Below are 922,746 nucleotides of genomic sequence, written 5' to 3'. Positions count from 1 at the left end.
GAACGTTTCGGATTCAGCGAGCTGTTTGTAGGTGCGTTCCTCGTAGCTATCATCGGTAATGCCGCAGAGCATAGTGCAGCCATTATGCTGGCCATGAAGAACAAAATCGGTGCAGCAGTAGAAATTGCGGTTGGAAGCAGTCTGCAAATCGCCCTGTTCGTAGCACCTGTCCTAATCTTCGCCAGTTATTTCATGGGTGATACAATGGACATAGTTTTTACGACCATCGAAATTGTCGCCATCGGTGTAGCTGTCTTTATTGCCAAATCAATTACTCAGGACGGCTCGACTAACTGGTATGAGGGTCTCTTGTTATTAACGGTCTACCTGATTTTAGGAGTCTCCTTCTATCTCGTATAATCATTATTAACCATTGTACACAACAAAAAGCGCACATGAGCGATTCGTCCTCATGTGCGCTTCTATAAATACTTAAGAAACCGATATTTATTCTTCCTTCGCTTTGTTGTTCAAAGCCTCGTAGAGTACTGCTAAGTTACGCTCCAGCTTACTTAGTACCATCTTACCAGTAATCTCTGGGACCAAACCTGCTCTAACCGCAAAATCCACTTCTCTGGAGAAACCGTACATCTGGGTATCCAGCACTTCCTCATAGAGAGGGCAGTAGCGTGTTGCCAGATTCTCCATCTGCACTTCTATAAGTTGCTGAATTTTATCGGCATCTTCTTGTAGAAGATTGATTGCTTTAAGATTATACTGTTCCTGTAATTCCGATGAAGTCATGCCTCTATCCCCCCCATGTCCAAAAGTTAAGCTGCTTTTACTATTTTACTTAATATTAGACGAAATCCGGTATCAATACAACAATTCAGTTTATACTAACCATATATTTAAAAGAACCTGCTGCGTTATCCTATCAAGTTTCGTATCTACTTCTAGAAAAAACGCCCCACCGAAAACCGGTAGGACGTTTTTAGCACGACTATTACTCAGCAACAACTGTGAATTTCAAACCGTGTTTTGCAAACACTTCAGTCATTGCCTTCTTAGCTTCTTCAGCATCTGCCCCATGAACATGAAGCTCATAGCTTTGGCTGGATACCAAAGTAGTGAACAAACCAAGGATACTTTTAACATCAATGTACTTGTTGTCCGCTTGAAGAACGATTGAAGAGTTGAACTGGCCTGCCGTTTGGGCAATATCGACAATTGCCGCATTGTTACTGGACATAGAAATCCCTCCGCAACTTGATTATAAAACTTTAGTCTTTTGTTATCATTTCTTATGATACATTGAATCCGCTTACTTGTGCAAGGAGTTTTCTTGTTATTACATTTTATTTCAAGTTTTCAGGATTCAGACCTTCGAGTTCCGGCAACACAAAAATTCCATCCTTACGGATCAATACATCGTCAAAATAAATTTCACCGCCGCCATAATCGGGACGTTGGATCAACACAAGATCCCAGTGAATGGAGGAGCGGTTACCGTTATCTGTAACATCATATGCTTGTCCTGGCGTAAAGTGCAGGCTGCCTGCGATTTTTTCGTCAAAAAGAATATCATTCATCGGGTGAAGAATGTAAGGGTTAAAACCAATAGCGAATTCGCCAATATGACGTGCTCCGTCATCTGAATTCAAAATTTCGTTCAAACGGGCGGAGTCATTGCTGGTGGCTTCAACAATTTTTCCGTTCTCGAATTTGAATTTGATATTTTCAAAGGTCACTCCATTATATACTGACGGTGCATTATAGCTGATCGTTCCATTTACAGAATCGCGAACTGGGGCGCTGTAAACCTCGCCATCCGGAATATTTTTTTGCCCGGAGCATTTCTCTGCACCGATTCCTTTAATCGAGAACTTAAGATCTGTTCCAGCACTCAAAATATGTACCTTATCCGTTCTGCGCATGAGATCAGCTAAAGCATCCTGAGCCTTGTCCATCTTGGCGTAATCCAAATTACACACTTCGAAATAAAAGTCCTCAAACGCTTCAGTGCTAATATTCGCAAGCTGAGCCATGCTCGCATTCGGATAACGCAGTACTACCCACTTCGTATGCTTCACACGTTGTTCGCTATGCACTGGATGAGAGTACAGCGAGTTATACAATTTCATATTTTCTTCAGGAACATCGGACAGATCGTTCACATTCTCACCTGCACGAATCCCGATATAACAATCCATTTGCTTCATCCGGTTCAAGTCAATTTCAGCCCATGTCTGAAGACTCTCACGAGTTGCGTATTTAAGCATGCTGCGCAGGACTGTACGATCTGTTAATTGTACAAAAGCATGACCGCCGGCCTTGCCGATTTCCTCTACAACAGCTTTGATTAAATCTCTTTCATTGCCAATCATTTCGACGAGCACGTTCTCGCCTGGCTGGACATTTACAGAATAACCGACTAGGTTAGCTGCCAGCTTTTGAATTCTGGGATCTTTCATTGTGTATTCTTCCTTCCTCTGTCTAAAAAATAAGCAAGCTTTTCTATTGTAGCACGCCCTGTATGGAGCGCAAGACCTGTGGGATAATGTGAAAATCAACGAAAGCCTGAAAAATTCACCTGTGATACATAAGTTTCATTATCAGATTTATTCCCCGCTTCCGAGTAGGTAACCTTACGATTTAAGGTGAGCTTTCTCGGCAGATTATGTTTTGTATCAACGGTTAAATGGTAGACAGTCTCAACATTAGCTTGTTTCAGCTTTTGCTGTAATTCATTATTTTTCTTCTCCCATAGCTCCACCAAAGCTTGCGTAACCGCCTGATCGTTCTTTGTTATTTTTCCTGCAGAATCTGGTGTTTCAGGTCGAAGGTCTTGCATCTCTTTTTCCAATTCAGCAGTCAGCTGCTTTCTGGCCTCAGCAGGCGTCAGCTCGATCCGCAGCACATTTGTCCCTCTGCCTGCACCCGCATCTTCAGTCACATTAGCCTCCATGGATTGCAGCTCCTCCAGCTGTTTCAACGGATTAAGCAAAGCAAGCGGATTTCCGTCCTCAGAGGAACCTTCAGTGGTCAACGCTACCCATTCCCCCTCTTTTTTCTCTAGCTGACTATGGAAAGCTTTCATAGAAGTGATGCTGCTTTTTAAATCTTTAGCGCTATTTGCTGATTTTTTTGTGGATGAGGATTTATCAGGAAGCAGTGTATACAGATTGACCTTCTTATGGTCCTGTACTGTGCCTTCGTAAAATATCATGGATTCCGGAACGGTCTTTCCACCCTTTGTAAGCATGGTTGACCCTTTAAAAGTAACCCCATCGCTGCCCGTTATACCCGCTAACACCAAACTTAGATCTTCCTTGGCTGGTTTGTCTCTAATAACACTGCAACCGCTGTTGAACACGCAGGACAAGGTAAAAATCATAAGAACTAACCCCTTCAGTAATAATGACTTTCTCACGGTCATCAGGCCTTTCTTGGAGTATTTTACTTTACAGCCCACTATAGGGTTCTCCCTTCCTGCGCGCCTTATACAGATGCAAATACGTTGCTGCTATCGGTTTTCATACATTGCTCTAAGCTCTAGCTTATGCGCGTTCGTCGCTTGCTTCTGAATGTCAGTACATACCACCTTCAGACTCACGAAGTTACCGCTGCCAGTCGCCACGCCGTTGTCTCTATAGGACACAGTTGACCTTAATTACAGTATTTTGCGGTATTTCGTATGCCAACGGACTCCAGCGCAGCTATTTACCCGAATTGTGCCCGATATGCCCCCATTACTAAGCAATAGTGTCTCTGGTGTCCGATAACATGCCCCAAAGGCAAAATACACGCCAATAGCGTCATCTGAGTCCGAAGGCCTCGCAGCATGATGAATACACCAGTCGAAGCAGCGAGCCAACTAACAAAACAATGACCAGCAACTCCTTATTACGGGAGAACCGCTGTTCAAATGCTAATGCGCGAATATGACCGTTGCAGTCGCCACGCCGTTATCTCTATCGGACACAGCTGACCCTTAACGCAGCATTTCCCGATATTTCCCATACCAACGGACTCCAGCGCAGCTATTGACCTTAAAAACGCACAAAATGAGTCTTTTTCCAAGCAATAGTGTCTCTGGTGTCCGAAAACATGCCCCAAAGGCAAAATACACGCCAATAGCGTCATCTGAGTCCGAATGCATCGCAGCGGCATATTTGATACACAGTCGAAGCAGCAAGCCATCTGCCAAAACAAAAAGCAGCGACTCTCCAATAACGGGAGAACCGCTGCTCTGCTATTTTTTTTACTTATGAGGCAATCCCTTCACACCGCTGCCATTCTCTTTAGTGTCAACGATCACTTGGTTACGCCCATTGTTCTTAGCTTTATACAGTGCCATATCTGCTCGATAGAACAGGGATTCGACGCTTACACGTTCGTCCATCCAGCTCCATTCCGCTATACCGCAGGACACTGTTACATTAGGTTCGGTCTCATTCATCACTCGCTTACGAATACGTTCAGCCACATTTACTGCCTGTTCTACTCCCATTAATGGTAAATAGACCGACAGTTCTTCTCCACCCCACCTCGCAGCAATATCCCCTTGACGGATGGAGGACTTCACAATTTCACTGACCTCTTTTAAGATCTTGTCGCCCTTTTGATGACCATAGGTATCATTCACCATCTTGAACTGATCGATATCCACAACAATTAAGCAACCGCAAAAATCTGTAGACTGCCGTTCCTTTATTTCTTCGTCCAGATAATGACGAGCATAAAGTCCAGTTAGGCTATCTCTGTTCGCTAGACGTCTAACTTCGGCATGCAGCCTTGCATTCCCTACAGCTAGTCCAATATGCCCCGCCATCGCCTGAAGCAATCTGTAATTGTCATAAGAGAAATAATGGGCATCGCGATGCGCCAACATGATGGCACCACGCACTTCACCACCTACACTTAAAGGTGTGGCAATCAGCGACTGCGACCCGGTAGCATTCATTAAACGAGAAGTAGTATTAGGATTATCTATGTAGTTAGACATGATTAATGATTCCCCAGTAGTATAGACCTTCCCGCCTAAACCTTGTCCTACTTCTAAAATTTCATTTTGCAAGGAGGAATGATTGCAAGCAATAACCTCTAGCCCGCCCTTTTCTTCGTTCATATGTAAAATACAGCAGTAGTCAGCGCCAAACATCTCAAGCAGCTCTTCAAACGCAAATTGAAAAATATCCCCTAAACGCAAGCTCTGATTCAGCCGTTGTGTAAGTTCGTTACTCATACGCAGCTCACGAATGAGCTGATTGGAGCGTTCATACAGCTTGGCATTCTCAAAAGCAGTACCTGCGGTATCCGCCACCATCGAGAGAAACCGTAAATCTACATCCATAAAGATCGAGTTATCCATCACCATGTGGAATACGCCATAAACCCCTTGCTTCCCGCCTAGCGGAAGACCAATCTCTACAATGTGTTGATCTTCAGTGTTGGTGTTCAGAGCAACACGGCCGTCTTTAAATGCTCTAGCGCAGACATCATCACTGGACATCTGAAACGGTAAAGGTTTGACCTGCGGATGAGTGCTGCGGTGATCTTGCGACATAAACAGCTCAAGCCTAGCACCAGGGTACATTGCAGAAATGCTATCTATAACCTCCGTAAGCACAGCGTTCACATCAATATTGTCATGCATCCGCTGAACGATCTGAAATAACAAGGAGCGGCGATTGCTCTCACGTTCAGCATGTTGATGAACACTCGCAAGATCAGTTACAAAAATATGTTCAAACTTATGATAGAATATGGTCCTGTACTGCAAAGATATAGCCTCAGCAGTATCTCGTCCACCCATTAAATATTGTTGTGTCGGCATAGCACAGCCCAGGAAGGCAAAAATTTCTTTGTCAACGCGAGTGATGAGCGGTATAGTAAAAAAGCTCATATCCTGACCCTGCACCGTAAGTTGAACAGATGAGGTTGCGCCAGAAAGTAAACTAGCTGCAGCCGCTTGCTCCCATTGGTGCCTCCATCGTTCTTGCTGATCGGCAATATTAGCAAAATATCTGCCTTCAAAATTCAGCACACACCAATCCCATGATTTAGCGAATGGTAGAGCCTCTAGCCCATCGATCCATTCCTCGAAGCTGTCTGCAATCAGATTGGCCAAATATGGGAAGTCATGGGACACTATTTCCGTTTCCCTAAGCCAGGCGGTGGGATCTTCGGAATCTCTACTAGTGTGCAATTTGTCCTGTATCAGCATACGACTGTCTTGAGAAGCGTATGCTTTCTGTTCTGACATAACGAAGATCCCCTTTGCTTCTCATTTAAGAAAAAAAACCTTCCCAATTAACATCTAATTAACTATATTTTACTCCCTTTCTTTGTGTATTGCATTATATTTTCCTTATTTCCGGGATTTTTTTTAGGACCAAAGAACTAACGACAAAGAATGACAAAAACTCTTTTAATATGCGCTTGACTTTATATGCTACTTTCATATAATATTTATTGTTGAACAAGACTGTAACAAGTCTTACTTGGGCGTAACGTTGTGTCACCCTCACGCATTTCGTTACTGCCAGGGCAGCGGCTGAACTTCCCTGGTAGTGTGGAAGCCAATAATGCTAATCACGGATACGAAATGCGGCGCAAATAGAGCCCTAACCTGAAATTTCAAATATAAAGGAGTCTACTATAACATGGCACGTTACACCGGACCTAAATTCAAACTCAGCCGCCGTCTGGGCATTTCCCTTAGCGGTACAGGCAAAGACCTGAAACGCCCTTTCCCACCAGGACAACACGGCGCTAACCAACGCAGAAAAGTAAGTAACTACGGAATGCAGCTTTTGGAAAAACAAAAACTGCGTCACATGTACGGCTTGGGAGAGAAACAATTCCGTACTCTCTTCGCTAAAGCACAAAAACTTCCAGGTCTTGCGGGCGAAAACTTCATGTTCTTGCTTGAAAGCCGCTTGGACAACCTAGTTTACCGTCTTGGATTTGCTAACTCCCGTGCTGGAGCACGTCAGTTGGTATCCCACGGACACGTAACTGTAAACGGCAAAAAAGTCGACATCGCTTCTTACCGTGTAAGCTTAGGCGACGTTATCGGTCTTCGCGAGAAGAGCCAAGGCATGGCTTCCATTAAAGAAGCTCTTGCTAACCGTAACCACCTTCCAGCTTACCTGGAATATGCTGAAGGATCTTTCGAAGGTAAATATATTCGTTTGCCAGAACGTTCCGAGCTTTCCCAGGATATCGATGAGAAACAAATCGTCGAGTTCTACAACCGTTAATATCTCGCTTTTAGCGGGTATGACCGAAGCCTCCGGATTAATCCGGGGGCTTTTTGTTATGTCAATATCCTAAATTCCATGCCGTTTGTAAAAGGTTATGCTCCCGCAAATCATACCCTAAATTACTTTATTTATAATTTTTGCACAAAAGTCGAATCTTAAGACCATGAGAATCAGGTAGAAGCGCATTCAAAAACGCCAATTTATGCTATAATAATTCCGTTAAAAGGAGGAATTATCGTCGATGGCTCAAGAGAACAAGAAAAAAAACGCTAAGAAGCCTTCACCCCGCAGATCCGCCCTAAGCAGGTTCGGTTCTGTAGTTAAGTGGATGTTTATTCTTGGAATAATAGGCGTTCTATTTGCCGGTGGTGCTGTAGCAGGCTATGTCGCTTCCATTGTGAAGGATGAACCTGTTCGCTCCGAAGAAATGATTCAGCAGCAGGTCAGTCAAAATGCGATCACCGGATTCGCTTATTTCCGAGACGGCGCACCGATCGGCCAGCTTCGGACAGAAGAAGACCGAAGGCTCATTGAATTCAACGATATCCCCCAGCTTATTATCGATGCAGTTCTCGCTATAGAGGACAATAATTTTAATGAGCATAATGGCGTGGATTTCAAAGGCACCTTGCGTGCCGTCAAACAAAAGCTTCTCAATGAATCCGTTCAGACCGGAGGCAGTACACTCACCCAGCAGCTCGCAAGACGTGTATTCCTGAATCTGGATCGGACAGAAGATCGCAAAGTAAAAGAAATTCTACTTTCTCTTAGATTGGAACGCTTCTTGACCAAACAAGAAATATTAACGGCTTATCTGAATAAGGTTCCTTTCGGCAATGGTTCGAATGGCTACAATGTATTCGGAATTAAAGCAGCAGCCAAAGGGATATTCGGTCTAGACGATCTGGACAAATTGAACGTGGCTCAAGCAGCTTATTTGGCTGGTCTTCCGCAGCTCCCTTCCACTTATTCTGCATTTAATGGCATAGGTGAATTCAACGAAAAAGCTTTCAACAGAGCTATGGACCGTCAACATCTTGTACTTCGTCGTATGCTTGAGGAGAATAAGATCACTACCTCTCAATATGATGAAGCCCTTCAATTTGATATCAAGAGTTCTCTGGCGCCGCACACCAAAAAAGCCTATGCTACCTATCCATATCTGATGATGGAGACTGAGCGTAAAGCATCCGAGATCCTTCTATCATTGAATGAAGAGAAAAATGGCACAACGGATGCCAATAGCACTACTGACAATGCCGTGTTACTTGAGGAAGCAAGACAGCAGCTCATGACCGGCGGTTATCGAGTCTACACAACCATTGATAAAAAAGTTTACAATGCAATGCATAGTGTCTCAGAAGACAGCAATAATTTTACTAAAGACAGCAAAACCAAAGGTATGGAACAAACGGCTGGCATGTTAATCGACAACAAAAGCGGAGCCATTCTCGGCATGATTGAGGGTCGCGACTTCAATATTGAGCAGATGAATTATGCTACCCAAATGATCCGTCAGCCCGGATCGACTATGAAGCCAATTTCAGCTTATTTACCAGCCTTAGATGCAGGGCTGATTCAGCCTGCCGGGATTGTGGATGACGCGCCAATTATTCTAAAAGACGGCGGAAAAGGATTCCACATTCCTAAGAATGCCAACAATCGCTATCAAGGTCTGGTCACTGCCCGTTACGCACTTAACAAATCGCTCAACTTGCCTGCGCTTAAGCTGTTTAATGAAAAGGTCGGAATAGAGAAATCTTGGGCCTTTACTAAAAAGCTGGGGATCACCACCCTCACAGATGATGATTACAGCGCGCAGACTGGGGTTATAGGCGGTCTGAAATACGGAGTATCCGTAGAAGAGTTAACCAATGCCTATTCCGCTATCGGTAACCAAGGAGCTTTTAATGATGCCTACATGATTGAGAAAATCGTCAATTCAGAGGGCAAAATTATCTATCAGCACAAGGTTAATCCTGAGCAAGTATTCTCTAAGCAAACAGCTTACCTAATGACAGATATGCTGCGAACTGTAATTACAGAGGGTACAGCCAGCACAGTAAAAAGAGAATATAAACACTCTAAAGAAATTCCGATTGTCGGTAAGACTGGATCTACCCAGAATTATGGAGACGTATGGTTTATGGGCTACACTCCTGATGTCACACTGGGAATGTGGGTCGGCTATAAAGAGCAAATCAACACTCTTACGGGAGATACACAAAAACGTCAAGCCCAAACATTATGGGCAAAAGTGTTGAATGCTGTCATTGATAAGCAGCCGGAACTATTCGTCACAGACAAATTTGCACAACCTGAGGGAATTATCAAAAAGACAGTTTCCGCATATAGCGGCAAACTGCCAACATCCCTGACTGATAAATTCACAACGGATATATTTAATACAAAATATGTGCCAAAAGAGAGTGACGACGGGATTTCCAAAGCCAAGTATATTACTTACAAAGGCGTCAATTATATCCCGTTGGAAGGCACTCCAGAGGAGTTCCTAAAGGAAAAAATCGTCGTTAAACGCGAGAAGCCGATACAGGAACTAGTCAAAGAACTCCTGGCTGCCTTCCCTAAGATGAAGGATCATAAATCACTGGAGTATTATATGCCAGCCGATGCCAAGACGGATTTCCCAACAGAAGTTGATCCACGTGTGGACGATGGGGCTTCCCCTGCTGCTCCCGGAAATGTTAACGTCTCTTATAGCACTGGTAAAGCGGTCATCAACTTCTCCGCTAGCAGCTCGGCAGATGTTGTGGGATACCGCTTATATCGTTCATTAAACGGAGGTTCTTTCCAGAAGCAATCTATACTCATGGCAGATGAGAACAAGGTATTCACACCGGGTACACCTGCAAGTGCTAATGCAACCTTTTATGTAACCGCCGTGGATGTTGCAGGTAATGAGACGGCTTCTGGCAGCGTTGCTGGAGGGATTACACCAACACCCGAAGCAACTCCTACACCTGATCAACAACCTGGTACAGAGGCGCCTACAGAGCCTGAGACGACACCAGGAGACGTTATTGAGGATCCAGGTAACATTCTCCCGCTACTACCGACGGAAACACCAGCCGGCGGAGGTAACAGTACTGGAGGCAGTAATAATACCACAGCAGGTAATAATGCAGGGACACGTTAACCCAAAGATCATTAAATAATTTTACACAGCAAAACACCGTTCCCATGAATTCATCGGGGAACGGTGTTTTTTTACAATTCATTCTAATCCTCAATCGTGGATAGATCTCCTGTCGGTAAATGCAGCTCCCATGCCTTCAGGACACGCCGCATAATTTTACCTGATCGTGTCTTCGGAAGTTTATCCTTAAACTCGATTTCCCGCGGGGCAGCATGTGCAGACAGACCCGCTTTGACAAAAGCGGCGATCTCCTCTTTCAAGGCAGCAGTTGGAGTATAACCTTCTCTAAGCGAGATAAAAGCCTTAATAATCTCCCCCCGCACAAGATCCGGTTTGCCGATTACACCCGCTTCTGCCACTGCCGGATGCTCCACTAATTTGCTCTCCACTTCAAATGGACCAATACGCTCACCAGAAGAGTTGATAACATCATCAATTCGTCCCTGAAACCAGAAGTATCCTTCGTCATCCATATAAGCTGAATCGCCAGAAATGTACCAGCCAGGAATCCGGAAATATTCCTCATACTTCGTCTGATTGTTCCAGATCGTTTTCATCATGGATGGCCACGAAGTTTTTATCGCAAGATTCCCCATAGAAAAAGGCGGGAGAACATTTCCCCGGTCATCCAGAATCGCTGCTTCAATCCCCGGTAACGGACGGCCCATCGAGCCTGGTTTGATATCCATTGACGGATAATTACAAATCAATTGTGCCCCTGTTTCAGTCATCCACCAAGTATCATGAATACGCTGATTGTAAAATTTATCTCCCCAACGTACTACTTCCGGATTTAACGGTTCACCAACCGATAGAACATGGCGCAAACTGCTTAAATCAATCCCCTGTAAAGAGTGCTCCCCTGCACCCATCAACATACGAAAAGCTGTAGGTGCGCTGTACCATACAGATACCTTATTCCGTTCGATTGTCTTATACCAATCCTGAGGACTAAAGCGGCCACCTCTGACTACATTGGTCACCCCGTTTAACCAAGGGGCAAATATGCCGTATGAAGTTCCGGTCACCCAGCCAGGATCTGCCGTACACCAGTATATATCGTCTTGACGTAGATCTAGCACTACTCTACCTGTATAATAATGTTGAATCATTGCTCTATGCACATGATAAACGCCTTTGGGCTTACCTGTAGAACCAGAAGTATAATGCATAATAAGGCCATCGTCCAAATCAAGCCATTCTAAATTAAGATCAGCAGAAACGTTAGCCATCTCTTCTGCGAATCCTAAGTTTCCTTGCTCAATATCAGTTGCTCCACCTACTAGAAAAATATGACGCAGCTCAGGAAGCTCTTCTCGCTTGACCCGATGCAGCAATTCTGGCGTAGTTACCAGCGCAACAGCCCCACTATCCTCCAAACGATCCTTAACTGCTGTTTCCATAAAGGCTTCAAATAAGGGTCCTGCTATGGCTCCGATTTTGAGAATACCTAGCAGACTGAAATACAGTTCCGGTTGGCGAGGCATAAAAATAAATACCCTATCTCCTTTACTGATGCCATATTTACGCAATACATTTCCGAACCGGTTCGACCGCTCCTGCAGATCGGCAAATGTATAGGATTCTTCCCGTACAGTGTCACTGTAGAGTAGGGCCGTTGCCGCTCCCCGCCCTTCATCCACATGGCGATCAACGGCTTCATAGGCCATATTAACCTTGCCGGTTTCATACCATGAGAAATTACGTTCAACATCCTCCCACTCAAAATTGGCTACTGCCTCCGCATAATCAGACATATTGGAGCTCTGCACACGACCCGGCAAAATTTCGCTATGGACTTGACCCATCACTCTTGCCTCCCTCACTCGTTTGATTTAAGCTTTAAGGGTAAGACTCATGTTTTAAATAATGATGTCAATGCAATGAATGTGAATTTTTTATGTCTGAATTAGTATACCATAGCAAGCGTTTACATACCATTTTTTTGATCTGAAAGGAGCACTGTCATGGAGCATCGCAAAATCCCTATTTCCCATACTCTCTCCTATATGGGTAGAACGATAACTGTGAGCGGACCCCGATCTCCCGAGGACCTTGAAGTCCTGCATATGCATCAGGACCTTGATGCTTTCCGCAGGCCCTTAGAGCAGCAAGAGGCGCTCGTAGAGATCGCCAGCTTGCCAGAGGGCCGTGTAATTACCGCAGTAGAGAATGACGTTATAGTAGGCTATGTGACCTTCCATTATCCAGATGAAATGGAGTTATGGTCACAGGGTGGTATGGAGGATCTTATTGAGCTTGGAGCGATAGAGGTGAGTAATGATTATAGAGGGGCCGGACTAGGCCGGCTGCTGGTTTCTACTGCTTTTGAGCGGGAGCAATTGGAGAATTGTATTGTTTTTACAACAGAGTATTACTGGCACTGGGATTTAAAAGGCAGTGGGCTGGACGTATGGGCCTATCGCCAGATGATGGAACGGCTGATGAAGACCGTAAATATGGTTTGGTATGCTACGGATGATCCAGAAATTTGCTCACATCCCGCTAACTGCCTAATGGTTCGCATTGGACAAGAGGTGCCCATGTCCTCCCAGGAGACCTTTGACAGAGTACGTTTTAGACAACGCTTTATGTATTGATCATTAAATATGCTGCAGCATAAATTCTAATATGGAATGCGAGCGTTGTGAAGATTGTACTGTAAATTCCCTGAAATTCACCTCAGCTGATCCATCAGACTTATCTGACATGGAGCGAATGATGACAAAGGGCGTGGCGTTCATATGACAGACTTGGGCAACCGCCGCCCCTTCCATTTCCACACAAGCTCCATCCATTTGCTCTCTTAATTCAGCTACAATCTCCGCATTAGAAATGAATTGATCACCAGATAACACCTTGCCTATCAAGTACTTTTGACCTAGCTCATTGCATGCCTTCTCAGCAAGCTGCACTAGCGCAGGGTCTGCCTGGAAGACGGAAGTCTCCTGATAAGGAATTTCGCCTCTTGCGAACCCAAGCCCCGTAGCATCCATGTCATGTTGTACACATGTAGATGCTATAACAATATCTCCAATATTCAATTCAGCATGTACTGCTCCAGCAACCCCAGTAAACAGCACACGGGATACGCCAAAATTATCAATTAGAATCTGAGTCGTAACTGCTGCATTTACTTTACCCACGCCAGATTTACAGAGCACTACGGATTTTCCTAATATGTTTCCTATGTAATATTGTATACCTGCTTTAACTTTTGTCCGCTTGTCCTCCATACCCTCTAGAAGCAGCTTGATTTCTTCATCCATCGCTCCGATTAATCCGATGATTTCACTCACAGTAAATACCTCCTTTGAAGATTTATTTAGCAAATAAAAACATAAAAAGCTCCATAAGGAGCTTTTTACGGAATAACTGTTCAGTTCTTAAATTACTTATTCAGATGATTAACCGACAAGCGGAGAATCGTTTCATGAGGCAGGATAACCCGCGGATTCTCAACGGTTTCTTTCTTCATAAGCTTGGTCAAAAGTCTCATCGCAACTGCGCCCAAATCGTACATAGGCTGAGCTACGGTTGTCAGCAAAGGACGAACCATCGAAGCCATACGAATATTATCCACACTAATGATGGAGAAATCATCCGGTACCTTCAGACCTTCATCTTGAATACTGTGAATGGCACCAATAGCCATTTCATCCGTTGCCGCAAAAATAGCGGTTGGTTTCTTCTTGAGTCCAAGGAAATACTTCATTGCTTCTACACCAGATTCATAGCGGTAGTTACCGATGCGTACCAAATCCTCTTGGTACTCGATTCCTGCCTGTTCCAATGCTTTCTTGTAACCATGGAAACGCGCATATCCATTTGCAGGATCCTGCAGTGTGCCACTGATCATAGCGATCTCACGATGACCGTGACGAATCAATGTGTTCACAGCATCAAAAGCAGCGGTTTCATGATCGATGTCAACGGAAGGATAAGTTCCCTTCTCATCCCGTGTAGCACATAGAACAATCGGAACTGCAGAAGTCTGGAAAGCTTGAATATGTTCGTCAGTTACTGTCCCCCCCATGAAGAGCAGACCATCGACCTGTTTCTCCAAAAGGGTATTAATGACACGAATTTCTTTCTCTTTACGCTTATCCGCGTTACACAATATGATATTGTAATGATACATGTTCGCGATATCTTCAATCCCGCGTGCAATTTCTGCAAAAATCGAGTTTGAAATATCAGGGATGACAACCCCAACGGTTGTCGTTTTCTTACTGGCAAGACCTCTTGCCACGGCATTGGGACGATATCCCAAACGTTCAATCGCTTCAAAAACTTTCTTCCGGGTCTGCGGTTTCACGTTAGGGTTATTATTCACAACCCGTGATACCGTAGCCATAGATACGCCTGCTTCTCGAGCTACATCGTAAATGGTTACCGTCAAATTACTCTCTCCATTGCGATAAATTTTATCGTTCGACTAATTAAAAATATGATACGACACTTTGTACATTTGTGCAATGATAACGCTTCATTTTCCTTTCAAAATTTCTTTCAAGGCTGAAAACGTCACCCTGGATTAAAATTGTGACCAGTGCTGGTTAACCTGTCCAAGAGCATCAATAATGTAACTTCTATCTATCGTAACAAAAAGTGAGTGAAAAATCCAACATTCCGTGAAAAATTTTCATTATTTTCACACAATTTTTTTATAATCTTCATTTTCAGCCATTTGGAAGGTTAATTGAGACAATCTTCGACTAGTTTCTTCCATCCAATGCTGGTCTGACAGCTTTTCAGCTAAACGATAGATATCGAGAAGCATATCGACTCGGCTCTGAATCCTCTCTCGGATTATCGTCTCTAGTTCTGATATTCCCCCTATTATAGTTTCTGACAAAGATTCTTTTAATACACTGGCCAATTCATTTCTCTCCGTAAACAAAAAATCTTTTCCCGGATCCTCTCCACTGAGTTCTTTTACTAATTTGCCTAGATCTGCTTTAATAAACTGCAAAGGTTCATAACTAGCGCATTCTGGGCAGGTATAGACAGGAACATGGGTAATCTTCATCTTCGTATTAAAAATCAAAGAATGCATATGTAAGTTCATGAGGCCACCACAACTGCACAACTTCTCCATCAAATTATCTTTATACATCTTCTACACCTCTTGCACAAAATTAATAAAGCACAAAGTTTGACTTTTTCAACTTCTATATTCGACTCTACTCGATTAAAACCCTCCTTTATTGCATATAATGATTAAATTGGCAATTTGTCTATAATTTACATCCCTAAAGATGACTTCATATTTTAAATTTGATAGAATAATGAAAGAATCATGGGAATCGAAAGGAGCTTAACTAAATGAGACTAGCCGGTAAAAAGGTCATAGCACTCGTAGACGATGAATTTGAAGATTTGGAGCTCTGGTATCCCGTGTATCGGGTGAGAGAAGAAGGTGCCGAGGTTCACTTGGCAGGTCTGGAAAAAGATAAGACGTACATCGGTAAATATGGCGTACCTGCTAAAGCAGAATACTCCTGGGACGAGCTTAATGCCGCAGATTATGATGGGATTTTGGTTCCAGGCGGCTGGGCTCCTGATAAAATCCGTAGATACAGTGCCGTTCTAAAGCTTGTACAGGATTTTAATGCGGCTAAAAAACCGATTGGGCAGATCTGCCATGCAGGCTGGGTATTAATTTCTGCTAAAATTCTGGAAGGTGTAACCGTCACCTCCACGCCAGGCATCCGTGATGACATGGAGAATGCCGGAGCCATCTGGAAGGATGAAGCTGTGGTTACGGATGGACATATCATTTCTGCTCGCCGCCCGCCAGATCTTCCGCCATACGGCAAAGCCTTTTGCGATGCACTAGCTGGGGAATAAACAGTAGGAATATAGTTAAAATCAAACAAGCCCTGTTTCTCACAATTTGAGGAACAGGGCTTTTGATTTGAGGCGTTTAAAATCCAGATGGTTATCTAATCCGCATGGAATCCGTCTCCATGATCATATTTGGATAATTTGTAAACCTAAAAGTCAAAGGTTGAGGCAGCTTTTCTTTGCCTACGTTAAGATAATAAGTTATTGTAGTTCCCTTAGCGTCTTCACGGTATTCTCTATATCTAGAATAACTCTCAGAATCATGTACAAGCCAATGTCCGCTTCCAGCACTATCCACAAAATTATCATCTATCCCAAAACCGGTTGCTTCATGCAACTCCTCAACTTTTTTGGGAATCAATAAATCCAATAATATAATCCCCTTCTCATCGTCCGCGGTCCGTTTAGAAATCGTGAGATAGCTATCAGCTGCCTTTAAAATCTGCTGTGTTTCCGTGTTAATCACTAGCTCGACCTCTGACTGATCTAGAGCAGAGATTCCCTCAACTTCAAGTTTGATTGGATCATCAGGTCTCATATTGTCATTGTGGTAAATATTCGAACCACTTGCCCACATTAGTTCCTCTTGATGATCCCCTTTTCCGAGGACAAGCTTAGGTGAAAGCAAACTGAAAATCCTCATTGTATTCTCTCTGCCAAAGGTTTGTCGCATATAAATACCCGTAGGCCCAATATAAACCTGGTCCATTATAATTTTCTGTCCGCCGATAGACAGACTATCCTTCAGATCAACGAGTTCTCCTTCAAAATAATTGTTATCAGCTTCCAGTGGAATTTTGACATCCATTTCTTTTATATCCTTGTTATTAAAAACTTGACCAAGATCATCTGGAAAAAGCGATAGTGTGATATTCAACTCCTCTGGTATCTCATCCTGATATTTATCCCAGACGATTTGCTCATACATACGAGTCGTCCCAGGGGACCCAACCTCTTGTGCATTAGAAGTGCTAAACCCGCTGTATCCACTAAGGTGGTATTTATCCTCTGGAGTCTTTTTCAAAGACAAGCCAAAAAGCCGCATCTTCTGATCCGTATTGTTCTGGATTGTATAAAGCACCGCAATGCCTCTTCGGTCTGCAATGATTCCATTAACAGTCCATGTTATCCCGTCCACCTCAGGAGAAGAGATATTTACCTCCTTCATCATCCCCGCATCAAGTGCTGATTTAATCGTCAGATTATTAGCAATAACGGGTCTAAACACTTCAAGCTGACCCCAGCTTTTTGGAGGTAATTGCGCACGTACGGGATTTATCATCTGATTTGCCCAAGGCACAATTATAAGTAAGGAGAATGCCAAGACTACCAATACAACAACAGCGTACTTTTTTCTAAAAGGCAAACGTGAACGGTTCCCTTGCTGCATCCCCTTGCGGATCGCGGTGTCCAGTTTTACATCCAGAATTTCTTCTGCCTCCGCATCGATTTTCTGAAAATAATCTTTAAGCAGCTTCTCTTCAGACTCAGCCATAAAATAGCTCCCCCTTCCGCTTCATTTTGTCACGCAGTTGTTTTAATCCTTTATTCAGCCATGTCTTCACTGTGCCCTCGGGTTTATCCAGCACCTCTGCAATCTCGGCAAGGGTCATATCCTTGTAATATTTGAGCACCAGCACTTGGCGATATTTGGGTTTCACTCCATCCAGCGCTTGTTCCATGTCCAGTCTGCGGTCACTTTTCATCTCCATGATCCCCTCATCACTTCGAGCAGCTTCTGCGACTGTATTCCTCTTTCGGCGCTTCAGCTCATCATTACAGCAATTAATCAAAATACGTGTTAACCAAGGAGCGAAACGCTCCGCATCTTTTAAGCTTTTTCGTTTAATCCATGCACGGCAGGTGGCCTCCTGCAAAACCTCCAGCGAATCCGCTTCATTTCGTAAATAGCTGTAAGCAATGCTATAAAGTTTTCTTTTCTGTCCAGCCACTTGCTCATAAAACAGCTCTTCGTCCGTAGCAGCCATTTCCATTTCGTCATTTATAATGTGATCCATTTTCGGCCTGCCTCCCCCCTTGCCTTTATTCTTAAATCGGTTCTGTGTAACTCTCTCTATGTATTGACTGCGCCGCACGGCAAACGGTTTTGTTTTTTTAAAAAGTATGGCTTAAATAAAGAAAAAGGCTCGGCAAGAATGCCGAACCTTGATATGAATTGAATAAAAGTTACAGTAATTTTAGGATGAGGCTTTCTCCTGTAGTTCCCCGCTTGATCCAAGTGTAAGACCACTTTTTTGGGCAAACGCAGTTAACATTTCTTCCGTCTCTGAGCTTGTACGATGGTGGAAACACGCTTTGGCGATTCTTTTAGCATCCTTGGCCAGTGTGTTCAGTGTGCGGTGTTTAACCTTCAGCAGCGCCTGCGGCGACATGCTGAGTTCTCTAATTCCAAGCTCCAGCCAAAGAGGCAAAGAACGCTCATCCGCCGCCATTTCACCACATACACTGATATCAATCTTGGCATTACGTGCCGCTTCTACCGTCATACGGATCATTCGCAGAACCGCTGGATGGTACGGATGATACATATGAGCAATTTGTTCATTCATACGGTCTACCGCTAACACATATTGAACCAAATCATTAGTGCCGATACTGAAAAAGTCAACTTCCTCAGCAAGTAAATCAGCAATCATAACCGCCGCCGGAACTTCAATCATAATACCCACAGGAAGATTCCGGTTAAAAGGGATATCTCGTTGCTCCAGCTCAGCTTTCACTTCTTCTAAAACAACTTTTGCCGCCTGCACTTCCTCTACGGAAGAAATCATTGGAAACATTAACTTTACATTCCCGTATGCACTTGCCCGCAAAATGGCACTTAGCTGGGTTTTGAACATATCTAATCGGTCCAAGCTGATGCGAATCGCCCGATAACCAAGGAAAGGATTCTGTTCTTCAGGCAGCTGAATATAATCCAACTGCTTGTCCCCGCCAATATCGAGCGTACGAATCACTACAGTGTTATTGCCCACCTTCTCGACAACCTGTTTATACACTTCAAATTGTTCATCCTCAGTTGGAAAAGATCTGCGGTCCATATAAAGAAACTCTGTGCGGAACAGACCCACACCTTCAGCTCCATACTTAAGCGCTATGTTGAGTTCTTTAACTGAACTGATATTACCGGCAAGTCGCAGGTTCACACCATCCTTGGTAACAGCCTCCACGGTGGCGAGCAGTTCCAGTTGCTCTTTCTTTTTATGCTGTTTATCCCGAATCGCTACGTATTCATTTATCGTAAGTTCATCTGGATGGATTTGTACAGATCCGGTATCACCGTCGATCACAAGCATGTCCCCGGTCTGAATAGGATTAGACAGATTATTCTCCAAGCCTGCTACAAGAGGAATGCCTAGCGCACGAGCCATAATGGAGGAATGTGAGGTTTTACCGCCCATCATGGTGACAATACCTAGAACATAAGTTGGATTCAAGTGAGCTAGCTGGGAAGGAGACAACTCCTTCGCAACAAGAATATATGGCTGTGTATCCGATGGTAACGTAACCTCTGGAGCGCCTAAAAGATGTTTTAAAAGACGGTTTCCGACATCCTTGATATCCACCGCCCGCTCCTTCATGTACTCATCGTCTAGCAGATCAAACATCGCTACAAAATGATCAATCGCTTCTTTCACAGCTACTTCTGCCGCCTTGTACTGGCGCTCAATGATCCCGCGGATTTCACTCATGAACACAGGATCATCTAAGATCGCCAGATGAGCATCAAAAATACTCGATTCCTCCGGACCTACCACTTCTCTGAACTCTTTTTTGATGAATTCAATCTCGTCCTTAGAGGTACGGATACCTTCGTATAAACGCTCAAACTCCTTAGCTAGATCCACTGGGTTAACTTGTGTATCCGGTAAGCTCCATTCCCAGTTCGGCAAGACAAAGGCCTTCCCGATAGCTACACCTGCTGCTGCGCCTATGCCTTGTATCATCCTTCAATCCCTCCAACGTTACTTTCGTGTAAGACTACGGACATTACTGATGATTGCCCCTTTTTAACATTTTTAAATGGAGCATAGCTCCATGATTTGACTCGATCAGGATTCGTGATCACCATCGGTGTAGCCAATGAGGCCGCATGTTCACGCAAATAAGCGAGGTCGAATTTAACAAGCAATTGACCCGGCTCCACGCTGTCGCCTTCTTTTACAACCGCCTCAAAGGGTCCCTTGAGCTGTGAAGTGTCGATCCCTATATGCATGAGTACTTCCAACCCTTCCGGCGTCGAAATACCCACGGCATGCATTGTAGGATAGACGTGCATAACTTTCCCGAATACGGGTGAAGTAAGTTCCCCTTTTTCCGGCAAAAATGCAACCCCATCCCCCACTAGCTTAGCTGCAAAAATGTGATCAGGCACTTCCTCAATGGGCATCATTCTACCCTGCATTGGCGAACTGAACAGCACCTGCGGTAAATCACGAAGCATAAGCTTATTAATCTCCTCGCGGATCAGTTCTGAATACGTGCCAAATACTACCTGGACATTTCCGCCGCCTAGCTTGATAATCCCAGCAGAACCTAAACCTTTAAGCGCTCCAGTATCTATATATCGGTCATTATGAACGGTAAGCCGCAGACGGGTGATACAGGACTGCACTTGTACAATATTCTCCTTGCCTCCAAGCGCCTCTAAGATCAGCGGTGCCTGATAAGGGATATTGCCGGCCCAATCCCCAAGCTCTGAACCTTCTTCACGCCCCGGTGTCGGGATTTGAAAACGGCGAATCGCCCAGCGAAATAAATTATAGTATACAATCCCGTAGCCGATACCAATCGGAATCAGCAGCCAAGCCCTCTGTGACAAATGCATGTTCAAGAAGAAATCGATGGCTCCAGCCGAATAGGAGAACCCGTGATGGATTCCCAGCATGTAGGTCAGTACCATAGCGAGACCGGACATTACAGTATGTACCGCGAATAAATACGGAGAAGCAAATAAAAATGCAAATTCGATCTGCTCCGAAACCCCGGTCAAAAAACAAACCAACGCCGCCCGCACAAAAGTCTTTTTAATCTTGGGCTTCAAATCCTCGCGCGCTTCCTGAATAATTGCAAAAGCAATGGCAGGCAGCGCAAACATCATAATCGGAAACAACCCCGCCATAAAAATCCCCGCCGTTGGATCGCCTGCAAAAAAACGCGGCAAATCCCCCTGAACCACAGCACTGCCATCAGGAGTCGTAAAATTCCCAAATTGAAACCAAAACACATTATTAAGAATATGATGTAGTCCAAAAGCGGTCAGAACCCTATATAGGACCCCATAGATAAAAACACCAAGCCCGCCCGTCTGCAATATTCCCTGAAAAAGATTATCCAGCCCTATCTGCAGCAGCGGAGATATTCCTAACATTACCCATGCGAACCCGGCAGAAAACAAGCCCATGAACAGCAAAACAAAACGCGACCCTCCAAAAAACTGGATCGCCTCTGGAAGCTTAATATTTTTAAACCGGTTTTGCGCGACACCGGCAACGATCCCCAGCAAAATTCCGATTAGTGTTGCAGGTTGTACAAGCCCGTCTCCCATTTGGGTGACAATTCGGTCGTAAGTGAACATCCCAGCCAGCGCTGCCAGACCCGCTGTTCCGGCTTGATTGGATAACCCCCATGCTACACCTACAGCGAACAAATAAGGCATATAATAAAATATTGCCTGCCCCGCGTAAGTAGCCACTTCAGACACCGAAGAAAGTCCCCATGCAGACCAAGGTAAGCTGCCCAAACTCAGCAAAATGGCTGCCGCCGGCAGTACCATGGTAGGAAGCATTATGGCTCTGCCCAATTGCTGCAATGATCCGAGCCAATTCAAGGCTACCCTCTCCTTTCTTTCTATATTGAATGGTAAGCGCTGCGGGGATTTTTGTCAAAAGAAACTCATGAGATCTTCACGTTACATTTTTAAAACAAATATTCTCACATTCCACTAAACATTTATTCATTAGTATCCATAGAACGGCTGGTATTTACGTGAGGCTATCGATACTACAGAGTTAGAATCGAGTTTAAGTGTACTTTGTGCAACTATTTATATCGGCGTTACTCTGAGCACTTTTTTAACTGTACTTCATACAACTATTTTTAGTGATTTTCCACTTCATCTAATCTTTGAGGCGTTTTAAGTGTACAAAGTGCAACTATTTCGCATTTAGATAGCTATTTCGACGATTTAGTTGTATAAAGTGCAATTATTCCCTTGCGCAGCTGTCCTATAGATGTCCCTAGCATAACTGATCAGATCAGGTATGATTTGGTCTGGTCTGGTCTGGTCTGGTCTGGTGTGGTCTGGTCTGAACTGATCTGATCTGATCTCAGAGCATTCGCTTCATAACATCGAACTATTCTCCCCCATTAACTATCTCCAACACCCTAAACTCACAGTTAGGAATTCCACCTGAGTTTATGTGTACTTTGTGCATCTATTCATATCGACGTTACTCTGAGCACTTTTTCAACTGCACTTCATACAACTATTTTTAGTGATTTTCCACTTCATCTAATCTTTGAGGCGTTTTAAGTGTACAAAGTACAACTATTTCGCATTTAGATGGCTATTTTAGCGTTTTAGTTGTATAAAGTGCAATTATTCCCTTGCGCAGCTGTCCTATAGATGTCCCTAGCATACCTGGTCCGATCAGATCAGGTATGATTTGATCTGATTTGATTTGATTTGGTCTGGTCTGGTCTGGTCTGGTCTGGTCTGGTCTGGTCTGGTCTGGTCTGGTCTGAACTAATCTGATCTCAGAGCATCCGCTTCATAACATCGAACTTTTCTCCCCCATTAACTATCTCCAACACCCTAAACTCACAGTTAGGAATTCCACCTGAGTTTAAGTGTACTTTGTGCAACTATTCATATCGACGTTACTCTGAGCACCTTTTTAACTGCACTTTATACAACTATTTTTAGTGATTTTCCACTTCATCTAATCTTTGAGGCGTTTTAAGTGTACAAAGTACAACTATTTCGCATTTAGATGGCTATTTTAGCGTTTTAGTTGTATAAAGTGCAATTATTCCCTTGCGCAGCCTCTAAAGATCCTTACCACATTTGATCTGGTCTGAGAACCTTCACCTCATAATACCGAATTCTTTCTCCCTGATTAACCGGCTTCAGCAACCCCTTCTCACTTAATGATTGCAGCAATCGACGCGCCGTACGGAAATTAATGCAGAAATGCATGGCCACATCCTTTGGACGAACCAGTCTACCGAGACGCCAAGCGAAACGCAGAACCTCTTTTTCCTCAGATAAAATAGCTACGCTAGCAGATTTACGCGCCAAGTAAGGCGCCAGCACCAGTTGCAACAGCATCCGGCAGACCTCGGGACGTTGCTGGATATCATCAAAAGAAAAATGAATCATCCTCCAGCCCATCCCAGTCAAAAAAGTGTCCCGATTTACTGAATAGTTGAATTTCTCGCGGTCCATATCTTTCACATGGCTTTGATATCCATCACACTCGATCCCAAAGCTGCTGCCCGTCTGTGGAAGATAAGCAAAGTCCAGAAATTGTGATTTACGATTCCAGTCATATACTTCGTATTCTGGATGCAAATCGTCTAGGGACTCAAACATAGGCCACCATACATTCTGCAAAAATAGCTTTTCCGCAAAATTATGTCCTCTAAGCAGCCTGCCTCTTCTTTCACCTGCTCTTGATTTCATATGCTGGTCGATAAACAAACCATGCGCTTCTTCAAACTCCATAACCTATAGCCTCCCCTACAAAATAAAAAAACGCCCTTCACCGCAAAAAGCGGTTTAAAGGACGTTCTTCGTCTAATCTTATTATAACTAGCTCAACAGGCGTTTTACATTAGAAATCGCACCTTGCGTTACACAATACCACTTATTTTGGCTAAACTTCATCATCTAAGTTTGCATTAGCCACAGCATCATAAATTTAAACCTAGTTAGTTTATTCCACTTTTGCTCGTTCTCGCCAGTTTGCTCATTCTTCACCAGCTAGTTCGTTTATCACCAGCTAGTTCGTTCTTCACCAGTTTGCTCATTCTTCACCTGTTAGTTCGTTCTTCACCAGTTTGCTCATTCTTCACCAGCTAGTTCATTCTTCGCCAGCTAGTTCGTTCTTCGCCAGCTAGTTCGTTCTTCGCCAGCTAGTTCGTTCTTCGTCAGTTCCTTGTTACGTCCGTTGGTCAACGCTAACTATAATCACTACACATTTAACTCCGTGATCAGTTCAACAGTTTATATGACCGAACCTACTGCCTGCTACGCCCATGCATTGTGATCGCTTCTTCGACCTTGATGCAGCGGTCCATAATGGCGATCATACCGTGCTCAGCGGCGATTTCAGCGGCTTCCGCGCTAACTATACCCTGCTGGAGCCACAGCACACGTGCGCCAATGTCAGCTGCCTCCTGCGCGACCTTTGCGCAGTGTTCGCTTCGACGGAATACATTGACGATGTCCACTGGCTCTGGAATTTCTGCTAAAGTGTGATAACACTTTTCTCCCAGGATTTCTCCGTCCACCGTTGGGTTAACGGGGATGATCCGATATCCCCGGCTTTGCATGGCGCCCGCGACCATATAAGAAGTACGATCTGTTTTGTCTGATAAGCCGACAACAGCAATGTTACCTGCGGAAGCAAGAATATCTCCGATCTGCTCCCGACTTGGATTCTCAAAGCTCATAAGTAGTGCCCCTTTCCATAGTTACACTTAATGATCCTTGTTTAACTGAAGCTAGAACTGAAGCTAGATACGCTAGCTCCCTTATTCCTATTGTACCCACTCCACATTCGCACCAAGCGCACGCAAGTGATCAAAATATTGCGGATAAGATTTTGCCACATGATGTGCATCCTTAATCAAAAGAGGTTGACGCGCACGCAAGCCTACTACGGATAGTGCCATAATTACGCGGTGATCATAATGCGCATTAATGGTGACTCCGCCTTCGACACCTTCGGGCATGCCGTGAACAATAATCTCATCGCGGCGTTCTTCTACCTTGGCTCCGGCACGGGTTAACTCTGCCAAGTAATCGGTAATGCGATCACATTCCTTATAGCGCAAATTCTCAACATTGTAGAATCGGGAGGTACCTTCTGCAAATACTGCAGCAGCCACCATGGCCAGTACCGCATCGGTTGCAGCATCTCCATCGAATTCAACAGCTTTTAGGATACCGTTCCCTTGGACATGTACTGTACCCTCTTCATGTGTAAGAGGAACTTCCATCATCCGCAGCACATCAACAATGGCTCTTTCACCTTGTTTACTTTGTTCTGCAAGACGGTGAATTTTCACATCCGACTTTGTAACGGCAGCCGCCGCAAGGATTGCCGCAGAGCCTGGGTAGTCACCTTGAACAGTATATGATTTAGCTGCATAAGCTTGACGACCGGGAACTTTAAAGGACATGTAATCATCCGCAGCGTGCACCACAATACCTGCCTGCTCCAACACTTCCAAGGTCTGGCCCACGACAACCTTCGATTTCAAATCATCGAGGACAATAATTTCACTATCTTCTTCAAGCAATGGCGTCAGAAATAGCAGAGCACTTAGGAACTGGGAGCTTACTGCACCAGAGACAGTAATTCTGCCTCCAACCGGTTTACCCCCACGGATCGTGATCGGCAGTTTCCCTTCATTATGCTCAACCTGAACACCTAACTGTTCCAATGACACAATCAAGTCGTCATGCGGACGTTTGCCCAATGAGTCTGGATACGTATTTACAAAAGTAACCTCAGGACTTAACGCGGCCACAGCCATAAGAAAACGCAGCACCGCTCCGGCATTTCCTACATTAAGTTCTTTAACATCTTTTGGGTGACGTCCGAAGCCTTGAATCACAATTTTTTCCTCATCTTCTGTAAGCACAGCACCCAAATCTGCTATGCAGCGGCGGATCGCATCGCTATCCTCACTATGTGCAGGATGATAAATCGTACTTACTCCTTCAGACAATGCCGCAACCAGCAGATAACGTGTCGTATAGTTTTTGGAAGAGAGGGCTCCAAATTCTCCTTGCAGAGATGGCGTTGGCCTAACAATAACGTCCATAATATAAACTCTCCTTAGTAGATGTAGTTGGTATGTAATGCTCGTTTGACAGGGTATTCTGTTCTTGTGTTATCATTAAACCATTCTTCTGATGAAAAGAGGTCAAACCCATGCATAATGTACCACAAATCACACCGCAAGAATTACGGCAGTGTATAGAGACAGGTGAAGACCTTGTACTCATCGATGTTCGCGAAGACGAAGAGGTGGCCTTTGGGATGATTCCTGGTGCACAACATATCCCTATGGGAGAAATTCCGCACCGAACTGAGGATATTCCAAGTGACGCCAAAGTGATCTTCATTTGCCGTTCCGGTGCCCGCAGCCAACGTGTCTGCGAATATCTACAGCAATTTGGTTATAATGCTGCGAACCTCAGCGGCGGTATGATTGAATGGAATGAGACACTCTCTTAAAAGCTCAACCGCGGTAATGCATTAAAATATGTTGCGACACTTCTGCCGCAGTCAGTCCCGTTGTATCGACCGTGTAATGCGCGAATAGGTATGCATCCTGGCGATCTTCCATGATTCGTCTGACCCGTTCTTCTGCATTGCCGGCGAGCAGCGGACGATTCTCATCCCCGCTAACACGTGCAATAATCTCTTCCTCAGTTGCCGTTAGCGCAACTACATGCCCTTTACTCAGCATTAAGGCTGTATTTCCCGGCGCCAATACCGCGCCTCCACCAGTAGATATTAATTTATTCTCAGACTCTAGCATTTGCTTTAGAACCGTAGTTTCTACGCTTCGAAAGTATTCCTCACCATCTTCTGCGAAGATTTCTGCAATGCTTCTGCCTTCAGTCTCAATAATGACATGATCCAAATCAACCAGCTCATAGCCCAGCTCCTCGGCCAAAATAGCACCAACAGTTGACTTACCAGTCGCCATCATCCCTACTAAAATAATGTTTTTGTTCTTATCTTCCTGACTCATCGTTTTTAGTTCTTCTGTATCCCCAGCCATGACTATCCTCCAACCGCGATATTTGTCATATCATAACACAGGGTCAAAACATTAGACAATCCGCTTCTTCCAGTAAAAAAAGACCCGAAAGGCTCCCCATTTCTGGTGAAGCCGTCCGGGCCGCTTGTCATACAGTCAATTAGATTATTCCGCTGCCATCCAGTTGTGGTGGAAGACGCCTTCTTTGTCCACACGTTTGAAGGTGTGAGCGCCAAAGTAATCACGTTGAGCCTGAAGCAAGTTAGCAGGCAAACGTTCTGTACGGTAGCTGTCATAGTAAGCCAATGCGCTGGAGAATCCAGGGACTGGAACACCCAAAGTTACCGCAGAAGCAATGACTTTACGCCATGCAGATTGGTAATTGTCCATAACATTCTTGAAGAAAGGATCAAGAAGCAGATTCTTAAGCTCTGCATTGTTCTCATAAGCATCTGTGATATTTTGTAGGAAACGGGAACGGATAATGCAGCCGCCGCGCCAGATTTTAGCCAGCTCGCCATATTTCAGATCCCAACCATATTCGTCGGAAGCTACGCGAAGTTGAGCGAAACCTTGCGCGTAGGATACGATTTTGCTCGCGAACAATGCTTTACGCACGTTCTCGATGAATTCGGCTTTGTCGCCTTCAAATGTTGTTGCTTCTGGTCCGTTAAGCACTTTGCTTGCTTCTACGCGCTCATCCTTCATAGCAGACAGGAAGCGGGAGAATACGGATTCAGTAATCATGGACAGAGGTACACCAAGATCTAGTGAGCTTTGGCTTGTCCATTTACCAGTACCCTTTTGGCCAGCAGAATCAAGGATAACGTCAACCATAGGTTTGCCGGTTTCTTCGTCATATTGAGCAAAGATATCAGTAGTGATCTCAATCAGGTAGCTGTCGAGCTCGCCGCTGTTCCACTCTTTGAAAATATTGTGAAGTTCTTTTGCATCCAGACCTAGAACATCTTTCAACAACTGATAAGCTTCACAGATCAATTGCATATCACCATATTCGATACCGTTGTGCACCATTTTAACATAGTGTCCTGCACCGTCAGGTCCGATATATGTACAGCAAGGCTCTCCGTCCACTTTGGCTGAGATTGCCGTTAGGATAGGCTCTACAAGTTTATACGCACTTTCTTGACCACCTGGCATAATCGAAGGACCTTTAAGAGCACCTTCTTCACCACCGGAAACTCCAGTACCGATAAAGCGGAAACCTTTTTCTTCCAGTTCTTTACTACGACGAACTGTATCAGGGAAGTAAGCATTCCCTCCATCGATAATGATGTCGCCTTGATCAAGATGCGGCAGCAGTTGCTCGATGGTAGCATCAGTAGCTTTACCAGCTTGAACCATGATCAGAATTTTGCGCGGTGTTTCCAGCGAAGCTACAAATTCCTCAACGGAAAATGTGCCTACGAGGTTTTTACCTTCCGCTTCAGCAAGAAGATCATGTGTCTTCTCCGGGGAGCGGTTGAATACGGATACGGAAAAACCTTTGCTTTCGATATTTAGAGCCAAATTCTTGCCCATTACCGCCAAGCCAATAACGCCGATTTGTTGTTTTGCCATCTGGTCCTCCACCCTTTGCACCCTATATTTTTGTGAAATCCATTTCTCGCAGTATAAGAATACCACCCTTTATCAGAGACAGCAAAGCCTGCCCTGCGAATAGAGATCAATTTCATTGACAAATTCAGTCTAAGAAATGATCACAATGACTATTTTAACGTTTTTAACGTCAGAAGTGAACCCCTGTCTGCAAGTTCCAATACAAATATAAGACACCCCGATGAACGGGGTGCCTTGAAAGAACATTTGCGGCACTTGCTTACCATTCTAACATAAACAATTCCTTGGTCAAAAAGGCAAGCTCAGCTCGACATTTGTCCGCGCGAACCGTATCTCCAGCCTTTAGGGCATCATTTAACCGATCCAACTGTTCATCCACTTCAATTCTCCGCTGGCGAACCCGTTCTTCCCCTTCAATAGAATAAAAGAGTCTTGTCAGCTCCTCATCTGTGAGCATAGGTCCCTTCTGATATAACACGCGCTGCTGATAACCAGAAATTTCAACTAGGCGAATCACTTCGCCAAACAAAATATTTTCAATAATAATCTGCCGATCCCGGAAACGTTTAACGATTGCATGCCCGCGCATATCCCCAATTAATTTCTCCATCCACTCTGACAAGCGAGCATCACGGATCATATAATCACCCACAAGCTTATAGCCGTCTTTAATCCTTTGAAACCGCAATTTCACTAACTTACGACCCGTACGGACCGAAATCACAAAGACCTGTTCATTCTCGCTCCAATATAGGGAATAACCTTCTTGAATCAAATCCTTGATCAGGTCCTGGATATGCTGTCTGTCGAACCGCAGTTCCAGGTTACAATACTCCACCTCGTCGTTTTTGTTCACGGCACTCCCCCCTAACAGCTTCACATCTGTAAAGCCAACCTTCATTAGTTCAATTCCAGAGTAATCATGGCTGCCGGACCTCTTCTTGAGTTAACTTCCTTTTTGCGTTCGTCTTAATCTTATTTTATACTTCAGTTTATGTAGCGGTAACTTGGTTTATTGACTATTTTTACCCGCAACAGCCTTTCTCCAAACGCTGATCGAGAATTTTAATGCCTTTTAGTCCTTTTGGAGCATAAACGTTCTAGTCCTTCAGCTGCACAGTGTCATACAGAAGACCTTCGAAACTTACTTCCGTTATATCGTATATCCTTCTAATTTTCTAAAAAGCCGCTGATTTACCGGATCATTCTCCGGTTATCAGCGGCTTTTTTTCCTCAGCTAGTCTTAAATTTCTGTTTCGTTCTATGCACGATAAGCAGATGCAGCCCGAAGAGCAGCAACATTACAATAGCACTTGCCAGGAATGGGACACCATGTCCTACATGATCCCATAATCTACCTGACAATACTGGCCCCGCTACCATTCCTGAGCCTTGGAGTGTCAAGAACAGCCCCCAGACCGTCCCTCGTTCCCCCTTAGGAACTTGCTTAGCCAGAAAGGCATTCCATGCCGGGAGGATAAGCGCGTAGCTTATACCGACCAGCGCAACCGCGATAAAGGCAAGTGGCAGCCAGCGAACCTGAGAGAAAAAGGCCAGCGAAAAGGCAGCTAACAAAAAACCTATATTCAGAAACACCGTTGTCCCTATACGGTCCACCAGCTTACCTGCGGGAATAAGTGCAAGAACTGTAATCCCTCCCCCTGCAATGAGGAGCAAACTGAATTGATTGGGACTAACATGCAGCTCTGTACGTGCAAACAAGGTAACTACAGGTGTCATCAAGCCAATGGCGAAGGCCTGTAGGAACAACGCCGGGTACAGCCATCTGCTGACTTTCAGGGTAGTTCTCACCTGATGCAGCGTTCTTTTTATACTTTCTAACGGACTAAGCTTTTTACGCTCCATTGCTCCGCCAAGTCCATGCATGTCCCTCACGACAGCATGAGACCCGCTAGAAGAGATTCGTTTAGGTAAGAAAAGGGCTACTACAACTACAGCGGCAGCACAACCTAACAAGACTAGAAAAGCTACGTGATAGCTTTGTCCACCCTGATCCATTAAAAAATTCACAACAATTGGACCGATTCCTGTTCCTGCGAGAGAAGCCATCTCAACAGCGCCCATGGCCGCACCACTGCTGCCGCTTTTGGTTGATCCGGCCAGCTCGGTAATCCCGGTCATCACACATGGCCAAAGCGGTGAGGTCCCGATCCCAAGAATGAGACAGGCGATGGATAACGCAACGGCCGTTTTGGCATAGATGATCAAACCAATGGCTACTAGAATCAGCAGCAATGCACTTGTCATCGTCCAGCGGAACCCTATGCGCTCCATAACCCAGCCTGAAGGACTGCGGAAGACGTTGTCCCCCAAATACTGTAGGGCAAAAGCGAATCCCACTACTGTCACCGACAGCCCCAGTATATTCTCCATATACACTGGCAATAAGGCAACAAGCAGCGAACCTTTAACAAATTCAACTAAAAAAATAATTACCCACATCTCAACAATAAATGGTGATGCTAAACTAATATTCATCCGTTGTTCAGCTTTCGTGGACATTCTATCACATCCAAATCCTAGTATTCTGAAGATTGTTTTGTTATACTGATGCTTGCCTTAAAAATTAACTATTCGCGAAAGGTTGTGACAGCATTAAATGAATCAACACCGTACTCCCCTCTTCACAGCTCTAAAAAAGCATGCCGCCGGCAATCCAGTTCAATTTCATATTCCCGGGCATAAGAAGGGGCTAGGAACCGATGCCGAATTCCGTGAGTTTATCGGCGATAACGCTCTATCCATAGATCTAATCAACATCGCACCGCTTGATGATCTACATCAGCCAACTGGCGTAATCCAGGAGGCTCAAAAGCTGGCTGCGAAGGCTTTCGGCGCCGACTATACGTATTTTAGCGTACAGGGCACGAGCAATGCCATCATGACGATGATCCTCTCTGTCTGCTCACCGGGTGAAAAAATAATTGTGCCGCGTAACATTCATAAATCCGTAATGTCGGCCATTATCTTCTCCGGAGCCAAGCCTGTGTTCGTCTCGCCTGTACAGGATGAGAATCTCGGGATAGATCACGGCATAACCACCAGTGCGCTGGAACGAGCGTTAAAGCGTCATCCAGACGCTAAAGGAGTTCTAGTTATCAATCCAACGTACTTCGGCGTATGTGCCGACCTGCGTTCGATTGTCGACCTGGCTCACCGTTACGGGGTACCCGTTCTGGTGGACGAGGCACATGGAGTACTGATTCATTTTCATGAGGATCTGCCGGTATCGGCCATGCAGGCCGGTGCGGACATAGCTGCCACTAGTGTGCATAAGCTTGGTGGTTCCATGACGCAAAGCTCGGTACTGAATCTAAATGCGAAGACTGGGCTGATTAACCCACAACGGGTGCAGACCATTATGAGCATGCTGACTACAACATCAACCTCATATATTTTATTAGCGTCTCTCGATACATCTAGACGCAATCTCGCGCTGAACGGACATGAAATGGCGGAAAGAACCATCCAATTGTCCAACTACGCACGCGAGACCATTAACACTATCGAAGGCTTGTACAGCTTTGGTAAAGAAATACTTGGAACAGAAGCAACTTTCGATCTAGATCCAACCAAACTTAACATTCACGTTCGCCATTTAGGGATCACTGGTTACGAAACCGAAAACTGGCTGCGTGAGAAATACAACATCGAAGTTGAACTGAGTGACATGTATAATATTCTTTGCCTTATTACCCCAGGTGATACTCAAGAATCAGTAGATAAATTATTAGCTGCTTTACGGGTGCTATCCGCTATCCATTATAGCAAGGGTGAAATCTATGAACTGAAGGTTCAGGTTCCAGAAATCCCGCAGCTTGCTTTAATTCCAAGAGATGCTTTTTATGCTGACACTCAGTTAGTTCCGTTCCGCGAATCTGCTGGGTACATCATTGCAGAGTTTATCTATGTATATCCACCGGGGATACCGATTCTCCTCCCTGGCGAAGTCATTACTCAGGATAATATCGACTACATTATCGACCACGTCGAAATCGGCCTGCCGGTTAAAGGGCCTGAGGACCGCAGCATCACTAATGTTAAGGTGATTGTTGAAGCCGATCCTATATCCTAAGATCTATTTTTTTCCTTAAAAACTTAAATCATTTATACAAAAACCCGATACCATAATGAGTATCGGGTTTCTGTATATAAGCATCAACTGTTCCATTCACATAGAACAGCTTAAGTTTAGTCGCTAGAATCTATTCTTGCTGAGCAAGCAGATTGTTGTAAGCTTCTTCAACAGCTTTCCATTCTTCTTCATCTTCGATATTATACAATACCATTTCTTCGTCTTCTTCTTCCATACGCAGAATAATGCCGTCTGCTTCTGGATTCTCGCGCTCTAACAACAGAGCATATAATTTCTCGCCTATGTCGAACGTTTCTACAAGCACCATTTCCACATCTTCGCCCTGCTCGTTCGTCAAGGTCAGCACAAACTCCTCGTGCTCATGGTCGTGATCATGCCCGCAACCGCATGCTTCACCATGCTCATGTTTGTGATCGCTCATTGTAATACCTCACTTTGAATTGTATTATCCTACATCTGGTATCGTACCACGTTAGATTAGTTCAGGTCAATTTAGAACACCTAATTTAACGCTGTTATTACCTTCTCCGACACAAGTACGTAATCGGCATTTTTGGAGGGCTTAATATAGAAGCCTACCCGGTATTTGCCCGCTTCTTTAAAATCATAAGTAAACTCCGAGGTTGGAAACCAGAAATTATCCTTCTGCGAGCCTTCAAGCACCTGTGACTGAATATCCTTAACGTTTCCAGACGGATCTGTCATGGCCACTTTCACAGCTGAAATCTCTTCGGTCAGACTATCTACCTGAGTTAATATCTTTATTTTCAGCTTGCCTACATTGACATTGCCAAAAACCGTATCCCCTTTAAAAAGTACAATATGGACATTAGGTTTAAGGATCGTAACTTTCCCAGAACCGTCCCAAGTAACAACCCCGCCTGTTTCTCTAGCAGGAATGTACGTTTTTCCATCAATTAGATAACCGCCGTCTACAATTTCTTTTCCGTTGCTCCATACTCTAATTTTCTGATTAACGGAATCGGCGAATAATAATGAGCCACCCATTAAGGAAAAAGCAAACACGCAAAAAGTGATTTTTTTCCATCTATTCATTTGAGACCCTCCAGATAATTCATGCTGTTAATATATACTTACTTTGTTTCAGCAAGTTGCGCTGATTTCAGGTAAATATTTCATTGATCTTGCGAAAAATGATATTATGGTCTTATTCGAAGTAGAAACATTAGCTATAACCGATTTCAGGAGGGTTCTTTCTTATGAGTCTAAGCCTACAAATGCTAGGAACAGGCAATGCTTTTGCGAAAAAATATTTTAACAACAATGGCTTGCTGCTAGATGAAAATTACACCCTGCTGATTGATTGCGGGATAACAGCCCCGCTTGCCATGCATAGACTTGAAAAATCCTTCAGTGACGTAAATGCTACGCTCATTACACATATTCATGCAGATCATGTTGGAGGGCTGGAAGAGCTTGCACTAACCTTAAAGCATGTGCACGGTAAAAAAATGACCTTACTTCTTCCCGAGACACTTATAGAGCCCTTATGGAACAATACGTTAAAGGGAGGTCTATACCAAGAAGATGCTGTGTCTTCCTTATCTGATATCTTCGATGTTAAGCCCATGCAGCCTGAAAATACCTACAAGTTCTCTCCTACTCTTTCATTAGAGATCATACAAACACCGCATATTCCCGGGAAAAACAGTTATTCCCTTCTAATAAACAACGAGATTTTTTATAGTGCGGACATGACCTTTCAGCCGGATCTACTGATTAGCCTTGTGCGGGAGCGCGGGATCCGGATCATCCTGCATGACTGCCAACTAGGTGGAACAGGCGTTGTTCACACCACGCTGGAAGAGCTGATGTCTCTGCCTAAAGATGTTCGCGAGCGGATCAAGCTCATGCATTATAGCGATGAACAACCAGATTTCGTCGGACTTACAGGAGAGATGGAATTTTTAGAGCAGCATGTGAACTATAAACTCTGATCTTTACAAAAAAAAGCCGTACATAAACGTCTGTAGACGTATGTACGGCTTTTCGTGTTGAACTATGAAAATGTCGGCAAATTATCCAGATTGTTAGTTGGATCTCCATCCGCATCTCCGCGAATATAAGTTTCTCCATCCTTACCTTTAAAAGCGTTCACTCCGGCAATATTTCCGGCCTGTACTTCTTGCAGGGCTTGGTCATACGCCAGCACACGTCCTGTAGAGGTCTGGAAGCTTGTTAAATCGCCATCCCCATTTTTTTGAACAGCTACGAAAGATTCACGTTCGTTATTTGGCACTTTAGCTCGCCCCTTGCACTTGGATTTGCCATCATTCGGCACATCCTAGCTTGCGTAGAGCGTCCAATAATTATGTGCACCAATCTTTAAAGCATTTTTTGCATCCGTACATGTAATATACCTGCATCATAGAATGGCTCTGTAGAAATAACTTCATAGCCGAGTTTCTTATAGAAATTCTCTGCCTGACACTGAGCATCTAGAATTGAAGCTTCCAGTCCAAGCTCCCGAGCAAGCTCTTCCATCGCCAGTAACAAGACACGTCCGTATCCTTTGACCCGATATTCTTTCAATACGGCGATGCGCTGCATTTTAGCCGTACCTGCTTTGTAATAGATCAATCTACCCGTTGCTACAGGTATCCCTTCATCTATAATCAGAATATGGTGCGCATTCGGACTGATGGCATCATATTCGTCAATTTCTTCCTCGGCCGGTACCTTTTGTTCCTCAACAAATACTTTAGTGCGGATATCCAGCCCCATCTGAAGCTGTTCCTCTGTAGTTACCCGTAAGATTTCTGCCGCCATGTTAGTTGCAAACTCCTCTCTCTATATAGCCAACGATAGTTGTCTATTATATAAAATAATGACAAGAAAGAAAAGCCTACACATGGAATCCTTAACCTCTCAGTAGACTAATCCACAGAATATACTTCTTCAGGGATTGAACGGTTATATACGTCTTGCATCACAGGTGACAACGGAGGATACTGACTTTTAGATTTGCCATCCAGATTGGTCATCTCATTGATTTCGATAACTTTTGCGGGTTTCACCGTAGAGCACCCCACTACACCCAGCAGTAACACTAGGCAAACGCCGACTTCCCATTTCACAATTTTAGACATAAAAAAGCTCCTTTCATCGCAGCTGCAGTTATACTCACTACAGCTTTGACGATTCAGGAGCTTTATAAACAATAGGAGCTATTCATTCCAGTTGCCCTCTTAGAGATTGACGTTTCCAACCAAATGGACTAGATACATCATCCCAACCAAAAAGCCTGCTAAAACAAAATAAGCTGTTCCATATTTCCAGCGTGTACTGGCTGGCACATCGTAATACTTATCATTATCGTGCACGGTACAGCTGATGTCACATTGCATCTTTAAATGAAGACCATTCTCTAACGTTACTTGCTCCAGCTGCGAAATTCTTACCTTTTCAATAATACATTGCTGTGGCAGTGTAGCTTTGCCATAATAATTCAGCTGGTCCCATCTGACCACAACATACTGCTGTCTCTCTAGATCACTGTAGGTAGTAAAAGGTAAATCCCGGCGATGCTCAGCTCCTGGAATCATGTAACCCGCCTCTCGCAAGGGCTCCACGGGAATTAAGAACCCCTTAGTCACAGACTGCGGGCGGTTGTTGTTACGTCTTTTCACATATTTATTATACAGATCGTAAGCAAACATTGCCCAGATGATAAAGAACAAAATCGAACGCAAGTAAACGATTATAGCTAAGCCACCCACCAGACCCACAAGCCACAGCCAGCGCGTAACTGCGGTAGCAATACGTCCACCGTCTAGCGGATGGATTGGCAGCAGGTTAATCAAATTAAGCAATAAGCCTATATAAGCCAGGGAATAAAGAAGTGGACTATCCATATAATATGCCGCTCCAAACACAGCAGTAGCCCCGATAGTACCCAGAATCGGTCCGCCAAAAGCAACATACGCTTCTGTCTTCGCATCCAGCGGATGTTTTTTCATAGTAATTAACGCGCCTAAAAAAGGAATAAATAACGGAGCGCTGACGGGTAGCCCGATCCGCTTAGCGGCTATAACATGTCCCAATTCATGAACAAGCAAAAGCAGGACAATACCTATAGCAAACCCCCACGGATAAATCAAAGCATATGCCCCTATCGAAACCATCATGGAAATTAACGGCCCGGCAATTTTACCTATTTTCAGCAGAGACAAAATCGCCTTTCCTTTTAACAGGAGCATGGCGGCTCCGCCCCCCAACCATTTCAGCGGAGTAGAAGTATTCTTTTTCTGCTCATTTTGCATTTGCGGCAAGATCACAAGCTCCTTTATCTTTCAATTTTAAGAAACTACTGTACAGTTCCATCTATCTTATCATAGAAGCATTAAATATATTTCTACAGTGAGCCCTTCGGAAAGTATACGACGCAACTTTTAGAAACGTTTCAGCGTCAAACCAACTATCATGGATAAATTTTACTGCCAGATAAAGAAAGGGTTGGTTCATATGCTCTCTTTTCACTCCAAAGCTTGGTTATCCGTCTTAATGCTCTCAACATTTTTACTCCCTGCCACCATGTCAGCAAGCTCTTCATTAACTGTATCGGTGTCCTCTGCGCTCACCCAAGCTTCCTCTGCTAATACTTCGCAAGTATACTACCAATTTGGCATTCCTGGTGGAAACATAGGCGGACCTGCGCTGCTCAAAAATGGTGTAATCTACGTAGATGTTCGGGGGATCGCTGAACAAGCTGGCTTAAAAATGGAATGGGATAAATCCGGCAAACGTGCTCTGTTCCAAGGCTGGACTAAAAGTTTTGCTGTTCGAATCGGGAGTCAAACTGGCGTGCTTGACGGGAAAGCGGTAGATCTAGGAGGAATACCTTTTAAATCCAAAGAAGATGGGATATATGTGCCGGCCCGTTTTATCGTTAAGGTTTTCGAAGGCAGCCATCTCCGTCTGGACTCCACAACGAACACACTTTTAGCAGATGATCTGAAGACCTACAATGTTTTCACAGAATCCTTTGGAGGGCGTACCTATACGCTGGTCAAAGCTAATGGTGATTTATATGTCTCACAAGGCAAGGATACGGTGATAAAACTCACTTCACTCCAAACAAACTTTGACTGGGCAGGAATGAAGATTGAGAAAACGGCGGGGGGTCTGCTAGTCATTAAGATTATTGATTCCTATGGAGAGCCTCATATTAATACACGCGAAATCACACTCATATTCAAAAATGGTGCATTACTACGCAAGGCCACATTCGCTTACCAGTTCAGAGGAGATGCGGATTTCAAACCTTATGATGGCAACCTCATCTTGCATGATGGTAATACCTTACGTTTCATCCAAGACGGCACAGGCAATGTAATAGATACTCTTGATCTTGTAAAGCTGGGTGGCGAGGAAGATGCTTACTATGTAGAAAGCATTGATAAAGAAATCATACTGCTTCGTGGAAATCAGAATGGATTGCTAACCTTAATCGACCGCCAAACAGGCGAGCGAACCCTTTTGTATAAGGAGCTACTCACAGCAAAGGATCAGGAATATGCGGAAAATAACGATGTTCCTTTTAAAGGAGATACTTTGAAATTCGTAAAACGGAGCGGTGACAAATTGTATTTTATAAATGACTCCCCGCTTACTGGCAAAAAAGAAGTTATCTACTCCATTGAAGCTCATTCCAATAACTCCAAGAATAATACTGATTAGAAAGTACAGCACAAGCATGTGTATTGATTAAAGAACTAATCGAATCCTCCTCAGTGATTATCCCTGAAAATTAACCTTCCTACATATAGGCAAACGCCGTGAACGTTGTAGGCAAAGGACCATAGACTGTTATCAGGATTGAAACATTCGAGGAGGATATCCATGGAATCAAATACAAATTTTCATCAACAGGTCGCTTGGAATTGCATGAATAAATATGTAGGTATAGTAACGACTGATGGTCAATCCTTTGACGGCTTCATCGCTCACGTGGATCAGAACTATATCACCCTAGCGGTTCCCAGCAATGAAATGGTCGATCGTATGAATGGAATGCCTGCTGAGCAGTCGAACTATAGACAATTCGGGTTCCAGCCCGGCTTTTACCCAAGACGCCGCTTCTATCCACGCCGTATCCCTTTTTTCGGAATAAGCAGTCTATTTCTACTCCCGTTTTTTATCTGACTCGGTGCAGGGGGATGAAGGGTCATCCCCTTTCTAGCTATTTAACTACTTAATCGGAGAAAATTAAGAAGTAAATACAACTCTACATCTATATTGATTATAAAAAAGAATTGCCATCCTACTCTATCGTATGGTATTATAAATTTCGTCGCAGGACGGTAGCTCAGCGGGAGAGCACTATCTTGACAGGGTAGGGGTCATGGGTTCGAACCCCATCCGTCCTATACTGAAAAAGCCTTATATAATAAGGCTTTTTCTTTTGTTTAGGGATGTTTATGTTTTGAGTGAATTACAAATTGGTGCCATTATGGTGCCCTGTAGTAGACTAAAGCAAAAGTGGTGCCATAATCGGCACCACTTTTTTTTATCCCTGTAACCATTTAAGAAATACATCTTTTGAGACTTTTATCATCTTTCCGACCCTCACGATATGAAATTGACCCGAGTTTAATAGTTCATATGTTTGACGCTCACCTATACCAAGTATTTGTTGTATTTCCTTCGCTGTAAGTACAGAGGGATAATCAGAAGTAGTCTTATACATTTGTTCAATCACCCTTCTCTTCCTCCTTCTCGAAAGACAAAAACTCAAATATCCTATATTTTTCAAGAGCCGCTTCAACGGCAGCTTGCGTCCGTTCTCTATCTATCTCAGGCAATAAAATCTGTTGCACTGGGCAATCCCCCTTTGTTAAGAATCCCCCGACCGAAGTCGGGGAGTATACCATCTTAGAACGGCAGATCGTCTTTATTCACAGGAATTATTTGACCATCTGTATCTTTTAGTTCCTGTTGTTCTTCCTGTTCTTCCTGATCGTCTTCTCTTTCTTCGTTCTCGTCTTCCTCTTCAGTCACCTCTTCTATCGTCATCTGACCGGAGTCAACATTAACCGATCCATCATTATCAATCGTTCCGCGAATACCTTGATGCGTATGTGTTGGAGTATAATCATCCAGATCAGCTTGCGAGCTGCTGAAGCTTACGAATGCTAGCCAGTATTTTTAATGTTTCGCAGGATGGATACCTGCTGGTCTGTGATATTGCCCTCGATCGTTAACGTGATTACGTCCTCTTTATTACCAAATTTGATATCCTTGATCTTTGTAGTTACGTTGGCTTTCATTTATAATTGCTCCTCTCAAATTTGGGTTTTATGAAAAAATAACCACCGCAGCTAATGCGATTATTGAAGCAACACATATTGCTGCCATGTCATGCTACCGAATTTATTTCTGTCCATTTCGGCGATTTACCCTATGAATGAAACTAAGAGAATAAAAGCAAAGATGATCTTAACCATATTGACGTCAGTTCCTCCCTAAATCCGTGCTATATTAATTAAGAGGTGAATTTTATGAACGGCAAGAAAGTTATCACTATTCTTTTATCCATCTCTTTACTAGGTGTGATTGCTTACTTCGGAATAGCTTATGGATTACTATGGTATATCTTTAATGGGTAAGAAATGAAGATTATCCAACCCCTTTATAAGTTCAGTACAGCCAAACTATCTCTTATATCCTCCTTGTGGGAGAGAGTCTTTTTTTTGAAATTTGTTATACTTAAATAAAAACTTTTAATGAGGTGCTATCTTGCAATATTTTTTTTTAATACCGTTGGTATTTGTTTTGGCGATTCCCTTGGTTTTACTGTTAAAAGGTGATTATGGAACCAAAAACAAGGTTTCAGATAAAACTACTAGCATAGAGAAAAAAAATTAGACAGAATAATAGAATTACTTGAAAAGGATAAGGATGCATAAGCATTTTTATCTTTTTTTCATGTCGCAATATGTATCTACTACGTTATAACCTTTGTGAGAGGAGGGCTATTAACCCTCTCTGTCCCTGTATCTTCGTACTGAGAGTATCCGATTTTGAATCTGTTATGAGCCGATTTCAAGCGAGAGGAACTGATAAAATAACTCAACTCACTGGGACACTCCCAGCGTATTACGCCATCTTTGATATCTTGATATACAAAGGTAAGGATACGGAGTTTGTACATCTGGAGTCCCGGACCAAATCTGGCATGCTTCGAAGCCCAGTATTTACAGAGTTTATCGTATAAGCACCTAATAGACTCTTCAGGCATTAGCTTGACAGGTTATTTTATGTTTGTTCTGAATCTAAATCGCTACGGGACAAACGTGGCAACTCATAATTTCTAACAACACCTAGCCTCTAAAATTGGTCCCTTTTTTTATTAAAGAATTGGTAAAGGCGGGAGTAGACTCAATTGGTGTACTGGGATCAACTGGAAACTATGCGTATCTTAGTAGAGGGGAGCGTTTGCGTGTCCTTGAGCTTGCTGTTAGTTCTGCTGAAGGGATTCCCGTGATGACAAGCATAAGTGCGATTCGAACTTTAGAAGGACTTCAATTAGCGGAAGATGCACAACAAGCTGGGGCAAGTGCAGTACTCTTGGCTCCTATCTCCTATCAGGCACTAACAGATGAAGAGGTGTTTTTTCTATACGAACAGGTGACAAGTTCACTCTCCATTCCACTTTGTGTTTATGATAATCCCGGCACTTCACATTTCCATTTCAGTGATGAGCTGCACAGCAGAATTGCTGTAGAAAAACTCAGAGCTGTTATTCCACTCCATGTTACGTTTGGAATAAGCGGGAATCCATCCGCATATCCAGGCTTGAGTGCAGGTTGTGACTTATGGTACTCAGTGCTAGGTGGTTTATTTCCGAGGTTATGTCTAGATATCACAAGAATGACTCAAAGTGGCCATTTAGAAGAAGCACAACACCTTTCAACATTACTAGAACCGATCTGGAAGTTATTCAATAGCTACGGTAGCCTTCGAGTGAGTTCAGCAGCTGCTGAAATAATCGGCTTAATTAAAAGTCCTAGTCTTCCTTGCCTTTACAACCATTAAACAAATCCGTTAGGAATCACCTGAATATCATTCTAAAGGAATTAAAGTTTACTGTATAACCTTAATATAATTCATTTGGAAGTATATATGCTGCTCTATAACACTGGTAAGGATCGTTAGTTTTCATCAATACAACAAATCCCCCTCCTACCACTTAAGGTTGTTGGGGGATTTGTTATAGACATGCTTATGCCAAAATCACGCTTAAAATATTACAACATTGTCAATTGTCAACTATTTTGCGTTCATTAACAATGAAGTGGGTATTTTATGAATATAATCATCTTATGCAAGGGGGCTATAATATGAATCTCACACTGATTTTTCACGCAATTGAAACAGAATTACAACTACAAATACATTTAGTCAGTGGAGAGACATATGTTGGTTTTTGTCAGGAGAGCGACTCTTCAGGTTACTTCACAATAAGAACTAAGAGTGGTTTATTTTCTTTTCCTTCTTGGGCGATCAAACGGATTAAAGAAGTGTGATATCGTAGGTTATTGAATGCATGCTCTAAATTCAAATCACTTCCAAACAAAATGAGATCCAGCAAGTTTAATAGATCCGGTGCATCCCCTCTACAATCCCACCATAATCTATAAGATGGCCTATTGGATCTGGTTCCAAACGAAACCAATCCAAGTATGAGTATCCATAGAGTTGCTGGATTCCCCACAATAAAGTATGTCTCTCTGTATTGAAAATCTTTATTGTTCATCAGTACAAAAACTCCTTGTTCTCCGAACTATCTATTTCTTCGCAACCAATCGTTTTTCTGCTTTAAAGTCCATCTTAATAACTTTATTGTTGTTCATGTAATTATCCCACGAATCATACTTCCAATTAGGTGAAAAGTTATGACTAATCACATCGATGTAAATACGACACTAAGTAAACACTTCCCGCTTCTGGCACATCTTTATTGTAAAGACACTTCTTGCATTGTAGCTGTGGCTCTTGAAGAAAAACGTGGACAAAATTGAGATTAACTCCTGACTGTCCTTGGTGAAGGGGAAGTATCCGATCTTTTTACAACTCCATAACAACTGTCCTCCTAATTCTATAATAACTTGGTGTTAAGATGTATAAAAATTCATCATCTTAGATCCCAATGGAGGTAATCCGATTGAACAAGAAAAAGCGGTCCGCTACATTAGTTGTTATCCTGTTTTCAGCTGGTGTGCTTGCAGCCAGTGCGCTGCTCGTCCCCAGCCTGATGAATTCCGTAGTTTTCGACAAGAACAGTTCGTCAATTCAGGGCAGTAACCGGCTGGCTTTGAGTGAAAGCACGATACCCGTGCTGAAGGTGGAGGCGCCGGCGCCAGTATCCACCATACAACAAGACCTGTATCAACAGATGACAGCAGCGCAAATCCAGCAAATCTATGACTTTATAGATAAAGCAGAAGATCCCCATACTTCAGGTCGGGAAGAAACCGAATCCGAAATCAACCGCAGACAAGTGTTGGACGATAAGTATGTGTATGACGGCCTCCGCCCCAAGCAGCAGCTGCCGTTAAAGGCTGGACAAGCAGATTTGTATCTAGATTTAGAAACCAATACGTACACCTACCCGGAGAGGAGTATGACTGATGAGGAACTGTTACAGCTGATTGACTGGTACTACCGGCTGAATTACTTCGTGTCCAAACGAAATCCGACTGTGCCTCAGCTTCAGCCTCAGAAAATCAGCCAGGTTGAAGCTGAGGCACTGGCCTCTGACAGTGTGCGCAAGCTGTTCGATGCCGACGTGTCCAAGCTAAAAACATCGGGAATGCTGATTGAGCTGGGACTAACCAAACGTCCAACCTGGACAGTTCATTTTGCTCCTCACAAGACGCTTACCCTGCTCGGATCAGGCGAGGTATTCTGGGAATATGATGTGTTGATTAATGCAACAACCGGTGCCGTAGAGGATACGACAGCCATTAATTTGGCACTGAAGAGAACTCCCATCGACGACGACGCAGCCGGCACCATCCAGAAGGATGCCAGTTGGATTCATAAAGCCGTGCAGGTCATCACGGACAAGCAGGGAGAAACAAGAACCATTATCAAAGCTTATCTAACCGATACCGAATTTAACAACAAACGCGGGATGGTGGATGTTAAACTGTTGCTGGAAGATGGAAGTAGCTATACCGCGGAGTTCCGCTATCCTGATCAGACCCTTCGCTGCCTAATCTATGAAGCATCTGACAAAGCCAATTAAGCGGAAACGTTACAGAAATACAGCAGTTCAGGGCACCACCGCCACACTGACTTTTTCAAGACCAGTTATTAATGTAATTGTGAGTATTGCGCGATCACCAGATGGTTCTGGTTCAGGTTGATCTGCCTTCTGAGGGGTAGCTGATGCTTCTTTTGAAACTTAACTTTCCATTATTATTCAATGTAGTAACTACATAAAAATTGGTCTTACCGTTAGAAACAGATATATCTAAAAACCTATCTTATTCCCAAGAAGCACAGTAGATGAAATATACAACATTAAAGGTTCTGTCTCTAAGAGCAGTATCTGTCGATATGGTGCAGAGGTTACAATTATAGATGAGATCGGATATCCATACGAGTATGGTGTCTGTAAAACAACCTTTCTGTGATGCTTTAAAGTAATTAATATTTATAACTGTCAAACCATTTCATGTGTAGGTATGACTATGTTCGAAGGTTCCACCATTTGTAAAATCTAGTGGCCCAAGCATTTCCTACTGTGCATCAAATCTCAGTCGAATGAATAGTACTCAGCAGCCTAAATCTTGTAAATATTAACATTTGATTATAAAATCAAACAAAGGCGGTGTTAACAATGAGATTAGTACTGTTCATGTTGGCTGGAGTAGGCGCGATTTTCTATCTCTCATTAGGAATCATCATTGTAAAGGTAATCCTTTCAAGAAAATTACCAAATAATAATTACACTCCATTTGACTACATCACGGCCCAATCTCCTGTTGAGTTTCACGATGAGAAAAAAGAGATAGAAGAAAATGCAGACCATGGTGATGATAAGGACAAAAACATCATTTCATTATCAAAACGACGACCTTCTCTTCCCTGATGCGCAATAGGCTGCTACTTCTTCATAGCCTTTTTTGGGAGAGGATTTCTGTAACCTCCTCTATCTCTTAATGTCATGTATCTTCGTACTACGTTTCACTCAATCATTTTTTGTTAAACTAAATTTAGATTTTGTTAATTTGTTTAGAGAGGAATTAATGATTTGAAAATATCTATCCAAACATTCTTAATCACCATGTCTTTGGTATTTGGAATTATCATCGTACAAAAAAGCCTTCAATTAATTTTTTCATCTTCGGTACTTATTAGATCACTAAATGTTGTAATGATTATTATTCTTTCTGGCTGTATTGGCGCTTTTATAAGAACATTACTTCTGCCAAAAGAGAAATAGGCTGCATTACCGCTAGATAGCCTCTATACTTCGCAATATGCGTCTACTTCGTCATGACCTTTGGAGGGACACTCCTACTCCTTTAATGTTCTGTATCTTCGTACTGTGACATAAAAAACTCTTACGTTATAATAATGTTGAATTAAATATTGAAGGGACTGAACTATGCGCAGATATCGATATCTTAACCCCAAAACAAATAGATAATGGAGGTAATATATTGATTACAGAAATACAAACCAAAAGACTAATATTAAGAAAAATGAAATTATCTGACTCTGCTAGTTTGTTTAACATTTGGTCTGATCCTGAGGTTACAAAGTTTATGAATATCAATAGTTTCACTGAGGAAAGCCAAGCAGTAGAAATGATTAAAATTCTTAATAACCTGTCTTTGGAAAGCAAAGCTATTCGTTATTCCATAATTGAGTTAGAATCAAATCGCATAATTGGTTCCTGCGGTTATAATTCTATAGATTCTTCAAACGCTAAAGCAGAGATCGGATACGATATTAGTAAAGATTATTGGGGCAAGGGATATGCTCCTGAGGCCATTCAATCTCTGATGGATTATGCGTTCAACACTTTAAATTTCAACAGGATAGAAGCAAAAGTCGAACCCGAAAACAATAATTCCATCAGAGTTTTGCAAAAGTTAAATTATACATTCGAAGGAACAATGAGAAAGTGCGAAAAGTCCAAAGGAAAGTTTATTGATTTAAGCATTTTCTCAAAATTAGTAACAGAGTAACTTTTAATGGGTGGGCCTACATTTTTATGGTGTAGGCTTTTTATTTACTTCACGTTGCTCAACTCAACTAAATGAATAGTTTGCGGCTACTTCGTCATAGCCTTTGGGAGAAGAGGGATACTCCTACTCATCTAATGAACTGTATCTTCGTACTGTGTATTAAGTAGAGCAACTGTTGTCACATCCTCCAAACGATGTACACATTCTTCCAGTTTGTACTCACAAAACATAATACGGTAAATGATTTAATCAATAGCAACCTTTTAGTTTATGTCGTAGCTGCTGCTATTCTTGAGGCATTACATAATCTATATGACTTTTTATGTGGCCATCTAGAGCGGTAATCTACTACTACCAAAGCTTTCCCAGACATACATCATGGGGCAATAATGGATAGATTTACTCTATTGGTCCCTATTAATCATCTATTTTTTATATGGAGCACTTAATTGACCATCTATTGATTACATTGTATAATACAGGTATATTATGTAAAATAAAGGCAGGTGAGGCCGTTGGATGGAAATATCGATTTAGATTTAGATATAAATCTTCTAGATCTTGATCCAGCCGTAAAAGTTCTTAAAATGATATATTCTTTTGAAAGCTGGCCCAATCTTCTAAAACTAGCAGATACCTTTTTCAACCGAATAACTCAAATTTATAATAATTACACACACAATAATGAACTGGAACTAAAACACCAACGACCTTTAATTTATTATTATGGATACAGCTTGCTTATGTTGGGACTAGCCCACAAAGAAATCGAAAATTATGATAAAGCTCGAACTTACATTAAAGCTTACAGTGATTTGAGTTGGTTCAAGGGATTAGATGCTGAAGGATTAAATGAGGTAGCCTATTATAAGTACATATCAGAGCCAAATCTCTTAGAAGTAGAAGTGCTTTCCGGAAATATTCAATTCATAGATCGTTATGTTTCTTTCCTTTTATCCAACACTAAAGAAGTTCTACCGGGACTGATAACTTTGTTAAAAACAGCTACTAATTTCAATTTAAACATTGAATCTCATTTAGAACTTTTCTCTAATAGTATTTCAAAATTTGAGGATACCGCTGCTGATGAAATTATAATAAATTCCTACCAAGAAACTTTTTTTATTAATATGATCAGATATAAAACAAAAATTCAAGATTATAATTCAGCTATCAAATATAGCATGAAATTATTAGATTCTGCTGAGGTCACAAACTCTGATAAAATCTTTAAACAAGCAGTAGTATACTTCGAATCATTACGTTCATATGCTGATGCTACTCAGATTAAAGATTTTGAAGAGAAAATAATAAATTTCAAAGAAAGGGTTGAGTCTCTATGAAAAAATTTGCCGTCTCTTTATTGTTGGTCCTCACCATCGTCAGCATTGCGCCAGCACTGCCAAGTACCTCACCAGTGGTCTTATTCCACGGAGCAGAACATTAATATCAGAAGTACAGCGCGGGTTAGGAGATTGCTCCTAACCTGTTTTTTACGAAGTGAATTATGTAGTTATTGCAATAACATCCTCCATCTTGAACCAATCCCACTCCTCCTCCGACCAGCGGAGTTTAATTCCCTGTTGTTTATCCAGTTTCATCACGATACCTCGTTTTAATATATTCTCCATGGGATCAAACAGAGTGAGTGTAATCGGGCTGTGCTCTTCCATAGAACGATATAACAATATTTCAAAGCGCTCTATCTCCTGTAAATCTAGAATAGGCTTTTCACGACGTTCCTGCTCATTATTGTCATCTATAATCCGGTTTTTATGTTCGGGCAATATCATTCTGCTACACTCCCATACGTTCTCTAATTTTTTCATCATGAAGCTGCCCTCCTAATAATCCGTCCAGTAGTTCGTTTTACTACCATCTATCCCCCATTGGAGTTCTTGTGGCTCTGACTTTCTCTTTTTAAACCTAAGGTCAATCCTTTCCCAGCCTTCAATAATTCGGGCGCTCTCTGGTGGAGTGTGTGGGGTCCATTCTATATATTTTTCGTTAACTAATTCCCTAAGCCCACTAATGATCTTATCTGGTGTCCGTCCACTCTTGATCTCTAACTCCTGTAAAGTTGGCATATGAGCATGATGCACAGCAGAGTGTCGCATGATCATTAGTAGCTTTCGTGCGGTGTCACTAAGCATAGCGCTTTTTTTGCACAGGCTGCCAAGCAAGAATATTAGCCTCCAGAAATACGCGCGGAGCTCCGGTTGATAAGCAAGTTGCGCGAATATATCCTCCACGAATCCCTTTCACATCAATTTTACGTTGAGATATCTTACCTGATTTATCTTGGTACACTATTTCAATGGTTTGACCGATGCTTATTTGCATAATTATTCACCTTCCAAAGATAAGAACATTTGTTTGTATTATAACCAAACGTACGTTCGTTAATCAATGTAAAAATATCCCGCCAGGCATGAATTATTACATACAAAGTCATCGCTCAGGTTTATAATTTGTTCTATAAGCATTTATTGCATTTCCGCAAACAAACTAAGGAGTATGAGTGTTTTTTATATGTTATAGGGGGAAACGAATATTAGGACCGATGACTGAGGCTGAAGCTATGCGTGAATGGTTTACTCTCTCCGGTACAGTGAAGGAGATTTATATTATTGAGGTAGATGAGAACGATAAGGTAAGACGCCAGATCGGACCCACTAAGAAAAAAAAGAAATAAATATAAAGGGAAAAAACAAACGTAAAAACACCCCGCCGACCTATTAAGGTTGACGAGGCTGTTTTTATTTTTAAAAAGGAAACTGAGTAAGCGAGGCTATTAACAATACAATCCCAACAATCGAGGATAGCACAGCCATTTTATCTTTAGTTTTCAAATACAATGCCGCTCCATTAAATATTAAAGCTCCGCACATCCCCAGCATAGTCCAAGACACTATCACTTGATCCTGGCCGCGGAAAAATGTGATTCCCAGAATGATTGTTGCTGCACTGAATAAAATACCGCATACTCTTAGTACTTTCAGCAAAATGATCACCTCCGAAAAATAAAACACGCTAATCTAATATATTGGTTCCGCCATAAATTATAATTCATAGATTACTATTCCTATATCTGGTAGAATTAACTAGCAATTATTAGCAGATTTAGGGGGATATCAGATTGAACAAAAAAGCTTTTTTATGTATCGTGGCAACTATTGTAATCCTTTCAGGATGTGGCAGCTCCACAACAAATTCAGAGAAAAAAAATACAACGTCTACAGGAGTTACACCGTCCGAAGCAACAGCCAGTCCTTCAGAGCCCACTCCTGAGCCAAAAAAGAAACTTACAGCTTCCGAGAAACTGGCTCTCAACTATGTGGAGATTTTCCTCAATGGTTCAGATATCGAAGCGAAAAAGAAATTCGTATCCGAAAATATACTTCCAGATGTACAACCCATTTTCCAAATGGCTGAATCTACTGAGACACCCGAGAATAATAAACTTAAGAACCCTACAGTAATTGAAACAGCTGATTATACGGACAAAGATGGCGGAAAAGATAAACTCGTGCTTATCCAAGGTGAGAAGTCTTCCTCCAATAGCGAACTTATCATTTTTATTAAAGATGACAAAGTTGGTTGGGGGTATTCGTCTAATGACAAAGATAAGGATGCATTTAACGAAGTGAGGAAACTCTTCAAGGAACCTGTAATTAATACTTCAGATTCAGGTAATGCAGGTACAACTGAACAGTCTCCTGAAGCGATGCTTAAAGAAATCAGTAATTTTGTCGTTTCAGATATTTGGAATGATGGATTTGTTGATATCAGCTGGTATGCAGGTTCAGGAACTGGCTCTACGGGTGAAACAATAGATATAGATTTTACAATCGAGCAATTAGGAAAAGCTATGATTCAAAAAATGGAATACGATAGTTATATCAGCAACCTTGATGCAAAATATGATTCAATTAAAAGCATCTGGGCTAAGCTCACGGGTGAGATGGATCGTATGTACAAACAAATCCAAGATACGCCTCCTATTGCAAATGATGCAACCACCAAAATAGATACAGGATTATTCACCCAGTACTTGGAAGCCTTTACTGATGAGGTTAACAAATTACCTAATACTTAGATTAAAAAATAACGTCCCTGCCGGCCGCCACGGTTAGCAGGGATTTTGTTCGGCTTTAATGGCTTGCCGCTCAAAATAGTAATCCACCAGCGCATAGATGAAACCAGCAATACCGAAAAAAATAATAGCTGTACTACTATTCAAATGGTATTCCCGTATAAAGCGTTCATCGTACACCTCGTAAAAGAAACCATATCCCGCAATACCACTCAATAAGAATATCATTATGCGGTTTACTAAAGGATTAACTATCTTTCGAATAACCCATGATAAAGGAAGCAGTATAACCGGGTAAAGAAGAACTGAAAAGAGGAACACCAGAAAAATAAAAGCAAACCCAATGTTTTGAAAACCGTAATATTCTGTTGTACTTATTTTAGTTCCTTCCCAAAGCTCCAATCCAAAGGCTGCCAGGGTGAATAAAATCGTCGAAATAAACCATAACATTATAGGCTTAACTGCACGCAAAACAATCCCACCATCTTTATGCTTTTTATACTTACAGCCGATTTTTCAAATCATCATTTCGCACTTGGTTTTATTGAGGTTAAGAATGGCTTTTGCCCTATTCTACTATTATATGAAATAAAGTACTCCTCATTTACATCTATTAACTTATATATTCCTTTTGGGATTGTGACTGTATTTTGATCACCGCTCATATTTTGTATTACTATTTCTCTTTTATTTACTGACACTACATTAACAACAGCTGAAGTCCCTGCCATCAAAAAGTACCATATAATAAACAAAAAAATGATCATGGGAAGTAGTGAGAATACTTTACGATAGTTCATATCTATTACCTTACACCTCTATTCATCGCCTTAATTATTTCACTTTGGATATTATATCATTAATTCCCATATATTATAGTTATGATTTCCCTTTGGAAGGGTTAATTGTCTTGTAATATGGGTAATCCATCTTCTCTTGAACTTCTCGAACTACATTTTCATTAGTAAGCGATTCTATGAAATATAAACCCAGATCAATCGAAGCTGCTACTCCTCCCCCAGTAAAAACATTTCCATCCCTTACGAACCGTTCCTTAACTACTTCGGAACAATAAGGTGCTAATAGTTCATATGCAGAAGGATTGGTAGTCGCCTTCTTCTGATTTAAGAAACCGGCAGCTCCCAAAATCAAAGCTCCTGTACACACTGACACCTTGTATTCAACCTCTCGGGCAGTCTGAATCCATGTTATAAAATTAGTATCGAATCTAAGTTGTCGAGTCGAAAACCCTCCAGGGATAAATATCAAATCATAGGCTGACAGATCAGGGGAAACCTGGTTTATTTTCAACGTCAATCCTCGATCATCCGTGACTTCTTCCTTGTTGGAACAAAAATCCCACGATACATTTTCTATCGCCTTTAGAACTCCCATCCGGGTAACCGCATCGTAAAAACCAACAAAATCTAACGTGGTCATCCCATCAAATAGAATATAAGCCATCCTCATCATTTTCATTCTACACACTCCTTCGATACTTTTCGGCGAAATTCATTGGGGGTGATCCCGTATTCATTTTTAAAAACACGATAGAAAGAACGCAAACTGTTGAATCCGGAATCAAACGCGATATCCGTGACCGGATGGGTAGTGGATAACAGCAGCATATGAGCAAAGGCTACCCGTTGGCCATTGATGTAATCACGAAATGAAATGTGAAACTGCTCAGAAAAGATTCGGGAAATGATAAATTTACTAATGCCAAGCTCTCTTGAAAGCGTATTCAGATTTATGTGATCTAAAAAATGCATGTCGATGTAAGCTAGGATTTTGGGGACGAGATCCATTTCTTTTTTGTAGTCTACTTTTTTCATTAGCAGTAACGGCAGCGCGTGCCCTAATACTACAGAGGTATAAGCCTTGAGCAGACGAACATCACATTGTTCTTTATATAGTTTATACAAGGTTGCCAACAGATCTTGAAGCACCTTTTGTTTCGAAACTATAGGGTTATCCGGAACATGATTAAGCAAATCCCCCGCAAAATCCCCCGGAAAAGTGGCGTCAAAAAAGAACAGCAGGATCTGGCTTTTCTCTAGGGTTTTGTAGCTGTGAGGTTGATTGGAGAAAATAATCGCTATGTCTCCTTCAGACAAATCATACTCTTTTCCATTGATGTTGATATTGATTTTGCCGGACAAAACCATTGTTATCTCTACATTTTTGTGTAGATGAAGAGGATAAGTGTTATTGGTAGAAATAAAGGAGTGAAACGCCTGGTCACGATGCTGATATTTAATATTCATGTTTTTCTCCCTATCGTCATGGAATGCCAAGCACTATAGCTGCTGTAATACTAAGAACATAATATGAATTTGTTCGTTTACGCAAGAACCAAAGAGCAATAGTTGGCACAAAAAAAGATTTTTTTGGCAGGTAAATACGCCCTAAAAGTTTTAAAGTATTACCAGTAAGCTACTTGTCGCAGACCAGTAACATTTCACTGAGAGGAGGAAGTATAACAGGAACAGCATTCAGCGATAAGACTGTATCCATGTTATACGTCAAAAAGATGAAATGGAAGAGTAAAAAATCAGGTAAGGTTATAGGTGTCTTATTGAGTTTTTCGGTAGCGTTTTCATTTTTAGGAGGTCACACACTTGCAGCTTCAGGGCAGGCAGACGGAGACAAAAGTTTTACGGGTGCCTCTATTCTTGCTTTTCCTGGCGCGGAAGGTGGCGGCGCCTATACAAGCGGTGGTCGAGGGGGCGATGTATACATCGTAACTACCCTTGAAGATTACGCTGTAAAAGACAAACCGATTGCAGGGTCCCTTCGCTATGGAATTTTATCTACGCCTAAAGAGGGTCGTACCATTGTTTTTCATGTTTCCGGAACGATTGAACTGAAGAGCACGTTAAGTCTCAATAATATTAAAAACCTGACCATCGCTGGGCAAACCGCTCCAGGCAACGGAATTACCATTGCAGGTTGGGATACCAATATCAGCAATTCAGAGAATATCATTATTCGGTACACCGCTTTCCGTCCGGGTGCCACTAATGTGTATAATGGCAGTGATTCAATGGATGCGCTTTGGGGGAGAGACAACAACTACTTCCTCATTGACCATTGTTCCTTCAGTTGGAACACAGATGAAACTCTATCTTTATATAGAGGCGAAAATGGCACGATCCAGTGGTCCATTATTTCCGAAAGCCTGACTCTATCCGGGCATTCCAAAGGAAGACATGGCTACGGCGGTATTTCAGGCGGAGACAAAACAACATTCCATCACAATCTGTATGCGAACCATACCTCGCGAAATCCAAGACTAGGCGGCGGTTACGCAGGTGCGGCAGATGCTGATCATGTGGCGGTTGTTCAGTTCTCGAACAATGTAATTTACAATTGGGGCTTTAACGGCACTTATGGCGGAGGGTTTACTTTTACTAACTTTATGAACAATATCGAAATTGCCGGCCCAGGTACAAGAGATAATGTAACTAACCGAGTGATTGATGCCGGTGAAGCTACCAAGCTGGGCGGTTTCTATATTACTGGAAACAGAATTAACGGTAAGCTCACAGGTTTACTGAATGATTCTTCAGATTATGTGAAATTTTCTGGCGTACAGAGTGGTGAACAAAAGACGACCCTTGCAGCCACACCATATCTTTCCGCGGACAGTACTGGAGTTAACCATGGTATTACCAATAAAGCATTTGATAATTATGTTAAGTCCGGCGTAAAGCTAGCGAATGAATCACTATTAAAAAGCATTCTGCAACAAGCGGGAGCTACCTATCCACGTCGCGATGCTATCGATGCAAGAATTGTGGCAGAAGTCGAGCAGAACTCGGGAAGATATATCAACACTGAACATGAAGTCGGGGGTTACATTTCAGACTTTGGCGTCATTGAGGCACAATATGATAAGCAATTTGACACTAATAAAAACGGAATAGACGACAAGTGGGAAAAGAAAAATAAAATCTGGGGCATCAAGGATGCATACAAAACGGTTACTAAAAATGGTTACACCTGGCTTGAGCTTTATATTAACGGCCTAGTTGATATGAAACACGTCGCCGAAAACCCTGATGCTAAGCTTTTAGCGCCAGAAAACAATGCACAATTTGTTACCGGGAAAGAGGTCGAAGTTAAAATTAATGCTTCCCCTAAATCCGGAAACAAAATAAAAAAAGTTGCTGTATATAATGGTTCTAAATATCTTGGGGAAGCAGTCAAAAAAGGCAACACATACACATACACCCTCAAGAATTTAACGGATGCTTCCTACTATATTTCTGCAAGAGTGACCGATACCCAAGGAAATGAGACGCAGACCACAGCCACTAACATCCATATCAATGCTGCTACCTCTTCCCTGGCTGGAAAGGGTTGGACTACAGCAGATATCGGTGATCCGAACATTAAGGGTTCCGGAAGTATGACAAATGATGTGCTTACCGTTAAAGGCAACGGAAAGCTTGGAAAAAGTGAAGGTGGCACAGAACGATCCGAAGCAAACAATGCAACCAAAGATGACTTCCACTTCGTGTATAAAGAAATGAACGGAGATATGGAATTTACCGCGAAGCTCGAAGAAATCGGGGCCGTTGACAACCATGCCTTCACCGGGCTAATGATCCGCGATGACTTGAATAAAGACAGCGCCGCCGCGGCCCTTGGTATCTCCTATGTGAAGTTGTCCAAAGAGACCAGCTGGTCATCTTATCTGACGGGCAGAAACATTAAGGGCGGAGGATTTGATGAATTAACTGAAACTTTAGACAGCGTATCTGCTGCTGAAAAAGCTGGCATTCAACTTCTTTCAGATATTCCATTTAAAATTAATGGTGTGGAGCAAGGGTATTGGCTCAAGCTTGGCCGTAAGGGAGATGTTTTCTATGCTTACGGATCAACGGACGGAAAAGACTGGAAGCTAATTGGCGAGCGAACTATTGTTATGGATGGTTCGGTATATGTCGGATTCGCCGTTGACAGCAATGATGTCGCCAATAAGATTGAGCAACTGAACTATGCTAAGTTCTCTAACCTTACTGTGGAGAATACATTCACTCCAATAGGTGACTCAACGATAAATAAATAGTGTCTGTTCTTCTACACAGTTCCAAAAAAACGGAAGCCAGTAAAGCGGCTTCCGTTTTTTTATTGATATCCGACTGGACCAGCACAATATATTGCCTGATTCTCTGTTCACTATGGCTTTAAAGTTTTTTCTTTAACATTACTTCATCATCCTTAACATACCCGCTCAATTCATACGCTTTAATGGCTACACGATTATCTTCTCCTGTTAAAATCTTAACTGTTTTGACTCCACGAGAATAAAGCTGACTTTCCAGAAAAGAAATTATTGCAGTAGCGACACCATTCCTACGAGCTGACTCTTTTACATACATTTCAGTAATTTCACCATATGCTTCATTATAACAAAATGATTTCAAACTTTGAGCACAGCCAAAACCAACCACTTCATTATTGCTGTTCAAACACTTGATGATCTCTGGCACAGGACGTTTTACTCCACCATTGAACTCATGATTTAATCTAGACAAAACATCCGCGTCACATATCGTTGCTAGCCTAACATTTGGAAGCATTCTCTTCCTCCTCTACAACGTTCCCTTTTCAAGAACATACTCTTCATTGGAATTTTTTAAAACGATATCAAATTTATGATGATAAGAATGCATAAACAACTCATATTGCATCCTGCGCTGTTCATGGGATTTTCTTAAATAATTAATATCTGTTCCTCTTTCAGAAACATCACGTATACTCCTTCTCATCAACTCAGTTTCTCCATCCGTGTATAAGTAGATTTTCAGATCATACAAATCCGGATCAGTAAAGGCAACGCTCATGCCTTCTACAATATTTACCTTGTTTTGTGAAGATATGAATATACTTTTTGTATAGTCTGTGCCAATTGTGTAAAAATCCAACCCATCCCTCAACATATGAATGTCTCTCTCTAAAGCAAATATATGATGAGCAGCAGGATGACAAGCTGTCACTTTATCGTGATAATGTACATTCTTATATTCATAGTCGATAGAAGTGTATTTTCTAAGACTAGATTCAACAATATAGGGGTCTGTATTAATATAATTCACATCATCCTGTTGCAAAAGCTTTAAAAGATTATGAGCAAACGTTGTTTTTCCAGATGCACCATGACCCGAAATCCCAATGATGAATCTATTAGCCTCACCGCTAATCAAATTAGCTATCTTATGTAACACCTTGTCCATATTATTAGCCCGTCTCCCTACTCGATCCTATGTATTCCTTACTCCGCTATGGTTTAGCACATTAAAATCAATGGTGCATTTTATATAAAGAAACTTAATAGAAAGGGGTAGATCTTCCATGGCTACTCGTCAGCCAGATTTAGTATTGATCAGTTGGAGCAGAAATCCTTTGGTTGCTGGATCAGCACGTAGGATTATTGCCGCCCGTGTTATTGGAAATGCCGTGCCGTGCAGACCTAGCTTGAGACCCAACGGATTGCTTAACACCGCTTTGGCTTGCTTATTAGACAACGATGTTGGTTTTAAAGTGGTCTTTCGTAAAAAAACTTCAAGCATTAGCGGATATATTTTGTTACAACGTAATTAATAGGTTTAGGGGGCAGTGAAAATTGCTGCTCTCTTTTTCCTGTGTATCTCATTGCACTTAAAGTCCAATCAATCCTAGAAAATGGTGTATATAATTTATTAGAAACTGAATCTGATTGAAAATGGGTGAGTCCATGAAATTACAAGCTGTGAAAAAAAGCTATGATTTAATAGTAAGCTTAGGGATGTCTTGTGCTCCTGCTATAAATCTGCAAAGAAATAGCTTGAGGAAATTCTCCATGCCGCTCGACTGGATGGTTTCTTATTCATTGGCTGATGTAAATAGACTTTATAAGAATAGATTTCAAAATTTCATGGAATTAATAAATCTGCAAATTCTTGATGAAACACATTTTTTTCTGGAGGATGGATTACCAGTCTATCCTAATGGGAATAAAAATGCACTAGTGAAATCCTATTTTATTCAGGATACTTTATATAACATTATCTCAGTTCATGATTTTCCAATCCACCAAGGTAAACACTGGTCTATAACCTATCCTTCGTATAAAGCGAAGCTGGAATTACGAATTAATAGATTTTTGGACAAGTTAATCCACAGTAAAAAAACTTTATTCATTAGATGGTTTGCCTCATATGAACAGGCTGTAGAGCTACAGTCAATTTTGTCTGATTTATTAAAACCGAACGAATTTATTATTCTTATTCTTATTCCCGTTCGTGAATCAACCTCGGTACAAGAATTAAATTGGAACATAAATAATATTTGTGTGTTAGAAGTCCCTGAGGATATGAACGATTATGATAGCTGGGATTATATTTTGAAAGACATACACGTAACTAATAACTAATTTCGCTTTGATCGATCATATGATTAATTATTTCCTCTGCTGCAAAAACATATGGATACAAATACAGCCTACTGATGCTGACCAATAAAGAAATAGGGTTACTAATTCCAAAATCGTATTGACTCCCATGCGCTGCTGGATTTGCGGGTTCAGGCTCTACAAGATCATACTTCTCCATCAGCCTTTCCTTGGTTCCACTATCTACTACTGTTCCGTTTCCTTTATCCGCAAGGACAGATCCCGATTGAAAACACGCCATGAATAAGACACAGCAAATGGTGAGGATCGCTAGTTTCTTTTTTCGCATCATACATCTCCTAATTCTTTCTGGGTCTCCCCTATAACTTAGAGCCGTTCAAATTATTTCTTGGGTAATCGCAGGAAAACTATGTATTCGACAATCTTGATCAGTATAGATCATATTCCATGAAAATAATGGGAGAAAAAGTCTCGAATTCTATAATACTCCTTTCTATATATAAAAACAAAAGCACCCCACAGCTAAAATTAGCAGGGTACTTTTGGATGCTTCGCCGTATTTACAATATCAACATTCCGCTGAGCGGTTTATGGAGTTGGAGTTCCGCCGTTCGCATTCAGTGTTTCGCCACTGATATAGCTAGATTCCTGGCTAGCCAGGAATACATATGCCGGAGCCATCTCCGCAGGCTGTCCCGGACGACCTAGTGGTGTGCTCGACCCGAACTCCTTCAGCACTTCCTCCGGTTGCCCACCCACAACTTGAAGAGGTGTCCATACGGGACCAGGTGCTACTACATTGACGCGAATCCCCTTATCAGCTACTTGCTGAGCGAGAGACTTACTGAATGTATTAATAGCAGCCTTGGTGGTCGCGTAGTCCAAAAGGATCGGTGAGGGATTATAAGCTTGAATAGAAGAAGTGTTAATAATGGTGCTGCCCGGTTGCATATGCTTCACCGCAGCTTTGCACAGCCAGAACATAGCATACACGTTCGTCTTAAATGTGTCGTCAAAATGCTTCGTAGTGAGATCAGCGATGTCTGGAACGAATTGCTGTTTGCCCGCGATATTGGCTAAAATATCAATTCCACCTAGCTCTTTAACCGCAGTATCGACGAGTTGTTCGCAGTATGTCTCATCCTTCAGATCGCCTGGAATGGCGATTGCAGTACGACCCGCTTCCTGCACTAGCTTGACCACCTGCTTTGCATCTTCCTCTTCCTCGGGCATATAAGATAGAACAATATCTGCCCCCTCACGAGCAAAAGCAATAGCAACAGCACGGCCTATACCGCTGTCGGCTCCCGTAACTAACGCTTTACGTCCGGTCAGACGCCCAGTTCCTTTATAGGTATCTTCTCCTGTATCAGGTACTGGATTCATTTTCTTCTGCAGACCCGGCTCCTCTTGTTGCTGCTGAAATTCCGGTCCAGCCTTAGTGTACTGAGTGGTAGGATCTTGCATCGTATATTGGTTAGACATCGATCAATTCCTCCTTTATTTTTAGAAATACATTTTTATATTTTCCGAACTCTTTGTTATGTAAACACAACCAGCACGCCTCTAAACATTCACCTTCAATAACATAGCCTTGAATAGTGCCGCAAAAATACCCCAACCACCTGTCAAGGTGGCTAGGGTATCCCCCGCCTAAAAATAAATATATGGAAGCTCACTTGTTAGTTAGGGAACGCTCCGTATAGTCTGGCGTATACATTAGATAAAGGAGTGATAAATCATGGGCTTTTTTATATTCCTCTTTGTACTGTTAGCATTGCTTAATATCTTCTTTCCTCATTTGGGATGGTACATGCGCTATGGCTGGATGATGAAAGGTGATGTAGAACCCAGTGATGCCTATTTATTAATGACTCGCATCAGCAGTATAGTGGCACTTATTATCCTCTTTTTTATCTGGACTAGTTTCTGACTTACCCTAACGCTCTTAACACATCTTCAATCTTGCGCTGATGCGACAATACCCCATAATTCATCCAGGCCATAAAATCCACCTCATATACACAACGATTACGAACAGCGGGCAGATTGCGCCAAAGCGGTGTATCCAACAGCTCCCGTCCTTCTCCTTCCTGTCGATCAAAGGTAATGAACAAATGATCTGCAGTGAGGCTCGCAAGCTCTTCTCTTGTTAGGCTCACCCGCTTCTGTCCACGAGTCAACTTCGGAACCAAGGCATGGGGCTGCAAACCTAAATCATGATGGAGTACGCTACCTGTATAACCCAATTGCCCGCATCCGTAGAGATTGATTCCGTAGGAAGATATTCTAAGGCATGCTACAGTCTGCCCTTGGACAGAACGGTTTAGCTCTCGTCTAGCTTGCTGCGCCCGATGCTCATAATTGCCGATCACTTCCTGGACACGATCCGTTCTGCCAAAGACGGCTGCTGCGGAAAATAACGTGGCCCGCCAATCCTCTTGATGAAAAGGCAGCTTGAACAACGGAGCAATTTGGCTGCACTCATCCAGGTGCCAACGCTGAAAGCCATCATCCAGCAGGATCAGTTCGGGCATGTACTGGGAGAGCTCCTGCCAATCGCCAGTCGAAATATCAACCGCAGGCACATCGAGGAGGGACAGATACTCTTGCTTCCCCCACTGAGCGTGAGAATATTGCGCCACCGGTGTAATATCCAGAGCCAGCAGGTAGTCTTCCAGAAAAGGAGCGAACACCCGCAGCCCTTCCTGATGGAAGCTTCTGTATTGGCCGGGCGTAACGCCCACCGATCTTTTGAAACGCCGGTTAAAATAATACTCATTGCTATACCCTACAGATAACGCGATATCATGCATACGGTCATTCGTAAGCAGCAACTGCTGCTGCGCCCTTTCAATACGAAGTCCGTTCAAATGCTCTAAGGGAATCCGCCCTGTCACTTCTTTAAAAATCTGTGTGTAGCGTGCACGTGTAATGCCTGCCACTTCAGCTAATTGATCGACGGTTATGGCGTGATTGTAGTGTTCCTGCATATAGCGGATGGAACGCTGTACCGCCTCATGGGCTCCTTTCATCTGGATGACAGAGGAATTTGCCCGCATGATCAGCAGCAGTAACTCTTGAAAGCGGGTATGGCCTGCGAACCATTCAATCTCTTCCGTACTTCTGCGACTATGATAGATAGCCTCCAGCAGTAATGCACATTGTGAAAAAGGTCTGCAGCTTAGCGGGCCGGACTGGAGAATTCCTTCTTTAGTCCCCTTTTCCATTCCACTCTGCCTGCTTCCCCCCGTTTCGATGACTTCAAACGTAAGCCTATAGAAGCTAAGTCCTCGCTCCTCGGCATTGATTTTGCTTATTAGCCCAGGTTCGAACAAGAACCCGACACCTTTTTCCAGAGGAAAACGCTTCTCCTCGGCTTCTAACCATCCCTGTCCTTCCGATACAATGATCAGGGTATGATTTTGAAACACTAAGGTCTGTCCGTTCACCGATAAGGATTGGGCTTCTATGTTAATCAAGCTATAGAATAGCCTCTTTTTATTGCTGTCTTGTAAATCTTCTGCCATTCTAGCGCCCTCCAATTGAGAACCATTTTCATTCACTTTACTATAGTTTAGAATAAAAAAGAAGGTCTATCAACTATGCTGATAGACCTTCTTTATGCTATTCCTTACGACGGCTGCCGTTTTATTTCACCATAGCTTTCAGCAAGTCATCAAGCTTCATCGAATTGGCTGTGATGGCACCAGTCTGCCAGTGGGAACGTTCCATTCTATAAACATTCCCGTTCTTCACCGCCGGCAAGCTCTTCCACAACGGGCCATCAAGGATTTGAGTCGCTTCCTGATTCCCTTCAGTATCCCAGCCCCCGTTGTCAGGGAACACAATGATATGATCCGCTTCGAGCTGAGGGATAAGCTCTTCGGAGATAATAGATTGATATTCGGTCATTTCTGCCGCCATAGGCACAGGTGTCAGGCCAAATTGAGAATAAATTACACCGGTGAAACGGTTTTTAACACCGAATAGAGCAAAGGTTTTATCCGCTACGTTGAGCCGGATCACTGCTACTTTTTCCTGACCTAGGGCCTGTTGCAGCTTAGCTTTCCCCTCTGCCACTTTCTGATCGTACGCTGCAAGAACAGATTCCGCCTTCTCCGGAATACCGAGCGCATCTGCAATAGCCGTAAGCACTTGTCTTGAGTCTTGCAACACCGCCTCAGGTAGACGATAGGTTGGTGCTATCTTGGAATATTGTTCATATTTCGCCGCATCCGCACCTCCATCCACAATAATCAAGTCAGGGTCTTTTTCCAGCAACACTTCCATACTACCGGTAATATCAAATTCTGGTACATCAAGATTTAAATAATCCTGTTTGCCCCAGCTTGGATGATACCACTGCACCACCGGGGTAATGCCCAATGCCTTCAAATAATCTTCAACATAGATCCCGGCTACCCGTTGCGGTTTAACTGGAATTTCAACATCCCCGAATTCCCCGGCAATAGTCCGAGTTGCACCCTCTTCTGCGGCATTTCCATTTCCTTCAGTTGGTGCGCTAGTGCTCGCTGAGGTAGATTCCTCTGCATTCTGTGTCTTAGCAACGTTTTCTTTCGCAGTATTGTTATTCGTTCCGCATGCTGCCAGCGCAGTTATTGCCATTATAAGTACCGCTGCCCATAAAAACTTCTGACCCCATCTTGCCATTGATCCCTTCACTCCTATGCTTTATTGTCATTGATTATCATTCTCAATAACCTTTATCACAATAGTAGCATGACTTTCATAGCTTTCAATGCACTTTCTCCGCAAAAAACTTATACAAACTATTTCTAGTTGTTCTGCTCTATCATTATTCGGTAGGATTCTTCTTCTATTAAAAATATGTCATCCTTTATTAATTTAATCGCAAAATTTCTTATTTTACGATTGATTTATACGATGCTTTCGCTTACAATAAACTCATAAACGCGCGTTTATGAAAAGAGGGGAAACATGCGCAGCGAAGATATTGCTAAGTTGGCCGGGGTTTCCCGAAGTACGGTATCCCGCGTGATCAACAACTATTCCAATGTTCCTGAAGAAACCCGGGCCAAAGTGCTGCGGGTGATTGAGCAACATCAGTACGAACCGAACAGCTTTGCACGGGCTCTGGCCGGTAAGAAAACCGATACCATCGGATTGTTCGCCATCAGTATGAACGAGAAAGAGAACACTACCCGAATTTATCAGAACAATTACTTTGCACCATTCGTCGATGCCGTAGTCGACACGTCGAATGCCCGCGGATGTTACGTTCTGATTCATACGGTATACTCTCCGGACGATTTTCTGAAGGTAAAACAAGCTTTTCTGCAAAAACGGATTGACGGTGGTATAATTGTCGGCACTCAGAAGGATATTAATATCGTCCGCGAAATGGTGGGACTCGATTCTCCGCTAGTACTGATTGATTATGATATCTCAGAGATTATGTCGGAGCATCTTGACCGCAATCATTTGGCCATTGTGAATTCCAAAGATTACGAGGGCACCACAGAAGTGATTGAACATTTAATCTCCTTAGGCCATCAAGAGATCGGCATCATCTGTGGGCAAATGAATACGTACTCTGGTCGAGAACGCTACACGGCCTATGAGGACACGCTGAAAAAACATGGTCTGCCTATGAATGAAAAGTTTATTCTTAAGGGTGATTTTCTGAAAGAGACGGCTTATGAAGAGGTCAAGAAGCTGCTTGCTTCTGGTGAACCTTTGCCGACTGCCTTTTTCTCTTCCAACGATGACATGGCTATTTCAGCGATGGAAGCGTTCTCCGAACATGGAATCATTGTCCCTGAGGATATCTCCATTGCGGGTTTCGATGACATTCAGCTGGCATCCCGTATTCAGCCTAAGCTGACCTCTGTACGCTTGCCGATTTATGAAATGTCCAAGGCTGCAGTGGAAAAAGTAATCGAGCTGTGTGATTCACAGCAGCCGACTTTCAGCACGATCAGCTTTCCAGCTCGTTTAGTGGAGAGAGATTCCTGTCAACCGCCGAAGAAGTAGCACAGATTCATCATTCACTGAAGAATACATATTTTTCTGTGGAGCTGCTATCATTGGGTCTCGAAATCACTGCCTAATACTATCTTTTAGAAACAACGGAAAGAATCCCTTCCCTCGAGGGAATTTTTCCTGAAACTTATAAACGCGCGTTCACAATCGAAAGGAGACTTTCTCACATGAAATTCGGTACCTTTGACGACACTCGTAAAGAGTATGTAATTAACACACCAAAAACACCTTACCCTTGGATTAACTACCTTGGTAATGAACAATTTTTCGGACTTATTTCTAATACTGCTGGTGGCTATACCTTCTATAGAGACGCTCGTCTCAGAAGATTGACCCGTTACCGTTACAACAATATCCCAATGGATGCTGGCGGCCGTTACTACTATCTTTATGATGATGGTGATTTCTGGACTCCAGGCTGGATGCCAGTAAAACGTGATCTGGACTTCTACGAATGCCGTCACGGTCTTGGCTACACCTCCATTACTGGTGAACGCAACGGTATCTCTGTAAACCAGCTTGCTTTTGTACCTATGGGTCATAACGCTGAAGTACATCGTCTTGTAGTGAAAAACACGGGTTCCGCGAAGAAATCCGTTAAACTGTTCTCTTTTGCAGAGTTCTGTCTTTGGAATGCACAAGATGATATGACTAACTTCCAACGCAATCTCAGCACTGGTGAGGTTGAAGTGAAGGGTTCTGTTATCTATCACAAAACAGAATACCGTGAGCGCAGAAACCACTACGCTTTCTACTCTGTTAACAAAGAAATCGCCGGCTTTGATACTGACCGCGAAGCTTTCGTAGGGATGTACAATGGTCTGGAAAGCCCGCAAGCTGTTGCTGCAGGTGAACCAACTAACTCGGTAGCGAGCGGCTGGTCCCCTATCGGATCGCACGCCCTGAACATTACTCTGGAGCCGGGCGAAGAGCAAAGCTTCATCTTTGTCCTTGGTTACATTGAAAACCCAGAAGAAGACAAATGGGAATCTCTGAACGTAATCAACAAAAAACCAGCAGAGGCTATGATCGAGCAATTTGCTACAGACGCTCAAGTGGATGCTGCTTTGGCTGCACTGGCTGCACACTGGGATAACCTGTTGTCCAAATATCAAATCCAAAGTGGCGACGACAAGTTGAACCGTATGGTTAACATCTGGAATCCATATCAATGTATGGTTACCTTCAACATGTCCCGTTCCGCTTCTTACTTTGAATCCGGTATTGGCCGTGGTATGGGCTTCCGCGATTCTAACCAAGACTTGCTCGGATTTGTGCACCAAATTCCTGAACGTGCTAAAGAACGTATTCTCGATATCGCCGCTACACAATTTGAAGACGGCAGTGCCTATCACCAATACCAGCCGCTCACCAAAAAAGGTAACAATGAAGTCGGTACCGGCTTTAATGATGACCCGCTTTGGTTGATCCTCGGCACAGCTGCTTACATCAAAGAAACTGGCGACACATCGATTCTTGATGAGCAGGTTCCTTTTGACAGCAATCCGGATAACACAGCTACTCTGTTTGAGCACTTGAAACGCTCCTTCGAGCATGTAACTAACAATCTCGGACCTCACGGCTTGCCGCTGATCGGTCGTGCAGACTGGAATGACTGCTTGAACCTGAACTGCTTCTCTACAGAACCAGGCGAATCTTTCCAAACTACTGCCAACATCGAAGGCCGCGTAGCGGAATCCGTATTTATCGCGGGTCTGTTCGTCTTCGTTGGACCGGACTATGCAGAAATCTGCCGGATGCGCGGACTTAATGACGTAGCTACGGATGCAGAAGCTAAGATTGACAACATGCGTGAAATCACACTCACTCACGGTTTCGATGGTGACTGGTTCCTGCGCGCTTATGACCACTATGGCGACAAGATCGGTTCCAAAGAAAACGAAGAAGGTAAAATCTTCATCGAACCACAAGGTATCTGTGTTATGGCCGGTATCGGTGTGGAAGATGGTCAAGCTGAAAAAGCTCTGACTTCCGTGCAAGAGCATTTGGATACTAAATACGGTATCGTATTGCAACAGCCACCATATTCCAAGTACTATCTGAACCTGGGTGAAATTTCTACGTACCCTCCGGGCTACAAAGAAAATGCTGGTATTTTCTGCCACAATAACCCTTGGATCATGATCGCTGAAACTGTACTTGGACATGGCGACAGAGCGTTTGAAATTTACGCTAAAATTGCTCCTGCTTACTTGGAGGACATCAGTGAAATTCACCGTACTGAACCTTATGTATACTCGCAAATGATCGCAGGTAAAGATGCCGTTCGCCATGGGGAAGCTAAAAACTCCTGGTTAACTGGTACTGCTGCTTGGAACTATGTAGCGATTACACAATCTATCCTTGGTATTCAAGCGGACTTCAATGGTCTGAAGATCGATCCTTGTATTCCTACAGAGTGGGACAGCTTTGAAATCACCCGTGTCTTCCGTGGAGATACTTATGTGATTCAAATCAAGAACCCGAACCATGTATCCAAAGGTGTAGCTAGTCTTACCTTGGATGGCGCAGCTGTAGAAGGTAACATCATCACTCCTGTTGGAGACGGTGCTGTACACCAAGTAGTTGTAGAACTGGGTTAATACAAAAAAATCCGCTCACCGTTCGTTTGAACGATTGAGCGGATCGGATCTAAAATTAACAGTGGGATGCCCCCTGAAGGATTCAGGGGGCATCTTTTTTTTACCCTTCCACAATATCTGCTCTTAAATCACTCGCGACCTCAAGCATTCTAGGAATCACGGCTTCATTGGCGCCAGAAACATAAATATCGCCCTGATAATGTCTAAATGGGATTGTTGTATCACCATAGCTCCACATAAAGAAATCTCCCTCAATGGACATGGTAGTGGCACCTGTTACTGTAAAAACTGATGTATAGGTGAAATCAGGTTTGGATGCGAAATATTGCTTACACTCTTCTAAAGATAGGGTTGTTGCTGAATCTCCAGCATTCTGCATTGCTCTTGTCATCCGATAACGTTTACTCATTGTGATGCCTCCATTATTATCTGTAAAATGATCAGTTACCTTATCCAGATCAAATATAGCATACAATGAAGGGCAAATCCCATTCCATTTCTAAGTCGAAAATGTTAATATAGCCGTTTTTCATAGCTTTCTTTTAGTGATTTTGAGATATCCTCTGGAGTAACTCCAAGTTTACGGGCATGCTGCGCCAGTATTTTTGATGGATTAGGCAAGACTTCTTTCGCAAGCCAATGATCGTCATCCCACAAATGTGACCGCTTAAAGGCTTTTGCACAATGCATATAACATTCTTCTACTTCCACGCCAATTCCAATGATCGGGACTTTACCATGCGCTTCCATAGGTTTCAATATATCTTCATCCTTAACTATACTCGCGTGCCCATTTATTCTTAATGTTTCTTCAAGTCCGGGGATGATGAATATCAAACCGACTTTTGGGTTCTCAAGTATATTCCGCAAAGAATCAAACCGTCTATTCCCAGGGCGTTCAGGGATCACTAAATGTTTATCATCCAACACGTGAACAAAACCTTCTGCGTCCCCGCGCGGAGAGACATCACAAGCACCGGACGAACCGCTTGTAGCCATAAAAAGCATTGGAGATTTTGAGATATAATCACGGCAATGATGATCTATAACAGTTATGGTTTTGTTGTTAACCAATTCGCTTGGGTACCCAAATAAAGACCTTAGCTCTTCTTCTGACTCTATAACTTTTTCGAAAAAGTTTGACTTCATACTTCTCCCTCTCTCAACTTAATAAGCCCCAATGTTCTTATTTTTGCTCAAATATCCGCTTAATAATTGGGCGAAATTTTTTCTTGTTGATTCATCCGATAACTTCCCAAAAGTACCATACAGATTATCCCCATGATATCTTGGAAACACATGTAAATGATAATGCCATACATCTTGGCTGCCATCCGGCTCATTATGTTGTCTAGAAGAAACGCCATCACATTTATAAACTTCTTTAAGACCTTTAGCAATTTCAATTTCCAGCTCATGTATCCGGTTTGAGATCTCAACCTCCAATGTGTAAATATTCTCGATATGCTGATTAGGGATGATTAGAACATGCCCTTCATTATTCGGATACCAATGAGAAGCAATAAAAGCCGTTATGTAATGATCTTTATAAATAATATCCGCTTGCTTAGAATGCACATCTTCATTTTCAATGCCCGAAACCAACAAACAAAAGGGACAAGTATAACCCTCTGGAGCATGATTATAAATATAGCCCGCCTCCACTGTTATAGGATTTAAGAATATTTCTATGTTTCTTCTAATTTCGCCATTTCGCGTGTGTTCTCCTTTTTGCAAAAAGAAAAGGACAGACTGTAAATTACAGCTGTCCTCATCGGTAAATGTTGATAAACTACAGCCATTCCCGAGATCTATGTCTACCTATAACTTAAACGCTGGCTTCCGGAATCCATACCTTCATTTCACCACTGCCACGATTTCCCCATAAGTAATACGGAACCGCCTTAACTTTTACGGTTTGAACTGGTGCCTTGACTCTGCTGTAAAGCTCACCACTCCAGCCCTCTTTATCTACACGCAGCCCCTCTGCCTCGACAACAACAGCGCCGCCGAGCAACGTCTCATCAAAAGCCGCAGTAAGTTCACTGCCTTCTTTTAAAGAAATCGAGCTTAACGGCTCACCATTATCGATACTTTCAAGACAATACACAAGAGGTCCACGCTGAATCGTTACTTTTTGAGCATCAGCACGCAAACTTGGATGTGCGTAGATACGATGTGCCTCCATAGGGTCATGCACTTCGATTACATCTCCTGCTCTCCACAGTCTCCGGATAACGAGGTATCCCTGCTCGATGTTCTCAGCAGTATTCATTGCTTCACCGTTGACTCTGATCTCCATTCCTTGGCTCCAAGATGGAATCCGCAAGGCAATCCCAAACTCTGCTTCCGCTGCAGGATTAATCTTCAACGAGACTGTACCTTCCCATGGATAGTTACTCTCTTGCTGAATCGCAACATCTGTTCCACCCAGCTTTGTTGTCAGCTCACTCCCAATATACAAATTCGTATAGAGCGTATCACCATGGATCGTATAGATATATTGATTCAGCGAAGTCAGCAGACGCGCCACATTCGGAGGACAGCAAGCGCAGCCAAACCAGCCTTGACGCTCGGACTTCACATGATGTTTATCTGGGTTGCAGCTGCATGCCTTAGGCCATACTTCCAGTGGATTCACATAAAAATAGTGTTTACCATCCTGTGCCATTGAACCCAACACATTGTTATAAAGCGCCCGCTCCATGACGTCGGCATAACGTGCATCCGGCGATATTCTCAGCATCCGCTGTGCAAAAAAGATCAACCCAATAGATGCACAAGTCTCTGCATACACCGAATCGTTAGGCAGATCATAATCGAAGGTGAAAGCCTCACCCCGATGCGTAGATCCGATCCCGCCAGTAATGTACATTTGCTTAGTAGTGATGTTATTCCACAGTCTCTCGCATGCTTCGCGAAGGGTATCATCTCCCGTAAGTGCGGCTAGATCAGCCATGGCAGTATACATATAAACCGCACGCACAGCATGTCCTACAGCCACTTCCTGTTCTCTTACCGGAAGATGACTTTGGTAATATTTTAAATCTAAATTCTCCTTCTGACCTGTGAAAAAATTGATACTCCCCAGACTATCCCATTGTTGCTTTAAGAAATTCGGCTGTTGACCTCGCTCATTAATAAAAAAGCTGCTGAGCTTCAAATACCGCTCCTCACCTGTGAGCCGATACAGCTTCACGAGCGCAAGCTCAATCTCCTGATGGCCATCATATCCCCGCATTTTTCCTTCTTCCGGACCAAACACAGAATCGATATGATCAACCATTCGGCACATGATGTTGAGCAGTTTTCTTTTGCCTGTAGCCTCGTAATAAGAAACGGCTGCCTCAATGAAATGCCCAGCACAGTAAAGCTCGTGGCAATCGTTCAGATTAGTCCAGCGTTTGCCGGGTTCTTTTATCGTAAAATAAGTATTTAAGTACCCGTCTTCCTGCTGCGCTTCTCCAACGAGGTCAATCACTTCATCCGCTTGACGCTCCAGCTCAGGGTCACGTTTGATGCTTAAGGAATAACCTACGGCCTCCAGCCACTTGGCTACATCACTGTCTTGAAATACCCAGCCGTAAAATTCACCGTTCTTCCGGCCCGCAGCAATCTCAAAGTTAGCAATGGCATGACTGGGCTCAGCTCCCGCTGCTTTATCGTGCAATGCCTCGTATTGATACGGGATTACAACATCCTGAACCAGCTTTATATAACTTCCCCAGAAATCATCTTTAATGCTAACGGATTGATCTTTTACAACTTGCTGATCCTGGATCGTTTTATTCATCATCATCTTCCCCTTAGCCTTATTTTATACTCGCTAATTACAATTATAGAGCGTACAATAGATAAAAAATATAATCAGAATCAACCCCTTTTTTGTACTATTTCACACTCCTAATTCCAAGGACTATTTGAGCTCGGACTACGATAAAAAGAGAGGTAGAACACAGTGAGTCCTTCCTATGTACATTTCGCAGCGCCGCCTTTTCCATATTTTCTGGAATGCAATCACACTGTTTATCAACCCGGAGAGCAGCATCCAAATAGAAGCCATATCGGCTTATTTGATCTGATTATTGTAGAGCAAGGTTGCCTATTTATCGGTGAAGAGCATAATCAATGGGAGGTTGCGGCTGGGCATACGCTGCTTCTGCTGCCTGACCGCTATCATTATTCCGTTAAGTCTTGCGAGGAGCTGACTTCGTTTATTTGGATTCATTTTCATACCCTCGCAGATTGGTCAAGCTCTGATGGCGAGCCCGTGTATATCAACCGAGAGACACATTTCCGGCAGTTTCTTACTCATCCATATACCATTCGCATCCCGCAGTTTGGTCCCCTTCCTGATCCCTTTAAACGGAGTGGACAAGCTGAGAAGCTTTTACAGCTGTCCACTGGAAGACGTTCCAGTGCAGTTTGGGAGCAGCAAAGGATTTTTGAAGAAATGCTGCGGATGATGGATCTAGCGCAGCATGATACTTCAGAAAGTCATGCGGTAGAGATCGCCGAGAGGACAGAGACTTATATCCGCAATCATTATGCGGAGCCTCTCTCCAATGCCTCTTTAGCGGATGCGCTGCATTTTCATTATAACTACCTTGCCCGCTGCATGAAACGCGTATATGGACTGACTCCGATGGAGTATTTAACGGATTACCGTTTGGAACAGGCCAAGCTGCTTCTGCTTAAAACAGAGATGCCTATAGCTGCGATCGCAGAACGTATCGGTTTCGAGAGCACCGCCTACTTCTCGCGTCGCTTTACTCAGCAGATCGGAATCTCTCCGCTTCGCTTCCGCAAGCGGTATTCCCGATAACGGCAAAAACAGCATGTCTCATAATTGGAGGCGTGCTGTTTTCGTTGTTAATGCGGTGCGCTGCTGTAGCTTTCTTGTGTGCTGCTGGCTTTCTTCTGCGCTGCTGGCTTACGTGATCAGCTATGGATTAATTGGATGCGAGATGCGAAATGCTCCTCTAGATCGGAGAAACTTAAGTAACTATTATGATGGAGCAGTACTCCGCTTGGCACATTTCTTGTGTACCCGTGATCCGCCTAAATCCTTCTGCTGCTTCTTGCTCCTTGCTCCTTGCTTCTTGCTCCTTGCTCCTTGCTCCTTGCTCCTTGCTCCTTGCTCCTTGCTCCTTGCTCCTTGCTCCTTGCTCCTTGCTCCTTGCTCCTTGCTCCTTGCTCCTTGCTCCTTGCTCCTTGCTCCTTGCTCCTTGCTCCTTGCTCCTTGCTCCTTGCTCCTTGCTCCTTGCTCCTTGCTCCTTGCAATAATTTTACCAGTTTACCTTCCTAGGCGTGGCGCACTCATACTTATCATAGATCAACGGCGATCATGCGGCTCGACCCTCCAAAGCTTATCAGCAAGTAACTCACTGTATAGCCATCACACTACTCTCTGTATCCCCCGGAGACGCGTCTACTTAATCATCCATTCATAGCATTCCCCGTTGCGGACCGGATTGCAGCTATTTGTGATTTTCGATCCATTTTGCAGCAGTTTCGGACTGCATAGCTCTTATTGCTCATAATTTGCTCCAAATCGGGCTACATTTGTGGGAATAACTGCAACTGAGTCCGATAGTGTGACAAAACGAGCGGAATCATGGAAATAAGAGCAACTGAGTCCGAACAATTGCTAAAAAGAACACCGCCTGCCGAATTTGATCCTAATCGTGCTGCCCATTGTTTAAACTAGCTGTCTGGGGCTCAACCTAGCTACTCTGCGAGAAATTAGTTACCTGTTGTTCAAACTAGCCGCCTACGTCTCGAAATCAGCTACCTTTTGCTCGATCTTGATCGTATCGGAACGTATTGCAGCTATTTCAGCATATGGGTTCATTTTGCGAAGGTTTCGGACTGTATAGTTCTTATTGCCCTTGATTTGCGCAGAAAAAGAGCACATTTGAGCGAATAGCTGCAACTGCGTCCGATAGTGTGACAAAACGAGCGGAATCATGGAAATAAGAGCAACTGAGTCCGAACAGTTGCTGAAAAGAACGCCGCCTGCCAAATTTGCTCCTAAACGTGCTAGCCATTGTTTAAACTAGCTGTCTGGGGCTCAACCTAGCTACACTGTGCGGAATTAGTTACCGATGGCTTAACCTAGCTACTCCGTGCGCAGAATTTGTTACCAGTTGCACAACCTAGCTGTCTACGTCTCGAAATCAGCTACCTTTTGCTCGATCTTGATCGTATCGGACCCTATTGCACCTATTTGTGATTTTCGACCCATTTTGCGGCAGTTTCGGACTGTATGACTCTTATTGCCCTTGATTTGCGCAGAAAAAGAGCACATTTGAGCGAATAGCTGCAACTGCGTCCGATAGTGTGACAAAACGAGCGGAATCATGGAAATAAGAGCAACTGAGTCCGAACAGTTGCTGAAAAGATCGCCGCCTGCCAAATTTGCTCCTAAACGTGCTAGACATTGTTTAAACTAGCTGTCTGGGGCTCAACCTAGCTACACTGTGCGGAATTAGCTACCTATAGCTCAACCTATCTACACCACCGTGCGGAATTAGTTACCTGTGGCTTAACCTAGCTACTCTGCGAGAAATTAGTTACCTGTTTTTCAAACTAGCCTCCTACGTCTCGAAATCTGCTACCTTTTGCTAGAACTTGATCGTATCGTATCGGACCGTATTGCAGCTATTTCAGCATATGGGTTCATTTTGCGAAGGTTTCGGACTGTATAGTTCTTATTGCCCTTGATTTGCGCAGAAAAAGAGCACATTTGAGCGAATAGCTGCAACTGCGTCCGATAGTGTGACAAAACGAGCGGAATCATGGAAATAAGAGCAACTGAGTCCGAACAGTTGCTGAAAAGATCGCCGCCTGACAAATTTGCTCCTAAACGTGCTGCCCAGTGCTTAAACTAGCTGTCTAGGGCTCAACCTAGCTACACTGTGCAGAATTAGCTACCTATAGCTCAACCTATCTACTCCGTGTGCGTAATTAGCTACCTATGGCTTAACCTAGCTACTCCGTGCGGAATTAGTTACCTGTTACTCAACCTATCTACACCGTGCGGGATTAGTTACCGATGGCTCAACCTGCTACTACGTGCGGAATTAGTTACCTATGGCTTAACCTAGCTACTCCGTGCGCAGATTTTGTTACCTGTTGCACAACCTAGCTGTCTACGTCTCGAAATCAGCTACCTTTTGCTCGATCTTGATCGTATCGGACCCTATTGCACCTATTTGTGATTTCAGGCCCATTTTTCGGAAATTTCGGACTGTATAGCTCTTATTGCTCATAATTTGCCCGCAATCGGACCACATTTGTGGGAATAGCTGCAACTGGGTCCGTTAGCTCGAAAAAATACTTTGTATCTGCCTAATAGGGTCTTCTGGGTCCGCATGATTAGGCCCGAAATCAGTTTTTTTGCTTCACTGCAATTTTTTGGAAGTGACAAGCATATTTATAAGACATGCCTTTAATGTGGAGATGTTAAATATGCAGTCATTATTAAGATACGCGATCATCCTGATCGGAAGCTTGCTCATTGCAGCAGCAACTAATTTTTTTCTAGTCCCATATAAAATCCTAGATGGGGGAATAATAGGAATAGCCCTCATCATCAATTATTTATCCGATGCCAAAATCGGTATAGCTGTCCTTCTCTGCAGCTTTCCGATTTTCCTGTTAGCCTGGCTGAAGGAACGCGATATCTTTTTCAATAGTGTATTAGGTTTATTGACCTCATCGTTTCTGATTGAGCTTCTCGGTCCTTTGCAGTACCACTTTCTGTATTATTTTGAGTTCGGCTCCATTTCCAGCGCCATTATTGGCGGTTTTTTAATGGGAACGGGTCTTGGGCTTATGCTGCGGTTCAAAGCCAGTACAGGCGGAACGGATCTGCTTGCTCAATATATCAAAAGGTATCTCCCGCTTAACCTTGGACTCATCATTTTTTTGACAGATTTTATAATTATCGGCGCGGGAGGACTCCTGATTTCCAAAGAAACCTTCTTCCACTCCATCCTCACGATTATCGCTGGGGGTGTGGCCACAGGTCTCTGCACCTTGGAGACTGAAGAGAAATGGAAAAAAATATGAATATACACGATCATATGTTCGTATTATAATAATAAGAAAATCATCTACCGTATCTCTACCTCACCTGGAGAGTGTGAATCTATGAATAAAGAGCGTGTTATTTTGTTATCCGATTGTCAGAGCTTTTACGCCTCCGTGGAGAAGGCCTCTAATCCGCAATATAGCAACAAACCGCTTATTGTCGCCGGAGATCCGGCTAGACGAAGCGGGATTGTACTTGCCGCTTGTCCGTTAGCCAAATCTTTTGGCATTACTACCGCTGAGACTTTGAAGGAAGCACTCGCGAAATGCCCCGAAGTAATCGTCGTCAGACCACATATGCAGCAATATATCGATGTTTCCTCCCAAATCACGGACATTCTACGCAAATTCAGTGACCTCGTAGAACCTTATTCCATCGATGAGCAGTTTATTGATATCACCGGCAGCCTCAGCTTATTCGGAAGCCCAAGACAGATCGCTACGACCATTCAGGACTTAATCCGCAGAAATACAGGTGTGCGCGCACGTATCGGTATAGGTTATTCCAAGGTTACCGCCAAAATGGCTTGCGACCTGTGGGCCAAGAAGAACCCGGAGGGTCTATTTACCCTCACTCAGGAAGAGCTTCCAGATGTACTTTGGCCGCTGCCCATTAGTGAGTTGTTTATGGTAGGCCGCCGCATGTCCGCGCACTTCCAAAGCATGGGTCTCACAACGATAGGCCATTTGGCACAGATGCCGCTAAGCGAGCTGAAATGGCGCATGCGGGAGAAATTCCATAAAAAATGCGATATCGATGCCGAGCTATATTGGCGAATTGCCAATGGCATCGACGATAGCCCTGTAAGTCCCGCTACCTATGAAGTTGCACCCAAGAGCGTCGGGCACCAAATGACACTGCCACGGGATTACTATACACTGCAAGAGATCAAGACCATCATTCTGGAGCTCTCAGAGCTGGTGTGCAGGCGCAGCCGCAAACTGAAGGTGCATGGTGCAGTCGTGTCTGTTGGCTGCCAAGGCGCCAGCTTTGATGACCCCAGCGGCTTCTCGAGACAGACTACGATGAGCGATCCTACGAATGCAACCCAGCTGGTATACGAGGCCGCCCTCGCTCTTTTCAAACAGCATTGGGAAGGTCAGCCTGTGCGCCGAATTCATCTAAGCCTGTCCAATCTGTCTGACGAAAGCCAATATCAGCTAACCTTATTTGAGTCGCGCCCCCGCTACCGCGAGCTCGAACGGGCCACTGATGCGCTGAAGAATAAATACGGGGAATCGATCATCGGACGCGCCGCATCGTTCACAGATGCTGGACAACTTAAGGACAGATCCGGAAAGATTGGCGGGCACTATAAATAAACAGTGCATCTTTATACATTTTATTTCTGAAACTATATTAAAATATATCCCATATCGTTTATAATGCTATATTGAGGTTGTTATTTTATTTTCACACAATGAAGCGACAATCATAAGTATATACACATAGATATGTAACATTCCAGGGGAGGACCGGAGAAGTTGGAAAGCACGAGCAACACTAACACTACCTATTATGAAATCGTTGATCTCTGTCTTCTTGCTGGCAAGATCATGCTGCAAAACGGTGCAGAAACCTACAGAGTAGAAGATACAATGACACGTATGGCTGCTTCTCTCGGTTTTCCAGGGGCACACAGTTATGTGACGCCAACCGTTATTATGTTCACCACCAATAGAACGGAGCCCGTTAAGTTATATCGGATTGCCGAGCGGACAACAGATCTGCAGAAAGTCTCGGAGGTTAATGATATCTCGCGGCGTCTGAACGAGCGTCAGATTACAGCCGAGGAAGCTCGGACACGATTAGGAGAGGTCGATGATGCCGCACATGCGTATCCGGTATGGCTGCAAATCATAGCAGCGGCGCTTACCGGCGCTTGCTTCACCGTTATGTTTAAGGGCAGCTTGTGGGATGCTCTCCCCGCATTGCCGATTTCCGGGTTAGGTTTTGCTGCGGTTATCTACCTGCATCGTCTTGTGCAGACTAGATTTTTTGCAGAGTTCTCTGCTTCCTTCCTGATCGGACTTCTAGCCTTCTATTCTGTAAAGCTGGGCATAGGTCAAGAAATGGACAAAATCATCATCGGCTCCGTGATGCCTCTAGTACCCGGTCTACTCATTACTAATGCCGTTCGTGATCTGATGGCTGGTCATCTGGTCTCAGGCATATCCAAAGGAGCAGATGCCTTTCTAACTGCTTTTGCGATCGGTACAGGCATTGGGCTTGTACTATCACTATTTTAATTTTCCATGTGAAAGAGGTTAGCCCTTCATGATTTTGCAACTTATAACCAGTTTTATCGCCGCGGCAACCTTCTGTATTTTATTTAATGCGCCTAAGCGCGCTCTACTGCAGTGTGGTTTTGCTGGAATGGTAGGCTGGATGGTGTATGTAATCCTTGATGTAGAGTGTGGGCCTGTTGTTGCTACGTTTGCGGCTACTGTAGTGGTGGGCATCGTCAGCCAGCTGTTTGCCCGATCCTTCAAAATGCCGGTTATTATTTTTAGTGTTGGCGGTATTATCCCACTTGTTCCGGGTGGCCTTGCTTACGATGCTATGCGTAGATTTGTGGAAGAGAACTATAATCTGGCTGTAGAAATCGCTGTTCGGGCATTAATGCTCTCTGGCGCAATTGCGGCTGGACTGGTACTGAGTGAAGTTATCGGACAAATGTTCCGCCGTCGTGCAAGCAAAGCATAACCTTCTTACAACGTCATCTCATAGATTCAAAAAAAGAAATCGTCTCTTGGTATAATGAGGATCATCCATCCCTCTTCCAAGAAGCGATTTCTTTGTTTACTGTCCTATCTACACAAGTACTGCTACAGGTTCAACCTCCGAATAAATACTATTGATCCGGTTATTTTTAATCCAAGAAAGTCCTACGGTACCTTCACCCGCATGAACAGCCACGGCAGGAATGTATGTCATAATCTCCGTACGTAAATCAGGCGCCATTTCTTTGATGTCTTCTTCTAGCTTCAGCGCCATTTCTAAATTATTGGAATGCATGATGCACACATCGCTAACAAGTCCACAATCCTGTTTAAAGATATCTAACAGCGCCTGCTTTGTCTTCTTCATCGTGCGGATTTTTTCCACAACAATGACCTTCCCCTCGTCAAAACGCAGCAGCAAATTTATCCGCAATAATTGACTAAGCACTACCTGTGTGCCAGAAACACGCCCACTGCGGTGAAGCTGGGACAAGCTTGCAGGAATTAAGTAGAAGGACATATTTTGAATGATATTCTCTATCTTTTCTTTAATCTCTAGGCCAGTAAAGCCCATCTTGTGCCAATGAATACCTCGCGTGATCATTTCCCGAATCGGATAAGCGCCAACCTTGGAATCAATTCCAATAACATTAGCTTCCGCTATTTCAGCACCTTGCATGGAAGCATTGTATGTTCCGCTAAGCCCTGTCGAAAGATGCACCGCGATAATCTCATCATATTCTTCCTTCAACCGTTCGTATAACTCGATAAACTCACCGATTGGCGGCTGTGAGCTGCCTACTTGATCATGCTGACGCATTTTCTCATAGAACTCATCGATCGTAATATCTATATTTTCTTTATAACACTCGTTGTTAATAATCAGACGTAAAGGAACAATATACACATGGTTGTTCTTGGCGAATTCAGGATCGATTGTACATGTACTGTCGGTTACCCAGGCAATTGATTTCATGGTCACTTGTCACTTCTCTCTTTCATGAAAGGAATAGTAGAATGTTTGAAGAGACAAGGGCCACTAAACCTTCTCGGCCAATGAATCACTCTCTCATCCTGTACAATCAACATACGAATAGATCAGCGGTTTAGGAAGTCCTCGTGCGTATTCGTAAATTATACAAGATAACGAGCGATAAGATAGGCAAAACAGGCCGATAATGCAAATTTTATTCAACTTTTTTCAACTTTATTCGACATTATTTCACATTATGTATGACGAATATACCTATCCTAATAGAGCCAGTTCATGTTATGTAAAAGCCTAACCACAGCAAAAATATCCCCGTCCCCACCCTCACCTTTCTTACATAAATCAGCGCTTGGTAGTTACATTAATAGGTACTCTTTACAGTTGTTACAGTACGGGGCTAAGTTATGATTGGTCAGATATGGCCCGGCATCTGTCAATTTGTCCAACTTTCCCTGTTGGCGGGTTGCACTCGCCTTTATGAAGATCAGTTACCTTCTGCTGTGATAAAGCTTATTACGGTGTGATTAAGGCTACCGTCCAGTTTTTCTCCTGAATTTTAAAATCCAACTCCCGATATGACTTAGACAGTTCATCAATCCGCTTCTGAATCTGAGCGACATCCACCGTTCTCTGGAAACGAACCTCAGAGCGGCTATACCGATCCTGAGTGATCGAAGCTTGCTCAAGCAAATCGCTAAACAGCTTCCGCAGCTGAAGCATTTTATCCCGTTCGGCTAGGGCGTCGGCAATACTCCAATTCTCATTGAAGGCAACAGATGAATTCGTTCGATTAATCGCTCGAATCAAAATCGTCTGCTCGTTAACAGCTATTTCTAGCTCATGCAAAAGAGCCTCCGGCTGCTCTGCCGGATCTTCCCCCTCCTGCACCTTAACGACCCGATCGAGCCGCTGCTTTAGCTGCGCGATTTTACGGGTAAGATCACTTCGGTTCACTAATGCTTCCGCAAGTTTCATCTTTAAGTTCCCCCTAAGATTTTCTGATAGCTGGCGATATCCAGTCTTCGACCAAATTTACAGCCAATCTCCTTGAAGTAGGCACATTGTTCATATCCATTCTTTGAGAAAAGCTGGCGACTGCGTTCATTCTCTGCGCAAACGGTAGCTACTAACACATGGAAATCCAGTTCGGCAGCTCTCTTTTCAATAAAGCATAAGGCATGCTGTCCTATTCTTTTACCCACACAAGCAGGTTTCAAATACACACTGATCTCCCCAGAGCTATCATAAGCCGGCTTACTCTTATGTCTAGCAATCAGAACATAGCCCTGAATAACATTATCCCAGGATAAAATAACGTATGATTTGAACCGCGGATCATCATTCATCACTGATTGCCGCATTTCGTCCAAACTTAAAGGCTCGGTATGAAAAGAAACCGTAGTGTTCAGCACGTAATAGTTATAAATATCGAGTACATCCGACAGATGCTCTTCGCGAATTTCAGTGAATAACAAGCTTTCTCCCATTACTTTGTTCAACACAGCTAATCCTCCCAAATGGATGTTTCCAAATGATCGACGAACTTGCGTAATTTACCGGCTAGCTTGCGGTTAATAGTTCCATCCTGGTACATTTGCTGCACCTTATCCCGTTGCTCCTGAATAGCTTTCAGTTTCAATTCAAGCTTTTGATCATCAACGAGACCATCCTTTGTCCAGCCTTGACCCTGCTCGAAGCGTGAGATTAGTTGCTCATAACTGCATGCAACCTTCTCTACTGCTTTTCGGTTGTTCTCATTCATACTTGCATTAACAGCAGCTATTGCTGCGCGGGACATAGAAACCTTAGCTTTTCTTGCACATTCAGCCTGTTGCAGCATTTGTTGGCTAGCTTCCCGTTCGTTTTGTCCTGAGAACATCCCCGCAAATAGCCTTCTAATCTCTGTAAGGGATAATCTAATTTGAGAGTTGAGACTTCTGGCTAAGAAAACTTCACTATGATCCAAGAATTCTTCCATTTTCTGAGCCACTGAGGCAGGAATCTCATTGTTAGTAAGCAATCGGGTCAGCTCTTTGCGTTCAGCATGCAAGCCCACTATCCTTGCTTCAACCCCAAGCCGACGGAGTTCCTCAAATGCCGGATCGTTTGCTTGATCCTCGCGGTTCAGACTATAAACCTTTTCTCTGAATTCACTCAAAGCTGGCTGTGCGGAATCCTTGCTCTCCTCCGTCATCATACTTTGAAGCAGCGTTATCCCGGCAGCAACGACCTTAGATTTGGCCGCCTGTTCAACCTCAGTGTCCCCTGGTTCGGCAACCGGCTCTTCTTTACCTGCGAGAATTGGTAAAAAGATACTAGCGATCAGCAGCGACATCAGAATCACACCCGCAGCGATAAAGATAATTAGATCACGTTCAGGAAAAGGTGAGCCATCTCCTAACACAAAAGGAATCGAAAAGGCACCGGCTAAAGTAACCGCGCCTCGCACTCCTGAAATAGTCAGGATTAGCATGGACTTAATAGACGATTTTTCCATTTTTTGCAGGCCGGCGCCAGCCAGGGAAAATACATATACCCATATAAAACGCAGCACAAAAAGCAGTAACGTTATCGCTAATACATAACCAATCACCATAAGATTGTCCACTGCTGTATCCCGGTAGATCACTTCAATAACATCTGGAATCGACAATCCGAGAATAAGGAAGACCAAGCCATTCAAGATGTAGAGCAGCACAGACCATGTGCTGGCGGATACCAGCTGTAGCTTATACTGTGGCGAAACTGCACGATCCTTCTCGACCGCATGAATTATCCCTGCTGCAACCACAGCTAAAATGCCGGATACCCCTATTTCTTCACTAATCAGATACACAATGAAAGGAGTCAGGATTTGCAGCAGCACATGTACTGTGATGTCCTCCATCCCCAGTCTGCGGATAAATACACTGAACCGAATCAGGAGGAACGCGAGTATTGCTCCGACAATTAGCCCACCTAAAGCGATAATCACAAAGCTAATGGAGGCTTTCGGCAAAGAAAATATGCCTGTAACAGCTGCTGCAATAGCGAAGTTAAACGCAACAAGGCCAGAGGCATCATTCATCAATGATTCGCCCTCTAGAATACGATGAATACTCTTGGGAAGATGTACTCTCCCAGCGATTGCGCTTACCGCCACAGCATCTGTCGGCGATAAAATCGCTGCCAGCGCAAAAGCAGCTGCGAGTGGAATGGTGGGGATCATCCAGTTAATGGAATATCCAGCGATAAGCACTGTAGCAAATACCAAGCCTAGTGCCAGCATTAAGATTGGAGCCCGCAGGTTCCATAACTCATTTCTTGGTGTTCGCTTTCCGTCATTGAACAAAAGCGGAGCAATAAATAACACGAAAAACAACTCTGGCTCCAGTGACATATGTATTCCCAAAGGCAATAGTACGACCACTACACCCAAGCCAATTTGTATTAAGGGTATCGGCACGAAGGGAATGAATCGGTTTATGATGTTGGATATTGCGATAAGCCCAAGTAGGACGAGTACAACTAGAAATGTCTCCAAACCACATCAACTCCCTTTTTTATATTTGATTATTATATCGCAAAGCTTTAGGCAAGGGCAAAATCTAGCAAAAGATTCTTAACATTAAAATCCCCTACAAATTCCACAAAAATTCCATCAGATACATATTGACATAAATATTTATTTGTGTTATAATTAAATATTTATCTATTGTTTTTATTTTCAGTTTTGAGTAATATATGCATTAGCCTCACGGCGTCGCTCTTATTATCAATCACGGAGGGATATAATGTACATTGCTCAAGGAATAGAAATGCTCGAGATTACAGCGCAGGTTATGGGTGGAAAAGACACGATTTACCCCACGCTACTCTGGGATGAACATGCCGCCGTACTCGTCGATACCGGATTCCCGGGTCTACTCTCTACTTTCAAAGAGGCTCTAAAAGAAGCGAATGTGCCTTGGGAGAAGCTCCGTACCCTTATTATCACGCATCAGGATTTAGACCATATCGGTTGCCTCCCTGCCCTATTGGCTGATGAAGATCTAGAGCTTACTGTTCTGGCTCATGAAATTGAGCAGCCCTATATTCAAGGAGAGCGAATGCTCCTTAAGCACACTCCTGAAGCTTTAGCGGCGGCAGCGGCTATGATCCCAGCTCATGTACCTGAGGAGTGGCGGCGTGCCTTCCTCTCTGTATTAGCCCATCCTCCTAAAGGAAAAGTGGATCAAACGCTTGTGGATGGAGAAAAGTTACCTTTTGCCGGTGGAATTACGGTGATCCATACCCCTGGCCATAGCCCAGGGCACCTCAGTCTTTACCATCATGATAGCCGTACACTTATTGCCGCCGATGCCTTGACCGTTCAGGATGGCGAGCTACAGGGTCCCACTCCTTCCGCCACACCTGACATGGAGCTGGCTTTGGCCTCTCTGAACAAGTTCTCTAAGTATGAGATCGATACGGTCATTTGTTATCATGGCGGACTCTACCGCGGAGATGCAAACAGACGCATTGCTGAACTAGCAGAAGGAAAAGGAAAGCTGTAATGATACAAAAGAAGACAGAGCCTGAAATCCGGTTCTGCCTTCTCTTGTTATATATAATCGTTATTCTTCATTATCACTTAAGACTCTGAACCCACCGTAAACCGTTCACGAATATGCTGCGGCTGTTCGATTTCATCGACAATAGCAACGGCATAATCTTCGTAGCTGACATAACTCTCGCCTTTGGAGTTCACCAGAAGATTATCCTTACCTTTTACATAAGAACCCGTTCTTGTGCCGATGGCAAAATCAGCAGATGGGCTAACAAAGGTCCAAGAGAGTGCATCTGTTCCTTGCAGAATCTCCAGATTCTTGGCTTGATTCGTCGCTGTTGGCTTAATAAAGTCAGGAAAGTCATTCGTATCCACTACTTTAAGCGTTTTGGCTTCATCTACATAAAGACTTCCTGCACCCCCAACTACAATCAATCTTGTATCGGGCGAAGCCTTCAACGCTTCAATAAGCACATTCCCGGCATCCACATGCAGATGTTCTTGTCCAAACGGCGCACCAAAAGCATTCACAACCACATCGAACCCCTGCAAATCTTCAGCGGTAAGTGCAAATACATCCTTTTCAATGACATTCGCTTTACTATTTGTTACTTTAGATGCATCCCGCACAATCGCTGTAACTTCATGACCTCTATCCAACGCTTCCTGCGTAATTCGGCTTCCAGCTTTTCCACTTGCTCCAACAACTGCGATTTTCATATGATTGTCCTCCTGAGTTTACGATGTTTTCGCTTTAATATTTATATCAAGGAGCTCCTGAACGATGGTTCTATCGATATCGAGATCAAATTTTCTCCCCCAAAAGCATTCCGTGCCCCGTTGAGTGATCCGATCATAGTCTTCTATCGTTAGCGTTCTAGGATAATCCGGTCCTGTTTCCCAATCTGTATACCGCTTAATTTCATTCAGCACATGCATCTTATAAACACTATTCAAAATTATCGTATGGAAAAAAATTTCGTCTCCACATAAAGTGTTCCTAAAAAATCTGACGTATTCCGGAGAGCTTTTTGTAAAATCCAAGATGTACTCCATACATCCACCTGTAATAGACATCCAGTTTGAGCCTTTATATAAACCGTTCGGCAGAGCGCTTAATCTTCTTTGCAGAAACGGAACGCTCATAATTAGTTTAATGTACCTCATTCGGATCGCTGTCATACGCCGGGTCCTTGAGATGAGGAATCTAGGATAATAAACTGAGACCCGCTCGTAACATCCCCAAGTTTCCGCAGCATTAGGCAGCTGCAAATACTTCACAAATTCCTTACCTTCATTCACCTTAAAGAAATCTAGAATCACTTCATTTGAAGCCAGAGGCAGATCCTGACCGCTTAGGATGTGGATATAATTGAAATCCCCATGTTCTTTGATCAGCGAAAAGCACTTCAAAATGCATTCAATCTGGCTGTAATGCCCCCACTGCACATCAATAGGCTTTTCCACAAAATGAATATCGTTACGATGAATAATATCAGCTTCAATATTACTTTTCTGATCGACATGCAGGAAAAACTCTACGGACTCGTTAGTTAAACTATCAATTAGCAAATTGATCTGCTCCGGATTCTTATGACAAAGAATGATATACGCCATTTTGAATGCTTCCAACAAACTTCACCCTTCCGCCCATCTATTTCCAATATTATAAAATAAATGGACGAAAATGGATATATAATTATCTCTCTAAAACAAGTCTGATTCCAATGTTCCAAGGATCTTGGAATGTAGGATTTCCATTCACTTCTGTAACTGCGTAACCAGCCTGCCGAACTCGCTCCACCACAGCGTTGCGTTCCTCTTCATTCGTAAGAATTAAGGTAAAATAATCAATCCCCACAGTATCAGCTGGAGCCGCAGGTGCGCCCTGTCCGGCCCAAACATTCAGCCCGATATGGTGATGATAGCCACCAGCAGAGATAAACATAGCAGCACTTCCATAATTAGCTGTTAGTTCAAAACCAAGCAAATCGACGTAGAAGGCTTTCGCCTTATTTAAATTCCCCACATGAAAGTGTACATGCCCAATCACTGTTCCCGCTGGCAGCCCGTTCCATGATAAACCTTCAGAAGCTGCCAATAGTCCATCTACATCCACTGGATCAGTGGACATCATTACATGCCCTTCCGCATCATATTTCCATTCACTCTTAGGACGATCTCGATAGATTTCAATCCCATTATTATCTGGATCCTGAATATACAACGCTTCACTGACCAGATGATCCCCCTGCCCCACTTCAATCCCCGAAGAGATCAAATTGCGCACAACCAATCCAAGGCTAGGACGATCTGGAACAAGGATAGCGAAATGATACAACCCAGCCACAGAATTAGGGCGGATCACCCGCGCATTTTCAATCTCCCGCAAGATTAATAACACATTCTGACCGTCAGCGGTCATTTCCACTTCGCGGCCAGTCTGCCGCAAAACGCTTAATCCCACAACATTCTGATAAAAGGTGAGCGAACGCTCCAAATTGCTTACTCTAATCTGCACCAGACCGATCTGAGTGTCTGGTTGAAGTATTGTTTTAGTCGTCATTATAAATTCCTCCTAATCACGCTGTAACTATTTCAGTTACAAATTAACTATCTTTAGTATAGTTACCTTCTATATGTTTGTCAATTACCTATAAAAAAATCATGTCGACTGGTTCACAGCCAAACATGATTCACAAAATAATATTATAAGTAATTCAAAAAAAGGTTTCCGGGTATTTCAACTCTCCCTTAATCCTCTGCAGTACGCCTTCCTTCAGCTCACAGACCATAAAGACATTCTCCGGTACCGCGAATTGTTTCAACTCCAGCCCATGTAGCCCTGCGGGTTGAAATCTGAATCTTGGGTAATATTCGGGATGCCCGATCAAAAAGACAAGCTCATATCCGAGCGTTCTACATCTTTTTACCCCTTCTTGGATCAGCGCCTTGCCGATTCCTTGCTTCTGAACGAATGTTTTCGACCAACTGCGCTTCATCTTCCCGATCACCAAAAGCCTCAACATTCACTTGAAATACTCCATTATAGTCTGCCACAGTTTCTGTTCTAATCCTCATTTTTGTTGCTCCATTCCAGAAAATATTCGGATACACTGGATTCCAGAAGGCCGATCAAATCTTCATCCATATACTTATAGTCATCAGCTATGTTCAGGCAAATTATTTTTTTGCCCATTACACAGTCTCTAAATTTATCTTGAATTCTTCGAACATGTTTCTTCTCCATCACAAAAATCACATCCGCCCAACCCAAATGCCCTTCAGAAATTTTAATTCTGGCATGATCTTCAGTCCCTGCAGATCTCACTTCATGGCCATCAATTCCTTGAAAAATCTTCTCCGCAGTTAGACTCCGCCAGCGATTCTGGCTGCAGACAAACAGGAGTTTAATAAGTGCACCTTCCTTATCCGATTGTTAAAAAGATATTTATTGTCTCGACTGCTTCGTGTATTCAATCAACCAACAATCTCTTAGTTCTCCTTCATGTTGTTCGTGCTGTTCAAGGTATTTCTTCTTCACAAAGCCAATCTTCTCGTATACTCTAAGGGCTCTTTCATTCCAGGCTTGCGGGTCCATGACAATTTTATCCGCCTGTTTTGCTTCGACTAGATAATTGACTGTTTCTTTAATAAGTCGCGAACCAATTCCTTGATTCCATAAATCAGGCTCGCCAATAAACTGGTCCATCCCAAAGATTTGACCTTCGAATCCCACGTAGCCGTACACCTCTAATTCTTCATCATCTATAAGATAGAACTGGAGATAACCTATATCCCGCTCCTTGTATTGCACAATACACCGCGTAACTTCGGCTTGCTCGTCGTAAAAATGCTCCTTCACCAGCTCCAAATCATGCGGGCGATCACGACCTTCATAGAACTCCAGTACAACGGGGTCTGAGAGCCATTTTACAAGTAATGCGGCATCGTTTAGCTCAAGTGTTCTCAGTCTGATCTCTTGCTTTTCAAAAATAATCATAACGCACCATACAATTCATGAAGTGGTCTGTAGCTCGGATGTTCTTCTATTTCCGTTACGACAACACCTTGCTCGGAGTCAATCACACGGTAGGCCTTAGCTTCTTCTCTGGTCGACATCACTTTATATTCCTTATCTTTATAGATGATTGCACAATTGTTATCCACCGCGATTCCAGGCAAACCTCCACCTTTAACCATGCGTGTAAAATCTTCAACCCGAATATCCTCATTATAATGCGGACAATGAATGCCCGGCAGAATCCCCATGGCTTCAAGCTTGATATACTGCCATTCCCCCTGGTCGTCGAACGCTTCAGAGTCACTATGCCCATATTCAAACCAACAGATGGAACCTGCGCTAAGCCCGGCCAATACAGTTCCAGAGGAATAAGCTTCTTTCAAAAGCGTATCTACCCCTGTATTTTTCCAAATCTCCAGCATCTTTCGGGTATTGCCTCCACCCACATAAATCAAATCAGCAGCTGTAATTAAATCTGTAATCTCATCATGAGTGTAGGTTTGGCTCACAAGCAATAAGTGACTTGTTTCACATCCAAGAATATCGCCATATACTTTGCTAAAAGTATCACAATATCCCGGCGCATCACTACTGGCTGTTGGAATAAATAACGCCTTCGGCTTAGCCTTTTGAGTTAGCTGCACAACTTTACGATCAATTTCCAGCGTTTCAAGCTCGATTAACTCTCCCCCGCCAATCACTACGATAGTGCCCATGATTTCCCCTTCTTTCACTAGGATTACATCCTATTGCTCACTCTTGGCTTACCGATGCTTGCAAAATATTCCTCTGCCAAAATGCTGTAGATCTCCAGATCCACCAGACCTTTACCTGACCATACATGCGCCTGCCTTAACGTGCCTTCTTTCGTAAAGCCATTTTTCAAAAGCACCCGCTTCGATCGTTCATTAAAGGGCATAACCTCAGCTTGAATTCGATTGACTTCTGCAGTCTCAAATAAATATTTCACCACTAACTGAATGGCCTGAGCTGCAATCCCTTTTCCCCAATAAGGTTCCGCCAAAAAGTAACCGATCGTCACCATATCCACCTTTTGATTAAAATCCATAACTTCGATGATACCTAGCAGTATGTAAGGGTTATTTTTGAGGAAAATCCCCCATTTCACTCTTACCCCTTTGGTAAAATCACGTTCGAAATGACCGATCATATTCTTGACTGTATCTTTATTATGTTTCGGAATAATTCCACAGTACTCAAATACTTGATCATTGCTATATATCCCAAATACCTCATTAAGGTTGCTGACTTCAATCTTTTTCAGTAATAATTGCTCGGATTCCAAAGTAGGGAATTGCTCAAATACGTGACTAAGCTTCAATTTGTTCCCTCCATTACTTTTTGATGGCTTGGATTAAGGTTGCAGTTTGATTTTTCGTTTCCTTTATTATCCTTTCCTTTATTATCCCCGGACACTTCCCCTGTACTGCGCGGTTCTAAGCTCACGAATATAAGGCTCTGCAGCTGGCATATCTGCCTCAACGGCCTGTTGAACAGCTAACTCGATGTCATAAGGCACTCTTACAAATTGCATATTCAAAGGAGCTGCTAACACTCCCATGTATTCTCCCTCCATAATCACATAAGATGCCTGGGTTAGATCAAGCGGATTCCCCACACTGCCTACGTTAAATAAGGTCTTACCTTCTAGATGTTGAATAAAAGCATTATGAATATCCCCGTAACCTACGATATCCGCTTGTCGTTTCTCCTGGCAGAGATCAGAATAATCAAACAAAGATAATCGCTTTTCATAATCATCCCAAGGTTGAACACGTTCATACAGGCTTCGTGGCGAAGCATGAAATAACCGTACAAATTTACCACTCATCATAAACTCAATCGAAAACGGCAACGTGCTTAAATAAGCTAGGCGCTCTTGACCTAACAACCCGCGGCACCACCGAGCCATCTCAAAATCAACATCCTGATTCATTAAATCATCCCAGTTCCCCATAACACTGATTTCACAATTCTTTTTTATGATATCAACGGCTAGGTCTGAGTTCGGTCCTTTTCCAACAATATCGCCTAAACAAAAGACTCTGCTGATTCCCCGCTGCTGGATGTCATCTAAAACGGCCGTAAGGGCCGGTATATTTCCATGAATGTCTGAGATTATTGCAATTTGCTCCACTGTAGAACCTCCGTATATATTGATCTTTAAAAAAGTTACTTATCCTAAACTAATTGTAATTGTACTGCATCAGCAGCTGTTGCTGCTCATTTAGCGGCCGCTGCTCGTTTATAGGGCATTTTTGCCTTTCTTTTCGCTCATCCATCGACTGTTGCTCGTATATAGGGCATTTTTGCCTTTCTTTTCACACTTTCAGCGACTATTGCTCGTTTATAGGGCATTTTTGCCTTTCTTTTCACACTTTCAGCGACTATTGCTCGTTTATAGGGCATTTTTGCTTCTCTTTTTGCTTCTTTGGATGATTTCAGCCAAATCTGAGGCATTTATACCGTATATTCCACCATTCCAGCTACTTCAGCACATTTCAACGGTATTTATACCGTAAATTTCACCATTTTAGCCACTTCAGCACATTTCAAAGGTATTTATACCGTACATTCCACCATTCCAGCTACTTCAGCACATTTCAACGGCGTTTATACCATACATTTCACCATTTCAGCTACTTCAGCCCGTTTCAACGGCATTTATACCTTACATTTCACCATTCCAGCCACTTTAGTACATTTCAACCGCATTTTATACCGTACATTCCACCATTCCAGCTACTTCGTTCTAGTCACACTTAATCTTTTGTAAACTTTATGGATTGTAAAATATCCTCTATCCTCTTCATATCTTCTTTATGTACTTCATCCACACTATAAGGGAACTGCACCATAAATGACATTTCCGGTTCCTCAATAACGTAATAGATAGCTTTTCCTTTACTCCCTTCCTCTTCGAATACTTCAGTTTCGTACTTTACGGACTCTAACCCGCCTAAACTAGCTTTACTTTTTGTCAGCTCCGCCCCGTTGTTGTAATTCGTTTGGGCATCCTCGAGCCATTTGTTGACAAGCTCCATGTCCTTAGGCTTAAATCCAAAGAGCATTACTCCCGGACCTTTAAGTCCCTCAGCAGGTTTATAATCAGTCGTAGAGACTATCAACCATAATGGCGCTCCATACTTCTCAGTTACAACCCAATCATCCGGATAGTTAAAGGTGATTCCAAAATTAGTATCCTCGTATTTAGTGGTATCCTTTGATTCATTACATCCGGTAATCATTACTATAATTAGTAGTATAGGCAGTAATTTCTTTAACATTCTTTAGCTCTCCCTCAATGTATGTATGTATATTATCTTTAATCCGGCTTATAAATACAGATTCTATATTCTCTCTTACTTCCCTTCTTTGACCATAAACCTAATTAAGCCAAAAAAGACCAGAATCACGTTTTCACATGTTCTGGCCTTACTTCTAAGCTGTGATATGGAGGAATCATAGTTCTGGCATTTCATTCACAATCTGTTCCAATGTAACCTCCTGGAGAACATTCTCCATTGCTTTTTGGGCGAGTGAGAACACAGGTACAATTGCACTGGCTATATTCTTGCCAACAGGACAATCTGGATTAGGATGCTCATGTACAGAAAACAACGAGTCCTCTTCCACCGCATTAACTGCCTTATAAATCTGCAGCAGCGTAATCTCGGATGCGCTACGTGTAAGCGAGGCGCCTGCGACTCCGGGGCGGGCATTCACCAGTCCTGCTTTTTGCAGCATACTCGTAAGCCGACGGATAACTACAGGGTTTGTGTTTACGCTACCAGCTATCCACTCCGACGTGCTTTTGCCTTCTTTATTGCTGTCAATCAACGTTAATATATGAATGGCTACCGCAAATCGGGTGCTAATATTCATGGAAATCTCTCCTTCTGCCTTGCTGCAAAACATCCTTCAGATGCAACTATAATAGTTACATTTTATGCATTTGTCAAACTTTTGAGGATATGAACAACTTATAATCTATCAATATTCTCCATATAGATAGGTTGGTGCATTTTAATAAAAAAAGACCGTTGGGCAATACTTTTAATAATAGTTGTCTTTGAATTTATTAATATAACCTACAGTTTAATATTCGAACAATCCATAGAGTGGTTTTCTTTGATTATATTAATTCTCTTTGTTTCTTTAATTGTTAATTCTAATATAAGTAAAAACAAAAAAAATGATTAAATACAACTGCCAAATGGCACTCGTATCCTAAGTGTCTTTTCCTATGTTATCGAATTCCTTTAGGATCTCAGCCACCTGGGCAGCATATTTTTTACTCAGACGCGATTTGCCAAGATTACTCTTCACAATCTTAAGGATTCGGGCATCTCGGCTCTTTGCAAATCTCTCCAGCATAACAAAGCCTTCTTCAGGCTCATTCGCCACAAATACACTCAAGCTGTATTCAAGTCCCTTAGATAATACACGAAAATGCTCAGCGTCCTCATGTTGCGCTCCCCCACCATCTATACTCTCCATGATTCCGGCAGCCAACTGAAGACAATACAGCGTATTTTCTTTCTTTTTTAAAAGAGGAGGATGTGCTAACGCCGCTACAAAAGCCCGTTGTTCAAGCCTGTTCGCACCTTTCTCCCACATGTCAATCAGCTGCCTGAGCAGGGTGAAATCATCCTCCCCTATACTTTGCAACGCCATAGCAGACGCTTCACGCACCCTCCATCGCGAATCATTCATAGCTGTCTTGATGATGTTTTGAATCACTACTTGCTGCTCTTCTCCAGCGTAACTGTAATAAGCACCCAACGCCCTAACTGCACAAAACGGCAGAAACTCACGGGGATCATTCACCCCAGCTTCAGCTTCAGTAATGTCAGTCCAAGAGACGAGCAGCTCCCAGCCTGTATCTGTTAGATTAGGATGAGCGAATTGTTTAGCAAAATGGTCTGAGAGCTCCAAATTCACTCGTGGTCCTGGGAGTTTACTCTCCTGCATCATCAAATCATTAAGCTGTACCCACAGCTCCTTATCGTTTACCCATTGCTGAAACGGCACTTCAATCATCTTTTGCTCAGCCATCTCTGGTCCCTCCGATAGTTATCTTCAGATTCGAACGATTCCTTGCATCGCGTATGCGGGGCACAACCTATAAATAATAAGGTCTGTTCGCACACTACTCTTTATGCCTTAGTCAGAATAACAGGCTCACCTTTAGTCACGATAATCGTATGTTCAAACTGCGCTACCCGACCGTTATCTACAACACTTAGCGTCCAGCCATCCGATTGCTGCTCCACATAGTCCGCTCCAGTCGAGAGGAAGGGCTCTATCGTAATTACTTGTCCTTCCTTTAGCACCGTGGTCACTCTTGGATTATAGAAGGGTAGAATTTCAAAAGGCTTCTCATGCAGTGATTTGCCAATTCCATGGCTGCACAGATTACGCACCACTCTATAACCGCGTTTGCGAGCTTCAAGTTCCATCATTCTGCCGATCTCGTTAACCTTCATTCCTGCCCGCAGATGATTGATCACACTCATCATGGTTTCCTCTGTACTCCGGCATAAACGCAGAATATCATCGTTATAGGGCGGCAGTTGAAAAGAAACGCCAGCATCCCCATAATACCCATTCAGCTCAGCAGAGACATCAATGTTGATCAAATCGCCAGCATTAATCACTCTCGGACCCGGAATACCATGAGCAACCTCTTCGTTCACACTGATGCAGGTGCTGCCCGGGAAATTATAAGTTATCTTCGGGGCTGAGGATGCTCCGAAGCTTTCCAGAATCTCAGCTCCAATAAGATCTAACTCCGCAGTCGTCATCCCAGGGGTTACTTTCTTTTTCATCTCGGCGATGGTGTGGCCCACCACTTTTCCAATAGCTTTTAACCCTTCTAAATCTTGTACCGTATCACTTGTCATCCAACACACATTCCTCTCACTTCATGAATTAATCATTTGTCCAGCCTCTGAAATGCACTCCCTACCCACTGAAAAGTATCTTCCACTTGTTTGCCTGCTGCGTTATCGTAGTAACTTCTCTTGAAGCTATGCTCATCAACTTTATCCAGTTTTATGGAATACCGCTCAGGACTGCTGATAAACAGCTGATTTTCAGGTTTAATAGGCAGTTCTTCTATCACGTTATTTCTTCTGAGTGTAAAAAGCTTGTAGAAATAACCGTTACTCGTTCCATATTGTCCGATCGTAAAATCGGGATCACCATCTCCATTATAATCCTCAAACTGAAGCTGGAAAAAATCATTAAAGGTCTGGGCAAATTGATCATTTAACGGATAGCTACTCAGTGTTTTTCCATGCTCATCAGTCACTACTAGCCTAAATCGGCCACTCCAGTTTCTTCCCGCTAACGGACTCGGTGTAGTCCAATCTTCGCTATATGTCCCCTCTAGCAGTTGCAGATTTAAAAATCCCGCTCTGCCTGTGACCGGAGACAGTTCATTATGTGATAGGGTTACTGGACCTGTTACCTCGACAGAAGTCTCCACAGGGTCTGCCTGTTCAATGTTCTCCGTATCGATTGTTCCATAAATGAGCTTTCTTAACTGGTCAGAGTTTTTTACAGGAATTGTATAGCCCTGACTGCTGTTCTCTGCTGTAGTAAACATCCCTTCATGTCCAAGTTGATCTCCAAGCGCTATGTAATAATCTTCCGAATAGCCGTCCCCATAAACAAGCTTCATTTCAAATTCCGGACCCCAATCCAGATCATCAGAAAATTTCTTACTCTTGTTCATAGCCTCCGCAAGCGTCTTGATCAAAACAGAATCCTTTAGCGTTAAGCTCTCTGAGTGCAAAGGACGATCCGCTTGTTTCTGATCACTCGTTGCCACGGGTGTCAACGACACGCCTTCGATCCATCTGGCATTGATGAAGCCCAAATCACTTTTACATCCGCTTAACACTACGACCAATAACAAAGGTGCTATCCATATTAACCGCCTAATGCGAATCGCCTCCAATACATAAGCATATTCCAATTATAACAGTGTCTATAAATATATAAAAACGACTTTATGAACACGCGATTAAAAAAAGACTACAACCTGCTTATTAAAGCGTGGTTCTAGTCTTAAAATGGCAATTGATTAGATTACTCCCATCGTTTTGAGCCAAGCATCCGCAATAAGTGCATGACCTGCAGGAGTAGGATGTACTCCATCATATGCCCAGTAAGCCGGTTCTGCTTTTACGGAAGCCGCTGCAAAAAGTCCATCTAGCGGAACCAGCGGCGCCCCATATTCACGTGCCAGCTCGCGGACAATATGAATTTTAGGATCAAGATCCTGACGCCAAGTTCTACGATCTTTCGGTACAGGCAAAACAAAAGGCTCTATAAGCACTAATTTAGCATCTAAAGATTTCTGAGTGCGTTCGATCAGGTCCCGATACGAAGCTTCAAACTGCTCGGGAGTGGTTTCTTCACCAGAATCAAAACGCCGCCAAGTGTCGTTAATTCCAATATAAATGGACACCCAAGTCGGCTTCAAATCCAGACAATCCTGATCCCAACGTCCCTGTAAATCAACAATACGGTTGCCACCAATACCACGGTTAATAAAAGTAAGATTCTTCTCTGGATATAAATACCCCAGACGAGCGGCGACCATCATTGCATAACCTACTCCAAGTGATGAAGCGTCTTCATGATTACGCCCCCAGTCTGTTATGCTGTCCCCTTGAAACAGAATGACATCGTTTTGTTGGAATATCATAAATGAAATCCTCCTCTAACTACCTCTGTTAATATAACCCAATCTATTATATCAAATACAATGAATACAGCCTACTGTGAAACATCAATAATGCAAACATTTCACTAAAAAAACAATAACAAAAACCCCGCTCAGATTTGAGCAGGGTTTAGGGTTAAGCTATATTAGTAAGCTAGGCTGAACAATCCTTTAATGTGGGACAAGTAACGGATATTACTTGCTTCCTTCATCAGAGTTGCAGGCAAGCCCTTTAACGGAGTAGAACTTGCACCAACGATGGCAACACCGTCTTTACGGCCTAAGCTAGCAAGTGTACCAGAGTTGATTGGGCTAAAGCTTTCAAACGATTTATTTTTCAAGAAGGCATACAGATTGTATCCGATCAATTCACCCATTTGCCAAGCGATTTGCGCAGTTGGAGGGTAAGGACGTCCATCTTCTGCAAAGACCACCGCGCTGTCACCAGCAACGAATACATCTTTGTGGGAAGTGGATTGCAAGAATTCATTCACCGTTGCACGACCTCGGTTAACTTCAAGACCCGATTCGCCGATGAGTGGATTTCCTTGTACGCCACCAGTCCATACAAATGTGTTAGCAATAATTTTTTGACCGTCTTTCAAGTCAATCGCATTGCCTTCTACATTCGTAACAGGAAGACCTGTCAGGAATTGAACACCACGTTTCTCCAAGCTTGCTACAGCACGTTCGATTAATGCATCTGGCAATACTGGAAGGATTTTAGGACCTGCTTCAACGAGCATAAGCTTAATTTCTTTAGGATCAACGCCATATTTTTTAGTAAGTGTAGGCAATACATCCGCGATTTCACCAACAAGCTCAACACCTGTTAAGCCGCCGCCACCGATCAGGATGTTTGCATCTGCTTCATTTTTCGATTTCGCATATTCACGAATACGATCTTCAATATGTTGATGAATTTTGTTAGCATCTGCAGCTGATTTCAATACCATACTGTATTGTTCAAGCCCTGGAATGCCAAAATAAGCTGTAGTGCTGCCAAGACCTACAACAAGCGCATCATAAGTAAGTGTCACACCATCAGAAAGAACAATTTGTTTGTTCTCCACAGAAAATGAATTAACCTTCGCGATTTTCAGGTCAATATCTTTCCCTGCGAAAAGCTTAGTTAGAGGCATAGCTACAGCACCCTCTGCAACACTACCTGCTGCAAGACGATGCAATTCTGTAATGATTTGGTGGGTAGGATACTGATTAACTACAGTAATTTTAGCTTCATCTTTTTTGAGATATTTGCGTACGGTTAAGGCGCTTAGTAGACCACCATAACCTGCTCCTAGAATGACAATATGTTTAGACATGATGTTTCCTCCGTCCCTTACGTATAAGATATGAAAATGATTATTTCTGCTTACTGCGTTCTCCAGCAACTTGAAGGTATGCATTTACGAAACGGAAAAGCTTTTGCGCTTGCGGATCTTTCAACAACTTCATAAGACCAAAAAGACCAATAACTTCGTTACTTTCATTCGCACGATCTTTTGCTTCGATCACTGTAGCTGCCATATTCTTCGCGGAATGCACTACAGGTTCAGCAAGTTCTTTAATTGCACTTACCGTATCACTTTTCAAGACATCATCCGCTGCGACAGTTTGCACAAAGTCATAGGACTTTGTAAGCACGCCAACAAGCTCAGTTAATTTTGGCAGCTGTTCCACCAAGACTGTTAATGATTCCTGAACTTCTGGTTTCAAGAGCTGTTCTAGAACATCCATTTGTTCCTTGCTAACAGCTACTTTTGGTGATTCTTGTTCAGGTTGTGTTTGAGTGATTGATTCTGACATATCCAAATCTCCTCTGCAATAAGCTTTGCTGCTTAATAGTAATGAAAAACATAAGAACTTTTAACGCCATATTTCTATTATAGCACTTATCAAGTTATAAATGTCACAAAGTTTTTGAATTTCCATAAAAATTTGTGATTTTTATTACATTATAATAAATTATTTAAATTACTAGTGTTAATTAAAACCGTTTGAGTGAATTAATGTACAAATTCATTCAAATTCTTCTCAGTTTTCAACAAAACATCCACAATGTCCATATTCTTCTCTGTTAGAAGTAACCTGAAATAAAGAGAACGCAGGAAGTTCTTTGTATTTATTCGAGTAACGTACTGGCTGTGGCTTCTAGGCCAACTGCCACATTGCGCCAAGTTGAGAATCCAATCGGTTATAGACTGCTGTGGAAGTAAATGATGATCGATGATTGTAACTATAATAGTAGCAATCCTTTCATCTTCTTCCTCCCTGAATATGTATTGATCGTTATAAAGCATCTTTTGAATAACTGCCAGAACCTCTTCCCGCACCTCGGCATCACTCTCCGAGCATAAAACCAGCTCATCCAAGGCGTCTGCGCCATGGGCTGCTGCGTGTGCCCAGCCTTCTTTTTCCATATAACCTCTTAAGTCCCGTTCTTCCTCATAATAACGAATCAAATCCTGCTTCACCTTTATAAATTCAGAGCTATCCAATATAGCCATTTCCCTATGCCTCTGGAGAATAAGAGCAACAACCAATACAGAAAATGTTCTTGTATACACCGTCAGATCTTCTTTATTCCCAATGTGATAAAAAAGATGCTGCTCGTCAAGAAGTATCCACAGCAGTTCACGAAGCTCCGCATCATTAAACCAACGTTTCTCATTAATCCATTTGTAGAATGTGGAATAAATCAATTCATCACGCAGTACAGGCTCGGGATCTCCTATATGCTCAAGCATCAACTTCACATAATCCTTTATGTCCTCTCCACTTCTAAGCTCGTAGTCATTCTCTTCGATTCTTTGCAAATCTATCATCAATTGTTCTCTACTATTAATCAATTTATCCACCCTTTCATCCACTGTGTTTCTACATATCCTAATATCCTAATTTATGTCCTATTTTTTGACAACAGGGTGTTCAAGATTAACTTCAATAAATTTTATCATTGACGAATTTTTTAAGCTGTGTTATTTTGAGTTAGTAACATTTAGTTAGTTCATTTACAAATATCAGGTGTTGATATTTTACAACCGAATACATACACAACGGAGGAATACTTATGAGCGCTTTTACAGACTTGATTCAGTCACGCAGATCCGCTATGAATTTTGTGGAAGGGGTTATCATCCCTCAGAATGAATTAGAGGAAATGTTCTCTTATGCCAGATTGGCACCCTCGGCCTATAATCTACAGCATACAAATTACAAAGTGATATCTAACGAGAGCTTAAAAGAAGAAATTCGCGAAGCAGCTTACGGCCAATATAAAATCCATACTGCTTCAGCAGTTATTGTAGTGCTAGGAGATAAGCATGCTTATCAGCAGGCTCCAGAAATCTATGGCGGGCTTAAAGCTTTAGGAGCGATGTCACAAGAGGAATATGATGAGCAAATAGAGATGATTAACAATGCTTACATTGATAAGGATGCTTTTCAAAGAGATGAAGCAATACGTAATGCCTCTCTCTCTGCCATGCACTTTATGCTGATCGCCAAAGATAAAGGCTGGGATACCTGCCCGATGATCGGCTTCGATGCTGATGCTATCCAATCCACCTTGAATCTGCCAGATCATATGGTACCTGTTATGCTGATCACGATCGGCAAAGACAAAAAACATAAAATCAGACCCCGCGGCTACCGTAAGCCAGTCAACGAATTCGTTGAATTCATCTGATTATAGATACAGCAAAACGTTCCATCCGAGGCAAGTAGCGGGTGGAACGTTTTTTAATTGGAACTCATCATGAAGATAATGAACCGTACACCCGATATACAAGAGGGGCTCTACTTCGCATATTGTAAAATGGCTATCGCTGCTCGTTCCCGTCGTTCGGAGTCATCACAAATCAAAGCATCTTTCAAAATATTAAGCGCCTTAGAGAGTGTCTCCTCATCCAATTCCAGCGGACTATTCACTTCTTGTTCATTAGCAGAAACACCTGTAATCCACAGATCCAAGCGAGCACTTGGTTTGGGACCCTTATATTGTACAACCGGTGCACTTTGGTTAAATAACTCCCGCACGCCTGTGTTTAGTTCAGAAATCGGCACACTTTTCAACCACGTCACACCACGCCGATGGCATGTACCCTCGTCAACATTATCAGTAAACTCGTTGTAAAAATAATCTCCGAGGTCCCCGAGATGTACCCAATCTCCATCGGCCACCAGCACATAATCTCCATCTTGCATCGTATGTACAAATAGCTGAAGGGCTCGCAGATGTTGCGTAAGCTCCAACTCACTATATTGGTATGTGCCAATCAATCGATCACGAAGTTCCTCTGTGCTTAGATTCTCCAGATCCCCTATTCCGGGGTAGCCGATACTCACATAATTATCCTCCAAAAATGTGCTGATCCGCTCAATCCCCAGTGGCTTCGATCCCATCCGAAACAGATTCATATGTCATTCCTCCAAATACTTAATAAAATGCTTGTAGTAGCCCTTGGATTTGGGAGTAACAAACCGTCCATCATTCGCAGAATCCTTCATTAGTTTATGAAGCTTCGGACCTCCAGTATAGGGATCTACTACGCTAGCCTTAAGTCGTGTCGCTTGGATTGCCTTCTGAGGACAAGAATAAACACAACGCATACATAATAAACAATTTTGACTGAAAACAATTCCTTCTACGCCGCTACTAATATTGGATGTTGGACAGTTTCTGACACATTTTAAACATAGTGTGCAAGCGTCGGTTGTACGCAATCCTTTGGCGAAGTATTTTCCCCCTTGGTGTTCCTCACAATAATATACTGTTCTCAGAACCCGCTCCAACACAGGGTGAATCGGCAGATTTCGTGGTGTCCGGTTTACGATTTCCTCTGCAAACAATTCCACCTTACGCTGTGCGGCTTGATACAATTGCTTATTCAACCTGTCATTGTATTTGATATAAAAATTACATGGCATCGCCAAAATCGAATTGTGAAAGGGATTATATCCCTTCCCACGCAAAGAACGAAGCACCGTATTCGAAGCACCGTTATTGATATAGTGTGGAGAGGATGCCGTTTTGAATACAAATGCCGGGGTTCCATTACAATCAGGTAGCCCTTCTGCAAAACGTTCAACAAAACCGGAAGCGCCAAAGCCTAGAACCGGATGACCAATACCTATAAGATCATAGGCTTCATATTCTACAGAACGAGTGCCTTTAAAAACATCTTCCACTCTAAACAAATCTACATCTTGCCCTTTACTTCTTAGCCTTTCAGCAAATTGCTTAGCAATAATCTCCGTATTGCCCGTACCTGAGAAATAAAATATGGCCGTCTTTGCATTATGCATTCCATCCCCTCCCAGATCAAATATACCTCATTCCCGTCTGGGAAAGCTGTGAAGTTGAAGTGGGTTTTGGCTATTTCGGACTCAGTTGCTCTTATTTCCATAATTCCGCTCATTTTGCCACACTATCGGACTCAGTTGCAGCTATTCGCTCAAATGCACTCCTTTTCTGCACAAATCAGGGGCAATAAGAGCTATACAGTCCGAAACCTTTGCAAAATGAACCAATGTGCTGAAATAGCTGCAATACGGTCCGATACGATCTCAATCGAGCAAAAGGTAGCTGGTTTCGAGATGTAGGCGGCTAAGTTGAGCTATAGGGAACTAATTCCACGCACGGTATAGTTAGGTTGAGCTATAGGGAGCTAATTCCGCACGGTGTAGATAGGTTGAGCTATAGGGAGCTAGTTCCGCACGGTGTAGATAGGTTGAGCTATAGGGAGCTAGTTCCGCACGGTGTAGATAGGTTGATCTATAGGGAACTAATTCCGCACGGTGTAGATAGGTTGAGCTATAGGGAACTAATTCCGCACGGTGTAGATAGGTTGAGCTATAGGGAACTAATTCCGCACGGTGTAGATAGGTTGAGCTATAAGCAGCTAGTTTAAGCACTGGGCAGCACGTTTAGGAGCAAATTTGGTAGGCGACGTTTTTTCCACCAACTATTCGGACTCAGTTGCAGCTATTCGCTCAAATGCACTCTTTTTCTTCACAAATCAGGGGCAATAAGAGCTATACAGTCCGAAACCTTCGGAATATGAACCAATGTGCTGAAATAGCTGCAATACGGTCCGCTACGATCAAGTTCAATCAAAAGGTAGTTGGTTTCGAGGCGTAGGCAGGTAGTTTGGGACGTAGGCGGCAAGGTTGAGTAATAGGTAACTAATTCCGCACGGTGTAGATAGGTTGAGCTATAGGGAACTTATTCCGCACGGTGTAGATAGGTCGAGCTATAGGGAACTTATTCCGCACGGTGTAGATAGGTTGAGCTATAGGGAACTTATTCCGCACGGAGTAGCTAGGTTGAGCTATAGGGAGCTAATCCGCACACAAAGTAGCTAGGTCGAGCCCTAGACAGCTAGTTTAAGCACTGGGCAGCACGTTTAGGAGCAAATTTGGCAGGCGGTGTTCTTTTCACCAACTATTCGGACTCAGTTGCTCTTATTTCCATAATTCTGCTCATTTTGCCACACTATCGGACTCAGTTGCAGCTATTCACCCAAACCTACTCAAATACTGTACTTAACAAATCCTCAATCATGCGTCCTCACAGGAGTAATTAAAAAAAGTGTGGACGAAGATGCGTCCACAGGCAGGATCACCAGCGCCCTTTCTTTTCCCGCGAACCTGATTCTAAGCGTCTCACTATCGATCGCCCGAAGGATGTCCCTGAAATATTTTCCGTTAAAGGCTACTCGAAAATGATCACCTTCCAGATGCTCCAAAGGAATCTCTTCTTTTACATCCCCAATTTCTGCAGTCTTGGACACTAAACTTAGCGTATTAGAAGGAAGTACGCTGAGCATAACACTCTCACCAGCCAATATAGAAATACGTTCAACCACATGTAACAATCGGTCTTTCTTAACAATCACTTCGGAGAGGTACGCTTTTGGGATTAAATTATTGACAGAGGGATAAGTTCCTTCTAAAAGAGCAGACTGAACCCTCAATCCATTAGAAATAAATCTGATCTGCTTGGGGCCTATTTCTAAATCGGTGCTGCTGTCTGCATCATCGTTTAATATTTTCAAAAGATCCTCCAGGGTGCTGCCCGGGATTACAACATCTAAAGGAATTGCCCCGTAATCATCTACGCTTTCAACAACATGCTGGGCGAAGCGGATGCCATCAGTGGCGACTACACGAATATTATGCTTCTCTATTTGCAGCAAAACTCCTGTAAGCACAGGTCTGGTTTCCGATGAAGAGACCGCAAAAACCACTCTTTTAAATATTTGCTTCAGGAGAGTGTTCTTCATGCTTATCCTTTGAATGTTTGGATGATCTATGTATTGGATTCTCGGAAACTCTACCGCATCCATTCCACACAAACGAAATTGAGTGTTTCCTGATTGAATATTTAAAATCAATGACTCTACGATTTCCAGCCTAATTAGTCCAGGATCAAGCTTACGAATGATCTCATAAAAATAACGCGCGGGAACTACGATCTCACCTGTGTTGTGCACAACCATCGAATCCATCTTCACAGGGAGCTTATATTCAATGGTCATTCTTATATTGCTGGCTGTTAATATCAGACCCTGAGTTTGCGCCTGAATAAGTATTCCTGACAGAACACGTGAGGAGCTATTCGCGGATATGGCTTTTAATGCTGCCTGCAAAGCGGTACTAAGAGAATCTTTTGAAACATGGATTAGCAAAGACTTCACCTAACTCTCCTTAGATTCCTTTACAAAATGCGCCTCAATGATGTTCCGAAATACTTGGGAGCGAGATGCGTTCTGATCCGCACAAGCCTGCTCTATCTCCTGCCAAACGTCCTCAGATAACGTCAAAGATACCTTTTTAGTTACACCAGTGCTTTTTCTACCTGCACCTTCCCGAAGACCTCCCCTTGTAAAAAGAAACCCCAACTGCCCGTCTTTAGTGGCTACACCTACTTTGACTTTATCCTTGTTGTTACTTGCGCTATCGCTAGTGACTTTATCTTTAATTTCGCTAATACTGCTCCCCTTGTGTTCGCCTTCGAATTTATGATCACCCAATCCCTCACACCTCCATATTTGAATTTAGTAACTTAAATCAATATATCCACTAATTTCATAATACCATAATCGCCATTAATCCACCACATTTCTAACCACAAAAAAACACCCCAAAGATCGGAGTGTGTGCGGTGGGCTGGGCAGAGTTGGGTATGAGTTGGGTATGAGTTGGTATGAGTTGGTATGAGTTGGGTATGAGTTGGGTATTGCAACGTTAACCCATGGATTTTTTTATTTTGCTCAAAATCGTTTGGGAATGTATGAGTTAATTGCACTTTATACAACTATAAACAATACATTGTGCTGCCCGAGCGAAATAAGTGTATTCTCTGCAACTAAATTCAACGATATTAACAAATAAGTGTGAAAAGACTTCTTTTAACTGCACCAAATGCAACTAAAAGTGACTAAGCTTCTTATCTCCTGCAAGTAAGTGTATAAACTGCAACTATCCCGTTTGCCCGCTCCCGGACACACGCACGCACACCCTCATCATGCCACTAACCCAACCTTCCTCCCCTCTCCCTCACCTCATCATGCCACTAACCCAACCTTCCTCCCCTCTCCCAAAGACTCCTTTCCCTACAACTCCCATCACCATTACCTCAGAACTCCCTACACATGTAAAAATAGCTCGCCTCATAACTCAACGTGTGGCACATATTAATATCTACTCTTCCACCCACCCGCCTTACCGAAACTACACTATCTCAGGATGTTCTGATAATTTGGTGGAAAGTCTGATTTTTTGGGGTCTTTTAGATGCTTGAACGATTCAAGCTTCACCTTAGGACCAGGAGAGATCCTAAAAGTCATGGTATCTTCTCCAACTGAAATATGTGGACCAACTGTAGGATATACGTTAAGTGTAATCAAGAAATCAAACCCCCGGAAACCATTGGTCCGCTTCACCTCTGTCACATCCACAAAGTAAGGATAAACCATTGGCGATTCTCGCAAAAGCGGCGAATAAATATCTGCAATCTTTTTCTCAATATGGGGTAAAAGAAATAACATCAGCATGTCTTGAAACTTAAGTTCGCGAGAATCTTGATCTGGCAGTTGAAGTCCCGAATCAGACCTGGAAGGTGTTACAGACTGAGGTTGAATTAACCTATTTGCGGAGCAAGGTTGTGGCGCCAGAAATAGCATCACTGCGACAAGAAGGGGAGCAATCCAGCTTTTTTTCATCACAATAGCCTCCTTAGGGAACTTTATATAAATTCCCCAAAGAGACCCTATTTCTATACGTTAAATCTCAATCCTGTTAAAAAGAAAGGGTTCTCCCTTAAGATAATTTCTCAAGATCGCTAACGCATACAACTGTTCTGCTTTTAGACCCTCGGTTTCCCTCGGATCGGATGCGTGATGGCAATAATTTTCGATCATCACCATGACCGTAAAATTCTCTAAAGTCTGAACCCACTCCCCGTCAAGCTTGGCGATACTTTCGTACCCCTTAATGACCCCTTCTCTTTGCAATGGATACAGTCCAAGAAGGGTATGTGCTACGTCATAAAGATAATACCCCCAACCACATCTCCCAAAATCAATCGGCCGAGGCTCACCCTCTTTAAATATGATGTTGCCTTGATGTAAATCTCCATGGATAACGCCATAAGACCTTCTGTTCTTATTTTTATGCTGCTTGCTTAACCAATTGTATAACTTCTCAGCTGCCGACTGATACAGCACAAACTCTTCATCTGTAAGAAAACAATGATAATGCAGCTTTAAACGAAGCATTGCTTTTCGAAAGCTATGTTCATCCCAAACAGGACGATTAAAGCCAGGGGGTAACTCCAGCTCCTGTGCCGCCTTATGTAGCTTGGCTAATAGAACGCCTTCTTTGTAAATTTGTTCTTCGGTAAGATTTTCATTCGCATGTTCCCCTTCAACCCAGCGCATTAAAGAGGCATAAACACCTTCTCCATTTCCCTGTTCCACTCTGAACGTTACAGCACCCGTGCGATCATGAACACCTTTTGGCAGGGGGACATCAATTTTGCTCTTCAAAAGCTCCAGCCACGCGATTTCGGAGTTAATTTCCTCTTTAGATCTCCCCGAATGAAGGCGCAGTAAAAAAGTTCCCTCTTTATTAGTTTCGATAACAAAGGTACAGGTATCCGATAGCTGGTTAAAACGAATCTGCGTCCAATCCAGGTCAAAGTTCTGAAGCGCTATTAAAGCTGCCTGCTTATAATTTTTTCTCATCGCAAAGGAAGGAACAATTCAGTCTCATCGGGCCAGGAAGGGTTCGCAAATTGATAGATTTCTATAACCAATCCACGATCATTACTCTGCAAACTGCTATTAAATTCTCGCTTCATTTCCGGCAATTCAAGCACTTGGACTTGGCTTTCATCATTCATAAATAACCATCCCTTCAATGATCTATAAAAATGAAAACTATCTGAAAAAATATTTATCTTGAAAATATTTTCAGAAAACTAAATAATAGAAAAGCAATACTTACATGTCGGATCTATCATCTTAACCAAGGTGGAGCTTCATTACAGGCAGAAGAAAGGTTGAACATCGGCATCATGAACGCAATTCCAAACCTCAACAAGGCACAATCACGCAAAGAACGAGCAGGGAAAGAGCCCTTTCCCATCTCTATACTTTCTCTTACGGTAGGCGCTTTTGCGATTGGTATGACTGAGTTTGTTATTATGGGTATTTTACCAAATGTCGCCAACGATTTACAGGTTAGTATTTCGACTGCTGGCCAACTCATTACAATGTACGCACTTGGAGTGGCCGTTGGCGCACCCATCCTGACCATTCTCACGCAGCGTATTCCGCAAAAGAAACTGTTATGTCTTCTCATGATTCTTTTTATACTGGGCAACGGAATCTCTGTGTTTGCACCAAACTATACCGTTCTCATGGTAGCTCGTATAATTACAGCTTTAACTCATGGTACTTTTTTTGGGGTTGGCGCAGTCATTGCATCCAATCTTGTACAACCCAATAAGCGGGCCGGAGCCGTATCTATTATGATGGCAGGTTTAACGATAGCCAATATTGTCGGAGTTCCTCTAGGAACATTTATTGGACAAAGTATGGGCTGGCGGGCCTCATTTGCAGCGATTGCTGTCATGGGAGTCGCCGCGCTGATCGGCATCCTCATTTTTATTCCAAAGCTTAAACAAGAGAAACCAGCGAGTGTTATCCAGCAGATTGCTGCTCTGGCTAATCCAAAGCTGCTGCTATTCTTATTGATCGGGGCGTTAGGGAACGCCAGCTTGTTCACCGTGTTCACATATATTACTCCACTGCTTGAAGAAGTGACCGGTTTTGCTGAACATAGTGTGACTTGGATTCTAGTCTTATTCGGCTGTGGGGTGACCATCGGGAACATCGTTGGCGGAAAGCTTGCGGATTGGAAGCTGATGCCTTCTATCGTGGGACTTTATTTTGCAGTCAGTATGATTCTAACGATCTTTTCCTTCACGATGCATAGCCCAATAGCTGCGGTAATCACAATATTTTTCTGGGGTATGGTGTCCTTTGCCGTCATGCCAGGTCTGCAAATACGGATTATGAGTCTGGCTCAGGCTGCCCCTGCACTTGCTTCAACGACCAGCCACTCCGCCGGGAATCTCGGTAACGCAGCGGGTGCCTTTATTGGCGGTTGGGTTATTTCTCATCTAGCGATCACTTCGCTTCCTTGGGTCGGTGCGGTTCTAGTGGGCCTTGGTCTGGTATTAGGCATAGCTTGTTTTGTAGCAGAACGGAAAGAAACTGTAGCGTAAGCTTTATAGATATGTATACAAAAACGAGGGTGCTCCCAAAGTCATCATGGCTTGAGGCACCCTCGTTTTTTATATTTCAGAGGAACAATTCTGCTCTTCTAATCTTCAACATCTGCTTTGCACCTTTTTGAAATTCATAAGGAACCTCTAGTTCCTCTGCAGTAAATCCTTGCCTCACCAAATCATCAATAAGGCGGTCTAATTGCTTATACCTTTTACAAGAGAGGTCGACTAGTGGAAAGATTCGAAGCTCGCCTCTCGTCACCCGCATGAGTTCCTTAACAGTCTCTAAATGAAATTCATAGTCCAGCCGATCGCTGTACATAAATAGAAAGTGTGCAGATAATGTCAGGTCAAATGCTTCATCCGCAAAAGGCAGATCCGGAAGTATCACAGGAACATAACGCTCCGGGGTTTGTCTTCGATCCTTAGTGCTGGCGGTTAAAGCTGCGTTCCTCGCTTCGGTCAGTCCCTCGATTGATTTAAAGTAGTTCCAAACGAAATTATCCTGTACTTTTTCCATTCCGGACATCGCATGCGCAATATCTTGAACCCCTTTGTCTGCCAGCTCATCTTCAGAGTAATAGTAAGCAATATCAGCAGCCGTTACTTCACCACGCAACTGATTCGCTATTGCTGTAAAAGAGCAAGCACCCGCAGGACAATCCAGAATGCTCTGGCCGATAAGATCTGATTCCAGCAAATCAAACATACGTATATATTCCTCATAGGTTCTGCCAATAAAAACAATTCTCTCCAAATCAAGTTTTCCCTTTGCTCCGCTCATCTCAGCTCACCTTTCCTCTTCTAGGCTCATCTACACTTCTACTTCTGTTTTAATATACGAATAAGGTAATCAATTAGAATACCCAAAATCAAAAACGTTCCAAAATGAATAATATAAGTTGGGAATCTGACGCTGATTAACGCACTATTGGTTCCCCATCTCGGATTATTTACATCAACCATGAAGCTTTCAAAAGGTTCTGTAAAGATCAGTGTATCTATAATAGGGTTCAAACGTACAAGAATAATATTCGCGATCCCCACCCCCAGATAGTCACTCAGACAGATGATGATACTTATAATCGAAAGCCAGAAACTGAATTTCCTCCTAAAAAACATCAAACACCGCCCTTTCTATTTTTTCTATTTCTTAACAATTCGTTTAAAATTCAAAATATCCTTGTCACGGTTAGTTCCTGTTTTAAAAAATGATACAAACTGGAGCTCGCTTGCTTAAGCGGATAATCTGAAAGTTTACATAGGATCCCACAGGTCATATCAATAACCTTCCCCTCCAGCTTCCGTACTATAGTTCCTGCTGGGGCTGGATTCAGCACAATCTCAGGAACAAGTGCCACACCTAAACCACTTCCCACAAAATATTTCAGCGCTGTCATGCTCCCAATCTCCATTGTATCTAGTGGCGGCCCGCCTGATTCCTGCAGCACACTTTCTAATTTTTTACGATAAGGACAATTCGCTGCCGTAATCAGTAAGCGATGACTCTGTAGATCCTCTGGGGTGATACGTTCCTTGGATGCTAGCGGATGCTCTTCTGGCAAAAGTAACAAGAATTCCTCCGCAAATAAGGGTTCAAAATACAGCTCCTTACCGAGCTCTGGTGCCGAACACACTGCCAAATCAATTTCACCACGCAGGAGTAGTTCACTAAGTGCGGCGGTTCCCGCAATATCCACGGAGATCTTCACTTTAGGGAATTGCACCATAAACCTACTTAAAAGCTGCGGCAAACGATAGCTCGCCGTAGGGTCCGTTACCCCTAATCGCACGTTGCCAGCTTCCCCTATTTTTAAATCAGCCAAACGGCTCTCTAGTCGTTCCATATCTTTAACAATATGTAGGCTCTCTTCATAAAACAATCTGCCTGCTTCTGTTAAGCTGATTTGCTTCCCCCGCTCAAGCAATTGACATCCCAGATCAGATTCAAGCCTTTGCATCTGCATCGTAACTGTAGATTGGGCATAGTTCAATTCTTCTGCTGCGCGATTAAAGCTTCCGGAAGTTACGATCGTTTGAAAGGTTTTTATTGTTTTTAGATCCATCCTAGTGCCCTCCCCTATTCAATTCAAATTAATTGAACCAAACCTTCATTATATTCAATTATACGAAATCCACTTTTCTCTATAGAATACTTTATAACAACAACATACGCCAACATAAGGAGTGATTGAGGGTGGATCTCAACAATAAAGTCGCATTAGTAACCGGTGGAGGGACTGGAATTGGCAAAGCTGTAAGCTTGGAGTTATCCAAACGCGGAGCCCACGTCGTAGTGAACTATTCTAGATCTGAGGATGAAGCCAATGAAACCGTAAAGACGATTCTGAATCAAGGAGGGTTGGCTATAGCAATACAAGCGAATGTGTCTAAAGATCAGGAAGTGCGAAGTATGGTCGATTCGATTATTCAGCATTTCGGGACAATAGATCTGCTAGTGAATAACGCCAGTATAACTAAACATATTGCTCTCGGAGATCTGGAAAAGGCAACAGAGGAAGTATGGGATGAGTTATATGATGTAAATGTGAAAGGAATGTTTTTCTGCGCCAGAGCGGTTGCACCGTATATGAACCAAAAAAATTCAGGAGCCATCCTCAATCTCGGCAGCATCGCTGGACAGACAGGCTTAGGCTCATCCCTTCCTTATGCCGTCTCCAAAGCGGCTGTCCACGGTCTTACCAAATCGCTGGCACACGCGCTGGCTCCCCATATTAGAGTTAACTGTGTAGCACCGGGAGCCGTTGCTACTAGATGGTGGTCTGGACGAGAAGAACAAATGCATAAACTAGCCCCTAATCTGCTGCTTCAGCATATTTCAACCGCCGAGAATATCGCCCAGTTCGTCTGCGCTGCGCTAGAACAGGAAGCAATGACTGGACAGATCATTACTATAGATAGCGGACAAACATTGTAACAGCCAAAACAGCAAATGGTATGTCAGAACTACTTTTAAATATCATTAGCTGGTTTTTGCGTACCGTACAGGAGGAAGTGAAGCGTTGATAGCATAATTGGGGAATTTCTCCCTAAAATTCTAAGTTTTTTGGTCATCCAGCCAATAATTAGGGAAAACCTCCCTAATTATTGGCTAATTTGCTGGAAACTAACAAATTCGCCTGATTTTCAGGGAATAATTCCCTGATTTCGTTGATTTAAAGCAAATATCGGCTATTTTCAGGGAGGTTTTCCCTAATTATTATATAGCCAACACTATAGGAACCATAAATGCATCCGACATACCACATAACGTATACCACACCCCCTCTCATAGAACGTAGCACATAGCGTACATACCACCTATAGCCTGAGGGTTAAAGTAAGAAGCTGCCCCAAAAGTAGAATTTTCTACTTTTAGGACAGCCTCTTCAGCATAACTATTGGTGAAGATTCTTAGTTAGGTTCATTACCCCAGATCAGGTTACCTGAGATGTAGGCGGGCGCTTTTGTCCAGTCTACAAAATTGGTATCAACCGCATTAAAGGAGTAATCTCCGGTTTGAGTGTAATTTGACCAATCCTCTTTAGCTACTCGCACTTGGATATCGATGCTCGCACCCGCAGCTAGTGAACCTGCTGCACTCGAGAATCCAAGCTCCAGATAATAATCCGCATCCGCTTTAGCCGTTGGCAGCTTCACAAACGTGCCCGTTACATTCGCGCTTCCAGCCTGTGACCAATCGCAGAAGAAGCTTTGTGCCTTCTCTCCGTCAATTGTGTAATAATATCTTAATTTCACATCAGAAAGTGCAACGGCACTTGTACTTGTGTTCACCAGCTTAAACTTTGGATTTAGCGTATTTCCGGAAGCAGTCACTGTACCGTTATACATCTGCACTTTCAGTGCTGCTGTAGGAGCTACTGACGTATCTGAGAGAGTGACAACCAAGGATTGTGCCGCTCCGGCACTAAACTCAAAGGTCAGCGTTGTCGTTCCTACCGCTTGAGTTGCCAAATACTCCTTCTTGAGAGTGACTGTTGATCCACTTACCGTATAATCCGTTCCTGCTACGAGGGTTGCCGTTCCGTTCTTGATCGCACTCAGCGTATTTCCGTTCAACGTCATAGTTACTGCAACGTCTGCCTGATTTGCTGTTTTCTTATCAAATCCCGCGCTTGTTGGCGTTATCGTGGAGTTGGATACTGGTGTTGTAGTATCCGTTACCGCTACCGCCAAAGATTGTGTAGCTCCAGCGCTAAAGCTGAACGTCAGCGTTGTCGTTCCTACCGCTTGAGTTGCCAAATACTCCTTCTTGAGAGTGACTGTTGATCCACTTACCGTATAATCCGTTCCTGCTACGAGGGTTGCCGTTCCGTTCTTGATCGCACTCAGCGTATTTCCGTTCAACGTCATAGTTACTGCAACGTCTGCCTGATTCGCTGTTTTCTTATCAAATCCCGCGCTTGTTGGCGTTATCGTGGAGTTGGATACTGGTGTTGTAGTATCCGTTACCGCTACCGCCAAAGATTGTGTAGCTCCAGCGCTAAAGCTGAACGTCAGCGTTGTCGTTCCTACCGCTTGCGTCGCTAAATACGCTTTTTTAATCGTCACTATTGATCCACTTACCGTATAATCCGTTCCGGCTACGAGGGTTGCCGTTCCGTTCTTGATCGCACTCAGCGTATTTCCGTTCAACGTCATAGTTACTGCAACGTCTGCCTGATTCGCTGTTTTCTTATCAAATCCCGCACTTGTTGGCGTTATCGTAGAGTTAGATACTGGTGTTGTAGTATCTGTTACGGCTACCGCCAAGGATTGTGTAGCTCCAGCGCTAAAGCTGAACGTCAGCGTTGTCGTTCCTACCGCTTGTGTCGCAAAATACGCTTTTTTAATCGTTACTGTTGATCCACTTACCGTATAATCCGTTCCGGCTACGAGGGTTGCCGTTCCGTTCTTGATCGTGCTCAGCGTATTTCCGTTCAACGTCATAGTTACTGCGACGTCTGCCTGATTCGCTGTTTTCTTATCAAAGCTTGCAGTTATTGGCGTAATGGTCGAGCCTGTAGCTGGTGGATTTACAGGATCAGCATACAAAGTGCCTCGGCCATTCGTACCGAGATATACACGTCCATAGATTCTTGGATCCCCAGTAATCGCCATATTGATCTTAGCGTATTGGTGAGCATCGTCATTAATACGAACCCAAGTTGCGCCAACATCATCGGAACGGAATACGCCCCGTACACCATCAATCTTAGCTACGGTATACAATGCCATATAAGTTTGGCCCGGAGCAGCCTTACCATAACCAATAAGGTCAGCTTCTTCTACATTCGTTAACTTCGTGAAGCTCGCACCTGAATTAGTGGAGTGCCATAGACCATATTTATTCTCAACCGTATTTCCTCCGGCAAACCAAATGTCACCTTCAATACCTGGAACTGCCTTCATACTGATTTGGGCTTCGTTCGGCTGTAATCCAGCCACATTATTGGTCGGGAAGCCCGAAGCTGCGGTGGCAGTAAATGTAGCTCCACCATCCACACTTACATAGAAGATTCCTGCATAAAATCCATAGTATTTGTTAGGATTCACGCGATCAGACGCTATCTTCGCGCCTGCCGGTAATCCTGCACTTGCTGTCCAAGAATTGCCTGAGGTTTTGGAATAATACACCCCGATATCTGAGGTGCTCCACAGAATGGAATTACCACTTGCAGAGACAGCTACTTGTCCATGGCCAACCGTTGTTTTGGTTCCATTGGAAGGCTCGGAGTTTGGCATGTACCAATTCACTCCACCATCGTTAGAGATACCAATGGACTTCATACTTGGCGTTTTTTCTTTATCTGCACTGCCTACCCGCACCATATAGGACGGACTCAGTTCAGCATAGTCAATACTCATCGTCGTTGCCCATGAAGGACTGGTCTGGAATTTAGTCGGCGCTACCGACAAATCCTCATGACGGAAACCGGAAACGTCACCAAGTGCAGTGATCAAATGGGAGGTTCCCGTTGGCGGGCTAATTAGCCCCAGCACTGCAGTTTCCTCCACACCTTTTGCCATGACAGAGATATTTACCTTGCCTCCGGTATCCCATGAGGTCAAATTGTTCGAGCCATAAATTGTTGCTCCAGTGCCGTACATCATTCGATTCGAGTTAAATGGATCAATTTCCAAATCACCCATCATCCAGCCTAGCTTCGGTGAAGGATCCAGGGATGTTGAAGTAGTTCCATGATCGAGCCATGGAGCAGCGGTGATGTCCATGCTGAACTTATAAGTCCGTTCTGGATAATTGCCCCAATCCCAAATGCGACTCCAAGTAGCCCCACCATTGGTACTGCGGAAAATAACTTCATCAGGCCACCAAGCGTTTAAGCTGGATACCATCAATGTGTTAGGGTGCTGAGCATCCAGCGCCAATCCACCAAAGCCATACCAGTTATCTTCACCGGTCGTAGGACTGATATTGGTCCAAGCCCCACTAGTTTTGTTGTATTTCCAAACTTCACCCTTACTGCCATCATAGGGACCTACACCATTACTATAAGTAATATAGAGATCACCTGTGGATGACAGCTCGCCGTGATGTGGCAAGAACCCCGTAGGTTGTCCAGCCAGAGCTGTCCAGGTTACTCCACCATCTGTACTCCGATATACGCTGCTAGCCGTATCGGCCACACCGACATATATCGTTTGAGTAGCGTTGCCAAGTGTACCTGTGCTCTTATCGAACGTGATCCAAGACAATCCGACAAGATCATTCCCATAATCAAGTGTCGGATTCTGAATATACGTTCCTACGTTTGGAAAAGAGGTTACCTTTGACCAAGTTACACCCGAATCAATACTTTTCCAGAGACCATTACCACTTCTAGCTCCAAAATAGAGAATGTTGTTCTTATTGGGGTCGATGACTAGACGTTCACCAGCGGAACGGCCAGGCATATTGCCACCTACTTTAAAAGGCAGTGGAGTAGTTTGCCAGGTGTTCCCCCGGTCATTAGAGCGCATAATCTGGCCATTATTATCCCAATGATTAGTATACGTACCCGTTGCCATGTAGACTTTATTAGGATCAATTGGGTCTGTAGCCAGAGCATCAACACCATTCTTGTTCCAATCCACCCAGCCTACCGAGTCACTAATTGATGTCCAGCTAGATGTAGCTTGATTCCAGCGATAGGCCCCGCCAATATCTGTTCTGGCATAAATCAGATTCGGTTCAGTTTGATTAAAAATAATTCCGGGTACAAAGCCCCCGCCAGCTCCCGTTACAACGCTTTTCCAGGTGTAAGGTTCACTTGAGGCTGCATGGGTAGTAGCTGGGAATGCAGAGAATAAAGAGCCTACCATCGCGCCAAGCAGGACCAAAAGTCCTGTTTTCCGGATACGGTTACGAATCACGTTTTACGCCTCCTACGATATAATTGGTTTGTTTATGCCTTCTTCTTACTCTATATCCCTGCTCCTCCCTCCCCCTTAATCCATACCTTCAGAACTTAGACTCCATTTTCTGATAACGCTTTCATTATAATGGTAAGGTTTTTCATTATCGAGAGAAAATGGTTATATTTTGCAGAAGATTGTCTCTAAAAATCGTACCATTTTCACACTTCAGGATACAATTTCACTAAATTTTGATTGAAAATAATTCTGCTGATAAAGAAAACCTCCGGAATAAATCCCAGAGGCTTCTGATATAACTATTCTTCACTAGTATCTACAGGCATAACAATCTCTTTTATACCATTAAAATTGCTGATAGTTGTTTGCAACGTGAGCACTGACTCTGAATTTAAGTTTTCTGATTTCAATGAAGTGAATATTTCTGCCTCCACTTTATGCGGCAAAAGTGTAGTTTTATCCAGCATATATCTTAGTTTAATCTTGTCTGTCAAATTCTGCTTCATCAATTTCATCGTTTCCTTACTCGCATCATGAGACGATATCTCTATCGAAAGTATGTATTCTTGTTCCTCCTCAGAAACAACGATCCCCTGAGAATCTATCCGGTACATGTCTATATAATCATACGGGTCAATAAATCTTTGTGCGATTTGTTTTTCTTTCGCTGGAATATAATCGTCCTGCTTAATAAATAAATCATCCATTACCTTTGTATGATATTCAGTATCCGATATGTATTCTTCTCGTTCCTTTCCTTCCGCAGTCTCCGATTTTAGATATACGGTATAAGGATTTCTAACATAGTCGACATGAAATGAGGCTGCGCTCGACCAATGTTTATCTTCACTTTTTTCCGATTTGCTGGATGTTTCTTCTTGTTTCTCCATTTCTATAGTATAGCTCTCCTGCTTAGCCAGTTCACTCCGAGACATGCTGAGCAGCTCCTCTGCACGCTTATCTCCCTCTCCTTCAGCACCTGATTTAGTGTTCGTTGCACAACCTGTCAAACCTAACATACAAATAATACCGATAAAAACCATTTTTCTGATAAACATATTACTTCCCCTTCACTTCAAATGAAATCCAAATATAACTAAATCTATTTTATCATTATAAAGTTAACAGCTTATATGACGGAAAAGGTAGACATGTGAAAAAACGGCTTAAGATACACTTTTACGCTGGGTTTGGTGCGATGCAAATCAAAAAATACCTCCCCGCCTTTACAGCAGAGAAGGTATTTAAATAATATTATCCAATTCCCTTAACTCAATGTGTCAACACAAACTCATCCAGCAGCTTTCCATCCACATCATAGGCCTGATAGGTTAATGTATCCCCGGTAACGTTAATGCCCGCAAACATTTGCTTATTGTTCTGAAAATGCACCGCATGATAGAACTGATCTTCTTTTTTCTCGTTAAATTTCCCTCCAGAAGCGTTGGTCACCACATAGACTGTCCCTCGTTTAGCACCTTTGGAACTCTCACCTTCTGGAACTATTTTTCCGCCACGTAACGGGTAGGATCTGGAGTATTCATGATTATGACCCTGCAGCACTAAATCAACCTCATACGTATCAAAAATATCCGTCCAATTTTCAACTTTCTTATAGGAGTTCCCCCCGTAAGCCGGACGGTGCATCGCAACGATTTTCCACTTCTTGTCTGTGTTCTTCAGATCTTCCTTCAGCCACTCCGTTTGCTTTTTTAGATTGCTCTCTGTATTCAGTACCGTTACATGCACTGGTCCATAATCGAAGGAATACGAGGTGCCTGCAATTGAACCCTTTGCCCCATTATCCGGCAGGTTGAAGTGTGAAGTATAATGCGTTGCATCCTCATCCACCTCATCATGATTGCCTGTTACCGGCATTAACGGAATCCCTGAAATCCAGCCCTGCACATTGCCAAAAAAATCATCCCAGCCTGCCGAATCCTCCGGATCCTCCGTCAAATCCCCGTTATGCACAATAAATTTGGCTTCAGGAAATGTCTGAAAAGCCTTGTTCAGTGTATTTCCCCACAGCTTAAAATCCTCTGCCGTTTCCCCTTGAGAATCCGTTACATTGATAAAAGACACACTTGCCAGTCCATCTTCTTCCGTTGTAAATTCCGCTGCCGGACTCCATTCTCCTTCAACGCCACTACCCACTCTATAAGTATATAACGTCCCGGGTTCAAGACCCGTAGCTTCCACTTTATGAACACCTTTGGTGCCATTGTCTGTTTTGATGGAACTACTTTTCGCATCTACCCTTTGTACATCCGTATTTGCAAAAGAGGACACCTGTCCCTTTACAATCTCCAGAATGCCTGCTGCACTCGAATCACTTGTATACCAAGTAAACGCGCGGCTTGTGCTCGCATCTCCCTTAAAGGTAGTCACGAGATCATACGGTGCTGGTGAATTTGCATTACTTCCGCTTTTCGATCGTTCCAACCCATAAGCCACTAAAATAACCACAATCACAAGCACTCCTAGGATTATGGCAAATTTATAGTCTCTCATCACGGTACCTCCTTATGAAAATTTCTCTCTAGCCTTCTAAATAAGATAGCCCCCTACAAAGTCAGAAGTCAAATCTGCACACGAATCTTTATACAGACTTTTGTTAACGCAGTGTAAAACATTCAGCAAACATTCAGTCTATTTTAAGTTAAGCATAAGGTCTGTCTCCTAGAATTAGTCAAGCAGGAAGGTTAGCCAGAGATAGAGAGAGAAACGAGGTGTGAAAATGAATAAGAAGCTTCAATTCCGGCATGAACTTAAATTTTTCATTAACTATCATCAATACCTTATATTGCGCCAGCGATTGCAAAGCTTGATTGATAAAGATCAACACGCTAATGAGAGTGGAGAATACCACATTCGTAGTTTGTATTTTGACGATATCAACAACACGGCACTTGCAGACAAGCTCGGCGGTCTCCGAGAGCGGGCCAAATACCGGATTCGCATTTACAACATCCAAGACAACATCATTCACTTTGAGAAAAAAATTAAAATGGACGATTATATCGCCAAAATCAAAGAACCACTAACCCGGCAAATGTACGACGAGATTATGGCGGGCAACTACGAAGTGCTGAACGTCCCGGACAGTCCGCTGTTCATGGAGTTATACGATCAGATGCGCCATAACCTGCTGCGACCCAAGGTCATCGTGGATTATGTTCGCGAGCCTTATGTTTGCCACAACGGCAATGTGCGAATAACGTTCGATAAAGAATTACGTACGGGCCTGCATTCTACGGATATTTTCGATAAGGATTTGCATCCGATTCGGGCGATTGATGAGAACTTTATAATTTTTGAAGTGAAATTCGATGAGTATATTCCGGAGTACATTAAAATCGCGTTGCAGCTGGAGGGACTGAATAGGCAGTCCGCTTCGAAATACGTGATCTGCCGCAAATTCTTAAAAACTAACACTTGGGAGGATTATTGATTATGAATGCATCACTAGCACCGCTAGCAGCTACAACAACGACTACAGATACTACAAATAATTTTTCAGACATTATTAAAAACTCGGTGATCGACAATTTTGTATCTGATATTAGTATCTCCAAGATGCTGATTACCTTGGGCGTAGCTTTTCTGATCGGATACTTCATTTACCTGCTCTACAAACGTGTCTTTAGCGGCGTTTTATATTCCAAAAGCTTTAACGTCTCACTCATGGGCATGACCATGATTACAGCTACTGTCATTATCGCGATTAACTCTAACCTTGTGCTGTCCCTCGGTATGGTCGGCGCATTGTCCATCGTTCGTTTCAGAACACCAATCAAAGATCCAACTGATCTGATCTTCTTGTTCTGGGCAGCTGTAGCAGGGATTGTAACTGGAGCAGGATTTTTCACCTTGGCTATTATCGGTTCGATCATTATCGGCCTTATTTTGTTCCTGTTCATTAAACACTCTTCTATCGAAACGCCATACTTACTGGTCATTAACTGCGACAGTGATGAAAGCGAACGTGAAGTACACAGCCATATCACCAAATCCGTAAAACGCTACAATGTGAAGCAAAAAACAGTCTCCGCAAACAATATTGAATTGACGCTGGAGCTTCGTCTGGATGATAAAGTAGGCGGCTTTGTCAACACAGTCTCTAACCTTAAAGGTGTCAAAAATGCACTCTTGATCAGCTATAGCGGTGACTATGTATCTTAATTACAACGAGATGAAAGGCGGTGCACCAGATGAAAACCAGAGGTAAGTCAATCCTGCTGAGTTTTTGCTGCCTGCTGCTGGTCATCGCCGTAGCCGGGTGTCAGAATGCAAGTCCGTCTGCAATAAATAATCCAACGTCTGATGCTCAGGACAAGGTCATTTCGAGCGATGAGAAAAAGCTAGACGAGCAGGTCTTTCCAAAAGATAAGGTCGTGGATGTCAAAATCACCTTGGACCCGGACGATTTTCAGGATATGCTGGATAATGCCAGTGCTGAAGAATATAAAATGGCTTCCGTCGAGTACAACGGTATGAAATACGATAATGTAGCTGTACGGACCAAAGGAAATCTCAGTCTCAGAAGCGTAGTACAGATGACAGACTCTGACCGCTACAGCTTCAAAATTTCTTTTGATGAGTATGTTAACCAGAATTTATTCGGCATTACTAAGATCAACCTGAATAATAATTACAGCGATGCTTCTTATATGCGTGAATTTCTGACTTATGAGCTCGCTGAAAGTGTCGGTCTCCCGACGCCGAAATATTCCTTCGTCAATGTGTATGTAAACGATGAACTGAAGGGTTTCTATCTTGCAGTAGAACAGATCAGTGATGCTTATCTGGAACGCAATTTCGGCAACACTTATGGTGCACTTTATAAAGGTGTAATGACCGGTCAGGGCAGTGATTTGACTTGGCTGGGCGATGATCCATCCCTCTATACTGGACTAGAAATGAAATCCGATAAGTCTAACGATGATATTCTTGTCGACATGCTGAATGAGCTAAACAACGGCACCGATTATGAAAAATACATCGACGTAGAGGAATCGCTGAAGTATATCGCTCTAAATGCGGTCACGGGTAATATGGACAGTTATTTAGGTGGAAATAAGCAGAATTATTACTTATATGAAGACGATGGGGTCTTCTCGATTCTGCCGTGGGATTACAATATGGCTTTTGGCGGCATGGGAAGCGCAGATGTGTTAATTGACGAGCCTACCCAAGGTGCGTTGGCAGAACGACCACTGATTGCGAAACTGCTCGCTAATGATGAATACAAAACGAAATATCATGAGATTGTTAGTGAGATGATTACTGGCTATCTAGCGGACGATACGTTCCAGGCTCGGATGGATGAGCTGAACACGATGATTTCCAGCTATGTCAAAGCGGATCCATCCGCCTTCTACACTTTCGAACAGTATGAAAATGGGATAAAGGCTGTTGAGACCTTCATGTCGAACATGGCCACAAGTATCCAGCAGCAACTCGACGGTACCATTCCTTCCTCCGGTGACGGATCAGGAAGTGGTGGTGGCATGGGCGGCGGTGGCTTTGGTGGCGGCGCTAAAAATGGCGCAGCTCAAGGCGCTGCGGGTGCTGGGCAGGCCACAGGTGCGGATGGCGCTGGGCAGGCCACAGGTGCGGTTGGCGCTACTGGTAATGCTGGCGCAAATGCAGCTGCACCAAATACCGAAGGGCAAGCGGCTACGGGTGGACAGACTGCCCAAGGCGGTGCAGGTGGTGAGCCTGGTGCCATGGGCGGACCGGCTATCCCTAATGGCGGCGAGGGGCCTGGCAGTAACTCACAAGCAGCTGCGGGTGGGCAGACTACACAAACAGGGCAAACTGCTCAAGGAGGACAGGCCAACACTAACGGGCAAGCTGCTCAAGGTGGACAAACCAACACTAACGGGCAAGCTACTCAAGGTGGACAAACCAACACTAATGGCCAAGCTGCTCAAGGTGGATTTGACGGCGACGCGGGTGGTGAGCCTGGTGCTATGGGCGGACCCGCTTTCCCTGAAGGCGGCGGAAATGGTCCTGGTGGTGGCGGCATGGGCGGCGGTGGCTTTGGTGGCGGTATGCCTGGTGGTATGGGCGGTGGCGACTTTGGTGGTGCTGGTACTATGCAGCAAAAAGGCAGCACGAGTGAAGCCATCACAACTGGCGTCGCCATCCTTCTCCTAATACTAACCGCTGCTTTCGTAACCTTTTACAAACGCAAACGGCTGTAGATAAGTAAAAAGTATCCTCATCACCAATTAATTCATGCAAGAAGCCTCCGTCGTTTATTGACGGAGGCTTCTTGCATGAACACTATATTCTTGTATCACAACTAGTTCCCGCTTACTCTTTTCGCCCGCGCAATATACTTATGGTTGCTATTAAAAAGGCTAGTAAAGAGATCCCTAATGCGATATAGACCATTGGGTTGACACTGGTGGAGTTGTTCTCGCTTTCCATGATGGCATTATGTTCTTCCATGCTCATGCCATTGTCACTGGAACCATGAGAATGTTCATCCCCACCGGAGGCTTGCACAATCGAAGTAATAGAATGCGGACTTTCTGTTCCTGCCTCACCAGACCACTGCACCAAGCTGCCATCGGCATAATGCTGATAAGCATCCCAAGCAATGTCGCCTGCAGTATCAGGATTCTTTGCTGTGAAATAGAAACGTTGGAATTGCCCTGCTTTAATTCCTTCTCCATTAGCTATCCAGCTAACTTTGTTCCCCTCAATGGTAACATCCCAGCCCGGTGTAGCCTCATATTGCTTGAACTCGGCACCCGCCGGGATTCGTAGATCGACTTGTACAGTCGCCACATCTTTTTCTGAAGGAACTTTAAGTGTGTAAGTCTCCCATGCTCCGGTACTGGATTGTGCTGGTGCTACGGTTACGTGCGCGCTAGCCACGGCTGCGAACAACAGAAGTGTTGCAGCGGCTGGTGCGAAGAGTGTCATTATTTTGCGAGATAATCTGTTCATAGTTAGAGTGCCTCTTTCTTTAAGTAATTTTATCATTTTTCACTTTCATCTCTATCCTCATATTTACCGCGGAAAATCACGTTTACGTGAAGCAAGCCCCTGCTCCAGAGCATAACGCGTTAGCTGCGTACGATTTTGGAGTTGAAGCTTCTGAAGGATGTTTTTCAGATGGTTTTTTACGGTATGCTCCGAAATCGACAGGCTTATGGCAATCTCTTTATTCGTCGATCCGGAAGACACACAGCTTAAAATCTCCTTCTCCCTCGCCGTCAAAGACTCCCCTTCGTCCGTTAATGAAGGAACGGTAAATTCTTTCAAGATTTGAAAAGCCAGCTCCCGGCTTAGCGGTGCTTCTTCATTCACAATCGCTTGCAAATATTCAATCCAGGTGGAAGGTGCCAGATTCTTCAATAAGTACCCTTGTGCGCCTTGCTTCAATGCTTCGAGGAGGTGGGAAATTTCGTCCGATACCGTAACGATAACGATTTTGACATAGGGATATTCCTGCTTGATCCGGCGAGTAGTCTCCAGCCCGTCCATCTCCGGCATCTGAATGTCGATAAGAATGAGATCAGGCATCCACTGGGCCGTGAACGCGATCGCCTCAGGACCACTCTCCACTACTCCAATGACCTCAAAACTATCATCCATGGACAAAATCTCACACATCGCCTCACGCGCATGCGCATGATCATCCACAACCAAAACCCGGTACCGGCTCATAAACTTCCCCCTCCTTTCGTAATTTCCACATTTGTCCCCGTATTGCCGGAGCTCACCTGAAGCTTCCATCCCATTCCTTCGACACGTTCCTTCATGATCTGAAGGCCGTAACTTCCGTTCACCTCAAAGGGATCATGCTGAAATCCTTCGCCATTGTCGACAATCGCCACGCTCCAGTTTTTCTCAGTGCCTGCACCTGTGATAGAAACCTTCGCCGCTCTTGTATGCTTACGCACATTAATAATAGCCTCTCGGATACAAGATAGCAGCTCTGCTTTTTCCGAAGGAGAGAGGGCTTCATCCTGTAGACTCCAATCCAAGGAAACCTCAATCATAATCTCGTTAGCCATTTGAGCAAGCTGATCTTTAACCGACTGTTCCAATGAAAAAGAGTGCTGCTCAGACACTGGTACCTTCAGATTGGCGATCGCCTGTCGAACATAACGGTTCACCTCGTGGACGGTCTTTTTGATCTGATCCACATTTTCTTCGCTGACTTCCCCATTCCTGCGGCTTGCTTCCAAACGATCTATTTTGACAGATAAAAGAAATAAAGATTGCGCCATCCCATCATGCAGTTCCTTAGCTAGCCCTTCCCGGGCTTTCATTGCCTCTTTGAGCGCACGTTCCTGCTCCAGCTCCCGTTGATTCCGCTCCATCAGCGAAAACAAAGGGACGAGCAATACAAGAGTGAACAAAAATACGAGGACAGGTGTCAAATAATTCCCCAGATCCATCGAGATATAAGGCATTAGAAACTGATGGCGCACGACCTCCCAGATCCCTACCATTAGCGTTGGCAGTAACAGGATCATATACTTGATTCGGTTATACGTTGCTGTCCCCTCCCGTACATCTTATGATTAACAATATCACCGTCACAATTCTGCTACATGACTCGATCGGGCTATTTAAAGTTCTTATTGTTACAAATTTAAGTATTTTAAAAAAATAATGCTATCCTTCATAATATTATAAGCAATATATAGTGAAAATTTATACTTTCTTATATTGTAGCAAAAAAAAGATACATCCTTCGATGTATCTGCATCCCAGTTATAGTGGTGATGTGTAGCGTCCGTATTGAATGTCCATTTCTTTAAAAACATTTCCCTCTTTTTTCAGGAAAAATGTGTTTACGCCTTCCGCTCCCCACCACTCCATACCGAGTAATGGACCTTCAGCAGTTTCCGCCGCAAAAAGAATAGAGAACATCTCAGGTATCACTTCCCCTCCATCATCCACTCTCCAGACGGAAAATTCATCGCCTTGAATGACAGCCGGATAATCCATAAAGGTAAGCCCGGCCTTATCTTCCAGCACGAGACTAAATAACATCTCCTGATCCTGTCTAATGAATTGAACGAGATACAGCTGCCGATCACCAGACAGGTCAGCAAGTTTCCAAATGTGCTCTACTTCACGATTTTTCGCAGAAACAATATTCTGCCGCACACTTTCTGCAACATTTAGCGAGGCTTGCTTAACCTCTGTAGGCTTAACAGAGATTAGCGCATTCGCATTAAACTCTGCCTGATCCGTCAGGTAATAGGTCTCATCAGGGGTCGCATTCCCCTCTTCAACCGTATAAAGATACCCTGGCAGATTCATAAAATTGTGAGCCATCTCCCGGCCATTACTGTTCTCCGTACCCTCCTGCCATTTATTCAATTTCACTTTTAGCACTTGCCCATGATCGCCGATCGCTTCATTCAATTGTTGCATTTGCGCATCCAGCCCTTTTTCCTGCCCGGTGACTAAGATGCTCTTGCCAGACTCATCTGCAAAACCAAAATTCGCCTTCAGCTTTTCAGCTTCCAGATAAGCTGCTGGCTGCTGCATGCTTGCCGTTGGCGTTGGCTCTACACTTGGAGAAGGGGTTGGCTTGTTAGAGCCTGAGCAGCCCGCCAGCAGTAGAACAATAAGGAAACTCACACTGAGCTTATTCATTCCCATTCCTCCAGACGAAACTAAAATATTCCCATACTAAGATACCGTTCCCCTGTGTCAGGTGCAATGCAAAGCACGCGTTTGCCAGCCCCAAGACGACGTGCTTCCTGCAACGCCGCCCATACAGTGGCACCACCGGATGGACCCAGCAGAATTCCTTCTTTTGCAGCCAGCGTTCTTACCGTCTCCAAGGCAGCTTCATCCGCAACTTGAACGATGTCATCGTAGACCTGTGTATTCAAAATGGCGGGTACGAAGCCCGGACTCGTTCCTACCAGCTTATGTGGTCCTGGCTTTCCTCCAGATAATACGGGCGAGCCTTGCGGCTCAACCACAAGAACCCGGATATCAGGTAGATGCTCACGCAAAACCTCACCGGTTCCAGTTATCGTGCCCCCAGTTCCTGATGAAGCAACAAACACGTCCAGCTTACCTTCCATTTGCTCCAGGATTTCCAGAGCGGTCGTTGTCCGGTGAATATCCGGGTTGGCTTTGTTCTCGAATTGCTGTGGAATAAAACTGTTCTCCACTTCTTTTCCCAGCTCAATCGCTTTTGCTATAGCTCCCGGCATCCGTTCTGCTGCGGGCGTCAGCACAACATCCGCACCATAAGCCTTTAGAATATTGATTCGTTCCTTGGTCATATTATCAGGCATGACAAGAATCGCTTTATACCCTTTTGCCGCGGCATTCATCGCTAAGCCTATCCCTGTATTTCCACTAGTCGGCTCAATGATCGTCCCGCCCGGCTTCAGCAAACCTGCTAGCTCGGCTTGCAGGATTAGATTATAAGCTGCCCGGTCTTTTACACTGCCACTTGGATTAAAAAGCTCCAGCTTCACGTATAGTTCTGCATCTTGGGGGCTAGTCAGCCGATTTAATCTTACAACCGGTGTATTCCCAATCAGCTCTGTTATATTGTTAACCACTAAGGATGTCATTTTAGAGCCTCCTTCATTTCTGTACCTTCCATTATTGTAACGTGAGCAGCACCTCCTGTCGATTCAGAACCTTAGTTTCTGCAACCTGAAAACAACCGCCCCCCACGAAAGCGGGAGACGGCTGTTCAGTACTGGCAGCATTTATTTTTAAGGATTAACGTTAATCGTAAAAGTAGACGTATTATTTTTAATATTCGTTACCGTGTTGGTAATCTTCAGATTGTTAAAGGTGGCTGACCCTCTGGCAGGACCTTGCCCAGCCTCAGCCGCTTCATTTACCCAGATGCCCACTCCGGATTTGCTGTCAAAAGCATCTCCACTCTTTTGCGCACCGGAAATTGTGACATTCGTGAAGAGGGTATCTGTCACTGGGAATTGCGGCGTGGAGCCGACATAGTTGGTCTGGAACATGATGCCATGATAGGTTGGATCAATGATATCCACATCACTGACACGAATGCCTTGGAATACCTTAGAGGCTGAGAATACCCAGATTGCCGGGAAGGTCTGTGCCCCCCAGAAATGTCCACCTGCACGAACAATGGAAATATTCTCAAAATTCGTTGTCGGTGAAGCGCCAAAGCCGTTCATTGGATACCCGAAGTCAAGTGAGCTGATCGTAATTCCAGAATAGCAAAGCGTGTCGGCAATATAAATGTTGCGGAAGGTATTGGCATATCCGCCATAGACGGCTACACCTGCTGCCCGCCAGGTTAAGATTGAAGTGAGATTCTCATAAATATTATCCTTCATATCTGCACCACCGGAATCAATAGCCGAAAACAATGCAAAGCTATCATCCCCTGTTGCCCGTGCCTCAATATTGGATACGAGATTATTCGTGCTGCCATTCGTCATATTGATGCCGTCAGCGAAGATGTTGCGGATACGGGAGTTTTTGATCACCATGTAATCCGTATTAGCTCCCCAATACATACACACCTGATGTTCGGTCCAGATGTTATCGATCGTAATATTTGCCACATTGGAGAAATCAAATACTTTACCCGGGCCATCAATACGTGATGTGTAGTTCCCAAAGTAAGCAAAATTCGCAAAAGTAGAGCCGTTAGCGGTATCGCTTGCCCGGAAACCGATATCCGTATTCTCCTGATTCGTTGGAGCGTAAAATCTCGTATACCATGGGCCCGCACCAATGATCTTCACTGCTTTTCCATAGACCTGAAATTTACTGGAGGTCTGATAGTTACCGGCTGGTAAATACACACCTACGAGATTTCCGGTCGTATCCATGCGTACTTTATCTAGCGCATTTTGCACATCCTGATGTGTAAAGCCGGCTGGGACCGTATATTTGGCCGGATCTGGATTGGTAATCGGTGATACCTGCTCCAAACTGATGAAATCAATGGCATACTGCGAGGTATTTGCCACATCCTTTTGCAGTCGAATCGTACTACCTTTCGGAATCGTGCTGTCGAACATAATGTTAGCTTCATCATAAATATGCCGCGGAGAACCCGCGCTTGGTGAATTGCCGGGACTTATCTCTGAACCGTACAGCCATGCATATTTAGAGGTCAGATTAATCGCCTTGGTATAAACTCCGTTCACATAGATGTTCAGTGTAGCATTCGTACCGTCTCCACTCGCCGAATCTGGAATGGAGAAGCGGGTGACCAGTGTATTAGTGTCAGCCTTAGTAGTGAATTCTACATAACTGCCTGTAGTATTCAGTGTGACTGCTCTTCTGCCTGAAGCCTCACCCGCAAGATCTCCAATGGTCCGATTAGCAGTAAGCTTCACAGCCCCGCCACCAATCACACCCTCCTCAGCCTCATACATGTCGTAAGGCATATTGGCTCCACGACCTACAAAAAGAGACTGTGTTTGAATATTATTGGCCTGTTTAACTGGCAGCTCATTAGTGTCTACGGCAATTTCCGTCTTCACAGTATATTTGCCATTAGCTGCTGTCCAAGTGCCAAGACTAACAGGAGGCGCTGTTACTCCACTGCCAATCACGCCGTTATAGGTTCCAGTTAAGGTTTGGAGTACAGCATTCGTAGTAGCATCCAGAACCTTCAAGGTTATGTTATGCGCACCCCCTGCGGATGCTGCTGTCCCTTGATTCTTGATTGCTACCGAGAAGCTGACCACATTGCCGCCTGCTGGATTGCTTGGTGTCCAGCTAACAGGGGAAGCTACTAGATCAGAACTGGATACGGGAGCAATAATAAGAGAATTTGGGCTAGTGAAGCTGTTATTGCCTTCGTTCAATTCAATAACCGTATTTTTCTCGTCAACCTTTGCAGTTAAAGTATAGGTAGCAGCATCCTTTGCGCTTATATTTAAAGTGACGTTCGTAGATGCGCCAGCCGCTAATGCCCCCACTGGGCTAGTGCCTACAAGTGTGCTGCCCAAGTAGAAATTCACATTAGTCGCTATGGAAGCTAACGTTCCAAGGTTTTTTACCGTTGCATTTAAAGTAATGGCATTGGTCTCTACTGGAGCTGAAGGTGACCATGTAAGACCGGTTATCGCCAAATCCGGATTAGCAGCTGGTGCACCCATCACTTGGAATTCAGCGATTTGTCCAGCGGTTGAACCAGTATTGGTGGTAATCTTCAACTGTACTTCACTAGCCGTGGCCGTTACCGGAATAGTGACCGTATTGCCAGTTGCCGGATTAAAAGTATACACGGTTGCTGGCACAAGACTAGTAAAGGCTGTTGTATTCTGATTATGCCCAAGCACTTGAATAGTCTGAGTACGTGTGGACCAGGCCGATGATGGATTCAGTTTGAGGACAATGGATGTAATATCGGCATTACTACCCAGGTTTACAGATAATGTATTGGGATAACTTCCTCCTGCTCCTTCCCAGTAAGAAGTTACATCACCGTCATTCGCATTTGTAGGAACAAAGGTAAAGACGGAAGAGGAAGCGTTGATGCTTTTGTTCAAAGCCAGATTGGAACCCGCCCCAGGCGTTGGTGTAACTGTTGGTGTCGGGGTCGGTGTTACCGTTGGAGTTGGTGTAGGTGTTACTGTCGGTGTTGGCGTAGGTGTTACCGTCGGCGTTGGGGTAGGTGTTGCCGCTGGTGTCGGAGTTGCCGTCGGCGTTGGCGTAGGTGTTGTCGCAGAAGCTGGAGTGACGTTCAAATTATCTAGATTCACATTTCCATTGTCTCCTGCATCGTACTTATAAGTAATGGTGTTAGCGCCAGCATTCAGAGCCAGCGTCTCAATCTTTGTTGACCAAGTATTCCAATTGGCCAGATTCGCAAGTGAGGTTTGCTTAATTTTAGTTCCATTCACAAAAACACTAATGGTTTTTGTACTGCCTGATGCATTTGAAAATCTTAATGTAGCATCATAGTTACCAGCAGAAGCCACATTAACGATAAATGCAGTCGCAGCACCTTGATTTAGGTAACCATCAACAAATCCTGTACCTGTATAACCTGTATGATCCGTGTTAACCTTGGCACCACCGGATAATGCGGCATCCTCCGCTTCATATCCTGAGGATGGAGTTGTAGTTGTATTACCATGAACCTCAAATTCCGCTAACTGTGCTGCTGGCCAGACCGTATTGGATGTGAAATTCAGTTTAACATATCTGACATTCGCAGCTGTAAAGCTGATGGTCACTGTATTGGAATCAATCGTTGGATTAAATGTATAATTGGCGGAATCTACTAAGTTATTGTAAGTTGCATCATCTGTACTTCCTTGCACCGCTAACGTTTGAGTTCTTGTTTCCCAATTCGTTGGCAGCTTTAGCACAACCTGATTCACGCTGCTTGCTGCCCCTAAATCCACTTTAATCCATTGCGGAAAAACACCGCTTGCGCTCTCCCAATACGTTCCTTGGCTGCCGTCATTAGCATTGGCTGCTACGTATACATCACCGAAGGAGCTTGAAGTAATAGTCTTCCCTTGGGCTAAATTCCCCGCAGCTAAACTCACCGAAGGATATAACCCTAACTGACCTACAAATAATATAACAATCAAAGAATATAGTACTGCCGTCTTCCCTGTAAATCTTTTAGAAGCTGCTATCATTGAATAACCACCTTCCAAAATTTTGTGGAGCTATGCAGCAGAAAGGATGCGCTTTCAAAACAGTAGTTTTATAGACATTCGCCTCCTACATTTGAAATGATGGATTACGGATACAAGCTAACTAATAACGCTAATAATATAAGTTATAGGTAGATGGCCGTCGATGGCGATTTCTATGCTTTGTATGTGGGATATTACGTTCAACAAAAAAAGCCACAGAGAGGTCAAGGGGACTATATTGCCCCTTAACTCTCCGAAGCTTCGTGTTATACATTAAATCTAGCTACCAACCCTTGCAGTCCATGCGCCATTGTACTTAATTCACTCGCAGAGGATGCAATTTGTTCGACTGAAGCCATTTGCTCTTGTGAGGCTGCTGACACATGCTGAGTACTCGCAGCGGTTGTTTCCGAGATTTGCGTAACGTTACGAATTGACTCTACAATCTCATCCGCAGCCGCCGTAATCTCCTCCACGGCTCCAGATACTTCCTGAACCTGTTCGGCGAGTGAATCTATAGATAATCGAATCTCACCGAAGGAACGTCCCGCTTCCTCGATAATCTCCGTACCTCCCTTTACTTCACGCATGCTGCTCATCATCACCTTCATGGCATCATCTGCTTCACTTTGGATCCCAGTCGCCATTTCTGCAATTTGATTGGCGGATTCCGCGGACTGCTCTGCCAGCTTACGGACCTGATCGGCAACCACAGCGAAACCTCTACCTTGTTCACCAGCACGAGCTGCCTCAATCGTCGCATTTAGGGCCAGCATATTCGTCTGCGAAGCGATTCCTTTTATGACTCCTACAATACTGCCAATCTCCTGAGATCGATTCACAAAACCTTGGACTTGCTGTGATAAAGATTGTATGGAGTGATTAATCGATTCCATTTGCTGCCCAGCGGCCTGAAGGGATTCATCTCCTGTAATGGCAAATGCCGCAGAGCGATGGGAGGCTTCCGAAATGTCCTGGACACTGGCAGCAATTTGACCGATTCCTAGTGATATTTCTGAGATTGTAATTGTATTGGTCTGCAAATCATTCATCTGTCTGGCTGTTCCGGAAGCGACTTCACCCATAATATCCGATATTCGTTCTGTGGCGCCTGCCGTCACTCCACTATCTGACCTAAGCTTTGTAGAGGAACTCGCGAGACTATTCGCCGATAACTTCACCTGTTCAATCATCGTGCCCAGATTATCTGTCATTTTATTAAAGTTAAACGCCAGTTCACCAATCTCATCTTTAGAACGAACACTTAACTTGCGCGTAAGATCGGCATCCCCATCTGCAATTTCCTTCAACTGAGTGTTCACATCACGAAGCGGTTTAATAATCCGTCCAGAAATTAGCAGCGCAAGGATCACCGCGAGCACTACCGACAATCCGGTCACACCAAAGCTAGTAATCAAACCGTTATTACGATGCGAATTTGCCAGGCTTTGTCCATTCTCTATTTCCTCCATGAGCATGTTCTGAAACACAATCTGAGATTCAATCATAGCGTCTAATGACAGGTTCGTGAATTTCTTCTGCGCTTCCGGGAAGTTGCCTTCCTTAGCTAAGGCAAAAGCTTCCTTCAGAACGATTAAATAATCATTCCATTTGCTCTTCAGCTCAGCTACACCCTTTAACTCAGCTTCACTTAATCGGGCATTCTCCAGCTCTGTAATAGCATTTTCAATCAATGGGAGCATTTCTTCATACTGCGCCAGATAGGAATTCCGCTCATCATCTGTGTTACTCATCACATAACGAGCACCCAGCTCATCTGCGGTACGAATCTTATCCGTTAAGCCTTGAACAAGTGACAGCTTGTCCCAGTTACGATTAACCTGATCTGTCAATTGGGTAACCTTCCCCTGAAACAATGTGTTTCCGGCTATCGCCACTAGAAAGACTATGATCACAGCAGTAAATCCTAAGACTATTTTCCCACGGATACTTTTCACCATCGGTTTTCCTCATCTCTATATGTATGTAGGTCTATTTGGTACTTTTATCCTACTAGCTCTCCCTTAAGCCTCTCTGAATTTGAACTGAATGTTTGCTTAAAAAAACAAAAAGACCCCTATTTCCGGCCGAGGGCAGGAACTAATGGTCTTTTGAGATCTTTTTATTCGTATAAATTTCCGTTAGCCAGCTCTGCCAGCTTCGATTCATCCAGTACACTTAAGCGTCCACGATTTCGTGTAATGATTCCTTCATCAATAAAACGACGTACGATTCGATTAAGATGCCGATAGCTTGTGCCAAGCAATTCTGCTGTCTCAATAAGACTTGAGGTCCGAATCTCCTCCACCCGCCGGTCACCGTTTTTATCTGCGAACAAAGACATTAAATAACTGGCAAATCGATTCTCCACAGGATACAACAGGTTAAGTGCGGAGGCTTGACCGAGCGTATGCAATTTGTGACTAAGTTCTCCGACGAGAAAACGTAACAACGCTGTATTTTCCTCAAGCTCTCTCAGGAGTAGTCTTCTCCCTGCAAAAAGAATCAAGCTCTCACCCACAGACTCCACTTGATTCTTAACAGGGAACCGGTGAAGGAGCTCTACATCCCCAATCACAGATATCGGATTTGTAAACCGCACCAGCATAGATTTGCCATTTGGCAGCAAGGTCTGAATTTTGAGCTTGCCCTCAACCAATATGAACATCCCATCCAATTGATCGCCAACCAAACACAGCTTTTCTTCATCCGCGTAACGTCTCAACTCCATTTTATGCGTTACCAGCGGGCTAAATATTCCGTCCAGACCGTTCTTCACTGCCAAGGCACGGACAGCCTCACGGTCATTTATCGTCTGCATGTAGTGCCCCCTCTATTGTTTGCTCCAGTGTAATTTAGAATACCCCACAAAAAAAGGACATATGTCCTTTTTAATAAGGTTTTCCTATGACACTTTACATTACAACAGAATCCACACAATAACGAATCATATCTACCTTCTGATCCTGCAGCCAAAATTCAATACTCCGATGGTTGATTTTATCCACGTATCCGATAATCTCAGCCCCTTGCTCCCCTCTTTTATAATAAGAAGTGCCATAAGCCTTGATCACTTCGTCTGCTGAAGCTCCAATATGAATATCTCTTGCCGTACTCATCGTATGATCGGAATAGACGCTGATTAGAATGATCTTATCATCACCACGTGCTGTGGCTATTGTTGTCTCGTGACCCAGATCGTAATACTGATACCGCTCTATATCATTATTTGGCTTAGGTTCCCTAGCGATTGAATCAAGGCTTTGAAGCAGCTGAATGCCGCCCAGACTTTCCTGTTCAAGATGGGTGCTGGAAACACGCGAGTAATGATTTTGTTTGGGCGCATTGTATAAATAGATATGATAGATCCCGTAACTTAAACCTACCGTAATAAAAATGATGATAAATGACCAGCCTCTTTTAAATGGCTTCTTCCTCACTGACCTCACACCTTCTTCTTACCTTTACTGTGCAAAATATTCAGCCAGCTCACGCTGCGCCAGATATTGCGGGAAATTAAACGACTGCCATGCCTGCTCACGCTTATTGAGTTCTCTCCATTCATTCTTTAAAAAATCATCCAACATCCCATCTTCCTGTTCACTAAACTTTATCAGAGAAGGGATGACCTCCGGAGATAAACGGACCAAATAATTGGCATCCAATTTACCACTTGCCGCATAACGATCCATATTTTTATTAGCGATAATAACATCCATCCCGATATAGTTCATGACGACGTAGGAGATCAAGCCCAGCACAATATAACATTTCGCCAATGGCACACGCTGAACAGCTATCCGTAAGGCTGCAACCACCAACAATAAGCCCATAAATATCATAAATGCATGCACTAAAAACCGAGTCGTGGTATAGCCATACACCTCTTCATAAAGAGTCAGACGGGTATAGGCGGAATATAGCATAACTGTCGAGCAACCAACCAGAATGTAGAGCAGAACATTAATAAATTTTTGCAGCCCTCCACTTCTTTTTCCTTCCGACACCAAAGCCAGCAGCAAAATCACGAAATTAATCGCAGCCACCATAATCAGCTCAAAAAATCCACTACGTGCGTAATCAGCATATGAGCTGCCCTCTGGTAAAATCCCTTCCCATGCTCCAAACAAGTAAGAAAACTGTACGAAAACAAACAATACATATACCGTGTTAATGGCTATAAGAATCGTCGTCATAATTATCGGATCCATTTTAAAGCTTACAGGCGCCAGCACTGGACCATATTCCTTAGGCTGCATATTCCAGTCATAGATTTTCGAATCCACATACCCCCACACTAAGCCGAACAAGCCCATGCCCAGTAGGATAATCCACAGCACCCGCACAAAACCTTCCCCAAATGAAATCTGATCCAGCACATTCGGCAGCGCCAGCAGTACATGATGAAACACTCCGTCCGCTGAGGACAGCAGAGTAACCACAACCAGCAATATTGGAAAAGAGATCGCAAGTCCTATCAGCACTTTCCCCATAACCTGCTTACGCTCGTCCTTCATTTTACTGCCGCCAGTCCTTTTAATGATCGTAAACACAGTGCTCCAATGGCGGAAATTCTGTGGAAGCACATGCTCCAGCGTGTTCCCCACTAATCCAAGCCGGCTCCAAGCCGGCCGTTTATCACTAAGCAAATAAGTCATATGTAATAAAATCAACACCGGGATCACCAGCAGGTTCAGCCCAAAGAAGAAAAAATTATGAAAGAATAAATAGGTTAATGAAAGTAGAAAAATCGCTCCAAACCAGAAGTAACTGAATTTGTTAAGCTTGCGGATTTTAGCCTTGGCATAATAAAGCATGAACGCATAGAACAGACATACAAAGATTGGATACGATAGGCCCGCCAGCTTTCCATAAAATAAATACTGATGAACTATTGCCAGTAAGAACGCGGCAAGCAAAGCAGCAAGCGATCGATTAAGCCTAAGTCCCGTTTCCGTTTCCGTTTCCGTTTCCATTTCCTCGGTCATGGTAATTACCCCCATTTTCTTACTTTCTCATCCTTATTTTACGTGATAAAATAAGAAAAAAAAGAGAAAGAATTTATTTATAATTTCCTATTTTCCGAAAGGAACCAAAACAATGAAGCTGCATAGCCAATTTTTAAAGCTGCAATCTCATTTTGGGGGAGCCACAGAAATCTCAGTGACGATGGATGAGTTGGCATTGATTTTCGGCTGTACACACCGCAATGCCCTGCATATTGTGAATAAAATGATGTTGCAGGAATGGATCAAATGGACGCCTAAGCGTGGGCGGGGAAGCCGCTCTTTGCTGCAATTTCTTGTACCCTCCGAAGAAATTGCCCTTCAATCCATGATGCAGGCGATTAGCCGCAAAGATGTCCACAACGCTATAGAAGGTATCAAAACCCATGCCAGCTCCACCTCACTGCAGGATACACTGCAGGGTTGGCTGCTGACCTATTTTGGGCATCATTCTGAAATTCGTAGTGACAAGCAAATTGATACTCTCCGGCTGCCTATTACCCAGCAACTCCATACCTTCGATCCGCTCTATATGAATTTGCTGGCAGAGTCATTTGTTTCCAGCCATGTTTTCGACGGGTTAGTGAAACGAAGCGGTGAACGGGACAAAATTGTTCCCTGTCTGGCTCACGCCTGGGAAGTCGATGAGAGCCGGACGCTCTGGACTTTTTTTCTGCGCAAAGAGGTGTTATTCCATCATGGAAAAGTGCTGACAGCCAAGGATGTAGTCTATTCCCTGGGACGGTTGATGCAAACCTCTAAACGGACACTCTATAGCTATATTTTCAAAGAAATCCAGCGGGTCACCGCATTAAATCCATCTACCGTTCAAATTACGCTTAAGCAGCCTAATGAACTATTTCTGCCATTTTTGTGTACGAGCAGAGCCGCAATTGTACCGCGTGATTTAGAAGGAATGGATGAGCAGAGCTTTGGCCGTAGACCCGTGGGGACTGGCCCCTTTAAGGTTGTGGATATGACCCAGGACACTTGTGTGCTGGAGGTTTTTCCTTATTATTTTCAAGGACGGGCTCATTTAGATCGGGTTGAAATCCTTTATGTCCCGTGGGATACCGAAACGTCATCCTCTGATACGGGTTCTGCTTTTCACGTGATTCAGAATCCCTCATCAGCCAGTTCTTCGACCTGGAGCCGAATTCATTCGGAGTCTTCCATTCGGAAATTCGTCACCTGCAATACGCAAAAAAAGGGACCGCTAAGCGATCCCCTGCTTCGGGCAAAAATAGTCTCCTGTTTAAAAGACGATTCAGCGTCCATCGAGCAAGAAGCGATAATAGATCAAGAAATCACGTTGCAAATCTCTACGATTCCACAATATGCTGGCGATGCTGATTTTATTGCCACTAGACTAGAGCAACAAGGTTATAAATGCAATGTCATTTCCGTGTCTCCAGAGGAATTTAAAGGTCCGATTCGGCTGGAATCAGACCTGATTGTTTTCTCATTATTCCGTGACGAGGATGAACAACTTCGTTTGTTTGATCTATACCTCACACTCTCTAAGCATATTGAACCGCATACTAGAGCGGATATTGAAGGCTGGTTATATACCATCGCGCGCGAACCTAATCCGGTGGCCCGAGCGGAAAGTTTCAGTATCATCGAGAACCGTCTGATTGAAGAGCACCACCTACATATTTTGTATGAAAAACCTACTCAGACTGCTTATCTCCCTTCTGTCCGTGGAGTTAGCTTCAATAGCCAGGGTTGGGTTGATCTTCGTCATGTCTGGTTTCCGCCACTGCTCTCTAGCAGCACGAATTGATCTGCTTGAAATAAAAAATGCGGAAATCCAGAGCTTGCCCAGGATTTCCGCATTTGCGATAAAGCTAATTATAAAGCTGCTGTTTTAGTCGTAGCTGTAACTGTAGAAGTCCCTGCATCCCACTTCACATCCATATTCAATCCCTCGGAAATAAATCTTACCGGAACCAGTGTCCGATTTCCGATAATTTGCGGAGGAACGTCGAGTGTGAGTGCTTTGCCATTGATGTAAGCAGTCTTGCTGCCAATGGCCATTACGATCGTTGTATTGTCTTTTACTGCGGTGATTTTCTTAGTCGTTTGATCCATGGTTACTGTAGCACCCAGAGCATTAAAGATTGCATTCACTGGCACCAGCACCCGGCCATCCTTATTCACAGGAAGCTGATCTGCAAAGCTGACCGCTGTTCCGTTTAAAAGTACGGATATTCCCTTAGTGCCCGTCGTGTTCGGATTCGTTGTTGATGGTGTTGTAGTTACAGAGGGAAGAGGTGTGACGTTAAGCCCTAGCTGGCCTTGCAGATTAGCAAGTCTGTTCAGCGCAAAGGTCATAATCGAACCTGCTGCCATTGTCCCCATACCTTGTCCCCCGCCTCCAGCGTTACCTGTTGGAGGTGTAGGATTGCCATCAGTCGCAGTCCCTGTATTATCAGGACGTGCTGGCGGTGTCGTTCCATCCGGAGGTGTCATGCCCTCCATCCCTTCAGGAGGAGTCATGCCTTCCATCCCAGCTGGCGGAGTCATTCCTCCACTACCACCCATTTCACCTGTTGCTGAATAAGTAACATTACTTTCAAATTGTTCCATGGTATAAAATTTGGTTGGGTCTGCTTGAACGTAAGGTTTGATCAAGGTAGCCAATTCAGTAATTCTGCTCTGAATTCCTTCCAAATAATCAACCAGCTCAGATACATATTTCAGGTATTTAGTCTTATATTCAGGCACTTCCAACAGATTAGCAATCATTGGGACCTGATCTAAACTTATCCCAAGCGTTGGATTATCAATTGATGCAGTTACTGCGTTGGTATTGGCTGCAAGGGTTGTTGCCGAAGTAGAAGTTGTGCCCGCAGCAGCTGTTGTATCTGTTGTCCCTGTTCTGCCGCCTCCGCCACCAGAATACCCGTTAAAGGACATGTTCATATCCCATGGAAGTACACTGAATTTACCGGATGCATCCCCGTACAACATATAATTATGACCTTTATCCCCGTTATAGCTGTCATAGTTACCCAATACAGCATTAGCGGCAATATACTTCAGTGCCGAATCCACATCTAGCACACTTTCAATAGAACCCTTCTCACCGGCAGGCATCTCATTCAGCACCTTGATGAAGTTCTTTAACGAAGCTTTATCATCTTCTTTACCTGTATCATAAGTTATCGTTTCGTAGTCACTGCCTTCTTTGTACTGCAGATAACTTTTTTCTTCTGTATCATACAGAACACCATCGTCATAATTTTCTCCATAGGTACGTTCTAAGTAGCTGTCATCTATTGCTTCCACACCTACATAAAAACCATATAATTCTCCGTTGATATACAGATTGGTGAACACAGTCAAAGGTGCATCCACACCAACAGAACGAAGCGCTTCGTAATGTAAATATTCACGAATATACGAAGGGTCCGAGAAATTATTGTTCAGTACCATTTTATCAAGACCAAGTAACGTTTGCTTCTTATCATATTTATCAAATTTCAGCCGGAAGCTGTATCTGTCCGAGTCTGTCATACTGGCTACCGATTTTAACGTCAGATTCCCTTTAGTAGAAAATCCAACATTTTCAACAACATTCCCGTCAACTTCAACCTTAACTTTTTTGTATTCTTTTTCGAGGGGACTTGCTAATATACTTTTCCAATCCGCATCATCAATCGTTACTTTAACATCAATGATTCTGTCACCCGCGAACAGGGATTCATACGCTTTCGTTACACCTGCATCCGCCGCACTAACTACGGGCGTGTTTCCAGCAACACCAAACGCCGTTGAGACGATAGCAAGACTTAGTGTAGCTGCCATGAACTTTCTCAGCAAATTTTTCTTCTTCACCATGTGTAATCCTCCTTGAAGTACAGATTTATGTTTTCGCAGTTCAAGGAGATTGTAAAATATGAATCTGAATATACGCTGAATAGCTTGTCTATGCTTTGCCAGGTAGGCTGTTTATCAGCCCTTTGCCAATCAGATTAGCTGAAACCGGCGGTTTTCCGATCTCTCTAGCCCAGACCGATAATTGCCCGACATGATGAATCTCATGAGCAATCACATGGCGCATTACCTCACCCCAGGCATCGGTCACGATCCTGCCATCCGGAAGGTGATCCTCTAAAACCCTCTGTTCCAGACCCTCATGCCAAGCCGTTACAAAGGGTTCCACCTCTGTGTGGAATTTTGCATCCAATTCTCTTACTTGCTGCAAAGTCTTGTACTGCTCAAAATCCTCTTGGAAATCCGGCTTTCCTTGCAATACTTGAATCCAGCTCCACTCCACATCAACAATGTGAAAAAGCGTCTTAAGAATACTGCCTACACCACCTATACGTGTTGCGAGCAGCTCCTCCTCAGAAATATCTCCACACCACTCATACCATTGTTCACGGACCATCCAGTTATAATTAAAAAATGTATGCAGGTTAAAAACCTCCTAGAAAGTTGTGTGCTTTTTAATGGGAGCTTAAATGTTTTCGGTATCCCTCCACCTTTTCATCTCTATAACCTAACGATTCATAGAACACATGCGCTTCCTTCCGCTGCTCACCGGAGACTAAAATGATATAATAGCAGTCTCTTTCCCGGGCCGCTTGTTCAATGGCGTTCATAAGTTTTTTGCCAACGCCTTGACGGCGTGCCCGCACTGAAACCACCACATTCTCAATCACCATAAACGGTTTGCAGTCCCCCACTAAGTCCTGACACACGATGCCCATCAAAGACCCTAGTAACTCACCCTCTACAAAAGCACCCAATAGAATGTAGCGGTTATCCGCCTTGACCCCTTTAAATACTTCTTCAAGCTTATTAAGGTCAGACGGTTTATTCATCAGCTCTTGATATAAATTCCCCAGTTCAGAAAGGGATTCCATTTCTATTTCTTTAATAACAACCATGATTGTTCATCCTGCTTTCTTTTAAATTAACAGCCCTGCTCATACACATACAGTCCACCATTCCGTGGATGAGATATACGCTTTCCATTATAACCTCTTTGGATCAACTGCTGCGCCAACACCTTCATAAAGAGTAATGCCCATAATTCCAAACTTCCTTCAACTCGAATTCGTCTTTCTGTCCATCCCACTCTACTACCACTTTGATGATAGAATCCTCTCGCTCAAACGCACCAATCCCAGAATGTACGGACTTCAACTCACCTTTGACTCCCTCAATATTATTGCTGACTTCTTCTGTAGCCTGTTGAATATATTCCGCCGACCAAAAGTTCCTCCTATACCATTTGTAAATATCTCAGCACGATCTCAACGCGCTCTCCAACCGATAAATCTTCCTCTATTCGTAAAATAGGACATTCCAGTGTGGACATCCATTCCTCATGCAGCACTTTGCTCCTGACTTCAACTCCAGCAACATCATATAATGCCGCCCACTCCATAAAGGTCTGATATGCTTCGTATTTACTTCCTCCAGGCAAAATATGATCACCATATCTCTCGTACTCTCTGGCTCTTAATCTATCTAAACGAATTTCCGGTGGAAGTCCTAGAAAAATAACCAAATCGAATAATGGTCGAAGGCCATCTCCCCAGCCACATACCGCACCGCTTAAAATCCAAGGCTCCTTATGGGTCAAATCGCTTGTAAGTTTCGCTAATCGCGCATTGACCTCACGCTGCTTAGTGAATTTATGCTCCCAAAAATAGTCGTCACTGTCTAACTGGACATGTGGCAACACTTTAGCTAATTCGTAACCTAGTGTACTCGTTCCTACGCCTGAGGCTCCCATAATATGAATTCTTCTCATACATTCCCCCACCTTTAAGTGGATTTAAAGTTGCAATTCGGGCAATTTTCCTCCAAATATAAAAACAAATAGACTGCTCTCTAATGAAGCAAAGCAGTCCATTTATCGTAAAGATCTTATTCCGTTATAGCTGCTACGTCTTTAGGAATCCGGCGTGCTGCATCCGTGGATATAGCCGCTTGGATTACTGCCAGGCGGACCTGCTCAACTACTTTTTCGTTAAAAATACTTGGGATGATATATTGCTCATTGAGTTCATCCGGATGAACGACCGATGCAATGGCTTTTGCCGCAGCCAGCTTCATTTCGAGATTCACAGTTCTAGCCCGGCAATCAAGTGCGCCACGGAAAATACCCGGAAAACATAACACATTGTTGATCTGGTTCGGATAATCACTTCTGCCTGTCGCTAGGACACGAACAAAAGGTTCTGCCAAATCCGGTTCAATCTCCGGTGTAGGATTAGCCATCGCAAAAACGATGTTATCACTGGCCATACTTTTGAGATGATCCACGGTTAGAATTCCCCCACGGGACACCCCAATAAAGACATCTGCCCCTCGTATAACCTCCGTTATTCCCCCCTCAATTCCCTCAGGATTGGTTGCGGCAGCAAGCTTCTGCCATTCCGGATTATCATATTGGAGATCTTTTCTGAGAACGCCTTCACGATCAACCGCATAAATATAACGCGCGCCCGCTGCCAGCAGCAGATTACATATGGACACCCCAGCCGCCCCAATACCCACAACAACAATCCGTGCATTTTCAATAGATTTATTTACAACTTTAAGCGCATTCAAAAGTCCTGCAAAAGCCACCACGGATGTTCCATGCTGATCATCATGAAATACCGGAATGTCCAGCTCTTCCGCAAGCCGGCGTTCGATTTCAAAGCAGCGTGGCGAACTTATATCCTCTAAGTTTATCCCTCCAAAGCCAGGAGAAACTGCTTTTACGATATTGATAATTTCATCCGGATCTTTGGTATTTAAGCACAGCGGAAAAGCATCAATGTTCGCCAATTGCTTAAACAGCATCGCCTTACCTTCCATGACAGGCATAGCGGCTTCCGGCCCGATATCCCCTAGTCCAAGCACAGCAGTGCCGTCCGAAACGACTGCAACTGTATTTCTTTTCATCGTCAGAGAATAAGCTTTTCTGGGATCTTCAGCAATCGCCGTACATACCCGGGCTACCCCCGGCGTATACACTAAGGATAAATCCTCCCGATTTTTAATCGGCATTTTAGGTGTGATTTCGATTTTTCCGCCAAGATGAGCCAGAAATGTCCGATCCGACACGTTGATTATTTTAATTCCCGGCATCTTCGATAATATTGAGATAATATCTCCATTAGCTGCGTCTTGCACATTCACTGTTATATCTCGGGTAGTGACATCCTTCCCTGCACGTATCACGTCAATAGCAACAATATCTCCGCCAGCTGCGGCAATTCCTGAAGCAACATCGCCAAAAGATGCAACCGATTTCCGAATTTCGAGCCTGATAATCATTGTAGTCGCAATCGACATGAATTAGCCTCTCTTTCTTCAATCCTATTATTTAAAAAATACTATACTTTCCCATTTAAACATATCTTCCGCCTATTAACTAGATCAACGAAAAATTTTTCTTCTTACAGTATTCCCATCCGCACCCGGTCCAAATACATCAGGTATGACAGCTACGGGCACAGACCCATTTTTCCCATAAAAATAAAATTCATCATAATCTTAAGTGTATGTAAGCATAAACAAACCGTAAGCTCTTCTACTCCTCATTACCTTTTCTGCATGCTGTAGAGCATCCTGCCGATTCCTTTTCTCCACTAACCCTTTCTAGTTATTCTCCTTCACTAAGGTCTGTACTGCTCTTCTAGCAAAACAACCTTACCTTCTACAAATGTCAGATGGAATAATCTATCCATTAGCTCTTCGCTAATAAAACTCGTATAGTCCCCTTGCTGATGTCTCGCCCCGTTTAGTTCAGCTATAGTTACATCAGTCTCCAGCTTAACCCGCTTAATTTCTTCGCTTGCATTTCGGATATAGAATCCATTAGGCAATGATTCGGGTTCTAGTACACCATCTTCTTTAGCTGCAATTTCTGCCGCCTCTCCACCGAACCATTCCACCTCATCCAGATCCAGATAAACCGTATTCCCTTCTGTGATAGCGCCCTTTATAAAAGCTAATTTTTTCTCCACTTGAGGTAACTTATAAATAATTTTTTTCAGTTCCTCCACACTCTCACCCTGTACTCCGCTCTCAGAGTTAGATTGGATTGAAATCTCACCCATAGTTTGAACTAGCTCCTTGGTAGTTGGGTTAGTCTCTTTTGGTGGCTTGTTATAAAAAGAATATCCATTAAAACCAAGTGAGACTAATGTGATACCCACTAAGACTGTAACCCTTAAATTTTTCCATTTCATAAGCTTCACCCTCTATCACGCGATTTAACGGAACCATAATAAACAATTGCGCTATATCATAGACAATCACAAGTTGACCGGGCAGAATAAATATTATATACATGTCTTACCTATAACGTAGTTGAAGGAGCTCACACTTATGACAGAATCATTTCAAGCGTTAGTTGTCGACAAAACAGAATCATCCTTCTCCGTAGCTGTTAAACCGGTTACCCTAGAGGATCTGCCAGCTGGAGAGGTTGTAATTAAGGTTGCATACTCCAGTGTAAACTATAAAGACGGTTTAGCCAGTATTCCAAACGGTAAAATTCTAAGAACATATCCCTTTATTCCAGGGATAGATTTATCCGGTATTGTGGTATCTTCCACAGACGAGCGGTTTCATAAAGGGCAGCAAGTCATTGCGACAGGATATGGTGTTGGCGTATCACACTTTGGTGGCTTTAGCGAATACGCTCGTATTCCCGCAGGTTGGATCACTCCCCTTCCAGAAGGCCTGACGCTTAAAGAAGCTATGATCTACGGTACTGCAGGACTGACAGCAGCCTTGTCCATACTAGCCCTGGAAGATCATGACGTTTCCCCGGACAAAGGCAAAGTACTTGTAACAGGCGCTACCGGCGGTGTAGGTGGATCTGCTATTGCCATGCTTGGCGCAAAAGGGTATAGCGTAGTGGCAAGCACAGGTAACGCCGAAGCTGCCGATTACCTTAGAGGTATAGGAGCCGAAGACGTGATCTCACGTGAAGAGGTCATTGGCGGCGCCAGCAAACCCTTGGACAAACAATTATGGCAAGGCGCAGTAGATTCGGTGGGTGGTGACACCCTTGCCGCAGTTCTGAGTAAAATCACCTACAGAGGTTCTGTAGCTGCAAGTGGCTTAACCGGAGGCACTTCAGTTCCAACTACAGTACTTCCGTTTATTCTTCGGGGTGTTAACCTTCTCGGCATAGATTCTGTGGAATGTCCTGCAGACCTTCGCCAGCAGGCTTGGAAACGGATGGCGAGCGATCTGAAGCCAAGTCAGCTGGAGAACCTCGTGGATCGTGAAGTCACGTTAAATGAGCTACCGCAAGCATTGGAAGATATTCTACAAGGAAACCTTAGAGGAAGAGTTCTTGTCCGTTTATCCTAGGTTTAATTACGAAACCTCCCGGAATCTAGAGTTCCGGGAGGTTTTTTTAGTTTACTCTTGGTTATTCGGATATTGGTAATGCGGCTGCTGCTGTACATAGGGTTGTTGGCGATAATGCTGATCATAACCCTGCGTATAGTACCCTTGCATCGGGTAAGGCTGATAATTAAAGGCTTGTGTAGCTGGAGGCATTTGTGAAGATATCGGGATGGGTTGCGCCTGCATATGAGCGTAAGGATTCATATTTGGCTGCATATTAGGATGCATATTTGGTTTAACATTGGCTTGCATATTTGGAGCCATGTTAGGGGCCATATTAGGAGGTATATTGCTGCTGCCCATTACTTTATCTTCTTCGCAGCAGTCAGCAGGAGGGCCGATGAAGGTTCCAGGCTTGATTGGAGCTAAAGCTTCTTTTACCTTAGCTTCATTTAAGCAGTAAGTATGGGCTAATACATTTGCCGGGGTTTTGCTAAGAATATCCGAACCTAAGATAACCTCAGGAATAGGTGCGTCAAAAATCGCGAGCAGATGTGTATTATCGACAGTAGCTATCTCATAATGCCACCAGCCTTGCGGCACATTTGCCACTTGACCCGGACAAATCGGAAAATGCAGAAGTTCATTTGTGAACGGATTGATTAAAGACACTACCGCTGAACCGCAGATACAATATACAAGCTCTGCAGCATTTTGATGATAATGAGGTTCAACCACATTTGATTTACTAAGAAAAATATCCAGCAGTGATATGTTCTCGAGCGTATTCAATTGTTTAACCGACAGCAAGTTAATGAAGTTGTTGGCATCTTTTTTAAAAAGTGTATTAGTGTTCACATCAAAAGTAAACTCTGTATTGGGGGACGTATAGTCCATGTATGAAGTCACTTTTTTTCCTACCTTTCTGTTGCTATAAATTTTTGCTTTCCCTAAACACAAGATATGCGTTTGCCTATGCCTAGGTGCGGAGATTCACTACTCCTGATAAAAATTCATCTTTCTTTTCTAAACGGGGCATCCTCTAAGTATTACACTCTCACCCCACATAGGAGGCACAGTATGAAATCGATTCGCACAAAAATAGTGTTAGCTTTATGTATCACTGTCTTTACAATTATGGGTTTCCAGCCTATGAATCTTAGCTCCACAGTTGAGGCCGCCAATAACAAAACAGCAGCGAAACAAGCGCTTCTTACATTCGTTCTAGTTCATGGGTCTTGGGCTACTGCTGGTTTTTGGGATCAAACGGCCGCCGCACTTCGCAGCTTAGGGCACACCGTCTATACTCCGGAATATGCCGGACATGGCGGGGACAAAAACAATAATGTAACGCATGCGCAAATCACACAGTCTGTTGTCGACTATATCAAGCAAAAAGACTTAAAGGATATCATTCTGCTCGGACATAGCTTTGGTGGTTCGGTGATCCAAACCGTCTCTCAGGAAGTACCAGATCGAATCAAACGTCTGGTATTCTTCGACGCCTTCGCACCGCTGGATGGGCAAAGTGTGGCGGACCAATTTCCAGCTGATTCGCTGAAGTACTTTGAACAGCTGAGAGATACTTCCGGCAATAACACCATAACGCTCCATTTCCCTCTTTTCCGGGATACATTCGTCAACACCGCCAGTCTTGCGGAAGCGCAAGCTTTTTATAAACAAGCTCCTCCTGAGCCAGCAAGTCCACTTTTCGAAAAGCTTGATCTCAAGAAATTTTACAGTCTCCAGATCCCTAAAAGTTACCTTTATCTAACGGAGGACACCGCGATACCGCAAGGTCCATACGGATTCCACCCTACACAATCCAGTCATTTAGGCATCTTCCGCTTCATCGAGGGCAAAGGAGATCACATGACCACCGTTCGAACCGAACCCAAAATGCTGGCGGAATTAATGGTGAAGGCGGGAAGAGATTAGTCGCTTAACAGTTGGATAGTCTAGGTAGCTGTTGTGGCTTGGCTGGGGTTTTTGGCGCTGAGCTGGTGATTGAGCTGAGCTATGTGATGTGAGTTGGGCTATGCGATGCGAGTTGAGCTATGTGAGCAAGCTAGACTACTGACGCTGAGCTGGGCTATGTCATTCTGAGATAGCCTTGCTACTTTGAGCTGGCATTGTCACTCTGAGCTGAACATTACCACGCTGAGTTAGCCCTGCCACTTTGAGCTGCACTGTCACTCTGAGTTAGCCTTGCCACTTTGAGCTGGCATTGTCACTCTGAGCTGAACATTACGACTTTAAATACACTAGAGTTTGGCGGTGATCGGACCGAGTGGACCTCTGTCAAGAAAGTGGACAGTCACGCAACAGACATTCTAGTCAATTGCTCAGCAAAACGAACTGGAGAAAGATACCCCAGCGCGCCATGCATTCGCTTGCGGTTATAGTAAAACTCAATATATTGAAAAAGTGTCTGGTAGGCTTGCTCCTTAGTTTTGAATCGCGGATTACAATAAATGAGCTCCTTTTTCAAAATGCTGTGCCACGACTCGATACAGGCGTTATCATAACAGTTACCTCTGCGGCTCATGCTGGACTCCATGCCATACGCTTTCAACTGCTTCGTGTATTCATGAGAAGTATATTGAGAACCTCTATCGGAGTGATGTAATAGACCCTTTTCCGGTTGTTTAGCTTCGTAAGCATCTTGTAAAGCGCCCGAAATCAAGCTAGTTTCCATATGGTTCTCCAAGCGCCACCCCACGATTTCGCGCGTGCAAAGGTCCATCACACTTGCCAGGTACAAGCGCCCTCCCCGGCAAGGAATGTACGTAATGTCGGTAACCCATACTGAATTGGGTTTGAGTATTTTAAATTGCTGGTTCAGCGTATTCGGGGCAATCGGATGGTCATGATTGGAGTCGGTGGTCTGTACGCGATACGTTTTGGAGACAATGGAGCGAAGCTTCATATGTCGCATGTACACACTCACCGTGCGTTCGGTAACGGTATAACCTTCTTGATGTAACAGGCGGGTGATCTTCGGACTCCCATACCGCTTTTGATGGTCTGCAAAATGATACTGAATTCGCTTCATTATCGCAGCCTTACGAAGCATATGCGTACTGGTTTTTTCTGTCCGCCACTTGTAGTACCCGCTCCGTGACACATGTAGGGTCATGCACATCTTCTCCAAGAGAAACTCGGAGCGATGTTTTTCAATAAACTGGAATCTCAGTTCCTTGGTTTGCTGAAGATGTGCACTGCTTTTTTTACGATCGCTAATTCCTCTTCCACATCGGCAATCTTGTTATCTTTTTCTTGAAGTTGACGGCTCATTTCTTTCAACTGTGCCTCGAGTTCCCGTACTCGATCCATGCTAGCCGCCGGTTCATTCTTTAGTTCTCGATACTGGCTCATCCATTGATGCAGGGTACTTTTTGGGATGTTGAGCTCTTCCGCCAAGTCGCCCACTGTCTTTGTTTGCTCTTGAATGAACTGCACTGTCTGTTTTTTAAATTCTTCGTTATACCGTTGTCGATGTTCTCCCATGTGAACACACCTCCGTGGACTCATTATCGCCAGTCTGTTAACTACTGTCCACTTTTTATTCTAGCTTCACAGGAGCTCTTATTTTCATAATTTCGGCGATTTAGTCATGCTATCGGACTCAGATGCAGCTATTCACCCAAATTTATTCCTATAATGCGTGATTTTAGGGGAATAAGAGCCATACAGTCCGAAACTCTCGCCAGGACGACCATAATGCCAAAATAGCTGCAATACGGTCCGTAACGATGTCTGAAGCGCTGTCTCTTAAGTAATCAACAACTTAGGCTGATGATTTGTGACGCTGAGTTAGCCTTGCCACTCTGAACTGGCATTGTCACTCTGAGTTAGCCTTGCCACTCTGAACTGGCATTGCCACGCTGAACTGAACATTACGACTCTAAATACACTAGAGTTTGGCGGTGATCGGACCGAGGAGCTCTTATTTTCATAATTTCGGCGATTTAGCCTTGCTATCGGACTCAGACGCAGCTATTCGCCCAAATGTACTCCTATAATGCGTGATTTTAGGGGAATAAGAGCCATACAGTCCGAAACTCTCGCCAGAACGACCATAATGCTAAAATAGCTGCAATACGGTCCGTACCGATGTCTGAAGCGCTGTCTCTTAAGTAATCAGCAACGTAGGCTGATCATTTGTGACGCTGAGTTAGCCTTGCCACTTTAAGCTGCACTGTCACTCTGAGATAGCCTTGCTACTTTGAGCTGGCATTGTCACTCTGAGTTAGCCTTGCCACTTTGAGTTAGCCTTGCCACTTTGAGCTGGCATTGTCACTCTGAGCTGAACATTGCGACTTTAAATACACTAGAGTTTGGCGGTGATCGGACCGAGGAGCTCTTATTTTCATAATTTCGGCGATTTAGCCTTGCTATCGGACTCAGATGCAGCTATTCACCCAAATGTACTCCTATAATGCGTGATTTCAGGGGAATAAGAGCCATACAGTCCGAAACTCTCGCCAGAACGACCATAATGCCAAAATAGCTGCAATACGGTCCGTAACGATCGTGCAGTGCAGCAAAAATAGCTGCAATACGGTCCGTAACGATCTGTGAAGCGAGGTTTCTTAAATAATCACCAACGTAGGCTGATCATTTGAGACGCTGAGTTGGCATTGCCACCCTGGGCTGAACATTGTCACTGATCATTTGTAGAAAAACAGACCACGTGGACTAAACGATTGTGCTTTCGAATCAAAAAAAGAGCAAGCGTATGGGAACCCCCTACTACGCTTGCTCTTTTTCCTATCCATAACCAACCTACTTCCTAGGCAATCCGCCACGCGGCAGCTCGGGGTCCGATGTCACTCCGGTAATCACCCAGCTATTCTTCTCTTGCACAAGTGAGATTGTCAAAAGTATAGAAGGTGCTGGTCCACTTGAAGTCGCAGTATCCAAACGCATTTCTATGACCTCTGAGTTCTTGTTAATTATCGTTTCTTTAGTGACCTCGTAGTTCGTGATCCAAGGGCTTGAGACACCCGTCACCCAGTTTAGTTCAACAAACCGCGGATACATAATCTTTTTGAAATCTTTAGAGAAGATCGAATATTGAATCGAGGCATTCCGATGCTGTAATCCGAACCCGTATAGCTCTGACGCTTGAATTGCAGAAGGTAATATAATGCGCCTAGACTCCGGAGCTGGCTTGGGCATAGCCGATAGCAGTTCTCCATTAACGTGAGTCATAGTAACGGGAGCTGATGCACCCATAGCCATACCCGGCAGAAGCAACAATCCCGCAATTAGGGCAGTCGCCATTTTCATTTTGCTAATTAGAATCACCTCATTCGTAGCCTGTTCACTACATGTGAATTGAATCTAATTATTCCCCCACTTCACTCATAAATATGTACACGGTTTCCAAATCCACCAATAATGTATACCTCAATGAATTAAACTGGTAATATAAAATACAATGATACTACACAACCAGCAATTTCATTAAATTTTTATAGGAGTGTTCCCATGAAAAAAATCTTAAACATTTGTCTAGCAGCAGGCCTGCTACTCACTCTATCCGTCGCTACCTTGAATACAGCAAGCGCAGAATCCAAGGTCAAAACCTACAAAAACTGCACGGAGCTAAACAAAGATTACAAAGGTGGAGTTGCCATTTCCAGCTCAACCAAGAACAAAGGCGGCAAAACGAAATACAAACCCTACGTATCGAAAGAACTCTATAATGCCAATAAAAAAAGCGACCGTGACAAAGACGGAATCGCTTGTGAGAAATAGGCTTAGCCTTGCTCCACTATTTGCTTGAGCCTTAGATCCGGCGTGAAAAAGAGTCGGTAGCTCAGTACACTGAGCAGCATACTCGTTATGGCAGCAGAGGCAGTGAACGAGAACACAATTAATATCTGATAACGAACAGCTACTACAGGATCAGCACCCGCGATGATCATTCCGGTCATCATTCCAGGGAGTTGAACAAGCCCAACCGTCTTCATACCGTCGATGGTAGGAATCATGCTGAATTTTACAGATCTTTTTCTAACTTCCTGGATCGCCTGTGGGATCGTTGCGCCAAGAGACAACAACGTTTCAATCTCCCCTTTGCTCTGCTGAATTTCATGCTTGATATGGTTAATGAACAACCCTGAAACCACCATAGCACTGCCAATGGTCATGCCGCTAATCGGAATGATATATTGTGGCGTAGCCTCAATGATATGTAAGCTGAGCAGAATGCCCATCATGAGCAGTTCCATAGTAGCAATCGCCAGTCCAATTCTCCAGACTAATCCGCGCAAGCCTTTGCCTCTTTTGGCTGCATTCCATGCGGCTACACTGATCATAAAGAGTATTATCACAATTACATAAATGACCTGATCCGATTTAAAAATAAATTGCAGCACATACCCCACCGCAAGCAATTGAATGGCCGACCGCACTGTGCCTACAATGATATCTTTTTCCAGTCCGAGCTTTTGCCACACGGAGACCAACATTGTCCCTAATACAAACAGAAGCGTGAAACTTAGTGCTGTATAACTCATAACAACGACGCTCCTTCCGAAGGCCGAACGAACCTTTTAGCCAATTCTTCCGCAGATTCAGCAAAAAAAGACTCGCTCACATGCTGTTCCAACCTGCCTTTTCCCATAAACCATGTAGTTGTGCTTATTCTGCTCGCCTGCTTAAGATCATGAGTGACCCAAATCATCGAAGTGCCTTCTTCCTTATGCCAATCCTCTAGTAGCTTCTCAACCATTTGAGTGCTGTTAACATCGAGCGAAGCGGTGATTTCATCGAGCAATAATACCGTAGGTCGGAGCAGCAAGGATCGAATTAAAGAAATCCGCTGCTTTTCACCACCCGAACAATCTGCCGCTTTTTTGCTTAAATCCAAATGCTCCAGCCCCAATTGCCCAATTAGTCGCTGCACTAGTTTAAGATCATAAGGTTTGTCATGCAGTCTGCTGACAGTTCTTAAATTATCCTCCACACTGCCAGACAGCATGACCGCTTGTTGTGCTACAAACCCTATTTTCATCCTCCATAATCTCGCATCCATACTTTTATATGAAGTCCCATTTACCAACATATCTCCCTCATTCGGAGCATCCAAGAGAGCTAGGATTCTAAGGAGTGTACTTTTCCCTTGGCCAGAGGCACCAATCAATGCGATGCGGTCCGATTCAGCTATGTCTGCGGAGATCTCCGAGAAAAGATATTTCGAAGTTTGGTCGTTACTTTTCCAATTAAGTTTTGCAAGTCTCTGAATCTCAAAAATACTACTCAATCCCCTACCTCCTAATACCATCCGCTAAAATAGCATACCGTCTAGTATTATAGCATTTCAGCTATAAAAAAGAGAAAGACATCCAGTTTCAGGACGTCTTTCCCTATTCGAACTATTGCTTTTTATTGATTAAAACGGGCCACAACAAACACCGCAGGTGAATTCCAATAGATCGTCACTTCATTCGTAGAATAGCTAAGCTCATGATCGACAAAGCACTGCGCAGCTGGTTTTCCTTGTAAATGCTCAACTACATATTCATCATGCAGCCCACGATCTGGCCCCCCTGACACCAATCCCGGCACCGGATCAGCCACATGGTCACCTACAGAAGGGCGATGATGCGGATTCATCACGGCATGATCCCCAAACCCGGTAACATAGCTGATATCCAGAACGTTACGCCCCATCAGATAATGTAGATGATCTAAGGCACAGTCCGCAAAACCGGAGTCTCCACTAAAATATTCAGCCGCCAGCAGCAGCATTGCATTGTTCATTACTAGCATATTGCTGCCCCAGATATAGTCCTCCTCTTTTAAGGAGATCCTATAGCCCTCCTCACGACTCTGTTCCGCTAATCGTTGTGCCTCAGCAACAAGCCCTTCTTTTAACGAGGCATATAAAGCACGGTCTGCCTGCTCCTCACCATTTAACAGATAAGAAATAGTGCCATAGCCCCCCATATCACCCCAGCCTAAACTGTATTTTGGAAAAGCCAGCTGCACTAGCTGCAGAACAGCTTGATGATATTCCTCTTTCCCTGTCGTACGATACAGCTCCGCCGCTGCCCAATACCGCTCGTCCTTATCGACTCCATCCCCGTATTCTCCAGTGCTAATCTCAGGCGGATTCGTAAAACCGGGTACATCTGGATGCTGTACAAGCCATTCCCATGCTGCCCCCGCAGCATCCAGACATTTCCCCGCATAAGCAGCATCAAAAGGCTTGTACACTCTTGCAGCCATAGCCATAACACCAGCAAAATCCCCAGTTGCAGTAGCAGATAATGGTGAGAAGTACAGGTCTGCTGTATCGTCCTCAGGCATAACATCCAGACCAGGAAAGCTTAACGTAGTCAATTTATGGTATACACCACCTGTTGCGGAGTCTTGCATTTTAAACAACCAATCGAGCTCCACCCTGCATTCCAGCAGCACATCTGGCGTAGATCCATCACTTTCAGGCAATGGGATAGCGCTTACAAAAGCCGAGGGATATAATTCATAGGCAAGCAGCATATCCGCGATAGCTTTCGCACCGGGACCGCTATATTTTCCATAATCACCTGCATCATGCCAGCCACCCGAACAGTCTAGTTGAAGATCCGGTTGCCCATATACAATCCCTTTTGCAGTATGGCACGCCTTGTGCTTCCAATCTCCAGCATATTCTTCAGTCAACTCAACGCCACAGCGATAATAATAGAAAGCTTTCAGCAAGCCCTGTTGAAGCTCATGATAAGGCTGATCTGAGATTGTAAAGGATGCCGAAGCTACACCCTCGCTCTGCTCAATCCGATATCTTCCCTCAGTATTGACCTCCGAGAAATCACCTGTGTGCAAAGTTACTCCACTGGCTTTATCAAATCTTCCAGCATCTGAACTACCTTTGAACACAATAGTCCCACTATCAACATCAACTACCTGAAAATCATGCTCAGTACCTGTAAATACTGCGATCTTTTGTCCATCCAGCGGATATCCGATTTGATTCACAGTAATGGTGCGAAGTGTACGCTCGCTCATCTTCATTCTCCTTTTATGTAAAAATGATGAAGCTAAAGTAACCATTCTCTTCTAGTTGAGAATACTCTATTCTAGTTATCTATGGCAATGATGTATACAAGAAAAAAACCTAGAGTCACCCGAAAGGAAACGGATAACTCTAGGCGGACAAAACAGCTTATTTGTCGTCAAGCAATTTAATAAAGTTAGCTGGAAGTGTGAACTGCTTATTATGAACCACTATACGGCGAAGCTCTTCCTCGAAGGAGCTAAGATCATCTTCATCATCGTCTTTAATTTCCTTTATATCCCGGTGCAGACGCTCCATTTGCAGATCAAGGGCATGAGCGGCATCCGCCGCATTTTTCAGTTCACGAGTCATACTCTCAGGTACTGATTTATTATATTTATAAAAGATTTTATGTTCGAGGCTTGCCCAGAAATCCATAGCAATGGTACGAATTTGAACTTCTACACAGACAAGCTCCTGACGATCGGACATAAAAACAGGGACTTGAATCAGCAAGTGAAGACTCTGATATCCGTTAGGTTTAGGGTTCTTAATATAATCCTTTACCTCAAGGACCGTTAGATCATCCTGCTTCTGAAGCATCTCACTAACATGATAGATATCAGAGATAAAAGAACAGGTGATCCGCAGACCAGCGATGTCTTTAATACAATTTTTCACTGAATCCAGCGATAATTCACCATTTTTGCGCAGCATCTTGTTCATGATACTTTCTGGAGACTTAATACGCGATTTGGTATGTTCAATTGGGCTGTAATCATGCAGAGACTGAAACTCCTGTTTTAGGATCTCAATCTTCGTTTCCATCTCATCCAATGCAAATTTATAAATTAACATGAAACGAGTGATATCGTGCTTAAGCTTCTTAAATTGTTCGATTTGATTCTCGGGGGTCATTATCTCATTTCTCCTCTTGTAGCGTTTCTCTATATTTATCATAGCCAATCCACTAGTGAATTTCAAATTCAGCGGTAATGTAGCCATAATCCAAACCTCACACTTCGTTTGATTACGTACCTTTTGCGCCGCGAATCCACTTGCGAAGTCGCTATAGGACCCAGTTGACCTTATACACAGTATAATCCCATAATCGGGATGCTATCGGACTCCATAATCGCTATTGGCAAAAAAACACAAAATATGAACCTCTTCATAAGAAATAACGTCACTGGAGTCCGAAACCCTGCTCAAACGGAGATAAACCTAAGAACCAAACCCATGATGCCCAAGAAACTAAAGTAACCCAAATAACCAAACCAGCCAAAGACCCTCAATATGTTACGGACCGTATTGCAGCTATTTGAGCTTTTGGGTCATTTTTACAGAAGTATCGGACCGTATAGCTCTTATCACCATGTAACAGTGCTGAATCGGTGTGGTTATGAGTAAATAGCTGCAATATAGTCCGATAGCTCGCCTAAAACATTCGAAATGGAGAAATAAGGTCAGCTGAGTCCGATCCATCGGAAAAGTGTGTTCACAAGCATGGGGGATAGTTCAAATCGCGCGAGAACCCAAAGTAACCTAAGTGCAAATAACGCCTTCTGAGTCCGAACGCTCAGCGGTAAAGGTCATGGAGAAACTAATGCCTGATTTCGGTTGGTTTACGTCCAGATCACAGTGTACCCGAGTACCCGATCATTAAACTGAAAGTTTCATTATTCAGTTGAGCTGTTTCCACTTTTGCTCAAGCGTTTGCGGAACATACTCCTTCAAAAGAGTCAAGAGTTCCAACGGCTCGTTGGATACGTTTAGCAGACTTAGATGCGAAGAATTAGAGAAGCCTTCTTGGATACTGTTATGTATCAGATTCATCAGAGGATCAAAATAATTCCTGATATTTAGAACCCCTACCGGCTTCTTGTGTATGCCAATTTGTGACCAGCACAAAACCTCAAAGAGCTCCTCATACGTTCCAAACCCTCCAGGCAAAGCAATAAAGCCATCTGCCAGCTCTCCCATTTTTGCTTTACGGCCATGCATATCCTCTACTTCTATCAACTGCGTTAACTCTCTATGTACCATTTCCCCATTAAATAATCCTCTAGGCATTACCCCGATTACCTCGCCTCCACCATTCAAAACAGCATTAGCGACCTCACCCATTAATCCGATTTTTGAACCACCGTAAATTAAACGATAATTATGCATAGCCATGTAGTTACCAAGTTCAACAGCTTTAGCTTTATAATCCTCATGCACCCCTAAATTCGATCCTGCGAAAACACATATTGATTTCAAAATCTCATCTCCAAACTATATATTGATAATGTCCGCTATCTAATATACTATATGTTGGAGTATAAATCATGTGAAAGATTAAGGAGTGCTACATAATATGGAAATTAATGATGTGCAGAAATGGATTAATCATTTTTATGGAGAACGAGGCTGGACTACTTATGGTCCTTTTATAAGAGTCGGATTCTTAATGGAAGAGACCGGTGAAGTCGCTCGAGCTGTACGCTCCTATGAAATCGGCAGAGATCGACCGGATGAATCGACTCGTACTCCAGAGCAACTGAAAAACGACTTGATTGAGGAAATCGGGGATGTTCTCGGAAATATCGCATTGTTAGCTGACTTATATGGCATCACTTTAGAAGAGGCTTTTACTGCACATAAAGAAAAATTAGTGAAGCGATTTAATTCCTAGGGACGAAGTAATCCTAAAAAAATAGGACTACAATCGGCAAGACCGAATTGTAGCCCTTCTTTATTTTACTCTTTAAGCCCTGTTAAGCTTTACCGCCTAAAGTATGATTCGAAATGGCTTTGATTATTGTTTCCCAATCATCCGGGTGGACTTCGTGGCCCGTTCCTTCCAGGGTTAGAAGCGACGCATCAGGAATTTCCGCCGCAAGCGCCAAGCCATGCTCTATAGGAAGCACCGTGTCTTCTGTGCCGTGGATAACCAAGGTAGGAACCATGATATTTTTTGCCTTGCCCTCGTAGCCGTCATCCCCTGTAAGAAGAGAATGATTAAACATGCTAAGCAAGTTGTTGGCACGTTTTATTTCCAGCCTTACTTGTTTATACGCTCTTTTCTCATCGAATTTATGTTTTGAACCACAGAGTATGCCGGAACCTGAAACCAAATAATTGGCTACCTCTTCCTCATTAGACCAATCCAGTGTTGCTCCATTTGCATGGAATGCGAGGATCCGCTCATCCATAGGAGGCAAGTTCCGATCATTATCGTCAGATTCGAAAAAACTTGATGCGATCAAGGTTAAGGTTAGAACTTTTTGCGGATGACGTGTAGCAAGGACTTGCGCAATCATTCCGCCTAAGGACATTCCAACGATATTTGCCTGTTCTATATTATAGGCGTCTAGTAACCCAGCAGCATCATTTGCCATGTCCATCACGGTATAATTGGAACTCCCAGGCTCATAAACAACGGAACGTCCGACATCCCGGTTATCATAACGAATAACGTAACGTCCGGTATCTGCTAATCGCTGACAGAACTCTTCATCCCAATAAACCATAGAACAGGTGGCACCCATAATCAGCAATATCGCAGGATTGCTAGGATTTCCAAAACTATCCGAACATATATCAATTCCGTTTACTTTTACTATTTTTTCGCTCATTGTTCATTCCTCATTTCATTCGAATTTTATCAATGAATGCACAGTTAAATAAGACTCAATACATTTTCAAAAAAATGGATGATGTCATCATTGAATTGCACCTCAAATTAACGTAAACGAATGAATTTGATAATCACGATAAGCACTCTCCTATTCCATATTGAAGGGTTTTTAACCCAATTTCGATTATAACACAAAAAAGCTATCCCCTGATTTTACGGATCAGGGAGATAGCCTCCTATTTATCGCCACAAAAATATTCGTTAAATAAATACTTCTTCAACAGTCAAATTACGCTCTTTAGATAAGTCTCTGAACGTAGTCTCATTTATTTTTACCAGAGGTTTGAAAATATCCAACGGATTATTCATAATAATCGTACCTTGCTCACCATTGCTAAGCTGAACGCTCTTACCCACAAAATTCGGCAATAAATGTCCGATTAGAGCTTGTACCGCATTTCCATTCAGCTTGCCAAATCCAAGCTCATGTACCTTGCGCAGAACGTTAATCAGGCCTTGTTTTGGTTGATTCGCTCTTCCTAAGGTCATGCCTACATAAGTATTTGCAACAGCAACAATCTGCGTATACGGGTGCAAGTCCTGTTTACGGAGATTGTTAGGATAACCTGTACCATCCTCGAATTCATGATGCTGAAGCGCCACTAGTGCGGTCTTTTCGTCATTCATCGATTTAAGGATAATGTCGTATCCATACGAAGTATGACGTTTTAGTTCTTCTGATTCTTCGGGAGTTAAGTTATCCGTCTTATTTAAGATATGTGGAGCAATCTGGCTTTTTCCGATATCGTGCAAATAACCGGCTCTACTAATCTCAAATCTTTCGGCTTTTGTATGACCTAACCAAGTCGCTATGTAAAAAGATAACAGTCCGACCTGCAATGAATGGTTGTATGTACTGATATCATCACGTTCCAGCAGCAATAATAAAGAAACGACATCCTTTTGTTCATCCAATTTCTCCAGCAATGGCTGCAGCGTATTATCAACATCCGACTGCGTAAAGCTACCCTTGCTGAGTGCTTCCAGAAATATAGATTCATAGTTTTGGATGGCTTGATCAAAATTACCATCTATCCCTTGTGCCACATTCATTTCTTCATTATCCAGCACCATCATGCGTGGTTCAATATCGACATAATCAATTTGATGCCTCATCAGGATGGTGATTTCTTCTCCGTAGACCACTGTCCCCTTCGGAAGCACGTGTAGGCCAACACTATTGAATGTATCTGTGATTAGACAATCGCCATGTTTGAGATCTGTGACATGAGCTTTCAAAATTCAGCACCCCTTACTATATGTAGGTATATTTTACCTTAAGGATAGCTAAATTCTTCCAAAGTAACAATATGGTTAAAGACTCATTAAACCACTCGGTTAGTTCAAAAGACCCCCGCGACTTCAGCACCCCTAAATCTATTTTTAGAGATTAAGCCTTACATTTATCCGTCTTACACACTACCTAAAAGGGATTGCTAAATTCAGCGATTACTTTCCCAATCAACTTATCCTTCGACACAAATGGAGTATCCCACAAATGAGCATCATAGCTTATATTCCGGTTATCTCCGAGAAAAAAATAATGATCGGCGGGTACCGTAACCGGTCCAAAAGTGTAATCCATCTGTTCATTGAGGTAAGGTTCGTTAACCTTCGCTCCATTTCGGTAAAGTGCGCCGTCTTTAATTTCCAAGGTATCTCCAGGCAGCCCCATTAGCCTTTTTACATATCTTTTATTCTCATCACCAGCTACAGGTGGCGTAAATACAACAATATCTCCATGCTCCAGTGTGGTCATCCATAACATTTTCTCAACAATTAAGCGATCATTGATTTGAATCGTTGGGATCATAGAGCCCGTTGGAACTCTCATGGCTTCAGCAACATAGGTTCTAACAAACAAAGAAATAACCACTGCGATCACAATACTCGGCAACCATTGCTTCATAAATTTCAACATTATTGCTCACCTCACATTCATATTATAGAGTCAAACTTTTTTAGCTGGTTCATATTCAGTTCATATTGTCGTCATGTATAGTTCATCTTCATCGGGTAAGCTTTCTTTAGCAACTCATTAAGGTAGCTAGAATAAAGCGATTAGAACAGGAGAAGATGCGATTGAAACCAGAAGAAGAGGTTATTAAAAAAAGGATGAATAAACCGCTGAAAATTATACTTATTTCCTTAGGGGCTTTAGCTACTGCAATAGTACTTTTTCTAGTGACTGTTTTTGTCGCTAATATTTTCCTCAATAAATCGGACCAAGCTAAAATAAAACCCTATGGTCAGTCTGTAAGCGTCGATGGTAAAAATATGAACGTTTTGATTCAAGGAAAGGGTGAAGAGACAGTCGTGCTCTTACCTGGTTATGGAACGGTGGCACCGGGACTTGATTTTAAGCTGTTAATAGATGAACTATCTCCATTTTACAAAGTTGTCGTGATTGAGCCTTTCGGTTATGGATTAAGTGATAGAACTGAAAAAGAGCGAACCACAGAAAACATTGTGAGTGAAATTCATGAAGCTGTAAAGCAGCTTAATATTGACCGTTATATTCTAATGGCACACTCTATTTCCGGTATGTACAGTTTGAATTATGTGAACAAATATCCAAACGAAGTGAGTGCATTTGTCGGGATTGATAATAGTATTGCAACGGAAGACAGAATAGGTGTTAAAATACCAACAGGAAAATTAAAACTACTTAGAGAATCAGGCTTGGGCAGATTGTTATTTAAATCAAGTGGAAATCCCTATGCTGAATTGCCGTTTGATGATGAAACTAAAGAACAATTGAGATTGCTTACGCTTAGAAACACTTATAATTACACTAACTTAAATGAAGTGGAAAATATGTCTTCTAATTATAAAGGGGCTCTAAATTCAACTTTTCCAAAGGATCTCCCCCTTTTGCTCTTTGTTCAAGGGGATGATACTCTCTTAAAAGATTGGATATCATTGCATGAAGAGCAAGTCAAAAATTCCGTACACGGAAAATTGGTAAAACTTGATGCAGGACATTATCTGCACCATACCAAATCAAAAGAAATCGCCGAAAATTTTAAGACATTTATGGAAGAAATAAAATAAAAAGCGTTTCTTCTATTCTCCATGCTGCGGTCATCATGTGCAAGTTTCCTTGCATTTCATGACGCAGCATTTTTTCCTTAGTATTTAAATCTCGAACCGCTCAATAATTCGATTCATTTCCCCATCAACATCAATTGAAGTATTCTTAGGAATATGAATGACGAACAAACCGCCAAAGATCAACTCACATTTGCCTTCATTCTCTATAATTCTATGTTTAAAAGCTGCAATGGCCGTTGAATCAACAGCTTCTTTACTAAGCAGCCAAGCGTATCTTTTGAAAGGAGATTTTTGAACAGTCTCTTGGTAATAATAGACTCCATTTTCTTCCTTCACCTGTATAATATCTCCCATTGTAACAGCCGGATTAAAAATCGGTGTCTCTTCAATTCGAAATTTATCTTTGCCAAATGGAGTAACATCGAGGATTTCTATTTCACGGCCATCTGCGTTGAAGCAGATATGGATTCCGGACGATTCTAGCATCGGCACACCTCTATCCTTGTTCAATATCTAATCTTGTTCATTCTAAATAACACAAAACAAAGTAAATACATTAGACTCGTAATCCCGAACAACCTAAAGATTCCGGGTGTTAATAACATATATAAACTGTAGGGAAAACTCCAGATAAATGCAAGCAGCATTAGCCGACTTCTGTTTAAAAAGACACCTATTGCTAATAACCCCGCCGGTAATAACAACATGATTATACTAATCACAAGAGTGGAGCGATTCGTAATCTCAGCATAAGGATTGATGAATATAAAAATTAGCCATAAAAAAACGGTCATCAAACTGGACACATAACCTATTAGTTTAATGATTGTTAAATTTATGGATGACTCCATCCTATCACCTCAATTCTTTCGCAATAATTCTCTCCAACCACTTCCATGGAAGCAGCGTTTTGCCTAAAATTAAGATTCGCGTACCTTTGCCGATAGGATAACGTAGCCGTGGTGCTTTCATTTCGGTAATACGACCGATAAGATTAGCCACTTGACTAGGGTCAGGCGCTGTCTCAGCAGTATGTTTGGAATATCGTAGCACAGCGTCAAGACGCGCTTTATACGGAGAATCCTCCTTACGTCGAATTTGCTCCATGCCTTTTCCCCATATCGGTGTACGGAAGGAGCCCGGTTCAATTAATACCACCCTTATTCCATAAGGGGACATTTCATGACGCAGGCTTTCGCTGAAGCCTTCAACAGCAAATTTAGAAGCTGCATAAGGCGCATAACCTGGAAATCCGGATAATCCACTTACACTTCCCACATTAATAATCGTGCCACTCTGCTGTTCTCGCATAATGGGCAGCACAGCTGTTGTCACAGCCACTAATCCAAAAAAGTTCGTCTCCATTTGCCGCCGCCATTCCTCCATAGATATTTCTTCTATGAAACCGCCAATGGCAAAACCTGCATTATTGACTAGAACATCAATTCTTCCAAATGTTTCGTGTACTGAAGATATTGCTGTCTCTATAGAATCGCTGTCAGTTACATCCATGGTCATTAAATGAAGCTGCTTTAAAATTCCTGCCTGCTCTGCCTGCAGCACCAGCTCGCCTTTACGGCTTAAATCACGCATGGTTGCTATCACCTTAAACCCCTGTCCAGCTAATTTGAGCGCTGTCAGCAGTCCAAATCCACTGGAGGTTCCGGTAATCAGAGCCACTCGATCGTGCCCATACTCTAGATGTGAACTCATATTTACTCCCCTTTGTATTTCACAATTATAAAAACAAGCAAACAAATGTTCTATTGTTTATTGACTATCCATTAATTTCAAGTTATAGTAAGAGCATCTTTTATATTTCTGTGCGGGAGAAGCACCTCGCAAGACAGGCGTCAATGCCTATCTTGGAGGTGCTTTTTTGCGTATATTAACTAATTCATTAAGGAGCTGAGAGGAATGTTTAAGCCAAAAAACACCGTCAGATGTAGAACGAACATTTTCAGAATTAGGGATTTAAAATGGGTGGCTCAAGTAATGCTGGTAGCAGCTTTCTTAACCTGTAACCTCACACTTGTGTCTGCTGCTACTGGCTGGGATTCCGCGCTGGATGACATTAACAGTCTTCATGGTAATTATACCGCGCTTCAAGCCACCCTCAAGACAGATAACTCAAAAATTCAGAAGTTACGCAAACAGAATAATGACGCTCTGAAATCTATTCGTACCGTCATACAGTCAACAGATCAAGCACTGTTAAGCCGCTTATCTTCAGAAGCTAGCTCAGTTCAGAAGAAACATGCTCCCCTTCTGGAACAATACAGCACACTCAGTAAACAGTCTGCCGCAGCCAAGAAAGCTAAAGACTTGAAAACAGTCACATTGCTGGACCTGAAGCGTAATAAACTAAAGGCTGCTGTAACCCTCGCCCGAGCCGAAATTAAGACAAAAACAACCGCTTTGGCAGCCGCTCGCAAGCAAACCGCTGCTAAGCTTAAACCCGTCAAAGATGCGTTGGCACCCATCACTGCTTTAAAGAAACAAATAACTGCCGAAAGTAAGAATCTCACTGCCACGCAGAAAGTACGCGCAGAAGCTGACAAACAATATAAAGCAGCTGTTAAGCAAGGAGATGCAGTTAGAGCCGCTACAGAACTGAAATCATCCTATGAGCAAATGAAACGAATTCATTCCATGCAGCAGAATATTTACAGCTGGGAACAGAAGATTTCGCTAGCACTACGAGCAGCAGAATCTAAACTTCCCTAATGATTATGATTCGCCCCCACCGGCTCAAATCAGCTTCACTAACATACTAATTAATTGGGCTGCAGGCACAATTAGGAGCTGAGCAAATATAGTGCCTACAAATCGTGAACCCATCAATACCACATATATTTTTCCTAGCTGATCACGGTATTCTACATTTTCAGTAGCCTTATGGGTAATAAGACCAAGCTGTGGGTCGATAAATATGGTCAGCAGAATAGTCGCCATACCATTAATCAGTCCGGAAGCTTGAGAAGCAGTCGTGCTATATTGAGGCATTAGATGAGCAGCATACAAAGATGATATGACACCTACGGTGTAAAAGGCTGTCACAAAAACATTCATCACAATAAAACGTTTAGGAATCCCCAGGTATCTGAAGTTATATAGATTCACTTTTGGTTTTCTTATGTATTTTCTTGTGTTCTTTAGTTGCCCGATCGTTACACTGGTAAGCAGTTTTGGGATAGAACCCTCAATTTCAAGCTTAGAGATGATTCTCCCAAACAAGCCTACAAAGGTAGGGAACACAGCAATGGCAATTAAAGTCCCTAATGAAGAAGCCAATAATATAATTCTCAAGTAATTAAGAAGTGGAAAATCTGAATGTATTTTGGCATAATCTACGAATTTAGCCGTCAGTGGAGCTTGGATCATATTTGCAGTTCTTGAGACGAGAACAATAATGCCTGTGAGAGATAACGCAATGGCTATCTTGTTCAGCTTCACTCCGGCGTATCGTACCGAATACGATAAGGTTTCTGCCGTGTGAATAATCATCGTAAGCAAGCATACCACAATCAAACTATTTACCATTTAAAGGTTCCTCTCCAATAAACACTATTTATTATTTCGGTGCACCTTTTGGTGAAAGTATTGATCCAATCCATAACAAAGGGCAATGCCCACTAAATATCTAACAAGGTCGATCCACAGGAATCCTTTTCCGAGAATTAGACCACCCAATAATGTAGAACGGATGCTGTTGATCCATTCCGCTTGATACAGCTGGCTAAATTCTATACCGAAGCTAAACACCAAACTACATACAAAGGCGAGCCTTAGCTTTTGATTTACCAGTAGGACCCGAAACATAAAATAAACCATGCTGCCCCAAAGCGCATCTCCGAAATGTCTAGATACAAACAAAGGCAGCTGATCCGTGAATACTCTAGAGCTTAACCCCAATACAATAACAACGAGGCAGATACAAGTATAAAAAAGTCTTTCTTTCAGATCATTGATCCTCATTTCCAACCTCTATCCAGCTTCTGACTTAAAATTGATGCTTGCGATAATACTAATCATTGCGATATAAAACGGATAAATAATCATGGCCCCTATTATGATCAGTCCTGTTACCGGTGCAGGTTTTTCTGCAGGTTCTGTGATTGGGAACCAGGTTGCGAATAAACTAATGAACAGAATCAAATAGGGAAACCATAGGATCGTAGTGAAATACATGGATTTTTTTCCGCTCAAATATTTCTTTGTAAGCCAAATAAATACTATAGAAGATAATAAAAATAACACAAGCTTGAAGATAAACAGCAAGGTATCTACTTTACCCAGCTCCAAGCCGGAAATTCTGCTGATTCGATAAATATTCAATGGCAGCTCTATTACAACAAACAACATAAAGGCATAAAGTACGCTTAGTGCATTCAGCTTTATAAAATATTTCATCTGTTCAGCACTTCGGAGTCCCACAGCCGCTCCACATGGGTAAGCTCCAATTCTTCAAATTCCAGCTTATAAATATCCGGCTTGGACGTCTGTTCAAAGAACTCATATCCATACTTCTTATCGAAGTAATTCAGGATAATGGTCATGATATTCCCATGCGTACCTAATGCGATTTTTCCGCCTTTATGCTGTTGAATTAATTGCTTGATAACAGGAATTGCACGCTCTTGTGCTTCCTGGGTACTCTCTCCATCCGGCATTTTATATTGCTTGTCGTTGAACGATGTCCGAATGCCCTGCAGAAAATCATCTTCACTGATTTCAATCTCGACACTTCCGATTGCTCGTTCTCTGAGTTCTTCATACAGTTCAATCTCTTGGTTCGAAGCTTCTGCCAAATATTTAATTGTCTCTACGGCTCGTCTATATGGGCTGGATACAAAATATGTAATTTTCTCCTCCGCCAAAAGCTCTTTGATTCTATAAGCGTCTGCGTGTCCTTTTTCGGATAATCCCCGTTCCCGCTCGTTCCCTAATACAAAAGGTGACACTGCATGTCTAACCATATAAATGTATGTCTTCATGAGGCACTTCTCTCAGTCACTCAAATATCGTTGCAGTCTTCTCTCGGTCTTTTATAAAAATCTCTCTAGGATAAAGAATTGCAATCTCTGGCAGCTCGTTCTCTTTGAAAAATTTAAATTCTTCGATCTCCCCATCTATAGCTCTAAGCGTTCCTCTGATGATAGAGCACTCAAATACAATAACCGTATATTCTACCTGATCGCCATTACTATATTCGTATCTATATTTCGCTCCACCAAAAACACCTAAAATCGACGTAGGATGAACCATCAACCCTGTCTCTTCATATACCTCTCTGCGTAAGGTTCTTCCGGGACGCTCCCCTGGCTCAATCGCTCCCGCAGGCAATCCCCACAAAGATTCTCCTGGCTTGCGGATGAACAGAATCTCATCCTCTTTATTTCTTACTACTGCAGCTACGGAAGGCATCATTAATAATTCTGAGCCCACTTTCCCACGAATCCCTTGATAGTACTCAGACATCGGCATATTGATCATCCATCCTCTCCGTAAATGGGTTTATAATCTTTCTTTTAAAAAGCTGATCACGTTTATTTTCTCACCGTCTGGCTGAACATTACATTGAGATAACTCGACATTAAACCGCTCATCTGTCTCTATTAGTTCAATCGCTTGGCATACATATTCGATCTTCTTAGGACTACTACTCCATGCATCTCTTGTATCATCCTTTACCCAATGAAGCTCTTTACCATTAGAATAGAAATCATGAATTAACCGTCCACTATCCGTGGTTGGCTCAATCAACATCAGGTTATCTCCTTTACCTTCACTAAACCTTTGAACGGTTTCTTTCATCCTGTTTAAATCTTTTTGATCAAAATGTATTAAAATATCATCATGTTTAGACTCATCTGAGCCTGTCTCACCTAGATCGGCCGCCAACACGCCTACAAGCACAGCAATCATAAATAACTGCACAATGATTATCCATGTTCTAAATTTCATAGTTCCCCCTAAATTCTTTCCTTGGACTTCCCAAAAACCCACTATATGTATATTAGACATCACTATGAAGGAATCCTTTAGATTTCACAATATGCATAGCCGTGGACAAAAAAAGCTTCCGAACTCAAAAAATGCTGAGCTCCGGAAGCAGTTACAATGAGGTGAGACTTAGTGTTTACCTTTTGTGCCAGCAAGCTGTACGATCATAATGACAAGAACGAGCAAAGCAATGAGCTGATCAATACTCATCTGCGTCCGCCTCCTATCCCAAATGAAGGATGGCTCATCGGACGGCATTTCCTCTCCCAAGGACACTGCTTCGTTCCCCTTATACACACTATGTATCCTACAGCCTATTTATTACTTAAAGAATGCCCTGCCCGTCCGTACGTGCGAGTTCCTGCTCGACTTCATCCAGCTGATCTTCGCCAAATACTTTAAACCCATTTTTCCTCAACAGCTCCGTAGTGGTGCCCTCTCCCGGTGCTTTCGTATCCTTAAAGGTTCCATCATAAATATACAGGCTTCCGCATGAAGGACTGTCTTGTTTTAAAATAGCTAATGCAACCTGATGCTCCCTAGCCAGCTTTAGTGTGGCTTGAGCCCCCTTCATAAATGGCTCCGTAACATCGACGCCTGCCCCCGTCACTACCCGATCTCCTTGCCGCTGTGCGTCAGGACGAGGGGTTGGCAAACCTCCCACTACCTCTGGACAAATATGGACAAAACGCCCTTCCTCATACCACTTTAGGAATCGGGCATCGAGACACGGAACATCGCCATTATCATAACGTACTTTATGCCCTAACAGACATGCGCTCACTAGAATCTTCCCTGTCATCGTTATCGCCACCAGTCCGTCTAGTATTTAATATATTGCTATATTATTTATGACTAGAAACGGATATGCAATATCGAAATGCCTGTCCACGAAATGTTTGTGCTTGATACACAAAAGAAGACTCGTAGTACACATATAGAAAACCATTATTTCTGATATTGAGGGGTTTTCTCCATCCGATACCGGCTCCAGCAGGTCCATAATAAATCCGCCATAAAGTAGAACCCCACGATCGGAAGCACGAATTTCCAAATAGGCTGAACACCCGAATATAAAAGCTCCATAAGCGGCTGAATTACATACACACTAGCTACTGAAAGCCCCCACCAATATAGAGAAAAACGCAGGCAAATATGCCCTTGCAGTTGATAAGACATTCCTGAGTAATCCCACCATTGCTTATGGAATACCGTTTTTAACAGCCAACCGCTTATAAATTCAACAGCAGAAGGAATGATTAGCGCAAGAAATAGGAAAAGCGGAAGTGGCAGCGTCAAATCTCTAGCAATCAATAGCAATAGTGGAGCAAAGCCATACATCGGCTTAAATGGACCTTTTAGAAATCCTTCTTTGCGAAAGCTTCCATTACTGTATAAATTATAGGTCCCTTCCAATACCCAACCTAAAAAGGAATAGACCATAAAATAAAAAAAGTATTGGCCCACCACAGTAACTGCTATATCTCCACTTAACGAAAATATAGGAATAATCATGACCTAATCTCGCCTCCCGTTGTCATTATTTTCTTAGTTGTCCATCCGGCCCTATTATGTCTTGATCGTTCTGGAAATATGCGCACAAAAAAAGACATAACCCAAAAGGTTATGCCTCCATTCCAGAATTCCAGGAGTAAAAGTCTCCCACTTGTTACCTTCTAATTATTTATGCTCTTCTTCATGAGGTGTCGTCAGCAACTGATCGTCGTTTGGTTTCTTCAGTGCATCCATCTTAAGCTCACTGCGTACGCCAAAGTTTGAACCGTACTTTTTCTCAAAGTTTCCTGCTAGAGCCTCACCACGTTTTTGCCGGTAACGGCTGTTCTCATTCCGACTACGCATTCCATTTCCTCCCTGTTGGCAAAGATCTGTGAAATTTGCGAAAAGCTAAGACGAACTTGGAGAAAACACTCTGATGAGGTTGTACTTTTATTTATTATACAATACTTACTATATTCATCAACAAAAACAGACTGTCCCCTAAAGGACAGCCTGTCTTCCGAATCATTTACTCCAAATTATCGGGAAGCGGATCTGGGTGTGAGGATTCAGCAGGTTTGGCTACCCACTCATCTGCCTCTGGCTCGATGTCTACACCGTTCTCCATCTTCTTAATTTCAGCTAATGAATCGCCTTCTTTATTTTCCTTGTTGCGGATTTCCGCTTCATCTTGTGTGTGATCGGACATGTGAAATCCTCCTCAGGTGCTTTGCTTTTTTTGTTCCTTAGTTATAGTTACCCGATGGAGTGTTTTGCAAACATAGTCCAATTAAAAGAATAATTTAAGGGTACATCATCCACGCTACAAGTGGGCCGATACAAGAGCCAACTATGGCGCAAACAGTCATCGCAACCGAGCTCATCGAAACGGATTGTTCACCATATTCCAAGGCCTTTGCTGTTCCTAGAGCATGAGAAGCGGTTCCTAGACCAATTCCGATTCCAACCTCACTACGAATTCTAAACAGTTTGATGATAAAAGGTCCGCCAATCGCACCTGTAAATCCAGCAATCATAACAAATACAGAGGTTAAAGAAGAGTCCCCACCTAAGCTGTTCGAGATCTGTATCGCTACAGGTGTAGTGATCGATTTAGGTAATAAAGATAAAACATATAATTTAGAGAAGCCTAGACCTGCCGCCAAAAGCAGTCCACTAAACATCCCTATAAGCAGACCTACAATGGCTCCGCCCAGAATTGCCGGGAGATTCTCAATCAACACATTACGTTGTTTATATAATGGGTAGGCTAACGATACTACAGCAGGACCGAGCAGCTGATTAATCCATTGGCCGCCTATCATATATGTATCATACGGAATATGAAAATATAGTAGTAAAGTTACAACAATCACTGTTGCTGTAAGCGCGGGAATAAGTACAGGAATACGAAATCGTCTATATACTACTGACATCATCAAATAAATAGCTACGTTAAGCAGTACAATACCTGTTGCGATAAAAAACATTATATTTCCTTCCCCTTTTCGCTTAGTCTCTTGCCGCTCCATCCCGCTTTCAGCTTGTTGTTTACGCTAGTAAGCCATTGGCTAGAATGTGCAGCTGCGGCAATCGTGAGAACACTGCTAACGATAAGGATTAGGATTAATAGTAAACCTCTACCACTAAAGATATCCATATGATTCACGATCCCAGCTGTCGCTGGAATAAAAAATAACGGAAGATAAGCTAATATCGTTGTAGCACCCTCTTCAATCCACTTCACAGGCACGACCCTGAATAGCAATAGAACAAAAAGTAACAGTAATCCTACGATACTCCCGGAAACGGGGAGATGCAGTTGCTTTTGCAGATAGTCCCCAGCCAAGTAGAACAAATATAGCAGGAACACTTGGATAATAATGCGAATGATTTTCATGATGCAGGATCCCTTCATTATTAAGTTAAAGCGATAGCGCTAATATGGAGTCACCTTCATAAGGGTATCAGAGTTTTCATGAAACTTTCAATTACTTTTTGAATCTTATAAGAAATATCGCAAAAAAACCTGCAAAATCCCCAGAATACAGAGACTTTACAGGCTCAAAGATTAAGATTCAATTTCGTTAAACCCACTGAATTACTTGCTCTGCACCTTGACGCGTCTTACCACGTGGTTCGTTCAGCCGATATCCGAAAGCTGCCATACAGGAGATTCCAAAATGCTCAGCGTCCAAAATCCCTTCTTCTTCCAGAATCTGCTCAACCTTAGCTTTATCAAAACCTTCCATTGGGCAGGAGTCGATCCCGATTAACGCAGCTGAAGTCAGCATATTCCCAAGCGCCAGATAAGTCTGCCGGCAGCTCCATTCGAACATTGCCCGCTCATTCTCCATCAGTCCGAAATCAACCTTCAAAAACTTATCAAAAACTTTACGTTTTCCTTCCATTCCTTGCGGAGGCAACTCCTGCACATTCTCCATGATCCCTTTAATATAATCGGAGTCAGCAGCCATATCTTTAGGAAGACGTGAGAGAATAAGCACAAAATGGCTTGCGGTTGCCAATTGCTTTTGTGCGCCCCAGGCATAAGGACGTAATTTCTCACGTACTTCCGGACTTTGTACTACCACAAAACGCCAAGGCTCGAATCCGAATGAACTTGGTGACAATCGTCCAGTTTCCAGAATAAATTGAAAGTCCGATTCACTAATTTTTTTACGGCTATCGAATTCTTTAGTTGCATGTCTGAACTGATATGCAGACAGGATTTCATTCTTGTTTAACGATAAAGTATCCATGAGTAACACTCCCTTTACTTGGTTAGCATCGACGAGCATTTGACTGTTTGCCGATCACATGCTTAATATTAGTGTATATATCACTTCTTTAAAAGTACGCACAATAATGTTATGTAGTATACAAAATGATACCATGGGAGTTGAACAGCTATGCGTGACCGAAAAGGTGGCTTTGGAAATTTCCCGGAAAGCAACAAAGAAGCTTGCCCTGTAGAATTTACACTGGACGTTATAGGAGGCAAATGGAAAGGAATTCTCATCTATCACTTGATTGATGGCACGAAACGTTTTAACGAATTCCGCCGGATCTGCCCGGGCATTACCCAACGTATGCTGACCCTGCAACTAAGAGAGTTGGAAGAGGATGGGGTTGTACACCGTGAGGTCTACCATCAGGTTCCCCCAAAAGTCGAATACTCTTTAACTGAATTCGGCAAGACACTGATTCCTATTATTAAACTCATGAAAGATTGGGGCGAGGTGTACAAAACAAAACAGCTTTCCGCAGAAAGCTGTCCTGAAGGTACAGATATTACGGTGTAGCTCAATGCTGCACCTTTTATTTTTCCCCATTAAAAAACGCTGCAGCTTTTTCCTTATGTTCGTTGGTTACCTGACCGGATATCGCTTTAATGCCTGCTGCGATAATCGCTGCATCATCTGTAAATCCAAGGCCTAGAATCGCATCGGGTATAGCATCTATAGGAGAAATAAAATAAGCCAATGCACCGAAAGCAATTCCTTTCGCCCATAAAGGTGTTTTAGCGTCGACGGCACAATAATACATTGCGATAGCATCTTTAGTAAATGGAATTTTGCCTGCGAACTTTTTAGTTTTCGTCCAAAAATTTTGCGTTACCATTTCCTCATTTTCTTTGCTATATGGAAATTCCTCTGCAGTGAGCTCCATGCTATTCTTGACCTTATCTTTCTTCATTGCCGGTTCCCTCCGAAAGGTTCATATGACGTACATACCTAAAGTATTCCCTCAATTGAGGTTTATATCTTTAAGATAAACTAAAGTCCGTATCCTGAACCTACTTACGGTTAATTGATCGCTTTGATTTTCGTTAAATCGCTGCTGCATAACACTTCAAGATTCTTAAAGATTCGCTCAGCATCCCAATCCCACCACTTCAGCGCTTCAAGATATTCGATCATTTCATCATCAAAACGTTGTCTAATCACTTTGCAGGGATTTCCTCCAGCTACACTATACGCCGGGATATCCTTTACAACTGTAGAATTGGCTGCGATAACTGCTCCGTTTCCAATATGCACACCTGGCATAACCGTAACATTTTGTCCAATCCAAACATCGTTTCCGATGACTGTATCACCTTTTAGCGGCAGATCTTTTAAATCCGAGACCGCCTGTTCCCAGCCATGGGCCATGATATTAAACGGATAGGTCGAAACCGAATTCATCCGGTGGTTGGCACCATTCATGACAAATTCAATGCCTTTGGCAATCGCGCAGAATTTTCCAATAATAAGCTTATCGCCAATAAAATCATAATGATGAGTCACACGTTCCTCAAACTTCTCTGCACCGTTTATATCATCATAATAGGTATAATCGCCAACAATGATATTGTCTCTTGTAATCGCATTTTTTATATAGCAGATACTTTTAATTTGTTCATTGGGATAGAGCGTATTCGGGTTCGGTCCATATTGTTTCATAGTTTGCGCCTCGCTCTCTTTTGGATAAAACATAGCAGAGATCAGAGCTGAATTCAAATCATGCACGATTCATAAACATAAAAAAGCGGCTACCTGCCGGTAACCGCCTATCTTTTATCTACTTATATTGTTAAAGCTCGTTCTGCTTCTACTTCTACCTCTATCTTTTCGATAAAACCTCAGCCTCATACTGTTTCACTTCATTTAGCCAGCTTTCCCGGACCGGTACGCCATTCTTCGCACAATAATAATCCCAAATGGCTCCAAACGGATACGATTTAAATTCCTCGACCAAAGCAAGTCTTGAAGTGTAATCTCCATCCAGCTCAATTTGCTTCAATTGCTCGATTGGCTCCAGCATAGCACGAAGCAAAGCTTTTAATGTATTTCGTGTTCCGATCACCCAAGCAGCAACATGATTGATGCTTCCGTCAAAAAAATCTAATCCAATATGCGTTCTGCCCAGAAACTGACCACGAACCAGTTCACGGGCAATCTCGAGCAGCTCATCGTCCATAGTAACCACATGATCACTATCCCAGCGTACTGGACGGCTAACATGCAGCAGTAATTGATCCCCAAACAGCAGCCAGGAAGACAGCTTATTCGAAATCGTCTCGGTTGGATGGAAATGCCCAGCATCGAAGCACACCGCCTTACCCCGGCTTAGCGCATAACCCATATAGAATTCATGTGAGCCAACCACGTAACTTTCCGAACCAATACCAAACAGCTTACTTTCTACAGCATCAATGTTATATTGCTGATCGATTTCCTCGCTGAAGATTTCATCGAGTGACTGCTGAAGCCGTACCCTTGGTGACAAGCGGTCGATCGGCGTATCTTTATAACCATCTGGAACCCAAAAATTAGTGACACAAGGCTGACCTAATGCTTGACCAAAGGACTCGGCGATTCGACGTGAGGCCTTGCAATGAGCGATCCAGAAGTTGCGGATCTCAGGATCTGGGTGACTCAATGTGAAGCCATCATTTGCTTTTTCATGAGAAAAACAGGTAGGATTGAAATCCAATCCGAGTCCCTGCTCTTTGGCCCAGCTCACCCAGCGCTCAAAATGCTTAGGCTCTAACGCGTCGAGATCTACAGTCTCTTCTGTATCCGCATAAATAGCATGTAAATTTATTTTATGTTGCCCTGGGATGAGTGCTAGAGCCTGTTCCAAATCCCGGCGCAGCTCCTCCGGATTCCCGGCCCGCCCCGGGTAACTTCCGGTGACTGCGATCCCGCCGCTCAGTTCTTTTTCCTTATTCAAAAAACCCTTCACATCATCACCTTGCCAACAATGCAAAGAAATCTTAATTTCCGCTAGCTGCTCCAACACTTTATCTACTTCGATCCCATGCTGTGCGTAAAGCTTTTTCGCTTCATTGTAGCTGTTCTGAATGCTCTGTAAGCTCTCTTTACTCTGCTCCATGTTTGAGCCTCCTGATTTTTAACTTAGTGTGTTTTAGATGAGGCATTTCTGCCTCTCTTTAGCTCGTTTTCCGCGTACTCCGCTCAAAGAGAGGCACTTTTGCCTCTCTTTAGCTCGTTTTCCGCGTATTGCGCTCGATGAGAGGCACTTTTGCCTCTCTTTGGCTCGTTTTCCGCGTATCGCGCTCGATGAGAGGCACTTTTGCCTCTCTTTAGCTCGTTTTCCGCGTATCGCGCTCGATGAGAGGCACTTTTGCCTCTCTTTAGCTCGCGTTCCGCGTATTGCGCTCGATGAGAGGCACTTTTGCCTCTCTTTAGCTCGCGTACCGCGTATCGCACTCGATGAGAGGCATTTTGGCCTCTCTTTGGCTCGTTTTCCGCGTATCGCGCTCGATATGAGGCACTTTTGCCTCTCTTTAGCTCACTTTCCGCATACGCCGCACGATGAGAGGCACTTTTGCCTCTCTTTAGCTCGTGTTCCGCGTATTGCGCTCGATGAGAGGCACTTTTGCCTCTCTTTCGCTCGTTTTCCACTAAACTTAGCTACTAATTAACGACCTGTAGCCGGGCGAACTGTGCCAAAGCCGCTTCTTTGGTCGTGGGGTCCATCCCCTTCGGTATATAAGATGTTACTTGGAATGAACGACTTATAATTTCTCTCGCCTCTTGAAGATCAGTTACAGCACCCGTGCTGATCATCTGCACCACCAGATTGCCTAAAGCCGTAGATTCCGTTGGTCCGGCGTGAATTTCCATCTCCAACAGATCTGCCGTAATCTGGCACAACAGACCGTTATTCGCACCTCCGCCAACGATATGCAACCTCTCTAAGTTGTCACCCGTCAATTGCTGGAGATCCTGAATGTAGAAATAATAAGATAAAGCAAGACTATCAAATACACATCGAGCCATTTCCCCAGGTGTTTGAGGGACCAGCTGTCCTGCTTCCACACAATAGCTGCGGATCTCGTCAATCATGCTCTGTGGATTCATGAACCGTTCATCATTGCAATAAATGATCGATCTAAAAGGGATTTCTTGTGCTGCCAGCTCTACCAGCTCGCTGAAGCTGTATTGTCCGCCGTACTCCTCACGAACCTTTTGAATCAACCACATGCCCATAATGTTTTTAAGAAACCGGAATGAGCCGTAGGCTCCCCATTCATTCGTATAGTTACGTAACATTGCCTCTTTACTTGTGATGGCTGAACCCCGTTCCACCCCGATGAGTGACCAAGTACCACTACTGAGAAATCCCCATTTCTCGCTGTTTGCTGGAACCCCTAATACAGCTGATGCTGTATCATGAGAGGCTACTGCTATGAACTCGCAATCTGGAAGATCACCGCGAGCCGCCAAGTCCTCCGTCAACCTCCCAACGGGTTCCCCAGGTTCTGTTAAGGGAGGGAATTGCTCTTTTGAAAGACCAAGCACCGACAGAAGATCCTCATCGTAATCACGAGTGTGAAGATTCAGCATCCCAGAGGTGGAACCTATCGTCACCTCACTAATCTTGCGACCCGTAAGCCGATAATAAAGATAATCAGGGATCAGGAGGATGGAATGTGCTGCTTCCAGCTCCGCCTGATCATGCACAAACAGCTGATACAACGTATTAATCGGGAGATATTGTATCCCCACCTTTTCGTAAACGCTTTCAGTTGAGATATTACGATGCAGCCTCTCTATCGCTCCATCTGTACGGGAGTCACGATAAGAAAAAACCTCATGGATCCGCGCCCCCTCCTGATCGAGAAGTACATAATCGACACCCCAAGTATCGATGCCCACGGTGCAGCGCTCGATCCCTCTAGCCTTGGCCTGCTGTAAGCCCTTGACGATTTCAGCAACTAAATAATCTATATCCCAATAAAGATTACCATTTTGTTCAGCGAATCCATTACTGAAGCGATGAATTTCTTCTATAGACAGGGTTCCTCCCGGCTGCTGCAAGGTTCCACAGACCACTCTCCCACTAGAGGCTCCGATATCAACAGCAATGTGATACTGCATTTGATTATGAGCTTGTGTATTCATCCCTATACAACACTCCTTATCTCCTATCAGCCTACTAGCAAAGCGAATACGATTCCTGGACCATGCACGCCTATCGTCAGATCATTCTCAATATCCGCTGAACGGCTAGGTCCGGAGATAAAATGGATGCCCGCCGGCAGCCCCGATGGCCCAGCTTCATCAAAATCAATAAGCACCTCACCGAGACGAGTCTTCAGCCGCTCCAATGGCACGATGGCAATTAATGCGGTAGGTAATAAGCTGACTGAACGGCCTTTATCCTCAGAGGACAGCACAGTAATGGAGCCTGTATAGGCAACTGCATAATCCGCAATCACAATTCCAATATCAGCCTCGGCCGCCCTAGCTTTCCATGCCTCCTGATCATCCGTATTCCAGACAGACACCCGTGTATCTGTGAGTTCCTCCTCTAGTCGAAGTGCTGCTAGCTCGGTGACATTTTGCCGGAGAATATACCGTGCGAGCATCTCATTGACTTTGCTGACGATAAAAGCCTTGGCTTCATCCATATCCTGCACACGAAATACATGGCCACCGGCACTTTGAAAATTCGCCGTAAATTGTTCAATCCTTTCCTCCGGACTCCACTTGAATTGCTGCCAGTACTGCGGTGCGCCGCGAAAAGGGTGTGCGGGAGCTTCAGTAATTCTCGGCCGCTTCAGGCGGCGAGCGATATCATTCATGAATCCCTGCTGCTTTTCACGTGAATCCTGCTCCATACGTTCCAACCAGTTACTGTGCGTCTCTTCAGTCATGTCCGGCCCCTCCTTCCAGCTCTTCCCGCTTCCGCTTCGCTAGTAAATCTTCCATTCGCTTCTGTATCGCCGGGTCCATTTCGCGACTGTTCTTGTCTAGCTCCTGTTGCAGCCCCTTCCAGCTCTCACGGAAGGATTGATCTGCCAGCTTCGGGGCGATCCGATAATTGTTCCAGCCTTTCAGCGGCCCCAGTTTCGACGGAATTCCTCCGTCTCGCACGAGCAGCATTTGCCCGATTCTACCTACCTTCATCACATTACTAAATCGCTGTGACTTCGCCATAATCGCCCCAAAACCCTTCATGCCGAGACCTTCTGCCTTATCCCCATAACCACGTTCAACCTTCCGCCGCCGTAAATAGATGAGCATATCATGCAGAGGAATTTTGACCGGACAGGCTTCATAACATGCTCCGCATAGGCTAGAGGCTGAGGCGATGTCATCCCATTGATCTACATTTTTATTCAGCGCCGGGGTCAACACCGCTCCTATAGGTCCGCTATACGTTCCCCCATATGCATGACCGCCAATATGACGGTAGACAGGACAAGCATTCAGACAAGCTCCACAGCGGATGCAATTCAGCAGCTCCTGAAACTCAGGATCGCCTAGCTGCTCAGATCGGCCATTATCAAGAATAATAATATGCTGCTCTTCCGGCCCATCACCATCGTTGGTTCTGCGGGGACCAGAAATACCCGACATATATACCGTTAACTTCTGCCCTGTTGCCGAACGAGGCAATAATGTAGCCATCACTTCAAGATCACTCCACGAAGGAATAATCCGCTCCATCCCCATCAGGGTAATTTGTGTTTTCGGTAAAGTGGTGACCATACGAGCGTTGCCTTCATTCTCGAACAGCACCATCGAACCCGTCTCTGCAATAGCAAAGTTACAGCCAGTCATTCCGATATCCGCATCAAGGAACTTCTCTCTCAGCTTTCGCCGTACAAATCCAGCAAGGATAGTAGTTTCAGGCAAAAGCTCCTCCCCTGCCTCTTTGGACAACAGCTCGGCAATCTGGTAGCGGTTCTTATGAATCGCCGGAATAATGATATGTGACGGGGTTTCCCCGGCAAGCTGGATAATATACTCCCCCAGATCCGTCTCTATGGTCTCCACACCAATGGATTCCAGCGCCTTATTTAAATGCAGCTCCTCAGTAACCATTGATTTGGATTTGACCACAGAAGCTGCCTGTTTTCGCTGCGCGATTTCAAGGGCAATCTTCACAGCCTCTTCACCCGTTGCTGCAAAATGAATATGTGTGCCGTTTGCTCTTGCCTTGTCTGCAAAAAGATTCAAATAGTAATCAAGATGGGCGATCGTGTGTAGACGGATTTGCCGCCCACGTTCACGCCACTCTTCCCAGTGGCCATGATCGTTAGCTGCTTTTTGTTTTCCATCACGCAGTCTCTCCGTGGTAAAACGAACAGCCTTGCGTAAAAAGTCATTATTCAGTGCCAAGTCTGCACGCTCTTTTACTGTTGCTGGCTTCCCGTTCTCTGATTTCGCCGTTAGATTGGTGGTGGTTTGACTCATTTATCAGTCACCCCCTCATACAGTAGTTCTGCTAAATGCATAACTCGAACGGGTTCGCGGCGGTAACGCAGATTCCCGGCAATATTCATCAGACAACCCATATCCAGACCCGTTAGGATTTCTGCTTCCGTCTCCAGCACATGATCTGATTTCTCAGTGACCATCGCCCCGGAGATATCAGACATTTTCACGGCAAAGGTTCCACCAAACCCACAGCAGTCCTCAGCAAAAGGCAGTGGTACCAGCTCCATCGCCTTCACATTTTGCATAAGCTGCATAGGTTCGTCGCGAATCCCTAGAATCCTTGTGCCATGACAGGAAGGATGATAGGTAACCTTATGCGGAAACACTGCTCCTAGATCAGTTACGCCAAGCACCTGCACCATAAACTGGCTGAATTCATAGGATTTACGTTGCAAATTCTGCGCCTTGACCAGATTAACCGGATCATCCTGAAACAGCTTAGGGTAATGATGAAGCATCCCCGTACAGGATCCGGAAGGTGCAATGACAAAATCACTGTCATCGAAGGCCTGCAGAATCGTAAGTGCAGCTTGCCGCGCTTCATTCCAATATCCACTGTTGTACGCAGGCTGTCCGCAGCAGGTCTGCACCTCCGGGAACTCCAGCTGTACGCCATATCTGGCCAGCAGACGAGCCATGGCTTCCCCGACCTTCGGGAACACGGCATCGCTGACGCAGGTTATAAACATCGATACCTTCATGCCTTCACCTCCTGCACAACTATTTACTACACCGTCGTTATTGCGATGTTCAGCTTCTGCAACTGCTTCATTTGTTCTTCAACAGGGCTGTAATCCGTTATTAGAACATCCACATCACTAGGAGCCGCAAAATGTGTGAACGCTTGAATTCCGAATTTACTGGAATCGCATAATAAGATCACTTGCTCCGCTATAGAAATCATCTTTCGTTTCACCATAGCTTGCAGCTCATTTGATTCACTAGCGCCACGTTCGAGATGAAATCCTTTGCAGGAAAAAAACATTTTATCCACGTGATACAATTCAAGCGAACGTTCTGCTAAATGACCCACATAGGACATTGATCTGCGGCTCAGTTGCCCGCCTGTAGAAAAGACCTCGATCCGCTCCTTCCCGCTTAACTCTGCTGCCACTCTAGTAGAATTGGTCAACACAGTGAGAGGCATATCCGGCAAATGCGAAGCCATATACCAAGCCGTTGTACTGGCATCCAGTAAAATCCGATCGCCCGGCTTAATCATCATTACCGCCTCACGGGCAATCCGCTGTTTCTCCGCTGCATTCATGATTTCTCGTTCGGCATAAGGAGTCTCCGGTTGCCGGTCACGCAGGCTAACTGCTCCGCCATGCGAACGCAGCAGCCGCCCCGCTTTTTCCAATCGATCCAGATCGCGGCGAATGGTTTCTTCCGTCACTTGGCATAATGTACTCAATTCTGAGACACGGATGCTGCCACGTTCATTCACTAGTTCTACGATTCGTTCATATCTGTCTGCAATCAGCATGATTTCCCTCCGTTATCCCTATCTATATTCAAGCTACTTCTTATCTAGTAAAAGCTGCTGGCACTCCACCGTCGATTGTCAGCATACAACCCGTAGTTTTCTCTGACTTGGAAGAAGCAAAAAAAGCAACGCCTTCGGCAATATCACGTGGATAAATATTAACTAGCAGCGTCGTGCGTTTACGGTAATGCTCCTCTAATTGATCCGGCTCAATCCCGTAAGCAGCCGCCCGTTCATTACGCCAGTTCGAATTCCAGATGGCAGATCCTTGTAGAATTGCATCGGGCAGAATCGTATTGGCACGGATGCCAAACTCTCCACCTTCAGCTGCTATGCAGCGGGCCAGATGGGCTTCGAGCGCCTTGGCAGAACTGTAAGCCGAGACGCTTTTACCTGCAAAAATAGAATTTTTGGAGCCGATGAATACCATGCTGCCTCCGATTTTTTGCTCCTTCATCACTTTAAAAGCTTCGCGTGCAACGAGAAAATATCCTGTGCCCAGCACAGAAATATTCAAATTCCACTCTTTCAATGAAGTCTCATCAAATGGACTGGAGGTTGCAAGCCCAGCATTATTAACAATAATATCGACCCCGCCATAAAAAAGGGCTGTCTCCGCATAAGCTGCGGTTACCTGCTCTTCCTGAGTTACGTCCATTTTAACGGCGAATGCACGATTTTCACCAAACTTAGCGTTAATCTCTTCCGCTACTTTTTGTGCACCCTCCAGATTGAGATCTGCCAATACAACATGCGCTCCTTCTGATACTAAACGACGAGCCGTCTCACTCCCAATTCCCCCGGCACCACCTGTAATAAAGGCAACTTTACGGGAGAACTCCGCTTCTGCCGGAGCCAATGATAATTTATATAATTCCAGGGGCCAATATTCCACATTGTACGATTCATTCTCACTTAGAGAGACGAAATCTCCCAGCGCAGTAGCTCCGCGCATAACAGCAATCGCCCGGTGATACAAGGCTCCGCTGATCTTAGAATTGCTCCAGCTTTTACCTGTGTTGATCATGCCCACGCCAGGGATCAGGATCACACGTGGCGCAGCCTCGAACATTACATCGCCTTCATGTTTATTACGGTCGAAGTACGCTTTGTACTGCTCCTTATAATCGCTAATCGCTTCGCTCAGCTTCGCCTTCAAGCCATCGATATCATTGGTATTTGGCTCCCACGCAACAAAAAGCGGCTTCATTTTGGTATGTACCAAATGATCTGGACAAGCTGCGCCTACACCGGATAACTTCTCCGAGTCAGCCCCTCCTACAAAACGCAGCACATCCTCCGCATCGTCGAAGGTCAAAATCATTTTACGCTCATCGCTGACCGCGCCTCTGATCAGTGGCATCACTGCCGCCGCTACAGCCCGCCGCTCTGCTTCTGGAAGTGCTTCTGATTTGCGGCCGCCAAATAGGTTCTGATCTTCAATTCTTTCTTCAATATAACTTTCCGCTTCGTTAATTATGGAGATTGTTTTGGCATAACAAGATTCAGGTGTATCCCCCCAAGTCACGAGACCGTGTTTCTCCATCAGCACTAATTCAGCTTTCGGGTTTGCGAGCACACCTTCGGCAATCATTTTGGATAAAGTGAAGCCTGGACGGATGTATGGCACCCATACGAAACGATCCCCATAAATCTCACGGGCAATTTCCTTACCGTTATGAGCGCAGCATAAACTGATAATGGCATCTGGATGCGTATGATCCACATGCTTGAAAGGTAAAAATGCATGCAGTAACGTTTCGATAGAAGCACGCGGATGTTTAGGATCAATCATGCAATTTGCGAGATAAGCTACCATCTCTTCATCTGGCATTTCATCACGTTCAAATAACGGGGCAATATCCTGAAGCCTTAGTCCGGTAAAGTTGCCTGCTTTCATCGTAGCAAGGTCAGAGCCGCTGCCCTTCACCCACATTACTTCTACCTCACGCCCGCGAAAATCCAATTCTATCGTTTTGCTGGAGGTATTCCCTCCGCCAAAGTTACAGACTCTGCGATCTTCGCCCAGCAGATTAGAGCGGAACACTAATGCATCCAATCCCCCGTCTAATTTCGTTTCCCGAGATGAATCCCATAAGTTTTGTACCATTTGTGAATACCTCCGTTTTTGAATGTTTGTTTTTTTGTTTATTTTTGTTTGTTTTGATTTTAAACTATTTGTTTGTGTTTGAATAGAGCGCTTTCAACAAAATTTTAAATTTTTTTCACATTTTAGACGAATCTCTATTGGATGAACTACAATAACATCGCGAATAACAAAAAAGAGCTGCCTCTTGGCAACTCCTCCCCTATTTTTCACACCAGCTTAAAGGGTGATCCAGTAGTTACATTTTTCATTCTCAATGCCATGTAGTATTCCTTTGTTCGCCTCAATAACCTTTCTCGAAGATATATTGTCCGGCTCACAAGTCAGCATGACCTTATCAATCCCCATGTCCGCAGCTTTTTTTAACAGCTCTGCCAAAAAAATCGTGCCATAACCCTTTCCTCTTTCACTGGGTCTGATACTATAACCGATGTGTCCACCGGACTTCCTCAATTGATCATTTAAGGAATGTCTTAGTTTTCCGACACCAACAGGATAAGCGTCAATCAGTAGCCAGTAGTTGGTTTGTGCTACATACTGTGGCGGAAGATTATCACCTTGTGAAAGTGCTATCCGATCCCGGATGAAATCAGGAAATTGACTGTAAGCCAGATCAAATCCGTTATTGACGAATCCATTTTCCCCCGGACCTATCTCCACAATCAGCTCAAAAATATCGCGTTCATCTGAAACACTAGCTTCCTTTAGCTCAACGAGCATAATCATCCCCACCTAGAACGTTATTAATAACTTCCCTATCAAAATTTACCGCAAAAGAGACCGGCATGCATTATTTAATTGCACATTCTACAACTAAAATGAACTTCAATGCTCACGCCTAATGTGTTAAGTGTACTTTGTGCAATTAAATTCGCCCAATTTAGCTGAATCAGCTAAATACGAGAGAAATAGTTGTACGAAGTACATCTATTTCACCGTAGTGAGAGTAAAGTAGCAATTTAGTTGTATGAAATACACTTATCTGGTCTGCACCCCTCTTTTCACAGGAATGTTCCTATTGCGCGCTCCTCCTTCCCCACTCTCGTAGTATACTTATTGGAATAAGATACAGATGTTGTATTTTCACTAAGGAGGTTTGTGATGGTAAATAGCTTTAAGAATGCCAAGGTGCAAGAACGAGTGTGGCAATCCTACCAACAGCTAGTTAATCAGTGGCCTATTCCTCTTGAAGAGCTCGATCTCCCAACCACATATGGGCTGACGCATTGTATCCTTACCGGGCAAAAGAGTAATCCCCCTTTATTTCTGTTTCATGGCGTTGGTGATAACTCGGCGGTCATGTGGCTCCTTAACATCGAGGAATTGTCGCAGCATTTTTACTGCGTTGCTATTGATACTCTGGGCGGACCCGGAAAAAGTATTCCTAATGCGCACTTTAATAAACAAAAGTTTGAGCAGGTGGAATGGATTCATGAAATAGCCAAACATCTGAGCATAGACATCTTTAATATTGCAGGGGTGTCAAATGGCGCCTATATTGCTTTTAATTATGCAACCAAGCAACCGGACAAAGTGAACCGTGTGATTTGTTTGGAAGGCGGAATGGTCACCACACCCATCAAAGCCATGCTGCAAACGCTAATGATGATGTTCCCAGAGATTCTGATTCCCACGGATCGCAATTTACTGAAAGTGCTGAAGAAGTTAAGTGCGCCTGACTCCCCTTTATTTGACAATCACCCAGAAGTAGCTGCTCATCTAATTCTTTTAATGCGAGCTCATAATCAGCAAGCTATGTTTGTTCATAAGCTTCAAAAATACGATAAAAACGCCGCAGTTGCCGTCAGAGATAAGCTTTATTTTTTAGTAGGAGAACACGCGTTAAAACAATCAAAGGACTTCATAGATATTTTGAGTATGGAAAGTTTCATTACCAAGTGATCCCCCGTGCGGGACACGGCATTAATCATGAGCAACCGGATAGAGTCAACACTGAAATCATCAATTTCCTGACCCGCGATAATGATAAATCACTTGCATCCTTATGAAAGCGTTACTATTATGAAGGTTATTACTCATACTTACTCTATTAAAGGAGAGGTTACTCATCAGATACGGAACTCTGGCCCACACATTTGGCTGCTTGCCGCTCAAGTCGTTAACTGCAACCCTTCAGAATTATGATATCGATTTTGTTCAGCTTGCATTATCCAAAGCCATTCAGGACATCGACACTTCTACCGGTAAACTAAGTCCAGGTCTTGCCAGCTATATTGGCGAACAATTTGACAAAGCAGGAATACGTATCGGTGTTTTGGGCTGTTACATCAACCCTGTTCATCCGGATCCTGTCATCCGGAGAGCTGAGATCAATCGTTTTAAAGAGCATCTTCGTTATGCCCGCCAATTCGGCGCACCTATGGTGGCAACAGAAACAGGTGCGCTGACTACTTTTCAAGCACAAGATCCGATCCATTACGAAGCTATCGGCTGGGATACGTTAAGGGCAACTGTAGAAGAACTTGCAGAGGAAGCTGAAAAATGGGGCGTTTTTCTAGGACTAGAAGGGGTCTGCACACATACACTTTCTACACCAGACAAGATGCGCCGCATCTTAGATGAAGTCCCATCAAGCTGTATAGGTGTTGTATTGGACCCTTGTAATTTTATTGGCACGGCTGCGCATTTGCAGGATCAAATTGTCGATGATTCCTTCAGATTATTCGGCGACCGTATCATTCTGGCGCATTTAAAAGATATCTATCAAGATGGTGAAAAAGCATACCACGGAAAAGCAGGCAGCGGAGTATTCCATACCGAGGCTTTCCTGCGCAAACTCCAAGTATATAAGCCAATGATCGATGTGTCATTAGAAGATATCAAGGATCTGGAGGTTAATGAAACCGTTGCTTTACTGAAGAAGCTTGCACCTATAACACAATAAAAATCCATTTCTGAGGATAGGTGTTAGCAGCAGCTGCGCATCTATCCCCAGCTTTATCTATGCTCAAAAATAATGCTTCCAGTTATTGAGCAGATGATCATCCTCTTTCTGCAGCAATTTAGAGGCATATACGATTTGACCTGTATGATAGGAATAATGCTCTGCCGCTCCGATCATAATCTTTTGAATACTCCAAGTATAATTCTCCATTCCAGCCCCCTCAGGGAAACTAATGGTGACCTCCCGTTCTAGATCAGCCTTCGTCAAATTGCCCACCACCGAACGGCTTTCTTCCCTCATACTCCCCCCTCTTCCTTCTCCTTTTGTTTATAAACTTGATAAATGGTACTTTTCTATAGGAGCTGAATAAAATAAAAAAAGGAACGATTGAATCATATTTTTTCATATTATAGCTCTAACTTGGAAGGGACGGGATTATCAATGCGATTCACATTCCCTATTCTGACCTTATCTCATGGCGGAGCACAACGTATGCTAGTAGAGCTCACCAATGGGCTGACAGACTTGGGTCATCAGGTCAATCTCCTTTTGCCTGTGGATGGCGCTATTTCTTATGATGTGCGCGCAAACGTAATCCGCTCCTCACATATGAATATTCACGAGCATGACTTTCCTCCCGGAGACGTCATTGTTTCTAATTATTTTACAACTGTCCCCATCGCCCAAGCAGCAAGCCAACAAGGAAAAGGGGTTCATGTACGTTTATCTTTATGTTATGAGCCACCTTTTTTACCGGATAACGGACGCTCCTTCCCCTCCTATCACATCACTGAGCATCTAATCGTTTTATCACGTTGGCAGCAGGAGCTGATCCGTTTAAATCATGGCATCACCGGCAGTATCGTGCCCATTGGCATTAGCTCCTCTTTTAAAAATATGAATATCCGTCACAGTCTTCAAGAGCCTTTAAACATAACAGCTATATTAAGAAAAACAGAACGAGGTTTCTCCTGGCACCGTGAGCAAGATTATCTTATAGAACAGCTGGATTACGTAAAAAGCCAATATCCCGATGTAAATATTAACTTCATCAGTCCGCCTGACGAGTTCAACACCTCAGAAATTCTCCAAAGAATGAAAGCTACTGGCAAATATCGGTTCTTTACGCCAGCAAATGATGAGGAGCTCTGCTATCACTATAACGGTGCGGATATTTTTGTTAGCTCAAGTATTTTTGATACAGGCTCTTTACCGGGACTTGAGGCCATGCGTTGTGGAGCAGCGTTAGTCTGTGTATATTCGGGCGGGAATATGGAATACGCCCATCACAAGAAAAACTGTTTGCTCTCTTATCGATATGAGAACCGGCTCGGTGAAGATGTCATCCGCTTAATACGTGATCCCAACTTAAGAACTAAATTAGCGGAGCAGGGGGAAAGATATTCGCGCAAATGGACTTGGGAAAATAGTGTCAGATTATTTGAACAAGCGATCACAGATTTATTATAAAAATATAAAAAAGCAAGTCTCCGATGGCCGAGATTTGCTTTTTTATTGATCCAAAAGAATCATTGACTAGAGAAATAATACAAGATATTATGTAAGCGTTATCAATTGCAAAATAATGAAACACTTTAGGGAAATCTAAACTAAAAGGAGAAGGAATATGGCGAAAAAAGGTAGGCAAGGTTATCGGTTGTTATTGTTGTCTTTTTTAATGCTTTTTACAACTGTTTTTTCAGCAGGATCGCAAGCTTATGCAGCAACCTGGAATCTGACTGGAGATACCAACGTACACGACCCTTCATATATCAAAGAGGGAAACACACATTGGGTATTCAGCACGGGATCAGGTCTCCAAGTGATGTTTTCAAACGATGGAACGAACTATATTCGCTCCCTCCCGATTTATAACTCGAAACCCTCCTGGTGGAGCTCTTATGTTCCCAATCAAGAAGGGCTAGATGTATGGGCTCCAGAAATTTTCTACTATAACGGTACCTATTACCTCTATTATTCTATCTCCACATTCGGCTCAAGAGTGTCTGCTATTGGTTTAGTAACTACTAAATCGATCTCCGGGGGAAAATGGACGGACCAAGGTGTCGTTATCTCGTCAAATGACGCCTCCAATTATAACGCCATTGATCCTAACATTACGGCAGATGCTAACGGAAACCTATGGATGACCTTCGGTTCCTGGAGCAACGGGATTTACATTACCTCCATCAACAAAACAACCATGAAGCCAACGGGCAACTCCTATCGCATTGCCACTAAATCCGGGGGGATTGAAGGCTCCAGCATGGTTTACAATCCAAATACCGGATATTATTATCTATTCGTATCCATTGGCCAATGCTGCTCAGGCGTAAACAGCACCTATAAAATTGCAGTGGGACGCTCAACCAGCGTACTGGGGCCTTTCTATGCAAAGGACGGTACTGATATGAAAAATGGCGGGGCTACGGTCATCGATAGCGGCAACAGTTTTTGGGCGGGTCCTGGTGGACAGGATATATATGGAACCAACGTTATCGTCCGCCATGCTTACAGTGTCGCCGAGAATGGTGCACCCAAATTGTTAATCAGTGATCTCGAATGGGATTCAGCTGGCTGGCCTTACTATAATTAACGTCTAATCGAGGAGTTGCCCCTAAGCCCTATTCTGTGATTTATGGGGCAGCTTCTTTTTACTGCTAAACCTTCTACTCTCTCTTTCGATAAATACCTGGCGAGACACCATAACGCTCCCGAAACACCCTGTGAAAATAGGTATAACTTCCAAAACCCGTCTCCTCTGCTATACGCTCTAAGGTGTAATTGGTATTGTCCATTAATCTCAGTGCCATCGCAAGCCGGATTTGCCCCGCATATTGCATAATAGAATAACCGAATTGGATTTTGAATACATGCACGGCCCTTGTCACACTAATTCCAGCATGAGCGGCTACGTCCTTTAGTCTGATCTCTGAAGTAGCATGCTCCTCCACATAACTCTTCATCTTAAGTCCGTGTAGAAGTGAAGCCGAAGATGATGCAGGTGCCTCTTCCATAGCCCGATCTAACAGTAAACATAAAGCTTTAAATAGCGCTTCTAGTATTTCAGGGCTACCCCCGTCTAGTCTTCTATTCTCCAGATCAAGCTGTTGCCATATACTTTGCAGCTTACCATCATCCGCAATTCTTACCTTTTTGGGTCGCTCACGCAGGTTCCACCAGTGGTCCACCCATTCCCCTGTACACATTACAAAATAGTCCACACTATGTCCCAGAGGACTTTTCTTTTCACCGATTCTCAGATCATATATATCATAGGGCTTAAATAATAGTAGATCCCCAGGTACTACGGTAGTCATTTCTCCATCAATGAGGACTTCACATTCCCCTTCGGCTTGCAGCCTGATGATATAGGTATCCAACCCACTGCGATATAGTTGCCGAAAAGGCTGAGTATGGCGGATAAATCCACACAAACTAATTTGAACGCTGTTTGTTTCCATCGCATTTGCTCCTCTTTCTATAGTAATCAATGACCAGATTGTTGAGGTTCTTAGCCATATAGTTTCTTCAAAGTGCAGTGAATCTCCTTCTATAATAAAGACAGAATTCATATGTAGGAGGTTATCAACCATTATGAGTAAAACTATTCGCGTCATTCAAACCGCTAAAGAAACCACGGATCGTTTAACAGAAAAGGACCCTCTGATTTTCCTTCCCGATACGTCAGGAGTCGAATCAGAGCTAATCAATATCTATGATGATCTGGAGTATCAAGAAATTGAAGGCTTTGGTGGAGCCCTTACGGAGTCCTCTGCCGTTACTATCGCTAAACTTAGTGAAGCTAAACAAAAAGAAATCATTGACGCTTATTTTCATCCTGAGCACGGCATCGGATACACCCTTTGCCGCTCACACATCCAAAGCTGCGACTTCTCACTGGGCAACTATGCTTATGTAGAGGAAGGCGATGCGGAGCTACGTTCATTCGATATTTCCAGAGATCACGAATCAATTATCCCCCTCATAAAAAATGCTGCCGCAGCAGTAGGTGAAGATTTTCGTCTGTTCTCTTCCCCATGGAGTCCTCCAGCGTTCATGAAGACAAACGGGCAAATGAACGGAGGCGGAGCTCTTAAGCCTGAATATCGTGAGGCTTGGGCTAACATGTTCGTTAAATATATTGAGGCGTACGGTGCAGAAGGGATTGATATCTGGGCTGTCAGTGTTCAGAATGAAGCCAAAGCTGTACAAAGATGGGATTCCTGCCTGTATACCGCTGAAGAAGAAAAGGATTTTGTGCGTGACTACTTGGGACCTGCTCTGGAACAAGCGGGCTTGGGCCATGTAAAAGTTATGATCTGGGATCATAACAAAGAACGGGTATATGACCGTGCTAAGGTTGCTTTTGAAGATCAAGCAGCGTCCAAATACATATGGGGAATTTGCTTCCATTGGTATTCCGGTGATCACTTCGAAGCCCTCTCTGCTGTACATGATCGTTTCCCAGATAAAAAGCTGTTCTTCAGCGAAGGCTGCCAAGAAGGTGGCGTTCATCTCGGCTCATGGAACACCGGTGAACGTTACGGACATGATATCATTGGCAATCTGAACAACTGGATGTCGAGCTGGACAGACTGGAACATTGTCTTGGATGAGCAAGGTGGACCTAATCATGTAGGAAATTACTGTGACGCTCCAATTATCGGAGATACCAAAAACGATGAAATTACTTTTGAGAGCTCTTTCTATTACATCGGGCACTTCAGTAAATATATTCGTCCGGGTGCTAAACGCATTGGTTTCTCCAAATATACAGATAAGCTTGAAACAACAGCTTTCCGCAACCCTGATGGCACTATTGCTGTTATCGTTATGAACCGCACAGAGCAAGAGCTTCCATTCACCCTGCGCTTCCATGACGAACTGGCTGAGAACATGATTCCGGCTCATGCCATTCAAACCCTGCTAATTAAGTAGCAGCGGTTCATTCCTAATAAAAAAGAGGTTCTCTTTATGCCAGCGCACAGAGAGAACCTCCTTTTTTATTAAATTCAATGAAATAGTGCTTAAAGTCTTGCCGATAGTATTTCACATAACGCTCCATACAGTGTATGTTCAAGATCCAACGAGGCAAGAGAAGCCAGGGCCGCCATCGGCGTTACTGCTGCTTTGACTACATGGTAAATTTGCTCTTTCAATTGGAAAAGAATTTGCGCACGGTTCAGAAGGCTGAACACCTCATCATCTACGGAATTCACCGCAATCCGGGCATCTGTGAACGTTACCTCCAATGAATGCTCTACCGCTTGATCCGAAATCATGATCGTAAGCGTATGTGTAGCCTCATCATAGTCCATGTTTGCTTCGATTTCTGTGCCGCCAGCGAATACCTGTACCTTCGTATCAGCAAAACCAACAAAGGACAGCTTCCACGATCTCCGCTCAGGCACAACCTTTGTATTTCCCTTAGCAGAGAGGATCTTGAAGCTCGCTCTATCCCCCATTTCCAGGATCATTTCTGTATCACACCATTGATCGTCCTGATCCTCCGCAGTATCGCCCTCATCCTCCCAGAGATGAAAATGACCCCTTCCTCCCGCAAATACACGGACCTCCATATGCCTCGGATTATCCACTGAAGAGGTAAATTGCGTCAGATCTGCCATGGGCACAATAGCACCCGCTTTAGCTAATACAGGGATATTCTCAAGATTGCGATAAAGAGAAAGCTTTCTGCCACCGTCGTACACTCTTCCGTTAAAAAAATCTATCCAAATCCCTTCAGGTAACCAAGCCTTAAATTCGGCAACGCCTACCTTTGGGTTGACCGGCTGTGTAATCGGACAGGCAATAAGTTCCGTTCCGAAATAATATTCATTGGGCACTTCATAGGCTTCATTCGACAACGCATGATGATAATACATCGGTCGGATTAACGGAAGACTATCGCGGCTGGCGTAGCGATTCATAGTGTACAGATAAGGAAGTAAACTATGCCGCAAGCGCAGGCAATCCTTCATCACATCTTCCGCAATCTTATTGAATCGCCATGGCTCCTTGCTGTTAAAGGCACTAGCAGAACTATGTAACCGCAGAATAGGTGAAAACACACCGAATTGCACCCAGCGCATTGCCAACTCATCGTCTAAATAACCATTCATATGGCCCCCGATATCATGGCTCCACCAACCATATCCCACGTTGGCGGCGTTGGCTGTGAAGTATGGCTGGAAATCCAGCGACTCCCAAGTGACAATGGTATCTCCAGAGAAGCCCACAGGATAACGATGGCTGCCAAGACCTGCATAACGGGAAAAAGTAATCTGCCGGTTGCCTCGCCGGCCGCTATCCAGATAGTGATAATGGTTCAGCATCCAAAGCGGATCTAGTCCCGGTACTTTAGTCACTCCACCCTGCTGCCAATCAATCCACCAGAAGTCCACACCTTCATCCTCTAGCGGATGATGCAGAAACTTAAAGTATGCCCGCAAAAAATTCGGATCCGTGATATCAAATTCCACAGCATCCCCTTTTTCCGGGTCCATCCCCATCTCTGCAGCAATGGCCAGATAAGGATCTTCAAAGGCCCGTACACCGTCTGCTGGATGTACGTTGAGCGTTACTCGAAGGCCTTTTTCATGCAGCCATGCCAAAAATCTTTGAGGCTCCGGAAACAGTTCCCGGTTCCAGGTATAACCCGTCCAGCCACTGCCGTACTGCGGATCAATATCGACGAGATGCCAATCCATATCTATAACAGCGACGGAGAACGGAATTCGCTCGAGCTCAAACCGCTCCATTAACGCTTTGTATTCTTCTTCTGAATATCGGTAATAACGGCTCCACCAGTTGCCAAGGGCATAACGTGGCAATAGGGGCGTACGACCGCAAAGGTGATAGAAATCCTTCAAGCAGTGCAAATAATCATGACCGTATCCAAAAAAATAAACATCGAGGCCAGCCAACGCCCGTAGCTCGACCCGTCCATCCTCTTCCAGTACTAGGGAGGTGCTATCATCAATTAACGTATACCCCGCACGTGAAAGTAGTCCGTGCTCCAGCGAAATGGCACCATCTGCATTATCCAGGGTACGTGCAGTCCCTCCCAAATCTTGGACTGTATCTCCATAATTCCAGACACTCATTAGGTGACCCGCTTCGTTTCTCACCCGAACATTGAGACCATGCCGGGAGAAAGGCTGCTTGTCATAAGTTAAATGCAGGCGCTCCGTAATCAACTCAAGTTTATTCCCCAGATCCATTACGCGGAACTCTGGAACCGGGAAATTGCGATTCACAACGGTCTGCGACGCCCGATCTTCGAAAAAACCTTCCTCACTATATTCCATCCGGATAAGCTCCGGAGTTAAGACAGTGAACCGATAGCACTCCCCCTGAATAATCGCGTCAGCATTACTGCCTGGTTCAGAATGCAGCTTTAATTGGGCCGCCAAAGGGGTTGGCTCTTTCATTATATTTCCCATCAAGTAAAAACCTCATTTCTTGTTATTCAACGCCCATATAACGGCTGAAAGCATCTGTCCGAATTTTCACCATCTTTTCGAGGCCCATCCCCCGTAGCTGCTTCACATAGTCATCCCACTGCTCGTCAATAACACCTGAGATTATAAATTGAGCACGCATTGTATTGACGTAACTATCAATATCGGTGGTCAAGGTCGGCAGCTCCTGAAACTCTTCTGCAGTGTACATTACGTTGGGGAAAGGTGGTGTTGTGTAGTCACTTCCCAGCTTATCGAGTTGTAGCTTCAGTCCATCTCCGGTTTTAGGATTTAGAAAGATGGTCTTTTCAAAAGCTGGGCTTACATATTTCGGCCCAAAATCCCGGAGTGACTGTTCCCAATACCAAGCATCCGCACTGGTGCCGGTTGGAGGGTCCATCAATGTATACGTACCGTTGTCATTTTTCTTAATCACCGTTCCAATGGCACCCCAGAAATTCTGAATGCTGGCTTCATTGGTATAGAACTGATCCGCCCAGCGTGCTGCAATTTCTGGATACTTGCAGGATGTGGTGATCAACAGCTCGTTGCGTTCCAGATTCATCCCATACGGGTTCCCAACGGTGTAGCGCTTCCCGTCTGGTCCAGCAATTGGCGGAATGGTCACATATTGATCACTCCATTTGCCAAACATAGCGTCTGGCGTCCACTGATAAGAGAAGCCTACGATTGGGGCATCCGGATTTAGAAACTTTGCCGATCTCATCGTTTCGTCTTGAGTGAATACTTCTTTATCAAGTAATCCGTCTTTAAACAATTTGCTCTCCCATTTGAGCCCTTCTTTGTATTCCTCTGAAATCGGGTAATAAACCGCATTTCCGTCCTTGACCACCATGAAGTTATTATTCAAATCTGCAATTCCGAAGGGACTGATTAGATCATTACTTAATTCGATAAAAGGAATCTCATCCTGTTTTCCGTTTCCATTCGGATCTTGTTCTTTGAATGCTTTTAGCACGTTATAAAGATCGTCTATCGTATCCGGTACCTTCAAACCCAATTTGTCCAGCCAGGTTTTATTAATCACAGGCTGACGTGAGCTTTTAGGACGTGAGGGTAATCTTGCAGGCAGCGAGTAGATTTTCCCGTCAGGAAAGGTGCTGATTTTTTTCATTTCCGGTGTTTCTTCCATAGCTGCTTTGAGATTAGGCATGTTTTGCTCAATATAATCATCTAACGGCCGAAATAAGCTTAAGTTATTGACGATATCCGCATCTCCAAAGGTCTGACTCCCTAAAATGATATCTGGTAGTGTGCCGCTGGCCAGCATAATAGACTTCCGTTCACTCCAATCATTGGAGGACATCACCTGCCACTCGATTTTGACATTCGTGTTCTTCTCCAAATCCTTGAGCCATTGATTCTCGGTAAAAGAATCTCCCATGCTTACCCACCGGACAGTGAGTACTTTCAGCGTCACAGGCTTATCCACTATCGGCAATCCTTCTTTGTTAAATTCGCCCGTCTCAGGTTCAACAGAATTAACCCCATTGCTCCCTTTACAGGCAGTAAGGCTAGCAAGCAACGTTGTCACTAAAAGAATGACGGTGATTGTTCTATATATCCTGTTTTTTTGTTGCTTTTTCATAACGTTCTTGCTCCTTACGAATGAATGTTAGTAGAATAGCCGAATGTACTATTCCTTCACTGCGCCGATCATTACCCCTTGGTTAAAGTATTTTTGTACAAAGGGGTACACACACATGATCGGAACCGTTGCCACGATAATAACAGAATACCGCATCATATTGGCGAGTCGTAGTGCGATTTGCGCAGCTTCCCCGGTTCCCATCCCCGATTGCATCTGATTGGTGATCAGAATATTTCGCAGAATCAGCTGCAAAGGATACATATTAGGATTTTTCAAATAGATCAAGGCATTAAAATATGAATTCCAGTAACCAACGGCGATCCATAGACCCAGCACGGCAATAATCGCCTTCGATAGTGGCAAAACGATCTGTACAAAATATCGAAGATTTCCACAACCATCGATCTGTGCAGCTTCCCATAAATCTCCCGGAATACTCGACTGAAAAAAGGTGCGGGCAACGATAATGTTAAACACCCCAACGGAGAAAGGCAGTACCATCACCAGAAATGTGTCGTACAGATGGAAATCACGGATCGTTAGAAAAGTCGGAATTAACCCCCCATTAAAAAACATCGTAAAGATGAAAAACAGGGAAAGATATTTTCGCCCCACAAGATCCTTTCTGGACAACGCATAGGCCGCAGAAATATTTACAATTAAACCGATTGCGGTCCCTACCACCGTATACATGATGGTATTCCAGTAACCGATCCAAATATTTTCATGACGCAGCAGCTCTTTGTAACCATCGAAGGTGAACCCTTTAGGAAATAACCAAACCTGCCCCCCCGCCACCGCGGAAGGATCACTGAACGAAGCAATGACGATAAAATATAGCGGATAAATTAAGATAACTAGAAAAATTGCTGATATAACATACATCACTATTTCCATTATAGTATCCGAAGAACGATTCTTCTTTATTTTCCCCACATTCCCTTTAGTAACTGTCTCTAAACCTCCCATTTCAATGCTCCTCCCTTCTACCACAAGCTATTTTCGCTTAGTTTTTTAGAAATCTGATTGACCATGATCAATAAAATAAAATTAATAACGGTGTTGAACAGGTTGATCGCCGAGGAAAAGCTGTATTGACTGCTGAGCAAGCCAATTTTGTAGACATAAGTAGAAAGAATTTCGCTTGAAGTGATGTTCAAGTCATTTTGCATTAAGTACACTTTTTCAAACCCAACCCCAAGCAATCCACCGACCCGCAAAATAAGCAAGGTTATCGCTGTTGGCATCAGCATCGGAATATCAATATAACGAATTTTATGCATCCGGCTTGCTCCGTCTACGGTTGCCGCCTCGTACAAGCTAGGATCAACTGCGGAGAGCGCAGCGATAAAGATAATGCTGTCCCAGCCGACATGCTGCCACACATCTGACCAAACATACACACTGCTGAATAATCCAGCGGAGCCAATCAAATCAGGAGCCTCTTTTCCAAAAAGACTATATATATTGCCCAGCAGTCCGGTGCTAGGTGAGAACAAAATCATCATTAAACCCACCATTACTACCGTGGAGATAAAGTGCGGCATATAGGACACCGTCTGGAAAAAACGTCTGAACCGGTTTGGTCTCATCTGGTTAACCATCAGCGCCAGTATAATTGGAATCGGAAAGGTAATCAGACTGTACACACTGATGATCAATGTGTTTTTAATCGTTGATGAAAATTGATAGGAATGAAAAAATTTCTCGAAGTACTTGAATCCAGCCCAAGGGCTGCCTCCAATTCCCAACGCCGGGCTATAATCCTTGAAAGCAATCAGCACCCCGTACATTGGCTTGTACGCGAATAATAACGTCAGAACTACAGCAGGAAAAAGCAATAGATAGAGACCCCAATTTTGTTTGATTTGTCCGAATTTCCGCCCGAAATGAAGTGGACTAGATTTCATGACATCCCCTCCTTATTTAAAATAGAGAATGCTACCCCACAGCTATCCTGCAGGGCAGCACCTTTTTCGAAAGACGAATAGGTTATTTCACGTTCATATAACGGCTGTAAGCATCCGTGCGAATCTTAACTAACTTTTCAAGTCCCATTTTATTAAGCTTGCTCACATAATCATCCCAGCCCTCGTCAATTCCGCCTTTGCTAATAAATTGCGCCCGCATAGTATTCACATAGCTGTCGATATCCGTAGTCAAGGTTGGCAGCTCCTCGAACTCCTCAGAAGTGTACATTACGTTAGGGAAAGGTGTGGTTACATATTCACTGCCCAGCTTATCCAGTTGCAGCTTCAGTCCATCTCCACTTTCAGGGTTCAGGACAATTTTCGATTCAAAGGATGGGCTCACATATTTCGGTCCAAAATCACGTAGCGATTGATCCCAATACCAAGCATCTGCGCTGGTTCCAGCTGGTGGATCCATCAATGTATAAGTGCTATCATCGTTTTTCTTAATAACCGTTCCAATCGCACCCCAGAAATTCTGAATGCTCGCTTCGTCAGTATAGAACTGATCTGCCCAACGTGCAGCAACCTCAGGATATTTGCAGGATGTGGTGATCAGCAGCTCATTACGGTTAAGATTCATCCCAATCGGATTCCCGATCGTATAACGTTTACCATCTGGTCCGGCAATCGGTGGAATCGTCACATATTGCTCGCTCCATTTCCCAAACACGGCGTCTGGAGTCCATTGGTACGTAAAGCCTACGATTGGAGCATCCGGATTCTGGAACTTAGCCGATCTCATCGTATCGTCCTGAGTGAATACCTCTTTATCTAGCAAGCCTTCCGCATACAATTTATTTTCCCATTTGAGACCTTCTTTGAACTCCTCCGAAACAGGGAAATATATCGCTTTTCCGTCCTTGATAATCATATTATTGTTATTCAAATCGGCAATTCCGAAAGGACTGATCAAGTCATTACCAATTTCAATAAAAGGAATCTCATCTTGTTTTCCATTCCCATTCGGATCTTGTTCTTTAAAAGCTTTGAGCACGTTATAAAGCTCATCAATCGTTTCAGGCACCTTCAAGCCCAATTTGTCCAGCCAGGTCTTGTTAATCACAGGCTGACGTGAGCTTTTTGGACGTGCAGGAAGTCTTGTTGGCAGGGAGTAGATTTTCCCGTCAGGAAATGTGCTGATTTTTTTCATTTCTGGGGTTTCTTCCATAGCTGCTTTGAGATTAGGCATATTTTGCTCAATATAATCATCAAGCGGCCGGAAAAAGCTCAGATTATTTACGATATCGGCATCCCCAAAGGTTTGATCTCCCAAAACGATATCCGGAAGCGTGCCACTTGCCAGCATAATGGACTTCTGTTCACCCCAGTCATTGGAGGACATTACTTGCCAATCGATTTTGACATTCGTATTTTTCTCCAGATCCTTCAGCCATTGGTTTTGCGTAAAGGTGTCCCCCATACTCCCCCAACGGACAGTCAGCACTTTAAGTGTCACAGGCTCATTCACAATCGGCAAGCCTTCTTTGTTATAGCTGCTCGTTTCATTTGTCGCTGCATTATTCCCTTTGTTACCGCCGCAGCCAGCAATTCCAACTACCATCGCAGCCGCCAGCAGACCCACAGTCCATTTCTTTGCAGTTTTTTTCTTACTGTGTTGACTCATCTCTTAATCCCCCATTTCAATTTATCAAAATGCATCTGAATAGCTTTATAATAACTTCTTATTTTTTCGTATTCCGGACACTTTAAGACGGTTATCCAGACCTTTGAATTCGCTTACAAAAAATACAAAAGCTAAATGCTCTACTTGGGGAGATTTAATAACAGTATCCCGACTTCTGTATGTGCTATCCGGACTTTGAGGGAAATCACTAGCGAGTTCTTATGTTTTTTTCACGCAGAGGTTTTATAATGACTTTATGATCAAAAAAACAGCGAAACACAAAACCTACCCTATTCGCCATTATATAAAAGTCATGATGTTGGTTTCATTCACAGTCCTTATTCTGGATTTAGGAATCAGCATCGCTTCCATTTCCATCGTTAAGCAGCAGTCCACTCGAAATTTGCAGGATACTGCGGCACTTTACATCAATCGTATTAATCATGATTTTGCCTACATTAATCACTATATGGGCTGGACGCTTGGGAACGATGAGAGCTTACTAACGATGAATACTTACGGGGTCAACAGTATCGAGTTCTTAAAAGCAAATGATAATCTGTTCAAACGCTTTACCGAGCTGCAAAAAAACTACGGGCATGAGTATAACTTCTTCTACTATTTGAAAAATGAGACCTATTTTTTGAATTGTGCACCGATCAGCGTAACCTATACGGATTACAGGGAGCTGAAAAAGAAGATTATTTCTTATATTGATGATAAGGAGATGTATGAGAAGTTTTATTCCAAATGGACGCCTATTCTTGTGAACAACCATTATTATGTAATTAATATCGTGCCCTATTACAATCGCTATTTAATTGGACTGATCTCCGCAGATAATCTGATCCGGCCGCTACGCCAAATTAATCTTGGCGCCAATGGTTATGTTTCTCTAGTAGATGAGAATGAACAGCCTTTAACCAGTCCGATCTCCAATAGCGGAACGTTAATAACGGAAAATGGGGGATTCGCTAATCTTTTGCAATCGCGTACAACCATCAACAGCGCATTCTCAGACACCACCTTCAGCACCAAAATGGTCATTAAATATGGCATATTCGAAAAAATCATGATTGCCCAGCTGCTTATTATGTTATTGTTCTTCATTGTGACCTCCACGTTATGCATTGTTCTGCTCTTTTTCAAAAAAAGAGTGTTAGGTCCGATTCAAAGCTTCTCCGATAACCTTGCTTTCATTAATGAGTCTGGGCAACCCGCAGATTTCAAAAGCAGTGAGATTATAGAGCTGGAACAAGCAAACACTCAGTTTAAAGGCTTGGTTGAACAAATCAAAACCTTTAAAATCACTATGTACGAGCAGGAACTGGAGAAACAAAGAATACAGCTGGACTATATGAAGCTACAGATTAAACCACACTTTTTCTTAAACTGTCTGACTAGCATCTATAGCATGGCGCAAATTCATATGTATAAAGAAATTGAAAATATGACGTTGTCTACCTCTAAGTATTTCCGTTACATTTTTCAGAATGGCGAGAATTTTGTCCGGTTAGAGGATGAAATCGAGCATGTCCGAACCTACTTGGAGATTCAAAAGCAACGTTATCAGGACGCATTTATTTATTACATCGAACAAGAGGATCAGGCAGGCAGTGTGGAAATTCCACCGTTAGTGCTGCAAACCTTTATCGAAAATTCAATTAAATATGCGATTTCACGCGAACATGAAGCCGAGATCAGACTTACAGTACAACGATTACAGATGGAGCAGGAAGAAGAAATGCTCGTTATCCAGCTCACCGATACCGGTCCCGGTTTTCCACCTCAGGTGTTAGAGAAACTTAATCTTGGAGAGCCCTTGGATCAAAGTAAAGGTACGCAAATCGGCATTATGAATACGCTTAAAAGACTAGAGTACCTATATTTAAAAAGAGCAACCGTCACCTTCTCCAATTTGGAGGGCGGCGGCGCTAGTGTAATCTTATATCTTCCGAAGCTTCCTAATAAATCTAAATGAATGGAGAGCAAACTATGAATGTACTGCTTGTTGATGATGACTTTTATGTTATTGCCGCATTGCAAAAGAAAATAGATTGGGAATCACTCCACATTGATACTGTTTATACGGCTAATAATGTCGCTCAAGCACGTGAAATAATAGAAAAGCATTCTGTTCAAATTCTGATTTCAGATATTGAAATGCCGCAGGGCAGCGGACTGGAATTACTGGCATGGATTCGCGAGGGAAATTATAGTATTCAGACTATTCTTCTTACCAATTATGCAGATTTCAACTATGCGCAGAAAGCAATCGAATTGCAGAGCTTTGAATATTTCCTCAAGCCCATTGAATTTGACAAGCTGATGTTGATCATCCAAAAGGCGGTCACCCAAGCAAAAGAGCAGCAAAAAAACGAAAAAGCCATTCAGGGCGGTTACTTTTGGCAAAAAAATCAGGCGAAGATTCTTGAGCATTTTTGGCGGAAGCTAGTCAGTGGCAGTACATCATTTCCGATTAAGTTGGCAGACATCACACATGCCATTGAAGAACAAAACCTCTCCTATCAAATGAGCGATACTCTACAGCCTTTGATATTTAACTTATTCCCTTACAATGGCAGCATGGGAAAAGAAGAAAAGGATCTGTTTGATTTTGCCCTGCTAAATGTATTGTACGAATTGTTTCAGCACCCTTGTTTTACCATCGAAAACATTCTGGAATATAGAGATTATAACTGGATCGCCATTTTAAAATGGAACCAGGCACCAGACACGCAACGGCTTGAAGCATTATGTTCTTCTTTTATTCAAAAGGCGAATCCTTATTTAAAATGTGATGTCTGCTGCAATATTGGCTTATACGATAAACTGAGTAATGTAGGGAATGTTCTAAAACAATCCCTGACTATGGATGAAGAAATTACGAGATGCAGAAATCAGACCTTTTTGGTGGAGGCTTATCTGCAGCAAAATAAACCGGGCTATACACCACCGGATCTTGCCTATTTGGAAGAGCTGCTGAACCAGAATAAATTCACTGCTTTTCTTAACGAAGTTACACAATATTTAAAGGTCATGCTTAACAATAGAACACTTGAGACCTCTGTCCTTAGCTTGTTCCGTTTAGATGTAGTTCAGCTAGTCTATTCATTTCTCAATCTGAAAGGGATACGATCGCACAAATTATACTCTGGCAAAACTAATGATAAATTATCTATGCACTCTTTGGATTCAATCGAGGATATGGAAGAATATCTTAAATACCTTGTCACTACAGCCATGAAATATCGTGACTTTGCTGCCCAGCCTAAGTCCGTCGCAGAAGAAATCAAACAATACATTCATTCACATTACGGCGATGATCTGACCCGAAATGATTTGGCTGAAATTGTTTATCTCAATCCTGATTACCTGGCGAGGATATTCAAACGAGAAACTGGGGTTTCATTAGGCAGTTACGTCATCCACGTCCGAATCGCTGCTGCGAAACATCTATTAGAAACCACAAATATGTCTGTATATACCGTCGCGAACAAAGTCGGCTATAGCAACTACTCCTATTTCTCCAAGCTTTTCAAACAAGAGGTAGGTCTCCCTCCAAACGATTATAAAAAGGAACAACAATACAATCCAGCTTACTAAAAGAGGGTAACCCAGCATCTAGTTCATGGATGCTGGGTTACCCTCTTTGGAATATCTTCTGAATATTAATTACTGTCTACCTTTACTCCTACGCTGCTGATAATGATCCACCTACGAGCTTACTCTTGCGCCCAGTAATCATACGCCACGCCTGTACTCCTACACTGCCGGAGTCATTTACGCCGAGCTTACTCTTACACACAGTAATCATCCGCAATGCCTTTACTCCTTCGCTACCGGGAATCTTACACCCCTGACCTTACTCTTACATCCAGTAACCATTCGCCCCAGGTGCTTTCGGACCCAGATGACGCTATTTGCCCATTTATCGCCTTTTGAGCACAGTTTCGGACTCCAGTGCAGCTATTCATGAGATATTGCTCCAAACCGAGTGTGTTTCTGGCCAATAGCGACTATGCGGTCCGTTAGAATTCCAAATTTGCCATATAGCAACGTTTAAGGTCAACTGAGTCCGATAGCTACTTCCTACGCGGAAATCTGGAGCTAATTAGCGAAGCTTGCCGGGGATCAAGGGAAAAGACCAAGACCCCACCAGTAACTATGCGCTTCACTCTTACACACAGTAATCATCCGCCACGCCTATACTCCTACGCTACCGGGAATCTTACACCTCATACCTTACTCTTACACCCGGTAATCATCCGCTACGCCTTTTCTCCTACACTACCGGAATCATTTACGCCGAGCTCACTCTTACATCCAGTAACCACCCGCCCCACTCTCGCCTCAGGTGCTTTCGGACCCAGATGACGCTATTTGCTCATTTATCGCCTTTTGAGCACAGTTTCGGACTCCAGTGCAACTATTCCTGAGATATTGCTCCAAATCGAGTGTGTTTCATGCCAATAGCGACTATGCGGTCCGTTAGAATTCCAAATGTGCCATATAGCAGCGTTTAAGGTCGGCTGAGTCCGATAGCTACTTCGTACGCGGAAATCTGGAGCCAATCAGCGAAGATTGCCGGAGATCAAGGGGACAGCGCAACTCCGCCAGTAACCACCCGCCCCACTCTCGCCTCAGGTGCTTCCGGACTCAGATGACGCTATTTGCCCATTTATCGCCTTTTGAGCACAGTTTCGGACTCCAGTGCAGCTATTCCTGAGATATTGCTCCAAATCGAGTGTGTTTATGGTCAATAGCGACTATGCGGTCCGTTAGAATTCCAAATGTGGCATAAAGCAACGTTTAAGGTCAGCTGGGTCCGATAGCTGCTTCCTACGCGGAAATCTGGAGCAAATCCGCGAAGCTTGCCGGGGATCACGGGAAGGTTCCCCACTGCCAGTAATCTTGCAAGCTCCAAAAAAAACATAAATGCCCCAGCAGTCATAATCAGAACGGCTGGGGCATCTCTTTTACTAAATTAAGCCTGAAGCGCTACATATTTATCGCCAAGCAGATTTTTAAAATAGGTGCGATTGTATATCATACTAGGATGGGATGGATAAAAACTCAACGCCGTTTCATTGTGATGATTCGCCTTCTCGTGTTGGCCGAGACGATCATAACAAAGTGCCAATTGAAGATGCGGCAGCCAGGTATAAAAGATCCCATTCTTCATCCCCATCGAATCGTTATCCCGCGGTAGCTGAATCGCTAGCTCATACCAGTATGCGGCTGGATGCAACTGGCCTTTTTCCAGCAGAAGTGCCCCCAGTCGGCAACAGAACTCTGAACGTGGTTTATCATACTGCAAGGTTTTACATAACGCTTCAAATGCACCTTCTTTATCCCCCAACCGTTCCCGGCATTCGGCAAGCTTTAGGCAAGCCTGGAAATTATCTTCAATCCAGCCCTGCCCACCCGCTAAGAAAATCTCATAGTATTTGCAAGCCTCTTCATTTATAGCATGATCCCTTAATTCATTCGCATAATAATACTGGTCTCTCGGCGAAAATACTTCACCCTGTGCAACACGTTTTTGATAAATCCGCAAATTACGATCTGTGTATTCCTTATCTTTCTCATGTGTGATGCAGACATCACTACTAAAAGAAGGACCACTTACCTCTAAATACTCATGAACAGGCCCAATCCATTGAAAGTTGCAGCTGCGCCGAACCAGCCTGTTGCGGCGTAAACTAGCTGTGACATTTCCCGCTTCGTCAAAAGCCAGATTATATTGCATGTTCACACTGTGAATATGTCCGGGCAGGATTTCTTTTAGTTTTTTAAAAAGAATCTGATCCTCTTCCTTTATATAATCATCCGCATCAAGCCACAAAATGTACTCCTGAGTAGCTTTGCTAAAGGCAAAATTACGTGCGGCACTAAAATTATCAATCCATTCAAAATCATAAATTACAGCTCCGAAGGACAACGCAATCTCTTTCGTTTTATCCGTCGAGCCTGTATCCACGATAACAATTTCATCTACGAGACTTGTAATGGTAGACAAACATCTGTGTAAGCTTTTTTCTTCATTTCGTACTATCATACATAAACTAATCGTAACCATACTCGCCCTCCTACACGCTTTGTTTGAAATTCTTTCTATATTGATATGCAGGGTTTAAGAAACGGACTCCCTCTCTATCCCGCCCGATCATGAAGAACTTCAGAAATATAAAGGTTATGTAAGAAACTTTCCACTCCATTCTTAGGTCTATATAAGTAAGATCAAAGGAGGTACAACATATATGAAATCCAAACGAAGAGGTGTTAGAAACGGCTGGATCTTAACTTCAATATTATGCGTCGTAATTGTACTAGTGCTGCTGGTTGGATATAAAGGGCTCGACTGGGGTACACCTACCACACCACCTACATCCACCAACGCACAAACTAATAATGAAGCAGATAACAAACATAGCTCCACTCAAGAAATGCTCGAATTTCCTAGCAGTGATCCCGATAATGGGCAGGTCATCATTCCACTGCACACTACGCTCGCGCAGCTAAATATTGATAGTGGTGACGAATATGTAAATACAGAAATCCCCCCCATACCTGAAATGACCTTTGCTTTATCTCAAGACATGAAAAACCAAGTAGAAGCAACGCTGGTCTACCGCCCTGATATCGGTGGAGGTTATCTTCTACTCGCTCCTGCCGGATGGCAGGCTACTGCGGTTGTCGGCGCTAACGGTTCTTATGGAGTTACCTTTCAGGATCCGAACCATCCGGAACAAAACATGAACTATTCAGATACGGCTTGGACTTGTATAGGCTGTGCCATCACTGCAATCGGAGCTTATTTCCCGGAAAAAGCCGAATGGGCTGACGCGCTGGGATTTACCATTAATAATCCGCTTAAGTTTAGCGAACAGCATATTTTAGGTACTGCTGGGGCTGAAGCAAGGACGGTCAGATATACGCTTCAAGCAGACGCGAATGGTTATCAGGATGAGGGTGCTGCCTATTACGATAAGGGAGAATGGGGTTATTTATTCCGCAGTATCGGAATACATCAAGCTCAAACATCCCCACAGCAGGAAGTAGTGGAGACCCTCATGAAGTTCTTTACAGATAATCATGGACCGCTCTTCATTGCTGACCCAAACGCAGAGAAGCTGGACTAAGGGTGGGAATTTTTAGAGAAAGGTATTTTCAACCTTGCTCTTGCTTTTAGAAAGACGTAGGTGCTATTTTTTGTTATAATCAATGCAATGCGTTGTTTATGAATTCAGACATATATAAAGGGGACGTAACCATGACTCAAATTATTAAAACTCTAACTATTGCAGGCAGCGACTCCAGTGGTGGCGCAGGCATCCAAGCGGATCTAAAAACATTTGAAGAGTATGGTACCTACGGCTTTAGTGCCTTGACCACTATCGTTACTATGGACCCGGACAACGGCTGGCACCATAATGTTTATCCAATTGATGCCTCCATTGTTGCTGAGCAGTTAAAAACTATTTTCGCTGGTGGCCCGGTTAATGCCATGAAGACAGGTATGCTTGGAAGTGTTGAAATTGTGCGCGTTGCTGAGCAAGCGATCAAAGAAAATCTTCAGACTAATGTAGTTATTGATCCAGTTATGGTGTGCAAGGGTGAAGATGAAGTCTTGAACCCTGACAGCGCTGAGGCTATTCGTGACTTATTGCTACCACTAGCAACTGTGGTCACCCCAAACTTGTTTGAAGCAGGTGTTCTTTCAGGTCTTGGCAAACTTACTACCCTTGAGGAAATGAAAGAAGCTGCCCGTCTGATTCATAAGCTCGGTGCACGTAATGTCGTGGTTAAAGGCGGCAAAGCACTCGGCGGCGATCAAGCGATTGATATCTTCTTCGACGGTTCTGAGTACACTGTATTCCAAACAGCCAAAATCGAACCCGCTCACAATCATGGAGCTGGATGTACTTTTGCCGCAGCAATTACAGGCGGTCTAGCTAATGGCTTAACGGTTCATGAAGCTGTTGCAAAAGCTAAAGATTTTGTCTCCGCAGCCATTCGTAATGGATTTGCGTTTAATGAATATGTGGGTCCTGTATTTCACGGTGGTTACCGTTTAGAACGTTAGAACTCGCAATCCAATTACACAAAAAAATAAATGGCAGTCCAGACGCTGAACTTCAGCTTTGGACTGCCATTTTTATTTACTATTATTGAAAATCCGTAAATTCAAAACTATGCTTACCGAACATAGATTTTTTATACGATTATTTTCATAAAAAAAGCACCCGAATCAAGATTCGAGTGCTTCTGAGCTACGTCCTCTAATTATTTTATCAAAATGGATAAAGCACTTTTTGACGCCAAACGGAAAGATAATTCATCCGCTCCCGGCAAGTTCAAAGCCAGATTCTCAGCCTTTTCACTATCGTTGAACAGAACAACTGCAATAGAGTTATCTGTATTCTTAAAAGCTACGGAACGAATCACTTCTTGATCGGTTGAAGCGTCAATACGCACAGCCTTCGGACGAATAATTTTACTGAAATGGGCAAGCGCATAATAGTCGAGCGTATACGTAAGCTCCTTGGTCTCTTGGTTAACTGTCACAACACCACGACAAGTACTTTTGCCAAAACCCGGTACGGTTGGGCCGTTCTTTTCATCTAAGGCCATATTCCATAACACAAAGGATTTACTATGATTTCTAAGAATATCAATCCCTGTTCTCATTACATTGGAGAAGGCTTGTTCAAACGGAGGAATCCATTCTCCACCAGAACCTTCTGTAAAATGCACTTCTTTATCAGCAAAAGCTTTCAGAACCTCTGATTGCGCTGACGCATTGCCACCATACCAGTGCCAAGCTACACCATCTACTTCATCTTTTGCATAATCGAGCACGGTTAACGGATAATCTGGACGATCCCAGTTGTGGTCGTAGCAGAGAATTTTTGTAGCGATGTTATGCTTAACAAAGCTCGGCTTCAGGTAGTTTTTAATGAAATCTTTTTGCGCCTCAGGCAACATTAACATACTAGGGTAGTGTTTGGGTTCAAATAAAGGCTCGTTCTGTGGTGTTACAGCATAAGTTGGCAATCCGTGCCCTTCAAAAGCTTGAATATATCGAACAAAATAATCGGCATAAGCCTGATAATATTCATGTTTAAGTTCTCCAGCAATCATCGATCCGCTAGTCTTCATCCAACCTGGTGCACTCCATGGAGAAGCCATCAGTTTGATCTCAGGGTTAATTTCCAGAGCTTGTTGCAACAAAGGGATAATGTCTGCTTCATCATGTGCGATAGAGAAGTGGGTTAATTCCGTATCCGTTTCCTGTGCAGGTCTATCATCATAGCTATAAATATCTCTAGCATAATCCGATGCCCCCATTGGATTTCTTAATACGGACAAACCAATTCCATCTTGTGCGTCAAAAAGCTTGCTCATGACTTCCTTTTTCTGTTCGTTGTTCAGGACTTGATTAATCAAATAAGCGGATGAATCCGTAAAGGATGCTCCAAAGCCATCCATTTCCTGAAAGGTTTGATTCTCGTCAATAGTTACAGTAGTGGTCGCCTCTGCGTCAGCAATTGGAGTTAATTGTTGCAGACTTTGCTCTACAAACAATGTATTCTCCCCGGTGGATTGATAAATTTTAAGCTCTGGCATGTTGTTTCCCTCCATCTTTCTATGAAGAGGCCCCAGTGAAGGGGCCACATTCTATTTTCTAACTTATTTAAGGCCTAATTTTTCTTTGTTGTTTTTCATTTTTTCAGAACGAACTTCTACAATCTTATCCCAGTTGTTATCATTTAAAAATGTTTTGTAAGCAGCTAAGGTGCTGTCGAATGTAGCATCGTCTTTAGCGCGGATCATACTTACAAGCGTAGTGTTCCAAGTAGTATCAATTGCAGTAAGACTGCGAGCTTCAGGCGTTCCTTGAGCCGGGTTAATGTTTTCAAGAATAAAGTGTGGTTTTAGCTTTCCTTTGCCCCACTCTTGCATTTGTTTAATGGAATCTGCGAATGCGTCATTACTCAGCGCTTTATCACGGTCATGTCCAAAGAACATAAATTCGCCCATCCGGTAATCTTTTTTGAATTTATCGGCATTATTTAATTGCAGGTCTTTGATTTCAGGCAAGAATTCAATTTTACCGCTGTCGTTAACTTTATAGGTTTCTCCTTCAATACCGTAGTTCATGAGCTTTTGTCCTTCGTCGCTGAGCAAATAAGTGTAAATTTGAATCGCTTTTGCAGGATCCTTAGCCTTTTTAGTAACATAGCTAATCATCCAACCTGTAATTCCGGATTGATTCAACGTTGGTTCATGTCCAACAGTACTTTGTGGGCCATCAATAGCGATATATTCCTTGCCTGGATTTTCTGTCATGAAGATTTGCAGGTTACCACTTTGTTGAGGGGTTCCATCCAAAAGTATTGTTGCATATTTACCGGATTTCACTTTTTCTTCAAAGGCAGTACCGTCATCAGCAAAGCTGTCATCACTGATATCACCATTTCTGTAGACTTCATTTAACGTTTTCAACCAAGTCAAGTAATCCTCATCTAGGTTACGGTTGTAGAATTCGCCATTTTCAGTTTCCATCGGCACTCCGATGAAATCCTCCAATACATCTCCCAAAGAACCAGTGCCTGAACCAATGGAGTTAAAACCAAAAGGAATCATGTCCGGGAATTGTTTTTTGATTTGTTGCATAACGCTCTTGAATTCCTCAGGAGTTCCAAAGCTTGGTTTTCCAATGGCTTCGTAAACATCCTTGCGGATGACAAAGGCTGTTTTAGCAGGGATGTTACCGCTATCATAATCGTTTTGCGTATTGGAATAGTTAGGGTATCCATAGGTCTTGCCATCTGCTAACTGGAACCAGTTCATCGTATCTTTTTCTGCAACTTTATTGAAATACGGATCATATTTATCTGCCAGATCATTTAAAGGCAATGCCCAGGTAGCAGCTTTTTGTACGACTGGAGAGTTGGAATCAAAAATAGTCAACAGATCTGGCATTTCACCGCCGGCAAAAATCGTATTCAGCTTAGTGTCATCGCCTGTAATGAATTTAATGTTGATGTTTAAATCCTCTTTAATTTTCTTGGTGACAAGGTCTTTTCCGAAATCAGTATTCCACCAGTCTGCATTCACGTACCAAGTCAGATCTGTTGTCTCTTTTTTTGTATCCAGCTTCCATGCCGGTGTTTCCGGATCTATAGTATAACGGCCTTCAATGGAGCTTAACTCTTTACTGGAGCTGTCAGAATTACCTTTCGATCCACAACCTGTAAATACTAATACAACAGCCATAAGTGCCGTACAAAGTTTGAGTCCTTTTTTCCCAAATGCTTTGTTCATCTTTTGTTTCCCCCTAAAATGTTTTGTAAGCATTCACTACTTGGAGATTTACTTACTATTCCTTCACCGCCCCCATCATCATGCCTGAGATAAAGTACCTCTGTAATATTGGATACATCACAACAATCGGCAAAGTTGTAATGACAATTGTTGCTAGTTGAACCCCTTTAGTCGTAGTTTCGATAATCGCAGATCCACCAACATTTTGCATGGATTGTGTTTGCGACTGAACAATGATTTCATAGAGCTTCATCTGCAGCGGGTAGAGCGATTGATCGGTAATATATAACTTGGTAGTCATAAAGTCGTTCCACTGCCCAACCCCGTTAAATAACGCAATGGTGGCCATAGCCGGCATGGAAAGAGGGATAAAGATTTTTAGGAAAATGCGCCAGTCACCTGCACCATCAATTTTGGCTGACTCTTCAAGTGAATCCGGTACATTTCTGAAGAAGTTCATTAGAATAACTACATCATAATAACTGAACAAGGCCGGGATAATATAAACCCAGAAGCTGTTTAAGAGGCCTAATGATTTAATCAATAAATACGTAGGGATCATTCCACCAGAGAAAAACATAGTGATTACACCCATGGCAACATACAGCTTACGTCCACGTATGTATTTCTTACTCAAGCCATAACCGATCATGGCACAAAAGAATACGTGGGTAATGACACCAATGAATGTTTTGGCAAGCGATACTACGAATGCTAAACCAATGGTCTCATCTTGAAATACAGCACGATAATTTTCCAAGGAGAACTCTGGAGACCAAAATATGAATCCGCCTTCCGCAAGCGCCTTGCCCGAACTTAAAGAGGAAATGACTACATTCCATAAAGGAACGACAATAATGATTGTACAAATACAGAGCAGGATAATATTTAAGGTATTAAAGATTCGACTATCGAGATCTTCTTTAGCCACCGTACGATTCACAGAAATGCCTCCTTCTACAGAACTGATTGATTATCATTTAATTTACTGGATACTTTGTTGGCGCTAATCAGTAGGATGACTGAAACGATGGAGACACCTAAACCAACAGCAGTAGCATAAGAGAAGTCACCTTGCGTCATACCCATACGATACACATAAGAATTAATGACCTCCGCCTTAACGCGGTTCTGAGAATTCATCAATACCAGGGTTTGATCCAGATTTGATCCTAATAAACCGCTTACAGTCAGAATCAGATTTAAACTGATAATCGGTTTCATGTTAGGAAGTGTGATATTCCAAATTTGTCTCATACGGCTTGCGCCATCTATTTTGGCAGCCTCATAATAAGTAGGATCAATTTTCGACATAATGGCTAAGTAGAGAATCGTTCCCCAACCAGCCTCTTTCCAAATATCGGATAACGTTGCAATCCACCAGTATTTATTCGCATCAAGCAAAATATTTACCGGTTTCGAAATCAGTCCCAAACTGAGCATAATCTCATTAAACATACCGGATGAGGAAAACCAGGCAATCAGCATCCCGCCGAGAACGATCCAGGACAAAAAGTGTGGTAAATAAGAGATGGTTTGCACTATCTTTTTAAAACGTCCACCACTTAATTCGTAAATCATAACGGATAAAATAATAGGAATAACAAACCCTATGGCTAATTTCAGAAAGCTGATCCCTAATGTATTAACTACAGCGTCCCAAAAATATTTATCAGATAAAATAATTCTGAAATTATCGAGCCCTACCCAAGGTGCAGAATCGAGCGTATCAATTACGGTGTAGCTTTTAAAAGCAATCGTCAATCCGTAAATCGGAATAAAACAAAAGATAATCATAAAAATAATTCCCGGGATGACCATGGATTGAATTTCCCATTGTCTCTTGTAATCAATTACAAATTCTTTGACCCTCTGCCCCATAGGCTTTTTCCCGCTCATTGGATTCTTTCCGTTTGTTGGCACTACGGCTAATTTATCCACTTTTTCTTCTCCCCTCCAAATCATGATCCCCAAACAATAAAAACGTTTTTATTTTTTCGAAAAAAAAACCCTCCCAAAACAACAAAATTTTAAAAAATGATCGGGTGAAACCTTGAACCCATTACATATATGTGTTCTTACCGACCAATCTTTACTTGACTAGAACCTCTTACAACTAATTCACCCGCCAATTTCATCATCTCGCCCTGTTCCTTCTTCTGAATCATACGAACGAGGTGATTAATAGCCAAAATACCTTGTCTAGCAATTTGATTTCTTACAGTAGTTAAAGGCGGTGAGAAATATTGCGCAATATCAATATCATCAAACCCCATAACACTAACATCTAGCGGAACTTCGTATCCATGCGATTTCAAAGCTTGAATACATCCAATTGCACTCAAGTCGTTCCCTGCTAAGAAGGCATCAGGTATTTTATCAGGACTATAGTGAAGAAAATATTTTATAGCGTTGTAAGTGCTTTCTTCTTCAAAATATCCTTGTATAATATACTCTTCATGCGTGGGTAGCTGATACTGACGCAAAGCAGCTAAGTATCCTTCTCTCCGCTGAACACTGTCGTACATCTCATCCACACCAGATATGTAAGCAATCTTTTTATGCCCTAGACTGATTAAATATTTGGTCGCTTCAAACCCCGCTTCAAAGGAATCAAATATCACGCTTCCCATCGTGTCGTTCTTAAGCGGCCGATCCAGAAATACAGCCTTGATCTTGTCTTTCACCATTGCAGCAATTTCTTCTTCGTCTATTCTCAGCTCTTCGTAGATAATGACACCATCCACTCGCCGGCCTAGAATATTGCTCATAATCACTTGTTTATCCTTGGTAACAAATACATTCAGCCCGTAACCTAGCCGATCACATTCACGCGACATGGACTCAACCAGCTTATAGAAGTATGGACCCGACACACTTGTTGTGAAAAAACCCAGCATTTTGGTTTTCCCATTCCTAAGGAGCTTACCGTTCAGGTTAGGAACATAATTTAATCGCTTCGCAACCTTAAGAACATGTGATTTCGTCTCCGGGTTCAATACATCTACGTCATTTAGCGCGTTGGAAACCGTAGAAATGGAGACTCCAGCCTCTCTGGCAACATCTTTGATCGTTACCTTTTCCATAATGATTCAATCTTCCTTTACGAATAAAAACGTTTTTATAGATTTAAATTAACATAAAAACGTTTTCATTACAATATATTTTTTATTTTTATTTTATCAGAGGTAATAATTGGTACACAAGCTTAAATTTTCTACAGAATCTTATAAAACACCTCTTCTGCAAACTCGAAATCATTCATAATACACTCTAAACATAATGTCTTGCTCGTAATTCCCAAACCCACGGCCATATATGGTTAGTCCGCCTCTTCTCCGTCCGCTATTCTCTGCCGTTAAACGAAAGGTCCACTGATCCTGCTCTACTCGTACATCCTCCAAGGTAATATCTGAGATTTGCTGGCCATCCACAAAGGTTCCACCTGTATTAATCCGCAGAACCTTCAGCAAACCATATTGGTTAACATCTGAACGCCACCAAATGGGATTTAATCGTCCTCTAGTGAGGCCAAAGTCGCCCGGACTGGTCCATTTTCCTAAATCCTGTCCATTCATCATAAAGCCAATATCCGACGGCCACTTCTCATTTACATGTGGAGCTTCGGAACCTATTTCCAGCGAAATCTCAATCTCCTGCACCACTTGATCTTGAAATAGATAATTTGGAATCTTGTACTCGATAGAACCTTTCGCAAACCATACAATGCCGGCATTCACCCGTTCCGGGTCCAGAAAATAACGTGGATCATCATAATAGCCGATCAGCTTCTCAGTAGTAGCAATCCCGCAGGTAGGTAAAGCCTGAATATCGGTATATTGCCCTACAGGGATAGACACCTCAACCACCTTTCTGGCAACTCCACGGGAGCCCGATAATTTAATCTGCAGGTAATTCGCAGACAAAGAACAATATTTATAGGTCCCTCCATTTACTCGTCTCATTTTAGAACTGATCAGGCCTGCTTTTTGCAGCTTTGCTACATGAGTACTGACAATTGCACTACTAAGGTAGAGCTCCGCTGCCAGCTCTTTGATGTGCATCTCTCTGCGGTCCAGAAGTTCAATAATTCGCAGCCTAACTTCACTTGCCAGCGCTTCATACACCTGCAAGGATTCAGAATCTGTGGTTAAGTACATTTCAACGTCTCCAATGCTTATTGAATTAGTATTTTAACGAATCCTAAATTAATTCATTGCTTATTATAAGCTAAAATCAGTATCATGTAATCATAAAACAATTACTTAATTAGTGAAATCATTAATTCAACTAGAGGGAGCTGTACACTCATGCCGATTAAATCGACAATGATTATTGACAAAGATTTCAGACTAGCTGAAGTAGACCCGCGGATCTACGGCTCATTTATCGAACATTTAGGAAGAGCGGTTTACGGTGGGATTTATGACCCGGGTCACCCTACTGCGGATCAGAATGGTTTTCGGAACGATGCCATCGAAGCTATTCGTGCCCTAAACGTTCCTATCATCCGTTATCCTGGAGGAAACTTTGTATCCGGTTACAATTGGGAAGATGGGGTTGGACCCAAGCATGAACGCAAGCAATCTCTTGAACTAGCTTGGTGGACCACAGAAACCAATCAAGTGGGTACCAACGAATTTGCAGATTGGGCTAAGCTCGTAGGCAGCGAAGTCATGATGGCAGTTAACCTTGGAACACGCGGTATAGATGCAGCTAGAAATCTAGTAGAGTACTGCAATCATCCTTCCGGCTCCTACTACAGTGACCTGCGGATCTCTCATGGGTATAAAGAGCCTCACGCTTTTAAGACCTGGTGCCTCGGAAATGAAATGGATGGTCCGTGGCAGATTGGAGCTAAAACCGCAGTCGAATATGGCCGGTTAGCGAACGAAACTGCAAAAGCTATGCGCTGGGTCGATCCAACGCTTGAGCTTGTGGCTTGTGGCAGCTCCGGCAGCGGCATGGACACTTTTGCCGAGTGGGAAGCTACCGTGCTTGATCTTTCTTATGATAATGTAGATTATTTATCACTGCATACGTACTACAATAACAACAATGACGATACGCCTAATTTCCTAGCCCGCTCCATGGATTTGGATCATTTCATCAGCAGTGTGGCTGCCACCTGTGATTATGTTCAAGCGAAGAAAAAGAGCAAAAAGAAAATTAATCTGTCGCTCGATGAATGGAATGTATGGAAATCACAAGGCAGCAGCCGTGCCGAACAACATTGGCAGATCGCACCGCCAGAATTCGAAGATGTGTACACACTTGAAGATGCACTTGTTGTGGGCTGCTGTCTTATTTCATTGTTGAAGCATGCTGATCGTGTGAAAATGGCCTGCTTAGCGCAGCTGATCAATGTTATCGCCCCAATTATGACTGAAAATGGCGGACCGCTTTGGCTGCAGACTACTTATTATCCGTACCTGCACGCTTCCCTTTATGGTCGTGGAACCGTACTTCACCCGCTGATTTCCAGCCCTAAATACGATTCCAAAGATTTCACTGATGTGCCTTACTTGGAAGCCATTAGTGTATACAACGAAGAGCTGAATGAAGTAACCGTCTTCGCTGTAAACCGCCATTTATCCGAAGGACTAGAGCTCGACGTGGATCTGCGCAGCTTCAGTTCCGTAAACATTATTGAACATATTGTACTGGAACATGAAGATATAAAAGCTGTAAATACCAAATCCAATCCTCATAACGTGATGCCTAGCCAAGGCAAAGCCGTTGTTGAGAGTGGACATGTAAAAGCCCTTCTCGCAAAAGCTTCCTGGAATGTGATTCGTCTGCGGGTGAACGGCTAAGCTAACTTGTAATAGTCATAGAAATGCCCCCATGAATCTTTAATAAGCCATCGATTCATGGGGGCGTCTTCGTTATTTTATTCTGAAAATTGTCACGGATTGCTTCGGAAACTCATAAGTAAAGCTGCTTCCTTCTGTCTTAAAGATGGTTTGTTTCGGAGAGACCTGCTGCTTATTCTCAAAGTTATTTTCGTCCTCAAGCGGGTATCCCGACATTTCATAGACTTCGATGGTCAGTGCTTCTTTTGCCAAAGATTCCAGTGCAACCTCAGCAGAAACACTATTCTCTTGTACGTTTACTGTCTTGAGGATAATATCCCCCGTTAAGTCTTCCACACTTGCCGTGTAATACAGCGGTTCGATCACCGGAAGTTTATCTTCTGTCTCATTCACCAGTTCTCCGTTAATAAAAGTACGGATCTGTCTGCCCACTACTTCTAGCTTAAGATCGTATTCTACATCTGTTTCAACCGTAAACATAGCATGCGTCAGAACAGAATTTCTTCCGTTGATAATTGAGGCCACAATCGAATCCTGATTCTGCCAGCCACCCAGCTCCCAGTACAAATGATTCTGATCATCCGCTTTACCAAAATAGAAGATAAACCCTTTATTTCCTGCAGTTCGTGTAGCCTTAAAATGCAAAGTATAGTTTTCCCACTCTGTCTCACCAAGCTCTAGTGTCCGATTAGCCGTTCTGTTCTGAGCAGGGTCAGGCAGATTTGAAACTTCCTCTGATAAGTCAGAATACGTCTTCACTTCTCCCGTAAGATTGTTGACTAAGGTGATCTCGGAGAAACGAGCAGCGGAGGCATCCACACCAAAACTAACGGCTCCAGTGATCGCTTCCTTTCTGCTTTCCTTCGGTGCCGTGAAGCCATCTGCTTCCATCTTCAGCAAATGATCTCCCTGATGGTTCATGAATAGCTTTTGCACATAATAGTTTGCCGTTCCGTACACTTCATGATTATTGAACCAGATCATATCCGGCTTCCAGTTAATATAATCCACATTACAGAGCATTGGAGCATAACAAGCTAAGCCAACGGCATGGGCATTATTTTGCAGACCTGTCATAAATGCTGCTTCCACCAATGCATTGTAATAGGTATTGCCCCATGAGGCATATTCACCGAGGAATACCTTTGGCTCATCGGCTTTGAAATCATCATAACGATGATGATTAGCCAGGAACCATTCAGGTGTACAGTAATAATGCTCGTCTACGAGGTCAGACTTGTTCTCTTTTGCCGACGTCCAGCCCCGTTCATATTCCTGACCGGCAGAGAACGGGCCACTAGAATTAATGACCTTGATTTCCGGATATTTTGCTTTGATGGCTTGATGAAAGTAAGGATATCTCTCGAAAAAGGGTGCACCTACCTCTTCATTCCCAATGCCGACATACTCCAGCCCAAAAGGCTCAGGGTGACCCAGTTCTGCACGAATGCCTCCCCACTTCGTGGAAGAATCCCCCTTGGCGAATTCAATTAAATCCAAAGCATCCTCAATCCAAGGCGTTAATTCATCCAGCGGTACCATCCGTTTATGATGCGGGTCGTAGCCGCCCGGAAGTACGGGGATCGGCTTAGCTCCAATATCCTCACAGAACTGAAAATATTCATAATAACCTAACCCAAGCGTTTGATTATATGACCAGTTATTGCGTCTTGCCGGTCTCTGCGCAACATCCCCAATCGTATTCTTCCATCTGTACATGGAGTCTCTGTCATCTGGATCCAAGGAACCGTCATGCACCAGACATCCTCCTGGGAACCGCATAAATTTAGGTTTTAAATCAGCGAGCAGCAGCGAAATATCTTCACGCATGCCTCCGGGTCTATTCTTAAAGGTCTTCTCAGGAAACAGGGAAACCATATCCAGATATACCTTCCCGTTACCTTTGGTAACGATTACGAGACGACTGCTTGTGTCCGTGCTATTAGCTGTAATAACGGCTTCATATCGGGTCCATTCAGAGCTGCTTACGGCGATCTCCACTTCACCAAGAATGGTGCCGTCTGTGCTTTCGATGTTTACGGTAAGCGGCACATCAAAGCTTGTCTCCCGGCGGGCATACACCGAGAAGTTATAATTCTCGCCTTCTTTTACCGGAATACCACTGTTAAAGCCTAGATTCATCAGGCCAACGCCGTCACCTTCAGCCACAATATCGATGGCAACATAATGTTGGTTACGATCATTTAAGGGCTTGCTGTCTTCTACAGAGATATTTACCTTTCCATCTCCACGTTCTACAGGCTCCCAAGCCATCAGCGCATGATAATCTGCCCGGTCAATCGGGTCGAATTCAAAAGATCGGTTCTGAACTAGCTCAGCGTAAAGCCCACCATCGGCCGCATGATTCAAATCCTCGAAGAAAATACCGAATAGATCGCCTAACTCCGCCCCCCGCTGCTGCGTATGTATCGTCAATTTTCCTTCTGTCTTCATTCTTTTGTCTTCCTCCTTGTGAATTCCAATTTGATTTATATTTATATTACTTAGTTCATATCAATATAAATCATTATAATAACTCCTCTCTACATTCGTCAATTCGAAAACGAAAAACTGACACCGAATACCCCTCGATGTCAGTTCACACTAGGAAGACCCCTAGTAAAGGTTATAAAGAATACGTAAATTGATAGCTGCCCGAACCTAATTGAAGTCTCACTCCGTTATCGACTAAGCTGATGCTGTGCACGCCTCTGGACTGCTCCACAGGAACTTCATTTTCTAATAACCCTAGTTGATTGGCTCCAGGCAGAACGACAATACCGTTGGTATTGGCAGGAATCGTAACGTGAATCATCATTCCATTATCCTCTGATCGCCGCCACGCTGACTCTACTTTTCCGTACATGGTTTCAAAACTAGCTTCTGCGTAATCCAGACCGGGGCCTGGCTGTGGCTTGATATGAACGATTTTGAAACCAGGCTCCAACTCATCTGTTCCGATTCCTGCAACGTAACGATACAACCATTCACCTATTGCGCCATAGGCATAATGATTGAAGGAATTCATATCTGCACTCCAGAAGCTGCCGTCATCCTTGATCCCATCCCAATGCTCCCAAATCGTAGTCGCACCTTTCGTCACCTGATACAGCCAGGATGGATAATCCTTTTGAAAAAGAAGCTTATACGCGAGTTCATTATTTCCAATCTCGCTGAGCACAGGATTCAGATATGGTGTGCCCACGAATCCAGTAGTCAGATGATCCTTAGCTTCAGCAATCAGCTCAGTGAGCTTCTGAATTGCACGTTCTTTGGCGACCCCTTCTATAAGATCGAAACGTAGGGCTAATATCTGTGCAGTCTGGGTAGAGACGGACAACCTTCCCGCAGGTGTTATGAACTCATCACTGAATGCTTTTATAATATTGGCGTGCAGCTCCCTATAATAGTCCACGTCCTCCGATTTATCTAAGGCTATTGCCGCTTTCAAAGTCAGAGAAACAGAATAGGCATAAAAAGCGGTGGCGACATAATCCCGATCTGTAGCTCCCACATAGCTGTCTGGCTTGGAATCAAGCGCTAGCCAATCGCCGAAATGAAAGCCAGTATTCCACAGATAAGGGTTACTTCCCTGTGCATAGATATATGAAATCCATTGCTTCATGCTCTCGTATTGCTCTGCAAGCAGCCTTTTGTCGCCGTACATTTCATAGATTGTCCATGGACAGATCGTAGCTGCATCCCCCCAGGCTGCAGAAGAATGGTTAGTATCTCCGTCGCCAGGAGGCGCTGCTCTCAGCTCTGGAATAAAAAACGGAATGCCGCCCTCAGGGGTTTGGTCTGCCTTCAAATCCCGTAACCATTTCGTAAAGAAAGGTGCCGTATTCATCAAATAAGAGGCTGTTCGGACAAACATCTGAGCATCCCCCGTCCAGCCGAGCCGCTCATCACGCTGTGGACAATCAGTGGGCACATCGAGGAAATTCCCTTTTTGCCCCCACAGGATATTGTGATGCAGTTGATTCACAAGTGGATCTGAGCACTGAAAATCACCCGTACGTTCCATATTAGAGTGCATCACTATTCCTGTGAAATCCTCTAATTGAAGATCTGCTGAGAACCCACTAAGCTTCACATACCGAAAGCCTTGGAAGGTGAAGTGTGGTTCATACGTCTCTTGCTCCCCACCTTTCAGAGTATAGCGGATGCACTGTTTCGCTTTACGCATATTCTCCGTGTAGAAATTTCCGTCCCGGTCTAATATTTCAGCATGCTGAAGTTCTACCGCCTGACCAGATTGACCTTTTACATTAAATTTTAACCACCCTACCATGTTCTGGCCCATGTCCAGCAATCTATCTCCCTGCGGGGTAGTCAGCAGTGCAATCGGCTTCAAGGTTTCAACTTGTGTCACTGGCACATTTTCCTGGGCAACGATGATCGCTTTGGAATAATTAATAATCTCCACTGGATGCCAACCTTCTGATGAAGGATCGGTGATATCCAGCTCCAGCTGAGCATCATAGGTTTCACCATTATAAATTTCAGACATCATAATTGCGCTTTTTGCAGCCTGCCAATTCTGATCTGAGCTAATAAGCTCATTTGAACCGTCTGCGTACCGGATATGAAGCTCCAGCAGAAGTGAAGTCTTTGATCCATAAATCTCCTTTTGATTATCCCAGCCCAAATACCCTCTGTACCAGCCATTGCCCAACAGTGCGCCTAACGCATTCGCACCTTCATGCAGAAGCTTTGTGACATCATAAGTTTGATATTGCAGCCGCTTACTGTAACTGGTCCAGCCTGGAGTAAAATAATGATCTCCCACCCGACTTCCGTTCAGCTGCAGTTCATACAAGCCCAAAGCAGTAGCATAAATCCTTGCACTTTCCACTGGACCTTTTACATCCACGAATCTACGAAGCTGTGGGCAAATCTCAGAATCTTGTGAAAAAGAGGCTGTAGGAGCGCTGATCCACTCCGCCTGCCAATTCCCTGCATCTAATAGTCCGGTTTCAAAAAATGCAACCTCAGACCAACCCGAGTCCATTGCATTCTGATTCCATGCCCGAACCCGATAATAATAACGCGTGCGAGCTTCCAGCAGCAGACCTTCAAGCTCAACATGGATCGATTGAGAAGACTTTACTTCCTCTGTATCCCATAGCTTGCCTTGAAAAAGCATATTCTCCGCCACTTGAATTTGATAAGCAGACTGCATGCAGTCCCTGTCATCTGAAACTAACTGCCAACTGATTCTGGGTCTGATCACATCAATTCCTAGCGGATTTTCTTTGTACTCACAACGAAGCTTAGTGATTGCGAACATATAGATAAAACCTCCTTCTATAGCGACAAATTAGTCTTTGCCCTATAATTATAGCTGGGTTACCGCTTTCATCACCCGGTAAAAAGGACATCATATCCCTGCAATCATGCCATGAATCTGGAAGGGGCAATTCAATATGCAACGAACCACCGAGTTGTTCAAAAATGAAATCTTTTTTCAAAACGATCTGCATCTGCTCGTTAACCGCTATTCAGAGAACTTCCATGCCCCTTTTCATGCTCATGAATTTATTGAGTATTGCTATGTAGCTGAAGGAAGAGGTTTTCATCACCTTGAAAATGAGATCTTTCCCGTTAGAAAAGGAATGCTGTTCGTGATTCCTGTAGGTGCCCCCCATGTGTTCCGTCCAGCATCTTCTGATACTTTAGGGAATCGCCTGATCGTCTATAACTGCCTTTTTGATATGCAAATGGTGGAGCAATTAAATATCGTCCTTCAAGAGCCATCTATCCGGGAGCACCTAGCCACTCTTGGGAGTAGCAGCTCATCTTACTTTTCCGTCTCAGATCGAGATGGCTCTATTGAGCGCTTAATGCTGAATTTATATCATGAAATGTCGGTATCCGGTATGGGCTCCAAAACAATGCTTTACACCCTCTTAAGTCAATTAATCATAGCAGTGTACAGGCAAAAATACGGAGAAGATGACAAATCTACGATGGATATGGCAGACTTCACGCAAGTCATTCAATACCTAGAGCATAATCTGTCGGAAAAGATTACACTTGCCGAATTAGCCCGTATTTCACAGTGGAGCAGCAGGCATCTTCAGCGCATGTTCCACAAGCATACTGGCCAGTCCTTTGGGACCTACTTGAAGAATCTGCGAATGCATAAAAGCTGTGAATTGCTGCGTACTTCTGGACATAAAATTAATATGATTGCCGAGCTAGTGGGTTACCGTGATATCGACTCCTTTAACGCTGTATTCAAAAAAATAGTCGGCCAGACACCCATCGCGTACCGCAAGCTCTACAGATCATAAAAAAGCCGATGTCGTATGAACATCCATACAACATCGGCCCTATTAATTTATTGATTAGTGATCTGTTTAAGTAAAAACTCAACAAAATCAGTTGATTTAGTCTTACTGTCATCTTGTCCTAACGTTCCGACGATCATCTGATTTGAATGGATAGGGAGTTCTGTAGCAAAATCCGTATCTGTGATATCTATGCCAGTAATCAGCTCTTGACCACTCTCCGGGTTAGTCATACGTTTCAAACGGTTATCATCAAGAGGAAGTCCTGCGGATTTAATAAACGACTCCAGATTTTGCAGTCCCGACTGCTGGCCAATCCATTCAAAAGTAGCATCATCCATAATCAGGATATCCGGATGATCGGCTGCCAGCATTGCCATAGCCCGCTGCATATAGCTCATATCCAAGGCTCCACCGTCCGTCCCACCTGTTGAGGGTAGATAAACGATTTCTGCCTCCACTCTCTTCCAAGCCGGGTAACGTTTGATAATTTCTTGTTTTAGCTCTTCATTCTTACCTGACGAGTCCTGAGATTCATAGTTGCCTAGGAACATGATTCGAACATCTACCGGTGGGAGCGTAGCTTCATATTTTCTTTCCTGCCATTGATCATAGAGCGCTTTCCCTCCAAAGATAACTACCAGCAGCACGATAATAGAAATGATAGTGTGCGTTTTGTAGAGTCGAAAGAAATTCTCCGATTTACGTGCTACGCCGGACATGGCTCCCCACTTCTCCAGCCGCTTGTCCTCTGCTTCCTGAATCTCCTTCTGATCCAAGCCATCTAGGATGGTTTTGTAAGCGCGGAATTCCTCTTCATAAGCTGCAACCTCATCTTCAGTCGAATTCGATCGACGGCGTTTCAAATGCATATCTAACCTTTTGTTCAATTCCTCCCGGGTAACGTCTTCAGGCAAGTTCAAACGCTCATAGGCTTGCTTTAGCTTCTCATTCAAAATGATGTCTCCTTCCTGATGCTTTTCGTCATTTCAGATCGTTAATTTGGTTCTATGTATTGAATTCTTGTGGCAGTAAAAGTATGGGCTAGGCCGCAAAAAAAACATCGCAGGAACTCAAGTAAACTATATCATGTTGTGCTAGACGGTAACAAGTAAGCGTTTATCTAATCCAAACCATGCAGCTGCTTAAATTGCTCAGGACTCATCCCTGTTAATCTTTTAAACACCAAACAAAAGTAACTAGCATTATCAAAACCCACTAGCTGGGCAATTTCATACATTTTTTTATCGCGTCCATTAAACATAAGCTGTTTACTCAAATTGATACGTTGCTTATTGATATAGGTTACAGGTCGATCATGAATTGTTTTTTGAAAAAGCCTGCATAAATACTGTGGCGATACAGAAATAATCTCCGCCAGCTCCTTTAAAGGAAGCGTCCTATGCAGATTGCTCTCAATATAACGCAGCACCGGCTTAATTCGCTCCAATTCATGTGCCTCATTCAGAGGCGATACTAGCTTTCTTTTTAAATCCAGAAGCAATGCATAAAGATGTTTAGATCGTGCCAAATTAGTCTCCAGCTCATTGCTATCTGGCAGCATAAGGATTTGCTTTAGAGGATTGAGCCATTGATCTTCTTTTAATCTAGCAGGACCAGACTCGCGGATGCCCGCATAGAGCAGCATTTGACCAACCTCTCTGCCATTGAACGAGACCCATGATACCTTCCATTCCTTCCCACTGATAGGGGCATACGAATGAGGAATATCCGGGAACAAAAAGAACACATCCCCTGGACCCACGAGATATCGGTTCTCATGAATGATAAGCTCACCCTTGCCTTCGTGAATCTGATGTATTTGATAGTCTGGAAAGCCTGCAGGACGTATAGTTTCTGGCTGATGCTCCCAAAATCCAAGGGTTGTAGCATAAAGCGGCAGCATGATTACATCTTCTGTTTGGCAAAAAATAATTTTGCTCTCCATAAAAAGTCCTCGTTTCATATTTTGTTATCTGGGACTAAAATTCTTTTATTTATCCTAACATTACTTCAACTTATAATATGAATATAATAACATTACAATGATTATAAAGGAGATCAACTCATGCGAGCAAAGTTTGTCTACCAGCCACCTGCTAACGGTTATCCGGAATGGAATAACAACCCAGAGACTTTTGAATTGAATCGATTGGATGCACATGCCTCCATGATCCCTTACCGTAGCTTATCCCAAGCGCTAACTAACGATAAAGAAACCTCACCTTTCTACCAAACCCTCAATGGGCTTTGGAAATTCGCTTTTTCCGAAACACCGGATCAACGAATTGTGGATTTCTATAAAACCGATTTTGATTGCAGTACTTGGGATACAATTCCTGTACCGTCCCACTGGCAGTTCCAAGGTTACGACTACCCACAATATACAAATCTCCGGTATCCTTGGGCGGAATCCGAGCCAGAGCTTAAAGCCCCCTTTGCCCCAACAAAATATAATCCAGTAGGCTCTTACCTACGAACCTTTACTGTACCTGAGTCTTGGAACGGTCAACCGGTGTACCTAAGCTTTCAGGGTGTTGAATCCGCTTTCTACGTCTGGGTAAACGGTGAACTTGTCGGGTACTGTGAAGATACATTTACTCCATCAGAATTCGATATCACCCCATATTTAGTGGCAGGGGACAACAAACTAGCTGTCGAGGTTTATCGTTGGTGTGATGCCAGCTGGCTAGAGGATCAGGATTTCTGGCGCCTGAGCGGTATTTTTCGGGAAGTCTATCTTTATTCGGCTCCTTCCGTTCATATTGCTGATTATTTCGTCCACACAGATCTGGATGAAAACTTCGTACATGCGGATTTAAATGTAGATATCAAGGTGGAAAATTACTTTAACGAGCAAAGCCCATATACACTGCAAATGCAGCTTTACAATAAAGAGGGCCAGCCTGTTTGGGAGACTCCTATCTCCGCTACGGGTTCCTTTGAGCAAGAAGGCGTTCAACAACTCAAGCTTGCTGCCCCGGTTGAGCAGCCTTTTAAATGGAGTGCTGAAACCCCTTATCTTTATACCTTAGTTCTGTCTATAAATGACGGCAACGGGCATACACAAGAAACGGTCAGTTGTAAGGTTGGATTCCGCAAGTTCGAGATTAAAGACGGACTTATGAAGATCAATGGCAAAAGAATCGTACTCAAAGGTGTCAATCGCCACGAATTCTCTTGCGACACAGGTCGTGCTTTAGCCAAAGAAGATATGCTGCGCGACATCCAATTAATGAAAACACATAATATTAATGCTGTTCGAACCTCCCATTACCCGAATCAGTCTGTCTGGTACGAGTTATGTGATGAATACGGATTATATGTGATTGACGAAACTAATCTGGAAACGCACGGCACCTGGGCATACAGCCAAGAAGGGTTGAATGACGGGAATGTCCCTGGAAGCAAACCGGAATGGCGGGCCAATGTCATTGACCGCTGCAACTCCATGATGCAAAGGGATAAAAACCACCCTTCAGTCATCATTTGGTCTCTCGGCAATGAATCTTTCGGAGGCGACAATTTTATCGCTATGCACGACTACCTGAGAGAAATCGATCCTTCGCGGCCGGTTCATTATGAGGGAATCTTCCACTGTAGAGAATCGGAAGCAGCAAGTGACATAGAATCTACTATGTACATTAAACCGCAGGATGTTGAAAAATATGCGCTTAATAATCCGAAAAAGCCTTATATCCTCTGCGAATACAGTCATGCCATGGGCAATTCATGCGGTGGGCTGCACTTATACTGTGACTTGTTCGACAAATATGATATTGTTCAAGGTGCATTCATTTGGGATTGGGTAGATCAAGCCATTCGGACCCACACCTCCGAGGGAATTGAATATCTCGCTTATGGCGGGGACTTTGGTGAATCGCCTCATGATGGCAACTTTAGTGGCAACGGATTGCTTTTTGCTGATCGTACGGTTACTCCTAAGCTCTTTGAGGTCAAAAAATGTTATCAAAATATTAAAGTAACGGCTGAAAATATCCTAGAAGGACTCTTCCAGATTCGCAATTCCTTCTTATTTACCAACTTAAAGGAATACGATCTCAAATGGGAAGTTCGTTTAGACGGAGTAACTGCACAAGAAGGCTTGCTGAAGATCTCATGTGCACCAGGTGAGAACATTTCATGCAAAGCTCCTTACGAGCTGGATTCACTGCGTGGCAATCATGAAGCAGTTCTGAATCTTTCCTTTATTCAGCCTTCAGCAACTATATGGGCAGAAGCTAATCACGAAATCGCTTGGGAACAGTTCATTCTGTCACCCCGTTTTGTAACCAATACCTCAAAGACAATCGCAGAACCACTGCGTGTCAGCGAGCTTGAGAATGTTTTGAATGTACAAGGTGATAATTTCGAACTGAGCTTTAGTACCACTACGGGTGCTCTGAACTCTTATCGTTCCTCAGGCAAAGAACGTCTGCTTGAACCTGTAAGAGCTAACTTCTGGAGAGCAGTCACTGATAATGATTGTGGTAATAAATTGCCACAGCGGTGTGCAGTATGGAAGCAGGCATCACATAAACAACACTTAATCAGCTTTACATTTAGAACCGAAGGCTCTCTCTGTTTCGTCTCTGCCAGCTACCTTCTGGCTACAAGTCCGGATTCCACGCTTCGGGTCCAGTACGTGATTCGTGCTGACGGGACTTTAGAGATCACGCAAGAATTGAGTCCGGGCAGCAGCGTTCTGCCAGAAATCCCTGAGTTCGGAATGATGTTCGTTCTAGATGGAAGTCTTGATACCCTGTCATGGTACGGCCGCGGACCTCATGAGAATTATTGGGATAGACAAACCGGAGCCCCACTTGGACGTTACACTGGTAAGGTCAGTGATCAATTCACACCTTATCTCAAACCTCAAGAGTGCGGCAATAAGACTGATGTCAGATTCGCTTCAATTACAGAGAGCAACGATGGATCAGGGTTCTATTTTGAAAGTGCAACGCCTATCGAAGTTAATGCCCTGCCTTGGAAGCCTGAAGAACTGGAAGCCCATGACCACGTCTATAAATTGCCAGTTTCGAACAAAAGCGTACTAAGAGTTAACTACAAGCAAATGGGTGTTGGCGGGGACGACAGCTGGGGCGCACCAACCCACGAAGAGTTCACTCTGCCGGCTAATCGCCCGTACATCTTCCGTTTCACTGTCTCACTGCTCTAATCTCTTCCACTTATAAAAAAGGCCGTCTCTGGTTGGTTTCTACCACACAGGACGGCCTTCTTCTATTTATTTCACAGCTACTGTTCCTTGTCTGAATTCCGAAGGGCTTAAACCTACATTTTTTTTGAACTGTTTGGAGAAATAATAGAGATCGCTAAAACCAAGATCATGGGCAATCTCACCGACAGAACTTTGCGTCCCCCTCAATAGCTCCTTGGCCTTAGTTATCTTTTTTCTGGTGATATACTGAATGGGTGGAACTCCGATTTGCTGTTTAAATAGCCTGATAAAATAGTTGGGATGCATGTACGCAATCTCGGCAAGCTCGTGTATGGTGATATTTCGCTCGATATGAGCGTCTATGTACGTTAATACTTTCGTTAATTTTTCGATCGAGCTCAGATTCTTAAAGGTGATTTCGTCTACATCTATGTTCATAATAAAATAAGAAAATAACTCCATTAACTTACTTTTGGCTAATAAATGAGCATACACCGCATCAGATTTCATATGACTCGTTAGGCTGCTGAATATCTCTTGGATTACATGAGGATCTACTTCTCTGCATACATGACTTAGCTCTAACATTTTGAATAGATTAATGTCTCCGACTTTTGCGCTGAAATGGCACCAATACTTCTCAAAGGGTTGATCACTTATGCAAGAATAAGATTGCTTAACTCCCTCAGGCATCAAAAAAAGCTGACCAGGCTTCGGATAATATTCTCGATCGCCAATCTTTAACCAACCCTCCCCATCGCAAATAAAATAAAATTTACTATAGTCAGGTGTGTAGTCAAGATCTTTCCAGTCACGGCCACAAAGATTGTAATCAGCCATAAATAAATCAACCTTTAAATTGGATAAATAATTTGTAAGCAAAACATGGTTATCCATCCCTTACTCCGCCTTATCAGGTTAGTTTTGTACATCTAAAAGTTAATGTCCTACATTTTGATTTCCACCTCTAATCACTACAATGAAGAAGAAATAAACGTTTGAAAGGATGATTGCAAAATGGTGGATAAAAGCAAATATTTAAAAGTAATCGAAGATACGATCGCAACTGGAAGATTCAAAGCCAATTGGGATTCACTAAGTCAATTTCAAGTGCCTACGTGGTATGAGAACGCTAAGTTTGGTATTTTCATTCATTGGGGTCTTTATTCTATTCCGGCTTTCGCCAATGAGTGGTATCCCCGAAATATGTATATCCAGGGTTCGCGGGAATATGAACATCATCTTGCTACCTATGGCGAGCATAAAACCTTTGGTTATAAAGACTTCATCCCCTTGTTCAAGGCTGAGCATTTCAATGCTGAGGAATGGGCCAATCTCTTCAAATTATCTGGTGCCAAATACGTGATGCCTGTTGCAGAGCACCATGACGGCTTTCAAATGTATAAGAGCGCTTACTCTCACTATAACACATATGAGATGGGTCCTAAGCGGGATTTAGTCGGGGAAATGAAAGACGCTTTTGAGCAGCAGGGATTAGAGTTTTGTGTATCTTCCCATAGAGCTGAGCACTGGTTCTTCCTGTCTCATGGCAAGGAATTTGATTCCGATATCCATGAACCGCTTGTATGTGGAGATTTCTATTGGCCATCTATGCCCGAACCCGATCATCACGATTTATTCGGCTCCCCACCCAATCAAGAATTTCTGGAGGATTGGTTGATTCGCTGCTGCGAGCTGGTAGACAATTATCAGCCGAAAATCTTTTACTTTGACTGGTGGATTCATACAGCTGCCTTCAAACCCTATCTCAAAAAGTTCGCCGCTTACTATTACAATAAGGGAGAGGAATGGGGAACTCCGGTTGCAATCAATTATAAGCATGATGCCTTCATGTTTGGCTCAGCAATCCCAGATATTGAGAGAGGTCATTTCTCCGAGCTTAAACCTTATTTCTGGCAAACGGATACAGCAGTTGCTAAAAATTCATGGTGTTATACACCGGAAAATGATTATAAATCTGCCGTAGAAATTATCAGAGATCTAGTAGATATCGTAAGCAAAAACGGCAACTTGCTGCTGAATATAGGTCCTAAAGCGGACGGCAGCATTCCAGCTCAGGATCAGGAAATTCTGCTTGGCATCGGAGAATGGCTAAAGGTGAATGGTGAAGCAATCTATGATACGACCTACTGGCGCACCTTCGGGGAAGGCCCTACAGAGATCGTTGAAGGTCAGTTTACAGATGGGATCACGAAAATTTTCACCAATGAAGATATTCGCTTTACGGTAAAAGGCAGTTATCTTTACGCTACTGTTCTTGTCTATCCAAACAACGGAATAGTGCAAATCAAATCCCTTAAAGAAAACGCTGCGCACTTCCATGGGATGATTAAACAGATCAAAATCTTAGGTTTTGAGGAACAACCTGCATGGGAAAGAACCGATGAAGCCTTGGTTATAAAAACGACCTCGGTTCGAAGTGAGACTCCGGTTGTTCTGCGGATTGAATTGGATTAGGGACACTTACAGAACTTCGTAACCTATAAAAAGAGTGTTCTTGCCCATCCAGCAGAGAACACTCTTTTATAGTTTTATAACCATCGTTTTATATTAAAAGTAGGGTACCCTGACGTTTACTGTCTTCATTCTAGTCCTATGAGGATATCTCGCGCGTAATTTGTTGGACTCCAAAATAATGCGACCATGAAGCGGATGCTCCGTGGGGATTTTTAGTTGTGCAGCAATGACTTCACTTAGCCCGTGGTTTCGGATGTCCGCTTGAAGCTGTAAGGCTTCTGGATCTTTTTCATGATCAAAATAAAGTGCAGAAGCAATAGCTGAGACTAAATGTGAGGTCTCAAAACCAAGTTCATGAGCAAGCATTGCCGGTTTTACGAGTCGATCATTAGGTGAAAGCTTGCGAAGCGGCGAGCGGGCGACACGTGTAATTTTATCGTTAAAGTTGGGGTTAGTGAATCGTTCCATCATCTTTTCTATATACCGGTCATGTTCTATGGGCTTGAAGCCATATAAATGCACCAATAAGGCCCCTGTTTCCTTAAGCCCCCCGTGAACACGAACTCTGATTTCGGGATCAGACATCGCTTCTTGAATGCTAGTATAACCTTCCAGGTATCCAAAATAGGCTGCACTGCAATGACCTGTATTCACAGTATATAGCTTCCGTTCGAGGTATGGCGCCAGCGAATCCACATAATGGACGCCTTTAATTTCATTGTAATTACCAATCATTCCACTGCGGGGAATAACCCACTCACTGAAGGGTTCAACGAGGATTTCAAGTGAATCTGTATTTTTCTGCATAGGTACAATCCGGTCAACCATCGCATTGGGAAAAGCGACATTGCGGTCAGCAAGTTCCTTGAAGGATTGCTTCATATGCCGATAAACTGATTTTTTCAACTTCTGACTGCTTCCAATCCCATTCTCACAGGCAATGATATGAAGAGGGTTGAGATTTCTGCTATTTTCAAGCCTTCGTTCGATGCCCTGCGCAATGGTCTCAGCAATATCTTTTAAAGCGGATATTCCGACGGCAGTTGTCACAATTTCAGCTTCTGCTATAGCTCTAGTAACGTCCTCAGTATCATTCAGATTGATTGCAGTAACATTATCAACGATAAAGCTGTCCCTGTTCTTGTTAGCTAGGGTGACAGGATATTGCCCACGTTTTTGCAATTGGGCAATTTTACTCTTATTTCTTCCGACGAAACAAACATTGTAACCGGAGTCCGACAACATAGGCCCAATAAAACCTCTGCCAATATTGCCTGCTCCAAAATGTACGGCTCTCAATTTGGTATCCCCCTTTAATTTGAACTTAGTTTCTCGGTTTCTCTATACGAAGCAACGTTGAGTAACTACATGATCAAATTCAAGAAGACTTAGATTATCAATTTTATGGTGCTGCTTATCGAATTCAAGAAAATTAGTAATTTCGTTAGGCGTCACAATGCAACGGATGCCAGCTGCTGCCGCTGCCTTAGATCCATTCGGTGAATCCTCGATAGCAACCGCCTCATCAGCTGTGATTCCAAGACAAGCTAACGTTTGGTTATATAGCTCCGGATCTGGTTTCACTTTTGCCACATGGTCGGCAGTCCGAACACATTCGAAATACTCGCGAATACCCAATTGATTCAGATATTTTTCCACCCATTCCAGTGAAGAACTTGAGGCCAGCCCTATGCGCAGTCCAACTGCTTTGGCGGAATCAAGATAATGCTGAATGCCTGGTCGTATTGTTTCAAGCTCCATAAGTTTGCTGTGTCTCTGTTTAACAGCCTTACTGAACTCTTCTTTGTCAATCGCTAGCTTAAGATCAGTCATTAAATATTCATAAGGATTAAAACTGTTCAAGCTCGTGCCGATGCAGGTGGAATATTGTTCAAGCGTCAGATCCACTCCATATTCTGCATAAGCCTCGTTAAATGCGGTGTACCAAGCAGTCTCCGTGTCGATAATCGTTCCGTCAAAATCAAAAATAATTCCTTTGATCACAATCAACCATCTCCCTCGTATTATGTTTGGTTAGAATATCTTACGCAAAACCTTCTGCATATTCTACAAAAAGCTATTTCGGCTTGCGTTTGACTATAAAAACCATAACAAAGCCCTTCTACTGACGTCAAGCACGGTAGATAACATGCCACGTAATGATAACGATTACAATCAATGTGGACAAACCTGGATTTTTGCATCACCTGAACTTCTTAATACATAACAGTAATCAGATTCAAAAAAACACCACAATCCTATGTGCTTCAAGGGATTCCTTTGCCAAGTTTATTATGAAGACAAGCTCCCTCTCTTTCTCTCGATTGCTGTTATTTAGAGTATTTTTCCAAGCAGCTAAAAATAATTCAAAATAATTTTAAACACATCCTTTTTACTTGATTGTACAAATCAAATTACGGGGTTATTTTTTGTCCATTGAGTAAAAAGAGGCTTTAATTTATGATATATTTTAATCGAGAATGATTATCATTATTGGTGGTCGTTACATATAATAGGGAGGCAATAAGATATGAACAAGGTACGACAGTCCTTCGCTGTGGTATGTGTACTATTTTTGCTGAGTACATTGCTACTGGCGTGCGGAAACTCAAAGGAACAATCCTCTGCCAATAGTACGGTGAACAAAACCGGGAACTCTTCCGCTGCAACCGCGGTACCTTCAGCAGAACCCTCAGATAGCAGTACAGATAAAGCAGCAGCGACTACCCGCTCCTATACAGATTACATAGGGCATACTGTAGAGATTCCGGTGAATCCACAGCGAATTATCTATTCTGGAGAAACTTATGGCGATTTGCTCGCACTTGGTGTGCAGGCGGTAGGTTATCCTCTTTCTATGGGTGAAGGCCAGGTTTTTGAAGATCAATTACAAGGTGTGGAGGATGTAGGCTTCCCTATCAATCTGGAAAAAACATTGGAGCTTCAGCCTGACCTGATCATCTATGCGGGCACAGATGAAGCTGATTTCGAACAGCTCTCCAAAATTGCACCCACTATAATATTTGATACCTTTGCCCCACTCCAGGAACGTATGCTGGACATTGGTGGAATTGTTGGGAAAACGACTGAAGCAGAAGCATGGCTTGCGCAGTATAAAACCGCTGAAGAGAACATGTGGAAGCAATTGAAATCCGCAGGCATGAAAGAGGGCGAAACGGCTGCGGTCTTCACTTATTATCCAGGAGACAGACTGTTTATAATGGCAGCAACCGGACTTTCCCAGGTACTCTATGGGGAGAATGGCTTCAAGGCAACTCCAGCTATTCAGAAGATCCTTGATGAAGGTAAAGGGTTCCAGGAAGTATCCATGGAAGTCCTGAAAGAATATGCCGGAGACCGGATATTCCTCTTGACTCCAGTGGCAGAAGAAGCAAAACAATCCACAGAGAATCTATTAAAGAGCCCTATCTGGAAGAGCCTTCCTGCCGTCAAGAACGGATATGTCTATACACAAGACATCATGAAGACTTCAAGTGATGCGACAACAAGAGAATGGCTGCTTGGGGAAATTCCACAGCTATTGAATATGAAATAACCTTCTGTGATGAAGAGTTTAACACAAGGCTGATAAAAAACTGCAAGAAGCATGTCAACAGCTGTTGATATGCTTCTTTTTTTTATATACAATGAATTCATTGATAATCATTCTCACCAAATGAACGGAGGCTGAACCCATGCTGCATACATCATCGTCCTGCCCCCCACTCCACTCTCTGCTATTTCAGCTAAACGAGGCCGAACTGATGATTCAAGCTGCCGATTCAAGCTCTATAACGCGTACAACCCAGGACTATACCCTTCTCATATTTACTGGAGGGAACGGACAATTGAACCTCGATGATCAAAGCGTGATACTAAGTACGGATAAATGTTATCTACTATCTCCTGGAATCTCCTATAGTACGGACAACCAGGAGCTGACGTTGTATTATTACCTCATCACCTTTACAGCAATTTATACAACCGAGCATCCTAAACGATATTCTGGAGAGCTGCTTTCCGGCAGACGGGAGTTAATTGTGCACCCGTTCACCAAGGTAATCCGACTAGTCGAAGACCTGCTCATGAACAGGAATAACACCGATGATGTACAACAATTCAAGCGACAATTAAAATTCCAAGAATTGCTGCTGCTACTTTTTGAGCATAATTACCCTTCCAAACACCTGCCAAGTCCTACGGAATCCGTAGAAAAGACCATAACATTCATTCAGGAGCATTATACAGAGAGTATCACCGTGAAGCAGTTAGCTGAACTGGCGGGAATATCAATCTGGCAATATACACCGATCTTTCAGCAGCTTACGGGTAAAAAGCCGCTTGAATACCTGACGGATCTGCGCATTAATCATTCCAAACGATTCCTGCAGGAATCGACTGAACCACTGCGGGAAATCGCCAGACTGGTCGGCTTCTCGGACGAATACTATTTCAGCCGCCGCTTTCGGCAAAAAACCGGAGTTACACCCGGACAATATGCACATCAGAAAGGTCGTAAGCTTACCGTCAAGGATTGGACGGGTCATGAGGTGGAGATTCCAGAGCGAGCGAAACGTATTGTCTATCATGGCGAAACACTTGGCGACCTTCTCGCGTTAGGCGTAAAGCCTATCGGTGGAGATGAAGCGTTCGCCCGGAACAGCGTCTATAAACATCGGCTTAAGAAGCTCGCCAACGTCGGGTTTCCACTGGACCCGCAGTTGACCGCTTCCCTAAACCCAGATTTGATCATTTTGGCAAATAGTGATGAAAGAGCCTACAGAGCAGTTTCTGGTATCGCTCCGACACTCACCTTTGATTCATTTGCATCTCTCGACAAACGAATGCGGACACTAGGCAGTTGGCTAGGTAAACAGCGCGAAGCCGAAGCATGGCTGGAGTCATTCACAATCAAAAACGCTGCCATGTGGCAGCAGCTTTACACGACAACCCTCCAAGTTGGAGAAACCGCCTCTGCTTTGGTCTATGATCATGGAGATCATCTGTATGCTATGGGAATGTCCGGATTCTCCACTGCGCTTTATGCCCCATGTGGATTACAACCGACTGAAGAGATCCAGGCCATATTGGACGAAGAGTTAGGGTTCGCCGAAGTTGATCCAACACGACTGCCTGCCTACGCCGGAGATCATATCTTCATGTTCATTCCGGAACGCAAAGACTCGCGAGCTGCGATGGAACGATTACTAGACAGTTCACTTTGGAACAATCTCCCGGCAGTACGTCAGGGACATGTTTATCTGCTCGACGGAAGCAAATGGAACTCTAGTGATGCGTTAACCCGGGAGAAGCTGCTAACGCTGTTGCCTAAACTACTCGGCGGAAGTAGCGCTAGCAATTGAAAGTGAATCTAGGATTCTCTTTTGACTTTTCAAAACTTGATAGGGTATACTTTATCTACGCTTAATTTCCAACTTTTACAGTTGAAAAGCGGGGGAACCAGTTAATTGGGGCGAATCATTGAGCATTAGAATGTAGGGTACCATCTTACCCGAGTCCGTCAGCTAACCTCGTCAGCAGTGGATGGGTCTGCTTTTCATGTTATTTACATAACCAGAGACCCTTGCTAAGGGTCTCTTTTTGTGCTTTTTTGGACCCTGCTGGCAGTAGATTGGCCTTTGACACTAAGGCTCCCTCATTTCTCACACTACGAGACAAAGGAGAGATGTACGTGCAAAAGGTAAAGTACTTCACGGATATTAACAAAATAGCTATGTTGTCTGAGCTGGAAAAAGAGAATCTGAAAGAAATTACGGACAAATTTGTTTTTCGTGTAAATGACTACTATCTGTCTTTGATTAACTGGGATGATCCAAATGATCCCATCCGTAAGCTGGTTATTCCTAACGAAGGTGAACTGCTGGAGTATGGGCGCTGGGACGCCTCCGATGAGGACACGAATTATGTGGTACCTGGTTGTCAGCACAAGTATAGAACCACTGCACTGCTGATTGTATCCGAGGTCTGCGGGGCTTATTGCCGCTACTGTTTCCGTAAGCGTCTGTTCCGAAATGACGTGAAAGAGGCGATGGCTGATGTCTCTCCGGGTTTGGAGTATATCGCAAATAATCCGGAGATTAACAACGTACTTCTTACGGGCGGGGACAGTTTAATTCTCTCCACACCGAAGCTAAGATCCATTATTGAAAATCTAAGAAGCATTGAGCATGTTAAGATCATTAGACTGGGTTCCAAAATTCCCGTATTTAATCCGATGCGGATCTCTGAAGACGAAGAACTGCTGGAGCTGATTCGTACTTACTCTACCGAAGACAAACGAATCTATGTTATGGCGCATATCAATCATCCTCGTGAAATTACACCTGAAGCCAAAAAAGCATTTAAAGCTCTCCACAACGCAGGGGCAATTGTCGTAAATCAGACCCCCATCCTCAAAGGCATCAACGATGATCCCGTTATTTTAGGGGAACTACTGGACCGGCTTTCATGGGCTGGCGTTACACCCTACTACTTCTTTGTGAACCGGCCCGTAGCCGGAAACCGGGATTTCGTATTACCGCTCGAGCAAGTCTATCAAATTGTAGAAGAAGCCAAAGCCAGAACCTCAGGACTTGGCAAAAGAGTACGCTTATCCATGAGCCACACCTCAGGAAAAATAGAAATTCTCGCCATTGATAACGGAAAAGCCTATCTCAAATACCATCAATCCAGAGATCAGGAATACGGAAAATTTATGATTCTAGATTGTCCAAAGGACGCCGAATGGTTCGATGACCTGCCTGGGAATGAGCAATATTGGACCCCACCTGTGAAAAAAAACGATGCTATTATTTCTGTTAATGATTTATCAGGCGAGCCTGCGGATTTAATCTGTAAATAGATTTAATCGACTCTGTCATAGGATATTTCTTCATCACCAACAACAAAACTCCTCCCTCCCAAAATTAGCCCGAAAAAATCTATGATATAATCACGCTGTAACACGAAATGGACTAATGGGTGGGAATGCACACATGAAATTGGAACGATTGATTTCTATGATCTACAAGCTATTGAACCACGAAGTTTTATCTGCCTCCAAGCTGGCTGAAGAGTTTCAGGTTTCCCAGCGAACAATCTATAGAGATATCGATGTGATTTGTGCCGCTGGCATCCCGGTCGTATCGTATCAGGGTACTAAAGGTGGATATGGCATCATGGACGGATATAAAATGGATAAAAGCCTGCTCCGTTCGTATGATGTCACTTCTCTGATTACTGTACTTAACAGTCTTTCTTCCGTGTTTGAAGATGAGCATACGCAAGGAACCATTGAACGGCTGCAAACGATTGGAACTGAGCCACAGACCTCTAGTCTCGCGGTGGATCTTGAAACCCGGCGTACGGATCCTGAAGCACTTCCTCTTTTACGTGCGGCTATAGCGGAACGAAATGTTGTCCGTTTTGATTACATCAGTGTAAAAAATGAACGTACAACCCGTGAAATGGAACCGGTAAAGCTTCATTTTAAATATAGCAACTGGTACATCTATGGTTATTGCCGGGCTCGGCAGGACTATCGGGAGTTCCGACTTTCCCGGATGCTGAATTTGTTCCTGACGCAGGATACCTTTCATTCGCAACATGAGGTACCCAAAGAGGCTGGCTGTTCAAACAGGGCAGATCAGGTGGAGGAAATAGTGATCCGGGTAGGCCCTGAGGCTTTGGCAGAAGCTTTGGATCAGTTTCATCAAGTCGACAAGGAATTTCATTCCGATAAAAGCATGACGATGCGAATTCCTGTGTATAAGCCATTGGAAGCACGTTGGCTTTGGTCCATTCTGCTGAGTTTTGGCAGCGGCGCCGAAGTCCTCGAACCCCCTGCATTGCGAGGTATTTTAAAAGAGCAGCTTCAAAACACACTCAAACTTTATGAAGAAGTATGACAGTCTGATGTCATACTTCTTCTTTTATATTAACTACAGTAACAAAAAACAAATCCATGACCATTCAAAAGGAGAATGTACGAATGACAAATTATCCAGTAGAAATGTTTAAATACCACACATGGGCAAACCAAACTATCCTGGGGAGAATCAAGGAACTCCCGCCTTCTGTGCTAAGTCAAGAAGTGAACAGCTCATTTCCCACCATCGCTCATGCCCTTAGCCATATCTATGCGGTTGATACGATGTGGTATCTTGTATTAACAGGCACTGCCATGCCAGAGGCTTTTCAACAAAGTATCCCGCTAAATTTGAGCATTCTAGATTCTGTGGATGAATACGTAAATATCTTTGCCCAGCTATCAGAACAATACAAAGCATGGTTACACAACCAATCCGATTTGGAGCAAACCATTCTGCTTGACAATCCATTCGCCGGATTCCGCCAAACACGCCTATCAGAAATTGTGTTGCAAGTCGCCAATCACGGGACTTATCATAGAGGCAATGTATCTACTATGTTACGGCAGTTAGGCCATGCTTCCACCATGAATGACTATGCTCTTTTTTGGTATCAGGTTCCTGCAAAAGCAATTTAATCTCGGATGGGCAAGACGCTCCACTCCATACCTAGAAAGGAAATTGTATTTTAATTATGGAGATTAAAAATCTAATTACAGTAAAAACGAGAGAAGATTTAAGAGTTTGGCTGCAGGAGAATTCTAAGACTGAAAAATCTTGTTGGGTACTCGTTAGTATGACGCCAAACCCAGAAACGTTGCTATATTTGGACGTAGTTGAGGAATGTTTGTGTTTTGGATGGATCGATGGAGTGAAAAAGAAAATTTCGGAAACGGAGCTGGCGCAAAGACTCTCTCCCCGAAGCAAAAGAAGCTCTTGGACTGAATTGAATAAAGAGCGTGTCCGCCGCCTCGAAAAACTGGGGTTAATGAGTGCTGAAGGAAAACGGGTACTTCCTGATATGAACCCTGATTCTTTTATAGTAGATAAGATTATAGAGCAAAGGCTAAAAGAGAACAGTCAAGTATATGAGAATTTCACAGCCTTTCCAGCCCTTTATAAAAGAGTTCGGATCGACACGATCCAAAGCAATAAACATCAGCCAGATTTATTTAAGAGTAAATTAGACAAATTCATTGCAAACACTAAAGAAAATAAAATGTACGGGCAATGGCATGATAATGGACGTCTGCTAGATTATTAAGCTGCGCTAGATGCACGATCTCCTGCTGAGGCTTTCGGACTCCAATGACGCTATTTACTAATTTATCCCCTTTTCAGCAACTCATCGGACACCAGCGCAGCTATTTCTTAGAAACAGGCTCTTATACGGAGATTTTTCCGCCATTAGGAGCTATGCGGTCCGATAATACTCCAAATGGCGGATTTTCCTGCTTATAAGGTCTGCTGAGTCCGATACGCCGAAGAATGATCATTCGCTGGACTTCTGAGTCCAATACGCCGAAGAATGATCATTCGCTGATCTGCTGAGTCCGATACCGCCGAAGTATGGTCATTCGCTGGGTCTACTGCTACCGCTACCACTACTGCTACTGCTACTGCTACTGCTACCATGATCTCCTGCTGAGGCTTTCGGACTCCAATGACGCTATTTACTAATTTATCGCCTTTTCACCAACTTATCGGACTCCAGCGCAGCTATTCCTTAGAAAGGGGCTCTTATACGGTGATTTTTCCGCCATTAGGAGCTATGCGGTCCGATAATACTCCAAATGGCGGATTTTCCTGCATTTAAGGTGTACTGGGTCCGATACCGCCGAAGTATGATCATTCGCTGGGTCTATTGCTACTGTTACTGTTACTGCTACTGCTACTGCTACTGCTACTGCTATTGCTACTGCTACTGCTATTGCTACTGATACCATGATCTCCTGCTGAGGCATTCGGACTCCAATGACGCTATTTACTAATTTATCGCCTTTTCAGCAACTTATCGGACCCCAGTGCAGCTATTCCTTAGAAACTGGCTCTTATACGGTGATTTTCCCGCCAATAGGAGCTATGCGGTCCGATAATACTCCAAATGGCGGATTTTCCTGCTTATAACGTCTGCTGAGTCCGATACGCCGAAGCATGATCATTCGCTGGTCTCCTGAGTCCGATCCGTCGAAGCATAGTCTTTCGCTGTCTTTCGCTGTCTGTTGCTACCGTATCCTAATCATCTGCGGATCAAACACCATTGACTCATGATCATCTGTTAATCCTACGTTTCTACGTAAGTATAATTCATCAGTTAATCCCAAAGTGCTAAGTACGCGCGAATGGGATTGGTTCAGACGTTCAGACGAAGTTTAGAGTTGAGAGCAGAGGTTTGGTTTAAGTTCAAAAAAAGAGAGGTGCCCCAGCCATTTTCATGGCTTTTGGGCACCTCTTTTATTAAGTTACAGCCCTTCAGCCAGAATCCGTTTCAGGAACATCCCTGTGTAGGATTCCCGCACTTCAGCAACCTGCTCCGGTGTACCTTCAGCTACAAGCTTACCGCCCACAACGCCACCTTCAGGGCCAATATCAATCACCCAGTCGGACTCCCGAATCAGCTCTAAGCTGTGCTCCACAACTACGACAGTATTTCCCGTATCAACCAATTTGCTCAATAAGGTATGGAGCTGCTTGATGTCTGACGGATGAAGGCCTGTTGTTGGTTCGTCAAGCAGATAGAGCGTATGGTTTTTGGAAGGTTTGCTCAGCTCTTTAGCCAGTCTAATCCGTTGCCCTTCACCACCGGATAAGGTTTTGACAGATTGTCCCCATTTAAGGTAACCGAGACCCACCTCACACAATGTCTCGATAATCCCCGCCATTTTGGCTTCCGACTTAAGAATCGGCAAGCTTTCCTGTACGGACATGTCCAGCAGGTCCGAGATGGAATATTCATCATATTTCACCTGGAGAACCTCATCCGTAAATCTTCTCCCCTTGCATGTGTGGCATTTAACCTCCAGATCGGGTAAGAAATTCATGTCTACAGTCAGCACCCCAAGACCCTGACAGGTTTCGCAACGTCCACCCGGTGTGTTGAAGGAAAAATGCTTGGAGGTCAGTTTTCTTTTTTTCGCCTCCGGCAATGCAGCAAACAGCTGGCGCAGATGTGTGAATACATCTGTATATGTCGCTACATTAGAACGCAACATTCTACCCATGGGCGATTGGTCAAAGATCACTATATTTCCAACCTGATCTAAGCCCGCAATCTCCGCACAGCCTATTTGCTCATGTTCTTTCGCACTGCCTTGCGCAAGAATATCAAAGACTAGTGTCGACTTGCCTGAACCCGAAACCCCAGTTACAGAAACTAGACAATCTAGAGGAAATGAAACCTCCGGGATATCAATATTCCGGTACTGTGCCTGTCGGATGGTGATTTGTTTTCCGTCACCTTTCCGGCGAACGTATGCAGCAGTCTTATTACGCTCTTCTCTAAGATAGGCTCCCGTAACAGAAGTCTCGCTTGCCATCAAATCCTCAATGCTGCCCTCGCCAACAACTTGCCCTCCGTCCAGACCAGCACCCGGACCCATATCAATAATATGATCGGCAGCGCGCATCATCTCAATATCATGCTCGATAACGAGCACCGTATTACCCAAATCGCGCAGCTCCTGAAGCACACGAATGAGGCCAACAGTATCCCGCGGATGAAGCCCGGTCGTCGGTTCATCTAGAATGTATAACACTCCAGTCAGACCTGACCCCAGCAATGAGGCAAGGCGCAGCCGCTGTGTCTCTCCACCAGAGAGGGAGACCGTCTGACGGTTCATGGAAAGATAACCAAGACCAACATCGATAATCCGTTTTAGTCGGGTAGGCATATCGTGAAGGATGGGTTCAAGCAGATGAAGTCCCTCGGCGGGCAAAGCCGCCTCCAAGCCTTTCGTCCACTCGTAAACATCGCTTAATGGCCAATCTGATACCTCCGTAATCGATGCGCCAGCTACCCGAACGAGACGAACTTCTTTTTTTAGGCGAGCGCCAAGGCATTCCGGGCATTGCTGCTCATGAAAAAATCCGCCGTCTTTTTCCTGTGTACCAGCTTCTCCTTCCTTCTCCTTGTATCGCCGCCACAAACCAGGAATGACGCCTTCAAATTTGGTGCCTTGAATCGGCTTAACATTGGGAAAATGGCGCTTAAACGCCTCACTTTCCACTCCGTAATATAACAAGTCGCGCTGAATTTCGCCGTAATTTTTTAAGGGCTGATCCGGGTCAAACTCAAAACCAAAATGCTTGCCAGCGGCCACTAATATACGCATCTGTATATCACGATGAACACCATTCAGCGAGGCCACCCCACCCTCACGCATACTAAGCTCTGGATTAAACACTGCCGCTTCATTTATAGTTGCCACAGATCCAACACCACCGCAGGCTTCACAAGCTCCCTCCGGCTTATTAAAAGAAAAGTGTGACATGCCCAGCTTCTCAAGCTCAGCTCCGCAATGCGGACAACCCATCGTTTGACCATGCATTTCCTCGTCTTCCTCGATCAGCAATCCCCTCGCTTCAAAAGAAGGTGGAATGCTGCCACTACAGGAAGGGCAAACCCGCTCGCCTAATCTGGAAAAGATAAACCGGACAAACGTATAGATGTCGGTGACTGTCCCAACTGTCGAACGGGGATTACGATTGGTGACATGTTGTCCAACACTAATGGACGGAGACAGTCCAATAATAGACTCCACCTTTGGTTTGCTGATCGTATCTGACGTCATGCCCATGGAATCCAAATACTGTCTTTGGCATTCCCGCTGAAGTGTATCCATAGCTAACGTCGATTTCCCTGATCCCGAAGGTCCTGTCAGGACAACTAGCTTATACTTAGGAATCGTGAGCGAGACATTTTTCAGATTATTCTCTCTTGCCCCTTTAATAACAATAGTCTCTTTCACATCTATTCCCCTCTCAATTCAACCCACTGGTTCGTAGTTATATCTTCTATCCATATGGTTGCCCAAAGTTGTTGGATTGCAATTATTTTGCAAAACATTTCTAATTTCGATAGAATGTATTTGATAAATCACAAAATTTTCAAATAACTTTATAATCTAATATCTTGACTATCAAGATATAATTATTTTAAAAGGAGCGCTATCTTTTGTCAAGCCACGAACAACCTACACCAGAGCAGGAACAATTCACCTTGCTTATGCGCAGTTTGGGAAACCGAACGGTATTGTACCAACAAAATGTAGCCGCCTCACTTGGGTTATACAATAATGATTTCTTATCTATAGATATTCTACGGGAGAAAGGTCCGATCACTGCTGGAGAACTGTCTAAATTAACCGGTCTGACCACAGGCAGTGTTACGGCATTAATAGACCGGCTCGAAAAAAATGGCTATGTCCGCAGACAAAATGACCCGAATGACCGCCGTAAAGTGATTATTGTGCCATTATATGAGAATAAAGATGATGTCATTAATACGTACCAACCGCTCCATACCGCCATGGTTAAGCTCGCAGCTTCTTATACGGATGAAGAGCTCGCCCTTATTTCGCAGTTTTTAGGCCAAGCAAGTGCGGTTCTGGAAGAGCAGATTGATCAGCTTGGATCCACTGCGCGCGGCAAATCTTCTTCCTAAGATACGTATTTATACAAAAAAGGACGATATCCAAAAGTCATACGACTCTCTGGATACCGTCCTTTTCCATTTATTTTCTAATACCAATCGTTACAATTTCGCATGGACCGATCTGTAAGTCAAAGCTACCTTTCTCTTTCTCATCACTAGTGACTGGGTGGCTCTCCTCTTCTAGAATCGTCGTTTTATAGAAATACTGCTGTGGAATAGACGAATGGAAGGCCAGGTTGGTGTTCTGCTGACTCATGTTGTACCAACGCAGCAGTATATCTCCAGTCTGCTCGTTCATTTTCAGTGAAGAAAATGCGAGTTCCCTACTCTCCCAATCAAATGGAGTATACACCGGCGCAACCACGCCTGCATGTACATCTGTCTGACATACAATCCACGGAACCTGGAATTGGTAAGCTTCAGCATAAGCACCAGAAGTTATACCCTCACCTGTGTGCGGGATTAGCTCCATACGAACAACGTGCTCTCCCAGACACTGCGCTTCTGGAGTTGGGAATAGCCCCCAGTCACCAAGTTCGCCAACAGAACGTAGCAGCGTAATCGCAATAGTGTTACGCCCATCTCGCAGCACTTCATATTCATTTAATCCAAAATTAGCGACGGTTAGACCCGCTTTCCCATCACTAACATCAACAAAGGCTTGCTGATGTTGCGTGTTACTCGGATTCTTCCATTCTGTGGCTGGTTCAATATTCCGCTCAGCAACCTCGAACATCGAATCTACACGATGCGTGGCAGCGTTCAAATCTGTTGGAAACAGTATACGAATCCGGTGATCTTTGGCCTGGTTATCTATTGTCGTTTCGATATGCAATCCCTTTCCGCCCCGCTCCAAGGTGATTACAGTACGAAGTTTTAGAATGACTGTGTCACTACTGCGCTGAGCTTTGCGCTCCGGATAGTAAACCAGTGCACGCTGCTCCTCATCCAGCTTATCATCTGCCGAGGCTGGAATCTCCCAGTTATGGTTAATTTCTATAGCGGCGCGAAACGATGTATTTTCCAGTACACAAATGTTAGCCTTCAGTCCTTTAGTCGTCAAAGCTTGTTCAGCCTCTGGCTGTTTGTACATATATTCATTGCCGATATCCCCGGTGTTTTCATATACACCAAGATCGTTATAGGTCACTCCACTAGTTTTGTCACTTAGCATAAACGAACCATCATCATTAATGACTACCTTGATAACGTCATTTTCCAGCACCCGATCTCCATATAGCAAAGATTCAGCGGCTATTGGCAGTTTTGCATCTGCTCGGCGAACCCAAGCATATGATCGAAGACCTAGCGCAGGAACTTCTACGGCTTCAAAGGTAAGTCTTACCCGGCGGCACATATACGGCTGACGGAACTTATCATCTGGCAAATCATAACCAAACTGAAGACCCAAGTCCTCCAGCTGGGAGGCAATGTTATTCCCTTGATCGTCTACTAACACACGACCGTGCAAGTCAATTCCAGTCATACGGCTAGCCGTTTCTTCCAGAGAGAATCCTTCTCGCAAATATAGACGCGCCACATCAAGTTCTACGCTCACAGTACCCGTGCGACTCCAACCCGTCATATTCATCGCTACTAATGGAAGCACGTCTTCACCATATGTGGTAAACCCGGACGTATCCACAGCTTCTGCAATCACTCGTTTACTATCCTCAACAATGGTCTCTGCCACATGACGGCTCTTGTCAAAACGGGTGACCATCTCACGGTGTACCTCATCCACGCTGCATCCACAAATACTATCATGCGGATGATTTTGCATTAATGTCTTCCATGCATAGGTGAACAGATGATGGGGGTACTCTTTGCCCAGTAAATGTGCGAACGAAGCAAGTGGCTCGGCCAACTTTTCAAGCAAGATTTGCCCTTCCTGATTCATCTGTTTCAAATAGACACGAGCAGACGCGGTATTCACTAACGTACCCCATCCATCGGTATGCTGGCTCCGCAGTTCGCCCTTTACAGTCGACAGATTGCTGCGATCCACTACACCCTCTACGGCCTTAAGGTAATCAGGAAAGTTCGAATGAATGAACTCCATATCTGGATACAACCGCTTCGCAGCTTCGATAGCCTCTGGCAAATCCAGTTGAGCCGGCTGATGATCACAACCATTCATGAACAGCAGCTCACCTGTAGAGGCAAACTTCCGCGCATCTGCCAGCTTTTTCTCCCAGAACACTTTGGCTTCTGCTTCATTTACAGGCACTTCGTTTCCGTTAGAATACCAATTGGCAAATAGGATGCCTAGCACTTTTGATCCATCAGGGCCTTCCCAAATCAGCTCCGAGAATGAGGATTCGTAACCTCCATCCGACACCGTATTATTGAATCCAGTGGGCTTCACACCTCTTCCAAAAAAGGCATTATTGATGCCGGATTGCAGCATTAATTGTGGAGTCTGGCCGACTAGACCAAAGGTGTCCGGAAAATAACCGATTTTGGAGGGTTCCCCGTAACGCTTCGAATCCTGATGGCCAATCTGCATATTACGAACATTGGCCTCCCCACTAGTAAGGAACGCATCCTGCAAAATATACCAAGGTCCTATTAGAAGGCGACCTTCCGTAATATATTTCTGTAGCCGCTCTTGATTTTCTGGACGTACCTGAAGATAATCTTCCAGAATAATCGTCTGTCCATCCAGATAGAAACTCTTAAATTCGTTATCCTCATCCAACCGGTTCAGTAATTCATCAACCAGTTTCACTAAGCGTACATGATGCTTCTCATAGGGAAGATACCATTCCCGGTCCCAGTGTGTATGGGAAATGATATGGGCTGTCTGAGGGCTAATTGATTGTTTTGAGCTTTCCAAAGTGAAGACCTCCTTATATGCAATGCGTTCTATCTACCAAGTTGCTTAATGTAGAAGATGTGGATAATTGACATGAATCTCGACTTCCTGCGGGCGATAAACACCAAGCAAATCTCCTTTACTATCCGTGGCAAATAGAACAGAACGTTCCTGTTCCAACACGAACGAATAAGTTCGGCCAGTGGCCGAATCCTTCACCTCGATCTTTGCATCCTGGGCATATTCCGACACGAAGGTAAAAAGTGCACCCGTAGCAAAGCTCAGTTTTCGTCCGTAGATACCCGCTAAGTCCCCACCACTAATCCATTCAAAATCACGTTCCACAAAAGCAGCATTAACCGCGTAGCGGTAAAGTGCAGCCGTAGTATCCCTACGCTCACTCAATTCAACTGGCAGTGGACTCCATAGGAGTCGACCCTTGCCCAGCGGAAGGTTCACGACAGTGTCTATAGTAGAACTCCCACCATTTTTTTGAATGATCGTTTCCTTCGTCACCTCAGCTATCCGGCGGTGGCCGAAAGAGACAGGCAGTACTTGACCTTGAAGCATAAGCACTTCTTCGCGGCGCACATTACGCAATTCGCGTTTGCCAAGAATATCACTCAACCGATCCGAAGAACGCCAGTAGGCATCAATGCTTAACGGTCCAGTGGCAAGCAATACCGCTCCTGTCTCTTCAACGATATGTAACAACCGTTCCATCGCTGCATCAGCGAAGTTATGCGCGCTTGGCAGTATAATCAGCTTCGCAGGGTTCTTCTCCAAATCATCTAGGTGGTATTCAGAAGCCCCCCGAAAAGACATCTTGAGCTCATAAGACAGAATGCGGGTAAGCTCTGTTGTAGACGCAAAAGCCAACTTTCGATTAGAGAAATCATTCGAATAAGGGAACACCACCGCAATCTCTTCCAATTTCCGATCACCAAATATATCACGGATACCTTCTATAAACTTCCCGAAATCATAAGATACGTCTGCCTCAGGCTTCTCGGTTCCATCCGCTCTCAGTGCTCCGATATGGGACTCATTCGCATTATCCATATAGAAATTCGTATTCCAGATCCAGTGAATAGCTCCCGCACCAGCCGTTCCAAAAGCGTAAGCATACTTGCGTTCCAGCAAATTCCGCAGCTCTTGTTCTGAACGTTTGGCTCGGCCATCTGGAGTTTCTACATACATGACGCCTGTCTCCTGAATTAGGTTTGGCTTATTGGGGGTTTTGGTAAAAATGCCATCCCATATCAAATAGTCGTTAAACCACCAGGAGTGCACAGTAGTGTAATCTACCGCTTCCTCATAGAAAAACGGCGAAGGACGCTGCGCTCCTAGTCCCTCATCCTGGCCAACCGTAACCATCTGAGCTGGACATTGCTCCTTAATGGTATCGTATAATTGCTTCACCCAACGGTTATGCATTTCCATAGAGAACAAACAATAGTCCAACCAGCGTGTCCCCCTCTTAGCACTGTGCATATCTTGTACGTCGAAGTTCATCTCTTTTGCTTCAGGCAGCCCTGCCGAAGCAAAGGCCGGAAGCTGTGCGGGCGTCATATTCCAGCGTTCCTGCAGCACTTCGATTACACCATGTCTTTCTTGTAGCCATTCCCTAAAAGCTTGTCGCTCAAAGCGATCATGGCATGAACTCGGGCCGTCCGAGAAAATACGGTCCGGATCAAACATCGACGGTTCATTAATAAGATCCCAGTCTACATTCGAAGAATCTTTATGACGAGATACAATAGACCGAATGAACCGCTTCTGAGCCTCAACACTTTGTGGGTCCAGATAAGGATTTACCCCACCCCACGTTTCCGGGGTGAAGGAGAAAAACGTGAACGTCACCTGAAGATCATGCTTTTTCGCCGTCATGATGAAGGCGTCGATCGCCCGCAATACTTCTTCCGAGACATGTCCATCGTCTTGCATCACATTGCGATAAGCTGTCCAGATCCCTGTACGGATCCAGTTAATCCCGGCCTTCCGCATCTGGCCCATATCACGATCCCAAACTCCGACGTTCGGCAGAAATAGAAATTTACGCGCCACATCACTCGCCATATAAGTCATGCCGACCACTGGTAGCGGACGCCCATCTTTTATAAAATAATCTCTGCCGCTCGTTACCGGATGGCCTGCTGCCAGCAGCTCAGGAGCATGACCCCAGAACCCTTGGCGCAGAATGCGAACCTCACCATCACTGGCTTCTGCTTCACAGACAATCTGGTAGAGGCCCCTACTTATCTCCAAAGGAATAGGCAGACGCACCATGTTTAGTTCTGCATTCGCCTTCATTTCCAAACTCTGAGACCACTTCAAAGAGGTATCTGATTCATGCTCTACATGAATTGTGAAATTCCATGTATCTTCATTTCGCATAGAAGGTCTCACTCGTTCAAGCTGCTGAATCTGAAGGGTTAGGGAAGCACGTTCTCCTGATTCATAAGACGCGTAATTGGGCTTAACCCACATTTCCGTAACACCCTTGCTGCAGAAACGCGCCCAATTGGATATCGCGGAAGGACCTTTTTGCTCCCAAAAAGAAGCTGTTGCAGGTGTATTTACGAACAGCCAGCGTGAACCTGCATACAAACCGCTCGTATTCTCCCAAAGAACCACTGGGGCAGCGGTTTCTCGACCCTCGGACGTAATTCCCTTTAAGAGCGGGTAAATCCGTGTGCTCATCGGACCTGCCGAGCCCATTTGATGTGGTAAATCACTCGTCTTTGTCGTATGTGGCACGAGGTTCCATGTGTCCGCACTCGTTAGAAAAAGAGATTCTTGACCCTTAAGCAGAGGAATGACATCCAAGGCAAGCAATGAATGGTTGCGTGAGCATTCAACACGAAGTGCCTCATGAATATACAGCTCCTGATGATAGGAAGTCTGCTCCGCTTCGACATGCCATCGGCCATTTTCCCAACGAACAGGTTGTTTGAAGGGTGCGCCTCCAATGCTAATCAACCCGCCACCTCTTTGCAGGTATTCAAGAATGGCTATCCAGGCCGCTTTCGGGAAATAGGGTGCATGCAGATTGATGAAACAGCCGCCTTTCGTTTCGCATAGCGTTTGTGCAAGCTGATTCTCACTTACAATAGATCCGAACTCACTCATGGATGTAATCGCATCGCTAGGAATGGGACTGGAAATTGGAAAATCAGAATCATAAAATATGATTACAGGTCTACTCAGGCTGCTCATAGTAGTCCTTCCTTCATCATTTTATAGACAAGTTGGGAGAACAGACTATTGGACCAGGCGAACCATTTTCTAGTGAACGTATTCGGATCATTAACATGGAATCCCTCATGCATAAAGCCAGTATCCGCATCCGTAGCTTCTAACATCGCAAGCATCTCCAGCTTTTCTTCCTTAGTTGAAGCCGTCAAACCTTGCATGGTTAATGCCATATGCCAGATGTAGTCTTTGGGAGTATGCGGACTGCCGATTCCCTTCGCTGCGGTTCCTTCAAAATAAAAAGGATTCTCCTTGCTCAGAGCAAATCGTCTCGTATTCTGATAAATTTCATCCTCTGCGGTAACATAGCCGAGATAAGGAATCGACAGGAGTCCTGGTGTTCCCGCATCATCCATCAAGCAGTAGTTGCCATAACCATCGGTCTCGTAGGCGTAGATTGGACCGAATTTCGGATGACGATAAATACCATACAATTGAATTCCGTGATCAATCTCAGCTTCTAATGCTTTAAGCTGTTCCAGAAATTCAAGATCACGGAATACCCATTCAGCGAATTCCTGCATATGACGTAATGCAACAACAGCGAACATATTCCCCGGGATGTTGTAATGAAAGTCGCATGCATCATCACTCGAGCGGAATCCCGACCAGACCATACCCGTGTAATTAACAGGCATACCTAGACCGTTATTACGCAGTGTATCTTCAGGAATCCCATTGTTACGCGTAAACCGGTATGGAGATAATTCACTATGGCGCTGTTCAGTTTTGAACAGGTTGAATATTTTGATCATTGCTGCCTTAAATCCGGCGTCGAATATATCAGCCTTTCCGGTTTCTTTCCAATAGGCATAAGCCAGACGCATGGAAAAACAAAGAGAATCGATCTCGAATTTACGCTCCCACACCCAGGGGGACATTTCCGTAATATCGCTAGTGCTCCAATGCCAATCATTCGCTGTCTCATTAAACGCATTGGCGTACGGATCGATATGAATATACTCGATATGACGTTTAATTAACCCGCCAATAATCCGCTGAAGATCGGGATCGTTTTTAGCAAAGGGCACGTAGTGCATAACCTGCTCCACAGAGTCTCGCAACCAAGAAGCTGGGATATCTCCTGTAATTACAAACGTTGTCCCATCATCCATAAGCTTAGTCGTTGTCTCAAGCGTATTGGGAAAACAGTTCTTAAAAAGCTGCAACAGCTTCGGCCGATGAGCTAACTTCTCCTCTGCTTCGTTCAATACTTCTTGAACCGCTTGAGGAAGCGGCAGCTTCGGCATAGAGATGGTGGGAAGTCGGAATTGTTCCATATTCTCACTCCTTCATAATAAATGGGGATAGATAGAGAGACGGGCAGCATAGCTGCCCGTCTCCACTAATCCTATTTGTGTTACCTTTAGTGATTAATCTTAGGCGTGTTACGTTCATTAGCTTATTTCTTTGTCTGGTTCCACTCATCAAGTTGCTTTTGAACTTCTGCAATGACTTTATCAAGTCCAGCTTCTTTAAATTTCTTCGCTGCTTTTGGCAGATATGTTTTAGGATCAACAGAACCTGTGTATAGCGCTGGCATAAATTCTTTAGTTACGTTGTTGATAGCCGCTACTTCTGTTTTTACAGGTGTAGGATCAAATGCAAAACCGAAGGTAGGGGCTTCTTTTGAAGAATCATTAAACTTCTTGAAAGCATCCCATTTATCAGCAGGGTCATCAGCATGCAGATAAGTCAGTAACATGTTCCCAAGTGTGAAGCCTGGCATTGCATAGCTATCTTGCATAGCTGGCAGATCTTCAATGACATTGTCGGAGATTTTCTTATAATGAGTGCCTTCAATACCATAGTTGAGCAAATTGCGTAAGTACTTATCTGTATTCAAAAGATTCAAGAACATCATCGCGCGCTCAGGATCACCTGAGGTTACGGAAATCGCGTGCATCGAACCTGCGGCGGACTGTGTATATACATAAGGCTCATGCATAGGCGAAGTTACAATTTCATAACCTGCTGAACGAGACCAACCTTTTTCTGCATAAGGCTGTGTGATTTCGCGATCGGCAAACCATTTACCGGTCTTAATGTTATCAATACCTTCAAGTGTCGCAACGTCTGGGCGTAAGTAACCTGCTGTGTAAAGTCTACGCATCGTATCTAACGATGTTGCAAGTTCAGGTGTCTCCAGAATATTAACAACCTTGCCATCTGTGGAATCCATATAGACCCCGATAGGTAGCTCATCACCTAGTACATAGTCAAATGGCATGAATGGTTTAAAGCCTTTAGGAACAGCTAGAGGTGTAATATCAGCCGGCTCGTTCTCTTTAATCGTTTTAAGAAGTGGCTCTAGATCATCCAATGTACGGATATTGGAAATGTCCATGTTATATTTATCAACATATTTCTTATTGAAGCGCCATACCCATTGCTGTCCAAGCTCCTTATTTACAGGAACACCATAGATCTCACCTTTAATCTTAGTTCCTTCTAAGAAACGAGGGTCCAAAACTTCTTTCGTTTCCTTACCATACTTATCTAGCAGATCATTCAGACCCAAGAACGTCCCATTAGCAGCGTTACGACGGAAGTCATTTGTCCAAGAAGAGGTAAAGGCAATATCATAAGGCTCACCGGAAGCGGTGATGACTTGCATCTTCTTATCGTAATCGCCCCAATCGAACATCGTAATGTTCAACGTCGCGTTAATTTTTTCTTGGGTATATTTATTAACTTCTTTTAAGACAAGATCTAAATCCTTTTGAGGTCCACCAATTAAATACATCTTCAACTCATATGGCTTTAATTCTGATGTGTTCCCTGCTGAATTCCCTGCTGCCGCTGAATTGTTTGTTTCTTTAGCAGCATTTGTATTATTATTCGAACCACATCCAGCTAGAAGGCCAGAAAAAAGCATTGTCCCTGCAAGAGCGAGTGTTAAGCCTTTTTTCATTTTCATTTCTATTTTCCCCCTTTAGATTAATGAACGCTTTATTTATATCGATTCCTGTCCTAGCGATTCGAATAAATACATCTTAGTAGTGTTACTCCTTTAAAGAGCCCACGGTTAAGCCTTGTACAAAATACTTTTGGAAGAACGGATACGCTAGTGCTATAGGTAAGGTCGCCAGTACAACCATCGCCATACGAACGGTTTCTGTTGGCAAGGTTGCAGCAATCTCAAAGCTTGATCCCATCTGCATACTGTTCTGAATGACAAACTCCATATTATTCTGAATTCGCATCAGCATCGCTTGGAGTGGAACAAGACTCGCATCATCTATATACAGCAGGGCATTAAACCAATCATTCCAATAGCCCAGCGTACAGAACAATCCAATCGTTGCAATCCCCGGTAAAGAGATTGGAAGTACAATTTGCAGGAAGGTCCGAAACTCACCAGACCCATCAATTTTGGCAGCCTCAATGAGTGCATCAGGTACGCTAGTCTGGAAGAAGGTCCGCATTACTAGAATAAAGAATGCATTCATCGCGATGGGCAATATTAAAGCCCATATCGTGTTGTACAAATGTAAAAACTGCGTAGCCACGATATAGTTGGGAACCATTCCGCCTGAGAATAACATCGTGAAGAAGGCGAAGAAGCTGAAATAATTACGATAGCGAAATGATCTTCGAGAGAGAACATACGCATAAGTTGTTATTAAAAATAAACTAATGAGCGTACCTAGTACAGTAACCATCAAAGTAACTCCAAAGGAACGAAGCAATTGATCACCTGTGTTAAAAACAAACTGATAAGCTGCTAAACTATATTTTTCGGGTAACAAGCTAAATCCATTTAGAGCAAGTACTTTCTCATCTGTAAAAGAAATGGCTATGACAAACAAGAACGGAAACACACAAGTAAAAGCGAAGATGCCAATTATAATATTGAGTACCACATTCCATAAAGGAGTAATGGCGTTGTTGTCGATTTCTTTTGGCTTACGTTTGAATACTGCCATAACGTCACTAACTCCTTTCTAGAATATCGCATTCTCTTTGCTGATCTTTTTCACAATAGAATTCGTTACAAGCACCATGATAAATCCAACAATCGATTGATATAGACCCGCTGCTGTACTCATCCCTAGATTACCTGTCGTACTCATGCTGCGATAAATATAAGTATCGATAACATTCGTTACGGAGTATAGAACACCTGAATCCCGAGGGATTTGATAGAATAAACCGAAGTCCGATCTAAAAATACCACCAATCGCTAAAATCGTTAGCGTTACCATTAAAGGTTTAAGCAAAGGAAGTGTAATAAACTTAATCTGCTGCCATTTGCTGGCCCCATCAATCATAGCTGCTTCATAGTAGGACTTGTCGATACCCGCTATAGCCGCTAAGTAAACAACACTTGAATAACCAATTGATTTCCAAATCCCCATGAAAATTAGGATATATGGCCAAAAGCGAGTATCCCCATACCAGGAAATAGGATCGCCTCCGAAGTAAACAACCACTTGATTCAATATTCCTTTATCTACACTCAGAAAGCTGAAGGTAAAGAAACTAATAATGACCCAAGAAAGGAAGTAAGGCATAAACATCGCCGTTTGATAAACTTTAGCCATCCGTTTGTTCACAAGTTCATTTAAGGTGATCGCAATGCCCACCGCAAGAACTAAACCGAGAGAGATCAACGCCAAGTTATAAAGAATCGTATTTCTTGTAATGATATAGGCGTCCTCCGTCGAGAACAAAAAGTTGAAATTTTCAAGGCCAACCCACTTACTATTTAAAACGCTTGCAAAGAATCCATCCCGATGAATCTTGAAATCCTTGAATGCAATTACTGTTCCAAACATCGGTAAGTAGCAAAAGATCAGGAACCATAATGTCCCTGGTAATACCATAAACCAGAGTACTTTATCCTTAATTAAACTTTTGAAAAATGCAGGCATTATTCCACATCCCCCTTCTCTCTATCCCCAAACAACCCCTATATATCCCTTCGATCTTTTTCCCTCGCCCCTTTAACTACCCTTAATTCTGCGCTATAAAAGCGGTTTCATAAAGTTGAAAAACTCCAGAATCAGATGTAAAAATTAAAGATCCACAGCAGAAGGGACATTTAAAAAGTCTATTTCCCCTTAAATTTGAGCAAAAAAAAAGGAAACATTCTCGTTATCAACGTCCATGAAGCCCGTACTTGAACGTGATACTCAGGAACATTTCCTTTATTTTAGGATTTTGCTTTTTTGTACATATTCCGAAGCTCTGTCGGCGATACACCTACTGATTTTTTAAACTGGCGATAGAAATATGCTGGATCCGGATATCCTACTTCAGCTGCAATTTCGTTGGTTAGTAACGTAGTTTGAAGCAGCAATTGTCTTGCCTTTTCAATTCGAAATTGATTAACATAATCAGAGAAACTACGGCCCATTTCCTTCTGAAATAGCTGGCCCAAATAATTAGGATGCATTTCCATACGCTGACTGAGCGTTTTCAGGGATAGCTCTTCTCTATAGTGTTTGCTTACTTGATCAACCATATATCTCATATTCGGACTGAGCTCATCATTTACTAATGATAATTGGTCTAGTGTTTCTTTCACACTTTCCTGCACATGGTGCACCAATTGCTCAATAGTATGTATGCGCAGCAATGGATTAAACACGGCACTAAAATTAGAGTTTTTCTCCATTTTCTTAGCAATCAACATTAACTCAATCGCTACGTTGTAATTATCAATGCGGGTAATCATGCCACAGCCAAACAGCTTTTCGAACGTTTCTGCGATAAATTGGTTCGTAGCCTCCCGGTCTCCAGATAATAATAATTTGGTGAATTCCTCATAATCAATTTCGAGCTTCTCCTCATGCAGAACCATCTTTGATAGTTGTTCCACATCTATAATCGGGTAACCCGGTAGCATAAGATGATCAACATATAAACTCTTCGCCTTTTTATAACTATTTGGGACTTCCTGAAAAGCATGCTCCTTACTTCCTATCGTTATCCAGACAGACTTTTCTAACTCATGCATAATCTCACATTGCACTTGCTCCAGTACACAATAAAGCTCTTCTTTGTTCTCAGCTTCAGCCCGCTCAGCAATAATAAGAACAAGATCACCTTCCATATCTATAAATACAATAACGGTTCCAAGTTGCTCTAATGATTTCACAGCGATACGATAACATTCATCCATAAGCTGATTCCTATGGAGTTTATCCTGGCCCTCATCGTCATCCTGTTCGGTGATAAGCCGAATCGCAGCCACCGTAAAAAATGAACAGTCCAGTGAGATATTTAAGACTTTTGAACGGTGCTGTAGCTCCTGCCGGCCTATATTGCCAGTTACCCAGCGGTTTAGAATATTATTGCGTAGAACTTGCCAATCCTCTTTAGCATGAAATTGTTCAACATCCTCTTGATTCAGCACTTCAACAATTTGTTCAATGGTTGATTCCAACTCATGTATATTAATGGGTTTGAGAATATAATTTTCAATGCCTAGACTCATTCCAGCTTTTAAATACTCAAATTGCTCATACCCGCTCAAGATTATAAACCTCATTTTTGAATCAAAAACCTTTATTTGCTGAATCAGTTCAAGTCCCGTAAGTTTTGGCATCGTAATGTCAGTAATTAATATGTCGATCCCTTCATTATGATTGCGTAGAAATTCTAAAGCTTCTTCCCCATTAGACGCTTGTCCCGCGATTCTCAATCCATATTTTTCCCATTCAATCACTGAACGTAATCCTTCAAGAATAAGAGGTTCATCATCCACGATAAGTATATTGTGCATTATTAGTACTCTCCCTTACTACTGGTATATTCATGATGACTATTGTTCCTTTATTTACTTCACTAGCGATCGTTAATCCATATTCAGTCCCATAATAAAGTTTAATTCGTTCATTCACATTACATAGGCCTACCGAAGAAGGAGGTTCATCCATTCTCATACTGACTTGAAGCATTTGCTGTAGCTCTGTCAGCTTGCTGGCAGTAATTCCATTCCCGTTATCACTTATAGCAATTTGAATTTCCCCGCCAGATTCAGTAACTTCAATACGGATGAGATTGCCAAAACGGTCAGGTCTAAATCCGTGAACAATATAATTTTCAATGACCGGTTGGATGAGCAATTTAACGATAGAACAATTCATGGCAACTGGACTTATTTGTGATATGATTTGGAGCCTATCTTTATGTCTAATCTGAAACAACTCCAGATACAAATTGCAGTATTCAATCTCATCAGATATTGTAACGACCATGCTTTTCTTAATCATCGTTCGAAATAATGTCGATAAAATGTAAATCATCTGACCTACATCCTTCGCTCCTTGCGTAATTGCCCGCATCCTAATCGCCTCAAGTGTGTTATATAAAAAGTGTGGATTAATCTGCGATTGAAGTGCAACTAGCTCTGCATTTTTCTGCGTAAGCTCCGAAATGTACACTTTATTAATATAGAGTTCTAATCTTTCACACATATAGTTAAAGTTGTTCGCAATTAGCTGCAATTCATCTTCTCGATTTAGGTGAATACGTGTGCTTAAATCACCTTCCTGTAAGCGCTTCATAGATTTGATAATGATCTTCACTTTTTTAGAAAAACGTAAAATAATTCCGTATGTAAAAGACATTGCAGTAATAATAAGCGCTGTGGTAATCCCGATAATCCAAGTTCGAACCGTTTTCATTTCGTTGTTGACCTGTGACTTCTGAATGATCCCTGCCATAATAAGACCTGAGCTATTCGTTGTATTTAAGTTAACCTTGGAGATCCCATCCAGTGTTGTCCAGCCATCCGCATGAAGCGCATCGAGATGTGGATATCGCTGTCCCATATACCTTCCCAATGAATCATATATAACGTCACCGCTTGGGGTTAAGACCAACAATTGACCATTATTTTCTGCAACTTTTGTGCCAAGCCATTTTGAAATAAGTTCTGCGTCAAAATCTACTATGAGCATCCCGATCGTTTTCAGTGTAATCGGATCTTTAATTTCCCTAGTCATTGTATACAAATTGTTATTGTCTTCTCTTATTTCCTTAAGCACTAATTTGGTTTCATGCGAGACCCAGCCATTCTTCGGTAAGGATAACTTTTGCTTAGAACCGTCCATGTCGCTCAAGTAGAATTGTCGGGTATTATTTTTATATAAATAATAAAATTCTTTCTCTGTACTGTATAAAATAACGTCATAAATCCCGTTTTTCTGATTCAAATAGGTTTTGAAATAAGTATCGAACGTATGAGGAACGGAGCTCCCTATGTCTGCATATTGATCTAAACGGTATTTAAGATAATCCCCATAATCATTTTGCAAAAAGTAGGACAAATCCTCACTGACAGAGGCATCGCTATAAATTTGCTGGATAGCCACTTGGATGCTTTCGTACTGCTGATTCATATACAAACTTACATAATCCAGCACCTCCCGATTGGCATCTACATGTTGGCGAGTGATCGTCTGCTCATAGTATTTATATACGGTAATGGATGAGGCAATTAACGTAATTATAATGATCGAAGAGTATATAGCTAAAATTTTATTGAACAGTTTTTTCTGCAAATGGTTTTGATAAAATTTCTTTACATTCAACAAAGCCACCTTCTTTCTGAATATCACCTTTAGGATTAGAAGCTTAACATCACACTTCTTTTTCTGCAATGGAAGCGCATGCATTTTTTTATTTATATATTCTAGCGCTCCACCTTTTCTCTCCACCGAGAGTTTACAACTCACACAAAATCGTCTATAGTTGATTTCTACCCCCCAAACAAACCTATAATAACCCAAATAGATCTTAATTTCCTCGTCCCCCATCAACATATTGGAGGGGCTATTACTCATGTTTCTAACCAAACGCAAACTCAACTCCCAACTAAACGAAATTTCCGAATATCGTTACAGGGATCGTATACACATTCCTTTTTTCAACTCAATGATTGACGAACAAGGTGAAATTGCAGCCGAACCGCCCGTGGATGGAGAATGGTCTAAGCTACGAGTTGGAGATACCTGGAAAGGCCGCGATTTGTATTTATGGCTAACGACAAATATAGACGTGCCTGCCTCTTGGGCAGGCCGTAGAGTACTGGGTCGATTTGATTTTGGCGAGACGGGTGCTGGAAATAACTCCGGATTTGAATCCTTATTCTTTTTCAACGGCAAACCCTATCAAGGTGTGGATTCCAATCATACCGAAGTGTTCTTGCCAAATGAAACGACAGGCACTCAGCTTCCACTGACCTTCCGGTTATGGTCGGGACTCGAAGGTGGCGGCCCTAAAAAAGATCAGACACATGGCATTCGCATGGCTGAAATTTGTTGGCTGGATGAAGCAACGGATGATTTCTATTTTACCGCGCTTGCTGTAGTTGAGACGCTGAACGTACTCGATGCCAAAACTCCAGAATATACACAACTTATGAGTACAGTAGACCGCTCCTTTCTTCTGATCGACTGGTCTCGTCCAGGTTCAGACAACTTCTACGCTTCGATCGGGGAAGCCCGCAATTATTTGCGTGATGAAATTAACAAAATGGAGAAATCCTCACCCGTCACAGTTACCTGTATTGGCCATACCCATATTGATGTGGCTTGGTTGTGGCAATTGAAACACACCCGTGAGAAATGTGCGCGTTCCTTCTCAACCGTACTACGTCTGATGGAAATGTTCCCGGACTATACCTTTTTACAGACTCAGCCGCAACTCTATGAATATATCAAAAATGACTATCCAGAAATCTATGAAAATATTCGTGAACGTGTAGCTGAAGGACGCTGGGAAGCTGGCGGCGGCATGTGGCTTGAGGCAGATTGCAACTTGACCTCAGGGGAGTCTCTAGTCCGTCAATTACTCTATGGAACTCGCTTCTTACGTAATGAATTTGGGGTTGAATGTGACTATTTATGGCTGCCGGACGTATTTGGCTACAGCTGGTCCTTGCCACAAATTCTAAAAAAATCAGGAATTAATACCTTCATGACCACAAAAATTAGCTGGAATCAATATAACCGGATGCCACATGATACCTTTCAATGGCGTGGGATTGATGGCACAGAGGTGTTAACACACTTTATTACAACGCCTGAGCCTTGGTCCGAAGAAGATTCTTGGTTCTACACTTATAATGGCCGGATTATTCCTAAGACTGTGAAAGGAATTTGGGATACTTACCGGGATAAAGAAGTGAATCGCAATCTGTTACTTTCTTACGGATATGGCGATGGTGGCGGGGGTGTGAACCGTGAAATGCTAGAGATGCGCCGTCGGCTAAACGATCTTCCCGGTCTGCCGAAGATTGAAACAGGAACAGCGGGAGACTACTTCCGTACCCTGCAAGAAACTGTTGCAAATACAGATCGTTATGTCCATGTATGGGATGGCGAGCTTTACTTAGAATATCACCGCGGCACCTACACAAGCCAAGCCTACAATAAGCGGATGAACCGTAAGCTTGAGCTGCTATACCGTGAGGCGGAATGGCTAAATACACTGCAAAGTGTGATGACAGGTGACTGGTCGAACTATCGTCAGACCGATTTAGACGAGGGCTGGAGAATTATTTTGCGCAACCAATTCCATGATATTATTCCGGGCTCTTCGATTCGTGAAGTGTATGAAGACAGTACAATTGAGTATGCACAAGCAGAAGCAATAGGTCAGTCTGTCTGGGAGCAATCCAGTAAGGCACTTGTGAGCGGAAATGAAGCCGGTAAATATACGATCTGGAACAATGCTGCTTGGGAGCTGACAGAACTCGTAGAAATTACTGTTGAAGCCGGGATGGAAACAGGACATTGGATAAGCTCAGAAGGAAAACAACTACAAGCTCAGCGTGAAGGTGACCGCTGGATCGTTGAAGTATCTAACATTCCTTCTCTTGGATACACAACGATCTCCTTCGTAGAAGATGTGAATTCTAAGTCACTAAGCGCTCCATTCAAGCTAAATGAATCAGGAATCTCAACGCCTCACTTCGAAATTGAATGGAACGAACAAGGTCAATTAGTATCCATCTATGATATAAATGAACAAAGACAAGTATTAGCAAACGGAAGTCACGGTAACGTGTTCCAAGTGTTTGAAGATAAACCCCTAGCCCATGAAGCTTGGGACATTGACATCTACTATCAGCAAAAGAAACGTGAAGTCACCGACTGCCGCAGCATTGAAGTCATAGAAAAGGGTTCACTGCGATGTGTTGTACAATTCACATGGAGTTATATGGATTCCACGATTAAGCAGCAAATGATCTTACATGCACACCATCGTCGTATCGATTTCGTGACAAAGGTAGACTGGCATGAGCGACAACAGCTAATGAAAGTAGCTTTCCCTGTTGCAATACGAGCTACCGAAGCCACTTATGATATCCAGTTCGGTAATGTTACGCGTCCAACACATTGGAACACTAGCTGGGATTACGCTAGATTCGAGACTGTGGGGCATCAGTGGGCAGATTTATCAGATCGTGGTTATGGCGTTAGCTTGCTGAACGACTGCAAATACGGTTATGACATCAAGGATAATGTGATGCGTCTATCCTTAATCAAATCGGCAACGCACCCTGACCCTGAAGCGGATCAAGGTGAACATACTTTCACCTACTCTATCCTGCCTCATACTGGGGATTGGCTACAGGGTGACACCGTCCGTCAAGCTTGGTCCGTCAACAACCCTCTACGGAGCACCATGGGGCAAGCAGAAGGAGCATCCAAGTCGCTTATTCGCCTTTCTACTCAGACGGTTATGGTTTCTGCGATCAAGAAGTCTGAGGATGGTCAAAAATTAATCGTACGTGTGCACGACTATTCCGGAAGCCGTCAGCAAATTGATATGACTAGCGACTTGAATATTATTTCGTGGCAAGAGTGTAATCTAATGGAGCGTCCTGAAGGGGAAGTCCACACTGAACCTGTCATTACTTTTATACTTGAACCTTACGAACTAAAAACATTTGAAATTGAAGCAGCAAAATTAATAAAGTAACATACAAATAAAGTAACATACAAAAATCGGGGTGTCCCTGTAGCCATGGATCAAAGGCTGCGAGGACACCTCTTTATATATTTTCTCACGATTGTTTTATGATTTTAGGTATACACCTTGTGTAATGAGTGATCTTGACGTATACTCCGAGTAAGGGAGAGATGGATATGAGAAAAATGAGGAAAATCACAATATTCACAGGTATTGGATTATTCAGCCTTGTTTTGATTGCCATGTTTGCAATCAGCGCTTTTGTAATCAAAAGACCGGCGACTACCACCCCTGTAATTGCGGAAGTGAAGCCTTACAAGTGGAATAAAGTCACGCTAGACGGAAATGTCATATCAAGTGATGGATCAGAGTATTTTTTGTGGAATAAAAAGGGTGAAAATAATAACTGGATCATCTTTTTTTCCGGTGGCGGAGCCAGCTGGGATGCCCAAAGTGCCGCACACCCCATCAAGCTTATGAACTTTATTAAAGGTGGAGATACAGGCAACTATTTCCAGAACATCCCCTTCTATATGTTGACATTGCTGAGAGGCATGATGGATACGGATAACCCTGCCAATCCTTTTCATGGCTGGAATGTGGTCTACCTTCCCTATTCAACCGGTGACTTCCATATCGGCAACCGCAAAGTTGAATATAAAAAAGATGACGGCAGCCCCTTTACTATGCGTTATAACGGCAGCAATAATGTGCGAAGCAGCCTCGATTGGATATATGCCAACGTGGATAAACCCGGCAAACTACTGATTGCTGGCGAAAGTGCCGGTGGCTTCGGGTCCGCTTTTTGGGCTCCCGAGATCGCCTCTCATTACAAGAACTCCGAGATTTTCCAATATTCAGACAGTTCCTTCTTGAAATCAGACAAGTGGCCAAATGTTGTGAAGCAGGAATGGCAGGCAGACTTCGTGAAGAACTTCGGATATGCCCCTGAAGCGGATATCATCGGGGCAGCTTTTAAAGCGAACGGCCATCTACTTCCTGCGAATGCGATAATATTGCAATCCTACTCGGTATTTGACGAGATTCTAATCCACTTTCAGAACAACATCAACGATTACAAGGGGCCAAGAGATCAAAGTATCATTAATGAGTGGTCACACGAAATGCGGCAATCTGTTTCTTCTTTGGCAGCCACTTTACCTAATTATTATTACTATCTCACCGACTATGGACTGAACGCTAAGACGGGTACAACTCCGCACACTTTTGCCACCAGAGAGACCTTCTTTCAGGCTGAACAGGATGGTGTGAAGCTTCTGAATTGGTTAGGTGATGCGATCAACCGGCAGAACCCCTATTCAGTGGGCAGCAAATTCCTCATGAATTCGAAGCCAGCTCAGAAATAGTGCTAGAAGCAGCGGAAGAGTTGCAACAAGACAGGAGAGAAAATCAATGAATTTGCGGGAAAAGCAAATGCAAATGACAAGGGAGATCATTAAGGATACAGCGCTTAGCTTATTCTGTGCTCAAGGTATTGAGCGCACGGATATGGCACAGATTGCGGAACAAGCCGGCATCTCCCGGCGTACTTTGTATCATCATTATAAAGACAAGGAAGAGTTAGCCGCTCAAATCTATGTCCTTAATCTGGAGCGGATGTTTGGACAACTGCTGTTTGATTTTGATTTTGAACACCCTGTACAGTCATTGGAGAACATTCTCGATAAATATCTGGCATTAAGAGATCAGCAGGAAGCCCTGATCTACTATGATGCCATTTTTGGAGTTTACTACAGCACGCTTTCCAAAAATCCCGCGGAACTTCCTGACTTTAAGCAGGCTATGGAAGGCTGGTATTCACGGTTAATTCTCCTTGAGTCCATATCAGTCGCTCCGGAGGAAAAAAATAAGTGGCTGGACATTCTGCACAAGTCCACCCACCTGTATTTCATGTATTTACAAAAAGCCGTCATTATTACTCATCAGCGGGGGGGTGTGGTTACGGAGGAAGATCGGGTTATGGACCGGCAATTCAAGGATTTCATTATGTTTGGCGTACGGCAATCCAAGAATCAGACAAACCCTTAATTTCACTTATGGGGCAACCTGACGATAATCGTCGTTCCCGCTCCAACCGCACCGTCCACTTCTATGTTTCCCTGATGCAGGGAGACAATTTTTTTAACGATTGCAAGTCCCAAGCCATTGCCATTGTTGTTTCCATTCCGTGACTTGTCTATTTTATAAAATCTTTGGAATACGGCGTTGAACTCTTCCGGGGAAATCCCGATCCCGTTATCACTGATGGTGACCGATACATCTGCTGCACTGTCATCTATACTAATGCGGATGTTCCCGCCTTCAGGTGTGAACTTGATGCTGTTGCTCAGCAAATTCATCCATACTTGCTTCAGCTGATCTTCATCACCCTTAATTTTGACAGTTTCCGGCAGCTCAAGATCGATAACGATGCCTTTGGCTGACCATTGTGGCTCACAGGTCACAACGATGGTTCTAATCTGCTCGTCAAGATTGAAGGAACCTGCATTAAAGGGATGATGTTCAGAATCCAGGGAAGCGAGCTTCAGCAAATTATCACTTAACCTCGACAGACGTTCACTCTCTGCAATGATGATATCAAGATATTCAGAACGTTCCTCTTCCACGATTAGATCATTGTTCTGCAATGCCTTGGCAAAGCCGGAAATAGACGTAAGCGGTGTCTGAATTTCATGAGAAACGTTGGATACGAAATCCTGCCTCATCTGTTCCAGCTGCTTCAGCTCCCCGGCCATCTCCACATAGCTTTGTGTCAGTTCCCCTATTTCGTCTACTCGGTTTACTTTAAGCTCTACCTCGAAATCACCCTTGGCCAGCCTTCTTGTCGCATTCGTCAAAGCTTTGATCGGCTCCACCAAATATCTGGCGGCAATAAGAATGCATAGACTACCCAGTAAAAGCACGAGTAAAAGCACAAAGAGCAGCATCCGATTGACGATATTTTCGTTCTCGGCAGAATACTGCAAGAACATTGCTTGCCACTCCCCGTTAAACATAAAGGGCATCCCGATAAAGGTATCCTTATCTTTCGCGGAGGAACGATAGAGTTTTCCTTGCAGCACTTGTTTCACAGCCTCGGGGGTGATAGTGACGGCCGGACTATCCTTGAGCCCATAAAAGGTATATTCCCCGGAATGATTATACAAGTGGATAGGGTATGCAGATACCTTAACCATACTATTCAAGAACTCGTCTGTATCCTCAGGCTTGGCGTCATCATAACGGTGAATGATCTCCTTCCCCACTGTGATCATTTCATTCTGTCCCTCGTAACTTATTTGTTTCTGAAAGACATACAAACCAATGAAAAAGGAACAGATCAGACTAAAGATAATGATGCCTAGAAACGTGAGAACGACGCGTACATACAATGTCTTGATCATAGCGCAGGGATCAGCCGGTATCCTAGGCCGCGGGCCGTTTCGATTTGAAATTGCTCGTCGTTACCGCAGAATTTCTCCCTCAACCGGCTTATATGCACATCTACAGTCCGGCCGTCTCCTTCATAGTTCAATCCCCAGATTTGAGAAATCAACTGTTCTCTTGTGAAGATTTGCCTAGGGTGACTAGCCAGCAGAAACAGTAGCTCAAATTCCTTCAAAGGAATCGTTACCGGTTCTTCATCACGCGTAACCTGGAAAGTGCGGCGGTTAAGCACCACATTGCCCAACTGCACAGACTGGGAAGAAACAACCAGCGAGCGTTTAAGCAAAGCTTTTACTCGCATCACCAGTTCAAGCGGATCAAACGGTTTGGTCAAATAGTCATCCGTGCCGAGTTGAAAACCTTTCACTTTATGTGCAGATTCTCCTTTAGCCGTCACCATGAGGAGGGGAATGTTGGCATCAGAGCGCCTGATTTCTCTGCACAGATCCCAACCATCCAATCCTGGCATCATAATATCTAGGATGACGAGATCGACTCGCGAGTTCTCTATAATGGACAGCGCTTTGGTACCATCCCTGGCTTCTTTGAGGTCAAAACCTTCTTTTCGCAAAAACAAAGACATTAGCTTTCGGATGTTATCATCATCATCAGCAATAAGTATAGTAGCCACGATTGTCCTCCTCTCTTAAGCTTACATTATATATGATATATTCTTGACAAGAAACGAAGTTATCCGAACTGCCAACCCAACAGGTTCCAATAGTAGAAAAACAGAGTCATCACTACAGCCGAAAGTGCCACTAGTGTATAATGCACACGCTTGAAAGCTGTCCAGTATTTATTCTTCCAAACCAGTATAGCCGAGATTAGCAAAGCTAAAGTCAGTCCAACCAAAAGGATTGGCATAACTAAACTGAGAGAAAGCGAAAGACTGATACCGCTGAACTTCTGCATCGTATCCATGGACATAACCACCATAAATATCGTAACGAAAGATAGCAGCGCCCACCCAGCAGTTCCCGCAGATAAGCGGATGGCCCACTTTTCCGGAGGCGTCATCGCCTTGATCTTGCGTCTTGAGAAGATTAGTCCAAGCAATGCAGTGATGAAAATCAACCCCGAGCCGCCAAGTACGATAAGCCAAAACTTATTCTGATTCAAGAGTGGCGTACGCTCCAGTGGCATTTCCGGTGCCATACCTAAGAGCATATGTGTAACCTTACCGGACTCATTTGTGCGGAAGCCGATTTGTTCGGTGCCTCCCTCGAGCTGGAACAGATTCGGAGCGATTTCTCTATACAACTGTTGTTCACTACCACTTCCCAAAGATAGCTTATTGTCCTTTACCTTAACATTTAGCTGGGCAAAAAAATTGAAAAATTTATCAATATCACTGTGGTTACGGCGTGTGAATTGATAGGTTCCCGCATATTTCTGAACAGATTCTGCAGAAGTGGAGAATTCAGGCTGCTTCGCTTCAGGATCGGGATAATAGCGCTCAAAAAAGGCATGGACTAGGCCTGCCGCGGAATCACCGCCCTGACCGCCGTTATAGGAAACAAAGATACCTACATGCTTGGCAGGCACAAGATAAAACTCCGTATTAAACATGGGGTCGGAACCACCATGAGTGATTAGTCGAAGACCATTGATGCGTTTCTCAGAGAACCCCAGATCTACTCCCGGCATACGTTTATCGAATTGGTACGCCGTTGAATGCATTAGTTCTGCAGTCTCCGTTCTAAGAATCTGCTGGTCACCATATTTCCCGTTCTGCAGATGGGCAATCATAAAGTGCGCCATGTCTACTGCTGATACTGTACCCGAGCCGGCAGGACGAAAGCCTCCCTCGAAGGTAGGTGTGCCAGGAATAAAGCTACCGTTCTCACTCGTGTACCCTACAACTTGATTGGGTATGAATGACTCCGGCAAAGGCTCTACCACCGTCGAATATTTCATGTCGAGCGGATCGAAAATATACTTTTGTATATAGTCATTGTAAGGAACACCGCTGACTTCCTCCACAATCAGACCCGCGAGAGTAGCCCCGAAGTTCGAATAAGAACTCATCTCTCCGGGGGGTCTTACCCGTGCCAGCATATGCTTATTGAGTGTTTCCGAGATTGATCCCGGCAATTTGGCAGGGTCGGTAGTGATTTGATAACCCACTCCACCCTCTTCAAACCCCGCTGTATGTGTCATCAAATGGCGCATCGTGATCGGCTCAGGATAAGTAGCAGGGATCTTCAATGATTTCAGGTAGGTGTTAATATCAGTGTCCAGATCTATCTTACCTTGTTCGACCATTTGCATCACCGCTGTCCAGGTGAACAGCTTTGTTGTTGAAGCGATTCGAAACATGCTGGTTGTCGGATTAACCGGTGCCGCTTCTTCCAGATTGGAACTGCCATAACCTTTGGCCAAAATAATCTTGCCGTCTTTTACAATGGAGATAACCGCTCCCGGAATTTGCAGCCGGTTCATATCTTTTTCCATAATTCCATCAACGAAGCTAGTCAGTCCCGAGGTATCATCGAGATTGGCAAATGCTTCAATTTGCGCTGCCGGCAGTCCGGTTTGACCCGTTTGGTTCTCAGCAGAGGCCCGTTTCCCGGGAAATACCAAGCTTGCGCCAAAGCCGGCACTAATCACAGCCAATAGGGTCAGACCAGCGATCAGCCTTTTTTTCATAGGTGTCAACATTATTATCCTCCGAGTCATCATTTATTGGGGTGGATGATCATCCGCCTAACACTTATAGAGATTATCAGAGTATTATGAATGGAACGTTAACAAGACAATAAAAAAACTAGACAGCAATCCACCCTTAAAAGTGACGGATCATAGTCTAGTTACATCAGAAAAATCTATAAAAAATCCCATAGCGAACGTATGCCTACAACCTTACTGTAGCTCAGTCCCGATCCCTTTTTCTCTAGCCTTCTTCACGAAGTATACCGCTGTTGCGATATCAAAAACCGCCATCCCCATCGGACAAAAGAAAATCGGCTCATCGGCTCTGAGTTCATTCAGGCAATGGCGCGAGACGACATCGGTAATCATTCGGGTATCGGCACGAGTTAACCCATGTTTCAGATGGAGCTGCTGTATGTCAGTATTTTCGCGGCACACCTCATCCCAGTCGTCGACGATTATGGACTTCACCGAAGCTAATGCCTCAGGCTTATAATCACGCAGTGAAATATTCAGTAGAAGACTACCTTCCGCCGGAAGCATATCGATATATCTATGATTGGATACGGTACAGGTGATAAAGATATTGGACTTTAGATAAACGTCCGCCCACGTCTCCTCCACTTCTATCCTATCCTTATATATAGATGAGATGTCTGACAAATCTACTTCCCTTATATCAAAGATGCGGACACGTTCAACTCGATCTCCGTACAATGCCATAACCATTTGAAAATGATATTGCCCGATTGGTCCCCAGCCGATAATGCCAAGATAAATCCGTTCAAGTGAACGTGCCTGCAAAAAGTAGCCAATCATCAGTCCACTGATGGAAGCTGTCCTTACGATGCTGGGGAGCGGAGAGCTTAGGACGGATATAGGCTCGCCCGTAATGGGATCATTCAAGACAATGATGCTATGCGCGCGGGGAAGACCAACCTGGATATTATCCGGGAAGCTGGAAATCCATTTGATCCCTGCTGCGTTCACGTTCCCCCCTACGTATGCGGGCATTGCAATAATACGATTTTGAGGATTTTTATACCTTAGATAAGGTTTTACGGGCTGCGCGTAATCTCCAGAATCAAGTATGCGCACCGTAGTTTCTATCGATTCCACGAGAGAAGGCCAATCAAGCCCCACCTCCCGGATGTCCCGATCGTTTAAATACAGCATTCCACAACCTCCTTTTGCCGTTCGTTAAGCAAGGACATCTCCACCGTCAGCCGAGAACTCCTGCCCAAATTCATTCTGAATCCATGGGTCAGAGTATACCGTATCGAGGTAACGCTCCCCTTTGTCATGCAGGATCACCGCACAGACAGATCCTGGAGCCAATTCTTGCTCCATACGCCTAACAGCGGCAAGGTTAGCCCCTGAGGATGCACCGGCCAGAATCGATTCATTCTGAGCGAGTGCTCGGCATCCTTTTACGATATCCAAGTCTGAGACATGCACGATACGGTCGATTAAATCCGTTCTGCAGAAAGGGGGTACGATGCCAGCACCCAGTCCCGGGAACCGCCGTTTCTCTTTGTTGCCACCAAAAATAGTACTTCCCTCCGCATCGACGGCAACAATCTTAGTCTTCAGACCATGATCCCTTACATATTCCGCGAGACCTCGAATCGTGCCGCATGTACTTACGCTGCAAAACAAATAATCTACTTCGCCAAGCTCAGTCACGATTTCTTTCATGGTCGTATGGTAGTGGGACAAATAGTTATTTGCGTTTGCATATTGATTCGGCCAGTAGCTGCCCGGTATTTCCTCCAAGAGTCGCTGCACTCGATTCAGTCTAGCAGGCAGATATTCACCGGTCTCGGGGTCGGGATCGCTAACAAAGTCAATTTTTGCAGTTAATGCTTTCAGAATCTGCAGATTTGTTGTGGTAGTTCTTGGATCAACCACGCTAATAAACCGCAGCCCTAAATATTGGCAAATCATCGCCAAGCTAATCGCCATATTTCCCGAACTTGACTCAATAATAGTAGTTCCCGGCCCGATTTTCCCTTCCTTCCATGCCTCATGGATCATCCGCAGAGCTGGACGGTCTTTCGCACTTCCTCCCGGATTTAGCAGTTCCATTTTTGCGTAGACTTCGAACTCACTGTTCTGGAACAGATTATTCAGCTTGATTAATGGCGTTTTTCCGATAGTCGACAAGATACCGCCTTGGATATTTATGTCCACCTTAGCTTTGTCCTTCTGATAATATAACTTCTTGTTCTTGACCTGCCCGCTGGCCAGCGACTCCCCTTTAGCTACTATAATGATCTCAATATCATCAAGCAGATGGTTGCGAATCATCATCCCGATTTCCGGAATACACTCCCTGATTTCCTCTTTGATTACCGGAATAATAGAGGGCTTCACAGATTTACTCATGATATAAATAGAGAGCGCATTGTTTTTTACTTTGACCCGAATGATTGCATCTTCAATATGACGGTATACGACCTGTTCGATATCGTACAGGCTGATCTTCTCACCGTGCTTCAGTTCTTGACCCACTCTTTTTACAATGGACTCAAAGCTTTGTTGTTCAACCCCGTCTATCATCACAGGCCTAAAATCCCTTACAACGTCATAAGTAACAAAACGAAGAGCTGGCAGCATCTTGCGGACAGTTGAGGTAAGCACCAGAATACTTTCATTGTTTCGAAGCGGCCTTACTTCTTCGTCTAACTCCTGAACCCCGATTCCTTCCGCAAAAATTCCGTCGGCAAAAATGTACCTGCCATGATCATGGGAGTAATAAGCGATCGTACCGATTTCAATGGAGCCGTAAGTATCGATGATATCTCTAGGATCAATACCAAACAAGCCAGCCATATTCCGCTGCCACTCAGGCGGAGCAATTTCCCCTACCAAAATAATCTTGCGAATTCCGAATTCACGCGGGTTTCTGGCAGCATATACGATATGGTCAAGGATGGACGGCATCGTATAGAGCAAGTCAGGTTTAAAAGCTTTAAGCTGTTCAATATGCTGTTCGATTGGCAGTTCAAAGGGTATTGAACTTTTCTCCAATCCTAACCTTTCAAAAATGGTCAGCGCAGTATTTGCTGCATGTCCAGTGCCCATATCCGCCAACGCTCTGTTACATCCGCTTCCCGCAATAAGCTCGCCGAATAGCTTCGTTTTAATATCCACATAGTGTTTGTCATCTTCCTCAGAGTAAAGGATTGCTTTTCTACGGCCTGAGCTTGTACCAGACGTCCTATAGACAGTCCAAGAAGGATCGATGGGTTGGTTATAATAGAAGGTTTCAAGTGTTTTCGAAGACATAAGAGGTAAGTTCTGCAGGTTATAATTCGTTTTCTCCCCATCGATCAGCCCCTTGTACCAAGGGTATTCGTCCATTACTTCTTGCACCTTATTCTGCAATTTCCCGAGCAGCATCATAGCCGCCTCCCGTTGACCGCATGCTGCAGCCCAAGTTTAATAAATGCCTCCAATATTCATATGTAGAATTCTTTGCATGTGTTCTATTATTCTGTGGTTGCCCAAGCAAAAACTGCGTATTCCCGTAATATAGCCTATAGATATATAGAACGGAGGAACAAAATGAAGGAGCCAATACGGCGGATATCCAATAAGCTGACGAAAACAAGGGTACTGCTTAGAAAACAAGAGCTAAGGAAGTATATACCGGTAACGAAAAAAATGAATAAAAACGTACTCTATGAGATGTTGCAAAAACATAAAATGGTGTACATTAAGCCCTGCTGTGGATCTTTGGGACAGGGTGTAATCCGGATTGAAAGATCGCAAGATCATTCCTCCAAAAAACGACCAGCCTACAGCTATCAGTCCGGTACGCATAAACATACATTTTCTGATTACGAGATGGCTTATCGGGCAATCTCTAGCGAGACCCAAGGAAAGTCCTATTTGGTGCAAAAAGGGATTTGGCTTTTGGTTTATGAGGGAAGGCCATTTGATATCCGGGTTATGGTGCAAAGAAATCTTAAGGGTGGGTGGGAAGCTACAGGCATTGCGGGTCGCGTAGCTCATCCTCGCAAAGTGGTTACGAATGGGAGCCAAGGGGGAACGATTTATCCGGTAGAGGCATTATTAGAATCCTACACAAACGTAGAGAATAGTAGCGCGTTGATCCGGTCCATGCAACAAATCGGAGTGAACTCCGCCAGACAGCTGAGCACAGCCTATCCCGGCCTGCAGGAAATCGGTGTGGATATTGCTTTGGATCGACGCCTTAAACCATGGATCTTGGAAGTAAATACTGCCCCCGATCCGTGCCCGTTTACCAAACTGAATGACACCAGCATGATTGAGCGAATCGTCAAATATGCAAAAGCCTATGGCCGCACATACAATCTTAAATGCATGAAGTCCAAACAGGGTATGGTCTGAACGGATTTGATTGGTAATAATACAAACAGCCCTGATATATAAAAATCTCTACCAGAGCTGTTTGTGTTGTTTTAGAATTCGGAGTCGCTCACCTTAACAAGCATCTTCCCGAGGTTCGCACCTTGGAACAATTGCAGGAATGCTTCAACCACATTGTCGAATCCTTCAACAACTGTTTCTTCATATTTTAATTTACCTTCTGTTAGCCATTTTCCAAGCTCTTGAAGTCCTTCTGACTGGCGGGCTGCGTAATCACTAAGAACGAATCCTTTGATAAGGGAGCGGGTTTTGATCAATCTGCTCTGAATACGTGGTCCCATATCTCCATCTGTACTATTATAGGAAGAAATAGCGCCACATAGGGGAATACGTGCATAATCATTAAGCAAGCTCATCACAGCATCTGAAATCGATCCACCCACGTTGTCAAAATAAACATCCACACCATTTGGACATGCTTCTTCCAAAGCCTGGTCTAAATTTTCCGTTGTTTTATAATTAATGGTTGCATCAAAGCCAAGTTCTTTTTTCAAATAGTCGCATTTATCATCGCTACCTGCGATCCCAACGACACGAGCGCCTTTGATTTTGGCAATCTGTCCAACAAACATCCCCACTGAACCCGCTGCTCCAGACACTACGACAGTCTCTCCTTCTTTCGGCTGCCCGATATCAAGTAAACCGAAATATGCAGTGAGCCCTGTTAAACCTAGAACACTTAAGTAAGCCGATACAGGTGCAATCGAATCATCGATTTTGGTTACTGCTTTAGCATCTACAGTATTATATAACTGCCAGCCCAGCATACCGATGACTTTATCTCCAGCTTTGAATCGCTCCGATTTGGTTTCTACGATCTCTCCCACAAGTCCTCCAGCGATGACTTCATTAAGCTGATACGGAGGAATATACGATTTAGAATCATTCATTCTTCCGCGCATATAAGGATCCACTGACAAATACAACGTACGTACAACAACTTGTCCTTCTTTTGCTTCAACTACAGGAATATCTTTGAACTCGAAATTTTGCTGGGTTGGCATGCCTACAGGACGTGAAATTAACAGGACCTGTTTATTTTTCAACTGATTCATAGATCACTACTCCATTAATATTTATTTTTGCTGCTACCTATAACTATTAACCAAACCCTGTACATGATTATCAAATAGTTATAAAACTATCAAACTATCAAGAAAAAATTATAGGTTTCCGGACATATTATAAACTGTCCAAGAAACCCGGTAATAATTCGCTAAACGTATCCTCTCGAAGCTGGCTAATCTTATTCTGCCCCATACGTGTGACACTTACTAAATCAGCTTCATACAAAATCTTCAGATGGTACGACACATTGGATTTATCCATTCCCATAGATTCACCAATGGATCCACATGTATTGTTCTCCTTATGGAGATGAAGATAACGAATCATTTCAATTCGTTTCACTTCTGCTAATGCTTTAAAAATCTTCACTCGCTTTTCATCATCTTTTAAGGAATATTGTTCGATAGTCATAAAACTATTGTATTCTTCTGATTGCGCAAAGTCAATTTACAATCCCATTTCTTAATTGGATTCATTTTTGTATAATATACCAATCGGCATTAGCGCGGATCTATTTATAAGGAAAGAGGGATGGTAGAAATGGACATTACCAAATACGAAAATCTTGTTCCCCGTGTTTTTTTGTTCGTTGATCGCCGATCCTTCCCGGATTGGGAGATTACGAGGAGTAAAATTGATTTCCATGATCTTACCTTCATCGTAGAAGGGAAGTCTGACTATTTTATTAATGGAGAGAAATTCACGGTTGAAGCCGGGGATATGCTCTATGCCCCTTCTGGCAGCATTCGGGAAGCTCAGACTTTCAAGGAGGCACCCATGCGTTCCTTTGCCTTCAATTTCTTCTGGGAGGGTGAGGACAATCATGTGCAGCTCCCTTTTGAGACTGTAACTAGGAATTGGAGAACTAAAGAGATTCTAGAGGATATTAAAGAATTCTCACATATCTGGATGGGCAAACAACCTTTCTACAAAATGAAGGCCCGGGCCATCTTTCAACTGATTGTGTACCGCTTATTAAGTATCGCCCACCATCAAGAAACACCTCTGATAGATCTAAGAATCCAAAAAGTGATGACCTATATCATGGATCATTATTCGGAGGAAGTTACGATCAAGGAGCTGGCAGATTTGGTTGCCCTAAATCCCGTATATCTTGGTAAGCTGTTTAAGCAGAACACTGGCTCCACCTGTAAAGAATTTATAAACAAGGTGCGCGTGAACAATGCTGAGATGATTCTATCGGCAGGTGGTTTTAATGTGTCCGAAGTGGCAGCGCACTGTGGTTATCAAGATGTCGCCTACTTCAGCAACGTTTTCAAAAATATAAAGGGTTATCCTCCGTCATCTGCCCTGAAATAACGGAGGATTCGAAGCAACAACCTAGTTGTTCGCCCTTTTAATTCAACCTAACTAAGAATGGACGCCGTCCCGCTAGTATAAAAGCTCTCCTCCGGCCCTAAATAGGAATAAGGAAGCTGGGCAGCGGACAATACAAGCTTTTGCAGAACCAGACCCGCATCCAATCCGTAAAAGCGGAGGGTATGAAGACCCTTCGTTAAAGCATGGCTGGTGGTCACAGCATGAATATTGTCCATAACCGCGCGGCACCATGGTTCATTATCATGATTGCCGCCTTCAAAGTTCGTTGGTAAAGCATCCTTAATCACGGGTGCCTCATCATCGAAGCTTATCGCATATTTTAACCCGCTAGTTTGTGACAGATTGTTTGTCGGCGCAATATACGCGGTTAAGCTATAATCGGTGTCCTGCTGCACTAGAATCTGATATTCCAGACAAGGAGCATCCTCCGGTTGTTCAAAAGATACAGCATCCGGAAACATTTTAACCGAGGATAAAGAACGTCCATAGCTGTCAATGGTCTTCCATACCACCCCTGATTTCGAAACACGAGTTATGGTATGCTCCGCTTCAATGGACACGATATTATGGGTCTCGATGAATGTCATCGGTGGCATATCCGGAATGTCTATCCAATCCACGGCTGCCTTCACCTTAACTATATTTCCGGCACCGGAGATCGTAATTTCGCCCGTCGATGCTTCTTTGACCTTCTCCCAATCTACGGAAACCTGAAGCGTCTCCCCTGCCTCAATCCAGCCGCGTATTTTCTCAAGCTTGATCCAATCCACGCTGCTCCGCACCTGATATTCAAAACCCGCATCTCCACCGTTACTGATTGTGATGCGATAGTTTTCTTTTTGAAGATTTGTAATTACCGGAAGATTAGCCGTGCCGGAAACATACGCTTGTTCCGTTCCTTCCACATCCACAATCATTAAAGAACCTCTGGCGGGCGTCAAGGTGTTTACATCCGGATATTTCCACCCTTCTGCATTCCAATGTATATACCCTACATGAGGGGAACTCATCATTCCCTGCCATTTTCCATTCGAAATTCCGCTATTATAAACCAGCTCCAGATACTTATCCCGTTCGATGGTTTCGCGGGTCAGAGCAGCGTAAGTATTTGCCAACATACTATTTCGCTTAGCGTATAGATGGTTCAGTCCAGCATAAATTTGCATTTTGACCACATTGGCCGAGGCAACAGCAGGGAAATATACGAGCTGGAAGTAAGCATCCTTTAGTTGTTCCGGGATTAGCTCATCGTATTTGTCGGCAGCCTTCTCGATCATCACCGCTTGCTCCAGAACTCTGTGCGCCTCATTGTAATGGATAGGACTGAAGGTGGACGGATAAATAATTTCAGGCTTGCGCCGACCGTTCATCCGGATATAATCCCCTAACAATTGTGCGATTCCCAGACATGTCTCTTGTTCCAGCACATATCCGAATTGCTGCTCTACCCAACGGTTGGTGTATTCCACAGTCCGATTGATTGCACCTGTCCCCCAAGCCTCAAAATCGTAGGCCAAATCCAGAAAGTAGGAAATGGGCAATTCCATAGGCTTCAAATCCCCGACGTTCACAATCCATACATCACGGATGCCATAATCGTATGCCATACACATTTGCTCCCAGACTTTTTCAAGCGGGGTCGTATTTAACCATTCATAGGAATGCGGACCACCATGATAGTCAAAATGATAATACATCCCCCATCCTGCGCTGCGGTTACGTTCGTTTTTTGTCGGGATTTTGCGGAGATTGCCAAAGTTATCGTCAGCAAGCAGGATCGTAACGTCATTCAGAACATCCCAGTCCTTCAACCCTTCCGCCCCGGCAGTGCCATACCAGTACTTCTCAACTTCCTTATAAACGGCCAAAATTTGCGGCGCATGTTCAAGATTGTATTTCTTCAATAGTTCTTTTTGCGTAAGTATAATGTCCTTAAGCAGATCAATATTCTCCTGATCGGAGCCCTCCAGCGCAGAGTCACTTTCCCCCCGCATGCCTAGGGTAATCAAGTTATCAAAGTCCTGATTACGCTTGATTCCGTCTTCCCAGAAATCTGTAATCGCCTGTTTATTAAGGGCGAAATCCCATAGGTTACTTGTTCCGTATTGGCTGTATACCTTCTGCCATTCACTGCCTGCCCGGAATAAGGGTTCATGATGGGAGGTCCCCATAATAATTCCGTATTCTTGTGCATGCTTGGCGTTGGCAATCGGGCTGCTTTTACCATTCAGGCTGAATTCGGCGCTCCACATCGCCGGCCATAAATAATTCCCCTTCAAGCGAAGAATGAGTTCAAATACCTTGTCATAGAAATCTTCATTAAAGTCACCAAATCTTTGAGTTACCCAAGAACCTAAAGACGGCCAGTCGTCATTCAAAAAAATACCTCTATATTTAACCGAAGGCTCCTTGGAGATCACATGAAGCTTGTTATCAGGAATGGACAATGCCGGCTTCTTCTCCGGCACAATATCCGCCCAGTACACCCAAGGACTAACTCCAATCTTTTCGGAGATCGAATACAACCCGTAAATCGTCCCCCGTTTATCACTTCCTACAATGACTAGCGCCTTGTCCACTCCCGCTGTGGGTTGTTCAACCACCTGAATTTTATAACATTCTCTTTTATTTTGGATGGCCGATACATTAACGGTTCCCTCCGCGATTAAATCATCGATAAAATCATTGCTGCCTATCGATCCAGCGATTATGACTGTTCCATCCAATTTGTTCAATTGTGTATATATCTCAGGTTCTACCTCTGTTACCTGTTTAACATCTGCTGCAAAAGACTGTGCCACCCGGCGTAATCCCTCATAATCTTTCCCCTTGGGGTCCACGTAAATCTTGGCAGCACTGCCCTGCTTCACAAGGTACAATTCCTTCGTAGGCATGATAATTCTCCCCTTAAGCATCCTATTTTCGTATGACTAGGCACATTATATAAGTAAGCGATTTCAACATCCATGTGTAAACTAGCAACTTTTTGTAATTATTAAATGAAACTTTGTTTATCGGTTGAACAATCTGGATATTTGGTGTTACTGTTAACAGGTATTCCTTCTAATAAAAATATGTTTTTTGCAAGCGCATCCATAACAAGAAAAGCTTATACAAAAAGCGAGGATGATCAATATGAAAAACAATAACGGGATCATTACAGGAGGCAAGATTGAAGGTCCAAAGGCGCCCAAGGATCCGGCTGAACGCAGGAACGGTTTTTTTGTGGTCTACGAAACCGCGATTGAGGCGACAGCCCGGGCCGAAGGTCCACCTTCACAGGAAGTTTATCTGGAAGGTAACTATCTAATCGACAAGGCCAGATATATTGGCGGCGTCACTGATGAGACAATACTGGAGCTGCTAGGAAACTGCGTTGGATTTCGCAAATTAGTCCATAGTATCGGAGTGTCTGTGAGAAGGGATCCTGAGCAGAACGAGCCCATCTCTTTTCTATTGCAGAACTGGGGCAAAACCAGCAAATACGAAACAGGCAGCAGCATACGTGTGCCCTGTCCCTCCGACGGTTCCGAAGTCCTCTTGAAGTTAGAGGATTTGGAATGGTCTGAAGAGGATGCGGTGCTCGGCAAATTCGCTTTTGAATTTAAACATGAAGGCGAACTGGCCATCGCGAGTATAATTTTTTATTTGCATGACGGTTATTCTGTACCAGAGCTAATCATTGAACCGCCTGTAGCGTTTGATTCTAACGAATACCGGGAGATCATTACCCAATCCTTGCTTCATCCGGGCAATAATAAAAGATTAAAAACGGCCATCCATAAGGCTATAAAAGGTGAGGATGTCACGATTGCTTATATTGGGGGTTCCATTACTCAGGGAGCAGGTGCTAAGCCGATCCATACAGAATGTTATGCCTACCAATCGTATCTGAGATTTAAGGAATTATTCGGTACGAATGGTGGTGAGAACATCCATTTTGTGAAGGCTGGGGTAGGTGGAACACCGTCCGAGCTTGGGGTCATCCGTTATGAAAGGGATATTCTCCGGGAAGGTTCTGTAACACCTGATATCGTGGTGGTAGAATTTGCGGTAAACGACGAAGGGGATGAAACGAAAGGCAACTGTTTTGAAAGCTTATGCCTAAAAATACTTTCCGCCGATAATAGACCGGCAGTAGTTCTCCTGTTCAGCGTGTTTATGAATGACTGGAACCTGCAGGAACGGCTCTCCCCCATTGGCCGGGCTTATAATCTTCCTATGGTTAGTGTAAAGGATGCGGTATCCGGGCAATTCCGCCTAAGCAAAAATGAGGGGAACATCCTCTCGAAACGGCAATTTTTCTATGATATCTATCATCCTACTAATGATGGTCACCGGGTAATGGCTGATTGTCTGGCTTATTTATTCTCCGAAACCCACAAAACGCTAATGGACGAAGATGATCTCCTATTGGATCAACATCCGGTCATCGGGAATGATTTTGCGGGAACCCTCCTGCTGGACCGCAAAAGCCATATTGACGCAGGCAGGATCGAGGTGGGCGGATTTTCGGGGATCGATACCGATTTGCAGCGGGTAGAAATGGATACCAATCCTTTCGGAACTCCGGAATTCCCTCATAATTGGATGCATTCAGCGTCGTCTGGGGAACACAGCTTCAAGCTGACGATAACAAGCAAAAATCTCATCCTTGTATACAAGGATTCTGGCAGCAGCGAATTCGGCAAGGCAAACATTTACGTCGATGGTTGTCTTGTAGTCACCGCTGATCCACATGAGAATAATTGGACACATTGCAATCCGGTAATTCTTTATCAAAATGAGGTTAGCGGGGAGCATCAGGTAGAAATCAGAATGGTGCCGGAAGATCAGGACAAGTCTTTTACTATACTGGGCTTCGGCTATAATGTTTAATAATTTGACCTAGTGGCATATAACCTAAAAAGAAACCCATGGTCTTTAAATGACCTGGGTTTCTCAATAATTTGAGGAATCTTTTTCTATTTGGTAGGCAGCTTCTTATCCAAAATAGCCTTCACATCTTTAACAAGCTGTACGGATGCTTCAATCTCCAACTTACTTGTTGAAACACTTTCAATACTGCAACCAATAGGAATTCCCTTCTCCAGCCCGAAATCTAGTAATTCTTCAAAGATTTTTTGCGATAGCTGGATTGATTTATCCAAAATATCATTCGAGTATTTCAACTCGTTTTCTAACCATCCCGGGATACTGATCCCTAACCACTTCATAAATTGTAATGTTTTCGCGGTGCCGCATGGTGCAAGATTAAATAAAATAGGAACCATCTCAAAACCGTTATTTGTATAGTAATAATATAAATCAGACAATAAATTCTTAGATGCCTCTACATTATAAGTTGCCTGTGTAATAAAAAAGTTGCACCCACTGTTGGTCTTTTCGACAACCCGTATATGCTCATCATTCTTTTTTATATGTCTTTCCGGAATGACAACTCCACCAAAAGTTAAATTACTATTTAACTGTTTGCTTAGCTCATAAGCATCTGGTAAATTCAATTTCACCTCTTGTTTACTTGACGAAGCGCCCACATACACGGAAAATCTATCTTCATTTTCGTCAGTTTTAACCCAATCCTCGAACTGAGCTCTAGTATCATTACCGACGCACCGGTAAATTATTTTCGGGACCTCCACCTGTCTTAGATATTTATCACCATAGACAGCCGGATCAATCGTTGGTAAATAGGGATAAGGTCTTTCATGATCCACTCTGTCTACTTCTTCCTGAACGTCGTACAGAATTAACGCATCTAAATCAAGATTTTTAAGTCTCTCAACCTGTTTCTGGGCGATTTCCGAGACCTTTTCTGGTGCGTGGCTTGCCTTCGGTGGTGTCATTCCATATGTTAAAATACCCGGTTTTTTGCTCAATATTTTTTGTTTAAATGTATTCTCTGCCGCTCCCAAATTATAAAACCCCTCTACTCGTCGCTTTTAAGATAAGGTTACCATGGCAGGCTTAATATGTGTAACTTCTATTTACTATATCTAGTTATATTTTAAAGCTATGATTCCCTAATGATACTTATCGAGTAGTACATGTTGACAACCATTTGGTGTGACTATAATATTAGAAGTCCTGCCAACCTTAAAGTTGGCGATAAGGGGACCGAAAGGTTCATTCTTATTTAAAAAGGGTGAGTATTATGAATAAAGAAGAATTAATGGAAAGCGCACGTAACACAAAGAAAGCTGCTTATGCCCCATATTCTAAATTTCCAGTTGGAGCAGCCTTATTGCTTAAAGATGGAAATGTTATTAATGGAGTAAACGTAGAAAATGTATCTTTTGGCGCTACTAATTGTGCAGAGAGAACAGCAATCTTCACAGCTATTACAAAGGGCTATACTAAAGGTGATTTTCAGGCTATAGCTGTAGCAGGTGACACAATGGATTTTCTGCCGCCATGCAGTATCTGCAGACAAGTATTATCGGAATTCTGTTTGCCCGACATGCCTGTCTATTTAACCAATGAGAAAAAAGAAATCTTAGAGCTGAGTTTAAGGGATTTATTGCCTTATGCATTCAAAAATTTAGATATGTAAAAATAATTCCTCTCGTAGTGGAATAACAAAAACACGCGTACCTTTGTTAGACAAGTACGCGTGTTTTTGTGTTAAAAAGCTTAGTCAGAACACAGAGTTCACAGACCAGACACACCGCGTAAATACGTTGTTACTTACCAAATCGCAATTCCAACCTTATCTTTTTCTTTAAATACTACCTTTATCATTTCCAAAGCATTTCTTACCCTAAATTCAATAAATTCTTTATCATAGTCTGTATGTAGTTCTATAGTATCTAAAACTCATATAGTTAAAACCTCTCAATGAACATCATCAATAATAAAAAACAAGCGATCCATTGAGATAAAAGGATAAACACTTCCTCTCGATGATCGCTTGCTTTTAGTAGCTATGCATAGTCACATTTCTAGTTTTCCCACAAAACACTTATCGGCTCTACCCTTTACCCGCAACGACTATACCCGCAATTGCCACAAGTCTTACAACCCTCAATATTAATCAGCGAGGCGCTGCCGCAGGATGGGCAAAGGTCACGGGAAGCCGTAGCATGGTTATGTCCATGATGACCACCATGTCCATCTTCCGTAGCTGACGGAACGCTCGATTTCAACTCCGCATTTAATGCTTCATTGAAATCCTCCAGCTCCAAAGTTGCCGCAATCGGAGCAGGTACATGATCATCATGAGCATTGTTCAGCACATGTGATTCCAGTGCCTTAGCTACAGCGTCAGCAATGGATTCAACCCGGTTCGCGCCGAAGCCGATAGCTCCTGATCCGCCAATGCCTTTCAGATGTTTAATCAACAGCTCCACTTTCTCACCATGATCTCCGTAACGGAGGAACAAGGAGCAGACACGGCCTAATGCTTCAGCCATAGCAAAGACGTCAGAACCCGCTTTACCTACATTCAGGAAGATTTCAGCCGGTATTCCATCAAGGTCATTGATCGTAATATATGCCATCCCAAATGGTGTGTTGATTTTATAGGTAGCGCCGCGCAGAACCTGCGGACGTTTTTTGTATTGTTTATCCGCCTCTTTTGTAGTCACTTGAGGCGCTGGACTTGCTGCTACCACACTTGTACTTGCTTCTACAGTAGTTGTAGCTTCCTCTGCCGCAACCGTAGCAGCTTCTTTTTTGTCTTCCTTCTTCGTGGTTTCCAGAACTTGAACATCACGACTTCCATCGCGGTAGATCGTAACACCCTTACATCCTAGATCAAAGGCCATTTCATATAGCTCAGCCGTCTCCTCAACCGTAAAGTCAGACGGGCAGTTCGCTGTTTTGGAAATAGAGCTATCTACCCAGCGTTGGATCGCTGCTTGCGCACGGATATGATCTTTAGCTGACAGATCCATCGAAGTTACAAAGTAGTCAGGCAGCTCTTCACCCGGATGAGCTTCCAGCCACTCTTGAGCGATTGGAACAAACTGTTCATCATAGCCAAGACGACTTTGACGGAAATATTTAAAGGCAAAATAAGGCTCAATTCCCGTAGAAGTACCTACCATTGTACCTGTACTACCTGTAGGTGCTTGTGTAATCACTGTAACGTTACGCATACCATGTTCACGAATCGCTTCGCCAACCTCTGGATACGCTTCGACTATATTTTTCATAAAGCCGCTCATTAGATATTTCTCAGTATCAAAAGCTAGGAAGGAACCCTTCTCTCCAGCAATTTCTGCCGAAGCAAGGTAGGCTTCACGAGCCATAAAGCCGTATAGCTTGTCCAGAAACTCCAACGATTCCGGGCTGCCGTAACGGATGTTCAATTTAATCATCAGCTCCGCCAATCCCATGGTTCCGAGACCCACGCGGCGTTCCTTTTTCTGATTCGCTTCATTTTCCGGGAAATGATAAGGTGTTTTATCAATTACATTGTCCAGAAAACGGACCGAATAACGGGTTGTAGTCGCAAGATCTTCCCAATCTACATCATGATTTTTCTCATCGTAGAACTTGGACAGGTTCACCGCAGACAGATTGCAGACTCCCCAGCCTGGCAGGCCTTGCTCTCCACAAGGATTTGTACAAATAATCGGGTTGAAATACCAGCTGTTAGACATCTGGTTATAGTATTCCATGAACACGACGCCTGGCTCAGCAGATTTCCATGCCGATTCAATGATCGTACGCCACACGTCACGCGCTTTTACGGTGCGATAATGGATAACGTTTTTGCCGGCAGCTTTCCACTTGTCGAGATCGCCATCCCACATTTCGTTATATTCAGGATCGGTTGTATCCGGGAATACGAGATCCCAGTCCAGATCTTCTTTTACAGCCTTCATAAAACCATTGCTCACACATACCGAAAGGTTAGCATTAGTGACTTGGCCCATCGTTTGCTTCACGGTAATGAAGTCCTCAACATCGGGATGCCAGTCATTAATCATCAACATGAGCGCGCCACGACGGCTGCCGCCTTGCTCAATAAGCCCCGTAGTATAACTAAACAAACCGCCCCAAGATACGGAACCACTGGATGAACCATTAACCCCTCTAACAATCGCACGACGAGGACGCAATGAAGACAGGTTAATGCCCACACCGCCACCACGGGCCATAATCTCCGTCATTTCAGACAATGTCTGCATGATGCCGCCACGGCTGTCTTTTGGAGAAGGGATTACATAACAGTTGAACAATGTTAATTCTTCACTAGCACCTGCACCAGCCGCAATACGTCCACCCGGCACAAGCTTCCAATCATCTAGGATTGAACGGAATTTGCCCGCCCATTCTGCTTGAAGCTCAGGTGTCTTCTCTACAGAAGCCATCGCTGTGGATAGACGGTCCCACATTTCCTCAGGAGTTTTTTCTATATTAAGGGTCAACTTTTCAACATCCGATTTCACAAACTCACCGCTGCGTGTCTTTACAGTTACGATTCGACCACTGCGCTCCACAATTTCTCCGACTTCCTTAGTTGGAAACTTCGGATCATCTTTGGTCAGCACCAATACAACATCGCCTACTTTAGCATTGTTGCTGTCTGCATCCTTCCAAGCATAACGATCCAAAAATATTTTTTCACTTAGCCCTTCAAGGCGTTGCTTACGTTCCACTTTACTCAATAAAAAAACCTCCCGCATGTGTAGTAGATATTAGTTTCCGGTCCAAGGTATGGGCCCACAACAAAAACCCCCTTACCATCCTCCACTGCTTAACAGGTGTATGTAGGAAGCTCATCTTGTCAATAACAAATACCAGCTAAGCACTCTATAAAAAATACATTTTCAAGCTTTTGTCACAATATATTGTGTGCGTCAGCTTTTAAACTATACCACATATTGTATCGAAGGTCTTATTCGAAAATAGAGTCAAGTTGCCGGATTATCGCAAACGTTGCTGCTTTTTCTCGCTCTTGCTCTCTTTTTTAAAGGCTATCGTGAAAAATAAGAGGTTATGAATTCTCTCGTTTACGAGCATACTACTCTTACGAATGGTGATATAAATCCGAGCTTGAGGAGGCTGCATTATGACGCAATTATTCCGTAATTCTCTACCCCAGCAAGGGGGAACACCCGCGCCAATACTGCCTGTTCCTCTTTCTTTTGACCGGAATTGGTTGCAAGATCTGGAGCTCAAATTGGAAAAGGGCGGCCCATGGGGAGACTACCGTTTATCTAAGCTTGCCGTACAAGGAGAGGAAACAGGTCTAGTAACGAGCTTCGATGAGCTGCAATGTATGAAGCATTTATCCGGCTTGTCCCCACTTCCCCATCAGCTGGATACAGCGCATAAGGTTCTGTTCGAAATGTCAGGCCGCGCGATTCTTGCAGATGAGGTTGGACTGGGCAAGACCATTGAAGCAGGACTAGTGCTCAAAGAATATCTCGTACGCGGTCTTGTCTCCAAAGTGCTTATTCTCGTACCTGCTTCTCTAGTATTGCAATGGGTTCGTGAGCTGAATGCGAAATTTGGCATCACTGCTGTCGCTCAGAAAAAAGCCTATTCGTGGGGCAACGCCATAGTCGTCGCATCGATGGATACCGCCAAACGAGATCCTCATAAGGAAATCTTGCTGGAAAATGAATACGATATGTTGATCATTGATGAAGCTCACAAGCTGAAGAATAAAAAATCGACCAATTATCTATTTGTACAGCAATTACGCAAAAAATATTGCCTGCTGCTCACCGCGACTCCCGTTCAGAATGATCTGGGCGAACTCTTTAATCTGATCACTATACTGAAGCCGGGGCAACTTGGAAATCAGGGCGATTTTGCCTCGAATTTCGTGGTTGATAAACGCCAGCCCAAGAATGAAGGTCAACTGCGGGACGAGCTTTCGAAGGTCATGATCCGCAATCGCCGTGGTGAAGGTCCAGTTAATTTCACGAAACGAAAAGTCCGTAATATTCCCTTAGTTCTCTCCCAAGAAGAGAAAGATTTGTATAACAGTGTTACTTCCTTTGTCAAAGACCAGTATCAGGAATCCGGCGGCAATCTTAGCAGTATGCTTTCTCTGGTAACCCTTCAACGTGAGGTGTGCAGCAGCCGGGATGCCGTCTTTATCACTTTAGTTAATTTGATCAAAAAGCTGCCTGCGGATTCCCCAAAAAGAGACCGGATGATGGAGCTGCTACAGACCCTCCGTACCGTTAAAACAAACACTAAAGCTGAAACAACCTTAGCCCTCATTCAAGAAATGAATGAAAAGGTCATCGTTTTCACGGAATATCGAGCAACTCAAGAGTATTTACTACAGTATTTCCGTGAACATGGGCTGATGTGTGTCTCTTATTCCGGCGGAATGAACCGTGGAAAAAAAGATTGGATGATGGATCTTTTCCGCGGCCGCGCTCAAGTTATGATTGCAACGGAAGCCGGTGGTGAAGGAATTAACCTGCAATTTTGCCACCATATGATCAACTTTGATCTGCCCTGGAATCCCATGCGCGTGGAGCAACGTATCGGACGTGTCCATCGGTTAGGGCAAGAAAATGACGTAGTGATCTACAACTTGTCTACGCAAGGCACGATTGAAGAACATATCCTGCATCTGCTGCATGAAAAAATCAATATGTTTGAAATGGTGATTGGCGGGCTGGATGTAATCCTGGAACGTTTTGAAAAGAAGGAATCGCTGGAGAAAAGTTTATACAAAATCATGCTCGAATCCCGCTCCGACGAAGAATTGCGGCATGAGCTGGACCATATTGGTGAATCCCTCAGTGAATTGACACAGGGTATTAAAAAAGAAAGTGGGACTGCGACATGACCCTCACCGCACAGGAAGTACGCAAGCATGTGATGGACTATCTTGAAGCCACTGAATGCTCCATCATTGAGGCTTCGCCCCTTCACGTAACTGTGAAATTATCACCTAGAGCTGACAAAATGCTTACCGACCGGCCGTATTATTGGGGATTCGTGGAGCGCACAGGTGTAGATCCTGAGACCCTTTCTTTCACCTTTGTTTTTGATCCGGAAAAATACGACAGTCAAGCTGCAGTAGAGGTTCCCCCCATTGCAAATCGTAGTGCTGGCATTTTGAATCAAGTTGTCACCGGAAGCCTAACTACAGGCGGAACAAACGATGCAGAGGCCAGCACTGACTTACTCGAATCCGCCTCCCCGGGCTCAGAAGCAGTGAATGCTCCATCTACTGACCCGGAGGAAAGTATCCTAGCCCGCTACTTCGGCATTGTGCCGGCACTCCCACGAATTGGGCCAGGAATGATCCGCAGAGAGGATATTATTTACGGAAGCAAGCGATTGCAACAGATTTGGAACGCCGCTCGGGACGAAGGGAAATGCCTTTACTTATTTGAGGACCCGGGCAGCAGGCAGCGAAACACGCTGTTCTCTGCCGCTTACGAGCCATGGCTTAGTGTCTGCTATAAAGTGGAGATGAGCTGCGATTTGAAACGTGAAGAACTCCATTATCTTGGCATCTCCCTAACAAAGGGAACCATCATTGATGACTTTAATGCAAAAGTTTCCACAAAAGAGATGATGCCACGCTTACCGGAAAATGTGCATATCCAGCCTTATGAAATGACAGTAGCAGCCGCTACCGACTTATTGGAAACTCATCTTACCGCTCAGTTAGCCGAACTGGACTACACTTGGGCAGAACAGGCACGTGAGCGGCTAAGGGTTGAACTGGACATCATTGATGTCTATTATGGAGAGTTGCTGAAGGAGCCTGACGAAGAAAAACGCCTAGCGACTCAAGAGCAGTATAATCGGCGTCGACAAGAGACCATTTGGCAATATGAGCCGCAAATCGCAGTTTCTGCGGTGACCTATGGACTGTTTCATCTGCGGAGCCTATAGAATGCGACCCTACTCGCTAAAAGCAGGCAAAAAAACAAGGGAAATGCCGCCTTCCGGCGCGACAGCAAGCAACAGCCTTTTTATAGCTTGTCCTCTACAATAAAAAGGAAGCTTTTTACTTTCTGATATTTCATAACAAAGAAAGGTGAACGACGCCATGAAAATAAGTGTACGGCGGAGGCTGCTTCTTGCAGGTCAAAGCTGCTTCCTCCTGCTTCTATGCATCGGACTCATCGCAACGAGCTCCGGTTCCTCTTCTGCGCTTGCCGCTTCCAGAGTAAGTGTAGTTGATTCAGTCACACAGGATTTGATACCTGTACTGCAGATGGATATCTTACCTTCACCCGGTACGGTCCAAGAATTTGCCAAGAGTACACTGAACAAGCTCGCAGCAGAAGCTCCATTTACAGCCTGGAAGGACGCAGGAATAGAATATTATCCTCTGGGTCCAGGTACTCATAGCTGGCTTGTCAACGTTATGAAAGGTGAACAGCGGATCGGCTACATGATCATTTCCGCTACGGATCAAGGTGGTTATATGCTTAGCGAATATGGAACTGGCACTTACGGACTCCCCTATAGTTTATTAGAACTGCGCCAATTTTTGGTGCAGGAAGGACTTATACCTTCATCTTATACAGGAAAAATAAAACTCACAGCCTTATATGCACCACTTCTACCCGTATGGAAAATCGTCATTGACGATAAGACAATATTTATCAATGCTTCCGTGCCGCAAGTTTTACCGTGGACGCTAAGTAAAGCGGAAGAAGTGCTTAAAGGACAGCAGACAGAAACGGATGTAATCACTAACCTAACTACTGATTTGTCTCCGCTTTCGGTATATCAAAGCGGGGGAACAGATGATCCTTATAAAGATATCATGTGGTTGACCTCCCCAAAACTGCTTGCTGTAGACGGTGACAATATCGCCGCACTGATTCGTCCCAAGGAAAGTATTGCTTATCAAGCCGCTGGCCGAAATGATATCGTAGGGGCACCTTTCATGATTACAGGTTATCAAAACTGGTTGCCTGCTTCGAATAAAACACAAGCAATAAACAACATGCCTACCGTTTATGCAGCATCAGGGCCAGAAGGAAGACGGTATTTGCCACTCACTGCCTTGCAGGCTATCGGAACACTACACAAGCTGCCCGACAAAAATATCTATAACTAAACATAACAAATAACCTTCCGCTGCCACCCTCGACAAGGCACTGGAAGGTTATTTGTTATTTGTGAAATTCAATCCTTATCACTGTGGCTCCATTTGCTTCGCCAAATCGACCAACCAAGCGGAAGCATACCGAACCATTTCTGTGACCACGGCTGCTTTGTAGCCGCTCTACGAGCATGAATGGCACGCGGATCCTCGATATAAACAACTACCTTCTCAGTGATATACTTTACAAGCTCATCGCCGCCGGAAGCCATTTGTAACACCTCCTACATTGTAAGTGAATTAAGATAGCCAGCGTCGTTCCATGCTCTTAGTGTGCACCACCGAGCATATATCTAAACTCTTGTCTCGAATTGTTCGAATAGGTTTACCTATTAAAGCACAATCTAACAAAGAATCTAGGGCACGAGGTTATTCACATGCAAGGAGGAGTTCATTTGAACAATGGGAGAAATAAAGCTTATTCCAAGACAGCAGCTGCAATATGTAGCTTGCGTATTACTTTAACCACAGTTGGACTTCTAATGCTGTTTATGGGGAGTGCATATGCTTCTGCAACTCCATCCAAACCCGTAGTGAATGATGAACGTCAGCATCTCTTAAGCCACGGTCACCGGATGATCTTAATTGACGCAGGACATGGGGGGATCGACGGAGGAACTTCCTACGGGAACATTCTTGAAAAGGATATTACATTAGATATCTCACGCCGATTATTTCTGCTGCTGCGCAGCGATGGATTTGACGTTGCCTTAAATCGTAATGGAGATTACGCTCCAAGCGATGAGAACCGCTGGCTGCGCAGTAAATCCCGGCATCTGCGCGACCTTGCCCAGCGTAAAGAGCTGGCTGAGACATTACCAGCTACTGTAGTCGTCAGCATCCATGTTAACTGGGCACCTTCACCATCCAAGCATGGTCCGCTTGTATTATATCGCCAAGAAGGGCGCAGCTTTATCCTCGCCCAGACCATTCAGCAACAATTAAACAGTCTCTATAATATCCAGGCAGAGACAAGACCGGGTAAACCTTTTTATTTACTCAACAAAATAACCGCCACAACCGTAATTGTTGAGGCGGGTTTTGTAAGCAGTCCGACAGATCGCGAAAAGCTGTGCACCCCTAAAGGGCAACAAGAAATTGCTGAAGCAATTGCTGGCGGCATAGTAGCTTATCTTATGGAAGTGTAGGATTCGAGTTCCATTTCATTTCGTTTTTAACGAGATCAGATATGCCTATAAATTCAACATCACCTTTTATTTGCTCAACACCGCTGCGGATGCCTGCGGCGGTTTCTTTTCCATATACACCAACATGACCAATGGTTACGCAGAATCGTTGATCCTTCGCCAGATTATTTACTAGACCCATTTGTTTCAGCACATGATTAGCTGTGTGTGTATCATCCAAAAAGATATGGTTCTCTACGCGCGGCAGCCCCATTCGATAAGCCATATTGCCAGCAACAGAACGGTAGTTGGTCTTACTGTCCACAAAAAACAATCCCCGCTCTTTGCAGACGGCTAAAATCACACCCATAATCCGTTCGTCCCCGGTAATCTTAGAGCCCATATGGTTGTTTATACCGATAGCATAAGGCACATTATCGAGCGCGGCTTCCACCTTTTGACGCACTTCTTCATCAGACATCTTAGCCAGTATAGCTCCCGGTCCAAGCCATTTAGGATTACCCTGGCGGGGCTCCATTGGCAAATGGACCAGAACATCATCTCCGCGTTCATGCGCGCGTGTGGCGTCCTTCACAGATGTAGGCAAAAAGGGCATAACCGCCACAGTAAGCTTTATTGGCAGCGAAAACATTTCATCCGTCCCTTTCATGCCATTGCCGAAATCGTCAATAATAATTACGACCTTATTACGTTGAGATGTCTTCTCTTCACTTGGTGTGTTTGTAGGGTTGTCTCTGGACTCGGCAGCTGAAACAGACGGTGCCATGGGAGCGATTAAAGTAACCATTAGAGCAGCAACAGCAATCCAAATTAGTAAATAACGATTAAACTTTCGACTGTCCTTCATCAAGAGGAACGCCTCCTTCGTCTTAAACAATTATTCTCATTGTTTGGTTCACGAAGGTTAAATATGTACGGGGAGGGTTCGCAATAATTTACAATCGGGCTTTTTCTATTGTCCCCGCGCGTCTGCGGCAAGAATTGCTTCCAGCACATCCACAGCTTGAACTTCAAAGGGCATATTCCAGATGGGGCTATCCTCAGAACAGCTAGCTTCCGCCACCATCATCAATGGATCAATATCCTTACTGGTAATTCCAAGATCGTTGAGAGTAACGGGAAGACCGATTTTTTTGCAGAAACCAATCACCTGATCAATCTCTTCATATGGTGCTTTCTCCAGTACAAGCTGAACGATCGTAGCAAAAGCAACCTTTTCACCATGAAGAGTATTCCTGCATTCCTCATGCAGCGTCAATCCATTATGAATCGCATGCGCCGCAGCAAGTCCTCCACTTTCAAACCCAATGCCACTCAAGTAAATATTGGCTTCAATGATATGTTCCACCGCAGGAGAGGTGATGCCTTGCTTAACATCTTTTAATGCCGTTTCACCCTCTGCAAGAAGGGTATCCAGACAGGCACGAGCTAATGAAAGGGCTGCAATTGTGCTAGTCCCACCTGCGTGTGTAATTGCCCCAGATTCTCGACAAGCTCTTGCTTCGTAAAAAGTGGACAAAGCGTCTCCCATTCCGGCAACAAGTAATCTTGCAGGAGCTTTAGCAATGATATCGACATCTACGATAACCAGATCAGGATTTCTTTTTAATGGAAGATAACAGTCAAAGTCTCCCTCATCCGTATACAACACTGATAAAGCACTGCAAGGTGCATCCGTTGAAGCCACTGTGGGTACAATAACTACCGGGAGGTTACTCATGTGGCTTACTGCTTTTGCCGTATCTAAGGTCTTGCCGCCGCCAATCCCTATAATGACTTCGGTATCCTTCAAGCCAATTGCGGTTACTAACTCATTAACCTGATTACGGCTACAATCGCCCTTGAATTCACACATCACTAGTGGCATTTCGTTCATTTCAAAACTGTATGTGATCTCTTTTTTGTACACAGAGAAAATATAAGGATCAATAATGGCATAAGCTCTTGTCGCTCCAAGCTGCAAACAATAATCTCCCAGCTTACGAATTTCACCATGTCCTTGTATATATTTAGTCGGTGAGCAGATGATCCGCGTCATGGTTTCACTCCTCCTTTTATTTACATTCATTTTAGAAGGATTGACCACATTCAGCTATTAAAAAGATCCCTTTAACCACCAGCTTAAATAAATCCACCATTGACACGGATCGTCTGACCTGTAACCCACTGTGATTCTTTGCTGGCTAAGAACAACACAATGTTTGAGATATCCTCAGGCTCGCCTAAACGTCCAAAGGAATTCATATTCCCCACGGTCGCAATCTCTTCCGCTGATTTCCCTACGGTAAATAACTCCGTATTCACAGGTCCAGGTGAAACAGCATTGATAGTGATTCCTTTTCGTCCAAATTCTTTGGCCAGCTGACGAGTGATTTGTTCCACTGCTCCCTTAGTTCCTGCATAGACGCTGTAGGTCGGGAACATTTGACCCGTAACGGAAGTTGAAAAATTGATAATCCGTCCGTTATCATTCATATATTTAGCTGCTTGCTGGCAAGCAAAAAAGGTGCCTTTTACATTTATCGCAAACTGCTTGTCGAAATCTTCTTCCGTCATATTTAGTATCGGCTTCGTAATCATAATCCCGGCGTTGTTGACGAGAATGTCGAGTTGTCCATAGGCTTCTAGTGTGGTTTGGAATAATTGTTCAAGTTCTGCCACCTGGCTGATGTCTGCCCGAATAGCGACGGCCTCTCCACCCTTCAGGTTAATACCGGTTACGACTTCCTCTGCTTTGCCGGGGTTACTCGAATAGTTAACGACCACCTTCGCACCCTGTTGTGCCAAGTTCTCCGCAATCTCCCGGCCCATGCCTCTCGATGCACCTGTTACTAATGCTACTTTTCCAGCTAAATTCTGATTCATAATTACTCCTCCTATTGCTTTGGCCTTCTTGTTGGTCTGATTATAAATCGATCGATTACAAATTACAAGTGACATTTTTTAATATTTGTCATTTAAAAATTGGTTTTGCACACGGGATTTATACCGTTCATTCGCCGCTAGTCGCTCAATTCAATCATATCTACGGGATTTATACCGTTCATTCGCCGCTAGTCGCTCAATTCAATCATATCTACGGGATTTATACCGTTCATTCGCCGCTAGTCGCTCAATTCAATCAAATCTACGGGATTTATACCGTTCATTCGCTACAAGTCGCTCAATTCAGCCTAATCTACGGGATTTATACCGTTCATCTGCTAGCAAATCGCTTAATTCAATCAAATCTACGGGATTTATACCGTTCATTCGCCGCTAGTCGCTCAATTCAATCATATCTACGGGATTTATACCGTTCATCTGCTAGCAAATCGCTTAATTCAATCAAATCTACGGGATTTATACCGTTCATTCGCCGCTAGTTGCTCGATTCAGCCTAATCTACGGGATTTATACCGCTCATTCGCCGCTAGTCGCTTAATTCTGACCAATCATCGGGATTTATACCGTTCATTTGCCCCTAGTTGCTCAATTCAGACTAATCTGCGGGATTTATACCGTTCATTTACTGCTAGTCCCTCGATTCAGCCTAATCTACGGGATTTATACCGTTCATCTGCTGCAAGTCGCTTAATTCTGACCAATCAACGGGATTTATACCGTTCATTTGCCCCTAGTTGCTCAATTCAGACTAATCAACGGGATTTATACCTCTTTAAGACACAAAAAAACCTCCTGAATATCAGAAGGTTTTAAGTAGATGTTACAAAGAAATCCCGGAAATAATCAAATCCCAAACGGAGGCGAAATCCTGATCAATCGTAGCCGACTGCCACTCTATAGCATGTGCTGGATGATGATACCGCGAAGTAGCATTAAAAATTGCTCTAGCCGTTACCACTGGTTCAACCACTCTATACTCTTTGGATTGTATGCCTTTTTCAATAATGCCTGCGATTTGCCCAATTAATTGATCTACGTGTAGGGTAATCATATCCACCGCTTCTAAAGTTACAGCTGCGTACATAGCAAACATTTCGGCATCATCCACAGCATAGGTGCGTTTACTACGAATCAGCGTGTCCATCCATAATCGGAGCTGCTCTTTGGCATTCCCATCAAAATGCTCTGAAATATTCTTTAAAGGCTCTGAAATATTATACTGCAACCATCTTTCGGTTACGGCTTCTCGCAAAGCAGATTTACTGGAAAAATGTCTATACAACGTACCATGACTTACTTTAAGCACCTTCGCTACATCTACAACAGAAGTCTTGTCCGGGCCAAAACGCCGGAGCACTTGTTCAGCCGCGTCCAAAATGTTTTCTTTTGATAATGGAAGATCATTCGACATATGTATTCCCCTCGCTTTCCCCTCGCTCTATCTCTGGTGGTAATTATCATAGCATATTATGTCCAAAAACGAACTGACAATATTACCACTTTGTCATTCGTTAAATCATTATCAGTATATACTCGCACCCAATTATTAAACTTAGGTCCCAGTTTAGTATCTTATTTTCCGTAGCCCCCGTACTACATGAATTCGGACTGAGGAGCCCTTATTTTCAAAAATCACCGTAATTCGCCATGCTATCGGACTCCAATGCGGCTATTCACCCAAATCCCCACCTTTTCGGCATTCTAATGTGCTAATAAGAGCTATGCAGTCCGAAAAGTTAGCCAATCACGCTAAATTGAGCAAATAGCTGCAATACGGTCCGTTACGATGAAGAAGCCCAACATCTAGCAATCCACCTTCTGCCAACCTAACGATTTCACCAAAAACCTCCTTGATCTCTCAAGAAGGCGGGGAATATCAGCTGCTTTTTTGCTCAATCCGATCTAACCTCGTCCTAACAAACTTACCGACATTCGCAATCGCTTGCTGCGCCTCTGGCAGCATATAAGCTAAAAAGTGAAAGACACTCCACATGTTCTCCCATATTTCCAGTTCTACATAAACATCCGCAGCTTGTGCTCGTTCAGCCAACCTCGTTGCATCGCTTAACAATACCTCGTGGTCACCTACTTGAACAAGTAAATCAGGTAATCCCTGCAAATCCATCCTTAAAGGAGATAATATAGGAGCTAGTTCTGTCCGAGCACCTAGATAAAATTCAATTATTCGGTTATTTCCTTTTAAGCTGCCTGTTGGATCAAACTCCGCTCGGCTCAGATACGATTCACCATCCAAATGGACGAGATCTGTATGCGGCGAGATTAAAAAAGCACCCGCCGGCAATTCCCCACCCGCATCCCGTATAGTAATCAACGTCATCAGCGCAAGGCTGGCTCCAACAGAATCCCCTCCAAGCACGACATTCCCGGCAGAATATCCATTCGCGAGCAGCCACAGATAAGCGTCTATACAATCTTCATTAGCAGCCGGATAAGTAAACTCTGGTGCCAAGCGATATTCAATGATTAGGATCTTCGTGCCACTAGATTTTGCAATTCGTGTAACCAAATCCCGATAAAATTCACAAGTCCCCGAAATAAAACCCCCACCGTGGAAATAAAGGATCACTTCATCAGCGGGTGGAGCAGAATTCACAGGAATAATCCACTCTCCGCTTAAGGGTCCAATCATGACCCGCTCGACGATAACATCCGTAGGACTGGGCATGTTCGCAGCCGTCGCGGCCATCTCCTGCCGTATTTGCCCGATAGCCTTGCTATCCCATCGGTTGCTTTGTCGCAAATAATCTTCGATCGCTGCAAGCTGCTCTGTACTTGTCTTTTCCATCTCGTAAATCCCTCCTACAATTCTTTTCAACTCAGATTGTAAAGTCTGTAGGAGACTACAAGGTCAAGTTAAGAATCCATTTTTAGGATTTCGAGCGTGGACTGTACGCCTGGGTGTTTATCTGTGGCTAACAAATTTTTCCTCAAATCTGCGAGGGCTGTTAGTTTTATTTCCTGTTTTGCAATTTCGCCACGAACTCGATCCATTTTCTTATCCACAACAGTTACAAAATCATCAATACTAATGCCGCTGCTTTCAGATTTAGTGAGTGCCTTCTTGATTTCCTTTAAAGTGAAACCACACAGTTTAGCATTATGTATAAAAACAAGGCGGCTAAGCACCTCATCCGAATAAAGACGATAACCAGCTTCCGAACGTAAGGGAGTGCTAATTAATCCGAGCTCTTCATAATACCTTAACGTCTCCATATTCACATTCGCCATTTTGGCAATTTGGCCTCGCAAGTACTCTGTCATAATCAGCGCCCCCTTAGAATCCCCTACATTATACCAAATCCAGAGGCTGCAGAGGACATCAAAAGGACATCAAAAGAACGTCAACAACTACCCAAACTCCCTTTTAAAAACTCCTTATTCACGCACAAAAAAAACGACATTTCTGCCGTTTTCTCATCAATCATTTCCCAATTCACTATACTTCACTTCGAACTGCATTTTTCTGTATGAGCGAAATCTGTCCGGCATGAATGCCTGTATGATACATAAGTCTGCCTATCGCTTCAAGCGGTGTAGATGTGCCAAAAGCCGACTCCACACTCACATTCCACGCTTCTTCCGGAAGCTCCTGCATCGCAGCAGTTAGATTCTCATTGGAAACAGTCAGCAGATCAACGAGTTCACTTAATGTAGAATATGCCGCCTTGTCGCCTTGAGGATTAGGTCTTCCAAAAAACCACTCTGCGAACATAAACTCAACCTCCGCATTATGCTGAATTAATCCCCCAATCGTAGAGTTCCCTAGCTTAAGGTTAAGATCTTCTTCCGGCAAAGCCTTCACCATTTTATGAAATCGCGTTTGCACCGCTTGCCAGATTGGCAACACTAAAGTGAAAGTCATAGATTATTTGCTCCCTTGTACAGTGGCTTCTTCGTCTTTTTTCTTGTCGATCACCACATGGTTGAACAGGTTCGCATCTACGTCGATGTCAAAGGCCAAGCCAAAACCAACAACATAACGCCCTTGGACAGGGGTCAATTCAAACAATGAAAAATCCAATCCACGCAGCAAATTCACCATTGCCGCCCCATGATCAGCATTAAACAATTCAAAGATCTCCTCATACCCGTCATTCCCGATATTGCTTGATGTGCAATTCCACCGCACACGTTCCGTTGCAAATTTATTATTCGTCGCAGACTCATCTGCAATTAGAAGCGCATCTACAAAATCGTTATTTTCCATATATCTGTAATGCTCGGCGATCTTACTAATGTAGATATACAGCTTGCCTTCATGCTTAACAAAAGGAGCATAGCTGATAAAAGGTTTTCCTTCGTCATCAATCAAGCTCAAAATCAGATTTTTACGATTCGCAATAAATTGCAAATAGTTTTCTTTATTTTTTTCAACATCTACAGGCTTCTTCATTATAAAATCCCTCCATTAATAGGTTATGTAATCTAGCCACGAATCTAGCGAATGGTGCTTAGCAAATGAATACGAGGTTTCGTCTCTGTAGGAACATATTGAACTTCGGCATCCATTCGGTATATATCCCGGATCATATCGGTGGTCATAACTTCATTTGGTGTCCCATACATCGCTTTTTCACCCGCCTGCACCACAACAATACTATCACTATAGGTAGAGGCTTGATTGAGGTCATGCAACACCATCACGACAGTCATTCCCATGTCTTGATTTAGCTCACGTACTAACTCAAGAACTTCATGCTGATGCGAAATATCCAAGTAAGTGATCGGTTCGTCAAGCAACATAACCAAAGGACGCTGCGCCAAGGCCATAGCAATCCAAGCACGCTGTGATTCACCACCGGATAACGAGGAAACGGCTCGATCCTTATAATCCTTTAAATGTGTCTTCTCCAGTGCCCAGTCGACAATGTCCATATCCTCATGATTTAATTTTTCGAACCATTTTTTATGTGGATACCTTCCATAGGAGACGAGATCGATCACAGTCATATCATTAGGTGCTTGGTTCTTCTGGCTCAGCATACACATTTTTCGAGCGACTTGTTTGGCAGTCATAGACTTTAGATCCGTACCCTCGAGTGTGACCGCACCCGTATGATATGGAATTAGCCGTGATACCGCCTTAAGCAATGTAGATTTACCTGAGCCGTTTGGTCCTATAATCGAGACGATTTCACCCTTTTTTACGGAAAAAGAGAAGTTGTTAATAATGTTTTTCTGCTCATACCGGATTGAAATAGAATCGACAGTAAACATGTTAGAACGCCTTCTTTCTCATCAGGTATAGAAAATAAGGTCCACCGATCACCGCCATAAGGATACCCGCAGGAATATCTAAAGGTGCAAATAGGGTACGTCCACCTGTATCTGCTATCAACAATACCAATGCACCAAGTCCCATACTCATCGGCAAAAGAAATTTATAGTCTGAACCCACCAACAATCGAGCCATATGTGGCACAACAAGCCCTACAAAGCCAATCATCCCAATAGCCGCTACAGAGATAGCCGCTAGAAATACTGCCAGCAAGGAAAGTAGAATACGAATTCGGTCCACATTTTCACCTAAATTCGAAGCTACCTGATCCCCTAAACGTATAATATTCGCCTTGCGGATCGCGAAAAAGGATAAGATCCAGCCTGCTATGGCATACGGGAAAACCATCATCAAAGCATTGTTCCCTTTAGCAGCCAGACTGCCGTTTAACCATTGGACCGCTGCCGGAAGTCTGTCGCTGTACATGATGGTCAGGAGTCCTATTAATCCCCCACAAAGAGCATTCACAGCAACTCCTGATAAAATAATAGTGATGGGCGAAATGCCGGTTCTTCTCCACGCTAATGCATATACAATCCCTGCAGCGATTAGTCCACCCACAAAAGCCGCAATTGGAATGAACTCCGTATATTGTGGGGCTGCAAGCATAATGACAAGCACACATGCAGCCGCTCCACTCGTTACACCGGTCAATCCTGGATCAGCAAGTGGGTTGCCCATCACGGCTTGCAGAAGAGCACCCGAAACCGCGATATTTGCCCCAATGATCATCGCCAGTAATACACGCGGCAAACGAATATCCCATATGATGGTCGCATTCACCGCTTTTGCCGCTGAACCAAAGATCGTGCTTAGGATGTCTGGTATAGGAATGTATACTGAGCCTAGTCCAATCGCAATTATAGCGGCAACGAGCGCAAGTGCTAACGTTACAATAACAATAATTCTGCTACGAGATGTATTTATCACTTGCTGTCTCCTTTAATTATTCATAGAAGTATTTTGCAATTTCGGTTAAGGCTGTCTCCGCGTTAATAATCGAAGTGACACCGAATACACTGTAATCTAGAATGTTGATTTTGTTATTTGCATAAGCCGAAAGCTTTGTCCAAGTTTCATTTTTCTCTATTTCTTTTTTGAACTTATCCTCAGTCGCTCCGTGATCGCCTGAAGCGAGTACGAGAATGATGTCTGGATCAGCGGCTACAATGTTCTCCATATTGATAGGTGAGTAAGTGTCAGTAACTTGCAATACAGAAGTTGCGATGTTATCAGCACCAAGCTTTTTAACCAAGCTACCTAAATAAGATTTCTCACTCATGACCATAAAGGAATCTGCGGTTCCGATTACGAGCAGCACGCTTGGCAGTTCTTTACCTTCTGCTAATTGACTCAGCTCATTTTCTTTGTCCAAAATCTTAGTTAAAGCAGCATTCATTTCATCTTTTTTATTAAAATAAGTGCCTAATACTTTGAGACTAAGCTTTAGATCCTCGAATGATTCTGTTCTCAAATATGCTTTTTGTAGGTCGATTCCTTCTAGCGATTTGTCCAACGTGCTGCGAAGAGATTCCGCTCCCAGCAGCAAGTCTGGTTCGAGTTTTGTTACTACCTCCAGATCCGGCGCCATAGGTGATCCAATACGATCAATTGTTTCGAAATCAGCAGGGATTGGATTCGTTGAAGTTGGTACACCTACCGGTGTTATGCCGAGCAAATAAAGCATTTCTGTTAACGGTACAGAAGTTGTTACAATACGCTCCGGTACTTTGGCTGGGAATTGGCTTAACGCTTCGTTGAACAACGCTTCATCCACACCATCATTCTCCAGACTGTACACCTTGCCGGCAGCTTCCGCTGTATTTGCTACTTCTGTAGTTTTTGCTGCATTTGCTTCTTTCGATTCATTAGCAGTTGTATTCGTTACCGCTTCATTTTTTGGATTGTCCGCTGTATTTGTAGACGAACATGCAGTCATTGCCGTAAGCGCTGCAATAACCAGTAGTACTAATATTTTTTTCAAAATCTATCCCTCCAAATATGTATATTTATACGTTTCATGTAGTGATAATGATTTTCATTTTCACTCATCGTTTCCTATGATAATCGTTATCAATGAGAAGTGTCAAGAATTTTATTTTAATTTTAAATAAGAAGGAATTTCATTATTGTCCGTTGAAGCCAACTAGCATTTCTAATAAAAAAGCCACGCCCTATGGGCGTGACTTCAAATAGTGGTGCATGAAATCCAAGCGTTAGTTAGTAACTCCCGTATTTAATATCCCATAATGAATAAGGTCTACAAACTCATTCTCTTTATAAATATGCTGTAACAAAACGCCTTCTTTCAGCATGCCAGATTTTTGCATAACTCGTCCCGAACCAGGATTTGAAGCAAAGAATCTGGCGTACACTTTGTGATAATGTTTTTCTGTAAAAGCAAAATTAATGACCGCTTTTGTTGCTTCTGTAGCATATCCATTACCCCAGTGTTCCTCGCCTATCCAATATCCAAGCTCGCCATTTCTGTGTGTCCGGTTATTTCTCAAACCTATAGCACCATACAGTTCGTTTGTATTTTTATCAGTAATAGCGAATTCATATGAATTATCATTATTGAACTCAACTTCATGTGTTTCAATCCATGATAATGCACAATCAATAGGGTATGGATAAGGTAGAGTTAATGTACTTTTGTAAACATTATAATTATTGCAGAGCTCACTGACACGCTGTGCATCAGACAATGCAAAAGGTCTTAAAATCAATCTTTCAGTAGTAATTGTTCTCTTCTCTGAATTGTACAATGGTGTCCCCCCGTTAAACTAATTATTATAAAACAAATACAAGCCAGATAAACAGAAAACTTGGCCACCACTGCTTGCCCGCTTTCACAAACAGCCAGCCAAATACCAAAGAAAAAGCAGTAATATACAAGCCGCTTTGCAGACCATGCGTCAAATGACCTAATCCCCAAGTCAGCATTAAACCTATTCCCCCATAAGGAAGAGAAGGATTCTTAAACCATACTTCTCCTGCACGCTGCATTAGCGCAACCAATAGTACAACTAGTACAGCTTCCACAATGTAATATATGTTTTGAACCAAGGCAACCCATATGCCCATAAAACCATGTTCTAACTTGAAGTTTTCATATTCTCTATAAATCTGTGGAATGCTCTCCCCATTAATCCAAAATTCCAACACAGCGAACAAAAAGCTTGATATAAAAGCTACAATTAACAAAGGAATGACCTTAGAGCTCCAATGAAAAGATATAACCTGTTCAATCATCTTCCTCTTCCTGAACCAAAGTAGAAACATCATAGCTCCTACTGCCCACAATAGGGTAACTATGCTCCAATGAACAACTAGTACGTACCAAGGGCTGACAAAAAAGTCGTCTATATTAAACAAATCCCCCCATAACCATTGATCTAATCCCATGATGAACATATCCATTCCTAACATTAAAAATACAAGCATTCCTAATAAAAAATATTGAATTCCTGATATATTCCCTTTTTCTTTCACGAAACCTCTCACCCGCCTTATATATTGTCCATTTTTGTACTATATTCCCAAAATTATGATGCTGAAAGTATGGCATCCCCCCATTCTGTTTGTCTGTAACAAATTACTCAATTGAATCAAAGTTAGAAAAATAAAAAAAACAGCACGCATCGATATAAAATCGACGCATGCTGTTTACTTGACCTGGCTTGTCCAAACTAGAATCTAGCCACAAAAAATTCGCGGTCTGCGGGAACGTTAAAGCTTCTTATAGTAGCTCCACTCTCATCTCTTAAAGTGAGAAGATAAGGTACCGATGTTAAGGTACTAATTGTTGGGAATCTAACTACACCAAATTCGTCAAAATCAGCAGTAACCGTTGTAGTTCCAGCTCTCAATGAAGCTGTCCACCCCGTAGTATCTTTAGGTGTACCCGTTGCATTTGTACCAATAGCAACAACAATGAATCTATCCAGAGTCTGTCTAATTCTCCGTTTCTTTCTTGTAGCAGCTGCTTTCGCTTTTTTAGCCGCGAGAACTTTGCTAGCCATAACAGCTTGCTTGTTAACTGGTTTTTTAATCATTGCCATTTATTTCACCACTTTCTTTTTAGGATACGTTAGTAAATGCAAGAATCGTAAGATTTGACCTCTCTTTCACCTACAAATCTGAAAATATGTTAAACCCTAGTTTCATAGTTTCGTGTCCACTAGCTCTGCAGTGCATATAATACCTTCAAGAGGTGATTCATTACTAATGAACGGTCAAAAATGGCTAGAGCAATATCATTCGAAAATGCACCATTCCTTGAGAAAAAGAGTTCAACGTTCCTATTATCCAGGATATAAAGCGAATACCATTCCAGTTATCATTAAATTCAAACAAAAAATAACTACAGCCCAGCTACAGTCTTTACAAAAGCATTTAAAATCCCACGACCTTCCGATCAGACATCATCTTCACCTGCTCAATTCGATATCATCCAAAGTTTCAAAAAGCTGCTTGAACCGGATGTGCCGCTGGGATGGAATCGAGAAAATTTATTTGGATCAAGTCAAAAAAACATCCCTTAATATAGCCACACCATCCATTGGTTCTACAACCGCTCAAAAGAAAAAGGGGCTTACCGGAAAAGGAATAAACATTGCGATTCTTGATACAGGGGTGTATCGTCACCCTGACCTGTTTCGCCCTGTTAACCGTATAGTTGCTTTTAAAGATTTTATCAATCATAGAAAACAGCCCTATGACGATAACGGCCATGGAACTCATATCGCAGGGGATGCAGCAGGCAACGGATGGATGAGTAAAGGAAAATACAAAAGCCCTGCTCCAGAGGCAGGGATAGTAGGTGTCAAAGTACTAGATAAAAATGGCGATGGATATGACTCCACAATCATTAAAGGAATTGAATGGTGTATTGCGAATCGGAGAAGACTTAATCTTCGTATTCTTTCGATGTCGTTCGGGGGTAAGGTGAATCTTCCTTGTTCAGATGATCCACTCTGCCAAGCTGTAGAAAAAGCAATTAAAGCCGGACTTAACGTTGTAATAGCTGCTGGAAACAGCGGCCCGGGACGCAGTACGATCGAATCTCCAGGGATTAGTCCTTCAGCAATTACTGTCGGTGCAGTGGATGACCGTCGCACGCTCACACAAGCGGACGACCGAATCACTTGGTTCTCCAGTCGCGGACCCGCACCGGGAGGAAGGAAGAAACCAGATCTCGTTGCTCCAGGCGAGACGATCATCTCCCTTCGTGCTCCACGATCCAAGCTGGATCGCGAGCTTCCTTATTTGCGGATTGCTAAAGATTACTTTGTGCTGTCCGGTACCAGTGTCTCAACACCTATCGTCTCGGGTGTGATCGCGCAATTACTCCAGAAGAACCCTTCTCTTACGCCTAAGCAAGTAAAATCCATACTAAAAAAGAACACGTATCGCCTTAAACTAAGTCCTAACACAGCAGGATGCGGTGAGATCAATGCGCGGTTTTTATCGTAAATCCGCTTCTTTTTTAAAGGCAGTAATGACGGAAACCGACAAGTCCTCTGTAAATACACCTGTAGGTTCTATTTCTAATAAAGCTGATTTCATATCATCTTCAAAACGTTCTAAGTTATCTCTAAATAATCGCTTAGAAGCATAAGACGTAGAATACAAATTTCCTAGTATCGAATCAACAGTCCAAGTGATGGAATAACTCGGTAATACCTGTCTTTTAACGTCTTTAAAACTGGATCGCTTTACAACATCCTCATGTCTTTCTTGGGGATGTTTATATGTACTTTTTCCGGCTATTCTTTCGTCACCCAACCAGCGTTTCACTACTTCCTCTACCTTTTGTTGCCAAGGTAACGGTTCTTGTTGTTCATTAAAAGTATCAATTACAGCAATACCACCGTTATCATCTAAACTATGATAGAGAACTTCAAGTATGGATTCTCGGTCCATCCAGTGAAACGCCTTAGCCATCATGATGAGACGAAAGGAACCCCAGTCATTGAATAGTTCTTCCGCTCTCCCCTGTTGCCAGCTAACATTCTCAACCCTGTTGTACTGTGATAACAGCTTTGCTTCATCTAGCATCTCTAGTTCAGTATCTACGCCAATGATTTCTTCGAACCAATCCGCAAACCTTAGCGCTAACTGCCCAGTACCACAACCTAAGTCCAGCAACCGGCCCTCTCCGTGAAGTGAGAATTTGTCCACTAGATATCGAATCAGTGAGGACGGATATAGCGGGCGATATCTGGTGTAATAGCTTGCAGTATCTTTGAACAGATCCGGACCATAATCATTCATAGCTGAACTCCCCCTTCTTTTTTACCAAGGACAAAATCATAGCAGATATGTTGTGCAAATAAAAGGCTATCCAGAGCATTCTGGGCAGCCTTTATTTATGTGGATACAGCCCAAAATAATTAAAAATATTGACAATTAACTTCGTTGCATATATGGTTAATTACATAACTAACTAACCAATGAAGTTGGCGGTGAATACATGGGAAACTTAATGGATGATACACGACCGATATTTATGCAGATCGCCGAACGAATAGAAAATGACATCATCGAAGAAACACTGCTGGAGGAATCACAAGTTCCTTCGACAAATCAGTTTGCTGTTTTCTACCAGATCAATCCGGCTACAGCTGCGAAAGGTGTGAATTTGCTTGTGGATCAAGGGATATTGTACAAAAAACGAGGAATCGGTATGTTTGTGGCATCTGGAGCGCGTGCAGTATTGATGGAGAAGAGAAAAGAACAATTTTATGAACAGTATGTAGTAACCATGATCCGTGAAGCTGAAAAATTAGGAATTACGTTGGATCAATTAACAATTATGATTCAGAGGGGAGACAACGAGTCATGAATGAAGTTGTTGAAATCAAAGGATTGACTAAGTCATACGGAAATGTCACTGCCATCCATGAACTCAGTTTTTCTTTGGAGAAAAACAAGATATACGGGCTTCTCGGCAGAAACGGTGCAGGAAAAACCACAATAATGCATATGATCACAGCTCAGCTTTTCCCCACAAGTGGTGTCCTGAACGTATTTGGTGAACATCCGTACGAGAATAACCGGGTTCTCAGGCAGATTTGCTTCATTAAGGAAAGCCAAAGGTATCCGGACACGTACCGAATCATCGATGTACTGGAGGTATCCGAATTATTTTTTCCAAACTTTGATCGGGAATATGCTCACTCTTTAATCAAGGATTTCAATCTGCCATTAAAAAGAAGAATAAAAAAGCTATCCCGAGGTATGCTCTCGGCTGTAGGAATTGTAGTAGGTCTAGCCAGCCGTGCCCCGCTTACCATTTTTGACGAACCCTATTTAGGACTTGATGCTGTAGCTAGAAGCCTGTTTTACGATCGCCTAATTGAAGATTATGCTGAAAATCCACGCACAGTTGTTTTGTCCACCCATTTGATCGATGAGGTAAGTCAGCTTTTAGAGCATGTTATCGTCATCGACAACGGCAAGCTAATTATTAACGAAGATGCTGAAGCCCTTCGCGGGCAAGCTGTTACGGTAATCGGCGCGACAGCGAAGATCGAAGATTTTATCGCCGGCAAACAAGTCATTTCCCGCGAGTCTTTTGGCGGATTGCTTACGGCCACCATTATCGGTTTCAACGCGAAAGATCACGCACATGCTGAAAAGTTAGGCTTAGAGATCTCACCTGTATCTTTACAGCAATTAATCGTTCATCTCACAAATAAAAAAACTCTAGGAAAGGAAGTGACCGTGTAATGAATCCTACGGCAGGCATGATAAAAATGCATTTCAGAGATAAGTGGTTATGGTTGTATATGCCTTGGGTAATCTTGTTATCCAGCTTCTTGGTAAATGTCATCGTCGCTTCTTTCATCCAAGAACCAATCTATACCGGCGGTCTCGTCTCCATCTTCATTTATATGTTAATCACCGGTATACTCATTTTGGTGCAGACCTTCCCTTTTGCTCTGGGCTTAAGTCAACGCAGAACGGATTATTTCATAGGCACTTCCTTAATGGCTATTATAACTAGCGCCACCTACTCAATTCTCCTCTACCTGCTCGCAATCATTGAAAGCAAGCTCACGGGTGGCTGGGGTTTGGAACTACATTATTTTCATTTGCCTTTTTTAAATGATGGTAATGCCATAGAACAGCTGTGGATGTATTTTGTGCTCTTTCTTAATATGTTTTTTCTGGGGCTAATGATATCCAGTATCTTCCGGAGATTTGGCCGAAGCGGTTTGTTCATTTTCTCAGGGGCTATGTTTATCCTGTGCAGTCTCGGTGTATTATTAATGACCTATAATCAGTGGTGGGTAGACCTCTTCAACTGGTTTGCTGGATATACCGCATTTGAACTTGCTTTGTGGTCCATGCCTTTGACAGTTGTGTACGCTCTTTTATCGTTTTTGATGCTGCGTAGAGCAACAGTGTAATTCATTATCCTGTAAAAAAACAGGTGTGTCCCAAAAGCCATGCCGGGTGCACCTGTTTTCTTTCGTGTCTTAGACTTTGATCTAGACAACAAACTTTATTGGATTCGAGCATAGTTGCGCGTGCGATGGTGCTATCGGATACTGCAGGGCGAGTAGCTTAGAAGCAAACGCAGTTCGCTATTGCAGATAACGACGGGTCGAAACACAGATTAGTATTTCGCTAATCAGCGCGTGCGAAGGCTCTATCGGACTCCGCTGATCTTATTCGTGGCTTTAGAGCATATTGGATTCTATCGGACCCAGCTGACCTTATTCGTGGCTTTAGAGCACATTTGGATTCCTATCGGACCCCACAGTCGCTATTGGTATAAAAAACGCCAATTGTGATCCTTTTTCCATGCTATAGCTGCACTGGGGTCCGATGCTACGCTCAAAAGGTGATAAATGCGCAAATAGCTTCATCTGAGTCCTTTAGCCTCAGGTGATGATGATGACTCCGCGGGGCGAGTAACGTAGAAGCAAAACACTAATTAGTCTTTCCCCAATCTGCGCGTGGAAAGACGCTATAGGACTCCGCTGACCTTATTCGTAGCTTAGAGCACATTTGGTTTTCTATCGGACCCCGCTGACCTTATTCGTAACTTAGAGTACATTTGGTTTTCTATCGGACCCAGCTGATCTTATTTGTGGCTTTAGAGCACATTTGGATTCCTATCGGACCCTACAGTCGCTATTGGCATAAAAAACGCCAATTTTGATCCTTTTTCCATGCAATAGCTGCACTGGGGTCCGATACTACTCTCAAAAGGCGATAAATGAGCAAATAGCTTCATCCGGGTCCGTTAGCCTCAGGTGATGATGATGACTCCGCGGGGCGAGTAGCGTAGAAGCAAAATACAAATTAGTTTTTATCCAATCTGCGCGTGGAGACACTATCGGACTCCGCGGACCTTATTCACAGCTTAGAGCACATTTGGTTTTCTATCGGACCCAGCTAATCTTATTCGTGGCTTTAGAGCAAACTTGGATTTCTATCGGACTAACTGACCTTGTTCGCAGCTTTAGAGTACATTTGGATTCTATCGGGCCAACTGACCTTATTTGTAGCATTAGAGCACTTTGAATTCTTGTCGGACCCCATTGACCTTATTTGCAGCTTTAAAGCAGATTTGGATTCCTATCGGACCCTACAGTCGCTATTGGCATAAAAAACGCCAATTGTGATCCTTTTTCCATGCAATAGCTGCACTGGGGTCCGATACTACGCTCAAAAGGCGATAAATGAGCAAATAGCTTCATCTGGGTCCGTTAGCCTCAGGTGACGTATCTTAAGGATACCTTCCTCTTTCGCACTACCGTCTGCTGAAAAACACAAAAAAAGGATTATAAACCTGCTACTAGAGCAGTTCTATAATCCTTTTAGCTATGCGGTCAAGAGGACTCGAACCTCCACGATATTGCTACCACTGGCACCTGAAGCCAGCGCGTCTGCCAATTCCGCCATGACCGCGTATTATAATGACTCGCTTATTGCGGTCACAAGATAGATCATACCACGCTGAGAATTCAACGTCAATATATTTTCGCCGTTTTCTTATCATTCATTAATTTATGGATAATTATTGCTTTTGTTGCCGAATATAAGGTATAATGAGAACAAAAGTTCGCATAATATAAATGAGGTGATTTATAATGGCGACTACAAAGCTAAACACATCCATTATTGATGAAGAAGTAACTAAAGAAGAACTGTCCCTGGTCAGAAGCTATTTGCTGCTAACGTTTATTCATAAAGTGTTCGAACGTGACTGCCGTGTAATCAGTAGAAGCGGCCTGTTTAAGACCCCTCAGCTATATATGGAGCTCGTATCTGGTGCCACAAAGAAGACGTCACTAATGCTTCAAGAGGTTACGCGCGAGCTGAGCTCCCATGATTTGAAGATTACTACCGTTCGCCAAGATCAGAGAGGAGTCGAAGCCTTATATTCCTGTAGAGGATTTCAAGGAGAGATGAATATATTATGGCCAGGCTTCCGTAGAGAAATGATGCTGCGCATGCGCGCGTATCTTGGACTGTCCACAGAACTCTCCATACTCTCCAGAGAAGAGAATGCGTCTGAACTAGCTCTAACTATATAATCCCAAATGATATTACAGAAATAGCTCCCGCCCAGTAGGGCGAGGAGCTGTTTTGTATTATGAAGATTATTACTGCGGATATTATTACTGTAAAAATTATATATTATCCGGATCTTGTCTTGGTTCGCTAAATGGCTGGAATATATAATTGCGATCCAGCTTCACTACTCGTCTATTCTGACGACGTATCATCACCTGAGAATCATCCCAAGCAAGAACTATCCCTTTTACATCGTTACTTTCCAAGCCATCACGCACTACACGAATTTTCTCACCGGAAATCCGATAGGCATCCAATTGCTCATCGCTAATCATTATTAATCCCTCCTGTCATAACTTGTCCTATTTAGTCTCAGAAAAAAGACCCAAATGATAAATCATCTGGGTCTCATGTAGGCAATTAACGACTTGCATGTCTACTAAAGCATTCTTATATCAGCGCTTCATTCTTCTCAAACCAGAAGTCAAGAACTTTAGCGGACATCACACGTTGCTCCAGATACTCCACTTGGTTAGTTGTGAATTTCTCCCTCCACGGGAAGGATAACTCTTCGCACAAACCTTTGATTGTCAGAAGCTCTGACCAGGCTACATAGCGTTTGTACCAAAAAAACTGAGGATGTTCAATCATATAGGGATACAGATCGTCGAATTCCGTGTGTTTGCAATCCAGCGCACGCTCGAAATGATCCTTGGCCTCGGTTAATTTATCAATAAAAAATTGTTCAGTCACCGGTTCTTTCCCCATTGTGACGCCTCCTCCCTATGTCTAATTTTTATTATAAAGGAAAATCCATAGGGTGAAAAGCAGTTGTTTAAAAAATAGGCCTGTTCTTATTACCAATTAGGTTATTCCCCAAATTCGATGGTGCCTCCATTTAGAGAGGTAATTCTTACGAGTGACTCCAGACGAATGCCTTGCTCTCTGATCGTCCGAGCCCCTGCCTGAAAGCTTTTTTCTACTACAACACCAAGACCAACTAGCTCAGCGCCAGAACGTTGAATGATCTTAATCAAGCCACGCGCTGCATCACCATTGGCAATAATATCATCAATAAAGAGGATTTTATCCTCTGGAGAGATGAACTGGCGAGACAACATAATATCGGTAACGATACCTTTTGTAAAAGACGGAACTCTTTCGCAAAGCGCATCCGGATCAGCTAACAGAGTTTTTTTGCGGCGTGCAAAAACTAGCGGCACCTTTAATTCATACGCGGTGGCAAATGCCACGGCAATGCCCGAGGATTCAACGGTCACAATACGAGTAATTCCTGAATCCGCAAACCTCCCGGCAAACTCCCGTCCCATTTCCATCGTAAGCTGTGGATCAACCTGATGATTTAGCAGTGCATCCAGCTTCAGTACCTCATCCGAAACGACGACACCTTCTTCCAAAATCCGCTGTTTCAACACTTCCATGACTTTGAACCTCCAATACCCTTTATAATCGCAGACATTCCGTACAAATTAATCACTGATCATAAAGCAATTACGACGGAAGTCATGTCCTACTGATCCTCATCATAACCTGTACTATACAGAGTACACAAGGTTATCCTGCATAGCACTCGTTATGATTTTTCTTTAGCTTCGTAAAACTATTAGGAGGGGAGCCATGAAATCACATGTCCGAACATTACAGATCGCTTTCACTTATATTGGCACCATTGTAGGAGCCGGATTCGCCACCGGGCAGGAAATATTAAAATTCTTCACACGTTACGGGCACTGGGCAGTCCTGACCATCCTGCTCTCAACTATATTGTTCATATGGCTGGGTACAAAAATGATGGTCATTGCTCGGCGAATAGAAGCGGAATCCTATGAAGACTTTAACCGTCACCTCTTCGGCGAACAGGTCGGAAGCACCATCAGTTTGTTCACGATGGTCGTCCTGATCGGTGTAAACAGTATTATGCTTGCAGGGGCCGGCGCTATTTTTCAGGAGCATCTCGGACTTCATTATCAGACTGGACTACTTATCACATTGCTTGGTTCATACTTTCTGCTAAAACGAGGGATTTCCGGTATTCTGCAAATGAACAGTATTGTTGTTCCTTTAATGCTTACTCTGTCACTTATCATTATTTTTAATACTTTTCAAATTCCGGGAGCTGGAAGGTTCCTGTTCCTTGATAACGATCGCTCTCTCTTTGGGGCATGGATGTCACCGCTGCTTTACACCGCCTTTAATTTAGGGATGGCACAAGCTGTTTTAGTCCCAATGGCTCGTCACACAGAGGAAGAAAAATCCCTTGTATGGGGCGGTATTATTGGGGGTACCGGGATTGGTTTTATGTTGATTGCCGCACATTTCGCAATGAGCTCACAGATGCCAGGGATTCTCAAGTTTGAAATTCCGATGGGCAGCATCGCCGTCCGGTTGGGTACTGTAGTGCAAACTATATATCTGCTGCTGATCTTTTTGGAGATCTTCAGCACTTTTGTCGCCGATATTTATGGAGTAGCTGTACAGCTTAAGCAACGGCTTCCCCTATCAACTGCACTAATCACACCTCTTCTGATGTTGGTCTGCTATTTACTGAGCCAGTTTGGCTTTAGTTCACTTCTCTCGGTGTTCTACCCAATCTTCGGAGGCTTATCATTAGTCTGGGCTGTCAAGCTGCTGCGAACGCCATGGTCCACTCCACCAGGAGATAATACCTTATCGAACTCAAAGGAGAAGGGGAACAGTCTCGTATCTGTAAAACCAATCACCCGAACTACACGGAAATAACCGCTGCTGTAGGAATCATACGTGCTGCCGCTTCCGCCACATGCTTGTGACAGGTCATCATCACAATCTGGCGGGAGATCGACAGTTCTCCAAGAAGTCCAAGCGCAGCATGAAGACGAGACTCATCAAAGTTAACGAAGAGATCATCGAATAACAGCGGCAGCGATACTTGCCGTGACATGGTCTCTGCCAATGCCAGCCGGATGGCAAGATACAGCTGTTCTGCCGTCCCTCGGCTGAGCAGTCCACTGTCCAGCAGTCCCCCGTCCTTGTGTTCAGCTTTCAGCTCTTTATGCCCTAGTGTCATAACAACCCTTTTGTATTCCCCTTCCGTCAGCTTGGAGAAATAATCTGAGGCAAGCAGTAATACCTGTGGCTGCTTCTCCTGCTCATACACACGGCGAGTTCGCCCGATTAGTTCGGCAGTTATCGCTGCCACTGCATATTTATCAGCCACGATCCGCAAGGCTGCTCTCTGCTCTTCCAGTTGCTGAATAACGGAATCCTCCACGCAGCGCTCCTTCAAATACTCCCTTTCCTGAAGCAGCTTGCCTCGTTGCTCCAGCAGGGTGTTCCAACCCTCTTCCTGCCGTTCCATCAATTCTTCAGCCAATGACCGCTCCAGCTGCAATGCTTCCACATCATGATGATTTAATAATTCCAGCAGAGCAGCAACCCGCTCCTCCTCCCAACCACCGAACATAGCAAGCTCCCACTGGCGAATCAATTTATTCAGATCACTGCGCCGCTGCACAGCTGCTGACCTGCGTAAGAAATCCTCTCCACCAGTCGCCCCGCCTTCCTGTATCAGAAGTTCACGCTGTTCTCTCAGCTCACCTAATATCCTGTGGCTCTCCTTGAGTTCTTCATCCACATCCTGCAATCTTGACTGCATAGTTTCCCGGCGAATCAAGTCCTTTTTCAGATCATCCCATGCTCTTTTTCGCAGTTCCAGCCAGCTTAGTAAGGTTAATGCAGATACTCGTTTCCCCTCTTGCGGATCTATTTCAAAACCAGCTGCCGCTACACCAGACTCGTCGCCAAGATCAGCACCCGACTCATAAATAAGAGCGAGCAGCTCCTCCTCAAACACGTTACATTCTGCTTCCAGCTCCTTCAATCGTAAGGAGAGTTTATTCTCTTGGCGCAGCAGCTCATTCCCTTGTTCAACCATAGCAAAAATATCCGGCAGCCCTTCAGGAGATAATCCTTCAGGCAACCTGCGTTGGCGAAGCCATTCTTCATATTGCTCAGCCGTTTCCGTGAATGCCGCCTCCGCCCGGTGCATTTCTTCAGCGAGCAGCTTCTCTTGGCCTGCCAGCGTCTCCAGCTCTGTGCGGCAGGCATCACGCTCGGCGGCATAGCGTTCGATGCGCTGCCGCCAAGCTGACCAAGCCTCCATGAGCCTGCGAAGCTCCCTCATGGAGGCCTCCAGCCCGCCTGCGTCAGGGCTGGACCCCGGGGCGGCCGTCCGCCGCCCCGGCACAACGCTCTCCGGCTCCGCCCCGGAGAGCAGCTGCCCCCGCAGCCGCAGCATCTCGGCTGCGGCTGCGCTGACGTCCCCGCCATGCTCTGGCGGGGACGCTTCCGGCCGGCGCGCTCCGCGCAAGCCGGCCCAAAGGGCCAGATCGGCCGCGCCCAGCAGGCCGATCGCAAGCACGGCGCTGGCCGGCGGAGCACCGGTCAGCCACAGCGCTGCGGGCAGCAGCACGGTTAGTGCTGCCCCGGCCCACAGCAGGCGCCGGTAGAGCGCGGCCATGCGCTTCGCGCCAAGGCCGTCACTTCCAGCGCCGCGCGCTGGCCCTTCGCTGAGCTGCGCTTCGCGCCAGCGTTCGGCCGCCTGCTGCAGCTCGTCCCACAGCTGCAGCACTTCACGGGCGCTGCGCGGAGCCAGCTGCGCAAAAGCTTCCGCGCCGGTAGCGTGCTCACGCGCCAGCGTCCGTTCTGCTGCTTGGAGCGACGCTGAGGCAGCGGCCAAACGGGATCGCAACGACTGCCGCGTTGCACCCTCCGCCTCCATGCGGCGGTCATAACTAGCGAACGCCGCCGCAAACTTCCGTGCAGCTTCACGATCCGCCGCTGTCCCAGAGAACGAAGTCAGCTCTGCAGGGCCCCAGCTCACATCAATGCCGCGCAGAATTCGCCGCAAATGCTCATTCAGCGCCGTTAATTCTCCCTCAAGCCGCTGTCTTTCCGTTCTACGGTTCTCGTAACTGCTCCGATGCCGGTCCAGCCGCTCTAAAACAGGCCCCTGCGCTGCTAATACTTCATCTGGAGGGTTCTTTGCCAGTTCAATAGTAAGCTCGCTTAGAAGACGTTCATAACGTACTACTGATCCCTGTGCATTCCGAATTTCTCCTTCAAACGCCTGAAAGCGAGTTGCTCCTTCTTCAGGAAAGGCTGAAATCAATGGCAATCCTTGCAGCTCTAGCTGAGCCTCGCTCCACTTTAACCACAGCTCACGGACTTCCTGTGCTTTTCGAAACATCACTAGCTGCTCTCCAGTGAGCTTGCGCTGTTGCTCCAATTCATCTAGCTCCGACTCCGTTACCCTCAATGCAACTATATTATCGTTATATCGCGGAAGATAAGAACGGCTCTCAACCATTTGTCGCTCAAGCTTTTCAATGGCTTGCACAACTTTTGCTGCTTCTTGCAGCTTGCCACGAGGTTTGTACAGCTTCTCAGCTTCCTGCACCAAACGGCGTTCCGCACGCATGATTGTACCGCCACCGCCCATACCTGCATGAAAAAGAAAGCTGCTCATCTCCTCAGATTGAAGGGCAGCAAGCTCCTGCAGCTCGTCCAGTGAAACTGCGAACAATTGCTGGAACATACTCCTAGAGATCCCCCCAAGTAAATATCGTTCCATTTCAGCTTGTCCCAGCTCTTGAGTCGTTTCATTTGGATGATTTACTGTAATGTTCAGCTTTTCATTTCTTCCTGATCCCTCAGCACCTGAAGCAAAACGGCGAATGGTCCACAAACCTTCATTACTATCACGTATCTTCAAAGTTCCCCCATGCAATCCGCCTTGCATAGGTTCATACCTTTCCAAGGGATTTCCACGGCTTGGAATTCCAAACAGCATAGAGCGTATGAATTGCAGTGTCGTACTTTTTCCTGCTTCATTACGCCCATAAAGTACGGTCACTCCCTGCGTTAAATGAATCTCTCGATTGTGAAGACGCCCGAAGCCATTGATATGCAAATGTTCAATTCTCATCGTTTTGCCCTCCGGCTTGTTGATACGAAGGACTTTCCGCCGCTTCAACAGTATCATCCATCCCGCCAAGCATCGTGATTCCCTGCTCTGCTGAACCACGTAGCCAGCTCAACTTCTCTTCTTGACTAGTCATAGACAACAGCTTTCGCAGCTCCTGATTCTCCAATAGCGGTTTAAGCGCACTATTTAATAGTTCTTCGAGCGCTTCCGGGGAATGTTCCGTATGCTCTGCAATGCGCAGCATTTCTCCAAGAAAACTATCCTCTTCCAATAAGCGTTGGCGATCAATAGCTAAACCGGACTCTATAGCGAACCCTTCCGTCCAGACAAGCCCTTTGTAATCTTTACGCTCAGCCCTAATCGCCTCACGGCGCTGGAGTTCAGACAGCAAATCCTCTGCTGCCCCTTTTTCAGCCAATACTTTATGTACGTCCCCTCGCCCAATCAGACGAAATCTGACCACCGACATGAGCTCCGGGAGCTCCGCGCGGATGTCTTCAATAACCTGCTCCACTTTCTGTATCCATTCTGCTTCATTGCTCAATCCTTCTATAGATAAGTCTCTAACCTGCCAGCGAACGAAATCCAGTTCATGAAATTGCAGAGTGGATCTTCCAGCCTCATCTACATCCACAATATAACAGCCTTTAGCTCCGGTTTCCTTAATGCTGCGCCCTTGTATATTGCCTGGATATACAATCACAGGCTTCTCATGCAGTACACTACGTTTATGAATATGTCCAAGCGCCCAATAATCAAACCCCCGTTCGATAAGGTCCCTGCGACTGCAAGGAGAATAGGTCTCATGCAGCAAATCACCGTCTACATTGCCATGCAGCATCGCAATATGAAACAGGCGGCTGCCAGGTTTACGAGAAAAGGTTACAGCTGTGTTGTTCGTCACTTTCGCCGTTGGGTAAGAGATTCCACTAACGATGGCAACTTCTTGGCCATCTATACGGCGGCAAGCTGTAGCGTGATCTGGCTTCTCTCCGCCAAATACGGTAACATGCTTTGGCATTTCCGTTGTCAGACGCAGTCCGTCAAGCGGATCGTGGTTGCCATGAATCAGGAACACGTGAATCCCGTGCTCACCGAGTTCTTTGAGCGCTTCCTGAAATCGCAGCTGTCCCTGTAATGATGCATCTGAAACATCATACACATCTCCACTAATGACAATAAAATCAACATTCTCTTGGATCGCAACGCGGACAAGCCGCCCGAGGGCGGCAAAGGTAGACTCACGTAAATAAGCACGAATGGCTGGCGAAATATGCGCCAGCCCGGCAAAACGGCTATCCAGATGTAAATCAGCAGTATGCAGAAAGCGAAATGGAATCATAGGTGCTCACCCTTTCGTTCCTGAAGGATACTGTAAATAGGTTTTTTTAAGTTCATTAGCAACTCGTGTCAACGAATATAGGCTTTTGGCTTTATCCCATGCGGAGCGCGAAAGCTCATAACGATAAGCCGGATCAGATATCACCTTCTCTAATGCATCAGCAAGAGCAATCTCATCGTCAGGACTGACCAATAAACCATTCACACCATCTTCAATCTGCTCCGGTATTCCGCCCACATTTGTCCCCACTAAAGCCAGGCAGCTAAGTGCCGCTTCCGCAAACACTGAACCGAACGCCTCCGCCCGAGAGGGCAATACGAAAATATCAAAGAATGGCATGAATTCTTCAGGGTGCAGCGTATATCCGTAAAAGATCGTTTCATTATAGATCCCTAAATGCTGGGCCATCTTTTCCAGATCCGCACGTGAAGGACCGTCGCCAATAATATGCAGTACATACTCATGGCCGCGATTTTTAAGCTCCGCGCAAGCGTTGAGTAATATATCTATTCCTTTAGCCGGAACCAGACGTGTCACGGTCACTAGCTGCGGAATAGCGTTATCATGCGGAACAGGCTTAAATCTTTTTTCATCAAAACCATTCGGTATAACACCTATATTAGAAGGATCAATAATATAAGGGGCCACATACTCTGCAAAAGATCGCGACACCGTCATTAATCGATCACTAACATGCTCAAGTTCACGATAAAGTGAAACTAGAAAACGATGCTCCAAGCCATCCTCGGAAATCGCTCCATTTAGAATCAATTCCCGCTCGTAACTGGAATGCAGGGTATGAATTAACGGAGTATCAGGGAAAACTTTTTTCATCGCTAAGCCAGCAATCGGATGATGAGAATGAATAAGATCATAAGGCTTACTCATCCGCAGTTTTGTCCACCATAAATAATCACGATAGGTCTGAATATATTTTTGAACGATCGGACTTTCTCCATACTGCGTCCAATCAAACGTCTCGAATATTACTTCCTCATGCCCCTTATTGCGAATCCGCTTAGGCAGCCAAAACAAATCCATCTCCCAACGGCTTGAACGGAATCTTTCCTGAAGATAAGGGATCATAGATGATACACCACCGGGTTGCTCCGGCGGGAAGAAGAGCGCTTGCAGCAAATTCATATGGTACATCCCCTTTACAATTGCCCTGTGTACTGTAAGACTTGGCAATTATGATATAGTTGAATATATGTAGAATTTCAGGTACGATTACGTTCCCCATACCTTGATTTTATCGGTATAAACATGAAACAGCAACTAAGAAAAAGGAGAATGATCTATGAAGGAAGAACAGCTGCCTGCCTCTTACACCGCATCTATTAAAGAAATGCTGGGGCAAGAGGCAGATGCTTTTCTAGAAAGTTATTCAGCGCCACGAACTCAAGGACTGCGCTTAAATCCGCTAAAAAGCACCTCAGCCATAGGCCAAGTTGCGGTGGACCGTACAGTCTCACAATTTAATTTGAAGCCTATCCCATGGTGCCAGGGCGGGTTTTATTATGATGAGCCCGCTCGACCAGGCAGACATCCGTACCATGCCGCTGGACTATATTATATTCAGGAGCCTTCCGCAATGTCCGCAGCTGAACTGCTGGCACCTGAACCCGGTGAAACCGTCCTCGATCTTGCAGCAGCCCCTGGAGGTAAAACTACGCATATCGCTGGTTTAATGCAGGGACAAGGCCTCTTAATCTCTAATGAAATCCATCCGGAACGCGCAAAAATTCTAGCAGAGAACGTTGAACGTCTGGGCATTAAGAATACCCTCGTAACCTGTGCAACACCAGAACAGCTATCTGCGCGTTTCCCGCAAGCTTTTGACCGAATTATGCTGGATGCTCCTTGTTCTGGAGAAGGCATGTTCCGAAAAGATCCAAAAGCCATTCAAGAATGGTCTCCTGCTCATGTAGTTATGTGCGCAGCGAGACAATGGGATATCCTGCAAGACGCCTACATTATGCTTAAACCAGGGGGTACTTTAGCTTACTCTACCTGCACCTTTAACCGTCAAGAGAATGAAGAAACCATTGCTCGATTGACGGCTAGTTACCCCGATATGGAACTACTCACCTGCAAACGCCTTTGGCCGCATTTAGAAAAGGGCGAAGGTCACTTTGTTGCACTCCTGCGTAAGCAAATTGACACTGTATCCGTAAATGACGATGCCAACCGCAACGCCAAAAAACGCCGAAGCAAAAACAACCCAAAAACTAATTCTTCTGTACGTGATGCCTACCAGCTTTTTCAAGACTGGGCTGCGGTAGAACTGCCTGGTCTTTCATGCCAAGGTGTACCCCTGCTCTTCGGCGAATCTCTTTATTTGCTGCCAGAATCCTTTAATGGCAACCTCCATACCGGGCTGCTGGACGGACTGCGTATTCCACGAGCTGGACTACATATTGCCCATTTGAAGAAAAATCGGATTGAACCTGCTCATGCATTAGCTATGGCACTTCAGCCCCTACAAGCATCACGAAGCTTTGATCTCAGCAGTGAGGGCCCGGAAATACATGCTTGGCTCCGCGGTGAAAGCCTGCCTGTCCCCAGCGAATTACATGGATGGACACTTGTAACTTTAGATGGTTTGCCGATTAGTTGGGGCAAGGCGAGTTTAGGCCAGCTTAAAAATCATCTTCCTAAAGGATTACGTATCCTAAAAGCCCATATTGACGAGCAATAGGCCATAGACCAGTGCAACAGGCCCTCTTCGGCATATGATGTCATTATCTCAGAAAGCTGCGACACCAGTCACAGCAATTGAGAAGAAGACATAAGTTGAGGAGGAATAAATCATGGGTGAATTTCAAGGAGGAGCTTTCACTTCGACCGGAGCGATTTTGGTACTTTTCATCTTGCTGGTCATCATTTCCCGTTCGTTGTTTGTTTAAAACCTTCCCGGCTTAATTAGCTGGTGAAACGAAGCGGCTGTGTCGTCCTTTTTTGGGGCGGTGCGGCCGCTTTATTTCTTTCCGACATAACATCTCCATTTGTTATTCTCGTGAATATTTACCGTCTGAAAGCCCGATTTCCGTAATAACTGCTCCATCTCTTCGTTCTTAGTGAATTGCTTCATATGATAATTGATTTTATAGATCTCAGAAATAATAACAAATGTACCGCCTGCTATCAGCACCCTAAATGCTTCACTTATATCTTGTTCGAGTTCCGGCCAGAAATAATGCGTCTGAGTCGCTGTGATCGTCCCAAAAATCCATCGTTGAACGGTGATGCTGGTATGTGCCTGATTCATGATTTTGATCATGATATTTCCTACGAACCCTCTAGGATTCTTGGCTTGCTCAATCAGCGCATTCAATAAACCCATATTTGTACCTCCCAATCAATTGGCCATACCAGTAGCCTGATCCCTTGATATATGTTCCGTAAGATTTTCTGCTGTAACTGCCCACTTATCTGCTTGATACTCTATTTTATGAATACTAGTATATGAAGTCGGGAAATGAGCATTCTTATTCGTCCACGTTAGCCCTTTTAAAATATGGTATATAACATTAATTACGCCACCATGAGTGACCATAATTACATTTTCATTTGGATCAGTACTCTCCAGTTCATTACATAGTTTTGAGAAACTTGAACTTATTCGCGTAAAAAATTCCTGGGGACTTTCTCCTCCTGGAAATCTCTCATCCATTCTTAAAGCCGAGAAATAAAGACCCGGGTATCGTTCATTTGCGATTTCATGGGGCATTCCAGCGATTACACCATTGTTCGTTTCTCTCCAATACTGGCTGCTTTCAACAGGCAAATTAAGCTCTCTGGCGATCTCATTTGCTGTATCTAACGCACGTTGCAAATCACTACAAAGAATACGGGTTATGTTAAAGCTAGATTGATTTTCCTTAAGATAATATCCAAGACGTTCGGCTTGTCTATATCCCTCTACTACAAGTCCACGTTGACTCCAACCCCCACGAAAGCCTTCTTCATCTATTCCATGCCTTATAAAATATATAGCCATCGATTGTATACCTCCTGAACAAGATTGTTATACATTTGCATTAAACTTCGAAAACGCTTGTTTTTTAAGTTGATCCCAATTAGGCGTTGCGATGTTTGCTTGTTGCTTCAAAATATCAAATGAATCAAACAAAGCTGCTATTTCGCTGAAAGAACCGTCCACTAATTTCATAAACGGTAATTTATGAATTATTGTCAGACCATAATATACAGCCTGCTTGTGCTTCCGAACAAAGTTAACTTGCCCTGCTGGAGTGACAGTATAACCTAATTGCTCCATGATTTGAAACCCCTCGTCCATTACTGAAATGGCTTGTTTTAATAGCTTCTTATCTTTGGATACCTTTTTCAAATCCCCGTCATGCAGATAACTAAGGGAGTTCAAAGCCACTATAGGCACGATATGACTTTTGAGCCAAGCATCCATATCCTCATGATAAGTTAGCTTATACTTAACATTTTTAAACGCATCATCCAGTACAGGCTTTATTGGAATCTCACCGTCTAAACTGCCAAGTACCATTTGCCCTCCTGCGTGTATTTTGATAACGCGACCGCTCGTTTCCCGAATTCCTGCACTAAGCTGAAATCCGAAGAGTATATTTTTCCTCACATTGCTCATTTCCTGTAGATCCTTTTGCATGCCAGGAGCATCGCCATTGTTCCCCACAAGAATTATATTCTGACTCTGATTCTCAGCTAGAATAGGTAGCACAGATGGAAAATCATTATATTTCATAACAACAAAAATAAGATCATAGAGATCATCGGATCGAAGCGTAGAGATGACCTTTACTGTATCCACAGTGTTTTTAATTTGAAAATAATGGCGAAGCACAAGTCCGTCTTTCGTCAATTGCTCTGCTCGCTTTCCTCTGGCAAGCATGGTGACATCATTTCCCCCACGCACTAGAACATGTGCAAGATAGCTGCCTAATACTCCCGCTCCAAAAACTAAAACTCTCATATTTAACTCCTCTATCCCTTTTTAGACATTTGTTGAATTTTGATCAACTGTTCGATAAAATTAGATTATCACATCTCCGGTAGGGTTCAATCGTTAGTTTGATCGGGTTTGTTGATTTTTCAACAGAATACAATACATTGTTTAATAAAAAGGGAGTCTTACCATGGACAGAAGAATTAAAAAAAACCAAACAGCCATCATGAATGCATTAATTCAACTGATGGCTGAAAAAGATTTTGAAAAAATAACGATCAACGAAATCGCAGAGCGCGCTGATGTAAACCGCGGAACGATTTATTCCCATTATGCGGATAAATACGATCTGATGGATAAATGTCTGGAGGCTCAGCTCCGGCAACTAATCGAAAGCTGCTCCGCAGTGGAGAATGAAACCGAACCTAATCCCTCGAAGGCGTCATTGCTCCGCACGCTGGAACAATTGGAGGAGAATGCTCTCTTTTATAAGACTTTATTAAGAAACAAAGCTTTACTCTCCTTTAGAAACCAATTACAAGAAATGATAAATGAGCAGATTAAGGTACAATTTTTAGAAAACAATTTTAACCTGGATGAGCTGAGTAAAGATATATCTGTGCAATTTTTGAGTTCGGCGACTGTCGGAGTGATTGAATGGTGGTTTACTCATAGTAATCCTTGCTCTGCAAAAGAGATCACTGAAAAGTTATGGTCCATGGTCGATCTAAATCTGCAGATGATCCGTTCTCAAGCTTGAATATGCTCTCCCGTATCCATCTCATAAATGGAGCTGATGATTTTTTCAATGGGAATCTCCTTAATAGATATATCAAGGATCTCTACCTTTTCGCTAAGAATATGCAGAAACTCGCCCATTTTACATTGCTCGGTATCGATCAGCAGCTCCACTTCGTAATCCGATATTCTTTCCGATATCAGAGTCCCAGGCAGATCAATATCTCCAATAGTTGTGGCGGCTGAAAGCCTAACTACTTTTTTGGCGCCCAGATGCAGTCGAAGTTCAGAAAACTTGTCGTCATATACTTTTTTCCCTTGATGAATTATAAGTACTCTTTGAACCAAACGCTCTACATCTTCCAAGTCATGTGTTGTCAGAATAAATGTGGTGCCTTCCTGATTCATTTGCTTAATGAATTCTCTGATTCTTTGTTTAGCTATCACATCCAGCCCGATCGTCGGCTCATCCAAAAAAACCACAGGTGGTGAATGAAGCATCGCCATAATAAACTCGCATTTCATTCGTTCTCCCAGGGAAAGGGTTCGTGTGGGTTTAGTGATAATATCGCCAATCTCAAACATGTTTACAAATCGGTCTAGTCTTGTACGAAAGTCGTTCGTAGGAATATCATAGATTTCCTTGTTCATATAAAAGCTATCCAAAGGGGGTATGTCCCATATTAACTGCGATTTCTGTCCGAACAATACCCCGATTTGTTTTACATATTGATTTTTCTGCTTATGAGGGTTGTACCCTAGAACATTTATTTCGCCCGAGGTAGGATAGAGAACGCCTGTCAGCATTTTAATAGTCGTAGATTTCCCCGCACCGTTTGGACCCAGAATGCCAATGATTTCTCCTTTTCCAACACTGAACGAAAGATCTTCTACAGAGGTAATAATCGATTTTTCACGGTGAAACAGACTTTTAAATACGCTTTTTGCATCTTGTCCACGGTGATAGGTTTCATATTGCTTGGTTAAGTTCTTGACGGTAATAATGTCCAAGTGAAATTCTCCTTCTTAGAGCTAAACTAATCTTTTATCCTCCGGCGCTTTTGTAACTGCGAAGCATGTATGTATAGAGCCAAATTCCGAAGGCAGCAAATAACACACAAGGGATAATCGCTATAAAAAAATAGGGTTCCCATCGGCCAATCAGTGTAGATGCTGGAAAGTAAGCAATCATGGAAACCGGAAACAGAAAAGAACTCACGGCTACGACTGCTTTAGGAAAAATCGTCCCTGGATAACGTCCAAAAGACTTAATGCTCTCAAACATCTCCGGCAAGCGGGAATTCGCTACCCATTTGAAGGAAATCGCTGCCACAATAAGCGCCACGCCGAACATAACAAGCAGCCCTGCGCCAAACAACAACAGGAACAATAACCAAGAGCCGATGGTCATCCCATCGATTCCGCTAAGTGCGTATACGAACATGATTACTCCTCCGCCTAAAAGCCCGATACTTTCGAACTCAAAAGATCTGGCCAACAGCAGAAAAAGGCTCGAGGTCGGTTTAATTAATACCACTTCCAAAGTCCCTTCTACAACATGAGACATCGTATTCCACATAATTCCGTTAAAAAAAATCCCGGCACAAGCCGTAGACAGAATAAAAACGGATTGAATCAACAGCGCCTCTTTAAAGGTCCAACCTGCAAATGAAGCATTCGAATTATAAATGAATACCGTTACTAGAGGAAACAGCACATTCCCTATGAGCATGATAAGACTATTAAGAATAAAATTAACACGATAAGTGATAGCAGAAGCAATATTCGCCTTCATGCAGGTTTTATATATTTGATACATACGTTTCATGCGCCCACCCCCGTAAAATGCTTAAGCGACACCGCATACAGCACCCGGCAGATAACTCCGGCAATAATTACCGCTATGAGCTGCAGCAATAACACTTGAGGAATAGGTAAGGTTATATCCGCTAAAGTATAGCTACCTGTATAGACCATTGCGGGAAGAAAGGCCGTGTATTGAAAGGGTAAGAAAAAGGACGCCATTTGTAAGGATTTTGGGAAAAATACTAATGGAATCAGCGATCCTGAAAATATCCCTTCGCAAAGATTAAAAAAATTACGAATACTAGAGGATTGCACCATCCAAAAAGCGACCATTCCAATACTATAATGAATGAAAAAATTCATCATAAACGCCATAGCTATCGAAAGAATCGCGTATAGTAAATTTGCAGGTAAGACATCAATATGAAAAATAAAGAAAAAGATCATAAAGCAGGGTAAAAATTCAAATAAAAGCCCAAGTACCCTATGCCCTGCCTTCTGAGACAAAGCAAAGAACATATGATTTAGCGGTCTTAACGAAAACGTAATGAATTTCCCGGTGCGAATAAGCATTTGTAAATTCCAATCGGCAAAATCCATCGTCAAATAGTTGATCAACATCGTAGCACAAAAATAGGAAAGCATTTGGGAGAGTGACATCCCGTTGATATAAGATTCCCCGCTATAAACAGCGCTCCATATATAATACTGCACTAAAAAGTACACTGGGCCTACAAAAATAGAAACCATCGAATGCGTCCTGTACGCACTCCATTCCTTATAAGTAACAAAAGCAACCGCCCTCATAATGCGAAAGCGGTGCTTTATCATCTCAAACATAAGTCACATCCTGCCTATCTATAGATATCACATAAAAAAAGTCTTTTTCTTATTCGAGTCCGGACCAGATCACATTGTGGGTGCCAAATACCGCTCTACCGTCCCATACCCCTTTGTGAAAAGGAAGATACCAAACGGCAATCAGCTTTTCAACCGGGTCAACGAATAAGGCACAGGCCCCAGCCCCTTCGTGAAAAAAAGTGCCTTCAGAGTAAGAAGTACTCACATTATAGCGAAGGTCTGGTCCCAGTCCGTATGGTCGATCCGCTCCTGCATCTCCCCATGCGTAGTTTGGAATTTTCTCAGAATTAAACCGCTTGGTCATTCTTTGTACCGCCATACGGCTTAAGATATGACCCCCTTCGTATTCCCCTTGATTAAGCAGCATAATTCCGAACTTTTGCAGATCAGCAACTGTGGAATATAACCCACCACCAGTTTCGGGAACGTTGATTTCTTCCTCAGACCTATGTCCCGCGTCCGTAATTTCCCCGTTTTGCAGCTTCTGAAGATATTCCTTAGCCCTTTCCGAACGAATGGCGATCCTACCAGCTTTTTCTGCTGGTATATCAAAGAAGGTATCTTTCATGCCTAACGGTTTTACAATGTGGTCCATTATGTATTTTTCTGCAAAAACACCCGTTATTTTCTCGATAATTGCACCCAAGATCGCGTATCCAAACGATGAATACATCCATTGAGTCCCTACCGGAAAATGAATCCCTTTAGATAGACCGGCTTTAATCCAGTTTTCTTTTCCAAGCTCTGATTCAAAAATATACCACCATGCACTTTTATAGTAAGTATCACTTATAGTGCCAGGATCGGGAGCGATGCCAGAGGTATGAGTCAGTAAATGTGCAATGGTAATCGGCTTAAAAGGGTCGGCATCAAACTCTGGAAGAATAGAACTCACAGGCTGCCCCATAAAAATCTTACCATCATCCGCAAGCTGCCAAATCGCTGTCGCCGTAAACAGCTTCGTAATTGAAGCAACACGAAAAATTGTATCCGTTTTCATTTCCTGGGTGCTTTCTTCTTCGTAACTGAAACGACCTCCGGCAGCACTAGCAAAGATTTTCCCGTAACGACTAAGAGAATAAATATAACCATCGACTACTTTTTTATCACAGAGATCCTCATAAAAATGATTAACTACCTCTAAACGGTCCTCCCTGTAATTCACTTCGTTCAGCTTGCTAAGCTCTGTGGATGATAACATTATTCGCACTCCCCCTTATTATTCAATAAAATACATGATGCATAAATATCTTGCAATAAAACCCAAATAATTGAAAGGGTGATTTTACATATAACTATTTTATACTGCTCCAATAATTCTGTAACAGCAATGCTGTAATCTCGTTAACGGTTTGTCGTTAGAGATTTAACTAGTGCCATTCCACTAACCAGACCAAATACTATTCCATCATGTATGGTTGCGAATTTGTAGATCTCCATATTCGAAATGTTAAAATACATTACTAAAGTTGGATACATAAGCAGAAGAAAACTTGGAAGAAACACAATAAACAACAGAAGCCAATTAACAACAAAAGCTTTAGGTAATCCTTCTAATAATGCCAGATAGATTCCATAGACAAACGGGACAATAGCCGTGATCCATACAGTATTTTCTAATTGATAGTTCTTTTGTGCCTCTTCAGTGTAATGACTAATTAGCGAGTTTCCATAATGTAATAAGAGCGCCCCCACTATGATCCAGACAAGATAATATAAAAGTTTTGAATTCCGCATCTTCATGAAATCACTCCATTTCTTTTTATATAGTTCATTAGAATTAGAATGTCTCCATTTAACTTACCATATAATCCATACTTTGGATATTACATTAAAGTAAACTGGCCCTAACTAAAAAGGCTACCTCTCGGCAGCCCTTAATTGAATTCCAACTCCCCTGAAGGATAAGTTTATCTGCGAGGCATGGTGACGCCAGCTTTGTTATTATATTTTTCCGTAGCTTCCTTAATGACGTCGTTGCCGCCCTTAGAAAGCCACTCTTCCACAACCTTCGGCCAGTCGCTGATAGGTTCCTTGCCATATACCATCTTTACCATGTGCGTCAGCAGTACCGGAGGAGCCGTGTCCGAGTTAGGTGCAATGTCTGGATTCTTCACCAAGGCATCTAGCCGCGGGTCGAACTGAATTCCGTCACGGCCTTCGTTAGCCAGAATAGTATCGTATACATTGATCAAGCTTCTGCCTTCTTCTGTCATGTTAAGGACACCCTTATTATAAGTAGTATCCTGCACCATCCAGAGGAATGACTGGCGGTAGCGCTCCTCATCTATAGCGGCGGAATCCGCAGGAGAAGTGTATACGATTTTGCCGTTCTCTTCCTTATAGGTTTCGTCCTTAATCCCAAAGGTAAAGAAGGTTTCTGCCTCTTCGCTCAGCATCCAGTCAAAAAATTTCACGATATCCGCAGCATTCTTCGTACCTTCCTTAATAAAAAAGGTGCGCGTGGCGGAGCCGTACAAGTAGGAGCCTCCTTTTCCATCAGGTCCCACTGGCGAAGGAATAATCTCCAGCTTGGCGGATGGCGTCGTAGCCTTCAGTTGCTGCTCCCACTGCAGAAGCTCGTTGGCATTCATCGTCCACATGCCCGCTTTGCCTGAGAGAATCGCATTTTTGTAGTTGGTCGGGTTAATGGTGGCAAATTCCTTGTTGATCAAACCCTCTGTATACATGGTGTTGTAGGTTTGCAACGCCTTCATCATATTTTCGCTATCCATAAACTTCGGCTGAACCTGGCCGTTTACTTCCTCGAACATAGTCAGATACGGAAAAACATCATAAGCGCCAAAGAAAGCATCCGCATATTTGAAGTCTTGGCGGCCCATGTACGGGTTCTCTATCCCCAGCTTTTTGAAGGCACGCAACACAGTCAAGTACTCATCGACCGTTTTTGGAACCTGCAAGCCGGTTTGTTCCAGCAGGTCCTTGCGAATCCAAGTCGCCCGGCGGGAGGGATTGGACAGAAACTCCGGTATTGCATAAATTTTTCCTTGATAGGTGACGTTCTCCCAAGCTTCCTTCGGGATTACTTTCAAAAGGTTCTGGCCGTTTTGCTGCAGCAGATCATCCAAGGGCATGAACACACCAGCTTCAACAGAACCAGCCATCTCCTTGCCATTTACGCCGCCCGAACCTTGAACGACATCCGGTATATCATTAGTAGCGAACATCTGCACCATTTTCTGCTCGAACTCTTTATGAGGAACCAACACAATATCCAAGTCTGTGTTTGTCATCTCCTCCAGCTTTTTCACCCATTTGTCCTTATTCAAGTCGGGTGATTTCTCAACATAGTTAAAAGCCAGCGTCCGCATCGAGATCGAGAATTCAGTTTTCTGCGGCGTATTTGATGCGCCTCCGGCAGTCTCTTCTTTGTCCTTGTTCGAGCAACCTGCAATAACGGTAGCACCCATTACGATAGCCAGACAGATGCCAATCCATTTTTTCATAATATAACCCTCTCCTTGTACAATGGGGTGTATACGTAAAATGAAGATATCTTAAGACTAATAAGCTTTTGGGATCTCAACCCGGTGGGTAATCCCCTGATTCGTAAAGTAGACATGAACCCCATGGTCCTGATCGTCCATAAAGTACGATACGTAATCCCGGCTTCCTGCTTTTTGGGGAATCAGAAGAGTAACGATCCGATGGCTTACGGCCTCTTGAGTAGAGGCAGTCAAATGCCAATGCTCGGGCAGCCCTTCCCATTCTTTCGGATCTACATCTGTAAATTGATTGCTTTGACTGAGTGTCATTTCTCCCGAGGAACTATAGACAAATCTGCCCTCCAACTGAGCTTTTTTACCATGTACTTTAAAAGATTGATCCTTCAGCTTCATGGGATACAGCGTATGAAACAGCCATTCCAATTTTCCCGGACGTTCCAGCTCGACACTGTCTGTGATAACTAAGTAAGCGCTATCAAAGAAAAATATTTCCCGCACATACCGCTTGATATAGGGTACATTCTCGCGGTAGGCTTCGGTGGCATCCATTTGCGTGTAGTTGATTCCAGGCGTACTATACGCCTTCAATACCTTGCCGTAGGCTGCCATGTTCTTCGACTTGTCCGTGCCAGCATATTGGCCTTTGCCGTCAATAAGAATTGCGTTCTTGGAGCGGGTCTGCCTGCGCCACTGCATATGCATCGTACTGTTGAATGCAACGTAATAGCCGCTTTCAATAGCCAAGGGCTCGCCGAAGGCATGCAGCAGGAAGGCGTTTTGATCCCCATGGCTATGGCTCACAGAGCCGTAACGGCTGCTCTTGGTCAACAGCATGATATGTTCCTGCGGATCCTCCATCCGATGATGCATGGCCACCCATCCCACATCCTGAAACCACTTCAAAGGTTCTGCAGCCACCGGTGGCTCTGAAGAAATCTGCGGATAATCTGTGCGATAAACCATCTCATCGAACCGGAAATCCCACCAGCCGTAGTTATAAAAGATCATCTGGGTGTCAGGGTTCAGTTCCTTAGTTTGCTCAAAATACCATTGGTACTGGCCATTCCCGGTTAAACCCGCGAATTGACGGATATTGAAGCCCGTTTTGAGATTGACCGGATCTCCCAGTGATGATTGATCGCCGAAGCTGGCCCTCATGGTATCCGGACTGAAGCAATAGAGCGGAAAGTCACCTGTTTTGCGAAAGAAAGGACGGTCATAGAAATTGATTGCCATGTATTTGCGAATTAGATTGAGCGCCTCCGTAACGAATGCCATCTGAGTGGTCCAATACATCGGACCTTCGGCCCACCCGCCGTCTTTGCCACCCCATGGGGTATACATGGCGGAGAAGTACTCCAGCGTATAATCAAGCCATTCCTGCGCCTTCTCCTCCTCACCCAACATGGAAATACAACAGGGTACGAGAACAGAGGATAAAGAGCGGATCGCATGGCTGTCATAAGGAACTTGATGGATGCGGGAGCGTTCGATGACATGGAATGCGATCTGCCCGGTTCTTCGCAGTAGCGCCTGCCTTACCTTAAGGCGTTCTTCTTCCGTCAGAGAGCCGTGAAGCCAATCATAGCCCCATGCCAACGCTCCGGCTATGCGAAAGGAGCATTCATCATTGTAATCCCGGCTGGTGGTACCATCTGTGTTCCAGCTTGCAGCATGAAGCAGCCACTCTTTAGCTTTGGCGATAAGCGCCTCGTCCTCTAACACAACTCCAGCTATAGCAAGATGCCGGATAGCATAGAAGACTTCCTGGCAGTCCATATACATCTGCCGCCAAAGTGTGGCGACACGCTTATTATCTGGATACGGTGCAGGCTCGGGAATAAGCTCGCGCTTTGTCCAGGGTAGAACGGAATGCTTCAGGAAGTCTTCCCAGCCAGTTGAAATCGGGTCTTGGCGGACAACTTCCCGGTAAGACGGTAGCTGTTCCGCTTGAAGCCAAAGCCGCGGATGGTTGGCGGATGCAGCTGAATATCGTTCTGTACGGGAAGGCAGTGGCGTTAGCGGCAATTCATCCTCCACCACAAAAGCTCTTACTTTACTCCACTCGGAACGGATATCATTCTCCCCGATAAGACTGTATCGCCAATAATACGAGCCGGGCGCCAACGGCTTATCCGGGGTAAACAAATTATAGGGAATTCTACTGTAGGTCAACGTATCTTCAGACTCAAATTCAGTTTTTGAGGAGATCTGCAGCTCATACATGCTCTCTTCCAGACAAGCAGGCATCCAAGTAAACCGCGGAGGATTCTCTCCAACATCTATATGTTCATCTGGCCCATACGACAGATCGAGTACACCGCTGGTAGGTTGAAATAAAGGTTCTAACATCTCTACTCCTCCGTATTCCGGGACTTTTCCTGAATCAGTCCCGCTTTAGGGTCAAGGCAATACACCACTGCTTGCCCAGTTGTTGCTATTTGGATTCGGGGCGGTTCGCCCACCTGACTCACTAGCTTCAGTACAGCAGGTTCGTGACCGTCCCGATAAACCGTAATAAAATCAACCGACGGGCCTTTGTGCTGAAGCATAATACCTCGTAGCAATCTACTCGGGTCTTCGGCATTACCCGGTGTGCGGATTTCATACATAGTGGAGCCGGGCGCCAGTAGAGTACTCGTGGATACTTCATACTCCCGGCCGGTGCTCACTCCATCATAACGGATATTCCACTCCGTATTTAACGGGCAGTCCGTCTCATTTTTCATTGCGGACAGTACTTCTACTGAGCCATAACCAGCTTCCAGACCAAGGACTGTCGGAGAGTCCGTCTGGACACGGTGAGGGTCGAACGGTAACAGCAAATGTCCCGTCGGATGAAACCATAAGTCTACTTCCTGACTCCGCTCCGTTACTTGCTCAACATGAAACCAATCCAGCAGCCAACCGTCGGCCAATACAAGATGCCGCTCTAGAACAGCTCCTTCATAGGCGCTGTCTGAACGAATCCATAAGTACGTAGCGTTGCCTTCCTGGCGAAATTGACAGCAGCTTCCGGTATGTGGAGCTTGGGAACGACCTCCGATGGTGACCGTGTTATGGCTCGCAGTTTCGGAATACCATTCCTTGCGCAAAACAGATCCATAAGGAACCATACCCAGCTCGGGAGCAACCTCGCCCCATCGGTGCATAATCGTGATATGAAGCTTGTCGAAATGTCCATGTGATCCGCCATGCTCTCCGAAATCCGCCAGCACGGACAGCGGATTGCCCGGGTGGCGGAGCACGGCGAATCCGGAATCCGGCAGTAGGACAGAGTCTCTCACCCTGTAACTGGTCTGAAGCTCCTTACTCTCACCTGCTCCATACAGCACTGCCTCCAGACCAGTCCTTAATTCCTGCCCGTATAGATATCTATAAGCATTCGCCAGTATTGGCTGGAGACTCGGGTCTTTGTAAACCGCAATACCTATTTCAAATACTTCAGCAATTTCTCGGGCGAAAGGAACGCGCGCATAAGGACCATCATGCACGGCTGGAAGCTCCCCGTTATCGCCGCTAAGCTCTGCCAGCAACTGAAACATGCCACGGATGGATTGTCCCTGTTCTCCTTTGGCAGCATAGAGGTCAACCCCGAAGCGCCCGTACATCTCGGCTGCTATGAGATAAGCCCGCAATACAAAAATATGGTAGTACGTGCTGCCTTCAAATTCAAAACCATCTGGCTTCACGCCAATGGACAGATGATGATAGAATCCGCCTTCTCCCTCCAGCAAAGAAGCAAGCTTTTCTCTGGTACCCTTGGCGGCATATACACAAGCCAGGCTAGCATTCAGCCATGCGGTATAATTGTTCTCTGCATTCTTCTTCTCGTAAATGAGGATGTGGCGGTATTGCTCCATACTCTCCTCCAGCATCGTGAAGAACACTTGCAGCTTTACCTCTTCCTCCCCAGCGAACGTTACTCCATGATCCACAAGCAGCAGATAGGCCCGAATAAGCGTAGTGGACCAGATAGCCTCTGTCAGCGCCTGATGAAAGGCACGGCCACTAAGCATCCAGGGTTGAGCATCGGGATGAACCGGATACAAAGGAAACTGCTCCGCATAACCGACAAGAATCTTCCGGGCTAAGCTGCTGTATAATTCTTCTCCGTCTGCGGCGAATACCACAGCAGCTTGCAGGGCGTATCGCGCCATTGCCTGATGCCGGTATACCAGCCATGCTCCCCGGTAGGGTTCACCTTCCAGCTTGCAGCCCTTCGGGCAAGAAAAGACAACCGCATCTTGCTCCATAACATCGAAGATTAGCTCAGTATGATGCTGGGGACATACATATTGGTGCCACCAGCCACCAGGTTCTGTCGGGAGCAGAATCTCTTCTCTCCGGAATGGATCCAGCTCCATTTTCAATTTATCCACCTCAAGACCAACCCAGGAAAAAGTATCTGCTTTCTCCTTAAGGTTCATCATCGCATGAACAAGCCTCCGTTAATTTCAATAATTTCGCCTGTCAGATAATCCGACAGCTCTGAAGCGAGGAAGAGTGCCACATTGCTCACATCCTGTGGAGCACCTTCCCGGCCCAGCGGAATCTTCGCAATCGTTGCCTGTCTTGCCGCATCTGCAGTAAAGGTAGCATGGAAAGCGGTCTGACCGATAAATCCAGGAGAGATAGCGTTTACATTAATCCCGTGAGGACTCAGCTCCTTGGCAAGTCCCTTGGTATAAGACCATACCGCAGCTTTGCCCGCTGCATAAATGGAAGCCCCCGGTCCGCCGCCGTCATGGGCCGCAAGGGAAGATACATTGATGATTTTACCGCTTTTCTTGGCAATCATCCCTGCGGATACGGCTTTGCAGGCAAACACGCATGATTTAAAATTGACGTCCATCACCTTGTTGTAATGCTCTTCGTTCATTTCAGTATTGGGAACCCGATTGATCATGCCGCCTGCATTGTTGACGAGAATATCGATGGTTCCGCCGAAATGCTCCTCTATTTCCTTTACCATATTTTCCAATTGGGCAGGACTTGTTGCGTCTGCCTGAAAAGCATAAGCTTCTCCTCCGGCCTGACGGATCGCTTCCACCGTCTCCTCCGCAGAACCGAACAAATAGTTTACCGCCACTTTGGCGCCGGAAGCAGCCAAAGTCTCCAAGATTTGTCGGCCTATCCCTGCATTGGACCCTGTAACAAGCGCAATTTTACCAGTCAAATCAATTTTCATTGCCTATTTCCTCCTAATAGTAATTTTTTCTGAAAACATCTTTTTCCTCACTCCGCAGGCATGGATAAGATCAACCGGGTTCCCTCATTCTCCACGCTTTCGACACTTAATCCGTATTGTTCACCGAACACCATTTGAATTCTCCGGTGCACGTTCATGAGCCCGATTCCACCTCTATGATAGAGGGAGTCTCCTTCCGTATCCGCCAGCTGATTCAGATTCAGCTTCTCACGAAGCTTATCAAGCCGTTCGCGGGACATCCCTGCGCCGTTATCCTCTACAAGAACTAGAAAACGATCTCCCTCTTTTCTGGCGTCGATTCTAATATAGTGCTTGTCTTCAATTCCCTCGGGAAACGCATGCTGAAAAATATTTTCGATCAAGGGCTGAAGTGTAAGCCTGACCATCTTAGCCAGTAGCAGCGTCGGCGGAATCACTACGTCAATTTCGAACTCCCTGCCGATCCGGTGCTTGAGAATCGTCATGTAGCTCAGTACATGATTAAGCTCATTGGCAATCGTAATTTCCTCCAGATTAGTTTGGATGGAGTAGCGAAGCATGAATGCCATGGCCTCCACTATTTCTGTGATTTCATCCGAATCCTGAACGACCGCATAACATTTGATAGTCTCTAATGTGTTATATAGATAGTGCGGATTAATCTGCAGCTGGAGTGCCTGGAATTCAGCTTGATGACGTTCCAGAGCCTCCTTCTGGGTGGTAAGCTCCGCTTCGTATACCCGCTCAATCATTTCGGACAGCCGGGTCACCATGAGATTGTAGCTGCGCATCAATCCCCCCAGTTCATCCTGACGGCCGTTCATCTCAAGCCTGCGCCACTTGCCTTTTTCCGTCTCCCTCATGCCCTCCTTAAGAATCAGGATGGGCTTCGTGATGGATCGTCCGAACCAGGCTGCAAGGAGCAGTGTGCCGACAAGCGTGAGAACTCCCACCACCAGCGTGGTCGTACGAATGGTAGAAATAGGCTTGCGCAGCTCACCAACGGGTATGGATACTACAAGCTGCCATTTGGAATATTCGGATTTTCTCGACACGAACAAATACTCTTTCCCGTCTACTTTTTCCACCACAGAGTCATTTGGGTGTTGAAATACGTTCTGAATGTGCTCAGCAGATAACCCAGGGTGGTTATTATTCCCTTCCGCCCGGTAAAGGAGCTTGCCGAATTCGTCCATGATAAAATAGGACCCGCCCTGTCCCAGATCAAGAGGTTCCCATATACGGGCCAGATCCTCAGCCTTGAATTCAATGGCGACTATACCTTTGGGACGATAGGAAGAGACCCCTCTGATTCGGCGGACCATCGTAATAATGTTCTTATCCCCTTCATTCATCACATTCGTGTTGAGAATGGTGATGCGGCCGCTCTCCGGCGTATGTTCGCTTAAGAAACGGTAGCGTTCCTGAGGATGAAACTGCAGGCTATGTGCCTGATAGGAGTTATCATCGCTAATGGCCTTGCCGTGTTCACCGATGACGTACATCAGATTAATCTGGGGATACAGAATAAACAAAGAACGAAACAAATACTTCTGAATGTCATTCGTATATTGATAGTAGGAGAAGCTATCCTCCGGGTCCATATCCAAGAACTCCTTGACTTGATTGTAGGACAGGATGGAATCGCTAGCCTTTTCATAATTTTGCAAATACAGATCCGTTTGATAAGACGCACTTCTGATGACTTGAGCAATGGACTTCTCAGAAGACTTATCCAGCTCAGCCGAAGCCTGAAAATAAGAGATAAATCCAACCATGGACAAGGATAGAAGAATGACGGTCAGAAAGGAGGCAAACAGCTTGTTCGACAGACTCTTTCTCATCAATCGATCCCCAGCTGGTTGCGGTACTCAGAAGGAGCCAGCCCGGTGAACTTTTTGAACGTCTTCGTAAAATGAGGATGGTCTGCATACCCGACTTCATAGGAAATATCGGTGATCCGATAGCTTGCATCGGCAAGTAATCTTTTGGCCTTCTCCATCCTGCGTTTTATGCGGTAATGTACAAAGGTCTCTCCTGTTGAGTGCTTAAACATCTGGCTGAAATAAGAGGCATTTAGCCCAAGCACTTCCGCCACTTCTTCCAGCGATACTTCCTGGGCGAGATGCTTTTCAATAAATGCTTTAGCTTCCTCTATCGGATCCTTCGCTTTACCCTTGCGCTTTCTACGAAGCTCTTCCAATATAGCTGCTGACGCTTCTGCGAAGCAGTGAAATAACTGCTCAGGTCCAGCTGCTGCGGACAAGTCTAACAGGCTTTTACCGGGTGTAACTGAATTGACAAGCAGCTTCTTCACGAGTAAAGCATAGCCCTCTTCCAGAAGCTCTTTTTGCTGAATCCGGCTCATCTTACGCTGGAGGAAGTCAGTTTCCCATTCCTTCAGTACAAGGTACAGCCTTTCTTTATCCAAGGTCCAGATGGCATCATCCATACGCACGACCCATTCATCGAGCTTAGCGACAGAGACAAAACTCTCTAACTTCTCTCTATGCGCTTCCAGTTTGGCGATCACATTTTGAAGGTTCCCTTTGCTCACGGGTTTCAGGAGATATTCTTTCACTCCATAGGACACGCATTGGCGGGCGTATTCAAAATCCCCATAACCCGAGATGACAACAGTCTGAATATCCGTCTCCATCTCCGACAGCCGCCGGCACAGCTCCAGTCCGTCTACCTTGGGCATACGGATATCTGTAAAAAGAAAATCCGGCTGCTCCTCCATAATGAGCTGGATGGCCTCCTCGCCATTCTGGGCCAGCTTAATGTTATACGGATGCTCGCCGCATTGCTGGATCATGATAGAAAGTCCCTTTCGAATCATGGGCTCGTCGTCTACGATTAATACACATCTCATCCATGGATACCACCTTCCGATTCGTCTCGCTTAACGCGTTCCTATTCTACCACACTATGATAGATCAGGATTTGACGGATCCGACCATCATTCCTTTAACGAAATGGCGTTGAAGAAACGGATAAATCATGATAATCGGAATAGTAGCGACAATGATAACAGCCATTTTGATGCCCTCAGGTGAGGTGTGGGCCAAAGAGCTATAAACTGAGGAAGCCGGATCAATGCTGATATCGTCCGTCTCGAAGAGCTTCTTCAACATCACTTGCAGAGGCCATAATGACGGCTTGTTGATATAATACAGAGCGCTCATGTACGTATTCCAGTGCCCGACGGCGTAAAAAATCCCCAATGAGGCCATTACCGGTTTGGACAACGGCAGTACCATATTGACTATGATCCGCAGCTCGCCACACCCATCGATTCTGGAGGAATCTATCAGCTCCTGAGGCAGCTGCATAAAGAAGCTTCTCATCACGAAAAAGTTAAATGCGCTGATGGCCCCCGGAATCATAAGTGCCCATAAGGAGTTCATAAGCCCCAAATTTTTGATCAGGATAAAGTTTGGAATAAGAGGGGCACTGAATACCATAGTGAACAATACCATCATGACGATGTATTTACGTCCTACGAATTCCGGCCGCGACACCGGATAAGCGAGAGAAGCTGTCGCAATCAGATTAATGGCGGTGCCCAGTACCGTAATATAGACGGAAACACCGAACGCCCGCCAAATGGAATGATCGCTGAAAACGTACTGATAATTGATCGCGGTAAATTCCTTTGGCAGCAAGCCTACCCTGCCATTAATAATTGCTTCAGAGCTGCTAAAGGACTGGGCAATCACATTCAGAAACGGCAGAAACATAGCCAAAGCGAGAGCGGTCAGAAACAAAAGATTGAACACATTAAATAGATTCTGGCCGCGAGTATAGCGTACTCTCATCATCCCTACCTCCATAAAGAGCGATTAATACAGCGATTCACCGGTTGTTTTTTTGCTCAAAATGTTGCCGATGAGCACCAGAATGAGTCCAACTACCGACTTGAATAGCCCCACTGCTGTTGTATAGCTGTATTGCTGAGACAGCAGCCCCGCCTTATAGATATAAGTGTCCAGAATCTCCCCGTTCCCGGTATTAAGCGCGTTCAGGAATACCCATACCCGCTCGAAGCCAAGATCAAGAAATCTCCCGATATGGAGAAGGAACAAAATCATAATCGTCGGTATAAGAGACGGCAGTGTAATGGCTAAGGTTTGTTTCCAGCGCCCGGCTCCGTCTACTTCAGCAGCCTCATAAAGATCTGGGTTTATTCCTGCCAACGCGGCCAGATAAATGATCGTACCGTACCCGGAATCCCTCCAGATACCGGAACTGATCAAAATCGTGCGAATGTATGAATTTTCACCAAGAAAATAAATCGGTTCAAAGCCGAAAGCTTGTAAAGCCTGATTCACAATCCCTGTTCCTGGGGAGAGGATACCCAAGGCGATACCGCTGACAATTACCCAAGATAGGAAATGGGGCATATAAACCACCGTTTGCAAAAACCGTTTGTAAAACACAAGCCGAATTTCATTCAGCAGAAGCGCAAGCAATATTGGAGCCGGAAAGGCGAATATAAGATCATACAAGCCTAGCAGAATTGTATTGCTCAAGATTCTTCCGAAATCCTGGTATTGGAACATCGTCCTAAAGTGCTCGAGTCCCACCCATTCACTGCCTGTAAAGCCTTTAAAAATATTGTAGTTCTGAAACGCAATAACTGAACCAGCCAACGGCAAGTACTTGAAAATAATAAAATACAAGATCCCGGGAATCGCAATCACATAGAGTGCTCTGAATTTCCACATGTTTAAAAGCAAGGACCTTTTCGTGTCGGCTTTGTAGTTAATAAGGTCAACCCCAGTTAACTTAGCTTTCATAACCGTTTCCTATAGGTCCTGTTTTCAGCAGGTTCGCCGGAGCATTCTCATCCAGGGGAATTTCTTGAAATTCGACGGTAATAAATCGTTCCTCCCGTTCAATAATTCGGGATAACTCCCGCGTGAATACGGTGACTATCTCCTCCTTCTGCTCACTCGTTCGGCCTTCGTACATCCTAATCTCAATATGTGGCATCGGCTTTCCTCCATTTCCTTAAATAGTGAATGAATCTAACCTCATTCTACCTACAATAAAGCGCTTGCAATATGGAGTTTCTATGAGTGAGCTTGTGTTTTCTTTAGGGTATAATCGGTAACGGCCAACCCTCTACTACCACATGGTCATTTTTGAAATAATTGCGACTTATACTGTCAATAAGATTCCCCAGCAGGATGATCCCTTTTCCAGCAAGAAGTCGAATACCGTTCGTATTGCCAATCAGCGAATTTTCGATCAATTGAACGTCCTGCGGGTCGCCCGCTCCGATATCATTTGCTTTGCTGTCGCCGGGATCATGCTCAAGGGATACAGCCCAATAATTCGACGCGGTATTGTTGCGAATGATATTTTCCTTAATGATAGTACCTGGCCCGTTCAAAATCTGAATGCCCTTGGCGTCCTCTATATGAGTTGTATTCTCAATCACATTTCGCTCAATGACTGTATCCGGGGTGCCCATAGTTACATTGATTCCTTCTCTTGTATTACGAATCGTATTGTCATGAATATAGTTGTGCGGTCCTGACTTACTGTGATTGCTGGGTGCTGTACCCCCGGTGTTTCCCAGCCCGATCGCCGCACCGTAGGGAATGTCAATAATCACATTGCCGTATATCTCGTTCAAATATTCGAGTTCTCCATGCAGATCGATGGCATCCAGCTTTGTATTCATAAACTGATTGTTTCGCAGGACATTGTTATGGGCAACAAATTGGATCAGCGCCCCATGCCGCAAATAAGGGCCTTCGAAATGGGAGTCCTCCACAACATTCCAAACCGTGTCGTTCTCATACCCGTTGCGATCCTGTTTGGCCATGCCTTGAATCGACACACCATAGCCAGCACCGCCCGGACCTACATCTGTCGCATTTCGGAACGTGCTGCGGCGTACGACAATATCACGGCTGTTGTCGATACGCACACCCATACGTGAATACTTCTCTACAGTAACCCCATCAACCGTGATGTTGTATGACGGAACCTCACCAAAATTTGCGATGATAATCATGCTGTCGGGACCACCGGCGTCCGGGTTGTTCACTTTATGGTCCGTCGTGTAGACACCGTTCCAGGTAGAAGTCAATGTGAGATTAGATATGGACAGATCATGCTGTCCGGATACTTTCATCAGGGCGCTGTTTTTTACCTTATTGAGAGATGTCTTGAGGATGGTTGTTGATTGATCCTCACCGCGAAGGTTTACTCCTGACTTGAGCTTCAAATTGACAAGAGTATCCAATGTTGAGTTCAAATTATAAACCCCAGACGGCAAATAGACCTCATCGCCGGGCTCAGCACTGTTTATGGCAGCTTGAATAGCAATACCGTCATCTGTGTCGTTATCGGCGAGATCAGCATTATAGTCCAGCACGTTCAAGATGCGCCCAGTGGTAGTAGGTGAGGAATGAACCGGATGCACCGTACCCTCAGGTTCGGTTAATCCGGGAGCTGTGAATGGGATCGGTTCCCGGGAGGGATTAGGTGTGTAGTTCGGGATGCTGGCTACAGGTGTATCGCCATTTGCGAACGGCGCATAGATGTTTACCTCCGATAAACTTGTAAACGCGCTGCCATCAGAATTTCCAAGACCCACGATCCGCACATATCTGGCTTCTGTGTCAGGAAGATCAAAAGGTTGCATCTCTATGGTTCTGTACATGCTTGCACCAGTCCATATGGTAGTCCAAGCCAAACCGTCATTTGAAGTTTCGATACTCAATTGAGCCGTACGCGTGTCACCTTTATAAACGGCAATACCTAAATAACTGATCTGCTTCCGTTCGCCTAAATCGTATTGGACCCACGGGCTGTTACCTGCGGCGGACCAACGGGTGAACAAGTTATTATCGATGGTATTCGTTGCGATATTGCCATCGCTGTCGCTGGCTGTCACGTTTGCAATCGCGTAAGGAATGATGGGTTCTGTAAGCGTTGACCGCGTAAAAGAAAGCGGTACGGATGTATTGCCCGACTGATCCACCGCTTCAACCTTAAAGCTGTACGCCGTGCTAGGGCTAAGCCCAACGGCTGTGTACGTTGCACCGGTAACATTGGATAACAGGGTGTTATCCCGGTATACGCGATAGGAGCCGATACCTTGATTATCGCTGGCGGCCGGCCATGAAAGTTGAATGAACTCTGTACCTATATTGACTGCTTTCAGAGAACTTCCATCCGGCCAGGAAGGTTTCTCATGGTCGCTTGAAGGTGCAACCGCTTCTTGAACAACAAGCTGTGGACGGGGGTTGCTGTTGCCATTAGCTTCTTTCGAATAGACATTGAGGGAAATTCCAGTGCTTGCCGCATCACCAAGCAGAAAAGCGATATTACCGCCCGATGCGGACAATCTTTCTCTGACAAACTCGGACACATCGATGCTGTAAACCTGTGGAGCTCCTGATTTGTCTGCCGTTACGGTAAATTTCCCACTTAACGAAGCAATGGTCAGATCCGTGACAGGCGCATTGCTCCAAGTCAGCTCCGATTCAGTCCAATTTGTATCCTTTAGGCCGAATAACGAAAGTTCGAGGTCCGCATTGGATGAACCCTTTTTGGCAGCAACATTAAAAATGTACCTGTTTGCAGGATTGCTATATGAAGAGACATCAAATTTAAAATACACATATTTCTTGTTCTCGGCGCCAGAAGAAATACTGAACAATCCATTGCTGCTGCCCGTCGCGCTATTGAAGTTTACAGTGGGCTTGCTGCTGTCGATGACTGCATCGTCGCTCGGTGCCAGACTGGCTAGATCGCGGTATACAACCTCATCATCAGGTGTTGTTGCCATTCGATTCTTTACATATTGATCCATAAAAGCCCAAGCCTCGGCGCTTGCTTGCTCAGCCGCTTCGCCTATAAAACCGTGACCTTGTTTAGGTACAATTTTTACATCGACCACTTTCACGCCTGCATCCTTCAATTGATTGGAGAACGTAATGCTGTCCGTGTATGGGATCGTTGCATCCACATCCCCATGGCGGATGAAAAAAGGCGGATCGTCCGGTGACGCATAAGTGCCAGGCATGGCCAACCTTGCCTGGTCTGGCACAGAGAACGCGTCGTTCCCGCCTAAAAGCGCTTTCACTGATTTATAGCTATTAGCGAAGTTTGTTGTAAAATCCGCTGGACCGTAGAGATCGACAACGGCTTGCACTTGATCAGAATATTGCTGCCAACCGCCATTTCCTGCCAAATCCGGAACATTTACGGTATGTCCTGTATCCAATGTGATTGTCTCGCCTGACTTAATGTTCCCAGTCGTACCGAGCAGTGAGGCCAGATGCCCCCCTGATGACGAACCCCATACACCGATCCGACTCGGGTCCAGATGGTATTCTGCCGCATGCGCGCGCAAGTAACGAATAGCAAGCTTCACATCCTGAATTTGCGCCGGGAATGGCGCTTCCGGGGTTAAGCGGTAATCCAGCGATACTCCGATATATCCTCGCTTGGTTACATAGTTGCAGATACTGGCAAGGGCTTGCTTCCGGTCTCCGTGATTCCAACCTCCGCCATGAATGTATACCATCACTGGCACGGGTGCTTGAGGCAGGATCTTGGGTACGGCAATCGAAGTATAAATCGGCCGCGTTCCAGCATTCCCAATCCGCACATCTTCATACAGCTTAACGCCTTCAGGAACCACAAACGGCTTAGGTTCAGCCGGTGTAGGGATTGGCACCGGTGTCTCTGCGGGTGGTATTCCGGGAATCGCTTGAGCTTTGAGGGCGACACTATCGATGTACATATTCGCGCTCATAAGCTCCCCCACACGAACCCGGATTTTGACGTTCGGGTTGTTGTCAGCTCCGCTGCCCAAGTTTTGGACTTTGAGTTGGTTCGGCTCACTGTTCTTTTGTTCCAGCGTTCCTGGGGGCAGCTTAAATTCCTCCAGCGTTGTCCAATTTATCCCTCCGTCACTTGACCATTCTACGATGACGCTTCCTCCGATGTAGGAGGATGCCCGTGTATAATAACTCAATTGAAGATTGCGGTACCCCGTCGAATTCACTGACAGCGCCAATGCATCCTTGCCATCGATTTTCACCAGATTCGGTACGGACGGGGCCGTGGACGAAACCGAAGTTTTCGCCATACTGTTTCCTTCGCCTTCCTGCAGCCAAGGCCCCGGAATGGCAATACCACCGGTAGATCCAAAATTGTCAGGGTCATCGAAGTTTTCCTCGTAGAGCGTAACATAGTCATCGGTTATTCCGTCTGCATAAACTTCGGTAAGCGCTTGCATTTCCAAAGGCGAATATAACAAAGCCAAAGACAACAGTACTCTAATGCCCACTCGAAAAGCTTTCCTATATAGTCCGTTTCTCAAATAAATTCCTCCTTGACATGGTATAGGTAATCACAAGCATTATGGAGTTCAAACCTCTTGTGAGATGCAGCTTATTAATGTCGGGACAAAATCACACCGTCGTTATTGTTATAACGTTCTGTTGCTTCCTTGACGACGTCACTTCCCCCTTTCTGCAGCCATTCCTCCACCACCTTCGGATAGTCGGAAATCGGCTTTTTTCCGTATACCATATTGATCACATGCGTCAATATAACTGGTGGCAATTTATCTCCACCTGGGGTGATGTCCGGGTTTTTCTGATAGCCTTTTACTTGCGGTTCAAATTGAATCCCGTCGCGTCCCTCATTCGCAAGTACTGTGTCGTAGAGCTTCATCAAATCTTTTCCTTCGGGTGTGAGACTAAGCGCACCTTTATTGTAGGTAGTATCCTGTACGAACCACAGCAGGATTTGACGGAACGTTTCTTCATCAACTTCATCAGCTGTTTTCGGTCTGTTATAGTTAATATTTCCGTTCTCTACAGTGTAGTTTTCCCCTTCAATTCCGAAGGTAAAAAACTTCTCCGCTTCGTCACTAACCATCCAGTTGAAAAACTTGACGATCCCGGCAGGGTCTTTCGCATTCTTGTTAATTAAATACGCTCGCGGCACCGTACCGACAAGACGAAGTCCCCCCTTACCGTCTGGCCCTGTGGGCGAGGCAATCAGCTTCATTTTACCAGTAGGCACCTGTTCTCTTAGCTGCTGATCCCATTGGATCAACAGGTTCGCATTCATGTTCCAGATGCCCGCCTTGCCTGCAAGAATATCGTTCTTAAATTTCGTGGGATTAATTGTGACGAATTCCTTGTTAATGAGTCCTTCGTCGAACATTGTCTTGTACGTTTGGATCGTCTTTTGCATATTTTCGATATTCATAAATTTCGGGACAATTTGATCCCCTTGTTTCATAAAGAAATTAGCAAAGGTATCGTAAGATCCGAAGAACATATCCGAATATACAAAGTCCTCCCGGCCCATATAAGGATTCTCCACACCCAGCTTCTTAAAAGCACGCATGACATTCAGGAAGTCATCTACTGTTTTAGGCTCTGGCAGCCCTGTTTGTTCCAAAAGATCCGCACGAATCCAAGTTGCCCGGCGTGACGGATTGGACAGCCATTCCGGAATCGCATAGATATTACCTTTGGCATCGGTCTCCTTCTCCCATGCCTCCTTCGGAACTTTCTTGAGAAGATCCTGCCCATACTGCTCAAGCAATTCATTTAGGGGCATGAATACTCCGGCCTCCACGGAACCTGCCAACTGAGGGTTCGTCAGCCCAGAGCTTGCTTGCACGACATCCGGAATGTCGTTGATCGCGAACATTTGAATCATTTGCGAATCAAAATTTTTCTGCTGCATCAAACGGATGTTAAGATCTGTATTTGTAAGTTCCTCCAGCTTTTTGACCCATTTGTCATCATTGATATTCGGATGATTGTCTGCATACGAAATGTTTCCGCTCCGGAACGATATGGAGAAAGCAGTGGTTTTTTCCGGACTCTCCCCTGCTTGTTCTTCTCCCCCCTTATTAGAAGAGGAACATCCATTCATAGAGACGGCTAATAATGAAACTCCCACCATGGTAAGCATCCAACGCTTCATTTCCATCAACTCCCTATTATAAAATTGGGGACACTTCAGTAGAATGACTAGAAGTTCGGAGGGGTTCGATCATGGGCCGCAACAGCTTGGCTAAATGCTCGCTCATTAGCGTGTGTCCATAATCGGAAGGATGAATCAGATCGGAGGTCAGCGAGGTAAGATCGCGCATGACTGATGCGCCATCCAGCAGATGTAGTTGTGGATGTTTATTGCTTTCACAGTAACGAAGCAGCACTTCGTTAAAAACCGCCTCTTGGACATGAAGAAGATGGCCTGTATCAAGAAAATACGTTGCACGATTCGGATAAATCGTAGTAACGAACACAGGTTTGTCAGGATGATTTTTGATAACCCGGTCCAGCATGTAAGACACTCTACGCTTGAATTCCTCGGGAGACACTACAGCACGCATATTGACACCAAGTTCCAGAAACAGAAAATTCCAATCCTCACGTTCAGCCAGATGATCGGCAACTACGTCCTCGCAATAACAAGATCCGCTAAGCGCAAGATTTAGCACATCCACACCAAGTCTGCGCGCTGTCTGCTGTAAGTAACCATTGAAATGATGCGTGGATCCCGCGCTCTGGCTGATGGAAGATCCATAGGCGAGCATCGTAAGCTTCGGTACCTCTTCCGGTCTAGGCGCACGTACTTCACAACCAAAAGCATCCACATCGTAGTAAACAGCTCCGAAACGATCAAAATGCAAACGCCATACGTTAGAGGAAAATCCAGACTGATTCAGCCGCTTACTTGATACCTCTGTAAAACGTTCCGGCTCCTCCAAGTGCAGAGCGGTTACCGTACCCGCCTGCAGAAAATGCTGAGAATGAAAAAAATCCCCTCTGCATACCACAACGCGGCCGTTACTATCATTCGATCCGACAGTGACCCTAACATGCTTGGATTCGGTGACAAACCGCAATTCACAGCCGTTCGATTGTATAGCTTTGGTTCTTCCTTTCTCTGACAAGCCATTGCGAACATGCTGCGGAAAACGCTGGAGATGCAATCCAGATTGATAGGGTTTATGAACCAGCTCCGAAACATTGTGAAAATAAACGCCTTCCTTTTCCATCTTTGCAGTTACACCACCTTAATAAAATCGAGTTCATGTTAACTCATATCTGACTTCTATTGCATCATATAATAACAACAAAAGCATAGTCAACAAGTTTTTATGTTTATTATGAGTCATATATGAGTCAATTCTTGTGCAACAAACAAATACTTCAACATACCAAAAAGCACAGATTCAGAATTGAACCTGTGCCGGGATGTTCAAATAAACTTTCAGTCCTCAAGAGTGCTGAGTCTCCTGATTTACCGCATTCAATATTTCCTCAAGTCTGCGGCATAACTCGTCGTTGTCCAGTAGACCTGAAACAAACATCATGATATCACGTTGAATCTCTTTCAACTGGAGGTTGCTCAAACCCAGCTCTGTAACCAGACGATAGGTAGGGAAGATCTCACGATAAAGCTGAAAACGGGCCGGACGATAACCCACTTCCTCACCTTCCCAATCCATCACCAAACGGTTGGCTGCAATATTCAGCGTCTTGCGCCTAATGATCAGTTGCGACTCGTGTGAGGTGAGAAAATCAACGAGCAGCATGGATGCATCCTTGTTCTGTGATTTGCTGTTAACCGCCAGTCCATTTATAATCAGCAGCGTATCAGCATTTTGCAGCCGCGGCAATGGAGCAATATCGAATGCCAAATCGGATTGACGCAATTGATTCAAGAAGTAATAGGTCGTCATAATCATGGACACTTTACCTTGCAAGAACAAGGCTTCCGCATCCGCATCGCTCTCGGACAATACGGCTGGAAATACATCTTTCATGCCTATCAGCTTACGAATGGTTCCTAAACTGTCGAGTAGCTTTGAGCCACTGAACCGGAATTTGCCTTCGTCATCCTGCTCTGCCGCAAACGTCGTACCGCTCTGAAGCAGGAACAACGGCCACCGGTTACGAGAGGGCAAATAAAAATAAAAACCATACCAGTCATGACCTTCAGCTACCTTTCGACCATTAGCAAACAAATCGTCCCAGGTCCAGCTACTGTCTGGTGGTGATACGCCGGCTTCCTTAAAATGCTGTTTATTATAACAAAGCACGACTGGAGAATAAATGAAGGGGCGAACGCGATTACGGTCACCATACCGGAACGGGTCGGAAAGAAAACGATACGTGTCCGGCTGTTCCTCCATCGGCTCCAGCAGCTCCGTGCAGCCTTGCTCCAAAAAATCCTGATAATTGTTATTATTCATCAGTACGACATCCATGATTTCCGACTGCAAATATTCCTTCAAAGATGTCGAGTAGTTTCCTGAAGACAACTCGAGCGGCTGAACGTCGATATGCGGATAGCGTTTACCGAACTCATTCAGTAGCTCTTGCATCTCTACAAGCTTGGAGATGGTGTTCACATATCCGAACTTGATCGTCGTTCTGCCTTCCTCTACGGGAGGAATTATCCGATTGCCAACACGCGGAATTTTCTCAATTAAGCCTTCATCCACCAGCACCTTGAGCCCGTTGCGCACAGAAGCGTTGCTAAGTCCGAAGCGCACCTCTAAGTCGCTTTCTGAAGGAAGATAACTGCCGATCGCTATACTTCCCGAATGAATTTCATGTCGCAAGGTTTGAATCATTTCCTCTAGCCTGATACGGAAAAATTTTCTGCTATTCCTTTTCTGCATTGGGTTTCCTCGCCATCTTCCGATTAATCGAGCCCATAGGGACAAGTTTATATAGTATTCATCATACTGAAATCCTTTGGGAACGACAAGTATCGGAGTCTGGCCCCATATAGCGTATGTTCTGCACCCACGGTGTCATAAAGAGCGGTCAATACACCGTAATCCTCTTAATACCCCATATAACTCTCCAAACCGGCTGGATCTATAATGAGCATTTGCTTGTTTCCGATTAGCTCAATAAGACCTGAATCTTCAAACCTTGAGAATTTTCTGCTAATAGTTTCGCGGGTGACCCCAACATAACTGGCCAGCTCTTCACGAGACAACGGAAGGTCAATATGAATATGAGTGCCACGCTGCTTACCATATTTGTCGCTGAGTTCCATGATCATATAAGCAATTCGTATTTCGGGATCTTTGGTCGCCAGGCTTTGCGCCAGATTTTCCGTATGGGCTAGTCTTTTGGTCACACTCTTCAGTAGTCTGAGCGAAATATCCGGATTATCCCTCATCAGCTGCTCCATATCCGTTCGGGTCAGCATGCAAATGTTAGTGTCTTTCAGAGCATAAGCACTGAAGTTACTCAGCTCATCGCTGTTAAAAATGCTCAGTTCCCCGAAAAAGTCTCCATTCGTCAAGATGTGCAAAATTTGTTCCTTGCCCTCAGGAGTTGTTTTGGATAATTTAACATGCCCTCGCTGAATAATGTACAGCGTATCTGACGGCGCCCCTTCCAGAATTAAAGGTTGACCTTTAGTAAACTTACGATGCTTGATCATAGCGCTGATCCGGGAGAGATCGTCATCGCTTAACGCAGCAAAAATAGGCACCTTGCGGGTACAAGGTTCAGCAGCGTATTGGCAAGAATACTCCTTCATAACTGTCCCCCCTGTTGTTCATTTTTTTGTACAACTCCTACTTTCCTTTAGGATACAGAAGTTTTTTTGTCTTCAACCGGCGCAAAATGACTGGTATCTTCACCGCATACCGGACAGACCCAATCTTCAGGTAAGTCTTCAAATGCAGTGCCTGCAACAACATCCCCATCGGGATCGCCTAATGCCGGATCATAGATATAACCACAGGGTAGACAAATGTATTTTTTCATCTTTATCATCTCCTAAAAAGTTAATAGTTTAGTTCAACCTGGTTTGTACTTCAGCCATAATCTCCTCGATGCTACTCCCGTTAACATCGATCCCCTCAAGGGAGATGCCATACTCAACAGCGGTTTTATACCCCAGAGAAGCAGCTGCACCTTGCCAGGATATCGCACCGATCATTGTGTTATCTTTCACATAGATACGCGTATACGCCCCATTGTCATCTCCGCTTACCGCCGTATCGCAACACTGTTCATCCACGTTGCCTATCGAAAATAAAGAGATACCAAAGGCGGTAAACAAGGTAACCGGAACAGCTCTACGATACGCCGTCAGATTGGCAACCATATTACTGCCGGCAATCTTGCCCTGCTCAATCGCTCCGCCCCACAGTCCTTCCACATGCCCGTTAATTTCAGCCACATCTCCGGCTGCATACACATGCGGATCATTTGTTTGCATTTGTTCATTTACGATAATGCCCTGCCGGACTTGAATATTCGAGCCACTTACCAGTTTCGTATTCGGTACAATACCAATAGAGTAGACTACATGGTCACAGGAAAAATGAGATTGGTCGTGCAGCGTAATTCCGGTAACATACTCAGTTCCTGTTATAGACGCTACATCAGCTCGAAGAATAACCTTCACACCTGCTTGTTCAAGGTTCTCTTTAAGGAGCTGTGAGGATTTCTCATCAAGCTGTCTGCCCATCAACCGGTGAAAAGCTTCGATCACCGTTACCTGATATCCAGCTTCATGCAGCGCCCAAGCGGTTTCGATTCCCTGCACTCCCCCACCGATTACGGCTACATGGCTGCCATCCTGCAGGTTTTCTTTCAATCTGTCCGCGTCGTTCATATCCCGGAGGGTATGAACATTGTTCAGGGCGAAGCCCTCAAGGGAGAGTGCACGATTCTTCGCTCCCATACACAATAAAAGCTTATGATAAGAAACACTCTGCCCATCTTCTGTCACAACTATTTGCCGGTCCGGGTGGACAGAACGGATTCGGGTCGAGGTTTTTACGGAGATACGGTTATCGCGGTACCATTTTTCCTTTTTAATCAGCACCTTCTCACTGTGCAGGTCGGTAAACAGCCCTTTGGTCAGCTTAATCCGGTTATAGGGCAGTTGACTTTCCTCCCCGAGGATCGAAATTTCCGATTCTGCGTCTTGATCACGGATGGCTTTGGCGGCATGGACGGCGGCTACTCCTCCGCCAACAATAACGTAATGTTTTGTCATCCTATGTTCCTCCTCCCTAAAATGAACTCAGCAGCAAATCCGAAACAAATTCAGCCGCATTTTTAATTTTTTGAACTTTCTCAGGCTCTTTCGGGGAAAATCTGATTCGTACAGGGAACTCTACATGTGTCATCCCCGTGGTTTTAATAACCTCAGATGTGCTTTGCACCGTCATGTTTGTTCCATTCAGATAATCCTGAATGACTTCAATGGCTTCACCACTCCAGCCGTAGGAGCCAAAGGCTGCAGCAAGTTTACCTTCCAGATTCATATTGTGCAATTCTTTCAGAATGTTCTCCAGGTTCCCAATCATGTCCGCGTATTTAGTGGAGCTGCCAATAAAGACCGCGTCCGCTGACGTTATGCTGTTCAGAATATCAGTGGCACTACTTTTATCTGCATCCCAGACCTCTGTCTCTATATTATTTTCCTGCAAGCAATCCTGTATGATTTTGGCCATCTTCTTGGTACTGTTTTTGATGGTGGTATATACGATGGTTGCCTTTTTTCCTTGCGTCGTTTCACGGCTCAATGTGGCGTACATCCCGATATATTTACGTATGTCCTTCCGGATCACAAATCCATGGGAAGGAGCGATCATCCGGATCTCAAGATCCTTAACAGCCTCTAACAGGGTTCTTACATATCTTCTGTGAGGATGAATAATTGCTGCGTAATAGCCCTCGAAATCTTCCGTAATATCAAACCCGGCTTCATCGCTGAATAGATTCTCCACCGCAACATGCGTGCTGAAAATATCACAAGGAAATAAGATTTGATCTTCGATACAATAGGTGATCATCGTTTCTGCGGTATGGAGATACGGTGTTTCTTTAAACAGCAGCGTTTTCCCGCCAATATCCAGCTTATCTCCGTCTTTAACCACCAGGAAGTTCCGGCTATGAAGCTTGTACATTTCCTGCAATTCGGGAACAGCAATCTCGGTGCATACGATCGTGGCATTTGCAGCCTTGGCAGCGAGAGCTGCCAGTCCACCAGAGTGATCAGGCTCTGTATGATTAATTACAATGTAATGGATATCTAGAAGATCAATCATTTCACCCAGACACTCGGCATATTCACGTCCGAATTCCATATCTACGGTATCAATGACAGTTGGCTTACCTGTTTTTAATAAATAAGAATTATAGGTAGTTCCTTTTGCCAGAATCAGGCGGTGAAATGGAACCTGGCGGTTATCGATTTTGCCTATCCAGTAAGTATCCTCGGCGATTTTTTTGAATTGTGTACTCATTTCTTTAACCTCCAATGTTTGATTGATAATGTTTATCAACAACCTTATTTTATTATGGCTGCCAAACAAAAAAGAGGATTTGAATCAAATTATAAAAGTTTGAAAAAAATGAATACCTTAAATTTAGACGATCTAAATAAAGTGATTATGCGTTGAGTCACATTTTAAATAAAAAGCCACACAAATGTTTGCACTTCGCCTTAAAGAAAGAATAACCCATAACAACTTTATGCCATATACTAATGAAAATAATAAAAAGGTGGATATCCATGACTGAAATACAAATAGCTGCTGTGGGAGATCTAATGGTCAAACGTTATATTATTTCGGATGCTAAACAGCCTGACGGAACCTATTCGTTCAGCCCCCTGTTTGCAAAAGTAGCTCCTTATCTGAAACAGGCTGATTTGACGATTGGCAATCTCGAAACCACCTTTGCTGGAAGCGGCCCCGAATGCCGGAAAAGCCCCCGATCAGGCGGTCCGATATTCAAATGTCCAGACGAACTGGCCCCTGCACTTAAGGAAGCCGGATTCGACGTATTAGTAACGGCCAACAATCATTGCATGGATTATGGTGCCCCGGGTCTGGTTCGGACGTTACGAGTTCTGGACCGTAATGGAATCGACCACACGGGAACAGCTAAATCATTAGAAGAATCCAAAAGAACGCTTATTAAAAACGTCAAAGGAATTACGATTGGCATCCTCTCCTACACAGCAGGAACCAACCGAATTCCTGTACCAGTGAGTAAGCCATGGCTGGTTAACCGGATATCTACACCCAAGATTATTCGGGAGATTCGAGATTTAAAAAAGAAAGTCGATCTAGTCTTGCTTTATCTGCATTTCGGAAGCGAATATCGTTACACTCCAAACAAGAGGCAAAAAGAGCTGGTCAATCTCTTCTTTAAAAATGGCGCCGACATCATACTGGGGTCTCACCCACATGTTCTTCAACCGTTAGCGCTTCGTGGAAAAAAACAATTCGTTATTTACTCATTGGGGAATTTTGTTTCGACTAAACTAATGAATATTCCTTATACACAAAGCGGTATCATTCTTACGCTTAAAATAAAGAAGGATGAAAAAGGACACACGAGTATAACTAACGTAGGTTACATCCCGACTTGTGTAGATCGAAGAATAAAAAGCGGCAGGAAAATTACAGAGATCATCCCCATCCGCGACGCATTAAAGAGAAGCGACACCGACATAAAAACAGAACGGCGAAATCTCATGAATCGAATGTTGAAACATACGACAACAATCTTAAAGAGGGAATAGAGTCGTTACAGAAAAATAACGTTCCGCGGAATTTACCGCGGAACGTTATAGATTTAGACCTCAAAACTGTGTTTGGGTTTAGCGTAAACGATCAGGCATCATTAATTTAAGGAATTCTAGAATACCATTCTCTACTACAAGTTCTTCTCTATCTTGATCAGCAAGTACTCTTCTGATGAGATCTTCTTTACCCTCCAGTACTTTACTTGTCCAATGAGGATCAATGATAAGAGACCGTCCTACTGCTACTAATTCAGCATTTGTCAACGTGTCCTCTGCGTCCTGTTTGGTACGGATATCTCCTACCCCAATTAAAGGTATACGGCCATTGATTTTCTCATGCACATATTGCAGGATTGATTTTTCTTTAAAATCTTCTGATGCAGATACTTTCTTGAAGTCCCCTAATGAAATATGCAGATAATCCAGCTTTTTATCAGCTAATTTATCAATGAGATAAAAGGTATCGGTGATTTTAATTCCAGGCTCTTCATATTCTTCTGGAGAAAAACGATACCCGACAATAAAATCCTTAACCTCTGAATTGTCAACGACAGCAATAACTGCATCCACTAATTGGTTAATGAAATTAAATCTTTTCTCTAAGCTTCCTCCCCATTGATCTTCACGACGGTTGGAGTGTGGAGAGAAGAATTGTTGGATTAAATATGTGTTTGCTCCATGAATTTCTACCCCGTCAAATCCAGCTTGAATAGCACGTTGAGTCGCTTTTTTAAAATCCTCAATTACACCGAAAATTTCATCTTCTGTTAATGCTCTTGGAATTTCTGCATTCGGGCGTTCGGCAGCAATGGCGCTGGAGGAAACGGGTTGTACGCCACGCAATATTTTTGAATCTGTCATTCTTCCTGCATGGAATAGCTGTAAAATAGCTTTTGTTCCATTTCGTTTAATAGTAGATGCTAATCGGCTAAGGCTAGGAATAAATTCATCGGAGGAAACACTAAGTTCACCTTCCCATCCTTTTCCACCCTCTTGTACATTTGCTGCCGCAGTGATGACCGCACCTACTTCGCCCGTTCTTAGCGAATAGTATTTCAATTCATCTTGTGTTACTACACCGTCATAAAAGCTCATTCGTGTGGTCATTGGAGCCATAACCACTCGGTTTTTTAATGTCAGCCCTCTGCGAAAAGTTAATGCTGTGTCTAGTGCTATCATCTTTTTCCCAACTTTCATTAAATTATATTTAGATAAATTATTATATACATGCGCATACATATAAATTACAGCAATGATTTATTCTTGTCAACTAATAAAGAACTGCTGTTGGATACAACAAAAAGCGCTGTTCCGCTGAACAGCGCTTTTCGCTCGTTATGAATCGTCCTTATTATTCTAGTTCGGCCGGTTTTACAATGGCTGCACCTTTATTATTTTTGGAATATTTAGCTTCGATTTTCGTGGTGTATGTATCTTTGGCTCCATCACTTACCAGCACATAACTCAGATCGACTGTCAGCTTTTCCGTTTGCCAGGTCTTAGTATTGACGAATAATTTCCACGTTACGCTTTTGGGTTGAACTGTCTCTCCATCCCAGAGGTTCTCCTGGTCATAGAGTTTGATTATCCCCTTAGCTGCTGTCGGATCGGTTACCGTGAATTGTAAGACTGTTTGTGCGCCAGCAGTGCTGACTTTCATGGATTTTTTATAACTTTTGACCGAATCAAGCATGGAAACAGGATCGTATTGGCCTTTAGAGTAAAAGGCATCCCATTCCGTTTTCTCCAGTCCAAGCCAATATTGTGCATCAGGATCGATTGGCTCCCCGTCATCGTCGTAACCTTCATCTTCAGATTCATCGATCAGTTCACTTCCATCTACAAGATAGTAAAACTCCTTGTCATTGGCATATAGACTGTACGATGTTTCTAAAAGACTACTAGCGACAGTGCCTGCTGCGGCAAAATTCGGCAGACGGTTGATATCCAGCTTCAGAGTGTTGGTGTTGCTGATACGCACCCCGCCGCTTTGAATATCCTGTTTTTTGGTCACATCCAGATGGAAATTCTTTATTGCTTTGGAGGCTGCCGTTACTTTACTGATCATCTGATCCGCGGTTACTACTGTTGAGGTAGCTGCTGACACTACTCCTGGATTAGACATCCATCCGATCGTTCCGGACAGCAATAAAGCACCTACTGCCAAACTAGTACCTATTGTTTTGAAAAAACTGTTCATGTACTTCCCCTTTCGGCCCCTTGCGATAATGTAACGCCGTATAGGTCGAAATAATAAAAGAGCTCAAAATAGACTACATATTCTTAGAGCTATCCTTTATGCTTCATAAGACATCCCTATGGCGGCCTGGCGATCATTTCCTTCTGTCGAAAGGCTTTAGACCCATGGCTTTGTGTCATCATCTTTCGATGATTTTACCTTTAACGCGGACATTCAATTAGTTTTAATAGATTACGGACGCATGTCCCACCGCTAATTTTATCATGGTTATAATTACCTGTAAACGACTTATCTTCCATTCGAATTCGCTATGATACTCAGAAGAAATACTACAATCAAAATGAAAAATGAACGATTACATACGCTTATAAGTCTTATTAATGAGAACAGTAAAGACAGGGGGTGCAGCAAAATGAGTGACCGGGAAATTTTCGAGCTCTATAAAGAACAAGTATATTATTTTTGTTACTACTTAATGAAAAATCAGGCAGATGCGGAGGATATTTCCCAAGAGGTATTTGTAAAAGTTATCTTAGCGGATAAGTCGAAGGTAAGAAACTTGAAAGCTTGGATTTTACGAATTGCTTCGAATGAGTGCAACAGTGTGATCAAAAGGCGTAAGACGGGGTGGATGAAAGAAGTACGTAATTATTTACTATCCAGGTCTGAGGAATCAAACCCTGTAGAAAAACGTTTGGATCGACAGGAAACTAAAAAAGAATTACAAGGGTTATACAGTCAGCTTCCCGACAAAATCAGAATGGTAGTAGTCCTTCGTTTTATAAACGAATTGACTGTACCCGAGATCTCTAAAGTTATGAGCATACCCGAAGGAACTGTAAAATCCAGACTGAACAAGGGACTTAAAATACTAAATAGAATGGGTGGAACCCAACTAAAGGAGCTGAATAGTAATGAGTCTGTATATTGAAAAAGATAAACATATTCCCCGACCGGATTATGATTTGATGTGGACTGCCATAGAACAAGAAGCTTATACACGTCAAAGAAATCTGCATGCCTCCCAGAATACTCCTAGGTCTAATAAAAAGGTTATTCCTATCAGTATTGTCTTCTCTTGCCTCTTACTTGTAGCCATTCCTGTATTCGCTAGTATGACGATTAATTGGGATAAAATTGGTGGTCGAAGTGTGAGCAATGCATTAAATAACGGCATCGGTCAACAGTATAATCTTCAAACTTCCAGTTCAGGAGTAACAATGAATTTGAACGGTGTTGTAACTGATGGAGAAAAAATGAAAATGCTGTTATCACTTGATACTAAATCTGATCTATCCAAATATACTGGATTTGCTACAGAGGAAAACATCATGACTAGTGAATCCGGCGCCAAGGCAAAGGTATACGGTTATTTAGAATACGATCCTGAAAGCCAGAAACTCATTGGAGTATATGAGACACCTGATACATTAAAGGATGATAAAAAGGACTACAGGTTTGAAGCACGGAATCTCATTTTTTACAGTGATCGGAATATTCCCTTACAATCTAATCATCAAGCAGGGGATACTATCAATACTGGAGTTAAGCAATATCCAAGCATTCAAATCGAATCCGTTCGATATGTTTCCAATCAAACCATTATCCGTTACAAAGTCGCTGCATCACCCTCTGACTTAGGACGGGGTAATCCACATTTGGTAGTTAGTACTGGTGGTCAAAAGAATGAAGCAATTCCAACCATCATGCCTAACGAAGGATCGGATTTATTTATTGAACAGGTTTTCAATATAACTGAATCAGATTGGAAGGAAGCTAGTCTTCATTTTAGTTACATTGAAGAAGCGAAACGATTTTCAGGTACGTGGAAGTTCGATTTTAAAGCAGATGGACAAAAAGCAAGTGAGGCGATTTACACTAAGAAACTGTATAACAGTCCTGAATTTCAAGAAAAGACCGGCATAACCTTAGATCAGCTAGTGGTTACCCCTTTGGATATCCAAATTCTAATAGATGAAAATGATTCGCTTAAAAAAGGAATTGTCCACTATAATACCGCTCAGTTGGTTATAGGTGATCAAACAATCACTGGGGGTTGGAATTTGAAAGGAGATCATTCCGAAAGCTACCAGCATTTATTTCAATTCGAATCTCCGGAATGGTATAACGACTGGTCCGATGTTCCAATGAAACTTATATTAAAGGATGCTGTCATTGAGAAACGTGATACTACTAAGAATTGGATCACTATAAACAAACCTAAAGAAGAAAAGCAGTTCACTTCACTTGATGTCGATGGGTTAAAAATTGAATTCACTTACTATACTGAGGGCGAAAATTTGATTGTCGAATCAACATCCAAATCTTCTGGCTTCAAAAGCGTTAACCAAACTACGTTACGGATTAATGGCAAAGAAGTGGTGCCTGAAATTACACCTAAGGGCATGATATCTACAGGAACTAATATTGATAGCTACAAAGATATCCCTTTCGACGAAAAAATCGAACTGAACCCTGGAATCTATAAATATAGCGATCCTAGTCGGAACGAGGAAATTAAACTTTAATGCAGGAAGTTAATCTATGTCCCGCCCTTTCTAGTTAATCCTAAGGGCGGGTTATTTATGGATAAAATCATTTCTGTTTATGTTTCTCTTTTATTTCCTTCACAACAAAAAAAGCATAGAACGGACTCAAGTCCGCTTTATGCTTTCCATTATTAAGATAAACAATATTTAACCAGCGCATCTCGCACACCATGCTCGTTGTTAGACCCCGTGACAGCATTCGCTGCCGCTTTGACCTCAACCGGAGAATTATCCATCGCAACGCCCATACCCGCGTATGTAAGCATAGAAATATCATTAAAATAATTACCGATCGAAAGAACTTCCTCTTGCGGAATTCCCAGCTTCACAGCCAGATTCTTTAAGGCGTTGCCCTTGGAGGCTTCCGGATGCATCAAGTCAACGAAAAATTCACCACTGCGCAAAATATTGTACTCATGGGTCCAAGTACGCCATTCACGTTCAGCTTCGTCAAGGATTTCTGGTTGTGTAAATACAGTAAACTTAACAACCGGTTCACGGAAATCTTCCCATGCTGGCAGTGTAGCCGGCATGATACGGAAGTGTTCATACATATAATTGGCTTCTTTGGTCAGGTTTTCTACATTATCTACATACATATCAAAAGCCGTATTCACATCATAATGAATATCATGCTTTCTACAATAATCAATATAAGGGTCAAGACCACGAGCATCCATACCGTATTGATGCAGCAATTCCCGATCTTTCACACGAACCGTAGCAGCTCCATTATGACCCAGCACATAACCAGACAGCCCCATTTCCTCCATAAAAGGAATCGAGTTCTGCGGACTGCGGCCGGTACATAACACGATCTGCCCGCCAAGACGCGTAACCTCAGCAATGGCTTCTTTATTCTCAGTGCTCAAGTGGTGATCATCATTCAACAGTGTACCATCTACATCTAGTGCAATCAGTTTGTATCTCATACTCCCACCATCCTTGTCTTTCTTTTTCTATATATATTGAACCTGGCTATTTGAGTTAAGTTTCAGTCGCAACTGCGGTTAATATTTGGACTTCCAGCCGCTGTTGTTTCCAGATTTCTTGATTTATACCGTTTACTAGTGGTTGAAATCCGGAAACAAAGGCGGTCGCTATCGCTTTTACAGTTCCAAATTTCCCCTCCGCCACTCCATTCCCTAATCCCAAGTTTCCAAATTCAATTTACATACCATTTTTTCTCTATATTATTGTTCTGATGCTTCTGTACTTAAGAGTGCCAGTTCCTCTAGCGTAAGTTCACGACTAGCTCCCAGTGGCAGGCTTTCATCCAGCTTCAATTCTCCCATAGATACTCGTTTCAGAAAAGTGACTTTTTTGCCGACAGCTTGGAACATTCGCTTCACCTGGTGAAACTTTCCTTCTGTGATGATCAGCGAAATATGTGAGATTACTTTACTGCCGCGTTCTCTTCCCAATATAGTTAGCTGTGCAGGTAAAGTAACATATCCATCTTCCAGCTCGACACCTGCCGCAAAAGCCGCTACATCGTCTGCATCTACGTCTCCCTCAACTGTAGCTTCATACGTCTTAGGGACATGCTTGCGTGGCGATAGTAGCTCGTGAGCAAGCTTTCCATCATTGGTGAGCAGAAGCAGCCCTACTGTGTCCTTATCTAACCTTCCTACAGGAAAAGGTTCAAACTGTACATATTCCTGCTTTAAAAGATCCAGAACGGTCCGATCCCGCTTGTCCTCTGTTGCCGACAGAACTCCCGGTGGCTTATTCATCATAAGATAAATAAATTCACGATAGGTAACAAGCTCGCCGCCAACCACAATTTTATCGTGATACGGGTCTACATGAAATCCACTATCCTTGACGACTGCACCATTCACGGTAATTAAACCTTGCTTGGCTTGTTTACGAATATCGCTGCGTGATCCTACCCCCATATGGGACAATACTTTATCTAAACGCTGCTTTTTTGCAGTTTTCCCTGATAGGCTCATTCTTACATCCACCTCCAGCCTGCGGGATATTCATTCTTGAGCACACCGTCCTGCCACTTCCCCCAGCCTGCACTATAACCATCTATGCAGACCAGTACGTATCCTTTTTGGGTAGTTCCTATTTTAATAGAGAGACGTTCTTGACTAATCAACAATGTCTCTCCTTTAAGATAGGAAATAGCTTCATTACTCGTACTGGAAAGTGAGACACTTCGGCAGCTCTCTTCAGGGTGTAACGCGGTAGCCATTGGATGTCCTGGGATAAATCTGCCGTTACGGACATGTCCTACATACCATCCTGGACGAATCGCCTTTAATCCATTTAATCTTTCCTTAGGTAGTGGGGAGATGTACAGATGATCACCGAAGAAAATCGGATACCCTTTTGGCTCCCAGCCAAGCTGGTCTTTTATAAAATCTCCATATGCAGCCAAGGCTTGCTCTTCTCCTGAACCTTGACGGCCACGTTCAGCGCCAGCAGCAGATTTATTAGAGAACTTACCTTCTTTCCCTCGTCTGGCTTCTGGTTTGTTTGCGGATTTAATATGAGCAGTGCCTTTTTTATTCGTATTCCGTGTAACTGCACTCAACTTAACTTCGGCTTGATCACGTTCCTCTGCAGATACCTTTGGCCCCACATGCTGCAGCACAGCCATGAAATGTCCTTCACCTTTTACTTTATGCGGCCATAGTCTTGCTGTCCCTGATAGTTCTCCAAAACCAGGAGCAAATGAGCCAGTGCCTCCAACTGTAATCACCGAAAACTGTGGATGTTCAGAAATAAACTCCGCTATAATTTCTTCATTTTCTTCTGTAGCAAATGTACAGGTTGAATAGACAAGTGTACCTCCCGGTGCCAACGCTGTTGCAGCAGAACGTAAAATATCCCGCTGCATGGCAGCATATTTGGCAGGTGTACCTGAATCCCACTGCTTCACCATGTCTTCATCTTTACGGAACATCCCTTCACCTGAGCAAGGAGCATCAATCAAGATTTTGTCAAAATAAAGCGGGAATGCCGCTGCAATATGATCTGGACTTTCGTTTAGCACGATACCGTTGCGCACCCCATATAGCTCTAGATTTTTGGCTAAGGCTTTCGTGCGTTCTGGATGAAGATCATTGGTAACCAACAAGCCTTCTCCTGAGAGCTTGGCAGAAATCTGTGTGGATTTGCCCCCAGGTGCAGCGCATAAATCAAGAACACGATCTCCTGGCTGTACATCAAGCAGTTCCACAGGTGCCATAGCGCTTGGCTCTTGAATGTAATACAATCCCGCGTGATAATGTGGATGTTTACCTGGTCTGGCCCCATCCTCTGTATAGAATCCGGTTGGACACCACGGAATGGGTTCCAGCTCTAAAGTGGAAAGAGCTTGCAATTTCTCCACTGAAATTTTCAAGGTATTAACACGAACGCCTCCGTTAGGGGTCTCCTTGTACGAATCCGCAAATTGATTATAATCCGTTCCCAGCAAGTCCATCATACGCTCGCTGAAAGAACTGGGCAGTTGTGCCGCCATGATGCCGTCCTCCTGATAGTACTGCTAAAATTTAGGTGTTTAAAGATTCAAGGAACACCCTTACGGGTGTCCCTTTGGCAATACTCATTTATAGAGGATCATTATTTACGATGAGAAGAGGTCGGTCTTTGAGGACCTCGTCGTTGAGGATTATTCGGTGTGATCACCTCAGCCGCAGAGTTCACTTCATCCGCTAGACCTTGATCAATGATTTCTATAGTCAGATCATAATAAGAAAATGGCTGCTGCTCACACGACTCCATGCGGCGAACATAATCCTTCACTTCCACCACTAGCTTAGCCAAATTAATGCCGAGTGTCACTGCTGAATATTCTTCCAGCTTGGCAGCAGCCCCGCTTAGCATAATCGTTGCACCACGCATATTATTATTACGGCAATGGTACAACCCAACAGCTACTTGGAGAAGTGCTTTGTACAATGGGTCGCGTTGCTTGGCAAGCCATAGCTCTTCGAGCACCTCGTGACATTCGAAATAATCCCGGTCACGATTAAAGTACACTAGATACGCCAAGTACAACGGATCATAAGCCATCCGGCAAACTATCCTTTTTAGCTGCGGAGAGAAGTCCCCGTACATGATCCAGAAGCTCCTTCATCGCTTCCATGTCCTGAGCCTGCCATATTTCGTTAAATCGAGCCTGAGTATCTATAGCCTCATTCACCAAATGATAGAAATACAATTGATGAATAGATTTGAGAATTTGAGTCGTCATATTCGAGTTTTCCTCGAAGGTCTTTTGCGCTTCCAGGATTTCATCACGAATACTGGACATTTCGCTGTCCAAGATGGAGGCTGCTTCAGCTGCGGTTTTCAGGCGCACTCGCATTTCATCCGGCAAGCTTTCCCGATATTTATAATTCAGAGAGTGCTCTATGGTTGCCCAGAAATTCATAGCTAGTGTACGAATTTGGATCTCTGCGAGCACTATTTTTTGTCCCAGAGCTGTCTGCACAGGATATTTAATAATCATATGAAAGCTGCGATACCCGCTCTCTTTATAATTGGTGATGTAATCCTTCTCATACAGGACTTCAAGATCCTTACGAGCCCGGATATATTCGGCCACTCTGCGGATATCCTCCACAAACTGGCACATAATCCGGATCCCGGCTATATCTTCAATGCCTGTCTCCAGATCCTCCATCTTCACATTCAGGCGCTTAGCCTTCTCCAAAATGCTTGACAGCCGCTTTACACGACCAGTTACGAATTCAATCGGCGTGTATTCCTCTCTTTTCTTCAACTCCGAACGCATTGTTTTGAATTTAACTTTCAATTCTTCCACAGTCTGTTCATATGGAAGCAAAAAAGTTCCCCAGTCCCTGCCGTCCATCGCCTTCGTCCTCCTGTCCTTTCGACTCCTTCAATCAGTGATGATCAGCACCCACTGCTTCAGAGATATGACTGAATCCGTCCCGCCGTAAGAGCTGCCGTAATCCGGCATGCAGCCTGCGGTTAACCTCCGGTCCTTCGTAGATGAGTGCTGTATAAATTTCGACCAGACTTGCGCCTGCTCTTATCTTGTCATACGCATCCTGACTGGTGAATATGCCCCCTGAACCTATGATCGGCATCTTCCCTTCAGTCTGGCGATAAATCCTACGAATGATTTCCGTTGACCGGTCACGAAGTGGCTTACCGCTTAATCCACCTGTCTCATTAGCCTTTTCATGACTAAGTCCATCCCGGTTCAATGTAGTATTCGTAGCAATAATACCATCCATACCAGCTTCTGTCAGTGATTGAACCATATACTCCAACTCAGAGTCACTTACATCTGGAGCAATCTTAACCAACAAGCTCTTATTCAGGCCTGTGGCTTTACGCTGAATCTCCATTTCTTCCTTTACTTGTGCCAGCAGGAACGCTAATTCGCTGCCATGCTGGAGACTGCGCAGCCCCGGTGTATTTGGTGAGCTGATATTGACCACAAAAAAATCACCGTACGGATAAAGCGTACGGATACACTGACGATAATCTTCATGAGCCGCTTCATTACTAGTTATTTTATTCCGTCCAATATTTACTGCTATTGGAACTCTGCGATTTTTTAATTTTTTTAGACGCTCAGCCATAGCGTCAGCCCCTTCGTTATTGAAGCCCATACGATTGATCAGAGCTTCATCAGAGGGAAGACGGAACAAACGCGGGCTATCATTTCCCGGTTGTCCCTTAGGGGTAACCGTCCCCACTTCCATAAATCCGAATCCGATCGAAGAGAATCCAGAAACGGCCTCGGCATTCTTATCCAAGCCTGCTGCCAGTCCAACTGGAGTCGGAAAATGTATGCCAAACAGATCAACTGCTAAATCTGCCGTTTCAGGAACGCCATACATTAAACGCAATGCCGCGCTTCCCCCTGGAACTGATGATGATTTATCCAATCCACCTATGACGAGATGGTGAGCCTTCTCAGGGTCCAGCTTAAAGAAAATTGGTTTACCAAAATTACGATACAACACCGTTCTCGCTCCTTAAGGGGTACTTCACTAATCCACGTGTCTACCCGATTCTGTAGGTTTCTTCTTAATTTTAGCCTTTTCTTGAACAAAAGAAAAGCATTTTACCCTGTAAGTGTGCAGAGAGCTTAACCCAAAGTATAGTAATTTTCTTGTAAACGCATTACAATATAGGGGTAATCAGCGATTAAGAGAGAAAGAAGGTATGCTGGATGTCAACTAAACGTAAACCACCAACTTTGCAGCAAAAGAAAGAAGAAGTTAATCGTAAAGCGCTAATGTGGATCGGCGTAAGTTTAACTTTACTAATTCTTCTCATCATCGTTCTGTTTATAGTTGCCGGGAACTAATTCAGCCAGTGGTATACTTTGTGGGGGTTGGTCTGATCATATGGAGCAGCAGGGTTGAAGCGTTTCGCCGGCAGCAGCTGCTTGTCAGGCAGAACCCCTTTACTAATCACCACTTTTGTTCCTTTTGGAATCATAGCGAATAGTTCTTCCACATCTTCTCGACTCATCCGAATACAGCCAAGGGATTCATCCTTGCCGACACTTTCTGGCTCATTGGTGCCATGAATAGCATAATTACTATCTGAAAGTTGTAGTCCGCGGCTTCCGAACTCCCCATTATCATGACCGTTTGGATTGACCACTTTATCTGTAATGATGAAGTTGCCTTCCGGAGTCTTGTCTCCCCCAAGCCCTACCTCATAATTTCGTAGAATAACAGAGCCGCTGACTACTGCCAAGCGGTGTTTTTGTTTATCCACAATCACTCTAAGCGGCTGGTCAAAAAAGGGAACACCCTTTCCACTACTTCCACTCTCACTTAACGCTGTCGGTATGACCATTCCCGCCTCAGCAGTTGAGCTTGAAGGCTCACCCGCAATTTCCGGTGTACCCAGTGCCTTAGCAGTTGCGATTTCCTTAAGAGATTTGAACTCACGCTTCATAACTGGTGTCGTCCCGCCAATCCAATTTTCCGGAAAAGGTCTGGTCAATTCCGCCAAAGAAGCCGGAAGCTTGCCTTTATGATTCTGATAAGACCTCATTGCACTCCATAATGTAGCTAGCTCCTCTTGAGCCCCCTGCCACTTAGCTGCATCCACCGCAAGTTCCCCTTGCTCTGGCGGTTCGCATGCACATGCTGCTGGATCATAGGATTGGTATACCAACCGTCCGTTCCCATTCTTCTGCAGTGTGGAATTAAGCGGAAGCTTCTCTTTCCACAGCAGCCACTTCCCTTCCCGCTCCATGCCCAAAATAGCAGCTTGAAACGGTTCCTCGCGCATTAGCATAGTTGCCATCAGCTTCCCTGACGAAGCAGAAGCTCCACTCTCTTGCGCTGTATACATCATTTTTCGTGCCTCTAGAACGGGTTCCTTCTCAACATCTTTTTGATCAAGCGGATCTTTAACTTCAGAAGTAACCGTGTCTTGGACCGTATCCTGATCTCCCGCAATATCTAGACCCGGAGCCACAGCCGATGGCACCATAACCAGTAATAGAAGCATCAGCCCAAGCATAATGTAGCGGAATCTTTGCTGCCTTCGGTCCCGCTGGCGGCTTGCCTGAAGCAGCCCTTCCTCATATTCCCGTAGCGTTTCCGCAGGCACCTTACTATGCTCGAAAGCTTCATATACTTCTCCAGCCTGATTGAAGCAATAGTTAGCTTTCCCCTGTTGACCGTTCTTATAGTATTCCTTACCCAGCAAGTACCATGCCATCTTATTGTCTGGATGCATCTGTACATATGCTTTGAGGTGTTGAGAATTTTTCATCGGAACCTCCGAAATTTTATAATTCCTTCCTACATTAATATCGGTCAGACATCGCAAAAAAGACATCCCTAGCTGAACAAAAGTTCGCAGGAGATGTCTTTATGTTGTGCTAGAAGTTACAAAATCCCGGCTAATTAGCCCTCTTTGTTAAAAGGCTCATCCGCAATTTTAATAGAGTCGGTTGGGCATCCATCACAAGAATCCTGGAGATCATCAAACAAATCATCCGGAATCGCTGTGATGCCGTGGTTTCCGTCATTTTCATAAATAACTTCTGCCAAACCTTCGTCATCGTAATCAAAAATATCAGGAGCCGTTGCGCCACATGCACCGCAAGCGATACAAGTGTCTTTTTCGACCCAAGTGTACTTAGCCATTTTATCTCTGCCTCCCGTTGAACAATACAGCGCTGTTGTACCAGCGTCTTATATTTTCTCATATTAATATAAAAAGAATACAATTTCAATCGATTTTCAATACGTTTGCATTTCTGACGCATTCTACGGCATCTATTTTGACATGTCATAGAATGTTCTTGTTACTCTTTATCAGACTCGACAGATAGAAGATTATCCTTTTGCAACGAAGTGCCACGTTCTTTATGATTGCGGAGCCTTGCAGAGTGAGAATCGCTTAACATCCCGGCGGTCAACACTGCATTTTCACCGAATTTATTACGTAGCATGTCCATAGTCTTGTTAAGAGACTCTTTCTTAGGCTGACGTTCGTAATCGAACAAATCAAGCTGAATGGCAGAATCCTCTTTAGCAATCAAGCCCTGCAGGGTCACACCCAGCAGCCGCACAGGCTTCTCCCCATTCCAATGACGAACATATAGATCGCAGACGGACTTGTAGATATCCTCCCCACTCTCCGAAGGAGCCTCTAGCTGACGCGAACGGGTTATGGTCTTCATATCGGGTGTCCGAATGGTCAGCTGCACCCCTGAGGCAACAAGACCTTGCTTACGCAAGCGCCGGGCTACCTGATCACTTAAATTCAACAAAATCGGTCGTACCTCAGCAAGACCTATGACATCCCGCGGCAATGTTGTGGTGTGTCCAATCGACTTACTCTGCTCCCGCTCAGGATTAACGATCCCATGATCAATACCGTTGCCAGCACGCTTTAGCCATGAGCCCATAACTCCGAAATTCTCAACCAGCATATTTTCATCAGCCGCTGCTAATTGACCAATACTGTAAATGCCCAGTTTGCGGAGCTTTTCTGCTGTTTTTCCACCAATGCCGAACATTTCGTTACAAGGCTTGTCCCATAAAATCTTAGGCACATCCCGCAGCCGCAGCACCGAAATGCCGTTTGGCTTTTTTAAATCGGAAGCCATCTTCGCAAGCAGCTTATTGGGAGCGATCCCCACTGAGCATGGCAAGCCCAATTCTTCCATTATACGGCGCTGAATCGTCTCCGCTATTTCCATGGGTGTACCGAATTGTCTGGAGCCAGTTATATCAAGGTAACATTCATCGATGGACACTGCTTCCAGTAACGGAGTATAGCTATATGCAATCTGCATAAAAGCATTAGAATATTTGCGGTATAAATAGAAGTCCGGTTTAATAACGATAAGCGATGGACAAATACGAAGCGCCTTCTGAACCTGCATTCCCGTCGAAATCCCCATTCTGCGGGCGACGTAGGAACAAGTCACTATGATCCCTTTCCGCAATTCAACACTACCCGCAACCGCAGTAGCTTTGCCTCTATATTGGTCAGGGTCCTCTGCCTCATGCACAGAGCAGTAAAAAGCATTCATATCGACATGCAGGATAACCCTGCCACTCGTTGGATAATACTGATCAACATTCTGCACAATATCTACCTTCTTATCCTCAGGTTTTCTATTGTCCAATTTAGAATAACTCTCCGCTGCGGTTAGGTCAACTTAAGAGGCTGTAAAGTTCTTTGTTACATTCCCGCGTAAAAATGCTATAATATATAAATTCATTTCCCTATAAGGAGGACTCTCATGTCTAAGTCCATCTCCATCTTCGATACTACATTACGCGACGGCACCCAAGGTGAAGGCATCAGTCTGTCGGCTGACGACAAGCTGAAGATTGCCAAGAAACTCGATGATCTGGGTGTGCACTATATTGAAGGTGGCATCCCGGGAAGCAACAATAAAGACATTGAATTTTTCAAAAGAGTCAAGGAGCTTCATCTGAACGCCAAAATTACAGCGTTCGGCAGCACTCGGCGGAAGAATTCCTTGGCCGAAAACGATGACAATTTAAAACGTATGATTGACGCAGGGGTTCCTGCTGCTACACTCGTCGGAAAATCTTGGGATTTTCATGTACACACTGCATTACAGACTACGCTTGAGGAGAATCTCGCCATGATCGGCGACTCCATATCCTACTTGAAACGCCAAGGCCTTGAAGTGATTTTTGATGCCGAGCATTTCTTCGACGGATACAAAAATAATCCTGAATATGCAGCAGCTGTTCTGTCCAAAGCCCGGGAAGCCGGAGCAGATTGGCTTGTAATGTGCGATACCAACGGTGGGACCTTACCTTACGAAATTCATGAGATTGTTACCGCTCTAAATCAACAATTGCCCGGAGCCAATCTCGGAATTCACACTCACAATGACTGTGAGCTAGCGGTTGCCAATGCACTTAGCGCCATCGGAGCTGGAGCACGGCAAGTACAAGGTACCATTAATGGTTACGGTGAACGGTGTGGCAACGCCAACCTATGTTCTATTATTCCTACACTACAGATCAAAATGGGTTATCACTGTATTCCAGGCGATTCATTGTCACAGCTTACCAACACTGCCCGCTACATTAGTGAAGTTGCCAATGTTAATCTGCCCGTAAATCAGCCTTATGTCGGAAATGCAGCTTTCGCACACAAAGGTGGAATCCATGTCTCCGCCATCATGCGTGATTCACGGACCTATGAGCATATCGCTCCTGAGCTTGTCGGGAACAAGCAGCGGGTGCTGGTCTCCGAACTTGCTGGACAGAGCAATGTACTCTCCAAAGCGCAGGATATGGGTTTAAATCTGGATCCAAGCAGCGAGCAGGCTCGCCGGGTGATCGAGAAAATCAAAACGATGGAACATCAAGGCTATCAGTTTGAAGGTGCCGATGCCTCACTGGAGCTACTCCTTCGGGAAGCTACTGGCGAGATGAATGAAACCTTTACCTTTGAATCCTTCAAGATGTTAGTTGAGAAAACCGCAGAACATCCAGTAGTATCTGAAGCGTTCGTGAAGCTGAAAGTTGGCAGTGAGAATCTTTATACCGCTGCTGAAGGTAACGGTCCAGTCAACGCACTCGATAACGCGCTTCGTAAAGCATTACAGACCTATTTCCCACAATTAAAGGAAATGCATCTATCCGACTATAAAGTCCGTGTAATAGATGAACAGGATCAGACTGCAGCGAAGGTAAGGGTATTGATTGAATCCAAGAACTTCACAGACACCTGGAGTACGGTTGGTGTCTCCAGTAACGTAATTGAAGCCAGCTGGGAGGCACTTGTTGACAGTATGCGCTACGCGCTTCTCAATGAGCTCTCTTTGGAGAATGAGAAGACGACCAGCAGTGAACCTAGAGGCCTGGTCAATCATTAATTGATCACTTATAGAATTTTGTAAGACAAAAAAGAAGCTTCCCAAAAGTAGAATTCTACTTTTAGGGCAGCTTCTTTTTATTAAATAGTCTGTGTAACGGACTATTGCTTTAGCCCATAGACTTTGGGTGGTGGGTGGTGAGCAATGGGCAGTGTGCGGTGCGGGATGCGCGGGGGCGAGTGCGGGTGCGGTAGAGTAATTAGGGGAAAACTCCCTGAAAATAGCCGATATTCGCTATAAATGAACAGAACCAGGGAATTCCTCCCTAAAAATCAGGGTGATTTCATTATTTTCCACCAAAACAGCTAGATCAGAGGGATATTTTCCCTAATTATTCGTTGAATGACCCGAGATCTCGAAATAATAGGGAAAAACTCCCCAATTGTACAACGAGGCTTCCTTCGGGGTTCCAGCTATTTCTGCTCCACTGTATAGTGAAATTAATGCTTGGGGTCAACTAAAGCAAATCGTGGCTGACCAAAAACGCAGATCAGCGATCCTCCAAAAAGAAGAATCGCTGATCTGTAGACTTTTGCTGTTTGGAGAAAAAAGCAGATCTGTCTCCACATGGGACAGCCTGCTTCATGATTCGGTAAGCTTGATTATTTTCTCCTCCAACTCTTCAGGGCTAAGAATACCTAGAATAATCTCAGAGATCACTCCATTCTTATCAATGAGCACATTGGTGGGAAAAACAGCTCCATTATATTTGCTGTACACCTCATCTTTTACATCAAACATAACCGGAAACACAAGACCGTATTTCTTGATAAAACGTTCAGCATTGGGTTTATAATCCTGACTGCTCACATTAATACCGTAGATATCTAGAACATCCTTATACTTAGTGGCCATGGTATTAAGTTCAGGAGCTTCCTGCTGGCAGGGATCACACCATGAAGCCCAGAAATTAAGGATTACCGCTTTATCTCTGGGGCCATCAACAACATAGGTAGTCCCATCTGTTCCCTGAAGTGAAAACGAAGGTGCACGCAGTCCAGCCTTAGGTCCGCTCTTCATCGGCAGCTCATTTTGTTGCGCAAGCACAGCTTCTGCTTTTGGCTCACGATTATACCACACCGCAAACACAGCAACACATACAACTATGAGTAATACTGTTATATTTAATTTATTACTTGCTTTCATAGTCATCTGTTCCTTTACGATTGGAATAGTTTTCTACTATTGTACCCTCAATAGGTTAAATTTCAAACCATCCATTTTTTACACAATAATATATACTTTTATAATAAAAAAGAGGGTTTCGTCTGCGACGAAACCCTAATGAAGAGAGAGGGGTGAACAAATGGCAGCATTCCAGGGAAATGTCCAGCCTATTAGACTGAAATATTCCGTACAGCAAGCACTGGGGAAGCACCTGCTGTCCTGTTATCCGCATGAAGCATGCGGAGTCCTGCTGGGTGCTGCCGCAGCGGGTGGCATGCTCATAGATACTTACGTACCCTTGCGCAACGTAGCGCCAGACCCGCTGCACACCTTTACTCCCCACCCTGAAGAGTGGATTAATGCACTGTACAATGAACCAACTATCATCGGACTATTTCATTCCCACCCACATTCAGCACCTATCCCTTCAGTTGCCGATTATAAAGGACTAACAGCACTAGGACCTGAGTTTGCGCTTTATCTTATAGGTTCTCCCAACACCAAAGATAGCGGCAATCCCATTCTGAACGGATTTTATATTGAGCGTTTGCCTGATGACCGCGGCGGTAATTTGTTCCGCGGTTTATCTCAAGCCCCGCTTCACGTTCTACTTAAATAAGCATAAAGATCACCCAAGGTATCCACTTGGCCGCGCTCCGAAATTTCCCGCAGGTAGATCACCCACAGCTGTGCTGTCATCTTTGCGTCTTCCAAGGCATGATGACGGCCATGAATCGGAATTTCATGTACATATAGCAGCTCATCCAGCGAATAATTACTTCGCTGTGGCTCAAGCCATCGCGCTAACATCATCGTGTCCAGCACACGGTGTGTTAGCTGAACTTTAGAGGTTTTCCATAAAGCAGCATTAAGAAAAGCCTTATCATGTGAGCTTGCATGTGCAACCAGCACATTCTGACCTACAAAGGACATAAAATTATGAAGGCCATCCATTAAGGAGGGAGCGGATTGTGTCATTTCTTCCGTAATCCCAGTCAGCCTTGTAATATCCTCCGGAATAGCCGTCTGACAGTTCACCAGTGTATAAAAGCATTCCTCTTCTTTAATCTGCTCTCCAATGACCTTGACGGCTCCGAAAGACATAATCTCATCCCCATGCTGATGGGAAAAGCCTGTAGTCTCTAGATCAAAGATCACTGTCTCTAATTCAGACAATGGGGTATGCAGCACCTCAGGCCGCCGTTTCTCTCGCATCAAAGATCTAATAAAGGCCATTTGCTGCGCAGTCTGTTGTGCAGTTTCTCCACCTCTCATCGAAGCAATTGCCGAGGGCATTCCACCTTGTCTTAGATTACTCCAGAATCCTCCGCTTTTGTTCGGCTCCCTCATGACCGCCACCTTTCCGCTGAGCGGAGCTGACGCTGCAGCGCCCGATGAAGGCGTCTGACAAGCAGCAGGCTTTCACGCAGCTCAGACAGCAGCTGCTTATTCTTCAATTCACTCTCAGCTACATAATCACTGCTGATTAACAATCCATCCTGAACACTATATGGCGTGTTCACTCGCAACCGCATTGCTAATAAGAAAGCTCTGCGGATATCCTCTAAATGTTGATATTTCCCAAGCCTATCAAGCGCTTCAATCCGCTCTAATGTCGAGCCAGCTCTAATGCCATGTAGTAATGACAACCGTCTAACAATGTTCACTAACGGAATATAGACCCCATACTTAACATCAAATCCGCCTGCATAATCACCAAACCGTTCTGTTAACACCTGTCCCAGTAAATTCAAAGTCGCTTTGTGGCGTACTGTATTGCGAAGAACAGCATTAGACAGCTGCTCATTTTCCGCAAAGCCTTCATAGAAAGCTTCTTGCCACTTCGCTGATAACTTCACGCTTCCTGCCACATGACGCATATCAGAAGAGATAATAAGATACCGGATCGGCTCCCATTCCAACTGAGTTCTCCAGCTATCAAGCTGCTCTATCCATTCAGATAATGTCTTACGCCACATGACTTGGGAGCACATTACCTTCCCCGCACATTTCTCATATCCTACTTCTTCAAGCATATCGGATAACAAAGTTCCGAAAAATTCGAAATAGCGATTTTTTTCCCCATCAGGCTCTCCTTCGACTATCAGGCCATTATCCTGATCGCTCCAAAGCGTTGCCTCCTGCCTCCCACTGCTGCCAAACACAATAAAGGAATAAGCACAGGGAGGCGGGCCATAGCCCGCCTCTTTCATCTGCGCCTCACATATGAGTACTGCGGTTTGGGCAATAAGATCATGCATAGTATTCACACGGAACATCCATTCCTCTATAGGAATAACATTCAACTGTTCGAGAAGTACTTTTTGACAGGCAACACGCCTCTCCCTAAGCTCCTCTGACGAACCGGCCAATACGATGGTCCTAAAGCTTTCTTCATTATACTCATCTGTTAACTCCATCGATGCCACACGGTCCGCCTCCCTGTCCGAGTTGAAATGTTATTGTTTAAGGGTTTTGGATTCCGAATCTGCGATCAATTTCATTTGCTCAGGGTATCCGTAAGTACCATGCTCACTGATATCCAGACCCATTAATTCTTCTTCTTCTGTAACGCGAAGTCCGATAGTTACCTTCATTACATACAAGATGATGAAAGAAAGAACGGCTACGAAAACAAATGTTCCAACCACACCAAGCACTTGAACGCCTAGTTGATGGAAACCACCACCGTAGAACAACCCAGCTTCACCTACCAAGCCGCCTTTAGTGATAAGCTCAGGTACAGCGAACAGACCCGTTGAAACTGCACCCCACATCCCCGCAATACCATGCACCGAGAAAGCATAGATTGGATCATCAAGCCCTGCACGTTCCAGCCATTGGGAAGTCATGAAAGTAAAAGCACCGGCTACAAAACCAATAATGATTGCTGCCCATGGATCAACGAAAGCACACGCTCCTGTGATTGCAACCAATGCAGCCAGAACACCATTCAGCATTGCTGGAATATCAGACTTACCAAAGTACAACCAAGAAGCAATCAATGCTGCCAAACCACCTGCTGCTGCTGCGATGTTCGTTGTTAGGGCTACGTGACCGAAGAAACCGCCCATTGGGGACAAAGCACTACCTGGATTGAATCCGAACCAACCAAACCAGAGGATAATAACACCGAGTACAGTAAATACTTGGTTATGACCTGGAATGATCACGGGTTTACCTTCTTTATTAAACTTACCAAGCCGAGGCTTAAGCAATATGGTTGCTACCACTGCTGCCGTTGCACCTGTAAGATGGACAACCGTGGAACCTGCATAATCTTGCATACCCAGCTCAGCCAACCAGCCACCGCCCCATACCCAGTGAGCTACAACTGGATAAATTACGACGGAGAACAAAATTCCGAAAATGATATACACACTTAGCTTCGCACGTTCTGCCATACCACCAGATACGATAGCCAAGGAAACTGCTGCAAAGGCCATTTGGAATAAGAATTTAACATTTAAAGTAACATCAGAAAATGCAAGTGATTCAAAAGAAGCTGCGGTTGAATCTCCTCCGTACAAGAAGCCTGTAGTACCGAAGAAGCCATTGCCGTTACCGAAACCAAGTCCAAAGCCGATAGCCCAGAAGCAAAGACTTGCGATAGCCAGGGTAAGTACTGTCTTACCTGCTACGTGCCCTGCATTCTTCATCCGAACCGAACCCGCTTCGAGCATTGCAAACCCTGCTTGCATAAAGAATACTAAAATGAATGCCAGGAAGGTAAACGCTGTGTCCAATCCGACTTGTAAGTCTACGTTCGTCGGACCGTCTGCTGCAAAAGCACTTACCGGATAAATCATCAGTGTAATCATGGCCAGTAACATCATCAACCATTTCTTTTTCATTTTTACCCCACTCCCCAATGTTATATTTTCTAACAAAGCGTGAAACTCTTAATGTCATTATAATCAGAAGTCAGGTAAATTGACAAGACTATTTTAGGAATGTTTTTATTTTATTTTATTTGAGCACACGAAATTTTCACAGTACTAATGGACTAGAGGTCCTAAAGGCCTGATTCTAGCTGCATTTTCATTAAAATAACTACGCGCACAACCTCATTTATATTACCTGATAATTGAACGCATCTTTTACCAAAATCACAAAATACATAACATTTAATGTTATGTATTGGGGTAACTTATAGTTTTCAACCCCAATCATTCTTCAAATTTGATATCCCTTTGAGTTTGAGTGTATTGTATAGAAACTACAGCTCACCGTTCATGAATTAACCCTTCTTTACTGCATATACTTTATGAAAGTATGACGTTTGACTGTATGGTTTCCAGTTTGTTATCATTACAGATAGCATAAGAAACCATCAATTTAGGAGATGACCGCCACTTATCGGCAGTCGTATTCAATTAGTGAGGCGAGATTAAATGGGGATATGATTTTGTATCGAATTGGAGAATTAGCTAAGGCTGCTCACATTAGTGAACGAACTATTGATTATTACACGAAACTGGGATTAATCTCCCCGGAATCTAGAAGCACCAAAAATTATCGGCTATACAGCCATGAAACCTTGGCTGCTTTAGAACGTATTACTCAATTAAAGCATGACAAGTATTCATTGGAAGAAATCAAATCTATGCTAGGCAAATGGAACGAGGCAACACCAGAAACTGACGTCTCTGATAAATTAGTTGAGTTAGAGCAGCAAATGCAGCGGCTAGAACGGGAAGTAAAAGCCCTTGAACCTCTTATTAGTGGTTTGAAGCCAGGACAGGCCAGTCGCGTACTTTCAAATCTGCTCCCTCAGGGATTAGCCTGCATGGAAGCGATCCGGCTATTGCTTACGCAAGGACCGCCAATGTAAATACCATATTTACAATACAGTGGAGGAATGCATCTATGTTTATGTACCTATTAGTAATTATTGCTTTTCTTTTCTCATTGTGGGCACAGTTTAGAGTTAAAGGAACCTTCAGCAAGTGGTCAAAGGTAGCCAATTCGAACGGCCTGACTGGATATGAAGCCGCGAGACGTATGCTCGACGCTAATGGCTTACACGATGTTCCGATTGAACCTGTAAGAGGTACACTCTCAGACCATTATGACCCCATCCACAGAGTTGTACGCTTATCTGAGCCTGTCTATTATGAAAGTTCCATCTCTGCAATTTCTGTCGCTTGTCACGAAGTAGGCCACGCGATTCAGCATAAAGTAAGTTATCCTATGTTGACACTTCGTCACCGGATGTTCCCGGTAGTTAATTTCGCATCAGGCATCGCGCCTTTCATGCTGATGGCAGGTTTCATCTTCGGTTACTTTAATCTTATAGGCTTGGGTATCATTTTCTTCTCAGCAGCTGTTGCATTCCAGCTCGTAACGCTGCCTGTAGAATTCAACGCCAGTAACCGGGCTCGTCAGGTCATGGTAGAACAAGGTTTCATCCGCAACGAAGAAGAACGCGGAGTAGCAAAGGTTCTCAACGCAGCTGCTTTAACTTATGTTGCAGCCGCTCTAGTATCGTTGCTTGAATTGCTCCGCTTGATCACCGTCTTTTTAGGCAACCGCGACTAATATCACATACCTCTAAACAACAAAAACCCCGGAAGGCTAAGAGCCGACCGGGGTATTATTTTGCCTAGCTTTAAAGTAGGAGATTAAAAAAGTCCGAAAGGAACGTGCCACCAGCGGTAATTTACTATCTGTACGGTAGATCAAGCCAACCGTTCTCGTCACCGCAGGCTCCACAACCTTCACCTGGGCTGGTTGAAGAGGATTCGTCTGATAGAACGCCATCTCCGGAAGCAGGCTTACACCCATCCCTGCGGCCACCAAACCACGAATGGTATCGGTCTCTCCACCTTCAAAAGCAATCTGCGGTTGGAATCCCGCCTGCAAGCAAGCTTGCCAAACGATAGGTCTCAACGAATAGCCTTGGCTGAATAGAACAAACTTCTCTTTTTGCAGCTGTTCCAACCGAATTTCAGATTCTCCTGCCAGCCGGTGATTCTGAGGAAGAATCGCAAACAACTCTTCAGTCATTACAATATCCCCCGAGACATGCTCATCATTCTCCGGAAAAGGCGAAATGAAAGTTAAATCCACTTCGCCAGACAATACGTCTTTTATCAAAGAAGGGTAAGATCCTTGTTTAAAACGAAATTTGACATGAGGATAATACTTACGAAAATCTGCAACGATAGTCGGGATGAGATGTGTGCCAAGGCTATGCGGGAATCCAATCCGAATCTCACCACGCTCGGGATCCAGAAATTCATGCACCTCATTTACCGAATGCTCCAGCTCCTTAAGGATACTCTCAACCTTCTTGCAAAAGAGCTGCCCAACAGGGGTAAGCTGCAGATTGCGCCCTTTTTGCATGAATAGATCAACCCCAAGCTCTTGCTCCAGCTGATGAATCTGACGGCTTACCGCAGACTGCGCTACATGAAGCTCTTCTGCCGCTCTTGTTACATGTTCTTTTTGAGCTACCTTTAAAAAATATTGCAGCTGTCTTAGCTCCACTCCATCATCGCCCCTGTCTTAGGCTTTTTTTGAATATACGAATAATTAGCCCATATACGAAAAAGCCAGAAACCAAACCTCCGAGATGTGCAACCCAATTCACATTCGGTGTAGCAAACGACATAATGATCCCGATCATTAGCAATCCGTATAAAGTCTTACGCGAGCCCTCATCCATCATCGCCCGTTGAATAACGGCAATGTATAAAAATGCACCATAAATGGCGTAGATTGCTCCAGAAGCACCAACCGAAACCGTACCAACCTCTACTACTGAGCGGGCACTAATCGCAATTGTAAGCAGATTTGCCAGAAAACCACCCGCCACATAGAGCAGCGCATAACGCCACCAGCCCAGCAATCGCTCCAGAGGCGGTGCAAACACCAGGAGAGCGAAGCAATTAAAGAACAGATGGGAAAACCCATTATGTAAAAAAATAGCGGCCAGATAGCGCCACAGTTCCTCTTTGTACGGACTCACATCTACTATAGCACCAAAATCAATAAGCGTTTGAATATTTGTTGATCCTCCGTTAATTACCGTCAGGATAAACATGATCACATTGGCCAATATGAGCAGACAGGTTACCGGATAATACCGGACATAACTTTTCCAATTTTCGTACCGAATAAATATCATAACACCCATCCCTTTACATATATATCTTGTCCGGTTGGACATCTTCCTGCTATTAAGATTATAATTTATTGTGGCAGTAAGAATCCAATATTATAATTCGAGGAGGAAAACAAGGATATGACGCAAGAAAAAACAGGCGTAGCTACTTTTAAAGGCAACCCCATCACTCTCGTAGGACCTAAGCTAACAGCTGGTGATCCTGCACCCGATTTTGTTCTGAGCAAGAATCTTCTAGAAGACGTGTCTCTAAGTGATTATGCCGGTAAAATCAAGCTAATCAGTGTTGTCCCTTCTCTTGATACCGGGGTATGTGACGCACAGACCCGCCGGTTCAACAGTGAAGCCGCAGAGCTTGGTGACGATGTGGTAATTCTCACGGTAAGCACGGACCTGCCGTTTGCCCAAGCTCGCTGGTGCGGTGCTGCCGGTATCGATCGAGTTATTACTCTATCCGACCACAAAGCAACCTCATTTGGACAAGCCTATGGTGTGCTGATTAAAGAATTCCGCTTAGATATGCGCTCCATCTTTGTTCTGGATAAGAACGACAAGATCGTATATGTTGAATATTTGAGTGAAATGACCGAGCACCCTAACTATGAAGATGCTATTGCTGCTGTGAAGAAGCTGCTCTAATTCTTTAATCAGTAGCGGTTATTCCAACAATACTTAATTATCTCTGTTAAAAAAGCGGCAGAAGGTCCATCCTTCTCCCGCTTTTTTTGTAATAGAAAGATTTATCGATAACACACTGAGCAGCTCACCGTTTACGTAAACGCATTCATACTACCCCTAAGCAAGAAGGGTTTGACGGGCCTCTAAAATTCAGTCTGCTTTGTATTTTCCTAATTTTTTGTCCAAAGATGCATACAAGCGTTGAATCACACGGTAATTCGCCCCGAGATCACCAAGTGAACCTCTAGATGCAGAATACATATCTACACCACAACGAACAGGCGTCGTATTTAGCACCGATACCGTAATGTCCAGCGTACGGCCAAATGCCGTTCTTTTCTCAAGAGTAATCTCACCTACAGACTCCACTTCGTGAAGCACCTTAAATCCAGGAACTTTCTTTAAAGTTGATGAAACTTCTTCCCATGCTTTGTCTTTAGTTAGATTGTAATAACGCGTTTTTAATGTCGGATCTTTGGCGCGGTCGCTTGTTCCATCATGACTGCGGAATAAGCCAACCAAGGTTCTTTTTAACGACAAAATTCTTCCCCCTCTACAAATCCCAAGTTCATTATTATAAGTGTAACACTCTTGTCTCAGGAACAAAAGGGTATAACTCACTTTCCCTTTATTCCAGACATACAAAAAAGCGCCCGCTCCCATTATTCACGGGAAACAGGGCGCCTTGGCTTAAACAAGAGAAAACCCGCTTATGCCGTCCGGCTACAGTGTCTTCTGAACCTGCTAGAGCAGGTGGGTGATCGCAGAAAACGTTTTTGAATTCCCCAAGTCATATAGACAGGGCGGTTCAGCTGCGCTTCGTGTAGATCTCCCAAGACATTATCATTGGTTCAAAACAACGAGTAACCGTAACGTACATCGCAGGATTTGTTATTATTATATTGCGTTTTAACGAAAAAGTAAACCTGTATGCGCTTTATTTTTACACAGGAATTAATTACCTGGAAATATCCAACGCTTAATCCAGCATTTTGTTAAATGCGTTTGGTGTCCTTTTCATCAATTTCATCCTCGTAGTCATCATCATCGTCATCGTCGTCGTATTCATCCGCCCGATTGTTCAATGCTGCTGCTTCTGCTTCTTCCTGCTCTTTCAGTTTCTTCTTTTCTACTTGCAGCTGTAGCTTATTATAAGTAGCGTAGAAGTTAAAGAAGGCCGCCATTGCAATCAACGTTGGAATACAAATGAAATACAGAGCCGGATATCTAAGACCGATATAAACAAGAACCGCGGCTGCAATCAATGTAGAGAACACACGAATTGGGCGTGCTATAGTCAGCAATATAGAATTGGTCATCACTTGCTTGAAGCCCATTTGGTAATGAACCACAATGGAAAAGAAGTTAAACATGGATACCGACAAAAGTATCATCAGCACCAACATCAAAATACCAACAATTCTGAAGTTAGGCATTTGTGTCATGTAAACTGTTACATCAACGTACATAACAACGAACATCAATGTATAGATAACTCCTCCGAGCATGCTTTTTACATAGTTCTCTTTATACCCCTGGAAAAATGTACGAAAAGTTCCTACATCCGTATTCCCCATTACCCACTTACGTACTACAGTAAATAAAGCGGCTGAAGCTGGAAACACCGTAAAGGGCGCTAGAATCCCCATTGCCCAGTTCAATGTAATTTGCTCGTTCGCTCCACCTGCGCCTGTCCCTAACATAATCATCTTTAAAACACCAAAAAACAAAAACGGGGCGGAACATAGTGCCCATAAGATATTACTTCCTGCGATACGTGAAATCCATTCTGTGACGCGGTATAAGCCGCCCATTGCTCCTTTAAACTCCAATTCCCTTCCTCCTCTGTCTCTTACATACTACATATCTTAACTATACCTCATTTGACCTCCTCATTTCCATAGCCCAACTTTCTGAATTATAGACTATCGTCTATACGTAAAGCCTTTATAGTCCATATATTAGGATTGTAACCATAAGAAATACCAAAATCCCCACATTCTAAAGGAGGTTATCTCATGTCTACACCTGTTGGCTTCGGCGGTTGGACTTCTACAGGCACGATCCTCGTATTGTTTATCTTGCTCGTTATCATCACTCGTACATTCGGATACTAATATCTCACAAAACAAATTCGCGCCCTACTAAGGTCACAACAATACACCAAACATCCTTATATTTCAGCAAAAAGAAGACGAGAACCGCAATGCGGCATCTCGTCTTCTTTGGTATCTTGACGAAGTATTAATTATCGAAATCTTCACGTTTTGCAGGACGAGTGCTCGTGCTGCTTGGACGAGTGTATGGTTTACGCTCTGCGCTGCGGTTTGCACCACCGTCACGAGCTGGTGCGCCATCACGGTTGCCTTTATAGCCACCGCCATAGCCGCCACTGCCGCTACCGTAGTTGCTGCCACCGCTGCTATAGCCACCACGACTACCGCCACCGTTATTATCACGGTTACCACGGTATCCGCCACCGCTACCGCTGCCACCGGAAGTACCACGGTTTCCGCCATAACCACCATTAGGTTTACGGCCACTGCGGATATCGTTTTTGCCACCACGACGTTTAGCACGAATTGGATCTTCAGGAGTCAATTCAATTGCGGAATCCTTCTTGTCGCCAGTGAGAAGCTTCATAGCTGCGGACAACAATTGTACGGAATCATATTGCTCAAGCAATTGAATAGAAATTCCTTTGTACTCGTTCAACTCTCCGCTTTCTACCACTTCAAGCAAACGCTCAGCAGTAACGCGTTGTTTACCTTCAATAGCTTCAGCCATTGTTGGCAAAGGTTTACGAGTAATCCGGTGACGAGTAACACGTTCGATCAAATGCAGGTGATCAATTTCGCGTGGAGTAACAAATGACCAAGCCGTACCTTCTTTACCTGCGCGTCCTGTACGACCAATACGGTGTACATAGCTTTCAGGATCTTGTGGCAAGTCAAAGTTAATTACGTGAGTTACGCCGGATACGTCCAGACCACGTGCCGCTACGTCAGTAGCTACCAGCACGTCAATGCTGCCATCACGGAATTTACGCATTACAGCATCACGTTGGTTCTGTGACAAGTCACCATGCAATCCATCAGCAGAATATCCGCGTTTTTGCAAAGCTTCAGCAAGCTCATCAACCCGGCGCTTAGTACGTCCGAATACGATAGCTAATTCAGGTGATTCCATATCAATCAAACGACTAAGAGCTTCAAACTTTTGACGCTCAGGCACTTCCACATAAGCTTGATCAATCAGTGGGGCACTGATTTGTTTCGGAATAACGGAGACATGTTGCGGGTTGTTAAGAAATTGTTGAGCTAGGCGTTGAATGTTTGGTGGCATTGTAGCAGAGAACAACATGGTTTGACGTTCTACAGGAACGAGCTTCAAGATAGTCTGAATATCTTCCATAAAGCCCATATCCAGCATTTCATCTGCTTCATCCAATACAACGGTTTGAACATCATCCAAACGGATCGTTTTACGGTTGATGTGATCGAGCAAACGACCAGGTGTACCAATAATGATTTGTGGTTTCTTTTTCAATCCACGGATTTGACGTCCAATATCCTGTCCGCCATAAATCGCCAACGAGCGAAGACCTTTGAAACGGCTTAGCTTGCCAATTTCTTCTGACACTTGGATGGCCAACTCACGAGTTGGTGCCATAATAAGGGCCAAGATTTTTTCGTCTTCACGGTTAATCTTCGAAATGAGGGGGATACCAAAAGCAGCAGTCTTACCTGTACCAGTCTGAGCTTGACCGATCAGATCCGACCCAGTCAATGCTAATGGGATCGACTGTTCCTGTATCGGTGTTGCCTCCTCAAATCCTAACTCTGTGATTGCTTGTAGCACTTTTGGCTCCAAGCCAAATTCTGCGAATGTTTTCAAATTATTCATGCTCCTTCTATACAGTGGACATTCCACATGCTTGTCTGTATTCTTAAGTAGCGGTAAACACATTTATAGGCTGTCCAATCATGCTCTATTTTCTGCATGATATAGCGCTTTTGGGACGAAAAGCCTCCCTAATCATCAGGTACCTTGTTGTACCTGAGCAACTGTAGCTTTACATCCGATGCAATGCAAAAATACCATTGTAACGTTCTACTCAAGAATATCCTATACATTATATCACAAACACATGTGAGAATACCAGTGGGTTCCTTTCATTTCATTGCTTTCATGTTTTATTTTTTTAAATATATATATAAGGGTGGATTTACTTGTTAAGACAGATTTTGAATTGTTTGGTTGTTTTTTTAGGGGCAGCACTGATCGCCAGTGGATTTAATCTATTCTTAATTCCACACCGTTTACTAAGTGGTGGTGTATCTGGGCTTTCCATGTTAGTGGGTTATTTCACTCCATTAAACATAAGCCTCCTATACTTGCTCTTTAATATTCCTCTGCTGGCTGCTGGCTGGTTCCAGTTAGGCCGGAGATTTATTATTATGAGCATGTTGTCCGTTGTGTTTACAACCTGGTTCTTAACGGTGATTCCCGAGCATCTGGTGGCTACAGATATGCTGCTGTCCTCTGTATTTGGCGGAGTTCTTGTTGGGATTGGCTGTGGTATCTCCTTTCGTGCAGGAGGTTCTTCTGGAGGTTTTGACATCTTGGGTTCAATTATCACTAAATACCGTGATTTCCCGGTCGGTAATGTAGTGGTAAGTTTAAATGGACTAGTTATCCTGGCGGCCGCTTATCTTGACCAGAACTGGAATTTAGCACTTTCATCAATGGTATCTATATATGTAACAGGTAAAGTGTTGGATATGATTCATATCAGCCACTTAAAAGTAACCGTATATATTGTAACAAACCGTACAGATGAATTACTGCAACATCTAATAGGCCTTCAACGAGGTGTCACAAAGATTAAAACAGAAGGCGCTTATTCTCACGTTGAAAAGGACATGCTAATGACGGTAACAACCCGCTACGAACTTGCAGAGCTGCAACGTATCATCCGCACGACAGATCCGCAAGCTTTTGTAAATATTGTTGAAACAGTGGGTGTCATGGGCTCCTTCCGGAAAGACAAAATGAGGAAATAAAAATTCCTAGTATTGGAAAATGCACCAAACTCAGAATTATGATATATTATACACACGCAGAACCCTAACAATTTCATAAAGATTGAGATTTACCCCTCTTTTTTCCAAAGCACTTCGTTTTCCGATGAACACTGAATCTATTCAGAACTATCGAAAAAGGAAAGGGTGATTTTTGTGGAAATGGAAACGGTAAAACTGTCAGCAATCGTCATGAGGTGGTATCCTGATATGATGCCGTTTCTCAAACAGGACGAATTAAATTCAGTAATCGTTCTGCGAGACGGGCTAAGTATTCTGGAACCTGCAGATGCCATGGATATTATCCATTACAGCATCTGTGAACATCAGAATTCTGCGTATCTTCAATGAGCAAGCCGCAAGAGAAGTCTTGATAGTTGCCGCCTTGGGTTCGGCCCTGTTGCCGATTTAAGGCGGCATTTACTTTTTTCATACCGTTTCGAATCCATACATCTCGTTTATAAACAACAAAGGCGGTTTTTTATTCCCAACCTGAGCTAATATTGTTACAACACTGTTCTTTTTGGGAGCAACCGTTCCTATATAATTTAGGGGAAAGTACATAAAGGGAGAGAAAAACGAATGAACATCACCTGGGCTCTACTGATGATGGCCTTGGGAAGCGTAGGCGTACAACAGAACCAACATGACGCTGAAGTGGCGATCGCTTTGAAGTCCGCCATGAATCCCCCCATCATTGCACAACAAAACAACAATTCGAATGTAGCAACTCCAGCTCCAAGCGCTTCACCTGAAGCAACAAACTCAGAAAGTATGTTACACACCGATCCACAGCCAGACGCACCCAAAGTAAAAGGCATTTATGTTACCGCCTACAGTGCTGGTGGGGAACGAATGGAAAAGCTGCTTACATTGCTTGACCAAACCGAACTTAACTCAATGGTTATAGACATTAAGGACGATGCGGGTTATATCACGTATAAGACCGATAATGCCGACCTTCAGAAGCTTGGTAACCCTCAGCCTTTTATTGGAGATATCAGCAAGTTAATGGAACGTTTGAAGAAACATGATGTTTATCCTATCGCCCGGATTGTTGTTTTTAAAGATTCCATTCTTGCCAAGAAGAACCCGCAGATGTCTTTTGTTAATTCTGATGGCACTGTATGGAAGAATAAAGGCGGCGACAGCTTTGTTAATCCTTATAATGAAGATGTTTGGAAATACAATGTGGATATCGCCAAGGAGGCTGTCAAGCTCGGCTTCAAAGAAATTCAGTTCGACTATGTTCGTTTTCCGGAAGGATTCGAAAAACGTGCTGAAACCCTTAAATACACTAAAACCAGTGATTCACGCGTAGAAATTGTATCTAATTTTGTTAAATATGCCAAAGCAGAGCTAGCTCCACTTGGTGTCCGTGTGTCCGTAGATATTTTTGGATATGCCGCATCTGCCCCTGCTGAGGGTATCGGCCAAGACTTTGTTAAAATATCCAAGAATGTGGATGTTATCAGTCCAATGGTTTATCCAAGTCACTATTCAACGGGATGGTTTGGCGTGAAAGAGCCCGACTTAGATCCTTACGCTACAATCAAAGGTTCCATGGTTGATACACATAAGAAGCTTGATCCACTGGGCAGCTACAAACCCGTTATTCGGCCTTGGATTCAAGACTTTACAGCAAGCTGGCTCGGAAGTGGTCATTATGTGAAATATGGTAAAAAACAGGTGGAAGATCAAATCCGCGCTTTAAAAGATGAAAATGTGGATGAGTTCCTTCTCTGGAACGCCAACAATCGCTATACAGCCGATGTTGATTACGAAAAACAATGAATACAGCCCTTATTATTTATAGCTGATCTGATATACGTATGCTAAAGACCCGGCGTCTGCCGGGTCTTTTAACGGAAACTTATTGAACTATTTAACCTATTCCATGAAAAATCATAAAGAATGAGGCACAGAATTATGATACAGACCACCTCTTTAAAACAAAAGGCAGGACAATTTTTTCATATTTTATTCCCAATCCTTGTTACACAAATTGCTTTATCCGCGATCACCTTCTTTGATACTAATATGTCCGGTAAATTCGGAACCGTCGATCTGGCAGGAGTTGCGATAGGAACTAGTCTTTGGATTCCAATCCAAACCGGTCTCAGCGGTATTCTTATGGGGATCACACCTATTGTTTCACAGCTCATCGGGAGCAAAAAAGATAAGGATGTTGCCTTTCAAGTCACACAAGGTATTTGGCTGTCACTGATTGTTTCGATCATCGTCTTGCTGATTGGCAGCTTTGCCTTGTCACCTATTCTTAATTTTATGAACTTGGAGCCTGGTGTAAGAGATGTTGCTTTCCGCTTCCTCAGTGCTATTTCGTTCGGAATTATCCCCCTGTTTGGATATACGGTACTTCGTAGCTGTATAGACGCTTTAGGGCAAACACGCGTATCCATGTGTATTACACTAATAGCTTTGCCTGTAAATGTAGGTTTGAACTATTTGCTCATCTTCGGGAACTTCGGATTCCCTCGTCTCGGGGGTGTTGGTGCAGGGGTAGCTTCAGCCATTACCTATTGGGTTATATTTGCCGTTGCTCTACTGTTCATATATCGTTCTCAGGCCTTTGTAAATCTCAGATTATTCCGTAATTTCTACTTCATATCGTTAAACAGCATTAAAGATTTGCTCAAAATCGGAGTACCCATCGGTTTCTCGATTTTTTTCGAAACGGCTGTCTTTTCCGCTGTAACCTTGTTAATGAGCCGATTTGATACCGTAACAATTGCCGCGCATCAGGCAGCAATCAATTTTGCAACAACACTCTATATGATTCCGCTCAGTATTTGCATCAGCCTTACCATCCTCGTCGGCTTCGAGACCGGGTCTGGCAGACAAAAGGATGCACGCCAATATGCCATAATGGGTATCGGGCTGGCGGCAATCCTTTCGCTGGCCACAGCTTTATTACTCTTGTTTGCCGGAAATCATGTAGCTGGTCTATATTCAGATGAACCCGATGTCATCTCGTTGATTCAGCATTTCCTGATCTATGCAATCTTTTTTCAAATCTCAGATGCAATTGCTACACCTACTCAAGGGGCGCTTCGCGGATATAAGGATGTTAACCCAGCCTTTATCATTTGTTTTATTGCCTATTGGGTAATTGGCTTACCTACAGGTTATGTACTTGCAACTTATACAGATCTAGGAGCATTCGGCTACTGGATTGGTCTTATTACCGGTCTTGCCATCGGTGCGACCCTGCTATTGTCTCGGCTTATCAAAGTTCAACGGCGTTATGCCGCACAATACACACAGGAACAACCACAGAGTTAACGATCCATATTACACAAAAAAGGAACAGTGCGCATCTCGCAGCTGTTCCTTTTTATATATAGCGTCGCTAATTATTGGGAAAGACGGGAAGCCAGCTCGTACAGCTCCAGGTCAAAGCCCTTTTTCGTATTTACAACGAGATCAATATCTGTAAGAGTTAATTCACCTTTGATGATACCACAAGCCTTGTCGGATTCACCTTCGATTAGCTTACGTACGGCAAAATCGCCAAGACGGCTAGCCAGATTCCGGTCTCCAGGAGTTGGTGTTCCACCACGTTGGATATGTCCGAGTACAGTAACACGTGCATCCAGAGAAGCATGACGGTCTTTCAGAGCTTGAGCCACATCTTCACCTTTGCCAACGCCTTCGGCAACAATTACGATACTGTGACGTTTACCTCTGATAAAGTTATCGCGCATCCGGTCAGCAACTTCATTCAAATCATACGGCATTTCCGGCACAAGAATTGTTTCTGCTCCGGAAGCCAGTCCAGCATGCAGCGCGATATCGCCACAGTGGCGTCCCATAACCTCTACAATCGAAGAACGTTCATGGGAGGACATAGTGTCACGCAACTTGTTAATAGCGTCTACAACAACGCCAACCGCTGTATCAAACCCGATAGTGTAGTCTGTGAAGGAGATATCGTTATCAATCGTACCTGGCAAAGCCATAGTCTTGATACCAAGTTTACTTAATTTGTTAGCTCCTTTATAAGAACCATCTCCACCGATAACTACTAGACCATCGATACCCAGTTCATTAAGGATATCCGCGCCTTTTTGTTGTCCTTCCGGTTTCGTGAACTCCAGACATCTTGCAGACTGCAGAACAGTACCGCCACGTTGAATAATATCCCCTACACTGCGAAGATCCATTGGGAAAATATCGCGATTCAGCAGACCTTGATAACCACGTTGCACCCCAAATACCTCAATACCGAAATAAAGTGCGCTTCTTACAACCGCACGAACAGCGGCGTTCATTCCCTGTGAATCTCCACCACTAGTCAATACTGCGATTTTTTGAATTTTAGACATTCTGTTGTTCCTCCTTAAAATTGTGCGAAGCCTGATACATCTTATAAAAACAACTTCGCGACATGGTTACAAAAAGCGTTTGCGTATCCAACGGCTGTTAGCGAAGAAGAACAGTCTTGTAAGCGGACTGCCTTTCATCAGGCTTTTAGATACAGAGCGAACTTCCCGCTGTTCGCTAACTTTGGGATCAGATAAATAAAGTGCCAGCAATCCCTCAATCACCATACGATGCATCGAAGACTCTGGAAGATTTCGAACATCCTTACGGGCCCACTCAACCATTGCAGCGATCCGACTCAGCATGGTATCTGTGTCATCATAATAATTGCAGAAATTAAGATCACCGCCTGCTCGGTCCTCTTCCTGATCAATCAGATAATCCAGCATAATGTGCAGACCACATACATGCGGAAAATACGCAGCTCGAATCGAAGCCGCAGAAGCTTGGTTCAGCTTCGGATCACATGCGGAAAGAAATAACATAAATACACCTAGTGTTGATCCCGTTGCAGCCGAAAACTCATTCCATTGCAGATGCGGCGCTCGACTGCCCTGTTCCTCCCACCACTCCTTCAGGGCTGTTTCCCTGAGTTCCGGGCGGATGTGCTTATACACTTGTAAATCTGTATAGAGCACAGCCAGTTCTCGAATCTCCGCTGCAGCAGCGGAATAACCTGGCAACAAAGAAATCATTTCTTGGCATTTACGAACCAGCCTGTACAAATATCCGCCGTCATTCTGTTCACTTCGAAGCGCATAATAATTACCTGGCTCAGCATTTGGATCAATAGCATCCAGCATAGATTGATGCAGCAGCCTGAAATCTGCAGGATCAAGCGAAGTACTGCGATCACATAAGTTGTCCAGATAATCACTGATAGTTTGATAAGCAACAATTAGCGGAATCAGTATATGTTTCATCGATAAATTGCCGGCGGCATAAATACCACCGCCTATGCAATGAAACTCTTTAGTTTCAATGCTGGCAAGTGCTTGCTTCCGGAGCTCGGGATCGGGAATCCCGTTCGCATCTTGGCGCCAGAAATGGAGACATTCTCTCACTTCCGGCAGCACGTACTTATAGACCCTGTTCATAAGTCCCAGTGGACCACGCGGGCTAAGGTAACGGCCTTGCTCTAATTCACTCAATGACAGTGCCTCCACATTGTTGTCTCCTTATCCAAATCACCACTTATTATAATATGATCAGGCGTATTTGTACAAACAACAAAATCACTTTCGTAAAATCATGAAAGATTCAGAAATACAGCAGTTTTTAAAAACATCTCCCCATTGCTTTATGCTATACTAGGCATATTTCAATTTCGGAGGAGTGCAATCCATGTTTTCAAAACGGACCGGCAGCCTTTACAGTGATCAAAACTGGCTGCGTTCCTTTCTTTTTACCATATATGGTACCAGCGTCCTTGTAGTATCCTACTTTCCTTTATTCTACACACATTTAGGGTTTAGCAGTTCTCAGATAGGCTACTTGTATTCCCTCGGTCCCCTTATCTCCATCCTATCCAATCTATTCTGGAGTATGATAAGCGATAAGTTAGGCACCGTTCGAAAGATCATGTTCATACTACTTGCGGGTCAATTAGTAACTGGTCTTCTATTAGCCAGAGCGGCCGAATTTTCATCTGTCATGCTTATTTTGTCCTTCTTCTACTTCTTCTATTACCCAGTTTTTCCGCTTGCCGATACAATGGCTATCAAAGTTGCCGAAAGACACGGACGGAACTTCATTACCATTCGCGTTTTTGGCTCCTTAGGCTATTCTTTCTTTGCTCTAACCGTTGGCTATGCATTAAGAGCATTGGGCTCTACTTGGAGCTTGACCCTATGTATCATCATCATTATTGCTGCACTTTTAATTACCCTAGGTCTTAAGGATGTTAAAAGACCTGCTGTTATAGAAACAACGAATCAAGATAAGGACACAGCTGAAGCTGATAATAGCAAAAATGGACTTAAAGATATATTGTTGCAAAAAGAGGTGCTGTGGTTCTTCGGCTGTGTGTTTGTACTCGCGTTAGGCCATAGAATGAACGAAGCCTTTCTGACGATCAGTCTAAAACAACTAGGCGCAGGTGAGGAAATCATTGGCTGGGCATTGCTCGCGTCAGCTCTTAGTGAAATCCCTGTATTATTTATCCTCAGCAGATACGGCGACAAATTCAAAGAATTGCCCTTGCTGGCCTTGGGGAGTCTGATGTATGCTCTGCGTTTTCTTTTGATGTCCCTGGCGGATCATCCAGGCTCAATGATTGCCATTCAAGCCATGCACAGTATATCATTTGGTGTTTTTTATGTAACATCTGTCCGTTATATCACCCGGATTATCCCGGATCGCCTTCGGGCAACAGGTCTTGCCATTTTTACCGTCGTTTGGTCAAGTGCCTCTGGGCTGCTTAGCGGTACCTTTGGCGGCATTATTTATCAAGAGGCGGGGCGTTATATTTTTTATATAGTGGCTACGGGTTTCAGCTTACTTGCTTTTGCAGGGTTTCTGGGACAGCATTTATTGAAATCCAACCTGGAGCCGATCAATTATTTCAGAAAAAAGAACAAAAAAGCCTCCCTATAATTAGGGTTGGTATTATTCCATAATACAAAGAGGTCGTTGCACTCCCCTTCAATGGAGTGCAACGACCTTTTTCATTTAGGAGAACATCTATAGTGGGCGTAAAAAAACACAGTTCCCGAAAGAACTGTGTTCTGTAAGTTGGTAACCACTCTTGCAAGGGCTTGCCAAGTAAATTATATATTTGTAGCAGACAGCTTAACTGTCCTGCTGTTTCTTATAATTTTACTACGTTTTCAGCTTGCGGTCCGCGACTACCATCAGTGATGTCGAATTCTACTTCTTGACCTTCGTCCAAAGTCTTGAATCCTTCACCTTGAATTGCTGAGAAGTGTACGAATACATCTTCGCCGCCTTCTACTTGAAGAAAACCATAACCTTTTTCTGCGTTAAACCATTTTACTGTACCTTTCAATTGAACAACCTCCTAAAAATAACCGCCATATATGGCGTATAACTATAGTATACTGCAATCTTCTGTTCAAATCAATCAAACCCAACCCTTAATATATGATTTAATTTGCTTTTCCCTTCTCCAGTGCGTTATCATTGAGCCAAAAGCCAAAAATCGCCAGGGTGGTAATGATAATGATCAAAAAACATGAAATATACAAAACAGACAAATGGAATATGATGACGGTAGAAGTTCAAGGCCGCTACATTGTACTCCGCGAAATTTCCGATCAATGGGGAGAAGAAACACATACCTTCCTGAGTCGTCCAGCGATGATGCAATGGGTGAATAACCGCTTCAACAAAGAATCTTATAAAGACAATGAAGAAGAGTACAAAAACATCATTGCAGCTTTCAAACAGGTATAACAGGAAATGAATAACGAAAATCTCACGATTTATGTTGTCCTAGTCCTCTGTCTAGGCGCAGTATTAATTATGACCAAGGATCGTGTCCCGCCGAAACTAAAGCGGGGCATGGCCATGGCTGCGGTCGTAATGATTCTGTTTGCTTTCATCTTTGTTATTTATAGCTTATTGGCATAACTACCATATAAAGAAGACTAAATATTAATAATCAGGACTTAGCAGGACATAATAAGCTGACTCTACTTTTCAAAGAGGAGGACGTCATGCCTATTACACTCAAGTCCATCCCTCTTCTACTTGTGCTCAGCTTGCTACCGGGTGAAATATCATCCACAGTATTGCCGAGGGAGATTATGCCTACTACATCTCATCATTCTAGGAGGGTTTCTATGGAACAATTATTGAAGAGAAGTGAAGTACCTGCTGAGAATCGTTGGAAGCTTGAAGATATATTTGCCTCTCAGAAGGATTGGGATGCTGAATATGCTGAAGCTAAATCACTGATCAAAAAAGCTGCTGATTTCCAAGGTAAACTTGATTCCGCAGAAGCTGTGAAACAATGTTTTGAGCTGGATGACAAGCTGTCCGTCTCCACTGAGCGACTTTTTGTCTATGCTCATATGCGTCAGGATGAAGACACTGCTAATCCTGAATATCAAGCTTTGTCCTCCAAAGCGAAGAAGCTTGGGATCGAAGCAGGCGAAGCCTTTTCTTTTGTAACCCCAGAAATCTTGGCACTGCCTATTGAGAAGTTGGATCAATTTATTGCTGATCCTGAACTGTCCGCTTACACCTTCACTTTAAAAGAGATGAAACGTGAGAAAGCGCATGTATTGTCCAAGGCTGAGGAAGCTCTGCTTGCCCAAGTTGGAAACCTAGCACAAGCGCCTCAGAATATTTTTAGTATGCTGAACAACGCAGATCTGAAATTCCCTAAGATTAAAGATGAAGATGGCAAAGAGGTCGAGCTGACTCACGGCAACTATATCAAGTTCTTGGAAAGCTCCGATCGCGAGGTTCGCCGAAATGCTTTTAAAGCAGTCTATGAAACCTATCGTAAGCAAAAAAACACCATCGCAGCAACGCTTAGCGCCAATGTGAACAAAAACGTCTTTTTCTCACACGTCCGCAAGTATCCATCTGTAATGGAAATGTCTCTTTACGGTGATAACATTCCAAAAGAGGTATACACCAACCTGATCGATACGATTCATGAGAGTCTTCCTTTAATGCACCGTTACATGAAGTTGCGTCAAAAGCTGCTTGGTGTGGATGAGTTACATATGTATGACCTATTTGCACCACTAGTAGATGAATATAAGCTGGATATCACGTACGAAGAAGCGAAGAAAATTACCAAAGAAGGCCTCAAACCGCTGGGTGAAGATTATCTGAATGTGCTGCAAAAAGGCTACGACAATGGCTGGATTGATGTCTATGAGAACGAGAATAAACGCTCTGGAGCTTACAGCTGGGGCCCTTATGGCACACACCCATACGTCCTGCTGAACCATAACGATAATCTGAACAGTATGTTTACTCTGGCACATGAGATGGGTCATGCTCTACACTCTTATTTTTCAGACAACGCTCTGAACTATCGGGATGCACAGTATACCATTTTCCTTGCAGAGGTTGCTTCAACTACCAATGAAGCTTTGCTTATGGATTATCTACTCAAAAAGTCTACAGATCCTAAGGAAAAAATGTATCTGCTCACTTACTATGCCGATCAGTTCCGGACAACGATTTTCCGGCAAACAATGTTCGCAGAATTTGAAAAGATCATTCATCAGCGTGTTGAAGAGGGCGATTCGCTTACCCCTCAAGATCTTTCAAGTATCTACTACGACCTGAATGTCAAATACTACGGCAAAGAAATGGTTGTAGATCAGGATATCGAGATGGAATGGGCACGAATTCCGCATTTCTATAACAGCTTCTATGTTTACAAATATGCAACAGGCTTCTCGGCAGCGACTAGCTTTGCCAAACAAATCCTTGAAGAAGGTAAACCGGCGGTAGATCGTTACCTCGGCTTCCTGAAGAGCGGTGGCAGTGATTACTCCATCAATATTTTGTCAAAAGCAGGCGTTGACATGTCGTCTCCTGAGCCGATTCGCGAAGCGATGAGTGTGTTCGAAAGTGTTATCGAGCAAATGGAACAGTTGACCAAATAAGGCAGAGAGCTTAGTATTACATTAATCCCTTGCCCTATCTGGGCAGGGGATTTTATATTGTTATATCCCCCTGAGGAGGAAGAATTCAATGAGAATTCAATGGTCACTAATTGCGGGTCTAATCTTCGCGCTGCTAACCGCCATATTCGCAGTCATCAACGTTGATCCCGTTCAAGTCAATTTCGGTTTTGATGTGGTTAATATACCACTTATACTCGTTATTCTTGGCTGCGCGTTAATTGGCGGAATCATCGTGGGCTCTTACGGCATTTTTCGTCAATACAAACTACAAAAGCAAATTAAAAGCTTAACTGCTGAGCTTACCAAGCTTCGTGATGCCGACACTTCACTGGATTCTTTTAACACAGACAATGATGGCTTAACAGGAGGGCTTAACTAATGATTACCATTCAACCTAATGAAGACTACATACTTTCCATCCTAAAAAAAATACTCGACACCCCCAGCCCAAGCGGTTTCACCGCACAGGTAATGACACTAGTTGCTGAAGAAGCAGCTGCGCTGAACGTACCTTTAAGCTGGAATGAAAAAGGCGGCGTAATTCTTAACGTCCCTGGCCTAGATCCCTCTCGTACTATTGGCATCAGCGCTCACGTGGATACACTTGGTGCCATGGTCCGCTCGATTAAAGCTAATGGTACACTGCGTCTGACCTCTGTGGGTGGCTTCGCCATGCACAGCATTGAGAATGAATACTGCACGATCCATACCCGTAGCGGCAAAACTTATACAGGAACCATCTTAACCAGCCATCCATCTGTTCACGTATATCCAGATGCTCGTGACTTCAAACGATCAGAGGAGAACATGGAAGTACGTATTGATGAGCTGGTATCTTCTAAAGAAGACGTACTCAAGCTTGGCATTTCCGTCGGAGATTTCATTTCTTTCGATGCACGTGCAGTGATTACGCCTAGCGGTTACATTAAATCCCGTCATTTAGATGACAAAGCAAGCGTGGCTGCCCTTCTCGGATTGCTGGAAAGTATTAAACGTGAAGGTTGGAAACCTCTCCACAACCTTTCTTTCCTCATCTCTAACTACGAGGAAGTGGGACATGGTACAGCTTGGATTCCTGGTGAAATCAATGAAATGATTGCCGTCGATATGGGCGCCATGGGTGATGATCTCAGCTGTAAAGAAACCGATGTATCCATCTGTGCTAAAGACTCTTCCGGCCCTTACGATTATGTTATGACAGGTCGTTTGATTGAACTGGCAGAAGCACTAGCAATTCCTTATGCCGTTGATATTTATCCTATGTACGGCTCCGATGCTTCCGCAGCGCTCAGAGGCGGAAACAATATCCGTGCAGCATTGATTGGCCCAGGTGTACATGCCTCCCACTCCATGGAACGTACGCATAAGCAAGCTGTAGTGAACACTGCTAAGCTTCTCGCTGCTTATGTGGGGACAAACTGAGGGTAGCTCTGGCAAGCTGAACCAGCTCTGGAGGCGCAGACAGGGACTTATCGTCTCACTTCTGGTGTTATTGATAGTGGGGTTAGCGCTATCGTTGTTTCTGGTATTTAGAAATCATAAGGAAGATCCCTTTAAAGGTCTTCCTCACGCCTATAGCTTTTTGGAAACAGTGAGTACAGATAACGTGCAGCTCTATATGATGTCACTTTCACCTGAAGATATTAAGCTCAGGGCCGCGGGTGTCCCTTTACGGCAAGTTAATGCATATGGGATTAACGGTGGTTTTTTCTATCAAGATGCGCTTTTATCCATGGCTATCATGAATGATACTCCAGTCAACGGAGCCCAGAAGGGTTATGGGTCTGGCTGGTTCAATGCTAAATACGCACGTGGAACCCTTGTCTGGGATGGTGCCAGCCGTAGCTTCTCCGTACAGGTTGTCTCTTCTGGAGAAGAATTGAAGATTACTGATCGCCAGCATTATTTTGCGCAAGGTGGCATTAGTATGAATCTGGGACACGAAGACTTATGGGAAGCGGCAGTAGCTGAAGAGCATCTTCCTTACGCTGATGAGAAACGCCTGCGCTCAGGCATGGTGTATGACATCACAGGAAAGCTCTGGCTGATTGTTACCCCAACGCTCTCAACAGCGGCAGAGTTCCGCTCAGCGATCCTCCAGACAGTTCCTGCTAAGGGTCTGGAGGGCATCTTCTTGGACGGAGATGGCTCTTCCCAGATGAATGCGAAGGAAATCATTGTACCCGGCGATTCTCGGTCTGTAGTACAAATGATTGCTGTGGACGGAACGAAATAAATAAGTAGAAAAATAAAAGAGTAGAATTCTCCAATTAGTGGAGGATCCTACTCTTTTTTTGTTTATTGGTGGTTCACTTGTTCTTCAACAGACACTGCCGGAATTTCCGGTGGTCATCACTTTTGTCTGGTGCTTACGGACCCAGATGGCGTTATTCGCAAATTATTAGCCTTTGGAGCATTGTTTCGGACCCAAGCGACGTTATTCACGCAAAAAAGGAACGTATTGGGTGCTTTTAGTGTCAATAGCGATTGTGGTGTCCGTTAACATTCCAAATGGGTTATAATGCTGCGTTTAAGGTCAGCTGTGTCCGGGTAGTGATTTGTAAGAATCACTGTGATTTAAAAGCCAGCCTCAATCCCAGACTTGCTCCAGTTTATCTGAATAATAAGAAATGGCCTTACTGTAACTTCTTATCCCTTCATCCGCAGAGGTTTCTGCCAACAGCTTAAGCAGCAGCTCCATCGCTTGACTATGCTCTCCAAGATTGTGCAAGGTCATGGCTAGGAACGCCGGAAATTCCTTATTCTCCGGGTACTCCTGAACAGCCTGCATCAGAAGACCTTTTGACTTCTCGTATTCTCCGAGTGTCCGGTAGGTGCTGCCCAGTCCCAATAGAGCGCCAACTCTCTGCTCAGAAGGTAATCCTAACGCCAAGCTTTTCTCATAAAAGGGTACTGCCGCCCGCTCCAAACCCAGCACATCATGCGTCCAGGCCAATTGATATAGAAGTTCAGCGTCCCCAGCATTCTGCTCATATAGCTCAAACAGCATCATTTTGGCTTCTTCCGCTTTACCAGCGTTGCGTAGGGCTACGGCAGCTTTAAGTTTATCTTCCACACAGAGCTCCCCTATTTTCATTCAAAGCCATCCAACGGGTTTAAGCCTTACCAGCTATTTTCTCCGCAAGCTCGTTCAGATAGGTCCAGCGTTCCATAAGACGCTCCAGCTCTGCTTCGGCTAGGCGTTGCTCCTCTACTAGCTCCTGCAGCCTTCCAGAGTCAGCAAAAGCTGCCTCCATCTGTACACTAATATCCGTCAAGCGTTGCTCTGCAAGCTCAATTTGCTCATCAATGCCCTCATATTCACGCTGTTCCTTGAAGCTGAATTTGAGTTTTGTTTTGGGAGCCGTTGAAGCTGCAGGGTTGCTGGCAGTGTCCGCGGCCTCTTTTTGCTTTGAGCTTCCTTCTTTGTTCGGTTCTCCAATGCGTGACGGTACATTTTTGGCCAGCCATTCTTCATATTCCGTATAATCGCCAACGTGAATCCGGATATCGCCATTTTCAAAAGCAATCAGCTTATCTATCGTACGGTCCAAGAAATAACGGTCATGGGATACGGTAAGGACGACACCCGGAAATTCATCCAGATAATCTTCCAAAACAGCCAATGTGCCGATATCCAAATCGTTCGTAGGTTCATCCAAAAGCAATACGTTTGGAGCTCCCATCAATACACGAAGCAGATACAAGCGTCTTTTTTCGCCACCAGACAGCTTGGAGATCGGTGTCCATTGCATCGCAGGAGGGAACAAGAAGCGTTCCAGCATTTGACCAGCCGTAATCACACTGCCGTCTGCTGTCCGTATCACTTCTGCTTCTTCCTTCACGTATTCAATGGCACGCATACTGTCATCCATATCCTGATGCTCTTGTGTAAAGTAACCAAGCTTAACCGTAGCGCCAAGCTGAACTTCACCTTTATCGGGTTGCAGCTGACCTGCAATCATATTTAAGAGTGTGGATTTGCCGCTGCCGTTCGGGCCGACGATGCCCACTCTATCCTGGGGTACAGCGATATAGCTGAGATCTTTGATTAGCTGACGACCATCCAACGCTTTCGACAGGTCATTAATTTCAATGATCTTGCGACCTAAACGTGTAGAAGCCACAGAGATATCCAATGAACCGTTCGAGCTGCTTCCCGTACTCTCTTTCAGCTTCTCGAAGCGGTCGATTCTTGCCTTCTGTTTTGTTGAACGGGCTTTGGCACCGCGACGAATCCAAGCCAGCTCTGTACGCAACAGATTCTTACGCTTCTGTTCGGCAGAGGCTTCTCGTTCTTCTCGATCGGCTTTAAGCTCTAGAAACCGTGAATAGTTAGCTTCATAACGATAAAGCTGGCCACCATCTAGCTCTAGCATGACACTAGCCACACGCTCCAGGAAGTAACGATCATGCGTCACCATCAAAAGAGCGCCGCGCCGTTTCTGCAAATATTGCTCCAACCAAGCCACGGAATCCGTATCAATATGGTTGGTAGGCTCATCAAGAATCAGCAGTTCAGAGGGGGTAATCAGTGCAGCTGCCAGAGCCACACGTTTACGTTGTCCACCAGAAAGTGTGTCCATTAACGCATCAAACTTTAAGATGCCTAGCTTGGTAAGCACGCTTTTGGCTTCACTCTCCAAATGCCATGTTCCCGCAGCGTCGATCGCCTGCCCAATCTTTACTAGTTTTCCTTCCAGTTCAGCATTACCAGGCTGCTGTTCAAGCTGGGACATAGTCTCCATATACTCACGCATGGTAGCAAGGTCTGGATCATCCCCGGCGAACACTTGCTGCAAAACTGTATTCATAGGATCATAAGGAGGATTCTGCGCCAAATATTGTACTCTTACATTATTCCCGATGGCAATTTGTCCACCATCCGGAGTATCCAGACCGGCAATAATCCGTAAAAAGGTTGATTTACCCGTTCCATTCACACCGATTAAGCCAATTTTATCCCGATCGTCCATACCAAATGAAGCGTCGCTAAAGAGTACTTTCTCGCCATAACTCTTGGAAAGATGTTCCACGGTCATAATATTCATGCTATTTCCTCGCTTGCCTTATATTTTCATAAAACCGGCCCGCATCTAACCAATGCTATTTATCCGGTCTATCATCCTATCCAAAATTCAGGTGATCATGGCCCCTCTAATAAAAAGACCAGCAGCGAAATCAGCGCGTTTATACGCGTCCTCCTCCGTAAAAGACGGATCAAATAAAATATCCATCTTCAAACGATCCAGCATCCCTATGTAGGACTGTGCCATAAGCTCAGGCTCGGATGCTCCACCTTCTAATAATACCTTGACCACATCTTGCATGTATTGCTCCATAAATTGAGTCATATACGCCACTAATTCAGGATTATTGTTAGGGGCACGGAAAAAGAGCTTCGTATGCCGCTTGCGTTCATAATAATAATTCAAGTGATGTTTAGCAATGATCGAAAGTTTACCGGCCAAAGTATCACTAGCCTTCAGCCTTTCCTGTAATTGCAGGAGAAACCCCTCACAATCGCGGCGCGTCACTGCCATGAATAATTCTTCCTTGCTCTTGAAGTATAAATAAACGGTGCCCTTTGCTATCCCGGCTTGCTCCGCCACTTCCGACATCTTCGTTTCGTAAAATCCACCTGAACCGAAGAGCTCGTATGCGGCATCCAGAATAGCAGTATGTTTTTGATTGGATGTGCTACTCATCGGTCCCTCCCTAAACTGTGCCGTTCAAAGCTTAAATTCAAATGCTAAATGATCATGCTCAGCAGTAAGGCTGCCGTACCTCCTAGGATAGAGCTGATGGCATTGACTGCGTCATTGCTCATCCACTTCCAGCCTCTTGCGTGTACAGCTGGAGCCCCACAATGCTGTGAGCCTTCCACTTCGCGGCCGCATACGGTACAGCGGTTCATCTGCTGCACGGTTGCACCAAGGATAGAGTCGGCAAAGGCGCCGACTAATCCTCCGGCAAGTCCTGCTAGGGTAAGCAGCACGAAAGAGTGATCCGGCATGCCGGATATCATACGCAGCAGCCAAGCTGACGCACCGATGAGTGCGCCTCCTGCTGCTGCCGCCAGCGTACCTAAGCTGGATACACCACCCGAAGCTCCGGCAGGAAGAACTTTACCCGTAAGGACAGAACGAGGCGGTTTCTTGCTCAGTGTTCCGATCTCCGTAGCCCATGTATCCGAGGTTACTGTAGCCATTACACCAATAAATAGGAACCCCCATAGCTCATTCGGGAAGATCGCATTCAGAAAAACCAGAACCATGCCAAGTCCACCGTTAGCAAAGACCTGCCCGGCATCGCGGCGGCCCGTCTTAGCATACGTCAGCTCTAATTCTGCTTTATTATCATGATGAAGTTTGGACAGCAGGCTTGAAGTGATGAAGAAGATCAGCAATATCCCAAACCAAAAAGCATTTCCGGCACCAAAATAAATAGTGCCCATCACTACCGCGGCAATCATGCCAGAGAGACTTAAAGACTGCTTCCAATATGCCGCTCCCGCAACAATCAAAGCGCCTAAAGCGCCAATAACCCACTGCATAGATTCATCTCCAACAGATCTATTAACCGATCAGGCAAGTCCCCATCAGCTTGTCGCCCCAGTACAGCTCGAAAGCGTCGCCAGCTACAGTAGGACCCACGCCTGCCGGAGTACCTGTAAATATCACATCGTCTTTCCCTAACCCGTAGCGCTCGGCGATAAAACCAACAATTTTTTGAAGTGAAAAAATCATGTTTTTAACATTGCCGCGTTGTACTTCCACCCCATTTTTCACCACTGTAAAATCAGTTCCCTCCAGCTCTTCCTTATCTGGAAACGCTATGTAAGGGGTGAGTGGTGCGGCATTTTTAAAGCCTTTAGCTGGCGTCCACGGCAAACCTTTCTTCTGCAGATCATTATGCACATCACGCAGCGTGAAATCCAGTCCCAGTGCCATTACATCTACCAGATCCTCCACGCTCATGCCTGGTGTATAATCACGTGCAATACGCAGTACAAGTTCACCTTCATAATGAATCTGACCCGCATCCTTTGGCAGCTTAATTACTGCTTTATCGAGGGAAACAGCCGCATGTGAGGGCTTCATGAAGATGAGCGGCTCCACGGGCACATTGTTACCCAATTCCTCCGCGTGTAGCTTGTAGTTGCGTCCAACACAATATAGATTATTAACAGCAGCGCACATAAACAGTCAGCTCTCTTTCCCATCGATTTGGATTATTTATACCTTCAGAAAGGTGTCGCCCCATATATCCGGGCGGTTTGTACAGATCATTATATCAGAATGCATGTCGGCTAAGCGACGCATCTCTTTCGCTTTGTTCACAGTCCAAGCCATAATTTCCACCCCACGCTCGGACAAAAGCTTAGCCAGTCTAGGATTCAGACGCGAGAAGCTAATCGAAAGTAAAGAGCAATCCAGTTCATGCAGCCTGCGTGCAGGATTGCCAAATCTGGAATCAAAGATCAATCCGGTGCGAAAACGGGGATCAATTTCCTTGACTTTTTTTAATGCTCCAGTATCAAAAGAGGTCAAGATCACGTCGTCCCGCATACCTTTTGCAGAAATAAGATCCGTCACCGTCTTCTCAATGCCAGGATACATATCTCCCACTGTTTTCAGTTCAATATTCAGACGCAATCTTCCAGAGGCTAGTGACAGCACCTCTTCCAAAGAAGGCACCCGCTCGCCCTGAAAAACACGCCCTTTCCAGCTCCCCGCATCCAGACGCCGGATATATTCCCAGTCCATGTTCTTCACCTTGCCATGACCATTGGTCGTCCGGTCCAACGTATAATCATGAATGACAACAGGAACGCCGTCTTTGGAGAGCTGGACATCAATTTCCATCCAGTGCACAAAGGGCATGGCAATCGCCATCCGAATGGCTGCCAATGTATTCTCTGGAGCTTTACCGGAAAACCCTCGATGGGCTACACACAAATTGTTCATCATAAGGACCTCCCAGGAACCCTATTTGGTAACTTGAGTGACTTTACCGTCGCTGCCGATCTTTACCCGTCCTGCGGATAGAGCTTCTACTCTTTTTAACAAAAGCTTTCCATCCACTTCGTTCATTGGCACAGGCTGTGCTAGCTCGGCTTTCATAGGCTTCAGCTTTAAGGAGCATTGACCTTTTACACTACATTCCGCCTGAAAAACCGCAGTTTCCCAAGTGGCAGGCACTGTAGATCTCGTAAAAATAAAATTCCCGGTGCTGTAGGCAATCCATTTGCCCTTGTATGGCTCCACGCCTTGCAACACATGTGGATGGCCGCCAATGACAAGATCGGCTCCTGCATCGATAAAGCTATGGCCCAGCGACTGTTGCGTTTTATCATATTGTTCTACCCGTTCTTTACCCCAATGGACCACTACGACCACCAAATCGGCTTTCTTTTTGGCTGCAGCAATAGCCTTCAGTCCTTCTGCACTATCATATACGGAGGCAAGTCCCGGCTTATTTTTCCCTGCCATCCAATCCGACGCAGGAATCACCCGGGTGAATCCCAGCAAAGCGATCTTAATGCCCTTACGTTCAAAATATTGCGCCGAATATGCTTCTTTACTGTTAAGCCCCGCACCCACATAAGGAATTCCTCTTTCAGCAAGGTGGTTAAGGGTATCCCGCAAGCCTTGCTCTCCTTGATCAAGCGTGTGATTATTCGCCATATTTACTGCGTCCACACCCGCTGACTTAAGCGCATCCAGAGCGAGTGGTGATCCTTTGAATACAAATTGCTTATTAGTGGCACTTACGCCACCTGTGGTCACTGGAGTTTCCAGATTCAAGATCGTAAGATCATCTTTCTTGAACAGACCCTCCAATGCGGCATACGAATAATCATAACCTTTCTTCTCCAGCAGTTCTCCAGCTTTCCCGGAAAATATAACATCTCCACCAAAATTCAAAGTTACCGTCTTACCAGACGCGTTATCATCTGACGGCAGACCAGACACTGCATCATTATTTGCTGATTCCGAGCTGTCCTCATCCTTCGCAGGGGTCGCTGTCGCTTCAGGAGCTTGTGTTTCAATAATCTCTTCGGGCTCCTCCTGCGGTGTAGGCGTTGGCTCTGGAGTTGCCGTAGGAGAAGGGCTTGGCGTCTCTGTAGCTTCAGGCGTTGCAACTGCAACCACCGGAGGTGCTGTCTGAGGCTGATCACTACTCTCTGGTATAGGCGTAGCTGTCGCTTCTGCTACCGGAGGCGGTGAGGCGCTTTTCTTGTCAGGGTCATTCGTAAAGCTATAAGTCAATAACACGGTAATCATCAAAAGAAGACCTGCATTGATCCAAGCCCAGGCCGTTCTGCGCTTGCGTTTGCTCTTATGTTTGTTCTTTTGTCTAGAACGCGATCGCGGCGGATACATGGTTTCTGTGATCTCCTCTACTCTCAAATTGTTTTTATTATAGCATATCTATCACAGCACCCTACAAATAAGAGAGTCGATAGAAATAGAAAATTTTACTAACTAAAGAAAAACAGTGAAGCGCCTCATGCTTCGCTTCACTGTTTTATTTAGTCATCGTACTCACATTTCATTCATTAGCTGTTTAGCAACGCTTTCCGCAATAAGCTTGGACTGCTTGATGCAATCTGGCATTGCTATGCCATTAAATCCGGCGCCAATGACATACACACCAGGAAGCGAAGTCGCTAAATCTTTGCGGAATTCGGTAATATTATCAAGATGTCCTATAGGATACTGCGGCATGGAATGCTCTAAGCGGGTGATTTCCGTAAATATTGGTTTCGCAGTAATGCCCATGATCTCTCGTAAATCTTTAAGCACAAGCTCCGTCAAAGCCTCATCAGGCAGCTGAACATTCTGTTCATCACCAGAACGACCCACATAACAGCGCAAAAGCACCTTATCATCAGGAGCCGTATGCGGCCATTTCGTAGATGTCCATGTGCAGGCAGTAATATTTCGCCCTTCTTTACGAGGCACAAAAAAACCTGATCCATCATATTCGTTAACAATATCCTTTTTGTTAAAAGCCATGACTAGATTCGCTACTGAAACATAATCCACCGCTTCCAGCGCCGTAACCTCCATATGGGGACGAAGTAAGTCAGCAGCCGAAAAATTAGGTGTAGTGATATATACATCATCTGCAAGCAACCGTTCGCCATTCTCCAGCTCTACCTCATAAATAGAAGGACTCCCAACAGCCTGAATAGAAACTACGTTAGATTCCGTCCGTTGTTCTACATCATGTAGCTCATAAATCAGACTATGCACGAGGCTTTGCAGCCCTTTGCGGAACGTCAAGAAGGTACTCTGTGTAGTACCTTCCTGTACCTTTTTATTCTTTCGCCCTGTGCGCATTCCACGAATAAGGCTGCCATACTGTTGTTCTAATTGTCCAAATTGCGGAAAAGTAGCATGCAGGCTAATTTTTTGTATATCTCCGGCGTACATGCCAGAGAGGAGTGGCTCGGTTAAGTTCTCCAGCACTTCAGACCCTAGACGGCGCTCAATAAGCTCACCAAGCGATTCGTCTTCATCATTACGCCGCGGAGGAAGAATAAAATCCATCATCGCACGTATTTTACCCCCAAACGAAACTAACCCACTTGATAAAAAAGGTTTCAGTTCGGTAGGGATACCGAGTACAAGACCGTTTGGCAAAGGATTAAGCTTGTCCCGCTGCAAGATATATCGCTTCTTAGCAAGAGGGTTAGCGGATACCAGCTCGTGATCCAATTCCAGTTCCTTAGCCAGCTCGCACATCTCCGCCCTTTCCGCCAGAAATGAATCCGGTCCCTTTTCAATCACAAAACCATCGCGATGTAAGGTTTCAATCTTTCCACCGAGGTTTTTCTCTTTCTCAAGCAAGACAATATCAGGCTTAATACCCGCTTCTTTATAAAATTTACGAATATAAAAGGCGGCGCTGAGTCCGCTCAGCCCTCCGCCTATGATAACAATTTTTCTTGTGGGGCCAATCATGATTGAGCGGCCTTCATCTGCTCCAGTCGTTTACGAATTACATCGCTCAATACAGACATATATGCGGGATCACTATTCAGTGAGTCAATCCGCATAAGACGCATATCAAGCTCTGCAGCTACGGCTGTTGCCTCAATATCGAGATCGTACAGTACCTCTAAATGATCGGATACGAATCCGATAGGGGCCACCAATACGTATTCCACCTGTTCTTTACTAAGCTGTTGCAGCGTGTCCAGAATATCTGGACCAAGCCACGGTTCAGCTGTGCGGCCAGCACTTTGCCAAGTAAACTGCCAGTTGGTTATGCCTGCTTGAGCTGCAATTGCCTGCGAAGTTTCCAGCAGCTGATCCCGATATGGATCACCCATAGCCAGAATACGTTCTGGAAGACTATGAGCGCTGAATAATACGCGAATCTCATCACGGGTCGCACCTGCTTCAATATATTGATCCAGCTTCGCCGACACTCTTTGGCTTAACACATCAATCAATTCAGGATGCATATGGTAACTCTCCACAAAACCCATGTCAATCTTGCATGCATCAGCCTTTTCCTGCGCACGCTTGATGTAGCTCCCTACACTCATACTGGAATAGTGTGGCGCCAAAACAATACCCACTGCTTGAGTAATGCCATCCTTCGCCATAGCCTCCACGCCGTCCTCAATAAAGGGACTGGCATGCTTCAAGCCTTGATAGCAGACAAATTCAACATCCGCTCCCGCTTTATCCGCATTTAATGCTGCTTGTAAAGCTTCTACTTGCCGGTCTGTATTCTCCCGCAGTGGGAATACCCCCCCGACGATTGCTTCATAACGGTCGGTTAACTCTTTAAGCTGCTCCGCTGTTGGCGGATTCCCCCGTCTAATATGCGTGTAATAAGCTTTAACATCTTCTAGGCTCTTAGGAGTGCCATACGACATGACGAGAACACCTATTTTTACTGTCACGGATTCCGTCCCCTTTACAATTTAATAGCGTGGAACAAATAAATTCTTATATTTTTACGAACGTTGCTTAGCCGTTTCTTGTAATACTTCCTGAGAATAAGCGTGAATATACTCCGTCAATTCTCTAAGTTTGTCTAATGAGGCCTCCGGGAATAATCCATGGCCCAGATTGAAGATATAACCTGGCTCAAGCACACCTTCATCGATCAGTGCTTTCGCGCGTTCTTTCAAGAGGTCCATCGGAGCTGTAAGCAAATATGGATCAAGATTTCCTTGAATCGCAAATTTATTGCCTATTCTGCGTCGACCTTCAGTCAAGCTAACTCGCCAATCCAGCCCGATTACGTCTGCTTGAAGCTTCGTAAGGCTTGGCAGCAATTCTCCAGAGCTTACGCCAGGAAAGTATATTTTAGGTACATCAAGATCAGATAATTCGGAAAAAATACGAGAAACCGTCGGCAGCACGTACGTTTCAAAATCGCGTGGAGCAAGCGCACCAACCCAACTGTCGAACAATTGGAAGGCTTTGCCTCCACTCCGCACATGACTTCGGAGGTAAGTGATAATCATATCGCCTAGCTTGTCCATCAGCATTTCCCAGACACGGGGTTCACTGTACATTAGCTCTTTCGTACGGATATATCCTTTGGAAGGTCTACCTTCGATCAAATAGCTGGCAATTGTAAACGGCGCGCCTGCAAAAGTGATCAAAGGAACGTCCAGTTCCTTATCCAGAATAGCAATCGTTTCCAAAATGTGGCTCAGATCACCCTCCACATCAATGGGTTTTAGTCTCTCCACATCAGCTGCACTACGGATCGGATTCTCAATCACTGGACCGATATCCTTAACGATATCGAATTTCACTCCGATTGAAGCAACTGGATTCATAATGTCGGAATACAAAATGGCCGCATCCACACCCAGCTTGCGAACGGGCATCATGGTTACTTCTGCCGCCAGCTCAGGCTGCTTGCAGATTTCAAGCAACGAATACTTTTCCTTAATTTTACGGTACTCGGGATCATAACGGCCGGCCTGCCGCATGTACCATACGGGAACGTGCTCCGTGTCCTGCTTTCTGCAGGCGCGGATAAAAGTGTCATTGTAGGTCATGATAAGATCTCCATTATATTTTATTAGATTTTTTAATCGGCATATCTACTATTATGCCCTTTTTAAAAGCTTGTAACAACTAATACGAAGAGTTTGGAATGACAATCCTATGACATTACTATGACATGTGTTGCACACATGAAGCTGCAAAAAATGATATACTGATAAAATGGCATTTTTTCCGTGAATCATATATTCTCTGAAATTCTTTGAAAGGATGTGAAAGCACTATGAAGAAATGGGAGACCTGGAAGGTCAACCTCTTAGTGCTTTGGTTCGGGCAATTTTTGGTGAATGCTGGAATGACAATGATTACACCCTTCCTGACCTTGTACCTTGCGAAGGATCTTGGTGTCCAGGGTGAACATGAAATTGGAATCTGGGCGGGACTTATTTTTGCCGCAAACTTCTTAACCTCTTTCATATTCCAGCCATTATGGGGCAAGCTTGCAGACAAATATGGACGCAAAATCATGTTGCTGCGTTCCAGCTTTGGGATGGCTATTGTCATGGTATTAATGGGCTTCGCACAATCCCCTTTACAGCTGCTCCTGCTCCGTCTCTTAAACGGTACAATCTCTGGCTTCAATCCCGCCTCCATCGCACTGGTGTCAGGTACTACCCCCAAAGAACGTATGGGCTTCTCCATGGGATTGATGCAATCAGGATCTGTAGCAGGAACAATTCTAGGGCCACTGATTGGTGGCTTACTTGCCGATTTAATCGGATTTCGGCCGATTTTTTATGTCGTTGGAGCCTTGCTCTTTATCGCCTCTCTGCTGGCATTATTTCTTGTTAAAGAAAAATTCGACCGCGCCGAAGCCGCACAAGAGCCACAGGTTTCTGTACTCGCAGGCTTGAAGGAATTAATCAAAATCCCTCAGCTTCCAGCTCTATTCGGTGTAACCTTTCTGCTGCAATTTGCAATGATTAGTCCTATGGCCTTGTTGCCACTTTATGTAGAAAAATTAAATGGACCCGCTGAGAATATAGCCTTCTTGGCCGGGATGGTCAGTGCCGTTACAGGGATCTCCAATATGCTGGCTTCTCCCTTGCTTGGGAAGCTAAGTGACAAAGTCGGCGCACATCGTATTCTGACCTATGCGTTAATTGGCGCTTCACTCTTCCTAATTCCGCAGGCATTCGTAACTAGTGTCTGGCAGCTGATTATAGTCCGTTTCTTAATGGGAGTCTTCATGGGCGGACTGTTGCCCAGCGTTAATGCGCTTATCCGCTCCTATACCCCTGACGGAAAAGAAAGCCGCGCATTCGGCTTCAACAGCAGTACATTGGCGCTAGGCAATATGCTGGGAGCTATCTTGGGCGGCTTTCTATCAGGTTACATCGGAATTGAGGGGCTTTTCATTATATCCGGCTGCTTGCTGCTGGTTAATACGATTTGGGTTCGATTGAAGCTGTACAAAGTAACAACACCGCGGTTATTTCGCTAATCAGCTATTTGACCATCGCTAGTGCCAGTCCATCATAGGCAGGCAGACATGTACTGATAAGACGTTCATCCGTAGCGATCATCTCATTGAAGTGGCGCACAGCCAGGATGGCAGGACCATTTCTATCTGTATTTAAGGTCCGTCCACGGAGAAAAATATTATCACCCGCAATGATCGCTCCTGGATTGGCCAGCTTGATGGCATATTCCAAGTAGTTAGTGTAGTTCAACTTATCTGCGTCAATGAAAAAGAAATCGAACCTAGCGCCCTCTGCTTCCAGTGCCTTCAGGCTGTCCATTGCGGGTCCTATTCTATACTCCGTAGTATCCCCGAAGCCTGCCAGCTCTAAATTACGGCGGGCAAGCTCGGCATAGTCGGCTCTCAGCTCTAGCGAAGTCAGTGTGCCACTTTCAGAGAAACCGCGGGATAAGCAAATTCCGCTGTAACCGCCAAGTGCGCCAATTTCCAAAATACGCTTAGAGCGAGACAGTCTAACTAGCATGGTGAGCAGTCTTCCGTACCCCGGCTCGACAGACACCGGCGGCATGCCTGCTTGAACGATTGCTTCTTTTACTCGAAGCAGAATTTCGTCCTCTGTATAAAGTTGTTCACTGTATTCTTCTTGCGTAAGCATAAAGATTCTCCTTTGAGGATCCCCCGTTTGCTCATAGTAAGGGATGACGGGGAACATTTTATGATTTATGGAATGCCGGGCATTGTGAAGTGTCCCACATTCCCCTATACTTGTATGGATGCTTTAAAGGACGACAATGTCGTCTCTTCTTATTGTACTGGCTTTTAGTATTTATCTACAAGTTAAACGGAGTTGAGAGTATTTGAGCAAATTACAATTAATCGCTACTGCCCCTATGGGTTTAGAAGCTGTGGTAGCGCGCGAATTAAACGAACTGGGTTATGAGACCAAGGTCGAGAACGGACGAGTATTATTCAGCGGTGATTACATCGATATCTGTCGCTGTAACTTGTGGCTGCGTACATCTGACCGCGTATTGGTTAAAATGGGCCAATTCCCTGCTAAAACCTTTGACGAGTTATTCGAAGGGGTTAAAGCCTTGCCTTGGGAAGATTGGATTCCAGAGAATGGAGAATTCCCGGTTGAAGGACGGTCCCATAAATCACAACTAACGAGTGTACCCGCTTGCCAAGGGATTGTCAAAAAAGCCATCGTCGAGAAGCTGAAGCTTTCGTATCATACAGACTGGTTCCCGGAGAACGGTCCTCGATATGTGATCGAGGTGATTTTATTAAATGATATCGCTTTGATCACATTAGATACCACAGGACCCGCGCTTCACAAACGGGGTTACCGCAGACATGCAACAGAGGCTCCGCTGAAGGAAACAATGGCTGCTGCACTAATCCAGCTTAGCCGCTGGAATGGCCATCGGCCGCTGTTCGATCCATGTTGTGGTTCGGGAACACTGTTAATTGAAGCTGCCATGATCGCTTGGAATATTGCTCCAGGACTACGCCGCTCATTTCCATCTGAACATTGGCCAGTCATTCCGAAACATCTTTGGGAAGAGGCTCGTGAAGAAGCTTTTGATGCTGTGCGCGACGATTACCCTTTGCAATTAACGGGTACGGACATCGATCCAGAAGCAATTGAAATTGCTGAAGCCGCCGCCAAGAGTGCTGGACTGTCCGGAGAAATTACCTTCAAAGTGATGGCTGCCGCCAAAGCAAGACCTGAAGGAGAATATGGTTGTATCATTACTAACCCTCCATATGGGGAACGGATCAGTAATGATAAAGAAGTGGAGAAGCTGACCCGCCAGTTTGGTGAAATGATGATATATCTGCCAACATGGTCATTTTTTGCGATCAGCCCTTACAAGGAATTCGAACAATTTTACGGTCGTAAGGCAGACAAACGCCGCAAACTGTATAACGGACGTATCGAGTGTCAATATTATCAATACTTGGGTCCACTTCCACCTAGAAATCCGAAATAATTAGGATCACCATTGTTTTGAATGCAGAACGGACATCTACTTCGTATGAGGAGGATGTCCGTTTTTCTCCGAGTATAAGACTGTTTTAGTTTAGCGCCTATAACTTTTCGCTCATATATTTCTATGAGAAACGTTTATCATCTGAAAAAGACAACAACATTGTTTATTCTGGTTTTATTTATTTTCTGTGTTAGGAGGTTTTATAATGTCTGACTTTCCATCAATTCGGAGCAACAGAACCGTAACAAGTACAATAGCTGCTGTGATTCGCTCCCGATATATCGGTTATCTCCTTTTTCTTGGCATCATGCTGGCCAAGTTATTATTTCTGCATAGTGGGCTGCATGCTCCCAATATAGATATGAACCGGCAGGACAAATGGATTGCTGTAGGTTCAGTCATGTTATTGTCTTTTTGGACCCTGTGGCTTCCCCGCCGGGGACAGACGATAGCGTTGTTAAGTATAAACTTGCTTCTGACACTGCTTATTTATTCGGATATCGTCTACTATCGTTATTTTCAGGATTTTATCACGGTACCCGTATTGTTTCAGGCTGGACAGATGGATGCGCTTGGTGGAAGTATCTTCGCCCTACTGCGTCCTTCCGATCTTTATTTGTTCGCTGACTGGCTTCTGCTTATTGCCTATGGAATCGGAATAGGGTTCTACCACCGGAAAACCCATACATACTTGTCTAATGCCGCCCCTCGCCGTTATGGGCAATCTCACTCTTATTCTCAAAACGGTTATTCCCGCCGCTCTTCACGCCTGAGCAGGATGCTAAAAAGAAGCGTGAATGGCATCGTTGCTCTGGCGCTAGGTTGCGCGCTGACCTTTGGCCCTATCCACACCTATGCTACTACCTGGGCTAAAGATCTATTCACTGGCAACTGGTGGAGTCTGGCGATGTATAACGTAACCGGACTAATCGGTTTTCACGGTTATGATATTTACTTATATGCTAAAGATCATCTAGGTCCGCAGCCCGAGCTTTCGCAAGAAGAAGCCACCTCAATGCAGCTCTGGTTCAATAAACAAAACACTGAGCAAAATGCCAATAATGACAGCTTTGGAAAATACAGCGGAAGCAACATCGTTGTTATTCAAGCTGAAGCTTTTATGAACTTTGTAGTTGGACGCTCAATATCCGGCCAGGAGATCACGCCTAATCTGAACGCTCTAATCAAAGAAAACACCTATTTCAGCAATTACTACCATCAGACCTCACAAGGCCGAACTTCCGATGCGGATTTCACGTCCAACGCTTCCCTGTACCCGCTGGTCTCCGGCTCGGTATTTGTCCGTTACCCGGATCATCAGTTTGACACGCTGCCTGCTATTTTGAAATCAAAGGGCTACAGTACCAATGCTTTTCATGCGTACGAAGGCAGCTTCTGGAATCGGCAGATTATGTATAACGCGATGGGTTATGACCATTTTTATAACAAAAAAGACTATACAATAGACGAACCTCTAGGCTGGTCTCTGGGTGACAAATCCTTTTTGCGGCAATCCCTCGATATTATGAACACTTCAGAAACGATACAGCAGCCTTTTTATTCATTTTTGACTACACTATCCAGCCATCATCCTTATTCTCTCCCTGCAGATAAACAAGGGCTTGATACTGGAGAGTTCAAGGGCACGATCTTCGGAGATTATTTGCAGGCTGTTCACTATACGGATGAAGCTTTAGGGGAAATGGTCAAAGAGATGAAGCAGCGTGGGCTGTGGGATAATACCATTGTTGCTTTCTATGGAGATCATGATAATTCGATCCAGGAGACCTCTTATTACGAACAATTTCTCGGCAAAAGCCTTAACGCACTCGATATGCAGCAAATATTGCATCAGGTTCCCTTGCTCATTCATCTGCCAGGCTATAACGCCTCTGTCCTTGATTCAGCTCCAGCTGGTCAATTGGATCTTACACCTTCCTTGCTCCATTTGCTGGGGATCTCACGTGATCCTTATTATCTCATGGGTAATAATCTGTTTAGCGGGCATGAGCGTCTTGTAACGCTGCGATCCGGCGCCTATGCCGATGCAAAGCTGTCTTATCTCCCCAGCGAAAATGGGCAATTTGCCAGCGGAACCTGTTATAGTCTCGAAAGCCGCGAAGCCGTTGACGTAGGGGAGTGCAGTATCGGGTATGAGACCAGCAAGCTCCGGCTACAGATCTCCGACGATATCATGAAATATGATGGAATCAAGAAGCTCAAGAACACACAATCTGCACCTTAAGCTTACATCCGGGTAAACGAAGAGACTGTCCAAAAAACTATCGAAAAGGGCTGCTGCGATATCCTCTCTATGTTGGACATTTACCACTTGATCGCTGTTGGAAGCACGTTTGGTTTTCCGACTTGGATCCGCGAAGTATCTCACTAACGGACACAGCTGACCCTAAACGCAGCATTATCCGAGATTTGGAATGCTAACGGACTTCAGAGCAGCTATTAGCCTAGAAAACGCCGATATGAGCCTCTTTTTAGGGAATAGCGTCACTGGGGTCCGAAATCTTGCTTTAAAGGCTAAAAACAGGCAAATAACGTCATCTGAGTCCGTAACACCTGTGGGATGAGGAGATGATGGGATGGTGGATGATGGGATGGTGGGCTCGATGAGACGGTGAGATGGTGGGACGATGAGATGATGAGACAAAGAAATGATGGGATGATGGGCACGATTGAAGTAAGCCGTCAATGGCCAGAAAACGCAGAGCAGCGATCCTCCAAATAACAGGAGAATCGCTGCTCTGTTTACTTTTACTTATTCTGAGAATGAAGAGGGATCGACCCTATTATCTTAGTTGATAAGAACTCAGTATTATTTCTGAACGGAGGGCTGTTTGATAAAAGCTTCCGCTTTCTTCAACACTTCATCCTCCGTTGGAGCACTCACATAACGACCATTCACATAAACAAAAGCCCGTTTGCCACATGGACCGCAGTACGACTTGCAGCCGACCTTGATCTCGGCATCAGGTGCCATTTTTTGCAGCTTTGGGATAATACTTTTCAACTTCATGAAATTACATTCATCGCACACTTGTATTTCGTTAGCCATGGAGCAACCCTTCTTTGTGTTCGAAATTTACAGGCGAGTGTTTAGTGATCGCCGTGATTACCTTTAGAGGGATTCGTAATGACAAAACCTTCTTGTGGAAGATACAAATAATCAACGACCACGCCATCAAGGAGTGGTTGGCTCGGATCAAGAATAACATCGATTTCCTTATCTGTCGATACTACAACATCGTTCTCTTTAGGCGTGTCCAAGTCCAGTCCGTAGTGAGCATGATCACCGTGTGCATGTGTAATTGCTACGCGCAGCTTCAACTCACTGTTTCCTTCCAGCTCCATTTGTTTCTTTATCACTTTAGCCGCATTACGGGTAATTTTGACCTTCATCTATATTCCATCTCCTAGTCCGAAAATTAAATACTCAATTACTTATTTTAAAGGTAAATGACATCTAAAAGCAACTATATTGGCTAATTAGCTCTGAAGTTCTTGTCGAAAATGTGCGGTGCTATCCTTCACCCTGCTGAAGGGTAGGATATTTCCGGCCCATTCGTGACACGAACCAGCCCATTAGCAGCATGGTCACTCCAATATCATCGATCGGAATAAATGGCATGAAGTCCGGCAAGACCCAATAGAGCAGTACTGGAATTGTAAATAACAGCTTGTCCCCCATTGCTACTTTAGGGGAGCGGATGTATTGCCAGGAGCTACTGAAGATATGGGACCATTGTTTTAGTGACAGTATTTTTTTCAGTTTCATGGTGACCCTCCTCCCAAGTAAAAAGGATACAGCCGCGGATAACGTGTAGTGACGACAGCGGCCATACCCTATGGTTTATTTTACGCAAGTTTACTGCAAATGTTTCATAATTATTTCACATTGGAAAGGAGCGTTGCTAATATAAGTCCTGTTTCCAGGGTCATATCTTCAAAATCTGCTAGTGGCAGCGGATTTTTGCCAATCCCAAGCTCCACAGTAAATCCAGGTTTGCGGAAGGTCTGAATAAACCAATCCTTATATCCGGCATCACTTCCCGTCAGCTCCACTGCCCGGTAACTGCTCGCAACTGCCAGCTGCGCGGCTAATTCACGGCTCTCGGGAGGCTCATACCCCCGGTAGTTCCAATAAATCTCTCCTCCTTGGCTATGCAGAGACACTGCAGCTTCGCCAGGCGCTTCCTCAGCCAGGGCTGCCAGAGCAGCTGCTTCAGGCTCACTCAGCGGTTCAGGGCCGCTGTAATCCCGCGGTGAGGGCTGCCTTACTCCCCGACGTTCCCGCTCCTCTTCCCAATGAGCGGGAAATTGATCCCCAAGATCCACACCGCGGATGTTAGCTTTCCAATGCCGGAAGCTGCTTCGTCCACCATTCCATCTCATGAGGTCATCATAAAACGGATGGTCAGGCAAAACCCCTTCCTGAACCAGCTCCACACCATCTGGATTAGCCATAGGCACGACCCATAATGTCCAGTTTTGGAACCAAACCTCAGGGTTATGTCCATTCCATTCCAAGCCTTCAGCATAAGCTGCTGCATACTCCTCTATGAAGGACATCAAGCATGGCGAAGTCAGCCATTCATTGGCATGCAAAGCGGCGTTAACATGCAGATGACGAGTGCCGTTCCCGATCTTGAGTACATGGAGTGGCTTGCCGAGTACGCTCGTGCCTATTGTGGCTGCTTGTATAAACGGGTATTGGACAAGCAAGCTGTCAATGTCACTCTCAACATCAGCCGGACCGTACTCCCCGCGCAGAAACACCACGCGGTCTGGAATCGGGGGTGGAATGACAAGTATTTTTCCAGGTGTACAGCAGCGCCCTGAGGTCACACCAGGATTAAGCTTCTCCAAATCCTCTAAATTCACATTAAATAATGAGGTTATCCGTTCTGGAGTGTCCCCTTCCTGCACAGCATACCTTTTACGCGGCGAAGATGGCAGAAATAAAACCTGGCCTGGGTATAAATAAGACTGCCTCCCAACCCATGGATTACCTTGAATAACATGCTCAGGAGTTAATCCATGTAGAGCGGCAATTCGGCTTACGGTATCTCCCCTGTTTGCAATATATTGTCGCATTAGGTCTCATCCTCTCGGCCTTAAATTGCTGATACAGCAATACAAAAACAGCGGCATACAGCACTTAACTCTATTGTATGCAAGCGCCACTACCCGGCATGAAGGAGAAATGAATCACAAGAAAAAACAACGTCATCGCCCTTTATAGATGGCAACCATTTCTCATGAAAATAAGGATATTACAGATCCGCAGCGTATAAATGCTTATATTTCAAAAAAACAGACTGGGAAATGTGCTTTCCCAGTCTGTTTTTCTTTTTACACTCCCATGGAGTTTGTCCCTATTCAATTCAACATTGCTCCTGCTTATAACGTGGATACTTGCCACACTACTGGAGTACGTCTAATTTGTTCTCCAAGCCAGTCTCGCGCGATGCTTTGAAACATCTCAGCATCACCGCTGCAGAAGAACTGATGAATTGGACTTTCATCGCCGATGGACAGCTTGCCTTTGTCATATAAAATTGTGCTGATCTCACGAGCGGTCTCATCTGCAGAACTGATCAGCTTGACTCCTGATCCCATAGTCTCACCAATGGGTTCTACAAGAAATGGATAATGAGTGCATCCTAAAATTAAAGTATCGATGTTAGTGTCTTTAATGCCTTCGAGTGCCTCTTCTACGATATCGTAACTTTTCTCTGAGCGGAACTTGCCTTGCTCGACAAGTGGGACAAGCGCTGGACAGGCTTGACTTACAACCTCAACAAAAGGGGACAACTGCTTTAATGCGTTAGTATAAGCTCCGCTGTTGATGGTTCCTACCGTACCGATCACGCCGACATGTCCGCTTTTGGTTGCGCTAATTGCTGCGCGGGCTCCGGGATGAATCACCCCAATTACAGGGATGGAGACCTTGGCTGAGATATAATCGAGTGCCGCAGCTGTTGCGGTATTACAAGCGATAACGATCATTTTAGGATTAAACTGGATCAAATAATCTACAATTTGTTCAGTAAACAGTTGTACTTCCTCGGTCGAACGGGGTCCGTACGGAGCTCGGGCAGTATCTCCGAAATAAATGATCTTCTCCCGCGGGAGTTGCCTCATCACTTCTTTGACAACTGTTAACCCTCCCACACCTGAGTCTAATATTGCTATAGCTTGCTGCACGAACACACCGCTTCCTTCTACTTGTTTTGTGTAGCTTATGTAAGGTGAAAACAAAATGTACCTGGCTTTCAGCCCCAATTGCAGATATTACTCCTTTTGCCCTCTTAGTTCAAGACTAGTCTTCTTCCATCATTTAACAAGCGGGGGCAAACTAATTAAAAAAGCCACCCTCCGCCCAATGCGAAGAAGCGGCTCTATTATAAGAGAATGAGTACTCTTTTACCACTGAAACAGAGGATTTAAACCACGGTCCCATTATAGAATTTCTTTATCAACCTTGTCATCTTGAACGACTTCTTCCAGGCTAACTTCTTCGCTTACATCTTCACTTATAGTGGCCTCAACCAACTGAGTTACCACTTCCAAAGTGGCAGCAGCCTCTTCAACAGCTTCTACAGCGTCAACTGCTTCTACAGCATCTTCTGTAGCAATACCGCTTACAGTTACTGTGATTTTTTCTTCTTCATCAACAGCATTCGCACATGATTTGCTCCATTCCCGAACTTCATGCACTACATGCCCAATCGAATCTTTTGCTTTGTCATAAATCTCAATGCTCTTGTCTCCGGCTTGAACGGCAATTTCTTGAACCTTCTCAATACCAGCGGCAGTTCCTTCCGCAATATCCTTGCGCAGCTCTTTACCTGGTTTAGGTGCGAACAGCAATGCTGTCACCGATCCAACCACACTGCCGACTAAAGCGCCCCATAATAAGCCTTTGGTGTCCTTTTTCATCGTTTCATCTCTCCTTTAAATTCATTGCTCCCCGCTCTACCGGGCTAATGCCTATATCTGCTATATCATAAGCAGCAGGGGATTGTCTTGTGACTAATTATTATAACTTTTCAGAAGTTTTGTCTGTAACATTTTTGGGTACGATAGCGTAGCGGCAGCAATGGCCGCCCTCTGCCATACATTCATTACGTGTGACCTTAGCATCCAGCAATTCTTCGAAAAGACTATGCTCACATTGGCAAGCCTTACGATACTGGGTAGCCACTTGGCGAATCGGGCAATTGTACTCCTTTATGACATATGAGCCATCCTCTTCGCGGTTCCATTCTGCCATATATCCACCGGCATTTTGGATGGAAGATAATTCGGCGACGCGTTCTTCCAAATTCCGCCGTTCCATCATCGGAGCATACTGAGCGAGCATCCGGCGGCGGCGTCCTTCAAATAATGTATTAACAGCATCCAGTCCACTGCCGTAATCCAATTCACGCAGAAGCTCCAAAGCCAAGTTGTGATAACTTTTTGGGAAATATTCTTCGGCTCTCTCCGTTAATGAGTACATATGTAAAGGCCGCCCCATCGCTTGCCGGACCACTTTTGTCTTTGCAAGCCCTTCTTGCTCCAGCTGAAGCACATGACGACGGACACCCATCTCTGTAATTCCCAATTCTTCTGCCAGCGCGCCGATGGTCAGTGTTCCTTTCGTCTTCAGGAGCGTCATAATCATTTGTCTTGTCGATCCGTTTTCCTGCCCCATCTTCATCATAAAGGAACCCCTCTCTTTCACGGCTATCGCCTATTCTATGTGATTCTATCCTATGCTATTATAGCGGTACGCTGGCTCCAAGCTCCTGGTCCAAATATTTCCGTACCTCAACGGCAAACTGCTCAAGTACTTCCGAAAGAATGGGGGTAAGTGGATGCAGATCACCTCTCTCCCAGGCATAATAATCCTGAACGAGTGGCTTACGCAGAGCAACTAATTCTATCAATCTCTCATAAATCACACTTTGACCTAGCACTTTCTCTTCATGAATAATAGAAATTATATCCTCATAACTTCCAGCATCACGCATAATAAACCCGTCAATGAGACAGCTACCAACGTCTGTTACAACCTCTATTGCCAGATGGAGGCAGCGTTCCTGTATTAGTCCAGTTAATGTTGTACCATCCCAGGAAGCTGCTACAGTCCGAAGACCAGCGGTAATATCAGGGATTTGAGCAAGAATGGTTTCGATTTGATTGCGGTTGACATAATACACAGCAATACCCCCATGTCGATAATTGTTAGAGAATCGTCCTAATCTCTACTTACCGCGTTTGCCACGGCGTTTCAGCCAGAAGAACATTACGAAACATGCTCCGAGAAAAACGACTAAATAAGTTAACGCTTCCATTGGATACTCAAGCTCACGCATTCCTGTCACCGCTTCCGGTATAAAATGATGATACTATATTCAAGCAGCTGCTTAAATTTCGTAATCTACAGCAATCGAGAGCTCTTTGACTTCATTAATGTGAGCAATAACTTCTTTATGCGCCGGATGAACCTGATACGCCTGTAAATCCTCTAGAGAAGCCACTTCTGTGACTAGAGCAATATCAAAGGAACGATCGGAATGAATGATGTCAGCACCCACCTCGATGGAGAGAAGCTGCGGGATCTTACCTTCCATATTACGCAGTACCGCTACCGTTGCCGCTACGCTTTCTTCGGACCGATCTTTTAATTTGAAAAACACAATATGTTTGATCATTCTATATCGCTCCCTAATGTAATATTGTAATTAGATATTAAAAATATATCATAAGCGTAGCTGTTCTGAAAGAAACTTAAACGGTGTTGTCAGAAATAGCAGCATTAACCATTGCCGATATACCAGAAAGTGTTGTAGTATATTTTTAAAAAATCGGAGGAATTATGCCTAATAACCAACAAGAAACTCATAATATCCAGGCGTGGTCTCTGATCAATCGCAAATACCTTGGACAAGGCGTTCGAGTCAAAAGATTTCGCCGTCCAAAGCGCAGCCAGATTAGAAACCGTGTGCTGCTTGCTGTATTGATGGCTAAGGATATCAAGCTGTCACGACTCGCAGAAGAGCTTGGTATATCCTCACGCAGTGTAAGCGCTTGGGTATACGAAGGTCGTATCCCTTCCAACAATAACATTGACAAGACCTGCCGCCTATTGGGGTACCCACCCCACATTCTGTTCAATGAAGCGTTGATTCGTCAAAGCCCCATTGTATGTCAGCCTACACCTTCACGTTTTATGAAAAGAAGTATTACCAGTTCACCGCGCAGCAATGTTATCCTGACCGGACTTTGTATGGTTTACGATTTCTCAGTAACGGATGTAAGTATCTGGATAGGCGTCCATCCTGGAACATTTCGAAAATGGCTCCACAACAGCCATCTGCCGACCCCTGCTCTGCAGGAAAAAGCCGAGGCTTTCTTTCGGATTCCACGCCATATTCTATTTGCAGACTGCGGAACGCTCTAATACAATCCTCTCACAAAACACGTCTAACACAGCCCTTCTTCAAGAAATCATGAGAAGGGTTATTTGCCATACCTTTTTTTCTTAAAAAGAGGTCATACTACTGTGTGTAAATATATTGTGTAGTACTAAAGAACGGGTCAGGAGGCGCAAGATGAAACTTAACGGAATTCTGTCAAAGGGCTATACCGATACTTGGAAAGTGGCCCCTGGTGTCATTGGACTTCGCACTATGTTTGTAAATGTCGCATTAATTGGCCAACCCTCTTCGGATTGGGTTCTTGTAGATACTGGTCTTAGCTCATATACAGGCAATATTATTGATTTTGCTACGGAGCATTATGATAAACCTCCGGTGGCAATTATCCTGACGCATGGGCATTTTGACCATATTGGGGGTGTAAAAAGGCTTGTTGAGGAATGGAATGTGCCTGTATATGCTCATCCGCTAGAACTACCTTTTCTGACAGGTAAAGAAGACTACCCTCCAGCCGATCCGGCCGTAGGCGGCGGGCTTATGAGCATGATTTCCCCTTTATTTTCACATCATGGCATTGACCTTGGTTCAGCCGTTCATCCCTTGCCGGAAGACAGGACTGTTCCTGGTGCGAAGGGCTGGGAATGGATCCATACCCCTGGACATAGTCCCGGACATATCTCCCTGTTCAGGCCTGAGGATAGAGTTCTGATCGCTGGTGATACGTTCCTTACGGTCAAACAGGAATCCGTATTTGCAGTGGCTACGCAGCATCAGGTGGTGCATGGCCCACCCTCTTATTTCACGACAGACTGGGAAGCTGCTGAGAAATCGGTCCGTACCCTTGCCTTGCTGAATCCACATCTTGTTCTTTCGGGACATGGAGTACCCATGGAAGGTGAGGAGCTGTCTACTCAGCTTGCTCATTTGTGCAAAAATTTCAAAGAAATGGCGCTACCGGGTCAAGGTAAATTTGTGTAAAAAAGGTACTCCTGATCAGCGCACAGAGGTCTAGGGAAAAAGTCCCTATAATTCATTTGATATAGCCGATTCTACGGATATTCAACGAAATTATAGGGAGTTCCTCCCTAAATTACTTGCTTAGTGCAGATTTACGTGCGACGATATATCTCAGTATGTATTGATGTTTTTTTCCAAGCGGCCCACATAAAGTCTCCACACATGAGCCGGTCGTAATTATTTTCGTACCTGCAAAATGTTGTCTTAAATCTTCTTCACTAAAAAAATGGGCGTATTTTCCCTCTTTGTATTCGTAGGTTCCCGGTTCCAAAAGTGTTCCACAGCCGTTGTTCGCATCCTCATCGGAAAAACTGGTAAAATAGAGCAAGCCATCCGGCCGCAGCTGTTCCAGACAATTAGCTACGAGCCTGCGGCGATCCTCTTCGAGAAATAAATGCAATACGTCATAGCAGTAGACAGCATCAACCTGTACTTCAGAAATAGGATCTAATACGGAACCTGAGATAAAATGGCTCTTGGGATCCCATTCTGCCGCCATCTTTAACGCGTCCTCGCTCAACTCAATGCCTAAGGTCTTAAACTCATCTGAGAACACCTTCGTATTTCTTCCGTATCCCGCACCCGGGACTAAAACTGATTTCACGTTATGTTGCCGGAATATATCCCTTGCTGCCTGAGCTGTAGGACTAGGTTCACTCCCCCAGATCATTCCTTCCTGAGCAAATCTTCGACTCCAGTATTCGGACATAGATTAGACCTTCTTTTTAAATTTATTCGCTAATTTCATCGCAAGGAACTGAGGGATCAGGTTTAGCATACTAAAAAATATAAACGATCCTGTAGGTCCAAGTGGTTTGAAAAACGTCCCGTCCCAACCGCCTTCCCCTGACAAGTTGCTAATAAAATAATAAGAGACAAATGCAGAAGCGATATTCCCAATGACTATAGCAATTATATTATTAGACCATTTTCCCAAAAAAGCTATTAGTGATGTTATGACGATCATCATTAAATAACCAACCATTGAACCATTATTGAAATCTTTATCCATCGCGAAATATACAAATGGAAAACAGTACACAATAATGATCAGGAGATTCAATCCTAATTTTCTCACCGCATCCCCTCCTCAGCTAGTTTTTCACTCTATACCAATACTGATAGATCTCCTTAAAACCCAGCTTGTCATACAAGGCTGAAGCCCCCGTATTCGCTTGCACAACTTGCAGAAAGGAAGTTGTTGCTCCCTTTGCTCTCCCCCAATTAAGCAACGCTAGCAGCAGCTGTTCCGCCATTCCCTTTCTACGATGAGCAGGGGAAGTGACAATATCATACAGACCCAAGTACCCGTTCTGAATCACACCAAGAACGCAGGTGACAGGAACACCATGATTAAACAACAGGACATAACCCTGCTGCAAATGTGATGCAGACAACATTCTAGTTAAGGTTTCCCGGTTCTTATCAGACAAGCCGGTAAGCTCACTGAAGGTGTGCAGCCACTCTTCAGTCAAGCTCTCCTGTATCTGAACCGTATAACGCAGATCGGGGCTCGCTAAGTCCCCCAGATCAAGAAGCCTTACAGATGAAGGCTCGGCAATTGTATAGCCACGCTCTGCAAGAATCTCATCAAGCTTTGGCGGCTGGATGTAGGGGGTTATTTTGAACACGGACTGTAGTCCAGCATGCTCATAATAACGCTCCGCAAGCTTGATTTGTTCTGTGAGTTCAACCTGAGAGCTGTCAGCCCCGTATAATGGATTGACCGAATTGGCCCTTTTTGTATAACCAGCTGCCGAACGTAGAATCCAGCCCTGCAGGAGAACGCTTTGCTCCGCCGGCCAAGTATTAAGTGTGATTTCTTCTATGAATTTATACAGCTTAATCCGCTCCTTTTGAAGCACGTTTGTTACGCATCGCAGGCAGTAATTTCACAGCTCCCTCCCCTTGGGAGGTGAAATAGTCATATTCGGGAGACTCTTTGCCATAGAGAGCTATTTTCCCCTCACCGTTATAATGAACACCCCAACCAAAACGCTTCGGCAACAGTGAAGCCCTTAGACAAGGATGATTTTTGGAAAATAGTTCGTTCCATATTTCTTCCTTACGGGCCAAACGTTCTTCCTGTGGAATTTGTTTATGGCGCACATGAACCTCGTACAGAAGTTCTTCATGATTGTATTTGTAGGGCTCATTGATTAACAGTTCATATTGAATCACATGTGCAGGCGGGAGCGTTCGGCAAGACATCGGAGGAACTCCTATTTCCTCAGGACAGTCCTCTGCTACACGAATAAAAGTATCGGTATAGCTCATTTGCATCACCTCCATCTTAAATAGAAATATATTCCTTCTATGATAAATCATTTTCCTATTCTAAGCATAGCCGAATTTTCTAAAGCCCATGATGGATGAACAGCAAAAACGGCCAATCCTCTAAACTACGGAGGATTAGCCGTTCTCATTTACCAACTCGACTTGGTAATGCCCGGAATCTGACCTTTATGCGCCAATTCGCGGAATACAATTCGGGAAACATTAAATTTCCGCAAATAGCCTCGAGGTCTGCCAGACACTTGGCATCTATTTTTTTGACGAGTTGCGGAGGAATCACGTGGCAGCTTTTGCAAAGCCATATAGTCCCCCTGTTCCTTTAGTTCTTTTCTTTTAACAGCGTATTTGGCGACTAGTGCTTGTCTCTTCAATTCTTTCACAACTTTAGATTTCTTGGCCATGTTCGTTCTCCTTCCATCCTTTAAATCTACTCGTTCAATGCACTCTTCAAGGCTTCCAGGTTCTGACGCATGATTCCTAAATAATCCAGGTTTTGACTGCGATCTTCCTCTGTTAATCCTTCAATTGGGTTTAGAACGGCTGCTTTGGCACCAATCTCTTTTGCTATTGTGTCTGCCACACTGGAGGATACAAGTGTCTCGAAGAAAATCGTCTTCACTTTATGCTCTTTCGCAAACTCCACAATCTTACTCATATTTGCGGCAGAAGGCTCCTGCTCCGGAGATAGTCCGGCAATCGGGACCTGAGTTAATCCATACTGCTTGGCAAGGTATCCAAAAGCCGCATGCTGAGTAATAAAATCCTTGCGTTTAGTATCCTTAAGACCGTCCTTAAATTCTTGATCCAGTTGCTCCAGCTTAGCTATATAAGCATCTGCATTTGTCTTAAAATCCTCGGCATGTTCAGGTGCGGCAGCAGCTAAAGCTGCTTCAATGTTACGCACTTCTTGAATGGCTAATGTAGGATTGAGCCACACATGCGGATCTAATCCACCGTGATCATGCGAATGCTCTTCATGAGCATGTTCTCCTTCTTCATGAGCATGCTCCTCTTCTTCATGAGCATGCTCTCCTTCTTCATGGTGGTGGTCAGCCTCTTCCTCTTCCTCTTCCGTGCCTTCTATGATGTCCAGACCCTTGCTCGCTTCTACAGTAATTAACGGAGTGCCAGATACACTTTCCAGCACCTGATCTACCCAGCCTTCCATTCCTGCGCCATTATAGATCAGCATATCCGCATCTGAGATTTCTGCCATATCTTTTGCTGTCGGTTCCCAATCATGGGGTTCGATTCCTGCTGGTATGAGTGCTTCCACGTCCGCCAGATCTCCTGCCACATTTTTGGTAAACTCGTAAATAGGATAGAAACTAACTTTAATATTTAATTTAGATGACTCCGGAAGGGCTGTAGCTTCTGCGGCTCCAGAAGCATTCGTAGTAGTAGAAGAATTAACAGCATTATTACCGCAACCGGCGGCAATAAGTAACGCGGACAGGGACAAAATGGCTAAATGATGGATTCTAAATTTCATTGAGAGGTGTAACTCCTTTACTGGAAATATTTTTATGAATTCGCCGACGATTTCTTAGTCGGATCAGCTTCTGTACCAAAATTGCGATTAATAAGAACGATAGCAGTATAAGAGCAATCGTCCCACCAGGCGGTGTATTGATGTAATACGAGGCACTTAGGCCACTAAAAACGCCGAGTAATCCTACGCCGATTGAGATCAATATAGCTGTCGTAAAACCAGACGCTATACGCAAAGCAATCGAAGCTGGCAAAACAATAAGCGCTGAAACTAACAGCACTCCAACAACTGGCATCGCAGCAGCGACTGTCATTCCAGTTAGTACAGCAAACGAAAATGATAACCAGCCCACATGAACTCCACTGATACTAGCGGTCTCTTCATCAAAGGTCAGATTATATAAGGATCTGCGTAACACAATAAAATAGATCAGACCGATTACAGCAACCACAGCGATAATCTTTAGTTGAGTGTCGCTGACCGCAACGATGGAACCAAACAGATAGGAACTGAAGCTTTTACTTAAATTCTGCTTTAAGCTCATAAGTACAACTGCCAATGCTAATCCAGAGGTCATAATAATCGCTACCGGAAGCTCGCTATATGTACGATAAGAACGTCGAAGCTGTTCGATGACAATACCACCGAGAATCGCTACCATGAAGCCACTTAGTGCCGGATTAAGCTGTAGTATTGAGCCTAGTGCTACTCCTGCAAGCGAAACATGAGATAGGGTATCCGCCATTAGGACCTGACGGCGAAGCATGAGATATACCCCGAGTAGCGGACCGATAATGCCAATTAATCCACCGGCCCAAAATGCACGTTGCATGAATTCGTAACTAAACATTGCCAACCCTCATTCTCCTTTCGTTCCAGGCTGATCAACGTATCCAGATAGGAGCTGGTCTCTTCCAGGCCATGCGTCACCATGATTACGGTCCGGCCGTGTTCACTGACATCATGGCGCATCAGCTTATAGAACCCAATACGACTGTCCAGATCCATCCCCGTAGTAGGTTCATCGAGAACCAATATCTGCGGCTGTTGTGCCAATGCTCGAGCGATGCAAATCCGCTGCTTCTGGCCGCCTGACAGTTCTCCTATCTTCCGGTCTCGCAAATGCCACATCTCCACCTGCTTTAAACTTCGCTCAACGATCTCGTCCTGCTCAGGTGTAAAGCGTCTAAATAATCCAAGCCTTGGATAACAACCCGAGCGAACCAGTTCGATCACCTTACTTGGGAACCCTGCGTTAAAAGAAGCTACCTGCTGTGGAACGTAGCCGATAACCATCTTTCCGTTATCTGATAACTCTTTATTCAACTGAACCGTTCCACTCCATGGACGAAGCAGGCCGAGCATTAGCTTCAGCAGGGTGGTTTTAGCAGCACCATTGGGTCCCGTTATACCAATAAACTGTCCGATATGAATATCTAATGAGATATCATCAAGAACAGGTTCATCCCCATACCCGAACACTACATTCCGCATGGATGATAGGATCATCATGCCTCGCCTCCCTTCTGACTGATATTATGTCCAACCCAGATTAAATCGTAAGTTTTACGATTTAACAAATTTGATAATATCGTAATCATTACGATTTGTAAACCCAAAACTGAAAATTAATCGTAATAATAACTATTAGTCCTTTTTCGAATACAACAAAAATCCGGAATCCCACCTTCTGGATTCCGGATTTCCACCGTTAATTTACTAAGTATCTATTCCTCAGCAGCCGCAAGGAGTTCTTCAACAGGCCACGGAAGTGGATTGTTGAACTTTGTCCAATCCTGCTTCAGCTCCTCCGCTGTCAGCAGACATATGTCCAATCTGGCTTCGAGTTGTGCCTGATCTATATTTACACCGATAAATACGATTTCATTTATTCTATCGCCCCACTGCTCGTCCCATTTTGCCCGCAGCTCAGGTTCGCTTTCCAGCACCTCCAGCTGCTGATCCTTAGGCATTGTAGCCAACCAGTAACCAGCAGGTCCGAACTGAATGGAAGGTCCTGCCTGACTTACAGTAGCTGCAAGATCACCTTTTGCCGCTACCCATGCCACCCCTTTTGCCCGAACGACCTCTTCCGGCCAGTTGCTAAAGAAAAAACTTAATCTTTGCGGGTGGAACGGTGTTCTCCGGCGATAGACGAAAGAAGAAATCCCGTATTCCTCCGTCTCAGGGGTATGGGTCTCTTTATTCAGCTCGGCGATCCAACCTGAGGATAAGCTTGTTTTCTCAAAATCAAACAATCCGGTATTTAGAATTTCCTTTGGATCTACTACGCCGTTAATTGTACGGATCAGCTTAGCAGACGGCTGAAGCTTACGCAGCACAGCTTCAAGCTTATTGAGTTCATCTTCTTTCAACAGATCGCACTTATTAAGCAGCAAGACATCACAAGTTTCGATCTGATCAATAAGCAGATCCACAATATCGCGGAAATCCCCTTCTCCAGCCGTTTGGTTGCGGTCCATCAGACTATCACCTGAGGAGAAGTCATGCCAGAAACGCCCAGCATCCACAACAGTCACCATCGTGTCTAATTGAGCAAGCGAAGTCAGATCAATATCCAACTCGGGATTGGCATAGGTAAAGGTCTGTGCTACTGGTACAGGTTCGCTAATGCCTGAGGATTCAATCAGGATGTAATCAAATCGCCCTTCCGCAGCCAGTTTTTGTACTTCGACAATCAAATCATCACGAAGTGTACAACAGATGCAACCATTGGACATCTCAACCAATTTCTCTTCAGTCCTGGAAAGCGTATTTCCGGACTTCACCAGATTCGCATCCACATTCACTTCACTCATGTCATTTACAATAACAGCTACTTTAAGACCGTCACGGTTGTGCAGAATATGATTCAACAATGTTGTTTTCCCAGAGCCCAAATATCCACTGAGCACGGTAACAGGGAGCTTTTTCAACTATACCACTCCTATCGTTTATAAAATCAAGATTAAAAACATCCGCCCTTAACGGGTTTCGCGATGTAATGTTACTCTCTTTAGGCGTGGACAATATTTTTTCATTTCCATACGCCCTGGATGATTTCGTTTATTCTTGGTAGTGGTATAGTTGCGATCTCCTGTCTCCGTACATGCCAGAGTTATGATTACTCTCATCGTTTCCATCTCCTTTTGATTAAATCGTAATAATTACGATTAACACATCGTACACGGTTTATTCACAATCTGTCAACTATGATCTTGTAAAAATTTCAACTCTCTTAATTTTGTGGTCTTTCTGGTGGACAAATTACGTATAGATGGAATTATAAAAAATATGATTCTTGTAATTCCTAGAGAATCAGGCAGGAGTGGAGATCATGAAGATACCAGTAATTATTTTGAGCGGGTTTCTGGGGAGCGGGAAGACAACTCTGCTGTTGTCCCTGCTGAAAGAGAGCAAGGTAAGAGGGCTGAATCCAGGAGTAGTAATGAATGAACTGGGCAAACGAGATGTGGACGGGTATATTTTGCAGGAGCATACCGGTACAGCTGTAACTAAACTGCTGGACGGATGCGTATGTTGTAGCCGTAAAGAGGATTTGGCAGATAGCCTGATGGTGCTGCTGAGAGGACGTCCAGATGCCATTTATATGGAGTTGACCGGCGTCGCCGATCCTGAAGAAATCGCCAAAACGTTGCAGGAAACTCCTCTACAGGATCTGGTGGAGCTGCACTATACCATCACTCTGTTAGATGCGGAAAATGCTCTGGAATATAACAGCAGACTCTCCTCTGACAAACAGCTCGTTCGGACCCTGCGTAAGCAGCTCTCCACAGCTGATCTTATTGTCGTTAATAAAAGTGATCTCGTAGAACCGGAAACCTTATGGCGAATTGAAAAGGGAGTTCGCAAACAAAATACGGAGGCTGAAATTGTGTACACCCATTACAGTGAAATCAACCTGTCTCCGATATTGTCAGGAATTATCCCACGTAAAATCATAGCTCCGGCTCCGCAGCGAGCGCCTCAAACCTTCAAAGGAGCATCACTGAAACAAATGCATTCAGAGCATGGGGGAACCGCTGTAAAAGAGCTGCATGAGGAGCAGCATGCTTCTTTCTCGCAGGTAACAGCCATCACGTTAACCATTCCGCAGGTAAGGACAACTATGCCTTCTAAAGAACGCCTAGAGGCCTTCTTCCAAGAATGGGGTGACAACCTATTACGTGCCAAGGGGCATATTCTTTTGTCCGAACAGGAGCCGGTTCAGCTTGTTCAATATGCGGGGATGCGTACTACCTGGGAAGCCTCTCGTTATCCTGGTATGCCTTATGTAGTGTTCATCGGGATGAATATAGATGAAGAACAGCTGGCAGATCGGTGGTCCGCCTTATTCGAGTTTTGACTACCTTTTCACCATTAAAAATACTGCCGTTGCTCCTCCCGATCTCGTTCCTGATTATCATTGGTTTTGTATGGCTGCCGTATCATCTGGAACTGTTGGATAATGCGTACATCGACACCTTCAAAACCGCTTTTATCGGTATATTGCTGGAAGCCTTGCCGTTTGTATTAGCAGGAGCATTGTTATCTTCACTGCTTCGCGTCTTTATCCCGGATGAAATGATTTCCCGGTGGATTCCGCGGCGACCTCTTCCGGCCATTCTGTTCGCATGTCTGCTCGGAATTATTTTCCCGGTCTGCGAATGTGGAATGATCCCACTCGTCCGCCGGCTTATCCATAAAGGTATGCCTGTTTACGTGGCTATCGTCTTTATTTTGTCCGGACCGATCCTAAATCCTGTCGTCTATGGGGCGACCATGACAGCATTTCGCAGCCACTCGGAGCTGGCCTATGCCCGTATGGGTCTGGCGTTTGTTGTAGCCTGTCTCATAGGCTTGATAATCTACGCAACGGTCAAAAAATCTCCCATCCGCCTAAATGTTCAGCGTGAAACGGGGGAAGCTCATCAGAATAATTCTCGCGGGGGAAAAATAGCCGCTGTCTTCGTCCATACCTCAGATGAGTTTTTTGAGATGGGGAAATATTTAATTATCGGCTGCTTGTTAACCGCTGGTATTCAGACATTTATGGTTCAAGACAGTCTGGCCGCGATCGGAGCTAAGCCGCTGGGGTCATATTTCTTCATGATGGGACTGGCATTTGTGCTCTCGCTCTGCTCCACCTCAGATGCCTTTGTAGCTTCCACCTTCGTACATTCTTTTCCATCTGGGGCTCTGCTCGCTTTTATGGTATTCGGACCCATGCTGGATTTCAAAAATTCATTGATGTTGCTCTCGCTGTTTAAGACCAAATTCGCTCTTTATTTGTTCTTTCTGATCTTCGCAAGCGTGTTTGTTGGGGCGGTATTCATGTCCTTGTGGCTGTAATTCATAGAGGTGGTAAGCTGTTGCTTACAACATGGGTAGGAGGATAGAGCATGAATGACTCTCGTAGCATCCGGTTTCACTATTTCTTAAGGGCGGTCATTCTGCTCGCTTTCGCCCTCTATATCGGGCATCTGGTACAGCAGGACGCTTTGCATTATTATGTAGCTCCTAAACTGGCACGCTGGGTTCAATTATGCCCAATCCCGCTGACACTTATGGCGCTCAGTCTGACCATACAGGCTTTATTTGGCAAAGGTAGTGTTCTCTGTGACTGCGAGCATCGGCTCCCACATTCTTTTTTCAAAAGTACAGCGCTATATGGATTATTCCTTTTTCCACTGCTGCTCGGATTTCTTCTTCCTGATCGCGCATTGGGAAGTATGGCTGCTGCTAAAAAAGGAATCTCCCTATCCTCCTTGCCCACTGAAGCTAAAAATTCCGCGAGATTCGAGTCCATTGATCCTTACCATGAAGAGCTTACCGAGCTGGCCAAGATCCTTTATGCACAACCTGTGGTCCCAGTTTATTCGGCGATTTTCTCCGAAACTTTAGGTGCGCTTGAGCTGTACAAACAACAATTTGCAGGCAAAGAAATTACTATTTCCGGCTTTTTATATCGTGATCAAGGTGAACATTCAGAGAATTCTTTTGCCATAGGTAGATTTCTGGTCCAATGCTGTACTGCCGATGCTACACCTTTTGGGATATTAGTGGATTCCGGCAAGCTAAAAAGCCTGCCTACCGATACCTGGATAGAGGTTCGGGGCAAGCTTCAAGTTGTTCCCTATAAAGGTCAAGAAATTATGCAAATTAGTGCAGAGTCTATTACACCTATCAAACAACCCGTAACACCTTACATCTACACCAGTCCTGACTCTATCACCGCATGGAAGGAGCTAGAAGGCTCAACTAAGATTACTAAATAATCGCATCTAGCTCATCCTCATCATTCTCAGACTTATTAGGATTAAATACTTCTACCATAATACGAGCTGGAATACAGATAATTTGCTGTTTGGGTCTTGAGATGAACCCCATTTCCAAAGCAATTCTTAAGGGAGCATCAGAATAGGTCATTTGGATTCCATAATCAAACACCTTTAGCGTATTGTGACCGAATTTCGTTTGAATATCTATAATTTGTTCTTCTTTAGTCAAAGAAACGGTTTTGTACTCTTGACCGTCCACCGTAATTATAGCTTTCAAATCCCCTTGCTGATACTGCTCATTGCTGCTGTCCCACCACTTCATGCCATAAATCAAGCCCGCAGCTAACAAGGCTATCACAATAATTAAAATATCCCCGCGCTTCATTGTTAGCAAGATAAGAATCCTTTCATGACAAATAATATACGTAATGATTACGATTAATATCAATATATTAATCATAACCTTATTTGTCAATGATGCTCACCTAAACGAATTTGGGCAGACCACTCTCTTAATACCCGGTCGAGCTCTTTTATCGAGATGGGTTTAGAAATGAAATCCTGCATTCCAGCACTAAGACACATCATCTTATCTTCATCTCTGGCAAAGGCTGTAGCCGCAATGATGATTGGATTCAGCCCAAGCTTCTCACGTATGATTCCTGTTGCTTCTATTCCATCCATAATAGGCATCTGAATATCCATAAATACCAGATCATAATGATTGGAAAGCACAGCCCGAACTGCTTCCTCACCATTTAAGGCGATGTCAGGAACATATCCCCTCTTTTTCAGATACGCCTGCATAAGCTGCTGATTCACAGGATGATCTTCAGCAATAAGAATGGACATCGGTCCATATTCACCGGTAGTTAACTCTTTAACAGTGGATTTATCATTTCTGACCAAATCCGTTGAGGCGTTGACGGTCAATTTCTGATCCCATTCCTCTTTGGGTAGAGAAACCTCCACTGTAAAATAAAACTCCGAGCCTTCATTCTCACAGCTATTTACACCGATAGATCCGCCAAGAAGCTCGGCCAGCTTTTTACTAATGGCAAGGCCAAGCCCTGTTCCGCCATATTTACGATTGATCGACGGATGCAATTGCGAGAAGGATTGAAATAATAGACCTTGGCTGGAAACTGGAATCCCCAACCCAGTATCTTTTACGATAAATTTCACGATAAGATTTCCGGATGCCTCTGAGGCTTCTAGCATAACAGAGATACTGATTTCACCTGTCTCCGTAAATTTCACTGCGTTCCCAACCAGATTTACGAGAATTTGACGCAATCTCGCCCCATCAGTCATGATGACGGCTGGAAGCTCAGGAGATAACTCGCTAGTAAGTAAAAGCCCTTTTTCCTTAACCTTCGGATAAAACAGTTCACAAACGTTCTGTATCACTTCATGCAAATCCACCATTTGCAGTTCAAGCGTCATCATGCCTGCTTCAATTTTGCTGAAATCCAGCACTTCATTCAGAATATGAAGCAATGCCTCTCCGCTTTTGTTAATGATCTGCGTGTAGTAGCTTTGCTCTTCATCCAGCTCCGTCCCCGATAAAAGATCAGCCATCCCAATAATACCGTTCATAGGCGTACGCAGCTCATGGCTCATGATCGCTAGGAACTCCGATTTTGCCCGGTCCGCTTCCTCGGCAGACTCCTTCGCCCGCACAATCTCCTTCTCCTCCGTGATATCACGAAAGACGACAACCGCCCCAATCCGTTCATCACCATCAAACAGTGGGGTCATTCGATATCTGACTAAAAAGCTTGAACCATCCTGTCTCCAAAACACACCCTCCCTATCTTCAATAGTGAGATTATTAGAGCGCGACGGAAGCAACGTCTTCTGAATTCCTGTAAAAGACTCGTTATCCAACCAGGTCTGGTGAATCGCATGAAATTTGCTGTTTCCCCACTCAGTAGGATCGAAACCCAACATAGTAATGGCTGCTGGATTAATGAACATCGTGTTGCCTTCAAGGTTCATCCCAAATATGCCCTCAGAGACCGAATTCAAGATCAAGGCATACTCGTTACTTAATTTCTGTATTTCTTCAAAATGACGCGTACGTTCCCCAATGTCGCGGGTTACACAGACAAGCTCCTGATTCCCGCAGGTCTCAGAGTAAATATACCGCAGTGTCGTTTCTGTCCAAATACAGGTTCCGTCTTTGCAAATAAACCGAAGAATAACAGGTTCAAGCTTCTTCCCCTCCATACAATTGCTGAGATATGAAGTTAATTTGATTCTGTCCTCCGGATGTATGTAATCAATCCCTCTAGTTCCGCACATTTCTTCTGGTGCATAGCCAAACATAGTCTGGCAGATGGGTGAGGCATACAGATAGGTAAAGCTCCCGTCCGCTGCATTACGTGAAATGAAGTCCATAGAATTTTCTGAGATCAGACGATAGTTCTGCTCACTTTCCCGCAGTTGTTCTTCCATTCGTTGACGTTCGGTGACATCCTGGGCTATCCCGCTGATCTGCAGCAGTCTTCCTTCTTCATCCGTAATCACTTCCCAGTGCGCATCCAGAAATTTCAGCTCTCCATCCGCACTATGAATACGGACCGTTACTTCGCCATTAGTCCCATTCTCCATGGATTGATGTACTAACCGTTCAAGTCTGATGAAATCGTCAGGAGCAATGCAAGCAAAAACACGTCTGTAATCAAAATAAGAATGATTGCTCTCATCTTCCAAAAAGCCAAAAATATTACGCATCTCTCTGGAAACCGTCAGCCGTGATTTTGTCATGTCCCATTCCCAGGATCCCATCTTCGCAAGGTGTTGCGCTTTGGCCAGCATATCCTCGTATTTCTTGCGCTGAGTAATATCGCGACCAATGGTTAATATTTGTTTAACGTTCCCCTGCTCATCACGTACCACTTGGGAAGAACTCTCGATCCACAAATAATGTCCATCTTTATGACGGGCTCTACGAGTAAATACGTCCGTATCGGAATATATCTTACCTTGTTCAATCATCTCTAGAGCATCATCTACGTGATAATACTCGGGTCTTTTGGTACCTATCATTTCTTGTGCAGAATAACCTAACAGCAGCTCCACTGAGGGAGATACGTAGTGCAGTGTCCCGTCAGGATCGCCAAAAGAAATCATATCCGGTGTATTTTGCGTAATCAAATTATATAACTGCTCATCTTCCTGAATCTTTTGTTCAGCAAGTTTTCGGTCAGTGATATCCGTTAACTCAGAAATCAGGACATAGGGTTCACTGGAATTCTCCTGATAGATTAAAAATATATGTTGGGCTACCCAGATGATTTCTCCATCCTTACGCAAGAACCGCCGTTCTTTCTCCAATACAGTCCCAGGCTCAGCTAGCAAATCGTTCAGGATAACGGAATGATCGTTATTAGTTTTATCTTCCGGATACACAAGATCCAGATAATTTATATTCAAAAGATCTTCTTCTGCATAACCAAACATTTGGCATAGCGCAGGATTCGATTGTAATAACGTCCCGTCCTTCGGAGAGACTACCGCAATCCCGATAGAAGACCGTAAGTATAGCTGTTTAAAAAGAAAATCAGACACCTGTAAGCCTCCTCTTTTGAAAATGGGGGACTATATTAACAAACTTGTAATAATTTCAGTATACCTTTTTTTCGGTAAATAAGCTTGATAGTTGAGTCCTAAATGATAGACTGGTAACTTTCGCAGTAAAACTCCGCAAAAATAAACAGCAAGTCTCCCTCTGAAAAGGAAACTTGCCGTGTGTGCATGTTACAACTCTAAAGTCCTATTCTATTATCAAATTTTCCAGCTGAAGCTTCTTAATTTTCTTCCGGATAGGTGCACCAATAATTAAAAAAACAAGACCTAACAAAATCAACATTCCGCCCATTATTACGTTTACCATGCTGAGATTCTGTGATGAAAAAGAATAATTTATTACACCAATCATCACATTAAATAGGCCTAAAATCAACTCTAGCCACATTACAGATTTCCATAACCTGTTGATTCGCTTATAGTGCTTTATTCTGGATTCCAGATCTGTGTAAATATCAAACGGACCTTCCACTGACTTCTTTCTAAGGTAAACCCAGCGCATGTAAGTACTTACACAATCTATACCGTTTTCCTCTAAAAACTTGATATATTTGATGCTATCCGGATGATCCGGCAAGTTATCTAAAAGCTCAATTCTATACGTGTACTCATTATTGGGGGTCTCTGTAAACACATATTTGCACCAAGATAATTCTGATAGAGCCATCCCCTTCGCAGACATTTCATTAAGCCACTTTTCTTCCTTCTCATAATCCCAAATCAGCTTGCGAACCACATGTTTCATTTGGACTCACCTCCAGCTATTCTCTTACCATTGGCTATCAATTCTTCCAGACGGATGATCTCTCCCTGAATCACTGACTTTCCTAAGCCGGTAATTTCGTATTCTTTTCTACGAGAACCTTGCTCCCCTTCCACTGCTTTTATCCAGCCTTTTTCCAGTAAAGTGTTAAGTGCTCCGTATAAAGTGCCCGCGCCCAGATCAACCCGACCGTTACTTAAGTCCTTCACATTCTGCATAATTGCGTATCCGTGCATTGCTGTATATAGAGACAATAAGATATAAAATACAGCTTCAGTTAATGCGCCTCTTTCTGTGCTTTCAGGCATCATTTCATCCCCATTCTATTACTGTTGTCGATATATCGGCTTACGTAATACCATTATTACGGAAGCCGATATAATTGTCAATACAAAAACACCCATTTTTTTCAATCGCAGCGATCATGAGCGCAACAAAAAAACGCCTAGCACTTAGCTAGGACGGATTTGTTGGGGGGCTACTCAGCAGCTAGATACTCCCACCGTGGCACCTATTCCTTCTTCATTATGAAGTATCGGACTGAGATGCCGCTATTTCCGAAAAATAGCGTGTTTCAGCTTACGTTCGGACTCAGATGCAGCTATTCGTCTCCAAACACTCGCTTTTCACACGATTCCTTAGCAATAAGCGCTATGCAGTCCGAAACCCCTGTAAAATGTGCCAAAAATCAATAATAACGGCCATACGGTCCGTTAGCAGACATTGTTCGTACAGATTCTAAAACTACAAAAGTCTATACAAAAAAATAGGCCAGATAAGATATGTAAAAAAGGAACATACCCAACCTGACCTATTCTTTATTTTGTTCTGCATAGTTTTTTATGGTCTCTCTTTTGAGGCATTTTTAACCATGACACCTAGTACATTTTTAAACGTTTGAAGATCCTGTTCGGAAATATTGGTGATCGTATCATCTTTAAACTTTTCGGCAACCGGCAGTAAATCGAGATAGATCTGTACTCCCTTATCTGACAATTCCAACTGCTTGACTCGCTTATCCGCATGGGTGCCAGAGCGATGCAAGAAACCCTCAGATTCTAATTTTTGAAGCAGCCTGACTACGCTGGGCTCTTTTATAGACATTTTATCTGCTAGTTCTCTCTGGGTAATGGATTCACTGGTATAGATGTAATACATCGCAATCCATTGGCTCCGGGTCATATTATACGGCCGAAATTCCTTTTCCAAGGCTTCCGCGAATATTTTTGCACTACGGTTTGCAATAAAGGCCATACAGTCATCTAAATTAAACACTGTTTACACCAACCAATCCCAACTGTTTTATCTTAAAATAATCAACTCTTTTCTAATTTATTATAGCAAAATATATTAAGGAAGCTGAACATACTTTTCAAGTGATCAAATAGTTCATTTATTTAGGCTGCAGTAGGGGATCCGTCTCCCGAGATACATAGAACAACTTATCCTTGATGCAACGCCCCAATTCCTAAACCGAATGCAGCTTCATGAATTACTTCCCCAGTAGTTGGATGGGCAAAGATTGTCTGTGTAATCTGTTGTTCCGTAAGCCCATTGGCAATCGCAAGTGTAAGGCTACTAATCAGAGAAGACGCATCGGGACCAATGATAGACCCTCCCACAATCTTTCCGGAGCCATTATCTTTGATTAATTTGATAAAACCTTCCGGTTCATTCATTGTCAATGCTTTTCCGTTACTTGCAAAAGATACCTTACTCACACGATAGTCCAGCCCATTCTCCTTACATTCATCTTCCAACAGCCCGACGCTGGCAATCTCTGGAGAAGTGAAAATTACATTCGGTACCGCGGAATAATGCATATCTTGGGATTCACCGAGTAAGGTGTTTACAGCCGTAATGCCCTGATGTGAAGCAACATGAGCAAGCTGAATAATGTTAGTTACATCGCCAATCGCATACACATTTTCTACATTCGTACGCATTTGTTTATCAACGGCAATACCTTTACCACGTTCATTTAGTTGAATACCTGCTTTTTCGATATCCAGACCCTCTAGGTTAGGCTCGCGTCCAATAGCGACCAATACTTTTTCACTAACTAGCAAATGCTCACCCTCACTATTCTCATAGGTTACAATCGCCTGACCATCATCCGCACGTTGGATTTTGGAAACTTTGGAGTTGGTATGAATATGAATCCCAGCCCGCTGAGCTAAACACAAAATTTCTACCGAAATATCACTGTCCAGCATCGTTAGCAGACGGTCCATAAATTCTACAACATGAACTTCAACTCCTAGGTTACGGTAAATGAAGGCGAATTCCATGCCGATAACCCCACCACCGATGATAGTTATTACCTTTGGTAACTCTTCGCAGGCGAGCGCTTCAGTACTGTTCATTACAAATGGCAGATCAATTCCTGGGATATTCACCTTGGAAATCCTCGAGCCTGTTGCCACAATGATATTTTTTGCTGAAATACGGTAACTATTTTCGCCGGTTACCTTCACTTCATGCGCCGATAGGAACGAAGCGTGGCCGCGAACAACCTGAACACCGTTTTTTTCCATTAAATAACCAACGCCGGAGACCAATTTCTCTTTGACTTCATTTTTACGACGAATAACCTGCTTCATATCCAATTGAAGATCAGATCCTGTTGTTATACCAAACAAAGAGGAGTTTTTTATTTCATGACAGATTTCAGATGATTTGACTAAAGATTTTGTAGGGATACAGCCAACATTTAAGCAGGTACCTCCTAATTCTTCTTTCTCAATCATCGCTACCTGAAGTCCTTTTTTTGCTGCATAAATAGCGGCAACGTAACCTCCTGGTCCTGCTCCAATGATAAGCAAGTCAGGGTTTATAGCATGAGTTTGTTGCACGGCGACTGCAGGTTGTGGGACAGATGATTGGACCGGAGCCTCCACCTGGATCGGATTTACTTCAAATAAGACTTGATTTGAGGCAATCTCGCTCCCCTCTTCAAATAATATATTGATAATAATACCCTCTTCTGCCGCTTCAATCGATCTGTTGCCTTTTCCAGTTTCAATCTGTACCAAGGTATCTCCTGCAGATATCTTGTCTCCGATATTTACATTTATCTTGCCTGCTTTCCCCTTTTTGCCACCTGGAATCATAGACATTTTTATTTCCATCGTTATGCTCCTCATATCCTTGAGGGGACTCATAAAGAGCCCCCTCAAGCGAATGTATTAGTGAATGACTACGCCTGCTTTTACCAGCTTCACACCGTTAGCAAGACAATCTCCAACAGGACATGTCTTCTCGATAAAGTCAGCAAAAGCATCTGCCTTTTCTTGGCTTTCGTTGGTTTTAAAATGCATAACAAAACGAATTTCTTGGAAACCATTTCTCACATCTGCGAGACCCATGAAACCATCCGGATCTAAGTCTCCTTCAAGTTCAACATAAAATTCTTCGAAGCTAAAATCGTTAGCGTCTGCAAAGGCACTAGCGACAATGGACTGACATGCACCAAAGGCACACAATAACGCCTCGACGGGATTCAAACCAACATCGGTCCCCCCCAAATCCTCTGGTTCGTCCATAATAATCTTAAAACCTCTAGAATTGGTTTCAACTTGCATTCCATTAGGCAGTTTTTTAGCTGTCGCTTTAAAAGTAGTTAACATATGTATTACCTCCTCCTTAAGATTGTGAAAATAATAACATAGTAATCGGTGAATATCAATACTTAGCTAAGTAAGTATTTTTTTCGAAGAAGAACTCGAACCTGATTCAATAAAAAAAAACAGGTTTCCAATCTACCTAAATAGGTAAATCAGAAACCTGTTTTTGTTGATAGGATGCGGTCAAGAGGACTCGAACCTCCACGATATTGCTACCACTGGCACCTGAAGCCAGCGCGTCTGCCAATTCCGCCATGACCGCATATTATGTAACTGGCGACCAAAACCGCCTGTACATAATACTATACTCCCTCTGCATTTAAAACGCAAGGTTTTTGTGTTATTGAAATAGGCTTCATATAGACTCATAGGTATAACCAATCAATATTATTCAGTTTATATATTTCTATTATAAAGCCTCCTATGGTACAACATAGATAAAGTAAGGCGCTATGACGGAGATGTCGGAATAATCGATCAATAGAAAGGATGAATACTTATGAACCAACAGTGGAATACCCAAACCTATGATACTGATATGGCCTTTGTGTCTCAGTTTGGAGAATCATTGATTGAGCTGCTTCACCCACAGCCAGGCGAACAGATTATCGATTGGGGCTGTGGAACCGGGGATTTGGCGGCAGCCATTGCTGCTAAGGGCGCCACTGTGACAGGTATTGATGCCTCTGCCGAAATGATTCAGACAGCCCGTGACAAGCATCCCCATCTAAGCTTTGTCTTAGCTGATGGGCAAACTTATGTCGCGGAACAGCCAGTCGATGCTGTGTTCAGCAACGCTGCCCTTCACTGGCTAACAGACGCAAACGGAGCGGCGGCGTCCATTGTTGCCAGCCTGCGGGTAGGCGGCCGTTTCGTGGCCGAGTTCGGTGGACTGGGCAATATTGCTTCCATCGTCGCTGGCCTTCCACAAGCTTTTGCAGCCATTGGCTGTAGTCATAAGCTGCATTTGCCCTGGTACTTCCCAAGCGTTGGCGAGTATGCAACTCTACTAGAGAAGCACGGACTGACCGTGGACCTCGCCCTTTGTTTTGACCGGCCAACACCACTGGAAGGCTTGGAGCAAGGATTTCAGCGGTGGCTGAATACTTTTGCCGATGGAATCTTAAGTGTGCTCACACCGACCGAACGCGCAGAAGTTCTCTCTTCTATGGAACAGAAATTGAAATCCAAGCTATATCAGGACGGCCGCTGGGTAATGGATTATCGCAGAATCCGGATTGTTGCTTACAAACGAAGCTAGAATAGATAAGAAATACTTCTCATGTTCAATAGTCAAAAAAAGAGTGCACTGGCGCTTAATACGCGCTAGTACACTCTTTTTTACACGGGATCCTATTTTCTGTCTCCAACATACCGATCACTGCCAGCGCCAAGCCCGACAACCATCAACAGTACACTTGCACCCAGCAGTAAAATCAATGGCACCGTCCAGCTGTTCGTTACATCATGCAGCCAGCCGAATAATGCCGGTCCCATTGCTGCCAGTACATAACCCACAGATTGGGCCATTCCTGACAGCTCCGCCGCTTCTTGCGTGCTTCTTGTTCTTAGACTGAAGAACATCATCGCAAGACCGAAGGCAAATCCTCCGGCAATACCAAAGCATACCGCCCAGACAGCCATTAAAGCGCCGCTGCCTTGCCAGATGCCACCTAATGCGATGAAATAAAGAACAGCAGTGATTATAACTAGAATACGTTGGTTCTTCATCCGGCCTGCCCACAGCGGTACGAAGAAAGTAAAGGGTAGCTGTGCCAATTGCATGAGCGAGAGAAACCAACCCGCATTACTCGACGACATTCCCCGTTCACCGAGGAGAACCGAAAACCAGGCAATAAAGACGTAATAAAGCAGTGACTGTAAGCCCATAAAGATCGTGACTTTCCAAGCAAGAGATGAACGCCACATATTTTTGCTTGAGGCTGCACTCTTAGAGCCGGTTCCTTGATTAAGCTTACGCATTTGCGGAATCCAGAACACTGTTGCTAGAGCTGCGATCATAAACCAGATGGCCAAGGTCCCTCTCCAACCGAATCCAGCATTCGTTGCCAGCGGTACACTAATTCCTGAGGCAATAGCTGCGCATAAATTCATAGAAACCGTGTAGATACCTGTCATTAGCCCGATTTTGTGAGGAAACTTCCCTTTAATAAGACCTGGAAGTAGTACATTACACACGGCAATGGATAATCCAAGTATAGCAGTACCTGTGAACAACAGACCTGCTCCAGATCCCGAGCGAATTAGAATTCCCATAGCCAGCATGACCATGGCAACTAATAACACATTAGCTAAACCAAAACGGCGGGCCAGCTTTGGAGCAAACGGGGACAAGATGGCAAAAGCCAATAATGGTAAAGTAGTAATAGCTCCTGCTAGAGTATTGGATAAGCCGAGGTCATCCTGAATCAATTGTATTAATGGACCCACAGAAGTAAATGGAGCCCGCAGCGCTGCAGCGATAAAAATAATTCCCAGCACAAGTAGCCAGCGATCATATTTGCTGTCCATTAAGCTATTATTCTGAATGTGTCCTTCGCTTTGTGAAGCTTTCATCGTGTATCCTCCTAAATTACAAACAAATAACCCCGCCAAGCACAGAGCTTGTCAAGGATTTGAAATATTTTAAACACTATGAACCATCATCTACTATTCTATTAGAAGTTACAACCCTTAAGTAATTTTATACCCGAATTATTGACAAAACCGCTGACCATCTTTAGTATCCATATCATCGGGTAGTTGAGAATCAATTTCATTTGAACTCATATTTAAACCACAGAAAAGAGTGAACAGAATGCTTCGAAGATTTTTTTCCTACTATCGTCCGTATAGAAAATTATTTATATTGGATTTCTCCTGCGCTGTTTTTGCGGGACTGCTAGAACTGGCTTTTCCGGTAGCCGTCAATAAATTTATTGATGATTTGCTTCCTGGTCAAGATTGGCCGCTTATTCTTATCGCTTGTGTTGCGCTGCTGGCGATTTACGCCTTAAATACGGTGATGCAGTATATTGTCACTTACTGGGGTCATATGCTGGGCATAAATATCGAAACTGATATGCGCAAAAAAATGTTTGACCATATTCAGAAACTCTCGTTCCGATTCTTTGATAATAATAAAACAGGCCATCTAATCGGAAGAATCACCAATGACTTAAATGATATCGGCGAAGTGGCGCATCACGGTCCTGAGGATGTATTTATTGCAATCATGACCCTTGTCGGAGCCTTTCTCCTAATGGCTGATATTAATCTGAAGCTGGCGATTATTACTTTTATTATCGTTCCAATTATGGCTTGGGTAATCATCTACTTCGGCCGCAATATGACTTCAACTTATCGCCAGCTATTTGGAAATGTAGGCAGTTTCAATGCCCGTATCGAAGATAATGTCGGCGGGATTCGGGTCGTGCAATCTTTTGCCAATGAGCAGCATGAACAAGAGCTATTCGCAGTAGATAATCAAATGTTCCGCAAAACAAAACTTATGGCTTATAAAATCATGGCTAGAAGCTTGTCCGTCAGCTATATGATGACCCGCCTCATTACCATCCTGGTGATGATCTGCGGCGCATGGTTCTTTATCAATGGCGAGCTGCAAATCGGTGAATTTGTGGCGTTTATCTTGTTGTCTAATATCTTCTTCCGCCCTATCGAGAAAATCAATGCCGTGATCGAAAGTTATCCTAAAGGAATTGCCGGCTTCAGACGTTATCTGGAGATCATTGACACGGAACCTGACATCAGTGACAAACCGGATGCCGTGGAGATCAACGCTTTGCGCGGTGATATTACATTCCAGGATGTATCTTTTGGATACGAAGAGAATCGTCCGGTTCTGCAAAATATAAGCCTTAACGTAAAGGCTGGCGAAACCATTGCCTTTGTTGGGCCGTCCGGCGCAGGCAAAACAACAATCTGCAGCCTGCTTCCGCGCTTCTATGATGTCACAGCCGGGGCCATCACGATTGATGGCATCGATATCCGTGACATGAAGCTGGAATCGCTGCGCAAACAAATCGGGATCGTGCAGCAGGATGTTTTCCTGTTCTCCGGGACAATTCGCGAGAATATCGCCTATGGGAAACTGGATGCAAAGCTGCCTGAAATCTGGGAAGCTGCGCGACGTGCTCATCTGGAGGAGCTCATTCAGAATCTGCCAGATGGAATGGAGACAGTCATCGGGGAGCGCGGTGTGAAGCTGTCCGGTGGACAAAAGCAGCGCCTGGCTATCGCTCGCATGTTCCTCAAGAATCCGCCGATTCTGATTCTGGATGAAGCTACTTCCGCGCTGGACACAGAGACCGAAGCCGCGATTCAGCAATCCCTGGCTGATCTGTCCGTAGGCAGAACCACACTCGTCATCGCTCACCGTTTGACGACAATCAAAAATGCCGACCGGATTATGGTCGTGAATGAAGAAGGAATCGCTGAACAAGGCAGACATGAAGAATTAGTCCATGCTGGTGGAATTTACAGCCGTCTGCATCAGGCACAATATAACTTTTAAAAAGTAATTTGCCACAGCTGGGCAAAAATGAAGCAAGCCTAGTCACCATGTTTTTGGCGACTAGGCTTGCTTTTTCACGTAACTCCTCTGTTTGCAGCAAACGTGATGCTTGATTAAGGAATTCCTCCCTAATTTTCTTTGGTTTATTGCTCTAATCCTTGCAATCAGGGAAAACCTCCCGCAAATTCACCCCAATTTGCTCATAATAGTGGAATTCAAGCGATATTTAGGGAGGATTTCCCTGAAAAGCTAAGTAACCAGCATAAATCAGCTATATTCAGGGAGGTTTTCCTAAAAATTAAAAACGACACAATTAAAGCTCAGTTCCCCTAGTTTCGCTATTGCGGCTCTGTTCCCCATACCAGCACTCCGTTCCGATAAAGGGTCACCTTGTTCCAATCCGCATAAGCGGTCTGAAGTGAATTAAACGAATAATCATTGGCCTCGTTAAAATTGCTCCAATCTGTCTTGTGTATCCGGGTCTGAATATCCCCGGAAGTTCCTCCAGCGGCAAGCATGCCCGCACCTGCGTTGAATTTCACTTCCAAATAGTAATCTGCTCCCGTTCGAGGCGTGTCCAGCTTTACAAAACTGCCTGCTACCTTGCTGTTGCCGATCTGGGCATAATCGCAGAAAAAGGATTGCGGCTTGTCTCCATCGATCGTATACCAGTAACGGATGCTCAGCTCGCTAAGATCGACTGCAGTTGTGCCGTTATTTTTAATATTAAAATAGGGCTTCATCTGGTTGTCATTTGGGTTAGTATCCGCTGTCCGATACGCCACTGCAAGCCCGGTGACCGGTTCGACAGGCCCCGAGCCTTGCGGTGTAGCCATCGCTTGTACAGAATTGCTGCTCGTACCCGCACTATTGACAGCATTCACAACATAATAATAAGTCGTTCCGTTGCTAACCGCCGCATCGCTATAGCTCGTCCCGGTAGCCGTAGTCAGAGTGGTATAAGGGCCACCACTCGTAAGTGACCGTTTCACCGTATAGGAAGTTGCGCCCGCCGAGGTGCTCCAGCTAAGATTCACGAGCCCATTGCCTGCAGCTGCATTCAAGTTAGCAGGAGCTGCTGGAACTACGGGAGCTGCCACTGTCTCCAATACAGACCAGTAGGCCGGCTTAGATTGAAGGCGCTCATCGAACAATAAAGGCCAATTGTTACGGGCTACCGGATAAGTGCGCAACCAAGTATTACTGTCATCCTTCCCCCAGAGAGTGACATTCGTGACCGTATCCGTGTGCCGCAGGAAGATCTCAAATAATGATTTGTATAAAGCCGCTTGGCGCTGCTTCAAATTATCAGGGAAGATCTCATAGGCTTGAGAATTATCAGAATACACACTAATATCCAACTCAGTAATATGGGTTTCCAGCCCTAAAGCCTTGAATTTGATAATCGAATTCTCGATTTCAGAGAGCGATGGATAATACAAGCTGATGTGCGTTTGATGCCCTACTCCGTCAATAGGAACCCCTTTGGCCTGAAGTCGTACAATCAGATTGTATAGCGCCTGGCTTTTGACTGGCTCATGCGTATTGTAGTCATTGATGAACAGTTTTGCATTAGGATCAGCTTCATGAGCGAACTGGAACGCCTTCTCAATATACTCTTCACCCGCGATCTGGTACCATAGGCTGCGGCGCATGCCATCCGATTGTGAAGTGTCAATCACTTCGTTGACGACATCCCAAGCATAGATTTCACCTTTATAACGTTCCATAACAGTCTTAATATGACTCTTCATTCGCTCATATAACACCGTTTTGGAGACCAAATTACCGCTGGCGTCACGGAACACCCAATCCGGTGTCTGCGAATGCCAGACTAGGGTATGTCCACGTACCTGCTGTCCATTTGCGGTGGCAAAAGCTACTGCCGTGTCAGCTTCAGCGAAATTAAACACACCTTCCTGCGGCTCCGTGCTGTCCCATTTCAGAACATTTCCTGGCGTCACACTATCAAAATGCTTGGCCAACAATTGCCGATCCGGAGCTGTCAGCAGCTCACTATTCGTAAACGCCGAGCCGATCAGAAATTTGTTTGCAAACACATCCTTCAGCGAAGGAATCGCATCCTCGATGACAATTGGACCGAGATCCGGTAGCTTTTCCAATCGAAAATCATCCAAATAAAAAGAAGTTGTCGCGCTACCCGGCACTTCAAAATAAATAGAAAGCTGATCTGCCGGCTCCAATAGCTTGTACTGCGCCTGAAGCTTCACCCAACCGTTCGCTGTCACTGCACCAAAGGTCAAATTGTCATAATGAATGGTAGAAGGTAATGTCCGCTGCAGTGACATATAGATATTCGCGTTAGATGATCCGGCAGGCAGCTTCACCCATCCAATAAACACATAAGTTTGTCCTACTTCCAGCTGGCTAGTCACATCCAGTGAAGGTCCATGCCACGTTTTTGTTCGGCCGCTTACCTCCAGGCCATATGTGCCGCTGCGTGCCGCATCTGTTTTGGCTGTAAGCACCTCAACTTCCCCACGTCCATTCCAGCCCTGAACAGTGCCATCTTCAAAATCGCTTTGCTGAATAAGCGTGTTCTCCGCATGTGCGGGTGCAGCCCAATACACAGGTACAAGCAAACATAAAACCAAAACAAAATTAAGCGCTTTCAAAAAAGTTCCTTTTTTCATCGCTTCGATTCTCCCTTCTGAATTAGGTTCGAACCTTATGGCTTCGTTTCTTCCTGTTCCCCGATACCGCTCGGGCCACACCACCTTCCTCATAAAAAAAATCAGAGCCTATCCTCAGGGGGAACCAAGCTAGGCAGGTCATCCGTGAAGTATGGGCTCTATATCGCCATAATATCACATTTGTTTCCATTTATGGAACGAAAATAAATTATTTTCGATCTTATTTTACTTAAGCTGAACGGATCTGCGTTATCAGCTCCATTTAGCGCCGAAAAAACCCAAGAGACGACACCATTATGGTGTTGTTCCTTGGATTACATAACATGCTGACTGAATGTACGGGAATTTTACCGTACAATTCGGCGTTTCCAGCAGGATCAGCGCATTGTACGGGAGTTCTACCGTACATTTCGGCGTTTCCAGCAGGATCAGCGCATTGTACGGGAGTTCTACCGTTCATTTCGCCACTTCCAGCTGGATCAGCGCATTATACGGGATTTATACCGTTCATTTGGACGTTTCCAGCAGGATCAGCACATTGTACGGGAGTTCTACCGTTTATTTCGCCACTTCCAGCTGAATCGACCAATTGTACGGGATTTTTACCGTTCATTTCGGCATTCCTAGTATGTACAAGAACATTATGCTAGTCAGCTATTGATTTTTCTTTCGTTACTATCATGATCAGTAGTAAAAAAATCAAAACTAGTTGAATACCTAAATATATTATAGGAAAAAAATAGATAAGACTTATCTGATCAAAGTCAGTTTTAATATCAAAAAAACTTAAATCAACAACCCCTGAACCTCTAGACTCTTTTCCTTGTAATTCTTTTAAATAAAATAGAATTCTCGTGCTAGGAACAATACTAATAACTAACCAAGAAATGTTGTACCTAAGCTTTTCCGTCTTTAAAGCTATCTTGCAAGACACATTCAGAAGAATTATTGGTGCTGCATACATTATAAACATTTGTTTTACTACTTCTACTTCCAACTTCCCCGTTTTCATTCCCAAATGGTGACTTGTAGGAGTACTTTCATCCTTGTGCTTCTTAATTCACCTTTCAATCTATCACCTCTCACAAGTTATATTCTAGTTTCTATAATTTTACAATGAAAAAATGGAGATACTGAGATACAACAACAAATAAAAAGAGAGCCGTGTTGTGAACACGACTCCCTCTTCATATAAACCGCATCAGTAGCGGCATATTTGCAAGGAGCTTAGCAATAAGCTGTCATCCTTGATTTATTTTTTCGCAATATGAACCTTCAGCTGCTTGCCCTTCACGGTGGTCTCTCTCATCGCTTGCAGCACCATTGCGCCTTTACCGTTCAAAATATCCACATAGGTCACATTGTCCTGAATCGAGATAATCCCGATATCTTCGGCGGAAATACCTTCAAGCTTTGCTATTGTGCCGACAAAATCGACGGCTCTTAGCTTCTTTTTCTTGCCGCCGTTGAAGTATAGCTTCATAATCTCTTTGTTTAAGCTTTCGCTTTTGTCCTTCTTGCGGACAGGCTGCTTATTGATCTTCTGCTCGAACGCTTCCTTTGCGTAGGCCACTGCGTCGTCCGAAGGTGCTTTCATATGCGGAATGCTGAAGCCAATATAGCTTTCGATTTCAGTTACCCACTTCTGCTCATTCGGAGTGACAAAAGTGATCGCTTTACCTGTCTTGCCTGCACGCGCGGTTCTGCCTGTACGATGCACGTAGCTTTCTTTTTCCAGTGGAATATCGTAATTAATCACATGGGTGATATTCTCGATATCAATCCCTCTAGCCGCCACATCGGTAGCGATTAAATAGCGGAATTGCCCTCTTTTAAAAGCATTCATGACCTCAAAGCGCTCATCCTGCTCCATACCCCCGTGGATCTTATCACAAGGATATTCCAGATCCGCCAGTCCTCTGAATACAGCATTCACCTGCTCTTGCGTACGGCAAAAAACAATACAGCTATCCGGATTCTCCACCGTTATGATATCGCTTAGCAAAGAGAATTTGGCAGCTTGTCTCACTTCAATCAACGCATGTTCAATCGTAGCCGTCGTAATTCCACTTGCCTGAATCTCGATATCCGTTGGATCGCTCATATATTTTAGGCACAAATTCTTAATGACTTCGGGTAAGGTAGCTGAGAATAACATCGTTACTCGCTCTTTGGGCAGCTGCTTAATGATCTTCTCGATCTGCTCAATAAAGCCCATGCTCAGCATTTCGTCAGCTTCATCGATGATCAAATATTTGATTCGATTTAGCGGAAGTGTGCCTCTTTCAATATGGTCAAATACGCGTCCAGGCGTACCTACGACAACATGTGTTTTTTGCGTAAGCTCTATCTTTTGAGGGGCAAAGGGCTGCTTGCCGAAAAGAGCAACTGCTTTAATCCGTTTAAAACGTCCGATGTTCGTAATATCCTCTTTCACCTGCATCGCAAGCTCCCGAGTTGGCGTAAGAATCAAAGCCTGCGGCTTATTCTCCACCCAATCCACCAGATCGCAAAGCGGAATACCATAAGCTCCCGTCTTGCCACTGCCTGTTTGCGATTTCACAATCAGATCCTTTTGCTGCAAAGCCACAGGAATTACCTTGCTCTGTACCTCCGTAGGTGTCATAAATTTCAGAACATCCAGTGCATTAATTATCTCTTCGTCTAACTCATAATCTCTAAATTGCAATTCACTCATCGTTCAACCTCTTCTATGCCGATTGTTCTGGTTAAAGCGGAAACTCCGCGATCCTTCCATCTTGTGCATACTTATCATTATAACAGTTATTGGCGTCCTTGATTCCATTCCTTATAGAACTGGTCCAGAAAATTCAACATGAAATCATGCCGTTCTTCCGCTAACTTGCGTCCATAAGCCGTATTCATTAAGAATTTTAGTTTCAACAGCTTCTCATAAAAATGATTCACAGCCGTCCCCTTGCTATAATCCCTGTATTCCTTTTGCAGCGACTCCTCGCGTGGAGCCACTTCTGGATCATAAGCCGGACGTCCCTTTGCGCCTGAGAAAATAAAGGTTCTGGCAATGCCAATCGCGCCAAGTGCATCTAGTCGATCTGCATCCTGCACCACTTGACCTTCCAGAGTCTGCATAGGTTCTCCTCCACCACCACTAAAGGACATTGTTTCAACGATCAGCATGATATGACGAATTTGCTCTTCCTCTGTAAGGTTTGCCGTGAGCCAAGTATGGACTTTAAGCAGACCTGCTTCTTTTGACGGATTAAGCTTCTCGTCTGCAACATCATGCAGCAAGGCTGCCATCGTACAGATAAAAACATCCGCACGCTCGATCTCAGCAATTTCACATGCTGTGCTGCGGACCCGATGGGTGTGCCACCAGTCATGCCCCGTAGTATCTTGTCCCAGTTGTTCTTTCACAAATTCTTCCGCCCGGGCTATTATTAAAGGTTGATTCATCGTCAACAAGCTCCCCTCGCCTATGAAATATCGAAGCCCTATTATAGCTGATTGCCTGTCCATTCGCCTACTAAAAATCTTCGTTATAACAAATTCTTACTTGCACGACTCCAAATGATCCGCTATAATCGGCAGTAATCAAAATGTCGAAGGGAATTGATTCTGATGAACACCATAACAATCATGCTGAATCAACTTCATTATTATCACAAACAGCGTTAGCAACCCTGAAATTCTCAGGGAGGCTAACGCTACTCGCGTTGGCCTCCCTGCGGCATAGATCACGCGCAGGACCATGAGGTCCTGCGCGTTTTTTTATTTCTAAACTATGCCAATTCAAAGGAGCTACTAACGATGCAAAACATTAAAGGAACTTATGATTACTTCGGAAAAGAGCAGGCGCTCAGAAAGAACATTCAAAATACGCTGCAGGATTTGTTCGAACTCTATGATTTTGAATCCATGGACACCACATTATTAAATGAACTGGAGTTATTAACCTCGAAATATGCAGGTGGGGATGAAATTCTCAAGGAGATGTACCAACTAACCGATCAAGGTAACCGCAAGCTGGGCTTACGATATGATCTGACCATCCCTTTTGCCAAAGTGATCGCTTTAAATCCCGGAATAGAGTTCCCCTTCAAGCGTTATGAGATCGGAAAAGTATTCCGTGATGGTCCCGTGAAACGTGGGCGCCTGCGTGAATTTTTGCAATGCGATGTGGATGTTGTTGGTATTTCAGGACCTGAGGCGGAAGCTGAATTGATGCAGCTGGCCACAGAAGCTTTTCGCAAGCTGGACATCCCGATCATCCTAAAATGGAACAACAGACGTTTTCTCGGTGAGATTCTGGAATCGCTGGGTGTACCTGCCGAGAACCAACTGTCCGTTATGCTAACCTTGGATAAATTAGAAAAAATCAACCTCAGCGGCGTGAAAAATGAATTGATCAGCAAGGAAATAGATCCTACAACCATCGCTGCTATTCTAGAACTTATTGAAATGGACAATCCAAGCTTTGAGCAGTTATGCCAAAAATATAGTCTTACCGGACAACCGGGAGCAATGGAGGTTCTTGTCCTGCAAAAGCTGCTCCAAGACATTCAGCTGCAGCAGACTTGCCGTTTCGATCCCTTCTTGTCCCGCGGGCTTTCTTTCTACACTGGAACCGTCTACGAGATCTTTGATGCATCCGGTTCCTTTACCTCAAGCTTGGGTGGTGGAGGCAGATATGACGCTATCATCGGACAGCTAGTGGGCAGAGAGGATATTCAATATCCTACGGTTGGCTTATCTTTTGGTATGGAGTCTATCATGGCGCTCCTTGCAGAACGTCCTATCCAAGAGCGCAAGACAGCAGAGGTTATGGTCATTCCGATTGGCGAGACGCTCCCACAGGCTTTAATTGCAGCCGCCGAGCTCCGTGCCTGTTCTATCCGGACCACTCTGGTATCCGGTAAAAGAAAACTTAAAAAGCAACTCGCCACAGCCTCATCCAAAAAAATCCGTTACGTTATTCTGATCGGCGAGAGTGAATCCAGTGTGGATAAGGTGCGGCTGAAGGATATGAAGGAACAAACAGAGGTTATAGTTCCATTAGATGAAGCTATCTACCTTATTACTGGCTAAACTGCTGCCTGATATCCTCCTAAAAAGATCTGCATAAAAAAAGACCCCGCCGGCGACCGGCGGGGTAAAGTCTATATATAAGGGAGGTTATACATGTACTATAACCCTGCAAGCTTAATATTTTATGAAAAAGAGATAAGGATTCCCTTAATTCATTTCAAACCCTTAGATCTTAAACTTATCTACTAACCCCTGAAGCTCTTTGGCACTTTGAGTATTTTCATCGGCCATAGTAACCTCCAGGAATGTTTTTTCCACGATATCCGCCGTTTTCACCGCGATATCCTGAATCCCTATAGCTCCTTCGTTTACTGTAGCAGCTACCTCATTAACGGCAATATTAATACTCGATATGGCCATACTCAAATGATCGGCTGCGCTCTCGAATTGTTTTAACAGCGTATTTACAGTAGCAGCATCACTGTTGTATTGCTGACTTACCTCAGTTAATCGTTCATAATCTGCTAGAACATTCTGATCAATAAAAGAAAGTAATGCCTCAGAATTCTCCTTCATGGATTCAACAGAGGAATATACACCTGTTACCACACCTTGAATTCCAGCCGCAATCTTAGACGACTTCTCAGCCAACTTCCGAATCTCACCAGCTACAACCGCGAAACCTTTGCCTGCCTCACCCGCTCTTGCCGCTTCTATAGCTGCATTCAGGGCCAGCAGATTGGTCTGACTGGCAATGGATAGAATCGTATCCGTCAGTACATTAATCTCTGCAATCGCGCTTGACTGTTCAATCGCTTTTTCCATATCGATTCGCACGGATTCATAAATTTGTTTAGCATTCGTCGTAGATTCTGTTGCCTCATCTTGGAGAGTCAGCGCCCGCTCACTAATTTGTCTAGAAACGGCAGCGCCTTCCTTCACATTATTGGTGATCCCGGATACATTGTTATCAATTTCAGTAATTGCTGCTGTCATTTCCTCTGTGGAGGCTGCGGTCTCTTCCATACCTGCCGATAGCTGCTGCGTAGTCGCTGAATTATCGTGGGCATTTTCCCGCACATCTATAGACAGCTTCTCCAGCGTTTCTGCATTTTCAAGCACTTTGGACGAGATCGTAATTAAGCTTCCAGCCATCTCACGAAGTGTAGCCCGAGTGCTGAACATCGCTTTGGCGATCGTCCCTGTCTCATCTTTGTTTTTAGTCAAATACTCATACTCTGAGTCATGCGTCAAATTCAATTCTGCCGTTTTATTAATCATGTCCGTTAGTTTAACAATCGGAGAAGAGATTTTTTTAGCAAAATAAAGAGCAATCAGCAAGGCAATAATCAAACTTCCCACACCAAGAAATAAGTTGAAATTTCTCATATCAGTGACAGGTTTCACGATTTCATCGAGGTCTGCGGTTAATACAAGCAACCAGTGCGTCTCAGGTAAAACTGTATAGGTTGATTTTTTTTCCACATCTTTATATGTATTATTGAGCAGGCCATCCGCTACCTTCTCACCAGATTTCACACGCTCCATAACAGCTGCGATCTGCGTATTCTCAATAGGCTGACCAATTTGTGTTTTATCCGGATAATATAATTTATTGCCGTTCTCATCCAGTAAATAAGCGTAAGAGCTCGTCGTGTTTACCACTTTGGTATCCGCCAAATACTTAATCATACTATCTGCGGAAACAGCTGACGCAATAAATCCAATCATCTTTCCATTACTCTTTACGGGCTGTACAAAAGCCACTACATAAGCTCCTGTGGATTTTGATTTCAGCGTTTCACTGATCACAGGCTCAGCCGTCTCCATTACTCTTTTCGTATAATCTCTTTCACTAAAATCTGTCCCTATAAGCTTAGTATCACTGTCAGCCACACTAATACCTTTCATATCACTGACTAGAATGTGCTCAAGGTTCCCGGCCTCCTCCACAATGCTTTGAAGACTGGCGTTCACCTCATTCTGAAGCTTATCTCCTTTGTTAACTCCACCATTCCCAGCTTGCAGCAGTAGATTAACAATTTCCGAGCGGCTCGCAATAAGCTCTGTGCTTCTCTGCTCTTTTGCTATCATGGCTGATATGGTCTGAGCTTTGTTCGTATTGACCTGCTTCATAGAATTCTCAGTAAGATTCACAATCGCCTGAGTTGATTTCAAATACGTAAATATCCCCATTACAGAAATACATAAAAGGGTCACACCTATCATAACAAGTGATAACTTTAGGCGAATCTTCATATTCTTTTCATCCTTCCGACTGCTTGTTCATTTGCGAACAATGAAATTGTAAATAATACAATTACTATCGGGTGGCAAAGTTGAATAGTGAATATAAATCGCGCAAAAATAAGAAATATATCATAAAATGTCGAAATTTTTCATGTAAATGAATAAAATATCACAGCTTTTAGGTCATATATCCTTCATAAGGTGGTTAACAAGGCCTGTCATCTGTCCTAGATGAACTATGTGGTTCTAGCTGAGAGACAGTATTCGCTTGCATTAATGCACCCTCACTTAACAGTCGTTTAGTTCTACTACGTAAAAATAGACCAGACATCGCAGCGAGTATTTGTTGGAACAACATCCCCGAAATTACTGGAAGCGCAACAGCAGGAGGAAAATATTTCACCGCTAATACAGCTCCCGCACTTAAATTCCGCATACCCGAATTAAACTGTACAGCCACGGAATCTTCATAACTAAAGCGGAAGCGGCGTGACACCAAAGCTCCGATTACATAGCCAAGCACAACGGTTATGAAGGTCACTCCAATTATGATCGCTAATTTGCCATCCGGATGTTTCAGATAACGGGCAATGCTGGCCCCATTAATAGAAACAACTACAAACAATCCGACTTTAACAAACGGAGCAAGCGGCGGTCCACATACTGTATTTACTTTCCCTTTTGTCCATTGATTCAGCAGCATCCCAACTACAGAAGGAATGACTACCATCCATAGCAGCCCTTTCATCATATCGCCTAGCTGAATTTCAACACTCGCTCCCATCAGCAAATATAAGGTACCCGGGACAACAATTGGCGACAAGAGCGTATCAATCAGAATAAGCGCCAATGTCAGCGCAATATTCCCTCCGTACATCGACACCCATACCACACTTACAACACCTGTAGGAATCGCGAACAGCAATACATAACCAGTTACTGTATATGGATCTCCCGGAAAAAAAGCCATGGCTGCAAGCCAGCCGATCAGCGGCATTACAATATGTAAAATTACCATTAGAATAATCAGCTTCTGAGGTTTCAGAAGTACCCCCAGCAGATCCTTTAGATTGGACTTCAAGCTCCCTATCAGCGTCATTACAGCGAAAATCCAGGGCACGAGACCTGTGAACGGCAGCAGTCTGCTTTCGTTAAGTACGCCGACCACGATGGCCGTGGGTGTTAATAACGGCATAATCTTTTCTAGAACAACATTAGATTTGATGAGTCCATTTCTTATATTAGCAAACACTTGGCAGTACACCTTATGTATGAAGCTCATACATCCCTTATCTTTGTTTTTTATTAAGTCTACCATAAAAAAATAGGAACCAATTCTTAAATTGGTCCCTCGAAGTAATCTATATAGAGTGTTAAACTTCTATGCCTTGTGGAAACAATGCATCCAGTGCTGGGCAGGGCTGCTTATCCAAAAACTGTGCCAATGGCGCTGGCATATTATTGTATAAATCTTTTAGTGAAGTTCCTTGATAAATGTTGCCGATAATCACCGGATGGCAAAGCTCTGAAATCAAAATGTCGCCATTTCCATGCAGATGAAGCTGCTTCTTCCCCTCGATACAGTGAGGAAAATACACACCCGGCTGCTCTTCGAACCCAAGGGCGTCCATAAAGCGGTCCATACAGGTGAAATACAGAATCGTATCTTCTTTCTTCCGTGCGATCAGCTCACTCACTGCATTCTTTAATTGTTCCCGTGCAGCTATAGACTTCCAACCCGTATGATCCATGATAATACTGTTCTGAATTTCATGTGTGCGCACGCCCATTGCGTAGACATGATCGCTGATCTCCTTCATATTATCCTGGGTTTCACTGAACAGCAGCGTCTCCAGTACGGTATCCACACTTGTTGCAGCGAATAGGGTAATATTTTCTCTTATTTTTTCATAGATGCTTGGATGAATATTATAATATTTTGAGAAAGCTTCCGCAGTAGTAAAATTGAAGGAAATATGTATAGTCGTTAATCCTGCGGAGACCAATTGGCCAATTCGTTCAGCATTTAAAAGACTGCCGTTGGAATTTAACTGTGTCTGAATCCCTCTGGATGCGCAGTAGGTTACAATCTCCACACAGTCATCGAACTTCAGCGTCACTTCTCCACCTGATAAGCGTACTCTTTTAAGGCCTGGAAGTTCGTCCAGAATGCGGATGACCTCTTTGGCTTTGATGCTTTGTCCATCATTTCTATTATATGCACAGCAATAATCGCAGCGGAAATTACAGTTCGAAGTTACCCCTATTTCTAACCCTTCCAGCTCATAAGTAAGCGGTTTGTCGAGCTCTAATGCTTTATATCTCATACTCTAAAGTCCTCCTGAAAAATAATGAATTTAGTTCAAAAGTTCAACCTTAGAGATTATATAGGTTTATGGCTTAGGTTAATGTGAGTTTTATAACATTCGGATTGCCAGCTATAACAGCTAACGATCGTGACTACGGAAATATCCGTTCTTCCAACCGGATTTGTCTCCAGTTTTCTTTGTTATTACCGTATCAATTGGTCGGATTCCGGAGACAACCTCTGCTAACGAGGCGAATTTTCCTTCGGAAAGCTTTCGGACAGTCGCTAACACGCCACAGTTTCAAAATTTCCTTTACCACTATATATTGGTTATACAATATAATAAAGGTTATATTTTACATTACTTTCACTCTGGATTATATAGACCATTTTAAATTAAAGGAGCTTCTATATGAAGAAAGTTTATCTGTAGGCGTTGTTGGCGAAGCCCCTAAAGTAAGAGAAGAGCACGTGAGCTTCACAAGTATTTCATTTGAGGAATTAGAAGAACACGCAAAAGTCAATGACACAAAGTTACCTACGACCATCAGAAGTTACAATCATATCTCCCTTGTATGGTACTCTCGAAGCGCATTCCTGAATCTCTCCTTCATTCGATTATGTTAATCATTGACAGATTTTCATAAGATCTTATATACTAATAAAAATCCGAAATATAGTATTTTTGGTAAAAAAGAGGAATCTGATACACCGAAAAATTGCCTCATTAGTACTGATTAGTTCTTTACTTCTTGGATCAACAGGTGTTGTAAGCGCTTCAAGTAGCAACAACAACGATGTCGAAGCACAGATTAGTAAGATTTATCAAGAAAGAGCGGATCTACTGGGAGAACATAAGGCTGGCTACGAAATAGAATATGAAAAGCTAGGGAAGGAACTAGAATCTTTGGGGGTAGATTATTTAACTCCAGAGGAAGCACAAGTTGTAATAGGACAAAAAATTCTTAGGAACAGACAGCTCACAAATACAACCATTTGTTGATTTACCGGCGAGCACAAATATTGTTTGGTCTAGTTTCCGGTCTAACTGGGTCAAAAATGGGGTTACATATGAAGTTCAACATGTAACGGCAGAATCTAATGCTCAAAATTCTGCACTCAAGAATACGGGAGTAACGTTTCTTTCAAACTCAAATTCAAGCGGGGGCTTCCAATCTTTTGGTGTCAGCTGCGACAACTACTCTTGGTTCATTTAATAGTTATGTAGGTGCTACCATAACTATATATGACGCGGTAAAGAACTTTATTTCTGATTCTTATCAAAGTTTAGCATTAATTACTAGTACAGTTAGCGGCGCTAGTGCATATTCTATTCCTACGTTTAGCTATGCTTCAACAACTGGTGCCACAACAAATGCAACAATAAATCAGGGATCATCGAAACAATTTAGTTACTGCCCTGTATCATAGAGATTCTTCTGCCGCAATAAATTATTATCTCAGCGGGCCTACTGCAACTTCTTTCATAACAAAAATTACTCTTACCGGGATTGATGGTAAAACCGTTCAAACTATTACCCCTGCTATGCCTATGGGTATGGGTTATTTATTGTAATAGATTTCAATTATTTGAAGTTGAGATTTGGAGGGGAATTATGAGATTAAAGGAACCTATAACCTTAATTTCAGTTGTACTATTTTTAGTGCTAATAGGTGTTGCTTTGTTTTTATATAACTACAATTTCCCGAAAAAGGTTAACGTAGAACGTACTGCCGTCGTGTTCACCCTTAACAACTCTTCTTCAGCTAAAAGTACCATAATTAAGGTTAATGGGACACTATATAAACCAATATTTGGTCAAAAGAAATTTGTTGGAAATGTCTCAATAGATGCCTATGACTTCACAAAAGATCAAGAGGTCACTGTATATATCACTAAAAGAAATAAAGGCATAAATATGAGTACTCTATTTTATCTAGACTCCTCCGCACCATACGAAATAAATCAATACGGTCTAATGTGGTTTGATGATAGATTTGAAAACATCAATATTTGGCCATCTACTAACTGGATAGATGTTAAAGAGAAGAATTTGGCTTTCATTGCTACGGGTTCTAATTATGAACAAGCATTACAAACTCAAATAATGATGAGAAAGAAATTTGGTGATATGTTTGTTCCTCATGAATATGATTCGTTAGTTAAATGACTTGAGTATTGCGATTAATGGAATTGATCCGATCAATAGAAAAGCCCTCTGCAGATGCAGAGGCCAATGAAGAACTTACAATTTTTCTGTGCTACTGCTTAATGAACGATAAAACACAACACCTGCTCCGAACTTCGGACTGGTTTCGTATTTTTGGTCTCTTTATGCCCTCAGTTGTGTTCACCTCCAACACTCGAAAGATTGGCGTTAAACGCTTATGAAGACAGCAATCGGCTGCCAGTTACGGCGGCTAATTATCCACGCCATCCATTTATCCATTTTTTCTTGAGATTTTGCATGTGCATAGTTATATCGTTGAGTGTAACCTCCGTATCTAAATAACGTTCTTCATACTTTGGTATTAAAAGATACTCGCAAGCAGCGGCATAGCAGTCCAATTGTTCAACACTCTCGTCTGATATTCTCTCTAAACAGTTGCATTCTGCCCATAAAAAAACCTTAGGTAGATAAAACACCCACCTTCAATAGTATTTATTCAATAGAGAACAGAAAAAACCTATCGCCTCCAAAGAGGCGATAGGTTTAACCTTCGCGGTACCACTCTTTTTGATCGTTGCTGCTTACTCTACTGACTTCCCCATCTCGTTCCAGACAGGCTGTCCGATCAGACCTAAACGCCAGATCGCAATTCCTTTAAGACCATAACGTTTAGCAAGTCCTACCTTAGAATTCACTGAAGATTCGTTTTCGCTATACACAGAGATCCCGAGGATCAGCTTATCCTTACTCACTTGCTGAAGCGCAAGCCGGATGCCTTCATCAACTAAACTCATCGGCTCTGGAACTTTTTTCTCTTGTAAATAATCGTACGCCATAATGACCAAATCATCTGCAAGTGTTCCTAAAGTTTTGTAATCATAACCTTTATAAGAACTATTTAATGGATGAAGAATAACGGTAAGTTTAAGTCCTGCTGCATGTGCTTTTTGTGATAGGTTTTTCACAAAAGCATTATAATCTGCTTGCACCTTCGCCTTATCACCTGTTAGACCTAGGCCCTCCAGATCCAGAGTAATGCCTTGGAATCCTTTTTGCGTTGCAAGATCTACGATTCCAGTAATCGTCTGTTCTTGAAGCTGTTTATCTTCCAGGTTCTTAGTTAACTCTGATGCGGTGTCTCCAGAGAAGACCATCAGATAAGGAGCTGTTCCACCTGCCGCTGCATTCGTGACAATTGATTCTGGTGTTACGTCACCAGCCGCCTGAGGCCATTTGAAATCAGTCCCCGTTGTGGTGAATTGCCCGGTTTTATCAATCCCACTCCAACCGAAGGCCATAGCATCAAAATTAGGAAGTAAGGAAATCTCACTATAAGAACTCAGCGCATAGAAACCAAGAGTGTACAGCTCAGTCTTCGGCGAAGTAATAGATACGGTCTTCGTGGATTGATTCCAAGCTACACCCGCACCAAACTGCTGGCCGAAGAAGCTAAGGGGAATCATCGTTGTATCCCGGATCGTCTGCGGAGCAACTCCTAACTTCACAACCGCGCCGTTAACACCTGCATTTTTGCTGCCAAGGGTCAGGGTTACCACTTTGGTCCCTGCAGTATCTGTTTTGGTAGCCGTAATTTTCTTCTGCGCTTGATTCCACTCGACATTAATTCCCAAAGCTTCAGATATAGCTCGGAATGGCACCATCGTTGTTCCGCTCATCACAACAGGTTCTACTGGAAATGGTAGTGGATAACCATCCAGCACAATACTAACTCCACCAGCTGTGGCTGCCTGTGTAGTATTTTGGAATAACGCCGTGGTGCCTCCTAGCGAAATAGCCATACATAATACTAATTTACCGATTCGCTTATTCATGAATGTTAAGTCTCCCTCTTCTATGATATGCAGTCTAATCTTGTAAACTCTTATATGTCCTCTACCATTTTACCAAAGATTATCCAATTGTAAAATTAATAGATTGTCATCTATGAGCTGCGAAATTATTTGTCATATTAGAAGAGGTCGGCAAAATTACATAAACACGCTCAAAAAGGTCCCCACTGCTCGTTCAACATCTACATCCACTGCAACTTGTATGGGTTTACCCACTTTTGGCTGAGCCCGCAAGTCCGCTACGACCATTCCCGATGTAAACTCACCTTTGTGCTCCACACGAACATTCATCTCTTTGTAGGTAACTAGATCTGGTTGCAGCGCAACCATAAGTGCGAGTGGATCATGCAGCGGTGCGCTGTTGATTAAAAAGTTCGCTTCACGATAGAAATTAAAATAATGAGTAAGCGATTGTTCCATAAACGAAATGATCGCTTTATTTTCTTCACGTCCAAAACGGTTTAATAAATCGATATGCTCTTGTGTAATCCGCGTCTTAAGCGTAACGTCTAGACCCACCATCATAACAGGAAGCCCAGATGTAAATACATGATCAGCAGCTTCCGGATCCCCAGCAATATTCGCTTCCGCAACCGGTGTTCTATTGCCGGGATTGAAGATCGTACCGCCCATCACCACTACTTTTTTCAAAGTATTCTTAATACCAGGGTCCATATCAAGCGCCATAGAAAGGTTGGTTAGATGTGCCAGTGTGACTAATACAATCTCTCCGGGATTCTCATTAGCCATCCGAACAATAAACTCAGATGCAGTTTCGTTAATGGGACGCTGGCTGGATGGAGCAATTTCCACATTGCCAATACCGTTCTCACCATGCACATGAGTGGCGTAGCCTGAGTGCTCACGAACAAGTGCCTTGGATGCTCCGATCGCTACAGGAATCTCATAACCGGGCTTAACAAGCTCGATTAGCCGCAGTGAATTGTCCGCCGCCTTTTCGACCTCAATATTTCCAAAAACGGTTGTAATTCCTTCTACAATTACGTTTGGAGCACGCAAGGCATATAGAATCGCCAGTGCATCGTCAATACCTGTATCTGCATCAATAATAATTCGTGTTTTGCTCATTTATGTTCTCTCCCATTATGTTTTTTTCATAAAAGCTATCATATCACGGCCAACGAGGGTCGCTCAATTTTTATTCAATTCCTGTTCTTTAAAGGCTTCAATAAACCGCTCAGGATCGCACTCTATCAAATAAGCATACACGCCCTTACTCGTGTGGAGATAGAACATGCCGCCCATATCCCCCATTGAGCGATAAGACATATCGAAAATATCTTTTAGCGGGAATTCCCGATGGCGTGTTACAATTCTATCTTGATACAGATACATTAGCCGATTCGAAGCAACACTTCGTTGTTCTCCATCCCTAATTTCTCGTTGTATCTTATAATACGGAAGCTGAGCTACCCATTTCATTTGCAGTCCTCCTGCTTGTCGTAATGGACTCTATTTTATTATTCTTTTTACCCTATTGCAAAATAAAGAAGCTTAACGATCCCATTAGCGGAATCATCAAGCTTCAGTAATCACCGTTTATTTCGTTGTATAAGCTGCGGCTGCCTTGCAAAAGCGTTCCAATGCCTCAACTAATGTGGATCTCGGACAAGCCAGATTAATCCGCAGATGGCCTTTGCCTTCTGTTCCAAAAACAGAACCTTCATTAAAAGCCACTTTAGCCTCTTTGTACATCAGCTGCTTCAGACCGTCTATTTCCAAGTTCAGTTCGCGGCAATCCACCCAGAGCAGGTAGGTTCCTTGCGGCTGCATCACATGAACCTGTGGTAAATGCTCCGCCAAATAGCTGACCGTATAATCCACATTATCTGATACATATTGTAACAGCTCATCCAGCCATTCTTCTCCGTCATTGTAAGCGGCTTGTACCGCTCCTTGCGCGAAGAAACTAGCCATATGTAAGCTCAAGGCTTTCATTTTTTGATCAAATTTACGTTTCAATTCCGGATTCGAGGACACGATAAAAGAGGATTGAAGCCCCGGAAGATTGAAGGTTTTGGTCGCAGCAAGGGTGGTTAACGTAATATTGGCAATTTCCTCAGACAAGGACGCAAAAGGAATATGCTCATAACCTGGAAGCGCCAAATCACAATGGATCTCATCAGAGATAACTGTCACTCCGTGACGCAAGCACAGTTCACCGAGCTTCAACAGCTCTTCTCTTTCCCATACTCTACCGCCTGGATTATGCGGACTGCATAACAGCAGCAGCTTCGCTCCACCCAACATCAACCCTTCCAATTGCTCATAATCCATCTCAAAGCGCCCATTATGGACGATAAGCGGATTCTTGGCAACCTTCCGGTCATTCATCTGGATGACATCATAAAAGGGATAATAAACTGGCGATTGTAAAATAACCTCGTCCCCAGGCTCAGTAAACAGTTCAACAGAGAGGCTTAAGGAAGTTACAATTCCGGGAGAATCTGAAATCCACTCCGGTTTGATCTGCCAATCATGCCGTCTTTTAAACCATGACGTGATGGCTTCTTTATAAGTATCACTAGGTACACTGTAACCGTAAACTCCTTGTTCTGCGCGGCGCAGAATGGCTTCCTTCACTGCGGGAGGACTTTCAAAATCCATGTCTGCCACCCAAAGCGGCATAATATCCTTCTCACCAAACAACTTCTCGGATTGGTCCCATTTGTAAGAGCTAGTATTACGGCGGTCAATTACGCGATCGAAATCATACTTCAACTAGAGTCACCTCATCCTTATAAACTTATCTTTTATTGTATCATGAGGAAACCGATATGGCATCTTAAGATAGAATCAAAAGAATTCACATAAATAGATGATGAATTTTAAGTTGTTAGACGATAGAAAAACAATAGAATGTTAGCATCACCTTGATTAAAAAATGAACTTGTTCGATTGCTGCTTTTTTGAAAGCCAGTAAATACTCTGAGTAAAGAGGAAGACCTTCGTTCGTCCTCCTCTTTACAATAATCATAAGTAAAATCACCAATATTAAGAGGACCAACTTATCTATACGAAATACACCTTGTTACGCTAATTGTGTAATAACGAGATGTGCTGAAACAGATCTTGTTCCTCCAGCGAGAGGAGTAATAGTAAGTGCAGTAGAGTTACCAGCAGGATTGCGAACGGTCAGGATGGTGTTAATGACCGTTGTTTGCACTATAGCCATTTCTACGATTTGCGATGTACCTGTTGCACGTCCAACAACAGTATAGGCAAGATCCGCACCATTAAGAGTCAAGATGAGTTGTCCCGCTTCGGTTACACTAACCTGAAACAAAACCTGATAAGTCCCTATTGCCGCTAAATTAAACGAACTAGGACCTGTTCGTGCTATTGTTGTCCCGCTAGTAGGTCCGTTTTGAGGAAAACTTACGTCTGTGCCCGGTGCTACAGTTGCTGCATTATCAGGAGGCATTAGGGCAAAAAAATCAGCAAAACCTAATACGCCTCCTGTTGCCCCGGTTGCGCCCGTTGCTCCTGCTGCTCCCGGTGCTCCGGTTGCTCCCGCGGCTCCTGCTGCCCCCGGTGCTCCTGCTGCTCCCGGTGCTCCTGCTGCTCCCGGTGCTCCGGCCGCTCCCGGTGCTCCTGTTGCTCCAGCTACTCCCGGCGCTCCCGGCGCTCCCGGCGCTCCCGGTGCTCCTGTTGCTCCGGTTGCTCCCGGTGCTCCTGGTGCTCCCGGTGCTCCCGGCGCTCCCGGCGCTCCGGTTGCTCCTACAAAACCTTGTGGTCCTATAGCTCCTGCAGGACCCGGTAAACCTTGCGATCCCTGAGGACCTACAACTCCTTGGGCACCCGGAACGCCTTGCGCACCCTGAGGACCAACGGGGCCCGCTACACCCTGAGGACCAATCGCTCCCGCTGGCCCGGGTTCACCTTGAGGTCCTTGGGGTCCCGGAGGGCCGCCTGCAGGTCCTTGAGGTCCTTCAGCTCCTTGGAGTCCTCGTGCTCCTTGAGCTCCGGGAATGCCTTGGGCCCCTTGTATTCCTTGGAGTCCTTGTGCTCCTTGTGGCCCTTGCGGTCCTGTAGCACCAACGACTGTGGGAGTAGTAACATTCACTTCTGGTGGAGGACAGGTTACTTTTACAATCTTCTTAATAACCTTTCGGCGATGTTCTTTTCTTTTTCTTTTCGAAGGAAATACAGTGGCGACTTTTTTCTTATGACACTTTTTATCGTCTGGACAACTCAATGCGTACACCTCCCTATAAAGATAGTTCAGTGTACGCATCTTATTAATTTTAGACATGGACCAATAACTAGTTTCTATTAGACTGGAACCTATTTTTATAAAAAAAGGCTAATAAAATAGGAGGTGGCCCTTAAGCACATTACAATGTCCACACCATTTTAATTTACTTTTCGTATTTTATGATTAGGACAACTGACACTTCCCTATTAGCCCAAATCATAGATTTGGGTCTTTTTTTATGAGCATATAAAAAAACAACCCCCAAACCACGGGAGCTGCTAATCATCAACTATTATATTGTATCAACAGGCTTACGAATGGTGTTGCCTACCTTCGTAAGAATATCCGCCATTGATGCCGAATCATTCACGTCATAATCATCAATGTTCAGTCGGAGCACTGGGCAAGCTGTAAACTCATTGATCCATTTCGAATATCTGCCATGCATATGCTCCCAGTAGGACACGTCCGTTTGAATTTCCATTTCACGGCCACGTTCATTAATTCGCGCTAAAATAGAAGGAAGACTGCCTTCAATATAAATCAGTACATCAGGGTGCGGGAAATAGGGTGTCATAACCATAGCTTCATACAAGCTTGTATAGGTTTCATAGTCTGTCTTAGACATCGTGCCTTGATCCGCATGCATTTTAGCAAAAATACCAGTGTCCTCATAAATCGAGCGATCTTGAACAAAACCACCGCCAATTTCGAACATTTTCTTCTGTTCTTTAAAACGTTCGGCTAAGAAATAAATCTGTAGATGAAAACTCCATCTCTCAAAATCATGATAGAATTTTTCAAGATAAGGATTATGATCAACTTGCTCCAGCGAGGTTTGAAAATTCAACCTTTTAGCCAAAGCACCTGTTAAAGTGGATTTCCCCACCCCCACGGTTCCTGCCACGGTAATTATGGCGTTATCTGGGATGTTATATGGATTCATTTCATTAGCTCCTTTAGGTGAGAGGCAATTTCGACGAAGTGTTCTGGGTTCTCCACGAAATCGACTGCATTTCCATCTATGGTAATAATAACGGTAGACGGCTCTTGAATCGCTAGAGAGGCCATCGCATCATCATAATCTTCTATCAATTGCTGCAAATACGCAGTATCCATATCCCCTTCAAAAGGGCGTCCGCGTTTGGCAATTCTTTTTAACAAGGTATCGAGATCCGCTTTTATATAGAGAATAATATTTGGCTTCGGCAGGTCATCCGTCAGCACATGATAGATTTGTCGATACTTTTCTCGTTTCGTTCCCTTCAGCGTTCGTTCCCCAAAGATAAGGTTCTTATAAATATGATAATCCGAGATCACCGGTTTACCTTTATCTATGTATTGAGTTACTGTATCTTCAAGCTGCTTGTACCGATTACAGAGAAAAAACATCTCCAGTTGAAAGCTCCAGTCATCCATGTTCTGATAAAATTTAGCTAGAAACGGATTTTCATCAACAATCTCCTTAATAATCGGTAAGTTTAATTCCTCTGCAAGCATCGAAGCTAATGTTGTTTTTCCAGCCCCGATCGGGCCTTCCACTGCAATAAACGGTGCATGTTTCATTGATGCTGACTTCCTCCTCAGATACGGACCCTTCAATAACTATTTTTAAAAACAGACTAAATTATTGTATCACATGAGACCTTACTTGTGAGCGGCTAATTATGAAGAAACTTTTCCAGTAATACAAGTATACAACTGTAAGCTAGACCCAATAACAAGAGAAGGATCCCTATGAAAAAACGGTTCGATATCTATCTTCTCCCCATCCCCACGAACATGAATCGGACCGAGGAGACTCTATTTCCGAAAAATCGGCTGTATCAGCATACAATCGGACTCAGTTGCAGCTATTCTACCAAATGCGCCCTAAAAACAGTCACTATCCGGCCAATAAGAGCCATACTGTCCATAACCTTAGCTAAATAAGCTAATAAATACCAATAGCTGCTATACGGTCCTTAGCTTCACTTCTCTTTTCCTAGATGTAATCGCGCATTCAAAGGACTGGAACCATAGCAAAAAAGGTGTCCCTGAAGGGACACCTTTTTAGATCATTCTATTAAGATAAACGTCCGCTGAAATCTTCGAAAGCGAACTGTTTGATTACTTTAATTCCTTCTTCGTCATTGTAGCTGACGATAGCTGGCAGATTCACGCCGTTAAACATATGGTTCTTCACCATAGAATAATGCGCCATATCTAGGAATACGAGTCTATCGCCGTATTTCAAAGGCTCCTTGAAGGAATAATCTCCAATCACATCTCCGGCTAGGCAAGTCATTCCACCTAATCTGTACGTATAAGGATATTCCCCAGGTTGTCCAGCATCGATAATGTTCGGACGGTATGGCATAGCCAGTACATCTGGCATGTGGCATTCAGCCGAAGTATCGAGAATCGCAATGTCCATTCCGTTATGCATAACATCTAGAACGGTAGCTACCAAATATCCAGTATTAAGCGCAACGGCCTCACCTGGCTCCAGATAGATTTCCACACCGTAAGTCTCTTTCATATGCAAAATGCAGCGGACAAGGGTCTCCAGATCATAATCGGGACGTGTAATATGATGACCGCCACCAAAATTAAGCCATTTCATCCCTTTGAGATAAGGTCCGAACTTCTCTTCGACTACCTTGAGCGTACGCTCCAGTGTGTCAGAATTTTGTTCGCACATGGTATGGAAGTGTAATCCATCAATCCCCTCAAGCTCTTCAGGTCTAAAGTTAGGGAGAGTTACTCCCATTCTGGAATAATTGTAGCATGGATCATACAGCGGAACTTCGATCTCGGAATACTCCGGATTCACTCGAATGCCGCAGCTGATGTGCTTCGGTGCATTTTTCACACGATCCTTGAATCGATTCCACTGGTCAAAAGAATTGAACACAATGTGATCGGAGTATTCAAGAAGCTCATCGAATTCACTGTCCACATAAGCTGGTGCGTAGACATGAACCTCTTTGCCCATTTTTTCATAGCCAAGTCTGGCTTCGAATAAGGAGCTGGAAGTTACGCCATGCAAGTACTTGCCAACTAGCGGATACAAGGAGTGCATAGAGAAGCCTTTTTGCGCGAGCAAAATCTTAGCTCCTGTACGTTCTTGTACAGAATTCATAATCTCAAGATTGCGGGTAAGCAATCTTTCATCTACAAGGTAACATGGTGACGGGACAACGCTGATATCAATATCCATCAATCGCGCCTTAGTCTAGCAGCGTTGGCGAGAAATCTTCTTGCCAAGGCAGACCATGTTTATTCAAAGCTTCCATGAATGGATCTGGATCGAACTCTTCTACGTTGTACACGCCTGGTTTCTTCCAGATTCCTTTTATAATTAACATTGCTCCGATCATTGCAGGAACGCCTGTAGTATAGGAAATGGCTTGGGAGCCAACCTCTGCATAACATTCTTCATGATCGCAAACGTTGTATACATAATAAGTTTTTGGCTTACCGTCTTTAGTACCTTGGATGATACATCCAATGTTAGTTTTACCTTTTGTTCTTGGTCCCAGGGAAGCTGGGTCAGGCAGCATTGCCTTCAAGAATTGCAAAGGAACGATCTCTTTACCTTCGTACATGATAGGCTCGATAGAAGTCATACCCACATTCTCAAGCACTTTCAAGTGAGTCAGGTAGTTCTGTGAGAAAGTCATCCAGAAACGGATCTTTTTCACGCCCTTGATGTTAACAGCCAAGGATTCCAGCTCTTCATGGTACAAAAGATAAATATCTTTAGGTCCAATTTCCGGAAGATCGTAAACTTTCTTCTCAGAAAGTGGTGCAGTTTCAATCCACTCGCCATTCTCGAAATAACGGCCATTAGCTGTAATTTCACGAATATTGATTTCAGGATTAAAGTTTGTAGCGAATGGATATCCATGATCGCCAGCGTTGGCGTCTACAATATCAATGGTATGGATCTCGTCAAAATAGTGCTTTTGCGCGTAAGCCGTGAATACGCCTGTTACTCCTGGGTCAAATCCACTGCCGAGCAAAGCGGTAAGGCCAGCTTTCTCAAATCTTTCTTTGTAAGCCCACTGCCAGGAATATTCGAATTTCGCTGTATCTTGTGGTTCATAATTGGCAGTATCCACATAGTGCACTCCTGTTGCCAGGCACGCATCCATGATCGTCAGGTCCTGATATGGGAGAGCGACATTAATAACGACATCCGGCTCAAAGCTCTTGATCAGTTCAATGACTTCGTCCGTGTTATCTGCATCGAGCTGAGCAGTAGAAATCTTCGTGCGGCCTCCGGCTAATTTATCTTTCAGAGCGTCACATTTCGCGACAGTTCTGCTAGCAATGCAGATCTCTTCAAATACATCCGGGTTCTGGCAGCATTTATGAACAACAACACTTGCTACGCCGCCAGCGCCAATAATTAACGCTTTTCCCAAAATAAAAACCTCCTAAAATTCCATTTGCAAAATCAACAAGGCTGATTATACATAATATTTTTGAATAAATCAATAAAAACCGACAAAAAATGATGTGTTTTGTGTAAAATCTCTAAGAAATCTTGTTAATACTCTTAAATGCTCATATTTCCTCGATTATCCACGTGTATAGATCAAGTGTTTTGCTGGAACAGAGTGGATTTTCAGAAACTAGGGCAACTAGATTATTCTATCACAAGAGGGTTATACTTCATACGATTTATTTTAAAATCAATGAAAAATCTCACCACCCTTTCAACTCCGCCTAAAGAAGTTCGGTTTCCACACATTCCAATCAACAGCACTGCAGCAAATACAAAGAGGCCGGAATATATACTCTTACCCGTTTTTGTCCCAATATTAATCGTTGTTGCTATGCCCATCCGTTTCGCGCCCATAATTGAACGATCATTGGGATAATTATAAGTTGTCCCATTTTTCCAATATTCATCATCATCCGTATAAAGAATCCTCGAAAAGATTCCCGCACACATTCTTCAAAATCGCGTACGCTTTGTTTACGGTCATTGCATATCCCCCCTAAATCTTCTGCCTTCCACGCAAAAAAGCTGAGCTCCCCTGAAGGAGAGTTCAGCCTAAAGCTTCTAATATATAGTCAACTTATTTATTGGAATTTATTCGAACGGCATAAGCATCTGCATCCCATTCTACCTGCGCCCCCAACATTTCACTTATCAATCTGAGGGGTACATAAACGCTATCATTAATGAAGACCGGTTTTTGATCTGTTGCGATAATCTTTCCATTAACAGTCGTTTGTCCAGTTACCGAATTCAAGATCAGCGTTGTAGATCCCTTCACAGCAACCACAGCTCTCGATGGAACATCCCAACGAACATTAACTCCCATCTGCTCGAAGACTCCTCTTAAAGGAACATATGTCGAATTATTGATTAGTAACGGCGGCATAGTCAGTTCCATTTCATTCCCATTCAACAACACTTGAATAGATTTTTTCACCGGCTGAGGCGTACTCACCTCGATCTCTCTGACCCCCAGACCCGTCTGTCCAAATTCATTTGCCCCCCAGGCAAGGACATGACCATCTTTTAAGAGTACATAATGATTTCTGCTCCCTTTAGAAACGGAAACTGCATTCTGGATGCCTTTAGACTGTGTAACATTAATCTTGTTCTTATCGCCAACCGTCCACTGCCACACGGTCCCATCCGCCTTCACTGCGGAATCTGTTGTCAGCGAAATGACGTCTGTAAGTCCTGGAACCTGAACAGGCTTTAGAGCTTCTCCCAGATATGGATCTATGTAATTATTCCAAATCCATACTGTGCCATCCCATCTCAATGCCGCCCCATAAAGTCCATAGGCTCCATCCATATCAACCGCTCTATATTCTCCGCTTCCTTTAATAAGCGTAGGCTTTAAGATTACGCCCTTCTGAGTTCCCAGCGGTTGCTGTGATCCCCACACCCATACCTCTCCGCCGTTACCAAGAGCCACTGAATTATTCGATCCCGCTGCTATAAACAGGACGGTGGGTAGTCCCTTCACCTGCACCGGGGTTAGCTTGTTTTTCCGCGAATCGTCACCGAGTTCTCCTTGTTCATTGCCTCCCCACGCCCAGACCGTTCCATCTTTAAGAAGAGCTAAGCTAAAGGTGCCCCCCGCAGAAACAGCTTTCACATCTGTTAGCCCTTGCACTTGAACAGGCTCTACAAGAATCTTAGAGGACTGTGTTCCAATGCCAAGTTGTCCATGCTCGTTCCCCCCTACCGCCCACACTGTACCATCGTCCTTCAACATCAAGTTATGGCGATAACCACCTGAGATTTGCTTTACATGATCGATATGCATTTTGACGGGAGTATACGCTGGTGTGGTCGCCCCATTACCAATAGAGCCGTACCCACCACCCCACGCCCAGGCTGTTCCATCCGCAGTGACGGCATACGCACTTCTGTCACCAGCGTCCAGTTGGGTGATGCCAGACAATAATTTCTTTTCTTCAGGTGAATTCACATTATCTGCTGCTGCCACTAAAGGTGAGACCATAGTCAGGCAAAGAACAGTCCCGACAACAACTCTACAAATCCGACTTACCTGCACTTTTGACATCAAGCTTTGTTTAAACACTTGAGATCACTCCTTTTATTAAAAAATAGATAACGCAACAACTCACGGTCCCGTTCCAAAACCTCCAATCTTCCAGCCGTTAGCGTGTTTGGTCAACACTGCGAAGCGAGTCTCCCGGCCATCTGGGGTATTGAAGACGGGATTTAGTGATTTCATATACAGATCGACCACAATATTTAACGTTGTGCGGTCACCGATGTCTTTAATTTCTGAGCCAGTATCATAATCCATCACTTTATAAGAGGTAGGCTTAGCCTCAACAATACTTTCACTGAGAGCATTTTCACCACCAAAACCCGGGTTATAGAGTTGATGCGCTTGACGGTTAACCGTCAATGCAGTGAGTAAGGCATTAGGATTCAAACATGCGCGGGCACGGGTATGATTACCATCCTGAATAGCCTGAAAAAAAGCATCCAGCAGCTCGAAATGGTCTAATGAGGCTAAGTCACTATTCTCTCCTTCCTCAGCAAACAAACCTTCTCTCTCCGTCCACTCCTCAAATGTAAGTCCTGTAATGTCAGTCAAGCTACGCTTCTTAATAGACGGGCCGATACTTTGAATATTAAATTCCAGCCACGCACCAACGGTATTCCCTGATTGCACAAGCAAAACGAGGTTGGAGGGATAAGAAAATTCTTTTTGTTCGCCAGAACCAGGTAAACCATCGACTAAGGAATACCGCTGCACCTCTACCGTGGTCCCCTTCAGCAGTGTCAAATCCAATCCTGCATCTTTAGAGAACTCATTCGCTAATTGCCAGTAAAGTCCCACTGGATACTCCCCCAGCTTAACCTCCCAGTTTTGCGGTACCTCAACTGCAAATGCCTCCGGATGGCTCTGAACTTTATAATCCAGTGTTTGCAAAAAGTCTTCGGGAATCATAGTTACTTGAGCAGATGTTGGCGTTACCTGTGGTACAGACGTTGAAGCTATAGAGGCAGCAGGTTCCACACCTATGGAGTTCTCCCCTTGATTACATCCAGAGTTTAAGAGTACAAAAAAACAAATCGTTACCACCGTTACAAACTGCCGCTTAGTCATCTGATTCCCGCCTCTCTAATCACTCCTCTATATTTAGACTGAGGAATATTATACAAAGTTGCGGGATACTGGAAATTATTAAAATCATTTTATACGCATAGGACCCTGTAGTTTGGGATTGGCGTTGATTTTACCTGCTTATGCGGCATAAATCGCCTGTTGCTTCGCTCTAGGGCTCCCGTCCACCTTTTGACACTTGTTAACTTCGAGAGCATAATAAGCTTCGGCATATTGCAACGGATTTCCATGAAATACAGGTATATGCAGGACCTTGGTGTAATTGCATCAGAGAGGATGATAACGAGTGAAAAAAGATTTTGATATAAAAAATAAACCCTTCCTAATCTTTAGCTTCGTCCTGCTGCTAAAATGCGCAGTGGCCTGGTTCGTAGTTTTTAGCGACGGTCCTAACTGGAGCATGCTGCTGACAGAGATCCCATTTTTCTTTATCGTATTTGGACTCATAGAATGGATGGCTTCCAAACGAAAGTTTCTGTATTACATGATAGCCAACCTATTGATTTCAGTCATATATTTTGCCGTGCTAATGTATTACAAATATTACGGTGTAATTGCTACTTATCATGCCTTAGAACAAGCAGATAAAGTAACTAAGGTGGGAGAAAGCACATACTCATTGCTGGACCCTTACTACTTGTTCATTTTTGTGGATATTGTAGTTTTCATGTTTTTTATGTTCCGTCCGAAATATATTGCGATCTGGAAAGAAAGAGGTATGAACCGCCGCATGAACCGGACTGCTTTGTTTGGAATCATCAGTGTTTCTTTGGCGGTCTGTGTCTTTAATGTTTGGCCAAATCATGCCAGTATGAACGAGAACAAAAAAGCGGAGAGTATGGGGATTCTTAATTACGAGGTCTATACTATTTTTGCCGATACAAGGGAAACAGAAGAAATAATCGACAGCAAAGAAATCACGCAACCATCCATTAACGAGACCAAAGGGATTACAGAACCTGTCTCACCGAAGTACTGGGCGGCAGCTCAAGGTAAGAATCTAATCGTGGTACAAATGGAATCTTTTCAGAACTTTTTGCTGGGCCTGAGCATTGACGGGCAGGAAGTAACACCCAATCTAAATAAGCTTTTGAAAAGCGAACATTATTTCAATAACTTCTATACTAATGCCGGGCAAGGAACAACTTCGGATGCTGAATTTGTAGTGAATACTTCGTTGTACGTTCCTCACCACGAAGTAGCCACTTCATCCAATTATATGGATAAGGCGCTTCCGAGCCTGCCTAAGTTAATGAAAGCTAATGGATATAACACAGCAACCTTTCACACCAATAGCGTAGAATTCTGGAACCGCAAAACCCTATACAAAGTTCTAGACTTTGATAAGTATTATGATCAAGCGTTCTATGGGGATGATGATCATATCGCATTCGGTGCTTCAGATGAGGTACTCTATGCCAAGACTGTTCCAGAATTAGTCAAAATGGATGCTAAAGATGATCCTTTTTACGCGATGGTCATTTCTATGAGTGCTCATCACCCTTATAAAATGCCAGAGTTAAAAAATAAAATGACACTGCCTAAACGGTATGAAGGCACCCTAGTTGGCAACTATATTCTAGCTCAAAATTACGCAGATTATGCAATGGGACAATTCATGGATCAATTAAAGTCCAGTGGTCTATGGGATGATAGCGTCATTGTCTTTTACGGTGACCATCAGGGTGTATCGCTATATTCCCTTGATGGCAACGAGAAATCGTTAATGGAAGAAATGGTCGGCCACGAATATGGTTATACCGATATGTTCAATGTTCCTTTCATCGTTCATGCCCCTGGTGTAGGTGAACCTGCCGTGTACAGCCAAACTGGCGGCCAAATCGACATTATGCCAACTGTAGCTAACCTGTTAGGGATTTCAATGAAAGACCAGCTCCACTTCGGAGAAGACCTGATGAACCAACAGACCAACATGCTGCCTGTCAGACACTTTTTGCCTACCGGCTCTTTCATTAATGACACAAGCATGTATTTAACTGGTGTCGATTACGACGATGGAGACAACTTTAATCTAATCGATGGCTCAGAAACAGAGGGCGGTTCGACAAAAGAACAATTTGACGCCGTTCAGCGGCTTCTAAATATGTCTAACAGCTACATTCAACAACTGCCGGATTTACCTTCTACGGATGATGCAAAGTAACTATAAAAAGAATGCCCCTCAGCCAAATAGCTGAGGGGCATTTTTGCATTTTTTTAAGAATCTAAAACTTAATTAAGCTTCAACATCCTATCGATAATCACTGCTGCTTGAGCACGGTTGGCAATGTTTTTAGGACCGAAGGTATCCGCAGTCAGACCTTGCACAATACCTTCCTGTGTTAGTAATGCCACCGCTTCTTTACCGTAAGCAGCGATTGTTGCCTGATCTTTAAAGTTAGCCAGAGCGGCATTTGTATCACTTACCGACTTGCCTTTAAATTTCTTAAGTGCATTGGATACAATGATTGCCATTTCCTCGCGTGTAATCGCACGGTTAGGATCAAACTTTCCATTGCCTACACCGTTAATCAATCCGTTCTTGACCCCGGATGCAATGTATCCGTAAGACCAGTCAGAAGCTTTCACGTCACTGAAGGCAGCGGATGATTTCACATCAAGCAGATCAAAAGCTCGCACGATCATGGTAATAAACTCGGCACGCGTCACCTCTTTAAGCGGAGCAAAGGTATTATCGCTCACCCCTTGCAGAATCCCTTTTGCCGCCAGCTCTTTAATCGCCGATGCTGCCCACGCCACCTTACCTAGATCCGTGAAGTTAGAACCTATTGGGGCTGGTGTCGCAGACGGCTGCACAGTTGGAGTTGGAGCTGGCGTTGGTGTTGCAGACGGCTGCACGGTCGGTGCAGGTGTTGATGTTACAGATGGCTGCCACGGTGTCGAAGGTATTGTTGGCTCTTGTTCATTCACCCCGTTATCCATACCATCCTCTTCAGTCGCCGCTGGAGCGGCAGCATAGATTGAATTGGCAAGCAATCTGAATTGATTTTGCGGATGATATTTATTCATCAGATCATTCGCAAATAACGTCACATGAATGTTGTCTGTATTGTAAGTAAGCGCCAATACTTGGTCTTGTGCAGCCTCGTTATTCGGCCACCAGCCTGCTTTGAAAAAGTCAGCGCCTGATCCGTATTTCGCCAAGATCTCTGCGCCTTCAGGCACTTTTGTAATATAAGCCGCGGAAACCGTGTAGAGGTATTCGCTATCGGCATAAGGCGCTGTAATTACATTGTCCTGAGAGACCTCAGCCTTAAACAATCCCTCATGAGCATCTTCTTTGCCATCCTTATTGACCGGAGTTGAATAGTCCAGTCCAGGGAGGACCTTAAGCCCTTTAACAGTTTTCAGCATCGTTCTTCCATAACCGATAAATGATTTACCTGTAGCAATCAGATTCGTTCCCGAATTGATTAGAACATCTGCTGCCACTGTATCCGTAGTTACGTTAAATCCAAGATCCTTCAGCATAAATGCAGTCGCTCCTGCAATAGCTACCTCAGGAGCCTTAAGCAATTTACCCGTTCTGTTCTCTGAAGCACTAAACGGCACAATATCCAGCAGATATTTAGACGATACCGTTCTAAGGTTGGATCTGGAAACAAGGAAACTTCCCTTCTCGTAACCCGTCCCCCCATTCTCCAGCAGTGTCACTGCCTTATGGTTGGCTAGCAGCTCATTCACAGCTTTTATCGCATCATTGTTGCTGTTTTTAATCACATAATTTTGCTCGAACGGAGATTGATCCAGATTCGTACTAGGGATCGTTACACTGCTAACCTGTTCTGTTTTCCCAGTGAATGCTCCAACAGAACGGCTAATATATCGGTCAAAACCACGCATAGCCGAGAAATTCTGTACCGTATCTGAATACATCTCATTAAAATCCGAGACATCTAGTCCATCATACAAGACAAGATTCGCATAACCTCTTTTGGCTTGATGCATATTCACCACATAGGTTCCAGCCGGATAGACTACAGAATCTACAGTTACACTGGCTGTTGTCCGTTCTACTTTCACATTGTTACGCAGTAGATACTGAACCATTTTGTAGGTTTCCAGATCATTTTTTTGCAAATCTTTTGCAACCGGAAGAATGTAATACTCAGGGAAGAAATTCGTATTCTCATCTACCCCTGGACGTCCAATGGACTCATTCTGTGCATTGATTAGATAATCTTTAACAGCAGCATTAGTATTCTCATTTTGGATACCCCGTTTGAAGATTTCCAATTGATTCAGGAACAGTTCCTGCTTGTTGTTGATCACATAATCGGTTGCCCCCAAAGCCGCATAATAAAAGGCATCCAGTGAATCTTCATTCAATTCAGGCACTTCAATCGTATGCCCAAGTGCGCCTTGATGCATGGCATATACAGCTGTGTAGGCTGGTGAAGCATCATCCCAACCTGTTGCATTCGTTCCTTTATAGTTCGGATCCTGTTGTGTTTTTTCGTATTCTTCATAAGGGATATGGTAGGAATCATATTTAGTATTAGCAATTCCCGCCTTCCCCATGGCATTTGCTTGCTCAAGCATACTTGGCATTACAAGATCATATTCAATGTTAGGATCATGAGGTGGTGTGCAAGGCTCAATCAAGAAGCCACTTACAAATCCATGCATGTCCAAAAAGGTAAGCGGCGTCCACTTAGCAATTTGTGCAGTTACCGCTTGTGTCTCAGGCTGGGTCTGGTAAGAGTTGTCCCGATTTGGATCAAGCAGTGTTGAAGTTTGACGCGTGTTTAACGCGCGACCGTCAGGATTCTCTACATAATCAAGCAGGAATATCACATGGTCAAGCGCTTCGTCGATGTTCAGAACTACCTTTTTCGGATTTCCATTCTCATCAGTGGTATCATAGGTGACAATTTGCTGTGTCATCAGCGTATCCAAAAACTTAATGATTACATCGACACCATTGGCTTCATCGGCATGAATGTTGTTCAACCAGATAGGTACCTTATAATCCTGCAGATCCCCGTCGTTAATTTTCTTTTGCAGGGCTTCAGGATCATTCATCATAAGCGGTAAGGTCTCGTTCAAATATTGATCTACTGAGGACTTATCCTTAGCAACAATAGAGAAATGAATGGCACGACCTTGAGTTGAGGTCCCAATTTGCTGATACTCTACATATCGATCATATTTATTATTGCTTTCAGCAGTAATCCTATCGATCGCCGGTTTAATCTCATCATATGTATGATAGGTTTCATATGGATTTAGTTTGACTTGCTGCTCTACCAGCACATCTCCAGCAGGTAATGTCCCGATTAGATTATAAATTCCCACTCGTTTAACGTACTCTGCACGTATACCCGTTAGTGAGAGATTCTCTCCGTACAGCAAATCAAAATGAATTAAAGCTTTTACTTTTGAACCTGAGATCGGCTCATAGGTCACTGTTACGAAAGGATTACCTGAATAATCTTTCGCATCTTTATTCCATTTCTTCCACTCTGCCAGCGGCTTCATCTCTTCCGCCGTTCTGCCAAAATTCCAGATGATATCTTGAGGCGATGCCCCATCAGGAAGCTCTAAAGTCAATTCTAATGTTCTAGCTTCCGTCATAGAAGCTTTGTATACTTCTGTGGAAACTGTCGCCGCTATTTGTTCATAGACAGCAGTCGCTACCGTAGTTTGTTCTGAAGAAAGCACCGCTGGATCAGCTGTGTTCTCCGTAGAAACCGGAGCAACAACCGCCTGCGGGTTAATTTCGGTTGCAACTTCACCTGCATATGCAGCTGGAAGCAGACCCGACATCATAAGTGTAAAAGCTAGTAATAAAGATAGTATTCTCTTGGACATTTTTTACCTCCTATAATTTTGTCTACTTTCACCCCAAATTGAATGAATATACACTTATATGAATCTGTATTCATAACATAATATAGTATTCTATTAATTTTGGGAACAAAAATAATAGAAAAAATAATATTTTTATACGACTTGCCTAAGTAAGCGCATTCATTTTGTGCAAGAGCCCTACACTACCGCAACAAAAAAAGCGCCCGGATAACTGGGCGCTTTGAATTACAATAAATATATTAAACGGTTTCTGGAAAAGAAGCTTCACTTAACTCTTGTGCAGGTACAAGTTCACTGCTACCCTCTTGCTCTACAGGTGCGTTAACCAGCATATACACACGGGACTCGTAAGGCCGTAATGCGACAGTCTCAATCGGCTCCGCAGGATCAACCTCATAGTTATGCAAGAGCAATTCACTAGTATCAAACTCCAAATCAAATGGAAGGTCAAACAGCGCTTCCTCTGCTGTCAGGTTAGACATGACCAGCAGTTTTTCATTTCCAAGCGTCCGCGTATAAGCATAAATACGTTCATCTTCAGGCAAAATGAGATCATAAGTCCCGTAAACAGTAACGGGATTAGCAGCCCGAAGAGCGATAAGCTTTTTGTAATGATGATAGATGGAATAAGGGTCCTGCTTCGCCCGCTCCACATTGATTTCCGTATAATTCGGATTCACCTTCATCCATGGCTTGCCGCTGCTGAAACCAGCGTTTTCAGAGTCGCTCCATTGCATTGGTGTTCTAGAGTTGTCCCGACCGTTCTTCCAGATTACCTCCATGACTTCCTCATGCGATTTACCGGCTTCAGTCTCCAAACGATACAAGTTCTTCATCGCCACATCATCGTAATCATCCATTGATTCAAATCTTACATTGGTCATCCCAATTTCTTGACCTTGATAAATAAATGGTGTTCCCTGCATCAGGAAATACATCGTAGCCAACGATTTAGCTGACTCTTTCCAATACTGGCCATCATTTCCCCAAGTAGAAACTGAACGCGGCTGGTCGTGATTTTCGATGAACAATGCGTTCCAGCCTCTGCCCTCAAGACCTTTTTGCCAACGGGAGAGAGCTGATTTTAGCTGCAGAACATCCAATCCACCTGTCACACTCTTATTCCAAAGAGCTAAATGCTCGAATTGAAAAATCATATTAAATTTGCCTTGCTCTTCACCCACCCACGACTCCGCCTGATCAACATTTACACCACTCGCTTCGCCAACCGTCATGATGTCATATCGGTCAAACGTCTCCTGCTTGAGCTCCTGCAAGAAATCGTGAATCCCTTCACGGTTCATGTGCCCATCGCCAGACGGAACATACGGAAGATTCTGTGGATTCGGCAGATCGGGATGTCCGGTGATTTTTTTAATATGTGAAATGGCATCCACCCGGAAGCCGTCGATTCCTTTGTCCAGCCACCAGTTGACCATGCTATACAATTCACGGCGCACCTCAGGATTCTCCCAGTTGAGGTCTGGCTGTCTTTTGGAAAATACATGCATAAAATATTGCTCTGTGGCGGGATCAAGCTCCCAAATCGAACCGCTGAAAATACTCTCCCAGTTATTCGGCTCCTTCCCGTCCTTAGGATCACTCCAAATATAATAATCCCGCTTCGGATTATCCATGCTTGAACGTGCTTCAACAAACCATGGATGTTCGTCCGAAGTATGATTAATCACTAGATCCAGAATCAGCTTCATGCCTCGTGCATGAACCTCATGCAGCAGCTGATCAAAGTCGGCCATGCTGCCGAACTCCGCCATAATATCCTGATAATCCGAAATATCATAACCATTATCATCATTTGGGGATTTATAAATAGGACAGATCCAAATGACATTGATGCCAAGCTCCTGCAAATAATCAAGTTTAGAAATGACTCCCTGCAGATCGCCTACACCATCACCATTGCTGTCCATAAAGCTCCGTGGGTAAATTTGATACGCTGTGGCTTCTTTCCACCATGTTCTGTTCAATGCATGCAGCTCCTTCGTATTCATATACCCTTCACAGGAAAATATTTTCCCGAAATTCATTAGAATTAATAATTCAGTTATTGTTTTTAGCAAAAATTCAACTTTATCGTTCAAAACAAGCTTTTTTCAAGGAAATAATTTTCCTTCAGCGATCATTATAGGACCTTTTATTTCCTAGGTCAACAACAATCTTTTGGATTCTTGAAGCTATCCGTGATATGCTTGCGAGAGTTGAAACACCAAGTGAATCATATGGAAAGTTATGGTGATCTTCTTGAAGGTAAAGATAAAAGATATAGCCCAATTGGCGAACGTTTCGATCTCTACGGTGTCCAGGGTAATCAATAACAGCAAACCAGTTAACGATGATGTCCGTAAACGAGTACTGGAAGCTATTAAACAAACCAACTACCGTTCGAATGTCATCGGCCTTGAAACGGACAAAGCTAATACACAGCTGATCGGTGTGATCATTCCGCAGAATAGCAACACTGTACTGGATGACTTCAATGTTGGCATTCGCGATCTCGCGGATTTGTATGGATACGACATTATGGTCGGATTAACGGACGGCAGTGCAGAAAGTGAACAACATTATTTGAAGATGTTCCAGCGGATGGGGACAGAAGGAAATATATTTGTGGGTTCTATTCCAAACCATGAACATTTGGAGATCATCCGCAACTCAAATACACCTTGCGTGCTTGTCGGGCAACAATCGCAGGTGGATACGATTCCTTCCGTTCATCTGGACAATATAACTGCCTCTTATGAAGCTGTTACTTATCTGATTCAAAAAGGTCATCGCAAAATCGCTATGATTCGCGGCTCGGGAGATAATGCGGTGGGTGGGGATCGGTATAAAGGCTATCTACAAGCCCTTATGGATGCAGGCATAACCTTAAGAAAAGAATGGGTAGTAGAAAGTGCGATGGCCGTCGAAGATGGGAGCGACGCCATGCGCCGAATTATGGATAGCGGAGAGTTACCTACTGCGGTGTTTTGCTCTACAGATTGGATGGCAGTTGGAGCCATGAATCATTTAATCGATAACGGTCTACGGGTGCCAGCTGATGTTGCCGTGTTCGGATTTGATAACAGCTTCATTGCCTCTATCGTTCGACCTAAGCTTTCCTCGGTTGAATACTCAGGAACGGAGATTGGGATGACCGCTACTCGAACCTTAATCAAGCTGATTAAAGGGGAGACCGTTGTGCCGCATCATGCAAATGTGGCTCATTATTTGGCTATTCGGGAAAGTACGGGTTAGGAGCTGTGGAGCTCCTAACCCATTTTTATACAGATGATGTTATTGATGTTATTGTGTGAATCCTACTTTGGCTCGTTCACGCGTTTTGGTATCTAGAGAGATAGAACAGATCGAGCTGATTGGAATATAAAACTCTTCAAAATCCGTCCGATATTTGACGAACTTTTCACTTACCGTTTCCAGCACTCCTTTTGTAGCGTTGGAGCCATCCACAAAATAGATTGTTACCTCTTTTCCCTGCAAAACCTCCAGCATAGCCTTCTTCACTCCTTCGTCTTAGAGATTTGTGATGACCTTATCGATAATTCCGTATTCAACCGCCTCATCGGCTGACATGAAATAATCTCGATCCATATCTTGCAGTACCTTCTCTACCGTCTGCCCAGTTCGGTCCGCTGTAATTTGCACAAGCACTTCCCTTGCCTTCAAAATACGTTTGGCACTGATCGCAATGTCACTAGCTTGCCCCTGCGCCCCACCATGCGGCTGATGAATCATAATCTCGCTATTCGGCAAGGCATAACGTTTCCCTTTGGCCCCAGCCAATAACAACAAAGAACCAAAGGAAGCCGCCATTCCTGTACAAATGGTATTCACCGGCGGTTTAATAAGCTGCATCGTGTCATAAATACTGAAGCCTGCGGTGATAGAGCCACCTGGACAATTAATATACATGTGTATATCTTTATCCGGATCTTCTGCTGATAAAAACAATAACTGGGCAACAATACTGTTAGCCAGCTGATCCTCAATTTCCGCACCTACGAACACTATCCGGTCCTTCAACAGCCGCGAATAAATATCGTAAGATCTTTCACCTTGATTCGTTTGTTCGACTACATAAGGAACGTACGCCATCCGTATTCGACCTCCATCTGTTTTAGAGTTTTGAAATCTACCCTGTAAACGGATTAGTATGGGGATAGGATACGTTAGGCGTGAGAATTTTTATTTTTTAAAATTGCGTATCTTAATTTCCTGCTCATTCGTTTATTATTAGAAGTAATCGAAATTACCTTACTGGAAAAGGAGTTATGCAGAGTGATCATCCTTGAGAAGCTTAGCACCGGAGATGCGCCGGATGAAAGTAACACCAGGTCTTTGCAGATAGCTCTGAAGCGATATTGTCTTGCATTGACACAATCCCCGTGGGATGCCGATGATTTAGCTCAGGATACATGGGTCAAGGCCCTAGGTTATATGAAGACATCACACCCAACGAGCGCAAATAATGGGAACAGTCCAATGAATGAAGTTAAACAAAATAAAGCCATTGAAAATGATAAAGCTAATGAGGCTAATAGAGCTAATGAAAAAATTGAAACTAATCAAACTAATAAAATGAACTATACGTTTTCTACGGCTGCAACGGCAGCTAATACTGCAATGTCAGCCAAGGCTGTAACGCCATCTAAGACTGCACCGTCTGCTAATACTGCAACGTCTGCAAAGGCTGTAACGCCATCTAAGACTGCAACGTCTACTAATACTGCAACGTCTACTAATACTGCAACGTCTGCAAAATCTGCAATGCATTCTACGATTCCTACAAATTCTACTCATCATACCCGTTCTACAAATCACCCAAATCCTGAGGCATTGCTTTTTCGGATTGCCCGAAACACATGGATTGATATCATGCGGCGAAAAGCCACCTTGTCACGAGTGTTGGAGCTGGATCAGTCCCCCACTGAGGCCTCTGCGGAGTATGGTTCATTTGAGATTGAAGCTGCTTTTCAAGCACTACAGGAGCATTTGTCTCCGCTGCAGCAGGCGGTCTTCCTGCTTCGAGATGTGTTGGGACACTCTGCAATGGAAGCTGCCGAGATTCTCGATACCACAGAAGGGGCAATAAAAGCCGCTCTGCACCGAGCCCGGCAAGCCCTTCCTCTCGTAAGACAAGAGCTGCTTCAGGCCGATGGTCCTTCCTTACCACAGGACACAGCCATGCAGATCGTCTTGAGCCGCCTTGCAGCCGCGTATGAACATGGGGAAATTGACGAGCTGATCGAGCTTGTATTTGCGGACGAAAGCCAGGAACCTGTAATGGCGGTATCGAGCCAAAGCTTGCAAGGCTTCCAGACCTTCCAAGCTGGTGGATTCAGTTCAAACAGCTGGAACTATACCACGCCAGGAATGTGTATGGTGGCGTAGTTTTTCGTTAAGCTGGATCTCGGGCAGCTAAGTGTCTCGTTACGTTAAAAACGAGTAGATATATTTGCGAGTAGTGCGCTTAATGTGTAATTAGCGTTTGGGCGGTTTGTGGTAACTAGCTACAAACGTTGCATATTGTGCAACAGAATCCGCCGTCCTGGCCGCAAAAATTGAATCTGCAGCACTTTCTGCAATAGATTCTGGTGAAAAGTTAGTTTAATGCCACTTGCTCATCCATTGATTGTAGAGAGTGCAATAGGATCAAATTTTCTCCACTCTAATACGAATTCTATTGCACGAAGTACAATCAAACTAACTCTTTCCCTTTAGTCCAATTTGTATCACTCAAAACTCAATACATTGCTGCTGATCTGGCTGATCCCGCTGCTTATCTACAATGAGTCAGAAGCTTTATATAAACCAATAAACAGTCGTTTTAATAACCATTAATAGCAATCAAGGAGTGAGGTTGATGAGGAAGATTCTTATTTTAGGCGGCACACGCTTTTTTGGAAAACGTTTGGTCGAGCGTCTGCTTGAGGATTCTAAGAACGAAGTCACCATATTAACGCGCGGGGAAACAAGCGATCCTTTTGGCAATCTCGTTCACCGGATACAGGTAGATCGGTCTCAACCGGAGGCCTTCGCTCAAGCATTAGGTGATACGAGTTGGGATGTAGTTTACGATAATATTTGTTTTTCACCTGATGAAGCGGATCAGGCGCGCCGTATTTTTGACGGCAAAACCACACGTTACATACTGACTTCAAGTTTATCTGTCTATGATTTCAGTGAGCAAGCACTGACGGAAGAGATATTCGATCCTGAAACGTACCCAATTCGTTATGGAGGACGAAAGGATTTCACCTATCAGGAGGGGAAAAGACTGGCGGAAGCTGTCCTTATCCAACAAGCTACGTTCCCGGTAGCCGCTGTCCGCTTTCCGATTGTTCTGGGAACTGACGATTATACACGAAGACTCCATTTTCATATTGAACATGTACGTAACGAACTGCCCATCGGGATTCCGAATCCAGATGCAAATATCTGTTTTATCCGTTCGGACGAAGCCGCTGATTTTCTATATTGGCTCGGCAACTCGATGGTGACGGGTCCTCTCAACGCTTGCTCAGACGGTACCGTTAGTATTAAAGACCTTATCTCGCTGATTGAAAAAGAGACCGGAAAACAAGCCGTCATTCAAAGCGAAACAGCGGATGCGCATAATTCTCCATTCGGGATCACACAATCCTGGTTTATGGATACAGCTAAAGCTCAATCGGAGGGATACAAGTTTCTCACTCTAAGCGACTGGCTCCCAGAGTTAGTTAGCACCCTAAATCAAACTTACGAGGACTAATTACTAATTATATTTCTACGATAAAAAGCTGGCTCATTCGTGGATACTCCCACGAATGAGCCAGCTTCTTTATGCAACAAATCACAATTACGCGATGAGTTAATTGCACTCTATACAACTATTTTCAGGTATGTGCACTCCCACCTGGTTTTAGTTGTATTTCATGCAATTATATCCCCACTAAACCACCGTTATCGTCATTTCGCCTCGAAATAACTGCACTAAATACAACTAAACCCTAATCAAGCTAAATACAAACTTTTTTAGTTGTATAAAATACACTTAAAATCAAAACGGCAGGTAGAACTCACTACGCACTAAATTTTAGCCTCTCATCTCTAAACTCTATTCTATAAACTCTAATCTCTAGACTCTACTCACTGCTCCCTACTCCCTACTCTATTCTCTATTCTCTATTCTCTATTCTCTATTCTCTACTCCACCTTACGCTTAGAATGCCATTTCCCGCTGAGCTAAGCAGAGATTGTCAGATAAGCCCCCTCTTTAGAACCGTCTGCATTTGGTGTACCACCATCATTTGGAGTACCGCTATCATCTGGAGGATCACCAGCACCTAATGTATCATCTCCTAATACGTCTCCTAATGTGTCCCCGGCTTCTGGATTGCCAGCATGCTTTGTATCCCTGTCACCTTCATATCTGACCCCATCGTCCCCATCCGAATCAATCTTAAAAATGTTGATTTCTTTGAATAAATTCTGCGAAATTTCATTAATCTCAATGGCTTGACGGGCTATATCACGGATAGCATGATCCTGCTGTACGCTGGAGGCGTTCACCTCTTGTACCCCTGCCGCAGTTTCCTCGGCGATGGCCGCGACGGCATGAACAGATTCCGCGAGTCTACGGTTCATAGTCTGAGTCATATCCACTTTGTCGTGAATTTGCCCAATCTGTTTACTAATCTCCACAATAGAATGATCAATCGCTTCAAAAGAGGACAACGTTTCGGCCACTTTATGATCCTGTTCCTCAAGATTTCCTTTGGTCACCAGCATATATTGCTGGAATTCATCCATCCCGGATTGCAGCTCGCTAATAATCTGACTGATATGTACGGAGGACTCTTTGGTCTGCACAGATAATTGTCTTACTTCATCAGCGATGACAGCGAACCCTTTTCCGTAGGCACCTGCCCGGGCTGCTTCAATTGCTGCGTTAAGTGAGAGGATATTGGTCTGATTAGAAATATCTGTTATGGATTTAGTAATGCGTGAGATGTCCTTTGATTGATCACTCAGTTTGGTTAAAGCCAGATATACTTTATTAACAGATTCTCGCGAATGCTCAGACACCTCCCGGAGGGCGATGACGGATTCAGATCCTTTACGAGTATTGTGATTAGCCGTTTGACTGGTAGCCAGCATAACCTCGGTATACTCCGTGATCTCATTCACTTCACGTTCCAGCTCCTGAATCAGGCCAGCGCTCTGCTCAGATTGTCCTGCCTGCTGTTCTGCGCCTACCGAGATTTCCTGTATAGTGCTTACGATATCTTGATTCGTATGCGCCGTTATAGATGAAGATTCTTGAAAAGAATGCGAATAAGTTGCCAGCGAAGAGGCTACTGACTGGGTATGCTGAAGCATTTCCCGGACCCGCTCCACCATATGATCAAAATGATGACTCAAACTGCCCAACTCATCGTTGTAAGGTGAATTAATCTGCTGACGCAAATCTCCTTCGGCAATTTTTCGCAGAGCCACTTGCAGTTTATGAATAGGATTCAGGAAGGAACGTATGAGCATAACCGCAATCACTAATGTGAAAATAAACACTAGCACAGCTGCGTAAGCAACTATAGAGGTGGTCAGATTAAGCAGATCAAAAGAATAATCCTGTGCTTTTTCTGCATTCTCTGCTGCTGCCGTATACAATTGTTCATTAGTCACTAGCATGACTTCACTCAACGCTGTAGCTTTCGTATGTAATTCATCGATTTGTTCCAGCACACTCATGGGATCAAGCTGCTCGTCTTCTATGGTCTTTACCAATTCGTCAAAATATCCCGTATATTCCCCAATCTGACTATGTAATTGTTCTAACTCTTTAAATGCCGGCGAATCTGCCGCAAAATTCACCGTCGCCAACTCTTTAGTCAGCTTTGTTTGCTTGTCCTTAAAAGGTTGGACGAATTCCAAATCACTCGAACCCGCTAACGAAGATTCTACCGCATTCATTTCCTGCAGCAGTTGCGTAATTATAGACACGGTAATTCTTTTTTCCATCTCAGCTTTTTGCGTTTCCATAGAAATCTCCACTTGGCTGATTTTATGGTTTTGATAAAACGCTACTCCCAAAAAGAAAAGAACAACGGCGGAAAAACTCAAAATCAACTTCCATTTCATAGTTAGATGCATAGACCTAGCTTTCAACAATATCATCCTCCGTATAAAGCCTCATATTGCAATAGGTACATTCTACCAATATCTTGATTGTAGAAGCTGGACGTTAAATACTGGACAATGTTTTGTATGAGAAATGTAAATTATCTCGAATACCCAATCATTAATTCTCCTTGCAATTGACGTAACGTTAAATGCTAAAATAATCCACATAAGGCGCCTTATCAAACTATGAAATGGGAGTTGTCTATGAGCGGATTTGTTACCATTGATAAGCTTTCTGCGCAATTCGGACTGACGAGTCGGACTCTGCGTCACTGGGAAGCTCAAGGATTGTATGAAAGTAAGCGGGATAGCAGCTCTGGCTGGCGGATTTATGATGAGAAAGCAATACTCGCCATCCGGGTTACCTCATTATTAAGAAAGCTGGATATTAGCATCAAGGATATTGGAACCGTGCTTAAAAATATGTCCGTTCAGTCCATGTACGAAGCGCTCAGCCAGCAAGCGGCTTCTATTCACAATCAAAAAACAGAACTAACAAATAGAGAAGGTGAAATCCATCTCTTTTTACAGTGGATATCCGCCCATCTCGAGGAACCCATTACAAATCAATTATTATCTGAACTAAACGAAAAGTCATGCAGTCCATCGGATGGTATGACTAAAACTGAGGAGGTTATATCTATGCCAACTATTAATCACTCTACCCCTATTCATGTAAGATTCATTACTCTCCCAGCTATGAGATTTGCCTACAATGTTGCGGTTAGTACCTCTCCAGAAGATGAAGCTATGATTCCAGTTAATGATTGGCTGGACGCTAGTCAACTATTAGGCACAGCACGGCTGTTTGGCGGCAATACGAACCCGCATCCAAGTGGTGAGAATAAACCTTACGGATATGGATTCTGTGCCTCAATTCCGGAAAATGTGAAGATACCAGCTCATCTAAAGGAAATGCGGCTCGACGGCGGCCTCTATGCTCTGACAGAAAGCACTGATGATATCTACGGCTCATGGCAAGCCCTAATGGGGTATCTGGATACTCATCCTGATTATCAAGCGGATCACAATTCCAGATTATGTCTGGAGGAGCATATCCGTAACGATAGTCCTAAAGGTAGCGGAAATGAGTATGCCCTAAATCTACTCGAACCTGTAAAAAAGAGAGTTCACGCGCTTGCGTAAACGAGCGAGCCATAGATAAACGTTTCTCATCTAAAAAAAACGCTCTCTTCTGCTTATTCGGGCAGACGGAGAGCGTTTTGTTGTACATTGCTTCTATTGATTTATTCCCTACGCAGACACAGCTGGAGTAATTTTCACAAAAATAAATCGTGTAAGCGGCCCAACTAAAATGATTTGCAGTGGAAGTGCAAAAATAAAATTTTTACCTATGGCAGACAGATAAGCTCTTGGTAGCTCAGCAGAAAATCCTACATGGAGAACTGCGCCATAGAAGGACATGAACAATACCATTCCGGTCACCATAAAAAAGGATATGAACATGATTTTTTTGATCATCGGCTCATTCTCTTTAACCAGCTTATGCGCGATCCCCTTCGCAACCTTGCCTACAACAAACACATCTAGAATGAGTGCAACTATAAATGCAGGCAAGTAGCCGACAATCACATCCTTAACTAACGCGCCTGACCAACCCTCCATTAGTGCTACATTGTAAATACTCATCCCCAGCACCATCAAAAAACACATGATGAACGTAAATAAAAATGCCTCTTTTTTGTTTCTTCCCATCTTCAAGCTCCTTTTATCTCTATATTGTCAACTTGGATTACAATAACACAAATCCTCAAATCAAGTCAACCAAGTTGACAATAATCGCAAATGACTTATACTGGGATAAACGAGCCATCATTTAGGAGTGTTCTAATGAATAAGCAGCTGCAAAAAATGAACCTGATTGATTTACTCAGTGAGAAGCATCTAGCTTTACGTAAAATAGTGACAGACAAAGACCCGGATCAAATCAATAAGACCGAATCCCACATTCTTGCAGTTCTTGAGGCCCGAGAAATGTTATCGATCTCAGAAATCAGTAGAATAATTCATATTTCAAGACAGGGCACGCATAAAAGCATTCAAGGCATGTTATCCCGTGGTTATGTTGAAGCCGTTGAAGTCGAAGGAAATCAGCGTGACAAAAATATTGTCCTCACTCCAAAGGGTATAGAATGCAATAACAGAATGATGATCACCAAAATTGAATTAGAGCAGCAGATCGCTGCCAAGCTGGGAGTAACAAATGTAGAGCTTCTTAAATCTTTGCTAAAAGAAGATTGGCTCTAATCTCCAGCAAAAAAAAGCCGCAGAGCTGTCTACTCTGCGGCTTTAAAAAGATTGAATTATTTTCCGGGAAATTGTCGTTAATTAGCTTTCAAAGCACTGTTTGCCGCGCTCTCTCCACCTAGACGACCTGAAGTAAAGGAATAACCAATTCCAACCCCATTACCCACATAGGTATCGTTGAATAATACGCCTTCCGATTCAAGCCCTACAGCAAACAATCCTTTTACTGGTGTACGTTTATCATTTAGCACTTGGAACTTAGTGTTTACCAGCAAGCCACCTACAGAACCCAAGTTGTTGATTTCAGCGACGATGGCATAATACGGTCCTTCTTCGCCCATTGGCTCTAAATAATCAGCAGCTTTACCAAATTCAGTATCCACACCAGTTTTTGTAGCTTCTTTATAACTATTGTAATTTTCTACAAACACATCTACATCCATACCTGCATTTGTTGCTAATTCTTCGATTGTATTTCCTTTGTAGCCATCTCCGTTTTCTACCATAGAATCAAACACCTTTTCTGCATTTACCCATGGATTCTCTAACGTGAATTGATCTGCAAATTCGGCATAAAATTCTGGTGGCATTCCTGGCAGGCTTGGTGCGTTAACACCTTTCATCCCCTTGGACTGAAGAGCAGCCAATTGAGATTTTGATACGATAACCATATGATAAGCACCATTAAATGCACTCGTATTAGCTGCTGCGACCGATGTTAATGTAGCTGCTTCATCTCTGAAACGTGCTCCGGAAGAACCGACATTCATGAAGTTAGGCAGATACGTCAACATCAGCGGATAACTTGCTTCAAAAGGCTCATATTGTGTTTTTAGTCCTTGTGTTGCTCTGGCTAATGTTTGGTGCAGCATTTGTCCACCGAAGTTATCAGGAACCTTGGCTCCTGCTTCCCAAGCCATCTTCAGACCTTCCCCAACATTCTGACCTAGTCCTCCGTTAACCCCTTCAAAACCAAAAGCTTCTTTAACCATTTCCGAATTTGCGGCATAACCGCCTGTTGCCATTACGACACTTTTGGCTGTGATTTCAAGAGTAGTCCCGTCCGATTTCTCAGCCACAATACCTGTAACTTCTCCTGCTTCATTGGTAATCAGCTTTTTGGCAGTGGTTTCGGTGATCACTTGTCCACCTTTTTGTTCAACCGATTCAGCCAACATTTTCCGAAGGGTCTCTTCTCGGGTTTCATAAGCTGGCAGCACATGCAGCTGCTCTCCGAAGAAGTTTAGGAAGCTGGTTTTATACCCTTTTTCTGCTAACCAATCATAAGTTTCGCCGGATTTCGTTACGTATTGTCTAATCGCTGCAGCGTCAACTCTCCAGTGATTGTTGACAATCCAATCGGCAATTTCTTTTTCCACATTTACTTTAAGATTATTGTCAGTAGCTGCGGAAGAATTATAGAACTTACCGGCCCAGGATAGATTACTTGCTCCCCCGATAACTCCTGTTTTTTCGATAATAATAACCTTGGCACCTTTATCAGCAGCGGTTACCGCTGCGGACACACCAGATGCACCGGCGCCTACTACCACTACGTCTGATTCAAGCTTTTCCGTTTTACCTTCACCTGCTTTTTGCACGCCACCGGCTTTGAGGACTTCCAGATTTCCTCCACCTTTGGTTACGGCATCTTCAACTGCCGCGAGCATTGCTTCACTGGAAAGACTCGCACCACTAACAGCATCTACTGCCAAGGTTTGTCCTTCCAGAATTTGATCTTTTATTTTTTCAAGTGCATTATCGCCTAGACCACCCGTTTCTGACTGGCTTACGATCTTGATATCTTTAATTTTATCTGGCTCATCCATAGTGACTTCTACTTTAATCACGCCCTCTTTGCCTTCCGCTTCCCCTGCGAATGTACCGGCTTTAAAAGATGATGATGACGAATTTGCCGACTCCCCATTTCCTTTGCATCCGCTCAGCATGGAAACGATCAGCACCATACAAAAAGTTAACATGAGCATTTTCTTGGTGAAATTTCTGTTGCGCATTCTCTTCTCCCCCAGTATCTAATATCTTATAGCTCGCCAAGAACGTGATATTTTTCACATTCATATCTATACATATCTACCGAACGTTGCCAAGCTATATACCGAAGTATAAACATTGGTGCAGCACCAAGGTCAATGTCCAATTTTTGTCCAAAAAGAAAAAACACCCGCTCTTAGAGCAGGTGTTTATAAAAATAAACTTATACAATTGGAATATTCACTTCCAAATATGAGCGGTTATTGCCTTCTATTTTTTCAGTAAGCATTAATTTACCCACCGCATCACCCGCTATGGTATAACCATTTGCTTCGATGTAATCTATCATAAACTGCAAAGATTTCTTCGTGATATAATGTCCATCCGTAGATAACATGATAGCAGAGATACAGGTACTCGGGCTAATATACTCTACATATTCATCGATATCCATTGCAAATTTCTGCACTTCCTCCTCGGGTAAGGTAAGCCCCCAGCTATAGTCAAAGTTATTATCACCGGATAACGCCCCCGCGTCCTCAATCTTAAAAGAATAAAACGCATAAGGAAGCCTATCCATCCAAGTGTTGACGAGGCTTTTTACGATATCATTTTTTAATAATGCATTTTTATCCGTTTGCTTAAGCCTGTACATGCCTGGCAGTTGTTTAAGTTTACATATATATAATGAGGACTCTATTTCCTTAAGCTCTTTATGAATTTCATTCATCTTGTTTAGCAGCATCGTCTTTTGCTTAATCTCTTCTTCTAAACTCTGCTGAGACTGCTGCATCAATCCCATAACTTGCTCAATAGAGGAATCCTTCATCAGAAGTGCCACTTCGGGCAATGGAATTTCCATACTGCGATACCATCTGCTCATTAACAGATCCCTTGCATCTAAATCATTAAAATATCTATAATTATTGCTGTTATCTTTTGTAGGCCTAACAATATCATGTTTCTCGTATAATCTCAGCGTATCCGCAGTTACCCCGAGAATGGAAGCAAATTCACCTATGCAATACTTCACTTGAAGTCCCTCCATTCATTTCATGCATATCCTACCACACTAAATGATAAAGAGAAGGATGCTGTTTGGATATGAAGTAACTCATTTCATACTCAGGGTGTACATGCTAACTACGCTAGCGCAAGTAAGTGAACTAACATAAATCCAACTAAAGATAACATAACCGAACCTATAAGTCCCGCAGCAAAAGACTTCATTCCAAGCCGTCTAAATGCCGCCAAATCAACGTTTAATCCAAGCCCTGCCATCGCCATAGCGATTAACATATAAGCAATCGTAACGATCCCATTGGCTACTGATGCGGAGACGATTCCTAACGAATTCACACCACTGACAACTAAAAATCCTAGAATAAACCAAGGGATTGGAATGCTTTTCCACGAAGCTTTAGCCGCTCCACCTTGCACTTTTCTTTCTTCACGATTGGACCAAATCCCAATTAAAATAGCCACCGGCACAAGTAAAGCCACCCGGGTCAATTTAACGATGACCGCCATATCAACGGCAGCATTTCCACCAGCATCCGCAGCCGCGATAACGTGAGCAATTTCATGTAAAGTCGCTCCTGAGAATACCCCATAACCTAAATCTGATAAGCCGAGAAAAGGATATAAAAATGTGTACAGCAGTGTAAATATTGTGCCTAATATAGCTACTATAGCTGCACCAATAGCAGTTTCGTCATCTTTGGCTTTTATCTGTGGAGCGATGGCAACCACAGCTGCCGCACCGCAAATCGCAGTTCCGCAGGCAGTTAAGATACTGAGGCGCTTATCTACTTTGAACAGTCGAGCCAGTCCGTATACAACGGAGATCGCAAATATAATGACGATGACTGCCAAAAGAAATACCCGAGGTCCTGCCGCAACGATATCCTTTAGATTAAGCCGCATACCGAGCAAGATAATCCCAAGACGAAGCAGTTTTTTACTGGAAAAATCGGTGCCATGTGTGATGCTATTTGGCACTCCTATCGTAGCTCGCCAAATAATCCCGATTAAGATGGCAATGACCAATTGCCCCATAATAGATAGGAATGGAAAACCCGCTAAAAATTTCGCCAATAATGCGATAACTAAGGTTAGCCCTATCCCTAATGCAAACCCAACCTTTTTGTTGTGATCTGGTTGATACAAACCTTCTGATTGACCCATGTCGTATACACTCCTTGATGAATCTCTAGATGATGCTGTATAAATACATCCCATGACTCAACAATAATACGACACCGCCCGGAAGTTAAATACCAATATCCTATCCGTAAGATTAGGAATACTTATGCTTAATTTTAGACAAAAATGCTCCTTCGAGTGAAACATAAATGCCGTAGCATCTGCCTCACCAAAGGAGCAATTATAATCGTTAGTGATATTTAAGCTTCCAGCTTCTGTAATCGAGTCCCTTTTGGAAGTACAGAAGTTATATATTCGTGTACCGGATGTTGCCCTTCCTCTTCCGCAAGTACAGTTACAATTCCTTGATCTGTACCGGTTCGAATCAGCCGCCCCATCCCTTGTTTGAGTCTTAACAGCATGTAAGGCAAATCCACATCTTCAAAGGGAGTGGAGGTTTCCGCCCGTTTTGCCATAAACACTGGATCAAGCGGAGGATACGGCAGCGACCATATGATCACATTAGATAATGAAGGTCCAGGGATGTCCAGCCCTTCCCATAAGGTGACCGCACATAACACGCTATGCTCATCCCGTTGAAACGCCGAAATTAAATAGCTGATTTCTTGATCCCCTTCATATAAAAATGAATATGAACTGCTTTCCAGTCGTAACGAGTTAAGCTGCTTGAACTGCAGAAGCTCTTCACGAGTACGGAACAATAGCAGTGCTCTACCTTCAGTCCGCTGAATAAGCTTCAGGGAAATTTCCATTTTCTCAGCAAAATCCCCACTCTGAAGCTCTGGCACATAGACATTCATCTGGTGCTCATAGTCATAAGGTGAGTCTACAGAGAAGGATAAAAAATCTTGTATCCCAAGACTGTCCTTCAAGTATTGGAATGATTTATCCACAGACAATGTAGCCGATGAGAATACGATTGGCATTTTTTGCGTGAACAGGCTGTCTTGAAGTACCTCTTTGACATTTCGTGGCATGACCGACAGCGTTAGACCATCGCTTTCTTCTGTCGCCCAGCAGATTAGAGCCCCTGAATCCTCAAACAATCGCAAAGCGATCTCTATGGTCTCCAAACGTTCCTCCACAATTCGCAGTTGGTATTCATCAATCGTGTAGAGTCCGCTCTCGAATACTAATTCTTCTTCGATAGCAGCAATTACACTCCGCATCCGGTGTACCTCACGAATCAATGAAGCATTCAGCGCAATGCTTTTCCGATCTGATCCCGGTATGTTTCGGCATTGACGGCGAATCGCTTTGAACATTTGCTCACTTTGCATGATCGCTTCATCAATCAGAACCGCCAGCGTTTCACGGATTTCATTCTGTAGCAGGCGAGAAATCAATTCTTCAAAGACGACATGCTTCATCTTATAGCCAAGCGCCTTCATGGCCGCTGATTCTAATAAATGTCCTTCATCGAATACAACCGCACAGTGATCCGGAAGCAAAGGGATTTGCCCTTCCCGCTTACGCGCTTCATAGGTCCAAATATGCTCCATGTAATAATCGTGGGAACAAATGATCAGATCACTTGATTTCCGGTAATGATCACGGGACAAGGTCTGCCCGCAGCGGTGACGCATATCGCAAGTAAAGCAGTCCTGAAACGTATCCCAGTTAATCTTGTTCCATTGTTCGTCATTCAGATCAGGGTAATCTCTGCGGTCTCCATAAGCATGGAATTGCTGCATCGGTGCATGTGAATGTACAAAATCAGGTAATGTACTGTACAAGCTCTCCAGTGGTAAGCTTTCATCATCATGGTTCCGAGCCTGATCCAGCTTTTTCAGACACATATATTTATCCGGAGATTTCGCTAGTCTGGCATCAATATTCATGTTCAGATGCTTCGCAAGCTTGGCGATATCGCCTTCCGGTTTCACAAGCTGCTCAATCAAGGACTCGTCCGCACATGCAATAATCGCAGGTTTGCCCATATAACGCGCGTAACAAATGCTATACAACAAATACACTAATGTCTTGCCTGTTCCGACCCCTGCCTCAGCAAAAATCGTCTTTTTCTCGGCAAAAGCCCGCTCTACCTGAAAGGCCATGTATATCTGTTCATCACGTACTTCAAATCCAGCCTCAGGAAGAATTTCATAGAATACATCTCCGACCCATTCCCCTACTTGCTCCATAAAAGGTTTGGTCCGATCATATTCAAAAGGATACTGTTTCGCCAACAAGCCTACCTCCAATATTTGATCAGGCATCTCTACCATGCCATGAAAAATAGAATCAACGGAAAAACTCTATTATCTCATACGTTTGGAGGAATTACAAAAAAAAATTAGAGATCTAAAGATCAGATTAACAACGAAGATACTCATTTTCGTAAATATCATTAATCCTTTCCAAAACATTCCGGGCTTGATCCTTAAATTTCAAATCCGCAACCTGACCTTTCCGAAGAAATACCCCCGTCTCCTCACGGTGTTCTCCCAGAGCACCCTCATACAATTGGTCGGCGCCGTGGGTAGGCGGAGAGAAAAACAGCTTCATCAACGGTTTAACTATTAGAGGCAGTCCAGAATTTTTTCCTTTTCGCAACGTGTTATTGCTACCCGGATCAACACTGCGAATCATGATGCCCTCATCAGCAAGCTGCGGCGCAGCGGCCTGTGTCCATAACGATAATGCCAGCTTTGAGGTGGCGTAAGGACCAAGCAGCTTGCGGAAAGTGGTGGGACGCTCCAGGATTTCAATCGTAAACTCTTTCGTAAACTTAAGCGCGGAGGATGAGGTGTTGATCACCGTTTTTAAGCGTCCTTTTTGTAGGCTATCCTTCAATTCCATTAAAATAATATACGGCACAACGGTCATCAACTCATAGTGCTTTTCGCGCCCCTGTGTCGAATAGCTCAGTTCAGGGAAGCTCCCGCCGGCATTGTTGAACAAAATATCGATCCGCTGCTCCTTGCCTTTGATCTCTTCCAGTGTCCCTCTCAAGCTGGCAAAATCCGCGAGATCGGTTGTTTTATAAATACGAAGCCAGCCGTTTTTGATGGCTTTTTGGATGTTCACATCATCGGCTGGAAAACCGGAACGGTTCAAAGCAACCACCTGCCAATCCTCCGCTAGCAATTTTCGAGTTAATTCCAATCCAATCCCGGCGTTAGCGCCTGTAATCAATGCGATATTTTCACGTTGCTGTGTGCTCATTGTAAATCTCCTCCTGAATTCGGGATATCTTCTTCTTATAACGCACATTTTATTAATTGGAGTCGACTCCAAGTCAAGGCGTAATAAAAAGATTTTGTCCCAGAGATAAGGTCTTGACTTGGAGTCAGCTCCAAGTTGTATAATGCACACACAAAGCAATCTCCAGGAGGTACAGTATGAAGGCAGAGCAAACGTTTACGATAAAAGAAACCGCCGTGCAAACCGGAATATCCGAGGATACGATCCGCTATTACGAAAAGATCGCGCTGCTTCCCCGGGCAGACCGGAAGGACAACGGGCATCGCGTTTACCGGCAGGAAGACATAGATACAATCCTGCTGCTATCCTGCCTCAAAAAAACAGGCATGCCCTTGCAGGAAATGCAGCCATTTTTGGCGGTCTCCGCCGACGCTGATCCCGCGGATTATCCTGAACTGGTGGAGCATTTAAGAAACCATCGAGAAAACATCGTCAGCCAAATCTCCTCGCTGCAGCAGGTTGTCGATTTTATTGATATGAAGCTGGAACAAAGGAAATATCGCCGAGACTGCTCAGATAAAAGCGAGGACAAATCGAAATCAAAAAACATCTCCCCTGTTGAGATGAGTTATTTTTCTGGATCAGCAAAAATGAATAATTAATGAATTGGAGTTTTTAGGATGAAAGCAATGATCATAAAAAAATACGGGAATTCACCTCTTCAACTAGCCGACATCCCAACACCCGCAGTGGGTGATTACGATGTATTGGCAGAGATCCACGCAGCAAGTATTAATCCTATCGATTTCAAAGTGCGGGATGGCAAAGTACGTACGCTGTTGAAAAATACAACATGCCCCTAGTTTTAGGAAATGATTTTTCAGGGATTGTCATCCAAGTAGGAAAGAATGTTAAAAAATTCAAGATAGGTGATGAGATTTACGGACGGCCCAGAAAAGATAGAATCGGAACCTTCGCAGAATATATCTCCGTACATGAAGAGGATATAGCTCTCAAACCTCACAATCTTTCCTTTGAGGAAGCTGCATCCATCCCATTAGTCGGGCTTACTTCTTATCAAGCATTACATGATATATTACAGCTAACGGCAGGACAAAAGGTATTGATTCAAGCGGGAGCGGGCGGTGTTGGCACCTTTGCTATCCAACTTGCCAAAACGATGGGGATATACGTGGCTACTACTACAAGCGATGCTGGAGCAGAATTGGTCAAGTCACTTGGAGCCGATCAAATTATGAATTATAAAACCGAAGCATTTGATAAGATTTTACAAAATTATGATGGAGTATTCGATACCATTGGCGGTGAAACATTAGAAAAAGCTTTTAAAACAGTCAAACAAGGAGGACAAATTGTATCGGTTTCAGGGTTGCCTAATGCACGCTTCGGAAAAGAGTATGGCGCTGGGTTCATAAAAACTAATATTTTTCGCTTGATTACCCGGAAGCTGAGCAAATTAGAGGCAAAACACAAGGTCAAATACAGCTTTCTGTTCATGAAACCAAGTGGCAGTCAATTAGAAGTCATTTCAGAGCTTATTGAATCCGGACAAATAAAACCTGTTATTGATCAAGTGTTTCCTTTTTTAGAGGCGCAGAAAGCGATGGAGTATTCTGAATCGGGCAGAGCTAAAGGAAAGATCATATTAAAAATAAAGTGATACAACATTTAAATAAAACGGCAGTCTAAGACTTTATGCTTCTGTCTAGACTACCGTTTTTTACTTGTGTACTCGTTAATTAAATTATCTATTTCCAAAAATCCGTTCCAGCAAAAACAAACTCTTTATCCAGCGTCTCGTCGCCATCTTCAAAGCAATCTGCCCAAGACACACGTTGCTTACTCAAGAGAATTGCATCCTTCACGCCATATTCCTGATAACTAACGGTTTGTTCATTAGCGGTGTTGTCCCAGTTATCCCAGCCAAGTGGATGAATATGTGCACCCAACTGGCAATCTACAAATACGGTTTTAGCATACTCACGCCATGGACGGCCCAGAAACACCGGAGCAATATCAGGAGCTGCTGTTAAAAAGCAATTTTTAAAAATATAACCATACGATTGTCCCTCAGGTGTGGAGGCAGCCGTAATATAACCTGCTTGATTCTCACTATGACACAAGCTGCGAATTTCACATCTGTCAAAATATGCTGTAGCCCCACCAAATATAAAGTCCACTGTTCCCTCTATATAGCAATGCTGATACAACTGCCGATATTGGGCATGGTGTTCTCTCAGTGGTATACCTCCAAACGTAGATCGCTCTTTGGGTGCAGGTGGCAACGGTCCCGTGAACAACGTGTCCTGATACCCTTTTAAAGTACAATTTCTGAATACGGTTTGATCACAATTAGCATACACAGCTACGGCCTGCCCGATATTTTCACCCTGCCCTGCATTATTGGTAATCACCAGATTCTCCAAGACCAGATGGCTCCCGCCCAGAAATAACGTTGGTGTAGAGAATGTATTGATTTCTTCGCCCGCTTCATCACGCTCTTTCGCGTAACGATTCATAACAATCTCCACGTAGCCAATCCCTATGATCGTAAGATTAGAACGATAAATCCGCACTGCCTCTTTATAGACCCCTGACAAAATATAAAGCGTATCCGCTTGACCGGATGGCCCCTGCTCTAGTGAATCTATCGCCTCTTGAATCGTGTGATAAGCGCAAAAGGATTCTTTTCCTACAACAAGCATAGTGGATTCTTTTCCTCTCAATAAATTGATGACTCTCTCTTATGGACTGACATTCTGTTCTTCAGGTGACACTGTAGCTTGTTCTACTAATTTTTCCGGCTTCTTCGTGTTTTTTGATCGACAATTTATGATCTCTACAGCTTCTCCATTTTCAATGTAAAAAGCAGGCCCTTCATGGTTCTCAATCGTCACCTGATGAAATTGAATATCTCTTGCATTCCCGAGGAAAAATCCGCGATTATTCATGTTTTCGATCCCTGTCATCATGTCTGGATGGCCGGGAATTGCATTCTTCGCCATGGAGATGTCCACATTGGTAAACGTAATCTCGGATACATACTGCTCGGCAAGCCCGTATAAGAAACCCGCTGCGGCATGAACATTACGTGCGGTAATATTGGCAAAATGAATGCGTCTAAAACACGGCGTTTCCTCTGTAATCGGATAAGGATTTTTATCCCACACATATTTTTCTTTCCCGCGTGGTCCACAGAAATAATATAGATTTAGAGTAAACGGACAAATAACATCCTCCATTACAATATTGCTGATCCGAATATCTTCAATCGTTCCCCCGCGTCCCCGTCTTGATTTCATCCGGATTCCACGATCGGTTTGTTTAAACACACAATTACTAATCGTGACATTACGAATATCTCCACTCATTTCACTACCGAGTACGACACCCCCGTGTCCATGTACCATAGTGCAGTTGGTGATCGTGATATTCTCACAAGGAACTCGTTCTTTGGTGTCCTCAGTTCCTGCCTTGATCGCAATGCAGTCATCACCGACATCAATATTGCAATTGCTAATTCGCACATTGGTGCAAGACTCTGGATTAATGCCATCTGTATTCGGAGAGTCGGCCGGGTTCAGAATGGAAATATTATCAATAGTCACATTGTAACAGCCTATCGGATTAACGGTCCAGCTTGGAGAATTGACCAGCGCGATATCTTTAAGGGTTACCCGCTGACAGCTGTCCAAGCCGATTAGAGTCGGCCGGGGATACTGCAGCTCTTCCCGGCGGTTCCGAAACTTCTCCCACCAGAGTTCACCATTTCCGTTAATCATTCCGCTGCCAGTGATTGATACATTAACTAACTCTCTTCCATAAATACAAGGTGAATGAACCTGCTGCTTCACTCCTTCCCATCTGCATTCCACTGCAGGGTAATCCTCCGGGTTCGTACTGAATGAAAGAATGGCACCAGGATTTAAATTCAATTCGATATTGCTTTTCATATGAATTGCACCGGTTAAGAACGTACCAGCCGGTACATAAACGGTTCCTCCACCGGCTTTATTTGCCGCTTCAATCGCACGCGTTATCGCTTCCGTCGCTAACTTTTTACTATTCTTAAGCGCTCCAAAATCCTCAATATTGTAGATCAACATTCATATCCCCCCTGTTCTATATCAGATCCAGCCTCTTAATTGTTCATATTCCACACAAGCCTGTAGGAAAGCACCCACACCTTTTTGGTCGTTAGTGACAATAGGCTCGCTAATGTAATAAGCGAAAGTACCGTCACGTTGGTCCACTCCACCTAATCCGGCTACTTGGCAATTCTTATTTAAATTGACCCATTCTTCTTTGGTTTCTAGTACAAACTCCGAGATAAGTCCTTGTTGAGCCAGATCTAATGTTTCGTACCATCCAGCGTTTAACACGCCTAATCGGATACCTTTAGCCATGGCATACACGATCATACTTGAAGCAGAGGCCTCAAGATAATTTCCTTTGCGTTCCCCTAGATTCATCACTTGATACCAGACCCCGGATTCCTTATCCTGATATGTCTTCACCGCAGTTAAGGTATCATTTAGTATTCGTACCAGCTCTGGATAATCTGAGTGCTCACTAGGCAGCAATTCCAGAACATCAACTAAAGCCATGAGATACCAGCCAAGTGAACGGGCCCAAAAGTTAGGCGAAAGTCCTGTTTCAGGGTCGCACCAAGGTTGAATACGCTGTTCATCCCATGCATGATATAGCAGACCTGTTACCGGATCTTTCGTATGCTTCTCACACAAGATAAATTGTTTGGTTACATCCTCAAGTCCCTGCCCTTCTTCAAAAGCTAGCAAGTAGGCTAAATAAAAAGGAGCGCCCATATAAAGTCCATCTAACCAAATCTGATAGGGATATATATTTTTATGCCAAAAAGCACCTTCCGAGGTTCGCGGATGGGTCTCAAGTTGCTTTCTAAGTAAAGCAGCCGCTTTTTTGTATTTTTCTTGCTTCGTTTCTTTATATAGAGTCAATAATAATTTTCCGTTGTTAATATGATCGATATTATACTCCTCTAGGTGGTAGCCCTTGACACTGCCATCTTCCTGAATAAAGTAGTCCATATTATCTTGAATGAACTGCAGATACTTCGAATCAACGGTCTGCTTCCAAAGCCATTCAAAACCGTTCAATACCACGCCATAATCGTAGGTCCAGCTTCCTTTGTAGCCTTTATCTTCATAAAGCTTCGGTGTCCGCGCCATAATAGAGTCTGCCGTTTGAATTGCCCACTGTGATTTCTTCATCCCAACCCCCAAAATATTTATAAATTTAAGAGCTCAAAAACTAAAAATAGGTTCAGCCGATTTAAGGATTCTTTGCACATAAAATAATACGACTTGATTCTCCGAAATCTCAGAGAATCAAGTCATTGTTTAGTAAGGATACGGAGCGATTCACTCTTGAAGCATTGACTGTATTTCAACACAAGCCATCACCAATGCGCCCACACCATGCAGATCATTTTTAACCTTAGGCCGAGTCACGTAACTCTCGTAATCTCCAGCTGAGGTACCGATACAAATGTCCGGCAGAACTAATCGGTTATGCTCATCCCACTGGATTACTTTGGTTAACCCTTCATATCCTTTTTTAGCGGCAGCTGTAGCGATAGTCACGTCACTTACAACGCCATGCTTCACGGCTTTGGCAATCGTATAGACGAACAAACATGACCCTGAAGTCTCCAGCCAATTATCTGGCTCATGTCCCTTATCTACGACTTGATACCAAAGTCCACTTTTTTGATCTTGGTAACGAATAAGTGCATCCACAAAATCTCTCAGCGTAGTAGAAAGCTCTGTCCGGGCTGAATCATGGGAAGGTAACAGATCCAGAAATTGCGATAAGGCGAGACCATACCATCCTAATGATCGGCTCCAGAACTCCGGTGAACAACCCGTCTCCGGATTCGACCAAGGCATCCGCCGGCTCTCATCCCAGGCATGGTATAACAAACCCGTTGTCTCATCCTTCATATGCTTGCGCATTAACATTTCCTGATGAAGGACCGTTTCACGCAAGCTTGGTTCATCGTAGACATTCGCATATTTCAAGGAGAATACGCCTGCCATATAAAGTCCATCCAACCACATTTGGTTGGCGTACTTATCCTTGTGCCAATACCCGCCCTCAGAGGTTTTATTTAGTGTGAGCAGTAAATTCCTTAGCTTCTCTGCTGCAATACGATACTTAAGTTTGCCTGTCCGTTCATAAAGAGTGAATAGTAGCTGTCCTGCTTGAACCGCATCCAGCTCATCACGTGCAAAATAAAAGTTCCCGTATTCATCCACCAAATCATCTACATATTCCTGAATATAGTTGATATAACGGTCTTCTTGATAAGCATTCCACAAAAGCTCCATGCCACACAGAAATACACCCTGATGATAGTGCCATCGATGCGCGGGGGGAAGCTCTCCCGCCCTGTAAGTATCCATTAGTGAATCGCAAGCTTTTTTTGCCCACTCTATCGGCGTTGTAGGTATCTGTACAGTCATCTCGAAGCTCCTCCCCTAAGTATAGTCTCTCTCTTTCTTGCTAGCCCTTCATAGAACCCAACATGGCACCTTTGGCAAAATGCTTTTGCAGGAACGGATACACACAAACTATTGGTAAGGTAGCTACAACGATAACAGCCATTTTAATTGATTGATCTGGCGGTGGAACAGCAGCATCCAGTGTAGCGCTGTGATCCATACCGCTGGCAAGGACGACAATTTGTCTGAGCAGAACCTGTATTGGCCATTTCGCACTATCATTCAAATACAGAATCGCATTCATGTAGGTATTCCAATACGTTACCGCATAGAACAATCCGATCGTCGCTAACGCAGGTAAGGATAGTGGCAATACAATCCGAAATAATATTCCAAAATCATTACAACCATCAATTTTGGCCGATTCCTCCAAACCTTCAGGTATATTTTGGAAAAAGTTTCTCAAAATGATCATATTAAAGGCACTAATCGCTGACGGTAGAATCAGTGAGGCGTACGTGTCAATTAGTCCTAATTCCTTCACCACGAGGAACGTTGGAATCATCCCACCATGAAAAAGCATGGTGAACACAACCATGAAGTTAACCACTTTACGACCATCCAGATCTTTTCTGGTAAGAGCGTAGGCCATCAAAGAAGTTATAAACAAACTAAAAATAGAACCAATTGCCGTGACACCAATGGAAACACCCATGGCTTTAAATATTGTATTCGTCGAAAAGATGAACTTGTACGCTTCCAGACTCCATACCTTTGGAATCAGTACAAATTTGCTAGAAGCTAGTTCTGCACTCGTTGTGAAAGAGCCTGCTACAACGTGAACAAGGGGAAGCACAGTAATTAAAGCAATGATCGCAAGCAGCGTAAAGTTTATAGCAGAAAAGATTCTACCACTGATTGTTTTATCTTCTACCATTTCGATTCCTCCCACAAAATATCAATAAACGCCTTCTTCTCCCATTTTCTTGGATAATTTATTCACCATCATCACCATTACAAAGCCTACAATCGATTTAAAGAATCCAATAGCTGTACTGTAACTAAACTGCCCCTGTCTCAAACCAGCAGTATATACATACGTATCGATAATTTCCGCAACTTCTCGATTCATGGAGTTAAGTAGCAGATATACATGTTCAAATCCAAGATCAAGAACGGAACCAATTTTCAGAATAAATAATGTAATAATTACACCTCTAATCGCTGGAAGAGTGATATGCCAGACTTGTCTAAGTCTTCCAGCTCCGTCCATACGCGATGCTTCATAAAGCCCTGGGTCAATCGCAGCTATGGAAGCTAGATAAATAATCGTTCCCCAACCTGCTTCTCTCCAAATCACCTGAATAATATACATGGGCCTGAACCACCCTGGATTAAGCAGGAAATTGATTGGTTCAAAGCCAAAATAGACAAGCAGCTCGTTGATAATCCCTCCATCCATCGTGACCATTACATAAGAAATGGAGACGATGATAACCAATGACAGAAAATGGGGCAAATAGAAGATCGTCTGAAAGGTTCTTTTGAAAAAGCTGCCTTGAAGTTCATTTAACATCAGGGCAAGAATAATCGGCATCGGGAAATAGATAAGAATATTTAATCCGAAAAGAATAAGTGTGTTCACTAATATATTTAAGAAATCCGGCTCTGTGAACAACCTGCTGAAATGCTTCATCCCTACCCAGTCACTACCGTTGATCCCTTGATAGGGTTTGTAATCCTGAAATGAGATAATTAATCCGTACATTGGAAGATATTTAAAAATCAAAAAATACAGTACTCCCGGAGTTAGCATGACGTAGAGCCATTTATTTCTCCACAGCCGCTTTTTCAGTTCGCTGCTGCTTTTATAAATTTCAGGCTTAGGATTCATTTGAGGAGCTGAGCTGGGCTGTGCGGTGACTTCCTGCATGATATTCTTCCTTTCTCCTTCTTTATTCAAACACGATATTTCTGAACCCAGTGAGGAATAGAAAAGGTTGTTGAAACAAGATCAACAACCTTTTCAGCTACAATTTGTCGCTTAACTATTCGAGTACGGGTTACTATTTTTTGTATAACGCGTTGTATTCTTCAATAATCTTATCTCCACCACGGCTCTTCCAGTTCTCTACTTCCTTCTCAAATCCAGCCTTGTCAATCTGACCATAAATATATTTATAGGTTGCATCTGTAATAATCTGTTGAAGCTCTACGCCTTTTTCTGTATAGGTAGCCGAATCCATAGCAGCTGTTGGATCCGCTACACCAACTTTGACATTCTCAAGAACCAATTGATCTGCATGAATTCTTCCTGGCAGCGTGTTATAGTTCTCGTACATTCCATTGGTTTCAGCTTCGCCGATAACGCTGTCCTTATATCCCTTTACTTCACGTTCAATCAATTCTTTGTCGTCAGTAGCTTTTGCTTTACCATCTTCAACGGTATAGTGAGTACCTTCAATTCCCCAATACATCAAATTAGCTACTTCTGGGGTCATCATTTGATCAAAGAAAGCAAGAATCTTCTTCAGCTCTGCCTCATCCTTGACAGCAGATTTCGGGAACAAGACAACATTGTTATAGCCTGGAATCATCCATTGAGCATATTTTCCATCTGGACTTGCAACCATACTATGCGCATCCAAAACAGCGTCAGGGTTATTCTTAATAGTATCTTTATTGAGGGAATCAATATCTTGCATGGAGCCCCCAATATAGAGTCCACCCTTTCCAGCCTTAAACATATTTACTGCATCCGTTTTACTGGTGGCAGCGAAATCTTGATTAATGTATCCGCCATCACGAGCTTTTTTGAAAAAATCCATTGTGTCGAAATATTCATCGAAGGTAAATTCAGGCGCTAATTTTCCATCCTTCTCACCCCAGGTATTCGGTGTTCCGAACCAAGACGAAACAGTTTTGAAAGCTCCATAGGTCAACTCATTACGGTCAATAATACCGGTAGTATCTTTCTTTCCATTACCGTCTGGATCTTGTTCTGTGAAGGCTTTAGCCATTTCAAATAATTCATCTACATTAGCTGGTGCAGCAAGTCCTAATTTATCTGCCCAGTCTTTGCGGTAAATGATCCCTTGGCGTGCAAGTGGACGCCCGATATATAGGGTATAAAGCTTGTCATCTACTTTCGTGTTATTAAGAATTTCTGGTTTCAATTTGCTCAAATTCGGAAATTCGCTTAATAGTGGACCGATTTCCCAGAATTGTCCGTCTTTTATCGCTTCTTTCATCTGAATGAAGGTTGTCTGATTCTTCAAATATGTTACTTGCGGCAATGAACCCGTTGCAAAAGATGAATTCAGTTTTTCTTCATAAGTATCAGCCGGAAAAAATTGATAAGTCAGCTTCGTGTTGGTCAATTTCTCAAGTTCATTCTTAATCGTATCAGGCGGAGTCTCTGATGTATTCAATGGAAGCATGATTTTGATTTCTGTAGGTTCCTCTTTAGGTGCTTCAGTCTCTTCCACCTTCGTAGTGTTCTCTGCACTTGTAGTTGGGGCTGCTGCTTCTTCTTTGTTATTGTTGTTACCACCGCATCCAGCTAATAATGTGCTGAATGTTAACAGTGCTGTTAACAACATGGTGAAGGATTTCTTCTTCATACCATTTTGACCTCCATAATTTGTATTGGTTACGAGTTCCACGTTACATCGTCGGCAAGGTTACGAAAACAATCATTTCCCCATAACGGCGCGTTCTGAAAGGGATCTGAGCAAATGATTATCGGGATATCGCAGCACAAAAAAATCCACCGCATTATCCGCAGTGGATCAAAACCTTTTTAACCTATTTACTTTTCTGTCCCAAACTCAGCCTCAGCATATTCCTTAATAATAAGATTGCCTCCACGAGCTCTCCATTTCTCAACCTCTTGCTGGAATCCCTCGACGGTAATATTACCTAATATATAGTTATATGTAGCATCCACAATGATTGTAGATAACTCCATATTCTTCTCATCAAAAGTAGATGAACTCAGAGAAACTGTCGGGTCATCAACCAGAAAAAATTCATTATCTTTACTCAACTGATCTGCTAGAGAGGTTAATTGCTCCTTCTGAGCCACTTCCATAATGTTTTTATTACTAATGTCCGCGATCATTAAAGCATATAGCGGATTCACTTCCTGTACCCGCAGTTGTGAGGTTTCCTCGGGAAGGATAATTTTTCCGCCTTCAAGCTTATAATGCCGCCCCTCAAAGCCATACATCATTATATTGGCTACATCTTTATCCATGGTCCGATCAAAAAATCCAAGCACCTGCCGAAGCTCCTTCTCTGTGGCAATGGACTTTTTGGAAAAGAGATACAGTCCGTTGTAATTGGGGATAGACCACACTTTATATCCATCAGGCCCCTCGATACGATTGATCAGCGTAAGTTCAGCCTTTGGATTGTATGCTTGAGCTTCAATTGACAACCGCTGCACATCAGTCATGCTGCCAATAAACACACCAGCGATACCGTTAATGAATTTATCGCGTTGAACCTCTTTACTGGTAAGAGCAAAGTCCTGATTTATGATTTTTTCATCATATAATTTCTTCATAAAATTCATTGTGTTCATATACTCCGCTGTTACGAATTCCGGAACAAATTGATGATTCTCTAGCTTCCAATTATTTGGTGTGCCAAAATAAGAGCTTAGTGTCTTAAATACACCATAAACAAGATCATTACGATCGACTAATCCAAGGGTATCTTGTTTGCCATTCTGATCCGGATCGTTATATGTAAATTGCCTCATTACTTCATATAGGTCATCTAAGGTCTGTGGATTGCTTAAATGAAGAGTGTCCAGCCAATCCTTACGTATTATGACACCCTGTCTGGAGGAAGGGCGTTCTGTATACAGGCCGTAGATCTTACCACCAACAGCGGTCTGCTTAAGAATAGCGGGGTCCAGTGCTTTAAGATTGGGGAACTCCTGAAGATATGGGCCGATCTCCCAAAATGCTTCAGAACGGATGGCGTTTTTCACCAGATTATAGTCTGAGAACTTCACAAAGGTGACTTTTCCCAAGGAATTAGTGGTCAACGCTGTATTCATTTTATCGGTATAAACACCCTCAGGCACCCACGTGATATCAAGCTCCACCCCTGTTAATCTTTCAATCTCAGCCATAATCTTTTTTGAAGGCTGCTGTGGAAAATGAAGGGGTGCCAAGATGGAGATGCTCGGGCGAGCTTCTTGCAGTACAGAACCAGCTGACTTTCCATCACTGCAAGCGCTTAACATAGGGAAAACAAGCATGAAGAATAAGCAGCAACATAACGTTGCCCTTCTACACAAAAATTGTCTAAACATTTCTACAGCCTCCTAAGGTATTGTAAGGATTTTCACCCTACAGCTTGAAGATTTTCCATTTTGTAGTCATAATTAGGGTTAATGATTATTGCAGAACGAGATGATTATTGTTATTTTCCACCAGGTTTCATACACTAAGAACAAGTGTCTACTTCTACATAAGTAAAGGTGCTGAGTCCCGTGAGACCATTAAGCTTTTTAAGTAAATTAACGATTTTTGCCTTTGTAATTAGCACGTTGCCGGTGATATTCATCGGTTCTTTTTCCTATTTCACATCATCTAATGAGATCCAAAAGAACGTAAACAACAGTAAAATGGAACTTATATTACAAATCACCTCAAATGTAGAACATAAGTTAACAACTGTCAATCAAACATTAAACCAAGTGATCAACTCTAGTGTATTAAAAAAAGCACTAAATAACCCTTTAAATGAAACCGATTTCATTTTATATAATGATTTAAGAAACGAAATCCGCAATATGCAATCCTTCGATACGAAACTTGAGGATGTCATCCTGCTCAATCAGCAGCAGAACTGGATGATCAAAAATTCAGGCGTCTACCGTCTGAATGAATACAAAAACCACGCGCAACTCTCTAATCTAATGAATATAGCTGACGATACTTCATGGATTTTGAATCCATCGTCCTTATTTTATAGCGAGGAGAGCATTAACGTCACTGGCTGTAATTACAGCATCAGTCTTATCAAAAAGCTTCCCACCAATAAGCTGCAAAAATATGGGCTTGCCCTAGCTAATATTCCGGTCTGCAGTCTTCAGGATTTCATTAATTCAGATGTGCAGCCACTCGACGATATTATCGTTCTGGATCAAGCTGGCCGCTTCCTGCTCCATCCGGATACCAGCTTAATCGGAAAACCTAAAGAGCAAGGCGGATTTAAAGAAGTCCCTTTAATCTCTGATCCTTCTAAACAATCCGGACAGTTCAAGACTGTGATCAACAAAAAGAATTACTCCGTCACTTTCATGCGTTCTCAGTTAAATGGCTGGGTTTATCTATCGGTTACTTCCATGGAAAGCTTGACGAAGGAGTCCAATAAAATCGGTATGTTTACGATAATCGTGTGTACCATTATGCTCTTGTTCTCCATTCTTCTGGCCTGGATCGGCTCCAGGCGTATGTACACCCCTATCGAAAGACTGCTTAATCAGATGGGCCAACGCAAACCGGATATTAAATCGAGACATCGCAATGAATTTCAGATTATAGGAGAACAAGTTCATTCTTTGTTCCAATCCAAATCACAGCTGGAAAAAGAAGTCCGGCAACACTTTCAGCAGGTTCGTACGTTTTTTCTGATCAATGCCTTCCACGGCAATGTTAAGAAACGTGATTTACTCGAAGAATTAGGGCAATTCGGTTACCAAACCCAGCTTGAAGAATGGAAAACCATGGCAGTAATTACTTTGTCTATTGATTATGCCGAGGATTCCAGCTATGAGAAAAAAGATCTCAGCCTCTTATTGTTCGCTGCCCACAATATGATCGAAGAGTTAATCTGTCCTGAACAACGGCTGGCTCCAGTGATCATGGACCATGCGGTAGTCGTATTATTGGGCAGTCCAGACTGCGATACCCAGTCTTTTCATAAGACACTGTATTCGTTAACGGAGAAGCTGCAGCAAGAAATAAATAATTATCTAAAGGTGCAGGTGAGTATTGGGCTGAGCCTGCCCTTCAACGCCTTCGATAAACTAGCCATCGCCTACAGAGAAGGTCTTGAAGCACTGAAGCATCGCATTAAGCTTGGCAAAGGCGTTATTATTCAATATGAGAACATTAACTCCGGCAAACATTATCTGAACTTGAACTACCCTACGCATAAAGAAAACGATCTAATGGATGCGATCAAGCTGGCTGAAACGGATAAAGCCAAGGAACTGATTCATTTGCTTTTTAAATCTATCTTTGCCCTTGAGCTTTCACCACAGGAATATCAAATCCCGTTGACCCGCTTACTCAATAACTTGCTCATTATGATGCAGGAATCGGGCATTAGCTTAAATCAGATCTATCATGCTAATGGCTCTATTTTTGAGGAATTACATGACCTTCATACCGTGGCTGAGATTGAGGATTGGTTCTGGAGCATGGTCATTTACCCGATGATCAAAATTTTTATCAGCAGGCAAAATGCCCAATACCAAAACATCTCTGAGAAAATCATTGATCTGATCCAACATGAATATGATACGGATCTAACCTTGGAAGAATGCGCTTCACGGCTGCATTACAACGCCAACTATATCAGCAGTGTCTTCCGTAAGGAGACCCAATACTATTTCAGCGAATATTTAACGATGTACCGATTTAAAATGGCAAAAAAATGGCTGCAGGAAACCGATATGCCGATCAAAGATATCGCAGCCAAATTAAGATACAACAATTCTCAGAATTTCATTCGATCTTTCCGTAAACAGGAAGGGATGACCCCTGGACAGTACCGGGATAACAATACAGGCGCTAAATCCAAACCAACATTTGACGAATCTATGTAAAAATCACAAAATAATCGTTCAAGGCCGAATCTAAAAAAAAAAGAGTCTCTCTTTTTTTCGGAAAATATGTTAACGTGTGCATATAACCATTTAGGGAGGAATTTGAACGCAATGTTGAACTTTCGTCTAAATACTAACCGTGTAGAACAAGATACGATTTCTCAGGAAACCTCACTACTCACCCTCTATCCGCTCGAGACGGATCACCCCCGTCCTTTTATATTGGTATTGCCTGGTGGAGGTTATCAGCACTTAGCCAAACATGAAGGAGAACCTGTGGCTCAATGGCTAAACAGTCTAGGTATTCATGCAGGTGTACTAGATTATCAGGTCGGAGATTTCAACGTCTCTTCTTTGTTAAATGATGTTGAGGAAGCTCTCAAATGGATTAGGGAAGCACCCAAAGCTTGGAATTTGATCTCAGACAAAGTAGGGATGATTGGATTCTCGGCAGGAGGACACTTAGCTTCTATCTTTTCTACCACTAGAGCAGAGAAACCAAACCTTCTTCTATTAGGTTACCCTGTAATCACTTTCCAAGAGCCCCATTCGCACAAGGGAAGCCGGCTACATTTTCTTGGAGACGACCCATCACAAGCGGAGCTTGACTCCTTTTCCTCAGAAGCCCAGGTGGATTCACTCACACCTCCAACCTTTATCTGGACAACAGCGAACGATGCCAGCGTTCCCGTGGAGAATAGTCTGTTGTTCGCCTCTGCCCTGTCTAATCAGGGAATTCCTTTTGAATTACATATCTTTGAAGAAGGGCGGCATGGTTTAGGGCTTGCAAAAGAACACCCTCATTGCCAGCAATGGCTTTCCCTTGCTGAGAATTGGTTAAGGGAACGCCAATACGTTAAAGGAGAAGAAGACCTTATGAGACAACAACTATTTATTGCAGGCGATTCCACTGCGGCCATTAAAGGCGCTGGAGAAAAACCTATGACCGGCTGGGGAGAATACCTGCAAAGTTATTTTCGGACTTCTATTCAAATCCAGAATCGTGCAATTAATGGTCGAAGCACCAAATCGTTCATAACAGACGGCCGCCTCGATGCTATCAGAAAAGACTTCCAACCCGGCGACTACCTGTTTATTCAATTTGGACATAACGATGAGAAAAAAGAGGATCCATTACGTTACACCGATCCTGAAACCGAATATCGCCATAATCTCATTCAATATATAGATGCTGCTAGGCAGCTAGGGGGGACTCCGGTTCTGTTAACCTCTGTAAGTCGCCGCCGCTTTAACGCCGATGGAGAGCTGGACCCGTTTGCTGTAGGTGCTTATCCCGAGGTAATGAGACAAGTGGCTGAAGAAACGCACACTCCGCTACTTGATATTTTCGCAGCCTCGCAAGCGCTCTATCGTTCATTAGGCGAAGAGGAATCCAAGAAGTTATTCATGCATTTGCCAGCGAAAACACATCCCAATTACCCAAATGGGGTTACGGATGATACTCATTTCTCAGATGAAGGTGCCCGGGAAATTGCTAAACTTGTGGTTCAAGCTCTTAAACAAAATACAGCCTCATCTCTATCAAACTTACAACAACTTTTATAAGGAGTGATCCAAGATGTCTCTAATTAAAGAAGTTATTACGGAGTACTATCGTATCCCTTTGCCAGAAATCATGGAGGATGCTAAACATGGCTTGCATACTCATTTTGAAGTTCCCATTGTCAAAATTAGAACGGATGACGGTCGTGAAGGTGTAGGTTATACCTATACTGGCGGATTTGGCGGCAAAGCGATCTGCTCACTAATTGCTAATGAATTAACACATATCTTAGTTGGCAAAGACGCCAGCTGTGTGGAAAGTATCTGGGAGCAGATGAACTGGGGAATACATTATGTTGCTCGCGGGGGCTTGGCTAGCTTCGCCATTGCGGCATGTGACATTGCGTTATGGGATTTACGTGCAAAGAAAGCAGATGAACCTCTCTACAAACTTCTGGGTGGCGCAAGCAATGAGGTCAAATGTTATGGTGGAGCGATTGATTTAAACTTCCCATTAGAAAAGCTCCTGCGCAACAATCAAAAATACTTAGATATGGGCCTCCAGGCTGTCAAAATTAAACTAGGCCAAAAAACATTAGCTGAAGATGTGGAACGAGTGGCTGCGGTACGCCAATTGGTCGGCCCGGATGTAGCCTTTATGGTCGATGCCAATATGAGCTGGAGTGTGGAAAAAGCGATAAAAGCCGCACGTGAATTTTTGAAATACGACATTCTCTTCCTAGAAGAACCAACGATTCCGGAGGATTATGCCGGCTATGCACGGATTGCTGAAGAAACAGGAATGGCCGTTGCAGGCGGAGAGAACTTGCGCACATTAACCGAATTCCATCACATGCTGCAATATGGTCATGTTGATTTTCCTCAACCTGATGCTTCCAATATAGGCGGAATTACGGGCTGGTTAAAGGTAGCTCACTTAACACAAGCCTATAACCTTTCCGTTTCCACACATGGAATGCAGGAATTGCACGTTAGTTTGTTAGCAGCTATGCCAAATGCAGGTTATCTCGAAATGCATAGCTTCCCTATCGATCAATACACTACACGTCCGCTAGTGATTAATAAAGACAATGGGATGGCAGTTGCGCCAGAAGTAACGGGCACTGGTGTTACCTTTGACTGGGACAAATTAGCACCTCACAAACAACAATACTAATAGGAGCGATCGGTCATATGAGCATTCCCCTTCAACTAGGTGTTCGAGCACATGATTTCCCACAAGTTCCATTGCAAGAGTTAATTGAGAAGATTAAGTCCTATCATTTCACTCATATCCAGTTCGCACTTAAGAAATCTTTTCCTGATAGTGCCCCTAGCCTGACGGCTATAAGCCCTGGAACAGCCAGCTATTATGGCAATGCCTTTAGACAGGCAGGTATTCAGATTGCGGTTCTGGGCTGCTATGTAAATATTGTAGACACCGATCCTCACAAACGGGCGCAAGCGTTAGCCGCGTTTAATACCCATCTGCGCTTGGCCAGAGATTTCGGCGCTAGTCTGGTAGGTACGGAAACCGGAAGTGTGGGACTTGGGTATACCACAGATAATTTTACAGAAGAAGCCTTCCAAGAGGTGGTGGCATCAGTTAAGGCCATGGTGGCGGAGGCCGAACGTTTTGGTGTGACGGTAGGAATCGAAGCAGGACTTCATCATCCGCTGTACACCGCGCCCTTAACCCGCCGACTTCTGGATGAAGTCCCTTCTAACAATCTTCAGGTCATATTGGATTGCGCAAATCTAATGTCGCCTACAAATTACTTGCATCAAGAAGCTATTATTACGGAGGCTTTGAAGCTTCTAGGAAATCGAATTGCTGTCATTCATTTAAAAGACTTTATCGTCCAAGAAGGAGCCATAAAAATAGTCCCTGTAGGTCAAGGGTGGCTAGAGTTTGAGCCGATCCTTCGTTATATGAAATATGAACGTCCTCATATTCAAGGAATCCTGGAAAGCACTCCTGAGTCACATTTAGGAGAAAGCATTACCTTTTTGCAACAGATATACGAATCCTTGTAGGGCTTCATCCCATTAAAACTAATAAATCCACTGCACACCTCTTTATCTTACCTGGTGCAGTGGATTTTTATATTCTGTTTAACATCCGTTTGACCTCCATCAAATAATCTCCTGTTATGATCAGGGCATCAAGAGTACCTGGGAGGGGTTCCATGCGTCTTGCTTTATTCACGGACACATTTCTTCCGCAAACCAACGGAGTTTCACGTACGCTTCAACGATTAACCACCCATTTGAAAGAGCGCGGTATTGAACATCTGCTTTTCTCACCAAAATCTGCTCCTGAAGACAGTTATGCCGATCCCATACGTCCCATTACCAGCATCCCCTTTTTCTTATACCCTGAATGTAGACTCGCACTGCCCAATATGTCCTCTATCCAATCAGAGCTGAAAGCTTTTCGTCCCGATCTGCTTCATATGGCAACTCCGTTCAATATCGGTCTCTGCGGCCTTCGTTATGCGCGCAAACATGATCTGCCCCATGTCGCCTCCTATCATACCCATTTTGACCGCTATCTTGAATATTACCGGATGAAAAAAATCGCTCCGCTCTATTGGAAATACATGAAGTGGTTTCACCGCTCCTGTGATGCCACCTTTGCACCATCCTACGAAACCCTCGATTCCCTCCAAGCTCAAGGCTTTCATCGCCTGAAGCTATGGTCCAGAGGCATCGACTGCCAGCAGTATACCCCCAAAAAACGCAGCCATGAGGTCCGTGAGCGCTACGGAATTACCGCACCGTTACTGCTTCTATATGTGGGAAGAATCGCCCCTGAAAAAGATATACAGACGCTTGCTCTCGCCATGCAGCAATTGCCCGAATCTACGCAATCTCAGGTTCATTGGCTGGTCGTTGGAGATGGTCCCCTTCTGCCGGAAATGCGGGCACAGGCGCCGCATAATGTCACGTTTACAGGCTATAAACATGGTGACGAGCTTGCCCAATTATATGCCTCCGCAGATCTGTTCATCTTCCCTTCCAGTACAGAAACCTTCGGTAATGTTGTCTTAGAGGCTATGGCCTCAGGACTGCCTGTCCTCGCAGTAAATGAAGGTGGGGTGAAGGATCTGGTCACACCCGGCCGCACAGGAATGATTGTCGAGCCCCGCTGCCCGGATGCTTTTATTCGTGAGATTTGTGCATATGTAGAGCACCCTCAAAAGCTAGCTGCTATGGGGCATGAAGGTCGACAGCTGGCACTCGGCCGCTCTTGGGAGAATATTTTTGATGGACTCATCCGCGATTATGAAGAGATCATTGAGAATAGGCGTTATGATCTTATACCGGCTTTACTACCATTAATATAATAATGACGATAGTAAGTACATGAACCGCCGCTTCTAGCGGAGCGATCTTGTTCATAGCGGTAGTGTAACCATCAGGAATTTCTTCCCCTTCGCTGGTCATTACGAGCTGGGTTAGCTTTTTCAATCGGGGCTCAACCATTCCAATAATAATCACTTCGATCACGATAAAAAATAATAACGACAGATTTAACCACAACACCGACAAGCCCATTTTATCTATGATCATTAACAAAATACCTGTAACGATCAGGGTGATCCCACCTGTCTTAGGGAATCTGTTTATTTTCTTCATAAGACCAAATACAAAACGAAGCTGACTGCCTGTCTTGGCTGAGCTTGTCAGTATTGGCAGCACAAAAGCTGGTCCAATTCCCACTATGGATGCTATAACATGTATAACTACCACAAGCTTTGAGATCATATGCGTCAAATCCATATTTACAATCCCCCCTATCATTCGTTGTTTAGATTCATATGAGGCTGATAGGAGAATTAGTCTTGCAGAATCCTTTAAATCTTAGATAATCTTAAAAAAGCGCCTAGCCGGATATTACCGACTTAGGCGCTTTTTTAACAAATATTCACTTATTTTACCGTAACTTTCATGATCGCACTCTCATTTACCCCTTGATCATTCAACAGCTCAGCCCGGTATTCATAGACGCCTGGAGAACGGTTAGTGATAGAAGTAGAAGCCGTTTGTGCGTTTGGGGTACCCGCTGTTAAAGTCTGAGTATCGATCAGTATTCCGTTCTCATACAAGCGATACTCTTTGCCGTTCATCCCCCACCATAAATTCATGGTCACTTTATACTCTCCATCGCCATCCCAGTTGTCATTGGACAACACCGGCTTAGCTGGTGCAGCATCCTTCACGATAACCACATGAGCAGCAGACACCGTTGTGCCAAAAGAATTGGTCAGCTCAGCCGTATAGGTGTAGGTTCCGTTTTCTTTTCCGGTAATATTAGTCACTGCAGTCTGTGCAGCTGGGGAATCATCACGTAAGGTTTGCGTGTCGATTAAGGCACCGTTCTCATATAGCTTGTAGACCGTACCATTATTGCCCCACCACATATTCATTGTGATTTGGTAATCCCCGTCCAAAAGTCCTGTATCCTGCCCATTATTATTGGATAGAACCCATTGCCCCGGAACACCTGTAGCCTTCTGAGGTCCACTTACGAACACAATCACTTGTTCTGTCGTCGAAAGTCCAGCGTTATTAATGGCTGTTGCGATGAACGTATGCGCTCCCGCAAGCCCTGTGAGTGGAATCTCATCTCCATAAACGACAGGTTTACCATCAAAGGTAATATCCAGACTGCGAATGCCAGACTCTGGATCTTCCGCTACGACCTGCACCTTCAATACATCCGTTTCACTCATTTGAGCAGAAGGTAAACCAGAAATCGTAGGTGGTGTAGTATCTTCAGTTTCTCCCGGTGAGCCTACATATTGAATTTTTGGAGCCACTGGTTGTTCCATCCCTTCACCAAGAAAGAATCCAGGGTGCGGAGGTTGATTATAGCCTACATTTTGCCAAGCTACTGCCAGGCGGTAGATCGGATCATGCATCAATGTGCGAATACGATAATCTGACATATCCGTTGTTGTGTAGATCCGTAGTTCAGAACTGTCCGTTGCCCGCCAGATCACTTCTTCACGCCAATCCCCGAACAGATCTGCCTGCAAGCTTGGATTCGCCTTGGTGCCATTATTTGAAGAAGCACCTACAGCCGTCAATAAGTTAACCGTTGTCTGGTTGGTATAGTCCCACTTATCCACTCGATTCGCATCCAGTAATTCACGTAAAAGATCACTATCCCACCAAATACCAAAATTCGTGGAGGAAGGCAGTTTTTTAGTGATTAGTTCCCCTTGCGCACTGTATAGGCCCGTAACAGGTATATGCTCCTCATTGGTGATCGTTGCAGCCCATACCTCTTCGCCAGCATATCGCGGATCAATATCTGCTGACATTCCCCGTCCAGTATCAATCCCCGTGAATACACCCCATAATATTTCTCCTGTAGCTGCATCACGCATTTCAATCCCATACTTCGAATCGGTATGCTCATGAACATCAAAGACTTCCAGCCCGGGTCTGGTAGGATCAAGGTCTCCGAAATGAATTGCATCACCATGGCCAAGCTTTGTATTATACAGCGGCAATCCGTCATCGTCGATTGCCATCGCGCCGAAAGTTATTTCGTCCTTGCCGTCGCCGTCCACATCGCCTACAGAAAGATTGTGGTTTCCTTGACCAACGTAGTCTCCATATCCTTCATCATTAGAATCGAAACGCCATACTTTCTCGAGCTTGCCCTCGCGATAATTGTAAGCTGCAAGTACGGTTCTAGTATAATAACCGCGGCTAAAAATCACGCTTGGCTGCTCGCCGTCTAAATAAGCTACAGCTGCCAAAAAGCGGTCTACACGGTTACCATAGGTATCCCCCCAAGCGCCAACATCTCCACGTGGCGGATCATAATCAACGGTATCCAATGCCCGGCCTGTTGCCCCTTCGAACACCGTTAAATATTCATTGCCCAGCAGCACATAACCCGAACTGTTACGATAGTCTGCACTGGCATTGCCGATGACTTTTCCTTGACCGTCCACTGTGCCATCTGCCGTCTTGATCATAATTTCGGCACGTCCATCACTATCCAGATCATATACCAGGAATGGAGAATAGTGTGCGCCGGCACGAATATTAGGCCCTAAATTAATCCGCCATAAACGAGTTCCATCTAATTTATAAGCGTCCATATAGACAAGTCCAGTATACCCAGCTTGAGAGTTATCCTTGCTGTTCGAAGGTGACCACAACATGATGATTTCATATACACCATCACCGTCCAAATCACCTACACTTGCATCTCCCGCACTATACGTATACGGTTGACCATCCTTGGTGTAATCATCTGCTGGCTTTTGCAAAGGGATCGATAGATATTGCTTCTGCCATACGCTGAATGGTTCCGAAGCGGATTTCTCGACTCCATTGATTACTGATGTGATTCTATATTTGGCATCCTCCGTGCCTTTAGGATCGAGATAGTTCGTGTTTTGAGTAATCAACGAATCATTAAGTTTCTTATCGCCACGATACAGATTGAATCCTATCGTTTCCGGATCCAGACCTAACATCCGCCAGCTGATATAAACACCCTCATCTGTCTTAACCGCTACAGGCGCACGATCCAGCGCCTCCATCTTCCGGTATAATATTGTCACCGCTGAGGTTTCCAACGTAGCGGATAGATCAGAGATGCCGCCTGCATTTACCGAGGCTACTTTGTAATAGTAAGGAATGGTAGTCAGAACGGTCGTGTCTGTGTACGAAGCTTCGAATGATTTGCCGATCAGGATGAACTCACTGTCTGCGGATTTCGCACGATAAATGTTGAACATCCGTGCATCCGGTACCTCATTCCAAGTAAAGGTCACATCATTTTTGTTCGTAGATTGTACAGCTAGACCACTAGGTACGGCTGCTTTTGCTACGGAGGGGTCAATCATAGACACTTTTAGCGCATTGGAGCCTACGGATTCCAGTCCCGTGCTGTCGACCGAAGTTACCGTATAGATATATTCCATACCAATATCCGCAGTGGTATCTGTGTAGAGCGGCTCTGTTGTCTCGCCCAGCAGCTCTGCACTATTCGCAACCGTAGCCTGACGATATACACGGTATTTCAGCGCACTCTCCATACTATCCCAAGAAAGATTAGCTGTGATAGGCTCACTGTTTAAATCCAGGCTACCCAGTTTCAGATTCGTTGGGGCTAATAATAACGGTGTGATCTCCAGCCCATTGAGATGAGCGGTTGTGCCACTAAAGACAAGATTCATCTGCCCGTCTTTGACAGCAATCTGGTTATACAGCTTCTCAGCAATATTTTCCTTACCTGAGGAGACTGTTCCGTAATCTTTGCCTTCAATGGCTACATTCGTCTTGGCAGATCCAATCCAATCTCCTGTATAGGTCTTAACAGAATAATAACCATTGGGTAAATCAACTTTGAATTCATACGATCCTCCAAAATAAATCACAAAATCTCTGCGCAGATCGTCCGTCGCATTTCCCCGATCCCGATCAATCATCCCTGCACTCGAGGTCAAACCATATCCACGTTCTGGGGTATACAGGACATTCACATTCACTTCCGTATAACCCGCAGCAACGGGTGAACCAACAGGTCCAAAATCATAACGATACTGAGCGGATTTCGTAGTCAGCTTCACTTCATCTGAAGGCTCAGACTCTCCTAGCCCGTTCACTGCAGTCACTCTTACCGAGTAGCTTTGACCTTCAACCAACCCGCTTAATGTCAATGAAGGGACAGTTGAAGTTCCCGCTAATGTATAAGCAGATTCGGCTTCTGCCGCTAGCTTACGATAGATTTTATAGATATCTGTACCTTCTACTTTATTCCATTTCAATACTGCACCTGCATTACTGATACTCCCAGCTACAAGACCTTCAGGCTTCACAGGCACCGTTTCCGGCTGTTTGATGTCCTGCACAAAGCTGGAGAGTGGAATATTTAATTCCCCTATTCCTTTGGCCAGCAGACGGGCCATTTGAATGGCTCCGTATTCTTGAAAGTGAGTATCGTCTGTCGAGCCATTTGGGAAAGCACCATATATCCCTGCATCGAGGTGAAGGAATACAGAGCGTGTAGCTGCAAAACCGATAGAATTGTAAAAAGCTACACTGAGTGCGCTAAGATCGACCAAATCAACATCAAGTTCACTTGCTACCTCTTTCATAGCCTGCACATATTCTGGAAAGCTCACATTGAATTTTTCGCTCGCAGCATTATAATCTCTGCGCCCCATGGGGGTCACCAGAATCGGAGTTGCTCCTCTTTGCCTAGCTCCATTGACATATGTTTTTAAATAAACTTTGTAATCGGCTGGAGAAGCATATCGGTCTGGAACGCTAATCGTTGCGTCATTATGACCAAACTGGATCAGGAAATAATCACCCGGTTGGATCTTACGCAGCACTTCATCCAGCCTTCCCTCGACAATAAATGACTTAGAGCTGCGGCCTCCGATAGCGTGATTCTTAAACGTTACTTCCTCGCTAAAGAAATCAGGAATCATTTGTCCCCAGCCTGCCTGTGGTATCCAATAAGGATCATAAGTCTGCACGGTTGAATCACCCGCAATATAAACCGTTGGCAATTCATTAGCAGGACGGTCTGGCTGCTTAGTAATCACCAGTGCATTGATATTTGGCTTAGTGCCAGAGAACACCAAGTTCATTTGTCCATCCACCAAAGCGATGTCAAAGCTCATTTCCAAATACTGGCCTGCTGTTTTGCTCGTCTGTTGAACTTTTTGAATGGATTCGACTTTGATGCCAATCTCTGTATCTCCGACGCTGTCACCAGCGATAAGTGAAACTGTATAGTCGCCATTCGGTAAATCTACATTAAAAGTTGCATCCTTAGGGACCACAAAATCTGATCGCAAAGGATCTGAGGTTCCTCGGTCTACCCCAGTTACTTTCGATATATCTGTAAATCCATATTTAACCTCAGAGGAATAAGATACCCCTGCATCTACCTTAAGATAACCTTCAGCCACAGCACCCGGGCCAAAATCAAAGGAATAAACATCCCCTTCTGGCAAAGTTCCAGGAGGCGAATACACAGCGCTTTCCACCTTGTTAGATAGCTCTGATTCGCCTTGGTCATTGGCTGCCTTCACCCCATAATATTGCCGTTTTGAGGTGTCCGCTGAGGCATCCGTAAATGTCGTCTTCTCTGACTGACCAATCTCATGGAATGTTCCATCTGCTGAATCAGACCTTAAGATCGTATAGCGGCTAGCTCCAGCCACACTGTTCCAATTCAGTTGAACAGAACTTACACCGACACTGACAATTGAAAGACCGGTTGGTGCTGCGGGAACCTCTACCCCCGGAATTTTGTCTACGGTCACAGATGCGCTCAAAGCAGACTCCTCACCCTTTCCATTTACAGCTGACACATTGTAAATGTAACCACTCCCTTCATTTACATCTGAATCCACGTAGCTGTTAGCAGCAGCTTGACCTATGGCTTGAAGGGTTCCACTAGGAAGAACCGTTCGATAAATATTGTAATAGACTGCTTCTGTCACGCTGCTCCACCCTAGAGATACCTCAGTGGGAGTGATATTATGAACCACTAATCCCTCAGGGGCTTTCAATGGACCTGGTACAATCTGCTGAATAATTAGTCCATTTAAATATCCGCCAACCCCTGTACCCGTAATGCCGACGGTCAGTTGACCATCTTGAACAGTCGTCCGGTAGGTAGCTTGATTTACAGCTTGCTTGCTGCTTATCGACCCAGCCGTGCTACCTTCCAAAGTAATCGTAGTTTTGGTTGTACTTGTACCCGCTAGTAAATCTCCTGAGTATACAGTCACATCGTAATCCCCATTAGGAAGATCCACCAAAAAAGAATAGGACAGTCCCAATACAAAATCGTTGGTCATATCGTCTCCACCCGAGCGATTCCTCGAAGCAACCGCCTGATCTAAACCATACCCTAGCTCATTCGTATATAATTCAGATTCATGCACGCCTGTATAACCACTCATAACAGGACTTGTTGCTGTTCCAAAATCATATTGCAAGGTTATTGGGCCTGAAGCTGCACTGGCCTGTTGCCCCCCAAATGTTGTAGATGGAAGTATTGATGAACAAATGAAGATCCACGACAATAACACCATAAATATTTTATTTCCAAGTTTATTCCTCTTCATCTTCCGTGCTTCACCCGCTTTCTTATGATTGAAAGAACTTAGTACGCATCTAGCCCCGTTGTAGTAAACGCTTACAATAAGCTTCGTTGTCATTCGTTCTTCAAATATAAGTTCACTTCGTGCGCGTATCCCCTCCTCTTTGCTCAGGCAGCTGGATGGTAGCTGATTCCAGTTTCACTCATATCCAACACGATACTACCACCTAAGTGTCACTCTGAACATTTAAAAAACAGATTTTATCATACACTAAACCGTTCAATTTCTTCGCCTATAGTTATAAAAACCTACGATTTGGGAAGAAGTTAGGACAGAAGAATCAGTGAGGGGACACCCGCTTTTGAGATCACGACAACAGTTTTGCTATTCCTTCATCCTTAACCATTCGCTTCTGAGCAATCCATAGGAATAAGTATCATGCCAGATTGGCTCTCCATTACTATCATATTTAAAATAACCCGTCTGCAAAAAATGTCCTTCTCGACGAAGCTTCAATCGTTCGAGCAGTTTCCATGAGTGTGTATTTTCGGGATCACAGTTCGCAATCACACGTCTCATTTTCAGATTATCAAAGCCATAGTTTAACAATTGATTACAAGCCTCTGTAGCATAACCTTTTCCCTGAAAATCAGGGTTAAAAACATATCCAAATTCCCAAACGCCAAAAACCTTTGGTTCGCTCGCTTGAAAATATAAGTTGCCGATCATTTTTGTCGTAGATTTAAGACAGACTGCCCAAAAAGCACGGTCCGATGACCGTCTGAGCGCCTCAGTGCGAGATTCATCTGCATTAAACACGGAATAGGGCTCATATTTCACAACACTTTCTTGCGACAAATATTCATGAAGGTCTTTCCAATCCTCTGCTGAGAACCTTCTAATCCATAAACGTTCGGTTTCCATAATTTCCATCAGAACAACACTTCCCCAATATTAATAGTAAATATATACCATACACCCCATAATACCCCTATTTATTTTTTATTTCATATGAGCAAAATCATTTCACAAACAGCAAATAGGCCTCCTTGGATTCCCAAGAAGGCCGATGAATGTTTCTCTATATCTTAACTCTGCTTAAACTGCCACCTGACGCAAATAATCGTTCGATATGCTTTTGAACGGTTGGGTCCGGGATCAGTGGCGGGGCTTGATGGGGTTTTACCCGAGCATCAATAATCACGTTGTCACAGGACCAATGTTTATACTCAGTAGAACTGTTCACTCCATAGATATCATGAGATGGATTACTTCGGGTGAACGTCGCCCATAGGAAATTGTCGATCTTTTCACTCAAAAACTCGCTATCATCACACAAAATAATCATTGGGCAAGAAGGAAGTGACCCTTGCTCCTGAATAGCTTCACTAAGCTTGTTCATTTCCAGTGCTGCTTCAGCGTAGCTTGTGAATTTAGCGCCTTGAAGGGCAACAAGACCAGGCATCACCATTCGTGCATGTTCAAATCCCTGTAATTCTTTCAGCAGGCCTGGCACCTCTGTACATAGCTCTCTTTTCTTATCCCCTACTGCTGCAAAGATCACTTTACTTCCGCTGTTTAATCCTGTGCCGGAATAATCAAGCGTATCAATCGTGGTATTGGTATAGAAATGAATATCTCTATGAAGATTAATCCGCTCTAAGATATACGTCAAGAAATCCTCGATATTATGTGTGCTGATAGGCTGATTCTCTTCTGCTGTAATAAACAAAAACTTAGCTAAACTAAGCTGACCCGTCCCTAAAATCCGGTTAGCAATGGTCAGAATTTCTGCTGGCTGCTTTACTTGCTGATAAGGCGTATAACGTTCACTACCAATGGCGAACAGCAGGGGATGAACACCCGCAGCATCGACTGCATGAACTTCTTTGACGCCCGGAATTTCTTGGCGGATAGCCCCACCTGTCAGCTCGTGAATTAACTCACCAAACGCGGTATCCTCTTGTGGCGGCCGGCCGACAACCGTAAATGGAAAGATTGCATTTTTTCTGGCGTACACTTTATGTACTCTCATTACTGGGAAAGGGTGAACCAAGCTATAATAGCCTAAATGGTCGCCAAAAGGCCCCTCCGGCTTCGTCTCACCAGGGTGAATTTCACCTGTTATTACAAAGTCCGCATCATTGCTGATACAATAACCATCCACATAGCTATAGCTGAAATGGCGTCCTGAAAGTAATCCTGCAACGATCATCTCACTCATTCCCTCAGGCAAAGGCATAACCGCCGATAAAGAGTGAGCGGGTGGTCCACCGATAAAACAACTTACTTTAAGCGGTTGTCCTTGGCGGTTCGCTTTTTCCTGATGTACGCCAATGCCGCGATGAATTTGATAATGAATGCCCACTTCTTTATTTAATTCATACTCATTTCCAGTCAGCTGCACACGGTACATTCCCAGATTGGAGTTCATAATGCCCAGCTTGTCCGGATCTTCTGAATACACCTGCGGCAAGGTTACAAAAGCACCACCATCTCCCGGCCAATGTGTGATTAGCGGAAGATCAGAGATACTAATTTCCTGAAAACCGCTTGGCAGACCCCCTGGCTTTTTAATAGGCAATGCTTTTCTCGCGGATAATCCGGTACCAACATATTTAAATGGATTTTTGAGTGCTTTTACGGGATCGTTGCGAAGGGCAATTACGTTATGTGTGGAATCCCAAGTACGCCGAAAGATAAACTTACTGCGCTCTATCGTTCCAAAAAGGTTAGATACGGCCCGAAACTTCGAGCCTTTTACATTTTCAAATAATAATGCAGGTCCACCAGCCTCATAAACCTTTAGGTGAATCGCCGCCATCTCTAGATAAGGGTCCACTTCTTCATGAATACGAACTAAATGTCCGTGTTTCTCTAAATCATTAACACACTCTTCTAAATTGCTATATTTCATTTCATTACTCCGATCTCTAGAAGGTTATTACAAGATTACTTGGATGCTTTAATTATACCCTGTAAGATATTAAAATAAAGCGCACGCGTACCCTATGTACTAGAACCTAACGTCTTTATCTTGTATTCTCTGGTTTCGGTTCACTCCGCAATATATTTTTAGCAGGAATACCTACAGCCGAAGCGTTATCCGGCACATCCTTTACCACGACAGACATGGCCCCGATATTAACATCGTTACCAATGACAACCGGTCCAAGAATCTTGGAGCCTACTCCAATAAAAGCTCTGTCTCCAATCACTGGCTCTCCTAAGTTATTTCTCCCGCCAATAGTCACTTGATGAAAAATAGTAGCATGGCTTCCAAGCACCGCTTTAGGACTAATGATAATCCCATTTAAACCATGCGGTAAATGAAGCGCATCACCAATTTGAGCTTGAGCGTGAAGCTCGCCATTCGCAAGAATACGGACAAAAAGCACATCCATTATCCGATACAAAAGCCACAAAGGTTTTCGCACGATGCCATTCTTCACTCGATAATACACCCAATTTCCATAACGATAAGTAAACAAGGCCATAATCGTTTGAGGATTTTTCAGATTTGCTTTCCAGTCCGTTTTGAATGATTTCATCATTTTATCGTTCTCCTTTTTAGGGGCTAGGGTATGCACTGTATTCTGGAGTAATGAAGGCAGCTGTGGATAAAACATCTGGGAGGATCGCGGGCTGGAGGGTCAGTCGGTGATTGTACTTTCACCAGTGTAAGATAGATTCTGAGATTCATCAAGCAAGTGGGCAGTTCTCTCTATATAATCATCAACCGATTTAGAGGCTTGTTAAACAACAACACGCGCCGAACAAAAAGATCGGCGCGTGTTGAACAGCATATTTTCTATTAAATCAGATCCAGAACAATCACATTCACGGAATTGGCAGCTAGCTTCACAATTGCCGTGTCTTTATCAATTACGATTTCCGTTTCAACTGGTGTAACCTTCTCATCATTTTTTCTGTTCACATTAGGTGTGTGAACCAGCGAGGCGTCTCCGGTTAAGGTAATCCGTTTACCCGTAGCAGCTACTTTTAAGCCTTTTAGATCAAGCTTCGTTGCTTTTTCTACACCATCCGCATTTACAAGCTTCACATAGAGATGCTTATCATCTTTAGTTACGGAATTGTATACCTCTCTGTTATAAGCCTCAAGCTTATAATCCAGTACTTTGCTTGTTACCTTGCCATCTGTATAAGAGCAAATCAAATGTTTGCCATCTGCTCCGCCATAATTAACGGTGATGGTATATTCCGTATGATCCGCAAGCTCTTCATAGCAACTGGCTCTAAGGTTACCAGCAGCGGTACTAGAGGAATAATCGCCGAGAGTATAAGCCTCAATCCCTTGCTTGTACACCTTGACTCCTGTGGCATCGCCATTATAGCCAATTGCATATTCGATAACATCTTTATTTTCCGGTGAGATTTCTGTCAGACCTGCGCCTACATAGAAGCCATCTTCGCCAGAAGCTTTTTCAGCTACAACCTCTACTTTATAATTAGTCCACGCATCATTAAGGATATACAATCCATTCAATCCGCCATTCTGCGCTTTCAATACCAGACCTTTGGAAGGATCAATCGTATATCCGGCAGAGCCAGGAATCACTTTCCAAGCTTCATCCAGCGGCTGCGTGAAATCTTGATCCAACCATACACTGCCATCTACATTCGAAGTCACTTTCACCCGTTTCACGATCACAGATGATTTCCCCGCAGCCACTTCAATTCCTCCATGAGGAATGAGGTCTACCTTCTCCCCGTTGCGATAAGTCGAAAATGAGGTGCCAACCACTTTGGTTCCCAGGTATTTAGCATACAACTGCTGAACATAATAGTTCGGTGTGTACCATACGGTTTCATCATCGAACCAGATGCAATCCGGTGTCCATCTATAGGTGCCATCTGTCAGAACCTTGTTGAACAACGGTGCCGTTGCCGCCAATCTAATCACATCAGAGTTATTCTCGAAGCTGGACATAATCGCCGCCTCAGCAACAGCTCCTGCCAAAGTGTTTTTATCTGTGGAAGCATATTCACCCACAAAAACCTTTGAAGTTTCAGCCTCATCCAAGCTGCCGTCTTCCTTATAGGCTCTGTAATAGTAGTTGTAACGATCAGCATTCTCTAACAAATATTCATTGGAACGGTAGTAATGCTCATCCGCAATGGTATCCATGTAGTTCTTTTGTTTTTCGTACCAGGTAACAGTCTCTTCGATGCTCGATGTACCATCCGTAAAGCTGATTTTTTCCGAGCCCTGTAAATTTCCGCTTAGGAATTTCCAACCTTGCTGGTAAGCATCATCATCTGCCTGTGCACCCACGGTAGAGAGAATAGTCAATTCATGATCAGGATAGTTCTTCACCATATACTCATCAATCACTGTTTTAAAATATTCGAAGTTGGCGAAAAACTCTGTACCCCAGTTTTCATTCCCCACACCCAAATAACGCAGATCAAACGCTGCTTCATGGCCCATCTTTTTACGCAATGCAGCCCACTCATTATTGTCAAAATCCATGCTAATCGCAAAATCAATCAGATCCGTAAAGTTCTTCACATAATAATCTCTTAACGCACCGCCAGCTGGATTCGCATAATCCGAACGAGCTTGACAGAGTACGCCGCAGGCCATAACCGGAAGTGGTGTTGCGTTCAAATCCTCGGCTAATTGGAAATACTCCATATATCCAAGACCCATGGTCATCATGTAGCCCCATACGTTATAGTTCTCTTTGCGCAATTCGATATCGTTGACGGACTCTTTCCAATCGTACACGTTCTCCCAAATGTGAGAACCTTCAGAAATACAACCCCCAGGGAAACGCAGGAAGGTAGGATGAAGATCAACGAGTGCATTCACTAAGTCTTTTCGCAATCTATAGTTTGAATTTCCTTTATAGTTAGCATGAGCTGTAGCAGAACGTTCCTCTTCACCAGCGCCCCAAACGTCATCAGGAATTAAGGAAACCATATCAATGGAGATCTCACCGTTAAAGGTTAAAGCCAGCTGACCAAGCACAGTTTCAGATCCTGTTAATACAAGCTTTGAATCGACACCATACTTCTTCCAGCTGCCGTCACCGTTTACTTCAACAACTGCAGTATCGCTGATGGCTTTACCGTCTTTGTCGAGCAATTGCAAGGTAATTGTGCCCGCTGCTTCTGCCTTCGCCCAAATCGTGAAGTTGTACTTGGCATCTTCCTGAATAAACATCGAGCAGTGCTGATTGGAATCGGCAAAACCTCTATTATTAATCGTTGCGCCATCCGCTACCGTCACATAATGCGCATTCATATCTTTATCATCGATGCCGAAGAAATCGTTTAATCCGCCTGTATTATGGACAGTCATTTGGTCTGTATCCCCAGACCATGCGTGAAGAGGTGTATAATTTCTTCCGGTGGAAGCACCATGTACACCACATACATGCGAATAGCTGTCAAAAGCAAAAGATTCGAAGGAGCGATTCTGCACTAGCTCTGCATAGATCCCACCGTCTGCTGCATTGTTAATGTCCTCATAGAATAAACCATATAGAATTTGGCTAACATCCAAAATCTCCTGATTGCCGTCAATCGTTAAGGTGTAAGGTGGCAAATCTTCCGGAAGCACAGACACAGTGAAGCTCTTTTCTGCTGTACTAGCTCCCTTTTTCAAATGTGCTGTAAGTGTTACGCCTTGAGCAGATTGAACTCCTTTATTCACAACGCCTTCATTAGAAATGACTTTGGTATCGCTGGATACCCAAGATACGTCAACTTTCCCGCCCATCAGCGAAGCTGGCAATTCGATATCTTTGGTAATAATCGAGCTTGGGAAGGTTAAGTATTTATCTTTTGCAAGCTTAACGATATCTTCATCCGTCAAAGATTCGCACATAATTTCAATCACTTCATCTTGAGTTAAGCCTGCTTTATATACACGGAAGTCCGAAATATAGCCGCCAAAATCAACATCTGCCGCGTACTGGGATTTCCCGATTGTATTATTGCTATAATTCAGTTGGTCTTCAAAAGTAGCAAACCATTTGCGCAGCTTAGCATATGTGCCACTCGAGGTTTGGCTGATCATTCCATCCGCAACTACTTCACCATTTACATACATCACAGGACCTGCACTGCTTAGTGTTCCACCTTTTGTGCCTGTAACTGCAAAGGAAACGTGTACCCATTCATCAGTCGCAAAGGATTTCCCTGGATCTGCAATTAAGTCTTCCCCTGCAAAACAAGTGCCCCGTAAATTGCGGGTTACAAAAAGATAAGGTCCTGTTTCACCTTTACCAAAATCAAAAATTCTTTCCCATAAGCTTGAAGCTTTGCTTACATACATCCAGGTCGAAATCGTAATTCCTGTATGGTCACTGACCTCTTTAAGCAGATCGTTAGGTAATGAAATATAGGATGTGCCATGTTCTCCCCCAGCAAGCGAAACAGCTTGTCTACCTGCTACGGATTTAATAGCCGGCAGCTTCGTACCTGAAGCGGTTCCATCATTGCCGTTCCCCGAGAAATCTTGACCAACATCCTCTGGATTATCAAACTTATAATGCGCAATTAGACTACCATTAATAAATTTGTTACCGTTGTCATTTTTCATAGAAGATCACCTGTTATCTTTATAGTAGAAATCTTAAAAACCTAACAATATTAGTTCATTGCCGTTTATACGAAACATAATAACATATTTTATAGTCAATTAATATATTAACCAATTAATATTTATGTGAAATAAAAGAAAACATTTTTTATAATCGAATATTACCAAATCAATCAATTGTTTCATGGTAAAATATCTGTTAGTTAATAAAGGAGTGGTGAAAGTTGAGCGAGGTTGTGAATGAAGAGGCCAATTCTAGTGATTTATTTACGATTGATTGTAAAGATATTTTTCTGCGGGAGTATAGCGTGGAGGATTTAGAGGAGTTTCATGCGCTTACTCTACAGCCTGAAATTATTGAATTCTTGCCAGATTGGAATGTTCCTAAAGAACAACGGTTGGACTGGTTAATAAACTATGAAATAAAAGAGAACCAGCAGTTTCTTCAAGCGATCTCAGCGGGCGGAGATATCGGAGAGCTTCGTCTTCGTTTAGGCATTATTTTAAAAGAGTCCGGTGAGTTTATTGGTTGGTGTTGTACAGGAATTAAGGATGAATTGCCCGTTCCTAACAGAGAGATTATGTATGCCATATCCAAGGATCATCGCGGTAAAGGCTACACTACTCAAGCTGCCAAGGGATTAATTAAGTATTTGTTTGATAATAGCTCTACCGATGTATTAAACGCCATTGCTCTGAAACACAATATCCCATCTAATAGAGTCATTCAAAAATGTGGTTTCGAGCTTCTTGATGAGATTACAATTGAACATGAAGACTATAATTATTACCGGCTTTCCCAGCAACAGTGGAATGAACAGGTAGGATGTAAATAGCGCCCCACACTAAAAAACCTCTGTATGGGAAATGGAGATTCGGTCCATTTACCAAAACAGAGGTTTTATTGTGAATTCATGACTGTTGCTTCATGCGAAGCATTTGATCCAAAAGCTCTTTCACATCTTTTTCCGGAAAAGCTGCAAGCAGGGTCTCTTGAAAGGTATCTTGTGCACGAAGGAGCTTGTCTTCGCCAATGGCAGTCAAGGCAGTATAGATACTTCTGCGATCAGCATCACACGCTTTTCTTTCTAAAGCGCCACAGCCTTTGGCCTCAAACCGACTAACCAGTCGGGAAACTGCGCTCTGGCTTAAACCCACCATAGCTTCGAGCTTCTGCAATTTCAGTTTCTTCTCCGGCGCTTCCGACAAAAATAACAGCAAATAAAATTCTTTTAAGGATAAGCCATGTTTGGCTTGTAGATTAGCTTCCAATTCATTCGTCACATTCATTTGTATATGCGTTAACGTCAACCAACTCGTTATAAGTTCATTGTTAAGAATGTCGCCCATTTTATTATTCATCTCCCGGGTGTATGGCTTTTCATGATTTTTTCCTTCTATATAATAGTACTACAATCCACAACCATACATAAAGTATAGGTTCGATACTTATACTTTATTTTATTTTTAAAAAAAGGAGAGACCGTTTCTCCAAGAAGCCGGCCCCTCCACACTTTACAATTATTTTGTTTAGACTTCACACTATTTAAATTAGTCTTTACCCATTAATTCTTGGAAACCCGAAAGAATATTGTCTGGGAATACCAGCATCTTTCTGAAGCTCAACCCCTGCTTCCAGCGTCCAGTATGGATTTCTCAACATGCCCCGGCCCACGGCAACAAGATCAGCTTCCTCATTCCCAATCACGGCATTAGCAAGTACAGGCTCATCCAATCTGCCAACCGCAATAACCGGAACATTCAAGCCATACTTGATTTCTCTGGCCAAAGGAACCTGATAAGCTGCATGCGTCCCTGGTTTCCCGGCAGCTGCGATAGGACCTTCACCACCTGCACTGATATGGAAAATATCTGCGCCTGCTTCTTTGTAAGCTTTACTAAATTCCAAGCTTTCTTTGATACCGTACCCGCCCTCAACATATTCTTGAGCGGAGATACGCATAATCAATGGCATTCCTTCCGGCATTTCACTTTTTGCTGCGCGAATAACTTCTGTACCAAACAGTGTTAAATCCTTGCCATATTCATCTGTTCTTTGATTGGTTAGAGGGGAATGGAACTGATGAATAAGGTAACCATGCGCTCCATGAAGCTCGATAACATCAAATCCCGCTTGTATCGCCCGCTTCACGCCCAACCGGAATTTCTCAACCATAGCTTTCACTTCTTCAGTTGTTAAGGCATGTGGTGTTTTGGAGTCAGCATCAAAAGGAACGTTAGAGGAGGATACAGGAACTGCTGCATCTTCTGCTTTACGTCCGGCGTGTGCAATTTGAATACCTACTTTAGCGCCATAAGAATGACAAGCTTCAACGATTCTAGCCAGTGCAGGAATTTGCTCATCAGACCAAATACCAAGATCAAAATCAGTAATCCGGCCATCAGGCTCCACGTCCGTCATTTCAATAATAATTAATCCGGTTCCGCCAACAGCGCGGCTTACGTAATGATTATAATGCCAATCCGTAGCAATTCCGTCTTTGTTAGACACTGAATACTGACACATTGGAGGCATAACCACGCGGTTCTTCAGCTTCAAATCCTTCAATTCATACGGGGTGAATAAGTCCTTCATGATATCTCTCCTCTTTATAAAAAACTAAGTATAGTATGATCAATGCTTCCAGTGAACATGAGTTTCTAAGTTCATCTTATATAAAATATTTATAAATGCATGCTCATGCATGTATATTATTATAGAATAGCGATGATGTCAACCGTAAATAATCTTCTGCTAAATGGAAACTCCGTGTATTGTTGAAACTTCTATCTTAAGGTAATATATGGATATCTATTTTTTCTTTGAAAGGATGACCTCACTCGTGGACAAAAAGCTCTTACAATCGCATAGTATTTTCCCTACGTTGAATATTGAGCAAACAGCTGCCTTCTACAGCCAGTACTTAGGTTTTAAAGCTGTACCCTATTTAGATACACAAGAACCACATCTTTGTTTGTATCGTGACGATACAGAGATTATCCTTACGCAATCCCATGGACAAAAGGTCATTCCCAATCGAGAGTTGTACGGTTATGGATACGATGCCTATTTTATTACGAAGCAGCAACAAGAGTTGGAGAAGGAGTTCGAAGCCGCCGGTGTTCATATTGTTCGTTCTTTATCAAACACCGATTATAATAACAAGGAATTTGTGATCGAAGATGTGGATGGTCGCTGGATTGCTTTTGGAATCAAAAAATAAAAAAACGGCTCTCAGCCGTTTTTTCTTGTGTTTAAAAGAGTCCCCATAACTTCTTACAACTATTTTTACGGGAAGGATCCAAAACATCCGTAACCCCAATCTTATTTAACTTGTGTAGTAACTCTTCCTCGCTATGCTTGATTTTATAATCTAACTCCTCCCCATAGAGCGGAATTAACGTATAAAAGTGCACCACTTTCTCATGGCTCATTTCTAAATTAAAGAAACCGGCTTTATCTTTTACATCTGGAACCCAAACGAACATCCCTTGAAATCCTGTATCCTCACTATAAGGCTGGGCGGGATTACCGTTCACAAGCGTATGCCCCATATAAAGCCATGTATTATATTCATGCGGAAACCTAGCCATTGTTTTCAGGGCTCGAATCGGCCAATAATTCCGTTCATCCTTAAACGCCTCATCCGACAGCTTCCAGGTAGGAGGGAGACAAATCATTAGCTCAGCATATTGATATTCTTCTGCACCTTCTGGCACCGTCATCGGTAATTCGCTCATTCCAGAAGTAATTAAAGTATAGAAGTTCCGCTCAGGCGTCGGATCAAGAATTAGAATATCTATCGACAGAACACCTGAAATAATTTCTTTAAAAACATTATCAATAACACCTATGTATTTTTCAATATGATTACATATTTTCTCATTAGACTGAGCAGAATGCATTCATAATTCCCTCCCTTATATATGTTTATCGGTATAAACAAAGGAGAGTTTATTGCTAATTCACAGAATTTCTTCTCCACTACCATGGATCTCACAAAAATCTTTATGAACCCTACTAATTAATGCCGAATAACCTTGCCCCTGATCTAAAAGATGCTCCACAAGGAACTTACTTATTAGCTCATTTAGGCAAGTATGAATTTCACTGGTTCTTTGTTTTAAATTCTCTCCTTCCTCATAAAGGGGCAGATCGCTAAATGACATATGTGTAGCCTTTCGTATTTTCAGAAAAGATTTATATCCGTTCCAATTCTGAAAAAGCGCCTCTTGTCCTTTGATGAAATCATTTGCCAGTTTCTCCTGTAATATATTACTTAAGGATTCTAAGGTGGAGGCCTTTTGCCTTAATACAAGAAGCGGCACAGTATTGTTCTTCTCTTCATTCTCAATATATAAGTGCATGCTTGCATCTAATAAAATAGCAGCTTTAATTCTATCGTCTTCCATAGTTAAATCTAATGCAGTAGCACCGCCGATGGAATGGCCGATAATACCAATCTTATTCATATCAAATAAGCCCTTCACATCTTTATCCATAGAATTAAGCGTGGACAGGTGATCCAGAACGTATTGAATATCTTTTTTTCGAATGGAAATTAAGTTATGTAAATCGGTATAATCCGCAGCTTTTATTTGCCTCATAGCTTCGGATTGATTAATAAATTCTCCACTAGGGCAAACAGTAAACATAGCTTCGTACGCAGCACTGACCGTTACCACGATGAAACCTTGCTTGGCCAGCGCTTCTATATTATAAATATACATATCTCTATCTAAACCTAATGCAGGTGAGTAGATGATGACTGGATAGGAGCGTTTGGATTTGCTTTGAAAGGTCCGATCGCTGATTGAGGTAGATAATGTATTTATGATTTCCATGTTCATGCCAATATCTTGTAGAAGCTCTCTCGCCTGTTGTTGACAGGGCCCGAAAAGCTCCATATATTTCATTGCAGATGCGTTTTTATTTAATACACCCTCTGTATCCGGATAATAAATACTTATAACTATTTTCCTTCCCTCTGACTCTTCTTGGAACGTTTCCGTGCGTGTGTAATCCTTCAATAATTCAACTTTTCGAAAAACTCCCATTGCCCCACCCCATTTTTCCTAATATTCTATATTTTAATTGATTTTCCCATTTACTGAAATGCAATCTCCTTAATGTCCATAATAATGTCGATTACAATGAATGGAATGAAGCTGTATGAACGGTTATAATACCTAAGTGCATAAGAAATCTCTAAAAACTTCAGGGATGTGGAAAATTTAATGGTGAATAATTCAGCATATACACTTTATTTACGTGAGGATTGGAAAAAACTAAGCGATTTCACCGCTATCCAATTATCAGAAGAAGAACTTATGGAAGTCCAAAGTATTAATGAAAAAATCTCCAGCGAGGATGTTAACGAAGTCTATCTTCCTCTGTCCAATTTACTAAATCTGCAACTTCTATCTGCTCATAAATTTAATGAGTCTATAAATCACTTTCTAAACAATGATCTAAAAAAAGGTCCATTTATCATAGGTATCGCGGGAAGTGTCGCTGTTGGTAAAAGCACTACGGCCAGACTCCTACAAAAACTCCTCTCACAATTACCTTCCCATCCAAAAGTGGATTTAGTTACGACTGATGGGTTTCTACATCCCAACGCAGAGCTGGAAAAGCGCGGTATAATGACGAAAAAGGGCTTTCCTGAAAGCTACGACACGCGTAGTTTAATTTCTTTTTTAACGGATGTGAAGTCTGGGGTGCCGCGGGTCCAAAGCCCTGTATACTCTCACTTAACTTATGATATTGTGCCAGATGAATATATTACGATTGAGAATCCGGATATTCTAATTGTTGAGGGCTTAAATGTTCTTCAGACTGCGATTACAAATAATCATAATATGCCTAACTATTTTGTATCTGATTTCTTTGATTTTTCTATTTATGTGGATGCCGATGTGAACGATATCGAGACATGGTACATTGATCGGTTTATTAAACTCAGAGATACTGCCTTCCAAGATGAACAATCTTATTTCAAAAAATATGCACAGCTGTCTCTAGAGGAATCTATTGAAATCTCAAAGCGGATCTGGAAAGAAATAAACTACGTTAATTTGCAGCAAAATATTCTGCCCACCCGAAATCGTGCCGATCTTATAATGCATAAGGACAACAATCATCACGTAGATCAAATTAAGCTGCGAAAATAAAGATTGAAGTCCTTAGCCGACCAAGTTGCTGAGATTCAGCACTTGGTTTTTTGGTGTTCACATGAAATTGGGTGAATATTCTGGGTTTAATGTCTCTGTCCTCTGATCAAGGCGAACGTATACTGTGGTACATTCGTACACAAACGTGAAGAGAGGATAAATCAAATGATCGATATCGCCTTGGCTTTTCAAGATAAGGATGGGAAATATGCTGAACATGCCGGAGTCGTTCTAGCGTCAATTTTTCATCATACGAGTTCCCCAATTCATATTCATATTTTACATGATGTTTCTTTAAGTGAAACTAATAAGCGCAGGCTTAGCGCATTAACTACAAAACATAATCATACCCTTAGCTTTTATTCAATCACTATGCCCGATGATCTAACTCAGGTGCTAGCCAATGTTAACTCCATTAATGTATGGACGCAGGCATGTATGTATCGATTGCTTCTTCCTGCACTAATACCCGTGGACAAAATCATCTATCTGGACTGCGATGTATTAGTGAATATGGACATTACTGAATTATGGCAGGTTGAACTGAATGACAAGTATTTGGCTGCAATTTGGGACCAGGGAATTAGAGAGGTTGCTCATATTGTGAGCGCTAAGGGATTAAATCCTGATCTTTATTTTAATTCCGGAGTGATTTTATTTTCTTTGCATAATATCCGCCAGAATACCAACTGGTACGAAGAAATGCTAACCTTCCTACGTACCTTTCCTGATGTCACCATGCCAGATCAGGATGTTCTGAATGCAGTTTTTGGTGGGAATTACCTCCCCCTCGATATCCGTTTTAATTCGTTCAACACAAACATTCCGGACCATGATTTCACTAACAAAATCATCCATTTTGCCGGAGATGATAAATGCTGGAATAAAGATTCCGCAGGTTCATCCCTATATCAGCAATTCCTAAAGCTAACCCCTTGGAGAATCACCAGAGCCAAAATCAGACGAAGAAAACGGAAAAGCAGCCCTTTAAAACCACACCTCACCCGAAAAAGAAACAAGCAGAAAATAAAAATTGTTCAGTTGAACTTAACCCCTATTCTTTTAGCCGATTTAAAACAAATTAGACCGATTAGACCGATTAGAAAAAGCCCCATTTGATATGGGGCGGCATTTCTTTAGTTCACTTTTGTAAAAAACCATTTCTGAGCATCACTCCCGTTATCCGTCCACTGCTGAACTGCTGCACCATCGGCTGTTGATGCTCCGGATACATCCATGGCTAATCCGCTCACTTTTGAAATAAGCTTATAATAGCCCCCTCCAACATCAATAATGCTCCATCGCTGAGCGTTGGTACCATTGTCATCCCATTGCTGCAGCTGTACACCGCTCGCGGTTGATGAGTTCGGCACATCCAACACTTTTCCACTATGCACTGCCGTAAGCTTGTAATAACCGTCGCCTGTACTCTCCACTTTAAATTTCTGATTATTGGCAGTGTAATTGGTCCATTGCTGCATTTTCGCCCCGCTTGCTGTGGATACATCCACTACGTCCAGAACCTTGCCACTAGCCTTGTCAGCTAAAGTGTAAATCCCACCACTAACGATGCTTGAGGTAGGCGCAGCCTGATACACACGTACGTAATCAACCAGCATTTGAGCTGGGAAAGCAGTTGAAGCATTTGGACTTCCCGGCCAATTTCCACCCACGGCAAGGTTTAGCAGGATGAAGAAAGGTTTCTGGAACTCCTCCGTATTTCCGGTTCCGTTCTCAATATAAAAAGCATTAAATGGGTTGCCGTCTACAAACCATCTTATATAATTCGCATCCCATTCCACGCTGTACACATGGTACTGTGAGAAATCGAGGTTACCAGACACCTGACCGTACTCGGCATGCCCATTGGCATCCCAATGTACCGTCCCGTTAACAAAAGCATTATTGTTCACACGCTCCATAATGTCCGTTTCCCCAGATTTCGGCCAACCCACTGAATCAATATTCGCCCCAAGCATCCAAAATGCTGGCCAGAGTCCCTGTCCTGAAGGCAATTTGATTCTAGCTTCGATTTTTCCGTAGGTGAAGCTTTTGAGTCCCTGTGTTTTGATCCGTGCAGAGGTATAATTCATCCCCCCGTACGACTCCTTTTGTGCAGTAATCACTAAATTCCCACCCGTTACCTGCAGGTTCTGCGGACGACTGGTATAATACTGAAGCTCATTGTTTCCCCACCCCCCGCTACCCGTACCTATTTCCGCCGACCAATTATTAGTGTTCAGAGAATTCCCATCAAATTCATCGCTCCATGCCAGATTCCAGCTTGATGCCGCGCTTGAACTCCCTGTAGGTACCCAAGCAATTAAGAGGGTGAACAGCAGAAATAGACTTAACATTTTTCCTTTTCGTAACATCGTCTTTTCCTCCTACTGATTTCATTGCGCGGCGCGCTCGCACATTTGAAACCGGTTTCGAATAATGGATAAAACAAAACGTTATCCCATAAACAGCTATAACAGCCAGAGTCAGGTTAACGCCTCGCTTCATTTGATGTGTACGTCTTTTCTAAACGCAATATGCCAACATTTCGATTAAAGGGACCATTTTCCATAGTTCTGCATGCTTAATGTCCAGGTTTTATCTGCGTCTTTTACCGTCGCCATACTCTCTGAGAGCGTCCATGCGATACCAGCATACTGGTCCTCTTGATCGTCAAGGAATGATTTCCAATGTTGTCCCCCGTCTATCGTTATATATAACAATGTATGTTCATTTTCAGCGGGCCGAGTAATTAAGATTCCTTGATCCTTCGTAAGAAAGAGGGGAGGATAAGCATAGATTTGCGAGTTTACTAACTCATCCGGCACTGTGACTGTCTGTTCACTCCAGGTAACTCCACCATCCATTGTTTTATATAAACCAACTTTTCCCTGCCAAGGCGCATTCGTTGTAATCCAGCCTTCTTTTTCGTTAACAAAAGTAATTCCCGATTTCACCCCGCTAGGAAGAGTACTTCCTGCTTGTAAGCTATCCCCAATCTCCTTCCAAGTCTCTCCCCCATCACTAGTTGTATAAAGCTCCATATCTTCACGTGACATTCCTTGAAAAGGATAGACTGCTTTCCAACCTATATTTTTGTTGAGGAACACAGTATCTTCTCTGCGGTTATCTGAAGGATCAGGAGAAGGAGAAGTTTCCTGATTAGAAGTTGGATGAGGGATTGGAGTGGAATTGGAACAACCAGATGCTATCACTGCAGCAATTAGTAGTATTGAAACTAGATATTTCATCTTGTTACCACGCCTTCGTTTATTTTTCTAAAAAAGTATAGTGTGCTGTACATATAGCTTAGTCCGCAAACGTATTTAGTAAATGAAATTTTATCCTAAACTATCTGAAAAGTATTTACAGTTTCTTTATATAATCCAGCAACACCAAGGCCTATCGGACCGAGGAGACGTTATTGGTTCATTTTCAAGAGAATTCTTCTGTTAACGGACTGAGATGCAACTATTTGGCTAATCCTCCTACTTTTATAGGCAATAAACAGACAATAAGTGCTATACGGTCCGCGAGTTCGGTAAATGGAGCTAAAAAGCAAAGATAAGCGCTATACAGTCCGTAGATGATGTGAACGAAACCTTCAAGCAGCAGGTTATCAGCTTAAAGCTATCAGCTCAAAGTAGATATGAATGAATTCATCAAGCAAGGATCTACTCTTTGAATGTCAAAAGAAAAAGAAACGGCATTTCTGCCGTTTCTTTGGGTTATGGATGGTCAGGGCTCAGAGCCTGTTTTACTCCAATCCATGTTCTTTGCGGATGTTATACATGCCTTGAACAAGCAGTTCGGATGGATCCCGGTTCAATTGCAAATGAGTCAGCAACAGATGAAGCGGGAATGCGCATACGTTATTCCCATCGGTGATCGCTGGAAATCCAGCCTCGAAGACTGGTCCCAATTTCTCGTTCCAAGCTAGCCCGACATGCACTTTTTCTGGAGCAAATTCTTGGGTAATTTCCTCAATACAAAGCGGAACTAACACATTATCAATGATCCCTTTTGCTTCTTCTTCACTTGCTGGTGGTTTTGGAAGTGTTTTGCCTCCCTCAATTTTCATCAGCTCAACGAAGAATGAGGCCATCCATGCTGCCGGATCCTTACCCGACTGGAATCTTGCAATTAACTCGCGCAGAAAAAATCCGCAAGAATACACCTGATCTAATTCAGTTTTCACGTGAAAAACAAAAACAGGGCCGTAGGCTTCCATGTTCAATACTTGTCCTTCAACATCTTTAAAGTGTACTCTCAACGCTACAAGGCCGTTATGGTGAACAGCCTTTAGCAGCTGCGCCATATCCTCTTCAGACATTTCTGTATTATCATTTACTTCCTCATTCTCATTTGTTATTTCATTTTCATTAGTCGTCTCATTGTTCATTTTATAATTCCCTCCCATACCTATCATACCATCTAGCGAATTGAAGGAACACTTTATAATAGAACAATTTCTACCAGATTGCAGAGAAAACAAAAAAAACGGCAGCTTTGCCGTTTCTCTGTTCGTCTCGCTGGAGCTTAAAAGCTAGGTCATATCCCTTACTTTCTTCACTATTTTTCCAGTTAATTGATTAATATCGCCCTCATTTAACTTATAAGCTGAGGTATCTTTACGTGCAGGTTTGTGATCTGCTGATATCAGATCTGCGATATGCTGCTCGATGAATACAACAGGGTCTGCTCCAGTTCTTTTTCTAAGCTCCCCTGGCACCTTCGGATTTGGACCGTCAGCTCCACCATTGATTGAAAGGTAACCATACTTTTGCGGATTTTTCTTCAAGTACTCTAAATAGGCACGGAGCGGTGTGGCCACTTTCCCCATCCAAACCGGTCCAAAAAATAGGATAATATCATATTTTCCTATTTGCTCAGGCTTCGGTTGAACCAACGGTATCCTGTCAAAAATCATATCAAAGGTAATCCTACCGAGTGTTCGGGGTTTAGCTTCCGAGATTCGGATATATTCAGCCGACAACGCTTTCGCCACACTCCTTGCTAATGCTTCATTATTACCTGTGAATGAATACGAAATGACTGCAATGTTCATATAAATTCTCCTTAAAATGAATTATTTCGTCTCCGCCTGCAGTAGGGCATTTTCGAGTGCCTTAAGATGTGTTTTAGAGGTAAGCGTTGCCCCGCTGATAACGTCCACCTGAAGAGACTGCGATTCAATCACATGACCAAACAAATCACCAATGCTTAGCCCACCCTTCAGCTCAGCAGGGTTCCCTGTTTTGTCCAAGGCACCTTTGAGTATTTTGATATCTGACAGCCGTCCAGCAGATATTGTGGCCTTCACCTTGGTATCTCTGGAATGATCTTTGATGCCAATGTATTCCCCCACATAGCTGCCCTCCCGCAGTTTCTGTATATCTATGGCGTTGATAGTAAGCTGCTGAACTTCATGCCTTCCCGGAGCAGATAAGAGAATACCACCTATCCAACCTATGACTGTAATCCCGCATAGAATGCTGAGAACAATAATCCATTTATTGAATTTTCGCTTTTTCCCTCTTCTCTTACTCACCTGCTTGCCTCCTTCCTTTTGATTTAAAATTTGAATGAATATTTAATAATTCATTCATTTCACTAAAAAAAAAACTGCACCATAAGTGTATTAGGGGCAGTCTGTCAAACCCTTCATAATTAGTTCCAGCATATTGTCCAAAAGTTGTGGAAAATACTCCAGCCCGATTTCTTCCTTGTGGGTTTCCACATTAATCATTGCGCCGAAGATCATCATAATCATTTTACTATCCATATCGCTGCGCATTTTACCATCGGCTTGCCACTGCTTAATGATTTCATGGAAGCTATCATACAAGAAGTCGTTTACCTGAATGTTGGTTTCTTCCCGGTACAACTGTTCGATTTTTGCGAAAACACTTTTGTTATACCATTCCTTAAGAATGGGGTTGGCTATCATACCTTCCAAATTAAGCACCATCATCTGCCGTATTAGTGCTAATGGGCTTTGGCTCATATCGAGCGATTGCATACAGCTTTTTTTGAGCTTTTCGTTTTCCTCTAAAAAAATATCCATAAAAAGCTTTTCCTTGGAGGGATAATAGTTGTAAAAACTTCCTACAGCTATTCCAGCCATTGTGGTAATGCCAGAAACATTCGTGTCTTTAAAGCCTTTATTGCTAAATAGCTCTTTCGCACATTCGTATATCTTTGTTTTTTTGTCTTCCACTTTTCGTCTCTCCGTGAATGAATAATTATTTTTTCATTCATATCATAGTGTTAACAGCAGAATATGTCAATGCACAAATAGATCACCAAAAGCATCAACATCCTTAGCCGAACCAATGCCGCTGTTATATTCCACCCAGCCCTTACGCCCCTCACCATCATTGTCATTGACCAATAACGAAAATTTCAGCTTCATTCCTGGCTTCACCTGTACATCGTCGGATTTTAGTTCACGCCAGGGAATGGCTAGTTCGTAGCTGGTTTTTGAATCTTTACGTTCCACGGCATACTGTAATTCTATAACATCACCCAAATTAAACCCCTTTGGTGCCAACCAGCACCATTTGAGTAATTCGCCCGTATCTCCGCGAGCCACACCGAGTTCATGGTACTCAGAAGGCACCGTTCCATCCCCGTTGGCAATGCCAATTCCAATCTGGATGCTGTCCCCACTCCAGATGGCATCTCCTGATGCTGACTGTGCATGATAATCATCGATAACTTCTACCCCAAGGTAAAGATTGTCGGCATCCCATGCTAAGGAACCCTTGGCGCTGAGATCCTGCTCTCCTTGCCAGCCCATGATTTTGACATCCTTCACATCAAAGGGAGCTTGATTCCCCCAGTCCGACAAGTTGCCATCGATTTGGACAGGCGGACTGAGTTTCGGCAACAGAAGCACGTTAGAAGAATCAACTGCCGATTGCAATAAGGTACCTATATCATTAAAAACTTTAAGCGACCGCTGGCCTCTTGCCAGCTCAGGAATCTCAAGACGAACGCTCTTACCCGGCTCCAGATTTTCCACAGTCGAAGCATAAGTACCTCGGGTAGATCGTCCCGTCTCATAATCAGCTTCCACTGAACCGCTGAAATTGCTTGTAGATTGATTAGTAACATCCATATGGGTTTTTATCTCTTTGGCAGACTCCTCATAAAAGGTCTCGTAATACACTGCCAGCGGGTCGATTACGTTGATATTCATAGTGAAGCTTGATGCCGCTGTAGGATCTGCACCCTGAGAGACGAACAGCGAATCGTTTCCGCGCACCAAGCTTTCCGGAACCTGTATCCGCAGCGAACCTTCTTCTTCTCCATTAAGCAGCCATCCCTCTGGCAAATCGATATTAAGCGGCTCCTTCGATGCGCTGCGATAAGCTTCAGGCAGCTTAATATCAAAAGTAGAACCAGAAGCAACCGTGATCCCCGAATTTTCCGGAAGACTCGCAAGGTCCGAACTGTTCATGACATTCCACAGAAAATGTGCTGTCGTCTCCATAATTTCATCGATATATTTTTCATTTTTATAATCATGTCCGACTCCCTCCAGCGTGAGCAGATTATGATAAATACCTTTCTCTTTCAATTGAGCGGCTAGGTCAATACTTTGCTGGTACGGCACCATTTTATCTATCGTTCCATGAATAATTAGGACAGGCGGCAGCTTGCTGTCAGCACTTCTTGTCAGTTCACCACCATAAATATCTATAATGGAAAATACAGACTTAACCAGGGAGGGATCTTTTGCTAAGGATAGATTCACAAAGTTCATGGCCAGATGACCTCCTGCTGAATCTCCGCCAATAACTATACGTTCCTTGTTCAATCCATAAGTCTCCGCATGCTCATTAATCCATTTGATCACATCGTTTATATCCTCATTCGCATCGTTAAGTGTGCGAGTGAAATTGAAAAACGGATCTTTTTTTAGCCTATAATCAATAGTGAGAACAGCATACCCCCGTTTCGCCAGGCCTTCGGAAAAATCTGCTGCATCAGACTTATCCCCTCCGGTATAACCTCCGCCATGAATAAAAATAAATACTGGCCTCTGCTTGGTTTCATCTCCAATGGGCTGGTACAAATCGAGCTTCAGCGGTTCTTCAGCATCCGTCTCTTTTTTCTTACTTGCATACAAAATATCGTGTTTCACTGTAACTTTATATGCAGGATCCAAGTACTGCACCGGAGTTTCTCTGTTATTTACAGTAACGTTAGCCATTGTTGTGTTAGTATCAACAGTACTCGTAGGCAGCACTTCCTGCACTTGCTTCTCAGAGGCGCTTTTATTTTCCCGGTGATTCAGCAGCAACCATGAACCTAATACAATAAACAGAATAAGAACAACATAAATAGGCCTTCGCTTCATTAGGACAACCTCCCAGAATGATTTTGAAACCAAAAAAGTAACGTGATGCCAATAACATCATTCTAGAATTCAAGATAGCGTTTAACAATTATGTATTCCTTCGTGAATTAGGTTTAATATTACGAACTTATAATAAAAAAAAGAGGACATCCATAGGTTGGAGTGCCCTCTTATTGCGCAAGAATTAGAAAAATTCTGTCTATTCATTCTAATCTTTGCCAAAATGCTTAATTACAACATTATTAAAAATCGCGGTGCCACCTTCAGAAAACAAGGTAATGCCTTGATCCTTTATTTCCGGGAAGATTTCATTAGAAAATACAATTTCACCATCATCTATAAAAACTTCAATACTTGTTCTATCCACAAGGATCTTCAGATGCACTTTTTTCTTGTTCACATCAAAGGGGGCCTTGCTTTCAAGATATCTGTCACTCTTATCAGGTTGTCCAGTGAAGGCTCTATTAACATAAGAATATTGTCCTTCAACAAACACTCCTACGTCCACGTGGCGCGTCTTATCTGCGGATTCACGAAGTCTTAAGCCTACATTGGTACTCTCTGACCAAGATAGATCTGCATCGAGCTGGTAATTTTCGCCTGTGATATCAAGTGTTGACGAGCCGTTCACTTTTATTTGTTGCAAGGAATCCGTTGAAGTTACCATTTGATCTAATGCTTCGATGGGCTGTGATACTAACTGATACGACTGCTCTTCATCTCGTGTTAATTTTATTTGACGCACAATTGAATCCATTCCGTTAAAACCTTCGTTAAGATTGGGGGTAACATGAGGGTAATCCCAATTATTCATCCAGGCCAAAGCATATCGATGATTGTATTGATCCTTGTCCTTTCCCTCTTCAAAAGTCACAGCACCATACCAATCAAATCCATAATCTAGCCACTGTGGTTCATGATGATCCGTGATAAATTCATTCCCATTAAAATCTCCAGTCCAGTAGGCATACGTGTTGGGTTTACCTATCGACTTACCATTTGCACTGACCCCAAGAACCCATTTATAAGTGCCATCATTCGCCCGCATCATATAGAAGTCAGGACACTCCACAATTCCGATATTTTCTGTTTCGAAGCCGCTTGTGTAGTGCCAATCCTTTAAATTGTCAGACTCGTAAAAGCCTACTTTCGTACCTTCGGCTAGCGTCATCACCCATTTATGAGAATGTTGATCCCATATTACTTTCGGGTCTCTAAAATCTTCCGTGCCCGGATTTGGCAAAATAGGATCATCACTATAAGATTTAAACGTCAGCCCACGATCCGTACTGAACCATAAATATTGTTCTTGCTTCCCCGCCTCTGCAGAGGGCTGTGTTAAAATCGCCACAATAGCCCCTTCGCCAAAACCTGCTGTATTGCTATCGTCAACAACAACAGATCCTGACCAGGGATCACCATTGGGTGTTGTATATTTTGGAATCGCAACGCCTTCATCTGTCCAGCTCACCAAATCCTTTGATGTGGCATGTCTCCATTCTGTACCATTTCCATCCGGGTAATCAGCATTATAGAGATAATAGTAATGATATTTACCATCAAAATAAATGGGTTTTTGCGGATCGTTTTTCCAATGCTCAGGTACAGTGAAATGATAGCTAGCCCGAGTGGTAGGTTTATGATCAGTAACGTCGGTCCCCGGCTTCTTCTTCTCTCCAGCGTCATAAGTTACTAATACTATCGTCACAAAACAAATTAAACAAAGGATTAATATAGTGATTCCTATCATTTTTTTCTTATTCAAAATATACCTCGCTTTTTTCACATTGCTAATCTCAGCTTATAAAAAGAAAAGTAAACGCCAACTACATTGGCATTTACTTTGTAAATGATTAATACGGTTTGTTACCTTTAAGCGTCAATTGCCCTTGTTCCAAAATGCTGTTCGGTACAACTGAAGTCTTGGAGCCTTTAATATTCAGCACAAAGCTTGGGGCAAAAGTGGAATGATGATCCCCAAAGTAACCTCTATTCGTCATGTAACTTGTGATGACTACATTATTACCTTTCGCTTGCGGAATCGCAAAGTGAGCATAAGTCCAGGTAATATCATAAGGATTAAGATCTTGATGGAGGACAAGTCCTGTACCATTTAATGGTTTATACGGTCCGGTTAAAGAATTAGATACGTACCCGAGCATATAGATGTCTTCATCATCAATGCCATCAATGAACATTTTAGAACCTCTTGAGCTTGTGAACAGATACCACTTGCCATTCAATTTAAATATGTTCGCACGTTCAATTTCATCTGTCACGGTGTTGGAGGCAAGTAGCGGCTTCATTTCTTTTTTGAATGTATAATCATTATTTAATTCAATGATACCGAGCGCACCATTCGCGGTTTCCGCAGATGTTTTGTCAGCACTGCTTAGTAATTTCTTTTTCTCCGCTTGGAAGAAGGCATTGCTATTACCATAATAAGCTTTGTTAAAAAGAGAGTCTTCACCCTGGTAACCCGTAGTTGTCCCTGTATTTGCTTCAAATACAAGATACTTGTGGCCTTTATCCTCCACATAGTGAGGATCTCTTAAGGTATGATTATCGTCGTAATCGCCTTTGCTAAAACCGGTGATATCAACACTTTGATAAATTTCACCTTGATTACCGTCATAGATGGATTTCATATCTTCTACGCCATCAATCTTAAGGGTATCCCCATCCGGGGCAGAGACATTAATTTGAGCTGTAGTTAAAGTTTGTTTCCCGTAAAATCCGCGATCTGGATCCCAAGGATGACGATTAGTGTAAAACAAGCGAACTTTGCCATCAGATGTCATGGTTGCTGAACCGGACCATTCTTCGGCTTGATTGTTTAAAACATAATCATCAGGAACAAGTTTGTCACTATCCTTAAACACTCTGCCGGCATTCTTCCAGCTGCTGATAGAGTTGTCTCCTTCTTTCTTATAGAACAAATAAATAAATGTGTCTGATCCATTATTAGGGTCGCCCGCCAGACCAAAAACAATTTGATACCCCTTATAACTGGCTACAGTTCCATCTGCATTTTGCAGCGGCCAAGTATCCCAAACATCCATTTCAATTTTGTTTCCATTCTCATCGAACTTAATGGCTGCAGGAATGTTCTCAATCGTTGAAGCATCAAATTTTGGGACTTGGAATTGTTTACTATTTTGTTGTTTGGGTAATTTCAACATGTCAGCGCGAGTGATATGAGAGAAACCATAGTCATTGTACTCCGGCTTGTTCGGCTTGTTATTTCCTTTCGCAAAGGTTTGAGTAGCTCCACCTAACATTAAAGCAGCTGTAAAGGTTAGGATTGTTGTTTGTTTAATCATTTTCTTGAAATTCATCATCTAACTCCTCTTATACTTTAAATTTGGGTTTCGATCTTCCTTTGTGCTGTTCCCCTTTTAAATTCTAATGAAGAGTAGACGTTATGAGTATGTCGTAAATTGATGCATTTACAGGGTTATATTGATTTGGTTTTATTACTTCACATGGGTATCCCACGATTTTTGAAGCTCTTGAAGCAATTGATCCCGATTAATTTGCTCTCCTACATAAGCTTGCATAAGATAGCCAAACTCCTCTCTTGCTCTGGGAGGGAATTTGAACCAATTCCAAGATAAAGTTTTCTGTTCATCGACGTATCGCATAAGATCTTTTACAAGCGCTCCCGAACGGTCCGTCTCTATATTTTTAAAAGCTGAAATAAAATGAAAGCGATCCTTCATGAACTTTTTCCCTGTTTCCGAGGAAACCATCCAGTTCAAAAACTTTTTGGCTTCCTTCTTCTTTTCTGGCGAAGATTCTTTATTCACAGCCCAATTATTAGATACCCCTACTGGCAACGCATTGTTTTCGGCACTATCATTAATAGGCATGGGTAAAAAACCGATATTCATATTGGGCGATATTTGATCAATTTTAGACTGAACCCAATTCCCTTGTTTTAGAATCGCCGTTCTCCCTGTTGCAAATAACTCAACTTCCGAATTATAATCTGTTGTCAAAAAATTTTCGTTACCATATTGTACGGTCAAATCCAGCATCCGAATGACATCTTTAACTTCCTTATTCTCTCGAAAAGATTGTGTTCCGTTGTTTAACCCTTGAATAAAAGCATCCGGGTCCTCCTGTTGTGCAATAGCAATATTCAACAGGAGGACAAAAAACCAATGATCGGAATACCCAACCGAAAAAGGAGTCACACCTATAGCCTTCAGCTTTTTCGCCGCCTCTTTTAATTCCGTAAACGTTGTTGGGAGAGGAGTAATCCCAGCCTTTGCGAATAAATCCTTATTATAAATAAAACCGTAGCCTTCAAAATTGATCGGCATCCCGTATATTTTCCCGTCCATCTTCATCGGTTCTAGCGCCTCGTCATAAGCCTGTTCCACCCAAGGTTGATCTGATAAATCCTCAAGATATCTACTCCATGCCTTCGCTTCTTCATAACCGCCATTTGGAAAAATATCCGGACCAACATTGGCCGCAAACCTCGCCTTTAGCTCATCAAGGTAGTTAGCTCCCCCGCCAAAGGTTAGAATTTCTACGTTAATATTCGGGTTTTCCTTTTCATATTCCTTAACCATCTGCTCGAATTCTATAGAGATTTCCACTTTAGGATTCAGTACCTCCAAAGTGACTGCCTTATCCGCTTCCTTCAGTGGACGTGTATGCGCACCACATGAAGAAAGCGTTAGCGTAATCAACCCCACGATAATCATTTGAACCCTTTTTATTTTCATAATTCCCCCAGATGCATTCAACAATGAACTTATGTATTGGCTATCCTGACTTCCGCGTCTATTTCTCTTGCTCCCTGTGAATTACGATATTCAGCAGGCGTCATACCGACGTTTTTTTTGAACAGCTTAGAGAAATAAATCTCATCTTGATACCCTAGCTTTAAGGCAATCGAGTACATCTTTTCATCCGATTCTAGTAACCACTGTTTCGCTTGATTTATTCGTAAATGAATGACGTAGTTAGTAAGAGTCATCCCTACTTCTTGCTTAAATCTCCGCGAGATATGTTCTCGGCTCAGAAAAAAACGGGTGGATAATTTGTCCAAACTTAGCTCTTCCATATAATGCTCATCAACAAATGCGACAATATCATTCATACGCCTAACATCATCTAAATCCGCCAAACGATGGATTGCTCTAAAATTTTGTTCAGCCATAGACCTTTGTACAGATTGAAAAGATAACGATATCTCTGCGAGCGATTGGATGGAGGGGCCACTAACCAAACGAACAGGTATATCAAAATGCTGGGTAATCCATTCCTCTATCGGGAAAAACTGTCCATGAAGGGACAGAATCACACAGACATTAGGATCATTTTGAAGCGTAAATGCATTTCCCCACTCCCGTGTAGCCAGCTCTTCGGTCAAAAGCTGAATGTATGGCTCCGAATAATGAGATTGGTAAAAATACATCATGGTGAAGTCGTATACTTCTGCCTGTGGGAGAGCCGAGGCAATTTCGCCTGCATCAAAAGCTTCACCGTTACAAGCAGCAGTAATCTCCCTGTTTAAGCGAAACATTTTTACCTCTTCATAAAATCCGGACTCCATATTGCGACGTTCTCCCTCTTCTTGTTCCCAGGCTCTCAACGCCCCTTCTAAAGTTTCATTCAGCATTTTCTCTTCAATTGGCTTCATCAAATAATCAAAGCATCCCAGCTTAAACGCTTTGCGCATGAAACAATAATCGTCAAACCCTGAAATCATAATCACTTTTCCCGGATAGTCTTTAGCAGCCAACCACTCGATTAACTCCATCCCGCTATTTTTGGGCATTTTGACATCTGTCATTATGATTTCTGGAGATTTCTGCTCAATCAACGCCTTAGCCTCGAGACCATTTCTGGCTTCCAGCACTTCGGTAATCCCGTATTGTTCCCACCGTCCCAAAAAACGGATGATTTTTCTAACATTAGACTCATCATCTACAATAAGAGCTTTCATAAACGTTACTTCTCCTTTAGGTAGAGTGGAATTACTAGCCGTACAGTGAACCCTTGTCCCTGCATCGAATCTAGTTTGATTCCCGCTGTCTGATCGAAATGAAGAACCAAGCGATCATGAATGTTTTTTAACCCGATATGTGCAAAAGAAGGATTGCCTTCGTTAACCGATGTGTAGAGATTATTTTTTAATGTCTCAAGTTCATCATCCGTCACGCTGTTTCCGTTATTTTCTACGACTAGATTCAAATATTCACCTTGTATTTCACCATAAATATGGATGTAAGCTTGTTCATAGCCCTCGTCATAACAGTGCTTAAAAAAGTTCTCAACGAGCGGCTGCAAGATCATACTAGGAACCGGAATATCAAGAATATCTTTAGGTACATCAATGGAATAGCTAAAATCAGTCTGAAAACGTTCCGCTTGAAGATTCAAATAAGCCTGGACATAATCCACTTCGCTTTGAACCGTCGCCTTCTGATCCACACGAATCGAGTACCGCATCATTTTGGATAAAGAGGTAATCAGTTGATATACTTTTGGAGATTCAGAGAGTAGGGCAACAGCAGCAATGGATTGTAAAGAATTAAATAAAAAGTGCGGATTGATTTGCGACTTTAGCGCCCTATGCTGATTTTTCCTGTTCTCTATCTCAAGCTTATACTCCCGGTCAATATGACGGTTGATCCGATTCATCATCTCCTTGATATGTCTTTCTAGAATACCGATTTCGTCCTCCCGCATATCGTCGAATGGGGCATTCATATTCCTCCCCTCGATACGCTGGACTTTTTGACTAAGCAGTTTTATCGGCCGTGTAAATCCATAAGAAATGATTGTTATCATTATCAAGCCCAGTCCACCTACAACCACACCTACGATGATGTTTGTATAGGCGGTTTTCCTTACATCTTCAAATAAAAAAGAGCTCGGGGTTACCTTAGCAAAATGCCACGCTTTTATCGGTTCCTGCAATGTTCTAGTAAACACAATATCTCCTTCTGGAGATTTAGTATCTGCCTGTATCGGACTTATTTTCCTTTGCAGTTCATCGGGAACGGTTTTGCCTATCCATGTTTCATCACTTGCGTAAATGACATGATTCTCCGCATCGGAAAGCCATACGCTCTCTTTATTTTTCTGTAGAAAATGATTAGCGATATGAGCAATCTTGTCCAAATCAATATCTATAGTGATGACGCCCAGAAATTCCTGTGTTAGGACATCCACAATTTTGTGATGAACCGTCAAGACCATCGTTTTATCCGAAGGAGGCATAATGGAGGTATCGTTATAGTTCTCAATCGGATGCGGAGCTTCAATAAGATCATTGCTATTAGAGCTCATCAGCTTCTGAATGGAAGCTTGCTGTAATAAATCCGGATTCCTTTTACGGGAACTTAACATGGCATTATAAACTGTAAATGAGCTTTTCCCTTCATTTATGAATAAACGGATCTGACGAATTTCACTCCTCATGAGATAGAAGTTAGTCATACCCTTATTAATTTCAAGCTGCTTGTAATAAAAATCTTCTTCTAACCCTTCTTCAAACACCCTGAATAAGTCTGGATTTCGGTATAAAATATATGGAAGATTAATGATTTCATCAAAATATTGCTCTAGATCGGCTGACGCCTGCTGAATTTGCTCTTGGCTGTTCTCAAGTTCATGTCGTTCCACATTCTCTTTCGTCTGCCGATAGATCAACAACACGGATAAAAAATACGGTAGAATTATAAACACAAGCAGCAAGAATAATAAGCGCTTATGAATGCTTTTCAAATAAATACTCCTCTGTAAAAATTTCGGTTTTCAGCAAAAAATCTAATATCAGGTTTTATATTTTCACAAATATCCAACACAAAATCAAAATACTTGTTGCTGAGCAACAAGTATTTTTGCCGGATCAATATATGACAAACGCCAATCGTTTATTACCCAAATTATATCCATATGAAACAACCGTAAAGAAATTTCCGCAAATTAATCAGCTATTTGAAGATTGAAATAATTCCCTGCACAATGGGCTTCCAAAGATGTGGATATTCTTGCTGAATTAACTTTCTTACCTCCTCCCCCTTGATATCGTTGAAATTATTATCTTGAGTAATAAAGGTATAAGCACCTTTTACGGTATCCCCTATAGCTATATGCCCGCTTGCATATCCACCCATTGCAATATGGGAAGCGATAGAGAGACCACCCAAGGAGAACATACCTACAGCTAAACCTCCAACAGCAAATATCCCCAATGCTATTCCACCAACGGCCATTGTACCCGCCGCAATGCCCCCAACGGCTAACAAAAGCCCTAGAGCCAGACCTGCAAAACTGATGAGTCCTAAAGCAAGCGCACCTAAACATAATCCGCCCAAAGCAACAATACCAATGGATACCGCACCAATCGCAACATTACCTATGGCAATAACCCCTTTGGCAACGTATAGCCCCCGCCCGATATGGATATGAACCAGAGGAATTCCAAAGCATGTTCTCTTACTTTTGTACTCATAATGAAACAAGGAATTCAGATCTACATATACGGGGCTTGCGACATGCTCTGCTTTGGTATCGCTTGAAGCATCCTTCACCAGATGATCCAAACTTACGTGAAATAATTCACTTAAACTAATCATCTTATCCATTTCGGGATAGGATTGACCTGATTCCCACTTAGACACGGCTTGCCGCGAAACACCAATCACCTCCGCTAAGTTCTCCTGGGACATTCCTCTCTGTTTCCTATAGCTTTGCAATTTATTTGCAAAGTCCATTCGCCATCACCTCATGCTCATCATATTATAACGTTCTGTAATTGACTACCTATCTACCCTTACATACTGTCAACCACTGGTTGCACAGCTGATTTTGCGGGCTTTTATCCTCATTAAACGTTCTTGATTCCCATTCTCCCTGTTTCCGGGCAAGACGATAGCGTATAATATACGAAATAGAATATTCATCAGAGGAGACTATAAAACCATGAAATTGAGTATGAATTGGATTACGCTTCGGGTCCGCGATCTGGAGGCTTCCCTTCATTTTTATAACCGGATACTGGGTCTACCCATTGAGCGTAGATTTGAGAGCAGTGGAAAACAGATCGTCATGTTAGGTCTGGAAGGGCAACCCAAGATCGAGCTTATTCAGGGAAGTGACCCGGCTTTGAAGCCGGAATGTGGCGTTTCTGTGGGTTTCGAAGTGGAGTCACTTGATGAAGCGATGGAGAGTTTAAAAAGCCAAGGTATCCCAGTAGCGCGCGGACCAATCGCACCCAATCCCCACCTGCGGTTCTTTTATATCCTGGACCCGGACGGGTTTGAGGTGCAGTTAGCGGAGCATAACTAACGTTTATCAAGCGTTATTACCTCAAAAAGAAATAGACCGCCCTAACCAAAGGTAGCGGTCTATTCTGCCGTAAACCCAACCCCCACACTTAAAGCAAGGCTTTATTCAACAGCTTTAGTTGATCTTTTTTCAGTGAAAAAGTAAACCAAAGCCAATAGCGGCAGGATCACTCCGATGAGTGAAGCGAAGGTCCATCCCCCATAGGCATAAGCCCAACCACCCAAAGATGATCCAACGGCTCCACCCACGAAGAAAATCGCCATAAAGATCCCATTAAGACGTCCCCTCGCTTCACTTCCCAATGAATAAATCACACGCTGTCCGAGTACAAGATTTCCAGATACGGCCATATCCAATGTAATCGCGGAAATAAAGAGCAGAACGAGAGCAAAAGTTGAGTGGCTATGGAAAAGATGAATTAGTAAAAAAGACAAGGTGGCTATGATCATGGCCAGTCCGGTTAACCATTTGCTCCAACCTTTATCTGCCAGTCTTCCAGCAATCGGCGCGGCTACAGCCCCACCAACACCTACTAAAGCAAACCAAGCGATACCTTGCTGCGACATTCCAAAATCATCCGCCAACCGCAACGGAACCACCGTCCAAAAGAGACTAAAAGCTCCAAATAAACAAGCTTGATATAAGGCACGTCGCCGCAATATAGGCGTTTGTTTTAAAAGGGTGCCTAAAGAGACAATTAATTTACCATAGCTTACCGAAGGTGCAGGTTTACGTTGAGGAAGAAATCGCGACAGAAGAATGGCTAACAACGTGATAACGACCGCTGAAAAAATAAACACGGCTTGCCATCCCCAGATGCTGGTGATAAAGCTTGCCACGGGCCGGGCAAACATAATACCAAGTAAAAGTCCACTCATAACATTACCAACCACACGCCCACGCTGCTCTTCAGACGCTAAATAGGTGGCATAAGGCACCAGGATTTGAGCTACCACAGAACCGGTTCCTATAAACAAAGATGCTGTCAGGAACAAAGGCGCATTAGCTGCGAAGGCTGCAACCAGCAATGCACCCACTGCAACCATTAACGTGATTATCGTGAGACGCCGATTCTCAACAATGTCACTCAGCGGCACGATAAATAACAAACCTACAACATAACCGATTTGAGTTAAAGTGACGATCAAGCCTGCGGCTGTAGAAGAAAGTCCTGTCGAGACACTGATAGGTCCGACAAGGGTTTGAGCATAATAAAGATTGGCCACGATAAGCCCGCATGCCGCTGCTAACATAAACATCATCCAACTTGAAATGTGGTTCTCTTTCGCCGCTTGTTCTTTTTGCATGTGAATCCTCCTCAGATGGTCATAATAATTTAAATACTATACGTTCAGTTCACTAATTCATGTTTAAATAATATACTGAACGTATCGTTTTGTAAATAGGCGATGGTCATTTATTTTCCCAGATTTTTTTAGTATACTGAACGTATAGTTTATATTTTGATTGGAGACAGATTAACGAAAGGGTGATTTCAGATGGAGAGTAAACGAGGACGTCCGCGTAATGTTGAGACGGAGAAGTCTATTCTTTCCGCTTCCTATGATTTGTTATTGGAAAATGGTTTTGGAGCAGTTACGGTAGAAAAAATAGCGGATCGTGCCAAGGTCAGCAAAGCTACGATATATAAATGGTGGCCTAACAAGGCTGCCGTGGTGATGGATGGATTCCTATCCTCGGCTGCGGACAGACTGCCCGTACCTGACACAGGTTCAGTATTCGATGATATTCTCATGCATGCAACGAACTTATCCCGGTTCCTGATTAGTCGAGAGGGTAAAATCATTACGGAGATCATTGGCGAAGGACAGATGGATTCAGGCTTGGCGGAAGCTTATCGGACCCGATATTTCCAGCCTCGTCGGCTTGAGGCACGGCTGCTTATGGAACGGGGTGTTCAGCGCGGGGAATTGAAGGATAATCTCGATATTGAAGTTGTTACCGATCTTATTTACGGGCCGATATTCTACCGCTTGCTGGTGACCGGCCAACCCATAGACGATGCTTATGTGCAGCAGTTGGTGAGGTACGCTTTTGAAGGAATACGGTAACTAACGGGAACGGTAAAATAGACCGCCCTCTCTCACAAGGGATCGGTCTATTTCTGATCGTAGTACTATAAAATGTCGGACTGGCGGAAGGTTGAGATACAACGGACCGAGGTGCTCTTATTTTCTCATTATGAGGCGTTTTCCCAAGCTATCGGACTCCTACGCACTTATCTAGTCTTTTAAAAGCAAAATACTGCTACTGATGAGGGAATAAGTGCGATACGGTCCGATCACTCGACTAATTTCATTAAATAAAGAAAATAAGAGCTATACAGTCCGCAGGATCATGAATGGGTGATTCGAACGGACATGAGGTTAGTTTCACTAATTAAATCAGTTTCCAAATAAACCTTTCTGCTGCAAAATGTCTCGCGTATCGTTCCATAATTTATTTTCCATTACCTTATCTCCTCCCGGTTGTACGGGTACAATGGGATTGCCTGTCCCAACGTTAAAATATCCCCCACTGCTCTCTTGATACTTAGGATCGGTCATTAAACGAATAATGATCTCCGCTCCTTTACGAGGATCGCCAATACGAAAGAAATTCAATAAGTGCTTAAGCATCGAAGAAAACCAAAGTTCACGCCCGAGACCTGTAACGTTAAAACCCGGATTCAATGCATGAACACTGATTCCCGTTCCTGCCCAGCGGCGTGCAAGCTCACTGGTAAACATAATATTTAACAGTTTGGTTTTCCCATAAATCTCAGAAGATCCTCTGGAAGTAAAAGAAGCTGTATTGAGCAAATCTCCTGGCAACTTTAGTACTCCATGACGGCGTGAAGCTTCTGAAGCAACATTTATGATTTTTGCACTTCCTGCTGCTCTCAAAGAACGTTCTAAGGTATGTGTCAATAACCATGGTGCAAAATAGTTCACAGCCATCATTTCTGAGAATCCATCGGCAGTTATCCGCTGTTCAAACCCATGAAGCCCTGCGTTATTTATTAACACGTCTATCTTCGGAAAAACATTAGATATTTCTTGTCCTAACCTAGTGACATCCCTCATTGAGGATAGGTCTCCGTAAAAAAAACTAATTTCGGCTGCTGGTACGCTCTCCTTTATCATTTTTCCAGTTGCTTCCGAACGCGTTTTACTCCTTGCAGTCAGAACAAGATGGGCACCTCGCTTAGCCATTTCAAGTGCAACGAGTTGTCCCAAACCGCTTGTAGCTCCAGTAATTACAATAATCGGCTTTGTCATCATCTACATTCTCCTTTATATCAGGAATTCATCAGGGGCAATTTCATTTTGACAGCGTATTGTCCAAATCATATAATTGATATATATCAACTATATGTTGATGATTGACATATGTCAACTAAATAGATGTATGACAACTTTAAAATACAAGGTTAGGTGGTCAAAACAATGAATGCCGAACGTAAAGACACGTTGAGAGGGCAATTAGAACTGAAGCTAGGTGGACAAATTAGTGCCCTCATTAGTGCTTCGCATGCCCTAAATGTCAGAACTGCTGCCGCTTTCGATTCATCTATACAGCCTGCTGCTTTCCATATAGTCCGTTGGCTGTACTCTTATGGACCAACAAGCGCCTCTGTGTTGGCAGAATCAACGGCTATGGATCGTAGTTCAGTCAGCCGTCTCATCAAGCAACTCGAGAATTTGGGTTATGTTAGAAGAGAAGACTCTCCTAATGATCGTCGAGCCATCCTTCTTACACTCACTGAACTTGGACGACAAAAAACCTTTGATGCGCTGCAGGATAAGGAATTCATATTTTATGAGCGCATAGCTCAATGGGATAATCAACAGCTTGAAACCTTTATTCAAATGCTTCAGGAGTTTAATGGATTTAATGATAATTAATAAATGGGAACAAAAAAAGAAACAGCATCTTGCTGTTTCTTTAGATATGGATTGTCTGTAATTGGAGCCAGCAATTGTCATTGATGTTCATGTTCGGCATGTTCATTATTGCATTGCTCAACTACCTCAAAAAGAAATAGACCGCCCTCTCGCAAAGGAATGCGGTCTATTTCCTGACTAAACTTCCGGAGCCGCCGCCCTTAAAAGCGGCTATTGCACTGGGAGTCGTGTTTCCGCACGACTCTCTTTGCATTGTACGTTTTATCTACCCAAACTATACCACGATCAAAACCAAATAAAAAGTCACTCTTCCCCAAACAGCAAAAAAACGGCATTTCTGCCGTTTCTTTAGGATGGACTCTCAGGGGCTCGAACCCTGGACAAATAGATTAAGAGTCTACTGCTCTACCAACTGAGCTAAGAGTCCATATGATGTTTGGTGGAGCCAAGGGGGATCGAACCCCTGACCTCATCGCTGCCAGCGATAGAGATGGTCTAGGATATAGTAAGATTAATTACGAAAACAGCTTATTATATATAGGTTTTATCTAATGTCATAAGATCTATTGAGTTCTTATAGGATGCTTGGTGACGAGTTTTGTCCCCAGTTCGTCCCCATTAATAATACTATTTATTTCCGCACTCCGCATGGCTTGAGTAGTGATCGCAGACATATGATGTAGAGGAGTTTACCTTACGACTTATAGAACATAAAGTGTTATTAATGAAATAAGCGCCTTAAGCCACCTAACATTCACTTAATGATGTTTCAGTGGTGGAGCTCGGCTAGAACACAAGATTTTTACATTATATTGTTTTAGATGGCCAAGAGTCTTGTGTATATTGGAAGCAAACCTAACGTTGTGATCTCCATTATATAACCACAACGTTTTATGAAATACACTTCTTACAAATGATTACTACACCTGACAAATTTATAAATTACTTCCTCTTGATCTGCAACTTATTCACGGTGAAGAAGCAATGTTTATTCCTACATGCAATAATTTCAGATATTCACTTTTGCTCTATTTATGCGTTATTTTAAGGCTTAAATAACAGATAGACGAAGAGTTAATGTTATGCCAACTTGAAACATCAGATAATATACCAGACTCTTTGACTTCCGATAACTCATTTCAAGTTCCATCTGTCTTTATCTCGGATCAGTTAAACCATCTTTAGTAGACTTCATCCTCATTGCCCAGCTTTATATAGAAATCACGAAGTTCAAGAATATTATACAAGCTCATGCTTTCGATTTCTTTTATCGTCTTTCTGTCATGCTCTTTATCAATCATCCCGCTTATCATCAGCTCTTTTGAAATTATATGAATCCATTACTCATACATATCAACCTGTGTATTTATTCCATCTCGGTCGTTCGGAGTTCCAGTAATCATGGCATCAATCATATATCTGTTCTGCATATCGTCGATCAATCTTTTAACAATCTTATCCTTGCTTTGCTCTATTAAAATGTTATTTCTTACTTAATTCTATTTGTAACCATTTATCATCCTGTGGAAATAACACCTTCGCTTCATTAAAATAATAATTCAATTCATCATATGTTCCTAGCAAATAACAGCATTCTATAACATGGTGATACGAATCACAATCCGTCGGTTCTAACTCAATGATTCTTAAAAAAACATTTTTTGCTTTGCTAATATTACTACGCTCACCTGTTCTTTGTAATAAACAAGCATAGTTATATAGCAGATTTAAATCACGACATCCCATCGGTTCAAGCTCTACACCAATTTGAGCCAGTTTTAAAGCTTCACTTTCTCGATTAGTATTTCTGTAATAACTCGATGCATTAGAGAAAAACTCAAAATGCTGATTCATTAAACATTCAGTAATATTTATCTCAATCAAATGATCTAGTTTTTTCATAATATTATCACTAATCAAATCTGGTGATTTAATGTAACCAAAAATCAAATTTGATAGAAATGCAGAATTGTAATGTTTCCCTATACACGTCCAAAGTAAGTTTATACCATCTTTGTATTGATTATTATTATATTTAATTATTGAAAGTTGAAAATATGATTCAAGCTCATAGAAAAGTGGCAATTCGTCAAATTCACCTTTTTCTATGAGATCAACTATTCCATTTAGTTTCTCTTCTTTGCGTTCAAATAGTCTTAAGAATCTTAAAATTTGTTTTGTTTCTGCATCCAAAGAGTTTTTGATTTCAATTGTTCTATTGAATATAGCATCATATTTTTCATTAATTAATAAATGAGCTTCACATACTTTATATTTACTCGCCTTCTCTACTAAAATTTCTGTCCCCCATTTTGTATTTCGTTTTACAATTACGTCAAATATTATGCTCATTAAATTAAGAATACAATTCAATTTCTCAACAGAATAATAGAGAAAGCTAACATAAAATCTATCGTCAGAATACTCACTAATAATTGTTGGATATTCAAATTCATCAAAATGCTGAAAATACAATTTATTATCCACAATAATTATTGATAAGTCTTCATACTCATGGATTCTTAAATTCCTTAATGATGCAATTTCTTTATACCACTGTAACTTTAAAAGTTCTTTTTCATGTTCTTTTAAGTTCGATTCAAATTCTTTATAGAACGAATTATACTTTTGTTTCTTATCATTCTTATAATAAATATTGTAAGTCTTAAATATTAAATCCATTAACATTGATGTTTCTATAAAATAATTATAGATCAATTTTCGATCTAGCTTGTTTTCTTGATCAATACATACATCAATGATACTCTCAATCGTTGCGATACATTTTTTCATTTTATGCTCAAGTAAGCAGTACTTTTCACAAACCTTCATTGATTCTTCAACTACGAAATAGTTGTTTATGTTATTAAAAACCGAGTGAACATCTTTAAGTAAGTTCTCCAATGTTTACCTCCAAAACTTGTTTGTTAATTCACGCTGATTAGAAAACCCATAGTATCTTTATTGAATCAATTTTGTAAGAGAAAAATCAAAAACATTAACGTGAATGATCATTTCAGTATTACTCTCTTCGCATCTTACAATTGTTTCATTTGCAATCCTCACTTTTTTTCCTAATAATTCCATCTTCTACATCATAATAAACCAAATTAGCTAAGCAATGTATAGCTATTTCTTAGGTTAATTACCATGAACCAGAAGTAAATCACCCTTGTTGTTAGTGATATATTTCTTTAACCAAACCCGTTTTCGTTAACATCTCATAAAGTTCATTTATTCTTTCGTTACTCTGTACGTCGGTAAACCTTGTTTTTCTAGAACTACAAAAGGTAAAATCCACACGTGCTTTAGCTCTTGATAGAGCTACGAAAAATGCACATTTATCTTCATCCGGTTGCTTTGTGAAATTCCAGAAGGCAGAATCTTCAAATCCAATAAAAAATACTGAATGATATTCCAATCCTTTACTTTTATGAATTGTCATGATTGGAATTGAGTTTTCACCCATAAAATTCTCAACAGCAACTTTCCAATCATTTGAAACCAAGTACTCCATCCACAATAACTTTTTAAAATTCATTATTATCTTCAAATAATAGGCTTTGTTCTTATATTCTGGGAACATTGCAGCAAGCCTGTCATACGATAATTTCTCCAGAATGATATCGACATTTTGATTAAAGATCTCCTCATCGGTAATACCATGAATGTTTTTAGAGAATGTCCTAATTACTTCATTCACTTCGTTTTCAATACGAATAAACTCTTCTGCCTTTGAATTCTCATCCAACGATTCAATTTCACAAAGAAAGTTATTTATATACCTCCATGCATGCGGATTTGGTTTCGATGCAGTAAGCATAAAAATCAAAGCCAGAACCTTAACAATTTCTTCCTTTAACAAATCTTGATAGACAGTTTCATTTCTTGCCTTAATACCACTAGTTTCTAGTCGTTTAATTACATTCTCACTGTATGCATCCACTGTTTGCTTAACAAGAATACATATATCATTGGTCTTAACACCATTTTTTATTAAATCTATTATTTCATTGCACAAAACATCAGCTTCGGCATATTCATCATAGAAAAATCTCAGGTAAGCTTCACCCATTTGACTATCCCATTTAGGAGAAGACTGAATATCAGTTGCATTCTCATTTAAATTGGCATACATGGCCTTTTGTATTTCTACAAGACGTGGTGTTGACCGATGATTCATTAACAAAATTTCTTTTGTAGCCTTGAAATCACTTGAATAGTCATCAAAAACTGTTTTCCTTGCACCTGCCCAAAGCATGATCCGTTGTTTACTATCTCCTACAGCAGTAAATATAGCTTTAGAATCTAGAAAACAGGCTTTAATAAGCTCATATTGTATTGTAGTAGTGTCTTGAAACTCATCCAAAAAAATATGGCTATACGTTAATTGTAATGACTTTTTTATCATAGGGTTTGTTCTGATAAGTTCAGTGGCTAACTTTGAAATAGCTAAAAAAGACAGGATACTTACACCATTGTTTTCACTGTTTTGACCTATATCATAGTTTTTATTAGGCTTAATATTGGTAGGCAGTCCATTCATAAAGCGATCTAGCAACGATTTAGCAAATGCATCGAATGTCATAGAATCAAATCTTGACACTAATTCTTTACCGCTCAACACGGTCTTTTAGATTTTGAGCAGCGTCCTTCTTGAAACTTATAGCAAGTATCTTTTGGGGATTTATACATGTATTGGTTTCTAACAGAAAGCTAGCTCTTTGTGCCAATAGTTCTGTTTTCCCTGAACCAGGACCTGCCATTACTAATTTGTTAGTATTGCAAGTAGCAACAAGCATCGCTGCATCTTCTAAAATAAAGCCGTCTGTAGGCACCCACTCATTACAATTTTTCCATTGCAAATCACCACCCCCCTATACATAACACTAGTTTGATTTTGTGATAATCTCATTTACAAACTTCTGTAAGCAATTCGGAAAGTCTTCAAATACTAAATCCTCATTTTCAGTAAACAAGACACGATGAGTAGTCATACGTTTCAACATTTGAACTCTCCTATTATCAGTTATATAAACTCTTAATTAAATCAATAATGGAATTCTATTACACTTTTATTAGAGAAATGCTATGTTTGACACTTGAGCAAATATTCTACTGATTGTAAAGGTTGCCTAGAGAGCTTTCATTTTGGCCTCACTCGACACTGAAGTTCCTCACGTTGCGTTATCCGCTGGCTTCGTTTGTGATTCAAGCTATGCCCTTTTTTAAAGAATGCCATGATTTTTTCGAATACAAATTGAAATTTATAACAGGTGTAACTTGATCTCCGTGCTACAAAACTTACTATGGATGCTAATTAAGGTTTTTTAATAGTCATCTAAGTTATATCTTTTCTAGAGATATACTCCTCCTGTAGTAAAGTCCTAATAAGAACTATTGCCTCAATTCATCTCGTCTTTCCTAAAGGTAACCTTATCTACTACATATGTGGCTCCAGATGTAGAATCTGTGTGAACATGAACTCTTGCTGTCACCGCCCCTACTGGCGGCTTTAATGTTCCCTTCACAGTTGTCCATTTGTTTAAAACTTTTGCATCTGCCAATGTGACTCCGCTAATCAACCTTCCGGATATATCGTAATAATTTACAATGAATTTTACTGCTCCGCTTGGCAAACTTATTATATTAATCAGACCGCTCAAAGTATATGATGATTCAGCAATTACAGCTACTTCTTGATATATTCCACCTACACCGGTCATTACTATTTTTTGGGCTTGAGTCCCAGAAACTTCAATTGAGGTTGTCAATTGATAATCACCATAGGCACCATATTTCCCCCAGCCATCTGCAACACCACCGATTTGAGAAGCCTCGAAATCCCCGTTTGCCAGCATATTTGCATCTGTACTTTTCTTGAAATTAACCATATCTACTACATATGTACCTCCAGTTGAGGATGCCATGTGAACATGAATCCTCGCTATCACGGCTCCGATAGGGGTTTTAATAGTGCCTCCCATGGTTGTCCATATGTTTAAGCTACTTAATTCTACCAATGTCACTCCACTGATTGCTTTTCCCGAACGATCGAAATAATCAATGATTAGCTTTACCGCCCCATTTTGCAGGCTACTTATATTTATACGGCCGTTCAAGTCATATAAAGTATTTCCACTTACAGCTATATCTTGATATAAGCCCCCAGCACCAGTCATCGCAAGTCTTTGGGATTGTTTTCCCGAGGTTACAGTCGAACATATAAGTTGGTATACTCCTGTGGCTCCATATTTTCCCCATCCATCTGCAACACCATCAATTTGGGATGCTTCAAAATCCCCATTTGCCAACATATTACCGTTGTTACTTTTTTTCATAGATACCATATCTACCAATACTGTGCCTCCAGATGAAGAGGTCACTTGTATATGAATTCGTGCTATTCGAGCTCCTACTGGCGTCTCTATTGTTGCACCCGTGGTAGTCCATGTATTGAGCACACTTATTTCCGCTACATCCTCTCCACCGAGCGCTTTTCCCGAAATATCAAAATAATCGACAATCAGTTGAACCTTTCCATTCGACAAGCTACTTATATTTATTCGAGCATTCAAGTCATATAGAGTATTCCCACTTACAGCTATATCCTGATACAGACCTCCTACGTTAGTCATCGTAAGCTTTTGAGACTGGGCTCCGGAAGTCACATTTGAGGCTATGAGTTGATATTCACCAATAGCCCCGTATTTTCCCCAACCATCTCCCACACCATTCATTTGAGATGACTCAAAATCTCCGTTTGCTATTAAATTACCATATGTGCTCTTCTGCATTGAAACCATATCTATCAAAAATGTACCTCCAGATGAAGAGGCAACGTGAAAATGTATCCTTGCCATAATCGTTCCCTTTGGCGTTCTTATTGCTCCTCCAATGGTAGTCCATACGTTTTGCACACCTATTTCTGCAAGAGTCTCTCCACTGATTAAATTACCCGAAGCATTATAGTAATCAACTCTCAGCATCACCGTTCCATTCAGCATATTACTTAGGTTTATTCGACCATTTAACTCAAACGCAGTATCCTCACCTACCTGTATATCCTGATACAATCCTCCCACACCGTTGGTTATTATCTTTTGAGACTGTTTACCACTTACCACACTATTCACTTCTATTTCACTCTTTGGTTGTAGAAAACCCGGTCCAGAATAAGTGTTCCAGTAATTCGCAGTACCACTGCTAGTATCAGAAATTTCAAAATTCCCATTTCTTATTAAATTACCATTCGAATTTTTCCTCATTAAATTCCCATTAAAATCATAATAAAAATCAACAGCATTATTAAATGATTTCACTGATTCCAATCGACCATTTTTGTCATAAAAATACTCTTTTGCGTAGGTTTTTTGTGGCAAAACACTAATAATAACAAATAAGAAAATTAATAATTTGATTTTTTTCAATACTCTCAGCTCCAAAATTATATAATTATGAATTGTCCGGTATGTCTTGCAAAAACTACTGTACCTTTTCAGACCCCTTACTAACTTTCTCACCAAAAATCAATTCCGCTTGCACATCTAGTTCGTTCCATGTTAGGAAAAGTACTTCTTGAACATTTTCAGGGACACCTTTGATATAAATATCGTAGGAGACTGCGGAGGTACTGAATAGATATGTCTTTGCAAAATTTCCTTTACTTTAATTGAGTAATTTTTCATTCCATCATAAGAATATTAACTCATAGATTTATCAAAGATCTTTGTCTCTAATGTGCCTTGATTATAAGTATACACATTCTCATTTTGAACGGTCCTGGCATATCGACCATATGTAACCAGTACTAGCTTCCTGAGCTGAGGCCGTTGGAGGGTGGACAAATGCTAGACAGACAAAAAGACTACTCATAAGAAAAAAACATTCTTTTCATTTACTTAGCTCCGTATTGTACGTTACTTATTAAATATTTCATTTTCCGTTGCCAGGCTCATATTCCATTTAGCCGAGTTTTATGTTCACTACGCTTCAACTTTAATCAAATTTCCGTTAGTATCATAATTCCCATAATGAATTGTAATTTGTGCTGCTATATGTACCTCTTTCAAAAGACTTACTAACTTTAACAATTTGTATGTATATCGTCTAAAGAATTTGCTCCATCACCATGAATTTCCCAGATTAAATATTAGTTTTCTTATCAAGTCTTGAGTCATAATATAAAAAAGCCACTAATTCTGATGACTCTCTTACTAGTGCTTAGTCGTTAATCAATAGTTATTCTGCGCATCCATGTAATCAATGTGTAATTACACTTTGCACTTTTGCCCCTATTAGCTCACGAACCTGAACACTAGCAGAATATGCTTTACCGCCTACAACGCGGACTCAGATTTGTTTGGGAATAATACTGGGATTGGTGTTCAAACTCAAGTAGTAAATTAAATATGACATCAGTACCTAAATTACAAGAAGACAAGCAACTTGCCTCCAAATATTGGAACATGTTGCTTGTCTTCTTAGAATTATTCATAAGGTTATTACTTCATAAAAAGGCTGCAATTAAATTGCACTAGTGTTGATTTTCGTCTGGCGAAAGCGAACTCATTAAAAATAAAAATCTATAACAATTATTAAAGATAGTAAAGCGAATAAAAATAAAAGCAATGCAACAAGCCAAATTATCCGTTTTAATTTTTTATCCTCACCAGCATTCTTATAGGTACCAACAAGTATTAGGGGTAATCCAATAAAAACACCTACAAAGACAATGATCATAATATAATTTGCTGAAACTTTTACAAAACCAAATTCAAGTATCAATTTAACAATTCCAGCAAAAAAAGCTGCTGCACCTATTAAGCAGATACCCCAAGTAAACTCTTTCTGATATTTAGAAGAATTTTTAATAAAATATACTGTTACCAGTATGCCGGATGATAGAGCTAAAAAAACATAAATTGGCCATGCTAAATCAGCAGATATGTACCCCATAATTTTGTATACCTCACTTTTTCACTACTAAATTAAACAAAAAATAAATTGATATCGAGATTTTTTTCTCATATATCAGGTCATTTTCCCTCTATTTCTTTTCCAAAAAATGATCTTTTATATACGATCCAGCCATTCCAATTGCAGTACCTACAGCTACAGCAGCGCCAAAAGTCACAATTACTGGCGCTGTAGCTGTAGCTATTACTACAGATGTAACAACTCCAGTACCAGCCGCAAGAACAGTAATACCAGCGGCTTTCCATTTATCTGCATCTTTATACGTCGTCAGATCTGTATAAAGATCTACACCAGTAAACACAAGCGAAGCTGGACCCGCTAGCTTTGAGACTCCTTTTACCATTTTTACACCTGAACGTTCTACGATTGCTTCAACTTGAGCTGCTGGTCCTAATCCAGGCATACTAATGGTGATTTTTTTAGTATCTGGAACCGTTGAAAGAACTTTACCAAACGCTGCATCTGCTACTCCTCCAGCAGTGTTCTTAATGACCTCTTGAGTCACTGCACTCCCACTTTTACTAGATGAGGTATTCTCCTTATAATATGCTCCTATCAAAAGTTGATTAACAGCCCATGACTTTGCTCCAGAATTACCACTCTGAGCAAGTTTTACGAGGTATTTGTACTGATTATTATCAATAATCATCCCGTCACCCACAATTGGTTTATGCCCAGATGGGTCAATAAACTTAAGTGGGTTATTTATCGTATAAGTGTATAAATTCAAACTTAGCGGATTATCAATCTGCCCCTCATATGTATCTTCGTTTATAAAACGACCAATACTAGGATCATAATATCTCGCACGTAGATAGTAAAGCCCTGTCTCTTCATCGTAGATTTCCCCAGCATATTTAAATGAATTAGAAATACCTTCGGTCTGATGTACAATATTCCCCCATACATCATAAGTATAAGAGTTAACTACTGTTCCATTAGTATCGACTATTTGTACCACATCTCCATGACCATTGTACAAATAATAGTAGTCCTTTACTGTGGTGACATCTTTCTTAACTAACAGTCGGTCTCCCCGTATATAATTTGCTTTCTCTCCGTTACTCTTGGATTCAGAGATTACTACTCCGTTCCCGTTATAGTTATATTGTGTTTTTACAGCATCAGACGTTTTTTGGTATCTTAATCCATTAGGCAGATAATCTATAGTAGTAGAACTACTATCTTTTATAACTTTGGTTAGTGTGTTTTGCAGGTCATAGGTATAGTTTGTATTCGATAACTCTGATTGATTGGAAGATGTATTGGATTCAATCTGCCGATTTCCTTGCAAATCATACACATAGGTTGTTGTCCCACCTCCATCTGGACGTACAACCTTCGTTAGACGATTTAATTTATCATATTCATAGGAAGTCGTCTTTCCAGCCCCATTATTCAGCACTTCAATTACCGAAGTTGTGTTACCATTATTGTCATAAAGATAGGTGTAGGAGGAAAGAACCCATGAACTTTTTTTATTTGTCATCGTCGATATACGATTTAAAGCATCATACGTGTACTCCGTTATTAAAGTAGTTCCATCAGTCAAGGTAGGATAGGTAATGGTTTTTACTTGCCCAGTTGGGAAATATCCATAGGTTGCGTTCACTGTTGCCGCATCATTAAGACTAGATTTTCCATCGACTTGAACTTTATTCAAACGTTGCATGCTATATTGATAATTGGTATAGAAACTACCTACGCCACTATGTGTACCCATTAAGCGAGTGGTTCGATTCGCTTTATCATAAACATACCCTGTTGAAGCTGTATATCCTGTTGCTTGAGAAGACGAATTTGTTAGTCTCTTCAGATTATCTATCGTTGTCGTTTGTGAAGCTGTTTTCACCCCATTAAGATAGATCTCCATCGTATCACTTTTAATCCCATTACTACCCAAAATACCCTTACTTTGTTGTGTATTTCCTCCGGATCCTGTAAGCAGGCTACTCACTTGCTGATTTCTTTCATCATATTGATAAGTGGACACCGTTCCGTTCCGATCTGTCATTTGTGTAAGCAACCCTATTTGATTATACAAATGATTCTCATTTTGCAATGCAACATCTTTTTTATCATTAAGTAATCCTAATTCGTTATACGTTTTGCTCTTTAAATTAATAGATGCTCCTGTTTGGCTATTATGCATCGTCGTTTCTGTAATCTGTCCATTACGATCATACTGGTAACTAGTAGTTTGCCCTAACGCGTCTTTCACAGAATTCAAGCGATTTAACGCATCATACGTATACTTTGTCGTCACTCCTTCATTGTTGAGATTTTTATTAGGATCAGTATACGTAACGTTATTACCAACTATATCATAACTATATAATTCCGAGAGCGGCTGACTTTGATTCGGCCACCCTTTAAATACTTGAGTAGATGCTAGTCGGCCCCATTGATCGTATGTTTGTTCTACATAACTGCTCTTCAAATTCGGATTATTTATATTCGCACGATAGGCTTCAACCCCTGAAGCAGCCACAACATAGTTGGTCACTTTACGGAGCTTCAGATTACGCTCATTCACATACAAATTACCATAGGTATCTGAAGCCTCACTCTGCTCTCCCCATGCATTATATTTCACAGTCGTTACATTATCTACTGGATCTTTTACATAGACAGCTCTAGACAAATCGTCCACATGATACTGGGTGATCGCACCTGTATCTATTATTTGTTCCAATCGTTGAAGACCTAATCCGTCATAGTATGTGCTTTGTCTTGATAAATAGGTGACAGCACTATTTGATCGTTGTGTGTATTTCCGACTATAAGACACTTGTAAATAGTATATCCCTCGATTCTCGACATCAAAAATCGAATCAAAACTAGTATAAAAAAAAGCCTTAGCATATGTATACAAATCTTCTACATCATACTTTTCTCCGTTTAAATTCGTTATTGTTGGATACGTGATGCTCGTGACTCTGCCTAGCTTGTCATACTTGTACTTGGTTGCCTTTCCATTAGCATCTGTTTCCTCAGACATTCTACCCGATCCCATGTCATAGGCCATCTTTTTCTGAATAAATGATGTCATTTTGTCTCCATTAGCTGAACTATTAGTAAAATAACTAATTTGTTCCGTTGGATACGCATAATTGCTTTCGGGACCATAAATAGTTGCTACTCTGGCTACTAAACCATTCTGCATAGGCTTCTCTTCGGTAACCTTACTGATTTTTCTTCCATCCGTAGGAACTGGTTCATAAGTATATGTGGTTACTTCATTCTTAGGATTTCTATACGTTTTAACCCGCCCGTTATCGTAGTACTCGTAGCTCTCAGATAAACTCGTTGATTCATTCTGATACCAAGATTTTGAGACCAGAGAGTGATAATTAGGTTCATACACAAATGAGGTTGTATACTTCGCCTTGGTACTCGAATCATTGAACTGACTTAAGCTTAACGGCTGCGTTTGACTTTGTACGCCTCCCCAGTCGGTATATGAAGTTTCCGAATACAGCATATTTGCAGTGTTATCATTATCTCCTACTGCAAAATCTGCGTAAGTTGTTTTTGTCGGGAGATACTTGAAGCTTGGATGAAAATTTGAATAACGTTCTTCTTTTCTTTCTCCATTGAAGGCTTGTGAAACTTTTGAGATATTCTGTTGTAAACCATTAAATGTCGTCTTAGTTAATAGATTGTTGGTCGCTGAGGTACTTTGAAGAATAGAACTAGATGAAAATGTATAGGATTCCGGTAAATAATTACTATCAGGATACGAAGGGAACCCTGTATAGTCACCCGTATATTCATACTTAATATAATTGTAGGAATTTTTCAATACATCTTTTCTTGAAGTCACTCTGAATTCTTCACAAAATCCATAAGGGCCTAAATTTCGAGTAGTCAGTTCATATTCATAAACTGAAGTTGATTTTGGATATTCCACTTTAGTTAGATTTGTATAAAAATTGTAACCAGAATATTGACTTACATATTTTAAGTTAAAGTCAAACTTAGGTGCTGTCTCTGTCCAAGAGTGTGTCAAGTATGTAATCTCATTGTTTTGATTCGTGATTCTCCATAAGTAAGGCATGTAACCATCGGGGTTACCATTATATATGGTAGCTATGCGCATCTTAAGAAAAGCAACTTTCTCAACTTCATTTCCATTTGGACCGTTAACCGTTAACTCAATTTTCTCACCTATAAATGTATCCGTCGTATTTAGAGTAGATTCATATGCAAAGTTAACTGTTCTATGCAAACTATCCGTAATTCTAGAAATAACTTTATGTGTCCCACCATCATAGGTCTGACGATCTGTATGCTCAAATTTGATAGCATTTCCAAAACGATCTACGATTCCGAGTAAACGGCCATCACTCGCAAAATATTCTCTTTTTTTATCTGCGTATTGCAAATAATAAGCCGAGCTAACTTGACCATTAGAGTATGATCCAGCTGAGTCCTGCATAAATTGCATATCCTTACCTTGATAGCCAACTAAGTGAGTATAGCTACCTAAGGAATCACTCGCGTATAAATCAATCCGGTACACTGCACCTTGACCATTATGATAAAACATATATCCGTCTTCCAGTTGAACGGAAGGGAATTGAAAGGACCAGCCCAACCCTAAGTCGTAACGGGAATTCAGATAATTAAATTTTTTCAGGTTTCCATAGACAGCATCACTTCTCTGGTAGCCATATGACTGGTTAGAGTTGTACATTATTCCAACGTTTAAATCTAGTCCATCTCTACCGGGAAGACTAATTTCATTTTCCTTCCATGTTAACGATCCTGAGCTTGAATCTATCAGTTCACCGGATTGACTACGATCAGAATACTGTTGTTTGTTGGTTTGATTGATCTGCTGCTGATTATAAAGTCCATTAAATACACCGTTAACTCTAGCAGAAAAAGTAGCATATTCTTGCTTTATAAGGCCTTGATCTAGTTGTCCTTCATAAATTTCCTCTTTATATACTGCCTCAGATATAGTTATTAATCTCTCGGAATTATTCACTTCAGGATGAGTCCTATAAACAACATCATTAACCGAAAGAGATAATTCGAACTCTTTATTTTGAAGTTTAAAGTCCACTTCTTCCCATGTGTATTCATCTTTTATTTTAACATTTAGAATCTCAATTGGACTTAGTTCCGTATCTTTCACGAGCATATTAATCCAGTAAATATCCTCGATTCCGGCTCCACTCAGAGCAAGAGTTTCTATCTCTTTGTTCGTCAAATCTCCTCTCCCTAAAGAACCTAGACCTTTTTTCATAGCTTTTCTTAGCTCTTTTCTTTCAAGGGAAAACGCTTCGATTTGAGCTATGCTTTCTGTTATTTGAGGATCATACACACTACCCACTACAGCTACAAGATCTTGAGGTATCTCCCTTGGTTTCTCAATGTTCTCTTGAACAGTTAGCTCTGTTGAAGGAGTAAGTTCATTATTACTATCTATTATAGTATTCTCTTCATTACTATACGCAGCGTTTGCTGGATAATTCGGTAATAATATTGAAACACTTAATAAGATAATGAACAGTCTTTTTAATAATAAGTTAATTCTCACTTTTCTTTCCTCCTTGAATATTGTTTTCAATTCACATGATTAAGTAGAGTACTTCTAGGAAAGCAGCATTGGACGAGGTTAGGAAATCCACTAAATAGTATAGACAATGATAGGATATAAATGAGCAGTGATTTTTCTTTTTGGATAGACTTCACTCCAGAACTCCCCTGTCGTGTATTAATTAATCTTACAAAAATATGATCATAATGCTGCTTTCTTAATCAGTGACCCATTTTTATCATATTTTAATTCGACAATCTTACCATTAGTCAGTAGCATATATAGAAGTCTCCCGTTAGCATCATATAAGTAGCGCATTAGGTCCGGTATATCTTTTTTCCATGTAATTGGGTTTGCAATTCGATTGAGGGAAACTTGATCAACATCCAAATAAGCATTCTCCTCTCCCCTACTGCAAACATAAATCAGGAAGGTTATTGTTGTAATCTTGCTCAAAACCTCCATTAATGTTCCTTTCAAGTGGAGAAGAATAGGCATGACTGGCCTCTATAGTTAATAAAAGAAATGACAGCAGGAAGATCCTTTTTAGTTGAACCACACCCCTTACTTGATAAAAATGAATCTAAAGTAGTCCCTAATCTATTTAATCATTTTCCACTTTTGCGAACTAGTTCCGTTATCCTCATATACCTGTAGGCGGGTACCATTTTCATTATTTCCATTTGTTATATCCAGCAATTTATTACTGTTCACATTGATGAAACTAATTGATCCGTCTGCATTCTCTCTAAATTTCCACTGTTGAGCGGTTGTAACGTTATCCGTCCAAATTTGAATAGCAGAACCGTTAGTTGTACCTCCACCATCCACATCCAGCGCCTTGCCGCTATTCACACTGATTAACTTATAGTTATTGCCCCCAGTATCATAAACTCTCCATCATTGGGATGCGGTGTCGTTATGGGTCCATATCTGTATAGGAGTACCGTCAGCAGTATTTCCCCCTGTCACATCCAAAGCTTTTCCATTACCAGCATTTAATATTTTGTATTCTGCTCCATTACTTATCGCTTTAATGAGTCGCCACTTCTGTGCAGTTGTTCCGTTAGAGGCCCATATCTGTACAGGGGTCCCATTCGCTGTATCACCATTTGCAACGTCGAGAGCTTTATTGCTATGTATATTTATTAATTCATATGAACCGTCCCCTTGTTCAACTACTTGCCATTTCTGAGCTTCAGTTCCATTATCGTTCCATATCCGAACCCTCGTTCCGTTGGATGTCCCTCCATCTGCTACATCAAGTGCCTTCCCACTATTAACATTAATCAGCTTAAAAAGGCTATTTTCGGTTGTGCAGAGCAACCACCGCTGTGCATCTGTTCCGTTATCTGTTTCTATTTGAACCTTGGTTCCGTTCACACTATTTCCTGCGTATACATCAAGGGCCTTATTGCTATTCACATTCAATAGTTTGTATTCTGATGGTTTGCAATTTAGGTTTTTCCTTCCAATTAAGTTACCGTTGTTATCATACTGAAAATTCATACACTTCTCTCAGATATTCGTATTAGACTTAACCCACCTGTTCTTGAATAAGTGTATTTCATTGCTATGGCAGTCTGAGAGTTAATAAATAAAGCAAATACTAAAACAACTAATGCAATTTTTTTGATAAGTCATCCCCCATCCATTGATTTGTGCAATTGTGATCCCCCCCTTACTCCTTATTTCATCTATAATCAAAACTAGCCGAATCAAGATAGAATATCCCTGCCCCAGAATCTCCTGCAGATCTGATCAGAAAATATACATTTGCGAATACAGCTTTACTTGGTATTACTCCCTCATTGGTCAGTAACGTATACTTTCCACTAGCTTCGGTTATATCTTTAATGCTGCTGGAGACGAATGACCCATCCATTGCATAAAAGTCAATATACATTTGCACTCTGGATTGATACAACATGCTGATATTAATATTGCCTGAAACCATATAAGACTTATCAGGAATTACACGCAGAGACTGAGAGACGCCAACAAATTGATTAGCCGGAATTTCGAATCCCCTGACTTCCAAAGACTTTTGATCATGAAATGCCTCTAGCGTTCCCATTGCCGTTGTTTTCTTCGTCAAGTTTCCGTTCAGATCATATTTGTAAGAAATATTATATGTCTGGGTTCCTTTTATAAGTGTCTGGTTTAGCAAACGTCCCGCTGCCGAATAAGAATTAGTAGTTACATCCTTTGCCGGACTATTCTCAACCAGCCGAATTTCATCCTCTACTCCTGAAGGCTTATGAATTGTCCAATTCAGCGGTGTTTTAACCCCTTAATTACTTACTTCAAAGTCAGAGTTATCCAATAAGTTGGATCTATAACTGAATCTCATATCATCTAAATATACACTTGCTGTCCCGCCTCCACTGGTTGCACGTATAATGGCGTAGACACGGGCATAATCCGCATTAGAAGGTGATGTTCCAGTATTCGATATTATGGTATATCCTCCTTGAGTGGTAGCAGGCAATTCTACGATGTTCGCACTAATAAATGCACCTGAGCTTGTAAAAAAATCCGCATACAGCTGTACTTTGGCATTGGTGATACGATCCACCTTTAATCTGTCGCTCATCGTATACTTTTTAGCAGGTACAACTTTTAGCATCTGACTGATTCCAACATAATCATTAGCTTTTATATCCGATGCATCGATTTGCTGAACGGTATTCCCATAGCTTTCCGAAACTAGTTTATATGTATGGTTATCATTCCCGTAATTGGGCAACCACCACTTCCCAGACCGTTAGATCCAGGTGCTTCGAAGTTCCCGTTATTAAACAAATTGGCTTCTTTCGTATAATGAAAATCCAAGGAATCTACATACATGGTTCCTGAACCATTGTTCCCTGTGCCTTGAATGATTACATATATAACAGCATAAGTTGTATCCTTAGGAATTTGACCTGTATCCGATAATGTCATGTATGTTCCATTGGTCGGTTTAGCATATTCGAGAATAGTCGTCCCCGTATAATTGCCAGAGGAACTCATAAAATCAATATAAATTTGAGCCTTGGCACTCGATAGACTTTCTATTAACAATGCCCCGCTTGCTTGGAAAGACTTACCCGGATCGACCTTGATTTTTTGCAGGATGCCTGCATATCCATTAATCGGGAGAGACAAGACTTTCATTTTCTGGGCTCTTGCTCCACTTAACGAAGGATAGGCAACAGAACTAAATGCCGGGTTATACAAGGTCGTATAATCCCAATCGTCTGAATTAGCAGGTGTGTTTGAAAAGTTCTCATAGTCAGAATTAACAATCAGATTCGTGTCATTGGTGTATTGAAAAGAGATATTATCCGTAATAAAAGCACCGGAATTGACATCAGAACTAGAACGAATCAATGCATAAATGACAACGGATGTGGCCTCCGGCACACTGCCAGTTCCGCCTAGAGTAATGAATTGTCCTGTCGCCTGGTTAGGCAAGTCAAAAATCTTACAATCCACAAAAACCCCCTCATTATAAAAATCTGCGTATAATTGCACTCTAGCATTGGAGATGCTTTCAATATAAAATCGTCCGTTCATATTATACGGTTGCCCAGCTTTCACCGATAAGGTTTGGCTCACACCAGCAAAATGATTAGTCGGCAAATTACTCATGGAAACCTTCTGCGCTTTGCTTCCTCCAGAGACCTTTAAGCTGGTAACTTCAAAATTCCCTATGCCATGTGAGACCCAGTTATCAGCTATGCTATTGCCATTAGTGGTTATTTCAAAACCAGAGTTTTTAACTAAATTGTCTGAACTGATGCTTGCATCCGCCGCAATATAATTGGAATTAAACGTAGTAATTAAATTGAAGACTAGATATAAGGTAAGAACATATATTATTTTCTTTTTTATAGTGAAGGTCATAGAACATAACCGCTCCTTATTCATACCCATTTTCTTTTAGTCAATTAGAGCCAGATAAATAATCCCACACATACCAAGAGTCATCGGTAGTAATTACTATTGCTTCCAAACGACGATCTCCATCAATGTCTGCTAAACGGTACAACTTTGAACCGACACCACCAAATCCCGTAATCCAAGGTTCATAACCTGCAAAACTACTTCCATTTGATGCTGCTGCATACCAATTTCCGTTATTGATTATTACAGCATCCGCTTTGCCATCACTATTTACGTCGGCCAGAAGCTCATCTGCTGAACCAACGCCGTGGCCCTCAATCCACTTTTTGTACCCTTCGAAACCCTTTCCATTGGATAACGCTATGTACCAAGAGCCTTGCTGTTCATAAAAAACAGCAGCGTCTGCTTTCCCATCACCATTTACATCACCTAAGAACTCTTTGGAGGCTCCTGCACCAAATCCTGTAACCCATCTACTGTAGGCCTGAAATCCTTGACCCGTAGAGAGTGCAACATACCAGTTTCCGCTATTTTCGATAACCGCATCCGCTTTACCGTCTCCGTTCACATCAGCCAAGAATAAGCCGCTGGCCCCGACTCCATGCCCTGATACCCACAATTTATAACCATCAAACCCGCTTCCATTGGACAATGCCACATACCAGCTTCCGTAATTTACGATAACAGCATCGGCTTTACCATCCCCGTTCACATCAGCCAGAAGCTGAGCATCCGATCCCACGCCGTGGCCGGTAACCCATCTCTGGTAACCCTTAATTCCTTGACCATTCGACAGAGCGACATACCACGTTCCCGTATCCTTAATGAAGAGAACTGCATCCGCCTTCCCATCACCGTTCACGTCAGATGTAAATTGAGAGAAAATCTCTGATCCGCCTTCCAGTGACCATTGCTTATAACTTTGGAAGCTCTGACCATTAGATAATGATGTACTCCATTCTCCGCTCTCTTCACTGTAGTGAACAACATCTGCTTTGCGATCCCCATTAATATCAGCTAACCAATACGCGTTTCTTCCCACGGCACCTTCTATCGACCATTTATCATACGCTTTAAAGAAACTACCTCCTGACAAAGCTACATACCAATTCCCGTTATTGACAATCACGGCATCCGCTTTGCCATCCCCATTTACATCAGCCAGAAGCTGATCTGCTGAACCAACGCCATGGCCTTCAATCCACTTTTTGTACCCTTCGTAGCCCTTGCCATTGGATAATGCTATGTACCAAGAACCGTCCTGCTCATCGAAAACAGCAGCGTCTGCTTTCCCATCACCATTGACATCAGCTAAGAACTCTTTGGAGGCTCCTGCACCAAATCCTGTAACCCATCTACTGTAGGCTTGAAATCCTTGACCCGTAGAGAGCGCAACATACCAGTTTCCGCTATTTTCGATTACCGCATCCGCTTTACCGTCTCCGTTCACATCAGCCAAGAATAGGCCGCTGGCTCCGACTCCATGCCCGGATACCCACAATTTATAACCATCAAACCCGCTTCCATTGGACAATGCCACATACCAGCTTCCGTAATTTACGATAACAGCATCGGCTTTACCATCCCCATTCACATCCGCCAGAAGCTGAGCATCCGATCCCACGCCGTGGCCGGTAATCCATCTCTGGTAACCTTTAATTCCTTGATCATTTGATATTGAGACATACCACGTTCCCGGTTCCTTAAAAAAGAGAACTGCATCCGCCTTCCCATCACCATTCACATCATTGACGAATTGAATATTGGAGCCGAGTCCGTTTCCCAACTGCCACTGTGTCAGGCTTCTCGCCACCGACTTTCGGGTTACCAGGTTACCATTCAAGTCATATTTGTTTGTGACAACCGCATCACGGGTTCGATTCTCCGTTAATCTCCTAGATGGATCGTAGTTGTATACGGTTCCGCCTCTATCAACGATCTTAAACACTTCATCTATTGAGGCCGCTGAACCCTGCGTTGGTTTTACTATAAGAAGCAAGAATATAAAGACAACAATTATAGTTTTTATGTTCATTTGAACCTTCAAGATTTCCACTTCTCCTCACACTTTATCTTTTCACTAACGCGTAACATTCACCGTCACTCCTCCAACAGGCCGGCTATTGCCATAACCATCGTGAGCATACAAGTGAGTGTTGTAGCTTCCCGTTTCATTACCATGGTTGGCAAAAGGAATTCGGATCTTCCATTTAGATGCACTCTCGCGTTCGCCTTGATACCAAATGAGATCATCTTGGCCGTTATGATTCGTCCATGTCGGGAATTCAACGCGGGTTACGTTAGCCGGTATTCCGTCAATAGAGACTTCATAGTAACCCTCACCGATCTTTGTAGTTGCCGGTGCTTTCAATATTTGTGAATTCGTCACATCAAATTCCCATCCTCCCAGGAACTTGCCGCTGGAATAGATATGTGTGATATACCTGCCTGTCTCCGAATTGTGTTTGGCGTACACAACCGTTGCTTTCCATACGCCGTTTCCGACTTTTACGCCTTCAATCCACTCAATATCATCCTGATTATTACTAGCCGTCCATGTCGGGAATTGTACACTCTGGATGGACAGGTCTACCCCATAGATGAATACGTCATACGAAACACCGGACAGATCGGTCTCCTTAGACCCTCCAGCTCCACCTACCACATTGACTACTCTATTGCTAACTCCAGCCTTGTTCCCATACCGGTCAAACGTATAAATATGTGTATTATAAATTCCGGTTTCGAAGTTATGGTTACTAAACGGAATCCGGATTCTCCAAGATCCGTCGGCAAGTCTTTCGCCAGTTATCCAGGGATTGACTAAGTCGTCTTGTCCCATATAGTCTGTCCATGTTGGGAAGCGCACCTCTTTGACACTCTCGGGTATACCACTAGCCTGCACAGTATAGAAACCTTCAGCCAGCGATGCTTGTGTTGGTGCTGTGACCAACACTCCATTGTTCTGAACGTTAGCAACGAGATCACCCACAATTTTCATATCTGCGTAAATATGGGTGATATAGGTGCCTGCCTCTCCACCATGTTTGTTGAAAACTACAGTTCCCTTCCATACCCCATCAGCAAGTTTTTCTCCGACAATCCACTCGATATCATCCTGGTCGTTCCTCGCGGTCCATGTTGGAAAATGAACTTGCTGAACACCGGGCTGAAGCCCGCGGATATAGATATCATAGGATACTGAGGAGAGATCGAAGATATAAGGCCCGGATGAATTCATCCGGCTGCGCTTAATCAGATTCCCGTTAGCATCATATGTATATTGAATCATTGAGCGATCCGGCAGAATTTCTGTTTCCAGACGCCCTTGATTATAGGAGTATATGCGATGCGGAGATGAGCCGCCGGCATCAATCACAATGTGGTTCGTACTGGATGCCTCAGCAATGGCAGAGGAAGCTGCAACTCCTAAGACCAGGATAGACAGGAGGCATATCTTCTTTACAAGGTTCAATGTTTTCATACACAAGAAATTGCACGCTCCATTATTCACTATATTTTAATATCATTTGATTCACATAAAAGGTCCCGCTCCCGCCCGCTACAGTTGCTTGTAATCCCACATGGACCCTTGCACTAACAGCGTTGGAGGGAGTTCTTTCTGTTAATGACAGCGTAGAGAATTTCTGTAGCACTCCCACAGGGTAGTCAACATACTTCTCTGAGAGTAAAGCATCATTACGATCGAAGAACTGTATGCATAAAGAAACTTTTGTCTGCACCACACTCTCGACTAAAATATTTCCTTTGAACTCGACTAACTTATTTCCGCTTACCACAACATCTTGCAGTAGCCATGCTGCTCCATACTTCTCCCTCTTCATATTCACGCTAGAGAATTTTTGCCCGTAGGTATTTACTGTTTGAAGAGGGGACAAAACTTGAAAAGTATGATTCCCGGTGTCAGACCACGTCTGCCAGCTGTCTGCGATACCAACATTTGCAGTTGAAATAGTATCAAAGCTTGGGTTAGATAACATGTTCCTTTGAGGATCATGACTTAAAGCCATATGATCAACATAAATGGCCCCGTTGCCTCCCTCAGCAATGGCTTGAATCCCAACATGCACTCTGGCTCTAACCGCATCCGATGGCGTTATTGTATTTAGAGCTAACGTCATATACTTTTTGAGTATCCCTGCAGGATAGTCTACCGATTGCTGAGATGGGGACATTGGGTTGAGTGACTACATCTTGAAATAACCAACTGGCACCTCCAGTCTTCATGTTTGGAGTTGCCAATTTTTGTGCTCTCACACCTGAAGTCACCGGCGAAGAGACTACTTGTAACACACTTCCCCCAGAATCTGACCATCGCGACCAGCTTTCAGCCATTTCCTTTTGGGCGGATAGATTATTTTCAAAGCTAGGATTATTTAATAGATTGCCTGCGGTATCATATCTGAAGGCCATGTTGTCTACATAAAAAGCACCGCTTGCTCCCCCTTCCTCTGTCCTGATCCCAACATGCACTCTGGCCCGAACCGTTTTGGCAGGTGTTGTATCCGTCAAGGATAAAGTCATATAATTATTTAAATATCCCGAAGGGTAATCAACTGTTTTTTGAGAGAGTAATGTATTTGCTGCATCAAAATATTGGACACATAAGGATACCTTGGCTTTGTTAATACTCTCGATACTGACATCTCCATTTAACAGAACAGGCAAGTTTCCTTTAACAGTAACATCCTGAAATAGCCACGCTGCGGTACCAACCTTCATTCCTGATGCTGAAATCTTCTGTGCAATACTCTTAGATACTACTGTCGCCGGGATCACTTCAAATTTTGCACTACCGGTATCGCTCTATTTGTCCCAACCACTGGCTATTTCCGTGGCTCTATTAGCATTCAATTCAAAATTCGGATTTACCAGCATATTAATACTTCTAAACTTCCGTTGGACATTTCCGTTTAGATCATACTGATATTCAATAATCTCATTGGAGTGCAAATCTTCGTTTACTAATCTCCCGTTAGTATCGTAATAATACGTCCTACCTCCCGCACCGAGAGCTATAGAGTTAGTAAGGAATAGTGACGAAATGATCAATAATATTAAATAAAATGTTATCTTTGGCTTACTGCTCAGCAATGTATTTCCCACACTTTCTTTTCTCCAAGAACTTCCTCACCCATCATAAGGGACAGGCTCAACGTTGAGAACGGTTGTATTTTGTCGAAACACAACTCGTTTTGTCGAATGCGTAATAAATTGGTCACAATTAAAATAAAAGCTTTGAAATTAATCTAACTACTCCAGAGAAATAACAAAAAGAACCTTAGCGGCAAGTTCCACAAGGTTCTTTCTGTGTATATATTGTTTAATACAAAAAAATCATGTCTAAGACTGGAGAAGACTAAATGAGTCTGTAAAATATATTGTGGAAACTCTCAAACCCATTAAAATGGAATTAAGAGAAAGGTTGGGGAGAACACATGGGACTTTGGACAAAACAGCAGTTACGGGAATTTATTAAGGAAAACAATTTGGTAAGCGCACAGGATGCGTAGAATGCTCTAAAAGTTCTATTTACTGAAACGATTCAGGAGATGCTGGAAGCCGAGATGGATACTCATTTGGGCTACGGAAAGCATGAAGTGAAGGCGAAGCTCACTCCAAACAGTCGCAACGGAAAGATCCGTAAAACGGTAGTCAGCGAGTACGGCGAACAGGAAATCGCCATCCCTCGTGACCGTCTGGGCGAATTTGAGCCACTTGTCGTCAAGAAGCATCAATCGAACGTAACGGGCATCGAGGAGCAAATCATTGCGCTATACGCCAAAGGGATCAGCACAGAGAAATTTAAGACCACCTGGGCAGATGTACGGTATTGAATTCTCTCCTACACTTATTTCCAATGTCACCAATAAGATTGTTCCCCTCATCAAAGAATGGCAGAATCGGCCACTGCAAGGTGTATATGCCATTGTCTATCTGGATGCGATCCACTTCAAGGTCAAGCAGGATGGAGCCATTGTCAACAAGGCTGCCTACATGGTCATTGGTATCAATCTGGATGGAAACAAGGATGTTCTAGGCATGTGGGTGGGTGAGAATGAGTCCTCCAAGTTCTGACTCAGCGTGCTGAATGAACTCAAGAATCGCGGAGTACAAGATATCCTCATTATTTGCGTGGATAACCTGTCTGGGTTCTCTCAAGCCATTGCCGCCTGTTATCCCCAAACTGAAATCCAAAAGTGCATTATTCACCAAATCCGCAGTTCTACTCGGTACGTGTCGTACAAGGACATAAAGAAAGTTACTGCCGATTTAAAACTCATTTACAAGGCAGCTACGGAAGAAGGAGCCTTGCTTGAGCTTGACCGTTTGGAGGAAGTTTGGGGAGCAAAGTATCCACTAATTATCCGTTCCTGGCGAACAAATTGGGACGAACTTGCTACCTTTTTTAAGTACCCGCCTGAGATCCGTAAACTCATCTATACCACCAATATGATCGAGTGTTACCATCGCCAGCTTTGCAAAGTAACGAAGGGAAAAAGCATCTTTCCTACGGATGAGGCCTTGCTGAAGATGCTCTATTTAGTCACTGTCGATGTCACTCGGAAATGGACAGGCCGTTTCCAAAACTGCGGGCAAATACTGCTCCAGTTGTCAGTCTTTTTTCCTGATCGGGTCGGTCAACACTTGCGGTAGATTTGCAACTTCCCCCTCGGGGGAACCTAGGCTTTAAAGAGTTTACACAAAATTATTGACAGACCCTTAGAGTTCAACATTGAACCTCCGAAATGAATCCCCCCTATTAAATAATATGTAGAGTAATACTTATGGACTTATTTATTAATTTTTCGAATTCTTCCGTCTACGGTGTGAAGCCTTTATCTCCAAATAAATACGCTACTTATCTTCTAGCTAAAAATAAAAATTGCCTTCTCTATTGCTAGATAATCTATTTATTTTATAGTTAAAACTAATATTACGTGTAGTGTTAGGCTCAGCTGGATCTTACTTATATCCTTTTGTAAAAATACTTACCACTTCTCCGTTTCTGGTGATTCTCCCAGTACCGAAGCATTTCCAATAATTACTTTAGATGGCCCCTGTGTAATAACACCAGGATTACTAGAAAAGCCGAATGAATAATATGTCAGACTGAAGGATCCTTCAAACGTTTCATCTCTAGATGTTTATTTCCGTATTTTTCTCTCCATTCTTCAAGGAATGAAGAAAAAGTCATCTTTTCAGGAGCTATATATTCACCAGTTTCAGCTTCAGTTTGGAACTTAACTAGTTCTTTTTCAGCTTCTCTAATGCCATTAGCTTTTATGGATTTCGTCCGTCTAATTCTTTTACCACGTGCATCATATCCCGCTTCGACAACAAGCCTAAATGAATTTTTACCCCGTTTTTCAATACTCGCCATTTACCTGCCTCCCTTAGAGGATTGTATTATTCATCCTCTCCAATTGAGACTGTGTTAAACAGCTAATTAAATATTTCGTCCCCAATTCGTCCCCAACGCTTTTTTTCAATCAACTTAACAACAATTGAAGTAACAATAAAAGCAAACCAAAAGGGTATTTCCGCCACTTTAGTTTGCTTTATCCACTTCATGTTTTCAATTCAGTAATTGATCCTTATTCATCCGGAACTGCAAAAATCGCATAAAACAACAAAAAAACGGCATTTCTGCCGTTTCTTTAGGATGGACTCTCAGGGGCTCGAACCCTGGACAAATAGATTAAGAGTCTACTGCTCTACCAACTGAGCTAAGAGTCCATATGATGTTTGGTGGAGCCAAGGGGGATCGAACCCCTGACCTCATCGCTGCCAGCGATGCGCTCTCCCAGCTGAGCTATGGCCCCAAACTGAAATTTCAGATATATGTAATCACACATTTTTTAATTTTAGTTTGGTCGTAATTGAGTTGTTCCGATAAACTCAAGCGTCGTAGGCGACTTCTATATAATATAAAAAATCGCCCTCTATGTCAACACTTTTTTTAAAATTCATTTTTCCAATCAAATTCCCCGCTCAAAACTCAGAGGAAACAAACCAGTACAAGCACTCCTAACAGACCCTAGGATTGGCTGTAACGCCCTAACTGGACAAAACCCTATAATCCCTCTAATTCTCCCGTACTCTTGGATAGCAGCCCCTTGAGTTCCTTCATGAACATATTAATATCCTTGAACTGGCGATATACGGACGCAAAACGAACGTAAGCCACTTCATCTACTGGGTAGAGCTGCTCCATCACGAATTCACCAATCTGTTGGCTTTCCACTTCCGCAACGGCGATGCCGCGCAAAGATTTCTCAACCTCGGACACGATCTTTTCTAGACGTTCCACAGAAACCGGCCGTTTCTCACAAGCACGGATGAGACCGCGGAGTATTTTATCACGACTGAATTCCTCACGGCTGCCGTCTTTTTTAATTACAATCAGTGGCGTTTCTTCAATCATTTCAAAAGTAGTGAAACGTTTGCTGCAACGCTCACATTCACGCCTACGACGGATTGACTTATTTTCATTCGCTGGTCGCGAGTCCAGCACTTTAGTATTTGTGTGATCACAGTAAGGGCATTTCATAAGCTTCATCACTTCCTAATACATAATGGTTTGGTCCCGGAACGTTATAAATCCGGCTTTTGAACGGCTTTTTTATTATTTCCAGAAATCACCGTTTTTTTCTTGTAATGATAATGGCAAGTCCGGCACATAATACAGTTACCAACAGAGGAGGTGAACAGCAATGAGCCAAAGCAACAACTCCAATAACCTTGTAGCTCCAAATTCCCGCGGTGCCTTGGAACAACTTAAATACGAAGTTGCCCAAGAACTAGGAATCACGCTTTCCCCAGATGGTTACCAAGGCAATAAAACTTCTTATGAAAATGGTTCGATCGGTGGTTACATCACTAAACGTCTTGTAACCCTGGCAGAACAACAACTGGCAGGTCAATACAAATAACCTGACCAACATAAGCTTTTTGAAGAAGTATTAAACGACCTACAGGTCGTTTAATACTTCTTTTTATACATAACACGGTAGAAATTAAAATTCTTTGTAAATGTCCGTGTACTGATCATAGTAATAATTAACGCGCTGTACATAATGCCTGGTTTCACCAATGGGAATATCTTTAATGGTTGCATCTGTCCCATCCCAGATCCCTTCGTCCAACCAGCGTTGAACTTTTCCGGGTCCAGCATTATAGGCTGCGATAATTGCTGTACGTTTACCTTCGAACTGACGGGATAAAGTTGAAAGATACCATGTACCCAGTTCAATATTAGCCGAAGGCTCATGCTTGAGTTCTTCCATAGATACGTTTGGAAGCTTGGCCTTTTCCAGCGCCCACTTCGCGGTATCCGGCATAAGCTGCATCAGCCCTAGTGCGCCTTTTTTGGATTCTCGTCCAGTTTTGAAGTTCGTTTCTACACGAATAATCGCGGTTACAAGAAACGGGTCTATCTCATAAGTGATGCTGTGCTTGCGAATCTCATCTTTAAAATGGATGGGATAAAACCACGACATCCAGTTAGTACTCAGAAACAATATTGCCGTAAAACCCACAAATAGCAGAAGCAGTACTCTTTTTTTACGTAGCCATTTCATGATAAACCCAGCCTGTCCCAAAACACAGCAACCTGTTGCTCAGTGTACGCAAGATCGCCACTGTTGTCGATGATGTAGTCCGCTTTATTACGTTTCTGCTCAATATCCATCTGTGCATTCAATCGCGCTTCTGCTTCTTCTAAAGAGAGCCTATTACGTTCCATTAATCGAGCAATTTGCATTTCACGGGGAACGTAGACTACTACAATCTCATGGAACAGGGTCTCAAGCCCTGATTCAAAAAGAAGCGGAATATCCACAATAATAAGCCGCTTCGGCTCTTCCTGCTCCATGCTGTACATACGGTCTTTGATTTCCTGCCGGATAGCAGGATGCGTCAAATTGTTCAAGGTTTGCAGGGCCACAGGATCTTGAAAGACGATTTCACCTAATTTGGCCCTATTCAGTGTTCCATCCGGAAAAAGGATCTCTTTTCCGAATTGCTTAGCAGCAGCCGCCAACACTTCATGCCCGGGAAGCATAACTTCTCTGGCGATCACATCGGCATCAACCAGCCTCGCTCCCTTGTTCACAAGCAGTGCAGACACTGTGCTTTTTCCGGATGCGATTCCTCCGGTTAAGCCTATAATCATGTACTCACCTCATAATAGCTTCAGTATTCCCATTGCAATTAATAATAACGCTGGTAATGCGGCAGCATGCTTCATCCAGTAGTTCCCGGCAAATCTAAGTCCAGTCTTCATACCCAGCAATAGAAATGTACCACTAAACAAAGCTATTGTAAGTGATGTCCATATCGGATTGAAGCCAAGCAGCGCTGCGCCAAGTCCAGCCCCAAAAGCATCCAGAGAGAGCGCAATCCCCAGTATCATCGCTTCCATCGAAGAGATGCTTCCTGAGGCATCCATATCCGCAGAAGACGGGGTACGCAAGATCTGTACTACAATCCCCAAACGGCGAAGCTCAAGTGAAAAAACAGCTGATTTCAACGGTTCATCATTCATAACAGGTTCTGTACCCGCTTCAGAATCAGCAGCTACCTCTGCCCAAGCCTGCTCGGATAATGAGCCCTTATCTACCGTTTCAGCTTTACGTCCGCCATCTGCATCTTTCTCTTTCTGCATCAGCATCTGAACAAGCGACCAGCATCCCATTAGCACAAGTATAACCGCACCAACTATAGAAGCTGCATTCGGAGACACTACCTTGGCAAGCAAAACCCCAACCTGCATCGATACACAGATAACTACCCCCGAACAGAGCGAGATAATCAGAACGGAGAGCAGTGGTATTTTCATTTTACGCAGCCCATATGTAATTCCTACACCAAAACCATCCAAACTCAAGGCAAACGCTAGCAATAGCAGTGAAAATAATGGGCTGAGCACCCGCAATCCCTCCTGTGAAGAACCGGAAAACTGAAATTTTATCGTTTCAGCTTCCGTTCTCTATTAAGCATTCTTCACACAGTATATGGGCGGGACAAGTAGTGGGTGCCAACCTTATTATTTCAACAAATTCAGTGAACAGTCGGACGCTGGCAATTTGGACAATAATGCGTGCCACGACCGCCTACAACCGTCTTCTCAATCATCGTTCCGCAGTTACTACACGGCTGATCTTTACGACCGTAAATCAATAGCTGCTGCTGATACGTACCGCTCTCACCTTGGCCATTAACATATGACTTAACAGATGAACCTCCGGCGTTAACCGCTTCGGCCAGCGTGCTTACAATTGCATGATGCAGCTTGTCCAATTGATTGTCCGTGAGCGCTTTGGCGCTGTCTTCAGGATGGATACCCGCACGGTGCAACGACTCATCTACATAAATATTGCCGATGCCGACGATATATTCCTGATTAAGCAGCAGCGATTTAATTTTGGTGCTTTTACCGGACACGATCTGCTTAAACCTCTCCGGTGTAAAAGAAGGCTCCAGCGGCTCCTGCCCCAGCTTATTTAAAGGCGGCAGCTGAAGATCTTCTCCCATCTGAAAAAGATGCATCGTCCCGAACTGGCGAACATCCGTGTAACGCAGCTCAGTTCCATCCGTAAAATGAAAAATCACATGTGTATGCTTGTCCAGTGGGTCATCATTTGAAAAAAGTCCGTAACGGCCTTCCATCCGTAAATGTGACACAAGCACCAGACCATCCAGCACAATACGCAAAAACTTTCCTCTTCGTTCAACTTTTACAATGCTATGACCTGCCAGCAGGTGGGCAAAAGCCTGAATATCATCCGGACGCTGAATAATCCGCGCCAACCGGACGGTTACATTCTCTATCTGCTTTCCATTAACTAACTCATTAAGTGTTCTCTTGACTGTCTCTACTTCCGGTAATTCCGGCATGATGTCTTCACCTCAACTACATTATAGCTGATATGCACACCTTAAAGGGAGTCTATTTCGCCTCGTACCAGTTACTTCCAAAGCTGACCTCTGCCTTAAGCGGCACAGATAACTTCAGAGCTCCACCCATTACTTCCGGCAAAAGCGTCTTCATAAGCTCCATTTCATCCTCTGGCACCTCGAATACAAGCTCATCGTGTACTTGAAGCAGCATACGGCTCTTAAGCCCACGATCAAATAATGCCTTGTCCATATGCACCATCGCCAGCTTGATTATATCCGCTGCTGTTCCCTGTATAGGTGTATTCATTGCTGTCCGCTCCGCAAAAGAGCGCAGATTAAAGTTCTTCGCATTAATCTCCGGCAGATAACGGCGACGTTCGAGCAATGTGGTCACATAACCATACTTTCGTGCCTCCACTACAATATCGTCCATATAGCGGCGCACACCCTGATAAACCTCAAAATACTGTTCAATAAATTGCGCGGCTTCCTTACGCGGAATATTCAGATTCTGCGAGAGACCGTAATCACTGATCCCGTAGACGATCCCAAAGTTAACGGCTTTTGCGGCACGGCGCATATTACTGTCCACCTGTTCTGCGGTCACACCGAACACATCCATCGCTGTCTTCGTGTGAATATCCATATCATGCAGAAAGGCTTCCTTCATCCGCTCATCGCCGGAAATATGTGCCAGCACACGCAGTTCGATCTGCGAATAGTCGGCTGCTAAGATGGACCAGCCCGGTTCGGACGGAACGAATACCTTGCGGATTTTGCGTCCTTCCTCTAGACGAATCGGGATATTTTGCAAGTTCGGGAATTGGCTGCTAAGCCGTCCTGTAGCGGCAATTGTCTGCCGATAGAATGTATGCACCTTCCCTGTGTTCGGGGAAATTTCTTTAAGCAGCCCCTCTACGTAGGTAGATTGCAGCTTTGCAATTGTGCGATATTGCAGAATCAAACGCACCACATCGTGGTATGGCGCCAGTTTCTCAAGCACTTCGGCATCCGTGGAATAACCCGTCTTCGTCTTCTTGACGACAGGCAGACCTAGCTTTACAAACAAGATTTCACCCAGCTGCTTTGGTGAGTTCAAATTAAACTCAGTGCCACAAATCTCGTATATTTCACTGACCAATTTGGAAATTTGCGCCTCGAATTCTTTTCCAAGCTCTTTAAGATCACCAGCATTGACTGCAATCCCCTGTTTCTCCATATCCGCCAAAATCCGTGACAAAGGCATTTCCAGATCCTCGAATAGCCCTGTCATTGCGGTCTCCACCAGCTCCTGCTGTTGCTTCTGTGCGATTCCAAGAACCGTTGCACTCTTTCGTGCAACGTGATTTCCTAAAACTTCAAGCTCAGGGATTTTGTATTTGGCACCTTTACCAAATACCTCTTCATCAGGAGAGAGCCGCGGCAAGCCGTATTTAGCAGTGAGATCATTTAGATTCTGATTAGCCTCCGTAGGATCAAGCAAATAAGCCGCCAGCTGCACATCATGGGCTGCACCTGCAAAAGCAATTCCCTGCCAGTGTAGAGCCAAATCAGCGCGGTGAAGATCATATCCACTTTTCGGAGCCTTTTCATCTCCTAGCCAATCACGCAGCTTCGCAGCGGCCGGTTTATGCAGTAATTCAAACGGCACATAGTAATGCCGCTCCAGAGAGGACAATCCTATTCCGATTACCTCGGCACGATGCGGATTATCTCCATACGATTCCACATGCAACGCCGAAATATCAGCCAGGGCTTCACTGAGCTCCTTAAGTTCTTCTTCACTTACGATCGTAATATCAAGTGCCGCAGCTTCTACTTCAGCTGCACTCTCCTCACCCTCGGCAACAGGAGCATAAGCACTAAGCGACAAACGTTCCAACAATGATTTAAATTCCAGCTTGGCAAGCGCTGGTCCGGCTGTATCCGCTGAAATTCCATTGAAGACCATGTCTTCCCACGAATGCTCAAGCGGTACTTCACGATAGATGGTCGCTAATTTTTTACTCATCACCGCATCTTCCGCATGGGTTTCCAGTTTCTCTTTCATTTTACCCTTTAGCTCACCGGTTCCAGCTAAGACACCTTCCACTGATCCAAATTGATGCAGCAGCTTCAAAGCTGTCTTCTCACCTACGCCGGGTACTCCCGGGATGTTATCACTTGCATCGCCCATCAGCCCTTTAAGATCAATGATCTGCTCAGGGGTTAGGTCATATTTCTCCCGGATTTGTTCCGGCCCATAAAGCTCAACTTCGGTGACCCCTTTGCGGATTAAAGCAACGGTCGTATGTTCAGAGGCCAGCTGCAACATATCCTTGTCTCCCGACACGATCATAACCTGCCGTCCCGCTTCATCCGCCTGGCGTGAAATGGTGCCAATAATATCATCAGCCTCATAATTGCCAATTTCAAACTGCGGTACACCTAAATTAGTCAGCAATTCCTTCAACAAAGGGAACTGCTCGGAGAGTTCCGGCGGTGTTTTTTGCCGGCCGCCCTTATAATCTTGATAACCTTCATGCCGAAAAGTAACTTTCCCTGCATCGAAAGCGACAATCATATGTGTCGGTTTATGTTCTTCGATTAAACGAAGCAGCATCGTTGTAAATCCGTACACCGCATTTGTCTGTTGCCCTGCTGTATTCGTCAGCGGGGGCATCGCAAAAAAAGCACGGTAAATAATATTGTTTCCATCTATAAGTATCAACTTGTCCATAGTGCACCTCGCCTTTTTCATGCTTACTCCTTACATCTTACCATATGCCCTGTACAAGTAGAAACGGCTTTACCAACCTAAACAGTGGGATAAGCTGATATGTTAAGGATATACAACAAGTAGCCGCCCTTTTAAAAGGGCGGCTACTTAGTTTAACTAAAGATATAACAAAAGCTGTGTAAGTGCAAATTACTGATTCAAGTCCGGACGGCTGCCTGTGACCAGATAAACAACACTCTCACCAATGTTAGTCGCATGATCGGCAATCCGTTCAATATAACGGCCTACCAGCGTTAATAACATAGCTTGGGATACAGAATCCGGTTTTGCCACCATATAACTATATAGCTCATTGATCATCGAACCATATAATTGATCGACCTGATCATCATCTTGTGCCATTCTATAAGCCAGATCCGTGTTCTCATCCAGATAAGACTGGATAGCCTCATCAATCATGGTCGTCACAATTTCCGCCATACGTGGAATGTCTACAAGCGGCTTGATCAGCTGCTGTCCATGGATGCGCATAGTTGCTTTCGCAACATCAATAGCCAAGTCACCCATACGTTCCAAATCGCTAGATATTTTGAAAGCAACGATAATGCGGCGCAAATCTTTTGCTACAGGCTGCTGTGTAATAATTAGCCGTGAGCCAATTTCCATGATTTTATCTTCCATGGCATTCAGCTGCAAATCTGCTTTAATGATTTCCTGAGCGCGCACAGTATCAAGATTCTGTAAAGCAACAATTGCTCCACCAAGAGCATCTATTACATGTTCACCCATCTGCTGCAGCAGACTGCGCAGCTCTTCCAAATCTTTATCAAATTCTTTTCTGCGAATCATAGTAAGAGCGATCCTCCTCATTAATGTATGGTCAGCTTGCCATTTCCAAGGACGAGCGCCCTTGTAGCCCGTATCAGCCGAAACGTCCAGAAATATAATCTTCGGTGCGGGAATCCTTAGGAGTAGAGAACAACACCTCTGTATCCGCCGCCTCTACAATTACACCATTCAAGAAAAACACGGTTCGACCAGATACACGTGCCGCCTGATGCATGTTATGAGTAACCATAACGATTGTATACTTACTTCTTAATTCCTGTACAAGCTCCTCTATCTTGAGCGTAGACACAGGATCAAGTGCAGACGTTGCCTCATCCATGAGCAGAATATCCGGCTGTACTGCCAAAGCTCGGGCGATACACAGCCGTTGCTGCTGTCCGCCGGACAAGCTAAGGGCAGATTTTTTCAGAAAATCTTTAACTTCCTCCCACAGCGCGGAATGACGCAGACTTTGCTCTACAATCTCATCCAGTTCGCTCTTTGAACGAATGCCGTGCAGGCGAGGACCATAAGCTACATTGTCGTAAATCGACTTCGGAAAAGGATTGGGCTGTTGGAATACCATGCCCACCTGCTTACGCAGGCTTTCTACCTCTACCTCGTCACTATAAATATTTTTGCCGCCGATGTTTACAGTTCCTTCAATACGTGTACCAGGAATCATATCATTCATACGATTCAGCGTGCGCAACAGAGTGGATTTTCCGCAACCGGAAGGTCCAATAAAAGCAGTAACCTGTTTCTCCGGAATTTGCAGATTCACATTCTTCAGTGCGTGAAATGACTCATAGTAGAGATCAAGTTTCTCTATGTCAATGATGGATTTCATTAGTATTTACGTCTCCTTCTCATCATCTTCGTTCTCCATAATAAGCTTTTAATGTAAATACAGTTGGAGAGAAATGTTAACGCAATGTAAAATTGGTGAAGATGAATTAGTCCACGTGATAGTATTCCCTACAATTCGGCGTGTAATCTCACCTGAATCTTGTTTATGAACGGGATAAAGAAGAAAACTCCAGTCATGCTAAATGACCGGAGCTCTCTTTTTGTTAACAACTAATTTATAACCTACACCTCGAATGGAATCGATATGGACGGATTCTGGATCTAGCTCAAGCTTTTTACGAAGTGAACTTACGTGCACATCAACGGTGCGCTGTCCACCAATATAATCAAAGCCCCATACAGCGTTCATAAGATCATCTCTTGTCAGCACTACCCCTGGTTTACGAGCCAAATATAACAATACCTCGAACTCTTTCGGTCGCAGGTTAATGCTATGTCCACCTAAGGAAACTTCATACCGCTCAGGATAGATTTCTAGTTGTCCCAGAATGATCGTAGAAGCAGATATAGGTGTCTCTTGTGGAGCCTCCTCAGCAAGACCGGAAATCCGCCGCAATACAGCGCTCACTCTTGCAAGCAATTCGGATACCCCAAAAGGTTTGGTTATATAATCATCAGCACCGGATTTCAGCCCTCTAACCACATCTTCTTCAGCATTTTTAGCAGTCAATACGATAATAGGTGTGCGGATACCTTGTCCACGCAATTTATCAAGGATGTCAATGCCATTCATTCCTGGCAGCATCAGATCCAATACGATCAAGTCAAAAGGTTCCCTCGTCGCACGATCATATCCTGCCGTTCCATGATCCTCTACCGTCACCTCGTAACCTTCCTGCGTTAAGTTATAGGACAGCAGCCGGGCTAGTGTCGGTTCGTCTTCAATGACAAGCAATCGTTGAGCCATAGGTTCCCCCGTCTTCCATATAGTTTGATTTTTACAAAACAGCAACAAAACCATCATATCACCGTAATGTTAACTTAGTGTAAAATTGAAAAAGTGAATTTACAAAAATCTAATCGGTCTTTTCTTCCTGCAGTAAAGGCAATTCAATCACAAAGGAACTTCCGATTCCCAAATCACTTTCAACTGAAATCACTCCATGGTGCATATCTACCAAATGCTTTACAATAGACAGCCCCAATCCGGTTCCACCGGAGCTTCTGGATCTTGCCTTATCCACCCGGTAAAAACGTTCAAAAATACGCGGAAGATCTTTTTTAGGAATCCCCATACCTGTATCGCTAACAGTAAATTGAACATTTTCGGAGCCGTCTGGTTTCAGTAGACTCTTAACGTAGACCTTTACGTTTCCGCCTTCATGTGTGTAATTAATCGCATTAGAGAACAGATTCATAAAGATTTGACGCAGCTTATCCTCATCCGCCTCAATGAATAGCTCCTCAGGAACCTCTACATTAAGACTAATGTTTTTCTTCTCAGCGACTTTACTGATGGTTCCCAGCACGGAATCAAAGAATTCAATGATATGAACCGGTGAGCAATCGAGCTGCACCCGTTTTGATTCGATTTTAGATAATTCCAGAATATCTCCAATCAAGCGATTTAAACGCTCGTTCTCATCATAAATAATTTGCAGGAAGGATCTCGCCGTCTTCTCATCTTTAACTCCGCCACCCAGTAAGGTCTCGGCAAACCCTTTGACCGCTGCAACCGGAGTCTTGAGTTCATGCGATACATTAGCTACAAATTCACTACGCATCCGCTCCAAACGGCGAATTTCCGTAACCTCTTGCAATAGGAAAAGCATACCTCTGTACGTACCATCCTGGATCATCGGAACCGCGTCCATCCGTACAATTCGCTCTCTTGGGTTATAAATACTTCGTTCTTCATGAATCGGCTCCCGGCTTAACACCCCTTCTTCAAGCAGACGGGTTAGCTCATAATGCCGTTTTAACTCTTTGTACGAATGACCCGCCATTTCACCGTTACTGACATCAAGCATTCGCTCTGAAGCCCGATTAAGCAGCGCAATCTCTTCTTCCGCATTGATCATTATGATGCCGCCAGTCATATTATCCAGCACGCTTTGCAGCAGATCCTCATTATCACGAATCGTCTTAAGCTGGTCTTGAAGACTGTCTGCCATCGCATTAATCGCTGTAGCCAGCTGTCCAACTTCATCTTTACGCTTCAAATGAACTCTGGCATCATAATCCAGATCGGTAATCCGCCGGGCAACTCTTGTGATTTGCTCCAGCGGGGAAGTCATGCTTGAAGCTACTTTATAGCTCACAATAGTTGCTGACAAGAACAAGATAATTAGACCTGCAGCCATGATCATCCAAGCATGCTTAAGACCTTGCGTTACAGCATCAAGTCCCATTGAGACCCGAATATAGCCGTCAAATCCCTGATCAGAAGTTACCTTTCCAGCCACATATAACATCTCATGCTTTAGAGTTTCGCTGTAACGGATTGCCCGTCCAGTTCCCTCTTTCGCAGCCCCTATCTCTTCTTCACGATTGGAGTGGTTGTCCATTTCCAAGGGGTTTTTCTCAGAATCGCCAATTACTTTACCCGACTTTGTAATAAACGTTATCCGAGAATCTAAAAGTTTAGAAATATGCTCCGCCTGTTCAGTGTAATACGGGATCGCATTCGAAGAATTCATATCAACAAATTCCAGTGTGCCTGAGAGCAAGCTTATTTCCCGGGACATATTCTCTTCCAGAGCAGTTATATGGGAGCTCTTAAACAGATGAGCCATCGTAAATCCAGTACCAATCATGGAAATACCGATTAAGGCCATAAGTATAAACGTAAGACGAGCACGAAACGGTTTCATCTGAAATTTGCCTCTCCCTTTATCATTGTATCTTTTATCCTAACTTCATTTTCTTCAAAATACCAGTACGACTATGACCGTGACATAAGCCCCCCAGAGTAGATTATATAAAAATAACAGCCCGAGTTGATTAACTCTGGACTGTTACTTTGTATTACTTTTGTAAAAACACATGAGTTTATTCTGTACGGGTGGCAAGAAACCACTGATTACCCTGACGGTCTCTAACCCCTGCTCCTCTTTCTCCATAGGATTTATCCAGTGGTTCTTCAATAATAGAAGCCCCGGCATCCAGGCACTTGCGGTAGGTCTCATCAACATTTCTTACATAAAGATGAATGGCAAGCTGTACCGGTGAATACTTTTCATTCGCTTCGGAAATCTCAATGATGGAATCACCGATTCTGACCTCGGCATGCCTAATCCTTCCCTCATCATTTCGCAGCATATCAATAATTTTGGCATCAAAGCAGTGCACAACAAAATCTATCAATTGGTCTGCATCTTCCGCAATAAAATACGGCGTAACGTTAAGAAACCCATTTCTAATATAATGTGGTGCCATTCGTTGTCCTCCTTTAGACAGGCAAAAACGCCTTCGGCGTTCCTTAAGGATCATTTATAGTCTGGACATATAAATCCTTATAATTTGATTAAAACCCATGGAAAAGCCATTCAGAGAATCTGCCCTCCTCATGACTTATCCACCGGTTGTAACCCCATTTATTTAAACACTGGCTCCTTGAATTGAGTCAATTTAGCTGCAGAATCTTTTTCCACATCCGCATGCAGACTGTTGCCGTGAGCATCCATCGTCACAATCGCTGCAAAACCCTCCACATCGAGATGCCACATCGCCTCAGGAATACCAAATTCCATAAAATCAACAGCGTTGACCTTCTTAATACACTCAGCATAATACTGGGCGGCTCCACCAATCGCATTGAGGTATACCCCGCCGTGCTCCTGCAACGCTTTTAACGTTTTTGGACCCATACCACCTTTTCCGATGACTGCACGGATTCCAAATTTTTTGATGATATCGCCTTGATAAGGCTCTTCACGAATGCTCGTAGTTGGGCCCGCAGCTTTTACATGCCAGCCTTCCTCATCTTTCATCATCACAGGACCACAATGATAAATCACAGCCCCTTCCAGATCTACCGGAGACTCATGATCCATTAAATATTTGTGCAAAGCATCACGGCCTGTATGCATTTCACCGGATAAAATAACCACGTCTCCAACACGCAGACTACGGATATCCTCTTCACTTATCGGCGTTGTAAGACGTACTTCCCGCGACTCAGAGGCCGGGCTGTTAGCTCCCTCAGCAACTACTGCTTCAGATTCATGTGCCCCTTCATCATCTACAGATATCCCTGTACCACTCTCATACAACCAATCCTCTATATTGCCTGTGGATGGATCAACCAGCACCCCTTGGCGGCGGAAGGCCCAACAGTTATAAGCAACGGATACGAAAAAGCTAGCTGGCAGACGATTCATTACGCCAACCTTACAGCCCAGCAGCGATACTTCACCACCAAAGCCCATCGTGCCAATTCCAAGCTTGTTAGCATTCTCCATAATATAGTCTTCCAGCTTACTAAGGTCTTCTATTGGATTAACATCCTCCACTTTGCGGAACAGCTGCTTCTTAGCCAGCTCGTAGCCAGTCGTACGGTCACCGCCGATACCCACGCCAATAAAACCGGCACTACATCCTTGTCCCTGCGCCTGATATACCGCGTGTAAAATACATTTACGGATTCCGTCAAGATCCCGACCCGCTTTGCCGAGTCCTTCTAATTCTGCCGGGAGACTGTATTGAATATTTTTATTCTCGCAGCCTCCACCCTTCAGAATAAGTCTAACGTCTATTTTATCCTCTTCCCATTGTTCGAAATGAATGACTGGTGTGCCTGCACCCAAGTTATCTCCGCTATTCTCACCTGTTAATGAATCTACAGAATTGGGACGAAGTTTACCATTCTTGGTCGCTCGTACAATGGCATTATGAATATCTTTTTTCATCTCAATCTGATTGATTCCCACAGGGGTGTGAATGATAAATGTAGGCATTCCCGTATCCTGACAGATCGGAGACACTTGCTGCTCAGCCATTCCGATATTTTGCGCAATCGTGGTTAAAGCAAGACCGGACCGGGTAGCCCTGTCTTCCAGCGCGCGACCTTTTGCAACTGCCCGGCGTACATCTCCCGGCAAATTCGTGGAAGTTTCTACGATAAGGTTATAAATACTGTCTTCAAAATGCTGCATCTTCATTCAAGCTCCTCTCGGCAGTTCCAGGTTATCTAAAGTTTGATACAATTAGTATAATAATATCATACCTAGCACCGCATGAAAGGGGTTACTTTAAAATTGAGCTACCATTTTTCTGCCTATCTATATCGTCTTCAGTATATTCAGCGCTGGAGCTTGATGCGCAGCACCGCACCGGAGAACGTCGCTGAGCATTCTTTTCATGTTGCATTGCTCACACATATGCTCTGTTCCATCGGTAATGTTCATTTTGGACGTTCACTAAACGCGGAACGAGCAGCAACCATAGCTCTGTTCCATGATGCCAGCGAAGTGTTCACAGGTGACATCGCCACGCCGGTAAAATACAACAATCCTCGCTTGCTCACCAGCTTCCGGGAAATGGAGAAAGTTGCGGCTGATCGCTTAACTGGAATGATTCCATCAGAGCTGAAAAGCATCTACACTCAGCTTATACGACCGGAAGACAGCCCTCCCGATTCGGAGGACATTCTGCTGCACAGCTATGTGAAAGCCGCTGATCGGCTGGATGCTTATTTGAAATGCGTATGGGAAGTTGCTGCAGGAAACCGAGAATTTGCCGCCGCGAAGGAGCAGACAGCAGCAAAACTTCGTGGGCTTGACCTGCAGGAAGTGGATTATTTTCTGACTCATATGGCACCGAGTTTCGAAATGTCTCTCGATGAGCTCTCTGCCGGAAACTAAACACCCTCTATACAATAAAAAATGGACCTCCGCATGAATCTCGCAGGGGTCCATTTAGTGATTAATAATTGATAATACAAGCGTTACGTTGTTGATTCGGTCAGGATATCCCAGTCTTTAAAAATGGGCTGCAAACCCTTCGTATATAGCATTTCCGTAATCTCCTGCACACTACGGCTATCGGATATTTCGAATTGCGGAGTTCCCCCTGCATTAGTGTGACCGCCCACCTCAGTAGTGACCCCGGCTGACATCTTTGTTATTCCTAGATGAATTAAATGATCGCGTAGAGAGGCAGGCTCTCGTGTAGATAAAGTAATGCCCGAACGGGGTAAAAATAACCGGTATGCCAAAATAATCTGCACTAGCGATCGGTCGGTAACATCACACTCCGGGTTAAATTCCCCTAAATAAGGCCGAAACCGTGGAGGTGACAGACTGATCTCGCAATCTGGATACCGATCCTGCAAATAGCGGGCATGCATGGCACTTTGGAATGCCTCTTGCCGCCAATCATACATCCCGAGCAACGTACCAATATTCACAGAACGAAAACCTGCCTGACAGCCGCGTTCAGGTGCATCCAGGCGATTCCGGTAGTTTCTTTTAGGCCCTTTAACATGCAGCTTTCTGTAAGTCTCCTGGTGGTACACCTCTTGGTATAGTGTTAATCCATCCACCCCTGCTTGAAGAAGCTCTTTATATTCTGCAGTTGATAGAGGATTTATCTCAATACTGACAGAGGAAAAAAATTCCCTAAGTACATCTACACAATCCTTAATATATGAGACAGGATTCTCCCGGCGCGATTCACCAGTCAAAATGAGGATATGCCGCAGACCTGTAGCTGCAATCTTCTCAGCCTCCCTGCGAACCTCCTCCAAGGACAGCTTTTTACGCGGAAAATCATAAATGGAGCTGAAGCTGCAGTAGGTACAATGATTCACACAAAAATCCGCAAGATACATCGGTGTGAACAGCTGCATCGAATAACCAAAATGTGCACGGGTCAGTCGCTGTGCAGCCAACGCCATCTCCTCTAGCAGCGGCGTTGCTGCCGGAGAGAGCAATGCCAGCAAATCATTTTCGTTCAGCTTGTCTTTTCCAAGCGCCCGCCTAACGTCATCCTCCCGGAACTCCTTCCACAGCTGCTCATAAGGATACTGCTCCAAGCGGGCCAGTGTGTCAAAAAAGCTCATGCTAATCTTCCCTCCTTTCGTGACCTATCAAATTCAGTTCAAAAATCCAGTCAACGGTGACGAAGCAAAAGCAACTTCTTCTACAGGACCGAGTCCTGCCAAATAAGCTTTGCGGCCAGCGGATATCGCCTCGCGGAACGCTTCCGCCATGACGAGCGGATTACGTGCCGTTGCAATAGCCGTATTAAGCAGAACAGCAGCGGCCCCCATCTCCATTGCTTCCGCCGCTTCCGAGGGCTTGCCAATCCCGGCGTCTACAATAATCGGCAAATTCACTTCTTCAATAAGAATACGCACAAGCTCCTTAGTGCGCAGGCCGCGATTCGTCCCGATCGGCGCACCAAGCGGCATCACAGCAGCAGCACCGGCATCTCTCAGACGTAAAGCAGCCGAAAGGTCCGGACTCATATATGGCAATACTACAAAACCCTCCGCTGCTAAAATCTCTGTAGCTCGTATGGTCTCCAGATTATCTGGAAGCAGGTATTTCTGATCATTGATCACTTCGATCTTGACCCAGTTCCCCAGTCCCGCAGCTCTTGCTAATCTTGCAATACGGACTGCCTCTTCCGCTGTACGCGCTCCTGAGGTATTAGGCAGAAGAGTCATGTGGCCGGGAATGTGGTTCATGATATTTTCTGCTCCACCTTGCGGGTCCACTCGGCGAAGCGCTACAGTAATCACCTGAGAACCAGAGCTTGCGATCACTTCGGGGATCAACGTATTCCGGCTATATTTTCCGGTTCCGATAAATAATCTACTGGTTAATTCGATACCGCCAATATGTAACGGGTCATGCATGAAATTACCTCCCTTTGGTTCTTATAAATTTCTCAAAATTCTATACCGCTCCATCTCAACCCCCACCAACAAAGTGCACCAGTTCCAAACGATCATCCTCGCTCAGAGCAGTACTTTCATAATTCTCCTTACTGACAATTTCTCCATTCAGCTCAATGATCATCAGACGACCTGACCACTCAGGAAGACTGATCAAATCAGCTATAGTTTGAATACCACCAGAACACTCTGCGGATTTCCCGTTAATCAACAGCTTCATTCTGAATCACCCCCTTCGCCCGTGCTGTTACCTCCAGGCTATGAATGAACCGCCTTATGAATAGCTTTGGCGGCCTCATAAGGATCATCCGCTCCGCAAATACCGGACATCACAGCAACTCCTGCCGCACCTTTCCTGATGATCTGCGCCGCATTAGCGGGGCTAATTCCGCCAATCGCAATTACAGGAATAGAGCTGGTCTTCACCGTTTCTGCAAGCAGCTCTAACCCACGTGCGGGCAGCCCTAACTTGCTATCCGAGGGAAATACATGACCAAACAAGCAATAATCAGCTCCCTGCTCTGAGGCATTCGCCGCTTCTTCCGGAGAATGAACCGATCTCCCCAGCCGAAGCTGAGGTGCAATTCGCCGGGCTGTACCCGGACTCAGACTGTGCCAGGCCAACTGAACCCCCGCGGCACCAGCTGCCAAGGCTACATCTATTCGGTCGTTGATTATCAGTTTGGTAGCGGGCATACCGGCAGCCAACAGCTCCTGTGCCGCAGCGAGTAGTTCGTGTGCAGGACATTGCTTATCTCTCAGGTGAATATAATCGACCCATATCTGCACCGTGACAGCTAGTTCAACAAAATGTCTCAGTTGCAGCTTGCCGTCTGATATTAGATGGATCTCAGCTTGCAATATCACGATCTCCTCTCTCACTTCCCTATAGGTCAGTAAAAAACAAAAAAACTGCCTCCCGTAAGGAAGGCAGTCAGAATCTGTATATAGACGGCACTATAAATAGCCCGATAACAGAAATTCGTCCTCCACTTCCCTACGCTGGTCTTAACCAGATCAGGTTCAAAGGGTCCGGAAATCCATTCCGTCTCAGCCAATCGGCACCCCTAGTGACATAAATATACAATTTTAAAATGCTAACGTGGTTTATAGTAACATATTTTTTTATTGAAATACACCCATTTATTCACATTAGCTGTACTGATCTAACCGTTTACTACCTCGCCACCATTTACATGAATAACCTGTCCAGTCACATAACTGGAATCGTCAGAGGCCAGATATACATAGGCTGGTGCCAGCTCTTCTGGTTGTCCAGGCCGTTTCATAGGCTGTGTACCTCCAAACTCGCTAACCTGTTTTGCATCAAAGGTAGAGGGAATCAGCGGTGTCCAGATTGGACCTGGTGCAACACCGTTTACCCGTATGCCCTTCTCTGCCAGATTCGTGGACAAGGATCGTGTGAAGCTAAGAATAGCTCCTTTAGTTGATGAATAGTCCAGCAGCTGCGGGCTTCCGCGATAAGCGGTAATTGAAGTTGTATTTATAATGGTAGATCCTGCTTTTAAATGAGGCATAGCTGCTTTTGTTAAATAGAACATCGCAAATATATTCGTACGGAAAGTACGCTCAAGCTGCTCGGAAGTAATATCCTCGATCTTAGCTTGCGGATGTTGCTCTGCCGCGTTATTGATGAGAATATCAAGCTTTCCTAAGCCCTCCACCGTCTGTTTAATAAGATCCTTACAGAATTTCTCGTCACCGATATCACCTGGAATTAGGATACATTTGCGGCCTTCCTGCTCGACCTGACGTTTAGTTTCCTCTGCATCTGAGTGTTCATTAAGATATGAAATGACCACATCAGCGCCTTCTTTAGCAAAAAGCACAGCAACTGCACGCCCAATTCCGCTGTCTCCACCGGTAATTAATGCCGCCTTGTCTTGCAGTTTACCTGCTGCTTTATAATTTGCCGGCTCGTATTTGGGCAGCGGCGTCATTTCACTCTCAATCCCTGGCTGATGATGCTGCTCCTGTGGGGGTAAGGTTTTTGTAGCTTGTTTATTGTTGCCTGACATCTTCCCTATCTCCTCTCGTTAAGCAAATTGATAGTTAACTGATCGTCTTAGGATGGCACAACTATGCACGTTTATACGCTGGGTTTGTCATTTTCTTAAATTGCTTTACGAATCTTACTTACCACAATGAAAGTAGAAATAAACAACCGTGAGAGATACACTGCTGTAAGTGGAGAGGAATTCACTGCATACAAATAGACACAGCATCGCTGCTGTGCCTTGAATTGTTCACCCTGACTATTTTAGAGAAGAAACATGATTTTCTGCATTCACTTCATGTTCCAGCACCCACATAAAGTACAGAGCTTTGGCCGCTTTCTCCCGGGTCACTATAGCTTTAGGTTCTAGTTCTGTCCCATTGACCATTTCGCCTCTGGCAATCCCCACTTCAGATCTAATGAGTCCTAATTCATATGCACTTTTCACTTTTGAAATTAAATAAGGAGAAATGTCCGCTGTATCAACAAGCTGCGTCCAGGATACAAGAGGATAGTACATCGCACCTCTAGCTCCTGGCTCCAGATTCGAATCATAGCCAGGATCTCCTGGCACTACTGCTATGCCGTTATAATCAGTCATGTACTTAGGTTTATTAGCAAACTTTATTTGGTAAACGTCATAGAGAATAGCACCCATCGTTTCACGTGACAGCTTACCTTTCGGATAATAGGCAAGATCTGATCTTTCCACTTTCATTAACTTAGAAATACTGCGTGTGAATTCAGCAACTGTCATCACCGTATCCGGATTAAAATTTCCTTGACGGTCTTTGCCCATTACTCCCAGCTGGATTAATTTCTCAATTTGATTACGGTAATAAGCAGCTTCCCCAGTCGTCGTATCATTCGTTATTTCCGGAAAAATCTTACCCCAGTTCCCTGTTAGTGCCGCATGCTTAACGTTCCCTTTAAGGTAAGCAGTAATGGAGGCAGCAGTAGAATCGCCAGTAGCACCTTTCTCTACAAGCTCCGTAACAATCATCCGCGAAAATTGTTTGGAGAGCGCTTCTTTAAAATGAGTCCCATCGACTTTCTTTGAAGGATGCCCGTTAGCGTAACTTCCGTCATTTGTTTTGCCTGGCGTTTCTCCGGCTTCAATTGACATGAAGAGGGATGTTATTGCTTCTACACCGATCTCGTTATAATATTTCAGACTTTCCGAGTTAAGGTCAATAAGTGTAACTCCAGATTCATCTGCGACCCGTTTAAGAATATCTACAAACTTTCTTGATTTAAAAGAATTTTCATAGATATATCCCGGACTTGCATTCCCTTTAATTCTGGACATTGGGGTTACCAGTACTGGTATCATACCCCGGGCTTGAATCGCAGGGAGATAGACTGCTTTAAGGTAATTTTCATACATTGCTTCTGTCGAACCTCTGCCGTAACGTCTGAACTCATCTGCGCTCTCATCATTGTGTCCGAATTGAATAAACACATAATCCCCAATGCTGCCATTCAGTAAAATGTCGTTCAGTCGACCTTCTGTATAGGCATTTTTAAACGAGCGTCCCCCCATGGAATAGTTAGTTACACTCAATTTATGTTGATTAAACATACTGCCAATAATCTGGCCCCAACCACTCATTGGTGCTTCGTCGAAGGTGTAGGACTTGACCGTAGAATCTCCAAGTATAAATAAATTCGGAAGAGCTCCAACTGCTCTATGCTGAGGCAAAATCGGTTCCAGTATGATCTCCTCAATCCCCACAGCTGTGTTCACTTTGTTCGGTTCGATCTCAATATCTATATGGTCACGGCCGTTTACATACGTATAAGTCCACTCTTTCCCTTTGGCTACAGCCGTATGCTTGACGGGTACAAGCTTTGCAGCGTCCCAATGTCCACTTTTCAACAAGCGGCTGGTCTGCATTCCGGATACTGACACGATCCCATCCTCTGCGTCAGAAGTCGTTTTTACATATACGTTGTAGGTTCCAGGGGGAGCATCCATTCGAAACGCCATTCCGTAGTTGTTATAATTATCTTTCTCAGATTTAGGTTCAGCAAAAAAAATAGGTTCTGTGATGAAAAAACCTGTTCCATCGGATGTAATTGAGTCGGTGTGCACTTCTCTGGCGGGTAAAGCGTTGGTCTCTTGAACAAAACCATAACCTAAAGATGAGTCATACAATTGTGCACCGCGATTAGGATCATACCTAACGGATTGATATCCTGTTTTAACTTGGTTTGTAAAATTGAACTTGTATACGCTTGCAATTTGGGTTGGAGGTTGCCACTCTGCCCCATCTTTTATAAAGGCTGCCTCTGTTGTACCGTGAGTAAGAGTCAATGAAGCCATTAGTAAAGAAGATAAGATTAGTATATTCCTACACAACTTTCCCACTTCATTACACTTCCTTCCGTTTCTCGAAATACTTCCCTAGGTTCCTCCATTATCCCTGTTCTCTAAAGTGATTCAAATGATGATTTCATTCTTTTTTTTGACCTTTTGTAAAGAAAACTATGGAATGATCAACGGCTCGCACTGCAAAACGGTCATATGTATAGGTATCCTTGATATAATTAAGAACATCCCTATTGATCCTAAGGAGGAGAACTCCTATCGCTTACAAAGTCAGCTTTCCGAACATTATGAGTACACTGCAGCTGATCGGTGTTCATTATCGTGTAGCAGAACCTGGGTGGGCATACCCTGATCATCATCACAAAATCTTCGAACTATTGTATTGCTACGACGGCAACTCCCATCAATATGTAGAAGGAAGTTCCATTGCCTTTGGTAAAGGAGATTGGTTAATTATTCCACCTGGCTTACGTCATTATGTAGTTAATTCTGGCCTGAGCAACTATATCTACCTCTCCTTTCATTTCGATATTGACGATTTAAAGTTTCGTGATTGGTTTCAGTCTCAAGCTGTACAGAAATGGAATAACCAGCAAATGCAGCATTCGGGATTAAATCACCAACTGGAACATTTGGATGAATTTATTAAGAACAATATTCTCGCCACGACGGCCTCCACTGGATTTCCCGAGGAAATTGAAGAAATGATTCTTGTAAAAGAAAGGCTTCGTTTGCAAGCGATCATCCTGATGATTTTGACTGAACTCATTGATGTACAGCTCTCGAATTCGGAGAATTCCAACGCAGCGCGACAAGCAAACTCTTTGTACGAGGTGGAAACTGCTCATCAGATCGAAAAATATATTGCAGCCAATATTCATTTGCCGGAGCTCACGGTTAATTTGATTACTGAGCAGCTTTGCTTAAGTCGGGTGCAGTGCCATAAGTTGTTTACAAAGGTATATAAGATATCTCCTAGGCAGTACATAACTAATCTAAGATTAAAGAAGTCAAAACATTTGCTGCTTCATACCGATTTAAAAATACAGATGATTTCTGAACAACTCGGGTTTGCTTCCCAGAGCCACTTCAGCCGACAATTCAAACGATGGACGGGTGTTTCTCCGTTAAATTACCGGCCGAAGTCTTATACGGATCCTATCAGGGATTAACGGAATGAAGATAAATTACCGGAACATACGAAAAACCCGCTCTCCATTACGGAGGCGGGTATAATTCGCTGTAAATTAAACTATGTCGTTAAACACCATAAAGAATACCATCAATAGCAATGACACCGTAAGTAGTGCACTAAGTGTGCGCAATTTGCCAGTCTCTGCGCTAACGTCGCGGTTCTCACGAATTCCAGCTGCTGCAAGACGCAAAGGCTTGCTCATAATACCGCCAAGCGCAAACATCGCTAGCAGTAACACAACAACAATAATCATCCACGCTACTGAATAATCACCTTTGGTCATCATGTAACCGCCTGTAAGGAGTTGGATCACCAATCCATACTGCGCAAAACGATTAAATCCGGTTACTGCACTTAACGTTCCTTCTTTAGCCCCAGACGACAGTTTCTCTGCACGTCCTAGGATGAAGGGTAGCACAAGGTAGAAGCCAAGTGCCAAGGTTCCGATCATATGTAAGAAAAACAAAACGTTCCAATCCATAACATATCTCCTCCGATTTAACTGTGATAATAGTTACATTTAATTATACCCATTATTGCTTAAGAAGAAAAGGAAACCCCCATTTTAAGTGAACAAAATGGGGGTTTCTTCATACCTCTGTCACAATCTATACAGTTAGCACAGCTGTTACGCTACGCACGGATTCAGCAGACTTATCTAAAGCCGCTTTTTCCTCAGCTGTAAGCTCCAGTTCAAAAATTTTCTCGATACCATTGGCACCAAGTAACGCCGGAACACCCATGAACAGGTTATCGTAGCCATATTCTCCTTCGAGCAAAGCGATAACCGGAATGATCCGTTTTTTGTCCTTCAAGATAGCTTCCGCCATCTGAACTAAAGAAGCCGCTGGTGCATAATAAGCACTACCATTCCCTAAGAGGTTAACAATCTCTCCGCCACCCACACGTGTACGTTGCACAATCTCATCAATACGCTCCGCAGATATCAATGTATCAATTGGAATGCCACCGACACTGGAATACCTTACGAGCGGTACCATATCATCGCCGTGTCCGCCTAATACGAAACCACGTACATCTTCAACAGATACCTTCAGCTCTTGTGCAATAAACGTGTTATAACGGGCTGTATCCAGCACTCCGGATTGTCCAATTACGCGACTCTTCGGAAAACCCAGCGCATTAAATGCCGCATAGGTCATAGCGTCAACTGGATTACTCAGAATGATTACGATGGAATCTGGTGCTACACGTTTTATGTTCTCGCATACCGACTTCACAATACCTGCATTGGTGTTCACGAGATCATCGCGACTCATTCCAGGTTTACGGGCAATCCCTGCAGTGATGATTACAATATCTGAATCCGCAGCATCTTCATAGCTTGAGGTTCCTGTAATTTGACTGTCAAATTTCTGTACAGGACCTGCTTCCAGCATATCTAGTGCCTTCCCCTTGGTTGTGTTCTCCATTTGTGGGATATCAAGCAGCACAACGTCACCAAGCTCCTTTTGAGCAAGCATAAGAGCTGTAGTAGCCCCAGTAAAACCGGCACCTACAACTGTAATTTTATAACGTTTGATTGCCAAGGATTCTCCTCCTAGAACGGTGTCGGTATAGCTTGTATTAGCTAAACTTCAATATATTCAGTTGGTTGAGCCAGCCTATCTTAGAGGTGATTAATAATCTCGTCGGCAAATGCAGAGCATTTCAGTTCAGTTGCGCCTTCCATCAGGCGGGCAAAGTCATAAGTCACGGTTTTGTTATTAATAGCTGTTTCCATACCTTTATAAATCAGATCTGCTGCTTCCTGCCAACCCAGATGCTCCAGCAACATTACGCCGGACAGAATCACGGAACCAGGGTTCACAACATCTTTGTCTGCATATTTAGGTGCGGTGCCATGAGTGGCTTCAAAAATCGCATGTCCAGAAATATAGTTAATGTTCGCTCCAGGAGCGATACCGATACCGCCGATTTGCGCAGCAAGCGCGTCAGACAGGTAATCCCCGTTCAGGTTCAAGGTAGCAATAACATCAAAATCAGTCGGACGAGTCAGAACTTGTTGCAATGCGATATCCGCAATGGCATCCTTGATGATAATTTTGCCCGCAGCTTCAGCATCCTTCTGAGCAGCATTGGCAGCAGCTTCACCTTCACGTTCTTTAATCACATCGTATTGATTCCAAGTGAAGACCTTATCTCCGAACTCTTGCTCAGCAACTTCATAACCCCAGTTTTTGAAGGCACCTTCAGTGAACTTCATGATGTTTCCTTTGTGCACAAGCGTTACGCTCTTGCGTCCGTGTTTGATCGCATATTCAATAGCAGCGCGTACCAAACGTTTTGAACCTTCGGAGGATACTGGTTTGATACCAATACCAGAAGTTTCAGGGAAACGGATTTTGTTAACTCCCATCTCTTTTTGCAGGAATTCGATGACTTTTTTCACTTCAGCAGAACCTTCTTGATATTCAATCCCTGCATAAATATCCTCCGTATTCTCACGGAAAATAACCATATCCACCAGCTCAGGACGTTTAACAGGAGAAGGAACCCCTTCGAAATAACGAACTGGACGCAGACATACGTACAAATCCAACTCTTGACGCAAAGCTACGTTCAATGAACGAATACCGCCTCCGATTGGAGTCGTAAGTGGACCTTTAATAGCTACAAAATATTCACGGATTGCCTCCAAAGTATCACTTGGCAGCCATTCGCCATATGTATTGAAGGCTTTTTCGCCAGCAAAAACTTCGTACCAAGCGATTTGCTTTGTGCCGCCATAAGCTTTAGTTACTGCTGCATCAAGTACGCGTTTGGAAGCCTTCCAAATATCACGGCCTGTGCCGTCACCCTCGATAAAAGGAATGATTGGATGATTAGGAACCTGCAGTTTACCATCTTTAATTGTGATTTGTTCGCCTTCTGTTGGCAGATCGAATTTTTCTAGTTTCAACATTTGAGTGTATTCCTCCTAAAGTTTTGTGGGATTTAATTTCTCATGGACAAGCCTCGAACAAAACTCTCTACGTATGAATATGCATTATTGCATATATTCTAGGGTTCATTCTACTAAACTTTAGGAGCAGCCCGCAAGGCTGCCCTTCTATCTTTCGTCTACTGGAACGTATTTCTGTTCAATCATACCTGTGTATTCTGCACGTGGCCGGATAATACGGTTATCTGTATATTGCTCCAGAATATGTGCAGTCCAGCCTGAAGTCCGGCTAATTGCAAAGATAGGAGTGAACAGCTCACGTTCAATACCCAGCTGTGTATAAACTGATGCCGAATAGAAATCAACATTCGGTTTAAGTCCCTTTTGTCCGGTAATCAATTCCTCGATATTTACGGACATATCATACAGCGTAGTATCATTTTTCATTGTGCCAAGTTCAAGTGACATTTTCATCAGGTGTTTAGCACGTGGATCACCATTTTTGTATACTCTATGTCCGAAGCCCATGATCTTCTCGCGGTTATCCAGCTTCTTACGAATATAAGGTTCAACCGCTTCCAAACTTCCGATCTCTTCAAGCATCTTCATAACGGCTTCATTCGCCCCACCGTGAAGTGGACCCTTTAGTGCGCCGATAGCGGAGGTCACGCCGGAATAAATATCGGACAAGGTTGCAACCGTAACTCTGCCTGCAAAAGTTGAAGCATTCAGCTCATGGTCCGCATGAAGCACAAGTGCGGTATCAAGCGCTTTAACAGATACACTGTCAGGCTCTTTTCCCCATAACATATACAGGAAGTTCTCGGCAATCGAGACGCCTTCTTTAGGAGCCACAGGTTCCAGACCTTTGCGAATACGCGATAGGGCCGCCACAACCGTCGGGAGCTGTGCCTGTAGTTTTACTGCTTTAATCTCGTTAGCTTCTCTACTCATATCGTCAGCCGCTTCATCATAGAGAGCAAGGCTTGATACAGCAGTCCGCAATGCTGCCATGGTGTTGGTGTCTTTTGGATAGAGCTTCATTTGCTCGATGACTGGCTCAGGAATCCGTGCGAAAGCACTGAAATCCCGTTTGAGCGCTTCCAGCTCTGGTGTTGTTGGTAGACTGCCAAACCACAATAAATAAGCGGTTTCTTCGAAGGTAGCATTTTCTGCGAGATCATCAATATCATAACCACGGTAAGTGAGTACCCCATCCACAATAGAGCTAATGGATGAAGTTGTTGCAACGATACCTTCCAAGCCTTTGGTAGCTGTCATAGCATATCTCTCCTTTGCCAACAAGGTATAAAAAGCATTCTCGTTTTCATGTAAACATTTCCAATTTAAAGCATTGAAAAATCTAAGAGTGCAGTTCAAGGACATATCCGGCGAGGATGTTGTCTGACTTTCGTAATCGAATCTTTATTCATCATACTGGATTTTGTCGGTTATGTGAACAATGTGGAAGCTTTGCAGCGCATCAAATGATTTTATCACAGAGATAGAAAAAAACTTCTAAACCCTTGATTCACAGTTGAGATTTTAGTTTATAGCATCCGGTTCAGCCCAATATTTATCCCGTTTCCTAGTCTTTAAATAGGTTCTATGAATATATATGAAGACGAGCTTTTATTCCCCTGCATCCGCAGGAATGAAGGAGGTGTAGATCTTCGTATGGACCGATTAGCATTAAAAAGACTGCTGCGCGGCCTGTGGGTCGTTCTGGCTACCTCTATCCTCCTGCTGGCAATCTATTTATTGCTTCCGCTGTTATACCCCCTCCTGCTCGCTTGGTTGCTCGCTTATATCATGCATCCACTAGTGTTGATTCTTAAAGGCCTTAAGCTCCCAGCGTGGCTGGCGGTGTCGCTCTCGCTGCTATTTTACATAGGCGGAACCGCACTAGTACTGACCGCGATGATTACAAGGCTAGTGAAAGAATTGATCGTGCTGCTGCAGACCTTTAATCTTCATACGGACCAATGGAGAGAGCTTCTGCTGTCCTTGAGCCAGAATGCAAGCATACAGAATATCATTAACCAGATAAATCAGTTCTACCGCGACAATCCTGACTATCACGCCACCATTGACAGCAATATCAGCAGAACAACGGAAACCGTTGGTTACGCAGTTACGCAAGTGGTGACCGGATTTTTTAATGTGATCTTAAAGCTGATCTCCGCTCTACCCAGTATGGGTACAATTCTTATCGTGGTCGTTCTCGCTGCCTTTTTTATTAGTACTAGCTGGGAAAGACATAATGCCAAACTCACAGGCTGGCTGCCAGCCCCATTCTTAAAGCCGGTATCGGGTATCTGGCGGGATCTGCGAAAAGCTCTCTTCGGCTATCTCCGGGCTCAGCTAATCCTGATCTCCATTACAGCGGTCATTGTCGTGATCGGGTTGCTGCTCTTGGGTGTAAAATCTGCTTTCGCTATTGGCTTAATGATTGGTTTTGTGGATCTGTTGCCTTATTTAGGGGTTGGAATCGTAATGATTCCGTGGGCGTTATACTCTTACATGACAGACAATCTGGCACTGGGGATCGGACTTACTATCCTATATGCCGTTATCCTTGTAACCCGCCAAGTGCTTGAGCCGAAAGTGCTCGCCAGCAGCATTGGGCTTGATCCCCTTGCTATGCTGGTCGGCATGTTTGCAGGTTTGCAGCTGTTCGGTATGCTTGGGCTGATCATCGGTCCCGTTATTCTAGTTATTCTTGTAGCCTTTAACCGAGCAGGTGTATTTCACGCATTACACAGCTATATTGTCAGCGGAAGACTAAGATAATAAACAATACCCTACAATACTTGGAATAGCAAAACAGAGCGGGCTCCTATCAATGACAGGGGCCCGCTCTGTTTTTGTTTTGATTATGACTAGCGGCGGTAAAAGGTGAAGGTGCCGTTTTTCATCTTTTTCTCAATCCACTTCAGCAAAAATATACGATACAAAGGCCGAGTCAACGGAAACACCAAGGAGAAACCTACAATATCCGTTATGAAGCCAGGTAAGATCAGCAGTAAGCCACCGAAAAAAATGCATAGGCCATCCAGCATCGTCCGGCCAGGAACGCGTCCCTCCTGCATATGTGTTCTGCTGTCTTGCAGCACTTTATTCCCTTCGAAACGCATCATCAATAGTCCGATAACCGAGGTCGTCAACATAAGCAGCAGCGTTTTGAATGCTCCAAGTTGATCTGCTACAAAGATAAAGCCGAATAATTCCACGGCAGGAATGATAAATAATGCAGCCCACAACCATTTGCTTCTAATCATACAGAACCCCTTTCTTCCCGCAGCGCTCCTTTAATCGCGTGAAACAGCTCCGGAAGGGCTCTATCCAGCCTGGCAGGCTTCCATTCTCGATTCACCCAAACATGATTTGTCGAGCCGGTAACCAGCAGTTCCCCGGGGAGGTCCATCGACCGCAATTGTCCCAAAGTAGCCGCTGAACCCTCTAAATTCCTACCTTCTGCTTCCGAGAGCCTCCGCACCTGATACTCAAATGCGACTCTTAACGCCGAAAAGGTAGTCATTCGCGCATACACGGAGATAAGATCATCATATCGCGCCGGACTTTTAAATTGCAAATCGGCTGAGGTAACAGGCAGCAGCACTCCCTGATTCTCAAGCTCACGATAAGTAAAGCCAAGCTGACGTAACAACTCCGTACGGCCAGACTCAAACCAGTTCAAATAATTCGCATGATACACTACGCCCATCTGATCACTTTCCTGGTATCGAACACGCAGGGTAGACTCATACCACCGGCTTTGCAAGCCGTCTTGCTGTAATTCCATTTATAAATACTCCTTTCGGCATAGGCAGCAGGGAGAGCTTTAGGCCCGGGCCCCGTCTGAAGATAGCTTTGTCGTCGATAGTTTGCTTCGGGAGCTTCTGGCGACATAAAATAGCAGCATCGCTCCTGCAATTGAACTCAACATACAAGACAGGTTCATCACTTCTACGCCGCCTTGATTGAGCAAGAATCCATTTAATAAATTGCCAACAACACCGGCAAAACCCGAGAACACCATATTAAAAACACTTTGCCCAGTCGCCTGCATCTCGTTAGAGGTGATCTGAGATACATATTCAACGGCAGCAATATAAAAGAACCCGAATGACAGGCCATGCAGTACCTGCACTCCAATCATTACGGATGGATAAGGGAAAGCCACCTGAATACCCCACCGCAAGACATAAATAAGTGCGCCAAGGAGCAGCGTCCGCTCGCGCCCCAGCTTTTTGATTACCTTGGAAGCAAACAGCATGGAGGGCACGTTCGTTACAGATGCGAGGAAAAGCGCAATTCCTGCATAACGAGTTGAACCTCCAACCGACTGAAACGCAATGACGAAGTAGGTTCCAAAAGCAGTCATCGTCTGGTTCACAAGAAAACTGCCACCCAAAAACGCTAGGAACACCCGATTCCCCAGCAGCTTTTTAACCCCCTGAGAAAACGATTGCCGCATCATATGATTCTCTTCTGCCTGCTTCGGCAGCGTCAATGCAATAAGAACCGCAATCAGATTAAACATAAGAAAGGGCAGCCATATCGTGGATACAGAGAAGGACGATACATACAATCCGCCTAAATAGGCTCCCACAGCCGCTCCAATGCTCATCATAAGCCTTATACTGCCATAAGTAGCCCCAGCCCTCTTCGCCGCTGAAATCGCGTAAGAATCGGCTATAGGCGCCTGTGTCGAGGAAAAGATTGTAGAGAGGGTATACACCAGCAGTAACACTATAAAATATTCCGAACGGTAAAAGACGGCTAATAAAGCCGGTATCGCCACACTTAGGATTAGTACCAAACGCGTCTGATTATACCGATCCGAGACAATTCCCCATATTGGCTGAATCGTGATCGCAATTAGCGTGCCTGTTGCCATTAGTATACCTATCTGCCCGCTATCAAGTCCATTGTGGACAAGCAGCAGCGTTAGATATGAGCCAAATGAACCGCCGGCCAATCCTAAAAACAGATAAAAGCCACGCAGCTTTGATAATTTTTCCATTTTAAGCTACAAATCCTCTCCAGCTTCTTAATCAAGCATTGTACTCTCTTATATTTTAGCAGAACACCCGTACTTCCTATGTAATCACCGCATTTAATATAGCAGTACTATAAAGGCGGTGGACAAGTTGAATAATAAGCAAAATTCTAATCGGGTCAATCATCCATGTCTAAAAGACAAATCTAATTCGAACAAATTTCAAAGCTCCGGCTTCGGCTGGTCTTCAACAAACTGGAGCGGATATACGATCACTGGAAAAAAGGGGGCTTTTAACCGCATTGCCGGTGAATGGATCGTTCCATATGTAAAACCAACCTCTAAACCTTCCTATTCCTCTGCTTGGATTGGTATAGACGGTTTCAAGAACAGCAGCCTGATCCAAACGGGTACAGGCCATGAATTCGTAAATGGCCGTGCCCGGTATTACGCTTGGTGGGAAATCCTTCCTGATGTCGAAACGGTAATTCCCCTTCCAGTGAGCCCTGGAGACCATATAAAAGCGAACATCACGAAGGTAGGCCGCAACAAATGGACGATTACGCTCCGCAATTTGAGCCGAAATTGGATTTTTCGAACATTACAGCGATATACCGGACCACAAACCTCTGGTGAATGGATTATGGAGGCTCCCGAGGTAGACGGCTCGATCGCAAAGCTGGCGCGTGTCTCCCCTACTTGCTTCTATTGCTGTCGAATTAATGGCAAAAGTCCAAGGCTCACTCTCAATATGGGAGGAATCATGGTGCAAAATAACGCTACTATCGCCGTTCCTTCTTGTCCAAACCATCGTGGGGATTCTTTTACTGTCAAACGAACATACCCCAAATAAAAATACTCGAACCTATCATTCAAGATTTGTTACTAACAGCATAAATGGATTTAACATAATCTTCAATCGAATATGTTGATAAACACGAAAAAAAGGGCTGCCTCGCTTGTAGATTTTCACTACAGTTGAGACAACCCTTTAATTAAGCTTTATGGAACCTGCTAAACAGGTGAAGCCAATCGAGAACTACTCGATTGTGCTTACTTTTACCAAGTTAGTGGAACCAGAACGTCCAAGTGGAATTCCTGCAGTAATCACAACTAGGTCACCAGTTTGAACCAGACCGGAATCCTTACCACCTTTGATTGCTGTTTCCAGCAGCTCATCTGTGGAAGATGCAACTTGTCCGAACACTGGCGTTACGCCCCAAACGAGGGACAATTGACGCATAGTTCTTTCTTGTGTTGTAACGGCAATGATTGGTGCTTTAGGACGGTATTTGGAAACAACGCGTGCAGTATGACCTGTTACAGTCGAAGAAATGATAGCCTTAGCGTTCAGATCCAAAGCAGAAATTGCAACGGATTGACTGATTGCTTCTGTAACTGTAGTTTCTTGTGCAGTTTGTTGTTTCATGAAGATTTCATGGTGGTTCAGAGCGGATTCCGCTTTCTCAGCAATGCGGGACATTGTAAGTACGGATTCTACTGGATATTTACCAGCAGCAGTTTCTCCGGAAAGCATGATTGCATCTGTACCATCTAAAATAGCGTTTGCTACGTCACTTGCTTCAGCGCGAGTAGGACGTGGGTTGCGTTGCATGGAATCCAACATTTGTGTAGCTGTGATTACTGGTTTACCAGCAACGTTACATTTTTGAATCATCAATTTTTGAGCCAAAGGTACATCTTCAGCTGGGATTTCAACACCAAGGTCACCACGAGCAACCATCAGGCCGTCAGAAGCTTCTAAAATTTCATCAAGGTTGTCAACACCTTGTTGGTTTTCGATTTTGGAAATGATTTGGATGTGAGAAGCGTTGTTTTTCTCAAGCAGCTCACGAATTTCCTGAACGTCGCTAGCTTTGCGAACGAAGGAAGCGGCGATAAAATCGATGTCCTGTTCGATACCAAAAAGAATATCGTTGGTGTCTTTTTCCGTAATACCCGGCAAGGAGATGTTTACTCCTGGTACGTTAACGCCTTTCTTGCTCTTAATCGTACCACCGTTTACAATACGGGTCTTGATTTCTGTACCTTGAATGTCGACAACTGTCAAACCAATCAGACCGTCATCAATAAGGATTGTGGATCCTACTTGAACATCGTTAGGAAGTTCGCTGTACGTGATGGAAATACGATCTTGATTACCAAGGATCTCTTCCGTAGTCAGTGTCAGGTACTCGTCCTGAACAAGTTCAATCGGTTCTACTTCCAGCTTGCCTGTGCGAATCTCCGGTCCTTTAGTATCGAGCAGGATAGCAACTGTTTTGTTCAGTTCCTTAGATGCTTGACGGATCGTATTGATCCGAGCACCGTGCTCTTCGAAATCGCCGTGGGAGAAATTCAGACGGGCCACATTCATACCAGCCAAAATCAATTTTTTGATATTCTCCAACGATTCACTCGCAGGTCCGATCGTACATACAATTTTACTTTTCCGCATTAGGTTTTCCTCCGTTTTTTCGTTCTCTCTGTCTCACTTTTTCCAACTACAAAATCTACTACAAGGCTAACTAATAAAATAGGAACTTTGTCACATGTGCCTTTAAGTACGCCCTTATGAATATTACTGCAAACCAGACACAAAATCAATGTTGTAGGCACTTTTGGGTGTAACTTTAAGTCGAATTTTCTGTAAACATAAAAAAAATTAAAATAATCCCGTTAGTGGATCGAGATTATTTTAATTCCAATAAATTGTATATTTTACACTATATCCAAAAGACCCACTAAGTATAGCTATATGTCTTAAAGTGCAAATGATTTTGCACTTTTACACTTCTGACTTCACTTCTTCTTCAATAAAAATTTGTTCCTGCTGAGCCTCTGCAAACTCACCAATTTTACGGAATTTACGGTATCGATCATCCTTCAATTCCACTGAGTTCATCTGGGTTAGCTCCTGCAGATGCCGCCATAATGCATCCTTAATCGCCGCTGCTGTTGCTTCGTAATCCCGATGAGCGCCGCCTTTAGGCTCTGGTACGATCTCTTCTATAACTTCCATCTCAAGCAGATCAGCAGCCGTTATCTTCATGGCTTCTGCCGCTTGATCAGCCTTCGAAGCATCCTTCCACAGAATAGAGGCCGCTCCGTTAGGAGATATCGCCGAATAAATGGCATGTTCCAGCATGAGCACTCTATTCCCAACCGCCAATGCCAGGGCGCCACCGCTTCCGCCTTCACCGATGACCACACAGATTACAGGAACACCAAACTGAGACATCTCGCGTAAATTACGGGCAATCGCTTCGGATTGACCTCTTTCCTCGGCTGTGTTGCCTGGGTATGCACCTTTCGTATCCACGAAGGTAATAATGGGACGTTTGAACTTGTCCGCTTGCTGCATCAGACGCAGCGCTTTACGGAAGCCCTCAGGGTGTGCACTGCCGAAGAATCGTAAAATATTCTCTTTGGTGTCTTTACCGCGCTGCTGGCCAATAACTGTAACCGGCAACCCATTTAGTTTACCGATGCCACCTACAATAGCAAGATCATCCCCAAACATCCGATCACCGTGGAGTTCAATAAAATCAGTGAAGATCTGCCCCATAAGATCAAGGGAAGTCGGACGTCCTTGATGTCTAGCCAAATGCATTTTTTGCGAAGGAGAAATATTAGAATATATCTCTTCCTCCAGCACACGGTATCGTTCTTCCAGCCTAGCTACCTCGTCCGTAAAATCAATACCCTTCTCTTCGCCAAACTGCTTCAGTTCAGCAATCTTCTTGCGCATTTCTACCAGAGGCATTTCAAAAGGCAACTCTCCTGCCAACCTAAAATCCCCCTTTCACGTCATGCAGCTCCAAAATTTTAGTCAATGTAGCGCGCATTTCTTTGCGGTGCACGACCATATCAAGCAACCCATGCTGAAGATTAAATTCAGCGGTCTGGAAATCATCCGGAAGCTTCTGGCGAATGGTCTGCTCAATGACTATACGTCCTGCGAAACCAAATACCGCTCCAGGCTCTGCAATAATTATATCACCAAGGCTGGCAAAACTCGCAGATACTCCACCGGTAGTAGGATCCGTAATTATCGAGATGTAAAGACCTCCAACCTCGTTAAAACGAGCCAGCGCAGCGCTGGTCTTCGCCATTTGCATTAGACTAAGAATACTCTCCTGCATTCTCGCTCCACCTGAAGTAGAGAAAATAAGGAGTGGAAGCTGTTGCTCTGTGGCCTCTTCTATCGCACGGGTGATCTTCTCCCCTACTACAGAGCCCATGCTGCCTGAGAAAAATTCAAAATTCATCACAGCTACGATGACCGGATGGCCACCAATGGAACCCTGACCCGTAATTACGGCTTCAGTTTGTCCAGATTTCAGCTGCTGTTGCTCCACTTTGGAAGCGTAACCCGGAAATTTCAGCGGGTCGATAGAATACATTTCACTGTCAAACTCAATAAAGCCCTCAGGGTCTAATGTCATTGCAATGCGCTCCACAGCATTTAGGCGCAAGTGGTGACCACAATTAGGACATACCTTTAGGTTCTTCTCTAATTCCTTACTATACTGGATCGTTCCGCATTTATTACATTTGCTCATTAATCCTTCAGGGATTTCACGTTTGGGGCGTTCGCCTTCCGCAGGCCCGCCGCTCCGCTCCAGACGTTCTGAAGGAATAGTCGCGTACTTCCGTTTCTTCTGAAATAAATCTTTGAACACACCCGCACCTCTTCAGCCGTTTATTTGCGTTATGCAGCTTGCCGCTGTCATGACTTTTGTCTTGTAAGAAACTCAGGGATGCAGAATAAGATTAAGGACTTCCTGTACTTCCTCCAGCTCACCTGAAGGAACCAATATCTCAAACTGCTGCTTGGACATATTGATTGGACGGCATTCTACCAAAAAACCTTCTTCTGTCAGCTTACTCTTAATCATATCCGCCACTCTGGCGGTCGGCGCGATATATATTACCGTCCACATGCCCTGCAAGGCCTCCCCAATCTTAATTCCCAGCCGTATCCCGTATAATGGAATTATGATAACACAGTTTTCTTTTTTCCCGCAACAGGAGTAGGGCATAGGAAGCAAGACTGAGGAACTTGTTCAAACGAAATAAAGGGGCTCAATTATTCCTTGTCCGTGCCTAAAGGATATACTTTTGCCCCTTCATGCCGATGAGCAATTCTGGCGGAAGCGGCGGCAGCAATGCCGGCAACAAGGTCATCCAAGAATACATGAATCCTACCTTTATCATCGTTCAGTTCACCAATGATTCCAAGCTTTATTTTGTCCAAATACCCAAAACCTGTCAGTCCGATCATCCCATATACCCCTGTAATACCAAGCGCCAGAGTCTCGTCCGCTCCGTAGAGGGATTCATCAGCCTCCATTACCGCCTGCAGCGGCTGTGGAAGCAGTTTTTTCTCGGCTAATTCATCAAGAGCAACACCTGTCATTAAAGTATACTGCACTTCTCTTTTGCCCAAAACAGACTTGACGCTGGACAGACATTCATCCTTGGTTAAACCAGGATAATAAACCGATTGTAAAATATATACAATTTCAGCAATGGAGGAAAGTGATACACCTCTGCGTTCCAACAGATCTACTGCCATTTGATAGGACATGCTGCGACTCCCCTTTCCGTACAGGGATGTGCCCTGTGGTTTCCTAATGTATGCGGAAAAGGGGAGAATTGTTCTTATTTTATTCTTACCGTACCTGCACCCAGCATAACCTCGATCGCCGCGAAAAGTTCCTCGGACGGCTTAATTCGATAATTATCGCTAAGAGCTAGGAGCTTCTGATCCTGTTCATAAAACAGAAGCGTCGCAGCAGGACCGGGATGATTCTGCAGCAGCTCTTTCAGGCGCGACAGCAACGCTGCATTCTCTGAGGCCGGCGTGATCTTGATAAAGACACGCTGGCCTGAGGTCGCCGCTGTTGCTGGCGCGGCCTGTGCAGGTGTTGCAGGCGGCGTTGTGCCGCCTGCTGGCCTGGCAGCCGGACCAGTGGCGGCACCGCTGGTCCGGGAAGCAGGAGCTGCGCCGCGTGGCGGCGCTCCTGCCGAGGCCGAGCGTCCCGCGCTGTACGAGCGGGACGCGGCGGCACTGCGGCGCTGCAACAGCCCGCGGAGAGCCTCCGCAGACAGCAGCGCCACTTCCTCGGCCAGCAGCTTGAAGCCTTCGTCTTCCTGCTGAACCTTAGCGCGCAAGGCCAGCAGCGCGCCCTTGGCAATCAAGCTGCGGCTTCGCTTCCACACCTCAGGGAAGAGTACGACCTCGCAGCGCTCGATCTGATCTTCCCATTCGACGAAGGCCATCGATTTTCCTTGCTTCGTCGTAATTTCCTTAACGGATACTACCATTCCGGCCGTAACCGTCTGGCTCTCATCCGCGGCTTCACCAAGATCCATCAGCCGCTGCATGCCGGGCTCCTCAAGCAGTTCCGCGCTATCATCAAGCGGATGGCCCGAAAGATATAACCCCAGCAGCTCACGTTCCATCTCCAGTTGCTGGCCAATGGTGAACTTAGGGATATCCGGATAGCGGATTTCCCAGTTCGGTGTCTCCACCAAATCGTCGAACAGCTGGATTTGCAGTTCATCCCGCTCCTTGCGCCATTTCAGCGCAGCGTCAACCGTCTCGTCCAGCATAGCCAGCAGCTGGGCGCGGTGACCCGGCAGACAGTCAAAAGCTCCCGCCTGCAGCAAAGATTCCACTACCCGCTTATTGCAGACCCGCAGGTCCACACGTCGACAGAAATCTAGCAGACTGTCGAACGGCCGCTCCTTGCGGACTGCCATAATGTTCTCCACTGCCAGCGTGCCGACGTTCTTAATGGCTGCAAGTCCAAAGCGGATATGCCCGGTTCCGGTTCCTTCGCCAGGAACCGGAGTAAACAATACGCCGCTCTCGTTCACATCCGGCGGCAACACGCCGATGCCTGTGCGGCGGCAGTCCAGCACATACTCCGCTACCTTGCGGTGAGTGCCCATTACAGCGGTCAACATAGACGCCATAAACTGCACCGGATAATGTGCCTTGAGATAGGCTGTCTGGAAAGCCAATACTCCATAAGCCGCGGCATGAGCCCGCGGGAAGCCGTAATCAGCAAAGCGCACGATCATGTCATAAACAGCATTCGCATCCGTTTCATTATACCCCTGCTGCAAGCTGCCTTGAACAAAATGGCTCCGTTCCTTATCCAGCGTCTCACGTTTTTTCTTTGAGACCGCTCGACGGAGCAGATCCGCTTCTCCTAACGAGAAGCCCGCCATCAGAGAAGCAATCTGCATGATCTGTTCCTGATACACAATGATCCCATAGGTGTCCGCTAAAATAGCCTTCAAATCAGAATGTGGATACTCTACTTCAATCTCACCGTGTTTGCCTGCTATATATTTCGGGATAAATTCCATCGGACCGGGACGATACAGCGCTAGAACCGATACAATATCTTCAAAGCCGTTAGGCTTCAGATCTTTAAGTACTCGTCTAACGCCCGCCGACTCCAGCTGGAAGACCCCTGTTGTCTCACCAGCCCCAAGCATTTCATACGTAGCTGGATCATGATCTGGGATGACACGGAAATCCGGAACACTTCCGCTCATTTCTTTAATCGAATTCATGCAGCGTTCGATAATCGACAACGTGCGCAAACCCAGAAAATCCATTTTCAACAGCCCGACACTCTCCAAATGCTCCATAGAGTATTGGGTTAACGCCGTACTTTCGTTACCTTCCTGAAGTGGGACTGCATCGGTCAACGGACCTTTCGAGATAACAACCCCAGCAGCATGTGTCGAAGCATGGCGGGGCATGCCCTCCACCTTCATAGCCATATCCAGCAACCCTTTAATCTTTGGATTGCTATCATACAGTGCTTTAAGATCTGGTGTACTCTCCAGCGCTCTGGCAAGGCTGATCCCTAGTTGACCAGGTATAAGCTTGGCAGCTTTGTCTACCTCGTTATAAGGCAAGTTCAGCACCCTGCCTACATCACGAACGGCAGCCCGTGCAGCCATAGTTCCGAAAGTAATAATTTGCGCCACATGTTCTTTGCCGTATTTCTCCACTACATAACCAATAACCTCATCACGCCGTTCATCGCTAAAATCGATATCAATATCCGGCATGGTGATCCGTTCTGGATTTAGAAAACGTTCAAAGAGCAAGTTATATTTCAATGGGTCCACATCGGTGATTCGCAAAGAGTATGCGGTGAGACTACCCGCGGAAGATCCCCGTCCGGGTCCCGTAGCAATTCCCTGACGATGACAATAAGCAATAAAATCCCACACAATTAGAAAATAATCGCTGAAGCCCATACTCTCGATAACGCCCAGTTCATAGGTCAGACGCTTCTCAGCCGTCTCTCTTTGCTCAGGTGTAGTCCATTGCGGTGTATCTATATATCGTTCCTCCATCCCCTTCCAGCACAGCTCACGCAAATAAGCAGCGGAATCCATGCCTTCAGGGAGCGGAGAATAGGCAGGCAGAATATGATTGCCGAAGGTCAGCTCCAAATTACATTTTTCTGCGATCAATAAGGTATTGGCGATAGCCTGCGGCACATGCGGAAACAATGCCGCCATTTGCTCGCTGCTTTTTAGAAACAGCTGATCTGTTCCGATCTTGAGACGTTCCTCATCATCCACCGTTTTGCCTGTTCCGATGCAGATCAGCACATCCTGAACCTCAGCATCTTCCTTCGCTAAATAATGGACATCATTCGTCACCACAAGTGGAATTTCACAGTCCTCGGCAAGGGCGATCAGCTTGGGATTGACTCTCTTTTGCTCGGAGATCCCGTGGTCTTGCAGCTCCAGATAGAAATCTTCGCCAAAAATCGCCTTATATCGCAGCGCAGCCTTGCGCGCCTCCTCATCACGTCCATGCATCAGATGCTGCGGCACTTCTCCGCCCAGACAAGCACTTAGGCAGATAATCCCCTCTGAATGAGCTGCCAGCACTTCCATATCAATTCGTGGTTTATAATGATGGCCTTCCAGATGGCCGATAGAGATCAGCTTCATCAGGTTCTTGTAGCCGGTTTCATTCTTGACGAGCAGAATCAAGTGGTAGATCGGTTGATCTTTTCGACTGCCCCGCTCACGGCGTGAACCCGCGGTTAAATAAGCTTCACAGCCAATAATCGGCTTGATTCCATTCTCTTTACACGCTTTATAAAAGGGGATGGCCCCGTACATCACTCCATGATCCGTAAGCGCCAGCGACTTCATGCCGTATTCGCCGGCCCGGCGCACGAGATCGGTAATGCGCGCCGCCCCGTCCAGTAAACTGTATTCGCTGTGCACATGCAAATGCACGAAAGGGCTCATAACCCCACTTCCTCTCTACTGCAAAAATCAAACATAAGATGAAACTATTTTATCATATTAAAGGGGGACCCGCCCATAGAATGGATTAAGAGCATAAGGACAGGCAAAGCTTGTAAATGCCTCGTCCGGGAAGGGGCCTGTATGAGCATTTTTATGAGCAAAGCTATCCTCGACTTCTTTATCGCCTTCGGCATCGTGCTTGGCGGAGCTATGCTCGGCGGAATCGGCGCCGTTGTATCCCTGCAACCGCCGACGCAAACGATGCTGGATGTGGCAGATCGGATTAAAATATGGGCACTAGCAGCCGCTGTAGGAGGTACTATGGACCCCTTACGGGTCATTGAAAGCAACATGATTGGAGGCAACCTCTCCCCCGCCATCAAACAAATCATGTATCTTGCCTTCGCTTTTCTAGGAGCCCATATGGGCAGTGAGCTAGTAAAATGGGTGTGCGGCAGGGGGTAACGCCAGTGAGAGTTCCACCATTCAGTCGTTTTCGCAGATTCACCCAGATCTCCGCTATATTCATGCTAGGGATCGTCGTAGGAGCTGTCATATACAATGCTATTTACCATGTAGGATATAACGTATTATGGCTGCATAATCAAGATCTGCGTGTACAGATCGAGCAATATCAAAAAGATATTCAGACACTCAAAAAATACAATAATACCTCAACCGTGATCAGAGAAATCAAAATTCGATCGGAGGAAAGCAAATCCAAAGAAGATACCCCACTTGACCCCGTAACTGTAAAATTAATCATAAGCCAAATGGGCTCAGATCTGGAACCGATGCGCGGCCGCAGCATGTTCGATATTGATACAGACAGCAAACTTGTTAGACTGCTGTTGGATGGCAAGCTATACATTGTGCGTGACAAGGAATACTCTGTCAAAATCCGAACCATGCTCGTCATGGAAGGCGTCCTGCAAATCTGGGTAGAAATCAGTCCTTTTAAGCGCAGCTGACAGCCATCGTGTGATACAATAATGGACAGACGTGGAAATTACTTCTTGGCTACTGCAAGACACGATAAAGGAGCTGGCTGTCCATGGTTTTATTTATCAAGTATTTATTGTTTATCCTGCTGGTGATCTTTGTAATCGGTGCCGCTGTGTTCAGCATATCCTCCCGCCGTGCCTTAAATCCCCAAGATAAAGGGCTGAAACGCTCCGTCATGAATGTGATGCTCGGTGCTATGCTCGTAACGCTGTCCTTGATATCCATGTTTTTGTTTCGCGGCTCTACCGTTAATATCATTGTTGAAGCTGCCTTTCTGCTGATTGGTGCGTTCAACATCTTCTCGGGGCTACGCAGCTATAGTTTTTACAGCCGTAGTCGCAGCCGTAGCCAGGAACAACACTAGTCGAAAGCTTAGCTGCTGTTCTGACGGAATAGAAAGAATAAAATAGACTCCCCTCTCTTTCAATGATGAGGGCAGTCTATTTAGCATGTATACGATCCTATTTACCGTATGCTATCCAGCTAGCAAACCATTTTTTAGCCATGATCAATGGATTGCAGCATCAGAACAGCTTTGGCTACCAGAGTATCCGAGTGGCTGATCTCAATTTCAAGCTTACAGGTACGGCGGCTGATTTCGAGCAGTCTCGGCATTACAATGATCGCATGCTCGATCTGTACCGGTCGGATAAAATAAGTGGACATATTATCTAGTACATAATCATTTCCTGTGATGTCCTTAGCTGCTTTAAATGCCGAGAGCGTCATAAGCGTAGACAATATTCCTTCAGAAATCGTCCCAAGATCCGTAGCCATCTGCGGCGTAATAAAGCCATGGAAGAACAATCGTCCCTCTTCGTCCCGCTCATCCGCAAAACCATTCCAAATGAGATGATCAAAAGTCTCTCCCAGCTGAGGTTGATTCCGGACATCGCGTAAGCTTTGCAGTACTTCTTTACGGGTTAGGGAGCCTACCAGTTTACGGTTACGGTCCACTATGGGCAGAAAATCCACGCCTTCCCACATCATGATCTGGGCCGCGGAGGCTAGTGAGGTTTGCAGTGCAGCCGTAACCGGACTGCGGATCATCGCTTTTTCAATGATCTGGCCTTCCGTCAATTCCTCTACATCGCGGCGACCGATAATGCCGATGACTCGGTTCCATTCATCCGTAACGGGAAAGCGCTGCTCTCCAGTTTCCTCAGAAACCTGTCGTAGCTCGCCGACGGTACTAGAGATTTTTAACGTATTCAGGCGCGGTTTGCTGTCGATAATATCCTCTACCAGCATAATTTTTTTCTTAATCAATCTATCAAAAATAGCACGGTTAATCATTGAAGCGACGGTAAACGTGTCATGTCTCGAAGAAATAATGGGAAGATCCAGCTCGTCTGCCAAGGCCTTCACTTCACGGCTCGTCCCAAAGCCCCCTGTCACCAGAACCCCCGCGCCCTGCTCCAGCGCTAGAGAGTGAACATCATCACGGTTACCTACAATCAACAGACTGTCAGCATCTATATAACGGATCATCGCATCGACCTTCATCGCCCCGATCACGTATTTATGCAGATGTTTATTTAGTCCACTTGCTCCGCCGAGCACATGCCCTTCAACAATATCAACTACATCGCCAAACGTCAGCTGTTCTGAAATGTTCCGAGGTTTCTTTTCTACACGAACTGTACCAATCCGTTCCTTCGTGATGACTATCCCGAGATTCTCAGCTTCCTTCACTGCACGGTAAGCAGTCCCTTCGCTGACTAACATTTCTTTGGCGAGCTTGCGAACAGATATTTTGGTGCCTACCTTAAGACCTTCAATATGCTGCAGCAGTTGCTCGTGTTTAGTAATCGCATCGCCTTGACCTTCCAACTGTTACACCCCCATGCTCCAATCTGTACTATACTGTACCTATTATACACGGATAGAATGGCTCAGTACAACCGATTCATAAGCTTCGAATTCGAATTTCACTCTCCTTACACAATCTACGATTAAGGTAGGTATTGCCACATAGTGAGTTTGAAAACCACCTTAAAATCGAATTTTTTGAAACTGAATATCTCTGATGCGTTTTAAGCTGACCTTAAACATTCGCTGCCTTTATTTAGCAACCTTTTCCTCTTTTTTATAGTCTGAGAATTAAAGAATGTGTAAAGGAGCATTGAAGAGATGAACAAGACCGCTTTATTACTACTTACTATTACTTTGCTTTTTATAGGACTGGTCGGCTGTGGAAATACGGGAAACGAAGTAAAACAAGCAGGCCAGATTGAGTTGGATGCAAATAATATAGTGTCTATTAACTTAATTGAAAAAAAACAGCCCATGGCCACTATTTCGGATCCATCCTCGTTTGAACGTTTTGTTCAAGCCATAACTACTGCTGAATATGATAGAGGACAACTAGATATTGCTTCCAGCGATTACAGCACCACTGTGAACATGAAGGATGGCATAAGTTATGAGTTCTCTTTTTGGATCGGCGGAAGTAACAGTGGGTTACTCATTAAATCCGGACAAATGGGCCACTATCGTCTGTCAGATACCAGCAAAAAAGATCTATTGGACTTGTTTCAATCAACTTTTAAAGATAAGATTTCAACAGAAGACACTGCTAACCCACAGCCCCCAAGCGTTCAAGTTACTGTTGGCGGTGAGCGGTTCGAGGCTATTCAAGGCTCTTATTGCTGGAACGACAATGGCAAAGGCGTATGTGTGGATATGGCTTCTTACGATGAATTGGTTTCCAAACAAAAGGTACATCCTAAAGCCATCAGCGGTGATCGGGTAGAACTCGAGTTCTCATATGCACCCAAAGAGATAGAGGTTATGGCTTCATTTCCTCGTGAGGAACGACCGGACGAAACCCTTTCTGTGGACAAAAATAGTTTTCAACTCGCAGCAGGTAGCGGCAGACATCTGTATATCATCCATGCAAGATGGCCTCAGGGAAGCGCCAGTTATGTATTTGAAGTAGAATGCTCGGTCAGTAAAAAGTAGTCGGATTGTTTTTGCAACAAGTGGGTGGGATGATGGTAGGATGGTAGGATGGTAGGATGGTAGGATCATATCCATCCTTTCTACGATCAGGAAAAAAGTTTATACTATCGACGTGAAAGGAGCTGAGCTTATGCAATTTCTTGTTATACTCGCGGTTCTCGTTCCTGCAGTGTGGTATTACGCGGCTCTCGGTAAACGGATATCTGCAGAAGAAAAGAAGGCTGGAAGAGATCTCACGAATGAGATCAATCCTTTTACGGGTGGAAAATAACATTTAGCCCCCTGCTAGCAATGCAGGAACATATTAAAGCCCACTGGCTTAGGCTAGTGGGCTTTTTCGTATGAGTGTGTCTTTTGGCGCGGCAGTCTACGTTATTTGTGTCTCTCTTTTCGCCACTTCTGTGCTTTCCGCAGCATTCTAAAGCATTTTTGCCTCTCTTCGCACCATTGCCGCGCTTTCCGCAACATTCTGAGGCACTTATGCCTCTCTTTTCGCTACTTCTGCGCTTTTCGCGGCATTCTAAGGCATTTTTGCCTCTCTTCGCGCCACTCCTACGCTTTCCGCAGCATTCTAAGGCATTTTTGCCTCTCTTTTGGCTAGTTGTGCGTTTTGCGCGGCATTCTACGGTAATTATACCTCTCTTTTGGCTACTTTGGTGTTTTGCGCGGCATTCTACGGTATTTATACCTTTCTTTTGGCTACTTTGTTGTTTTACACGGCATTCTACGGTATTTATACCTTTCTTTTGGCTACTTTGGTGTTTTGCGCGGCATTCTACGGTATTTATACCTTTCTTTTGGCTACTTTGTTGTTTTACACGGCATTCTACGGTATTTATACCTTTCTTTTGGCTACTTTGGTGTTTTGCGCGGCATTCTACGGTATTTATACTTCTCTTTTCCCCACTTTTGCGTTTTGCTCGACATTCTGAGGCATTTATGCCTCTCTTCTCGCCACTTCTGCGCTTTCCGCAGCATTCTGAGGCACTTCTGCCTCTTTTTTTTCGCTACTTCTGCGCTTCCTGCAACGTTCTGAGGCACTTATGCCTCTCTTTGCGCCACTTCTGCGCTTTCCGCAGCATTCTGAGGCATTTTTGCCTCTCTTTGCACTACTTCTGCGCTTTCCGCAACATTCTAAGTCATTTTTGCCTCTCTTTGCACGACTGCCGCGCTTATTCGAGAGACCTGAAGCTAATCTAGCTTTTTAGTATCCGATGCCAACTCTATTATCTTTGCGAAACTCTAGTTTCTTCATTCCACTTTGTCTGCCATTGCTCCAGCTTTGCTTTTCGCACAGCTTCCAAACGTTTGGTCTTTTCTTCATCAACCCCGATAATAAAATGCAAATGTGCCGCAATGACCATAAACGCAAAAAGTGACCAGACGACTCCAAAACCAAACACCCAGCTCGGTCCATTCGCAAGCGAAAGCTTCGGCAGTGCATACAAAAGCATGGCCAACGCCAGCAACAAATAGATACCATGTTTGAACTTGTTTCTTTTTCTCATTAATAACAGCTCCTTCGTAGACAGGATATTCGATTAAATCTATATCTCTACTCTATGAACATGAGGCCCGTAATATGAGACAAGTCCATTAAAAAATATATACCTTTTCAAAATTATGTATAAAAGGTTAGCATTTATATAGCAAGAGATGCTTATATATGAGATGATGATTTCATTTAGGGAGGCGTTTTTGAATTGAATGCAGCTTATAATCATACCGAATACATAATTCGCAAAAAAGTATTTTCGATCATGGGTGCGAAACTTCATATTTTTGATAGCTCTGAGCAGCTTGTGCTCTATTCGCAAATGAAAGCGTTCAAGCTTAAAGAAGACATTGCACTTTATACGGATGAGTCCATGCAGAAGGAGCTTCTGCGCATAAAAGCCCGCAACGTGGTCGATTTTAGTGCTACTTATGATGTACACGATACAGAGTCCGGTGAGCATATTGGTGCTTTTCGACGTAAGGGTCTCAAATCTATTTTGAAGGATGAATGGATTATTCTTGACCGTCATGATCAGGAAATCGGAAAAATCAAGGAAGACAGCACCGCGATGGCTCTACTGCGCCGCTTCATCGCTATTATTCCGCAGAAATATAATATCGAGATGGATGATACTACGATCCCTGCATTCAAGCAAAATTTCAATCCATTTGTCACCAAAATTATGGCTGACTTCTCGGAGGATCGAAAAGGCAAGCTTGATCGCCGCTTAGGTTTGGCAGCTGGTATTCTTCTCTGCGCAGTCGAAGGTAAACAAGATTAGGTTGAGATTGGGTCGAGCTTGAACTTAGGCTAGCCCTATAGTCACAGCCACAAGAAAGAGGGTGTTTCCAGAGCCACCGGCTTCGGGAACACCCTCTTTTGATTTTCATTGCTAAAATTTATTCGCCGTACAATTGAGACAAACTCTCGGTGATAATTTTATTTACATCCTCGATTACAACGCTCAGACGGCGTTCCGCATCGAACAGACGACGAATGCCAAGATTCAAGTTAAGCACCTCGAACAGCTTCTCCATCTTTTCCATTTCTTCTTGTGGAGGCATTTCTCCGCTCATCATCCGTTGTTGCAGCTCCATCTGACCTTGGCGGAAATTGTCCAGCATCGCTTTCGCTTCAGGATCTGTTTCTACGACCTTCATGGCATTTCTGATATCCGATACCTCGCTGCTCTCTTTAATGGCTTTCGCCAGTTCATGTGCTTTGTCGTGAATGCTCATTATGATTCCTCCTAAAAGTTTTGTTAGCGTACACTCCTCAGATCGTCTTCGTACAAAACTCACTTCGAAAGCATACGCTTAAGTTTTGTTAGCGTACACTTCCTATCGTCTTCGTACAAAACTCACTTCGAAAGCTTACGCTTAGGTTTTGTTAGCTGCTGCTTCCTGAATCTACTCTGCTCTAAAAACTCACTCCGAAAACATACGCTTAAGTTTTGTTAGCAGCTGCTTCCTGAATTCACGCTGCTTTAGTTTCCAATATTCGCTCATTCCATACTTGTTTCGCTTCTTGGGCCGAGCTTATGAAATGACTGGGCAAGGTTTTTAGCGGTTAGGTCAATCACCAAGGGTCATCTGTCTCCATATGATGAATGATATGTAACCCTTAGCTACCAAATTGCCGGCATCATGCTGCCTACCGGAAGGAGATCCACGATGTCCCAATTCAAGATCCCGGTCCATACGGTCAACTCGGGCATCCTGCAGGAAAACGCTATAATGCTTGGCGAAAAATCCATGAAAAGACTCAAAATCCCGTCTCACGGAACACTCCAGCTGGCATTCGGCTCTTTCCGGCAGGAGGTTACCATTATCTCGGCTCCCAAATCCGACATCCTGCGTGTAAGCGAAGGACTGGCGCAGCGGACCGGATGGAAACACCGACAAACCCTCAACGTTTCTTACAGCTCTGTAAGCCGCACCTTGCGGCTTGGACCGTTGATCGGCGTGCTCGTCAGTCGTGACCATCCAGATAATCTCGACAGGTTGTTTGGACCCATTACCATGTTCTGCCGGGAATTGACAAATGCCTGCCACACACAAGGCGCCTATGTATATTTCTTTACCCCGGAAGCGCTGGAAACACGCAGTTCTTCCATTCAGGGCTGGGTATACAACGAGGGTTGGAGAAAAATGAGTCTGCCCATTGCCGATGTAATCAACAATCGGTTAACGACGCGAAAGGTGGAGAATAAACCTAGCGTACAGCATTTTTTGGCGGATGTAAAATCACGATATGGAACGCATTTCTTCAACGAAAAATTTCTTGACAAGACAGAGGTATTTGAAGCTTTAGCGCAAGACCCTTCCCTGCAGCGGTATTTACCTGAGTCGCATGCGTTGAACGGCTTTGCCGTAATGAAGAAGATGTGCAGCCATTACCCAAGTGTATTTTTGAAACCTGTACGAGGCAGTCTCGGCAAAGGCATACTTCGTATCTCTAAAGAAGAAGGCGGAGGTTACCGTCTGTTGTCTACTACCTCCATAGGTACACGCAAGCAAAGCTACACCACTCTCGCTAAATTGTACCAGTCCATCGCTCCCAAAATGAAGACTACTCGATACCAGATTCAGCAGGGATTGCCTTTGATGGAGCTAGGAAGGCGGCCTGTAGATTTCCGGGCACTTGTTCAGAAGAATGGCAGCGGAAAATGGGGGGTTACCTCCATTGTCGCCCGCACCGCCGGAAGCAATCACTTCGTGTCTAATTTAGCTAGAGGTGGCAGTCTCAGCACTGTAAAAGAAGCGGTTAGCAAGAGCAGTCTTCCTCCGGGCGCAAAAGAAAACGTTCAGCTTCAGCTGCCCAGAGCAGCACTTGCCATTGCAAGAGGGGTCGAAACCTTTATCCCCGCTCATTTCGGAGAGCTCGGAATCGATCTGGCACTGGATCAATCAGGACGAATATGGCTCTTAGAGGTTAACTCCAAGCCCTCCAAGAACGATAATACACCGTTAAACGATCAAAAAATAAGACCGTCCGTCAAGCAAATGATTTTATATTGCCGCTACTTGGCCGGTTTATAAGGAGGACACGATGACTGAAACAGAAGTGGGGTTCCTCGGCATTATGACAGGCCGCCGCAACGGGAATCCACCGATCGCCGAGCCAGAGTTTTGCAGTCATTTATGCCGGGCAGCTCCTCTATACAGCCTAAAAGTCCTCGTATTTCATCCAGACGGAGTAGCGGCAGACGGTTCCTCCATTACCGGCTATACCTGGAAAGATGGAAGCTGGCAGAATACTACTTCTTCACCGCCAGATATTGTCTATAATCGCTGCTTTTACGAAGGTCCTAAAGAAAGAAAAGAAGCTTCCGCTGCTCTCTCTACTCTTCATCGTTCCCTGCCTTGGTCTCGAGGTTTGCCAGATAAATGGGGTGTACATGAGATATTGAAGCGCGACCGGAGAGCAGCGGCAATACTGCCGGAAACTGTACTCTATACCGGTACCCGCAGGTTAAGTACAATGCTTGCTGAAAGAGAATATGGAGTCTTTCTAAAGCCCAAGGCCGGCACCCATGGCAAACGTACATTACATGCCATACTGCAGAACAGAGGGATGAGAGTACGAGGGCGTGACGGAACAAATACACCCTTTCAATATGTTTTCGACTCACAGGCTGAAGGACTGAACTGGATTCATGAATTTATCGGCTCACGCCGCTATATTATACAGCCTTTCCTGCACCTAACGAATAGTAAGGGGCAACCGTTCGATGTGCGTGTATTGATGCAAAAGAATGGCCTTGGCCGCTGGACTCTTACCGGCATGGCCGTACGGCTGGGTAACCAAGGTTCGCTGACTTCGAACCTGCATGGCGGCGGAACAGCTGTTTCTCCCCTGCCTTTTTTGCTTGCTGAATATGGTCAGGGTGGAAAAGACATCATGCGTGAGCTTGCTGCAGAAGGTGCATACTTGCCTCCCCTACTGGAGGCTGCATGCGGCAGGCTTGGAGAACTCGGCCTTGATTTCGGTATTGATTCGAGTGGTCGGATTCATTTACTAGAAGCAAATTCCAAGCCAGGGCGCACGGTATTCCGGCTGACGGGCGACCGCCGGGCTGCTAAGCTCGCCGCCGAGAATCCACTGTCTTATGCGCGCCATCTACTGCTCACACAACGACGGATACCATCCCTATCTACGGGCAGCTCCGTTACAAACGGGAGAATGATAACAATGGTTCCTAAGGAGGATTCATAAATGAGTCTCACTTTTTGCAATGTGCATTTCACTAAGCAGCCCCAAAGAGTTGTATATGTATCAGGTGCACTGATGAAAAGCTTGAAGTTAACGGGGAAAAAAAATATACGCTTAAGGCTCGGTAAAGATGCCACCCCGACCATGATCAAGCCCATCAAGCGCGCCGGAAATCACCTATATCTCGCCTCAGGCGTAAAAAGCGCTATCAAGGTTCCGAAATCAGGTGGTGTCTATTTACGCAATCTACAGAATGACGAGGTGCAGCTAGGACCTTTAGTTGGCATATTATCCGATGGTCCTGCTTCCTCGTCTCAGCCCTTCGGTTCTCGCACAGGGTTCATCAAGCAATTACTGCGGGAAGGCAGCAACAAATGTTATATATTTGCCTTTATGCCGCGTGACATCAACTGGCAACAGGAACAGGTCTATGGATATTTTTTGACTTCAAGCGGTAAGTTTGAACGAAAAATGGTCCCTCTACCTGATGTTGTCTATAATCGATTGCCCAGTCGGAGAGCTGAGACCTCACCCTATATCAACCAACTTCGCGAACGATTTATGCGGAAAAGAATTCCATACTTTAACTGGAGCTTTTTCAATAAATCCGATATCTATAAGCTTTTAGAAAATGATGGGGCGGCAAATCGTTATGTACCTGAAACCCACAGCAATCCGTCCACGGAAAAAATGAGAGAAATGCTGGATCACCATCATTTTGTATACTATAAACCTTCTGCGGGAAGTCTGGGTCACGGCATTTATCGGCTTACCTATCTCCCGAAAAAGGGGTATTTTGCCCGCTACCGCCGCGGTGGAAAAAACGTTCTTTTACGCTTTACCACCTTTGAAGCCCTTATGCGTATGCTTCGTTCGCGTCACGGTCAAAATCTGCAAAATTATATAGTTCAGCAGGGAATACGTCTCATCGAAATAGATGGCTGCCCGATTGATTTCCGGTTCCATATGCATAAAAACGGCAGTAATCAGTGGATTGTAGTCGGCATAGGCGCTAAAAAAGCCGGCCGTGGCAGTGTCACCACTCACCTTAAAAATGGAGGAGCATTGCTTACACCTCAGCAAGCACTCGGACGTGTATTCGGCGCAAGAGCTGACGAAGTACTGCAGCGTGCAAAGACTACAGCCATCAAGCTGGCAGAATCACTAGAAGTCCAGCATCGTCATTTGCTCGGTGAAATTGGCTTTGATCTCGGAATTGATCAGGATGAAGACATCTGGATGTTCGAGGCCAACGCCAAACCAGGTCGTTCCATCTTCCGTCACCCTTCCCTGCGCGCTGAGGGCAAAGCTTCCATCGAGCACATTCTGGAGCATTGTCTATACCTCAGCAAATTCCGCAGGAGGGATGAGATGTGAGCACCCATAATCCGGAAGATACAAAACCTGTTATTGCCATACTGACAACCAGCGATAAAGTACGGCAATTTAATGGCAACCGCAGCAACTTCCGGGACATTATTCGCACAGGCAAAGAAATGGGATTTCTTGTCTACGTCGTCACTGTCCGTGACCTCAAGCTTGAGGAACGGATGGTGAACGGATATGTCCCATCGTCCAGCGGTAAAATCTGGTACAGCATTCCTGTACCTCTTCCACAAATCATTTATAACCGAATTCCCACCCGTGAGGATGAGGAAAAACCTGCTGTGGTACGTAAAATAGCTCAATGCCTGGAACATCCAGGCATTAAGCTATATAATCCATATTTTTTCAATAAATGGAGTCTCTTCGAATGGTTGAGGGGTTCGCACTCCACCTCAAAGCATGTTCCAAAAACGAGACGATTACGCAGTGCAAACACCCTTACTGCCATGCTGAACCAGCATACCAGCCTCTACCTTAAACCAGAGAATGGCAAAGCAGGAAAAGGAATTATGCGCCTAAAATATCGTGCAGATACCGCTTTGCCTTACCGGCTCCAAATTCAAAGCGGCAAAAAAAATGTGACGTACAAAGCAGCTTCCATGGACCGGCTCTGGGCAAGAATCGGAAAAGAAAAAGGAATCTCTCGTTATATTGTGCAGCAGGCTATTGAACTGGCGACTCATCGGGGAAGACCGTTTGATCTGCGGGTGCTGCTGCAAAAAAACAGCAGAGGCGGCTGGGGAGTCACCGGAATAGGTGCACGCCTCGCCGGTGCCCGAAGTATAACGACACATGTACCACGCGGCGGTAGTATTGAAGAGCCTGCCAGCATGCTGGAAAGTACATTTGGAACCGAAAGAGCAGCCATGATCCTGAAGAGTGTGCCTACAACCGCCCTTCTTATCGCTAGACAAATTGAAAGAGCTTCTGATTCTATGCTCGGAGAGATGTCGATGGATCTGGGTGTAGATGAGAATGGGGGACTCTGGTTCTTTGAGGCCAACTCCCGGCCGATGAAATTTGATGAACCCGCGATCCGCAAGCTGTCCCTAGAGCGAATCTTTCACTACGGCCAGCATTTAGCGCGCCAGTTTAAATAGAAATCATTAAAAGGATGTGACACAGCATGCAGATATCCTCCATCTATGACACAAATGCCAAACAGTGGAAATCACGGCTGGCTGGACTGCTTGAGTTTATAAGAGCGCATGGGGAGAAGCGAATCACAAACCAAGCTTGCAAAGTACTGGCCCGATTAACACCGGATCAGTTGTCAGAGCCGGGTATCTCGCTGCTTGTCGCCACCGTACGCGGTCAGAATGGGCGCCAGCTCGCAGGAGTCAGCTTCGTATCCGGTTTCGGTGCAGAAGCCTGTCTTGTCGCTGTGCACCCCTTCTACCGGAATAGACATACCGGCACTGCCTTAATGGCTGCCCAGCTGAAACGCCTCGGGCATCTGCAATGCAGTGTTGCCTGCGACAATACTGCTAGCCTAAAGATGTGCTTCAATATCGGCCTTGCTGCCGACACACTTACCACTGGTCCTACCGGCAAGCCAACATTACTGCTCCGGTCACCTCATCATACCGGCAGCACTACTATTTCTCCACAAGAAGGTGAACTCCTGTGCCAGAGCCCGTCTTAGGCATTCTTACTTTATATATTAACGAAGCTAAGCAGCTTGAAGAAAAGGCCGTGTACCGGAGAATGATCGTCGAGGGCAAACGAATTGGCTTGGATGTCTTTGTGTTTACCCCCATGGATGTTCATCCCAGCAAAGAGCAGATCCATGCCCTTGTCTTTGATCCCAAGAGCGGAAAATGGTCACGCAAATGGCGTTCTTTTCCGAATATGATTTATGACCGTTGCCGTATTCAGCGCAGCTCACGCTTTCAGCAACTGCTTCGTTTCCGAGAACGCTACAATCATCTGTTATTTCTGAATCGTCCACTGCGCAACAAATGGACCATTCACCAAACATTTTCACAAAAAAGCCGTTTCCGGCAGCATATGCCAGAAACATTACTCTATCAGTCCTCTGCCGACCTGCGCCGGATGCTGAAAACCAATTCAGTAGTCTATATCAAGCCGGCAAACGGCACAGGCGGACGTGGCATCCTCAGAATTGAGAGAATGAAGGATGGGCGAGGGGTATATGATATTCAAGGCCGTCGTCAGGATCGCCGAATCATTCCCACCCGTAAAGTCTCTTCTACTCGGCTGGATTCCATCGTACGGCAATGGTGCATCGGCGGGCGTTTCCTTATCCAACAGGGGATTCCATTACGTCTGCCGGGCGGACGTTTCCATGATTACCGGATGCTCGTTCAAAAGAACGGGCAAGGTGTCTGGGAACTGACAGGTATGGCTGCACGTGTCGGTGCAGCGCGGAGTGTAACCTCCAATCTTCATGGCGGTGGTCATGCCGTTCGAGCGGAAACGCTGCTGAAGGAATGGCTGGGCAGTCAGGATAAAACCGATAAGGTCATGAAGACTGCCGAGAGGTTGGGCCTTGATGCCGCAGCCTTCTTGGAAGAAAGTTACGGAGCCTTATGTGAGCTTGCATTGGACCTCGCCATTGATCGCGAAGGTAAAATTTACGTGCTGGAGGTTAATCCAAAGCCCGCCCGTGAAGTGTTCGCAAGATCAGGTGACGGAACCACATACCGCAAAGCCCTGATTCGCCCTCTGGAATACGCGCTGTGGCTCTACAATAACAAAGGAACCCCGAGCACAGCTAAAACGACTGAGGAATAAAAATTATCATAGTAGTCATCAAAAAAAGACGCCACTAGCTCGTATTAATACGAAGCCTAAGAGGCGTCTTTTTCGATTTATTTGGCCAATGATCCCTGCAGGGAACCTGCATCGAAGTCCGGCTGTGCTTCGATATCGGTGTCACCTGCGGCTTTGGCTTTTTCAAGTGCCGCATTATAGCGAGTATTCAAGTCCTGAAGCTCTTTATCTAAATCTCCACCACCAAAAATGTATCTATTGAAGACATCAACCTTCTTTAGTCCTTCCAGACGTCCCTCACTGATAACCATCGGAGTCGCTGGATAAATCCCGTCTAACTTCGTAGGCAGAAAATCTTCAATTCCTGCAATGTCTGGTGCCTTGGCAACAGTAGCAACCGATGGGATAACCGAAACCCCATACCCTGCTTCCTGGTAAGCAATCTGCACATCATCACTGTACATCCATTCAATAAACTTCCAAGCTTCTTCCTTATGCTTCGAATCCTTGCTCATAGCCAAATAACTTCCTGCAATAACTTGGCTGACACCCTTCTGCTCCCCGTCAATGGTTGGAGGAATCGCAGCTGCCCAGCGAATTTCAGTTGGGAATTGGGTTTTGTAGACCGTCGGCTCAACGGAATGGTTGAAATACATACCGATCTTGCCTTGAGCAAATTGCGCACGCAGCGGGTCGATATCAAGCGATTCCGATCCTGGCATCATGCTTCCATCCACCTTAATCTGCCGCAGCGCCTCAGCAACCTCTTTATAGACGCTAAAATCAAATTGCCCGGTCTGGAAGTCGAAGCCCTCTGTGCCCTTAGTCTTGCTAAGTGTTGTTATTGGATAAGCGATACGCTCAAATCCGCTGGTACTTTTGAAATTACCCGCGAAGCCGTAAGCGCCTATATCTTTTCCCGCTGCCGTAATTTTCTTGGCATCCTCGACCATCTCTGCGAGTGTGGTAGGCGGCTCTGTAATGCCAGCCTTCTCGAACAAATCTACGTTATAGATGAGGCGCCAGAACTGACCGATATTGGGAAGGCTATATATTTTGCCGTCAACGGTATTTTTCTCGTTGATAAGTACGTTCTCGAACCGGCTCTTCATCTCTGGTGAAATGTAGCTATCAAAAGATTCCAGATACCCTCTTTTGACCCATGTTGGCACGTTATAAGTATCCACCCGGAGAATATCAGGCGCCTGCATGCTGGAGAAGGCAATATCCACCGACTGGGTATAGTTCTCTGCCATAACCTTCATTTCAATCTCGATATTGGGATTAAGACCTTCATACTCACTGATCTTTTGCTCAATAAAATCAGAATCATGACGATCAATGGTCCAGTAGACCAATTTTGTTTTTTCGGAGTTTGTATTGCTGCTGCTTACCTCCGTATTAGATTCGGATGATGAACAGGCGGCCAACGAGCCAGCCAGCATCAGCGAAACCCCAGCTAATATCCATTTATTTCTTTTCATCTAAAATGCCTCCCTTTTCTTTTGAAATCGCATTCATTTCTTAAGAAAATTATAATTCCACTGCCCTTTTATCAGTGAAGGAGAAAACAACTGTCAATGGGAGACGAAATCACTGTTTCCCTCCACTTTAGGCAAGCTATATTTTGCACGAAAGTCAGTCGGCGTCATTCCGGTGTATTTTTTGAACTGCTCTGTAAAATAGGGTCGATCCTCATAGCCCAAAGAGATGGCAATATCCTGAACCTGTATGCCTTCCAACACTAGCTCCTTGGCTTTGTCCATTCGTCTTCCGATAATATATTGGGCGAGTGTCATCCCCGTCTCCTTTTTAAAAAGATTGGAGAAGTAGCTAGGACTAAGATGCACCTCCCGTGCACAGTCGGCGACGGATAGATTTCGATGCAGATTTCCATTGATATGAGTGATGGCCCGATCCACAAGCATACGCGCGTCACTGCATTGGCGTTGTTGCAAATACGTACAGCCCAAACGGCAAAATTCCCGAATCTGGCGGCTAAGATCTTCAAAAGAGACTGCACTGCTCATGTCTGCAAGCTTATTTTCCAGAGTTTTAACTTCCGAATCCGTTGCTTTTTCCGAAAAAATCCGATGGATAGAATGAGCCAGTTCAAGACATAGCGTCTTAACGATGGACGGGTTAGGCGTTGCCGGTGCAGTAATCCAATCATGCCAAATATGATCCAGCTGCTCCTCTGCTTTGGACAAATTCGCCGAACGCAGACAATAAAGCAATTCTTTCTCCTTGTCATATGAGTATCTGGGTAGCGCGGCATTCACGACTGCATCTTCAACATAGGTGTACACGCTGTTCCCACCGTTCAGAAAGGTGTTCGCAAGTGCAGACAGCGCCTGCGCATAGGAAGCAGAAAGCTGCCCTACCTCCTCCACCTCTCCACCCAGTCCAATGGATACCGTCTGGTACGTATACCGATGTACATTTTCCCGGCATTTCTCTGCAAGTTGCTCCATATTCGGCTCCGCCAGAGGGTTCATCACAATAACGAACTGATTCACATTTTCCCGGAACACAATGCCCCGAGTGTATTCGGATATTGTATTTTCCAAAATATTCTGTACGGCAAAGCGGATTAATTCCACCTCGGAAACCGTAAGTTCTGATGTACGTTCCACAAAAAAATCCACTTCCGCTACCATCACGCAAAAGTTATGGTTATTCATCTCGATATTGTAAAAATCCCACTGCTGGCTCAAGTGCTGCTGCCTAGTTCCGTAACGGATGAGCAGACGCATATATTCCTGACGCAAATAAGGTAAGCTCTCGCGCAGCTTTTGTTCCATGCCCATCATCTGCTCAGCTTGACTGCGTTCCCGCTCCAACACTTCTTTGGCCTTCAACACGGATTCAAGCACTTGAACCTTGGTATACGGTTTTACAATCAGATCAAAGGCACCCAGCTTAACTGCTTCCTGGGCATAGGTGAAATCAGAATAACCCGTCAAAAAAATCAGTTTGATGCCTGGCTGCTCGGCTTGGATGCTCCGCATCATCTCTAAACCATCCTTAAAAGGCATTCGGATATCCGTCAATACAATGTCAGGACGATGCTTGCGGATCTGCTCCAGACCTTCTTCCCCGTCTGCCGCGGTGGCCGCGATCACAATCCCATGTTCCTCCCAAGGAATCCGCTGCGACAATCCGCGGACCACTGCAGGAATATCATCAACAATACATATTTTAATTGAATGGGCGTTCAGGATTTATTCCCCCTTCCACAGGAATGGATAGAACAGCTTCGGTTTCAACACGCGGACTGCTTCGAAAGACCAATCCGGCTTCTTTGCCGTAGTACAGCTGCAGTCGGCTACATATATTAGACAGAGCATAACCTCCACTGCCGTTCGGCTCCTTCAGCCAGGCATTGAGTTTCTCCGCATTCATGCCGGTTCCGTTATCGGCAACCCGGATGAGCAGTGTGTTTTTGGCTACTTCTACAGAGATCCGGATCACTCCCCCTCCCCTTAATTCCTTAAGGCCGTGCAGGATTGAGTTCTCCACCAAGGGCTGAATAATAATTTTCAATACAGGAAGCTCCAGCAGTTCCACTCCGACATCAATTGTATAGTCAAACAACCCTTCATAACATTGCTGCTGAAGGTTTAGATACTGGCGGACATGTTCCAGTTCCTTGCCTAAGGTCGTAATTTCCTGCCCGTTGTTCAGTCCCAGCTGAAACAGTGCAGACAGCGAAATGACCATCTGTTTCACATCTTCATATTCATCCATCTCACATTTCCAGAAAATCGTGTTTAATGTGTTATATAAAAAATGAGGCTCGATCTGCGCCTGAAGCGCCTTGATCTCCGCTTTTCTCTTTTCTTTTTCTGTATCCTTGACTTCAGCAATCAACTCACCAATCCGGTCCAACATCTGGTTAAATTTGCGTCCCGCCTCCCCAATCTCATCCTGGAAAGGACTCTGGAAGCGTGCACTGAGATCCTCTTGCTCAACACGAGACATCGTCCGTTGCAGTTTCAGCAGCGGTCCCAGTAGCAAAGCGGACAGATACCTTGCAAGGAAAAGCGCGATGACGATACATGCCGCCATGATCATCAACACCAGCCATTGAATACTCCGAACAGGTTGCAGCAGTTCCTTTTTGGACAGGTAGCTGACCAACACCCAGTCTTTTGCGTACCCTGAACTGGCATAGCTGAGCAGCATTGGCCCATCCCCAGCAGAATATTCAAAATTACCCCGGTCTGCTTCCCTCAGTTTGTCCAAAAACACAGAGTCCCGAGACCATTCCGGACGTCTCCCATCTCCGAAGACGCTTGTTCCCTCTTTATTGATCAGTAAAAAACGTGCGGAGCCAAGACTCCCGCCTCCACTTACAGTATCTTCAAGAATGTCCTCTTTTACATTAACGATCAAAAATAGATCAGGGACATAATTGTCTGTAAGCGGCTGCAAGACTAGGGAAATAACATGGTGTTTCCCGGCAAATAGCTCGTCCCGATGACTCTCCACCCAATTGGTTTCAGGTTTCTCCTTAATCCGTTGATACAGCGAAGATTCTAGAAATGGGGTCAAGGTTCTGCGCTGATTGCTGGTAGAGTAGAAATCCCCGTCCGGCGTACTGATCAAGATAGATTCAATGGAGTTTTCCGTCAACTCTACCTGCGTGAAGGGCGCTTGCAGCATAGAAAAATTGGCAAAAAAACGTTCCATATTATGAGCTTTAATATCCCGGATGGTCTGCTGATAAGCTTCGCTCAACATCATCGTGGAGGAAGCCACAATGATTTGCTTTAACTTCTGGTCCAGGACATTGATTGACTGAGTCAGCACATTTTGATTTAACTCGACAGAGTTACGCTCCATCGCCCGAGAAGCGATGGAGTAAGCCAATAAACCGGTGACAGAAATACAGAATACCGTCAGTGCGGTAAAAGATAACCATATTCTTTTCTTCAAAGAGGTACGATAAACCCAGGCCTTCAGCATGTATTCACATCCTTCTTGAATAGCTGTCCGAAGCCCGCCCCGAATTTAGCCCTTTACAGAGCCAGCTGTCATCTGCATGAACGATTTATTAGCGAAAATATAGACAACAATCATTGGCAACATGGACAGACATGCACCCGCGAGCATCAATTGAGGTTGCGCCGCATCGCCGATACCATATTTTAGCCCCGCCAATCCTACGGTGAGTGTCTGTAATTTTGGCTGTGTCATGGTAAAAACCAGCGGCAGAATATATTCGTTCCATGCTCCGCGGAAGGTCCAGAGCGCCGTGACTCCAAGGGCGGGTGTCAGAAGCGGTAAGATAACTCGAAAGTATACGCTATAGAAATTACAGCCGTCAATAAAAGCAGCCTCATCCAGATCCTTCGGAATCGCTCGTACAAAACCAATCAACATAAAAAATGCCGTGGCATGCGCACTAATCAGAATAATAATGACACCCCATAACGATTTCTGTAGATTAAGCGCTACCATAAGGTCAAATTGCGGCCGAAGCACCACAGCACCGATCGAGATGAACAGCGTGCAGGACTGAATTACAACATATATACGTTTCCCGTAAAAATCGACTCTCGCTACCGCATATGCGGCCATCGTTCCAATGAATAGAGTGCCTAAGGTGGTAAAGATACTGATAAACACACTGTTCCATGTAAAGCGGGCAAAGTTAGCCGAATTCCAAGCCTGCGCGTAGTTTCCAATCTGCCATGACTTAGGCAGCAAGGTGGTTCCTGTCGTCAACTCCAGATTGGTCTTAAGGGATCCGAAAAAAGCCAGAATAATCGGAAACAACGCAAAAGCCGCCACTATAAGTAGAAAAATCCACAGCAAGGTCCGGGACAGCACCGCTCGGGTCTTGAAGGACCGGACAGGCTGGACCGAAGTGTTCTTCGTCTCCGCATGTAATGTACTCACTGTTCATTCTCCTCTCTTTTAATAGATATCATTTAGCTTTTTAGATACATAAAAGTAGACTAAGGTAATCAGACCTACAATAACTGCTGTGGCAAAACCAACCGCACTACCGTAGCCAAATTGCTGAATGCTTGTACCTCCACTGGATACAGGGAAGAACAGCTTATACAGGTACAGGTACATAACTTCCGTCTTGCCATAAGGACCGCCTTCGGTAAGCACCATAATACTCTCGTAGCCTTTTAGGGAGGCGGTAATAGCGAGCATAATGATCATTTGCAATACAGGTCCGAGCATGGGAACGGTGATGTTCCACATTTTTCTGAAAGGTCCAGCTCCATCTATAGATGCCGCCTCATAGAGATCCTCAGGAATGTTCTGTAAACCAGCGATAAAGAGCAGCATATAGTTACCGATAGCCCCCCATATCGCAATCATAATAGCGGTTAGTAAGGCATATTTCGGCCCTAACCAATCTATCGGAGCGGAAATAATTCCAGAGCCGACCAATAGCTGGTTAACCATCCCGTTGTATGAATTAAAGATAACGTAGAATACGATGGCCATAACCGAAGCACTGATTACGGTCGGCATAAAGTAAATCGCTCTTAGCAGCTGCCGCCCTTTCAAAGCACGATTGAGGACAACCGCCAGTAAAAATGATAATGGCAAGGTGATGAGCAGCTTGCCTCCAGCGTAGATAAAGGTGTTGACCACTGACTTCCAGAATTCCTTATCCCTTAATAAGCGCTCGAAATTCTCCAGTCCGATAAACATGGGTTCGCCGAAACCCTGGTAATCATAGAACATGTACTTCAGAGCCCAAAAGATCGGATATACTCCAAAAACCAGCGTCAGAATCAAACTGGGAGCAACGAAGGTCCAGGCGTTAATTTGACGTTTTGATAAATTCATTTATTGTTCCTCCTGTCCATTGGACTAAGCTTATGTCCTTAATGATAATTCTATCCGTTCGTAACGGTTAGGGAGAAAGCGACTGCGCTTGGGGGAGAATTTCACTTTTTCAGTTGCTTTGTCCCCTTTCCTTCATTTGTTTATCTATCCCGTCCTTCGTAAAGCCACGTTTATACTAATTAAGAGAAAGCTCACCCACGAACCATGACTACTTTACAAGGAGGTTAGAACTACCGATGATTTCAGCATATGGTGGCGGTACACGCCCCTTCGGATGTTATACCGAAGGAGAGCTTGAGGGCATACGCCTTAGAATCGAACAGCTTCCCAAGGTCCGGCAAGAGTACGAAAGACAACAACAGCTGTCTGAACAATTTGCCAGCCGAGAAGCTGCTGCGCCCCTCCATAAACTCGGGGTGTTCCGGGTAGAACCCTTTGTTTTTAAAACCCCTCCCAGAACGGCCTTCCTCAAGCTTTCTGTACAGATTCGGGGAAAGGGCACGGCGTGCATCGGGGGCTTGCGTCTGACTCATTCGCAGCTTGGCTTGCCGGTTGAACTAGCGAATGGCGGTCTAGAATCTGGGATGCTGGGGTGGAGTCAAGACCGAGAAAACGGAAGCACAGTATATCTAGAGAAATTGGCCAGCTGGCAGCAAGGTCTCCAGCCATCTGGTGTAACCCCATCTGGCGCTAGTCTGGCAGACGATTTGCAATGTATCTGCATCAGTAATGAGGAAGTGAAAGGATTGACAATCCTTCATTATGGAGAGACCATACCTGTATATGAAGGTGATCATTACAGCGTGCAGACGGCGCTCAGTCTGGAAGCTCCTCTAGGCGAAGGAATCTGCATCGGGGTCCATTTTCTAAATGCTGCGGGGCAGCCGTTAGGAACTGAGCTGCTCTCCCCGCTTTTTAATCGGCCGACACTTACCAATTGGGCCTACCTGCTGGAGGCTACGGGAGCGGACGCCAATATGTATATGATCACGGGTGAAAGTGAATTTGCGGTTCGAGCCAAGCAAAAGCTCCAGTACATGCTTGCCGATATACGGGTAGGCATGGATATTTTCCGTAGAGACGGCTGGCATGACGATGATACTTACGGCGCGGTGCATATCGGGAGGGGGCTCGCTGCTGCTTCGGTAATCTACGATCAGATTGCTGGCAGCAGTGTATTCCTCACTGGAGAAGAAACCGAACTTCTCGCTCATTTCCGCTATATCGCAGACATGATGATGGATACCCACTACTACCGGTTTGATCTAGAGACCTTCCCAGATGAAAAGGGAGGAAAACGCAGTAATTGGAATGCCGACCGGGCAACCGGACTGGGTGTATATGCCCTCCTCTTTCCCAATGAAAAACAAAGTGAGGCATATCTTGATCATGCCCTCTCTGTCATCAACTGGCAGCTGGCAGAAGTGGTTGATTCAGACGGCGCATGGCCAGAAAATATTCGCTACCATGGCGCAGTATTGCATCGCTATTTTCTCTTCTTCGTCCTATTAAAGCGTTTGAAGGGCATTGATTATTTCAAGCATGAGAAGGTAAAGGGCATGTACCGTTTCCTAATCGGAACAGTGACTGCACCAGATATTATTCAAGGCGGCTCTTCTGGCTCCCCCATCCTGCTTACACCAGCGGTCGGCGATGCCAATGTGCAGGAAAAATGGTTTCGCCTGCTTGGATATGCGGCCCCATTCTATATGGACGAAGACCCCCAGCTTGCCGGGGAAATGCTCTGGACGTGGAAGCACGGCGGAGAACCGATTGAGGATAGTGGCGCATTTCCTCTGCCTCTGGTCGCGCTGTTATATCCACAGCCCGATTTAGCAGAACAAAGGCCTGCACTCGACTCCGTACATTATCCCGATATCGGTTATGTCATCTTCCGCAACGGAGAACAGAACCTTCAGCATTATGCAATCTACGAGGCGTCTCCGCTGACTTATCACGCTCATCATGATGAAGGGCACTTCTCCATCTGGGCAGATGGTGTTCCAGTAACCCTTGATTCTGGAACGGGAGGTTATTATAACGGGGATCGGCATTGGTATGTGTCCAGCGCAGCTCATAATGTTGTTCAATTTACCGATTCATTCGGAAATTTTGCCAATGGGCCACTGCAAAGCACATGCAAGGAAGTACGCTTTTCAGAAGAGTTAGATCATGCCAGCAGTCTTATTCCAGAGGCTAACGCCAGGGAATATGAGCGGAATTTCTTGTTCATTAAAGCAGGCTTTAACGTCTACTTGATATGGGATCGAATTGAGGGAGCATCGAACAGCGTCTGGAATCTGCATACACTCAGTACTGATGCAAGTATAATGGAGCAATCCATTGATGCAGCTTGCCTGAACGGCAAGCACCTAAGCGCTTATATCGCCGAACCAGAACTTCCAGTGATTACAATGGGAGAAGGCGCTGTAGCCGGGAATTATCCGCTGGCAGAGCAGCAACATTTTCGTGTTTATGGTGGTAAAAGCGATTACGTCATTCTGCTTCATCCCCGGACAGAAGATGCTTCTTCACTACAGCTTGAACAGCTTGATTTTGAAGAGGCTATCGAAGGAGTACGCTTGTACAGAATATCCCGTACGGATGGGAAATGGTTTATCGCCGCCATCAACGGCACCAAGGAGGAACACCTTGTTACTGTTCCGGGTCTCGGACCGCTTAGGCTGCTCGGAGAACCTGAGTCAACATCCGGGCAACCTGAAGCAACCCAATTAAGAATTGAGGCAGGCAGAATTCACATCGCCATGCCCCGATAACTATATACAAGGAGGAAGATTAGAACATGAGCAATCTTGGAGTATGGGAACCAGCAGAACCGGGAGTTAAACGCTGTATCTTGAACGCTGCAGCCAGTCTGATGATGATGGAGGTTCATTTCGAAAAGGGAGCCGAGGGCTATGAGCATAGCCATCCTCACGAGCAGATGAGCTACTGTCTGCGTGGAAGCTTTGAATTTCGTATTGACGGCGAGAAGCATAAGGTAACCGCGGGGCAAAGTATTGCCATACCGCCAGATGCAAAGCACGGTGTAACCGCATTGGAAGCAGATTCTGCGCTGCTCGATGTCTTCACACCTATCCGCGAGGATCTGCTGAAACGCTAATAAATATATATCTGGCAGCAAAAAAAGGCCCAATCATTCCATTTCAGAGGGAATGATTGGGCTTCTGTTATTTTTCAGCTTGGTACCGTTCCACCTCAAGTGATGCTAATAACAATGGAGCGACGCCCATAGGCACATCCGACAATACGTCCTCAGAGATATAGTAATCGTATGAGCCATTACGGTCTTTGCTCAGACCCGCTCCATGACAGATCTGGTGCAAGTGCACACCTTGTTCATCCTCTTCAGTCAAATGCGTCAAAATGCCTTCATACCCTTGCAACATCGCCTCTATAAAAGAGGATTCCAGATAACCTAATCTTAGTCCCTTAGCCATCGCATAAACAAACATGCACGAGCCGGAAGCTTCAAGATAATTGCCTTTTCTCCCCGCTTGATCTAACACCTGGTACCAGAGGCCAGTCTCCTTGTCTTGAACCTCCAGAAGCGCGCCGCACATCCGCTGGAAAATGCCAATGATCGTCCCCCGCTGCGGATGAGTGAGCGGAAAATGCTCCAGGCAATCAACCACAGCCATCGCATACCAGCCCATCGCCCGGCTCCAAAAATGAGAGGACAATCCGGTAGAAGAGTCAGCCCATTCCTGCTCTTTGGATTCATCCCAGCCATGATAGAGCAAACCGGTCCGTGGATCACGGGTCCGCCGCTCAACCAGCAGCAGCTGATGCGCCGCTTCGTCAATCAGTTCAGGTCGTTGAAAAACCTTGCCGTATTCCGCTAGGAATGGCGATGCCATGTACAGCCCGTCCAGCCACATCTGGAAAGGGTATACCTTCTTATGCCAGAATCCCCCTTCGGAGGTGCGGGGATGTCCAATAAGCTGTGCGGCCAGCAAATGGGCTGCTTCAGCATACCGTTCTTCTCCGGTTTTCTGGTATAGCAAGAACAGGTTTTTCCCCTCGTTAATCTGGTCCAGATTGTATTCTTCCAGCCTGTAGGTACGGATGGAACCATCCTCTCCAATAAATGTGTCCATATGCCGCTCCATAAAGGAGACATACTCAGGCTGGTCGAGCTGAACACCCGCCCGGGCCATTGCCATCAGCAGCATGCCCGGAACATAAGCCCATCTTTCCAGCACATATTCATGCTCTCCCTGCTTGTTGCACCCTCCAAGAATCGTACTCGCGATTTTACTGGACAAGCGAACGGTTGTTGCTTCAGTTATAGACATCCTTATTCCTCCTTCGTTTGTCATCCATATGAAGTCTAATCTTATGCTCAAGTGAGCTGCTTGCGCAGCCAGGCAAAGGCTGGTTCACCATGAATCTCATGACCTCCGGTGAAGAAGTCCGCTTCTACCTGTCCGATATGATTCGCCGACCTGTAAATCGTCTGCAACTGGGTTAAAGCTAATTTTGTTCCGCGCGGGCCAAACAGATGATCGGCATCTCCCGATTCGAGGAACAGGCCACGAGGGGCAATGAGGCCCAATAGCTCAGGCATCTCCGCTTCCAGCAAAATCCCTGGAATATAATTATCAAGGCAATGATTGCGTGTCAGAATACTGTCTTCGAAAGTATTGGCATACCCGCTTACGACCGCACAAGCGATTCGTTCGTCAAGTGCAGCTGTGAAGCCAGCCACCAGTCCCCCGCCGGAAATACCCATAATTCCAATTCGTTCATCCTTAACTTCTTTTCTTGTCTGCAAATAATCCAGTGCCCGCATGGTTTCGTAGATACGGTAGCCGGCCATCGTCTTCCCAACCATCAACAATGCGGATGACAGGCGGAAGCAGGAATTACGTCCAGGCTCCCCGCTTGTTAGGTCTTCTTCCAATCGTCTGTCCCCAAAGCCGAGCAGCTCCGGGGCTGCCACTACAAAGCCCTGTTTTACCAGTGAAACAGCGAAGTCTTTGTGCAGCCCGGGATCTCCCTGCCGATCCGATCCGTCCGGGTTCAAGCCTACGATCTCCCGGCTTCCATAGCCATGTCCATGAATGGCAAGAACGGCAGGAACAGGGGTAGAGAACGGCTGATCCGGGATCAAAAGATACAGCGGCATGCGCAACCCTTCATAGGTAGTTATCTCTATACGTTCACGGGTATACCCGGAGCAGACGGTTCGTTCCAGCAGAACCGGTTGCAGCTCCTCAGCTATTTCTGGAAAGCCACCTAACCGCTTCGTAAATGCTGCGCTAAGCTCATCACGCCATTGCTGAAAGGGTATGTCTTTGCTGAAAGCCGAGTTACGTTGTGCTGAACCAGCTAGTTCTTTCATGTATTGTTCCAGAGGCTCCATCCGAAGTGCTCCTTCCTTAATATCCTTCAGGATGCCAGCCATCAAGCACGGTCAGCACCCTATACTCCGCAGCTTCCTGTGGAATCAGCTGCCGCGACCATGCAGCTCTGGCTTCGGGATTGGCTCCCGGTCCACTGCTGCCATATTCTTCATAGCGGCTAGTTTCCTCCCTGTCCGGCTGCCCCCAATTATGCCAGCCTTCGCCGATAATCGAACTGTCTATGACCGTGCGGATAAAAGCCACATGTGCATAAGGGCGCCAAGGTCGGCCAAGATACACTTCACTTACACCTTGACCGCCAGTAATTTCACAATCGAGGAATACATAACCAAACGGTGCGCCTTCAGGCGTTGATGCGGCTGTTATATATCCTCTGGAACGTTTGTTATGCAGCCGGCAACGTTCAAACAAAGCCGTAGCCGCGCCAAAAATATAATCCACATCGCCTTCAATGTAACATTCGTTATAATATTGCTTTCCTTGCCCTGTATACAAAGTATCCTGATCACCCAGCAGGCGTACACGCCGGAATACAGCATGACCAGCATCAACAAAAGCAGCCACCGCCTGGCCAGTGCCAGGACCTGATGCATTTCGAATGGTCAGATTTTCAGCGGTGAAATGCTCAGCGAATACATTCAGGGTACCGGATTTGAACGTGCCAATCGGCTCTCCGTCCGGACCTAAAGTGTGCGCGTTGTCTGACCACGTAATGATGGTGGAATTCGTGTCTTCCCCCAGTAGCAGAACCGGAGGCGTTCCCTGTTTCACTGTAATTTTTTCCTCGTAAATGCCGGGTTTGATACGAATCGTCACTTCTTCCTTGTGTTCCTGTGGAATTGAATCCAACGCTGCCTGTAGAGTACTGAATCCTTCGTCGACACTCTTAGAGACTGTAATTAACATCTGCGGCTCCTTTCCTATCAACCTGAGTTTATTCTATAATAACCGTAACGCTTCGTAAGAGAAGAGGAGAATTATGACTAGCCTGACTAGCCCCAATCACAAATATCATATTGAAGAAGACCGCTACAGCATCCAACATATGAAACGAAAAGGCATCACTGCTATGCCACGTCCCCACAGCCATGACTTAGCCGAGCTGTACTATCTGATACAAGGGGAGCGGGTATACTTTGTGGACGACCGAGTCATTACGGTTCATAAGGGTGAGCTTATTCTTATCTCCGGCCGGGAGCTTCATTCCACAGCAAGCTCGGAAGTAGCCGAATTCGAGCGGATTCTGATCAACTATGATCCTGCTCTTCTACCGCCATCCCTGCAGAATGAAGCCATCTGGTTTCATGACCGCGGGTACCGCTTGTTCAAGCTGACCCTGCGCGAGCAGGACGAAGCGGAAATCCTAATGAACCGGATGCTGGAAGAATGCCGGTTGCAGCGCCCGTATTACGAAACCAGCGTAATCGCTTTATTCTCCGAGCTGATGATTCTCCTCCAGCGTTCAGAGAGTATCTCACAAGCTGGAGGGACGAAACATCCGCTCCATCATCTAGTAACGGATGTAGCCACCTATATCCGTGATCACTACCGTGAGGCCCTTACTCTGGAAGAGACTGCGAGTAATTTTTACATTAGTCCTTCATACTTGAGCCGTGTATTTCACCGATTGACGGGTTTTCACTTTCGGGAATACATCGTTCATGTCCGCGTAAGGGAAGCCGAACGGCTGCTTGTCGGATCTACAGGCAAAATCCAGGAGATCGCCTCCGCTGTCGGATTTGAACATCTTTCCCATTTCAATAAAACATTCAAAAAATCAACCGGTTTGACCCCGCTCCAATACCGAAAAGAAGCAAGGTCACACCCACGGAAGTTCAAGACGGATTTCCATCATCCATAGAATTTTTTTATCTATCTGTAATCGTCAAATCTTCGGAATGAGTGAGCGTGACGTGGCTGCATCTATGCGCTGTTATCTTCGGCATTTCCGAAGTCTGCAACCGGATACGATCCAGCGTGAGCCCCGTGGCATGCCGCAGCACAATTCCCCGATCACTCACTGCGTGGAATTTTTCGATGGTTAGATCAGCAAGCGGCATCTCCGGCAGCCCGTTAACCAGTAGAGCGGTTGCCGCACCATGGCACACAATATTCTTCAGGGTAATCTTCCGAAATTGCGGAGTTTCCTCTGTAACCGAAAATAACTGCTCGTCATACCCTTCCGATCCTTCAACCCCTGCATAGAACATATGAAAGGATACAGCTTCATGGATGATGCCAGTCATGTTGATATTCTCCATTAAAATATCCTCCACCACACCGCCTCTTCCCCGGGTGCTTTTGAACCGCAGGCCAATGTCCGTGCCGATGAACAGGCAGTCACTAACTCGAACTGCATGGACACCTCCGGACATCTCGCTGCCGATCACAACGCCTCCATGTCCGTGATATACCGTGCAATTCCGGATGGTAATATACTGGCAGGGCATTCCCCACTTACGGCCTTCCTCATCCTTGCCTGACTTGAGACAGATGGCGTCATCACCCACATCAAAGCTGCTGTGCTCAACTAGAGCATGCGTGCAGGATTCCAAATCAAGGCCATCCCCGTTCTGCGAATACCAAGGATTACGTACCTGAACATTTCGTACGGTAATCTGCTCGCAGCCAATGGGATGAAGACACCAAGCAGGTGAATTCTGGAAGGTCGGCCCTTCCAGCAGCACCCGCCGGCAATTGCGCAGGCTAAGCAACGTCGGACGAAGATACGTACGAGCAGGCAGATAAGCCTCCATACTAGTTTCTCCCTTGTCCCACAGCTTCCGGCAGAAGTCCTCACCTTCCATGGCTTCCCGGGAAGGCCACCATACTTCGCCCTGCGGATCAAGCACTCCTCCAGATTCGATCAAACGCTCCCATTGCTTCTCGGTCATCTTAAACCGCTTCACTGGGCGCCAGCCTTCGCCACTGCCGTCGAATATTCCCTCACCGGTTATTGCCACATCGCTTAAACCTTCTCCATCGAGCGGAGCCTGACAGCGCCAGCCGGAATTCCCCTCATAATGGGAAGAAAGTAACGGATACAAGGTATGATCAGGGTCAAACTGCACCAATGCTCCCTTGTCTACATACAGATTAATTCGACTATGCAAAGTAAGGGGTCCTGTACGCCAGATGCCAGCTGGAATAACAACTTTTCCGCCTCCCGCCGCAGTGCAGGCATCCAGTGCAGCCTGAATAGCAGAGGTACATAGCGTTAATCCCCCCTCTTCTGCCCCATAATCCGTGATTGCAAAAGTCCGTTCGGGAATCTGGGGAAGCTCGGGAATCGGATACGTGTTAGTTACAAGATTGCTGCTCATTGAATTTCACCTCCTCCTATTACTCAAGTCCTTCATAGCTAAACCAGTCGAAATCGGCATAGCTTTCGCTCTTTGCGCCTTGAGAGCTTGTGTACATCCCGAGGTATGCTCCTGTGAATCCTCCGGCCAGATCGGTGCTGAGCACTCTGCCATCCGTCCGTTCACAGAAGGCTGTCCACTTGGCGGCTTCAGAAGCTCTGTAATAGAAGCTATACTCTTGTCCTCTGGCTTCCACCTTAAGCTGTACCTGATCCTGTAGATAGGGCACTGACGCCAGCAGCTGCTCGCTGCCACCCATCCGATGAATCAGCTGTAATACACGTTCGCCTGCCTCTAGCCCCAGTTCATAACGGAAGTGGTGATCCGCATTTTGGAGGAGAACAAGACCAGCTACTTCCCCTTCTGCAGCGGGACTAAACGTCATGTCAGTCGCCGCTCTGAAGCTCAAATGCTGCTGGCGTCTACCGATATAAGATGGATTGGCAATCTCCGAGAGCCGTTCTGGCTTCAGGCGAAGCCGTAGAACTCCAGGCTTGTCGGTAAGACTCCAGAATTCACCCCGCGGTGTCCGCAGGAAATTCCAGATCGGTGCCAGCTCATTACCTATAAACTCATCGCGCGCAGGCAATTCCGGCCATTTTGTCTCTGGCAAATCCGGAGCCTCCGTCTCAAATTCCAGCACTCCTTTGCCAGGATTGACCACAGGCCATTCATTCTCCCAGATTACCGGTGTCAGGAAGGTTTCACGTCCCAGATTGCGGTAATAACCACCGCTGGTTCGTGAAGCCAAGCAGAACATCCACCAGTCACCATGCTGAGTCTCCACTAGCTCTCCATGACCCACATTAACAATAGGATACGCTCTGCCAAGATGGCGATGCGTCAGAATCGGATTGGCTTTATGGCCCTCATAAGGACCTGTCACACTCTTGCTTCTGGCAATCGTAATCGCATGAGTATGCCCGGTTCCGCCCTCGGCAATCAGCACGTAATACCAAGCGCCGATCTTATAAATATGCGGTCCCTCTTGCGCATGAGCTACCTTGAGTGCGCCTTGCCAAATACTCTGCTTCGGACCGATTAGCTTCCCTTGGCTGAGATCAATCTCCTGCAGCCAGATATCCATATGCTTCGGATAAGCCTGCCCTTCCGGCGGAACACGGTTGCCGGTATAATACACCTTGCCGTCATCATCGAAGAACAAAGAGGAGTCAATACCGGGTGCATCCTCCAGCCATACAGGGTCAGACCAGTCTCCGGCCGGATCGGTTGTTGTTACATAAAAATTATGCTGGTTCTTGTCATTGTCAATAAAAGTGGTAATCATATAGAAAACTCCCTCATGATAGCGGAGCGTCGGTGCCCAAATACCCATGGAGGGAATCGAGTGATCCAGATTGAGCTGGGACGGGCGGTCCAGTACATGGCCAAGCTGGCGCCAATTGACCAGATCCTTGCTGTGGAAGATAGGAACGCCTGGGAAAAATTCAAAGCTTGAAGTCACAAGATAATAATCTTCACCAACACGGATAGCGGAAGGGTCAGGATAAAATCCCGGCAGCACTGGATTGCGGAATGTTCTCATTAAAAGTAATCCTCCTCAAAACAATTCAAATGTAAGCACCACCAATTATAGTTCGTATAAGTTTAACTTTCTTGTATTTTCTATGTTCTATTTCTTCATTTTTATACTTTCATGCTATATTGCCCATATTTCACTCCTTGTCAGCGAATAGCCTTTCCCTCTAGAATGGGTGTAATAGGATTTACCTGAAGGGGTGAGCAGCTTGGGAAAAAGAAAGAAATTGTACTCCCGCTTTTTTATGAGCCTAACCGCGATTTCAGTTTGCTGTATTCTAGTACTGGCTGTAGTGATCTTTTATTGGTACCGGAATATTACGATAGATAATGTCAACAAGGCGAACCAAAATGTACTGGTGAATACTGAAACCGTTTTTACAAACTATGAAGAGATCGTCCAGAACTACGCTATGGACTTCTATAGGAATCCAAACATCAACGCGCTCATGATGAATGGCGATACCAGCTGGAGCGACCAGTTGTACAGTGCCTTAAGCCAAATCCGCGGAGCATTGGTTGTGAACCAATATATGGAGAACGCCTATATCATGGGAGTGGATGAGCCTGTTGCCATGTTCGAAAACCTTCCGCTAAGCCCTGAATCCAAGCTGGAGCTATTCTCGAGAATGCGGGATAACATCATTGTTGAATCACCGTTTCTGTGGGAGGCAACCTTGAATAACGGTACCCCCATTACCCTGCTCACCGTGTTTTATAATGACCGGGCGTTTGCGGATAGCGAATATAATGGTGCGGTAGCACTGACCGTCAATTTGGGAAAGCTGCAGAATAATCTGTTTACGCAAAAAGAAGGCGAAGCCACCCGTTACGCTGTGCTTGACGGAAAAGCATCTGTGCTCATGCACAGTGCATTATCTGACATCCCTCTGGAAGAGGGCATGTTAAAGCAGGTGGTGTCCTCCACCTCAGAAAGAGGCTCTTTTGTCTATAAGGGAGGTGAAGAGCCACAGCTGATTACCTATGTATATTCTGCAGCGGACAAGCTGTGGTTTGTGTCGGAGACTTCCTACAAGGATAGCATCCGTGATATCTCCAATGCCCGTAATCTGATGACTGGCCTGTGCTTGGCCTTGATTGCCGCCGCATCTATAACCGCCAACCTGATCTCACGGCGGATGTATAAGCCAATCGGCCGGTTGTTCGGCAATATCGCTCATCTATCTGGCAATGAAGAAGCGCTGAAAACCGGTGGCGATTTGGATACCGTAAGCCAGGAGCTCGAACAGATTGGCGTTAAGCTGGAGCAGCTAAAAAAAGAAAGCGATGATAGCGCCTTGATGCGGTGGCTGCTTTCCCCGCAGAGAACACCGGAGAACAGCGGCACACCCCTGATGAGCATAGCCGCTGCTGGGGGAGCATATTGTGTATGCGTGCTGACCGCTCTGGAGCCCGAACAACCTGAAGACTCCGACTTCCGGCATACCTTTGAGGAAAACATACAACAGATTGAACATGCCTTCTGTGAACTTGCAGCCATTCAATCCTTCCGCCCGCATCAGGGCACTGCTGTACTTATTCTGAGTGAGCTTTACAGCGGCAGCTTCGGCGATTACGCTTTGTACCGCGGTAAATGGGAAGAAACCGCCGCTCAGCTACAGCTTTCCGGAGCCTGCTGCGCCTTCGGAATCAGCGGGCTGACGGATGATTTAAACCTACTGAGGGCTAAATACAATGAGGCTGCGGACAGTCTGCAATATATTAAATTTCATGTGCAGCAGAACATCATCTTTGCCGATGATACGATCCACCTGAACAGCAGCCCAATGCCCGACAGTGCCCTTGAACCGGTACTGCAAGCCGTTAAGCAGACGGAACTCTCGAACCATATTCCGCAGGCAGTGGAGAGATTGCTGGCAGTAGCCTGCAGTTACCGCGTCGAGCCTGCCACCATCGCTTTATCGAGACTGGTCTTTGAACTCAGTCGCACGGCTGAGCTTAATGCAGACGTCCAGCATTCCGGCTTTCTAGATAATTACCAGCATATCTGGCAGATCCAAAGCTATGACAAGCTATGGAATTGGATTGTAGACAGCTGTTATACCGCCCACGAGCGTATTGCCAGCATGAGCGCTGTACAGACCAAGAGCATTGCTGGTGAAGCCATTTGTTATATCAGAGATCATTATGATGACTCCAGGCTCTCCCTTAATGCCCTTGCTGACAAGCTATCGCTAAGTCCCGCTTATCTCAGTAGACTTATTGCCGACGAAGTAAACTGCAGCTTTCCCGATTTCGTTAACCTGCTGCGTCTGGAGCAGGCGCAGATGTTATTAGTCACTGAGCTTGACTTGGATATCCGGGAAATTGCCGAGAAAGTGGGCTACAACAGCAGCACCTATTTTACAACCCAGTTCAAAAAGCGTTATGGGGTTACACCTTCTAAATGGAGAATGAATCATATTCTACAGAAACAGAATCTTCCTGATTGACCCGCTAAAAGTAAGGAACAAAGGGGATGTCCCGGCAGCATTTTCATAGCCGGAGACATCCCCTTTTTGACTTTCAATGAATAACCCTCGCGCCGGCCTATACTATAAAATCCCCCTTTAAATCAGGCTTTTGAGCACCCTAAAAACAAAAAAGTTCTGTCTTTTTCGTTTTTTTAAGCTGCCCTTTTCCGCTTTTTTTAACTTTTTTCCGTTTATTATGATAGCGTTTACATTCCGGGTGGATTTATGATTTTCATGTAAAGCGTTCTCCTAAAACAAGGGACGGAAATGACAACGCTAGTATAAAGGAGTGGACTGTTAATGATGCAAGAGGCTACATCGGAGACACAAGGAATGCCAAGTCCGGGAATCAGGACGGCCAAAGCCAAGAGCTTCCGTAAATCCCTAAGGAAGGACAGCTCGCTTTATTTGCTCGCTCTTCCGGGAATCGTCATTCTAATTCTTTTTGCTTATCTGCCGATGAGTGGTCTGATTCTCGTCTTTAAAAATTACAACTTCAACGACGGAATCTTCGGCAGCCCGTGGGCCGGCTTCTCTAATTTCGAGTTTTTCTTCTCTAGTATGGAAGATTCTCTTAGGGCTACACGCAACACGGTGATGTTAAATGCGCTGTATATGCTAACCGGCACGTTTTTTTCAGTGGCCATCGCCATTATTCTAAATGAGCTGCGCAGCAAATGGTTTATCAAAATCACGCAGAGCGTCATGTTTTTCCCGTATTTTATTTCCTGGATTATTATCGGAGCCATTCTGTTCTCCCTGCTGGATTACGACAAAGGCATTATGAACCAGTTGCTCCAGACATTCGGCTTCTCCCAGGTTGACTGGTATTCCAGCCCTTGGCTGTTCGTAATCATTCTCGTGCTAGCGAATATCTGGAAAAGCGCTGGTTACGGTGCCATCATCTATTATGCGGTGCTGCAAGGCATCGACACTTCCTATTATGAAGCTGCAAGAATCGATGGTGCCTCCAGATGGCAGATTATCACCAAAATTACGGTGCCAATGCTGATTCCGTCGATCATTCTGATGACGCTGCTGGGCATCGGGGGCATGCTGAAAGGCGATCTCAGTATGATTATGGGGGTAACGTTCCTGAATCCGTTGCTTCTGCCGACTACCGACATTATCGATGTGTATGTATACCGCACAGCCATCCGTTCCGGAGAATTCGGCTTTGCTTCAGCCATCACGCTCTATCAATCCGTCTTTGGTTTCATTCTGGTGCTGGTGGCCAACAAATTAGCCGGCTGGTATGACAAAGACAGCAAACTATTTTAGGAGACTGATAAGATGCAAACTACCGAAAACAAAGGCCTGCTCATTTTCTTTTACATCTGTATTGCCGTATTTTCAGTAATCTGTCTAGCGCCGTTTATTCTGGCAGTATCCGGCTCATTATCTACCGAATCCAGAATCGCCGCGGAAGGCTATTCGTTCTGGCCCAGAGGCTTTACCTTTGAAACCTACGAATTCCTGTTTGGCTCGAAGGCACAGCAGATTCTGCGGGCGTATTCCATGTCGGTGATCGTTACGGTGCTGGGTACCGTATCGGCCGTATTGGTGACCACCGCTTACGCTTATGTCATTTCCGTTAAAAGCTTCCGGCTCAAAAATTTCTTCGCCTTCTTCGCCTATTTTACAATGCTGTTCAGCGGAGGAACGCTGCCATGGTATCTGCTTAGCACCAAATATTATCATTTGGGCGATACGCTCATCGGCCTGTTCATCCCTTATGTGCTAAGCGTCTTTCTGATGTTTCTCATGGCTAACTATTTCCGCAGCATCCCGCATGAAATCGTGGAATCTGCGCAAATCGATGGTGCCGGACATCTGCGGATCTTCTTCAGCATTATGATTCCGCTGGGCCGTGTCGGACTGGTCACCATCTCGCTCTTTTACGCACTGCAATTCTGGAATGACTTCTATTTGCCACTAATGCTGGTATCCGATCAGGATCTCTATACGATCCAATATTTGATGTACAACATGATGGCGAATATTCAGTTCCTGGCTTCCGGCAATGCTGCTCAAGTTGGAGGAGCTATCATCGCACCGCCACTGGAGACAGCCAAAATGGCAATGACCTGTCTGACCGTTTTGCCAATCGCCATATTATATCCTTTTCTCCAGCGCTTTTTTGTCAAAGGCATAATCGTAGGTTCAGTCAAAGGCTAATTTCCAGCAAAGATACCAAATTATGTTCGGTTGCACCGGGTTTATGCTCCCCTACTTCTTGATGTACAATGGGACTTAAGGGAGCACGGCCTTTGCAATAGATGCCTCAAACATTATGATTCTATTTCAGGAGGGTTCATCATGAAAAAGAAAAAAGGTTGGTTAAGTTTGCTCCTCGCTGCGGTGTTCTTGGTAAGTGGCTGTGCTCAGGGCAACAATGAAAGCGCTCCCCCTAGTTCTGGAACTGGAAATGACGGTACCTCTTCCTCTACGGATAGCGGTAGTAAAGACGGCAGCGCCTTGGCTCCTGCCAAATTGAAAATTGTGCTGTACGGGGATGAGTCCAACCGGATGAAGGAACTAGCGAAGACATCGTTCTACGACACTATTAAGAAAGAAATCAATGCTGAGGTTGAATTCCAGTTTCTTCCTTGGACCGAATATGGCGGCGGCAAAACTGACTTAATGCTGTCTACGGGAGAAGACTTCGCAACTTATACAGATGCCAATTACATGGTAAAATCTGTGGCAAAGGGGCTTTATGCCGACCTCACTCCGTATGCCGATGCAGCCGCTGATTTGAGTAAAAATGTGGACGAGGCCTCCTTCAAAGCCTTTCAGCTGGAAGGCAAGCAGTATGCGATCCCCGTCGGCAACAAACCGAATTCTGCGGAATTCTACAGTGCGCTAGTTAGACAGGATTTGCTTGAAGAAGCCGGCATGACACAGGTCACTTCACTGGGAGAACTAGAGCAGTTCTATGATAAGGTCCATGCCATTCATCCCGAACTGATCGGGTACGCCAACACCGATGCGCGCAGACTCCTACAATATAATTACACGGACAAAAACCTCTATTGGCAAAATGATTTTATTGCCCTGGATGAGTCTGTGAAGGATGATCAAATTATTAGCTGGTTTGAAACCGAAGAGTTCAAGAGTTATGCGAACCTTATGCACGGCTGGTATGAAAAAGGAATCATTCCAAAATATGCCGCCACCAATGTCCCACAGCTGCAGTCTGACTGGAACTCCGGAAAAGCGATGTTCTGGGCCGGCACAGCAGCACGCCCATTCGAAGGTGCGGCAACCATCTCACAAGCAGTGCCTGATGCCAAACTGGTCAACTATTTCCTCGGCAGCGGCCGTCCAAAAATCAGCCGCGGCACTTACAGCACCGCCTTTTTTGTCTCCACCGCAGCTAAAGACCCTGAACGTTATATTATGTTCTTCAATCTGCTGCAAAAAAACCAGGAGCTGTACGACTTGTTCGCCTACGGGATAGAAGGAACAGACTATACGCTGGATGAAAACGGGCGTTTGACCAAAATAACCACTGATTCGCTGATCCCCGACTGGCTGCTGATGAACAAAAACTTCATGCGTTTCGACAACACGGTACCGGACGAGTTTATTGCAGAATATAAAGCTTGGGACGATGGAGCCATCATTTCCAAAGGTGCCGGCTTCAACTTTGACAATACACCCGTCAAGAATGAAGAAACGAAGCTGAACGGCGTATTCACTGAATACCTCGCTCCGATCGGCAGTGGCTTCAGTGATTATGACACCGCCTTTCCCAAAGCGCTAGACAGACTAAAAGCAGCGGGAATAGACAAATATATCGCTGAATACCAAAAACAATTTTCCGAATGGTACGCCAAGCAGCAGTAAGCACCGCCGCGGCAATTATCATACAGCTCAAGAAGCGTGTCTCCATTAAGGAGCACGCTTCTTTTGGCCTTCGAACGCCGTAGTGAAAGCGGTATAATGGCCAACCTTGAATCAATACGACGGCGAGCAGGATAATTCAATCAAAATGATTACGTTTGGGGAATTTTCGTTGCTGATACTCTTAGAATTATTTTCAAAGTAACTTAAAGGATAAGAGGGAAACTGCTCATTGGTTAAAAGCGCAAAAATAAAAATTTAAGCGGCATTTTATACTGGAGATATACTCGTTATAGTTTAATACTATAAACATTATTCTTATTATATATTAGACCAATAAACGCCAATAGCGCTATTATGTGATTTATAATAATAACGTGGAGGGATGGTCTGATGTCTATTTATGATTTTCAAGCAAAGTCAATTCATGATGAGCCTGTTGAATTGTCCATTTATCGCGGGAAAGTTCTGCTTATTCTGAACACTGCCAGTAGGTGCAGCTATTCTCGCCAATTACCTGATCTCCAAAAAATTTACGAAATTCACCATGAGCAAGGGTTTGAAATACTTGGTTTTCCTTGTAACCAATTCAACGAGAAAGAGCCAGAAAGCAACTCGGAAGTACATAAATATTGTGAGAGCAACTTTGGAGTTAAGTTTCCATTATTTGAGAAAGCTGAGGTTAGGGGACCGTCTGCCCATCCTTTATTTCAATATCTAACACAGCAAGCACCATTTCAAGGATTCGATACTGAGACATCAGGCGGTAAATGGATGCAGGATTTTCTGCAGGAAAAGTATCCGGACATATATGCCGGAGATGGGGTTAAGTGGAATTTTTCAAAGTTTTTAATCGATAGAAACGGTCATGTATACGGTAGATACGAAACAACGACTGAACCCTTTGACATAGAGCCATTTATTGAATCACTTCTTTTAAAGTAAATGAATCCGATTGGTAATTTAACCAACAGAGAACGATAGTTTAACATAAAGGGTTTACATATTAGGCATGCAAAACATTTAGAACCCTTTATGTTATTTAAATTTCATTTCTTACTTTGATTAAATAATATAAAGTCAGAATAAATTGTATTAATAAGATAAGATATAAGCCAATAACCAGTAGTACATAAAGAATTGCCTGTCCTCCCCCCATATGATTAGTTAAGCCAACCTGTAAGGAAAAAAAAGAGCATTGTGGTACCCACACAGATAAGGAGTAATAGTTCCAATTTTTTTTCAAATAGATGTTTTATAAACCATAGATAACTTACAATGCACAACAAAAGAACAGCACTATAAAAAAACAAGGAATCATAATGAGTTACAAATAGGCTCCCTCCACCAATAGAAAAGACTATACCTATAACTAAAAACATGTTTTATCGGATTACTCCCTTTATTTATGTATATATCTTTGCTGCCTGACGACGATACCGATTTCTTTCAACTGAAGCACCATCTTTTTGACTTCAATAAAAAGACAACCTTCTTCAAGAAGGTTGTCTTTTGTGTGATCAAGCGCTTGCTTGTAAGCTAAGCAAACTCCCCATCGTAAGTTCTTATTCACTAATCGTTGCGTTGTCGTATAAATCAACCAATTCGTCGAAGGAGGTAATAATGACATCAGAGCCCTTCAGCTCATCCTGACGTCCGAAGCCTGCATAGGCGCAGCCGATTACGGTCTGGCCATTTCCTTTACCTGCCTGAACATCAGAAGAACGATCCCCAACCATCCAGGCACTGCTGATACCATGATTATCCAAAAGAATACGTAGCAGCTCGGTCTTAGTCGCAGTGCCTTGACCTCCCGCACTATACAAGCCTTCGAACAACGCCTTAAGCTCATGCACCACAACGATGCTATGAATGTAATCCTCCAGCCCGTTGCTAGCCACAAACAGCTTCACTCCGCGCTCTTTAAGCGCTGTCAGTGTCTCAACCACCTGTGGATACAGTAGTGTGCCTCCGGCTTCAAGCCCTTCAATCTCCAGCTGCAGGAGCAATTCATCCGCCCGGCGGTGCACGGCTTCATCTGCTTCAGGCATAACATTCTTCCAAATGTCTGCCAGCAACATCCCTAAGCAGCCTAGAATACGTTCTTCTGGTGGTGTAGGTCCTACGTATAGTCCCTCTTCCCGCAAAATATCGAACATTTTATGATATGCAGGCAATAAAAGACTTTCAGTCTGGAACAATGTTCCATCCATATCAAATACAATCGCTTCTGGCTTGTTCAGTTTCGCATGAACCGCGTTTTGTTCCGTTCCATGTACTTCGTTACTCATCTGTTGTTCCTCCCCATTCTGTTCAGCTTCAGGTAAGACATTCATCTGTGCGATATTTCCAGTACAAGCCCTATGATATATGAAATCGCTTTGTAATGTCCATGCTCTTAGCTTTTTCTGTTGCAGTTTATATTTCGTTATGCTATATTTCAATCTGTAATATTACAACTTGAAATATAAAGGAGATATAACCATGTCAAATCAATTAATCATGCGCTTCCTCAAGCAGCCTGCTACCATCATTGGAATTATAACTGCACTGTTGTTCCAAGTTTTTTTCAGCTTAATTTGGATTACAGGGTACGATCATGTAACGGATCGGGTAGATCAGCTGCCCATTGCTATTGTTAATGAGGATGGTACAAATGCCCAGCCTATAGTCGATGGGATTGCAGGATCACTTCAGTTCGTAACCAGACAGGATCTCCAACTAGAAAATGCAAAAGAAGCACTTGAGCATAGAGAAATCCGCATGATTATCAATATTCCCCAAGGGTTCACTGGACAGATCAGTAATCCATCTGCAAAGACTGAACTCCACTACTTCTTAAATGAATCTAATCCGCAGATGGTCAGCAATGTGATGCAGTCGGTAGCACTTAAAGTCACGGCTGCAATGAACACTCAAAGCAGTAATTCAGCACTAAGCCACACCTTGGATGCTATGAATCTGCCGCAGGCACAAGCGGAGATCATCAAAAGTGCTGCAAGCAGCCGCATTTCCGCCAACGTCGAAATCATTAACCCTACAACTAATTTTGCACAAACTATGGTACCCTTAATGATCGTTACCGCCTCATTTACCGGTGCTATGTTACTCGCGATGAATCTCCATAAAGCTTCCTCCAACTTGTCTGGACAATTTAGTAAATGGAATCGCTTTGCAGCCCGATTTGTCATAATGGGTGGAACGGCTGTGCTTATCTCACTAGTGGGAACTATCATGGTTAACTCACTCGGTATCCACTCTAATCGTGGCTTTCTGCTTATGTGGCTGTTCGAGTTCACGGTAATTCTCTCCTGTATGATCCTTGCTCAGTTTAGTCTGCTGCTCCTCGGGGATGCTGGCGGCTGGCTAAATATTGCGCTTCTCTCCATGCAAATGTTAGCGTCCGGAGCAACTATTCCACGCGATGTGCTTTCACCTTTTTATAACTGGATCGGTCCCTTTTCGCCCGCTTACTATGCAGTTAATGGTATGCTCGACCTGGTTATCGGGGGTAACGGGGTATGGAAGGATATGTTCTATTTACTCTGTATTGGGGCAACAATTGCTGTATTAAGCGTACTTGTCACTTTCCTCCGTAAAGAAACTCGGATCTCACGAGAACAAGAGCCCGTGCCAGTAAATGCGTAATTATACAGTTTGCCACTCCGGCTATGCCATTTCAAATTGAGAGCGATATGCAGTTGTGATATGGTAGGAAGTGAAAGAAAGGAGCGGCAATGATTTATGAACATACAAGATGTTATTCTGGGGATTTTAAGCGAAAAACCTCATTCTGGTTACGAGATAAAACGACATTTCGAGGAATACTTCTCATTTTTCTTCGATGCCAGCTATGGCACGATCTATCCTACCCTAAGCAAGATGGAAAAGCTGAATCTGATCACTAAAGAATCTGTGCGACAGGAAGGCAAACCCGACAAAAATGTATTCACCATTACCTCTGCCGGCTTGGATCAGTTCCACGCTTATCTACAATCACCAGCCGAAAAAGATGTTCTGCGTTCTGACTTTTTTATGCACCTGTATTTTGGGGAAAAGACGGACAAAGAGAACATAGATAATCTGCTTCGGCAAGCATTGATAGAAAAGCAGGCAATGTACGACGATCTGGAACAGAAGTTGAACCAGCTAGATTACAAGTTATCTTCCTACCAGAAGTTGTGCATGGAGCTAGGCCTCGTACAATATGATGCTTTTATCAAAAAAATCCAAAGTGTGCTAGAGTCTAAATAAAACCCGCTTTCGAAAGTACACCATAAAAAAAGAACCAGTATTACATGCACATCTTGTGCTTGTAATACCGGTTCTTTTTTTTGAAATCATATGTGGTATATGGATTATGCTCTATCAAAGCTTGCAATAAGTTCATCAAGAACATCTTTGCTTACCATTTTACCTTTGAAATTGATCAGGTTTTCTGAGCTTCCGGAGAAGATACAAGTTGGCTCATATTTTCTAAGGATAATCTTTTCAGCGTCTACAAAAATCTCGAGCGGGTCTTTTATGTCGATTCCCATTGTTCTACGCAGTTCAATAGGAATTACGATACGTCCCAATTCATCCACTTTTCTTACTATGCCTGTTGCTTTCATCATCGTACATCCTCCCTTGAAGTCACATTTATAATCATTCTTGCTAAAAGCTATGTACGCTTCTATATGATAGTAATGATTACGCTACTACCTAATTCTAAAGTTCTATTCATTTCCTGTCAATTATTTTTCTACATTATATGATATTATTCGACAAAATTTCGACAATGTATGATATCTGTTGAGCCCCAAGATTTGAAGCCATGTCAGAACACAAAAAAATAGGGGCTTCTCTGGAATGTCGAAATTCACCCAGAATGTAACCCTACTTGATGACAATTCTACCCTAAAATACCTTCGTTAATCTATTTGTAAATCTTGTCACTCCGCTTATCCGCAATCACAGTAAGTAGGAAATTGTCGAAAACTAGCAAGAACGCTACTCCGTCATTTACCCAGATGTTTAGTAAGTCAAACTTAAATAGGATCTATCATTGGAATAATAAATTCGCTATGAGTAGTGTGTGTATCGAATCCTCATGTAAATACAAGGCTGATGATATCACTGTAGTGTAAATACGATGAATCCGGAAGTCGACTAACGAGGGGCTAGCAAAGAAGTTATTAATGGAGAGTATTCTAAGTGTTTGATGATTTTTGTCCCCCATTAAGAGAGTAAATAAATTATAGAATTATATAGTTCTCTGATAAAGGTTTCATCAATCTGTTTAATATTGATAATACGTTCCTGGCATAAGCCATTTACAGCAAAAGTTGCTTGAAAGTAACCGTTTAATGGTTCAATGTCTATTTCAATATCCGTTTCTATTTTATCCGAAATATCATAGCCATATAAGACATATATCGCGATATCGTAAGATTTCTTATTCAGAATTAAGGAAAAATAGGAAGATGTCTGCGCTGAGTTTGTCTCAGGAACATAGTCTATTCCGTATAAAACTCCGATAGGGTGATTCGATGCAAAATAACTGTTATAGTTATTATTTTTAAATTGCCCTTTTAACCAGAGAATAACTTCAAAGTCAGTGTCAGCAGGGATGTAAATAGAAACCATTGGCTCTTCGATCAGCAACGGGGTGCTGTTAAGTGTGTAAATGTTGTGTATTTTGAATAAGCTATGCCATAACTTAATGTTAGTACACTGATTGTTAACTATCTTGTTCATATCTTTTCCTTGGTAATTGTCAATAAACACTACATTTTTATTGTATTTCGAAGCAATCCACTGTAATTCAACATAAGCATCAGGGTAAAGATCTCTGCTGATCACAACGAGAGTCTCAATATTTTCATTGTAAGCCAATAGGGCTGCATCAACAGCATCATAAACCGACTCAGCGGGAACGACAATTTCACCGTGTATGTTAACGCAAAGATTCAGATTGTCCAATTTGCATTTTCCGTTCACATAGCATACTAATATATCACTTATCCAATCAGGGTCAGCATAGCAAATAAACAAGTGTTTATCGTCCCTATAGTTATTTGCCATTTTCGACAACATGAGTTTTATTTGCTGCAAGTTAGTTAGGTGAGATTTACCAATGAGTTCACATACTTTGGCTGTAATCATGGGCGCGGCAAAGCTGTTCGAGTTGCTGCACTCTTTACCATTCAAATGATGTCTAGCAAAAGCCGTAAATTCTATACCGTCGATGATATTATCATTGAGATAAAACTCCCCTTCGTGCAGCGTGTTGCTTACCTCTCTCTTAACGCCTATAACGTTTGAAAAAGAAGCTGGATATGTAATATAATTATGATTACTTGCGGCACTTACAATAACTAAGCCTTGACCAGCAACCTTGTTTATAACTCTCTGCGTTTCTAATAAATCCGCTGAGCAATGGCTTCCCAAGCTGATATTTACAACTTGGATATCATTTTGAACGCACCATTCTAGTGCACTATACAACTTCTGGATATTTCCCCTTAAGGTAGAAGACAATATCTTCAAGCTATACATATAGATTTCCGGATAATAGTGCTTAATTATGCCTGCGCAGATGGTGCCGTGAGTTATTCTTTCGGGACTGTCTATTGTATAAGCGTCTATTGTGAAATCTTCATTGAAGATCAACTGTTGAACAACCGGTTCACCTAGCAAATATTCGTTGATACCATCATCAATCACGGCAATTTTCACTTTAGCTTCGATGTTCATCATCTCCTTTTACAGATCGACAAAAATAAAACCGCCTCATTGGTCACAAATCCATTGACCCAGGCGGTAGTCATGATTAAAAAAGTGATTAATCATTTAATTAAACAGGTTCTTTTTCCGCAGCATCGAATCCAGACTAGCTTGTAGCACACTATTTAAATACATGCTATCTTCTTCACCATTATTGGAGTTGTCAATAAATAACCCGAATTGTGATAGGCTAGAGCTGCTACTTAATTTACTCAACGAGTCTAACTGCTCCGCCTTTTTCTTTTTATCTGCCTCTACTTCTTTATTAATCTTCTCCCGCTCGGCAGGTGTTAAATAATCACCAATCACCCAAAAAGTAGCTGTTCCATCCGGATGTATAATGACGCCACTGGCATCACCGGGTTTATCATTAGCGCTGGAATCAAAATGATCCTGAATAATTGCTTCTACCCTTTTTTGCATTTGTGGATCTGTTGCCGACTGATTCAGTATATTTGGAGCAATGGTTACATTCCCTTTGCCAACACTACCAGAGTATACACTTTTCACTGCTTCATTGTTCTTTGGTATGGCTTGAACGTTGATTTTAATGTCGAATTTTTTTTCCAATTCCATCAAAACCGCTTCCGAACTCGATGTCGATAGCGCGTCTTGAAATGAAATCTCTGAACTCTTATTTTTCTGGATTACCATTGCAGCCCCCGCACGATTCAGGCTACTGAGTGAAGCTACATTCAACAACTTAAACCAACTCCCTTATTCTTTTTTCCTGTAGAATGCGGCAAACTGTATTATTAATTCGATCTAGGCTGTTGAAGCATCCATTTAATATATCGGTTTCCGGAATTTGTATTTTTAGTTTTTCCTCAATATGTACAAATAGAACCAACAAATCCCGTGGTGAGAACTGCATCGCCTCGCCCAATAAATCTTCATAGAAGTAGTTTTCATTAAGCTTGATCTTGTCCATTCCCATTACGTCGAATAATATTTCGTTTATCTGTTCACGCACTTGATCCAGATCCATAAATATCACCCTTCTTTTATACGATTTGCATATTTTCCTGTAACAATAGAGCTTCACAGCATTCTGCTAATTTCAAAGTGTCTGTCCCATTTAACGAATTAAACAGAGGAACCACTGACTCTAGCGATATTTTTGCAATTTTTTCATCAACCAACTTAGAATCAACCGTAAAAAACTTCAATTCTTTATCCTGTTTGCTTCTGCCCGTATCAAATTTATGATTTGACATATTAAAACAATCAATATCAAAACCTAATTTATGCTTTGTTGACACACATATCTTATCGAGAAACTCTCCATTAAAATCATCATAGGTCAAGTTCATAATACCGACATCCGGATGGATTGCACTAGCCGCCTCGAATGCAGTAATACCAAATCTATTGGTAAACAGATTATTATATACCATTGTCCCGCCTGGAATTCCGATAATCATTACATCAGGTCGTTCGTTCAATTCAATATATTTACAGAAGTGATTAAAAAGAAATATTTTATCTATCTCCGCTTCTTTATGATTAAACATAAAATCAGGAAAAGAATGAAATCCCATAATCTCACAATAAGATTTTGTCCCAATTTGACTTACTTTGTACCCTTCTTTCAAGAAATAATCCCTTAGGCTAAGCTGAACATCAAATTTATTGGATTTTTCCATAAGACTCGCCACGCAGATTATCGGAACATTAATATCCAGCAGTATTTTCTCAACGAGTTCTACTTTCGTTCTGTCAATGTCAATTCCAAAAAAACTTGTGAGTTCCACATTATTTTTCAGGCATACCTTCTTTACCATTTCAACTTCATGATCAGCACATCTGTTAAGCAGAACAATATCTTTTCCCATCTCTGCGGCGTTGATAATTGTCGGGAACACCACTTTTTCAAAACTGCATTCAAATTCACAAATCATTAACACATCAAATTCATCATCTGAAAAAGAATCTTTAACTTTTATACCCACATCCTCACCATAATAGCTGTACGCTGCATCTTTTTCATTCAGTCCAAAACCTAAAGGTGCCATTAATGAAACAAGCTCATAGTTGCCCAGTAAATTGGAGAATCTGACGACCGGACCGAAATCTGCATGATATGGATAAACAATTGCTCTTTTTTTCACCATTGTCTCCCCCATTACACTTTTTCTTTATCAAAGTCGTAGCCTAACTCTCTTAGTACGCAATAATCTTTAAACAAACTCTCAGTGTTTTCTTTAACTTTATTGCAGATACTTAATTTTTTGGCAGCAGAAAACTCACTGATATCATCGGCGGCCATTGCACAAGAAGTGCAATATCTAAAGGCCCAGCACTCTTTGCATTCTTTCTCCGTTATTGTTCCAATGTTTAGTATGTTCCGGATATTATCCAATTCAAAGCCTGTATCTATATGCCCAATCCTCATTACACTAGATGCTTCACTAACTCTTTCACAGGGATACAGAGCACCGTCAGCATTCACAAACAATCGTTGTACTCCTGGAACACACGGTCCGGAATGATGGTCTTTTTTTACATCATAGAAAGAGATTCTAAGCCTGTTATGGACATTCTCCTGGATTTGATCAAAGCTTTCCATCACCAGCTTGGATACATCATTTTTCTTAAGCCTATCAAATTTATAAAGAAATAATTTGAAAACTTCGTAATTATACATCTTGATAAAACTGTCATTGATTAAGGACTCACTTTTTTTGTAGCTACTTGCTATATCACTTGCCATAACAGCAAAGTCTTTTACGGTCTCATAGTTTGAAAAAAAGTTTGTGGAACAGCTAAAATCTGAATTTGGATCAATTACTGCATTGAACATCACTTTATCAACATAGTCTGGCGTTTTGTTTTTGATATTTTCAATATTATCCATAATAGTCTGAAAACTACCTTTATTATTTACCGCAAAAACTCGGTTTCTATCATGCGCGACTTCATCGCCGTCCAGGCTGATCGTTAAATTAAAATCATTAGAAGATAAGAACTCTAAGGTTTCGTCGGTAATTAAAGTTGCATTTGTAGTAAGGTTAAACGTTAGTTCTTTGCCCGCACTTTGTTCTCTGGCATAAGCAACACAAGCTTTTATTAAGTCCATTTCCAGTAAGGGCTCTCCTCCATAAAATCCAATATTAATAATTGGAGAATCAACGGAGTGCTCAATCAAAAACTTAATTGCTTTCAAAGCAACCTCTTTTTTCATTCTCTTATTGGTATGTACTCTGTGTAAGTAGCTCCCTGAATACGCGCAATAGCTGCATCTTAAATTACAGTTTTGCGTGACCTGCAAAGTTATCGAGCCAACGCTTCTGCTTAAATTGTGCTGCAAAGAGTCGCTCATGGGATGAATCATCTCAAAATCCTGTTTCTCCGCCAAAAAACCGGAATCAAATAAGTTTTGAATCTCCGGTTCCACTTGTTCAAAGTTTGAATTTCTATAGTTCAACAAAGCCTGATAAGATCTTTCATTTAATTTAAGAAATGTATTTGCATTCGCATCGAACATATATTTTCCCGTTACCGTTTCAAATAAATGAAATACTGGCACCTGAACTCCCCCCACTCTAAAAGTGAAGCAGGACAGCTTTTTTAATAAAGCCATTTAGCCATCCTGCTCTTAGCTATACTTAAGATTGCACTTACTACCCGATTCCAATAGCAGTCATCTTCATGGAGTTACCAGTATAGGTTACTTGTTTCATGGCTGCTTTGTTTGATCCGCTGGCATTGCATGTACATGCATAACAAGGACATGCACTGCAAGCTGCATATGCCTCCAACGTTTCATAATTTGCATTTGTTCTTTTTACAAGTTGTTTCATATGCCTATTCCTCCTTTCAAATCGTATTTATCTAAATATCAATATTTGATATTTAAATCACTCGAAGGGTAAACCCATTAAACGAATTGATGCTGTTGAGTGATGAGCCGATACCTTTCATTTGTATAGGACAACTCCTCATGAAGTCCAATATCGGATACCCGACCTTTTTCTAAAAAGATTACTCTATCCACATGCTTCAGAATTTCCGGCCTATGACTGACTATAATCACTGTATTGTTACTGAGTACTGTATCTAATAGATGGTTAATTGCTTGTTCAGAGTGAAGATCAAGGTTGGAGGTCGCTTCATCAAAAATCACCATGGGCCTGCTTTTTACTAATGCTCTGGCTATCGCGATTTTTTGTTTTTGTCCACCGGACAACTTGTTCCCATTAGAACCTACGACATAATTCTTAAACTGGCTTGTATTCTTCTCTAATAATTGGGTAGCCTCAATAGCCTGTCTATACTGCTCCTCATGGGTTTCACTGTAAAGTTTTATGTTATTTTCGATGGTTGTGTCAAAAAGATATACCTCTTGACTAACGGTCGAAATTAATTCCCGATATTCATTCAAATTAATAGCCTTAATATCCACTCCATCGAATAAAATTCGTCCTGCAAGTGGTTCGTAAAACCTCTGGATTAAATTTAGGATTGTAGACTTCCCCGAACCATTCATTCCTACAATGGCCACTTTCTCATGGCTGCCAATCGTGAAATTCACATTTGACAATATCAGTTCAGTATCATAAGCAAAGCTTACATTTTCAAACTGTATGCTCCCAAAAGGATTGAGTCGCTTCATACCAATGTTGTCGGATTCTACATCACAAGCTTCGATTTCTTCCTCGAGTAACGAATAATACCTTCGGGCAGAAGGCATTATTCCCGACAATAAGTATCCAATATTCAACATCGATGAGATAGGAGTGGTTACATAAGCGCTGTAGGTAATAAAAGCAAATATGCTTCCTACCGAAAGCTTTGAATCTAATATCATCGTCGATCCAGAAGCATATATAAGAAGAACTAGTCCTCCAATTAGAAATCTCTCCACAGTAATCCGCCAATTGTCCAATAAACTGATTCCCATATGGGAGGTTATTACTTGATTCTGCTTGTCCGCAAATTCTTTTTCTTTGAAAACGAATAAATTAAAAAGCCTTGTCTCCTTCACACCGTTCAAACTATCCTCAAACCAATGCGAATATTCTCCATCTTTCGTGATGTATTTTTCCGCAAGCATCTTTCTTTTTTTAGCAAACGATTTCAAAATAAAATATTCTATAGGGATTAAAATAAGCACAATGAGTGTAAGTTCCCAACTTATGATAAAAAGTCCAATAACTCCTCCTACCAAACTAAAACACTGACTAACAATAAAAAGCATGCTACCATCCGTTATTTGCGAAATATTCGATATATCGGTACTAACGCGATTTAAAATTTCACTGCAGTTTTTATCAGTGAAATATTTCACTTTCACTTTCATAAGTAGATCAAATGCAGCTTTATGCAAGGAGTAGATAATATTTGAAGCTATTTTTATTCTTTGTTTTTCTTTGAGCAAATCTAAAAAGCTACTAGACATTGACAAAAGAAAAATGTAGATTGCCGTTAAAATAATGGTTCTAACATCTGATTTCATAAATCCTTCATCAATAATGATTTTGTTGAACATCGGCAAAATGGAACTAATCAAAGTAGAAAATATTAAGAGCAGAAAAATAAAACATAAATTCTTTTTATGCGGTTTGAATAATCTGATAAGTTTTTTAAGGGTATTCTTATCATTCATAGAATATATCCTCTTCTACTTTCAAGCTTCGGTTTGACATTGAGAACGCTATCAATATATCATATAAAAGAATATTTGGGGTAATTTGGTAGCTAATGGTTGAAATAGGAGGCTGAATGACGTTTTGTGTCAGGTTTTTGTATCTCTGAAGATTAACAAATTTAATTATGGGGGGAATGACTTTGTTACGCATAGCCGTATGTGATGACGAGAAAAAGGAACACGAGTTGCTAAAGGAATATCTCCCAAGACTTATGAAAAGCACGGCTTACTCTTTCGAGATTCAATATTTTACCTGTGGTGAGGAATTGCTTCACTATTATAATCAACAGAGTAGTTATCCTTTTCATATACTTCTAATGGATATTGAACTGAGAGGATTAAATGGAATCGAGGTTGCAAAAAAAATCCGTGCACTTCCGGATCGAGAGGTTCAAATTATTTTTTTGACTAACTATCCGCAGTACGTAATGAACAGCTTTGATGTGCAACCCTTCCATTATTTGATTAAACCGGTAGACTATGAGTATTTTGAGGCAAAGATAATAAAGCTATGTAACTATATCATTTCTTCTGTAAATAGGTTTCTAATGATTAAAACTGAAGATGGACATATCGTGATCAAAAATTCTGACGTTATTGCGATTGTTAAAATCAAACATTCCTTGGCTAAAAACCGGCTAAAGATCATTACCTCAATGCAGCATTACATAATTTCAGGTACAATTTCAGAATATATAAGTAAACTAAACCGTCCGTTTATGCTTATTCATCGTTCCGTTATTGTTAATCTGGAACATGTCCATAAGTTTACAGCTACTTCCGTAATCATGCACAATCAAGAGCAGTTTCCTATTGGCCGTACTCAGGCAAAAGAGGTTAAAGAAGCCTACGCCTATTATATGATTGCACAATTCAAAGAACGAGGATGACGACTCTTTATCTATCAATGGTAATCATGATGTTGCTTATTCTGCTAATCAGAGAAACCATCCTTTTATTCGGTAAAATTAATGAAAATGCCAAACTGACTAAAGAAAATCTGCAATTACATAAACAAATGGATTATCAACACAACAGCTATGAAAAAACCGCACATTCCCTTACAAGCATCAAACAAGTTATCCATGATACGAACAAGCAATTGGTATATGTCCGGACTTGTATTCAGAAGAATGAGATTCAGGAATCTATCCATCATATTAATTCAATGCTCGGTCAAATTCATCAGCCTTCTCTAAAACTATCAACAGGTAATTTGGTAATTGATTCTTTAATTGGTAACGCGCTAAATATTGCTTGTGAACACAAAATTGCTATGAATTATGATATTCATATACACGCCGAAGCTATTGATATTGATCGGTTTGACTTATGTACCGTGATCGGGAACGTGCTGGATAATGCTCTAAACGCCGCTGCAAGAGTTCCCAAAAAAGAAGATAGATTTATTCTGCTGCTAATTTTCACTACTGATACTTCATTGTTTATCCAAGTCACCAACTCACGGAACGATTCTAGCACTATAGTACAGCATAATTTTAAAGAGAATCCCGCTTTTCACGGATTCGGCTTAACAAATATTCAAAGTGTCACCGAAAAATACGGAGGTCATCTGGTTACTAACGCTGAAAATAATGAATTCGAAACGATCATTGTACTGCCTTTTCTAAACATACTTTCAGCAGATACGCCAATCCTGACCGAATTAGAAAGGCAGTGAATAAACTATTTCCCTAGCAAGCTACAGCGACCGCTCCCCAAACATCAGATTGAAGGAGAGCAGGCCCGCTGCAAGCTTTACGAAGTAATCTCAAACAATCTCGCTGTTTTTCCTGGTGGGAGCGCCACCGTCAAAACCCCTGCCGATTTATCCCAATTCCAGGTTGAGCTATGCTGCTGAGGATAGGCACAGGTGATCGCCGGATCAAGTCCCTTCAGTTCTTCTATCAGCAATTGGACATTCGCAGCTTCTCCGGCAATCCGCCATATCGCGACATACCGTCGTTCGCCGCGCCGCAGGCCAAGGCTGACCCATTCGCCCTCACTGTCCGGCAGGCCGAGTGGCCAGAAAGGTGTGGCGTGTGGGATATCACTGCGAATGGTTTTGTAATAATCCAGCGCTTCTTTAACTAGACTTCTGCGGTGGGGTTCAAGCTCCGCCAAATGACCGCTCTGGTGTACACGAAGCAACAACGCATTAACCATATTGAAGATGACTTCCTCATCGTCCCCCTCGCGCAGCGGATAAGACCAAACTGCGGACTGCTCCGGTGTCAGCGCTGCCGGAGAACCTGCGGCAATGGCCGCATACTGTACATAATCCTCCTGGTCGCTAGTAGACTGGATGCTGTGTCGGCTGAGCATCGCATAATCCATGCGCATTCCCCCGCTGGAACAGTTCTCGATTACAAGCTTCGGATAACGAACAAAGATGCTGTCCAACCAAGCCAGATAAGCGCGGTTATGCTGTAGCAGCCCATCTCCGAAGCTGTCCGCATCCGTTTCTGTCCCAATGCCTGCATTGATGTTGTAATCCATTTTAATGTATCCTACACCGTACTGCTCAACCAGACGCGCAATAACACCGTTTGCATGATCAATGACTTTCGGGTTGCGGTAATCTAGCTGATAGCGGCTACGGTCCTTAACCCTTTTACCATGCCGCATGAAAAACCAGCTGTCATCAGTCTCCGCAAGCTTCGGGCTGTTGATGCCCATAACCTCCAGCTCAAGCCATAGTCCGGGAATCATCCCTTTACTGCGGATATAGTCGAGCACATATTTAATCCCTTCCGGAAACCGTTCGCTGGAAGGCTCCCACTGGCCTACGCCATCCCACCACTCTCCGGGTGCATACCAGCCAGCATCAATACAGAAATATTCACAACCTACTTCTGCGGCAGCATCAATTAAAGGCAGTAGCTTCTCAGTCGTTGGGCTTCCCCATAGGCAATTCATATAGTCATTAAAAATAATCCGCAGCAGCTCATTATCCTCATTAGGTCTGCGGATCATCCGGCGATATACCGTAAGCTGTTCTGCCGCGCCCTGAAATCCTCCCCGCACTGCACCTACAGCTGCTGGTACTGAAGTAAACTCTTCACCGGGAGCTAGCTTCAGCCACCAATGGTTATCATGTTCTGTAGGTCCGCTGACCAGCAGGGTAAGCTGATCGTATTGATCCGTCAGCTCCCAATGCCAAGAGCCGTTATGCTCAATCTGCCAGAACAAGCTTGTCCCGCTCTCCTTATTATGCAAAACTGCCATCGGCAGAAGTTCCGCTGCTGACCAAGAGCCTGTATTGCTTGCGGCAATTCGTTTGGAGCCACGGTCTGCCAAATGATACATCCCAAGCTCAGGCAGGCGGTAGGTACGCCACTGAAGTTCACTCTGCCATCCGCTGTGAGCAAGGGTTACTTCAATCTTATCATTGCGCTCCCCGCCCCCCTCTTTGTCTACACCTGTAAGAGCAAAGGAGGAGATGTATTCCACTGCCACCTCAGCTTCTCCAGCATTCTTTAGCACTGTCCAGCTTCGAACGATTTGCACACCTTTGTAGAACTGAAAATGCTGCACTGCCTGGATTCCCGAAATCGGATCAGCCAAGCTAAACTCCAGTTTACGTCCGAGCACATTCACTGTATCGCTGTGCCCCGCATATACCATCCGAAGACCCGGATAGGATGCTCGGTGTGTACGCCCGTGATATTCGGCGCGGTCTTCACCCGATAATTGCAGCTCCAGCAGCCGGAAGCCTTGCTTGTTCTTATCCGCTATGACTACTTCCAAAGGTGCCGCTCCAAAATGCAATAGCCGAACATCCTGATCTTCCGTAACTTCAATCGTAAGATATAGTCCATTTTCAATGATTTCAATCATTTTGCTATTCACAATAATGTACCTCCTGACTTTGTCTCAGTATCTTCTTATGATTATATAACATATAAAAAAGGGACGGTTCTCCAGTAAGTGAATCTTACCTTGGAGCCCGCCCCCTGATCTGAACCTAGTTATTCTGCCGATCCGAATTGAATCCAAGCTTTTTGAATTTCATCGATGGCTTGATCCTTAGTTTTGCTGCCGCCGATGTAAGCCTGCATGAGCTCACCAAATTTTTGGTGGAAGGTATCCAGAGAATAGTTCACGGACAGGTCGCCGGATTTCTCTGTTTTGAGGATTTCTTCCATTTCTTTTGGCATTTGCAGGTCAGGCATAGGAGCATCCTTAATTGGAGGAATAACCTTAGCTACTGTAGAGAACCAGTTCTTACCGTATTCAGAAGTATACAGCCAGTTGAAGAATTCAATAGTCTCACCAGCTACAGCAGAATCCTTATTGATACGCAGGGCTTGATCCGCACCAGTAATAATCTGGGACTGTTCAGCCTTGTCGCTGACTGGGTAACCCATAATGCCCAGGTCGAAGTCCGGTGTGATTTTCTTAATGGCTTCTTCATCCCATGCGCCTTTACCCGTCATGAACGCTGTTTTGCCGGATGCAAAGTCGCTGACTTCAGCATTGCTGTCCCGTTCAAGCGGTTTGTCTGTGCCATGTTTAACAGTAGTATCAACGAAGCTGAAGAAGTTATTGTACAGCACCGGGTGATCCTTGATCGTGGATTTTCCGGCAATAAAATCATTTACTAGTGTCTTAGCATCCGTACCTGCATCTTGGGCTGCCGCATCTACGAAGTGTTGGAAGATATGTTTCCATACCCACCACTCTTTATAGGCGTTGGCAAAAGGAGTAATGCCTTTAGCTTCAAGCTTAGTAATCGCATCGTCCATTTGGGCTGTTGTCTTAGGAACTTCTGTAATCCCAGCATCAGCCAACAGTTTCTTATTGTACATCAGGACGAATAGATTTCCTTTTACCGGAAGACCGAGCACTTTACCGTCCGAAGAACTCATGTTAGAACGCACTGCATCGGTCATCGCCGCAGCCAGTGGCTCATTAGTTAGGTCAGCACTATACTCCGCAAAGGTATCAATATCTCCGCCCGCTGTGGTCTGGAATACGTCAGGTGTACTTCCCGCAGCAATCTTCGATTTGAGCACCGTATTGTAGTCAGCCTGCATAATCTCCAGATTAATCGTCACATTCGGTTTAACTTTCTTGTACTCGGCAATATAAGCGTTAAAAGCATCAGTGTACTCGGGTGATGCGGTGAACATATTAATCGTGACCGGCTTGCCAGAATCTGTGGCAGGAGTATTCCCTGTTCCGCTATTGTTAGCGGCATTGTTGTTTCCGCCGCAACCCGCCAGTAATCCGCCGACGAGCAGCAGACTCGCAGATAAAGCCATAAATCTTTTTAACATGATGTTGCCCCCTTTTCCTCATGCATCTAGTGGTCTTGAGACAATTCTAAAGAAAAAGAAAAAGGATAAGAATGTACATAAGTGAACTTATTAGGGTAAAAAAGTGTGTTCATGTAACCGCTTCACTCCTCCCCGTTCAATAGCAGAACCCGATATTCAGAAGGTGAACAGTCATAATAATTCCGGAACGCCTTGCTGAAATAATTTTTGTCCTTGTACCCCAACATCTCGGAAATGTCTTGGATTTTCAAGTCGGGGGTGGATAGCAGCTCCTTTGCCTTGTCCATTCTTACCTTTTGTACATACTCATGTATGCCATAACCATATTGCCCTTTAAAAAGTTTCATCAAGTATTCTCTGCTCAGGAAATATTTATCCGTGAACATCGATATTTTAATATTCTCAAAATAGTGATTATCAATGTATGCTTTAATATTTTCCAGTACGCTGGGGCGATTGCCAGCAAGGCTTTTGCTGATTTCATTGCCATAGCAATCTAGAATTCCGCTCAGCACCCGCTCAAATTCGCCAAAGGAAGCAAAATCGCTTCCGATGCCTAGCCCACGCAATCCTTTATCTTTACCGCCGCGAATACGTTCGGGGATCGCATCCAGCTCCGTGGCAATATCGTTCAGCAAAATAATAAACTCCTCTATCTGCCGGTCAGCCTCGCCCAGATTAAAACGTCCGGAAGCCTCCCATTTCTTCGTGAATTCGCTTAAAATACTTTTGGCATGATTGATATTCCCGCTCTCCAGTGCGTTGCGAATCAAGGGCATGCGCCCTGTCAAGGAAGGATTATCTTTCCCCTGGGAAGTATCGTTGCTGCTATTTGTGACAATCGCTCCCTTCAGCGTCAGGAGGTCAATCCCGTCGAGAGAGGCTTTGGCAGTCTCATAGGATTGAGCAAGCGCCATGATGTCACCATAGGGCTGTCCGATTCCTCCGGCAACAACAATTCCGAATAGCTCTTTCAGCGTCGAGACTAACTTCTTCATATGATGTAAAGAGCGGAAAGTTGCGTCCTCCTCATAGCCGCCTTTCATCGTGAAGATGGCGATAAACTCGCGTTCTCCCTTATGGCTGGCGAAGCTGAAAGCCTGAAAATGCTCATCGCTATTCTCATTAATCACATTTGTGACGGCAAAATGCAGCAAATCCCGGTCCTCATGGAAGCGATTACGACGCACTTGTTCCAAATTGAGCACCCGCAGTACACCCGCAGCAAAATAATTCCCAGCTGTATCGGCGCCGATCAACGGCAGAAAAGCCTCGTTGGACTGATTTTTGAAGCTGCGCTCAATGATCGACAGATAGATTTTCTCCTTTAGCTTCGGCAGAGACATGTTGAGCGTAATGTTCCTGTTGATGAACTCGCTTTCTTTCTTGCGTTTAGCCTCCAGCACATCGATAGCTTTACGTAAGGCCGCATTCAAATCCCCCCGGTTGACCGGCTTTAATAAATAATCAACTACCTTAGAACGGATAGCCTGGCGGGTATATTCAAAATCATTGTAGCCGCTGATTACAATCGTCAGCAGTTCCGGGAACTCCTTCTCCACGATCTGCAGCAGCTCACTTCCGTTCAGCTCCGGCATTTTCATGTCGACCAATACGAGATCGATCTTTTGCTCACGCAGCATGGCTAGGCCCATACTTCCATCCGTAGCCTCCAGTACCTGATCGACACCTAGTCCTTTCCAGTCTCCCAGGATGTTGATCGCCTCACGCAACGGTTCCTCATCATCTATAATCAATACTTTATACATGGTTAATCCCTCCCCGCGGTAACCGCATGTCCATCTTTGTTCCGCCAGCATCACTGGTAATGGCCAAACCCGCAGCTTCACCATACAAAAGCTTCAGCCGCGTGTTCAAATTTTTCAGTCCGATGCTTTCCGTGTCACTTTCAGCAGCGTTCTCTCCGCCCTGATCTTCCCACTGGATTTGAAGAGAACTTCTCACTTGCTCCAGCCGCTCCCCGCTAAACCCCGGCCCATCATCCGTCACTGAAATAACAGTATGGCTAGGCGTCACATGCGCTTCAATGGTAATTGTGATCGTTGTGGATACTTTTTCCAGCGCATGCTTGATGCAATTTTCTACCAAGGTCTGAATGGACAGCTTCGGAATTTCCAGCTCCAGCAAAGGGTCTTCCCACTGGTAGGCCACCTGCATTCTGTTTCCGAAACGGGCCTTCTGCAGCGCTAAATAACGTTCAATATGCTTTAATTCCTCTCTGGCATGGACCACATCTTTACCGCTAATGCAGTATCTCAGCGTCATAGCAAGATTATCGACCATATCAACAATATCATCATTGTTGTTTTTCAGCGCCTTGGTGGAAATGGCTTGCAGGGCATTATATAAGAAATGCGGATTGATCTCAGCTTCCAGTGCTTTGAGTACAGCATTTTTCTCGACAATTTTCATTTTGTACCGTTCATTGATCAGCTCATTCGTCTTTTCCACCATCTTATTGAAGTGGCGAGACAGATAGGCAATTTCATCCTTTCCTTCAACCTGTGCTTCAGCGTCAAAGCTGCCTGTACTGAACCGCTTCATCTGCAGCGACAGATTCTTTAGCGGGCTCGTTATTTTGTTCGAAATAAAGCTGACCAAGATGACCGAAACAATTAAAAATAACAGTCCTATGAAATAGTTCAATTTGCGTGTTGTCGTGGCTGCTTCATAAATTTCTTTGTAGGGAATCGGCTTAATCAGCTTCCAGCCTTCTTTTTTGCTGATGTCATAAATCACTAGATACTTCTCTTCTTTATCCGACCACGTCACGCGTCCTCCTGAGGCTGGTGTCAGCTCCTTAAGCAGTCCCTCTTGTTCGCTCTGTTGATAAAACCCGGGGTCATCCACCACAAAAGGTTCATTATCGGGACTGACGTACATTAGGTGCTGCCCTTTACTGAAGGGAATATCCTTCATAATCTCGTCCGTAACCGAGGAGTTGAAATAAAGGGAGAGTACCGCCTGCGGCTCCCTGGAGACTATGGAGCGCAGCAATCGATGGTAGCCCATGAAGCTTTTATCCTTATTTATGGGGTAGTCGGAGCTATTGATCATCGAGGATTGGTTTTTTACAAAAGACTGGTAAGAACGGTTAAACGGGCTGGCCAGCGCTTTTTTATACCAGGAAAGATTCTCAATCGACGGATGCTCGGCGACCCGCACGGTAATATTGTAGTTCTCTTTGGTGACATAATAATACTTGTGCTCCTTGATCACATACAGGTAGATAGCTTCCAGATCATTGCGGGAGAAGTAAAGGTTCTTCAAGTAGTCCTCCACATACATCTTCGAGGCATAATCCTCCGATTCATGCAAAATCGCATAGGTGATCTCGTCATAAGATATTTGCGGCAGGGATAATTGCTCGATGCCGTCCAAATAACTCTCCAGATTCCGGCCGACAAGCAACAGATTGTTGCTCGTACTGGCGATGCTGTTATCCACCGATTCTTTTCGCAGCATGCCGTATGAAATGAACGTCAGTGAGGTCACCACCAAAATAATGATGATTGTAAACAGCAAAATAAGCTTGTTCGCCAACCTGCGTGAGACAAGCTCCAGCACGGGTTCAAACCGCTTTATGATCCACTTTTTAATAATAACCGGCAACCTCCCCCACGATTTACAGGCTTAATTATAAATATTTCAGTTCACCTTTTTACCCCTAACTGTACTCTTAAATCCATTTTTGAGTATAGGGTACTGCTCTATAATACACAATATAGACTAACCGGAATGGTTATGTGTGGCAAGCCTAGTCGATATTACCACCCAACAAATCAAGAAGAGGTGCATCCATGTTAAAATCACTCGGCAAAAGATGGCGCGAGAAAACAGAATTCGGATTATTCACTCTCCCAGTCCTCATCTGTATCGCTGTAGCATTCTACATTCCGTTTGCCATGACTATCCGCTATTCGATGACCAAATGGAACGGAATTTCGAAACACCCTAAGTTTGTCGGACTAGATAATTTCAAACAAATCTTTATGGGCGACACCAACTTCGCCAATTCAGCCTGGTTCACCATAAAGTATGCGATTCTGTACATTGTTCTCGTTAACGTGCTGGCCATTCTGCTCGCACTGGTTCTGGACATGAAGCTGAAGAGCACCCCTTGGCTGAGAGCCGCTTTCTTTATTCCTTATATCCTCAGTCTTGTCATTGTCGGTTTTATCTGGAAATTTATCTTTATGCAAGGTTTCAACTCACTCGGAGAAAGTACAGGCTGGTCCATATTTGGTCTAAGCTGGCTAGGGACGCCGGGACTTGCTTTCGTCTCCATACTGGCCGTCTCCATCTGGCAGTCGATTGGTTTTTATCTGGTCATTTATATTGCCGGTCTGCAATCTGTACCTGAGGATCTCAAAGAAGCAGCCACAGTTGACGGCGCTGGTCCCATGAGAAAATTCTTCAGTATTACACTGCCGCTGCTCGCTCCATCCATTACGATTTCTGTGTTCATGGCACTGACCAATTCGATCAAGGTGTTCGATGTCATCCTGTCATTAACCGGGGGCGGACCTGGCGGAACTACCTACAGTATCGCTTACGATATCTACCGGGATACCTTCCAGAACAATCTGTATGGATACGGTACAGCGAAAGCGCTTATCCTGTTCCTAGCCGTCTTGGTGGTAACCATTCTCCAGTTAGCATTCTTCAAACGAAGAGAGGTTGAGGCATAATGAATACAAACCGCAAAGCAGGACGAATCATTCTAGAGGTTGTTATGGTCATCCTCTCTCTTCTGTTTCTATATCCGCTATTTCTGACGATTATCAACTCGTTAAAAAGCTTTAGCGAAGTCATGACGGATGTCATCGCCCTGCCGAAACATCTGGTCTTCGGCAACTATTCCTACGTGTGGAAGTTTATCAACTATCCGAAGCTGTTCCTGAACAACTTTGTCATTACCGGTGTAGGTCTTCTGGGTATTGTGTTCATTTCATCCATAGCAGCCTACAAGCTAGCACGGACGAAATCCAGACTGAGCGGGGTTATTTATTTCCTCTGCATTATGCCGATGCTGATTCCGTTCCAATCGATCATGCTGACCGTTCTGCAAACGGCTAAGACTTTAAATCTCTCTGAGAGTACTTGGGGACTTGGGTTGTTATATTGGGGTTTCGGTGCTCCACTCGCAGTGTTTATCTACCATGGATTCGTCAAGGGTATTCCGGTTGAAATTGATGAGAGTGCCACGATTGATGGAGCATCCGGCTTCCGCCTGTTCTTCAGTGTCATCTTCCCACTCCTGAAATCAGTCACAACAACCATTGTCATTATCGACGTAATGTGGATCTGGAATGACTTCCTGCTCCCGCTGCTCATGGTCAACGGCTCCCCAGATACCAAAACGCTGACACTGGCTGCCTACACCTTCGTTGGCCAATATACCTCAGATTGGCAATATGCGATGACAGCTATGGTCATGGCGGTGCTGCCATCAATCGTGGTATTCATCTTCTTGCAAAAGTACATCGTTAAGGGTGTTGTTGCGGGGGCGGTGAAGGGCTGATTATCTAATTCCAAACTTAGCTTCTGCATAAAAAGGGGGAGATCCATATGGATCTCCCCCTTTTTGCAGACATTCCAATACTTTGCATACTGCTGCGGTCAGCTTTTGATGCAGACGTTCCAATACTCTACATACTGCTGCAGTCTGCTTTTGATGCAGACATTCCAATACTTTGCATACTGCTGCGGTCAGCTTTTGATGCAGACGTTCCAATACTCTCTGCATACTGCTGCGGTCAGCTTTTGATGCAGACATTCCAACACTAACTAGTAGTTTAACTGTATTTTGTACAACTATAACTCTGCAACTCGCTCGGCCGATGGATATAGCTGTATTTCGTACAACTATTCTGTTGATATATTGCCCTCTAGGTCGATTCTCTAGTTTTTAGTTGTATAGAATACACTTAAAAGCAGAATGGTCCGTTTTATATATAAAATAGGTGTATAGAATACAGTTATTTCACAAACACAACGGTGATACTTTATAGGCACTCCATACGGACTCCATTGGTACTCCATTGGTACTCTCTGCATACTGCTACAGTCAGCTTTTGATGCAGACGCTCCAATACTCTACATACTGCTGCAGTCTGCTTTTGATGCAGACGTTCCAATACTCTACATACTGCTGCGGTCAGCTTTTGATGCAGACATTCCAATACTAACTAGTAGTTTAACTGTATTTTGTACAACTATAATTCTGCAACTCGCTCGGCCGATGGATATAGCTGTATTTCGTGCAACTATTTTGTTGATTTATTGCCCTCTAGGTCGATTCTCTAGTTTTTAGTTGTATAGAATACACTTAAAAGCAAAATGGTCCGTTTTACATATAAAATAGGTGTATAGAATACAGTTATTTCACAAACACAACGGTGATACTTTATAGGCACTCCATAGGTACTCCATACGCCACATCATACGTACATCATACGTACTTCATCCCACCCCATACATACTCCATACGTACTTCATGCCACATCATACATACTCCATACGTACTCCACACATTTCACATTCTAACGAGATCGAGCGCGATCCGTGAATAGCTAATCAGAGTTTGTATTTATTAAAGCTCTTTCTCCGTGACCCTGCCGTTAGCATCTATGTTGGCATTAAAAGATAGGGTGTTCAGGATCTTAATCGTTTTCCTATTGTAGGAATCATCCATAAAATTGGGCTGTCCGCCAATGATTTTGACAGGGGTAATCTTGCTGGTCATCTTGGAGTCCTTAATCTCAACGTTCAATAGCATAGAATTAAGTGTTTTTTCCCCACCACGTGTGGAGCGATTAAACACAAAATTCCCAAGTGAATAATAAATGGGCTTGTGCTTATAGTATTCGATGCCCATAAGGCAGTGACTGTGTGCGCCAAGGATTAAATCCGCCCCGCTATCAATCATCTGTTTAGCTAGTGTGCGAGCGTACTTTTCAGGAAAATCCTTAAACTCTTCATTCCAGTGAATATATACGATCGTGAAATCATTCTCCTTGGACATCTTCTGAATGGCGCTAAGCATAGGCTGCGAGGTGTAAGCTGAAGCGGCTCCCGGTTTGTTTTTGCCGGCATACCATGAAGGATTTGAAAGCACACGGCTAACACCAAGGATGGCGATCTTTTTCCCTTTTACCGTCTTAGTATAAGGCTTGAACGCTTCGTCTTCATCTTTGCCAGCACCTGTATGGCCAATCTTGTTTCGATCCAAATGGATCAGCGTGTCGAGCATAGCGTCTTTTCCATAATCCAAAATATGATTATTCGCCAAGGACACTCCATCAATCCCTGCATAGGTTAAGCCGCCCAACGTTGCTGGTTTGGATCTGAAGGCAAAGGTTTTCTCTGCCGCTTTCCCTCGGATAGACACAGGCGTCTCCAGATTGGCGAAGGCGATGTCAGCCTTTTGCAGAGTAGGTGCGACCTTTACAAACGGAAAGTTCACCCCATATTTAGCAATCTGATCGCCAACAAAACCGTCCAAAAGGATATCACCCGCAAAAGCAAGCTTTATAGGATCTGAAGATAGTGAAGCTGCACTGGAAGCAGATGTCACAGGAACTATTAGTGATAACATAAGTGTAATGAGTGCTATTCTACGCAAAACCTTCGATCCTAATCTCAAAAAATACAGCCTCCTCTCATCTTTTGTTAGCTATGATCCTAGCATACTGGAAAGAGGTTACTAAATTAAGAGTAGAAAGACCTGTTATTCCTTTGCTTTTTTCAGAACGGCTCTAAAACAATTTAATCCACCCCATGCATCCGTATGCACAGCATCCGCAGGCAATTCAAAATCTGTCTCCCCCCAATACTGAAATCCAGTTTGTAGCAGCAGGTCATTCATAAGACTCAGATTTACCGTTGGATAATCAAATGTCAATACCAATAATCCTTCTTCGTTCAACGTCCGGTGAAATTCCCGTAAAGTACCGACCGTATCCTCAAAGCTCAAATGCTCCAATACCGATATGCAAAAAACAGTGTCAAAGCTTTCATCCTCATAAGGCAGATCCGTCAGATTAGCTTGAGCGAAATGCAGGTTGTTTGTTCTTCTAGCGATAACCTGCTTCGCCGCTTTTTCCCCAATCTCACTCTCAATACATTCTTGGATAGCTTTTGGGTAAATAACCCTACTGTCCATATCGCAGGCATAGACCTCTGCACAAACCCCTGCCAAATAAAACTTCAAGGGATGAGGAATCCCACAGGCTGCATCCAGCACAACACCATGCGGAGAAATAAAGTTAATACACCACTCATATTCAAAGGGACGGCTCCACCATGATTCCGGCAGATCATAAATTAACTTCTCACGACGTGCATCTGAATTTACGAAAAAACGCGAGACAAAGGGATGGGTTGGCATGGCCAGGACTCCTTTTTCAACGGAATTTTAGGTAGTGAGAGTATATTCATGATTTGCTGATTCATTCCATAACCTTACATTGAACGAGACAAACCCAAAAAAACGGCTGCTCCCTTAGGAACAGACCGTCTTTAAATATAACTGTATAAACCTTATGCGTAGAATGAAAGAGGTTTGGCCTCAATTCCATGTCTCTCGATCAACTTATCAAGTAACGCAGACCATTCCGCATCGACCGTACATTGCTCAGGATGAGCCTCGAACCAAGCAACCGACTGCTTGATCCCTTCGGAGAAAGGCACAGTAGCCTGGAAGTCAGGCACGAAACGTTTGATTTTGCTATTATCAAAAACACTGCTTACCGCTTGATCACCGATCAAGCCATCCGCTGTCCCTGGAGGGGAAAAGGCTGTGATAAAGTCTGTGGAGATATGCACCACTTTAGGTTCCACACCTGCCGCTTGTCCGATGGCCGCATAGATCTGGTTCCAATTTAATACCTCGTCGGAAGTTATATGAATGGCCTCGCCTATCGCTTCCGGATGTCCAAGCAATCCAACGAAACCTTTGGCAAAATCCGAATTATGTGTCAGTGTCCACAAAGAGGTTCCATCTCCATGTATGACTAAAGGTAAGCCGCGGCGGATACGATCGATCAGTGACCAAGGATGCTGGCCACTTGTGAGTGCCGCAGGGATGGCTGTATTTCCATAGGTATGGGAAGGACGAACAATCGTAACCGGGAATCCGTTCGCCTTGTAAGCTTCCATCAACAGCTGCTCACACGCAATTTTATTCCTCGAATACTCCCAATAAGGATTCTCCAGCGGTGTCTCTTCTGTGATTACATAATTACGCTGCGGTTTCTGATAAGCAGAGGCTGAGCTGATAAAAATGTACTGCTTCGTTTTACCTGTGAACAGGTCAATGTCTGCCTGCACATGTTCCGGTGTAAAAGCAATCCAGTCTACCACTACATCAAATTCGTAATCTCGTAATACTAATGCGGCTTCTGCCGGATTACGAATGTCTCCTTTAATTACTTTTGCACCTTCTGGAACGAATTCATCCCGCTGTCCTCTGTTGAACAAATACAGCTCGATTCCTTGATCTACAGCCAACGGGGATACAGCCTGACTAATTAATCCCGTACCTCCGATAAATAAGACCTTCATTTTGCACGCTCCTTATAGTGAATCCGGCTCGTTATTTACTGGTTAACAAAATCTCGCCATACGTGCTTCGGCTGCCAATTTAGCAGCTTTTTGGCCTTCTCATTACTGAGTAGCGACTCGTGACCCTCCAGCGGCTGGCGGAAATCCGTCACCTCTGGATAACGTGCGGCCATTAGCTCTCTGCTAGGAACAGCCATGCTGGTCTCATCTGCACATATATTAAGAGCAACCGCTCCCAATCCATCCGTTTCGATTGCCAATTGGCAAGCTGTTGCTACATCCCGTGTATCTATATAACTCCATAGAATCCGATCGCGCTGCGCTGGATCATGAATGAAGGAAGGGAAACGTTCATACGCCGATGGATCAATAACATTTCCGATTCGTAGGGAAACGACCTGTATACCCTTTCTGCGATAGAACATCTCAGCGGTTTGCTCATTCACAACCTTAGACAGACCGTAGCTGTCTTCAGGTAACTGTGGATGCTCCTCATCCATAGGCACATACTTCGGCCCCAAAGGATTAACCGCAAAACAGATTCCGTAAGAGGATTCACTGGAAGCAATCACTGCTTTCCGAATCCCGAGACCCGCTGCAGCCTCCAAAATGTTATAGGTAGATACTACATTATTTTGAAAGGTGACCTCACTCGTCTTTATATTTGCAGCTGGGATCGCAGCCAAATGTACAACTGCATCAGCGCCTGCAAGCACACCATATACTTCACCCAAATTATTCAAATCAGCAATCATCGTTGGGCACAAAGAATCTGCGGATTTTTGCGTATCTACATTCACAACCTCATACCCTTGCTCTACAAAATGCCGGACCACCCATCTGCCCAACATCCCACTACCGCCTGTAACAACTACTTTCGCCATGAGTGTGTCTCCTTTTTTATGAAGCTAACAACTACTCCAGAATCTCCTCAATCTGCTTCAAAATCTCTTCCGAAAGCTCAATACCTGAAGCCTTAACATTCTCTTCGACCTGCTGCGGACGGCTGGCACCCACCAGCGCACTAGCTACATTAGGTTGACGCAAAATCCAAGCCAAAGCCAAATTCCCAACAGAAATATTCAGTTCCGTGGCGATCCCACTCAATTGGCGGACTTTTTCAATCTTTTCTTCTGTAATCGAATCTTTTAATCGATCCAGCTTAGCAGCACGGCTATCCTCAGGGATGTCCGTGTTATACTTTCCAGTTAACAGCCCTTGAGCCAGTGGAGAAAATACCACCTGTCCAATCCCACGGCGCTCGCCGAGCGGAATAATCTCTTTCTCAATATAACGGTTAAACATATTATAAATCGGCTGATTAACAACAATATGATCTAGCAAATAGCGGTCTGCTACAGCTAACGCATCGGTCATTTGCGCCGCCGTCCACTCACTAACACCGACATAATATACCTTGCCTTGCCGAACCAGATCATCTAGCGCACGTAAGGTCTCTTCAATTGGAGTTTCCGGATCAAAACGGTGGCAATACATAATATCCACGTATTCTACTCCGAGACGTTTCAAGCTAGCATGACACTGTTCCGTGATATGTTTGCGGGATAGTCCACGGTCGTTAGGCCCCGAGCCCATTTCCCCGTATACTTTAGTAGCTAATACATAGGACTCACGAGAGTAGTTACGTAAAGTCTCACCTAGTACTTTCTCGGCAGCACCTTTTTCATAAACATTTGCAGTATCAAAAAAATTTACGCCTAAGTCGTAAGCGGTTTCAATGGCATTAACAGCATTATCTCTTTCCACATAGCCTCCGTATGTCAGCCAGCTTCCCAAACTAATCTCACTGACTTTTAAACCGGTTCCACCTAATCTGCGATATTTCATAATAACTGCTCCTCTCCATAGTTCCGTGTTTGATTTTGGCAGGTTGCTTAGCACTCATATTCATTCTAGAATAGTTTGTATATAATAGAAAGAAGTGAAAATTAGTTTATTATATGATCTCTAGTGTAGTTACTATACTAGAGTATAGTAGCTTTACAAACAGGAGGAGATACCTTGAAGACAGCTAAATCTACTAATAATTATATCCCCAAAACCCCTGTTACTATTGAATGTAATGTTGAAAAAACACTTGAAGTATTAGGTGGAAAATGGGCCTTTCTTGTCCTCAGAGAGCTATTCGACGGCACGCAGCGTTTTGGGGCACTGCAACGCAAAATCACTAATGTTTCTCCCCGCGCACTAACCACTACGTTGCGCCATCTGGAGGAGCATGGTGTGCTTGAACGTCACGTATTTCCGACTGTTCCTGTTACGGTAGAATATTCGCTTACTCCCAAAGGTGAGGATTTACATCAAATTTTGAAGGAAATGAAGCTGTGGTCCGCGAAATGGACTTAGCTTGAGCAGATTGTGACCGATGAAAAAAGAAGCTGTCCAAAAAGTAGAGAATTCTACTTATAGGGCAGCTTCTTTTTTATAAATAGGCTATACAATGGATGGATTCTTACTTAACCCATGGGATATGTGCGGTGTGCGGCGTGCGGTGTGCGGTGTGCGATGTGCGGTGTATGAATTGGGGAAATACTCCCTAAAAATAGCCGAAATTCGCTAAAAAAGAGCATAATGAGGGAATTTCTCCCTAAAAATCGAGGTGATTCCTTTATTTTTCACCAAATCAGGTAAATTACAGGGAGGTTTTCCCTAATTATAAGTTAGATGACCATATATCTAAGAATTATAGGGAGAAATCCCCTAATTATAGAGTCGGAAGCGTATTTGGACATCTGAAAACAATTGAAGATACCAGCGATTTCTGCGATCACGTCATACACAAATTGCCGTTTGAGGTCAGCAGGCTTTGCCTTGCCTTCAATCTCCTACTGAAGCAGATCGCGGATAATCAAAAACGCAGAGCAGCGAAGATCCAATAGGAGGATGAATCGCTGCTCTTTCCCTTGCATTTTTGAAAATGAAGGAGAGATCGTCTCTTTTCGTAGAAAATCCACATATAGAATAACCCCTCCAGCATTTTTTACTATATTGATCTAATATTTATCCACAATTGCGCCGAGAACTGCCGTATTTACATAGGGTTTTCCTTTGAGGCTTTGCAGCTCTTTCGCAGTTCCAGTAACGACAACTCCCAATAGCTGTACATCACTGGCGTCCGGCGCCGCTTTATCCTTTTTCAAGTAATTCGAGATTCGCTCAAACTCTCCGTAATGCTTGCCCTTCATCTGAAGCCCATAGGTTAAGGATTGTAAAAAATCCTCTGGTTTCGGCTTAAATAACCCTTCCCATTCCCCACCGTAGCCATATACTTGTCTAGCAGATTCCGGTAAGGCATATTTATTCGGGCTGCTGTCATTCCTAATAAACTCAAGGTTCTTTTTATTGTCATACGTATCTACCCAATACCAAGTCTGTGACAAACCCGCCGGCAGCATCTTCTCTACCTCTACCTGAGTGTAGCTTTTATCAAAAGAAACAGCCATTTCTACGAGCTTGCCATGTTCCATTTGTTCGAGTGAAGGCAGGTCATTTAGCACTTTTTCGTTATAATTCACTCCAGGCACATAAAACATCATTTCCCGCTGACCATTTTGACTGTTATATCCTCGGTAGTATTCATAATTTTGCTGTGTCATTACCGGGTCAGGAACATTTATACTAGAGTATCCCCTATTAAGCAGAGAAAACCGGCTGCCCATATCGAAATACAGTTTTTTAGTATCCCATACGATGGGCACACCCTCAACAACTTTGTAAGTGCTCAGTTCAACTTTACCCGATAGAAACCCTAAATCAAGCTCAGTTCTCAACTCCTGAAGGTTAGGACTGCTAATCTTCATCATGATCCTCTCTTCATCCAAACCACGCATCGCCAACCAGCTTGTCAGATGGGCGTTACCCAGCATCCCGCCGAATAATACTATAACCGTCACCACTAGAGAAATGATTGTGTTTCGAATCATTGTTTTTCGTTTTGCCTTCTTAATTACTTTTGAAAGGTTCTGATCATCCTTTTGTTCCCATGGAGCTGTCATTCCGCTTCACCTCTATACTTTTTTTGAAATTGCTTGCGGGCACGAAACAATGCCGATTTCACTGTATCTGTCGTAATTCCCAGAAGCTCAGCTATCTCCTGATAGGACAGCTCCAGCTCATACTTCATAATAATGAGTTGTTTATGGAGCGGTAGAAGCTCATCCAACACTCTTTCGATGTCTTCCCGTTTCTCTTTTAACAGCACATGATCCTCTGGCAATTCCATATCCGGCACATCTACATAGTCAATAGGAATGACTATCCGCTTGCGGCGGCGGCACAGATCATAGTAGCGATTGATCGCTACTTTATATAACCATGCACTGAATTTGTTCTCATCAATGGAATCAATATACAAAAGAGCCTTATACACCGTATCCTGTACGATATCTTCAGCGTCGGCTGCAGGTGCCCCGAGACGAATCAAGTATTTTTGAATTTCTAACATTTTAGGTTGAAGTATCTGATGTAGCTGCCCGGGCTTCATCCTGCACCTCCCTTCGTATGTATAACGATAAAGTTCTCGGAATGTTAGCTTATGAGGTGAAAAAAATTATAAAACAAAAGACGGCTGCCTCAGAAAGACATGCCGTCACATTTTAAAGAATGAATAAGGTTCCAGTACAATTCCTATATATCCGTAGGATTCATTGCCTGCTGAGCTGTAGATATGAGTATGGTTTGAACTTTCAGAGATTGTTTGTCAATAATGAAGCCTATATAGAACCCACCCTCCATATTATCCATTTCAAAAGGTGACAATCGGGGCTCATACACTCCACCCTTGTTCTCAAACCAGTAACTCACTATAATCCCGTATTCGTTATCCACTGCAACGTATGTACCGTATGCCTTTAGCACATCTTCCAATGTACTTACCCCAGGTCGAATATTGTTCAATGTACCTATGTGGATTGGATCAATGCGCTCATTATCTTTGTCTATTTTCCAAGCGTTCAGCCGACCTTCGGTATCATAATGTACAGATACTTCTTTATACATTTCATTATTGAATACATCTTGACCTGTTGAATCCCCGTAATGTTCCTCTACTAACATTCTTGAACTCCCAAAATCAATAAAAAGATTACGTCCACTATCCGCTATTCCGAAATCACGATCGGTAACCGGAACCGCTATAAAATCCTTCAAACCTGTACCCTGTTCCGGTAATGACGGTAAGTGACTCCGATCCGATCGTCCTTCTGGACGAGAATTCACAGTATATATTCCCTTAAGCTTGAGCATTCTCATCCATTGTATAGCCTCTGCTCTTGTAAGCGGGAGATTTCCTCTGAAACCTACTAAAGTTGGCTCTCCGGGAAGTGGAAGTAGAGAGTTACCCAGCAAATAAACCACGGAATCCGTTTCGTTGTAATTCATCCCTAGACCAGATGCAACTAACCTTGCGGCGGCCATTCTGGTGATTGGAGTCGATTTTGCCACTGGATATTGTAGTCCAGTAACTGGATGATTCCACCACTTAGCCATTCTATACGGTGCTGCTGTCCATTCTTCGCCTATGCTAGTAGCCTTTGGATAGCCGAAAGAAAGATAAAATAATTTCAAAAATTCCGCTTCCGTAATCGGCTGATCCGGTCGAAAACTCCCATCATCATAACCAACCATCAATTGGTTGCCAAACGCCCAGCGCACCCAAGGCTCTGACCAGTGACCTTGAATGTCAGTAAACAGTGAAGATGCCGGATCCTCCTCACCGTCCTCGTCCACTTCTTCATATGTCCCTGTATTCTCGTACGTTGTCGTGTCAGCATGAACTCTATAACTCACGTTGCTGCATGTTACAATTGTCCCTGAGATAAGACCTAGTACCAATAGCTTCATTATCTTCAATTTAATAATCCCTTTCGTTCTTATCGGTAAGGGGTTCCTGCTCTCTTTGTCAGGTTTATCGTGATTAACCCTTTATCTTAACTATCGGGTAAAAAGTCTGATTCGTAAATATACTGCTCTCCTTTTTCACAAGAAAAGCCAAAAAAGATCGCTCCCCTTCATAGCGGGAACGATCTTAACCTACCTACTACTTAGACCTTTAATCGACGTTCGAAAGCTTTGGGGATAAGCATTATAGCAATTATACCTATAATTATCACCGAAAGGATTGACAAGGGTAGATGTAATATAGGGATGCCAAAAATGTTATAGGATACATATTTTTCGATTAAGGATCTGCTAACCATTACACCTGACGGCAAAAAAGAGATTATTTTGCCCAACATTCCAGGCAAAGAGAAAAGGGGAAGAATAACTAAGAATGCTGCCAGTCCAAGACTGCTTAAGCTACTCCGACACAAAGCGGATATCAGCGCTGTCAATAACAAAAGACCACATGCAGCCAGCAAGGTTACAGCATATTTCACGGCAAATCCCTGCAGCTGGGTTAAGGCATATGGAGTCTCATCAAAATAAAAGTAACTATTCAGCGGGGCATTCCAGCCCACGAAGCCGAACGGTAAACAGGCCAGCAATGTGCAAATCCCGTAAAAAAGAGTAACCCAGCTAAACGTAACTATAAATCCAGCTAATAGTTTTGCCGCAACAATCTTCAACCTTCCGTATTTACTAGATAGAATAAGTGCATCCATTCTATAGTTTTCCTCGCCGGAGAACAGGGAGGCCAGTGCAAATACTAGAATAAGACCGATCAAAAGATCCCCGACGCCAGGCGAGCTCGAAAAAAATATATGTAATAAGTCCCAGTCCTCAGTTACATAAAACCCCCGTGGTTTTCCCTCCTCCAGCATGGAGAGCTTTTTAGTAACATCTCTTAGCGCATAAGATCCTGGTTCTTGCCTCTCCATTAAAACCTTCTGCTCTCTCAGCTCTGTTAAATTTCTGTTGAATTGATCTACCATATAAGCTGTACCAGCATAGTGTTGCTCCAGAATTCGTTTCATCTTCTCCTCTTTGGGCCAAGCGCTGTCTTCAGCATATTCTTCTTTGAGTCTAGGTGCGTATTTCAAAGCTAAATCTGGTTGAATCGGTCCTAGATGAGCGGCGATAGCTTCAGGCTTTTCCTTGTTTACAACCAATAGACTATCCGTACCGGATGGGTAGAAACTAACAAAACAAAAAATGGCTAATGCAATACTTCCAGCTATAGAAATCCAGACTCTGGGAATCATAATTTTACGTAATTCAAACATCACCAGACGTTTCATGTGTGTCATCCCCTCCGAAAATAATGCATATATACATCTTCTAATGAAGGATTCACCATCAGTGCATTCTCAACTGGCAAAGTCTTGCTGACTACCCGAACCACTAGTCCAGTATCTGTCTGCTGCACATTCACTACAGTTCCATTCTCTTCGATTTGAGCCAGCAACCGCCCGGGGACATGTGCCTCCCAAACCTCTCCTTGCAATTCATTGGTCAACTCCTTAATTGTTCCTTGACGAAGTAACTCTCCTCGCCCCATCAGTAGCACCTGTTTAGCTATATGATCAACATCAGAAACGATATGAGTAGACAAAATAACGATGCGCTCATTTGATATTTCAGAAATTAAATTTCGAAATCTTACGCGTTCCGAGGGGTCAAGTCCTGCTGTGGGCTCATCCAGAATGAGGATGCCCGGATTATTAAGCAATGCTTGAGCGATACCGAGTCTACGTTTCATTCCGCCGGAATACTTACCACATTTTTTATCCATTTCTCCGGATAGATTAACCATTTGAGCAAGAACCTCTATACGATCACTCGCCTCCTTCTTGGTCAACCCCTTTAGGGCAGCAACATAATACAAGAAATCGCGAGCTGAAAAATGATTGTACATCCCCAGTTCCTGCGGTAAATAACCTATCTGAGCCCGGTACTGATCCCCCATATCATCCTTGTTTTGTCCATCTAAAAGTACATTTCCACGAGTCGGATACAGAATATCTGCAACAATACGCATCAATGTCGTTTTTCCTGTTCCGTTAGGTCCTAGAAGACCATACACACCAGGTGACATAGAAAGGTTGATCGTATTTAAAATTCGCTTTTTGCCGAAATCATGTACAATATTACATAGTTTAAGCTCCAATCAGAAACCCTCCCCTGCTCAATATTCTGGATTGAAACCTCATGGCTAGGCTAAATACCACTGCCGACAGAACGCCCAGTCCCATTAACCAAAATAACTCGACCGACATCGTCCATCTCACTGCAAATTCTCCGGAAAATAAAATCATCCAAAAGAGAGGCAACATGAAGAGTACGGTCGTTAATTGTCTAAAATTACGTATCAGCGTGGATAATACTAACGCTACCGCCGCATTGTTTAGGATCGGGATGCACCATAGCAGGGTCATACGCAGCATAAACTCCGTTCCCCCTACCGGGGTTACCATAGCAGTTACACTAACGTTAATCAGTAGTGAGATCACCCCTGCCATAAGGAACCGAGCTTGCACATACCGATGCAACGGAATTCTAAAACTACGTGCGAGTTCTCCCATTCCACAGAGCGTATTCCGAGCCGTATGAGAGACGACCACCAGTAAAGGAATACAACCCACGATGGACAGAATGAACATAGGGCTAACAATCTCCATAACACTCAGCACCAAATATCCTACTACAAACAAGATCACACCAAGCACAACCTCTTTCCACCATCCCTGTGAAAAAAGAATCCTCAGCTGTTGCCGTGCAAATAGAGGAACGGGTGGTACTGGCGCAGGTAAAGCCCGCTTGGATTTTCTCCACCTGCTCATGGCTTCTTCTGCAAAACCGTCAAGGCGTGGCGGTTCAGGAATGCACCTGATATAATTCACGATCTCCTCTACAGACTCTGCTGTCATCTCATCCTGTAAATTCAGATTGAGGTAATCTTGATGGTTACGTTTAACCCTCATTTTCCTGCTCCTTTCTTTAGGGGTTGGGATATGTCCTCTTGCTTGGAATAGCTTAGTAAATCACGTAATTTAATCAGCGATCGGCTTACCCTTGACTTCACAGTAGATTCAGGTTCATCAGTTACGGCAGCTATTTCTGTAAACGTAAATTCATATTTATACCTTAACAAGAGCGCATCCCTCTGTTCCTCTGGCAGTGAGTAAATCGCGGCGTATACCTGCTTAACCTCTTCACGAATTAATATTCCTTCAAGAAAATCTCCTTCGACTGTGATTTCATCAGATAAGCTTTGATTCAACTCTGCTTGCCGAGCACCTTTGCTGCGAAAATAGTCAATGCAGACATTTTGCGCGATCGCCATCAACCAAGCTCGAAAACTCCCCTGTTTATTTTGATAGCTGTCAAGCTTGGCCCATGCTTTTTCATACACCGTCTGTGCAAGATCCCAGGCCAATTCGTCATTATGTATTTTCCATCTGATGAATCGATAAATATCACTATAGGTATGCCGAATTAATAATTCCACCGCTGCCTCATTGCCCTGCTGCGCTTCTGTGACCCATTTGTCCTCCCCGATTTAATTCCCCTCCAATCTACCAATCTACCAATCTACTAAATATAACGAAATCGCCTACGAAGTAGACGCATCACATTAAAAAGACCAACCAGAAGGTTCTGGCTGGCCGAATATAAATTTTCCCTAGATTATGTCCCCGGTTCAAATTGTGAGTGAACATTTTTAGCTTGTATCTTAGTGAATTATATAACATTGATTCTATTAATTTCCATGGTGCACACTCATTACAAGTGGTCTTTTTGTGAAAATCTTCGTAAATGGTGAACCTCCTCTTGACCTTACATTTAATTAGACACCGCAGGTTGATTAAAAGCCACATGTCCGGTCAAAAAAATCCATAATAAAAAACTGTCGATTGCTAGACAATTATATAGAGCCAAGTTATAGTATTGATAATACTTTTAATAACCATTTTCAAAAGTCTAGAGGTGAATAAAATAAACCAAATCGCAAACAATTCTATTCGTGTTAAAAAGATAAATCAGGAGCTTATCAAGCAGGCCTTGAAATCGATGAAGGAAGGAACCAAATCCACGATTGCAAGTGCCACCGGATTAAGTATTGCTACCTGCGGAAATATCCTGAATGAACTTCTCGAGACTGGTGAAGTCATTGAGACTGAACTGGAGGCTTCAAATGGAGGCCGACCGGCCAGACGATTTATCTATAACGCTGATTTTTCCTATATTGCATGTATCTATGCCAAAATTGAGGATGGCCAGAAATCCATAACCTATGCGGTGACCAATTCAGTTGGTGATCGTGTGGATCATGGATGGATGGAATTAGAGTACGTAGATGCTGCAGCCATCGACCATCTGCTGGATACGCTTATCCAACAATATAACAACATCAAGGCAGTAGGGATTGGGATTCCCGGCCTTGCTCACCAAGGTGTCATTAATATCTGTGACATTAAAGAGTTAATTAATGCTCCCTTAGAATCACTACTCAGAGAAAAATACGAGCTTGAAGTCACGATTGAAAATGATATGAATCTGACCGTTTACGGGTTCTATAAACAGCAGGATTATGAAGAGGATAAAACTATTGTCGTGGTGACCTTTATCAAAGGAGCTTTTCCAGGCGCCGGGATGATGATCGACGGGCATATCCACAAAGGTAATACCAGATTTGCTGGTGAAGTCTCTTTTTTACCGTTTGGAATCTCGCGTGAACAGCAATTGAGTAGCTTGGACCACACGGATACCTTCATCCCTTTGGCGGCTCACACTATATCGTCCCTGATTGCAATTATTAATCCAGAGACCATAGCTCTCACAGGAGAGCAAGTCAAACAAGAGAATGTGCGGCCGATTTATCAACGTTGTCTGGAAGTGATTCCAGAGGAGCATATGCCTCACTTAATTGTGCTGGATCAACCTGATGATCATTACATGAACGGATTAATTGCGATCACACTGGAAAGCTTAACCTACTCGTTGCAGCTGGTTGAGAAGCGCCGGTAAAACATAAAACTAACATACACTTCAGGAGGAACTACGAATGGCAACAAACAAAGAAAACATGATTGCAGGAAAGCTATATATGGCAGGCGGTGAAGAATTAGCAAAGGATAACAAAAGATCCAGAATGCTCACTCGTTTATTTAACAATACGACGGAAGAACAAGGTGAATATAGAGTAGAACTACTCAAGCAATTATTTGAGTCTACAGGAGAGTCATTATATGTTGAACCTCCTTTCCGTTGTGATTACGGCAGTAATATTACCGTTGGCAATAACTTCTACGCTAATTTTGACTGCATTATCCTTGATGTAGCTAAAGTAACGATTGGTAACAATGTTCTCTTTGGACCTAGGGTAGGCGTATATACTGCTGGTCACCCCATAGATGCGGACGTGCGTATTAGTATGCTTGAATTCGGTACACCGATTACCATTGGAAACAACGTGTGGGTTGGTGGAAACGCAGTAATTAATCCTGGGGTAAAAATCGGCAACAATGTAATCATCGGTGCAGGTTCAGTCGTGACTAAGGATATCCCTGACAATGTAATTGCGGTGGGGAACCCATGCAAGGTATTAAGAGCAATCACCGACGACGATAAGCAACACTGGGAAAAACTTAAAGAAGAGTATTACAGAGACATTGAGCAATAAAGTAACCCGTTCTGGGAGGATCTCAATTTGAAAAAGCGCTTCGGGGGATTTAACAAGATTTACGCCATGCAATTGGCAACCATCTTTTTAGGATTTATAGTGTTTGGCATATCGGAAAATATTAAAGGACCTGCCATTCCGCGAATCCAATTCGACTTTAATCTGGACGAGAAACAGCTCGGCACCCTTTTATCCCTAAATGCATTAGGTTATTTGATCGCCTGCTCCTTTACAGCTGTATTGGTTCGGAAGTGGGGGATCAAGGCTGTCAGTATCATTGCTTTTGCATCCATGATATTCTCAGGAGTGTTAATCTATATCTCCCACAGCTATCCCTTCTTCTCAGCTTCTTATTTCCTGATGTACATCGGAAACGGAATGCTGGAGATTGGTCTTGCCATTTTGGGAGCACGCATCTTCGTAAAAAATACCGGGACGATGATGAACTTATCCCATTTTTTCTACGGATTTAGTTCAACCTTAGCTCCACTGCTGGCAACAGGACTCATGTCGGTAAGTATATTTGGCCATCCACTCGACTGGCGCGGAATGTATCTGATTATGCTAAGCTTATCTTTACTGCCTATTCTATCTGCCTTGCGCAGTACATTTCCGGGTGACGATCTTCCGCAAGAGGACCGGATCTCTTTAAAAACGTTGGTCCGCGATCCCGCTTTATGGCTGATGGTGCTTATTCTTTCTTTCGGTGTAGTGTCAGAGCTTGCAGTAGGTGGATGGCTAGTGAATTTTTTGGAAAAAGCATACTTGTGGGATACAGTTACAGCTTCTGGTATGTTGTCCACCTTTTTTCTCTGCTTCTCGCTAGCAAGGCTCCTGCTGGGGCCGGTTACAGATAAGATTGGTTTCAATCTATCGCTTATTATCTTTTCAGCCTTCTCTGCCTTATGTACGTTTGCTGCTATTTTAGGTGGGGAACAGCTCGCGTTTCTATTCGCAGCAGCAGGCATAGGTATCGCTATGATTTATCCGACCGTTATGGCATTTATCGCAAAAAGGTACCCGCATGGCAGTGACACTGCCATCACCTTTACAGTTACACTAATGGGAGTCGGTAGCGTGATTGGCAACTATGCCATAGGTGCAGTAATCGAAGGTGTAAAGCGGCTTTACGGAGCAGAAACACAAACTGGCTTGCTACGTGGACTTCAAGCTGGGTATGGTTTTATCGGCTTATGTGCAGCTATATGCGCGATATCCGGTTGTGTTTTATATCGTTATTTAAATCGCCGCCAAGAACTTATCTAGAATAGTTATCGCACTTATTTCTGCTCATCCATGCAAAAAACCTGCTGATTTTTTGGCAGGTTTTTTGTTGCAAATAGCGACCAACCTCCTACCATCGGACTCAAATGTCCTTATTGGCTTCGAAATAGACAGAAATGAGGTTATTCGAACCCCAGAGTCGTTATTGAGTTGTTTGTGTGCAAAAACCGCTGTCTTCTGACTAGATAACGCCTCCTGAGTCCGAACACTCCGCCTAATGAAGCTAAATCCTGAAATAGCGACTATACAGTCCGCAACAATGACCTCTGAGCTGGTGATCACCATCCCAACAATTATCGCAGACCTCGCACCAGCTCCATTATTTTTCTAACAATCTGCTCTTCACCGCTACTAACCTTTTCCGTTGCAACTTCTCCCAAGGTTATATGATCGCCAACACAAACCGAATGTGCGGAATGTCTAAACATTTCTATATCATTAGCATCGTTACCAAAAGCAATAAATTGCTGCGGTTCTATGCCTAACCTCTTTAGTCCTGTCCATTTGTTCACATCTTGTGGACTTATATCCATAATTTCTTCTTGTCCATGCTGGTAGATCACAATCGGCAGATTTTGCAGCTTATGTATAAGTTGTTCCCCGTTCAGACTGCTCAAAATAACTACCTTCACAATCTCATCCAGCTCTGATGGAGTTACATTTTTGGCGCGTTGTTCTGGATCTACATTTCTCCGGATGGGATGGTTCGCAGAACCCGAATATGCATAGTCCCAATGACTATCAATCAAATAAGTTGCATCAAATTCTTCAATCAAATTCAGGATGTTATCCGCAGTCTGTGGGTCAAAATGTATCGTCGAAATAACCTCCCCACCCTTTGCAATAAACGCGCCATTCCCGCCAACCATAGAAAAATGATGCATACGAGCAGGCAACACAGGCAATAAATCACGAATAGGCCGGGCTGACGCAAAAATAACCTCATGTCCTTTTTCAATTAGAGAATCCAAGGCTTGTACAATAAATTCACTCAAAGGTTTGCCGTTAAAACAAATCGTCCCATCTAAATCAAAAATAAATTTCACAGTTAATAACCTCCCCTTTTTCTCTATATTAACGAGTTCAGATATAATGGAAAGGACCGATGTCCAAAAAGGAGTAAACGATGAAATCTATTCACGATCCAAATCTGATATCACATTACATTACACAATTTAATCTAGACCAAGTATTCACAACGTCAACACATGCTTTAATCCAGTTACTTGTCTATGAGCAGGATGAAATCATTTTGCGTGAGGGGGATGAGCTGGACGGAATTTATTTTCAAGTGGAGGGGCGTACCAAGGTTTCTTCTAGTGTGGGGACGGGAAAATCCTTGTTATTACGTTTCTGCTCACCCTTGTCATTATTCGGGGATATTGAATACGTGCAGGAGGTTGTGATCCAATCCCAAGTTGAAGCGGTACAACAAACCACCCTCTTATTTATCCCCAAACAAAAGGTTGAGTCTGACCTAATGGATAACCACAGGTTTAAAGACTTGTTGCTGAAACATCTCTCCTACAAGCTTCTAACCTGCACATCCGCATCCCGAACGAACTTGCTGGGCTCTGTAGAGGAAAGGTTTGCAAGTTATTTATTGACCATTCAACTCCAACGTGAGTTTGGAAAAGAAATTCAGACACCCTATATCCCAGATATAGCCTCTTTGATTGGGACTACTCCCCGCCATTTAAACCGTGTCATTCAGCGGCTCACCGACATGGAAATTTTATATAAAGTTAAGCAAGAAATTGTTGTACTCGACTGGGAGAGTCTGGATGAATTATCTAACGGAATAAGATTTGAATAGCCTAAAAACCCCTCATTTAATTAAGGATAAAATGATCGATGTCATCATAACGGATATCGATCTTTTCTCCGTTTCTTTTGACAAGATTTATATACAGAGGAGCTGCATTAACACTTCCGCCACCCACCAGCACATGGTAGTTTTCATTAATTTCATATTTACGGATGTACAAACCTGAACCAACGTCTTCAAAGGGATGACCTTCAAAATCCTTCCACGACAACGCCTCGCCTTGCTGAGCTAGATCTCGTATTTCATCCATGGATAATATCGCAGCTTTTTTATCATTACATCCTGAAAGTATAATCGTCAAAGCAAACAATAACAGCATTATCAAGTTACGCTTACTTTTCATTCTTAAACCTCCAAACTCTATAATTTGTTATTTATAGGAAAATATAAGGTAATAATAACATAGCTTAGACTAAATGTTAAAAAGGAGTAAAGCCTTTTAGGGGTGCTTTACTCCTTTGAAATCTTTATTTGTGAGGGATATTGGATGGACCCGCAAGCTACGACACCGGAAAATGAATATAAAAAAACAAGCCAATCATGGTGGTATCTGACCATAATCGACCTGTTCTATGTAACGCTTTAGTGTTAATTAGGTTATAAAATCTCAAGCATTATTGTGCGTACAAACGAAATAGTAAAAATCTTTATATAGGTAATATATGAGATATATGTGTCATTGTTCGAATGATGGATTGAGTCGGCAAATGATTGATTCCCCTCGAGTTTAGACTCTTTTACTCATCATGATCTTCATCAAAGATAGCTTCAAACTCTTCATCGCTATAATTTCTATTGCTTGGTATATGATAACGTTGAGGTATCCCATTATGATCTAGCACATGATCAACAGCACTGTCTTCATCAGAAACCACGAAAGTAATTTCGTCATCACCTTCATAATTTTTAGGAGTTATATCCGCCAAAACAAGCCACACACAACCCTTAATTCTATAAAACTCATTATAAAATCTAACAGACTTTTCTATATCATCATGTATAACTCCATACAGTTTAAACTTATCCTTATAATCTCGAGCTATCTCCAAAGCTTGGTTAGCTGTTAGATTAGTATTTATTCTTTCTTGCATTATTCATCAAATCCTTTCCAATTCGATAAAGGCCATTGTCCGTTCCTTAGTTTGAATATATATCTTTGTGCTTCATATATTTCTTCAATACTCAATTCACCTTTATTTTTCATAATTTCTCTATAAACATACTCTTCCTTTTCTAAAGTCGATAATTTCATATAATTTTCTTTTCCAAGTTCTCCAAAGTGCTTAGCGTGATAAGATTCATGAACTACACTTTAGTAAGAAGCATCAGGTCTTAATACGATCTGTCCAGTATTTGGATTGAAACCTCCCACAGCCTTTTCAGGTAGAAAGTTCCCTTCTTATCCATAATAACTTTTATATTATTTAAATTCATTTCGCTTTTAAACTTCTTTATGTCTCTGATACTCATAATTCTTAATCCATCAGTGGTTAATTTATTTTGTCCACTAACATGAATTTATTCCCATAATTTAAAATCAATAGTCTCTTGCACTAGATCTATTTCTTTTGGAAGCTTTGGCTTTAGCAATCCGCCTTCTGTGGATAATAAAGATTTTTCTGCCGGACCATACAACAACGTTACCATTCCCAGACTATTGAGCCAATGATCCGCTGACCATGCTTCGTCTGGATTAAATGCTCCTTTCGCCATCTCCACTGTCCCCAGTGTTAACCAATCCGCAAACTTCTCCTTTGAATCAAACATATGCTCTGATCGATCTTTGGCTGCTTCATATATCCCGACCGGAATATCTCCTGTTATGCCTAATGTTAACCAGTTGAAAAAGTCATAGGGAGAGTCTGTCGCTTTATCCGCACGAGTTCTTAATGTACCTACAAAACCCGTTCCAATCTCTTTAAAACTGTCTATCGATTATTAAAGGCATTTTTAGAATCCTCGGGTTTTGCTTGTTCCTCCGTTTTATTCTTTCTAAACAGATTATAGGAATCCAGTTGGGCGACTGATGAAGTCAATTTCATAACATCTCCCCAAGCCTTTCCACCTTGGTTTGTCATCACATGTACACCCAAACTTACTCCAGTAGCAATCATCTGTTCCATGGTGGTTTGAATGCCTTCCAGTTGGCCTTTTGCCCAGGCTCCCTTCTCCCCTTTTTCCATTGCCGTCCGTAGTAGCAACTGATACGTTTCATTCTGCACTAGTGGTATGCTTCTACTGGTAATCGACGGATCATAATCACATGCCTTAATGGTTCCTAAAATACTCTGCGGACGGTTAAGGCTTGTCTTTCATCCACTTGGATGTACTTCTGACGTTTCTTTGCCTTGTAGCCAAAGGTGGCTCTCCTTCCGGTATAGCCGCCCTGCTCCGCCTTCTTGTACCAGATATGCCGTAACTTAATATCAGTTTGAACGAACTTCTTGTATTGGAAGATGACTAACCTTAGCGGATAAAATGGCACAGGGGAGAGTTATCGCTTCCTGCCATTTCTCTGACGCTACTTCATTCAGGTCAATAACATCCTGAGTTTTCATTTGTCCCTGAATTTGCTTACGGTAATAAGGGATCGTATTCTGCGGCAGAGATTAACCTTGCCGTTATAATATCGGGTTCCTTTGAACAGTGTAGCTTGGGTTTTAGTTGTTCAGTACAAGTCAAATGAGCACACAGGTAAAGTCTGTTGAATTGGGGTGGAAATTGTACGATAGCTTCAAGTGGTCTCTTCTCGTCTGGTACATAAACAATTTCAAACCTCGTTAACTCCTTCTCAATGACCTTCCTATGCTGACTCATCAGTGGACGTTTCTTGTCGTAAACTCGACTGTATCCGGATACTTGTGAACAATTCTGATATAGGTAACGGAATGTCAAACGCCACATCACATCGTACAAAAAGGGTTTCTCTGGCGTAATCCTTTATTGGCTTTAGCCATGAATAGAAATGAACTAAACTATCGGGATGAAACTCGATTCTTAACATGTTCTTTCTTGGCTTTGGAACGAAGGTCAATTGATACGAGATATGCAGGTAATGCTCATCATCTCTTACATGTAAATGATACTTGAATCCCTTCTCCATTAATCGAAGTTTAGCATTCAAATACTCACAAAGACGTAATCGAAAAGGATTAAAGAAATCCCAGTATACATCTGTAAACTCTACTACAATACGGTCAATTGAAACTTGTACTCCTTCCATGTTCAGCCCCCAAACCGAAATTATTTAACGAATTTCGGACTATATTAGAGGGCAAGGTGGCTAGCCTAAAACATATCCTCACCTGTATATGTTGACTGGTCGTCACCAGATTGTATTTACAAGATAGCTATCGTAACGACGATCAGTAAAGTTGCGGTCAACATCCTACTTTTTACTGCCCCCCTCACTATCAGTAGTCATTCTATCTATCGTGCTCGTTGCGATCTATGTTTCACCACCCATTAGCAAAGTAATCAGATGTAATTGATTTGGAAAACCGAGAGAAAACGAAGATAACAAAAAATAGGTCAATCATGGTGGTATCTGACCATAATCGACCTGTTCAATGTAACGCAATAGCGTTATTTAGGTTATACTTTTAAAGCATCTGATGTGCGTACAAATAAAGTGGTGAAATCTTTATACGGGTATTACATGGGTTAAATGTGTTATTGATTAAATAATGGATTCTTTCGGCACTGGGTAGCCCCCACCAATAATATCGTCAGCTTTGTATCTTCTCCAGAAAAGCTTCAAATACTTTTTTTGTCGCGTCCCCCGAATTTGGGATTAACTCATAAATCCTCTGTAGAATTGAAGGATTTTTTAATATCCGTTTTTTACTTTCAGTACTAGTAAAACTTCTTAATGCATCAATACATATTTCGAATAACTCTTCATCTTCAGTACTTAGCAGTTTTAACAACATATTCAATTCATCCATGCTAGATTCATTATGCAAACAATATGCTAATTTTCTTTGCCACTCTATTGGCTTATTTAACACTCCGTTTGATAATTCTTCCCAATCCCGTGGGGAGAATTTTAACAGCATCGCCTGTGCAATTGAAAAACCTTCATCATACCAATAATCATCTGAGAAATATCCTGAAAGATAGTCATCAAATTCTGTAAACATTAAAAAACTCCTTTGGATCAGATTACAAGTTAAGGTGCTGTAAAACCACTTAGAAGTTGTGTAGCTCCCCCACCTGTTGGATAGCCCGATACAACATTGTCACCTATTTTAATAACTTCAACTTGAACACCATTAACAGTTCCTCTATGAAGAGTTGCACCATCCGAGGCACGAACTCCAATGGATGCTGTATTACCAGTATCTTTTATACCATTAATAATTTGCGAATCACTCCATGAATCCGGGAATAAAGTGCTCGTTTTAATATTAGATAAATTACCATCAGGAAATTGAGTAGTAAACTTAACTTTTCTTGTTCCATCTGCATTAACTGTTATTTCTTGAACTGCATAATTAGGATTTACATTGTTGATTTGCGGAGAATGACCACCGATCAGCTCATTCTTCGTAGGAAGTTTTCTTTGCCCATCTAATATTTTCTTTTCCATTTCTGAACTAATTACAGAAGAACGAACATTTCCCGTCCCCTCAACCGCCTTCACTTCTACATCCTTTATTGAATGATTACTGTCACTTTTCCCTTCCATCTTCTCTCTTAAAATCCGGTCCATTTCATTCTGGAAATTGATTTGCATCGGGGTCTGTGGAAGTGCCGGCGTATCTATATCTAGATTATTTATCTTGAATTGAAAACCTTCATTTGTGCTAAATGCCGGCAACGGTTTTTGTACCTCAATACCTTTTACAGAATCTAACCCTTTTGGAGGCTTTAGACCTCCGCCTCCTGTAGGAAGCAAAGATTTTTCTACCGGACCATACAACAACGTTACCATTCCCAGACTATTGAGCCAATGATCCGCTGACCATGCTTCGTCTGGATTAAATGCTCCTTTCGCCATTTCCACTGTTCCCAGTGTCAACCAATCCGCAAACTTCTCTTTTGAATCAAACATATGCTCTGATCGATCTTTGGCTGCTTCATATATCCCGACCGGAATATCTCCTGTTATCCCTAATGTTAACCAGTTAAAAAAGTCATAGGGGGAGTCTGTCGCCTTATCCGCACGAGTTCTTAATGTCCCTACAAAACCCGTTCCAATCTCTTTAAAACTGTCTATCGATTTATAAAAGGCATTTTTAGAATCCTCGGGTTTTGCTTGTTCCTCCGTTTTATTCTTTCTAAACAGATTATAGGAATCCAGTTGGGCGACTGATGAAGTCAATTTTATAACATCTCCCCAAGCCTTTCCACCTTGGTTTGTCATCACGTGTACACCCAAACTTACTCCAGTAGCAATCATCTGTTCCATGGTGGTTTGAACGCCTTCCAGTTGCCCTTTTGCCCAGGCTCCCTTCTCCCCTTTTTCCATTGCCGTCCGTAGTAGCAACTGATACGTTTCATTCTGCACTAGTGGTATGCTTCTACTGGTAATCGACGGATCATAATCACATGCCTTAACCGCTGGTTTCTTAAAATAAGTGCTTAGATCCTTACCCGCCTGGTACTGGACCTCGTCTATACCCAAGGATTTCAGCTTCTTGCGTGCGTCTTCCGCTAACTTATGCATTGCGTCCATTTGAGTCTGATTTCCAAACGCCTGATATACCTCATAGGCTGTCTGCGCCTTTGCGATCTGATCCCGCGCCAGGTAGATATCCTTCAGTTTACTTTGCGCGGCTATGGAGTCGATCGTTTCCAATCCTGACTTTTTAACAGTTGCCTGGAGCTTCTGCACCATAGGATCACTATTCAACTCATCCCAACCCATCAGAGTAGCAATTGTGGTGATCAGATTCGTGACCGCTTTCTGAGCCGTCGTCGGAATTGAAGACTGCCCAATTGCACTTCCGCTCCCAAACCTTTCGAACATCCCCTCAAGAACACCGAGCTGCTGAAAAAGTTGATTTACCTGCCGCTTATTCTCATCCTGTGCGCCTTGAACACCTTTTATCGCGCCTCGAATGATGTCTTCCAATTTTTCCGCTTCTACCGTCAGTTCGTTGATAAGCATCTGAGCTCGTATCAAATCTGAACCCAGCGGAATCCCACCCCAGTTATTGGTCTGACCTCTCAGCTGCAAGTACAGCCGGTTAGTATCTTGGCTTACCAGTCTTATTTTCGTCTGCAGGCGCTCGACTTCATCTTCTTTAAATACCATTTTGTCCAATGCCATTTATGACCTCCAGTTCTTACACTTAGACCATCCAATGCACTACTTTTTTCGACCCCTCAGGTCTTTATGTACTACTTCATATTTAAAAACTTAAGTATTTGGAGCGCACACCTAACCTATATATCGGCGTAACTTCCCATTATTTTACTTTAAATCCTTTCTTTTTATTTTTTAATTCTAATCACTGCTGTACGAATAAGTAGACAGCAAAAAAAACAGGTTGATTATAGTAGTAGCTCCCTATAATCACCTGTTAACTGAACGCTATAGCGTTATTTACGTTATACTTTTCGAGCATTACTGCACGAACAAACGAAATGCCTAAATCTTTATAGAAGTATTACATGGGTTTTATGTGTTGTTACTGGTTAAATCATAGGTTTATTCGACACTTCTTGATAGCCCTTCATGCTTTCTATTCAGATAACATTGTTAGAAATCCCTCGAAACTGTCTGCCACATGATAGCTGATTGGATCAAGTTCACCAGAATTTTCATGATCCCACACACAAACCTTTGGATTATTTCTAGATTCACAAAAATCTAAACATAGAAAATCACCAGCAAATAGAATCGCTATTGGTAAAATATCAACTCCAATCAAATCCTCATTATCGGTAAGCCTATCTTCAATTTGAGTTAGTGTTACATCAATATCATATGATTATCTCTGGGTGTTTTTAATAAGCATAGAAATCTGTCTATAGCATAGTCATGATTATTACATTTAAAACTACTATTTATTGGTCTACCACCGTTATTCACTTCTAAAAATGAAACAAAATCATTTGGTAACTTAATTCTCCAGAATCCTTCTTTTCTTCTAAACAGATCTTCCGTTGGTAAGGGTAGTATTATTGTGTTTGGATCAACCTTCATTTTATCCCCCCTCAATTTTCACTTTATGATTATGATTGAAATAAAGGTTTTAATTCAATTAAAAGATTCACTTGTCTTTGGGTATCCTCAGCCCGAAACGTCTCCTTACCTGTCTATGTCAACTGGTCGTCACCAGATTTGTTTATTCACGACAACCATCCCGGCAAGTAGTCCATTCGTTGTTCGTTGTGGACAATATGCAGATAAGTCCTGACAATATTAATGGTCGGGCTATCCATCCTAGAAGGTGCGATGGTTTAGACAGCTTATCTATCGGGGCGGCGCATTTTACAGTTGCGTAAATTTTGAAAAACCGCAAGAAAACGAAGACAACAAAAAACAGGCCAATCATGGTGGTATCTGACCATAATCGACCTGTTTTATGTAACAGAATAGCGTTATTTGGGTGATAAAATTAAAGCATTTACGTGCGTACAAACGAAATGGCGAAATCTTTATACGGGTATTACATGGGTTATATGTGTTATTGGTTGAATGATGGGTTCATTCGGCAATGGGTGGGGTCTGTACCAAATAGCCGCCGCTACAGTGCCATGAGCAAAAAACTGCCACAACACGGGCGGCTAGCTCGCATTGTGGCAGTTTACATGGGTTATAAGTGTTATTGGTTGATTGATGAATTCATTCGGTAAGGGGTAGTGCCTTCTTTATTCTAAAAAGCTCCCCTCATAATAACTATATCTATGTCCCTTAAGAATTTCAGTAAAACAACCATTATCCCAGACATGTGATGAATTATCCAAATATACATGTCCTTTGGTAAAGAAAGATAATTCATTATCACCATTCGATAAAAATAAAGCATTTAAATTATTGTTTTTCATCAAATTGAACACTAGAGATAGCACAAACTTAATGGATTCATCATTGTATAAATTGTTTATAAAGCGAATACTTAATGTACTTTCATACACAAACTCACTTCTCAAAAACTGAGTGTCATAAGCGTTATACGGATATTCGCCAGACTCCGTTAAGTAAACAGTCAAACCAAGTGATTTTTCAAATTGACTAATTCTAATTCCTTTTGGAAAGTCTATTGCATCAATATCTGTATAGCCCATTGATACAAGTTCTTGCAATAAACAGGATTCAGATATTTTTTGTTCTGTTTTGAGAGAATACTCAATAGCCACTTGACCACTCCTTTATTATGGTAATAGATGAATAGCATTACCGCTACCATCAATTGCAATTAATTCTTTTAGTCCAGTAATCGGCCAATCTGCTAATTGTTTCTTCAATGCGTTCATATCACCTGTCCAATCAGAGAGATTTAAAACAACTCTATCTGTCTGACCTGCTTCTACCTTAGCTTGTATACTTGAACCTATATTTCTTGGAGAGGTTTTTGGTTTTGGAGAGTAACAGTCAAAAATTTCTCCCTCAATCCTATAGTCTGGATTTTTTATTGTACTCGGTACATTCGGATTTTGCTCTACGTGGTATCCATTTTTAGCCAAAATCTCTGCGGCTTCATTTTCACGTTCCAAAGCTCGTATGTTATCTGGGTCTGGATCGTTGTAATTCACCTTAGTTTTAGTACCAGAGGGACTCGCATTGGGATCAAGAATACCACTAGGATTTGTTCTACCACCCGAACCTCCATTACCCGTCCCCTCAACCGCCTTCACTTCTACATCCTTTATTGAATGATTACTGTCACCCTTCCCTTCCATCTTCTCTCTTAAAATCCGGTCCATTTCATTCTTAAAATTGATTTGCATCGGGGTCTGTGGAAGTGCCGGCGTATCTATATCTAGATTATTTATCTTGAATTGAAAACCTTCATTTGTGCTAAATGCCGGCAACGGTTTTTGTACCTCAATACCTTTTACAGAATCTAACCCTTTTGGAGGCTTTAGACCTCCGCCTCCTGTAGGAAGCAAAGATTTTTCTACCGGACCATACAACAACGTTACCATTCCCAGACTATTGAGCCAATGATCCGCTGACCATGCTTCGTCTGGATTAAATGCTCCTTTCGCCATTTCCACTGTTCCCAGTGTTAACCAATCCGCAAACTTCTCTTTTGAATCAAACATATGCTCTGATCGATCTTTGGCTGCTTCATATATCCCGACCGGAATATCTCCTGTTATCCCTAATGTTAACCAGTTAAAAAAGTCATAGGGGGAGTCTGTCGCCTTATCCGCATCCAAGAACACCGAGCTGCTGATTGCTCCTTTCTAATTTCTACTCTCTGCCCCTCTGCTGCTGCTGCAACTGAAATACTTCCTATTTGAGTGATAACGATTAGTTATCACAGGTTATCAGTATTAGCTCTGCTATAGTTTCGATCTCGTAAATCACCAGTTCCCATAAGAACTCTTCATGTTTCGTCATTATGCTATTTCCTCCTGTGGCTTTCGTATTTGTTTGCTCTCGTGGTTCCGTCCTACTGCGGTAAAATCTCTTTGGTTGTATGAACTCATTTGCCGCCTGTTCCGAACTCTCTTTCTTACTTATGGCTTGCTTCTAATGCTTTCGGGTTTAGTTGCGCCATTCGTCTAGCCCTCCATCTTTAGTTCAATAACATCCTCATCTCAATAAATCCATCTTCGTTTACCGGCTTAATAATTTCCTCTAATGGTTCAATTTCTTTTATAAACTTCCTACTCAACTCTATTCTCCTCCAATTCTGTCAACTTTGTTCGTTATCATTCCAATACTGTTCCGTTTCCCGTATTTTCCCCTTTGCTCGGGTTACCATTAATACAGCTTCTCGTTCTGTTTCTTCCAGTTCCATTTATTGACGAGCTAACACATTTTTCATTTTGCTGGACATTCCCCCATAATCTAGATTCTTAACTTTCCAAGCTAACTATGCGATGAAGAATTTCCAATCTGGGCTGTTCATCCTTCTGATCTGCTAGATGGTTATAATAATTAGCCTGTTCCAGTAGCTTACTTATTTCTGTTGCTACTTGCGGATCGGAACTGCTAGAGTATCTCAACTCACCTGATGCCGTAACTCTCGTGCTTTCTGGCATTAACCTCTCATTTCTTTTACGATTGCCTGATACACTGCTTGTGCCTGAGTAATAAAACGCAGTTTTGTTTCCTACTGCCTGTACTTGTTTTGCCATTTTCTCATTTCTCCTTTGATTTTGATTTTGATTTTGAGCATGTAAAAAAGCTCATTCCTACTCATAAAACAAGTTGGAAAGAGCTTTGAAAGTTTATCAAGTGTTTGAATCAGTTAGTGTTTGGTTTGTATTGTACGATCTGGTTGTTGGAATTGTAAACTCCAATCTTACAATTCTAAACATATTCCCTAAGCTTTATAAGATTCTGATTTAATAAAATTATCCACTAAAAATTTATCAGACTCACTAAGTCCCTCAAAAAGCTCGTTAAACTTAATCTTTGCATCCTTATGACTTAAAAGGGATAGTGTAGCTATTGCAACATGTCCGAATTGCCATGGTCCAATAAACTTACTATCTGTTAGGAGTTTTCCTAGTTCAGCAAGCCTCTCTACAATTCCTATATCACAGTAATTTCTCTCAATCAATTTAAACGTTGCCATAGCAACAACCTTTAAATTCTTAGCTTCCAAGCATACTATTAAATCTTCATTTTTTATTGTATCAGCCTTAATTTCTTCTGCTAATTCAACTATTGAGGCCATAATATATTCCCTTCATAAAATTTATTCGTCTATAGGACCATATCTATCAATAATATATTGCTGCTCAGCTTCAAAGTTCTTTTGAAGTTTTTCTGCAACATTATCCAGTCCTAACCTTTTAGCCTCTTCAATTTCAATAGTGTATGCTTTAATCTCATCGGCGATTCTCGCTTCCCAATTCTGGTTACTGGTTTAATAAAGAATTCACTCGGAACTGGGTAGCCCCCACAACTTGTAAAACCCTTCACTTGAAGACTAGGATAATCATGATTCAAATGCAGTTCTTTCTGGGAACTTCCCCCCCTCTCTAACCAAGCAAACCACCAGTCTTTGAGCAGCTCTATCAAAATAAAATTTGCTAGGAATACTAGGGTCAGGTATAGACTCTAACTCAGAAAACATCTTAGTTATCTTATTCAATTCAATTTTACCCATAACATCTTCATTTGGTCCAAATCTGTAAACAACTGATTCATCATCTTCTTGTTCTTTTAGAAGCAATACGTACGAAGCCAAATTTACTCCTCCTCAGGTGGATACCACGGACGACCAGAATCAACTGTTTTATCGTGTGCAGTCCTATAGTCTGTTTTAAAAATACCTTCAAATTTAGATTCAAAAAGTTCATGATTCAATAAGTCAATATCTTGTTGTTTAAATGTCCCTTTTTGAAGTCTATCCCATGCTTGTGCAATTTCATAATCTGCTTCAAAGCGTCCAACACCATGTTCTTTAATATGTTCTTTAAAAAATAAATGGTCTTTTATTCTTTGAATTCTATTCTCGGACATACCTGTATTTTTTGCAATACTCTGAACATCTACATTCGATTTCCTAAAGGATTCATACATTGCATCAGAAATATCAAGACGCTTTAGATATTCATCAACTGAAAGTTCTCTCCCACCTGTCTGAGCATTCCCCGTCCCCTCAACCGCCTTCACTTCTACATCCTTTATTGAATGATTACTGTCACTTTTCCCTTCCATCTTCTCTCTTAAAATCCGGTCCATTTCATTCTTAAAATTGATTTGCATCGGGGTCTGTGGAAGTGCCGGCGTATCTATATCTAGATTATTTATCTTGAATTGAAAACCTTCATTTGTGCTAAATGCCGGCAACGGTTTTTGTACCTCAATACCTTTTACAGAATCTAACCCTTTTGGAGGCTTTAGACCTCCGCCTCCTGTAGGAAGCAAAGATTTTTCTACCGGACCATACAACAACGTTACCATTCCCAGACTATTGAGCCAATGATCCGCTGACCATGCTTCGTCTGGATCAAATGCTCCTTTCGCCATCTCCACTGTTCCCAGTGTTAACCAATCCGCAAACTTCTCCTTTGAATCAAACATATGCTCTGATCGATCTTTGGCTGCTTCATATATCCCGACCGGAATATCTCCTGTTATGCCTAATGTTAACCAGTTGAAAAAGTCATAGGGGGAGTCTGTCGCCTTATCCGCACGAGTTCTTAATGTCCCTACAAAACCCTTTCCAATTTCTTTAAAACTGTCTATTGATTTATAAAAGGCATTTTTAGAATCCTCGGGTTTTGCTTGTTCCTCCGTTTTATTCTTTCTAAACAGATTATAGGAATCCAGTTGGGCGACTGATGAAGTCAATTTTATAACATCTCCCCAAGCCTTTCCACCTTGGTTTGTCATCACGTGTACACCCAAACTTACTCCAGTAGCAATCATCTGTTCCATGGTGGTTTGAACGCCTTCCAGTTGCCCTTTTGCCCAGGCTCCCTTCTCCCCTTTTTCCATTGCCGTCCGTAGTAGCAACTGATACGTTTCATTCTGCACTAGTGGTATGCTTCTACTGGTAATCGACGGATCATAATCACATGCCTTAACCGCTGGTTTCTTAAAATAAGTGCTTAGATCCTTACCCGCCTGGTACTGGACCTCGTCTATACCCAAGGATTTCAGCTTCTTGCGTGCGTCTTCCGCTAACTTATGCATTGCGTCCATTTGAGTCTGATTTCCAAACGCCTGATATACCTCATAGGCTGTCTGCGCCTTCGCGATCTGATCCCGCGCCAGGTAGATATCCTTCAGTTTACTTTGCGCGGCTATGGAGTCGATCGTTTCCAATCCTGACTTTTTAACAGTTGCCTGGAGCTTCTGCACCATAGGATCACTATTCAACTCATCCCAACCCATCAGAGTAGCAATTGTGGTGATCAGATTCGTGACCGCTTTCTGAGCCGTCGTCGGAATTGAAGACTGCCCAATTGCACTTCCGCTCCCAAACCTTTCGAACATCCCCTCAAGAACACCGAGCTGCTGAAAAAGTTGATTTGCCTGCCGCTTATTCTCATCCTGTGCGCCTTGAACACCTTTTATCGCGCCTCGAATGATGTCTTCCAATTTTTCCGCTTCTACCGTCAGTTCGTTGATGATTATCTGCGCCTGCACCTGGTTTGATCCTAATGGGACGCCACTCCAGTTACTAGCTTGACCTTTGAACTGGAGGTACAGCCGGTTGGTGTCCTGGCTTACCTGTCTTATTTTCGTCTGCAGGCGCTCGACTTCATCTACGTTAAATGTAAGCTTCGTTGACGCCATGTGATTCCCCCTGCTTGCTTCTAATAAAATTAGCTATGCAGCACTCTGCATAGCTAATTGAATTCTTATGTATTAGAGCTCTTGCTGTCTAAATCATATTAAAGATTCCTAGAAACCTTTTTGAGAAGTCTTAATATCTCTAGATAATTGCGAATAACTCTTAGATACATTATTCATATGAGTTCCAATATCCTCAAGCGCTTTACCAAATGCATCGAAAGTTTTCTGCATACTTTTTACCTTTTCAGCAAAGTCTCTAGCTGCTGCATCCTCCCAAATACTATTCAGATTCGTTGCAGTCGTCATAATCTTTTTCATTAATGCATCGTACTCTAGTTTTTGTTTCAAAACTGTACTTGCCTGCCCTGCTAATCCTTCGTAACTCAATGTAACTTTTTCTGCCATTATTAACCTCTCCTTTAAATGATTTTTTATATAAAAATGAACTTAAAAAATACTTTTTAACACCCCAAAAGATCTTTCAAATTCATTATTATAGCTCCGGTTTCCTTTATATAATTATCGGTCTTCAATGATATAAAGTTTATATTTAAATCCATTTAAAGATAAATAAAACATTTAAGTTATTTTTTTCTAAAGTTTATTTTGCCTGCCCCTGATAATCATTTCGTACAGAGTAATCTGATTCAAACAGAATGATATCCCCAGAGGAAAAAGAGAACGTTTGCCCCATTTCATCTGTGCTCCCAGTCATCTGACCTTCAATCGCCCACATGTTAGCAATAGGTGCCTTGTAGCCTAAAATACGAGTGTCGGCATCCCCATTTTTAACCGTATAAATTTCGAAATTTACCAGGATATAGCCGCCAGTGATAAACTCCTGCTCATGCCCATCTAGTGCCCCTCCATAATGATTCGCCAGGGTGACAATGTCTGTTCCTTTAGGCAGGATGTAAGGGGCTATCGGCAGGTTGTATTCTCCGTACCAGTGTTGAACGCTCCGAACCGCCGCTATCGGATTCACTCCATTAGGGATATCGGTCGGACCTACTAAGGTTCTCGATTTATAAGGTAGAAGCTCTAGGTTATAGCCTGTAGCGATTTTAGTTTTGCGCTTTGTATATTGCTGATAGAACTTCAGCCAAGAGGTCTTTTCCCGCTCCGCCTCGGACAGTATGTAATTGTACTCATAGCTTGCTGCCGTCGATAATTCACCACTCGATATATTTCGCAAGCCATCCGCCAAGCGGTAGGTCCGAGAATAACTCAGCTTATCCTTGGAAGAGCCGACTCCGATCATTTTATTATTCGAACCGGAGATATCATAGTACAGATCGACAGGTGTCGCTGTACCTCCGTTTTTCGGAATAAAATAGAAGCTTGGCTCGATCCGGATACCCTCGCCCGGCTGCCACAGGTTCCCGATGGTCCGGAAGTCAAACAAGAAGGAATAGCCGTTATGCGGTACCGTCCGTTGCTCCGTAGGATGAGAACCCTTGCGGATCGGCAGCTGCCACTGTGGTTGTCCGCTTAAAGCGGTCGGTATGCCATTCTCATCATTCCCTCCTGTATAGTACATCGTGTTGCTATGCTCAAGTGTCCCCACGCCAGTTCGAAACACCTTTTCAAACCGAAAATCACCGATGTCCCAAATCCGAAAATCGAACAGTCGACCGACGACCCCAATATTAAAACTCTCCGAAGCGCAGTAATTCGTCAAATTACCGTTCAAGTTCTCCTCACAAAGATCCAATCCATCTGACGGGGCGTTTATAGCCCAAGACTGCGTATAAATGGTATAGTCGCCTTCATTCACCCAGGTTGGCATAGTAAAGGTCATGGACGGTGTTCCAACAGGGATGTAGATCCAGGTATTCTCTGGGTAATACTGGCTGCCTTGAAACACACCAAACGGAAATTGAATCCGCTTGTTTTTCGTGTATTTGGCATAATCCCGGTTGCCGTACCCAGGGATATTGAGATGCTGGCCACTCTCCGTAAAATGTATGGTGAACGGCCGATCCAAGATCAGCACCGCCCTAGTCATATCCGGTGTCATACGTTGATCGAATGGGCGGTTATCGTCTGGAAGTAGCGAGTAGTTGACGACCGGTGTGTGCACGGTAACGGAGTTAATCGGAGAGATCAAAAATTCCTGATCTCCGTTTCCCTCTACGTTCTCCGACAGCATTGTATAATAAATGGTACCCGTGCTGGTTGTATTCTGCCGATTGAGTAAACCGCTATTGATCATCAACTGGCCCTCGTAAAGCACCTCGTCTCCGATGATTTGCGGATCAGGAATCCTCCCTGGGGTAGGCCCGGTCTTGTTAGCAACGGTATCATCCATAATCGTTTCCCCGTTAAATACTAGTCGGTCATTCTGCACCTCAGGATCTTTGGTCTGCATTTCCGCAAGGTCTGTGAGCACGTCTGTATCCTCAACATCTTCAGGACCCGGTTCGTGGTCTCCACCATCTACCACTTCTGGCTTGAATTCTATCCCTCCCGTATCTTGGGGAACAACATGGTCTTCTACTTCTGTACTATTGGTAAGCTCAAGCGTCGGCGAACCATAATTATTAGGATATAGAGTGACTTCTCCTCCAGGCAGCGCATAGTTCTCCATCTGGGCACGATCGATTTGATAAACAGCTAACTGATCTACCTGCCAGTACGCATATTCTTTTGGAGTCAAGTCAAAGGTATAGGTCTTATCAAATTTCCCTGTTTTAGGAAGCGGAGCTTGAGGAATCGATGTTCCATTTGGTCCTGGAAGATTCGGCTGCGCTTCCTCCCACTTCGTCGGATATGTAACTTTAACACTGCAGGAATAACGAATCTGACCTGCCATATTGGCGAAGGTATGTTCAAACAAATAGTTCTTTCCCCACACATTGGAAAATAAATTCTCAGAGGTGGGGATTCCCACCGGTGCATCAAAATGGCGTCCATTTGCTGTATCATCACCTAGAATTGCCCCGTTCGCATCCGGTTCCATAAATGACGTTTGCGGAGCAGCGATCTTGTTTGGTGGATCAATAGTATACTTACATTCGCCTGAGCCTTCTCCCTCGGTGGGAGGGCTACCAACTTTTTTGTAACTGGCCACCATTTTGACTCCACCTACATAAACCTTAAAATTACGCTGAACTAAGCTGGGATCATTCGAAGCTTTGCTTTGAATATATAATTGATCGCTTGGCCTCAGAATCGGAGAAAGCCAAGATTGGTTAATTTGATATTCCTCTCCCTCGTATTGAACGGTCAGGGGAAAAGACTTTACAATGTTATAACCAGCCTTATAATTACCAATTAATTGATCGCTCACCACGATTCCGTTCGAAAGTTTAAGAATCATATTAACCGGATAATTTTCCCCCTGAAAGGGAACTGTGACATCGAAATATTGTCTCAAATCTTCTGGATGAGCCCAACTCTCTGCGTGTTTAATATCATACAACGTATGATAGGGTCCGGAAACTTGGATTGGGTTCGTTCTGGACCCCGTCACTACTCGCATTATGGCGCTAGCGTATAATGGAGTGCCTTCAGAGATGACTTGTTCCGCCTTAGCTTGTCCAATAGCGGCGAGCACTTCTGCTTTAGTCCATTCGAAGTTTGTAGTCACTATCCCATCTACAATAGTTTCTGATTTCACATGCCCTCCGCCATTATCTTGTAATTTAATACGTTGATTAGAAGGCAATGAGGTAGGGTCGCATTGCACTTCACCTCCATAGGCTCCAGAGGATGCACACGTTGGTTGGGTATGAATATACCAACCTACCGTCTGGAATCTTATACTCGAAGAGGCTTCATTGGAAGTTGTTGTATAAAGAAATGCCCCATCTTTAAACTTGGCCATAAAGGCAGCCTCTACAAGACTTATAAAAGGAGAAAACAATAAAGAATTTATTAGAATTAACAATAGACAACCGAGGCATTTACGCCGCATCTTTCATCACTTCACTTCATGAAGGGTGGTGTTTTCAAACAAGCTTGAGAGTGCATCTATATTAAAATGCTCACCTACTATAGGATTATAGTAATTCGTAGAGATACTTAAATCAGCATAACCCTCATACCAGACCCCTTTTTTTAATTTCTCGTGAAGTCTGAATTCAGCAAGTTTGAAGTATACGTCATTAAATAAGTCCTTATACTCTGTAAAACTATTAATTCTGAATCGGAACATGGATCGAACGCGGTAATCCCCGGTTCCTGGGTAATACAACACGGACGATTCAGGGTCAATTGCCCCTTCAATTTGAATCTTATTTTTCTTCACCCATTCGGCATATTCTTCAATTTCCTTTTCCCGGATAGAAGACGATTGATTCTCGTACTTAAAGGATTCTTTCGCATAACTTGCCGGATTAATCGTTTTATAATCCACATTCAACCGTAGATCAAACCCAATTTTCATACGTTTAATGATTTTGGCCATATCTTCACTCGTTAACTCTTTTTTGCTAAACACCTGCGCTCCAGTCTCAGCATTCCCAGCAGAGTAGTTTATGGTATGCCTCATTTCGTACATTTCATTCGGGATGTCTTCCAGAATATATGGATAATCTTTATAGTTCTTAGGTAGGTTTGTCGTACGTATTTTCCTTCCAAAATAATCAAGTTCCCCTAAATCTTTACCCGGCGTGTGAATGTGCACACTTTGAGAAAATTCGTCCACCTCCACTTCTGCGGATAACAGATCAGAGACAACGGTTAATGGAATCATCGTCATTCCATCTTTTTGTACAACCATAGCACCAAGCGCTACTGGTTGCCCGTTCACTTTCGCAAAAGAAGAACCTACTGTCAGTACAATTTTGTTTTCTTTTTGCTGCAGAGTTAACGTTTTGTTTGCTGCATTCCAGTTAGCTTGTGTGCCGAGTTTTCCTGAAATCATGCGGAATGGGATCATTGTCGTCCCATTTTCTGAATAAGGATGTCCCTTTGTCAGTGGATATTTAATGCCGTCCATGATGACGTTCACTGCTTTGGCAGCTGTTCCTGCCGCTCCCGCTGTAGTAATTAACAACACTAAGCTTGCGAACACACAAATGACTATAGTCATGCCTCTTCTTGCCTTCTTTGATCTAATAATTGCTGATAGACTATTAAACTTAAAATTCCTCATGTTCTCACTCCTCCACAATGAAACTTTTTTTTAATCCGATGACCCTATTTCTCCATACCAAATCTTTTACTCCCACATCTATCACCTAACCGCACAATCCTCAATAAAATACCCTTTTCGCGCAGCCTCCTCTGGATCGAACAGACTTTCTATAACAGTAACCCCCGGGGGTACACAGCTTTCTCCATAAGCAATATGTCTCCCTGCTGAATTCCGGGTACCTATCAGAACCTTTCGTCGCATTACTGCCCCACTACCTAAGGAATATGCATCCAGCAGTTCTCCCCCAGGAAGTGGATAACCTTGAATAAAAGCCATAATCCCTACATCCTGTATGGATTGCTCCTGCAAGCCGCGGGGAAGGGTGAACTGAATCGACAAGCCCATTCGTTTCACTAGCTCCAAATGTCTGTTAATGGCTGTTGCCAAGTCTTTTTCAACGAGTGATGTGATCGTACTCTGCCGGATTTCGTGAAATAGTTCTATAGAGGTCAGAGGATTAAGATTGGTCTCAGCCGCTAGGGTTGTATACTCCCCCTCATAGAATTCATTAGAGGTAGTATCATACACCCGCGCATTATCGTCCAAAGTGAAATAAAGCAAATTGCCGTTCTGAAGCTTGTAATAATATGGACGCTCAGGCCAACTCACAGGCTTAAGTTCATCCTTCCCGCTATTACTAGCCGTGTCGTCCAAAGTAACCAACGTATAGCCGCTATATCCAAACATCACCAGTGCGGGTATATGCATTTTTAAATTGTTCATTTCAGTCTGGTTGTTCTCCAGCCCAAATTTCAAAGCTAAATCACTGTAAAAAACACTTAGCACATCCTGATCCAGTTGCAGTTGGCGTTCCCGCCCATAGTGCACTGCTGTGGTAGTAGGCTGCTGTTCCAGTCGTGACAGATAATCACCAGCATCATCCACTGCGGCTTGAAAATCATCCGAATAGCGTTTATACATGTCCTGATTGAAGACCTGAAGATCTTCTCGAGTGTCGCCCATAAGAACAAGAGGAATGACCAGAATTAGAAAAACAAGCACAACACTAAGGGGCTTCACTTCGGACCATCCCCCCATACTTCAAATTGACCGGAATCATTTCACTATGAAACAAGAGCGATCGCATCCGTGAGGCAAGTGTCGTCCCTTCAGATTCTAACCGGACATTGAACAGATCGCCTACATGCATGGTAAACCTTCTACCTGGATCATCTGCAGCCAGTAAAGTTCCTGAATGCGGATATAAGATTTCCAAAATATCCTTGCTGAAATATCCGTCATATCGGACACTAAAGCTGTTCTGGAATGTAGAATAATCATCAGGATTCGTATATAAGGGCTGTAAATTCTTTTTGTAATACTCCATTTGCACTTTGAAAACACCATATGAAGCATCCAACGAATGAAGAAACAGCTCATAATCGGAAGTATCCAAGTATCCTTTAGCACGAACGGTATCCACGAATTCCACCACAGCCGCATTGGCGGCGAGCTTAGTATTCCTTTCTACAACTTCGGATTGACGGAATGCCGGATAGACTCCGAACACAAATGCCAGCAAAATAATAATAATTACACCTTTCAGCGCGTCTGCCATGCGGCTCCTCCTTTCTAGCGGGTGGCGGAGATTTGCGTAATCATCTCATCGGTTCGCGTGACTCTTAACTGATAAGCAGCATCAGGCACTCCACGCAAATCCACTGCTGTAAGGTCCGTTTCCTCATTAATTGCAATGCCATCGATATATAAAATATATTCCCCCTCCAGTGCTGGAGAGATCATACCAATGACCTGCTCACCGCTAATTTTGTTCAAATCACCTATCCCTTTGTAAGGTGCCGATGCAACTGTCGGCAGCTCATAGTGCCTGTTTGGAACAGAACTCTCCATCTCCAGCCGCAAAAACGTAAATCCGCCGACAGCAAACAAGATCCAAGCAAAGAGGGTTAGTAGAAATTGAGTGCTAGTTTTCATTTATGATCCGGATTCTGATTAAATTCAATAATTCGAACCTCATCATTTTTGTCCTTATGTAAGGTAGCTCTAAAAATAGAAAGCGTATTGACATTACAGTTTTTACTGTTATCTTGGTTAGAGCTCTGGTCGAGCATTGCTGATACACTAAAGTTATCAGCACCACTGTTCTTGTCTCCAAGATCAAGCTCTGATGCCGGGTTTCCGCCACTGGCCGCTTTCGCAGGCTCATAATAAGTTTCATATGTGTTTTTCGCATAAAAACCAGTTTTATTTACTCCAGTCTTTATCAGAATGGAAAATTGCGGACGTCCCTTATATCTCATTGCCGCGTTAATAACATCCTGACCAGATACATCCTTGTTATCATAAGAATTGAACTCCGCTTGATTGATCATCTGAGTCTGGGCCAAGGTCTGCTCCTGGGCACGGATGAAATAATTATTAATGACAAGATATATACTGACACCTGCGGCAATAATCAGAATGGTGACAATAATGCCAATCACCCATTTAAGTCCCGTAGAAATATTCTCCATCTATACCCACCCTTTTCTATATCGTTTTTATTTCTGGGTAAAAACTATTAAGCGAACCTCCTCATTGCTGTCCTTATAAACAACCGCTTTAAAGACGGAGAGTGTATTTACTAAATAATTATCACTGTTATATGAATCTGAATTTGTCTGATCAAGCATCGTCGAAACACTGACATCACCTTGAAGATTACTAGTAGTAGATAAATCAACTACCGGATTAGTAGTGTCTTTAGGTTCTTCGTAGCTAGCCCCATAAGTATTCTGCGCGTAGAACCCTTCTGTATTTTCCCCTGTTTTAATCTTAATCGCGAACTGCGGACGTCCCTTATACCGCATTGCCGCATTAATCACATCCTGGCCGGATACATCCTTGTTATCATAGCTGTTGAATTCCGCTTGATTAATCATCTGGGTCTGGGCCAGAGTCTGTTCCTGTGCGCGGATGAAGTAGTTGTTGATAACCAGATAAATACTTACACCTGCGGCAATAATCAGAATGGTAACAATAATGCCAATCACCCATTTAAGTCCGGTCGAGATATTCTCCATGATGTTTCCTCCTCACCTTATTTGGAGCTAATTTTTATTTTATTGCTCTTAACGCATCTACTCCGCTACGAAAAAAATAGCTGCAATGCGCTCATTATTATCTTTTATCAGCCTCGCCCTATATCTAGCTTGTGGACTGATATAATATTGTCCTGAAGCATTCGAGATTTCTTCTTCATCTACACCACTTTCGCTTCCCTCCTTGAACTTCGCTCCGGAATAATCAAACGCACGGCAATAACCTTCTCCACTTGGATTCATGCTAAATCTTCTTTCTGCCTCATTCTGACCATTAGCATATGGTTTCTCAACGTATAGGCAGAAGCCTTGCTGCGACTCGTACCTCCGATAAGCTGTGAGAATCTGGGAGCCGCTGACAATCTGATTGTCAAATGCGGAATATTGCTGCTCCGAAAGCTCCCTGGCCTGTGCCGCCGCCTGGCTATTCGCCAATTCGACAACTGGCTGTGTCTTCCCCCACAAGAACAGACCGGATGATATAATGGCCAGTGTGATCAGAATCGATATTGTTGTTTTCAAAAAGCTTGCTATATTCTCCATGCCTGTATCTCCTTCACATTTTGCCAGTTACAACAGTCAGGTCACCCAGCTGCTGGAAGGCCATATAGACGAAGGGAAGCAGTAAATATAAGGTGAACGTTGCCTGCATCGGCAAGAACCCAAACATTTTACCCAGTGTACTTTTCCTGCTGATGACCTTCTCATAGTGCTCCTTGCGTTGATCCATCGCGAATGCCCTCTCCGCATCCATATCATCAAACGCCTTCTTCACTGGGATCAGATCGGCTGCAACCTGCAAGCGGTCTGCGAGCCGTTCGAGGGGAACGAAACGTGCGTCCTCCTTCAGATTCTCAATGGCACTCCAGCCTCCAGCCTCATAATCCAGCATGCAGCGCAGCAGCTGCCGCTCAAAAATATAGCTGTAACGATGCAGCCACTCTATCATTTCGTACACGCTGATATTTGGAAATTGAGACAGCATCATGGAAAGTGTATTGAAGCCATCCACCTCATTCTGCATTTCCCACTTTCGCAGCTGAGTACGAATGATTAAGTAAGCATCCGGAAGATAAAACCCTGCCACCGCCAGCCCAAAAGCCAGCAAAAGTTCATACCATTTGTAGTACTCCTCATGATATTGCTCTACCCTGTTCATTAACTGTGCAGCATAGGCATTCTGGTTCAGATTGTTCTGAAGGAAAGACTTATTCTCCGCTTTCTCCTGAATGTAGGGCAACATCTGATCCGGTGTAATATCCTTCGCTACCAGTTCTCCAATTAAAGTCTGCTCAAAAGCGTACCGTTCCTCGCTCAGCAGCTTCTGAGATTCTGTCTGATTGCCCCCTGTTGTAATCTGCTTATTGGGGTGCAAAATGTTGTGCTTGATATTGGCATGGATGGAAAATTGAAGCGATACGATCAGCATAAAGATAACTACTGCCGCTAATGTTTTCTGCAAAAAGAAGGCCTGTTGCGACAATCCGGAGTTAGCATCCTTCAATTTGCCGGCTACCTTGAAATGAAGAGGCTCATGTTCTGCCGGCGTGATTCGATCCACCAATTTAAAGATCCATTTTTTCTTCAGAATCCGTTTTAACCACTTACCCTCATCTTTGATAGATTGTGTATCTTCATCCACACCCTTGAGAATCCGCAAGGCAATAAACGATATTATGAACGTGATATAAAGTAAGATTAAAGAATATAACCCCCAGGCCGAATTGTAGTAATTAGATACAATAGGAAACATTCCCTCCGCCCAATTGCGGATTGGATCCAGCATGAATACGGGTGAAATGGCTACAAAAACGATACCATATAACAAACGATCGATTCGTTCACGCCGATTAATATCCATATGAATCTCTTCTCTGATATTGCCAAGCATCGATAGATAAATCGAACGCTCCCCTTTATGGATATCCGCATCGCCATATTCACCTATTTTGTAACTCACCCCAGCTAGTTGCTTCATATAACGGTTAGGTGCAATCTCATAATATTTCTGTAGTTCATCTTCCGGGTCCACCGCTGCCAGAATCCCGGCAATCTGCCGGGCATGCACGGCTACCATTGGTTTCGAACGTTCCGCAGAATTCTCCAAGCTGACTTGCACCATATGTGTCTGATGATATTCATGGCGAATATCCAGAATCATGGACGATTGGTCATATAACATCTGCTTTACTAAACGCCCAATGAAGAGATCACTAAGGACACCTCCAAGATAAACTGAGACTAGCATAATAGTCGCACGGCTTACCCACGATGAAGTCCAGAGGAATGAACTCAACGAAATGATCAGAATACAAGCAACAATCATTAGCGTCAGCGCAGCCGCGCGACTTCTGATCATGATTTCATTGCCTGCATGAACCAAGGTCAGACGCGAGCGCATCCGGTGAAGAAGTTTCTTCACTAATGGCAGTTCATCAAGTACCGGATAAGTTTTATGGGCCTGCTCCAACCATCTTTTTTCCTTTGTTCTCGTTGGCAGGAGAGCCTTTAGCCGCCTTTGCTCTTGATATTGTGTTCCCTTCAATTTACGCTGCACTATGTTAAGCAGCACAAGCAGGACAACCAGTAGCACTCCCGAGGTTCCCAAAATAATCAATAATAGGTTTTGCAGATTCATGCGGATTGCCCCCAATACTTCTCAAGAAATGCAGCGAATTCTAGTGCATCCTCTTCATCCATATTTTTGCGCATTTCATCGATTTTACGGCTGCTGATCGGATGCTTGGTCACGTATTCTCCGGCTTCCCACACAATGACATCCTTATAATCATAGGAACGCCGATCTGTCATCCGGCCAAAGTATTCGGTCACGGTATCCATAAAAGCATCCAGCTTGTCCGTAATATTCTCAGGATCCTTGTAGTTCTGAGGATATTCGAACTGGGGATCTGCCGGAATAATCTCTGTAATCCGTTCGATATATCTTTTCCCAGCACGTAGTACCAGATGAACGTTGAAACCAAGCGCCTCAACAACCTGAACCTCAGCAATTTTCTCATTACTGAAAGCTCCCGATGCAATAAGACTGTTGCGCAAAGCGCTGACCAAATTGGGCAGTGTTTTGCCGTGGTGTGTAAACAATGTATATTCAGAAGCTACCTGGGCTGCCTGAATCACATAACTGACCACACTATGAGTAGCCGCCTCACCGACGATATTCACAGCGCCATCCGTTTTTTTCTGCACATCCAGCCCATCCTGCCCACTAACGGAGGGGGTTTCTCTAAAGGATAAAATATTTTTACCCGGATACATTTTTCTCGCCCAGATCTCGAAGGAAGTCTCCTGAATCCGGATATTCTTCGCATCAATATATTTGATCAGTGCCTTAAGCAGCGTTGTTTTCCCCGAGCCCTGTCTGCCAGTGATGGCGGTGACCTGATGGCCCAAGATGAGAAAAATAAGCATATCAATCGCAAGCTGTGCCCCTTGATCTTGGATCTGCTGATCCAATTCCACGAGCGAATCGTTAAATTTGCGGACAAAAAAAGCCCAGCTTTCAGCCATTTTGGGCCGCACAACCACGACCCGGCTGCCATCAGCCATATCGTTGATGATATAACCCTTGGATTCATTTAATTGCCCAGGATTACCAAACCCATAGATATTTTGGCAAACCCGCTTAAGCTCCTTCTCAGAACCAAAACTTAAGAATTCCAGGTGAAGCGATTTTCCGCGGTAGAATGTCCATACCGCATCATAGGATTGTGGAATAAAATGCTGCTGCTTCGTATATTCCAGAAAATCTGTAGTCTGCACGACATCAGGAGGCATGCCACTTGTTCCTCCATTAACTCCGTCGATGTTCTGATCTCGAAGCTCATCAATAACGCCGAGCCCCTTATAAATTTGATAAGCTCTCTGAACAATAATTTCAATCTTGTCCTGGATAGACAATCTCGGCTGCTCTGACTGATAGATATGGCGAATCTGTTCTTCGGTGATCTTATACCCCTTAGATCCATCAGGCAGCTTTTGCAATGTGTCCAGGCTATATTTGCTTACTATTACATTAAATGCATTCTGACCATGATCTTTTTTGAAAACATAAAGCAAGATATCGAAGCAATCCTGTGAAGTCAATCGATTCGTATGGCCGAAGCTGATAATCTTATCTACATTTCCTTCATCCAGACCGTAGGTCTGAACTAATAGATCCTTCATATAAAGCTTCACATATTTCTTAGCGGAAAGATCACCGTGCATGCAACTTCGGAGCGCTTTCTGCAATTCCCTTCTCCGCGCCTTCCGACGGTTGTATTCCTCCTCACTTGGGCTACCTTCATAAAGAGACGCCGCTATAATCTCCTCAAAAGCCCTTCTCAGAAACTGCACGATTTCATTCATATCATATTTCAGTTGGACGGAAGGTGGAGCAGCATCCTTACGTCTGCCCAGCCATAAGTACAGGAACACTCCAATAGCTATCAGGACTACAAAGATCAGAATCAGATTAATCATTCGCAGCATCCACTTCCGATACTGGAGAAATCTCCAGCATCCGGAGAATAAGCTGTCCCATATGTCGTACCGCCTCAGTGAAGTTTCCGTCCTCACTAAACTCCAGAAAACGGGATTTAGCTTCTCTTGCCTTCAATAGAAACTGAACAAAACGCCGTTCATTTTGAGCATCCATATAACCAATATGATGTGGGATAACACCTACTGCTTTTTTCTTCAATTCATACAGCTTAATAATTCTCTCTTTATTGAACCTGGAGCTGCGCTCATAAGCCCCAATACAATAGAGGACTGACTTATGACTCGGCACAGGAGCTTTGTTTTTGTTCAAAAAATAGGAATCCAGACTTACCTGATTCTGATTTAGGTTAACCACAATCAAATCTGCCTGTTCCATAACCAGAGATACGACCTCCGGATCATCTTCGGAGGAGAGGTCCACAAATAACAAATCATAAAACCTGCGATAATCCTTGAAGATATGCGGAAGCAAGAGCTTTGACTCATGTTTCTCAGCACTCATAGATCCACTAAGCAGTTCCAACCGATCTTTAAGAATGGACTCCGCATGATCTCTAATTCCTTCAGGTGTAAGCATTCCACACTGCACTAATCTCTCAATCGCATCCATTCCACCTGTGGTCTTCGCAGATTGAAGCGTTGTTCTTGTCTGTGAGAACAAATGCTCAAGCACACCTTGCTCCAAATGCGTATGTGTCATTAACACGCGGATATGATGATCTAGCGCTATGGTAGCCGCAATAGCTGCCATATTCGAAGTTGTTCTCCCCTGCCCTTGAGCAGGTCCCCAGAAAGCCACTAGCACAATTACCTACCCCCGTTTCCTTGCATACTGCCACAGCTTCTTGATGTCTTGCTTTGGAACATCGCAAATTCCAATCAAAAAGTCATTTACAGCTTCGGCAAAATCCTTATCTACCTTAAGATCCACCCTTCCATCATGGACCCAATTAATTCTTCGCTCCGGACTACTGATGTAACTGATTTTCGAAGTAATCACTGGATAATATTTATCCACATACTTCAGCCCAAGTCCGCATTCTTCTTCTATGACAAGCAGTACAGTAGGCATCCGTTTCTGATCCAGCAACTTATCTACGTTCTCCATAGACTGACGGTCATAGGTAGTCGCGAAGACAATAATCTCCTCCTTAAGACCCTCAGGATACCCATTATGCCAGTCATACAGAACGATATCCGGTTTGTCAGCTACGGTTGAATCTGCAATCTTTATACCAGACACTTCGCCTTCAAAATACTGATAATTCCTGCTGTTATCCGAAATAATCATGACATCGTTGTTGAAATAATTTCTCAACAGAATAGCCGCTGCCAGTATGAAATCATGCTTCTCGCAATCCCCTGCAACAACAATGTGCAAATCGGTCACTCTCCTTCCAGCAGACTGTCATCTGTGGCTGCTTCTTTATTCGTCACACCCGTTGAACTCTGGTCTGCACTTGAATCGATCGGCGCTTGATTGGTCCGATCTATCACTCCGTTCACGGATTGGCTGTCATCAACTTTTGCAGCCTCCTCTGCTGCCGCCGCTCCCTGCACAGCCTTTCTCTGGATCACACCACTGCCGCTTGGTGCCTGTGCTCCCACACGAATTCTATCTTCATCCTCCATAACTTCGAGACGTTTCTCCAGTTCCTTACGAAGATTGGCAGCAAGACTCCACTTGGCCTGATCTATAATGAAAGGATTATCCTTAATTACTCCAAGTACATCCAGATTAGGGACATAATTGACTACAGGTTCAGGCTGAAGCTCCGGTTCTACGTACTGTTTCATATACAGCTCTGCGTTATTTATGTATGCATCCACCAGGGCAGCTTGCAGGAGCTGTGCTTCTTCTTCATTGTCATTAAAAAATGTATATTGATTCGCTAAATCTACGTCCTTCAGCGACTTCTTTCCTACTACTATGTAATCCTCGCCATTTGGAAAAACTATCCGAATATCTACGACATCTTTTTTCGTTAACCGAAGCGGCAGTTTAATATATTCAGTCTCTTCTTTTCGTTCTGAAGGCTCCAATCTCGCTTCATCACGTATCATTTCAGTAGTTACCGCTGTGCCTGATAATGCATCAATCTTCAAGTACTTACCAACAATTGCTTTAGACTCGCTGATCAGATTATCCGGTGAGGAGAATTTGGGTAGCTTCTCTTCCATTACATCCTCAGCAGTAATCACCTCTCCAGCTAGCTTTGGAGATATCAATACATAGGCTGTCTGGGATTGGTCCATATAGCGCTGCAAGACTTCATCTTTATCATTCAGCTGTTCTTCGTAAGCTGCCCGCTCATCGATCAGCTTAGCGTTATAATGGCGATAAGTTGCAAACCATACCCCGGATGTGGCAACGGCAACAAGACAACCTGATAGGATCGTATATCTCAGTATTTTTTTCCGCTTACGTATTGCCACTTCAAGACCTCATTTCCATCCCTATTTAATTTTCCCTGTAGATTTTGCGGCTGCGGCTGCGGCCGCCGCTGCCGCTGCTGCCCGTTCGGAGGCTTGTCTTTCAGCTTCCTTAATTCTGGCTGCCTCTGCTCTCTCTTCCTCCACCTGCAATTTATCTGCATAGTTCATCATATTTGCTTCAATTTGGGCTATGGCAGCTTTAAATTCGTTCATTTTCTTAATCCATTCCTCACAATGCTGCTTAAACTCTTCCCCACCCAAATCTACCCAATAACCAGACACTCCTGTGATTGCCGCTCTCATCTTATCGCTGCACTCCTGGGCAGGGGAGAGAAGTCGATGGCAATCAAAAGCAATGCCCCTAACCATACCTGAATTCATACCCAGCCTCCTGATTTATAATTATCGGCTCTCCGGAACGAATGAAAATCCTATGCCTATTAATAACAAGGTCACAAATAAGACCATCCCAACAATTCCCCAGAGCAACGTTTGCTTGCGAAAGAGCTTTTTCTGAACGGTCAGCAGCTTCATTACCCATTCAACAGCCGCTTTATCTGGATACAAAGGATCTTGATGTGCAGGCATCAGAGTCGTTTGAATTTCTGCAAAATCCTTTTTCAACATTTGTAATACTTCCTGATGTCCATTTTCCAGCAGTAACCTGCACCGCTTGCGCTCATAAGGATTAAGGGTGTTCAGCTTCTCTTTCAGCAGTTCATACTTCCACATAGCCCCGTTGCCTATCAAAATAGGAATTTGCGAGTTCCACCACAGCTCGAGTCCGCTGGTGCCCTTCCGCTCCCGATGGATATCTACCCATAGAATGATATGCGTGAACTCACTGGCCAAAAGCTCCGAAATATCCCACGAATACCCTCTGCGGTAGAAAGTGACTCCTTCATATTCGAACATGGTAGAAACCGAATCTTCTTTCTCCCCCTTAAAAACAATCTGTTCAAGCGAACTGATTTCGGGCCTGTCATCTCCGCATACCAGAGGCTTCCAGCCCAGTTCTGCCAGACCCGCAGCCAGCAGAAATGCCGCCGCACCTACATCTTCTTCCCCTCCGACACCACAAACTCCGATGACAAGTGGTACATTGCTGCCCAGAATTCTCGTACTTGCTGCTGGCATCGACTCTTCTTCTACCGGAATAGATTGTTCCAGACTCTCCAGCGTTTCCGCTTCGGCTAATGACGGGGTCTCCTTTCTGGCCGGAGGCCCCAGTCTAGGCGGGGTTGATCCTGCTGAAGAGCGAGGAGCAACGGAAGGTCTCCTGTTGGCGGCATCTGCTACAGTTCTGGAACCGGCCGCCACTGGCTGTGGACGGGTAAGCGACTCCACCGGTCTCGGAGGAGCAGACGGTGCCTCTTCCACTGCCGCGTCAGAAGCTGCTCTTGATGATGAGCCTTTAAACGATGCAAAAAGGCCTTTCTTTTTCCCCAGGATATGATAATAATCCCTTGTAGTTTTTTTCTCTTTGATCCAGTTTAGAAGATCATCGCCCTGGAATTCCGTAGTGAACTGAAGATCATGTATATTCATATTTACAAGGGTCCGTATAAATTCAATATCCGTTTGCAGCACCGGGTCTAACTGAACAATCAGCCGCGTATGTTTAAGATATTTGCGGATCAGTGTCATGAAACTGATAATATCCGCAGCCTTGACCGGTGTGCCCAGACCCGCGCCGCCCTCCATAATTACAATGGATGAAGGATCAACTTCCTTGCTACTGAAACCACTTATAAAACTATGTAATGTAGAATGTTTACCGGAAATTACATAACCCTCATGTTCCAGCGACCTGGATAGCAGCATTATAAGTTCAGGCGAGCAGACTAAGTGTACGCTTTTCATAGGAATCCTCCTTTACGATCTCCCAGCTCAATAGGGTAAAATACGAACTATGGCTCCGTCCCCTTGTATAATCTCTGCGAGAACAGCATGCGGCCCCAACTCCATCCATTCTTCGCCCGTACGGCTGGCTTCACATTTAAATTCCCAGTTATCCGGAAGCCAGTTGGCTTGCTTAAGTAGCTCGATACATTGCCCTGTAGAAATAGAAAGAGAGACTTCCAAATCCAAATACTTCTCTCTTTCACCTTTAAATACAAAAGTAGTCAGTGCAGTTGACATAGTCTGATCCCCCAGATTTGTTAAGCTTCTTGCAGCCAATTACATAACTCATTAACTACTGCAGGCAAGGATTGCGTGGTTTGACTGACGTCTTCTTCCACCCCACGCAGCAGCCACATTTGTTCTTCATGAATCAACAGGTTCAGTTCGCGAATCACCTGTGCCTCCTCAGTAATGCATTGGATTTCTGCCAAGGAAGTTATGAATGCACCTGCTTGAAGAGATTTCCCCATCCACGTTTCAAGATCTACTTCTTTATTTATCGCTTTTTGTAATTTTTCTTTATCGCTCAATTCCCACACTAAAGGGATTCTTTCAATGACCTGATACATCAGCTCATGTAGTGCATAAATCTCCTGAAGCTTATAGGTGTTACTTTCCGGCTGATGCTCAAGTTCAAACCAAACTTCATCCTGAACAAAATAGAAGACCTTGCAAGTCTGCTGATTTGTATGCATAAGCTGGCAATAATAAGATTTGCAACTGGATGCAACAGCGATACCTCTATGAAGCACTTCATTCACTTTGGCGAGCCCCACAAAATCAACCTCTAAATATCCCTTCACTTCCAGCGACCTCATCTGTGTATCCATTAGGGAGCGTAAATTGCGCTCCGATTCACCTTTAAGATCGATTTCCAGACCTGGAAAACTGGTTCCTCCTATTAAAGCAGTTAAATAGATAATTTCTAAAGGATGCAATTCAAATATTTCACGAGCCGGCTTCATCGCTTTCTTCACCTGCTTATCTATAGTTCTGTAATCATTTTGAGGCGTGAAATGGATCCCTCTGTTAGCAGCATCGCTTCAGTATTGTCCAACACCTCGTTCAGCTCATGGTATTCCAAACCCTCGAGTAGTGGTGCATAAGACAAATGATCGTTGGGTCTTCCATCGGACAACAATGCATGTCCACTGTTAATCAGTTCACCGGCAAAATCAGTGACCAATTGCATTTGACTCAGTTCAAACGAATCGCTGCCGACCAGCAGCATTACACCAAGTCCACCGCCAAACCTCGCTATCCGCTCCAAATGATCCAGTGAATCATTCTCCATCAGATCAAAAGCAGACTTAAGATGAGGCATTACAATGACAAGAAGCGGGTACTTAGACAGAATATACTCAGCCTCGTCAAATTCTTCACGGTTTTGGACATCTGCAAAAGCTTGCCGGGCATCATTTTTCCTTAGTTGCAGCTGATTCACCAAGGATTGTGTGAGCTGTAAAAACTCCTCAGCTGTACTCATATAGCGGGTAATCGTTGAACTAGCTTTCAGGCTTGGTATACTGACAACACCACTGTCAAACAGATGGAATTCCATGTTTATTTCGCCTGCCGATTTATCAAGAACTTGTATTAAGGCGTTAAATCTAAAGTCCACATACTTTTGAGTGGTGTAAGACACTACAAAATTGCTAACCTGCTTTACATTAATCTCTACCGGAAGTGTAGTATCCCAATCCAGCCCAAGCGGTACCAGATAATTCCCTTGCGGTTGTTCCTTATGCACACGTTCCAAAAGCTCTGCCAGTGAAAGCTTGTCCGGGATCACTGAAATTCCTACAGGATTATTCACACCTGCCACTGCTTTCATCTCCGAACTAATCCGGCGGAGAGAGGCAGCAATCTGATCATCCGAGCTGCCATCCACAGGAAGCGCGGTATGAAATTCCAAAATCCGGTTATCTTTGAGCAGTCCGCGGCCTACGGTATTCGTTGGCTCCATCCCTTCTGTTCTGCCCAGAATACTGGAATAATCCAATCTATCAGACATTTGATATACTAGAGCCTGCTTAATATTCTGGCTGATTCGGTAAGGATAAGAGGTTACAGCATTGGCAGCGAACACGAAGTATATCCCGTAATTACCACCTTCACGCACCAACTTGGAAAGCTCTAAGATAAAGTCATCATATGCTTCTGAGAATCCTGTGTAATTATCGAGCAGAATAACAATGTAAGGAACCTTCTCTCCAGTGGCCGCACTGTAAGAGACCAAATTGCTGATTCCAAGCTGAGAAAACTTACGTTTGCGTTCATCCAGTTGGGACAACAACCAACTGATCAGTTTTCCAAGCTTTTGTTCGTCCTCTGGAAAAATAATATCCCCTACATGTGGAAGCTCGTGGAATACTCCCAAGGTACGTGTACCAAAATCCAATATATAGAAATGAACGTAATCAGGTTCATATTTCAAGGCGAGGGACATGATAATTGTCTTTAACAGTGTTGTCTTACCACTGCTCGGTGCTCCATAAACCAGTAAATGTCCGTCCTGATTAAAATTAATATCCAGATTGTATTGCTCCTGATCTGACGGATTATCAATTCGTCCAACGGTGGCAATAAGATTCTGATCTGGCTGCTTCCATGATTGCCCATCCCAGATCTGATTCTGATCCATAACATCTGCTAAAGTCATGGTCTCCGGAAGTGGAGGCAGCCACAGCTGAAAGGCCTCTCCGATCGATTGCTCAGCAGAAATGGCAGCTATATGATTAACCACAGCCTGCAGCTCACTCAGTTTTGAGACATCATCACTGTTTTTCCCCTTCGGAATCAGGGCTCTGCGTTCACCACTTAGTGAAACGATATCCATCTTGGGACTTCCATCCTGATCTGTCTCCCCAGCTTGATAAGGCGCTCCGCTCCAGGAGGATTGGAACAAAGTGAATACTTCATTATTACCAACTTGCAAATACCCACGGCCTTTTTCTTTGATCTCTGCTGCCTCCGTGCGTTTTAGCATCTCCTGACTATCCGAAGGTGTCTGGACCTTCAGGCATAATTTGAATCTGGAGTTACTCCAGATCTGGTCATCGACTACACCAGAAGGTTTTTGTGTTGCCAATATTAAGTGAATCCCCAAGCTTCTTCCGACCCGTGCCGCACTGACCAGCTCTTTCATAAATTCCGGTTGATCTGATTTAAGTTCTGCGAACTCATCCACCACTATGATCAAATGCGGCAAGGGAAGGTTAACTTCCTTATTGCGGTAAAGAACGATGTAATTATCAATGCTGGTCACTCCGGCTTCACTGAACAGTCGCTGTCTCCGCAAAAGCTCACTTTTGATGGAGGCAAGAGCCCGATTGATCTGATTACCACCAAGATTGGTGATTGTTCCCACCAGATGTGGAAGCCCAAGAAAAGCGTTAGCCATCCCTCCACCCTTATAGTCAATCAGTACAAAAGCAATCTCATGCGGATGATAATTTACCGCCAGACCCAAAAGTAGGGACTGAAGCAGCTCACTTTTCCCCGATCCGGTGGTGCCGGCTACTAGACCATGTGGGCCATAGCTTTTTTCGTGCATATCGAACAAAAGAAATTTACCACCTGTCCCGAGCCCCAGAGGAATGGACATGGTACGGTTAGCCTGGTTTTTTGACCAGCGCTCCATTACGTTTAGAGACTCTACCTGCTCAACCTCAAAGCTCTCTAGAAAAGTAACCATTGGCGGGATATAGCTGTTATTTTGACCTTCTTTAATTCTGAGCGGAGACAAAGAACGGGCAAAAAACTCCGAATTTTTTTTATCCAGAGAATCGGCAGAAAAATAATCAGCTAAATGACTTAACAGCTGATTAGTATCTTTGCGAACCATCCCCTTACCGCCCTTAATTTCCAGAATAGCCTGGCAATTCAGCGGCAGCGCAACATCAATCTTCTCTGATGTAAAAATGCTGGTCACTCCAAGTGAAGCATTGCCCGAGAGCAAATACTTCATCATATCCGTGCTGTCCCACAGTTCAGGAGCAAAAACCAGAAAAACATAATGTGGGGCCTGCATTGGCTGTAGTCCATAACCATTCTTGCTGTTTTCTTCTCTTTTTCTAAGCTCCGGAAGTAATTCATCCGCAATATTAGAGGCATCAAAGGATGTTGTAGCCAAACTTCTCTGGCTTCGATCTTTATTCCATGTATGGGGCAGCCATTTTAACCATTCCCAGTGTTCCAGATCATCAGGCTGCATCACGCAGATTACCCTTACATCATCGTAGCCTTGGTGTGTTGTTAAATGAACCAGGATAGCATTGAGGAAATCACGAACCTCCTGCTGTTTGCCGTATATTCCAAGCGTATTAATATTCCTTAACGGTATGTAGACTGGAATGTCTCGTACAAAATACATCTCTTCGCATATTTTACTGGCGATTTCTTCAAGTGGGTTGTCGTCATCAATTGCTTTCGCTTTTGAGCTATATGTTGGCACCAGAGCAATCGGCTGGATTCCAGCACCAACCCGGAGATTCAGAAAATCATCTTCAATTCCTGTTTTTTCCCACAGCTGCTTGCTTCTCCCCCGTACGATTTCAACACAAGATTGAATACTTGGATGGATATATGTATAGGCTTCTCGCTGCGTACTCGCGGCACTTTGTAAATCATTACGAACCTGAAATAAGTAGTTGAGATATTTCTTTTCAAGTTTTTTGTTCTGTTCATGATGTTTTTTCACACTAGATTTATAATTTAAAATTGAAACCATGACCGTCAGAAGAGTCATACCCATGGTTGATATCAGCATGGTAAATGACCTGGTCAATGTTGACATAAATATAGAGATGACTAACATCCCGATGGGGGGGACTATAATCGTCAACCATGAGAAGGTTGGTTTTCCCGATGGCCGGGCAGGATCCTCCAAAACCAATTCACCTTCCGGGTAATTTGGTTTAATTCGAGGGGTTCTTTGTACCTGATTGGTTAGCTTTTCTTGAGCACTCATCTTTTTCATCACCACTGGATAGGAATTTTGGATTAACAAGAAATAATAGTGTAAATTTTAAATAAAATATAAATTTTTTTCCATTTCAGGATATACATACTGCATTATCGGTTTGAAGACTGAATAGTTTATATTTTCCATAACATTTTTTGCTAAAATGGTTCAAAGATCCCCAATAAATAACCATTATTTTCATAATAGTAAAATTACTAGTGTATATAGATCCAGTTCTAAGGTCACCTCATCGTACTTTTCTTTTAGTTCAATTTAAGACATTTGGCACATTTACTTTTTCAAGGTTGTTCATTACTCCTATCCACTTCCATTGCTAAATAGAAGATTTCAAAGCTTTACTTTGAAATCAACATTCCATAATAGATCCTATGAATCAGAATATTTCTATCAAATTGAAGGAAACTTATGTTCTTAGAAGGAATTTAACTTGGGAGAGAACCAGGAAGTTGCTGCTGACTCTAACTATTTCTCAAAACAAATAAGCAACCTCATAAGAGGCTGCTTGGTTTCAATAGTTTGACTACGATTTGTTATGTATGCTCTAATATAAATGAAGGGTGGAGCTGCATGTTATCATTTTTACTAACTTTAAAACGTTTATTCTCGGGCTTATGGAAAGCGCTCAAACGTAAAAATTTCCAAGCATTATTCTTATTAGTTTTGATGACGCTGTTGTCCGGAACCATTTTTTATGTCAAACAGGAAGGTTTGTCTGTCCTGGATGCTATTTATTTCTGCGTTGCAACGCTTAGTACATTAGGTCATCCAACATTTGTTCCCCAGACAGCACTCGGAAAAATATTTACGATCGTTTACATTATTGCAGGCACAGGGTTGTTCTTGGGAATGATCGGGTATATCGCTTATGAACTGATCAAACAAACCGATAAAGATAACAATTAAATAATGGAATCCAAACTCATGACAGTATTAAGAGCCTTGTTAGCCGAAGCTAATGAGGCTCTTTTTTTCAAATAATCGCTTATATACTAACTTTCACCTAACTAAATCACATTTTTCATCTCATGTCACCCTTTAATTTTCGAGCAATAATTCATCGGTAAAGAAAATCGAGACCATTAATATTCATCTCTGGCGATCCTCAAATAAATAAAAAAGACCGTCTCTATTAGAGCGGTCGAAAATTTTAGAGCAAATTTGTAATAGATAAATTCACTCAAAAGAATTGCCCCCTATTACTTCATGGTGTAAAATATACTTTCGTTTAATTTGATAAAGGGGGCTTTAAATTTTAATGACTTTATTTCTTACATACGTTTTGCTCGGCTTTTCCATCGCTCTACCTGTAGGTACCATTACCATTGAAATGACCAAACAAGGCTTAAAAAATGGCTTTATGCATGGTTGGATTGTTGGCCTCGGGGGAATGACTATCGACCTCTTCCTAATTCTAGGCTTATACCTGGGTCTAGCCTCTATTCTTTCCATGCCTATCATACAAGTAATCATGTGGTTAGTTGGAGCTTTCTTCCTATGCTACGTTGGATATGACAGCATCAAGAATGCAGATCATGATATTTCCCTTGGAGGAGAGAAGACGTCCAAATCGCTGTTCTCTTCTTACAAAAATGGTTTGCTAGTGGCGATCTCACCAGGAAACCTGGTATTTTGGGTTAGTGTCTTTGGTACCGTATTGTCCGACTCCTTTGACCGTACTAATACGGGCAGCTTTTTGCTAGTGGGATTAGGTATCCTGATTGGTATCCTGCTCCATGATATTGGCCTGATGACGATTGTATCCACCACACGAAAAGCAATGAACCGGACGGCTATTAAATGGGTGACTATCAGCGCAGGTGTTGTATTAATCGGCTTTGGCGGGTATTTCTTCTATCAATTCCTGCGGAGCCTCCATATTTTTTAACGTAAAAAAGCCGTTCTCTTTTAAAAGAGAACGGCTTTAAATGTCTTTTTCACAGAAATCCTTAGAACACCCGCTTCTGATTCCGATCATCAATAATAATCTGCACCGCTTCCTTAAACCGTAATGCATGCACAATCTCCCGCTCCCGCAGGAACTTAAGGCTATCCTGCAGATCCACGTCATCCGTCATGTCAATCAGCCACTGATATGTAGCCCGGGCTTTTTCCTCAGCCGCAATGTCTTCATAAAGGTCTGCCAGCGGATCTCCCTTAGCTTGAATATAGGCTGCGGTGAATGGAACTCCACTAGCATCCGTGTAGAACAGGGCATGATCATGCGCTACAAAATGTGGCCCTAATCCCGCTTCCTCTAATTCACATACCGAAGCATCCTTCGTCAGCTTGTAGATCATCGTGGCAATCATCTCAAGGTGAGCGAATTCCTCAGTAGAAATATCGTTCAACACGCCAATAACTTTATCTGGAATCGTGTATCTTTGATTCATATAGCGTAGTGCAGCGGCGAGCTCGCCATCTGCGCCTCCGTATTGCTCACTCAAATAACGCGCCATCCGGACATCACATTTACCCACCCGTACCGGATATTGCAGTTTTTTTTCGTATATCCACATTCGGGAACTTCCCTCCTCTAGAAAAATAGTTCCTTACGGTTATACTCCTCTTACACCTGCCAAGGCCAAGGGGGTTGATTCCATTCCCATGGACATTTAGAATATGCGCGGCCAAAATTCTGCAGCGGGCCATATAACTCCTGAAAATGATTCGCTAGCTTAGTTCGTTCCAGCGTAAGCTGATTAAATTGTTCAATACTTCTCAGATCGTCAGGATGCGTATTTAGGTATAAGTTCAACTCCACTAAGGCAAAATCAAGGGTCTGCAACTGTTCAAGCAATTCATAATAACGTTGGTCGCAAGGATTTGCCTCCATAGTCTATTTCCCTCCTCCTTTGCACTTGGATTCATACGGACTAAATAGTGCTGGCCAGAGCGTTCCATACTTCAGAGCCTCCTGCAAACTAAACTGTGGCAAATCGGGCGGCTGAAAGGTGATAAATTGATTGGGTGGAACTACATACGTCTTGAACGGCACCGGTGGGCAAGGATCAAACGGGCCCCTAAAGGGGGTATACCTCCGCAGCTGTGATTCCATCTTTTTTGTACCTCCTTTGTTCCTGTTCCTTCTTTAAAGACTCTGAACATTACTCCCTTAGCTAACTTATGACAGCAGGACACAATATAAAACGTTATTCACAAAAAAAGCCCATTAGCAATTTTTTTTGTGCAATGTGCATGACAAATAAGCTGTCTCCGGAAAAGTACCGAAAACAGCTTATAACTTGGGTTTTTTAGTATTCAGCTTAGGGCTTCGCTCTTTTGAACGAATCTTCGTGGGTAATCTCAAGGATATCCAACATAAATACAAAGATAGGAATACCAAGAATAAGTCCCCAGACACCCATATAATGCTCAGAGAACAACAACACGCTAAAGGTGAAAAACATCGGCAAATTCATTTTTGTGGACATCAACTTAGGATTCAAGAAATAGCCTTCGATAAAATGCAACACCGCAATAATCGCCAGCACATATGTAACTGTTATCAGACCGCCGATGTTGTAACCAATTATTAAAAGCGGAATGAGCGAAATCAAAAAACCAACCACCGGAATGAGACTGAGCAGAAAAATCAAAATCGCTAGGGCAAATAAATACGGGAAGTTAAGCAGCCACAAGCCAATAACAGTAAGACAGGTATTGAACATGGCAATGAGAATTTGCGCTTCAATTACTTTTCCAAAGGAAACGATGAATTTTCGGCTGAAATACTCCAGATCTATATAAAACCAGGCAATCCTGCTCTCTCTCATCCTAGAAGTGAAACTGACGACCCGGTTCTTCTCCAGAATAAACACAAAGCTTAAAATGGTTGATAGAACGAAAGTTGCACCCCAGTTGCTAACCTGCAGCACATAATCGATGCCTCTTTTGATATAGGACTGATAGTTAAGGTCCCTGAGAATATCATACAAATATAATGTAATCTTGTTCTGCGGAAGATCCTCTGATTTGAGATTGGTGAGGAAGATAGCTAATTGCTTAATCTGCTCCAATACTTTAGGAAGATATCTTGCAAGGGCCAGTACAATCAATGCGATTAAAGCAAGGTATAAAATGACAATAATCACCTTACTGTTAACCTTCATGAATTTACCAATTCGTTTACTGAGCACAATCTGAAAGCTGTTCATGACAAAAGCAATCAGAAACGTCAGCAACACCAGATTAAGCATCCCTCGAACCATGTACAGCAGCAACCCGATAAGTGCGAGAATAAAAAAGCGTCTGGTAGTACTATTTGCGTAGAATCGCTTGAATACATTCATTGATCTTGCTCCATTCAATTGCGATTAATAATGTTAAACTTCAATGGCTATAAAAAGGAAAGCTTAGCCCCCATAAAAAAGCCGATGGAAACAAAAAGAAGTGACCAGGTTAGCGCTCCTGCAGTCGTTATGAGTATATATTTTTTGAAAGACATAGCACTGATTCCAGAGATATAGCTCGATACATGCCTCAGACCTGGAATAAAATAAGCAATGAAAATCGCCCAGTTTCCGAACCGCAAAAACCATCTTTTCATACTGGCAAAACGCTTGGGAGTAAGGCCAACCCACTTGCCGAATTTTGCTACCACAGGTTGCCCTAGCCTTAGACCAATGGTATAGCTGATAAGCATTCCTGTGATAGATCCCATAAAACAAACCAATACAGAAAGAGAAAAATCCAAAACCATAACGGAGGATAAATAGCCTACAAACAGCATTAACACCTCATCAGGCACAGGAAGTCCGATAATCCCAAGTGCCATAAGGCCAAATATGGCTAAATATCCGTATTGTGAAATGAACTCTATAATCCAAGGCATGGGTGTATCACTTCCTGTTGAAGGATTTTTTAAGGGACGGAAATGGGATACGGCTGATCATCATTACGGACAGCAATGCCATTAATCCGATGACCAGTCCTGGTTTCATCCGTTCATCTAGTAAAGAAATCATCGACAGAATGACTCCAGCAGCAGTAATGGGCATCCCCACGAACCCTTTGGAAGGCGCCGACAGATTAAATCTGGCCAAACGAAGTGCGCCACAGATCAAAAAGAAAACTGCAGCTGCAGGTCCAATCCAGTCGGCATCTTCTAACCTATACAACAAGATAAGGAAGGTAGGCGCTAAACCAAATGATATAATATCCGCCAATGAGTCCAATTGTTTACCGAATTCACTAGTACATTGCAATATTCTTGCCAGTAATCCATCCAGTACATCGCATATTGCCGCGAGCAATATCATTAATAAAGCTAGGCTATATCGTTCTTGAATCGTAAAATACAAGGATAGTGATCCTAGTCCCAAGTTTCCGAGTGTGCACGTTGAAGGCAACCAGTTCAATTTCATACAATTTCACCCCTTTCATAGCAGTATTTCTGTTGATTCGGTTTAACCTTCAAAGGTCACAGTAAAGCTGACACCGTTCTCCGTATTTTTCACTGTATAAAGACAAGCGTGCATATCTAGTATTCGCTTTGCAATGGAAAGCCCCAGACCCGTACCGCCTGTCATTCGACTGCGGGATGGCTCCGACCGATAGAACCGTTCCCAGATCTGCTCCAGCTGATCTTCAGGGATTGATTCTCCTATATTTTGAATAGTGAATACAATAGTCTGGGCATGACTCTCAATATTGACAGTGATAGAACTTCTTTCTTCCGCATGCCTGATAGCATTGGTCATAAAATTTAGCATAACTTGTTCGATCCAGTTCACATCCGCATAGACCGGTAATTCATTCGCAGGAATAATGATGACCTCCAAATGTTTTTCACTCAGCAAGTGGACCAGCTTGTCTGTCACCTTTTCCGTCAGTTCACTTAACATAAAGGAAGATTTCCGTAGTTTAATCGTGCCCGACTCCAACCGCGCTAGATCTAGCATATTTTTAACAAGAAACTCCATTTTATCGGCTTCCTCAATAATCACCTTAATGTAGTGATCCTGCTTGCCGGCACTAACGCCGTCTTCCAAACCTTCAGCAAACCCTTTGATAATACTGAGGGGTGTCTTCAATTCATGGGAGGCGTTGGCAAAAAAGTCCTGCTGCATGATCTCCATTCTTTGCTTCTGCTCCATATCCTCAACTAGCTGCTGATTGGCCTCTCTTAACTCCCCTAAAGCAGAGTCCAGACTTAGTGATAAGGTGAACATGCTGTTAGAAAGGCTGCCTAGCTCATCCTTCTGCCGAATCGATGTGTCCCCTGTAAAGTCCAGAGAAACCATCCGTTTTGCTATCTTGTTTAACTTAATTAGCGGACGCGTTACCATTTTCGAGAAAAAGAGAGAAAGCACCAGAATCAGGACAAAGCCACCCATTCCCAGATATAAAAAGAACCAACGTAAGGCATCGTTCGAATCCTTAACTTCCTGTAATGAAGTGACTGTGAATAGTAATTCAATTTCTCCGTTACTTTGCTTCAGGGGCAGAATAACCACAGAATTGCGACTCCCACTCCAGGGAGCAACCCAGTCCTGCTTCTGTATTTTCAAATTTTTAAAGTCTTCTATCTGCGCTGGTGTCAAAGGAAACCATTCCTCAAGAGCCTCAAACAATATTCCCTGGCGGGGATTCCATATTTTTAAATCAGGCAGTACAACTTCTGCAACAGTACCAGATGCATGAATCGTCCCAGTCTCTCCCGTCTCCCCTATGGTTCCACCCCCTTTTTTTGTAATGCTTATGGGGTAGAGTATAACGGGTGAAGCACTGTCTTCATCCAGAAGTTCGCCTTCCACGCTCAACTGATCATCTACTTTAATGTTTGCTGCTCTCAGTGAATCTCCGTACTGATTCATGAATAGGGATAAAGAAACAACCATACTCTTCCCGTCATCATCGATTAGCTTTATATGAAATGGATCTTCTGAATTCATCTTTCCATCCAGCTTCAAAATAACCATTTGTGTTTTATTCCGCAGCATAAACCGGACAAGCTCCTGAGAGGTTCGGGTGCTTCCCCATGGCTCGCTTATATATCTTGCCGCAAAGCTCTTAAGGTGTTTCTCCACGCGGTGCTCTTTTTGCTTCTGATAGAAATTGTCAAACAACAGCAATTGGCTTAGAATCACCATGCCATAGAAGCAAAGGAAAAAGATAACGGTCATTACAAACAGTTTAAAAGTAATTCCCCGTCTTCTCATGCCTCTTCCTCGAACATGTATCCTGTGCCAATTACCGTACGAATAAAACGTGATTCATAACCCAATTTACTTCGCAGCTTTTTGATATGACTGTCCACAACTCTGGAATCTCCTTCAAATTCAATTCCCCAGATCCGACTTAGGATCGTATCCCTTGAAATGACAATCCCTTTATTTCGTATTAAAAGCCATAAAAGATCATATTCCTTAGGGGTAAGCTCCACTTCCGCATCTTCTACCTCCAACCGATGAGCCAAGGGATTGAACATCGCGGAACCAAATCTTATTATGCTAGATTCAGGCTGATGGGTGCCTTCAACCCGTTTCATAAGTGCATTTGCCCGGGCTACTAGCACCTTTGGACTAAATGGTTTTGTAACATAATCATCGGCTCCTAATTCAAAACCGTAGATTTTGTCGTCATCTGTAGACTTGGCGGTTAACAGAATGATGGGTACCGCTGATTTCTCACGAACTTCACGGCACACTTCAAAGCCATTCATAGCAGGCATCATGATATCCAGAATCAGCAGATCCGGCAGCAGTGAATCAAACCAAACCAATGCATCTTTTCCATTATCCGCTTCAAGTACCTCCCAATCATTCTGTAAGAAATAATCAGATACCAGTTCACGAATACGAATTTCATCCTCAACGAGAAGAAGTTTCTTTTTCAATCTAGACCCCGCTTTCAAACAATTAATAAACATTAGCATAGACGACCCTTATGTCCTTTATGTGTCCACAAAAAACTCCCCCTGTCATGAGCCATACAGCTCTTGCAGGAGGAGTTCATTATATCCCTGATCAACCGGAACAATACGTTATAATTTTTAATAGGTTATTCTTTATCCTCATTCAGTTCTGCTGAGGTTTCTTCGTCCTCGACACGTGGTTCCCGGTGGATATTAATTCTAGTGATACGCAATCTTGTCGATTCCTCGACTTCAAAAATAACATCTTCTACTTTGACACGTTTTCCTTTGGTTGGATTACCCTCCAGCTCCTTAAACAACCAGCCGCCGATGGAATCCACCTCATCGTCTTCAATCACAACACCCGTAAGATCGTTGACATCCTCAATCAGCATCCGGCCCTCAACAGAGATGTACTCCCCGTTATGTTCCACACTTGGACGCTCATCTTCGAACTCGTCATGTAGATCGCCTACGATTTCTTCCAGAATCTCTTCTGCTGTCAGCAAACCTGCTGTGCCGCCATATTCATCGACAACTAACGTCAGCTGAGCCTTATTCTTCTGCATAAAACGAAGAGTATGGCTGATCTCCATCGATTCCGGAACGTTAAGGATAGGCCGAACCAGAGTTGTAAGATCATTCTGCTGCTCCGGGGGTGCAAACAACAGGTCGGTAATATGAATAAAACCGATAATACGGTCCTTATCTTCCAGAGCAACCGGATAACGTGAATGTCTCGTTTCGGTAATAATCTTCATATTTTCTTCTAACGAAAGATTGCTGTAAAGCACATCCATATCTGTACGAGGCAGCATGACTTCACGTGCAAGCAGATCTGAGAATTCAAAGATATTATCCATTAGTTTCATTTCATCTTTGTCAATGACACCACTCTTGGCGCTCTGATTCATCAGAATACGTATTTCCTCTTCCGAGTGTGCTGCTTCACTTTCATTTGCAGGCTCCACACCGACCAACCGAAGCAACGCGTTGGCTGAAGCGTTCAGCACCCAGATAAAAGGCATGAACACATTATAGAAGAACATCAGGGGTGCAGATAACAACAGTGCCGAACCTTCTGTTCTTTGAATCGCGAGCGATTTAGGAGCAAGCTCCCCAAGTACAATATGTAAAAATGTAATGATCGAAAATCCAATAATCACAGATACGGTAGAAATCAGGGTATGATCGGTGATCCCCATCTGGTACATTAAAGGTTCGACCAACAGCTCAGAAATCGCGGGCTCTCCAACCCAACCTAAGCCCAGCGACGCAAGTGTTATCCCAAACTGAGTGGCGGATAAATAGGAATCCAGTCTCTTATTTACTTTCAGAGCATATCCAGCCATTTTATTACCTTCACTGACAAGTTGGGTCAGGCGGGACTGCCTGACCTTAACTAATGAAAATTCCGCTGCTACAAAAATACCGTTCAATAATACGAGCACCAGAACCAGCAAAAGATTAAGCAATAATCTCCCTACTTCAAATTCCGTATGCACCACTTAACAACGCCTCATTTCTACAGATTGATCGCTTTTCTAGTTTTGAAGTCAACTTCCGGATAATACATATCAGCCACTAACAGATTAGGTCCGCAGCAGCCTGCTGCATCGCAGTGGCAGTTCACCTTTTGGTTCAGCGGGTGTTTAGTCTGCCAATCGATAAATATATCATCCAGCTTTTGGTTCTCGATGTTGCCAAAGGCTGCGATATCAGCGAAATCTGTAACAAAAACATCGCCAGTAAACATGTTTACGTTCACTCGGTTCCGGCCATCCGGATCATTGCGAAGGGTAACATTCTTCTCGCCGCGCATTCTGCTTATCAGCTTCTGATCTTCTTCCAGGAAGCTGCAAGCAAAAAACGGAAGGGTCCCAAACAGCATCCAAATCTCCGGATCACGGGTATCCAGTAGTTTATGGATTGCCGTCCGCATTTCATTCAAGGACAACACTGGCAAAGCCGAAGCAAAACTGGAGTTGTACATAGGATGTACCTCATGCCGTTTGGCGCCCATATCGAGAATCAACTTATGAATTTCAGGCAGCTTAGTATGTGTACGGTAATTAATCATAGTTTCCGCAGAAATTAGCATACCATCCTCACTTAGCCGTCGAGAATTCTCAATCATTGCATTATATAACCGATATGCACTTTCTTTTGAAACTGCATGCCCGCTGTTGGCAAAACCAACTTCATGAAAATCGTCTCCGTTCACATAATTAAAAGAAATATGCATAACGTCCAAATACGGAAGCAGCTTTTCATATCGAGCATACGGCATCGTCAGATTAGAATTAATTTGCGATCTAATCCCCCGCTCTTTGGCATACTTTAAGAGCGGCACTATGATATTATCCACCGTTCCAGCCAAGAACATAGGCTCTCCGCCGGTAATACTAATCGTCTCCAGATGCTCTACTTCATCTAAACGGTCCAACATATTTTTAAGCGGCAGCATATCCCCTTCTCTAGAGGTTAAACTATCACCTACCGCACAGTGTTCACACCGCATATTACATAAATTGGTTACTGTGAATTCCACACTCGTTAGCACATGGCGTCCATGCTTACGTAAAGAAGTAATGGGATCCCACGGATCGTAGCTTGGCGACAGCTCCTTCGGTGAAGATGTTAATGGTCTTAAAACATTCATTTGTACTAGCTCCTTTAAATCTTATTCCTATTATTAACCCATAATCATGAAGATTGAACGGTGTCTTATCCTATATCATACCACGTTAGTCAGAAAAACTGCACTTCGGATGTCTTTCAGACTGACCTTACAAGCTTTTTCACTGTAAAAAATAATAGCAGCGAGACGAAAAATAGGCTTCCGCGAGTTATGCGGACAAGCCTAATCTTCTCTCTTCGCTGCTATGATAAATATTTTGGCGTTCCCACAGAATCGCCTTGATCTGCGACGTCAACGATAACAACGGAGAGGGCTTTTCCTAGATCCCTTTCGAACGGTACGACTTTCTCTCCTTCAGGCCCTGTAAGCACACGTACAATCGGTCTGTGAGGCGTACTTGGGTCTATTTTGACAACAACTCCACTTTCACCCGTACTGAGCTTCACCGTAAGACCAAGAGGATAGATAGCCACACGATCTCTAAATAACTCTAGCTGCTTCTGCTCATACAATGTACCAGAACCTACATAAAGCGCCTCAACGGCTTGATGTGGCAGCATAGCCTTTTTGTAGACCCGGTTGGAGGTCATGGCATCGTAGGAATCAGCCACGCCCAACCATTTGGCATATTCATGAATTTGAGGCCCTTTTAATCCCCGCGGATATCCGGATCCGTCAATGCGTTCATGATGCTGAAGCGCACAATGAGCCGCGAGCAGCGGGATATTCGGTTCTTCCTTGAGAATCTGATACCCGATCTCGGTGTGTGCCTGCATATGGCGAAATTCATCTTCACTGAGCTTACCGGGTTTTTGAATGATTTTTATCGGGACTTGGGTCTTGCCAATATCATGCAGCAGCGCACCCAGACCAATCACTCGAAGCTCCTCTTTGCTGTACCCATGCGCAATGCCAAGCACCAAAGTGTACAAGCAGACATTCAGGGAATGGACGTACAAGTAGTTATCAGCGGTGTGCATATCAAGCAGCATGATCATCGGATCTTCTTGTAAAGACAAATCATCCAGGATGCTATCCATGATCTTTGAGAATTTTTTATCCAGATGGTAGAATCCCTTACTTATTCCTGAAGCGCCTGTCATTTGCTGAAACTGATTACGAATCACCTTCAGTGCCTGATTACGTGTCTCATCTTGAAGCATACCTATAATTTCAACATCGTCCGTGACAGAGTCCTCTATGTAAATATAACCGATGTCAATTCTTGAAAGCCTTTTGATCAATGCATCAGTAAGCTCCACCCCATCCGCGAGGAGAGTTAGACCTTCATCATTATATATTTTTTTACCTAATTTCATGCCTGCTTGAAGCTGATTCACGGATACTAAACGCACTTAGCTCACTCCTGCCTTTAACGGTAAAATGCTATTCTGTTTTGAAATCCTTGGGTCACACGCTTTGTCTATACCGTTTATGTAGAGATCAGACAGGTGCACCATGAAGAACATCGGGTGTGTCTAGGTCTTTGCCTATGGGCATTAACGCATAATAAACAACCAGAATATAGCAGCAAGAATAAATCTGTAGATCGCGAAATGCGTCAATCTAATCTTTTGAATCAATTTCATAAACAAAATAACCACTACATAAGCCACTACAAAAGAAATCAGAAATCCAATTACAAAATAGCCAATCGTCTCACTAGTGAAGTTCTTATAAGAATCCAACATTTCATATCCGGAAGCCGCACACATAATAGGAATGGCTATAAGGAAGGAGAAATCCGCAGACGCTTTATAACTAACCCCACTTAACATCCCTCCGGAGATCGTAGATCCCGAACGGGAAAATCCTGGCCACAGCACTGAAATAATCTGATACATCCCGATAGCCAGCGCCTGTCCGTAAGAAAGATCGTCCAGCTCATGCGCTGTAATTCTAATTTTGCGTCTGTTTACCCATTCTGCGATAATCATTAGAATCCCGCCGGCGACAAGCGCCCAAAGAACAGTCGTGGCTCCAAAGAGACTTTTTATAAAATCGCGGGCAAAAAATGCCACAGCTAGTGCTGGGGCAATCCCAAGTATTACATGGATTAAGTTCAAACGAGACGCCGGCATCACACCGCCTCTTCCTGAGTTCTTACGCCCAATGCCCAGCAAATTAAGCACACGCTCGCGGTAAACAAGCGCAATCGCCAATATTGCCCCTAGCTGAATAACGATTTCATAAGTCTTCATAATCGAATCCTGCTCATCAAAGCCCAGAAGCTTCGAGGTCAAGATCATGTGTCCTGTAGAAGAAACAGGAATAAATTCAGTGATCCCTTCGACAATTGCTAAAATAATAGCTGTAATCGTGTCCATAATCTCCTCCTATTTTTCGGGAATCTAGCACTGTTTAAATGGAATCAAAAAGTATATCTTGTGAGCTGCAGGTTTACTCAGACTTGATCTCCCACCGAGTGAGCATGCATTCATCAAGACTGTCCGGACGCTGCAATTCCATCCCAAGCAGGTCGCGTAAAAAATGAGGCAGCAAAAATACAGGATCCTTCCCATTGGCGATCGTCTCATAGCCTGCACGGAAAGTAAACATGTCCAGCGTACCAACATTATACTCTTTATCATCCTCCAGCGGGTTTCCTTCGACAAAAACTGCAATATTGTTATCATACGGTATCTTCTGCGGATCGTACAAGATTTTTATCCCATCTACTGCTAAGCTGCCCAGATAATCCCCGCGAAAGCCATACCCAAAAATCACCTTATTATAAAATTCTTCAGTAAGACTCTGCTCCAAAGCTATGCGAATATCTAGGCCTTTCAGCTTGATTACGCAGGTGTTAATGGGAGAAGGACATAGGGCGTGCAGCATTCCCGCTGTAACCTCCCCTTCAGGCAAAGGTCCTAGAAGCTGGCCTGTGTTAACTATCGACAAACTAGTGCCTGTAAATCTACGTACAGCTTGGGCTAAAAGATTGCCGAAAGGGGATTCTCCCTGCAAATTCAAAGGAAGCTCACGATCTGTGATCGCAACGGTCTGCTGAAGAGCCTCACGACCACGCTCCAAATGAATAGTAGCGGCAGGACCTACAATCTCTTCCTTCAGTCCTGGGTCAATCGGAATACATTCACCCGCCACCAGGCTAAATCCAGGTTGTCCCTCTCTCCGCTCAAATTGAAGCCGCCCGAGGTAACGCCCGAATTTCCCGGCTCCACATACAGCTGTTCCGTTAATCATGAGCGGTTCTTCCAGCATATGATGTGTATGTCCACCTAGAATAGCATGCACACCTTCCAGCCGCTCTGCCAGAATTCGATCTGCGGGAAGCCCCAAATGAGAAAGGATGATTAGAATGTCCACCTGAGGAGCTAGAAGAAGGCATTGTTCCCGAAGGGTTGTCTCGGGATCCAGAGCATCCCAGCCCAGCAAGGAATAAAACGAAGTAAATGCCGCTGTCGCTCCAGTCACTCCTATTCTGATTCCGTCCTTCTCCAAGATGGCATGACGCTTCATCCAGTGGGGAGGTTCCCCTGTTGCAGTCTCCACAAAATTACAGCATACCACTGGACACTGTAACCCGGAGAAAATAGAGGATAACATCTCCTGTGAGAATGTTAACCCCTCATTATTACCGATGGTTACAGCATCATATCCTGTTAAATTAAGTACATCAATGTTAGCCTGACCCATAGTTCCTTCTGTCTCGACGGCTGCACGATCCATATGATCGCCAATATCCAGCAGCAGCACAGGCGCTTCTCCCGCTGCAGCTCTTTGTCTCCCGATTTCTGCTGCCAATGGACTCACCATTTCGAAATGGCTATGTATATCATTGGTATGAAGTATGGTCAGTCTTTGCGGCACATGCCCCATTAGCAACATTCCTCCTACCTGTTGAGCCGCTCTTTAATGAAGCAGCCGATGCATGATCTTATAGAGCCTAGCATAACATTTTCAGGCTCATTATGGTATATTGTAGACATTACAACATATTTCAGAGGTGAATAAGTATGCATATCACAATCCGCCTGTTCGCGGGTTTGGCTGAGATTATCGGTTCATCTTCTCTGACCTTTCATGCGACGGAGAATCCCTTAACCGCTGGGAAGTTAAAAGAACTCCTTTCAACCTCTTATCCGGATGCAGCATCCCTAATTGGAACTTCTTTGGTCGCTATTGACCGGGAATATGCACCTGATGAAGCCCTCATCACCGAGTCTGCCGAAGTTGCATTAATCCCTCCCGTTTCCGGGGGAGAGAATGGTTCTTTATATGAGAGCACTCCTGACGGCCTCTATAGCATAACGGATCTGCCATTAAATGCTGAGAAGCTTCTGGATGCCGTCCTCGATGCCAATCATGGAGCATCCCTATTATTTGTAGGAACTACACGCGAAATGACCGGAGAAACACGCACAACAGCATTAGACTATGAAGCCTATATTCCTATGGCCTTAAATAAGCTGAAAGAAATTGGTGATGAGGTACAGAATCGCTGGAATGCACGCTGCGCGATTTCCCACCGCATTGGGCTTGTTGGTCTTAAGGAAGCAAGCGTTATCATTGCTGTCTCCACCCCTCATCGCGATACCTGTTACGAGGCTAGTCGTCTGGCCATTGAACTGCTGAAACAGACCGTCCCTATCTGGAAAAAAGACATCAATGAATCAGGCCAGCACTGGGTAGGCTCTGAACAAAAGGCTGCCGATTCCCTCCACAATTAATCTTCACTCCTTTTTCATTGAAAAATCTGCACTTTGTTGATATTCTGGATAAAATCGGATAAAAGGTGGCATAGGCATTGAGAGTACACGTCTCGGATCTAAAACCTGGTAATCACCTCAACTCAGACGCTTATAGTTCAAGAGGTCTGCATGTATTACCAAAGGGATCGCTGCTCCAGATAGATGATATCGCCAAGCTGATGCAGCATGGAGTTGATTATGTTGATATCCAGACGTTAGTGGAAGAACCTGCCCCATTAAGCAGACCTTCAATTATTCAGACGGTGACCACTAGTTTTGATACCATGATTGACGGCTTTGAGAATCTTTATATGGAAGCACTATTAAAAGGAAGCTTTAACCAATCCGTGGTTAACGACATTCTTCAGCCTTCGCTTCAATCGTTGGACAAGCAAAAGGATGTAGTCTCCCTGCTGCTTCTGCTCGATCGCGAAGATAATTATACCTACAACCACTCTTTGCAGGTAGGTATGCTCTCTTATTATATTGCAATCTGGCTTGGGTATTCCAAACAAGAATGCTATGAGATTGGACGAGCTGGATATTTAATTGATATTGGAAAATGTAGAATCTCACCTGCTCTATTAAATAAGCCTGGAAAATTAACCGCGGAAGAATTCGAAGAAGTTAAACTACATACTAAGTACGGCTACGAAATTATCCGCAATTCGATGGATGACTCACATACAGCTTTGGCAGCCCTACAGCATCATGAACGTGAGGACGGCTCTGGCTATCCTAATAAGCTAACCAAATCCGAGATTCATCCTTATGCGCAAATTGCTGCTGTAGCTGACATCTATAGTGCGATGACTTCTAAACGCGTCTATCAGTCCAAGCAAGAGCTTATTTCTGTCCTACGTGAACTAAATGACCTCAGCTTTGGTAAGCTGAACGGCAGAACGGTTCAAGCCTTTATACAACATTTAATGCCCAACTTTATCGGCAAGCGTGTGTTACTGAACACGGGGGATACAGGTGTGATTATCATGAACAATCCAGTTGATATTTTCCGTCCGCTGGTAAAGATCGATGGATTATTTGTCGATCTAGCCCGCGAACGTAACGTTACGATTGTGGAAATCTACATGGACTAGGGCGTTACTTGAGGTCCTGCGTTGCTTAGCAGAAGGTTCAGAGCTGCTGTTTGTACACTAAATCCCCCGGTTTAACTACGGGGGATTTTTTAGTTGTACTTTGTGCAACAGAACCCATGTCTACCAGGATGAATTCTGATTTAGTTGTACTTTGTGCAACAGAATCCATGTCTAGCGAGCCGATTTCTGATTTTGTTATATTTTGTGCAACAGAATCCACGTCTACCAGGCTGACTTCTGATTTAGTTGTACTTTGTGCAACTAAATCCACGTCTAGCAAGCCAAATTCTGATTTAGTTGTACTTTGTGCAACTAGAATTAAGGAAAATGCTCTTTATAAGCACATTTCTCGAAAATAGCTGCACAAAGTGCAATTAACAGTATTTTTATAACGAGAATGATGGTTTCTATTGTACAAACTGCAACTAAAGATTGGTTTCCAGATTACTCCTAAACATTCCTCGATTTTCACCTCTCTCACCTCTCTCACCTCTATTGTTTCCTTCTGACTTCGAAGATAGTTCCTCCTACCCTCAACATAGTAATGCCCCTCAATTTAATTATCTGACGTAACGTTTGAATTCCTCTTCTAATGGCGAGACTAATATGTGGTTTTAAATTGCTATAGGAGGAAAAAAGCATGCTTCCTGTCCATGAACGCCTTGCCGAGTTGTTCACCCTGAGCCGTAGACGGCAGCTTACTGCTGCTGAGGAAACGGAGCAACAGCAGTGCCTGCAAATTAACGCTACCTACTGCTATGAGATGGCCCGATTACAAAATGAAATCCTATTAGCGGAACAGACAGCTGATCTACAATGGCATCAAGATATTTGTGCACAAATGTTTGAGCTGCATGTGACGGGCAGGGTATCCAAACGCCCAAAGTAACTGAATAGAAATATTACCCTGCTATATTATTTTCTGCCGTTCTGCTGTTCTTCCATTCTGCTGTTCTGCTGTTCTTCCGTTCTGACATTCTGCCGTTCTACCGTTCTACCGTTCTTCCAATCTTCCATTCTTCCGTTCTTCCGTGCTTCCGTGCTTCCGTGCTTCCGTTCTGCTGTTCTTCCATTCTTCCGTTCTGCCATTCTGCCGTCCTGCTGTTCTGCCGTTCTGCTGTTCTTCCATTCTTCCGTTCTGCCATTCTGCCATTCTGCTGTTCTGCCATTCTGCTGTTCTGCCGTTCTGCCGTTCTGCCGTTCTGCCGTTCTGCCGTTCTGCCGTTCTGCCGTTCTTCCGTTCTTCCGTTCTTCGGTTGCCTTGTCCCGTAATACCTCTGCCATATTTTACTCTACTCTGATCCACCAAGCCCCGGCCACCTTAATCACTATATCCCTATAAAAAACAGCCCACCCCGCATTTGCCTAAGCAACTGGAATGAGCTGTTGTTCTGTTGTGTTCTGTTGTGTTCTGTTCTGTCGGTCTATAGGAAGCGGAATTGCGCTTCGATCAGACCGTTGTATACCCCATCACGGGATGTCAACTCATGATGGTTTCCTTCTTCTTTAATCTCTCCATGATCCAGGACGACTATTTTATCCGCATGACGGATGGTAGAGAGTCTGTGCGCTACGATAAAGGAGGTTCGGCCTTGAAGCAGGATTTTGAGTGCCTCCTGGATCTTCAGCTCCGTCTCCGTATCAATGCTGGCAGTTGCCTCATCCAGGATTAGTATCCGCGGATTTGCCAAAAGCGCCCGGGCGAAGGAGAGCAGCTGACGTTGTCCCATCGACAATGCGCTACCGCGCTCTTCCACCTCAGTCTCATACCCTCCGGGCAGTTTCATAATAAAGTCATGGGCATCCACGGCTTTTGCGGCATTTTCCACTTCTTCATCTGTAGCCTCCAGACGGCCAAAACGGATATTATCCCGAATCGTTCCCGAGAAAATAAAGGTATCTTGCAGTACGATTCCGATCTGCCTTCGCAGGCTGTCTAACGTAACCCCGCGGATATCTTCACCGTCTATCGTGATTCGGCCGCTCTTAATATCATAGAACCGGCCAATCAGGTTAATGATCGTACTTTTACCAGAACCTGTATGACCTACGAGCGCGATCGACTGTCCTGCTTGAACATCCAGATCAATACCTTTTAGTGCAGCCCGGCCTTTTTCATATTCAAAAATGACCTTTTCAAAGTTAATATCCCCACGAATCGTTCCCATTGGCTTAGCACCAGGATTATCTTGCACCGCCGGTTGCTCATCCAAATATTCAAAGATCCGTTCCGAGGAAGCCATTGCCACAAGCAGCTGATTGTACATCTGCCCAAGGCGATTAATCGGGTCCCAGAAATTGCTGACATAAGAACTGAATGCTACCAGCATACCTACTGTGAGTTCTCCAGATTGGATCAGATAAGCCCCCAGCCAAAAGAGGATCATTGTTCCAAAACCACCTGTGACCTCAATAATCGGACCGAACGCCTGGTTCATCGCAGAGGCTTTGTTCCAGGATTTTTTGCTGTCGGTATTCATAACATCGAAATAATTCATGTTTTCTTGTTCTTGGGTGTAGGCTTGTGTGACTCTGATTCCCTGAATCGATTCATTTAAATGAGAATTAATTCTGGAGTTCTTCATCCGCACATCCTGCCAAGCGATCCGAATCTTTTGGCGCAGCTTAGTTGAAACAAAGAACATAATCGGAACCGTAACCATTACTGCAAGACCTAGCTTCCAGTTAATCACTAGCAGAATAATGGTAATCCCCATAAGCTGCACGCAGTCAATCATCAGATTGACAACCCCGTTTGTGAACAGATCCTGCAGAGAGTTGATATCATTGGTTACCCGTACTAATACCGAGCCTGCCGGACGTTTATCAAAGAAGTTAAAGGAGAGCTTCTGAATATGCTTGAACAAATCTGAGCGCAAATCATAAATCACTCTTTGGCCTATGATGTTCGTGTATTTAATCCGGTACACTCCCGCAATCCATTGAATCAGATATAAGACGATTACCCCTGCTGTAAGCGAATAAAGCAGTGATAAGCTGGGATTCCCTACCTTTGGCGCAATTGCACGGTCAATGGCTAAACTTGTTAGGAACGGGACGGTCAACTTCGTGATGGTTCCCAGAATCATCATGATGGACACCAATGGAAGCATCTGCTTTGCATAAGGCTTCATGTACCCGAACAGTCTGGTGAATTGCTTCCAGTCAAAAGCCTTATCGATGACATCATCATCTTTGTATACAAAACGTTCATCCAGCTCTTGCTGCTCGGCTGCTTTATTTTTTGCTCCCGTAGCGGTCATTGGTTTGGCTTCAAGTTTCATATGCCTCACTCCTCCCCTCTTCCGGTCGCTCTGGCCAGATAATCAGCATACTGTATCCGGTATACATCCTGATAAGGACCCGGCACTTCAATTAGCTCTTTATGGGTACCACGCTGCTGCACATGACCTTCGTTCATGACGATAATCTGATCCGCATGGCGCAAGGAGGAGATCCGATGGGCAATAATAAGTGTAGTGCGCCCCTTCATGACCTCTTGGAATCCGGCTTGAATCTCGTGCTCCGTCTCCATATCGACTGCACTGGTCGCATCATCGAGGATAAGAATCCGCGGATTCTTAAGCAGCGCTCTAGCGATGGCAATCCGTTGCTTTTGTCCACCGGAAAGACCCATTCCGCGCTCACCCACCACAGTGTCATAACCGTCTTCCATCTCCATGATGAAATCATGGGCTTTGGCAAGTTGTGCAGCTCGGATAATTTCTTCCATGCTTACATTCTTCAACCCATAGGAGATGTTGTTGCGAATTGAGGAGGAGAACAGGAAGGTCTCCTGAAAGACCGTCGCGATCTGTGAACGCAAGCTGCGAACATTGTATTCTCTGATGTCCATCCCATCCAGTGTGATGCTGCCTTCATTAACGTCATAAGCACGCATCATCAGCTGTGTAATGGTCGATTTACCAGAGCCCGTACCTCCAAGGAACCCTATAACCGCACCAGATTTGGCCTCAAAATCAATGTCTGTAACCGCAGGCATTTTGTTCCCATAAGCAAATGTGACGTGATTAAACGCTACATCTCCCTTAACCTCAGAAGGTACCAGTTCACGGGCGTTCTCTTTATCCTTCACATCAATATTCTGATTAAGTACTTCCAATACACGTTCTCCCGATGCTTTGGACTGTGTATAGTTATTAATATGGAATCCAAGACCCCAAATCGGTCCAATGATGTACCAAATTAAGCTGAAAAAAGCAACCAGTTCGCCTAGTGACATTTTCCCCTTAATAACTAACGTTCCACCTACTCCAAGCAGAATAGCTGCACTGATCGATGCTAAAAACTCCATCGCCGGAAAAAACTTACTCCAGAGCTCAGCGGCAAAAATCTGGTTATTCTTATAACGTTCGTTGCGGTGTGAGAATTTCTCTACTTCATGAGCCTCTCTCGCAAATGATTTGACGGTGCGCACACCCGTGATATTCTCCTGTACAGCCGTTGTCAGAGAACTGAGTGCAAGACGCATCTCTTGAAAGGCCGGGTGAATCTTAGACTCGAATTTTAGCGCAATAAACGCCAGGATTGGCATCGTAATCAAAGTTACTAGAGTAAGCTGCCAATTGAGTGAGAACATCATAATCGAACCAAAAATGACCATAAAAAAGACATTCAGCAACTGAGCAAAACCGAAACCGATAAAGTTACGAATCGCTTCCAAATCTCCGGTTAGCCGGGACATCAAATCTCCCGTTTTCGCGGTATCATAATAACGGAAAGATAGGAATTGCAGCTTCTCATAACAAGCATTACGCAGCCGGTATGCAAGAAAGTTACCTAGCCGTCCTCCAAAAAATCCATGTGCAAACTGCAGGCATGCTTTTACTATTACTACAGCTAACACGCTCAATGCGAGCACTGGCACCTCTGTAAACTTAAGTGGCACAATAACATCATCGATCAGCTTTCTTAACAAATTGGGGGTAATCAGCCCCACTGCAGTTGCAGCGGCCAAACATATAATCGAAAGAATCAGAAAATGCAGCTTCTCCCGATAATAACCGCGCAGTTGCCTGAGAACATCCATATCTCTCCTCCTTAAGGCTTACTTAGTAAGCAATTTTTTGTATAAAACAAATGTTACATCGTAAGCTAGCTTTTTTTAGCGCTTACAATTTAGTGACTTTAAGCAGTGTATCATCCATAATTTAATGCGGCAAAGGGGAGAATTGCGCGTTTTTGCGGTTATTTCGGAAAAAAGCAGCATCTACATGATATAAAGGACCCTCGTTATCTTAAAATGCTCGTGTTTCCTCCTTAATCCTGATGAATTAAGAATCTACATGATTATTGTAATCATCGTGTAATATTAGGAGGACCTTTATTCGGTTTTTTGCATAATTATTGGAATTTATTCCGGGATACGAAGAGTTCACTTTTTCGCCGTCTTAAATTTGCGTCAGATGTAAAACTTTTACCACAATTTACCGTAATATAGTAATACAACACTTTTTACTTATATTATGGAGGGGAACTATATTGAAAAAGCAGCTTGTTTTATCTTGTATTATCGCCATTATCCTTCTTTCAGGGTGTAGCAATACAAATAACATTAACCCTACGGACGCAAACACTGCGATCAACGAATCTAAAAACTTGTTTAATTTCGGGGAAATCTCCTCAAAAACTGATACAGCACCCTCACCTGAAAAAATGCTAAGAGAAATAAGCAATTTTGTTATTGCTGACATTTGGAATGTGGGGTTTGTAGATGTTATCTCATACACTAGAAGTGGTACAAGCAGTACAGGAGCGAGCATGGACATTGACTTTACGATCGAACAGCTTGGCAAAGCCATGGAAGAGAAAAAAGAATACGATACATATATGAACGAGTTAGATATTAAGTATGATTCTATAAAAAAAATATGGGCCAAGCTTTCCCCAGAAATTGATCTTTTATATAAACAGATCCAGGAGACACCTCCAAAAGCAAACGATAACAGCTTAAAACTTGATGCAGGTAAATTTAATCAATATTCAGAGGCTTTTAGTAAAGAAGTGAATGATCTGGCAAAACAGTAGCCTATACCATATAAAAACCCCCGCCAAGTGATTGGCGGGGGTTCTGTTTATAATTGGGTTTTAGCAGCGTTTCATATAATCAACCCGCTATCTGTTTGTATCTTACACACCATTCTATTTTTTCTCTCATAAAATATAAAATCTACAATGAGAGGTTAGGTGAATAGGATGAGTATACAGTTTCTTGATATGCGAATTTCACAGGGCAGCACTATGGATGCACAAAGTCTTAATTTAGTTCGTTCAAGTGCAATTTTCGGTGACATTGGACTTCAGACAGTAAATGTTACACCTGCAAATGCAGGCTTAGTGAGAGTCACATTGAATGCTTTTGCCAGACTTAGTGTTGATGTCAGCATTATAGTTCAGAATGATGTTACTTTTAGTATTTACCGCAATAATATATTAATTTTTAGTACAACCTACCCCGGAAACATTAATAATACAACGACCCAATATGAAATGGTTGGAATCACCGCTGTCGACTATCCGCCTTCAACCGATGTGCTTACCGGCCAGATCCAATACACCATTGTAGCATCAGCGATTAGAACGGCATCTCTGGGAGCCAGATCCTTCAGTGGAATTGCCGTTGCCGGAAATGGATAATAAAAAATATTAAAGGTGTGTCCCCGGAGCATTCGGGGATTTTTTCAATTGTGCCAATAAAAAAGCATCCGTAGAAAAATATCTACGGATGCTTTGAAGAAATATAAGCGTTGGGAGGACAAGCCTCCATTCATAAGCGCTCTTATTAACCGATAGAACCTTCCATCTCGAACTTGATCAGACGGTTCATTTCGACCGCATATTCCATCGGCAGTTCTTTTGTGAACGGCTCGATGAAGCCCATGATGATCATTTGAGTCGCTTCTGCTTCTGTGAGGCCACGGCTCATCAGGTAGAACAGTTGCTCCTCAGAAACTTTAGACACGGTTGCTTCATGCTCAAGAACGATGTTATCGTTCATGATTTCATTGTAAGGAATAGTATCCGAAGTGGACTCATTATCCAAAATCAGCGTATCACATTTAATGTTCGATTTCGCACCTTCTGCTTGACGGCCGAAGGAAGCTAGACCACGGTAAGTTACTTTACCGCCATGTTTACTGATGGATTTCGATACAATGGTGGATGTTGTATCTGGAGCCAAATGGATCATCTTGGCACCCGCATCCTGATGCTGGTCTTTACCTGCTACCGCGATGGATAGTACTGAACCTTTAGCACCACGGCCTTTAAGAACAACCGCAGGGTATTTCATGGTCAGCTTGGAACCGATGTTACCATCGACCCATTCCATAGTAGCATTCTCTTCTGCAACCGCACGTTTCGTAACGAGGTTGTAGATGTTTGGAGCCCAGTTCTGGATTGTGGTATAACGAACGCGAGCGTTCTTCATACACAAGATTTCAACAACCGCACTGTGCAGAGAGTTCGTGCTATAGATTGGAGCAGTACATCCTTCTACGTAGTGCACGAAGCTGTCTTCATCAGCAAGGATCAAAGTACGTTCGAATTGTCCCATGTTCTCAGAGTTAATACGGAAGTAAGCCTGCAAAGGAACTTCACATTTCACACCTTTAGGAACATAGATGAAGCTGCCGCCTGACCAAACTGCACTGTTAAGTGCGGCAAACTTATTATCGGTTGGAGGGATGATCGTCCCGAAATATTTTTTCAGAAGCTCTGGGTGCTCACGCAATGCAGTGTCGGTATCTGTAAAAATAACCCCTTGATCTTCAAGGCTCTTCTGCATGCTGTGATAGACTACCTCAGATTCATATTGTGCCGAAACGCCGGCGAGGAACTTCTGTTCCGCTTCCGGAATCCCCAGCTTATCAAAGGTTTCTTTGATTTCGGAAGGAACTTCTTCCCAAGTCTTCCCTTGCTTCTCTGAAGGTCTTACATAGTATTGAATATCCTCGAAGTCCAAATCATCCATATTGCCGCCCCATGTTGGCATTGGCATTTTACGGAACTGCTCCAAAGATTTCAAGCGGAAGTCAAGCATCCACTGTGGTTCATTTTTGATTGCTGAAATTTCTTTAACAATTTCGGCCGTCAAACCTTTACCAGACTGGAATATCGATTTATGCTCATCACGGAACCCGTACTGGTATTCTTCCATATCAGGCGCTTTCTTAGCCATGGTGTCAGCCTCCTTGTTCTACTGTTATTTATGTTGCTCTTCTTCGTCAATTCCTTTACGAAGTGCGTTCCAAGCCAGTGTTGCGCATTTGATCCGCGCAGGGAATTTATTCACACCCGAAAGGGCTTCAATGTCTTCGTAATCTCCAAAATCCACGTCTTCACCCTTCATCAGTAAGGAGAAGTTATCAGCCAGTTCAAGCGCACGTTCAACCGTTTGTCCTTTGATCGCCTCAGTCATCATCGAAGCCGATGACATACTGATCGAACAGCCTTCACCATTATAACGGGCATCCTTTACGATTCCATCCACTACCTTAAGCTGAAGAGTAATCCGGTCACCACAGGTTGGGTTATTCAGTTCAATTTTTAGAGCATCATCTTCAAATGAACCGCGATTTCGAGGACTTTTATAATGATCCATAATTACGCGTCTGTATAAGTCATCCAAGTTCATAGCTGAAGTACTCCTTTGTCTTGATTAAAGCGTCCACCAGTCGATCTACATCATGCTCGTTATTATACAGATAAAAGCTTGCACGTGCTGTAGAGCTGGCTTCCAGCCAGCGCATCAGCGGCTGACAGCAGTGATGCCCGGCGCGGATGGCAATGCCTTCCGCATCTAGCACTGTAGCGACATCATGCGGGTGAACGTCACCCAGATTAAAGGTGACAACGCCGACTTCACGATTTCGAGGACCATAAATGTTCAGACCCTCGATCTCTGACAGACGTTGCTCTGCATACGCTGCAAGAGCTTTCTCATGGCGGTGTATCTCATCCAAACCGATTTCTTGTAAGAAATCAATGGCTGCACCTAGACCAACAGCACCAGCTATGATCGGCGTACCGCCTTCAAACTTCCAAGGCAGTTCTTTCCATGTGGATTCATAAAGACCCACATCATCGATCATCTCGCCACCGAATTCGACGGGCTCCATGGCTTCGAGAAGTGCTCTCTTGCCATACAAAGCGCCAATTCCGGTTGGTGCGAGCATTTTATGACCAGATAGTGCATAGAAATCACAATCCAGATCCTGCACATCGACCTTCATATGTGGTGTGCTTTGTGCACCATCTACGACAATTACTGCACCATGACGATGAGCAATAGCCGCAAGCTCTTTAATAGGATGAGTTACTCCCATAACGTTGGATACATAAGCGATAGCAACGATTTTGGTTTTATCCGTAATCGTCTGCTCGGCAGCTTCCAACGTAACCGTTCCATCAGGTTGCAACGGTATATATTTTAATGTAGCACCGGTCTTCTTAGCGAGCTGCTGCCATGGAATCAGATTACTATGATGCTCCATTAAGGTGATGACGATTTCGTCGCCTTCACCCACAGCAGAGGGTCCGTAAGAAGAGGCCACAAGATTTAAGGCTGTAGTTGTTCCGCGTGTAAAGATAATTTCTTTAGTGCTGCGGGCGTTAATAAACTTAGCTAGCTTCTCCCGGGCTCCCTCGTAGGCATCGGTTGCTCGGCTGCCTAAAGTATGGACGCCACGGTGTACGTTGGCGTTATCCCACTCATAATACGACTTGACCGCCTCAATTACTTTCCGAGGCTTCTGTGAAGTAGCAGCACTGTCCAGATAGACCAGTGGATGTCCGTTCACATTTTGGTTCAGTATGGGAAATTGCTCCCGGATGGCGTTGCTAATCATTGCACTAACTTCCTTTCCACAAGAGATTGGAGCTGATTGCGCAGTCCCTCCAGTGGAATTTGTGACACAACAGGAGCCAAGAAGCCGTAGATGATCAGAGTCTCTGCATCATGCCGTGTAATTCCGCGGGACATTAGGTAAAAGACTTGCTCGTGATTGACCTGTCCTACGGAAGCGGCATGGCCGGCTGTAACATCATCTTCATCAATAAGCAGGATCGGATTGGCGTCACCACGGGCTTTTGGACTCAGCATCAATACTTTTTCCGTTTGCTGGCCGTCCGCTCTAGTAGCACCTTTCTCAATCTTGGTGATTCCGTTGATGATAGAAGTAGCAGAATCACGCATAACTGCACGAGTGATCATGTCACTTGGTGTGCTTTTGCCAAAATGCTGAGCTTGAGTGGTGTAATTAAGTTTCTGTGATCCCGTACCTACTGCAATTACTTTAGCATCGGAGCTAGAACCGTTGCCTTTAAGCACAGACTTGGTATCACTCGCAGTATCTCCGTAGTTCATCTCACCAACGATCCATTCGATGACTCCGTCATTCTCAACAACAGCCCGGCGATAAGTTACATCTGTAGTATCTACACCAAGCTGATGCACTGTAGCATAACGAACTTTAGCGCCAGCGCCCACGAATACCTCTACCGCACCATTGTGTAGTCCAGCTTCTTCTTTATCCGATACGTAGTTGTCTACATAGGTTACGGAACTGTTAGTATCAGCTACGACCAGAATGTGTGGAACAAAAGTCGCTTCCGCATCATCCGTTAACAGCACTGCTTGAAGCGGAGTTTCAATAACAACATTCTTAGGAACATAGAGGAATACTCCACCATTCCACAATGCAGCATGAAGCGCTGCGATAGAATGTTCGTCTGGCTGAATGGCTTTATGCAAGTAACGTTGAACCAAATCTCCGTGTTCTTTAACAGCTGTCTGTAGATCTGTAAAAATAACACCCTGTTCTGCAAGCTCAGGAGCGATACGTGTATATACTGCACCAGAGTTGCGTTGAATAATCAGGCTGCCTTCCTCCTGATCCTTGATCAAGGAAGAAATAGATGCAGGTGCATCACTTAGCGAAGCAAAAGGTTCACTTGCTTTATAGCTACCATAATTATTGACATTCCAACGATCAATCCGTGTCTTCTCTAATTTAGGCAGTGTCAGAGTAGCTGCCAATTCTAGTGCCTTCAAGCGGCTTTCTTTCAGCCAACCCGGTTCGCCGCTGCTGTGCGATAATTCGCTCAAGCGTTCGGCATCCACCGGAAGAATGGTCTGTGTCGTCATAGTGGTCTCCTCCTTCCTGGCGTTTCTTACGCTTCTTGCCCTACAGTTTCATCTTCAATTCCGAGTTCTTCTTTAATCCATTCATAACCCTCTGCTTCCAGACGCTGTGCAAGCTCTGGACCACCGGATTTCACGATTCTACCTTGCATCATAACGTGAACATAATCAGGTTTGATGTAGTTCAAAAGACGTTGATAGTGGGTAATAACTAAGAAGCCGCGTTCTTCGCTCCGCATGGAGTTTACGCCTTCAGCTACAATTTTCAAAGCATCAATATCAAGACCGGAGTCAATTTCGTCCAAGATCACGATTTTTGGATCCAGCATCATCATTTGTAGAATTTCATTACGTTTCTTCTCACCACCGGAGAAGCCTTCGTTCAAGTAACGGTGTAAAAACTCAGGGTTCATATCTAGTTCTTTCATCTTTGCTTCCATTTGGCGAATAAAACGAATCAACGAGATTTCGCTTCCCTCTTCACGACGGGAATTAATGGCAGAACGCAAGAAGTCGGAGTTAGTTACTCCAGAGATTTCGCTTGGATATTGCATTGCAAGGAAAAGACCTGCACGTGCGCGTTCATCAACAGCCATCTCCAGAAGATCTTCACCATCAAGAGTTGCAGTTCCATCAGTTACTTCGTATTTAGGATGACCCATTAGCGCCGAAGCCAAAGTACTTTTACCTGTACCGTTTGGTCCCATGATGGCGTGAATTTCGCCACCTTTCATTTGAAGGTTAATCCCCTTCAAAATTTCTTTCCCCTCAATCGTCGCTTTAAGACCCTCAATGACAAATTCTGCTGCCATAATATTATTCCCTCCATTGATCGATTTGCGAAATCAAAAGTTGTATTGAAACAGGATAATCCTGATTCCCAGCACAATTAGATTTTCTATCACATTATAATTATTATAAATTGAATCACAATGATTATCAATGATTCTCACTAATTTTATATCAAACCTTGTTTTTTTACAAATTTCTCTTTAGCTAATCACTTGTGACTCAGAGAAGATTTTCATTAAACATAAGACTACGCAAAAATAAGACTTCCCGCAGGAAGCCTTATTCAAACTGCTTAATGATTAGCTAAGAAACGAACGTAGCATCCATTGGTGTTTCTCCAGATCACTACGGATTTTAATGAACATATCTGAGGTTGGCTGATCCTTGGTTTCTTCGGCAAGCTCGATGCCTTCTGTCAGCTCTTCAGAGATGGTGGCGAAGTCTTCAATCAGAGACTGAACCATTCCCCGTGTATCTTCCTTACCTGTAGCTTCTTGAATTGTAGCTAATTCCAAATATTCTTTCAATGTTGCTGCCGGACTGCCTTTGATGGTTAGCAAGCGTTCTGCTACTTCATCCATGTGAAGGGTTACTTCATTATATAATTCCTCAAATTTCACATGAAGGGAGAAAAACTGTTCTCCTTTGACATACCAATGAAAGTTATGAATTTTTACGTACAGGACATTTAAGTTAGCAACCTGACGATTCATGATCTGTTCCAGTGAAGTTGTATTTACTTTATTCGATGCTTTAGCCATGAGATGATCCCTACCTTATCCATTATATTTACCGGTTACTATTTCCTTCGTCCGGTAGTAACTTGTCTATTCTTAATTTACCCTTTTACCTGTAATACGAAACAAGGAGAAGCCTTCCATAACACCTTTATTTGTACTAGCATGAGCAAAGACACACCCGATTATGCTTAAATGTGAATACTTGCACACAAACAAAAAGGGCCTAAGCCCCGTTTGTTTGGAATTGTTGAATTTTCCGGTCAGACCATAAGAAGTAACGCTTCCGCACCCGTCATACCTGGTACGATGCCAAGACTCTCTGCTTCTATCGTTACAGACTCCAACGGGGCAGCTAAAAGCTGGGCAAGCGTCCGTACACCCACCGCACGAGCTGCGATGATATGCCGATCACTAAGTGTTTCATTGAGGAGACCGACATCCAGTGCACCGCACATAATATAACCTCGGTTCGTGCTGATGGAGAGCAGTGTAGTTTTGGGAAGCTTAACCTCTACCCCGATCAGCGTATGTTCACCTACTGTAATAGGCTCCATAGTAACCAATAGCAGCACCTCCTTTTTTTCACTATCCACGTTGTATATGTATGCTAATTTTCCTGTGGGTGTGCTGACGGTAGTCCTATGCCTAGTATAAAATGCAGTATAATAGTCCCTATTCCAGTAGTCCTGGGTATATGAATATTGCATGTTTAATGTTATAGTTAATTACATTCCTGTAACCATTCAGAGATGTTCTAAACGAAAAGCTGGGGGATTTATGGACGAGAAACTACAACGCACAGACGGCAATTATTTATTTAACGTCGACATCCTGATTAATGCCCGTACCAACCCGCTTGCACTGCAATTTCTGCTCGAAATGTTGAACAATAATGACCATATCACAGATTTCAACATTAACTCCGGTCTTGAATTAGGGAGAACCATTGACAGCTTGCTACGCTCCGCTAAACTAGCTTTGAATCAAAACTCTGCTCCTCCCATTTCATTAAAGCTGCCTCCAAAATCTACGAAGAAGCAGCTGGATACACCGATAAAAAAACAGGCAGAAACGCCTGCACAGCAAACGGCCATTGAGACGCCAGCTGATGCATACGGGAAGATTCGTCAGTATATTCAGAATAATCAATTGGTACGTTTACGAGCGAACCGGTACGGGAAACAAGTGTCCATGCCCTGTCGTATTTTAAACTTTGATGAAGCAGCCAACTCTATAAGTGTCTACCATGTGGATGAGAAGCAGGTGTACAGCTTTAATCTAAATGAAATCGACGAGTTTCTGTAAGCGCATGCGTTACAAGCCAATAAGCACCCTCCCTCTTTGGGGAACAGGTGCTTATTGGTCTTTCTTTTTTTTTAACAACTAAGACGACTTTTTACGTGAAAATCCCTCTATCGCAAGGCATAACCAGCCAATTATAAAGCATACCCCACCGATAGGTGTAATCGCTCCTAGCACCTTAATTCCGGAGATACTCAGAACATACAAACTGCCAGAGAACAAAATGGTACCTGCAATTAACAATCGGCCCGCCCAACGCAATCGGGCACTTTCGCCCCATTGGCCCACAGCCAGTGCGATGAGAATTACCCCCAGCGCATGTACCAAGTGATACTGCACACCAGTCTCATATACCTTCATATAGTCTTCACTGATCACTGGTTTTAGTAGATGGGCACCGAAAGCACCAATTCCTACTGCCAGCATTGCTAGCACAGCCCCCCAGGCCATAAATTTCCGTTGCAAATGATTACACCCCCTTAATTTTAGACTCATTCTATCATAACGTAATGCCAGTTCCTATTTCCAGCAGTCATTTTTTATTTTGCCTCATTCAGGGGTTGCTTTTTTAGCATCAATATGAAAAAGTGGATATTAACAACATTTTCATTCTAATCTCTCAAGGAGTGCAAACCATGGACTTAAATTCTCTGTCAAAATCAGACGTACCTGCGGCAGAGGTGGGAAATCCCAACCCTCATCCGGATTACCCAAGCGCTGATTTATCATCTACGCATCAAAAAGTAGAACATGATCTTCAACATTCTGGACCTGGTATTGCTTCGTTCATTATCTGTCTCGTGTCGATCATCGGCTATGCAGCCATCTTTATCTCTATTATAATGAAGTCTTCTTCATTGGTTAATGAGAATTCCGAACTATTAAGCCAGTCCTCGCAATTCATAATGCTTCTAGGATTAACGGTTATTATTCTGGCTGCTCTTAATGTAATCGGTGTAGTCATCGGCATCATTGGGCTTTCCATTCGGAAACGTCGCAAGGTGTTTGGCATTATTGGCACGATAGTCAATGGTGTTATTATCTTACTCTTTATGCTGCTTATTACAACCTTCCTAGTCAATGCTGGAACGCTTTAAGCTTCTTTTAAACATGCTAACTTCATTAAAAAGGGTATCCCAACAACTTTGAGCGGGTTGTGAGGATACCTTTATTTATGTATGAATCTAAAATCTGCATTGGGGAGTCCTCATCTTCATCCGCGGCTCACGGACTCAGATGACGTTATTTACGTTTTTTTCGCCTTTGGAGCACAGTTTCGGACCCCAGTGACGCTATTGCATGGAAAAAGGATCCTATTGGGCGGTTTTTATGGCAATAGCTGCGATGGGGTCCGATAGCGAATCAAATGTGGGGAAAAGCTGCGTTTAAGGGCTGCTAGGTCCGATAATGCTGATTCCGATGATGCTAATTCCGATAATCTGGATCCTATCCCTCATCCGCGGCTTGCGGACTCAGGAGACGTTATTTACGTTTTTTTCGCCTTTGGAGCATAGTTTCGGACCCCAGTGTCGCTATTGCATGGAAAAAGGACCATATTAAGCGGTTTTCATGGCAATAGCTGCGATGGGGTCCGATAGCGAATCAAATGTGGAGAAAAGCTGCGTTTAAGGGCTGCTGGGTCCGATAATGCTGAGTTTTCCCCGTCATCCGCGGCTCACGGACTCAGATGACGTTATTTACGTTTTTTTCGCCTTTGGAGCACAGTTTCGGACCCCAGTGACGCTATTGCATTAAAAAAGGATCATATTGAGCGATTTTCATAGAAATAACTGCTATGGGGTCCGATAGCGAATTAAATGTAGGGAAAAGCTGCGTTTAAGGGCTGCTGAGTCCAATATAGGTGCTACTAGTTCCGTTAGTGGTGCTGCTAGTTCCAATAGTGTGGCTCCTAATCCATAATGGTGCTAGGTATGCGGACTGTGATCGATCAAACAAAGTCTAGTGTTTGAGCAAGAACTATGCTTAAAAAATACGAGGGTGTCCCAGCAACCACTATATGATTGCTAAGACACCCTCTACTTGCAAATCAATACATTCAATTATTTTGCTAGAGCCAGCTTTGTCAGCACACGTTGCTTGACGGACGGATCGCCCTCCACTGCTTTTTCCACGTATTCAATAACTACGGAATCATCTGAATTCAAAGTATCAAGTATACTCTCCATTCCAGCTGAAATCTCAAAAGCGGTTGGACCTTCTTTTGTCGCAATCTCAACGGAATGACTATCTATTTGTCCGATATAAACGGCCGTCATTTTTATTGTTTTTCCTTCAGCTTTTGGAGTAGAACTAGGTTTAGCTGTGCTCGGATTTTCGGTTGGTGTGGCTGTACTTGGGTTCTCAGTAGGAACGGGAGTGCTTGGAGCTTCTGTAGGCTCAGCTGTGCTTGCGCTCTCGGTTGGAGTTGGAGAAGGTGTTGCAGTCGGTTCTCCTGAAGTCTGTGCCGAATTATTCCCACCGCAAGCGGTTAAGGCAAATGTTAAGGCAGCAATCGCTGCTATGGCGGGTAATGAACGTTGTTTTTTCATGTTGAGTGCCTCCTCTATGTGGCGATTATTTTCAAAGTCATCTTCATAAGTATACTCTTATAACGTTAACCACTCTATGAAAGTTTCATATGAAGTAATTTTAGATAACTTCCAGCCTCTATTAGGCATCCGTCGGATGCAGGCTACAGCGGTATTAATACAATAGTGTGAGCCTGATTTATCCCAAAGGAGTGAGCCCCTTGAAAATCGATATCGGCTGTGGATCTAATAAGGAAGCAGGTTATCTCGGGATCGATCGGATCGCGGGTCCTGTTGTAGATATTGTCTGTGATATTTGCCAAGAGATTCCTCTCCCTGACAATAGCGCTGAGTTTGTTATGGCTAGCCGTGTACTGCCTTATGTGGACAATTTATTCGCAGCCATGGCGGAAATTCACAGAATTAGCATCCATAAAGCAGTTGTTTGCATTCTAGCACCCTATGCCCACAGCTTTGCCCATATGTCCAATCCTTCCTTTAAGCAGAAGTTTGACGAATATACCCCCCGGCATTTTACAGGATCCTTCTTCCAACCCCCATCCGGTCCAGTATGCCCAGCTATTCCAGACTACCCTGTACCCGCACCACCCTTCGATTATCGGTTGCTGCGGATGGAGTTATTCTATCAACACCCTTATGAAGATCCGCTTTACGAAACTGAAGAACTAGAAATACTAAAGACCCTTCAAGCAAATGTAGTGCATGAAATCATGTACCATTTTGTCGTAGTCAAGCACAATATCACTGATCAGGAGCTGGAGCTGATGAGCAGAAGTCATTATCCTGAACCTCATGTTCTTGTCGAACGAAGACTTAAATCACAAAACAGACATTTTTTTCTATAATTTTAAGATGGGACATACACTAATACCCATTTTGTATCATAGGCTAACATACAGGTATTAACTGTGCCGTCCTAACTATAGGACGGTTCACTTTTGGCCAAAATCAACCTCGAAGGAGGTGAGAATCATTCCACTAGTCGTACGGGCAACGATCAATGCGACCGGTGCTATCACATTTACCGGCAACACGCTTGGACTTAGCCGCTCCGATACGATCGGAGTGCCAGGGACACTAGACAGCATCGGTGGCTTTACTACTGTTAATACTTCATCGACATTTGGTTCCTATCCTAGCGGAACTACTAGTCTTTATACAAGCAACAGTTCAGCAGCCATACTGGTCCTACCATCTGGCAGCACAGTGCTGTATGCAGAACTGATATGGGGCGGTACCTATATTAACGGAACCGTTAACCTCAGTTCGGCCATTAACAATCCTGTCTCCCTAATAACTCCTGCTGGCACTACATTCAGCGTTACTCCCGATTCAGCAACGAGCAACGTAGTCGATTTGGGAGGTGGTGCATCAGCATATGTTCGTTCCGCCAACGTGACCAGCATTATCCAACAAGGCGGCGCCGGCACCTACACCACTGGCGGTGTAGTGGGTACGATTGTTATCCCTAGTGATTCCACGGCCAACCATGCTGGCTGGACATTAGGCGTAATCTACCAAAATACAGCCTTACCTTTTCGCAATATGTCCCTACGGGCAGGTGCAATACTTGTACAGGCAACCTCAGCCCCAGTTTCAACTACGATCACAGGCTTCGCAACACCAATTACAGGTGCGCTTGGCGGCAGAGCGTTATTCAGCGCACAGGAGGGGGATGCCAACCGTTCGGGGGATCAAGCGTTATTTGGTCCAACCTCGGCTACACTTGTTGCTTTATCGGGACCAAACAACTTTGCCAACAACTTTTTTGCGTCACAGATTAACAATGATGCAGGTAATCTAAACACAACAGGTACCTTTGGAAACCGCAATCAAATAAACGGAAACCCAGGGACCAACATTATCGGCGGCCGTCAAGGCTGGGATATTACCAATGTTGACGTCTCCGCACGGCTGATAAACAATCAATCTTCAGCCGTATTACAATTAACCACCTCAGGCGATGCTTATGTACTCAACGGTAATGCCATACAGGTTGATATCAATGCTCCTAAAATAAACCTCACTAAAAGCGCTAATGTAGCCGGCCCCATAGTCGGTGATACGGTAACTTATACGGTGACTGTCAGTAATACAGGAACAGCGGGAGCAGCAAGTGTCGTTTTATCAGATGCGCTGCCGGCAGGATCCACTTTTGTAACTGGAAGCGTAGTCGTTGCTGGCGTCGTAAGGCCTACTTTTGATATTACAGCAGGAATCCCATTAGGCTCATTAGCTTTAAGCAGTTCAATAACGGTTACATATCAAGCCAAAGTCACTTCATTGCCGCCAAGTCCACAAAATATCGCAAATACTGCCAACGCTGCCTTTACGTTTCAAAGTGTAGCCGGAGGCCCTATCATGACGGGGGTCATTCCATCTAATACAGTAACCTTACCTGTATATTCACCCGTCCTTAACATTGTGAAATCAGCCAATACCACCAATGCTACGGTTGGAGATCAGATCACCTATACCCTTCAAATCACGAACACAGGAAATATCGGCGCGGTAACAACACTTACGGATAACATTCCTTCAGGCAGCTCTTACGTCGCAGGCAGCTTCACCGTCAATGGAAATCCTATCGCTGGTAACCCTGCCACGGGGATTGCTATCGGTACGGTTGCCGCCGGTGGCAGTTCTACTGTTCAATTTCGGGTCATCGTGAATAGTCTTCCCTCACCGCCGCAGTTGGTTGACCAAGCAAGCGCCGCTTATACGTTTCAAGTTCCAGATGGGCGAACGGTAGCTGGTTCTGCCTCGTCCAACACTTTGTCTATTCCCGTTACAACACCCAATGTTACCGTAGTCAAAAGCGCTGGATTCACCGACGTAACTGTCGGAGATATACTGCTCTACACCTCAGTAATCAGTAACAACGGAATTGCAGCAGTTACCAACGTTTCACTCTCAGATACCATACCTGCGGGTACATCGCTGGTTCCCGGAAGTGTCACCGTCGCCGGTGTATCACAACCCTCAGCTAATCCTGGAACAGGGATTGCTGTCGGTACCATCGCTCCCGGAAGCTCCGTTGCCGTCACTTTTCAAGTCAACGTTATCTCATTACCAAGTCCCGCTCAGCTATTGAATAAATCTAGTGCCTCTTTTAGCTCGGGTGCTTTTACTGGCATTTCAGTCTCAAACACGACTACAACTCCCGTGTATCAGCCTGTAATCCAAATTGCAAAAAGCTCGAACGTTTCCAGTGCAACTGTAGGTGGCAATATTCTTTATACGTTAAATGTTCAGAATTCAGGGAATATCGGGGCGGCTGTAACCCTGAGCGACAATATTCCTTCAGGAAGCGCCTTTGTCTCGGGAAGTGTAACTGTTAACGGTGTTGCTAGACCTGCCGACTCTCCACTTACAGGAATTAACTTAGGCACTTTAGCTTCTGGGGCAGCTGTTCCTGTGACCTTTCTTGTCTCTGTACAATCTCTGCCTGCTCCACCTGTTCTGAATAATCAAGGCAGTAGCAATTACACCTACCAACTGCCAAGTGGAAGATCATTCTCCGGGACCAGTCTATCCAATACCCTAACCATTCCGGTCTCCGCTCCAAACATTACACTAACCAAAACTGCAAATCTAACTAATGTAGCGGTTGGAGAAAATCTTACTTATTCAGTCATAGTGTCCAACCCAAGCAACGTCACTGTTACTAACGTTGTTGTCTCTGACCCTATTCCTACGGGGGGAGCTTTTGTAGCAGGCAGTGTGACTGTCAACGGTTCGACGGTTGCAGCGGCTAACCCAAGTACAGGTATAGCAATCGGAAGTATCGCCGCGGGCAGCTCTGTCACGGTGTCTTTTAGAGTGAATGTTGCTTCCTTGCCAAGTCCAGCACAGTTTACAAACAGAGCCAGCGCCTCCTTCACCTCTGGGGCGTTCACCGGTTCTTCGCTCTCAAACACGATAGTAACACCTGTATTTCAGCCCATCCTTAGTATGGTCAAAAGCGCCAATGCAGCACAGGCATCTGTAGGGGGATCTCTCTCATACTCCATCCTGATCAGCAACACCGGGAATATTGCAGCTACTCTATTAGTAACTGATATCCTGCCACCCCAAGCCGTGTTTGACACGAATAGTGTCATTATTGGAGGAACACCTTTGCCCGGATATAATCCGGCAACTGGCATTCCAGTTGGACCGCTCGCTCCTGGTGATAGTGTCACCGTAAGTTTTCTGGTCACAATCACAGCCCTGCCTCCATCACAAGTATTGCTGAACTCTGCTTCAGCGACATATAATTTCACCCTTCCAGACGGGCGTCAGCTCGGTGGAAATGTAGTGTCCAATACGCTCTCTGTCCCAGTGTCCGCCCCTAACGTCAGTGTTGTAAAAAGCGTAAACGCTGCTACTGCTGTTACTGGTGATATCCTTACCTTTACCTCTGTATTGACCAACAACAGTATTGCAACAGTAAGCAATATCATTCTCAGCGATCCTCTGCCTGAGAATGTCGCTTTTATTCCCGGAACCGTAATTGTAAGTGGCACTACCCTGCCGCTAGCAGTTCCGTCCGCCGGCATTCCAATCGGTAGTTTGAGCCCTGGCGCCACAGCTACCGTAACATTCGAGGTGAGGATAACGATGCCGATACCATCACAGATTAACAATCAGTCGTCTGTCAGTTTTACATCCGGTGTATTCTCCGGTTCTTCTTCATCTAATATCACAACTACACCAGTTATTCAGCCCCAAATCTCCTTAGTAAAAAGTGCCGCTGATGGAGACGGCGATTTCGATGCTTTAGTTGTCGGTGATTCTGTCATCTACACAGTGATTGTTAGCAACACAGGTAATCTGGCTGCAAATCTTACGCTAACTGATAACATTCCAGCAGGTACAGTTTTTGTTCCTAATAGTGTCATTGTAGGTGGTATGCCTCAACCCGGATCAGCCCCTGATACAGGGATAGCTGTAGGAAATGTCGCTCCTGGTGCCAGTATTGCAGTCAGCTTCACCGTTGATATCATCTCCCTGCCAACACCTCAGCAGATTAGTAATCAGGCTTCTGCAAGCTTTACCTTTACTCCGCCTGACGGTAGACCGTTATCTGGGACTGCTGTGTCTAACACTGTAACTTTACAAGTCTCTGCTCCTAACATTGTCGTTACCAAGAGCACTACTTCAACATCAGTTGCTGTTGGTGAAACGGTCACTTACAACGTCAATATAACTAATAATGGTATAGAATCTGTTACTAGCGTCTTACTCAATGATCCTACACCGGTAGGGAGTACTTTTGTAACAGGCAGCGTGTCTGTCAACGGAGTTCCATTCCCGAACTTGAATCCTGCTTCGGGGATATCTATCGGCACTCTAGCAGCCGGTGCATCAGCGCTGGTTACTTACAGTGTTACTGTTACCTCCGTCCCTCCTACAGCTTCACTCATCAATCAGGCATCTGTTACCTTCACTTCAGGTGTTATTTCAAGCTCCACTTTTTCTAATACCGTTACTGTCCCTGTGTTCCAGCCGAACATTGCCGTAGTCAAGAGTGCTAGTACAGCCAATGCCACGGTTGGCGATGCCGTTAGCTACACACTGACAGTGAGTAACACAGGAAACTATGCTGCTAATTTAACATTGACGGATAATATTCCCGCAGGTACGGCTTTTGTTCCGAATAGTGTGCTCATCAATGGACTCCCTTTAGCGCAAGCGGATCCTTCCACCGGAATTGCAGCTGGAATAATACAGCCTGGAGGAACGACCGTAGTCATTTTCACGGTTGACATCACTTCATTGCCTAGTCCTCAGCAACTGGTCAATCAAGGAACCGCAGCATACAGCTTCACCTTACCCGACGGACGTACACTTAATGGGTCTGCACTCTCTAACACCGTCACTATTCCGGTCTCCTCACCTAATATTGCTGTAGTTAAAACTACAACCACAACATCAACTACAGTCGGTGACACTATTACTTATTCCATAGCTTTAACTAATAACGGGATTGCCACTGTAAATAATGTGGTCTTCACAGACGCCCTTCCTGCCGGCACCACCTTTGTGACAGGCAGCGTGCTTGTGGACGGTGTGCCTCGCACAGGAGTTAGCCCAGCTACTGGAGTGACCCTAGGCAGCATAGCACCCGGTGTAACCGTAACTGTTGCTTTTACCGTAAATGTAGTTTCACTGCCGCCTACTGGATTGTTAAATAATCAGTCAACAGTCAGCTTCACCTCAGGTGTTGTCTCAAATGTAGCCTTCTCAAATATCGTCACGACGCCTGTCTATCTGCCTATCCTTGCAGCAGCAAAAAGCTCCAATTCAGTCAATGCTACCGTTGGGGATACGATTACTTATACTATAAATGTGACCAACACAGGTAACTACGGAGCTTTAGCAACCCTGAGTGACACCATTCCAGCGGGTACAACGTTTATTCCAAATAGTGTACTCATTCAAGGCGCTCCTGCTCCAGGAGCAGACCCAGCTGCCGGGATCCCACTGGGGGTAATCTCCGCGAATGGAAGCCTGTCTGTAATGTTCTCAGTGCTTATCACAACATTGCCGGCAAGCCAACAGCTGCTCAATCAAGCTTCCGTCGCGTTTGCATACACACTTCCAGATGGACGGACATTTAACAATTCGATCAATTCCAATACAACAACAATCTCAGTATCCTCACCGAACGTTATCGTCACTAAATCTTCGACAGCTACCGATGCCGTTGTTGGCGATACCATCACTTATAACCTCACTGTTACCAATAGTGGAATAGCAAATATCAGTAACGTTAACCTCAGTGATCCAATACCTGCAGGCTCTAGCTTTGTCGCTGGCAGTGTGACCGTAGATGGCACTCCACGCCCTAGCGCCAACCCAGCGAACGGGATCTCGCTCGGTACACTTGCACCGGGAGCATCTTTCCAAGTCTCGTTCAACACGATTGTCAATGTGCTGCCTAATCCTGCAACGCTTAGTAATCAAGCTTCCGTCAGTTTCACCTCCGGCGCATTCTCAGGATCTTCATTCTCAAATACACTTGTTATTCCGGTATATCAACCTATCATTGTAGTTGTCAAAGGGGCGGACAGAACCGCCGCAACTGTCGGAGATACGATTACTTACTCCTTAAATGTGACGAATACTGGTAACCTCATAGCAAATGTAGTTATTACCGATACCATTCCGAACGGAGCTGTCTTTGTTCCAAACAGCGTGCTCGTGAATGGGGTACCACAACCAGGATCAGATCCGGCTACTGGCTTAAGTATTGGGTCGGTAGCTCCGGGAAGTACAGTAACAGTAACGATTACCTTACAGGTTACTATTGCGTCCCTGCCTTCACCGCAGCAATTGGTCAATCAAGCTACAGCAAATTTCACATTCACACCACCAGATGGACGTTCACTCACGGGATCCTCTGTCTCAAATGTCCTAATTATCCCTGTATCTTCACCTGACGTAAGTGTGGTTAAGAGCACTACTTCTATTGATGCGGTTGTTGGCGATATCATCACCTATACGATTGTTGTCACCAATTTAGGGATTGCACCAGTTAATAATGTCATCATGGTTGACCCTATTCCAGCTGGCAGCCAGTTCGTAACGGGAAGCATTACCGTAGATGGAGCCCCACGTCCTAGTGGCAGTCCAGCTTCGGGAATCGCAATTGGTACAATTGCTGCTGGTGCCTCTTCAACCATTACCTTCCAGGTTCAGGTAGTAGCGTTATGATTCCCGGCTCACGTACCCAACCTGTCGTAACCAATCAGTCCATGGTACTCTTCAACTCGGCAGCGGGTGTTGACGGAATTGTCTATTCCAATACCGTTAACACCCCGGTCGTGGGCCCCGTGCTTTCATTGCTGAAGAGTACAGATAAACTCCACGCCTCTTTAGGCGACACTTTGGTGTATACCATTACAGCCAGTAATAATGGAAATACAGATGCTTTTTTGACGGTGTTTGACATTCTTCCAGAAGGTGTATCCTTTATTTCCAACAGTGTGCTCAGAGACGGTGTGCCTCTTCCGGGGGCTACACCGTCTTCAGGCATCCCCCTTGGTTCTATTGCACCGCAGAATCAAGTGAGCATCGCCTTTCAAGTCGTCATCATTTCCCTGCCGTCTTCCCTAGTGCTGCAAAATAAAGCGCTAGGCCGTTTTTCTTTTTCCACACCGGAGGGAAGAATCGTTAAAGGTGATCTATTTTCAAATTCCGTACAGGTTTCTTTACGCTCCTACCAGCTCTCGACCTCCTTGTCTGCAAGTACTCCGACTTCTTTTATAGGGGATGTAGTCACTTACACCTTGCGGCTTACAAATGAAGGCAACAGCCTTTTAACTCAAATCAACGCAATAATTTCTATTCCGGACGGGGCGGTGTTTATACCGGGGAGTGTCATTGCAGGTGGGATTTATTACCCAGAATCAGACCCGGCACAGGGGATATTACTCGGTTCGCTGGACACAGACCTAAGCGTTGATATTACTTTTCGTGTCCGAGTAACAGAGTTTTCTCCCTCGTTGGCCTTAACCAACAGCGCGGTTGTCACCTATTCAGTCGATGAGCATACAATTACGACCGAAAGTAACACTGCGGTTGTCTCACTTGTCCAAGCGGGGGTCAACATTAGTAAAAAAGTGGATCATGTTACAGCAGCTCCGGGCGATAATTTGAGATATGAGCTTACGGTAACGAACAACGGGAATCTGGCTGTAAATGCAGTCCTAACAGATGCTATACCTTCAGGTACTCTTTTCGTATGGGATAGTGTTCTCTTAAATGGAGTGTTGCAAAAAAGTGCACGACCAGCGGAAGGCATCCAGTTAGGTACTTTAAGAGGCGGAACTACAGCAGTTGTAGTTTTTCAAGTGAGTATACCTGCAGCCATTAACATTCATGAAATCGCAGCCGTACAAAACCATGGTAGTGTTCAGTATACCTTTGTGCTTCCAGACGGACGGACCGTACGACAAACCTCTCGTTCCAATACCGTTACCACCTTAGTAGTCACACCTGTCATTTCACTCGTAGTCCATGCAAAACCAACTATCGTAGAAGCAGGAGAGCGAGTCCAATGCTGGATCTCACTAACCAATAGCGGAAATTGGCCTGCGGAAATATCTCTGAATCGGCTAACCCCGGAAAAATGTTTTCTTGATCCCAACAGCATTGTGATTGATGGAGTTCCGAATCCACAATCTTCATTTGCCGGCACCTTGCCGCTGGGGGTAGTTAATGCTGCATCTATGGTTAACATTCATTATTTTGTCCAGGTGAGTGAACAGGTAATGGGTCGTTTCCTTAAGGGCTCCGTAAATGCTCAATACTCTTTCAATATGGATGGACGTAACTACTCTGGCGAAAGCCAATCTAACAGCTATGTGCTAACCGTAGATGAGATCAGTGAATAAGAAATCACATATCCCTCATCCCCATGAATATACTTTAGTTACAACCCCAAAACATCCCCACAAAGTGAAGCTTTGCTTTCTATGCGTACTCAGGTACTTTGCGGGGGATCCAAATATATACTTTGCAAAAAATTCCCTCAATTAACATTCATATTCCATGGGAGGTGGTCATCCTGTCGCAATCATCCGGTCCCTTTTCCTTCGTAGTCTCAAAAGAAGACTGGTCCCTTCATCGTAAAGGTCATCAGGATCAGGAACGCCATCAGCAAAAGGTCAGAGAAGCCATCAAGGATAATTTGCCTGACCTCGTTACCGAAGAAAATATTATTTTGTCAGGCGGTAAGCAGATTGTGAAGGTTCCGATTCGCAGTCTGGATGAATACCGGATTATTTATAACTTCCGTAAACAGAAGCATGTAGGACAGGGGGACGGGGAAAGTCAGGTCGGTGATGTCCTTGGGCGCGATTCACAATCGGCACAGCCCGGTAAAGGAGAAAAAGCAGGCGATCAGCCCGGTCAAGATACCGTGGAAGCAGAGGTCAATCTGGAAGATCTGGAGGACATTCTGTTTCAGGATATGGAATTGCCTCATCTGAAGCCTAAGAATAAGGAAGAGATCGAGGTCAAATCCATTATTTTTAACGATATTCGTAAAAAAGGGATGATGTCCAACATCGATAAGAAACGTACGCTGCTGGAAAATCTCCGACGCAATGCAAGCAGCGGAAATCCCGGCATTCACAGTATCAGCCCAGATGATCTGCGCTACAAAACATGGGATGATATTAGAACACCTCATTCCAATGCGGTCATTATTGCGATGATGGATACGTCAGGTTCGATGGGTTCATTTGAAAAATACTGCGCCCGCAGCTTCTTCTTCTGGATGACCCGTTTTCTGCGCCGCCAGTATGAGAAGGTAGAGATTGTTTTTCTCGCCCACCATACGGAGGCTAAGGAAGTCAGTGAGCATGATTTCTTCACCCGTGGCGAAAGCGGGGGAACGATTTGTTCCTCAGCATATCAGCGAGCGATTGAAATTATCGATAGCCGCTACCCGCCTGCGCAGTACAACATTTATCCATTTCACTTCTCCGATGGTGATAATCTCACCTCCGACAACGAACGTTGCGTGAAGCTGATCGGAGAACTGCTGAAACGAAGCAATATGTTCGGCTACGGTGAGGTGAACCAATACAATCGTAGCAGTACCTTGATGTCAGCTTATCGCCATCTGAAACATGAACAATTCATGCATTACGTCATTAAAGACAAAAAAGAAGTGTATCAGGCGCTGAAGACCTTCTTTAGTCCAAAAGGTACGGTTAATTCTTAATCCCCCACTCCAAAACGCGGATGTCCCAAAAGCCAAAAATGGCTGATGGAACATCCGCGTTTTTGGCGTCTCACCTTCTTGACCAAAACAACAAACTTCGTAAATTGCGTCATCTAAGTTCGCAAGTATCAGGGGAGGGGCAAATAGCGTCATCTGGGTCCGTAAGATCGAGGGATGGGCGAATAGCGTCATCTGGGTCCGTAAGATCAGGGGATGGGCGAATATCGTCATCTGGGTCCGTAAGATCGAGGGATGGACGAATAGCGTTATCTGGGTCCGTAAGATCAGGGGATGGACTAAGTGCGTCATCTGGGTCCGCAAGATCGAGGGATGGACGAGTAGCGTCATCTGGGTCCGTAAGAACAGGGGATGCGTTCAGTATAGTATGTAGGGCAACTGGGGATTCTGGGAGATCGGCGCTTTCGGACACAGATGACCTTATACGTAGCTTTATCGCATATCATATTTGGCTTCCTATCGGACTCCATAGCTACTATTAGCACGAAAAACACCAAAAACGAGCCTCATTCTTAGCAATAGCTGCACTGGAATCCGATAATATGCTCCAAAGGCGATAAATTGCTAAATAGGGTCATCTGGGTCCGTAAGTATCGGGGGATGGGCGAATAGGGTCATCTGGGACCGGAAGATCAGGGGATGCGTCAGAATAGTATCTAGGGCAACTTTGGGATTACTGGGGGTTCGGCGCTTTCGGACACAGATGACCTTATACGTAGCTTTATCGCATATTTGACTTGCTATCGGACCCCATAGCCGCTATAGGCATGAAAAACACCAAAAACGAGCCTCATTCTGAGCAATAGCTGCACTGGAGTCCGATAATATGCTCCAATGGCGATAAATTTGCAAATAGGGTCATCTGGGTCCGTAAGATCGAGGGATGGGCGAATAGCATCATCTGGGTCCGTAAGTATCGGGGATGCGTCAGAATAGTATGTAGGGCAACTGGGGGATCGGCGCTTTCGGACACAGATGACCTTATAAGTAGCTTTAGCGTATATTTGGCTTGCTATCGGACCCCATAGCCGCTATAGGCATGAAAAACACCAAAAACGATCCTCATTCTGAGCAATAGCTGCACTGGAGTCCGATAATACGCTCCAAAGGTGATAAATTGCTAAATAGCGTCATCAGGGTCCGCAAGTATCGGGGGATGGGCAAATAGCGTCATCTGGGTCCGCAAGTATCGTGGAATAGACGAATAGCGTCATCTGGGTCCGTAAGATCGAGGGATGGACGAATAGGGTCATCTGGGTCCGTAAGATCAGGGGATGCGTCAGAATAGTATGTAGGGCAACTTTGGGATTACTGTAGCGCTTGGCGCTACGGTATAGATAAAAAAATAAGCCAGTGAAATTAAACTAACTTTCTTTTTTCAGTTACATAATAACTCCTACTATAAACCTAATTTCACAATTTGGATCGGTACCGATAAACTTGTACTCCCCACCCATGTCAGCTTGTTTTCGTAAGCTATGACTGCTGTTTTGTTTTTCCCCCTCTTAGACTTCCATCCTAAAAAAACCTCCAGTCCCAAACTATGGAATCTGGAGGTTATTTATAGTTAAAAAGCTTTCAATGCAACACCTTATTGAACCTTCTCTCTATCCTTGCCTTTATCAGACTCACCAGCATTTTTGTTCGCTGCTTCCCGGTCCTGCATCATCTCATCCACCGACTTCACCTTCAGGCGAGCAGCGCCCTCGTTGTTAGCGTTCGTTGGGATAAGCTCTCCTGAAGCCAAACGTTCCTTGGCTTTAGCAATAGCTTCGCTGTATTGAGGCAGCCACTGTTCCCCTGCGACGAGCATCTCATCGACCATCTGCCAGATTTCTTTTGGATTACATACAGCACCAACGAGTGGATCCATCATAAATGCCTGACGTAACAGCTTATCATCGCCGTGTACAGCTGCTTCAACCGCCAGACGTTGCACTGAAATGCTCACGTTACATACGGCGGCAGGCCCAAGCGGCAATTCACCTACCAATGGCATGGAGATCCCGTTCCGGTCTACATATCCCGGTGCTTCGATAATGGCGTCCTCTGGTAAATTAGAGATTACGCCATTGTTCACTGTATTAAAGTGCCCCCGGTACACTCGTCCCGTTTCCAATCCTTCTATAATATAAGAGCCGTGCTCTTCCCCGCGATTCTCCTTCGTATACTCCAATGCCGGGTCTTTCATCCAGTTTGGAAAATCGGTCTCGAACCAATTCCGACCTTCCGTGCAGACACGCAGATAACCGCCTGTTTCTCCGTTAATCCAGCTCCCCAGATCGATCCAATCCATAATTTCATCACTGCGTTTACGATACCATGGCACGTACTCACTTAAGTGTCCATTGGATTCTGTACTATAGTATCCAAAGCGACGAAGCATATCGATGCGCACTTTTTCCGTACGGCTGAATTCCGGATGTTTCTCAAAAGCCTCTAAAAGACCTTCGGTCAGATCCTTCCCCTCATGACTTGCTGAAATATACCAGGTCTGGTGATTGATGCCCGCACAGATAATATCAACTTCGGATTTCTTAAGACCATACACATCCGCAATTTGTTGGTGCCCATGCTGTACACCATGACATAGACCGATGGTCCGAACACCACCATATTTATTGCAGGCCCAGGTCAGCATAGCCATCGGATTCGAATAGTTAAGCAAAAGCACATCCGGTGCTGCCATCTCCCTAATATCACGGCAAATATTCAGCATCTCCGCAATTCCGCGTTGCCCGTACATGATGCCACCCGCACACAGAGTATCTCCCACACACTGATCAACTCCGTATTTTAAGGGAATGTCCACATCCGTAGCAAAGGCTTCAAGCCCACCCATCCGAATAGTACAAAATACGTACTTGGCATCCTTCAGTGCTTCTCTGCGATCCGTTGTCGCCTGAATTTGTATATTTAAACCATTCTCCTTAATATCACGCTGGCATAGCTCCGTGACCATCTCCAGATTGTGGCTGTTAATATCCATAAATGAGACTTCGATATTTTTAAATTCCGGTACAGTTAGTAAGTCCCGCAACAATCCACGGGTAAATCCAATGCTGCCTGCCCCTATAAAAGACACTTTAAATGACATGGTTATCATCCTCCGGTAATGAATTGGTTGTTCCTGTCCATTGTAGCAAGGGACCTTAGGAAAGCGTAACCAATATCATGACCTCTTTTGAAAGAAGGTGTCAAAAATCCTAACCTATCTACTGAAAATCATGCTCTTCATAACTCCAGGCGTGACGCTCAATGGAATTGCGGAATTCTACAGGTGTGCAATCGGCGTATTTTTTAAAAAGAAGGTGAAAATATTGCCTGCTGCTAATTCCTACGTAATCTGCAATTTCAGCAATCGGGATGTCGCTCTGCCCAAGCAGCATCTTCGCTTTCTCCATTCGCAGCATATTCAAGTAATCGCTGAGCGTCCGACCCGTATGGCTCTTAAAAATTCGATGCAAATATCCGGGATGCAGATTAACTGCGGCAGCGATGTCCTTAACCTGAATGTTCTGGTCATAGTTCTGATGCAGGAATTCAATGCTCCGCCGCACATAAAGCTGCGAGGGCTGTTGGCTGGTATGAAGCTGCTCTTGCCGAAGTCTGGATAACCGCAACAGAAGCTCACAAAATAATAAATCAACCATACTTCCACCCTTTCCGCCGCTCTGATCAAGCTCTAACACAAGTCCCTTTAGAACATGATAGATTTCCTCCGGATCAGGCATTACTAAACTGGAAAAAGGAAGCTGCAGCATTTCTGCGAGCGCCGTTTCTTCACGGGCTAGCTTGCCGACAGAGGGTGCAACCCCTCTATATTCCATGAACCCAAATTCCACATTTAGCATCCGACAAGGTGCCCCCTCTTCAACAATCAGCCTATGCGGAACATTCGCGTCTAAAATGATCAATTCTCCCCGCTTCAGCCGAACTCTCTCTTCTCCTCCTGAGCTTGGACGGACATCTACGATACAACTTCCTGAGATCAAATACATGATTTCCGTTGAATTATGCTGATGGTAAGACATATTGTAGTTATTCCACTGTTTATAATAGTAAGCAAAAAAATGAGGACTATAATCTCCCTCGATTAAAACCTGCTGAAAAAGACTCCCGCTGGGGCTCAGATTTAAGTTCGTCAATGGATCACTACTTTCTTCATTTATTACTTAATACAAGTGTATCTCTTTAGCCACTTCGAAGACAAGATAACGTCCGATAGCAATCAAATCAACAAAAACGAGCAACTCTCCATTATATTGGAAAATTGCCCGTCTCTATTAGAATAATATTGTCATACTTGAAAAGAAACCAAAGAGTGCTTAAGATCGGCTGCCAAGCCCTCCAGCTTTTCCGATAGGGCAACCAATTCCTCACTAACCGTGAATTGCTGAGATGACATAGAAGCTACCTCCTCCGTCGAAGCAGTGGTTTGCTGGACGATGGAGCTTACGCTGGCCATGGATTCACCGAGTTGACGCTGGAACTCAATCAGTTCGAGGACAGAAGCAGAAGATTCACTAATATGTTTCATGAAATGTTCCATTTCCTCTTTGACACTCGCGAATATCGTTGACGACTCTCTTACAGAAGAGATTTGTTCACGGAACTTAGGAGCGGCTTCATTGATATCCTTAACGGTGTTCTCGATATGTAGACCAATCTCTTCCGTGATCTTGGAGACCGATTGAATCGATTCATTCGACTGGTTAGCGAGCTGCCTGATTTCATCAGCAATCACTATGAACCCTCTACCTGCCGCACCTGCTCTAACTGCTTCTATGGTAGCATTTAGTGCCAAAATATTGGTCTGCTTATTCACAGCAATCATAGGGCTGAGTATACTGCGAATTAAATGAGTGCTTTCTCTGAGCTTAGTAGAATTATCTTGAATTCGATTGATCACCTCTACCGTAGACTCACTCTGCTCTACCAGCAGCTTCATCAGCTCTGTACCTTGATTGCTAACCTCAATGACCCGTTCTGCTGAATGGTCCATCACTGTATTTATTTCCGTCACTTCACTCATTTTGTTGCCGATAATCTCAACATTGTGATAACTGCGTTCGGCTTCAACAGCGAGGCTGGCTGACCCCGCTGCAATCTCACCGGTAGCGGTCGCAACCTCTCTGGCATGGAGGGAGATTGTACTTGATGCTTGTACTAATTGTTCCGAAGTAAGGAGGACCTCATCTGCCGAATTCCCGCTCTGCCTTGCAAGTAAGGAGATCTGCTCCATCATTTTGTTGAAGCTTTGACCCAAGCGGCCAATCTCATCTTTGCCCTTGAAATTGGTTCGTACCTGTAGGTTCCCACGCTCTCCTTCCTCCATCAAGATTGCCAGCTTACCCAGCGGGCGCCCTACCAATCGAACAAGAATATAACCAATTAGTAGTGCTATTAAGGCTGCCGCCAGCACCACAGAAAATGTGATATATAAAAGCTTGTCCGCAGACTTAGTAAAATCACTGACAGGAGCATACCCCATAAGCATCCACTTGGCAGTCGCCAGGGGCTGGTATACAACAAGCTGAGAACTTCCGTTCTCATCCTCCGCTGTAAATGAATGATTTTGCTCTTTCCCTTGTTCTTCTGAAACTTTTATGTAAGAGGGTTGACCCAGCTTGGCATGATCCGCACCATACACAATGCTGCCATCCGCACTCAAGATACGAATTTCACCGGTCATCCCAATCTGAAGGTTAGACAGCATTTCAGTCATGGCCTTCCCTTTCACTTCGATTAGCATGTAATACTCCGCTTCGGGATGTAAAAGATTACGTAGCAATCTCCCCATAGTTAAGGATGGCTCAGTATAAGCATCAAAAAAGCCTTTCTCACGAACGGGAAACCAGACTGGCTCTCCTTTAGCTGCGGCAATTTGCTCTAATCTTGCGGAAATGCCTTCATCACTACGAATCCCACTTATGCCAGCAGACTTATAAGATTCTGAGTCTACCAAGCTCTTGGATACCAGCCTGACGCCATACATCCGCTCATCAGAGCCTTTTACCAAGTCCAGCTTTCTGCGAATCCGATCTTCAGCACCGGCTTTGGCCACAGTTGTAAGCTCGCCACTATTTATTTTTTCTAAATCACCCTTTAACACAGAGTCGAGTGCAAACTGCCTTGATAGTGCCTCATACTCTGCCAGCACAAAATCCAGCTTGTCCGCTGCCTGAACTACAGATTGTGTGGAGGCTGCAGCAACCTCATTCGTAATGATATTTTTAGCGGCAAAATAGGAAGTCAATCCTAGCACGGAGGATAAGAGAACTATAGAACTAAATAAAATAACGAACAGTTTAACTCCAACAGATTTAAAATATAGAGTCCAGGACTTTTTCATTAAGTTCACTCCCCATGACGAAATAAGGGTACAGCCCTCCATTTCTGTATAAAGGCTGTACCCTGATCATTTATTAGCATGAAGCGAGCGAATGGGTTTACCCCTTACTAGCTCCTGCTGTCAAGCCATCTACTAGCAGACGTTGCAAGAATACAAACAAAATCATAATTGGAATGGAGATCAAAACCGCACCCGCAGAGAACAAGGTAAAGTTAGTGTTTTGATTGGTGTTAACCATATCCCACATCCCCACTGCCACTGTCCAGTTCTCCTTAGTCCGCAGAATGAGTCTCGCAAAAATGAAGTCCACCCATGGTCCAACAAACTGAGTCAGCGCCATATATGTGATCATAGGACGTGACAAAGGTAAGATGATTCGCATAAATATTCCGAAATTGCTCGCCCCGTCAATACGAGCGGCCTCATCCAAGGAACGAGGAATCGTATCGAGGAAACCTTTGGCGATAAAGGTCCCTCCCAGCGGCGCCCCGGCCGCATAAACGATAATTAACGCAATATGTGTATCCAGCAAATTAAACTCTTTAAGCAGCATATAAATAGCGATCATACTCATAAAACCAGGGAACATACCAAGAATCAATACGGTGGATAACGCTGTTTTACGCGCTTTAAACCGGAATCTGGATACGGCATAACTGGTTAACAAAGTAAGAACTACCCCGATAAGCATCGAGAACACAGCTATTTTCAAGGTATTGGCATACCAAGTCCCAAACATATAGCTGGGTGATGTGAACAATTCTCTGTAATGTGATAAAGTGAATTGCTCGGGAATAAACGTTTTGCTGTACAATGATTTACCAGGTCGGAAAGAAGCTAAAAGAATCCAAAGGGCAGGATAGAGTGCAGCTATCGACAAAGCAATCAAGATAATATAACTACCTGCTAAGCGAATAAAGTTCGCGACTTTTCTGCTCATTGGATCATATCCTCCTCTTTAAATGACTTCGTCCGGCGGTAATTGTACAGGGAGAATGAAGCGACAATGATAAAGATAATAATCCCTATTGCCGAAGCCATGTTGTTTTTATTCTGATCTAGCGTTAATTTGTATAACCAGGTTACTAGCAAGTCCGTAGAACCGGCATATTGATAGTCACCATTTACGGGACTACCACCAGTTAATAGGAAGATCGCGTTAAAGTTGTTGATGTTACCTGCAAACTGCGTAATCAAGGTCGGTGCTGTAGAGAACAATACCATCGGCAACGTTACGATACGGAACTTCTGATAACCCGATGCTCCATCCACCTCAGCAGCTTCATACATATCCCGTGGGATAGTAGTCAGAACGCCCATGATAAGCAGCATAGAAACAGGAATACCTACCCACATATTAACGATAATTACGGTAACCTTAGCCCAGAATGGGTCAGTCAGCCACGGTAAACCATCCAATCCAAAATACCCCATGTATTGATTGATAGGCCCGAATTGACCGTTAAATAAGTTGCGCATGAGCAGAAGCGAGATTAACTGTGGCACCGCGTAAGGCACAATCAGAATTACTCTCCACATTCCTTTGAAGCGAATGCCCTTCTGACTCACCAGCAAAGCGACCAACAGTCCTCCGAAGTATGTAGTAATGGTTGAAAGAACTGCCCATATAATTGTCCATGTTAATACACCATAAAAAGTGTGGCTCCATGTCTTAAGGACCAATAAATTACGAAAGGTCTGAAATCCAACCCAGTCCACCAATTTGGCGGGTGGAAGATGATCAGGTGCGGAATAGTTCGTAAAGGCCAACAGGATCATGAAGATAATTGGCATAATCGTAAAGAATAGAACACCAATGCCCGGCAAGACTAGAAACGCTTGAGCAAACTTGTAATCCAGGATATAACGAACACTTTGTTTAAAAGTGTTTGCCTGAAGACCGTTATCACGCTTTTCTCCAATCTTGTAAGCATCTCTGATATTCAAATACCAGGCGATAATCAATAGAATAAGAATAAGGATGGTGATCAAGCTTTGGATCATGATATAAATCGAGTGATCACCGGTAACCATCTTGGCGATCCCCTTCACTTTAACCAGACGACTCGGATTCTCTCCTAGTGTTACGATGCCCCATAAAGAGTTGGCAAGGTTCTCAATAAAATAAAAAACGGCTACAGCTTCTACGGCTAAATATAATATTCCTTTAACGAATTGGCGGTTATATATTTGTCCCAATCCCATAAAAATCGTCGACAGTATTGCGGCCCTCGTGCGATGTCGTTGCATTTCGCTTCCGTTCTCCTCTCCGAGTGAAAATAAGAAGCTGCCAGCCGCTAAACATGCGGCGGGCAGCTTGATTCACTGTATGCTGTTAAGACAGTGAATTATGATCCTTATTGGGATGCACTGTTATTCAAATCTTTGATTTGTTGTACAGCTTTGTCCATTGCTGCTTTTGGATCCCCATTTTTATCCCAAATTTCTGGAAGGGCAGCATTCACTGGGCTCCATACGTTACCCATTTCAGGAATAGAAGGCATCGGTTGGGAGTTCTTAGCTTGTTCTGCAAAAACAGAGACATATGGATCGCTAGAGATCTGTGGATCAAGAAGCGCCTCGTTGTTTGTAGGAACCGAACCAATCGTTTTGTTCAGTAACAGCTGAGCGTCTTTGCTTGAAGCAAAATTCGCATACAATTTAGCAGCATTCGGATATTGAGTAAACGAGTTAACTGCGAAAATTTTAATACCAGAGAATGTAATTGCTGTTTTGCCATTCACTGTAGGGATTGGAGCAATACCAAGGTTGTCACCAAGAGCTTCTTTGTATCCTCCAAGCTCCCATGGACCTGTGATATCCATAGCTACATCACCAGAGTTGAACAAGCTGCGTTTGATATCACTGTTGATATCACCACTCTTAATTGGCAATGCTTCCTTCAGTTTCACAAATTCTTTAAGTCCTGCAATTGCACCATCGTTAGCAAGACCGATATCATCTTTATCCGTACCATCCTTACCGAAGAGGTATCCGCCATCGGAAGCGATAAACATGTAGTTGAAGTACAAGTTTCCTACTTCCCACATAATCCCATATCTATTTTTCGATTTATCCGTGAATGTTTTGCTGAATGCAAGAACATCATCAAATGATTTAGGTGCTTCTTTAACAAGCGATTTATTGTAGAACAATGCATAAGTTTCTGCTGCTCTTGGGTAACCATACAATTCGCCTTCGTACGAAGATCCGATAATCGAAGCTTCAGTATTGTTAGCTTTTGTTTCTTCACCGAAGACATCGTTAGGAAGAACCAAGCTCGCGCTTGCCGCTTTACCTAAGTTATCGTGAGGGATAAGAATAACGTCTGCCGCTAATCCTGAAGGACCATCTTGAGTAAGTTTAGTTACTTGATCTGGTGGTGCCAATTCTTCAACCTTGACTGGAACGTTATATTTTGCTGTGAACTGTTTAGCAATCTCATCTGCAAAAGGTCTTTCTTCTTTACTTTCCCATACCACTAGAGTTGCGCCATCTTCAGGTACAATTTCATCTGTTGCTGCTGCATCTGTGCTCTCTGGCGCTGCAGTCTCTGTAGTAGCATTATTAGTAGCTTTTGCTGCGTTGTTGCCCCCGTTATTCGTACTGTTGTTGTTGGAACCGCATGCTGTAACGGACAGAGCCATTGAGAAAGCTGCGGTGATAACCATCATTTTTTTCAATTTCATTACTTTAACCCCTCCCAATTTTTAAAAACGTAAGATGGAAAATAGTAGTGCTGCAATCTGCGCAAACGATTTCAGAAAGGCTAAAAAAAAAGTTCTTCTTTTAGCTTGCTCCTTCTGTATCTGCATTTCACAGGTAAGAAAGCGCTTCATTCATGAGTACATCATACAACAGTAACGATTGTTTTTAAAAACGTTTGCATATACTGTATTGGGTCATTTTCCATTATTTGATATACATTATAGGCATATATCTCCATTTTTCACATGATATCTTTTAATTAGTCGATAATTCATGTGTTTATTATTGGAATATCTATTTTATTTGCCCCTAATATGCCACATTTTCTCTATTTCAAGAGATTTCTCATAAATTGCCCTTCACAATGCTCGTTTACTTTAGTGAAATTTAGTGCAATGGTTTGAACAAGAGTATTGAAAGCCCTTTTATTCCATGCTATAATCCAAAACGTTAAGAGGCTGTCCAGCATGAAGCACAACATCCCTTGTCTGCCTCCTGTTCTATATAATTAAAAGGCAATGTTACTTATCAAAGGTACAACCTCGGGCAAGCTACTTCGCGGTGGTTGTGCCTCTTTGTTATGTGCTACTCTGCTACTGATTTAGTGCATGTTGCATAAAAAACTGTGCAACCAATAACAATAGCGACATTCTACATTCCACGCGCTCTGTGGAGTATCGTCCGGGAATAGTTTATGCTTTCGAGAAAGTAGCGCTAACAAAACTTAGCCTATGCTTTCGATGTGGTTTTGCCGAAGTATCCGAGGAAGTAACGCTAACAAAACTTAGCCTATGCTTTCGATGTGGTTTTGCCGAAGTATCCGAGGAAGTAACGCTAACAAAACTTTAGGAGGATTTATCATGTTACTGGAAGCAGTGTATCATCGTCCGCGGTTAAATTGGTCTTATGCCTATAATGAAAGTACGATTCACCTGCGTCTACGCGCTAAAAAAGGGGATTTAACCGAAGTGTTCGCCTTTGCTGGAGATAAATATGCTTGGGATACCACAAAAGAGCTAATTCCCATGACCCTCTTCACCTCCGATGCTATGTTTGACTATTGGGAATGTGCTTCAGTACCTCTCTACCGCCGCTTGAAATACGGCTTCTTACTTCAAAAAGATAACGAACGAATTTGGATGACCGAAAGTGACTTTCAAACGGTGCGGCCGGAAAACCCAAACAAGCTGTTCGAATTCCCCTTCATTAACCGCGTTGATGTATTTGCTCCGCCTGCCTGGGTAAAGGACGCTGTTTTTTATCAGATCTTCCCAGAACGCTTTGCAAATGGTGACCCGAGCCTTGATCCGGAAAATGTTCAGCCATGGGGCTCCGAACCAACACCAACCAATTTTTTTGGCGGCGACCTGCAAGGGGTTATTGATCATTTAGATCATCTTAACGAGCTTGGGATCACTGCTATTTATTTCACACCTATCTTTGATGCAACTACTAATCATAAATACGATACAGAAGACTATATGAAAGTCGATCCGCATTTTGGAGATATTGAGACTTTAAAAAAGCTCGTCGATAGCTGCCATAAACGTGGGATTCGTGTCCTGCTAGATGCCGTATTCAATCATTCTGGCAAAACCTTTGCTCCTTTTGTAGATGTTCAAGAAAAAGGAGAGGCTTCCGCCTTTAAAGATTGGTTCCATATTCGCAAGTTTCCGCTTCAGATTGAAAACGGTGTCCCTACTTATGACACCTTTGCTTTTGAACCGCTAATGCCAAAGCTAAACACAGAACACCCTGAAGTTAAACAATACTTACTGAAAGTCGCAGAATACTGGATCAAAGAAGTCGGGATCGATGGCTGGCGTCTGGACGTTGCCAATGAAGTGGATCATGATTTCTGGCGGGAATTCCGCAAGGTGGTTAAACGTGCTAATCCTGAGGCCTACATATTGGGGGAAATCTGGCATGAATCTGCACCTTGGCTGGAAGGCGATAAATTTGATGCCGTTATGAACTATCCTTTCACTGACGCCGTCCTTGACTTCTTTGTGCATGGCACTCTTGATGCTGAAGGATTCGCCAATTCCATTGGTAAACAGTTATCACGCTACCCGCTGCAGGCTAGTGAAGTTGCTTTTAATCTGCTGGATAGCCACGATACTCCACGACTGCTTACGCTGGCTGCTGGAGACAAAAACAAGATGCGATTAGCGGCACTGTTCCAATTCACCTTTATGGGCACTCCCTGCATCTATTACGGTGACGAGATCGGCATGGACGGTGAAGGTGACCCTGGTTGCCGCAAATGCATGGAGTGGAACCCTGAAAAGCAGGATCGAGAGCTCTTCGAGTTCTATCGTCAGCTTATTAAAATACGCAATGACCACCCTGCTCTCCGCACAGGTACATTTACCTTCCTTGAGGCAGGACAACAAGGCAGCAAGCTAGCCTATGAGCGCCGGCTGGATCTGCAGACGATTGTGGTACTAATCAACAGTGAAGAGACCGCACAGACCTTCCGTATTGACGTAGACGAGCGGGATTGGGAGAACTTGTTTACAGGCGAAACAATGCGCACAGAACGCAGCAAGCTGATCGTGAAAATGCCAGCCTATGGATTCGCTATCCTAAAGGCAATCATCTAAAAGATTTCTTTTCTTCCCACTGCCCAGCCATACAGCATAACAAAACAGGGTATCTCGCAAGCGATAATCGCTTCGGGATACCCTGTTTTCTTTTGGAGCATACTAAAATGCTAACCGCTGCTCAAACTAAGGGGTGCCAGAATTCAGCACACCTTAGTTTAGCCTACTTGCTCAGCAGCATATAAATAACCTGTGCGCTTTCTGCGCGGGTCATCCATGCTTTTGGAGCGAATCGTTTGTTCTCTCGGCCTTGCAGGAGTCCTAAGTCTGCTGCAGTCTTCACATAGGCTTCCGCCCACTTGCTAATACTTGAAGCGTCAGTAAATGCCGTAGAGACTGCTACAGGTTCAAGCTTCTTACCAGACTTCACTTCAAGTGCGCGGATCGCCATAACAGCCATTTCCTCACGGGTAATTGATGCATTCGGCGCAAAACTATTATTACTCCGTCCACTAACAATACCCAGCTTAGTAGCTGTGGCTACATATGAGGCATACCATGCATCTGACCTGATGTCAGTAAACAGGACCTGCCCTTCCGCCGCTTTTAAGCCAAGTGCACGTACTAGTAGTGCTGTAAATTCCGCACGGCTAACATTACTTTTTGGATCAAACTCAGAGGTAGTGACCCCTGACACAATTTGTTTGGCGGCAAGTGATTGAATCGCCTTAAATGCCCAATAGGTTGCAGGAACATCTTTGAACGACTTATCGATTTCAAGCACAGCATACTTACTGAAGTGTGTGACTTGTGCCGTGATCACATCTCCATTCAGCTGTCCTCCCACGTACTCTAACCCGCCATTATCACTTAAATAATAGATTCCGATTAAGTCTTTGTTGAATTGCCCTTTAATCTTGAATGAGATCGTAATCGGCTCATCGAACTGCTTAATTACAATCCGAGTACCGTCTTTCATCAGCACGCTAAGTCTGAATTCAAATACATCGGAAAGAGAGCTAATATGAGCACTATCTTTGTTTATACCGTCTACTATGGCTTTCGCAGCAGACTGCGCCAGTGGGTTCAGTTCAAGCAAGATTTGGGCACCTACCCCATCAATACCTGAAGCTAAACTTGGCATTGTACTTAAAAGCTGGCTAGGGATAGTAACTAACAGATCTCCCATTTTAAACACAAGATCATTAGTTCCTAGTATTTGTGCAGCTTGTAAAGGTAAGCGTACCGCTGTCTTACCGGCAACAACATCAATTTGCACCTTGCCGTCTTTACCATTCTTCAAGCTATCCTCATTCACAACCTGAGTATCCGCTGGCGGTGTAGGGCTAGGGTTAACAACAACTCCAGAGGTTGGTGCCGCGGTGGCTTCTGGCGTTGGTGTCACCTCAGGCGACGGTGTTACTTCTGGTGTCGGCGTTGGCGTTGGCGTTGGTGTCGGCGTCGGCGTTGGTGTCGGCGTCGGCGTCGGCGTCGATGTTGGTGTTGGTGTCACCTCAGGCGACGGTGTTACTTCTGGTGTCGGCGTTGGCGTTGGTGTCGGTGTCGGCGTCGGCGTTGGCGTTGGTGTCGGTGTCGGCGTCGGCGTTGGTGTTGGTGTCGGCGTTGGTGTCGGTATAACATCCGATACTTCCGCCAAAATAACCGTGCCTCCATCATCTATGCCTGGCAGATCAATATTTACCTTTTGATCTTCGGAAACCATGTATGTTTTACCGCTGTATTCATCGGTTACCGATGAATTGGCAGCAAACGGTACTGGAATCGTTACAGAATTCTCACTAGTTTTAGTATTGATTACCGTCACTACGTTCTCATCTTCATAAGATTTGTTGAAAGCTAAATAACCTGAATCATCTGAACCTGCGAGCTTCGTGCGCGCACCTTTGGAATACACTTTGGAGTACTTCGCACGGATATTCAACAGCTTTTGATAATGGTCATGTAGTGGCTTCTCTGCCGTCAATTGATCCCAAGGCATATCCTTACGGTTCTCACTGAATTGACCTTCAGACATATTTCCAGCATTGCTTCCGGAATTCCCCAGTTCTTCTCCGTAGTATATTACCGGCTGTCCTTTGGCGGTAATTTGCAGAGCTGCAGCAATCTTCAGCTTGCCTTTATCGCCTCCCACGTAATCAGACAAGAAACCATTCTCATCGTGACTGCTCAGGAATTGAGCCATCATCTTCGTATTGTCGATCTTTAATTCACGTTCCTGCAGATAAGCATCCACACTGTTTACCTTACCATTTGCAAAATCTCTGGCTGCATCTTTAAATCCAAAATCAAGCAGACCATCCATCTGGCTAGTTTCGAGCATTCCACCATTGTTATCAATGGTTCCACCGAAGTATTCGCCGGTCATTTTGAAGTTTGGATCAATCGCTGTCAGTGCATTTTTAAAGGCTTTCCAAGTCGTATCGTCCACGTGCTTGACTGTATCCACACGGAAATAATCAATCGTGTCTCCACGTTCCGTACGTGCGTTGTCTAACCAGCCTGTTTGCCAAGCGATAATTTTTTCACGAACGGCTGGATCTTCCGTCTTGAAATCTGGCAGGAAAGCAAGCTCACCCTTAATTGGATCTGTATCTGCGGATACACCATCCGTGCGCAGCATCCCTTCGAAACGTGCTTTATCCTCAGCTGTAATTGTCGGATAGGTATCCTCAGCTTTCAGACCGTAACCCGTATGATTGAGTACAACGTCAACCATGATCTTGATCCCTTTGTCATGCGCCTTTTCGATTAGCTCCTTGAAGGTTGCCATATCGCCAAGATGCTCGTCGAGCTTGGTAAAATCTTTTGCCCAATACCCATGGTATCCATATTGTTCGCTGCCAAAGTCAACGCCTTTGTTAAAATCAATATTATCTACGATTGGCGTGATCCATAACGTGTTAATTCCTAGCTCTTGCAAATAATCGAGATTGTCGATCATCCCTCGGAAATCTCCACCATGATAAGCTTCCAGATGATCTTTATTTACATTCTCATTATTCGTTGGGTCACCGTCTTTAAACCGGTCTGTAAGCGCGAAATAAATCCGGGCCTCATCCCAATCAAAATCCAGCTTATCCCCTGTATAGGTTCTTGCTTTTACCTCAAGTGTAGCCTTTTCCTTATGTGCATTGCCGTATTGGTCTACGAGCGTAATCGGAATATCCTTGATGCCCGCTGACACCGTGTCTTTCACAGCAACCGTTTGTTTCAAGAGTTCCGTATCCAGCTTAACTTTGCTAGGTCCTCCAAGATTGGTTAAATCCATATATGCTTCAGAGTAAGTTACTTCTTCCGAAGAGGAAGCGTTGATGCTTACAACAGCATTCTGATTGGATGTGACTGCCACTGGACTTACGGATGCCGTAATCGTAACGACAGGTTGATGATAATCAATAACAGATTCATCATTCACCGTATTCTTTGGATCTGTAATTTCGGTAGTGACGCCATCTTTAGTAATCAAGAAAGTATATTTATACATACCTTCTTTTAAATCAGCCAGTGTATAAGTGAACCACTCGTTAGCCGGATCATAGATCATTGGATACGAAGTGCCGTTCACTTTTACTTTAGCAGCTGTTATTGCGTCCATATTTCCATTACGGAACAAAGCGTCGTCGCGGTATCTGAAAGTAATCGTTCCATCTTTTAAAATAGGGCCGCTAATACTTGGTTTGATATCAAGCTCTTTAACCATACTGGTTACATACACTTTAGTGAACGGTTCACCAGGGGTCAACGGTATGACACGATCGTCCGGGTAGTCTTGTTTTCCCGTGTTCCAATCCGTACCTTTGCGCAGGACAAATCCAACGCTTGTTGCATTCTCCGCAACCTCAATCAGAACGCTCGCTGTGCCATTCTTAAAGGTTGTGAAATCAATCTGGTCATTTTTAGCTCCAGTGTTCCAAACCCAGATATTCCAATCCTTATAGTCCTTATCGCTACGGGTATAAGTGAATTGAACATATCGTTTGTCAGTAACTTTAACGGTGACGGTTGTGGAAACACCCTCATAAGAGATAGTAAGGGTTGCCGTTCCTAGCCCAACCGCTTTGACTAGACCTTTATCAGTTACTGTAGCCACTTCAGGTTTATTGGAAAGGTAAGTAGCCTTCTTAGTAACATTACTTCTGCTATTGTCATCATATTTCGCAAAAACAGCGGTTTGATGCGTATTTCCTGCTGCCAGCGTGTAGCTTGCACTATCTGTTTCCAAAGAGGTAAGCGTAACTGGTGCAGCTTCCTTTTGAATAATCACAGCCGTCAAAGGCTCTAATGTAATTGAATTTGCTGTCAAAATAAAACCTGTCTGCTGCGCAGCCGGTATCGCTGTAACACCAGCTTCATCGTTGTCCACAAGCACTTGACCACCCGTCAAATCCTCAGATAAGGTCAGTTTTCTAGTTGTGCTGTCACCATTCATGAAGACATAATAGATGCCAGTACCATCTGTTGCTTTGTTGGAATAACCGATGACAAGATCGTTATCCTTCATTTCTGGAGCAGGGATCAGGTTAATGTTAGAGTCAACCAAATCCTTATCGCCCAATCGGAAGGCATCCGTTGATTTTCTTAGCTCCATCAGACCCGACGTATATTTTCTTGTCGTGTTCTGTACTGGGAATTTAGATTCATCCGTTGCTTTGGTCCAATCAAACATGTTAACTGCATCCGATGAATCGTAAGAATCATGAATGAAATAGCCAAACGATTGGTTGTTATTGTCGAACATCTCTGTGAATTTATCCTCAGGATCCGTTGTGCCCTTCCACTGCTTAGTCCGCCCATATTCCTGACCGGCATGGATGAAGGCTGTACCTTGAGAAGTTAATACGAGCATATTTCCTAATCTGATCCGCTGCTGAATTTCCAGCTCATTCTCAGCAATATCCGGATCCTTCTTGATCGATTGTGCTATGACATCATGAAGTGTCAGATTATCATGAGCTTCGATATATGGGACGATATCACCCGGATCATCTGCTGGTGTATTCGAAGGTTGAGCTTTGATATTGTCCAGGATTGTAGCGATCGGACGTGCTCCACCGGTAATAAATCTAGGCTGACCTTCAGAACCATAACCAGACTTCAATTCATTACGGAATTCATCGGAGAAAACACCGACACTATCCGTTTTGTCCATCCAATCCTGATCTGCACCTTGCCCAGCGAGAGAAGGATCAGCCGCAGCGCCGCCGAATGTTCTCCAGCCTTCACCAATAAAGAGTGCCTTCGGATTCACTGCTGCCGCGGCATCATAAGCATGCTGAACAGCATCAGCTGTCGCATCGCCCATCATATCCCAGCGCATTCCATCAATCTTATACTCTTCAAACCAGTATTTTACCGAATCAACCATAAGCTTCTCAGCCATTTTATGGTTGGTGGCTAAATTGTTGCCGAACCCCCCGATAAAGTTGCCGTTTGCATCTTGGAAGGCATAATAATTAGGTACGATGTCGTTTAAAAATTCTTTTTTAGCCATGTGAGTATACACTACGTCCAGAACGACACCCATTCCAGCTTCATGCACGGCATCAATCAAACCTTTTAATTCTTTAATCCGCTCTTCTGGATCGGCAGGATTCTGTGAATAAGCCCCGTCCGGAGAGAAATAGCTGTGAGGATCATACCCCCAGTTGTATTCATTGTTTTTTGCGGAATACTCTGGCTCTCTAGTCCCCATCTTCGTCTCATCCCCGTAATACCAAGCCATCACAGGAAGCAACTGAACATGCGTTACACCAAGAGATTTAATATAATCAAGTTTCTTTTCAAAAGCGCTATAAGAACCCCATCTTTCCCCACTCAGACTATCCTCGATCGATACATCTGACGTAAAATCTCTCACGTGGACTTCGTAGATGATGGCGTCCTCACGTTTTTCGTAGCCTTTTATATCAGCATACCCAAAGGTATCAGGGTTCGTCTGGCTTAAATCAACGATAGCCGCTTTGCCCACTGTATCCCCGCCGGCACCAGCAGCACCTGTGGTATCCACAGTGAATACCGCCATTGATTTAGCATAAGGATCAAGGACCTTATGGGTTACACCGTCATTCGTTACTTCGTATTGATAAAAGAAGCCCCTTACATCTGTTGCCGCTGTGCCTGTCAAATCAGCTGGCTTCAGCTGGACTGACCAAACCCCTTGCTCGCCGAGTGTTAAAGCAACACTACCCACTTGCACGTTAGAGTCATTCTTATCGTAAAGATTTACAACGACTCCGCTTGCTTTAGGTGCCCATAATTTCAATGTGGCTGTTTTGTCAGCATTATACGTAGCTCCAAGATCGTCTCCTGTATAATTGTACATTTCATCAAGCATTCTCCAGCCACTTGCGGCGGAGACTGTTTTACCTGAATAAGTAACGCTAAGCGGAACTTTTTCCAAATCAAAAGCTTCTGTATCCACTTCGATTGAAGTTTTGCTTGTAAGGGTTACCGCAGTAATCGGGACTGCAGCACCCTCTTTATCCTTAACTGTAATTGCTGTCTTTAAGGCAGCTGGATCCAAACCGTCAGTCAGTGTGAAGCCGAGAAGGATTTTGCTCGTCGACAACACCTCTGCGGATACTAAGCCAATTGGTGTCTCTCCAAACGGAGAAACATAAACATTGTTGTCTCCTTCTTTAACCCATAGCTGATTGTATCGATCCAGCAGGCTAAAGGTTTTATTGTCACCGTCCTTATCACCGTTCGAAGGTTTCATCACAATAAAGCCGATTTTCTTCGCGTTCTCAATAAGTGGAACATCAACATATGCACCATAACGATCTGTTTGATCTGCCACAAAAGGAGTGGCACCAGACGGCCAATTTTCGGATGGGGCTACGACGTCATCCCACAGCCAAAGTCCGTATTGATCATGATTTGTATCAGCTCTGGTATAGTGAATTCGCACTGTATTAGGAGCAAGTGCAACTGGTTCATACGGTGTTACATCATTTGACCCTTGCTTGATCCAAATTTCATTCGTCTCAGGCGTGTTAATGGCAAAGAGTTTATCGCCTTCATCCTTAGCCTGAGTGACTCGGTTTACCACAAGGAACGAAATTTTCTTGGCCCCATCCTTCACTGGCACGTCAACATAAGCACCATATGAATCGATTTGCCCTTCAGGAAATGGAGTTGCCCCTGTTGGCCAATTTGCGGAAGGGGATTGAACATCATCCCATGTCCATAATCCCTGATTTTCATAGTCACCAGCTGTCCGATTGTAGTGAATACGGATGTGTCCAGCCGGAACAGGGGTAACCTCAACAGGTTCAGAAGGAATTTTATATTCAGCTGTCACACTGCCATCCAGTGGATTAAATTTAAAGGTAACCGGCAGATCGGAAGGAAGACTCAGATTATTAGCAGTTTCGGGATACAATTGATCCCCGGCTTCACCGTCTCCTGGAACAGAAACTTGGTAGGTGTAATCTCCCTTAGGAAGGGTAGCCACCGTACTGTAAACATCATCAAAATCAGGATCAGATAATGTAGTAAGTGCTTCTGCCGGCAGGTTTCCTGTCAATCTTGGTAGTTTAGCGGAAGCAATCGGTGTGTAATACGTGGAATCAGCTATTTTATGAGTCAAGTCATTATAATAAAAGGTTACGGCAGTCTCTGTTTCCAGCTTGATATGGATATTCTCCCCATCATTGGTCCCCTGAGGATTGGTGTAACTTGTGAATCCATAATTCTCATCCCATAAATCATTTAGAGTAACCTTGTAGTTATATTCTCCTGCTGGCAGAGTGCCTGTAAAAGAATATAGGCCATTATCTGAATAGGTCATTTGGGTAACTACTGATGTCTCATCCCAATCCTTACCCGGCGCTTCCGCACCTGTCGATGTAAATTTAGACTGCAGATCCCCAACCAATACAACCTTCGTCGTTGCTGCTTTAACATTAACAGGATGTAGTCCAAGACCAGAGAACACGAGAGCAATGATCATAAAGATCGCAAATGCCCTCTTCCCCCATAAAGTTATTTTCATTTTTGCAAAACCTCCCATAATTATGAATTCCCTTTTTGCAAGCGGATACATGATTTCACAAACCCCTCCAATTTATGAGATTATAAATCATGCATATTCCTTCTGAAGGTGAAGAAGGTCTATATGTAGGGCTCGTCAAGCCAAATCAACGCTGTCACCATCCTTTTATCAAAGTAAAAGCTTGATACATCATGTCAAAATTAGTGCAATCGTTTGCAAAAAGCTATGCACAAACACTAGTCCATAAAACCCGATCGTTAGTGCAACTGATTACAGCCTAAAAATACCCAATGAAAACGCTTGCTGTATTTTGATTTACATACTAATGCCGAATTTACGGTATTGTCAACCAGTATTTTCTAAAATAAAATCTCAATTTAAAGCCGCAATAAAAACGAAACTTGTTCTTCCCTTCCTTTCAGCTAAGTTCTTGCATCCTTTAAGCCATACGTTTGCATTCAGCGAATGCTCTTTTCGCAAAATTCAGACCGCATTTATACATATTAAGATCAAAATTCCCGAATCATTCATACTTTTTTGGTGAAAAGCAACAATATTACATTGAAATTTCTTGTGTTCCTTCCAAAAGTAGCAATTTCCTCCTTTTGAATGACTTTATCTATTTACAATTTAGAACTCTTAGATTAATATTACTGTGTAAAGCAAACGGTTCCATAAGGAGGTTTCAATGACAGTTACCATTAAGGATGTGGCCAAGAAAGCGGGAGTATCTCCCTCCACGGTATCCCGGGTATTGTCCAACCATCCCAGAATCAGCCTGGAAACTTCCCGCAAAGTTAAAGCTATTATGGAGGATATGGGCTATACCCCTAACATGATGGCTAAGAGCTTGGTGTCGAAAACTACTAACAGCATCTGCTTCAGTCTTCCTAAACCTGCTGAAGAGCTGTTCTCTAATCTATTTTTTATGGAATTAATTCGCGGGATCGTTACACAAGCCAGCCGTTCCGGTTATGATGTGCTGATAAGTTCCGGAGCGAACGAGAAAGAAGAACTGGAAGCCGTTTCACGACTTCTGAAGGGTCGCCGTGTTGACGGCGTTATTCTGCTTTACTCTCGTACGGATGATGCCGTTATTGATTTTCTAGAGAGCAACGATTATCCATTCGTGCTTGTTGGCCGAAGTGATAAATATGAGAATATTTTATCAGTCGATAATGATAATGTGATGGCAGCGTACGATGCTACGAACCACCTCATTTCCATGGGGCATAAACGTATTGGCTTCGTAAGTGGACCACCTAATCTAATCGTTTCTCGTGACCGTCTCGCCGGATATCGTAAAGCATTGCAGAATAGCGGTTTAGAAATGCGGGATGAATGGATTGTAGAGGGTGAATTTCTACAGGATAGCGGCTACAGAGCGATGTCCTTTTTCATGAATTTGCCGAATCGACCCACTGCGCTGGTAGCGGTGGATGACATGGTATCGTTCGGAATTTTGCGTGGGTTGAACGAACTGAAATACAAGGTTCCAGACGATCTCGCCATTGTAAGCTTTAACAATATTCCATTATCTGAATTATCTAGTCCTCCGATCAGCAGTATTGATATAGGAATTTATCATCTTGGCTACACCGCATCACAAGTACTTATCCAAAATATCAAGAGTCCGGATAACGGTTCAGGTCATACTAACCGATTTGTTATTCCCCATCGTCTGATCGTGAGAGAGTCATCCATGCACTCTCTCGCAAAGCATGAAACCGAATGAATAAGTGAAGCGTTTATTCGCTTCATTTATTTTTTGAAAATCTGTACAAACGTTTGCGCTAAATCATACAATACTTAATGATCCAGTTCTTTATGGGTGATTTCTAGGATCTTAGGTTAGGATAAACTTACACATCTTAATCAAAGTTTAAACGGTTTAATAAGATTCTAATACGGCATCCGCTGGATCACGACGCTGTCAAAACTTTTAGGAGGTACTACAATGCCGGAAATTAAAGCCTGCTTGTTCGACTTGGACGGAGTAATCGTCGATACAGCAAAATACCATTATATCGCTTGGAAAGAGCTTGCAGATGGTCTGGGATTTCTTTTCACAGAACAAGATAACGAACGCCTTAAGGGAGTCAGCAGAACGGCTTCACTAAATATTTTGCTGGAAATCGGCGGACTAACGATTGATGAAGAAGAGAAAGCTAAGCTTGCGGAACAGAAAAATAATCGGTATGTCGAATATATTGCGAAAATGGACAGTTCTGAGATTCTCCCAGGTGCGCTTGATTTCCTAAAAGAGTGCCGCGCGAATGGCATCAAAGTCGCTCTCGGTTCTGCCAGTAAAAATGCAATGACGATCTTGAATAATACCGGATTAACCCCTTACTTTGATGCAATCATCGATGGAACTCACACTAGTGCTGCTAAACCAGATCCGGAAGTGTTCCTGTTAGGAGCCAAAGCACTGGATGCCGCACCTGAACATTGTGTAGTCTTCGAAGATGCAGAAGCGGGAATTGAGGCCGCTACCCGGGCCGGTATGTTCAGTGTTGGCATTGGTTCGCCGGAAACCCTCAGTGCAGCGAATATTGTGGTTCCATCGCTCGCTCATATGAGTGTGTCCGTGCTCAAAGAATCTTTTGCATAAATATAGTGAACATAATGAACTCAAATAGTACTGATTTGAGTTGTTATGGACATTCCTACCAGAGATTAAATGAACTAATAATTAATCGTTAACTTTCTGGTGATGAAGTGACGGAGAGGAATTTTGGAACTGTAGAAGCTTAGCGTTCGCCTTTATAATCAGATTTCATCCGCAAAATGTGGTTTAAATATAGAAATCTGATTATAACAGCGATCGAAAGTCCAAAGATTCATCGCAGTCACTTTTATATCACTGGAAGTTTAACAAAAGATTTGTTCATTTTATATATCCCCCTAACATATTTAAAGGAGCGGTTATCGTGAAACAATATTTAACAATTGATGAATGGTCCATTATTGAGGAATCCTTTGATCCACAGACGCAAGAAATTTCTGAAAGCGTATTTAGTCTTGGTAACGGATTTATGGGTGGCCGGGCCAATTTCGAAGAGCAATATAGCGGCAACAGCCTGCAAGGCAGCTACATGGCTGGCGTCTACTACCCTGACAAAACACGTGTCGGCTGGTGGAAAAACGGCTATCCTGAATATTTTGCCAAAGTACTTAACAGCACGAACTGGATCGGTATTAACATTGATATCGAGGGTACCCCCCTTGACCTGGCAAAGTGCACCGTTTCCGAATTCCGCCGTGTACTTAATATGAAAGAAGGAACGCTCTCCCGTAGCTTCACTGCCACTCTCGAAGATGGTAAGGAAGTTAAAGTAGAAAGTATCCGGTTCGTAAGCATGACTCGTCAAGAAATCGGCGCGATTCGCTATTCCATCATTCCTGTCAATTTCTCAGGCAAGATTACGATTACTCCTTATCTTGATGGTGATGTGAAGAACAAGGATTCCAACTATGACGAGAAATTCTGGAATGAAGTTGAGAAACAAGCGGGACCTGATCATGGACATCTCACTCTAAAGACTAAGAAACTCGACTTCCATGTCACCTCTGCTATGGCTTTTGATATCCTTGTCAATGGTGAGAAGGTAACTGCCGAAGCCGAAGTCATCGAACAAGAGAAATATGTAGCCAGCAAACTGGACGTAACCGCACAAGCGGGCAATCAAATCGTCATTTATAAATATGTAGCCAATGTTACTTCTCGGAATCACGGTCTGGGACAATTGGTCGACGCCGCCCAAACTGCTCTGCAAGCTGCTAAGGAAGCCGGGTTTGTAACTCTTTTGACCGAACAAATTGAAGCTTGGAGAGAAAAATGGAAAGAAAGCGACATCATCATTGAAGGTGACGTTTCGGCTCAGCAAGCGATTCGCTTTAATATTTTCCAACTCAATCAAACCTATAATGGTGAAGATGACCGCCTGAACATTGGCCCTAAAGGCTTTACCGGTGAAAAATACGGCGGCAGCACTTACTGGGATACAGAGGCGTATTGCGTTCCCTTCTATCTCAGTACGGCGGACTCCTCCATTGCCCGCAATTTGTTGATCTACCGTTACAAGCACTTAGAGAAAGCTAAAGAAAATGCCCGTAAGCTTGGATTCAAAAAAGGTGCGCTATACCCAATGGTTACTATGAACGGTGAAGAATGCCACAACGAGTGGGAAATTACATTTGAAGAAATTCACCGGAATGGTGCCATTGCCTACGCCATTTACAACTATGTGAACTACACCGGAGACAAAGCTTATCTGGGACAATATGGCCTTGAAGTTCTCGTGGAAATCTCCCGCTTCTGGGAAGAACGTGTTCACTATGCATCACGAAAAGACAAATACGTAATGCTCGGCGTAACGGGCCCGAATGAATATGAGAATAACGTTAATAATAACTGGTATACGAACCGTATGGCTTCGTGGACTATGGAATACACCATGGAAGCACTGGCATACCTGCAAGAAAATGAGCCTACTCGTTATGCTGAGCTAGTTGACAAACTAGGGCTGCAAGAGAGCGAAACTACAAAATGGAAAGACATCATTGCTAAGATGTATTATCCTGCGGATGAAGAGCTGGGTATCTTCTTACAACAAGATGGCTTCCTGGACAAAGAGATCATTCAAGTCAAAGATCTGGAACGTGAGCATCTGCCACTTAACCAAAAATGGTCATGGGACCGTATCCTGCGATCTTGCTTCATTAAACAAGCAGACGTTCTTCAGGGATTATATTTCCTGGGTGACCGTTACGATCTCGATACCAAAAAACGTAACTTCGACTTTTATGAACCGATCACTGTTCATGAGTCCTCCCTTTCCCCTTGTATCCACTCCATTCTAGCCAGTGAGCTGGGATATAAGGATAAGGCCTATGAAATGTACTTGCGTACTTCAAGACTGGATCTTGATAACTATAACAATGATACAGAAGACGGCTTGCACAGCACTAGCATGGCTGGTACTTGGATGTCAATCGTACATGGTTTCGGCGGACTCCGCGTGCATGACGGCAGACTGACACTGAGCCCATCTAACCCAGGTCACTGGACCGCTTACTCTTTTAAAATCATGTTCCGCGGCTCCCGTCTGAAAGTAAGCGTTACGGATGCACAAGTTACTGTTACGAATGAAACTGATATCCCTGCTTCTATTACTATCTACGACAAAGAATATACCGTAAACGGACTAAGCAGCATCACTGCTGATAGCAATTCCGTCACAGTATAAAACTTACACCCAAGAGATCCTTGAAGCTTAATGCTTTTGGGGTCTCTTTATTTTTTAGGAAGATAACTTATATAAGGAGTGATTTTGAATGAACAGAACCTTTTGGAAAGAAGCCGTTGTCTACCAAATCTATCCCCGCAGCTTTCAAGATAGCAATGGTGACGGGATTGGAGATCTGCAAGGAATCATTTCACGTCTGGATTATTTGCAAAAGCTAGGTGTCGACGTAGTTTGGCTGTCACCTGTATATAAATCACCAAATGACGATAACGGTTATGACATCAGCGATTATCAAGATATTATGGATGAGTTCGGCACATTGCAGGATTGGGAAGAATTACTGACTGGATTGCACGCCCGTGGCATAAAACTGATGATGGACCTTGTAATCAATCATTCCTCAGATGAGCATCCTTGGTTCGTAGAATCCCGTTCTTCAAAAGATAATCCATATCGCGATTACTACATTTGGCGTCCGGGTGGACCAGATGGTGAGCGCCCCAACAATTGGAGTTCTGTATTCAGCGGCCCGGCTTGGGAACTGGATGAAACCACTGGTGAATACTATCTGCATCTGTTTTCGCGCAAGCAACCGGATCTCAACTGGGAGAATCCGCAGCTGCGTGAGGAGTTATACAAGATGATCACCTTCTGGCTCGACAAGGGTGTGGATGGTCTACGAATGGATGTAATCAATATGATTTCCAAGGTGGAAGGTCTCCCTTCCTCTCATAGAGACGGCCTTGCTCCCGGGGAACTTGCTTGGGGTGGCGAATATTATATGAATGGACCACGTGTTCATGATTTTTTACATGAAATGAATGACAAAGTGTTATCCAACTATAACATTATGACTGTCGGCGAGACTCCTGGCGCTACAGTTGAAGATGCCATCCTTTACACGGACGAGGAACGCAAAGAGCTGCAAATGGTATTCCAGTTCGAGCATATGGATGTGGACTCGGGTCCTGACGGCAAATGGGACGTAGCCCCGTGGACGTTGTCGAAGCTGCGCGATATTCTTCATAAATGGCAAGTGGGTCTGGCGGATAAGGGTTGGAATAGTCTTTATCTTAACAATCATGACCAGCCACGTATGGTCTCAAGATTCGGGGATGACGGTAAGTATCGTGTGATCTCTGCCAAAATGCTCGCTACCTTACTGCACACGCTGAAAGGGACACCCTATATTTATCAAGGCGAAGAAATCGGGATGACTAATGTAAAGTTCACAGCCATTGAACATTATAAAGACATTGAAATCCTCAATATGTATCGCGAAAAGGTTACCGAAGGCGGCGCTGATCCTAACAGCGTGCTAAACGCTATTCATATCAAAGGCCGTGATAATGCGCGCACTCCGATGCAATGGGATGATTCTGCGAATGCCGGCTTTACTGAAGGGGAGCCGTGGCTCAAAGTTAATCCGAACTACAAGGAAATTAACGTGGAGCAGGCCCTGGCGGATTCGGATTCCATCTTCTATTATTACCAAAGGCTGCTTGCTTTGCGCAAAAAAAATCCGATCATGGCTTATGGCGAATACAAGCTACTTTTGCCAGAGCATGAGGATATTTATGCCTATACGCGTACTCTGGATGACGAGAAGTGGCTGGTGCTGCTCAATTTCAATGAGGTTCCACAGACTGTTGATCTTTCCGCAGAGCTAAGTAAGGTTACGGAACTTATTATTGGAAATTACCCTGATAATGCACCCACACGGGAATTATTACGACCTTATGAAGCAAGAGTGTATCGATTGAAAGACTAACTTTGTCTATCTTCCTGAGTTATACTATTTAGGATGATTTTTTATGAGATTATCCTTCTGCCTGCTACCTGTCATTAGAGAGCACGGAATAACAGGATTTTGCAAATGCAGCCTGATAGTATGAACTTAAAGGGAGATGACGGACTTGGAATGGCTTATCCGCATGAAAGAAGCTTTAGATTATATGGAGAGCAAGATGGAGGAATCTGTGACCATTGAAGAAATCGCCAAGGTTGCTTACTCCTCCCCCTTTCATTTCCAGCGCATGTTCAATATGCTTACCGGAATATCTATTAAAGACTATATCCGTAAGCGCAGATTAACTCTGGCTGCACAGGAGCTTGCTATTTCTAAAGTTAAAGTGCTGGATGTTGCACTGAAATACGGATATGACTCGCCCGAGTCGTTTGCCAAAGCATTCCGCAAGGCACATGGAATTACTCCTTCTGCTGCGCGGGAGTCAGGGGTACAGCTCAAGGCTTTCCCTAGACTCTCCTTCCATCTATCACTGAAGGGAGATAAAGAAATGGACTACAGAATTGAGAAAAGAGACGCCTTTAATGTTATCGGACTAGTAGAGGAAATGACAACGAAGGATGGGGAGAATCTGCGCCGCATCCCTCAGTTGTGGATAGAAGCTAATGAAAATGGTACGTCGGATAAGCTGATTGAGCTCGGTGAAGATAAGGATTTATTAGGCATCTGCTCTGACATGAACCATGATAAAGAAACCTTCTCCTATTGGATCGCTGTCGAAGCTACTCCAGAGACTGATGCACAGGGCTTTGCTTCTACAACAATTCCAGCTGCAAGTTGGGCTGTGTTCACCTCAGTAGGGCCGATGCCTGATGCGATCCAGCAGGTATGGGCACGCATTTTCCAGGAGTGGTTCCCTTCCACAGGCTACGAGCACACAGGCGGACCTGAGTTTGAGCTATATCTTCCAGGGAGACCAGACGCAGAGGACTATCGTTGTGAGATATGGATCCCTGTTACGAAAAAAGAATAGAACTAAAAAGACTATCGAAATCCCGATAGTCTTTTTTCTTGTGATTGCCTACTATTTCATTTTGAGAATTGGCATAGTCTTGGTATAATAAATAGATTATGTAGTTCTATAATGATTATTGTCATCCGAATTATCGGTGAAGGAGAATTTCATGTCTACTGTAAAAATATTTTCAGACAGCACTTCCGATTTACCTCAAAACTGGAAGGATACTTATGACATCGGCATCGTTCCTCTTTATGTTGTATTTGAAGAAGGTACCTACAAAGATGGTGAAGATATTACACCCGAGGAAGTGTATCGCCGTGTAGCCGCTAGTGGAGTATTGCCGAAAACGGCAGCACCTTCGCCAGCAGATTTCATTGCTGCATTTCAACCCGTGATTAGCAGCGGACAAGATATTGTATATATCAGTCTCTCCTCCTCACTATCCTCTACATATCAGAATGCACTTTTGGCTGCCGGGGAATTTCCTGAGGGACGCGTACAGGTTATAGATTCGCAAACCTTGTGCGGAGGCATTGCCCTCCTTGTTATGAAGGCTGTCAGAGCTGCTGAAAAGGGCCACTCTGCCGTAGAGATTGCAGTCATGCTGGAGCACAGCCGCAGCCTTGTGGAAACTGAATTCGTTGTGGATACGCTAGATTACTTATATATGGGTGGACGCTGTTCAGGCATGCAGAACTTCATCGGTAGTCTGCTCAAAATCCGTCCTGTTCTTAGACTGGTAGATGGAAGCATCATACCTACCAGCAAAATCCGTGGCAAAAAAGAAAAAGCTGTGGAACAAATGCTCCAGAACGCTTTGGTTCATGTCGATCGAATGGATAATGAGTTGCTCATCGTGGTCCATACCTTGGCGGAAGAAGATGCACTCTATCTGGAGGCAGCACTACGAGAGAAAACTCAAGTTAATGAAATAGCAATCCTCCATGCGGGTTGTGTAATTGGCAGCCATTGTGGACCGCATACTGTAGGTCTCATGTATATGCTTCAGGACTAATAACACACAAATCTCCGGCCATTGCTTCTTAAGCAAATGGACCGGAGATTTGTGTGTAACCCCCCTAGTTTGAAGGTACTTCCAGCTCTATATCTTCTGCTCTGCAAGGCAACATAAAACGAAACGTAGAACCTTGATTCTCTTCACTTTCTACAAAGATCGTCCCACCCATCAGCTCCACAAGCTGCTTGCAAATCGCCAGTCCCAAGCCTGTGCCTCCATATTTACGGTTTATGGACGGATGCAGCTGTGAGAAAGATTGAAACAATAGATTGAGTTTGTTACCGGCAATTCCTACACCTGTATCCCGCACTGAAAACTCCAACAAAAATTCTTGTTCATCAGATAGTGGAATGTTCTTCACCGATAGGGTCACGCTCCCACGTTCCGTGAATTTCAGCGCATTGCCTACCAGATTCACGACAATCTGCCGCAAGCGGATCGGATCAGCAATGATGATGGTTGGAACGCTAGTATCCATCCACCACCGTAATGCCAGTTTCTTCTCTTCCGCTTTCGGTGCAAATAAATCAATGACGTCTGAGATCATCTCGCGGAGATCAAACTTCTCGGATTGCAGTGACATTTTACCTGCTTCCATTTTGCTGAAATCAAGAATGTCATTCAAGATCTGCAATAACGTATAACTACTGCTGCGTAAAATCTCGGCATAACCTCGCTGCTCTTCTCCAAGTTCAGTATCCAACAATAGATCAGCCATTCCGATCATCCCGTTCATCGGCGTCCGAATTTCATGGCTCATCATCATTAAGAAATCAGATTTGGCTTGCGCTGCCTGCTCTGCTGATTCTTTGGCACGAATGATTTCTCGTTCATTCGTAATATCACTGAAGGCAATAACCGCACCTGCGATCCCCCCTTCATCAATAAGAGGTGCTACCCGATAATTAACAAAAAAACTGGTGCCATCCTTACGCCAGAAGATCTCATCATCTTTCTTGCGGATGATTCCATCCTCTATCGTAAGACTAATCTGGCAATCAGGTGTCGAATAACGCGAACCATCACCTTGGATATGATGGATATAATCCATAAGCTTCAAACCCATCAATTCTGTTGGTTGGTAGCCTAACATATCCGCTGCCTCACGGTTAATAAATAGAGCGCGCCCCGTTGTATCCAGCACAAAGATTCCCGCGGAGACGGAATTCAGAATGAGACTCGATTGTTGATCCTTCACAGCTACTATTGAGGTATCTTTGGAGCTGATCTCCACTTCGCCCGTGATAGGTAATTCAGTATCTAAGGTGTCCTCTAATTCATCTAGCCAGTCTTGTAACAATTTTGCATGTAAAAGAGCGCTTCCGTTAGCCACTTGAGTAATCGCGAATACCCCGGCGATCCCTTCTTCCGTTCTGATCGGTAAAAGTTTAACGCCTACGCAATCCGAGCCTTTTTTGGGATTCTCTAAATCTTGTAGCTCAAAGCTTGAGGAGTTCCCCTGCAGAGCAGCCTCAAAACTAGCAATATTGCCAAGTTTTTTTCTCTTTGCTGATATCGGACTTGTATTTTGCAACTTCGCTTCTGCGCTCAAGCCTAGATGAAAATTTCGGTTGGTTCCTACGCAGCGACCTTGTCTATCCAGAACGAATATCAAATCAGGATGATGGTCATATAACGATTTATAAGCGCTCTCTTCCGAAAGCAACCGTCTCAGAATGGACGTCCAGTCTTTATCCACAGTTCACATCCCCTCAGGCTCTCTCATCCATTATCATTACCCCTAAACGAGCAATGTTCATCTAAAATTTAAAATATATTTCATATCTATTATATCAAAATTACGGAAATCAGTCGTAGATAAACGTCAAATCCCCCCTTTCTAACCCCAATCACGATGCTTTTTCATCGTTACAAAAGGGTTATAAAAGGGGGTGAGTTCCGAATCTATTAGGCTATATCTTTATGTTCAATGTTGCGAATAGCCATATAGGCAATACCTGCTCCTAGCAAACCAAGTGAGATCGACACCGCCGCTAAATTACCTAAGCGAGCTTGATCAAATCCCCCAGAAATTAGGGAGGTAACTAACACAGCTGAGACGATGGTGGCAGGGACCGATTTTTTCTTCATTCCAAAGTACAATGGGATTAGAGCAATACCCGCTGCGTAAAAAGCGTTTGCGCCTAACTTAATCAGCTCTGAAGTGATTACATGAAGGGTCAGTTCACCCGGAATAAGCCCTGCAAAGGAATTGAATCCTACTAGGATAGCGCCGACTACAATATCTGCCACGATAATGGCCACAAATGTGAAGGCGAACACTATCAATATTTTCGCAGTCATCAGCTTTTTACGTGAGATAGGATACATGAAGAGAAGAGTAATGGTGTTGTTCTTATACTCATCAATCACCAGCTTGCTAATAATAACCGAAGCGAAAATAATATAAGCAGCCTTTACAAAAACGAACACGCCCTCAAACAACTCTGCATAAGAAGCAAACGACGGTTCACTCTCATTTTGATCAACGAATAAAACCATAATCATAAAAGCAAGAATCGCAAGATTGACGATTGCTGCACCTGTAAGAAGCGTTTTTAGCTTATTCTTCCGAATCTCCAAAGATATTAATTTAAGCAATGCCTTCACCCCCAATCAATTGCAGAAAATGATCTTCCAGCGTATGTTGTTTTTTGCTGATACTCTCAATTTCCACATCTGCTAGCACTAACGCCTTATTCAGATCACGCTGTGAGATTCCACCGTCATATATTCTGACAGTAATATGGTCCAGCACTTTGAAATTATTAAGCCCAAGCTTATGCTCCAACACATACACTGCTTTATTAATCTCATTCGTAACCACTTCGATATATTCAGTATTTTGGCCACGAATGGAATCCATCGCCACTTCTTCTACCAGAGCACCCTGCCGGATCACACCGATCGTATCAGCAATCTGCTCTATTTCCCCCAGAATATGACTAGATACAAGTAACGTCATTCCATATTCACGGCTAAGCATCCGGAACACTTCACGCATCTCCTTGATTCCCACAGGATCTAGCCCATTAATCGGCTCATCCAAAATGAGCAGTTCAGGTTTCGTCATGAAGGCTCTGGCAATACCCAGACGTTGCTTCATCCCAAGTGAAAATTGCTTCACCGGCTTTTTATCGACACCTGTTAGCTTTACCAGCTCCAGCGCTTCACCAATCGCTTGCGGATCATAATAGCCCATGTACTCTCCGTGCAAAATCAGATTTTCTTTGGCTGTCAATTTATCATAAAACACTGGGTATTCAATGATGCAGCCCATCCGCTTCAGCATTTCGTAAGAATGCTCAGTCATTTTTTCATTAAAAAATTCAATTTCTCCACTCGTAGGTTTAACGAGGTTCGTGACCATTTTCATCACGGTAGTTTTGCCAGCACCATTCGGTCCAAGAAACCCGTAAATTTCACCTTGCTTAATATTCATATTCACATTGCTGACGACTTCTTTACCTTGATAGGTTTTCGTTAAATTTCTTGTCCGAAGTATTGTAGTCAATTCCGCGCTCCCCTTTGTTTTCGTCTCGTCTTCCTTAGTTCTTATTGTACACAGCAGAATTTTCTTTTTTATTACTCGTTTCTTACGAAAATCTTAAGCTGCGCACAATTCTATGCCTTAGAAGCGTAATCTGCGAAAAGTAAGGGTAAACACCGTTCTCACATACGGCTGACTAACCAGTGTAATCGTTCCATTCATTTGCTCCGTTAATCTTTTGGTGATCGTCAGACCTAGACCGCTGCCTTGATAAGCCCGATTTCTTGAGTCTTCCAGCGTATACAGACGCTCAAATACTTTATCTTGGTGTATTTCACTGATGCCTTTTCCCCGGTCCCACACCTCTATGTATACTTTGTTCTCATCACTATAGAGCTTTAATCCTAATACGCCCCCAGCGTCGCCATAAGAAATTGCGTTCGACAACAGATTGGACAATATTCGATCAAGAGCCTCTTCATTTCCCATGAAGTAAACAGCCTCATCCGGAATCTCAATCTCCACCTCACTGCCCTTAGCGCTGAGGATATCATAGAAAGAAAGGATGTTGCGTCTGCATACTTCACCTGCCTCAACTCGTGAAAGCGCAATTTCCCGATCTCCAGATTCCAGCTTGGACAAATCAAAAAACTTGTTCATCAGCTGGATCACTTCATTGGCTTTTTGATGAATCATCTTCATCATCCGTTCCCGTTCCCCGGCCGGCAAATGCTCATCCTGCTGAATGGTCTCAATATAACCAAGCACAACCGTTAGCGGAGTCTTTAGATCATGAGAAATATTAGACAGCATATTACGCATAGATTTCTCCAACCTTACGCGCTCAATGCTTCCTTTATGATTGATATCCAGCAGCCGGTTCAGGTCAATCAGCACGCTCTGCAGCTCCAAATTACCGCTGAACAGCAGCAATCTTTCATGTGAGCCTTCCTCCATAATGCTGCTTAACTTGTCATGCATATATCGCAAATCATTAGAAGCTTTACGCGAATTCTGATATTGCCACACAATGACGGCGAGTAAGAGCACAATGACAACACCCAGCACCGCGATCATTATAGCTGTTCTCCCAGCTTATACCCGATGCCCCATAACGTCTTAATGTATTCGGGATGGGAGGGATCGTCTTCTATTTTTTCACGCAATCTTCTCATATGTACATTAATGACGTTCTCATCCCCGAAATAATCATCCTCCCATACGCTCGCATAAATCTGCGCTTTGGTAAATACTCGGCCCGGATGCGTCACAAACAGCTTAAGAATATGAAATTCCTTCGACGTTAGCTTTACTTCTTCCCCATTCTTCAACGCAGAGAAGTTATCTAAATCTACAGTCAATCGGCCAATGGAGATCATTTGCTTCACCGGAGCTTGATCTTCCACTTGGATACTGGGAGATGCATAACCTGCACGACGGATCGCTGCCTTCACCCTAGCCGCTAGCTCAATCATAGAAAAGGGCTTCGTAATATAATCATCCGCCCCAAAGCCTAACCCAAGCGCTTTATCTACATCACTGTCTTTGGCGGACATGATCAACACTGGAACCAGACTCCCCGCACGAATAGTCTGAAGAATGTCAGTCCCGCTACGCTTCGGCAGCATAAGGTCTAACAGTACAAGATCAAATGGACCACCGGTCCGAAATGTTCTCTCCGCTACTTCACCGTCAAATACAGCTTCAATCTCATAACCTTCTTTTACCAAATAAGACCTGACCATTTCACTGATTGCTTCGTCGTCCTCAATCAGCAGCACACGCTGTGGCATGTCCAAACCTCCCCGTAGTCGAAAACCTCTTCGTTAAATTATACCAATTTCCCGGAGCTCTTACTATTTCGGTTTTTATTTCAGCTTTTATTTCAGTTTCATTAAAGGTAGCCCAGGTATTATGGCCTTAACAACTTACAAAATGAGGTGATGCTTCAATGTTGAACAAGAGAAGTAAGCAAGCCTGGAGCTTCAAACGAAAGCTGCTGATCGTGATGATCATTGTCCTCCTGCTTCTCGGCACAGTGATATATAGTCTGGCAGATCGTTACTTAATCGAACATGTCGAAGTCGTAGTTGCGGATGATGCAGCTACAACTAGCAGCTCAGGAGCTACAGCCGTTACAACTGCCGAAGTTAACGCAACCTCTGACGACTGGAATTACTCCAGCGATGATATTCAGATCCAGATCGACCAAGTGCAGACCGGTTCCGGTTCAGACCAGATCACTTATTTTGTCGCTGATATCGTCCTCAAGGAAGCGAGCAGTCTGCGCACTGCTTTTGCCGACAACAGCTTTGGAACAAACATCACTGAGGATACCTCGGACATTGCTTCCGCGAACCATGCGATTTTTGCCATCAACGGTGATTACTATGGCTTCCGCAATGACGGAGTGATAATCCGTAACGGCACGGTGTATCGTGATGATCCTGTGCGGGATGCAATGGCGCTGTTCGATGATGGGACAATGCAAACCTATAACGAGGAAGAGATTTCTTCCTCTGAACTGCTGGCGCAAGGGGCCACCGATACCCTTTCCTTTGGTCCGATTCTGATTCAGGACGGGGAGATTGCCAGTGATTTCAGCAATGTCAAAATCGATACCAACTTCGGCAACCATTCCATCCAGAATGCGAATCCCCGCACCGCAGTTGGTATGATCGCACCAAACCATTATGTGTTTGTCGTAGTTGACGGGCGCAATGAAGGGTACAGCCGTGGGATGACCCTTACTGAGCTAGCTGATGTAATGTCCGACCTTGGCGCCACAGAAGCCTACAATCTGGACGGCGGTGGTTCATCCACTATGTACTTCATGGGACGGGTCGTAAATAATCCGCAGGGCAAAAACAAGGAGCGGGGCGTCAGCGACATTCTTTATATCAAGGAGGGTGCAACATCATGACTATACTGATCCCAGCCTATGAGCCCGATGAACGACTGCTCGATTTGATTTTACAGCTGCATAATTTCCAGCTTGAACCTATTGTTCTTGTGGATGACGGCAGCGGCCCGCACTACCGTGGAATCTTCGATATGGCCGAAGCATTCGGCTGCACTGTCCTAACCCATGAAGTCAACCTCGGAAAAGGACGTGCTCTGAAGACAGGGTTCCAGTATATTCAGGAGGCCGGTCTGCCGGATTATGTAGTCTGCGCGGATAGCGACGGCCAACATCTGCCTTATGATATTAACCGGATCGTTGAATCTCTGCGGAACCAGACTACTCCGGGAATCGTACTCGGCAGCCGCCGGTTCACCGGAACCATTCCTCTGCGCAGCCGCTTCGGCAACTCGGTAACCCGGACGGTCTTTTCCTTAACTACAGGCACTAAGATTTATGATACACAGACTGGTCTGCGCGGCTACCCCCTATCAATGCTTGATTGGCTATGCCAGATTCCCGGCGAACGGTTTGAATATGAAATGAACATGCTGCTAACCGCCCATAAAGAGGGGTATACCATTACTGAAGAGTACATCGATACCGTCTATCTGGACGATAATAAATCATCCCATTTCCGGCCTCTGATGGACTCCTTCCGGATTTATCTGCCGATACTGATATTCAGCACTTCTTCGCTGCTGTCAGCCCTGCTCGACTTCACACTCTTATTCCTGTTTCAAAGGCTCAGCCATAACCTATTCCTGTCCGTCGCGGCCGCGAGATTGTGCAGCTCTGTTTTCAACTATTCTATGAACCGAAAATATGTCTTCACAGGCGGCAAACGCTCCAAGATTCAGGCATCGCTTCCCAAATATTTTGCGCTGGTGATCCTCGTATTGTTGTTCAACTATGGGCTACTCTATTTCTATAATGAAAAGCTGATTATTCCGCTTGTCGCCGCCAAGCTACTGACCGAGGCTTCAATCTTCCTATTCAGCTATTGGGCGCAACGGAGGTTTGTGTACTGAGGGTTTGGGTACTCTGGGGAAGGTTACGTTCTCTCGACTGCTTATGCTTGTGTGGTGAGCAATTGGGAATTTGTGAAGCACTAATTGGACACTTGTGGAGCACTTTTTGAACACTTATGGAGTACTAATCGGATACTTGTGGAGCTTCTATCGGGCACCTATGGAACTGCTCCTCGAACACATATGGAGCACCTATTGGGCACCTATCGGACACAGATGACACTAATCGCAGTATTATTCCACTTTTGGTATGCTAACGGACCCCATAGCCGCTATTGGCAAGAAAGACACCACATATGAGCCTCTTTCTGTGGGATAGCGTCTGTGGGGTCCGAAACCCTGTTCAAAAGGCTGGAAATTTGCAAATAACGTCAGCTGAGTCCGAATTCACCGAGAAGGATGCCATTGATAGAATTCGCATACAAAAAAAGCTAGTGCTTTCTTCCAATAATGTATACAAAATCACATTATCTTCACTCAGAAATTCAGAACGTCATACACTCATCTTCTCTCCCATATACTTAAATGGAACAGTCCCGGACGTTGTTGCGGAACCTTTGCAGCCTTGTCAGAATAGGTTGCAGCATAAGCCCAAGCTGGAGGGAGAGAAAGATTCATGCCAAGCGAAGAAATTAATGCGCTAGAGCGGGCCATTGCCGAGATTACGGAAATAGCCACTGGCTTCGGTTTAGATTTTTATCCCATGCGTTATGAAATATGCCCCGCAGATATTATTTATACATTCGGCGCTTATGGAATGCCTACACGATTTGGACACTGGAGTTTTGGAAAAACCTTTCATAAAATGAAATCCCAATACGATTTCGGACTGAGCAAAATATACGAGCTCGTTATTAACTCCAACCCTTGTTATGCCTTCCTGCTGGATGGAAATTCACTGATTCAGAATAAGCTGATCGTTGCCCATGTGCTAGCGCACTGTGATTTTTTCAAAAATAATATGCGTTTCTCCATGTCCAACCGAGATATGGTCGAGAGCATGTCAGCTACAGCAGATCGGATTGCCGGTTATTCTGTAACTTACGGAACTGATGCTGTGGAGAGCTTCATCGATTCAGTGCTGGCTATCCAGGAGCATATAGACCCCAGTCTGATCCAGCCACGCAAGCTGGGCAAAACTCACCTACTGGAAGCTAAGATGAAGGAGCTCAAAGACGCCCCTCCAGGCGGCTCGAAATCATCCAATCCTTATGACGAATTATGGAATTTAGATAAAAGCAATACCGGGCCACAGGAAGCACCCTCTGGAAACCGTGCTTTCCCCCCGGAGCCAGAAAAAGATATGGTCTGGTTTATCCAGCAATATTCCACTGTTTTGGAGGATTGGCAGCGTGACATTATGACGATGCTCCATGACGAAATGCTCTACTTCTGGCCGCAGATGGAGACGAAGATCATGAACGAAGGCTGGGCTTCGGTCAGCTAAGGTGCTTAATTTGCTGAAGACAACTAAAGACTCTTTACTCGTAGCTTCTTTCCTGAAATTAAGAACAATAATGTAGGATTAATAAAGACTGTCACATCCAAGACAGTCTTTTTATTGTGTTATGATAACTCATGTGTTTACATATTTAATTTAATAATATATAATCAAATACAAGAACACATGACGCCACAAATTAAGGAGTTATTTGATTTGAAAAACGCTTGGTTAATCCGTCCGATGCCTCATGGCATCAACCGAATGAAAACTTTTTTAGATGAGAACCAAATTGCTATTGGTTACCCAGCAGGAGAGAGTTTTGCTAATCTAGATAACAATGATCTTAAGGGGATTTTGCAAAAGAAAGGTTGGGTTGATGGAATTGGCAATGTCAACACTTTTGTTAACTTCATCAACATTGGAGATGTTATAGTCGTTCCCGACGATAACAAGCGAGATGTGTACCTAGGTGAAATTGTTTCGGATTATATTTACATTAAACAATATGACAATGACTTCGAGGGCTATCCGCATACACGTAATGTAAAATGGTTCTTTGAAAAAAAGCCGCTATTCCGCTATAACCTTCCAAATCCAATAAAAGGTTCTCTTCGGTATCCAGGTACCATTGCAGACTTAACAAAGCACATGGAAGCCATTGATGCTATATTGGATAATGGAACAAGCGAATTAACACAATCAAATAAATCTGATTCTACAGAGGTTTTGAATGAAGCAATTGATGTATTAAGACAATTATTAAACAATGAAAACGAAGAAATAAGGCTCCGTGCAGCAGAGGTACTGCTTAATCATTATCGATAATACATTTTTGGGAGGGACGTACTTGTTATTTACCATAGATGGTGAACAGATAACTGATCTGCCCAAGAATAGAAAAAGGGACTTTACACGATGGCGTACTCAATTGTCCGACCTAGAGTTTTTAAAGATAAAAAATGAACTTATTAATCGAATTGATGGCAACAATGTCCACACATCGAGTTGGATTCCTGGTACTCATTGGGGAGGCACCGTTTTTGAGCCGCTTTACCACGCTTGCAACAAAAATGAAACTCATGCTGCTTTCTTTTTTGGATTAATATTATTTCATGTTATGATTGAGCATAATGAGTGCTGGAGTTTTGGAAAGTTCGATTTAAATGGAAAATCAATAAAAGGATTAACCTATTTCAAGATAGTTTGTCCATAAAACATATCCCACAAACTAGAGTGACAGTTAAGATGCTTAAGAAAGAGCGAAGGGATACTCTCCTTCGCTCTTTCTTCAAGACTTTATATTATATTTTGCATTGAAATTATCGAACCCCATTTACGATCTTGTTGTGTTCAGAACAAATGCAGTTACTCCTTCTGCTCTTTTCTTTGCCCATAATATCAAGTCAATAAATTGTTCAATGGATCTCTCACTACACTAGAAGAAAATTTCCCAGTTTATTCTCCGTTCATTTCACTTCCTCTGAAAGTGCTTCAAGCACCTTTTGTATTTTCTCAATTTCCTTATTCTTTGCTAACCACCAGTTACGACTCCAAATCCGATGTATTTTCCATCCTTTACTTTCCAAAAATCGCTGCCTGTACAGATCTCTCTCCCTGGCCACCTTTGAAGAATGGTAAGTTGCCCCATCGCATTCTATACCCAAAATGTATCTTTCTTTTCCTACAGGGTCTACGATCGCCAAATCGATGCGGTAACCAGAAAAACCAACTTGGGTATGCACGTCGTACCCACAAGATCGAAGTGCATTACATACCTCTTCTTCAAATCCACTGTCAAAAATCAGTTGATTGTTTAGATCCTTCACATTCGTGGCATCAATTAATCCGTTTAAAATTGATTGAGCGAGCGAATAATCTCCATCTGAGATTGCCTTACCATACTCCAAATATCGTTTTAAATACTTAACTCCCTGTGCGTAAGTCTCTGCTCTTGTCCATTCACTTGGTTCAAACGAGCAAACTATAATTACTTTTCTCCGCGCACGAGATATAGCAACATTTAAACGATTTCCGCCACCATCCCTAGAAAGTGCGCTGAATTGGCTAACCATTTTACCTTCAGAGTTCTTCGCGTAAGCAACAGAGAAAAGAATAACATCTCTCTCATCACCCTGCACATTCTCAATATTCTTAACAAAAAGTCCTATATGTTCATCGCCATTCTTACGAGATCTAGCTTCGTCAATTAGCACTCTGAGTTCAGGACTTTTTACCATTCTTTCTTCAAATACATCATTAATAAGATCTGCTTGATCTTTATTAAACGTGATAATTCCAAGTGTTGGTTGGGAATCATCATTTTGAAGAATATTAATGACACTGTCCACGATTTTTTCAGCTTCAACTCGGTTTGAGCTATTCTCCCAGTGGCCGTCAACTTTAATAAATTCTATTGGCCTAGAACCAGTGCCTTTCTTTACAGATGGAGCAATTTGTATTCTTTTATCATAAAAAGCGTAATTCGAAAAGTTGATTAACTCTTCATACTCTGAACGGTAATGCCAAGTTAGCCATTTATCAGGGAACTTTGGTTTAGCCCACTCTAATAAACTTTTTGCATGTTTATCTGTTTTGTCTACATAGATTGTATTATCATCTTCATCCTCTTCCTCATCCTCGATAGCTGCTTGAAAGAATGAACTAGGTGGAAGTTGTTTTTCGTCTCCTGCTACTATGAGATGCTTCGCTCGATAAATGGACGGAATTGCATTTTCCACTGGACACTGGGAGGCTTCATCAAATATAACAAGATCAAACATATCCTGATGTAACGGAAAAATAGCGCTCACCGCCTCAGGTGTGCATAGCCAACAAGGTACCAACTTTAATAAATCATCGTAAAAATGCCCTACTACTTGGCGTAATGGCATTAACTTTCTTTTTTTATTCGATTCGTGCTTTAATTTTTGCCGTGTGCTCCCCACTACTTGAGTAGCTGCATTAGCAAGTAATGAATCTATAAGTATTGGGACTGCTTTTCGCTTATCATTCAATAACTTTTGAAAACGGTCTAGGTTGGATTTGTAAATTTCAGTGGACACGTCTTTTACATGCGGCTCGGCAGATTCAATCTCTAGAATCCAAGCGTGCAAGAAACTATTTCGAATAAGATTAATCCAGAAACTCACTACATTCGGAGTGCTTTCAAGTGGTGCCTTTTGAGCGCAACGCTCAAGTAATCTCTTTCTCAAGTCACCCATTTCTTCTTTCATTTGATCTAATCTGCATAAGCTATCAAACTGGTCCAGTGTTCTCAACAATCCTTCATATTCTTGAATACTGTAAATCCCTTCGTTTAACTGCTTAACATATTCAATAACGGTTTCTCGCTTCAAGTATGGCTCTAAGCTACGTATTTGAACATTTAACTCTCTAGTTTGCTCTGCTAATTTTATTAATCCATTTATTTCATTACTGAAAGGTTCATTAAAGTATTCTCCTAAATGATCATGTGTACTTGGATTGCTAATCCAGTCGGGAAAACAAGTTTGTGTTTCAACAAAAGCTTGAATAAAATCTTTAGCATTCTCCTTTAACTTAATCCATACATTCCACTTATCCAGTTGATTTTCTATTGGTGCATCTGAATAGAAGTAAACAAGATTTGCTTCATTTCGGATTTCTTCAAAGCGTATATATGTTTCAACCTTTGCTTGATATTCCTGAAGGGATTGCATGTTAAACAATATTCCATTAGCCTTAAAATGATCCTGAATTTCTCTTTTTAACGAATACCAGCTATGATTAAAAAATCGAGTGAATTTCTTGTTAAGCTCAACAAAGAGTTTTAGTTTCTCATTCCATTTCACTGCCTCTTCATACCTTAGACCAGTAACAGCCTCTGGACGCTCATTTAAAATATTTATTTGTTTTTGAAATGACCCAAACTTTGATCTAATGATCTCAAGATGTTTATCGTTCTCAGTTACCTGGTGAGCATTTTCATCACTAAAAAACCTTAAGATGTGTTTGTGTAAATTTCTATTTTTAAAAGCAGTCGTCGCTTTCTGCATATCGTAAAGAACATGAATGTTCTCCAGATAATAAACAGGTTCGAATAATAAATGGAGTTCATTCTTAAGATTAGCTACTTGCTTAACATCCTTGACTATTGAACTCAGAATATTGCTCAAATCTAAATGTTGCTTCACCGAAAAGCCCGCGAAACTTTTACGATTATTCCATGGGTGGTTTGAAGTATCATATTTCTGCTTCAATTCAATTACGGTCTTAAGCTCAATTAAAGTCATTTCCAGTTCATCAAAAGTAAGGTTTCCCAATAAATCCTCAACCTCGATAATCAACGTCTGATCCCATTTAGCTTTGCTGTATAAATAGAATAAACTTTTACCAAAAGGACGCTCTTGGTGTAAAGAGAATGCTGTATTATTCAACTTCTGAGCCAGTGCAAACTTTTCATTTGAAATACGATCAATGTCCTGCCCCTTTATAGGAAGACTCCGATCAATTACAGAAGCAATTTTTCTATATACATCAATTTTGTTCTTATTAAAGTCATGGACAAGAGCAACATGATTTTGTAAATTGATTTGTCCCAGTCGGTTATACACAACATCCAGCGCCGCAGGTTTTTGACAGACCAATAGGACCTTTTGTCCTTTAGACATACGATCCACAATTAAATTCACGATAACTTGAGACTTCCCTGTCCCAGGGGGCCCATGTACAATCAGTCCTTTTCTATTACGAGCAGCTACAACAACTGCTTCTTGGCTAGCATCGGTTTCTAGGACAAAGAAATTTTCTGAAGGATGTACTTGATTTAATTCTTCCTCTGAGATCTGCTCAAAATCACCTTCATTTTCTTCAGATCCATTAATTAATGCATCCAAAAAACCACCTTCGGGCAAATCTTCTAACAGTAAATTGTAATCATTCAGTAATGTACTTGTTGATTGCTGGAATTTCCCCATAACTGCATATGGATATAAAGTAAAGCCTTTTTTTCCTTCTGGTATATTCTCTTTTTTTATATTTTTAAAAGGAGCAATACTTTGATCAGTCTCCAATGTTAAAGATATATCATGCTTCCTCAGAAGTTCGTAAATGAACGGTAAAATTTCTTTTAAGTTCGATGGTAACCCAGAGGAAATCTCCTCCTGAATAGATAAACTTATGTCCCCACCTATGTATTTTTGAATTGCCATAATAAAGGTTTGATTAATGAAAGGGCTAGCCTCTTCTCCCACCCCAAGTACCCAATAAGGTTTGTTATTTACGGTTGCCTTGTTAAGCCTAGCTGGGATAAATAATATTGGACATCTAATAAAGAAATTAGGCACTAAATACCCTTCCAGAAATCCATAGGCAACGTAAAAAGGATTGTTGCCCGTTTCTTGTTCAATTAGATCAACTTCTCTTTTTAGTTGAATGAGCCTATGGTTAACTAATACAGATTCTTCAACAAGACTATTCTGTGGAATCAAACTGATTTCGTCTTCTAGAGCACAGATTTTTTCCAATATTGCAACATCAAGTCCAACTTCTATTTTTGAGAAAGAGTGAATATCAAAATGATTTTTATTATAAATTTTCATTAATTTCAAACTTTTATTTTTTGCAGTTAAATCCGTTAAACGATCTCTGTACATTGAAATCAGTTCTTGCATATTTCACACCTCATTATTTTTACCGACTAGGAAATAATACCTATAATTATAATACCACTATAATTAGTGTCATTATACAGTTGCAAATAAAACATACATTTTTTTATCATTATGTAAAGATATATTAACTTTAGGAAGCTTCAACCCTTATGTTATAATGACGAAAAGGCGGTGAGCAGAATGTCCATTTCAAAAGAACAACTAGAGCAAAGTTTTAAAAATAAACCTTATGTAGAACTTAAAGATCTAGTCCAATTAATCGAAGAAAACTTTGGATTCAACGTTTCGCTACAAAGGAAAGATGAGCAGCTTACACTTACGGATGAGCAAAAGAAGAGAATGACCTCAGTTATTTTTAAAGATGAAGGCGTTCTGTACCAACTTCAGCAAGCTCAAAAGGATCGTAAAGAAGGAATTTCCACATATAGTGACAGCGAGGAAGAGTTTGCCAAATTGCTGAATGAGGTCGGAAATGAAAAACAATGCCTATAAAGTGCTCTGGACCACTTATGCACGAGTAGCATTGGCGCGTATGAAGAAATACAAAGTGGACCCCATGAACGTCTTCAGACGTTCTAAATCTGTATTGGCGGATGAACCCCAATATAAAGCTGATGGTGTCTCTGACTTTCCTAGCTTTGAGTTCAATGGATACTTCTGGGTGTTAATCGGCAATGTGATCATTATATACAGAATTGGTGAGGATCTTCGTGAAGTATATGTGGATGCTTGTTACTTTGCTAATACGGGGTTGTCGCATTATATTTTTTGGGGAATAGATCCTGATGATGAATAGCCTAACCCACAATGTAATTACGCATGGGTTAGGCTATCTTTTATCGTATAATTCTGCTATCTCAACAAGCCAGATCGGGTAGCTTTCACTTACATAATCTTCTATAGTAGGCAAGTCAATTCAAAGATAAGTATGATCTATCGAATATGACCTATTTTAGATTTCAAAAAAGAAGCCGCCTTGTAGATAAACTACATTTGAGACGGCACACTGTCATGAGGAACACTAATTATTATTTTCTGGCAACGCTACATAAGGTCTGCTGGCTGAATTTTTATCTAACTCGTGATTACCTTTTTCAAAAAATCTTATCACTTCATCGTTCCAATATCGTATAACATTAACATCCTTTAAATATTGCAGAGACCTCATTATTTTGGAGGGTCCATACATTAAAGTCTCTGGCACATACTGCGATATTTCTATGCTTTTAGCATTCAGATTCTCCCTCAACTGCAAAGTGGTTTCTGCGCCAGCTTTTAGAAGTTTTTCGTAATTTTTATGTAAATCGGGCCGTTTTGCTTTCAATAAAGCTTTAATATTTTTGTATTCATACTTATCAATTATGGATTCAGCATAATATGGCTTCACTGTTCCGTCTTTAGGGTCTAAATATACATGATTAAAGAAATCAATATCAACAATACAGCCATGGATATCGCCAGACCCACCAAATGCTTTTATGCTATTCGATATTGAATTTAGTGCTTTGTAATAATCCACGAATATTAACTTAACAGCCTCAGAATAATAGATCATCCTTTCAAAATAATACTCTATGCCACTATATTCTAATGATTTTATTGCACCTCCGTTCAATAAACTCAATTTTCTATTCTTGTTATTTTCAAATATGAAACAATAAATACCAGATCTTTTGAGCATGTGGATTTTACCTTTTGTTCTATTAAAGGTCATATTGATCCCTAAAACCCTGTTGAAATCGATATATTGCTCCCGTGTAATAGTATGAATCCCATCTGGATAATACAGAAAAATATCACATTTTCCAGATAGTGCAAAATACTTCAATCCAGCCTTTAGACCCTTATATCCAATTTGATTATCTGCATATACTGTACGATCTCCAGAACAACAATACTCATTTCGATGAGTATGACCACTTACATATATCCATTGAGGATTATAGTTTCCTCTACTCCAGTTATCTTTTGGGGTATGGGTTAGAACAATAATTGGCTTGATACTTATAGCGTTATTTAATATCGTATAGATATTTTCAAAACGTTTGGTTTGCTCAAGATCCTCTGCCAAAGAGGTAATCGTATTTCTGTAGATTCCTTTCGTTGCATTAAAGCTTGAACTGTATCCTGAAAAACCCAATCCTCCGAGGATGTTAAGCGAACTTTTCAAACAAATTTCTTTCAGTGTTTCTGCTGGTAATGTTAATAATTCTTCTTCTTTAATGACTACCTGCTGCCCATCCTTCAATATCAATAACTCGTTATGCAAAAAACAGATATTTAGCGTGGAGAATAGCTCCCGATATTTATAAACAATATCATCTAACCCCTTGTTATAATCATGTGGTTTTCCATTTCGGTTAAAGTCCCATAATTCATGATTTCCAAGTACGACTACAATATGACTGGGATTCCATAAACTCGCCAATTCCTCATAAAAAATAGCTGAGATTTCGTAGTTAAAAGAAACATCTCCCGCTATCAACAAGTAATCAGCCGAAGATTTCTGTGTAGCCGTATTTACCATTTGACGTACTAATTCCCTAATAAACCATACTACTTCCTGCTTTGTTGCACGCTTTGGAAATTTTCTTATAAGTTTATGATTAATGTGTATGTCGCTTACATAGTAAATCTTTCTTCTGTCATCATTCAGAGTAATATCAATATCGGAATCATGCAAAATGGAACTAGCTTTAACAACTTCATTTTTAGCAGATAGCATGACACCAAAATCTTCATCATACTCTCTGAATGCGGCATGATAAAATGAGTCATCATAAATCTGTTGCGCCAGCAAGACATCATTGCGAACCAAAGCTCCTTCTATGTTAAAGTCGGACAGATTGACATCCAAAAAATCACAATCATATAAATTCGCATTTTCTAAATCTCCGCCTACATATTCATAGAAATGTGCAAAAGATTCAAACTCTACAATTTCACTTTTTTCTCTGTAGTGGATTTGTTCTTTTACTATAAATTTCTTGCTTTTTTTTTTGTAAAATTTCAGGTTTATTGTTCGTACCTCTAATTGTCGTTCCAATTCAATGATTTGTGGATCTTTGTTAATTTTTTCTGGAAAGCGTCTAACAATTGCTCTGATATAAGTACGATCACTAGATGACATTTCTGCGTGATCGAAATATTTATGATTAAGGTTTTCTAAAAAGAATACACACGCTTGTAACGAATACATACTTTCCTCTACGTACAAATAAGATCGCCAATTTCTATGTACCGCCAATTCACAAAGCTCTTTTGATTTATAATGATCTGGCACATATTCTAATGCTAATGCATTGTTATCAACTGCTTGCGCACATAATGTTTCACTTTTACGACTATCTGGCACAAACTCTAAAGCCAAACCATTCTGCTCAACAGCTTTCTCGATAATTTCTTTTGAAATAAGTGTGTCTGGCACAAATTCTAGCGCTTTACCATTTTGTGAAATAGCTACTGCACAAAGGTCCTTTGATCTTTTTTCCTTAGGGATACGGCGAAGAGTTAGTCCATTTTGTCTTACCGCTTCTAGATATAATTCACTACTACAAAATTCATTTGGTATATAAAGTAAAGCCATTCCATCATTTTTAACGGCTTCCATACAGATTTCCGTATTCATTAGGTCTGCTGAGATACATCTAATCACCCTACCTTTCTGTTTCACAGCCTCTAAGCATAATTCAGGAGTATGCATAGTCTTAGGAATCACCTGTAAGGCATAGCCTGTCTGCTGAACCGCAAGCATACACCTTTCTGGCGTTTTTTCTACTTTTTCAATATAAAAACCATCTTTTCGAATTTCCGAGAGAATATCCTCTTCATTGTTTCTGACAACCAAATTCGACATTTTATTTTACACTTCCTTGTTATGTATTATTTCACATTCATTTCAAGCATAATTTATACTATATTCAATGAAGCTTACCACTTATAGGTTAAGAGTTATCTTTCTACATACTGAGTGCTGAATCCTCTATACTCAGAGGAACACTCGTTCACCCCAAAAAGAGGTTCTTGAACTCAATGTTCAAGAACCTCTTTTTAAAATCCAACATATTGCTCGATTAAATTTAGTAGTTGTTCACCGTTAACGGTCAGAATTGATTTATTCTCTGTACTCTAATGCCTGCTTAGTGAACTGGCCTGTTGTTATATAGAATCCTTCAACTGCATTGCAATCAAGCTCGCGCTGTGGAACTTTTGAATATCTGGTCAACCCACTTTTGTCGTTGTGTACCTTTTGCACTCCACTAATCGTATTTCTCCATTGCTTCGAAGAATAATGTCTTTGCCACCATCTCCAGTACGCTTAGTTACCTCGCTGTCAAAACCAGCACAACGAAATACACGTGCCATATACTCTTCAAAAGGACACATTTTCTTCAGTTGATCCAAGTTCCTTTTGCGTAATATCTGCCTTCTCTCTTCCTGATCGCGTTCTATTTGAAGGCGAATGAGTTCCGCCTTTCTTTTGTTTTTCACTTCAATAATAATCCAAACGGATAACTAGCACAGACCACCCAATACACTAATAAATGCTGTTTGTACCAGGGGAGTTTGCTCAGAGAAATACAATTCAATATTTAGAGTGGCCGATACAATAGCCTTTATTATGCTGAAAGCTACAAAGATCAGAAATGCTATCAATACCAAAATCACTTCTGATCTTCCTCTTTTGTTTCTGTAAGATCTGCCGCGTCGTCTTCTTCTTGCCATTATAATACCTCCCTAACGGGATAGTATTATTCCCCACATATAGCCGATTTGATGCAACGAACAACATAACTGAGCGTACTTCGCCATAGATATTAACAAACCAATCATTGGACAGAGGGGGATCAACAATGGGAAGCAATGAGTCTATTTCGCCAAAACAATTTCTGAGTAAAATCGAAGAAGGTCAGGCCAAACTTTACTACGACATAGGAAAACGAGTACATAGTTATTTCGAGGAAACCTTTAAGGAAATGCAACAATACCTTAAGCAGATAACCCCACAACATGATGATTCAATGATTGAAGAGTCTGAAAAATACGAACAATTGCTTAACAACTATGGATTATTACAACAAGAATTTCAGAAACTCAAACAAAGCAACGATAATCAGAAATCTAAAATTCAAAAACTCAAAGAAAACAACGATCGGCTTTCAATGAAGGTAGAGAAACCGAGTTCAAAAAAAGCCGCAGAGAATAATGAGACTGAACCCTCAAACCATACTGATCAGCCTAAGACTACAACAAAAAAACCGCGAGAACCAAAAAACACAAAGATAGTCAAAACGCTTACTGTTACAGATGCAACAAATAAAGATCAGCCTGATATTTGGGATTATGAAGGAATGGATCTTCTTAACGAACAATATCAGAATGAGAGTGATGAAAAAATGGTGTTAGACGAGTAATTAAGAATTCATTGAACATCGAGCTATACTTACTTATACACTTACCGAATTGTTATATTGCTAACTTATACACTTGCAGAAAGGAATTAATTAACTCACCTTAAAATTGATAATTAATTCACTCTTTTTTTGTCATAGACGTTGATACCAGAACAATTCAGTTTAATTTTGGTAAGGCGAGTGTATAGGGGTACGATCGTACCCCTATACACTCGCCTTACTTTTTTTAGAACTCATCTTTAATCGTTATACACTTACCGAGAAACGCTAGCAACTGTACTTTTAACTTTATTTTCTCCTTATTGATTTCCAATTAAAATACAGTCTATGGGCATGCTTTTGTTATCAATTCGAAAGTTAATTAAATCCTTATCCACGTCAGATAATGATTACAAAAAACCGCTCCCAATAAGAGAACGGTTTACACTAATTCCGATTTGATTGCATATTCAATATTCCCGTCCTGATCAATCCAGATGTAATCCAGAGCAAAATGGAGCAATTGTTTTAAGTGGTGTATGGGGATTACGTCGTAATCTTTCTTAATGGTGGTCAACAGTCGTTCCGTGTCTTGTATGACTTTATCTTTATCCTGATTTAAATAATCCAATTTGTATTTAAGTCGGGTATAAATTCCCTTAGCATTCGCTGAATATTTTTCATTATAAGAATTAGCTAAGCTAAACACTTCGTATAGATCTTTTTCCTTACTATCCGTTCTGGCGTACTCTTCAATCCATAGTTCGTACTTAACTCTATTACTAGAAAATTCTTGGATTTGTTCTTGATAAGTTTTAATGCTTTCCTTTAAGATTTCTATTTCGCTTTGAAAACGATCATATATAATCGCTGATATTTTAGTAACATCGACTGTCCGCTGGATCTTCCTCCATATGTCTTTGGATATCGGTAGTAAATCTGACGATGATACCTTATAGTTACACCCTTTACAAATATAAAAAACATCTCCGTAATCCTTACCATTTTTCTTGGAGGTCATATTCTTACACTCAAGGCGTTTGTTACATGTCGAACAAAAAATCAATCCATTCAATACATTGGGTGTGAGATAGAAATGCGTGAATTGAAGGTTAGCGTTCTTTAATGAATGTTCACCGTCGTAAGACTCGCTTCGGTTTTTATAAATAAACCAAGTTCTTCTCCACTCTTCAAGTGTAATAGCAGGTTCAATAGAGTTATTTTTATGTTCATCCCAATCTGTTATCTCTTTATTTACGGTTTGGCGAGCAAGCTGATCGCGTCGGTTCAATGTTAAATAACCTGCGTAAAACGGATTAGTAATGATCTCCTTTATGTGATAACTTTTCCAATCGCCCCCTCTTCTTGATTCTATATCCATCATATTAGCGATGGCACGGAATCCTAAATTACCCTGTTTATAAAGTGAATACACTTTTTTTACGTGTACTATTTCTTCAGGTATGCTGACAAATTCTTTGGAATCTTGGAGATACCTATACCCATATGGGACTTTCCCACCTGTCCATTTCCCCAGTCTTAGTAATGTTTTCATCGCTCTTTTTGTATCTCCCGCAATTTTATCTCCCTGATACTGTGAGAAACTGTCTCGTATTGTCTGAGTTAGTATCTCTCCCTCATCATAGCGGGTGTTATTATGCAGCACATACACAGGTATATTATTATCCTGAAAAATCTTTCTAATTTCTCGATGCTCTCGGGTTTTTCTTGCTAGTCGATCTTCAGACCAAATCAAAACAAAATCAAACAATTTGTCTTTTGCATCAATAAGTAGCTTTTTTAATTCGGGACGTTCATACATTGCCTTTTTTCTAGCTGAAACTGCACTGTCTTTATACTTACCAATAAGTATTAATTCGTGTTCCTTTACAAACGCTTCGCAAGCCTTTTCTTGTGATTCCATATCTTGTTTATCTGTAGAATGCCTTCCGTAAAATACACCTTTCATTCCTGGGTTAACAAAATCGATCTGAATCAAAGTTCCACCTCTTTGAATTTATGTTTTTCATCATTCCAATTAATCTTAATCTTGTTAGGGTAAGCGGTAATCCCTGAATGCAAGGTTAGAAGAAACTGTACTAAATCTTCATCTTTAAATTCTGATAATTTAGCTTCCAACATTAACTCAGCTGCTTCAAAACGTGAAGGGACAGAATATTTAACCATTCCCTTATATTTATCTAGTTCTAGCTTTTTAGAACTTATTTGTTCCTGGATACGATTATATTCAAGCTTAAGGTCAACCAGTTTTTGTTTTTTGCCTTCTGATATATCATTTAAATAATCTTGAGTTAAATGTATTAATGTTTTCCCAAGACTCCGAAGGTGAACCTCCAAATTAAACAACTTCTTTTCTAAGTCAATCGTTTTGTTCATTACTTCAGGATGATATTTTTCATTGAATTGGAAAGGTATATCTTCTCGAAGATATTTCTTAGCCTCTTCTAAATATTTCTTTTCAATGTCATGCTTTTTTATCTTCAGACCATGTTCCTTACACTCGTAATACCCATCAATCCCCTTATAGATGTACTTTCTGGTTGTCATAACTTCCTCACAAGATGAACAAGTCACTTTATCTTTGAGCAGAAATTCCACAGGATGCTTAGAATTTACTCTTCCAGTTACATAATTTGAATGATATTTATCGTTTATCAGTTTCCAGGTATCTTCGTTATCAAAAATACGAAGATGTGGAACAGGAGTACATTCCCCATCATAATCCAGATAACCGTTATAAATTTGATTTTTAATCATACTCCCTACACGCGAACTATTCCAAGATGAAGGGACCCCTAGATGAGATTGTATATACTTCACATAACTAGAAAAATTTTTGAAGTCTTGATTTAGAAAAACGTCAAACATTCTTAATATTAACTCGACCTCTTCATCCTCTTTCTTCATCGTCCCCATTTGTTTCTTATCATCAGTGTCAATTGTTCTGTAACCATAAGGGACACTCCCTGAAGGCTTTCTACCATCTATTGCCTTAGCTCTATTACCAGCCTTTATTCCTTGAATGATTTTATTTCCTTCAATTTCATTTTTAGCCCCGTAGATCGCTTCAAGAATCTCTCCTTCTTCTGAATAGATCATCGGGGGTTCCACACCAACTGAAAAAATAACATTAATCCCGTATTTCCAAAAAATATCATAAATATCAAGATGCTCAGATAAATTTCTTGCTAAGCGACAACGGCGGCTTACAATCACATTTTTCACAATACCTGCTTTTATATCGCATAGTAATCGATTTAATTCTGGTCTCTCTGTTATACTCCTTTTTCGTGCAGATACTTCAGGGTCAAGATACCTTTCATCTATAAATAATCTGTTCCTAAGTGCAACCATCTCACCTTCATATGTCTGTGAATCCATTGATGTCTTTTGTTTCGCTTCTTTTATCGAATGTCGGGCATACAACGCCGTCTTCATTAGAACTCCTCACTTTTCTTATTCATTTCTTCTTCAATAATTCTTTGGACAACCTCAAGAAACAAATCATGATATTGTTTAGCCGCTGCGGGATCATTTACGTATTTTACTGACTGAATTTGGGCATCCTTAATCTCTTGGTACCTTTTTTTCATGAACTCAATTCCTTTCTAGTAATTGATTTTAGGAGGCTATGTGATGCAGGAAATTGGTAAACAAATTCGTCAAATCCGCACTCAAAGAGGGATTAGTCTTAATGCCTATGCTAATGAGCTCGGCGTATCTTCAGGGTATCTTTCAAACCTAGAAACGGGGAAAACCCAGAACATAACACTTAGTATTTTGGAACATCTACAGAAAGACCTTACTCTTGTCTCATATCCTACCGACAACAATGATGAACTACGACTACGGCTTGATCGGGTATATGAACTTCTCTTTGCATTGCAAGAGTATAAACCTGATGCTGCTGAATACCTGCTTCGATGTGTGGAAGAAGGAGCAGAAGTTTTCCTTACACATTACTCCACTAACCCTCTGTAGTTGGTAATATGTGCATGTTCATAAAAATCTATTCATCAAAATGAACAAATATTTATAATGGTGAAGAGGAACAGTTTCATACTCATAAATATGCGTCTACTACCGTGAATATTGTCCGAACTAAAGGGGAGTCTAACCTGCAATAGGTTGACTCCCCTTCGTTGCGTTACCTGACCCATTGCTTTGCAGAAAAAGGAGAGTCTATCCCACGTCGGGTAGACTCTCTTCTTTTTGAACAAAGCTAATTCGATAGCCACTTGCTTGTTCCGAGCCAACGGTTTCTATAAGTAGATGTTCGGCAGCTCGCTCTTTTAGCGTCTTCTCCCAAGTAGCGAAGTGTTCCGCTAACTTCTCTAATGTTTCGGAATGAGCGATTTCCTTTAAATCACCAAAGGAGATCTGCTCGTTAGGAGTATTGATAATAATACGGATCTTCAGGTCCATCGCTCCTCCCCCTTAATACAACCTATGTAGAAGAAAGGCGCGGACAACCCTATAATCGTAAATCTAATTTTTGATGCATAGAATAAAGGACTAGTTCATCAGGAGGAACAGCCAATGAATGTCGATAGCAACGCAAGCCGCTTTGTAGCGATTTATTGCCGTGTATCCACCGATGAGCAAGCTCGTGAGGGTGTTTCCCTTGATGAGCAGCAGGAGCGTCTTAAAGCCTACTGCAAAGCAATGGGATGGTCAGACGAAGTCCTCTTATTCATTGATGATGGTTACTCGGCAAAAAGCACAGATCGCCCTCAGCTCAAACGGTTGATGACATACATAGAGAACGGCGAAATATCAAAAGTCATGGTCACCAAGTTAGATCGGATGAGCCGCCGACTACTGGACTTACTTACGCTCATTGATATGTTCCAACAACATGGGGTCGCTTTTATTTCAATCAGTGAATCATTTGATACTAATACCCCTTCTGGTCGCCTGACCCTTCAAGTACTCGGTGCAGTCGCAGAATTTGAACGTGAACGTATTCGGGAACGTGTCCTAGATAATATGTTCCATGCTGCCAACCAGGGGAAATGGCTGACGCAAAGTCCCTACGGTTATCGGCTAGAAGAAAAAGTACTTGTCATTTATGAACCAGAAGCTAAAATTGTTCGGCAAATGTATGAGCTATACCTAAATCATGGACTAGGATTCTTCGCTATTGCCAGACAACTGAACGAACAAGGCATCCCTTCCAGGCACAATAAAGAGTGGTCCATTCGTTCTGTTAAGCTGCTTCTTAGCAATCCTGTTTATAAAGGTACATTTATATGGAATCGGGTTGATTCAAGCAAGAAGAAAAGAACCGTAAAGGATGATAAGGATTGGATCGTAATTGACGATTGTCTACCCGCCATTATCGATAAGAACACCTGGGAGAGAGTGCAAACCAAAATGAACAGACCGAGTATAGCACCTCGCGCCCAGACCAGCCCTCATCTTCTCGGTGGCATTTTGAAATGTGGGAACTGTGGTTCTGGAATGAGCATCGGCTGGTCAGGCTCGCGAGACAGACGTTACCGTGTATACCGCTGCTCTGCGAATAAGAACAAAGGAACATGCACAAGCAAGCAGTATAAGGCTGACGAAGTGGAGTCTTGGTTTCTGGAAGGGTTAGCAAAGTTGTCTGAGTCTCTTAGTCTAGAACTGGTCCCTCAACTTATAGAAAAAGCCCGTAGCAGCCAAAGCAACCGTGGTGATCAACAAATCACAGCAGCAAAAAATAGATATAAACGAAAGGTTGAAGCCTATACCGCTGGGTTGATTGAATTGCAGGATTTAAATGAGGAGAAGCTGCGGATGGATCGAATTATTCAGGAGAATCAGAGTTCAAAAGAACAGGGAGAGGAAATGCAGGTAGAAGAGCTGAAGCAGATGATTGAGATCAAAATTAAAACGGTTCTTGATGCGATATATACGCTTCCCGTTGAGGAGGCTAAGGTGTTGCTTCGGACGTTGATTTCGAAGGTTACGGTTTTGGGGGAGGGGGAGTTGGATATTGCTATTGATATAAGTTAGTCAGGTCCAAGGATAAATTTTTTAAAATTACACCATCAAAATAAATTCTTCCCCAATGAAGATAATAGATGAATCTATTAACCCTGAAATTAGGAATTGAGAAAAAAAAACCCATGAGTTAAAATAATTGAATAAATAGAAGGATGGTGATGAAATGTTATCAAGGATAAAAATAGTGAATTTGTTTGGTTATTTGAAACATGATATCGATTTCAATAGTGTTGTGGAAAATGTAGTAATTCTACATGGTCCAAATGGTACAGGAAAAACCACTATTTTTAAAATATTGGAATCAATATCAAACAAGGAATTTGATATTTTTTTCAACATACCGTTTGATAAACTAATCGTTTATTTTGAAGATGGTTCTTCATTAGAAATTATTAATGAAAGAAGCAAGTTCATTACATTTATTAGTTCTAATTCAGAACATGAGCCTTATCAATTTCAGAAAAGAAAGATCTCACGAAGATATATTGATACTGATAATCTTGATATAAATATATTCAATATTCTAACAAACATGGGAGCCCACAGAGTTGGAAATTATACATTTGAATATAAAAGGCGCCGTTATCATTACTTAGATTTATGTGAAGTGCTTGGCATTAATTTAGAGAACTTGGGTATTAACAAAGAACGTAAAGAGCTTCCTAAGTGGTTACAACAAACTATTAAAAAATTAAATGTATTTTACATAGATGCCGAAAGGCTAATAACAAAAAATGATAGTAATAACAATATAAGAAAAGTTAACAACTATCGAGAAAAACTAATGAACATAATAGCAAATTATGAAACGCTTTATGCTGTTAGATCCAAAGAACTGGATGCAACTTTTCCAAAAAGAATTATTAAAATCGAGAAAGAAAAACCAGTGTTAGGGATTGATAAGTATGACATAGTAAACAATCTTAAAGTTTTATCTTTGATAAGAAATGATATTTCTAGAAGAGGTATATTATCTGACAAGACAGCCGACGAAATTCTAACTGTTGATGAATTTAAAGTAGACGACATTATGGATAGTGACGGCCTTAAACAATCCCTTTATACATACATTAAAGATAACTTTGAAAAATTTAGTGTGATGGATGAGTTACTGAATCAAATTAATTTGTTTGAAAAAATAGTAAATGATTTTTTTCACGGAAAAAAACTTGAAGTAATTAGATCACAAGGTTACGTAATTGAATCGACTATAGGGACATTAACTGGAAAAGAGATTCCACCTATTATGCTTTCTTCAGGAGAGCAACATTTTTTAGTTTTATTTTTTGAATTAATCTTTAACGCTAAGAATAAACAGCTAGTACTTATCGACGAGCCAGAAATATCATTACATGTTTCTTGGCAAGTTAATATGGTAGATCGGCTCATTGAAATATCAAATTTAAATAATAATAAATTTGTACTTGCAACTCATTCACCTTCAATATTAAGAAATCATAGAGATTGTGTTATACCAACGGGTTATGATGAGGACGGGAATAATGAATAGAACAGACGACATAGATTATCAATATGATGTAAGCGAATTTGAAATTCACCTTCTAACTAAAAAGAAAATCATTTTACTTGAAGGTAACTCCGATCTTAAATTCTTAAAAATATTGCTAAATAAAACAGAGCCTAACTCAATTATCCCTTATTGTATTAATGGTAATAACAGCAAATCACAGTTAATATCTTTATTTAATGATTTCCCTCATATCCAAAATAATAATCTCTACTTGGGGATCGTAGACAAAGATCTGGATGATCTCACCGTTTCGTTTAGTAATCTAATTTATACTGATTTCCCAGATCTTGATTGCTATTATTTACATTTTAGTGGTTTTAGAAATTTTGTTAATGAATATTTTGATAATATAAAAACATCTGAAACACTAGGATTTAATCCTGTTCATAATATCCCTAAATTTATAAATTTTATTATTACTGCAATTGACCCTTTAACTATTCTAAGACTAATAAGTAAGTCAAACGCGTATAATATCCCTTTAGGGAAGGTTTTTGTTAAATCCCCAGTAAACGAACGCCGAGATAGGCATAAAAAATTCAAAAAAATCATTAATGATAATAATATTATATGCAAAGATAAACTATTTACTTATTTAATGTCTTCTCCTCATTGTGATAACACAATATTAAATGCAGCAAAACACACTTGTGAAGATTTCAAAGAATCTAATTTAACATACCAAACTAATGGGCATGACCTTATATCCTTCATCACTTATTTATATAATTTAACTAATAACATTAAAAAAGATGATGTTGAAATTGAGGAGAGCCTTAGATTAACGATTCATATTGATATGTTTAACGAATATCCTAATATTCAAAAAGTCTCAAATTGGATACTTCCTTTTAGAGGTGCCGCATTTGATCAAGTAGCAGTTGGCTGAACATTAATCCTAAGCACCTTAGCAATACGAAGGCTGGGCTTCCTACTGGCATCAGCGCATCGTTCGCGAACTAGATCTGACCGAAGAGGAAACTGTGGAATACGCAAAATTGAATTCATCCGTCGTGCAGCCCTCACGGCAAAGCCTGAATCCTTACTATCTGGGGCTGAAAATCTTTGAAGACATCGAACGCCGCTGGGACCGTGAGAAAATCTTTGAAGTACGTGAGTTGGAATCCGATACCTCCTTTATCCGCAGCTATCTGTCGAAGGAATTGGTGAACGACCTCGATCTTTATGTTTTTGAGAAAAAAGGCCCCGAATGGAAAATCACCGATAAGGCATGGGAAAATGTACGAGATCAACTGGTGCTCGCCCGGGTCAATGGCGGGTCTCCTTACTTGGTCATTGAGGACGCAGACTTCGAGAAGAATGGTGAATTATTTATAACTCATCGCTATGAAAGCATCGAGCTGGATCTGAAGTATCTGGAGCGCACACTCCCTCACATCTACTCTTTATGGGGGCGGACGGTTCATCTACAGACGGTTGTGGAAGACAAAAAGGCGCGTTTTTCATACGATGGCAAAAAGGTGCAGCGGAAGTTTATTTAAACTAAAAAAAGCGGCAGACCTAAACGGGTATTAACACCCTGGTCTGCCGCTTTTTGCTATGACTAAAATGAGGATTCAGATTCTTTTAACGACTTCGAGAAATATTTTGGAGCCTCAACAAATCCTTGCCGGGCATAAAATCTATGCGCATCAGTTCTTCTGGAATGACAATGAACCTGAATTTTATCACAGTTTCTTTTTCTAGCTAAATCAGCGCAATACTCCTCAAGCTTTCGTCCAATACCTTTGCTCCTAATGGCATTGCTCACCACAAGATAACTTATAATTGCAGTCTCTCCTACCAGACCTAATTGGGGTATGTAATGCATGGAAATACAAGCTACCACTTGATCATCTTCCTCAAAAACCAATAATTCCTCGTCCGGATGTAGGATTAGCTTTTCTATTTTTTCTTGCATGAACACTTCTGTATCCGGATATCCCAACTGTTCTAATAATTCCGCTATGTCTTTCCAGTCATCAGCTCTCGCTTCTCTAATCATCTGCTTCACTCCCTGTTATTTTCGAATTACCTTACTTATTGACTCTATTACACTACGGAAGATCATACTCGTCAAACATAAACTGGTTAGATAAAAAAACACCCCAAAATTATCATTGGTTTCCATATGAGAGTTCCTAAAAAAGGAGACCCACAGCGGTAACACGTTGCGGACCTCCATCGACACCCTCATATCAACTTAATAACTGCACATGGCAAATGCTCAGGTGAACGTAACGTAAGGAAGTTTGAAAATGTAGGCGCGTAGCGTTCGCCTTTGTCAGCGACCTAAAGTCCAAACATTTCTGAAATTACAATTATCACCGCGCGGTCTTTGCCCTTATCGACTATTCAGTCAACTTTTTCACAGGAACGTAAATCTCCATCACTGTATCTGGCCGCGAATGGCAGCGTTCATCGTAAAACTCAAAATCCAGCTTAGTCTCGTCATAAACGTAACCACTGTCCTTAAACCACTCTTCGAAGATGTACTTCCAGCTGCTTTTTATGACTTGGGCAAACTCTATTTGCTCTGTATCCGTTGAAGTATCCACTGGAGGTGTTGTGAACACGGCATATTCGGCTTCTGGCACATCCATCGTCAACATATCAGCTTCTACCTTGGAGTAGTCCTCAACAATAACACCCAAAAGATAGGTGGCATTACCGTTATCTGAAGACGGAATACATAAACCAACTTCTCCGTGTTTAGGCGGGTTTAGTATTTTATACATTTTGGACTCCAGGTTTTCACCCTCATAATGGCTCCAAAAAGAAGCAATATCCTTAGTGTACATACTACCCGCAACATTAGTTTGGATACCATAACCTGCCACCTTAAAAGCAGGCTTACGAACAAAAACAGGATTCATAATATAACCTCCGATATCAAATATTGAATTTCCTTTACTAAACCCATCCATCCGCGCTGCATATTGTGTCGGACTATAACCAAAGGTTTTGCGAAAAGCTTTAGTAAAGCCACTTTGTGTTTCAAAACCATAGTCCAGCGCAATATCAATGATCTTTTTTCCAGCAAATAATTCAATTGAGGCTAAGGATAATTTTCGGCTCCGCACATACTCCATCACAGACATTTCCTTGCACAAGCTGAACACTCGGCAAAAATGATACACCGAATATCCGACCTCCGTCGCTATTTCTTCCACCGTTATATTTTCTTTGATATGAGCTTCTATATATTCAACACATTTTTCTATATCTTTACTGTAATTCAAGTGCAGCACCAGCCTTTCCCCGTACGGTGATTTCATTATATCAACTGCGCTGGAGATGGACTGTTCCTGTTTTGCTGAGCTGCATTATTGCCTGTATAAAAAAACAGAGCAGTGATCCTCCATTTACAAAAGGATCATAACTCTGCGTATTCTTAGTCACCATCATTTTGGGTAAGCCTCGAAGTAGACAACGCTGGATTCACGTAACCTACTTACTCTTCCGTTCAGTTGCTCCCTACGACTGACTAAAGGACCCAGATGACGTTATTTGCAAAAATATCGCCTTTTGAGCGGAGTTTCGGACTCCACTGCAGCTATTACTCAAAAAAAGGCTCATATTTAGGGTTTTTCCTGCTAATAGCGACCATGGGGTCCGATAGCCTGCGAAATATACTCAAAATCTACGTTTAGGGTCACCTGTGTCCTTTAGCAACTTCCTACGCACAACAGCCACATTAGTCAGACGGGTTGCGGCGTTTAGATTAACATTAGGAGGGTAAAAGGAGGAAGATACAACATGGAAGGGCAAAAAAAGAGTGCTCCACAGCCATGTTCATGGCTTTTGGAACACCCCGCATAAATGAATTCTTTTTTAACGGTTAAGCAGACTTCCCACGTATTTCAGCAGCTCGTTGGCGCAGATTGGGCAGTAGTGATGCCCATCAATAAGTCTGGCGCATACCTCATTGATTCGTTTGAGCTGACTTTCATCAGGTGTTTTGGACGAGGTGGTGATTTTGACAATATCTTTGAGGTCTGTGAACAGCTTTTTCTCAATCGCTTCACGCAGGCGGTCGTGGTTGTTGTACTCGAATTTCTTCCCTTTGCGTGAATACGCGGAAATCCGGATCAGGATCTCTTCACGGAACGCTTTTTTTGCATTCTCAGAGATTCCAATTTGCTCTTCAATCGAACGCATTAACCGCTCATCCGGCTCCATTTCCTCATCCGTCAGCGGATCACGAATTTTCGACCAATTGCAGAAAGCTTCGATATTATCTAGATAATTTTCAAAAAGTGTCTTTGCAGATTCCTCAAAGGAGTAGACAAATGCCTTTTGTACTTCGCTTTTCGCTAAAATATCATATTCCTTGCGGGCAATGGAGATGAAGTTCAAATAACGCTCCCGCTCCTCTTTTGTAATCGACGGATGCTGATCCAGGCCATCCTTTATCGCCCGCAGGACATCCAGTGCGTTCATGCACTGCAGATCTCCTTTGATCAGAGCGCTGGAAATGCGGTTGATAACATAACGCGGATCAATTCCGGACATGCCCTCATCTAAATACTCCGTTTGCATCTCCTTAAGATCGGCCTCTTTATAGCCCTCGACCTCTTCACCATCGTACATCCGCAGCTTTTTGATCAGATCCATACCTTGTTTTTTGCTTTCTTTAAGACGGGTTAGGATGGAAAAAATAGCGGCGGCACGCAGCGCATGTGGTGCAATATGCACATGACTCATATCACTCTGGGCGATCAGCTTCGCGTAGATTTTTTCCTCTTCCGAAACTCTGAGGTTATACGGAACAGGCATAACAATCATACGGGACTGGAGCGCTTCATTCTTTTTATTAGAAATAAACGACTTATACTCGGTTTCATTTGTATGAGCAATTATCATTTCGTCCGCACTTATCAACGCGAAGCGGCCAGCCTTGAAATTGCCTTCTTGCGTCAGTGAAAGCAGGTTCCATAAAAACTTTTCGTCGCATTTGAGCATTTCCTGAAATTCCATCAGCCCACGGTTAGCCTTGTTCAACTCCCCATCAAAACGGTAAGCGCGTGGATCAGATTCCGAACCAAATTCAGTAATGGTCGAAAAATCAATACTTCCTGTCAAATCGGCGATATCCTGAGACTTCGGATCAGATGGACTAAAAGTACCAATCCCTACCCGCTCTTCTTCTGACAGAATAACACGCGTCACCTTAACCTGCTCAATGTCGCCAGCATAATCATTTCTTAGACGCATCTGGCAGGATGGGCACAAGTTGCCCTCAATACGTACACCAAGTTCCTTCTCAATCTCCGGACGGAGCTCCAGCGGGATCAAATGCAGCGGGTCCTCATGCATCGGGCAGCCCTCTATTGCGTATACCGCACCCGCATCTGTCCGCGAGTACTGTTCCAAACCACGTTTAAGCAGCGTGACCAGGGTCGATTTCCCCCCACTGACAGGTCCCATCAATAACAAAATCCGTTTGCGAACATCAAGCCGACGTGCTGCAGAGTGAAAATATTCCTCGACCAACTTTTCGACTGCACGATCAAGTCCAAAAATCTCCTGTTCAAAAAACTTATACCGTTTGCGTCCGTTTATGTCCTCTACGCCGTGCGACTTAATCATGTCATAAACGCGGGAGTGAGCGGTTTTTGCGGGAGAGGGGTCTTTTCTCAACAGTTCTATATACTGCTTGAAGGTGCCGCTCCACGCCAACCGGTCGTTCTCAGCCCGATACGAAGCTATACGCTCAAAAATGTCCATTGCTCGCTGCCTCCTCTTGCGCTCCTACTTGCTCTTCTACTTGCTCTCCTATAGCGTTAAAAAGTGTATTACATACCTATGCGGCAAGCGCGGAATAGTTGACCTCTTTTTTACTGTGCTATAATAGAGAATCAGAAAATGGCTGTAAAACCTTATTGGGAAACCCGAAAATAAAGGCCTACGGGAGTGACAAGATGGCGGTACGACATGAAACGGAGCTGTATGCTCCTTTGAAGATTTTTTTTGAAAAGCAGGGTTACAGCATCAAAGGTGAGGTTCGGACCTGCGATTTGGTGGGGATTCGGGAGGACGTTGAGCATCCTCTGATCGTGGAGATGAAAAAATCATTCAATCTCGCCTTGCTGCTGCAAGGGGTAGAACGGTTGAAGCTCAGTCCTACCGTCTATCTCGCAGTGGAACGTGTCCGTGATAAAAAAGGAGCGGTGAACCAGCGCTGGGGCGAGCTTAGCGGATTATGCCGCCGGCTCGGTCTTGGGCTGATCACTGTTATCTTTTATAAGACCAAAGCACCGCTGGTCGAGGTGCTCGTAGAGCCAGACGAGAAGCCGCCTGCGCAGCGCAGCAATAAGCGGCGGCGCGAGCGCCTGCTCTATGAGTTCCGCGAGCGCAGCGGAGACTACAACACCGGCGGCAGCACGCGCGTCAAGCTCGTGACGGCCTACCGCGAGAAAGCGCTGCGTGTCGCGCTTTCTCTGCAAGCAGCGGAGGCGGACGCCGCCGCCGCTGCGGAGAAGGCAGCTGCGAAGGCTTCGCTCGCAGCTGCCAAACGTTCAGCGGCGGGCACCGCTGAACAGGTTCCGGCGCTGAGCTCAGCGCCGGAGAGCCGTGCTGCCGGGGACGCGGCAGCACGGGAGGCAGCGGCGGCAGGCACGCGAAGCGGTGCCCCTAGCGCTGCCTCAAGCACGCTTCCAGCGGCCGTATTGGCCGCAGGAAGCGCTCCCCGCTCGGCCGGCATCACTCCGGCCGAGCTGCGGAAGCGTAGCGGCGTACCCACCGCCGCCGCTATGCTTCAGAATAACTACTACGGCTGGTTTCACCGGGTAAGCCGTGGGCGTTACACCCTAACCCCAGCCGGTCATGCGGCGCTGGTGGAATATGCCGCGATAACAAGCGGCGTACCCAATAACAGCAATCATCCCATTAATTAGCTAACCTAGCCTGGACAGTACTTCTATCGACTATTTCTTTTTAGTCGGGTCTTATTCTTTTAGCTCGGTTCTAATCATTTACTCAGACTTTAAACTTATTATTCTGATGCACACATAACATGTGTAAATAACGCCAAAAAGCATCCCAACTACGGGATGCTTTTTCGTATGTCTTATCTTATTTAAATCCTATCTCTGTGCATTCCATGTTCTTAACTTACACTTAACATATTAGTATCTGGTGCGTACCACGCTCTTACTACACTCATATCACATTTAGATTACATTTTTAGCACACTAGTATCTCATACGTACCATGTCTTATTTTACTCATATCTCATTAGTACTCATACGTTCCTATTCGAATTGCATTCTTACCGCGTGTTTAACTCGCTCTTCCCACGTTCGTAAATCATTCTCATCACATTAGTAACTCATTCGTACCACGTTCATATCTCACTCTTACCACGTTCATGTCTCATGCGTACCTCATCCAGTTCTACTTGACTGTACTTAACTAACTTATTTACAATCTTCGAACACGAGCGCTATTTACTAAATCATTCAAAGCAAAATAAGCTTTAAAAACACCATTCCGAAAAAGACACACTAAGTTATTAGGGAAATCCTCCCCAATATTCTTCGATTCACACGCTAAAAACCGCATTTTAGGGAATTCCTCCCTGATTTTCGCCAGATTTACCCCTAAAACGGGGAATCCCTTGATTTTTTAGGGAGAAATTCCCTAAACAGTCCATTTTAGAGTTCAAATCGACCAGTTTTAGGGAGGATTTCCCTAATTAATCTCACATCACGAACTTCGTCTTGCCCGACTTGTAATTCTGTCCGTGTTTTAGCTCTAAGAGTGTCTTGTGTTTTCATCATTTCATTCATTTCAATCATTTCATTCCCAACTTTCATTCCACTACCTAACTCCGTGCTGTGAACTCCTTAACCGCTTCGCTCATCAGATTCATGCCAAGCAGCAGCTCATCCCGGCCGGGATGGCTAAAGTTAAGGCGAAGGTGATTGCTGACTCCATCTACACTACATAACGGACCTGGCAAAAAAGCCACTCCCTTACCTAGCGCACATTTGAGCAACGCCATAACATCCATTCCCTCTGGTGGTGCGACCCACAGGAACATGCCTCCTGATGGAAGGTCATAGGAGCTGCCCTTCCAAGCAGGCCGCTTGAGCAGTTCAACCATAAGCTTCAGACGGGTGTTATACTCTCGATTCAGCTGCGCGATATGCTCACGCAGATCAAACGCAGACACATCCAATAAATGATGCAGCAGCCGCTGATTTAATGCGCTCGACTGCCAATCGGCCATCTGCTTAGCCGCAGACATCATTCTGATCAAGACTCGGCTGCCTGCCGCCCAGCCCGTCCGCAGCGCGGGCGCAACGGTCTTGCTGAACGAACCGATATAAAGCACGTGTCCGCCATCGCTGATATTTTCCAGTGCATACAAAGACGGATATCTTTTAGCCTTGTGTTCACCCTGCTTCTGGAAGTGCAAATCCCCATAAGAATCATCTTCCACAATCAAGATGTTATATGCGATACATAAATCCAATACTGCGCGGCGTCTCTCCAAACTCCATAAAATGCCGCTTGGATTGGTAAAGCTAGGGGTTGCGAACAGCATTTTCGGCTTATGCAGCTCGATCTGGCTCCGCAAATGCTCCGGATCAAGCCCGTCCAAATCACCCTGTACAGGAATAATAACGGCCCCCTGCATCCGAAGAGTCTGCAAAAATCCTGGAGAGGTCGGATTTTCTACTAATACACGATCTCCTGGATCAATATACACCCGCGACAACAAATCAATGGCTTGCTGGCTACCCGTTGTTAGCAGAACTCCACCCTCAACAACATTTACCCCTTTTTCTTTAAGCCAATCCCCTGCGAGCCACTCCCGAAGCGGTCCGTACCCTGCAGGATCACCATATTGCAGTGCTCCCGCATCTGCTGAAATCACCGTAGATGCTGCTTCAGCAAGCAGTGACAATGGGAATAGTTCTTCCGCTGGTAATTCTTCAGCTAGCGATATCATGGAGCTTCTCCGTGTTTGGGTGCGGATACTAAGAAGCGATGACGACAACAATGTGTGTGCGCGAGCAGAAAATTCGTAAATCATGCGAAATCCCCCTTCCCTGTTACCAAGTAGAAACGGCTTCGTCATCCTCATCCAAGGATGGGATGGTTACCCATTCAACATGATATTCTTACTTCTACTCCAAGAATATTCCACCCCATACGTCATTATGTCGTAAAGCGTGGGTTAGGCGTAGATTTGCCTGTTTTGTCTTGAGAAGAGCGCGAATTTCTCAATCGCTTGTGCCCGGGTCGAAACATCTAGCTTTACATAGATTTTGCGCAAATAATTATCAATGGACCGACGGCTTACCGCAATTTCAAGCGCAATTTTATCGTAGGTAATCCCTTGAACGATTCGCTCCATGATAAACATCTCTGTCTCCGTCAGTTGCAGAACATCATCTAATCCTTTAAATGTCGAAATCGGCCAAGCTCCTTTTTCAATCCATTCCAACGGCATTGAAAGAAAACCCTCCCGTAAACCCAGGATCAGCTGTAAAAGCTGACGGGGAGAAGCTCCCTTCGAGAATATCCCGCTGGCTCCTAGTTCTACGAGGGGCTGAAGCAGTTCTCGCCCGTCTTCGTCTGTCATCACGACAAAATGTGAGTTTGGTGAGCTTTTTTTCATATTTAACAGCACACTCTCAATATTCCCCTCAGGCATATGATAATCTACTAGCACTAGCTCGGGATTTTTTTCCCTTACGATGGTAGCGCCTTCGTCCCAAGTGGAATACATTCCCAGAACCTTAAGCCCCTCTTCCTCTTCCAAAATCAATTTTGTCCCCAGCATACTTGTAGGATGACACCCCACAATGACCACCTGCCAAACCTTCATCATTAATGCCCTGACCCCCTGCTCTATATATAATCATCTAGAAAGGAAAGCGCCGCAGCGTTTCCGGTTAAAACGCAAGCAAGGCTGTATGATGACTTGTCTGTATAATCTCTAGCTGGTTACCTTGTGTACGTCTATCAGAATTCCAATCTATAGAAATTGTATCGCAGTAGTTTAATAGGATGCAATTACTTTTTCTAGTTTTCATACTCTCTTACATTTTTGCGAATCTTGTCAAAGTCTGATAGAATGGGGACTTGAAAAAAAGACCAACCCGAGGTGATAAAATGCAACCGCTAGCGGAAACGTCCCCGGTACGCTCGCGCTCTACTACTGCGAGAAACGGCCCTTCCGTAAAATGGTTTTTACTGTTCTGGATTATGATGATCGGACTCGGCGTATATGCTGTATACAGCTACACGAACCATCTGAAGCAACAGGTGCTTACCGAACTTAGTACTCAGAGCCAGCAGCAGCTTACCGTTTTGAAGACCGACTATGAAGCAAAAATTGCCGTTCTCTCTGAAGAAGTGAAGGAATTGCAGAATACAGTGCAAAGCTTTAACGAACTATTAACCTTCACTAAAGATAATGCTAGTGCCAAGACAGATAACAGCAACAAGCTATATACGCAATTGAGTGAGGTAAGCAAACAGTTAGAAGCTTTGAAGAAAGAAATGGATCTGATCAAATGATGACGCCAGTCAAAAGAGTAAACCGCTTCTTCATGCTTCTAACTGCACCGTTCATAGGCTTGGTTATTTGTATGTCGTGGTATCGACCACCGCTACAGCTAGACCTTGATGTAGGACAATTCACTCCAAGCGCTGGGCCAGTGAATGAAACAGCTTCCTTAAAAAAAGAGCTGACGCTGGCAGAGGCCTCCGCAGCTTACACCATTGATGCTGTCAGCGCTAGTGCCAAGCTATATAAAGAGACTACCACTACGATGAATAAGCTGGTCGAAACAGCACAGACTCAGGCGACCCGGCCTGAACTGATCTATAACCGCAGGATTTCAGCCAAGCTTGGTATACCTTCAGAGATCGTTACTAGCGACCGTATAAGAGTTGAGTTATATCGATTGAATCCAGGAAACTACAAAGCTTATGCGTTGAAAATCAAATTGAAGGACCCGACCGCTATGAAGATGAGCTTGGCGGAGACAGCCTCCGGTGCGGAAACTACTATGCATGCCGTACAGCGTAATGGTGCCATTGCTGGTATTAATGCGGGCGGCTTTGCAGATCAATCCGGAAAACGTTATCCCTTAAGCACAACTGTAGTGGATGGAAAGTATTTATACGGTTTTGAGCCCACGTACAAGGACCTAAGTTTTGTTGGGCTGAACAAATCCGGGCAATTAATCGGAGGGAAATTCTACAGTCGCGCACAATTAGATCAGCTAGATCCGGTATTCGGCGCCACCTTTGTGCCTGTCCTCCTTAAAAACAACATCAAAACACCCATACCCGAAAAGTGGAAAACATCCCCTAATCGGGCACCACGTACCGTGATCGGCAAATATAAAGATGATCAGATCCTGCTTTTTGTAGCGGATGGATATAATGAGTATGGCAGCTCTGGTGCACAGCTGGAGGAGATTCAGAACAAATTATCGAATATGGGTCTCGTAGATGCTTATAATTTAGATGGTGGTGGCTCTTCCTCATTGATCTTTAACGGAAGAGTTATCAATAAACCATCCGATGGAAATCTAAGAGCTGTGCCAACGAATTTTCTGTTTTTTAAATAATATAGTAAATTGTCTATGTAACATATCACATTTGCGTTTATTTTTATTAAATTGCAGGTTATAATCTTGATAACGAATACATTCGCTATTGGAGGTGCCAGTATGTCGTTCTCATTAACCTTTTGGATCGTAATGTTCGTATTTGTGTTATTTACGGTCGGCATCCTTACCTCATCTTACAACGACGACAAAACAAAAGGCCTATAAAGCCGATATGTCCCTGCAGCCACTTGGTGCGGGGGCATTTTTCGTATACATAAAAAAACTGCCCCCCAAGTAGAAGAGTTCTACGAAGAGGACAGTTTTTTTACAAGCTCTTGGCTGTCAAAATTCAAAATATGTACTTCTTAGGCATGTCTTGGCAATTGAGTCATTTCCGAAAGGCATGCAGAACAAATATAACGATCTTTATATTCGCTTACACCATCCATCGATCCACAGAAAACACATTTTGGACGGTAACGCTCCAAGATGATATGGTCACCCTGTACCAAAATTTCAACCGGGTCGCCTTCATTCATCTGATACCTTTTACGCAGGGACTTAGGCAGAACAATTCTACCCAACTGATCCACTTTGCGAACTACACCAGCAGGTTTCATAACTAACGTACACCTCTCCTGTTCAAGAAAAATTATTTAGTAGCTACTACTTATTTCGGCTCTTTCAATATATTTCGTTACCTAATTGTCGAATCCTGCTGAAAAAAATAAAAAATTTGTCTTTTTTTAAATAAGATTAGGGAAATCCAATTGTCGAAGCGCCTCGTACACAATAATTGCTGCCGAATTGGATAAATTCAGAGATCTCACAGCATCACTCATTGGCATGCGCATTTTTGTTTCTTTACCTGCTTCTAGAATCTCTGCAGAAAGCCCCTTCGTTTCCTTGCCAAAAACAAAAAAATCGCCATCTTGGAACTTAAAGTCGCTGTATCTTTTCTCTGCTTTCGTCGTTGCGTAAAAGAAACGCCCCTCGCTATATTTCTCCAAAACCTCAGCAAAGGAGTCGTGATATTCAATAGTAACAGCATGCCAATAGTCTAATCCTGCTCTTTTTAATGTAGCATCGTCAGTACGGAATCCGAGTGGACGAACCAAGTGAAGATGAGTGCCGGTAGCGGCGCAAGTACGCGCAATGTTGCCAGTATTGGCCGGAATTTCCGGCTCGACTAATACGATATGGAGTGCCATTATATGGTTCCTTCCTCTCTAAAGGCTTAATAGCCAGATGTTTTACTCTAGTGCCTAACCATAGCTTCTCCAAACAAACTGAAAACCTTCCACCAAGAAGGCGGAAGGTTATAGATAGAATTCATTAACCTTGAGTTTGCCGGAAATGGTTCATGAAATCGGATAGTGCTTTTACACTTTCGTAAGGAACTGCATTATAGATGGAAGCACGCAAGCCCCCAACACTGCGGTGACCCTTTAAGCCGACAAAACCTTCCAGTTCAGCAGCTTTGACAAACTGCTTTTCGAGTTCTTCTGATTGCATCCGGAAAGTAACGTTCATAATAGAGCGGCTGCCTTGTTCTGCAACACCACGGTAGAAACCGTCACTTCCATCGATGTGATCATATAACAGACCCGATTTTTCAAGGTTCTTGGAATGGATGCCAGCTAAGCCGCCTTGCTCCTCAATCCATTTTAATACTTCGTTCACCATATATACAGAGAAAGATGGAGGTGTATTGTAAAGAGAGTTATTCTTATAATGAGTGCTGTAACGCATGATAGTAGGAATGTTAGAAGGTGATTCTGCAAGCAATTCTTCTTTCGCGATAACTACAGTCACGCCTGAAGGTCCAAGGTTCTTTTGTGCTCCGGCATAGATCATTCCGAATTGGTTCACATCGATTGGACGGCAAAGTATATCACTAGACATATCCGCGATTAACGGAATCGAGCCTGCATCCGGAAATTCTGCATATTGCGTTCCTTCAATGGTCTCGTTGGAAGTAACATGAAGGTAAGCAGCATTCTCCGCAGCTTTGATCGAACTTAATTCAGGTATAGCCAAGAATTTCTTATCTTCGGAAGAAGCAGCAACATGAGCGCCTCCTACCAATTTGGCTTCTTTATAAGCTTTATCTGCCCAGCTACCTGTCATTACATAGCTACCTACTTGGCCTTCGGAAATCAAGTTCATAGGGATCATTGCAAACTGTGTGCTTGCTCCGCCTTGTACGAACAATACCTTATAGCCCTTCGGATTGCCGAGGAGCGAAAGCAGACGTTCCTGCGCTTCATTATGCACGGATTCGTAAATTGCACCACGGTGCGACATCTCCATGATAGACATTCCACTTTCCCGGAAATCAACAAACTCCGCTTGTGCGCGTTCCAGTACCGTAAGCGGCAATGCTGCCGGTCCGGCATTAAAATTGTATGCTCTCTTATTCAAAACTGCTCCCCACCCTTTCTCTCCTATCAATATGGATATGGTTATGATAGCAATATTCTCCCGCACCAGCAAGTATAATTATTCACATAAAAGGTTAAGACGGTACTCATTTCGCAGTGAAAAACCGGTAAGATCGGCGCCAGCTCTTGCTTTGACGCGGTAAAAGACTAATGTTCACAAATACTTCAGGAGAGACTACATGACCTTCTCCCCACAGGGCCATACGTTCTACTGGAAAGTCCCCACTCTCTCGCACGCCTGTTCCACTAGGCTTATGAACCAACTCCCAGGTGAACTCATTTTCCTGACCTTCCCAACCGCTCAACTTGCAATAAAAGGGTTTATCCGGTTCCTTTGACCAAGTAAGGGTATTCCCGGATACCTCTAGCAATTCTTTCGTATAGGAGGATTCTGGTTCTACTACCTTGAGTTCCCTCGGAAGACGCAGTTCGAAATCCTGCCCAATATTCAACCCGTCGATTCCGATGAAGTTGTGAATATATTCCTCCGTATGGAAAGGCTTTTGCCCTTTGTTATGCAGTTCATATGCAATTATTAATTGATCCCCCTGTAAAGAAATCGTTTTGGTTAGCTGCACAGCATATCCGTTGCTTTCCATTGGGTGGATCGTATATGTGACCGCATCATTCCCTGCTTCGATATCCTTACTAAAAGAGGTTAAGGGGAACTCCTCATTGAAACTGTATAATGGGGAAGTTCCTTTTTGTAATAATCCGACTCCGATTTTTGGAAACCAGCCTCCGATTGGTGCTTCATCATATCCAATTGCCCGGGAAATGCCAAACTCATTACAAAGCCCCTTGCCTCCAGTTCCTTCGCCTGGCTTCAAGCTTTCCGGCACACAAAACGTATGTTTCCCCTCTTCTAATGTCACCTGTGTAATAAATCCTGTCCAGTCAAAACGTGTGCCCTTATACTCTCCGATATCAGCGATATCGACAGTTAATATGCCATTTGACAGTCTGCAGCCCATACCTAACGCGCCCTTTCGTTCATTGTTACAATGAATAAATATTCATTATTGAAAAAAACGTCTGCAGCCGCTATGAATAACGGTGCAGACGTCTTAAAATATCGTATAAAGCTACGCCAATGTCACTTCAATCAAGTGGCATTTCTCTGTCTGCAGAGAGAGCAACTCTTCACGCGGAATAATCGCACTTTCTGAGCCGCGCTGCAGCGTCACCTCGCTGCCATTTAGGGTAACAGAGTGTATTTGATACTCCCCGTAGTTTAAGCTTCCTGTGGCTTTATAGACCACTTCAAACTCGCGATCCGCGAAGATTGTCTTAATAGAGGCCTTTCCCTCAGAATCAAACTGCTCTTTAACAAGCTTCGGTTCCAACAAAAGATCGCCTAGCTTACCTTTTACACCAAATACTTCAGTAACCATAGTTAACAGCAGCCAGCTCGCTGATCCTGTTAAATACGTATACATCCCTCTGCCTTGCTCGTTAATATACTCAGGAATTCCTGGGTATATGCGGGCTTTTGCAAAGTCAGTACTTAAGCTATACAGAGATTCTAATACTTTATGTCCTTCTTTCACATATCCGCGTTTATACAACGCATTGCCATACATGATGGTCATGTGACTGAACATAGCACCGTTCTCTTTATGTCCAAAGGCAAAGCCAAAGGCGCGACCCAGATTCTGCTGGATGCCTCCGAAACGGGAATTAAGTCTGTACCCAATTTTGTCATCCAGTAGATTACGATCCACGGCGGCAATGATATGCGGAATTTGCTCTGGCGCAGCTGCATGACCCATCAGCGGGAATACTTGACCTGTAAGCGTCATCCGAACGCCTTCTGCGAATTCCCCTTCCACTTGTTCTCCATCATTATTATAATAACCGTTAAACCAGCCTCCACCTTGTTCACTTTCCACCCACTCATTGCGGCGCAAGTGATTAAAGATCCACTCTGCTTTTTGTTCCAGATCGTCCGCTACTGTCTCTATGTCGAGTGCTGCACGAATACCGCTAACTTTGTTCGGAGCGGCAGCATAATATTGATTAAGTCTTTCATGCTTGCCTGATACAGATTCATAATCCACTTGCTCACCAAGCGAATCTAGCAATAGTTTCATTTCTTCTGCCAATTCAACTGTCTCTTGCCCTTTAGAAGTCTTTAGCGTACGCAGCACACGAGAAATATCCAATAAGTTACTTGCGTAGAATGCTGTGAAAGCTACACTCTCACCCCGGTCTGCGCCCATATCAAGACCATCATTCCAGTCTGCACCCTCCAGCAGGATATTATTGTGCTCTCCAACATTAAAGAACGGAACCAGATTTTGCAGCAGGATATGTTCCAGAATCGTACCTTTATAAACCTCACCAGAAGTTGTTCTGAGATCACTTCCTAGCGAGGTATCCCATGAAGTATCACGTTCCTTACAGCGACTCATAAAGGTATCGCGGAAATACGTCTGTTCCTGCAATAAGAAATCAAGATCACCACTCTGATCCAGATATAACATAGTAGTTAAGAACGGCCAAGCCCCATGATCCATCCACACCCGCGGGATGTTGTTACGGTCGGCAATAAATTCACCAGGCTGTTGACCGATAATAGTGGCATTACTACCATCTATTCTTACCCCAGCGTAGTTGTTCAGCAGTAAGCTCCGTACTTCAGCCGGTTCCATAATAAGGAGTGCTAGACAATCCTGCCAAAGATCCCGCCAGCCACGTCCGCCTCTTCCATAATCATGATAAGGCAAGAAGGAGTTACCATAAAGTCTTCTCAGCACGGGTTGAATCGTAACCCATTTCATCCATTGGTCAGCATCTGAATCACCGGTATGAAATTCTACCATATTCACTTTATCTGCCCAGAAGGCTTTAGTCTCCTCAAGCAAATGATCAAAAGCTTCAGATGTACCATATTTGTTCATCAAAGCATCCACGTCAATTCTCTCATTATGGATCGCCATAACTACTATATAAGAATGGCTGTCACCAGGAGACAGAGTAAGCGTCTCGTAACGAAGACCCCCGATAGCCTCATATCCCTCTCTTTGTACGCCTCCACCCTTGCCAATCTCCGGCGTGTTGTTCAGGATAACAGCTTCCGGCCAATCCAGGCTTCCACCTTCTCCAATGAACTCCTCCTGCACCGGAAAGAACCCCGCAGGTTGACTGCCGTCACCCTCTGCACCAAATACTCCATAAGAAGTGTGATTGATGCGGTGTCCCCGCTCATCAAAGGAGAGCGCAGGCTGAACCTCAACACCATAGGGTGAAGTATAAATCCGGTTAAGCAAAGAGGTTACATGTCTATGATCGCGCAGATCATCCGCCGAACGCGCGTAAATCGGAACTACCGCTGTCGGTGTCAGCGTAATAGCCTCTGCTGCTGTATTGGTCAACGTAACCTTCATTAATTCGACTTTATCATTACCACTTGGCACAAAGCTGGTGATTTCAGCTTTAACACCCATCTCTGCGTTACAACGCGTTACGCGTTGCCACAAGAAACCAGCCTCTAGTACTGCTTCATCAGTAGAGGATGTATAAAAATCGGCATTTTGCTTAGCGGAGTTCCCCACTGCCGACCAAGCTCCCTTGCCGTCTACGTATACCCAGAAGTTGCGGGAAGCCCGCGAATTATGCAAATCTTCAACAGATAATGGCGGTGTTAAAAATGTATTATGACCTGTGGTAACCTGACCATGAAGTTTTGGAGTTACTGTCGACATCATTCCCCCTTCATTCACTAGAGGGAAATATAGAAAACTGCTGCGATCCGGTTGCTGAAGCCTGAATTCCCCATCATTTCCGGTGAATTCGAAGCCATGAATTTTATTACGATCCATTCTCTCCATCCTCTCATTTACACAACTACTTAAGCTTTAACCGCACCTGCCAATGCACCGTCAACGATATACTTTTGAATGAAGGTGTATAGGATGATAAGCGGTGCAGATACGATCATGATCCCGCACGCCAACATAGGCCAGTTGTTTCCGTATTGACCGCGGAATTCTTTAAGCCCGAAGGTGATTGGATAGTTTTCTGGACTCGGTAAATACATGACCGGCCCCACGAAGTCATTCCAGATACTAATTGCTGTTAGAATAACACCTGTAGCAATTACTGGTTTCATAAGTGGCATGATGATCTGGAACAAATAACGCATATATCCAGCGCCATCCATACCTGCTGCTTCATCCATCTCCCGGCTAATTCCTTTGATGTAACCTACAAACATCATGAACACGATACCCGTTCCGCCTGTTTTAAGGAGAATGTAACCCAGCTTCGTGTCATAACCTACAAATCCTAGCTCCTGTTTCATGGTAAGCATCAGCTTGAACTGTGCGACCATTGGATTCGGCAGGAACTGAGACATCAAGAAGAACAAATAAATAAATCCGCTCCACTTCACATAATTTCTCGCCACAGGGAAGGCCCCGAATAACGAAACAATTAGGGTCAGCACTGTTGCTACGGCTGTATACAGCAGACTGTTTAAGAAATAATTAGAGAAATTACCCTGTAGCCAAGCTTCTTTATAATTATCCCATTGAATACTTTTTACGAGACCGATAGGATCTAACAGATATTCTGTAAAGGACTTGAATGAAATATTGATTACAAATAACAACGGCATGATATACAAAACAAGCAACACTGCAATCAGAATATAAGAGAGAGTTTTGGCGGTTTTGGAATCCTTCATTAATATTCCACCTCTCTCTTACGCATTTGTTTCACTGCAAATACTACAAACACCAGAATCATAAGGAACTGAACCACGGAAAGCGCGGAAGGAAGTCCCATCTGTAGAGAACCACGGAACGTCTCTTTATAAACGTCATATGCCATCGTTCTTGTGTTAAAGCGACCGTCCGTAGTTGCGAGAATAATATCAAAGGTGGACATCGCACCGATAATAGACAAAATAATGTTAATCGTAAAGGATGGAGCGATAAGTGGGAATGTGATATTTTTAAAAGATTGCCACTTCGTAGTTCCGTCTATATATCCAGCCTCATACAAATCTTTCGGTACGGATTGTAGTCCCGCAAGGAAAATCAACATCGAATATCCCATATACATCCAAATTTGCGTAAATATAATATAACCGAACGCATGAGTGAAGCTTCCAAAGAACATATCTTTATAACCGAACAAAGAATCATACAGTTGGTTAACCGGACCACTCAGCGGATCGAACATCATGCCCCATACCAGTGCAACTACCGCCACACCAAGCACAACCGGTAAAAAGAATACCGCGCGATAGAAATAATCGCCTTTCAGCTTCTGATTGATAACTACGGCCATAAGCAGACCGACACCGTTCTGTACAATGGTTACAATGACCATGAAATAAATAGTACGTATAATGGAATCCCAACGCTCGCCTGAATTTCCTGAGTAAAATACATCATAATAATTGTCAAGGCCTACGAAACTCATCTTGCTTCCAGGAACGTTAGTGATATCTGTAAATGAATAGATGACCGTCATCATAGATGGGCCAAAATAGAAAATTACATACAATGATAATGGAATCATTAGCAGCAGAAGCGGTATATATCGTTTAAAACCTTTCCCGAACGGATACATTTCTCTCACCTACCCAATCCTAATTCAATAAAATGATCGGGGCCTGCACAAAACAGACCCCGAAGCTGTAAAACATGTTTGGTGTACAGTATGTTGTAGATTCTTTTTTATTTATTGGGATAGCTACTTATTTAGGTGCTGCTGCTTCCCATTCTTTTTGTTGTACGTCTGCAAGCTCTTTAGCGGTTTTAAACTCGCCGCCTGGTGCCAAATACTCAGTGTGAACGCCTTCAGCTGCAATGTGCTCACCAACGTTGTCACGGTTAATCATCATAATTTCATAAGCAAGTTCGAAATCTCCAGTCATGTATGGAGCAAGTTCTTTGTCAATAAAATCACTTTCAGTGGCAATATTGTCTTGTGTAGGCAAGAATCCTGCTGCTTTAACATATTCTGTGTAGTTTTCTGGTTCAGAGAAGAATTCCAGCCATTTCAAAGCACCTTCTTTGTTCGGGCCTTTTTCTGCTGCATACCAAGTTACATCGTATTTACCGACAAGAGAATTATTCTTAGCAGCATCTTCTGTAGCTGGGATTGGGAAGTAACCAAATTTCACATCTGGATTTGCTGCCGCGATCGTAGGAGCATCCCAAGTTCCGTCAGCAATCATAGCTGCTTTTCCTGTTGCGAAAAACGAAGGTGCTGTTGCATAGTCGATACCCAAGAAACCGTCGATGATGTAGTTATCTTGAAGCGTCTTCATTTTCTCCAATACTTCTACAGCCTCAGCATCGTTAAATGCCGAAGTTCCCTTCCAAACGCCCTCAATCCATTGTTGTTGGTTGCCGCCACCTAGAATCTTAGCTTGCAAACCGAACACTGGCAGTTTCAATGGCCATACGTCTTTACCAGCCACTACGATTGGAACAATACTCTTAGCTTTCAATGTATCTAGAACACTAATGAACTCTGTCCAAGTTGTAGGTACAGTCAGGCCGTTTTGTTCAAAAATTTCTTTATTATAGAAGAATCCTGACATTGCTACTTTACCGGTTGGGATTGCATACACTTTATCTTTATAAGTGCCGGCTTTAGCAATATCATTCGCATTGTAGTTTTTAACGAAAGCTTCGTTGCTCAGATCAGCAATCAGTCCGGAATCAATCCATTGTTGCCAGTCTGGCACTTTCGCACCTGGTGTCCAATCTTTCGGGGACAATCTCATACCGGATAGATCGGCAAGAACATCTACGTCACCAGCTGTAATTCTTGCTCTTTGTGCTTGTTTGAATTCATCATCCGGACCCGTGGTTGTGTACTCCACTTTGTATTCCGGATATTTTTCTTCAAACTTTTTATTAATTTCTGTAATGACCTTGTTAATATTCTCTTGTTTCCAGTGTAAGATCTTAATCACTTTCTTATCACCAGATGCAGGCTTGTTTGTTCCGCTGCCCGGAGTAGCCTCACCATTCGCGTTGTTATTGCTGTTTCCACATGCTGCTAATGAGAGCACTAGCGCTGAGCTCAACAATACCGCAGAAAGCTTCTTTACCATTTTGTTACCCCCCAGATAATTTGTTATGACCCTTTTAACGAAACCACATGTTAATTTCTGAAAATCACGAAACAGTAAGGACGATATCACAGAAAGCGGTTTCGGTGTTTTTATTATTACATCGTTATTTGTCTTTGTAAAGTCTTTTTTCTTTGTTCGTTTTTGAACGTTTTTTGAACCAAATATTCAAAAAAACCTTTAAAACCAAGCATAATCCTAGTTTAAGAGTAAACATTCCATTGACTATAATCTTATTGAACTATAAAATAAGTAACGAAACTATTTCGTAAATCATAAATTCAAGTCATAAAAAATAGCCTTGAGTAGATTTTAAACATATATTACGGAACATTTTTCACTATAAGGGGGACTTAATTTGGCCTACAGCATCAAAGATATAGCGAAAATTGCTGGAGTTTCTGTTTCGACAGTATCCAAAATCATTAATAACTACAGTGATATTTCGGAAGATACCAAGACAAGGGTTCAACAAATTATAAAAGAAACTGGATATACCCCCTCCAATTCAGCTAAAACATTGGCTACGAAATCATCCAATCTAATCGGAGTGATTTTTGCCGGAATGCTGAATGTCGACTTTACCCACCCTTTTTTCATCGAGGTGCTAAATTCATTTAAAAAACAAATGGGACTACTAGGTTACGACCTTATCTTTTTTTCCAATGAAAAATTCCAAAGTGGCGATACTAACGATTATCTTGCCCGTTGCCAGCATTTTAATGTAGATGGGTGTGTGCTTCTATCCGGACAGGAGCTAGAAACCTCTATCAGCGAATTAGACAACAGTGCAATTCCGTGTATCGGCGTAGATTTAAAGCTGACCGGTGACAACTCTGGTTTTATCATGTCGGATAATTTCAAAATGTCCTCCAAAGTGGTGGAACACTTTTACTTACTGGGCTATCGAGAGCTTGGCTACATCGGCAGTTCCTCAGATTCAGACATCTCCAATATGCGCGAAAGTGGTTATCGCAAAGCTCTTGAAGATTTAGGACTGCCTATTAACGAGAATTGGTTCTTAAACGGAAGTAACTTCTTTGAGGCCAGCGGGTATGAGACGATGCGTAGAATGATTGAGAATGGAAATTTACCTAGAGCGATCTTCGCGGCGTCGGATCAGCTTGCTATAGGGGCGATGCGTGCCCTTAAAGAGGCTTCTATCGCCGTTCCTGAAACTGTCGCAATTATTGGCTGTGATGATATCGAGGCCTGCAATTATACAACCCCCCTACTGACTACCATCCGCCAAAATAAAGATAAGATTGGCCGCCTAGCAGCGCTAATGCTATATGATCTAATAAACAACCAATCCGGTACGAGTTCTTTCAGCGTGGAGCCCGAGCTTATCATTAGAGAGTCCTGCGGCGCTCCTGAACGGGGGCTAGTGTAGTCTTTCTTAGCATATAGTCATAGGGCACAGTAAAACCCATTACTTTTCCTGATTCATAAAAAAAGAAGCTGCCTCAAGTAGAATTCACTACTTTTGAGACAGCTTCTTTTTTTATAAAGATTATAATAGCAGGAATCTTATAGATCGAAGTACAAGGCGTATTCATGTGGATGAACACGAATTGCAACCTCTTGTGCTTCAGAACGTTTCAGAGCAATATAGTTATCGATGAAGTCCTTAGTAAATACGTCGCCTTCTGTTAGGAACTCGTAATCAGCTTCCAAAGAATCAAGCGCTTCGCTCAGGCTGCCTGGAACGCTGCGGATTTTTTCTTTATCTGCATCAGACAATTCATAGATGTTCTTATCCAGAGGACCATAACCCAGTTCTTGCGGGTTAATCTTGTTCTTGATTCCGTCCAGACCTGCCATCAGCATTGCGGAGAATGCCAAGTAAGGGTTAGCTGTGGAATCCGGTGTGCGGAATTCGATACGACAGCCTTTTGGTGTCACAGCTGCTACCGGGATACGAACTGCTGCAGAACGATTTCCTTTGGAGTAAACCAAGTTAACCGGTGCTTCGTAGCCAGGAACCAGACGTTTAAAGGAGTTGGTGCTTGGGTTAGTCAAAGCGATCAATGCTGGTGCATGGTACAAAATACCACCAATATAATGAAGAGCCATTTCGCTCAGGTTAGCATAAGCGCCTTTTTCGTAGAACAAAGGAGTGTCTCCGTCAAAGATGGATTGATGCACGTGCATTCCGCTACCGTTATCACCGAACAGCGGTTTTGGCATGAAGGTTGCTACCTTGCCATACTGACGTGCAGTGTTTTGTACAATATATTTATAAGTCATGAGATTATCAGCAGTTTTCTTCAAGGTATCAAAACGGAAGTTAATTTCCGCTTGACCTGCAGTGGCTACTTCATGGTGATGACGTTCAATGCGTAGTCCAACTTCAGCAAGCAGACGGCACATTTCACTGCGGATATCCTGTTGGGAGTCAACTGGTGCTACAGGAACATATCCACCTTTAACGCCAACTTTAAATGCCAAGTTGCCGCCCTCTTCTTTACGACCCGTATTCCAAGCCGCTTCTTCAGAATCTACGAAGAATGAGGATCTGTTCATGCCACTTTCGTAACGAACATCGTCAAAGATAAAGAATTCTGATTCAGGCGCGAAGAATGCAGATGTACCTACTCCGCTTTTTTGCAGGAATTCTTCTGCTTTCACAGCAATACCGCGAGGATCGCGCTCATAACGTTCGCCATCAGGAGTGAAAATGTCGCACATCACGTTCAGCGTTGGATGAGCTGTAAACGGATCTATGAATACACTATTCGGATCAGGCATCATAACCATGTCTGATTCTTCAATACCACGGAAACCTTTGATGGAAGAACCGTCGAATGCTACCCCATTTACAAAAGTTTCATCTTCCACTTCAGAAGCTGGCAGAGAGATGTGGTGGGCACGACCACCTAAATCTACGAATCGAAAATCTACCCACTCGATATTGTTCTCTTTAATTGTTTGCAACACTTTTTCAACCGACATGAATTTTTCCTCCCCCAAGTTCCGAACATTAGGCCGCTCACAGTATGCAAATGTTCTTGTTTTAATTTTTTTTGCTGTCGTAATTATAAATCTCATACCTAACATCGTCAATGCTTATGTCAGGTATTTCTTTCAGCAATGTAAGATATTCTAACGCTTTCGTGAAATCTGTTATTTTCGCATATTTTCATGTCACATTTATTTTATCCAACTCCAAAAAAACCCTCTTTTCCCACTAGGTCGCGGGTTAAGAGGGCTTCCGAGGAAGCTATTAGATTAAATTTTATAGGACCGAAACCGTTTCTGGCGAAGTTGAAAACTTACGTCCAACAATTGGAGCCAGCTTTTCCAGATCCTTTAGCAGGTTATCAAACTGATCAGGAAATAACGATTGAACACCATCACCTGTCATGGAATTGTCCGGATCTGTGTGCATTTCAATAATTAGACCATTTGCGCCAGCAGCAACAGAAGCTTTGGCCATAGGCTCAACTAACTCACGACGACCGGTTCCGTGACTTGGGTCAGAGATTACTGGAAGATGGCTTAAGCTCTGTAGAACTGGAATAGCCGATAGATCCAGCGTATTACGAGTGTAGGTCTCAAATGTGCGAATACCGCGCTCACAGAGCATTACATCCTTATTACCGCCTGCCAAAATGTACTCCGCTGCATTGAGCAACTCATCGTAGGTCGCACTGAAGCCACGTTTTAGAAGAACAGGTCTGCCACAGGTCCCCAGCTTGCGCAGCAAATCAAAGTTCTGCATATTCCGTGTACCCACCTGCAGAATATCCGCATGCTCCGCACAGATATCAACATACTCTGGTGTCATAACCTCTGTAATGGTCAACAGCCCATGACGCTTTCCTGCTTCAGCCATCATAGTCAAACCTTCCACACCTACGCCTTGGAAGCTGTACGGTCCTGTACGGGGCTTAAACGCGCCTCCACGAAGTACCTGAGCACCAGACGCTTTAACAAGCCGGGCGATCTCATCAATCTGCTCTGGAGACTCAACGGCGCAAGGTCCGCCCATGATCACCAGGTTTTCTCCACCAATCTTCACACCCTTGATATCAATAATCGTATCCTCAGGATGGAAATCCCGGCTGGCCAGCTTGTAGGATTTGGAGATCTTCACGACGTTCTCTACACCCTTCATTTGCCGCAAATGCTCGGCGAGCTTAGGAGTGACGACTCCCACTAAACCTATCACCGTGTGATCTGCTCCTCTGGAGAGATGCACCTGCAAGCCTTCTTTTTCGATTACGGCAATTATATCTTTAACCTGCTCTTCCGGTGTTTGATTTGATGTAATGACGATCATATTTATAACTCCCTCTCTACATTTAAAATTTATAATAATTCCGCTAAATACTATCGTGCTACGACGCGTGTTCGCTTTTAAGCTTTTATGCTTTTAATCACTAAAGAAATTTTACCTCAAAAAACGATTATAGTCAATCTATATTCTAGATTCCTATGCCGGAAGCGTTCTTTCGATAAAAAAGAGCACTTAACCTCGACTGACGAAGTTAAGCGCTCTTGTTGCAGCGTTCATAATATATAAGTTCGAGCCTAGCCCATTACATTAAGTAGTACTTGCACTCTTATTCTTAACCGGTGGCAGCAGCTTCGCCATATTCACTGTACGTTTGATCTCCCACGTCTCCGGATTAGCCGAATCATACTGATCTAAGTAGTTAATCACTTCTTTGGTGATAGGTGTAGGTGTGGACGCGCCAGAAGTGACCCCGACGATATTTACACCCTCTAGCCATTCTGTTTGGAGTTCAGACACATCAGAAATACGATGGGCAGGAACCCCAGCGATTTCTTCCGACACCTGTGCCAGACGATTGGAGTTGTTGCTTCGCGGATCACCGACAACAATCACCAGATCACATTGCCCCGCTTGTTCCGCCACAGCCTCTTGACGTACTTGGGTAGCCATACATATCTCATTATGCACTTCAGCACCTGGGAAGGTCTCTAGAAGCTTTTTCATGATGTGTTTAATATCCCACTGGCTCATAGTAGTCTGATTCGTAATGACAATACGTGAAGAAGAGATGGATAACGTAGCAATCTCATCTTCTTTTTCAATCAGATGCACATGCTCAGGGGCAATACCCACAGCACCCTCCGGTTCCGGATGGCCTTTTTTGCCGATATAAATGACCTCATAACCGTCATCTACTTTTTCCTGAATAAGATCATGGGTCTTCGTGACATCAGGACAGGTGGCGTCGACCGTAGTCAGACCCTTGTCCCTAGCCATCTTGCGCACCTCAGGAGAAACCCCGTGTGCAGTGAATATAACGGTCCCACTATCCACTTTATCCAGAATATCCAGACGATTATGTCCGTCCAAAGTAATAATGCCATCATCTTCGAACGAATTCGTGACATGACTGTTATGAACAATCATACCCAGTATATAAATCGGCCGGGGAAGATCGAGATTTTGCGCAGCCTGCCGTGCCATAACCATTGCATCGACAACTCCGTAACAATATCCCCGGGGAGAGATTTTAATGACTTCCATGAGTTCACCAGCTTTCTGCTTTCATTGACCTCTGTAATAGGACACTTCTAAATTATACCCTATTCCAGCGGCGGAGCAAAGAGAAGCGGTAACCAGATGACAAAAGTGGTCCCCTCACCTTGGCGTGTAACAACCTCCACAGACCCACCATGCTCGTCAATAATCCACTTAGCAATGGATAAGCCAAGCCCAATCCCTTCCGTAATTCCACGCGATTCATCTGCACGATAGAAACGGTCAAAGATATATGGAACCTCATCTTTATCCATACCAATCCCTGTATCTGTGATCCGAATGCCAATCTGATTCTGATAGAAGAGGGTATCCAAACTCACGATGCCTGAAGGCGTGTACTTAAAAGCATTATCAATAAAAATAAAGAGCATTTGCTGTAGATAATCTTTATTCCCAACTATATATTTGCCATTTAAGACTGACATATCACCTGTAACCCACTCGGCTTGACGGGGCAGGAAAGAGGCGCGGCGCGCAATCTCATTCATCATCGGTTCCAGTGCCACGGGCTCTATATCAAAAGTACGTCCAGTATCCGCACGCGCGAGCGAGAGCATATCCGCTACCAAGCGGCTCATACGCTTAGACTCGTCTGCGATATCCTGCACCGATTCAAGCGATAGCTGGCGAATCTCAGCTTCACTCATCTTCCCTTCTCCGGGTTCCATCTCCCAAACCTTTTGCAGCAGATCAATATTTCCGCGAATCGTAGTGAGCGGTGTCCGAAGCTCGTGTGAAGCATCTGAAACGAAACGGCGCTGAGCCGCATACGAATCCTCCAGCTCTGTGTAGAACCCTTCCATACGCCCAAGCATACTGTTAACGGTCTCAATAAGTCTTCCTATCTCGTCTGGCGGCCCATCGTATTCAATCCGCGAGCTTAAATCATTCCCCGTCTGAATCCCATTCGCAGCTTCAATTACTTTGCCGATTGGACTCATGGATTTGCGCGCAAGGAACAAGCCGAAGGTAAATGCCGCGATCAGAGTAGCAAAAGAACCTACGAGTAGTATATTTTTTAAACGCTCCAAGAGCTTGTCTTCCGAATTTGACGGTGTTGCCACCTGTAGAAGGGCCACAGGACTCTTATTCAAGTCATATATCGGTATCTGATAAACCATCAAATGATATCCGCCAAGCGTAGTCTGTTTGAACCCGTGAGCTTTATCAATATCCTCCAGTTTCGGAACATCGAATTGGATATCTAGATAATGCAAGTTCTCTGACTTTTGCAGGTTCTCATTATTATAGATATAGGTTTGCACCAGAATATTAGCTTCCTCCAGTTTGTTGCCGAAGAAGGGGTTTATGCTCACACTTTGCAATGAACCGTCATACGTCCAGTTAGGATTGAGATTGGTTACAAGCTGCTCACCCTGTTTTTGTATACGATCCTTCAAGTCCCCATAAGTATTAAAATAAACAAAACCGTAAATTGCGGCTGATAAGGCCAGCAGCATAACGGCCAAAATCCCTGAATACCAAGCAGTCAGCCGCAATCTTATAGACATGTTAGTTGTCACCTCTTAGAATGTAACCGGCACCCCGGATCGTTTGAATGAGGCGTTTACCGCCATGCTCCTCCGTCTTTTGACGTAGCATAGCTATGTATACCTCAAGCACATTAGATTCACCGCTATAATCATAACCCCATATTTTATCCATGATCAGATCCCGTGAAAGCACACGTTTCGGATTCTGCATAAAAAGATGAAGCAGCTCAAATTCCTTCGCTGTTAGCTCCAGTCTTTTACCGGCGCGGGTAACCTCACGTGAATCCACATCCAGCGTAATATCTTCATAAGAAACCGCTTGCTCTCCACCTTCGCTTTGCTCACTCTTACGCCGAAGCAACGCACGTACACGTGCAAGCAGTTCTTCCAGCGCGAAGGGTTTAACCAGATAATCGTCCGCACCCAGATCAAGCCCTTTTACACGGTGCTCAATTTCATCCTTCGCGGTAAGCATGAGAACAGGAACATTACTGCCTCCTTCCCGCAAGCGGCGACATACTTCAAAGCCATCCACCTGAGGCATCATTACATCCAAAATTACCACATCCGGGTCACTGCTCAAGATTGCCCGTAATCCATCCGCTCCATTCACCGCTGTTTTCACATCGTAACCTTCAAAAGCTAAACCTCTACGCAGCATAGAAATAATCTTTTCGTCATCATCAATAATTAGAATATTCGGTCGCATCAAGCAGCCCCCATTGTTCAGTTCTTTTTATATATTGTAGCAGTTTACATCACAATTAGACAAAAACGGAAGGGTCGCCCCTTCCGTGTGACTTACCGTCCGGTATTATTGCTGCTGACTTTGTTGTGTAGTCGTTGTATCAAAATCATTTTTGTTACCGATGGTAACTGAAAGATCCATGGTTTTACCGTCGCGCACAACATTTAATGTTACTTTATCACCAACTTTTAACGTTTGAATGAAAGTAATCAGATCTTGGTTGGTTGCATACTTCGTTCCATTCGCACCGGTAATGATATCGTAAGGGCGCAGGTCAGCGGTATACGCTGGGGATTTATAGATGATATCTGCAACCACAGAACCTTCTTTAATATCCGTACCCATTTGCTTAGCAACCTCATCTGTAATCGTCATAAGAGTTGCACCAATGAAAGGTACCGGCTCTTTCGGAATGGCTTGGTTGGCTTCCAGTTTATCTACGACTTCTTTAATCGTATTCACAGCGATTGCGAAACCAATACCTTGAGAATCCGTGCTGACGGCTACGTTCATCCCAATTACCTGCCCATTCATGTTGAGCAACGGCCCACCTGAGTTACCCGGGTTGATAGAAGCGTCGGTTTGCAGCAGGTTTTTGTAATTACGTGTTCCACTGCCATCTTCTTCGTTAATATCAATACTGCGTCCTTTTGCACTAAGAACACCGGAAGTTACAGTATGGTCGAAGCCTTGCGGGTTACCGATAGCAACCACTTCTGAACCTACCTTTATGCTATCCGAATCTCCCAGTGCTACTGTAGGGAAATCACTATCTCCTTCAATTTTAAGCACAGCCAAATCCAGATCTTTGCTAGAACCTAGCAGCTTCGCTTCATAAGGCTTGGTTACTCCATCCACGGTGACTTGGATTACATCGGCATTGTCAATTACGTGCTGGTTGGTCAAAATATAGCCGGATTTCTCATAAATGAAGCCTGTTCCAATTCCATAAGGGATAAGCTGTGATGAAGAATCCGAGCCTGATTTGGAATCCTGTTCATTTTGGGAAGAACCATTTCCACTGTATTGATCCCCGAAGAAAAATTGTGAGAAGGGATCACTCAGATTCGGGCTGGATGAGCTTCCATTACGCGAATTAGATTTAACTAGTGTCTCAATCTTAACAACTGCTGGTCCCACCGCATCAACAACACCTGTCACATCACGAGATCCAGTCACCAAGGATGTAGTAGAAGTAGAAGGCGCAACACCTGCACTTTCGCCCGTTGTCTTCGCCGTTCCATTCGTTCCGGAGCTAGCAACCGTTGTAGCTGTATCTCCCGTAAACCAGTTACCTCTGTCTGCCATATACATTGAGCCCGAGAGAACGACCATACCGGCTAGGAATGATATCAGCACTGTTTTTAACGAGCTTTTTGGTTTTTTATTATATTGCCAGCCGCCGCCACCTTCAGAACCGCCACCGCCATTTCCTCCGCGGCCACCACCATTGCCATCATAGCCAGTGGTGCGAAGCGATGTGTTATAAGGTAATGGCTTTACAGGCTGTGGAGGTGTAACCTCGACACGTTCTGGCTCCATCCGATTGTAGTGCTGTGCGCCACCGTCAGTGTTATTCTCGTCTTTGTTCAAAGATTTAAAAGGTCCGTAAGAATAGTAGTATGATGATGATCCTGCTTCAGATGAATTATTATTATTGCTGCTATTGTTATTATTGTCCCATTCCCGATCTGGTGCTGGTCCATTGTCGCGATTGAAGTTGTTTTTGTTATCGTCCATGTTTATCTTTCCTCCTGCTTCCTGTCGCCGTGACAAGGATTAATTTGTTTTCATGTTCTTATTTTGTACTTTAAACCTTAAGGTCACATTAAAAACAATTTAAGCGCAGATAAAAGATATAGGCAAATGGGAGGAGATTAGGCAGGAAAGTAAAAAAAGAAGCTCGGGCGCGAAAAACATCGCGGCCCGAGCTTCTAAAACCATTTCAAATAGTAATGCACCTTAGTCTACAAGTCCTACCCCTGAGCCCAGCCCTTCCGATGAGCGTAAATAGCCAACTGGGTACGGTCATCAAGCTCGCATTTCATCAAAAGATTGCTGACATGCGTCTTCACTGTCTTGATGCTGATATGCAGCTCCTCACCGATATCCTTATTGGTCTTGCCCTCAGCTATAAGCAGCAGGACTTCCTTCTCACGCTCTGTTAAACCGGAGGAATCACCTTGCACGGTGCGCTGGCGAATACCACGGGTCAGCGCCTGTGACACATCACCCGTCATGACTGGCATGCCGCGGTAAGCCCCTTGCAATGCGTAGATTAACTCTTCTGCCGACACTGTTTTGAGCACGTAGCTGACTGCACCAGCCTCTATAGCATCTACAACAAGATCATCCTCCAGGAAGCTGGTGAGGATCACGATTTTGAGGCCAGGAAATTCAGCCAGCACTGCTCTTGTGGTCTCGGCACCATTCATCACTGGCATCATCAAATCCATCAGCACGAGGTCAGGCAGACCTTCATGTCCACCAGCACGCAGCATCTCCAGCGCCTCTTGTCCATTCGCCGCCTCACCGATGACCTCGAATGTAGGCTCCAGCATTAGATAAGTTTTGAGGCCCATCCGTACCATATCATGATCATCTACGAGCAACACTTTTATGACACTCATGCTCTACTCCTCCTCGTCCTGTGTATCTGTTCCTAACGATCTATTCTGCTCTAATTCTGGGTTCCCTTGAACAAACTTAGGAATATGTACACGGATCGTCGTTCCCGCACCCTTGCGGCTAATAATCTCCACTTGCCCACCCAGTTTCTCCGCCCGTTCGCGCATGGTGGTGAGACCGTAGGAGCCTTGTTTTTGCTGCACATGTTCAAAACCTTGACCGTCATCACTAATACTCAGCACAACTTGTCTTGATCCTTCACGCAGCGATAGACTCACCAGTCTAGCCCCGGCATGCTTCACGATATTCGCCATCGCCTCTTGAATAATTAGGAACAGCTGATGTTCGATTGCTTCCGATAACTCGCCCTGAAGTTCGAGCTCCTTCATTCCTTTTAAGCCATTCTGGCGGCAATAATCGGGAAACCATTTTTCCAGCGCCTCGAACAGATTTCGACCTTCCAGCTCCACCGGACGCAGTTGTGCAATTAATGCTCTCATTTGTTTTTGTGCCATCTGAGACATTGTAATCAACTGGTCCATGACCATTTGACCTTGAGCTTCATTAACCTTCAGCACTTTAGGCAGCGAAGAAGCCGACATATGGATGGCAAAAAGCTGTTGGCTCACCGTATCATGCAGATCCCGGGCCATACGCCTTCTTTCCTCCAACACCGCACTCTCCGCTGCCTGTTCCTTCTCAATAACCTCTTGTTCACCCAATCGCTGTAGAAGCTGCATCTTATTCTCGACCGTATCCATCATGACATTAAACTCGTGATACACTCGGGCAAAAGACTGATCGTCACTTTCTGGCATCCGTACGGACAGATTTCCTTTGGCGACCTGCAGCATATTCAGATCCAGATGATCAATCCGGCGCTGAATCCGCTGGCCTGCCATATAGCCGATAACTACAGTGAACAACACAATCCCGAGACATAAGTACAGCCACATCCGATAATCCTTCACTTCGATATAACCAAGGCAAGTGCCTGCATACATCAATCCTGCGCTTACCGCTCCAGTGAGCAAAAAGTAAAACAACAGCAACCATTTGGTATTACTGAAGATTGTCCCCATCTAACCCACCGTTTTAACTTTAATGTCACCTATAAATGCACTTACATTTATACGGACTTTTTTGCCTGCTTCTTTATAATAAGGAGTCTTGCACTGTACACTGCTCATAAAACCACTGCGAGACTGATCCAGAACTTCCATATCCCCGATAAAAGAACTGCTGTTCACCGAGATGCCAAGATCCATATCATTCGGAATGTACACTTTAATGTCGCCTATAAAAGCGGAAATATTAATCCTCGTTTCGCCATAAGCAATCTGTGCATTCGTCAGATCCAGTACGGTATCGCCGATAAACTGCGAGATATTCGTGTTCTTCAGTTGGAAATGCTCGCGCCCCATGTGGACATCTCCGATAAAAGCAGAACGATTGGTCGATTCCTTTTGATTATTTGATTCATGGAATTCCTCATGCCATTTACCATGTCTATGTGCATGACGCTCATGACGTTCCTGACGTCTGCGCTCGTGTCGTTCCTGCTTCTCTTGCCAACGTGCTTCAGCGCTGGACTTATAAGATCCTGTTTCGTCCTCATCGTCTTCTTCATCTTTTTGAAGATAGTCCTTCCAGTCGCGTTGACCAGAAGCCTTGCCGAATTTTTGCTCAAATTGTTCATCAAGTGTGGAATCCAGTGGTTTGGGCGGCTCCACATCTAGTGAGCTTTTTCCTGAAGGAAAGTGATCTGGTGGTGACGGTGGAGCTGGTGGCACAGGTGGTACTGAACCGCGTGGTTTAAAAATCACATAAAGTCCGCCGCCAATCAACATAACTGGAATGAACATTTTGAAAAAATCCCCGGCCGAAATATCGAACCAATCTAAATTCCGTCCAAGGAAAAACACTCCGATCGCCAGAAAGAAAAAGCCGCCGATAGGCGAAGAACCTTTGGATTGTCCATCCCCTGTACCTAAAAGCCGGTTCATTCCCATTAGTATCAAAATTACCGGCCAATAATTCGAAATCAGGTAACCTAAGCTGAAATCAGTGTAACCTAATTGTCTCAGTAGAAACATAGCTCCAATCCCTATCAGGATCAGGCCGCCTAAAACCTGGCTGGTGAACCTTCTTTTCATCATTCATTTCCCCTTTAAAGTAGTGGAACGCTCTCTTCTTCAATCTTATAGCCTTAGTCTACAGGAATGAAGTACTGAGAAACAGCGGCGAGAGAAGGAACTTCCCCTCAGTCTCTAGACTGAGATGAATGGGATAAAATTCTATTTACTCATTATATATGAAAAAAGACTGTCCCTCAGTAATTAACTGAATTGGACAGTCTCTTTTTTTCAGCAGTCTTCTGCTTCAGTCAGCGCATTATTGTTGCGGTTTCTGAGCTGGTTTAGAAGTATTTCCACTTTGCTTAGTAGCGCCGTCATTCTCAACAGCAAACTCAGCATTGTATTTTTCATTTGGTGTTTTGTAATTTTCTTGTACTTTAGATTTCTTGTTATTGGCCACGGAATTCACCTCCTTTTCTCTTATGCAGCATAGAATATGCTTACTAAGAGAACATCTCGGAAGAGGCAATTGCTTTGCCCCAGTCCGTATTATGGCAAGGTGATGTCACTATTATGCATGACCAAGTGAAAATAAGTTCAATCCCTTTAAATGGATTCTTCGAGCATGGATTGCGGTACTGCTTTGTAAGTCTCAATCGCTTGGCTCAGCTTCTTCAGCATGACTTCCGTACAAGTCCCGTTACCACGCTTAATGAGTTGAACTACAACTGATTTTTTGCCCCATTCCTTATACACCTGTTTCGTAGTAGCAAAATACAGATCAATCTTCCGCCCTTTAATAGCCGAGCCTGTATCAGCAACTATGGCATATCCATAGCCCGGTATATAAAGAATACTCCCCAGCGGCAAAACCTTAGGGTCAGCAGCAATGGTTGAGACTGTATTTTTGTCTCTGCGCACTTTTACCCCTGAATAGGTAATTCCATATTCGGGATGTTTAGATGTTTTACCTGTAGATTCATAACCCGCAGTGTATCCAGTCGCCATCACTTTCATTGAAGTAATGATCTGGTCTTCCGCAGGTGCGGCTACAGGAATAGAATTTGGTAACTGTTTGGAAGATCCGCTGCCACCGTTTGTTTTAGTGGTTGGAGCTTTGGTGCTCTGCGGTGCCTTCGTCGCTGCTGGTTTATTTTTTGTTGTTGCAGGTAATACAGGTGCGACGGAATGCGCCTCGTTTGACATAAGTGTGGCACGGCCAGTCGCAAGAATGACCTTATCATCTGTAGTTCTCATAAACACAGAATTAGCCTTGGTATATTGCAACTCGTTCGATAGCGTTTTGTTAATACCCGTGTGCTGTAAAGTGTCTCCTGTCCCAATGGCCCCTACTGCCTGTTGCTTAGATTCTGGAATGATTCCAGCAGCGGTCAATAGCAAAACGATGGTGACAAAAAGACACCAAAACCTCTGAAATATGCCCATTTTGTTCATGTGAAAAACCTCCCCCTTATTAGCGAAGGTTTCCCGATTCACAAAATTTTATACATGAAGATCAGAAGTTGATCCTCATTGGCATATAACAGAGGTCTTATTTAGACGTAATTTTGGTGTTGATAATTACAAGAAACTAGGAGATCACACGATCAGCAATTTCCTGAGACAAGAGCTCAATCACTTCTTGAAGCGGCTTAGCTCCAATGTCGCCTTCCCCGCGTTTACGGATGGAAACCGTCTGAGCGTTCATCTCATTCTCGCCAACTACGAACATGTATGGCAGTTTCTCAAGCTGAGCTTCGCGAATCTTATAACCCAGCTTCTCATTGCGGAGATCTGCTTCAGCAGAGATACCACGGCGACGCAGCTTGTCTGTAACTTCCTTGGCATAATCGTCGAACGCTGTCGATACAGGAATTACTTTAACCTGCTGTGGAGATAACCAAAGCGGCAGCGAGCCCGCAAAGTTCTCTAACAGGAAGGCAACGAAACGTTCCATTGTACCCAAGATTCCGCGGTGTAAAACGACTGGACGGTGTTTTTGACCATCATCGCCGATATATTCCAGTTCAAAACGTTCAGGCAGCAAGAAGTCGATTTGTACAGTAGACAGAGTCTCTTCTTTACCTAATACAGTCTTAATTTGCACATCAAGTTTAGGACCATAGAATGCAGCTTCGCCTTCTGCTTCGTAGAACGGCAGTCCAGCTTCCTCTACAACCTCACGCAACATCCGCTGTGCAGTTTCCCACATTTCGTCATTCGCATAATATTTCTCAGTATCCTTAGGATCACGATAGGACAACCGGAAACGGTAGTCATTAATACCAAAGTCACTGTATACCTGTTTAATCAATTCGATTACACGAATGAACTCGCCTTTAATTTGGTCTAGACGGCAGAAAATATGGGAGTCATTAAGAGTCATCGAGCGCACACGGTGTAAGCCAGTCAATGCGCCTGACATTTCATAACGGTGCTGGATACCAAGCTCAGCAATACGGATCGGCAGATCACGGTAGCTGTGCATCGAGCTCTTATAAATCATCATGTGATGCGGGCAGTTCATTGGACGAAGAACAAATTCTTCATTGTCGATAGTCATCTTAGGGAACATGTCCTCTTGATAGTGCTCCCAGTGTCCTGAAGTTTTGTACAGTTCAACATTACCCAGAACTGGTGTGTATACATGCTGATAGCCAAGACTTGCTTCCAGATCTACGATATAACGCTCCAGAATACTGCGCAATTTGGCACCCTTAGGCAACCAGATTGGCAAGCCTTGTCCTACCAATTGATTAAATGTAAAGATTTCAAGCTCTTTACCGAGCTTCCGGTGATCGCGTTTCTTCGCTTCTTCAAGCAGACGAAGATGCTCATCAAGCTGAGCTTTTTTAATCCAAGCTGTGCCGTATACGCGTTGAAGCATCTTATTCTTGCTATCGCCGCGCCAGTAAGCACCGGCTACATTCATCAATTTAAAGACTTTGATCTTAGCAGTCGACGGCACATGGGGTCCACGGCATAGGTCGAAGAATTCTCCTTGTTCATAGATAGAAATTACGCTATCTTCAGGCAATGCCTCGATCAATTCCAGCTTGTAAGGATCACCTAGCTCACCGAAAATTTCAAGTGCTTCCTTGCGGCTAACTTCTTTGCGCACGATCGGCAGGTTCTCCGAAATTATGCGGTCCATTTCCTTTTCGATTTTGAGCAAATCTTCAGGATTTAGAGGATGTTCCAGATCCATATCGTAGTAGAAGCCATCTTCAATGACCGGGCCTACACCAAGCTTAACTTCTTTTGTTCCGAACAAACGTCTAACCGCTTGAGCCATCAAGTGAGCTGTACTGTGGCGCATAACCTCCAGACCTTCCGGTGAATCCAAAGTTACGATCTCTACCAGTGCGCCCTCTTCAAGGGGAGTAGATAAATCTACAACGATACCGTTCAATTTCCCCGCTGCTGCATTTTTGCGCAGGCCACTGCTAATAGAAGCTGCTACATCATCAATACTGCTACCCTCTGCGTATTCACGGACAGAACCGTCCGGAAGCTTAATACTTACTGACATTGCTAATTCCTCCTTTATATAATTAAGCCTATGGGCCCTTTAACCTTTGCGGAACAATATTATCCACGCACACAAAAAAACGCCCGTCCCGCAAAGGGACGAGCGATTACACCCGTGGTTCCACCCAAATTCGATTCTCTCTAGCCTCCCTTGAAACCTCAAGCGGAGTAAAGATAGAATCCTTCGTAAGCATGGAGTAACGACCATGAACCGGCAGCTCTTACTATCCCATTACAGGGAGTTCAAAACCGCAGCTACAAAGGGGTAAATCGAAAGCAGGATGCCGGAGGAAATTTCAGCCTAAGTTTCCTCTCTCTGAACGGTCCAGAACAATCAACTCATATCTTCGTCAATGCTGTTAACGTGAATTATGGAGTAATTATAAATCTGTCCTCTCTGACAGTCAAGTCAGAAAAGGGTCCAAAATGATAGAAGCTCAGGCAGAAGACACACATAAGGACTGTTCTTGCAGCCAATACATGGATGCTGAAACAGCCCTTCTATGGTTATTCCTCTCGCCGTTTTTTTTCAGGTAAGCGGCCTGCACGTTTCAAAGACTCACGCAACAAGTATTCGATATGTCCGTTTACGCTGCGAAATTCCTCTCCCGCCCATCGTTCCAGCGCCTCATGTAAATCCGGATCAATCCGCAGTGGAAAGCTTTTCTTGGCCGCCATGATGCACCGCCTTAGTACAACGAGCCGGCGTTAATGACCGGACTCGCTCCGCGCTCCGACACGATCGCAACCATCAGATTATTAATCATCGCCGCTTTGCGTTCCTCATCAAGCTCAACCACGCCACTCTCTTTAAGCTGTTTAATCGCCATATCGACCATGCCCACGGCGCCTTCAACAATGATTTGACGAGCGGACAGAATTGCAGATGCTTGCTGACGTTGCAACATTGTACTGGCAATCTCTGTGGAATAAGCCAAGTGTGTGAGCCGCGCTTCAATGACCTCTACACCAGATATCGACAAACGTTCTTGCAGCTCGGTTGCCAATTCTTTAGCAATCTCATCTGCATTGGCCCGCAGGGACATGCCCGATTCATTGAAGTTATCATACGGGTATTTACTGGCCACATGACGCAGCGCTGTTTCACTTTGAATTTCCACAAACGCCATATATTTATCTACATCAAAAAGCGCTTTTGCAGAGTTAATTACCTTAAATACGATAACTGCAGCAATTTCAATCGGATTACCTTCCACATCATTAACCTTCAGCTTGACACTGTTAAAGTTACGTACGCGGAGGGAAACCGTCTTGCGCAAACTGAACGGAATGACTGCAAACAAGCCACTTGTCACGATAGTCCCTACATATTGCCCGAAAAAGGTAACTACAACCGACTTATTGGGCTGCACAACCGTAACACTTGTACATAATACCCCAGCTACAACGAACAGAATGACTGGCACTGCGACATACTCTTGAACCGCACCATAAATTCCCCCAGCTAAACAAACTGCAATTAAGGCGAGAACCCAAAATCCACTGACAGGACGAAGCGTTTTCTCTTTCATAGAAGCACCCCCACTAGATATTCTTTTGATATGATTATGATATCACTTTTGGATAATAATGTGAATGGGTAAAAAGAAATAAAAAAATAATTTTATGCTCACATTTATATAAAACTTCGTTAAAAGGCGTACTCCACACCAACCTTAGTTTGTGTAGTTAACATTAGTTCATAGTGTTCGTATACATCTGCTCTATCGGACACTGATGCTCTTATATGCCACATTTTCCGATTTTCCCTATGCTATCGGACCCCACAGACGCTATTGCACTAAAAACCAGCCTATATGAGGCTCTTTTCAAGGAATAGCGTCGCTGGGGTCCGAACCCCGACTCAAGAAGCGCTGAATTTGCAATTAAGGTCCACTGGGTCCGTACGCCTAGCGGATGATATAACAAGCGAAGATTCAGATGTGTTCTGCAATAAGACTTGCTAATGATCGTAAACCTAACCTTACAAAAAAACGCTTGATGCTCAGTAATCCACTTAAGGATTAACAAGCATCAAGCGTTGATTAATAATTAATATATATTAGTTCTGCATTACAAAATCATTATCAATCTTCGCATTAGGATCATCGAACACCCGCAGAATATCATAACGTGTATTCCGCTGTGCTGGAACTTTGCCTGCTTCGCGAATCAGCTGAGTAATCGACTCGATGTTTACCTTGTAAGTCGCACCCGCAGAAGATACTACGTTCTCTTCAATCATTGTGCTGCCGAAATCGTTGCAGCCATATTGCAAGGAGAGCTTGCCGACCTCTGGCCCCATAGTGACCCAAGAAGATTGGAAGTTCTTAATATTATCCAACACAAGGCGGCTGATCGCTACCGTCTTCAGATATTCCTCAGGCGTTTGTCTGTCCAGCTTCAGGTTGGTATTGTCCGGCTGGAATGTCCATGAGATAAAGGCCAAGAAACCTTCAGAATCATATTTGTTGGCAATACACTCATCCTGAGCCTCACGTACACGTAGTAAGTGCAAAGCTCGTTCTTCCATACTTTCTCCAAGCCCAATCACCATTGTAGCTGTTGTATTCATACCCACTTTATGTGCTGTCTGCATTACATCCATCCACTCGCGCCACGAGCCTTTTAGCCGGCTGATTTTGCGGCGTGTACGGTCATCAAGAATTTCTGCGCCTCCGCCTGGCAAGGAATCCAGACCCGCAGCATGAATTTCACGAACCACTTGTTCCAGTGGTAATCCTGATACTTCTTTCATCTTCATAATCTCCGCAGGAGAGAAGGAGTGCATTGTAATCTCAGGGAAACGTTGCTTAATTCCGCGCAGTATATCTGTATAGTAGCTAAATGGAAGGTTAGGATTAGTTCCACCTTGCATAAGAATTTCTGTACCATTAACAGCAATCGTTTCAGCAATTTTTTGATAAATCGTTTCATCTGGCAGCACATAGCCTTCATCCGAGCCTGGTCTGCGGTAAAAAGCGCAAAAACGGCAGTACACATCACATACATTCGTATAGTTAATATTACGGCCAATTACAAATGTGGCTAACGGGTCCGGATGCCAGCGTTCCATAATAGTGTTTGCAGCAGCACCCATTTTCTCAATTTCGTTGCTCTCGAATAGTCGGATGGTATCTTCCAATTGGAGACGGTCACCCCGCAGGGCTTTATCCAAAATAAGATCTATCGCACTCATCGTTCGCATCCTCCTTTTAAACCCTTAGGGATATGGTAGATTCACAAAATCACAAGAAAAATAACGTTGTCGTCCTTTAGAGATAACAACCGTTTCTCGTAGTAACATAAGGATAAAGTACAGTATGTAACTTATACCTTATATTTTAATAAATGAACAGTTCATTTCCTCATCGTATCACAATCTGAACAGCTTGAAAAACTTTTTACTTTCTTAGCAAGATACCATCCAGCAGAAAGAGTCCTTACATTGCTGCCTGCACCCGGTGAATCAAAATTCCTTGAGGCTGCCGGACACAGATGACGTTATTAGTTACTATTTAGCCTTTGGAGCATAGTTCTGGACTCCAGCGACGCTATTCCTTGACAAGAGACTCATGAAGGCTAGTTTTTAGCGCAATAGCTGCTGTGGAGTCCGTTAACATTCCAAATGTGTAATAATGCTGTGTCTAAGGTCAGCTGTGTCCAATAGCAAAAAGTCCAAAAAGAAGAGCTATCCCAGCAGCCAATTCCCGGCTTATGAGACAGCTCTATTTCATCCTGCGTCCAACACCAGCTCTAAATCAACGGTGAGATAGCTCCTCGATATTTCCCAGCATTCGGTGCCGATCTGGGTTGCCGTTACTTTTACTTCGTTTCGATTTCCGCACGCGCAGCCTCTAAAGCTTGACCAAGATCAGCAATTAGATCCTCCGCATGTTCAATGCCGACCGAGAAGCGCAGCAATCGATCATCTACACCCACCGCATTCCGAATTTCCACAGGAATATCCGCATGCGTCTGTACTGCAGGATAGGTCATTAGCGATTCAACCCCGCCGAGGCTCTCCGCGAAGGCAATAAGCCGGATATGACGAAGCAGAGGTTCTACGTATCTGGCATCTTTTAATTTGAAAGAAAAAATTCCGGTATTGCCCGAGGACTGGCGATTCTGGATTTCATATCCCGGATGATCCGGCAGACCTGGATGGAACACTTCCGCAATCGCCGGATGCCCTTGTAGATAGCGGGCAATTGCTAGCGCATTACTCTCGTGCCGTTCCATACGCAGGGCCAGTGTCTTCATGCCTCTCATCAGCTGATAACTGTCTGTTGGCCCAAGCACAGCGCCAATAGAGTTATGTAGAATCGCTATTTCAGCGGATAATTCAGCCCCTTTAGATACAATAAGACCAGCAAGTACATCATTGTGTCCGCCCAAATATTTGGTAGCACTATGGACTACAATGTCTGCACCTAATTCCAGAGGACGCTGGAAAAATGGAGTCAGCAGTGTATTGTCTACAATTGTGAGCAGCCCATGATGACGGGCCCAAGTAGCTACTGCTGCAATATCCGTAACCATCATCAAAGGATTCGTTGGCGTTTCAATAAATATCGCCTTCGTATTTGGAAGGCGTGAAGCCTCAAGCGCATCCAAATCATTCGTATCTACATAGGAAGCAGTGATTCCAAACTTGGACATAATTCGTTCCAACAAACGATAGGTCCCTCCGTAAAGATCCAGCGAAACGATCAAGTGATCGCCTTGCCCAAACAGGGTAAATATGGTTTGAATAGCTGCCATCCCAGAACTACAGGCAAAACCTGCATCACCAGACTCCAATTCCGCAGCCGCATTCTCTAGTACGGAACGGGTTGGACTTTTGGTACGGCTATAATCGAAACCTGTGCTCTGCCCAAGCTTCGGGTGACGGAATGCCGTAGCATTATAGATAGGAAAATTAATGGCTCCGGTAGCCGGATCTTCTTGTGAACCTATTTGTGCCAGTCTACTTTCAATCCTAAGTTTGTCGTCCATGATAAATGCCTCCTAAATTGTAATGTAGCGCTGATCTTAATAAACAATCGGGTCGATATCGTAAGGTGTCTCTTGATATACATAGTAATTGAGCCAATTAGAGAATAATAAGTTGGCATGTGCACGCCACACTGCAGGAGGTGTTCGTTCTGGATCATCTTTAGGGAAATAGTGTTTCGGCAAGGCCATCTCCATGCCCCTCTCCAAATCACGATCATATTCCCATTTCAAGGATAATGGATCGTATTCGGAATGTCCGGTCACAAATATTTGTTTGCCGTCGGTCGTAGCTACTAGATACATACCAGCTTCTTCGGATTCCGCCAGAATCTGCAGATCTGGATTGCTCTCAATATCTTCGCGGGAGACATCGGTATGACGGGAATGCGGTACATGGAATACCTCGTCAAAGCCGCGCAGCAATTTAATGTTATTTTGATTAATCGTATGGGAGAATACTCCAAAACATTTTTCAGGCAAAGCTACTTTACGAACACCAAAATGATGATACAACCCTGCCTGCGCCGCCCAACAGATATGCATGGTCGAGGTCACATTATCCTTGCTCCATTCAAAAATCTCTTTTAGCTCTTCCCAATAGGATACTTCCTCAAACTCCATTTGCTCTACGGGTGCTCCTGTAACAATAAGACCATCCAAACGGCGGTGGCTGATCTCGTCAAAAGTTTTGTAAAAGCTTCTCAAATGCTCAGCAGAAGTATTCTTAGAAGTATGTGAGCGTGGATGCAGCAAGGTAACGTCAACCTGTAGCGGTGAATTTCCTATTAAACGCAGCAATTGAGTCTCCGTCGTTTCTTTAGTCGGCATGAGATTCAGAATAGCAATCCTTAGTGGACGGATATCCTGATGGAAAGCCAAACTATCATCCATCACAAAAATATTTTCACCGGATAGTATTTCTTTTGCTGGTAAACTGTCGGGAATTTTAATTGGCATTGTCTTTCCACTCCTTAACTGTATTTAGGTTATGTTGTCACATCGCGGCTTTCTGAACAATAAAAAGACCTTTCTCGGAAAACGAGAAAGGTCATATCTACAGTCATATGCGCCTCTCTCATCTGCCAGAAACTTTTGGACGAGGTTTAGTCGTCAGCAAAGTTCCGCAAGAATTAGCACCGTGCGTTCACACGCCGGTTGCCGGGTTTCATAGGGCTAGTCCCTCCACCTGCTCTTGATAAGATTTAGCTGTATTCAGTTTAAACTTCTTTAAAATTTACTTTAAATCATGAACCTCCTTTTCGTCAAGTCCATACAATGCTGAAGTAGCCTCAAAGTAACAATAAATTTGCTTGAAAGAGGCATACTCCGTTGTTATACTAGACAAGTATTTCATACCTGAACGAAAAGAAGAGGTGAGAAGAAGAATGGAAGGCGACCCGAGCTCGCAATTAAGTGTACAGAATGAGCAACCACACAGGATAATCATCAGCTTGCCGGCGGCGGGAGCAGTTCTTCTTCATGCCCTCGAATCGTCATTCGGCCTCTTGTATTGATTGTAACGCCGGCCAAGCTGATTTTTTCTCTGTGCTTAATTAGCAGTCCCTGGTGAAGACCCGGGGATAGAAGGAGTGGAATCAGATGAAAATCCGGCTGGTGAATGCAGGGGTTTTTACACCTATTGATGAAATTGATGAAACATTGACACCCCCAACAGAAGGGTTCTATTGGATTGATGCAGATGTGGAGGATTTGGAGCTGCTTCAGCCCCTGTTCAACCTGCATGATCTCGCTGTTGAGGATTGCCTTAGTGAAGAGGATCAACGTCCAAAGATCGAAATATACGAAAGTCATTACTTTATTGTTGTAAACAGCATCCGCTTTGATGATGAGGAAATCTTCCTGCGGGCGCTCAATATATTCTTGGGCAGACATTATATTATTACTGTAACGAAACAAAAGATTCACGAGCTACGCGTCCTGAAGCCCATGTTATGGGAACAAGAGGTTAGCGAACCCGACCAATTCCTTTACCTGCTTATCGACCTTGTCGTAGATAATTATTTCTCCGTAGGTGACCGAATTGAAGCCCGGATTGAGAAGCTTGAAGAGGATATCCTAATGCATACCAAGAAATCTCATCTGAGTGAGATTATCGGTCTGCGAAGTGAGATCTTATGGTTAAAGAAGATGCTGGGACCACAGAAAGAGGTTATCAATACCCTGAATAAAAAAGACCTCCGTCTGATTGATGATCAGCTGCAGAAATACTTTAGCGACATTTATGAAAATGCAGTTAAAATATCCGAAACCTTTGAGACGTACCGCGATCTCATGGGCAACTTACGTGAGGCCTACCAATCCAGTATCGCCAACCGCGCCAATGAAATTATGAGAGTATTTACCGCGATTACAACGATATTCATGCCTTTGACCGTAATTACCGGAATCTATGGGATGAACTTTGATCATATGCCGGAATTGCATACGAAATACGGTTATTTTGCCGTTATAGGTCTAATGTTGACGTTAGGCTGTGGGATGCTGTATGTATTCCGCAAGAAAGAATGGCTATGAAAATAAACGGACGAATAGGCAAGACGAAGGCCCTTTAACCCTATGGTGTAAGGAAGCCTTCGTCTTTTTGATATGATAAAAAGCTACTAGAAACTGGTCGCCATGCCCACTTTAGGAGCTTGCTCCCGCCGGAAACGAATGCGGATCAGCCGCAGACGTTCATAATAGCTATCCAGCCCTTCTGCTGCTGAAAAATCCTCCCCATACACCTTATGCAGCACTGGCTTTAGAAAAAGATCTCCTACCTCTGCATAGGCATTCCATATCGCCTCCTGCTCATTCTGCGGCACATTTCTCAGTTCTACCTCGATCAGTTTCTCCACGCAATAACCTTCTCTTTCCAGCTCCTCTATCGCTTCAATCAGTTCGCGACGGTTCACTCCACTGTTCACCTTAAGCTGTTCTAACCCTAACCCATTCTCGATCCCTTGCAGCAGAATTCGCCGTAATCGCAGTCTTTCTAGCTGTTTCTTATATTTGACCTCTTTCTGTTTATAGAGCCAGGATACAAAAGAATCCTCCTCAATTTCTTGGTGTACCCAATTCAAAGGAAAGGAGTGTTCCCTTGCAGCCGTAGAGGTTATAGCCAACCAATCCGTGCCATATTGGGCTACCTTTCCTTCCCCTACACCAGGGATCTGCAGCAGCTCCTCTGGTGTATGTGGCAAGAAAGTGCTTATCAAACGTAACAAACGATTGCTGGCAAGAATGTAAGGGGCTTTCCGTTCACTAGAAGCTCGGCTGCGGCGCCAAGCACATAACTCCTCATATATAGCTTCGTTCCCATTATATTCACTGTAATATTGCAGCCTTAGCTGCTCCTGATTACGCCCGGTAAGGCCGTCTTCTTCATGAAATACGCCATCAATCAACGGTCGATAGCCATCCCCCATCTTCACCGCCAGCTCATGCCTGTAAACACAAAGCATTTCATTCCATGAACCACCCGCGTACCACAAATGCTCCTGTGTTTCCTCACCGCCTGAAAAATCACGCCAGCCCAGACTCCACACTCCTTCTTCCTCTCCAATCCATAGCTGAGCGAACACCTCTTGATCCACCCCGGATATTCTGGATAAGCGATTCATAAATACAATTTGCATATTCATCCCTGCCTTTCTAGTCTTCAGCAAGCACTATACCTACCGGTCTGAGCTACTTATTCGCTGATGTGAATGCCACACTGTCAGACTCGGAAAACGCAAAAAAGCACCACTCTCACGATAAACGTGAAAGAGGTGCTCCCTCATTAAATGCTATACTGTTAGATCCTACAATACCATATATTTCCTAACAGTCAATATCTTTTTATACTAGTTTCTTGCCAAAGCTAAAGTTGCCAGTCCAATCGCACCTGCAAGTCCTGCATTATCTCCAAGCTGCGGTGGCACAACATAATTATCGATGTCGGTATTTAGCGCTGGATGCTGAACATAACCCTTCAGCAGCTCCTGCAGCTTGGTACGAATTAGCGGGAACAAGTGGCTTTGCTTCATGACACCACCGCCCATTACGATTTTTTCGGGAGACAGAATCAACACGTAATTCATAAGTGCATGTGCAAGATAATGAGCTTCCATATCCCAAGCTGGATGGTCAACAGGCAGCTCGCCTGCTGGTTGTCCCCAGCGTTTGCCAATCCCCGGACCTGCGGCTAACCCTTCAAGGCAATCGCCATGATAAGGGCAGTAGCCCTCAAACGTGTCCTCTGGATGTCTGCGAACTAGAATATGTCCCATCTCAGGATGAGACAATCCATGCACCATCTGACCTCCAACTACTGCTCCCGCTCCAATGCCTGTCCCAACCGTAATATAAAGGCAGCTGTCCAGACCTTTAGCCGCTCCCCATTTACTTTCCGCAAGCGCTGCACCATTCACATCCGTATCAAAACCTATCGGCACGTTAAATTGCTCAGCCATTGTACCTACCAAATTATATTGTCCCCAGTGAGGTTTTGGTGTCGTTGTTATGTAACCATAAGTAGGGCTGTCCAGCACGGGATCAATCGGTCCAAACGATCCAATACCAAAAGCTTCTACATTCTTCCCATTAAAATAGTCAATTACGAGTCCCATCGTTTCTTCCGGTGTTGTTGTCGGAAAGCTAACTCGGTCCAGAATGGTACCGTCCTCATAACCAATTCCGCATACAAACTTCGTTCCGCCTGCTTCAATCGCTCCCAATAACTTCATAGCAACTATCTCCCTTCTCCATTAAGCAATAATCCGCCATCCAGTTTGAAAATAAAAATTAATATAAAATAAAACAATCAACAGCCCTTATTATACGTTGGATGAAGCGCTATCACAATAATAAAACTCCCTTCATGCTTTTTTGCATGAAGGGAGACTCTCCTTAACCCAGATCACCTAACTCAATCTGTACAATTCCCCGTTCGTCCTGCACCTCAGCGATCAAATGCATCAGGCTGCCAAATTCCAGTTCTTGAAATTTACGCGCGGCTGTTTCCCGTTGTAATTGCCATAAAGCTTCCGCCAGCTCACAGACCACAGGCACATCACAACGGATTTCAGCCAGCTCTCTTGATAGATGCAGCATATCAAGGTCGGCTTCAATTTTGGACCGTACACCTTTAGGGAGCAAGTGAAGATTCTCAATTACACCTTCAACTGTACCGTATTCCGTTAACAGCTTCAGCGCGGTTTTCTCACCAATCCCTTTTACACCAGGGTAATTATCACTTGTATCGCCCATAAAGCCCTTCAGGTCAATAACCTGTCTAGGGGTTAGACCTTTATCCTCAAGCAATTCTGCAAGGTCATAAACTTTATAGTTGGAGCGTCCTTTTTTCATAATGACGACCTTAACATTCTCATCAATAAGCTGCAGCATATCATGGTCACCCGTCAGAATGTAAACCTCAGAATTATCGCTGTAACAGGATGCTAGCGTACCAATGCAATCATCTGCTTCATAGCCGGCAAGACCGATGTTTGGCACACCTAGCTCAGCCACTACTTCTTTTACTAGATCAAATTGCGGAATTAATTCCAGCGGAGCTTCGATCCGGTTGGATTTGTATCCATCATATTTCTCGGTACGGAACGTTCCTTTACCCATATCCCAGCAGCATACGACATGAGAAGGCTCAAACGTACTTACTGCATCAAAAAAATACTGCAAAAATCCATATACCGCATTCGTCGGTAAACCTTCCTTTGTCTTGCGAATATATCCTCCATAAGAGGTCGCATAAAAGGCCCGGAACAGCAGAGCCATTCCATCTACAAGCATTACCCGGCCCGTTGTATCTGTTCTCACTTATAAACCTCTCCCTTGATCGTTGTATTGATATTAAACATTAGTCCAAGTATCGGCATATTGGTCTTCTTTGAATCCCACCGTAACTTTAACTCCATCCGTGACAATCGGACGTTTGATCAGCATCCCGTGGCTTGAGAGCAGCTCTAACTTCTCCTGTTCCGTAAGCTGGGGCAGCTTGTCCTTCAGACCTAATGATTTATATACTTCACCGCTTGTATTAAAAAACTTCTTCAGCTCAAGGCCGCTGTTCGCGAGCAGCTCACGCAGCTCGTCCACCGTAGGTGGCTGCTCTGCGATGTGCTGAAGCTCCAGCTCATGACCTTGTCCCTGCAACCATTTCACTGCGCTGCGGCAGGTGCTGCATTTGGGATATTGATATACTTTTAATTTGCTCATGCTGTGCTCCTTTAATAATCGGCTAATAATATCGTAACTATGGGGAATGTTTGGACTTTCGGCCGCTGTTGTCTACAGATTTCTTCAATTTTACCGTTAAACACGTTTGAAATCCGCAGACAAAGGCGGTCGCTATCGCTCCTACAGTTCCAATCCTCCCCTTCGCCACACCATCGCCTGAATCATAATTTTATCACAAATCCACTGTCGGACCTTGCTCCAATATTTTCTCCAAGGCTGCCATGTCAGGTGGCAACGGGGCTTCGAAAATCATTTTTTGCAGAAGCACCGGGTGCTTGAACGTCAGACGGACTGCGTGCAGCGCCTGACGCGGTATGGAAGCATCGAGTGCTGCAACGGTCTCCAATTGCTCGCTTTGAGTTGAAGTCAATTCTGGTAGATTGTACAGCTCATGACGGTACATGCTGTCCCCAATCAGCGGACAGCCGATTGAGGTCATATGGACCCGAATCTGATGCGTACGCCCACTCTCCAGCTTTAGTTCAACTCTAGAGCCAGCTGAATACACCTGCTTAACCTCATATCGGGTTAGGGAAGGATATCCATCCGGTGTCACGATACGCCGATGTGGCTCCTCAGGATCACGATCGATAGGGCCGTCGATATCGCCGGATAACTCCGCAGGAACCCCGTGAACAAATGCAGCGTAACGCTTATCCACAGTACCGGCGATCATCTGCTCGGAAATATGCTGATGGCTGTAAGGATTTTTGGCGATCACTAACACACCGGAGGTCTCCTGATCCAGACGGTGAACAGGCCGGAAACGGAAGCGTTCATTCTTCTGTGCCCAATAATAAACCACACCATTGGCAAGCGTGTCGGTGTAATGTCCATGTGTGGGATGAACTATAATTCCCGCTGCCTTGTTAACCACTAGCAGATGTTCATCTTCAAATAAAATCTCAAATGGAATCGGCTGCGGCAAAATATCATCCGAAGTCTCCGTTTCCATGCGAATCTGCACGGTATCTCCTGCCTTTACATGCACACTAATGTATACACGTTCACCGTTTAATGTAATGCCTTGCTCCGTCTGCTTCAGGCGAGAGAGCAGCTTGCGTGAGACATCCATCCGTTTGTGCAGGATGGTCTTCAGCAGGAAGTCATCCTCTTCAGGCGGTATGATATAAGTAATGGGTGAATAATAGCTTGTCATATTAGTCTCGGAACACCTTTTTACTGCGGATGTATTCTACATCAGTAATCCCTGACCGTGTATTAGCCGTTCTAGCCAAAGCAAAAAAATAATCCGACAATCGATTGAGATAAATCACCGCTTCTGGGTTAATATCCGCAGTTCGCCCTAAGGTAACCGCCCGGCGTTCTGCACGACGGCAAACCGTGCGGCATACATGTAGAACCGAAGCCAGCTGACTACCTCCTGGCAGGATAAATTTCTCAAGTGGCGGATTCTCCTCTTGTAGAGTATCTATCCAGCCTTCCAGCCGCTGAGCCATCTCACTTGTCACCATATATTGACCACCATCAGCAAGTCTAACAAATGCTAAATCCGTGCCGCAATCAAACAGCTCATGCTGTATTTCGAGCAATTGCTCGCGGACATCGTCGAAATTATCACTTTCCATCAGGCTTCGTGCTTGCCCTACAAAACAATTCAGCTCATCGATCGTTCCGTAGGCCTCGACGCGGACATCATCCTTGCCGACCCGGCCGCCAATCACTGAGGTCTGACCTGCATCACCCGTACGTGTATAAATCGCCATGGTTTAAGCCTCCTATCCATTCTTAAAAAACATATACTGATAGTTTAAGCTTTCTGCTATAAGGAAGGCAATAAAGATAGCAAATTAAGAGTATACACAAAAACACCATCATTAGTAAGAGTGCACAACAAAAAGAGGACCCTAGGGTCCTCTCAAGAGCATTCAGCAGCACTATTTTCCAGCTGGACGCCCCTTCATGTACTCATTTATTTTGAGGTCCAATAAACTGCTAATTTCAATCACATTATCCGAAGTGAATGATTTTTCCTGCAGGAAAAGCTGCTCCATCTTGCTGCGGAGTATTCTAATTTCATCTTCCAGAGAGAGTATGCGAGCAGAAGCATCACCCTTGGGGGGTATTTTCCCATTTCCAGAGAAACATTTCCCACCATAGGAAGGTAAGTAATAATCGGCGCTAAGCACAATCATCCCTCCCAAAAGTATTATTGAGCGCGTGCTGCAAAAGAGCATAAAAGTTAAATAAAGCAACTTCAAAGCAACGCTTAGTTCCAGAGTAAATGGTTCCTTGTAAGTTCTATTATAGGGGCTAATTACTCTCAAAGTAAAATAATACCATAGGATTGTATGATCGGCTATAGTTCAATTTTCACTAATCCGTTCTCTCACGTGTAAGCTTTGTGACAAAAGCACCAATGCGTTCTACTGCTTCGTTCAGTTGGGATACTGATGTGGCGTAAGAACAGCGTAAGTAACCTTCTCCACCTAATCCAAAGACACTTCCAGGCACAGCTGCAACCTTGTATTCAAGCAAAAGCCGTTGAGCAAATTGATCAGAAGTCAGCCCTGTCTTGCGCACGCTTGGAAAAGCGTAGAAGGCGCCCTGCGGCTCATGGCACTCCAGCCCTGCATCGCGTAGGCCCTTGACGATCAACCTCCGCCGTTGGTTATAGGAATCCACCATCCGGTCCTTCTCTTCCATCCCATTGGTCAGCGCTTCAAGTGCAGCCACCTGTCCCATAGAAGGAGCACACATCACAGTATACTGATGAATCTTAAGCATTGCAGCGATAAGATCCGGGTGACCACAAGCATACCCCATCCGCCATCCGGTCATTGCAAAAGCTTTGGAGAAGCCGCTAACCAGAATCGTACGGTCTATCATGCCTGGTAAAGAGGCAAAGCTGACGTGATTAATGCCATAAGACAATTCTGCATAAATCTCATCTGAAATCACTATAAGATCATGTTTCTCTACTACCTTAGCAATCGGCTCCCAATCTTCTCGGGTCATTACACTTCCCGTAGGGTTACTAGGGTAACACAAAATCAGAACCTTGGAGCGCGGAGTGATTTTGGCTTCCAAGCTTTCCGCAGTAAGTTTAAAGTTATTCTCACCAACCGTTTCAATACCTACAGGTATTCCTCCACCAATCGCGGTGATCGGCGAATAAGAGATATAACAAGGCTCAGGAATCAGAATTTCATCCCCCGGTGAAATCAGCGCACGTAGTGCCAAATCGATGGCCTCGCTTCCGCCAACGGTTGCTATAATTTGATTGGCAGGATCATATTCCACAGCAAAACGGCTGTGCAAGTAATTCGCGATCCCTTCCCGCAGTTCAGGCATCCCTGCATTGGATGTATACCCTGTAAATCCTCTTTCCAGCGAATAGACACAAGCCTCTCTGACATGCCAGGGGGTCTTGAAGTCAGGCTCTCCAACTCCCAAAGAGATGATATCCTTACTGCCTGCAGCCAGATCAAAAAACTTGCGGATACCCGAAGGTTGAATTTGCTGTACCAACGGGGCCAAATAAGAATCCATTGATTTGCTGTCTTCTCCAGTTAGCTGCGATTTATTCGTGATCATATGATTACTTCCTTTATGGAGAGATCATCAGACGGTTGTCTTCCTCATGCTCTTCGAAGATGATCCCGTCCTGTTTGTATTTTTTAAGGGTAAAATTCGTTTTGGTTGAAAGTACTGAATCAATTGGAGACAGCTTCTCAGATACAAAATTGGCCACTTCACGTAAATTCCGGCCTTCCACTTCCACCAGAAGATCATAAGCACCAGACATCAGATAAACTGATTTGACCTGTGGATACAGGTAGATTCGCTCGGCAATCCCTTCAAAACCACGCCCTCGTTCAGGCGTAATCTGCACCTCAATCAGTGCGGTTACCTTCTCATCGTCCACTTTATCCCAGTTTACAACGGCGGCATATTTTACAATGACATGATCTTTCTCCAACTGCTCAATCGCAGTCTTCACATCTTCTTCTTCCGCGCCAAGCAGCGTTGCTAAGAGTGCAGTAGATCTTCTCGCGTCTTCCTTAAGCAGTTCCAGCACTTTCCTCTTAAGCTCGTTCATTTCCTTCATGCCTTCCCTCCGGATAGTTCGCCAATGACGGTACGCTATTAATGCGTCGCCCCGCGAAAAGAGTTTAATACTAATATGACATGAAATGTGCATCTCTGCAAACAAAATAACCCCATAGGAGCTTCCATGAAAGGCAGAGTTTACATAGAACATACACAAAAAAATAGAAAAAACGCCCGTTCTACCGGATTTAACCAGTAAAAACGGGCGTTATCTCCACACACACGAAGCGATTTGCTTCATTCGCCAACCATCATGGTTACATTAAATGAGAAGGCTGATGTTGTCCGTTAGCCGGGATATGAGCATTCTGAGCGTATGCGCCAAATTGCCCGGTTTTTTGTTGAACAAATTGCCCTGTTTGCTGTTGCATTTGCTGTGCGGTTTGAAGCTGCTTGTCCACATCTTGGCGCAATGCTTTTGCAGGTGCAGGATACATATTCAGTTGAGACATATGCGTGTATAAATCACCTTGGAGTTGCAAAGTGTCCATGGTCATAGTGTTAAAAACCCTACGAACGGCTGGACATGCTGATTCTGTAGCAGCTGTAGCATATTCGCGTACGGTCCGCTTCAAATCACACAAAATGGTGTTTAGTAAATCCTCATCCGGCATAAATGCCCCAGTATTTTGCGCGTTCATTAAATAACCTCCTTAGAATTAATATTGCAATTATTGTGGGCTTGTTGGCGCGTATTGTTGATGTTGTTGGATTAACTGAGTGAGCTCAGTCATGTGTTTGGTGTGATTTTGCATATGCTGCATACAAATTTGGCGAACTTGTTGATTCTGTGTTGTCGCAGCCGTTGCTGCACATTGCTTGAGAAGCAAGTCCTCATTAGAGATGGAGTCAGCGATATATTCCAATTCCTTACCACTTAGCGCTTGCATTTGCGTTGATTGCATTTGTTGTAGTCCCTCCTTGTAGTTGATTCATACAGGCTTTAGTATGCCGCCTATGCCCGCGATTTATTTGCCGAAAGGCACTAGAGAGTTATGACAGAAATAAGAACATACCGCGAATGAGACGATAAAATGCCGCCAATACTAAATCACGGCACGAATGAAGGAGCGAACAATTCATGAATTTAAATAGTGGAAATACACCTTGGTCAAGCACTTTACAGAACCCTCCAACTTACCCCTCTCTAGAAGGTACTATTTATTGTGATTGCCTGGTTGTAGGCGCCGGAATGGGTGGGGCAATGGCCGCCTATCGCTTGTCCTTAAGTGGAGCGGATGCTGTTCTGATCGAAAAAAGACGGGTCGGCAGCGGCAGCTCGCATGCTAACACTGGACTCCTGCAGATTTCCAACGATAAATCGTTAACCTCATGCATGAACACCTTTGGGCAAAAGAACGGTTTGCTCTTTTATCAGTTATGCCAGGCTGGGGTAAGGAACATTCTGGACCTGCCGGACAAGCTCGATATCGATCCGCAGATCATTCCTCGCAGCAGTCTTTTGTATGCCAGCACTCCTGCGGATGTACCTGCATTGCGGGAAGAATATGAGAATCTCGTGGCTAATGGCTTCGATTCTGAATTTTGGGAAGAGGATAAGATTGCAGCTCTGTACTCTTTTTCAAAACCAGCAGGACTTTATTCACGCGGGGATGCCGAAGCGAATCCTTATCGAACGGTGCACAGCCTAATCGCCAAGGCAGCGTCGAATGGCGTCCGCGTCTTTGAACAGAGCGAAGCGAAACATTATGAGTTTACTGAGGATGGCGTGATTTGCCATACAGAAAGTGGCCGGATTATTGCCAAGGATGTTATTTTTGCAATGGGTTATGAAACACAGGAATTCAAAAAAGACCGGGGCGCTGAGCTGATCAACACGTATGCAGTGATGACCAAACCTCTAAAGGATTTTCCAAAGTGGCATGAGCGTAGCCTGCTGTGGGAGACAGCCCGCCCTTATTTATATTTTCGGACAACCCCTGAAGGCAGGATTATTGCAGGAGGTAAGGATGAGCAGCTGACAGACACCGAACGTCGTGAGGTCCGGGTGATTTCTCAAGGTCAAAAATTGCTCGAAGAGCTTGAAGCCTTATTTCCAGAAATTAAAGGCATTGAGCTGGAGTACTCTTGGGGTGCTGTGTTCGGTTCTACTCGTGATGGGCTTCCATATATCGGCCCACATCCAAAGTTCCCTCACTGTTACTTCATCGAGGGCTACGGAGGCAATGGGACGGTGTACAGTATGATCGCTGCGGAGTTGTTAACGGATACGATTGCCGGCAAACATCGGCCTGAGTTAGATTTATTCTCACTCACCCGGTCAGCCAAACCCTCTCCTTCTAAGAGTTTGGACGTGATGAAACAGAACTGATTTTTGTAGAAAATAAAAACGGGGCTGGCCCTCGCAGCTGCTTCACTGCTTTTTGGACAACCCCGCTTTTTATTTTTCTTGCTTCAATCATAAATCCATCAGCCCATGGAGCTTACGGACTCAGTTGACGTTATTTACATGTTTTTAGCCTTTAAAGCAAGGTTTCGGACTCCAGTGATGCTATCCTTGGAAAGAGGCCCATATATAGGCGTTTTTCAAGCCAATAGCTGCACTGGAGTCCGATAGCATTCCAAATATCGGATAATGGTGCGATTAAGGCCGGTTGTGTCCGTTAACGGGTTACTATGCGCATCCGACAGTGATTACATATACGCACGCTTCCGACAACGGTCAACGGTCAAGTGAACTGCACCCCGTCAAGTAGACAGCAAAAAAAATAAAAGTAGTTTAAGCGGCCTTAGTCCTAAATTCAATGGGACTGAGGCCGTTTAGTTTTGCCTGTAACCGTTCGTTATTGTAAAAGTGAATGTAGGTATCAATATCTGTTTGGAGTTCTTCAAAGGTCTGGTAGGAATGTAAGTAGTACTTCTCACATTTCAATGTTCCCCAGAAGGATTCCATCGGCGAATTGTCAATGCAGCAGCCTACTCGGGACATGCTTTGCTTCAGTTCTGCATCGTCCAGCATCTTTTTAAAATGCAGAGAGGTATACTGAAAACCACGGTCGCTATGGAGTAAGGTTCGGCTCTCCGGTGCTGCCTTCAAAGCTAATTCCAGTGTGTTAAAAACTAGCGAATTATTATTGGAATGACCCAGAACGTAAGCAACAATCGACTTGTCATACAGATCTTTTATTGCACTTAAATACGCCTTCTTGCCGTTTCCGTATTTGAATTCCGTTACATCCGTTACCCATTTTTGGTTTGGAGCTTCAGCCTCAAAATTACGGTTCAGCACATTCTCTGCAACCTGCTGAGGCGTGGAGCCTACATACTTCTTTCTCTTTCTGCGGATGACTGACTGGATGCCTTGGCATTTCATCAGCCGGTACACTCGCTTTGCGTTAATAGATTTATCCATTTGTCTGCGCAAATGCAGGGTCAATTGGCGATACCCAAAGGTTCGCTCCACCTTCTCATACAAGAGGAGCATAGCCTCTGTCAGTTTCTCGTTGTCAGCCTCTCGAGAACTGGGTTTGCGATTCAACCATTTGTAATAACTTGACCGTGAAATCCCTGCGATGTCACACAAAAGCCGAATGGAGCAAGACTGTTCCTGCTGAACGGCCTGAATGGCCAGGTAAATGTTCACCTGGCGAATGGTCCTTAACGTCTCCTCCTTTCGAGTTCCTCTAACTTTTTTAGAAAAGCATTCTCCGCACGCAGGCGTGCATTCTCGTATTCCAGCTTTTGCATCGCGAGTTTGTGGCGATCTGCTTCCGTAAGTTCTTCAGGCGCTTTAGTGCGTCCTCTACCGTCTCGTAACGCCTCTTCACCACCACCTTCGTACTTCTTTACCCAGCTATATACTTGTTGGTAAGACACGTGAAAATGGCTTGCCGTCTTCGCATAGTCTTCTCTGTTCGAAAGGCAGTACAGCACGATATTTATCCGTTCCTGCCAAGTGGTTACGCGTCCTTTGGTCATAGCTTTAGTTCCTACTGAATGAGCTGTTAAGCTGTTGCTATGACCATTATACTTCCTAATCCAGTTGGCAAGTTGGGTTGAACTTGCAATCTTATACTTGCAGATGAATTGGTTTTGCGACAATCCTCCCTCGAGATAGTCCTTAACGGCATGGAGTTTAAGTTCTGCAGAATATGTACGATTGTAGCTTCGGACTTCCAGCCCTTCGTATCCATACAATTGATAACGTTGCCGCCACTTCACTAATGAGTTTTTGGATATTCCATACTTCCGGGCCGCAGTTTTCAAACCAATGTCGCCCCGTTCAATTTCTTGGAGAATCGTTAACTTTTCCAGTGCTGTAAACTTCTTTTGTTCCATAAAAATGCTCCCCATACAGCGACAGGTTTTTATTATTTCACCTGTCTACTATATGGGGAGCATATCATTATGGGACCGCCCCTTTTTTTATATACTTATTCTTACGCCTGAGCGTTGCTCAAATTGCGTACGAGCTGAATCCGATCTTCCTGTGCCAGACTGTGCTGAACATGGAAGCAGGAAGGACATACGTAAACATTGAGTGAGAATGGAGCGGTTAATACCGACTTACCTAGTGTAGCTGGAGCAGACGGCTCAAAGCTGCTCACAGGCTGCTTACCCGCAAGGATCGTAAGTTCATGGCATTGAGTACATTCCGGAGCTTCCTCCTGAATGGCCAGAATAGCTGAGACACTCTCTTCGTACTTGTTCAAGTCATAATCATCGCCGAATTGATTAAGCGTATTATAGATTGGAACTACGCTGTCTTTATCAGGCTCTCCCCAAAGATCATCGTCATTAACAACCTCTTGTTTGGGTTCCTCTACGACTTCCTCTACTTCTTCTTCTTCGATGCCGTCAATCCCAACAGTGACCGTACGGTATCCGCTAAGCTCATTGTTACAGTGAGGACAATTCTCCTCAGGTCCAAATTCCTCGTCCCATACAATTTCAGTATGACACCAAGGGCATACAGTTGTTTCCATCTTTATAATCTCCTTCATACTTTCACTTTAAATTTAATTCATCATTAAATAAATAATACCGGCTGCTATAAAAGCAATCGCTGACAGAAACAGAACTCGGGTGAGAATCTTCATGATTTCCTCCTAAGATACCCCACAAAGAGTGGGACTGCTCAATTCAAAGCTTGTCCAGATCCATAATCCTTTGCAGGGTGTCCTTATAAGGACGAATTTAAAAAATAGCCGCACCTATTACATAAGACAACGATACCGAGATCAGCATGGCAATAAGTCCAACAGCACGGTTATCCGCAGCGATCTCCTCGTCAATAGAGAATACAGGGGTCAGAAATTCAAATAAAAAATAGGCAAGCAGCAGCAGCAAAAAACCGACGACGGACCACTTCATTGTCTCGTAAATTGAAACACCTGCTTCAATACTGAAACGCAGTACGTTGCAAATTCCGAAGATTTTGCCGCCTGTCGCCATTGCCACTGCCAGGTTTCCCTTACGAATTTCTTCCCAGCAATTATATTTCGTTACCATTTCAAAAAAAGACAGAAATACAACCAGCCCAAGAATCGCCACTGCAAAGTAGCCAAGCAAGGCACCTAGCGGATGACCCAGCAAAAGATCAATATCTTCTTGCACGCTTTCCCCTTCTTTCTGCCGGGAAATCCCGCTATTGCAGCTCAGCCACAGTTACGCCCGCGCCGCCTTCGTTATAATTCCCGAGCCGATAACTCTTCACATGCTTGTGCTTACGCAAATATTCCTGAATTCCTGTGCGCAGCACACCCGTTCCTTTACCATGAATGATGGCGATCTGACCCAGATTACCTAAAAAGGCTTCATCGATAAAACGATCTGTCTCCATGATAGCTTCCTCCAGGTTAGTCCCGCGCAAATCCAGTTCACTGCGAATGTTCTCATCACGGGAACGCTTGACGGTTGTCGCATGGCGAAGGGCCGTTGGTGTAGCTGTTGCCTTCGAGGAGAGCAATTCCAAATCATCCAGCCTTACCTTCATCTTCATAATGCCAAACTGCACCAGCGCCTCTTTAGTACCGCTTAGCTCCACCACAAAGCCCTTTTGGTTCAAGCTGTCGACTTTCACTTCATCTCCAGGACCAATTGTACGTGGAGCCTTGGTAGTCTTGCGGGTAACAGCCTTCTTGCGCGGTGATGGCTCAGCTTCATCCAGACGTCGCCGCGCTTCAATCAGCTTATGCTCTTTAACTGAAGCTCCTTCTTCCATAGCCAAGCGGCGCAAATCACTGATAATTTCCTCAGCTTCCTTACGCGCTTTGTCCAGGATCGCGCTGGCGTCCTTCTCAGCCTTCTCGAGGCGTTTCTCACGCTGGCTTTCCAGCTTCTCAAGCTCTTGCTGTTGTCTGCTGCGCAGCTCCTCCACTTCGCGGCGGATGCCCTCTGCACGTTCATGCTCCTGTTCCGCTCCCAGCCGATTCTCTTCGAGAGAAGCAATCATATGCTCCACGCGCAGATCTTCTTCCTTCACTTCGCCGCGGGCATGTTCCAGAATCGCATGAGGCAGACCTAGACGCTCGGCAATCGCAAAGGCGTTGCTTCGTCCGGGTACGCCGATCAACAAGCGATAGGTTGGGCTAAGGGTCTGGACATCAAATTCCATACTGGCATTGATGACTCCCTTACGCTCATAAGCGTATGCTTTCAGTTCGCTATAATGTGTTGTTGCGACCATACGGCATTCGATCCGGTGAATATGCTCCAGAATGGCAATTGCCAGCGCAGAGCCTTCTGCCGGGTCGGTTCCAGCCCCCACCTCATCAAGCAGAATAAGGCTCTTAGGAGTCATTCTACGCAGAATGGAGATAATATTAGTCATATGACTAGAGAAGGTACTCAGACTTTGTTCAATGCTCTGTTCATCGCCAATATCAGCATAAATGGCATCAAACACACACATCTGGCTGCCTTCCTCTGCTGGAATAAACAAGCCGGACATCGACATTAAGCTCAACAAGCCGATGGTTTTGAGGGTAACGGTCTTACCACCGGTATTCGGTCCGGTTACGATAATTGAGCTGTATTGATTGCCCAGCTCCACGTCCAAAGGAACCACATGCTCCGCTGGAATAAGCGGATGCCGCCCTTTGCGCAGCTTAAGATAACCGCGGTCATTCATACGCGGCTGAGTAGCCTTCATATCACGAGCAAGACGCGCCTTGGAGAAGATGAAGTCCAGTTCTCCCAGAATATCAATATCGTAGGTCATTTCTTCCGCAATGTCGGCTACAAGTGCCGTCAGCCTGTGTAAAATGATCTCGATTTCCCGTTCCTCACGCAGCCGTGTTTCACGGAGTTTATTATTCATCGCCACAATAGACTCTGGCTCGATAAATAAAGTCGCTCCTGATCCAGACTGATCATGTACGATACCACCGAAATGGGCACGGTACTCCGCTTTTACAGGAATAACAAACCGATCACCACGAATGGTCACCAGCTGATCCTGCAGCATTTTCGCTACAGAAGACGAACGAATCATCGAATCCAGCTTCTCACGAATTCTGGTCTCTCCTCCGCGCAATTCACGGCGAATGTTAGCCAGCTCAGAACTAGCTGTATCAAGTACATCAGCATTCTCGTCTATACATAAACGGATGGCATCTTCCACATGTTTTTGCTCCGATAAAACGTCGCTCAGTGAGAACAGGAGCTCAATCTTTTCTTCCTCATGCATAGCTGCCAGGAAACGTTTGACTCTGCGTGCGCCGCCAATGGTATTTCCAACGGCCAGCAGCTCAGTTGTTCCCAGCATTCCGCCTATAGAAGCACGTTTTAGTGCAGCTCGAATATCGCTTACCCCGCCGAACGAAGGAATGCCCTTCAGGCGATCCACATTAGCCGCTTCATCCGTGGCTTGAAGCAGCTTCTTCACACCTTCGAAATCGCCGGAGGGCCTTAGCTGCTCCGCAGCCAATCTTCCCATGGGGGTTTGCGTATATTGCATTAATTTATTTAAAATCTTGCGATATTCAAGCGTATGCAAAATTTTGTCGTCCAATTACAGTCACAGCTCCCTTCATAGATGTTTCCATTATACAGAATTCAGGTCAATTTCGCTATTTGGGTCTTATTTTTAAGCATAGAATCACGTAATAAGGTCACAATAAGAACTGCACATATCCTTAGCATGGGCCAAAGGAGGTTAGTACAGTGAATTTCTTAAGTCATGTTGGTCGTTTTGTGGTCGCAGCGCTTGTTCTGATGGTTGTTGGCTGGATTGTTCCACAGTTCACGGTTGGTGGGTTCTGGAGCGCTTTAATCCTTGCACTGGTGATTGCGCTACTCGGCTGGGTAGTCGAAGGAATCTTCGGCAAAAAAGCAACGCCTTTCGGTCGTGGTATCGTCGGCTTTATTGTCAGCGCGGTAGTAATCTGGGTCGCTCAATTCGTAGTCAGCGGAGTCAGCGTATCCATTCTGGGTGCCATCTTAGCAGCTCTTGTCATTGGGATTATCGACCTGTTTCTGCCGGTATCCACTCCATTTGAGGCCGCTAAGTAACAAAAGCTCTTCACAACACAGAACCCCCTATTCCGGTTCTTCTCCGGCAATAAGGGGTTCTGTGTTGTTTTTATGCAAAAGACACAATCTCCTCTTTATGACTCTCCGCACAGTTGACCACTCTGTTCTTGCCTTGCTTTTTAGCGGTATAGAGCGCTTTGTCTGTTTTACGAAAGAGAAGCTCTTTTCCATCCCCAAGCTGATAATCACAAATTCCAATGCTCACGGTGATAGGCTTGTTACCAGCCTGCAAATGTTCAATTTGAGCAATATTTTTCCGTAATTTCTCTACTGCTTCATAGGACTCCGAGAAACTTTTATCTGTAAAAATCACAGCGAACTCTTCCCCACCATACCTAGCCGCAAAATCATTTAATTCAATCATGCCGCCTACCTTGTCCGCTATCACCTTAAGTACAAGGTCTCCAACCCTGTGTCCGTAGGTATCATTCACTTGCTTGAAGTTATCAATATCGAAAAGAGCCAGCTGTAACTGAAGGTTGTTGCTTTCACATTGCTCCAATAATGAATCCAAATATTCATGAAAGGTTTTATGATTATAGAGTCCAGTGAGTGCGTCTATCTTCAGCAGCTTATCCGAAATAGCCCTCTCCACCATTAGATCTTGGCCCGCCTTGGTTAATCTTTCTAAATTAATACGCGCTTCACGAGCACGAATAATTACTGCAATAGCCATCAGCACAAATACCAAAAATACACACTCTACCATCAAGAATTCAAGCAGCGGTTTATGTAGGAATGGCCGTTCCAACCCAAAATATACCCCGGCATAAAACACAATACTAAATAACCCCATTATGTACAGGAGCTTACGATCAAAATAAATAAGAGCAACCATAATCGGCATCATAAGTGTCATCTGAGCACCGTCAACAAAAGGCTCTAATACAAAATACATAAGGTAGGACACTAAAAACCCGCAGCTAACCACCCCATATTTAGGGGACTGTTTACTATAACGCAGCCACAGCTCCGCAGTAATCATAAGAAACACAATTAGTAAATTACAGGCTATAAATAAATGCCATAGATTCGTATCCATGGTTGTTTTTATTTGGAGTCGGTCAATATTCGACAAAAACAGCAACTGTGAGATTAATAAAAGAATGACTACCATCCAATAGCCTTGTAAGATTCTACGGTGCCAAACCTCCGTACTTAGCGCATCATTAATACTTGTAATATGTATCCCCTACTTTTATACGTTAATGTAATAGCTTTCATTATAATAAATTTTAGTTATATTTTCATCATTTTTTTGCAATTTACGACAAAGTTTGAACAGTCTGCCTGTTCACATATTTTTCACATTTCATCAAAGCGCTTACTTAAATTTTAAGTTATGATGTCTACATAATTGTCACATTTTCACTATGCTTGGACTTCTTTGGAGGGGATTAAGATTATTAAAAAATTTGCAATTCTACTTTCAATGGTGTTCGTTATAGCACTTACAGCCTGTGGGAACAACAATGATAGTGCTGCTGGCAATGCTAACACAGCGGAGCCGGAAATCGAGGCAGAAACAGAACTCATAATTACAGCTACAAATTACAGCTTTGATCAGGAAGAATATCATCTAAAAAAGGGTGTTCCCGTCAAAATCATTTTTAAAAATGATGACGGCAATCACGGTATCCTTATTCCAGAGTTCGAGCTGCAGCTTAATGAAAAAAAATCCTCAAAGGTGATCGTACCCGAGGAAGCTGGAACTTTCGAAATGACCTGCTCCATTATGTGTGGCTCCGGACATAGCGGAATGAGAGCTACAATCATCGTGGAATAGATTACACATAAACAGCCGATTATTAGGGATTCCCCTGAGATCGGCTGTTTTTTTAATTTGAGCTCATTAATAAAGAGAGCTGACCCGAAATAGATCTCTCTACTCATCAGGTCAGCTCTTTTACTTGCATCCGGCACTCAACTGTCTTGCTCGATCAGTTGAATCCATTCATTATATTCATTTTGTAGCTTGGCATATTCTTCTTTAAGGTTACGATGCTCATCTGTCAGCTTGTCAAGCTCTTCCTGACGCATTTCAAACTGGAGCTGCAACAAACGAAGCTGTCCTTGAACCATTTCATAGCTTTCACCAACTTCACCTAGCTGCTGAAGCACTTCGCTACGTTCACGATCAATAACTTCCTGCTTCATTTCAGCCTCACCGGCTTCCTGCTGCCAAATGTCGATCTCCTCACGCAGCTTTGCTTCGAGATCCGTCCACTGCAGCTGCTGATCGGATAGTTCCTCGTACTTATGCTTCCAGGAAGCTCCGTACGCCTCTGCTTCCTTCAGCACTTCCTGTTGCTCAGCAACAGTAGCAGCAGCTTCACGACTAGCTTCAGATAACTCTTCTAAGCGTCGTGTTGCCTCTTCGCCTTCTTCCTGCAACAGTTGATATCTTTCCTGCAGGCGTTCTCCTTCTTGCAGTACATCGTCGTATTGAGCAATCAATTCCTCATAACGAACACGAAGCGCAGACAATTCCTTCTGAGCCTGCATACCTTGCTCCCGAAGTACCGCTGTTTCGCGTTCTGCATCTGTACGAAGCTGAACCTCCTGATCCAGCTGCTGTACTAATCCATCGGCTTGCCCACGTAGCGTGTCGATCTCTTTCTGGAGCAACACGGATTTCTCCTCAGACTCCAGCAGATTCATTTCCAGTTCACCAATATCTTCCATGCGTTTATCCGAAAGCTCCTGCCAGTTAGCCGCCTCTGCTGCTGATCCCGCAAGCTCTTCCTGAACACGGTGCAGATTTTCACTCGTCTCCTGTAGTGACGCTCTTAGCTCTGTAGCTTCATTCTGTGACTGTTGATAACGCTGGCGTAACTCTTCCAGCTCCTCATTCAACAGTGTGCCCAGCTCAGTAGCCGTGCGCAGCTCTTCACTGAGCTGTTCTTCACGTTTAACAATCGCTTCATATTGTCCAAGAAGCGTCTGTCTTGCATCTCGTTCACTCTTAAGACTGGCTTCAGCCGCACGTAATCTGGACTGAAGTTGCCCTGTCCCACCACGAAGCTCAGCCAGCTGTTTTTCCAGCTCTTGAATATTTTGCTTATGTCTATGCTCTTGAGTGCCTTGTGACTGCCGCAGTTCCTTATTCTTGGTTTGTTCCCGCTGCAGTGCTTCACGTTCTTCCGCCAGCTCTTTGCCCAACTTCGCTTTGGTACTCTCAAGCTCTTTACCTAAGGTCAACTTGGTATCTTCAAGCTCCTTACCTAACGTCAACTTGGTATCCTCAAGCTCCTTACCCAGCGTCAATCTGGTATCTTCGAGTTCTTTACCTAATGTAGACTTGGTAACCTCAAGCTCTTCCTCCAGTGTTGACTTGGTCTCGGTCAGCTCAAGCTGCAGAGCAGACAGCGTGTCTGTCTTCTCCTTGGTCAGCGTCTCCCGGATGTTCTCCAGCTCTTGCAGATGAGCAGCCTTCTGCTCCTCCAGCTGCTGCAAGCGGATGGCTTCCGCCTTCGCCAGTTCCTGCCGCTGGTGTTCACGACTAGCTGCCTGCTCTTCTTCGTAGCTTGTCCGCAGTGCTTGCAGCTCTATCTCGCGCTCAAGCAATTCTTCTTCCAGCTTCTTGCGTGCAGCTTCCACAGCTTGCACTGCCTCCTGAAGCTGTTCCGCATGTACCTTGCGTTCATTCTCCTGAATCTCCAAATGCCGCTTACGTTCTTCCTCCGCAGCAGCAATCAGTCGCCCAGCCTCTTCTTTGGCCGCAGCTTCAAGTCGCTCGAATTCTTCTTGCCGCTCCCGCTGTACCTCCAGCAGGCGAGATACTTCCAATCGCAGTTCACTGCGTTCACCTGTCATCATGTTTAGTTCATTTTTGAAGTCCTGAACCTGAATAGCCTGCTCCGCCATATGTACAGCTGCAAGCACCGCTATACGCGGTGTGTCCAGTCTGGTGTGAGATTTAGAAATCGTGCGCATATGTTCATCAACATAACGGGCCACTTGTTTCATATATTCAGTACTGCTTCCGACGAGTTTATAGGAAGTTCCGTATATCTCCACGGCGACACGTGTCCGGTCCATAGCCACAGTTGTGCCCTCCTTTGTATGTGTGCGGATTCTAAGCTAGTTTCACTTCTTCTATTGTAGCTTTTTTGGTAAGCATTTGGCAAAATCCCTAATATTCAATAGATTATGGCTGATATTCTCCGCTTTGCACTCTACCTAGAAAAAGCCGCAGCGAATCTCAGTTTCTAAATGGATTCGCTGCGGCTTTACACAATTCCTGCTACTTTCTTAATTCTGCACCAAAAGTTTGTTGAAGAGATGCTAATACCTTCTCATGCACCTCTCCTACTTCCTCATCAGTCAGTGTATGTTCACTATGACGATACAGCAGTGAGATCGCGATGCTCTTCTTTCCATTCTCCAGCTTACCACCAGTATAAACGTCAAATACCTGTACGGACTGGAGCAAAGAACCTCCGTTATCGCGGATGGAAGCTAGCAGATCGCCCGCTGGTACAGCGGAATCCACGACCACAGCAATATCCCGCTCCATTCCTGGGAAACGCGGAAGCTCATTATATTGCAAACGGCTTTGCGCACTTTCATATAACGGCTGCAATAAAATTTCTGCCGCATAAGTATCCACCAGATCCAGCTGTCTTTGCAGATCCGGATGAATCTGTCCCATCGTTCCGATCTTCACACGACCCTCGTTTCCGAGTAAATATACCGACGCGGAACGCCCAGGATGATATCCTTCTGGACTATCTCCTACATAGACGATTTTATCGGTCAGCCCTAAATGAGCAAATACCGTTTCCAGCGCACCCTTCAAATCAAAGAAGTCCACAGGCTGTGCCGAAACATTCCATTGCTTCACTGTTAAGCTTCCGCTAAGCAGCAGCCCCAGCACCGGCAGTTCGCGTGGCTGACGAGTCAACTGTTCTTCATCCGTGAAGAAGACGTTGCCGATTTCAAACAATGCCAAGTCGCTTTGACGACGATTGGTATTGTAGCTGGCAATATCCAAGAGTTGTGGTAGAAGGCTGGTACGCAGTACGCTGCGTTCTTCACTCATCGGCATAGCCAGCTTCACCGCTACTGCTCCTTCTGATAACTCAGGGAACATTGTGCTTTGTTGCGGCTGGATGAAGGAGTAACCCATCACCTCTTGGTAACCGCCATGTGACAATAGGCGACGCAGTTCACGACGGAGCGCTTGCTTGTGAGTTAGTGCTCCTGGCGTTGTAATTCCTTCAATTAGAGTCGTTGGAATATTGTCATACCCGTACAGGCGGGCAATTTCTTCAATAAGATCAACATCATAGCTGATATCGCCACGTCTGGTTGGGACTTGAACTTCAATCAGCCCTTGTGCGGTATCTCCACATTTGAAATGTAGACGGCCAAACAATGTCTTCACTTCCAACAAGGACAAATCCGTTCCCAGATAACGATTCAGTTTCTCTAAGGACAAGGTGAGAACCTTCTCTTGAACAGCGTCAGTTCCTGCTTGCACGATGCCTTCATGGACCGATCCGCCAGCATAACGTGCAATCAGTACGGCTGCACGGTTCAATGCAGGAATAACTGCACTTGGATCCACTTCCTTCTCGAAACGAAGGGAGGCTTCCGAGCGAAGTCCCAATTGACGCGAGGTTTTACGAATCGTTCCTCCATCAAACTTAGCAGATTCCAGAACAAGGTTTACCGTCTCAGCAGTAACCTCTGTATCCCGTCCACCCATTACTCCGGCCAGACCTACAGCTTTTACTCCATCAGCGATAACGAGCATTTGCGGCTCTAGCTTACGCTCTTGACCGTCAAGTGTAACCAAAACTTCACCTTCATGGGCAAGACGAACGCCGAGTTCTCCACCTTGTACTTTATCTGCATCAAAAGCATGCAGCGGCTGTCCATATTCCAGCATCACATAATTGGTAATGTCCACAATATTATTAATTGGACGAACCCCAGCAGCCATCAGACGATTCTGAATCCACAGCGGTGATGGTGCAGGTTTAACACCTGCAATATAACGAACTGCATAATGGCTGCAGTATTCTTCATCTTCAATCTTGACGGAAATGGAATCCGCAGCAGGACCACTGATCTCAATCATTTCGCTTTTTGGATCAGGTAATTTAACTTCACGCCCAAGAATTGCACTTACTTCATAAGCAGCACCAATCATGCTGAGGCAATCTGAACGGTTCGGAGTCAGATCGAATTCCAGAATCTCGTCATCTAAGCCGAGGACCTTGGAAATATCCTGACCAATCTCTGTCCCTTCAGGCAGCACAAGAATACCTTCTTGTTGCTCTTTTGGAAGCAATTTATCATTCAGTCCCAATTCTTTGGCCGAACAGATCATTCCTTGCGACAGGACACCGCGCAGCTTGGCTTTTTTGATATCCAGTCCTGGCAGCTTTGCGCCAACCATTGCTACAGGTACAGTTTGACCTGCAGCTACATTTTTTGCGCCGCAAACGATTTGTAGCTCCTCATCTTGGCCCACATCCACGATACATACGTTCAGCTTGTCTGCATCAGGATGTTTTTCCTTTGATTTCACATAGCCGGTTACGATGCCGGAAATACCTTTATTGCGGCGCTCTACGCCGTCAATCTCAATGCCGGCAGCGGTAATCTTCTCCGCTAGCTGTTCGGCGGTTACTCCTTCAATCGATGTATAATCAGCCAACCATCCGGTTGATACTTTCATATCCGCTCACTTCCTTTATGTTTCAGATGTATTTATTTCACTGTCGTTCGCGCTGCTTCCTGTGGGAGAACGCTCCAAAGCCATTCTCCGCCACTATCAGCCAGCGCGCCCACAAAAACTAAACGCCCTTGAATTGCTTCACAAAACTCATGTCATTACTATAGAAATGTCGGATGTCATCGATGCCGTATTTAAGCATTGCAATCCGCTCTACACCCATTCCGAAAGCGAAGCCGCTGTACTCAGCAGGATCATAGCCACCCATTTTCAGTACATTTGGATGCACCATACCTGCGCCAAGGATTTCTAACCATCCGCTTTGCTTGCATAGTCTGCAGCCATCGCCGCCACATTTGAAGCAGCTTACATCTACTTCAACACTTGGCTCAGTGAATGGGAAAAAGCTCGGACGAAGACGAATGCCTGTATTCGGTCCAAACATCTCCTGCACAAATTGTTGCAGGGTGCCCTTCAGATCACTCATTCGAATGTTCCTTCCAATGACCAAACCTTCGATTTGGTGGAACTGGAAGGAATGCGTTGCATCATCATCATCACGGCGGAATACTTTACCCGGGCAGATGATTTTTACCGGAGCTTCACCGTTCATAGCCTGCATAGTACGAATCTGTACCGGCGAGGTTTGTGTGCGCATTAACAGGTCATCCGTTAAATAGAAAGAATCCTGCATATCACGTGCCGGGTGATTCTTAGGCAAATTTAGAGCTTCAAAGTTATAATAATCGGTCTCTACTTCCGGACCTTCAGCTACACGGTAGCCCATGCCGATAAAAATATCCTCAATCTCCTGTACGACTCTGCTAAGCGGGTGAATGCCCCCTTGCTGCATACGGCGACCCGGTAAGGTTACGTCTACTTTTTCAGCCTGCAGACGTTGCTGGGTTTCCTGCTCTTGAAAAGCCTCCTGCTTCGCGCCGATAATCTCCTCAATAGCACTGCGAACCTGATTCGCTACTTGCCCGATTACCGGACGTTCCTCAGCACTAAGTCCTCCCATACCGCGCAGAACCTCTGTAAGCTCACCTTTTTTACCGAGATACTTCACTCTTAGATCATTTAGTACCTGCGGATCCATAACCTCCTGCAGCTTAGCCAGCGCTTCAACCTTCAATGCTTCCAACTTCTCTTTCATGGCCGTGTACAGCCCCCTTCAATCATTGTCTAGTTCAACAAAAAAAGGCCTTTCCTCCCGGTAAGGGACGAAAAGACCGTGGTACCACCCTTGTTAGACAAGCTGATCTGTTCCCCTTAAGAGCTTCATTCCCTCTTTTGGCTGGACAGATACCTATCTCACTTTATACAGAAATAACGGTCTGTGACCGGTATCCCCTACCCTTCCCTATTAGACAGCTTAAGGAATTCAGGGAACTGCTCCGGAGTGAACTTCGACAGCTCTGCTTCTTAGAAACGCTCTCAATCCGCGGCGTCTCCTCCCTGTAAGTCAGGCACTGTGTACTCTTCTCCATCACTGCATTTCACAATTCATGCTAATTGTCAGGTATCTCTTTACTACAAGAGATATGTCTGTTTATTATATGCAAAATCTGTCGTTTTGACAAGCTGGACAAAATTAGGCTAATTTTTATCTTCTTTTAAGCTGGCTTTAAGCTTCAGAGCCATTTTTCCAACTTTTTTTCAGCTAACATTCAGCGGGGCTTGATAATTTCCATTACTAGGAAGGCTTGCTTATCCACTCGGGTGCACCTTCGCAGACTATTAACTATCCTATTGGGAGGAAATCAAATGCATGTACGGAGAATAAAAGTAGCTGCGGTGCTGCTAAGCACAGCTGTACTTAGCCAATCTGCAGCGTATGGAGCTCATGCCGCTTCGGCCGGGACTACATCCCCCAAAGTAGCAACAACAGCTACTGTATCCGCTCTGGATAAACTAGGCTCCATAGCCTTGAAGACTAACATCAGCGCAAAGCTGACGGATGTCAGCTTATTAACTCAGGATGGCGGAAATATTCTTACATACACACTCAGCTACTCTAATGGAAGCAACGCTAGCCTCAATCTGGTGGACTTTTTCTCCAAAGTAACTACTAGCGGCGGTACAGTTATTCAAGGAAGCCCTATTACCAGCAGTGCAACCATCAAATCCATTGCCGCGAAAAGCAGTCAATCTATCACCTACTATGTAAACATCGGCAAATCCACCTCTTTAAACGGGGTCAAAATTTCATTGTACGGATGGGACTTCAACACCACCGATTATCAAAAAAAGCTAGGGAACTTCACCGTACCAACAGGATATTCACAAGCTGTCGCCAGAGGGCAGAGTAAAAAGATCACCCTAAACAATCTCCCTGTAACCACCAAGGCAGAGAGCCTGCAAATTTATGAATATAACGGTAAGGTCTATGCCAAGGTTGGTGTTAGCTTCACTAATCAAGGAACCAAGGTGCTCAGTGATACTGGACTTAAAGGATACCTCGCTTCCGCTGGAGGATCTGTATTTGAACTCGCACTTGATGACACCAGCACCAGCTATAAAGTACAGCCTCAGGAAAAGAAGACGATCTACTATTTGACGGAAATCCCTTCTTATATGAAGACAGACAACATGGCGCTGCAATTTGCCGGAGAAGATGCCTCATTAAAAATAGCGTTGCCGGTTGTCGCCTACAATCTCCCCGCTGCAACAACACCGGATCTTGTCGTAGCCAGCAATGTCACGAAGAAGCTTACAATCAGCAATAATACAGTCGAAACACAGTTGAAAACGGCTAACGTCTATGCTGACAATGGCAACGCAAAGTGGACACTACAGTTCCGCATCAAAAATAGCGGCAACAAAGCAGTGAATGTGCCTGCCTATGAACTTGCTATTAAAGCCGCTGAAGGGTATAGCTTTCCGGTAGATACGAAGAGTTTTGCCAGCCTAACATTGAAACCGCTTGAAGAAAAGATTATTGAACTCAGCGCAGATGTACCACTCACACTCAATCAAGGAACATTGCAGCTGCAAATGACTGAGCCGGCTGCTGAGGGCAAGATCATTTTTCCTACCGCCTATTATCAGATCCCTTACACGCTGCAAACTAACAATTGGCAGGACACGGAATACCCCATTGAGAACAGTCACGGTACATTTGTTGTCAAAATTGCAAACATTCAAAGACTCCCTTGGTCCGACAAAGACCAGATCGTGGCTAAAATCAACATCCGCAACACTAAATCAACCTCTGTTCAGCTTCCTGCGCTTACAAGTGTCGTCAAAGCTGGAGAAAGTGACATCAGCAGCACTTCCCAGGTTGTCTCAGAAAGTACGCAAACCATCCTCGGTCCAAATGAATCGGCTGCTGTGTATGTCGTAGCCAATGTTCCTTATAGCTATACTTTCAATCAATTAAAAATCACCCTGCAAGAAACTTCAGGTGAAAATAAGCTTAACTTCCTTTCTCTAAGTACTACCCAACTGGACAGCCGGGTACAGAGTGTTGCAGCTGAAAATTCTTTCCATCTTGAGCTTGAAGGTAAAAAAGCGGAATTACTTGTACGCCGGACCCTCGTGTACCCAGGTACAGATTCAAATCTCTTGTACACAGAACTAGAAATGAACAGTGAGGAATCGCGTAAATCCGAACAGGCTCAACTCGTAGCCTATTACAAAACACAAGACAATCAATATTATGAAGCCGAAGTCACCCAGTCCAAAACCTCCACCAGTCCTAACGGAAAAAGTCTGGTCACCCTCTGGAGTAAGCTCCCTCTAGGTATAGATCCAGCGAACCTTGTCCTTTATATCGGGGAGGGTGTTTCAGAAGGCAAGCTTACCGCTCCTGACGGCCAATCGACGGGTTACATCAATACGGTATCACTTGGACTGAACCAGCTGGGAGTGGAGCCCAAAGGCAATCTTTTGAACGTGGAAATGTTTCCTTATACCCTATCCGTTACAAATGCAGTCGCCACCGTCACCGCTGGTAAAGATACGCTCAGCACTGCACTAACCTACAACATGTCAGCCAGCACGCTTTATGAATCAGGCACCTACGAGCACAAACTGGTGTTGGAGCTGATTGACCCCTTAGGACAAAGCATGGAAAAAACATTAACACTTGGCACAGATCTACAATTAGGTAACTTCAAGTCGTACACCACAACCTTCACAAGCAGCCTGTACAAAACACTGGGTGGCGGCGCAATCCGGTTGAATCTATACGACGAATTCCAAGGCCATCGAAATCTGCTGGGAACACAAACCTATGTCGTCACTTATCAGGGGGCATCAACGACTTCGAACAGCAACTCTACTTCTGGCACAGATCCAGACACCAGCAATACATCCGGCAATTAATATGATGAGCTAGGGAGGATAGAAATGAAGAAGAAAAAAATAGTGTTCTGGACTCTTGGAGTAGTAGTTGTAGCCACAGCAGGAATGCTGGTTTATACATTGTTACCTGATAAGAACAGTCAAGCCGCTGAAGTGCCTATTAATACAGCTACCGTTACAAAGGGCGATATCGTAGTTAGTGTATCCGGAGCCGGCTCCGTGATTGCTACAGAAACTGGTAAAGTAAAAACGAAGGACAGCGGGACCGCAGCTGAGGTTCTTGTCAAAGAGGGCGATCTCGTGAAAAAAGGCCAGACTTTGATTACCTTTGAAGGCAATGATCTGAGTGACAATCTCAAGCAGGAGCAAACTTCACTTGCCTCGCTTGAGACCGATCTTGAGGACAAGCAGGAGCAATATAAGAAGCTGGCCGTGGCAGGTGCAGCAGAAGATGAGCTGGCAAATGCCAAACGTTCGATTGAAAAGGCCAAAACCGACATTTCGGCGCAACAGGAAAAAATAGCTTCTGTCCAAGAAGATATGCTTCCTCCTGATCCGTTAACGGCTCCTATTGATGGAACTGTAACGACAGTTAATATTGTAAGCGGCGAAAAAGCCATGGACGGCTCTGAACTCATCGACATTACCGATTATGCTAATTTAAGTGTAGTTGTGCAGGTGGATGAGCTTGATATTCCTACTGTAAAGCTAGGGATGCCTGCCACTATTTCATTGGATGCTCTGCCTGATACGGAATTCAAGGGAACGGTTACGAAAATAGCTAATGAGGGCACCGCCTCAAACGGTGTTTCCCTCTTCGATGTTACCATAGGTCTAACAAGCTCCGAAGGTGCTCTTGTTGGAATGTCTGCGGAAGTTTCAGTAACCACTGCTGAGAAAAAGGATGTATTAACAGTACCTATTGAAGCTGTACAAGAAAGAAACGGAAAATACACAGTTTCTATTCCTCTAGCAGCGGGTTCAGTCACAACTTCCAAAACTGCTGGCGAGGGCCAAGCACCAATGCCTAGCGGTGCCCCTGACGCTCGCGACGGCGCTATGCCCAGCGGGGCTCCTGATGCCCGCGGCGGCGCTATGCCCAGCGGGGCTCCTGACGCTCGCGGCGGCGCTATGCCCAGCGGGGCTCCTGACGCTCGCAGCGGCGCTGCCGGTGGAAGAAATCGCGGCAATAGCTCAGGACAGATGGTCACTGTCGAAGTGGGTCTCCATGATGAGAGCAGCATTGAAATTGTCAGCGGACTCCATGAAGGGGACCAGGTGATCATCCCTACCGTAATCTCTACGAAAACCGGAACAACCAGCACGGAAACGGAAACTAGAGGTGGTATGGGCGGTATGGGTGGCGCTGGCTTCGGCGGCAGTGGCTTTAGTGGGGGTGGCGGCTTCACCGGAGGTGGCGCTGGTGGTATGGGGAGCGCACCAGGTGGTGGCGGAGGTGGCGGCAGATGAGTGCTTCAGCACCTCTGATCGAAGTTCACGACATGTCCCACGGCTACACAATGGCCGGAGAAACCATGACGGTCTTAAATAGCCTTTCCTTTATAATTGATCTGGGGGAGTTCGTAGCTATTATTGGTCCCTCCGGTTCTGGTAAATCAACACTCATGAATATGCTTGGTTGCCTCGATATCTCCGATGAAGGAAGTTATCTTCTAGATGGACAAGAGGTTCGCAAGTTATCCGACAATAAGCTCGCAACGATCCGCAATGAGAAGATCGGCTTTATCTTTCAAAATTTCAACCTGCTCCCCAAGCTGTCAGCCATTGAAAATGTGGAGCTGCCATTGATTTATCGTGGCCTCTCCCATCGGGAAAGAAGACAACTAGCACAGGAAGCACTCATTAAAGTAGGGCTGGAGGATCGGATGCATCACCGCCCTTCTGAGCTTTCGGGAGGACAGCAACAGCGGGTAGCGATTGCCCGGGCTATGGCGGGATCCCCCCCTATTCTACTTGCCGATGAACCAACCGGGGCACTGGATACACGGACGGGACAGGAAGTCATGCAAATGATACGTGAGTTAAATAAGCAAGGACATACCATCATCCTTATCACACATGATCTGGAAATAGCTAAACAAGCGGAGCGGATTATTCGTATTCAGGATGGCAACCTCGTGGAAGATCGGAGGAATGCGGGGTGAAATTGTACCAAAGCATGCGAATGGCCCTGAAGAGCATCAACAGCAGTAAGGTTAGAGCTTTTTTAACGATGCTTGGGATTATTATTGGAGTCTCTTCGGTCATCATTCTTGTTTCTGTTGGGCAAGGAACTACTTCACAGATCACAGAGCAGCTAAACGGACTAGGCACAAACCAACTCACTGTAAACATTACTGGCCGTGGGGCGACTACCTCTCTCACCTATGAGGAAGCCCTTGCTCTAGGGGATATAGAGGGTATAGCAAATGTAGCTCCTGTGATCAGCGGCAATGCTACAGCCAAGAATAAAACAGACAACGTTAGTGTAACTGTAGAAGGAATCACCCCCTCTTATGAGGAGGTAAAGGATTTTCATGTACAGGCAGGCCGCTTCTTGCTTGATATTGATAACGAATACCGGCAAAAGGTAGCGTTGATCGGTTCAGGTACGGCCGAAGATTTATTCGGTACAGATAATCCTGTAGGGCAGAAGGTCCAGTTAAACGGGATTAGCTATAAAATCGTTGGGCTTTTAGAAACAAAAGGCTCCAGTCTAAGTGGTTCCAACGACGATATCATACTCATTCCTATAAGCACGGCAGAACGCCAATTAAAAAGCAAAGGCGTACGTTCCATCACCATTAAGACAACTTCAGCAGATACTGTAGCAGCTGCAAAAGAAAAACTGGAAAGTACGCTTGATGCTAAATTCAATTATGCGGATAATGCTTTTAGTGTGTTTGATTCTCAGGAAATGCTGGAAACTGTCAATTCCACAACAGATACACTTTCCATGGCGCTTGCAGGCATAGCAGGCATCTCACTTTTTGTCGGCGGCATCGGAATCATGAACATCATGATCGTATCTGTCAATGAAAGAACACGTGAGATTGGTATCCGTAAAGCAATTGGTGCCAAAAAATTCGATATCCTCGCTCAATTCATGATTGAATCCATCGTGCTCAGCGGTTTGGGTGGGGTGCTTGGGGTCGGCATTGGTATCGCGGGCAGTTGGCTGCTGGGGAAATACTCTGCACTTACAGTTTCCATTGCTTGGGATATGGTACTGATTTCTTTTATTTTCTCCTTACTCATCGGCGTGATTTTTGGAATGATGCCTGCGAACAAAGCCGCACGACTTCGCCCCATTCACGCACTGCGTAACGAATAATGAATGATTAGCTGTCCTATAGTCATTAAGATGACTAAGGGCAGTTTTTTTCAGCAGCTGTAAAAGGTATCATTTATGCTCGAGTTGGGTAATAGGAACCATCGGTTTGAATATAGATAATTCAATAGGCCCATACACTAAACTTTAAATTTTGTCATTTTGATTATTATCTGAGTAAAGATTGCTCTATAAGCAGCACGTCCTATATACTTGATATACTAGAAACTACCATTTACTCACACGTACACTTTCCTATGTTTTCCCACTATGTATACAACACCTCTTTTATCCCAAAAGCACCTTCAAACATCAGTGAATGAATTAAATTACGCCTGACCATAGATTGCGTTCTGCAGGTTCTACTTAAGCAGCAATAGATTTTCTTAATCATCTTATACAGGGAGAAGATGACTGTGGCAGGATTCTTTGAGTTCAAGGTAACACGCAAACTATTCTATGTCTTCGCTGCAATCTCCGTCCTTCTGGTTGGGATCAGCGTCGCCTCGCTACTCTATTTAAATTACACGATTAATAGATTGTCAGATTCTCTTTATGATGATATATATCAGAACTCTAAGCTCATACTGAGCGCGGATCGTGATCTGCATCAAGCCGCTGTAGCCTTGCAAATCGCAATGGGTCCAAACCTAACAGCCGCAGAAGGTGAACAGTTCACTAAGGAGTTTATAGATAATAATCTTCAAGCGCAGGAACGAATAAGTGTAGCAAGATCAAATATCAACGCTATAAAAAACCCTTACAGTGATATGAAACAAAGTGGAATTATCCTTTCCGAATTAAAAAACGAGCTCAGCTCCTTCGAAACTACCATTATCAAATGGAAAAATTCAGGGTATAAGCTAATAACAGAACGGACGAAGAGCAGCTGGAACCCAGATTCATATTCTGCGCTCACCCTAAACTCGCAATTCAATGAAGCTAGGGCACATCTCGATCAAGCAGAGGACTTGATTGGCAACTACGCCTTGCAAGTAACGGATGGATTTGGAGATAAAAAAAGCGCTTTGTTCTTTCTTTATTCACTCCTCTTATTTGTGTTTCTCCTAGTTATTATTTACCTTGGACGCAAAATCATCTGGCTCCAGAATGAAATGCTGGAAGAACAAACACTCTATCAGCTTATCGGTGAAACCATGTCTGATTTCATTATTTTGACGGATCCCAACGGGTTGATTCTATATGCTTCCCCCTCACACTCCAGTATTCTAGGCTATGTGCCTAAAAAAGGAGATCCGTTATCCAACTACATACGTGAACCGGAAATTGCCTGGGCTAAATTAAAAAGTGTTGTTCAGGGAACTCCGCGTATTTCTGAACTGCGCATGCGCGGAGCAGAAGGCCAATGGGTATGGCTTGAAACTAAGGTGTCACCTGTTCTCGGCAGCCGTAAATTCCCAGCACAATTTATGCTGTTATCTCGGGAAATTACCCAGCGAAAACAATACGAAGAACGACTACATAAGCTAGCCTTCTATGACCATTTAACAGCGATTCCCAACAGGGCTCATTTCAAAATGTATATGGAGAACCTTATCACCCAACCCGAAGGACGGAGGCAAAATATTGCGCTTGCCCTGCTGGACTGTGATAGATTCAAGCAGCTAAATGATACCTTAGGCCATCTGGCTGGAGACGAATTTCTTCAGCTGCTCTCCCGTGAACTTCAGCATACGGTTAAAGGAATAGGTCAGGCCTTCCGGATCGGCGGAGATGAGTTCGCAGTTGTACTGCATCGATTCACTTCTCCAGAGATGCTTGATGAAACACTGCAGCGGTTACTTAAACTGTTCAACAAGTCTTGGTCTGTTGATAACGGGTCGAGCTTCCATACCTCCGCGAGTATCGGAGTCGCTTTATTTCCTGAACACGGAAGCAGTATTAATGAACTGCTGCGTGCCGCCGATTTGGCGATGTATCGCTCCAAAGACCATGGTGGCAATAAAGCCAATCTCTACTACGAGCTTGTGGACGAAGGGTTAGCTAACCAGACCATTGTAAAACCATAAGAGCAAATAAAAAGCTGTCTCAGGAAAAATCAACCCTGAAACAGCTTTTTTTGTATGGCCTCTAACTGCTTAACCGAAGATGATCTTCTGAAATTTCGTCAATCTCCTGATCACGATCCCGAACTAAGACCTTGGTTAACTCTCCATTCGTAGAACAATCAATGAAACGGTCTCCGTCCCCATCTTTTTCTTCCCAATCATTAAGCCGCAAAATATATCCGATAGTTTGGGTATCTGGCAGCACTTCGATGCGGGCTACTGCACGCCCGTTCTCCATATAACGGAAATCGCATTGTCCATCCTGGATTCCTGTATCCCAAACCCAAAGATTCCAGCCTTGGTAATTCTGATCTGGGCGTTCATAATGTATTTCGATGATTTTAGAGCGTGGGGCTGGCTCACCACATTCATCATAAAGGACCATCATCGACAACCCTTCCACCTCTACCTCATTGCCTTCGATTCTGCGGATGGCTTCTATCCCGGCACTGGTATGGTCTACTACTACGTTCCAACTATCAGCAACCTCAGGAAGTGATACCGACATCCGGTCATTATTAGCATTGAAGACAACGGTAATATTGTTCCAGAGATCGCCTCCTGCATGGCTTCTAAGCAGATACGATACTATTCCGCCATCACAACGCAGAAATTCTAAGGAGCGTTCAATTTCCTGGCGGCCATGCAGACGAAATGCCGGATGTGTACGCCGCAGCTCGATCAGACCTTTATAATATTGAAATACGGGCTTAAATGCGCTTTTCATATTCCAGCGGATCGAGTTGACCGCATCACCGCTGCGGTAGCTGTTATGATCTCCAAATTTACTGCGCAGGAGCTCATCTCCTGCATGCAGGAAAGGAATCCCCTGCGAGGTCAGAATCATTCCGTTAGCAAGCAAGGATCGACGTACAGTTTCATTACCGAGAATATTCTCCTGATCTACATTCACGTATGGATTGGCAAGGGCCACTGCCTCTTCCAGATCTTCGTTATCCATGTTAGCGATTACCGGAAAATCAGCTTCCTGACTCCCTCCTTGAACGATAAGCATCTTATCCCATAAATTCAAATTATCATGGGCAGTTACATAGTTCACCGATTCCACAGGCGAGTCCGTAAACTCATGAATTGCTCCTTTAATTCCGGCTGCAATAGCACCTTCTTTGCCGTATTCGCCTGTCACGAACCCTCTTCCGAAGCCATCACTATCCCCTTTGATTGCTGAACGGAAGTTATCGTTGAAGACAGCATAGCCCTTGCCCCGTTGTACACCTTTTAGCGTTTTAGTGGCCAGCGGAGAATCTCCACCCGTCCAAGGTTCACCGTAAAGCAACAGATTCGGATTCACTTCTAGCCGAAGCTCTTCGGTAATCTCCCGCATGGTAACACTGTCCATCAGTCCCATTAGATCAAACCGGAAACCATCCATATGATATTCCGAAGCCCAATAAGATAAGGAGTCCTTAATAAATTTACGGACCATCGGACGTTCTGTAGCCAGCTCATTGCCAACCCCGGAGCCATTCGACAAACGTCCCGTAAAATCGCGGCGATAGAAATAATCTGGGACAAGCGGCTCAAAGGGGCCATTCTCCACAGCATACGTATGGTTGTAAACGACATCCATAATTACCGCGATCCCGCGGCTGTGTAAGGCCTGCACCATCTCTTTAAATTCACGAATCCGCAAGCCAGGATTGGCAGGATCGGTGCTGTAAGATCCTTCAGGTACATTATAATGCTGGGGATCATACCCCCAATTGTAGTCCACATTAGCTATGGAGGAACCCCGATTGACCACCTTCAGCTCATCCACGGTCTGAAAATCAAATACCGGCATCAGATGTACATGGGTAATCCCTAATTCAGCCAGATGATCAATCCCCACTGTATTTCCTGCCGAATCCTTTAATCCAAATTCGGTAAATGCTTTGAATTTACCCTTATAATGCATACCTGAGCTCTCATGTGAGGAGAAGTCACGAACATGCAGTTCATAAATCACTGCGTCGGCAGGATGCTGTAACGGAGGCGCTACATCCTGATCCCAATGTTCTGGATTCGTATCCTGCAAATTAACGATTGCTGATCTTAAACCATTTGCAGATACCGCTGTTGCATAAGGATCTACTGCTTCCGTCACATTGCCATCTGCAAAAACAGCACGGTACATATAATATTTCCCTTTTAGATCACCTGATAACTTGGTCTGCCAGACTCCACCATTACTACGCTGCATATATACAATACGTCCATTGTCCATAGCACTCTTAGGTGACTCAGTATTCAGTTGATGCCCACCTGTTTCGTACAGTACTAGGGACACAGCAAGTGCCGTAGGTGCCCAGACTTTAAATACACTGTACTCCGTTGAATACGTCAAGCCTAAATCCTTGCCCTCGTAGACTTCCATCATCAATTCTGCATTTATATAATTTTTACTCATGAATTAACACCATCCTATGGCTCCCCACCTAACCCTGTGGGGTTGCTTATAAGTCCATATATTACCAATTCATTTCATATTAATACTTGCACAGCGCTGCAAGTCGGCAAATGGAGTATAAACTTTCTATGGATCCTTACTATTATATGTACGACATATTTATAGGTTTGGGTTCCTTATCGACTTTATGCTCATTACTAATACTATCGGTATAGACATCTGCGCAATAAAGAAAATAAACAGTGAACAGTAAATGAGGTCGAATTACAGAAAATTATAGGTTAAAAAACATAAAAAAGCCGACCTCCAGCCATCGGAAGTCGGCAATAGTAGTTGGAAAAACAGTAGAACGCTAAAACGGATTAATGCATGCGTAAAAAGTTACTTAGCGATACTTTGAACAAGCGCAGCGACTTCTTCAGCCGTGCCAAGCTGCAACGCTTTTGCAGCCAAATCCTTCATGTCGGCAGCCGACAATTTAGAAATTTGACTACGCGCTGGCAAAATGGAAGTTGCACTCATGCTGAATTCGTCGAGACCAAGACCCAGTAGCAGCGGAATAGCTGTTGCGTCACCAGCCATTTCACCACACATCCCCGTCCATTTACCTTCTGCATGGGCTGCATCAATTACATTTTTGACCAAACGCAGGATGGCTGGATTGTAAGGCTGATACAGGTAAGATACCTGTTCATTCATACGGTCCGCAGCCATTGTATATTGAATAAGATCATTCGTACCGATACTGAAGAAATCAACTTCCTTAGCAAACTGGTCAGCCAGTACAGCAGTTGATGGAATCTCAACCATTATGCCAAGCTGAATGTTGTCTGATACTTCCTTACCTTCTTCCCGAAGCTTAGCTTTCTCTTCGAGCAAAAGATCACGTGCAGCACGGAATTCACCAAGCGTAGCTATCATAGGGAACATAATGCGAAGATCCCCGTGAACACTTGCTCTTAGTAATGCGCGTAATTGAGTACGGAAAATATCCTGACGATCCAGGCAAAGACGGATCGCACGGAAACCAAGGAAAGGATTCATTTCCTTCGGAAGGTCAAGATAAGGCAGCTCTTTATCGCCACCGATATCCAGGGTACGTACGACTACCGGCTTACCCTTCATGTTCTCAAGTACAGTACGGTAGGCGTTATATTGAATTTCCTCAGAAGGCAGCTTATCGCGACCCATGTAAAGGAACTCAGTGCGGTACAGACCTACACCTTCGCCACCATTCTCAATGACACCATTCACATCATTTGGTGTACCAATATTGGCAGCTAGCTCAACATGTTTACCGTCTGCTGATACTGTAGGTTCGTCGCGAAGTTTCTTCCATTCTGCGATTTGCAAGTCGTAAGCTTCCTGCTTGCGAGTGTACTCTGCCACTTCAGCTTCGCTAGGATTGATCAGAACGTCTCCGTTCAGACCATCGACAATCACCAAATCGCCAGAATTCACTTCTGACAGAACCGTTTTAGTTCCAACAACCGCTGGAATTTCCAAAGAACGGGCCATAATTGCAGAGTGAGAAGTCCGTCCACCGATGTTCGTTGTGAAGCCTTTAACGAACTTACGATTAAGCTGTGCTGTATCCGATGGTGTTAGATCTTGAGCAATCACGATTACTTCTTCACTGATTTCTGCAGGACTTACATAATGAATGCCCAGCAGGTGGTTCAGCAAGCGCTTGGTAACATCACGCATATCAGCTGCACGTTCCTGCAGATAGGCACTCTTCATATTTTCAAACATCTCAATGAATTGCGTAGCCACTTCGTTTAGCGCATAGTCCGCGTTAACCGATTCCTCACGGATTTTATCAATTACAGGATTGATCAGCTCTGGGTCATCAAGAATAAGCAGATGTGATTCGAAAATCTCAGCCTTCTTCTCCCCCAGCTCTGCCAAAGTACGCTCTTTAATCGTTTGCAGCTCCACTCTTGATTTGGCGAGTGCATCATTCAACTTAGCGACTTCTGCTTCAGTATCACTGATACTTGTCTTCGTAATCGTATAATCCGGATGTTTCAGGATAAAAGCACGGGCTACTGCAATCCCTGCTGAAGCCGCGATTCCTGAAATCTTATTCATGGATTTCCCCTAGCCCTTCTTTAATCATTACTTCTTGAAGAGCGTTCAAAGCTTCTGCTTCTTCGCTTCCTTCAGTAATCAAAGACAAAGTATCTCCAGCTTCAAGACCCAATGACAATACGCCAAGAATGGATTTCAAAGTTACTTTTTTACCTTTAGCTTCTGCATATGCTTCTGTACCTTTGAATTTTGTTGCTGTATTTACCAAGGCAGTTGCTGGACGTGCGTGAATTCCATCTTCATCGACAATTCTGAATGTTTTTTGCATAATATTATCCAACTCGCTTTCTGTTATTAAAGTATTTTAAATTTATAGTGAAAGCTTCGCTTCCTTGTATGAACAAGGAAGCATCGGCCCTTGCACTTTTACTGAATCGTAATGATGTCTTGGTCTCCTATAGAAACCTTACCCGGCTTCTTCAATGTTACAGAAGAGCCTTCTGGTAAATTAGAGAAAATAACAGGTGAGATTACAGAAGGTGCATGTGCTTTTACATACTCTAAATCCACTTCCATAATCGGTTGTCCAGCCGCTACAAGATCGCCCTCTTCAACTAATACCGTGAAGCCTTGACCTTTAAGCTTAACCGTATTAACCCCAATATGAACGAGCACTTCCTTGCCTCCGTCAGACATAATACCGATGGCATGTTTGCTCGGGAACACGTTAAATACCTTACCGTAAACCGGTGAAGCAATCTTCCCATCTTCGGATAGGAACGCGAAGCCGTCGCCCGTCATTTTTTGGGAGAATACTGGATCTGGCACCTCTGTGATATCCAACAATTCACCGTTTACTGGAGATACGATATCTTCCTTGATAATCGCTTCACCAGCTTCACCTGCCTGTTGTTCTTCTTCTGGCTCTGGAGTAACCACTACTGGAGCTGCTGAAGCCGCAGGTGTCTTTCCGTTAATCACATCTTGAATCTGCGATTTAATGGTATCTGAACGTGTGCCAAAAATCGCTTGAACGTTATTACCCACTTCGAGCACACCTGATGCACCAAGTTTCTTAAGACGGTTCTTGTCTACGCCTGCCTTATCTTTAACTTCAACACGAAGGCGGGTAATACAAGCATCTAGATGAGTGATGTTTTCTTTACCACCTAGAGCGGACAAAATGTTCCGCGGTAGATCATCACCGGCTCTGGAGACAGACTCCGTATTCACTTCTTCTTCTTCATTCGTATCTTCTTCACGACCCGGTGTCATAAGATTGAATTTCCGAATTACAAACCGGAAGCCGAAGTAATAAATTAAGGCAAGGACCAGACCTACCGGAATGACCAGCCACCAAGCTGTACGGTTCGGGATAATACCGAAGAGCACAAAATCGATAAAGCCACCCGAGAATGTCATGCCGATTTTAACATCCAGAATATGCATAGTCATAAAGGACAGACCTGCAAACACAGCATGTACAGCGAACAGCAATGGAGCCACGAATAGGAACGAGAATTCGAGCGGCTCAGTAATCCCTGTCAAGAACGATGTCAATGCCGCGGAAATCATCAAACTTCCGACGATCTTTTTATTCTGAGGTTTAGCTTCATGATAGATAGCCAAAGCCGCTGCTGGAAGACCAAACATCATGAATGGATATTTACCTGTAGTAAATGTCCCTGCTGTGAAGTCTACTCCATCGCGAAGCTGCTGCATGAAGATCCGTTGGTCACCACGTACCAATTCTCCAGCTTTATCAACGTAGGTACCAAATTCATACCAGAATGGAGAGTAGAAAATGTGATGCAGTCCAAAAGGAATGAGCGAACGCTCGATCGTTCCGAAGATAAACGCTGCAAGCGTTTTGTTCGTATCAATCATACTTTGTGACACATAGTTCAGACCATGTTGAATAGGTGGCCATACTATTGTTAGTAACAAGCCCAAGATTAGAGCTGTTACCGCCGTCATGATCGGTACGAAACGTTTACCTGCGAAGAAACCCAGGTAAGAAGGAAGCTCAATTTTGAAGAATCGCTTGTACATGGCCGAAGCCAATATCCCGACGAGTATACCTCCAAACACCCCTGTTTGCAGTGTTGGAATCCCTAATACGCTGGCATACGAGAAGTCGCCTTGGCTCAGGACGTAATCATTAACGCCAATAACTGTACCCATCGTAATGTTCATTACGAGGAAACCGATAATGGCAGCTAGACCCGCAACACCTTCACCGCCGGCTAAACCTATCGCAACCCCCACCGCGAAGAGTAAGGCTAGATTATCAAATACAATTTGTCCTGAGTTCATCAATACGTTGGCAACAGCCTGAACAACATGGTTCTCCAGTGCTGGAACATATTGCAGGAAGTCTGGGTTTACCAGCATGTTTCCTATTCCAAGAAGCAAACCTGCCGCAGGCAGAATAGCTACTGGAAGCATCAGAGCTTTACCAACTCTTTGTAAAACACCAAACAACTTTTTAAACATTTAGGTTACTCCTTTCATTAATTTCACTAAAACAGATGCCAAAAAAGGCATGAGCAACACAGTATAGGAGTTGTAATCTAACGCTATCGTTAGATTGCCCCAAGAAGGGGGTTAACAACCAAAATACTGTAATTCACTCATGCCTGATCGAATCAGTTACACGCTCGATATTCTGTTTTGTTGATGACAGTGAACATTGTAGCATCGTTTTTTTTAAGTAGCAAGCGTTTTTTTTGAAACCATGATTTGTTACAACTTTTGCACTTTAAGGAGCTTCACCATTCTTGTCCATATCTTGTTCGTCCACTTTTTTCTGGGCAATACGCTGCAGGTGAATCGTCAAATAACTTACCTCAGCTTGATACACAGGAATTCGCACACGCTGTTCGATAACTTTTGTTAATTTCCAAGCCAACGAATACATCTCAGGATACTCCCGTTTCATTAGTCCATCCAGGGTTGAGGTCTCTTGTACCGCCTCTCCACGGCGTAATCTTTCTAGAACAAATCGCAGATGGGTTACCAGTCTTGAGTAATCAAGTGAATCACGTGGGATTCGATAGTCCAGATAATTCTCGACTAATCCAACCAGCTCTCCAATCAAGAGAGAATGTTGTCTAACCTCGGAAATTTGCCTATTACTAAGTGCGCTGACAATATGAAGAGCCACAAAACCTATCTCATCCACCGGCAATTCCACGCCCATAGCCTCATTGATCCGTCCAATCGCATATTCTGCCATCTTATATTCCTCAGGATAAATCTCCTTAGTTTCATACAAAAATGGATTATGAATTGGGATATCTTGTTCAAAACGACGGATAGCAAAGGAAATATGGTCGGTAAGTGCAATGTGAATATGCTCATTAAGCGGCTGACGGCTACAATGCATAATATGTAATACTATTTCTTGAACGACCTCAATCAACTTCTCATCCACTTGGGGAAGAAGCTGTTTATATTGTTCCTGTTCCTCCTGGCTACGAAGAATAAACATCTTCTCCACGGAGGATAGATTAATCTGATCACGCAGCTTGCGGTTAAACCCTATCCCTTTACCGATAACTACAACCTCGGAATATTGAGGATGCTGGGCAATGATAACGTTGTTATTCAACACCTTCGCCACTGTTATGCTACTCATTTTTGACACCTCTTTTATTTCTAAACACCTAACTTCCAGCAGCATACGCAATAAGAAATCGTACGATGAACACAAGCTTTGCTACCATCATAACACCAAGAATTGCATATTAGAAGAACACTCTGTGTCCTTACTAAGCTAGTAGATCAGAGTGAACAGCCTTAAAGGCTTTTATTTTACCTGAAAAAATCTTTAAACACCAGTGAAAGCGTCGATGTCTGTATATACAATAATTCCCACGGGATGCCGATAAGCTATAAGCTTCATCAAAAATCACCTGTCAACGCAGGAGCTTTTTATCATGTTGTCTAATTTAGATCAAAACAGATCAAAACATAAAGATTAAGGTATGACCAGCAGCTTTGCCAGTCATACCTTAAGTAAATTAAATCAATATAAATTGCATTAAACTATTTTTCCTTTTGTTCAGGCACAGAAGTTAAAGTCTCGCTGGCTGTACTAGATGTTACTGATGGCTGAATATAAGTTGCAGGTGTAGCTGGTGCAACAGGTGCGACTTGTGCGACTGGTGTAACTGATGCTCCTTTGCTTCCGGAAGCTTTAGAGGTCAACCCCTTGATCAGTGCCTCTACATCAATCCCTGAGACGCTCTTCAACATCTCTGGAGCGGTGGACATTAGCTGAGTCACATAATTGCTGACCCGGGCTGCACCTTCCCCGTTACCGGTATCTACAACGGTAAGTTTATCAATAGATGCCAGCGGCTTCGCAATTTGGCCAGCCAAATCAGGCAGCATTTTGACGATGATATCGAGCACCGCTGCTTCGCCGAATTTCTGGAAAGCTTCCGCCAGTTTCTCTTTGGCTTCTGCTTCCGCTAGACCACGCAACCGGATAACCTCAGCATCCGCTGTACCTTTAGCCAGCTCTGCATCCGCCATCGCTTGACCTTCAAGACGCTTCTGCTCAGATGTCGCTTTAGCTTGCGTTTCAATACTATATTGCAAGGCATCTGCCTCACGCATTCTCTTCGCCTTATCGGCTTCCGCCGCTTGCTCTACTGCATAACGATCCGCTTCTGCTTTTTTCTTCACTTCAGCATCATACTGCTTCTCGCGAACTTGAATTTCTTTGGCTTGCAAATCGATTTCACGTTCCTTACGTACCAGCTCAACCTTCATCTGTTCTTCAACAACGGTCTGCTTTGCACGTGCCTCTTGAATATGATAAGCCTGATCGGCTTCCGCTTTCGCTGTATCCTGATCCCGTTTAAACGCAGCCACCTTAAGCTGGTTTTCCTTGGAGGCTTCGGCAATATTCGTATCCCGCAGCAGCTCAGCTTTTTGCCCTTGCTCTTCTGCGTTTGCCTTTTGAATTCTCGCATCCCGCACTGCTTCTGCTTCAGCGATCTCTGCATCCCGCTTCACAGCAGCTATCCGCGGTTTACCTAGTGCCTCTAGATATCCATGTTTGTCTCGCACATCCTTGATGGTAAAGGAAACAATTTGCAGACCCATTTTCTTAAGATCACGCGCCGCCACGCCTTGAACCTCTTGCGCAAAGCGGTCACGGTTACGATATACTTCCTCAACGGTCATCGAACCGAGAATGGCCCGCAGATGACCTTCAAGAACTTCTTGTGCTTCGCTCTTCAGTGCTTCAATCGGTTTGCCCATAAATTGCTCAGCAGCTGTCGCCACATCTTCCGTTGAGCTACCCACTTTAATGATCGCTACGCCGTCGGCAATAACCGGAACCCCTTGTTCGGTGTATACTTCCGGGGTCGTCACATCGAGTTTATGAGAAAGAAGCGACATAAATTCAGCCTTCTGAAAGACTGGGAGTATAAAGGCCCCGCCCCCGCGTACAATCTTTATTTTACGACCAGAACCATCGTCTGAAATATGATTTTTCCCCAAGAACGACCCCGTTACGATCATCCCTTCATCGGGTCCAACCGTTTTGTAACGTGCCCAGAATGCGATACCTAGCACAAACAAGACAGCAACGACAACAGCAGGGACTAACAAATACTCAGGAATACCGAACATTAAAGATCCACTCCTCTTCTCTTTTCGAATTCTGACACCAATGCAACGCCTTCTCTAACCTCCACTACAACAACTTTAATCCCTGCCGGAAGCAGCTCATGATCAAAGCTTGCTGCCGTATGCAGGCTATTGCCGGCGCCAAACTTTACCATAATCTCACCATAACCAGTGGCGGGAACAGGAATTGTGATTTCCCCGATCTTGCCAGGCAGATCACTCATTGAGAAACCATTGGACATTTCGCTTTTTTCCATGGGCTTAACCACCCCTAGATACATAAGTACTCCCAAAAAAGCGGCGGCTAACAAAGACAAAGCAATGATCGCCCCAGCTTCCAGAGCGCTGTACCGGGTTAGAAGAATGCCCGCTCCGCCGAACACGGTTATTCCTCCTGCCAGTACGGTGGGATTCAGAAAATCTACGGATACGAAATCAAAGACCCCATGCAAGGCATCTCCGATCACATCGCCCACCAGGACGCTGACTATGGCAAATATGACGCCTAGCGCCAAGCAGCCTAAATACAGCGTTTGCATTTTTGTTTCCTCCTGTCTTCAATCAGGACTGTCATATTACATTAAACGTACAAAGTAGGTCCTTGGTTTCACAATCTTTGGATATTCACCCAAATAAGTTCCATTCAGAGGATAAGCATGCTCACATTGGCACTATTTTATTACATGTGCTGGGGCTGTCCTAAAGGCCGTTCAATAGTTGGGGGAGCGCGGATTTTTGTTGGTAACACTCTGGCGCATATGAAGAGGCTATGTTGCTTTCGCGCCTCGGCACCTCGGCCTATCGGACTCAGCAGACCCTATTCGCCGATTTATCCGACATTTGGTATGCTATCGGACCGCATAGTCCCTATTGGCATAAAAACCAGCAAATATAAGACCCTTTCGGAGCAATAGTGTCTCTGGTGTCCGAAAGTTTGCTCAAAAGGCTGAAAATTCACAAATAACGTCAGCTGGGTCCGTAGGGTAGGCGTGTATTGGTAGAGGAATCAGTCGTGAGGAGATCTTACAAACCCTAGTTGGTTAGGTAACACTCTCGCGCGTGTGAAGAGGCTATGCTGCTTACGCACCTCGGCCCATCGGACTCAGCAGACCCTATTCGCCGATTTATCCGACATTTGGTATGCTATCGGACCGCATAGCCCCTATTGGCATAAAAACCAGCAAATACAAGACCATTTCGGAGCAATAGTGTCTCTGGCGTCCGAAAACTTGCTCAAAACACTGATAATTCGCATATAACGTCAGCTGGGTCCGTAGGGTAGGCGTATATTGGTAGAGGAGTCAGTCGTGTGGGGATCATACAAACCCTAGTTGGTTAGGTAACACTCTCGCGCGTATGAAGAGGCTATGCTGCTTACGCACCTCGGCGCCTCAGCACCTCGGCCTATCGGACTCAACAGACCCTATTCGCCGATTTATCCGACATTTGGTATGCTATCGGACCGCATAGCCCCTATTCGCATGAAAATCAGCAAATATAAGACCATTTCGGAGCAATAGTGTCTCCGGTGTCCGAAAGTTTGCTCAAAAGGCTGAAAATTCGCATATAACGTCAGCTGGGTCCGTAGGGTAGGCGTGCATTGGAAGAGGAATCAGTCGTGTGGGGATCTTACAAACCCTAGTTGGTTGGGTAACACTCTCGCGCATATGAAGAGGCTATGCTGCTTTCGCACCTCGGCCCATCGGACTCAGCAGACCCTATTCGCCGATTTATCCGACATTTGGTATGCTATCGGACCGCATAGTCTCTATTGGCATGAAAATAAGCAAATATGAGACCATTTCGAAGCAATAGAGTCTCTGGTGTCCGAAAACTTGCTCAAAAGGCTGAAAATTCGCAAATAACGTCAGCTAGGTCCGTAAGACTCCCGAGGACGGTCGACGGATTAGATTACGGGTGCGAACAGTGATTGATGAGGTGCGATCAGCGGCAGTGAGGTGCGATCAGCGGCAGTGAGGTGCGGTCAGCCGCAGCGAAGGTGCGGTCAGCGGCAGCGGAGGTACGCCAGCGGCAGCGGAGGTTCGCCAGCGGCAGCGGAGGTTCGCCAGCGGCAGCGGAGGTTCGCCAGCGGCAGCGGAGGTACGCCAGCGGCAGCGGAGGTACGCCAGCGGCAGCGGAGGTACGCCAGCGGCAGCGGAGGTACGGCCAGCGGCAGCGGAGGTACGCCAGCGGCTGCGGAGGTTCGCCAGCGGCAGCGGAGGTTCGCCACCGGCAGCGAAACCTTGGGATGAGAACGACCGAAAAGTATAGCAAGAGGAGCAAGTCACACTAGACCATAAACACAAAGAAGCGAATCCTCCATAACGGAGGATTCGCTTCTTTGACATTCTATTGCGACTTCTAGAATAAAGACAAATGGTCTCTTTCCGTAGAAGAATTTACTTACAAAGCCATTTTATAAATCTCAACTACATCTTCACGCTCAAGCTTGCGGAAATTACCAAATGCTCCGAAACGAACAGCCTTGTCAGCCATACTGCCGATCTCGCTGTCATCAATATCATAATCTCCGAGCGTCTTCGGCGCACCGATGGAATCCCAGAAATTACGCAGAGCCTCAATACCCTCCAGCCCGATTTCTTCATCAGTTTTGCCAGCAGGTTCAACTCCGAACACATTTACTGCAAGCTGACGGAAACGCGCAGGGTTTGTGCTGAGATTATATTTCATCCATTGCGGGAACAGAATCGCCAAACCTCCGCCATGCGGAATATCGTATACAGCCGACACTGCATGCTCGATATTATGAGTCGCCCAATCCCCGGCGAAACCCATGCTGACCATTCCGTTAAGCGCCATCGTACCGCAGTACATAATGGTCTCACGCAGCTCGTAGTTATTCAGATCTTCGATAAGCTTCGGAGCGGTTTCAATTACAGTGCGCAGCAACGTTTCACAGAACCCGTCTTGTACCGGTGTATTGCCGTCTGTATGGAAATAGTGCTCCAGTACATGTGACATGATGTCCACCATGCCATAAACGGTCTGATCACGTGGCAGAGAAAAAGTGTTCTCTGGATCAAGAATCGAGAATGCCGGGTAGGCATGCACGCTGCCCCAGCCCATTTTTTCCTTAGTAACCTCGTTTGTGATTACGGAGCCGTTATTCATTTCAGATCCCGTAGCAGCCATTGTCAGCACTGTACCCAGTGGAAGCGCGTCTTGGGCCGCTGCTTTACGCTCTACAAAGTCCCACATATCACCATCATATTTGGCTCCAACAGCAACAGCTTTTGCGCAGTCCAATACGCTTCCGCCCCCTACTGCGAGAACAAGGTCAATATTATGCTCCCGGCACAGCTCTACGCCTTTATGTACTGTGGAAAGACGTGGATTGGGTTCTACTCCAGAGAGTTCAGTCACTGTAGCGCC

The 922,746-nt window shown here is 43.7% G+C and carries 790 protein-coding genes, 6 tRNA genes, 1 other RNA gene, 9 pseudogenes, 4 riboswitches and 1 other annotated feature (2 of these 811 only partly in view); of the genes and pseudogenes, 223 read left to right on the top strand and 583 right to left on the bottom strand.

Features of this window, described 5'->3' with window-relative positions:
* Positions 1–360, top strand: the end of a protein-coding gene (cax, locus tag NST25_RS12140) for a calcium/proton exchanger (RefSeq protein ID WP_076304153.1). Its footprint begins 711 nt before the window's first position; the window shows 360 of its 1,071 coding nt (coding positions 712–1,071); its start codon lies beyond the left edge, outside the window; its stop codon occupies positions 358–360.
* 87 nt (positions 361–447) lie between these two features.
* Here the strand turns inward: cax and NST25_RS12135 are convergent, their stop codons facing one another.
* From NST25_RS12135 to NST25_RS12115, 5 genes are all read right to left on the bottom strand, one after another.
* Positions 448–744: a YlaN family protein gene (locus tag NST25_RS12135; RefSeq protein ID WP_036686156.1), complete on the bottom strand. Its 297-nt coding sequence runs from the start codon at positions 742–744 to the stop codon at positions 448–450.
* Positions 745–946: 202 nt separating this feature from the next.
* Positions 947–1,192 carry an HPr family phosphocarrier protein gene (locus NST25_RS12130; RefSeq protein WP_036686154.1) on the bottom strand — a complete coding sequence of 82 codons (246 nt, stop codon included), beginning with the start codon at positions 1,190–1,192 and terminating at the stop codon, positions 947–949.
* Positions 1,193–1,298: 106 nt separating this feature from the next.
* Positions 1,299–2,414, bottom strand: a complete 1,116-nt coding sequence (locus tag NST25_RS12125; protein ID WP_036686152.1) for an aminopeptidase — start codon at positions 2,412–2,414, stop codon at positions 1,299–1,301.
* A gap of 95 nt (positions 2,415–2,509) precedes the next feature.
* Positions 2,510–3,337, bottom strand: coding sequence for a hypothetical protein (locus NST25_RS12120; RefSeq protein ID WP_339190659.1), 828 nt, complete (start codon positions 3,335–3,337; stop codon positions 2,510–2,512).
* Positions 3,338–4,204: 867 nt separating this feature from the next.
* Entirely contained in the window at positions 4,205–6,208 is a 2,004-nt protein-coding gene (locus NST25_RS12115) for a sensor domain-containing diguanylate cyclase (RefSeq protein WP_076219420.1), read from the bottom strand.
* A gap of 400 nt (positions 6,209–6,608) precedes the next feature.
* Here NST25_RS12115 and rpsD point away from each other — a divergent pair, with 400 nt between their 5' ends.
* Positions 6,609–7,208: a 30S ribosomal protein S4 gene (rpsD, locus tag NST25_RS12110; RefSeq protein WP_036686147.1), complete on the top strand. Its 600-nt coding sequence runs from the start codon at positions 6,609–6,611 to the stop codon at positions 7,206–7,208.
* A 244-nt stretch (positions 7,209–7,452) separates the two neighbouring features.
* A complete protein-coding gene (locus tag NST25_RS12105) occupies positions 7,453–10,368 on the top strand; it encodes a transglycosylase domain-containing protein (protein ID WP_339190657.1) in 2,916 nt (971 codons plus the stop codon).
* Positions 10,369–10,451: 83 nt separating this feature from the next.
* On the opposite strand, the gene acsA is transcribed toward NST25_RS12105, so the two are convergent.
* On the bottom strand, positions 10,452–12,176 hold the full coding sequence (gene acsA, locus NST25_RS12100) for an acetate--CoA ligase (RefSeq protein WP_339190655.1): 1,725 nt from the start codon (positions 12,174–12,176) through the stop codon (positions 10,452–10,454).
* Between the two features lie 159 nt (positions 12,177–12,335).
* On the opposite strand from acsA, the gene NST25_RS12095 reads away from it, so the two are divergent.
* Complete coding sequence (locus NST25_RS12095; RefSeq protein ID WP_076189864.1) at positions 12,336–12,968, top strand: GNAT family N-acetyltransferase; 633 nt, start codon at positions 12,336–12,338, stop codon at positions 12,966–12,968.
* A gap of 3 nt (positions 12,969–12,971) precedes the next feature.
* Here the strand turns inward: NST25_RS12095 and NST25_RS12090 are convergent, their stop codons facing one another.
* The 3 genes from NST25_RS12090 to NST25_RS12080 all read right to left on the bottom strand — a co-directional run bounded on the left by NST25_RS12090 (position 12,972) and on the right by NST25_RS12080 (position 15,487).
* Positions 12,972–13,667 (bottom strand): 5'-methylthioadenosine/adenosylhomocysteine nucleosidase, encoded by a 696-nt coding sequence (locus NST25_RS12090; protein ID WP_339190654.1) that lies wholly within the window; start codon positions 13,665–13,667, stop codon positions 12,972–12,974.
* Between the two features lie 92 nt (positions 13,668–13,759).
* The gene (gene ccpA / locus NST25_RS12085; protein WP_036686140.1) at positions 13,760–14,770 is read right to left on the bottom strand and encodes a catabolite control protein A; all 1,011 of its coding nucleotides are present in this window, start codon (positions 14,768–14,770) and stop codon (positions 13,760–13,762) included.
* Positions 14,771–15,022: 252 nt separating this feature from the next.
* On the bottom strand, positions 15,023–15,487 hold the full coding sequence (locus tag NST25_RS12080; RefSeq protein ID WP_076279819.1) for a hypothetical protein: 465 nt from the start codon (positions 15,485–15,487) through the stop codon (positions 15,023–15,025).
* A gap of 209 nt (positions 15,488–15,696) precedes the next feature.
* Here NST25_RS12080 and NST25_RS12075 point away from each other — a divergent pair, with 209 nt between their 5' ends.
* Positions 15,697–16,221, top strand: coding sequence for a type 1 glutamine amidotransferase domain-containing protein (locus NST25_RS12075; protein WP_076189861.1), 525 nt, complete (start codon positions 15,697–15,699; stop codon positions 16,219–16,221).
* 91 nt (positions 16,222–16,312) lie between these two features.
* Here NST25_RS12075 and NST25_RS12070 read toward each other — a convergent pair whose 3' ends face one another.
* The 7 genes from NST25_RS12070 to aroA all read right to left on the bottom strand — a co-directional run bounded on the left by NST25_RS12070 (position 16,313) and on the right by aroA (position 26,298).
* Positions 16,313–17,713 carry a DUF4179 domain-containing protein gene (locus NST25_RS12070; protein ID WP_340394069.1) on the bottom strand — a complete coding sequence of 467 codons (1,401 nt, stop codon included), beginning with the start codon at positions 17,711–17,713 and terminating at the stop codon, positions 16,313–16,315.
* Positions 17,706–18,236 carry a sigma-70 family RNA polymerase sigma factor gene (locus NST25_RS12065; RefSeq protein WP_094902125.1) on the bottom strand — a complete coding sequence of 177 codons (531 nt, stop codon included), beginning with the start codon at positions 18,234–18,236 and terminating at the stop codon, positions 17,706–17,708. Before NST25_RS12065 ends, NST25_RS12070 begins: the two co-directional genes overlap by 8 nt.
* A 180-nt stretch (positions 18,237–18,416) precedes the next feature.
* Entirely contained in the window at positions 18,417–20,186 is a 1,770-nt protein-coding gene (gene ptsP / locus NST25_RS12060) for a phosphoenolpyruvate--protein phosphotransferase (RefSeq protein ID WP_076136100.1), read from the bottom strand.
* Entirely contained in the window at positions 20,183–22,069 is a 1,887-nt protein-coding gene (locus NST25_RS12055; RefSeq protein WP_340394066.1) for a glucose PTS transporter subunit IIA, read from the bottom strand. Before NST25_RS12055 ends, ptsP (NST25_RS12060) begins: the two co-directional genes overlap by 4 nt.
* Positions 22,070–23,299: 1,230 nt before the next feature.
* Positions 23,300–23,968 carry a hypothetical protein gene (locus NST25_RS12050; protein ID WP_340394063.1) on the bottom strand — a complete coding sequence of 223 codons (669 nt, stop codon included), beginning with the start codon at positions 23,966–23,968 and terminating at the stop codon, positions 23,300–23,302.
* A 515-nt stretch (positions 23,969–24,483) separates the two neighbouring features.
* Positions 24,484–24,918 carry a CoA-binding protein gene (locus NST25_RS12045; protein WP_076104783.1) on the bottom strand — a complete coding sequence of 145 codons (435 nt, stop codon included), beginning with the start codon at positions 24,916–24,918 and terminating at the stop codon, positions 24,484–24,486.
* An 87-nt stretch (positions 24,919–25,005) separates the two neighbouring features.
* Entirely contained in the window at positions 25,006–26,298 is a 1,293-nt protein-coding gene (gene aroA / locus NST25_RS12040) for a 3-phosphoshikimate 1-carboxyvinyltransferase (protein ID WP_076129118.1), read from the bottom strand.
* Between the two features lie 110 nt (positions 26,299–26,408).
* On the opposite strand from aroA, the gene NST25_RS12035 reads away from it, so the two are divergent.
* A complete protein-coding gene (locus tag NST25_RS12035) occupies positions 26,409–26,714 on the top strand; it encodes a rhodanese-like domain-containing protein (protein ID WP_036686126.1) in 306 nt (101 codons plus the stop codon).
* 4 nt (positions 26,715–26,718) lie between these two features.
* Here NST25_RS12035 and NST25_RS12030 read toward each other — a convergent pair whose 3' ends face one another.
* From NST25_RS12030 to NST25_RS12015, 4 genes are all read right to left on the bottom strand, one after another.
* Entirely contained in the window at positions 26,719–27,267 is a 549-nt protein-coding gene (locus NST25_RS12030) for a shikimate kinase (RefSeq protein WP_339190647.1), read from the bottom strand.
* A 144-nt stretch (positions 27,268–27,411) separates the two neighbouring features.
* Complete coding sequence (gndA, locus tag NST25_RS12025; protein WP_038570246.1) at positions 27,412–28,827, bottom strand: NADP-dependent phosphogluconate dehydrogenase; 1,416 nt, start codon at positions 28,825–28,827, stop codon at positions 27,412–27,414.
* A 259-nt stretch (positions 28,828–29,086) separates the two neighbouring features.
* Positions 29,087–29,683 carry a hypothetical protein gene (locus tag NST25_RS12020; protein ID WP_036686566.1) on the bottom strand — a complete coding sequence of 199 codons (597 nt, stop codon included), beginning with the start codon at positions 29,681–29,683 and terminating at the stop codon, positions 29,087–29,089.
* Between the two features lie 377 nt (positions 29,684–30,060).
* Positions 30,061–31,350, bottom strand: coding sequence for an MFS transporter (locus NST25_RS12015; RefSeq protein ID WP_076183344.1), 1,290 nt, complete (start codon positions 31,348–31,350; stop codon positions 30,061–30,063).
* A 97-nt stretch (positions 31,351–31,447) separates the two neighbouring features.
* On the opposite strand from NST25_RS12015, the gene NST25_RS12010 reads away from it, so the two are divergent.
* On the top strand, positions 31,448–32,923 hold the full coding sequence (locus tag NST25_RS12010) for an aminotransferase class I/II-fold pyridoxal phosphate-dependent enzyme (RefSeq protein ID WP_036686120.1): 1,476 nt from the start codon (positions 31,448–31,450) through the stop codon (positions 32,921–32,923).
* Between the two features lie 130 nt (positions 32,924–33,053).
* Here NST25_RS12010 and NST25_RS12005 read toward each other — a convergent pair whose 3' ends face one another.
* Both NST25_RS12005 and NST25_RS12000 read right to left on the bottom strand, forming a co-directional pair.
* A complete protein-coding gene (locus NST25_RS12005) occupies positions 33,054–33,365 on the bottom strand; it encodes a DUF1292 domain-containing protein (RefSeq protein ID WP_036686118.1) in 312 nt (103 codons plus the stop codon).
* An 80-nt stretch (positions 33,366–33,445) separates the two neighbouring features.
* Positions 33,446–34,000: a copper amine oxidase gene (locus NST25_RS12000; protein WP_339190646.1), complete on the bottom strand. Its 555-nt coding sequence runs from the start codon at positions 33,998–34,000 to the stop codon at positions 33,446–33,448.
* Between the two features lie 164 nt (positions 34,001–34,164).
* On the opposite strand from NST25_RS12000, the gene NST25_RS11995 reads away from it, so the two are divergent.
* Entirely contained in the window at positions 34,165–34,902 is a 738-nt protein-coding gene (locus NST25_RS11995) for an MBL fold metallo-hydrolase (RefSeq protein ID WP_339190644.1), read from the top strand.
* Positions 34,903–34,964: 62 nt separating this feature from the next.
* Here NST25_RS11995 and NST25_RS11990 read toward each other — a convergent pair whose 3' ends face one another.
* The 4 genes from NST25_RS11990 to NST25_RS11975 all read right to left on the bottom strand — a co-directional run bounded on the left by NST25_RS11990 (position 34,965) and on the right by NST25_RS11975 (position 37,227).
* Entirely contained in the window at positions 34,965–35,204 is a 240-nt protein-coding gene (locus NST25_RS11990) for a DUF3892 domain-containing protein (RefSeq protein ID WP_036686113.1), read from the bottom strand.
* Between the two features lie 86 nt (positions 35,205–35,290).
* A complete protein-coding gene (locus NST25_RS11985; protein ID WP_076129114.1) occupies positions 35,291–35,734 on the bottom strand; it encodes a GNAT family N-acetyltransferase in 444 nt (147 codons plus the stop codon).
* A gap of 107 nt (positions 35,735–35,841) precedes the next feature.
* A complete protein-coding gene (locus NST25_RS11980; protein ID WP_076219148.1) occupies positions 35,842–36,054 on the bottom strand; it encodes a hypothetical protein in 213 nt (70 codons plus the stop codon).
* 99 nt (positions 36,055–36,153) lie between these two features.
* A complete protein-coding gene (locus NST25_RS11975; RefSeq protein ID WP_076219152.1) occupies positions 36,154–37,227 on the bottom strand; it encodes a site-2 protease family protein in 1,074 nt (357 codons plus the stop codon).
* Between the two features lie 202 nt (positions 37,228–37,429).
* On the opposite strand from NST25_RS11975, the gene NST25_RS11970 reads away from it, so the two are divergent.
* The 3 genes from NST25_RS11970 (at position 37,430) to NST25_RS11960 (ending at position 39,333) form a co-directional block, all read left to right on the top strand.
* On the top strand, positions 37,430–38,644 hold the full coding sequence (locus NST25_RS11970; RefSeq protein WP_179086237.1) for a copper amine oxidase N-terminal domain-containing protein: 1,215 nt from the start codon (positions 37,430–37,432) through the stop codon (positions 38,642–38,644).
* Positions 38,645–38,806: 162 nt separating this feature from the next.
* Entirely contained in the window at positions 38,807–39,109 is a 303-nt protein-coding gene (locus NST25_RS11965; RefSeq protein WP_036686108.1) for a hypothetical protein, read from the top strand.
* A 152-nt stretch (positions 39,110–39,261) separates the two neighbouring features.
* Positions 39,262–39,333 (top strand) — tRNA-Val (locus tag NST25_RS11960).
* Positions 39,334–39,473: 140 nt separating this feature from the next.
* Here NST25_RS11960 and NST25_RS11955 read toward each other — a convergent pair.
* The 4 genes from NST25_RS11955 to NST25_RS11940 form a co-directional block, all read right to left on the bottom strand.
* Positions 39,474–39,653 (bottom strand): helix-turn-helix domain-containing protein, encoded by a 180-nt coding sequence (locus NST25_RS11955; RefSeq protein ID WP_076100890.1) that lies wholly within the window; start codon positions 39,651–39,653, stop codon positions 39,474–39,476.
* Positions 39,654–39,657: 4 nt separating this feature from the next.
* Entirely contained in the window at positions 39,658–39,783 is a 126-nt protein-coding gene (locus NST25_RS11950; protein ID WP_256716059.1) for a hypothetical protein, read from the bottom strand.
* A 55-nt stretch (positions 39,784–39,838) separates the two neighbouring features.
* On the bottom strand, positions 39,839–39,979 hold the full coding sequence (locus NST25_RS11945) for a hypothetical protein (RefSeq protein ID WP_175618939.1): 141 nt from the start codon (positions 39,977–39,979) through the stop codon (positions 39,839–39,841).
* Positions 39,980–40,098: 119 nt separating this feature from the next.
* The gene (locus NST25_RS11940; protein WP_256716060.1) at positions 40,099–40,233 is read right to left on the bottom strand and encodes a hypothetical protein; all 135 of its coding nucleotides are present in this window, start codon (positions 40,231–40,233) and stop codon (positions 40,099–40,101) included.
* Positions 40,234–41,314: 1,081 nt separating this feature from the next.
* On the opposite strand from NST25_RS11940, the pseudogene NST25_RS11935 reads away from it, so the two are divergent.
* The 6 genes and pseudogenes from NST25_RS11935 to NST25_RS11910 form a co-directional block, all read left to right on the top strand.
* Positions 41,315–42,060 (top strand): annotated as a pseudogene (locus NST25_RS11935) (dihydrodipicolinate synthase family protein); the annotation flags it as partial.
* Between the two features lie 246 nt (positions 42,061–42,306).
* Positions 42,307–42,492, top strand: coding sequence for a hypothetical protein (locus tag NST25_RS11930; protein WP_038570197.1), 186 nt, complete (start codon positions 42,307–42,309; stop codon positions 42,490–42,492).
* A gap of 638 nt (positions 42,493–43,130) precedes the next feature.
* Positions 43,131–44,216 carry a hypothetical protein gene (locus NST25_RS11925; RefSeq protein ID WP_340394060.1) on the top strand — a complete coding sequence of 362 codons (1,086 nt, stop codon included), beginning with the start codon at positions 43,131–43,133 and terminating at the stop codon, positions 44,214–44,216.
* Positions 44,217–44,813: 597 nt separating this feature from the next.
* Positions 44,814–45,065: a DUF3951 domain-containing protein gene (locus NST25_RS11920; RefSeq protein WP_076183331.1), complete on the top strand. Its 252-nt coding sequence runs from the start codon at positions 44,814–44,816 to the stop codon at positions 45,063–45,065.
* A gap of 574 nt (positions 45,066–45,639) precedes the next feature.
* Positions 45,640–46,170, top strand: a complete 531-nt coding sequence (locus tag NST25_RS11915; RefSeq protein ID WP_076183325.1) for a GNAT family protein — start codon at positions 45,640–45,642, stop codon at positions 46,168–46,170.
* Between the two features lie 515 nt (positions 46,171–46,685).
* Positions 46,686–47,513, top strand: a complete 828-nt coding sequence (locus tag NST25_RS11910; protein ID WP_076130554.1) for a hypothetical protein — start codon at positions 46,686–46,688, stop codon at positions 47,511–47,513.
* Between the two features lie 162 nt (positions 47,514–47,675).
* On the opposite strand, the gene NST25_RS11905 is transcribed toward NST25_RS11910, so the two are convergent.
* From NST25_RS11905 to NST25_RS11895, 3 genes are read right to left on the bottom strand one after another with little or no spacing between them, the layout of a single operon-like run.
* Positions 47,676–48,002, bottom strand: a complete 327-nt coding sequence (locus NST25_RS11905) for a YolD-like family protein (protein ID WP_076130555.1) — start codon at positions 48,000–48,002, stop codon at positions 47,676–47,678.
* 12 nt (positions 48,003–48,014) lie between these two features.
* Positions 48,015–48,353: a hypothetical protein gene (locus NST25_RS11900; RefSeq protein WP_340394057.1), complete on the bottom strand. Its 339-nt coding sequence runs from the start codon at positions 48,351–48,353 to the stop codon at positions 48,015–48,017.
* On the bottom strand, positions 48,316–48,516 hold the full coding sequence (locus NST25_RS11895; protein WP_076130557.1) for a hypothetical protein: 201 nt from the start codon (positions 48,514–48,516) through the stop codon (positions 48,316–48,318). The genes NST25_RS11900 and NST25_RS11895 overlap by 38 nt, the downstream gene beginning before the upstream one ends.
* Positions 48,517–48,691: 175 nt before the next feature.
* Between NST25_RS11895 and NST25_RS11890 the strand changes: the two genes are divergently transcribed.
* The gene (locus NST25_RS11890; RefSeq protein ID WP_162636725.1) at positions 48,692–48,865 is read left to right on the top strand and encodes a hypothetical protein; all 174 of its coding nucleotides are present in this window, start codon (positions 48,692–48,694) and stop codon (positions 48,863–48,865) included.
* 70 nt (positions 48,866–48,935) lie between these two features.
* Here NST25_RS11890 and NST25_RS11885 read toward each other — a convergent pair whose 3' ends face one another.
* On the bottom strand, positions 48,936–49,175 hold the full coding sequence (locus tag NST25_RS11885) for a hypothetical protein (protein WP_076130558.1): 240 nt from the start codon (positions 49,173–49,175) through the stop codon (positions 48,936–48,938).
* A 134-nt stretch (positions 49,176–49,309) separates the two neighbouring features.
* On the opposite strand from NST25_RS11885, the gene NST25_RS11880 reads away from it, so the two are divergent.
* Positions 49,310–50,269: a hypothetical protein gene (locus NST25_RS11880; RefSeq protein WP_081398260.1), complete on the top strand. Its 960-nt coding sequence runs from the start codon at positions 49,310–49,312 to the stop codon at positions 50,267–50,269.
* A 33-nt stretch (positions 50,270–50,302) separates the two neighbouring features.
* On the opposite strand, the gene NST25_RS11875 is transcribed toward NST25_RS11880, so the two are convergent.
* The 4 genes from NST25_RS11875 to NST25_RS11860 all read right to left on the bottom strand — a co-directional run bounded on the left by NST25_RS11875 (position 50,303) and on the right by NST25_RS11860 (position 52,533).
* Entirely contained in the window at positions 50,303–50,737 is a 435-nt protein-coding gene (locus tag NST25_RS11875) for a hypothetical protein (protein ID WP_081383513.1), read from the bottom strand.
* A gap of 53 nt (positions 50,738–50,790) precedes the next feature.
* On the bottom strand, positions 50,791–51,066 hold the full coding sequence (locus NST25_RS11870; protein ID WP_076130559.1) for a hypothetical protein: 276 nt from the start codon (positions 51,064–51,066) through the stop codon (positions 50,791–50,793).
* A gap of 79 nt (positions 51,067–51,145) precedes the next feature.
* On the bottom strand, positions 51,146–51,736 hold the full coding sequence (locus NST25_RS11865; RefSeq protein WP_076279858.1) for a DJ-1/PfpI family protein: 591 nt from the start codon (positions 51,734–51,736) through the stop codon (positions 51,146–51,148).
* Positions 51,737–51,741: 5 nt separating this feature from the next.
* Positions 51,742–52,533, bottom strand: coding sequence for an AraC family transcriptional regulator (locus tag NST25_RS11860; protein ID WP_076141723.1), 792 nt, complete (start codon positions 52,531–52,533; stop codon positions 51,742–51,744).
* A gap of 248 nt (positions 52,534–52,781) precedes the next feature.
* Between NST25_RS11860 and NST25_RS11855 the strand changes: the two genes are divergently transcribed.
* Positions 52,782–55,343: an Ig-like domain-containing protein gene (locus NST25_RS11855; RefSeq protein WP_340394054.1), complete on the top strand. Its 2,562-nt coding sequence runs from the start codon at positions 52,782–52,784 to the stop codon at positions 55,341–55,343.
* 118 nt (positions 55,344–55,461) lie between these two features.
* Here NST25_RS11855 and NST25_RS11850 read toward each other — a convergent pair whose 3' ends face one another.
* Positions 55,462–55,857 (bottom strand): GNAT family N-acetyltransferase, encoded by a 396-nt coding sequence (locus NST25_RS11850; RefSeq protein WP_076305225.1) that lies wholly within the window; start codon positions 55,855–55,857, stop codon positions 55,462–55,464.
* A gap of 12 nt (positions 55,858–55,869) precedes the next feature.
* Positions 55,870–56,511 carry a phosphoribulokinase gene (locus NST25_RS11845; protein WP_340394052.1) on the bottom strand — a complete coding sequence of 214 codons (642 nt, stop codon included), beginning with the start codon at positions 56,509–56,511 and terminating at the stop codon, positions 55,870–55,872.
* 118 nt (positions 56,512–56,629) lie between these two features.
* On the opposite strand from NST25_RS11845, the gene NST25_RS11840 reads away from it, so the two are divergent.
* Both NST25_RS11840 and NST25_RS11835 read left to right on the top strand, forming a co-directional pair.
* Entirely contained in the window at positions 56,630–56,878 is a 249-nt protein-coding gene (locus tag NST25_RS11840) for a hypothetical protein (protein ID WP_076136059.1), read from the top strand.
* Positions 56,879–57,011: 133 nt separating this feature from the next.
* On the top strand, positions 57,012–57,689 hold the full coding sequence (locus NST25_RS11835) for a DUF1796 family putative cysteine peptidase (protein ID WP_340394050.1): 678 nt from the start codon (positions 57,012–57,014) through the stop codon (positions 57,687–57,689).
* On the opposite strand, the gene NST25_RS11830 is transcribed toward NST25_RS11835, so the two are convergent.
* Complete coding sequence (locus NST25_RS11830) at positions 57,679–57,999, bottom strand: hypothetical protein (RefSeq protein WP_143763936.1); 321 nt, start codon at positions 57,997–57,999, stop codon at positions 57,679–57,681. The genes NST25_RS11835 and NST25_RS11830 overlap by 11 nt on opposite strands.
* Positions 58,000–58,256: 257 nt before the next feature.
* Entirely contained in the window at positions 58,257–59,153 is an 897-nt protein-coding gene (locus tag NST25_RS11825; RefSeq protein ID WP_076141729.1) for an SDR family oxidoreductase, read from the bottom strand.
* 256 nt (positions 59,154–59,409) lie between these two features.
* On the opposite strand from NST25_RS11825, the gene NST25_RS11820 reads away from it, so the two are divergent.
* On the top strand, positions 59,410–59,601 hold the full coding sequence (locus NST25_RS11820; protein WP_076130567.1) for a DUF6199 family natural product biosynthesis protein: 192 nt from the start codon (positions 59,410–59,412) through the stop codon (positions 59,599–59,601).
* 1 nt (position 59,602) lies between these two features.
* On the opposite strand, the gene NST25_RS11815 is transcribed toward NST25_RS11820, so the two are convergent.
* Positions 59,603–61,198: a helix-turn-helix domain-containing protein gene (locus NST25_RS11815; protein ID WP_248548051.1), complete on the bottom strand. Its 1,596-nt coding sequence runs from the start codon at positions 61,196–61,198 to the stop codon at positions 59,603–59,605.
* Between the two features lie 121 nt (positions 61,199–61,319).
* Entirely contained in the window at positions 61,320–62,342 is a 1,023-nt protein-coding gene (locus tag NST25_RS11810) for an ABC transporter substrate-binding protein (protein ID WP_339190625.1), read from the bottom strand.
* Between the two features lie 288 nt (positions 62,343–62,630).
* On the opposite strand from NST25_RS11810, the gene NST25_RS11805 reads away from it, so the two are divergent.
* Together NST25_RS11805 and NST25_RS11800 are read left to right on the top strand one after the other, a co-directional pair.
* A complete protein-coding gene (locus NST25_RS11805) occupies positions 62,631–63,686 on the top strand; it encodes a LacI family DNA-binding transcriptional regulator (RefSeq protein ID WP_036685989.1) in 1,056 nt (351 codons plus the stop codon).
* A gap of 176 nt (positions 63,687–63,862) precedes the next feature.
* The gene (locus NST25_RS11800) at positions 63,863–66,298 is read left to right on the top strand and encodes a glycosyl transferase (RefSeq protein WP_036685988.1); all 2,436 of its coding nucleotides are present in this window, start codon (positions 63,863–63,865) and stop codon (positions 66,296–66,298) included.
* Positions 66,299–66,398: 100 nt separating this feature from the next.
* On the opposite strand, the gene NST25_RS11795 is transcribed toward NST25_RS11800, so the two are convergent.
* The 4 genes from NST25_RS11795 to NST25_RS11780 form a co-directional block, all read right to left on the bottom strand.
* Positions 66,399–66,707, bottom strand: coding sequence for a hypothetical protein (locus NST25_RS11795; RefSeq protein ID WP_076130570.1), 309 nt, complete (start codon positions 66,705–66,707; stop codon positions 66,399–66,401).
* Positions 66,708–66,811: 104 nt separating this feature from the next.
* Positions 66,812–67,447, bottom strand: a complete 636-nt coding sequence (locus NST25_RS11790) for a pyridoxamine 5'-phosphate oxidase family protein (RefSeq protein ID WP_076212728.1) — start codon at positions 67,445–67,447, stop codon at positions 66,812–66,814.
* Positions 67,448–67,465: 18 nt separating this feature from the next.
* Positions 67,466–68,035 carry an HIT family protein gene (locus NST25_RS11785; RefSeq protein WP_256721407.1) on the bottom strand — a complete coding sequence of 190 codons (570 nt, stop codon included), beginning with the start codon at positions 68,033–68,035 and terminating at the stop codon, positions 67,466–67,468.
* A gap of 91 nt (positions 68,036–68,126) precedes the next feature.
* On the bottom strand, positions 68,127–70,094 hold the full coding sequence (locus NST25_RS11780; protein WP_340394394.1) for a beta-L-arabinofuranosidase domain-containing protein: 1,968 nt from the start codon (positions 70,092–70,094) through the stop codon (positions 68,127–68,129).
* A 162-nt stretch (positions 70,095–70,256) separates the two neighbouring features.
* Between NST25_RS11780 and NST25_RS11775 the strand changes: the two genes are divergently transcribed.
* The 5 genes from NST25_RS11775 to NST25_RS11755 all read left to right on the top strand — a co-directional run bounded on the left by NST25_RS11775 (position 70,257) and on the right by NST25_RS11755 (position 77,102).
* Positions 70,257–71,123 carry an AraC family transcriptional regulator gene (locus tag NST25_RS11775; RefSeq protein ID WP_076183289.1) on the top strand — a complete coding sequence of 289 codons (867 nt, stop codon included), beginning with the start codon at positions 70,257–70,259 and terminating at the stop codon, positions 71,121–71,123.
* A 2,648-nt stretch (positions 71,124–73,771) separates the two neighbouring features.
* Entirely contained in the window at positions 73,772–74,374 is a 603-nt protein-coding gene (locus NST25_RS11770; RefSeq protein ID WP_038570150.1) for a YitT family protein, read from the top strand.
* Between the two features lie 81 nt (positions 74,375–74,455).
* The gene (locus tag NST25_RS11765) at positions 74,456–75,718 is read left to right on the top strand and encodes a DNA polymerase IV (RefSeq protein WP_076189810.1); all 1,263 of its coding nucleotides are present in this window, start codon (positions 74,456–74,458) and stop codon (positions 75,716–75,718) included.
* Positions 75,719–75,880: 162 nt separating this feature from the next.
* Entirely contained in the window at positions 75,881–76,645 is a 765-nt protein-coding gene (locus NST25_RS11760; protein ID WP_076129956.1) for a threonine/serine exporter family protein, read from the top strand.
* A 28-nt stretch (positions 76,646–76,673) separates the two neighbouring features.
* Complete coding sequence (locus NST25_RS11755) at positions 76,674–77,102, top strand: threonine/serine exporter family protein (protein ID WP_036685970.1); 429 nt, start codon at positions 76,674–76,676, stop codon at positions 77,100–77,102.
* A gap of 108 nt (positions 77,103–77,210) precedes the next feature.
* Here NST25_RS11755 and NST25_RS11750 read toward each other — a convergent pair whose 3' ends face one another.
* The 4 genes from NST25_RS11750 to NST25_RS11735 form a co-directional block, all read right to left on the bottom strand.
* Positions 77,211–78,095, bottom strand: a complete 885-nt coding sequence (locus NST25_RS11750; RefSeq protein WP_076189809.1) for a DegV family protein — start codon at positions 78,093–78,095, stop codon at positions 77,211–77,213.
* Positions 78,096–78,623: 528 nt separating this feature from the next.
* A complete protein-coding gene (locus NST25_RS11745; RefSeq protein WP_076129955.1) occupies positions 78,624–79,085 on the bottom strand; it encodes a DIP1984 family protein in 462 nt (153 codons plus the stop codon).
* Positions 79,086–79,087: 2 nt separating this feature from the next.
* Positions 79,088–79,612, bottom strand: a complete 525-nt coding sequence (locus NST25_RS11740) for a GNAT family N-acetyltransferase (RefSeq protein ID WP_254857016.1) — start codon at positions 79,610–79,612, stop codon at positions 79,088–79,090.
* A gap of 2 nt (positions 79,613–79,614) precedes the next feature.
* The gene (locus NST25_RS11735) at positions 79,615–81,633 is read right to left on the bottom strand and encodes a Na+/H+ antiporter (protein ID WP_076129954.1); all 2,019 of its coding nucleotides are present in this window, start codon (positions 81,631–81,633) and stop codon (positions 79,615–79,617) included.
* A gap of 250 nt (positions 81,634–81,883) precedes the next feature.
* Between NST25_RS11735 and NST25_RS11730 the strand changes: the two genes are divergently transcribed.
* The gene (locus NST25_RS11730) at positions 81,884–82,645 is read left to right on the top strand and encodes an MBL fold metallo-hydrolase (protein ID WP_076279839.1); all 762 of its coding nucleotides are present in this window, start codon (positions 81,884–81,886) and stop codon (positions 82,643–82,645) included.
* A 77-nt stretch (positions 82,646–82,722) separates the two neighbouring features.
* Here the strand turns inward: NST25_RS11730 and NST25_RS11725 are convergent, their stop codons facing one another.
* From NST25_RS11725 to NST25_RS11640, 18 genes are all read right to left on the bottom strand, one after another.
* Entirely contained in the window at positions 82,723–83,358 is a 636-nt protein-coding gene (locus NST25_RS11725) for an NAD(P)-dependent oxidoreductase (RefSeq protein WP_076183276.1), read from the bottom strand.
* 18 nt (positions 83,359–83,376) lie between these two features.
* The gene (locus NST25_RS11720; protein ID WP_143762697.1) at positions 83,377–84,270 is read right to left on the bottom strand and encodes a beta-1,6-N-acetylglucosaminyltransferase; all 894 of its coding nucleotides are present in this window, start codon (positions 84,268–84,270) and stop codon (positions 83,377–83,379) included.
* Positions 84,271–84,337: 67 nt separating this feature from the next.
* A complete protein-coding gene (locus tag NST25_RS11715; RefSeq protein ID WP_076202411.1) occupies positions 84,338–85,204 on the bottom strand; it encodes a VOC family protein in 867 nt (288 codons plus the stop codon).
* A gap of 154 nt (positions 85,205–85,358) precedes the next feature.
* Positions 85,359–85,640 (bottom strand): N-acetyltransferase, encoded by a 282-nt coding sequence (locus NST25_RS11710; RefSeq protein ID WP_339190619.1) that lies wholly within the window; start codon positions 85,638–85,640, stop codon positions 85,359–85,361.
* Between the two features lie 68 nt (positions 85,641–85,708).
* Positions 85,709–86,053 (bottom strand): protein tyrosine phosphatase, encoded by a 345-nt coding sequence (locus tag NST25_RS11705; protein ID WP_339191179.1) that lies wholly within the window; start codon positions 86,051–86,053, stop codon positions 85,709–85,711.
* A 36-nt stretch (positions 86,054–86,089) separates the two neighbouring features.
* Positions 86,090–86,641, bottom strand: a complete 552-nt coding sequence (locus tag NST25_RS11700) for a GNAT family N-acetyltransferase (protein WP_076183268.1) — start codon at positions 86,639–86,641, stop codon at positions 86,090–86,092.
* Positions 86,638–87,396, bottom strand: a complete 759-nt coding sequence (locus tag NST25_RS11695; protein ID WP_081387708.1) for a peptidase E — start codon at positions 87,394–87,396, stop codon at positions 86,638–86,640. Before NST25_RS11695 ends, NST25_RS11700 begins: the two co-directional genes overlap by 4 nt.
* Positions 87,397–87,401: 5 nt before the next feature.
* The gene (locus tag NST25_RS11690) at positions 87,402–88,004 is read right to left on the bottom strand and encodes a GNAT family protein (protein ID WP_051491425.1); all 603 of its coding nucleotides are present in this window, start codon (positions 88,002–88,004) and stop codon (positions 87,402–87,404) included.
* Between the two features lie 81 nt (positions 88,005–88,085).
* Positions 88,086–88,820, bottom strand: a complete 735-nt coding sequence (locus NST25_RS11685; RefSeq protein ID WP_339190618.1) for a metallophosphoesterase family protein — start codon at positions 88,818–88,820, stop codon at positions 88,086–88,088.
* 625 nt (positions 88,821–89,445) lie between these two features.
* On the bottom strand, positions 89,446–89,970 hold the full coding sequence (locus NST25_RS11680; protein ID WP_339190614.1) for a hypothetical protein: 525 nt from the start codon (positions 89,968–89,970) through the stop codon (positions 89,446–89,448).
* A 175-nt stretch (positions 89,971–90,145) separates the two neighbouring features.
* On the bottom strand, positions 90,146–90,568 hold the full coding sequence (locus NST25_RS11675; RefSeq protein ID WP_076100677.1) for an Rrf2 family transcriptional regulator: 423 nt from the start codon (positions 90,566–90,568) through the stop codon (positions 90,146–90,148).
* A gap of 345 nt (positions 90,569–90,913) precedes the next feature.
* The gene (locus NST25_RS11670) at positions 90,914–91,741 is read right to left on the bottom strand and encodes a hypothetical protein (RefSeq protein WP_339190612.1); all 828 of its coding nucleotides are present in this window, start codon (positions 91,739–91,741) and stop codon (positions 90,914–90,916) included.
* A gap of 101 nt (positions 91,742–91,842) precedes the next feature.
* A complete protein-coding gene (gene map, locus NST25_RS11665) occupies positions 91,843–92,589 on the bottom strand; it encodes a type I methionyl aminopeptidase (protein WP_076218952.1) in 747 nt (248 codons plus the stop codon).
* A gap of 32 nt (positions 92,590–92,621) precedes the next feature.
* Positions 92,622–93,608: a hypothetical protein gene (locus NST25_RS11660; RefSeq protein WP_143761996.1), complete on the bottom strand. Its 987-nt coding sequence runs from the start codon at positions 93,606–93,608 to the stop codon at positions 92,622–92,624.
* Between the two features lie 168 nt (positions 93,609–93,776).
* A complete protein-coding gene (locus NST25_RS11655; protein WP_339190611.1) occupies positions 93,777–94,403 on the bottom strand; it encodes an SGNH/GDSL hydrolase family protein in 627 nt (208 codons plus the stop codon).
* 164 nt (positions 94,404–94,567) lie between these two features.
* Positions 94,568–95,746, bottom strand: coding sequence for an NAD(P)/FAD-dependent oxidoreductase (locus NST25_RS11650; RefSeq protein WP_036685891.1), 1,179 nt, complete (start codon positions 95,744–95,746; stop codon positions 94,568–94,570).
* Positions 95,747–95,786: 40 nt separating this feature from the next.
* On the bottom strand, positions 95,787–96,230 hold the full coding sequence (locus NST25_RS11645) for a DUF1641 domain-containing protein (protein ID WP_036685888.1): 444 nt from the start codon (positions 96,228–96,230) through the stop codon (positions 95,787–95,789).
* A gap of 200 nt (positions 96,231–96,430) precedes the next feature.
* Positions 96,431–97,273, bottom strand: a complete 843-nt coding sequence (locus NST25_RS11640) for a DUF2785 domain-containing protein (protein ID WP_339190610.1) — start codon at positions 97,271–97,273, stop codon at positions 96,431–96,433.
* A gap of 221 nt (positions 97,274–97,494) precedes the next feature.
* Here NST25_RS11640 and NST25_RS11635 point away from each other — a divergent pair, with 221 nt between their 5' ends.
* On the top strand, positions 97,495–98,112 hold the full coding sequence (locus NST25_RS11635) for a nitroreductase family protein (RefSeq protein ID WP_076129923.1): 618 nt from the start codon (positions 97,495–97,497) through the stop codon (positions 98,110–98,112).
* Positions 98,113–98,222: 110 nt separating this feature from the next.
* Here the strand turns inward: NST25_RS11635 and NST25_RS11630 are convergent, their stop codons facing one another.
* The 7 genes from NST25_RS11630 to NST25_RS11600 form a co-directional block, all read right to left on the bottom strand.
* On the bottom strand, positions 98,223–98,843 hold the full coding sequence (locus tag NST25_RS11630) for a hypothetical protein (protein WP_339190608.1): 621 nt from the start codon (positions 98,841–98,843) through the stop codon (positions 98,223–98,225).
* Positions 98,844–98,846: 3 nt separating this feature from the next.
* On the bottom strand, positions 98,847–99,731 hold the full coding sequence (locus NST25_RS11625; protein WP_076179332.1) for an EFR1 family ferrodoxin: 885 nt from the start codon (positions 99,729–99,731) through the stop codon (positions 98,847–98,849).
* 1,250 nt (positions 99,732–100,981) lie between these two features.
* Entirely contained in the window at positions 100,982–102,124 is a 1,143-nt protein-coding gene (gene dnaN / locus NST25_RS11620) for a DNA polymerase III subunit beta (RefSeq protein WP_339190607.1), read from the bottom strand.
* Complete coding sequence (locus NST25_RS11615; protein ID WP_254857132.1) at positions 102,125–102,460, bottom strand: hypothetical protein; 336 nt, start codon at positions 102,458–102,460, stop codon at positions 102,125–102,127.
* A gap of 705 nt (positions 102,461–103,165) precedes the next feature.
* Positions 103,166–103,651, bottom strand: a complete 486-nt coding sequence (locus NST25_RS11610; RefSeq protein WP_076187648.1) for a DUF3888 domain-containing protein — start codon at positions 103,649–103,651, stop codon at positions 103,166–103,168.
* Positions 103,652–103,711: 60 nt separating this feature from the next.
* Entirely contained in the window at positions 103,712–104,674 is a 963-nt protein-coding gene (locus tag NST25_RS11605) for a phosphotransferase (RefSeq protein ID WP_076187646.1), read from the bottom strand.
* Positions 104,671–104,832, bottom strand: coding sequence for a hypothetical protein (locus NST25_RS11600; protein ID WP_175617408.1), 162 nt, complete (start codon positions 104,830–104,832; stop codon positions 104,671–104,673). The genes NST25_RS11605 and NST25_RS11600 overlap by 4 nt, the downstream gene beginning before the upstream one ends.
* Positions 104,833–105,006: 174 nt before the next feature.
* On the opposite strand from NST25_RS11600, the gene NST25_RS11595 reads away from it, so the two are divergent.
* Positions 105,007–106,221, top strand: coding sequence for an MFS transporter (locus NST25_RS11595; RefSeq protein WP_076129958.1), 1,215 nt, complete (start codon positions 105,007–105,009; stop codon positions 106,219–106,221).
* 76 nt (positions 106,222–106,297) lie between these two features.
* Here NST25_RS11595 and NST25_RS11590 read toward each other — a convergent pair whose 3' ends face one another.
* The 3 genes from NST25_RS11590 to NST25_RS11580 are packed head-to-tail and all read right to left on the bottom strand — an operon-like array spanning position 106,298 to position 108,290.
* Positions 106,298–107,008: an SAM-dependent methyltransferase gene (locus NST25_RS11590; RefSeq protein ID WP_339190605.1), complete on the bottom strand. Its 711-nt coding sequence runs from the start codon at positions 107,006–107,008 to the stop codon at positions 106,298–106,300.
* Between the two features lie 38 nt (positions 107,009–107,046).
* Positions 107,047–107,346 (bottom strand): hypothetical protein, encoded by a 300-nt coding sequence (locus NST25_RS11585; RefSeq protein WP_076100716.1) that lies wholly within the window; start codon positions 107,344–107,346, stop codon positions 107,047–107,049.
* Positions 107,347–107,396: 50 nt separating this feature from the next.
* Entirely contained in the window at positions 107,397–108,290 is an 894-nt protein-coding gene (locus NST25_RS11580; protein ID WP_339190603.1) for a LysR family transcriptional regulator, read from the bottom strand.
* Between the two features lie 131 nt (positions 108,291–108,421).
* Here NST25_RS11580 and NST25_RS11575 point away from each other — a divergent pair, with 131 nt between their 5' ends.
* Positions 108,422–109,162, top strand: a complete 741-nt coding sequence (locus NST25_RS11575; protein WP_076220260.1) for an SDR family NAD(P)-dependent oxidoreductase — start codon at positions 108,422–108,424, stop codon at positions 109,160–109,162.
* A 476-nt stretch (positions 109,163–109,638) separates the two neighbouring features.
* Here the strand turns inward: NST25_RS11575 and NST25_RS11570 are convergent, their stop codons facing one another.
* The 4 genes and pseudogenes from NST25_RS11570 to NST25_RS11555 form a co-directional block, all read right to left on the bottom strand.
* The gene (locus tag NST25_RS11570) at positions 109,639–110,421 is read right to left on the bottom strand and encodes a X2-like carbohydrate binding domain-containing protein (protein ID WP_339191176.1); all 783 of its coding nucleotides are present in this window, start codon (positions 110,419–110,421) and stop codon (positions 109,639–109,641) included.
* Positions 110,395–113,547, bottom strand: a pseudogene (locus tag NST25_RS11565) (X2-like carbohydrate binding domain-containing protein); the annotation flags it as partial. The pseudogene NST25_RS11565 and the gene NST25_RS11570, both read right to left, overlap by 27 nt.
* A gap of 350 nt (positions 113,548–113,897) precedes the next feature.
* Positions 113,898–114,656: a DUF6612 family protein gene (locus tag NST25_RS11560; RefSeq protein WP_076130658.1), complete on the bottom strand. Its 759-nt coding sequence runs from the start codon at positions 114,654–114,656 to the stop codon at positions 113,898–113,900.
* Between the two features lie 214 nt (positions 114,657–114,870).
* Positions 114,871–116,112: a metallophosphoesterase family protein gene (locus tag NST25_RS11555; RefSeq protein ID WP_076187376.1), complete on the bottom strand. Its 1,242-nt coding sequence runs from the start codon at positions 116,110–116,112 to the stop codon at positions 114,871–114,873.
* Between the two features lie 226 nt (positions 116,113–116,338).
* On the opposite strand from NST25_RS11555, the gene NST25_RS11550 reads away from it, so the two are divergent.
* The 3 genes from NST25_RS11550 to NST25_RS11540 are packed head-to-tail and all read left to right on the top strand — an operon-like array spanning position 116,339 to position 119,810.
* Positions 116,339–117,052 carry a polyphosphate polymerase domain-containing protein gene (locus NST25_RS11550; RefSeq protein ID WP_036683495.1) on the top strand — a complete coding sequence of 238 codons (714 nt, stop codon included), beginning with the start codon at positions 116,339–116,341 and terminating at the stop codon, positions 117,050–117,052.
* A gap of 2 nt (positions 117,053–117,054) precedes the next feature.
* Positions 117,055–117,783 carry a DUF4956 domain-containing protein gene (locus NST25_RS11545; RefSeq protein ID WP_340394038.1) on the top strand — a complete coding sequence of 243 codons (729 nt, stop codon included), beginning with the start codon at positions 117,055–117,057 and terminating at the stop codon, positions 117,781–117,783.
* 29 nt (positions 117,784–117,812) lie between these two features.
* A complete protein-coding gene (locus NST25_RS11540; RefSeq protein ID WP_340394036.1) occupies positions 117,813–119,810 on the top strand; it encodes a CotH kinase family protein in 1,998 nt (665 codons plus the stop codon).
* A 112-nt stretch (positions 119,811–119,922) separates the two neighbouring features.
* Here the strand turns inward: NST25_RS11540 and NST25_RS11535 are convergent, their stop codons facing one another.
* The 10 genes from NST25_RS11535 to NST25_RS11490 form a co-directional block, all read right to left on the bottom strand.
* On the bottom strand, positions 119,923–120,564 hold the full coding sequence (locus tag NST25_RS11535) for a DUF1775 domain-containing protein (protein WP_076130655.1): 642 nt from the start codon (positions 120,562–120,564) through the stop codon (positions 119,923–119,925).
* A gap of 63 nt (positions 120,565–120,627) precedes the next feature.
* Positions 120,628–121,287, bottom strand: coding sequence for a response regulator transcription factor (locus tag NST25_RS11530; protein ID WP_076130654.1), 660 nt, complete (start codon positions 121,285–121,287; stop codon positions 120,628–120,630).
* Positions 121,284–122,057: a histidine kinase gene (locus NST25_RS11525; protein ID WP_254857126.1), complete on the bottom strand. Its 774-nt coding sequence runs from the start codon at positions 122,055–122,057 to the stop codon at positions 121,284–121,286. Before NST25_RS11525 ends, NST25_RS11530 begins: the two co-directional genes overlap by 4 nt.
* 286 nt (positions 122,058–122,343) lie before the next feature.
* Complete coding sequence (locus NST25_RS11520; protein ID WP_339190594.1) at positions 122,344–123,237, bottom strand: hypothetical protein; 894 nt, start codon at positions 123,235–123,237, stop codon at positions 122,344–122,346.
* A gap of 20 nt (positions 123,238–123,257) precedes the next feature.
* The gene (gene cysK, locus NST25_RS11515) at positions 123,258–124,178 is read right to left on the bottom strand and encodes a cysteine synthase A (RefSeq protein WP_036683481.1); all 921 of its coding nucleotides are present in this window, start codon (positions 124,176–124,178) and stop codon (positions 123,258–123,260) included.
* Between the two features lie 147 nt (positions 124,179–124,325).
* The gene (locus NST25_RS11510) at positions 124,326–128,210 is read right to left on the bottom strand and encodes a discoidin domain-containing protein (RefSeq protein WP_340394031.1); all 3,885 of its coding nucleotides are present in this window, start codon (positions 128,208–128,210) and stop codon (positions 124,326–124,328) included.
* A gap of 266 nt (positions 128,211–128,476) precedes the next feature.
* Positions 128,477–130,171, bottom strand: a complete 1,695-nt coding sequence (locus NST25_RS11505; RefSeq protein WP_339190592.1) for a methyl-accepting chemotaxis protein — start codon at positions 130,169–130,171, stop codon at positions 128,477–128,479.
* 161 nt (positions 130,172–130,332) lie between these two features.
* Positions 130,333–131,031 (bottom strand): cyclic nucleotide-binding domain-containing protein, encoded by a 699-nt coding sequence (locus NST25_RS11500; RefSeq protein ID WP_036683474.1) that lies wholly within the window; start codon positions 131,029–131,031, stop codon positions 130,333–130,335.
* Positions 131,032–131,125: 94 nt separating this feature from the next.
* On the bottom strand, positions 131,126–131,650 hold the full coding sequence (locus NST25_RS11495) for a hypothetical protein (RefSeq protein WP_076130648.1): 525 nt from the start codon (positions 131,648–131,650) through the stop codon (positions 131,126–131,128).
* Between the two features lie 24 nt (positions 131,651–131,674).
* Positions 131,675–133,198, bottom strand: a complete 1,524-nt coding sequence (locus tag NST25_RS11490) for a DUF4173 domain-containing protein (RefSeq protein ID WP_339190591.1) — start codon at positions 133,196–133,198, stop codon at positions 131,675–131,677.
* 112 nt (positions 133,199–133,310) lie between these two features.
* On the opposite strand from NST25_RS11490, the gene NST25_RS11485 reads away from it, so the two are divergent.
* Positions 133,311–135,002 carry an ABC transporter substrate-binding protein gene (locus NST25_RS11485; RefSeq protein WP_339190589.1) on the top strand — a complete coding sequence of 564 codons (1,692 nt, stop codon included), beginning with the start codon at positions 133,311–133,313 and terminating at the stop codon, positions 135,000–135,002.
* Between the two features lie 68 nt (positions 135,003–135,070).
* On the opposite strand, the gene NST25_RS11480 is transcribed toward NST25_RS11485, so the two are convergent.
* The 7 genes from NST25_RS11480 to NST25_RS11450 all read right to left on the bottom strand — a co-directional run bounded on the left by NST25_RS11480 (position 135,071) and on the right by NST25_RS11450 (position 141,423).
* A complete protein-coding gene (locus NST25_RS11480) occupies positions 135,071–137,062 on the bottom strand; it encodes a CotH kinase family protein (RefSeq protein WP_339190587.1) in 1,992 nt (663 codons plus the stop codon).
* 88 nt (positions 137,063–137,150) lie between these two features.
* Positions 137,151–137,642: a DinB family protein gene (locus tag NST25_RS11475; protein WP_339191174.1), complete on the bottom strand. Its 492-nt coding sequence runs from the start codon at positions 137,640–137,642 to the stop codon at positions 137,151–137,153.
* Between the two features lie 31 nt (positions 137,643–137,673).
* Positions 137,674–138,117, bottom strand: coding sequence for a GNAT family N-acetyltransferase (locus NST25_RS11470; RefSeq protein ID WP_339190585.1), 444 nt, complete (start codon positions 138,115–138,117; stop codon positions 137,674–137,676).
* 124 nt (positions 138,118–138,241) lie between these two features.
* Complete coding sequence (locus tag NST25_RS11465) at positions 138,242–138,376, bottom strand: hypothetical protein (RefSeq protein WP_256715869.1); 135 nt, start codon at positions 138,374–138,376, stop codon at positions 138,242–138,244.
* A 79-nt stretch (positions 138,377–138,455) separates the two neighbouring features.
* Positions 138,456–138,989, bottom strand: a complete 534-nt coding sequence (locus NST25_RS11460; RefSeq protein ID WP_339173356.1) for an AAA family ATPase — start codon at positions 138,987–138,989, stop codon at positions 138,456–138,458.
* A 116-nt stretch (positions 138,990–139,105) separates the two neighbouring features.
* Complete coding sequence (locus NST25_RS11455) at positions 139,106–140,524, bottom strand: NAD-dependent malic enzyme (protein ID WP_076130640.1); 1,419 nt, start codon at positions 140,522–140,524, stop codon at positions 139,106–139,108.
* A gap of 323 nt (positions 140,525–140,847) precedes the next feature.
* Entirely contained in the window at positions 140,848–141,423 is a 576-nt protein-coding gene (locus tag NST25_RS11450; RefSeq protein ID WP_340394029.1) for a hypothetical protein, read from the bottom strand.
* Positions 141,424–141,562: 139 nt separating this feature from the next.
* Between NST25_RS11450 and NST25_RS11445 the strand changes: the two genes are divergently transcribed.
* Positions 141,563–142,558: an acryloyl-CoA reductase gene (locus NST25_RS11445; protein ID WP_076130638.1), complete on the top strand. Its 996-nt coding sequence runs from the start codon at positions 141,563–141,565 to the stop codon at positions 142,556–142,558.
* Positions 142,559–142,918: 360 nt separating this feature from the next.
* On the opposite strand, the pseudogene NST25_RS11440 reads toward NST25_RS11445, so the two are convergent.
* Positions 142,919–143,446: pseudogene (locus tag NST25_RS11440) on the bottom strand (cupin domain-containing protein); the annotation flags it as partial.
* A 171-nt stretch (positions 143,447–143,617) separates the two neighbouring features.
* Between NST25_RS11440 and NST25_RS11435 the strand changes: the two are divergent.
* Complete coding sequence (locus tag NST25_RS11435) at positions 143,618–144,475, top strand: alpha/beta hydrolase (RefSeq protein ID WP_340394027.1); 858 nt, start codon at positions 143,618–143,620, stop codon at positions 144,473–144,475.
* Positions 144,476–144,854: 379 nt separating this feature from the next.
* On the opposite strand, the gene NST25_RS11430 is transcribed toward NST25_RS11435, so the two are convergent.
* From NST25_RS11430 to NST25_RS11420, 3 genes are all read right to left on the bottom strand, one after another.
* Positions 144,855–145,718, bottom strand: a complete 864-nt coding sequence (locus tag NST25_RS11430) for an IS3 family transposase (RefSeq protein ID WP_256715073.1) — start codon at positions 145,716–145,718, stop codon at positions 144,855–144,857.
* 11 nt (positions 145,719–145,729) lie between these two features.
* Positions 145,730–146,047 (bottom strand): transposase, encoded by a 318-nt coding sequence (locus NST25_RS11425; RefSeq protein WP_076301905.1) that lies wholly within the window; start codon positions 146,045–146,047, stop codon positions 145,730–145,732.
* Between the two features lie 1,278 nt (positions 146,048–147,325).
* Positions 147,326–147,832 (bottom strand): hypothetical protein, encoded by a 507-nt coding sequence (locus tag NST25_RS11420; protein ID WP_036689814.1) that lies wholly within the window; start codon positions 147,830–147,832, stop codon positions 147,326–147,328.
* A gap of 201 nt (positions 147,833–148,033) precedes the next feature.
* Here NST25_RS11420 and NST25_RS11415 point away from each other — a divergent pair, with 201 nt between their 5' ends.
* Positions 148,034–148,303, top strand: coding sequence for an excalibur calcium-binding domain-containing protein (locus tag NST25_RS11415; RefSeq protein ID WP_076187014.1), 270 nt, complete (start codon positions 148,034–148,036; stop codon positions 148,301–148,303).
* 2 nt (positions 148,304–148,305) lie between these two features.
* Here the strand turns inward: NST25_RS11415 and fetB are convergent, their stop codons facing one another.
* The 5 genes from fetB to NST25_RS11390 all read right to left on the bottom strand — a co-directional run bounded on the left by fetB (position 148,306) and on the right by NST25_RS11390 (position 153,812).
* On the bottom strand, positions 148,306–149,067 hold the full coding sequence (gene fetB, locus NST25_RS11410) for an iron export ABC transporter permease subunit FetB (RefSeq protein ID WP_076193865.1): 762 nt from the start codon (positions 149,065–149,067) through the stop codon (positions 148,306–148,308).
* On the bottom strand, positions 149,064–149,813 hold the full coding sequence (locus tag NST25_RS11405; protein ID WP_179088807.1) for an ATP-binding cassette domain-containing protein: 750 nt from the start codon (positions 149,811–149,813) through the stop codon (positions 149,064–149,066). The genes fetB and NST25_RS11405 overlap by 4 nt, the downstream gene beginning before the upstream one ends.
* Before the next feature lie 122 nt (positions 149,814–149,935).
* Entirely contained in the window at positions 149,936–151,561 is a 1,626-nt protein-coding gene (locus NST25_RS11400) for a glycoside hydrolase family 9 protein (protein ID WP_340394026.1), read from the bottom strand.
* A 157-nt stretch (positions 151,562–151,718) separates the two neighbouring features.
* Positions 151,719–152,468: a GTP pyrophosphokinase family protein gene (locus NST25_RS11395; protein ID WP_076130330.1), complete on the bottom strand. Its 750-nt coding sequence runs from the start codon at positions 152,466–152,468 to the stop codon at positions 151,719–151,721.
* 765 nt (positions 152,469–153,233) lie between these two features.
* The gene (locus NST25_RS11390) at positions 153,234–153,812 is read right to left on the bottom strand and encodes a TIGR00730 family Rossman fold protein (protein WP_076193859.1); all 579 of its coding nucleotides are present in this window, start codon (positions 153,810–153,812) and stop codon (positions 153,234–153,236) included.
* A 97-nt stretch (positions 153,813–153,909) separates the two neighbouring features.
* On the opposite strand from NST25_RS11390, the gene NST25_RS11385 reads away from it, so the two are divergent.
* Positions 153,910–154,227 carry a MazG-like family protein gene (locus NST25_RS11385; RefSeq protein ID WP_076130332.1) on the top strand — a complete coding sequence of 106 codons (318 nt, stop codon included), beginning with the start codon at positions 153,910–153,912 and terminating at the stop codon, positions 154,225–154,227.
* A gap of 82 nt (positions 154,228–154,309) precedes the next feature.
* Here NST25_RS11385 and NST25_RS11380 read toward each other — a convergent pair whose 3' ends face one another.
* The 3 genes from NST25_RS11380 to lepB form a co-directional block, all read right to left on the bottom strand.
* Positions 154,310–155,170, bottom strand: coding sequence for an alpha/beta hydrolase (locus NST25_RS11380; protein WP_076187007.1), 861 nt, complete (start codon positions 155,168–155,170; stop codon positions 154,310–154,312).
* 263 nt (positions 155,171–155,433) lie between these two features.
* Positions 155,434–156,471, bottom strand: a complete 1,038-nt coding sequence (locus tag NST25_RS11375; RefSeq protein WP_076187005.1) for an HD domain-containing phosphohydrolase — start codon at positions 156,469–156,471, stop codon at positions 155,434–155,436.
* Between the two features lie 184 nt (positions 156,472–156,655).
* The gene (gene lepB, locus NST25_RS11370; protein WP_076130335.1) at positions 156,656–157,153 is read right to left on the bottom strand and encodes a signal peptidase I; all 498 of its coding nucleotides are present in this window, start codon (positions 157,151–157,153) and stop codon (positions 156,656–156,658) included.
* A gap of 155 nt (positions 157,154–157,308) precedes the next feature.
* Here lepB and NST25_RS11365 point away from each other — a divergent pair, with 155 nt between their 5' ends.
* Positions 157,309–158,286 carry an alpha/beta hydrolase gene (locus NST25_RS11365; protein ID WP_340394025.1) on the top strand — a complete coding sequence of 326 codons (978 nt, stop codon included), beginning with the start codon at positions 157,309–157,311 and terminating at the stop codon, positions 158,284–158,286.
* Between the two features lie 84 nt (positions 158,287–158,370).
* Here NST25_RS11365 and NST25_RS11360 read toward each other — a convergent pair whose 3' ends face one another.
* Together NST25_RS11360 and NST25_RS11355 are read right to left on the bottom strand one after the other, a co-directional pair.
* Positions 158,371–158,772: a DUF4265 domain-containing protein gene (locus NST25_RS11360; RefSeq protein WP_076130337.1), complete on the bottom strand. Its 402-nt coding sequence runs from the start codon at positions 158,770–158,772 to the stop codon at positions 158,371–158,373.
* Positions 158,773–159,141: 369 nt separating this feature from the next.
* The gene (locus NST25_RS11355; protein ID WP_076193852.1) at positions 159,142–159,999 is read right to left on the bottom strand and encodes an SDR family oxidoreductase; all 858 of its coding nucleotides are present in this window, start codon (positions 159,997–159,999) and stop codon (positions 159,142–159,144) included.
* Between the two features lie 204 nt (positions 160,000–160,203).
* Between NST25_RS11355 and NST25_RS11350 the strand changes: the two genes are divergently transcribed.
* The gene (locus tag NST25_RS11350; protein ID WP_340394022.1) at positions 160,204–161,013 is read left to right on the top strand and encodes a hypothetical protein; all 810 of its coding nucleotides are present in this window, start codon (positions 160,204–160,206) and stop codon (positions 161,011–161,013) included.
* Positions 161,014–161,037: 24 nt separating this feature from the next.
* On the opposite strand, the gene NST25_RS11345 is transcribed toward NST25_RS11350, so the two are convergent.
* The 14 genes from NST25_RS11345 to NST25_RS11280 form a co-directional block, all read right to left on the bottom strand.
* Positions 161,038–161,829: a lipid II flippase Amj family protein gene (locus NST25_RS11345; RefSeq protein ID WP_036689792.1), complete on the bottom strand. Its 792-nt coding sequence runs from the start codon at positions 161,827–161,829 to the stop codon at positions 161,038–161,040.
* Positions 161,830–161,853: 24 nt separating this feature from the next.
* Positions 161,854–162,264 carry a DUF2809 domain-containing protein gene (locus NST25_RS11340; protein ID WP_340394020.1) on the bottom strand — a complete coding sequence of 137 codons (411 nt, stop codon included), beginning with the start codon at positions 162,262–162,264 and terminating at the stop codon, positions 161,854–161,856.
* A 9-nt stretch (positions 162,265–162,273) separates the two neighbouring features.
* Positions 162,274–162,699 carry a hypothetical protein gene (locus NST25_RS11335; protein ID WP_340394018.1) on the bottom strand — a complete coding sequence of 142 codons (426 nt, stop codon included), beginning with the start codon at positions 162,697–162,699 and terminating at the stop codon, positions 162,274–162,276.
* A complete protein-coding gene (locus tag NST25_RS11330; RefSeq protein ID WP_076130342.1) occupies positions 162,696–163,283 on the bottom strand; it encodes a histidine phosphatase family protein in 588 nt (195 codons plus the stop codon). Before NST25_RS11330 ends, NST25_RS11335 begins: the two co-directional genes overlap by 4 nt.
* Positions 163,284–163,299: 16 nt before the next feature.
* Positions 163,300–163,773: an NUDIX domain-containing protein gene (locus NST25_RS11325; RefSeq protein ID WP_076130372.1), complete on the bottom strand. Its 474-nt coding sequence runs from the start codon at positions 163,771–163,773 to the stop codon at positions 163,300–163,302.
* Between the two features lie 30 nt (positions 163,774–163,803).
* The gene (locus tag NST25_RS11320; protein ID WP_076303035.1) at positions 163,804–164,253 is read right to left on the bottom strand and encodes a DUF4362 domain-containing protein; all 450 of its coding nucleotides are present in this window, start codon (positions 164,251–164,253) and stop codon (positions 163,804–163,806) included.
* Positions 164,254–164,421: 168 nt separating this feature from the next.
* Positions 164,422–164,568, bottom strand: a complete 147-nt coding sequence (locus NST25_RS11315) for a hypothetical protein (RefSeq protein ID WP_155288116.1) — start codon at positions 164,566–164,568, stop codon at positions 164,422–164,424.
* Between the two features lie 49 nt (positions 164,569–164,617).
* Positions 164,618–165,094, bottom strand: coding sequence for a DUF523 domain-containing protein (locus tag NST25_RS11310; protein ID WP_076218746.1), 477 nt, complete (start codon positions 165,092–165,094; stop codon positions 164,618–164,620).
* A gap of 146 nt (positions 165,095–165,240) precedes the next feature.
* Positions 165,241–165,807 carry a putative ABC transporter permease gene (locus NST25_RS11305; RefSeq protein ID WP_036689784.1) on the bottom strand — a complete coding sequence of 189 codons (567 nt, stop codon included), beginning with the start codon at positions 165,805–165,807 and terminating at the stop codon, positions 165,241–165,243.
* 165 nt (positions 165,808–165,972) lie between these two features.
* Positions 165,973–166,152: a hypothetical protein gene (locus NST25_RS11300; RefSeq protein ID WP_076218748.1), complete on the bottom strand. Its 180-nt coding sequence runs from the start codon at positions 166,150–166,152 to the stop codon at positions 165,973–165,975.
* A gap of 166 nt (positions 166,153–166,318) precedes the next feature.
* The gene (locus tag NST25_RS11295) at positions 166,319–166,498 is read right to left on the bottom strand and encodes a hypothetical protein (protein ID WP_036689781.1); all 180 of its coding nucleotides are present in this window, start codon (positions 166,496–166,498) and stop codon (positions 166,319–166,321) included.
* Between the two features lie 94 nt (positions 166,499–166,592).
* A complete protein-coding gene (locus NST25_RS11290; RefSeq protein WP_036689780.1) occupies positions 166,593–167,279 on the bottom strand; it encodes an LrgB family protein in 687 nt (228 codons plus the stop codon).
* Positions 167,279–167,689, bottom strand: a complete 411-nt coding sequence (locus NST25_RS11285; RefSeq protein WP_036689778.1) for a CidA/LrgA family holin-like protein — start codon at positions 167,687–167,689, stop codon at positions 167,279–167,281. Before NST25_RS11285 ends, NST25_RS11290 begins: the two co-directional genes overlap by 1 nt.
* A gap of 187 nt (positions 167,690–167,876) precedes the next feature.
* On the bottom strand, positions 167,877–168,551 hold the full coding sequence (locus tag NST25_RS11280; RefSeq protein WP_076218750.1) for an NAD(P)H-dependent oxidoreductase: 675 nt from the start codon (positions 168,549–168,551) through the stop codon (positions 167,877–167,879).
* A gap of 150 nt (positions 168,552–168,701) precedes the next feature.
* On the opposite strand from NST25_RS11280, the gene NST25_RS11275 reads away from it, so the two are divergent.
* Positions 168,702–169,094, top strand: coding sequence for a helix-turn-helix domain-containing protein (locus tag NST25_RS11275; protein ID WP_076130348.1), 393 nt, complete (start codon positions 168,702–168,704; stop codon positions 169,092–169,094).
* Between the two features lie 16 nt (positions 169,095–169,110).
* On the opposite strand, the gene NST25_RS11270 is transcribed toward NST25_RS11275, so the two are convergent.
* The 10 genes from NST25_RS11270 to NST25_RS11225 form a co-directional block, all read right to left on the bottom strand.
* Positions 169,111–169,488, bottom strand: a complete 378-nt coding sequence (locus NST25_RS11270; RefSeq protein WP_081383451.1) for a YkvA family protein — start codon at positions 169,486–169,488, stop codon at positions 169,111–169,113.
* A gap of 110 nt (positions 169,489–169,598) precedes the next feature.
* Positions 169,599–170,237, bottom strand: a complete 639-nt coding sequence (locus NST25_RS11265) for a Vat family streptogramin A O-acetyltransferase (RefSeq protein ID WP_340394015.1) — start codon at positions 170,235–170,237, stop codon at positions 169,599–169,601.
* 160 nt (positions 170,238–170,397) lie between these two features.
* A complete protein-coding gene (gene rhaA / locus NST25_RS11260) occupies positions 170,398–171,672 on the bottom strand; it encodes an L-rhamnose isomerase (protein WP_076280893.1) in 1,275 nt (424 codons plus the stop codon).
* Between the two features lie 545 nt (positions 171,673–172,217).
* Positions 172,218–173,708, bottom strand: a complete 1,491-nt coding sequence (gene rhaB, locus NST25_RS11255) for a rhamnulokinase (protein ID WP_340394013.1) — start codon at positions 173,706–173,708, stop codon at positions 172,218–172,220.
* Between the two features lie 26 nt (positions 173,709–173,734).
* On the bottom strand, positions 173,735–174,463 hold the full coding sequence (locus NST25_RS11250; RefSeq protein ID WP_340394012.1) for a lactate utilization protein: 729 nt from the start codon (positions 174,461–174,463) through the stop codon (positions 173,735–173,737).
* Positions 174,456–176,009, bottom strand: a complete 1,554-nt coding sequence (locus NST25_RS11245) for a LutB/LldF family L-lactate oxidation iron-sulfur protein (protein ID WP_340394011.1) — start codon at positions 176,007–176,009, stop codon at positions 174,456–174,458. Before NST25_RS11245 ends, NST25_RS11250 begins: the two co-directional genes overlap by 8 nt.
* Positions 176,006–176,734, bottom strand: coding sequence for a (Fe-S)-binding protein (locus NST25_RS11240; protein WP_036689769.1), 729 nt, complete (start codon positions 176,732–176,734; stop codon positions 176,006–176,008). The genes NST25_RS11245 and NST25_RS11240 overlap by 4 nt, the downstream gene beginning before the upstream one ends.
* A gap of 26 nt (positions 176,735–176,760) precedes the next feature.
* Complete coding sequence (locus NST25_RS11235; protein WP_036689767.1) at positions 176,761–177,519, bottom strand: DeoR/GlpR family DNA-binding transcription regulator; 759 nt, start codon at positions 177,517–177,519, stop codon at positions 176,761–176,763.
* Between the two features lie 40 nt (positions 177,520–177,559).
* Entirely contained in the window at positions 177,560–179,629 is a 2,070-nt protein-coding gene (locus NST25_RS11230) for a bifunctional aldolase/short-chain dehydrogenase (protein WP_076186989.1), read from the bottom strand.
* Between the two features lie 216 nt (positions 179,630–179,845).
* A complete protein-coding gene (locus NST25_RS11225) occupies positions 179,846–180,346 on the bottom strand; it encodes a GNAT family N-acetyltransferase (RefSeq protein WP_076280896.1) in 501 nt (166 codons plus the stop codon).
* 381 nt (positions 180,347–180,727) lie between these two features.
* Between NST25_RS11225 and NST25_RS11220 the strand changes: the two genes are divergently transcribed.
* Together NST25_RS11220 and NST25_RS11215 are read left to right on the top strand one after the other, a co-directional pair.
* Positions 180,728–181,528 (top strand): alpha/beta hydrolase, encoded by an 801-nt coding sequence (locus NST25_RS11220; RefSeq protein ID WP_340394009.1) that lies wholly within the window; start codon positions 180,728–180,730, stop codon positions 181,526–181,528.
* 202 nt (positions 181,529–181,730) lie between these two features.
* Positions 181,731–182,531, top strand: coding sequence for a sugar phosphate isomerase/epimerase family protein (locus tag NST25_RS11215; RefSeq protein ID WP_256721092.1), 801 nt, complete (start codon positions 181,731–181,733; stop codon positions 182,529–182,531).
* 63 nt (positions 182,532–182,594) lie between these two features.
* Here the strand turns inward: NST25_RS11215 and NST25_RS11210 are convergent, their stop codons facing one another.
* Positions 182,595–182,831, bottom strand: coding sequence for a DUF1572 family protein (locus tag NST25_RS11210; RefSeq protein WP_076303043.1), 237 nt, complete (start codon positions 182,829–182,831; stop codon positions 182,595–182,597).
* A gap of 141 nt (positions 182,832–182,972) precedes the next feature.
* On the opposite strand from NST25_RS11210, the gene NST25_RS11205 reads away from it, so the two are divergent.
* Positions 182,973–184,001 carry a glycosyltransferase family 4 protein gene (locus NST25_RS11205; protein WP_076280900.1) on the top strand — a complete coding sequence of 343 codons (1,029 nt, stop codon included), beginning with the start codon at positions 182,973–182,975 and terminating at the stop codon, positions 183,999–184,001.
* A gap of 157 nt (positions 184,002–184,158) precedes the next feature.
* A complete protein-coding gene (locus tag NST25_RS11200; protein WP_076130361.1) occupies positions 184,159–185,127 on the top strand; it encodes a glycoside hydrolase family 43 protein in 969 nt (322 codons plus the stop codon).
* Positions 185,128–185,200: 73 nt separating this feature from the next.
* Here the strand turns inward: NST25_RS11200 and NST25_RS11195 are convergent, their stop codons facing one another.
* The gene (locus NST25_RS11195) at positions 185,201–185,995 is read right to left on the bottom strand and encodes an AraC family transcriptional regulator (protein WP_076130362.1); all 795 of its coding nucleotides are present in this window, start codon (positions 185,993–185,995) and stop codon (positions 185,201–185,203) included.
* 133 nt (positions 185,996–186,128) lie between these two features.
* Between NST25_RS11195 and NST25_RS11190 the strand changes: the two genes are divergently transcribed.
* The gene (locus NST25_RS11190; protein WP_076274273.1) at positions 186,129–187,472 is read left to right on the top strand and encodes a glycoside hydrolase family 30 protein; all 1,344 of its coding nucleotides are present in this window, start codon (positions 186,129–186,131) and stop codon (positions 187,470–187,472) included.
* An 89-nt stretch (positions 187,473–187,561) separates the two neighbouring features.
* On the opposite strand, the gene NST25_RS11185 is transcribed toward NST25_RS11190, so the two are convergent.
* The 5 genes from NST25_RS11185 to NST25_RS11165 form a co-directional block, all read right to left on the bottom strand.
* Complete coding sequence (locus NST25_RS11185; protein ID WP_256717237.1) at positions 187,562–189,979, bottom strand: TIM-barrel domain-containing protein; 2,418 nt, start codon at positions 189,977–189,979, stop codon at positions 187,562–187,564.
* A 22-nt stretch (positions 189,980–190,001) separates the two neighbouring features.
* Entirely contained in the window at positions 190,002–191,606 is a 1,605-nt protein-coding gene (locus NST25_RS11180) for an extracellular solute-binding protein (protein WP_076274274.1), read from the bottom strand.
* Positions 191,607–191,654: 48 nt separating this feature from the next.
* Positions 191,655–192,578 (bottom strand): carbohydrate ABC transporter permease, encoded by a 924-nt coding sequence (locus NST25_RS11175; RefSeq protein WP_076130365.1) that lies wholly within the window; start codon positions 192,576–192,578, stop codon positions 191,655–191,657.
* Positions 192,579–192,595: 17 nt separating this feature from the next.
* Positions 192,596–193,519: an ABC transporter permease subunit gene (locus NST25_RS11170; protein WP_076130366.1), complete on the bottom strand. Its 924-nt coding sequence runs from the start codon at positions 193,517–193,519 to the stop codon at positions 192,596–192,598.
* A gap of 82 nt (positions 193,520–193,601) precedes the next feature.
* Complete coding sequence (locus tag NST25_RS11165; RefSeq protein WP_340394006.1) at positions 193,602–195,206, bottom strand: extracellular solute-binding protein; 1,605 nt, start codon at positions 195,204–195,206, stop codon at positions 193,602–193,604.
* Positions 195,207–195,462: 256 nt separating this feature from the next.
* On the opposite strand from NST25_RS11165, the gene NST25_RS11160 reads away from it, so the two are divergent.
* Positions 195,463–197,187: a histidine kinase gene (locus NST25_RS11160; RefSeq protein WP_340394004.1), complete on the top strand. Its 1,725-nt coding sequence runs from the start codon at positions 195,463–195,465 to the stop codon at positions 197,185–197,187.
* 14 nt (positions 197,188–197,201) lie between these two features.
* Positions 197,202–198,812: a helix-turn-helix domain-containing protein gene (locus NST25_RS11155; RefSeq protein ID WP_340394002.1), complete on the top strand. Its 1,611-nt coding sequence runs from the start codon at positions 197,202–197,204 to the stop codon at positions 198,810–198,812.
* Between the two features lie 88 nt (positions 198,813–198,900).
* Here NST25_RS11155 and NST25_RS11150 read toward each other — a convergent pair whose 3' ends face one another.
* A complete protein-coding gene (locus tag NST25_RS11150) occupies positions 198,901–199,029 on the bottom strand; it encodes a hypothetical protein (RefSeq protein WP_256715861.1) in 129 nt (42 codons plus the stop codon).
* Between the two features lie 1,164 nt (positions 199,030–200,193).
* Positions 200,194–201,288, bottom strand: a complete 1,095-nt coding sequence (locus tag NST25_RS11145; RefSeq protein ID WP_340394000.1) for a glycosyltransferase family 2 protein — start codon at positions 201,286–201,288, stop codon at positions 200,194–200,196.
* A 181-nt stretch (positions 201,289–201,469) separates the two neighbouring features.
* Here NST25_RS11145 and NST25_RS11140 point away from each other — a divergent pair, with 181 nt between their 5' ends.
* Together NST25_RS11140 and thiD are read left to right on the top strand one after the other, a co-directional pair.
* Positions 201,470–202,351, top strand: a complete 882-nt coding sequence (locus tag NST25_RS11140; RefSeq protein WP_340393998.1) for a DUF4850 domain-containing protein — start codon at positions 201,470–201,472, stop codon at positions 202,349–202,351.
* Positions 202,352–202,482: 131 nt separating this feature from the next.
* Positions 202,483–203,295: a bifunctional hydroxymethylpyrimidine kinase/phosphomethylpyrimidine kinase gene (thiD, locus tag NST25_RS11135; RefSeq protein ID WP_038570000.1), complete on the top strand. Its 813-nt coding sequence runs from the start codon at positions 202,483–202,485 to the stop codon at positions 203,293–203,295.
* Positions 203,296–203,495: 200 nt separating this feature from the next.
* On the opposite strand, the gene NST25_RS11130 is transcribed toward thiD, so the two are convergent.
* The 6 genes from NST25_RS11130 to NST25_RS11105 all read right to left on the bottom strand — a co-directional run bounded on the left by NST25_RS11130 (position 203,496) and on the right by NST25_RS11105 (position 210,700).
* Positions 203,496–204,839, bottom strand: a complete 1,344-nt coding sequence (locus NST25_RS11130) for a glycoside hydrolase family 30 beta sandwich domain-containing protein (RefSeq protein WP_340393996.1) — start codon at positions 204,837–204,839, stop codon at positions 203,496–203,498.
* Between the two features lie 63 nt (positions 204,840–204,902).
* Positions 204,903–206,540 (bottom strand): sugar ABC transporter substrate-binding protein, encoded by a 1,638-nt coding sequence (locus NST25_RS11125; protein ID WP_038569996.1) that lies wholly within the window; start codon positions 206,538–206,540, stop codon positions 204,903–204,905.
* A gap of 55 nt (positions 206,541–206,595) precedes the next feature.
* On the bottom strand, positions 206,596–207,483 hold the full coding sequence (locus tag NST25_RS11120; protein WP_036689738.1) for a carbohydrate ABC transporter permease: 888 nt from the start codon (positions 207,481–207,483) through the stop codon (positions 206,596–206,598).
* 14 nt (positions 207,484–207,497) lie between these two features.
* A complete protein-coding gene (locus tag NST25_RS11115) occupies positions 207,498–208,439 on the bottom strand; it encodes an ABC transporter permease subunit (RefSeq protein WP_036689816.1) in 942 nt (313 codons plus the stop codon).
* 179 nt (positions 208,440–208,618) lie between these two features.
* Entirely contained in the window at positions 208,619–209,626 is a 1,008-nt protein-coding gene (locus NST25_RS11110; RefSeq protein WP_340393994.1) for a LacI family DNA-binding transcriptional regulator, read from the bottom strand.
* 171 nt (positions 209,627–209,797) lie between these two features.
* On the bottom strand, positions 209,798–210,700 hold the full coding sequence (locus NST25_RS11105) for an ArsR family transcriptional regulator (RefSeq protein WP_076130581.1): 903 nt from the start codon (positions 210,698–210,700) through the stop codon (positions 209,798–209,800).
* A 150-nt stretch (positions 210,701–210,850) separates the two neighbouring features.
* On the opposite strand from NST25_RS11105, the gene NST25_RS11100 reads away from it, so the two are divergent.
* Positions 210,851–212,356, top strand: coding sequence for an alpha-N-arabinofuranosidase (locus tag NST25_RS11100; protein ID WP_076187265.1), 1,506 nt, complete (start codon positions 210,851–210,853; stop codon positions 212,354–212,356).
* Between the two features lie 72 nt (positions 212,357–212,428).
* On the opposite strand, the gene NST25_RS11095 is transcribed toward NST25_RS11100, so the two are convergent.
* The gene (locus NST25_RS11095; RefSeq protein ID WP_340393991.1) at positions 212,429–214,810 is read right to left on the bottom strand and encodes an alpha-L-arabinofuranosidase C-terminal domain-containing protein; all 2,382 of its coding nucleotides are present in this window, start codon (positions 214,808–214,810) and stop codon (positions 212,429–212,431) included.
* A gap of 172 nt (positions 214,811–214,982) precedes the next feature.
* Positions 214,983–217,649, bottom strand: coding sequence for a family 78 glycoside hydrolase catalytic domain (locus NST25_RS11090; protein WP_340393990.1), 2,667 nt, complete (start codon positions 217,647–217,649; stop codon positions 214,983–214,985).
* A 136-nt stretch (positions 217,650–217,785) separates the two neighbouring features.
* Between NST25_RS11090 and NST25_RS11085 the strand changes: the two genes are divergently transcribed.
* The gene (locus NST25_RS11085; protein ID WP_076130584.1) at positions 217,786–218,655 is read left to right on the top strand and encodes an AraC family transcriptional regulator; all 870 of its coding nucleotides are present in this window, start codon (positions 217,786–217,788) and stop codon (positions 218,653–218,655) included.
* Positions 218,656–218,702: 47 nt separating this feature from the next.
* On the opposite strand, the gene NST25_RS11080 is transcribed toward NST25_RS11085, so the two are convergent.
* Together NST25_RS11080 and NST25_RS11075 are read right to left on the bottom strand one after the other, a co-directional pair.
* Complete coding sequence (locus NST25_RS11080; RefSeq protein ID WP_076130585.1) at positions 218,703–219,608, bottom strand: hypothetical protein; 906 nt, start codon at positions 219,606–219,608, stop codon at positions 218,703–218,705.
* Positions 219,609–219,775: 167 nt separating this feature from the next.
* A complete protein-coding gene (locus NST25_RS11075; protein WP_076143215.1) occupies positions 219,776–220,600 on the bottom strand; it encodes an AraC family transcriptional regulator in 825 nt (274 codons plus the stop codon).
* 120 nt (positions 220,601–220,720) lie between these two features.
* On the opposite strand from NST25_RS11075, the gene NST25_RS11070 reads away from it, so the two are divergent.
* On the top strand, positions 220,721–223,831 hold the full coding sequence (locus NST25_RS11070; RefSeq protein WP_340393989.1) for a glycoside hydrolase family 2 TIM barrel-domain containing protein: 3,111 nt from the start codon (positions 220,721–220,723) through the stop codon (positions 223,829–223,831).
* A 66-nt stretch (positions 223,832–223,897) separates the two neighbouring features.
* Here NST25_RS11070 and NST25_RS11065 read toward each other — a convergent pair whose 3' ends face one another.
* Positions 223,898–224,728, bottom strand: a complete 831-nt coding sequence (locus NST25_RS11065) for an AraC family transcriptional regulator (RefSeq protein ID WP_076130588.1) — start codon at positions 224,726–224,728, stop codon at positions 223,898–223,900.
* Between the two features lie 120 nt (positions 224,729–224,848).
* On the opposite strand from NST25_RS11065, the gene NST25_RS11060 reads away from it, so the two are divergent.
* Entirely contained in the window at positions 224,849–226,309 is a 1,461-nt protein-coding gene (locus NST25_RS11060) for an alpha-L-fucosidase (protein ID WP_340393986.1), read from the top strand.
* Between the two features lie 93 nt (positions 226,310–226,402).
* Here the strand turns inward: NST25_RS11060 and NST25_RS11055 are convergent, their stop codons facing one another.
* Complete coding sequence (locus NST25_RS11055; RefSeq protein WP_340393985.1) at positions 226,403–227,608, bottom strand: mannitol-1-phosphate 5-dehydrogenase; 1,206 nt, start codon at positions 227,606–227,608, stop codon at positions 226,403–226,405.
* A gap of 42 nt (positions 227,609–227,650) precedes the next feature.
* A complete protein-coding gene (locus NST25_RS11050) occupies positions 227,651–228,313 on the bottom strand; it encodes an HAD family hydrolase (protein ID WP_076306274.1) in 663 nt (220 codons plus the stop codon).
* A 526-nt stretch (positions 228,314–228,839) separates the two neighbouring features.
* Here NST25_RS11050 and NST25_RS11045 point away from each other — a divergent pair.
* The 6 genes from NST25_RS11045 (at position 228,840) to NST25_RS11020 (ending at position 235,441) form a co-directional block, all read left to right on the top strand.
* Positions 228,840–229,865, top strand: a complete 1,026-nt coding sequence (locus tag NST25_RS11045) for an ABC transporter substrate-binding protein (RefSeq protein WP_076306275.1) — start codon at positions 228,840–228,842, stop codon at positions 229,863–229,865.
* Positions 229,866–230,004: 139 nt separating this feature from the next.
* Positions 230,005–231,672 (top strand): AraC family transcriptional regulator, encoded by a 1,668-nt coding sequence (locus tag NST25_RS11040; RefSeq protein ID WP_076308922.1) that lies wholly within the window; start codon positions 230,005–230,007, stop codon positions 231,670–231,672.
* Positions 231,673–231,720: 48 nt separating this feature from the next.
* A riboswitch (cyclic di-AMP (ydaO/yuaA leader) is annotated at positions 231,721–231,862 on the top strand.
* A 139-nt stretch (positions 231,863–232,001) separates the two neighbouring features.
* A complete protein-coding gene (locus NST25_RS11035) occupies positions 232,002–233,171 on the top strand; it encodes a KamA family radical SAM protein (protein WP_076130594.1) in 1,170 nt (389 codons plus the stop codon).
* Positions 233,172–233,304: 133 nt separating this feature from the next.
* The gene (locus NST25_RS11030) at positions 233,305–234,216 is read left to right on the top strand and encodes a YafY family protein (RefSeq protein WP_340393984.1); all 912 of its coding nucleotides are present in this window, start codon (positions 233,305–233,307) and stop codon (positions 234,214–234,216) included.
* Between the two features lie 83 nt (positions 234,217–234,299).
* Positions 234,300–234,815: a DinB family protein gene (locus NST25_RS11025; protein WP_340393983.1), complete on the top strand. Its 516-nt coding sequence runs from the start codon at positions 234,300–234,302 to the stop codon at positions 234,813–234,815.
* Between the two features lie 56 nt (positions 234,816–234,871).
* Positions 234,872–235,441, top strand: coding sequence for a YdeI/OmpD-associated family protein (locus NST25_RS11020; protein ID WP_340393981.1), 570 nt, complete (start codon positions 234,872–234,874; stop codon positions 235,439–235,441).
* 191 nt (positions 235,442–235,632) lie between these two features.
* Here NST25_RS11020 and NST25_RS11015 read toward each other — a convergent pair whose 3' ends face one another.
* The 3 genes from NST25_RS11015 to uvrA form a co-directional block, all read right to left on the bottom strand.
* Positions 235,633–235,812 (bottom strand): hypothetical protein, encoded by a 180-nt coding sequence (locus NST25_RS11015; RefSeq protein WP_340393980.1) that lies wholly within the window; start codon positions 235,810–235,812, stop codon positions 235,633–235,635.
* Positions 235,813–235,946: 134 nt separating this feature from the next.
* Positions 235,947–236,123, bottom strand: a complete 177-nt coding sequence (locus NST25_RS11010; RefSeq protein ID WP_340393979.1) for a hypothetical protein — start codon at positions 236,121–236,123, stop codon at positions 235,947–235,949.
* 516 nt (positions 236,124–236,639) lie between these two features.
* Complete coding sequence (uvrA, locus tag NST25_RS11005) at positions 236,640–239,144, bottom strand: excinuclease ABC subunit UvrA (RefSeq protein ID WP_340393978.1); 2,505 nt, start codon at positions 239,142–239,144, stop codon at positions 236,640–236,642.
* Between the two features lie 257 nt (positions 239,145–239,401).
* On the opposite strand from uvrA, the gene NST25_RS11000 reads away from it, so the two are divergent.
* Entirely contained in the window at positions 239,402–239,839 is a 438-nt protein-coding gene (locus tag NST25_RS11000) for a MarR family transcriptional regulator (RefSeq protein ID WP_076130010.1), read from the top strand.
* 70 nt (positions 239,840–239,909) lie between these two features.
* Here the strand turns inward: NST25_RS11000 and NST25_RS10995 are convergent, their stop codons facing one another.
* From NST25_RS10995 to NST25_RS10960, 8 genes are all read right to left on the bottom strand, one after another.
* Positions 239,910–242,669, bottom strand: coding sequence for an alpha-mannosidase (locus tag NST25_RS10995; RefSeq protein ID WP_339190533.1), 2,760 nt, complete (start codon positions 242,667–242,669; stop codon positions 239,910–239,912).
* A gap of 45 nt (positions 242,670–242,714) precedes the next feature.
* Positions 242,715–245,867, bottom strand: coding sequence for a beta-galactosidase (locus NST25_RS10990; RefSeq protein ID WP_339190531.1), 3,153 nt, complete (start codon positions 245,865–245,867; stop codon positions 242,715–242,717).
* Complete coding sequence (locus NST25_RS10985) at positions 245,864–247,183, bottom strand: glycoside hydrolase family 125 protein (RefSeq protein WP_339190529.1); 1,320 nt, start codon at positions 247,181–247,183, stop codon at positions 245,864–245,866. The genes NST25_RS10990 and NST25_RS10985 overlap by 4 nt, the downstream gene beginning before the upstream one ends.
* Positions 247,184–247,305: 122 nt before the next feature.
* Positions 247,306–248,823, bottom strand: a complete 1,518-nt coding sequence (locus NST25_RS10980; protein WP_076129999.1) for an ABC transporter substrate-binding protein — start codon at positions 248,821–248,823, stop codon at positions 247,306–247,308.
* Positions 248,824–248,908: 85 nt separating this feature from the next.
* Positions 248,909–249,832, bottom strand: coding sequence for a carbohydrate ABC transporter permease (locus NST25_RS10975; protein ID WP_038569957.1), 924 nt, complete (start codon positions 249,830–249,832; stop codon positions 248,909–248,911).
* Positions 249,833–249,850: 18 nt separating this feature from the next.
* Positions 249,851–250,780 (bottom strand): ABC transporter permease subunit, encoded by a 930-nt coding sequence (locus NST25_RS10970; protein ID WP_076129998.1) that lies wholly within the window; start codon positions 250,778–250,780, stop codon positions 249,851–249,853.
* A 281-nt stretch (positions 250,781–251,061) separates the two neighbouring features.
* Positions 251,062–252,636: a response regulator transcription factor gene (locus tag NST25_RS10965; RefSeq protein ID WP_076195203.1), complete on the bottom strand. Its 1,575-nt coding sequence runs from the start codon at positions 252,634–252,636 to the stop codon at positions 251,062–251,064.
* Positions 252,611–254,449 carry a sensor histidine kinase gene (locus tag NST25_RS10960; protein ID WP_175617386.1) on the bottom strand — a complete coding sequence of 613 codons (1,839 nt, stop codon included), beginning with the start codon at positions 254,447–254,449 and terminating at the stop codon, positions 252,611–252,613. The genes NST25_RS10965 and NST25_RS10960 overlap by 26 nt, the downstream gene beginning before the upstream one ends.
* Before the next feature lie 250 nt (positions 254,450–254,699).
* On the opposite strand from NST25_RS10960, the gene NST25_RS10955 reads away from it, so the two are divergent.
* From NST25_RS10955 to NST25_RS10945, 3 genes are all read left to right on the top strand, one after another.
* Positions 254,700–257,846 carry an alpha-mannosidase gene (locus NST25_RS10955; RefSeq protein WP_339190526.1) on the top strand — a complete coding sequence of 1,049 codons (3,147 nt, stop codon included), beginning with the start codon at positions 254,700–254,702 and terminating at the stop codon, positions 257,844–257,846.
* Between the two features lie 167 nt (positions 257,847–258,013).
* Positions 258,014–259,204: a pectin acetylesterase-family hydrolase gene (locus NST25_RS10950; protein ID WP_175617385.1), complete on the top strand. Its 1,191-nt coding sequence runs from the start codon at positions 258,014–258,016 to the stop codon at positions 259,202–259,204.
* 46 nt (positions 259,205–259,250) lie between these two features.
* The gene (locus tag NST25_RS10945) at positions 259,251–259,886 is read left to right on the top strand and encodes a TetR/AcrR family transcriptional regulator (protein ID WP_076129994.1); all 636 of its coding nucleotides are present in this window, start codon (positions 259,251–259,253) and stop codon (positions 259,884–259,886) included.
* A gap of 2 nt (positions 259,887–259,888) precedes the next feature.
* Here the strand turns inward: NST25_RS10945 and NST25_RS10940 are convergent, their stop codons facing one another.
* The 5 genes from NST25_RS10940 to sbnA form a co-directional block, all read right to left on the bottom strand.
* Complete coding sequence (locus NST25_RS10940; RefSeq protein WP_280752742.1) at positions 259,889–261,241, bottom strand: HAMP domain-containing sensor histidine kinase; 1,353 nt, start codon at positions 261,239–261,241, stop codon at positions 259,889–259,891.
* Positions 261,238–261,915: a response regulator transcription factor gene (locus NST25_RS10935; protein WP_076100805.1), complete on the bottom strand. Its 678-nt coding sequence runs from the start codon at positions 261,913–261,915 to the stop codon at positions 261,238–261,240. Before NST25_RS10935 ends, NST25_RS10940 begins: the two co-directional genes overlap by 4 nt.
* Positions 261,916–261,974: 59 nt before the next feature.
* Entirely contained in the window at positions 261,975–263,948 is a 1,974-nt protein-coding gene (locus NST25_RS10930; protein WP_248549223.1) for a serine hydrolase domain-containing protein, read from the bottom strand.
* A gap of 201 nt (positions 263,949–264,149) precedes the next feature.
* Complete coding sequence (locus NST25_RS10925; protein WP_339190524.1) at positions 264,150–265,115, bottom strand: 2,3-diaminopropionate biosynthesis protein SbnB; 966 nt, start codon at positions 265,113–265,115, stop codon at positions 264,150–264,152.
* 24 nt (positions 265,116–265,139) lie between these two features.
* The gene (sbnA, locus tag NST25_RS10920) at positions 265,140–267,347 is read right to left on the bottom strand and encodes a 2,3-diaminopropionate biosynthesis protein SbnA (protein ID WP_340393977.1); all 2,208 of its coding nucleotides are present in this window, start codon (positions 267,345–267,347) and stop codon (positions 265,140–265,142) included.
* 162 nt (positions 267,348–267,509) lie between these two features.
* Between sbnA and NST25_RS10915 the strand changes: the two genes are divergently transcribed.
* On the top strand, positions 267,510–268,319 hold the full coding sequence (locus NST25_RS10915) for a YheC/YheD family protein (RefSeq protein ID WP_076129991.1): 810 nt from the start codon (positions 267,510–267,512) through the stop codon (positions 268,317–268,319).
* 71 nt (positions 268,320–268,390) lie between these two features.
* Here NST25_RS10915 and NST25_RS10910 read toward each other — a convergent pair whose 3' ends face one another.
* Both NST25_RS10910 and NST25_RS10905 read right to left on the bottom strand, forming a co-directional pair.
* A complete protein-coding gene (locus NST25_RS10910; RefSeq protein ID WP_339190520.1) occupies positions 268,391–269,413 on the bottom strand; it encodes an NADP-dependent oxidoreductase in 1,023 nt (340 codons plus the stop codon).
* 127 nt (positions 269,414–269,540) lie between these two features.
* Positions 269,541–269,837 (bottom strand): metalloregulator ArsR/SmtB family transcription factor, encoded by a 297-nt coding sequence (locus tag NST25_RS10905; protein WP_038569940.1) that lies wholly within the window; start codon positions 269,835–269,837, stop codon positions 269,541–269,543.
* Positions 269,838–269,966: 129 nt separating this feature from the next.
* Here NST25_RS10905 and NST25_RS10900 point away from each other — a divergent pair, with 129 nt between their 5' ends.
* The gene (locus NST25_RS10900; RefSeq protein WP_076186480.1) at positions 269,967–270,746 is read left to right on the top strand and encodes a helix-turn-helix domain-containing protein; all 780 of its coding nucleotides are present in this window, start codon (positions 269,967–269,969) and stop codon (positions 270,744–270,746) included.
* Between the two features lie 47 nt (positions 270,747–270,793).
* On the opposite strand, the gene NST25_RS10895 is transcribed toward NST25_RS10900, so the two are convergent.
* On the bottom strand, positions 270,794–273,661 hold the full coding sequence (locus NST25_RS10895; RefSeq protein WP_339190518.1) for a glycosyl hydrolase 115 family protein: 2,868 nt from the start codon (positions 273,659–273,661) through the stop codon (positions 270,794–270,796).
* 241 nt (positions 273,662–273,902) lie between these two features.
* On the opposite strand from NST25_RS10895, the gene NST25_RS10890 reads away from it, so the two are divergent.
* Complete coding sequence (locus tag NST25_RS10890) at positions 273,903–275,645, top strand: SGNH/GDSL hydrolase family protein (RefSeq protein WP_339190516.1); 1,743 nt, start codon at positions 273,903–273,905, stop codon at positions 275,643–275,645.
* An 86-nt stretch (positions 275,646–275,731) separates the two neighbouring features.
* Here NST25_RS10890 and NST25_RS10885 read toward each other — a convergent pair whose 3' ends face one another.
* Positions 275,732–276,682, bottom strand: coding sequence for a 5,10-methylenetetrahydrofolate reductase (locus NST25_RS10885; protein WP_339190514.1), 951 nt, complete (start codon positions 276,680–276,682; stop codon positions 275,732–275,734).
* Positions 276,683–276,921: 239 nt separating this feature from the next.
* On the opposite strand from NST25_RS10885, the gene NST25_RS10880 reads away from it, so the two are divergent.
* Positions 276,922–277,320: a cytidine deaminase gene (locus NST25_RS10880; protein ID WP_036689594.1), complete on the top strand. Its 399-nt coding sequence runs from the start codon at positions 276,922–276,924 to the stop codon at positions 277,318–277,320.
* Positions 277,321–277,744: 424 nt separating this feature from the next.
* Here NST25_RS10880 and NST25_RS10875 read toward each other — a convergent pair whose 3' ends face one another.
* Positions 277,745–280,402 (bottom strand): adenosylcobalamin-dependent ribonucleoside-diphosphate reductase, encoded by a 2,658-nt coding sequence (locus tag NST25_RS10875; protein ID WP_076129986.1) that lies wholly within the window; start codon positions 280,400–280,402, stop codon positions 277,745–277,747.
* Positions 280,403–280,788: 386 nt separating this feature from the next.
* On the opposite strand from NST25_RS10875, the gene NST25_RS10870 reads away from it, so the two are divergent.
* From NST25_RS10870 to NST25_RS10860, 3 genes are all read left to right on the top strand, one after another.
* Positions 280,789–282,534: an SNF2-related protein gene (locus NST25_RS10870; protein WP_076129985.1), complete on the top strand. Its 1,746-nt coding sequence runs from the start codon at positions 280,789–280,791 to the stop codon at positions 282,532–282,534.
* Complete coding sequence (locus NST25_RS10865) at positions 282,531–283,595, top strand: YqhG family protein (RefSeq protein WP_076129984.1); 1,065 nt, start codon at positions 282,531–282,533, stop codon at positions 283,593–283,595. The genes NST25_RS10870 and NST25_RS10865 overlap by 4 nt, the downstream gene beginning before the upstream one ends.
* Positions 283,596–283,752: 157 nt before the next feature.
* On the top strand, positions 283,753–284,775 hold the full coding sequence (locus NST25_RS10860; protein ID WP_076129983.1) for a hypothetical protein: 1,023 nt from the start codon (positions 283,753–283,755) through the stop codon (positions 284,773–284,775).
* 68 nt (positions 284,776–284,843) lie between these two features.
* Here NST25_RS10860 and NST25_RS10855 read toward each other — a convergent pair whose 3' ends face one another.
* The gene (locus NST25_RS10855; RefSeq protein ID WP_036689445.1) at positions 284,844–285,032 is read right to left on the bottom strand and encodes a YqzE family protein; all 189 of its coding nucleotides are present in this window, start codon (positions 285,030–285,032) and stop codon (positions 284,844–284,846) included.
* A 183-nt stretch (positions 285,033–285,215) separates the two neighbouring features.
* On the opposite strand from NST25_RS10855, the gene NST25_RS10850 reads away from it, so the two are divergent.
* A complete protein-coding gene (locus NST25_RS10850; protein ID WP_248549233.1) occupies positions 285,216–285,968 on the top strand; it encodes an N-acetylmuramoyl-L-alanine amidase in 753 nt (250 codons plus the stop codon).
* Here the strand turns inward: NST25_RS10850 and NST25_RS10845 are convergent.
* From NST25_RS10845 to NST25_RS10835, 3 genes are all read right to left on the bottom strand, one after another.
* Positions 285,955–286,815, bottom strand: a complete 861-nt coding sequence (locus NST25_RS10845) for a divergent polysaccharide deacetylase family protein (protein ID WP_248549234.1) — start codon at positions 286,813–286,815, stop codon at positions 285,955–285,957. The two genes, NST25_RS10850 and NST25_RS10845, sit on opposite strands and share 14 nt — an antisense overlap.
* A gap of 105 nt (positions 286,816–286,920) precedes the next feature.
* On the bottom strand, positions 286,921–288,006 hold the full coding sequence (locus NST25_RS10840) for a glycerol dehydrogenase (RefSeq protein ID WP_339190509.1): 1,086 nt from the start codon (positions 288,004–288,006) through the stop codon (positions 286,921–286,923).
* A gap of 83 nt (positions 288,007–288,089) precedes the next feature.
* The gene (locus tag NST25_RS10835) at positions 288,090–288,833 is read right to left on the bottom strand and encodes an SDR family oxidoreductase (protein WP_339190508.1); all 744 of its coding nucleotides are present in this window, start codon (positions 288,831–288,833) and stop codon (positions 288,090–288,092) included.
* Positions 288,834–288,901: 68 nt separating this feature from the next.
* Here NST25_RS10835 and NST25_RS10830 point away from each other — a divergent pair, with 68 nt between their 5' ends.
* A complete protein-coding gene (locus tag NST25_RS10830) occupies positions 288,902–289,333 on the top strand; it encodes a hypothetical protein (protein ID WP_340393973.1) in 432 nt (143 codons plus the stop codon).
* A gap of 341 nt (positions 289,334–289,674) precedes the next feature.
* On the opposite strand, the gene NST25_RS10825 is transcribed toward NST25_RS10830, so the two are convergent.
* The 11 genes from NST25_RS10825 to NST25_RS10775 all read right to left on the bottom strand — a co-directional run bounded on the left by NST25_RS10825 (position 289,675) and on the right by NST25_RS10775 (position 298,217).
* The gene (locus NST25_RS10825) at positions 289,675–290,265 is read right to left on the bottom strand and encodes a TetR family transcriptional regulator (protein WP_076186459.1); all 591 of its coding nucleotides are present in this window, start codon (positions 290,263–290,265) and stop codon (positions 289,675–289,677) included.
* A gap of 465 nt (positions 290,266–290,730) precedes the next feature.
* Positions 290,731–291,660, bottom strand: a complete 930-nt coding sequence (locus NST25_RS10820) for an alpha/beta hydrolase (RefSeq protein WP_340393972.1) — start codon at positions 291,658–291,660, stop codon at positions 290,731–290,733.
* Between the two features lie 68 nt (positions 291,661–291,728).
* The gene (locus tag NST25_RS10815; RefSeq protein WP_051491619.1) at positions 291,729–292,136 is read right to left on the bottom strand and encodes a MerR family transcriptional regulator; all 408 of its coding nucleotides are present in this window, start codon (positions 292,134–292,136) and stop codon (positions 291,729–291,731) included.
* A gap of 175 nt (positions 292,137–292,311) precedes the next feature.
* Positions 292,312–292,737, bottom strand: coding sequence for a DinB family protein (locus NST25_RS10810; protein ID WP_340393970.1), 426 nt, complete (start codon positions 292,735–292,737; stop codon positions 292,312–292,314).
* A 3-nt stretch (positions 292,738–292,740) separates the two neighbouring features.
* On the bottom strand, positions 292,741–293,268 hold the full coding sequence (locus tag NST25_RS10805) for a pyridoxamine 5'-phosphate oxidase family protein (protein WP_076280563.1): 528 nt from the start codon (positions 293,266–293,268) through the stop codon (positions 292,741–292,743).
* Between the two features lie 44 nt (positions 293,269–293,312).
* Positions 293,313–294,092, bottom strand: coding sequence for an ABC transporter ATP-binding protein (locus NST25_RS10800; RefSeq protein ID WP_340393969.1), 780 nt, complete (start codon positions 294,090–294,092; stop codon positions 293,313–293,315).
* A gap of 1 nt (position 294,093) precedes the next feature.
* Positions 294,094–295,083, bottom strand: coding sequence for an iron ABC transporter permease (locus NST25_RS10795; RefSeq protein WP_051491618.1), 990 nt, complete (start codon positions 295,081–295,083; stop codon positions 294,094–294,096).
* Positions 295,084–295,099: 16 nt separating this feature from the next.
* Entirely contained in the window at positions 295,100–296,137 is a 1,038-nt protein-coding gene (locus tag NST25_RS10790) for an ABC transporter substrate-binding protein (RefSeq protein WP_081391904.1), read from the bottom strand.
* Between the two features lie 232 nt (positions 296,138–296,369).
* Positions 296,370–296,921 (bottom strand): GNAT family N-acetyltransferase, encoded by a 552-nt coding sequence (locus tag NST25_RS10785; protein WP_076280935.1) that lies wholly within the window; start codon positions 296,919–296,921, stop codon positions 296,370–296,372.
* A gap of 25 nt (positions 296,922–296,946) precedes the next feature.
* On the bottom strand, positions 296,947–297,648 hold the full coding sequence (locus tag NST25_RS10780) for a hypothetical protein (RefSeq protein WP_076304824.1): 702 nt from the start codon (positions 297,646–297,648) through the stop codon (positions 296,947–296,949).
* Positions 297,649–297,845: 197 nt separating this feature from the next.
* On the bottom strand, positions 297,846–298,217 hold the full coding sequence (locus tag NST25_RS10775; RefSeq protein ID WP_081383124.1) for a hypothetical protein: 372 nt from the start codon (positions 298,215–298,217) through the stop codon (positions 297,846–297,848).
* Positions 298,218–298,383: 166 nt separating this feature from the next.
* Between NST25_RS10775 and NST25_RS10770 the strand changes: the two genes are divergently transcribed.
* A complete protein-coding gene (locus tag NST25_RS10770) occupies positions 298,384–299,631 on the top strand; it encodes a S8 family peptidase (protein ID WP_340393966.1) in 1,248 nt (415 codons plus the stop codon).
* On the opposite strand, the gene NST25_RS10765 is transcribed toward NST25_RS10770, so the two are convergent.
* Positions 299,623–300,432, bottom strand: a complete 810-nt coding sequence (locus NST25_RS10765) for a class I SAM-dependent methyltransferase (protein ID WP_076304822.1) — start codon at positions 300,430–300,432, stop codon at positions 299,623–299,625. The genes NST25_RS10770 and NST25_RS10765 overlap by 9 nt on opposite strands.
* A gap of 199 nt (positions 300,433–300,631) precedes the next feature.
* Between NST25_RS10765 and NST25_RS10760 the strand changes: the two genes are divergently transcribed.
* From NST25_RS10760 to NST25_RS10750, 3 genes are read left to right on the top strand one after another with little or no spacing between them, the layout of a single operon-like run.
* On the top strand, positions 300,632–301,003 hold the full coding sequence (locus tag NST25_RS10760; RefSeq protein ID WP_340393964.1) for a GntR family transcriptional regulator: 372 nt from the start codon (positions 300,632–300,634) through the stop codon (positions 301,001–301,003).
* Positions 301,000–301,890 (top strand): ABC transporter ATP-binding protein, encoded by an 891-nt coding sequence (locus tag NST25_RS10755; RefSeq protein WP_076301198.1) that lies wholly within the window; start codon positions 301,000–301,002, stop codon positions 301,888–301,890. Before NST25_RS10760 ends, NST25_RS10755 begins: the two co-directional genes overlap by 4 nt.
* Positions 301,890–302,573 carry a hypothetical protein gene (locus tag NST25_RS10750; protein WP_076277473.1) on the top strand — a complete coding sequence of 228 codons (684 nt, stop codon included), beginning with the start codon at positions 301,890–301,892 and terminating at the stop codon, positions 302,571–302,573. Before NST25_RS10755 ends, NST25_RS10750 begins: the two co-directional genes overlap by 1 nt.
* Positions 302,574–303,999: 1,426 nt before the next feature.
* On the opposite strand, the gene NST25_RS10745 is transcribed toward NST25_RS10750, so the two are convergent.
* Positions 304,000–304,083, bottom strand: a tRNA-Leu gene (locus NST25_RS10745).
* Positions 304,084–304,265: 182 nt separating this feature from the next.
* Here NST25_RS10745 and NST25_RS10740 point away from each other — a divergent pair.
* Positions 304,266–304,712, top strand: coding sequence for a hypothetical protein (locus NST25_RS10740; RefSeq protein WP_051491615.1), 447 nt, complete (start codon positions 304,266–304,268; stop codon positions 304,710–304,712).
* Between the two features lie 96 nt (positions 304,713–304,808).
* On the opposite strand, the gene NST25_RS10735 is transcribed toward NST25_RS10740, so the two are convergent.
* From NST25_RS10735 to NST25_RS10725, 3 genes are all read right to left on the bottom strand, one after another.
* Positions 304,809–305,027, bottom strand: coding sequence for a hypothetical protein (locus NST25_RS10735; protein WP_076186635.1), 219 nt, complete (start codon positions 305,025–305,027; stop codon positions 304,809–304,811).
* Positions 305,028–305,142: 115 nt separating this feature from the next.
* The gene (locus NST25_RS10730; protein ID WP_036689410.1) at positions 305,143–305,460 is read right to left on the bottom strand and encodes a hypothetical protein; all 318 of its coding nucleotides are present in this window, start codon (positions 305,458–305,460) and stop codon (positions 305,143–305,145) included.
* A gap of 101 nt (positions 305,461–305,561) precedes the next feature.
* A complete protein-coding gene (locus NST25_RS10725) occupies positions 305,562–306,134 on the bottom strand; it encodes a xanthine phosphoribosyltransferase (RefSeq protein ID WP_038569895.1) in 573 nt (190 codons plus the stop codon).
* Between the two features lie 196 nt (positions 306,135–306,330).
* On the opposite strand from NST25_RS10725, the gene NST25_RS10720 reads away from it, so the two are divergent.
* Positions 306,331–307,452 (top strand): hypothetical protein, encoded by a 1,122-nt coding sequence (locus tag NST25_RS10720; RefSeq protein WP_076301199.1) that lies wholly within the window; start codon positions 306,331–306,333, stop codon positions 307,450–307,452.
* Here NST25_RS10720 and NST25_RS10715 read toward each other — a convergent pair.
* From NST25_RS10715 to NST25_RS10705, 3 genes are read right to left on the bottom strand one after another with little or no spacing between them, the layout of a single operon-like run.
* The gene (locus tag NST25_RS10715) at positions 307,439–310,678 is read right to left on the bottom strand and encodes an AAA family ATPase (protein ID WP_340393962.1); all 3,240 of its coding nucleotides are present in this window, start codon (positions 310,676–310,678) and stop codon (positions 307,439–307,441) included. The two genes, NST25_RS10720 and NST25_RS10715, sit on opposite strands and share 14 nt — an antisense overlap.
* Positions 310,668–312,020 carry a DNA repair exonuclease gene (locus NST25_RS10710; protein WP_340393960.1) on the bottom strand — a complete coding sequence of 451 codons (1,353 nt, stop codon included), beginning with the start codon at positions 312,018–312,020 and terminating at the stop codon, positions 310,668–310,670. Before NST25_RS10710 ends, NST25_RS10715 begins: the two co-directional genes overlap by 11 nt.
* A 6-nt stretch (positions 312,021–312,026) precedes the next feature.
* Positions 312,027–313,163 (bottom strand): glycosyltransferase family 4 protein, encoded by a 1,137-nt coding sequence (locus NST25_RS10705; RefSeq protein WP_076191391.1) that lies wholly within the window; start codon positions 313,161–313,163, stop codon positions 312,027–312,029.
* Between the two features lie 157 nt (positions 313,164–313,320).
* Here NST25_RS10705 and NST25_RS10700 point away from each other — a divergent pair, with 157 nt between their 5' ends.
* Both NST25_RS10700 and NST25_RS10695 read left to right on the top strand, forming a co-directional pair.
* The gene (locus NST25_RS10700; protein WP_340393959.1) at positions 313,321–314,721 is read left to right on the top strand and encodes an RsmB/NOP family class I SAM-dependent RNA methyltransferase; all 1,401 of its coding nucleotides are present in this window, start codon (positions 313,321–313,323) and stop codon (positions 314,719–314,721) included.
* Positions 314,722–314,833: 112 nt separating this feature from the next.
* Positions 314,834–314,929 (top strand): sporulation protein YjcZ, encoded by a 96-nt coding sequence (locus NST25_RS10695; RefSeq protein ID WP_081383126.1) that lies wholly within the window; start codon positions 314,834–314,836, stop codon positions 314,927–314,929.
* Positions 314,930–315,000: 71 nt separating this feature from the next.
* Here the strand turns inward: NST25_RS10695 and NST25_RS10690 are convergent, their stop codons facing one another.
* Genes NST25_RS10690 through NST25_RS10680 form a run of 3 tightly spaced genes read right to left on the bottom strand, consistent with a single transcriptional unit; the run spans position 315,001 to position 316,989 of the window.
* Positions 315,001–315,366, bottom strand: coding sequence for a hypothetical protein (locus tag NST25_RS10690; protein ID WP_340393958.1), 366 nt, complete (start codon positions 315,364–315,366; stop codon positions 315,001–315,003).
* A 15-nt stretch (positions 315,367–315,381) separates the two neighbouring features.
* On the bottom strand, positions 315,382–316,023 hold the full coding sequence (locus NST25_RS10685) for a histidine phosphatase family protein (RefSeq protein ID WP_340393957.1): 642 nt from the start codon (positions 316,021–316,023) through the stop codon (positions 315,382–315,384).
* Positions 316,024–316,050: 27 nt separating this feature from the next.
* A complete protein-coding gene (locus NST25_RS10680; RefSeq protein ID WP_076130143.1) occupies positions 316,051–316,989 on the bottom strand; it encodes a 2-dehydropantoate 2-reductase N-terminal domain-containing protein in 939 nt (312 codons plus the stop codon).
* 163 nt (positions 316,990–317,152) lie between these two features.
* On the opposite strand from NST25_RS10680, the gene NST25_RS10675 reads away from it, so the two are divergent.
* Positions 317,153–317,722, top strand: coding sequence for a TetR/AcrR family transcriptional regulator (locus tag NST25_RS10675; protein ID WP_076309093.1), 570 nt, complete (start codon positions 317,153–317,155; stop codon positions 317,720–317,722).
* Here NST25_RS10675 and NST25_RS10670 read toward each other — a convergent pair.
* The 22 genes from NST25_RS10670 to NST25_RS10565 form a co-directional block, all read right to left on the bottom strand.
* Complete coding sequence (locus tag NST25_RS10670; RefSeq protein WP_248549246.1) at positions 317,713–318,711, bottom strand: ATP-binding cassette domain-containing protein; 999 nt, start codon at positions 318,709–318,711, stop codon at positions 317,713–317,715. The genes NST25_RS10675 and NST25_RS10670 overlap by 10 nt on opposite strands.
* A 34-nt stretch (positions 318,712–318,745) precedes the next feature.
* The gene (locus NST25_RS10665; RefSeq protein WP_036689373.1) at positions 318,746–319,528 is read right to left on the bottom strand and encodes an ABC-2 family transporter protein; all 783 of its coding nucleotides are present in this window, start codon (positions 319,526–319,528) and stop codon (positions 318,746–318,748) included.
* Positions 319,525–320,346 carry an ABC-2 family transporter protein gene (locus NST25_RS10660; protein ID WP_076186659.1) on the bottom strand — a complete coding sequence of 274 codons (822 nt, stop codon included), beginning with the start codon at positions 320,344–320,346 and terminating at the stop codon, positions 319,525–319,527. The genes NST25_RS10665 and NST25_RS10660 overlap by 4 nt, the downstream gene beginning before the upstream one ends.
* Before the next feature lie 49 nt (positions 320,347–320,395).
* A complete protein-coding gene (locus NST25_RS10655) occupies positions 320,396–321,568 on the bottom strand; it encodes a serine hydrolase domain-containing protein (protein WP_076280250.1) in 1,173 nt (390 codons plus the stop codon).
* A gap of 143 nt (positions 321,569–321,711) precedes the next feature.
* A complete protein-coding gene (locus NST25_RS10650) occupies positions 321,712–322,110 on the bottom strand; it encodes a hypothetical protein (RefSeq protein WP_339173019.1) in 399 nt (132 codons plus the stop codon).
* 167 nt (positions 322,111–322,277) lie between these two features.
* The gene (locus NST25_RS10645; RefSeq protein WP_340393955.1) at positions 322,278–323,834 is read right to left on the bottom strand and encodes an extracellular solute-binding protein; all 1,557 of its coding nucleotides are present in this window, start codon (positions 323,832–323,834) and stop codon (positions 322,278–322,280) included.
* 57 nt (positions 323,835–323,891) lie between these two features.
* Entirely contained in the window at positions 323,892–326,186 is a 2,295-nt protein-coding gene (locus tag NST25_RS10640) for a DUF4962 domain-containing protein (RefSeq protein WP_340393954.1), read from the bottom strand.
* A gap of 2 nt (positions 326,187–326,188) precedes the next feature.
* Positions 326,189–328,267, bottom strand: a complete 2,079-nt coding sequence (locus NST25_RS10635) for a heparinase II/III family protein (RefSeq protein ID WP_076305897.1) — start codon at positions 328,265–328,267, stop codon at positions 326,189–326,191.
* Positions 328,264–329,025, bottom strand: coding sequence for a glucose 1-dehydrogenase (locus NST25_RS10630; RefSeq protein ID WP_076186672.1), 762 nt, complete (start codon positions 329,023–329,025; stop codon positions 328,264–328,266). Before NST25_RS10630 ends, NST25_RS10635 begins: the two co-directional genes overlap by 4 nt.
* 47 nt (positions 329,026–329,072) lie before the next feature.
* Complete coding sequence (locus tag NST25_RS10625) at positions 329,073–330,869, bottom strand: sensor histidine kinase (protein WP_076130133.1); 1,797 nt, start codon at positions 330,867–330,869, stop codon at positions 329,073–329,075.
* Positions 330,869–331,900, bottom strand: coding sequence for a response regulator (locus tag NST25_RS10620; RefSeq protein WP_076130132.1), 1,032 nt, complete (start codon positions 331,898–331,900; stop codon positions 330,869–330,871). The genes NST25_RS10625 and NST25_RS10620 overlap by 1 nt, the downstream gene beginning before the upstream one ends.
* Before the next feature lie 64 nt (positions 331,901–331,964).
* Positions 331,965–332,849 (bottom strand): carbohydrate ABC transporter permease, encoded by an 885-nt coding sequence (locus NST25_RS10615; RefSeq protein ID WP_139329962.1) that lies wholly within the window; start codon positions 332,847–332,849, stop codon positions 331,965–331,967.
* A gap of 21 nt (positions 332,850–332,870) precedes the next feature.
* Positions 332,871–333,827, bottom strand: coding sequence for an ABC transporter permease subunit (locus tag NST25_RS10610; RefSeq protein ID WP_076130130.1), 957 nt, complete (start codon positions 333,825–333,827; stop codon positions 332,871–332,873).
* Positions 333,817–334,023: a tautomerase family protein gene (locus NST25_RS10605; RefSeq protein ID WP_076130129.1), complete on the bottom strand. Its 207-nt coding sequence runs from the start codon at positions 334,021–334,023 to the stop codon at positions 333,817–333,819. The genes NST25_RS10610 and NST25_RS10605 overlap by 11 nt, the downstream gene beginning before the upstream one ends.
* A 103-nt stretch (positions 334,024–334,126) precedes the next feature.
* A complete protein-coding gene (locus tag NST25_RS10600) occupies positions 334,127–338,380 on the bottom strand; it encodes an alpha/beta hydrolase fold domain-containing protein (protein ID WP_340393953.1) in 4,254 nt (1,417 codons plus the stop codon).
* A 74-nt stretch (positions 338,381–338,454) separates the two neighbouring features.
* On the bottom strand, positions 338,455–340,008 hold the full coding sequence (locus tag NST25_RS10595; protein WP_076130127.1) for an extracellular solute-binding protein: 1,554 nt from the start codon (positions 340,006–340,008) through the stop codon (positions 338,455–338,457).
* Positions 340,009–340,024: 16 nt separating this feature from the next.
* Positions 340,025–341,089, bottom strand: coding sequence for a GDSL-type esterase/lipase family protein (locus tag NST25_RS10590; RefSeq protein ID WP_340393951.1), 1,065 nt, complete (start codon positions 341,087–341,089; stop codon positions 340,025–340,027).
* A 222-nt stretch (positions 341,090–341,311) separates the two neighbouring features.
* Positions 341,312–342,721, bottom strand: a complete 1,410-nt coding sequence (locus NST25_RS10585) for an extracellular solute-binding protein (RefSeq protein ID WP_340393950.1) — start codon at positions 342,719–342,721, stop codon at positions 341,312–341,314.
* A gap of 167 nt (positions 342,722–342,888) precedes the next feature.
* Positions 342,889–343,599: a Crp/Fnr family transcriptional regulator gene (locus NST25_RS10580; protein ID WP_051491610.1), complete on the bottom strand. Its 711-nt coding sequence runs from the start codon at positions 343,597–343,599 to the stop codon at positions 342,889–342,891.
* 47 nt (positions 343,600–343,646) lie between these two features.
* Positions 343,647–343,829, bottom strand: coding sequence for a rubredoxin (gene rd / locus NST25_RS10575; RefSeq protein WP_076304806.1), 183 nt, complete (start codon positions 343,827–343,829; stop codon positions 343,647–343,649).
* A 28-nt stretch (positions 343,830–343,857) separates the two neighbouring features.
* Positions 343,858–345,072 (bottom strand): FAD-dependent oxidoreductase, encoded by a 1,215-nt coding sequence (locus tag NST25_RS10570; protein ID WP_340393947.1) that lies wholly within the window; start codon positions 345,070–345,072, stop codon positions 343,858–343,860.
* A gap of 16 nt (positions 345,073–345,088) precedes the next feature.
* Positions 345,089–346,327, bottom strand: coding sequence for an FprA family A-type flavoprotein (locus NST25_RS10565; protein WP_036689344.1), 1,239 nt, complete (start codon positions 346,325–346,327; stop codon positions 345,089–345,091).
* A 269-nt stretch (positions 346,328–346,596) separates the two neighbouring features.
* On the opposite strand from NST25_RS10565, the gene NST25_RS10560 reads away from it, so the two are divergent.
* Positions 346,597–347,613, top strand: a complete 1,017-nt coding sequence (locus tag NST25_RS10560) for a CapA family protein (protein ID WP_076130122.1) — start codon at positions 346,597–346,599, stop codon at positions 347,611–347,613.
* A 78-nt stretch (positions 347,614–347,691) separates the two neighbouring features.
* On the opposite strand, the gene NST25_RS10555 is transcribed toward NST25_RS10560, so the two are convergent.
* Both NST25_RS10555 and NST25_RS10550 read right to left on the bottom strand, forming a co-directional pair.
* The gene (locus tag NST25_RS10555; protein WP_339190466.1) at positions 347,692–348,855 is read right to left on the bottom strand and encodes an NADH-dependent flavin oxidoreductase; all 1,164 of its coding nucleotides are present in this window, start codon (positions 348,853–348,855) and stop codon (positions 347,692–347,694) included.
* A 112-nt stretch (positions 348,856–348,967) separates the two neighbouring features.
* Entirely contained in the window at positions 348,968–349,816 is an 849-nt protein-coding gene (locus NST25_RS10550) for a DUF6612 family protein (protein WP_076186691.1), read from the bottom strand.
* 117 nt (positions 349,817–349,933) lie between these two features.
* Positions 349,934–350,025: riboswitch (cyclic di-GMP riboswitch) on the bottom strand.
* Between the two features lie 203 nt (positions 350,026–350,228).
* On the opposite strand from NST25_RS10550, the gene NST25_RS10545 reads away from it, so the two are divergent.
* Positions 350,229–350,747, top strand: coding sequence for an RNA polymerase sigma factor (locus NST25_RS10545; RefSeq protein WP_076301217.1), 519 nt, complete (start codon positions 350,229–350,231; stop codon positions 350,745–350,747).
* Positions 350,731–352,344, top strand: a complete 1,614-nt coding sequence (locus NST25_RS10540) for a DUF4179 domain-containing protein (RefSeq protein ID WP_076280259.1) — start codon at positions 350,731–350,733, stop codon at positions 352,342–352,344. The genes NST25_RS10545 and NST25_RS10540 overlap by 17 nt, the downstream gene beginning before the upstream one ends.
* A gap of 152 nt (positions 352,345–352,496) precedes the next feature.
* Here NST25_RS10540 and NST25_RS10535 read toward each other — a convergent pair whose 3' ends face one another.
* The 6 genes from NST25_RS10535 to NST25_RS10510 all read right to left on the bottom strand — a co-directional run bounded on the left by NST25_RS10535 (position 352,497) and on the right by NST25_RS10510 (position 358,331).
* Complete coding sequence (locus tag NST25_RS10535; RefSeq protein WP_340393945.1) at positions 352,497–353,297, bottom strand: Cof-type HAD-IIB family hydrolase; 801 nt, start codon at positions 353,295–353,297, stop codon at positions 352,497–352,499.
* Between the two features lie 261 nt (positions 353,298–353,558).
* Complete coding sequence (locus tag NST25_RS10530; protein WP_076280959.1) at positions 353,559–354,323, bottom strand: pseudouridine synthase; 765 nt, start codon at positions 354,321–354,323, stop codon at positions 353,559–353,561.
* A 2-nt stretch (positions 354,324–354,325) separates the two neighbouring features.
* Complete coding sequence (locus tag NST25_RS10525; protein ID WP_076140926.1) at positions 354,326–355,846, bottom strand: RsmB/NOP family class I SAM-dependent RNA methyltransferase; 1,521 nt, start codon at positions 355,844–355,846, stop codon at positions 354,326–354,328.
* Positions 355,847–355,947: 101 nt separating this feature from the next.
* On the bottom strand, positions 355,948–356,400 hold the full coding sequence (locus tag NST25_RS10520; protein ID WP_076130116.1) for a DUF309 domain-containing protein: 453 nt from the start codon (positions 356,398–356,400) through the stop codon (positions 355,948–355,950).
* Positions 356,390–357,202, bottom strand: coding sequence for a GTP pyrophosphokinase family protein (locus NST25_RS10515; RefSeq protein ID WP_036689325.1), 813 nt, complete (start codon positions 357,200–357,202; stop codon positions 356,390–356,392). The genes NST25_RS10520 and NST25_RS10515 overlap by 11 nt, the downstream gene beginning before the upstream one ends.
* A 34-nt stretch (positions 357,203–357,236) precedes the next feature.
* Positions 357,237–358,331, bottom strand: coding sequence for a quinone-dependent dihydroorotate dehydrogenase (locus NST25_RS10510; RefSeq protein WP_076130115.1), 1,095 nt, complete (start codon positions 358,329–358,331; stop codon positions 357,237–357,239).
* A gap of 209 nt (positions 358,332–358,540) precedes the next feature.
* Between NST25_RS10510 and NST25_RS10505 the strand changes: the two genes are divergently transcribed.
* Positions 358,541–358,678, top strand: coding sequence for a hypothetical protein (locus NST25_RS10505; protein ID WP_167348489.1), 138 nt, complete (start codon positions 358,541–358,543; stop codon positions 358,676–358,678).
* Here the strand turns inward: NST25_RS10505 and NST25_RS10500 are convergent.
* From NST25_RS10500 to NST25_RS10490, 3 genes are all read right to left on the bottom strand, one after another.
* Complete coding sequence (locus tag NST25_RS10500; protein WP_340393943.1) at positions 358,675–360,108, bottom strand: L,D-transpeptidase; 1,434 nt, start codon at positions 360,106–360,108, stop codon at positions 358,675–358,677. The two genes, NST25_RS10505 and NST25_RS10500, sit on opposite strands and share 4 nt — an antisense overlap.
* 134 nt (positions 360,109–360,242) lie before the next feature.
* Entirely contained in the window at positions 360,243–360,485 is a 243-nt protein-coding gene (locus NST25_RS10495; RefSeq protein WP_036689316.1) for a ferredoxin, read from the bottom strand.
* A 161-nt stretch (positions 360,486–360,646) separates the two neighbouring features.
* The gene (locus NST25_RS10490) at positions 360,647–361,939 is read right to left on the bottom strand and encodes a DNA polymerase IV (protein ID WP_340394391.1); all 1,293 of its coding nucleotides are present in this window, start codon (positions 361,937–361,939) and stop codon (positions 360,647–360,649) included.
* 156 nt (positions 361,940–362,095) lie between these two features.
* Here NST25_RS10490 and cimA point away from each other — a divergent pair, with 156 nt between their 5' ends.
* The gene (gene cimA / locus NST25_RS10485; protein WP_076191352.1) at positions 362,096–363,715 is read left to right on the top strand and encodes a citramalate synthase; all 1,620 of its coding nucleotides are present in this window, start codon (positions 362,096–362,098) and stop codon (positions 363,713–363,715) included.
* 582 nt (positions 363,716–364,297) lie between these two features.
* Here cimA and NST25_RS10480 read toward each other — a convergent pair.
* Entirely contained in the window at positions 364,298–364,861 is a 564-nt protein-coding gene (locus tag NST25_RS10480) for a TlpA disulfide reductase family protein (protein ID WP_076191350.1), read from the bottom strand.
* A gap of 160 nt (positions 364,862–365,021) precedes the next feature.
* Between NST25_RS10480 and NST25_RS10475 the strand changes: the two genes are divergently transcribed.
* Entirely contained in the window at positions 365,022–365,501 is a 480-nt protein-coding gene (locus NST25_RS10475; RefSeq protein WP_076125127.1) for a M67 family metallopeptidase, read from the top strand.
* On the opposite strand, the gene NST25_RS10470 is transcribed toward NST25_RS10475, so the two are convergent.
* The 3 genes from NST25_RS10470 to NST25_RS10460 are packed head-to-tail and all read right to left on the bottom strand — an operon-like array spanning position 365,483 to position 368,736.
* The gene (locus NST25_RS10470) at positions 365,483–366,232 is read right to left on the bottom strand and encodes an exonuclease domain-containing protein (RefSeq protein ID WP_076191346.1); all 750 of its coding nucleotides are present in this window, start codon (positions 366,230–366,232) and stop codon (positions 365,483–365,485) included. The genes NST25_RS10475 and NST25_RS10470 overlap by 19 nt on opposite strands.
* Positions 366,229–367,302 (bottom strand): DUF294 nucleotidyltransferase-like domain-containing protein, encoded by a 1,074-nt coding sequence (locus NST25_RS10465; RefSeq protein ID WP_076184365.1) that lies wholly within the window; start codon positions 367,300–367,302, stop codon positions 366,229–366,231. The genes NST25_RS10470 and NST25_RS10465 overlap by 4 nt, the downstream gene beginning before the upstream one ends.
* A 39-nt stretch (positions 367,303–367,341) precedes the next feature.
* Entirely contained in the window at positions 367,342–368,736 is a 1,395-nt protein-coding gene (locus tag NST25_RS10460; protein ID WP_036689307.1) for an ammonium transporter, read from the bottom strand.
* A 548-nt stretch (positions 368,737–369,284) separates the two neighbouring features.
* Here NST25_RS10460 and NST25_RS10455 point away from each other — a divergent pair.
* Positions 369,285–369,716 carry a MerR family transcriptional regulator gene (locus tag NST25_RS10455; protein ID WP_036689305.1) on the top strand — a complete coding sequence of 144 codons (432 nt, stop codon included), beginning with the start codon at positions 369,285–369,287 and terminating at the stop codon, positions 369,714–369,716.
* Positions 369,717–369,751: 35 nt separating this feature from the next.
* Entirely contained in the window at positions 369,752–370,423 is a 672-nt protein-coding gene (locus tag NST25_RS10450) for a zinc metallopeptidase (RefSeq protein WP_076125126.1), read from the top strand.
* Between the two features lie 36 nt (positions 370,424–370,459).
* Here the strand turns inward: NST25_RS10450 and NST25_RS10445 are convergent, their stop codons facing one another.
* Both NST25_RS10445 and NST25_RS10440 read right to left on the bottom strand, forming a co-directional pair.
* Positions 370,460–371,374 (bottom strand): LysR family transcriptional regulator, encoded by a 915-nt coding sequence (locus NST25_RS10445; protein WP_076125124.1) that lies wholly within the window; start codon positions 371,372–371,374, stop codon positions 370,460–370,462.
* Between the two features lie 4 nt (positions 371,375–371,378).
* Entirely contained in the window at positions 371,379–372,014 is a 636-nt protein-coding gene (locus NST25_RS10440) for a rhomboid family intramembrane serine protease (RefSeq protein ID WP_076125160.1), read from the bottom strand.
* A 117-nt stretch (positions 372,015–372,131) separates the two neighbouring features.
* Between NST25_RS10440 and tpx the strand changes: the two genes are divergently transcribed.
* On the top strand, positions 372,132–372,650 hold the full coding sequence (gene tpx / locus NST25_RS10435; protein WP_076125122.1) for a thiol peroxidase: 519 nt from the start codon (positions 372,132–372,134) through the stop codon (positions 372,648–372,650).
* A 189-nt stretch (positions 372,651–372,839) separates the two neighbouring features.
* Here tpx and NST25_RS10430 read toward each other — a convergent pair whose 3' ends face one another.
* The 3 genes from NST25_RS10430 to NST25_RS10420 all read right to left on the bottom strand — a co-directional run bounded on the left by NST25_RS10430 (position 372,840) and on the right by NST25_RS10420 (position 374,521).
* Complete coding sequence (locus NST25_RS10430) at positions 372,840–373,229, bottom strand: DUF1499 domain-containing protein (protein WP_036689295.1); 390 nt, start codon at positions 373,227–373,229, stop codon at positions 372,840–372,842.
* A gap of 159 nt (positions 373,230–373,388) precedes the next feature.
* Positions 373,389–373,580, bottom strand: a non-coding RNA gene (gene ssrS, locus NST25_RS10425) — 6S RNA.
* 104 nt (positions 373,581–373,684) lie between these two features.
* A complete protein-coding gene (locus tag NST25_RS10420) occupies positions 373,685–374,521 on the bottom strand; it encodes a DUF624 domain-containing protein (RefSeq protein ID WP_076125120.1) in 837 nt (278 codons plus the stop codon).
* 186 nt (positions 374,522–374,707) lie between these two features.
* Between NST25_RS10420 and NST25_RS10415 the strand changes: the two genes are divergently transcribed.
* Entirely contained in the window at positions 374,708–374,806 is a 99-nt protein-coding gene (locus NST25_RS10415; protein ID WP_036689290.1) for a hypothetical protein, read from the top strand.
* A gap of 127 nt (positions 374,807–374,933) precedes the next feature.
* Here NST25_RS10415 and NST25_RS10410 read toward each other — a convergent pair whose 3' ends face one another.
* Positions 374,934–376,586, bottom strand: coding sequence for a DEAD/DEAH box helicase (locus NST25_RS10410; RefSeq protein ID WP_036689288.1), 1,653 nt, complete (start codon positions 376,584–376,586; stop codon positions 374,934–374,936).
* 335 nt (positions 376,587–376,921) lie between these two features.
* Between NST25_RS10410 and NST25_RS10405 the strand changes: the two genes are divergently transcribed.
* The 4 genes from NST25_RS10405 (at position 376,922) to NST25_RS10390 (ending at position 381,076) form a co-directional block, all read left to right on the top strand.
* A complete protein-coding gene (locus NST25_RS10405) occupies positions 376,922–377,755 on the top strand; it encodes a YitT family protein (RefSeq protein ID WP_036689285.1) in 834 nt (277 codons plus the stop codon).
* A 180-nt stretch (positions 377,756–377,935) separates the two neighbouring features.
* Positions 377,936–378,124, top strand: coding sequence for a hypothetical protein (locus NST25_RS10400; protein ID WP_036689649.1), 189 nt, complete (start codon positions 377,936–377,938; stop codon positions 378,122–378,124).
* 231 nt (positions 378,125–378,355) lie between these two features.
* Positions 378,356–379,567: a putative glycoside hydrolase gene (locus NST25_RS10395; protein WP_076125118.1), complete on the top strand. Its 1,212-nt coding sequence runs from the start codon at positions 378,356–378,358 to the stop codon at positions 379,565–379,567.
* 135 nt (positions 379,568–379,702) lie between these two features.
* Positions 379,703–381,076, top strand: coding sequence for an MATE family efflux transporter (locus NST25_RS10390; RefSeq protein ID WP_076125117.1), 1,374 nt, complete (start codon positions 379,703–379,705; stop codon positions 381,074–381,076).
* A gap of 71 nt (positions 381,077–381,147) precedes the next feature.
* On the opposite strand, the gene pfkA is transcribed toward NST25_RS10390, so the two are convergent.
* The gene (pfkA, locus tag NST25_RS10385; protein ID WP_036689277.1) at positions 381,148–382,119 is read right to left on the bottom strand and encodes a 6-phosphofructokinase; all 972 of its coding nucleotides are present in this window, start codon (positions 382,117–382,119) and stop codon (positions 381,148–381,150) included.
* Positions 382,120–382,185: 66 nt separating this feature from the next.
* Positions 382,186–383,268 (bottom strand): tetraprenyl-beta-curcumene synthase family protein, encoded by a 1,083-nt coding sequence (locus NST25_RS10380; protein WP_036689648.1) that lies wholly within the window; start codon positions 383,266–383,268, stop codon positions 382,186–382,188.
* 193 nt (positions 383,269–383,461) lie between these two features.
* Between NST25_RS10380 and NST25_RS10375 the strand changes: the two genes are divergently transcribed.
* On the top strand, positions 383,462–384,712 hold the full coding sequence (locus NST25_RS10375) for an MFS transporter (protein ID WP_076125115.1): 1,251 nt from the start codon (positions 383,462–383,464) through the stop codon (positions 384,710–384,712).
* Between the two features lie 214 nt (positions 384,713–384,926).
* Here NST25_RS10375 and NST25_RS10370 read toward each other — a convergent pair whose 3' ends face one another.
* On the bottom strand, positions 384,927–385,124 hold the full coding sequence (locus NST25_RS10370) for a cold shock domain-containing protein (RefSeq protein ID WP_036689272.1): 198 nt from the start codon (positions 385,122–385,124) through the stop codon (positions 384,927–384,929).
* A 173-nt stretch (positions 385,125–385,297) separates the two neighbouring features.
* Between NST25_RS10370 and NST25_RS10365 the strand changes: the two genes are divergently transcribed.
* The 6 genes from NST25_RS10365 (at position 385,298) to NST25_RS10340 (ending at position 389,968) form a co-directional block, all read left to right on the top strand.
* The gene (locus NST25_RS10365; protein ID WP_036689271.1) at positions 385,298–385,531 is read left to right on the top strand and encodes a hypothetical protein; all 234 of its coding nucleotides are present in this window, start codon (positions 385,298–385,300) and stop codon (positions 385,529–385,531) included.
* Positions 385,532–385,537: 6 nt separating this feature from the next.
* The gene (locus tag NST25_RS10360) at positions 385,538–385,708 is read left to right on the top strand and encodes a hypothetical protein (protein WP_036689267.1); all 171 of its coding nucleotides are present in this window, start codon (positions 385,538–385,540) and stop codon (positions 385,706–385,708) included.
* Positions 385,709–385,920: 212 nt separating this feature from the next.
* Positions 385,921–387,711 (top strand): oligoendopeptidase F, encoded by a 1,791-nt coding sequence (pepF, locus tag NST25_RS10355; protein ID WP_248549265.1) that lies wholly within the window; start codon positions 385,921–385,923, stop codon positions 387,709–387,711.
* An 88-nt stretch (positions 387,712–387,799) separates the two neighbouring features.
* Complete coding sequence (locus NST25_RS10350) at positions 387,800–388,111, top strand: lipopolysaccharide assembly protein LapA domain-containing protein (protein ID WP_042126298.1); 312 nt, start codon at positions 387,800–387,802, stop codon at positions 388,109–388,111.
* Between the two features lie 2 nt (positions 388,112–388,113).
* On the top strand, positions 388,114–389,154 hold the full coding sequence (locus tag NST25_RS10345; protein WP_076125158.1) for a M42 family metallopeptidase: 1,041 nt from the start codon (positions 388,114–388,116) through the stop codon (positions 389,152–389,154).
* Positions 389,155–389,230: 76 nt separating this feature from the next.
* On the top strand, positions 389,231–389,968 hold the full coding sequence (locus NST25_RS10340) for a hypothetical protein (RefSeq protein WP_340393935.1): 738 nt from the start codon (positions 389,231–389,233) through the stop codon (positions 389,966–389,968).
* A 354-nt stretch (positions 389,969–390,322) separates the two neighbouring features.
* Here NST25_RS10340 and NST25_RS10335 read toward each other — a convergent pair whose 3' ends face one another.
* The 10 genes from NST25_RS10335 to hemE form a co-directional block, all read right to left on the bottom strand.
* A complete protein-coding gene (locus NST25_RS10335; protein WP_249267663.1) occupies positions 390,323–390,808 on the bottom strand; it encodes a tetratricopeptide repeat protein in 486 nt (161 codons plus the stop codon).
* A gap of 40 nt (positions 390,809–390,848) precedes the next feature.
* Positions 390,849–392,783 (bottom strand): ABC-F family ATP-binding cassette domain-containing protein, encoded by a 1,935-nt coding sequence (locus tag NST25_RS10330; protein ID WP_340393934.1) that lies wholly within the window; start codon positions 392,781–392,783, stop codon positions 390,849–390,851.
* Between the two features lie 87 nt (positions 392,784–392,870).
* Positions 392,871–393,440, bottom strand: a complete 570-nt coding sequence (locus tag NST25_RS10325; protein WP_036689257.1) for a TetR/AcrR family transcriptional regulator — start codon at positions 393,438–393,440, stop codon at positions 392,871–392,873.
* A 44-nt stretch (positions 393,441–393,484) separates the two neighbouring features.
* A complete protein-coding gene (locus NST25_RS10320) occupies positions 393,485–394,288 on the bottom strand; it encodes a DUF92 domain-containing protein (protein WP_340393931.1) in 804 nt (267 codons plus the stop codon).
* A gap of 22 nt (positions 394,289–394,310) precedes the next feature.
* Entirely contained in the window at positions 394,311–394,934 is a 624-nt protein-coding gene (locus tag NST25_RS10315) for a fumarylacetoacetate hydrolase family protein (protein WP_340393929.1), read from the bottom strand.
* Between the two features lie 36 nt (positions 394,935–394,970).
* Positions 394,971–395,705, bottom strand: a complete 735-nt coding sequence (locus tag NST25_RS10310) for a glycerophosphodiester phosphodiesterase family protein (protein WP_254847631.1) — start codon at positions 395,703–395,705, stop codon at positions 394,971–394,973.
* Between the two features lie 18 nt (positions 395,706–395,723).
* A complete protein-coding gene (locus tag NST25_RS10305) occupies positions 395,724–397,121 on the bottom strand; it encodes a CapA family protein (protein WP_340393927.1) in 1,398 nt (465 codons plus the stop codon).
* 162 nt (positions 397,122–397,283) lie between these two features.
* A complete protein-coding gene (gene hemG, locus NST25_RS10300; protein WP_340393925.1) occupies positions 397,284–398,708 on the bottom strand; it encodes a protoporphyrinogen oxidase in 1,425 nt (474 codons plus the stop codon).
* Positions 398,705–399,661: a ferrochelatase gene (gene hemH / locus NST25_RS10295; RefSeq protein ID WP_076191329.1), complete on the bottom strand. Its 957-nt coding sequence runs from the start codon at positions 399,659–399,661 to the stop codon at positions 398,705–398,707. Before hemH ends, hemG begins: the two co-directional genes overlap by 4 nt.
* 54 nt (positions 399,662–399,715) lie before the next feature.
* Entirely contained in the window at positions 399,716–400,777 is a 1,062-nt protein-coding gene (gene hemE / locus NST25_RS10290; RefSeq protein WP_076125097.1) for a uroporphyrinogen decarboxylase, read from the bottom strand.
* Positions 400,778–401,007: 230 nt separating this feature from the next.
* Between hemE and NST25_RS10285 the strand changes: the two genes are divergently transcribed.
* Positions 401,008–402,228, top strand: a complete 1,221-nt coding sequence (locus NST25_RS10285; RefSeq protein WP_038569803.1) for an MFS transporter — start codon at positions 401,008–401,010, stop codon at positions 402,226–402,228.
* A 4-nt stretch (positions 402,229–402,232) separates the two neighbouring features.
* On the opposite strand, the gene NST25_RS10280 is transcribed toward NST25_RS10285, so the two are convergent.
* Positions 402,233–402,862, bottom strand: coding sequence for an O-methyltransferase (locus NST25_RS10280; protein ID WP_076191324.1), 630 nt, complete (start codon positions 402,860–402,862; stop codon positions 402,233–402,235).
* Positions 402,863–403,064: 202 nt separating this feature from the next.
* Here NST25_RS10280 and NST25_RS10275 point away from each other — a divergent pair, with 202 nt between their 5' ends.
* Complete coding sequence (locus NST25_RS10275) at positions 403,065–404,204, top strand: class I SAM-dependent RNA methyltransferase (RefSeq protein WP_036689227.1); 1,140 nt, start codon at positions 403,065–403,067, stop codon at positions 404,202–404,204.
* Positions 404,205–404,409: 205 nt separating this feature from the next.
* Positions 404,410–406,449 carry an LTA synthase family protein gene (locus NST25_RS10270; protein WP_340393923.1) on the top strand — a complete coding sequence of 680 codons (2,040 nt, stop codon included), beginning with the start codon at positions 404,410–404,412 and terminating at the stop codon, positions 406,447–406,449.
* Between the two features lie 585 nt (positions 406,450–407,034).
* Here NST25_RS10270 and NST25_RS10265 read toward each other — a convergent pair.
* The 9 genes from NST25_RS10265 to NST25_RS10225 form a co-directional block, all read right to left on the bottom strand.
* Positions 407,035–407,274, bottom strand: coding sequence for a DUF1450 domain-containing protein (locus NST25_RS10265; protein ID WP_036689224.1), 240 nt, complete (start codon positions 407,272–407,274; stop codon positions 407,035–407,037).
* Between the two features lie 41 nt (positions 407,275–407,315).
* Positions 407,316–407,618 (bottom strand): heme biosynthesis protein HemY, encoded by a 303-nt coding sequence (locus tag NST25_RS10260; protein ID WP_036689223.1) that lies wholly within the window; start codon positions 407,616–407,618, stop codon positions 407,316–407,318.
* A 121-nt stretch (positions 407,619–407,739) separates the two neighbouring features.
* A complete protein-coding gene (locus NST25_RS10255; protein ID WP_076125091.1) occupies positions 407,740–407,994 on the bottom strand; it encodes a hypothetical protein in 255 nt (84 codons plus the stop codon).
* Positions 407,995–408,104: 110 nt separating this feature from the next.
* Positions 408,105–409,313, bottom strand: coding sequence for a M14 family metallopeptidase (locus NST25_RS10250; protein WP_076125089.1), 1,209 nt, complete (start codon positions 409,311–409,313; stop codon positions 408,105–408,107).
* 306 nt (positions 409,314–409,619) lie between these two features.
* Entirely contained in the window at positions 409,620–410,426 is an 807-nt protein-coding gene (gene racE / locus NST25_RS10245) for a glutamate racemase (protein ID WP_036689641.1), read from the bottom strand.
* 255 nt (positions 410,427–410,681) lie between these two features.
* Entirely contained in the window at positions 410,682–411,161 is a 480-nt protein-coding gene (locus NST25_RS10240; protein WP_076280974.1) for a YtxH domain-containing protein, read from the bottom strand.
* Between the two features lie 100 nt (positions 411,162–411,261).
* Complete coding sequence (locus tag NST25_RS10235) at positions 411,262–411,927, bottom strand: metalloregulator ArsR/SmtB family transcription factor (RefSeq protein WP_076184345.1); 666 nt, start codon at positions 411,925–411,927, stop codon at positions 411,262–411,264.
* A gap of 58 nt (positions 411,928–411,985) precedes the next feature.
* Positions 411,986–412,426, bottom strand: a complete 441-nt coding sequence (locus NST25_RS10230) for a HepT-like ribonuclease domain-containing protein (RefSeq protein WP_076125085.1) — start codon at positions 412,424–412,426, stop codon at positions 411,986–411,988.
* 207 nt (positions 412,427–412,633) lie between these two features.
* Positions 412,634–412,921, bottom strand: a complete 288-nt coding sequence (locus tag NST25_RS10225; RefSeq protein WP_036689213.1) for a Dabb family protein — start codon at positions 412,919–412,921, stop codon at positions 412,634–412,636.
* Positions 412,922–413,085: 164 nt separating this feature from the next.
* On the opposite strand from NST25_RS10225, the gene NST25_RS10220 reads away from it, so the two are divergent.
* Positions 413,086–413,670 carry a helix-turn-helix transcriptional regulator gene (locus tag NST25_RS10220; protein WP_036679391.1) on the top strand — a complete coding sequence of 195 codons (585 nt, stop codon included), beginning with the start codon at positions 413,086–413,088 and terminating at the stop codon, positions 413,668–413,670.
* Positions 413,671–413,821: 151 nt separating this feature from the next.
* Positions 413,822–414,625, top strand: a complete 804-nt coding sequence (locus NST25_RS10215; protein WP_076125083.1) for an MBL fold metallo-hydrolase — start codon at positions 413,822–413,824, stop codon at positions 414,623–414,625.
* A gap of 112 nt (positions 414,626–414,737) precedes the next feature.
* Here the strand turns inward: NST25_RS10215 and NST25_RS10210 are convergent, their stop codons facing one another.
* The 10 genes from NST25_RS10210 to rpmG form a co-directional block, all read right to left on the bottom strand.
* Entirely contained in the window at positions 414,738–415,373 is a 636-nt protein-coding gene (locus NST25_RS10210) for a class I SAM-dependent methyltransferase (protein ID WP_076125081.1), read from the bottom strand.
* A gap of 3 nt (positions 415,374–415,376) precedes the next feature.
* Positions 415,377–415,742 (bottom strand): hypothetical protein, encoded by a 366-nt coding sequence (locus tag NST25_RS10205; protein WP_076125079.1) that lies wholly within the window; start codon positions 415,740–415,742, stop codon positions 415,377–415,379.
* A gap of 16 nt (positions 415,743–415,758) precedes the next feature.
* Positions 415,759–416,529, bottom strand: a complete 771-nt coding sequence (locus NST25_RS10200; RefSeq protein ID WP_340393918.1) for a GNAT family N-acetyltransferase — start codon at positions 416,527–416,529, stop codon at positions 415,759–415,761.
* The gene (locus NST25_RS10195) at positions 416,507–416,941 is read right to left on the bottom strand and encodes a DUF6157 family protein (RefSeq protein WP_081383129.1); all 435 of its coding nucleotides are present in this window, start codon (positions 416,939–416,941) and stop codon (positions 416,507–416,509) included. The genes NST25_RS10200 and NST25_RS10195 overlap by 23 nt, the downstream gene beginning before the upstream one ends.
* Positions 416,942–417,090: 149 nt before the next feature.
* Positions 417,091–417,360, bottom strand: coding sequence for a 30S ribosomal protein S14 (rpsN, locus tag NST25_RS10190; RefSeq protein WP_038569786.1), 270 nt, complete (start codon positions 417,358–417,360; stop codon positions 417,091–417,093).
* 26 nt (positions 417,361–417,386) lie between these two features.
* Entirely contained in the window at positions 417,387–418,451 is a 1,065-nt protein-coding gene (locus NST25_RS10185) for a metal ABC transporter substrate-binding protein (protein ID WP_340393916.1), read from the bottom strand.
* Positions 418,441–419,307, bottom strand: coding sequence for a metal ABC transporter permease (locus NST25_RS10180; RefSeq protein ID WP_340393914.1), 867 nt, complete (start codon positions 419,305–419,307; stop codon positions 418,441–418,443). Before NST25_RS10180 ends, NST25_RS10185 begins: the two co-directional genes overlap by 11 nt.
* The gene (locus tag NST25_RS10175) at positions 419,253–419,960 is read right to left on the bottom strand and encodes a metal ABC transporter ATP-binding protein (RefSeq protein WP_076184339.1); all 708 of its coding nucleotides are present in this window, start codon (positions 419,958–419,960) and stop codon (positions 419,253–419,255) included. Before NST25_RS10175 ends, NST25_RS10180 begins: the two co-directional genes overlap by 55 nt.
* A gap of 218 nt (positions 419,961–420,178) precedes the next feature.
* Positions 420,179–421,387: a GTP-binding protein gene (locus NST25_RS10170; protein WP_340393911.1), complete on the bottom strand. Its 1,209-nt coding sequence runs from the start codon at positions 421,385–421,387 to the stop codon at positions 420,179–420,181.
* Between the two features lie 48 nt (positions 421,388–421,435).
* Entirely contained in the window at positions 421,436–421,585 is a 150-nt protein-coding gene (gene rpmG, locus NST25_RS10165; protein ID WP_076098468.1) for a 50S ribosomal protein L33, read from the bottom strand.
* Positions 421,586–421,788: 203 nt separating this feature from the next.
* Between rpmG and NST25_RS10160 the strand changes: the two genes are divergently transcribed.
* Genes NST25_RS10160 through NST25_RS10150 form a run of 3 tightly spaced genes read left to right on the top strand, consistent with a single transcriptional unit; the run spans position 421,789 to position 424,729 of the window.
* Positions 421,789–422,817, top strand: a complete 1,029-nt coding sequence (locus NST25_RS10160; RefSeq protein ID WP_036679372.1) for a GTP-binding protein — start codon at positions 421,789–421,791, stop codon at positions 422,815–422,817.
* The gene (locus tag NST25_RS10155; protein WP_248549273.1) at positions 422,814–423,803 is read left to right on the top strand and encodes a permease; all 990 of its coding nucleotides are present in this window, start codon (positions 422,814–422,816) and stop codon (positions 423,801–423,803) included. Before NST25_RS10160 ends, NST25_RS10155 begins: the two co-directional genes overlap by 4 nt.
* A 50-nt stretch (positions 423,804–423,853) precedes the next feature.
* Positions 423,854–424,729, top strand: a complete 876-nt coding sequence (locus NST25_RS10150) for a TIGR03943 family protein (protein WP_340393909.1) — start codon at positions 423,854–423,856, stop codon at positions 424,727–424,729.
* On the opposite strand, the gene NST25_RS10145 is transcribed toward NST25_RS10150, so the two are convergent.
* From NST25_RS10145 to NST25_RS10110, 8 genes are all read right to left on the bottom strand, one after another.
* Positions 424,722–425,117, bottom strand: a complete 396-nt coding sequence (locus tag NST25_RS10145) for a NusG domain II-containing protein (protein WP_076219890.1) — start codon at positions 425,115–425,117, stop codon at positions 424,722–424,724. The genes NST25_RS10150 and NST25_RS10145 overlap by 8 nt on opposite strands.
* Positions 425,118–425,203: 86 nt before the next feature.
* Positions 425,204–428,308 (bottom strand): PAS domain S-box protein, encoded by a 3,105-nt coding sequence (locus NST25_RS10140; RefSeq protein ID WP_340393908.1) that lies wholly within the window; start codon positions 428,306–428,308, stop codon positions 425,204–425,206.
* A 205-nt stretch (positions 428,309–428,513) separates the two neighbouring features.
* On the bottom strand, positions 428,514–429,071 hold the full coding sequence (locus NST25_RS10135; RefSeq protein ID WP_076280981.1) for a DUF2812 domain-containing protein: 558 nt from the start codon (positions 429,069–429,071) through the stop codon (positions 428,514–428,516).
* Positions 429,068–429,397, bottom strand: a complete 330-nt coding sequence (locus tag NST25_RS10130; protein WP_076133666.1) for a helix-turn-helix transcriptional regulator — start codon at positions 429,395–429,397, stop codon at positions 429,068–429,070. Before NST25_RS10130 ends, NST25_RS10135 begins: the two co-directional genes overlap by 4 nt.
* 532 nt (positions 429,398–429,929) lie before the next feature.
* The gene (locus tag NST25_RS10125; RefSeq protein WP_312149251.1) at positions 429,930–430,343 is read right to left on the bottom strand and encodes a MarR family transcriptional regulator; all 414 of its coding nucleotides are present in this window, start codon (positions 430,341–430,343) and stop codon (positions 429,930–429,932) included.
* Positions 430,344–430,531: 188 nt separating this feature from the next.
* A complete protein-coding gene (gene lpdA / locus NST25_RS10120; RefSeq protein WP_340393906.1) occupies positions 430,532–432,220 on the bottom strand; it encodes a dihydrolipoyl dehydrogenase in 1,689 nt (562 codons plus the stop codon).
* Between the two features lie 57 nt (positions 432,221–432,277).
* Positions 432,278–432,718: an OsmC family protein gene (locus tag NST25_RS10115; RefSeq protein ID WP_076125055.1), complete on the bottom strand. Its 441-nt coding sequence runs from the start codon at positions 432,716–432,718 to the stop codon at positions 432,278–432,280.
* A gap of 175 nt (positions 432,719–432,893) precedes the next feature.
* A tRNA-Leu gene (locus NST25_RS10110) sits at positions 432,894–432,977 on the bottom strand.
* A gap of 237 nt (positions 432,978–433,214) precedes the next feature.
* On the opposite strand from NST25_RS10110, the gene NST25_RS10105 reads away from it, so the two are divergent.
* Positions 433,215–433,976 carry a methyltransferase domain-containing protein gene (locus NST25_RS10105; protein WP_076184332.1) on the top strand — a complete coding sequence of 254 codons (762 nt, stop codon included), beginning with the start codon at positions 433,215–433,217 and terminating at the stop codon, positions 433,974–433,976.
* A gap of 92 nt (positions 433,977–434,068) precedes the next feature.
* Here the strand turns inward: NST25_RS10105 and NST25_RS10100 are convergent, their stop codons facing one another.
* Positions 434,069–435,247: an MFS transporter gene (locus tag NST25_RS10100; protein WP_248549329.1), complete on the bottom strand. Its 1,179-nt coding sequence runs from the start codon at positions 435,245–435,247 to the stop codon at positions 434,069–434,071.
* A gap of 286 nt (positions 435,248–435,533) precedes the next feature.
* Here NST25_RS10100 and NST25_RS10095 point away from each other — a divergent pair, with 286 nt between their 5' ends.
* Positions 435,534–437,249 carry an ABC transporter ATP-binding protein gene (locus NST25_RS10095; protein ID WP_076125049.1) on the top strand — a complete coding sequence of 572 codons (1,716 nt, stop codon included), beginning with the start codon at positions 435,534–435,536 and terminating at the stop codon, positions 437,247–437,249.
* A 338-nt stretch (positions 437,250–437,587) separates the two neighbouring features.
* Here NST25_RS10095 and NST25_RS10090 read toward each other — a convergent pair whose 3' ends face one another.
* The 4 genes from NST25_RS10090 to NST25_RS10075 all read right to left on the bottom strand — a co-directional run bounded on the left by NST25_RS10090 (position 437,588) and on the right by NST25_RS10075 (position 443,341).
* Positions 437,588–439,903, bottom strand: a complete 2,316-nt coding sequence (locus NST25_RS10090; RefSeq protein ID WP_340393903.1) for an endo-1,4-beta-xylanase — start codon at positions 439,901–439,903, stop codon at positions 437,588–437,590.
* Positions 439,904–440,549: 646 nt separating this feature from the next.
* Positions 440,550–440,900 carry a hypothetical protein gene (locus NST25_RS10085; RefSeq protein WP_340393902.1) on the bottom strand — a complete coding sequence of 117 codons (351 nt, stop codon included), beginning with the start codon at positions 440,898–440,900 and terminating at the stop codon, positions 440,550–440,552.
* A gap of 255 nt (positions 440,901–441,155) precedes the next feature.
* Entirely contained in the window at positions 441,156–442,601 is a 1,446-nt protein-coding gene (locus NST25_RS10080) for a DEAD/DEAH box helicase (protein WP_340393901.1), read from the bottom strand.
* Positions 442,602–442,687: 86 nt separating this feature from the next.
* Positions 442,688–443,341 (bottom strand): HD domain-containing protein, encoded by a 654-nt coding sequence (locus NST25_RS10075; RefSeq protein ID WP_036679342.1) that lies wholly within the window; start codon positions 443,339–443,341, stop codon positions 442,688–442,690.
* A gap of 354 nt (positions 443,342–443,695) precedes the next feature.
* Here NST25_RS10075 and NST25_RS10070 point away from each other — a divergent pair, with 354 nt between their 5' ends.
* Entirely contained in the window at positions 443,696–444,973 is a 1,278-nt protein-coding gene (locus tag NST25_RS10070; RefSeq protein ID WP_076191292.1) for a histidine--tRNA ligase, read from the top strand.
* Between the two features lie 165 nt (positions 444,974–445,138).
* Here the strand turns inward: NST25_RS10070 and NST25_RS10065 are convergent, their stop codons facing one another.
* The 3 genes from NST25_RS10065 to NST25_RS10055 form a co-directional block, all read right to left on the bottom strand.
* A complete protein-coding gene (locus tag NST25_RS10065; RefSeq protein ID WP_340012280.1) occupies positions 445,139–447,172 on the bottom strand; it encodes a methyl-accepting chemotaxis protein in 2,034 nt (677 codons plus the stop codon).
* Between the two features lie 196 nt (positions 447,173–447,368).
* The gene (locus tag NST25_RS10060; RefSeq protein WP_076125035.1) at positions 447,369–448,415 is read right to left on the bottom strand and encodes a bile acid:sodium symporter family protein; all 1,047 of its coding nucleotides are present in this window, start codon (positions 448,413–448,415) and stop codon (positions 447,369–447,371) included.
* A gap of 121 nt (positions 448,416–448,536) precedes the next feature.
* Complete coding sequence (locus tag NST25_RS10055) at positions 448,537–449,490, bottom strand: radical SAM protein (protein ID WP_038569765.1); 954 nt, start codon at positions 449,488–449,490, stop codon at positions 448,537–448,539.
* 1,597 nt (positions 449,491–451,087) lie between these two features.
* Here NST25_RS10055 and NST25_RS10050 point away from each other — a divergent pair.
* Positions 451,088–451,642: a hypothetical protein gene (locus NST25_RS10050; RefSeq protein WP_076191281.1), complete on the top strand. Its 555-nt coding sequence runs from the start codon at positions 451,088–451,090 to the stop codon at positions 451,640–451,642.
* Positions 451,643–452,223: 581 nt separating this feature from the next.
* Here NST25_RS10050 and NST25_RS10045 read toward each other — a convergent pair.
* The 11 genes from NST25_RS10045 to NST25_RS09995 form a co-directional block, all read right to left on the bottom strand.
* Positions 452,224–453,441, bottom strand: a complete 1,218-nt coding sequence (locus tag NST25_RS10045) for a stalk domain-containing protein (RefSeq protein WP_256717189.1) — start codon at positions 453,439–453,441, stop codon at positions 452,224–452,226.
* A gap of 189 nt (positions 453,442–453,630) precedes the next feature.
* On the bottom strand, positions 453,631–454,581 hold the full coding sequence (locus NST25_RS10040; RefSeq protein ID WP_340393898.1) for a nucleoside hydrolase: 951 nt from the start codon (positions 454,579–454,581) through the stop codon (positions 453,631–453,633).
* A 63-nt stretch (positions 454,582–454,644) separates the two neighbouring features.
* Positions 454,645–454,935 (bottom strand): hypothetical protein, encoded by a 291-nt coding sequence (locus NST25_RS10035; protein ID WP_036679330.1) that lies wholly within the window; start codon positions 454,933–454,935, stop codon positions 454,645–454,647.
* 117 nt (positions 454,936–455,052) lie between these two features.
* Positions 455,053–456,234, bottom strand: a complete 1,182-nt coding sequence (locus tag NST25_RS10030; protein WP_339190428.1) for a MalY/PatB family protein — start codon at positions 456,232–456,234, stop codon at positions 455,053–455,055.
* A gap of 310 nt (positions 456,235–456,544) precedes the next feature.
* Positions 456,545–457,720, bottom strand: coding sequence for a collagen-like protein (locus NST25_RS10025; protein WP_339191162.1), 1,176 nt, complete (start codon positions 457,718–457,720; stop codon positions 456,545–456,547).
* A gap of 283 nt (positions 457,721–458,003) precedes the next feature.
* Positions 458,004–458,657: a deoxynucleoside kinase gene (locus NST25_RS10020; RefSeq protein WP_339190426.1), complete on the bottom strand. Its 654-nt coding sequence runs from the start codon at positions 458,655–458,657 to the stop codon at positions 458,004–458,006.
* The gene (locus tag NST25_RS10015) at positions 458,654–459,277 is read right to left on the bottom strand and encodes a deoxynucleoside kinase (protein ID WP_076278612.1); all 624 of its coding nucleotides are present in this window, start codon (positions 459,275–459,277) and stop codon (positions 458,654–458,656) included. Before NST25_RS10015 ends, NST25_RS10020 begins: the two co-directional genes overlap by 4 nt.
* Before the next feature lie 499 nt (positions 459,278–459,776).
* Positions 459,777–460,913 carry a carboxynorspermidine decarboxylase gene (gene nspC, locus NST25_RS10010; protein ID WP_076125019.1) on the bottom strand — a complete coding sequence of 379 codons (1,137 nt, stop codon included), beginning with the start codon at positions 460,911–460,913 and terminating at the stop codon, positions 459,777–459,779.
* A gap of 10 nt (positions 460,914–460,923) precedes the next feature.
* The gene (locus tag NST25_RS10005; RefSeq protein WP_036679313.1) at positions 460,924–462,123 is read right to left on the bottom strand and encodes a saccharopine dehydrogenase family protein; all 1,200 of its coding nucleotides are present in this window, start codon (positions 462,121–462,123) and stop codon (positions 460,924–460,926) included.
* A gap of 660 nt (positions 462,124–462,783) precedes the next feature.
* The gene (locus NST25_RS10000; RefSeq protein ID WP_340393895.1) at positions 462,784–464,274 is read right to left on the bottom strand and encodes a stalk domain-containing protein; all 1,491 of its coding nucleotides are present in this window, start codon (positions 464,272–464,274) and stop codon (positions 462,784–462,786) included.
* 42 nt (positions 464,275–464,316) lie between these two features.
* Positions 464,317–465,318, bottom strand: coding sequence for a DUF4830 domain-containing protein (locus NST25_RS09995; RefSeq protein WP_340393894.1), 1,002 nt, complete (start codon positions 465,316–465,318; stop codon positions 464,317–464,319).
* A 304-nt stretch (positions 465,319–465,622) separates the two neighbouring features.
* On the opposite strand from NST25_RS09995, the gene NST25_RS09990 reads away from it, so the two are divergent.
* Entirely contained in the window at positions 465,623–467,500 is a 1,878-nt protein-coding gene (locus tag NST25_RS09990; protein WP_340393893.1) for an LTA synthase family protein, read from the top strand.
* 68 nt (positions 467,501–467,568) lie between these two features.
* Here the strand turns inward: NST25_RS09990 and NST25_RS09985 are convergent, their stop codons facing one another.
* Positions 467,569–471,171, bottom strand: a complete 3,603-nt coding sequence (locus tag NST25_RS09985; protein ID WP_340393891.1) for a M14 family metallopeptidase — start codon at positions 471,169–471,171, stop codon at positions 467,569–467,571.
* Between the two features lie 239 nt (positions 471,172–471,410).
* Complete coding sequence (locus tag NST25_RS09980; RefSeq protein WP_339190419.1) at positions 471,411–473,159, bottom strand: alpha-glucosidase; 1,749 nt, start codon at positions 473,157–473,159, stop codon at positions 471,411–471,413.
* A gap of 274 nt (positions 473,160–473,433) precedes the next feature.
* Between NST25_RS09980 and NST25_RS09975 the strand changes: the two genes are divergently transcribed.
* Positions 473,434–474,429, top strand: coding sequence for a LacI family DNA-binding transcriptional regulator (locus NST25_RS09975; protein WP_254857034.1), 996 nt, complete (start codon positions 473,434–473,436; stop codon positions 474,427–474,429).
* Positions 474,430–474,477: 48 nt separating this feature from the next.
* Here the strand turns inward: NST25_RS09975 and NST25_RS09970 are convergent, their stop codons facing one another.
* Positions 474,478–474,684, bottom strand: a complete 207-nt coding sequence (locus tag NST25_RS09970; protein ID WP_076125006.1) for a hypothetical protein — start codon at positions 474,682–474,684, stop codon at positions 474,478–474,480.
* Between the two features lie 21 nt (positions 474,685–474,705).
* Positions 474,706–475,287 (bottom strand): ATP-dependent Clp endopeptidase proteolytic subunit ClpP, encoded by a 582-nt coding sequence (gene clpP, locus NST25_RS09965; protein ID WP_036679301.1) that lies wholly within the window; start codon positions 475,285–475,287, stop codon positions 474,706–474,708.
* A gap of 183 nt (positions 475,288–475,470) precedes the next feature.
* Between clpP and NST25_RS09960 the strand changes: the two genes are divergently transcribed.
* Both NST25_RS09960 and NST25_RS09955 read left to right on the top strand, forming a co-directional pair.
* Positions 475,471–476,583 (top strand): sigma factor-like helix-turn-helix DNA-binding protein, encoded by a 1,113-nt coding sequence (locus tag NST25_RS09960; RefSeq protein ID WP_339190417.1) that lies wholly within the window; start codon positions 475,471–475,473, stop codon positions 476,581–476,583.
* A gap of 472 nt (positions 476,584–477,055) precedes the next feature.
* Positions 477,056–477,943 carry an NAD-dependent epimerase/dehydratase family protein gene (locus NST25_RS09955; protein ID WP_339190416.1) on the top strand — a complete coding sequence of 296 codons (888 nt, stop codon included), beginning with the start codon at positions 477,056–477,058 and terminating at the stop codon, positions 477,941–477,943.
* Between the two features lie 473 nt (positions 477,944–478,416).
* Here the strand turns inward: NST25_RS09955 and NST25_RS09950 are convergent, their stop codons facing one another.
* Positions 478,417–480,213 (bottom strand): methyl-accepting chemotaxis protein, encoded by a 1,797-nt coding sequence (locus NST25_RS09950; protein ID WP_340012269.1) that lies wholly within the window; start codon positions 480,211–480,213, stop codon positions 478,417–478,419.
* Positions 480,214–480,558: 345 nt separating this feature from the next.
* Between NST25_RS09950 and NST25_RS09945 the strand changes: the two genes are divergently transcribed.
* Complete coding sequence (locus NST25_RS09945; RefSeq protein WP_076308271.1) at positions 480,559–481,500, top strand: MerR family transcriptional regulator; 942 nt, start codon at positions 480,559–480,561, stop codon at positions 481,498–481,500.
* Between the two features lie 108 nt (positions 481,501–481,608).
* On the opposite strand, the gene NST25_RS09940 is transcribed toward NST25_RS09945, so the two are convergent.
* On the bottom strand, positions 481,609–482,070 hold the full coding sequence (locus NST25_RS09940) for a DUF2798 domain-containing protein (protein WP_076308270.1): 462 nt from the start codon (positions 482,068–482,070) through the stop codon (positions 481,609–481,611).
* Between the two features lie 135 nt (positions 482,071–482,205).
* Between NST25_RS09940 and NST25_RS09935 the strand changes: the two genes are divergently transcribed.
* Positions 482,206–482,622: a helix-turn-helix domain-containing protein gene (locus tag NST25_RS09935; protein WP_038569750.1), complete on the top strand. Its 417-nt coding sequence runs from the start codon at positions 482,206–482,208 to the stop codon at positions 482,620–482,622.
* Between the two features lie 77 nt (positions 482,623–482,699).
* On the opposite strand, the gene NST25_RS09930 is transcribed toward NST25_RS09935, so the two are convergent.
* The 5 genes from NST25_RS09930 to NST25_RS09910 form a co-directional block, all read right to left on the bottom strand.
* Positions 482,700–484,637, bottom strand: a complete 1,938-nt coding sequence (locus NST25_RS09930) for an FAD-dependent oxidoreductase (RefSeq protein ID WP_339190412.1) — start codon at positions 484,635–484,637, stop codon at positions 482,700–482,702.
* Between the two features lie 200 nt (positions 484,638–484,837).
* Positions 484,838–485,647, bottom strand: coding sequence for a MerR family transcriptional regulator (locus tag NST25_RS09925; RefSeq protein ID WP_339190410.1), 810 nt, complete (start codon positions 485,645–485,647; stop codon positions 484,838–484,840).
* 110 nt (positions 485,648–485,757) lie between these two features.
* Positions 485,758–486,801 carry a YeiH family protein gene (locus tag NST25_RS09920; protein WP_076184311.1) on the bottom strand — a complete coding sequence of 348 codons (1,044 nt, stop codon included), beginning with the start codon at positions 486,799–486,801 and terminating at the stop codon, positions 485,758–485,760.
* Between the two features lie 218 nt (positions 486,802–487,019).
* A complete protein-coding gene (locus NST25_RS09915) occupies positions 487,020–488,999 on the bottom strand; it encodes an ATP-dependent DNA helicase (RefSeq protein ID WP_248549295.1) in 1,980 nt (659 codons plus the stop codon).
* Positions 489,000–489,096: 97 nt separating this feature from the next.
* On the bottom strand, positions 489,097–489,948 hold the full coding sequence (locus NST25_RS09910; protein WP_339190408.1) for an SDR family NAD(P)-dependent oxidoreductase: 852 nt from the start codon (positions 489,946–489,948) through the stop codon (positions 489,097–489,099).
* Between the two features lie 176 nt (positions 489,949–490,124).
* Here NST25_RS09910 and NST25_RS09905 point away from each other — a divergent pair, with 176 nt between their 5' ends.
* Together NST25_RS09905 and NST25_RS09900 are read left to right on the top strand one after the other, a co-directional pair.
* Positions 490,125–490,589 carry a MerR family transcriptional regulator gene (locus tag NST25_RS09905; protein WP_076278599.1) on the top strand — a complete coding sequence of 155 codons (465 nt, stop codon included), beginning with the start codon at positions 490,125–490,127 and terminating at the stop codon, positions 490,587–490,589.
* 18 nt (positions 490,590–490,607) lie between these two features.
* A pseudogene (locus NST25_RS09900) lies at positions 490,608–491,608 on the top strand (NADP-dependent oxidoreductase).
* Positions 491,609–491,696: 88 nt separating this feature from the next.
* Here the strand turns inward: NST25_RS09900 and NST25_RS09895 are convergent.
* The 8 genes from NST25_RS09895 to NST25_RS09860 form a co-directional block, all read right to left on the bottom strand.
* Positions 491,697–492,653, bottom strand: coding sequence for a pectinesterase family protein (locus NST25_RS09895; protein WP_076218533.1), 957 nt, complete (start codon positions 492,651–492,653; stop codon positions 491,697–491,699).
* Positions 492,654–492,692: 39 nt separating this feature from the next.
* Positions 492,693–494,054: a glycoside hydrolase family 28 protein gene (locus tag NST25_RS09890; protein ID WP_339190406.1), complete on the bottom strand. Its 1,362-nt coding sequence runs from the start codon at positions 494,052–494,054 to the stop codon at positions 492,693–492,695.
* Positions 494,055–494,075: 21 nt separating this feature from the next.
* Positions 494,076–495,197 carry a glycoside hydrolase family 88 protein gene (locus NST25_RS09885; protein WP_339190404.1) on the bottom strand — a complete coding sequence of 374 codons (1,122 nt, stop codon included), beginning with the start codon at positions 495,195–495,197 and terminating at the stop codon, positions 494,076–494,078.
* 150 nt (positions 495,198–495,347) lie between these two features.
* On the bottom strand, positions 495,348–496,451 hold the full coding sequence (locus NST25_RS09880; protein WP_076124980.1) for a glycoside hydrolase family 88 protein: 1,104 nt from the start codon (positions 496,449–496,451) through the stop codon (positions 495,348–495,350).
* A 40-nt stretch (positions 496,452–496,491) separates the two neighbouring features.
* Positions 496,492–497,367, bottom strand: coding sequence for a carbohydrate ABC transporter permease (locus tag NST25_RS09875; protein WP_036679255.1), 876 nt, complete (start codon positions 497,365–497,367; stop codon positions 496,492–496,494).
* A 21-nt stretch (positions 497,368–497,388) separates the two neighbouring features.
* Positions 497,389–498,363 (bottom strand): sugar ABC transporter permease, encoded by a 975-nt coding sequence (locus tag NST25_RS09870; RefSeq protein WP_036679252.1) that lies wholly within the window; start codon positions 498,361–498,363, stop codon positions 497,389–497,391.
* A gap of 133 nt (positions 498,364–498,496) precedes the next feature.
* A complete protein-coding gene (locus tag NST25_RS09865; RefSeq protein WP_076191234.1) occupies positions 498,497–500,053 on the bottom strand; it encodes an extracellular solute-binding protein in 1,557 nt (518 codons plus the stop codon).
* A 188-nt stretch (positions 500,054–500,241) separates the two neighbouring features.
* Complete coding sequence (locus NST25_RS09860) at positions 500,242–501,759, bottom strand: extracellular solute-binding protein (protein ID WP_339190400.1); 1,518 nt, start codon at positions 501,757–501,759, stop codon at positions 500,242–500,244.
* A gap of 180 nt (positions 501,760–501,939) precedes the next feature.
* Here NST25_RS09860 and NST25_RS09855 point away from each other — a divergent pair, with 180 nt between their 5' ends.
* From NST25_RS09855 to NST25_RS09835, 5 genes are all read left to right on the top strand, one after another.
* Positions 501,940–504,285, top strand: coding sequence for an AraC family transcriptional regulator (locus NST25_RS09855; protein ID WP_339190398.1), 2,346 nt, complete (start codon positions 501,940–501,942; stop codon positions 504,283–504,285).
* A 111-nt stretch (positions 504,286–504,396) separates the two neighbouring features.
* On the top strand, positions 504,397–505,851 hold the full coding sequence (locus NST25_RS09850; RefSeq protein WP_339190396.1) for a GDSL-type esterase/lipase family protein: 1,455 nt from the start codon (positions 504,397–504,399) through the stop codon (positions 505,849–505,851).
* A 13-nt stretch (positions 505,852–505,864) separates the two neighbouring features.
* Positions 505,865–506,965, top strand: a complete 1,101-nt coding sequence (locus NST25_RS09845; protein WP_076124972.1) for a mandelate racemase/muconate lactonizing enzyme family protein — start codon at positions 505,865–505,867, stop codon at positions 506,963–506,965.
* Positions 506,966–506,982: 17 nt separating this feature from the next.
* Entirely contained in the window at positions 506,983–507,825 is an 843-nt protein-coding gene (locus NST25_RS09840; protein ID WP_339190394.1) for a sugar phosphate isomerase/epimerase, read from the top strand.
* Between the two features lie 152 nt (positions 507,826–507,977).
* Positions 507,978–509,138, top strand: coding sequence for a glycosyltransferase family 1 protein (locus NST25_RS09835; RefSeq protein WP_076304401.1), 1,161 nt, complete (start codon positions 507,978–507,980; stop codon positions 509,136–509,138).
* On the opposite strand, the gene NST25_RS09830 is transcribed toward NST25_RS09835, so the two are convergent.
* The 6 genes from NST25_RS09830 to NST25_RS09805 all read right to left on the bottom strand — a co-directional run bounded on the left by NST25_RS09830 (position 509,110) and on the right by NST25_RS09805 (position 523,461).
* Complete coding sequence (locus NST25_RS09830; protein ID WP_232061246.1) at positions 509,110–509,574, bottom strand: DUF2269 family protein; 465 nt, start codon at positions 509,572–509,574, stop codon at positions 509,110–509,112. The two genes, NST25_RS09835 and NST25_RS09830, sit on opposite strands and share 29 nt — an antisense overlap.
* Positions 509,575–509,723: 149 nt before the next feature.
* Positions 509,724–515,912, bottom strand: coding sequence for an SGNH/GDSL hydrolase family protein (locus NST25_RS09825; RefSeq protein WP_340393883.1), 6,189 nt, complete (start codon positions 515,910–515,912; stop codon positions 509,724–509,726).
* A 360-nt stretch (positions 515,913–516,272) separates the two neighbouring features.
* Positions 516,273–516,821, bottom strand: a complete 549-nt coding sequence (locus NST25_RS09820) for a GNAT family protein (protein ID WP_179086275.1) — start codon at positions 516,819–516,821, stop codon at positions 516,273–516,275.
* 148 nt (positions 516,822–516,969) lie between these two features.
* Positions 516,970–518,805 carry a UbiD family decarboxylase gene (locus NST25_RS09815; protein ID WP_339190391.1) on the bottom strand — a complete coding sequence of 612 codons (1,836 nt, stop codon included), beginning with the start codon at positions 518,803–518,805 and terminating at the stop codon, positions 516,970–516,972.
* A gap of 115 nt (positions 518,806–518,920) precedes the next feature.
* Positions 518,921–519,442: a serine acetyltransferase gene (locus tag NST25_RS09810; RefSeq protein WP_036679239.1), complete on the bottom strand. Its 522-nt coding sequence runs from the start codon at positions 519,440–519,442 to the stop codon at positions 518,921–518,923.
* A gap of 260 nt (positions 519,443–519,702) precedes the next feature.
* Positions 519,703–523,461: an alpha-L-arabinofuranosidase C-terminal domain-containing protein gene (locus tag NST25_RS09805; protein ID WP_339190389.1), complete on the bottom strand. Its 3,759-nt coding sequence runs from the start codon at positions 523,459–523,461 to the stop codon at positions 519,703–519,705.
* A gap of 224 nt (positions 523,462–523,685) precedes the next feature.
* On the opposite strand from NST25_RS09805, the gene NST25_RS09800 reads away from it, so the two are divergent.
* On the top strand, positions 523,686–524,297 hold the full coding sequence (locus NST25_RS09800; protein ID WP_339190388.1) for a GNAT family N-acetyltransferase: 612 nt from the start codon (positions 523,686–523,688) through the stop codon (positions 524,295–524,297).
* Between the two features lie 76 nt (positions 524,298–524,373).
* Here the strand turns inward: NST25_RS09800 and NST25_RS09795 are convergent, their stop codons facing one another.
* Together NST25_RS09795 and NST25_RS09790 are read right to left on the bottom strand one after the other, a co-directional pair.
* Positions 524,374–524,811, bottom strand: a complete 438-nt coding sequence (locus NST25_RS09795; RefSeq protein ID WP_081386204.1) for a helix-turn-helix domain-containing protein — start codon at positions 524,809–524,811, stop codon at positions 524,374–524,376.
* 208 nt (positions 524,812–525,019) lie between these two features.
* Positions 525,020–526,057, bottom strand: coding sequence for an NADH:flavin oxidoreductase/NADH oxidase (locus tag NST25_RS09790; RefSeq protein WP_339190386.1), 1,038 nt, complete (start codon positions 526,055–526,057; stop codon positions 525,020–525,022).
* Between the two features lie 247 nt (positions 526,058–526,304).
* Here NST25_RS09790 and NST25_RS09785 point away from each other — a divergent pair, with 247 nt between their 5' ends.
* On the top strand, positions 526,305–526,685 hold the full coding sequence (locus NST25_RS09785; protein WP_076191215.1) for a VOC family protein: 381 nt from the start codon (positions 526,305–526,307) through the stop codon (positions 526,683–526,685).
* A 31-nt stretch (positions 526,686–526,716) separates the two neighbouring features.
* On the opposite strand, the gene NST25_RS09780 is transcribed toward NST25_RS09785, so the two are convergent.
* Both NST25_RS09780 and NST25_RS09775 read right to left on the bottom strand, forming a co-directional pair.
* Positions 526,717–527,367, bottom strand: coding sequence for a suppressor of fused domain protein (locus tag NST25_RS09780; protein ID WP_076124958.1), 651 nt, complete (start codon positions 527,365–527,367; stop codon positions 526,717–526,719).
* Between the two features lie 60 nt (positions 527,368–527,427).
* Entirely contained in the window at positions 527,428–528,519 is a 1,092-nt protein-coding gene (locus NST25_RS09775) for a hypothetical protein (protein WP_340393879.1), read from the bottom strand.
* 180 nt (positions 528,520–528,699) lie between these two features.
* Here NST25_RS09775 and coaA point away from each other — a divergent pair, with 180 nt between their 5' ends.
* The gene (coaA, locus tag NST25_RS09770; RefSeq protein WP_076124954.1) at positions 528,700–529,635 is read left to right on the top strand and encodes a type I pantothenate kinase; all 936 of its coding nucleotides are present in this window, start codon (positions 528,700–528,702) and stop codon (positions 529,633–529,635) included.
* 165 nt (positions 529,636–529,800) lie between these two features.
* A complete protein-coding gene (locus NST25_RS09765; protein ID WP_076124952.1) occupies positions 529,801–530,754 on the top strand; it encodes a glycosyltransferase family 8 protein in 954 nt (317 codons plus the stop codon).
* A gap of 17 nt (positions 530,755–530,771) precedes the next feature.
* Here the strand turns inward: NST25_RS09765 and NST25_RS09760 are convergent, their stop codons facing one another.
* From NST25_RS09760 to NST25_RS09700, 13 genes are all read right to left on the bottom strand, one after another.
* A complete protein-coding gene (locus NST25_RS09760; protein WP_036679228.1) occupies positions 530,772–532,010 on the bottom strand; it encodes an RICIN domain-containing protein in 1,239 nt (412 codons plus the stop codon).
* A 177-nt stretch (positions 532,011–532,187) separates the two neighbouring features.
* Positions 532,188–532,886 carry a hypothetical protein gene (locus NST25_RS09755; RefSeq protein WP_340393876.1) on the bottom strand — a complete coding sequence of 233 codons (699 nt, stop codon included), beginning with the start codon at positions 532,884–532,886 and terminating at the stop codon, positions 532,188–532,190.
* 506 nt (positions 532,887–533,392) lie between these two features.
* Entirely contained in the window at positions 533,393–534,037 is a 645-nt protein-coding gene (locus NST25_RS09750; RefSeq protein ID WP_076107537.1) for a hypothetical protein, read from the bottom strand.
* Positions 534,038–534,181: 144 nt separating this feature from the next.
* Positions 534,182–534,703: a hypothetical protein gene (locus NST25_RS09745; protein ID WP_076184300.1), complete on the bottom strand. Its 522-nt coding sequence runs from the start codon at positions 534,701–534,703 to the stop codon at positions 534,182–534,184.
* A gap of 21 nt (positions 534,704–534,724) precedes the next feature.
* Positions 534,725–535,186, bottom strand: coding sequence for an FMN-binding protein (locus tag NST25_RS09740; RefSeq protein WP_076133981.1), 462 nt, complete (start codon positions 535,184–535,186; stop codon positions 534,725–534,727).
* 90 nt (positions 535,187–535,276) lie between these two features.
* Complete coding sequence (locus NST25_RS09735) at positions 535,277–535,855, bottom strand: TetR/AcrR family transcriptional regulator (protein WP_076124944.1); 579 nt, start codon at positions 535,853–535,855, stop codon at positions 535,277–535,279.
* A 66-nt stretch (positions 535,856–535,921) separates the two neighbouring features.
* The gene (locus NST25_RS09730) at positions 535,922–538,003 is read right to left on the bottom strand and encodes an alpha/beta hydrolase fold domain-containing protein (protein WP_340393874.1); all 2,082 of its coding nucleotides are present in this window, start codon (positions 538,001–538,003) and stop codon (positions 535,922–535,924) included.
* A gap of 208 nt (positions 538,004–538,211) precedes the next feature.
* Complete coding sequence (locus NST25_RS09725) at positions 538,212–539,753, bottom strand: glycoside hydrolase family 32 protein (RefSeq protein WP_340394386.1); 1,542 nt, start codon at positions 539,751–539,753, stop codon at positions 538,212–538,214.
* Between the two features lie 103 nt (positions 539,754–539,856).
* Complete coding sequence (locus tag NST25_RS09720) at positions 539,857–541,341, bottom strand: glycoside hydrolase family 68 protein (RefSeq protein WP_076219908.1); 1,485 nt, start codon at positions 541,339–541,341, stop codon at positions 539,857–539,859.
* A gap of 138 nt (positions 541,342–541,479) precedes the next feature.
* Positions 541,480–542,742, bottom strand: a complete 1,263-nt coding sequence (locus NST25_RS09715; protein WP_340393873.1) for an ABC transporter substrate-binding protein — start codon at positions 542,740–542,742, stop codon at positions 541,480–541,482.
* A gap of 29 nt (positions 542,743–542,771) precedes the next feature.
* Positions 542,772–543,968 carry a helix-turn-helix domain-containing protein gene (locus tag NST25_RS09710; protein WP_340393871.1) on the bottom strand — a complete coding sequence of 399 codons (1,197 nt, stop codon included), beginning with the start codon at positions 543,966–543,968 and terminating at the stop codon, positions 542,772–542,774.
* A 5-nt stretch (positions 543,969–543,973) separates the two neighbouring features.
* On the bottom strand, positions 543,974–545,755 hold the full coding sequence (locus NST25_RS09705) for a histidine kinase (protein WP_340393869.1): 1,782 nt from the start codon (positions 545,753–545,755) through the stop codon (positions 543,974–543,976).
* A 209-nt stretch (positions 545,756–545,964) separates the two neighbouring features.
* Positions 545,965–546,747 (bottom strand): helix-turn-helix transcriptional regulator, encoded by a 783-nt coding sequence (locus NST25_RS09700; RefSeq protein WP_036679206.1) that lies wholly within the window; start codon positions 546,745–546,747, stop codon positions 545,965–545,967.
* Between the two features lie 208 nt (positions 546,748–546,955).
* Between NST25_RS09700 and NST25_RS09695 the strand changes: the two genes are divergently transcribed.
* Positions 546,956–547,321 carry a VOC family protein gene (locus NST25_RS09695; protein WP_051491055.1) on the top strand — a complete coding sequence of 122 codons (366 nt, stop codon included), beginning with the start codon at positions 546,956–546,958 and terminating at the stop codon, positions 547,319–547,321.
* 101 nt (positions 547,322–547,422) lie between these two features.
* Here the strand turns inward: NST25_RS09695 and NST25_RS09690 are convergent, their stop codons facing one another.
* On the bottom strand, positions 547,423–548,628 hold the full coding sequence (locus NST25_RS09690) for an MFS transporter (protein WP_340393866.1): 1,206 nt from the start codon (positions 548,626–548,628) through the stop codon (positions 547,423–547,425).
* 192 nt (positions 548,629–548,820) lie between these two features.
* On the opposite strand from NST25_RS09690, the gene NST25_RS09685 reads away from it, so the two are divergent.
* Positions 548,821–549,393: a TetR/AcrR family transcriptional regulator gene (locus tag NST25_RS09685; RefSeq protein WP_076184291.1), complete on the top strand. Its 573-nt coding sequence runs from the start codon at positions 548,821–548,823 to the stop codon at positions 549,391–549,393.
* Between the two features lie 333 nt (positions 549,394–549,726).
* Here the strand turns inward: NST25_RS09685 and NST25_RS09680 are convergent, their stop codons facing one another.
* Positions 549,727–550,605 (bottom strand): SDR family NAD(P)-dependent oxidoreductase, encoded by an 879-nt coding sequence (locus NST25_RS09680; RefSeq protein WP_339190368.1) that lies wholly within the window; start codon positions 550,603–550,605, stop codon positions 549,727–549,729.
* 165 nt (positions 550,606–550,770) lie between these two features.
* Between NST25_RS09680 and NST25_RS09675 the strand changes: the two genes are divergently transcribed.
* On the top strand, positions 550,771–551,229 hold the full coding sequence (locus NST25_RS09675; protein ID WP_076124930.1) for a MarR family transcriptional regulator: 459 nt from the start codon (positions 550,771–550,773) through the stop codon (positions 551,227–551,229).
* 354 nt (positions 551,230–551,583) lie between these two features.
* On the opposite strand, the gene NST25_RS09670 is transcribed toward NST25_RS09675, so the two are convergent.
* The 17 genes and pseudogenes from NST25_RS09670 to NST25_RS09590 form a co-directional block, all read right to left on the bottom strand.
* Positions 551,584–551,656: transfer RNA gene (locus NST25_RS09670), tRNA-Lys, on the bottom strand.
* A 1,055-nt stretch (positions 551,657–552,711) separates the two neighbouring features.
* Positions 552,712–554,133, bottom strand: a complete 1,422-nt coding sequence (locus tag NST25_RS09665) for a hypothetical protein (RefSeq protein WP_339190364.1) — start codon at positions 554,131–554,133, stop codon at positions 552,712–552,714.
* Between the two features lie 274 nt (positions 554,134–554,407).
* Positions 554,408–555,853: an ATP-dependent helicase gene (locus NST25_RS09660; RefSeq protein WP_340393863.1), complete on the bottom strand. Its 1,446-nt coding sequence runs from the start codon at positions 555,851–555,853 to the stop codon at positions 554,408–554,410.
* Positions 555,843–556,094: a UvrD-helicase domain-containing protein gene (locus NST25_RS09655; RefSeq protein WP_339190361.1), complete on the bottom strand. Its 252-nt coding sequence runs from the start codon at positions 556,092–556,094 to the stop codon at positions 555,843–555,845. The genes NST25_RS09660 and NST25_RS09655 overlap by 11 nt, the downstream gene beginning before the upstream one ends.
* Before the next feature lie 540 nt (positions 556,095–556,634).
* Positions 556,635–558,659 carry a hypothetical protein gene (locus tag NST25_RS09650; RefSeq protein WP_339190359.1) on the bottom strand — a complete coding sequence of 675 codons (2,025 nt, stop codon included), beginning with the start codon at positions 558,657–558,659 and terminating at the stop codon, positions 556,635–556,637.
* A gap of 1,141 nt (positions 558,660–559,800) precedes the next feature.
* Positions 559,801–560,187 carry a hypothetical protein gene (locus tag NST25_RS09645; protein WP_339190357.1) on the bottom strand — a complete coding sequence of 129 codons (387 nt, stop codon included), beginning with the start codon at positions 560,185–560,187 and terminating at the stop codon, positions 559,801–559,803.
* Between the two features lie 91 nt (positions 560,188–560,278).
* The gene (locus tag NST25_RS09640) at positions 560,279–565,759 is read right to left on the bottom strand and encodes an RHS repeat-associated core domain-containing protein (RefSeq protein WP_339190355.1); all 5,481 of its coding nucleotides are present in this window, start codon (positions 565,757–565,759) and stop codon (positions 560,279–560,281) included.
* Positions 565,760–565,960: 201 nt separating this feature from the next.
* On the bottom strand, positions 565,961–566,149 hold the full coding sequence (locus NST25_RS09635) for a hypothetical protein (protein ID WP_340393861.1): 189 nt from the start codon (positions 566,147–566,149) through the stop codon (positions 565,961–565,963).
* Between the two features lie 210 nt (positions 566,150–566,359).
* Positions 566,360–566,647 (bottom strand): annotated as a pseudogene (locus tag NST25_RS09630) (RICIN domain-containing protein); the annotation flags it as partial.
* 12 nt (positions 566,648–566,659) lie between these two features.
* The gene (locus NST25_RS09625) at positions 566,660–567,268 is read right to left on the bottom strand and encodes an RICIN domain-containing protein (RefSeq protein WP_339190352.1); all 609 of its coding nucleotides are present in this window, start codon (positions 567,266–567,268) and stop codon (positions 566,660–566,662) included.
* Positions 567,269–567,452: 184 nt separating this feature from the next.
* The gene (locus NST25_RS09620; protein WP_339191155.1) at positions 567,453–567,989 is read right to left on the bottom strand and encodes an RHS repeat domain-containing protein; all 537 of its coding nucleotides are present in this window, start codon (positions 567,987–567,989) and stop codon (positions 567,453–567,455) included.
* Between the two features lie 63 nt (positions 567,990–568,052).
* A complete protein-coding gene (locus NST25_RS09615; protein WP_339190350.1) occupies positions 568,053–568,508 on the bottom strand; it encodes a hypothetical protein in 456 nt (151 codons plus the stop codon).
* Positions 568,469–569,650 carry a hypothetical protein gene (locus tag NST25_RS09610; RefSeq protein WP_339190349.1) on the bottom strand — a complete coding sequence of 394 codons (1,182 nt, stop codon included), beginning with the start codon at positions 569,648–569,650 and terminating at the stop codon, positions 568,469–568,471. The genes NST25_RS09615 and NST25_RS09610 overlap by 40 nt, the downstream gene beginning before the upstream one ends.
* A gap of 40 nt (positions 569,651–569,690) precedes the next feature.
* Entirely contained in the window at positions 569,691–571,697 is a 2,007-nt protein-coding gene (locus tag NST25_RS09605; protein WP_339190347.1) for a VCBS repeat-containing protein, read from the bottom strand.
* A 33-nt stretch (positions 571,698–571,730) separates the two neighbouring features.
* Positions 571,731–573,134, bottom strand: coding sequence for a GBS Bsp-like repeat-containing protein (locus NST25_RS09600; protein ID WP_339190346.1), 1,404 nt, complete (start codon positions 573,132–573,134; stop codon positions 571,731–571,733).
* A 22-nt stretch (positions 573,135–573,156) separates the two neighbouring features.
* Entirely contained in the window at positions 573,157–573,792 is a 636-nt protein-coding gene (locus NST25_RS09595) for a hypothetical protein (RefSeq protein WP_339190344.1), read from the bottom strand.
* A complete protein-coding gene (locus NST25_RS09590; protein WP_340393859.1) occupies positions 573,749–574,450 on the bottom strand; it encodes a hypothetical protein in 702 nt (233 codons plus the stop codon). Before NST25_RS09590 ends, NST25_RS09595 begins: the two co-directional genes overlap by 44 nt.
* Positions 574,451–575,109: 659 nt before the next feature.
* On the opposite strand from NST25_RS09590, the pseudogene NST25_RS09585 reads away from it, so the two are divergent.
* Positions 575,110–576,328, top strand: a pseudogene (locus tag NST25_RS09585) (IS256 family transposase).
* A gap of 451 nt (positions 576,329–576,779) precedes the next feature.
* Here NST25_RS09585 and NST25_RS09580 read toward each other — a convergent pair.
* From NST25_RS09580 to nrdR, 4 genes are all read right to left on the bottom strand, one after another.
* Positions 576,780–577,055 (bottom strand): hypothetical protein, encoded by a 276-nt coding sequence (locus NST25_RS09580; protein ID WP_339190340.1) that lies wholly within the window; start codon positions 577,053–577,055, stop codon positions 576,780–576,782.
* A 283-nt stretch (positions 577,056–577,338) separates the two neighbouring features.
* Positions 577,339–577,411 (bottom strand) — tRNA-Lys (locus NST25_RS09575).
* Positions 577,412–577,421: 10 nt separating this feature from the next.
* Positions 577,422–577,497, bottom strand: a tRNA-Ala gene (locus NST25_RS09570).
* 251 nt (positions 577,498–577,748) lie between these two features.
* Positions 577,749–578,225, bottom strand: coding sequence for a transcriptional regulator NrdR (gene nrdR / locus NST25_RS09565; RefSeq protein WP_036678976.1), 477 nt, complete (start codon positions 578,223–578,225; stop codon positions 577,749–577,751).
* 163 nt (positions 578,226–578,388) lie between these two features.
* On the opposite strand from nrdR, the gene NST25_RS09560 reads away from it, so the two are divergent.
* On the top strand, positions 578,389–578,607 hold the full coding sequence (locus tag NST25_RS09560; RefSeq protein ID WP_036678974.1) for an alpha/beta-type small acid-soluble spore protein: 219 nt from the start codon (positions 578,389–578,391) through the stop codon (positions 578,605–578,607).
* An 84-nt stretch (positions 578,608–578,691) separates the two neighbouring features.
* On the opposite strand, the gene NST25_RS09555 is transcribed toward NST25_RS09560, so the two are convergent.
* From NST25_RS09555 to NST25_RS09505, 11 genes are all read right to left on the bottom strand, one after another.
* Positions 578,692–579,255 carry a lytic transglycosylase domain-containing protein gene (locus tag NST25_RS09555; RefSeq protein WP_036678971.1) on the bottom strand — a complete coding sequence of 188 codons (564 nt, stop codon included), beginning with the start codon at positions 579,253–579,255 and terminating at the stop codon, positions 578,692–578,694.
* A complete protein-coding gene (gene coaE / locus NST25_RS09550) occupies positions 579,252–579,848 on the bottom strand; it encodes a dephospho-CoA kinase (RefSeq protein ID WP_076220141.1) in 597 nt (198 codons plus the stop codon). The genes NST25_RS09555 and coaE overlap by 4 nt, the downstream gene beginning before the upstream one ends.
* A 9-nt stretch (positions 579,849–579,857) precedes the next feature.
* Complete coding sequence (locus NST25_RS09545; protein ID WP_339172773.1) at positions 579,858–580,604, bottom strand: manganese efflux pump; 747 nt, start codon at positions 580,602–580,604, stop codon at positions 579,858–579,860.
* 131 nt (positions 580,605–580,735) lie between these two features.
* Positions 580,736–581,572 (bottom strand): DNA-formamidopyrimidine glycosylase, encoded by an 837-nt coding sequence (gene mutM, locus NST25_RS09540; RefSeq protein WP_076124923.1) that lies wholly within the window; start codon positions 581,570–581,572, stop codon positions 580,736–580,738.
* Between the two features lie 52 nt (positions 581,573–581,624).
* The gene (gene polA / locus NST25_RS09535) at positions 581,625–584,294 is read right to left on the bottom strand and encodes a DNA polymerase I (protein ID WP_076191179.1); all 2,670 of its coding nucleotides are present in this window, start codon (positions 584,292–584,294) and stop codon (positions 581,625–581,627) included.
* 189 nt (positions 584,295–584,483) lie between these two features.
* The gene (phoU, locus tag NST25_RS09530; protein WP_036678957.1) at positions 584,484–585,143 is read right to left on the bottom strand and encodes a phosphate signaling complex protein PhoU; all 660 of its coding nucleotides are present in this window, start codon (positions 585,141–585,143) and stop codon (positions 584,484–584,486) included.
* A 73-nt stretch (positions 585,144–585,216) separates the two neighbouring features.
* Positions 585,217–585,972 (bottom strand): phosphate ABC transporter ATP-binding protein PstB, encoded by a 756-nt coding sequence (gene pstB, locus NST25_RS09525; protein ID WP_036678954.1) that lies wholly within the window; start codon positions 585,970–585,972, stop codon positions 585,217–585,219.
* 198 nt (positions 585,973–586,170) lie between these two features.
* On the bottom strand, positions 586,171–586,899 hold the full coding sequence (locus NST25_RS09520) for a response regulator transcription factor (RefSeq protein WP_036678951.1): 729 nt from the start codon (positions 586,897–586,899) through the stop codon (positions 586,171–586,173).
* Positions 586,900–587,008: 109 nt separating this feature from the next.
* Complete coding sequence (locus NST25_RS09515) at positions 587,009–588,805, bottom strand: ATP-binding protein (RefSeq protein ID WP_076124920.1); 1,797 nt, start codon at positions 588,803–588,805, stop codon at positions 587,009–587,011.
* A 178-nt stretch (positions 588,806–588,983) separates the two neighbouring features.
* On the bottom strand, positions 588,984–589,370 hold the full coding sequence (locus tag NST25_RS09510) for a VOC family protein (RefSeq protein WP_076124919.1): 387 nt from the start codon (positions 589,368–589,370) through the stop codon (positions 588,984–588,986).
* Positions 589,371–589,528: 158 nt separating this feature from the next.
* Positions 589,529–591,088, bottom strand: coding sequence for a fumarate hydratase (locus tag NST25_RS09505; RefSeq protein WP_076191426.1), 1,560 nt, complete (start codon positions 591,086–591,088; stop codon positions 589,529–589,531).
* A gap of 102 nt (positions 591,089–591,190) precedes the next feature.
* Between NST25_RS09505 and yfbR the strand changes: the two genes are divergently transcribed.
* On the top strand, positions 591,191–591,796 hold the full coding sequence (yfbR, locus tag NST25_RS09500; protein WP_143762727.1) for a 5'-deoxynucleotidase: 606 nt from the start codon (positions 591,191–591,193) through the stop codon (positions 591,794–591,796).
* Between the two features lie 83 nt (positions 591,797–591,879).
* Here yfbR and thiH read toward each other — a convergent pair whose 3' ends face one another.
* The 6 genes from thiH to NST25_RS09470 all read right to left on the bottom strand — a co-directional run bounded on the left by thiH (position 591,880) and on the right by NST25_RS09470 (position 598,223).
* Positions 591,880–592,995 carry a 2-iminoacetate synthase ThiH gene (thiH, locus tag NST25_RS09495; protein WP_339190338.1) on the bottom strand — a complete coding sequence of 372 codons (1,116 nt, stop codon included), beginning with the start codon at positions 592,993–592,995 and terminating at the stop codon, positions 591,880–591,882.
* 33 nt (positions 592,996–593,028) lie between these two features.
* Positions 593,029–593,796, bottom strand: coding sequence for a thiazole synthase (locus tag NST25_RS09490; RefSeq protein ID WP_038569684.1), 768 nt, complete (start codon positions 593,794–593,796; stop codon positions 593,029–593,031).
* Between the two features lie 55 nt (positions 593,797–593,851).
* On the bottom strand, positions 593,852–594,055 hold the full coding sequence (gene thiS, locus NST25_RS09485; protein WP_038569682.1) for a sulfur carrier protein ThiS: 204 nt from the start codon (positions 594,053–594,055) through the stop codon (positions 593,852–593,854).
* 38 nt (positions 594,056–594,093) lie between these two features.
* Complete coding sequence (locus NST25_RS09480) at positions 594,094–594,696, bottom strand: thiamine phosphate synthase (protein ID WP_339190337.1); 603 nt, start codon at positions 594,694–594,696, stop codon at positions 594,094–594,096.
* Between the two features lie 116 nt (positions 594,697–594,812).
* Positions 594,813–594,914, bottom strand: a riboswitch (TPP riboswitch).
* Between the two features lie 87 nt (positions 594,915–595,001).
* On the bottom strand, positions 595,002–595,874 hold the full coding sequence (locus tag NST25_RS09475; RefSeq protein WP_038569678.1) for an SDR family oxidoreductase: 873 nt from the start codon (positions 595,872–595,874) through the stop codon (positions 595,002–595,004).
* 237 nt (positions 595,875–596,111) lie between these two features.
* Positions 596,112–598,223 carry a GDSL-type esterase/lipase family protein gene (locus tag NST25_RS09470; RefSeq protein WP_340393853.1) on the bottom strand — a complete coding sequence of 704 codons (2,112 nt, stop codon included), beginning with the start codon at positions 598,221–598,223 and terminating at the stop codon, positions 596,112–596,114.
* A 248-nt stretch (positions 598,224–598,471) separates the two neighbouring features.
* Between NST25_RS09470 and NST25_RS09465 the strand changes: the two genes are divergently transcribed.
* The gene (locus NST25_RS09465; RefSeq protein ID WP_339190333.1) at positions 598,472–599,356 is read left to right on the top strand and encodes an AraC family transcriptional regulator; all 885 of its coding nucleotides are present in this window, start codon (positions 598,472–598,474) and stop codon (positions 599,354–599,356) included.
* A gap of 75 nt (positions 599,357–599,431) precedes the next feature.
* Here NST25_RS09465 and NST25_RS09460 read toward each other — a convergent pair whose 3' ends face one another.
* The 4 genes from NST25_RS09460 to citZ form a co-directional block, all read right to left on the bottom strand.
* On the bottom strand, positions 599,432–599,860 hold the full coding sequence (locus NST25_RS09460; RefSeq protein WP_036678923.1) for a hypothetical protein: 429 nt from the start codon (positions 599,858–599,860) through the stop codon (positions 599,432–599,434).
* A gap of 127 nt (positions 599,861–599,987) precedes the next feature.
* Positions 599,988–600,929 carry a malate dehydrogenase gene (gene mdh / locus NST25_RS09455; protein ID WP_076100099.1) on the bottom strand — a complete coding sequence of 314 codons (942 nt, stop codon included), beginning with the start codon at positions 600,927–600,929 and terminating at the stop codon, positions 599,988–599,990.
* 80 nt (positions 600,930–601,009) lie between these two features.
* Positions 601,010–602,305: an NADP-dependent isocitrate dehydrogenase gene (icd, locus tag NST25_RS09450; protein WP_340393851.1), complete on the bottom strand. Its 1,296-nt coding sequence runs from the start codon at positions 602,303–602,305 to the stop codon at positions 601,010–601,012.
* A gap of 147 nt (positions 602,306–602,452) precedes the next feature.
* Positions 602,453–603,565 carry a citrate synthase gene (gene citZ / locus NST25_RS09445; RefSeq protein ID WP_036678915.1) on the bottom strand — a complete coding sequence of 371 codons (1,113 nt, stop codon included), beginning with the start codon at positions 603,563–603,565 and terminating at the stop codon, positions 602,453–602,455.
* A gap of 396 nt (positions 603,566–603,961) precedes the next feature.
* Between citZ and ytvI the strand changes: the two genes are divergently transcribed.
* The gene (ytvI, locus tag NST25_RS09440) at positions 603,962–605,077 is read left to right on the top strand and encodes a sporulation integral membrane protein YtvI (RefSeq protein WP_076124908.1); all 1,116 of its coding nucleotides are present in this window, start codon (positions 603,962–603,964) and stop codon (positions 605,075–605,077) included.
* Positions 605,078–605,166: 89 nt separating this feature from the next.
* Here ytvI and NST25_RS09435 read toward each other — a convergent pair whose 3' ends face one another.
* Genes NST25_RS09435 through NST25_RS09425 form a run of 3 tightly spaced genes read right to left on the bottom strand, consistent with a single transcriptional unit; the run spans position 605,167 to position 607,313 of the window.
* Positions 605,167–605,565, bottom strand: coding sequence for an FxsA family protein (locus tag NST25_RS09435; RefSeq protein WP_076124906.1), 399 nt, complete (start codon positions 605,563–605,565; stop codon positions 605,167–605,169).
* The gene (locus tag NST25_RS09430; RefSeq protein WP_340393849.1) at positions 605,562–606,089 is read right to left on the bottom strand and encodes a thioesterase family protein; all 528 of its coding nucleotides are present in this window, start codon (positions 606,087–606,089) and stop codon (positions 605,562–605,564) included. Before NST25_RS09430 ends, NST25_RS09435 begins: the two co-directional genes overlap by 4 nt.
* A 39-nt stretch (positions 606,090–606,128) precedes the next feature.
* The gene (locus tag NST25_RS09425) at positions 606,129–607,313 is read right to left on the bottom strand and encodes an MFS transporter (RefSeq protein WP_036678905.1); all 1,185 of its coding nucleotides are present in this window, start codon (positions 607,311–607,313) and stop codon (positions 606,129–606,131) included.
* A 127-nt stretch (positions 607,314–607,440) separates the two neighbouring features.
* Here NST25_RS09425 and NST25_RS09420 point away from each other — a divergent pair, with 127 nt between their 5' ends.
* A complete protein-coding gene (locus NST25_RS09420) occupies positions 607,441–608,142 on the top strand; it encodes a G1 family glutamic endopeptidase (protein ID WP_076301303.1) in 702 nt (233 codons plus the stop codon).
* A 186-nt stretch (positions 608,143–608,328) separates the two neighbouring features.
* Here the strand turns inward: NST25_RS09420 and pyk are convergent, their stop codons facing one another.
* The 6 genes from pyk to NST25_RS09390 form a co-directional block, all read right to left on the bottom strand.
* On the bottom strand, positions 608,329–609,747 hold the full coding sequence (gene pyk, locus NST25_RS09415) for a pyruvate kinase (RefSeq protein ID WP_038569666.1): 1,419 nt from the start codon (positions 609,745–609,747) through the stop codon (positions 608,329–608,331).
* A 330-nt stretch (positions 609,748–610,077) separates the two neighbouring features.
* A complete protein-coding gene (locus NST25_RS09410) occupies positions 610,078–611,079 on the bottom strand; it encodes an acetyl-CoA carboxylase carboxyltransferase subunit alpha (RefSeq protein ID WP_036678900.1) in 1,002 nt (333 codons plus the stop codon).
* A gap of 1 nt (position 611,080) precedes the next feature.
* A complete protein-coding gene (accD, locus tag NST25_RS09405) occupies positions 611,081–611,974 on the bottom strand; it encodes an acetyl-CoA carboxylase, carboxyltransferase subunit beta (RefSeq protein WP_076124903.1) in 894 nt (297 codons plus the stop codon).
* Between the two features lie 72 nt (positions 611,975–612,046).
* The gene (locus NST25_RS09400) at positions 612,047–612,235 is read right to left on the bottom strand and encodes a hypothetical protein (RefSeq protein WP_036678895.1); all 189 of its coding nucleotides are present in this window, start codon (positions 612,233–612,235) and stop codon (positions 612,047–612,049) included.
* Positions 612,236–612,381: 146 nt separating this feature from the next.
* Positions 612,382–612,882, bottom strand: a complete 501-nt coding sequence (locus tag NST25_RS09395; protein ID WP_036678892.1) for a phosphatidylglycerophosphatase A — start codon at positions 612,880–612,882, stop codon at positions 612,382–612,384.
* A gap of 74 nt (positions 612,883–612,956) precedes the next feature.
* On the bottom strand, positions 612,957–616,598 hold the full coding sequence (locus NST25_RS09390) for a DNA polymerase III subunit alpha (protein WP_339190330.1): 3,642 nt from the start codon (positions 616,596–616,598) through the stop codon (positions 612,957–612,959).
* Positions 616,599–616,739: 141 nt separating this feature from the next.
* Between NST25_RS09390 and NST25_RS09385 the strand changes: the two genes are divergently transcribed.
* From NST25_RS09385 to NST25_RS09375, 3 genes are all read left to right on the top strand, one after another.
* The gene (locus tag NST25_RS09385) at positions 616,740–617,063 is read left to right on the top strand and encodes a YtrH family sporulation protein (RefSeq protein WP_036678886.1); all 324 of its coding nucleotides are present in this window, start codon (positions 616,740–616,742) and stop codon (positions 617,061–617,063) included.
* Between the two features lie 5 nt (positions 617,064–617,068).
* Entirely contained in the window at positions 617,069–617,569 is a 501-nt protein-coding gene (locus NST25_RS09380) for a DUF4044 domain-containing protein (protein ID WP_038569663.1), read from the top strand.
* Between the two features lie 83 nt (positions 617,570–617,652).
* The gene (locus NST25_RS09375; protein ID WP_076124899.1) at positions 617,653–617,967 is read left to right on the top strand and encodes a YtpI family protein; all 315 of its coding nucleotides are present in this window, start codon (positions 617,653–617,655) and stop codon (positions 617,965–617,967) included.
* 134 nt (positions 617,968–618,101) lie between these two features.
* Here NST25_RS09375 and NST25_RS09370 read toward each other — a convergent pair whose 3' ends face one another.
* Positions 618,102–619,436 carry a DRTGG domain-containing protein gene (locus NST25_RS09370; protein ID WP_076124897.1) on the bottom strand — a complete coding sequence of 445 codons (1,335 nt, stop codon included), beginning with the start codon at positions 619,434–619,436 and terminating at the stop codon, positions 618,102–618,104.
* 300 nt (positions 619,437–619,736) lie between these two features.
* Between NST25_RS09370 and NST25_RS09365 the strand changes: the two genes are divergently transcribed.
* Both NST25_RS09365 and NST25_RS09360 read left to right on the top strand, forming a co-directional pair.
* A complete protein-coding gene (locus tag NST25_RS09365; protein WP_339190328.1) occupies positions 619,737–620,567 on the top strand; it encodes a hypothetical protein in 831 nt (276 codons plus the stop codon).
* Positions 620,568–620,697: 130 nt separating this feature from the next.
* On the top strand, positions 620,698–620,838 hold the full coding sequence (locus tag NST25_RS09360) for a hypothetical protein (protein WP_175617313.1): 141 nt from the start codon (positions 620,698–620,700) through the stop codon (positions 620,836–620,838).
* A gap of 955 nt (positions 620,839–621,793) precedes the next feature.
* Here the strand turns inward: NST25_RS09360 and NST25_RS09355 are convergent.
* Entirely contained in the window at positions 621,794–622,075 is a 282-nt protein-coding gene (locus tag NST25_RS09355) for a hypothetical protein (RefSeq protein ID WP_076202990.1), read from the bottom strand.
* Positions 622,076–622,270: 195 nt separating this feature from the next.
* Between NST25_RS09355 and NST25_RS09350 the strand changes: the two genes are divergently transcribed.
* Entirely contained in the window at positions 622,271–622,846 is a 576-nt protein-coding gene (locus NST25_RS09350) for a hypothetical protein (protein WP_076124891.1), read from the top strand.
* 118 nt (positions 622,847–622,964) lie between these two features.
* Here NST25_RS09350 and NST25_RS09345 read toward each other — a convergent pair whose 3' ends face one another.
* A complete protein-coding gene (locus NST25_RS09345) occupies positions 622,965–623,303 on the bottom strand; it encodes a YlbF family regulator (RefSeq protein ID WP_036683973.1) in 339 nt (112 codons plus the stop codon).
* Positions 623,304–623,738: 435 nt separating this feature from the next.
* Here NST25_RS09345 and NST25_RS09340 point away from each other — a divergent pair, with 435 nt between their 5' ends.
* Genes NST25_RS09340 through NST25_RS09315 form a run of 6 tightly spaced genes read left to right on the top strand, consistent with a single transcriptional unit; the run spans position 623,739 to position 630,423 of the window.
* Positions 623,739–625,106, top strand: coding sequence for a YheC/YheD family protein (locus NST25_RS09340; protein ID WP_076124889.1), 1,368 nt, complete (start codon positions 623,739–623,741; stop codon positions 625,104–625,106).
* A 10-nt stretch (positions 625,107–625,116) separates the two neighbouring features.
* Complete coding sequence (locus NST25_RS09335) at positions 625,117–626,283, top strand: YheC/YheD family protein (protein WP_076278574.1); 1,167 nt, start codon at positions 625,117–625,119, stop codon at positions 626,281–626,283.
* On the top strand, positions 626,284–627,657 hold the full coding sequence (locus NST25_RS09330; RefSeq protein ID WP_036683976.1) for a YheC/YheD family protein: 1,374 nt from the start codon (positions 626,284–626,286) through the stop codon (positions 627,655–627,657).
* Complete coding sequence (locus tag NST25_RS09325; RefSeq protein ID WP_036683979.1) at positions 627,654–628,766, top strand: YheC/YheD family protein; 1,113 nt, start codon at positions 627,654–627,656, stop codon at positions 628,764–628,766. Before NST25_RS09330 ends, NST25_RS09325 begins: the two co-directional genes overlap by 4 nt.
* Positions 628,767–628,792: 26 nt before the next feature.
* Entirely contained in the window at positions 628,793–629,311 is a 519-nt protein-coding gene (locus tag NST25_RS09320; RefSeq protein ID WP_076124882.1) for a GNAT family N-acetyltransferase, read from the top strand.
* Positions 629,293–630,423, top strand: coding sequence for a YheC/YheD family protein (locus NST25_RS09315; RefSeq protein WP_076184268.1), 1,131 nt, complete (start codon positions 629,293–629,295; stop codon positions 630,421–630,423). The genes NST25_RS09320 and NST25_RS09315 overlap by 19 nt, the downstream gene beginning before the upstream one ends.
* Positions 630,424–630,500: 77 nt before the next feature.
* Here NST25_RS09315 and NST25_RS09310 read toward each other — a convergent pair whose 3' ends face one another.
* The 5 genes from NST25_RS09310 to NST25_RS09290 form a co-directional block, all read right to left on the bottom strand.
* A complete protein-coding gene (locus NST25_RS09310) occupies positions 630,501–631,886 on the bottom strand; it encodes a sugar ABC transporter substrate-binding protein (RefSeq protein WP_038569657.1) in 1,386 nt (461 codons plus the stop codon).
* A 93-nt stretch (positions 631,887–631,979) separates the two neighbouring features.
* Positions 631,980–633,596 (bottom strand): response regulator, encoded by a 1,617-nt coding sequence (locus NST25_RS09305; protein WP_340394384.1) that lies wholly within the window; start codon positions 633,594–633,596, stop codon positions 631,980–631,982.
* Between the two features lie 7 nt (positions 633,597–633,603).
* Positions 633,604–635,373, bottom strand: coding sequence for a sensor histidine kinase (locus NST25_RS09300; RefSeq protein ID WP_340393843.1), 1,770 nt, complete (start codon positions 635,371–635,373; stop codon positions 633,604–633,606).
* Between the two features lie 45 nt (positions 635,374–635,418).
* Positions 635,419–636,240, bottom strand: coding sequence for a carbohydrate ABC transporter permease (locus NST25_RS09295; RefSeq protein ID WP_254847647.1), 822 nt, complete (start codon positions 636,238–636,240; stop codon positions 635,419–635,421).
* Positions 636,241–636,327: 87 nt separating this feature from the next.
* Positions 636,328–637,224, bottom strand: coding sequence for a sugar ABC transporter permease (locus NST25_RS09290; protein WP_248547629.1), 897 nt, complete (start codon positions 637,222–637,224; stop codon positions 636,328–636,330).
* 236 nt (positions 637,225–637,460) lie between these two features.
* Here NST25_RS09290 and NST25_RS09285 point away from each other — a divergent pair, with 236 nt between their 5' ends.
* Positions 637,461–640,001 carry a heparinase II/III family protein gene (locus NST25_RS09285; RefSeq protein WP_248547630.1) on the top strand — a complete coding sequence of 847 codons (2,541 nt, stop codon included), beginning with the start codon at positions 637,461–637,463 and terminating at the stop codon, positions 639,999–640,001.
* A gap of 26 nt (positions 640,002–640,027) precedes the next feature.
* Positions 640,028–640,348, top strand: coding sequence for a cupin domain-containing protein (locus NST25_RS09280; protein ID WP_036683993.1), 321 nt, complete (start codon positions 640,028–640,030; stop codon positions 640,346–640,348).
* A 67-nt stretch (positions 640,349–640,415) separates the two neighbouring features.
* On the opposite strand, the gene NST25_RS09275 is transcribed toward NST25_RS09280, so the two are convergent.
* Genes NST25_RS09275 through NST25_RS09265 form a run of 3 tightly spaced genes read right to left on the bottom strand, consistent with a single transcriptional unit; the run spans position 640,416 to position 643,520 of the window.
* Positions 640,416–641,543: a glycoside hydrolase family 88 protein gene (locus tag NST25_RS09275; RefSeq protein ID WP_076278570.1), complete on the bottom strand. Its 1,128-nt coding sequence runs from the start codon at positions 641,541–641,543 to the stop codon at positions 640,416–640,418.
* A 47-nt stretch (positions 641,544–641,590) separates the two neighbouring features.
* Positions 641,591–642,655 (bottom strand): alpha/beta hydrolase family protein, encoded by a 1,065-nt coding sequence (locus NST25_RS09270; RefSeq protein ID WP_340394383.1) that lies wholly within the window; start codon positions 642,653–642,655, stop codon positions 641,591–641,593.
* Positions 642,630–643,520, bottom strand: a complete 891-nt coding sequence (locus NST25_RS09265; protein ID WP_339281893.1) for a pectinesterase family protein — start codon at positions 643,518–643,520, stop codon at positions 642,630–642,632. Before NST25_RS09265 ends, NST25_RS09270 begins: the two co-directional genes overlap by 26 nt.
* 73 nt (positions 643,521–643,593) lie before the next feature.
* On the opposite strand from NST25_RS09265, the gene NST25_RS09260 reads away from it, so the two are divergent.
* Entirely contained in the window at positions 643,594–644,475 is an 882-nt protein-coding gene (locus tag NST25_RS09260; protein ID WP_076179655.1) for an AraC family transcriptional regulator, read from the top strand.
* Between the two features lie 7 nt (positions 644,476–644,482).
* On the opposite strand, the gene NST25_RS09255 is transcribed toward NST25_RS09260, so the two are convergent.
* Both NST25_RS09255 and NST25_RS09250 read right to left on the bottom strand, forming a co-directional pair.
* A complete protein-coding gene (locus NST25_RS09255; protein ID WP_340393840.1) occupies positions 644,483–645,937 on the bottom strand; it encodes a glycoside hydrolase family 28 protein in 1,455 nt (484 codons plus the stop codon).
* Positions 645,938–645,956: 19 nt separating this feature from the next.
* On the bottom strand, positions 645,957–647,522 hold the full coding sequence (locus NST25_RS09250; RefSeq protein ID WP_340393838.1) for a glycoside hydrolase family 43 protein: 1,566 nt from the start codon (positions 647,520–647,522) through the stop codon (positions 645,957–645,959).
* Positions 647,523–647,724: 202 nt separating this feature from the next.
* Between NST25_RS09250 and NST25_RS09245 the strand changes: the two genes are divergently transcribed.
* The 5 genes from NST25_RS09245 (at position 647,725) to NST25_RS09225 (ending at position 654,783) form a co-directional block, all read left to right on the top strand.
* Positions 647,725–649,968 carry a helix-turn-helix domain-containing protein gene (locus NST25_RS09245; protein WP_340393836.1) on the top strand — a complete coding sequence of 748 codons (2,244 nt, stop codon included), beginning with the start codon at positions 647,725–647,727 and terminating at the stop codon, positions 649,966–649,968.
* A gap of 321 nt (positions 649,969–650,289) precedes the next feature.
* Positions 650,290–651,270 carry an ABC transporter permease subunit gene (locus NST25_RS09240; protein WP_051491306.1) on the top strand — a complete coding sequence of 327 codons (981 nt, stop codon included), beginning with the start codon at positions 650,290–650,292 and terminating at the stop codon, positions 651,268–651,270.
* Between the two features lie 12 nt (positions 651,271–651,282).
* Entirely contained in the window at positions 651,283–652,167 is an 885-nt protein-coding gene (locus NST25_RS09235) for a carbohydrate ABC transporter permease (RefSeq protein WP_038569639.1), read from the top strand.
* 141 nt (positions 652,168–652,308) lie between these two features.
* Positions 652,309–653,841 carry a DUF3502 domain-containing protein gene (locus NST25_RS09230; RefSeq protein ID WP_340393834.1) on the top strand — a complete coding sequence of 511 codons (1,533 nt, stop codon included), beginning with the start codon at positions 652,309–652,311 and terminating at the stop codon, positions 653,839–653,841.
* A 390-nt stretch (positions 653,842–654,231) separates the two neighbouring features.
* Positions 654,232–654,783, top strand: coding sequence for a glutathione peroxidase (locus NST25_RS09225; RefSeq protein ID WP_076308246.1), 552 nt, complete (start codon positions 654,232–654,234; stop codon positions 654,781–654,783).
* A gap of 620 nt (positions 654,784–655,403) precedes the next feature.
* On the opposite strand, the gene NST25_RS09220 is transcribed toward NST25_RS09225, so the two are convergent.
* Positions 655,404–656,129, bottom strand: a complete 726-nt coding sequence (locus NST25_RS09220) for an HAD hydrolase-like protein (protein ID WP_076219794.1) — start codon at positions 656,127–656,129, stop codon at positions 655,404–655,406.
* Positions 656,130–656,322: 193 nt separating this feature from the next.
* Between NST25_RS09220 and NST25_RS09215 the strand changes: the two genes are divergently transcribed.
* Entirely contained in the window at positions 656,323–657,486 is a 1,164-nt protein-coding gene (locus NST25_RS09215) for an ABC transporter permease (RefSeq protein WP_076124849.1), read from the top strand.
* Positions 657,487–657,582: 96 nt separating this feature from the next.
* Positions 657,583–658,092 carry a PadR family transcriptional regulator gene (locus NST25_RS09210; RefSeq protein ID WP_036684013.1) on the top strand — a complete coding sequence of 170 codons (510 nt, stop codon included), beginning with the start codon at positions 657,583–657,585 and terminating at the stop codon, positions 658,090–658,092.
* Between the two features lie 104 nt (positions 658,093–658,196).
* On the opposite strand, the gene NST25_RS09205 is transcribed toward NST25_RS09210, so the two are convergent.
* From NST25_RS09205 to NST25_RS09170, 8 genes are all read right to left on the bottom strand, one after another.
* Positions 658,197–658,454: an AbrB/MazE/SpoVT family DNA-binding domain-containing protein gene (locus NST25_RS09205; protein WP_036684015.1), complete on the bottom strand. Its 258-nt coding sequence runs from the start codon at positions 658,452–658,454 to the stop codon at positions 658,197–658,199.
* Between the two features lie 604 nt (positions 658,455–659,058).
* A complete protein-coding gene (locus NST25_RS09200) occupies positions 659,059–660,579 on the bottom strand; it encodes a S8 family serine peptidase (RefSeq protein WP_081387797.1) in 1,521 nt (506 codons plus the stop codon).
* Between the two features lie 93 nt (positions 660,580–660,672).
* Positions 660,673–661,308, bottom strand: a complete 636-nt coding sequence (locus NST25_RS09195) for a DUF6033 family protein (protein ID WP_076184254.1) — start codon at positions 661,306–661,308, stop codon at positions 660,673–660,675.
* Between the two features lies 1 nt (position 661,309).
* Entirely contained in the window at positions 661,310–661,594 is a 285-nt protein-coding gene (locus NST25_RS09190; RefSeq protein ID WP_036684022.1) for a hypothetical protein, read from the bottom strand.
* A 16-nt stretch (positions 661,595–661,610) separates the two neighbouring features.
* Positions 661,611–662,720 carry a TIGR04066 family peptide maturation system protein gene (locus NST25_RS09185; RefSeq protein WP_340393831.1) on the bottom strand — a complete coding sequence of 370 codons (1,110 nt, stop codon included), beginning with the start codon at positions 662,718–662,720 and terminating at the stop codon, positions 661,611–661,613.
* A gap of 11 nt (positions 662,721–662,731) precedes the next feature.
* Positions 662,732–664,189, bottom strand: a complete 1,458-nt coding sequence (gene ccpM, locus NST25_RS09180) for a Cys-rich peptide radical SAM maturase CcpM (protein ID WP_217904434.1) — start codon at positions 664,187–664,189, stop codon at positions 662,732–662,734.
* Between the two features lie 40 nt (positions 664,190–664,229).
* The gene (locus NST25_RS09175) at positions 664,230–664,409 is read right to left on the bottom strand and encodes a CLI_3235 family bacteriocin precursor (RefSeq protein WP_036684027.1); all 180 of its coding nucleotides are present in this window, start codon (positions 664,407–664,409) and stop codon (positions 664,230–664,232) included.
* A 77-nt stretch (positions 664,410–664,486) separates the two neighbouring features.
* A complete protein-coding gene (locus tag NST25_RS09170; protein WP_076179649.1) occupies positions 664,487–666,214 on the bottom strand; it encodes an ABC transporter ATP-binding protein in 1,728 nt (575 codons plus the stop codon).
* Positions 666,215–666,396: 182 nt separating this feature from the next.
* Between NST25_RS09170 and NST25_RS09165 the strand changes: the two genes are divergently transcribed.
* Entirely contained in the window at positions 666,397–667,146 is a 750-nt protein-coding gene (locus tag NST25_RS09165) for a LytTR family DNA-binding domain-containing protein (protein WP_076184252.1), read from the top strand.
* Positions 667,143–667,937, top strand: coding sequence for a GHKL domain-containing protein (locus tag NST25_RS09160; RefSeq protein ID WP_081387794.1), 795 nt, complete (start codon positions 667,143–667,145; stop codon positions 667,935–667,937). The genes NST25_RS09165 and NST25_RS09160 overlap by 4 nt, the downstream gene beginning before the upstream one ends.
* Positions 667,938–668,014: 77 nt before the next feature.
* Here the strand turns inward: NST25_RS09160 and NST25_RS09155 are convergent, their stop codons facing one another.
* The 4 genes from NST25_RS09155 to NST25_RS09140 all read right to left on the bottom strand — a co-directional run bounded on the left by NST25_RS09155 (position 668,015) and on the right by NST25_RS09140 (position 675,162).
* Positions 668,015–670,096, bottom strand: a complete 2,082-nt coding sequence (locus NST25_RS09155; RefSeq protein WP_340394381.1) for a glycoside hydrolase family 36 protein — start codon at positions 670,094–670,096, stop codon at positions 668,015–668,017.
* A 131-nt stretch (positions 670,097–670,227) separates the two neighbouring features.
* Positions 670,228–671,538, bottom strand: a complete 1,311-nt coding sequence (locus tag NST25_RS09150; protein ID WP_339281886.1) for a sugar ABC transporter substrate-binding protein — start codon at positions 671,536–671,538, stop codon at positions 670,228–670,230.
* A gap of 122 nt (positions 671,539–671,660) precedes the next feature.
* Entirely contained in the window at positions 671,661–673,307 is a 1,647-nt protein-coding gene (locus NST25_RS09145; protein WP_076124842.1) for a response regulator, read from the bottom strand.
* Positions 673,300–675,162 (bottom strand): histidine kinase, encoded by a 1,863-nt coding sequence (locus NST25_RS09140; RefSeq protein ID WP_340394379.1) that lies wholly within the window; start codon positions 675,160–675,162, stop codon positions 673,300–673,302. The genes NST25_RS09145 and NST25_RS09140 overlap by 8 nt, the downstream gene beginning before the upstream one ends.
* Before the next feature lie 197 nt (positions 675,163–675,359).
* On the opposite strand from NST25_RS09140, the gene NST25_RS09135 reads away from it, so the two are divergent.
* The gene (locus NST25_RS09135; protein ID WP_036684044.1) at positions 675,360–676,250 is read left to right on the top strand and encodes a sugar ABC transporter permease; all 891 of its coding nucleotides are present in this window, start codon (positions 675,360–675,362) and stop codon (positions 676,248–676,250) included.
* Positions 676,250–677,083, top strand: a complete 834-nt coding sequence (locus NST25_RS09130) for a carbohydrate ABC transporter permease (RefSeq protein ID WP_036684045.1) — start codon at positions 676,250–676,252, stop codon at positions 677,081–677,083. Before NST25_RS09135 ends, NST25_RS09130 begins: the two co-directional genes overlap by 1 nt.
* Here NST25_RS09130 and NST25_RS09125 read toward each other — a convergent pair whose 3' ends face one another.
* The 6 genes from NST25_RS09125 to NST25_RS09100 form a co-directional block, all read right to left on the bottom strand.
* Positions 677,084–677,338 (bottom strand): hypothetical protein, encoded by a 255-nt coding sequence (locus tag NST25_RS09125; protein ID WP_339190308.1) that lies wholly within the window; start codon positions 677,336–677,338, stop codon positions 677,084–677,086.
* An 816-nt stretch (positions 677,339–678,154) separates the two neighbouring features.
* Positions 678,155–679,207, bottom strand: a complete 1,053-nt coding sequence (locus NST25_RS09120; RefSeq protein ID WP_339190307.1) for a CapA family protein — start codon at positions 679,205–679,207, stop codon at positions 678,155–678,157.
* 84 nt (positions 679,208–679,291) lie between these two features.
* A complete protein-coding gene (locus NST25_RS09115) occupies positions 679,292–679,951 on the bottom strand; it encodes a class I SAM-dependent methyltransferase (protein WP_076187130.1) in 660 nt (219 codons plus the stop codon).
* Positions 679,952–680,103: 152 nt separating this feature from the next.
* Complete coding sequence (locus NST25_RS09110; protein WP_076191108.1) at positions 680,104–681,126, bottom strand: SDR family oxidoreductase; 1,023 nt, start codon at positions 681,124–681,126, stop codon at positions 680,104–680,106.
* Between the two features lie 35 nt (positions 681,127–681,161).
* Entirely contained in the window at positions 681,162–682,010 is an 849-nt protein-coding gene (locus NST25_RS09105; protein ID WP_076187126.1) for an NAD(P)-dependent oxidoreductase, read from the bottom strand.
* A gap of 31 nt (positions 682,011–682,041) precedes the next feature.
* Positions 682,042–682,974 (bottom strand): aldo/keto reductase family protein, encoded by a 933-nt coding sequence (locus NST25_RS09100; protein ID WP_038569620.1) that lies wholly within the window; start codon positions 682,972–682,974, stop codon positions 682,042–682,044.
* A 174-nt stretch (positions 682,975–683,148) separates the two neighbouring features.
* Here NST25_RS09100 and NST25_RS09095 point away from each other — a divergent pair, with 174 nt between their 5' ends.
* Complete coding sequence (locus NST25_RS09095; protein WP_036684053.1) at positions 683,149–683,493, top strand: helix-turn-helix domain-containing protein; 345 nt, start codon at positions 683,149–683,151, stop codon at positions 683,491–683,493.
* A 647-nt stretch (positions 683,494–684,140) separates the two neighbouring features.
* On the opposite strand, the gene NST25_RS09090 is transcribed toward NST25_RS09095, so the two are convergent.
* The 7 genes from NST25_RS09090 to NST25_RS09060 all read right to left on the bottom strand — a co-directional run bounded on the left by NST25_RS09090 (position 684,141) and on the right by NST25_RS09060 (position 690,535).
* Entirely contained in the window at positions 684,141–685,142 is a 1,002-nt protein-coding gene (locus tag NST25_RS09090; protein ID WP_340393827.1) for an anti sigma factor C-terminal domain-containing protein, read from the bottom strand.
* A complete protein-coding gene (locus tag NST25_RS09085) occupies positions 685,139–685,630 on the bottom strand; it encodes an RNA polymerase sigma factor (protein WP_036684055.1) in 492 nt (163 codons plus the stop codon). Before NST25_RS09085 ends, NST25_RS09090 begins: the two co-directional genes overlap by 4 nt.
* Before the next feature lie 143 nt (positions 685,631–685,773).
* Positions 685,774–686,988 (bottom strand): S-layer homology domain-containing protein, encoded by a 1,215-nt coding sequence (locus tag NST25_RS09080; protein WP_340394377.1) that lies wholly within the window; start codon positions 686,986–686,988, stop codon positions 685,774–685,776.
* A 200-nt stretch (positions 686,989–687,188) separates the two neighbouring features.
* A complete protein-coding gene (locus NST25_RS09075; protein WP_076305664.1) occupies positions 687,189–688,325 on the bottom strand; it encodes an ABC transporter permease subunit in 1,137 nt (378 codons plus the stop codon).
* A 5-nt stretch (positions 688,326–688,330) separates the two neighbouring features.
* Positions 688,331–689,194 carry an ABC transporter ATP-binding protein gene (locus NST25_RS09070; protein ID WP_076187118.1) on the bottom strand — a complete coding sequence of 288 codons (864 nt, stop codon included), beginning with the start codon at positions 689,192–689,194 and terminating at the stop codon, positions 688,331–688,333.
* Positions 689,184–690,008, bottom strand: a complete 825-nt coding sequence (locus tag NST25_RS09065; RefSeq protein WP_076187116.1) for a hypothetical protein — start codon at positions 690,006–690,008, stop codon at positions 689,184–689,186. Before NST25_RS09065 ends, NST25_RS09070 begins: the two co-directional genes overlap by 11 nt.
* Complete coding sequence (locus tag NST25_RS09060; protein WP_076187114.1) at positions 690,005–690,535, bottom strand: RNA polymerase sigma factor; 531 nt, start codon at positions 690,533–690,535, stop codon at positions 690,005–690,007. Before NST25_RS09060 ends, NST25_RS09065 begins: the two co-directional genes overlap by 4 nt.
* 563 nt (positions 690,536–691,098) lie before the next feature.
* Here NST25_RS09060 and NST25_RS09055 point away from each other — a divergent pair.
* The 3 genes from NST25_RS09055 (at position 691,099) to NST25_RS09045 (ending at position 693,976) form a co-directional block, all read left to right on the top strand.
* On the top strand, positions 691,099–692,055 hold the full coding sequence (locus NST25_RS09055; RefSeq protein ID WP_081390522.1) for an ROK family protein: 957 nt from the start codon (positions 691,099–691,101) through the stop codon (positions 692,053–692,055).
* Positions 692,056–692,092: 37 nt separating this feature from the next.
* On the top strand, positions 692,093–692,710 hold the full coding sequence (locus tag NST25_RS09050; protein WP_076187110.1) for a sugar O-acetyltransferase: 618 nt from the start codon (positions 692,093–692,095) through the stop codon (positions 692,708–692,710).
* A gap of 66 nt (positions 692,711–692,776) precedes the next feature.
* Complete coding sequence (locus tag NST25_RS09045) at positions 692,777–693,976, top strand: MFS transporter (RefSeq protein ID WP_076301393.1); 1,200 nt, start codon at positions 692,777–692,779, stop codon at positions 693,974–693,976.
* A 311-nt stretch (positions 693,977–694,287) separates the two neighbouring features.
* Here NST25_RS09045 and NST25_RS09040 read toward each other — a convergent pair whose 3' ends face one another.
* Positions 694,288–695,040, bottom strand: coding sequence for an HAD-IIB family hydrolase (locus NST25_RS09040; RefSeq protein ID WP_340393823.1), 753 nt, complete (start codon positions 695,038–695,040; stop codon positions 694,288–694,290).
* Positions 695,041–695,120: 80 nt separating this feature from the next.
* Between NST25_RS09040 and NST25_RS09035 the strand changes: the two genes are divergently transcribed.
* Entirely contained in the window at positions 695,121–695,810 is a 690-nt protein-coding gene (locus NST25_RS09035; RefSeq protein ID WP_340393822.1) for a Crp/Fnr family transcriptional regulator, read from the top strand.
* A 16-nt stretch (positions 695,811–695,826) separates the two neighbouring features.
* Here the strand turns inward: NST25_RS09035 and NST25_RS09030 are convergent, their stop codons facing one another.
* The 34 genes and pseudogenes from NST25_RS09030 to essC form a co-directional block, all read right to left on the bottom strand.
* Complete coding sequence (locus tag NST25_RS09030; protein ID WP_076281043.1) at positions 695,827–696,165, bottom strand: hypothetical protein; 339 nt, start codon at positions 696,163–696,165, stop codon at positions 695,827–695,829.
* A gap of 394 nt (positions 696,166–696,559) precedes the next feature.
* Positions 696,560–696,913: a hypothetical protein gene (locus NST25_RS09025; RefSeq protein ID WP_339190298.1), complete on the bottom strand. Its 354-nt coding sequence runs from the start codon at positions 696,911–696,913 to the stop codon at positions 696,560–696,562.
* Positions 696,913–697,119, bottom strand: a pseudogene (locus NST25_RS09020) (zincin-like metallopeptidase toxin domain-containing protein); the annotation flags it as partial. The pseudogene NST25_RS09020 and the gene NST25_RS09025, both read right to left, overlap by 1 nt.
* 221 nt (positions 697,120–697,340) lie before the next feature.
* A complete protein-coding gene (locus NST25_RS09015) occupies positions 697,341–697,535 on the bottom strand; it encodes a hypothetical protein (protein ID WP_076309810.1) in 195 nt (64 codons plus the stop codon).
* Between the two features lie 215 nt (positions 697,536–697,750).
* Positions 697,751–698,044, bottom strand: a complete 294-nt coding sequence (locus tag NST25_RS09010) for a hypothetical protein (protein ID WP_339190295.1) — start codon at positions 698,042–698,044, stop codon at positions 697,751–697,753.
* 1,506 nt (positions 698,045–699,550) lie between these two features.
* On the bottom strand, positions 699,551–699,964 hold the full coding sequence (locus NST25_RS09005) for a hypothetical protein (RefSeq protein ID WP_076305700.1): 414 nt from the start codon (positions 699,962–699,964) through the stop codon (positions 699,551–699,553).
* A 29-nt stretch (positions 699,965–699,993) separates the two neighbouring features.
* Complete coding sequence (locus NST25_RS09000) at positions 699,994–702,099, bottom strand: EndoU domain-containing protein (protein ID WP_340393818.1); 2,106 nt, start codon at positions 702,097–702,099, stop codon at positions 699,994–699,996.
* Positions 702,100–702,514: 415 nt separating this feature from the next.
* Positions 702,515–702,703, bottom strand: a complete 189-nt coding sequence (locus tag NST25_RS08995) for an SMI1/KNR4 family protein (RefSeq protein WP_305953719.1) — start codon at positions 702,701–702,703, stop codon at positions 702,515–702,517.
* A 41-nt stretch (positions 702,704–702,744) separates the two neighbouring features.
* The gene (locus NST25_RS08990) at positions 702,745–702,978 is read right to left on the bottom strand and encodes an SMI1/KNR4 family protein (protein WP_305953720.1); all 234 of its coding nucleotides are present in this window, start codon (positions 702,976–702,978) and stop codon (positions 702,745–702,747) included.
* Positions 702,979–703,646: 668 nt separating this feature from the next.
* Positions 703,647–704,135 carry a SitI3 family protein gene (locus NST25_RS08985; protein WP_076220186.1) on the bottom strand — a complete coding sequence of 163 codons (489 nt, stop codon included), beginning with the start codon at positions 704,133–704,135 and terminating at the stop codon, positions 703,647–703,649.
* Between the two features lie 15 nt (positions 704,136–704,150).
* A complete protein-coding gene (locus NST25_RS08980; protein WP_339190291.1) occupies positions 704,151–705,161 on the bottom strand; it encodes a hypothetical protein in 1,011 nt (336 codons plus the stop codon).
* Positions 705,162–705,806: 645 nt separating this feature from the next.
* The gene (locus NST25_RS08975; RefSeq protein WP_076309321.1) at positions 705,807–706,088 is read right to left on the bottom strand and encodes a hypothetical protein; all 282 of its coding nucleotides are present in this window, start codon (positions 706,086–706,088) and stop codon (positions 705,807–705,809) included.
* A gap of 188 nt (positions 706,089–706,276) precedes the next feature.
* A complete protein-coding gene (locus tag NST25_RS08970; protein WP_076309320.1) occupies positions 706,277–706,633 on the bottom strand; it encodes a hypothetical protein in 357 nt (118 codons plus the stop codon).
* 264 nt (positions 706,634–706,897) lie between these two features.
* Positions 706,898–707,149: a hypothetical protein gene (locus NST25_RS08965; protein WP_076220591.1), complete on the bottom strand. Its 252-nt coding sequence runs from the start codon at positions 707,147–707,149 to the stop codon at positions 706,898–706,900.
* 2 nt (positions 707,150–707,151) lie between these two features.
* A complete protein-coding gene (locus NST25_RS08960; RefSeq protein ID WP_339190289.1) occupies positions 707,152–709,209 on the bottom strand; it encodes a hypothetical protein in 2,058 nt (685 codons plus the stop codon).
* Between the two features lie 108 nt (positions 709,210–709,317).
* Positions 709,318–709,614, bottom strand: a complete 297-nt coding sequence (locus NST25_RS08955; protein WP_076104587.1) for a WXG100 family type VII secretion target — start codon at positions 709,612–709,614, stop codon at positions 709,318–709,320.
* A gap of 196 nt (positions 709,615–709,810) precedes the next feature.
* A complete protein-coding gene (locus tag NST25_RS08950) occupies positions 709,811–713,038 on the bottom strand; it encodes a DUF5704 domain-containing protein (protein ID WP_081387193.1) in 3,228 nt (1,075 codons plus the stop codon).
* 96 nt (positions 713,039–713,134) lie between these two features.
* Entirely contained in the window at positions 713,135–714,310 is a 1,176-nt protein-coding gene (locus NST25_RS08945; protein ID WP_081387194.1) for a copper amine oxidase N-terminal domain-containing protein, read from the bottom strand.
* Positions 714,311–714,391: 81 nt separating this feature from the next.
* On the bottom strand, positions 714,392–715,372 hold the full coding sequence (locus tag NST25_RS08940) for a hypothetical protein (protein WP_076279373.1): 981 nt from the start codon (positions 715,370–715,372) through the stop codon (positions 714,392–714,394).
* On the bottom strand, positions 715,359–715,910 hold the full coding sequence (locus NST25_RS08935) for a hypothetical protein (RefSeq protein WP_076279374.1): 552 nt from the start codon (positions 715,908–715,910) through the stop codon (positions 715,359–715,361). Before NST25_RS08935 ends, NST25_RS08940 begins: the two co-directional genes overlap by 14 nt.
* A gap of 14 nt (positions 715,911–715,924) precedes the next feature.
* Positions 715,925–716,287, bottom strand: a complete 363-nt coding sequence (locus tag NST25_RS08930; protein ID WP_076279375.1) for a hypothetical protein — start codon at positions 716,285–716,287, stop codon at positions 715,925–715,927.
* A complete protein-coding gene (locus NST25_RS08925; RefSeq protein ID WP_076279376.1) occupies positions 716,284–716,826 on the bottom strand; it encodes a hypothetical protein in 543 nt (180 codons plus the stop codon). The genes NST25_RS08930 and NST25_RS08925 overlap by 4 nt, the downstream gene beginning before the upstream one ends.
* A gap of 27 nt (positions 716,827–716,853) precedes the next feature.
* Positions 716,854–717,375, bottom strand: coding sequence for a hypothetical protein (locus NST25_RS08920; RefSeq protein WP_076279377.1), 522 nt, complete (start codon positions 717,373–717,375; stop codon positions 716,854–716,856).
* A gap of 57 nt (positions 717,376–717,432) precedes the next feature.
* Complete coding sequence (locus tag NST25_RS08915; RefSeq protein WP_076219079.1) at positions 717,433–717,936, bottom strand: hypothetical protein; 504 nt, start codon at positions 717,934–717,936, stop codon at positions 717,433–717,435.
* A gap of 13 nt (positions 717,937–717,949) precedes the next feature.
* Positions 717,950–720,031, bottom strand: a complete 2,082-nt coding sequence (locus tag NST25_RS08910) for a hypothetical protein (protein ID WP_076279378.1) — start codon at positions 720,029–720,031, stop codon at positions 717,950–717,952.
* A complete protein-coding gene (locus tag NST25_RS08905) occupies positions 720,028–721,875 on the bottom strand; it encodes an ATPase, T2SS/T4P/T4SS family (protein WP_081387195.1) in 1,848 nt (615 codons plus the stop codon). The genes NST25_RS08910 and NST25_RS08905 overlap by 4 nt, the downstream gene beginning before the upstream one ends.
* Positions 721,868–722,701 carry a hypothetical protein gene (locus tag NST25_RS08900; protein ID WP_339190285.1) on the bottom strand — a complete coding sequence of 278 codons (834 nt, stop codon included), beginning with the start codon at positions 722,699–722,701 and terminating at the stop codon, positions 721,868–721,870. Before NST25_RS08900 ends, NST25_RS08905 begins: the two co-directional genes overlap by 8 nt.
* A gap of 6 nt (positions 722,702–722,707) precedes the next feature.
* On the bottom strand, positions 722,708–723,277 hold the full coding sequence (locus NST25_RS08895) for a hypothetical protein (protein WP_339190283.1): 570 nt from the start codon (positions 723,275–723,277) through the stop codon (positions 722,708–722,710).
* Positions 723,278–723,282: 5 nt separating this feature from the next.
* Positions 723,283–724,332 (bottom strand): SAF domain-containing protein, encoded by a 1,050-nt coding sequence (locus NST25_RS08890; RefSeq protein ID WP_076219075.1) that lies wholly within the window; start codon positions 724,330–724,332, stop codon positions 723,283–723,285.
* Positions 724,333–724,353: 21 nt separating this feature from the next.
* On the bottom strand, positions 724,354–724,713 hold the full coding sequence (locus tag NST25_RS08885) for a hypothetical protein (RefSeq protein ID WP_076219074.1): 360 nt from the start codon (positions 724,711–724,713) through the stop codon (positions 724,354–724,356).
* A 21-nt stretch (positions 724,714–724,734) separates the two neighbouring features.
* The gene (locus NST25_RS08880) at positions 724,735–726,195 is read right to left on the bottom strand and encodes a hypothetical protein (RefSeq protein WP_076219073.1); all 1,461 of its coding nucleotides are present in this window, start codon (positions 726,193–726,195) and stop codon (positions 724,735–724,737) included.
* Between the two features lie 27 nt (positions 726,196–726,222).
* A complete protein-coding gene (locus NST25_RS08875) occupies positions 726,223–726,474 on the bottom strand; it encodes a hypothetical protein (RefSeq protein WP_076104573.1) in 252 nt (83 codons plus the stop codon).
* Positions 726,475–726,494: 20 nt separating this feature from the next.
* Positions 726,495–727,202 carry a hypothetical protein gene (locus tag NST25_RS08870; protein WP_076219072.1) on the bottom strand — a complete coding sequence of 236 codons (708 nt, stop codon included), beginning with the start codon at positions 727,200–727,202 and terminating at the stop codon, positions 726,495–726,497.
* A 20-nt stretch (positions 727,203–727,222) separates the two neighbouring features.
* Positions 727,223–731,209, bottom strand: coding sequence for a type VII secretion protein EssC (essC, locus tag NST25_RS08865; protein ID WP_076279385.1), 3,987 nt, complete (start codon positions 731,207–731,209; stop codon positions 727,223–727,225).
* A gap of 582 nt (positions 731,210–731,791) precedes the next feature.
* On the opposite strand from essC, the gene NST25_RS08860 reads away from it, so the two are divergent.
* The gene (locus NST25_RS08860) at positions 731,792–732,127 is read left to right on the top strand and encodes a potassium channel family protein (protein ID WP_076124810.1); all 336 of its coding nucleotides are present in this window, start codon (positions 731,792–731,794) and stop codon (positions 732,125–732,127) included.
* A 352-nt stretch (positions 732,128–732,479) separates the two neighbouring features.
* Positions 732,480–733,109 carry a LysE family transporter gene (locus tag NST25_RS08855; protein WP_076279386.1) on the top strand — a complete coding sequence of 210 codons (630 nt, stop codon included), beginning with the start codon at positions 732,480–732,482 and terminating at the stop codon, positions 733,107–733,109.
* Between the two features lie 61 nt (positions 733,110–733,170).
* On the opposite strand, the gene NST25_RS08850 is transcribed toward NST25_RS08855, so the two are convergent.
* The 13 genes from NST25_RS08850 to NST25_RS08790 form a co-directional block, all read right to left on the bottom strand.
* Positions 733,171–733,740: a manganese catalase family protein gene (locus tag NST25_RS08850; protein ID WP_036684067.1), complete on the bottom strand. Its 570-nt coding sequence runs from the start codon at positions 733,738–733,740 to the stop codon at positions 733,171–733,173.
* Between the two features lie 50 nt (positions 733,741–733,790).
* Complete coding sequence (locus NST25_RS08845) at positions 733,791–734,057, bottom strand: spore coat protein CotJB (protein WP_036684069.1); 267 nt, start codon at positions 734,055–734,057, stop codon at positions 733,791–733,793.
* A gap of 3 nt (positions 734,058–734,060) precedes the next feature.
* Complete coding sequence (locus tag NST25_RS08840; RefSeq protein WP_036684070.1) at positions 734,061–734,279, bottom strand: spore coat associated protein CotJA; 219 nt, start codon at positions 734,277–734,279, stop codon at positions 734,061–734,063.
* 208 nt (positions 734,280–734,487) lie between these two features.
* A complete protein-coding gene (locus tag NST25_RS08835) occupies positions 734,488–735,513 on the bottom strand; it encodes an AI-2E family transporter (RefSeq protein WP_340012184.1) in 1,026 nt (341 codons plus the stop codon).
* Positions 735,514–735,560: 47 nt separating this feature from the next.
* Positions 735,561–736,055: a DedA family protein gene (locus NST25_RS08830; protein ID WP_340012183.1), complete on the bottom strand. Its 495-nt coding sequence runs from the start codon at positions 736,053–736,055 to the stop codon at positions 735,561–735,563.
* Positions 736,056–736,062: 7 nt separating this feature from the next.
* Positions 736,063–736,587, bottom strand: a complete 525-nt coding sequence (gene pssA, locus NST25_RS08825) for a CDP-diacylglycerol--serine O-phosphatidyltransferase (protein WP_076301334.1) — start codon at positions 736,585–736,587, stop codon at positions 736,063–736,065.
* Between the two features lie 42 nt (positions 736,588–736,629).
* A complete protein-coding gene (locus NST25_RS08820) occupies positions 736,630–738,384 on the bottom strand; it encodes a HAMP domain-containing sensor histidine kinase (RefSeq protein WP_076187097.1) in 1,755 nt (584 codons plus the stop codon).
* On the bottom strand, positions 738,381–739,061 hold the full coding sequence (locus NST25_RS08815; protein ID WP_340012181.1) for a response regulator transcription factor: 681 nt from the start codon (positions 739,059–739,061) through the stop codon (positions 738,381–738,383). The genes NST25_RS08820 and NST25_RS08815 overlap by 4 nt, the downstream gene beginning before the upstream one ends.
* Positions 739,062–739,225: 164 nt before the next feature.
* Positions 739,226–740,584 (bottom strand): hemolysin family protein, encoded by a 1,359-nt coding sequence (locus NST25_RS08810; RefSeq protein ID WP_076125129.1) that lies wholly within the window; start codon positions 740,582–740,584, stop codon positions 739,226–739,228.
* A 20-nt stretch (positions 740,585–740,604) separates the two neighbouring features.
* The gene (gene yfkAB / locus NST25_RS08805; RefSeq protein ID WP_076124796.1) at positions 740,605–741,741 is read right to left on the bottom strand and encodes a radical SAM/CxCxxxxC motif protein YfkAB; all 1,137 of its coding nucleotides are present in this window, start codon (positions 741,739–741,741) and stop codon (positions 740,605–740,607) included.
* 221 nt (positions 741,742–741,962) lie between these two features.
* A complete protein-coding gene (locus NST25_RS08800) occupies positions 741,963–743,075 on the bottom strand; it encodes an HD-GYP domain-containing protein (RefSeq protein ID WP_076187093.1) in 1,113 nt (370 codons plus the stop codon).
* 144 nt (positions 743,076–743,219) lie between these two features.
* The gene (locus NST25_RS08795; RefSeq protein WP_076124791.1) at positions 743,220–744,047 is read right to left on the bottom strand and encodes an undecaprenyl-diphosphate phosphatase; all 828 of its coding nucleotides are present in this window, start codon (positions 744,045–744,047) and stop codon (positions 743,220–743,222) included.
* A 73-nt stretch (positions 744,048–744,120) separates the two neighbouring features.
* Entirely contained in the window at positions 744,121–745,560 is a 1,440-nt protein-coding gene (locus NST25_RS08790; protein ID WP_340393809.1) for a bifunctional UDP-sugar hydrolase/5'-nucleotidase, read from the bottom strand.
* Between the two features lie 137 nt (positions 745,561–745,697).
* Between NST25_RS08790 and NST25_RS08785 the strand changes: the two genes are divergently transcribed.
* The 3 genes from NST25_RS08785 to NST25_RS08775 all read left to right on the top strand — a co-directional run bounded on the left by NST25_RS08785 (position 745,698) and on the right by NST25_RS08775 (position 748,418).
* Positions 745,698–746,411, top strand: a complete 714-nt coding sequence (locus NST25_RS08785; protein WP_340393807.1) for a molybdenum cofactor biosynthesis protein MoaE — start codon at positions 745,698–745,700, stop codon at positions 746,409–746,411.
* Between the two features lie 77 nt (positions 746,412–746,488).
* Positions 746,489–747,529, top strand: a complete 1,041-nt coding sequence (locus tag NST25_RS08780) for an HD-GYP domain-containing protein (protein ID WP_076219643.1) — start codon at positions 746,489–746,491, stop codon at positions 747,527–747,529.
* Between the two features lie 640 nt (positions 747,530–748,169).
* Positions 748,170–748,418: a hypothetical protein gene (locus NST25_RS08775; protein ID WP_076309107.1), complete on the top strand. Its 249-nt coding sequence runs from the start codon at positions 748,170–748,172 to the stop codon at positions 748,416–748,418.
* Between the two features lie 26 nt (positions 748,419–748,444).
* Here the strand turns inward: NST25_RS08775 and NST25_RS08770 are convergent, their stop codons facing one another.
* The 3 genes from NST25_RS08770 to NST25_RS08760 form a co-directional block, all read right to left on the bottom strand.
* Positions 748,445–748,813, bottom strand: coding sequence for a hypothetical protein (locus NST25_RS08770; protein ID WP_340393805.1), 369 nt, complete (start codon positions 748,811–748,813; stop codon positions 748,445–748,447).
* A 140-nt stretch (positions 748,814–748,953) separates the two neighbouring features.
* Positions 748,954–750,792 carry an ABC transporter ATP-binding protein gene (locus tag NST25_RS08765; RefSeq protein WP_172628886.1) on the bottom strand — a complete coding sequence of 613 codons (1,839 nt, stop codon included), beginning with the start codon at positions 750,790–750,792 and terminating at the stop codon, positions 748,954–748,956.
* A 26-nt stretch (positions 750,793–750,818) separates the two neighbouring features.
* Entirely contained in the window at positions 750,819–752,579 is a 1,761-nt protein-coding gene (locus NST25_RS08760) for an ABC transporter ATP-binding protein (RefSeq protein ID WP_036684103.1), read from the bottom strand.
* Between the two features lie 452 nt (positions 752,580–753,031).
* On the opposite strand from NST25_RS08760, the gene NST25_RS08755 reads away from it, so the two are divergent.
* The gene (locus tag NST25_RS08755) at positions 753,032–753,577 is read left to right on the top strand and encodes a hypothetical protein (protein ID WP_340034204.1); all 546 of its coding nucleotides are present in this window, start codon (positions 753,032–753,034) and stop codon (positions 753,575–753,577) included.
* A 168-nt stretch (positions 753,578–753,745) separates the two neighbouring features.
* Positions 753,746–754,186, top strand: a complete 441-nt coding sequence (locus NST25_RS08750; protein WP_076191066.1) for a hypothetical protein — start codon at positions 753,746–753,748, stop codon at positions 754,184–754,186.
* A 145-nt stretch (positions 754,187–754,331) separates the two neighbouring features.
* On the opposite strand, the gene sufB is transcribed toward NST25_RS08750, so the two are convergent.
* The 7 genes from sufB to NST25_RS08715 form a co-directional block, all read right to left on the bottom strand.
* Positions 754,332–755,729: a Fe-S cluster assembly protein SufB gene (gene sufB, locus NST25_RS08745; protein ID WP_036684335.1), complete on the bottom strand. Its 1,398-nt coding sequence runs from the start codon at positions 755,727–755,729 to the stop codon at positions 754,332–754,334.
* A gap of 24 nt (positions 755,730–755,753) precedes the next feature.
* Positions 755,754–756,185 carry a Fe-S cluster assembly sulfur transfer protein SufU gene (gene sufU, locus NST25_RS08740; RefSeq protein WP_340393803.1) on the bottom strand — a complete coding sequence of 144 codons (432 nt, stop codon included), beginning with the start codon at positions 756,183–756,185 and terminating at the stop codon, positions 755,754–755,756.
* Positions 756,172–757,398 (bottom strand): cysteine desulfurase, encoded by a 1,227-nt coding sequence (locus NST25_RS08735; RefSeq protein ID WP_076301338.1) that lies wholly within the window; start codon positions 757,396–757,398, stop codon positions 756,172–756,174. The genes sufU and NST25_RS08735 overlap by 14 nt, the downstream gene beginning before the upstream one ends.
* Entirely contained in the window at positions 757,395–758,696 is a 1,302-nt protein-coding gene (gene sufD, locus NST25_RS08730) for a Fe-S cluster assembly protein SufD (RefSeq protein WP_036684344.1), read from the bottom strand. The genes NST25_RS08735 and sufD overlap by 4 nt, the downstream gene beginning before the upstream one ends.
* A 26-nt stretch (positions 758,697–758,722) precedes the next feature.
* On the bottom strand, positions 758,723–759,505 hold the full coding sequence (sufC, locus tag NST25_RS08725) for a Fe-S cluster assembly ATPase SufC (protein ID WP_036684347.1): 783 nt from the start codon (positions 759,503–759,505) through the stop codon (positions 758,723–758,725).
* Between the two features lie 279 nt (positions 759,506–759,784).
* The gene (locus NST25_RS08720) at positions 759,785–760,246 is read right to left on the bottom strand and encodes a Dps family protein (RefSeq protein ID WP_036684350.1); all 462 of its coding nucleotides are present in this window, start codon (positions 760,244–760,246) and stop codon (positions 759,785–759,787) included.
* A 239-nt stretch (positions 760,247–760,485) separates the two neighbouring features.
* The gene (locus tag NST25_RS08715; RefSeq protein ID WP_036684352.1) at positions 760,486–760,788 is read right to left on the bottom strand and encodes a DUF1805 domain-containing protein; all 303 of its coding nucleotides are present in this window, start codon (positions 760,786–760,788) and stop codon (positions 760,486–760,488) included.
* A gap of 214 nt (positions 760,789–761,002) precedes the next feature.
* Here NST25_RS08715 and NST25_RS08710 point away from each other — a divergent pair, with 214 nt between their 5' ends.
* Positions 761,003–761,530: a hypothetical protein gene (locus tag NST25_RS08710; RefSeq protein ID WP_036684355.1), complete on the top strand. Its 528-nt coding sequence runs from the start codon at positions 761,003–761,005 to the stop codon at positions 761,528–761,530.
* 78 nt (positions 761,531–761,608) lie between these two features.
* Here NST25_RS08710 and NST25_RS08705 read toward each other — a convergent pair whose 3' ends face one another.
* Positions 761,609–761,992 (bottom strand): DUF423 domain-containing protein, encoded by a 384-nt coding sequence (locus NST25_RS08705; protein ID WP_076305977.1) that lies wholly within the window; start codon positions 761,990–761,992, stop codon positions 761,609–761,611.
* A 170-nt stretch (positions 761,993–762,162) separates the two neighbouring features.
* Between NST25_RS08705 and NST25_RS08700 the strand changes: the two genes are divergently transcribed.
* On the top strand, positions 762,163–762,624 hold the full coding sequence (locus NST25_RS08700; protein ID WP_076124771.1) for a hypothetical protein: 462 nt from the start codon (positions 762,163–762,165) through the stop codon (positions 762,622–762,624).
* A 963-nt stretch (positions 762,625–763,587) separates the two neighbouring features.
* On the opposite strand, the gene NST25_RS08695 is transcribed toward NST25_RS08700, so the two are convergent.
* A complete protein-coding gene (locus NST25_RS08695) occupies positions 763,588–764,076 on the bottom strand; it encodes a hypothetical protein (RefSeq protein WP_036684361.1) in 489 nt (162 codons plus the stop codon).
* A gap of 200 nt (positions 764,077–764,276) precedes the next feature.
* Here NST25_RS08695 and NST25_RS08690 point away from each other — a divergent pair, with 200 nt between their 5' ends.
* From NST25_RS08690 to yhbH, 4 genes are all read left to right on the top strand, one after another.
* Complete coding sequence (locus NST25_RS08690) at positions 764,277–764,921, top strand: methyltransferase domain-containing protein (RefSeq protein WP_076126477.1); 645 nt, start codon at positions 764,277–764,279, stop codon at positions 764,919–764,921.
* A 118-nt stretch (positions 764,922–765,039) separates the two neighbouring features.
* On the top strand, positions 765,040–771,777 hold the full coding sequence (locus NST25_RS08685; RefSeq protein ID WP_340393800.1) for a hypothetical protein: 6,738 nt from the start codon (positions 765,040–765,042) through the stop codon (positions 771,775–771,777).
* Positions 771,774–773,459: a hypothetical protein gene (locus NST25_RS08680; RefSeq protein WP_340393798.1), complete on the top strand. Its 1,686-nt coding sequence runs from the start codon at positions 771,774–771,776 to the stop codon at positions 773,457–773,459. Before NST25_RS08685 ends, NST25_RS08680 begins: the two co-directional genes overlap by 4 nt.
* A gap of 173 nt (positions 773,460–773,632) precedes the next feature.
* Positions 773,633–774,796, top strand: coding sequence for a sporulation protein YhbH (gene yhbH, locus NST25_RS08675; protein WP_036684553.1), 1,164 nt, complete (start codon positions 773,633–773,635; stop codon positions 774,794–774,796).
* A gap of 109 nt (positions 774,797–774,905) precedes the next feature.
* Here the strand turns inward: yhbH and NST25_RS08670 are convergent, their stop codons facing one another.
* From NST25_RS08670 to NST25_RS08640, 7 genes are all read right to left on the bottom strand, one after another.
* Positions 774,906–775,226 (bottom strand): hypothetical protein, encoded by a 321-nt coding sequence (locus NST25_RS08670; protein WP_340393796.1) that lies wholly within the window; start codon positions 775,224–775,226, stop codon positions 774,906–774,908.
* Positions 775,227–776,405: 1,179 nt separating this feature from the next.
* Positions 776,406–777,911: an alpha-glucosidase/alpha-galactosidase gene (locus tag NST25_RS08665; protein WP_280752681.1), complete on the bottom strand. Its 1,506-nt coding sequence runs from the start codon at positions 777,909–777,911 to the stop codon at positions 776,406–776,408.
* 118 nt (positions 777,912–778,029) lie between these two features.
* The gene (locus NST25_RS08660; protein ID WP_076279416.1) at positions 778,030–778,947 is read right to left on the bottom strand and encodes an AraC family transcriptional regulator; all 918 of its coding nucleotides are present in this window, start codon (positions 778,945–778,947) and stop codon (positions 778,030–778,032) included.
* A 167-nt stretch (positions 778,948–779,114) separates the two neighbouring features.
* Positions 779,115–781,169 carry a methyl-accepting chemotaxis protein gene (locus NST25_RS08655; protein ID WP_081390573.1) on the bottom strand — a complete coding sequence of 685 codons (2,055 nt, stop codon included), beginning with the start codon at positions 781,167–781,169 and terminating at the stop codon, positions 779,115–779,117.
* A gap of 97 nt (positions 781,170–781,266) precedes the next feature.
* Positions 781,267–782,109, bottom strand: a complete 843-nt coding sequence (locus NST25_RS08650) for a sugar ABC transporter permease (protein ID WP_076126471.1) — start codon at positions 782,107–782,109, stop codon at positions 781,267–781,269.
* Entirely contained in the window at positions 782,106–783,419 is a 1,314-nt protein-coding gene (locus NST25_RS08645; RefSeq protein ID WP_036684375.1) for a sugar ABC transporter permease, read from the bottom strand. The genes NST25_RS08650 and NST25_RS08645 overlap by 4 nt, the downstream gene beginning before the upstream one ends.
* 107 nt (positions 783,420–783,526) lie before the next feature.
* The gene (locus NST25_RS08640; RefSeq protein WP_076126469.1) at positions 783,527–784,858 is read right to left on the bottom strand and encodes a maltose ABC transporter substrate-binding protein; all 1,332 of its coding nucleotides are present in this window, start codon (positions 784,856–784,858) and stop codon (positions 783,527–783,529) included.
* A gap of 879 nt (positions 784,859–785,737) precedes the next feature.
* Here NST25_RS08640 and NST25_RS08635 point away from each other — a divergent pair.
* Positions 785,738–787,483 (top strand): alpha-glycosidase, encoded by a 1,746-nt coding sequence (locus tag NST25_RS08635; protein ID WP_076126468.1) that lies wholly within the window; start codon positions 785,738–785,740, stop codon positions 787,481–787,483.
* Between the two features lie 163 nt (positions 787,484–787,646).
* Here the strand turns inward: NST25_RS08635 and NST25_RS08630 are convergent, their stop codons facing one another.
* A complete protein-coding gene (locus NST25_RS08630; protein ID WP_340393794.1) occupies positions 787,647–795,440 on the bottom strand; it encodes a pullulanase in 7,794 nt (2,597 codons plus the stop codon).
* A 688-nt stretch (positions 795,441–796,128) separates the two neighbouring features.
* Here NST25_RS08630 and NST25_RS08625 point away from each other — a divergent pair.
* From NST25_RS08625 to NST25_RS08600, 6 genes are all read left to right on the top strand, one after another.
* Positions 796,129–797,175, top strand: a complete 1,047-nt coding sequence (locus NST25_RS08625) for a LacI family DNA-binding transcriptional regulator (RefSeq protein ID WP_076126466.1) — start codon at positions 796,129–796,131, stop codon at positions 797,173–797,175.
* 222 nt (positions 797,176–797,397) lie between these two features.
* On the top strand, positions 797,398–798,054 hold the full coding sequence (gene pgmB / locus NST25_RS08620; RefSeq protein ID WP_076126465.1) for a beta-phosphoglucomutase: 657 nt from the start codon (positions 797,398–797,400) through the stop codon (positions 798,052–798,054).
* Positions 798,055–798,373: 319 nt separating this feature from the next.
* Positions 798,374–800,692 (top strand): glycoside hydrolase family 65 protein, encoded by a 2,319-nt coding sequence (locus NST25_RS08615; protein ID WP_076184663.1) that lies wholly within the window; start codon positions 798,374–798,376, stop codon positions 800,690–800,692.
* An 88-nt stretch (positions 800,693–800,780) separates the two neighbouring features.
* Positions 800,781–802,463, top strand: a complete 1,683-nt coding sequence (locus tag NST25_RS08610; protein WP_340393792.1) for an alpha-glucosidase — start codon at positions 800,781–800,783, stop codon at positions 802,461–802,463.
* Positions 802,464–802,608: 145 nt separating this feature from the next.
* Positions 802,609–803,472: an AraC family transcriptional regulator gene (locus NST25_RS08605; RefSeq protein ID WP_175617329.1), complete on the top strand. Its 864-nt coding sequence runs from the start codon at positions 802,609–802,611 to the stop codon at positions 803,470–803,472.
* Positions 803,473–803,623: 151 nt separating this feature from the next.
* Positions 803,624–804,475 (top strand): DegV family protein, encoded by an 852-nt coding sequence (locus NST25_RS08600; RefSeq protein ID WP_340393790.1) that lies wholly within the window; start codon positions 803,624–803,626, stop codon positions 804,473–804,475.
* A gap of 64 nt (positions 804,476–804,539) precedes the next feature.
* On the opposite strand, the gene NST25_RS08595 is transcribed toward NST25_RS08600, so the two are convergent.
* From NST25_RS08595 to NST25_RS08575, 5 genes are all read right to left on the bottom strand, one after another.
* A complete protein-coding gene (locus NST25_RS08595) occupies positions 804,540–806,177 on the bottom strand; it encodes an ATP-binding protein (RefSeq protein ID WP_340393788.1) in 1,638 nt (545 codons plus the stop codon).
* 209 nt (positions 806,178–806,386) lie between these two features.
* The gene (locus NST25_RS08590; RefSeq protein WP_256717259.1) at positions 806,387–807,088 is read right to left on the bottom strand and encodes an ABC transporter permease; all 702 of its coding nucleotides are present in this window, start codon (positions 807,086–807,088) and stop codon (positions 806,387–806,389) included.
* Positions 807,072–807,992: an ABC transporter ATP-binding protein gene (locus tag NST25_RS08585; protein WP_076126453.1), complete on the bottom strand. Its 921-nt coding sequence runs from the start codon at positions 807,990–807,992 to the stop codon at positions 807,072–807,074. Before NST25_RS08585 ends, NST25_RS08590 begins: the two co-directional genes overlap by 17 nt.
* A gap of 117 nt (positions 807,993–808,109) precedes the next feature.
* The gene (locus tag NST25_RS08580; protein ID WP_248547660.1) at positions 808,110–809,045 is read right to left on the bottom strand and encodes a sensor histidine kinase; all 936 of its coding nucleotides are present in this window, start codon (positions 809,043–809,045) and stop codon (positions 808,110–808,112) included.
* Positions 809,045–809,761 (bottom strand): response regulator transcription factor, encoded by a 717-nt coding sequence (locus NST25_RS08575; RefSeq protein WP_036684414.1) that lies wholly within the window; start codon positions 809,759–809,761, stop codon positions 809,045–809,047. Before NST25_RS08575 ends, NST25_RS08580 begins: the two co-directional genes overlap by 1 nt.
* A 158-nt stretch (positions 809,762–809,919) precedes the next feature.
* Here NST25_RS08575 and NST25_RS08570 point away from each other — a divergent pair, with 158 nt between their 5' ends.
* The 5 genes and pseudogenes from NST25_RS08570 (at position 809,920) to NST25_RS08550 (ending at position 814,558) form a co-directional block, all read left to right on the top strand.
* Positions 809,920–810,891, top strand: a complete 972-nt coding sequence (locus tag NST25_RS08570) for a phosphodiester glycosidase family protein (protein ID WP_076184669.1) — start codon at positions 809,920–809,922, stop codon at positions 810,889–810,891.
* Entirely contained in the window at positions 810,888–811,901 is a 1,014-nt protein-coding gene (locus NST25_RS08565) for a bifunctional glycosyltransferase family 2/GtrA family protein (protein ID WP_339190259.1), read from the top strand. The genes NST25_RS08570 and NST25_RS08565 overlap by 4 nt, the downstream gene beginning before the upstream one ends.
* A 616-nt stretch (positions 811,902–812,517) precedes the next feature.
* Positions 812,518–813,339, top strand: a pseudogene (locus tag NST25_RS08560) (SpoVR family protein); the annotation flags it as partial.
* Between the two features lie 219 nt (positions 813,340–813,558).
* Positions 813,559–814,170, top strand: coding sequence for a hypothetical protein (locus NST25_RS08555; protein WP_340393783.1), 612 nt, complete (start codon positions 813,559–813,561; stop codon positions 814,168–814,170).
* A 22-nt stretch (positions 814,171–814,192) separates the two neighbouring features.
* Positions 814,193–814,558 (top strand): hypothetical protein, encoded by a 366-nt coding sequence (locus NST25_RS08550; protein WP_340393782.1) that lies wholly within the window; start codon positions 814,193–814,195, stop codon positions 814,556–814,558.
* A gap of 253 nt (positions 814,559–814,811) precedes the next feature.
* Here NST25_RS08550 and NST25_RS08545 read toward each other — a convergent pair whose 3' ends face one another.
* Positions 814,812–818,996 (bottom strand): AAA domain-containing protein, encoded by a 4,185-nt coding sequence (locus NST25_RS08545; protein ID WP_340393781.1) that lies wholly within the window; start codon positions 818,994–818,996, stop codon positions 814,812–814,814.
* 180 nt (positions 818,997–819,176) lie between these two features.
* Between NST25_RS08545 and NST25_RS08540 the strand changes: the two genes are divergently transcribed.
* Positions 819,177–819,488: a hypothetical protein gene (locus tag NST25_RS08540; protein ID WP_340393780.1), complete on the top strand. Its 312-nt coding sequence runs from the start codon at positions 819,177–819,179 to the stop codon at positions 819,486–819,488.
* Positions 819,469–819,792 carry a hypothetical protein gene (locus NST25_RS08535; RefSeq protein ID WP_340393779.1) on the top strand — a complete coding sequence of 108 codons (324 nt, stop codon included), beginning with the start codon at positions 819,469–819,471 and terminating at the stop codon, positions 819,790–819,792. The genes NST25_RS08540 and NST25_RS08535 overlap by 20 nt, the downstream gene beginning before the upstream one ends.
* Before the next feature lie 225 nt (positions 819,793–820,017).
* On the opposite strand, the gene NST25_RS08530 is transcribed toward NST25_RS08535, so the two are convergent.
* Both NST25_RS08530 and NST25_RS08525 read right to left on the bottom strand, forming a co-directional pair.
* The gene (locus NST25_RS08530) at positions 820,018–822,852 is read right to left on the bottom strand and encodes a DUF4116 domain-containing protein (RefSeq protein WP_340393778.1); all 2,835 of its coding nucleotides are present in this window, start codon (positions 822,850–822,852) and stop codon (positions 820,018–820,020) included.
* A 659-nt stretch (positions 822,853–823,511) separates the two neighbouring features.
* Positions 823,512–823,721 carry a hypothetical protein gene (locus tag NST25_RS08525; protein WP_326046820.1) on the bottom strand — a complete coding sequence of 70 codons (210 nt, stop codon included), beginning with the start codon at positions 823,719–823,721 and terminating at the stop codon, positions 823,512–823,514.
* Between the two features lie 128 nt (positions 823,722–823,849).
* Between NST25_RS08525 and NST25_RS08520 the strand changes: the two genes are divergently transcribed.
* The gene (locus tag NST25_RS08520) at positions 823,850–824,410 is read left to right on the top strand and encodes a hypothetical protein (protein ID WP_326046819.1); all 561 of its coding nucleotides are present in this window, start codon (positions 823,850–823,852) and stop codon (positions 824,408–824,410) included.
* Between the two features lie 421 nt (positions 824,411–824,831).
* Here the strand turns inward: NST25_RS08520 and NST25_RS08515 are convergent, their stop codons facing one another.
* The 3 genes from NST25_RS08515 to NST25_RS08505 are packed head-to-tail and all read right to left on the bottom strand — an operon-like array spanning position 824,832 to position 828,003.
* A complete protein-coding gene (locus NST25_RS08515; RefSeq protein WP_326046818.1) occupies positions 824,832–826,388 on the bottom strand; it encodes a recombinase family protein in 1,557 nt (518 codons plus the stop codon).
* Positions 826,385–827,848 carry a recombinase family protein gene (locus tag NST25_RS08510; RefSeq protein ID WP_340393776.1) on the bottom strand — a complete coding sequence of 488 codons (1,464 nt, stop codon included), beginning with the start codon at positions 827,846–827,848 and terminating at the stop codon, positions 826,385–826,387. Before NST25_RS08510 ends, NST25_RS08515 begins: the two co-directional genes overlap by 4 nt.
* Positions 827,848–828,003 (bottom strand): hypothetical protein, encoded by a 156-nt coding sequence (locus NST25_RS08505; RefSeq protein ID WP_326046815.1) that lies wholly within the window; start codon positions 828,001–828,003, stop codon positions 827,848–827,850. Before NST25_RS08505 ends, NST25_RS08510 begins: the two co-directional genes overlap by 1 nt.
* A gap of 43 nt (positions 828,004–828,046) precedes the next feature.
* Between NST25_RS08505 and NST25_RS08500 the strand changes: the two genes are divergently transcribed.
* The gene (locus NST25_RS08500; protein WP_326046814.1) at positions 828,047–828,391 is read left to right on the top strand and encodes a helix-turn-helix transcriptional regulator; all 345 of its coding nucleotides are present in this window, start codon (positions 828,047–828,049) and stop codon (positions 828,389–828,391) included.
* A 201-nt stretch (positions 828,392–828,592) separates the two neighbouring features.
* Here the strand turns inward: NST25_RS08500 and NST25_RS08495 are convergent, their stop codons facing one another.
* A complete protein-coding gene (locus NST25_RS08495; RefSeq protein ID WP_326046813.1) occupies positions 828,593–828,835 on the bottom strand; it encodes a hypothetical protein in 243 nt (80 codons plus the stop codon).
* 114 nt (positions 828,836–828,949) lie between these two features.
* Between NST25_RS08495 and NST25_RS08490 the strand changes: the two genes are divergently transcribed.
* The 4 genes and pseudogenes from NST25_RS08490 to NST25_RS08475 all read left to right on the top strand — a co-directional run.
* Positions 828,950–830,410: a recombinase family protein gene (locus NST25_RS08490; protein ID WP_326046812.1), complete on the top strand. Its 1,461-nt coding sequence runs from the start codon at positions 828,950–828,952 to the stop codon at positions 830,408–830,410.
* 154 nt (positions 830,411–830,564) lie between these two features.
* The gene (locus NST25_RS08485) at positions 830,565–831,911 is read left to right on the top strand and encodes an AAA family ATPase (RefSeq protein ID WP_340393774.1); all 1,347 of its coding nucleotides are present in this window, start codon (positions 830,565–830,567) and stop codon (positions 831,909–831,911) included.
* Positions 831,904–832,821 carry a hypothetical protein gene (locus NST25_RS08480; protein WP_340393772.1) on the top strand — a complete coding sequence of 306 codons (918 nt, stop codon included), beginning with the start codon at positions 831,904–831,906 and terminating at the stop codon, positions 832,819–832,821. The genes NST25_RS08485 and NST25_RS08480 overlap by 8 nt, the downstream gene beginning before the upstream one ends.
* 28 nt (positions 832,822–832,849) lie before the next feature.
* Positions 832,850–833,434, top strand: a pseudogene (locus tag NST25_RS08475) (SpoVR family protein); the annotation flags it as partial.
* Positions 833,435–833,496: 62 nt separating this feature from the next.
* On the opposite strand, the gene NST25_RS08470 reads toward NST25_RS08475, so the two are convergent.
* The 3 genes from NST25_RS08470 to NST25_RS08460 form a co-directional block, all read right to left on the bottom strand.
* Entirely contained in the window at positions 833,497–833,937 is a 441-nt protein-coding gene (locus NST25_RS08470) for a GNAT family N-acetyltransferase (protein WP_076184672.1), read from the bottom strand.
* A 346-nt stretch (positions 833,938–834,283) separates the two neighbouring features.
* A complete protein-coding gene (locus NST25_RS08465) occupies positions 834,284–835,210 on the bottom strand; it encodes an AraC family transcriptional regulator (protein ID WP_248547664.1) in 927 nt (308 codons plus the stop codon).
* 556 nt (positions 835,211–835,766) lie between these two features.
* A complete protein-coding gene (locus NST25_RS08460; protein ID WP_036684429.1) occupies positions 835,767–837,662 on the bottom strand; it encodes a PrkA family serine protein kinase in 1,896 nt (631 codons plus the stop codon).
* Positions 837,663–837,856: 194 nt separating this feature from the next.
* Here NST25_RS08460 and NST25_RS08455 point away from each other — a divergent pair, with 194 nt between their 5' ends.
* Positions 837,857–838,831: a DUF2161 family putative PD-(D/E)XK-type phosphodiesterase gene (locus NST25_RS08455; protein ID WP_340393770.1), complete on the top strand. Its 975-nt coding sequence runs from the start codon at positions 837,857–837,859 to the stop codon at positions 838,829–838,831.
* Positions 838,832–839,590: 759 nt separating this feature from the next.
* Here the strand turns inward: NST25_RS08455 and NST25_RS08450 are convergent.
* The 3 genes from NST25_RS08450 to NST25_RS08440 all read right to left on the bottom strand — a co-directional run bounded on the left by NST25_RS08450 (position 839,591) and on the right by NST25_RS08440 (position 841,779).
* Entirely contained in the window at positions 839,591–839,752 is a 162-nt protein-coding gene (locus NST25_RS08450) for a hypothetical protein (RefSeq protein WP_340012162.1), read from the bottom strand.
* Positions 839,753–839,760: 8 nt separating this feature from the next.
* A complete protein-coding gene (locus tag NST25_RS08445; RefSeq protein WP_036684431.1) occupies positions 839,761–840,978 on the bottom strand; it encodes a PLP-dependent aminotransferase family protein in 1,218 nt (405 codons plus the stop codon).
* Between the two features lie 144 nt (positions 840,979–841,122).
* The gene (locus tag NST25_RS08440) at positions 841,123–841,779 is read right to left on the bottom strand and encodes a response regulator transcription factor (RefSeq protein WP_036684433.1); all 657 of its coding nucleotides are present in this window, start codon (positions 841,777–841,779) and stop codon (positions 841,123–841,125) included.
* A gap of 284 nt (positions 841,780–842,063) precedes the next feature.
* Between NST25_RS08440 and NST25_RS08435 the strand changes: the two genes are divergently transcribed.
* Together NST25_RS08435 and NST25_RS08430 are read left to right on the top strand one after the other, a co-directional pair.
* The gene (locus NST25_RS08435) at positions 842,064–842,471 is read left to right on the top strand and encodes a hypothetical protein (RefSeq protein ID WP_036684435.1); all 408 of its coding nucleotides are present in this window, start codon (positions 842,064–842,066) and stop codon (positions 842,469–842,471) included.
* Positions 842,468–843,532: a phosphodiester glycosidase family protein gene (locus NST25_RS08430; protein WP_139331019.1), complete on the top strand. Its 1,065-nt coding sequence runs from the start codon at positions 842,468–842,470 to the stop codon at positions 843,530–843,532. The genes NST25_RS08435 and NST25_RS08430 overlap by 4 nt, the downstream gene beginning before the upstream one ends.
* A gap of 347 nt (positions 843,533–843,879) precedes the next feature.
* Here the strand turns inward: NST25_RS08430 and NST25_RS08425 are convergent, their stop codons facing one another.
* From NST25_RS08425 to NST25_RS08390, 8 genes are all read right to left on the bottom strand, one after another.
* A complete protein-coding gene (locus NST25_RS08425) occupies positions 843,880–844,134 on the bottom strand; it encodes an AbrB/MazE/SpoVT family DNA-binding domain-containing protein (RefSeq protein WP_036684437.1) in 255 nt (84 codons plus the stop codon).
* Between the two features lie 126 nt (positions 844,135–844,260).
* Positions 844,261–844,725 (bottom strand): tRNA (uridine(34)/cytosine(34)/5-carboxymethylaminomethyluridine(34)-2'-O)-methyltransferase TrmL, encoded by a 465-nt coding sequence (gene trmL / locus NST25_RS08420; protein ID WP_076218323.1) that lies wholly within the window; start codon positions 844,723–844,725, stop codon positions 844,261–844,263.
* Between the two features lie 124 nt (positions 844,726–844,849).
* Complete coding sequence (gene serC, locus NST25_RS08415) at positions 844,850–845,938, bottom strand: 3-phosphoserine/phosphohydroxythreonine transaminase (RefSeq protein ID WP_036684441.1); 1,089 nt, start codon at positions 845,936–845,938, stop codon at positions 844,850–844,852.
* A gap of 106 nt (positions 845,939–846,044) precedes the next feature.
* Complete coding sequence (locus NST25_RS08410; protein WP_340393768.1) at positions 846,045–846,932, bottom strand: hypothetical protein; 888 nt, start codon at positions 846,930–846,932, stop codon at positions 846,045–846,047.
* A gap of 111 nt (positions 846,933–847,043) precedes the next feature.
* Positions 847,044–849,782 (bottom strand): cellobiose phosphorylase, encoded by a 2,739-nt coding sequence (locus NST25_RS08405; RefSeq protein ID WP_340393767.1) that lies wholly within the window; start codon positions 849,780–849,782, stop codon positions 847,044–847,046.
* 29 nt (positions 849,783–849,811) lie between these two features.
* The gene (locus NST25_RS08400) at positions 849,812–850,648 is read right to left on the bottom strand and encodes a carbohydrate ABC transporter permease (RefSeq protein ID WP_036684447.1); all 837 of its coding nucleotides are present in this window, start codon (positions 850,646–850,648) and stop codon (positions 849,812–849,814) included.
* Positions 850,648–851,541: a sugar ABC transporter permease gene (locus NST25_RS08395; protein WP_076126435.1), complete on the bottom strand. Its 894-nt coding sequence runs from the start codon at positions 851,539–851,541 to the stop codon at positions 850,648–850,650. The genes NST25_RS08400 and NST25_RS08395 overlap by 1 nt, the downstream gene beginning before the upstream one ends.
* A gap of 127 nt (positions 851,542–851,668) precedes the next feature.
* Positions 851,669–853,039 carry an extracellular solute-binding protein gene (locus NST25_RS08390; RefSeq protein ID WP_076126433.1) on the bottom strand — a complete coding sequence of 457 codons (1,371 nt, stop codon included), beginning with the start codon at positions 853,037–853,039 and terminating at the stop codon, positions 851,669–851,671.
* 376 nt (positions 853,040–853,415) lie between these two features.
* Between NST25_RS08390 and NST25_RS08385 the strand changes: the two genes are divergently transcribed.
* The gene (locus NST25_RS08385; protein WP_076101584.1) at positions 853,416–854,450 is read left to right on the top strand and encodes a LacI family DNA-binding transcriptional regulator; all 1,035 of its coding nucleotides are present in this window, start codon (positions 853,416–853,418) and stop codon (positions 854,448–854,450) included.
* A 137-nt stretch (positions 854,451–854,587) separates the two neighbouring features.
* Here the strand turns inward: NST25_RS08385 and glnA are convergent, their stop codons facing one another.
* From glnA to metA, 17 genes are all read right to left on the bottom strand, one after another.
* Positions 854,588–856,012, bottom strand: coding sequence for a type I glutamate--ammonia ligase (glnA, locus tag NST25_RS08380; protein WP_036684454.1), 1,425 nt, complete (start codon positions 856,010–856,012; stop codon positions 854,588–854,590).
* Positions 856,013–856,295: 283 nt separating this feature from the next.
* Complete coding sequence (aroF, locus tag NST25_RS08375) at positions 856,296–857,342, bottom strand: 3-deoxy-7-phosphoheptulonate synthase (RefSeq protein WP_076281065.1); 1,047 nt, start codon at positions 857,340–857,342, stop codon at positions 856,296–856,298.
* Positions 857,343–857,606: 264 nt separating this feature from the next.
* The gene (locus tag NST25_RS08370; protein ID WP_076126427.1) at positions 857,607–858,563 is read right to left on the bottom strand and encodes a 4-hydroxy-3-methylbut-2-enyl diphosphate reductase; all 957 of its coding nucleotides are present in this window, start codon (positions 858,561–858,563) and stop codon (positions 857,607–857,609) included.
* A gap of 59 nt (positions 858,564–858,622) precedes the next feature.
* Complete coding sequence (locus NST25_RS08365) at positions 858,623–860,089, bottom strand: HAMP domain-containing sensor histidine kinase (RefSeq protein ID WP_076184678.1); 1,467 nt, start codon at positions 860,087–860,089, stop codon at positions 858,623–858,625.
* 1 nt (position 860,090) lies between these two features.
* Entirely contained in the window at positions 860,091–860,780 is a 690-nt protein-coding gene (locus NST25_RS08360) for a response regulator transcription factor (protein ID WP_036684461.1), read from the bottom strand.
* 105 nt (positions 860,781–860,885) lie between these two features.
* Entirely contained in the window at positions 860,886–862,559 is a 1,674-nt protein-coding gene (locus NST25_RS08355; protein ID WP_340393763.1) for a trypsin-like peptidase domain-containing protein, read from the bottom strand.
* A 236-nt stretch (positions 862,560–862,795) separates the two neighbouring features.
* Positions 862,796–863,449, bottom strand: a complete 654-nt coding sequence (locus NST25_RS08350; protein ID WP_036684464.1) for a response regulator transcription factor — start codon at positions 863,447–863,449, stop codon at positions 862,796–862,798.
* Positions 863,450–863,452: 3 nt separating this feature from the next.
* Positions 863,453–864,529: a sensor histidine kinase gene (locus NST25_RS08345; protein ID WP_076126420.1), complete on the bottom strand. Its 1,077-nt coding sequence runs from the start codon at positions 864,527–864,529 to the stop codon at positions 863,453–863,455.
* Positions 864,530–865,606, bottom strand: a complete 1,077-nt coding sequence (gene liaF, locus NST25_RS08340; RefSeq protein ID WP_305953552.1) for a cell wall-active antibiotics response protein LiaF — start codon at positions 865,604–865,606, stop codon at positions 864,530–864,532. It abuts the gene before it with no gap.
* A gap of 235 nt (positions 865,607–865,841) precedes the next feature.
* Entirely contained in the window at positions 865,842–865,985 is a 144-nt protein-coding gene (locus tag NST25_RS08335; RefSeq protein WP_156113077.1) for a hypothetical protein, read from the bottom strand.
* Between the two features lie 146 nt (positions 865,986–866,131).
* The gene (locus NST25_RS08330; RefSeq protein ID WP_254847635.1) at positions 866,132–866,980 is read right to left on the bottom strand and encodes a 3D domain-containing protein; all 849 of its coding nucleotides are present in this window, start codon (positions 866,978–866,980) and stop codon (positions 866,132–866,134) included.
* 136 nt (positions 866,981–867,116) lie between these two features.
* The gene (gene thrS / locus NST25_RS08325; RefSeq protein WP_076135889.1) at positions 867,117–869,057 is read right to left on the bottom strand and encodes a threonine--tRNA ligase; all 1,941 of its coding nucleotides are present in this window, start codon (positions 869,055–869,057) and stop codon (positions 867,117–867,119) included.
* Positions 869,058–869,563: 506 nt separating this feature from the next.
* Positions 869,564–869,734, bottom strand: a complete 171-nt coding sequence (locus NST25_RS08320; protein WP_036684471.1) for a toxin-antitoxin system HicB family antitoxin — start codon at positions 869,732–869,734, stop codon at positions 869,564–869,566.
* 11 nt (positions 869,735–869,745) lie between these two features.
* Positions 869,746–870,588: an SPFH domain-containing protein gene (locus NST25_RS08315; protein ID WP_036684473.1), complete on the bottom strand. Its 843-nt coding sequence runs from the start codon at positions 870,586–870,588 to the stop codon at positions 869,746–869,748.
* A 530-nt stretch (positions 870,589–871,118) separates the two neighbouring features.
* Positions 871,119–872,255, bottom strand: coding sequence for a cyclic dehypoxanthinyl futalosine synthase (mqnC, locus tag NST25_RS08310; RefSeq protein WP_076126414.1), 1,137 nt, complete (start codon positions 872,253–872,255; stop codon positions 871,119–871,121).
* A 626-nt stretch (positions 872,256–872,881) separates the two neighbouring features.
* The gene (locus NST25_RS08305) at positions 872,882–874,054 is read right to left on the bottom strand and encodes a PLP-dependent transferase (protein WP_076126412.1); all 1,173 of its coding nucleotides are present in this window, start codon (positions 874,052–874,054) and stop codon (positions 872,882–872,884) included.
* Between the two features lie 36 nt (positions 874,055–874,090).
* Positions 874,091–875,011, bottom strand: a complete 921-nt coding sequence (gene metA, locus NST25_RS08300) for a homoserine O-succinyltransferase (RefSeq protein ID WP_076126410.1) — start codon at positions 875,009–875,011, stop codon at positions 874,091–874,093.
* A gap of 115 nt (positions 875,012–875,126) precedes the next feature.
* Positions 875,127–875,256: riboswitch (SAM riboswitch) on the bottom strand.
* Between the two features lie 397 nt (positions 875,257–875,653).
* Between metA and corA the strand changes: the two genes are divergently transcribed.
* Positions 875,654–876,589, top strand: coding sequence for a magnesium/cobalt transporter CorA (gene corA, locus NST25_RS08295; RefSeq protein ID WP_036684479.1), 936 nt, complete (start codon positions 875,654–875,656; stop codon positions 876,587–876,589).
* A gap of 86 nt (positions 876,590–876,675) precedes the next feature.
* Here the strand turns inward: corA and NST25_RS08290 are convergent, their stop codons facing one another.
* From NST25_RS08290 to NST25_RS08240, 11 genes are all read right to left on the bottom strand, one after another.
* Positions 876,676–877,692, bottom strand: coding sequence for an HRDC domain-containing protein (locus tag NST25_RS08290; RefSeq protein WP_340393761.1), 1,017 nt, complete (start codon positions 877,690–877,692; stop codon positions 876,676–876,678).
* A gap of 210 nt (positions 877,693–877,902) precedes the next feature.
* Positions 877,903–878,784 (bottom strand): ROK family protein, encoded by an 882-nt coding sequence (locus NST25_RS08285; RefSeq protein WP_051491338.1) that lies wholly within the window; start codon positions 878,782–878,784, stop codon positions 877,903–877,905.
* A gap of 163 nt (positions 878,785–878,947) precedes the next feature.
* A complete protein-coding gene (locus NST25_RS08280) occupies positions 878,948–879,847 on the bottom strand; it encodes a 5'-3' exonuclease H3TH domain-containing protein (RefSeq protein WP_076126491.1) in 900 nt (299 codons plus the stop codon).
* 60 nt (positions 879,848–879,907) lie between these two features.
* Entirely contained in the window at positions 879,908–880,273 is a 366-nt protein-coding gene (locus NST25_RS08275) for an arsenate reductase family protein (RefSeq protein WP_038569540.1), read from the bottom strand.
* A 193-nt stretch (positions 880,274–880,466) separates the two neighbouring features.
* Positions 880,467–881,453 carry an RluA family pseudouridine synthase gene (locus NST25_RS08270; protein WP_340034193.1) on the bottom strand — a complete coding sequence of 329 codons (987 nt, stop codon included), beginning with the start codon at positions 881,451–881,453 and terminating at the stop codon, positions 880,467–880,469.
* Between the two features lies 1 nt (position 881,454).
* Entirely contained in the window at positions 881,455–882,021 is a 567-nt protein-coding gene (locus NST25_RS08265) for a cob(I)yrinic acid a,c-diamide adenosyltransferase (RefSeq protein ID WP_076126402.1), read from the bottom strand.
* A 171-nt stretch (positions 882,022–882,192) separates the two neighbouring features.
* Positions 882,193–882,381, bottom strand: coding sequence for an aspartyl-phosphate phosphatase Spo0E family protein (locus NST25_RS08260; RefSeq protein WP_232061510.1), 189 nt, complete (start codon positions 882,379–882,381; stop codon positions 882,193–882,195).
* A gap of 250 nt (positions 882,382–882,631) precedes the next feature.
* Positions 882,632–883,852 (bottom strand): aminotransferase class I/II-fold pyridoxal phosphate-dependent enzyme, encoded by a 1,221-nt coding sequence (locus NST25_RS08255; RefSeq protein ID WP_036683526.1) that lies wholly within the window; start codon positions 883,850–883,852, stop codon positions 882,632–882,634.
* A gap of 13 nt (positions 883,853–883,865) precedes the next feature.
* The gene (locus NST25_RS08250) at positions 883,866–884,366 is read right to left on the bottom strand and encodes an Lrp/AsnC family transcriptional regulator (protein WP_036683529.1); all 501 of its coding nucleotides are present in this window, start codon (positions 884,364–884,366) and stop codon (positions 883,866–883,868) included.
* Between the two features lie 259 nt (positions 884,367–884,625).
* Positions 884,626–885,009 carry a spore coat protein gene (locus NST25_RS08245; RefSeq protein WP_076126401.1) on the bottom strand — a complete coding sequence of 128 codons (384 nt, stop codon included), beginning with the start codon at positions 885,007–885,009 and terminating at the stop codon, positions 884,626–884,628.
* Positions 885,010–885,039: 30 nt separating this feature from the next.
* Positions 885,040–885,273 carry a spore coat protein gene (locus NST25_RS08240; RefSeq protein ID WP_036683535.1) on the bottom strand — a complete coding sequence of 78 codons (234 nt, stop codon included), beginning with the start codon at positions 885,271–885,273 and terminating at the stop codon, positions 885,040–885,042.
* Between the two features lie 176 nt (positions 885,274–885,449).
* Between NST25_RS08240 and NST25_RS08235 the strand changes: the two genes are divergently transcribed.
* Positions 885,450–886,700: an FAD-dependent oxidoreductase gene (locus NST25_RS08235; RefSeq protein ID WP_340393757.1), complete on the top strand. Its 1,251-nt coding sequence runs from the start codon at positions 885,450–885,452 to the stop codon at positions 886,698–886,700.
* A 408-nt stretch (positions 886,701–887,108) separates the two neighbouring features.
* Here the strand turns inward: NST25_RS08235 and NST25_RS08230 are convergent.
* From NST25_RS08230 to NST25_RS08215, 4 genes are all read right to left on the bottom strand, one after another.
* A protein-coding gene (locus NST25_RS08230; protein WP_340393755.1) for an IS3 family transposase occupies positions 887,109–888,667 on the bottom strand; the annotation gives its coding sequence in 2 pieces (ribosomal slippage) (positions 887,109–888,034 and positions 888,034–888,667; 1,560 coding nt in all).
* Between the two features lie 101 nt (positions 888,668–888,768).
* Entirely contained in the window at positions 888,769–889,314 is a 546-nt protein-coding gene (locus tag NST25_RS08225) for a hypothetical protein (RefSeq protein ID WP_051491295.1), read from the bottom strand.
* A 211-nt stretch (positions 889,315–889,525) separates the two neighbouring features.
* Positions 889,526–889,945: a DUF350 domain-containing protein gene (locus NST25_RS08220; RefSeq protein ID WP_036683543.1), complete on the bottom strand. Its 420-nt coding sequence runs from the start codon at positions 889,943–889,945 to the stop codon at positions 889,526–889,528.
* A 31-nt stretch (positions 889,946–889,976) separates the two neighbouring features.
* Positions 889,977–892,343: an endonuclease MutS2 gene (locus NST25_RS08215; RefSeq protein ID WP_339190230.1), complete on the bottom strand. Its 2,367-nt coding sequence runs from the start codon at positions 892,341–892,343 to the stop codon at positions 889,977–889,979.
* 152 nt (positions 892,344–892,495) lie between these two features.
* Between NST25_RS08215 and NST25_RS08210 the strand changes: the two genes are divergently transcribed.
* Positions 892,496–892,843, top strand: coding sequence for a phage holin family protein (locus NST25_RS08210; protein WP_036683548.1), 348 nt, complete (start codon positions 892,496–892,498; stop codon positions 892,841–892,843).
* Positions 892,844–892,913: 70 nt separating this feature from the next.
* Here the strand turns inward: NST25_RS08210 and NST25_RS08205 are convergent, their stop codons facing one another.
* Entirely contained in the window at positions 892,914–893,981 is a 1,068-nt protein-coding gene (locus tag NST25_RS08205; RefSeq protein WP_076126393.1) for a GGDEF domain-containing protein, read from the bottom strand.
* A gap of 240 nt (positions 893,982–894,221) precedes the next feature.
* Between NST25_RS08205 and NST25_RS08200 the strand changes: the two genes are divergently transcribed.
* Positions 894,222–894,650: a cupredoxin domain-containing protein gene (locus NST25_RS08200; RefSeq protein ID WP_340393753.1), complete on the top strand. Its 429-nt coding sequence runs from the start codon at positions 894,222–894,224 to the stop codon at positions 894,648–894,650.
* A 137-nt stretch (positions 894,651–894,787) separates the two neighbouring features.
* On the opposite strand, the gene NST25_RS08195 is transcribed toward NST25_RS08200, so the two are convergent.
* The 3 genes from NST25_RS08195 to pheS all read right to left on the bottom strand — a co-directional run bounded on the left by NST25_RS08195 (position 894,788) and on the right by pheS (position 900,708).
* Positions 894,788–896,911 carry a hypothetical protein gene (locus NST25_RS08195; protein WP_340393752.1) on the bottom strand — a complete coding sequence of 708 codons (2,124 nt, stop codon included), beginning with the start codon at positions 896,909–896,911 and terminating at the stop codon, positions 894,788–894,790.
* A 199-nt stretch (positions 896,912–897,110) separates the two neighbouring features.
* Complete coding sequence (gene pheT / locus NST25_RS08190; protein WP_076126389.1) at positions 897,111–899,555, bottom strand: phenylalanine--tRNA ligase subunit beta; 2,445 nt, start codon at positions 899,553–899,555, stop codon at positions 897,111–897,113.
* Between the two features lie 118 nt (positions 899,556–899,673).
* The gene (pheS, locus tag NST25_RS08185; RefSeq protein WP_340393750.1) at positions 899,674–900,708 is read right to left on the bottom strand and encodes a phenylalanine--tRNA ligase subunit alpha; all 1,035 of its coding nucleotides are present in this window, start codon (positions 900,706–900,708) and stop codon (positions 899,674–899,676) included.
* A gap of 60 nt (positions 900,709–900,768) precedes the next feature.
* Positions 900,769–901,054, bottom strand: a binding site (T-box leader).
* A gap of 265 nt (positions 901,055–901,319) precedes the next feature.
* On the opposite strand from pheS, the gene NST25_RS08180 reads away from it, so the two are divergent.
* The 5 genes from NST25_RS08180 (at position 901,320) to NST25_RS08160 (ending at position 909,221) form a co-directional block, all read left to right on the top strand.
* On the top strand, positions 901,320–903,881 hold the full coding sequence (locus NST25_RS08180) for a hypothetical protein (protein WP_340393749.1): 2,562 nt from the start codon (positions 901,320–901,322) through the stop codon (positions 903,879–903,881).
* A gap of 24 nt (positions 903,882–903,905) precedes the next feature.
* Entirely contained in the window at positions 903,906–905,330 is a 1,425-nt protein-coding gene (locus tag NST25_RS08175) for an efflux RND transporter periplasmic adaptor subunit (protein WP_340393748.1), read from the top strand.
* A complete protein-coding gene (locus NST25_RS08170) occupies positions 905,327–906,025 on the top strand; it encodes an ABC transporter ATP-binding protein (protein ID WP_340393746.1) in 699 nt (232 codons plus the stop codon). The genes NST25_RS08175 and NST25_RS08170 overlap by 4 nt, the downstream gene beginning before the upstream one ends.
* Positions 906,022–907,194 carry an ABC transporter permease gene (locus NST25_RS08165; protein ID WP_139330124.1) on the top strand — a complete coding sequence of 391 codons (1,173 nt, stop codon included), beginning with the start codon at positions 906,022–906,024 and terminating at the stop codon, positions 907,192–907,194. The genes NST25_RS08170 and NST25_RS08165 overlap by 4 nt, the downstream gene beginning before the upstream one ends.
* A gap of 413 nt (positions 907,195–907,607) precedes the next feature.
* Entirely contained in the window at positions 907,608–909,221 is a 1,614-nt protein-coding gene (locus tag NST25_RS08160) for a sensor domain-containing diguanylate cyclase (RefSeq protein ID WP_340393744.1), read from the top strand.
* Positions 909,222–909,282: 61 nt separating this feature from the next.
* On the opposite strand, the gene pulA is transcribed toward NST25_RS08160, so the two are convergent.
* The 7 genes from pulA to NST25_RS08125 all read right to left on the bottom strand — a co-directional run bounded on the left by pulA (position 909,283) and on the right by NST25_RS08125 (position 919,892).
* Positions 909,283–911,670: a type I pullulanase gene (gene pulA, locus NST25_RS08155; protein ID WP_340393742.1), complete on the bottom strand. Its 2,388-nt coding sequence runs from the start codon at positions 911,668–911,670 to the stop codon at positions 909,283–909,285.
* A gap of 381 nt (positions 911,671–912,051) precedes the next feature.
* The gene (ptsP, locus tag NST25_RS08150) at positions 912,052–913,764 is read right to left on the bottom strand and encodes a phosphoenolpyruvate--protein phosphotransferase (protein WP_076126376.1); all 1,713 of its coding nucleotides are present in this window, start codon (positions 913,762–913,764) and stop codon (positions 912,052–912,054) included.
* Positions 913,757–914,032 (bottom strand): HPr family phosphocarrier protein, encoded by a 276-nt coding sequence (locus NST25_RS08145; protein ID WP_076126374.1) that lies wholly within the window; start codon positions 914,030–914,032, stop codon positions 913,757–913,759. The genes ptsP (NST25_RS08150) and NST25_RS08145 overlap by 8 nt, the downstream gene beginning before the upstream one ends.
* A gap of 98 nt (positions 914,033–914,130) precedes the next feature.
* Entirely contained in the window at positions 914,131–916,200 is a 2,070-nt protein-coding gene (gene ptsG, locus NST25_RS08140; protein ID WP_076135917.1) for a glucose-specific PTS transporter subunit IIBC, read from the bottom strand.
* Between the two features lie 265 nt (positions 916,201–916,465).
* Positions 916,466–917,344, bottom strand: a complete 879-nt coding sequence (locus NST25_RS08135) for a PRD domain-containing protein (RefSeq protein WP_248547684.1) — start codon at positions 917,342–917,344, stop codon at positions 916,466–916,468.
* Positions 917,345–917,754: 410 nt separating this feature from the next.
* Positions 917,755–919,356 (bottom strand): flotillin family protein, encoded by a 1,602-nt coding sequence (locus tag NST25_RS08130; protein ID WP_076192841.1) that lies wholly within the window; start codon positions 919,354–919,356, stop codon positions 917,755–917,757.
* Positions 919,356–919,892 carry a hypothetical protein gene (locus NST25_RS08125; protein ID WP_042186148.1) on the bottom strand — a complete coding sequence of 179 codons (537 nt, stop codon included), beginning with the start codon at positions 919,890–919,892 and terminating at the stop codon, positions 919,356–919,358. Before NST25_RS08125 ends, NST25_RS08130 begins: the two co-directional genes overlap by 1 nt.
* A 1,434-nt stretch (positions 919,893–921,326) precedes the next feature.
* On the opposite strand from NST25_RS08125, the gene NST25_RS08120 reads away from it, so the two are divergent.
* Positions 921,327–921,605, top strand: a complete 279-nt coding sequence (locus NST25_RS08120; RefSeq protein WP_340393741.1) for a hypothetical protein — start codon at positions 921,327–921,329, stop codon at positions 921,603–921,605.
* Positions 921,606–921,756: 151 nt separating this feature from the next.
* Here the strand turns inward: NST25_RS08120 and NST25_RS08115 are convergent, their stop codons facing one another.
* A protein-coding gene (locus tag NST25_RS08115; RefSeq protein WP_076184697.1) for an iron-containing alcohol dehydrogenase crosses the window boundary here: on the bottom strand, positions 921,757–922,746 show its 3' portion. It continues 174 nt past the right edge of the window; 990 of the gene's 1,164 nt are visible here — the last part of the coding sequence; its start codon lies off the right edge, out of view; its stop codon occupies positions 921,757–921,759.

It is taken from the genome of Paenibacillus sp. FSL E2-0190, assembly GCF_037992965.1.
Taxonomy (GTDB): domain Bacteria; phylum Bacillota; class Bacilli; order Paenibacillales; family Paenibacillaceae; genus Paenibacillus_AQ; species Paenibacillus_AQ odorifer.
The sequence above is the reverse complement of the archived record's forward strand: the minus strand, read 5'-3'. Positions and strand labels throughout refer to the sequence as shown.

Bases quoted from the DNA above. Each gene is read 5' to 3' on its own strand.
- NST25_RS12135 (WP_036686156.1), bottom strand. From the start codon at position 744: ATGACTTCATCGGAATTACAGGAACAGTATAATCTTAAAGCAATCAAT.
- NST25_RS12130 (WP_036686154.1), bottom strand. From the start codon at position 1,192: ATGTCCAGTAACAATGCGGCAATTGTCGATATTGCCCAAACGGCAGGC.
- NST25_RS12125 (WP_036686152.1), bottom strand. From the start codon at position 2,414: ATGAAAGATCCCAGAATTCAAAAGCTGGCAGCTAACCTAGTCGGTTAT.
- NST25_RS12120 (WP_339190659.1), bottom strand. From the start codon at position 3,337: ATGATTTTTACCTTGTCCTGCGTGTTCAACAGCGGTTGCAGTGTTATT.
- NST25_RS12115 (WP_076219420.1), bottom strand. From the start codon at position 6,208: ATGTCAGAACAGAAAGCATACGCTTCTCAAGACAGTCGTATGCTGATA.
- rpsD (WP_036686147.1), top strand. From the start codon at position 6,609: ATGGCACGTTACACCGGACCTAAATTCAAACTCAGCCGCCGTCTGGGC.
- NST25_RS12105 (WP_339190657.1), top strand. From the start codon at position 7,453: ATGGCTCAAGAGAACAAGAAAAAAAACGCTAAGAAGCCTTCACCCCGC.
- acsA (WP_339190655.1), bottom strand. From the start codon at position 12,176: ATGGGTCAAGTCCATAGCGAAATTTTGCCGGGTCGTGTGCAGAGCTCC.
- NST25_RS12095 (WP_076189864.1), top strand. From the start codon at position 12,336: ATGGAGCATCGCAAAATCCCTATTTCCCATACTCTCTCCTATATGGGT.
- NST25_RS12080 (WP_076279819.1), bottom strand. From the start codon at position 15,487: ATGTATAAAGATAATTTGATGGAGAAGTTGTGCAGTTGTGGTGGCCTC.
- NST25_RS12075 (WP_076189861.1), top strand. From the start codon at position 15,697: ATGAGACTAGCCGGTAAAAAGGTCATAGCACTCGTAGACGATGAATTT.
- NST25_RS12070 (WP_340394069.1), bottom strand. From the start codon at position 17,713: ATGGCTGAGTCTGAAGAGAAGCTGCTTAAAGATTATTTTCAGAAAATC.
- NST25_RS12065 (WP_094902125.1), bottom strand. From the start codon at position 18,236: ATGGATCACATTATAAATGACGAAATGGAAATGGCTGCTACGGACGAA.
- ptsP (WP_076136100.1), bottom strand. From the start codon at position 20,186: ATGATACAAGGCATAGGCGCAGCAGCAGGTGTAGCTATCGGGAAGGCC.
- NST25_RS12050 (WP_340394063.1), bottom strand. From the start codon at position 23,968: ATGGAGTTTGAAGAAGCGCATGGTTTGTTTATCGACCAGCATATGAAA.
- NST25_RS12045 (WP_076104783.1), bottom strand. From the start codon at position 24,918: ATGAGCTTTGAGAATCCAAGTCGGGAGCAGATCGGAGATATTCTTGCT.
- aroA (WP_076129118.1), bottom strand. From the start codon at position 26,298: ATGGACGTTATTGTTAGGCCAACGCCATCTCTGCAAGGAGAATTTGGA.
- NST25_RS12035 (WP_036686126.1), top strand. From the start codon at position 26,409: ATGCATAATGTACCACAAATCACACCGCAAGAATTACGGCAGTGTATA.
- NST25_RS12030 (WP_339190647.1), bottom strand. From the start codon at position 27,267: ATGGCTGGGGATACAGAAGAACTAAAAACGATGAGTCAGGAAGATAAG.
- gndA (WP_038570246.1), bottom strand. From the start codon at position 28,827: ATGGCAAAACAACAAATCGGCGTTATTGGCTTGGCGGTAATGGGCAAG.
- NST25_RS12015 (WP_076183344.1), bottom strand. From the start codon at position 31,350: ATGTCCACGAAAGCTGAACAACGGATGAATATTAGTTTAGCATCACCA.
- NST25_RS12010 (WP_036686120.1), top strand. From the start codon at position 31,448: ATGAATCAACACCGTACTCCCCTCTTCACAGCTCTAAAAAAGCATGCC.
- NST25_RS12005 (WP_036686118.1), bottom strand. From the start codon at position 33,365: ATGAGCGATCACAAACATGAGCATGGTGAAGCATGCGGTTGCGGGCAT.
- NST25_RS12000 (WP_339190646.1), bottom strand. From the start codon at position 34,000: ATGAATAGATGGAAAAAAATCACTTTTTGCGTGTTTGCTTTTTCCTTA.
- NST25_RS11995 (WP_339190644.1), top strand. From the start codon at position 34,165: ATGAGTCTAAGCCTACAAATGCTAGGAACAGGCAATGCTTTTGCGAAA.
- NST25_RS11985 (WP_076129114.1), bottom strand. From the start codon at position 35,734: ATGGCGGCAGAAATCTTACGGGTAACTACAGAGGAACAGCTTCAGATG.
- NST25_RS11980 (WP_076219148.1), bottom strand. From the start codon at position 36,054: ATGTCTAAAATTGTGAAATGGGAAGTCGGCGTTTGCCTAGTGTTACTG.
- NST25_RS11975 (WP_076219152.1), bottom strand. From the start codon at position 37,227: ATGCAAAATGAGCAGAAAAAGAATACTTCTACTCCGCTGAAATGGTTG.
- NST25_RS11970 (WP_179086237.1), top strand. From the start codon at position 37,430: ATGCTCTCTTTTCACTCCAAAGCTTGGTTATCCGTCTTAATGCTCTCA.
- NST25_RS11965 (WP_036686108.1), top strand. From the start codon at position 38,807: ATGGAATCAAATACAAATTTTCATCAACAGGTCGCTTGGAATTGCATG.
- NST25_RS11955 (WP_076100890.1), bottom strand. From the start codon at position 39,653: ATGTATAAGACTACTTCTGATTATCCCTCTGTACTTACAGCGAAGGAA.
- NST25_RS11945 (WP_175618939.1), bottom strand. From the start codon at position 39,979: ATGACGATAGAAGAGGTGACTGAAGAGGAAGACGAGAACGAAGAAAGA.
- NST25_RS11940 (WP_256716060.1), bottom strand. From the start codon at position 40,233: ATGAAAGCCAACGTAACTACAAAGATCAAGGATATCAAATTTGGTAAT.
- NST25_RS11930 (WP_038570197.1), top strand. From the start codon at position 42,307: ATGAATCTCACACTGATTTTTCACGCAATTGAAACAGAATTACAACTA.
- NST25_RS11920 (WP_076183331.1), top strand. From the start codon at position 44,814: ATGAGATTAGTACTGTTCATGTTGGCTGGAGTAGGCGCGATTTTCTAT.
- NST25_RS11905 (WP_076130555.1), bottom strand. From the start codon at position 48,002: ATGATGAAAAAATTAGAGAACGTATGGGAGTGTAGCAGAATGATATTG.
- NST25_RS11870 (WP_076130559.1), bottom strand. From the start codon at position 51,066: ATGAACTATCGTAAAGTATTCTCACTACTTCCCATGATCATTTTTTTG.
- NST25_RS11865 (WP_076279858.1), bottom strand. From the start codon at position 51,736: ATGAGGATGGCTTATATTCTATTTGATGGGATGACCACGTTAGATTTT.
- NST25_RS11860 (WP_076141723.1), bottom strand. From the start codon at position 52,533: ATGAATATTAAATATCAGCATCGTGACCAGGCGTTTCACTCCTTTATT.
- NST25_RS11855 (WP_340394054.1), top strand. From the start codon at position 52,782: ATGTTATACGTCAAAAAGATGAAATGGAAGAGTAAAAAATCAGGTAAG.
- NST25_RS11850 (WP_076305225.1), bottom strand. From the start codon at position 55,857: ATGCTTCCAAATGTTAGGCTAGCAACGATATGTGACGCGGATGTTTTG.
- NST25_RS11845 (WP_340394052.1), bottom strand. From the start codon at position 56,511: ATGGACAAGGTGTTACATAAGATAGCTAATTTGATTAGCGGTGAGGCT.
- NST25_RS11840 (WP_076136059.1), top strand. From the start codon at position 56,630: ATGGCTACTCGTCAGCCAGATTTAGTATTGATCAGTTGGAGCAGAAAT.
- NST25_RS11835 (WP_340394050.1), top strand. From the start codon at position 57,012: ATGAAATTACAAGCTGTGAAAAAAAGCTATGATTTAATAGTAAGCTTA.
- NST25_RS11830 (WP_143763936.1), bottom strand. From the start codon at position 57,999: ATGATGCGAAAAAAGAAACTAGCGATCCTCACCATTTGCTGTGTCTTA.
- NST25_RS11825 (WP_076141729.1), bottom strand. From the start codon at position 59,153: ATGTCTAACCAATATACGATGCAAGATCCTACCACTCAGTACACTAAG.
- NST25_RS11820 (WP_076130567.1), top strand. From the start codon at position 59,410: ATGGGCTTTTTTATATTCCTCTTTGTACTGTTAGCATTGCTTAATATC.
- NST25_RS11815 (WP_248548051.1), bottom strand. From the start codon at position 61,198: ATGGCAGAAGATTTACAAGACAGCAATAAAAAGAGGCTATTCTATAGC.
- NST25_RS11810 (WP_339190625.1), bottom strand. From the start codon at position 62,342: ATGGCAAGATGGGGTCAGAAGTTTTTATGGGCAGCGGTACTTATAATG.
- NST25_RS11805 (WP_036685989.1), top strand. From the start codon at position 62,631: ATGCGCAGCGAAGATATTGCTAAGTTGGCCGGGGTTTCCCGAAGTACG.
- NST25_RS11800 (WP_036685988.1), top strand. From the start codon at position 63,863: ATGAAATTCGGTACCTTTGACGACACTCGTAAAGAGTATGTAATTAAC.
- NST25_RS11795 (WP_076130570.1), bottom strand. From the start codon at position 66,707: ATGAGTAAACGTTATCGGATGACAAGAGCAATGCAGAATGCTGGAGAT.
- NST25_RS11790 (WP_076212728.1), bottom strand. From the start codon at position 67,447: ATGAAGTCAAACTTTTTCGAAAAAGTTATAGAGTCAGAAGAAGAGCTA.
- NST25_RS11780 (WP_340394394.1), bottom strand. From the start codon at position 70,094: ATGATGAATAAAACGATCCAGGATCAGCAAGTTGTAAAAGATCAATCC.
- NST25_RS11770 (WP_038570150.1), top strand. From the start codon at position 73,772: ATGCAGTCATTATTAAGATACGCGATCATCCTGATCGGAAGCTTGCTC.
- NST25_RS11765 (WP_076189810.1), top strand. From the start codon at position 74,456: ATGAATAAAGAGCGTGTTATTTTGTTATCCGATTGTCAGAGCTTTTAC.
- NST25_RS11755 (WP_036685970.1), top strand. From the start codon at position 76,674: ATGATTTTGCAACTTATAACCAGTTTTATCGCCGCGGCAACCTTCTGT.
- NST25_RS11750 (WP_076189809.1), bottom strand. From the start codon at position 78,095: ATGAAATCAATTGCCTGGGTAACCGACAGTACATGTACAATCGATCCT.
- NST25_RS11745 (WP_076129955.1), bottom strand. From the start codon at position 79,085: ATGAAACTTGCGGAAGCATTAGTGAACCGAAGTGATCTTACCCGTAAA.
- NST25_RS11730 (WP_076279839.1), top strand. From the start codon at position 81,884: ATGTACATTGCTCAAGGAATAGAAATGCTCGAGATTACAGCGCAGGTT.
- NST25_RS11725 (WP_076183276.1), bottom strand. From the start codon at position 83,358: ATGAAAATCGCAGTTGTTGGAGCAAGTGGAAAAGCTGGAAGCCGAATT.
- NST25_RS11715 (WP_076202411.1), bottom strand. From the start codon at position 85,204: ATGACGACTAAAACAATACTTCAACCAGACACTCAGATCGGTCTGGTG.
- NST25_RS11710 (WP_339190619.1), bottom strand. From the start codon at position 85,640: ATGAAGCGCAGTTGGTCGAAAACATTCGTTCAGAAGCAAGGAATCGGC.
- NST25_RS11700 (WP_076183268.1), bottom strand. From the start codon at position 86,641: ATGATTATTTTTGAAAAGCAAGAGATCAGACTGAGAACACTTGAGCTA.
- NST25_RS11680 (WP_339190614.1), bottom strand. From the start codon at position 89,970: ATGTTAAAGAAATTACTGCCTATACTACTAATTATAGTAATGATTACC.
- NST25_RS11675 (WP_076100677.1), bottom strand. From the start codon at position 90,568: ATGAATATTAGCACCCGATTTGCGGTAGCCATTCATATATTAACGTTG.
- NST25_RS11670 (WP_339190612.1), bottom strand. From the start codon at position 91,741: ATGGCTGAGCAAAAGATGATTGAAGTGCCGTTTCAGCAATGGGTAAAC.
- map (WP_076218952.1), bottom strand. From the start codon at position 92,589: ATGACAAGTGATACGGTACAAGATTTAGAAGGGTTAAAAGCTATTGGA.
- NST25_RS11655 (WP_339190611.1), bottom strand. From the start codon at position 94,403: ATGATATTCCAACAAAACGATGTCATTCTGTTTCAAGGGGACAGCATA.
- NST25_RS11650 (WP_036685891.1), bottom strand. From the start codon at position 95,746: ATGTCTAAACATATTGTCATTCTAGGAGCAGGTTATGGTGGTCTACTA.
- NST25_RS11645 (WP_036685888.1), bottom strand. From the start codon at position 96,230: ATGTCAGAATCAATCACTCAAACACAACCTGAACAAGAATCACCAAAA.
- NST25_RS11635 (WP_076129923.1), top strand. From the start codon at position 97,495: ATGAGCGCTTTTACAGACTTGATTCAGTCACGCAGATCCGCTATGAAT.
- NST25_RS11630 (WP_339190608.1), bottom strand. From the start codon at position 98,843: ATGAATCTGTTTCGGATGGGATCGAAGCCACTGGGGATTGAGCGGATC.
- NST25_RS11625 (WP_076179332.1), bottom strand. From the start codon at position 99,731: ATGCATAATGCAAAGACGGCCATATTTTATTTCTCAGGTACGGGCAAT.
- NST25_RS11610 (WP_076187648.1), bottom strand. From the start codon at position 103,651: ATGAAAAAAAGCTGGATTGCTCCCCTTCTTGTCGCAGTGATGCTATTT.
- NST25_RS11605 (WP_076187646.1), bottom strand. From the start codon at position 104,674: ATGAGAAAAAATTATAAGCAGGCAGCTTTAATAGCGCTTCAGAACTTT.
- NST25_RS11600 (WP_175617408.1), bottom strand. From the start codon at position 104,832: ATGAATGATGAAAGCCAAGTCCAAGTGCTTGAATTGCCGGAAATGAAG.
- NST25_RS11595 (WP_076129958.1), top strand. From the start codon at position 105,007: ATGAACGCAATTCCAAACCTCAACAAGGCACAATCACGCAAAGAACGA.
- NST25_RS11590 (WP_339190605.1), bottom strand. From the start codon at position 107,008: ATGAGCGGAGCAAAGGGAAAACTTGATTTGGAGAGAATTGTTTTTATT.
- NST25_RS11585 (WP_076100716.1), bottom strand. From the start codon at position 107,346: ATGTTTTTTAGGAGGAAATTCAGTTTCTGGCTTTCGATTATAAGTATC.
- NST25_RS11580 (WP_339190603.1), bottom strand. From the start codon at position 108,290: ATGGATCTAAAAACAATAAAAACCTTTCAAACGATCGTAACTTCCGGA.
- NST25_RS11560 (WP_076130658.1), bottom strand. From the start codon at position 114,656: ATGTTTATCAGAAAAATGGTTTTTATCGGTATTATTTGTATGTTAGGT.
- NST25_RS11555 (WP_076187376.1), bottom strand. From the start codon at position 116,112: ATGAGAGACTATAAATTTGCCATAATCCTAGGAGTGCTTGTGATTGTG.
- NST25_RS11550 (WP_036683495.1), top strand. From the start codon at position 116,339: ATGAATAAGAAGCTTCAATTCCGGCATGAACTTAAATTTTTCATTAAC.
- NST25_RS11545 (WP_340394038.1), top strand. From the start codon at position 117,055: ATGAATGCATCACTAGCACCGCTAGCAGCTACAACAACGACTACAGAT.
- NST25_RS11540 (WP_340394036.1), top strand. From the start codon at position 117,813: ATGAAAACCAGAGGTAAGTCAATCCTGCTGAGTTTTTGCTGCCTGCTG.
- NST25_RS11535 (WP_076130655.1), bottom strand. From the start codon at position 120,564: ATGAACAGATTATCTCGCAAAATAATGACACTCTTCGCACCAGCCGCT.
- NST25_RS11530 (WP_076130654.1), bottom strand. From the start codon at position 121,287: ATGAGCCGGTACCGGGTTTTGGTTGTGGATGATCATGCGCATGCGCGT.
- NST25_RS11520 (WP_339190594.1), bottom strand. From the start codon at position 123,237: ATGAATAAGCTCAGTGTGAGTTTCCTTATTGTTCTACTGCTGGCGGGC.
- cysK (WP_036683481.1), bottom strand. From the start codon at position 124,178: ATGACATCCTTAGTGGTTAACAATATAACAGAGCTGATTGGGAATACA.
- NST25_RS11510 (WP_340394031.1), bottom strand. From the start codon at position 128,210: ATGATAGCAGCTTCTAAAAGATTTACAGGGAAGACGGCAGTACTATAT.
- NST25_RS11505 (WP_339190592.1), bottom strand. From the start codon at position 130,171: ATGGTGAAAAGTATCCGTGGGAAAATAGTCTTAGGATTTACTGCTGTG.
- NST25_RS11500 (WP_036683474.1), bottom strand. From the start codon at position 131,031: ATGCAGACGATAAATGACCGTGAGGCTGTCCGTGCCTTGGCAGTGAAG.
- NST25_RS11490 (WP_339190591.1), bottom strand. From the start codon at position 133,198: ATGACCGAGGAAATGGAAACGGAAACGGAAACGGAAACGGGACTTAGG.
- NST25_RS11485 (WP_339190589.1), top strand. From the start codon at position 133,311: ATGAAGCTGCATAGCCAATTTTTAAAGCTGCAATCTCATTTTGGGGGA.
- NST25_RS11480 (WP_339190587.1), bottom strand. From the start codon at position 137,062: ATGGTGAAGAAGAAAAATTTGCTGAGAAAGTTCATGGCAGCTACACTA.
- NST25_RS11470 (WP_339190585.1), bottom strand. From the start codon at position 138,117: ATGGTTGTTATTAAAGAAATAGAAATGGAATCCCTTTCTGAACTGGGG.
- NST25_RS11460 (WP_339173356.1), bottom strand. From the start codon at position 138,989: ATGAGAAGAATTCATATTATGGGAGCCTCAGGCGTAGGAACGAGTACA.
- NST25_RS11455 (WP_076130640.1), bottom strand. From the start codon at position 140,524: ATGTCGATTGCGACTACAATGATTATCAGGCTCGAAATTCGGAAATCG.
- NST25_RS11450 (WP_340394029.1), bottom strand. From the start codon at position 141,423: ATGAAATGGAAAAATTTAAGGGTTACAGTCTTAGTGGGTATCACATTA.
- NST25_RS11445 (WP_076130638.1), top strand. From the start codon at position 141,563: ATGACAGAATCATTTCAAGCGTTAGTTGTCGACAAAACAGAATCATCC.
- NST25_RS11435 (WP_340394027.1), top strand. From the start codon at position 143,618: ATGAAATCGATTCGCACAAAAATAGTGTTAGCTTTATGTATCACTGTC.
- NST25_RS11425 (WP_076301905.1), bottom strand. From the start codon at position 146,047: ATGGGAGAACATCGACAACGGTATAACGAAGAATTTAAAAAACAGACA.
- NST25_RS11420 (WP_036689814.1), bottom strand. From the start codon at position 147,832: ATGAAAATGGCGACTGCCCTAATTGCGGGATTGTTGCTTCTGCCGGGT.
- NST25_RS11415 (WP_076187014.1), top strand. From the start codon at position 148,034: ATGAAAAAAATCTTAAACATTTGTCTAGCAGCAGGCCTGCTACTCACT.
- fetB (WP_076193865.1), bottom strand. From the start codon at position 149,067: ATGAGTTATACAGCACTAAGTTTCACGCTTCTGTTTGTATTAGGGACA.
- NST25_RS11400 (WP_340394026.1), bottom strand. From the start codon at position 151,561: ATGAGCGAGCGTACACTTCGCACCATTACTGTGAATCAAATCGGATAT.
- NST25_RS11395 (WP_076130330.1), bottom strand. From the start codon at position 152,468: ATGACCCCCGAGAATCAAATCGAACAATTTAAGAAGCTTAAGCACGAT.
- NST25_RS11385 (WP_076130332.1), top strand. From the start codon at position 153,910: ATGGAAATTAATGATGTGCAGAAATGGATTAATCATTTTTATGGAGAA.
- NST25_RS11380 (WP_076187007.1), bottom strand. From the start codon at position 155,170: ATGAGCGAAAAAATAGTAAAAGTAAACGGAATTGATATATGTTCGGAT.
- lepB (WP_076130335.1), bottom strand. From the start codon at position 157,153: ATGTTGAAATTTATGAAGCAATGGTTGCCGAGTATTGTGATCGCAGTG.
- NST25_RS11365 (WP_340394025.1), top strand. From the start codon at position 157,309: ATGCGATTGAAACCAGAAGAAGAGGTTATTAAAAAAAGGATGAATAAA.
- NST25_RS11360 (WP_076130337.1), bottom strand. From the start codon at position 158,772: ATGCTAGAATCGTCCGGAATCCATATCTGCTTCAACGCAGATGGCCGT.
- NST25_RS11355 (WP_076193852.1), bottom strand. From the start codon at position 159,999: ATGAGTTCACATCTAGAGTATGGGCACGATCGAGTGGCTCTGATTACC.
- NST25_RS11350 (WP_340394022.1), top strand. From the start codon at position 160,204: ATGTTTAAGCCAAAAAACACCGTCAGATGTAGAACGAACATTTTCAGA.
- NST25_RS11345 (WP_036689792.1), bottom strand. From the start codon at position 161,829: ATGGTAAATAGTTTGATTGTGGTATGCTTGCTTACGATGATTATTCAC.
- NST25_RS11340 (WP_340394020.1), bottom strand. From the start codon at position 162,264: ATGAGGATCAATGATCTGAAAGAAAGACTTTTTTATACTTGTATCTGC.
- NST25_RS11335 (WP_340394018.1), bottom strand. From the start codon at position 162,699: ATGAAATATTTTATAAAGCTGAATGCACTAAGCGTACTTTATGCCTTT.
- NST25_RS11330 (WP_076130342.1), bottom strand. From the start codon at position 163,283: ATGAAGACATACATTTATATGGTTAGACATGCAGTGTCACCTTTTGTA.
- NST25_RS11325 (WP_076130372.1), bottom strand. From the start codon at position 163,773: ATGCCGATGTCTGAGTACTATCAAGGGATTCGTGGGAAAGTGGGCTCA.
- NST25_RS11320 (WP_076303035.1), bottom strand. From the start codon at position 164,253: ATGAAATTTAGAACATGGATAATCATTGTGCAGTTATTTATGATTGCT.
- NST25_RS11310 (WP_076218746.1), bottom strand. From the start codon at position 165,094: ATGACAGGGAAGATTCTAGTGAGCGCATGTCTGTTAGGGCATAAAGTA.
- NST25_RS11305 (WP_036689784.1), bottom strand. From the start codon at position 165,807: ATGATTATTCCTATATTTTCGTTAAGTGGAGATATAGCAGTTACTGTG.
- NST25_RS11300 (WP_076218748.1), bottom strand. From the start codon at position 166,152: ATGCGTAGTCGGAATGAGAACAGCCGTTACCGGCAAAAACGTGGTGAG.
- NST25_RS11295 (WP_036689781.1), bottom strand. From the start codon at position 166,498: ATGTCCGATCACACACAAGATGAAGCGGAAATCCGCAACAAGGAAAAT.
- NST25_RS11290 (WP_036689780.1), bottom strand. From the start codon at position 167,279: ATGTTTTTTATCGCAACAGGTATTGTACTGCTTAACGTAGCTATTTAT.
- NST25_RS11285 (WP_036689778.1), bottom strand. From the start codon at position 167,689: ATGAAAATCATTCGCATTATTATCCAAGTGTTCCTGCTATATTTGTTC.
- NST25_RS11280 (WP_076218750.1), bottom strand. From the start codon at position 168,551: ATGGATACTTTATCGTTAAACAAGAATGAAATCCTGTCTGCATATCAG.
- NST25_RS11275 (WP_076130348.1), top strand. From the start codon at position 168,702: ATGCGTGACCGAAAAGGTGGCTTTGGAAATTTCCCGGAAAGCAACAAA.
- NST25_RS11270 (WP_081383451.1), bottom strand. From the start codon at position 169,488: ATGAAGAAAGATAAGGTCAAGAATAGCATGGAGCTCACTGCAGAGGAA.
- NST25_RS11265 (WP_340394015.1), bottom strand. From the start codon at position 170,237: ATGAAACAATATGGACCGAACCCGAATACGCTCTATCCCAATGAACAA.
- rhaA (WP_076280893.1), bottom strand. From the start codon at position 171,672: ATGGAGCAGAGTAAAGAGAGCTTACAGAGCATTCAGAACAGCTACAAT.
- rhaB (WP_340394013.1), bottom strand. From the start codon at position 173,708: ATGAATACACAAGCTCATAATCAAATGCAGTATCACATTGCTGTTGAT.
- NST25_RS11250 (WP_340394012.1), bottom strand. From the start codon at position 174,463: ATGACTGAAGAGACGCACAGTAACTGGTTGGAACGTATGGAGCAGGAT.
- NST25_RS11245 (WP_340394011.1), bottom strand. From the start codon at position 176,009: ATGAGTCAAACCACCACCAATCTAACGGCGAAATCAGAGAACGGGAAG.
- NST25_RS11240 (WP_036689769.1), bottom strand. From the start codon at position 176,734: ATGAAGGTATCGATGTTTATAACCTGCGTCAGCGATGCCGTGTTCCCG.
- NST25_RS11235 (WP_036689767.1), bottom strand. From the start codon at position 177,519: ATGCTGATTGCAGACAGATATGAACGAATCGTAGAACTAGTGAATGAA.
- NST25_RS11230 (WP_076186989.1), bottom strand. From the start codon at position 179,629: ATGGTACAAAACTTATGGGATTCATCTCGGGAAACGAAATTAGACGGG.
- NST25_RS11225 (WP_076280896.1), bottom strand. From the start codon at position 180,346: ATGCTCGTTGAGCTAAAGGAAGCTAGTGTTTCAGATGAACGCGATATT.
- NST25_RS11220 (WP_340394009.1), top strand. From the start codon at position 180,728: ATGGTAAATAGCTTTAAGAATGCCAAGGTGCAAGAACGAGTGTGGCAA.
- NST25_RS11210 (WP_076303043.1), bottom strand. From the start codon at position 182,831: ATGAGGGAAGAAAGCCGTTCGGTGGTGGGCAATTTGACGAAGGCTGAT.
- NST25_RS11205 (WP_076280900.1), top strand. From the start codon at position 182,973: ATGCGATTCACATTCCCTATTCTGACCTTATCTCATGGCGGAGCACAA.
- NST25_RS11200 (WP_076130361.1), top strand. From the start codon at position 184,159: ATGGCGAAAAAAGGTAGGCAAGGTTATCGGTTGTTATTGTTGTCTTTT.
- NST25_RS11195 (WP_076130362.1), bottom strand. From the start codon at position 185,995: ATGGAAACAAACAGCGTTCAAATTAGTTTGTGTGGATTTATCCGCCAT.
- NST25_RS11190 (WP_076274273.1), top strand. From the start codon at position 186,129: ATGAGTAAAACTATTCGCGTCATTCAAACCGCTAAAGAAACCACGGAT.
- NST25_RS11185 (WP_256717237.1), bottom strand. From the start codon at position 189,979: ATGGGAAATATAATGAAAGAGCCAACCCCTTTGGCGGCCCAATTAAAG.
- NST25_RS11180 (WP_076274274.1), bottom strand. From the start codon at position 191,606: ATGAAAAAGCAACAAAAAAACAGGATATATAGAACAATCACCGTCATT.
- NST25_RS11175 (WP_076130365.1), bottom strand. From the start codon at position 192,578: ATGGGAGGTTTAGAGACAGTTACTAAAGGGAATGTGGGGAAAATAAAG.
- NST25_RS11170 (WP_076130366.1), bottom strand. From the start codon at position 193,519: ATGAAATCTAGTCCACTTCATTTCGGGCGGAAATTCGGACAAATCAAA.
- NST25_RS11165 (WP_340394006.1), bottom strand. From the start codon at position 195,206: ATGAGTCAACACAGTAAGAAAAAAACTGCAAAGAAATGGACTGTGGGT.
- NST25_RS11160 (WP_340394004.1), top strand. From the start codon at position 195,463: ATGATCAAAAAAACAGCGAAACACAAAACCTACCCTATTCGCCATTAT.
- NST25_RS11155 (WP_340394002.1), top strand. From the start codon at position 197,202: ATGAATGTACTGCTTGTTGATGATGACTTTTATGTTATTGCCGCATTG.
- NST25_RS11145 (WP_340394000.1), bottom strand. From the start codon at position 201,288: ATGGTTACGATTAGTTTATGTATGATAGTACGAAATGAAGAAAAAAGC.
- NST25_RS11140 (WP_340393998.1), top strand. From the start codon at position 201,470: ATGAAATCCAAACGAAGAGGTGTTAGAAACGGCTGGATCTTAACTTCA.
- thiD (WP_038570000.1), top strand. From the start codon at position 202,483: ATGACTCAAATTATTAAAACTCTAACTATTGCAGGCAGCGACTCCAGT.
- NST25_RS11130 (WP_340393996.1), bottom strand. From the start codon at position 204,839: ATGCCAGAGCTTAAAATTTATCAATCCACCGGGGAGAATACATTGTTT.
- NST25_RS11125 (WP_038569996.1), bottom strand. From the start codon at position 206,540: ATGAACAAAGCATTTGGGAAAAAAGGACTCAAACTTTGTACGGCACTT.
- NST25_RS11115 (WP_036689816.1), bottom strand. From the start codon at position 208,439: ATGAGCGGGAAAAAGCCTATGGGGCAGAGGGTCAAAGAATTTGTAATT.
- NST25_RS11110 (WP_340393994.1), bottom strand. From the start codon at position 209,626: ATGGAAAAGGTAACGATCAAAGATGTTGCCAGAGAGGCTGGAGTCTCC.
- NST25_RS11105 (WP_076130581.1), bottom strand. From the start codon at position 210,700: ATGTACTTAACCACAGATTCTGAATCCTTGCAGGTGTATGAAGCGCTG.
- NST25_RS11100 (WP_076187265.1), top strand. From the start codon at position 210,851: ATGCCGATTAAATCGACAATGATTATTGACAAAGATTTCAGACTAGCT.
- NST25_RS11095 (WP_340393991.1), bottom strand. From the start codon at position 214,810: ATGAAGACAGAAGGAAAATTGACGATACATACGCAGCAGCGGGGGGCG.
- NST25_RS11090 (WP_340393990.1), bottom strand. From the start codon at position 217,649: ATGTTCGCAATCACTAAGCTTCGTTGTGAGTACAAAGAAAATCCGCTA.
- NST25_RS11085 (WP_076130584.1), top strand. From the start codon at position 217,786: ATGCAACGAACCACCGAGTTGTTCAAAAATGAAATCTTTTTTCAAAAC.
- NST25_RS11075 (WP_076143215.1), bottom strand. From the start codon at position 220,600: ATGGAGAGCAAAATTATTTTTTGCCAAACAGAAGATGTAATCATGCTG.
- NST25_RS11070 (WP_340393989.1), top strand. From the start codon at position 220,721: ATGCGAGCAAAGTTTGTCTACCAGCCACCTGCTAACGGTTATCCGGAA.
- NST25_RS11065 (WP_076130588.1), bottom strand. From the start codon at position 224,728: ATGGATAACCATGTTTTGCTTACAAATTATTTATCCAATTTAAAGGTT.
- NST25_RS11060 (WP_340393986.1), top strand. From the start codon at position 224,849: ATGGTGGATAAAAGCAAATATTTAAAAGTAATCGAAGATACGATCGCA.
- NST25_RS11045 (WP_076306275.1), top strand. From the start codon at position 228,840: ATGAACAAGGTACGACAGTCCTTCGCTGTGGTATGTGTACTATTTTTG.
- NST25_RS11040 (WP_076308922.1), top strand. From the start codon at position 230,005: ATGCTGCATACATCATCGTCCTGCCCCCCACTCCACTCTCTGCTATTT.
- NST25_RS11030 (WP_340393984.1), top strand. From the start codon at position 233,305: ATGAAATTGGAACGATTGATTTCTATGATCTACAAGCTATTGAACCAC.
- NST25_RS11025 (WP_340393983.1), top strand. From the start codon at position 234,300: ATGACAAATTATCCAGTAGAAATGTTTAAATACCACACATGGGCAAAC.
- NST25_RS11020 (WP_340393981.1), top strand. From the start codon at position 234,872: ATGGAGATTAAAAATCTAATTACAGTAAAAACGAGAGAAGATTTAAGA.
- NST25_RS11015 (WP_340393980.1), bottom strand. From the start codon at position 235,812: ATGGTAGCAGTAGCAGTAGCAGTAGCAGTAGTGGTAGCGGTAGCAGTA.
- NST25_RS11010 (WP_340393979.1), bottom strand. From the start codon at position 236,123: ATGGTATCAGTAGCAATAGCAGTAGCAGTAGCAATAGCAGTAGCAGTA.
- NST25_RS11000 (WP_076130010.1), top strand. From the start codon at position 239,402: ATGCGCAGTTTGGGAAACCGAACGGTATTGTACCAACAAAATGTAGCC.
- NST25_RS10990 (WP_339190531.1), bottom strand. From the start codon at position 245,867: ATGAGCAGCCTGAGTAGACCTGTAATCATATTTTATGATTCTGATTTT.
- NST25_RS10985 (WP_339190529.1), bottom strand. From the start codon at position 247,183: ATGGAACAATTCCGACTTCCCACCATCTCTATGCCGAAGCTGCCGCTT.
- NST25_RS10980 (WP_076129999.1), bottom strand. From the start codon at position 248,823: ATGAAAATGAAAAAAGGCTTAACACTCGCTCTTGCAGGGACAATGCTT.
- NST25_RS10975 (WP_038569957.1), bottom strand. From the start codon at position 249,832: ATGGCAGTATTCAAACGTAAGCCAAAAGAAATCGACAACAACGCCATT.
- NST25_RS10970 (WP_076129998.1), bottom strand. From the start codon at position 250,780: ATGCCTGCATTTTTCAAAAGTTTAATTAAGGATAAAGTACTCTGGTTT.
- NST25_RS10965 (WP_076195203.1), bottom strand. From the start codon at position 252,636: ATGCACAATATACTTATCGTGGATGATGAACCTCTTATTCTTGAAGGA.
- NST25_RS10955 (WP_339190526.1), top strand. From the start codon at position 254,700: ATGTTTCTAACCAAACGCAAACTCAACTCCCAACTAAACGAAATTTCC.
- NST25_RS10950 (WP_175617385.1), top strand. From the start codon at position 258,014: ATGAGAAAAATGAGGAAAATCACAATATTCACAGGTATTGGATTATTC.
- NST25_RS10945 (WP_076129994.1), top strand. From the start codon at position 259,251: ATGAATTTGCGGGAAAAGCAAATGCAAATGACAAGGGAGATCATTAAG.
- NST25_RS10940 (WP_280752742.1), bottom strand. From the start codon at position 261,241: ATGATCAAGACATTGTATGTACGCGTCGTTCTCACGTTTCTAGGCATC.
- NST25_RS10930 (WP_248549223.1), bottom strand. From the start codon at position 263,948: ATGTTGACACCTATGAAAAAAAGGCTGATCGCTGGTCTGACCCTATTG.
- NST25_RS10925 (WP_339190524.1), bottom strand. From the start codon at position 265,115: ATGCTGTATTTAAACGATCGGGACATCCGGGAGGTGGGGCTTGATTGG.
- sbnA (WP_340393977.1), bottom strand. From the start codon at position 267,347: ATGATGCTGCTCGGGAAATTGCAGAATAAGGTGCAAGAAGTAATGGAC.
- NST25_RS10915 (WP_076129991.1), top strand. From the start codon at position 267,510: ATGAAGGAGCCAATACGGCGGATATCCAATAAGCTGACGAAAACAAGG.
- NST25_RS10910 (WP_339190520.1), bottom strand. From the start codon at position 269,413: ATGAATCAGTTGAAAAATAAACAGGTCCTGTTAATTTCACGTCCTGTA.
- NST25_RS10905 (WP_038569940.1), bottom strand. From the start codon at position 269,837: ATGACTATCGAACAATATTCCTTAAAAGATGATGAAAAGCGAGTGAAG.
- NST25_RS10900 (WP_076186480.1), top strand. From the start codon at position 269,967: ATGGACATTACCAAATACGAAAATCTTGTTCCCCGTGTTTTTTTGTTC.
- NST25_RS10895 (WP_339190518.1), bottom strand. From the start codon at position 273,661: ATGCCTACGAAGGAATTGTACCTTGTGAAGCAGGGCAGTGCTGCCAAG.
- NST25_RS10890 (WP_339190516.1), top strand. From the start codon at position 273,903: ATGAAAAACAATAACGGGATCATTACAGGAGGCAAGATTGAAGGTCCA.
- NST25_RS10880 (WP_036689594.1), top strand. From the start codon at position 276,922: ATGAATAAAGAAGAATTAATGGAAAGCGCACGTAACACAAAGAAAGCT.
- NST25_RS10875 (WP_076129986.1), bottom strand. From the start codon at position 280,402: ATGCGGGAGGTTTTTTTATTGAGTAAAGTGGAACGTAAGCAACGCCTT.
- NST25_RS10870 (WP_076129985.1), top strand. From the start codon at position 280,789: ATGACGCAATTATTCCGTAATTCTCTACCCCAGCAAGGGGGAACACCC.
- NST25_RS10865 (WP_076129984.1), top strand. From the start codon at position 282,531: ATGACCCTCACCGCACAGGAAGTACGCAAGCATGTGATGGACTATCTT.
- NST25_RS10860 (WP_076129983.1), top strand. From the start codon at position 283,753: ATGAAAATAAGTGTACGGCGGAGGCTGCTTCTTGCAGGTCAAAGCTGC.
- NST25_RS10855 (WP_036689445.1), bottom strand. From the start codon at position 285,032: ATGGCTTCCGGCGGCGATGAGCTTGTAAAGTATATCACTGAGAAGGTA.
- NST25_RS10845 (WP_248549234.1), bottom strand. From the start codon at position 286,815: ATGAAGGACAGTCGAAAGTTTAATCGTTATTTACTAATTTGGATTGCT.
- NST25_RS10840 (WP_339190509.1), bottom strand. From the start codon at position 288,006: ATGACGCGGATCATCTGCTCACCGACTAAATATATACAAGGACATGGT.
- NST25_RS10835 (WP_339190508.1), bottom strand. From the start codon at position 288,833: ATGAATCAGAATTTAGCTGGAAAAGTAGCATTAGTAACAGGTGCATCG.
- NST25_RS10825 (WP_076186459.1), bottom strand. From the start codon at position 290,265: ATGTCGAATGATCTTCCATTATCAAAAGAAAACATTTTGGACGCGGCT.
- NST25_RS10820 (WP_340393972.1), bottom strand. From the start codon at position 291,660: ATGGAAAAGACAAGTACAGAGCAGCTTGCAGCGATCGAAGATTATTTG.
- NST25_RS10815 (WP_051491619.1), bottom strand. From the start codon at position 292,136: ATGACAGAGTACTTGCGAGGCCAAATTGCCAAAATGGCGAATGTGAAT.
- NST25_RS10810 (WP_340393970.1), bottom strand. From the start codon at position 292,737: ATGACTTTCACTTTAGTGTTGCCAATCTGGCAAGCGGTGCAAACGCGA.
- NST25_RS10805 (WP_076280563.1), bottom strand. From the start codon at position 293,268: ATGAAGAAGCCTGTAGATGTTGAAAAAAATAAAGAAAACTATTTGCAA.
- NST25_RS10800 (WP_340393969.1), bottom strand. From the start codon at position 294,092: ATGTTTACTGTCGATTCTATTTCAATCCGGTATGAGCAGAAAAACATT.
- NST25_RS10775 (WP_081383124.1), bottom strand. From the start codon at position 298,217: ATGGCAATGATTAAAAAACCAGTTAACAAGCAAGCTGTTATGGCTAGC.
- NST25_RS10770 (WP_340393966.1), top strand. From the start codon at position 298,384: ATGAACGGTCAAAAATGGCTAGAGCAATATCATTCGAAAATGCACCAT.
- NST25_RS10765 (WP_076304822.1), bottom strand. From the start codon at position 300,432: ATGAATGATTATGGTCCGGATCTGTTCAAAGATACTGCAAGCTATTAC.
- NST25_RS10760 (WP_340393964.1), top strand. From the start codon at position 300,632: ATGGGAAACTTAATGGATGATACACGACCGATATTTATGCAGATCGCC.
- NST25_RS10755 (WP_076301198.1), top strand. From the start codon at position 301,000: ATGAATGAAGTTGTTGAAATCAAAGGATTGACTAAGTCATACGGAAAT.
- NST25_RS10750 (WP_076277473.1), top strand. From the start codon at position 301,890: ATGAATCCTACGGCAGGCATGATAAAAATGCATTTCAGAGATAAGTGG.
- NST25_RS10740 (WP_051491615.1), top strand. From the start codon at position 304,266: ATGGCGACTACAAAGCTAAACACATCCATTATTGATGAAGAAGTAACT.
- NST25_RS10735 (WP_076186635.1), bottom strand. From the start codon at position 305,027: ATGATTAGCGATGAGCAATTGGATGCCTATCGGATTTCCGGTGAGAAA.
- NST25_RS10730 (WP_036689410.1), bottom strand. From the start codon at position 305,460: ATGGGGAAAGAACCGGTGACTGAACAATTTTTTATTGATAAATTAACC.
- NST25_RS10725 (WP_038569895.1), bottom strand. From the start codon at position 306,134: ATGGAAGTGTTGAAACAGCGGATTTTGGAAGAAGGTGTCGTCGTTTCG.
- NST25_RS10720 (WP_076301199.1), top strand. From the start codon at position 306,331: ATGAAATCACATGTCCGAACATTACAGATCGCTTTCACTTATATTGGC.
- NST25_RS10715 (WP_340393962.1), bottom strand. From the start codon at position 310,678: ATGAGAATTGAACATTTGCATATCAATGGCTTCGGGCGTCTTCACAAT.
- NST25_RS10710 (WP_340393960.1), bottom strand. From the start codon at position 312,020: ATGATTCCATTTCGCTTTCTGCATACTGCTGATTTACATCTGGATAGC.
- NST25_RS10705 (WP_076191391.1), bottom strand. From the start codon at position 313,163: ATGAATTTGCTGCAAGCGCTCTTCTTCCCGCCGGAGCAACCCGGTGGT.
- NST25_RS10700 (WP_340393959.1), top strand. From the start codon at position 313,321: ATGAAGGAAGAACAGCTGCCTGCCTCTTACACCGCATCTATTAAAGAA.
- NST25_RS10695 (WP_081383126.1), top strand. From the start codon at position 314,834: ATGGGTGAATTTCAAGGAGGAGCTTTCACTTCGACCGGAGCGATTTTG.
- NST25_RS10690 (WP_340393958.1), bottom strand. From the start codon at position 315,366: ATGGGTTTATTGAATGCGCTGATTGAGCAAGCCAAGAATCCTAGAGGG.
- NST25_RS10685 (WP_340393957.1), bottom strand. From the start codon at position 316,023: ATGGCTATATATTTTATAAGGCATGGAATAGATGAAGAAGGCTTTCGT.
- NST25_RS10680 (WP_076130143.1), bottom strand. From the start codon at position 316,989: ATGAGAGTTTTAGTTTTTGGAGCGGGAGTATTAGGCAGCTATCTTGCA.
- NST25_RS10675 (WP_076309093.1), top strand. From the start codon at position 317,153: ATGGACAGAAGAATTAAAAAAAACCAAACAGCCATCATGAATGCATTA.
- NST25_RS10665 (WP_036689373.1), bottom strand. From the start codon at position 319,528: ATGAAACGTATGTATCAAATATATAAAACCTGCATGAAGGCGAATATT.
- NST25_RS10660 (WP_076186659.1), bottom strand. From the start codon at position 320,346: ATGTTTGAGATGATAAAGCACCGCTTTCGCATTATGAGGGCGGTTGCT.
- NST25_RS10655 (WP_076280250.1), bottom strand. From the start codon at position 321,568: ATGTTATCATCCACAGAGCTTAGCAAGCTGAACGAAGTGAATTACAGG.
- NST25_RS10650 (WP_339173019.1), bottom strand. From the start codon at position 322,110: ATGAAGATGCGGAATTCAAAACTTTTATATTATCTTGTCTGGATCATA.
- NST25_RS10645 (WP_340393955.1), bottom strand. From the start codon at position 323,834: ATGAAAAAATGGATTGGCATCTGTCTGGCTATCGTAATGGGTGCTACC.
- NST25_RS10640 (WP_340393954.1), bottom strand. From the start codon at position 326,186: ATGTTAGAACCTTTATTTCAACCTACCAGCGGTGTACTCGATCTGTCG.
- NST25_RS10635 (WP_076305897.1), bottom strand. From the start codon at position 328,267: ATGATGAACCTTAAGGAGAAAGCAGATACTTTTTCCTGGGTTGGTCTT.
- NST25_RS10630 (WP_076186672.1), bottom strand. From the start codon at position 329,025: ATGAAAATTGATTTGACTGGTAAAATTGCGCTTGTTACAGGGTCCAAT.
- NST25_RS10625 (WP_076130133.1), bottom strand. From the start codon at position 330,869: ATGAGAAAGAGTCTGTCGAACAAGCTGTTTGCCTCCTTTCTGACCGTC.
- NST25_RS10620 (WP_076130132.1), bottom strand. From the start codon at position 331,900: ATGAGATGTGTATTAATCGTAGACGACGAGCCCATGATTCGAAAGGGA.
- NST25_RS10615 (WP_139329962.1), bottom strand. From the start codon at position 332,849: ATGATGAGAGTACGCTATACTCGCGGCCAGAATCTATTTAATGTGTTC.
- NST25_RS10610 (WP_076130130.1), bottom strand. From the start codon at position 333,827: ATGAAAGCTAAGTTAACTGGGGTTGACCTTATTAACTACAAAGCCGAC.
- NST25_RS10605 (WP_076130129.1), bottom strand. From the start codon at position 334,023: ATGCCACATATTGAGATTAGGATGTACGAAGGCCGAACGAGTGAGCAG.
- NST25_RS10595 (WP_076130127.1), bottom strand. From the start codon at position 340,008: ATGAAGCGTTGGATGCTTACCATGGTGGGAGTTTCATTATTAGCCGTC.
- NST25_RS10590 (WP_340393951.1), bottom strand. From the start codon at position 341,089: ATGGAAAAGGAAGGCGTTTATTTTCACAATGTTTCGGAGCTGGTTCAT.
- NST25_RS10585 (WP_340393950.1), bottom strand. From the start codon at position 342,721: ATGCAGAAAAGGAATAGCAGAAAATTTTTCCGTATCAGGCTAGAGGAA.
- NST25_RS10580 (WP_051491610.1), bottom strand. From the start codon at position 343,599: ATGAAGGAGTATTCTTGCCAATACGCTGCTGAACCTTGTACCCGCAAG.
- rd (WP_076304806.1), bottom strand. From the start codon at position 343,829: ATGAAAAAATACATTTGTCTACCCTGTGGTTATATCTATGATCCGGCA.
- NST25_RS10570 (WP_340393947.1), bottom strand. From the start codon at position 345,072: ATGACAAAACATTACGTTATTGTTGGCGGAGGAGTAGCCGCCGTCCAT.
- NST25_RS10565 (WP_036689344.1), bottom strand. From the start codon at position 346,327: ATGAGTACACAATTCAAAAAAATCGCCGAGGATACTTACTGGATAGGC.
- NST25_RS10560 (WP_076130122.1), top strand. From the start codon at position 346,597: ATGACTGAAATACAAATAGCTGCTGTGGGAGATCTAATGGTCAAACGT.
- NST25_RS10555 (WP_339190466.1), bottom strand. From the start codon at position 348,855: ATGTATGCGCATGTATATAATAATTTATCTAAATATAATTTAATGAAA.
- NST25_RS10550 (WP_076186691.1), bottom strand. From the start codon at position 349,816: ATGAACAGTTTTTTCAAAACAATAGGTACTAGTTTGGCAGTAGGTGCT.
- NST25_RS10545 (WP_076301217.1), top strand. From the start codon at position 350,229: ATGAGTGACCGGGAAATTTTCGAGCTCTATAAAGAACAAGTATATTAT.
- NST25_RS10540 (WP_076280259.1), top strand. From the start codon at position 350,731: ATGAGTCTGTATATTGAAAAAGATAAACATATTCCCCGACCGGATTAT.
- NST25_RS10535 (WP_340393945.1), bottom strand. From the start codon at position 353,297: ATGAGATACAAACTGATTGCACTAGATGTAGATGGTACACTGTTGAAT.
- NST25_RS10530 (WP_076280959.1), bottom strand. From the start codon at position 354,323: ATGAGCCTATCAGGGAAAACTGCAAAAAAGCAGCGTTTAGATAAAGTA.
- NST25_RS10525 (WP_076140926.1), bottom strand. From the start codon at position 355,846: ATGGCGGCACAACTGCCCAGTTCTTTCAGCGAGCGTATGATGGACTTG.
- NST25_RS10520 (WP_076130116.1), bottom strand. From the start codon at position 356,400: ATGGCTTATGATCCGTTGTACTTGGCGTATCTAGTGTACTTTAATCGT.
- NST25_RS10515 (WP_036689325.1), bottom strand. From the start codon at position 357,202: ATGGACGGCAGGGACTGGGGAACTTTTTTGCTTCCATATGAACAGACT.
- NST25_RS10505 (WP_167348489.1), top strand. From the start codon at position 358,541: ATGTCAACTAAACGTAAACCACCAACTTTGCAGCAAAAGAAAGAAGAA.
- NST25_RS10500 (WP_340393943.1), bottom strand. From the start codon at position 360,108: ATGAAAAATTCTCAACACCTCAAAGCATATGTACAGATGCATCCAGAC.
- NST25_RS10495 (WP_036689316.1), bottom strand. From the start codon at position 360,485: ATGGCTAAGTACACTTGGGTCGAAAAAGACACTTGTATCGCTTGCGGT.
- cimA (WP_076191352.1), top strand. From the start codon at position 362,096: ATGTCTAAGTCCATCTCCATCTTCGATACTACATTACGCGACGGCACC.
- NST25_RS10480 (WP_076191350.1), bottom strand. From the start codon at position 364,861: ATGAAAGCAAGTAATAAATTAAATATAACAGTATTACTCATAGTTGTA.
- NST25_RS10475 (WP_076125127.1), top strand. From the start codon at position 365,022: ATGGCAGCATTCCAGGGAAATGTCCAGCCTATTAGACTGAAATATTCC.
- NST25_RS10470 (WP_076191346.1), bottom strand. From the start codon at position 366,232: ATGAGGGAGCCGAACAAAAGCGGAGGATTCTGGAGTAATCTAAGACAA.
- NST25_RS10465 (WP_076184365.1), bottom strand. From the start codon at position 367,302: ATGGAGTTAACAGATGAGTATAATGAAGAAAGCTTTAGGACCATCGTA.
- NST25_RS10460 (WP_036689307.1), bottom strand. From the start codon at position 368,736: ATGAAAAAGAAATGGTTGATGATGTTACTGGCCATGATTACACTGATG.
- NST25_RS10455 (WP_036689305.1), top strand. From the start codon at position 369,285: ATGATTTTGTATCGAATTGGAGAATTAGCTAAGGCTGCTCACATTAGT.
- NST25_RS10450 (WP_076125126.1), top strand. From the start codon at position 369,752: ATGTTTATGTACCTATTAGTAATTATTGCTTTTCTTTTCTCATTGTGG.
- NST25_RS10440 (WP_076125160.1), bottom strand. From the start codon at position 372,014: ATGATATTTATTCGGTACGAAAATTGGAAAAGTTATGTCCGGTATTAT.
- tpx (WP_076125122.1), top strand. From the start codon at position 372,132: ATGACGCAAGAAAAAACAGGCGTAGCTACTTTTAAAGGCAACCCCATC.
- NST25_RS10415 (WP_036689290.1), top strand. From the start codon at position 374,708: ATGTCTACACCTGTTGGCTTCGGCGGTTGGACTTCTACAGGCACGATC.
- NST25_RS10400 (WP_036689649.1), top strand. From the start codon at position 377,936: ATGGAAACGGTAAAACTGTCAGCAATCGTCATGAGGTGGTATCCTGAT.
- NST25_RS10395 (WP_076125118.1), top strand. From the start codon at position 378,356: ATGAACATCACCTGGGCTCTACTGATGATGGCCTTGGGAAGCGTAGGC.
- NST25_RS10390 (WP_076125117.1), top strand. From the start codon at position 379,703: ATGATACAGACCACCTCTTTAAAACAAAAGGCAGGACAATTTTTTCAT.
- pfkA (WP_036689277.1), bottom strand. From the start codon at position 382,119: ATGTCTAAAATTCAAAAAATCGCAGTATTGACTAGTGGTGGAGATTCA.
- NST25_RS10375 (WP_076125115.1), top strand. From the start codon at position 383,462: ATGTTTTCAAAACGGACCGGCAGCCTTTACAGTGATCAAAACTGGCTG.
- NST25_RS10365 (WP_036689271.1), top strand. From the start codon at position 385,298: ATGATCAAAAAACATGAAATATACAAAACAGACAAATGGAATATGATG.
- NST25_RS10360 (WP_036689267.1), top strand. From the start codon at position 385,538: ATGAATAACGAAAATCTCACGATTTATGTTGTCCTAGTCCTCTGTCTA.
- pepF (WP_248549265.1), top strand. From the start codon at position 385,921: ATGGAACAATTATTGAAGAGAAGTGAAGTACCTGCTGAGAATCGTTGG.
- NST25_RS10350 (WP_042126298.1), top strand. From the start codon at position 387,800: ATGAGAATTCAATGGTCACTAATTGCGGGTCTAATCTTCGCGCTGCTA.
- NST25_RS10330 (WP_340393934.1), bottom strand. From the start codon at position 392,783: ATGAATATTATGACCGTGGAACATCTTTCCAAGAGTTATGGCGAGAAA.
- NST25_RS10325 (WP_036689257.1), bottom strand. From the start codon at position 393,440: ATGAGTAGCACATCCAATCAAAAACATACTGCTATTCTGGATGCCGCA.
- NST25_RS10320 (WP_340393931.1), bottom strand. From the start codon at position 394,288: ATGCAGTGGGTTATTGGCGCTTTAGGCGCTTTGATTGTTGCGGGAGCG.
- NST25_RS10315 (WP_340393929.1), bottom strand. From the start codon at position 394,934: ATGTGCGCTGCTGTTAATAATCTATATTGTGTTGGACGCAACTACAAG.
- NST25_RS10310 (WP_254847631.1), bottom strand. From the start codon at position 395,705: ATGATGAACAATTTGTGTGTAGCCCATCGAGGGTTTTCCGGTAAAGCT.
- NST25_RS10305 (WP_340393927.1), bottom strand. From the start codon at position 397,121: ATGTATCCGCCGCGATCGCGTTCTAGACAAAAGAACAAACATAAGAGC.
- hemG (WP_340393925.1), bottom strand. From the start codon at position 398,708: ATGATTGGCCCCACAAGAAAAATTGTTATCATAGGCGGAGGGCTGAGC.
- hemE (WP_076125097.1), bottom strand. From the start codon at position 400,777: ATGACCTACAATGACACTTTTATCCGCGCCTGCAGAAAGCAGGACACG.
- NST25_RS10285 (WP_038569803.1), top strand. From the start codon at position 401,008: ATGAAGAAATGGGAGACCTGGAAGGTCAACCTCTTAGTGCTTTGGTTC.
- NST25_RS10280 (WP_076191324.1), bottom strand. From the start codon at position 402,862: ATGCTTACGCAAGAAGAATACAGTGAACAACTTTATACAGAGGACGAA.
- NST25_RS10270 (WP_340393923.1), top strand. From the start codon at position 404,410: ATGTCTGACTTTCCATCAATTCGGAGCAACAGAACCGTAACAAGTACA.
- NST25_RS10265 (WP_036689224.1), bottom strand. From the start codon at position 407,274: ATGGCTAACGAAATACAAGTGTGCGATGAATGTAATTTCATGAAGTTG.
- NST25_RS10260 (WP_036689223.1), bottom strand. From the start codon at position 407,618: ATGAAGGTCAAAATTACCCGTAATGCGGCTAAAGTGATAAAGAAACAA.
- NST25_RS10255 (WP_076125091.1), bottom strand. From the start codon at position 407,994: ATGAAACTGAAAAAAATACTGTCACTAAAACAATGGTCCCATATCTTC.
- NST25_RS10250 (WP_076125089.1), bottom strand. From the start codon at position 409,313: ATGCGACAATATATTGCAAACAGGGGAGATACCGTAAGCCGAATTGCC.
- NST25_RS10240 (WP_076280974.1), bottom strand. From the start codon at position 411,161: ATGAAAAAGGACACCAAAGGCTTATTATGGGGCGCTTTAGTCGGCAGT.
- NST25_RS10235 (WP_076184345.1), bottom strand. From the start codon at position 411,927: ATGATGAAGATGGGGCAGGAAAACGGATCGACAAGACAAATGATTATG.
- NST25_RS10225 (WP_036689213.1), bottom strand. From the start codon at position 412,921: ATGATCAAACATATTGTGTTTTTCAAATTAAAAGATCGGTCCGAAGAA.
- NST25_RS10220 (WP_036679391.1), top strand. From the start codon at position 413,086: ATGCCTAATAACCAACAAGAAACTCATAATATCCAGGCGTGGTCTCTG.
- NST25_RS10215 (WP_076125083.1), top strand. From the start codon at position 413,822: ATGAAACTTAACGGAATTCTGTCAAAGGGCTATACCGATACTTGGAAA.
- NST25_RS10210 (WP_076125081.1), bottom strand. From the start codon at position 415,373: ATGTCCGAATACTGGAGTCGAAGATTTGCTCAGGAAGGAATGATCTGG.
- NST25_RS10195 (WP_081383129.1), bottom strand. From the start codon at position 416,941: ATGAGCTATACCGATACTTTTATTCGTGTAGCAGAGGACTGTCCTGAG.
- rpsN (WP_038569786.1), bottom strand. From the start codon at position 417,360: ATGGCCAAGAAATCTAAAGTTGTGAAAGAATTGAAGAGACAAGCACTA.
- NST25_RS10185 (WP_340393916.1), bottom strand. From the start codon at position 418,451: ATGAAATTTAGAATCCATCATTTAGCCATTTTGTCCCTGTCCGCGTTA.
- NST25_RS10175 (WP_076184339.1), bottom strand. From the start codon at position 419,960: ATGATCCTATCATCCATGCGGAATGTAGTGTTCGGGTATGGGGATGAA.
- rpmG (WP_076098468.1), bottom strand. From the start codon at position 421,585: ATGAGAGTAATCATAACTCTGGCATGTACGGAGACAGGAGATCGCAAC.
- NST25_RS10160 (WP_036679372.1), top strand. From the start codon at position 421,789: ATGAAGATACCAGTAATTATTTTGAGCGGGTTTCTGGGGAGCGGGAAG.
- NST25_RS10150 (WP_340393909.1), top strand. From the start codon at position 423,854: ATGAATGACTCTCGTAGCATCCGGTTTCACTATTTCTTAAGGGCGGTC.
- NST25_RS10145 (WP_076219890.1), bottom strand. From the start codon at position 425,117: ATGAAGCGCGGGGATATTTTAATTATTGTGATAGCCTTGTTAGCTGCG.
- NST25_RS10135 (WP_076280981.1), bottom strand. From the start codon at position 429,071: ATGAAACATGTGGTTCGCAAGCTGATTTGGGATTATGAGAAGGAAGAA.
- NST25_RS10130 (WP_076133666.1), bottom strand. From the start codon at position 429,397: ATGCCTGAAAGCACAGAAAGAGGCGCATTAACTGAAGCTGTATTTTAT.
- NST25_RS10125 (WP_312149251.1), bottom strand. From the start codon at position 430,343: ATGGCCTTTATTGCAAACCGTAGTGCAAAAATATTCGCGGAAGCCTTG.
- lpdA (WP_340393906.1), bottom strand. From the start codon at position 432,220: ATGGAAATAAAAATGTCTATGATTCCAGGTGGCAAAAAGGGGAAAGCA.
- NST25_RS10115 (WP_076125055.1), bottom strand. From the start codon at position 432,718: ATGTTAACTACTTTTAAAGCGACAGCTAAAAAACTGCCTAATGGAATG.
- NST25_RS10105 (WP_076184332.1), top strand. From the start codon at position 433,215: ATGAACCAACAGTGGAATACCCAAACCTATGATACTGATATGGCCTTT.
- NST25_RS10100 (WP_248549329.1), bottom strand. From the start codon at position 435,247: ATGGACAGCAAATATGATCGCTGGCTACTTGTGCTGGGAATTATTTTT.
- NST25_RS10095 (WP_076125049.1), top strand. From the start codon at position 435,534: ATGCTTCGAAGATTTTTTTCCTACTATCGTCCGTATAGAAAATTATTT.
- NST25_RS10090 (WP_340393903.1), bottom strand. From the start codon at position 439,903: ATGAAAAAAGGAACTTTTTTGAAAGCGCTTAATTTTGTTTTGGTTTTA.
- NST25_RS10080 (WP_340393901.1), bottom strand. From the start codon at position 442,601: ATGAGTGAATTGCAATTTAGAGATTATGAGTTAGACGAAGAGATAATT.
- NST25_RS10075 (WP_036679342.1), bottom strand. From the start codon at position 443,341: ATGAATCAACCTTTAATAATAGCCCGGGCGGAAGAATTTGTGAAAGAA.
- NST25_RS10070 (WP_076191292.1), top strand. From the start codon at position 443,696: ATGCAAAACATTAAAGGAACTTATGATTACTTCGGAAAAGAGCAGGCG.
- NST25_RS10065 (WP_340012280.1), bottom strand. From the start codon at position 447,172: ATGAAGATTCGCCTAAAGTTATCACTTGTTATGATAGGTGTGACCCTT.
- NST25_RS10055 (WP_038569765.1), bottom strand. From the start codon at position 449,490: ATGAGATATAAAGCATTAGAGCTCGACAAACCGCTTACTTATGAGCTG.
- NST25_RS10050 (WP_076191281.1), top strand. From the start codon at position 451,088: ATGAGATTAAAGGAACCTATAACCTTAATTTCAGTTGTACTATTTTTA.
- NST25_RS10045 (WP_256717189.1), bottom strand. From the start codon at position 453,441: ATGGCTATTTCGCTAGGAGGCACCACGGCGTTATTCCAAAATACTACA.
- NST25_RS10040 (WP_340393898.1), bottom strand. From the start codon at position 454,581: ATGAGCAAAACACGAATTATTATTGATGCAGATACAGGTATTGACGAT.
- NST25_RS10035 (WP_036679330.1), bottom strand. From the start codon at position 454,935: ATGAAATGGGTAGCTCAGCTTCCGTATTATAAGATACAACGAGAAATT.
- NST25_RS10020 (WP_339190426.1), bottom strand. From the start codon at position 458,657: ATGAATCCATATAACATCCCAGATAACGCCATAATTACCGTGGCAGGA.
- NST25_RS10015 (WP_076278612.1), bottom strand. From the start codon at position 459,277: ATGAAACATGCACCGTTTATTGCAGTGGAAGGCCCGATCGGGGCTGGA.
- nspC (WP_076125019.1), bottom strand. From the start codon at position 460,913: ATGGATATTGATATCAGCGTTGTCCCGTCACCATGTTACCTTGTAGAT.
- NST25_RS09995 (WP_340393894.1), bottom strand. From the start codon at position 465,318: ATGACTAAGCGGCAGTTTGTAACGGTGGTAACGATTTGTTTTTTTGTA.
- NST25_RS09985 (WP_340393891.1), bottom strand. From the start codon at position 471,171: ATGTCCAAGAGAATACTATCTTTATTACTAGCTTTTACACTTATGATG.
- NST25_RS09970 (WP_076125006.1), bottom strand. From the start codon at position 474,684: ATGCTGGAGGTTTTGCAGGGAAAAGAGGTAACAATCTATTTTGTGGAT.
- clpP (WP_036679301.1), bottom strand. From the start codon at position 475,287: ATGGCGTACGTTCCTTATGTAGTCGAACAAACGAATCAAGGTGAAAGA.
- NST25_RS09955 (WP_339190416.1), top strand. From the start codon at position 477,056: ATGAGGAAGATTCTTATTTTAGGCGGCACACGCTTTTTTGGAAAACGT.
- NST25_RS09950 (WP_340012269.1), bottom strand. From the start codon at position 480,213: ATGGAAACGCAAAAAGCTGAGATGGAAAAAAGAATTACCGTGTCTATA.
- NST25_RS09945 (WP_076308271.1), top strand. From the start codon at position 480,559: ATGAGCGGATTTGTTACCATTGATAAGCTTTCTGCGCAATTCGGACTG.
- NST25_RS09940 (WP_076308270.1), bottom strand. From the start codon at position 482,070: ATGGGAAGAAACAAAAAAGAGGCATTTTTATTTACGTTCATCATGTGT.
- NST25_RS09935 (WP_038569750.1), top strand. From the start codon at position 482,206: ATGAATAAGCAGCTGCAAAAAATGAACCTGATTGATTTACTCAGTGAG.
- NST25_RS09930 (WP_339190412.1), bottom strand. From the start codon at position 484,637: ATGCGCAACAGAAATTTCACCAAGAAAATGCTCATGTTAACTTTTTGT.
- NST25_RS09920 (WP_076184311.1), bottom strand. From the start codon at position 486,801: ATGGGTCAATCAGAAGGTTTGTATCAACCAGATCACAACAAAAAGGTT.
- NST25_RS09915 (WP_248549295.1), bottom strand. From the start codon at position 488,999: ATGCCTGATCAAATATTGGAGGTAGGCTTGTTGGCGAAACAGTATCCT.
- NST25_RS09910 (WP_339190408.1), bottom strand. From the start codon at position 489,948: ATGAGCACACAGCAACGTGAAAATATCGCATTGATTACAGGCGCTAAC.
- NST25_RS09905 (WP_076278599.1), top strand. From the start codon at position 490,125: ATGAAGGCAGAGCAAACGTTTACGATAAAAGAAACCGCCGTGCAAACC.
- NST25_RS09895 (WP_076218533.1), bottom strand. From the start codon at position 492,653: ATGCTTGTTGTAGGAAAAGAATCCTTTTGCGCTTATCACACGATTCAA.
- NST25_RS09890 (WP_339190406.1), bottom strand. From the start codon at position 494,054: ATGTTGATCTACAATATTGAGGATTTTGGAGCGCTTAAGAATAGTAAA.
- NST25_RS09885 (WP_339190404.1), bottom strand. From the start codon at position 495,197: ATGAAGAAATCACAGTGGGCAATTCAAACGGCAGACTCTATTATGGCG.
- NST25_RS09880 (WP_076124980.1), bottom strand. From the start codon at position 496,451: ATGACTGTACAGATACCTACAACGCCGATAGAGTGGGCAAAAAAAGCT.
- NST25_RS09875 (WP_036679255.1), bottom strand. From the start codon at position 497,367: ATGGTAGAAGATAAAACAATCAGTGGTAGAATCTTTTCTGCTATAAAC.
- NST25_RS09870 (WP_036679252.1), bottom strand. From the start codon at position 498,363: ATGCAGGAAGTCACCGCACAGCCCAGCTCAGCTCCTCAAATGAATCCT.
- NST25_RS09865 (WP_076191234.1), bottom strand. From the start codon at position 500,053: ATGAAGAAGAAATCCTTCACCATGTTGTTAACAGCACTGTTAACATTC.
- NST25_RS09860 (WP_339190400.1), bottom strand. From the start codon at position 501,759: ATGTTTAGACAATTTTTGTGTAGAAGGGCAACGTTATGTTGCTGCTTA.
- NST25_RS09850 (WP_339190396.1), top strand. From the start codon at position 504,397: ATGTTGAACTTTCGTCTAAATACTAACCGTGTAGAACAAGATACGATT.
- NST25_RS09845 (WP_076124972.1), top strand. From the start codon at position 505,865: ATGTCTCTAATTAAAGAAGTTATTACGGAGTACTATCGTATCCCTTTG.
- NST25_RS09840 (WP_339190394.1), top strand. From the start codon at position 506,983: ATGAGCATTCCCCTTCAACTAGGTGTTCGAGCACATGATTTCCCACAA.
- NST25_RS09835 (WP_076304401.1), top strand. From the start codon at position 507,978: ATGCGTCTTGCTTTATTCACGGACACATTTCTTCCGCAAACCAACGGA.
- NST25_RS09830 (WP_232061246.1), bottom strand. From the start codon at position 509,574: ATGGATTTGACGCATATGATCTCAAAGCTTGTGGTAGTTATACATGTT.
- NST25_RS09825 (WP_340393883.1), bottom strand. From the start codon at position 515,912: ATGAAGAGGAATAAACTTGGAAATAAAATATTTATGGTGTTATTGTCG.
- NST25_RS09820 (WP_179086275.1), bottom strand. From the start codon at position 516,821: ATGGAAATTATGGAAACCGAACGTTTATGGATTAGAAGGTTCTCAGCA.
- NST25_RS09815 (WP_339190391.1), bottom strand. From the start codon at position 518,805: ATGAAATATAGCAATTTAGAAGAGTGTGTTAATGATTTAGAGAAACAC.
- NST25_RS09810 (WP_036679239.1), bottom strand. From the start codon at position 519,442: ATGATGAAATCATTCAAAACGGACTGGAAAGCAAATCTGAAAAATCCT.
- NST25_RS09805 (WP_339190389.1), bottom strand. From the start codon at position 523,461: ATGAAAAATGACAACGGTAACAAATTTATTAATGGTAGTCTAATTGCG.
- NST25_RS09795 (WP_081386204.1), bottom strand. From the start codon at position 524,811: ATGGGCGACATTCTTAACAATGAACTTATAACGAGTTGGTTGACGTTA.
- NST25_RS09790 (WP_339190386.1), bottom strand. From the start codon at position 526,057: ATGAAGGACTTATTCACCCCGTATGAATTGAAGGATTTGAAGCTGAAG.
- NST25_RS09780 (WP_076124958.1), bottom strand. From the start codon at position 527,367: ATGCATTCTGCTCAGTCTAATGAGAAAATATGTAATCATATTGAAAAA.
- NST25_RS09775 (WP_340393879.1), bottom strand. From the start codon at position 528,519: ATGGGAGTTTTTCGAAAAGTTGAATTATTGAAGGATTACACACGCACG.
- coaA (WP_076124954.1), top strand. From the start codon at position 528,700: ATGGTGAATAATTCAGCATATACACTTTATTTACGTGAGGATTGGAAA.
- NST25_RS09765 (WP_076124952.1), top strand. From the start codon at position 529,801: ATGATCGATATCGCCTTGGCTTTTCAAGATAAGGATGGGAAATATGCT.
- NST25_RS09760 (WP_036679228.1), bottom strand. From the start codon at position 532,010: ATGTTACGAAAAGGAAAAATGTTAAGTCTATTTCTGCTGTTCACCCTC.
- NST25_RS09755 (WP_340393876.1), bottom strand. From the start codon at position 532,886: ATGAAATATCTAGTTTCAATACTACTAATTGCTGCAGTGATAGCATCT.
- NST25_RS09750 (WP_076107537.1), bottom strand. From the start codon at position 534,037: ATGAACAATGAGACGACTAATGAAAATGAAATAACAAATGAGAATGAG.
- NST25_RS09745 (WP_076184300.1), bottom strand. From the start codon at position 534,703: ATGAACATTGCAGTCATTTCGTATTCATTCACAGGTAATAATGAAGCA.
- NST25_RS09730 (WP_340393874.1), bottom strand. From the start codon at position 538,003: ATGAAGCGAAGGCCTATTTATGTTGTTCTTATTCTGTTTATTGTATTA.
- NST25_RS09725 (WP_340394386.1), bottom strand. From the start codon at position 539,753: ATGATAGGAATCACTATATTAATCCTTTGTTTAATTTGTTTTGTGACG.
- NST25_RS09720 (WP_076219908.1), bottom strand. From the start codon at position 541,341: ATGAATTTCAAGAAAATGATTAAACAAACAACAATCCTAACCTTTACA.
- NST25_RS09715 (WP_340393873.1), bottom strand. From the start codon at position 542,742: ATGAAAATAAAAAGGGTTCAAATGATTATCGTGGGGTTGATTACGCTA.
- NST25_RS09710 (WP_340393871.1), bottom strand. From the start codon at position 543,968: ATGAAAGCTCTTATTGTAGATGATGAGTCTAATGTTAGAAAAATCATC.
- NST25_RS09700 (WP_036679206.1), bottom strand. From the start codon at position 546,747: ATGGACTTTGCAAATAAATTGCAAAGCTATAGGAAACAGAGAGGAATG.
- NST25_RS09695 (WP_051491055.1), top strand. From the start codon at position 546,956: ATGAAATTGAGTATGAATTGGATTACGCTTCGGGTCCGCGATCTGGAG.
- NST25_RS09690 (WP_340393866.1), bottom strand. From the start codon at position 548,628: ATGCAAAAAGAACAAGCGGCGAAAGAGAACCACATTTCAAGTTGGATG.
- NST25_RS09685 (WP_076184291.1), top strand. From the start codon at position 548,821: ATGGAGAGTAAACGAGGACGTCCGCGTAATGTTGAGACGGAGAAGTCT.
- NST25_RS09680 (WP_339190368.1), bottom strand. From the start codon at position 550,605: ATGATGACAAAGCCGATTATTGTAATTACTGGAGCTACAAGCGGTTTG.
- NST25_RS09675 (WP_076124930.1), top strand. From the start codon at position 550,771: ATGAATGCCGAACGTAAAGACACGTTGAGAGGGCAATTAGAACTGAAG.
- NST25_RS09645 (WP_339190357.1), bottom strand. From the start codon at position 560,187: ATGGGGTACATATCTGCTGATTTAGCATGGCCAATTTATGTTTTTTTA.
- NST25_RS09625 (WP_339190352.1), bottom strand. From the start codon at position 567,268: ATGAATTTTCAGTATGATAACAACGGTAACTTAATTGGAAGGAAAAAC.
- NST25_RS09610 (WP_339190349.1), bottom strand. From the start codon at position 569,650: ATGACCTTCACTATAAAAAAGAAAATAATATATGTTCTTACCTTATAT.
- NST25_RS09600 (WP_339190346.1), bottom strand. From the start codon at position 573,134: ATGAAAACATTGAACCTTGTAAAGAAGATATGCCTCCTGTCTATCCTG.
- NST25_RS09595 (WP_339190344.1), bottom strand. From the start codon at position 573,792: ATGACGTTAGCTCTAAATACAATAACGCCATCGGATGCGGTTAGAGCC.
- NST25_RS09580 (WP_339190340.1), bottom strand. From the start codon at position 577,055: ATGGCGAGTATTGAAAAACGGGGTAAAAATTCATTTAGGCTTGTTGTC.
- nrdR (WP_036678976.1), bottom strand. From the start codon at position 578,225: ATGAAATGCCCTTACTGTGATCACACAAATACTAAAGTGCTGGACTCG.
- NST25_RS09560 (WP_036678974.1), top strand. From the start codon at position 578,389: ATGAGCCAAAGCAACAACTCCAATAACCTTGTAGCTCCAAATTCCCGC.
- NST25_RS09555 (WP_036678971.1), bottom strand. From the start codon at position 579,255: ATGAAATGGCTACGTAAAAAAAGAGTACTGCTTCTGCTATTTGTGGGT.
- coaE (WP_076220141.1), bottom strand. From the start codon at position 579,848: ATGATTATAGGCTTAACCGGAGGAATCGCATCCGGAAAAAGCACAGTG.
- mutM (WP_076124923.1), bottom strand. From the start codon at position 581,572: ATGCCGGAATTACCGGAAGTAGAGACAGTCAAGAGAACACTTAATGAG.
- polA (WP_076191179.1), bottom strand. From the start codon at position 584,294: ATGGACAAGTTGATACTTATAGATGGAAACAATATTATTTACCGTGCT.
- phoU (WP_036678957.1), bottom strand. From the start codon at position 585,143: ATGATTCGCAGAAAAGAATTTGATAAAGATTTGGAAGAGCTGCGCAGT.
- pstB (WP_036678954.1), bottom strand. From the start codon at position 585,972: ATGAAATCCATCATTGACATAGAGAAACTTGATCTCTACTATGAGTCA.
- NST25_RS09520 (WP_036678951.1), bottom strand. From the start codon at position 586,899: ATGGCTCAACGATTGCTTGTCATTGAAGACGAACCGACACTAGCCCGG.
- NST25_RS09515 (WP_076124920.1), bottom strand. From the start codon at position 588,805: ATGAAACCGTTTCGTGCTCGTCTTACGTTTATACTTATGGCCTTAATC.
- NST25_RS09510 (WP_076124919.1), bottom strand. From the start codon at position 589,370: ATGGCACCACATTATATTAGAAATGGGTTTCTTAACGTTACGCCGTAT.
- NST25_RS09505 (WP_076191426.1), bottom strand. From the start codon at position 591,088: ATGCAGCATTTTGAAGACAGTATTTATAACCTTATCGTAGAAACTTCC.
- thiH (WP_339190338.1), bottom strand. From the start codon at position 592,995: ATGAGCTTTTTTGACACACTGGCCCGCTTGGAGCAGTATCCTTATGAG.
- NST25_RS09490 (WP_038569684.1), bottom strand. From the start codon at position 593,796: ATGCATGACCCGTTACATATTGGCGGTATCGAATTAACCAGTAGATTA.
- thiS (WP_038569682.1), bottom strand. From the start codon at position 594,055: ATGAAGCTGTTGATTAACGGGAAATCCGCAGAGTGTTCTGGTGGTATT.
- NST25_RS09475 (WP_038569678.1), bottom strand. From the start codon at position 595,874: ATGTCAGGCAACAATAAACAAGCTACAAAAACCTTACCCCCACAGGAG.
- NST25_RS09465 (WP_339190333.1), top strand. From the start codon at position 598,472: ATGAGTACACTGCAGCTGATCGGTGTTCATTATCGTGTAGCAGAACCT.
- NST25_RS09460 (WP_036678923.1), bottom strand. From the start codon at position 599,860: ATGGATTGGAACGTTTTGTTTTTCTTACATATGATCGGAACCTTGGCA.
- icd (WP_340393851.1), bottom strand. From the start codon at position 602,305: ATGTTGAAACTAGAAAAATTCGATCTGCCAACAGAAGGCGAACAAATC.
- citZ (WP_036678915.1), bottom strand. From the start codon at position 603,565: ATGACAGCTACCAAAGGCTTGGAAGGTATCGTTGCAACAACTTCATCC.
- ytvI (WP_076124908.1), top strand. From the start codon at position 603,962: ATGGACCGATTAGCATTAAAAAGACTGCTGCGCGGCCTGTGGGTCGTT.
- NST25_RS09435 (WP_076124906.1), bottom strand. From the start codon at position 605,565: ATGATTAGAAGCAAATGGTTGTGGGCTGCATTATTTATCATTCCTGCC.
- NST25_RS09430 (WP_340393849.1), bottom strand. From the start codon at position 606,089: ATGGAATTACAGCAAGACGGCTTGCAAAGCCGGTGGTATGAGTCTACC.
- NST25_RS09425 (WP_036678905.1), bottom strand. From the start codon at position 607,313: ATGGAAAAATTATCAAAGCTGCGTGGCTTTTATCTGTTTTTAGGATTG.
- pyk (WP_038569666.1), bottom strand. From the start codon at position 609,747: ATGCGGAAAAGTAAAATTGTATGTACGATCGGACCTGCGAGTGAATCG.
- NST25_RS09400 (WP_036678895.1), bottom strand. From the start codon at position 612,235: ATGTGGACGGTAATATATATCGCGCCGACCGCCAGAGTGGCGGATATG.
- NST25_RS09395 (WP_036678892.1), bottom strand. From the start codon at position 612,882: ATGTCCTATCAAATGGCAGTAGATCTGTTGGAACGCAGAGGTGTATCA.
- NST25_RS09390 (WP_339190330.1), bottom strand. From the start codon at position 616,598: ATGAGCCCTTTCGTGCATTTGCATGTGCACAGCGAATACAGTTTACTG.
- NST25_RS09385 (WP_036678886.1), top strand. From the start codon at position 616,740: ATGAGCATTTTTATGAGCAAAGCTATCCTCGACTTCTTTATCGCCTTC.
- NST25_RS09375 (WP_076124899.1), top strand. From the start codon at position 617,653: ATGGTTTTATTTATCAAGTATTTATTGTTTATCCTGCTGGTGATCTTT.
- NST25_RS09365 (WP_339190328.1), top strand. From the start codon at position 619,737: ATGAACAAGACCGCTTTATTACTACTTACTATTACTTTGCTTTTTATA.
- NST25_RS09360 (WP_175617313.1), top strand. From the start codon at position 620,698: ATGCAATTTCTTGTTATACTCGCGGTTCTCGTTCCTGCAGTGTGGTAT.
- NST25_RS09355 (WP_076202990.1), bottom strand. From the start codon at position 622,075: ATGAGAAAAAGAAACAAGTTCAAACATGGTATCTATTTGTTGCTGGCG.
- NST25_RS09345 (WP_036683973.1), bottom strand. From the start codon at position 623,303: ATGAGCATTCACGACAAAGCACATGAACTGGCGAAAGCCATTAAAGAG.
- NST25_RS09340 (WP_076124889.1), top strand. From the start codon at position 623,739: ATGTCCCAATTCAAGATCCCGGTCCATACGGTCAACTCGGGCATCCTG.
- NST25_RS09335 (WP_076278574.1), top strand. From the start codon at position 625,117: ATGACTGAAACAGAAGTGGGGTTCCTCGGCATTATGACAGGCCGCCGC.
- NST25_RS09330 (WP_036683976.1), top strand. From the start codon at position 626,284: ATGAGTCTCACTTTTTGCAATGTGCATTTCACTAAGCAGCCCCAAAGA.
- NST25_RS09320 (WP_076124882.1), top strand. From the start codon at position 628,793: ATGCAGATATCCTCCATCTATGACACAAATGCCAAACAGTGGAAATCA.
- NST25_RS09310 (WP_038569657.1), bottom strand. From the start codon at position 631,886: ATGAAAAGAAATAAATGGATATTAGCTGGGGTTTCGCTGATGCTGGCT.
- NST25_RS09300 (WP_340393843.1), bottom strand. From the start codon at position 635,373: ATGCTGAAGGCCTGGGTTTATCGTACCTCTTTGAAGAAAAGAATATGG.
- NST25_RS09290 (WP_248547629.1), bottom strand. From the start codon at position 637,224: ATGAATTTATCAAAACGTCAAATTAACGCCTGGACCTTCGTTGCTCCC.
- NST25_RS09285 (WP_248547630.1), top strand. From the start codon at position 637,461: ATGATTTCAGCATATGGTGGCGGTACACGCCCCTTCGGATGTTATACC.
- NST25_RS09280 (WP_036683993.1), top strand. From the start codon at position 640,028: ATGAGCAATCTTGGAGTATGGGAACCAGCAGAACCGGGAGTTAAACGC.
- NST25_RS09275 (WP_076278570.1), bottom strand. From the start codon at position 641,543: ATGTCTATAACTGAAGCAACAACCGTTCGCTTGTCCAGTAAAATCGCG.
- NST25_RS09270 (WP_340394383.1), bottom strand. From the start codon at position 642,655: ATGGCTGGCATCCTGAAGGATATTAAGGAAGGAGCACTTCGGATGGAG.
- NST25_RS09265 (WP_339281893.1), bottom strand. From the start codon at position 643,520: ATGTTAATTACAGTCTCTAAGAGTGTCGACGAAGGATTCAGTACTCTA.
- NST25_RS09260 (WP_076179655.1), top strand. From the start codon at position 643,594: ATGACTAGCCTGACTAGCCCCAATCACAAATATCATATTGAAGAAGAC.
- NST25_RS09255 (WP_340393840.1), bottom strand. From the start codon at position 645,937: ATGAGCAGCAATCTTGTAACTAACACGTATCCGATTCCCGAGCTTCCC.
- NST25_RS09250 (WP_340393838.1), bottom strand. From the start codon at position 647,522: ATGAGAACATTCCGCAATCCAGTGCTGCCGGGATTTTATCCTGACCCT.
- NST25_RS09240 (WP_051491306.1), top strand. From the start codon at position 650,290: ATGATGCAAGAGGCTACATCGGAGACACAAGGAATGCCAAGTCCGGGA.
- NST25_RS09235 (WP_038569639.1), top strand. From the start codon at position 651,283: ATGCAAACTACCGAAAACAAAGGCCTGCTCATTTTCTTTTACATCTGT.
- NST25_RS09230 (WP_340393834.1), top strand. From the start codon at position 652,309: ATGAAAAAGAAAAAAGGTTGGTTAAGTTTGCTCCTCGCTGCGGTGTTC.
- NST25_RS09225 (WP_076308246.1), top strand. From the start codon at position 654,232: ATGTCTATTTATGATTTTCAAGCAAAGTCAATTCATGATGAGCCTGTT.
- NST25_RS09220 (WP_076219794.1), bottom strand. From the start codon at position 656,129: ATGAGTAACGAAGTACATGGAACGGAACAAAACGCGGTTCATGCGAAA.
- NST25_RS09215 (WP_076124849.1), top strand. From the start codon at position 656,323: ATGTCAAATCAATTAATCATGCGCTTCCTCAAGCAGCCTGCTACCATC.
- NST25_RS09210 (WP_036684013.1), top strand. From the start codon at position 657,583: ATGAACATACAAGATGTTATTCTGGGGATTTTAAGCGAAAAACCTCAT.
- NST25_RS09205 (WP_036684015.1), bottom strand. From the start codon at position 658,454: ATGATGAAAGCAACAGGCATAGTAAGAAAAGTGGATGAATTGGGACGT.
- NST25_RS09200 (WP_081387797.1), bottom strand. From the start codon at position 660,579: ATGATGAACATCGAAGCTAAAGTGAAAATTGCCGTGATTGATGATGGT.
- NST25_RS09190 (WP_036684022.1), bottom strand. From the start codon at position 661,594: ATGGATCTGGATCAAGTGCGTGAACAGATAAACGAAATATTATTCGAC.
- NST25_RS09185 (WP_340393831.1), bottom strand. From the start codon at position 662,720: ATGGTGAAAAAAAGAGCAATTGTTTATCCATATCATGCAGATTTCGGT.
- ccpM (WP_217904434.1), bottom strand. From the start codon at position 664,189: ATGGCTTTATTAAAAAAGCTGTCCTGCTTCACTTTTAGAGTGGGGGGA.
- NST25_RS09175 (WP_036684027.1), bottom strand. From the start codon at position 664,409: ATGAAACAACTTGTAAAAAGAACAAATGCAAATTATGAAACGTTGGAG.
- NST25_RS09170 (WP_076179649.1), bottom strand. From the start codon at position 666,214: ATGAATGATAAGAATACCCTTAAAAAACTTATCAGATTATTCAAACCG.
- NST25_RS09160 (WP_081387794.1), top strand. From the start codon at position 667,143: ATGACGACTCTTTATCTATCAATGGTAATCATGATGTTGCTTATTCTG.
- NST25_RS09155 (WP_340394381.1), bottom strand. From the start codon at position 670,096: ATGATTGAAATCATTGAAAATGGACTATATCTTACGATTGAAGTTACG.
- NST25_RS09150 (WP_339281886.1), bottom strand. From the start codon at position 671,538: ATGTTAAAAAGATTTATGGCTTTATCTGCGAGTCTGCTGCTCGTCGGC.
- NST25_RS09145 (WP_076124842.1), bottom strand. From the start codon at position 673,307: ATGTATAAAGTATTGATTATAGATGATGAGGAACCGTTGCGTGAGGCG.
- NST25_RS09135 (WP_036684044.1), top strand. From the start codon at position 675,360: ATGTTAAAATCACTCGGCAAAAGATGGCGCGAGAAAACAGAATTCGGA.
- NST25_RS09130 (WP_036684045.1), top strand. From the start codon at position 676,250: ATGAATACAAACCGCAAAGCAGGACGAATCATTCTAGAGGTTGTTATG.
- NST25_RS09125 (WP_339190308.1), bottom strand. From the start codon at position 677,338: ATGTCTGCATCAAAAGCTGACCGCAGCAGTATGCAGAGAGTATTGGAA.
- NST25_RS09115 (WP_076187130.1), bottom strand. From the start codon at position 679,951: ATGCCAACCCATCCCTTTGTCTCGCGTTTTTTCGTAAATTCAGATGCA.
- NST25_RS09110 (WP_076191108.1), bottom strand. From the start codon at position 681,126: ATGAAGGTCTTATTTATCGGAGGTACGGGATTAATTAGTCAGGCTGTA.
- NST25_RS09105 (WP_076187126.1), bottom strand. From the start codon at position 682,010: ATGGCGAAAGTAGTTGTTACAGGCGGTAGTGGGATGTTGGGCAGATGG.
- NST25_RS09100 (WP_038569620.1), bottom strand. From the start codon at position 682,974: ATGAAATATCGCAGATTAGGTGGAACCGGTTTAAAAGTCAGTGAGATT.
- NST25_RS09090 (WP_340393827.1), bottom strand. From the start codon at position 685,142: ATGACAGCTCCATGGGAACAAAAGGATGATCAGAACCTTTCAAAAGTA.
- NST25_RS09085 (WP_036684055.1), bottom strand. From the start codon at position 685,630: ATGAAGCCCGGGCAGCTACATCAGATACTTCAACCTAAAATGTTAGAA.
- NST25_RS09080 (WP_340394377.1), bottom strand. From the start codon at position 686,988: ATGAAGCTATTGGTACTAGGTCTTATCTCAGGGACAATTGTAACATGC.
- NST25_RS09075 (WP_076305664.1), bottom strand. From the start codon at position 688,325: ATGAAACGTCTGGTGATGTTTGAATTACGTAAAATTATGATTCCCAGA.
- NST25_RS09065 (WP_076187116.1), bottom strand. From the start codon at position 690,008: ATGAGGGTTAAACGTAACCATCAAGATTACCTCAATCTGAATTTACAG.
- NST25_RS09055 (WP_081390522.1), top strand. From the start codon at position 691,099: ATGAAGGAAGGAACCAAATCCACGATTGCAAGTGCCACCGGATTAAGT.
- NST25_RS09050 (WP_076187110.1), top strand. From the start codon at position 692,093: ATGGCAACAAACAAAGAAAACATGATTGCAGGAAAGCTATATATGGCA.
- NST25_RS09045 (WP_076301393.1), top strand. From the start codon at position 692,777: ATGCAATTGGCAACCATCTTTTTAGGATTTATAGTGTTTGGCATATCG.
- NST25_RS09035 (WP_340393822.1), top strand. From the start codon at position 695,121: ATGAAATCTATTCACGATCCAAATCTGATATCACATTACATTACACAA.
- NST25_RS09030 (WP_076281043.1), bottom strand. From the start codon at position 696,165: ATGAAAAGTAAGCGTAACTTGATAATGCTGTTATTGTTTGCTTTGACG.
- NST25_RS09025 (WP_339190298.1), bottom strand. From the start codon at position 696,913: ATGCAAGAAAGAATAAATACTAATCTAACAGCTAACCAAGCTTTGGAG.
- NST25_RS09015 (WP_076309810.1), bottom strand. From the start codon at position 697,535: ATGGCGAAAGGAGCATTTAATCCAGACGAAGCATGGTCAGCGGATCAT.
- NST25_RS09005 (WP_076305700.1), bottom strand. From the start codon at position 699,964: ATGTTTACAGAATTTGATGACTATCTTTCAGGATATTTCTCAGATGAT.
- NST25_RS09000 (WP_340393818.1), bottom strand. From the start codon at position 702,099: ATGGCATTGGACAAAATGGTATTTAAAGAAGATGAAGTCGAGCGCCTG.
- NST25_RS08990 (WP_305953720.1), bottom strand. From the start codon at position 702,978: ATGAAGGTTGATCCAAACACAATAATACTACCCTTACCAACGGAAGAT.
- NST25_RS08975 (WP_076309321.1), bottom strand. From the start codon at position 706,088: ATGGCAAAACAAGTACAGGCAGTAGGAAACAAAACTGCGTTTTATTAC.
- NST25_RS08970 (WP_076309320.1), bottom strand. From the start codon at position 706,633: ATGGCCTCAATAGTTGAATTAGCAGAAGAAATTAAGGCTGATACAATA.
- NST25_RS08960 (WP_339190289.1), bottom strand. From the start codon at position 709,209: ATGGCGTCAACGAAGCTTACATTTAACGTAGATGAAGTCGAGCGCCTG.
- NST25_RS08955 (WP_076104587.1), bottom strand. From the start codon at position 709,614: ATGGCAGAAAAAGTTACATTGAGTTACGAAGGATTAGCAGGGCAGGCA.
- NST25_RS08950 (WP_081387193.1), bottom strand. From the start codon at position 713,038: ATGGCCAAGTTTAAAGATGGGGCATTTCTTTATACAACAACTTCCAAT.
- NST25_RS08945 (WP_081387194.1), bottom strand. From the start codon at position 714,310: ATGAGGAATTTTAAGTTTAATAGTCTATCAGCAATTATTAGATCAAAG.
- NST25_RS08935 (WP_076279374.1), bottom strand. From the start codon at position 715,910: ATGGCAGACGCGCTGAAAGGTGTAATTATTATTATTTTGCTGGCATTT.
- NST25_RS08930 (WP_076279375.1), bottom strand. From the start codon at position 716,287: ATGAAAACTAGCACTCAATTTCTACTAACCCTCTTTGCTTGGATCTTG.
- NST25_RS08925 (WP_076279376.1), bottom strand. From the start codon at position 716,826: ATGGAGAATATTTCTACGGGACTTAAATGGGTGATTGGCATTATTGTC.
- NST25_RS08920 (WP_076279377.1), bottom strand. From the start codon at position 717,375: ATGGAGAATATCTCGACCGGACTTAAATGGGTGATTGGCATTATTGTT.
- NST25_RS08915 (WP_076219079.1), bottom strand. From the start codon at position 717,936: ATGGAGAATATAGCAAGCTTTTTGAAAACAACAATATCGATTCTGATC.
- NST25_RS08910 (WP_076279378.1), bottom strand. From the start codon at position 720,031: ATGAATCTGCAAAACCTATTATTGATTATTTTGGGAACCTCGGGAGTG.
- NST25_RS08905 (WP_081387195.1), bottom strand. From the start codon at position 721,875: ATGATTAATCTGATTCTGATCTTTGTAGTCCTGATAGCTATTGGAGTG.
- NST25_RS08885 (WP_076219074.1), bottom strand. From the start codon at position 724,713: ATGAATTCAGGTATGGTTAGGGGCATTGCTTTTGATTGCCATCGACTT.
- NST25_RS08880 (WP_076219073.1), bottom strand. From the start codon at position 726,195: ATGAAAAGCGTACACTTAGTCTGCTCGCCTGAACTTATAATGCTGCTA.
- NST25_RS08875 (WP_076104573.1), bottom strand. From the start codon at position 726,474: ATGTCAACTGCACTGACTACTTTTGTATTTAAAGGTGAAAGAGAGAAG.
- NST25_RS08870 (WP_076219072.1), bottom strand. From the start codon at position 727,202: ATGAAGCCGGCTCGTGAAATATTTGAATTGCATCCTTTAGAAATTATC.
- essC (WP_076279385.1), bottom strand. From the start codon at position 731,209: ATGAGTGCTCAAGAAAAGCTAACCAATCAGGTACAAAGAACCCCTCGA.
- NST25_RS08860 (WP_076124810.1), top strand. From the start codon at position 731,792: ATGTTATCATTTTTACTAACTTTAAAACGTTTATTCTCGGGCTTATGG.
- NST25_RS08855 (WP_076279386.1), top strand. From the start codon at position 732,480: ATGACTTTATTTCTTACATACGTTTTGCTCGGCTTTTCCATCGCTCTA.
- NST25_RS08850 (WP_036684067.1), bottom strand. From the start codon at position 733,740: ATGTGGATATACGAAAAAAAACTGCAATATCCGGTACGGGTGGGTAAA.
- NST25_RS08845 (WP_036684069.1), bottom strand. From the start codon at position 734,057: ATGGAGGCAAATCCTTGCGACCAACGTTATTATGAATTGCTTGAACAG.
- NST25_RS08840 (WP_036684070.1), bottom strand. From the start codon at position 734,279: ATGGAATCACAGCTGCGGAGGTATACCCCCTTTAGGGGCCCGTTTGAT.
- NST25_RS08835 (WP_340012184.1), bottom strand. From the start codon at position 735,513: ATGAATGTATTCAAGCGATTCTACGCAAATAGTACTACCAGACGCTTT.
- NST25_RS08830 (WP_340012183.1), bottom strand. From the start codon at position 736,055: ATGCCTTGGATTATAGAGTTCATTTCACAATACGGATATTTAGCCATA.
- pssA (WP_076301334.1), bottom strand. From the start codon at position 736,587: ATGAAATTGAACTGGTTGCCTTCAACGTGCACACTCGGAAACTTGGGA.
- NST25_RS08820 (WP_076187097.1), bottom strand. From the start codon at position 738,384: ATGAGAAGACGGGGAATTACTTTTAAACTGTTTGTAATGACCGTTATC.
- yfkAB (WP_076124796.1), bottom strand. From the start codon at position 741,741: ATGAATGTTTTAAGACCATTAACATCTTCACCGAAGGAGCTGTCGCCA.
- NST25_RS08795 (WP_076124791.1), bottom strand. From the start codon at position 744,047: ATGGACACGATTACAGCTATTATTTTAGCAATTGTCGAAGGGATCACT.
- NST25_RS08790 (WP_340393809.1), bottom strand. From the start codon at position 745,560: ATGGGGCATGTGCCGCAAAGACTGACCATACTTCATACCAATGATATA.
- NST25_RS08785 (WP_340393807.1), top strand. From the start codon at position 745,698: ATGCATATCACAATCCGCCTGTTCGCGGGTTTGGCTGAGATTATCGGT.
- NST25_RS08775 (WP_076309107.1), top strand. From the start codon at position 748,170: ATGCTTCCTGTCCATGAACGCCTTGCCGAGTTGTTCACCCTGAGCCGT.
- NST25_RS08770 (WP_340393805.1), bottom strand. From the start codon at position 748,813: ATGGCAGAGGTATTACGGGACAAGGCAACCGAAGAACGGAAGAACGGA.
- NST25_RS08765 (WP_172628886.1), bottom strand. From the start codon at position 750,792: ATGACCGCTACGGGAGCAAAAAATAAAGCAGCCGAGCAGCAAGAGCTG.
- NST25_RS08760 (WP_036684103.1), bottom strand. From the start codon at position 752,579: ATGGATGTTCTCAGGCAACTGCGCGGTTATTATCGGGAGAAGCTGCAT.
- NST25_RS08750 (WP_076191066.1), top strand. From the start codon at position 753,746: ATGAGTATACAGTTTCTTGATATGCGAATTTCACAGGGCAGCACTATG.
- sufB (WP_036684335.1), bottom strand. From the start codon at position 755,729: ATGGCTAAGAAAGCGCCTGATATGGAAGAATACCAGTACGGGTTCCGT.
- sufU (WP_340393803.1), bottom strand. From the start codon at position 756,185: ATGAACTTGGATGACTTATACAGACGCGTAATTATGGATCATTATAAA.
- NST25_RS08735 (WP_076301338.1), bottom strand. From the start codon at position 757,398: ATGATTAGCAACGCCATCCGGGAGCAATTTCCCATACTGAACCAAAAT.
- sufD (WP_036684344.1), bottom strand. From the start codon at position 758,696: ATGACGACACAGACCATTCTTCCGGTGGATGCCGAACGCTTGAGCGAA.
- sufC (WP_036684347.1), bottom strand. From the start codon at position 759,505: ATGGCAGCAGAATTTGTCATTGAGGGTCTTAAAGCGACGATTGAGGGG.
- NST25_RS08720 (WP_036684350.1), bottom strand. From the start codon at position 760,246: ATGGCTAAAGCATCGAATAAAGTAAATACAACTTCACTGGAACAGATC.
- NST25_RS08710 (WP_036684355.1), top strand. From the start codon at position 761,003: ATGGACGAGAAACTACAACGCACAGACGGCAATTATTTATTTAACGTC.
- NST25_RS08700 (WP_076124771.1), top strand. From the start codon at position 762,163: ATGGACTTAAATTCTCTGTCAAAATCAGACGTACCTGCGGCAGAGGTG.
- NST25_RS08695 (WP_036684361.1), bottom strand. From the start codon at position 764,076: ATGAAAAAACAACGTTCATTACCCGCCATAGCAGCGATTGCTGCCTTA.
- NST25_RS08680 (WP_340393798.1), top strand. From the start codon at position 771,774: ATGATTCCCGGCTCACGTACCCAACCTGTCGTAACCAATCAGTCCATG.
- NST25_RS08665 (WP_280752681.1), bottom strand. From the start codon at position 777,911: ATGTCATTTAAAGTGTCTTTTATAGGGGCAGGCAGCATTGGATTTACC.
- NST25_RS08655 (WP_081390573.1), bottom strand. From the start codon at position 781,169: ATGAAAAAGTCCTGGACTCTATATTTTAAATCTGTTGGAGTTAAACTG.
- NST25_RS08650 (WP_076126471.1), bottom strand. From the start codon at position 782,109: ATGAGCAGAAAAGTCGCGAACTTTATTCGCTTAGCAGGTAGTTATATT.
- NST25_RS08645 (WP_036684375.1), bottom strand. From the start codon at position 783,419: ATGCAACGACATCGCACGAGGGCCGCAATACTGTCGACGATTTTTATG.
- NST25_RS08640 (WP_076126469.1), bottom strand. From the start codon at position 784,858: ATGAAATTGAAAAAAATGATGGTTATCACCGCAGCTTTCTCAATGGCT.
- NST25_RS08635 (WP_076126468.1), top strand. From the start codon at position 785,738: ATGTTACTGGAAGCAGTGTATCATCGTCCGCGGTTAAATTGGTCTTAT.
- NST25_RS08630 (WP_340393794.1), bottom strand. From the start codon at position 795,440: ATGAAAATAACTTTATGGGGGAAGAGGGCATTTGCGATCTTTATGATC.
- NST25_RS08625 (WP_076126466.1), top strand. From the start codon at position 796,129: ATGACAGTTACCATTAAGGATGTGGCCAAGAAAGCGGGAGTATCTCCC.
- pgmB (WP_076126465.1), top strand. From the start codon at position 797,398: ATGCCGGAAATTAAAGCCTGCTTGTTCGACTTGGACGGAGTAATCGTC.
- NST25_RS08610 (WP_340393792.1), top strand. From the start codon at position 800,781: ATGAACAGAACCTTTTGGAAAGAAGCCGTTGTCTACCAAATCTATCCC.
- NST25_RS08600 (WP_340393790.1), top strand. From the start codon at position 803,624: ATGTCTACTGTAAAAATATTTTCAGACAGCACTTCCGATTTACCTCAA.
- NST25_RS08580 (WP_248547660.1), bottom strand. From the start codon at position 809,045: ATGATCGCGGTGCTGGGTGTTGTCATTGTGCTCTTACTCGCCGTCATT.
- NST25_RS08575 (WP_036684414.1), bottom strand. From the start codon at position 809,761: ATGCCACAGCGTGTGCTGCTGATTGAGGACGACGAAGCAATCAGTGAA.
- NST25_RS08570 (WP_076184669.1), top strand. From the start codon at position 809,920: ATGTTGAACAAGAGAAGTAAGCAAGCCTGGAGCTTCAAACGAAAGCTG.
- NST25_RS08565 (WP_339190259.1), top strand. From the start codon at position 810,888: ATGACTATACTGATCCCAGCCTATGAGCCCGATGAACGACTGCTCGAT.
- NST25_RS08545 (WP_340393781.1), bottom strand. From the start codon at position 818,996: ATGCAAGAACTGATTTCAATGTACAGAGATCGTTTAACGGATTTAACT.
- NST25_RS08540 (WP_340393780.1), top strand. From the start codon at position 819,177: ATGTCCATTTCAAAAGAACAACTAGAGCAAAGTTTTAAAAATAAACCT.
- NST25_RS08535 (WP_340393779.1), top strand. From the start codon at position 819,469: ATGAAAAACAATGCCTATAAAGTGCTCTGGACCACTTATGCACGAGTA.
- NST25_RS08530 (WP_340393778.1), bottom strand. From the start codon at position 822,852: ATGTCGAATTTGGTTGTCAGAAACAATGAAGAGGATATTCTCTCGGAA.
- NST25_RS08525 (WP_326046820.1), bottom strand. From the start codon at position 823,721: ATGGCAAGAAGAAGACGACGCGGCAGATCTTACAGAAACAAAAGAGGA.
- NST25_RS08520 (WP_326046819.1), top strand. From the start codon at position 823,850: ATGGGAAGCAATGAGTCTATTTCGCCAAAACAATTTCTGAGTAAAATC.
- NST25_RS08510 (WP_340393776.1), bottom strand. From the start codon at position 827,848: ATGAAGACGGCGTTGTATGCCCGACATTCGATAAAAGAAGCGAAACAA.
- NST25_RS08505 (WP_326046815.1), bottom strand. From the start codon at position 828,003: ATGAAAAAAAGGTACCAAGAGATTAAGGATGCCCAAATTCAGTCAGTA.
- NST25_RS08500 (WP_326046814.1), top strand. From the start codon at position 828,047: ATGCAGGAAATTGGTAAACAAATTCGTCAAATCCGCACTCAAAGAGGG.
- NST25_RS08495 (WP_326046813.1), bottom strand. From the start codon at position 828,835: ATGGACCTGAAGATCCGTATTATTATCAATACTCCTAACGAGCAGATC.
- NST25_RS08490 (WP_326046812.1), top strand. From the start codon at position 828,950: ATGAATGTCGATAGCAACGCAAGCCGCTTTGTAGCGATTTATTGCCGT.
- NST25_RS08485 (WP_340393774.1), top strand. From the start codon at position 830,565: ATGTTATCAAGGATAAAAATAGTGAATTTGTTTGGTTATTTGAAACAT.
- NST25_RS08480 (WP_340393772.1), top strand. From the start codon at position 831,904: ATGAATAGAACAGACGACATAGATTATCAATATGATGTAAGCGAATTT.
- NST25_RS08470 (WP_076184672.1), bottom strand. From the start codon at position 833,937: ATGATTAGAGAAGCGAGAGCTGATGACTGGAAAGACATAGCGGAATTA.
- NST25_RS08465 (WP_248547664.1), bottom strand. From the start codon at position 835,210: ATGAAATCACCGTACGGGGAAAGGCTGGTGCTGCACTTGAATTACAGT.
- NST25_RS08460 (WP_036684429.1), bottom strand. From the start codon at position 837,662: ATGGACATTTTTGAGCGTATAGCTTCGTATCGGGCTGAGAACGACCGG.
- NST25_RS08455 (WP_340393770.1), top strand. From the start codon at position 837,857: ATGGCGGTACGACATGAAACGGAGCTGTATGCTCCTTTGAAGATTTTT.
- NST25_RS08450 (WP_340012162.1), bottom strand. From the start codon at position 839,752: ATGAAAGTTGGGAATGAAATGATTGAAATGAATGAAATGATGAAAACA.
- NST25_RS08445 (WP_036684431.1), bottom strand. From the start codon at position 840,978: ATGATTTACGAATTTTCTGCTCGCGCACACACATTGTTGTCGTCATCG.
- NST25_RS08440 (WP_036684433.1), bottom strand. From the start codon at position 841,779: ATGATGAAGGTTTGGCAGGTGGTCATTGTGGGGTGTCATCCTACAAGT.
- NST25_RS08435 (WP_036684435.1), top strand. From the start codon at position 842,064: ATGCAACCGCTAGCGGAAACGTCCCCGGTACGCTCGCGCTCTACTACT.
- NST25_RS08430 (WP_139331019.1), top strand. From the start codon at position 842,468: ATGATGACGCCAGTCAAAAGAGTAAACCGCTTCTTCATGCTTCTAACT.
- NST25_RS08425 (WP_036684437.1), bottom strand. From the start codon at position 844,134: ATGAAACCTGCTGGTGTAGTTCGCAAAGTGGATCAGTTGGGTAGAATT.
- trmL (WP_076218323.1), bottom strand. From the start codon at position 844,725: ATGGCACTCCATATCGTATTAGTCGAGCCGGAAATTCCGGCCAATACT.
- NST25_RS08410 (WP_340393768.1), bottom strand. From the start codon at position 846,932: ATGGGCTGCAGACTGTCAAATGGCATATTAACTGTCGATATCGCTGAT.
- NST25_RS08405 (WP_340393767.1), bottom strand. From the start codon at position 849,782: ATGGATCGTAATAAAATTCATGGCTTCGAATTCACCGGAAATGATGGG.
- NST25_RS08400 (WP_036684447.1), bottom strand. From the start codon at position 850,648: ATGAAGGATTCCAAAACCGCCAAAACTCTCTCTTATATTCTGATTGCA.
- NST25_RS08395 (WP_076126435.1), bottom strand. From the start codon at position 851,541: ATGTATCCGTTCGGGAAAGGTTTTAAACGATATATACCGCTTCTGCTG.
- NST25_RS08390 (WP_076126433.1), bottom strand. From the start codon at position 853,039: ATGGTAAAGAAGCTTTCTGCGGTATTGTTGAGCTCAGCGCTAGTGCTC.
- glnA (WP_036684454.1), bottom strand. From the start codon at position 856,012: ATGTCGGTTGAAAAAGTGTTGCAAACAATTAAAGAGAACAATATCGAG.
- aroF (WP_076281065.1), bottom strand. From the start codon at position 857,342: ATGATCGTCATTACATCAAATCAAACACCGGAAGAGCAGGTTAAAGAT.
- NST25_RS08370 (WP_076126427.1), bottom strand. From the start codon at position 858,563: ATGGAAGTCATTAAAATCTCTCCCCGGGGATATTGTTACGGAGTTGTC.
- NST25_RS08365 (WP_076184678.1), bottom strand. From the start codon at position 860,089: ATGTCTATAAGATTGCGGCTGACTGCTTGGTATTCAGGGATTTTGGCC.
- NST25_RS08360 (WP_036684461.1), bottom strand. From the start codon at position 860,780: ATGCGACCGAATATTCTAATTATTGATGATGACGAAAAGATTATTTCT.
- NST25_RS08355 (WP_340393763.1), bottom strand. From the start codon at position 862,559: ATGGACGATAACAAAAACAACTTCAATCGCGACAATGGACCAGCACCA.
- NST25_RS08350 (WP_036684464.1), bottom strand. From the start codon at position 863,449: ATGAGTGTCATAAAAGTGTTGCTCGTAGATGATCATGATATGGTACGG.
- NST25_RS08345 (WP_076126420.1), bottom strand. From the start codon at position 864,529: ATGGGGACAATCTTCAGTAATACCAAATGGTTGCTGTTGTTTTACTTT.
- liaF (WP_305953552.1), bottom strand. From the start codon at position 865,606: ATGATGAAAAGAAGGTTCACCAGCCAGGTTTTAGGCGGCCTGATCCTG.
- NST25_RS08330 (WP_254847635.1), bottom strand. From the start codon at position 866,980: ATGAACAAAATGGGCATATTTCAGAGGTTTTGGTGTCTTTTTGTCACC.
- thrS (WP_076135889.1), bottom strand. From the start codon at position 869,057: ATGTCAGTAAGTATTAAGCTTCCGGACGGTTCTGTCCGTGAATACGCA.
- NST25_RS08320 (WP_036684471.1), bottom strand. From the start codon at position 869,734: ATGGCGGCCAAGAAAAGCTTTCCACTGCGGATTGATCCGGATTTACAT.
- NST25_RS08315 (WP_036684473.1), bottom strand. From the start codon at position 870,588: ATGAAAGAGAAAACGCTTCGTCCTGTCAGTGGATTTTGGGTTCTCGCC.
- mqnC (WP_076126414.1), bottom strand. From the start codon at position 872,255: ATGAGTGCGATAGATCTTATTTTGGATAAAGCCCTGCGGGGTGACCGT.
- NST25_RS08305 (WP_076126412.1), bottom strand. From the start codon at position 874,054: ATGGACGACAAACTTAGGATTGAAAGTAGACTGGCACAAATAGGTTCA.
- metA (WP_076126410.1), bottom strand. From the start codon at position 875,011: ATGCCAATTAAAATTCCCGACAGTTTACCAGCAAAAGAAATACTATCC.
- corA (WP_036684479.1), top strand. From the start codon at position 875,654: ATGAAAATCCGGCTGGTGAATGCAGGGGTTTTTACACCTATTGATGAA.
- NST25_RS08290 (WP_340393761.1), bottom strand. From the start codon at position 877,692: ATGCAAATTGTATTTATGAATCGCTTATCCAGAATATCCGGGGTGGAT.
- NST25_RS08285 (WP_051491338.1), bottom strand. From the start codon at position 878,784: ATGAAGTTATTGGGAGCGATTGAAGCAGGCGGAACGAAGTTTGTATGC.
- NST25_RS08280 (WP_076126491.1), bottom strand. From the start codon at position 879,847: ATGCTTGTAGATGGAATGGCTCTGCTGTTCCGGGCCTTTTATGCGACC.
- NST25_RS08275 (WP_038569540.1), bottom strand. From the start codon at position 880,273: ATGAGCAAATTAAAAGTATATCAATATCCCAAATGCAGCACCTGCCGC.
- NST25_RS08270 (WP_340034193.1), bottom strand. From the start codon at position 881,453: ATGACAAGCTATTATTCACCCATTACTTATATCATACCGCCTGAAGAG.
- NST25_RS08265 (WP_076126402.1), bottom strand. From the start codon at position 882,021: ATGGCGATTTATACACGTACGGGTGATGCAGGTCAGACCTCAGTGATT.
- NST25_RS08255 (WP_036683526.1), bottom strand. From the start codon at position 883,852: ATGATCACGAATAAATCGCAGCTAACTGGAGAAGACAGCAAATCAATG.
- NST25_RS08250 (WP_036683529.1), bottom strand. From the start codon at position 884,366: ATGAAGGAAATGAACGAGCTTAAGAGGAAAGTGCTGGAACTGCTTAAG.
- NST25_RS08245 (WP_076126401.1), bottom strand. From the start codon at position 885,009: ATGAACGCGCAAAATACTGGGGCATTTATGCCGGATGAGGATTTACTA.
- NST25_RS08240 (WP_036683535.1), bottom strand. From the start codon at position 885,273: ATGCAATCAACGCAAATGCAAGCGCTAAGTGGTAAGGAATTGGAATAT.
- NST25_RS08235 (WP_340393757.1), top strand. From the start codon at position 885,450: ATGAATTTAAATAGTGGAAATACACCTTGGTCAAGCACTTTACAGAAC.
- NST25_RS08225 (WP_051491295.1), bottom strand. From the start codon at position 889,314: ATGGAAACAACTGTATGCCCTTGGTGTCATACTGAAATTGTATGGGAC.
- NST25_RS08205 (WP_076126393.1), bottom strand. From the start codon at position 893,981: ATGGTAGTCATTCTTTTATTAATCTCACAGTTGCTGTTTTTGTCGAAT.
- pheT (WP_076126389.1), bottom strand. From the start codon at position 899,555: ATGAAAGTATCAACCGGATGGTTGGCTGATTATACATCGATTGAAGGA.
- pheS (WP_340393750.1), bottom strand. From the start codon at position 900,708: ATGAAAGAGAAGTTGGAAGCATTGAAGGTTGAAGCGCTGGCTAAGCTG.
- NST25_RS08180 (WP_340393749.1), top strand. From the start codon at position 901,320: ATGCATGTACGGAGAATAAAAGTAGCTGCGGTGCTGCTAAGCACAGCT.
- NST25_RS08175 (WP_340393748.1), top strand. From the start codon at position 903,906: ATGAAGAAGAAAAAAATAGTGTTCTGGACTCTTGGAGTAGTAGTTGTA.
- NST25_RS08170 (WP_340393746.1), top strand. From the start codon at position 905,327: ATGAGTGCTTCAGCACCTCTGATCGAAGTTCACGACATGTCCCACGGC.
- pulA (WP_340393742.1), bottom strand. From the start codon at position 911,670: ATGAGTAAAAATTATATAAATGCAGAATTGATGATGGAAGTCTACGAG.
- ptsP (WP_076126376.1), bottom strand. From the start codon at position 913,764: ATGAATAAGATTTCAGGAATCGCGGCTTCAGCAGGGATTGCAGTAGCC.
- NST25_RS08145 (WP_076126374.1), bottom strand. From the start codon at position 914,032: ATGCAAAAAACATTCAGAATTGTCGATGAAGATGGAATTCACGCACGT.
- ptsG (WP_076135917.1), bottom strand. From the start codon at position 916,200: ATGTTTAAAAAGTTGTTTGGTGTTTTACAAAGAGTTGGTAAAGCTCTG.
- NST25_RS08135 (WP_248547684.1), bottom strand. From the start codon at position 917,344: ATGAGTAGCATAACAGTGGCGAAGGTGTTGAATAACAACGTTATCATT.
- NST25_RS08130 (WP_076192841.1), bottom strand. From the start codon at position 919,356: ATGTTCGGTATTCCTGAGTATTTGTTAGTCCCTGCTGTTGTCGTTGCT.
- NST25_RS08125 (WP_042186148.1), bottom strand. From the start codon at position 919,892: ATGCAAACGCTGTATTTAGGCTGCTTGGCGCTAGGCGTCATATTTGCC.